This window comes from Thermasporomyces composti (assembly GCF_003386795.1).
In the GTDB taxonomy this organism is placed as follows: domain Bacteria; phylum Actinomycetota; class Actinomycetes; order Propionibacteriales; family Actinopolymorphaceae; genus Thermasporomyces; species Thermasporomyces composti.
Window position 1 is genome coordinate 2584414 of the sequence record NZ_QTUC01000001.1, and the last position, 922746, is coordinate 3507159.

At 69.8% G+C, this 922746-nt stretch carries 799 protein-coding genes, 5 tRNA genes, 1 other RNA gene, 5 pseudogenes and 1 riboswitch (2 of these 811 cut by a window edge); of the genes and pseudogenes, 518 read left to right on the top strand and 292 right to left on the bottom strand.

Features of this window, described 5'->3' with window-relative positions; genetic code table 11:
• Positions 1–652, bottom strand: partial view of an ArsA family ATPase gene (gene bagB, locus DFJ64_RS11160; protein WP_245941071.1) — the 5' portion only. 518 nt of this gene lie to the left of the window's left edge; only the first 652 of its 1170 coding nucleotides appear in the window; its start codon is at positions 650–652; the stop codon falls past the left edge of the window.
• Complete coding sequence (gene bagA / locus DFJ64_RS11165; RefSeq protein WP_245941072.1) at positions 649–1659, bottom strand: ATPase BagA; 1011 nt, start codon at positions 1657–1659, stop codon at positions 649–651. Before bagA ends, bagB begins: the two co-directional genes overlap by 4 nt.
• A 135-nt stretch (positions 1660–1794) precedes the next feature.
• Here bagA and sp36 point away from each other — a divergent pair, with 135 nt between their 5' ends.
• Genes sp36 through DFJ64_RS11185 form a run of 4 tightly spaced genes read left to right on the top strand, consistent with a single transcriptional unit; the run spans position 1795 to position 4229 of the window.
• Complete coding sequence (sp36, locus tag DFJ64_RS11170; protein ID WP_115850393.1) at positions 1795–1950, top strand: Sp36 family protein; 156 nt, start codon at positions 1795–1797, stop codon at positions 1948–1950.
• A gap of 23 nt (positions 1951–1973) precedes the next feature.
• A complete protein-coding gene (locus tag DFJ64_RS11175) occupies positions 1974–2453 on the top strand; it encodes a RidA family protein (protein WP_115850394.1) in 480 nt (159 codons plus the stop codon).
• A 9-nt stretch (positions 2454–2462) separates the two neighbouring features.
• Positions 2463–3392 carry an NUDIX hydrolase gene (locus tag DFJ64_RS11180; protein WP_211310572.1) on the top strand — a complete coding sequence of 310 codons (930 nt, stop codon included), beginning with the start codon at positions 2463–2465 and terminating at the stop codon, positions 3390–3392.
• Between the two features lie 24 nt (positions 3393–3416).
• Positions 3417–4229: an MBL fold metallo-hydrolase gene (locus DFJ64_RS11185; RefSeq protein ID WP_245941073.1), complete on the top strand. Its 813-nt coding sequence runs from the start codon at positions 3417–3419 to the stop codon at positions 4227–4229.
• A gap of 29 nt (positions 4230–4258) precedes the next feature.
• Here the strand turns inward: DFJ64_RS11185 and DFJ64_RS11190 are convergent, their stop codons facing one another.
• The 5 genes from DFJ64_RS11190 to DFJ64_RS11210 all read right to left on the bottom strand — a co-directional run bounded on the left by DFJ64_RS11190 (position 4259) and on the right by DFJ64_RS11210 (position 8974).
• Complete coding sequence (locus DFJ64_RS11190) at positions 4259–4852, bottom strand: response regulator transcription factor (protein WP_115850395.1); 594 nt, start codon at positions 4850–4852, stop codon at positions 4259–4261.
• Positions 4849–6360: a sensor histidine kinase gene (locus DFJ64_RS11195; protein ID WP_147304676.1), complete on the bottom strand. Its 1512-nt coding sequence runs from the start codon at positions 6358–6360 to the stop codon at positions 4849–4851. Before DFJ64_RS11195 ends, DFJ64_RS11190 begins: the two co-directional genes overlap by 4 nt.
• 12 nt (positions 6361–6372) lie before the next feature.
• A complete protein-coding gene (locus DFJ64_RS11200; protein WP_115850397.1) occupies positions 6373–7149 on the bottom strand; it encodes an ABC transporter permease in 777 nt (258 codons plus the stop codon).
• Positions 7146–8141, bottom strand: a complete 996-nt coding sequence (locus DFJ64_RS11205) for an ABC transporter ATP-binding protein (RefSeq protein ID WP_115852009.1) — start codon at positions 8139–8141, stop codon at positions 7146–7148. The genes DFJ64_RS11200 and DFJ64_RS11205 overlap by 4 nt, the downstream gene beginning before the upstream one ends.
• Positions 8142–8299: 158 nt before the next feature.
• Positions 8300–8974, bottom strand: coding sequence for a Crp/Fnr family transcriptional regulator (locus DFJ64_RS11210; protein WP_115850398.1), 675 nt, complete (start codon positions 8972–8974; stop codon positions 8300–8302).
• Positions 8975–9210: 236 nt separating this feature from the next.
• Between DFJ64_RS11210 and nth the strand changes: the two genes are divergently transcribed.
• From nth to DFJ64_RS11230, 4 genes are all read left to right on the top strand, one after another.
• Entirely contained in the window at positions 9211–9867 is a 657-nt protein-coding gene (gene nth / locus DFJ64_RS11215; RefSeq protein ID WP_245941303.1) for an endonuclease III, read from the top strand.
• 71 nt (positions 9868–9938) lie between these two features.
• A complete protein-coding gene (locus tag DFJ64_RS11220; RefSeq protein ID WP_147304677.1) occupies positions 9939–10616 on the top strand; it encodes a TlpA family protein disulfide reductase in 678 nt (225 codons plus the stop codon).
• A gap of 16 nt (positions 10617–10632) precedes the next feature.
• Positions 10633–11514 carry an NUDIX hydrolase gene (locus tag DFJ64_RS11225; protein WP_245941074.1) on the top strand — a complete coding sequence of 294 codons (882 nt, stop codon included), beginning with the start codon at positions 10633–10635 and terminating at the stop codon, positions 11512–11514.
• Positions 11511–12689 (top strand): MarP family serine protease, encoded by a 1179-nt coding sequence (locus DFJ64_RS11230; RefSeq protein WP_115850402.1) that lies wholly within the window; start codon positions 11511–11513, stop codon positions 12687–12689. The genes DFJ64_RS11225 and DFJ64_RS11230 overlap by 4 nt, the downstream gene beginning before the upstream one ends.
• A gap of 24 nt (positions 12690–12713) precedes the next feature.
• On the opposite strand, the gene DFJ64_RS11235 is transcribed toward DFJ64_RS11230, so the two are convergent.
• The 6 genes from DFJ64_RS11235 to DFJ64_RS11260 all read right to left on the bottom strand — a co-directional run bounded on the left by DFJ64_RS11235 (position 12714) and on the right by DFJ64_RS11260 (position 19256).
• A complete protein-coding gene (locus DFJ64_RS11235) occupies positions 12714–13631 on the bottom strand; it encodes an alpha/beta fold hydrolase (RefSeq protein ID WP_115850403.1) in 918 nt (305 codons plus the stop codon).
• Between the two features lie 104 nt (positions 13632–13735).
• Entirely contained in the window at positions 13736–14749 is a 1014-nt protein-coding gene (locus DFJ64_RS11240; RefSeq protein ID WP_115850404.1) for a CapA family protein, read from the bottom strand.
• Positions 14750–14866: 117 nt separating this feature from the next.
• Complete coding sequence (locus DFJ64_RS11245; protein WP_115850405.1) at positions 14867–16000, bottom strand: glutathione-independent formaldehyde dehydrogenase; 1134 nt, start codon at positions 15998–16000, stop codon at positions 14867–14869.
• 319 nt (positions 16001–16319) lie between these two features.
• Positions 16320–16919: a phage holin family protein gene (locus DFJ64_RS11250; protein WP_115850406.1), complete on the bottom strand. Its 600-nt coding sequence runs from the start codon at positions 16917–16919 to the stop codon at positions 16320–16322.
• 78 nt (positions 16920–16997) lie between these two features.
• The gene (gene nhaA / locus DFJ64_RS11255; RefSeq protein WP_115850407.1) at positions 16998–18239 is read right to left on the bottom strand and encodes a Na+/H+ antiporter NhaA; all 1242 of its coding nucleotides are present in this window, start codon (positions 18237–18239) and stop codon (positions 16998–17000) included.
• Positions 18240–18419: 180 nt separating this feature from the next.
• Positions 18420–19256: a TrmH family RNA methyltransferase gene (locus DFJ64_RS11260; RefSeq protein WP_115850408.1), complete on the bottom strand. Its 837-nt coding sequence runs from the start codon at positions 19254–19256 to the stop codon at positions 18420–18422.
• 387 nt (positions 19257–19643) lie between these two features.
• Here DFJ64_RS11260 and DFJ64_RS11265 point away from each other — a divergent pair, with 387 nt between their 5' ends.
• The 6 genes from DFJ64_RS11265 to DFJ64_RS11295 all read left to right on the top strand — a co-directional run bounded on the left by DFJ64_RS11265 (position 19644) and on the right by DFJ64_RS11295 (position 24705).
• Positions 19644–20567 carry a coiled-coil domain-containing protein gene (locus DFJ64_RS11265; RefSeq protein WP_115850409.1) on the top strand — a complete coding sequence of 308 codons (924 nt, stop codon included), beginning with the start codon at positions 19644–19646 and terminating at the stop codon, positions 20565–20567.
• Between the two features lie 267 nt (positions 20568–20834).
• The gene (locus tag DFJ64_RS11270) at positions 20835–21494 is read left to right on the top strand and encodes an MOSC domain-containing protein (RefSeq protein ID WP_115850410.1); all 660 of its coding nucleotides are present in this window, start codon (positions 20835–20837) and stop codon (positions 21492–21494) included.
• Between the two features lie 177 nt (positions 21495–21671).
• The gene (locus DFJ64_RS11275; protein WP_115850411.1) at positions 21672–22277 is read left to right on the top strand and encodes a DUF6318 family protein; all 606 of its coding nucleotides are present in this window, start codon (positions 21672–21674) and stop codon (positions 22275–22277) included.
• A 389-nt stretch (positions 22278–22666) separates the two neighbouring features.
• Complete coding sequence (locus DFJ64_RS11280; RefSeq protein ID WP_115850412.1) at positions 22667–23116, top strand: hypothetical protein; 450 nt, start codon at positions 22667–22669, stop codon at positions 23114–23116.
• Between the two features lie 261 nt (positions 23117–23377).
• Positions 23378–23725 (top strand): GntR family transcriptional regulator, encoded by a 348-nt coding sequence (locus DFJ64_RS11290; protein WP_211310574.1) that lies wholly within the window; start codon positions 23378–23380, stop codon positions 23723–23725.
• Positions 23722–24705 carry a DUF1648 domain-containing protein gene (locus DFJ64_RS11295; RefSeq protein ID WP_115850414.1) on the top strand — a complete coding sequence of 328 codons (984 nt, stop codon included), beginning with the start codon at positions 23722–23724 and terminating at the stop codon, positions 24703–24705. The genes DFJ64_RS11290 and DFJ64_RS11295 overlap by 4 nt, the downstream gene beginning before the upstream one ends.
• Positions 24706–24737: 32 nt before the next feature.
• Here DFJ64_RS11295 and DFJ64_RS11300 read toward each other — a convergent pair whose 3' ends face one another.
• The 10 genes from DFJ64_RS11300 to DFJ64_RS11345 form a co-directional block, all read right to left on the bottom strand.
• Complete coding sequence (locus DFJ64_RS11300; RefSeq protein ID WP_115850415.1) at positions 24738–25643, bottom strand: zinc-binding dehydrogenase; 906 nt, start codon at positions 25641–25643, stop codon at positions 24738–24740.
• A gap of 193 nt (positions 25644–25836) precedes the next feature.
• Entirely contained in the window at positions 25837–27801 is a 1965-nt protein-coding gene (gene acs / locus DFJ64_RS11305; protein ID WP_245941075.1) for an acetate--CoA ligase, read from the bottom strand.
• 395 nt (positions 27802–28196) lie between these two features.
• On the bottom strand, positions 28197–29924 hold the full coding sequence (locus DFJ64_RS11310; RefSeq protein WP_115850416.1) for a solute symporter family protein: 1728 nt from the start codon (positions 29922–29924) through the stop codon (positions 28197–28199).
• Positions 29921–30355, bottom strand: coding sequence for a DUF485 domain-containing protein (locus tag DFJ64_RS11315; RefSeq protein ID WP_115850417.1), 435 nt, complete (start codon positions 30353–30355; stop codon positions 29921–29923). The genes DFJ64_RS11310 and DFJ64_RS11315 overlap by 4 nt, the downstream gene beginning before the upstream one ends.
• Positions 30356–30505: 150 nt before the next feature.
• The gene (locus tag DFJ64_RS11320; RefSeq protein ID WP_170152581.1) at positions 30506–30757 is read right to left on the bottom strand and encodes a hypothetical protein; all 252 of its coding nucleotides are present in this window, start codon (positions 30755–30757) and stop codon (positions 30506–30508) included.
• Between the two features lie 578 nt (positions 30758–31335).
• Positions 31336–31953, bottom strand: a complete 618-nt coding sequence (locus DFJ64_RS11325; protein ID WP_245941076.1) for a SigE family RNA polymerase sigma factor — start codon at positions 31951–31953, stop codon at positions 31336–31338.
• 82 nt (positions 31954–32035) lie between these two features.
• Positions 32036–32482, bottom strand: coding sequence for a hypothetical protein (locus DFJ64_RS11330; protein WP_115850420.1), 447 nt, complete (start codon positions 32480–32482; stop codon positions 32036–32038).
• A gap of 238 nt (positions 32483–32720) precedes the next feature.
• On the bottom strand, positions 32721–33401 hold the full coding sequence (locus DFJ64_RS11335; protein WP_170152582.1) for an NUDIX hydrolase: 681 nt from the start codon (positions 33399–33401) through the stop codon (positions 32721–32723).
• Positions 33402–33423: 22 nt separating this feature from the next.
• A complete protein-coding gene (locus DFJ64_RS19700) occupies positions 33424–34305 on the bottom strand; it encodes a class I SAM-dependent methyltransferase (protein ID WP_211310575.1) in 882 nt (293 codons plus the stop codon).
• 465 nt (positions 34306–34770) lie between these two features.
• Positions 34771–35826 carry an HAD family hydrolase gene (locus DFJ64_RS11345; RefSeq protein WP_115850422.1) on the bottom strand — a complete coding sequence of 352 codons (1056 nt, stop codon included), beginning with the start codon at positions 35824–35826 and terminating at the stop codon, positions 34771–34773.
• 616 nt (positions 35827–36442) lie between these two features.
• Here DFJ64_RS11345 and ssd point away from each other — a divergent pair.
• From ssd to DFJ64_RS20230, 7 genes and pseudogenes are all read left to right on the top strand, one after another.
• A complete protein-coding gene (gene ssd / locus DFJ64_RS11350) occupies positions 36443–37534 on the top strand; it encodes a septum site-determining protein Ssd (RefSeq protein ID WP_115852012.1) in 1092 nt (363 codons plus the stop codon).
• Between the two features lie 188 nt (positions 37535–37722).
• Positions 37723–38892 (top strand): TadA family conjugal transfer-associated ATPase, encoded by a 1170-nt coding sequence (locus DFJ64_RS11355; protein WP_245941077.1) that lies wholly within the window; start codon positions 37723–37725, stop codon positions 38890–38892.
• A gap of 215 nt (positions 38893–39107) precedes the next feature.
• The gene (locus tag DFJ64_RS11360) at positions 39108–39632 is read left to right on the top strand and encodes a type II secretion system F family protein (protein WP_170152583.1); all 525 of its coding nucleotides are present in this window, start codon (positions 39108–39110) and stop codon (positions 39630–39632) included.
• A gap of 172 nt (positions 39633–39804) precedes the next feature.
• Positions 39805–40584: a type II secretion system F family protein gene (locus tag DFJ64_RS11365; RefSeq protein ID WP_115852013.1), complete on the top strand. Its 780-nt coding sequence runs from the start codon at positions 39805–39807 to the stop codon at positions 40582–40584.
• A gap of 221 nt (positions 40585–40805) precedes the next feature.
• The gene (locus tag DFJ64_RS11370) at positions 40806–40982 is read left to right on the top strand and encodes a DUF4244 domain-containing protein (protein ID WP_115850425.1); all 177 of its coding nucleotides are present in this window, start codon (positions 40806–40808) and stop codon (positions 40980–40982) included.
• Positions 40983–41050: 68 nt separating this feature from the next.
• Positions 41051–41479: a TadE family type IV pilus minor pilin gene (locus tag DFJ64_RS11375; RefSeq protein WP_211310576.1), complete on the top strand. Its 429-nt coding sequence runs from the start codon at positions 41051–41053 to the stop codon at positions 41477–41479.
• 31 nt (positions 41480–41510) lie between these two features.
• A pseudogene (locus DFJ64_RS20230) lies at positions 41511–41954 on the top strand (Rv3654c family TadE-like protein); the annotation flags it as partial.
• Positions 41955–42039: 85 nt separating this feature from the next.
• Here the strand turns inward: DFJ64_RS20230 and DFJ64_RS11385 are convergent.
• Complete coding sequence (locus DFJ64_RS11385; RefSeq protein WP_245941078.1) at positions 42040–44346, bottom strand: DEAD/DEAH box helicase; 2307 nt, start codon at positions 44344–44346, stop codon at positions 42040–42042.
• 307 nt (positions 44347–44653) lie between these two features.
• Here DFJ64_RS11385 and DFJ64_RS11390 point away from each other — a divergent pair, with 307 nt between their 5' ends.
• The 8 genes from DFJ64_RS11390 (at position 44654) to DFJ64_RS11425 (ending at position 58355) form a co-directional block, all read left to right on the top strand.
• Complete coding sequence (locus DFJ64_RS11390; RefSeq protein WP_211310577.1) at positions 44654–44995, top strand: STAS domain-containing protein; 342 nt, start codon at positions 44654–44656, stop codon at positions 44993–44995.
• A gap of 354 nt (positions 44996–45349) precedes the next feature.
• Positions 45350–47668 carry a sodium-translocating pyrophosphatase gene (locus tag DFJ64_RS11395; RefSeq protein ID WP_115850428.1) on the top strand — a complete coding sequence of 773 codons (2319 nt, stop codon included), beginning with the start codon at positions 45350–45352 and terminating at the stop codon, positions 47666–47668.
• A 285-nt stretch (positions 47669–47953) separates the two neighbouring features.
• The gene (locus tag DFJ64_RS11400; RefSeq protein ID WP_115850429.1) at positions 47954–49558 is read left to right on the top strand and encodes a DUF7059 domain-containing protein; all 1605 of its coding nucleotides are present in this window, start codon (positions 47954–47956) and stop codon (positions 49556–49558) included.
• Between the two features lie 288 nt (positions 49559–49846).
• A complete protein-coding gene (gene topA / locus DFJ64_RS11405) occupies positions 49847–52609 on the top strand; it encodes a type I DNA topoisomerase (protein ID WP_115850430.1) in 2763 nt (920 codons plus the stop codon).
• Positions 52610–52753: 144 nt separating this feature from the next.
• Positions 52754–55018 carry a dTMP kinase gene (tmk, locus tag DFJ64_RS11410; RefSeq protein WP_115850431.1) on the top strand — a complete coding sequence of 755 codons (2265 nt, stop codon included), beginning with the start codon at positions 52754–52756 and terminating at the stop codon, positions 55016–55018.
• Positions 55015–56262: a DNA polymerase III subunit delta' gene (locus tag DFJ64_RS11415; RefSeq protein ID WP_115850432.1), complete on the top strand. Its 1248-nt coding sequence runs from the start codon at positions 55015–55017 to the stop codon at positions 56260–56262. The genes tmk and DFJ64_RS11415 overlap by 4 nt, the downstream gene beginning before the upstream one ends.
• Positions 56263–56413: 151 nt before the next feature.
• Positions 56414–58000, top strand: a complete 1587-nt coding sequence (locus tag DFJ64_RS11420) for an alpha/beta hydrolase (RefSeq protein WP_245941079.1) — start codon at positions 56414–56416, stop codon at positions 57998–58000.
• Between the two features lie 278 nt (positions 58001–58278).
• Positions 58279–58355: transfer RNA gene (locus DFJ64_RS11425), tRNA-Thr, on the top strand.
• Positions 58356–58359: 4 nt separating this feature from the next.
• Here the strand turns inward: DFJ64_RS11425 and DFJ64_RS19460 are convergent.
• Complete coding sequence (locus DFJ64_RS19460; protein WP_170152584.1) at positions 58360–58797, bottom strand: tyrosine-type recombinase/integrase; 438 nt, start codon at positions 58795–58797, stop codon at positions 58360–58362.
• Between the two features lie 265 nt (positions 58798–59062).
• On the opposite strand from DFJ64_RS19460, the gene DFJ64_RS20105 reads away from it, so the two are divergent.
• The gene (locus DFJ64_RS20105; RefSeq protein WP_281268501.1) at positions 59063–59194 is read left to right on the top strand and encodes a hypothetical protein; all 132 of its coding nucleotides are present in this window, start codon (positions 59063–59065) and stop codon (positions 59192–59194) included.
• 439 nt (positions 59195–59633) lie between these two features.
• On the opposite strand, the gene DFJ64_RS11435 is transcribed toward DFJ64_RS20105, so the two are convergent.
• Positions 59634–60089: a plasmid replication, integration and excision activator gene (locus DFJ64_RS11435; RefSeq protein WP_115852017.1), complete on the bottom strand. Its 456-nt coding sequence runs from the start codon at positions 60087–60089 to the stop codon at positions 59634–59636.
• Positions 60090–60222: 133 nt separating this feature from the next.
• On the opposite strand from DFJ64_RS11435, the gene DFJ64_RS11440 reads away from it, so the two are divergent.
• Entirely contained in the window at positions 60223–60831 is a 609-nt protein-coding gene (locus DFJ64_RS11440; RefSeq protein ID WP_115852018.1) for a helix-turn-helix transcriptional regulator, read from the top strand.
• A complete protein-coding gene (gene cutA, locus DFJ64_RS11445) occupies positions 60824–61147 on the top strand; it encodes a divalent-cation tolerance protein CutA (protein WP_115850434.1) in 324 nt (107 codons plus the stop codon). Before DFJ64_RS11440 ends, cutA begins: the two co-directional genes overlap by 8 nt.
• A 494-nt stretch (positions 61148–61641) precedes the next feature.
• Here the strand turns inward: cutA and DFJ64_RS11450 are convergent, their stop codons facing one another.
• Together DFJ64_RS11450 and DFJ64_RS11455 are read right to left on the bottom strand one after the other, a co-directional pair.
• A complete protein-coding gene (locus DFJ64_RS11450; RefSeq protein WP_115850435.1) occupies positions 61642–62211 on the bottom strand; it encodes a dihydrofolate reductase family protein in 570 nt (189 codons plus the stop codon).
• 181 nt (positions 62212–62392) lie between these two features.
• Complete coding sequence (locus tag DFJ64_RS11455; RefSeq protein WP_211310578.1) at positions 62393–63058, bottom strand: nucleotidyltransferase domain-containing protein; 666 nt, start codon at positions 63056–63058, stop codon at positions 62393–62395.
• 98 nt (positions 63059–63156) lie between these two features.
• Here DFJ64_RS11455 and DFJ64_RS11460 point away from each other — a divergent pair, with 98 nt between their 5' ends.
• From DFJ64_RS11460 to DFJ64_RS11475, 4 genes are all read left to right on the top strand, one after another.
• Positions 63157–63639 carry a GNAT family N-acetyltransferase gene (locus tag DFJ64_RS11460; RefSeq protein ID WP_170152585.1) on the top strand — a complete coding sequence of 161 codons (483 nt, stop codon included), beginning with the start codon at positions 63157–63159 and terminating at the stop codon, positions 63637–63639.
• 64 nt (positions 63640–63703) lie between these two features.
• Entirely contained in the window at positions 63704–64393 is a 690-nt protein-coding gene (locus DFJ64_RS11465) for an HAD family hydrolase (RefSeq protein WP_245941080.1), read from the top strand.
• A 29-nt stretch (positions 64394–64422) separates the two neighbouring features.
• Entirely contained in the window at positions 64423–65043 is a 621-nt protein-coding gene (locus tag DFJ64_RS11470; RefSeq protein ID WP_115850439.1) for a CG0192-related protein, read from the top strand.
• Positions 65044–65186: 143 nt separating this feature from the next.
• Positions 65187–66131: a hypothetical protein gene (locus tag DFJ64_RS11475; protein ID WP_211310579.1), complete on the top strand. Its 945-nt coding sequence runs from the start codon at positions 65187–65189 to the stop codon at positions 66129–66131.
• 169 nt (positions 66132–66300) lie between these two features.
• On the opposite strand, the gene DFJ64_RS11480 is transcribed toward DFJ64_RS11475, so the two are convergent.
• Positions 66301–66783: an NUDIX hydrolase gene (locus tag DFJ64_RS11480; RefSeq protein WP_115850440.1), complete on the bottom strand. Its 483-nt coding sequence runs from the start codon at positions 66781–66783 to the stop codon at positions 66301–66303.
• 297 nt (positions 66784–67080) lie between these two features.
• Here DFJ64_RS11480 and DFJ64_RS11485 point away from each other — a divergent pair, with 297 nt between their 5' ends.
• Together DFJ64_RS11485 and DFJ64_RS11490 are read left to right on the top strand one after the other, a co-directional pair.
• Positions 67081–68376: an exo-beta-N-acetylmuramidase NamZ family protein gene (locus tag DFJ64_RS11485; protein ID WP_115850441.1), complete on the top strand. Its 1296-nt coding sequence runs from the start codon at positions 67081–67083 to the stop codon at positions 68374–68376.
• A 520-nt stretch (positions 68377–68896) separates the two neighbouring features.
• Complete coding sequence (locus DFJ64_RS11490) at positions 68897–69394, top strand: SRPBCC family protein (protein ID WP_115850442.1); 498 nt, start codon at positions 68897–68899, stop codon at positions 69392–69394.
• A 32-nt stretch (positions 69395–69426) separates the two neighbouring features.
• Here DFJ64_RS11490 and DFJ64_RS19465 read toward each other — a convergent pair whose 3' ends face one another.
• Positions 69427–69585 carry a hypothetical protein gene (locus DFJ64_RS19465; protein ID WP_170152587.1) on the bottom strand — a complete coding sequence of 53 codons (159 nt, stop codon included), beginning with the start codon at positions 69583–69585 and terminating at the stop codon, positions 69427–69429.
• 158 nt (positions 69586–69743) lie between these two features.
• Here DFJ64_RS19465 and DFJ64_RS11495 point away from each other — a divergent pair, with 158 nt between their 5' ends.
• The gene (locus tag DFJ64_RS11495) at positions 69744–70223 is read left to right on the top strand and encodes a GNAT family N-acetyltransferase (RefSeq protein ID WP_170152588.1); all 480 of its coding nucleotides are present in this window, start codon (positions 69744–69746) and stop codon (positions 70221–70223) included.
• 40 nt (positions 70224–70263) lie between these two features.
• Entirely contained in the window at positions 70264–70704 is a 441-nt protein-coding gene (locus DFJ64_RS11500; protein WP_115850444.1) for an MSMEG_6728 family protein, read from the top strand.
• Here the strand turns inward: DFJ64_RS11500 and DFJ64_RS11505 are convergent.
• On the bottom strand, positions 70686–71141 hold the full coding sequence (locus tag DFJ64_RS11505; protein WP_115850445.1) for a MarR family winged helix-turn-helix transcriptional regulator: 456 nt from the start codon (positions 71139–71141) through the stop codon (positions 70686–70688). The two genes, DFJ64_RS11500 and DFJ64_RS11505, sit on opposite strands and share 19 nt — an antisense overlap.
• A gap of 85 nt (positions 71142–71226) precedes the next feature.
• Here DFJ64_RS11505 and DFJ64_RS11510 point away from each other — a divergent pair, with 85 nt between their 5' ends.
• Positions 71227–72324 (top strand): FAD-dependent oxidoreductase, encoded by a 1098-nt coding sequence (locus tag DFJ64_RS11510; RefSeq protein ID WP_115850446.1) that lies wholly within the window; start codon positions 71227–71229, stop codon positions 72322–72324.
• Positions 72325–72433: 109 nt separating this feature from the next.
• Here the strand turns inward: DFJ64_RS11510 and DFJ64_RS11515 are convergent, their stop codons facing one another.
• Entirely contained in the window at positions 72434–73222 is a 789-nt protein-coding gene (locus tag DFJ64_RS11515) for an Fpg/Nei family DNA glycosylase (RefSeq protein ID WP_115850447.1), read from the bottom strand.
• A gap of 92 nt (positions 73223–73314) precedes the next feature.
• Complete coding sequence (locus DFJ64_RS11520; RefSeq protein ID WP_115850448.1) at positions 73315–74229, bottom strand: alpha/beta hydrolase family protein; 915 nt, start codon at positions 74227–74229, stop codon at positions 73315–73317.
• 251 nt (positions 74230–74480) lie between these two features.
• Here DFJ64_RS11520 and DFJ64_RS11525 point away from each other — a divergent pair, with 251 nt between their 5' ends.
• The 5 genes from DFJ64_RS11525 (at position 74481) to DFJ64_RS11545 (ending at position 80704) form a co-directional block, all read left to right on the top strand.
• Complete coding sequence (locus tag DFJ64_RS11525) at positions 74481–75908, top strand: hypothetical protein (RefSeq protein WP_211310580.1); 1428 nt, start codon at positions 74481–74483, stop codon at positions 75906–75908.
• Positions 75909–76112: 204 nt separating this feature from the next.
• Positions 76113–77687: an alkaline phosphatase D family protein gene (locus tag DFJ64_RS11530; protein WP_115850449.1), complete on the top strand. Its 1575-nt coding sequence runs from the start codon at positions 76113–76115 to the stop codon at positions 77685–77687.
• A 179-nt stretch (positions 77688–77866) separates the two neighbouring features.
• Complete coding sequence (locus DFJ64_RS11535) at positions 77867–78790, top strand: DUF6528 family protein (RefSeq protein ID WP_245941081.1); 924 nt, start codon at positions 77867–77869, stop codon at positions 78788–78790.
• Between the two features lie 174 nt (positions 78791–78964).
• On the top strand, positions 78965–80248 hold the full coding sequence (gene murD / locus DFJ64_RS11540; protein WP_115850451.1) for a UDP-N-acetylmuramoyl-L-alanine--D-glutamate ligase: 1284 nt from the start codon (positions 78965–78967) through the stop codon (positions 80246–80248).
• A gap of 9 nt (positions 80249–80257) precedes the next feature.
• Positions 80258–80704, top strand: coding sequence for an HIT family protein (locus tag DFJ64_RS11545; RefSeq protein ID WP_115850452.1), 447 nt, complete (start codon positions 80258–80260; stop codon positions 80702–80704).
• On the opposite strand, the gene DFJ64_RS11550 is transcribed toward DFJ64_RS11545, so the two are convergent.
• Both DFJ64_RS11550 and DFJ64_RS11555 read right to left on the bottom strand, forming a co-directional pair.
• On the bottom strand, positions 80705–81358 hold the full coding sequence (locus DFJ64_RS11550; RefSeq protein WP_115850453.1) for a response regulator: 654 nt from the start codon (positions 81356–81358) through the stop codon (positions 80705–80707).
• On the bottom strand, positions 81355–82674 hold the full coding sequence (locus DFJ64_RS11555; protein WP_115850454.1) for a sensor histidine kinase: 1320 nt from the start codon (positions 82672–82674) through the stop codon (positions 81355–81357). Before DFJ64_RS11555 ends, DFJ64_RS11550 begins: the two co-directional genes overlap by 4 nt.
• Before the next feature lie 237 nt (positions 82675–82911).
• Here DFJ64_RS11555 and DFJ64_RS11560 point away from each other — a divergent pair, with 237 nt between their 5' ends.
• Positions 82912–84237 carry a DUF418 domain-containing protein gene (locus DFJ64_RS11560; protein WP_245941082.1) on the top strand — a complete coding sequence of 442 codons (1326 nt, stop codon included), beginning with the start codon at positions 82912–82914 and terminating at the stop codon, positions 84235–84237.
• Here the strand turns inward: DFJ64_RS11560 and DFJ64_RS19245 are convergent.
• Entirely contained in the window at positions 84129–84473 is a 345-nt protein-coding gene (locus DFJ64_RS19245; protein ID WP_147304679.1) for a TraR/DksA family transcriptional regulator, read from the bottom strand. The genes DFJ64_RS11560 and DFJ64_RS19245 overlap by 109 nt on opposite strands.
• A 348-nt stretch (positions 84474–84821) precedes the next feature.
• On the opposite strand from DFJ64_RS19245, the gene DFJ64_RS11565 reads away from it, so the two are divergent.
• Complete coding sequence (locus DFJ64_RS11565) at positions 84822–85109, top strand: MerR family transcriptional regulator (protein WP_211310581.1); 288 nt, start codon at positions 84822–84824, stop codon at positions 85107–85109.
• 83 nt (positions 85110–85192) lie between these two features.
• Complete coding sequence (locus DFJ64_RS11570) at positions 85193–86479, top strand: glycosyltransferase family 4 protein (RefSeq protein ID WP_211310582.1); 1287 nt, start codon at positions 85193–85195, stop codon at positions 86477–86479.
• Between the two features lie 62 nt (positions 86480–86541).
• Here the strand turns inward: DFJ64_RS11570 and DFJ64_RS11575 are convergent, their stop codons facing one another.
• Positions 86542–86859 (bottom strand): hypothetical protein, encoded by a 318-nt coding sequence (locus DFJ64_RS11575; protein ID WP_115850457.1) that lies wholly within the window; start codon positions 86857–86859, stop codon positions 86542–86544.
• A gap of 483 nt (positions 86860–87342) precedes the next feature.
• On the opposite strand from DFJ64_RS11575, the gene DFJ64_RS11580 reads away from it, so the two are divergent.
• From DFJ64_RS11580 to DFJ64_RS11650, 16 genes are all read left to right on the top strand, one after another.
• Positions 87343–87708 carry a CBS domain-containing protein gene (locus tag DFJ64_RS11580; RefSeq protein ID WP_115850458.1) on the top strand — a complete coding sequence of 122 codons (366 nt, stop codon included), beginning with the start codon at positions 87343–87345 and terminating at the stop codon, positions 87706–87708.
• Between the two features lie 553 nt (positions 87709–88261).
• Positions 88262–89275 carry a GDP-mannose 4,6-dehydratase gene (locus DFJ64_RS11585; protein ID WP_245941083.1) on the top strand — a complete coding sequence of 338 codons (1014 nt, stop codon included), beginning with the start codon at positions 88262–88264 and terminating at the stop codon, positions 89273–89275.
• A gap of 62 nt (positions 89276–89337) precedes the next feature.
• Complete coding sequence (locus tag DFJ64_RS11590) at positions 89338–90990, top strand: carbamoyltransferase family protein (protein WP_115852020.1); 1653 nt, start codon at positions 89338–89340, stop codon at positions 90988–90990.
• Positions 90991–91115: 125 nt separating this feature from the next.
• Positions 91116–92102: a glycosyltransferase family 2 protein gene (locus DFJ64_RS19470; protein WP_211310583.1), complete on the top strand. Its 987-nt coding sequence runs from the start codon at positions 91116–91118 to the stop codon at positions 92100–92102.
• A complete protein-coding gene (locus tag DFJ64_RS19475) occupies positions 92090–93115 on the top strand; it encodes a glycosyltransferase family 9 protein (RefSeq protein ID WP_245941084.1) in 1026 nt (341 codons plus the stop codon). The genes DFJ64_RS19470 and DFJ64_RS19475 overlap by 13 nt, the downstream gene beginning before the upstream one ends.
• Positions 93112–94077, top strand: coding sequence for a glycosyltransferase (locus tag DFJ64_RS11600; protein ID WP_115850460.1), 966 nt, complete (start codon positions 93112–93114; stop codon positions 94075–94077). The genes DFJ64_RS19475 and DFJ64_RS11600 overlap by 4 nt, the downstream gene beginning before the upstream one ends.
• A 43-nt stretch (positions 94078–94120) precedes the next feature.
• A complete protein-coding gene (locus tag DFJ64_RS11605; RefSeq protein WP_115850461.1) occupies positions 94121–95344 on the top strand; it encodes a glycosyltransferase in 1224 nt (407 codons plus the stop codon).
• Positions 95341–95937, top strand: a complete 597-nt coding sequence (locus DFJ64_RS11610; protein WP_245941085.1) for a D-sedoheptulose-7-phosphate isomerase — start codon at positions 95341–95343, stop codon at positions 95935–95937. The genes DFJ64_RS11605 and DFJ64_RS11610 overlap by 4 nt, the downstream gene beginning before the upstream one ends.
• Positions 95934–97403, top strand: coding sequence for a PfkB family carbohydrate kinase (locus DFJ64_RS11615; RefSeq protein ID WP_115850462.1), 1470 nt, complete (start codon positions 95934–95936; stop codon positions 97401–97403). Before DFJ64_RS11610 ends, DFJ64_RS11615 begins: the two co-directional genes overlap by 4 nt.
• 99 nt (positions 97404–97502) lie before the next feature.
• Complete coding sequence (locus DFJ64_RS11620; protein WP_115850463.1) at positions 97503–98192, top strand: SDR family oxidoreductase; 690 nt, start codon at positions 97503–97505, stop codon at positions 98190–98192.
• Positions 98183–99208 carry a glycosyltransferase family 9 protein gene (locus DFJ64_RS11625; RefSeq protein ID WP_115850464.1) on the top strand — a complete coding sequence of 342 codons (1026 nt, stop codon included), beginning with the start codon at positions 98183–98185 and terminating at the stop codon, positions 99206–99208. Before DFJ64_RS11620 ends, DFJ64_RS11625 begins: the two co-directional genes overlap by 10 nt.
• The gene (locus DFJ64_RS11630) at positions 99201–100499 is read left to right on the top strand and encodes a UDP-glucose dehydrogenase family protein (protein ID WP_115850465.1); all 1299 of its coding nucleotides are present in this window, start codon (positions 99201–99203) and stop codon (positions 100497–100499) included. Before DFJ64_RS11625 ends, DFJ64_RS11630 begins: the two co-directional genes overlap by 8 nt.
• A 158-nt stretch (positions 100500–100657) precedes the next feature.
• Positions 100658–102091 carry a glycoside hydrolase family 5 protein gene (locus tag DFJ64_RS11635; protein WP_115850466.1) on the top strand — a complete coding sequence of 478 codons (1434 nt, stop codon included), beginning with the start codon at positions 100658–100660 and terminating at the stop codon, positions 102089–102091.
• Between the two features lie 107 nt (positions 102092–102198).
• On the top strand, positions 102199–102597 hold the full coding sequence (locus tag DFJ64_RS11640) for a hypothetical protein (RefSeq protein ID WP_115850467.1): 399 nt from the start codon (positions 102199–102201) through the stop codon (positions 102595–102597).
• Positions 102598–102683: 86 nt separating this feature from the next.
• On the top strand, positions 102684–103307 hold the full coding sequence (locus tag DFJ64_RS11645; RefSeq protein ID WP_211310584.1) for a DUF305 domain-containing protein: 624 nt from the start codon (positions 102684–102686) through the stop codon (positions 103305–103307).
• A gap of 195 nt (positions 103308–103502) precedes the next feature.
• Positions 103503–103670, top strand: coding sequence for a DUF397 domain-containing protein (locus DFJ64_RS11650; protein ID WP_115850468.1), 168 nt, complete (start codon positions 103503–103505; stop codon positions 103668–103670).
• Between the two features lie 342 nt (positions 103671–104012).
• On the opposite strand, the gene DFJ64_RS11655 is transcribed toward DFJ64_RS11650, so the two are convergent.
• Entirely contained in the window at positions 104013–104246 is a 234-nt protein-coding gene (locus tag DFJ64_RS11655; protein ID WP_147304680.1) for a zinc finger domain-containing protein, read from the bottom strand.
• 514 nt (positions 104247–104760) lie between these two features.
• Here DFJ64_RS11655 and DFJ64_RS11660 point away from each other — a divergent pair.
• The 3 genes from DFJ64_RS11660 (at position 104761) to DFJ64_RS11670 (ending at position 107942) form a co-directional block, all read left to right on the top strand.
• Entirely contained in the window at positions 104761–105612 is an 852-nt protein-coding gene (locus DFJ64_RS11660; protein ID WP_211310585.1) for a helix-turn-helix domain-containing protein, read from the top strand.
• On the top strand, positions 105609–105809 hold the full coding sequence (locus DFJ64_RS11665; RefSeq protein WP_115850471.1) for a DUF397 domain-containing protein: 201 nt from the start codon (positions 105609–105611) through the stop codon (positions 105807–105809). Before DFJ64_RS11660 ends, DFJ64_RS11665 begins: the two co-directional genes overlap by 4 nt.
• A gap of 186 nt (positions 105810–105995) precedes the next feature.
• A complete protein-coding gene (locus DFJ64_RS11670; protein WP_115850472.1) occupies positions 105996–107942 on the top strand; it encodes a discoidin domain-containing protein in 1947 nt (648 codons plus the stop codon).
• Between the two features lie 18 nt (positions 107943–107960).
• Here the strand turns inward: DFJ64_RS11670 and DFJ64_RS11675 are convergent, their stop codons facing one another.
• Positions 107961–108224 (bottom strand): acyl-CoA-binding protein, encoded by a 264-nt coding sequence (locus DFJ64_RS11675; protein ID WP_115850473.1) that lies wholly within the window; start codon positions 108222–108224, stop codon positions 107961–107963.
• 39 nt (positions 108225–108263) lie between these two features.
• Complete coding sequence (locus DFJ64_RS11680; protein WP_115850474.1) at positions 108264–109313, bottom strand: DUF998 domain-containing protein; 1050 nt, start codon at positions 109311–109313, stop codon at positions 108264–108266.
• Positions 109314–109507: 194 nt separating this feature from the next.
• Between DFJ64_RS11680 and DFJ64_RS11685 the strand changes: the two genes are divergently transcribed.
• The 3 genes from DFJ64_RS11685 (at position 109508) to DFJ64_RS11695 (ending at position 112408) form a co-directional block, all read left to right on the top strand.
• Positions 109508–110329 carry an ABC transporter substrate-binding protein gene (locus DFJ64_RS11685; RefSeq protein WP_115850475.1) on the top strand — a complete coding sequence of 274 codons (822 nt, stop codon included), beginning with the start codon at positions 109508–109510 and terminating at the stop codon, positions 110327–110329.
• The gene (locus DFJ64_RS11690; RefSeq protein WP_115850476.1) at positions 110254–111495 is read left to right on the top strand and encodes an ABC transporter substrate-binding protein; all 1242 of its coding nucleotides are present in this window, start codon (positions 110254–110256) and stop codon (positions 111493–111495) included. Before DFJ64_RS11685 ends, DFJ64_RS11690 begins: the two co-directional genes overlap by 76 nt.
• A 124-nt stretch (positions 111496–111619) precedes the next feature.
• Positions 111620–112408: a phytanoyl-CoA dioxygenase family protein gene (locus tag DFJ64_RS11695; protein ID WP_115850477.1), complete on the top strand. Its 789-nt coding sequence runs from the start codon at positions 111620–111622 to the stop codon at positions 112406–112408.
• A 116-nt stretch (positions 112409–112524) separates the two neighbouring features.
• On the opposite strand, the gene DFJ64_RS11700 is transcribed toward DFJ64_RS11695, so the two are convergent.
• From DFJ64_RS11700 to DFJ64_RS11710, 3 genes are read right to left on the bottom strand one after another with little or no spacing between them, the layout of a single operon-like run.
• Complete coding sequence (locus DFJ64_RS11700) at positions 112525–113841, bottom strand: ABC transporter substrate-binding protein (RefSeq protein ID WP_170152590.1); 1317 nt, start codon at positions 113839–113841, stop codon at positions 112525–112527.
• Positions 113842–113863: 22 nt separating this feature from the next.
• Positions 113864–114760 carry a carbohydrate ABC transporter permease gene (locus tag DFJ64_RS11705; RefSeq protein WP_115850479.1) on the bottom strand — a complete coding sequence of 299 codons (897 nt, stop codon included), beginning with the start codon at positions 114758–114760 and terminating at the stop codon, positions 113864–113866.
• Positions 114757–115698 carry a carbohydrate ABC transporter permease gene (locus DFJ64_RS11710; RefSeq protein ID WP_115850480.1) on the bottom strand — a complete coding sequence of 314 codons (942 nt, stop codon included), beginning with the start codon at positions 115696–115698 and terminating at the stop codon, positions 114757–114759. The genes DFJ64_RS11705 and DFJ64_RS11710 overlap by 4 nt, the downstream gene beginning before the upstream one ends.
• Before the next feature lie 318 nt (positions 115699–116016).
• Here DFJ64_RS11710 and DFJ64_RS11715 point away from each other — a divergent pair, with 318 nt between their 5' ends.
• Complete coding sequence (locus DFJ64_RS11715; protein WP_170152591.1) at positions 116017–116985, top strand: inorganic phosphate transporter; 969 nt, start codon at positions 116017–116019, stop codon at positions 116983–116985.
• Positions 116982–117620, top strand: a complete 639-nt coding sequence (locus tag DFJ64_RS11720) for a DUF47 domain-containing protein (RefSeq protein ID WP_115850482.1) — start codon at positions 116982–116984, stop codon at positions 117618–117620. Before DFJ64_RS11715 ends, DFJ64_RS11720 begins: the two co-directional genes overlap by 4 nt.
• 36 nt (positions 117621–117656) lie before the next feature.
• Here the strand turns inward: DFJ64_RS11720 and DFJ64_RS11725 are convergent, their stop codons facing one another.
• Positions 117657–118748: a LacI family DNA-binding transcriptional regulator gene (locus tag DFJ64_RS11725; RefSeq protein ID WP_115850483.1), complete on the bottom strand. Its 1092-nt coding sequence runs from the start codon at positions 118746–118748 to the stop codon at positions 117657–117659.
• A 250-nt stretch (positions 118749–118998) separates the two neighbouring features.
• Positions 118999–119406: a VOC family protein gene (locus DFJ64_RS11730; RefSeq protein WP_115850484.1), complete on the bottom strand. Its 408-nt coding sequence runs from the start codon at positions 119404–119406 to the stop codon at positions 118999–119001.
• 224 nt (positions 119407–119630) lie between these two features.
• Here DFJ64_RS11730 and DFJ64_RS11735 point away from each other — a divergent pair, with 224 nt between their 5' ends.
• A complete protein-coding gene (locus DFJ64_RS11735) occupies positions 119631–120647 on the top strand; it encodes a sigma-70 family RNA polymerase sigma factor (RefSeq protein WP_115850485.1) in 1017 nt (338 codons plus the stop codon).
• Between the two features lie 19 nt (positions 120648–120666).
• Here DFJ64_RS11735 and DFJ64_RS11740 read toward each other — a convergent pair whose 3' ends face one another.
• Both DFJ64_RS11740 and DFJ64_RS11745 read right to left on the bottom strand, forming a co-directional pair.
• Entirely contained in the window at positions 120667–120987 is a 321-nt protein-coding gene (locus DFJ64_RS11740) for an STAS domain-containing protein (protein WP_211310586.1), read from the bottom strand.
• 117 nt (positions 120988–121104) lie between these two features.
• Entirely contained in the window at positions 121105–121956 is an 852-nt protein-coding gene (locus DFJ64_RS11745; RefSeq protein ID WP_115850486.1) for a DUF2249 domain-containing protein, read from the bottom strand.
• Between the two features lie 66 nt (positions 121957–122022).
• On the opposite strand from DFJ64_RS11745, the gene DFJ64_RS11750 reads away from it, so the two are divergent.
• The 3 genes from DFJ64_RS11750 to DFJ64_RS11760 are packed head-to-tail and all read left to right on the top strand — an operon-like array spanning position 122023 to position 126580.
• Complete coding sequence (locus DFJ64_RS11750; protein ID WP_245941086.1) at positions 122023–122769, top strand: helix-turn-helix transcriptional regulator; 747 nt, start codon at positions 122023–122025, stop codon at positions 122767–122769.
• Entirely contained in the window at positions 122766–123926 is a 1161-nt protein-coding gene (locus tag DFJ64_RS11755) for a hypothetical protein (protein ID WP_211310587.1), read from the top strand. Before DFJ64_RS11750 ends, DFJ64_RS11755 begins: the two co-directional genes overlap by 4 nt.
• Positions 123923–126580 carry a multicopper oxidase domain-containing protein gene (locus tag DFJ64_RS11760; protein ID WP_115850487.1) on the top strand — a complete coding sequence of 886 codons (2658 nt, stop codon included), beginning with the start codon at positions 123923–123925 and terminating at the stop codon, positions 126578–126580. The genes DFJ64_RS11755 and DFJ64_RS11760 overlap by 4 nt, the downstream gene beginning before the upstream one ends.
• A gap of 355 nt (positions 126581–126935) precedes the next feature.
• On the opposite strand, the gene DFJ64_RS11765 is transcribed toward DFJ64_RS11760, so the two are convergent.
• A complete protein-coding gene (locus tag DFJ64_RS11765; RefSeq protein ID WP_115850488.1) occupies positions 126936–128897 on the bottom strand; it encodes an ABC transporter substrate-binding protein in 1962 nt (653 codons plus the stop codon).
• A gap of 103 nt (positions 128898–129000) precedes the next feature.
• On the bottom strand, positions 129001–129462 hold the full coding sequence (locus DFJ64_RS11770) for a hypothetical protein (RefSeq protein WP_115850489.1): 462 nt from the start codon (positions 129460–129462) through the stop codon (positions 129001–129003).
• Between the two features lie 239 nt (positions 129463–129701).
• On the opposite strand from DFJ64_RS11770, the gene DFJ64_RS11775 reads away from it, so the two are divergent.
• Positions 129702–130145 carry a (deoxy)nucleoside triphosphate pyrophosphohydrolase gene (locus DFJ64_RS11775; RefSeq protein ID WP_245941087.1) on the top strand — a complete coding sequence of 148 codons (444 nt, stop codon included), beginning with the start codon at positions 129702–129704 and terminating at the stop codon, positions 130143–130145.
• A 167-nt stretch (positions 130146–130312) separates the two neighbouring features.
• On the opposite strand, the gene DFJ64_RS11780 is transcribed toward DFJ64_RS11775, so the two are convergent.
• Positions 130313–130492 carry a DUF397 domain-containing protein gene (locus DFJ64_RS11780; RefSeq protein WP_115850491.1) on the bottom strand — a complete coding sequence of 60 codons (180 nt, stop codon included), beginning with the start codon at positions 130490–130492 and terminating at the stop codon, positions 130313–130315.
• Positions 130493–130569: 77 nt separating this feature from the next.
• Positions 130570–130878, bottom strand: coding sequence for a hypothetical protein (locus DFJ64_RS11785; RefSeq protein ID WP_147304681.1), 309 nt, complete (start codon positions 130876–130878; stop codon positions 130570–130572).
• Between the two features lie 346 nt (positions 130879–131224).
• Here DFJ64_RS11785 and DFJ64_RS11790 point away from each other — a divergent pair, with 346 nt between their 5' ends.
• The gene (locus tag DFJ64_RS11790; RefSeq protein ID WP_115850493.1) at positions 131225–131701 is read left to right on the top strand and encodes a YbaK/EbsC family protein; all 477 of its coding nucleotides are present in this window, start codon (positions 131225–131227) and stop codon (positions 131699–131701) included.
• A 113-nt stretch (positions 131702–131814) separates the two neighbouring features.
• On the opposite strand, the gene DFJ64_RS11795 is transcribed toward DFJ64_RS11790, so the two are convergent.
• Both DFJ64_RS11795 and DFJ64_RS11800 read right to left on the bottom strand, forming a co-directional pair.
• Positions 131815–132474, bottom strand: a complete 660-nt coding sequence (locus DFJ64_RS11795; protein ID WP_115850494.1) for a response regulator — start codon at positions 132472–132474, stop codon at positions 131815–131817.
• A complete protein-coding gene (locus tag DFJ64_RS11800; protein ID WP_115850495.1) occupies positions 132471–133742 on the bottom strand; it encodes a sensor histidine kinase in 1272 nt (423 codons plus the stop codon). The genes DFJ64_RS11795 and DFJ64_RS11800 overlap by 4 nt, the downstream gene beginning before the upstream one ends.
• A gap of 135 nt (positions 133743–133877) precedes the next feature.
• Between DFJ64_RS11800 and DFJ64_RS11805 the strand changes: the two genes are divergently transcribed.
• The 9 genes from DFJ64_RS11805 to DFJ64_RS11845 all read left to right on the top strand — a co-directional run bounded on the left by DFJ64_RS11805 (position 133878) and on the right by DFJ64_RS11845 (position 146831).
• Entirely contained in the window at positions 133878–134783 is a 906-nt protein-coding gene (locus DFJ64_RS11805) for an ABC transporter ATP-binding protein (protein WP_115850496.1), read from the top strand.
• Entirely contained in the window at positions 134780–135628 is an 849-nt protein-coding gene (locus DFJ64_RS11810; protein WP_115850497.1) for an ABC transporter permease, read from the top strand. The genes DFJ64_RS11805 and DFJ64_RS11810 overlap by 4 nt, the downstream gene beginning before the upstream one ends.
• A 292-nt stretch (positions 135629–135920) precedes the next feature.
• On the top strand, positions 135921–136649 hold the full coding sequence (locus tag DFJ64_RS11815) for a FadR/GntR family transcriptional regulator (protein ID WP_170152593.1): 729 nt from the start codon (positions 135921–135923) through the stop codon (positions 136647–136649).
• Positions 136650–136673: 24 nt separating this feature from the next.
• Entirely contained in the window at positions 136674–137957 is a 1284-nt protein-coding gene (locus tag DFJ64_RS11820) for an ABC transporter substrate-binding protein (protein WP_115850499.1), read from the top strand.
• Between the two features lie 4 nt (positions 137958–137961).
• On the top strand, positions 137962–138915 hold the full coding sequence (locus DFJ64_RS11825; protein ID WP_115850500.1) for a carbohydrate ABC transporter permease: 954 nt from the start codon (positions 137962–137964) through the stop codon (positions 138913–138915).
• Positions 138916–138924: 9 nt separating this feature from the next.
• Positions 138925–139734 carry a carbohydrate ABC transporter permease gene (locus tag DFJ64_RS11830; protein ID WP_115850501.1) on the top strand — a complete coding sequence of 270 codons (810 nt, stop codon included), beginning with the start codon at positions 138925–138927 and terminating at the stop codon, positions 139732–139734.
• A 72-nt stretch (positions 139735–139806) separates the two neighbouring features.
• Positions 139807–141048, top strand: coding sequence for an enolase C-terminal domain-like protein (locus tag DFJ64_RS11835; protein WP_115850502.1), 1242 nt, complete (start codon positions 139807–139809; stop codon positions 141046–141048).
• Positions 141049–141137: 89 nt separating this feature from the next.
• Positions 141138–141875, top strand: coding sequence for an alpha/beta hydrolase family protein (locus tag DFJ64_RS11840; protein WP_115850503.1), 738 nt, complete (start codon positions 141138–141140; stop codon positions 141873–141875).
• Positions 141876–142076: 201 nt separating this feature from the next.
• Complete coding sequence (locus DFJ64_RS11845) at positions 142077–146831, top strand: glycoside hydrolase domain-containing protein (protein ID WP_115850504.1); 4755 nt, start codon at positions 142077–142079, stop codon at positions 146829–146831.
• A 57-nt stretch (positions 146832–146888) separates the two neighbouring features.
• Here the strand turns inward: DFJ64_RS11845 and DFJ64_RS11850 are convergent, their stop codons facing one another.
• Together DFJ64_RS11850 and DFJ64_RS11855 are read right to left on the bottom strand one after the other, a co-directional pair.
• Entirely contained in the window at positions 146889–148082 is a 1194-nt protein-coding gene (locus DFJ64_RS11850; RefSeq protein ID WP_115850505.1) for a mandelate racemase/muconate lactonizing enzyme family protein, read from the bottom strand.
• A 4-nt stretch (positions 148083–148086) separates the two neighbouring features.
• Positions 148087–148884: an SDR family NAD(P)-dependent oxidoreductase gene (locus DFJ64_RS11855; RefSeq protein WP_115852026.1), complete on the bottom strand. Its 798-nt coding sequence runs from the start codon at positions 148882–148884 to the stop codon at positions 148087–148089.
• Between the two features lie 328 nt (positions 148885–149212).
• Between DFJ64_RS11855 and DFJ64_RS11860 the strand changes: the two genes are divergently transcribed.
• The 21 genes from DFJ64_RS11860 (at position 149213) to DFJ64_RS11960 (ending at position 172593) form a co-directional block, all read left to right on the top strand.
• Positions 149213–150562, top strand: a complete 1350-nt coding sequence (locus DFJ64_RS11860) for an ABC transporter substrate-binding protein (protein WP_170152594.1) — start codon at positions 149213–149215, stop codon at positions 150560–150562.
• Positions 150563–150567: 5 nt separating this feature from the next.
• Entirely contained in the window at positions 150568–151560 is a 993-nt protein-coding gene (locus DFJ64_RS11865) for a carbohydrate ABC transporter permease (RefSeq protein WP_245941088.1), read from the top strand.
• A gap of 28 nt (positions 151561–151588) precedes the next feature.
• Complete coding sequence (locus DFJ64_RS11870; protein WP_115850508.1) at positions 151589–152428, top strand: carbohydrate ABC transporter permease; 840 nt, start codon at positions 151589–151591, stop codon at positions 152426–152428.
• A gap of 83 nt (positions 152429–152511) precedes the next feature.
• Positions 152512–153681, top strand: a complete 1170-nt coding sequence (locus DFJ64_RS11875; protein WP_170152595.1) for a glycoside hydrolase family 183 protein — start codon at positions 152512–152514, stop codon at positions 153679–153681.
• Between the two features lie 233 nt (positions 153682–153914).
• Positions 153915–155417 carry an FGGY-family carbohydrate kinase gene (locus tag DFJ64_RS11880; RefSeq protein ID WP_115850510.1) on the top strand — a complete coding sequence of 501 codons (1503 nt, stop codon included), beginning with the start codon at positions 153915–153917 and terminating at the stop codon, positions 155415–155417.
• A 13-nt stretch (positions 155418–155430) separates the two neighbouring features.
• Positions 155431–156075 (top strand): histidine phosphatase family protein, encoded by a 645-nt coding sequence (locus tag DFJ64_RS11885; RefSeq protein WP_115850511.1) that lies wholly within the window; start codon positions 155431–155433, stop codon positions 156073–156075.
• Between the two features lie 215 nt (positions 156076–156290).
• A complete protein-coding gene (locus tag DFJ64_RS11890) occupies positions 156291–157757 on the top strand; it encodes an ABC transporter substrate-binding protein (protein WP_115850512.1) in 1467 nt (488 codons plus the stop codon).
• Complete coding sequence (locus tag DFJ64_RS11895) at positions 157757–158722, top strand: carbohydrate ABC transporter permease (protein WP_115850513.1); 966 nt, start codon at positions 157757–157759, stop codon at positions 158720–158722. The genes DFJ64_RS11890 and DFJ64_RS11895 overlap by 1 nt, the downstream gene beginning before the upstream one ends.
• A 3-nt stretch (positions 158723–158725) precedes the next feature.
• Positions 158726–159553, top strand: coding sequence for a carbohydrate ABC transporter permease (locus DFJ64_RS11900; protein WP_115850514.1), 828 nt, complete (start codon positions 158726–158728; stop codon positions 159551–159553).
• Positions 159553–160683: an ABC transporter ATP-binding protein gene (locus DFJ64_RS11905; RefSeq protein WP_115850515.1), complete on the top strand. Its 1131-nt coding sequence runs from the start codon at positions 159553–159555 to the stop codon at positions 160681–160683. Before DFJ64_RS11900 ends, DFJ64_RS11905 begins: the two co-directional genes overlap by 1 nt.
• The gene (locus DFJ64_RS11910; RefSeq protein WP_115850516.1) at positions 160680–161477 is read left to right on the top strand and encodes a DeoR/GlpR family DNA-binding transcription regulator; all 798 of its coding nucleotides are present in this window, start codon (positions 160680–160682) and stop codon (positions 161475–161477) included. Before DFJ64_RS11905 ends, DFJ64_RS11910 begins: the two co-directional genes overlap by 4 nt.
• The gene (locus tag DFJ64_RS11915; RefSeq protein ID WP_115850517.1) at positions 161474–162136 is read left to right on the top strand and encodes an HAD family hydrolase; all 663 of its coding nucleotides are present in this window, start codon (positions 161474–161476) and stop codon (positions 162134–162136) included. Before DFJ64_RS11910 ends, DFJ64_RS11915 begins: the two co-directional genes overlap by 4 nt.
• A gap of 11 nt (positions 162137–162147) precedes the next feature.
• A complete protein-coding gene (locus DFJ64_RS11920; protein WP_115852027.1) occupies positions 162148–163908 on the top strand; it encodes a dihydroxyacetone kinase family protein in 1761 nt (586 codons plus the stop codon).
• A 2-nt stretch (positions 163909–163910) separates the two neighbouring features.
• The gene (locus DFJ64_RS11925; RefSeq protein WP_115852028.1) at positions 163911–164375 is read left to right on the top strand and encodes a ribose-5-phosphate isomerase; all 465 of its coding nucleotides are present in this window, start codon (positions 163911–163913) and stop codon (positions 164373–164375) included.
• A 61-nt stretch (positions 164376–164436) separates the two neighbouring features.
• Positions 164437–165507, top strand: coding sequence for an ABC transporter ATP-binding protein (locus DFJ64_RS11930; protein ID WP_115850518.1), 1071 nt, complete (start codon positions 164437–164439; stop codon positions 165505–165507).
• Positions 165504–166544: a 2-hydroxyacid dehydrogenase gene (locus tag DFJ64_RS11935; RefSeq protein ID WP_115850519.1), complete on the top strand. Its 1041-nt coding sequence runs from the start codon at positions 165504–165506 to the stop codon at positions 166542–166544. Before DFJ64_RS11930 ends, DFJ64_RS11935 begins: the two co-directional genes overlap by 4 nt.
• Before the next feature lie 2 nt (positions 166545–166546).
• Complete coding sequence (locus DFJ64_RS11940) at positions 166547–167992, top strand: FGGY-family carbohydrate kinase (RefSeq protein WP_115850520.1); 1446 nt, start codon at positions 166547–166549, stop codon at positions 167990–167992.
• On the top strand, positions 167989–168753 hold the full coding sequence (locus DFJ64_RS11945) for a class II aldolase/adducin family protein (RefSeq protein ID WP_211310588.1): 765 nt from the start codon (positions 167989–167991) through the stop codon (positions 168751–168753). Before DFJ64_RS11940 ends, DFJ64_RS11945 begins: the two co-directional genes overlap by 4 nt.
• Complete coding sequence (locus DFJ64_RS11950; RefSeq protein WP_115850522.1) at positions 168747–169397, top strand: class II aldolase/adducin family protein; 651 nt, start codon at positions 168747–168749, stop codon at positions 169395–169397. The genes DFJ64_RS11945 and DFJ64_RS11950 overlap by 7 nt, the downstream gene beginning before the upstream one ends.
• Entirely contained in the window at positions 169394–171088 is a 1695-nt protein-coding gene (locus tag DFJ64_RS11955; protein WP_115850523.1) for a glycerol-3-phosphate dehydrogenase/oxidase, read from the top strand. The genes DFJ64_RS11950 and DFJ64_RS11955 overlap by 4 nt, the downstream gene beginning before the upstream one ends.
• Positions 171085–172593 carry a xylulokinase gene (locus tag DFJ64_RS11960; RefSeq protein WP_115850524.1) on the top strand — a complete coding sequence of 503 codons (1509 nt, stop codon included), beginning with the start codon at positions 171085–171087 and terminating at the stop codon, positions 172591–172593. The genes DFJ64_RS11955 and DFJ64_RS11960 overlap by 4 nt, the downstream gene beginning before the upstream one ends.
• A gap of 63 nt (positions 172594–172656) precedes the next feature.
• Here the strand turns inward: DFJ64_RS11960 and DFJ64_RS11965 are convergent, their stop codons facing one another.
• Positions 172657–175182 (bottom strand): DEAD/DEAH box helicase, encoded by a 2526-nt coding sequence (locus DFJ64_RS11965; RefSeq protein ID WP_115852029.1) that lies wholly within the window; start codon positions 175180–175182, stop codon positions 172657–172659.
• A gap of 111 nt (positions 175183–175293) precedes the next feature.
• Between DFJ64_RS11965 and DFJ64_RS11970 the strand changes: the two genes are divergently transcribed.
• Positions 175294–176019 (top strand): HAD family hydrolase, encoded by a 726-nt coding sequence (locus DFJ64_RS11970; RefSeq protein WP_115850525.1) that lies wholly within the window; start codon positions 175294–175296, stop codon positions 176017–176019.
• Positions 176020–176079: 60 nt separating this feature from the next.
• On the opposite strand, the gene DFJ64_RS11975 is transcribed toward DFJ64_RS11970, so the two are convergent.
• Complete coding sequence (locus tag DFJ64_RS11975) at positions 176080–176721, bottom strand: class I SAM-dependent methyltransferase (protein ID WP_115850526.1); 642 nt, start codon at positions 176719–176721, stop codon at positions 176080–176082.
• Positions 176722–177429: 708 nt separating this feature from the next.
• Here DFJ64_RS11975 and DFJ64_RS11980 point away from each other — a divergent pair.
• Positions 177430–180753 carry a tetratricopeptide repeat protein gene (locus tag DFJ64_RS11980; RefSeq protein ID WP_147304682.1) on the top strand — a complete coding sequence of 1108 codons (3324 nt, stop codon included), beginning with the start codon at positions 177430–177432 and terminating at the stop codon, positions 180751–180753.
• A gap of 86 nt (positions 180754–180839) precedes the next feature.
• Here DFJ64_RS11980 and DFJ64_RS11985 read toward each other — a convergent pair whose 3' ends face one another.
• A complete protein-coding gene (locus tag DFJ64_RS11985) occupies positions 180840–182042 on the bottom strand; it encodes a cytochrome P450 (RefSeq protein WP_115850528.1) in 1203 nt (400 codons plus the stop codon).
• Positions 182043–182336: 294 nt separating this feature from the next.
• Here DFJ64_RS11985 and DFJ64_RS11990 point away from each other — a divergent pair, with 294 nt between their 5' ends.
• Positions 182337–183038 carry a hypothetical protein gene (locus tag DFJ64_RS11990; RefSeq protein WP_147304683.1) on the top strand — a complete coding sequence of 234 codons (702 nt, stop codon included), beginning with the start codon at positions 182337–182339 and terminating at the stop codon, positions 183036–183038.
• Here the strand turns inward: DFJ64_RS11990 and DFJ64_RS11995 are convergent.
• The 3 genes from DFJ64_RS11995 to DFJ64_RS12005 are packed head-to-tail and all read right to left on the bottom strand — an operon-like array spanning position 183035 to position 185296.
• The gene (locus tag DFJ64_RS11995; protein ID WP_115850530.1) at positions 183035–183721 is read right to left on the bottom strand and encodes a DivIVA domain-containing protein; all 687 of its coding nucleotides are present in this window, start codon (positions 183719–183721) and stop codon (positions 183035–183037) included. The two genes, DFJ64_RS11990 and DFJ64_RS11995, sit on opposite strands and share 4 nt — an antisense overlap.
• The gene (locus DFJ64_RS12000) at positions 183718–184881 is read right to left on the bottom strand and encodes a globin domain-containing protein (RefSeq protein ID WP_115850531.1); all 1164 of its coding nucleotides are present in this window, start codon (positions 184879–184881) and stop codon (positions 183718–183720) included. The genes DFJ64_RS11995 and DFJ64_RS12000 overlap by 4 nt, the downstream gene beginning before the upstream one ends.
• 4 nt (positions 184882–184885) lie before the next feature.
• Positions 184886–185296 carry a group I truncated hemoglobin gene (locus tag DFJ64_RS12005; RefSeq protein WP_115850532.1) on the bottom strand — a complete coding sequence of 137 codons (411 nt, stop codon included), beginning with the start codon at positions 185294–185296 and terminating at the stop codon, positions 184886–184888.
• A 470-nt stretch (positions 185297–185766) separates the two neighbouring features.
• Between DFJ64_RS12005 and DFJ64_RS12010 the strand changes: the two genes are divergently transcribed.
• The 4 genes from DFJ64_RS12010 to DFJ64_RS12025 all read left to right on the top strand — a co-directional run bounded on the left by DFJ64_RS12010 (position 185767) and on the right by DFJ64_RS12025 (position 191279).
• Positions 185767–186597, top strand: a complete 831-nt coding sequence (locus DFJ64_RS12010) for a hypothetical protein (protein WP_147304684.1) — start codon at positions 185767–185769, stop codon at positions 186595–186597.
• A 96-nt stretch (positions 186598–186693) separates the two neighbouring features.
• The gene (locus DFJ64_RS12015) at positions 186694–187353 is read left to right on the top strand and encodes a dienelactone hydrolase family protein (protein ID WP_115850534.1); all 660 of its coding nucleotides are present in this window, start codon (positions 186694–186696) and stop codon (positions 187351–187353) included.
• Positions 187354–187612: 259 nt separating this feature from the next.
• Positions 187613–190303 (top strand): serine/threonine-protein kinase, encoded by a 2691-nt coding sequence (locus DFJ64_RS19705; protein WP_211310589.1) that lies wholly within the window; start codon positions 187613–187615, stop codon positions 190301–190303.
• A 241-nt stretch (positions 190304–190544) separates the two neighbouring features.
• Positions 190545–191279 (top strand): hypothetical protein, encoded by a 735-nt coding sequence (locus tag DFJ64_RS12025; RefSeq protein WP_147304685.1) that lies wholly within the window; start codon positions 190545–190547, stop codon positions 191277–191279.
• Between the two features lie 68 nt (positions 191280–191347).
• Here DFJ64_RS12025 and DFJ64_RS12030 read toward each other — a convergent pair whose 3' ends face one another.
• Positions 191348–192421 (bottom strand): Gfo/Idh/MocA family protein, encoded by a 1074-nt coding sequence (locus DFJ64_RS12030; RefSeq protein ID WP_115850536.1) that lies wholly within the window; start codon positions 192419–192421, stop codon positions 191348–191350.
• A 90-nt stretch (positions 192422–192511) separates the two neighbouring features.
• Entirely contained in the window at positions 192512–194536 is a 2025-nt protein-coding gene (locus tag DFJ64_RS12035) for an alpha-amylase family protein (RefSeq protein ID WP_115850537.1), read from the bottom strand.
• A 173-nt stretch (positions 194537–194709) separates the two neighbouring features.
• Between DFJ64_RS12035 and DFJ64_RS12040 the strand changes: the two genes are divergently transcribed.
• Positions 194710–195870, top strand: a complete 1161-nt coding sequence (locus tag DFJ64_RS12040) for a mandelate racemase/muconate lactonizing enzyme family protein (RefSeq protein ID WP_115850538.1) — start codon at positions 194710–194712, stop codon at positions 195868–195870.
• Between the two features lie 122 nt (positions 195871–195992).
• Positions 195993–197108, top strand: a complete 1116-nt coding sequence (locus tag DFJ64_RS12045; protein WP_115850539.1) for a Gfo/Idh/MocA family protein — start codon at positions 195993–195995, stop codon at positions 197106–197108.
• A gap of 69 nt (positions 197109–197177) precedes the next feature.
• Here DFJ64_RS12045 and DFJ64_RS12050 read toward each other — a convergent pair whose 3' ends face one another.
• Genes DFJ64_RS12050 through DFJ64_RS12060 form a run of 3 tightly spaced genes read right to left on the bottom strand, consistent with a single transcriptional unit; the run spans position 197178 to position 200396 of the window.
• Entirely contained in the window at positions 197178–198077 is a 900-nt protein-coding gene (locus DFJ64_RS12050) for a carbohydrate ABC transporter permease (protein ID WP_115850540.1), read from the bottom strand.
• Positions 198078–198116: 39 nt separating this feature from the next.
• Entirely contained in the window at positions 198117–199058 is a 942-nt protein-coding gene (locus DFJ64_RS12055; protein ID WP_115850541.1) for a carbohydrate ABC transporter permease, read from the bottom strand.
• An 18-nt stretch (positions 199059–199076) separates the two neighbouring features.
• Positions 199077–200396: an ABC transporter substrate-binding protein gene (locus DFJ64_RS12060; RefSeq protein ID WP_115850542.1), complete on the bottom strand. Its 1320-nt coding sequence runs from the start codon at positions 200394–200396 to the stop codon at positions 199077–199079.
• Positions 200397–201064: 668 nt separating this feature from the next.
• On the opposite strand from DFJ64_RS12060, the gene DFJ64_RS12065 reads away from it, so the two are divergent.
• Together DFJ64_RS12065 and kaiC are read left to right on the top strand one after the other, a co-directional pair.
• Positions 201065–201367, top strand: coding sequence for a circadian clock KaiB family protein (locus DFJ64_RS12065; RefSeq protein ID WP_115850543.1), 303 nt, complete (start codon positions 201065–201067; stop codon positions 201365–201367).
• Positions 201364–202866 carry a circadian clock protein KaiC gene (kaiC, locus tag DFJ64_RS12070; RefSeq protein WP_115850544.1) on the top strand — a complete coding sequence of 501 codons (1503 nt, stop codon included), beginning with the start codon at positions 201364–201366 and terminating at the stop codon, positions 202864–202866. The genes DFJ64_RS12065 and kaiC overlap by 4 nt, the downstream gene beginning before the upstream one ends.
• Before the next feature lie 88 nt (positions 202867–202954).
• Here kaiC and DFJ64_RS19480 read toward each other — a convergent pair whose 3' ends face one another.
• The 3 genes from DFJ64_RS19480 to DFJ64_RS12080 form a co-directional block, all read right to left on the bottom strand.
• Entirely contained in the window at positions 202955–203116 is a 162-nt protein-coding gene (locus DFJ64_RS19480; protein ID WP_170152596.1) for a hypothetical protein, read from the bottom strand.
• A gap of 220 nt (positions 203117–203336) precedes the next feature.
• Positions 203337–204257 (bottom strand): glycosyltransferase family 2 protein, encoded by a 921-nt coding sequence (locus DFJ64_RS12075; RefSeq protein WP_245941089.1) that lies wholly within the window; start codon positions 204255–204257, stop codon positions 203337–203339.
• A gap of 212 nt (positions 204258–204469) precedes the next feature.
• The gene (locus DFJ64_RS12080) at positions 204470–204937 is read right to left on the bottom strand and encodes an SRPBCC family protein (protein ID WP_211310590.1); all 468 of its coding nucleotides are present in this window, start codon (positions 204935–204937) and stop codon (positions 204470–204472) included.
• A 69-nt stretch (positions 204938–205006) separates the two neighbouring features.
• On the opposite strand from DFJ64_RS12080, the gene DFJ64_RS12085 reads away from it, so the two are divergent.
• On the top strand, positions 205007–205651 hold the full coding sequence (locus tag DFJ64_RS12085; protein WP_115850546.1) for a TetR/AcrR family transcriptional regulator: 645 nt from the start codon (positions 205007–205009) through the stop codon (positions 205649–205651).
• A gap of 50 nt (positions 205652–205701) precedes the next feature.
• Positions 205702–206106 (top strand): DUF1622 domain-containing protein, encoded by a 405-nt coding sequence (locus DFJ64_RS12090; protein WP_115850547.1) that lies wholly within the window; start codon positions 205702–205704, stop codon positions 206104–206106.
• A gap of 9 nt (positions 206107–206115) precedes the next feature.
• On the opposite strand, the gene DFJ64_RS12095 is transcribed toward DFJ64_RS12090, so the two are convergent.
• Positions 206116–206361, bottom strand: coding sequence for a DUF5302 family protein (locus tag DFJ64_RS12095; RefSeq protein WP_115850548.1), 246 nt, complete (start codon positions 206359–206361; stop codon positions 206116–206118).
• A gap of 258 nt (positions 206362–206619) precedes the next feature.
• Between DFJ64_RS12095 and ctaD the strand changes: the two genes are divergently transcribed.
• Positions 206620–208251, top strand: a complete 1632-nt coding sequence (gene ctaD / locus DFJ64_RS12100) for an aa3-type cytochrome oxidase subunit I (protein WP_245941307.1) — start codon at positions 206620–206622, stop codon at positions 208249–208251.
• A gap of 429 nt (positions 208252–208680) precedes the next feature.
• Positions 208681–208986, top strand: a complete 306-nt coding sequence (locus DFJ64_RS19485; RefSeq protein ID WP_170152449.1) for a hypothetical protein — start codon at positions 208681–208683, stop codon at positions 208984–208986.
• 58 nt (positions 208987–209044) lie between these two features.
• Here DFJ64_RS19485 and cydC (DFJ64_RS12110) read toward each other — a convergent pair whose 3' ends face one another.
• The 5 genes from cydC (DFJ64_RS12110) to DFJ64_RS12130 form a co-directional block, all read right to left on the bottom strand.
• Positions 209045–211081 carry a thiol reductant ABC exporter subunit CydC gene (gene cydC, locus DFJ64_RS12110; RefSeq protein ID WP_115850551.1) on the bottom strand — a complete coding sequence of 679 codons (2037 nt, stop codon included), beginning with the start codon at positions 211079–211081 and terminating at the stop codon, positions 209045–209047.
• Positions 211078–212844 carry a thiol reductant ABC exporter subunit CydD gene (gene cydD / locus DFJ64_RS12115; RefSeq protein WP_211310591.1) on the bottom strand — a complete coding sequence of 589 codons (1767 nt, stop codon included), beginning with the start codon at positions 212842–212844 and terminating at the stop codon, positions 211078–211080. Before cydD (DFJ64_RS12115) ends, cydC (DFJ64_RS12110) begins: the two co-directional genes overlap by 4 nt.
• Before the next feature lie 141 nt (positions 212845–212985).
• A complete protein-coding gene (locus tag DFJ64_RS19710; RefSeq protein ID WP_211310592.1) occupies positions 212986–213339 on the bottom strand; it encodes a hypothetical protein in 354 nt (117 codons plus the stop codon).
• A gap of 114 nt (positions 213340–213453) precedes the next feature.
• Positions 213454–214719 carry a GNAT family N-acetyltransferase gene (locus tag DFJ64_RS12125; protein ID WP_211310593.1) on the bottom strand — a complete coding sequence of 422 codons (1266 nt, stop codon included), beginning with the start codon at positions 214717–214719 and terminating at the stop codon, positions 213454–213456.
• A complete protein-coding gene (locus DFJ64_RS12130; RefSeq protein WP_115850553.1) occupies positions 214680–215681 on the bottom strand; it encodes a helix-turn-helix domain-containing protein in 1002 nt (333 codons plus the stop codon). The genes DFJ64_RS12125 and DFJ64_RS12130 overlap by 40 nt, the downstream gene beginning before the upstream one ends.
• A 176-nt stretch (positions 215682–215857) precedes the next feature.
• On the opposite strand from DFJ64_RS12130, the gene DFJ64_RS12135 reads away from it, so the two are divergent.
• Together DFJ64_RS12135 and DFJ64_RS12140 are read left to right on the top strand one after the other, a co-directional pair.
• Entirely contained in the window at positions 215858–216649 is a 792-nt protein-coding gene (locus DFJ64_RS12135; protein ID WP_115850554.1) for a phytanoyl-CoA dioxygenase family protein, read from the top strand.
• 126 nt (positions 216650–216775) lie between these two features.
• Positions 216776–217591, top strand: a complete 816-nt coding sequence (locus DFJ64_RS12140) for an SAM hydrolase/SAM-dependent halogenase family protein (RefSeq protein WP_115850555.1) — start codon at positions 216776–216778, stop codon at positions 217589–217591.
• Positions 217592–217618: 27 nt separating this feature from the next.
• On the opposite strand, the gene DFJ64_RS12145 is transcribed toward DFJ64_RS12140, so the two are convergent.
• Positions 217619–218113, bottom strand: coding sequence for an inorganic diphosphatase (locus DFJ64_RS12145; RefSeq protein ID WP_115850556.1), 495 nt, complete (start codon positions 218111–218113; stop codon positions 217619–217621).
• Between the two features lie 389 nt (positions 218114–218502).
• Between DFJ64_RS12145 and dacB the strand changes: the two genes are divergently transcribed.
• From dacB to folE, 6 genes are all read left to right on the top strand, one after another.
• Entirely contained in the window at positions 218503–219942 is a 1440-nt protein-coding gene (gene dacB, locus DFJ64_RS12150; protein ID WP_170152597.1) for a D-alanyl-D-alanine carboxypeptidase/D-alanyl-D-alanine endopeptidase, read from the top strand.
• Positions 219943–220102: 160 nt separating this feature from the next.
• On the top strand, positions 220103–221269 hold the full coding sequence (locus DFJ64_RS12155) for a zinc-dependent metalloprotease (protein WP_245941090.1): 1167 nt from the start codon (positions 220103–220105) through the stop codon (positions 221267–221269).
• A 35-nt stretch (positions 221270–221304) separates the two neighbouring features.
• A complete protein-coding gene (gene tilS, locus DFJ64_RS12160; RefSeq protein WP_342768129.1) occupies positions 221305–222432 on the top strand; it encodes a tRNA lysidine(34) synthetase TilS in 1128 nt (375 codons plus the stop codon).
• Between the two features lie 293 nt (positions 222433–222725).
• Positions 222726–223286, top strand: a complete 561-nt coding sequence (gene hpt / locus DFJ64_RS12165) for a hypoxanthine phosphoribosyltransferase (protein WP_115850559.1) — start codon at positions 222726–222728, stop codon at positions 223284–223286.
• 282 nt (positions 223287–223568) lie between these two features.
• A complete protein-coding gene (gene ftsH / locus DFJ64_RS12170; protein WP_115850560.1) occupies positions 223569–225599 on the top strand; it encodes an ATP-dependent zinc metalloprotease FtsH in 2031 nt (676 codons plus the stop codon).
• Between the two features lie 17 nt (positions 225600–225616).
• Entirely contained in the window at positions 225617–226303 is a 687-nt protein-coding gene (folE, locus tag DFJ64_RS12175; RefSeq protein WP_115850561.1) for a GTP cyclohydrolase I FolE, read from the top strand.
• A 196-nt stretch (positions 226304–226499) separates the two neighbouring features.
• Here folE and DFJ64_RS12180 read toward each other — a convergent pair whose 3' ends face one another.
• Together DFJ64_RS12180 and DFJ64_RS12185 are read right to left on the bottom strand one after the other, a co-directional pair.
• Positions 226500–226763 (bottom strand): DUF2795 domain-containing protein, encoded by a 264-nt coding sequence (locus DFJ64_RS12180; protein ID WP_115850562.1) that lies wholly within the window; start codon positions 226761–226763, stop codon positions 226500–226502.
• A 248-nt stretch (positions 226764–227011) separates the two neighbouring features.
• Positions 227012–227947 (bottom strand): alpha/beta hydrolase, encoded by a 936-nt coding sequence (locus DFJ64_RS12185; RefSeq protein WP_245941091.1) that lies wholly within the window; start codon positions 227945–227947, stop codon positions 227012–227014.
• A 730-nt stretch (positions 227948–228677) separates the two neighbouring features.
• On the opposite strand from DFJ64_RS12185, the gene folP reads away from it, so the two are divergent.
• The 5 genes from folP to DFJ64_RS12210 all read left to right on the top strand — a co-directional run bounded on the left by folP (position 228678) and on the right by DFJ64_RS12210 (position 232187).
• Entirely contained in the window at positions 228678–229508 is an 831-nt protein-coding gene (folP, locus tag DFJ64_RS12190; RefSeq protein WP_115850564.1) for a dihydropteroate synthase, read from the top strand.
• Between the two features lie 232 nt (positions 229509–229740).
• Entirely contained in the window at positions 229741–230103 is a 363-nt protein-coding gene (folB, locus tag DFJ64_RS12195) for a dihydroneopterin aldolase (RefSeq protein ID WP_115850565.1), read from the top strand.
• Positions 230100–230666 carry a 2-amino-4-hydroxy-6-hydroxymethyldihydropteridine diphosphokinase gene (folK, locus tag DFJ64_RS12200; RefSeq protein WP_115850566.1) on the top strand — a complete coding sequence of 189 codons (567 nt, stop codon included), beginning with the start codon at positions 230100–230102 and terminating at the stop codon, positions 230664–230666. The genes folB and folK overlap by 4 nt, the downstream gene beginning before the upstream one ends.
• Before the next feature lie 5 nt (positions 230667–230671).
• A complete protein-coding gene (locus DFJ64_RS12205; protein ID WP_170152598.1) occupies positions 230672–231151 on the top strand; it encodes a DUF3180 domain-containing protein in 480 nt (159 codons plus the stop codon).
• Positions 231152–231347: 196 nt separating this feature from the next.
• Positions 231348–232187: a hypothetical protein gene (locus DFJ64_RS12210; RefSeq protein ID WP_147304686.1), complete on the top strand. Its 840-nt coding sequence runs from the start codon at positions 231348–231350 to the stop codon at positions 232185–232187.
• A gap of 84 nt (positions 232188–232271) precedes the next feature.
• Here the strand turns inward: DFJ64_RS12210 and DFJ64_RS12215 are convergent, their stop codons facing one another.
• The gene (locus DFJ64_RS12215) at positions 232272–233480 is read right to left on the bottom strand and encodes an NADH-quinone oxidoreductase subunit D (RefSeq protein WP_211310594.1); all 1209 of its coding nucleotides are present in this window, start codon (positions 233478–233480) and stop codon (positions 232272–232274) included.
• Between the two features lie 45 nt (positions 233481–233525).
• On the opposite strand from DFJ64_RS12215, the gene DFJ64_RS12220 reads away from it, so the two are divergent.
• Both DFJ64_RS12220 and DFJ64_RS12225 read left to right on the top strand, forming a co-directional pair.
• A complete protein-coding gene (locus tag DFJ64_RS12220) occupies positions 233526–234014 on the top strand; it encodes a PH domain-containing protein (RefSeq protein WP_115850570.1) in 489 nt (162 codons plus the stop codon).
• 8 nt (positions 234015–234022) lie between these two features.
• On the top strand, positions 234023–235414 hold the full coding sequence (locus tag DFJ64_RS12225) for a PH domain-containing protein (protein ID WP_211310595.1): 1392 nt from the start codon (positions 234023–234025) through the stop codon (positions 235412–235414).
• Here the strand turns inward: DFJ64_RS12225 and DFJ64_RS12230 are convergent, their stop codons facing one another.
• Positions 235415–236437 (bottom strand): SAM-dependent methyltransferase, encoded by a 1023-nt coding sequence (locus DFJ64_RS12230; protein WP_115850571.1) that lies wholly within the window; start codon positions 236435–236437, stop codon positions 235415–235417.
• A 153-nt stretch (positions 236438–236590) separates the two neighbouring features.
• On the opposite strand from DFJ64_RS12230, the gene DFJ64_RS12235 reads away from it, so the two are divergent.
• The 4 genes from DFJ64_RS12235 to DFJ64_RS12250 all read left to right on the top strand — a co-directional run bounded on the left by DFJ64_RS12235 (position 236591) and on the right by DFJ64_RS12250 (position 242072).
• A complete protein-coding gene (locus DFJ64_RS12235) occupies positions 236591–237823 on the top strand; it encodes a sensor histidine kinase (RefSeq protein WP_211310596.1) in 1233 nt (410 codons plus the stop codon).
• Positions 237824–238489, top strand: a complete 666-nt coding sequence (locus tag DFJ64_RS12240; RefSeq protein ID WP_115850573.1) for a response regulator transcription factor — start codon at positions 237824–237826, stop codon at positions 238487–238489.
• A 329-nt stretch (positions 238490–238818) separates the two neighbouring features.
• Entirely contained in the window at positions 238819–239568 is a 750-nt protein-coding gene (locus tag DFJ64_RS12245) for an ABC transporter ATP-binding protein (RefSeq protein ID WP_115850574.1), read from the top strand.
• Entirely contained in the window at positions 239568–242072 is a 2505-nt protein-coding gene (locus tag DFJ64_RS12250; RefSeq protein WP_115850575.1) for an ABC transporter permease, read from the top strand. Before DFJ64_RS12245 ends, DFJ64_RS12250 begins: the two co-directional genes overlap by 1 nt.
• A 70-nt stretch (positions 242073–242142) precedes the next feature.
• On the opposite strand, the gene DFJ64_RS12255 is transcribed toward DFJ64_RS12250, so the two are convergent.
• Together DFJ64_RS12255 and DFJ64_RS12260 are read right to left on the bottom strand one after the other, a co-directional pair.
• Positions 242143–242814: a DUF1707 and DUF4190 domain-containing protein gene (locus DFJ64_RS12255; protein WP_115852034.1), complete on the bottom strand. Its 672-nt coding sequence runs from the start codon at positions 242812–242814 to the stop codon at positions 242143–242145.
• Positions 242815–243076: 262 nt separating this feature from the next.
• On the bottom strand, positions 243077–243586 hold the full coding sequence (locus DFJ64_RS12260; RefSeq protein WP_115852035.1) for a DUF1707 and DUF4190 domain-containing protein: 510 nt from the start codon (positions 243584–243586) through the stop codon (positions 243077–243079).
• A gap of 223 nt (positions 243587–243809) precedes the next feature.
• On the opposite strand from DFJ64_RS12260, the gene DFJ64_RS12265 reads away from it, so the two are divergent.
• Positions 243810–244598, top strand: a complete 789-nt coding sequence (locus DFJ64_RS12265; protein ID WP_115850576.1) for a type III pantothenate kinase — start codon at positions 243810–243812, stop codon at positions 244596–244598.
• A gap of 17 nt (positions 244599–244615) precedes the next feature.
• Here the strand turns inward: DFJ64_RS12265 and DFJ64_RS12270 are convergent, their stop codons facing one another.
• Together DFJ64_RS12270 and DFJ64_RS12275 are read right to left on the bottom strand one after the other, a co-directional pair.
• On the bottom strand, positions 244616–244933 hold the full coding sequence (locus tag DFJ64_RS12270; RefSeq protein WP_115850577.1) for an STAS domain-containing protein: 318 nt from the start codon (positions 244931–244933) through the stop codon (positions 244616–244618).
• Positions 244934–245116: 183 nt separating this feature from the next.
• Positions 245117–245845: a glycerophosphodiester phosphodiesterase gene (locus DFJ64_RS12275; RefSeq protein ID WP_115850578.1), complete on the bottom strand. Its 729-nt coding sequence runs from the start codon at positions 245843–245845 to the stop codon at positions 245117–245119.
• A gap of 213 nt (positions 245846–246058) precedes the next feature.
• Here DFJ64_RS12275 and lysS point away from each other — a divergent pair, with 213 nt between their 5' ends.
• The 3 genes from lysS (at position 246059) to DFJ64_RS12290 (ending at position 251486) form a co-directional block, all read left to right on the top strand.
• A complete protein-coding gene (gene lysS / locus DFJ64_RS12280; RefSeq protein ID WP_115850579.1) occupies positions 246059–247570 on the top strand; it encodes a lysine--tRNA ligase in 1512 nt (503 codons plus the stop codon).
• Positions 247571–247756: 186 nt separating this feature from the next.
• Positions 247757–248098: a histone-like nucleoid-structuring protein Lsr2 gene (locus DFJ64_RS12285; protein WP_115850580.1), complete on the top strand. Its 342-nt coding sequence runs from the start codon at positions 247757–247759 to the stop codon at positions 248096–248098.
• Between the two features lie 883 nt (positions 248099–248981).
• The gene (locus DFJ64_RS12290) at positions 248982–251486 is read left to right on the top strand and encodes an ATP-dependent Clp protease ATP-binding subunit (RefSeq protein WP_115850581.1); all 2505 of its coding nucleotides are present in this window, start codon (positions 248982–248984) and stop codon (positions 251484–251486) included.
• A gap of 250 nt (positions 251487–251736) precedes the next feature.
• Here DFJ64_RS12290 and DFJ64_RS12295 read toward each other — a convergent pair whose 3' ends face one another.
• Entirely contained in the window at positions 251737–252264 is a 528-nt protein-coding gene (locus DFJ64_RS12295) for a hypothetical protein (RefSeq protein WP_147304687.1), read from the bottom strand.
• 175 nt (positions 252265–252439) lie between these two features.
• On the opposite strand from DFJ64_RS12295, the gene DFJ64_RS12300 reads away from it, so the two are divergent.
• Positions 252440–252673 (top strand): hypothetical protein, encoded by a 234-nt coding sequence (locus DFJ64_RS12300; protein WP_115850583.1) that lies wholly within the window; start codon positions 252440–252442, stop codon positions 252671–252673.
• Here the strand turns inward: DFJ64_RS12300 and DFJ64_RS12305 are convergent.
• A complete protein-coding gene (locus DFJ64_RS12305; RefSeq protein WP_115850584.1) occupies positions 252643–253665 on the bottom strand; it encodes an HhH-GPD family protein in 1023 nt (340 codons plus the stop codon). The genes DFJ64_RS12300 and DFJ64_RS12305 overlap by 31 nt on opposite strands.
• 158 nt (positions 253666–253823) lie before the next feature.
• Here DFJ64_RS12305 and DFJ64_RS19250 point away from each other — a divergent pair, with 158 nt between their 5' ends.
• Both DFJ64_RS19250 and DFJ64_RS12320 read left to right on the top strand, forming a co-directional pair.
• On the top strand, positions 253824–254600 hold the full coding sequence (locus DFJ64_RS19250) for a hypothetical protein (RefSeq protein ID WP_147304688.1): 777 nt from the start codon (positions 253824–253826) through the stop codon (positions 254598–254600).
• A 235-nt stretch (positions 254601–254835) separates the two neighbouring features.
• Positions 254836–255990 carry a Gfo/Idh/MocA family protein gene (locus tag DFJ64_RS12320; protein ID WP_115850587.1) on the top strand — a complete coding sequence of 385 codons (1155 nt, stop codon included), beginning with the start codon at positions 254836–254838 and terminating at the stop codon, positions 255988–255990.
• A gap of 119 nt (positions 255991–256109) precedes the next feature.
• Here the strand turns inward: DFJ64_RS12320 and disA are convergent, their stop codons facing one another.
• Positions 256110–257198, bottom strand: coding sequence for a DNA integrity scanning diadenylate cyclase DisA (disA, locus tag DFJ64_RS12325; RefSeq protein WP_115850588.1), 1089 nt, complete (start codon positions 257196–257198; stop codon positions 256110–256112).
• A 250-nt stretch (positions 257199–257448) separates the two neighbouring features.
• On the opposite strand from disA, the gene DFJ64_RS12330 reads away from it, so the two are divergent.
• Positions 257449–260109, top strand: a complete 2661-nt coding sequence (locus DFJ64_RS12330; RefSeq protein WP_115850589.1) for a family 78 glycoside hydrolase catalytic domain — start codon at positions 257449–257451, stop codon at positions 260107–260109.
• A gap of 88 nt (positions 260110–260197) precedes the next feature.
• Here the strand turns inward: DFJ64_RS12330 and radA are convergent, their stop codons facing one another.
• The 3 genes from radA to DFJ64_RS12345 form a co-directional block, all read right to left on the bottom strand.
• A complete protein-coding gene (gene radA, locus DFJ64_RS12335; RefSeq protein ID WP_115850590.1) occupies positions 260198–261613 on the bottom strand; it encodes a DNA repair protein RadA in 1416 nt (471 codons plus the stop codon).
• Between the two features lie 76 nt (positions 261614–261689).
• Complete coding sequence (locus DFJ64_RS12340; protein WP_115850591.1) at positions 261690–262388, bottom strand: class I SAM-dependent methyltransferase; 699 nt, start codon at positions 262386–262388, stop codon at positions 261690–261692.
• A 41-nt stretch (positions 262389–262429) separates the two neighbouring features.
• Positions 262430–263242, bottom strand: coding sequence for a DUF3109 family protein (locus DFJ64_RS12345; protein ID WP_245941092.1), 813 nt, complete (start codon positions 263240–263242; stop codon positions 262430–262432).
• Between the two features lie 277 nt (positions 263243–263519).
• Between DFJ64_RS12345 and DFJ64_RS12350 the strand changes: the two genes are divergently transcribed.
• From DFJ64_RS12350 to DFJ64_RS12375, 6 genes are all read left to right on the top strand, one after another.
• On the top strand, positions 263520–264461 hold the full coding sequence (locus DFJ64_RS12350) for a Ppx/GppA family phosphatase (RefSeq protein WP_115850592.1): 942 nt from the start codon (positions 263520–263522) through the stop codon (positions 264459–264461).
• Positions 264458–265441, top strand: a complete 984-nt coding sequence (locus tag DFJ64_RS12355; RefSeq protein ID WP_115850593.1) for an N-acetylglucosamine kinase — start codon at positions 264458–264460, stop codon at positions 265439–265441. Before DFJ64_RS12350 ends, DFJ64_RS12355 begins: the two co-directional genes overlap by 4 nt.
• Positions 265442–265608: 167 nt before the next feature.
• On the top strand, positions 265609–266391 hold the full coding sequence (locus DFJ64_RS12360; RefSeq protein ID WP_245941093.1) for a sugar isomerase domain-containing protein: 783 nt from the start codon (positions 265609–265611) through the stop codon (positions 266389–266391).
• A 108-nt stretch (positions 266392–266499) separates the two neighbouring features.
• A complete protein-coding gene (locus DFJ64_RS12365; RefSeq protein WP_211310821.1) occupies positions 266500–267339 on the top strand; it encodes a sugar phosphate isomerase/epimerase family protein in 840 nt (279 codons plus the stop codon).
• A gap of 299 nt (positions 267340–267638) precedes the next feature.
• The gene (locus DFJ64_RS12370; RefSeq protein WP_115852038.1) at positions 267639–268478 is read left to right on the top strand and encodes an SGNH/GDSL hydrolase family protein; all 840 of its coding nucleotides are present in this window, start codon (positions 267639–267641) and stop codon (positions 268476–268478) included.
• A 91-nt stretch (positions 268479–268569) separates the two neighbouring features.
• Positions 268570–270174 (top strand): alkaline phosphatase D family protein, encoded by a 1605-nt coding sequence (locus DFJ64_RS12375; protein WP_115850594.1) that lies wholly within the window; start codon positions 268570–268572, stop codon positions 270172–270174.
• A 114-nt stretch (positions 270175–270288) separates the two neighbouring features.
• On the opposite strand, the gene aceA is transcribed toward DFJ64_RS12375, so the two are convergent.
• Positions 270289–271695, bottom strand: a complete 1407-nt coding sequence (gene aceA / locus DFJ64_RS12380; protein ID WP_211310597.1) for an isocitrate lyase — start codon at positions 271693–271695, stop codon at positions 270289–270291.
• A gap of 118 nt (positions 271696–271813) precedes the next feature.
• Between aceA and DFJ64_RS12385 the strand changes: the two genes are divergently transcribed.
• The 5 genes from DFJ64_RS12385 to proC all read left to right on the top strand — a co-directional run bounded on the left by DFJ64_RS12385 (position 271814) and on the right by proC (position 278129).
• Positions 271814–273295, top strand: coding sequence for a helix-turn-helix transcriptional regulator (locus DFJ64_RS12385; RefSeq protein WP_342768130.1), 1482 nt, complete (start codon positions 271814–271816; stop codon positions 273293–273295).
• A 382-nt stretch (positions 273296–273677) separates the two neighbouring features.
• On the top strand, positions 273678–275003 hold the full coding sequence (locus DFJ64_RS12390) for a hemolysin family protein (protein WP_115850595.1): 1326 nt from the start codon (positions 273678–273680) through the stop codon (positions 275001–275003).
• On the top strand, positions 274996–276144 hold the full coding sequence (locus tag DFJ64_RS12395; protein WP_115850596.1) for a hemolysin family protein: 1149 nt from the start codon (positions 274996–274998) through the stop codon (positions 276142–276144). The genes DFJ64_RS12390 and DFJ64_RS12395 overlap by 8 nt, the downstream gene beginning before the upstream one ends.
• A 134-nt stretch (positions 276145–276278) precedes the next feature.
• Positions 276279–277211, top strand: coding sequence for a proline dehydrogenase family protein (locus DFJ64_RS12400; protein ID WP_245941094.1), 933 nt, complete (start codon positions 276279–276281; stop codon positions 277209–277211).
• A 99-nt stretch (positions 277212–277310) separates the two neighbouring features.
• Complete coding sequence (gene proC / locus DFJ64_RS12405) at positions 277311–278129, top strand: pyrroline-5-carboxylate reductase (RefSeq protein WP_115850597.1); 819 nt, start codon at positions 277311–277313, stop codon at positions 278127–278129.
• Positions 278130–278203: 74 nt separating this feature from the next.
• Here the strand turns inward: proC and trpS (DFJ64_RS12410) are convergent, their stop codons facing one another.
• Both trpS (DFJ64_RS12410) and DFJ64_RS12415 read right to left on the bottom strand, forming a co-directional pair.
• Positions 278204–279184 carry a tryptophan--tRNA ligase gene (trpS, locus tag DFJ64_RS12410; protein ID WP_115850598.1) on the bottom strand — a complete coding sequence of 327 codons (981 nt, stop codon included), beginning with the start codon at positions 279182–279184 and terminating at the stop codon, positions 278204–278206.
• Positions 279185–279455: 271 nt separating this feature from the next.
• On the bottom strand, positions 279456–279974 hold the full coding sequence (locus DFJ64_RS12415) for a DUF421 domain-containing protein (RefSeq protein WP_115850599.1): 519 nt from the start codon (positions 279972–279974) through the stop codon (positions 279456–279458).
• A 174-nt stretch (positions 279975–280148) separates the two neighbouring features.
• Here DFJ64_RS12415 and DFJ64_RS12420 point away from each other — a divergent pair, with 174 nt between their 5' ends.
• The gene (locus tag DFJ64_RS12420; RefSeq protein WP_115850600.1) at positions 280149–280682 is read left to right on the top strand and encodes a GNAT family N-acetyltransferase; all 534 of its coding nucleotides are present in this window, start codon (positions 280149–280151) and stop codon (positions 280680–280682) included.
• Here the strand turns inward: DFJ64_RS12420 and DFJ64_RS12425 are convergent.
• The gene (locus DFJ64_RS12425) at positions 280675–281226 is read right to left on the bottom strand and encodes an NUDIX hydrolase (protein ID WP_245941095.1); all 552 of its coding nucleotides are present in this window, start codon (positions 281224–281226) and stop codon (positions 280675–280677) included. The two genes, DFJ64_RS12420 and DFJ64_RS12425, sit on opposite strands and share 8 nt — an antisense overlap.
• Positions 281227–281311: 85 nt before the next feature.
• On the opposite strand from DFJ64_RS12425, the gene DFJ64_RS12430 reads away from it, so the two are divergent.
• The 4 genes from DFJ64_RS12430 (at position 281312) to DFJ64_RS12445 (ending at position 285012) form a co-directional block, all read left to right on the top strand.
• On the top strand, positions 281312–282547 hold the full coding sequence (locus DFJ64_RS12430; RefSeq protein WP_115852043.1) for an acetoin utilization protein AcuC: 1236 nt from the start codon (positions 281312–281314) through the stop codon (positions 282545–282547).
• 289 nt (positions 282548–282836) lie between these two features.
• Positions 282837–282938 (top strand): 30S ribosomal protein bS22, encoded by a 102-nt coding sequence (locus tag DFJ64_RS12435; protein ID WP_115850601.1) that lies wholly within the window; start codon positions 282837–282839, stop codon positions 282936–282938.
• A gap of 30 nt (positions 282939–282968) precedes the next feature.
• Positions 282969–284015 (top strand): NAD-dependent epimerase/dehydratase family protein, encoded by a 1047-nt coding sequence (locus tag DFJ64_RS12440; RefSeq protein ID WP_115850602.1) that lies wholly within the window; start codon positions 282969–282971, stop codon positions 284013–284015.
• Entirely contained in the window at positions 284008–285012 is a 1005-nt protein-coding gene (locus DFJ64_RS12445; RefSeq protein ID WP_115850603.1) for a lysophospholipid acyltransferase family protein, read from the top strand. Before DFJ64_RS12440 ends, DFJ64_RS12445 begins: the two co-directional genes overlap by 8 nt.
• 115 nt (positions 285013–285127) lie before the next feature.
• Here DFJ64_RS12445 and DFJ64_RS12450 read toward each other — a convergent pair whose 3' ends face one another.
• From DFJ64_RS12450 to DFJ64_RS12460, 3 genes are all read right to left on the bottom strand, one after another.
• Positions 285128–286597, bottom strand: coding sequence for a DUF5667 domain-containing protein (locus tag DFJ64_RS12450; RefSeq protein ID WP_115850604.1), 1470 nt, complete (start codon positions 286595–286597; stop codon positions 285128–285130).
• A 148-nt stretch (positions 286598–286745) separates the two neighbouring features.
• Positions 286746–287621: an ECF subfamily RNA polymerase sigma factor, BldN family gene (locus DFJ64_RS12455; RefSeq protein ID WP_245941096.1), complete on the bottom strand. Its 876-nt coding sequence runs from the start codon at positions 287619–287621 to the stop codon at positions 286746–286748.
• Between the two features lie 172 nt (positions 287622–287793).
• Positions 287794–288654: an HAD family hydrolase gene (locus DFJ64_RS12460; protein WP_115852045.1), complete on the bottom strand. Its 861-nt coding sequence runs from the start codon at positions 288652–288654 to the stop codon at positions 287794–287796.
• 186 nt (positions 288655–288840) lie between these two features.
• Here DFJ64_RS12460 and DFJ64_RS12465 point away from each other — a divergent pair, with 186 nt between their 5' ends.
• From DFJ64_RS12465 to ccsB, 13 genes are all read left to right on the top strand, one after another.
• Entirely contained in the window at positions 288841–290418 is a 1578-nt protein-coding gene (locus DFJ64_RS12465; RefSeq protein WP_245941097.1) for a class I adenylate-forming enzyme family protein, read from the top strand.
• 177 nt (positions 290419–290595) lie between these two features.
• On the top strand, positions 290596–290829 hold the full coding sequence (locus DFJ64_RS12470) for a glutaredoxin family protein (protein ID WP_115850605.1): 234 nt from the start codon (positions 290596–290598) through the stop codon (positions 290827–290829).
• Positions 290830–291060: 231 nt separating this feature from the next.
• Positions 291061–291792 (top strand): redox-sensing transcriptional repressor Rex, encoded by a 732-nt coding sequence (locus DFJ64_RS12475; protein ID WP_115850606.1) that lies wholly within the window; start codon positions 291061–291063, stop codon positions 291790–291792.
• Positions 291793–291862: 70 nt separating this feature from the next.
• Positions 291863–293215, top strand: a complete 1353-nt coding sequence (locus DFJ64_RS12480; RefSeq protein WP_115850607.1) for a glutamyl-tRNA reductase — start codon at positions 291863–291865, stop codon at positions 293213–293215.
• Entirely contained in the window at positions 293212–294135 is a 924-nt protein-coding gene (hemC, locus tag DFJ64_RS12485) for a hydroxymethylbilane synthase (protein WP_342768131.1), read from the top strand. Before DFJ64_RS12480 ends, hemC begins: the two co-directional genes overlap by 4 nt.
• Positions 294132–295733 carry a bifunctional uroporphyrinogen-III C-methyltransferase/uroporphyrinogen-III synthase gene (locus DFJ64_RS12490; RefSeq protein ID WP_115850608.1) on the top strand — a complete coding sequence of 534 codons (1602 nt, stop codon included), beginning with the start codon at positions 294132–294134 and terminating at the stop codon, positions 295731–295733. Before hemC ends, DFJ64_RS12490 begins: the two co-directional genes overlap by 4 nt.
• Before the next feature lie 77 nt (positions 295734–295810).
• Positions 295811–296785 carry a porphobilinogen synthase gene (gene hemB, locus DFJ64_RS12495; RefSeq protein ID WP_115850609.1) on the top strand — a complete coding sequence of 325 codons (975 nt, stop codon included), beginning with the start codon at positions 295811–295813 and terminating at the stop codon, positions 296783–296785.
• 780 nt (positions 296786–297565) lie between these two features.
• Positions 297566–298906 carry a glutamate-1-semialdehyde 2,1-aminomutase gene (gene hemL / locus DFJ64_RS12505; protein WP_115852048.1) on the top strand — a complete coding sequence of 447 codons (1341 nt, stop codon included), beginning with the start codon at positions 297566–297568 and terminating at the stop codon, positions 298904–298906.
• A gap of 20 nt (positions 298907–298926) precedes the next feature.
• Entirely contained in the window at positions 298927–299583 is a 657-nt protein-coding gene (locus DFJ64_RS12510; RefSeq protein WP_115850611.1) for a histidine phosphatase family protein, read from the top strand.
• 6 nt (positions 299584–299589) lie between these two features.
• Positions 299590–300174, top strand: a complete 585-nt coding sequence (locus DFJ64_RS12515) for a TlpA family protein disulfide reductase (protein WP_245941098.1) — start codon at positions 299590–299592, stop codon at positions 300172–300174.
• Between the two features lie 152 nt (positions 300175–300326).
• On the top strand, positions 300327–301034 hold the full coding sequence (locus DFJ64_RS12520; protein WP_245941308.1) for a cytochrome c biogenesis CcdA family protein: 708 nt from the start codon (positions 300327–300329) through the stop codon (positions 301032–301034).
• 3 nt (positions 301035–301037) lie between these two features.
• Positions 301038–302750 carry a cytochrome c biogenesis protein ResB gene (resB, locus tag DFJ64_RS12525; RefSeq protein ID WP_115850614.1) on the top strand — a complete coding sequence of 571 codons (1713 nt, stop codon included), beginning with the start codon at positions 301038–301040 and terminating at the stop codon, positions 302748–302750.
• Positions 302747–303802, top strand: a complete 1056-nt coding sequence (ccsB, locus tag DFJ64_RS12530; RefSeq protein WP_115850615.1) for a c-type cytochrome biogenesis protein CcsB — start codon at positions 302747–302749, stop codon at positions 303800–303802. The genes resB and ccsB overlap by 4 nt, the downstream gene beginning before the upstream one ends.
• A gap of 140 nt (positions 303803–303942) precedes the next feature.
• Here the strand turns inward: ccsB and DFJ64_RS12535 are convergent, their stop codons facing one another.
• On the bottom strand, positions 303943–304341 hold the full coding sequence (locus DFJ64_RS12535) for a PLDc N-terminal domain-containing protein (RefSeq protein WP_211310599.1): 399 nt from the start codon (positions 304339–304341) through the stop codon (positions 303943–303945).
• A 658-nt stretch (positions 304342–304999) separates the two neighbouring features.
• Between DFJ64_RS12535 and DFJ64_RS12545 the strand changes: the two genes are divergently transcribed.
• The 5 genes from DFJ64_RS12545 (at position 305000) to DFJ64_RS12565 (ending at position 307567) form a co-directional block, all read left to right on the top strand.
• Complete coding sequence (locus DFJ64_RS12545; protein WP_245941099.1) at positions 305000–305506, top strand: Lrp/AsnC family transcriptional regulator; 507 nt, start codon at positions 305000–305002, stop codon at positions 305504–305506.
• Between the two features lie 83 nt (positions 305507–305589).
• Positions 305590–306555 carry a threonine ammonia-lyase gene (locus tag DFJ64_RS12550; protein WP_115850618.1) on the top strand — a complete coding sequence of 322 codons (966 nt, stop codon included), beginning with the start codon at positions 305590–305592 and terminating at the stop codon, positions 306553–306555.
• An 18-nt stretch (positions 306556–306573) separates the two neighbouring features.
• Positions 306574–306825, top strand: coding sequence for a DUF4229 domain-containing protein (locus DFJ64_RS12555; protein ID WP_211310600.1), 252 nt, complete (start codon positions 306574–306576; stop codon positions 306823–306825).
• 141 nt (positions 306826–306966) lie between these two features.
• The gene (locus DFJ64_RS12560) at positions 306967–307287 is read left to right on the top strand and encodes a DMT family transporter (RefSeq protein WP_115850620.1); all 321 of its coding nucleotides are present in this window, start codon (positions 306967–306969) and stop codon (positions 307285–307287) included.
• Between the two features lie 61 nt (positions 307288–307348).
• On the top strand, positions 307349–307567 hold the full coding sequence (locus DFJ64_RS12565; protein ID WP_115850621.1) for a hypothetical protein: 219 nt from the start codon (positions 307349–307351) through the stop codon (positions 307565–307567).
• A 159-nt stretch (positions 307568–307726) separates the two neighbouring features.
• Here DFJ64_RS12565 and DFJ64_RS12570 read toward each other — a convergent pair whose 3' ends face one another.
• Positions 307727–308599: a 1,4-dihydroxy-2-naphthoate polyprenyltransferase gene (locus tag DFJ64_RS12570; protein WP_115850622.1), complete on the bottom strand. Its 873-nt coding sequence runs from the start codon at positions 308597–308599 to the stop codon at positions 307727–307729.
• A gap of 172 nt (positions 308600–308771) precedes the next feature.
• On the opposite strand from DFJ64_RS12570, the gene DFJ64_RS12575 reads away from it, so the two are divergent.
• Both DFJ64_RS12575 and DFJ64_RS12580 read left to right on the top strand, forming a co-directional pair.
• Positions 308772–309563: a GNAT family N-acetyltransferase gene (locus tag DFJ64_RS12575; protein ID WP_245941100.1), complete on the top strand. Its 792-nt coding sequence runs from the start codon at positions 308772–308774 to the stop codon at positions 309561–309563.
• Positions 309564–309668: 105 nt separating this feature from the next.
• Positions 309669–310520 carry an arylamine N-acetyltransferase family protein gene (locus tag DFJ64_RS12580; protein ID WP_170152599.1) on the top strand — a complete coding sequence of 284 codons (852 nt, stop codon included), beginning with the start codon at positions 309669–309671 and terminating at the stop codon, positions 310518–310520.
• A 148-nt stretch (positions 310521–310668) separates the two neighbouring features.
• On the opposite strand, the gene DFJ64_RS12585 is transcribed toward DFJ64_RS12580, so the two are convergent.
• Positions 310669–311919: an AMP-binding protein gene (locus DFJ64_RS12585; RefSeq protein ID WP_245941101.1), complete on the bottom strand. Its 1251-nt coding sequence runs from the start codon at positions 311917–311919 to the stop codon at positions 310669–310671.
• A gap of 133 nt (positions 311920–312052) precedes the next feature.
• On the opposite strand from DFJ64_RS12585, the gene DFJ64_RS12590 reads away from it, so the two are divergent.
• From DFJ64_RS12590 to trhA, 4 genes are all read left to right on the top strand, one after another.
• Positions 312053–313015, top strand: a complete 963-nt coding sequence (locus DFJ64_RS12590; RefSeq protein WP_115852051.1) for an o-succinylbenzoate synthase — start codon at positions 312053–312055, stop codon at positions 313013–313015.
• On the top strand, positions 313012–314754 hold the full coding sequence (menD, locus tag DFJ64_RS12595) for a 2-succinyl-5-enolpyruvyl-6-hydroxy-3-cyclohexene-1-carboxylic-acid synthase (protein ID WP_115850625.1): 1743 nt from the start codon (positions 313012–313014) through the stop codon (positions 314752–314754). The genes DFJ64_RS12590 and menD overlap by 4 nt, the downstream gene beginning before the upstream one ends.
• Positions 314755–314874: 120 nt before the next feature.
• Positions 314875–315780: a GNAT family N-acetyltransferase gene (locus DFJ64_RS12600; RefSeq protein ID WP_170152600.1), complete on the top strand. Its 906-nt coding sequence runs from the start codon at positions 314875–314877 to the stop codon at positions 315778–315780.
• Between the two features lie 334 nt (positions 315781–316114).
• Positions 316115–316798 (top strand): PAQR family membrane homeostasis protein TrhA, encoded by a 684-nt coding sequence (gene trhA, locus DFJ64_RS12605; RefSeq protein ID WP_115850627.1) that lies wholly within the window; start codon positions 316115–316117, stop codon positions 316796–316798.
• A gap of 97 nt (positions 316799–316895) precedes the next feature.
• On the opposite strand, the gene DFJ64_RS12610 is transcribed toward trhA, so the two are convergent.
• Complete coding sequence (locus DFJ64_RS12610; protein WP_115850628.1) at positions 316896–318179, bottom strand: isochorismate synthase; 1284 nt, start codon at positions 318177–318179, stop codon at positions 316896–316898.
• Between the two features lie 73 nt (positions 318180–318252).
• On the opposite strand from DFJ64_RS12610, the gene DFJ64_RS12615 reads away from it, so the two are divergent.
• The 17 genes from DFJ64_RS12615 to DFJ64_RS12695 all read left to right on the top strand — a co-directional run bounded on the left by DFJ64_RS12615 (position 318253) and on the right by DFJ64_RS12695 (position 337792).
• Positions 318253–318945 carry a demethylmenaquinone methyltransferase gene (locus tag DFJ64_RS12615; protein ID WP_115850629.1) on the top strand — a complete coding sequence of 231 codons (693 nt, stop codon included), beginning with the start codon at positions 318253–318255 and terminating at the stop codon, positions 318943–318945.
• A 240-nt stretch (positions 318946–319185) separates the two neighbouring features.
• A complete protein-coding gene (locus DFJ64_RS12620; protein WP_115850630.1) occupies positions 319186–320589 on the top strand; it encodes a geranylgeranyl reductase family protein in 1404 nt (467 codons plus the stop codon).
• A 79-nt stretch (positions 320590–320668) separates the two neighbouring features.
• Complete coding sequence (locus tag DFJ64_RS12625; RefSeq protein WP_115850631.1) at positions 320669–321028, top strand: NADH-quinone oxidoreductase subunit A; 360 nt, start codon at positions 320669–320671, stop codon at positions 321026–321028.
• Between the two features lie 45 nt (positions 321029–321073).
• Complete coding sequence (locus DFJ64_RS12630; RefSeq protein WP_115850632.1) at positions 321074–321628, top strand: NuoB/complex I 20 kDa subunit family protein; 555 nt, start codon at positions 321074–321076, stop codon at positions 321626–321628.
• Positions 321625–322353 carry an NADH-quinone oxidoreductase subunit C gene (locus DFJ64_RS12635; protein WP_115850633.1) on the top strand — a complete coding sequence of 243 codons (729 nt, stop codon included), beginning with the start codon at positions 321625–321627 and terminating at the stop codon, positions 322351–322353. Before DFJ64_RS12630 ends, DFJ64_RS12635 begins: the two co-directional genes overlap by 4 nt.
• Positions 322353–323717, top strand: a complete 1365-nt coding sequence (locus DFJ64_RS12640; protein WP_115850634.1) for an NADH-quinone oxidoreductase subunit D — start codon at positions 322353–322355, stop codon at positions 323715–323717. The genes DFJ64_RS12635 and DFJ64_RS12640 overlap by 1 nt, the downstream gene beginning before the upstream one ends.
• A 23-nt stretch (positions 323718–323740) precedes the next feature.
• Complete coding sequence (gene nuoE / locus DFJ64_RS12645; protein WP_115852052.1) at positions 323741–324535, top strand: NADH-quinone oxidoreductase subunit NuoE; 795 nt, start codon at positions 323741–323743, stop codon at positions 324533–324535.
• Positions 324532–325857 (top strand): NADH-quinone oxidoreductase subunit NuoF, encoded by a 1326-nt coding sequence (nuoF, locus tag DFJ64_RS12650; protein WP_115850635.1) that lies wholly within the window; start codon positions 324532–324534, stop codon positions 325855–325857. Before nuoE ends, nuoF begins: the two co-directional genes overlap by 4 nt.
• 91 nt (positions 325858–325948) lie before the next feature.
• Entirely contained in the window at positions 325949–328465 is a 2517-nt protein-coding gene (locus DFJ64_RS12655) for an NADH-quinone oxidoreductase subunit G (protein ID WP_115850636.1), read from the top strand.
• Complete coding sequence (gene nuoH, locus DFJ64_RS12660; RefSeq protein WP_115850637.1) at positions 328462–329868, top strand: NADH-quinone oxidoreductase subunit NuoH; 1407 nt, start codon at positions 328462–328464, stop codon at positions 329866–329868. Before DFJ64_RS12655 ends, nuoH (DFJ64_RS12660) begins: the two co-directional genes overlap by 4 nt.
• Complete coding sequence (nuoI, locus tag DFJ64_RS12665) at positions 329855–330451, top strand: NADH-quinone oxidoreductase subunit NuoI (protein ID WP_115850638.1); 597 nt, start codon at positions 329855–329857, stop codon at positions 330449–330451. Before nuoH (DFJ64_RS12660) ends, nuoI begins: the two co-directional genes overlap by 14 nt.
• Positions 330448–331335 carry an NADH-quinone oxidoreductase subunit J gene (locus DFJ64_RS12670; protein WP_115850639.1) on the top strand — a complete coding sequence of 296 codons (888 nt, stop codon included), beginning with the start codon at positions 330448–330450 and terminating at the stop codon, positions 331333–331335. The genes nuoI and DFJ64_RS12670 overlap by 4 nt, the downstream gene beginning before the upstream one ends.
• The gene (gene nuoK, locus DFJ64_RS12675) at positions 331332–331631 is read left to right on the top strand and encodes an NADH-quinone oxidoreductase subunit NuoK (protein ID WP_115850640.1); all 300 of its coding nucleotides are present in this window, start codon (positions 331332–331334) and stop codon (positions 331629–331631) included. Before DFJ64_RS12670 ends, nuoK (DFJ64_RS12675) begins: the two co-directional genes overlap by 4 nt.
• Before the next feature lie 37 nt (positions 331632–331668).
• Positions 331669–333603, top strand: a complete 1935-nt coding sequence (nuoL, locus tag DFJ64_RS12680) for an NADH-quinone oxidoreductase subunit L (RefSeq protein WP_170152601.1) — start codon at positions 331669–331671, stop codon at positions 333601–333603.
• The gene (locus DFJ64_RS12685; RefSeq protein WP_115850641.1) at positions 333600–335180 is read left to right on the top strand and encodes an NADH-quinone oxidoreductase subunit M; all 1581 of its coding nucleotides are present in this window, start codon (positions 333600–333602) and stop codon (positions 335178–335180) included. Before nuoL ends, DFJ64_RS12685 begins: the two co-directional genes overlap by 4 nt.
• A complete protein-coding gene (nuoN, locus tag DFJ64_RS12690; protein ID WP_115850642.1) occupies positions 335177–336739 on the top strand; it encodes an NADH-quinone oxidoreductase subunit NuoN in 1563 nt (520 codons plus the stop codon). Before DFJ64_RS12685 ends, nuoN begins: the two co-directional genes overlap by 4 nt.
• A gap of 57 nt (positions 336740–336796) precedes the next feature.
• On the top strand, positions 336797–337792 hold the full coding sequence (locus DFJ64_RS12695) for a polyprenyl synthetase family protein (protein WP_115852054.1): 996 nt from the start codon (positions 336797–336799) through the stop codon (positions 337790–337792).
• A 13-nt stretch (positions 337793–337805) separates the two neighbouring features.
• On the opposite strand, the gene DFJ64_RS12700 is transcribed toward DFJ64_RS12695, so the two are convergent.
• Together DFJ64_RS12700 and DFJ64_RS12705 are read right to left on the bottom strand one after the other, a co-directional pair.
• Positions 337806–338405, bottom strand: coding sequence for a nucleotidyltransferase family protein (locus DFJ64_RS12700; RefSeq protein ID WP_115850643.1), 600 nt, complete (start codon positions 338403–338405; stop codon positions 337806–337808).
• Positions 338406–338503: 98 nt separating this feature from the next.
• Positions 338504–340516 (bottom strand): PhoX family protein, encoded by a 2013-nt coding sequence (locus DFJ64_RS12705; RefSeq protein ID WP_115850644.1) that lies wholly within the window; start codon positions 340514–340516, stop codon positions 338504–338506.
• Between the two features lie 408 nt (positions 340517–340924).
• Between DFJ64_RS12705 and DFJ64_RS12710 the strand changes: the two genes are divergently transcribed.
• On the top strand, positions 340925–341695 hold the full coding sequence (locus tag DFJ64_RS12710; RefSeq protein WP_170152602.1) for a DUF4037 domain-containing protein: 771 nt from the start codon (positions 340925–340927) through the stop codon (positions 341693–341695).
• Between the two features lie 93 nt (positions 341696–341788).
• On the opposite strand, the gene DFJ64_RS12715 is transcribed toward DFJ64_RS12710, so the two are convergent.
• The 4 genes from DFJ64_RS12715 to DFJ64_RS12730 all read right to left on the bottom strand — a co-directional run bounded on the left by DFJ64_RS12715 (position 341789) and on the right by DFJ64_RS12730 (position 346548).
• Entirely contained in the window at positions 341789–342331 is a 543-nt protein-coding gene (locus tag DFJ64_RS12715; RefSeq protein ID WP_115850646.1) for an MOSC domain-containing protein, read from the bottom strand.
• A 181-nt stretch (positions 342332–342512) separates the two neighbouring features.
• Positions 342513–343436 carry an EamA family transporter RarD gene (gene rarD, locus DFJ64_RS12720; protein ID WP_245941102.1) on the bottom strand — a complete coding sequence of 308 codons (924 nt, stop codon included), beginning with the start codon at positions 343434–343436 and terminating at the stop codon, positions 342513–342515.
• Positions 343437–343486: 50 nt separating this feature from the next.
• Complete coding sequence (locus tag DFJ64_RS12725; protein ID WP_115850647.1) at positions 343487–344560, bottom strand: 2-oxoacid:ferredoxin oxidoreductase subunit beta; 1074 nt, start codon at positions 344558–344560, stop codon at positions 343487–343489.
• The gene (locus DFJ64_RS12730; protein ID WP_211310601.1) at positions 344557–346548 is read right to left on the bottom strand and encodes a 2-oxoacid:acceptor oxidoreductase subunit alpha; all 1992 of its coding nucleotides are present in this window, start codon (positions 346546–346548) and stop codon (positions 344557–344559) included. The genes DFJ64_RS12725 and DFJ64_RS12730 overlap by 4 nt, the downstream gene beginning before the upstream one ends.
• A 220-nt stretch (positions 346549–346768) precedes the next feature.
• Between DFJ64_RS12730 and DFJ64_RS12735 the strand changes: the two genes are divergently transcribed.
• The 13 genes and pseudogenes from DFJ64_RS12735 (at position 346769) to DFJ64_RS12795 (ending at position 361157) form a co-directional block, all read left to right on the top strand.
• Positions 346769–348526, top strand: coding sequence for an ABC transporter substrate-binding protein (locus DFJ64_RS12735; protein ID WP_115850649.1), 1758 nt, complete (start codon positions 346769–346771; stop codon positions 348524–348526).
• A 134-nt stretch (positions 348527–348660) separates the two neighbouring features.
• The gene (locus DFJ64_RS12740; protein ID WP_211310602.1) at positions 348661–349047 is read left to right on the top strand and encodes an NADH-quinone oxidoreductase subunit A; all 387 of its coding nucleotides are present in this window, start codon (positions 348661–348663) and stop codon (positions 349045–349047) included.
• Positions 349038–349748 carry an NADH-quinone oxidoreductase subunit B gene (locus DFJ64_RS12745; RefSeq protein WP_425452188.1) on the top strand — a complete coding sequence of 237 codons (711 nt, stop codon included), beginning with the start codon at positions 349038–349040 and terminating at the stop codon, positions 349746–349748. The genes DFJ64_RS12740 and DFJ64_RS12745 overlap by 10 nt, the downstream gene beginning before the upstream one ends.
• Positions 349745–350728, top strand: coding sequence for an NADH-quinone oxidoreductase subunit C (locus DFJ64_RS12750; protein ID WP_115850650.1), 984 nt, complete (start codon positions 349745–349747; stop codon positions 350726–350728). The genes DFJ64_RS12745 and DFJ64_RS12750 overlap by 4 nt, the downstream gene beginning before the upstream one ends.
• Positions 350721–351677 carry an NADH-quinone oxidoreductase subunit NuoH gene (nuoH, locus tag DFJ64_RS12755; RefSeq protein ID WP_115850651.1) on the top strand — a complete coding sequence of 319 codons (957 nt, stop codon included), beginning with the start codon at positions 350721–350723 and terminating at the stop codon, positions 351675–351677. Before DFJ64_RS12750 ends, nuoH (DFJ64_RS12755) begins: the two co-directional genes overlap by 8 nt.
• A 171-nt stretch (positions 351678–351848) precedes the next feature.
• Positions 351849–352073, top strand: a pseudogene (locus DFJ64_RS19930) (4Fe-4S binding protein); the annotation flags it as partial.
• A 303-nt stretch (positions 352074–352376) separates the two neighbouring features.
• Positions 352377–352934, top strand: a complete 558-nt coding sequence (locus DFJ64_RS12765; RefSeq protein WP_115850652.1) for an NADH-quinone oxidoreductase subunit J family protein — start codon at positions 352377–352379, stop codon at positions 352932–352934.
• The gene (gene nuoK / locus DFJ64_RS20235; protein WP_115850653.1) at positions 352934–353407 is read left to right on the top strand and encodes an NADH-quinone oxidoreductase subunit NuoK; all 474 of its coding nucleotides are present in this window, start codon (positions 352934–352936) and stop codon (positions 353405–353407) included. The genes DFJ64_RS12765 and nuoK (DFJ64_RS20235) overlap by 1 nt, the downstream gene beginning before the upstream one ends.
• 2 nt (positions 353408–353409) lie before the next feature.
• Positions 353410–355353 carry an NADH-quinone oxidoreductase subunit 5 family protein gene (locus DFJ64_RS12775; RefSeq protein ID WP_115850654.1) on the top strand — a complete coding sequence of 648 codons (1944 nt, stop codon included), beginning with the start codon at positions 353410–353412 and terminating at the stop codon, positions 355351–355353.
• A 106-nt stretch (positions 355354–355459) separates the two neighbouring features.
• Positions 355460–357016, top strand: a complete 1557-nt coding sequence (locus DFJ64_RS12780; RefSeq protein WP_115850655.1) for a complex I subunit 4 family protein — start codon at positions 355460–355462, stop codon at positions 357014–357016.
• Positions 357017–357023: 7 nt separating this feature from the next.
• On the top strand, positions 357024–358685 hold the full coding sequence (locus DFJ64_RS12785) for an NADH-quinone oxidoreductase subunit N (RefSeq protein ID WP_115850656.1): 1662 nt from the start codon (positions 357024–357026) through the stop codon (positions 358683–358685).
• Positions 358686–358787: 102 nt separating this feature from the next.
• Positions 358788–360176, top strand: a complete 1389-nt coding sequence (locus tag DFJ64_RS12790; RefSeq protein WP_245941103.1) for an FAD-dependent monooxygenase — start codon at positions 358788–358790, stop codon at positions 360174–360176.
• A 75-nt stretch (positions 360177–360251) separates the two neighbouring features.
• Positions 360252–361157, top strand: coding sequence for a M48 family metalloprotease (locus tag DFJ64_RS12795; RefSeq protein WP_115850658.1), 906 nt, complete (start codon positions 360252–360254; stop codon positions 361155–361157).
• A 60-nt stretch (positions 361158–361217) separates the two neighbouring features.
• Here the strand turns inward: DFJ64_RS12795 and DFJ64_RS12800 are convergent, their stop codons facing one another.
• Positions 361218–361712 (bottom strand): YajQ family cyclic di-GMP-binding protein, encoded by a 495-nt coding sequence (locus DFJ64_RS12800; RefSeq protein WP_115850659.1) that lies wholly within the window; start codon positions 361710–361712, stop codon positions 361218–361220.
• A gap of 101 nt (positions 361713–361813) precedes the next feature.
• Between DFJ64_RS12800 and DFJ64_RS12805 the strand changes: the two genes are divergently transcribed.
• The 7 genes from DFJ64_RS12805 (at position 361814) to DFJ64_RS12835 (ending at position 368256) form a co-directional block, all read left to right on the top strand.
• Positions 361814–361895 (top strand) — tRNA-Tyr (locus DFJ64_RS12805).
• 430 nt (positions 361896–362325) lie between these two features.
• On the top strand, positions 362326–362664 hold the full coding sequence (locus tag DFJ64_RS12810; RefSeq protein WP_115852059.1) for a helix-turn-helix domain-containing protein: 339 nt from the start codon (positions 362326–362328) through the stop codon (positions 362662–362664).
• A gap of 20 nt (positions 362665–362684) precedes the next feature.
• Positions 362685–363506, top strand: coding sequence for an ImmA/IrrE family metallo-endopeptidase (locus tag DFJ64_RS12815; protein WP_115850660.1), 822 nt, complete (start codon positions 362685–362687; stop codon positions 363504–363506).
• Between the two features lie 29 nt (positions 363507–363535).
• Positions 363536–364150 carry a PIN domain-containing protein gene (locus tag DFJ64_RS12820; RefSeq protein ID WP_115850661.1) on the top strand — a complete coding sequence of 205 codons (615 nt, stop codon included), beginning with the start codon at positions 363536–363538 and terminating at the stop codon, positions 364148–364150.
• Positions 364151–365137: 987 nt separating this feature from the next.
• Positions 365138–365830, top strand: a complete 693-nt coding sequence (locus tag DFJ64_RS12825; protein ID WP_147304690.1) for a thermonuclease family protein — start codon at positions 365138–365140, stop codon at positions 365828–365830.
• Positions 365831–365959: 129 nt separating this feature from the next.
• Complete coding sequence (locus DFJ64_RS12830) at positions 365960–367357, top strand: hypothetical protein (RefSeq protein WP_115850663.1); 1398 nt, start codon at positions 365960–365962, stop codon at positions 367355–367357.
• Between the two features lie 155 nt (positions 367358–367512).
• Positions 367513–368256, top strand: a complete 744-nt coding sequence (locus DFJ64_RS12835; protein WP_115850664.1) for a hypothetical protein — start codon at positions 367513–367515, stop codon at positions 368254–368256.
• 705 nt (positions 368257–368961) lie between these two features.
• Here DFJ64_RS12835 and DFJ64_RS12840 read toward each other — a convergent pair.
• On the bottom strand, positions 368962–371004 hold the full coding sequence (locus DFJ64_RS12840; RefSeq protein WP_115850665.1) for a glycoside hydrolase family 88 protein: 2043 nt from the start codon (positions 371002–371004) through the stop codon (positions 368962–368964).
• A gap of 1029 nt (positions 371005–372033) precedes the next feature.
• Here DFJ64_RS12840 and DFJ64_RS12845 point away from each other — a divergent pair.
• From DFJ64_RS12845 to DFJ64_RS12860, 4 genes and pseudogenes are all read left to right on the top strand, one after another.
• The gene (locus tag DFJ64_RS12845) at positions 372034–372375 is read left to right on the top strand and encodes a DUF6199 family natural product biosynthesis protein (RefSeq protein WP_147304692.1); all 342 of its coding nucleotides are present in this window, start codon (positions 372034–372036) and stop codon (positions 372373–372375) included.
• A 218-nt stretch (positions 372376–372593) separates the two neighbouring features.
• Positions 372594–372887, top strand: a pseudogene (locus tag DFJ64_RS12850) (DUF6199 family natural product biosynthesis protein); the annotation flags it as partial.
• 178 nt (positions 372888–373065) lie between these two features.
• Positions 373066–373296, top strand: a complete 231-nt coding sequence (locus DFJ64_RS12855) for a phosphotransferase (RefSeq protein WP_245941311.1) — start codon at positions 373066–373068, stop codon at positions 373294–373296.
• Between the two features lie 173 nt (positions 373297–373469).
• Positions 373470–374264, top strand: a complete 795-nt coding sequence (locus tag DFJ64_RS12860; protein WP_115850668.1) for an IclR family transcriptional regulator — start codon at positions 373470–373472, stop codon at positions 374262–374264.
• Positions 374265–374322: 58 nt separating this feature from the next.
• On the opposite strand, the gene DFJ64_RS19715 is transcribed toward DFJ64_RS12860, so the two are convergent.
• From DFJ64_RS19715 to DFJ64_RS12925, 13 genes and pseudogenes are all read right to left on the bottom strand, one after another.
• Positions 374323–375633, bottom strand: a complete 1311-nt coding sequence (locus DFJ64_RS19715) for an ABC transporter substrate-binding protein (protein ID WP_115850669.1) — start codon at positions 375631–375633, stop codon at positions 374323–374325.
• 16 nt (positions 375634–375649) lie between these two features.
• Positions 375650–378853: a heparinase II/III domain-containing protein gene (locus tag DFJ64_RS12870; protein WP_115850670.1), complete on the bottom strand. Its 3204-nt coding sequence runs from the start codon at positions 378851–378853 to the stop codon at positions 375650–375652.
• A gap of 34 nt (positions 378854–378887) precedes the next feature.
• Positions 378888–379814 (bottom strand): carbohydrate ABC transporter permease, encoded by a 927-nt coding sequence (locus DFJ64_RS12875; RefSeq protein WP_115850671.1) that lies wholly within the window; start codon positions 379812–379814, stop codon positions 378888–378890.
• A 9-nt stretch (positions 379815–379823) separates the two neighbouring features.
• On the bottom strand, positions 379824–380678 hold the full coding sequence (locus DFJ64_RS12880) for a carbohydrate ABC transporter permease (RefSeq protein WP_245941104.1): 855 nt from the start codon (positions 380676–380678) through the stop codon (positions 379824–379826).
• A gap of 322 nt (positions 380679–381000) precedes the next feature.
• Complete coding sequence (locus tag DFJ64_RS12885) at positions 381001–383004, bottom strand: glycoside hydrolase (RefSeq protein WP_147304693.1); 2004 nt, start codon at positions 383002–383004, stop codon at positions 381001–381003.
• Positions 383005–383293: 289 nt separating this feature from the next.
• Positions 383294–383431, bottom strand: a complete 138-nt coding sequence (locus DFJ64_RS19940; RefSeq protein ID WP_245941105.1) for a hypothetical protein — start codon at positions 383429–383431, stop codon at positions 383294–383296.
• 62 nt (positions 383432–383493) lie between these two features.
• Positions 383494–383682 (bottom strand): annotated as a pseudogene (locus tag DFJ64_RS20240) (PNPOx family protein); the annotation flags it as partial.
• A 267-nt stretch (positions 383683–383949) separates the two neighbouring features.
• Complete coding sequence (locus DFJ64_RS12895) at positions 383950–387360, bottom strand: beta-N-acetylglucosaminidase domain-containing protein (RefSeq protein WP_115850674.1); 3411 nt, start codon at positions 387358–387360, stop codon at positions 383950–383952.
• A gap of 506 nt (positions 387361–387866) precedes the next feature.
• On the bottom strand, positions 387867–389087 hold the full coding sequence (fxlM, locus tag DFJ64_RS12905; RefSeq protein WP_115850676.1) for a methyltransferase, FxLD system: 1221 nt from the start codon (positions 389085–389087) through the stop codon (positions 387867–387869).
• A 66-nt stretch (positions 389088–389153) separates the two neighbouring features.
• Positions 389154–389450 carry a hypothetical protein gene (locus DFJ64_RS12910; RefSeq protein WP_147304694.1) on the bottom strand — a complete coding sequence of 99 codons (297 nt, stop codon included), beginning with the start codon at positions 389448–389450 and terminating at the stop codon, positions 389154–389156.
• Positions 389451–389602: 152 nt separating this feature from the next.
• Positions 389603–390103: a hypothetical protein gene (locus DFJ64_RS12915; RefSeq protein WP_115850678.1), complete on the bottom strand. Its 501-nt coding sequence runs from the start codon at positions 390101–390103 to the stop codon at positions 389603–389605.
• A gap of 12 nt (positions 390104–390115) precedes the next feature.
• Positions 390116–391639, bottom strand: coding sequence for an RHS repeat-associated core domain-containing protein (locus DFJ64_RS12920; protein ID WP_211310605.1), 1524 nt, complete (start codon positions 391637–391639; stop codon positions 390116–390118).
• A 196-nt stretch (positions 391640–391835) separates the two neighbouring features.
• Positions 391836–392774: a fibronectin type III domain-containing protein gene (locus DFJ64_RS12925; protein ID WP_115850679.1), complete on the bottom strand. Its 939-nt coding sequence runs from the start codon at positions 392772–392774 to the stop codon at positions 391836–391838.
• Positions 392775–393044: 270 nt separating this feature from the next.
• Here DFJ64_RS12925 and DFJ64_RS12930 point away from each other — a divergent pair, with 270 nt between their 5' ends.
• The gene (locus tag DFJ64_RS12930) at positions 393045–393818 is read left to right on the top strand and encodes an endonuclease/exonuclease/phosphatase family protein (RefSeq protein ID WP_115850680.1); all 774 of its coding nucleotides are present in this window, start codon (positions 393045–393047) and stop codon (positions 393816–393818) included.
• A gap of 98 nt (positions 393819–393916) precedes the next feature.
• Here the strand turns inward: DFJ64_RS12930 and DFJ64_RS12935 are convergent, their stop codons facing one another.
• The 6 genes from DFJ64_RS12935 to DFJ64_RS19495 form a co-directional block, all read right to left on the bottom strand.
• Entirely contained in the window at positions 393917–394408 is a 492-nt protein-coding gene (locus tag DFJ64_RS12935) for a nuclear transport factor 2 family protein (RefSeq protein ID WP_115850681.1), read from the bottom strand.
• A 19-nt stretch (positions 394409–394427) separates the two neighbouring features.
• The gene (locus DFJ64_RS12940) at positions 394428–395333 is read right to left on the bottom strand and encodes an alpha/beta hydrolase (RefSeq protein ID WP_115850682.1); all 906 of its coding nucleotides are present in this window, start codon (positions 395331–395333) and stop codon (positions 394428–394430) included.
• 48 nt (positions 395334–395381) lie between these two features.
• Positions 395382–396053 carry a helix-turn-helix transcriptional regulator gene (locus tag DFJ64_RS12945; protein ID WP_170152604.1) on the bottom strand — a complete coding sequence of 224 codons (672 nt, stop codon included), beginning with the start codon at positions 396051–396053 and terminating at the stop codon, positions 395382–395384.
• Between the two features lie 370 nt (positions 396054–396423).
• Positions 396424–398316 carry an ABC transporter ATP-binding protein gene (locus DFJ64_RS12950; protein ID WP_245941106.1) on the bottom strand — a complete coding sequence of 631 codons (1893 nt, stop codon included), beginning with the start codon at positions 398314–398316 and terminating at the stop codon, positions 396424–396426.
• Positions 398313–400175 (bottom strand): ABC transporter ATP-binding protein, encoded by a 1863-nt coding sequence (locus DFJ64_RS12955; RefSeq protein ID WP_115852062.1) that lies wholly within the window; start codon positions 400173–400175, stop codon positions 398313–398315. The genes DFJ64_RS12950 and DFJ64_RS12955 overlap by 4 nt, the downstream gene beginning before the upstream one ends.
• Before the next feature lie 90 nt (positions 400176–400265).
• Positions 400266–400646 (bottom strand): VOC family protein, encoded by a 381-nt coding sequence (locus DFJ64_RS19495; protein WP_170152605.1) that lies wholly within the window; start codon positions 400644–400646, stop codon positions 400266–400268.
• Positions 400647–400709: 63 nt separating this feature from the next.
• Here DFJ64_RS19495 and DFJ64_RS12965 point away from each other — a divergent pair, with 63 nt between their 5' ends.
• Entirely contained in the window at positions 400710–401879 is a 1170-nt protein-coding gene (locus DFJ64_RS12965) for an ArsR/SmtB family transcription factor (protein ID WP_147304695.1), read from the top strand.
• An 8-nt stretch (positions 401880–401887) separates the two neighbouring features.
• Here DFJ64_RS12965 and DFJ64_RS19260 read toward each other — a convergent pair whose 3' ends face one another.
• On the bottom strand, positions 401888–402088 hold the full coding sequence (locus DFJ64_RS19260; RefSeq protein ID WP_147304696.1) for a hypothetical protein: 201 nt from the start codon (positions 402086–402088) through the stop codon (positions 401888–401890).
• Positions 402089–403202: 1114 nt separating this feature from the next.
• Here DFJ64_RS19260 and DFJ64_RS12970 point away from each other — a divergent pair.
• Positions 403203–403724 (top strand): hypothetical protein, encoded by a 522-nt coding sequence (locus DFJ64_RS12970; protein ID WP_147304697.1) that lies wholly within the window; start codon positions 403203–403205, stop codon positions 403722–403724.
• Between the two features lie 23 nt (positions 403725–403747).
• On the opposite strand, the gene DFJ64_RS12975 is transcribed toward DFJ64_RS12970, so the two are convergent.
• The gene (locus DFJ64_RS12975; protein WP_115850687.1) at positions 403748–405487 is read right to left on the bottom strand and encodes a 3-keto-alpha-glucoside-1,2-lyase-like domain-containing protein; all 1740 of its coding nucleotides are present in this window, start codon (positions 405485–405487) and stop codon (positions 403748–403750) included.
• Between the two features lie 232 nt (positions 405488–405719).
• Between DFJ64_RS12975 and DFJ64_RS12980 the strand changes: the two genes are divergently transcribed.
• Positions 405720–406193, top strand: coding sequence for a nitroreductase family deazaflavin-dependent oxidoreductase (locus DFJ64_RS12980; protein ID WP_115850688.1), 474 nt, complete (start codon positions 405720–405722; stop codon positions 406191–406193).
• Between the two features lie 194 nt (positions 406194–406387).
• On the opposite strand, the gene DFJ64_RS12985 is transcribed toward DFJ64_RS12980, so the two are convergent.
• The 5 genes from DFJ64_RS12985 to DFJ64_RS13005 all read right to left on the bottom strand — a co-directional run bounded on the left by DFJ64_RS12985 (position 406388) and on the right by DFJ64_RS13005 (position 412369).
• Positions 406388–407836: an ABC transporter substrate-binding protein gene (locus tag DFJ64_RS12985; protein ID WP_147304698.1), complete on the bottom strand. Its 1449-nt coding sequence runs from the start codon at positions 407834–407836 to the stop codon at positions 406388–406390.
• A gap of 40 nt (positions 407837–407876) precedes the next feature.
• A complete protein-coding gene (locus DFJ64_RS12990) occupies positions 407877–408758 on the bottom strand; it encodes a carbohydrate ABC transporter permease (protein WP_115850690.1) in 882 nt (293 codons plus the stop codon).
• Positions 408755–409660, bottom strand: coding sequence for a carbohydrate ABC transporter permease (locus tag DFJ64_RS12995; RefSeq protein WP_211310606.1), 906 nt, complete (start codon positions 409658–409660; stop codon positions 408755–408757). Before DFJ64_RS12995 ends, DFJ64_RS12990 begins: the two co-directional genes overlap by 4 nt.
• Positions 409661–409755: 95 nt before the next feature.
• The gene (locus DFJ64_RS13000) at positions 409756–410592 is read right to left on the bottom strand and encodes an aldo/keto reductase (RefSeq protein WP_115850691.1); all 837 of its coding nucleotides are present in this window, start codon (positions 410590–410592) and stop codon (positions 409756–409758) included.
• Positions 410593–410638: 46 nt separating this feature from the next.
• Complete coding sequence (locus tag DFJ64_RS13005; RefSeq protein ID WP_115850692.1) at positions 410639–412369, bottom strand: GH39 family glycosyl hydrolase; 1731 nt, start codon at positions 412367–412369, stop codon at positions 410639–410641.
• 224 nt (positions 412370–412593) lie between these two features.
• Between DFJ64_RS13005 and DFJ64_RS13010 the strand changes: the two genes are divergently transcribed.
• The 4 genes from DFJ64_RS13010 to DFJ64_RS13025 all read left to right on the top strand — a co-directional run bounded on the left by DFJ64_RS13010 (position 412594) and on the right by DFJ64_RS13025 (position 418715).
• Positions 412594–413268, top strand: a complete 675-nt coding sequence (locus DFJ64_RS13010; RefSeq protein ID WP_211310607.1) for a GntR family transcriptional regulator — start codon at positions 412594–412596, stop codon at positions 413266–413268.
• Positions 413269–413440: 172 nt separating this feature from the next.
• Positions 413441–413725 (top strand): ATP-binding cassette domain-containing protein, encoded by a 285-nt coding sequence (locus tag DFJ64_RS13015; RefSeq protein WP_425452189.1) that lies wholly within the window; start codon positions 413441–413443, stop codon positions 413723–413725.
• A gap of 426 nt (positions 413726–414151) precedes the next feature.
• Positions 414152–416593, top strand: coding sequence for a hypothetical protein (locus DFJ64_RS13020; RefSeq protein ID WP_115850694.1), 2442 nt, complete (start codon positions 414152–414154; stop codon positions 416591–416593).
• Positions 416594–416810: 217 nt separating this feature from the next.
• Entirely contained in the window at positions 416811–418715 is a 1905-nt protein-coding gene (locus DFJ64_RS13025; RefSeq protein WP_245941107.1) for a glycoside hydrolase family 76 protein, read from the top strand.
• Between the two features lie 139 nt (positions 418716–418854).
• Here the strand turns inward: DFJ64_RS13025 and DFJ64_RS19720 are convergent, their stop codons facing one another.
• The 5 genes from DFJ64_RS19720 to DFJ64_RS13055 all read right to left on the bottom strand — a co-directional run bounded on the left by DFJ64_RS19720 (position 418855) and on the right by DFJ64_RS13055 (position 425149).
• Entirely contained in the window at positions 418855–419280 is a 426-nt protein-coding gene (locus tag DFJ64_RS19720) for a VOC family protein (protein ID WP_147304699.1), read from the bottom strand.
• A gap of 520 nt (positions 419281–419800) precedes the next feature.
• Complete coding sequence (locus tag DFJ64_RS13040) at positions 419801–421261, bottom strand: alpha-L-fucosidase (protein WP_211310609.1); 1461 nt, start codon at positions 421259–421261, stop codon at positions 419801–419803.
• A 57-nt stretch (positions 421262–421318) separates the two neighbouring features.
• Entirely contained in the window at positions 421319–422296 is a 978-nt protein-coding gene (locus DFJ64_RS13045; RefSeq protein WP_115850696.1) for an ABC transporter permease, read from the bottom strand.
• Positions 422297–422333: 37 nt separating this feature from the next.
• Positions 422334–423266 carry a carbohydrate ABC transporter permease gene (locus tag DFJ64_RS13050; protein ID WP_115850697.1) on the bottom strand — a complete coding sequence of 311 codons (933 nt, stop codon included), beginning with the start codon at positions 423264–423266 and terminating at the stop codon, positions 422334–422336.
• A gap of 53 nt (positions 423267–423319) precedes the next feature.
• On the bottom strand, positions 423320–425149 hold the full coding sequence (locus DFJ64_RS13055) for an extracellular solute-binding protein (protein ID WP_115850698.1): 1830 nt from the start codon (positions 425147–425149) through the stop codon (positions 423320–423322).
• 577 nt (positions 425150–425726) lie between these two features.
• On the opposite strand from DFJ64_RS13055, the gene DFJ64_RS13060 reads away from it, so the two are divergent.
• Positions 425727–426410: a GntR family transcriptional regulator gene (locus tag DFJ64_RS13060; protein WP_170152606.1), complete on the top strand. Its 684-nt coding sequence runs from the start codon at positions 425727–425729 to the stop codon at positions 426408–426410.
• Positions 426411–426592: 182 nt separating this feature from the next.
• Positions 426593–427393 carry a class I SAM-dependent DNA methyltransferase gene (locus tag DFJ64_RS13065; protein WP_245941108.1) on the top strand — a complete coding sequence of 267 codons (801 nt, stop codon included), beginning with the start codon at positions 426593–426595 and terminating at the stop codon, positions 427391–427393.
• 110 nt (positions 427394–427503) lie between these two features.
• Here DFJ64_RS13065 and DFJ64_RS13070 read toward each other — a convergent pair whose 3' ends face one another.
• Positions 427504–428913 (bottom strand): aminotransferase-like domain-containing protein, encoded by a 1410-nt coding sequence (locus DFJ64_RS13070; RefSeq protein ID WP_115850700.1) that lies wholly within the window; start codon positions 428911–428913, stop codon positions 427504–427506.
• Positions 428914–428976: 63 nt separating this feature from the next.
• On the opposite strand from DFJ64_RS13070, the gene DFJ64_RS13075 reads away from it, so the two are divergent.
• The 6 genes from DFJ64_RS13075 (at position 428977) to DFJ64_RS13100 (ending at position 434481) form a co-directional block, all read left to right on the top strand.
• On the top strand, positions 428977–430092 hold the full coding sequence (locus DFJ64_RS13075) for an aminotransferase class I/II-fold pyridoxal phosphate-dependent enzyme (RefSeq protein ID WP_115850701.1): 1116 nt from the start codon (positions 428977–428979) through the stop codon (positions 430090–430092).
• A 259-nt stretch (positions 430093–430351) separates the two neighbouring features.
• A complete protein-coding gene (locus DFJ64_RS13080) occupies positions 430352–430801 on the top strand; it encodes a helix-turn-helix transcriptional regulator (RefSeq protein WP_115850702.1) in 450 nt (149 codons plus the stop codon).
• Between the two features lie 4 nt (positions 430802–430805).
• On the top strand, positions 430806–431216 hold the full coding sequence (locus DFJ64_RS13085; RefSeq protein WP_115850703.1) for a VOC family protein: 411 nt from the start codon (positions 430806–430808) through the stop codon (positions 431214–431216).
• Positions 431213–431683: a pyridoxamine 5'-phosphate oxidase family protein gene (locus DFJ64_RS13090; RefSeq protein ID WP_245941109.1), complete on the top strand. Its 471-nt coding sequence runs from the start codon at positions 431213–431215 to the stop codon at positions 431681–431683. Before DFJ64_RS13085 ends, DFJ64_RS13090 begins: the two co-directional genes overlap by 4 nt.
• Before the next feature lie 171 nt (positions 431684–431854).
• The gene (locus tag DFJ64_RS13095; RefSeq protein ID WP_115850704.1) at positions 431855–434230 is read left to right on the top strand and encodes an ATP-binding cassette domain-containing protein; all 2376 of its coding nucleotides are present in this window, start codon (positions 431855–431857) and stop codon (positions 434228–434230) included.
• 44 nt (positions 434231–434274) lie between these two features.
• Positions 434275–434481 (top strand): hypothetical protein, encoded by a 207-nt coding sequence (locus DFJ64_RS13100; RefSeq protein ID WP_245941110.1) that lies wholly within the window; start codon positions 434275–434277, stop codon positions 434479–434481.
• A gap of 105 nt (positions 434482–434586) precedes the next feature.
• Here DFJ64_RS13100 and DFJ64_RS13105 read toward each other — a convergent pair whose 3' ends face one another.
• Positions 434587–436170 (bottom strand): glycoside hydrolase family 183 protein, encoded by a 1584-nt coding sequence (locus DFJ64_RS13105; RefSeq protein ID WP_115850705.1) that lies wholly within the window; start codon positions 436168–436170, stop codon positions 434587–434589.
• Between the two features lie 232 nt (positions 436171–436402).
• Between DFJ64_RS13105 and pyrH the strand changes: the two genes are divergently transcribed.
• Positions 436403–437140 (top strand): UMP kinase, encoded by a 738-nt coding sequence (pyrH, locus tag DFJ64_RS13110; RefSeq protein WP_115850706.1) that lies wholly within the window; start codon positions 436403–436405, stop codon positions 437138–437140.
• A gap of 104 nt (positions 437141–437244) precedes the next feature.
• Here pyrH and DFJ64_RS13115 read toward each other — a convergent pair whose 3' ends face one another.
• The 5 genes from DFJ64_RS13115 to DFJ64_RS13135 are packed head-to-tail and all read right to left on the bottom strand — an operon-like array spanning position 437245 to position 443611.
• Positions 437245–439041, bottom strand: coding sequence for an IucA/IucC family protein (locus DFJ64_RS13115; RefSeq protein ID WP_115850707.1), 1797 nt, complete (start codon positions 439039–439041; stop codon positions 437245–437247).
• Positions 439038–439634: a GNAT family N-acetyltransferase gene (locus DFJ64_RS13120; protein ID WP_115850708.1), complete on the bottom strand. Its 597-nt coding sequence runs from the start codon at positions 439632–439634 to the stop codon at positions 439038–439040. Before DFJ64_RS13120 ends, DFJ64_RS13115 begins: the two co-directional genes overlap by 4 nt.
• Positions 439631–440935 carry a lysine N(6)-hydroxylase/L-ornithine N(5)-oxygenase family protein gene (locus DFJ64_RS13125; RefSeq protein ID WP_115850709.1) on the bottom strand — a complete coding sequence of 435 codons (1305 nt, stop codon included), beginning with the start codon at positions 440933–440935 and terminating at the stop codon, positions 439631–439633. The genes DFJ64_RS13120 and DFJ64_RS13125 overlap by 4 nt, the downstream gene beginning before the upstream one ends.
• 15 nt (positions 440936–440950) lie before the next feature.
• On the bottom strand, positions 440951–442513 hold the full coding sequence (locus tag DFJ64_RS13130; RefSeq protein ID WP_211310610.1) for a pyridoxal phosphate-dependent decarboxylase family protein: 1563 nt from the start codon (positions 442511–442513) through the stop codon (positions 440951–440953).
• Positions 442514–442561: 48 nt separating this feature from the next.
• Positions 442562–443611, bottom strand: a complete 1050-nt coding sequence (locus tag DFJ64_RS13135; protein ID WP_115850711.1) for an ABC transporter substrate-binding protein — start codon at positions 443609–443611, stop codon at positions 442562–442564.
• A 612-nt stretch (positions 443612–444223) separates the two neighbouring features.
• Here DFJ64_RS13135 and DFJ64_RS13140 point away from each other — a divergent pair.
• The 6 genes from DFJ64_RS13140 to DFJ64_RS13165 all read left to right on the top strand — a co-directional run bounded on the left by DFJ64_RS13140 (position 444224) and on the right by DFJ64_RS13165 (position 453274).
• Complete coding sequence (locus DFJ64_RS13140; RefSeq protein WP_115850712.1) at positions 444224–445351, top strand: peptidoglycan recognition protein family protein; 1128 nt, start codon at positions 444224–444226, stop codon at positions 445349–445351.
• Between the two features lie 80 nt (positions 445352–445431).
• Positions 445432–447543 (top strand): NHL repeat-containing protein, encoded by a 2112-nt coding sequence (locus DFJ64_RS13145; protein ID WP_115850713.1) that lies wholly within the window; start codon positions 445432–445434, stop codon positions 447541–447543.
• 152 nt (positions 447544–447695) lie between these two features.
• Positions 447696–449663: an ABC transporter substrate-binding protein gene (locus tag DFJ64_RS13150; RefSeq protein WP_115850714.1), complete on the top strand. Its 1968-nt coding sequence runs from the start codon at positions 447696–447698 to the stop codon at positions 449661–449663.
• 392 nt (positions 449664–450055) lie between these two features.
• A complete protein-coding gene (locus tag DFJ64_RS13155) occupies positions 450056–451381 on the top strand; it encodes an extracellular solute-binding protein (protein ID WP_115850715.1) in 1326 nt (441 codons plus the stop codon).
• Positions 451382–451451: 70 nt separating this feature from the next.
• Positions 451452–452384 carry a carbohydrate ABC transporter permease gene (locus DFJ64_RS13160; protein WP_115850716.1) on the top strand — a complete coding sequence of 311 codons (933 nt, stop codon included), beginning with the start codon at positions 451452–451454 and terminating at the stop codon, positions 452382–452384.
• The gene (locus DFJ64_RS13165; protein WP_115850717.1) at positions 452381–453274 is read left to right on the top strand and encodes a carbohydrate ABC transporter permease; all 894 of its coding nucleotides are present in this window, start codon (positions 452381–452383) and stop codon (positions 453272–453274) included. The genes DFJ64_RS13160 and DFJ64_RS13165 overlap by 4 nt, the downstream gene beginning before the upstream one ends.
• A gap of 141 nt (positions 453275–453415) precedes the next feature.
• Here DFJ64_RS13165 and DFJ64_RS13170 read toward each other — a convergent pair whose 3' ends face one another.
• The 4 genes from DFJ64_RS13170 to DFJ64_RS13185 all read right to left on the bottom strand — a co-directional run bounded on the left by DFJ64_RS13170 (position 453416) and on the right by DFJ64_RS13185 (position 461451).
• On the bottom strand, positions 453416–457060 hold the full coding sequence (locus DFJ64_RS13170; RefSeq protein ID WP_115850718.1) for a heparinase II/III domain-containing protein: 3645 nt from the start codon (positions 457058–457060) through the stop codon (positions 453416–453418).
• 292 nt (positions 457061–457352) lie between these two features.
• A complete protein-coding gene (locus DFJ64_RS13175) occupies positions 457353–458645 on the bottom strand; it encodes a PQQ-dependent sugar dehydrogenase (RefSeq protein WP_170152607.1) in 1293 nt (430 codons plus the stop codon).
• A 143-nt stretch (positions 458646–458788) separates the two neighbouring features.
• Positions 458789–459619, bottom strand: a complete 831-nt coding sequence (locus DFJ64_RS13180) for an SAM-dependent methyltransferase (protein ID WP_115850719.1) — start codon at positions 459617–459619, stop codon at positions 458789–458791.
• An 83-nt stretch (positions 459620–459702) separates the two neighbouring features.
• Positions 459703–461451: a glycoside hydrolase domain-containing protein gene (locus tag DFJ64_RS13185; protein ID WP_115850720.1), complete on the bottom strand. Its 1749-nt coding sequence runs from the start codon at positions 461449–461451 to the stop codon at positions 459703–459705.
• A gap of 155 nt (positions 461452–461606) precedes the next feature.
• Here DFJ64_RS13185 and DFJ64_RS13190 point away from each other — a divergent pair, with 155 nt between their 5' ends.
• The gene (locus DFJ64_RS13190) at positions 461607–462326 is read left to right on the top strand and encodes a YoaK family protein (protein ID WP_281268505.1); all 720 of its coding nucleotides are present in this window, start codon (positions 461607–461609) and stop codon (positions 462324–462326) included.
• 30 nt (positions 462327–462356) lie between these two features.
• Here DFJ64_RS13190 and DFJ64_RS13195 read toward each other — a convergent pair whose 3' ends face one another.
• Positions 462357–462884, bottom strand: a complete 528-nt coding sequence (locus DFJ64_RS13195) for an O-acetyl-ADP-ribose deacetylase (RefSeq protein ID WP_115850722.1) — start codon at positions 462882–462884, stop codon at positions 462357–462359.
• A 242-nt stretch (positions 462885–463126) separates the two neighbouring features.
• Here DFJ64_RS13195 and DFJ64_RS13200 point away from each other — a divergent pair, with 242 nt between their 5' ends.
• Positions 463127–464092, top strand: coding sequence for a mandelate racemase/muconate lactonizing enzyme family protein (locus DFJ64_RS13200; protein WP_245941112.1), 966 nt, complete (start codon positions 463127–463129; stop codon positions 464090–464092).
• A gap of 8 nt (positions 464093–464100) precedes the next feature.
• On the opposite strand, the gene DFJ64_RS13205 is transcribed toward DFJ64_RS13200, so the two are convergent.
• Positions 464101–465261 (bottom strand): glycoside hydrolase family 5 protein, encoded by a 1161-nt coding sequence (locus tag DFJ64_RS13205; RefSeq protein WP_115850724.1) that lies wholly within the window; start codon positions 465259–465261, stop codon positions 464101–464103.
• Positions 465262–465369: 108 nt separating this feature from the next.
• Between DFJ64_RS13205 and DFJ64_RS13210 the strand changes: the two genes are divergently transcribed.
• Positions 465370–466098 carry a spermine/spermidine synthase domain-containing protein gene (locus DFJ64_RS13210; RefSeq protein WP_170152609.1) on the top strand — a complete coding sequence of 243 codons (729 nt, stop codon included), beginning with the start codon at positions 465370–465372 and terminating at the stop codon, positions 466096–466098.
• Positions 466099–466164: 66 nt separating this feature from the next.
• On the opposite strand, the gene DFJ64_RS13215 is transcribed toward DFJ64_RS13210, so the two are convergent.
• The 3 genes from DFJ64_RS13215 to DFJ64_RS13225 all read right to left on the bottom strand — a co-directional run bounded on the left by DFJ64_RS13215 (position 466165) and on the right by DFJ64_RS13225 (position 470678).
• A complete protein-coding gene (locus tag DFJ64_RS13215) occupies positions 466165–467130 on the bottom strand; it encodes an aldo/keto reductase (protein ID WP_245941113.1) in 966 nt (321 codons plus the stop codon).
• A 78-nt stretch (positions 467131–467208) separates the two neighbouring features.
• Positions 467209–468648, bottom strand: coding sequence for a sulfatase family protein (locus DFJ64_RS13220; RefSeq protein WP_115850726.1), 1440 nt, complete (start codon positions 468646–468648; stop codon positions 467209–467211).
• Between the two features lie 71 nt (positions 468649–468719).
• Complete coding sequence (locus tag DFJ64_RS13225) at positions 468720–470678, bottom strand: ADP-ribosylglycohydrolase family protein (RefSeq protein WP_170152610.1); 1959 nt, start codon at positions 470676–470678, stop codon at positions 468720–468722.
• Between the two features lie 252 nt (positions 470679–470930).
• On the opposite strand from DFJ64_RS13225, the gene DFJ64_RS13230 reads away from it, so the two are divergent.
• Positions 470931–471752 (top strand): CPBP family intramembrane glutamic endopeptidase, encoded by an 822-nt coding sequence (locus DFJ64_RS13230; RefSeq protein ID WP_115850728.1) that lies wholly within the window; start codon positions 470931–470933, stop codon positions 471750–471752.
• Between the two features lie 63 nt (positions 471753–471815).
• Here DFJ64_RS13230 and DFJ64_RS13235 read toward each other — a convergent pair whose 3' ends face one another.
• From DFJ64_RS13235 to DFJ64_RS13265, 8 genes are all read right to left on the bottom strand, one after another.
• Positions 471816–472643, bottom strand: coding sequence for a phosphosulfolactate synthase (locus DFJ64_RS13235; RefSeq protein WP_115850729.1), 828 nt, complete (start codon positions 472641–472643; stop codon positions 471816–471818).
• Positions 472640–474040 (bottom strand): MmgE/PrpD family protein, encoded by a 1401-nt coding sequence (locus DFJ64_RS13240; protein WP_115850730.1) that lies wholly within the window; start codon positions 474038–474040, stop codon positions 472640–472642. The genes DFJ64_RS13235 and DFJ64_RS13240 overlap by 4 nt, the downstream gene beginning before the upstream one ends.
• Complete coding sequence (locus tag DFJ64_RS13245) at positions 474037–474387, bottom strand: carboxymuconolactone decarboxylase family protein (protein WP_115850731.1); 351 nt, start codon at positions 474385–474387, stop codon at positions 474037–474039. Before DFJ64_RS13245 ends, DFJ64_RS13240 begins: the two co-directional genes overlap by 4 nt.
• 141 nt (positions 474388–474528) lie before the next feature.
• The gene (locus tag DFJ64_RS13250) at positions 474529–474960 is read right to left on the bottom strand and encodes a hypothetical protein (protein WP_115850732.1); all 432 of its coding nucleotides are present in this window, start codon (positions 474958–474960) and stop codon (positions 474529–474531) included.
• A 42-nt stretch (positions 474961–475002) separates the two neighbouring features.
• Positions 475003–476778 carry a thiol reductant ABC exporter subunit CydC gene (cydC, locus tag DFJ64_RS19725; RefSeq protein WP_211310611.1) on the bottom strand — a complete coding sequence of 592 codons (1776 nt, stop codon included), beginning with the start codon at positions 476776–476778 and terminating at the stop codon, positions 475003–475005.
• Positions 476775–478430: a thiol reductant ABC exporter subunit CydD gene (cydD, locus tag DFJ64_RS19730; RefSeq protein ID WP_211310612.1), complete on the bottom strand. Its 1656-nt coding sequence runs from the start codon at positions 478428–478430 to the stop codon at positions 476775–476777. Before cydD (DFJ64_RS19730) ends, cydC (DFJ64_RS19725) begins: the two co-directional genes overlap by 4 nt.
• Positions 478427–479458 carry a cytochrome d ubiquinol oxidase subunit II gene (cydB, locus tag DFJ64_RS13260; protein WP_115850733.1) on the bottom strand — a complete coding sequence of 344 codons (1032 nt, stop codon included), beginning with the start codon at positions 479456–479458 and terminating at the stop codon, positions 478427–478429. Before cydB ends, cydD (DFJ64_RS19730) begins: the two co-directional genes overlap by 4 nt.
• 15 nt (positions 479459–479473) lie before the next feature.
• Positions 479474–480883, bottom strand: coding sequence for a cytochrome ubiquinol oxidase subunit I (locus DFJ64_RS13265; protein WP_115850734.1), 1410 nt, complete (start codon positions 480881–480883; stop codon positions 479474–479476).
• A gap of 314 nt (positions 480884–481197) precedes the next feature.
• Here DFJ64_RS13265 and DFJ64_RS13270 point away from each other — a divergent pair, with 314 nt between their 5' ends.
• The 3 genes from DFJ64_RS13270 to DFJ64_RS13280 are packed head-to-tail and all read left to right on the top strand — an operon-like array spanning position 481198 to position 483757.
• Positions 481198–481965, top strand: a complete 768-nt coding sequence (locus DFJ64_RS13270; protein ID WP_115850735.1) for an SDR family NAD(P)-dependent oxidoreductase — start codon at positions 481198–481200, stop codon at positions 481963–481965.
• On the top strand, positions 481962–482984 hold the full coding sequence (locus DFJ64_RS13275; protein WP_245941114.1) for a sugar phosphate isomerase/epimerase family protein: 1023 nt from the start codon (positions 481962–481964) through the stop codon (positions 482982–482984). Before DFJ64_RS13270 ends, DFJ64_RS13275 begins: the two co-directional genes overlap by 4 nt.
• Positions 482984–483757 carry an SDR family NAD(P)-dependent oxidoreductase gene (locus DFJ64_RS13280; RefSeq protein ID WP_115850736.1) on the top strand — a complete coding sequence of 258 codons (774 nt, stop codon included), beginning with the start codon at positions 482984–482986 and terminating at the stop codon, positions 483755–483757. Before DFJ64_RS13275 ends, DFJ64_RS13280 begins: the two co-directional genes overlap by 1 nt.
• Before the next feature lie 32 nt (positions 483758–483789).
• On the opposite strand, the gene DFJ64_RS19945 is transcribed toward DFJ64_RS13280, so the two are convergent.
• The gene (locus DFJ64_RS19945) at positions 483790–484773 is read right to left on the bottom strand and encodes a L,D-transpeptidase family protein (protein ID WP_245941115.1); all 984 of its coding nucleotides are present in this window, start codon (positions 484771–484773) and stop codon (positions 483790–483792) included.
• Positions 484774–484996: 223 nt separating this feature from the next.
• On the opposite strand from DFJ64_RS19945, the gene DFJ64_RS13290 reads away from it, so the two are divergent.
• The 3 genes from DFJ64_RS13290 to DFJ64_RS13300 all read left to right on the top strand — a co-directional run bounded on the left by DFJ64_RS13290 (position 484997) and on the right by DFJ64_RS13300 (position 489164).
• A complete protein-coding gene (locus DFJ64_RS13290; protein ID WP_115850737.1) occupies positions 484997–486211 on the top strand; it encodes a glycoside hydrolase family 53 protein in 1215 nt (404 codons plus the stop codon).
• A 98-nt stretch (positions 486212–486309) separates the two neighbouring features.
• Positions 486310–487728 carry a glycoside hydrolase family 32 protein gene (locus DFJ64_RS13295; RefSeq protein WP_211310613.1) on the top strand — a complete coding sequence of 473 codons (1419 nt, stop codon included), beginning with the start codon at positions 486310–486312 and terminating at the stop codon, positions 487726–487728.
• Between the two features lie 278 nt (positions 487729–488006).
• On the top strand, positions 488007–489164 hold the full coding sequence (locus DFJ64_RS13300; RefSeq protein WP_115850738.1) for a right-handed parallel beta-helix repeat-containing protein: 1158 nt from the start codon (positions 488007–488009) through the stop codon (positions 489162–489164).
• Here the strand turns inward: DFJ64_RS13300 and DFJ64_RS13305 are convergent.
• From DFJ64_RS13305 to DFJ64_RS13320, 4 genes are all read right to left on the bottom strand, one after another.
• The gene (locus DFJ64_RS13305; RefSeq protein WP_115850739.1) at positions 489161–489937 is read right to left on the bottom strand and encodes a GntR family transcriptional regulator; all 777 of its coding nucleotides are present in this window, start codon (positions 489935–489937) and stop codon (positions 489161–489163) included. The genes DFJ64_RS13300 and DFJ64_RS13305 overlap by 4 nt on opposite strands.
• Before the next feature lie 178 nt (positions 489938–490115).
• The gene (locus tag DFJ64_RS13310; protein WP_147304701.1) at positions 490116–490646 is read right to left on the bottom strand and encodes a hypothetical protein; all 531 of its coding nucleotides are present in this window, start codon (positions 490644–490646) and stop codon (positions 490116–490118) included.
• Between the two features lie 228 nt (positions 490647–490874).
• A complete protein-coding gene (locus DFJ64_RS13315; protein WP_115850741.1) occupies positions 490875–493604 on the bottom strand; it encodes a cation-translocating P-type ATPase in 2730 nt (909 codons plus the stop codon).
• Between the two features lie 228 nt (positions 493605–493832).
• Positions 493833–496244, bottom strand: a complete 2412-nt coding sequence (locus tag DFJ64_RS13320) for a glycosyl hydrolase family 28-related protein (protein ID WP_245941116.1) — start codon at positions 496242–496244, stop codon at positions 493833–493835.
• Positions 496245–496550: 306 nt separating this feature from the next.
• Here DFJ64_RS13320 and DFJ64_RS13325 point away from each other — a divergent pair, with 306 nt between their 5' ends.
• From DFJ64_RS13325 to DFJ64_RS13350, 6 genes are all read left to right on the top strand, one after another.
• Complete coding sequence (locus tag DFJ64_RS13325) at positions 496551–498368, top strand: ABC transporter substrate-binding protein (protein WP_115852074.1); 1818 nt, start codon at positions 496551–496553, stop codon at positions 498366–498368.
• Positions 498369–498405: 37 nt separating this feature from the next.
• Entirely contained in the window at positions 498406–499413 is a 1008-nt protein-coding gene (locus DFJ64_RS13330) for an ABC transporter permease (protein WP_245941117.1), read from the top strand.
• A 6-nt stretch (positions 499414–499419) separates the two neighbouring features.
• A complete protein-coding gene (locus DFJ64_RS13335) occupies positions 499420–500331 on the top strand; it encodes an ABC transporter permease (RefSeq protein ID WP_115850742.1) in 912 nt (303 codons plus the stop codon).
• Positions 500328–501353 (top strand): ABC transporter ATP-binding protein, encoded by a 1026-nt coding sequence (locus DFJ64_RS13340; protein ID WP_115852076.1) that lies wholly within the window; start codon positions 500328–500330, stop codon positions 501351–501353. Before DFJ64_RS13335 ends, DFJ64_RS13340 begins: the two co-directional genes overlap by 4 nt.
• A complete protein-coding gene (locus DFJ64_RS13345) occupies positions 501340–502419 on the top strand; it encodes an ABC transporter ATP-binding protein (protein ID WP_115850743.1) in 1080 nt (359 codons plus the stop codon). Before DFJ64_RS13340 ends, DFJ64_RS13345 begins: the two co-directional genes overlap by 14 nt.
• A 307-nt stretch (positions 502420–502726) precedes the next feature.
• Complete coding sequence (locus DFJ64_RS13350) at positions 502727–503494, top strand: metal-dependent hydrolase (protein ID WP_115850744.1); 768 nt, start codon at positions 502727–502729, stop codon at positions 503492–503494.
• Positions 503495–503565: 71 nt separating this feature from the next.
• Here DFJ64_RS13350 and DFJ64_RS13355 read toward each other — a convergent pair whose 3' ends face one another.
• The 7 genes from DFJ64_RS13355 to DFJ64_RS13385 form a co-directional block, all read right to left on the bottom strand.
• Entirely contained in the window at positions 503566–504630 is a 1065-nt protein-coding gene (locus DFJ64_RS13355) for a Gfo/Idh/MocA family protein (protein ID WP_115850745.1), read from the bottom strand.
• Entirely contained in the window at positions 504627–506384 is a 1758-nt protein-coding gene (rhmD, locus tag DFJ64_RS13360; protein WP_115850746.1) for an L-rhamnonate dehydratase, read from the bottom strand. Before rhmD ends, DFJ64_RS13355 begins: the two co-directional genes overlap by 4 nt.
• A 123-nt stretch (positions 506385–506507) precedes the next feature.
• On the bottom strand, positions 506508–507371 hold the full coding sequence (locus DFJ64_RS13365; protein ID WP_115850747.1) for an amidohydrolase family protein: 864 nt from the start codon (positions 507369–507371) through the stop codon (positions 506508–506510).
• 93 nt (positions 507372–507464) lie between these two features.
• Complete coding sequence (locus DFJ64_RS13370) at positions 507465–508088, bottom strand: hypothetical protein (protein WP_115850748.1); 624 nt, start codon at positions 508086–508088, stop codon at positions 507465–507467.
• Positions 508089–508255: 167 nt separating this feature from the next.
• On the bottom strand, positions 508256–510274 hold the full coding sequence (locus tag DFJ64_RS13375) for an ABC transporter ATP-binding protein (protein ID WP_115850749.1): 2019 nt from the start codon (positions 510272–510274) through the stop codon (positions 508256–508258).
• On the bottom strand, positions 510271–512001 hold the full coding sequence (locus DFJ64_RS13380; protein WP_115850750.1) for an ABC transporter ATP-binding protein: 1731 nt from the start codon (positions 511999–512001) through the stop codon (positions 510271–510273). Before DFJ64_RS13380 ends, DFJ64_RS13375 begins: the two co-directional genes overlap by 4 nt.
• A 91-nt stretch (positions 512002–512092) precedes the next feature.
• Complete coding sequence (locus tag DFJ64_RS13385; RefSeq protein WP_115850751.1) at positions 512093–512743, bottom strand: TetR/AcrR family transcriptional regulator; 651 nt, start codon at positions 512741–512743, stop codon at positions 512093–512095.
• A gap of 242 nt (positions 512744–512985) precedes the next feature.
• Between DFJ64_RS13385 and DFJ64_RS13390 the strand changes: the two genes are divergently transcribed.
• Entirely contained in the window at positions 512986–515046 is a 2061-nt protein-coding gene (locus DFJ64_RS13390) for a BNR repeat-containing protein (RefSeq protein WP_170152612.1), read from the top strand.
• Between the two features lie 101 nt (positions 515047–515147).
• On the opposite strand, the gene DFJ64_RS13395 is transcribed toward DFJ64_RS13390, so the two are convergent.
• Entirely contained in the window at positions 515148–518522 is a 3375-nt protein-coding gene (locus DFJ64_RS13395) for a CBM96 family carbohydrate-binding protein (protein WP_115850753.1), read from the bottom strand.
• 545 nt (positions 518523–519067) lie between these two features.
• Complete coding sequence (locus DFJ64_RS13400) at positions 519068–520261, bottom strand: glycoside hydrolase family 76 protein (protein ID WP_245941118.1); 1194 nt, start codon at positions 520259–520261, stop codon at positions 519068–519070.
• A 229-nt stretch (positions 520262–520490) separates the two neighbouring features.
• On the opposite strand from DFJ64_RS13400, the gene DFJ64_RS13405 reads away from it, so the two are divergent.
• The gene (locus DFJ64_RS13405; protein ID WP_115850754.1) at positions 520491–521627 is read left to right on the top strand and encodes a GntR family transcriptional regulator; all 1137 of its coding nucleotides are present in this window, start codon (positions 520491–520493) and stop codon (positions 521625–521627) included.
• Positions 521628–521676: 49 nt separating this feature from the next.
• On the opposite strand, the gene DFJ64_RS13410 is transcribed toward DFJ64_RS13405, so the two are convergent.
• Positions 521677–524034: a glycoside hydrolase family 65 protein gene (locus DFJ64_RS13410; RefSeq protein ID WP_115850755.1), complete on the bottom strand. Its 2358-nt coding sequence runs from the start codon at positions 524032–524034 to the stop codon at positions 521677–521679.
• Between the two features lie 535 nt (positions 524035–524569).
• Here DFJ64_RS13410 and DFJ64_RS13415 point away from each other — a divergent pair.
• A complete protein-coding gene (locus tag DFJ64_RS13415; RefSeq protein WP_115850756.1) occupies positions 524570–526594 on the top strand; it encodes an NHL repeat-containing protein in 2025 nt (674 codons plus the stop codon).
• Between the two features lie 25 nt (positions 526595–526619).
• Here the strand turns inward: DFJ64_RS13415 and DFJ64_RS13420 are convergent, their stop codons facing one another.
• Complete coding sequence (locus DFJ64_RS13420; RefSeq protein WP_115850757.1) at positions 526620–526841, bottom strand: hypothetical protein; 222 nt, start codon at positions 526839–526841, stop codon at positions 526620–526622.
• Between the two features lie 458 nt (positions 526842–527299).
• Here DFJ64_RS13420 and DFJ64_RS13425 point away from each other — a divergent pair, with 458 nt between their 5' ends.
• Entirely contained in the window at positions 527300–530275 is a 2976-nt protein-coding gene (locus DFJ64_RS13425) for a DUF5722 domain-containing protein (RefSeq protein WP_147304702.1), read from the top strand.
• A gap of 66 nt (positions 530276–530341) precedes the next feature.
• On the opposite strand, the gene DFJ64_RS13430 is transcribed toward DFJ64_RS13425, so the two are convergent.
• The 7 genes from DFJ64_RS13430 to DFJ64_RS13465 all read right to left on the bottom strand — a co-directional run bounded on the left by DFJ64_RS13430 (position 530342) and on the right by DFJ64_RS13465 (position 537502).
• Complete coding sequence (locus DFJ64_RS13430; protein WP_115850759.1) at positions 530342–531334, bottom strand: GNAT family N-acetyltransferase; 993 nt, start codon at positions 531332–531334, stop codon at positions 530342–530344.
• A gap of 4 nt (positions 531335–531338) precedes the next feature.
• Entirely contained in the window at positions 531339–532898 is a 1560-nt protein-coding gene (locus tag DFJ64_RS13435; protein WP_115850760.1) for a DUF4832 domain-containing protein, read from the bottom strand.
• 578 nt (positions 532899–533476) lie between these two features.
• Positions 533477–533986 carry a cupredoxin domain-containing protein gene (locus DFJ64_RS13445; RefSeq protein WP_115850762.1) on the bottom strand — a complete coding sequence of 170 codons (510 nt, stop codon included), beginning with the start codon at positions 533984–533986 and terminating at the stop codon, positions 533477–533479.
• A gap of 307 nt (positions 533987–534293) precedes the next feature.
• Positions 534294–534503, bottom strand: coding sequence for a cold-shock protein (locus DFJ64_RS13450; protein ID WP_115850763.1), 210 nt, complete (start codon positions 534501–534503; stop codon positions 534294–534296).
• Between the two features lie 252 nt (positions 534504–534755).
• Positions 534756–535163: a hypothetical protein gene (locus DFJ64_RS13455; protein ID WP_115850764.1), complete on the bottom strand. Its 408-nt coding sequence runs from the start codon at positions 535161–535163 to the stop codon at positions 534756–534758.
• 1284 nt (positions 535164–536447) lie between these two features.
• Positions 536448–536651, bottom strand: coding sequence for a DUF397 domain-containing protein (locus DFJ64_RS13460; protein ID WP_211310614.1), 204 nt, complete (start codon positions 536649–536651; stop codon positions 536448–536450).
• A gap of 2 nt (positions 536652–536653) precedes the next feature.
• The gene (locus DFJ64_RS13465) at positions 536654–537502 is read right to left on the bottom strand and encodes a helix-turn-helix domain-containing protein (RefSeq protein WP_115850765.1); all 849 of its coding nucleotides are present in this window, start codon (positions 537500–537502) and stop codon (positions 536654–536656) included.
• A gap of 297 nt (positions 537503–537799) precedes the next feature.
• Here DFJ64_RS13465 and DFJ64_RS13470 point away from each other — a divergent pair, with 297 nt between their 5' ends.
• Together DFJ64_RS13470 and DFJ64_RS19500 are read left to right on the top strand one after the other, a co-directional pair.
• Positions 537800–538039 (top strand): DUF397 domain-containing protein, encoded by a 240-nt coding sequence (locus tag DFJ64_RS13470; RefSeq protein WP_115850766.1) that lies wholly within the window; start codon positions 537800–537802, stop codon positions 538037–538039.
• Positions 538040–538275: 236 nt separating this feature from the next.
• On the top strand, positions 538276–538422 hold the full coding sequence (locus DFJ64_RS19500; RefSeq protein ID WP_170152613.1) for a hypothetical protein: 147 nt from the start codon (positions 538276–538278) through the stop codon (positions 538420–538422).
• Positions 538423–538478: 56 nt separating this feature from the next.
• On the opposite strand, the gene DFJ64_RS13475 is transcribed toward DFJ64_RS19500, so the two are convergent.
• Complete coding sequence (locus tag DFJ64_RS13475) at positions 538479–539342, bottom strand: LLM class F420-dependent oxidoreductase (RefSeq protein WP_115850767.1); 864 nt, start codon at positions 539340–539342, stop codon at positions 538479–538481.
• A 300-nt stretch (positions 539343–539642) separates the two neighbouring features.
• Here DFJ64_RS13475 and DFJ64_RS13480 point away from each other — a divergent pair, with 300 nt between their 5' ends.
• The 7 genes from DFJ64_RS13480 to DFJ64_RS13510 all read left to right on the top strand — a co-directional run bounded on the left by DFJ64_RS13480 (position 539643) and on the right by DFJ64_RS13510 (position 543772).
• Positions 539643–540905: a glycerophosphodiester phosphodiesterase family protein gene (locus DFJ64_RS13480; RefSeq protein WP_115850768.1), complete on the top strand. Its 1263-nt coding sequence runs from the start codon at positions 539643–539645 to the stop codon at positions 540903–540905.
• Between the two features lie 163 nt (positions 540906–541068).
• Positions 541069–541141 (top strand) — tRNA-Thr (locus tag DFJ64_RS13485).
• Positions 541142–541182: 41 nt separating this feature from the next.
• Positions 541183–541258, top strand: a tRNA-Met gene (locus tag DFJ64_RS13490).
• Positions 541259–541329: 71 nt separating this feature from the next.
• The gene (gene rpmG, locus DFJ64_RS13495) at positions 541330–541500 is read left to right on the top strand and encodes a 50S ribosomal protein L33 (RefSeq protein ID WP_170152614.1); all 171 of its coding nucleotides are present in this window, start codon (positions 541330–541332) and stop codon (positions 541498–541500) included.
• 260 nt (positions 541501–541760) lie between these two features.
• Positions 541761–542210, top strand: coding sequence for an FAS1-like dehydratase domain-containing protein (locus DFJ64_RS13500; protein ID WP_115850770.1), 450 nt, complete (start codon positions 541761–541763; stop codon positions 542208–542210).
• Entirely contained in the window at positions 542207–542632 is a 426-nt protein-coding gene (locus DFJ64_RS13505; RefSeq protein ID WP_115850771.1) for a MaoC/PaaZ C-terminal domain-containing protein, read from the top strand. Before DFJ64_RS13500 ends, DFJ64_RS13505 begins: the two co-directional genes overlap by 4 nt.
• Before the next feature lie 96 nt (positions 542633–542728).
• A complete protein-coding gene (locus tag DFJ64_RS13510; RefSeq protein ID WP_115852079.1) occupies positions 542729–543772 on the top strand; it encodes a UDP-N-acetylmuramate dehydrogenase in 1044 nt (347 codons plus the stop codon).
• 62 nt (positions 543773–543834) lie between these two features.
• Here DFJ64_RS13510 and DFJ64_RS13515 read toward each other — a convergent pair whose 3' ends face one another.
• Together DFJ64_RS13515 and DFJ64_RS13520 are read right to left on the bottom strand one after the other, a co-directional pair.
• Entirely contained in the window at positions 543835–544917 is a 1083-nt protein-coding gene (locus DFJ64_RS13515; protein ID WP_115850772.1) for an adenosine deaminase, read from the bottom strand.
• Between the two features lie 50 nt (positions 544918–544967).
• Complete coding sequence (locus tag DFJ64_RS13520; protein WP_115850773.1) at positions 544968–546236, bottom strand: pyridoxal phosphate-dependent aminotransferase; 1269 nt, start codon at positions 546234–546236, stop codon at positions 544968–544970.
• Positions 546237–546471: 235 nt separating this feature from the next.
• Between DFJ64_RS13520 and DFJ64_RS13525 the strand changes: the two genes are divergently transcribed.
• From DFJ64_RS13525 to DFJ64_RS13840, 64 genes are all read left to right on the top strand, one after another.
• Positions 546472–546544: transfer RNA gene (locus tag DFJ64_RS13525), tRNA-Trp, on the top strand.
• Positions 546545–546697: 153 nt separating this feature from the next.
• Positions 546698–546955: a preprotein translocase subunit SecE gene (secE, locus tag DFJ64_RS13530; protein ID WP_115850774.1), complete on the top strand. Its 258-nt coding sequence runs from the start codon at positions 546698–546700 to the stop codon at positions 546953–546955.
• Positions 546956–547038: 83 nt separating this feature from the next.
• On the top strand, positions 547039–547845 hold the full coding sequence (gene nusG, locus DFJ64_RS13535; protein ID WP_115850775.1) for a transcription termination/antitermination protein NusG: 807 nt from the start codon (positions 547039–547041) through the stop codon (positions 547843–547845).
• Positions 547846–547891: 46 nt separating this feature from the next.
• On the top strand, positions 547892–548323 hold the full coding sequence (gene rplK / locus DFJ64_RS13540) for a 50S ribosomal protein L11 (protein WP_115850776.1): 432 nt from the start codon (positions 547892–547894) through the stop codon (positions 548321–548323).
• An 80-nt stretch (positions 548324–548403) separates the two neighbouring features.
• Entirely contained in the window at positions 548404–549114 is a 711-nt protein-coding gene (gene rplA, locus DFJ64_RS13545; protein ID WP_115850777.1) for a 50S ribosomal protein L1, read from the top strand.
• Positions 549115–549395: 281 nt separating this feature from the next.
• Entirely contained in the window at positions 549396–550706 is a 1311-nt protein-coding gene (locus tag DFJ64_RS13550; protein ID WP_115850778.1) for an FAD-dependent oxidoreductase, read from the top strand.
• 19 nt (positions 550707–550725) lie between these two features.
• Complete coding sequence (locus tag DFJ64_RS13555) at positions 550726–552042, top strand: ABC transporter substrate-binding protein (RefSeq protein ID WP_170152615.1); 1317 nt, start codon at positions 550726–550728, stop codon at positions 552040–552042.
• Entirely contained in the window at positions 552039–552974 is a 936-nt protein-coding gene (locus tag DFJ64_RS13560) for a carbohydrate ABC transporter permease (protein WP_211310615.1), read from the top strand. Before DFJ64_RS13555 ends, DFJ64_RS13560 begins: the two co-directional genes overlap by 4 nt.
• Complete coding sequence (locus tag DFJ64_RS13565) at positions 552971–553801, top strand: carbohydrate ABC transporter permease (protein WP_245941119.1); 831 nt, start codon at positions 552971–552973, stop codon at positions 553799–553801. Before DFJ64_RS13560 ends, DFJ64_RS13565 begins: the two co-directional genes overlap by 4 nt.
• Before the next feature lie 155 nt (positions 553802–553956).
• Entirely contained in the window at positions 553957–554568 is a 612-nt protein-coding gene (locus DFJ64_RS13570; RefSeq protein WP_115850780.1) for a DUF6318 family protein, read from the top strand.
• Positions 554565–555491, top strand: a complete 927-nt coding sequence (locus DFJ64_RS13575) for a hypothetical protein (protein ID WP_115850781.1) — start codon at positions 554565–554567, stop codon at positions 555489–555491. The genes DFJ64_RS13570 and DFJ64_RS13575 overlap by 4 nt, the downstream gene beginning before the upstream one ends.
• Before the next feature lie 284 nt (positions 555492–555775).
• Positions 555776–556360, top strand: a complete 585-nt coding sequence (rplJ, locus tag DFJ64_RS13580) for a 50S ribosomal protein L10 (RefSeq protein WP_115850782.1) — start codon at positions 555776–555778, stop codon at positions 556358–556360.
• A gap of 46 nt (positions 556361–556406) precedes the next feature.
• Positions 556407–556799 (top strand): 50S ribosomal protein L7/L12, encoded by a 393-nt coding sequence (gene rplL / locus DFJ64_RS13585; protein ID WP_115850783.1) that lies wholly within the window; start codon positions 556407–556409, stop codon positions 556797–556799.
• Between the two features lie 354 nt (positions 556800–557153).
• Positions 557154–558143 (top strand): ABC transporter ATP-binding protein, encoded by a 990-nt coding sequence (locus tag DFJ64_RS13590; protein WP_115850784.1) that lies wholly within the window; start codon positions 557154–557156, stop codon positions 558141–558143.
• Entirely contained in the window at positions 558140–558913 is a 774-nt protein-coding gene (locus DFJ64_RS13595) for an MlaE family ABC transporter permease (RefSeq protein WP_115850785.1), read from the top strand. The genes DFJ64_RS13590 and DFJ64_RS13595 overlap by 4 nt, the downstream gene beginning before the upstream one ends.
• 3 nt (positions 558914–558916) lie before the next feature.
• Positions 558917–559771: an MlaE family ABC transporter permease gene (locus DFJ64_RS13600; RefSeq protein ID WP_245941120.1), complete on the top strand. Its 855-nt coding sequence runs from the start codon at positions 558917–558919 to the stop codon at positions 559769–559771.
• A 6-nt stretch (positions 559772–559777) separates the two neighbouring features.
• Positions 559778–561109 carry an MCE family protein gene (locus tag DFJ64_RS13605; RefSeq protein ID WP_245941121.1) on the top strand — a complete coding sequence of 444 codons (1332 nt, stop codon included), beginning with the start codon at positions 559778–559780 and terminating at the stop codon, positions 561107–561109.
• On the top strand, positions 561106–562167 hold the full coding sequence (locus tag DFJ64_RS13610; RefSeq protein ID WP_245941122.1) for an MCE family protein: 1062 nt from the start codon (positions 561106–561108) through the stop codon (positions 562165–562167). The genes DFJ64_RS13605 and DFJ64_RS13610 overlap by 4 nt, the downstream gene beginning before the upstream one ends.
• A gap of 10 nt (positions 562168–562177) precedes the next feature.
• Positions 562178–563209 carry an MCE family protein gene (locus DFJ64_RS13615; RefSeq protein ID WP_245941123.1) on the top strand — a complete coding sequence of 344 codons (1032 nt, stop codon included), beginning with the start codon at positions 562178–562180 and terminating at the stop codon, positions 563207–563209.
• On the top strand, positions 563206–564381 hold the full coding sequence (locus DFJ64_RS13620) for an MCE family protein (RefSeq protein ID WP_211310616.1): 1176 nt from the start codon (positions 563206–563208) through the stop codon (positions 564379–564381). Before DFJ64_RS13615 ends, DFJ64_RS13620 begins: the two co-directional genes overlap by 4 nt.
• Positions 564378–565799, top strand: a complete 1422-nt coding sequence (locus DFJ64_RS13625) for an MCE family protein (RefSeq protein WP_115850786.1) — start codon at positions 564378–564380, stop codon at positions 565797–565799. The genes DFJ64_RS13620 and DFJ64_RS13625 overlap by 4 nt, the downstream gene beginning before the upstream one ends.
• Positions 565796–567220, top strand: a complete 1425-nt coding sequence (locus DFJ64_RS13630) for an MCE family protein (RefSeq protein WP_115850787.1) — start codon at positions 565796–565798, stop codon at positions 567218–567220. The genes DFJ64_RS13625 and DFJ64_RS13630 overlap by 4 nt, the downstream gene beginning before the upstream one ends.
• 431 nt (positions 567221–567651) lie before the next feature.
• On the top strand, positions 567652–568104 hold the full coding sequence (locus DFJ64_RS19505; RefSeq protein WP_170152616.1) for a hypothetical protein: 453 nt from the start codon (positions 567652–567654) through the stop codon (positions 568102–568104).
• Positions 568105–568131: 27 nt separating this feature from the next.
• On the top strand, positions 568132–568770 hold the full coding sequence (locus DFJ64_RS13640) for a hypothetical protein (protein ID WP_115850789.1): 639 nt from the start codon (positions 568132–568134) through the stop codon (positions 568768–568770).
• A gap of 377 nt (positions 568771–569147) precedes the next feature.
• Complete coding sequence (gene rpoB, locus DFJ64_RS13645; protein WP_211310828.1) at positions 569148–572624, top strand: DNA-directed RNA polymerase subunit beta; 3477 nt, start codon at positions 569148–569150, stop codon at positions 572622–572624.
• A 97-nt stretch (positions 572625–572721) separates the two neighbouring features.
• The gene (locus tag DFJ64_RS13650) at positions 572722–576600 is read left to right on the top strand and encodes a DNA-directed RNA polymerase subunit beta' (RefSeq protein ID WP_115850791.1); all 3879 of its coding nucleotides are present in this window, start codon (positions 572722–572724) and stop codon (positions 576598–576600) included.
• 543 nt (positions 576601–577143) lie between these two features.
• Positions 577144–577518, top strand: coding sequence for a 30S ribosomal protein S12 (rpsL, locus tag DFJ64_RS13655; RefSeq protein WP_115850792.1), 375 nt, complete (start codon positions 577144–577146; stop codon positions 577516–577518).
• Positions 577518–577988: a 30S ribosomal protein S7 gene (gene rpsG, locus DFJ64_RS13660; protein WP_115850793.1), complete on the top strand. Its 471-nt coding sequence runs from the start codon at positions 577518–577520 to the stop codon at positions 577986–577988. The genes rpsL and rpsG overlap by 1 nt, the downstream gene beginning before the upstream one ends.
• A 92-nt stretch (positions 577989–578080) precedes the next feature.
• The gene (gene fusA, locus DFJ64_RS13665) at positions 578081–580186 is read left to right on the top strand and encodes an elongation factor G (RefSeq protein ID WP_115850794.1); all 2106 of its coding nucleotides are present in this window, start codon (positions 578081–578083) and stop codon (positions 580184–580186) included.
• Between the two features lie 83 nt (positions 580187–580269).
• A complete protein-coding gene (tuf, locus tag DFJ64_RS13670; protein ID WP_115850795.1) occupies positions 580270–581463 on the top strand; it encodes an elongation factor Tu in 1194 nt (397 codons plus the stop codon).
• A 462-nt stretch (positions 581464–581925) separates the two neighbouring features.
• Entirely contained in the window at positions 581926–582234 is a 309-nt protein-coding gene (gene rpsJ, locus DFJ64_RS13675) for a 30S ribosomal protein S10 (protein ID WP_115850796.1), read from the top strand.
• Between the two features lie 11 nt (positions 582235–582245).
• A complete protein-coding gene (gene rplC / locus DFJ64_RS13680) occupies positions 582246–582926 on the top strand; it encodes a 50S ribosomal protein L3 (RefSeq protein WP_211310617.1) in 681 nt (226 codons plus the stop codon).
• The gene (rplD, locus tag DFJ64_RS13685; protein WP_115850797.1) at positions 582923–583621 is read left to right on the top strand and encodes a 50S ribosomal protein L4; all 699 of its coding nucleotides are present in this window, start codon (positions 582923–582925) and stop codon (positions 583619–583621) included. Before rplC ends, rplD begins: the two co-directional genes overlap by 4 nt.
• A complete protein-coding gene (gene rplW, locus DFJ64_RS13690) occupies positions 583618–583923 on the top strand; it encodes a 50S ribosomal protein L23 (protein ID WP_115850798.1) in 306 nt (101 codons plus the stop codon). The genes rplD and rplW overlap by 4 nt, the downstream gene beginning before the upstream one ends.
• 29 nt (positions 583924–583952) lie before the next feature.
• The gene (gene rplB, locus DFJ64_RS13695) at positions 583953–584786 is read left to right on the top strand and encodes a 50S ribosomal protein L2 (protein WP_115850799.1); all 834 of its coding nucleotides are present in this window, start codon (positions 583953–583955) and stop codon (positions 584784–584786) included.
• A 12-nt stretch (positions 584787–584798) separates the two neighbouring features.
• On the top strand, positions 584799–585080 hold the full coding sequence (gene rpsS, locus DFJ64_RS13700; RefSeq protein WP_115850800.1) for a 30S ribosomal protein S19: 282 nt from the start codon (positions 584799–584801) through the stop codon (positions 585078–585080).
• 23 nt (positions 585081–585103) lie between these two features.
• Positions 585104–585493 (top strand): 50S ribosomal protein L22, encoded by a 390-nt coding sequence (rplV, locus tag DFJ64_RS13705; protein ID WP_245941124.1) that lies wholly within the window; start codon positions 585104–585106, stop codon positions 585491–585493.
• A complete protein-coding gene (gene rpsC / locus DFJ64_RS13710) occupies positions 585493–586314 on the top strand; it encodes a 30S ribosomal protein S3 (protein WP_115850801.1) in 822 nt (273 codons plus the stop codon). The genes rplV and rpsC overlap by 1 nt, the downstream gene beginning before the upstream one ends.
• 2 nt (positions 586315–586316) lie before the next feature.
• The gene (gene rplP / locus DFJ64_RS13715; RefSeq protein WP_115850802.1) at positions 586317–586736 is read left to right on the top strand and encodes a 50S ribosomal protein L16; all 420 of its coding nucleotides are present in this window, start codon (positions 586317–586319) and stop codon (positions 586734–586736) included.
• A complete protein-coding gene (rpmC, locus tag DFJ64_RS13720; protein WP_115850803.1) occupies positions 586736–586987 on the top strand; it encodes a 50S ribosomal protein L29 in 252 nt (83 codons plus the stop codon). The genes rplP and rpmC overlap by 1 nt, the downstream gene beginning before the upstream one ends.
• The gene (rpsQ, locus tag DFJ64_RS13725; protein ID WP_115850804.1) at positions 586984–587286 is read left to right on the top strand and encodes a 30S ribosomal protein S17; all 303 of its coding nucleotides are present in this window, start codon (positions 586984–586986) and stop codon (positions 587284–587286) included. Before rpmC ends, rpsQ begins: the two co-directional genes overlap by 4 nt.
• 64 nt (positions 587287–587350) lie before the next feature.
• A complete protein-coding gene (rplN, locus tag DFJ64_RS13730; protein WP_115850805.1) occupies positions 587351–587719 on the top strand; it encodes a 50S ribosomal protein L14 in 369 nt (122 codons plus the stop codon).
• Between the two features lie 2 nt (positions 587720–587721).
• Positions 587722–588102: a 50S ribosomal protein L24 gene (rplX, locus tag DFJ64_RS13735; RefSeq protein ID WP_115850806.1), complete on the top strand. Its 381-nt coding sequence runs from the start codon at positions 587722–587724 to the stop codon at positions 588100–588102.
• The gene (gene rplE / locus DFJ64_RS13740; protein WP_115850807.1) at positions 588102–588671 is read left to right on the top strand and encodes a 50S ribosomal protein L5; all 570 of its coding nucleotides are present in this window, start codon (positions 588102–588104) and stop codon (positions 588669–588671) included. Before rplX ends, rplE begins: the two co-directional genes overlap by 1 nt.
• A gap of 1 nt (position 588672) precedes the next feature.
• Positions 588673–588858, top strand: coding sequence for a type Z 30S ribosomal protein S14 (locus tag DFJ64_RS13745; protein ID WP_115850808.1), 186 nt, complete (start codon positions 588673–588675; stop codon positions 588856–588858).
• 111 nt (positions 588859–588969) lie between these two features.
• Positions 588970–589377: a 30S ribosomal protein S8 gene (gene rpsH, locus DFJ64_RS13750; protein ID WP_115850809.1), complete on the top strand. Its 408-nt coding sequence runs from the start codon at positions 588970–588972 to the stop codon at positions 589375–589377.
• 24 nt (positions 589378–589401) lie between these two features.
• Entirely contained in the window at positions 589402–589941 is a 540-nt protein-coding gene (rplF, locus tag DFJ64_RS13755; protein WP_115850810.1) for a 50S ribosomal protein L6, read from the top strand.
• A gap of 3 nt (positions 589942–589944) precedes the next feature.
• Complete coding sequence (rplR, locus tag DFJ64_RS13760; protein ID WP_115850811.1) at positions 589945–590328, top strand: 50S ribosomal protein L18; 384 nt, start codon at positions 589945–589947, stop codon at positions 590326–590328.
• Positions 590329–590360: 32 nt separating this feature from the next.
• Complete coding sequence (rpsE, locus tag DFJ64_RS13765; RefSeq protein ID WP_115850812.1) at positions 590361–590963, top strand: 30S ribosomal protein S5; 603 nt, start codon at positions 590361–590363, stop codon at positions 590961–590963.
• A complete protein-coding gene (gene rpmD / locus DFJ64_RS13770) occupies positions 590963–591148 on the top strand; it encodes a 50S ribosomal protein L30 (protein ID WP_115850813.1) in 186 nt (61 codons plus the stop codon). Before rpsE ends, rpmD begins: the two co-directional genes overlap by 1 nt.
• A gap of 2 nt (positions 591149–591150) precedes the next feature.
• Entirely contained in the window at positions 591151–591636 is a 486-nt protein-coding gene (rplO, locus tag DFJ64_RS13775; protein WP_115850814.1) for a 50S ribosomal protein L15, read from the top strand.
• Between the two features lie 242 nt (positions 591637–591878).
• Positions 591879–593174, top strand: coding sequence for a preprotein translocase subunit SecY (gene secY / locus DFJ64_RS13780; protein ID WP_115850815.1), 1296 nt, complete (start codon positions 591879–591881; stop codon positions 593172–593174).
• Positions 593174–593737, top strand: a complete 564-nt coding sequence (locus DFJ64_RS13785) for an adenylate kinase (RefSeq protein WP_115850816.1) — start codon at positions 593174–593176, stop codon at positions 593735–593737. Before secY ends, DFJ64_RS13785 begins: the two co-directional genes overlap by 1 nt.
• Positions 593738–593759: 22 nt before the next feature.
• Positions 593760–594599 carry a type I methionyl aminopeptidase gene (map, locus tag DFJ64_RS13790; RefSeq protein WP_115850817.1) on the top strand — a complete coding sequence of 280 codons (840 nt, stop codon included), beginning with the start codon at positions 593760–593762 and terminating at the stop codon, positions 594597–594599.
• Positions 594600–594750: 151 nt separating this feature from the next.
• Positions 594751–595194 (top strand): DUF1707 SHOCT-like domain-containing protein, encoded by a 444-nt coding sequence (locus DFJ64_RS13795; RefSeq protein ID WP_115850818.1) that lies wholly within the window; start codon positions 594751–594753, stop codon positions 595192–595194.
• A 247-nt stretch (positions 595195–595441) separates the two neighbouring features.
• Entirely contained in the window at positions 595442–595663 is a 222-nt protein-coding gene (gene infA / locus DFJ64_RS13800) for a translation initiation factor IF-1 (RefSeq protein WP_115850819.1), read from the top strand.
• A 108-nt stretch (positions 595664–595771) separates the two neighbouring features.
• Positions 595772–595885: a 50S ribosomal protein L36 gene (rpmJ, locus tag DFJ64_RS13805; protein ID WP_013862061.1), complete on the top strand. Its 114-nt coding sequence runs from the start codon at positions 595772–595774 to the stop codon at positions 595883–595885.
• A gap of 227 nt (positions 595886–596112) precedes the next feature.
• Entirely contained in the window at positions 596113–596493 is a 381-nt protein-coding gene (gene rpsM, locus DFJ64_RS13810) for a 30S ribosomal protein S13 (RefSeq protein WP_115850820.1), read from the top strand.
• 87 nt (positions 596494–596580) lie between these two features.
• Complete coding sequence (rpsK, locus tag DFJ64_RS13815) at positions 596581–596988, top strand: 30S ribosomal protein S11 (RefSeq protein ID WP_115850821.1); 408 nt, start codon at positions 596581–596583, stop codon at positions 596986–596988.
• Positions 596989–597021: 33 nt separating this feature from the next.
• On the top strand, positions 597022–597630 hold the full coding sequence (rpsD, locus tag DFJ64_RS13820) for a 30S ribosomal protein S4 (RefSeq protein ID WP_115850822.1): 609 nt from the start codon (positions 597022–597024) through the stop codon (positions 597628–597630).
• Positions 597631–597717: 87 nt separating this feature from the next.
• Positions 597718–598731 (top strand): DNA-directed RNA polymerase subunit alpha, encoded by a 1014-nt coding sequence (locus tag DFJ64_RS13825; protein WP_115850823.1) that lies wholly within the window; start codon positions 597718–597720, stop codon positions 598729–598731.
• Between the two features lie 96 nt (positions 598732–598827).
• Positions 598828–599421: a 50S ribosomal protein L17 gene (rplQ, locus tag DFJ64_RS13830; protein ID WP_115850824.1), complete on the top strand. Its 594-nt coding sequence runs from the start codon at positions 598828–598830 to the stop codon at positions 599419–599421.
• A gap of 241 nt (positions 599422–599662) precedes the next feature.
• Positions 599663–600511 (top strand): tRNA pseudouridine(38-40) synthase TruA, encoded by an 849-nt coding sequence (gene truA, locus DFJ64_RS13835; RefSeq protein ID WP_211310829.1) that lies wholly within the window; start codon positions 599663–599665, stop codon positions 600509–600511.
• Positions 600504–601106, top strand: a complete 603-nt coding sequence (locus DFJ64_RS13840) for a class I SAM-dependent methyltransferase (protein ID WP_115850826.1) — start codon at positions 600504–600506, stop codon at positions 601104–601106. Before truA ends, DFJ64_RS13840 begins: the two co-directional genes overlap by 8 nt.
• A gap of 167 nt (positions 601107–601273) precedes the next feature.
• Here the strand turns inward: DFJ64_RS13840 and DFJ64_RS13845 are convergent, their stop codons facing one another.
• Entirely contained in the window at positions 601274–602473 is a 1200-nt protein-coding gene (locus DFJ64_RS13845; protein ID WP_115850827.1) for a Gfo/Idh/MocA family protein, read from the bottom strand.
• A 261-nt stretch (positions 602474–602734) separates the two neighbouring features.
• On the opposite strand from DFJ64_RS13845, the gene DFJ64_RS13850 reads away from it, so the two are divergent.
• From DFJ64_RS13850 to glmM, 5 genes are all read left to right on the top strand, one after another.
• Positions 602735–603793, top strand: coding sequence for a hypothetical protein (locus DFJ64_RS13850; RefSeq protein ID WP_115850828.1), 1059 nt, complete (start codon positions 602735–602737; stop codon positions 603791–603793).
• 284 nt (positions 603794–604077) lie between these two features.
• A complete protein-coding gene (locus tag DFJ64_RS13855) occupies positions 604078–605760 on the top strand; it encodes an ABC-F family ATP-binding cassette domain-containing protein (protein ID WP_115850829.1) in 1683 nt (560 codons plus the stop codon).
• 214 nt (positions 605761–605974) lie between these two features.
• Complete coding sequence (gene rplM / locus DFJ64_RS13860) at positions 605975–606418, top strand: 50S ribosomal protein L13 (RefSeq protein WP_115850830.1); 444 nt, start codon at positions 605975–605977, stop codon at positions 606416–606418.
• A gap of 73 nt (positions 606419–606491) precedes the next feature.
• Positions 606492–606980 (top strand): 30S ribosomal protein S9, encoded by a 489-nt coding sequence (rpsI, locus tag DFJ64_RS13865; RefSeq protein ID WP_115852089.1) that lies wholly within the window; start codon positions 606492–606494, stop codon positions 606978–606980.
• An 8-nt stretch (positions 606981–606988) separates the two neighbouring features.
• Entirely contained in the window at positions 606989–608335 is a 1347-nt protein-coding gene (glmM, locus tag DFJ64_RS13870; protein ID WP_115850831.1) for a phosphoglucosamine mutase, read from the top strand.
• Positions 608336–608440: 105 nt separating this feature from the next.
• Here glmM and coaA read toward each other — a convergent pair whose 3' ends face one another.
• On the bottom strand, positions 608441–609427 hold the full coding sequence (coaA, locus tag DFJ64_RS13875; RefSeq protein ID WP_115850832.1) for a type I pantothenate kinase: 987 nt from the start codon (positions 609425–609427) through the stop codon (positions 608441–608443).
• A 135-nt stretch (positions 609428–609562) separates the two neighbouring features.
• Between coaA and glmS the strand changes: the two genes are divergently transcribed.
• Positions 609563–611410 carry a glutamine--fructose-6-phosphate transaminase (isomerizing) gene (gene glmS / locus DFJ64_RS13880; protein WP_115850833.1) on the top strand — a complete coding sequence of 616 codons (1848 nt, stop codon included), beginning with the start codon at positions 609563–609565 and terminating at the stop codon, positions 611408–611410.
• Between the two features lie 26 nt (positions 611411–611436).
• On the opposite strand, the gene DFJ64_RS13885 is transcribed toward glmS, so the two are convergent.
• Positions 611437–612177: a VIT1/CCC1 transporter family protein gene (locus DFJ64_RS13885; protein WP_115850834.1), complete on the bottom strand. Its 741-nt coding sequence runs from the start codon at positions 612175–612177 to the stop codon at positions 611437–611439.
• A 210-nt stretch (positions 612178–612387) separates the two neighbouring features.
• On the opposite strand from DFJ64_RS13885, the gene DFJ64_RS13890 reads away from it, so the two are divergent.
• Positions 612388–612741 (top strand): holo-ACP synthase, encoded by a 354-nt coding sequence (locus tag DFJ64_RS13890; protein ID WP_115852090.1) that lies wholly within the window; start codon positions 612388–612390, stop codon positions 612739–612741.
• Positions 612742–612750: 9 nt separating this feature from the next.
• Positions 612751–614175, top strand: coding sequence for an NAD(P)H-hydrate dehydratase (locus tag DFJ64_RS13895; RefSeq protein ID WP_115850835.1), 1425 nt, complete (start codon positions 612751–612753; stop codon positions 614173–614175).
• Positions 614176–614270: 95 nt separating this feature from the next.
• On the opposite strand, the gene DFJ64_RS13900 is transcribed toward DFJ64_RS13895, so the two are convergent.
• Positions 614271–615362: a P1 family peptidase gene (locus DFJ64_RS13900; protein WP_115850836.1), complete on the bottom strand. Its 1092-nt coding sequence runs from the start codon at positions 615360–615362 to the stop codon at positions 614271–614273.
• Between the two features lie 119 nt (positions 615363–615481).
• Between DFJ64_RS13900 and alr the strand changes: the two genes are divergently transcribed.
• The 9 genes from alr (at position 615482) to DFJ64_RS13945 (ending at position 626563) form a co-directional block, all read left to right on the top strand.
• The gene (gene alr / locus DFJ64_RS13905; protein ID WP_115850837.1) at positions 615482–616627 is read left to right on the top strand and encodes an alanine racemase; all 1146 of its coding nucleotides are present in this window, start codon (positions 615482–615484) and stop codon (positions 616625–616627) included.
• A gap of 151 nt (positions 616628–616778) precedes the next feature.
• Positions 616779–617867: an alpha/beta fold hydrolase gene (locus DFJ64_RS13910; protein ID WP_115852091.1), complete on the top strand. Its 1089-nt coding sequence runs from the start codon at positions 616779–616781 to the stop codon at positions 617865–617867.
• On the top strand, positions 617864–618865 hold the full coding sequence (gene tsaE, locus DFJ64_RS13915) for a tRNA (adenosine(37)-N6)-threonylcarbamoyltransferase complex ATPase subunit type 1 TsaE (RefSeq protein ID WP_115850838.1): 1002 nt from the start codon (positions 617864–617866) through the stop codon (positions 618863–618865). The genes DFJ64_RS13910 and tsaE overlap by 4 nt, the downstream gene beginning before the upstream one ends.
• Before the next feature lie 54 nt (positions 618866–618919).
• Positions 618920–619561, top strand: coding sequence for a tRNA (adenosine(37)-N6)-threonylcarbamoyltransferase complex dimerization subunit type 1 TsaB (tsaB, locus tag DFJ64_RS13920; protein ID WP_115850839.1), 642 nt, complete (start codon positions 618920–618922; stop codon positions 619559–619561).
• A 23-nt stretch (positions 619562–619584) separates the two neighbouring features.
• Complete coding sequence (gene rimI / locus DFJ64_RS13925; protein ID WP_115850840.1) at positions 619585–620055, top strand: ribosomal protein S18-alanine N-acetyltransferase; 471 nt, start codon at positions 619585–619587, stop codon at positions 620053–620055.
• A gap of 308 nt (positions 620056–620363) precedes the next feature.
• A complete protein-coding gene (locus tag DFJ64_RS13930) occupies positions 620364–622460 on the top strand; it encodes an ABC transporter substrate-binding protein (protein WP_245941125.1) in 2097 nt (698 codons plus the stop codon).
• 249 nt (positions 622461–622709) lie between these two features.
• Positions 622710–623756 (top strand): tRNA (adenosine(37)-N6)-threonylcarbamoyltransferase complex transferase subunit TsaD, encoded by a 1047-nt coding sequence (gene tsaD, locus DFJ64_RS13935; protein ID WP_115850842.1) that lies wholly within the window; start codon positions 622710–622712, stop codon positions 623754–623756.
• A gap of 159 nt (positions 623757–623915) precedes the next feature.
• Positions 623916–624914: a formylglycine-generating enzyme family protein gene (locus tag DFJ64_RS13940; RefSeq protein ID WP_245941126.1), complete on the top strand. Its 999-nt coding sequence runs from the start codon at positions 623916–623918 to the stop codon at positions 624912–624914.
• 275 nt (positions 624915–625189) lie between these two features.
• Positions 625190–626563, top strand: coding sequence for a dicarboxylate/amino acid:cation symporter (locus tag DFJ64_RS13945; RefSeq protein WP_115850843.1), 1374 nt, complete (start codon positions 625190–625192; stop codon positions 626561–626563).
• A 94-nt stretch (positions 626564–626657) separates the two neighbouring features.
• Here DFJ64_RS13945 and DFJ64_RS13950 read toward each other — a convergent pair whose 3' ends face one another.
• Positions 626658–627101, bottom strand: coding sequence for a rhodanese-like domain-containing protein (locus tag DFJ64_RS13950; protein ID WP_170152617.1), 444 nt, complete (start codon positions 627099–627101; stop codon positions 626658–626660).
• Between the two features lie 151 nt (positions 627102–627252).
• Here DFJ64_RS13950 and DFJ64_RS13955 point away from each other — a divergent pair, with 151 nt between their 5' ends.
• Positions 627253–628134 carry an NAD(P)-dependent oxidoreductase gene (locus DFJ64_RS13955; protein WP_115850845.1) on the top strand — a complete coding sequence of 294 codons (882 nt, stop codon included), beginning with the start codon at positions 627253–627255 and terminating at the stop codon, positions 628132–628134.
• Positions 628135–628418: 284 nt separating this feature from the next.
• Positions 628419–629915 (top strand): glycoside hydrolase family 3 protein, encoded by a 1497-nt coding sequence (locus DFJ64_RS13960; protein ID WP_211310618.1) that lies wholly within the window; start codon positions 628419–628421, stop codon positions 629913–629915.
• Between the two features lie 79 nt (positions 629916–629994).
• On the opposite strand, the gene DFJ64_RS13970 is transcribed toward DFJ64_RS13960, so the two are convergent.
• Positions 629995–630375 carry a Rid family detoxifying hydrolase gene (locus DFJ64_RS13970; protein WP_115850846.1) on the bottom strand — a complete coding sequence of 127 codons (381 nt, stop codon included), beginning with the start codon at positions 630373–630375 and terminating at the stop codon, positions 629995–629997.
• An 83-nt stretch (positions 630376–630458) separates the two neighbouring features.
• Positions 630459–631790 (bottom strand): THUMP-like domain-containing protein, encoded by a 1332-nt coding sequence (locus tag DFJ64_RS13975; RefSeq protein ID WP_115850847.1) that lies wholly within the window; start codon positions 631788–631790, stop codon positions 630459–630461.
• Positions 631791–632089: 299 nt separating this feature from the next.
• Between DFJ64_RS13975 and groES the strand changes: the two genes are divergently transcribed.
• From groES to DFJ64_RS14010, 7 genes are all read left to right on the top strand, one after another.
• Complete coding sequence (gene groES / locus DFJ64_RS13980; RefSeq protein ID WP_115850848.1) at positions 632090–632386, top strand: co-chaperone GroES; 297 nt, start codon at positions 632090–632092, stop codon at positions 632384–632386.
• Between the two features lie 152 nt (positions 632387–632538).
• Complete coding sequence (gene groL, locus DFJ64_RS13985; protein WP_115850849.1) at positions 632539–634161, top strand: chaperonin GroEL; 1623 nt, start codon at positions 632539–632541, stop codon at positions 634159–634161.
• Positions 634162–634415: 254 nt separating this feature from the next.
• A complete protein-coding gene (locus DFJ64_RS13990) occupies positions 634416–634934 on the top strand; it encodes a carboxymuconolactone decarboxylase family protein (protein WP_115850850.1) in 519 nt (172 codons plus the stop codon).
• Positions 634935–634986: 52 nt separating this feature from the next.
• The gene (locus tag DFJ64_RS13995; RefSeq protein WP_115850851.1) at positions 634987–635907 is read left to right on the top strand and encodes an RNA polymerase sigma-70 factor; all 921 of its coding nucleotides are present in this window, start codon (positions 634987–634989) and stop codon (positions 635905–635907) included.
• Between the two features lie 70 nt (positions 635908–635977).
• Complete coding sequence (locus DFJ64_RS14000) at positions 635978–637225, top strand: MFS transporter (protein WP_115850852.1); 1248 nt, start codon at positions 635978–635980, stop codon at positions 637223–637225.
• Positions 637226–637361: 136 nt separating this feature from the next.
• A complete protein-coding gene (guaB, locus tag DFJ64_RS14005; protein ID WP_115850853.1) occupies positions 637362–638876 on the top strand; it encodes an IMP dehydrogenase in 1515 nt (504 codons plus the stop codon).
• Positions 638877–638960: 84 nt separating this feature from the next.
• Positions 638961–640076: a GuaB3 family IMP dehydrogenase-related protein gene (locus DFJ64_RS14010; protein ID WP_245941127.1), complete on the top strand. Its 1116-nt coding sequence runs from the start codon at positions 638961–638963 to the stop codon at positions 640074–640076.
• Between the two features lie 160 nt (positions 640077–640236).
• On the opposite strand, the gene DFJ64_RS14015 is transcribed toward DFJ64_RS14010, so the two are convergent.
• Entirely contained in the window at positions 640237–643593 is a 3357-nt protein-coding gene (locus DFJ64_RS14015) for an efflux RND transporter permease subunit (protein WP_115850855.1), read from the bottom strand.
• Between the two features lie 182 nt (positions 643594–643775).
• Between DFJ64_RS14015 and DFJ64_RS14020 the strand changes: the two genes are divergently transcribed.
• The 3 genes from DFJ64_RS14020 to DFJ64_RS14030 all read left to right on the top strand — a co-directional run bounded on the left by DFJ64_RS14020 (position 643776) and on the right by DFJ64_RS14030 (position 647681).
• Positions 643776–644270: a MarR family transcriptional regulator gene (locus DFJ64_RS14020; RefSeq protein WP_115850856.1), complete on the top strand. Its 495-nt coding sequence runs from the start codon at positions 643776–643778 to the stop codon at positions 644268–644270.
• 106 nt (positions 644271–644376) lie between these two features.
• Positions 644377–645939, top strand: a complete 1563-nt coding sequence (locus DFJ64_RS14025; protein WP_115852094.1) for a succinic semialdehyde dehydrogenase — start codon at positions 644377–644379, stop codon at positions 645937–645939.
• Positions 645939–647681 (top strand): GMC oxidoreductase, encoded by a 1743-nt coding sequence (locus tag DFJ64_RS14030; RefSeq protein WP_115850857.1) that lies wholly within the window; start codon positions 645939–645941, stop codon positions 647679–647681. The genes DFJ64_RS14025 and DFJ64_RS14030 overlap by 1 nt, the downstream gene beginning before the upstream one ends.
• A 78-nt stretch (positions 647682–647759) precedes the next feature.
• Here DFJ64_RS14030 and DFJ64_RS14035 read toward each other — a convergent pair whose 3' ends face one another.
• The gene (locus DFJ64_RS14035) at positions 647760–648170 is read right to left on the bottom strand and encodes a hypothetical protein (RefSeq protein WP_147304704.1); all 411 of its coding nucleotides are present in this window, start codon (positions 648168–648170) and stop codon (positions 647760–647762) included.
• A gap of 335 nt (positions 648171–648505) precedes the next feature.
• Entirely contained in the window at positions 648506–648904 is a 399-nt protein-coding gene (locus DFJ64_RS14040; protein ID WP_147304705.1) for a hypothetical protein, read from the bottom strand.
• Between the two features lie 247 nt (positions 648905–649151).
• On the opposite strand from DFJ64_RS14040, the gene guaA reads away from it, so the two are divergent.
• The 3 genes from guaA to DFJ64_RS14055 are packed head-to-tail and all read left to right on the top strand — an operon-like array spanning position 649152 to position 652835.
• Positions 649152–650723 (top strand): glutamine-hydrolyzing GMP synthase, encoded by a 1572-nt coding sequence (guaA, locus tag DFJ64_RS14045; protein ID WP_115850860.1) that lies wholly within the window; start codon positions 649152–649154, stop codon positions 650721–650723.
• 3 nt (positions 650724–650726) lie between these two features.
• A complete protein-coding gene (locus DFJ64_RS14050; protein ID WP_115850861.1) occupies positions 650727–651785 on the top strand; it encodes a zinc-binding dehydrogenase in 1059 nt (352 codons plus the stop codon).
• 60 nt (positions 651786–651845) lie between these two features.
• Positions 651846–652835 carry a glutathione S-transferase family protein gene (locus DFJ64_RS14055; RefSeq protein WP_115850862.1) on the top strand — a complete coding sequence of 330 codons (990 nt, stop codon included), beginning with the start codon at positions 651846–651848 and terminating at the stop codon, positions 652833–652835.
• A gap of 11 nt (positions 652836–652846) precedes the next feature.
• On the opposite strand, the gene DFJ64_RS14060 is transcribed toward DFJ64_RS14055, so the two are convergent.
• From DFJ64_RS14060 to DFJ64_RS14075, 4 genes are all read right to left on the bottom strand, one after another.
• Positions 652847–653974 (bottom strand): glycoside hydrolase family 27 protein, encoded by a 1128-nt coding sequence (locus DFJ64_RS14060; RefSeq protein ID WP_115850863.1) that lies wholly within the window; start codon positions 653972–653974, stop codon positions 652847–652849.
• Between the two features lie 129 nt (positions 653975–654103).
• On the bottom strand, positions 654104–654310 hold the full coding sequence (locus tag DFJ64_RS14065; RefSeq protein ID WP_115850864.1) for a PspC domain-containing protein: 207 nt from the start codon (positions 654308–654310) through the stop codon (positions 654104–654106).
• A 330-nt stretch (positions 654311–654640) separates the two neighbouring features.
• Complete coding sequence (locus tag DFJ64_RS14070) at positions 654641–654856, bottom strand: hypothetical protein (RefSeq protein WP_147304706.1); 216 nt, start codon at positions 654854–654856, stop codon at positions 654641–654643.
• The gene (locus DFJ64_RS14075; RefSeq protein ID WP_170152618.1) at positions 654849–656570 is read right to left on the bottom strand and encodes a PspC domain-containing protein; all 1722 of its coding nucleotides are present in this window, start codon (positions 656568–656570) and stop codon (positions 654849–654851) included. Before DFJ64_RS14075 ends, DFJ64_RS14070 begins: the two co-directional genes overlap by 8 nt.
• A gap of 181 nt (positions 656571–656751) precedes the next feature.
• Between DFJ64_RS14075 and DFJ64_RS14080 the strand changes: the two genes are divergently transcribed.
• From DFJ64_RS14080 to DFJ64_RS14095, 4 genes are all read left to right on the top strand, one after another.
• Positions 656752–658107 (top strand): ATP-binding protein, encoded by a 1356-nt coding sequence (locus DFJ64_RS14080; RefSeq protein ID WP_115850867.1) that lies wholly within the window; start codon positions 656752–656754, stop codon positions 658105–658107.
• Between the two features lie 47 nt (positions 658108–658154).
• Positions 658155–658811, top strand: a complete 657-nt coding sequence (locus DFJ64_RS14085; RefSeq protein WP_115850868.1) for a response regulator — start codon at positions 658155–658157, stop codon at positions 658809–658811.
• A gap of 200 nt (positions 658812–659011) precedes the next feature.
• Entirely contained in the window at positions 659012–659920 is a 909-nt protein-coding gene (locus DFJ64_RS14090; RefSeq protein WP_115850869.1) for a bifunctional helix-turn-helix transcriptional regulator/GNAT family N-acetyltransferase, read from the top strand.
• Between the two features lie 151 nt (positions 659921–660071).
• Complete coding sequence (locus DFJ64_RS14095) at positions 660072–660419, top strand: hypothetical protein (protein ID WP_115850870.1); 348 nt, start codon at positions 660072–660074, stop codon at positions 660417–660419.
• Positions 660420–660430: 11 nt separating this feature from the next.
• On the opposite strand, the gene DFJ64_RS14100 is transcribed toward DFJ64_RS14095, so the two are convergent.
• Positions 660431–661156 (bottom strand): PIG-L deacetylase family protein, encoded by a 726-nt coding sequence (locus DFJ64_RS14100; RefSeq protein ID WP_115850871.1) that lies wholly within the window; start codon positions 661154–661156, stop codon positions 660431–660433.
• A gap of 671 nt (positions 661157–661827) precedes the next feature.
• Between DFJ64_RS14100 and DFJ64_RS14105 the strand changes: the two genes are divergently transcribed.
• From DFJ64_RS14105 to pcrA, 3 genes are all read left to right on the top strand, one after another.
• Complete coding sequence (locus DFJ64_RS14105) at positions 661828–662418, top strand: polysaccharide deacetylase family protein (protein ID WP_170152619.1); 591 nt, start codon at positions 661828–661830, stop codon at positions 662416–662418.
• Between the two features lie 357 nt (positions 662419–662775).
• The gene (locus DFJ64_RS14110; RefSeq protein WP_115850872.1) at positions 662776–664899 is read left to right on the top strand and encodes an ABC transporter substrate-binding protein; all 2124 of its coding nucleotides are present in this window, start codon (positions 662776–662778) and stop codon (positions 664897–664899) included.
• A gap of 96 nt (positions 664900–664995) precedes the next feature.
• On the top strand, positions 664996–667359 hold the full coding sequence (gene pcrA / locus DFJ64_RS14115) for a DNA helicase PcrA (RefSeq protein ID WP_115850873.1): 2364 nt from the start codon (positions 664996–664998) through the stop codon (positions 667357–667359).
• 36 nt (positions 667360–667395) lie between these two features.
• Here the strand turns inward: pcrA and DFJ64_RS14120 are convergent, their stop codons facing one another.
• Positions 667396–668373, bottom strand: coding sequence for a M23 family metallopeptidase (locus DFJ64_RS14120; RefSeq protein ID WP_147304707.1), 978 nt, complete (start codon positions 668371–668373; stop codon positions 667396–667398).
• A 765-nt stretch (positions 668374–669138) separates the two neighbouring features.
• Here DFJ64_RS14120 and DFJ64_RS14130 point away from each other — a divergent pair.
• The 3 genes from DFJ64_RS14130 to sucD all read left to right on the top strand — a co-directional run bounded on the left by DFJ64_RS14130 (position 669139) and on the right by sucD (position 671904).
• Positions 669139–669642, top strand: coding sequence for a cobalamin B12-binding domain-containing protein (locus DFJ64_RS14130; protein WP_115850876.1), 504 nt, complete (start codon positions 669139–669141; stop codon positions 669640–669642).
• Positions 669643–669801: 159 nt separating this feature from the next.
• The gene (gene sucC, locus DFJ64_RS14135; RefSeq protein WP_115850877.1) at positions 669802–671004 is read left to right on the top strand and encodes an ADP-forming succinate--CoA ligase subunit beta; all 1203 of its coding nucleotides are present in this window, start codon (positions 669802–669804) and stop codon (positions 671002–671004) included.
• A gap of 15 nt (positions 671005–671019) precedes the next feature.
• Positions 671020–671904: a succinate--CoA ligase subunit alpha gene (gene sucD, locus DFJ64_RS14140; protein ID WP_115850878.1), complete on the top strand. Its 885-nt coding sequence runs from the start codon at positions 671020–671022 to the stop codon at positions 671902–671904.
• Positions 671905–672117: 213 nt separating this feature from the next.
• Here the strand turns inward: sucD and DFJ64_RS19265 are convergent, their stop codons facing one another.
• Positions 672118–672615, bottom strand: coding sequence for a hypothetical protein (locus DFJ64_RS19265; RefSeq protein WP_147304708.1), 498 nt, complete (start codon positions 672613–672615; stop codon positions 672118–672120).
• Between DFJ64_RS19265 and DFJ64_RS19270 the strand changes: the two genes are divergently transcribed.
• On the top strand, positions 672590–672976 hold the full coding sequence (locus DFJ64_RS19270) for a hypothetical protein (protein ID WP_147304709.1): 387 nt from the start codon (positions 672590–672592) through the stop codon (positions 672974–672976). The two genes, DFJ64_RS19265 and DFJ64_RS19270, sit on opposite strands and share 26 nt — an antisense overlap.
• Before the next feature lie 213 nt (positions 672977–673189).
• On the opposite strand, the gene DFJ64_RS14150 is transcribed toward DFJ64_RS19270, so the two are convergent.
• Positions 673190–673711: a SigE family RNA polymerase sigma factor gene (locus DFJ64_RS14150; protein ID WP_115850880.1), complete on the bottom strand. Its 522-nt coding sequence runs from the start codon at positions 673709–673711 to the stop codon at positions 673190–673192.
• Between the two features lie 371 nt (positions 673712–674082).
• On the opposite strand from DFJ64_RS14150, the gene DFJ64_RS14155 reads away from it, so the two are divergent.
• Positions 674083–675312, top strand: a complete 1230-nt coding sequence (locus DFJ64_RS14155; protein ID WP_147304710.1) for a cell division protein PerM — start codon at positions 674083–674085, stop codon at positions 675310–675312.
• Here DFJ64_RS14155 and DFJ64_RS14160 read toward each other — a convergent pair.
• The gene (locus tag DFJ64_RS14160; RefSeq protein WP_115850882.1) at positions 675272–676030 is read right to left on the bottom strand and encodes a DUF4190 domain-containing protein; all 759 of its coding nucleotides are present in this window, start codon (positions 676028–676030) and stop codon (positions 675272–675274) included. The genes DFJ64_RS14155 and DFJ64_RS14160 overlap by 41 nt on opposite strands.
• A 120-nt stretch (positions 676031–676150) precedes the next feature.
• Between DFJ64_RS14160 and purN the strand changes: the two genes are divergently transcribed.
• The 5 genes from purN (at position 676151) to DFJ64_RS14185 (ending at position 681666) form a co-directional block, all read left to right on the top strand.
• Positions 676151–676756: a phosphoribosylglycinamide formyltransferase gene (gene purN, locus DFJ64_RS14165; protein WP_211310832.1), complete on the top strand. Its 606-nt coding sequence runs from the start codon at positions 676151–676153 to the stop codon at positions 676754–676756.
• Positions 676753–678324: a bifunctional phosphoribosylaminoimidazolecarboxamide formyltransferase/IMP cyclohydrolase gene (purH, locus tag DFJ64_RS14170; RefSeq protein WP_115850883.1), complete on the top strand. Its 1572-nt coding sequence runs from the start codon at positions 676753–676755 to the stop codon at positions 678322–678324. Before purN ends, purH begins: the two co-directional genes overlap by 4 nt.
• A 275-nt stretch (positions 678325–678599) precedes the next feature.
• Positions 678600–679013: a DUF3017 domain-containing protein gene (locus DFJ64_RS14175; RefSeq protein ID WP_115850884.1), complete on the top strand. Its 414-nt coding sequence runs from the start codon at positions 678600–678602 to the stop codon at positions 679011–679013.
• 357 nt (positions 679014–679370) lie between these two features.
• On the top strand, positions 679371–680339 hold the full coding sequence (locus DFJ64_RS14180) for a malate dehydrogenase (RefSeq protein WP_115850885.1): 969 nt from the start codon (positions 679371–679373) through the stop codon (positions 680337–680339).
• A 103-nt stretch (positions 680340–680442) separates the two neighbouring features.
• A complete protein-coding gene (locus DFJ64_RS14185) occupies positions 680443–681666 on the top strand; it encodes an NADP-dependent isocitrate dehydrogenase (RefSeq protein ID WP_115850886.1) in 1224 nt (407 codons plus the stop codon).
• A gap of 67 nt (positions 681667–681733) precedes the next feature.
• On the opposite strand, the gene DFJ64_RS14190 is transcribed toward DFJ64_RS14185, so the two are convergent.
• From DFJ64_RS14190 to galT, 4 genes are read right to left on the bottom strand one after another with little or no spacing between them, the layout of a single operon-like run.
• Positions 681734–682714, bottom strand: coding sequence for a formylglycine-generating enzyme family protein (locus tag DFJ64_RS14190; RefSeq protein ID WP_245941130.1), 981 nt, complete (start codon positions 682712–682714; stop codon positions 681734–681736).
• Between the two features lie 17 nt (positions 682715–682731).
• Entirely contained in the window at positions 682732–683871 is a 1140-nt protein-coding gene (galK, locus tag DFJ64_RS14195) for a galactokinase (RefSeq protein ID WP_115850887.1), read from the bottom strand.
• Positions 683868–684881, bottom strand: a complete 1014-nt coding sequence (galE, locus tag DFJ64_RS14200) for a UDP-glucose 4-epimerase GalE (protein ID WP_115850888.1) — start codon at positions 684879–684881, stop codon at positions 683868–683870. Before galE (DFJ64_RS14200) ends, galK begins: the two co-directional genes overlap by 4 nt.
• Positions 684878–686083 carry a galactose-1-phosphate uridylyltransferase gene (gene galT / locus DFJ64_RS14205; protein ID WP_115850889.1) on the bottom strand — a complete coding sequence of 402 codons (1206 nt, stop codon included), beginning with the start codon at positions 686081–686083 and terminating at the stop codon, positions 684878–684880. The genes galE (DFJ64_RS14200) and galT overlap by 4 nt, the downstream gene beginning before the upstream one ends.
• Positions 686084–686471: 388 nt before the next feature.
• On the opposite strand from galT, the gene DFJ64_RS14210 reads away from it, so the two are divergent.
• From DFJ64_RS14210 to DFJ64_RS14225, 4 genes are all read left to right on the top strand, one after another.
• Positions 686472–687830 (top strand): hemolysin family protein, encoded by a 1359-nt coding sequence (locus tag DFJ64_RS14210; protein WP_115850890.1) that lies wholly within the window; start codon positions 686472–686474, stop codon positions 687828–687830.
• 196 nt (positions 687831–688026) lie between these two features.
• On the top strand, positions 688027–689034 hold the full coding sequence (gene trpS / locus DFJ64_RS14215) for a tryptophan--tRNA ligase (RefSeq protein ID WP_115850891.1): 1008 nt from the start codon (positions 688027–688029) through the stop codon (positions 689032–689034).
• 11 nt (positions 689035–689045) lie between these two features.
• Complete coding sequence (locus DFJ64_RS14220; RefSeq protein ID WP_115850892.1) at positions 689046–689612, top strand: 2'-5' RNA ligase family protein; 567 nt, start codon at positions 689046–689048, stop codon at positions 689610–689612.
• Between the two features lie 48 nt (positions 689613–689660).
• Positions 689661–690824 carry a YihY/virulence factor BrkB family protein gene (locus tag DFJ64_RS14225; protein WP_170152620.1) on the top strand — a complete coding sequence of 388 codons (1164 nt, stop codon included), beginning with the start codon at positions 689661–689663 and terminating at the stop codon, positions 690822–690824.
• On the opposite strand, the gene DFJ64_RS14230 is transcribed toward DFJ64_RS14225, so the two are convergent.
• Positions 690821–691903 (bottom strand): D-alanyl-D-alanine carboxypeptidase family protein, encoded by a 1083-nt coding sequence (locus DFJ64_RS14230; RefSeq protein WP_170152621.1) that lies wholly within the window; start codon positions 691901–691903, stop codon positions 690821–690823. The two genes, DFJ64_RS14225 and DFJ64_RS14230, sit on opposite strands and share 4 nt — an antisense overlap.
• Positions 691904–692357: 454 nt before the next feature.
• On the opposite strand from DFJ64_RS14230, the gene DFJ64_RS14235 reads away from it, so the two are divergent.
• Positions 692358–693356 (top strand): threonine/serine dehydratase, encoded by a 999-nt coding sequence (locus DFJ64_RS14235; protein ID WP_245941131.1) that lies wholly within the window; start codon positions 692358–692360, stop codon positions 693354–693356.
• Positions 693357–693442: 86 nt separating this feature from the next.
• On the opposite strand, the gene DFJ64_RS14240 is transcribed toward DFJ64_RS14235, so the two are convergent.
• Positions 693443–693670, bottom strand: a complete 228-nt coding sequence (locus DFJ64_RS14240) for an SCO4848 family membrane protein (protein WP_245941319.1) — start codon at positions 693668–693670, stop codon at positions 693443–693445.
• Between the two features lie 304 nt (positions 693671–693974).
• Here DFJ64_RS14240 and DFJ64_RS19275 point away from each other — a divergent pair, with 304 nt between their 5' ends.
• From DFJ64_RS19275 to DFJ64_RS14285, 10 genes are all read left to right on the top strand, one after another.
• Entirely contained in the window at positions 693975–694292 is a 318-nt protein-coding gene (locus tag DFJ64_RS19275; protein ID WP_147304711.1) for a hypothetical protein, read from the top strand.
• Between the two features lie 193 nt (positions 694293–694485).
• Positions 694486–696156 (top strand): acyl-CoA mutase large subunit family protein, encoded by a 1671-nt coding sequence (locus DFJ64_RS14245; RefSeq protein WP_115850895.1) that lies wholly within the window; start codon positions 694486–694488, stop codon positions 696154–696156.
• 416 nt (positions 696157–696572) lie between these two features.
• Positions 696573–697796 carry an amidohydrolase gene (locus DFJ64_RS14250; protein ID WP_245941132.1) on the top strand — a complete coding sequence of 408 codons (1224 nt, stop codon included), beginning with the start codon at positions 696573–696575 and terminating at the stop codon, positions 697794–697796.
• 497 nt (positions 697797–698293) lie between these two features.
• Positions 698294–699424, top strand: a complete 1131-nt coding sequence (locus DFJ64_RS14255; RefSeq protein WP_115850897.1) for a BMP family lipoprotein — start codon at positions 698294–698296, stop codon at positions 699422–699424.
• A gap of 54 nt (positions 699425–699478) precedes the next feature.
• Positions 699479–701026 (top strand): ABC transporter ATP-binding protein, encoded by a 1548-nt coding sequence (locus DFJ64_RS14260; RefSeq protein ID WP_115850898.1) that lies wholly within the window; start codon positions 699479–699481, stop codon positions 701024–701026.
• A complete protein-coding gene (locus DFJ64_RS14265) occupies positions 701023–702201 on the top strand; it encodes an ABC transporter permease (protein WP_115850899.1) in 1179 nt (392 codons plus the stop codon). Before DFJ64_RS14260 ends, DFJ64_RS14265 begins: the two co-directional genes overlap by 4 nt.
• On the top strand, positions 702198–703559 hold the full coding sequence (locus tag DFJ64_RS14270; RefSeq protein ID WP_245941133.1) for an ABC transporter permease: 1362 nt from the start codon (positions 702198–702200) through the stop codon (positions 703557–703559). Before DFJ64_RS14265 ends, DFJ64_RS14270 begins: the two co-directional genes overlap by 4 nt.
• Positions 703560–703582: 23 nt before the next feature.
• Entirely contained in the window at positions 703583–703984 is a 402-nt protein-coding gene (locus DFJ64_RS14275) for a cytidine deaminase (protein ID WP_211310619.1), read from the top strand.
• The gene (locus DFJ64_RS14280) at positions 703977–705266 is read left to right on the top strand and encodes a thymidine phosphorylase (protein ID WP_115850901.1); all 1290 of its coding nucleotides are present in this window, start codon (positions 703977–703979) and stop codon (positions 705264–705266) included. The genes DFJ64_RS14275 and DFJ64_RS14280 overlap by 8 nt, the downstream gene beginning before the upstream one ends.
• An 80-nt stretch (positions 705267–705346) precedes the next feature.
• Positions 705347–706591: an adenosine deaminase gene (locus tag DFJ64_RS14285; protein WP_115850902.1), complete on the top strand. Its 1245-nt coding sequence runs from the start codon at positions 705347–705349 to the stop codon at positions 706589–706591.
• Here the strand turns inward: DFJ64_RS14285 and DFJ64_RS14290 are convergent.
• On the bottom strand, positions 706504–707346 hold the full coding sequence (locus DFJ64_RS14290; RefSeq protein WP_115850903.1) for a helix-turn-helix transcriptional regulator: 843 nt from the start codon (positions 707344–707346) through the stop codon (positions 706504–706506). The two genes, DFJ64_RS14285 and DFJ64_RS14290, sit on opposite strands and share 88 nt — an antisense overlap.
• A 100-nt stretch (positions 707347–707446) precedes the next feature.
• Between DFJ64_RS14290 and DFJ64_RS14295 the strand changes: the two genes are divergently transcribed.
• Both DFJ64_RS14295 and DFJ64_RS14300 read left to right on the top strand, forming a co-directional pair.
• Positions 707447–708175, top strand: a complete 729-nt coding sequence (locus tag DFJ64_RS14295; protein ID WP_115850904.1) for an SDR family oxidoreductase — start codon at positions 707447–707449, stop codon at positions 708173–708175.
• A 333-nt stretch (positions 708176–708508) separates the two neighbouring features.
• Entirely contained in the window at positions 708509–708874 is a 366-nt protein-coding gene (locus tag DFJ64_RS14300; protein WP_115850905.1) for a hypothetical protein, read from the top strand.
• A gap of 72 nt (positions 708875–708946) precedes the next feature.
• On the opposite strand, the gene DFJ64_RS14305 is transcribed toward DFJ64_RS14300, so the two are convergent.
• The 9 genes from DFJ64_RS14305 to DFJ64_RS14345 all read right to left on the bottom strand — a co-directional run bounded on the left by DFJ64_RS14305 (position 708947) and on the right by DFJ64_RS14345 (position 717168).
• Positions 708947–709129 (bottom strand): PspC domain-containing protein, encoded by a 183-nt coding sequence (locus tag DFJ64_RS14305; protein ID WP_115852101.1) that lies wholly within the window; start codon positions 709127–709129, stop codon positions 708947–708949.
• 148 nt (positions 709130–709277) lie between these two features.
• Complete coding sequence (locus tag DFJ64_RS14310; protein ID WP_115850906.1) at positions 709278–710528, bottom strand: hypothetical protein; 1251 nt, start codon at positions 710526–710528, stop codon at positions 709278–709280.
• A gap of 4 nt (positions 710529–710532) precedes the next feature.
• Positions 710533–711408 (bottom strand): aldehyde dehydrogenase family protein, encoded by an 876-nt coding sequence (locus DFJ64_RS14315; RefSeq protein WP_115850907.1) that lies wholly within the window; start codon positions 711406–711408, stop codon positions 710533–710535.
• On the bottom strand, positions 711395–712864 hold the full coding sequence (locus DFJ64_RS14320; protein ID WP_115850908.1) for an aldehyde dehydrogenase family protein: 1470 nt from the start codon (positions 712862–712864) through the stop codon (positions 711395–711397). The genes DFJ64_RS14315 and DFJ64_RS14320 overlap by 14 nt, the downstream gene beginning before the upstream one ends.
• 12 nt (positions 712865–712876) lie before the next feature.
• Positions 712877–713836 carry a deoxyribose-phosphate aldolase gene (deoC, locus tag DFJ64_RS14325; protein ID WP_115850909.1) on the bottom strand — a complete coding sequence of 320 codons (960 nt, stop codon included), beginning with the start codon at positions 713834–713836 and terminating at the stop codon, positions 712877–712879.
• Positions 713837–713983: 147 nt separating this feature from the next.
• The gene (locus DFJ64_RS14330) at positions 713984–714622 is read right to left on the bottom strand and encodes a hypothetical protein (RefSeq protein WP_147304712.1); all 639 of its coding nucleotides are present in this window, start codon (positions 714620–714622) and stop codon (positions 713984–713986) included.
• A 66-nt stretch (positions 714623–714688) separates the two neighbouring features.
• Positions 714689–715099, bottom strand: coding sequence for a hypothetical protein (locus DFJ64_RS14335; RefSeq protein ID WP_147304713.1), 411 nt, complete (start codon positions 715097–715099; stop codon positions 714689–714691).
• A gap of 272 nt (positions 715100–715371) precedes the next feature.
• Positions 715372–716049, bottom strand: coding sequence for a hypothetical protein (locus tag DFJ64_RS14340; RefSeq protein ID WP_147304714.1), 678 nt, complete (start codon positions 716047–716049; stop codon positions 715372–715374).
• A gap of 87 nt (positions 716050–716136) precedes the next feature.
• Entirely contained in the window at positions 716137–717168 is a 1032-nt protein-coding gene (locus tag DFJ64_RS14345; protein WP_211310620.1) for an ArsR/SmtB family transcription factor, read from the bottom strand.
• 215 nt (positions 717169–717383) lie between these two features.
• On the opposite strand from DFJ64_RS14345, the gene DFJ64_RS14350 reads away from it, so the two are divergent.
• Positions 717384–718022 carry a hypothetical protein gene (locus DFJ64_RS14350; protein ID WP_115850913.1) on the top strand — a complete coding sequence of 213 codons (639 nt, stop codon included), beginning with the start codon at positions 717384–717386 and terminating at the stop codon, positions 718020–718022.
• A gap of 4 nt (positions 718023–718026) precedes the next feature.
• On the opposite strand, the gene DFJ64_RS14355 is transcribed toward DFJ64_RS14350, so the two are convergent.
• From DFJ64_RS14355 to DFJ64_RS14365, 3 genes are all read right to left on the bottom strand, one after another.
• A complete protein-coding gene (locus DFJ64_RS14355) occupies positions 718027–719682 on the bottom strand; it encodes a phospho-sugar mutase (RefSeq protein WP_115850914.1) in 1656 nt (551 codons plus the stop codon).
• A gap of 254 nt (positions 719683–719936) precedes the next feature.
• On the bottom strand, positions 719937–720713 hold the full coding sequence (locus DFJ64_RS14360; RefSeq protein WP_115852103.1) for a purine-nucleoside phosphorylase: 777 nt from the start codon (positions 720711–720713) through the stop codon (positions 719937–719939).
• Between the two features lie 185 nt (positions 720714–720898).
• Positions 720899–721354, bottom strand: a complete 456-nt coding sequence (locus DFJ64_RS14365; RefSeq protein WP_115850915.1) for a gamma-glutamylcyclotransferase — start codon at positions 721352–721354, stop codon at positions 720899–720901.
• 72 nt (positions 721355–721426) lie between these two features.
• Between DFJ64_RS14365 and DFJ64_RS14370 the strand changes: the two genes are divergently transcribed.
• Positions 721427–722818 (top strand): NAD(P)H-quinone dehydrogenase, encoded by a 1392-nt coding sequence (locus tag DFJ64_RS14370; protein ID WP_115850916.1) that lies wholly within the window; start codon positions 721427–721429, stop codon positions 722816–722818.
• Positions 722819–722954: 136 nt separating this feature from the next.
• Here DFJ64_RS14370 and DFJ64_RS14375 read toward each other — a convergent pair whose 3' ends face one another.
• A complete protein-coding gene (locus DFJ64_RS14375; protein ID WP_115850917.1) occupies positions 722955–723380 on the bottom strand; it encodes an SPW repeat protein in 426 nt (141 codons plus the stop codon).
• A 170-nt stretch (positions 723381–723550) separates the two neighbouring features.
• Positions 723551–724360, bottom strand: a complete 810-nt coding sequence (locus tag DFJ64_RS14380; RefSeq protein ID WP_115850918.1) for a hypothetical protein — start codon at positions 724358–724360, stop codon at positions 723551–723553.
• 327 nt (positions 724361–724687) lie between these two features.
• Between DFJ64_RS14380 and DFJ64_RS14385 the strand changes: the two genes are divergently transcribed.
• Positions 724688–725593: a maleylpyruvate isomerase family mycothiol-dependent enzyme gene (locus DFJ64_RS14385; protein WP_170152622.1), complete on the top strand. Its 906-nt coding sequence runs from the start codon at positions 724688–724690 to the stop codon at positions 725591–725593.
• 25 nt (positions 725594–725618) lie between these two features.
• Here DFJ64_RS14385 and DFJ64_RS14390 read toward each other — a convergent pair whose 3' ends face one another.
• The 3 genes from DFJ64_RS14390 to DFJ64_RS14400 all read right to left on the bottom strand — a co-directional run bounded on the left by DFJ64_RS14390 (position 725619) and on the right by DFJ64_RS14400 (position 730364).
• The gene (locus DFJ64_RS14390; RefSeq protein WP_211310622.1) at positions 725619–727385 is read right to left on the bottom strand and encodes an acetyl/propionyl/methylcrotonyl-CoA carboxylase subunit alpha; all 1767 of its coding nucleotides are present in this window, start codon (positions 727383–727385) and stop codon (positions 725619–725621) included.
• Positions 727386–727493: 108 nt separating this feature from the next.
• Positions 727494–729734 (bottom strand): vWA domain-containing protein, encoded by a 2241-nt coding sequence (locus DFJ64_RS14395; RefSeq protein ID WP_170152623.1) that lies wholly within the window; start codon positions 729732–729734, stop codon positions 727494–727496.
• A gap of 153 nt (positions 729735–729887) precedes the next feature.
• Positions 729888–730364 carry a MerR family transcriptional regulator gene (locus DFJ64_RS14400; RefSeq protein ID WP_115850921.1) on the bottom strand — a complete coding sequence of 159 codons (477 nt, stop codon included), beginning with the start codon at positions 730362–730364 and terminating at the stop codon, positions 729888–729890.
• An 87-nt stretch (positions 730365–730451) separates the two neighbouring features.
• Here DFJ64_RS14400 and DFJ64_RS14405 point away from each other — a divergent pair, with 87 nt between their 5' ends.
• The 5 genes from DFJ64_RS14405 (at position 730452) to DFJ64_RS14425 (ending at position 736264) form a co-directional block, all read left to right on the top strand.
• The gene (locus tag DFJ64_RS14405) at positions 730452–731618 is read left to right on the top strand and encodes an acyl-CoA dehydrogenase family protein (RefSeq protein ID WP_115850922.1); all 1167 of its coding nucleotides are present in this window, start codon (positions 730452–730454) and stop codon (positions 731616–731618) included.
• Between the two features lie 80 nt (positions 731619–731698).
• Positions 731699–733288, top strand: coding sequence for an acyl-CoA carboxylase subunit beta (locus DFJ64_RS14410; RefSeq protein WP_245941134.1), 1590 nt, complete (start codon positions 731699–731701; stop codon positions 733286–733288).
• Between the two features lie 424 nt (positions 733289–733712).
• Positions 733713–734528: a sugar phosphate isomerase/epimerase family protein gene (locus DFJ64_RS14415; protein WP_115850924.1), complete on the top strand. Its 816-nt coding sequence runs from the start codon at positions 733713–733715 to the stop codon at positions 734526–734528.
• A gap of 101 nt (positions 734529–734629) precedes the next feature.
• On the top strand, positions 734630–735490 hold the full coding sequence (locus DFJ64_RS14420) for a fumarylacetoacetate hydrolase family protein (RefSeq protein ID WP_115850925.1): 861 nt from the start codon (positions 734630–734632) through the stop codon (positions 735488–735490).
• A gap of 18 nt (positions 735491–735508) precedes the next feature.
• Positions 735509–736264: an SDR family NAD(P)-dependent oxidoreductase gene (locus DFJ64_RS14425; protein WP_115850926.1), complete on the top strand. Its 756-nt coding sequence runs from the start codon at positions 735509–735511 to the stop codon at positions 736262–736264.
• On the opposite strand, the gene DFJ64_RS14430 is transcribed toward DFJ64_RS14425, so the two are convergent.
• On the bottom strand, positions 736261–736881 hold the full coding sequence (locus tag DFJ64_RS14430; RefSeq protein ID WP_115850927.1) for a Maf family protein: 621 nt from the start codon (positions 736879–736881) through the stop codon (positions 736261–736263). The genes DFJ64_RS14425 and DFJ64_RS14430 overlap by 4 nt on opposite strands.
• Before the next feature lie 167 nt (positions 736882–737048).
• Here DFJ64_RS14430 and DFJ64_RS14435 point away from each other — a divergent pair, with 167 nt between their 5' ends.
• Entirely contained in the window at positions 737049–738419 is a 1371-nt protein-coding gene (locus DFJ64_RS14435) for an ADP-ribosylglycohydrolase family protein (RefSeq protein ID WP_115852105.1), read from the top strand.
• Positions 738420–738478: 59 nt separating this feature from the next.
• Here DFJ64_RS14435 and DFJ64_RS14440 read toward each other — a convergent pair whose 3' ends face one another.
• On the bottom strand, positions 738479–739351 hold the full coding sequence (locus DFJ64_RS14440; protein WP_115850928.1) for a helix-turn-helix transcriptional regulator: 873 nt from the start codon (positions 739349–739351) through the stop codon (positions 738479–738481).
• A gap of 93 nt (positions 739352–739444) precedes the next feature.
• On the opposite strand from DFJ64_RS14440, the gene DFJ64_RS14445 reads away from it, so the two are divergent.
• Positions 739445–740344 (top strand): phytanoyl-CoA dioxygenase family protein, encoded by a 900-nt coding sequence (locus DFJ64_RS14445; protein ID WP_115850929.1) that lies wholly within the window; start codon positions 739445–739447, stop codon positions 740342–740344.
• A gap of 95 nt (positions 740345–740439) precedes the next feature.
• Here the strand turns inward: DFJ64_RS14445 and metE are convergent, their stop codons facing one another.
• From metE to DFJ64_RS14460, 3 genes are all read right to left on the bottom strand, one after another.
• On the bottom strand, positions 740440–742734 hold the full coding sequence (metE, locus tag DFJ64_RS14450; RefSeq protein ID WP_115850930.1) for a 5-methyltetrahydropteroyltriglutamate--homocysteine S-methyltransferase: 2295 nt from the start codon (positions 742732–742734) through the stop codon (positions 740440–740442).
• A 43-nt stretch (positions 742735–742777) separates the two neighbouring features.
• Positions 742778–743024: riboswitch (cobalamin riboswitch) on the bottom strand.
• A gap of 67 nt (positions 743025–743091) precedes the next feature.
• On the bottom strand, positions 743092–743412 hold the full coding sequence (locus DFJ64_RS14455; protein WP_115850931.1) for an acyl-CoA carboxylase subunit epsilon: 321 nt from the start codon (positions 743410–743412) through the stop codon (positions 743092–743094).
• 22 nt (positions 743413–743434) lie between these two features.
• Positions 743435–745126 carry an acyl-CoA carboxylase subunit beta gene (locus DFJ64_RS14460; RefSeq protein ID WP_115850932.1) on the bottom strand — a complete coding sequence of 564 codons (1692 nt, stop codon included), beginning with the start codon at positions 745124–745126 and terminating at the stop codon, positions 743435–743437.
• 160 nt (positions 745127–745286) lie between these two features.
• Here DFJ64_RS14460 and DFJ64_RS14465 point away from each other — a divergent pair, with 160 nt between their 5' ends.
• Entirely contained in the window at positions 745287–747932 is a 2646-nt protein-coding gene (locus tag DFJ64_RS14465) for a phosphoenolpyruvate carboxylase (protein WP_115850933.1), read from the top strand.
• A 100-nt stretch (positions 747933–748032) separates the two neighbouring features.
• Here the strand turns inward: DFJ64_RS14465 and DFJ64_RS14470 are convergent, their stop codons facing one another.
• A complete protein-coding gene (locus DFJ64_RS14470) occupies positions 748033–749823 on the bottom strand; it encodes an ABC transporter substrate-binding protein (protein ID WP_115850934.1) in 1791 nt (596 codons plus the stop codon).
• A gap of 440 nt (positions 749824–750263) precedes the next feature.
• Here DFJ64_RS14470 and DFJ64_RS14475 point away from each other — a divergent pair, with 440 nt between their 5' ends.
• From DFJ64_RS14475 to DFJ64_RS14490, 4 genes are all read left to right on the top strand, one after another.
• Positions 750264–751160 (top strand): biotin--[acetyl-CoA-carboxylase] ligase, encoded by an 897-nt coding sequence (locus tag DFJ64_RS14475; RefSeq protein WP_245941135.1) that lies wholly within the window; start codon positions 750264–750266, stop codon positions 751158–751160.
• A 149-nt stretch (positions 751161–751309) separates the two neighbouring features.
• A complete protein-coding gene (locus DFJ64_RS14480) occupies positions 751310–751834 on the top strand; it encodes a PH domain-containing protein (protein ID WP_115850936.1) in 525 nt (174 codons plus the stop codon).
• A 58-nt stretch (positions 751835–751892) separates the two neighbouring features.
• Positions 751893–752699, top strand: coding sequence for an enoyl-CoA hydratase/isomerase family protein (locus DFJ64_RS14485; RefSeq protein ID WP_115850937.1), 807 nt, complete (start codon positions 751893–751895; stop codon positions 752697–752699).
• A gap of 51 nt (positions 752700–752750) precedes the next feature.
• Positions 752751–753662 (top strand): hydroxymethylglutaryl-CoA lyase, encoded by a 912-nt coding sequence (locus DFJ64_RS14490; RefSeq protein WP_115850938.1) that lies wholly within the window; start codon positions 752751–752753, stop codon positions 753660–753662.
• Between the two features lie 10 nt (positions 753663–753672).
• On the opposite strand, the gene DFJ64_RS14495 is transcribed toward DFJ64_RS14490, so the two are convergent.
• Complete coding sequence (locus tag DFJ64_RS14495) at positions 753673–754212, bottom strand: COG4315 family predicted lipoprotein (RefSeq protein WP_170152624.1); 540 nt, start codon at positions 754210–754212, stop codon at positions 753673–753675.
• A 320-nt stretch (positions 754213–754532) separates the two neighbouring features.
• On the opposite strand from DFJ64_RS14495, the gene DFJ64_RS14500 reads away from it, so the two are divergent.
• Together DFJ64_RS14500 and DFJ64_RS14505 are read left to right on the top strand one after the other, a co-directional pair.
• Positions 754533–755303 carry a response regulator transcription factor gene (locus DFJ64_RS14500; RefSeq protein ID WP_115850940.1) on the top strand — a complete coding sequence of 257 codons (771 nt, stop codon included), beginning with the start codon at positions 754533–754535 and terminating at the stop codon, positions 755301–755303.
• A gap of 6 nt (positions 755304–755309) precedes the next feature.
• Positions 755310–756455, top strand: coding sequence for a sensor histidine kinase (locus tag DFJ64_RS14505; RefSeq protein ID WP_115850941.1), 1146 nt, complete (start codon positions 755310–755312; stop codon positions 756453–756455).
• A gap of 82 nt (positions 756456–756537) precedes the next feature.
• Here the strand turns inward: DFJ64_RS14505 and DFJ64_RS14510 are convergent, their stop codons facing one another.
• Positions 756538–757095 (bottom strand): hypothetical protein, encoded by a 558-nt coding sequence (locus DFJ64_RS14510; protein ID WP_115850942.1) that lies wholly within the window; start codon positions 757093–757095, stop codon positions 756538–756540.
• Positions 757096–757358: 263 nt separating this feature from the next.
• Here DFJ64_RS14510 and DFJ64_RS14515 point away from each other — a divergent pair, with 263 nt between their 5' ends.
• The 4 genes from DFJ64_RS14515 to purE all read left to right on the top strand — a co-directional run bounded on the left by DFJ64_RS14515 (position 757359) and on the right by purE (position 761994).
• On the top strand, positions 757359–758399 hold the full coding sequence (locus DFJ64_RS14515; RefSeq protein WP_115850943.1) for a WXG100 family type VII secretion target: 1041 nt from the start codon (positions 757359–757361) through the stop codon (positions 758397–758399).
• 28 nt (positions 758400–758427) lie between these two features.
• The gene (locus tag DFJ64_RS14520) at positions 758428–758838 is read left to right on the top strand and encodes a YbaB/EbfC family nucleoid-associated protein (RefSeq protein ID WP_115850944.1); all 411 of its coding nucleotides are present in this window, start codon (positions 758428–758430) and stop codon (positions 758836–758838) included.
• A 1514-nt stretch (positions 758839–760352) separates the two neighbouring features.
• A complete protein-coding gene (locus DFJ64_RS14525; RefSeq protein WP_115852106.1) occupies positions 760353–761474 on the top strand; it encodes a 5-(carboxyamino)imidazole ribonucleotide synthase in 1122 nt (373 codons plus the stop codon).
• Positions 761467–761994, top strand: a complete 528-nt coding sequence (gene purE, locus DFJ64_RS14530; protein ID WP_115850945.1) for a 5-(carboxyamino)imidazole ribonucleotide mutase — start codon at positions 761467–761469, stop codon at positions 761992–761994. The genes DFJ64_RS14525 and purE overlap by 8 nt, the downstream gene beginning before the upstream one ends.
• Before the next feature lie 16 nt (positions 761995–762010).
• Here purE and DFJ64_RS14535 read toward each other — a convergent pair whose 3' ends face one another.
• On the bottom strand, positions 762011–762436 hold the full coding sequence (locus DFJ64_RS14535; RefSeq protein ID WP_115850946.1) for a CoA-binding protein: 426 nt from the start codon (positions 762434–762436) through the stop codon (positions 762011–762013).
• 36 nt (positions 762437–762472) lie between these two features.
• The gene (locus tag DFJ64_RS14540; protein ID WP_115850947.1) at positions 762473–763792 is read right to left on the bottom strand and encodes a UDP-glucose dehydrogenase family protein; all 1320 of its coding nucleotides are present in this window, start codon (positions 763790–763792) and stop codon (positions 762473–762475) included.
• Positions 763793–764154: 362 nt separating this feature from the next.
• Between DFJ64_RS14540 and DFJ64_RS14545 the strand changes: the two genes are divergently transcribed.
• Entirely contained in the window at positions 764155–765318 is a 1164-nt protein-coding gene (locus tag DFJ64_RS14545) for an acyl-CoA dehydrogenase family protein (RefSeq protein WP_115850948.1), read from the top strand.
• Positions 765319–765913: 595 nt separating this feature from the next.
• Here DFJ64_RS14545 and DFJ64_RS14550 read toward each other — a convergent pair.
• Positions 765914–767389: an LCP family protein gene (locus DFJ64_RS14550; RefSeq protein WP_115850949.1), complete on the bottom strand. Its 1476-nt coding sequence runs from the start codon at positions 767387–767389 to the stop codon at positions 765914–765916.
• 268 nt (positions 767390–767657) lie between these two features.
• Between DFJ64_RS14550 and DFJ64_RS14555 the strand changes: the two genes are divergently transcribed.
• Complete coding sequence (locus DFJ64_RS14555) at positions 767658–769088, top strand: LCP family protein (RefSeq protein ID WP_245941136.1); 1431 nt, start codon at positions 767658–767660, stop codon at positions 769086–769088.
• Between the two features lie 118 nt (positions 769089–769206).
• A complete protein-coding gene (locus DFJ64_RS14560; protein WP_281268508.1) occupies positions 769207–770256 on the top strand; it encodes a glycosyltransferase family 2 protein in 1050 nt (349 codons plus the stop codon).
• Positions 770257–770262: 6 nt separating this feature from the next.
• On the opposite strand, the gene DFJ64_RS14565 is transcribed toward DFJ64_RS14560, so the two are convergent.
• From DFJ64_RS14565 to DFJ64_RS14605, 9 genes are all read right to left on the bottom strand, one after another.
• On the bottom strand, positions 770263–771138 hold the full coding sequence (locus DFJ64_RS14565) for an ABC transporter ATP-binding protein (RefSeq protein ID WP_245941137.1): 876 nt from the start codon (positions 771136–771138) through the stop codon (positions 770263–770265).
• Positions 771131–771997 (bottom strand): ABC transporter permease, encoded by an 867-nt coding sequence (locus tag DFJ64_RS14570; protein WP_115850951.1) that lies wholly within the window; start codon positions 771995–771997, stop codon positions 771131–771133. The genes DFJ64_RS14565 and DFJ64_RS14570 overlap by 8 nt, the downstream gene beginning before the upstream one ends.
• 139 nt (positions 771998–772136) lie before the next feature.
• The gene (locus tag DFJ64_RS14575; RefSeq protein ID WP_245941138.1) at positions 772137–773003 is read right to left on the bottom strand and encodes an ABC transporter ATP-binding protein; all 867 of its coding nucleotides are present in this window, start codon (positions 773001–773003) and stop codon (positions 772137–772139) included.
• A complete protein-coding gene (locus DFJ64_RS14580) occupies positions 772996–773874 on the bottom strand; it encodes an ABC transporter permease (RefSeq protein WP_115850953.1) in 879 nt (292 codons plus the stop codon). Before DFJ64_RS14580 ends, DFJ64_RS14575 begins: the two co-directional genes overlap by 8 nt.
• An 88-nt stretch (positions 773875–773962) precedes the next feature.
• Positions 773963–774916, bottom strand: coding sequence for a glycosyltransferase family 2 protein (locus DFJ64_RS14585; RefSeq protein ID WP_245941139.1), 954 nt, complete (start codon positions 774914–774916; stop codon positions 773963–773965).
• Positions 774913–775680, bottom strand: a complete 768-nt coding sequence (locus DFJ64_RS14590; protein ID WP_115850954.1) for a CDP-alcohol phosphatidyltransferase family protein — start codon at positions 775678–775680, stop codon at positions 774913–774915. Before DFJ64_RS14590 ends, DFJ64_RS14585 begins: the two co-directional genes overlap by 4 nt.
• Before the next feature lie 84 nt (positions 775681–775764).
• On the bottom strand, positions 775765–776838 hold the full coding sequence (locus tag DFJ64_RS14595) for an iron-containing alcohol dehydrogenase family protein (protein WP_115850955.1): 1074 nt from the start codon (positions 776836–776838) through the stop codon (positions 775765–775767).
• A complete protein-coding gene (locus DFJ64_RS14600; RefSeq protein ID WP_115850956.1) occupies positions 776826–777698 on the bottom strand; it encodes a phosphocholine cytidylyltransferase family protein in 873 nt (290 codons plus the stop codon). Before DFJ64_RS14600 ends, DFJ64_RS14595 begins: the two co-directional genes overlap by 13 nt.
• On the bottom strand, positions 777695–779515 hold the full coding sequence (locus tag DFJ64_RS14605; protein WP_115850957.1) for a DUF5941 domain-containing protein: 1821 nt from the start codon (positions 779513–779515) through the stop codon (positions 777695–777697). The genes DFJ64_RS14600 and DFJ64_RS14605 overlap by 4 nt, the downstream gene beginning before the upstream one ends.
• A 377-nt stretch (positions 779516–779892) precedes the next feature.
• Between DFJ64_RS14605 and DFJ64_RS14610 the strand changes: the two genes are divergently transcribed.
• From DFJ64_RS14610 to DFJ64_RS14620, 3 genes are all read left to right on the top strand, one after another.
• Positions 779893–780285, top strand: a complete 393-nt coding sequence (locus DFJ64_RS14610) for a hypothetical protein (RefSeq protein ID WP_115850958.1) — start codon at positions 779893–779895, stop codon at positions 780283–780285.
• Between the two features lie 179 nt (positions 780286–780464).
• Complete coding sequence (gene galE, locus DFJ64_RS14615; protein ID WP_115850959.1) at positions 780465–781472, top strand: UDP-glucose 4-epimerase GalE; 1008 nt, start codon at positions 780465–780467, stop codon at positions 781470–781472.
• 85 nt (positions 781473–781557) lie between these two features.
• Positions 781558–783561, top strand: coding sequence for an acetoacetate--CoA ligase (locus tag DFJ64_RS14620; protein ID WP_115850960.1), 2004 nt, complete (start codon positions 781558–781560; stop codon positions 783559–783561).
• On the opposite strand, the gene DFJ64_RS14625 is transcribed toward DFJ64_RS14620, so the two are convergent.
• Positions 783533–784288 carry a TIGR03089 family protein gene (locus tag DFJ64_RS14625; protein ID WP_115852110.1) on the bottom strand — a complete coding sequence of 252 codons (756 nt, stop codon included), beginning with the start codon at positions 784286–784288 and terminating at the stop codon, positions 783533–783535. The two genes, DFJ64_RS14620 and DFJ64_RS14625, sit on opposite strands and share 29 nt — an antisense overlap.
• A 131-nt stretch (positions 784289–784419) precedes the next feature.
• Between DFJ64_RS14625 and DFJ64_RS14630 the strand changes: the two genes are divergently transcribed.
• Entirely contained in the window at positions 784420–785529 is a 1110-nt protein-coding gene (locus DFJ64_RS14630; RefSeq protein ID WP_115850961.1) for a mannose-1-phosphate guanylyltransferase, read from the top strand.
• Positions 785530–785647: 118 nt separating this feature from the next.
• Positions 785648–786643, top strand: a complete 996-nt coding sequence (locus DFJ64_RS14635) for a DNA-3-methyladenine glycosylase family protein (protein WP_245941140.1) — start codon at positions 785648–785650, stop codon at positions 786641–786643.
• Positions 786644–786658: 15 nt separating this feature from the next.
• Here DFJ64_RS14635 and DFJ64_RS14640 read toward each other — a convergent pair whose 3' ends face one another.
• Entirely contained in the window at positions 786659–787795 is a 1137-nt protein-coding gene (locus DFJ64_RS14640; protein WP_115850962.1) for a coenzyme F420-0:L-glutamate ligase, read from the bottom strand.
• Complete coding sequence (gene cofD, locus DFJ64_RS14645) at positions 787792–788769, bottom strand: 2-phospho-L-lactate transferase (protein WP_115850963.1); 978 nt, start codon at positions 788767–788769, stop codon at positions 787792–787794. The genes DFJ64_RS14640 and cofD overlap by 4 nt, the downstream gene beginning before the upstream one ends.
• Positions 788770–788961: 192 nt before the next feature.
• On the opposite strand from cofD, the gene DFJ64_RS14650 reads away from it, so the two are divergent.
• From DFJ64_RS14650 to DFJ64_RS14665, 4 genes are all read left to right on the top strand, one after another.
• The gene (locus DFJ64_RS14650; RefSeq protein ID WP_147304716.1) at positions 788962–790233 is read left to right on the top strand and encodes a hypothetical protein; all 1272 of its coding nucleotides are present in this window, start codon (positions 788962–788964) and stop codon (positions 790231–790233) included.
• A 392-nt stretch (positions 790234–790625) separates the two neighbouring features.
• Positions 790626–790883 (top strand): WhiB family transcriptional regulator, encoded by a 258-nt coding sequence (locus tag DFJ64_RS14655; protein WP_115850965.1) that lies wholly within the window; start codon positions 790626–790628, stop codon positions 790881–790883.
• A gap of 341 nt (positions 790884–791224) precedes the next feature.
• Positions 791225–794488, top strand: coding sequence for a glycosyltransferase family 2 protein (locus tag DFJ64_RS14660; protein WP_115850966.1), 3264 nt, complete (start codon positions 791225–791227; stop codon positions 794486–794488).
• On the top strand, positions 794485–796008 hold the full coding sequence (locus tag DFJ64_RS14665; RefSeq protein WP_147304717.1) for a DUF5719 family protein: 1524 nt from the start codon (positions 794485–794487) through the stop codon (positions 796006–796008). Before DFJ64_RS14660 ends, DFJ64_RS14665 begins: the two co-directional genes overlap by 4 nt.
• Before the next feature lie 64 nt (positions 796009–796072).
• Here the strand turns inward: DFJ64_RS14665 and DFJ64_RS14670 are convergent, their stop codons facing one another.
• Positions 796073–796462: a metallopeptidase family protein gene (locus DFJ64_RS14670; RefSeq protein ID WP_115852112.1), complete on the bottom strand. Its 390-nt coding sequence runs from the start codon at positions 796460–796462 to the stop codon at positions 796073–796075.
• Between the two features lie 288 nt (positions 796463–796750).
• On the opposite strand from DFJ64_RS14670, the gene DFJ64_RS14675 reads away from it, so the two are divergent.
• From DFJ64_RS14675 to DFJ64_RS14700, 6 genes are all read left to right on the top strand, one after another.
• A complete protein-coding gene (locus DFJ64_RS14675; RefSeq protein WP_115852113.1) occupies positions 796751–797101 on the top strand; it encodes a DUF3499 domain-containing protein in 351 nt (116 codons plus the stop codon).
• Between the two features lie 94 nt (positions 797102–797195).
• The gene (locus DFJ64_RS14680; protein WP_115850968.1) at positions 797196–798572 is read left to right on the top strand and encodes a phosphomannomutase/phosphoglucomutase; all 1377 of its coding nucleotides are present in this window, start codon (positions 797196–797198) and stop codon (positions 798570–798572) included.
• Positions 798573–798644: 72 nt separating this feature from the next.
• Positions 798645–798953, top strand: a complete 309-nt coding sequence (locus DFJ64_RS20245; RefSeq protein WP_115850969.1) for a Trm112 family protein — start codon at positions 798645–798647, stop codon at positions 798951–798953.
• On the top strand, positions 798946–800004 hold the full coding sequence (locus DFJ64_RS14690) for an SIS domain-containing protein (protein WP_245941142.1): 1059 nt from the start codon (positions 798946–798948) through the stop codon (positions 800002–800004). The genes DFJ64_RS20245 and DFJ64_RS14690 overlap by 8 nt, the downstream gene beginning before the upstream one ends.
• A gap of 27 nt (positions 800005–800031) precedes the next feature.
• A complete protein-coding gene (gene manA, locus DFJ64_RS14695; RefSeq protein WP_115850970.1) occupies positions 800032–801195 on the top strand; it encodes a mannose-6-phosphate isomerase, class I in 1164 nt (387 codons plus the stop codon).
• Positions 801196–801312: 117 nt separating this feature from the next.
• Positions 801313–802254, top strand: coding sequence for a cation diffusion facilitator family transporter (locus DFJ64_RS14700; protein ID WP_115850971.1), 942 nt, complete (start codon positions 801313–801315; stop codon positions 802252–802254).
• Here DFJ64_RS14700 and DFJ64_RS14705 read toward each other — a convergent pair.
• A complete protein-coding gene (locus tag DFJ64_RS14705) occupies positions 802193–802636 on the bottom strand; it encodes a MerR family transcriptional regulator (RefSeq protein ID WP_115850972.1) in 444 nt (147 codons plus the stop codon). The genes DFJ64_RS14700 and DFJ64_RS14705 overlap by 62 nt on opposite strands.
• 113 nt (positions 802637–802749) lie before the next feature.
• Between DFJ64_RS14705 and ahcY the strand changes: the two genes are divergently transcribed.
• Entirely contained in the window at positions 802750–804204 is a 1455-nt protein-coding gene (ahcY, locus tag DFJ64_RS14710; RefSeq protein WP_115850973.1) for an adenosylhomocysteinase, read from the top strand.
• A 206-nt stretch (positions 804205–804410) separates the two neighbouring features.
• Here ahcY and DFJ64_RS14715 read toward each other — a convergent pair whose 3' ends face one another.
• Complete coding sequence (locus tag DFJ64_RS14715) at positions 804411–805301, bottom strand: RDD family protein (protein WP_115850974.1); 891 nt, start codon at positions 805299–805301, stop codon at positions 804411–804413.
• Between the two features lie 52 nt (positions 805302–805353).
• Between DFJ64_RS14715 and DFJ64_RS14720 the strand changes: the two genes are divergently transcribed.
• Positions 805354–806355, top strand: coding sequence for a stage II sporulation protein M (locus DFJ64_RS14720; protein WP_115850975.1), 1002 nt, complete (start codon positions 805354–805356; stop codon positions 806353–806355).
• A gap of 239 nt (positions 806356–806594) precedes the next feature.
• Positions 806595–810386: a S8 family serine peptidase gene (locus tag DFJ64_RS14725; RefSeq protein WP_115850976.1), complete on the top strand. Its 3792-nt coding sequence runs from the start codon at positions 806595–806597 to the stop codon at positions 810384–810386.
• 130 nt (positions 810387–810516) lie between these two features.
• Here DFJ64_RS14725 and DFJ64_RS14730 read toward each other — a convergent pair whose 3' ends face one another.
• From DFJ64_RS14730 to DFJ64_RS14755, 6 genes are all read right to left on the bottom strand, one after another.
• Positions 810517–811518 carry a helix-turn-helix transcriptional regulator gene (locus DFJ64_RS14730; protein WP_115850977.1) on the bottom strand — a complete coding sequence of 334 codons (1002 nt, stop codon included), beginning with the start codon at positions 811516–811518 and terminating at the stop codon, positions 810517–810519.
• A gap of 148 nt (positions 811519–811666) precedes the next feature.
• The gene (locus DFJ64_RS14735; RefSeq protein WP_115850978.1) at positions 811667–812995 is read right to left on the bottom strand and encodes a DUF58 domain-containing protein; all 1329 of its coding nucleotides are present in this window, start codon (positions 812993–812995) and stop codon (positions 811667–811669) included.
• An 8-nt stretch (positions 812996–813003) separates the two neighbouring features.
• On the bottom strand, positions 813004–813978 hold the full coding sequence (locus tag DFJ64_RS14740; protein WP_115852115.1) for an AAA family ATPase: 975 nt from the start codon (positions 813976–813978) through the stop codon (positions 813004–813006).
• Between the two features lie 14 nt (positions 813979–813992).
• A complete protein-coding gene (locus DFJ64_RS14745; RefSeq protein ID WP_115850979.1) occupies positions 813993–815240 on the bottom strand; it encodes a DUF4350 domain-containing protein in 1248 nt (415 codons plus the stop codon).
• A complete protein-coding gene (locus tag DFJ64_RS14750; protein ID WP_115850980.1) occupies positions 815237–815935 on the bottom strand; it encodes a DUF4129 domain-containing protein in 699 nt (232 codons plus the stop codon). The genes DFJ64_RS14745 and DFJ64_RS14750 overlap by 4 nt, the downstream gene beginning before the upstream one ends.
• Positions 815936–815986: 51 nt before the next feature.
• Positions 815987–817345: a hypothetical protein gene (locus DFJ64_RS14755; RefSeq protein ID WP_147304718.1), complete on the bottom strand. Its 1359-nt coding sequence runs from the start codon at positions 817343–817345 to the stop codon at positions 815987–815989.
• Positions 817346–817459: 114 nt separating this feature from the next.
• Between DFJ64_RS14755 and mtrA the strand changes: the two genes are divergently transcribed.
• From mtrA to hpf, 5 genes are all read left to right on the top strand, one after another.
• Entirely contained in the window at positions 817460–818137 is a 678-nt protein-coding gene (gene mtrA, locus DFJ64_RS14760; protein WP_115850982.1) for an MtrAB system response regulator MtrA, read from the top strand.
• Positions 818138–818422: 285 nt separating this feature from the next.
• On the top strand, positions 818423–820078 hold the full coding sequence (mtrB, locus tag DFJ64_RS14765; protein ID WP_115850983.1) for an MtrAB system histidine kinase MtrB: 1656 nt from the start codon (positions 818423–818425) through the stop codon (positions 820076–820078).
• A 10-nt stretch (positions 820079–820088) separates the two neighbouring features.
• Entirely contained in the window at positions 820089–821834 is a 1746-nt protein-coding gene (locus DFJ64_RS14770) for an LpqB family beta-propeller domain-containing protein (protein WP_115850984.1), read from the top strand.
• A gap of 95 nt (positions 821835–821929) precedes the next feature.
• Positions 821930–822643 carry a ComF family protein gene (locus DFJ64_RS14775; RefSeq protein ID WP_211310624.1) on the top strand — a complete coding sequence of 238 codons (714 nt, stop codon included), beginning with the start codon at positions 821930–821932 and terminating at the stop codon, positions 822641–822643.
• Positions 822644–823144: 501 nt separating this feature from the next.
• Positions 823145–823828 carry a ribosome hibernation-promoting factor, HPF/YfiA family gene (gene hpf / locus DFJ64_RS14780; protein ID WP_115852116.1) on the top strand — a complete coding sequence of 228 codons (684 nt, stop codon included), beginning with the start codon at positions 823145–823147 and terminating at the stop codon, positions 823826–823828.
• Positions 823829–824189: 361 nt separating this feature from the next.
• Here hpf and DFJ64_RS14785 read toward each other — a convergent pair whose 3' ends face one another.
• Complete coding sequence (locus DFJ64_RS14785; protein WP_115850986.1) at positions 824190–825332, bottom strand: GNAT family N-acetyltransferase; 1143 nt, start codon at positions 825330–825332, stop codon at positions 824190–824192.
• 161 nt (positions 825333–825493) lie between these two features.
• On the opposite strand from DFJ64_RS14785, the gene secA reads away from it, so the two are divergent.
• Positions 825494–828361 (top strand): preprotein translocase subunit SecA, encoded by a 2868-nt coding sequence (secA, locus tag DFJ64_RS14790; protein WP_115850987.1) that lies wholly within the window; start codon positions 825494–825496, stop codon positions 828359–828361.
• 165 nt (positions 828362–828526) lie between these two features.
• On the opposite strand, the gene DFJ64_RS14795 is transcribed toward secA, so the two are convergent.
• The gene (locus DFJ64_RS14795; RefSeq protein ID WP_115850988.1) at positions 828527–829150 is read right to left on the bottom strand and encodes an Rv3235 family protein; all 624 of its coding nucleotides are present in this window, start codon (positions 829148–829150) and stop codon (positions 828527–828529) included.
• A 52-nt stretch (positions 829151–829202) separates the two neighbouring features.
• Positions 829203–830060: a LysM peptidoglycan-binding domain-containing protein gene (locus tag DFJ64_RS14800; RefSeq protein ID WP_115850989.1), complete on the bottom strand. Its 858-nt coding sequence runs from the start codon at positions 830058–830060 to the stop codon at positions 829203–829205.
• Between the two features lie 243 nt (positions 830061–830303).
• Here DFJ64_RS14800 and DFJ64_RS14805 point away from each other — a divergent pair, with 243 nt between their 5' ends.
• Positions 830304–830858: a hypothetical protein gene (locus tag DFJ64_RS14805; protein WP_115850990.1), complete on the top strand. Its 555-nt coding sequence runs from the start codon at positions 830304–830306 to the stop codon at positions 830856–830858.
• Between the two features lie 204 nt (positions 830859–831062).
• Here the strand turns inward: DFJ64_RS14805 and DFJ64_RS14810 are convergent, their stop codons facing one another.
• Positions 831063–831302: a helix-turn-helix domain-containing protein gene (locus DFJ64_RS14810; protein WP_115850991.1), complete on the bottom strand. Its 240-nt coding sequence runs from the start codon at positions 831300–831302 to the stop codon at positions 831063–831065.
• 214 nt (positions 831303–831516) lie between these two features.
• Between DFJ64_RS14810 and DFJ64_RS14815 the strand changes: the two genes are divergently transcribed.
• Positions 831517–832188 carry a hypothetical protein gene (locus DFJ64_RS14815; RefSeq protein ID WP_147304719.1) on the top strand — a complete coding sequence of 224 codons (672 nt, stop codon included), beginning with the start codon at positions 831517–831519 and terminating at the stop codon, positions 832186–832188.
• A 4-nt stretch (positions 832189–832192) separates the two neighbouring features.
• The gene (locus DFJ64_RS19955) at positions 832193–833488 is read left to right on the top strand and encodes a CpaE/TadZ family protein (RefSeq protein ID WP_245941143.1); all 1296 of its coding nucleotides are present in this window, start codon (positions 832193–832195) and stop codon (positions 833486–833488) included.
• A gap of 151 nt (positions 833489–833639) precedes the next feature.
• Here DFJ64_RS19955 and DFJ64_RS14825 read toward each other — a convergent pair whose 3' ends face one another.
• Positions 833640–836048 carry a polysaccharide lyase 8 family protein gene (locus DFJ64_RS14825; protein WP_115850993.1) on the bottom strand — a complete coding sequence of 803 codons (2409 nt, stop codon included), beginning with the start codon at positions 836046–836048 and terminating at the stop codon, positions 833640–833642.
• A 314-nt stretch (positions 836049–836362) separates the two neighbouring features.
• On the opposite strand from DFJ64_RS14825, the gene DFJ64_RS14830 reads away from it, so the two are divergent.
• The 3 genes from DFJ64_RS14830 (at position 836363) to DFJ64_RS14840 (ending at position 839466) form a co-directional block, all read left to right on the top strand.
• Positions 836363–837799, top strand: a complete 1437-nt coding sequence (locus tag DFJ64_RS14830) for a WS/DGAT/MGAT family O-acyltransferase (RefSeq protein WP_115850994.1) — start codon at positions 836363–836365, stop codon at positions 837797–837799.
• Between the two features lie 64 nt (positions 837800–837863).
• Positions 837864–838919, top strand: coding sequence for a patatin-like phospholipase family protein (locus DFJ64_RS14835; RefSeq protein ID WP_115850995.1), 1056 nt, complete (start codon positions 837864–837866; stop codon positions 838917–838919).
• A 55-nt stretch (positions 838920–838974) separates the two neighbouring features.
• Complete coding sequence (locus DFJ64_RS14840) at positions 838975–839466, top strand: DUF6912 family protein (protein WP_115852117.1); 492 nt, start codon at positions 838975–838977, stop codon at positions 839464–839466.
• Positions 839467–839477: 11 nt separating this feature from the next.
• Here the strand turns inward: DFJ64_RS14840 and DFJ64_RS14845 are convergent, their stop codons facing one another.
• The 7 genes and pseudogenes from DFJ64_RS14845 to DFJ64_RS20250 all read right to left on the bottom strand — a co-directional run.
• Positions 839478–840170, bottom strand: coding sequence for a response regulator (locus DFJ64_RS14845; RefSeq protein ID WP_115850996.1), 693 nt, complete (start codon positions 840168–840170; stop codon positions 839478–839480).
• Positions 840167–842077, bottom strand: coding sequence for a PAS domain S-box protein (locus DFJ64_RS14850; protein ID WP_115850997.1), 1911 nt, complete (start codon positions 842075–842077; stop codon positions 840167–840169). The genes DFJ64_RS14845 and DFJ64_RS14850 overlap by 4 nt, the downstream gene beginning before the upstream one ends.
• A complete protein-coding gene (locus DFJ64_RS14855) occupies positions 842070–842513 on the bottom strand; it encodes a hypothetical protein (RefSeq protein ID WP_115850998.1) in 444 nt (147 codons plus the stop codon). The genes DFJ64_RS14850 and DFJ64_RS14855 overlap by 8 nt, the downstream gene beginning before the upstream one ends.
• Before the next feature lie 42 nt (positions 842514–842555).
• Positions 842556–843935: a hypothetical protein gene (locus DFJ64_RS14860; protein WP_147304720.1), complete on the bottom strand. Its 1380-nt coding sequence runs from the start codon at positions 843933–843935 to the stop codon at positions 842556–842558.
• A gap of 43 nt (positions 843936–843978) precedes the next feature.
• Entirely contained in the window at positions 843979–845571 is a 1593-nt protein-coding gene (locus DFJ64_RS14865; protein ID WP_245941144.1) for a glycosyltransferase family 39 protein, read from the bottom strand.
• A complete protein-coding gene (locus DFJ64_RS14870; protein WP_115851000.1) occupies positions 845561–846856 on the bottom strand; it encodes a glycosyltransferase in 1296 nt (431 codons plus the stop codon). The genes DFJ64_RS14865 and DFJ64_RS14870 overlap by 11 nt, the downstream gene beginning before the upstream one ends.
• A 73-nt stretch (positions 846857–846929) precedes the next feature.
• Positions 846930–847292, bottom strand: a pseudogene (locus DFJ64_RS20250) (GtrA family protein); the annotation flags it as partial.
• A gap of 500 nt (positions 847293–847792) precedes the next feature.
• Between DFJ64_RS20250 and DFJ64_RS14880 the strand changes: the two are divergent.
• Complete coding sequence (locus DFJ64_RS14880) at positions 847793–848440, top strand: response regulator (RefSeq protein WP_115851002.1); 648 nt, start codon at positions 847793–847795, stop codon at positions 848438–848440.
• Positions 848437–850065 (top strand): sensor histidine kinase, encoded by a 1629-nt coding sequence (locus DFJ64_RS14885; protein ID WP_115851003.1) that lies wholly within the window; start codon positions 848437–848439, stop codon positions 850063–850065. The genes DFJ64_RS14880 and DFJ64_RS14885 overlap by 4 nt, the downstream gene beginning before the upstream one ends.
• 122 nt (positions 850066–850187) lie before the next feature.
• Here DFJ64_RS14885 and DFJ64_RS14890 read toward each other — a convergent pair whose 3' ends face one another.
• Together DFJ64_RS14890 and DFJ64_RS20255 are read right to left on the bottom strand one after the other, a co-directional pair.
• Positions 850188–851342, bottom strand: coding sequence for a glycoside hydrolase family 5 protein (locus DFJ64_RS14890; protein WP_245941145.1), 1155 nt, complete (start codon positions 851340–851342; stop codon positions 850188–850190).
• A 55-nt stretch (positions 851343–851397) separates the two neighbouring features.
• Positions 851398–851706, bottom strand: coding sequence for a response regulator (locus DFJ64_RS20255; RefSeq protein WP_425452192.1), 309 nt, complete (start codon positions 851704–851706; stop codon positions 851398–851400).
• 451 nt (positions 851707–852157) lie between these two features.
• Between DFJ64_RS20255 and DFJ64_RS14900 the strand changes: the two genes are divergently transcribed.
• From DFJ64_RS14900 to pruA, 7 genes are all read left to right on the top strand, one after another.
• Complete coding sequence (locus DFJ64_RS14900) at positions 852158–853972, top strand: glycoside hydrolase family 3 protein (RefSeq protein WP_115851006.1); 1815 nt, start codon at positions 852158–852160, stop codon at positions 853970–853972.
• A gap of 102 nt (positions 853973–854074) precedes the next feature.
• Complete coding sequence (locus tag DFJ64_RS14905) at positions 854075–855424, top strand: exo-beta-N-acetylmuramidase NamZ family protein (protein WP_115851007.1); 1350 nt, start codon at positions 854075–854077, stop codon at positions 855422–855424.
• Between the two features lies 1 nt (position 855425).
• Positions 855426–857240 (top strand): serine hydrolase domain-containing protein, encoded by a 1815-nt coding sequence (locus DFJ64_RS14910; RefSeq protein ID WP_115851008.1) that lies wholly within the window; start codon positions 855426–855428, stop codon positions 857238–857240.
• Between the two features lie 98 nt (positions 857241–857338).
• The gene (locus tag DFJ64_RS14915) at positions 857339–858262 is read left to right on the top strand and encodes a MurR/RpiR family transcriptional regulator (RefSeq protein ID WP_115851009.1); all 924 of its coding nucleotides are present in this window, start codon (positions 857339–857341) and stop codon (positions 858260–858262) included.
• Positions 858262–859212 (top strand): N-acetylmuramic acid 6-phosphate etherase, encoded by a 951-nt coding sequence (gene murQ / locus DFJ64_RS14920; RefSeq protein WP_115851010.1) that lies wholly within the window; start codon positions 858262–858264, stop codon positions 859210–859212. The genes DFJ64_RS14915 and murQ overlap by 1 nt, the downstream gene beginning before the upstream one ends.
• Before the next feature lie 93 nt (positions 859213–859305).
• On the top strand, positions 859306–860289 hold the full coding sequence (gene ku / locus DFJ64_RS14925; protein WP_342768136.1) for a non-homologous end joining protein Ku: 984 nt from the start codon (positions 859306–859308) through the stop codon (positions 860287–860289).
• A gap of 90 nt (positions 860290–860379) precedes the next feature.
• Complete coding sequence (gene pruA / locus DFJ64_RS14930; RefSeq protein ID WP_115851011.1) at positions 860380–862005, top strand: L-glutamate gamma-semialdehyde dehydrogenase; 1626 nt, start codon at positions 860380–860382, stop codon at positions 862003–862005.
• A gap of 35 nt (positions 862006–862040) precedes the next feature.
• Here pruA and DFJ64_RS14935 read toward each other — a convergent pair whose 3' ends face one another.
• The gene (locus DFJ64_RS14935) at positions 862041–862226 is read right to left on the bottom strand and encodes a hypothetical protein (protein WP_147304721.1); all 186 of its coding nucleotides are present in this window, start codon (positions 862224–862226) and stop codon (positions 862041–862043) included.
• Positions 862227–862441: 215 nt separating this feature from the next.
• Positions 862442–862936, bottom strand: a complete 495-nt coding sequence (locus DFJ64_RS14940) for a DUF2505 domain-containing protein (protein ID WP_147304722.1) — start codon at positions 862934–862936, stop codon at positions 862442–862444.
• A 190-nt stretch (positions 862937–863126) separates the two neighbouring features.
• On the opposite strand from DFJ64_RS14940, the gene DFJ64_RS14945 reads away from it, so the two are divergent.
• The 17 genes from DFJ64_RS14945 (at position 863127) to DFJ64_RS15025 (ending at position 883881) form a co-directional block, all read left to right on the top strand.
• The gene (locus tag DFJ64_RS14945) at positions 863127–868022 is read left to right on the top strand and encodes an NAD-glutamate dehydrogenase (RefSeq protein WP_115851014.1); all 4896 of its coding nucleotides are present in this window, start codon (positions 863127–863129) and stop codon (positions 868020–868022) included.
• A gap of 192 nt (positions 868023–868214) precedes the next feature.
• Positions 868215–869453 carry a TadA family conjugal transfer-associated ATPase gene (locus DFJ64_RS14950; RefSeq protein ID WP_115851015.1) on the top strand — a complete coding sequence of 413 codons (1239 nt, stop codon included), beginning with the start codon at positions 868215–868217 and terminating at the stop codon, positions 869451–869453.
• Complete coding sequence (locus DFJ64_RS14955; protein WP_115851016.1) at positions 869453–870313, top strand: type II secretion system F family protein; 861 nt, start codon at positions 869453–869455, stop codon at positions 870311–870313. The genes DFJ64_RS14950 and DFJ64_RS14955 overlap by 1 nt, the downstream gene beginning before the upstream one ends.
• Complete coding sequence (locus tag DFJ64_RS14960; protein WP_115851017.1) at positions 870310–871248, top strand: type II secretion system F family protein; 939 nt, start codon at positions 870310–870312, stop codon at positions 871246–871248. The genes DFJ64_RS14955 and DFJ64_RS14960 overlap by 4 nt, the downstream gene beginning before the upstream one ends.
• Positions 871249–871326: 78 nt before the next feature.
• Positions 871327–871533 carry a hypothetical protein gene (locus tag DFJ64_RS14965; protein WP_115851018.1) on the top strand — a complete coding sequence of 69 codons (207 nt, stop codon included), beginning with the start codon at positions 871327–871329 and terminating at the stop codon, positions 871531–871533.
• On the top strand, positions 871533–871934 hold the full coding sequence (locus DFJ64_RS14970) for a TadE/TadG family type IV pilus assembly protein (RefSeq protein ID WP_115851019.1): 402 nt from the start codon (positions 871533–871535) through the stop codon (positions 871932–871934). The genes DFJ64_RS14965 and DFJ64_RS14970 overlap by 1 nt, the downstream gene beginning before the upstream one ends.
• A 65-nt stretch (positions 871935–871999) precedes the next feature.
• Complete coding sequence (locus DFJ64_RS14975; RefSeq protein WP_115852120.1) at positions 872000–872437, top strand: TadE/TadG family type IV pilus assembly protein; 438 nt, start codon at positions 872000–872002, stop codon at positions 872435–872437.
• 38 nt (positions 872438–872475) lie between these two features.
• On the top strand, positions 872476–872880 hold the full coding sequence (locus DFJ64_RS14980; protein WP_245941147.1) for a pilus assembly protein TadG-related protein: 405 nt from the start codon (positions 872476–872478) through the stop codon (positions 872878–872880).
• A gap of 97 nt (positions 872881–872977) precedes the next feature.
• Complete coding sequence (gene prfB / locus DFJ64_RS14985) at positions 872978–874093, top strand: peptide chain release factor 2 (protein ID WP_115852121.1); 1116 nt, start codon at positions 872978–872980, stop codon at positions 874091–874093.
• Positions 874094–874278: 185 nt separating this feature from the next.
• A complete protein-coding gene (gene ftsE / locus DFJ64_RS14990; protein ID WP_115851021.1) occupies positions 874279–874968 on the top strand; it encodes a cell division ATP-binding protein FtsE in 690 nt (229 codons plus the stop codon).
• A 21-nt stretch (positions 874969–874989) separates the two neighbouring features.
• Entirely contained in the window at positions 874990–875889 is a 900-nt protein-coding gene (gene ftsX / locus DFJ64_RS14995; protein WP_115851022.1) for a permease-like cell division protein FtsX, read from the top strand.
• A gap of 328 nt (positions 875890–876217) precedes the next feature.
• Positions 876218–877453: a M23 family metallopeptidase gene (locus tag DFJ64_RS15000; RefSeq protein ID WP_147304723.1), complete on the top strand. Its 1236-nt coding sequence runs from the start codon at positions 876218–876220 to the stop codon at positions 877451–877453.
• Positions 877454–877526: 73 nt separating this feature from the next.
• Positions 877527–878009 (top strand): SsrA-binding protein SmpB, encoded by a 483-nt coding sequence (gene smpB, locus DFJ64_RS15005; protein WP_115851024.1) that lies wholly within the window; start codon positions 877527–877529, stop codon positions 878007–878009.
• Positions 878010–878205: 196 nt separating this feature from the next.
• Entirely contained in the window at positions 878206–880851 is a 2646-nt protein-coding gene (locus DFJ64_RS15010; RefSeq protein WP_115851025.1) for a glycoside hydrolase family 31 protein, read from the top strand.
• Between the two features lie 71 nt (positions 880852–880922).
• Positions 880923–881504 (top strand): TetR/AcrR family transcriptional regulator, encoded by a 582-nt coding sequence (locus DFJ64_RS15015; protein ID WP_115852122.1) that lies wholly within the window; start codon positions 880923–880925, stop codon positions 881502–881504.
• 126 nt (positions 881505–881630) lie between these two features.
• A complete protein-coding gene (locus tag DFJ64_RS15020) occupies positions 881631–883064 on the top strand; it encodes an MFS transporter (RefSeq protein ID WP_115851026.1) in 1434 nt (477 codons plus the stop codon).
• 43 nt (positions 883065–883107) lie between these two features.
• Complete coding sequence (locus tag DFJ64_RS15025) at positions 883108–883881, top strand: SDR family NAD(P)-dependent oxidoreductase (protein ID WP_115851027.1); 774 nt, start codon at positions 883108–883110, stop codon at positions 883879–883881.
• Positions 883882–884011: 130 nt separating this feature from the next.
• On the opposite strand, the gene serA is transcribed toward DFJ64_RS15025, so the two are convergent.
• From serA to DFJ64_RS15040, 3 genes are all read right to left on the bottom strand, one after another.
• Complete coding sequence (serA, locus tag DFJ64_RS15030; RefSeq protein WP_115852123.1) at positions 884012–885232, bottom strand: phosphoglycerate dehydrogenase; 1221 nt, start codon at positions 885230–885232, stop codon at positions 884012–884014.
• A gap of 200 nt (positions 885233–885432) precedes the next feature.
• Positions 885433–886452, bottom strand: a complete 1020-nt coding sequence (locus DFJ64_RS15035) for a LacI family DNA-binding transcriptional regulator (protein WP_115851028.1) — start codon at positions 886450–886452, stop codon at positions 885433–885435.
• Positions 886453–886664: 212 nt separating this feature from the next.
• Entirely contained in the window at positions 886665–888581 is a 1917-nt protein-coding gene (locus tag DFJ64_RS15040) for an acyl-CoA dehydrogenase family protein (protein WP_115851029.1), read from the bottom strand.
• 321 nt (positions 888582–888902) lie between these two features.
• Here DFJ64_RS15040 and DFJ64_RS15045 point away from each other — a divergent pair, with 321 nt between their 5' ends.
• Entirely contained in the window at positions 888903–889661 is a 759-nt protein-coding gene (locus tag DFJ64_RS15045; protein WP_115851030.1) for a class I SAM-dependent methyltransferase, read from the top strand.
• Positions 889662–889689: 28 nt separating this feature from the next.
• Here DFJ64_RS15045 and DFJ64_RS15050 read toward each other — a convergent pair whose 3' ends face one another.
• Both DFJ64_RS15050 and DFJ64_RS15055 read right to left on the bottom strand, forming a co-directional pair.
• Positions 889690–890604 carry a phosphatase PAP2 family protein gene (locus tag DFJ64_RS15050; RefSeq protein WP_245941148.1) on the bottom strand — a complete coding sequence of 305 codons (915 nt, stop codon included), beginning with the start codon at positions 890602–890604 and terminating at the stop codon, positions 889690–889692.
• 21 nt (positions 890605–890625) lie between these two features.
• A complete protein-coding gene (locus DFJ64_RS15055) occupies positions 890626–893028 on the bottom strand; it encodes a beta-galactosidase (protein WP_115852125.1) in 2403 nt (800 codons plus the stop codon).
• Positions 893029–893143: 115 nt separating this feature from the next.
• On the opposite strand from DFJ64_RS15055, the gene DFJ64_RS15060 reads away from it, so the two are divergent.
• The 5 genes from DFJ64_RS15060 to DFJ64_RS15080 all read left to right on the top strand — a co-directional run bounded on the left by DFJ64_RS15060 (position 893144) and on the right by DFJ64_RS15080 (position 899876).
• Positions 893144–894142, top strand: a complete 999-nt coding sequence (locus DFJ64_RS15060) for a LacI family DNA-binding transcriptional regulator (RefSeq protein ID WP_245941149.1) — start codon at positions 893144–893146, stop codon at positions 894140–894142.
• Positions 894143–894267: 125 nt separating this feature from the next.
• On the top strand, positions 894268–895938 hold the full coding sequence (locus DFJ64_RS15065; RefSeq protein ID WP_245941150.1) for an ABC transporter substrate-binding protein: 1671 nt from the start codon (positions 894268–894270) through the stop codon (positions 895936–895938).
• Positions 895939–896031: 93 nt separating this feature from the next.
• The gene (locus DFJ64_RS15070) at positions 896032–897027 is read left to right on the top strand and encodes an ABC transporter permease (protein ID WP_115851033.1); all 996 of its coding nucleotides are present in this window, start codon (positions 896032–896034) and stop codon (positions 897025–897027) included.
• Positions 897024–897956, top strand: a complete 933-nt coding sequence (locus tag DFJ64_RS15075) for an ABC transporter permease (RefSeq protein WP_245941151.1) — start codon at positions 897024–897026, stop codon at positions 897954–897956. Before DFJ64_RS15070 ends, DFJ64_RS15075 begins: the two co-directional genes overlap by 4 nt.
• 3 nt (positions 897957–897959) lie before the next feature.
• The gene (locus tag DFJ64_RS15080) at positions 897960–899876 is read left to right on the top strand and encodes an ABC transporter ATP-binding protein (protein ID WP_115851034.1); all 1917 of its coding nucleotides are present in this window, start codon (positions 897960–897962) and stop codon (positions 899874–899876) included.
• 36 nt (positions 899877–899912) lie between these two features.
• Here DFJ64_RS15080 and lipB read toward each other — a convergent pair whose 3' ends face one another.
• On the bottom strand, positions 899913–900542 hold the full coding sequence (lipB, locus tag DFJ64_RS15085; RefSeq protein WP_115851035.1) for a lipoyl(octanoyl) transferase LipB: 630 nt from the start codon (positions 900540–900542) through the stop codon (positions 899913–899915).
• A 319-nt stretch (positions 900543–900861) separates the two neighbouring features.
• Here lipB and ssrA point away from each other — a divergent pair.
• Positions 900862–901232, top strand: a transfer-messenger RNA (tmRNA) gene (gene ssrA, locus DFJ64_RS15090).
• A gap of 98 nt (positions 901233–901330) precedes the next feature.
• Here the strand turns inward: ssrA and DFJ64_RS15095 are convergent.
• Positions 901331–902215, bottom strand: a complete 885-nt coding sequence (locus tag DFJ64_RS15095; RefSeq protein ID WP_115851036.1) for an SDR family oxidoreductase — start codon at positions 902213–902215, stop codon at positions 901331–901333.
• A 382-nt stretch (positions 902216–902597) separates the two neighbouring features.
• Between DFJ64_RS15095 and DFJ64_RS20110 the strand changes: the two genes are divergently transcribed.
• On the top strand, positions 902598–903554 hold the full coding sequence (locus tag DFJ64_RS20110; protein WP_281268510.1) for an HdeD family acid-resistance protein: 957 nt from the start codon (positions 902598–902600) through the stop codon (positions 903552–903554).
• A gap of 161 nt (positions 903555–903715) precedes the next feature.
• Here the strand turns inward: DFJ64_RS20110 and DFJ64_RS15110 are convergent, their stop codons facing one another.
• Positions 903716–904453, bottom strand: coding sequence for an NAD-dependent epimerase/dehydratase family protein (locus DFJ64_RS15110; protein WP_115851038.1), 738 nt, complete (start codon positions 904451–904453; stop codon positions 903716–903718).
• Between the two features lie 194 nt (positions 904454–904647).
• Between DFJ64_RS15110 and DFJ64_RS15115 the strand changes: the two genes are divergently transcribed.
• Positions 904648–905217, top strand: coding sequence for a DUF1707 and DUF4870 domain-containing protein (locus tag DFJ64_RS15115; RefSeq protein ID WP_147304725.1), 570 nt, complete (start codon positions 904648–904650; stop codon positions 905215–905217).
• Between the two features lie 116 nt (positions 905218–905333).
• Entirely contained in the window at positions 905334–906581 is a 1248-nt protein-coding gene (locus DFJ64_RS15120) for an MFS transporter (RefSeq protein WP_115851040.1), read from the top strand.
• On the opposite strand, the gene srmL is transcribed toward DFJ64_RS15120, so the two are convergent.
• Complete coding sequence (gene srmL / locus DFJ64_RS15125; RefSeq protein WP_115851041.1) at positions 906578–907765, bottom strand: PheS-related mystery ligase SrmL; 1188 nt, start codon at positions 907763–907765, stop codon at positions 906578–906580. The two genes, DFJ64_RS15120 and srmL, sit on opposite strands and share 4 nt — an antisense overlap.
• A gap of 670 nt (positions 907766–908435) precedes the next feature.
• Here srmL and DFJ64_RS15130 point away from each other — a divergent pair.
• The 5 genes from DFJ64_RS15130 (at position 908436) to DFJ64_RS15150 (ending at position 912024) form a co-directional block, all read left to right on the top strand.
• Complete coding sequence (locus DFJ64_RS15130; protein WP_115851042.1) at positions 908436–909185, top strand: hypothetical protein; 750 nt, start codon at positions 908436–908438, stop codon at positions 909183–909185.
• A gap of 146 nt (positions 909186–909331) precedes the next feature.
• Positions 909332–910726 carry an NAD-dependent malic enzyme gene (locus DFJ64_RS15135; RefSeq protein WP_115851043.1) on the top strand — a complete coding sequence of 465 codons (1395 nt, stop codon included), beginning with the start codon at positions 909332–909334 and terminating at the stop codon, positions 910724–910726.
• Positions 910723–911112, top strand: a complete 390-nt coding sequence (locus DFJ64_RS15140) for a VanZ family protein (RefSeq protein ID WP_245941153.1) — start codon at positions 910723–910725, stop codon at positions 911110–911112. Before DFJ64_RS15135 ends, DFJ64_RS15140 begins: the two co-directional genes overlap by 4 nt.
• A 25-nt stretch (positions 911113–911137) precedes the next feature.
• A complete protein-coding gene (locus DFJ64_RS15145) occupies positions 911138–911698 on the top strand; it encodes a YqgE/AlgH family protein (RefSeq protein WP_115851044.1) in 561 nt (186 codons plus the stop codon).
• A 56-nt stretch (positions 911699–911754) separates the two neighbouring features.
• Positions 911755–912024: a DUF3039 domain-containing protein gene (locus tag DFJ64_RS15150; RefSeq protein WP_115851045.1), complete on the top strand. Its 270-nt coding sequence runs from the start codon at positions 911755–911757 to the stop codon at positions 912022–912024.
• Between the two features lie 142 nt (positions 912025–912166).
• On the opposite strand, the gene DFJ64_RS15155 is transcribed toward DFJ64_RS15150, so the two are convergent.
• The gene (locus tag DFJ64_RS15155) at positions 912167–912490 is read right to left on the bottom strand and encodes a hypothetical protein (RefSeq protein ID WP_115851046.1); all 324 of its coding nucleotides are present in this window, start codon (positions 912488–912490) and stop codon (positions 912167–912169) included.
• 523 nt (positions 912491–913013) lie between these two features.
• On the opposite strand from DFJ64_RS15155, the gene DFJ64_RS15160 reads away from it, so the two are divergent.
• Complete coding sequence (locus tag DFJ64_RS15160) at positions 913014–914765, top strand: DEAD/DEAH box helicase (protein WP_245941154.1); 1752 nt, start codon at positions 913014–913016, stop codon at positions 914763–914765.
• On the opposite strand, the gene DFJ64_RS15165 is transcribed toward DFJ64_RS15160, so the two are convergent.
• Positions 914762–915280, bottom strand: a complete 519-nt coding sequence (locus tag DFJ64_RS15165) for an Lrp/AsnC family transcriptional regulator (RefSeq protein ID WP_115851048.1) — start codon at positions 915278–915280, stop codon at positions 914762–914764. The genes DFJ64_RS15160 and DFJ64_RS15165 overlap by 4 nt on opposite strands.
• A 191-nt stretch (positions 915281–915471) precedes the next feature.
• On the opposite strand from DFJ64_RS15165, the gene hppD reads away from it, so the two are divergent.
• The 7 genes from hppD to DFJ64_RS15200 all read left to right on the top strand — a co-directional run.
• Positions 915472–916581, top strand: coding sequence for a 4-hydroxyphenylpyruvate dioxygenase (gene hppD, locus DFJ64_RS15170; protein ID WP_245941155.1), 1110 nt, complete (start codon positions 915472–915474; stop codon positions 916579–916581).
• 188 nt (positions 916582–916769) lie between these two features.
• A complete protein-coding gene (locus tag DFJ64_RS15175) occupies positions 916770–917012 on the top strand; it encodes an SHOCT domain-containing protein (protein WP_115852128.1) in 243 nt (80 codons plus the stop codon).
• 97 nt (positions 917013–917109) lie between these two features.
• Positions 917110–918495 (top strand): FAD-binding oxidoreductase, encoded by a 1386-nt coding sequence (locus tag DFJ64_RS15180; RefSeq protein ID WP_115851050.1) that lies wholly within the window; start codon positions 917110–917112, stop codon positions 918493–918495.
• Between the two features lie 290 nt (positions 918496–918785).
• A complete protein-coding gene (locus DFJ64_RS15185) occupies positions 918786–920561 on the top strand; it encodes an ABC transporter substrate-binding protein (RefSeq protein ID WP_245941156.1) in 1776 nt (591 codons plus the stop codon).
• Between the two features lie 33 nt (positions 920562–920594).
• On the top strand, positions 920595–921602 hold the full coding sequence (locus DFJ64_RS15190) for an ABC transporter permease (RefSeq protein WP_115851051.1): 1008 nt from the start codon (positions 920595–920597) through the stop codon (positions 921600–921602).
• Positions 921602–922510 carry an ABC transporter permease gene (locus DFJ64_RS15195; protein WP_115851052.1) on the top strand — a complete coding sequence of 303 codons (909 nt, stop codon included), beginning with the start codon at positions 921602–921604 and terminating at the stop codon, positions 922508–922510. Before DFJ64_RS15190 ends, DFJ64_RS15195 begins: the two co-directional genes overlap by 1 nt.
• A protein-coding gene (locus tag DFJ64_RS15200; protein WP_115851053.1) for an ABC transporter ATP-binding protein crosses the window boundary here: on the top strand, positions 922507–922746 show its 5' end (the start). The gene runs 777 nt beyond the window's last position; only the first 240 of its 1017 coding nucleotides appear in the window; the start codon lies at positions 922507–922509; its stop codon lies off the right edge, out of view. The genes DFJ64_RS15195 and DFJ64_RS15200 overlap by 4 nt, the downstream gene beginning before the upstream one ends.

Genomic DNA, 922746 nt, shown 5'->3' on the forward strand with positions numbered 1-922746 from the left:
TCGCCATCCCCATGCCGACCGAGAAGAGCCTGATCGGTCCTCGGGCCGGGGTGCTGAGGAGCCGCAGCAGGCGGCTGTCCAGGAACGACGACAGCCGCTTGGGCGCGTCGAGGAAGTCCAGCGCCGAGCGTGACGGCGGGGTGTCGACGACGATGAGGTCGTGGCTGCCGGTGCGGACCGCCTCCGTGTGGAGCTGGCCGAGCTTCTCCATGGCCATGTACTCCTGCGTCCCGGCGAACGACGACGACAACGCGATGTAGAAGGGGTTCTCGAGGATCTGGCGCGCCTGCTCGGGGGTGGTGTGGGCGAGCACCACCTCGTCGAACGTGCGCTTCATGTCGAGCATCATCGCGTCGAGGTAGCCGCCCTTCGTGGCGTCGATCCCTTCGACGCGACGTGGCGTGCTGTCGAGCTCGGCGAGGCCCATGGCCTGCGCCAGCCTGCGGGCCGGGTCGATGGTCAGGACGGCCACGCGCCGGCCGCGCTCGGCGGCGCGGACCCCGATGGCCGCCGCCGTGGTGGTCTTGCCGACACCACCCGAGCCGCAGCAGACGATGATCTGCACCGCCGGGTCATCCAGCAGAGCGTCGACGCTGAGCGTGCGGAGGCCGGGGATCCCGTCCCCGAGGTGTCCAAAGGTCGACTCGCTCACGCCATCCCCTGGTCGTTCAACTCGCGCGCCAGCTCGAACAGCCCGCCGACGTCAACGCCGTGAGGAAGCCGGGGCAGCTCGTAAGTCCGGCGGCCCATGTCGGCGATCCGCTTACGGAGTCGGTCCTCCAGGGCGACCCGGGTGGCGTGCTCCCGGGCGTCCGTGAGGAGACCGTTGATCGTCCGGTCGTCGGAGGGGAGCCCGGTGTGGGTCAGCGCCGCCTCGAACTCCGCCCGGTCCAGGCCTCCGCGTGCGGCGGCTCGCAACGTCGCCTTGTCCAGGGGGCTCCGGGACGCCATGTTGATCACGACGCCGCCCACGGGGATACGGGCCTCGCGAAGCTCGGCGATGCCGTCGGCGGTCTCCTGGACGGGCATCTCCTCCAGCAGGGTGACCAGGTGGACCGCCGTCTGCGGCGATCGCATGAGCATCATGATCGACTCGGCCTGCCGGCGGATGGGTCCGACCCGGGCGAGGTCGACCACGCCGGCGTTGACGTTGAGGAAGCGCGCGATGCGCCCGGTGGGTGGCGCGTCCATGACCACGGCGTCGTAGACGCGGCGGTCCCGGCGCGGCTTCTCCCTGCGTCGGACGGCCTCGTAGACCTTCCCGGTCAACAGGACGTCTCGGACACCGGGCGCGATGGTCGTCGCGAACTCGATGGCGCCCACCTTGTGAAGGGCGCGCACCGCCCGGCCGAGTCGGTAGTACATCTCGAGGTACTCGGCGAGTGCCGCCTCGGGGTCGATGGCCAGGCCGTAGACCTCACCCGCGACGTGGCCGTCGTCGGGCACGCGGGCGAGCCGCGTCTCCTCGTACGGCAGGGCGGGGACGTCGAACAGTCGGGCCAGGCCTTGGCGTCCCTCCACCTCGCACACCAGCACGGTCTGACCACTGGCGGCGAGCGCGAGGGCGAGCGCGGCGGCGACCGTCGTCTTGCCGGTGCCGCCCTTGCCTGTCACGACGTGGAGGCGGACACCCTCCCAGTCGCTCTCGCGCCGCGTCACGCTCGCCGAGCGTAGCTCCTGGTCCCGCCCTCGACCCACCGGACCGTCCAACAGGTGGCTGCTCCTCTCAGGGTTCGGGACCAGCCGGACGCGGTCCGTGAGCGGCGGGGAGGGGTATGTCCTAGGCTCGCCGACATGACGAAATGGGAGTACGCGACGGTTCCGTTGCTGGTCCATGCCACGAAGCAGATCCTCGACACCTGGGGCGAGGACGGCTGGGAGCTGGTGCAGGTCGTGCCCGGGCCGAACCCGGAGAACCTCGTGGCCTACATGAAGCGGGAGAAGGCGTGAGCGCCGCTTCGGAGAGCCGGCCGATGTCAGCGGACGCGGGTGCGCGTGATCCCGAGGCCAGGCTGGCCGAGCTCGGCTTCCCGTTGCCGGACGTCGCCGCGCCGGTGGCGGAGTACGTCCCGGCTGTTCGCACCGGCGACCACGTCTACACCTCGGGGCAGCTGCCGTTCTCCGACGGTCACCTGCTCGCCACCGGCCTGGTGGGCGGGGAGGTCGACGTCGAGCAAGCCACCGCCTGCGCCCGGCAGTGCGCGCTCAACGCCCTCGCGGCCGTGAAGGCGGAGGTGGGCTCCCTCGCCAGGGTGCGCTGGGTGGTCAAGGTGGTGGTCTACGTCGCGAGCGCGCCCGACTTCACCGCGCAGCCGCAGGTGGCGAACGGCGCGTCGGCGCTCCTCGGGGCGGTGTTCGGCGACGCCGGGAAGCACGCCCGAAGCGCGGTCGGTGTGGCCCAGCTGCCGCTGGGTGCCCCGGTCGAGCTCGAGCTGATCGTCGAAGTCGACTGAGCCGACGGTATGGACGCGCTGCCCTCCGACGCCGACGTCCGGTCGGTGCCGCCCGCCCTGGTCGCGCGTGCCCGGCGACTCGCGGCGGGACAGGTGGAACCGCCGACGCCACGGCTCGCCGCGACCGTCGTCCTCCTCCGTGACGGGCCGGACGGTCTGGAGACCTTCCTGCTGCGACGGCGCACGTCGATGGCGTTCGCGCCCGGCAGGTACGTCTTCCCCGGCGGCAGTGTCGACCGGCGGGATGCGGAGGTGCTCACCCGCTGGGCGGGACCGTCGCCGGCGGAGTGGGCGGTCCGGCTGGGGCTTGCGGACGACAAGCTCGCGCGGGCGACGGTCTGCGCGGCGGTCCGGGAGACCTTCGAGGAGTCCGGCGTCATGCTCGCCGGCCCGGCCGAGGGCTCGGTGGTCGCCGACACGACGGGAACCGAGTGGGAGGAGGACCGCCGGGCGCTGCTCGGTCGCGCCCTGTCGTTCGGGGAGCTCCTCGAACGACGCGGGCTCGTGCTGCGCTCCGACCTCTTGGTGGCGTGGGACCACTGGATCACGCCCGAGGTCGAGGAACGGCGGTACGACACCCGGTTCTTCCTCGCGGCGTTGCCGGCTGGGCAACGCACCAGGGACGTCTCCAGCGAGGCCGACCGCGTGACCTGGATGCGGCCCGTCGATGCCTTGGCTTCGGTGCGGCGGGGCGAGATGAGCATGCTGCCGCCGACGTACCAGACACTGGCGAGTCTGGTCGCGGTCAGCGACGTCCAGTCGGCGTTGGAGGCCGCCGCGGCGCGGCGGATCGTGCCGACCATGCCAGCGGTGGCGTTGGAGGGTGACGACGCCCGGTGGGTGCTGCCGGGAGAGGACGGGTACGAGTCGGCGATCGGCGCGGCCTCCGTCGTGCCGGACGCCACGGACGCGCGGGCCGAGGGGCCTGCTGTGGAGTGAAGGTGTCAGCCCGGGGAGTTGGTCGTGAACGGTGAGCCGGGGAGCTGGGCGGGTGGCGGGGTCGGTGACCACGCGCTCTGCGTCCTCGCGCCGAACCCAGGCCCGATGACGCTGGAGGGGACGAACACGTGGGTGCTCGGGGCGCCGGGGGCCACCCGGGTCGTCGTGGTCGATCCGGGTCCGCACGATGAGCGGCACCTCCACGCCGTCCTCGACGCTGTCCGTGCGCGTGGCGCGGAGGTGGCGCTGGCCTTGGTCACGCACGGGCACGAGGACCACGTGGCCGGTGCGCGACGGTTCGCGGAGCTGGCCGGCTGTCCGGTGCGAGCGGCCGACGCGGCTCTCTGCGTCGACGACGATCCTCTGGTCGACGGGGAGACGATCGACGTCGACGGTCTGGAGGTGGAGGTCCTGGCGACACCGGGTCACACCGCTGACTCGATGTCGTTCTGGCTCCTGGCCGAGGGTGCGATCCTCACCGGGGACACCGTCCTCGGACGCGGGACCGCGGTGGTCGCCTACCCCGACGGCGCTCTCGCGCCCTACCTCGACTCGCTGCGACGCTTGCGCGCGCTCGTCGAGGCCGCTCGGGGGATGACTCTGCTGCCCGGTCACGGCCCACCGCGTTCGGACGCCGTGGACGTGCTCGACTTCTATCTGGAGCATCGCGCGAGACGCCTCGACCAGGTCCGTGAGGCACTGGCCGCCGGCGCCCGAACACCGGCCGAGATCGTCGAACGCGTCTACGCCGACGTCGACCGCCGGTTGTGGCCGGCGGCGGAGCGCACCGTCCGAGCTCAGCTCGACTACCTGTCCGCGGTGGCCTCGGAGAGCTGACGCCCCCGCGTGGGCCACCGGCGCCTCCGTCAGACCCAACCCATGTCGCGCGCGATCTGGATGGCGGCGAGCCGGCTGCTCGCCCCGAGCTTGGTCATCGCGCTCGACAGGTAGTTGCGGACGGTGCCTTCCGCCAGGTGCAGCTCGCGGGCGATGCGGCCCGTGGTCGCGCCGTCGGCGGCGAGGCGGAGGACGTCCCGCTCCCGCTCGGTCAGCGGGTTCTCGCCGGCGACCATGGCGGAGGCGGCAAGCTCCGGATCGAGGTAGCGCCCGCCGGCGTGGACCTTCCGGATCGCGGCCGCCAGCTCGCTGGCCGGTGCGTCCTTGGAGATGAAGCCGCGCACCCCGGCCGCCAGCGCTCGACGCAGATAGCCGGGGCGGCCGAAGCTGGTCAGGATGACGATCGCCTGGCCGGGAAGGGACTCGGCCACCCGGAGGCCGTCCATCCCTGGCATCTCGATGTCGAGGACGATCACGTCCGGTCGGTGGACGTGCACGGCCGCGACCACCTCGTCGCCGCGTCCCACCTGGGCGACCACCTCCAGGTCCGGTTCCAAGCCGAGGAGCGAGGCGATCGCCTCGCGGATGAGGTGCTGGTCGTCGGCGAGCAGAACCCGGATCATGCCGGTTCTCCTGGTGCGTCGACTCGGGCGGCGTCGCGGCTCGTCGTCTCGGCCGCCTTGGGTGCCGCAACGGGGATGCTCAGCGTGGGCTCGTGGTGTGCGCGACCAGCCGGGTCGTCGGTCGTCGCCTCGGAGTCGCGGAGGGTGTCGGGTTCGTGGGGCACCGTGAGATCGCGGGGCGCCGTGGGATCGTGCGGAGCCAAGGAGTCGCGGGGAGCCAAGGAATCGTGGGGGAGGGGAATCGTCGCGCGGAGGACGTACTCGTCCGCGCGGGAGCCGGGTCCGGCGCTCAGCGTTCCACCGAGGGCGGTGACGCGCTCGGTCATGCCGGCGATCCCACTGCCTCGGCCACGGGCGCGCTCCTCGTCGAGGTTCCCGCCTTCGGGCATGTGGTCGGACCGCGTCGTGCTGGTGGTCCGGCCGGACGCCACGCCGTCGTTGCGCATCTCCAGCTCGACGCCGGACTCACCGATCGTCACCGCGATCCGGCACCAGGAGGCGGTGCTGTGCCGGAGGACGTTCGTCGTGCCCTCGCGGACCAGCCAGGCGATGACCGTGCTCACCTCGTCGGGCAGGCGGGTCCCGGGCAGCTCCAGCTCGGTCCGAATCTCCGCCGCGTTCAACACGGCCCGGACGCTGCGCAGCTCCGAGTCCAAGTCGACGGTGCGGTAGCCGCGGACCACAGCGCGGATCTCGCGCAGTGCCTCTCGGGCGAGCTGGCGGACTTCTCTCATCTCCGCCTCCGCGCGCTCCGGTTGGAGCGTCGCCAGCCGGGCCGCCAACTCGCTCTTGACGGCGATCGCGGACAGGCTGTGACCCACGACGTCGTGCAGGTCGCGTGAGAACCGGAGTCGCTCCTCGGTGACCGCCAGTCTGGTCTGCGCCTCTCGCCCGCGTTCGACCGCCTTGAGGAGCTCCCAGATCCACAGCTGGAACCGGTTGGCCCAGGTGGCGAAGACGCACATGAGCGTCAGCGGGACGACGGCACCCGGCCAGTACTCGAGCGGAGTGAGCAGCACCCCGACCCCGACCGTGCCGACGCAGAGCAGGGCGGCACTGAGCCGGGAGGCTCCCAGCGCCGCGAGCCCGGCCCACGACGCCACGACCATGCCGACCTGCCCCGCCCGCATGACGATGAGGTCGGACGGCCAGGACGTTCCCGCCGTCACGACGGAGATGAGGAGGGCGAGGAGCCCGCAGATCGCGATCTCCCGACGGCGGTCGGCGCCGAGCACGACGAGACGGACCGCGCGCAGGTAGACGACGGTGTAGATCGGGAGGGCGACACCCAGGAGCGCCAGCTGCACCAAGGCGAGCGGCTCGCTCTCCGGTCTCGCGAGAAGCTCGCTGTCCGTCCTCGCGAGCAGCCACGTGGCCGGCCCGAGCCAGGCGAGGACGACCCCCGCCGCCAGCGACCAGTAGGTGACACGACGCAGCCGCTCCATTCCGGAGCGGCGCGGTCGTCGAAGGCGCGGGAGCGCCAACGGGAGTCGGGAGGTCACAGCCACGGCACGCCCAGGCTAACCATGGCGCGGATCCCACCGGAACAGCCAGCGAGCGAGCAACCCGCCGACCACCAGCCAGGCGAGCAGCACGCCGAAGGAGGGCAGAGCGGCCACCCACTGGTCGACCATGCTGAGCTCCCCGCCGGAGACGCCGATGTAATCCCGGCCGGTGTAGGCGGTTCGCACGATTTCGACCACCGGTGTGGCGGGCAGCAGCGCGGCCAGCAGTCGGAGCGGCTCCGGCAGCGCCTCGAGCGGGTAGACGATCGGCGTCGCGAACGTGAGCACGAGGATCACCGGCGTCACCGTGATCTGGGCGAGCTCGGCGTTGCGGTGCGGCCCGGAGAACGCGGCAGCCAGCGCGGTGAAGACGGCCACGCCGAGCAGGCTGGCCACCACGATGAGCGGGACATTGGCGGGCAGCCCGCCACCAGCTCGGTGAATCCCGACGCCGAACAGCGCCAACTGCACGGCGTAGATGACGAACGCGGCCAGCCCGGCGCCGCCGAAGATCGCAGCCGCCGAAGGCTGCCAGCCGCGCAGCCGCTTCAGCACACGTTCCTCGCGGCGCACCACGAACGCGTTGACCAGGTTCGCGAAGACGACGAAGGCCAAGAGAATGCCCGGCACACCGGTCAGGACGAAGACCTGGTCGGCGTGGCCGAGTTGAGTGATCATCACGCCGAACACCAGCGGCAGCAGCACGACGTTGAACAACGCCGCGTGGTTGCGTCCGAGCAGCTTCAGGTCGACGCGAGCGAGTCGGAGGGTGTGTCGCAGGTCGGTCCTCATCGGCCCTCCTCCACGACGCGCAGGAAGACGTCTTCGAGCGTGCCGCTACGGGCGCCGAGCCGTTCCAGCGTCACGCCCTGCTCGTCGGCCCACGTGATCAGGGTTCGCAGTGCCGCGTGCGTGCGGTCGGCTCCACCGTCGAGGGCGTACGTCACCCAGATGTCGTCCGCCGACGCGGTGACGAGTGGTGCCGCCCCCTCCAGGTCCGGCAAGAACGCCGGCAGCTCCGGACGGTTGGCCGGCAAGCGGAACGTGATCCGGTCGCCCGCGGAGGACACGACCTCCTCGACGGTGCCCGCGACGTGGATGCGGCCACGGTGCATGATCGCCAAGCGATCGGCGAGCCGCTCGGCTTCCTCCAGGTAGTGCGTCGTCAACAGGATCGTCGTGCCCGCGTCCCGCAGCCGCTGGATGATGTGCCAGGTCGACCTCCGGGCCTCCGGGTCCATGCCCGTCGTCGGTTCGTCCAGGAACAGCACCTCTGGGCACGATTGCACGGCGAGCGCGAGATCGAGTCGGCGACGCTGCCCACCAGAGAGCTGGCGCACGTAGGTCTTCGCCTTGTCGGCGAGGCCCACGAGCTCCAGGACGTCGTCCATGGGACGCCGTCCGGTGTCCTGGACCAAACCACGGCCGAGGTCGACGGTCTCCGCGACGGTCAGGTCCCCGAGGAAACCGCCGTCCTGCAACAGGATGCCGAGGCGCGGCCGCAGCGCTCGCCGGTCCCGGTACGGGTCGTGGCCCAGAACCCGCACCTGGCCGTCGCTCGCCGCGACGAATCCCTCGAGTACCTCCAGCGTTGTCGTCTTGCCCGCGCCATTCGTCCCCAGGAGGGCGAAAAGCTCGCCGCGGCGCACCTCGAACGAGATCCCGCGAACCGCCTCGAAGGTCCCGTAGCGCTGCCGCAGGTCGCGCACCTCGATGGCGAGACCCGTCGCCGCGACCGGTGACTGCCTCTCGGCGACGGTCCGCGTCCCCAGCGTTGTCCTCATGTCCGACATGCTCCGCTGTCGGTGAGCACACCGGTAGTCGTGACCATCACCGCTTCACGGTGCGAAACGCCGGCCGGAGGCGTGACAGGTGTCATGGGCCGCGGAGGCGCGCGCCACCGACAGGTCAGGGACTTCGCTGGGTGAGGAGAGTGTCTCGCTCAGCGAGCGCGATGGCGGAGACGGTCGGCGTCGAGGATGACGACCGCACGCTGCTCCAGGCGGATCCATCCGCGGTGCGCGAAGTCCGCCAACGCCTTGTTGACAGTCTCCCGGGAGGCGCCGACCAACTGGGCGAGCTCCTCCTGGGTGAGATCGTGATGCACGTGGATGCAGCCGTCGGTCTGCTTCCCGAACCGCCGGGCGAGGTCGAGCAGCGCCTTGGCGACCCGGCCTGGAACGTCAGAGAACACCAGGTCCGCGACCTGGTCGTTGAGCGTGCGAAGCCGCGACGCCAACTGGTGCAGGAGTCCGCGCGCCACCTCAGGACGGCCGGTGAGCCAGTTCATCAACTCGTCCTGGCCGAGCGCGAGCAACGTGGTGTCGGTGACGGCGGTGACGGTGGAGGCACGAGGACCCGGGTCGAACAGGGACAGTTCGCCGAACATCTGCCCCGGGCCGAGCACAGCGAGTAGGTTCTCGCGTCCGTCCGAGGAGGTGCGCCCCATCTTGACCTTGCCGTCGATGACGACGTAGAGGCGGTCGCCGGCGTCTCCCTCGCGGAACAGCACCTCACCACGCCGCAGTTTGACCTCGACCATGGCCGCCCGTAGCGCCGAGGCGGCGGTCTCGTCGAGGTTGGCGAACAGCGGTGCCTGCAGCAGGACGTCGCTCACTCGTTGATTCCTCCTCCGAAGGGCCGGTGTCGTGCCGGCCGTCTCTTAGTGTGCCGCGCCACGCTGCTGGGGTGGTAGGCAGGCCACGTAGGCTGGCCTGCGTGACCACGCGAACCCGGACAGCGACCCCGACTTCAGACCGATCGGAGACCACGAGCACGCGCCCCCGCCGGTCGCGCCGGGCGCCCGGGTCGAAGCCGGAAAGCCGTCTCGCACTTGTCCGTCGAGCCCGTCGGATCAACCGCATCCTCGCGGAGACGTATCCCGACGCACACTGCGAGCTCGACTTCGAGAATCCATATCAGCTGCTCATCGCGACGATCCTGTCGGCCCAGACCACCGACAAACGCGTCAACATGGTGACGCCTCGACTCTTCGGTACGTATCCGGAGCCGGCGGATCTCGCGGCGGCCGATCCGAGCGACGTCGAGTCGATCATCGCCTCGACCGGCTTCTTCCGTGCGAAGACCAAGGCGATCATCGGGGTGGCCAAGGCGCTGTGTGAGCGGTTCGACGGCAAGGTGCCGAATCGCATGGAGGACCTCGTCACGCTCCCCGGGGTCGGCCGCAAGACGGCGAACGTCGTTCTCGGCAACGCCTTCGACACTCCTGGTATCACCGTCGACACGCACGTCCAACGGCTGTCCCGGCGGCTGGGGCTGTCCACCAACACCGACCCCGACAAGATCGAGGCCGATCTGGCCGCGCTCTTCCCCAAGAGCGAGTGGACCATGCTGTCCCATCGGCTGATCTGGCACGGTCGGCGTCGCTGTCACGCCCGTAAACCCGCCTGCGGTGTGTGCCCGGTGGCTGCGCTCTGTCCCTCCTACGGCGAGGGTCCGACAGACCCGGCCGTGGCGAGCAAGCTCTTGCGGAGCGCGTCGACCGCGTGAGAGCCGGGCCGCGGACTGGATGGGCGGCTTGTGTGAGCGGGGAGGAATGGCACGTGACACGGACGCGCACCATGCCTGCCACGCTTGCCGTGCTCGCTGCGGCGGCTGCGCTCCTGGCCGGCTGCAGCACGCCGGAGCCGGGTGGTGTGGGGCCGGTGATCGACGAGCCCGAGGTCGAGCGGACTGCGGCGCCCGATGGTGCCTCGCGGACCGACCTCGACGACCCCGACGTCGCCTCCGCCCGGGCCCGGGCGGAGGTCGCCTCGTGCGCGACGATCCGTGGGTCCAGCCCGACGAGCTCCCCGGCGTCGTCGAGCAAGGGCTCGCCGCTCCCAGACGTCACGCTCGCCTGCCTCGGCCCCGGGCCCGAGGTTTCCCTCCGCGAGGTGTCCGGGCGTCCCGCCGTGCTCAACGTGTGGGCGCAATGGTGCGCTCCGTGTCGGAAGGAGAGCCCGCTGTTCCAGGCCTTGTACGAGCGGGCGGGCGACGACCTGGTCGTCGTGGGGGTCAACTACGACGACCCTCGTCCCGACCTCGCGCTCGCCTTCGCCGACAAGCTCGGGTTGAGCTATCCCCAGCTGGCCGATCCGGAGCGTCGACTGCGGGCGCCGTTCGGGTTAGCCGCTGGGATCCCGGCGACGGTGTTCGTCTCCGCGGAGGGCCGAGTCGTCCACATCGCGCACAAGCCGTACGACTCCGAGCGGGAGCTGCTGCGTGATGTGCGCACCCACCTAGGGGTGGAGCTGTGAGCCGAGAGGTGGACCAGTGAGCGCACGACCCGGAGACGATGCTCGATTCCACCCCGAGGGGGAATCGAGCGTGGCGGGTGAGTTCGACCACCTCCCGGCGTGGCTGCGGCCGGTCGCCGAGCTGGGGCGTCGGGTCGGTCCCGCCGACTTCGCGACCGCGCTCCCACCAGACGGCGGCGGACGTCCGTCCGCGGTCCTCCTGCTGTTCGGGGAGGGACCCGAGGGACCCGACCTGTTGCTGATCGAGCGCGCGCACACCCTGCGCTCGCACGCCGGCCAGCCGGCGTTCCCAGGTGGGGCGATCGACGCTGACGACTCTGGTCCGGTGGCGGCGGCGCTTCGGGAGACGGTGGAGGAGACCGGGCTGGACCCCTCCGGCGTCGAGGTGTTCGGAACGTTGCCGGCGCTCTACCTGCCGCCGAGCGGGTACGTCGTGACGCCCGTGATGGCCTGGTGGCGCTCGCCCTCGCCGGTCCGGGTCGTCGATCCACGTGAGGTGGCGTCCGTTCACCGAGTGCCGCTGGCCGCGCTGCTCGACCCGAAGAACCGGTTCCGGGTTCGTCACCCGTCCGGCTTCGTGGGTCCGGCGTTCGGTGTCGCCGGGCTCATCGTGTGGGGTTTCACCGCCGGCGTGTTGGACCGGCTGTTCGCCCTCACCGGTTGGGAGCGCCCGTGGGACCGAACCCGGGTGGTGGACCTGCCGGCGCGGCTCGTGCATCTCGACCGACCCGTGAGCGATCCCGCCGGCCCTGCCGCGGATGCTGCGGAGAGGGTGCGGGGGGAGGCGACCTCCGAGGACACGAGAGGTCGGGACGAGAGGCGGCACGGCAGGATGGAGGGGGACGATGCCGCGAAGCCGGCGGACCAGGACCCACCGTGGCGAGGGGGGATGCCGTGAACCTGCTCGACCTCGTTCTCGTCCTCCTCGCCATCGCCTACGGCGTCTCCGGCTTCCGCCAGGGCTTCCTCGTCGGAGCACTCGGCATGGCCGGCCTCGTCGGTGGCGGTGTGGGCGGCGCCGCTCTCGCACCCATCCTGCTCAGCGGGTTCGAGCCGAGCTTCGGAGTGTCCCTCGGCGCGCTGGGCATCGTCTTGGCGGGCGCGCTGCTGGGTCAGACCGTCGGCGCGACGATCGGTGCCGCCATCCGCGACCGAATGAGCTGGCAGCCTGCGTACTTCCTCGACGCCAGCGCGGGCGCCGCCCTCAGCGTCGCCGCGATGCTCGTCGTGGCGTGGATCCTCGGCGCGGCCGTCGCGGGGACTCACCTCGGCGAGCTGTCTCGGACCGTCCGGGACTCCCAGGTGCTCGCGACCGTCAACCGGTTCATGCCACGCACCGCCGAGCAGACGCTCTTCGCGTTCAGCCGCGTGGTCGATCCTGGCCTGTTCCCGCGCTACCTCGAACCCTTCGCGCCCGAGCCGATCGTGCCAGCTCCACCACCGACCGCCGCGATCGCCTCTGACCCCGACGTCCTGCGCGCGGGCCGAAGCGTCGTGCGTGTCAACGGCGTCGCCGCGAGCTGCTCGCGGTCACTGGAAGGGACCGGTTTCGTCTACGCGCCGGGACGCGTCATGACCAACGCCCACGTCGTCGCCGGGGTCAGCAGGCCGCGCGTGCACACTCGCGACGGTGAGTCGTACGACGCCGAGGTGGTGGTCTACGACCCACGGCGTGACCTGGCCGTCCTGGCCGTCCCGGACCTCCCGCTTCCGGCGCTGGTGTTCGACGACGACACGGATCCCGGCGACGAGGGCGCGGTGCTGGGCTACCCGGGCAGCGGGCCGTTCGCGATCGCGCCTGCGCGGGTGCGCGCCGAGCAGCGGCTGCAAGGCCCGGACATCTACGGCGAGCGACAGGTCGTCCGTAACGTGCTTTCCCTCTACGCGCGGGTGCAGCCCGGAAACTCCGGAGGACCGCTCGTGTCTGATGAGGGCACGGTGTCGGGCGTCGTGTTCGCCGCCTCCGTGGAGGACCCGAGGACCGGGTACGCGCTCACGGTCGACGAGGTGCGGGAGGTTGCTCAGCGCGGGCTCGCCGCCTCGAGGCCGGTGCCGACCGGGGCGTGCGCCTGACGGCCCTCGGGGTGCGTGGGTGACCTAGGCGTCGGTGAGCCACGCGACAAGCACCTTGGTGAACTCGTCCGGCGCCTCCTCGTGCGGGAAGTGGCCGACGCCGTCGAGGAGCCGCCAACGGTACGGCCCCGCGACGTACTCGGCCGAGCCCTCGGCCGTGGCGGGGAGCACCGACGGGTCGAGGGCGCCGTGGACCTGTAGCACGCGCTGCCGCACCGGATGCTTCATGCGCGCCACGAACCGCCGTCCGTCGGCTCGGAAGAACGCCCGGACCAACCAGCGGTAGTACTCCAGCGCGCAGTGCGGCGCCGGCCACAGCTGCATCGCCCTCCGATAGCGAAGGGAGGCTTCCGGGTCGGGGAACGTCGAGCCGGGGGCCGCCCAGCGGCGGAGGAGACGCTCGACCAGCGCTCCGTCGTCCGCGACCAGCCGTCGCTCGGGAAGGATCGGCGCCTGGAACGACAGGATGTGGGTCGCCGATCGCAGCTGGCGAGCGCTCCGCAGCGCCGCGTCACGCAGCCGCAGCGGGTGCGGGGCGCCGACCACGGCGAGCTGGCTCACCTGGCGCGGGTGGAGCGTCGCCGTCGCCCAGGCGGCGTAGCCACCCCAGCCGTGGCCGACCAGGACGGCGTCGGAGTGCCCCAGGGAGCGGACCAGCCCGGCGATGTCCCGGGCCAGGGTGATCGGGTCGTAGCCGCGCGGGGTCTTGTCGCTGCCGCCGTACCCGCGCAGGTCCATCGCCGCGGCCCGGTAGCCGAGGTCGGCGAGCACGGGAAGCTGGTGCCGCCACGCCCACCAGAACTCGGGGAAGCCGTGCAGGAACAGCACGAGGGGACCGGTGCCGATCTCGGCGACGTGGAACCGGGCGCCGTTGGCGGAGACCCAGCGATGGGACCACGGCCCTTCGACGTCGATGAGTCCCCCGCTAACCGTCCCGGTCATGCCTCCACTGTGACATAACGGATGGCGAGACGCCGGCACGCGGGTGGTCCGGCGGTGTGTGGTGGGCTCGCGGCCGGCGGGGCCCGCGTCGCCGGCCGGGCGCCTCAACGCCGCTCCCCGGGAGCCTCCCGTGGGGTCGGCGGGTCCTCCGCGCCGAACGCCGCGACGACGAGCCGGCCGTCTCGTTCGGAGACCTCGGTGCCGAGGGCGGCGCAGGCGGCCTGGAAGCGGCGACGTATCCAGGCGGCCTCGTCGCCCCGGGCCAATCGGGTATGGCAGAAGTCCAGGACCAGGGGGACCGCCTCCAGCTGGCGTGGACCGTCGCGGTCGAGCAGAACGAAGAAGAGCAGTCCCAGGTCGTTGCGGAGCACGGGGTCGACGGCGTAGTCGTCGACGAAGTCGCCGAGGTCGTAGAGGATCCCGGGTCGGCGCACTCCGTGGAAGACGTGCGCCGAGTGTCCCGCGATCAGTGTCGCGCCGGCGTCCCGCAGGGCAGCCGCCGCGTCACGGACGTAGGGCAGCGGCGCCGGCACCATGTTCGGTCCCCAGTGGGGCGTGACGAGGACGGCGTCCACGTCGTGCCGCAGCCGCTGAACCGCGTCCGGCAGCCAGCCGGGTCCCCGCCGCAGGTCCGCGTAGGCGATCCCGGGGCGGGCAGGACCGGCCGCGAAGTCCGCGGGGTGGTCCGCGCAGCCCACCACCCCCAGCCGCAGGCCGGAGGCTTCCACCACCCGAGCCGCCCGCGCCTCGGACTGGTCGCGACCGGCGCCGACCCACGTGATGCCGGCATCCTCCAGGTGCCGGAAGGTGTCGAGCAACGCGGTGACGCCGAAGTCGAGGGCGTGGTTGTTCGCGAGCGTCACGCAGTCGACTCCGAGCCGGCGAAGCAGCTCGGTGGCGGCCGGCGGGGCGCGGAAGAAGAACGGCTTGTCAGGATCAGGCCACGGCTCCCCGTGCTCGGACACGCAGCACTCCAGGTTGAGCAGGAACAGATCCGCCTCGCGGGTCAGCTCCACGACCTCGTCGGCGACGATCCGCTCCGGACCGTCGGCGCGGATCGCGTCCGCGACCATCCGGCCGAGCATGGTGTCGCCGGCGAGAGCAAGCCGAACGGCCATGGCCCACCTCTCGCCGACCCGATCCTGCCGCTCGGGGACCGTCCGTGCGGACACGCCGGGCGGCGGCAGACAGGAGGCCCGGGGCGTGCGCATCACACACCCCGGGCCACCGAGCCGTTACGGATGGAGCAGGACCTTGGTGTAGCCCTCGACGCGCTTGTCGAACTTGTCGTACGCCTCGGGCGCCTGGTCCAGCGGCACCTCGTGGGACACGACGAAGCTCGGCCGGGCGCGGCCGGCGATGATGAGGTCGCGCAGGTGCCGGTTGTAGCGCTTGACGTTGCACTGACCGGTGCCGAGCCGCAGCCCTCGCTCGAACATCGAGCCGATCGCGACGAGGAGCATGCCGCTCTTCGCGGCCTCGTCGGGAGCACCGGGGTCGGCCGGCACGTACAGGCCCGGCACGCCCAGCATGCCGGTCGGTCGCACGGTCTGGATCAGCGAGTTGAGGACGACCGCTGGCTCCTCCCGTTCGCCGGTCTGGGACTGGGCTTGGTAGCCGACCGCGTCGATGCCCTTGTCGGTACCTTCACCGCCGGTCTGCTCCTTGATCTGCTCGACCGGGCTGGCCTCCTGGAAGTTGATCGGAATCGCGCCGATGCTCTCCGCCTTCTGCAGCCGCTCAGGGATCCGGTCGACGACGAAGACCTTCGACGCGCCGCGGAGCATCGCCGAATACGCGGCCATGAGGCCCACCGGCCCGCCTCCGTAGACCGCGACGGTGTCGCCAGGACGAACGTCCGCCAGCTCGCAGCCGTGGTAGCCGGTGGGGAAGATGTCGGCGAGCAGGATGAAGTCCTTCTCCAGCTCGTTCCCCTCCGGCAGCTTGAGGCAGTTGAAGTCGGCGTACGGGACCCGGAGGTACTCGGCCTGGCCGCCGCGGAACGGCCCCATGGCCACGTAGCCGTAGGCGCCGCCAGCGAAGTTGGGGTTCACCGTGAGGCAGAAGCCGGTGTAGCCGCTGACGCAGTTCTTACAGAATCCGCAGGCGACGTTGAAGGGCATGACCACCCGGTCGCCCACTTTGAGGGAGGTGACCGCGGACCCTACCTCCTCGATGATGCCCATGTTCTCGTGACCGAAGACCAAACCTGGCTCGGCTTTCGTTCGGCCCTCGTACATGTGCAGATCGGAGCCGCAGATTGCCGCGGTCGTGACGCGAACGATCACATCGTTCGGGTGCTCGATCCGGGGGTCTTCCACCTGCTCGACTGCGACCTCGAACGGTCCCTTGTAGACGACCGCCTTCACGGCTCCCACCTCCTCGCCGCGTCCCGGTGGGGACGCGTGTCGGATACGCCACGAATCGCCCGCGCCACGCGGGCGCTGGACACCGTCGGTTACCGGCTCGGAGGTTCAGCTACCCGTGGTGACACGTTGTAACCGTGGACCGCGATGTGGCCGTGAGGGGCCGAGAACCGGATCCCCGAGGAGGAGGGTGCATGTCACGCCTCGTCACGTGTCGACGGCTAGGTCGTCAGCGGGTCACAGGGGTCAGGTGTGACCTCGCCATCACCTGGCGTGGTCGGCTTGTGAGGAGTGCTCCGCCTGTCAGGATCGGTCAGGCCGGTCAGGAGCGGCTCGACCCGTCGGGCGTCGAGGGCTGCGAGGGCGTCACCGTGTTCCCGCGCGAGACGATCCCGCGCGCCTCCTCCAGCGAGTGGATCGTGCGCTCGGGCGGACGAGCCTTCCGAACGCTCCGTAGGCCGGCGTAGACGAGCAGTCCGGCCAGCAGGAGCCAGGCACCGCCGACGATGACAAATCCGACAGCCGGGTGGAGGCCGGCGGCGACAAAGCCGTACGCGGCGGCGGTGGAGAGCATGAGGACGGCGATGAAGGCGAGGATCGCGGCGGCGCCGAACATGCCCGCGCCCTTGCCCACGGCGGTCGCGCTCTGCTTGAGCTCGGCCTTGGCGAGCGCGATCTCGCCACGGATCAAGGCCGACAGGTCACGCGTGGCGCTGGCCACCAGCTGCCCGAGGCTCCTCCCGTCGGCACGCTCGTCGACCGCGGCCGGTGTGACGGTCGTTCGGTCGTCCCCCGGGCGTGGTGGGGAAGCCTGCGGGGGGCTGGGACGCGTCGCCGCCGCCTCACCAGGTTCGGTGGTCTCCCGTGGGGTCTGGTCCTTGTCCGTGGCGCTCCCCGGGGTCGCGTCGTCCCTGCCCGCCATGTCGCCACACTCCTCGGCTCGACGAAGCGCTCCTGCCACACCGTACCCACTGATGTGGGGCCCGCGCGGCGGTCGAGTTCACGAATCGCTCGTCTCGTCGTTTCCCGCCGCCTGGTGGCGCACACGTCGGAATCGCAGGAGCACCACAGCGAGGAGCGCAGCGGTCACCGAGCCGATCATGACCGCCGCCTTCACGCGGGCCATGCGGGCCGGATCGGCCTCGAACGCCAGCTCGGCGAAGAGCAGGCACATGGTGAAGCCGATGCCGGCGAGGAGGGCGATGGCGACGACGTCCGCCCACGACAGGTCGGGGTTGAGGCTGGCGTGGGTCAGCCGCGCGGTGAGCCAGGCGCCGCCGAAGACACCGATCGCCTTGCCCACGACCAGGCCGACGAAGCTAGCGACGGCCGCTGGGTCCGACACCATGGCCGCCAGCGCGTCCGGCGTGACCGGGACTCCGGCGGCCGCGAGCGCGAAGAGGGGGACGGCGACTCCCGCGGACCAAGGTCGGAGGCGGTGCTCGAGCCGTTCGGCCGGAGAGTGCTCCTCGCCTGGGTCCGGTCGGACCCGGGTCAGCAACCCGAGGGCGACGCCGGCGATGGTGGCGTGCACGCCGCTCTCGTGCGTGAACCACCAGATGGCGATCGCGAGGGGAACGTAGACGAGGGGCGTCCGGATCCGGCGATGCTGCAGGACTGCGTACCCAGCCAGAAGCGCGAGCGCGAGGCCCAGCGGGACGAGGTGCAGGGACTCGGTGAAGAAGAGGGCGATGACGATGATCGCCCCGAGGTCGTCGACGATCGCCAGGGTGAGCAGGAGCGCCCGCAACGCCCCCGGCAGCCCGGAGCCCGCGACCGCCAACACCCCCAACGCGAACGCGATGTCGGTCGCCATCGGGACGGCCCAGCCGCGCAGGCCGTCGCGGTCGCCCGAGGCGAGGACCACCGCGGTGAAGACCAGCGCGGGAACGGCCATGCCGCCCACCGCCGCCACGACCGGCACCAGCGCGCGGGAGAGTTGGCGGAGGGAGCCGGTGACGAGCTCTCGCTTGAGTTCCAGCCCAGCGACGTAAAAGAAGATGGCGAGCAGCCCGTCCGTCGCCCACGCCTCCGCCGACAGCGGGCCGATGGTGAACTCCCGGGCGTGGGTGTAGCTCTCGTGCCACGGGGAGTTGGCCCACACGAGCGCGGCCACGGTCGCGACCAGCAGGAGCGCGCCGCCGACCGACTCCTGCCGGAGCACCGTCGCCAAGACGGCCAGCTCGTGACGGGAGGGGACGGGAAAGCTCAGGCGACGGGGCGCTTCGCGCTCGGTGCCCATGGAAGTCCTCTCGCGGGTCGGCTGGGTTGTGCGGATACCTGTGACTCACCGCCGACCAGACTTCCCGGCACACCGTCTGCGATCCTAGCGAGCGGCACGAGGCCAGCCGTCGGGCACTCAGGGGCGCTCGCCGCCGCTACGCCGGGGACGCGGTGCCGGCGACGCGGAGAATGCCGTCGATCACGTCGGGGGAGCGGACCGGGCGAGACTCGCGCGCCGCTGCCGGTCCGCCTCGTAGCAGACCAGGGAAGCGGCCACCGACGCGTTGAGCGAGCTCGCCGTCCCGCGCATCGGGATACGCACGATCACGTCGCAGGCGTCTCGCCAAGCCGCGCTCATGCCGCGAAGCTCGTTCCCGACGACGACCACGATGGGGCCGACGAGGTCCGCGGCGTCCACGTCGACGTCGCCGTCCTCATCCGTGCCGACGACCTGGACGGGAATCCCGTCCGTGCGCAACGTGCTCACCCAGGCGAGCACCTCGTGGTGGGAGGGGAGGCGAATCGTGGGGACGGCGAAGAGTGAGCCCGTGCTCGCCCGGACCGTCTTGGGGTCGTAGACGTCCGCGGCGTGGCCGGTGACGACCACCCCGCCGGCGCCGAACGCGTCGGCTGAGCGCACGAGCGTGCCGATGTTGCCCGGATACGCCGGTCGGTCGAAGACCACCACCAGCCCGTCGGGCGGGAAGTGGATGCGCTCGAGCCGGTCAGGCTGGATCTCGCCGACCCCGATCAACTCGGGCGGTTCCTCTGACTTCTCGCCCAGCTCCAAGAGCAGGTCGGGCGCCACCTCGACAACCTCGGTGCCGGAGCGTCGCACCGTCGCGAGCATGTCGGTGGCCCACGTCGACAGCGAGCTACCGTGAGGCCGCAGCACGGCACGGAGGGGCCACCCGTGTCTCACCGCGAGGGTCAGTGGTCGGACGCCATGGATGAGGAACTCACCCGTACGGTTGCGCTTCGTTCGGTTCCAGAGAAGTGCCTGCCACTGCTGGAACCGCGCGTCACGGGTGAGCACCGGACGTGTCGTCGGTGGCCGACGCCGAGAACCACGGGGATGCGTCTTGCTCGACACAACCGTCGATGCTGGCACATCCAGGGGGTTCGGGTCCTCTCCGGATTGCCGCGACCCTCTGGTGGCGTGAGGTCACCGGTGGCTAAGATCGCACCCACGCCGTCGCGATCTGTACCATCGCGGACTCGGCGTGTCAGAAGCCCGCGGACAGCCGGGGTCAGGTGGCATGGCGCTCGCGTGACGTGGACAGAGTGCTAGTGAGACCAGCTGGCCCCGAGAGAGCGACGTTGATACCGGAGCTCGAATCGTGGCTGGGGGTCAACGTCGCCCGGCCTGTCCACGAGCCTCTGTATCCCGTTGTCGCCGCCGCACCGCAGAGGACGAGAGCACATGAGTGAGACGACCACCGGCGCCTTCCGTTTGGTGCGTCGGGGCTACGAGCCTGCTCAGGTCGACCACCGTATCCGACACCTCAACGAAGCTGTCGACGCCGCGCGGCGTCAGTCGGTCGAGCTCGCCCGGCGCGTCGAGGAGTTGGAAGCGAAGCTGTCCAAGCAGAAGGAGGCCGCCAAGTCCTCGGAGCCGACGTTCGCCGAGTTCGGTGAGCGGATCGGACGGATCCTCGCACTCGCCGAGGAGGAGGCAGCCGACCTTCGTTCGGTCGCGGCTGCTCAGGCCGACGAGATGCGGCAGGAGGCGCAGCAGGCGGCCGCGGAGATTCGGAAGGAAGCCGAGCGGTACGCCGAGGAGAAGCGCAAGGAAGCCGACACGCGGGCTGAGGAGATCATCCGGCGTGCGGAGGAGCGCGCGGCTGAGCTGATCGACGCCGCCGAGCACGACGCCGCCGCCCGTCGCGAGGAGGCCGAGGCTCTCTTCGAGCAGCAGCGTGCGAAGGCCGCTCAGGCCGCGGCTGACCTGGAGAAGACGCTCGCGCAGCGCCGCGAGCGCGCCGAGCGCGACCTCATCGAGCGCACCGCCGCCGCCGAGCAGCACCTCGCCGCCGTCCTGGAGCGGTCGGAGCAGACCCAAGCGGAGGCGGAGCGGATCCACGCCGAGGCGCAGGCCAAGGCGGAGCGCATGATCGAGGAGGCGCAGCGTAAGGCGCACGAGATCGTCTCCGAGGCGAAGACCCGCGCCGACCGGATCCGGAGCGAGTCTGATCGAGAGCTCAAGGCGTTGGTGCAGCGGCGCGACAGCATCAACGCGCAGTTGTCCAACGTTCGGCAGATGCTCGCCACGCTCTCCGGGACGGACCCGTCGGCTCTCCTCGGAGCCTCCACCACGTCCGACGACTCGGAGAAGTCCGACTCCTAGCCGACGCGGTGGGAGTCGTGGCCGGGTGCGACAGCGTCGTCGCCCCGGCCTTCGTACGGGCACCGTGGTCAGTTGCCACTGACTGCTCGGTCCACCTCCTGGGTGAAGGTGCGCCCCCGGGTTTCGCCGGGCGGCGCATCTTCTTTTGTGGTCTCGTGTGGCATGTGCTCTGACGTCCGGGGCGGTGCGCTGAGCGGCTGTGGGAGCACATGGGGCTGTCGTGCCGCCGTCCGGTGGCGACGGGGCGGGTGAGAGGGGACGCTGACGATGGCGGTTGTCGCGTCGGTCAACCTGGGCAAGGCCCGACACCTCGAGGGTGCGGGCGTCACCGGTATCGACAAGCGGCCGGTCGCCGTGCCGGTGTTCGTGCGGGCGCCAGGACAGCGTCCTGACGGTGCGGGGAGTGGCCTCGTCGGCGACGTGGTGTGCGATCGACGCGAGCACGGCGGGGACGACCAGGCTGTCTACGCCTACGCTCGCGAGGACCTGGACTGGTGGGCGGCCGAGCTGGGGCGGGAGCTCGCCAACGGCTCGTTCGGTGAGAACCTCACGACGAGCGGCCTCGACGTGACCGGCGCACTCATCGGCGAGCGCTGGCGGGTCGGCGCCGAGGTCGTCCTCGAGGTCACGAAGCCCCGCATCCCGTGCTCGACCTTCGCCGCGTGGCTTGGCGAGCGTGGCTGGGTGAAGACGTTCACCCAGCGTGCTGTTCCGGGTGCCTACCTTCGGGTGGTGCGACCAGGCTGGATTCGGGCTGGGGACGAGGTCGAGGTCGTCGAACGCCCGGACCACGACGTCACGATCGGGCTGGTGTTCCGCGCTTTGACGCTGGAGCCGGAGCTTCTCCAGCACCTGGTGCGCGTGGACTCGCTGCCGGACGAGATACGAGACCGCGCGCGCCGGCGTCTATCGGGGGCATCGACGTAAGACGTCGTTATCGCTCTTCGGCACCACTTCGGATTCCACATCGACCGCTGTGCCGTCGAGCATCGTGGCGCCGGTTAGCTCTCGATCCGTTGGGTACTGAGCGTGATTGTCCACAGGCGGCTTCGTTGTGGATAGTCTCGATCGGCTCAGTGGACGATCGGTTACCATCCCGGCACGATGAAGCACACGACGAAACCTCAGCCCCAACGGATCGCCCTCGCTGCCATATCGGCGGCATTGCTTGTCACGGCGGCGTGCTCGAGTAATCCGGAGCCACGCGCTATCGAGTCGTCGGAGGCCAGTCCAAGCGCGACTCGTGTCGCCACCAGCACTCCTACCCCTACGCCCACACCAACACCGACGCCGACTCCCACTCCAACACCCACGCAGGATTTGAAGGCGGAGCTCTACGCCGCTACCGTCAAGTTCTACGAGACGCTCAACGAGTCCTATAAGACTCTCGATACCAGTCCGGTTCGAGAGTTGGTAACGGAGGACTGTGGCGCATGTAAAGCTTACATCGACTCGGTCGATTCCACTAGAGAAGCTGGCCAGCGTCACGCCGACGTCGGAGAGTACATCATAGAAGACTTCGCGGTTGCGAAACATCCTATAGGTGGTGACTACCAGACAGTAACTTTTGAGCTCTCTCACACGGGGCTTCGCGTTCTCGATGCCGATGGAAATGAAATACGCAAAGCTGAGAGGAAAACATTTGAGGCGATGATTGATTTTGTTAGAAGGGATGGGAGATGGCTGGTGGCGGAGCAGTATCTAGAGTAGTCGCAGCTGCGATCATTGCGGTTTCATCCTTTCTCGCTAGCTCCGGCACGGCTAGCGCGGACGAGCTGACTGAGAATTCTTGTCAACCATACTGTGTTCCGCCCCAGCAGCCTAAGCCGGAGGGTAAGAGAGGGCGCTTTGTGGGCGCTGCTCTCTTCACAAAGGATGGCGAGGTGGTGTCTGGGTCAACGGGGAGATGTGACGGATGTGAGTGGCTAGTCATGCCGACCTGTACGTATGACCCAGAGGATGATCGGGGTAGGTGTCGGCATCGACCTGATTTTTGCCTGCTGCGAGGTGATACGGGCCTTCCCCACTCGGTCCAGTTTCGTCGACGAGGTGGCGAGTGGAGGATTCTTGCGTATATCTGTATCGGTAGCCCGGATGACGTGCTGACCGTCGAGGACGTGGGTGAGGAGATCAAGCGTCAGTGGGTTGCCTACGTCCCGAAGCAGCAGCCGCGGACGCAGCCGCCGGACGGGCGTGCGCTGGTGAACCTGCCGGTCATCGTCCACTCCGGGCAGCCGGAGACCATGGGGCCGGTGGACGTCAACGTCTTCAACTTCACCGTCACGGTCACGGCTCGCGGTGAGTGGACCTGGAGCTTCGCGCCCGGGGTTCGGCGGACCTTCGACATCCCCGGTAGCACCTATCCCGACACCCGCGTCTCGCACACCTACAGCACCACGGGGGAGCGGACGATCACGCTGACCACAGCGTGGTGGGGTCGCTTCAGTGTCGGCGACGAAGGACCGTGGGACATCACCACTCCGGCCACCCAGGGGCCGACCGCCATCCCCATCGAGGTCGTCGAAGCCTCGCCTGTCATCGCCAAGTGACCTGAGCGTACGGGCATGGCACGTCTCGTGAGGTGCCATGCCTTCGCATGCCTGAGGTCAGCGTGAAGTGATCGCTACGAGGGTTCGGTCCTCCCAGCCGAGTCGGCCACGACCCGACCCTCCGTTGGTGGCGGGCGGACAGCCACGCCCTGGGCAGCGCCGACGTGCGCGTAACCAGGTAGCAGTGCCCGGGCACGCCTCGCACGCTGAAGATCACGAGCGCCCACATGATTGCAGAATGGTGCTAGTATCAGTAGCACCATGTTGCTGACGCTGGATCTCTCCGACCCGCGCCCGCTGCACGAGCAGGTGGCGACGGCGGTCCGGCGTGCCATCGTGGAGTCGGAGATTCGACCAGGCGACCGCCTCCCACCCGCGCGTGACATCGCCGCCGCGTTGGGCGTCAACGTCAACACCGTGCTCCGCGCTCTCCGGGAGCTGCGCGACGAAGGGTTGGTGGAGTTCCGTCGCGGTCGCGGGATCTCCGTCGTCGGTGCTCCAGACCCGCGGGGCGTTCTCCTGCCGCAGGTACGGGAGCTACTCGACAACGCACGACGCTACGGCCTTCAGCCGAAGGATGTCATCGCACTGATCGAGGAGGCGTCATGAGCTTCCGTGCCCGCTTCATCCTGGCCGCATCCGCATGGACGGCTCTCACCGGAGCTGCGGCGGTCGGACTCCTTCTTTTCTTCGCTCACCGCCTCCCCGACCCCCTGGCCAGCCACTGGGGTCCCTCTGGGCGCCCCGACGACTCGATGTCGCTCACCACCCTGGTGACCGTCACCGTCCTCCTCATGCTCGGTCTGGCCGTGCCATGCCTCATCGCGGCCATCCACGGCAAGGCGCTGCGCCGCCGGCAGTCGCGAGGCTTCCTCGCCGCGGCATTCGTGTGGGCTGGCACCTTCGTCGTCGGCATGACGGCCATCACCGTCTGGGCCAACCTGGACGCCACCACCTGGCGGGCCGCCCGACCGATCCACTGGCAGGCGTTCGCCCTCATCGCGGTCACCTTCGCCCTCGGCGCGCTGGGCTACCTGCTCGGACGCTTCGGGCCGGACGAGCCACCGCCCACCGCCGCCCAACGCCCCGTCTACACCCCGAAGCCAGGGCAGCGCGCCACCTGGGTCTCCACCGCCAGCAACCGATGGCTCGTCGGCTCCGCCTACGTCTTCCTCGCGGCGGCGATCGTCCTCGTCGCGGCCAAGGTCGCTCTGGGGTTCTCCTCCGGGCTGTGGGCCCTGGCCATCCCCTTCACACTCGTGGGGATTCTCGGCCTCGCGCTGTCCACGATCCGAGTCCAGGTCACCGAAGGAGCGCTGGCCATCGCGTTCGGCCCGCTGCGCTGGCCCGTCTACACGGTGCCACTCGCCCAGCTCGACGCGGCCTGGTCGGAGGAGCGGTGGCCCACCGAGGTCGGTGGGTGGGGCTACCGCGGCCTGCCCGGCGGCGCCACGATCATGCTCCGCGGAGGCGAGTGCCTCGTCGTCCGCTACCGCGACGGAGGCACGCTCGCCATCAGCGTCGACGACGCCGAGCGAGGCGCCGCCTTGGTCAACGGCCTCCTCGGGTCACGGACGCCAACGCCCTGAGCGTGCCTCCGCTCGACCAGACGAGAAGCCGCTCAGGTCACCTCGAGGACGGCTTTCCCTGGGATCCGACGCCCGAGCAGAGCCTGGATCGCCTCCTCGAACCGCTCCCAGCTTCCGCGCCACCCGATCTGCGGGTCCAAGCGGCCCGAAGCGACCAGCTCGGCCAGGTAGGCGAGGTCGCCGGCCAGGTGGTCGCCCATCGTGAACGCCTCGATGCTCCGGCGCACGCCGACTGTCGAGTACGGAGGGAAGACCGCGGGCTCACCCGACGTGCCGCCGATCGACTGAACCGAGCCACCCTCCTGGAGCAGCTCGAACGCCCGGACCAACGTCGGTCCACCGACGTTCTCGACGACACCGCGCACGGGCTCGCGGACGTCGTCCAGACCCACGACGACCTCAGCGGCCCCCAGCTCGGCCAGCCCCGCCCCGCGTTCGGGACGCCCCACGCTGGCGATGACGTGCGCGCCCGCGAGCGCGGCGAGCTGGACAGCGAACCGTCCCACCCCTCCGGACGCCCCGGTGACGAGGATCCGCTCGCCGGCGATGAAGCCGAACCGCCGGAGGGCCCGGAGGGCGGTCACGCCCGCGACTGGTAGAGCGGCAGCCTCGGCGAACTCGACCTTCTCCGGCAGGACCGCCACCTCGGTCGTGTCGACCGCGCGGAGCTCCGCCCACGCGCCCCGACCGCCGAAAGCGACGACTCGGCTGCCCACCTTGGGGCCGGAGCCGTCCGCGGCGGCCTCGACCACGGTGCCGGCGGCGTCCCAGCCCAGTGGCGTGCCCGGCTCCGCGTGGCGCGCACTGGCGACCTCGCCGTAGTTCAGGGACGTGGCCGCCACCCGGATGAGGACCTGGTTCGGCGCCGGCGTCGGGTCGGGTGCCTCACCGAGGCGGATACCGGTCGGTGCCGACGGGTCGGCGACAAGTGCTCGCATGACACCTTCCGTTCGTGCCGGGGGACTCAGCTGTGCTCCCCGTGCAACCTCATCCAGCGCCGCGCTATTTCCCACGCCCTCCACGTAGGGGCTCGTGCCTCCTGGTGTGCCGAGCGGAGGCCCGGTCGCCCGACGAAAAAGGTCCCGTGCCACGAGCGTGGCACGGGACCCACGGGAGACGAGCGTGGACGTGTCAGTCCTCGGACGACGGTGGCTGCTTGGCGAGGTTCTCGCGGATGAGGTCCATCACCGACGAGTCGGTGAGGGTGGTGACGTCACCCAGCTCGCGGTTCTCCGCCACGTCACGCAGCAGCCGCCGCATGATCTTGCCCGACCGTGTCTTCGGCAACTCCTCGACGACGAGAATCTGCCGCGGCTTGGCGATCGGCCCGATCTCCTTCGCCACGTGGTTACGCAGCTCCTGAGCGATGTCGACGCCCTCGGTGTCGACGTCGCCGCGCAGGATGACGAACGCCACCACGGCCTGGCCTGTGGTCGGGTCTGTGGCGCCGACGACAGCGGCCTCGGCCACCATCGGGTGCGAGACGAGCGCCGACTCGATCTCGGTCGTCGACAGGCGGTGACCCGAGACGTTCATGACGTCGTCGACCCGGCCCAGGAGCCAGATGTCGCCGTCCTCGTCCCTCTTCGCGCCGTCGCCGGCGAAGTACTTGCCCGGGAACCGCGACCAGTACGTGTCGATGTAGCGCTGGTCGTCACCCCACAGCGTGCGCAGCATGGAGGGCCAGGGCTCGGTGAGCACCAGGTAGCCGCCCGAGCCGTTCGGCACCGAGTTGCCGGAGTCGTCGACGACGTCGGCGCTGATGCCCGGCAGCGGAGCCATCGCCGCGCCCGGCTTGCCGCTCGTCACACCCGGCAGTGGCGAGACGAGGATCGCTCCCGTCTCCGTCTGCCACCACGTGTCGACGACAGGCGTGCGGCCACCACCGATGTGGGTGCGGTACCAGACGTAGGCCTCGGGGTTGATCGGCTCGCCGACGCTGCCGAGCACGCGGAGGCTGGACAGGTCGAACTTGGCGGGGATGTCCTCGCCCCACTTCATGAAGGTGCGGATCGCCGTCGGCGCGCAGTACAGGATCGTCACCTTGTACTTGTCGACGATCTCCCACCAGCGACCCCGGTGCGGGGTGTCGGGCGTGCCCTCGTACATGACGCTGGTGGTGCAGTTGGCGAGCGGACCGTAGACGATGTACGAGTGCCCGGTGACCCAGCCGATGTCGGCCGCGGTCCAGAAGATGTCGGTGTCGGGCTTGAGGTCGAACACCGCCCAGTGGGTCCACGCCACCTGGGTGAGGTAGCCGCCGGTGGTGTGCAGGATGCCCTTCGGCTTGCCGGTCGTCCCGCTCGTGTACATGACGTAGAGCGGGTGCTCGGAGTCGAAGAACTCCGGCGTGTGCTGGTCGCTCTGCCGCTCGACGACGTCGTGCCACCACAGGTCGCGGCCGTCGGTCCAGTCGATGTCCTGGCCGGTACGCCGGACCACGATCACGTTGCGGACGTTGGGGCACTCGGTCAGCGCCTGGTCCACCTGCGGCTTCAGCGGGCTCGGCGCACCACGTCGGTAGCCACCGTCGGCGGCGATGACGATCCGGGCGTCGCAGTCTTGGATCCGGTCGCGCAAGGCGCTCGCCGAGAAGCCACCGAACACCACGGTGTGCGGGGCGCCGATGCGGGCGCACGCCAGCATCGCCACCACGGTCTCGGGGATCATCGGCATGTAGATGGCCACCCGGTCGCCGGTCTTGACGCCCAGCTCGGTCAGCGCGTTGGCCGCCTTGCAGACGTCGCGCAGCAGGTCGGCGTAGGTGATCGTCCGGGTGTCGCCCGGCTCGCCCTCCCAGTAGAAGGCGACCTTGTCACCCTTGCCGGCCAGCACGTGCCGGTCGACGCAGTTGTACGCCGCGTTGATCCGCCCACCGACGAACCACTTGGCGAACGGGGCGTTGCTCCAGTCGAGAGCGGTGTCCCACTCGCGGTCCCAGTGCAGGCGACGGGCCTGCTCCTCCCAGAAGGCGATGCGGTCGGCACTGGCCTGCTCGTACGCGGCAGCGGTCACGTTGGCCTTCTCGGCCAGCTCGGGCGGCGGCGGGAACCGGCGGTCTTCCCGCAGCAGGTTCGACAGTGCTTCGCTGCTCACAGCTCGTGCCCCTCTCTTCGACATCAACCGAGTCCGCAGCCGGACCAGCACCCACGGCGATCGGTTCGTCCACGTTGCTCCCCGCCGACCCTAGTCGCCGGGAGTTCGCCGAGGCAGCGCGGCTGTCCCGGATAGTTCTCAGCCTCCACCCGAGACCGGGTGAAGGCCAAGGCCTACCGGGTGACGACCGCGGGTGTTCCGCCCGGTGTGGCCCGTCTCGGACGAGTGCGGGCCGCTTGGCGCCATATTCGAGCATGTGACGCGGTTGTAACACCAGTTTTCGGCTCAGTCCTCGGCCACCCCCGGTCGCTGGCGTCGAGGAGGGCGCTGGGAGGAGGACGCTGGGAGGAGCCGGCTGGCGCGGGCGGTGGTTGGTCGCCGCCGGCGTGTCGGGGTCACCTCCGCACCGCGGTCTCCGCACCGGCGCCGGTGAGCGCCCGCACCTCCAGCTCCTCGTAGCGCTCCTCCGACTCCTCGTCCTTCGACAGCACCGTGCCGAGCCAGCCGAGGAAGAAGCCCATCGGGATCGAGACGATGCCGGGGTTGTCCAGCGGGAACCACGAGAAGTCGACACCGACCGGGAAGAGCGACCCGCTCGAGCCGTCCGGCAGCACCCTCCCGGACACCACGGGGGAGAAGAACACGAGGACGACGGCGGTGATGAGGCCGCCGTAGACGCTCCACACCGCGCCCCGGGTGGTGAAGCGAGGCCAGAACAGGTTGTAGATGATGGCCGGCAGGTTCGCCGAGGCCGCCACCGCGAACGCCAACGCCACCAGGAACGCGACGTTGAGCCGCTGCGCCGGGATCGCCAGGAGGATCGCCACCGAGCCGATCACGATCGCCGCGATGCGGGCGGTGCGGACCTCCTCTCGTTCGGTGGCCTTCCCCTTCCGGATGACGTGGGCGTAGATGTCGTGCGCGAAGGACGACGCCGAGGTCAGCGTGAGCCCGGCGACCACCGCGAGGATGGTGGCGAAGGCCACCGCCGCGATGAGCGCGAGGAGGACGGCGCCGCCGGTCGAACCCTCCCCGCCACCAGCGGCCTGAGCTAGCAGCGGAGCCGCGACGTTACCTCCCGTCGCGGCGATCTGCGAGTCCGGACCGGTGTCGAGGAGCGCCGCGGCACCGAAGCCGAGGACGAGCGTCATCAGGTAGAACGACCCGATGATGCCGATCGCCCACTGCACCGACGTGCGAGCCGCCCGCGACGTCGGCACGGTGTAGAAGCGGATGAGAATGTGCGGCAGACCGGCGGTGCCGAGCACCAACGCCAACGCCAGGGAGATGAAGTCGATCTTCGTCGTCAGGCTGACGCCGTACTTCAGACCAGGTTCGAGGAAGGCTTGACCCTTCCCGCTGTTGGTAGCCGCCGTGCCCAGCATCTCGGAGATGTTGAAGCGGAACTTCCACAGCACGATGAGCGTGATGAGGATGGTTCCGCCCATGAGCAAGACGGCCTTGACGATCTGGACCCAGGTCGTCCCTTTCATGCCGCCGACGGCGACGTAGAAGATCATGAGCGCACCGACGACGACGATCGTGAGGTTGCGCGCGGCGTCGCTCGTCACTCCGAGGAGAAGGGCGACGAGGGCACCGGCGCCTACCATCTGGGCCAGCAGGTAGAAGATCGACACGCCCAGCGTCGAGACCGCGGCCGCGGTGCGAACCGGGCGTTGCCGCATGCGGTAGGCGAGCTGGTCGGCGAGCGTGAACCGCCCGGAGTTGCGGAGCAGCTCGGCGACGAGCAGGAGCGCGACCAGCCAGGCGACGAGAAAGCCGATGGAGTAGAGGAACCCGTCGTATCCGGACAGCGCGATCGCGCCGCAGATACCGAGGAACGACGCGGCCGACATGTAGTCACCGGAGATGGCCAGGCCGTTCTGGAAGCCGGAGAACGACCGTCCGGCCGCGTAATAGTCGGCGGCCGTCTTGGTCTGCCTACTGGCCCAGAGCGTCACGTACAGCGTGACGGCCACGACCGCCAAGAACAGCACGATCGTGAGCGTCCGGTGGTTGGAGGAGGTCGCCGCCGCGGCTACGACAGACCCAGCGCCGGTGAGGGGTCCGGTGTCGGCGAGGAGCCCAGTGCTGGCGAGAGACGTGGACAGGGCGACGCTCATCGTTCCACCGCCTTCGCGTACCTGGTGAGGATCTGGTCGGCCTTCGGGTCGAGCCGGCGGCGGGCGTGCCGGCTGTAGAGGTAGGCGATGAGGAACGTCGAGACGAACTGCAGCAGACCGAAGACGAGGGCGACATTCACGTTGCCGATGACCGACGTGCGCATCAGCCCGGGTGCCCACATGGCGCAGAAGACGTAGAGCACGTACCACGCCAGGAAGGCGATGGTCCACGGGAACACGAAGCCGCGGTATCGCCGCCGAAGCTCGCGGAAGTCGTCGCTGCGCGCGAGCTCAGCGTAGGCCCGGCGCTGCGCGGCGGCCGTCGTCGCGTGAGTTTCGTCGGTGACCGACGCGTCCGTGGTCGCCGACTGGTCGATCGGGTCGTTCGCAGCTGACTCGTTGGCAGCTGGTCCGGCCGGTGGTTCGGTCATGATGCCTACCTCCGGAACGCCGATGCCATGCTTGAGAGTGTCGCCGACGTTACGGACTGCTACGGCGCTGACGCAAGCATGATGACCTGATGTCGCTGCGTGAGCGCGGAACTTGGCCAGCTTCGGAAAGCGGCCCGAGAGACGTCGCGGTCAGCGAGCGATGAGACGGTCGCCCCGCAGGTCGAAGACGTATGGCTGCGAACACGGCGTGGACGTGTCGGTCGCGAGCCGGACGCGAACGGTCGACCCATCGGCCGCATCGGATCCGTTGCCGGCGCTCGCGGTGGCCACTGTCAGCTCGCAGACCTTGGGCGGACGCGCGCTCGGCGGGGTCGTGGTGTCGCCGATCTGTGCCTCGTCGACGGCGCGCCACGACCCACCATCGAGACGCAGCAGCCGCAACCACACTGTCGTGTCACTCGTGGTCTCGTGCGTGGCGTCGAGGACGAGACGGAGATCTGTCCCCGCCGTGACGGTCGCCAACGTCGTTGGGCCGGCGGGCTGGTCAGGGGTGACACGTGGGGTGGGACGTGGCGACGTCCGAGTGCCGGAGTCGGTCAGTGGTTCGGGGGATGTCGTCGAGGCTGGCCTAGCTACGTGGGAAGGGCTGGTGAGCTGAGGCACCAGCAGGACAGCGGCCGTCGCGGCAGCCGACGCGAGGAGGGCGGCTCCCACCACGACCGGGCGAGGCAGGCGCAATCGCCATCCGGGCGAGCTGGTGTCCGGTGAGGGCCCGGCGGGCGGCCGACGTCGAGTGTCGCGGAAAGTCTCACGTCGTCGAGCCGCACGGGGTCCGCCAGAGTGGGCTCGGTGGAAGCGGCGGCGGAGGAAGTGACGCGGTTCGGGCGTGGCTACGCGTTCGACCAGGCGGCTACGCACTTTCGCCCACGCGTCCGGGCTCACCCGCATCCGCGCGGCTTCAGCGCGCAGTGCGGTGCGCAGCCGCTCCTCGAGATCCGACACGGGTGGACGGTCGTCCTTCATGGCTTCCTCGCAGTTCCTGGCGGCACGGGACGAGCGGCCTGGGCGTCCTCCAACGCGCGCGCCAGCTGGCGCAGCGCACGGTGGGTCTGGCTCTTGACGGTGCCGACGGATATCCCGAGGACCCTCGCGGTCTCCTCCTCCGAGAGGTCGGCGTAGAACCGGAGGACGACGCAGGCGCGTTTGCGCAGCGGGAGCGTGCGCACGAGCCGAGCCAAGTCCACCGCGGTGTCGCGGTCGTCGCTCGGCGGCGGAACCGGCTCCGGGTGAGGCGGCGGGTTCCGCCACTCCAGGAGGCGTCGCCGGTGACGCTGCCGGACGAGGTTGACGAGGGTGGTGCGCAGGTACGCCGGCGCGGACTTCTCGTCGCGGAGTGTCGCGAGATGGGGCCAGGCGCGGATGAACGCCTCCTGCGCCAGGTCCTCCGCCAGGTGGGTGTCGCCGGTCAGCAGGAACGCCAGGCGGGCCAGTTCCGCGTACCGCTCGCGGAACAGCTCGGCCAGCACCGTCTCGTCCGGCCGCGCTTCAGCCGGCCGCGTCTCGTCCGGCCGCGCCTCGTCACCGTCATGTACCGAGATCCGCTCCACCGGCTCGGATCGTTGTGGAGCCAGGCTCACCAGTCCACCGTCCCCCGATCGTTCCCAGCGACGCCGCTGCGTCTTCGTGGTCGATGACGCTCGGTGTCGCCCATCTGTGTGCTCACTCGCGGACCAGCTCGCCATCGACGACGGCGAAAGGCGTCGGCTCCGCACACCCCAGGCTCGGGCTGTATCGGAGGGACAAGGTCAGGCGTGGCTCCGGGTGCTCGCTGAGGCTGAGCCGGCACACCGCCTGCGGGCCCGTCACCACCTCCCAGAACCACGTCTCGTCCAAGGACTGCCGTCCGACCGACGCCCACTCCCCGCCACGACGCTCGAAGGCGGCGACGTCCACGCTCGCCTCGGGTGGCTCGTTCTGGGCTCCCGACCGTGGCTGGGCGGTGACGACGAACCGGACCTGCTGCGTGTTCGCCGAGGCGACGACCGTGCCGTCGGTCTCGGTGTCGGCTCGGACGCCTGCGCCAGCCGCGGCGGCGGTCGAGGGCGTCAGGACGGGTGAGACGGTCAGCCCGGCCACCGCCAGCAGCGCCGGTGCCAGGGCAGGCACGACGGCACGTCGCCCACGTACTCGTCTTTCCACAGGTCACCTCCCTCCCGGGCCCGGACCAGAACCCGCGGACTTCTGCTCCGGGCACCAGGACCGTCGACCTCATGGATGCGCGACGACGTGCTCAGGGTTGCCGCGCAGGCGACGTCTGGTGGCCCGACACGGGAGTGCACGACCACGCCATGCTCACGGACCGGCCGGTCGGGCCGAGGTTCCCGACGCGCAACGCCGAACCCGCTCAGTCGAAGTCGGTCGGCCGCGCGGGATCCCGATGGTGGGCGATCAGCGTGGCCAACTGCTCCCGGGTGGTGCGGGCGGAGGACAGCTGGGGCAGCTCGTCGAGCGCGAAGAAGCCGACCGCACTCGTCTCGCCGTCCAACCCGGCGGTCGGCTCGCCACCGTCGACGCGTTCGACGAGGAAGAACAGCTTGTAGATGTGCCACGGGCTGTTGGCGTGCCCGTTCCGCCGCGAGCCGTCGTGGACCAGCGCGAGCTTCCTCGCCCGCACGGCGAGTCCGGCCTCCTCGCCGAACTCCCGGACGACAGCCTCCGAGGGGGAGTCCATGGCGTCCGCCCAGCCGCCGGGGAGGGTCCACCGACCGTCGCGGGCCTCCCGGACCAACAGCACTCGGTCGTCTTCGATGAGCGCGCCCCGCACGTCGACCTTCGGCGTGGCGTGACCAGCCTCGGCCTGGAGTGCCGCACGGAACGTCGCTGGGTCGCTGTGGGAGAGCAGACCCATGATCTCGGCGGCGATCTCGTGGATGCGGTTGTAGCGGGCGACGGCGTAGTGGTCCGCCTCGTAGGTGAGGCCGTTGCGTGCCAACGCCCCGAGCTCGACCGCGAGTGCGTGGAGTCGTCGACCCGGCTCGGATGCCGTCTCGTCGGGTGGGGTGTCGGTCTCGGTGTCCGGCCTCATGGCGCCCAGGGTACGGGTCCTCTCACTTGCGGACCCGCATCCGGTAGCAGGCCGTGATGTAGGGCATGACCAACCCCTCCGGCTGCCGCGCCGTCTCGTCGTAGAGGTCCCCGACCTGCTTGAGGACATCCTCGCGCTCGGCCGGGGGGAGCGAGGCGACCGACGAGCGGGACGCCACCATCTGGAGCAGGCCTTCGCGGTTCACGGGCTGCCAGAGCCGGAAGCCGGCGTACTCCGGGGGCGTGAACAGCCGACTCCACTCGAGCTTCTCGATCAGGTCTTCGGCTTGCCGCGCCTCGAGGCGCTCCGCAGCGGCCAGCAGGCTGGACAGCTGGCGAACCCAGGGCACCGACTCGTCGCGGTAGTTCCACAGCAGCCCCAGGATGCCGCCGGGGCGGAGGACGCGGGCGATCTCGGCGAGCGCGGCGTCGGTGTCGAACCAGTGGAAGGCGTGCGCGACCACGACGGCGTCCGCGGAGCCGTCCGCCAGGGGGATCTGCTCGGCGACCGCCTGCACGGGTGTGGCCTCCGGGACGTTGCGAATCAGTCGGAGGAGCAGCGGCGCGGACGGCTCCACCGCGATGACCCGGTGGCCTTCGGCGGCCAGGACGGCGGTCATCTTGCCGGTGCCGGCCGCGAGCTCGACGACGGTCGGCGGGGGTGGTGGGGGAGGAGGTGGCGTGGTGGGGTAGCCGATGGCCGGATCCGGCGCCGCGTACGAGGGATCCGGCGTGACGGCGTAGGAGTCGAACGCGGACACGTCGTAGGGAGGGATCGGCTCCGGGAGCAGGTCGGCCAGCAGCCAGCGCACCGCGTCACGCGGGTAGCCGGGGCGGCTCTGCTCGTAGACGTCGGCGACGGAGCCGAACGACCGGCTCCGAAACCGCCGCACCGACTCTTCCATGGTGGTCGCGATGCTACGCCAAGAGGCGAGGTGAGGGGCCTTTCGACCGGTGCAAACCGGCGCCGTGTGCTGTGCCCGTAGGCGCGCCTACCTCCTCGACGCCGGGTGGCTCGCGACACCCATGGTCGCCGCCACCCGGCTGCTCGGCGGAGAAGCCCGGCACAGGACTCCGCTGCTAGCGCTGCGTCGATCGGCCGACTACACCCGGTGCTTGCCCTTCGTCCGCAGACTGGAGGCGCTCGCAGACGAGAGGCGCCCCCCGGGCGAGGAGCGCCTCCCGGTCAGGTCACGCGGGTTACCAGGCGTGCAACCCATGACTCACGTCGCCCCAGGCGAGCCTGGAGACGACCGCCCTTTGCGATGGGCCCGTCGCCGCGTGGGTACCCGCGTGACGTTTCCGTCTCGTGGTCGTGGAAGGTCGTCCGAGCCTCCACCACCGCGGACGTATGTCGTTCTACGACCTTTCTACGACGCCCTGCACCCGAAGGAAAGGGACTGACCAAGATCTTTACCCTTTTCCAGGACCGCGGAGCGGGCCGCCTGCGCGAGTGCCGCCGCGTCGTCCGCGCTCGAGCTCGTCGAACGACCGCGGCGGACCGCCCACACCAACGCGACGACGACGCCGAGCGCCGCGGCGGTGAGGACCGGACGATTGACCGAGAGGCGTCGGCGCCGGGGCACCACCATGGGCTGGCTGAACTTCAGCACCGGCCATCCGCGTTCCTTCGCCACCCGCCGCAGCGCGCGATCAGGATTGACGGCGAAAGGATGCCCCACGGCCTCGAGCATGGGCAGGTCGGTGGCTGAGTCAGAGTACGCATAGCACTCACTCAGGTCATAATCGCGCTGGCGCGCGAGCTCGCGAATTCCAACCACCTTGTTGGGGCCGTAGCAATAGAAATCGATATCCCCGGTATAGCGCCCGTCCGCGACTTCCATCCGGGTGGCTATCACATGATCCGCGCCGAGCATGGCCCCGATCGGTTCGACCACTTCTTGGCCGGAGGAGGAGACGATCACCACGTCGCGACCCGCCGCTTGGTGCTCCTTGATGAGCGCGACGGCTTCGGCGTAGACGAGCGGTTCGACGACGTGGCGAAGGGTCGCGGCGACGATGTCCTTCACCAGCTGGACGTCCCAGCCCGTGACCAGCTTGGACAGGTACGCGCGGATCCGCTCCATCTGGTCGTGGTCCGCTCCGGCCAGCAAGTAGACCGACTGCGCATAGACCGAGCGCAGCACCGCACGCTTGTTGATCAAGCCCTCTCGGTAGAACGGCCGACTGAACGCGAGCGTGCTCGAGCGGGCGAGGATCGTCTTGTCGAGGTCGAAGAAGGCGGCCGAGGTACGGACGTTCGAGGAGGGCTGCTCGACGGCGTGCTCGCCGATGGTGTGCTCGCGGTGGGTGGGCTCGCGGTGGGTGGGCGGCTGGTGTCGGGCCAGCGACCCGTCAGGCTCCGGGTGGGCGGAGGGGGTGCGCTGCTCGTCGGGGCGGGCGAGGCGGGCGTCGTCGCGGCTCATGGTGGAAGCCTAAGCGTATCCACCCCCGGCTCGCCGGCTTTGTCGGGCATATTCTCCATCGCATCACATGGCGTGCGACAATGATTCATTCCTTCCACGTCATTGTTTGGATACCGCTTGCCACGGCCTGCGGATTTGCGTCGACGGCGATTCTGAGCGACACTGCGAGTGCGTTCCCTTGCGAGAAGCTCCCTTCGTGGAACGTGATTTCCAGCGGCGTCCCCCCGGCCGCTGGCAAGGCCGTGGCAGCGTGCCGTCGGCCTAGGACAGCCCCCGCTCTCCCCCCCGGCGGGGGTTGTCGCATGTTCGAGCCCGTCTGACTCACCCGCGCGACCTGGTCGTTGCCCGGCCCCAGCCCGCGCCCTGGTTGTGCTCGTTGGATGCCCATGGGATGCCTTGGCCGCCTCTGCGGAGCTGCCCCTGCACGTCCACAACCGGCTCCTACGGCTCCCTTATCCACAGCTGAGGCGCTCACGGCGTCGACTCGGACGGCCGCCGCGACATCGTGGTGAGCGTTCGACTCACAGCGCTCGTCGGGTGGGAGACGACGGGGCGACGGAACCGACCGCCGTCGTTCCCCACCCGGCGCGTCGACCGCTTCCGTGGAGACGTTCCGATGGGGACACCCTCGACGCCGCGGCGCCCTCTCGCGATCACCGCTGACGAGCACCTTCTCGACGACCTGGTCCGCCTGGCCGCCGCTGCCGGGATCACGTTGGACGTCGCTCACGACGCTGGAGCGGCGCGTCGTTGGTGGCCGCACGCGCCCCTCATCCTCGTGGGCGCCGACGCGGTGCCGGAACTCGCCTGGAGCCGACCGTCGCGGCGTCCGGACGTCGTGGTCGTGGCTCGCGACCTCGCAGACGACCGGGAGCTGTGGGAGGGCGCCATCGCCATCGGCGCCGAGCAGGTCGTCCGCGTCGCCGACGCTGAGCAACGGCTCGTCACCTGGATGGCCGACGCGGCGGAGGGCATCCGTTCCGAGGCCGTCACCGTCGGCGTCGTGGGCGGGCGAGGTGGCGCGGGCGCGTCGACGCTGGCCGCCGCGCTCGCGGTGACCGCCGCTCGGCACGACCGCGGCGTCCTCCTCGTCGATGGCGACCCGCTCGGCGGTGGTATCGATCTCATCCTCGGTGGTGAGGAGCACGCGGGCATGCGGTGGCCAGACCTGGTCGCCACCGAAGGGCGCGTTGGTGCGAGCGCCTTGCGTGCGGCACTACCCAGCGTCGAGCGGCTGGCTGTCCTGTCATGGGATCGGAGTGACGCCCTCGCGGTACCGCCCGCGGCGATGCGTGCCGTCCTGGGCGCGGCTCGACGTGGAGGTGACCTCGTGGTGGTCGACTTGCCCCGCCAGCTGGACGGCGCGGCGACCGAGGCGCTGTCCTTGTGCGAGACCGTCCTCGTCGTGGTCCCGGCCGAGGTGCGCGCCGTGGCGGCCGCTTCGCGGGTCGTCAAGACGTTCGCCCAGCACGCGGCTGACCTGCGGTTGGTGGTGCGCGGCCCGTCGCCGGCCGGCCTCGACGGCACGATCGTCGCCGACGCGCTGGGGCTACCCCTGGCGGGAGAACTGGCGCCGGAGCCCCGGCTCGCCATCATGCTCGAACGCGGTGAGGCGCCGGCCCGGCGAGGCAAGGGCCCCCTCGCCGTGCTGTGCCGACGTCTGCTGGGTGAGCTCGGCGTTCTGCAGCACGAGGGGCACGCGGCATGAGCGACCACATCGTTGGTGGCTTGGTACCGCCGCAGTCGAGTCGTCCCCGCGGGCGGCCACCTCAGGCGATGCCTTCCCAGGTCCACGTGGCTCCTCGGGTCCGATCCGCGCGACCGGGGTCAGCCCGTTCACCACGCACCAGCCTCGACGGATCCGGCCGCGCGAGCTCCGAAGATGTCAAGCAGAACTTGCTTCACCGCGTCAGAGCCATCCTCGCCGCGCAGAAGGCGCAACCCACCCCGGCTCGGGTCGCCGCAGCGCTACGCGCGGAAGGAGCCTTGCTCGGTGACGCCGCCGTGTTGGAGATCGTGGAGGCGCTGCGGCGCGAGATCGTCGGCTTCGGGGTGCTCGAACCACTCCTGGCTCTCCCAGGCGTGACCGACGTGCTCGTTCACGGTCCCGAACAGGTCTGGATCGACCGCGGTCACGGTCTGGAACGGACGGCGGTGACGTTCGACGATGACGCGGCTGTGCGTCGGCTCGCCCAGCGGTTGGCGGCGACCGCAGATCGGCGACTCGACGACGCCACCCCCTTCGTCGACGCGCGCCTTCCCGACGGCACGCGGTTCCACGCCATCCTGGCGCCCGTCTCCACGAAGGGCACGTGCATCTCCCTCCGTTTGCCTCGACGGAAGGTGTACACGCTCGACGAGCTCGTGCGAAACGGCGCTGTTCCTCGCGCGGGTGCCGACCTGCTCGGCCAGGTTGTGGCGGCCAGGCTCGCTTTCCTGGTCTCGGGTGGGACGGGCGTTGGCAAGACCACCTTGCTCTCTACGCTCCTGTCGATGGTCCCCGACCATGAACGCCTGGTTCTCGTGGAGGATTCCGGCGAACTGTCTCCTCAGCATCCGAACGTCGTCCATCTCGAGGCGCGTCCACCCAACGTCGAGGGCGTCGGTGAGATCACGGTCCGCACGCTCGTCCGTCAGGCGCTGCGGATGCGTCCGGACCGCCTTGTCGTCGGCGAGGTGCGCGGCGGCGAGGTAGTCGATCTCCTGAGCGCCATGAACACCGGTCACGAGGGAGGATGCGGCACTCTGCACGCCAACTCCGCCAGTGAGGTACCCGCCAGGGTCGAGGCCCTGGGCGTGACGGCTGGTCTGGATCGGGCGGCGGTGCATAGCCAGCTCGCGGCGGCGGTCGACGTCGTCATCCACCTCGTCCGTGCACGTGACGGCCGTCGTCGGGTCGCCGAGCTGTGCGTGTTCGAGCGGACATCCACGGGGTTCGTGCGGGCGCTTCCCGCCGTGACGTTCGGCGCCCAGGGGCAGGTGTCGCACGGGCCGGGCTGGTCCCGACTTGACGACCTGCTCCGCCACCGTGGGCTCGGCGGGCTGGGTGGTGAGCCCACGCCATGAGCACCGCCGTCGTGGCTGTTCTCGCCTTCGCCGTCGCCGCCGCTGTGGCGATCCCGGAACCACCGAGGTCCTTGCTCCGTCGACGCTTGGGGAGTGTGGGCCGGCCCATGGACGGCGTCGGGCGGGGCGGGCTCGTAGCCGCCGGGCGCGAACGTGTCCGGCGAGCGTGGAGGAGGTGGCGTCGACGTCACCGGCCGGATGAGCACGACGCCTCCATGCTCGAGGTCTGTGACATCCTCGCCGCCGAGCTTCGAGCTGGGCGGGATCCGACGACGGCGTTGGCAGCAGCCGCCGTGGTTCGCTCAGAGCTCGAAACCGTCGCCCGGGTGAGCCGTCTGGGCGGCGACGTCGCTGCGGCACTCCGTGAGGCGGCGCTCCGGGAGGAAGCCGCGACGTGCGCCGCGTCCATGGATCGTCTCGCGACGGCATGGACAGTCGCCACCACCAGCGGAGCAGGGCTCGCCGTGGTCCTCGATCGGGTCGCCGCCGAGATCCGGGTCGTGCGGGCGCTGCGTCACGAAGTCGCCGCCCAGCTCGCTGGCCCCCGAGCCAGTGCCCGCTTGCTCGCCGCGCTTCCGCTGCTCGGGGTGGCTGTGGGGTGGGGAGCCGGTACTGATCCGCTCTCCTTCCTCCTCGGCACGCCTGTCGGCTTCGGGTGCCTCGTCGTCGGTGGCGCCCTCGCGGTGCTCGGACTGGTCTGGGTCGAGCGTCTCGCCAAGGCGGCAGAGCCTGGACCATGAGCACCTCACCACGACGACGCGCTCTGATCTCGGACGTCCGTGCCGGCGGCCGACGTCGCGCCGAGAGCGGGCGTCGCGGCAGGAGCTGGTGGCGTGGCAGGAGCTGGCGGCGTCGCAGGCGAACCAGGAAATCGACGTCGCCAGGGGCGGGCGTCGCGAGGGGACGGATGTCATGAGCGTCGTTGCGGCTCTGCTCGTCGGTCTCGCAGTCTTCGTCTGGTCCGGGCCTCGCACGGGGCCGAGACGGCTGCGCCGACTGGCCTCGCGGTCGTCCCTTCAAGCCTCGTTCGCACCGGCCAGCGTTGTGGCACCCGAACACCCGCGCCAGCACCTGGGACCACGACGCCAGGGGCTGTCGCCGTGGTCGCGTTGGAGCGGCGCGGCACTCGCCGGGGTCGCCGCCGGCACACTGGTCGGCGGGCTGTCCGGGCTCGTCGTCGGGATCGTCGTCGCCGTCGGTGTCGGCTGGGCGGTCGCACGACTCGCGCCACGGGACGAGCGGGTCCGCCGCGAGCGCCTTCTGGCCGACCTGCCGTTCGCCGCTGATCTCCTCGTCGCGTGTCTCCGCGCCGGCGTGTCGCCGGTGCAGGCCCTCGAGACAGTGGCCGCTGGACTGGGCGGCCCACTCGGCGACGAGCTCGCGTCCGTGGCTCGCACGATGCGCCTTGGAGCGGACGCCTCGGTCGCCTGGGCCCGATTCCTCGACCAACCCGATCTGGCGCCGTTCGGTCGAGCCATGAGCCGAGCGTGGGAGACGGGAGCACCGCTCGCCGACACGCTCAGCCGGCTCGCCGACGACGCTCGCCTCGCTCGACGTGTGAGCGCCGAGCAGCGAGCCCGAGCGGTCGGTGTGAAGGCCGCTGCCCCTCTGGGACTCTGTTTCCTTCCGGCGTTCGTGCTCGTGGGCATCGTGCCCCTGGTCGCGAGCGCGGTCGCCGGCCTCGTGGGTTGAGCACTCCTGGATCACCGACGGCTTGCGTGCCAGGCGCGACGTCATCCACAGAGTCGGCAGGCGGCGGCGCTGTCCCCAGACCACCACGTGCGGCCAGCGGTCTTAGACGTGGTTACGGGATCGTCGAACCGCGCCAGTTCCACGCGCCCGACCCGGCCGGTAGCCGGTCGTCGACAACGGTCCATCGTCGCTTCGACGACGTATCAGAAAGGACGGTGCTCATGCGTCGAGCACGACCCCGCCGCCACGACGAGCGGGGCATGACCACGGCCGAGTACGCCATCGGCACAGTCGCCGCCGCCAGCTTCGCCGCCTTGCTCATCAAGCTGTTGACGAGTGACAAGGTTCGACAACTTCTCCTTGACGTCATCACGTCCGCGCTCAGCTTGGGCGGTTGATCGTGGGGGCGGTCGGGCCGAGCTGGCGGACCGGCCGCCCACCGATCCTCGCTCGTAAGGAGGTCTCAGTGCGATCGACGACATGGTCGTCGCGGCCGACGCGAGCGGAGCCGTCCGGGCGGCGAGAGCACGGCATGGTGACCGTCGAGACGGCTCTGGCGCTGGCGGCTCTCGTGGTCGTCACGGCCGGCATGGCCTGGGTCGTGTCACTGGTCGCGACGCAAGCGCGGTGCGTCGACGCGGCGCGCGACACGGCGCGCGCGATCGCGCGTGGGGAGTCGTCCGCGGCGAGCCAGGCCGAAGGCAGGCGTAGCGCGCCTGCCGGAGCCGACATCGCGGTCCAGGTCGCGGACGACGTCGTGACCGTGGAGGTCTCGGTCGAGGCCCGGCCGCCCTGGCCGGTGCTCTCCCACCTGCCTGGCGTACCGGTCAGCGGTCGCGCGGTCGTCGCGCTGGAACCAGGACACCCTGACCCGCTCACCGCACCGGACCGGTGACGCCACCATGACCGGTGAGACGGGTGACGTCATGTCCGGTAGGGCCAGGCTTGGTGACGCGGTGCCTGATGACGCCGTGCCTGATCTTGCTGTGTCTGATGTCGCTGTGCCTGGTGACGCCCTGCCTGGTGACACCTCGCCCGGTGCCGTGGTCCGAGCCAACGAGCGCGGCAGCGGCGCGCTGCTGGCGATCGCGATGGCGTGCGTCCTCGTCGTCAGCGGGCTTGCCGCCTCGACTCTCGTCGCCCTCGTGGTGGCCCGCCGGCACGCGAGCACGGCGGCCGAGATGGCGGCGCTCTCAGCGGCGGCGCACCCGGTGGACCAGATGGGGTCGGCCTGTGCCACAGCACGGCGGATCGCCCGAGCACACCAGGCGGTCCTGGACTCCTGCGCGGTCGACGGCCTGACGGTCGACGTCGTCGTGGCGACCCGCCCGCGCACGGCCCTCGGTCGCGTGGTCGTCGTGCGTTCCCGGGCGCGTGCCGGCCGCGTCACGGTTCTCGACATCGAGCCCGCTCGTCCGGACCCACAGCTGGCTCGTCGGGGGTGGTCATCGCCCGTCACTCGGGCGACGCCGAACCCGGCGCTCCCGCCAGGAGCACGTCCAGCAGTCGAACCGCACCCGCCTTGTCGAGGGGGTTGTTCCCATTCCCGCACTTGGGGGACTGGACACAGGAGGGGCAGCCGTCGGCACAGCCGCAGCCGGCGATCGCGTCTCGGGTCGCGCGAAGCCAGTCGGCGGCGGCGTCGTAACCTCGTTCGGCGAAGCCGGCGCCACCGGGGTGGCCGTCGTAGACGAAGACCGTGACCCGCCCGGTATCGGGGTGCAGCCCAGTCGAGACACCCCCGATGTCCCACCGGTCACAGGTCGCGAACAGCGGAAGCAGGCCGATGGACGCGTGCTCGGCGGCGTGCGCGGCCCCAGGAACCTCCCGCGACGACAGTCCGGCCTCCGCGAGCTGCTCGTCCGACACCGTCCACCAGACGGCGCGGGTCCGCAGCCTGCGTGGCGGGAGGTCGAGCGGCACCTCGCCGAGCACCTCGCCCGTCACCAGGGCGCGACGCAGGTACGACACCACCCGGCTCTCGACGGCGACCGATCCGAAGTCCAACGTGGCGGGGCCCCAGTCGGTGTGGCGCTCGGACTCCAGGATCTCGATATCGGTCACCTCGCGCGCCGTCGTCGTGTAGTCGGGGTCAGCGGCCTCGACGATCGCCACGGCGGACTCCAGGTCCAGCTCGCGCACGACGTACGTCTCACCCTGGTGGAGGTACACCGCGCCGGTGTGCGCCGTGGTGTGTGCGGCGTCGGCGTCGACGGTGCCGAGCAGCCGGCCGGTCGAGCCCTCGACCAGCCGGACCTGCTCCCCACCCACGGACCGGATGTCGGCGAGGTCGCAGGCTCGGTCGCGGCGGGTCCAGAACCAGCCCTGAGGTCGCCGCCGCACTTTGCCCTCGGCCTGAAGTTCCTCGATCGCCGCTCGCGCCGACGGTCCGAACTGGTCCAGGTCGGCGTCGGTGAGTGGGAGCTCGGCGGCCGCAGCCGCCAGGTGCGGTTTGACGACGTAGGGGTTGTCGGGATCGAGGACGGTCGACTCGACCGGAGGTCCGAAGATCGCCTCCGGATGATGGACGAGATACGTGTCGAGTGGGTCATCCCGAGCGATGAAGACCGCGAGGGCTCCTCGGCCGTCCCGGCCGGCGCGACCCGCCTGCTGCCAGAGGGAAGCTCGGGTGCCCGGATACCCGGCGACGAGCACGGCGTCCAAGCCCGCGATGTCGACCCCGAGCTCGAGCGCGTTGGTCGCCGCGACGCCGAGGAGCCGTGCGTCCTGCAGGGCTTGTTCGAGCTCGCGACGGTCTTCACGCAGGTAGCCGGAGCGGTAGGCGGCGATGCGCGACGCCAGCTCGGGGGAGACCTCCGCCACGTGGTTCCGGGCCTGCAAGGCGACCACTTCCGCGCCCCGGCGCGAGCGGATGAAGGCGACGGTGCGCACGCCGTCCACGACGAGATCGGCGAGGAGGTCGGCCGTCTCGGCGGTCGCGCTGCGCCGGACGGGAGCACCCCGCTCCCCGGTGAACTGGGTGAGCGGTGGCTCCCAGAGCGCGAAAGCGAGCCCGCCGTGCGGGGAGGCGTCCTCGGTCACCGCCGTGACCGGTAGACCGGTCAGCCGGCTCGCCGACACCGCCGGCTCCGACACCGTGGCCGAAGCCAGCACGAAGACCGGGTCCGCTCCGTAGTGGGCGCACAGCCGACGCAGTCGACGCAGCACCTGGGCGACGTGGGATCCGAACACCCCCCGGTAGTGGTGGCACTCGTCGACCACGACGTAGCGCAGCGACCCGAGGAACTTCGCCCAGCGGCTGTGCCCGGGGAGCACGGACCGGTGCAGCATGTCGGGGTTGGTGAGGACGTAGGCCGCGTGGTCGCGAGCCCAGTCGCGTTCCTCCCGCGTGCTGTCGCCGTCGCAGGTGATGGCGGGCACCTCCGGTCCGCCGAGCGTCGAGACCACGCGGAGCTGGTCCGCCGCGAGCGCCTTCGTGGGCGCGAGGTAGAGAGCGGTGGGCCCGCGCCGGCGGGTTCGGCGTGGTTGTGTCGACGCCACGGCCGTCAGGACCGGCAGCAGGTAGCCGAGGGACTTCCCCGAGGCGGTTCCGGTGGCGAGGACGGTGTGCACGCCCGACCGGACCAGCTCGGCCGCGGCTACCTGGTGCCGCCACGGTCGCTCGACGCCGTGGTCCCGAAGTCGCTTCACCAGCCAGTCAGGGACCCAGGCCGGCCACTCCTCGGCCTGGCCGGGGCGAGCCGGCACCCACTCCACGTGGGTGACGCGGGACGCGCGGCGACCCCGGGTCAGGCGCCGCACCAGGTCCTCAGGTCCGTGCCGGTCCGTACCAGAGGTCGCTGCCTGGGCTGATCCGTCCCGGGAGACGTCGTCTGCCCCAGTCGCTGGCAAAGCGTCGTCCAGGGCGTAACCCGAACCACGACTCGATCGATGGGATTGGCGTGACGGCACGATCGCCAGTGTCACACGGTGGGGCCCCGCGGTCCGACCAGGGCGTCGTAGCGCGGAGCACACCACGAGTCCCGCCCTTGGCGGGATTTGCGGCCTTCTAGATGATTGAATGCCTCTGCGGCCGGGGGACGTCGGTGTGACGGGCTGGAGGAGCTTCGTGGACCTTTCTCTCTCAAACCACCCTGCGGGCGACCACATGGTGATCGAGGTCGGCGGCGAGATCGACGTCTACACCGCGCCACGGCTCCGAGAGAAGATCGTGGAGCTGGTGAACGCTGGCCACCACCACCTGATCGTCGACATGGAGGGGGTCGACTTCCTCGACTCGACCGGCCTCGGCGTGCTGGTGGGCGGCCTCAAGCGGGTCCGCGGGCAAGAGGGGACGCTGCGTATCGTCTGTACGCAGGAGCGTCTGCTGAAGATCTTCCGGATTACTGGTCTGACCAAGGTCTTCCCGATCCACGACTCGGTGGAGGAGGCCATCGGGGCGAAGACGTGAGCGTCGGCCGGGCGCGTCGGTCGCGCCACGTGAGCGTTCGTGGGGGCCGCGTCCCCGATGGCTGAGCGTGTCGCGCTAAACTCCCGCCCGCCCCGGGTTACGGATCCGGTGGTGCATGCTGCCTGTGCGCCTCCGGCGTTTCCGGCCGGTATCGACCCTTGTGGGACGTGGGCGACGCCTCACACAACACGTGGGCCTCACCTCGCGTCCGGCTGGGTTGGCAGGCGCAAGCAGAGCAGGACGACAGGCGCTCGCCAGGCCGGATAGCGCTGGGGTGGGCGGCCCTGTCCGCGCGGCCCGTACGTTGTGATGTCACGAAGGGGGCTCCAGGAGGCCCCCGCCCAAGGAGGACGAATGTCCGCGTTCCTACTCGCAGCCGAGGGGGACGTCGTCTCGTTGAGTGGCGGCAATCTCGGCTACGTCTTCGCCGTCGCGTGCATCGGCGTGGTGGCGCTCGTCATGGCCGCGGTCTTCCGGCGTGAGGTGCTCTCCGCTGACGAGGGGACCGCGAACATGCAGGCGATCGCCCGCGGTGTCCAAGAAGGCGCCGCCGCCTACTTGAACCGGCAGTTCAAGACGCTCGGCGGATTCGCCGTCCTCGCCTTCCTCCTTCTGCTCGTGCTGCCAGGTGACTGGAACGTCCGCGTGGGCCGGTCGATCTTCTTCCTGGTCGGGGCGGTCTTCTCGGCGCTGATCGGTTACCTCGGCATGTGGCTCTCGGTCCGCGCGAACCTCCGTGTCGCCGCCGCCGCCCGGGACCAGGGCCGGGACCCCGCGATGCGGGTGGCGTTCCGTACCGGCGGCACGGTCGGTATGGCCACTGTCGGCTTGGGCCTGCTCGGCGCCGCGCTCGTCGTTCTGCTGTATCGCGACGACGCGCCGAGCGTCCTGGAGGGATTCGGGTTCGGCGCGGCGCTCCTGGCCATGTTCATGCGGGTCGGTGGCGGCATCTTCACCAAGGCCGCGGACGTCGGCGCTGACCTCGTGGGCAAGGTCGAACAGAACATCCCCGAGGACGACCCGCGGAACGCCGCGACGATCGCCGACAACGTCGGCGACAACGTGGGTGACTGCGCGGGAATGGCGGCCGACCTGTTCGAGTCGTACGCCGTCACCCTCGTCGCCGCGCTCATCCTGGGGAAGGTCGCGTTCGGCGAGCAGGGCCTGGTCTTCCCGCTGATCGTCCCGGCGATCGGCGCGCTCACCGCTGTCCTCGGCGTCTACATCACCCGGACCCGTCCGGGCGAGAACGGTCTGCGCGCCATCAACCGCAGCTTCTACATCTCCGCGGTCGTGTCGGCGGTCCTGTGCGTGGTCGCCGCGTTCGTGTACCTCCCGTCGTCCTTCGCTGAGCTGTCGGACGTCTCCCGGGAGATCGCCGCGCACGACGGCGACCCGCGGATCGTGGCGGCTGGCGCGGTGCTCCTGGGCATCGTGCTGGCCGGGGTCATCCTCTCGCTGACCGGCTACTTCACCGGCACCGAGCACCGTCCGGTCCAGGACATCGGCAAGACCTCGTTGACGGGCCCCGCGACCGTGATCCTCTCCGGCTTCGCGGTCGGTCTGGAGTCCGCTGTCTACACCGCGTTGGTGATCGGCGCGGCTGTCTACGCGGCGTTCCTGCTCGGCGGCGGTGTGGCCATGGTCGCGCTGTTCGCGATCGCGCTCGCCGGCTGCGGTCTGCTCACGACCGTCGGTGTCATCGTCGCGATGGACACCTTCGGTCCGGTGAGCGACAACGCCCAGGGCATCGCGGAGATGTCGGGCGACGTCGACGGCCCGGCCGCGCAGATCCTCACGGAGCTCGACGCGGTGGGCAACACCACGAAGGCGATCACCAAGGGCATCGCGATCGCGACGGCGGTGCTGGCGGCGACCGCGCTGTTCGGCTCCTACAACGGCGCGGTGAACGAGGCGCTGGCGGCGGCCGGCGCCCAGGCCGGCGAGCTCACCACCGCGTTCGTGCGGAACGTCGACGTGCCGAACGTCCTCGTCGGCCTGGTGATCGGCGCGGCGGTCGTGTTCCTGTTCTCCGGCCTGGCGGTCAACGCCGTGGGCCGTGCCGCCGGCGCGGTGGTCTTCGAGGTCCGCCGGCAGTTCCGGGAGATTCCCGGGATCATGGACGGCACGGGCCGTCCCGAGTACGGCAAGGTCGTCGACATCTGCACCCGTGACTCGCTCCAGGAGCTGGCGACGCCGGGTCTGCTCGCGGCGATGGCCCCGATCGCGGTGGGCTTCGGTCTCGGTGTCGGGCCGCTCGCCGGCTACCTGGCCGGCGCGATCGCGGCCGGCACGCTCATGGCGATCCTGCTCGCCAACTCCGGTGGGTCGTGGGACAACGCCAAGAAGCTGGTCGAGGACGGCCACCACGGTGGCAAGGGCTCGGAGGCCCACGCCGCGACCGTCATCGGTGACACGGTCGGTGACCCCTTCAAGGACACCGCCGGCCCGGCCATCAACCCGCTCATCAAGGTCATGAACCTGGTCGCGGTGCTCATCGCGCCGGCCGTGGTGCAGCTGTCGGTCGGAGACAGCGCCAACACGCCGCTGCGGCTGGGTATCGCGGTGTTCGCCGTGCTGGTCATCGTCACCGTCGTGACGATCTCGCGCCGGCGGCCGACCGCGATGGGCGCCGAGCAGGATCGGGACGCCGTGTCGGCCCAGGTGGGCTGACGGCCTGGCTGAGCCTCCTCGGAGCCTCCTCGATCGGCGTTCCCCGATCGTGACGACTCTGGACGAGGGTCGGGCCCTCGCTGGTGGCTCACCACCAGCCGGTTCCTCGAAGCGGACCGCATGGTTCGCGGGAGCCGACGGGCCCGACCCTCGACGGGTCTTCGGAGCGACGAGCCTCGAGCCCGATCGGCGAGGCCGTCCCGGGAGCGTTGCCGACGGTCGACGGCGGCTGACCGACCATCGGTGCCGGACCACTGACCGACCGTGAGGTCGACGATGGTGAGGATGTTCGAGCTAGACGACGAGGTCGTGGCCCGGCTGCGGGACCGCCTGTCCGAGGTCGGGTACACCGTCGACGGTGTCCAGCGCCAGCTCGGACCCGTGGCGCACGCCGCGCTCCACCGCAACGAGACCACCCCTGGTCTGCGGGAGACCGACGACGGCGGACCGTTGGCCACGCTCGTCCGGCTCTGGTTGCTGCAAGCCTCGGTCCCGCGCTCGCGGGTCGCGGACGCCCTGCCTGAGCTCCTCGAGCCCCTCGTCGCCGCCGGCATCCTCTACGGTCGCGGTGACGAGGTGTGCGCGTTGGTCGACCTGCGCCCCTACGGCCAGACCGACGCGCGATCCGAGCAGGACTGGTGGGTGGCCGCCGACCTCACCCCCGGCCTCGACGGGGTCCGGCCGACCGTCGAGCCGGATCACGTGCTGGGCGTGAACAGCGCGGCGACCACGCTCGCGCAGCTGACGGTGCGGAACCGGGTGGATCGCGCCCTCGACCTCGGCACCGGCTGCGGGATCCAAGCGCTGCACCTCAGCCGACACGCCCGGCAGGTGGTCGCCACGGACGTGAACCCTCGGGCGCTCGCCCTGGCCCGGCTGACGGCCCGCCTCAACGGCTTGGAGGTCCGTGGACCAGGGGAGTCCTCGGGGCCGTCGCGTCCATCCGACGGCGGTGTCAGGTCGCCAGGCCCGGGCGCCCCGCCCACGCTTCACCTGCGCGAGGGCAGCCTGTTCGAGCCGGTCCAGGGGGAGCGGTTCGACCTCGTGGTCTCCAACCCGCCCTTCGTCGTCTCGCCCCGAGGCGACCTCGCCTACCGCGACAGCGGTCTGGCCGGCGACGAGTTCTGCCGCCGACTCGTCGTCGAAGCCCCGCGCCACCTCACCGAGGGAGGTGTCTGCCAGATCCTGGCCAACTGGCTGCACATCCGGGGCGAGGACTGGCGCGACCGGTTGAACACCTGGCTCGTGCGGGCCGGCTGCGACGCGTGGGTGATCCAGCGGGAGGTGGCCGACCCCGCGCAGTACATCGAGGTGTGGCTGAAGGACGCCGGCCTGCACGGCACGCCGGGCTACCGCGAGCGGTACGACGAGTGGCTCGGGTGGTTCGAGGCGCAGAACGCCGAGGCCATCGGCATGGGCTGGATCATCCTGCGCCGCCCCGACCGGTCGGTCCGGCCGGAGCGCCGACACGTCCGGCTGGAGGAGTGGACCACGACGGTCGCCCAGCCGCTGGGTCCGGAGGTGAGCCGCTGGCTCGCCGCGGTCGACCAACTCCGCGCCCTCGATGACCGGGCGTTGCTCGCTCTCCGGCCGCGGGTGGCCGAGCACGTCGACTTCGAGCAGATCGGCCGACCGGGCGCGGCCGACCCCGAGCACCTGGTGCTGCGGCAGCGGGCCGGCCTGTGCCGGGCGGAGCGGGTCGACACCGCTGAGGCTGGGTTCGTCGGCGCGTGCGACGGGACACTGACCACGGGCCAGATCATCGACGCCCTCGCCACCTTGTTGGGGGAGGACGAGGTGACGCTGCGGACACGACTCCTCCCTCGGGTGCGTCAGTTCGTGGAGGAGGGGTATCTGTCGTTGCCTGACGTCGCGTCCGCTCTGTCTTAACAGGTGGACTCGTCCTGAGAAACGGAATCGTCCGCTTGGTACGACCGTTTCTCGTGAGGGCTCGGAGCCGGATCGGCGTGACGGTCGTCCGTTTCGCGGGGTTGTCGATCGATTCCGTGGGAAAGACGGCCTGCGATGAGGCGGGCACCCCCGGAACACGCCGGGGCGCCGTACGGTTACCGTCTAGCGGTCCCCAGGACCGAGCGGTCCGGGTCACGGTGCATGATCGAAGCCGGCCCAGCTTGGACGTAGCGCCACGACGTCGACAGATCCGGAGGAAGGGATAACGTGCCCGCGAAGAAGACCTCGACGCCCGCCGGGGATGGTCTCCGGCTCGTCATCGTCGAGTCGCCCGCCAAGGCGAAGACGATCGCGAGTTACCTCGGTGAGGGCTACGTCGTGGAGTCCAGCGTGGGGCACGTCCGCGACCTGCCGAGTACCGCCTCCGAGATCCCGGCGAAGTACAAGAAGGAGCCGTGGGCCCGGCTCGGTGTCAACGTCGACGACGGCTTCGCGCCGCTGTACATCGTCCCGCGCGACAAGAAGCCGACCCTGAAGCGGCTCAAGGAGCTGCTCGCCGACGCGGGCGAGCTCTACCTCGCCACAGACGAGGACCGCGAGGGCGAGGCGATCGCCTGGCACCTGCTCGACGAGCTGAAGCCGAAGGTGCCGGTGCACCGCATGGTGTTCCACGAGATCACCCCGGAGGCGATCGCGCACGCGGTCGCGAACCCGCGGCAGATCAACGAGAACCTGGTCGACGCCCAGGAGACGCGCCGCATCCTCGACCGGCTCTACGGCTACGAGGTGTCGCCGGTCCTGTGGAAGAAGGTCATGCCGAAGCTCTCGGCTGGCCGGGTGCAGAGCGTCGCGACGCGCCTGGTCGTGGACCGGGAGTGGGAGCGCATCGCGTTCCGCGCGGCCGAGTACTGGGACATCGTCGCCGACCTCGACGCCGGCGAGGGCAAGGAGCCGCGGTCGATGACCGTCCGGCTGGTCAGCGTCGACGGGCAGCGCGTGGCGCAGGGTCGGGACTTCACCTCCGACGGCACCTTGAAGTCGTCGTCCCGTGACTCCGTCATCCACCTCGACGCCGAGCGGTCGACCGCGCTGGCGCGCGGGCTGCGCGGCGCCACGTTCGAGGTCCGGGGTGTCGAGTCCAAGCCGTACCGGCGGTCGCCCTACGCGCCGTTCCGGACCACCACGCTGCAGCAGGAGGCGGCCCGCAAGCTCGGTTTCGGCGCGGCCCGGACCATGCAGGTGGCGCAGCGCCTGTACGAGAACGGCTTCATCACCTACATGCGGACCGACTCCATCACGCTGTCCGACACCGCGATCAACGCGGCGCGGGCGCAGGTGCGCCAGCTGTTCGGGGAGGAGTACCTGCCCGACAAGCCGCGCGTCTACCAGAGCAAGGTCAAGAACGCGCAGGAGGCGCACGAGGCGATCCGCCCGGCTGGTGACCGGTTCCGCACGCCCGCCGAGACGGGCCTGAAGGGCGATGACTTCCGGCTCTACGAGCTGATCTGGATGCGCACGGTGGCGTCCCAGATGCGCGACGCCGAGGGTCGGAGTGTGACCATCCGCGTGGGCGCGCGGGCCGAGACCGGTGAGGACGCCGAGTTCACCGCGTCCGGCAAGGTCATCACCTTCCACGGCTTCCTCAAGGCCTACGTCGAGGGCGTCGACGAGCCCACCGCCGAGACCGACTCCTCCGAGCGGCGGCTGCCCGACGTCGCCGAGGGTGACACGCTCCAGCCGACGCGCGTGGAGGCCGAGGGGCACGAGACGAGGCCACCCGCCCGCTACACCGAGGCCACGTTGGTGCGTGAGCTCGAGGAGCGGGAGATCGGTCGTCCGTCGACGTACGCCTCGATCATCGGGACGATCCTCGACCGCGGCTACGTCTACAAGAAGGGTCAGGCGTTGGTGCCGACCTGGCTGGCGTTCGCGGTCGTGCGCCTGCTGACCGAGCACTTCGGTCACCTGGTCGACTACAACTTCACCGCCAGCATGGAGGAGGCGCTCGACGAGATCGCTCGGGGCGGCTCCGACATGCAGACCTGGCTCGCCCGCTTCTACTTCGGCAACGGTGAGGTCGGCCTCAAGCACCTCGTCAACGCGTTGGGCGACATCGACGCGCGGGAGATCTCGACGTTCCGCATCGGCGAGGAGAAGGATGGGATCGTCGTGCGGGTTGGTCGCTACGGGCCGTACGTCGAGGACTCCGAGGGCCGCCGCGCCAACGTTCCGGAGGATCTGCCGCCGGATGAGCTGACGGTCGAGAAGGCGCGTGAGCTGCTGAGCCAGCCGGCCGGCACCGAGCGGGAGCTGGGCGTCGACCCGGAGACCGGCCGGATGATCGTCGCCAAGGCGGGGCGGTTCGGTCCGTACGTCACCGAGGTCCTGCCCGAGGACGTGCCGAAGGGCACCAAGCCCCGCACGGCGTCGCTGTTCCGGTCGATGTCGCTGGAGACGGTGACCCTCGACCAGGCGCTGGCGCTGCTGTCGCTGCCGCGGTCGCTCGGCAAGGACCCGGAGACCGGCGAGGAGGTCACCGCTCAGAACGGCCGGTACGGCCCCTACGTCAAGAAGGGCTCGGAGTCGCGCTCGCTCGGCTCGGAGGAGGAGCTGTTCACGGTGACGCTCGAGCAGGCGCTCGAGCTGTTCAAGCAGCCCAAGACCCGCGCCCGGCGGGCGGCGACCCCGCTGCGTGAGCTGGGTGAGGACCCCGAGACCGGCAAGCCGGTGGTGATCAAGGACGGGCGGTTCGGCCCGTACGTCACCGACGGGGAGACCAACGCCACCTTGCGTAGGGGCGATGACGTCGAGTCGCTGACGCTCGAACGAGCGGCGGAGCTGCTCGCGGAGAAGCGGGCCAAGGGGCCGAGCCCTCGTCGGCGTACCGCGAAGAGGACCGCCAAGAAGGCCGCGGCGAAGAAGACGTCGAGCGCGGCGAGCGGCTCGGTGAACGCCACGAGCGCGACCGCGAAGAAGACGGCGAAGAAGGCGGCGGCGAAGAGGACGGCCACGTCCGCGACCGTGGAGTGACCACTCCCTGGGTCGGCCGGTGTGCGCCAGACCTCTCACGTCCGCGGGTTCAGTGCTCGGCGGTCCGACCTACGCAGCGTGGCGGTTCACGCGCCCGCGTCGGTGTCAGCTGGAAGATCGGGGAGGCCTGGTTAGGCTGGCCGAGTGTCCGAGCGAGAGCGGTCCACCGTCGGAGGCGAGGCGGTCGTCTCCGCCCCCGCCCACGACGTGCGCGCGGTCCTGCGAATCGCGCCGTTTCGCACCCTCTGGATCGCTCTCGGGCTGTCGAGTCTCGGGGACTGGCTGGGTCTCCTCGCGCTCACGGCGCTAGCCGGGCAGCTCGCGTCCGGCGACTACCGTGCGGAGAACTTCGCGGTCGCCGGCATCCTGCTGATCCGGCTCCTCCCCGCCGTCGTGGTGGGCCCGCTCGGCGGCTACATCGCCGACCGGCTCGACCGCCGCTGGACGCTCGTCGTCGGGGACGTCATCCGCTTCGTCCTCTTCGCCTCGATTCCGGTCGTCGGCACGCTGTGGTGGGTGTTCGTCGCGACGGTGCTCATCGAGGCGGTGGGCCTGGTCTGGCTCCCCGCCAAGGACGCCGCCGTCCCCAACCTCGTGCCGCGCGAGCGGCTCGCCGTGGCCAACCAGGTCTCGCTGGTCACCACGTACGGCTCCGCGCTTCCGGCGGCGTTGTTGTTCACGTTCCTCGCGCTGATCAACAACTCGCTGTCGGCGACTCTGCAGATCTTCGCCAGCCCGGTCGACCTCGCGCTGTACTTCAACGCCGCGACGTTCCTCGTCGGCGCCGTCGTCGTCGGCCGCTTGCGTGAGGTGTCCGGGCGCCCCACGTCGCGTCAGGCAGAGGAGCAGCCGACCGTCATCCGCACGGTCGTCGAGGGCTGGCGGTTCGTGGCCCAGAGTCGGGTCGTCCGGGGGCTGGTGATCGGTGTCGCGGGCGCGTTCGCCGTCGGCGGCGTGGTCATCGGGCTGGGTCGCACCTACGTCACCGACCTGGGTGGTGGCGCCGCCGGGTACGGCGTCGTGTTCGGCGCGGTGTTCTTCGGGCTGGCCGTCGGCATGGCGGTCGGCCCTCGCGTGTTGGCGGGCCTGTCGCGGCGGCGGATGTTCGGCATGGCGCTGACAGCTGCCGGTCTCGCTTTGGTCGCGGTGGCGCTGCTGCCGAACCTCGTGCTCGTGGCGTTCTGGACGGTGCTGCTCGGCCTCTTCGCCGGCGTCGCCTGGATCACCGGCTACACGCTGCTCGGTCTCGAGGTCGAGGACTCCATCCGTGGCCGGACCTTCGCGTTCGTCCAGACCCTGACGAGGATCGCGCTGGCCGTGGTGCTCGCGGCCGCTCCCGCCATCGCCGGCGCGCTCGGCACGCACCACCTGGAGCTCCCGGGTGGGGCGAGCCTCACGTACAACGGTGCCGCGATCACCCTCCTGCTCGGCGGAGTCGCGGCGACGGCGCTGGGCGTCGTGGCGTACCGAGAGATGGACGACCGTCCTGGCGTTCCCCTCTCCCGCGACGTCCGCGCGGCGTTCCGGGGCTACGACCGGGGGCGGTTCTCCGACACCGGCCTGTTCGTCGCCTTCGAGGGTGGCGAAGGCGCGGGCAAGTCGACGCAGGCGCACCGGCTCGCGCAGTGGATCCGCGAGCGCGGGGCGGAGGTGACCGTCACACGCGAGCCCGGCGCCACCGAGATCGGGAAGGACCTGCGGTACCTCCTCTTGCACAGTGGTCGGACACCGGTCTCGCCTCGGACCGAGGCCCTGCTGTATGCCGCGGACAAGGCGGAGCACGTCGACGCCGTCATCCGGCCCGCCCTCGACCGAGACGGCGTGGTGATCACCGATCGGTACGTCGACTCGACCCTCGCCTACCAGGGGGCGGGCCGCAAGCTCAGCCAACACGAGATCCTGCGGTTGTCCCGGTGGGCCACGAGAGGCCTGCGACCTCACCTCACCGTGCTCCTCGACCTGCCGCCCGAGGTGGGCTTGCTTCGCAAGGACGGGCCACGGGACCGGCTGGAGAGCGAGCCACTGGAGTTCCACCAACGGGTCCGCGAGCAGTTCCTCGAGCTCGCGGCCCTCGACCCCGACCACTACCTGGTCGTCGACGCCACCCAGCCTCCGGAGCAGATCGCCGACCGCGTCCGGGAACGGGTGAAGCCGCTGCTGGAGAATCTCCAGGCGCGTGCCAGCCGACGTCGTGGCGGACGAGAAGAGGCCGGGAGCGACGGGGCGACCTCCCAGGCCGCGAGCGACGACGACGGACGCCAGGCTGGGTCATCCCGCACGGAGGAGTCGCCTGGTCCGGAGAACGCGGGGGAGGCGCCTGGTAAGGAGGATGGGGCGGGCCCACACGACCGCTCCGCACGACGAACGGCGAGGGCCCAGACGTCGACGACGCGGGAGGTGCGGCCATGAGGGACGCGCTCGTGCAGCAGGAGCCGTCCACGGAGCACGGTGCCGCCGACGGCGTGTGGGCCGACCTCGTCGGCCAGGAGCCCACCGTCGCGATCCTGCGCGCGGCGGTCCAGGCCGCTGCTGACGTCCTCTCCGGCGCGCCCACCGATGGGGGCGGCTCCTCGACCTCCGGCATGACCCACGCGTGGCTGATCACCGGACCACCTGGTTCGGGCCGGTCCAACGCCGCGCGGGCCTTCGCGGCCGCGCTCCAGTGCGAGCGTCAGGGGTGCGGCGAGTGCGGCACCTGCCGGAGCGTGCTCGCCGGAACCCATCCGGATGTCACGCTGGTCCGCACCGAACAGCTGTCGCTTCGCGTCGACGAGGTGCGTGAGCTCGTCCGGAAGGCGGCGATGGCGCCAGTCGGCCGACGCTGGCAGGTCTTGGTGGTCGAGGACGCGGACCGGCTCACCGAGCAGGCGGCCGACGCGTTGCTCAAGAGCCTGGAGGAGCCGGCGGACCGAACGGTCTGGCTGCTGTGCGCCCCCACCGTGGAGGACGTCGTCCCCACCATCCGGTCCCGGTGCCGGCTGCTCGTCCTCCGCACCCCACCCGCGGAAGCGGTCGCCGCCGTCCTGCGCCGCCGGTATGACGTCGATCCTGAGCTCGCGATGTTCGCGGCTCGCGCCTCCCAAGGGCACATCGGTCGCGCTCGCGCGCTCGCCACCCAGCCGGAGGTGCGGGAGCGTCGTCAGCGGGTGCTCGCGATCCCCCAGCGACTCACGAGCCTCACTAACTGTCTGGCAGCTGCCGCCGAGCTCGTCGAGATGGCGGAGGAGGAAGCCCAGGCCACCACGGCCGAGCTGGACGCCGCTGAGAAGGCGGAGCTGGAGCACGCGCTCGGCATGACCCGCGGCTCCGGAAAGAGCGCGACCTCGCGGCACTTGCAGAGCGCGAAGAAGGAGCTGGAGGAGCAGCAGCGGGTTCGCGCCAAGCGGATGCAGCGTGACTCACTCGACCGTGCGCTGCTCGACCTGGTGGCGTACTACCGTGACGTCCTCGTCGTCGCGATGGGCGCTGGTGGCCAGCTTGTCAACGAGGAGTTGCGCGCCGAGATCGAACGCCACGCCGCCCGGACCGCCCCTGACCACGTTCTCCGGCAGATCGACGCGATCCTCGCCTGCCGTGAGGCGATCGCCGCCAACGTCGCGCCGCTGCTGGCGATGGAGGAGATGACCATCGCGCTCTGGGGTGGCGCCCGCTGAGCTGGCCTCACCCCAGCCGTCCACCGGGTCTGGACCGCGTTCGACCCCTCACGATCCTGGCAGGCGAGCGGAACGCCGCCACTAGGCTGCTGTCTCGGACGAAGCTGCAGGGACCGACTCGCGGAGTCGGTGTGGGCGGAAGGTTGATCGGGTGCGACGTAGGAGCACGGCGCGAGTCGGTGCCATCCTCGCCGGAGTGGTCGTCACCGCGATGCTCGCCGGTTGTGGTGTGGTGCCGCGAGCCGAGCAGGTCCTCGGCCACGCCGACGACACGCGGTCGGACCGAACACCTGGGGCCACGCCCGCGCCCGCGCCGTCGGGCGTGTCGAAGGACCTCCAGCGCTACTACCGGCAGCGCCTGACGTGGGAGCCGTGCGACGAGGGGAGCACGCTCCAGTGCACGACGCTGCGCGTCCCCCTCGACTACGACAACCCCGGCGGCAAGTCCATCGAGCTCGCCGTCCTGCGGTACCCGGCGCAGGACCAGGAGCGCAAGCTGGGCTCCCTGGTCATCAACCCGGGTGGACCCGGCGGCTCGGGTGTGGAGTACGCCGCGGTCGCGCCGTTCGTCATCAGCCGCCCCGTCCTCGAACGCTACGACATCGTGGGCTTCGACCCGCGTGGCGTCGGTCGCAGCGCGCCGGTCGACTGTGTGAGTGACCGACAACTGGACGCCTACCACGCCGCCGACGGCTCACCCGACAACGCGGCAGAACGCCGAGAGCTGCAACGGATCGCCCGACAGTTCGCGGCCGGCTGCAAGCGACGCAGCGGAGACCTGCTGCCCCACGTGTCCACTGAAGACGCCGCCCGCGACATGGACATCCTGCGGGGGGCCCTCGGCGACGAGGAGCTGACCTACCTCGGCAAGTCGTACGGCACCTTCCTCGGCGCGACATACGCCGAGCTCTTCCCTTCGCGAGCGGGCCGGCTGGTCCTGGACGGAGCGGTCGACCCGACGCTAAGCGCACGTGACCTCAGCCTGGAGCAGGCGAAGGGGTTCGAGGTCGCGCTCAAGGCGTTCCTCGAGGACTGCGTGCAACGCGAGGACTGCCCGCTCGGCAGGAGCCTCGACGAGGCGTACCGGAACCTCGACGCCTTCCTCGCCCGGGTCGACCGGAATCCGCTGCCCACGAGCAGCCGGCGGCGTCTCACCCAGGCGCTCGCCACGACCGGGATCATCATGCCGCTGTACGTGAAGGAGTACTGGCCGCGGCTGCGAAACGCGCTGGCGTCCGCGCTCGACGGCAACGGCAGCCGGCTCCTGGCCCTGGCGGACGAGTACACCGAACGGAACCCCGACGGCAGCTACCGTTCGAACGCCTCCGAGGTGATCCTCGCGGTCAACTGCATCGATCGCCCGGACGTCACGTCGGTCGAGGAGATCCTCAGGGAGGAGCCGGTCTTCCGCCAGGCGTCGCCCCGGTTCGGCTCCTTCATCCTGTGGGGGTCGCTGACCTGCGCCGAGTGGCCGGTGAAGCCCGTCGGCAAACCGGGACCGATCCACGCCAAGGGCACCAAGCCGATCCTCGTGATCGGTACCACACGGGACCCGGCCACGCCGTACGAGTGGTCCCGGAGCCTGGCGGAGCAGCTGGAGGCCGGTGTCCTGCTCACCCGGGAGGGCGACGGGCACACCGCGTACATGCAGGGCAACAGGTGTGTCGACGAGGTGGTCGAGGCGTTCCTGCTCGAGGGCGAGCCGCCCGAGGACGGGATGACCTGCCCGGAGAGCTAGCCGCGTCCGGTCCGGGAGGCGGCGGGCGCTGCCGTGGGGCTGCCCTCAAGGGGGCCGCGCGGACTCGTCGGCTCGGGCGTCCCCGGCAGGGTGCCGGGATGGGTGCCCGGGATGTCCGATTCACCCCCCTCAACGCTGTGGGGGGCGGTGGATGCGCAGGACTTTGTGGGGAGACGCTAAGCTGCTCTGCTGAGCAGAGGTCCCCCGCATCTGGCGGGGTGACGACCTGGCGCCGTCGGCCGCCGGGTATGCTCATCGCCCGTGCCGGTCAGGCACACGCCGCCTTAGCTCAGTCGGCCAGAGCGACGCACTCGTAATGCGTAGGTCGTGGGTTCGATTCCCACAGGCGGCTCCACTCATCAGTCCAGGTCAGGTCTTTGATCATCAACGACGGCTCGCTGGGGCACTGCCCCGTGGGCCGACGATGCCCCCGTGATGCCCCCGATCTTGCGCGCGGCGTTCCACAGGTTGGCGTCCAGGAGATGCCCGTACAGGTCCATCGTGATCGACGCGGTGGCGTGCCCGAGCACCCGCTGAACCACTGTCGGATCGGCACTCTGGGCGAGCCAGATGGACGCGGCAGTATGCCTGAGATCGTGAACCCGTAGACCGGAGAGCCCAATCGCGGCCACGGCCTTCGTCCACTGCACCGAGCGCTTCCAGTTCGACTCCCGCAGCGGACCACCCTCGGGCGCGGCGAAGAGCCAGTCATCCGGCGCCTTGCCGGCAGCCCAACGATCGACGATCGGTACCAGCTCGTCAACGAGTGGGACCGTCCTCGCTCTGGCGTTCTTCACCGAGTCCACGTCGAGCTTTCCACCACCACGGCTCGCCAGGATTGCCCGCAGTCGGCCAGGACCTGGCCGGGCAGCATGCACACCTACACCCGGTCCACCGTCGCGGTCGACCGCACCCGCCGCAGCTCCGGGAACTGCTGCTCGCCGTCCCGGGACACGACCAAGCCGAGGTCGGCCATCACGGCCTGCCACCCCGCGCCGGTACACGAACACCCGACGCCGCCAGGCACGCGCCCGCCGCGCCACCAACCGGGAACGAGCCCGGATGCGCACACCGCCAAGCCACAACCACCGCCACGGCACCAGCAGCCAGGCCCACAACCGCCGGCACCCGGCCGAGGCGTCGAGCCACCACAACCCCCAACAGGCCCCGGCCGCCAGCCACACGCTGGGGTGACGGGCCAGCCACCACACCCCAGCAGCCGCCTTGGACCCCAGCCACAGTGTGATCACCGCGCCCAAACCGATCCGGATCACCTCAGGCCGCACCTGCGGAGCCTCAGCCACGGCCACCACCCCCCAGCACCGCAGCCAGCCGAGGCTTGGAAGCGCGACCTTTCGACCGCCGCCGGCACCGCTCACACAAACCGTCAGCCGTGGCCGCCTCGAGCCGGCCGCAGCCAGCGCACCGGTCCACCCAGCCAGCAGACCCCGCCACCGGGGCGAACAACTCCTCCTCACACGCCACACACCGTCGGCGCGTGTGTCTAGACTCAGACACGACTTCGCTCCCTCCACACCAGGGATCGAGGTTGTTGGAGGCGCGAGGGCGGTGGGGTCCCGGGCAAGGTCCAGCACCGCCCCCGCGCGCTTGTCAGATCAAGACGGCCCGCCGCCTACGCGGCCGCGTCCTTGCTCTCCCGCGAACGCCCAGCACTCCGCGGCTTCGGCGCCACAATCCCCGTCGCCCTAAACGACCAGGCCAACCGCGCCCGGCACCGATGCGCACCCGGCCCACCCGAGCACCGCGACGTATCCACATACGGCGCCACCGTCAGCCCTTCGAACTCCACCGGCCGAAACGGCATCCCAGCAGGCGCCTCCGGCAACACCGGCTTGTGCTCCGACACGATCCGCACCGTGATCGCCTTGTCCCTCGCCTGCGGGTCCGCATCCAGCACCTCGAACGTCCACACCGCAAGCCCGGTGTCCTTGTCGACCTGCTGCACGAACCGATCCGACGTCGACCTCTCAAAATCCCGAGCCGGCTCCACCTCCGTCGCCACGAACGCGTACAACCCATGCGGGAACACATCCACCGAATCCACCGGAAGACGCCCAGCAATCGCCATGATCTTCACCTCTGTGGCTGCTGAGCGTGAGGACGTTTTCGCCCTCGCGATAGGACTGATTCGTCCTCTAATGTGGGACTGAGAGGTCCGGTTGTCAAGGACTAAGACGTCCCCCGAAGATGGAGGTGTGGAGATGTCCGAGGTGATGCGCCGACGCAGGGCGGAGCTGGGTATGTCCCAATCCGAGCTGGCCGCCGCGGTTGGAGTCGACCCGCGTCAGATCAGGCGGTACGAGTCAGGCGAGCAACAGCCCGTCCTCTCGGTCGCCGTGGCCATCGCCAATGCACTCGACATCTCGCTTGGTGAACTGGCCGGGATTCCAAGTCACCGCGTAAGCCTCTCGGGTGAGTGGTACGCGTGCTGGCAGTCATTCAGGAATGGCGTCGAGGACCTTCGAGTCCAGAAGGTGCGTTTTCGCCAGCACGGAGAGTTCATACAGGTCGAGGCTCTCACACGAGGAACGGCTGCCGAGAAAGGTGGCTATCTGTGGCGCGGTGAGCTTCGCCTGTGGGACAACGAAATTCTCATGGGCTGGTACGCGGCTAACGACGGCTCGGTCCGCTCGAAAGGGACGATGTACTTCGTCATGCATCCCCACGGGATCAACATGACCGGCCGATGGGTCGGACTCAGCTACGACGGGAAGATCGTGACGGGCTGGGGAAGCATGGCGAAGAGCGACGAGGAGGCCAGGAGGCTCGTCGAGCAGCTAAGGGAGCAGGAGAGCGGCCGCGATGGATGAGGTCTGCGAGGTCATCATCACGGCGCCGGATCCCGACTGGCTCACCGACTTTACACACAGACTTATCCTCGACCGACTGTGCGCATCAGGCCACAACATCGCCGAGATAGAAACAACCTATCGGTGGCGCGGTCGAGTGCACAGAAAAACCGAAGCCCGCGTCGCCCTGCGCACCCGACGTGGCTTAGTGCCCCAAATCGTCGAACGCACCAAGCGCGAGCATCCTTACGAGGTCCCGTCCGTCGTCGCCGTCCCCATGACCGACGGTAACCCCGAGTACATTCGCTGGATCATCGACGAGACGAGAACGCCCTAACTCGGAACTCCTCGACTCGCCACGCGGCACACGTGGACCGCGCACACTCGCTGGCAGCGATCCGTTGCTGCATTGACCTCTACCAGATCCAGATCAAGGGTGCGCCACTGACGCGGCGCGCGCTGCGCCCGGTCTCGGCACTGCGGGCGGCCCGGGGCCGTCCTCGGCCGGGCCGGCGCGGCCACGACAGCCGGCACACCAAACCACTGACCGAGATCAACAACAGAACAGGCGGCTCTCACGAAGGCCCAGGTCAGGAGCGGTACCACCCGCCTCCGCCCTGGGCCTTGTGCTCATCGAGACAGGCAAAGCAGCCGAACGAGCAGCCAGGCGCCAGGACGACGGCGCAGAGCCCCAGCAGACGGATGGTCGTCCGGAGCCCGCACTTCTGACCACAGGGCTGACCCCAGCCGACCTGCCGCCTCGTGAGACACCTGCAGGACGCCGTTCGCCCGTTCCCGCGCCTGCCGGGAGCGATGAATCTGCCCAGGCCGTCAGCAGCCGAGCGATCTCTCGTACCTGGTCAGGACCACGCCGCCGGGGAACGTCCGCGTCTCCACCAGGTTCAGGTTCACCCTGCTTTCCAGCGCGGTGAAGAACGGTGTACCGCCCCCCACGAGGACCGGGTGGGTGACGATCTCGTACTCGTCGATCAGCCCGGCCCGCATGACCGCTCCGGCGAGCGTTGCGCCGCCGACCCTCATCGGCCCGCCGTCCTCGGCCTTGAGCCGGGTGATCTCGGCGATCGCGTCGCCGGTGAACAGGCGAGCGTTCCAGTCGACCTTGTCGATCGTTGAGGAGAACACCACCTTCGGCGTGTTTCGCCAGTTCCGCGCGAACTCGATCTCTGCCGGGGTGGCGTCCGGCTGCTGGTCGCGCGTCGGCCAGTAGACGCTCATGGTCTCCCACAGCCGGCGCCCGTACAGAAACAGGCTGATCGACCGCTCCTTTTCGAGCCACCACTGGAACAGCTCATCGCTCGGCCCGCTCCAGCCGAGGTCGCCGCCCGGCGCGGAAATGTAGCCGTCCAGGGTCAGGTTCATGCCGTAGATCAGTTTTCGCATGGCGCCACGCCTTCGGTCAGTTGCCTCGGAAGACTAGACCCAGGCGAGCGAAGGAAACGGATCGGTGCTCCAGCTGTTCATACGGACCCAGCTGCGCACCAAGACCAAGCCGACGGCCCTCGAGGGCAGCTCCGGCCGTAGCGCCGGGTCCGCTCTCTCACATGTTGGTGAGATGACGCGCTCACCTACCTTCACGATCCGAGCCACGGTCACAACTGTGCGCCCACTGGTGGCCCGGGTGGATGCGGGCGAGAAGCTTGGCGAGGGTCTCGCGCTGGGCTGGGGTCATGTGGGGCACGGTCGCGTCGAAGTCGGCCTGGTCCTTCGACCGGACGTACTTGGCCTTGAACAGCAGGACCAGCTCGGGAGCGAGGTAGGGAATGCCGTCCGCGGTGTGGTGGATGATGTCGCGGTAGGGGAGCCGGATCGTCTCATCACGCCGGCAGATCCAGGTGTCGCCGTCGTGGGGCTCGCGGAACACATCCACGAGGTAGTTGTCGGTCGTGGGGTCGCGCAACCAGGTCTGGTGGGTCGCCGCCAACACCTCAGGCGGGGCGTTCTTCCAGATCCTGCCGCCGCTGACCACATCGAAGACGTAGCCGGAGAAGCGAGCACGGATCTCGGGAAAGCGCGCGGCGGGGACGGCGATCTCGAGGTCCTCGTGTTCGCGGGTTTGCCTACCACGAAACAGCTCGAGCGCCCAGCCGGCGGCGACGTACCAGGGCGTGCTGACACCCGCCAAGTGGCGTGCGACCTCGTGCGGCGTCCAACAGGACGACCACTTGGCATCGAGCGCGTCGCGCTCGGCAGGTGACAGTGGGACACCGCCGGGCGGGTGATCGCTCACCGCACGAGCGTATCGACGGAACGATGACGTTTTCGCGCCGTCGATCATGGAAACGCCGAAACCGCATGCCGCACCGCCTCCGGCACTACAGTTCCGGCATGCTCATTCGGCCAGTACGCGCTGAGGACGCGGCCAGTCTGCGACGGAACTGCTTCAGCGCGATGAGCCTCGAGGACATCGCTTCGTTGATCGAGGACTCAGCTGACGCGATGGAGCGCGGGGAAGGCGTCATGCTCGTCGCGGTCGACGGCGAGAAGGAAGCCGTGGGCACGTGCAGCGTGAGTCGCCTGGGGCATCGCCTGTGTCGGCATCGGGCCGAGATCAGCGGGTTCGTCGTCGCTCCTCTGTCGCGAGGGACCGGGCTCGCGCGCCAGATCGTCGAGGCGGCTCGTCGGCAGGCCGCGAGCTGGGGCTGCACGATCCTCGAGATCAGCTGTCGGGGCGGCACGCACGCTGAGCGTGCCTACCGTGGGCTCGGCTTCACCGAGTGGGGCAGGCTCCCGGGCGGCTTCCACGACGACGGCGACCTGGTCTTCGACGACGTACGGCTGTGGATGCCGATCCCTCAAGACGCTCGCTGAGCCTTCGGTCACGTCCGCGGGCCGCACCGAGCTAGTCTGCGGGTCGCGGTTGAGGGAGGAGACGGTGCGGCGACTCATCGACGTGGTGGCCCGGACGGGGCCGGTCCTGTTGGACTTCGACGGTCCCGTGTGCGGCCTGTTCGCGGGCGGTCGGGTCGCCACCGTCGCGGCACGGCTCCGCGACGTGCTCGCCGCCCACGGCGTCGACCTCGGGACGATCTGGAACAACGATCAGGACCTGCTCAACCTCCTTCAGCGCTTTCAACGCTTCGCTCCGGATCTCCTGCCCGTGGTCGAGAACGCTCTCGTCCACGAGGAGGTCACCGCGGCGAAGGTCGCGCCACCGACCACGCACGCCCACGAGGCCATCCGTGCCTGCCACGCGAACGGGCGGCCGATCGTCATCGTCAGCAACAACGCGCCCCAGGCGGTTCGCGCCTACCTTGACCAGCACGAGCTCAGCCACCTGATCCGCGGTGTCGTCGGCCGTGCTCATGCCCGGCCGGACCTCATGAAGCCGCACCCGGACCCGGTGCGCCGTGCGCTCGCGATGCTTGGCGCTCGACCCGACGAGTGTGTCTTGGTCGGTGACTCCGACACCGATATGCAGGTCGCTCGGGCGACCGGCGTTCACCCGGTCGGCTTCGCGAACCGACCAGGGAAGCGGACACAGCTCGAACGCGCTGGAGCAGAAGTGGTCATCGACAGCATGGCAGCTTTCGCGGCCGCGGTCTCCACGTCCGCGGGCTCCTGAGCATCGCGTGGCACGTAGGGTCCGAACCCATGGCGCACATCCACAAGGCGACGCTGCGTCCCACGAAGATCGACCTCCTGCGTGCTTGGCTGCCGACCCGCCCGTGGTTCGACGCGGACGGTGAGCTTCAGCGGGTCGGCGCGTACCGGTTCGACGATCCGGCCGGCCAGGTGGGCATCGAGGCGTCGCTCGTTCGGTCCGGTGACGGAACGGTGTTCCACGTGCCGCTGACCTACCGGGACGCGCCGCTGCCTGGGGCCGAGGCGTTCCTGGTCGGGACGGCTGAGCATTCGGTGCTCGGCCAGCGGTGGGTGTACGACGGGTGTGGTGACCCGGTCGCGATGACAGCGTTCGCGACAGCCATTCTGACCGGGGGCACTCAGGCCCAGGAGTACGTCGACGTCGGGGGGCGGCTGGAGCCGCTGCCACCGACGGTGACGGTGGCGGGCAGCGGCAACCGCCCCGAACCCTCGACGGAGATTCACGCCGTCCGATGCCACGACGAGGGGCCGACCACGGTCGTGCGGGCGGCCGGGATCGAGGTGGTCGTCGCCCGAGTGGTCGGCACTGAGATCTCTGTCGACGAGACCTTGGCGGGACGCTGGGACGACGGCGAGTCCGTCGTCCTCGCCGGGCTGCGACTGGTCTGAGCGGTCGACACGGCGAGCCTCCATACCTCGCGCTCCGGGCGGATGATCGCGCCTGAGCGCACCGCGACCTTTCGACGTCGTGGCGGCCGTGAGGCTCGCCACGGTGCACAACCACCGCGGGGACCCTATGGCACGCTGTCCGCATGATTTCGGTGTCGGACCTCGACCCGCTCACCCGGGCGTTCTGGCGGTGGACGGGTCGGCGGGTCGACCTCTCGGGGGCGGAGCAGTGGCTGGCCGCGCCCATGCACGACACGGCGACGGTCGGCGACAGCTGGCTGGCCGCGGCGGCAACCGCTCACGGTGGCACGGTTGCTGAGGGAGTGTCCGGCGGACTACTGGCCAGCATGTCGCAGCTCGACGGTCCGGAGTTCCGGGCGGCCGCCGTACGACCGGAGATTCGCAGCTTCTACGAGGAGACCTCCCTGTGGCGGATGGAGGTCTGGACCCAGTGGAACCCAGTCTTCCAGCCGGGAGGTGAGTTGATCACCCGGCTGTTCGGTCGTCGCGTTCAGCAGCTCGCCCTGCCGACCCAGCCGCTCGCGGTGGCGCACGGCGTGGACAGCCGGGTCGTTCCCATTCTCGGCCCGGATGGTGAGCAGCGCGCCGCGGCCTGGATGCGGACGTTGCGGTCGACAGGCGAGTACGTCTTCAGCGGCTGCTACTCCAGCCGGCGTCTTCCTGGGAAGCAGCAGCCGCGCGTGCACGTGGCGTTCCCGCTGCAGTCCGGCAACGTGCAGGTCTTCCTCCGCCCGATCGCGGAGCCCGACGGCTCGTTCACGTTGTCGTCGCCGCGAGGGGCGTTCGGTGACGACGGCGCTTACGTCGTGGTTGACAGCCCCAAGGGCACCTACGCCAAGCGGTTGCCGATCCACGAGACCTTCCACGTCTACGTCGACAGTGAGGGAGTCCTGAGGACCGACCACGAGCTACGCCTGTGGTCAGTGACCGTCGTTCGCTTCCACTACAAGCTCACGAAGCAGGGCGAGCGCGGCCGGGATTCGGCAGGAGCGGCGAAGCCTCAACGTGCCGACTGCACGGATCGAAACGGACTCGCGTCGTCCGGCGTTGAAGGGGCACAGGGCTAGCCACTGGTCATGTGTCCTGTTCGCGCAAGCGGCTGGACGATGGCTGACGACCTCAGGATCCGCCCGAGCTGGCCGACCGATAGACGTCGAGCGCGGCGTGGTGATCCGACCGCGCTGCCGATGACGAGCCGTTCCGGTGTGCCGCGGGAGAAGGTGGTCGCTCGTGCCGTCACTCGAGGTAGGGCTCGGTGGCTCCGCTCAGGTAGTGCTCGATGCGGCGGCGCATGGCGCGATCCATGGGATAGTCGAGCACCTCCTCTCGATCCACCCACCGGACGTCGCGGCTCTCCGGGCTGGACGTGGGCTGGCCGCCGCGTGGCCGTGCGGTGAGCACGATTGAGAACTCCTGTCGGGCCTCGCCATTGCTCGTGTAGAGGATGATGTGGCGAGGGTCGGTGTAGATGCCCACCAGACCGGTGATCTCGCAGTCGATCCCGGTCTCCTCCTTGGTCTCGCGAACGGCCGCCTGGACGAGGGACTCGCCGAGGTCGATGGCGCCACCTGGCAATGCCCAGTTGTCGTTGTCCGTCCTCCGGAGGAGCAGGATGCGCCCGTCGTCGTTCTCGACGACCACGTTGACCGACGGGACGAGCGAGTTCGCGCGCGGGGCGTTCGGGTCGTCGTGGTAGTCGATCCTGCGCGGCGGAGGCATGGGCCCACCGTAGAAGACACGTGAGCAGGTGACGGAGGTAGGGTTCGCGACAGTGGCTGGCACGGGCTATTCCCGATGAGCCTATTCCCGATGAGCGCGGCCGTGCCAAAGCACACCTGCGTCGCTGATTGCCGTTGACGGACGAGAGCCGACCACCGGGGCGTGCGGGAGGAGATACTCACGTCACGCATCGCGATCCACTGGCGCGATCGTGGTTGACACCGGACGCCGATGCGACGCGTGCGTGATGGTGCGACGTGTGTGAGGAGTCAGCCCCGGTGCTTGGGAAGGACGACGATGCGACGTCGAGGAGTCCTCGCCGGTCTTGCCGGCCTCGTAGGCCTTGGAACCGCTCAGCCCGTGTTGGCCGCGACCTCGCGACAGTCGGCCGGTGCGCGCCGACGCCCTCGCCGAGTGCGGGTCGGCATCGAGAAGCTCGCACGGGACCGCTATCGGCTTCTCCGTGGTCAGAAGGTGGGCGTCATCACCAATCCCACAGGTGTCCTGCCGGACCTGCGTCACGAGGTCGACGTGATGGCCGCCAGCGATGACGTGGACATCGTCGCCGTGTTCGGTCCCGAGCACGGCTTCCGCGGTACGGCGCAGGCGGGGAACTCGGAGGGCTTCTTCATCGACCCGAAGACCGGCCTACCGGTCTACGACACATTCGAGAAGAGTGGCGATGAGCTCGCCGACATCTTCACGAGAGCAGGTGTGGACGCTCTGGTGTTCGACATCCAGGACGTGGGGGCGCGGTTCTACACGTACATCTGGACCATGTTCGACTCGATGGTGGCTGCGGTGCTCGCGGGCAAGCGGTTCGTCGTCCTCGACCGTCCCAACCCGATCACCGGCCGCGCTCCGTCCGGTCCAGTGCTGCATCCGGAGTACGCCACGTTCGTCGGCCGGGAGGCGATCTGCCAGGTTCACGGGATGACGGTCGGCGAGCTGGCGCTGCTGTTCAATGCGGAGTTCCTGCCACGGCACGCCGGCGACCACGTCGACATGGCGGTCGTGGAGATGGATGGCTGGCGCCGGAGCATGAGCTATGAGCAGACCGGCTTGCCCTGGGTGCTGCCCTCACCGAACATGCCGACCCTCGACACCGCCTGGGTCTATCCAGGCAGTTGCCTGTTGTCCGGCACCAATCTGTCGCAGGGCCGTGGTACGACCCGGCCGTTCCAGATGGTGGGTGCACCCTACATCGACCATCGGTGGGCCGAGGCGTTGACAGCGCTGCGGTTGCCCGGCTTGCAGTTCCGTGAGGCGTACTTCGTGCCGACCTTCTCCACGTACAAGGACATGACCTGCGGCGGCGTCGACATTGTCGTGGTCGACGGTCCTTCTGTCGATGCCGTACGCCTCGGCATCGCGCTGTTGTGGACGCTGAAACACCTCTATCCGGACGACTTCGCCTGGCGGGACGAAGGTACCGGCGACGTCCATCAGTACTGGATCGACAACCTCACCGGGTCGGCGTGGGTGCGGACCGCGATCGACGCCGGCGCCACCATCGACGAGGTGATCGACGGCTGGCGCGAGGAGCTGGCACGCTTTTCGAAGCTTCGCGACCAGTACCTGCTGTATGGCTGACGCGGCGCCACTCGGGGCTCCACCGACTGCCACAAGCTGACTTCTCGCTTGCCACACTCCAGCTCGCCGTCCGTCATCGCCGCGCACATCGACGCCATGATGTACGGGCGCATCGTCGTCGGTATCTCCTCGTGGTGGGTCAGGACTCCTGGGAAGGCAGCGGTAGGTGTTACACCGCCACCCGTTGCGATGGGAGGACGACATCCGGGCGACGGTCGCGTCCGGGGCACGGTGGCAACTCGTGACGTCGTTCAACGAGTGGGGAGAGGGAACGGCGATCGAAAGCGCGGACGGGTCCCAGGAGAAGGCGCACAGGCCACGTGGCGGTCATTCGTCGCATCTTCCATGCCCTGGCGCTTCCCACGCGTTCGCGACCGTCTCGTGTGTCCTCGCACGGGACATATTCGGTGTCGGAGAGCGCATGCGTGTCGACCGCATCGGGCAGATCCTGGCCGAAGGGGAGCCAGGACTTCCACTCCGAACCGGACGGGCGTCCGGGCAGACATAAGGAAGCACGCTGATGACAATGATCGACGTCCAGAAGGATCCAGCGGCCAGGACACTGACGTTCACCGCGCGGTTCGACGCCCCGGTGGAGCGGGTGTGGCAGGTGTGGGCGGACCCTCGGCAGCTCGAGCGGTGGTGGGGCCCGCCAGGCTACTCCGCGACGTTCGCCGACTTCGAGCTGGCGCCGGGTCGTGAGGTCGGCTACTTCATGACCGGCCCCGACGGCAAGCGCTACCACGGTTGGTGGCGCATCCTGTCCGTCAATCCGCCCCGCGGCCTGGAGTTCGAGGACGGTTTCGCGGACGACGACGGTCGCCCCAACCCGGACATGCCCACCACGACAGCTCGCGTCACGCTCGAACCGGACGGCGAGGGTACGCGGATGCTGATCGAGAGCACGTTCCCCACGAACGACGCCATGGAGCAGCTCGTCGCCATGGGCATGGTGGAAGGCATGCGCGAGGCGATGGGCCAGATCCCCTCGATCGTGGGGGCCGACCCGGCAGCGTGAGGCGCGGAAGGATGACGCGGTGGCGGGCGGGCTCAGCTTCCCTGCTGCTGCGCCATCCGCGCCATGTTCCGGACCACCTCGTCCGGTGTCTGTCCGCCGGCCTCCGCGGCCGCCTTGATCTGGCTCCACGTGATGTTGCGCTCGTCCCCGTGCTGCTCCTCTGGACTGCCACAGCCACAGCTCGCGCACATGGGTGGACTCCTCCTCCATCACCTGATCGCCGTCGGATGGGGGTCAAACTCGCGGGCGAGACGTTCCCTTGTGCACACTTCCCCGTACGTCGGGGTTCACACGGGCAGCTCATGGAGCTGCACTAGCCCTCCGTCGCGGTGACCCCTACCCTGCTGCCGTGCTGACCCTCCGTCCCACCACCGCGGACGACATCCCGCACGTCGTCGCGATGGAGACCGCACCGGACACTCACGAGTGGTTGTGTGCGACCGGCCGCGCCTGGCACGAGAAGGCGCTGGCTGACCCGGCTCAGGAGCATCTCCTGGCTGTCGAGGGGTCGACGATCGTGGGTTTCGTCGTTCTCGCCGATCTGCACAACGCCGAGCGTGTGATCGAGATCCGGCGGATCGTGGTGGATCCGGCGTCCCGCGGCAAGGGTCATGGGCGGTCCCTGCTCCGAGCGGCGGTCGAGCGTGCCTACGGACACCACCACGCGAGGCGAGTCTGGCTCGACGTCAAGCCGCACAACCACAGGGCCCGGGCACTCTACGAGTCGGAGGGCTTCCGTGCCGACGAGACGGTCCGACACATGGTGCGGGCGCAGGACGGCACGATGTCGGAACGCGTCGTCATGACGCATACTCCGGGGCGGCACTGACGGCCATGACGCTCGCCGGCACCGCGGGTATGACTCCACGGTGCAGACCTTCCTCCCGTACGCCGACTTCCGAGAGACGGCCAAGGTCCTCGACCCCAAGCGGCTGGGGAACCAGCGCTCGGAGGCCCTGGTGATCCTGCGGGTCTGCCACATCCCGACCTACGGCTGGCAGAACCATCCGGCTGTGCGCATGTGGCGCGGCTACGCGGAGGCGCTGATCTGCTACGGCGCGGCGATCTGCGCCGAGTGGAGGGCACGTGGACACGTCGACACCGTGGAGGACAAGCTCCTCGAGTACGCGAAGAAGGGACGCGCGCGAGAGCAGGAGGAGCTGGCCAGCGTGGGCCTGCTGCCGCCCTGGTTAGGGGACGAGCGGCTGCACCGGTCGCACCAGTCGGCGCTGCTGCGGAAGAACCCCGAGTGGTACAGGCGGTTCTTTCCCGACGTACCGGACGACCTCGACTACTTCTGGCCGGTGTGAATCCGGCCGGTGTGGACGGGTGCGGCGACGGCGTCCGGCTCGTCCGACAGCTGCGCGGCTAGCTTCGCGAGGGTTTCCTTGTCGGCGTCGGCCATGTGGTCGGCCAACGCCTCGAGGCGTCGGATGATCTCTCGGTGACAGATCGCAGACACCCGTGCGCCCTCGTCGGTCACGGTGACGCGGCATGCCCGACGGTCGTGGTCGTCGGGGATGCGGGTGATCAGTCCGCGTCGGGCGACTCGGTCCACCAGGCCGGTGAGGCTCGACTTCTCCAGATCCAGCGCCTCGGCGAGCTCCTTCATCCCGATCGCGCCAGTGTCCACCAGGCACAGCAGGTGCACCTGTTGCGGCGTGAGGCCCTGCTCCCGGGCGACGTCGGCGAACACGCGATCAACCAGGCGGGAGATGTGCACCAACGCGTCCGCCACCGAGCCCATGCCCGAAGTCTACTTGCCAATCGTTGGCACTCCGACTAGTTTAGTTCGTACTACCAACTATACGTAATACGAACTAGGAGAGCCGATGAGCGCAACCGTCACCGTGGTGGGCGGCGGATACGGCGGCACCGCGGTCGCGAAGGAGCTGGACGACGTCGCCGATGTGGTCCTGGTCGAGCCTCGTGACAGCTTCTTCCACAACATCGCCGCCCTACGCGCCCTCGTCGACCCCGCGTGGGCGGACCGGATCTTCCTGCCGTACGACCGGCTGCTCAGACGCGGCCGGGTGGTGCGCGACCACGCCGTCCGGGTCGCACCGGACGGCGTCGAGTTGGCCTCCGGCGTCCGGTTGGCCAGCGACTTCATCGTCCTCGCAACCGGTTCGACCTACCCGTTCCCGGCGAAGCTGGACGTCGACGACAGCGCGGCGGCCAAGGAGCGGCTGCGGACCGCGCACGAGCAGCTCGCTGCAGCCGACCGCGTCCTCCTGCTCGGCGCCGGACCGGTGGGCTTGGAGCTCGCCGGCGAGATCAAGGCCGCGTTCCCCGACAAGGCGGTGACGATCGTGGACCCCGGCCATGACGTCATCACCGGCGAAGACCTTCCCGACGAGTTTCGTGCCGAGCTGCGTCGCCAGCTCGCCGAGCTCGGCGTGGAGCTCGTGCTCGGCACGACCTTGACCGCGGAGCCGGTCCCCGATCCCGGGACACTCAAGCCGTTCACCGTGACCACTCAGTCCGGTCGCACGCTCGCCGCCGACATCTGGTTCCGCTGCTTCGGCGGCTCGGTTCTCACCGACTACCTCGCCGACGAGCTGGCCGTCGCCCGTCAGCCGAACGGGCGCCTCGACGTCACGCCGGATCTGCGGCTGGCCGGCGCGGACCGCGTCTTCGCGTTGGGTGACATCACCGCGATCCCGGAGGCGAAGAAGGCCGCCGCGGCCAGGGCGCACGCCGAGGTGGTGGCCGCCAACATCCGCACGCTCCTCGAGGCCGGATCCTCCGCTGACCTGGCGACCTATCAGCCCGACGAGCCGGGCATCGCGGTCCCACTCGGCCCCAGGGCCGGCGCGTCGTACGCCCGCAAGTACGGCGGCCTCTTGGACGCCGCGACCACGTCGCAACTGAAGGGCGCCGACCTGTTGGTGGGCGAGTTCGCCGAGCTGTTCGGGCTGGTCGACTGAGCCGAGCCGCCCGCAACACGACCCCAGTGCCTCGGGACGTCGTCCGGCCGCGGGCCAGCTGAGTGGTGGTGCGCGGCCGGGCACTCGCCGAGATGCCGGCAGAAGTCGCTCAGCTGGGCGGCGGCTGGTCCCGTGGGCAGGCGTACGCCGTTCGTCCCGCCAGCTCACCCGTTTGCACCGGGGTCCCGCAGCGCCGACACCGCTCCTGCTTGTAGACGTACCGACCCTCCGACTCAGGAATCGTGCGGACGTCCACCCCGGGTGGGCGCACGGTGATGATGCGGCCCTCGGCCACGGCTCGCCGCATCATCAGCGTCAGATGCGACCACAGCGAGTCGAACACGTCGCGCGACACGGAGGTCCCCCGGACGGTGGGGTGAAGGCCGGTCAGGAACAGCCCTTCGGCGCGGAGCACGTTGCCCACGCCGGCGAGGACGGCTTGGTCGAGCACGAGTGCGCCGATCATGCGAGAACTGCCCGCGATCGCCGCGAAGGCCGCGTCCGGGTTCGCGTCGTCCCGCAGCGGGTCGGGTCCGAGCCGGGCGACGATCCTGTCCCGGCCCTCCGGTCCGAGGAGTTCACAGACCGTGGGCGCGACGAGGTCGATCCCGGCGTCCGGGCCGCTGATCCGAAGACGTGCCTGCGCGAGAGGCGGTGCACCCGGACGGACGGGAAGGAACGTGCCCTGCGGCCCGAGATGGACGTGCAGGACCTCCTTGCCTTCCCACCAGTAGAACAGGTGCTTCCCGTACGCTTCGACCCTCTCCAGCCGGGATCCGTCGAGGTGCCGCGCACCCTCGAGAAACCGCTTTTGTGGAGAACTCACCCGGAGCAGCGCACCGGCGAAGGTCTGCTCCTGGTCGCGGGCGTACCGATGGATCAGGTGACCCTCGGGCATTCGAGCCTCCTACCCGAGCCGGGCCACCACAACCGTGGCGACCGCTTGCACGGCGCGCGATGGCTGTCGGGGCCGCCGATCTCGCAGTCGGCCTAGGAAGGATCGCTCTCGGCGAGCCGACGTTCCAGCCACCCGTAGCAGTCGTTCAACACCGACCACGGCGGCGTGTGGCCCGCGTCGTGGACGACGAACTCGAGCGCGTCAGCCGCGTGATGCGCCGCGTAGTGGCGTCGGGCGGACTCCACGAGGTCGCGGTTGTGCTCGCCGTCGCTGTCACCACCGCCGACGAGGAGGAACGGCCGCGGCGCGACGAGACCCAGCACGTCGTCCATGTCGCGATCGCTGGGAACGCGGCCGTCGAGATACCACGGGTCGGCCCAGTTGGAGTGCGCGAAGCCCAGCCCTGGCTCGTGCGCCACCCCCGCGCACACGCGAACGTCGAGGGCGGCGAGGAGCAAGGCGAGCTTGCCACCGAGGGAGTGCCCGAACACAGCGACCTTGCGCACCCATGGGAGGGACAGCAACGTGTCGACCGCGCGCTCGAGGTCGGCGACCGCGCGTCCGAGACCAGTCCCGGTCGAGGTCGCACGGTGCAGCGCGACGCTGGGCGCGTAGCGTTCGCGCAGGTCGCCGGATCGGCGGTCGGGCAGCACGTACTCGAACCACCACGGCACTGCGAGCGCGGCCACGCCACGGCGCGCGAGGTGCCAGGCGAAGGCGCGTCGCTCCAGCTCGGGATCACGCGGGCGCCACGAGGCGGTTTCGGGCCGTCCGATGGTGACGTGGACGTCGTAGAACGGAACGAGGACGACCGCATCCCCGTCGTGGTCACGCGGTCGCAGGAGCGCGCACTGCAGGGTGGTCCCGACCGACTCGATGTGGAGCCACGAGAGCGTGGTGCCCGGTGGCGGTACGGGGTCCTCCTCCCAGCGAGGACGTACCGGTTCGGCCCGTGGAACACCGAGCCAGTCCCGCCACCACCGTCGACGGCGCGACGCCTCCGCCATGTCGAGGCACCGTATCCCGTGGTGGCGCCGATGGCAGTGGCCGAATCCTGTCGAGGTGCTGCGTGGACGTGGACGAGCCGGTCGTGGTGGCGAAAGGCTGGGCACACCACCGCCGACGGGGCCGGCCGAAGGCGGTGGTGTTTTCGTGTCCTGCCATGTCGTTGGAGCCAGGGGGTCACCGCTCGATGTCACGATGCCGCACGTGGGTCGCTGGGCGACGCGAGGTGCTGGGTGCCACGGTCGGACTCGCCATGGCCTGGACCTTGGGTCCCGCGCCGTCGGCCCGTGCGTCGGCGGGCGTTCGTGGCCGCGGCCGGCTCGGTGGTTCGCAAAGAGCCGACCGGCTCGGTGGTCCGACGATCCAGATCGACCCGGGCTTCGCCTACTACCACGACCGCTCGCCGGACAGCATCGCCGACGAACTGGTCCAGAACGGCTACGTCGGCGTCCGCTACTTCGTCACGAACGAGAACAACGTCGACGGCGACCTCGTCGCGGCGTTGCGGGCACGTGGGCTGACCGTCTGGGCGCTCGTCCTCGGCAACGGGTCGTACTCCGTCGACCGCTTCCCTGAGGGGTGGCAGGACTGGCAGATGGAGCTGGTCACTCCCGTCAACGACGGCTACTACCGCTTCTCCCCGCACTGCGCCGAGTACGTCGCGTGGAAGAAGCGGGCGCTCGCCACACTGGTCGCGACGTATCCCTTCGACGGTATCGAGATCGCCGAACCCTACCTGCCGGACTGGAACGGCATCGACCGCGGCTACTACGGTGACGTCGGCCCACACGCCCAGGCGGCCTTCGTCGAGCGCTACGGTCGCGAGATCCCGAACTTCACCGATCCCTCGCACCCGCACTACTACCGCACGGACACCGAGCTCTACCAGCTCTGGGTCGACTTCCGAGTCGACGCGGTGAACGCCTTCCTCGACGAGGTGATCAATGGGGAGGGAGGCGTCCGAGCCGTCAACCCGGATGTCCTGGTCGCGACGTGGTCGCTCGCGATCGACGCCGGTCCGGATTCGGTCGCGTTGGAGCGGGAGTACCAAGGGCTCGACGCGCCAGCGATGATCGCGACTGTCCAGCCCGACGTGCACATCCTGCAGACCAACTGGCCTGACTGGGTTCGCCCCGACCTACCGGCCAACTACGCGCGTGCCTACCAACCCTTCGTCGACGACATCCGCGCCGTACATCCCGACATTCCCTTGGGGATCCAGACCGACATCGGTTCGCAGCTGGCGATGGCACGGAACCGCGCTTGGCTGGAGGAGTTCGTCGCGACCGTGGAATCCATGGGCTTCGCGACGTGGACGGCGTACGAGTACCACATCGGCGGCTACATGTATGACGAGGCGCCGGTCCCGACGCAGGCGATTCGGTTGCCGGACGGCGCGATCCTGGTGTCGTTCGACCGCCGCATCGATCCGGAGTCGGCCACACGGCGCTCGAGCTTCCAGGTTGTCCTGGATGGCACGCGCCGTCGGTGGGTGGACCCGCGCTATGTCAGCGTCGACGGAAACCTCGTCCACATCAGACAGCCTGGTCTTCCTCTGGACGGCTTCGAGCTCGCGGTCCGCAACGTGACGGATGATCCGCGTCGTTGGCTCTACAACAAGACCGCCGAGCCGCATCAGGTTCCGCCAGGCACCTCCGTGCGGGTGCCGGCCACGGCATGAGGGACGAGCGGCGGCAACGCCGGTGGCGTGCGCAGAAGCCTGGTTGTGTTTTCGGCTGAGACCGTTTCGGGACGAGTTCGCGGCGAGTTCTCGACGAGGCCATGTTCGTCCAGCACAGTTCCCGCCGAGGGCATGGTGATCGTCGGCTGACCGCCATGTCCGCGCTGTGTCGTGCCTGGATGTGGCCTTCGGAGAGGACCGCACATGTCGGCTCGAGCCGTCGCGGCCAGTCGTCGTCGCTTTCTCACGGTCGCCGGGAGCGGAGCGCTCGCGCTCGCGATCGACTCCGCGCTGACATCGCCCCGCAGAGCGTGGGCGAATCCCAGCTTCGCTGACGATCCCTTCACCTTGGGCGTGGCGTCGGGGGATCCGTTGCCGGACGGTGTCGTGCTGTGGACACGTCTGGCTCCAGAGCCGACCGCGCAGGACGGCACGGGCGGCATGCCGGACCTCAGGGTTCCGGTCCACTGGCAGGTGGCCGAGGACCCCTCCTTTCGACGTGTCGTCCGCACCGGGACGGCGACGGCGACGCCGCAGCTCGCTCATTCGGTCCACGTCGAAGTGTCGGGACTCCGACCGGATCGCGAGTACTGGTATCGCTTCCGCGCCGGGCGATACCTGAGCCCTGTGGGGCGAACGCGGACCGCACCGGCCGTCGGCGCCGCCATCTCGTCGCTGTCGTTCGCGTTCGCCAGCTGTCAGAACCTCCCGGAGGGATACTTCACGGCCTTGGCTCACATGGCGCGCGAGGATCTCGACTTCGCCATCCATCTGGGCGACTACATCTACGAGGGCGGTGCCCAGGGCAGCATCGGGCGCGGCCACCTGCCGGCGGCGGAGACCTTCACGCTCGCCGACTACCGTGTTCGCCACGCCCAGTACAAGCTCGATCCGGACCTCCAGGCGGCGCACGCGGCGTTTCCGTGGATCGTGACCGTCGACGACCACGACGTCGAGAACAACTGGGCGGGCGAGCATTCCCAGCCCGACGACGAACCCGACCAGGACCCAGAGGTCTTCCTCCAGCGCCGAGCGGCGGCGTTCCAGGCGTTCTACGAACACCAGCCACTGCGCATGGCCTCCATGCCGGACGGCCCGGACATGCGGCTGTATCGACGGTTCTTCTTCGGTCAGCTGGCGCAGCTCGACATGCTCGACACCCGGCAGTTCCGGGACGTCCAGCTCACCGACCCATCCGACCGCTGGAACCCCCGGCGCACGATGCTCGGTCCCGCGCAGGAGGAGTGGGTGCTCGACGGTCTGGCCCGCTCGTCGGCGACGTGGAACATCCTCGGCAACCAGATCTTCATGATGAAAGCCGACCACGAGGACGGGCCCGCGGAGCGTTACGGCATGGACACCTGGGACGGGTACGCAGCGGCCCGGCAACGCCTGTTCGACGGCGTCCACGAGCGAGGCGTCGACAACCTCGTCGTCGTCACCGGCGATGCCCACCGCAGTGTGGCGGCCGACCTGAGGCTGAACTTCGAGGACCTGTCGTCCCCGATCGTGGGCGTCGAGCTACTCGGTACGTCGATCAGCTCGGGACGAGACGGCCAACCGATGGACGCGCTGGGGGAGACCTGGCTGCGGGAGAACCCGCACATGCGCTTCCACAACGCCCAGCGCGGCTACGTGCGGTGCGACGTCACCTCGACGACGTGGCGCGCGCACTACCGGGTCGTGCCGTACGTGACGCAGCCCGGCGCGCCCTTGGAGACGGCGGCGACCATCCACCTCGAGGCCGGGGTCCCCGGCATCCAGCACATCGAGCGATAGGCGCGACTAACGCTGAGGCGCTCGCGCTCGAGTCCCTCGGTCCTGACGCGGTCGCGACGAGTTTTCGCCCACCAGTAGAGGAGTCGCTCATGGGTGTTCGATTCCGAGGTCACCGACACCGATCGCTGCGTACCGGTCTTACCGTGGTCGGGCTCGCCGTTGCGATGACAGCAACGGGCGTGGCCACGGCCTCGGCGCTTCCACCCGCCGCCGGTGACAGCGCCGCCTCGATCGTCCTCACCGAGCAGGCGACGGACCGCATTCTGGTCTTGGCGTCTGATCGGAAGAGCTTCGAGAACGCGGAGATCCAGTGGGAGTGGCGTCCCAGCGCGGCGAACGGTCTGGCCGACCTGGCGGTCGACTGGGGCGTGCCGGACGAGGCGAAGCTGCGCTACCGCGACGGCAAGCCGTACTTGCTCACCACCGACTCGTGGGGGTTCGTCGGTGTCATCGCGTACCCGGAGGGGACGCCGTACTGGGCGACGAGCGTGGGCCGTGGCCAGAACCCCCACAGCATCGAGCTGCTGCCGGACGGGAACGTCGCGATCGCCGCGAGCACCGGCGGGTGGCTGCGGATCTACACCGCCTCGCAGGGCCCCCGGTCCTCGACGTACATCGAGGTCGACCTGCACGACGCCCACGGCGTGCACTGGGATGAGGAACGACAGCTGCTGTGGGCGCTGGGCGGGAACGACCTCCTTGCCTACCGTCTCGGCGGCATGCCGGACGCGCCCACGCTCACCGAGGTCCGGCGCACGGCACTCCCGACGCCCTATGGCCACGACCTGACGCCGGTCGCCGCCAACCCAGACCGCCTCTGGATCACGACCGGGTCGCAGGTCTACCAGTACTCGATCAACGAGGACACGTTCACGCAGGACTACCGCGGCGCGAACCAGATCAGCCGAAGCGGCGTCAAAGCGGTAGGCGACGACGCGGAGTCGGGTCAGGTCCTCACGACGTACATTCAGCCGGGCAACCTGTGCACCTGGTGCACGGACACGGTGACGTTGTACAACCGCACGGAGCGGCTCACCCTCCACGGCTCCCAGATCTACAAGGCTCGCTGGTGGCACGCGCCACCACCAGAGGCGACGGACTGACCCACGACCTCGGGACACCTGGGCCGAGCCCACTGGGCTCGGCCCAGCTCCATGCTGAGCGCTAGCTCGTGTCGGCTCGCTCGCGTCGGGAATGGCCGGACTAGGGTGTCGTCCGGTTGATCGTGGTCCGACCACGGAGACAGTCGGGGCCGTCTCGATGCGAAGGAGTCGCGTGTGAGAGTCGCCGTCATCGGCTACGGCGTGGAAGGCCAGGCGGCCGCCGCCTACTGGTCGCGGCGCGGCCACGACGTCACCGTGTGCGCGCCAACCCTCAGCGAGGAACTCCCGGACGGAATCGCGTCGCGGGTCGGGCCGACGTACCTCGACGGGATCGACGCCTTCGACCTCATCGTGCGCAGCCCTGGTGTGCGGCCAGACCTCCTTCCGCCCGACGGAAACGTCACGAGCGTGACGCGGGAGTTCCTGGAGCGCTGCCCCGGCCTGGTCATCGGGGTCACCGGCACCCAGGGAAAGGGCACGACCTGCACGGCCATCGCGTCCATCCTGCGGGCCGCCGGACGGACGGTGCTCGTCGGCGGAAACATCGGGATCCCACCGCTGGACTACCTCGACAAGGTCGACCCCGACGACATCGTCGTCTTGGAGCTGTCGAACTTCCAGCTCATTGACGCGCGGGTCTCGCCGCGGGTCGCCGTCGTCCTCGCGGTCACACCGGACCACCTGAACTGGCACACCGACCTCGACGAGTACTACGCGGCGAAGGCGCCGATCGCAGCGCACCAGCGTCCCGACGACGTGGTCGTGTACGACGCCGTGAACCCGGTCGCGGCACGGATCGCCTCCGCGAGCCCGGCGCGCGCGGTCCCCTTCGGGGTCGAGGACGGGTTCCACGCCCGCGACGGGCAGATTCGCCGAGGGTCGACGGTGCTTGTCGACAGGGCGGACATCCCACTCCGCGGGGATCACAACCTGCGAAATCTCACCGCAGCCGTCGCGGCCGTCTACGACCTGGTCGACGGCGACACCGACGCGTTGGTGTCCGGGGTTCGTTCGATGCGGCCGTTGCCGCATCGGCTGCAACCGGTCGGCGAGATCAGGGGCGTGTGGTATGTCAACGACTCGCTGTCCACGACGCCGGAGACGACCCGCGCGGCGATCGCCGCCTATCCCGAGCCGAAGGTGCTGATTCTCGGCGGGTCGAGCAAGGGACTGTCGTTCGAGTCGCTCGCCGAGGCGATCGCGAGCGCGGACATTCGAGCCCTGCTGCTCACCGGAGACGACGCGCCGCGGATCGCGGCGGCGCTGCGCGCGGCCGAAGTGCGTGACTACGAGATCGTCGACGGGTCGATGTCGGACATCGTGAGACGCGCGGCCGAGATCGCGCGTCCAGGGGACGTAGTGCTGCTGTCGCCCGCGTGCGCGAGCTTCGACCGATACCGCGACTACGCCGATCGAGGTGAGCAGTTCGTCGCCGCGGTCGAGGCGCTGCGACGATAGGGTCGAGTCATGGCGACCGGCTGCTACGTCTGTGACCGTGAGGCGGAGTTCGACCGTCTGCCGCCGCGGGAGCGGATCGCGTACGACGACCACTGGCGTGTCGCGCACGCGTTCGGTAGCGCCTTGCTCGGCTGGCTGGTCTTGGTGCCGCGCCGGCACGTGATGGAGCTCGCGGAGCTGTCCGACGAGGAGGCGAAGAGCCTCGGCGTGTGGCAGGTCCGGCTCGCGCGTGCGTTAGCCGCTGAGCTCGGGATCCCGAAGACCTACGTCGCCGAGTTCGGCGAGGCGCCGGGCTTTCACCTGCACTTCCACGTCGTGCCTCGCCGTCCGGACTTCGAGCCGTCCATGGTCGGGCCCAAGGTGTTCGGCTTGTTGGGACGTGGCGAGGACGAGCAGGTCAGTGCCGAAGATCAAGACGACCTGGCCGAGGCCTTGTCCGCGCGGCTCATCTCGTGACTAGGCCTGCTTGGTCAGGCCGGCCTCCTGGGCGAGGATCGCCGCCTGGACGCGGGAGCGCAAGTCCAGCTTGGCGAGCACCCGTGACACGTGCGTCTTGACAGTCGCCTCGCTGATGAAGAGACGGCGGGCGATCTCTTGGTTGGACAGGCCCTCGCCCAGGCAAGCCAGGACGTCGAGCTCACGGTCGGTCAGCGCGTCCAGGTCGGGTGGACGCCGCTCGGGAGTCCCGGCCTGGGCGGCGAAGGCGGAGAGGAGTCGGCGGGTGACGCCAGGTGCGAGCACTCCGTCGCCGGCGGCCACCAGCCGAACAGCCTCGATGAGGCGAGGCGCCTCGACCGACTTGAGCAGGAATCCTGCGGCCCCGGCGCGCAGCGCCGCGTAGACGTACTCGTCGAGGTCGAACGTTGTCAGGACCAGGACCTCGCACACCTTGTCCTGCACGAGCTCGCGGGTGGCCTCGATCCCGTCCATGCCGGGCATCCGGATGTCCATGAGCGTGACGGTCGGCTTGAGTGCCCGCGCCATGCGCACGGCGGTCTCGCCGTCGGCGGCTTCGCCCACGACCTCGATGTCGTCCGCGCCGTTGAGGATGAGGACCAGGCCCGCGCGAATCGCGGCGTGGTCGTCGGCGACGAGGACCTTGATGCTCACGGATTCCACCCCTTCGTCGGTAGGACCGCTCGGACCCGCCACGCGCCGCCGTCGGGACCGACGTCGAGCGTGCCGCCGACCGCCTCGGCGCGTTCCCGCATGCTGATCAACCCGGTTCCCGTTCGATCCGCCTCGCTGGTTGGCGTCGCGCCGGTCGCTGTACTGAGGTCGTTCGTGACCTCCACCACCAGGTGACCGTCGCTCTGCTCCACACTCAGTGTCGCCTTGGCCCCTGGCGCGTGCTTGACGGCGTTCGTCAGCGCCTCCTGCACGATCCGGTACGCGGCCTGGTCGACGGCGGCGGGCAGCGACCCATCGGTGGACGCGGTGGCGAGCACGCCCTGAGTGTGTGCGCCGTCCGGCTCAGGGTCGGGGCCCGCCACCGAGGTGGGCTCACCGCCCACGACCGGCAGGTTCGACCTGACCTCCACGCGCAGGCCGCCGGCGCGAGCCGATTCGACGAGGCGACCCACATCGCGCAGCCGCGCCGGTGCGACGAGCGAGTCCTCGTCGTCGGACCGCAGCATCCGGATCATGGCGCGCATCTCGGTCAGGGAGGAGACGGCGTTCTCCCGCACGGCCTCGAGGACCTTTCGGACCGTGGCGGGGTCCTTGTCGGCCATCGACAGCACCGCCTCGGACTGGATCGCGATCGCGGACAGGTGACCCGCGACCACGTCGTGCAGGTCCCGCGCCATCCGGGCCCGTTCGGCCGAGATGGCCGCGCGTCGGTCGAGCTCCGCGATCCGGGCGAGCTGTTCGGACCGCTCGCGTTCGGCCGCCACCATCTCGCGGTGCTGTCGGATGTTCATCGCCCACCACACCGGGACGATGGGCAGCGCGCCGACCCCCCAGGCGAGGACCAACGCTTGGCGCCAGTCGCCTGTCAACGCGAACGTGACGACGCCCGAGCCGACGAGGATCACCGCCGCGAGCACGACCATGGCCCGACTGGTTCGACGTGACCCGTAGAGGGTCGCGGCGAAGAGCTGGTCCATGACGACGAGGAGGAGGGGGACAGAACTCCCGAAAGTGCCGTTGACGGACAGTGCCGCGGCGAGGGCGATGGCCGTCATGCCGATCGTGAGGGCGAGGATGGGTCGCCGTGCTCGAAGGATCGAGCCACAGCACGCGAACGCCAGGACCGACAACTGGACGCTGAGGGGAACCTCGACCTCACCGGAGACCAGCATGTCGAACCCGGCGAGGTAGAGCAGCGCCCCGCAGGTGAAGAGCGCGGCGGCGACGAGCGGATCGCGCCAAGGCTCGCGCAGCCACCACCTCAGATGCGGGCGCGGGTCGGGCACAGCGTTCATCTCAGCACGGGCGATAGGTCGGAAGCGTCCGTCGAACGCCTGATCAGGCCGCGCGAGCGTCCGACGAAAGGAGGACGCCCGGATGGTACGTCGTCCTGACGACCCGTGGACCCCTGACCCAGCACGCTGGTGGCGGCCCGGAGGCGACCCGTCCGGGCTGGGCGAGGCCAGCCGCCACCGCACCGCTCTCTCGTCTCGGCAACGCACCCGTAGGGATCCATGGAGGGGGGAAGCTCCGTGCCTGCCGCATCCCGGCGCCTCGACGTGCTGGACATCCTGCGTGGGCTCGCGATCGTCGGAACTTTCGGCACGAACGTCTGGATCTTCACGAACCCGGCCGGCCCTCCGGACGCCCTCGCCAGCCTGCCGTCCCTGGATTCCCTCGCCGGGGCTGTGGAGACGGCGATCCGGTTCGTCTTCAACGGCAAGGCGCTGGCTCTGCTGACCTTGCTCTTCGGCGTGGGTCTGGAGCTGCAGTACCGGTCCGCGCGCCGCCGGGGCAACCGGTGGCCGGGCTGGTACCTGTGGCGAGCGGGTCTGCTGTTCTGCGAGGGTTTGCTGCACTACGTCCTGGTCTTCGAGTTCGACGTGCTCATGGGGTACGCGGTGGCCTCGATGGTCGTGGCGTACCTCGTGGGACGTAGCGACCGGGCGGTGCGGTGGTGGATGGTCGGCGCCGGCACGCTGCACGTCGCCTTCATCAGCCTGCTGACCCTGGGGTTGCTGGCCACGCCGCCGGAGGTGAAGGAGCAGCCGCTCGTGGCGCCGAGTCGGCCGGACCTGTTCAGCCACGGCGGCTACGCGGAGCAGGTGGCGGACCGGCTCGCTTTGGCGCCGGCGTACCGGAGCGAGTCGGTCCTGATCATGCCGCTCTGCATCGTGCTGTTCCTCGCTGGCTCACGACTTCTGCGTGCGGGCGCGTTCGAGGACAGCACGAGGGGCGCGACGGTCCGCCGCAGGCTCATGACACTGGGCTTCGGTGTCGGGCTTCCGTTGAACGTCCTCACGACGTTCGCGGGACCGGACTGGAGTCTGGTCGACCGCTACCTGCTGCCGCCCTTGGTCGCGCTGGGTCTCCTCGGCCTGGTCACCACGGTCACCTACCGGACGCGCGACGCACGCCGGGCCGGAGGGCCGCTGCGGCGCGGCTTCATCGCGGTCGGTCGGACCTCGCTGTCCTGCTACGTCTTGCAGAACCTCGTGGCCAGCGTCCTCTGCTACGGCTGGGGCCTGGGGCTGGCGAGCCGGCTGGACGGTCTTCGGCCGTGGTGGGTGCCGGGTGCGTGGCTCGGGATCTGCGCGCTGTTCACCGTGCTCGCCACATGGTGGCTCCGACGGTTCGAGCGGGGTCCGCTGGAGCTGGTGTGGCACTGGGCGTACCAGGCGCCGCAGCGCGGCCGGGCACGCGTTGCGTCGGCGTCCGCGGTGGGCGGGACGGTCGATGAGGCGCGGGTTCAGGTTCGGGAGTCTTCCTTGGCCTCCTCGACGGTGAGCTCCGCGGCCGGATCAGCCTCGAGGCGTTCGTCTGGGATGGGCCGTCCGGAACGCACCGACCGTCCGTAAGTGCCGTCGTCGAGGCGACGCAGCGCCCGGTCGATCGCGGCGAGCCGCTCGCGCAGGTGGGCGGCGATGGCGCCAGCGGTCGCCTCGGAGGTCAGCGGCTGGGCGACGTCGCCAATGTCGCCAGGGCCTTCCTGCTGGGTCTGGCTCTCCTGGCCGGCTTCCTCCGCCCGTTCGAGCATCCGCAGCAGGTCGGCTCGCTCGGCGAGCAGCCGCTCCCGTGCCCGCTTCTCGTCCATCTTGGCCTCCCAGGGTCTGTCCCGGGTCGCTCGGATCGCCCCTGCGGTGGCGGCGGTCGCCCGCGCGCGAGGACTCGGGTCACGCCGGACTGGGCGCTGCACGACCGGTGCCCGACGAAACCCTCGTCAAACCCGGGCCGAGCCCGGCCAACCGCTGGAGGAACCCGGCCAGACACGAGCTGGCGGTGACGGAAGCGCGACGGAACGTAGGGGCAAGACACGCGATGAGGACGTACAGGACACCATCGTTGCAACGAGCTGGCAGGAAACCTCATAATCCGCTTGCAACTTCCCTGCGATTGCGGCGAGACAACCGTGAGGCTCCCGATCGATGACCCTCAGGCACCTGTGTTCACCATCGGCCAGGTGTCGGAGATGCTGCAGGTCAAGCAGGCGTTCCTGCGACGGCTGGATCAAGAGGGCGTTGTGTCTCCCGCCCGTTCGGAAGGCGGGCAGCGCCGGTACAGCCGCGACCAGATCGATCAGGTCGCGCAGGTGTGCAGCCTCGTCGCGGAAGGACTCACCCTCGCCGGGGTACGCCGGGTCATCGAACTCCAGACGCGAGTCGCTGCGCTTGAGGCCGAGCTCGCGCGGGAGCGTGCACGTCACACCCAGGGCCGCTCAAGCGGGGAGTGACGACCCGAGGACGTGGCGCACCCCGCGTCGCAGCTCTCGGGTCGGATGGACCGTTCACGTGTGACCCGGGAGGACGACACGCTATGGCCCTCGAGCACCCCATAGTGTCCACCGCCGGGTGGACGACCAGACGACCCCTGCGCATCGCGATGGTGGCACCGCCGTGGTTCGAGCTCCCACCCGTCGGCTATGGCGGTATCGAATCGGTGGTCGCCGACCTGGTCGACGCGCTGGTGGCGCGTGGACACGAGATCACGCTCGTAGGGTCGGGCCGGAACGGGACCAAGGCTCAGCGTTTCGTCCAGGTCTTCCCCGAGCCGCCGTTCCAGCGGTTGGGCGAGGCGATGCCGGAGGTGGTACACGCGGCCGCCGCGGCCGAGGCCCTCGAAGGCCTCGACGTCGACCTGGTTCACGACCACTGCTGCGCTGGGCCGTTGCTCGCTCGGGGTCGCCGGATCCCGACCGTGGTCACGGCGCATGGTCCGGTGACGGGTGAGCCGGGCGACTACTTCCGCTACCTCGGTGACTCGATCGAGCTCGTCGCCATCTCCGACGCGCAGCGGCGGCTCAACCCTGCCCTCAACTGGGTCGGTCGCGTCCACAACGCGATCGACGTCGACACCTTTCCCTTCGCGGAGACCAAGGACGACTACGTGCTCTTCCTTGGTCGCTTCAACCCGGACAAGGGCGCGCACCTGGCGATCGACGCGGCCCGGCGTGCTGGGCGCCGCATCATCCTGGCCGGCAAGTGCAACGAGGCCCTGGAGAAGGCCTACTTCGAAGCCGAGATCAAGCCTCGGCTCGGCCCTGGCGTGGAGTACGTCGGTGAAGCGGACGCCACGATGAAGCGTGAGCTGTTCGCCGGCGCACGGTGCCTGGTCTTCCCCATTCAGTGGGACGAGCCGTTCGGCATGGTGATGATCGAGGCGATGGCCTGTGGGACGCCAGTCGTCGCGACCCGTCGCGGCAGCGTTCCTGAGGTGGTCGCCGACGGTGTCACCGGCCACATCATCGACGACCTCGACGACCTCCCGGCCGCGATCGTCGCCGCTGAGGAGCTGTCGCCGACCGCGTGTCGCCGACACGTCCGTGCCAAGTTCGACTTGCCGGTGATGGCCGAGGGTTACGAGCGCGTCTACCGCACGCTGGTCGAGGGCCGCGAGCTGCTGGAGGAGCTTCCGGAGGCGTCGGCTCGCCGACGCATGCCGGCCATGCGGCCGCCGACCGAGGTGGCCGCGGCCGCCGCGTCCACGGCGTCGACCACACCGTCAACCACCACCAGGCCGCTGCCAACGGCGATCACCGAGGCTGGTGAGGTGGTCCGGCAGGCCGACATTGACGATCTGCCAGACCAGCGGAGGCGGCGCTAGTCGCACGGCGCCACCTTCGGGACGAGCGTCGAGAGCAGGAAGGAAGACGAGGGGCGGACCGGTCACGCCTCCGGCGTGTCGTCCGCCCCTCGCGCAGCCTGTGACCCCGGCGGTGACGCGTGCTCGTCCGCTCGCTGACGGGCCGCGGTGGCCCGCCGCTCAGCGCCGGTCTCCCCGGCGTCGGACTCATCGCCCGCCACCCGACCGACGAACATCTCGCTGGGGCCAGTCCCCGTCGTCGTTGCGTTCTCCGAACCGGCCACACCACCTGTCGCCCGGGTCCGGGCCGTCCCCATGTCAGCGGGCGCGTCCTGTTCGCCGAGCTTGCGCGCGACAGCCCGGTCTCGTAGCCGCTGCAACAGCCGCGACCAGATCGACATGGTGGTCCTCGAGGATTCCTGGCCTTGGGGAGCCTTGGGGAAAGGCGTCTGTGACCCCACTCCCTACCCTCCACTTTGCCGCGCATGCGTCGCGACTCCCGTGCGCGAGGTGGGCGCGAGACGCCGGCTGATGAGTCCTGACCGGGCGGCCCGCGACAGGACACCGGCCGCGTCGAGCGAGGCTTCCTCACACCGCGCGCCCATCCGCGCCGCTCAGCTCGTCGCCGCTCGTCGCCCAGGCCTGCTCGGCGAGGAGGCTCGCGGCTCTTCTCGCGGTGACGGGACGCGTCCGAACCCTGATCCCTTGCGTCCGCGGGCCGCACGCGCGCTGAGGAGCGCTGGACGAGGGCACGCCCGTGCAGCTCACCTCGCCATCGGAACAGCCGGCGTCGCGATGGGTCGGATCGCCGGAGCCGACGAGCGCGCCGGCATGATCTCCCGGGCCGCGGGTACGGGTTTCTGACCGGCAGAAGGAGGTGCGTGATGACCCTGGTGCGAGAGGTGATGACGGCGGGTCCGATCGGCTTGCCCGAGGATGCGACGTTGACGGACGCGGCTCGAGAGATGCGCTCCAAGAACGTGGGTGCCCTCTTCACGTTCTCCGATACCGGTGTGCGTGGAATGGTCACCGACCGCGACATCGTGGTGCGCGGCCTCGCGGAGGGTGCGGATCCGGACACGACGCCGGTCCAGGACGTCGCGAGCGAGTCGCTGGTGACCGTGCAAGCGTCATCGTCGACGGACGAAGCCGCACGACTCATGCAGGAGCAGGGCGTTCGGCGGTTGCCGGTGGTCGATGGCGACGAGGTCGTGGGTCTGGTCTCCTTGGAGGATCTCGCCGCCAGGTAGTTCATCGCCAGACGTTCTTCCTTCCAGGCACGCGGTCGGGCGTCGCCCACGTGTGGACTGTCGCCATTGGCCCCGTCGAGGACCTCGTGCCACGCCGCGCTCGCACGACCGTCAGCCGGCCATGGAGCCCAGCGCCGCCGGGGACCCTCGGCGGTCGTGAGTCCGTGGCTGCCGCAGCTCGTCGACTCAGAAGCCGACCCGGAAGTCGATCCAAGAGGTCGACCCAGGACGTCGACCCAGCAGGCGACGAGTCGTCACCTTCTCCACCGCGAGGGTCCGCGTTCCACCGGGCTGCTCGAGGCCACCGCGCCCATGTTTCGCTGACAGCCGACCGGCGTGAGTGCACTGTGGCGCGACGGCGTGGCGAATCTCTTATCATTCGCCGCGCCATTGATTCGGTCCGTGGTCGGTGCCCTCGTTTTCGGCGACTATTCCGCATTGCCGAGTACGTACTCGGTGATGTTTGCCTCGCGAATACCCAGGGTAGGCGGGCAGAAGTTATGAGCGTCTGCCATGGGGCGGGGAAGCAGTGCGGAGAAACTTTCGACGAGCGGTGATAACCGGCGGCGCCGGTTTCCTCGGTTCCCACCTATGCGAATACCTTCTCGAGCATGGGACCGAGGTGGTCTGTGTTGACAACTTCGCGACCGGTGACGCCCGGAATGTCGCCTCGCTGCTCGACCACGACGGTTTCCAGCTCGTGGTCGGTGATGCCTGCGATCCGCGCCATGTCAGAGCTCTCCCCGGTCCGGTCGACCTCGTGCTCCACCTCGCGTCGTTGGCCTCGCCGGCGTTCTACCTGCGGCGACCACTGGAGACGCTGTGGGTGGGCGCGGTGGGGACCGCGCACGCGTTGGAGCTGGCGCGGGCAAAAGGCGCACGGTTCGTCCTCGCCTCGACAAGTGAAATCTACGGCGATCCGTTGGTGCACCCGCAGACCGAAAGCTACTGGGGAAACGTGAATTCCGTGGGCCCGCGCAGCGTCTACGACGAAAGCAAGCGGTACGCCGAGGCGTTGACGATGGCTTATCGTCGGGTTTACCGGCTGTCGACGGCGATCGTGCGCATCTTCAACACCTATGGACCGAGAATGCGGCCTGACGACGGCCGAATGATTCCGACGTTCATCCGTCAGTCGTTGTCGAAGGAACCGTTGACCGTCGCGGGTGACGGTCTCCAGACGCGCTCGGTGTGCTACGTCAGCGACACCACACGCGGAATCATGGCGCTCGCCCACAGCGACGTCGCTGGCCCAGTGAACATCGGTAACCCTGAGGAGCGGACGGTACGCGAGATCGCGGAGAAGGTGGGGCAGCTCACGGGGCAACCGGTCCACCTACGCCACGTGGAGCGTCCCGTCGACGACCCGCGACGGCGATGCCCGGACATCTCACTGGCGACGTCGCTGCTCGGCTGGCGACCGCACGTCGGCCTGGAGGAAGGGCTCCGGCACACGATCGACTGGTTCGCCCGCGAGATGGGGCACGAGCAGGGGCAGAGGAGCCGCGACGAGGACCGCGCCGACCGAGGTCCACCGCCGGTACGGAGCCCGCTGTGGCACGGCTGAGCGGACGCTCTGGCAAGGCTCGCGGAGCGCCGGACCGACCAGCGAGAGACCTGGGGGGCTTCATGCGGATCCTTGGCATCAACGCGATCTTCCACGATCCGGCGGCGGCTCTCGTCGTCGATGGACGGCTCGTCGCGGCGGCGGAGGAGGAGCGATTCAACCGGCGCAAGCACGGCAAGCGGCCCGTGCCGTTCTCCGCCTGGGAGCTTCCGGAGCAAGCGGCTCGCTGGTGCCTGGAGGCGGGGAAGCTGGAGCCGTCCGACCTCGACGCGGTGGCCTACTCCTATGACCCGTCGCTGGTGGAGCCAGGGCAACCCGGACTTGACGAGCCCTGGGAAGAGCTTCGCACCACCTACGCCCGCCGGGCGCCCCACTTCCTCGCCACCGCGCTCCCCGGTCTGGACCCGGCCATCGTGCGGTTCGTGCCACACCACGTGGCGCACGCCGCCTCCGCCGGGCTGGCGGCACCCTTCGACGACTCGGCGGTGCTCGTGGCCGACGGACGCGGTGAGTGCGCCTCCTATCTCGCGGGCCTCTACCAGGGCACCGAGCTGACGACGCTCGCCACGCAGCGACTCCCGCACTCGCTGGGCCTGATGTACGAGGAGGTGACGCAGCACCTGGGGTTCACGCGGTCCAGCGACGAGTACAAGGTCATGGCGCTCGCCTCCTACGGCAAGCCGCGCTTCCTCGACCTGATGCGCGAGGCGGTCCAGACGACCGGCGAGGGAGGCTTCATCGTCGAGCCCATCGACTGGGGTCAGCTGGCCGAGCCTCGACCCCCGGGCGGCGAGCTGCGCGCCGAGCACGCCGAGCTGGCGGCGAGCGTGCAGGCCCGCCTGGAGGAGGTGCTGCTGGAGCTGGTCGGCTGGCTCCACGAGCGAACCGGCGCCACGGCGCTGACCATGGCGGGTGGCGTCGCCCTCAACTGTGTGGCCAACACGCGCATCCTGGCCGAGGGCCCGTTCGAACGAATGTGGGTGCAGCCTGCGGCCGGCGACGCGGGCACCGCGCTCGGCGCGGCGCTGCACGTGGCCGCGATCGAGGGGGAGCGGCCCGAGCCCATGCGGACCGCCGCGTTGGGTCGGAGCTGGAGCGACGAGGAGCTCGCCGCCTGGCTGGACGCCGCCGCCGTTGCCTACGAGCGGCCTCCGGACGTCGCGGTGGCGGTCGCGGACGCGTTGGCCGCCAACCTGACCGTGGCGTGGTTCCAAGGTCGGAGCGAGTACGGGCCTCGGGCGCTCGGCCACCGGTCGCTGCTCGCGCACCCGGGTCGAGCCGAGAACCTCGACCGGCTCAACGCTGTCAAAGGTCGCGAACGGTTCCGGCCGATCGCGCCCATGGTGCTGGAGGAGCGCGCGGGGGAGCTGTTCGAGCGCGGGCCGATCCCGAGCCCGTACATGCTGTTCGTCCACGACGTCCGCCGGGAGTGGCGGGAGCGCATCCCCGCGGTCACGCACGTCGACGGGACGGCCCGCATCCAGACCGTCGACCGGGTGAGCGAGCCACTCCTGGCCCGGATGCTGGACCGCTTCGCCGAGCGGACCGGCCTTCCCGTCGTGGTCAACACCAGCCTCAACACGGCGGGACGGCCCATGGTGGACGATCCCCGGGACGCGCTGGAGTGCTTCGGCTCCGCGCCGGTCGACCTCCTGGCGATCGGGCCGTACCTGGTCCGCAGGTCCGGCGTCGCGGCGTCGGGGAGGGCGGCATGAGACCCCCGGCGTCGTGGTCGCGCCCGGATCCGCGGGCCGCCTGGGGCTCCAGTCCGGTGACCAGCGAACCGAGACCCGCGGATGGCGCGAACCGTTCGTCCAGGCGGGCCTCCTATTCGGTGGTCGTGCCCACGGTCGGCCGCACCAGCCTGGTCCGCTGCCTGGTCGCCCTCGATACGTCGCGCGGTCCCGCGCCGGAGGCGGTGTTCGTGGTCGACGACCGGCGATACCCCGATCCGCCACTCGTGTTGCCGCCGACGTCGGTCCCGGTCAAGGTCTTGCTCTCCGGTGGGCGGGGTCCGGCGGCGGCGCGCAACGTCGGGTGGCGGGCAGCCGCCTCGACGTGGGTGGCGTTCCTCGACGACGACGTCGTGCCGGGGCCGACGTGGCTGGAGCAGCTCAACGACGACGTGCGCGACCTGCCGGACCACGTCGCGGGGAGCCAGGGACGGGTGCGGGTTCCGCTGCCGCCGGAGCGGCGTCCCACCGACGCCGAGCGTGGAACCGCCGCTCTGGCGCACGCTCGCTGGATCACCGCCGACATGGCGTACCGGACGGATGTCCTCGCCGAGGTGGGCGGGTTCGACGAGCGGTTCCGGCGCGCCTATCGCGAGGACTCCGACCTGGCGCTGCGCGTCTGCGGCGCGGGCTACGAGCTGGTCGCGGGTGACCGCGAGGTCCTCCATCCCGTCCGGCCGTCGGGGTTCTTCGCCAGCGTGCGCGCCCAGGCCGGCAACGCCGACGACGCGCTGATGCGGCGGCGGCACGGACGGACGTGGCGCCGCCGGGCCGGCGCGTCCCCCGGACGCCTGCGCCTGCACGCGGTGACGACGGCCGCCGGCGCCACCGCGCTCGGTCTGGCGGCGCGGCGCCGGCGGATCGCCGCGCTCGTCGCCGGAGCGGTGTGGGCGGGCCTGACGGGCGAGTTCGCGGCGCGACGCATCGTGGCAGGTCCACGCACCCCGACCGAGGTCGCCCGGATGGCGGTCACGAGTGTGCTCATCCCGCCCGTCGCGTGCGCGTACCGGGTGCTGGGGGCGATCCGACACGCTCGGGTGCGGCCGTACTCGCCGACGCGCGACCACCGAGGTCCTCGGGGGTGGACGAGGTGACCGGTCGGATCCTCGTCGCGCGCCTGGACAACATCGGGGACGTCCTGCTGGCAGGCCCCGCGGTCCGGGCGGTGGCCGCGCACGCCGACTCGGTGGTCTTCTTGGCCGGCCCGCGCGGTCGGGACGCCGCGGACTTGCTGCCCGGCGTCAGCCAGGTGCTGGAGTGGTGCGCGCCGTGGATCGACCCGGAGCCGCAGCCGGTCACCGAGACCGAGGTCGCTCTCCTGCACAAGCAGGTGCGTGCCGCCGCTCCGGACGCGGCGCTCATCCTCACCTCGTTCCACCAGTCGCCGCTGCCGTTGGCGCTGCTGCTCCGACTGGCGGGCGTGGACTGGATCGGCGCCATCAGCGAGGACTACCCGGGATCGCTGCTCGACCTGCGGCACCGGGTCGACGGCGATCCGCCGGAGGCGGAGCGCGCGCTCTCCCTGGCGCGAGCGGCCGGTTTCGACCTGCCGGACGGCGACGACGGCAGGCTCGCTGTTCGACGACCTCTCCCGGACGTGTCCGACCTCGTCGGCCGAGAACCGTACGTCGTCGTCCATCCCGGCGTCTCCGCGCCGGCCCGAGCATGGCTGCCCGACCGCTACGCGGCGACGGTGCGTCGCCTGCACGAGGTGGGCTACCGCGTCGTGGTGACCGGGTCGGCGAGCGAGCGGGAGCTGGCGGCCACCGTCGCCGGTGACGTGGGTCTCGACCTCGCGGGGATGACCAACCTGCCCACGTTGGCGGCCGTCCTCGAGGGCGCGCGGGTGGTCGTGGCGCCCAACACCGGCCCAGCCCACTTGGCGGCGGCGGTGGGAACGCCGGTGGTGTCGCTGTTCGCGCCGGTCGTGCCGGCGGCCCGCTGGGCGCCCTATGGGGTGCCGAGCGTCGTTCTCGGCGACCAGGCCGCGCCCTGTCGCGACACCCGTGCCCGGACGTGCCCGGTCGCGGGACATCCCTGCCTCGCCGGCGTGACGGTCGAGGAGGTCGTGCACGCGGTGCGGCACCTGGCGGAGGTGTCGCGATGAGGATCCTGCACTGGCACGTCCACGGCGCGTGGAGCACGGCGTTCGTCCACGGGCCCCACACCTACCTGGTGCCGGTGACTCGGGACCGAGGGCCGGACGGGCGAGGCCGAGCGCGGACCTACCGCTGGCCCGCCAACGCGGTCGAGGTGACTCCGCGGGAGCTGCGTCAAGCGGATGTTGACGTCGTGGTGCTGCAGCGGACGAGCGAGCTGCGGCTCGCGGAGCGGTGGCTCGGCCGTCGTCCCGGCCGAGATGTTCCCGCCGTCTACGTCGAGCACAACACCCCACGCGAGCGGGTGCCCGACGGCCGCCACCCGTTGGCGGAGCAGTCGGCGATCCCGATCGTCCACGTCACGCACTTCAACCAGCTGTTCTGGGACTGCGGTCGCGCTCCGACGACCGTCGTCGAGCACGGCATCGTGGACCCCGGCTACCGGTACGAGGGTGACCGGCCTCGCGCCGGTGTGGTCATCAACGAGCCGATACGACGCTGGCGGGTCACCGGCACCGACCTGCTCGCGACCTTCAGCCGCACCAGCCCGCTCGACGTGTTCGGCATGGGGGTGCGCGACCTGCCCACCCACGTGGGGGTCGACGACGGTCGCGTCGCCACCTTCGAGGACCTGCCGCAGCGCCGCATGCACGAGGAGCTGGCCCGCCGTCGGGTCTACCTGCACCCATTCCGGTGGACGTCGCTCGGCCTGGCCTTGGTGGAAGCCATGCACCTCGGCATGCCGGTCGTCAGCTTGGCCACCACGGAGGCGGTGGACGCCGTTCCGTCCGACGCGGGCGTGGTGTCGAACCGACCAGAGGTGCTGACTGACGCGCTGCGCGGCTTCCTCGCCGATCCGGAACGTGCCCGGGAGGCCGGCGCCGCCGCCCGGGCCGCGGCGACGAAGCGGTACTCCCTGGACCGGTTCCTCGCGGCGTGGGACCGGGTCTTCGAGGAGGTGACTCGATGAGCGCACGTCTGAGGTGACCCGCCGACGAGGAAGGAGGTGACCGATGAGGATCGGCATGGTCTCCGAGCACGCCAGTCCGCTGGCACCGCTGGGTGGTGCCGACGCCGGAGGTCAGAACGTCCACGTGGCGGAGCTGTCCCGGGCGCTGGTGCGGCTCGGTCACGAGGTCGTCGTCTACACCCGCCGGGACGCGCGTGCGCTGCCGCCGCGGGTGCCCACGGCCGACGGGGTCGTCGTCGAGCATGTGCCGGCTGGACCGCCGACCGCGATCAGCAAGGACGACTTGCTGCCGTACATGGGCGAGTTCGGCTCCTACCTGGCCCGGCGGTGGTCGGTCTGGCGGCCGGACGTCGTCCACGCCCACTTCTGGCTCAGCGGCCTGGCCACCCGCTACGCCGCGGCAGCCGTGGGTGTTCCATGGGCGCAGACCTTCCACGCGTTGGGCAGCGTCAAGCGGCGCCACCAGGGCGCGAAGGACCCGAGCCCGCCGAGCCGACTGCGGCTCGAGGCGGAGCTCGTGCGTGCCGCCGACCTCGTGGTCGCCACCTGTGCGGAGGAGGTGGCGGAGCTGCGGGCGATGGGCATGCCCGAGGGCCGCGCCGTGGTCGTGCCCTGCGGCGTGGACCTCACCACCTTCACCCCCGACGGGCCGGTCGCGCCGCGTTCCGCGCGTCCCCGAATCCTGAGCATCGGGCGGCTCGTCGAGCGCAAGGGTGTCGACACGGTGATCCGCGCCCTCGCCGCCGTCCCGGCCGCCGAGCTGGTCGTCGCCGGCGGACCGGCTCCGTCGAGGCTCGAGGCCGACCCGGAGGTGCGACGGCTGCGCACGGTCGCCGCCGAGTGTGGGGTCGCCGACCGGGTGCGCTTCATCGGTCGGGTCGCCCGGGACGCCGTTCCCGCCCTCTATCGGTCGGCGGACGTCGTCGTCAGCGTGCCGTGGTACGAGCCGTTCGGCATGGTGCCGCTGGAGGCGATGGCCTGCGGAGTTCCTCCCGTCGTCACCGCGGTCGGCGGCCACCTCGACACCGTGGTCGAGCAGGTGACCGGGCGGTTCGTCCCACCTCGAGACAGCGAGCGGCTCGGCCGGGTGCTGGCGGAGCTCCTCGACGACGGCGCGTTGCGCGCCAAGCTCGGCGCGGCGGGAGCGGACCGCGCTCGTGCGGCGTACGGCTGGGACAGCGTGGCGGCGCAGACGCAGGCGCACTACGCGCGGCTGTGTGCGGTCGACCCGACGTCCAGCGCGACAGCGGCGGGAGGTGAGCCGTGATCGAGGAGCACTTCGCCGCCCTGCGCCGCACGGTCGGCAGGATGGAGACCGACCGGGCGGTCATGGCGACGCTGCGGCGCTGGGGATCGCACCTGGCCGGCGTCCTGCAGACCGGTGGCCGACTTCTCGCTTGCGGCAATGGCGGCAGCGCGGCCGAAGCGCAGCACCTGACCAGCGAAGTGACCGGCCGGTTCCGGAGGGACCGACCGCCCTACGCGGCGCTCGCGTTGCATGCCGACACCTCGGCTATCACGGCGATCCTCAACGACTACGGACCCGACGAGGTCTTCGCCCGTCAGGTGCGGGCGCATGGTCGCCCGGGCGACGTGCTGGTGGCCCTGTCGACGAGCGGGCGCAGCGCGAACGTCCTCGCCGCCGCGGCGAACGCGCACGCGATGGGTCTGACGACCTGGGCGCTCACCGGCCCTCAGCCGAACCAGCTCGCGTCGATCTGCGACGACGGGATCTGCGTCCCGGCGGACGAGGTCGCGACCGTGCAGGAGGTCCACCTGCTGCTCATCCACGCCTTGTGCGAGGTCCTCGACGAGGCGTTGCGGGCGAGGCGGCCGTTGGGCGAGGAGGAACCGGCATGAGCGGAGAGCTCGTCATCGTCGGCGACACACTCCTCGACGTCGACATCGAGGGCACCACCGAGCGGCTGTGTCCGGACACACCCGCGCCCGTGGTCGATGTCGAGTGCGAGCGGTCGCGCCCAGGCGGGGCGGGGCTGGCCGCGCTGCTCGCCGCCCGGTCCGGCCACCGCGTGGTGCTGGTCAGTGCGTTCGGCGACGACCCGGCCGCCCAGCAGCTGCACGCCATGCTGGGCGGCGAGGTGGAGGTCGTCGGCCTGCCGCTGCGCGGCCGGACCGTGCGCAAGACCCGGGTGCGGGCCGCCGGGCAGGTGCTCGTGCGCCTCGACGACGGAGACGGGCAGGCAGCCCACGAGATCCCGAGCGAGCGGGCGCTGACCGTCCTGCGCCACGCCGGCGCGGTGCTCGTGGCCGACTACGGGCGAGGCGTCGCGGGGGTCTCGGCGCTTCGCCGGGAGCTGGCCCGAGTCGCGTCCCGCGTCCCTGTCGTGTGGGACCCGCACCCGCGCGGCTCGACTCCCGTCGCCGGCCTGTGCCTGGCCACACCGAACCAGGACGAGGCCGAGACCTTCGCGGCCGCCCTCGTGGCGGAGTCGAACGGCTTCGGCGTGACGGTCACGCCGAACGGTGACGCGCTCAACGGTCGGCGGGCCACGGACGGCCAGGCCACCATCGGCAGCGTCGACGCGTTCCGTGCCGCGGCGGCGCTGCGTCAGACGTGGGGCACGCAGGCTGTCGTCGTCACACTCGGGGCGCGCGGGGCCGCGTTCGTCGGAGCGGCGGACACCGCGGTCGACGGCGTGAGCCGGATCCCGTCGCCCGACGACATTGTCGTGCCACCAGGCGCCGACACCTGCGGCGCGGGGGACAGCTTCGCGGTCGCCGCGGCTGGGGCGCTGCTCGCCGGCGCGTCGCCCCGGGACGCCGCGCGGGCCGCGGTACGGGAGGCGACGGCGTTCGTCGCGGCCGGCGGGGCGAGCGCGGTGACCGTGGCGCCGGAACCACGCCGTCCGGCCGTCGTGACGGACGCGTTCGACCTGGCTGACGTGGTGCGCCGGCGAGGCGGGCGGGTGGTCGCCGCCGGCGGCTGCTTCGACCTGCTCCACCCGGGGCACGTGAGCTTGCTGCGCCGGGCGCGGGAGCTCGGTGACGTCCTCATCGTCTGCGTCAACTCCGACGAGTCCGTCCGGCGGCTCAAGGGGCCAGGTCGACCCATCATGACCGCGCGCGACCGGGTGGGGATGCTGCGTGCGCTCGACTGCGTCGACGCCGCCGTCGTCTTCGACGAGACCGCGCCCCTCGACCTGCTGGAGCGACTCCGCCCCGACGTGTGGGTGAAGGGCGGCGACTACGCCGACACCGAGCTGCCCGAAGCGGAGGTCGTCCGCCGGCACGGCGGCGAGGTCGTCCTCATCCCCACGGTTGCGGGCTACTCGACCACTCGCTTGGTGAGCGGCGTTCGCGGCTGAGTTCCCGCGCCGTGTCGGACACGAACACGGGGTCTGGCACGAGCACGGGGCCTGACAAGAACACGGGGCCTGACAAGAACACGGGGAAGGAGCGAGCCGATGAGATCACCCGGGAACGTCCTCGTCACCGGCGGCGCCTCAGGGCTGGGCGCGGCCACCGTCGAGGCGGTGGTGGCGCACGGAGGAACCGCGTTGGTCATCGACCGGGCGACCCCTCAGGGGCCCGCGAAGTTCGTCCGGGCCGACCTGGCCGACCGGGAGGCGACCGAACGCGCGGTGCGTGAGCTGGTCGACGACGTCGGGGGACGCCTCGACGGCGTGTTCACCGCGGCCGGCGTCGACTCCTGCGGCCGGCTTGACGAGGTCCCCGCCGACGACTGGGAACGGGTGATCCAGGTCAACCTGATCGGCACCGCCACGGTCGCCCGGGCCGCCCTGCCCTACCTCGAGCGCTCTCGCGGGAGGCTCGTGACCTGCGCGTCCACGCTCGGGCTCAAGGCGGTGAGCGACGCCACGGCGTACTGCGCTTCGAAGTTCGGGGTCGTCGGCTTCACTCGCGCGCTGGCCGCCGAGACGGCCGGCCGGATCGGCGTCACCCTGCTCGTGCCCGGTGGCATGCGCACACCGTTCTTCGACGGTCGGGACGAGCAGTACAAGCCGCCGCCGGGTGCCAGCCTCAACGACCCCCGGGACGTGGCGGCCATGGTGCTCGTCGCGCTGACCCAGCCGCCGGGCTGTGAGGTGCGGGAGATGGTGATCTGCCCGTCGGAGGAGACCTCATGGCCCTGAGCCGGCGCACGATCGTGGTGCTGCGGGCGCTCGGGCTGGGTGACCTGCTCACCGCCGTCCCGGCGGTACGTGCGCTGCGACGGGCGTATCCCGACGACCGGCTCGTGCTCGCCACCCCGGCCGCGCTGGCTGCTGTCGTGTCGCTCGTCGGCGGGGTGGACGACATCGCACCGACCACGCACCCCGCGTCCGTGCCGTGGCGGGAGGCGCCGCCGGACCTGGCGGTGAACCTGCACGGCATGGGACCGCAGAGCATCCGCGGTCTGCTGGCTCTCACGCCGCGTCGACTCCTCAGCCACGCCCATCCGGATTTCCCCGACGTGGACGGTCCGGCGTGGGTGGAGGATCTCCACGAGATCGACCGGTGGTGTCGTCTCGTCGAGTACGCCGGTGTCCCCGCCGACCTTGCGGACCTCGCCCTGGCACGGCCGGCGGTGCCCAGCCCAGCGCCGGGTGCGGTGGTCATCCATCCGGGCGCGAGTCACGCCGCGCGTCGCTGGCCGAGTGAGCGGTACGCGCGGGTGGCGCGAGAGCTCGCCAAGGCCGGGCACCTCGTCGTCGTCACCGGCAGCCAGGCCGAGTACACCCTCGCGGAGCGAGTGGTGGCGGCGGCCGGGCTTCCGGGCGACGCGCTGCTGGCGGGCCGGACCCGGCTCGTCGACCTCGCCGCGCTCGTCGCCGACGCGGCGCTCGTGGTGTGCGGCGACACCGGCGTCGGCCACCTGGCCACGGCCTATGGGACGCCGTCGGTGCTGCTGTTCGGGCCGGTCTCGCCTCACACGTGGGGGCCGCCGCGTGACCGGCCGCAGCACGTCGCGTTGTGGGCGGGCCGGCTCGGTGACACGTTCGCCGACACGCCGGACCCGGGCCTGCTGCGGGTGTCGGACGCCGACGTGCTGCACGAGGCGCGTCGCCTCCTCGCCGGCGGGACCACTCCGAAGCCCTCGACGACCGAACCCCTGGCGGAACGGCTTCTCTCGAGAGAGTCCTTGGCGAAGGAACACGGTCATGGGTAGCTGCCGGGTGACCGTGGTCGGTGCCGGTTACGTGGGCCTCACCAGCGCCACGTGCCTGGCCCGGCTCGGCCACCGCGTCGTGTGCGTCGACAACGACACGGCCAAGGTCGCGAGCCTGTGCGAGGGGCGGGTTCCGTTCTACGAGCCGGACCTGGACAAGCTGCTGCGGGAGGGATTGGCGTCCGAACGGCTGCGGGTGACGACCGCGCTCCCGGAAGCCGTCCGCGACGCCGACCTGGTCCTGCTGTGCGTGCCCACGCCGATGGGCGACGACGGTGGCGCTGACCTCGGCGCGGTACGGACCGTCCTCGCCAAGATGCGGACCTCCCTGCCGTCCGGTTGTGTCGTCGTCACCAAGTCCACCGTGCCCGTCGGCACGTCCCATCGGATCCGCGAGCTTCTCCGACGACCGGACGTCTCGGTCGCCAGCAACCCGGAGTTTCTTCGCGAGGGCACGGCCGTTCGCGACTTCTTCTCACCCGACCGCATCGTCATCGGCGTCGACGACCCGCACGCGCGTGACAGACTCAGCGAGCTGTACGAGGCGATCCCAGCGCCACGGGTCTGGACCGACCCGGTCAGTGCGGAACTGACGAAGTACGCCGCCAACGCCATGCTGGCGCTGCGGGTCTCCTACGCCAACGTTCTCGCCGAGCTGTGCGAGAAGGTCGGCGCGGACATCCGCGATGTCATCGAGGCGATGGGGTACGACGAGCGAATCGGACCCGCCTTCCTCCGGCCGGGCCCCGGGTGGGGTGGCTCGTGCCTCCCCAAGGACGCCCACGAGTTGGTGCGCGCGGCGGCGTCCGTCGGGGTTGACGCGGGCATGGTGCGGGAGGCGCTGGCCATCAACGACCGTCAGGCGCGCCGAGTGGTCGCGCGGACGCGCCGCCTGGCGACCGGCTCGGCCGACGGATCCCTGCGCGGGGTCCGGGTCGGTCTGCTCGGCCTGGCGTTCAAGGCCGGCACGGATGACCTGCGCGACTCGCCCGCGTTGACGGTCGCTCGGCTGCTTGGGGAGGACGGCGCGGACCTCACGGCGTACGACCCGGGTGTGAGGGCGGAGCGTGCGGATGTGGTGCCGGCCGTGGTCGTCGACGATCCGTACCGGGTCGCGAAGGGCGCCTCCGTGCTCGTGGTGCTCACGGAGTGGCCGGAGTTCCAGCACCTCGACTGGGGACGGCTGGCAGACCTCATGGTGCGGCCAGTCGTGCTCGACACCCGCAACCACCTGCCCGCGGACGACGTTCGCGCCGCCGGCCTGGAGTGGCACGGACTCGGCATCGGCTGACGCCTTCACCTGTTGCGCGTCCGGACGCCGTGACGTGGCTCGCCTCGTGAGATGACATCGGCGTCCGACTCCGGTACGCGCACTCGCGTGGTCGTGGATCGGACCTACCCTGCGTGCACCGCCGCGACTCTGGCCACCGACTGCCTGAGGAGACCGTCATGCCCAACGAGCGTGCCCAGGACAGCTCTTCGTCCGGTGCGATGGGCGGCTGGCAGACGAACCGGCGCCATCTGCTGCGGCTGGGCGCACTCGGGACCGGCCTCCTCATGGCGTCGTCGCTGGGATCGGGCGGTCGTACCGCCCACGCCACGACCAAGGCGTCCGTCAACCGCCCACGAATCCTCGACGGCGACCGGTATCCCATCGGGTTGTGGGTCGCGCCACCGCCATCGGAGACAACGGTCGAGCGGTACGCCGAGATCGCCGCCGCCGGCTTCACGTTCGTCATCGGCATCGACGGGTGCGGAGGTTTCTGCGCGCCCGGCGAGACGACGACGGCCGAGAACGCCGCGATGCTGAACGCCGCCTGGGCCAACGACTTGTTGGCCATCGTGTTCGACACCCGGATCAGCAACGTCCACGTCCATCCGCGTGACCAGTGGCGGCAGGTCATCGCGGACGTCCTGCGAGAGTACGAGGCCTATCCGGCGTTCGCGGGCTTCGACCTCCGGGACGAGCCGCACGCCAGCCTGTTCCCTCAGCTGGGCGGCATCAACGACATCGTGCGCGAGCTCGACCCGAGTGTGCTGGGCTACGTCAACCTGTTCCCCACCTACGCCAGTCCGGAACAGCTCGGCACCAGCACCTACCAGGAACACCTGGACCGGTACGTCACCGAAGCGCACCCTGACTTCATCTCGTTCGACCACTACCCGCTCCTCGGGCCCAGCCCGACGATCCGGGGGGACTACTTCCACAACTGGGTTCTCGTCCGCGACCGAGCTTTGCGGAGCGGTCTGCCCACGTGGGTGTTCATCCTCGCCTGCGAGCACTACGGCTACCGCCTGCCCACGGAGGCGGAGCTGCTCTGGCAGGTGAACGTCAGCCTGGCGTACGGCTGTAAGGGGATTCAGTACTTCACCTACTGGACTCCGCCGTTGCCGGGCTTCTACCAGGCACTGGTGACGGTCGATGGGCAGCTCACGCCGCTGTACTACGCCGCTCAGCGGGTCAACAACGACCATCTCCAACCGGTGGGTCGCCAGCTCTTGCCACTGACCTCGGAGTCCGTCACCCATGCCGGCGAGACGTCCCCGCCGATGGGTGTGGAGGTCTTCACCGGTGACGACTGGGTGGCCTCCACCTCGGGAAGTCCCGTGATTCTCGGGCGCTTCCACGATGGGAAGCACCAGAACCTGCGGTGGCTGCTGGTCACGAACCGGGCGTTCGACGCGGCGGCGACGACCACGCTGTCGCTGCGGCCCAGGGTCAGCGCTGTGTTCGAGTTCGACCCGGCGCGCGAGCGCTTCGTCCCCGTGCGAACGGTAGGCGGGCCCGAGGACAGGAGCTTCACCGTCGACCTCGCTCCTGGGGCGGCCCGTCTCTACCGTCTGCACACCAACCAACGTGACGCCCACCACGTTGGCGCGTGACAACGCGACCCTGCCGCCGTGATGTGAGTCGCTCTCCGGACACACGGGCCGAGCCGGCGCGTACGCTCTGGCCGTAGGTGCATCGGAGACGGAGGGTGATGAAGGACATGAGCGTGCCGCGCTGGCTGCTGCTCATCGCCCTCGTCTTCGGCATCGCGGGTATGCACACTCTGGGGCACCCTGAACCGGCGCATGGTCACGACGGTGGGGTCGTCGCAGGCTCCGATCATTCCCGGAGCGGTCTGACGATCGTGCCGCCGCGCGACGGAGATCACTCCGCCGTGCAGACCTCGGACGAGAGCCTCCCGAACTTGGACCCGCTGGCGGTCTGCCTGGCGATTCTGGCCCCGCTCACACTCCTGGCCTTGTCCTTGTGCGGGTTGCGGGTCCGGCACAGGGCCGTGGCAGGGCCGTCCGCACGCGGTGGCCGGGGCCTGAGCTTCGCCCGGCCGCCGCCGAGAAGTACCGCCGTACGTCTGGCACTCCTCTCGGTTCTGCGCACGTAGGCCGACCACCTCCCGGGCGGCCCGTCGTGGGCTGCCCACATCACCAGGTCGGCAGTGAATCCAGAACCAGAGGGAGTCAATCGACCATGCGTATCAACCGAGCCGTTCTCCGCAAGCTCGCACTGTCCACGGCTGCCGGGACCGGGGCCTTCGTCCTGCTCACCGCATGCGGCGGGACCACCGCTGGCTCCGGCAACGAAGGCGCGTCCCCCACTCCGCCCACCACCGCGAGCGCCAGCGCGCGAGCCACGTTCAACCCGGCGGACGTCATGTTCGCGCAGATGATGATCCCCCACCACCAGCAGGCTGTGGAGATGGCCGAACTCGCCGAGACTCGCGCGGCCGACCCTGAGATCAAGGAGCTCGCGCAGAAGATCAAGGCGGCTCAGGACCCGGAGATCGCCACGATGCGCGGCTGGCTCAGGGCTTGGGGTGCCCCCGAGAGGCTCATGGGAGAGGAGCACAGCGGCCATGGCATGCCCGGGATGATGACCGAGGAGGACATGGCCGAGCTCGAGGCGTCCGAGGGCGGCACGTTCGACCGCATGTTCGCCGAGATGATGATCGAGCACCACGACGGGGCCATCGAGATGGCGAAGACCGAGCTGTCGCGGGGCACCAATCCCGAAGCCAAGGATCTCGCCGAGACGATCATCGCCACGCAGCAGGCGGAGATCGATCAGATGAAGAAGATCCTCGAGCGTCTTTGACGAGGTGGGGATCGTGCTCGGCATGAAGCGTGCCGGCACGATCCCCGAGGGGAGAGCCCTCAGCGGCTCGATCACCGCGCCGGTCTAGCGGCGGCTCACCGAACTCACACCAACCAACGCGACGCTCACGACGAGGGCCCTGTCAGGACACGCCTGTTCGTGGATGCTGCGGACAAGAGGAGAAGGGATCGCACCATGACCCCACCCGAGTTCACTGGCTGGAGGAAGGCCAGCTACAGCGCGAACGGCAACAACTGCGTCGAGGTCGCGGCCGCTCCTGGCGTCGTCGGTGTCCGGGACCCCAAGCTGGGCGAGGACTCGCCCATCGTGGCGATCTCCCGGGCGGAAGGGGCACCTTCGTGAGCGCCGTCAAGGGCGGTCTCTTCGACCTCTGACGCGACCACCACAGTCACCTCGGCGGCGCCTCGGCCTGGGGCGCCGTTCCTTGTGCGGCCGACGTGTCGTTCTCACCCGCGGCACGGCGTGGTCCTTGGTGACCTGACGCCTGACGAGCCACGAGGGCAAGGCTCGAAGCGGCTGCCTATGGCGAGCGGTCTGGCGTTTCGACGAGCCAGGGGTGGGGCGGGGCCGGTCGGAGGAGGTAGGAGATCGACCGGCCCCGCGCCCGGGTGCGCGCCAGGGCGCCCCTGTGGCGGAGGGCAAGGGGTGGGATGGGGCAGGCCCCCTGGGCGCTGGTCAGGCTGGTCACACGTGGTCGGGCCTGGCGTCCGCTGGTGGGGTGGCCTGTGTTGTGATGGCGTGGCGGCGGGGTTGGTGCTGGTCGTCCATGCGCAGGATCTCCTCCCCGGAGCCGCGCCGGACGCAGCGGTGGCCGGGTGGGGCGTGGCAGGTGGGGCAGGGGTGCAGCAGGATGCGGGCGAACCTGTGCCGGTCGGCGGTGCCGAGCCCGTCCAGGTCGGGCCGGGAGGTGTCGAACACCCAGTCGACGATCCCGCTGTCAATCAGATCGAGGTCTAGCGGGTTGTGACCGCCGCCAGCACCAGTCCGATCACCGCCGACACCACGAATGTGGCCGCCTTCCATATCACCGCGTGTGTCGTGAGGCGTCCTGTCGCCAGGCCACGTCGCCATGCCACCCTCGCCTCCCGTGTGTGGCAGGTGCGGCGGCCACCCACACCCGTGGGGGCCGGAGCAGCACGTGGCCGCCGCACTCGGCTGAAGAGGCGCGGTAGCCGGGACCACCCATCCCACGACCCCGACCACCGGCTCGAGGCCCCGAAACAGCGAGGTCAACCAACCACCGCGCCAGCTTGTGTCACGCACTGAAGTGAGAAACCCACTCCAACGTGTGGTACGTACTGTCGCATCTCCCTACAGTCATTGCAAGACTTTCCACGAAAAGTCGGACACATCCTTTGCCGTCCTGTCTGAGTAGGATGTGCGCCATGTCGAGGGCCCACGAAGGGCGGGGTGACCTGTGATCTCTCCGTACGTGAGACGTCTCCGCCTCGCCCGCGAGCTCACGGCGCTCCGCAAGGCCGCGAACCTCACGATCGAGGAGCTGGCCAAGCTGATCGGCGAGTCCCGGTCCAAGGTCCAGCGGCTGGAGGGAGGGACTGTTCGGCCCAAGGAGGCCGACGTCCTCAAGATCCTGGACGCGCTCCAGGTGTCCGACGAGAAGTGGGCACAGATCTACGAGATCGCGCGGGAGGCCGCTGAACGAGGCTGGTGGGCGCCGACCGCGGCGCAGATGGGGGAACGGCAGGCGCTGTTCGCGAACCTCGAGGCGGGCGCTGCCACCATCCGGGAGTACATGCCCGTCGTACCAGGGCTGCTTCAGACCGAGGAGTACATCCGCGCGATCAGCCAGTACGACGATCTCACGTGGATGCCTAGCGCATCGCTAGAACCCGAGGCGATGGTCCGTGGCCGGATCAATCGCCAGCGCATGCTCCGCAGGCCCAACGGTCCGACCTACGAGGTGGTCCTTGACGAGCTGGCCATCACGAGGCCCATAGTGCCAGCTTCTGTGCTGGCGTCCCAGCTCCGCAGACTAGCCAAGCCGGAGGACAGGGTCAGGGTTTTCGTCCTACCGATCCGAGCACAGATCGAGGCGTTCAGCGTGCCGAAGAGCCCGTTCTCGATCTACACCTATCCCGATCCAGACGATGGGACCGTGGTCGCCGTGGACAACGTGACCGCGGACTTGGTTCTCACCGATGAGGAACAAGTACAGCGGTACGAGCTCCTTTACGAACGACTGCGGAAGGCCGCGCTGCCGCCTGATGACAGCGCGCGCCTGCTCACGGAAACCGCTGACGAAATCGAAAGGGCTACATCATGATCGCACCGCAGTTCAGTTGCTGGAGGAAATCCAGCTACAGCACGAACGGCGCCGGTTGTGTCGAGGTCGCGGTCGCGCCCGGCGCTGTCGGTATCCGGGACTCCAAGCTGGGTGAGGACTCGCCGATCCTGGCGGTGACCCCGGCCAACTGGAGCACCTTCGTCAGCGCCGTCAAGGCTGGCCAGTTCGACCTCTGACGCGCCACCACACCGAACGACGCGGTGCCCCGGGCGGGCTCCCGGGGCACCGCCTTCTCAGGCGGTGTTTTCGTTGATCAAACGTTGAAGAAAAGCTTCTGTCAAGCCGTCGTACGGAACAACTCTTTACAAGCACGAGCTCGGTGAGTAGGTAAGGGGTCACGCCGTGCGGGAAGGAGTGGCCGGATGCCTCGCCGCCGTGCTCGCGAACGTGAACTCGGCCGAGCGACCCTCGCCGTCGTCGCCGCGCTCCTCGTGAGCGGACCGGCCTCGCCCGTCCAAGCCGGGCAGCCTGCGGAAGGCCTCGAGGCGAGCGGTGAGGTGAGCGTCGTGGCCGAGCGCGTGGCGTCGGCGACGGTGAGCGTGGACGCCACCCGCGACGTGGGCCGCGTCGACCCGCGGCTGCGCGGTGTCCATGTGCCGGCGTGGAACGAGACCGCGTTCGTCAACGGCTCACTCGACCCGCGACTGCTGCGCGCCATGAAGCGCTTCAACGTCGACTTCCTCGTGTTCCCCGGCGGCGCCTTCGGCCTGGACTGGGTGTGGAACAAGCCGAACTCGCCCAACGAGATCACCACGGACCAGTTCCTCGACCTCGCTCGCGAGCTCGGCGCCACCACGAAGATCTCGGTCAACCCCTACCAACCGCCGAAGCTCGCGGCCGACTGGATCCGGTACACCAACCGCGTCCGCCACGCTGACGTGCGGTACTGGGAGGTCGTCGACGAGCCGTACCTCCACATGAGCGCGGACGAGTTCATCGCGACCATGCGAGAGTTCGTCCCGGTCATGAAGCGGGCCGACCCCTCGATCCGCATCGTCACCAACATCACCGCGGAGAATCCGGAGTTCTCGCGGAAGGTCATCGCGGAGGTCGGCCACTTGACCGACGTCTGGTCCATCCACTTCTTCCCGTTGCCGCCGTCGAGCACGATCGACCCCAGCTCGCCGTACAGCCCCGACGACAAGGGCGCCTTCTACCGCGACCTGCTGGCGAGCCCACGCACGCTCGCCGAGCAGGTCGAGCGGGTGCGGTCGTGGGTGCGGGAGGAGCACCCCGACCGGTCCTTCGAGTACCACCTCGGGTCCTGGGCCCCGGTGTGGTGGGGCCCAGAGGACTGGACGGTGAACGCGCTCCCCGACGGCCTCTGGGCGGTCGACGTCCTCGGGACGCTCGCCACCTCCCGCGTCGACGCCGCGGCGAACTGGGCCCTGATGAACCCCTACCCGCCCGGGCGTGGTGACTTCGGTCTGGTCGACCCCGAGAAGCGGCCGTACGTCATCGGCGACGCGCTCGACCTGTGGGCGAACCACTTCGGCACGCGCCTGGTGCGGGCGACCTCCAACGACCCGCTGCTGTCGGCGTACGCCAGCCTGTCCACCGACCGGCGCACGCTCCACGTTCTCCTCGTGAACAAGCGGCCCGACGGGGACGTCGAGGTGTCGTTCGACGTCGTCGGCGTTCGGCCGCGCGGTCCGGCCGCCGCGTGGATCCTCGACGGGCCGACCAACCCCGACCACCCCGGCGACTACGGCCTGCGCCGCGTCGCGGTCCCGACCGTGGACGCGCGGTTCAGCTGGACGGTGCCGTCGTACGCCGCCGTCGCGTTGGAGATCCCCCTGACCCGTGACGCGACGCTCGCACCACCGCCGAACCTCGCGCGAGACAAGCACGCGTACGCCTCCTCGGAGGCGTTCAACACCGATGGCGGCGGCATGTGGCAGACCCGGGACTTCGTCGCCGACCGCGCGGTCGACGGGGATCCCACCACCCGCTGGGCGGCAGAGTTCTTCGTCAAGGAGCCGCAGTGGTTCGCGGTCGACCTGGGCCAGCCACAGGCGTTCGACCGCCTCGACCTCGACTGGGAGTACTGGTCGACGGAGTACACCGTCGAGGTCTCCGACGACGGTCGGAGCTGGCGACGGGTCGCGGACTCGACGGACGCCGTCCGGATCGAGCCCGAGCCGCAGCCGTTCGAGCGCATCACGCTGTCCGAACCCGTGGTGGCCCGCCACGTCCGGGTGACCATGACGGGCCGGCCGCCGACCTCCGGGGCCAAGGCGGGCTCGTCGACCTGGACGCCGGACGCCTTCTCCCTGTGGGAGATCGGCGTCTACCTCACCGGTCGCTGATTCGTCAGGCTGGGCTCGTCAGGCTGGGCTCGGGAGCTGGCTCGCCAGCTCGACGTAGGCCCGCTTCGCCTCGTCGCTCGACATGCCCCGCACCGACGCCCAGGCGTCGTACTTGGCTCGGCCCACGACGTTCGTGATCCCGGGTCGGCGACCGCTGACGTCGCCGAGCGTGGCCTGCTTGTAGAGCGCGTACAGCCGCAGCTTGACGTCGTTGCCGGGGTCGGCGGTCTGGGCGTTCACGGCCGCCACCGCGGCCTGGAACTGGGCGTCGAGGTCGCTCACGTCGTTCTCCGAAGGATGTGGGTCTGGGTACGTGCGCGATCAGCTCTGTTCCCGCCCAGACGGGACCTGACACCCAACGCCTGCGGCGCCGCGGTGCGAGGACCCGGCCGCCCCCGCATCCGTCCCGTTGCCCCCCGCTGTCCGTTTGGCCATCCACACGATCAGCCCAACCGCCATGAGGGCGAACAGCCCGTTGCCGAACCAGGCGATCCGGTCGTCCGGCCACAGTAGGTAGGTCACGACGAACCCGGTCCAGGCGTACGTCAGCATCGCGCCGGACACAAGCGCCGCCCGATGTCGGGCTGACCACCAGGACGCTCGAGACAGGCGACGCACGAACCACCATGCCGCGAGGAGCAGGGCCGGTCCGACGACCAATCCCACGGCGTTCTCCGGTCGGGCCACGAATCCGCTGGAGACGACGAACGCGCCCGCTCCTACGATCCATGGCTTGACTTCCCGGCCGGCGGGCTTGACCCCGGTCTCGAGATCTCCGCGGATCACGAACGCGGCGACCGTCAGCGCGACCGCGGCGACGGCTGCCCCGAGAAGTTGGACGGGCGACGCCACGAAATGATATTCCGCGTAAATGAACGAGAAGACGATGACGCCGCCGACGGCGTACAACAAGGCCGTTGTCGCGAGCCCGAGCCTGCCAAGCCAGGGTGTGGTGTCTCTGTCCCGCGTCAGCAGCTCGACCACGGCGATCGGAACCGTGATGCTCCAGATGGCGTGACCCGCGACGTATCCGAGGGCGTTGTTGGCGGAGAGGACCAGGGAGGGCGCGCCAAGCGTCCCGTTGTCCGGCTCCAGAAAAGCGGGATTGAACATGGACTGGTCCAAGAGCCCTGCCTCGATGACTCCGTAGGCGGCTCCGAGCAAGACGATGGTCGGATAGCCTCGCCCGAGTCGTCTCGTGACCTCGCGGATCAGCAAAGCGCCCCCGCCATACAGCGGAAGAAGGAGCACGAGCGCGGCGGGCGCGTGCTGGATCGGGCTGCTGCCCAGCAGGAACTCACCCACCCACGGAGCCAAGAAAAGAAGCCCGATCGCCGGCGCCAGCCGACGAGTCCGCTTCCGTCGGGCCATGTCTCCCCGCACCACATTGATAAACCGAGCACTCGGTCGAATTTTACAGTGTGGCCAAGACTTGCCACGGGAAGCGCTTGCCAGAAGCTAGGCCTCTCCCTGATTCTGTGATCCACATCACGGCGTGGCCGTGCGCGTCCTGGGTCGCGACGTACCGGTGAGGTGCGCGACCCCCGGCACTCAGGGAGCGTGCGATGGGCGGTAGGCGCGACGACCAGTGGTCCCTCACGCGGCGCGGGTTCATGTGGGGCGGAGCCGTCTTGGCGACGTACTCCCTCTCCGGTTGCCGGTTCCTCTCCACCGATCCCGACAACCGATCCCGGCGTGACGACGCCCAGAGAACCCCGGACCGCAAGGGCAAGGAGGCGCCGAGCCTGGCTCGGCTGGTGGAGGCGGGCGAGCTACCGCCGGTCGAGGAGCGACTGCCGAAGGAACCCCTGGTCGTCGAGCCAGTCGAGCGGATCGGCACCTACGGCGGCACCTGGCGCACGGCGATCCTCGGGCCGGCGGACGCGGCCTGGATCGAGCGGACGATCGGCTACGACAACCTCGTCCGGTGGGACCCGGACTTCACCGAGGTGATCCCCAACCTCGCGCGCGCCATCGAGACCAGCCCTGACGGCCGGGTCTACACCATCCAGCTGCGGGAGGGCGTCCGCTGGTCGGACGGCGAGCCGTTCACCGCCGACGATCTCGTCTTCGCCAACGAGGACGTCGTCAAGAACGAGAAGCTCAGCCCGGTGCCCCCGGAGAACCCCGCGACGTTCGAGAAGCTCGACGACTACACCGTCCGGATCACCTTCGAGCGTCCCAACGGGCTCTTCCTCAGCACCAGGCGCAGCCCGGTGGCGCGGGACTCGTCACCAAGCCGTTCCACTACCTCAAGCAGTTCCACGAGAAGTACAACCCTGACATCCAGTCGCTCGTCGAAAGCGAGGGCGTGGCGGACTGGGTCGAGCTGTTCAACCGGAAGGGCGGCAGCATCGAAGGGACGCCCTACAGCGCCCGCTGGATGAACCCAGACCTGCCGACACTGTGCCCCTGGAAGGTCGACGCGCCGCTCGGCGAGGGCACCCGCCTGGTCGCCAGCCGGAACCCCTACTACTGGAAAGTCGACCCGGAAGGAAGCCAGCTTCCCTACCTCGACCGGGTGGAGTTCACGATCATCGCGGACCCCGAGGTCATGCTACTGCGGGCCAGCAACGGTGAGATCGACATGCACGCCCGTCACTTCACCGAGCCGCGCAACAAGCCGGTCCTGGCGCGCAACCGGGAGAAAGGCGGCTACCGCTTCTTCGACACCGTGCCCGCCAGCATGAATAACCTCATGATCGCGCTCAACCTCACCCACCCGGACCCGGTCAAGCGGCAGATCTTCCAGAACAAGGACTTCCGGATCGGCCTGTCGTACGCGATCAACCGCGAGGAGCTGATCCAAGCGGTGTTCCAAGGGCAGGGCGAGCCCTGGCAAGCGGCACCTCGCCGGGAGTCCGACTACTACCTGGAGGAACTGGCGAAGCAGTACACCGAGTTCGACCTCGACCTGGCGAACAGGCACCTGGACCAGGCGGGCTTCGCCGAGCGGGACGGCGAGGGGCGGCGGCTCGGCCCCGACGGCAAGCCGATCGAGTTCACCATCGAGGTCGCCAGCGGTATCTCGACGCAGTGGATCGACGGTCTCGAGCTCATCCGCGGCTACTGGCGCGAGGTCGGCGTCGTCATGCGGGTCAAGACCGAGGACCGCGCGCTCTTCTACACCCGCAAGGAGGCCAACCAGCCCGACGGCACGGTGTGGGGCGGGGACGGCGGTCTCAACGACGCCCTGTTGGACCCGCGGTGGTACTTCCCGTTCAGCAACGAGTCCAACTACGCGATCCCCTGGGCGCGTTGGTACAACCGACAGAAACCCAACATGGAGCCGCCGCCGGCGACACGTCGGCAGATGGAGCTCTACGACGAGGTCAAGGCCAACCCCGACGAGGAGGAGCGCCACGAGCTCTTCATGGAGATCCTCCGGATCGCCCAGCAGGAGTTCTACGCGATCGGGACGGTCCTGCCGGCGGCTGGGTACGGCATCGTGAAGAACAACTTCCACAACGTGCCGAAGTCCATGCCCAACGCCTACGTCTACCCGAACCCCGGGCCGACGAATCCCGAGCAGTACTTCGTCAGCGAGTCCTGACCTCGGCTGGGCAGCTCGCGACGTGAGACGGCCGACGTGGTGAACACGCCTTGACAACTCACGCGACCGATACGCAGCGTGTGGCCAAGGACCAACTCCTCGAGCCCGGGATGAGGCGAGAAGGATGCTGACGCAGGAACAGGTCGCGAGCTTCCACGCCGATGGATTCGTCAAGGGGAGTCGTGTGCTCTCCGACGAGGAGGTCGACGAGCTACGGGCCGAACTGGAGCGCGTGATCGCGCAACGAGACCGTGACGACCAGCCACAGCCGGTGCACGTGGCGAACCTCGGTGACGAGACGCGGCCGATCTGGCAGATCGTGAACATCTGGCAGGCGAGCAAGGCCTTCGAGCGGCTCGTCACCCACCCGGTGATCGCTGAGGAGCTCGCTCAGCTCACCGGAGCGAAGGAGCTGCGTATCTGGCACGACCAGATCCAGTACAAGCCCGCTGAGCAGGGCGGATTGCTGCACTGGCACCAGGACGCCCCCCTGTGGCCGATCCTCACGCCGATGACCCAGGTGACGGCGTGGGTCGCGCTGGACGACGTCGACGAGTCGAACGGCTGCATGCGCATGGTGCGCGGCTCCCACAGGTGGGGCGACCAGATGGAGTTCCTGCGCACCACCGAGACCAACCCGACACTGCCGGAGACGTACCAGGGTCATCCCGTGGAGGTGGTGCTCCGGCCGGTCGCGAAGGGAGAGGTCCACTACCACCACGCCCTGACCTGGCACGGCTCCGGCCACAACACGAGCAAGCGGCCACGTCGTGCGATCGCCATCCACGTCATGGGTGACGACACCCGCTACGTGGCGAGTGGCGAGCACGTGATGAAGCGGTTCGTCACCGTCGCCGACGGGGAGCCGATGACCGACGAGGTGTTCCGCGTCATCTACCGGCGCGCCGCCTGACCCGCGCGTCAGAAACGAGCCGCGGCTGACCCGGTCCACCGGTGCCGGTGTCCGGGCCAGCCGCGGTCTGCTTCTCAGAGCCTGGTACCCGCCACGACCCCAGGCGGGGATCCTGACTAGAGGTACCGAGCCTCGTAGGTCTCGCGGATCAGATCCGCCTTGCGCTGGAGCTGCTTGTCGAGCCGGCCGAACACGTCACGGACCGACTCGTTGGAGGAGTACAGCTTCTGCAGGGCGGTGTCCATCATCTCGCCCGCGCTCGGCACGATCGGGCGGATGAGGTCCTGCGGCTTGGTCTTCGGGAGCTGGTTCAACGCGGTTCGGTAGTTGGGGTTCTTCTCCGCGGTCTCGATGAGCGCCTGCTCCTGCTGCGCCGCCTTGACCACCGGCATGTAGCCCGTCTCGATCGTCCACTGCGCCGACTTCGCCGGTTGGGACAGCCAGCGGATGAACTCCATCGCCGCCTGCTTGCGTTCGGGCGCGGCGTCCCGCATGACGCCGATACCCGAGCCGCCCGTCGGACACCCGAAACCGTCGTACTCGGGCAGGAAGGTCGTCCCGACGTTAAACTTCGCGCCCTCCGACACCGCCGCCAAGTTGCCGGTCGAGAGCATCGTGCACGCCGCCACCCCGTTCATGAAGTCGACCGAGGCGTCGGGGGAGAGGTAGGCGGCCTTGTCCTTCCGCACGAAGTCGACCATCCACTGGCCGGCCTCGAGCGCCTTCTCCTCTTCCAAGGTGACGTCGAGCCCGTCGGAGTAGCGGCCACCCCACTGCCAGACGTTGCCCTGGAAGTACCAGCTGGCGTATCCGCCGGCGAGGGCGAGGGTGTAACGGGCGTGTTCCTGCAGGGCGGGCGCCCACTCCTTCAGCTCCCGCCAGTTCTTCGGCCCCTCGGTGGGCAGGCCGGCCTTCTCGAAGACGTCCCTGTTGAAGTAGAACAGCGGCGTGCTCCGAGCGAAGGGGATCCACCAGACGGTGTCCTTGACGGTGCCCTCGTTGATGAAGTTCTCGAGGTAGATGTCCGGGGTGAAGTCGCCCTCGAAGTAGTCGTTGAGCGGCTCCAGCCGGTCGGCCAGGTGCATCTTCCGCCAGGTGACCTCCGACAGGATGACCAGGTCGGGGATCTGGTGGGCGATGATCGCGGCCGACAGCTTCTGGACGGAGGCCTCGTAGGAGCCCTGGAACTGGCCCTCGACGTAGATGTCGGACTGGCTCTCGTTGAACTCGTTGATCAACGCGGTGAGGGCCTCACCGGGCTTGGACCCGAACGAATGCCAGAAGACCAGATGCAGTCGCTTGCGGTACTGCCTCGGCACGCTTCCCGCCGCCTGCACGTACTGCTCACTGCCACAACCGGCCGCGAGGGCCGCCATCGTGCCACCAGCGGCGGCCAGGAAGCCGCGGCGGGTGAGGGCGGATCGTGGCTTCATCGCGTGGTTTCCTCTCATGAGGTCAGCCCTTCGTCGCGCCCGCGGTGAGACCGGCGATGATCTGCCGCTGGGCGAGGAAGAAGACGACGAGCACGGGGACGACGACGAAGACCGAGGCGGCCATGACGACGCCGTAGTTGACGTAGCCCTCGTCGCTCTTGAGCATCAGCAGACCCACGGGGAGCGTCCGCATCGTGTCCGTCGTCGTCACGATCAACGGCCAGATGAACTCGTTCCACCTCTGGACCAGAGAGATGATGACGACGGTCGCGACCATCGGCCGCGACATCGGCAGGATGACGCTCCACAGGATGCGCAGGTGCCCCGCTCCGTCGACCTTCGCGGCCTCGGTCACCTCGACGGGAAGCGTGAGCATGTGCTGGCGGAGCAGGAACATCGCGAACACGCTCCCCAGCCCGGGGACGATCAGTCCCGCGTAGCTGTTGACCCAGCCCAGGCTCGCGACCGTGAGGTAGTTCGGCATGAGGACGACGGTGCCCGGCACCATCATCGCGCCGAGAAACACCATAAACACGACATTCTTCGCGGGGAACCGCAGGAACGCGAAGGCGTAGGCGGACAGGATGGCGACGGCGATCTCGCCCGCCGTGCCGACCACCGCGAAGACGATCGAGTTGATGTAGAGGCGACCGAACGGCGCCGCGTTCCACGCCTCGACGTAGTTGCGGAGCTCCCACGTCCACGGCATGGGGAACCAGTTCGGCGGGAACTGGTGGACGTCGCCCGACTGCTTCACCGAGCTGCTGATCAGCCAGTACACGGGCAGGATCGCCACGACGGCGACGAGGACCAGCAGCAGGTACAGCACGACCCTGCCGAGAACGTGGCCGGCGGTCGGCTTGCGCTCGGCGGGAGCGGCCGTCGTGGGGCTGGTGCTGACAGTGGTGGCGGTGCTCATCGGTAGTGCACCCTCCGCTCCATGAATCGGGTCTGCGCCGCGGTGATGAGCAGCAGGATGACGAACATGATGATCGCCGCCGCGCCCGCGCGACCGGCGTCGAACGCCTGGAAGGCCTCCTGGTAGATGAACCACGACAAGGTGGTGGTCGCGTCACCCGGACCGCCACCGGTCATGATCGCGATGATGTCGAAGGCCTGGAACGACCCGATCACGGTGACGACCGCGACGAAGAACGTCACCGGCGACAGCAGGGGGAGTGTGATCCGGCGGAACAAGGTCCACGCGCTCGCCCCGTCGATCTTCGCGGCCTCGTACAGGTCCGCCGGCATGCTCTGCAGGCCGGCGAGGTAGATGACCGCGACGAACCCGAGGTTCTTCCACACGTAGACGATGATCAGGCCGGGCAACGCCCACGCGGAGTCGGACATCCAGGCCGGCGATGTCAACCCGACGATGCCGAGCAGCTGCTTCATCAGCCCGAACTCGGGGTGGAAGATGTAGAGCCAGACGGTACCGACCGCCGCGCCCGTGACGATGTAGGGAGCGAACGCCGTCGTCCGAACCAGGTTGCGGCCCACCAGCTTCTGGTTGAGCAGCACCGCGACGGCCATGCCTCCCACCATGCTGATGACCGTGATGCCGCCGGAGAAGACGACCGTGCGCAGGAGCACGCCGAGGAAGTCCGGGTCGGACAGCATGTCGACATAGTTGGCCAGTCCTACGAACGGCTTGAATTCCGACAGCAGGTCCCAGCTTGTCAGGCTCAGGTAACCGTTGTAGACCACAGGCCAGTACGAGAAGACGGCCAGCAGGAGAACATTCGGTGCGACGAAGGCGAGGAACAGTAAGTACTCGCGGCGTCGCGCCGCGGCGCGCGCGGCCGCGCCACCGTCGTCGCGACCGGTTGCCGCGTCGGGATGCGTGGTAGTGGTCAAGGGGGACTTCCTTCCTCCCTCTGAGGCGGCATTGATGCGTGCCGCTGTCACACACGGGCTGCTATGACGGCCGAAAGGTAGAGCCCCGGGCGAGGGAACGCAACAGCGTGAGACCCTTTCGTGTCCTGAGAAGGCCTGGTTGGACTAAAACGTTTGAGGTACCCTCAAGGGTGAGCCTGCTCCTGAGCCTCGGAACCGACGATGATCCGGGGTCCTGGAGCAGGCTCTGAGGTTGCGGCCCAAGACTCCGCGACACGAGGAGGTCCCTGTTCCTGTGATCGACGGCAGACTTCTCGTTCCCGCCGTCCGTGTGACGCCATGACGGGCGAGACGGCGGGGCTGCTCGCCGTCGCCGGAGCGTTCGCCGCACTCAACGGAGCCAACGACGGTGGTGCGCTGACCTCGGTCGGGCTCGGCGTGCGTGGCATCCGACCGCTCGCCGCGATCGCCGCGCTCGGTCTGGCGATGGTCGCCGCGCCACTGGTGTTCGGGACAGCCGTGGCTACCACGCTGACGAACCGACTCGTCAACTTCCAGGACCAGGCTGGTCGGCTGCCGTTGGTCGCGGCGCTCCTGGCGGCGGTGCTGGTGACGCTGGTCCTGTCCGCGCAGGGCCTGCCCACGAGCATCACGCTCGCCTTGGTCGGTGGGATCACCGGCGCCGGCCTGGGCTCCTCCCTCCCCGTCTCGTGGGGCGCGGTCGGCGCGGTTCTCGTCGCGGCGGCGCTCGCTCCGGTCGCTGGGATGGTGACCGGACGCCTTCTGGGCGTCCTCATGCGCCGCGTCCGAGCCAGGGGAGGCCTCTACGGCCGGGTGCGAAGCCTGCACGCGCTCGGCTTCACCGGCGTGTGCCTGGCCTACGGCGCCAACGACGGGCAGAAGGTGCTCGCCGTCTTCGCCTTGCTGCTCGGCATGGACGACGAGGTCGTTCAGCCGAAGCTGGTGCCCCTGCTGGCCGGCGCGGCACTGTTCGTCCTCGGCGCGATCCTCGGGGTGCGGAGGTTTCGCGCTACGGTCGGGGGCGGCGTCGCGGCCGTGCGTCCGGACCAGACGGTGACCACCGAGCTGTCCGCGACGGCGGTGGTGCTGTCGACGGCGGCGGTGGGCGCCCCGGTCAGCATGTCCCAGTCGGTCTCGGGCGCGTTGATCGGGGCGGCGTGGGACAGCGGCACCCGGCGGGTCCGGTGGCGGGTCGCGGTGCGCATGGTGCTGGCGTGGCTGGTCACGTTCCCGACCGCGCTCGCGGCCGCGGCCGTGGCCGCCTTGGCGGCTGGAGCGATTGCATGAGGCTACGACGCGTACGTCGGTTGTTTCGTGACCTGTCCGGCAGGACCGACCACGACGTGGTCCGTCTCGTCCGCCGGCAGCTCGAGGCGGTTCTCGCCGGTCTGGAGCTCACGCTCGCCGTGGTGCGGGGAGAGCTGCCACCGGCGGAGGCGCGGGCCCGCATGCGGGAGATCGAGCACGACGGCGACCAACGACGTGCCGAGCTGGTGGTCCTGTTGCGCAGCACGATCGCCGCGCCCATGGACCGGGAGGACCTCTACCGGGTCTCCCGGTCCGCTGACGACATCCTCGACCACCTGCGCGACCTCGTCCGCGAGTTCGATCTGCTCGGAGTGCGGGCCGAACCGCTCCTCGGCCCGCCGCTGGCCGCCGTGGAGTCCGGAGTGCACGCTCTGCACGAGGCCATCGGGCACCTCGTGGACCGTCCGTCCGACGTCGGGCGCGCCGCGCTCCTCGCCCGCAAGGCGAGTGTGCGGGAGGAGTGCCAGCATGCCCTCGCCGACCTGCTGTCCGGCGACCTCGACGTCGACATGCTGAAACGCCGCGAGCTCCTGCTCCGGGTGGACGCCGTGGGAATGCGGCTGGGAGAGGCGGCCGACGCGCTCTCCGACGGTGCCATCAAGCGGTACTACTGAGCCCGGCTTCGCCCTGACCTGCCTCGACCGCTGGTCCTAGGCGCGGTTGCGGGTCGAGCGGTTCGACGCCGTACGGAACGGAAGGGGACCCCTGCCACGTGCCGCGCGTCGGGATCGGCGACGTCCCCTGGGCGGACAGGTCGACTCCCGGACGATGAGCTCGACCGGCTCTCGGTGGTCGGTCGCGGTCTCGTGGTTCAGCAACGCGCGCACGAGCGCGCGTCCGATCGCCCGGGCGTCGACGCGCACGCTGGTCAACGGCCGGTCGAGCAGCTCCGACGTCGGCAGGTCGTCATGCCCCACGACCGACAGGTCCCTGCCCACGCGGAGACCGCGGTCGCGAGCGGCCTTGTAGACCGCGTGGGCGGTGTAGTCGGAGTTCGTGATGATCGCGGTCGGCGGCCGCTCATCGAGCAAGGCGAGGACACGGCGGTGGACCGCCACCAGGTTGAGCGGTGTCTCGACCGGCCGAGGCTTGATGCCCAGCGCCGCGCACTCGGCGTAGAAGGCGATGAGCCGGTCGTGGTCGGCCATGACCCGGCGCGGCGCGGTGAGGAAGGCGATCTCCTCGTGGCCGAGCTCCGCCAGGTGGCGGACCGCCAGCTCGACAGCCCGCTGATTGTCCGGACCCACCCGGGCCACCGCATCGGCGGCGCGGGCCGTGGCGTTGAGCACGACAACGGGTGAGCCGGGCCGGAGCTCACGCCAGAGCCGGACCGAACGGCCGGTGCCCACCGGGGCGATCGCGAGACCCTCGACCCGTTGCGCCGCCAGGCGGCGCAGGTGGTCCTGCTCGCGCTTAGGGGAGTAGTCGGCGTCGGCGACCAGGACGGTCCGGCCGTGCCGGGCCGCGGCTTCCTGGGCACCGGTGATGACGTCGAGGAAGTAGGGGTTGGAGAGGTTTCGGACGACCAGCCCCAACGCCTCACTGGATCCTCGGCGCAGCGCGCGGGCCTGCGGGTCGGCGTGGTAGCCCACCTGGTCCGCGACGGCCAAGATGCGCGCCTTGGTGGTGGGTGAGACGCCCTCGCGGTTGTTCAGCGCGAGGCTGACCAACGAGACCGAGACGCCCGCAAGCCGGGCGACGTCGGCGATGGTGGGGCGCCCGCCGGCACGGGTTCGCTCCATGTCCACCCTCCACCTGCGCGGTGACGACGGTTCGGGAGGCGGGTCGGCGCCTGCGAAGGGCACCGTACTGACTCCTCGGTAGGCAGACCATCGCGGAGGAAGGCCAATCGCGGTGCGAGCGTCGTGGTCGCCGCCCTGCGCTCAGCCGGACGAGGCAGCCTCGCGTGCGCCGGCAGGAGCCGGACGGCGGTGGGTCCGTCGCCCCGGCCCCTTCCGGGTGCGCACCGTTCGTGCACCGTGGAGGCGCGGCTCACGAGGACGGGATCGCCGACTGGTCCATGTAGAAGACTTCCCACAGGTGGCCATCGGGGTCGGCGAACCTGCGCAGGTACATCGGCCCCTCGTCCATCGCGTCGCCCGACGGCGACGCGCCCGCGGCGAAGGCGGCGTCGACGAGCTCGTCGACCCGGTCCCGGCTCTCGACGCCGAGCGCCAGGATCGCCTCCGTGGTGGTCGCGGTGTCCGCGATGCTCTTGCTCGTGAAGTTCTTGAAGAAGGGCTCCACGAGCAGCATGGCGTAGATGTGCTCGCTGATCACCAGGCAGGCGGCGTTGTCGTCGGTGAACACGGGGTCGAACGAGTAGCCGAGCTTGGTCCAGAACCGCTTCGACCGCTCCAGGTCCTTGACCGGCAGGTTTACGAAGATCGTGGTCGACACGGGGGTCGTCGCCTTTCGTCATCGTGTCCACAGTGGCTCGGATGGCCGCCACGCTCGACGCCATCCGCGTGTACAGACGACGCGCGCGACCGAAACTCATCGGCCGTCCGACTGGTCATTGACGTGGCGTCCAAAACCACCCAAAGCGTCCGTCACGCTCACGCCTCGGACGTTGGGGGTGTCCTGCTGTAGCGTCAAAGCCAGTCGACGCAGGGAGAGCCGTGATGAGCGATCTTGTCACCGACGACCCGAGCCGAACCGCGCCCGCTGGTGACGCGGCCGAGGCTACGCGGGAGCTCGAGGGCTACCGGCGTGAGCTGACCGGTTACTGCTACCGCATGCTCGGGTCGGCGTTCGAGGCGGAGGACGCTGTCCAGGAGACGATGGTCCGCGCCTGGCGGAACCTCGACCGCTTCGAGGGTCGCGCGTCGCTACGGTCGTGGCTGTACCGCATCGCCACGAACGTGTGTTTGGACATGACCTCCGGGAGCCAGCGTCGCGCCCGTCCCATGGACCTCACCTCGTCGGCCACGGCCGACACGCCGCTGGGTGACGCGCTGCCGGAGGCGACGTGGATCACGCCGATCCCGGACGGGAGGGTGGTGCCGGAGGACGGTGACCCGGCCGAGGTGGCGGTGGGCAGGGAGAGCGTTCGCCTCGCGTTCGTCGCCGCTCTGCAACAGCTCCCGCCCAAGCAGCGGGCGGTGCTCATCCTGCGTGAGGTCCTGGCCTGGCAGGCGAGCGAGGTCGCCGAGCTCTTGGGCACGACGGTGGCCTCCGTCAGCAGCGCCTTGCAGCGGGCTCGGGCCACCCTGGCCTCCTACGACCCAGCCGCCACCGAGGTGGCCAAGCCGCTCGACGAGGAGCAGCGCGCGCTGCTGGCGCGCTACCTCGACGCGTTCGAGCGCTACGACATGGACGCGCTCGCCGCGTTGCTGCATGAGGACGCGACGCTGTCCATGCCGCCGTTCGCACTGTGGCTGCGCGGCATCGACCAGGTGCGCGCTTGGATGCTCGGTCCGGGGCACGGGTGCCGAGGCTCTCGCCTCGTTCCCGTCACGGCCAACGGCACGCCGGCGTTCGGGCAGTACCGCCGCGATCCTGCCGGTGGGCACCGGGCGTGGGCGCTCCAGGTCATCGAGATCGTGGACGGCCGCATCAGCGGCATCACCTCGTTCCTCGACACGGCGTCCCTGTTCCCGTTGTTCGGTCTGCCGCTTCGCCTGGAGGAGGGCGCCTGACCCGAGTCCGCTCCCTCGGTCACGGGGGCTTCGACGGGATGACCTCCGACAGTCCGGCCAGCTCGAGGAGCGCCCGCAGCCGTGGGTGGGGGTGGTGGAGCCACAGTCGGCAACCGAGACGACGGGCGGTGAGCTGGAGCCGTGCCAGGGCGTCGAGGGTCGTGGTCGACGGATGGGTGAGCCTCCGGACGTCACAGATCACCTGGACGGCGTCGGTCTCCACGAGCCGGCGACGAAGGTGCGCGCACAGCGCGGGCAGGTCGAGCGGCTCGTCGAGGACCATGACGAGCGCCGGTTTCCCGGCGTGAGCCTCGGACCGCTCGGTTGGGTCGGCGGGCACGGTCGACCTCCTGTCAGGCGGCGTCGACTACACGACGGGTCCCGCGGCCGAAACTCATCGGGCCGCCACGCCGTCGACAGTGCCCCCGGCGTGTGAGTGTCCTCGCTGATCGAGGTCTCACCCGGTCCGGCGGACGAACCTCAGGCGCCACACGTCCGGCCCGCGGGTCACGTACTCCACGTCGAAGGTGTCTGGCTGTCGCTGCTCCAGCTGGGCGAGCAGGGGCTTCGGGTCGTGGGACGCGACGAGGACCATGCCGCGGCCGGGTCGGACGGCGTCGAGCGCGCCGAAGACGGCCGCGTGGCGGAGCGCGTGAGGGATGACCCGCGTGTCGAGCTCAGGATCGTCGAGTTCGTCATGCTCGCCGCAGGCGCAGCGGTGGGCGGTCGAACGTGCCGCGGCCGGCTGGTCGTCGTGGGCGTCCGGACGCTCGCCGTTGTCGCGACTCGGGTCGCTGGAGTCCTCCGGTTCGGGGTGCTCGTGTCCGCCGATGAGCTCGTGCATGCCCTGAAGCAGCTCCGCGAGGGAGACGTCGGGGTCGCCGACGAGCAACGGCACGAGCAGCTCGTTCTCCTTGGTCAGGTGGTTCTCGACGGTGACGCGCAAAGCCGCGGCCGCCGTGGCCGCGTGCACCGGACTGGTGGCGGTGGCGACCGCGTCGACCAGGCTCGCGATGACCTTGTGCTCGCCGAGCATCCCTTCGACGAGGAGCCGGCCTTCGGTCTTGGCGTGGGCGACGGGATAGAGGGCCTTCTCCTCGGCGACGGCGTGCGGGAGGAGCTCCTGGCGCGACCAGGCGACCAGCTCGTCCATGGCTGCGTGCGCTTCGGTCTCCTGGCCGCGCGCGGCCGCGCGGACGAGCGTGTCCGTCAAAGCCGACAAGGCGGCCGCGAGGTGTCGATGGTGCTCCTCGACCTGGGCGGCGGCACGCGCGTCGGCCTGGTCCGAGGCGAGAACGACGTGGTTCATGTGAGGTCCTTCACGAGACGCTGCTCCGCGGAGCCTGACGCCGACGATTTTATTACACTCATAGCCGTGAAAAATCGCTCGCCGACAGGAGCACCACGAGCGGGCTATGGGCCACTGCCGACTCGGCCAAGGCCAGCGCTGTCGCCGGCTCGTGCCACGGTCCTCGCGGCGCTCCGCCGTCAGCCTGGACCGATCACGCTCGCCGACCTCTCTGACGCGACGGGCCTGCATGTCAACACGCTCCGTGAGCACATCGACGCGCTGATCGAGGTGGGCCTGGTCGAGCGTCGGCGGGCCGAGCCGAGCGGGCGTGGCCGGCCCGCCTGGCTCTACGAAGCAGTGGACGGCCCGGACGAACCGGAGTCCACCTATGGCGGGCTCGCGGCCGCCCTCGCCACCGTGATCCAGCGCACCAGCACCTCGCCGCGCGACGACGCGATCCGCGCTGGCACGACGTGGGGCCGCGAGTTGGCCAAGAAGCGACCGGCCGTCGATCGAAGGAGGCGGGGAGCGGAGCGTCAGGCCGCCGCAGTACGCCGAGTCGTGGAGCTGTTCCGGCAGCTCGGCTTCGCGCCGGAGACCGACGACCGTCGCGGTGTCGTCCGGCTCACCCGCTGCCCGCTGCTCGACACCGCCAAGCGTTACCCGGACGTCGTGTGCGGCGTCCACCTCGGCATCGTCCGAGGGGCGATCGAGGAGTACGGCGGCGACCCCACGGGCTCCGACCTCCAACCGTTCTCCGAGCCCGGTGCCTGCCGGCTCGACCTTCCGCTCCCATCACGTCGGGTCCGAGCCGATCGGGACGAACCATGACCAGCGCGCCGCGAATCGACACCGCCGACACCGTGAGGCGGGCGAACGCGGCTCGACCTCAGCGGAGGTCCTCGCGAGCGTCCGCGCTCCTCGCCCTGCCGGGAGCGGTCGCGCTACTCGCCGGCCTGGACGCCGCTCTCCTGCTCCTCGACCTCCCGGCGCCAGTGACCGCCGCGCGTCTGCGTGACGTCCATGGCGTGCTGCTCGTCCTCGGCTTCGTGGGCTGCGTCGTCGCCCTCGAGCGCGCCGTGGCGCTCAGAGCCGCACCAGGATTCGTCGCGCCCGGCCTCCTCGGACTGGGTGCGGTGGCGCTCGTCACGCCGCTCCCTGGCACGCTCGGCGGCACGGCGCTGCTGCTCGGCACGCTGGCGCTCGTCGCCGTCTATGTCCCGCTTTGGCGGCGGCAACGCGGGGACGTCGTCCTCGTCCAGATCCTGGGTGCCGTGCTCGCCGCCGGCGCGGCCACGCTGTGGCTGGGTGGTGTGCCCGTTCCCCACCTCATCCCGTGGCTCGCCGGCTTCGTCGTCCTCACCGTCGCCGCCGAACGGGTGGAGCTCGCCCGCATCGCCGTCCCGGCGAGCACCGAACGCGGCGTCCTGCTCGCCTCCGGCGCGGTGACCGTCGCGACCGTCGCGGCACTGCTCTGGCCCCGCGTCGGCTATCCCGCCCTCGGGCTCGCGGTTCTCGGCCTCACTGGTTGGCTCGCCAGCCACGACGTCGCCCGCCGGACGCTACGTGGCCACGGGCTCGCGAGGTTCACGGCGGGGTGTGTGCTGGAGGCCTACGCCTGGCTGGCGGTCGCCGCGGTCAGCTGGCTGGTCGGCGGGCCGGTCTTCGACGGCGAGCGGTACGACGCGGTGGTGCACGCGGTGTTCCTGGGCTTCACGATCTCGATGATCATGGCGCACGCACCGATGGTTCTTCCGGCTGTGCTCCGGATACCGCTGACGTTTCACCCAGTGCTCGCGGCGCCCGCCGCGCTGCTGCACCTCTCCCTCGTCCTGCGGCTGTGGGTGGGCGACGCGCTCCACGTGACCGCGGCGTGGCGGGTCGGGGGTGCGCTCAACATCGTCGCGGTGCTCGCGTTCGCCGTCCTCATGGCCTGGTCGGCCGTGACCACCAGCCAGTCGAGTCAGTCGAAGAGGAGCGCGCGATGAGCCACCCAAGCCGCCAGCCGGGGCCGGCCCGAGGCTTCCGGCCGCTGCGCGACCTCCCCGTCGTCGGTTGGCTCGGGGCGCTCGTCGTGGTCGTCGTCGCGCACCCGTTCCTGCCGGCGCCGAGATGGCTCATGGTCCATCTCCTTCTCCTCGGCGCGGTGAGCCACGCGATCCTGGTGTGGAGCCGGCACTTCGCCGAGACTCTCCTGCGGACGGTGTCGGCCGACCGCACGGCTGAGTCGATCCGGCTCGGGTCGCTCAACGCCGGCGCGGTCCTCGTCGTCCTCGGGGTCGTGACCGAGCGCTGGCCGCTCACCGTCGCCGGCGCCACCGCCGTCGTCACCGCCGTGCTCTGGCACGGCGCCGCGCTCGTCGTCGCGCTCCGCAAAGCTCTGCCGTCGCGGTTCGACGTCACCGTGCGGTCCTACGTGACGGCCGCTTGCTTCCTCCCGGTCGGCGCGCTGCTGGGAACCCTCCTGGCCCGGGGGTTGCCTGACCTGTGGCACGAGCGGGTGAAGCTCGCGCACGCCATGGTGAACCTCCTGGGCTGGGTCGGCCTCACCGTGGTCGGCACGCTGCTCACGTTGTGGCCGACGATGTTGCGGACCCGTCTGCCGGACGGCGCAGAACAGGCGACGAGGCGAGCGCTCCCGCTGCTCGCGGGAAGCGTCCTCGTCGCGGCGGGTGGCGCGGTCGTCGGGACCCGGGTGCTCGTCGCGCTCGGCCTCGCCGGCTACCTCGCCGGGCTGGGCGTGGTCGCCCTTCCGATGGTGAAGGCCGCTCGGGGAAAGCCGCCGTCCTCGTACGCCACGTGGTCGGTTCTCGCGGGCATGGTGTGGCTCGTCTGCTCCCTCGCCTCGCTCGCGGTCACGGTGGTGGCATCGCCCTCGTGGCGAGTGGTCGACGATCGGTTCAGCGCGCTCACCCCGCTCCTGTCGGCTGGCTTCGGGGCCCAGGTGCTGCTCGGCGCGCTGTCGTACCTTGTGCCGGTCGCCCTGGGTGGCGGGCCGGGCGCGGTGCGCGCGGCGACGAGCGCGCTCGACCGCGCCGCCGCGTTCCGCGTCGTGCTCGTCAACGCCGGTTTGCTGGTGGCGGTCCTCCCAGTGCCCAGCGTGGTGCGTGTGCTGTGCTCCATGCTCGCCTTCGGCGGGATGGCGGCGTTCCTCCCGCTGCTGGTCGTCGCGATCCGACGGTCGCGTCAGGTGCGGCGGCACGTGTCCGACACGCCGGTGGAGGCGACCGCGCCGGGCGAGGCCGCGTCGGCGCGGGCGCGCCTTGAGGAACCGCGACGGTCGGCGTCGGGACTGGCCGTGGCCGGGCTCGCCGCGGTCGTCCTCGCGGTCGCGGCTGGTGTCGCGGTCGACCCCGGGGCTGTCGCCACGGCGCGCTCGGCGACGGAGGACCGGAGCCAGGTCCCCGCCACCGGGCGGACCGTCACCGCCACCGTGGTGGCGAGAGACATGCGCTTCTCGCCGTCCACCCTCAAGGTCGCGGCCGGCGACCGGCTGGTGATTCGGCTCGTCAACGCCGACGACGACACCGTCCACGACCTGGTCCTCGACACGGGGCAGGACAGTGGTCGGCTGTCGCCCGGAGAGTCGACCCGGCTCGACGTCGGCGTGGTCGAGCGGAGCATCGACGGCTGGTGCTCCGTCCTGGGGCACCGGCAGATGGGCATGGTGCTGCGCATTCGAGTGACCGACGACCCGGGGGCTCCAGTTCACGGCGATCATCACGGCACGTCGACGACCGGTTCGTCCACGCACGTCGAGGACGCCGCGGAGCGACTGGACTTCACCGCTCGCCCCGGACGTGACTTCGTGCCGTACGACCCGGTGCTGCCGGCGGTGAGCGAGCGACGGGTCCACCGGCACACGTTCCGGGTCCGCGAGATCGAGCGCGAGGTGGCGCCGGGAGTCACCCAGCGGCTGTGGACCTTCAACGGCCGGATGCCGGGGCCCGTCCTGCACGGAAAGGTGGGAGACGTCTTCGAGATCACGCTCGTCAACGATGGCACGATCGGGCACTCGATCGACTTCCACGCCGGCTCGCTCGCGCCCGACAAGCCCATGCGGACGATCCCGCCTGGGGAGTCCCTCGTCTACCGGTTCCGGGCGACGAAGGCCGGGGTGTGGATGTATCACTGCGCGACCATGCCGATGTCCGCCCACATCGCGAACGGACTCTTCGGGGCGGTCGTCATCGAGCCGGACGACCTCCCTCCGGTCGACCGGAGCTTCCTGCTCGTCCAGTCCGAGCTCTACCTCGGCCCGCCCGGCGGTGAGGTGGACGTGGCGAAGCTGCGCGCGGAGCGCCCGGACGCGGTCGTCTTCAACGGCTACGTCAACCAGTACGACGCGCGGCCGCTGCGCGTCCGAGCGGGCGAGAGAGTCCGCGTGTGGGTCCTCGACGCCGGTCCGAACCGGGCGACGTCGTTCCACGTCGTCGGCGGGCAGTTCGACACGGTCTACGCCGAGGGTGCCTACCTGCTGCGCTCGCCGAGCGACGGAGGAAGCCAGAGCCTGGCGCTCGCGCCAGCGCAGGGCGGCTTCGTCGAGCTGATCTTCCCCGAGCCCGGCCACTATCCGTTCGTCTCCCACGTGATGGTTGACGCGGAACGCGGCGCGCATGGGGTGTTCGAGGTGGCGCGCTGACAGACCGAAAGCCACGTCCCGGGCCGGCTGACTGACACCGGACGCGTACGGACCAAGGGGCACGCGAGCGGGCGCCGCGGGCCAGTCCGGAGGGCTCGTGCATGACACAAGAGCGCAACGCGTCCTTGGCGGTTTCTCCGCTCGACGGTCGGGGAAACGGCGGGTGGGTCGCTCGGGTGCGCGGAGGGTGCGGAGGCCAGGCGCCCGAGCGACCCCACCGTGGCGATCCGAAGTGAGTGGGGCTTCCTCCGACGATTCGGAGGTTAGACACACACTCGAGGTGCGGACGCCGCTTTGCGTAATCGAAACAACCGTACGTCGCACAGGGCACCCGCTGTCAACGGTGTGTCGCGACCTAGTCCTTGATGAAGTACTGGCAGGGGTTCGTCGGAGCGACCGGGCAGTAGACCCAGGCGCCCTGCGTCGTGAACTTCGGCCAGTTTCCGATTCGGTTCGTCACCGTGCCGTATTCGTCCTGCAGAATGCTGATGCCGATCGCGTGGAACTGCTCCTTGGCGATCCGCAGGACCTCCTTCATCAACCGGACCTGGGTGTCGGGATCGGCCGTGGCGCGCACCTGGTCGTACAGCTCCATCTGCCTGCGTACCGGAGGGGGTGGGGTCTCTCCCTCCTTTCCGTCGCTCTGGTACCACTCGACCCACCGCACGGCGAAGTAGGAGTAGGGGTTGAGAAGCGGTAGGTAGTTGTAGGGATTGAGCAGGATGACGGCGTCCAGGCCGCCCTCGCCCGCCCAGACCGACACGTCGTGCTTGTTGGCCTGGCCGCGTTCGACGATCAGCTCCGGATTGGCCGTGTTGAGCCTGGCGTCGATGCCGACGGCACGCCAGTACCGAGCGACCAGGTTCATGATGTCCGGCCACGTGGGGATGATGTTGGCGACGTCGATGATCAGGGAGATGGGCTTGCCGTCCGGACCCAGCCGGATGCCGTCCCTGTCCTTGTCGGGGAAGGCGCGATCGAGGAACTCGTTCGCCCGGTCGACGTCGTACTCGACGTACTGCGTGGCCATCTCCTCGTCGAAGAACGTCGACTCGCGGCGGGGTGCGACCTGCCAGGCTTGACCTTGGCGCTGGAACACCGCGTCAATGATCTCTTGGCGGTTGATGGCGTGCGACAAGCCGATGCGGACGTTTTTGTTCGACAGAATCTGCCGCTTGACCGGGTCCTCGTGGGTGAGGTTGGGGTAGATGCACACGACGTTCATGGCCTCCGGAACGACGTCGAACAGCCGATAGTCGCCGCGTTCACGGTTCCGGGCTACGACGGGCTTGTCCTTCAGCTGGTGAGTGGCCCAGTCAATCTCGCCGTTGAGGATCTTGAGCAGCGCCGCTTCGTCCTCCTTGATGACCTCGTAGTCGAGGCGGTCGACGTAGGGCAGTTGGCTCCCTTCGGGGTCAACCTTCCAGTAGTACGGGTTGCGTTCGAGGACCACGCGGGTGGCGTTGTCCGAGGCGGTGGTAAGCAGCCACGGGTTGAGTGTCGGCTTGCCGACCGTCCGCCCGAAGCTCCAGGAGCTGCTGATGTCGTGAAAGACGGCCGTCCACTCGTCGAAGCCGGCCTCCCGAGCCGCCGTCGCGTGGTCAGGGTTGTAGCGGGGGTGGAAGCGCGACAGGTAGTGCTTCGGGTAGTCGGTGAACCAGGAGCCTTGGCGGGTGGCGAGGTAGTGGAGGAAGAGTCCGTATGGTTCGGCGAAGGTGAGGACCACCGTGTGCTCGTCGGGTGCCTCGGCACGCATCCTCCCGAACGGTGGTGACGGGTGGAGCTCCTCGTTCATCATGACGTCCTCGACGGCGAAGACGATGTCCTCGGCCGTGAACGGCTCTCCGTCGGACCACCGGATGCCCTCGCGTAGCACGAACGTGTACTCGGTGCTGTCGGCGCTGGCCCGGTACTCTCGGGCTAGGTTCGGGATGATCTCCTTGAACTCCACGTCCCAGCGGACCAAGTGCTCGTAGCCGGCGGTGGAGTAGATGGCTGCGGCGTTGCTGTAGGCATCGCCGGGGAGACGAAGACGCAGTGCGCCGCCGTAGACGCCGACCGTCTCGTTGGGCTGGACGACGTAGGGGTCCTTGGGCACTCGCTCCTCGACTGGGGGCAGCTCGCCGGCCTTGACCTTGGCGGCCAGCATGGGGGCTTCTTTGCCTTTGGGACCGCGTGGCGCGCGTGACGATGGCCTCCCCGCGGGCTCGGTCGAGAGGAGCTCGCAGCCGGTCATGGCACCGCTGGCCATGAGGGCGAGGCCGCTGGCGAGCAGGAGGTCCCTCCTGGTGACGTGGTGAGGACGCGATCGGGGCATGGCTCACCTCCATTCGGGGGGTCGCGCCGCGGTGGGGACCTCTGGGTAACAAGGAGACCGTGTTTGGTCAATCGTTTGACCGTCGCTGGCCAGCCACCCCGACTCAGGCGTCGTCCACGTCCCGGTCGTCCGGTTCGAGCACCTCGTTCCCGAGCTCCTCGTCCTCGTTCTCCTCGTCGGTGTACGCCTCGCCCAGGTCTCCTTCGTCAAGGCTTTCGGTTGCCGAGTCCCGAAACGCCGGGTCGTCAAGGTCTTCTTGAGAGCCGCTCTCCTCTCGGCTGAGTGGGCTCGGCTCGTCTGGCGGCTCCCACTCCACCGACTCCGACTCCGGTAGCAGCTCGTCGGTGTAGAGCTCTTCGCCCTCGTGAACGTCCATCTGGTCGATGGCCTGGTCGATGTCCGGCTCCAGAATGATGTCCGGTCCTAGGTCGTCAGTACCTGGTGTCTGTGTCTCCGGCGTCTCGGGGATCTCGGAGTCGGGCAGGTCGGGTCCGCCGTCCTCGGGTGGGCGGAAGTCCGGCTCTGGGATGTCCGGGCCTGGGTCAGGCGCGTCAGGACCGCTCATGTGGCCCTCCCTCGTCGGTCGGCGCCGTGGCTCCTGTCACCTTCATCCTGACGCGGCTTCTGGCGCACGCGGTGGGCGCGAGGACAGGGTTCGGTGGAGCGCGACCTTCCTGTGACGGGTGCTGTCGCGGTATGTCCGGGTGCGTGTGGCGCAAGGGTCGAGCGCGGCGCCCGCGTCGACCTGTCCCGAGGGTCGTCATCGGGCTGCACGTGGAGATTCATCCGCAGGTGGGTGCTGCCGTGCGGGCGAGGCCGGGTGGTGTAGACCTGGGGCTCGTGGTGGAGGCGTTGTCGCGTCCAGTCGTGGTGGGGGCGGCCATCGTCCGAGGCGGGCGTCTGCTCGCCCAGCAGCGGGCATACCCCGACCACCTCGCCGGCCAATGGGAGCTTCCCGGTGGGCGGGTGGAGCCCGGCGAGACCGAGGTCGACGCGCTCGTGCGCGAGTGCGTGGAGGAGCTGGGGGTCCAGGTTCGGGTCGGTGGCCGGGTCGGCCCGGACGTCCCCTTGCCGGAGGCGGGTGCCATCCTGCGGGTCTACGCTGCGACCCTCGTCCAGGACGGCATCGACCCGATCCCCAGGGAGCACCGGACCGTGCGGTGGGTCGCCAAGGAGGAGGTCGCCGCGCTCGACTGGTTGCGGCCCGACCGCCTGTTGGTTCCACATCTGCGCGACCTGTTGAGCTGACCCGGCCGTCAACCTCGCGATGTCAGGTCCGAGACGAAGGCACGACGAAAGACACGACAAAAAAGGGAAGAGCTGTGATGCCGCGCGCTCATCAGGCGCGAACGCCCGCCCTCCGACCGCGCTGTCGAGGAGGGCGGGCGTTGGTCTGACGATTGACAGCTTCTCGGTTACAGCTTGTCGGCTGTCACGGCGGCCAGGAACTCACGCCACGCGGCCATGCTGAACACGAGCACCGGCGACGCCTCACCGAGCTTCGTGTCACGGACGCCAACGTGGGTGCCATCAGTGCCGACCTCGACACACGACCCGTTGGCGCAGCTGTAACTCGACTTCCGCCAGTTGCGCATCGTGACCCCTTCTGTCAGACGAAACGAACTCGTGGTGTGCGGTCAGGGTGGTCACCACCCCGCAGGAAAGCGTGTGCTTACGCCGCTCCGATCCAGCGCTGGATGAACGACAGAACGCCGTCGAGGTCGTCGGCGGGGAGACGAGGGAGGGTGGAGACCCACTCCCATGCCGCACGTCCGTCCGCGATGACGCACCAGAGGGTCATCCAGAGTCGCGCGTCGCGAGGGTCGTAGACCTTGACTGCCCAGCCCCGGCCAGCCTCCTCGAACGACTCGACCCGGTATCCCTCGCGAAGGAGACGTTGCTCGAGCGCGGTCGCGTGGTGGTGACCGGTTGCCCGTCGCTCGGTCAGCCACCGCTCCGCCGCCGCTGCCACCGCATCCATCCCAGCTCCTTCGTGGTTCGGACCGAGATCGACGTCACGAACTGCACGTGCAGCACTACGAGTTGTGCTCACCCTGCCATCGTTCAAACCTCGCATCAAGGGTGAAATGGGACCACTTCGGACAGTGTCCTTCGACACTCAGCTGCGCTCGACCCACAGGCCCGCGACGACCTGCTCGCGTCCAAGGCCCGACTGGACGTGAGCGATCTCATCGGTGTCGGAGGTCGACGCGTCTTCGATGCCGTACAAGCGCGATGGGGCAGCGAGCGAAGGCCTCGCCTCCTGACCGGGTGCCGGGTAGGCAGGCCGACAGGCCTGGTGTCACTCCGTGAGTAGAGTGAGCCCCATGTCGGACAAGCTCCACCCGAACGCGCAGCGGGTCGCCGACGAGCTGCGGCGGCTCGGCGCGAAGGGCGAGGTCATCGTCCTCCCCGAGCCTGCTCCGACGGCGGCGGCCGCGGCGGCGCAGCTCGGCTGCGAGGTGGCCGCGATCGCCAACAGCCTCGTGTTCGACGCCGACGGCGCCCCGCTGCTCGTCCTCACCAGTGGTGCGCACCGGGTCGACGTCGACCTCGTCGCGCGCACGATCGGGGCGCGGAAGGTTCGACGGGCGAGTCCGGAGTTTGTCCGTGAGGCGACCGGACAGCCGATCGGCGGCGTGGCACCAGTGGGGCACCCGGCGCCGATCCGCACCTTGGTCGACGTCTGGCTCAAGAAGCATGAGGTGGTCTGGGCCGCGGCGGGCCACCCGCACACCGTCTTCCCCACCTCCTTCGACGAGCTGGTTCGCATCACCGGGGGCGCGCCCGCAGACGTGGAGTAGCGTGCGCCGTCCAGGAGTCACCGCCGCGCTGTGACGCCCGCGGACGTGGAGTGACACGCCTGGGTCGCACACGGTCGGCGCGGCCACACGCGGTCGCTGCGGATCCGGTCGTCTCAGTCGGGACATGTCAAGCCGGACTGGACGGCGAAGACGACGAGCTGGGCACGGTCGCGGGCGCCGAGCTTCACCATGGCGCGGCTGACGTGGGTGCGCACCGTCGCCGGGCTCACCACCAGCTCCGCCGCGATCTCGTCGTTGGAACGGCCGGTGGCGACCCAGCTGAGGATCTCCCGCTCGCGTTCGGTCAGGCGGCCGATGTCCGGGTGCGGCGCCGCGGCGGCCGGACGACGCGCGGCGAACTCCTCGATGACCCGGCGGGTCACCGACGGGGAGAGCAGCGATCCTCCCTCGGCCACGACGCGGATCGCTCGCAGCAGCTCGGTCGGCTCAGCATCCTTGAGCAGGAAGCCGCTCGCGCCCAACCGGAGCGCCTCGAAGACGTACTCGTCGAGCTCGAACGTCGTGAGCATGATGACTCGGACACCCGCCAGCGCCGGCTCGGCCACGATCCGTCGGAGCGCCTCCAACCCGTCGAGCCCGGGCATCCGGATGTCCATGAGGACGACGTCGGGCACGGTGCGGCGAATCAGCTCGACCGCCTCCTGGCCGTCGGCCGCCTCACCGACCAGCTCCATGTCGTCCTCGGCGTCGAGCAACGTGTGCAGCCCCATCCGCACGAGGGCCTGGTCGTCGACCACCACGACGCGGATCATGCCGTCGGTCCTTTCAGTGGGAGGTGGGCGCGGACCACATAGCCGCCGCCCGGCCGCGGTCCGGCCTCCAGCGTGCCTCCCAGAGCCTCGGCCCGCCGCCGCATCCCTTCGATGCCGTGTCCGCGACCCGGGCGGGCCGTCTCGCCACGGCCGGAATGGACCGTCTCGCCACGGCCGGTGTCGCTGATCTCGACGAGCAGCTCGTCCGCCGTCCGTCGCACCCGCACGTGCGCCGTGGCCTGCGGTCCCGCGTGGCGGAGCACGTTCGTCAAGGACTCCTGGACGATCCGGTACGCCGCCAGGTCGACGGACGTCGGGAGACGAACGTGGTGGGCCCCCGCGCCGTGGGAGTCCGTGCGCCCGGGGGAGCCCGTGCGCTCGGAGGAGCCCGTGCGCTCGGAGGAGCGGGTACCCGTGGACGCCGGGTCGGGTACGACCGACGGGTCCAGGTCGAGTGTGACCGGCAACCCGGTGGACCGCATCCGCTCCACGAGTGCGGGGACGTCGGCCAGCCCAACCGTGGGCCGGCGCGCGGCGTCGGCGTGGCCGCGCAGGGCGTCCAGCTCCGACCGCAGCCCGTCCAGCGCCTCCTTGCTCGTCGACCGGATCGCCTCCAGCGACTCCCTGGCCTTGGCGGGATCCCGGTCGAGGACGTGCAGGGCGACACCGGCTTGCATCGCGATCACCGCCAGCCCATGGCCGACGACGTCGTGAACCTCCTGGGCGATCGCCAGCCGTTCCTCGGACAGCACCCGGCGCACCTGCTCCTCTCGGACGCCGGCCTCGAACTCGTGCCGGGCCCGCACCGTCACGCCGACCGCCGCGGGAACGACGACCCAGGCAGCGGTGCTGCTGAGGAGGTGGTCCCACGCGGTGTCGGCGGCCATGACGCTCCGTACCCCCGCCACGACCGCGGCTCCCGCGAGCAACGCGGTGACTGCCGACAGCGCCGTGCGTGGCGGGCACCGTGAGGCCACGGCGTACACCGCGAGGACGCCCGCGAAGAGGATCGGACCAAAGGCGTAACCAAGCCCCAGGTAGGTCAGGATGGCAAGGCCGGTGACCGCGAGGACCGGCAGGGGGTGGCGGCGCCGGAGCGCCAGGGGGACGCAGGCGGCGAGGACGAGGCCGTACGCCGGAGGGTCGGGCCACGGCAGGCCCTGGTTCAACGCGGCCGGGCCGGACCCGACGATGCCGATGGCCGACACGAGCGCCGCGACCACGAGGTCGACCCACAAGAGGAGACGGCGCGGTTCGGCGGGCGGCATGCGTCGATGCTAGGTCGGCAGGGCCCGGCCGGTCGTCAGCGCGACGACGTACGTCGCCTACGCGGCTCGGCGTAGCTCACATGTCGCTCGCCGGAGGACGACTCGCGACGCCTCGGGCTGCGAGGCTCGCCAGCCATGAGCGAACACATCCTGGAGACCGACCGCCTGACGAGGCGGTATGGGGACCGGCTCGCCGTGGACGCGGTGAGCATGGCGGTCCGACCTAGGGAGGTGTACGGCTTCCTCGGACCCAACGGCGCGGGCAAGACGACGATGCTGCGCATGCTGCTCGGCCTGGTCCGTCCGACCAGCGGCCGGGCGTCGGTGCTGGGCCATCCTCCGGGCTCGCCCGCCGCGTTGGCGGGGGTGGGCGCCCTGGTCGAGAGTCCCGGCTTCTTCCCCTACCTGTCCGGCCGGGACAACTTGCGGGTGCTCGCCCGCCACGCCCGGCTCGACGACGTGGCCGTGGAGGCGGCGCTCGAGCAGGTCGACCTCACCGACCGGGCGTCAGAACCCTTCCGGTCGTACTCCCTGGGCATGAAGCAGCGGCTGGGGGTGGCCGCGGCGCTGCTCGGCAACCCGCGGTTGCTGATCCTCGACGAGCCCACCAACGGCCTGGACCCGGCGGGGATGGCGGACATGCGCGAGCTCATCCGTGCCCTCGCCGACGCCGGGCAGACCGTCCTGCTCTCCAGCCACCTGCTGGGTGAGGTGCAGCAGGTCTGCGACCGCGTGGGGGTCATCTCCCGCGGCCGGCTGCTGGCGGAGCGGACGCTCGCCGAGCTGCGCGAGACCGCCGGCCTCCTCGTGCGCGCCGAGCCGCTGTCGCGGGCGGCGGAGGTAGCGAGCCGGATGGTCGGCGGCGCGAACGTCGCCCGGGTCGACGGTGCGCTACGGCTCGGCGTGGACCCGGCCGCCGCCCCGAACCTCGTCCGCGCCCTCGTGCGCGCCGACGTCGACGTGACGGAGGTCCGGCCGGTGGAGCGGACGCTGGAGCACATCTTCTTCGAGCTGACGACACCCGAGGAGGTCACGCCATGATCGCGAGCGTCCGGGCCGAGCTGCTCCGGTTGTCGAAGTGGCCGGCCACCTGGATCATCCTGGGGACCTGGTTCGCCCTCAGCCTGGCGTTCGGCTACCTGTTCGACTACCTCGTCTACCGACGGGAGGTCGAAGGTCCGCGCGCCGAGGCATCCGGACGGGCGGCTGAGCTGCTCGCGTCCCTGCTGCCCGAGCAGGCGCCGACCGTGCTCGTCCAAGGGCTGCCGATGTTCGGGGGTGCGCTCGTCCTGATCTTTGGCGCTCTCGCGGTGGGGAACGGCTACACGTGGGGTACGTGGAAGACCGTGTTCACCACGGGCCCGCGGCGGCTCACGGTCTGGGGCGGGACGCTGGGCGCGCTCGGTGTCGTCCTGATGGGTCTCGTCCTCGGGACGCTCGCGCTCGACCTTGTGGCCGCGCTCGCGGTCGCCTGGGCGGAGTCGCAACCGGTGACCTGGCCCGGCGTCATCGACGTTCTCGAGGCGTTCGGCTCGGCGTTGCTCATCACGGGCATGTGGCTGGCCGCGGGCGTGCTGCTCGGGACTCTCACCCGCGGGCCGCTGGCCACCGGACTCGGCCTGGTGTGGGTTCTGGTCGTCGAGAACCTGCTGCGTGGGGTCGGTGGTGCCCTCGACGCGGTCGCGAGGGTGAGCGACCTCCTGCCGGGGACGGCGGCCGGTTCGCTCGCCGGAGCGCTGGGCGCGGCGGCCGCCGGTGAGCCGGACGGGACGCCCGGTGTCCTCACGGTGTGGGACGGCGGGATGGCGACGCTCCTGCTCGGCGGTTACCTGCTCCTGTTCCTGGTTCTGGCTGCCACGCTCACCGTCCGCCGCGACGTCCCATAAGTGCGGCGCGGCGTCGTCGTCGGCCGAGCCATCCCAGTTCACCGGTGCGGCGCCTCGCCCACCACGACGTCGCCGGGAAGCTGCCGCAGTGAAGTCGGTGCAGTGAAGCCGTCGCAGTGAACTGGTGCCGGCTGCCTCGACTGCCTGGTCCGCCGCGGCGTGCCGTCGTGCCGGCAATCTCTTGACGGCGGTCAGCCGGTCCACCATCATGGCGCGTCAACAAGTCATTAGATGACTAGATGACGCGATGGTCATCACGTCGACTCGCGTGACCATCGAAGGACCGTGTGACGTGAAGGAAGGCAAGGGGCGGGCACGCCTGACGCGGCGCACCCTGCTGGACGAGCTCACCGCCGGTCTGGTGGCGCTCATCGAGGAGGGGGGCTACCAGATCGGCGACCGGCTGCCGTCGATGTCGGCCCTGGCGGCGCACTTCGGTGTCGCCACGCCGACGTTGCGGGAGGCGGCGAGACGGTTGGAGGCAGCCGGCACCATCACCTTCCGGCACGGGTCCGGCATCTTCGTGACCGGTGACAGTCGCCGCTTGGTCATCGCCAACCCGGCGCGGACCGAGCTGGGCGACCAGACGACGCTCGATGTGCTCGACACCCGACTGCTCATCGAGCCCGAGCTCGCCCGACGTGCCGCCGAACGCGCGACCCACGAGCAGCTGGCCGCCATTGGAGGCCTTCTCGACGAGGCCCGTCAGGCGATCGAGGCCGCCGACGAGCAGAGCCTCACCCCACTGAACATGCGTTTCCACGTCGCGATCGCCCGAGCCGCGGGCAACCAAGTCCTGACGGAGGCGCTCCAGTCGGTGGTCGAGCTGTACGAGCCGCAGCAGAGCGTCATCGGGCAGATCTACGCCGATCCCTGGCGAGACCACAACGAACACCGCGACATCTACGACGCCCTCGTTCGCAAGGACGCCACGGCGGCACACGACCTGATGCGCCGGCACCTGGAGGGCGTGCTCGCGGTCGTCAGCGCCACGCTCCGTCGTGAGAAGGAGAGGGACTGACCTCCGAGCCCGGGGAGTACGACCATGATGTACCGACGGACTTTCCTGGCGTCGGCTTTGGCCGGCGCCGTCGCGCTGGCCGGATGCGCTCGGGGCACCGAGACCGGCGGCAACGACGCGACTGACAACACCACCCTGACGTTGAATGGGGACCGAGCTGACTTCGTCGAAGGCTACGAGGCGGCGGGCAAGGAGCTGGCCAAGCTCACGGGCTACGACATCAAGGCGCGCAACGTTCCCACCACGGAGAACTACCAACAGGTCATCCGTTCGTCCCTGCGGTCGAGCAGCACCACCGACATCATCAAGTGGTGGAGCGGGTACCGGTTGCAAGACCTCGCCCAGTCTGGGGGTCTGGAAGACCTCACCGCCCAGTGGGACAAGGCCGTGGAGAACGGCTGGGTCAACCCCGACACCCGGCCGAGCTTCTCCTACGACGGCAAGGTCTACGGCATGCCCATGTACAAGTCGTACTGGGTGCTCTACTACAACAAGAAGGTCTTCGCGGACCTAAACCTCGAGGTGCCCACGACGTGGGAGGAGTTGCTCGGCAACGCTGAGAAGATCAAGGCGGCCGGCGTCACGCCGTTCTTCGCCACCCAGGAGGCCGGCTGGACGTCGTTCATCTGGTTCGGTGAGATCCTCAGCAAGCTGGACCCGGACTTCTACGTCCAGCTCATGAACGGTGAGGCCAGCTACACCGACCCGACCGTCCGTGAGGCGATGCGGATCTGGGCGGACATGTACGCCAAGGGCTACTTCACCCCGCCGGACACCGCGTGGGACAACGAGCCGGCGCTGTTCCAGCAAGGCAAGGTCGCCATGGTTCCCATGGGCACCTGGCGGAACGCGATCTTCGTCGAGAACGGGATGACCCGGGACGACTACGGCGCGTTCATCATGCCGGTGGTGAAGGAAGGCGCCAAGCCGTCGGTCATCGTCGAGAGCGGCGTCTTCGCGGTGCCGTCGAAGGCACCGAACAAGGAGGCGGCCAAGAAGGCGTTGGGGGAGTGGCTCAACCCGACGGTCCAGAAGGTCTGGGTGAGCTACCTCAACGACCTGTCCGCCAACCCCGAGGTCACCACCGCCAACCCTGTCTTGACGTCGGTGCTCGAGCAGGTCGAGCAGCTAGAGCCGATCGAGCTGGAGCGCTACTGGGAGGCCAGTCCGCCCGACCTCATCGAAGGCAACGTTCAGGACTTGGCCGCCTTCATGGCTGACCCCAAGCCCGCGAACATCGACTCGACACTGGCGAAGATGCAGCAGCGTGCCGAGGCCGAGTGGGCGAAGTGGAAGAGCCGGGAGTAGGCAGATGCCGGCACCGACAACGGTTCACCCGGAGCCGGTGACCGGGTCGGCGCGGGGCGGGCGGGCACCCGCTCCGCGCCGGCGTTCGGTGAGCCGGGACGGAGCGGCCCGGGCAGCTGGCGTGTTGTTCCTCTCTCCAGCAGTGACGCTGGTGGGAGTGCTGCTCCTCGTCCCCTTCCTCGCGACGGTGTACCAGAGCCTCACCGACGACGACGGTGTGGGGACGGCGCGGTTCGTCGGACTCGACAACTACGTCGCGCTCGTCAACGACCCGGCGTTCCTGCGGTCGTTGCTCAACACGCTCATGTGGACGGTCGGCACGCTCGTGCTCCCCGTGGTGCTCGGGCTGCTCATCGCCGTCCTCACCAACACCACAGGTTGGCCGTCCTGGGTGCGTTACGCGTTCGTCCTGCCGTACGCCATCTCGGGGACCGCCACGGCGGTGATCTGGGGCTTCGTCCTCCGCAGTGACGGCGCGCTCAACCAGGCGTTGGGCTTCCTCGGTCTCGAGAGTCTGCAGACGTCCTGGCTGCTGTCGTGGCCGACGAACACGGTCGTGATGATCGTGGCCAACACCTGGCAGGCGGTGGGCGTGGCGGTCATCCTCTTCCTCGTCGGTCTGCAGACAGTGCCGCCGGAGACGGTCGAGGCCGGCACCCTCGACGGCGCCACCGGCTTCCAGCTCTTCCGCGCCATCGTCTTCCCTCAACTTCGGCCGGTGACCGTCGTGGTCGTCGGCATCTCGATCACCAACAGCCTGCGTGTCTTCGACCTGATCTGGCTGCTGACGGGAGGCGGTCCGGGACAGGTGTCGGAGACCCTCGCGGTCACGATGTACCGCCAGACCTTCGTCACGAGCGACTACGGGTTCGGCGCCGCCGTGGCGGTGGTGCTCGCCGTGATCGTGGTCGCCGCGTCGTGGGCGTACCTTCGCCGGCAGATGCCCAAGCACCCCTAGAGGTTGGCCATGACTCGGCTCCTGCGCAACGTCGTCCTCGTCGCCCTCGCCCTCGTGTGGCTCATCCCGACGTACTTGCTGGTCGTCAACGCGCTGACACCTGCCGAGGAGTACACGGGCAGCCCGGTGTGGATCCCTGTCGGATTCGGTTTCGTCGACAACCTGGCCGAGGCGTGGGCGTCCGCTGACCTCGGCCTCGGCATCGCCAACAGCCTGCTCTACGCCACGATGTCGGCGGCGATCGCGGTGCTCGCCGCGGCGCTGGCGTCGTTCGCCGTCGTCGTCATGCCGATTCGCCGGCGGGGCCTGTGGTTCTGGCTCATCTACACCGGCACGCTGCTCCCGCTCCAGATCTTCCTCGCGCCCTTGTTCAAGGCCTACGTCGGCGTCCAGATCTACGACACGCAGATCGGGCTGGTGCTCATCTACTCGGCGGTGTGTGTGCCGTTCGCCTTCTTCGTCGTCCGCAACTACCTGACGACCGTTCCGGTCGAGATCACCGAGGCGGCGCAGCTGGACGGGGCGGGTTGGTTCCGCTTGTTCTGGCTGATCCACCTGCCGCTCGCTCGATCGTCGTTGCTGGCGGCGTTCATCTTCCAGTTCACCTGGGTGTGGAACGACCTGCTGTTCGGCATCACCTTGTCGACGAGCCCCAACATTCGACCGGTCATGGCGGCACTCGCCGAGCTGAACGACGGCTACGCGAGCCTCGGCCCGCCCGTCGTCCTCGCCGCCGCACTGGCCGTCTCCGTGCCCACCGTCGTCCTGTTCCTCGCCTTCCAGCGCTTCTTCGTGTCCAGTCTCAAGCCCGTCGGCTGAGGAAGCGGTGGAAGTCCAACCTTGCTTGGTCCCAGGTCCTCCTGCCACGTTCGTCGCACCGAGTAGGAACCGATGAAGATCACCGACATCCGAGCCACGACCGTCGCCGTTCCCCTCCAGGCTCCACTGCTGCACTCCAACGGGGCGCACTGGGGTCGGTTCGTTCGCACGATCGTCGAGATCGAGACCGACAACGGACTCGTCGGTCTGGGCGAGTTGGGTGGCGGTGGCGAGAGCGCGGAGGCCGCCATCGTCGCGCTCAAGCGGTACCTCGTCGGACACGACCCACGTCAGCTCAACGCTCTACCGTTCATGATCGCCAATCCCACGGCGAGCCTGTACAACAACCGCACTCAGCTCCTCGCGGCCATCGAGTTCGCCTGCCTGGACCTGGTGGGCCAAGACCTCGGTGTCTCCGTGTCGGAGCTGCTCGGTGGGCGGCTACGTGACCGCGTGCCGTTCGCGTCGTACCTGTTCTTCCGGTACGCCGACCCGCGCACCGGCGAGGGGGAGATCCGAGACCCTGACCAGCTCGTCGCGGAGGCGTTGCGACTGAAGCGGCAGTACGGCTTCCGCGTCCACAAGCTCAAAGGTGGCGTCTTCCCTCCCGACTACGAGCTGGAGTGCTACCGCGCTCTCGCCGCCGCGACCGACGGAGACCTGCTGCGGTACGACCCCAACGCCGCTCTCTCGGTGAGCGAAGCGCTGCGGTTCGGCAAGGCCATCCAGGACTTGCCGAACGACTACTACGAGGACCCGACGTGGGGATTGAACGGGCTGCGGCAGCTCCGCGGCCTCGGGTTGCCGCTCGCCACCAACACGGTGGTCATCAACCCCGAGCAGCTCGCCGCGAACGTCCTGAACCCGGCCGTCGACGTGATCCTGCTCGACACGACCTTCTGGGGTGGGATCCGGGCCTGTGTCAAAGCGGCCGCGGTGTGCGAGACCTTCCAGCTGGGGGTCGCGGTCCACTCCTCAGGGGAACTCGGCATCCAGCTCGCCACGATGCTGCACCTGGGCGCCGTCCTGCCCAACCTCGACCATGCCGCCGACGCCCACTACCACCACCTCGTCGACGACATCATCGTCGGCGGCCCGTTCGAGTACGTCGACGGCGCGATCGCCGTTCCGGAGGGGCCAGGGCTGGGCGTACGGCTGGACTACGAGAAGGTCGCGCGTTACGCCGAGTACTACCGCGAGGTCGGCGGCTACCCCTATGACCGGGACCCAGGCCGCCCGGGCTGGTATCCCCTCATCCCCAACGATCGGTGGGCGGACCCCACGGCGCCGCAACCGGACACCTTGACGTGGTGACGACGTCGACGTCAGGCGCGACCTGCTTGGCAGGTACGCCGACGACGAACCGACGCCGCGCGTTCGGGCGGTCACGGTAGCGTCAGCGCGTGCCGACGGACCCCGAGCCGACCGACCTGCCCGACCTCACCCTGCACTACGCCGCGCACGCCGACGGGGTGGTGGACCTCCACGTGCCGACGGCGAGCGACGCCACCCGAGTGGTGGTGTTGCTGTACAGCGGCTTCTGGACGACCCCGGCTCACCGCGAGCACGTCCGCCCGCTGGCACGCGCGCTGGCGCGGGACGGGTTCGTCGTGGCGAGCCCGGGGTACCGGCGGGTCGGCCCGGGCGAGGGCGGAAGCTGGCGGAGAACCGGTCAGGACGTCGTGAACGCGATCACCGCGCTGCCTGGCCTGCTCGGCGAGATCGGGCTGAGACCGGTATGGATCGACGTGGTCGGGCACTCCGCCGCCGGTCACCTGGCGCTGTGGCTGGCGACCGCCGCTCCGCTCGACCGGGTGGTCGCGCTGGCTCCCGTGTGCGATCTACGCGAGGTGGTCCGGCGTGGGCTGGGCAGCGACACCGCTCGAGCCTTCTTCGGTGAGATCGACGTGGACGCGGTTGACCCGATGCGGCTGCTCGACAGGCGGCCCGCGACCGCGATCACGGTGCTGCACGGCACCCGGGACGGCATCGTGCCGATCGACCTCGCCCGGGGGTTGGTGGCGCGGCACCCGTGGATCGAGCTGGTCGAGGTGGACGCCGACCACGACGAGGTGGGCGAGCCGCACGGACCCGCATACTCCGCGCTCGTCGCCGCGCTCCTCGGGACGCCATCGAACTGACGTCTGCGGCGAGTCGAGGGCCTGGGCGCCCCTCCCGTCGGGCCAAGACTGGGCGTGCGGCTGGACGACGAGAGGCTGGCCAGCTAAGCCGAGTATGACCGCTCGTTCGGGGCTACCTGCATGACCGCGAGACGGCCGTCTGACCGGGTGGCGAACCGAGGTGACGCGATGCGGTCGACAACGCTGGCGAAGGGGCGAGGCATGAGTCCGGAACGCGTGCGACACCTGGCCCGCCTCGTCGTGACGTTCGTCGCGGGGGTGGCCCTCCTGCTCGTTGGCAACGTCGGCGCTTCGGCGACGCAGGTCGAGGCCAAGGAACAGACGCGCGACTACGTGAGCCTGGTCAACCCGTGGGTGGAGGCCGACATCGCGCGGTGGTTCTTCTTCCAGTCGGCGAGCAACCCGTTCGGATTCGTCAAGCTCCGGCCTGACACGGGCACCCACTCCAGCGGCGGGACCGGTTACCGGACCACCGAGCACTACGTGAAGGGCTTCAGCCACATCCACGAGTGGAACTTCTCCGGCGTGCAGGTGATGCCGACGAGTGGGAAGAGCGTCCCGAAGACCCAAGGCGACTCGGGGTGGCACTCCTACACCAAGCATGACGAGTCGGAGGTGGTGGAGCCCGGCTACCACAAGCTTCATTTGGACCGCTACGACATCACCGCCGAGCTGACCGTGACTGACCGGGTCGGCATGCACCGCTACACCTACGGCACCGCGGGTCCCAGCGAGATCATCATCAATCTCGGTGGACAGCTCGGCGAGGCGATCATGAAGGACGCCTACGTCACCAAGGTGAGTGACACGGAGCTGGAAGGGTACGTCAACCAACGGGGTGCCGCCTACCCCGACTTCGATACCCGACTGTTCTTCAACATTCGTTTCGACAAGCCCTTCGACTCCCTCCACGGGTGGTCCGACGGCCGACTGGCACGGGGTGGCGCTCCGATCGAGGAGCTCGCCGGCGACAACATGGGTGTGTACGTCCGTTACGAGCACCTCGACGCGGGCGAGGTCGTCCAGATGAAGGTGGGTCTCTCGCTGACTGGAACCGACGGCGCCCGCAAGAACCTTCTGGCGGAGCTCCCGGGCTGGTCGTTCGACGACGTGCGGGCGGCGTCGCGGGCCCGCTGGAACGAGATGCTCGGCCGCATCGACGTGCGTGGCGGGACCGAGCAGCAGCAGATCAAGTTCTACACCGACCTGTTCCATGTGCTGTGCGGCCGGAGCGTGGTCTCTGACGTCGACGGCAAGTACCTGGACGACACCTGGAACGCCGGTCGAGTTCGCCAGATCCCACTGGACAAGCACGGCAAGCCGACGTTCGCGATGTACAACTACGACGCGCTCTGGCTCACCCAGTGGAACCTCAACTCGATCCTGGGTCTGGCGTACCCGGAGATCTACAGCAGCTTCGTCAAGTCCCAGCTGCAGATGTACAAGGACGGCGGTCTGCTGCCGCGCGGCCCGGTCGCCGGAAACTACTCACTCATCATGACCGGCTCGCCGGTCACCTCGTTCATCGCCGGCGCGTGGAACAAGGGCATCCGGGACTTCGACATCGATCTCGCCTTCGAGGCGATGCTGGACGCCCACTCGGTGGGTGGGCTGTTCGACAAGGGTGCCCTGGAGTACCGAACGTGGACCGGGGCTGGCGGCATCCGGGACTATCTCGACAACGGATGGGTCGGTTACCGGCCCGGCGCTGGGCTCAACGGCGGTGCCGGTCAGACGCTGGAGTACGCCTTCCAAGACTGGACGCTCGCGCAGCTCGCCAAGCAGCTCGGCAAGAAGGGCCTCAATATCACCCAGTTCGCCGAGGTCACTGTGTCGTCGCAAGTGGCTGGACCATCGGTGGGGGAGCGCGCGATCGACGGGCGCCCCATGCGCTCGGCGGTAGATCCGAACGAGAGCACCGAATGGAGGTCCGACGGTGAGCGTCATCCCTGGATCGAGCTGCGCTGGGACGAGCCGCGGACCGTGCGGAAGGTCGTCCTGTCCGACCGCCCGGACCCCGACAGCAACGTCAACGCGGGCCGTCTGACGTTCAGCGACGGCAGCTCGGTCCTGGTGACCGACATCCCCGTCGATGGGACGAACAAGGTCGTCGACGTGGGCACGAAGAAGGCGATCACGTGGGTCCGGTTCGAGGTGACCGGTGGCAGCGGCACGGACGTGGGCCTCGACGAAATCGAAGTTTGGGACGACACCGACCTCGGCGAGTACCTGCTCGAGCGGTCGCGGAACTGGCGCAACCTCTACGACCTGTCGACGGGGTTCATCCGACCACGAGCCGCCGACGGCACCTGGTTGGAGGACTTCGACCCACTCAGCCCAAGCGACTTCGTCGAGGCCAACTCGTGGCAGGCGACGTGGTTCACCTCCCACGACGTCATGGGGCTGGCCAACCTCATGGGAGGTGAGGCGGCGTACGCGGACAAGCTCAACTACGCCTTCCGACGTGCCGAGGACTCGAACTTCATCGGCGCCTACGGCCAGGGCTACGTCAGCTACGGCAACCAGCCGGGACTCCAGGTTGCGCACCTGTTCAACTACGTCGGCTACCCGTGGTTGACGCAGTACTGGGTGCGGCAGGTCAAGGACAAGACGTACGGGTCGATCTCCACGACCGACGGCTACGGACACCACGACGAAGACCAAGGCCAGATGGGCGCGATCAGCGCGCTGATGGCGATCGGGCTGTTCGAGGTGACAGGTGGTGGTCACAGCCGTCCGGTGTACGACATCACCTCACCGGTCTTCGATGAGATCACGATCAAGCTGCACCCGAACTACTACAAGGGCGGGACGTTCCGGATCGTCACGCACGACAACTCCGCGGAGAACATGTACATCCAGCGCGCCAAACTCGACGGGCGTCTCTGGCGGCAAGCGTGGTTCCACCACGACCAGCTCGTCGACGGCGGCACGTTGGAGCTGTGGCTCGGACCGGAGCCCAACACCAGGTGGGGCGTGTCGCCGCTGCCGCCGTCGGAGTCACCGTCGGAGAGGAAGGAGCCCGTCTACGCGACGGATCTGGAGATCGTCGGGCCCGACCGTGTGGCCGAGCCGTACAGCACTGTCCGCTTCGAGGCGCGGTTCGATCCCGCGTCGACGACGTGGCAGCGGGCGTTCTGGTCGGTGACCGAACCGGATGGATCGCCAACCGACAAGGCGATCATCGACGACGACGGCAACCTCACCGTCAACCGTCGCGACGGCCAGGTACTGGTCACCGCCATCAACTCAGACAGCGGACCGCGCGTGACGGCGAGGAAGCTCGTCACGCTGGACCTGGACGTCGGCCTGCTGCGCGGCAACGCCGCCCGCTGGCCCGGCGTGACGGCGACCGCGTCGTCGGAGTACAGCGACGGCTACCGGGCGGACAAGGTGCACGACGGCGTCATCGGCTCCAAGGACGCCGGAGACTGGGCGTCGCGGGGAGAGCGCGAGCCGTGGGTCCAGCTCGACTGGGAGAACCCGATCCAGGCCGACCGGGTCGTCCTCTATGACCGGCCGGGCGACGACGACGCCAATGGCGGGACGCTGCACTTCAGCGACGGCAGCACGGTCGAGGTGACCGACCTGCCCCGGAACGGTGGACCGAAGACGGTGACGTTCCCCTTGAAAACGTTCACGTGGATGCGCTTCCAGATCGAGGGCGGCACGGGTCTCAATCCCGGCATGTCCGAGATCGAGGTGTACGCCATCCCCTCCGTCCCTGGCCCGCCGACCGACGTGTCTGTGAAACGGCACGACGGTGAGGCCACGGTCTCCTGGCGGCCTCCCGTGTTCGACGGTGGTGCCCCCGTCCTTGGGTACGTGGTGACGCCGTACCGGGATGGAGTGGCGCAGGAGCCGACGACCGTCGACGAGAGCACCACTCAGACCGTCGTGACAGGGCTCGACGTCGACGCGGATTACGCATTCACGGTGGCGGCCACGAACCTCCTCGGGACCGGGCCGGAGGCGCACGAGCCGGTCCTGGCGGCCCGGATCGAGGTCGTCGGGCCGGACGTCGTGCGGGTGCCCTATGGCTCCGCGCGCTATGAGGCCAAGGTGGAGCCCGACGATGCCACCACGACCCGTGTCACGTGGACGGTGACCGAGCCGGACGGGTCGCCGACCCAGAAGGCGGAGATCGACGCGGACGGCGTCCTCACCGTCAACCATCGCGAGGGTGCGGTGGTGGTCACCGCCACCGCGACCGACGGCAGTGGGGTCAGCGGTACCCGGACTGTCGTGCTCGACCTCGACCCCTCGCTCTACCGCGACAACGCAGCCCGGTGGCCTGGCGTGACCGCGACCGCGTCGTCGCAGTACAACGACGACCACGGACCGGCGAAGGTTCACGACGGCTTCGGCGCCGGCTCCGGCGAGTGGGCCTCGCGGGGTGAGCAGAATCCGTGGATCCAGCTCACCTGGGACCGGCCCATCCAGGCGGACCGAATCGTCCTCTACGACCGGCCCGGTATCGACGACGTCCACGGCGGAACGCTGAGCTTCAGCGACGGAAGCACCATCGAGGTGCGCGACGTGCCGACCACCGGTGAGCCGGCGACGGTGAGCTTCGAGCCGAAGACCTTCACATGGGTGCGTTTCCAGGTCGAGGGCGGCTCGGGACCGAATGTCGGCTTGCGCGAGTTGGAGGTGTTCGCACTCGCGTCCCCGCCGGACGCTCCCACGGACGTGACCGCCACCCCCGGCAATGGATCGGTGACCGTCACCTGGGTGCCGCCGGAGTTCGACGGAGGTGCGCCACTGACCGGCTACCTCGTGACGCCGTATCGGGATGGGACCCCGCTGGAACCGGTGACCGCGGACGCCGACGCGTACCGGGTCGTGGTGCGTGACCTGAGTCCGGGGAGCTCCTACGAGTTCACCGTGGCGGCCACCTCCATCGCCGGAGTCGGCGTGCCGTCTGAGCGTACCCCGCCGGTCACGCCGCGTTGAGACGGCGCTGCCAGGCCCGACATTGACGCGGAGACACGACAACGACGACGGATGAGTTCAGAGAGTGGACTGTCGTCGGGTCGCGTCTGGACGGTCCGCGAGCCCAGGACGGAGCTCCACCCCGAGCCCCGGCGCGCGGGGCACACGCACGTGTCCGTCGGAGACCTCGGGTAGGCCGTCCACCAGCTCGGCGTACCACGTGCGCAGGAACGCCCGAACGGTCTCCTGGATGAGGCCGTTGGGTTGGCTCGCGACCAGATGAACGCACGCCGCGAACGCGATGGGGCCGGAGCAGTCGTGGGGCGCGATCGGAAGGCCGAACGTGTCGGCGAGGCTTGCGATCTTCCGCGCCTCGGTGAGACCTCCGGTCCACCCCGGGTCGATGATGGCGACGTCGATCGCTCCGTCGCGCAGCAGCGGCAGGAAGCCGCGTCGACCGACGCAGGTCTCGCCGAGCGCGATCGGGACGTCGACCGCGCTGGCGAGGTGGTGGATCGAATCCTGAGCGTCGGCCCGAAGCGGGTCCTCGACCCAGAAGGGCTTGAAGGGTGCGAGCGCCTCGCAGATCTTCTCGGCTCCGCGTCGATACCAGAGACCGTGCAGCTCGACCAGGATCTCCATCTCCATGCCGACGGCTTCGCGAATGCTCTCCACCACCGCGATGCCCCGGGCGAGCTGCTGGGGCGTGATGTCGGTGCCCCCGGTCTCCTCGGCGGCGAGGTCGAACGGCCAGACCTTCATGCCCCGGATGCCTTCGGCGTACAGCTCGCGGGCGAGCTCACCGGGCCGGTGCAGGAACGCGTGCAGGTCTTCGTACCGGTTGGCCGCCTGAAGCCCCCAGTTCGCGGACTCCTGGCGGGAGCTGCTGCCCACGTACCCAGGGCCGGCGCAGGTGTTGTAGATCGGTACCCGGTCTCGCAGCGAGCCGCCGAGCAGGTCGGCGACGGGAAGACCGGCGCGCTTGCCGAGCAGGTCCCACAGCGCCAGGTCGACCGCGCCGAGCGCCCGGACCTCCGCGCCACCGCCCTGGTAGCCGACGTACGGCGCGAGGTGCCGCGCCATGGCCTCCGGCGTCGGGTCCTCGACGCCGAGGAGCGCGGGCGCGATGGTCTCGTGCAGGTACGCCTCGACCGCCCCGGCGCCGAAGAACGCCTCCCCGACGCCCACGAGCCCCTCGTCCGTGTGCAGCCTGAGGATCAGCGTGTTCGGCTGGATGCCGAGCCGCAGGGTCTCGAGGGCGATGATCTTCATCCGCCTACTCCACCGTGTCCTCGTCCATGGGGTACAGGCTCGCGCCGCCGTCGGCGACGAGGACGCTGCCTGTGAGGTAGCTGGCGAGCGGGCTCACCATGAACAGGAAGACGTCGGCCACCGCGTCCGGCGGCTGGAGGTATCCGAGCGGGATCGCCCGCTGCGCCCTCGCCCGGTACTCGGGTTCGGTATCCCACTGTCGTTTCGCCATGCCGGCGCCCACGATCCCGGGCGCCACCGCGTTGGCGCGGATGCGGTACGGCGCGAGCTCCCGCGCGAAGCTGCGAGTGAGCGACTTGAGCGCCGCCTTGCTCGCGTTGTACGGCGCGATCTCCGGCCACGGCACGTCCTGCACCCAGGACGTGGTGAAGACGAGCTGCCCCTCCTCGCCCCGGTCGATCCAGCGCTGGCTGGCCGCTCTCGCGAGGAGGAACGCCGCGCGCACGTTGACGTTCATGATCCGGTCGAACGCCTGGACGGGGAACCGCTGCACCGGGTGCGCCTCGACGACGCCCGCGTGGCAGCAGACCGTGTCCGGAAGCCCGTCGAGCAGGTCGGAGGCCGCGTCCAGCAGCCGCTCGACCTCGGCCTCGTCCGTGGTGTCGGCGCGGACGTAGCTCAGGCGGTCGTGGGCGGGCAGTGCCTTGGCCGCCGCGTCGTCGGGAAGGATGTCGTTGACGACCACCGCGGCCCCGAAGTCGAGAAACCGGGAGACCATCGCGCGGCCGAGCGCACCGGCGCCCCCGGAGATGAGAATCCTTCGGCCGGACAGGTCCAACGGGTTCTGGGCAGCCTTCGCCATCGGTCGTTCCCTCACCTCCTGGAACGCGTCACGGTGGTCAGGTCCCCTTCCCCGGAACGTCATCGCGTCGCTGTCCGGACGCGTTCACAGGTCTCGCGGGCGGTCGGCCGACAGATGCGACGCGCGCACCATTGTCGAGCGGGCGGGCGGGTACGTGAAGGACCCAGCGGCCGAGAGGACCAAGCCGGCCGCCCGGGCCCAGGAGGGACTGCCCAGGGCAGGACACCGTCCCGTGGCCAGTCGCGGCCACGCTGCTTCACGGAGCGTGAAGAGACGGTGGCGCGCGGGTAGCGAGACAGCACAGCGATCTCGTGAAAGGCAACGGACCATGCCTGGACGCACGAACTCCATCCGGTCGGGAGACGTCTCACTCCCGCGCAGGTCGTTCTTGACGGGGTCCTCAGCTGTCCTTGGTCTCGCGGCACTTGGCGCGCTCACGTCCTGTGGCTCTGACGGTGGTGGCGGTGGCGGTGGCAAGGCGCTCGTCAGCTGGTCGGTCTGGGGAAACCCCGGCGAGGTCAAGCGGCTCCAGGAGTTCACCGACGACTTCAACGAGCGCAACCCGGGCATCGAGGCGAAGCTCATCCCGGTGCCGACCGACCAGTACGAGACCAAGCTTCTGACCCAGCTCAGCGGCAACACCGCGCCGGACGTCTTCTACGCGGGCGACACGCTCCTCGCGCGGCTCGTCAAGAACAACAGCATCCTGCCGCTCAAGGAGCGGCTCGAGAGCGAGCAGAGCGAGTCACCGCCCGAGGACTTCTTCGAAGGGCTCTGGGGTAACGCGAAGGACCCCAGCGGCGAGATCTACGGCGTGACGGTCGACTGCAACCCCGTCGTCTTGTGGTTCAACACGAAGGTGCTCGCCGACGCGGGAGTGACCACGTTGCCGACCGAGCGCTTCGAGGCCGGGGAGTGGACCCGCGAGGCCTTCGAGGAGATCGCCGGCAAGGTGAAGGCGAGCGGCAGGCGGGTCGGCGCGCTCGGCAGCGACTGGATGTCGGTCTACAGCTGGATGACCGCGAACGGGGGGAAGGTCTACGAGAACGGGAGGTTCGTGGCCCACGAGGACCCCAAGTCCGTCGACGCGTTCGTGTGGTTGCGCCGGATGCTCGACCAGGGGGCCTTCGTCTACGCCGGCAGCCTCCCGGAAGGGCAGGGCCAGGAGGCGCTGTTCATGTCGAACAACATCGCCTTCGCCATGGGCGTGGGTCGGTGGGTCCTTCCGTTGTTCAAGCAGAACTCCGCGCTCGAGTACGACATCGTGCCGTACCCCTCGCACGACGGCGCGCTTCCCGTGACGCCCGTCGCGACCGCTTCCATGGTCATCAACACGAAGGCGAGGGACCCTGACGCGGCCTTCACCTTCTTGACGCAGTTCGTCTCCCGAGAAGGGCAGGAGTTCCGCCTGGCCGACGCCGGCAACGCCGTTCCGAGCATCAAGGGCCCTGACCAGGTCGTGCTCGAGGGCGGTATCCCCGAGCACGCGCGGATCTGGTTGGACCTTCGGGAGAAGGGCTACGCGCCACCGATCGAGGAGTCGCGGACACCGGGACTCCGCCAGGAGATCAGCAAGCGCATCGACGTGGTCTGGACCCGTGGCGGTGACGCTCGCGCCGCGCTCGCCGAGATCGGCGCCGTCGCGAACCGGATGATCGAGAAGGCCGCGAACGGGTGATGCGGGTGAAGACGCCCTGGACGTCGTCGGAGGGGCGAGCGAGCACCGTCGCGCCACCGACGGCGAGCCCGGAGCGAGCCGCGGAGGGCGGGCGGCCTGGTCCTCGTGCGAGCTCGGCTGCCCGCCGCCGCCTCGGGGAGGCGGCCTGGGGCTTCGCCTTCGTCGGGCCGCAGCTCGTCGGCCTCGTGGTGTTCGTCCTCGGCCCGCTCGTGTTCGCGATCGCCTTGAGCTTGATGACGTGGGACGGCTTCGGCACGCGGGAGTTCGTGGGCCTGGAGAACTTCGCCCAGCAGGCGCGGGACGAGACCTTCTGGGTCTCGCTCCGCAACACGGCGTACTTCACGGCGCTGCTCCTGCCGAGCGACCTGATCTGCTCGCTCCTCGTGGCGCTCGCGGTCAACAACGTCCGAGGGAAGGTCCTCTACCGGCTCTTCTTCTTCATGCCGGTGGTGACGAGCTCGGTCGCGGTCTCGGTCGTCTGGCTGTGGCTGCTGAACGGCGAGTTCGGGCCCGTCAACAGCTACCTCAGGGACTGGTTCGGCATCGAGCCGCCCAACTGGATCGTCGATCCGGCCTGGGTCATCCCTGCGATCGCGCTCGTGAGCCTCTGGCGGGGCATCGGCTTCACCATGGTGATCTTCCTCGCCGGCTTGCAGGGGATACCCAGGACGCTCGTCGAGGCGGCGGAGATCGACGGAGCCGGCGCGCTGCGCACGTTCTGGCACGTCACGCTGCCGATGCTGTCGCCGACCATCCTCTTCCTCACCATCACCTCGATGATCGGGTCGTTCCAGGTCTTCGACCTGGCCTACGTCATGACCAACGGCGGCCCCGGCGACGCGAGCCGCACGCTGGTCTTCCACATCTACGACCTGGCGTTCGTCGACTTCGAGTTCGGCGCGAGCGCCGCCTCTGCGGTGGTGCTGTTCGTGATCCTGCTCGTCCTCACGCTCGCCCAGCTGTGGGCACAGCGACGCTGGGTCTATTACGAGGAATAGCCGTCGCTCAGGAAGGAGCCACACCACCATGGCGAGACCCAGACCCGCGGCCTTGGTGTGGCGGGTGGCGCTGCACCTGTTCCTCGCCACGGGGGCGCTCCTCATGGCTCTGCCGTTCATCTGGATGGTCCTGAGCTCGTTCAAGGACATCTCGCAGGTCTTCGTCGTGCCACCCACGTGGTGGCCCAGCCCTGCGCATCCGGAGAACCTCGCCAACGCCTGGAACGCCTTGCCGTTCGCTCGGGCGTACCTCAACAGCGCCTACATCACCGTGACGATCGTCGTCGTACAGTTGCTCACCTGCGCGATGGCCGCCTACGCGTTCGCCCGGATCCGGTTCCCGTTCCGCGGCGGGCTGTTCGTGCTCTTCCTCGCCACGCTCATGGTGCCGAGCCAGCTCACCGTGATCCCGCTCTACCTCATCATGAAGTGGATCGGCTGGCTCGACACCCACTGGGCGATCATCGTGCCGGCCGCGCTGTTCAACGCGTTCGGCGTCTTCATGCTCCGGCAGTTCATCAAGGGGATCCCGGTGACGCTTGAGGAGGCCGCGATCGTGGACGGCGCGAGCCGGTGGACCGTGTTCTGGCACATCGTGCTGCCGCTGCTGCGTGCTCCGCTCGCAGCCCTGGGGATCTTCAGCTTCCTCGCCCAGTGGAACAACTTCTTCGGACCGCTGATCTTCTTGAGCACGCCGGAGAAGTTCACCGTGCCGCTGCTCGTCGCGCAGTTCAAGGGTCAGTACACCACCGACTTCCCGTTGATGATGGCGGCCGCGTCGATCGCGGTGGTGCCCGTCCTGGTCGTCTTCGTCCTCGGCCAGCGGTACATCGTCGAAGGCATCGCCCTGACCGGTGTCACGCGGTGACGTCACCCCAGAGGACCTGATGGGAGGACCCCACAGGACCTGACGGAAGGACTCACAGGACTTGACGGAAAGGAATGGTCACGATGAGCACAGCCGGTGCACTGCCTGGTCGCCGCCTGACCCGGCGAGGGCTGGTGTCGGCGGGGCTCGCGGCGGGAGGGCTCGCCGTCACCGGTGCCCGTGTCGCCTCGGCAGAGGGGAGGCCGCCACGCTCGACCGACGGTCCGCGGATGCCGGTCCTGCGTTCGGTCCGCCGCGCGAGCTGGCTGGAGGACATGTTCACCCGCTACGGCGACGCGGCCGACGCCAACACATGGAGCGGCGGTGACGGCACCTACTCGGCGAAGCTGCCGGACGGACGGCGGATCTGGATGTTCTCGGACACGTTCCTCGGGCCGGTCGAGCCTGACGGGTCACGACCTGACGCGGCGTTCATCAACAACTCGATCGTCGTCCAGGAAGACGGCGAGCTTCGCACCATCCACGGTGGCACCCGCGAGAACCCGGCCGCGGTCCTGGCGCCGGAGGACCCGAACGCGTGGTACTGGGTCAACGCCAACAACATCGCCGGCGGAACGCTCAACGTCATCTACCTCGAGTTCGCCAGGACCGGCAGCGGCATGTTCGACTTCGTCTGGCGGCGCACCGTCCTCGCCCGGTTCCACCTCGAGACGCTCGAGGTCCTCAGCGTGCACGAGCTCCCGTCCTCGGTGGAGAACCTCGAGTGGAACCCCTGGCTGCTCCGCGTGGGTCCGTACACGTACATCTACGGGGTCGAGGATCTCGGCCAGAAGAAGTACATGCGGATCGCCCGCGTCCGGGGCGACGACCTCCTCGGCCGGTGGGAGTTCTTCACCGGTGACGGCTGGTCGTCGGTCGAGGCCGAGTCGACTCGCGTGCTCGCGGACGTGAGCAACAGCTACAGTGTCACGCCGATCAACGGCGGCTACCTGCTCATCACTCAAGACACGTCCTTCCCGTTCAGCAACGAGATCGTCGGCTACTTCGCGCCGACGCCGACTGGCCCCTTCGGTGAGCGCACGGTGCTCTACCGGACACCGGAGACCGGCCCGGACGGGACGTACGGGAACCCCAACGTGATCATGTACGGCCCGCACGAGCACCCGCAGTTCCGTCGAGGCAACACGCTCGTCGTCTCCTACGACGTCAACAGCCTGAACCCGGACGACGTCTGGAACGACGCCAGCATCTACCGCCCGCGGTTCGTCGAGCTCACCTTCGCTCCGCGGTGAGAGGTCCCGACCGGCGTTGTCCATCTCCTGGGCACCGCATCCCCCTCTCGTGGGCGCCGCATCCCCCTCTCGTGGCCACGGCATCGACGGCCGTCCGCGTGGGAGTGTGAGAGTCGGTGTGAAGACGCGGACGCGGGTGGGCTGCGGGCGTCAGGCCGTGCCTTGAAGCCCCGCATCACGTGCTGTTATCTTCACAACCGAATTTCACAACGGCGTGATCGTGGAGGGGTCGGATGCGGGAGGCCCGGCCGACGAGTCGGCGGGCATGGATGGGTGTCGACATCGGCACCCAGAGTGTGCGCGTCCTCCTCGTCGACGAGAGCGGCGCCGTCCTCGGCCGCGGCAGCGTGCCTCTTCCGAGCCGACGCTTCGACGACGGCCGTCACGAGCAGGATCCCGAGACCTGGTGGAACGGGTTCGCGGAGGCCTGCCAGGAGGCGCTGGCCGCGGCCGGACCGGTCGAGGTCGCCGGTCTGGCGTGCTGTGCCACGTCCGGGACCGTGCTCCTCGTGGAGGAGACGCCCACCGACCCCGCCCGACCTCTCACGCCCGGGCTGATGTACGACGACGGCCGGGCGGTCGAGGAGGGTCGCCGCATCGAGGAGGAGCCGGCGCCCGTGTGGGCGGAGCGAGCGCTGCGCCCTCAGCGGTCGTGGGCCTTGGCGAAGGCGCTGTGGATGCTTCGCCGCACGCCGCCCCGCCCCCGGATGCGGCTGGCTCACCAGGTCGACCTGATCACCTCGCGCCTGGTCGGACGGCCCACCGCGGTCGACACCAGCCACGCCCTGAAGACCGGCGCGGACCCGGTGGACGTCCGCTGGCCGGCCGAGGACCTGCGGCGGCTCGGGCTCGACCCGGCCCTGCTCCCTGACCTCGTGCGGCCCGGCACCATCCTCGGCACGGTGTGCCCGGCCGCGGCGGAACGGACCGGCCTGGCGGTCGGTGTCCCGGTGGTCGCCGGGATGACCGACGGTTGCGCCGCCCAGCTCGCGGCGGGGGTGCTGCGCCTGGGCGAGTGGAGCTTCGTGCTGGGCACGACGACGGTGCTCAAGGGGGTGTCCGACCGGCTGCTCCACGACCCGACCGGCGCGCTGTACTCGCACCGCTCACCGGACGACCTGTGGTGGCCCGGCGGCGCCTCGAACGCGGGCGCGGGTGCCCTGAGCGCGGCGTTCGACCTCGACGACTTCCCCCGGCTGGAGCGGCTCGCGGCGGAGCGTGAGCCCGCTCGGTGCCTGGCGTATCCGCTGGTGGGCACAGGCGAGCGGTTCCCCTTCCGGCAGCCGGAGGCGGAGTCGTTCCTCGTCGGCGCGCCGGCCGACGACGAGGTCGACCGCTTCGCCGCGATTTTGCAGGGCGTGGCGTTCGTCGCGCGGCTGTGCCTGGACCACGTACGCGCGTTGGGCGCCCAGGTGGGGGAGCGTGTCGTCGTGACCGGGGGCGCGACCCGCAGCGCCTACTGGACCCAGCTCCAGGCCGACGTCCTGCGGCGCGAGGTCGCGGTGCCCGAGCACGCGGAAGGCGCGCTGGGCATGGCGCTCCTCGCGGCGGCCACCGAGACCGGGCTGGCGACGGCCGCCCAGCGCATGGTTCGACCCGCGCGCGTGTTCCAGCCACGCACGCACGCCGACGTCTTCGACGAGCCGTACGTCGCCTGGGTCGACGAGCTGGCTCGGCGGGGATGGATCGGCGACAGCCTGGCCGACGCCGCTCGTGCCGGCGCCGTGACCCCATGACGGGAGGAGCGACGTGACGCTCGTGTATCTGGTCCGCCACGGAGAGACGCCGTGGCACGCGGAGAACCGGTACTGCGGCCGGACTGACCTGCCGCTGACGGAGCGCGGCCGCCGGCAGGCCGAGGAGCTGGCCTCGTGGGCCGCCACGGCCGGCCTCGCCGCGGTCTACAGCTCGACGTTGCGGCGGGCGAGGGACACCGCGGCTCCCGCGGCGGCCGCCGCCGGTGTCCCGCACCAGGTGGACGAGCGTCTGGTGGAGCTCGACTTCGGCCTGGCCGAGGGCCTCACCTCCGCCGAGATGCGCGAGCGCTGGCCGGAGCAGCGGGCGGCGTTCGAGCGGGATCCCGTGGCGAACCCGCTCCCTGGCGGTGAGGACCCGAAGGCGGCGATCGCGCGCGGCTGTGAGGCGCTCGACGAGATCGTCGCCGCCCACCCGCGGGGCACGGTCCTCGTCGTCTGCCACAGCACGCTCCTCCGACTGGTGACCTGCGAGCTGGTCGGACTCGACCCGTCCCGTTACCGGGAGCTGTTCCCTCGCGTGGCCAACACCAGCGGCGCGGTGCTGCGCCACGACGAGGGCTGGGAGCTGGTGGAGTTCAACCCCTCGTTGCACACCCAATCGACTACGTCTCGTGACGCATTCACCGACGCCACGTGACGAGACGGTGGGACGGGCGTGAAGAATGCCTGATGATCACTTGCTCATACGTGATGGACGTGCCGAGGTAACGGCTCTTCTTGTTAAAGACTCTTGACTTCCGTGTGAACTAGGCCTCAACCTTGTGTGTCAACATCCGGTGCGGCCCGCCTCGGGGCCCACCGTCACGAGGACAGGCGCGTTTCGCGCCGTCTTTCCGGAGGTCCAGGATCGAGATGCACGACACGCGTTTCCACGGAAGCGGCGCCCCCGGCGCGCCAGGTGCGGGGAGCTCCTTCAGCCGCCGTCACGTCTTGCGGGCCATGGGCCTCGGTGCCGCCCTGGCCGCCGGAGCCCCGGTCCTCCAGGCCTGCGGTTTCGGCGGGACGGGCCAGAGCCAGGACTCCGAGGCGAACGAGGTGACCGGGAGCTTCGACTGGAAGAAGCACGACGGCAAGACCGTCCGGCTGCTCATGAACAAGCACCCGTACACCGACGCGCTCAAGGCCAACCTCGGCGCGTTCACGGAGAAGACCGGGATCAAGGTCGAGATCGACGAGTTCCCGGAGTCCAACTACTTCGACAAGGTCACCCTCGAGCTGCGCTCCAAGCAGGGCAACTACGACGTCTTCATGCTCGGCGCCTACATGGTCTGGCAGTACGGCCCGCCGGGCTACCTCGAGGATCTCAACCCCTGGATCCAGAACTCCTCCGCCACCCACGCGGAGTTCGACCCCGACGACTTCTTCCCCAACCTGCTGACCGCGGGTCAGTGGAGCTTCAAGAACGGTGACCCCCTCGGCGGAGACAAGCAGTGGATGCTGCCGTGGGGCTTCGAGACCAACACCATCTGCTACCGCAAGGACGTCTTCGACACGCTCAAGGTCCAGCCGGCGGAGACGTTCGACGAACTCATCGAGCTCGCCACCATGCTGAAGAAGGAGGCGCCGGCCGCGGGCTTCGACGGGATGTACGGCATCTCCGTGCGCGGCTCGAAGGAGTGGGCCACCATCCACCCGGGCTTCATGACGATGTACTCGCGGCTCGGCCTGAAGGACTTCGAGGTCGAGGGTGACCGGCTGGTCCCGAGGATGAACACGCCCGAGGCGGTCGAGTTCACCGAGAAGTGGGCGAAGATGGTCCGCGACGCCGGGCCGGCCGGGTGGACCTCCTACACCTGGTACCAGGCCTCCAGCGACCTGGGCGCCGGCAAGGCGGCGATGCTGTTCGACGCCGACATCGCGGCCTACTTCCAGAACGTCGACACGCCGGCCGCCGGCAAGCTCGCCTGGCACCCCGGCCCGAAGGGCCCGGACGGCTCGCTCGCCACGAACATGTGGATCTGGTCGCTCGGGATGAACTCCGCCTCGAAGAACAAGGAGGCGGCCTGGTGGTTCCTGCAGTGGGCGACCTCCAAGGAACACCTGCAGTACGCCGCGACCCAGCAGCAGCACATCGACGCGGTCCGGCAGTCGGTGGCGTCGTCGGCGGAGTACAAGGACCGGCTGTCGCAGGCCACCAACTTCATCGAGACCTTCGAGGAGGTCATCGACCACACCAAGATCCAGTTCACACCGCAGCGCAACTTCTTCGACGCGACCACCTCCTGGGCGGCGGCGCTGCAGCAGATCTACGGTGGCGCTGACGCCAAGACCACGCTCGACAAGCTCGCCTCGGACCTTGAGGAGAGGGTGAACGCCTAATGACGGCGACCGAAGCGCCCGGCCGACGCCGCGCCGGCGGCGTGGTCACCGACGCGCCGCCGCGAGTGGACACCGCGCCCGCTGTGTCCCGGCGTCGCCGGGCGCTGCGGCCCTACCTGCTCGCGGTGCCCGCGGTGCTGCTGTGCGTGGGCATCCTGTACCCGTTCTTCCTCGCGGTGGCGTACACGTTCTTCAACTTCTCCGACGCCAACCCGCAGCCCAGCTTCGTCGGCCTGAGGAACTACGTCGAGATCTTCACCAGCGGCTCGTTCTGGAACTCCGTCCGGGTCACGGTGCTCTTCGCCGCGGTGGCCACGACGGTCGAGACCGTGCTGGGGGTCGGGGTCGCGCTCCTGCTCAACCGGAGCTCGCTGATCGGCCGCATCTTCGAGCGAGTGCTCATCGTGCCGCTCATGGTGGCGCCGATCATCGCCGCGATCATGTGGAAGCTCCTCCTGCTGCCCGAGGTGGGCTGGGTCCGTCCCGTCTTGGAGGCCGTCGGCGTGACCGGCTACCGCGGCACCGACTCGCCGGTGTGGGCGTTCTTCTGGTCTGTCGTGGTCGACGCGTGGATCTACACGCCGTTCGTCGCCATCCTCGCGTTGGCGGGCTTGCGGTCGCTGCCGGCGTCGCCGTTCGAGGCGGCGGCGGTCGACGGCGCCGGCTGGTGGTTGACGTTCCGCCGGCTCACCCTGCCGATGCTGTGGCCGTACGTGCTGGTCGCGGTGATCTTCCGGCTGATGGACTGCCTGAAGGTCTTCGACATCATCTACGGCCTGACCACCGGCGGCCCCGGCGACGCCACCACGACGCTGCAGATCAACGCGTACCTGGAGGCGATCAGCTACGCCCGGTACAGCAGGGGCGTCACCTTCATGTTCATCCTGTGGATCGCCGTGTACCTGATCTCGATGGTCTTGGTGCGCTACCTCAACAGGATTCAGTCTCGGGCCGCGGGGGTGTGACCGATGCGCAGGATGGTGACCTCCACGCTCGCCAATCTGGCGCTGCTGCTGTACTTCGCGTTCTCGCTCGTCCCGGTCGCGTTCATCGTCGCGCTCAGCCTGAAGACCAACGCCGAGCAGACCTCGACGTACCTGTTCTTCACGCCGACGCTGGAGAACTACGCACGGGTGCTCGGTCTCGAAGGCGGCGGGTCGTCCTACGTGCGGTTCTTCCTGGCCAGCCTGGTCACCTCGGTCGGCGCCGTGCTGGTCTCGCTGGTGATCGGAATCCCGGCGGCGTACGCGGCCGCCCGCTACCAGTTCAAAGGCAGCGAGAACCTCATGTTCACGCTGCTCAGCTTCCGCTTCGCGCCTGAGCTGATCGTCATCATCCCGCTCAGCGTGATCTACCAGCAGCTTGGCCTCTACGACACGTTCGTCGGGATGATCTGGGTGCTCCAGCTGGTCACCATGCCGCTCGTGGTGTGGATCCTGCGGTCGTTCTTCCGGGAGATCCCGGCCGAGCTGGAGCAGGCGGCGTTGCTGGACGGCTACTCCCGTCGCCAGGCGTTCCTGAAGCAGGTGCTGCCGCTGGTGCGGCCCGGCATCGCGGCGGTGTGCCTGCTCGCCTTCATCTTCGCCTGGAACAACTTCATCTTCCCGTTCACACTCACCTCCAGTAACGCGCAGACGGTGACCGTGAGCTCGTTGGCGTTCCTGGGCGGGAACCAGGTGCGCTTCAACCTCGTCGCCGCCGGCGCGGTGATGGCGGCGCTGCCTCCGCTCATCCTCGCGCTCGCCATCCAGCGATACCTGGTTCGTGGCCTGTCGTTCGGGGCGGTGAAGGGCTGATGGCGACGATCGAGCTCGAAGGTCTCACGAAGCGGTTCGGCAAGGTCACCGCGCTCACCGACGTGTCGTTCACGGTGAACGACGGTGAGTTCTTCTGCCTGCTCGGGCCGTCTGGCGCCGGGAAGACCACGACCCTCAAGTGCGTCGCCGGCCTGGTCGAGCCGGACGGCGGGACGGTGCGCATCGACGGGGTGGACGTCGCCGACGTGGAGCCGACGCATCGCCACCTCGCGATGTGCTTCGAGAGCTACGCGCTCTACCCGCAGTACAACGTCTTCGACAACATGGCCTCGCCGTTGCGGTCCCCGCGCATGCGGCTGCCGGAGGCGGAGGTCAGGCAGCGGGTCAGCCGGGTCGCCGAGCTGCTCGGCATCGACCAGCTCCTGGATCGCTCGATCACCCAGCTCTCCAACGGCCAGCGGCAGCGGGTCGCGCTGGGGCGGGTGTTGGTCCGCCCGGCCCACGCCTACCTGCTGGACGAGCCGCTCGCCCACCTGGACGCCAAGCTGCGCTCCACCATGCGCGCGGAGCTCAAGGCGATCAGCCGAGGCGACGGAACGGCCGACGCCGGCCGGACCACGACCATCTACGTCACCCACGACTACGTTGAGGCGCTGTCCCTCGCCGACCGCATCGGCGTGATCCGCCATGGCCGTATCCTTCAGGTCGGCACGCCCACCGAGGTGTGGGCCAAGCCGGTGAACGCGTTCGTTGCGCTGGCGTTCGGCAAGCCGCGGATGAACATTCTCCAGGGCACGCTGGTGGCCCGCGACGACGGCGTACGCTTCGTCAGCCGGGACGGTGCCGTCGAGGTGCCGACGCCGGCGGTGGACGCTCAGCCGGGGGAGGCGGTCCAGTTGGGGATCCGGCCCCGGGACGTGACGCTGCACCTCGGTGCGGGGGACCCGCCACCAGGCCGCGTGCGGCTGGACGGCGTGGTCTACGTCCTGGAGCACCTCGGTCGGCAGACGGAGGTGACCGTCCAGATCGGGGAGAACCTCGTGTCGCTGGTCGCGTCACGGAGCGTGGCGCGGTCTCTGCGGCAGGACGACAAGGTGGGCATCCTCGTCGATCCCACGACGACGCACGTCTTCCTCGCGGGGGATGAAGGGAAGCGAGTTTCACGGTGACCGAGCAGCACAACGGCCGGGGCGGCCGCGTACGTTCGCCAGAGGAACGTCAGCGGCAGATCACCGACGTGGTGGCAGAACGCGGCAGCATCTCCGCGCAGGAGCTGGCCGCCATGTTCGGGGTCAGCGTCATGACCGTCCATCGCGACTTGGACGAGCTGGAGCGTCAGGGGGTCGTCCGCAAGTTCCGCGGTGGCGTCACCGCGCAGCCGTCGGGGGTCTTCGAGTCCAATGTGGCCTACCGGCAGAAGGCGATGCGGGAGCAGAAGCGCGCCATCGCCCGCCAGGCGGTTCGCCACGTCGAACCCGGCACGTCGATCATGCTCGACGACGCCACCACAACGGCGCAGATGATTCCGTTCCTCGCCGAGCTGACGCCGCTGCGGGTGGCCACGAACTACCTGGAGGCGATGCGTCAGCTCAGCCAGATCAAGGGCATCGGCCTCATGGCGCTCGGCGGTGACTACGACCCGCTGCACGACTCGTTCCTCGGCACGACGTGCCTGGAGTGCATCGACGCGTTACGGGTGGACGCGGTGTTCGTCTCCACCTCCGCGCTCTCCGGGAAGTACGCCTACCACCAGGAGGACCGCATCGTCGCCGTCAAGCGCAAGATGCTCGAGGTCGCGGCCAAGCGTTACCTGCTCATGGACCACAGCAAGCTCGGCAAGGTGGCATTGCACAAGCTCGTCCCGCTCTCGGCGTTCGACCTGGTGATCGTGGACGCGGGCGCGCCCGCGGAGGTCCTCGCGGACCTGGAGCGGAACAACGTCGCGTACGAGGTGGCCTCATGACCTGCGTCAAAGGCGTGATCCTCGACCTCGACGGCGTGATCGTCGACAGCGAGCACCTGTGGGAGCGCAGCTGGATCGACTGCTGCGAGAGTCGAGGCGGCACCTGGACCCACGAGGACACCACCACCTGCCAGGGGATGAGCGCGCCGGAGTGGGCTCGCTACCTCGCCGAGAAGGTCGGCACGCCCGACGAGGCGGAGGCCATCCAGGCCGAGTGCGTCGACTACGTCGTCGAGGCCATCCACGCCGGGCAAGCCCCGCTGCTCGACCGCGCCGACGACCTCGTCCTCAAGGTGAGCGCCCAGGTTCCGCTGGGTCTGGCGTCGTCAGCCGCCCGCCGCGTCATCGACGCGGTGCTCGAGCAGCACGGCATCGCCGACCGGTTCACCGCGACGGTGTCGAGTGAGGAGGTCCCGCGCGGGAAGCCGAACCCCGACGTCTACGCCGAGGCCGCGCGCCGGATCGGGATCACCCCCGACACCGGGATCGCGGTCGAGGACTCCAGCAACGGAATCCGCGCCGCGCACGCCGCTGGGCTGACCGTGGTCGCGATTCCCAACCAGCAGTACCCACCCAAGCCGGAGGCACTCGCCCTCGCGACGTACGTCGCCAGCGACCATGGCGACGCGCTCGACTACCTGCTGTCCCGACTGCGTTGACGGAGGCCGCCGTGACTCGCCTGTACAACGATCCCGCGAGGTTCAAGGACGACATGGTGGAGGGCTTCCTCGCCGCGTACTCCAGGTATGTGGAGCGGGTTCCCGACACCTCCGGGGTGATGCGCGCGGGAGGACCCAGGCCGGGCAAGGTGAGCGTGATCGTCGGTGGTGGCTCGGGCCACTACCCGGCCTTCTGCGGTCTGGTCGGGCCGGGCCTCGCCGACGGCGCGGTCATCGGCGACATCTTCACCTCCCCGTCCACCCAACAGGCCTACCGGGTGGGAAAGGCGCTCGACGGAGGCGCCGGCGTGCTGTTCAGCTACGGCAACTACGCCGGCGACGTGATGAACTTCGGGCTGGCCGAGCAGCGGCTGCGCGATGAGGGCATCGACTGCCGCACCGTGCTCGTCACCGACGACATCGCCTCGGCTCCTTCGGACAAGCCGGAGAAGCGCCGGGGCATCGCGGGCGACTTCGTGGTCTTCAAGGTCGCGGGCGCGGCGGCCGAGCGAGGGGACTCCATCGACGAGGTGGAGCGGCTGGCGCGCAAGGCGAACGACCTGACCCGCACCATCGGCGTCGCGTTCGCTGGCTGCACGTTCCCGGGCAAGGACGAGCCGCTGTTCCGGGTCGACCCGACGAAGATGGAGCTCGGCCTGGGCATCCACGGCGAGCCGGGGGTGCGGACCACCGACCGGCTGAGCGCGGCGGAGCTGGCCGGGGAGCTGGTGTCCGCGCTGTTGGCGGAGCGACCGGACGGTGCCGACGGCCGCGCCGCGGTGATCCTCAACGGGCTCGGCGCCACCAAGTACGAGGAGCTGTTCGTCCTCTGGAAGGACGTCGTGCCGCGGCTGCGTGAGGCAGGCGTCGAGCTGATCCTGCCCGAGGTGGGCGAGCTGGTCACCAGCCTCGACATGGCCGGCTGCTCGCTCACGATCTGCTGGCTCGACGACGAGCTCACCCCGCTGTGGGAGGCTCCCGCCGACACGCCGGCGTTCCGTCGTGGCTCGGTGTCGTCCGCGTTCTCGACGGGCGCTGGGGCGTCGACAGGATCGGCGACGTCGACGGCCGCGGTGCGGGCCGCGCGTGAGCGCCAGGCTGAGCGTCGCGTGGAGGAGGCGAGCCCGCAGTCGCGCGAGGTCGCCGCGACGGTCCGGCGCGCGCTCGACCGCATGCTCGAGGTGATCCGCGAGAACGAGGCCAGGCTCGGTGAGATCGACGCCATCGCCGGTGACGGCGACCACGGACGAGGCATGGTGCGCGGGCTGACCGCGGCGTGCGGGGCGGCGAACAACTCCACGTTGGGTGCCGGGCAGACGCTGCGGGCCGCCGGCGAGGCCTGGGCCGACAGCGGCGGCGGCTCGTCCGGCGTGCTGTGGGGCGCGCTGCTCCAGGCGATCGGCCGCGTGATCGGCGACCAGGAGGTCCCGGACGCCCGCACCGTGGTGGCGGCGCTGCGCGAGGCCACGGACGCCGTCACCCGGCTGGGTGGCGCCAACGTCGGCGACAAGACCCTCCTCGACGCGCTCGTCCCGTTCGTCACGACTCTCGACGAGCGCGTCGCCGCTGGTGAGGCTTTGGGTGCCGCCTGGCGACGCGCCGCCGAGGAGGCCACCGCGGCCGCGGAGCGCACCCGTGAGCTCGTGCCGAAGGTGGGGCGGGCCCGCCCGCTCGCGGACAAGAGCGTGGGCAACCCGGACCCGGGAGCGGTGTCGCTGGCGCTCTGCCTGACCGCCGTGGGTGAGGTGCTGAGCGGAGGTGAGCAGGCATGACGATCACGTGGCGGGTGGCTGTCGGGTCCGACGAGGCCGGTTACGAGTACAAGGAGGCGATCCGGCAGGACCTCGAGAAGGATCCGCGCGTGGAGCTGGTCCGCGACTTCGGCGTCAAGGCCGGCGAGGTCGTGGCGTACCCCGAGGTGGGTCTGGCGGTGGCGGAGGCGGTCGCCCGTGGCGAGGTGGACCGCGGGGTGCTCGTGTGCGGCACCGGGATCGGCATGGCGATCAGCGCCAACAAGGTCCCCGGCGTCCGAGCCACCACGATCCAGGACAGCTACTCGTGCGAGCGGTCGGTGCTGTCGAACAACTGCCAGATCATCACGTTCGGGCAGCGGGTGATCGGGCTGGAGCTGGCCCGACGACTGGTCCACGAGTGGCTCGGGTACGTCTTCGACCCCTCCTCGCCGTCGCAGGCGAAGGTCGGCGTGATCACCGCCTACGAGCAGAGGAGAGGCACATGACCCCGCCGACGTTTCTCGAGGCTCGCGCAGCCGTCGAGGTGTCCCTGCCGGAGGTGGCCGGATGAGCGACCTCACGCTCCAGAACGTGCGGAAGGTCTACCGCACGAAGGGACGGCCGGAGGTGGAGGCGGTCCGCGGCATGACCCTGACCGTGCGCAGCGGCGAGCTGGTGGGTCTGCTCGGGCCCTCCGGCTGCGGCAAGTCCACCACGCTGCGGATGATCGCCGGCCTGGAGGACGTCACGAGCGGTGACATCCTCGTCGGCGGCAGGTCGGTGGTGGGGTTGCCGCCCCAGCGGCGCAACATCGGTGTCGCGTTCGAGAACTACGCGCTCTACCCGCCGCTCACGGTCCGGGAGAACATCGCCTTCGGGCTCGAGGCTCGGGGGGTCCGGGACCGGGACGCCAAGGTCGCCGCGGTCGCCGAGCGGATCGGGCTCACCGACATCCTCGACGCCATGCCGGCGGGACTGTCCTCGGGGCAGAAGCAGCGCGTGGCGCTGGCGCGGGCCGTCGTTCGGGAGCCCGACGTCCTGTTGCTCGACGAGCCGCTGTCCCACCTGGACGCGGCCGAGCGGGACACGACCCGTCGAGAGCTACGCCACCTGCAGCAGGAGCTGAACTACACCACGATCCTCGTCACCCACGACCAAGAGGAGGCGCTCAGCCTCGCCGACCGGGTCGTGGTGATGAACGACGGCGTGGTGCAGCAGGTGGGCACCCCGGACGAGGTGTACGACGACCCGGCGAACCTGTTCGTCGCCCAGTTCGTCGGTGAGCCGGCCATGAACCTCGTCGACGGTGTCGCCGACGGCGGCAAGGTTCGCTTGTCAGCCGAGGTGGTCGTGCCGGTCCCGGTCGAGCGGGCGAAGGGAGAGGTCGTGCTCGGCGTCCGCCCCGAGGACGTCCTCATCACCGAGCCGGAGAAGGCGGACGTCACCGGTGTTCTCGTCGTCTACGAGGACCTGCTGGAGTACGGCCTGGCCACGATCGCGCTGCCGGGCGTCGAGCAGCGCGTCGTCGCTCAGACTCCGCCGGGGATGTCGCTCCACCCGGGCGACGAGACGCCGCTGGCGTTGCAGCGAGAGCGCACGTACGTGTTCGACAAGCGCACAGGGGAGCGTGTTCGATGACCGAGCCACGGACGATCCTCGTCGCCGGCGACGAGTTCGTGCTGCCGGAGTCCTTGCGAGGCGCCCTCGTCGAGGAGGTGGGCTCCGGCCACGAGGTGCGCGAGCTGGCGTTGCCGTGGCCGTCGACCCCGTTCGGCCCCGTGGCGGAGGTGGACGAGGCGTCCGGGACCGAGGAAGAGGTCATCGCCGCGCTCGACGGGGTGGAGATCGCGGTGACGCACCTGGCGCCGTTCACCGCGAAGGTGTTCGCCAACGCCCCCACGCTGCGTCTGGTCGTGGTGTCCCGAGGCGGGCCGGTCAACGTGAACCTGGACGCGGCGACCGAGCGCGGTGTCGCCGTCTGCTACGCGCCCGGGCGGAACGCCAACGCGGTCGCGGAGTTCACCATCGGCCTCACCATCGCGACCTGCCGCAACCTGGTGGCCGGGCACAGCGGTCTCGCCACGGGCTCCTGGCCGGGCCACTTCTACCAGTACGCCCACGCGGGCTTCGAGATCGCGGGCTCCACCGTCGGACTCGTCGGGTACGGCGCCGTCGGCCGTCTCGTGGGTCGGCTGTTCACGGCGTTCGGTGCGCGCGTGCTGGCCTACGACCCCTACGTCGCCGACATGGAGCCGGGCGTCACGAAGGTCGAGGACCTGAGCGAGCTGTTGGCGGCCTCCGACATCGTCAGCCTGCACCAGCGCGTCACGCCGGAGACGCGCGGTCAGATCGGCGCGGCCGAGATCGCGCGCATGCGGCGGGGCGCGGTGCTCATCAACACCGCCCGCGGCGCGGTGCTCGACTACGACGCGCTCTGCGACGCGCTGGACAGCGGCCACCTCGCCGCGGCCGGTCTGGACGTCTACGCCACCGAGCCGCTTCCGCCCGACTCGCGTCTGCTGCGCACCCGGAATGTCGTCCTGGCGCCCCACATCGCGGGATGCAGCCGCGAGGTGGCGGAGCGGGCGGCGCGCATCTGCGCCGCCGAGGTCGGCCGGTGGCTGCGCGGGGAACCGTTGCGCAACTGCGCCAATCCTGTGGTGCTGGAGGGGTAGCCATGTACCTCGGGATCGACATCGGCACCTCGGTGACCAAGGCCGCCGTCTTCGACGCCGACGGGCGGCTGCGGGCGGTCGAGGCGCGTCGGACTCGGCTCGACAGCCCTACGGACGGCTGGTTCGAGCAGGATCCGGACGAGGTGCTGGAGTCGGTCGCCGCCGTCGTCCGCGCTGTGGTGACCACGGTCGGCACTCCGCCGACCGTGGTGGGGCTCACCGGCCAGGGAGACGGGGTGTGGCTGGTCGACGCCGACGGCCGCCCGGTGCGTCCGGCGATCTCCTGGATGGACGGCCGCGCCGTCGCCATCCTGCGGCGCTGGGTGGCCGACGAGGTGGTGGAGAAGGTGTTCCGCACCACCGGCAACACCATGTTCCCCGGCTCGGCTGCCCCGATCCTCGCGTGGCTGGCCCAGCACGAGCCTGACACCTTGGCCCGTGCCGCCACCGCCGGCTACTGCAAGGACGTCGTCATGCAGCGGCTCACCGGGGTTCGGGCCACGGACTCCTCCGACGCGTCGCTGCCGTTCCTGAACCCGCACAGCCGTCGCTACGACGACGACGTGCTCGCCTGGACGGGCCTGTCGGCGTGGGCGCACCTGCTCGCGCCGATCGTGACCCCGCGCCCGACCGGGACGCTCACCGCCGAGGCGGCCGACCTGCTCGGCCTGCCGGCCGGCACACCGGTCGCCGCCGGGCCCTTCGACCTGCCGGCCTGCGCCCTGGGGTCGGGCGTCGGGCGACCTGGCGAGGGGCACGTCATCATCGGGACCACGCTGGCCTGCCAGGTCCTCGTCGACCGCGTGGACACCTCCGGCGAGGTGGCGGGGATGACCCTGGCCACGGCGACCCAGGGCAGGTGGCTCCGGGCGATGCCGGCCATGGTCGGCACGGCCGCGATCGACTGGGTGCTCGACCTGGTCGGGGAGTCGCACGAGGCGCTGGAGGGGCTGCTCGCCCAGGCGCCGCGCGGCGCTCGTGGGGTCACGTGCCTGCCGTACTTCTCCCCGGCCGGGGAGCGGGCGCCGTTCCTGGAGCCGGCCGCCCGAGCCAGCTTCGACGGGCTCACCGTGCAGACGACCAAGGCCGACGTGGTGCGCGCCGCCTGCGAGGCGGTGGCGTTCGCCGCCCGACACTGCTTCGAGGCGGCGGGCCTGTCCGGTGAGGTGGCGGCGTGCGGGGGAGGCACCCGCAGCGCGACGTGGCTGCAGATCTTCGCCGATGTGCTCGGCCGACCGGTGCGGATCGCGCCGCAGCCGGAGACGGGAGCCCGGGGCGCGGTGCTCGCCGCGCTCGACGCGCTCGGTCACCAGGTCGACCTGGCCACCTGGACGGCCCCCGACGGGGTGGTGGAGCCGGGACCAGACGCGACGTACTACGCCGAGGCCTACGCCGGCTTTCGCGCCCGCGTGGACGCCGCGCGCGAGCGATGGAAGGGAGACGAGTGAGCGATCCGATCGACGAGCTGGTCGCGTTGTCACGCACGCTCGGCGAGCCGCACCGAGACCTCGTCGTGCTCGCGGAGGGCAACACCTCCGTGCGGGTCGACGAGGGTCGGATGGTGGTGAAGACGAGCGGATCGCGGCTCGGTAGCGCGAGTCGCGACGACTTCGTCGAGGTGGAGACCAAGCCACTGCTCGAGCTGATCGACTCCGCCGAGACCGACGACAGCCTGGTCGACGCGGCGATGCGCGCCGCGCGGGGCGGGCAGGAGCGACCGCGGCCCTCGATGGAGGCGCTCGTCCACGCGGTGTGCCTGCGTCAACCAGGCGTTGACGTCGTGGCCCACACCCATCCGGTCGCGGTGAACGCGATCCTCTGCTCCGACCAAGCCGAGCGGCTGGTCGACGGCGCGTTGTTCCCCGACCAGGTCGTGGTGATGGGCCGGCACGCGGTGCTCGTTCCGTACGCCGATCCCGGTCTCGCGCTCGCGCGCGCGGTGAACGCCGAGCTCGAGCGGTTCGTCGCCGAGCACGGCCGGCCGCCGAAGGTGGTCTACCTCGCCAATCACGGGATCTTCGTCCTCGCCGGCAGCACCGCGGAGGCGTTGGCGGTCACTGAGATGACGGTGAAGACGGCGCGGGTGCTCTCCGGGGTGCTCGCCGTCGGGCGTCCCCGGTACTTGACCGAGGCCCAGGCCGACCGGATCGACACCAGGCCGGACGAGGCGCTGCGGCGGCGCCGACTGGCGGAGGGGTCGCCATGCTGATCGAGGAGGCGCGCGTCGAGGTCGTCGAGTACGCGCGGCGGCTGGTCCCCGATCGCCTCGTGGTGGGCACGGCCGGCAACATCAGCGTGCGGGCGGGGGACCTCCTCGCGGTGACCCCCAGCGGCTTGGACTACGACAAGCTCACGCCTGAGCTGGTGTGCGTGTGCGACCTGGCCGGCAAGCAGGTGGACGGCCCGCTCAAGCCGACCAGCGAGATGCCGATGCACCTCGCGGTGTACCACCACACCGAGCACACCGCGGTCGTCCACACGCACTCGACGGCCGCCACCGTGGTGTCCACGCTGGTCGACGAGCTCCCGCCCGTCCACTACGTCATGGCGTTCTTCGGCGGGCCGGTCCGGGTGTCGCCGTACGCCACGTTCGGCACCCAGCAGCTCGCCGAGAACATGCTGAAAGCCCTGGAGGGGCGCACCGGCTGCATCCTCGGCAACCACGGCACGGTCACCGTGGCCGACAGTCTGGCCAAGGCGTACACGCTGAGCCAGACCCTGGAGTGGCTGTGCGAGGTGTGGCTGCGCGCGAAGAGCGTCGGCGAGCCACGGCTGCTGCCGCCCGAGGAGATCGCGAACGTCGCCGCGAGGGTCGTCGGATACGGTCAACAACCGCCGGAGGAGACCTCATGAAGTCGACGCTGAACCGCGACCAGCGTGCCGATGCGTTGCGACGCATGGCGCACGACACCTTCGACGTCGTCGTCATCGGAGGTGGGGTCACCGGCGTCGGCACCGCGCTGGACGCGGTCTCCCGTGGCCTGTCGGTGGCGCTGCTGGAGGCGGACGACCTGGCCAGCGGAACGTCGTCGCGCTCCGGGAAGGTGTTCCACGGCGGGCTGCGGTACCTGGAGCAGCTCAACTTCAAGCTGGTCAAGGAAGCGCTCACCGAGCGCGACCTGATGGTGGACCGGCTCTGCCCGCACCTCGTGTCGCCGGAGAAGTTCCTGTTCCCGTTCACCCGGCGGTGGGAGCGTCCTTACGTCGGGGCCGGCGTCCTGCTTTACGACCTGCTCCGGCTCACCGGCACGCGCAGTGTGAAGGGGCACCGGCACCTCACCCGGGCCGGTGTGCTGCGGGAGGCGCCGGCGCTCAAGCCCAACGTCACCGGCGGTGTGCAGTACTACGACGTCCGCGTCGACGACGCCCGCCACACCATGACGGTCGCCAGGACCGCGGCGGCGCTGGGCGCCCAGATCGCCACCCGGGCTCGGGTGGTCGACGTGCTGCGGGAGGGCGACCGGGTCACCGGTGTACGGGCCCGAGACGAGGAGAGCGGTGAGGAGGTCACCGTCCGGGGACGCACGGTCGTCAACGCCACCGGCGTCTGGGCCGCGGAGGTGCAGGACCTGGCGGGACAGCGCTCCATCGACGTCACCGCCGCCAAGGGCATCCACTTGGTCGTGCCGGGCGACCGCATCGACTCCAAGACCGGGCTCATCGTCAAGACGCACGACAGCGTGTTCATCATCCGGCGGTGGTTCGACTACTGGCTCATGGGCACCACGGACACGGAGTGGGACCACGAGCGGGACGACCCCGCCGCCACCAAGGCCGACGTTGACTACCTGCTCACCCAGGCGAACCGCCTGTTGCGCACACCGCTCGCGCATTCCGACGTGGTCGGGGTGTACGCGGGGCTGCGGCCACTGGTGAGTGGGAAGGGGAGCGCCGGGACGACCGCGGCGCTGTCCCGGGACCACGCGGTGGTGGAGGGACCTCGCGGGATGTTCACCGTCGTCGGCGGCAAGTACACCACCTACCGGATCATGGCGCGGGACGCGGTGAACGCCGCCGCCACCCGGCTGGGGCGCGAGGTGCCGCCGTCACGGACCGAGCGGCTGCCGATCCATGGCGCGGTCGGCTACGAGGCGATGTACCACCAGCGTCGGGCGTTGGCCGCCGAGTCCGGTCTCGACGAGCGGTGGATCGTCCACCTGCTCGGCCGCTACGGCACCGCGACGACCGACCTGCTGGACCTCATCGCCGACCAACCATCGCTGGGGCAGCCGGTGCCAGGGGCGCCCGGCTACCTGGCCGCCGAGCTCCACTACGCGGCGAGCCACGAGGGAGCGCTCCACCTGGAGGACGTGCTGGTCCGCCGTACCCGGATCTTCATGGAGACGCCCGACCACGGTCTGGAGGCGGCGCCGTTCGCGGCGACGGTGGTCGGTGAGGTGCTCGGGTGGGATGAGCTTCGGCGCAAGGAGGAGGTCGAGCGCTACCGCGTGGAGCGGGAGGCCGACCGACGGGCGACCGAGGCGCTCACCGACGCCGAGGCGGTGCGGGTCCGCCACGCAGTCCGCGCCGGGGAGGGCGAGTGAGCCGACCGGTCGTCGTCGGGGTCGACGTCGGCACCACCTCGGTGAAGGCGGTGGTGGTCGACGACACCTGGCACGTGCGTGGCCAGGCCGGCGAGGAGTACCCGACCCGGTACGTCGGCGCTACCGGCGCGGAGCAGGACCCGGACGACTGGTGGCGCGCCACCGCCTCGTGCGTGTCCGCGGCGTTGTCAGACGCGGGCGTCGCGTCGAGTGACGTGGCGGCGGTCGGTGTCTCCAGCCAGGCGCCGACCGTGGTGCTCCTGGACTCCGACGGCAGGCCCCTCGGGCCGGCGCTGGTCTGGCTGGACCGGCGCGGCCAGTCCGAGTGTGCGCGTCGCGCCGGTGACACCGACCGGATCGTCGAGCTGACCGGCAACCGTCCCGACTCCTACTACGCCGCGCCGAAGCTGGCCTGGTTGCTGCGGGAGAATCCCGGGCTCGCCACCCGGGCCGCCGCCATGGTGATGGCGAACGGCTACGTCGTGCACCGGCTCACCGGCGTGGTGTCGGCGGACACCACCCACACCGGGCTCTCCCTGCTCAACGACTTGGACGCCGGTGACTGGTCGACGGAGCTGGCCGAGCTCTGGGGCGTTCCCCGGCGCTGGCTGCCGCCGGTGTGGGAGCCGACCGCTGTGGTGGGGACGGTGCGTCCGGAGGCGGCGAGCGTGACCGGGCTCGCGGCCGGGACCCCGGTGATCGCCGGGCTGGTCGACGGCGCGGCCGCCAGCGTCGAGGCCGGGGTGGTCGCGCACGGCGACGTGTGCGAGATGACCGGCCAGTCGACGGTGGTCAACGCCGCGGTGGAGGTGGCCGCGGCGCGGGCCTCGACCGGGGCGCTCAGCGTCATGCCGTACCCGATCCCAGGGCACCACCTGGTCTTCGGCGCGATGGTCGCCACGGGCGGCATCCTGCGGTGGTTCCGCGACGAGCTCACCGAGGACTCGACAGGTGACACGTACGCGGCCCTCGACGCGCTCGCCGGCACCGCGCCGCTCGGCAGTGGAGGGCTGGTCATGCTGCCGTACTTCCTCGGTGAGCGCTCCCCGATCTGGGACAGTGACGCTCGCGGCGCCTTCGTCGGGCTCTCGCTGTCCACGAGCCGAGCGGACTTGGTGCGCGCGATCCTCGAGGGCACCGCCTACGGGCTGGCCCACAACCTCGACGAGATGGCGGCGCTCAACCTGCGTCCCAGCACGCTCCGCGTCGTGGGCGGCGGGTCTCGGGGACGCACCTGGAACCAGATCAAGGCCGACGTGACCGGCGTGCCCGTGGAGGTGCCGGCCGAGTCGCTGGGGGCTCCGGTGGGGACCGCGCTCGTCGCCGCGGCCGGCGTCGGGCTCCTCACCGACCTGGTGGAGGTGGCCCGTGCCCGGTACGCCGTCGGCGAGCGCTACGAGCCGGATCCCGCGCGGCACACGGCCTATCGCCGTCGCTACCAGATCTACCGCGAGCTCTACCCGAGCCTGGCCAAGGTGCACCAAATGCTCGCCGAGCTGCGGTGACCCCGGGCGACGGTGACGTGACCCCGAACCACGGTGACGTCCGCCCCGAGCTGAGGTGAGAGCTCACGGGGCGAACGCGTGCGGCGGCCCGACCGAGACGACTCGGATGACGGCGTGGCCGGCCTCGTCCGAGGCCGGCAGGTCGACCTCGGCGCTGATGCCCCAGTCGTGGTCGCCGTTCGGGTCGTCGAAGATCTGGCGGACCTTCCACCGGTCCGGTTCGGTCTCGACGAGGAACAGGTGGGGTCCGCGCGCGTTCGGACCCGTGCCGAGCTCGTCGTACTCGCGGAAGTACGCCTCGATCGCCTCCGCCCAGGCGTCGGCGTCCCAGCCCGACTCGGCGTCCAGCGCCCCGAGCTCGTCGTAGCGACGTAGCGCGGCCAGCTCGACCCGGCGGAACATCGCGTTGCGGACCAGGACCCGGAACGCGCGGGTGTTGGCGGTGACGGGTGCCGGGCGATCGGGCTCGGTCGGGCGCGACGTCGACTCCTCGACCGGGTTCGTGAGCCGCTCCCACTCGTCGATCAGGCTGGAGTCGACCTGCCGGACCAGCTCACCCAACCATTCGGTGAGGTCGACGAGCTCCTCCGTCCGCGCCTCCTCCGGCACGGTCTGCCGCAGCGCCTTGTAGGCGTCGGCAAGGTAGCGCAGGACGAGGCCTTCGGAGCGGGCCAGCCCGTAGTAGCTGATGAACTCGGTGAACGTCATCCCCCGCTCGTACATGTCGCGGGCAACCGACTTCGGCGACAGCTCGTGGTCGGCGACCCACGGATGCCCCCGCCGGTAGATCTCGTACGCCGTCTCGAGCAGGTCGGCCAGCGGTCGGGGGTGGGTGACCTCCTCCAGCAGCTCCATGCGGGTGTCGTAGTCGAGCCCTTCCGCCTTCATGGCCGCCACCGCCTCAGCGCGCGCGTTGGTCCGCTGCGCGTCCAACACCGGGCGGGGGTCCTCGAGGGTGGCCTCTAGGACGGAGAGCACGTCGAGGGCGTACGTCGGAGACTCGCGGTCGAGCAACTCCAGCGCCGCGAGGGCGAACGGCGACAAGGGCTGGTTGAGCGCGAAGTCGAACTGCAGGTCGACGGTGAGCCGCACGCGGCGCCCCGTCTCGTCCGGCTCGTCGAGCCGCTCGACCACGCCCGCCGCGAGCAAGGCACGGTAGATGGCGATGGCGCGACGGATGTGGCGGCGCCGCGCCGCCGGGTCCTCGTGGTTGTCGGTGAGCAGGCGTCGCATCGCCTCGAAGGCGTCGCCGGGTCGGGCGATGACGTTGAGCAGCATCGCGTGGGTGACCTTGAAGCTCGACGTCAGCGGCTCCGGATCGGCCGCCACGAGACGGTCGAAGGTGGGACGGCCCCAGCCGACCCACCCCTCCGGTGGCTTCTTGCGGACCACCTTGCGCCGCTTCTTCGGGTCGTCGCCCGCCTTGGCCAGCGCCTTCTCGTTCTCGACGACGTGCTCGGGTGCTTGCACGACGACCCGGCCCATCGTGTCGAAGCCGGCCCGGCCGGCGCGCCCGGCGATCTGGTGGAACTCGCGGGCGTTGAGGAGGCGCACCTTCTGGCCGTCGAACTTCGTCAACCCGGTGAAGACGACGGTGCGGATGGGCACGTTGATCCCCACGCCGAGGGTGTCGGTTCCGCAGATCACCTTCAGAAGCCCGGCCTGGGCGAGGGTCTCGACCAGCCGGCGGTACCTCGGCAGCATTCCCGCGTGGTGGACCCCGATGCCGTGGCGCACCAGCCGGGACAGGGTGCGGCCGAAGCCCGCGGTGAAGCGGAAGTCGCCGATCGCGCGGGCGATCGCGTCCTTCTCCGCCCGGGTGCAGACCTTCAGGCTGGTGAGCGCTTGGGCACGCTCCACCGCCGCCGCCTGGGTGAAGTGGACGACGTAGATCGGCGTCTCGCGGGTGCTGATGAGCTCCTCGAGCGTCTCGTGCAGGGGTGTGGTGACGTAGGAGTACACCAGCGGTACCGGTCGGTGCGCGGAGCGGATGACCGCCGTGGGCCGGCCGGTCCGGCGGGTGAGGTCCGTCTCGAAACGGGTGACGTCACCCAAGGTCGCCGACATCAGGAGGAACTGCGCTTTCCGCAGCTCGAGCAGCGGGACCTGCCAGGCCCAGCCACGGTCGGGGTCGGCGTAGAAGTGGAACTCGTCCATGACCACCTGGCCGATGTCGGCGTCCTCGCCTTCGCGAAGCGCGATGTTGGCCAGGATCTCCGCGGTGCAGCAGATGAGGGGCGCTTGCGGGTTGACGCTCGCGTCGCCGGTCATCATGCCGACGTTCGCCGGCCCGAACGTCTCGCAGAGCGAGAAGAACTTCTCCGAGACCAGGGCTTTGATGGGCGCGGTGTAGAAGGTGCGCTGTCCCTGTGCCATCGCGCTGAAGTGCGCGCCGGTCGCCACCAGGCTCTTCCCGGAGCCGGTGGGGGTGTTGAGGATGACGTTGGCGCCGGACATGAGCTCGATGAGCGCCTCCTCCTGGTGGGGGTAGAGCGTGAGCCCTTGGTCGGCTGTCCACCGGGTGAAGGCGTCGAAGAGCGAGTCCGCGTCGGGTTCGGCGATGTCCAGCGGCTGCAGCGGCGATGTCATGACAAGCCTCATCGTGCCGTAGCGGCGGCGGAGGCCGCCGCCCTGGTACGGCTCGTGCGTACGGAGGTGGGCTCGTGAGCTCACGACGTGGACAGGTGGGAGGATCCCGGGGTGCGCGCGGTGTTCTTCGATCTGGACGAGACGTTGCTCGACCACACGTCCGCGGTCCGTGTCGGCGCGGCCGCGTTGGCGAAGGAACTCGGGCATCCGAACCCCGCCGAGGCGATCGAGTCGTGGTTCGCCCTGGAGCGACACTTCTTCGACCGCTACCTGGCGGGCGAGCTGTCCTTCCTCGAGCAGCGACGGGCGCGAGTTCGCGGGCTGGCCGCCGAGGTCGGTCGGGAGCTCGACGACGCCGAGGCCGATGCCGTGTTCGCCACGTACTTCTCCCACTACCAAGCGTCGTGGGTGGCGTTTCCTGACGTGGAGGCCTGTTTCGCCGAGCTTCGGACGCGCGCGGACGTTCGGCTCGGGGTCGTGACGAACGGCGACGCCAGAGGCCAACGGGCCAAGCTCGCCCGACTCGGGCTGCTCGACGCCATGGACGTGGTGGTCACCGCCGAGGAGGTGGGCTGCGCCAAGCCGGATCCGAGGATCTACCGCGCGGCGTGCGAGCGCGCCGGCGTGCCGGTTGAGGACGCGGTCATGGTCGGGGACCGGCTGGACGTCGACGCCGACGGCGCACGCGCCGCTGGGCTGCTCGGCGTGTGGCTTGACCGCGGTGGCCAGCTCAGTGGCGCGCGACACCCCGCTGCTCACGACGGCTCCCGACTCGTCAGGATCTCCAGCCTGACGGAGCTTCCCGCGCTCGTGGCGGACGGGACCGGTCAGTCCTGACCCGCACGGACGTCGAGGTTCGCGTCAGGGCACGGTCGTCCAGGCGTGTCCCCGTGGTGGCTAGAGGCCGGTCAGCCGGTGGATCCACACGTGGGGCAGTCGGGTGGGAAGCGTCTCGACCACGCGCCAACGTCGCCGTGCCGCAGTGAGGAAGTCCCCGGCCAGGGGGCGATCCGGGTCGGCGATCCACACCTGTCCATCGGGCGCGACCAGTCGAGGGAGCAGGTCGAGCAGCTCGTCAACGTTGCGTTGACCGTAGAGCACATCGGAGGCCAAGACCAAGCTCCACGGTGCTCTGGGGAGCAACGGAGTCGGATCGTCCCACGAGCACACACAGGTCTCGACGTCGACGCCGTTCTGCTCGGCGTTCACCGCCGCGAACACCGTCGCGTCCTCGGAGCGGTCGGTCGCCAGCACACGCGCGCCAGACAGTGCCGCGGCGATCGACGGCAGACCCAAGCCGCAGCCGAGCTCGAGTGTGGAGACGCCCTGCCAATCATGCGCTGACAGCGCGTAGGCGAGCTCGATGCCGCTCGGCCACAGCTCGGCCCAGTACGGCGGGTAGGACTCGTCGACGTCCTCCTCATACAGCAACGCGGCTGGATCGCGCGGATGTACGAACCGAATGCTCCCCCGGTGTAGCTCGATCGACCCCGCCACGAGATCCAGTCGTGGGTCGGTGCGCTCATCACGTGGGGGCATGTCGGATGGTGTGGGGGAGTCGGATGTCACGGTCCAAGTCTGCCGGGACCTCGGCGCGCCTCGACAACGCGTCCCCTCGTCTCGATTGGTGAGACGTCGCGTGGCTACGACGCCAACCCCGACGACGCCGAGGAGGCGGGGTCGCGAGGTCACGTCCCGGACACCACCCCACGTTGTCAATACCTCCTTGTCACTTCGTCTCCTGTCACTCTGTCTCCTTGCCACTACGAGGCCGTGTCACCAGGACGTTCAGCGTCGTGACGTCTCCGCCCGGACCTCGCCCTAGCGCGGAAAGGACGAAGCAGGAGCATCTGTCCGGAACCGCGGCGTTCCCGCTGGTACGACCGTTCCCGCCCGACGGATAGACGCGCTTGTTCCCGCGTTTTGCCTTCACGGGTCCACTTCTTGCGCAGACTGAGGTAAGGAGACGCCGCCTGGGTGTCTCGCATGCTCGTCACCGGCACGGTCGGTCGCCGGCACGGTCGGCGCCCGCGTGTCAGGTGCGAGGAACGGCCCGAACAGGCCTTCCGCACAGAACAGCTGAACGTGGCGGAGGCGACACGCACTGGTACGAGATCGCTCCACGGATGACGACACGTTCGCGGACAGGCGCGACGTTCCGCGGGCGGGTGCCCACGACAGCGGTGACCGGTGACACCCGCCACCGCGAACGTGAGCACGGCGGAGCGAACTCGGGGGAGTGGGCTCGTGGTGGAACGACAGGATGACGCCCGGCAGAACGCGCAGGGGGCACGTCCCTGGGTTCGCACGTTGGCGATGGTGGGACTCTTCCTGCTGGCGCTGGCGGCCTTGGCGGAGACGGTGACGGCGGGCGCGTTGCGGCCGTTGACCGGGGCGCTGATCCTGCTCGCGGTGGCGGCGTTCGCGGTGGCCGGTGTGGGGAAGCTCACCGAGCCATCGACACCGGTCGAGGAGCACGTCGAGGACGCCGTCGACGAGGAGGACGTGGAGGACACGGACGCCGCGGTCGAGGACGACGTCGAGCGGGCACCAGGTGGTCCAGAAGGCGTGACCAGCGGCGGGACGCGGGCCCAGGCGGAGCGCACTGGGGCGAGTCCTGCTCGCACGACGCCACGACACCGCGCTCGGGAGGCACGCGAGCCGGTGCGGGAGGCCCCGGAACGGCAGCTTCCTCGGCTGTCCGACCTCACCGATGTCGCGCTCGGTGCGACGGCCACCCAGTTCACCGCACGGGGGCAGGCCCCCTACGTGCGCCGACCGGCGGTCGACGGACGGCTCGCGACGCTGGTGGGCACCAGCGGCGCGCCGTACCCGTTCGTCGTCGTGGTGGGCGCCGCGAAGGCGGGGAAGACCCGCACCGCGATCGAGGCGGTCCGCGCGGCGCTCGGGGCGAAGAACCCGCCCGTCTTCGCGCCTCGGACCGGTGGGGAGCTGGCGGAGGTCGTCCGTGAGCACCGCGAGGTCGCGCGGGCCCGCCAGCGCGCTGAGCCTCGGCGTGGTCGTGACACCGGCCGGGGAACCGGCCGCCCGCCGGACCGGAGCGCTGGCCAGGAGCCGACGCGGCGGCAGGTGTCGAAGACCGCGCAAAAGCTCGCGGCCGCTCGCCGCGAGACGGTCAGTCAGCGCATCCCCGGACAGCGGTCCAGCGAGTGGGGCACGGGTTCCCAGCCGTGGCTGATCTGGCTGGACGACCTGCGCGCGGCGGATCTGATGCACCTGTCGAACGACGTCCTCGACGCGGCCCTGGAGCGTGGCGTCATCGTCGCCACCATGACCGACCTGGAGTGGGACCGGGTGATGGCGAGTCGAGGCGAGGTGGTGGCACCCGCGCGAGAGGCGCTCCGGCGGGCGACGAAGGTGTGGCTCGACTCTCGTCTGACCGCGTCGGAGAAGAACGAAGCCGAGCGGATGTACCCACACATCCAGGTGACATCCAGCATCGGTGAGGCGCTCATCGCCGGCGAGCAACTGATCGCGAGGTTCCACAGCGGTCGGGAGTCGTCGCCGGCGGGCTACTCCATCGTTCAAGCGGCCGTGGACGCGCGTCGGGCGGGTCTTGGTCGACCGTTGACCGAGGCCGAGCTGCGTGGGCTCTACCCGCTCTACCTGCGCCGAGTCCGGATGGACCTCGACCCGACCACGCGGCTGTTCGAGGAGGGCCTGGCCTGGGCGAAGGAGCCGGTCTCCTCCGGCGTCGGTCTGCTCGTCAGCCGGAACGGCACGCCCGGCCTGGAGGCGATCGACTACGTGGTCGCGATGGAGGAGGGCGCCGACGGCCGCGAGGCGCGTCCGGTGTTCGACGCCATGTGGCAGGAGCTGATCGCGGCGGTTCCCGCGCGGGACGCCTTCGCGATCGGTGTGGGAGCCTGCTTGCGTGACAACAGTGCCGCGGCGGAGGCGGCGTTCCGCAAGGTGATCGAGGAGGACCACGCGGGACCGGCGCCGCAGGCGGCGGTCAACCTCGGCTTGCTTCTGTGGGAGCAGGGCGACATCGCCGGTGCTCGGTCGGCGTTCCGGCAGGCGATGGAGTCGCGTGACGCTGACCAGGCCCCTCGCGCCGCCGACCACCTCGGCACGCTGCTGCTGCAGGTCGACGACGTCAGCGGTGCGCGTGCCGCTTACCAGGAGGCGATGGACTCGGGCCATCCGGACGTCGTGCCGATCGCCGCGGACCACCTCGGCACGCTCCTGCACCAGCTCGGGGACGTCGCCGGCGCTCGGTCGGCGTACCAGCGGGCGGTGGAGTCCGGCCACCCCGCTGTCGTGCCGCGAGCCGCGCTGAACCTGGGCTCGCTGTTGCTCGAGCGTGGTGACGCCGCGGGCGCGGAGGCGGCGTTCCGGCGGGCGGTGGACTCCCGCCATCCGGACGTCGTGCCCGAGGCGGCGTTGCGGCTGGGGTCGCTGCTGGAGGACCGCGGTGACCGTGCCGGCGCGGAGACGGCGTACCGACGGGCGTTCGAGTCCGGCCGGGAGGACGTCGCGGGGGTCGCGGCGATGCGGCTGGGGTCTCTCCTGCGGGAGCAGGGAGATCTCACCGGCGCGCGGGTCGCGCTCCAAGCGGCTGTCGACGCCGACGACCCGCAGGTGACGCCGAAGGCCGCGCTGCAGCTTGGCACGTTGCTCATGGAGCAGGGCGACCTCTCCGGGGCGGAGAAGGCGTACGAGAAAGCGATGGACTCCGAGGACGAGGACGTCGTGCCCATGGCCGCGATGCAGCGGGGATCGCTGCTCAAGCAGCGAGGGGACCTGGCCGGGGCCCAGGTGGCGTACCGGCGGGCGATGGAGTCCGGCCATCGTGACGTGGCGCCGCGCGCGGCCAACAACCTTGGTGTGCTGTTGGCGCAGCAGAACGACGACCGCGCCGCCCGAGCGGCGTACGAGCGGGCGGTCGACTCCGGGCACCCGGACGTTGCGCCGCTCGCCGCGAACAACCTCGGCGTCCTGTTGGCCCAGCACAACGACGTGGAGGGCGCGCGACGGGCGTACGAGCTGGCCGTCGAGTCTGGCCACGAGGACGCCGTCCCCCGCGCCGCGCTCAACCTCGGCATGCTGCTCGACGCCCACGGCGACGTCGCTGGCGCGCGGCGGGCTTACCAGCGGGCGGTCGACTCCGGGCACACCGACGTGGTACCGGTGGCCGCGGTGAATCTCGGCGTCCTGCTCCGGGAGCAGAAGGACTTCGCCCGGGCTCGCGCGGCGTTCCGCCAGGCGATCGACGCCGGCTACCTCGACATCCCGCCGGTGCCTCCTGACCGGCTGCGACTCCTCATGGCCGAGGACGGCGGTGTGGTGCGCACCCAGCCGGCCTGGCTCGCGGGTCGCGGCGGTCTCACCGGCGAAGGCGCCGACGGCGACGGCTCGTCGGATCAGGCGACCCCCGACGCTGCCATCCGAGTCACCGGCACGCCGACGGACGCGGCGTCCCTCGACGGGGAAAACGTCGACGGGGAGAGCTTCGACGGGGACGGCCACGACGGCCGGGTCGCGACCGGCAACGGGTCACCGGGCACGTCGGACGGTGGGGCGGACGAGCAGACAGGCAGCCGCTGAGGCCGGACGGCATAGGTCCGTCCAGAGAACGGCCCGTCCAGAGCGGCTCGTTCGGAGAGGCCTGTCAGGGCCGGGCCGAGAACCGGCTACCAGGTGACCGGGAGGTTGTGGACCCCGTAGATCACCATGTCGGTGCGCATCCGGATCTGCTCCGGCGGGACGGCCAGGCGCAGGCGGGGGAACCTGTCCAGCAGCGCCGCGTACCCGGTCCGCAGCTCCAGCCGCGCCAGCTGCTGGCCCAGGCACTGGTGGATGCCGTGGCCGAAGGTGAGGTGGGACGTCGACGGTCGGGTGACGTCGAGGCGGTCGCCGTCGTCGAGCAACGCCGGGTCCCGGTTGGCGACGGGGAGCGAGAGCGTCACCACGTCACCGGCGCGGACCAGCGTGCCGTCGAGCTCCACGTCCTCCAGCGCGGCGCGGGTCGGCCCCACGTGGATGATCGTGAGGTAGCGGAGCAGTTCCTCGACCGCGTCGTCGATCAGCTCAGGGGCGGCGCGGAGCGCGGCGAGCTGGTCGGGGTGGCGAAGCAACGCGTAGACCCCGATCCCCAGCATGTTGGCGGTGGTCTCGTGGCCGGCGACGAGGAGCAGCTGGGCGATGCCGGTCAGCTCCTCGTCGGTGAGGGAGCCGTCCCTGGCCAGGGCGCTCAGCAGGTCATCGGCCGGGTGAGCCCGCTTCGCCGCGACGAGGTCGCCGAGGTAGCGGCGCACGGCGACGAACGCGGACATGACCTGCTCGGTGTTCGAGCGGAGGCTCATCAAGACCTTGGTGTGTCCCTGGAACTCCGCCCGGTCGGCATACGGGACACCCAACAGCTCGCAGATGACGAGGGAGGGAATAGGAAACGCGAACGTCGGAACGAGGTCCACCGGCGGGCCGTGCCGCTCGACGTCGTCCACGACCTGGGTCGTGATCTGCGCGACCCGAGGCGCGAGCTCGCTCACCCGCCGCTGGCTGAAGTGCCGCGTGAGCAGCCGACGGTACCGGGTGTGCTCGGGCGGGTCCATGCCGAGGAACATGCCCGGCTCGGCGGGCTCCGGACGCATGCTCACGGTGAACGGCAGCGGAACCCGCTGGAGCTCCCGGCGCCGGCTGAAGCGTCGATCGGCCAGGATCCGTCGGGCCAGGTCGTAACTCGTCACGAGCCAGCCCTGGTGTCCCTCCGGGTACGCAAGCGGACTGATCGGCTCCTGCTCCCGGAGCCGAGCGAGCTCCTCTGGCGGGTCGAACGGGTTCGTACGTGCGGTCGGCAGCTCTGGGGCCTTCGAGGATGACGTGTGAGCGGCCATCGCCTTCTCCTCCCCCTCGTCGGTGGCCCTCTCCTGGTGGACGTGCGTCGCGCCAGGCGACCTCGCAGGACTGGGGCCCTGCTAGCCAGCGAAGCATTCGGTGACTCGCCATGCCAACTCGCGCTTGCCCAGGGCGGGACGGCCAGGTGTCCCATTCGATTCGCACGCGGGCATAGCGGACCACCCACTCGGGTAGGGCAGCCGGGTAGGGACGGAACGGCCAGGGACGTGCCGCCTTCATCGCCCGAGCCACTGCGCGCCCGGTGTCGCGCATCGGCGTCCCTGCCGTCGCGGATGTCCCAGCTCCTCACGTCCGGACGGTGCGTGACGGGCGGCGCCGCGTCGTGGCGTATCGAGAGAGGGCTGGTGGGCGAGATGGACTGGTGGAACGGGCTCGACGCGGACGTCCAGCGCTACCTCCTCCTCGCGGCCGCCGCGTTGGCGGGAGCGCTCGTGGCGATGGTCGCGACACCGGTGGGCGCCCGTCGCGGCACGCGAGGCGTCCTCAGGTTGCTCGAGCGCCACAGCTCCGCCGAGCGCGCCCGCTGGGAGGCCGAGCTACGCGACCGCCGGGAGCTGGTGATGCTGCGAGAGCGTCAGCACGCCTACGCCACCTTGCTCGCCGCTGCGTGGCGGTACGAGCACACGACTCTCGACCTGCGCCGCGCCCGTCGGGACGCGGAGGAGCCGACTCAGCGCCACGCCTCTGGAGGCTTGGGCCTCGGCCCCGCCGACCAGCCCGCGACGACCGGCGACCCGACGCTCGCCGCACTGACGTCGACTCAGGAACACCTTCGCGACGACCTGGCGCAGGCGCGGGAGATGGTGCGGCTGCTCGCCCCGAGCCCGGTCCGGCAGGCGATGGACCGGTGGTTCGTCGAGTTGCTACGCGGCGACCTCGCGGCCGCGACGCGAGCTCGCAACGAGTTTCTCGCGCACGCCCGCCGAGACCTCGGCGTCGACCCGCCTCGGGAGCTCGTTGACGAGCCGGCCTAGCGCGGGTCGAACGGCGACGTCGTCGTCGCCGTGGTCGCGGACGCGCCAACGGAGACCGACCAGGAGACGTCTGAGATCTGGGCGAGCTGCTGCTGTGGCGGTGGCGAGGGCTGCTGCTGTTGCGGGGCGGGCATTCGGGGCAGGTCGCCGAGCTTCTCGACTTCCTCGGCCAGGGCGTCCAGGACGGACTTGAGCTGGACCTGCGCCACGCGGGCGAACGTGCGGACGTACTCGATCTCCGGGATCGGGCGCTGGTAGCCACCGGCCTCGACCTTCTCCGCTGCCGCATCGCTGCGCTGTGCGGCCTTCTGCGCCGCCTCGTGTGCGCGTTGCAGGATTTCTCGCTGCTGCCGGCGGGCGTTCGCCATGAGGTCACGCGCGTGCTGGACGGCTTCCGCGACGAGCCGATCGGCGACCTGCTGAGCTTGGCTGAACAGCGCGACCGCGTGCGCGTTGATCTCGCCCGTGCTCTCGGTTCTCGCGTCGCGTTCGGCGCGCAGGCGTTCGACCTCGGCGCGCAGCTTGGCGCGCTCGGCGTCGGCTTCCTCGATCTGGGTCGCGAGCGTCTCGAGGAAGGCGCGAACCTCCTGTTCGTCCAGGCCTCGCATCCGGTGGCTGAAGGTGGCGTTGCGGATGGCCCGAGGGGACATGTGGCGTGTGGTCCGCGGGGAGAGCTCTGTCATCGGTCGTCACCTGACCTGCTGCCTGACGCTGTGGGTCGTTGCTCGAAGGCGAAGTCCTCGGCTCGGATGTCCTGACGGGGCATGCCCGCCTTGGTCAGCTCCGACACGGTGTGAGCGACCATCTGCGGGGACCCGCAGACCATCGCGACCCTGCCCCGCCACTGCCCGCTCTGCGCGGCGACGGTCCCGACCAGGCCCCGCGGCCCGGGGAACGTCGGGTCGTCGGAGACCACCTCGGTGTAGGTGAACCAGGGACGGCTGGCCAACTGCGTGAGTCGTTCGCGTTCGTAGAGGTTCCACGGCACGCGCGCTCCGTGGAAGAGGTGGACGTTGGGTGCGCTGCCTTGGGCGAGCCACTCTCGGTCGATCTGTTCGAGGACCGCGCGCAGGGGTGCCAGGCCGGTGCCACCCGCGACGAGGAAGAGGTCACGGGTGTCGCCGGGCTCGCGGGTCAGCTGCTCGCCGATCGGGGCCGCGATGCGTACCGTGTCACCGACCCGGCTGGACTGGACGATCGCGGTGCTCACCTGTCCACCGTCGACGAGCTGGACGTGGAACTCGAGCGTGCCGTCCTCTCGGGGAGCGTTGGCGGGACTGTAGTAGCGCCAACGCCGTGGCCGCTGGGGTACCTCCACCGCCAAGGACTGGCCTGGCCGGAAGGTGTACGGCTCACGTGGCTTGACCTGCAGGATGGCGATGTCGAGAGTGCGCCGCTCGACCGCGACGATGTCGGCTTCCCACCAGGCGGGCTCCGACGCGGCGGCGGCTTCCGCGGCCTGCACCATGATCCTCGCGATGATGCCGTAGGCGGAGGCCCAGTCGGCGGCGAGCTCGTCGGTCCAGGCGGGCCCGAGGAAGTGCCGTAGGGTGGCGAGCAATGACGCGCCCACGCTGTGGTAGTGCTCGGCGATGACGCCGAATCGTCGATGGTCACGGCCGAGCTGCTCGACGAAGGCGGTGACCTCGTCGAGGTGGTCGACGTAGCTGACAATGTGGCCAAGCGCGCTCACGAGCTTGTCCCGCTGCGCGGCCATCGAGACCGGGAACATCTCGCGCAGCTCGGGATTGCTCAGGAACAGGTGGGAGTAGAAGAACAGCGGCACCTCGTCGCCGTTCTTTATCACGAGCTCCCAGCTATTCTTGAGAGCTTCGGTGTCCATGAATTCAGAGCGTCCCAGCGGTGACGATGTCTTTTTCGTGGGCGACCAGCGTGCTTCCGACCCGGTCGATGATGTCGGGGGCGACGTCGGCCTCGCGCAACGCGGTGACGAGATGCATCACGACGCGAGCGAAGTCGTCGCTGCCGATGCGCAAATGCGCGTGAGCGTCGTGCAGGTCTCGGCCGTCGTATTCGGCGGGTCCGCCGAGGACCTGGGAAATGAGCAGGACTTGGTGTCGCTTGAGACGCGGCATGTCGACGCCGTCGAAGAAGGGTGCGAGCTGGGGGTCAGCGAGGATGAGTTCGTAGAAGCGTTGGACGACGTGACGGACAGCTGGAGCGCCGCCGATGCGCTCGTAATCACTTGGAGTGTTGGTGATGGGGGCGTCAGTCCCGCTGCTGGCGCTATCCCGCATTGAGTCTCCCTCCCCTTTAGACAGGGCATTGCTACCAGCGCTTGACCGGACCGCGCAACACAGTGGTCCGGTATATCCGTTTTTTCGCGTGTGATCTTGCCGCTGTCCCAAAGGGCATTTGACGCGCCAAGCGAGCTCCTGGTTCCACGGTCTTTCGACGCGAGCTGGCCAACGCCTGCGGCCGACCACGCCGTTGGTGTCAACGAGACATTGACGATCGCGCTCGGTGATCACGTCGGCGTCGGAGCCCTTGCCCTCCGGGTGTCGCGACGCGTGTGACCCGCTTCGCCTCATCGAGCACCAAGGTCGGGTGTGAGTCGACGGTTGCGGTCGATGGCTCGCCGGCCGGGTGGCTCGTCGAGGGGAGTCGATCAGCCGAGTGCGGTGCGTGATCGTCTGCGCGACTCTCGTCGCGATTGATGACCATGTGTGGTAACGCGAGTACCGTCCGTAGGGACCTAGGAGGTGCCATGAGCGGATGGACCACGTGGGGTCGACGATTGTGCCGAGTCATCCTGCTCTCTGGGATGCTCGTCGCGGCGGTCACGACCGTGGCCGCGCGGTCGCGTGTGGTACGTGCGGTCCACGAGTCCGTTCGAGGGCTCGGTCGGCGGTCGCGACCGCGCTGGTGGGTGCGTAGCGACGAGGACTCGGAGGGCCGGCGACGGGATCGGCTGCGCGGCGAGCACCTCGAGGCGGTGCAGACGGCGCAGCGCTTGGAAGACGCTCGAAGGACGGAGCGTCGAGACGCCTACGCGCGCTTCATGTGCCTGGTGCGGGAGTACGAGCGGGCCACCGCCGAGGTCGTGGCGGCACGGCGAGGCTCACGTCGCGCGATCGATCGGTCCGGGGCGGAGTGGACCGGCCTGGAGTGGATCGGGAACACCTCCGACATCATCCTCGAGGCGTCCGAGCGGCAGGCCCGCGTGTGGACCGACCTGTGCCAGGCGCGCGAGGTGGTCCGGCTCTTGGGGCCGACCGGGATCCAGCCCTTGGCCGACCGCTGGCTCGAGGCGCTCGACGCGGGCCCAACGGCCGCTCAGCAGGCCCGAGAGGCTTTCGTCGCCTACGCGCGGGCCGACGTCGGGGTCGAGCCGAGCCCTGACCCTCACGTCGGGGACCACGCCGACGTCGCGAGGGCGCTGTCGGGACGCGACGCCGTGGGTGGCCGAAACGTCCACGCTCGGGACGTTCCTCGGCTTGAGCCTGGGACTAAGCCCGGCCGTCGCCAGGGCGGCGCCGCGGATCCGGACGGTGACTCTCGACCCGGCGGTCACGTGGACTCGAGGCCTGTGACCTGAAACCGGCCACCTCGATCCTTCGGACATGAGGTCGCCAGTGACGAGTAGGCTCGAAACGTACCCGTCGCCGGGCTCCCCGCGAGGGAGGGGGACGCCATGGTCGTCCAGGTTCACGAGTCCCAACGGGTTCCCGTCGCGGGCGTCGAGCTGCACGCCGATCTCGGCGTTCCCGACCACGCGCGCGGTGTCGTGGTCTTCGCGCACGGGAGCGGCAGCAGCCGCTTCAGCCCACGGAACCGCTACGTCGCCGACGAGCTCCGGACCGCGGGTCTCTGCACGGTACTCGCTGACCTCCTGACCCCACGGGAAGAGGAGATCGACCGCCGCACCGGTGAGCTGCGGTTCGCCATCGACATGCTGGCCGTCCGCGTCGCGGCGCTCACCGACTGGGTGACGACCTACGAGCCGACCGCGGATCTGCCGGTGGGCCTGTTCGGCGCGAGCACGGGCGCCGCCGCCGCGCTCATCGCGGCAGCCGCGCGACCCGAGGTGGTCACGGCGGTGGTCTCCCGAGGCGGTCGACCCGACCTCGCCGGCGAGTTCCTTCGCATCGTGCGCCAGCCCACACTGCTCATCGTCGGCGGCGCCGACACCACAGTCCTCGAGCTCAACGAGGCGGCGCTCGAACTCCTGCCAGGCGAGAAGCGGCTGGAGGTCGTCCCGGGCGCTTCGCATCTGTTCGAGGAGCCCGGCGCTCTGGAGCAGGTCGCCGGGCTGGCGGCGTCTTGGTTCGTCGGTCACCTCGGCGGGTCGTAACCGCGCCCGCCACCCGAGCTGCCTGAGGTGTCTCACCACCAAACCTGACGAGCTGCGCCCACGAGTTGACACGCCTGTCGGATGATGGGTGTAGGAGGGGGTGGCGTCGCGCAGGTGAGTCAGCCTCCTGGCATCACGGGCGGTCGTCTCGCGTCGTCCGCGGGGTCCGCCACGGCCATGGCACCATGTCAAGTTCTGGTCCAAGGCGTGTCCCACGAGCACCTGCGCCGTGGGGGACCGCGGGTTTGGGGGAGCTGCGATGACCGATGACGGGCGGCTGATCGCCGGGCGCTACCGGCTGACCGCTCGGCTCGGAAGCGGGGGCATGGGGGTGGTGTGGCAGGCGCGCGACGAGCGCCTCAACCGCCCCGTCGCGGTGAAGCGACTCTTCGTGCCCTCGTACCTGACGGGACCGGAGGCTGAACAGGCCAAGCTGCGCGCGATGCGGGAGAGTCGCATCGCGGCGCGCATCCAGCACCCGAACGTCGTCGCCATCTACGACGTGGTCGAGGACGACGGGCACCCCTGCCTCGTCATGGAGTACGTCCAGTCACGCAGCTTGGCGGAGGTGCTCGCCGAACGGGGCAGTCTCACCCCGGCCGAGGTCGCCCGGATCGGTGTCCAGATGGCGCAGGCACTGGCGTCCGCCCACGCGGCCGGCGTCGTGCACCGAGACATCAAGCCGGCGAACGTGCTCCTGGGCGTCGACGGCATGGCCAAGCTCGTGGACTTCGGGATCGCCCGGGCCGTCGGTGATGTGACCTTGACCGCGACCGGGCTGATCTCCGGCACGCCCGCTTACCTGGCGCCCGAGGTCGCGAGAGGAGGGGACGCCACCTTCGCGTCCGACGTGTTCTCCTTGGGCTCGACCTTGTACGCCGCGGTCGAGGGCGAGCCGCCCTTCGGCCGGGACGAGAACGCCATTGCGCTGCTCCACAAGGTGGCGTCCGGCGTCATCCGACCGCCGCGCCGGGCCGGACCGTTGACCGGCGTCTTGCTGCGTCTCCTCCACGTTCGCCCCGAGCAGCGGCCGACCATGGCCCAGGCGGCGGTCGCGCTCGCGAACGTGGTAGCGGGATTCGCGCCGACCCAGCGGTTGGCCGCGCTCGCGGCGACGGAGACGAGCGCCGCCGAGACAGACCAGGAGGCCGTCGAGACGCGTGCGTTGCGGCCCGCGGCGGAGTCGCGAGCGTCTCACGCGCAGACGGCGGTCCTGCGGCCGGAGAGCACGTCGGGCGAGGCCAAGGTCGCCGAGGCCCCGACCGCGAAGGCCCAGGCCGTCGGAAGCGTGGGGAACACGGCCGTCGGCTCGTCGACCGTGGCCGTGCCCGCAGCCGAGCCGCTCGCCGCGTCAGGCGGCGCCGCGTCACCTCGGGTGACCACACGCCGGGGGAGTGGACTCCTGGACGCTTTGCGCGTCCGCCGCGCCGGGCGCCGGGCGCCGGTCGACTCCGAGCCGGTTCCGACAGCGCGGGCGGCCGAGCCGTCCGCGCCGGGTTCGACGGACGCGCCGGCCGTGACTGTCACCCCACCGCAGCTCGACGAAGACCTCGGCGGGGACACGGCGAGGCGGCCTGACGACGCCCAGACGTCCGCGATCGACGAGGCCCGCGTACCTCAGACGAGCCGGCTGTCGCGGCCCGCGGTCGGGGACAGCTCGACGACGGACGGGATCGAGACCGCTGACGAGGCAGCGACCGGTCCAGGGACAACCGACCACGAAGCGGTCGACGGCACGGCACAGCCGACGACGGACCAGGAGGCGGCCGACCCGGCTGGGGATGGCGCCGCGGTCGGGCGGGCCACGGACGAGGACGCGAACGCCGACCAGGCCGTCGACTCGGAGGCGGCCACGGACGAGGACGCGGCCGCCGAGCTCTCAAGGACCGAGCCCTCGAGCACCGAGGTTCCGACAACCGAGCCGGCGGACGCTCAGGCGCCCACGGTCAGCTCGGCTTCCGAGTCGCCGGCCTCCGCCGCGGCGGCTCTCGGCAACGGCGAGGTGTCCGAGCGGGCCGAGCCTGACGCCACAGCGGCGGTGACACATCGGCTTGACGCCGTGGCCGCTCCCACACTCGCCCTGAGCCAGCCGGTCACCGAGTCGGCGGGGGTGCAGGACTCCGCGCCGCTGGGCGACACCACACCGGGTGACACGACCCCGGGTGACACCACACCGGGTGGCGCCGCGCGAGGTGAGAGCGACGCAGGGGACGTCAGGTCAGCGGACGGCAGGTCGGGTGACCTCGTGTCGCCCGGACCCACGGAGGCGCTCACGCCTGTTCCCCAGGGCGCGCCGCTCGCCACCACGTGGCTCCCGGGCCAGGATGAGCTCTGGACCGACCGCACCGGTCGCCGCTGGGTGCCCGTGGTCGTGGTCGTCGTGCTGCTCCTCGCCCTCATCGGTGCCGTCGTCGCGGCGGCATGGGCGGCGTTCGGCGACCGGGACACGAGTCGGCAGCTCGACGACGCGAGCAAACCCTCGCCACAGGTGAGCTCGGTCGCGTCGGCGCCACCGTCGTCCACACCGACGCCCACCCCGTCGCCGTCGGCGAGTCCGACGGCAGCACCGACGGTGACGGTGACGGTGACCGTGCCACCGCCCTCGTCACCGCCTGCGCAACCGCCTGCGCCAGCGAGCAAGGTCGCCGCCATCACCGAGTACTACGCCCTGATGCCTCACCAGCTCGAGGTCGGTTGGGCGCGCTTGACCCCGAGGTATCAGCAGAGGACCGCGCGAGGCTTCGGTGGCTACCAGAGCTTCTGGAACCAGATGGCGAGCGTGTCGGTCACCAACGTCCGCGACGCCGGAGGGAACCGGGTCACGGCCCAGGTCACGTACGTGCGGAAGGACGGCCGGGTCTTCGTCGAGCGTCACCTCTACACGCTGGTGAACCAGGGTGGTCAGTGGCTCATCGACGCCTCGTCGGTCCTGTCGAGCGTCCAGCGCTGACACCCATGTGCCCGAGCCGGCACCGTGCCGTTCGCGCCGGCCGAACCGCCGTGGCTCCGCATGTCCCCAGTTCGCCCGCCGGCGTGACGGCATGAGCCCGAGGTTCCGCGGATGCCTCGCCGCGAGGGACATCACGAGGCAACCCGAAGCGTCCGGCGGGCGTCCAGGGTTATGCCCACACGGTGACGGGGTGGCTGGTGGAGACGCGTCCATGACACCGGGGATGGGAGGAGCCGACGACATGGCGTGGAGTGGGGTCAGTCGGTGGCGTGTCGGTGTCCTCGTGTCGGCTCTGGTCGTCGGATCGCTCACGGGCTGTGGCGCCGGCTCGTCGCCCGAGCCGTGGACCGCGCCGAGCCGGGAGCCCGATCCCCCGCCCACGACCGAACCCACGCCCACGCGCGAACCGACGCGCGACCCGACACCGGCGAGGACCCCACCGCCCGGTGTTCGCATCTCCGCGCAGGTCACCCAGCTCGGCGACAGCCGCCTCGCGATCGACTACCAGGTCGCCAACGGTGGTGACGAGCCGATCGTGGTGTTCGACGGGGTGCCCGCGCGGGACAGCCCGAACCCGGCCGAACCCGTAGCGGAGGCGTTCTACGCGATCGGGACCGGCTCCTTCGGCGCACGTCTCACCAAGCAGGTGTTCCCGACACCGCCCGGGGTGGCGGTCCACGCGCGGCACGTGCTGCACGGCACGGTGGTCCCACCCGGCCGCTCCGTGGAAGCGCACGCCGAGACCGATGTGCCGACGACAACCCGGTATCCGTACCAGGGGGTCGGCGGCCAACCGCCCGTGCCGGCGACGATCCACGAGGTCGAGCTGTGTCTGGGGGTCGCCCGCGCGGCGGACGTCCACCCACTCCCCACCGGTTCCGACCCCGCGCATCCGGTCTACGCGCACGACGAGTTCACGTTCCGCCACCAGTACGTCTGGTGCTCTGGGCCCTACGGCGTGAGCGTCGGCGAGTGAGATAGCACCGCGCCCGGGGCACAGGCGCCCCGGGCGCCTCCATCCCGCGCGCTCGCTCGCCGGCGTCGTCAGCGACCGGCGAGCACCCGGATGATCTCGGCGAACAGATCGAGGTCGGCCACGAAGTCCTCCGGGCTGGTCTTGGGCGGGAAGCCCTCGGTGACGGCCCGGTGGAAGTACTCCAGCTCGTGGGTGTACGGGTCCTTCAGATGCGGCCGGGTCACGGTCCGGGTGAACGCGTCGCCGGAGGTCTCCTCGATCACCAGAAGCGTCGGGAAGTGCCGGACATAGGGGGTGTCGTACTGGACCCGCACGGAGGACGTCTCGCCGTAGACCTCGATGTGCGCGTCGAAGCGACGCTGCTCGTCGACGCCGGTCTCGTAGGTGACGACGAAGTCGTCGTAGTCGAGCAAGGCCGCGAGGAAGCCGCCGCCTTGCCAGTGCCGGGCGGCCGCGACCCCGCGGGGTCGTCCGAGTAGCTCCCGCAGGGCAGACAGGTCGTGGCAGCCCAGGCCGCACAGGAGCCGGTAGGCGGCGACGAGGTCGTCCGGCACGTCCCCGATCGCGTCCCGGACCAGACGTCGGCCCCGCGCGCGACGCTCGGCGATGGCGTCGGAGGGAACATCAGGTGGCCGGACGACGGGGGTGGTCTGCTCGATGATGAGCCGGTTCCGGCCGATGATGTCGCGCACCCTCGCGTAGTTGACCCGACCGAGGCTGGCGACCTTCGCCTTGGCCTCCTCGAACGCCGGAGCGAAGCGTCGCATGTAACCGACCATGACGGTGAGTCCGGTCCGGTCGCGGGTGTCGATCACCTCGTCGGCCTCACGACGGCTCAGGCACATCGGCTTCTCCACCAGCACGTGCGCGCCTTGCCGCAGGGCCTCGACGACGTACTGGGTGTGGTACTCGTCGCTGGTGAGGACGAGGACACAGTCGAGCTCTTGCTCGCGCAGCATGGTCGTCGCGTCGGTGTACCTGGCGTGGACGCCATATCGGTCGCCGACCGTCTTCAGCAGTGTCGGGGAGATGTCGCAGACTGCGCGAAGGTCGTAGAGCTCGGGGAGCGAGCGCAGGATCGGCAGGTGGATGATCTGCGCGACTTCGCCGAGGCCGATGACCCCGGTCCGGAGTGGACTCACCGCTCGGCCCTCCTCGACGGCCCGATCTGGCTCAGCATCGGGCGCTCCTCGTGAAACCCTGTGGCAATCGTGGCTCTACGCCGGCCGTCGTCACCGCGGGGAGACGACGACCAGGCCGTGGCCGTCGACCAGCGTGACGGTGGTGCGCACGTAGCCGTCCTCCCACGACGCCGGCAGCTCCTGCCCGTGCGGCTGCAGAGTCACCCGCGGGGTGGGGCCGTCCCACCGGATGGCGAGCTCACAGTCGACGAGCGGGAAGGGATCGGTCACCAGGTCGAGCCGGTCACCTTGGCGAGACGGCAGGAAGCTCAGCAGGTGGACGACCCGGGTGTCGCCCCGGTCGACCACGGAGGTCTCCAGGTGGGCTGGTCCACCGGCGCGAAGCAGCGGGTCCGGCAGGAGGCGCCGGAGGCACGCGCCGAGCACCTCGCGGTAGGCGACGTAGCCGTGGCGGGCGAACGCGTACAGCAGCGGCTCCGCGACGGTGATGACCCGGCCCCGGCCCACCGCGTTCTCCACGATCGCCGCGTGGTCGGTCTCGCGGTCGGGCGGGGTGTAGCTGTGCCCACAGAAGTTGTCGTAGGAACGCTCGAAGTACGGCTCGACCACCGTCGCCAACGTCGTGGCGGTGGCGGACGGCCGCAGGCGCAGGCCGCGCTCGTACACCACCGTGTCCCGGTCGGAGACGGACCCCGCGAGGTCGCGGAGCGGGTCGGTCAGGCGAAGGAACGTGTGGGTGTACGGCGACTCCTCGAGCGCCTCCACACCCAGCTCCGGCAGGATCGGCGCGGTCCCATCGGCACAGGCCGCCCCGACGACGAGCGCGCTCCCACCGGCGTGGAGGTAGTCGGCGAGGGCTCGGCGGCCGGCAGCGTCGAGGCGGGTGGACTCCGGGACGACGAGGACCCGGTAGCGATCGAGCCGCGCGTCCGGCGTCGTGACGTCGAACTGGTGACGGAGCTGCTGGAGCGCTCGCACCGCGCCGATCTGCGCGTCGTCGGGCGCGTGGTCCAGCTCCGGTCCCTGGCTCACCAGGATCGCGACCTCCGTGCGGATCTCGCCGTCGACCACGAACGGCTCGCAGGCGCGCAGGTGTCGGTAGACGTCACCGATCAGTCGGTACGCCGCCCGGTCGGGAGCACCCCGGGGATGGAGCACGTCCCCCACGCTCACCCCGAACCCGAGGGAGAGCAGTTGGCACGCCTCGTACTTCAAGGCGGCGGCCGGCTTGTAGCCGGCGTTGTCGCCCCAGCTGCGGTGGAAGCGCCCGGTCATGCCGAATGCCGGTAGCCCGCACGCGCGCACGAACCGCCCGATGAACGGCGTATAGCTGTAGCCCCAGCCCCCGGTGGGGAGGGCCTCGATCTCCACGTGGGTGGCGAACTCACGCTCGTGCGGGGCGAGGGTCCGGGGCCTGGAGTTGAAGAAGATCGTGGCGGGCTGGCTCCGGGCGTTCGCCGCGCGCACCATGTCCCGGTACCGCGCCATGTAGCGGTGCGCCACCATGCGCGCGTAGCGGCTCCGGTGCTCTGGGTCGGTCGGGTCCAGACCGGCCTTGCGCATGCCGTCCACGGCCCAGCGGCTCACGCTCGGCTGGTCCCAGCACATGTCGAGGAAGATGCCGTCGACCGGCGCGAACCGGCGCAGCACCTCGTCGAGCTGGTCGGCGAAGTAGTCCTGGTACGGGCTGGACATGTCCAGGATCTGCCAGCCCGCCTCGAAGGCGGAGGAAGCCCGCTTGACCTGTCGCAGGTCCGGGCCGAGGGCGACCCACTCCGGGTGCGTGTTGGCGGCGTACTCGTCGCACTGCACGCTCAGGTAGATCGGGGTCTTGATGCCGACCGCCCGCAGCGCCTCCCGCTGCTCAGCGAGCAGGTCCAGGCCGGCCGGCAGCCCAGGGTGTCGCGCCGGATGGTCGGTGTCGAAGTAGAGGTGGCCGTGATGGCACTTGGCGAAGAGCGTGACGGCGTCGACCCCGGCCTCGACGAAGGGCTCGGCGAACGTGGAGGGGTCGAAGTCGGTGCCGACGTCAGGGATGCCTGGTCCGGTGTGGAAGTCGAGGTGGATGTGACGCCGGGGAAGTGAGGGGGCGACGGTCGTGGAGGCGTCTGACATCTGACTCCTTCCGGTCTGGACTTCGACCTACTCTGCCGCATCGCGCCAGCGCGCGGGGATGTCGTCTCGGCAGCGTGCGTGTCCTATGACGGACTCGGACCGGGTCACGCTCTGTCCCCCGTTGCTAGCGTCCACGCACAGGAACCGTGGGACCGCGTCGTGGAAGGCCTCGCATGAAGATCACCGATGTGACGGCGTATCCGGTCCAGGGTGAGCGACGTCCGTACCTGCTGGTCGCCGTCGACACCGACGAGGGCATCACCGGGGTCGGCGAGGCCGGCCTGTCCGGCCATGAGCAGGCCGAGGTCGGAGCGTGCCAGCAACTGCGGGAGCTCGTCCTGGGGCAGGACCCGTTCCGCACCGAGCACCTGTGGCAGGTCATGACCCGCGGGACCTTCTTCCCCGCACGAGGTGTGCTGGCCTCCGTCGTCTCCGCGATCGACATCGCGCTCTGGGACATCAAGGGGAAGGCGCTCGGCCAGCCGCTGTACAACCTGCTCGGCGGGCGAGTGCGCGACCAGGTGCCGTGCTACACCCACCTGCGAGGAGGCCGCCGCACGCACGACGATCCAGAGGGTCACCACGACGCGGTGGAGGCGGCGCGGGCGGCGGTCGCGGAGGGCTGGCGGTACCTGCGGTTCAGCCCGGACGACGAGGACGGCGTTCTGGAGCCCGGCCGGTCGGCTCGCCGCGCGGCCCGGCGCATGGAGGCGCTGCGCGACGCGCTCGGGGATGACGTCGAGCTCCTCGTCGACGTCCACACGCGTTTCGGCCTGCCGGAGGCGGTGTGGTTCTGTGACGCGATCGCTGACCAGCGGCCCTACTTTGTCGAGGACGCGCTCCGCTCGGAGTACCTGGAGGGCTACCGCCGCCTGCGCCAGGCGTCACGGGTGCCGCTCGCGGCCGGCGAGCAACTCGACTCCAAGACCGCGTTCCGGCCGCTCCTCGAAGAGGAGCTCATCGACTACGCCCGGATCGACCTGTGCAACGTCGGCGGTATCACCGAGGCGCTCAAGGTGGCGGCCATGTGCGAGGCGCACGACATCCGGGTCGCGGTGCACAATCCGCTCGGTGTCGTGAGCACCGCCGCGTGCCTCCACTTCAATCTCGCGCTCACCCCGTTCGGCGTCCAAGAGCAGCCCTATCGACCAGGCGTTGACGCCGAGGTCTTCCCGGTGCAGGCGTTCGAGTTCCGCGACGGCGCGCTGGTGCCCGGTGACGCGCCGGGACTCGGTGTCGAGCTGGACCGTGACGCCGCGCTGGCGCGGCGGTTCGACGGCAGTGCGCGTCTCCCGCTGTTCCGCCGCGCGGACGGGTCGTTCACGAACTGGTGAGCGCGCGCTCGGCGCCCTGAGCCCAGGGGCGTCGAGTCTGTGTCGAGAAGTTCAGTGTCGAAAAGAGCAGTGTCGAGAAGCCGAGTGTCGAGAAGACCAGTGTCGAGAAGAAGGGTGGCGCTGTGACGGAGCCGTTGCGGATCGGTGTCGTCGGCGCGGGCACGCTCGTGCAACGCGGCATCCTCCCGCACTTGAGCCAGGAGGACGTGCACGATCGGGTTCGCCCGCAGGCGGTGTGCGACCCGGTGCCCGGACGCGCGGCGGAGGTCGCCGCGAGGTTCGGTGTCCCCCGCGCGTACGAGAGCTACGAGGAGCTGCTGGAGCACGGGGACGTGGACATCGTCACCATCGCCTCCCCGATCGGTCTGCACTACGAGCAGTGCCGGATGGCGCTCGACGCGGGCAAGCACGTCCACGTCAACAAGACCATGACGACGACGGTGGCTGAGGCGACCGACCTCATCGAGCGGGCACGCGATCGCGGTTTGAAGATCGTCGCCTCACCGGGCGAGGCCCTACGGCCGCACAACACCTACATCAAGGAGCTTCTCGCCGACGGCGCGATCGGCACCCTGTGCTGGGCGACGTGTGGAGCGGCGTTCGGCACCTACCACGAGGACGAACCCGAGCGCCTCGCGCAGGGTACCCCCATCGACCCGTCGTGGTACTTCCGCAAACCCGGAGGCGGCCCGCTGTACGACATGACGGTCTACAGTCTGCACGGTCTGACCTCCATCCTGGGGCCGGTGCGACGGGTCAGCGCGATGTCCGCGACACGCATCCGAGAGCGCACGTTCCACGGCACGACGGTCCCGTGCGACGCCGACGACAACACGGTCATGCTGCTCGACTTCGGCGACGGGTTGTTCGCGTTCGCCTACGGCACGGCGGCCGGCACGATCAACCGTGGCTTCACCGGCAACTACTTCGGGACGAAGGGTGCGATCCTCGGGCTGGAGATGAACGGCCGTCCGTTGGAGTTCCCCGGCCACGAGATCGCCCGCCAGGCTCCTGGAGTCCTCGGCCTGCAGTGGCTGCTGCCACACGTCGTGGGGCCTCATCGGCACATCGACGAGCAGCACGTGTTCGAAGACATCATGCAGCTCGTCGACTGGGTTCGCGACGACATCCCGACCGTGGTCACCGCCGAGCACGCCCGCCACGTCATCGACATCATCGAGTCCGCCTACCGGTCTGCCGCGACGGGCCAGACCGTCGAGCTCACCACGACGTTCTAGCGCCTCGGCATCCGGGTCGCGCTCGCCCGGCGAGCTCGCGGTCTGGCCGGCGTCGTGACCACGCTCGGCCTACTTGAGGGCACCACGGGTCAAGCCGGCGACGAACTGCCGCTGGAAGAAGATGAACACGAGGATCACCGGCAGCGAGGCCACCAAGGCTCCCGAAAGCAGCATGCCGTACCGGTAGTCGTAGGGGCCGACGAGCGACGAGATCCCCAGGTTGAGGACGAACATGTCCGGGTCCGTGGTGATCACCAAGGGCCAGAAGAAGTCGTTCCACAAGGTGAGGAACGTCAAGATGCCGAGGACCGCCAGGCCGGGACGCACCAGCGGCAGGACGATCCGCCACCAGATGCGGAACTCCGTCGCTCCGTCGACGCGGGCGGCGTCCAGCAGCTCGTTGGGAACCGCCAGGGTGTACTGCCGCATGAGGATGATGCCGAACGCGGTGACCGCTCGCGGAACGATGAGCCCTTCGTAGGTGTTGAACCAGCCGAACGTCCGCATGATCTCGAACTGCGGGACGAGCAGCACCTGCGTGGGCAGCAGGATCGTCGTCAGCATGATGACGAGCAGCACGTTCTTGAACCGGAAGTCATGCTTGGCGAAGGCGAACCCGGCGAGCGAGGCGAGCAGGACGGCCAGGACCGTCCCGCTCACCGCGACGACGGCCGTGTTGAAGATCCATCGCAGCACGGGGAAGCCGGTGACCAGCGCCTCCATGTTCGACAGCGTCCACACCCGGGGGAGCAGGGTGAGGTCGGACGAGAAGATCTCCTCCTGGGGCTTGAACGCTCCGAACGCCATGTAGAGGTAGGGCACAACCTCGACCGTGACGCCGGCGAGCAGCACGAGGTGCAGGACGACGATGCCGGCGAGCGTCAGCCACCAACGTGGCGGCCGGTCGCGTCGCACTCGAACCGCGTAGTGTCGCCTCGACGCCTGTACTTCCTTGTCCACTACCGCCATGTCCGTGGCGTCCTCTCCGTGTCCGAGCCAGTGCGTCCGCTAGTCGCCGGGTGACGCCCAGCCGCCGAAAAGCTTGATGTTGATGGCCGAGACGATCAGCAAGAAGAACGTCATCACGTAGGCGATCGCGCTGGCGTAGCCGACGTTGAAGAACTGGAAGCCCTGGTTGTAGATGTAGAGCGTCACGGTGAGCGAGGCGTCGGCCGGACCGCCGCCGTCGGTCAGCAGCAACGGCAGCGCGAAGAGGTTGTACGAGCCGATGATCGCCTGGAGCACCACGAAGAGCGCGATGGGACGGAGCAACGGCATCGTGATGTACCGGAACGACTGCCAGCGTCCTGCTCCGTCGATCGCCGCGGCCTCGTAGAGATCGTTGTCAATGCCGTTGAGCCCGGCCATCCAGTACAGCGCGTTGATGCCCGTCCACGTCCACAGCCCCATCAGGACGATGGTGAACATCACGATGCCGCGGTCGGTCAGCCAGGCGACCGAGTCGAGCCCGATCCTGTTGAGGCCGAAGTTGAGCAGGCCGTACTGCTCGTCGAAAACGCGGGCGGCGATGACGGCGATGACCACCTCGGAGGTGAGGACGGGGAAGAAGAACGCGGTGCGAAAGAAGGTCTTCCACCGCACCCACCGGGAGTTGATCGCCAACGCCAGCAGAAGCGACAAGCCGCCGATGAGGACGATGCTGCCGATGGCGTAGAACGTGGTGTTCCGCATCGCGAGGGCGAAGCGCTCGTCGCTGAACAGGTGCAGGTAGTTGGTGAGTCCGGCGAACGACCGTTCCTCGAACCCGAAGCCCTTGGTGAAGCTGAGCCAGAAGGAATAGAGGATCGGGTACAAGCCGAAGATGAGAAAGAGAATGAAGAAGGGGGAGATGAAGAGGTACGGAGCGATCTGACGCTGGCGACGCCACCACCACTCCCGGGCCGGCTGGAAGGGCCGGCCGAGAGTGGACGCGAGTGTCGAGGCTGACATGGGCGTGGTCCTTTCCCGCTAGGCCGTGGCGAACTCGATGGCGTCGAGCGCCTTCTGTTGGGCCCGTGCCAGTGCGTCCTTCGGCGACATGTCGAGGTCCTGGAGAGGAGGCGTCAGTCCGTGACGCACGAAGACACTGGTGGTCTCGGGCCAGAACGGCGAGACATAGGTCGTGTTGATCTCCGGTGACACCTCGTTGATGAGGCTGCCGACTCGCTGACCGTCGAAGAACTCCATCGGCTGGGTCAGCACGGGGGCGTCGAAGGCCGGTCGGTAGGTCGGCCAGACCTGGCGCAGCTCGAAGTCCCCCAGCAACGCCTCGACGTTGGTGTGCTCGAAGAGCACGAAGTCCAGCGCCTCCTCGATGAACTCACTGGTGTTCAAGACGGCGACGCCGGTGCCGCCCTGGGTCGCCGTTCGCGAGCCGCCCTCGCTCCAGCGCGGGAACGGCATGAGGTGCCACTTGCCTTTGGTCTTGGGGATGTTCTGTTGGATGAAGCCACTGAACTGCCACGAGGGACCTAGCAGGGAGGCGATGCGTCCCTCCTCCAGCGCGATGTTGTAGCTGTGTCCTTGGGGGCGGTGGGTCGACCAACCATCCTTGAGGGCTTGCTGCATCCAGGTGAGAGTGCGCAGACTCTTCTCGCTGTCGAGGACCGGTTGGCCCTTCTCGTCGAAGAAGCCGCCGCCCTGCTGGAGCGTCATGAGCCACCACTGGCCCCAGTCCAGGTACTGCTGGTCGATCAGGTAGTTGCCGGTGTCCCGGTGGAAACGCTTGGCCTCCTCGACGAACTCGTCCCAGGTCTGAATCTCGGTGTTGACGCCGGCCTTTTCCCATATGTCCCAGCGGTAGCTCAGCAGACAGGCGTTGAGCTCGTTCCCGATGCCATAAACCTTTCCCTGCCAGGTCCAGGGGTCGGTCGCCGACGGGTGGTAGAGGTTGTCCCACTCGCCCATCTCGACCAGCTTGGGCTTGAGGTCGACGAACAGGACGTCACCTTTGATGTAGCGGGCGAACTGGCTGATCTCCACGTCAGCGATGTCGGGTCCGCCCGAGCGGGCCTGTGCGGTGACCAGGAGCTGGTCGTGCATCTGCCGATAGGGCAGAATCAGCCACTCGATCTCGAAGTCGGGGTTCTTGAGCCGCTTATAGAGCTCGAACGCTCGCTGTTGCCAGGCGATGCGCGTGTCCGTGAAGGCCCAGAAGCTGAGCTTCTTCTTCGCTCCGCGGTTGAAGTTCGGGGCTCTGCCACAGCCGGAGAGCAGAGACGATCCCGCCAGGCTCGCTCCCACCGCGGCAGCCTTCTTGAGAACGGACCTCCTGCTAATCTGCGCCATGCTCGTGAAGCCTCCAAGCGCTCGAAGACACGAAGAGGCCGCACATCAGGCAGCTGGCCGAGGGCCGGTGAATCCTGAGGACTTCCCGTGCGAGCCCTGTGTCGTTGTCCCGGATTCAGCTTGTCGTCAGGCGTGGCGGACGTATTCAGATGTGTCTCGACGCCGCTGAGCGGCGCCGACCGGAGTCTGATGGTGATGTCGGCGCTCGTGAGCGTATCGCCCGGCCTGATAGCGGGCCAGCCCGTGACCTCAATCGGACCCCGTTCCACACACGGCGTTCGAGATTTCGGCTGGTGGACCCACGGGAGGGCGTCGAATTTCCGGGTCGACGCGTGAGGCAGTCGGTCGTCCTGTCCATTTTTCCGTCAGAGATGTCTCCTCGTTATCGCCAATTTCACGCCGGTGCCCGGTGTGGGCTCTTGCGGCTGGTCACGATCTCGCGACGACACGGGGCGCCCCGGGCGTGGGTGGCTGGCTGTCGAGCTGGCTCTGTCGAGGACCGGTCGTGACGAGAGGAAGTGCCAGGGTGGGACCACGGTCTGGTGGGTATGGGGACCGGGAAGGTCTCGCGGGCGTGGAGACGTTGTGCGGGGAGTACGCCGCGAGGCGACGGGGACCGTTGTGGTCAGCTTCGGCCGGCCATCGGAGGGAAGTGGCGGTCCGTCGTGATGAGGTACAAGTTTCGGGTTTATGTCGCCGGCCACACCGAGCGCTCGGAGGCAGCGGTCGCGAATCTCACGGCGGTGTGCGAGACCTACGTGCCCGGGAGGTACGAGATCGAGGTCATCGATGTCTCCGAGCGTCCCGATCTGGCAGAGACCGAGAGCATCGTCGCCACACCGACCGTCGTCCGCCAGGGGGTCATCCCGCAGCGTCGGGTGATAGGTGACCTTTCGGACTCCGCCCGCACAGCCGCCGCGCTCGGCCTACCGGCGGTAGGCGAGCCCTATGGGGAGCTGTGGTGGACATGATCAGTGCACAAGCTCAGCTCGACCGGACGCCGACCGGGATCAGCGGCCTGGACGAGGTGATGATGGGGGGTCTTCCCTCGGGGCGGACCACGCTCGTCACGGGGACGTCGGGGAGCGGGAAGACCGTGGTCGCGATGGAGTTTCTCGCGCACGGGATCGCGGAGTTCGGCGAGCCGGGCGTCTTCGTCACTTTCGAGGAGAGCGCCCCGGTGATCCGGGCGTGCCTGCTTGAGTTCGGCTTTCCGATCGAGGAGTGGGAACGCGAGGGACGATGGGAGTTTCTCGAGGTGCCGACGGACCTCACCGACAGCGTGGAGGTCGTCGGCAGGTATGACTTCGGAGCTCTCGTCGCGCGCATCCAGCGCGTGGTCGAGCGCACGCACGCCAAACGCCTCGTCATCGATTCCTTGGGTGCGCTCTTCGCCACCCTTCCCGACAAGCGGTACGTGCGGGTCGAGCTCGTCCGCATTGCCCAAGCGCTGGCTCGCATGGGCGTCACGGCGATGATGACCTCGGAACGGAGGGAGGAGTACGACGGGATTTCCCTCCACGGTGTCGAGGAGTTCGTGCTCGACAACGTCCTCGTGCTGCGCAACGTCTTGGACGAGGAACGCCGGCGTCGCACGGTCGAGGTCGTGAAGTTCCGGGGCGCTCCCCACCACACCGGTGAGTGGTTGTTCACGATCGACCCGCGGCGAGGCGTCACGGTGCTTCCCCTCGCCTTCATGTCGTCGCGAGGTCAGGCGTCGACCGAGCGGGTCTCGACCGGTGTCGCCGAGCTCGATGACATGTGCGGGGGCGGCCTCTTCCGGGACGCCATCGCGTTGGTGCGCGGTCCCGCGGGAAGCGGCAAGACGCTGCTGGCGTTCCACTTCCTCGCCACGGCGTTCCGGACGGGAGAGCGCTGCCTGTTGGTCACCTTCGACGAGTCGCGGGCGCGGGTCGTTCGGGACGCGGCCGGATGGGGCGTGGACATACCCGCGATGGAGCGCACCGGACAGCTGCGGTTGCGCGCGACCTATCCGGAGGCCGAGTCCCTCGAGGAGCACTTCCTGACGCTGAAGCGCGACATCGAGGAGTTTCGTCCCGACCGGTTCGTCCTGGACCCGCTGTCGGCGCTCGCCCGGATCGCTCCTCGGCAGAGCGCCCTCGACCTCGTGGTGGCGCTGACCACCGTTCTTCGCGAGCACGCGGTGACGTCGTTGCTCACCTCGTCGCTGCTCCGACCGGGCGCGCTGTTCGGAGCGGCAGGACCGAGCGGGTTGTCGAGTCTCATCGACGTGCTCATCCTGCTCCACTACCGGGAGTGGGACGGGCGGCTCGAGCGGTCGATCGCGATCCCGCAAGTCCGCGGCTCAGACCACGACCTGGCGGTTCGGCCGTTCGTCATCGACTCGTCCGGTATCCACATCGAGACAGCCGAGCGTGTCATCCCGGATGCGCGTGCCCCGGCGGCCTGGCCGTTCGAGGCCGGTGAACCGCAAGGAGGAAACGTCTGAGGCGGGGCAGCCACGGATCCTGAGTCGCAGACGCCCCTTGCCTCGCCCGGGGCACGAGCGAGGCAGGGGATGAGCGAAGGGCGAGACGTTACTCGCTGATCGCCTCCCGAGCCCGGTCGGCCGCGTCGCGGGCGCCGGACTCGTTCATGCCGGACCTGGCCTGGTCGTCCCGCATCTGCTGCTCTTGTGCGGCACGATCCTTGGCCTTGGCCTTCTCCGCCTTGTGCTTCGCCTTCTCGCGGGCACCCATGACGTTCCTCCTTGCGTGATGTGCGCCCCGGAGGGCACCTGCCGAGCGTCTACCCGCGAGCTCCTGTGGACGAACCGGCGTCGACGCCACGTCCACCAAGGTGCGAACTTCGGCGCGGACGGTGACGCGGGGTGACCCCGTTGGACAGACACCGTTGGACGGGCCCCGTCAGACGGGACCGTCAGGCAGACGCCGTCAGACAGTCGTCAGGCAGACGCCGTCAGACGATGGGTGGTCGCCCGAGCATGGTCATCCGCCACACCGTCCGCCAGCGCAGGGGGCGCCGCGGTCCGCAGGGTGAGGTCCAGCCCTCGATGAAGCCGCCGAACCAGGCGCGCAGTCCGGCCAGTGGCGGGCGACGGACGAGCGTGATGAGGATCCACATGCCGAGGTAGATCGGCACCAGGACGGCGGGAAGGTTGCGTCGTGCGAGCCAGACCCGGTTCCGCGCGTTGAGCCGGTAGTAGAGCGCGTGGCGGGTTGGCGAGGTCCGCGGGTGGCGAAGCACGATGTCCGGGCGGTAGTCGATGCGCCAGCCCGCGTCGAGCGCGCGCCACGCGACGTCGGTCTCCTCGTGCGCGAAGAAGTAGTCCGTTGGCCAGTCACCGGCCTGGTCGAACACAGCCATACGAACCGCGCTCCCGCCACCGAGGAAGGTCGTGACCTGTGACGGCCGGAGCGGGTCGCTCGCGCGAAGCCGCGGGACGTGACGGCGCTGTGTGGCGCCGGTCTCGTCGACGATGCGAAAGCTGATGATGCCGAGCTTGGGGTCGGCGGCGAACGCGGCGCGCACCTTTTCCGCGGCATAGGGGTCAGGCAGGTACCCGTCGTCGTCGAGGAACATGACGACGTCCACGTCGTTCGAGACTCGAAGCGCCGTCAACGCGGCGTTGCGGCCTCCCGCCACGCCGATGTTCCGCGGGATCACGATGCCCTGGACGCCTGCCGGCAGCTGCGGCAGCGTCGTGCCATTACCGACGACGACGATCCGCATCGGAGGGCCCGCCTGGGCCAGGACGGACTTGAGGAGCGCGGTGAGCTCGGCAGGTCGGTCGCCCATCGTGAGGATGACGACCCCGAGCCGCACCCGCGCGGCGACTGCCGTGCGGGTGGCGGTCCGCGGCTGGCCGATTGCCCTCACATAACCCCCCGCTCACGCCCTGGCGGAAGAAGTGACAGATGGAAAGTACCCCGCGACGGATCGTAACGAACTATGGGTCGATTCGGGGGGAATGCGCGAGTGCGGCTGGCCCGGTCACGGGGCGCTCGGGGCTGGGCCGGCTCGTCACGACGTGCCTGGCGATCATGGCCGGGTCGGTCCGCTGTGAGGGTTGGCGGTGCTGCCGTGCGGAGTCAGCCGCGGCGCGGCGCGTCCTGCCTCGCCGCGTGCTCGGCCAGCCCTGAGGCACAGGCCTCGATGAACTCCGTCAAGATCCGCCGGTAGAGCCAGCCGGTCCCAGGCAGCTTCGGCAGGAAGGACGAGCGCCAGTGGATGGTCGTGCCGCCCTCGGTGGGTTCGAGGTCGACGTCGGCCCGGTAGTCGCGGAGCGGCAGCCCGGAGAGGAAGGCGTAGCTGAACCTGCGCCCGGGCACGAGCTCCACGACCTGTTCGCGGCTGGTGACCTTGCTCCCGCGCCAGCGGCTGCGGAAGACCCGGATAGCGCCGACCCCCTCCGGATCCTCGCCGTCCGCGGGCTGTTCCAGCTCGAAGGATCCGATGGGGGACCACTGAGGCCAGCTGGCGCCGTCGCGAAGCAAGGCGTACACGGTGTCGGGGTGCGCGGTGGTGTGCGCGCGGACGTCGATGTGCTGCCGTTTCACTGCCCCCTCCGCGGGTGAACCATGTGGTACATGTACCAGATGGTACAGAGGCGATCGTGAGGAGACACGGTGGGTGACGCGCGACAGCGACTGCTGGCAGGAGCGATCGAGTACGTCGCGGAGAACGGCGTCAACAACCTCACCCTGAGGCGGCTCGCCGCCGAGCTCGGCACCAGCCACCGCATGCTGCTCTACCACTTCGGCTCCAAAGAGGGCCTGCTCGTCGAGGTGGTCCGGGAGGTGGAACGGCGGCAACGCCAGGCGCTGGCGGAGCTCGAGCGAGAGCTCGACGCCAACGTCGACGGTGTCGCCGCGGCGGCCGAGTTGACCCGGCGCTTCTGGGCTCGGCTGGCCGATCCGGCCATGGCTCGGTACGAGCGACTGTTCTTCGAGCTCTACGGCCACGCGCTCCAGCGCGACCCGGGGGCGGCACCGCTCCTCGACGGTGTCGTCGAGAGCTGGCTGGCGCCGCTCACCGAGCTCGTCCGGACCTTGGGCGTCCCGGCGGAGTCGGCGCCGGCCCGGGCCCGACTCGGCCTGGCGGTCGTGCGCGGCCTCCTTCTCGACCTGCTCGCCACCGGTGACCGTGCTGGCGTGGACGCGGCGCTGGAGGAGTTCATCGCTGGTTTCACCCATCACGACGCGGCACAGTCGGGTGACGGTGCCGCGGGTCGGCCGAGTGGCCCGGTCAGTGCGGACAGCGCATCCAGCTGACCACCGGGCGCGGGCGGATGGTGGGACGAGACGCGGGAAATGGGCACCGTGTGACGTTCACCGAGGTGATGAGCTGGGCCGCCCGAGGTTTCGACGGGCTCGGAGTCGTCGTCCTCCTCGTCGGTCTGGTGTGGTCTCTCGTGCTTGCGGCGCGCATCTGGCGGCGCAGTGGGGAAGGCCGACAGGGGTATCACGCGCTCCGGGAATCCTTCGGTGGCGTGCTTCTCCTCGCCGTGGAGATCCTGGTGGCGGCCGACCTGATCAGGACCGTCGCCGTCGCGCCGACGCTCGAGAACGTGGCGGGCCTGGGGCTGGTCGTGGTGATCCGGACCCTGCTCAGCTTCTCGCTCCAGATCGAGATGGAAGGCGTGGTTCCGTGGCGGCGTGGCCTGACCGGCGGGCTCGGCCGGGCGACGGCGCGGGCGAACCCGCCCCTGGAGCCGCCACCTGGGTGAGGCGGGCGCTCAGCTCCCCCTCTTGCGTCGGAACTCACGGCGAGCGCGCGCCGGGCCGGCGCCTTCTCGCAGCTTCGGCTCGGCGTAGCTGGCACCGCCAGCGAGATGCCGTGCCTGGTGGTGCCGCTGCTTACGTTGGAGAGTCTCCAGGAACTTGCGGCGTACCTCGTCATCCTCCACGCCGCGCGCGGCGTCCGGTGTCTCAGGCCCGCCCGTCCTGCTGGGCTCGTGGGTGTCGTGATCCTGGCCGACCATGGGTGCAGCCTGTCATGCGCAGCGGGGCGGAGGCGAGCTTTCCCGGGGTTTGTGTCGTGCCGAGCGTGCGTCAAGCCTGTCGGACACCGCGTTTGGTGCGGCGAGGCGCGGGGAGTCTTCTCTCATCGACAGCGGCGTGCTCGACGGCCGCGCATGCCGTCGGCGACCAGTTGGGGGACCTCGGTGGCCACACTGCGCACGGAGACAGCGGCACAGCCGGGTGAGCGCCCACGCCCGCGACACGCCCGAGGCCGGGCCATCGTCCGGTGGATAACGACGACCGACCACAAGCTCATCGGCCAGCTCTACCTCGCCACCTCGTTCGTCTTCTTCCTGCTCGCCGGCTTGATGGCCATGTTCATGCGCGCCGAGCTGGCGGTTCCCGGCCTCCAGCTGTTCGGCTCCGACCGAGGGCCGGAGATCTACAACGAGCTGTTCACCATGCACGGCACGATCATGCTGCTCCTGTTCGCGACACCGCTGTTCGTCGGCTTCGCGAACGTCATCATGCCGTTGCAGATCGGCGCGCCGGACGTGGCGTTCCCGCGCCTGAACATGCTGAGCTACTGGATGTTCCTGTTCGGCGGGCTCATCGTGATGGGTGGCTTCCTCACGCCGCACGGCCCGGCGTCCTTCGGCTGGACCGCGTACCCGACGCTCAGCGAAGCGCGACACTCGTCCTACATCGGCGCGGACCTGTGGGTCATGGGGCTCTACCTGGCGGGTCTCGGCACGATCCTCGGCGGTGTCAACTTCGTCACGACGATCTTCTGCATGCGGGCGCCGGGCATGACGATGTTCCGGATGCCGATCTTCACCTGGAACACGCTGCTCACCAGTGTGATGGTCCTGCTCGCGTTCCCGATCCTCGCGGGCGCCTTGGTCATGCTCGAGGCGGACCGACGGCTCGGCACGCACATCTACGACGCCGCGCACGGCGGGCCCATCCTGTATCAGCACCTGTTCTGGTTCTTCGGCCACCCCGAGGTCTACATCATCGCGCTGCCCTTCTTCGGCATCATCACCGAGATCATCCCGGTCTTCAGTCGCAAGCCCCTCTTCGGCTACGTCGGCATGGTGGTGGCCACCATCGCCATCGCGCTGCTCTCGATGGCCGTGTGGGCGCACCACATGTTCGTGACCGGGGCCGTCAACCTGCCGTTCTTCTCGCTCATGACGTTCCTGATCGCGGTGCCCACGGGCATCAAGTTCTTCAACTGGATCGGGACCATGTGGGGAGGATCGCTCACCTTCGAGACACCCATGCTGTGGGCGCTCGGCTTCCTCGTGACCTTCCTCTTCGGCGGGCTGACCGGTATCGTCCTGGCGTCGCCCCCCATGGACTTCCACGTCAGCGACACCTACTTCGTCGTCGGCCACTTCCACTACACCGTCTTCGGCACGGTGGTGTTCGCGATGTTCGCGGGCTTCTACTTCTGGTGGCCGAAGATGACCGGTCGAATGCTGAGCGAGCGCCTCGGCAAGATCCACTTCTGGACGCTGTTCGTCGGCTTCCACACCACGTTCTTCGTCCAGCACATCCTCGGCGCGGAGGGAATGCCCCGCCGCTACGCCGACTACCTGCACACCGATGGCTGGACGGTGCTCAACATGGTCTCGACCGTGGGCGCGTTCCTGCTGGGGCTGTCGACGCTGCCGTTCCTGCTCAACGTCATCCAAGCGCGGCGCGGTCCTCTCGTGCGGGTCGACGACCCGTGGGGTTGGGGCCGGTCCCTGGAGTGGGCCACCTCCTGCCCGCCACCCCGGCACAACTTCACGTCGATCCCGCTGATCCGCTCCGACAGCCCCACCTTCGACATGCATCACCCCGAGATCACCAGGCTGGAGATGGACCGGTACGGAACGCGTCGAGTTCCGGAGCAGCGCTAACTCTCGCCCGGAGCGTTGGCGCTGTCTGTGCCCGCCTGAGACTCGCCTAGCGGTAGTGGCGCGCACGCGCCGGACGGAACCGAGAGCCCACCGTCAGTCCGTGGCGTCGTGGCCGGCTCGGGGTGAGCGGTGGTGAGCCGAGTCCGCAGCGGCTGACGGGACGGGGCGCGCCGGAGCGCCAGCGCGGGCCTCAGCGATCAGGCTTCCGTCAAGGTGTTCTTGCTCTGTGGCCGGTGACACGCATGCGACCGCTCATGACGCCTTGTACGCAAGGGGATCCGCCGCTGGCCAGTGCACCCGGCTTCCCGAACGACGCGACATGTCGGACCCCCGAAAGTTGTCGGGAAACAGGATCTTACGTGCTTTGTCGTTTGCAACCGGCGGTAATGCGGCAATACAGAGGCAAGGGCGAATCACGGGGAGGAACGGATGGATCAACAGTACCCGCCGACGGCTTCACCGAGGGTGGAGGTTGGCCCCGAGTCCGCCGGCGCGCCGGGTGTCATCCCTGTCCAGCGTGTGGACCCGGTCCAGCGAGTGGAGACGCAGTCCCGCGGCGGCGTCACCAAGCAGGGACGTGGGCGTCCGTCACTCGGAGGTCAGGGTCGCTCGCCACAGGTGACCTTCCGCGCGCCGCCTGCGCTGCGGGCCGCGGCGGAGGAGCGCGCCGCCCGGGACGGCAAGACGGTCTCCCAGCTCGCGCGGGAGGCCTTCGAGATGTACCTCCACAGCTGATGCGGACGAGCGCCGCGAGGCGGCGCGCCAGACACACCCCCACGAGGTGCGGTCAGTCTCACCGCCCTTCGTGGGGGTGTGATTCTTGCCCGGTGGTCGGGAAGGGTGGCGTCAGCGACGAGTGCGTCTGGCGCTGGAGGAACGACATCTGCATCGTGGGAGCGCTCTCACTCGGGGTGTCCTTGGCGGCGGACCGGAGCCACATTCGACGGTAGGGGCCCTCGGACTGGATCAGCTTGGTAGGCGCGCCACGTTGGACCACCCGCCCGCCGGCCAGGACGATGATCTCGTCGACGACGCTCAGACCGGCGAGTCGGTGCGTGACGAGCAGGGTGGTACGTCCCTGCGTGGCGACGAGTAGGTCCCGCATCAGCACTGTGGCGGTGACGTCGTCGACGTGAGCCGTCGGTTCGTCCAGCAACAGGATCGGCGGGTCGGCGAGCAGCGCGCGGGCCAGAGCGAGCCGCTGGCGCTCCCCGCCGGAGAGCCGGACGCCACGCTCGCCCACGGGAGTGTCCAGGCCGTGCGGCAGGCGGCACACCCACGCCCACATCCGAACCTTCCGCAACGCCTCCTCCAGCTCCTCGTCGGTGGCGTCGGGTCGCCCGAGGAGCAGGTTGGCCCGGATCGTGGTGTCGAACATGTGAGCGTCCTGGGTGCAGGCTGTGATGGCCCGGCGTCGCTCGTCGTCCTCCAGGTCGGCCAGGTCGACGCGCATGTGACCGCGTCCCACCAGCGCGACGCTGCCCGACGCCGGGGGCAGGAAGCCGAGCAGAGCGGCCACCAGCGTGCTCTTCCCGGCTCCGCTCTCGCCGACGACGGCGATCCGCTGACCGGGGCGCAGCGTCAGGTCGACGTCGTACAAGGTCGGAGCGGTGTTCCCCGGCCATTGGACGGTGAGCCCTCGGGCCTCCAAGGACAGCGGGCCGATCGGGGCGGGAAGGTGTCCTTCGGTCAGGGCCGGACGCGGCAGCTCCGACAGCGCGCGGAGGCGCGCCACCGCGCGCATGCCGTGCGCGAGATAGTGCGCCGCCACAGGGAGGGGCGTCGTCACGTCGAACACCGCGAGCGCGGCCAGGGCCAGGACGGGCACCATCGTCGAGGACAGGCGACCGTCGTCCGCCGCGGCGGCACCGATCAGCAGCTGGCCGACGACGGTGAGACCGGCCGCCAGCGTCGCCAGCGCGGCCGCGGCGCCAGAGCTGGCCGCCGTACGTCTGGCGATCTCGGTGAGCTCGCGGTCCTCCCGCTCGAGACGGTCCAGCCACCGACCCGTCGCGCGGTGGGCGGCCAGGTCCGCCAGCCCGCGGAGCACCTCGACGACCGAACGGTTGAGGGCGCCGCGAGCACCGGCCATCCTGCGGTCCGCCCAGCGAGCCGTGAGCCTGCCCACGTACGGCGCGACGACCCCGCCCACGAAGAGGCCGAGTGCCAAGATCACCGCGGCGGATGGGAGCACGGTGGCGAGCCACGCGGTGGCGGCGACGCTCGTGAGGGCGGCGACCCCGATCGGAAGGAACGCCCGCACCAGCAGGTCTTGGATGGCTTCGACGTCGCTCACCACGCGGGTGAGGACGTCACCACCGTGGACCCGGCCGAGCCCGGCGGGTGCGGCCCGCTCGAGGTCGATGTACACCTGGACGCGCGTGCGCGCCATCACCCGGAATGCGGCGTCGTGGCCGACGAGCCGTTCGCAGTACCGGAGGACGCCTCGGCCCACCCCGAGGACCCGCACCGCGACGATCGCGGCCGTGAGGGCGACGAGTGCCGCTCCTTCCGCCGCGCGGGCGACCAGCCAGGTGGCGGTGGCGATCAGGGCGACCGCGGTGCAGGACGCCGCGAAGCCGAGCAGGACGCCGGCGAGCACCCGGAGAAGCTCCGGTCGGGCCGTGCGCAGCAGCCACGCGAGGGAGCTCGGCCCCTTGGTGGTCGCGCGGTGTCCACCCCCCGAGCCGGACGGACCGACGGGGCCGGCCTGGCCGCCGGAGCCCGCGTGGCCGCGAGAGGTCGACTGGAGGGCACCAGGCTGGCCGGTGCTCGGGTTGCTGCTGGTACTACCGCCGGGTCGCGGCGTGGTCGTCGAGTCGTGCGTCATGTCGACACCGCCAACTGGTCGAGACGAACCACGTGGTGGCACAGCTGGAGCAGGCCCGGGCGGTGGGTCACCAACACGACGGTCCGGCCAGCCAGCAGGGGAGGAAGCGCGCGAAGCAGCGCCGCCTCGGTCTCCGGGTCGACTCCCTCGGTGGGTTCGTCGAGGAGCAGCAGCGAGGCATCTCGGAGCAAGGCGCGGGCGAGGGCGATGCGGCGTCGCTGGCCGGCGGAGAGGCCGATGCCGCGGTCGCCGACCTGCAGCTCCAGGGGCACGTCGACCGCGGCCGCCCGGGCGGCGGCGACGACGGCGGCGGGGTCGACCGTTGGGTCGTCCAGCGTGATGTTCTGGGCGACCGTTCCGGCGAACAGCACAGGATCCTGGGGCAGCCAGCCGACTCGCTCGCGCCAGCGTTCGGGGTCCACGGTCGCGAGGTCCACGTCACCCACGAGCACGCGGCCGGCGTCCGGTCGAGCGAAGCCGATGAGGAGCGCCAGCACGGTCGACTTCCCGGCGCCGCTGGGCGCGACGATGCCGGTCACCCGTCCGGCGGGCAGCTCCAGCGACAGCCGGTCGAGCAAGGGGACCGAGCGGTCAGGGTCGGCGACGGTGACCTCGTCGAGGCGGATCGAGGCGGACCTCGGGTCGGGCACGGGGCGGCCACCATGCTCCACCGCCAGCGGAGTCGGTTCGTCGAGGATCGCGAACACCTGGTCGGCGACGCTCATGCCCTCGACGTTGGCGTGGTAGTGGGCAGCGGCCTGACGGATCGGGTGGTACGCCTCGGGGACGAGGAGCAGCGCGGCGAGCGCCGCCCGCAGGTCGAGAGTGTCTGCGAGCACGCCGTGCGCCAGCTCGATCGCCACCACGGCGATCGAGCTGGCCGCCAACAGCTCCAGCGCCAGCGACGACAGGAACGCCACCCGCATGGTGGACCGGCCCGCGGCGCGTTGCTGGTCGGCGAGCCGGGCGATGGTCTCCACCTGCTCACGGGAGCGACCGAACGCCTTCAACGTTCCGAGCCCCGACACGACATCGAGGAAGTGGTGGGAGAGGGCCTGGAGGGTACGCCACTGCCGGTCGATCCGACGCCGAGTCGCCCGTCCGATGAGCAGCATGGCGAGCGGGACGAGCACGACAGTGACGACCACCACGAGCGCACTGCGGGGATCGGTGCGGAGCAGCGTCACTGCCACGGCCAGCGGGACCAGCGCGGCGAGCAGCAGCTGCGGCAGGTAGCGGGAGAGGTAGCCGTCCAGTGCGTCGACGCCCTTGGTGACGAGCGTGGCGAGTTCGCCCGTGTGCTCGCTGGCCAGCCATCGCGGGCCGAGCGCGACGACCTTCCGCAGCACCGTCTGTCTCCACTGCCGCTTGAGCGCGGCCGACGCTCGGTGCGCGACCACCGCCGAGGCCCACGACACGCCGGCGCGCCCCGCGAGAACCCCGACGAGCGCCACGACCGGGGCGAGCTCGAGCCGCGCTCTCACCGCGTCCACGAGGAGGGTCGCGAGCAGCCACGCTTGGGCGACGACGAGTCCGGCGTGCACCAGGCCGATGCCCGCCGCCGCCGCGAGATAGGCCCGAACAGGTCGAGCGCGGTGCAGCAGGCGGACGTCGAGCGGCGGCATCAGTTGCCCCCGGGGCGTGGTGGGGTGCAGCGAGGGGCGACGCGGCAGCGGGGCGCCGCGCTCGACCCCGTGGGCGACGGCGTGGGCACGGCCAGGCTCAACCTCCGGTCCAGGGTTGGGCGGGAAGCTCGCAGACATCTGGCAATAGAGGGTATGGAACACCCGACGGCGTGACGGTCCGGGTGCGCCGAAGCGCCTCCGTTGGAGGGAGGCGGAGCGCCTGAGCGTCGAGGCACGGAAGCGTCGAGGCACGGAGAGGCCCCTCGTCGGTGCCCGCGGTCACGCCGTTCTCGAGCCACCCTCCTCGTGCCCGGTGCGGCGGTCCGCCGATGCTCGCGGCGTGCCCGAGGCCTGCGGTGTCTGTGAGGCTTCCCGCGCCCGGCGGCTTCCATCGGTGGGCTCGTCGTCGGGAAGCCGGCCACGAGAGGCCGGGTGCTCCACCAAGGCCAGCACCCGGTTGGCCATGAAGCGGGCCGTGCGGACCGGCGTCCCGCCGCGGGTCACCTCGGTGACCTCGACGATGCCCCGTCCGGTGGTGATCTCGACCCGCCGGCCCTGTCGAGTCGCGACGACGTCGTAGGTGCGGGTCTCGCCGCCCGCGTCGATGACGATCTCGACCCGGTCGCCCTTCATTCCTCGATGGTCGTGGACGCGACGACCGACGTCCAGGGCGAGGGAGAGCCGGCGGGACGACCGAACGGCCCGGCTCGGACGTTTCGGAGCGCTCGGGAGGAACGGGCGGCTCGGCTAGAAGCTCGCGTACAGGTAGGGCGTGGCCGCCGGGAAGAGCGTCCGCAGCGTCTGAGCCGTCGCGGCGTCCATGGTTCCGTAACCGCGGAGGTGAATCTCGGTCGGGTCGAGGACGCCGTACACGAGGGCGGCCAACCCGTGAGAGGTGAGCGTCGCGGTCGGCGTTCCGCCTGAGCGGACCTCCAACGAACCGGTGGAGCCGTCGAACGTCCACGTCCCCGCGACGAACGGGTCGTCGACGACCTCGACCGTGGCGCGGGCCGCGCCGACGCGGAGGCCGGCCAGGCCTGGAACCGAGAGCACGCGTCCCATGGGCGCGGAGTGCAACGGACCCGCCACCTTGGTCTCGTCGGTGTAGCGGATGTCGACGTACCACAGGTCCGGACGCTCGTCCGGCGGCAGCTCGAGGGTGAACGCCGCGTGTTGGTCGTGGTGCCGGGCGAGCCACCGCAGCAGCAGCATGCGGCCCAGCGGACCACGTGTGAGCAGTTGGTGCCCTTCGAAGTCCTTGCCCAGGCCGTGGCTGCGGTAGAGCAGGACGCCGACGACCTCGCCGTCGTGGCGGGCCAAGGCGACCCAGCGGTCGTCCTTGCTCCGGTACCGCGCCATGGCCTCGGGGGAGTACAGCGAGAAGCCGTGCCGCTCGAGCAGCAGGTGCTCGAGCGCCTGGCGGAACTCGTCGAGCGCTTCGCCGATTCGGTGGAGGGTCACCTCGCCGGGGATCGCGTCGGCGCGAAGGAGCCGGTCCAGCCCGTCGGGGAACAGCCGGATGCGGCGAGGCATGGGGAAGCCGACGTAGCCGAACCGCTCGTAGAACGACGGTCGGAACGGGTACAGCGTGCTGACCACGTGCCCGGCGTCCCGCATCGTCTCGTGGAGCTGGGTGAGCAGGGTGCGAATGTGTCCACGCCGTCGCGCCGCGGGGTGGGTCGCCACACCGCTCACCCCCATCATGGGGAGGATCACGCCGCGGACGTTCTGCCGCATGGGGATGCCCACGACCACGGCGGACGGCTCGGCGCCGTCGAAGGCGACGAGCCGTACCTTGTCGTCCTCCTCCTCGGCGGGTGCCGCTGGCTCGTCGCTGGTGGGGACGGTGGGCGTCGTGCCGAAGGCGTACGCCTGCAACGGCTCGACGGTGGTCGCCGCTTCCGCGCGACTGACGCGTCGGATGGTCGGCGGGGTGGGGGCATCTCCCGACGGGGACTCGTCAGCGCCTCCGGCTACACCGGTCGCGTCGAGGTGAGGCTCGATCGTGTCCACGCGTCGACTCTAGGGCCTACCGTCCCCACCTTGCCTGTCGCGGGCGGCGCGGCCGATCCGGCGGCACGCTGCCGATAGCCGGCGACACGCTGCCGATAGTCCGTCGGGGTCAGTCCCACGAGCGCGCGGAAGCGTCGCGCGAAGTACGTGGGGTCGGGCCAGCCCACGAGGGCGCCGACGCGGGCGACCGGAAGGCTCGTCCCCGCCAAGAGCTCGGCCGCCTTCTCGGCGCGCACCCGGGCGAGGTAGGCGATCGGAGGCAGCCCGAGGTGGCGACGGAAGAGACGGGTGAGGTACGCCGGGTCCAGATGGACGAGGGTCGCGGCCTCCTCCAGGGTCCACGGATGCGCTGGAGCGGCCTGGAAGCGTGCCACCACCGTCGACACCGCCGGATGCGGGGGAGTACGCCGCGGCGCCCCGTTGGCCGGCGCACTGTCCGGTGTCCGAGCGAGCCGGCCGAGGACGGTGAGGAGGTGGCCGAGGAGGAGAACGCGCTGGTGGGGCTCGTCGGCCAGGCGTCGTCCCAGGACGTCGATCGCGGTCACTGCTTCGTCGGCGTCCCGGCCACTGATCGACGTCCAGAAGACGCCCTGACGTCCGTTGCCCGCGCTTCCCAAGAGCTCTCGTAGACCGGGGTCGTCGCGCAGCATGGCGAGGTCGGTGCCCAACGCGACAGGCGACAGGCAGGTGTTGGCGACGACGAGTCGGCGACACGACGCGAAGCCATGCCAGGCGCCTGGACGAAGGACGATCACGGTGCCACGACGAAGCGGTATGCGACCTTGTGCGGACACGTGGACGCCCGACCCGCCGCCCACGACGGCGATCTCGACGAAGTCGTGCGCGTGGATCTCGCTGTCGCCGTCGAGCTCGTGGACACCGGCGTGGATGGGGAGGGCCGCCAGCGTGAACAGGTCGTGCTCGCGGTAGACCGGGGCGGGCACGTCGGGCGCGACGCCCATGTCAGGATCGTACGACCGTCGGTCGACATCGCCCTAGCTCCCGGCCGGCCTTGGCCGCGACTCTCGAAGCGTCGAGGCTCGCCCCGCCCAGAGCGGCTCAGCGTCAGGTGGGTCGAGATCGCTGACGCGGAGCCCATCGACGCGGAAGGACAGTCGTTGACGCGGAAGGAGTCGCCATGACGGTGGCAGAGGCAGTCACGTGGCGCCGCGACGTTGACTCATCGGGGACGATCCCGGACGAGCTCGTCGAGGCGTATCGGAGGGACGGGTTCGTCCGCGTCCGCGGAATCCTCGAGCCCGACGAGGTGGAGCGTTTCCGTCAGGCGGCGCAGGCCTACCTGGAGGCGCACCGCGCGGAGGACTACTCACGTCACTCGGTGTTCACCCAGCTGGTGAACGTCTGGCAGCACGACGAGGTGCTCCGGGAGCTGACCCTGCACCCGCGTCTGGCGCGGGTGGCCGAGCAGCTGGCCGGTGTGCGCCTGCGGATCTGGCACGACCACATGCTGGTGAAGGAGCCGCACAACAACGTCGCCACGCACTTCCACCAGGACCGGCCGTACTGGCCGCACACGGGTGAAACGCTGTCGCTGTCGGCGTGGGTGGCGCTCGTCGACGTCCCACCCGAGCGCGGCTGCATGTCGTTCCTGCCGGGCACCCACGGTCTCACCGGGTACCGGCCTCAGGACCTCCACGACGAGGAGGACCTGTTCCGTGTCAACCCGGAGTTGCGTTGGCACCCACGGGTGACGATTCCGCTCCGTGCGGGTGACTGCACCTTCCACTCCAGCTACACCGGCCACATGGCCCTCCCCAATACGACGAGCATGGCCCGGCTGGCGTTCGTGATCGCCTACATGGACGCCGACACCACCTACTCCGGGGCGCCGCACGTCGTGACTGACCCGCTCGGTCTGCGGCCCGGTGATCGGCTCGATGGTGAGGCCTTCCCTCGTCCGCTGGACTGAGCTCCTCACGCGGACGACGTGAGACACGGCAGCGGTCACGCGTGGCGCGCTCCTCCGCTCGGCCACGCGTGACCGCCCGTCGCGAGACCCTGACCGGCGCGCCGCCTCCTTGAGACAATCGGCTCGATGCCGGATCTCATTGCGCTCCTCACCGACTACGGCACCCGCGACGGCTTCGCGGCCGTGTGCCACGGCGTCATCGCCCAGGCCGCGCCGGAAGCCCGGGTGATCGACATCAGCCACGACGTCCCACCCCAAGACGTCCGGCACGGTGCCAGGGTGCTCGCCCGGGTGGTGCCGTACTTCCCGCCCGCGATCTACCTCGCCGTGGTCGACCCAGGGGTTGGGACCGCGCGACGCGGGCTCGCCCTGCGGGCCGGCCACAGTCTCTTGGTCGGACCGGACAACGGCCTGCTCATCCCCGCTGCGCGCGCGCTCGGCGGGGTGACCGAGGCGTACGCGCTCACCAACGTCGCGTTGTGGCTGCCCGACGTCGACCGGACCTTCCACGGTCGGGACGTCTTCGCGCCGGTCGCGGCGTACCTGGCGCGTGGCGGCCCGTTGAAGGAGGTGGGCGAGCCGGTCGACGTCGACAGCCTCGCCCAGCTGCCGACGCCGCTGTGCCAGGTGACGGGTGACGCGGTGACCTGCGAGGTCACCTATGTCGATCGGTACGGCAACGTGCAACTGGCGGGCGGGGAGAGCGAGGTCGAGCTGGTCCGCGACTGGGCCGGGCAGGGCCGGATCGGCGTCGAGGCTGGTGAGGTCCAGGACGACGCGACGGTGGCGTCCACCTTCGGCGACGTCGCCGACGGCGAACTGCTCGTCTACCAGGACTCCGACGGCCGCCTCGCGCTCGCGGTCAACAACGGTGATGCGGCGCGACGGCTGCGCGCGGTGCCGGGCGACCTGGTGACACTGCGGCCGGTGGAGGCGCGCTGACCTCGCGGCGGTTTCCGGGTACTCCGGTCAGCCGGGCTGGTGCGCCGCGCGGAACCGTTCCTGGGAGGCGCGGATCTCCGCCTCGGCTTCCGCCCGACCGACCCAGCGCGCACCCTCGACGGACTTGCCGGGCTCGAGCACCTTGTAGACCTCGAAGAAGTGGCGGATCTCCAAGAGCTGGAACTCCGGCAGGTCCTCGACATCCTGGACGTGGCTCATCCGCACGTCGGTGCTCTGGACGCAGAGCACCTTGTCGTCGGGGCCCTTTTCGTCGCGCATCCGGAACATCCCGATCGCCCGGGCGCGGACCAGGCAGCCGGGGAACGTGGGCTCCTCGAGGAGGACGAGAGCGTCCAGCGGGTCCTCGTCCTGGCCGAGCGTGCCCTCGATGAAGCCGTAGTCGGCCGGGTAGAGCGTGGCGGTGAACAGCGTGCGGTCGAGCCGGATCCGGCCCGTCGCGTGGTCCATCTCGTACTTGTTGCGCTGCCCCTTGGGGATCTCGATCGTGACGTCGACGTCCACGGCCGCCCCTCTCCTCGGCCTACCGCTCCAGTCTGCACCCGAGCGCGTGCCCTGCGTAGCGCGGCCGTTCAGTGACGGAGGAGGGGTGCGGGACGTCCCGCTGGCCCCTTAGGGTCCCGTCTCACCGGGTACGGCTTACTCCGGGGGGATTGACGATGACGCGAGGTCTACGGGGGGACGACGCCTGGACGTCCGATGACCGGAAGGTCGGCTGGACACGAGCGGATGACCGGTCCGCTGGTCACGTTCACGCGAGTCGCCGGAACCCCCGGGACGAGCACCCTCGGGACCACCACGGGGGACGCCGGCCGCCCGGTCACCGGCGCCTCACGAGGCCGCGGCGAGTGCTCAGCAGGCGACGACAAACCGGGCGACGACAAGCCGGAAGGGTGAGCCTCACGGTCGCGCTGGCGCTGCTCGTGGCCTTCGCCGTCGTCGGCCTCGGCGCTGCCGTCGTCCTCACCAACGGGGTCCTGGCGGGAGCCGAGAGAACCGCCAAGGAGCCCGCGGCCACCGCGCCGACGAAGGCGACCTCCCGCCCGACGCCGTCCCCGACCCCCACGGTCGAGCGGTTGGCCGGTCCGGTCCTGCCGGTACGCGACGCGGCCACGCTTCCCACGAAGGAAGGCCTGGCCGCCGCCCTCGGGCCGATCCTCGCCTCACCCGACCTCGGCTCTCATGTCTCGGTGGCCGTTCGCGACGTCGCGACCGGCCGGCTCCTGTACGGCAAGGACCCGCACGGCGCCTACATCCCGGCGTCCACGACGAAGATCCTCACCTGCGTGGCGGCCTTGGCCGCCCTGGGACCCGACCACCGCTTCGAGACCAAGGTCGTCACCGGCAGCGCACCGGACCAGATCGTGCTCGTCGGCGGCGGCGACCCCTTCCTGGCCACCGAGGCGGCGAGGAAGCGGGCCACCGGTTCCAAGGCCTACCCTGTCCCGGCCACGATCGAGCAGCTCGCCGCCGAGACCGCGAAGCAGTTGCGCGTCGCCGGCACCAAGCGGGTGCGGGTCCTCGTCGACGACACCCTCTTCCGCGACCGGTCGAGCCCCACCTGGGAGAGCCAGTACATCCCGACCGGTGTGGTGTCGCCGCTGTCCGCGCTGTGGGTGAACGAGGCGAAGCTGTCGTGGCCGTCCTGGCAGCCGCGGGCCAAGGACCCCGCGCTCAACGCGGCGGACGCCTTCATCGAGGCCTTGCGGGAGGCCGGTATCGCCACCGTGGGCGAGCCGGCCAGGGGACGCGCGCCGGCCCAGGCCCGCGTGATCGCCTCCATTCAGTCGCCGCGACTCGACGCGATCGTGGAGCGGGTGATCCGCATCAGCGACAACGATGGGGCGGAGGTGCTCGCGCACCACGTCGCGCTCGCCGAGGGGAAGCCGGCGACGTTCGAGGGAGCCGCTGCCGCGGTGAAGGCGGTGCTGGGTCGGCTCGGCGTCCGAAGCCTCGAGGAGATCCAGCTCTACGACGGCAGCGGGCTGTCCCGCGACGGTCGGCTCAGCGCCAACGTCCTCACCGAGACCATCGTGGTGGCCGCGAGTCCGGAGCATCCCGAGCTGCGGGCCGTGCTGACCGGTCTTCCGGTGGCTGGGTACGACGGAAGCCTGGAGAAGCGCTTCTACCACGACCCGTCCGACCCCGGGGTCGGCATCGTGCGCGCCAAGACCGGGACCTTGAGCGGTGTGTCGTCGCTCGCCGGAGTCGTCACGACCAGGGACGGCGCCGTCCTGGCTTTCGCCCTCATGACCGACAAGGCCACGACCGGCGACCCGCGCCCACCACTCGACGAGCTCGCAGCGGCGCTCGCGGAGTGCGGCTGCCGCTGACGGGCTGTCGCTCACGGCGCCCTTGGGCCGTCGACCAGCGTGACGGGCCAGGCCTGCGGGGTGGACCTGGCCCGATTCGCCCGGTGCGGCCGATAAGGCCGGGCGCCCGCCTGTTCCCATCGGTCGGAGCACCACCGGTATGACCGCGTACGGTGGGGGCATGAGCGAAACCGCCGCAGCCCAGGGCGGCGACGACGTCATGGTCGACTGGGACGTCGCCCGCGCCACCGCGTTCCGGCTCCTACGACCGGGTCCCGACGTCACCGTGGAGGAGGCCCGCGAAGCAGTCGCCGAGCTCCGGGAGTTCGCCACGAAGGCGGAGGAGCACGTCCGGGCCTACACCGGTCTGCACGCCGCCGGCGGACGGGCCCCTGTCCTCGTCGTCGACCGGAAGGGCTGGGTCCAGGCCAACCTGGACGCCTTCCGCGGGGTGTTGCGTCCGCTGACGACCAAGCTCGCGGCCAAGCGTGGGGCCCCCGTCTCGTCCCCGCTGGCGAGTGTCGGTCCTCGGCTCACCGGGGTGGAGGCCGGTGCGCTCCTGGCGTTCCTGTCCACCAAGGTGCTGGGACAGTTCGATCCGTTCTGGGCGGACGCCGCCTCGGTACCGAGTCCGCGGACGAGCGCGGAGCTGGACGGCGGGTCGGCCGGTGAGCCGGGCCCGTCCGTGAACGGCCCTGGCGCGGTGGGTCGGTTGCTCCTCGTGGCCCCCAACGTCGTCCACGTGGAGCGTGAGCTGGAGGTCAATCCCCGGGACTTCCGGCTGTGGGTGTGCCTTCACGAGGAGACCCACCGAGTGCAGTTCACCGCTGTCCCCTGGTTGCGGGACCACCTGCGCGGTGAGATCGAGAGCTTCCTGAACCACACCGACCTCGACCCGACGGTCATGCTGTCCCAGCTCCGCCAGGTGGTGGAGCAGGTCGGCCGCATCGGTCGCGGCGACGAGGAGGTGTCGATTCTCGACCTGCTGCAGACGCCTGCCCAGCGGGAGATCCTCGACCGGCTCACCGCCGTGATGTCCTTGCTCGAGGGACACGCCGACGTCGTCATGGACGGCGTGGGTCCTGAAGTGGTCCCGAGCGTCGCGACCATCCGGGAGCGCTTCCAGCGGCGCCGCGGCGGCGGATCCTGGCTCGACCAGTTCCTCAAGCGGATCCTGGGGTTGGACGCCAAGCTGCGCCAGTACCGCGACGGTGCGGCCTTCGTGCGAGCGGTGGTCGCCGACGTCGGCCAGGAGGGGTTCAATCAGGTCTGGGCCTCGCCCGACCATCTGCCGACACGGGGCGAGATCACCAACCCGCGCGCCTGGGTGCGCCGGGTGCACGGCTAGGCCGGGTGCGCGGCTAGGAGGTCCGGCGAGGGGGTGTGACGGAGCTGGGACCACATCCCGCGGTGGCGGCGGTCCGGGCCGCGGTCCGGGCCGCGCTGGCTGACTTGGAACCTGGTGACCGGGTCCTCGTCGCCTGCTCCGGGGGCGCCGACTCGACGGCGCTCGCGGCCGCGACCGCCTTCGAGGCCAGGCGGCGCGGATGGCAGGCCGGCGGCATCACCGTCGACCACGGTCTCCAGCCCGGCTCGGCCGAGCACGCGGAGCGAGTCGCCGCGCTGCTGCGCGAGCTGGGCCTGTCGCCGGTCGAGATCGCGACGGTCTCGGTGAGCGGGGCCGGCGGGCCTGAGGCCGCCGCGCGCCGGGCGCGGTACGCCGCGCTCGACGCCGCGGCGAGTCGCCACGCCGCGCGGACGATCCTGCTCGGACACACCCGCGACGACCAGGCCGAGACGGTCCTGCTGGGCCTGGCCCGCGGCTCGGGCGCCCGTTCCCTCGCGGGCATGCCCGCCCAGTCCGCCGACGGGCGGTATCGCCGTCCTCTGCTCACCTTGGACCGGTCGGTCACCCGGGAGGCCTGTGCCGCGGCGGGCCTGCCGGTCTGGGAGGACCCGCACAACGACGACCCCACCTATACGCGGGTCCGGGTTCGCCAGCGCGTTCTCCCGGTGCTCGAACGGGAGCTCGGCCCGGGCGTCGCGGCGGCGCTGGCGCGGACGGCCGACCTGTTGCGGGCCGACGCGGATGCGCTCGACCTCTGGGCCGACCAGGCGTACGCCGAGTGCGTCGTCGGCCCGGAGTCCGACAGCACCCGGGTCGTCCTCGAGGTGGCCCGGCTCGCATCCCTCCCCGCCGCTGTGCGTCGCCGCGTGCTGCGTCGGGCGGCACGACGGGCCGGCAGCCCCGCGACCGACCTGTTCGCCTACCACGTCACGGCGGTCGAGGCGCTCGTCACCGACTGGCGTGGCCAGGCGTGGATCGACCTGCCAGGCCGAGTCCGAGTGGGCCGGCGCGAGGGCAGGCTGTGGTTCGTCCGGACGGCGACGGCCGCCGACGACGCGAGCAAGGACCAGGTCATGAGCGCCCGCGTGACCGATGGCCGGGTGACCGGGAACGGCGAGGCCTCCGGGGATGGCGTCGGTGCTTCGCCGCCCCACTCGCGGTGACCCCCGAGCGGTGACCCCCGATTGGTGATAGAGCCTTCCAGCGACGTCGCCTTCGAGGCGGTCGGGTAGCCGGGCGGGGGCTCGCTCGGCAGGGTGGGCGAACGCGTCCACGTCGCTTGTGGCACGCTTGGAGCCGTTCCTCCCCGAGACGTCGGGTCAGGAACGACTCTGCCGTCGGGCCCGTGGTCGGCCTTTGCCGCAGATGGTGAGCCGTGGTCTCCTCGCCGACTGGCCGCCGTCGTCGCCAGGGTCCGGTCGCCTGTCCTGCCCACCCGAGACACGCTGGAGCGTCGGTGAATCCCGACCAGATCAGCCACGACCTGAAGAGCATCCTCCTCACCGAGGAGCAGATCCAGGCGAAGATCCGCGAGCTCGCGGCCGAGGTCGAGAAGGACTACGAAGGGCGCGACCTGCTCCTGGTCGGCGTCCTCAAGGGCGCGATCATGGTCATGGCGGACTTCGCCCGCGCCCTGAACCGCCACGTCGAGATGGACTGGGTCGCGTACTCCTCCTACGGCTCAGGGACGCGGTCGTCCGGTGTCGTCCGCATCCTCAAAGACCTCGACACCGACATCACCGACCGTCACGTCCTCATCGTGGAGGACATCGTCGACACCGGCCTGACCCTGTCGTGGCTGGTGGCCAACCTCCGCTCGCGCGGTCCGGCGTCGGTCGAGATCTGCACGTTGCTCCGTAAGCCCGAAGCCACGCGCATGTCCGTGCCGGTGAAGTACGTCGGGTTCGACATCCCGGACGAGTTCGTGGTCGGATATGGCCTTGATTACGCCGAGAAGTACCGCAACCTACGGTGTGTGGGCACGCTCGCGCCGCACGTCTACCAGACGTCGGGCTGAGCCACGGTCCTCTCGCCCGCTCTGGGGGCATCCGGGCGACTCCGTCCGCGGGAACACCGCGGTCGGGCCGCGTCGTTCCGTCATTGAGAGACGTGGGCTCGAGGCACGCCGCTGCCGCACCGGCCGGACGTCCGGTGTACCGTCGTAATCTCCCCACGTCGTGGGGAGAGAGCGGCACGGTGATCGCTCGAGCAACCGAAGTTGTCCTGGTGAGCCGTAACGCCTGTGGCTGGCGATGGCGGGGTGGATGAGCAGGAGGGACGGGGCCGAAGTCCCGGGAGCATGGACCTGAAGCGCTTCTTCCGTGGGCCGATCTTCTGGATCGCCGTACTCATCATCATGATCCTGCTCGTCAGCGAGGCGGTGACGAGGTCCGGCGGATTCCAGCCCACCGACACCTACAAGGTGGTCAACCACATCCGCAACGACCAGGTCGCCTCGGCCGTCATCGTCGGTGGCACCGAGCAGGAGATCCGGATCACCACCAAGGACGGGCAGAAGCTGTCGGCTGCCTGGGTCGACGGGCAGGACCTGGAGCTGCAGCGCATGCTCCAGGCCAAGGTGAACCAAGGCAAGCTGCCCGAGGGCTACAACGTGGAGATCGCCCAGCCCAGCCTGCTGGGGTCCATCATCTCCACACTTTTGCCGTTCGTCCTGATCGGTCTGCTGTTCCTCTTCCTCATCAACCAGTTCCAGGGCGGCGGCGGCCGAGTGATGAACTTCGGCAAGTCCAAGGCGAAGCTCATCACCAAGGACACCCCCAAGACGACGTTCGCTGACGTCGCCGGCTGCGACGAGGCCGTCGAGGAACTGCAGGAGATCAAGGAGTTCCTCCAGGAGCCCGCGAAGTTCCAGGCGGTCGGCGCCAAGATCCCCAAGGGCGTGCTCCTGTACGGCCCGCCGGGCACCGGTAAGACCCTGCTGGCACGCGCCGTGGCGGGTGAGGCCGGCGTCCCCTTCTACTCGATCTCCGGCTCCGACTTCGTCGAGATGTTCGTCGGCGTCGGCGCCTCGCGGGTGCGCGACCTGTTCGAGCAGGCCAAGGCGAACGCCCCCGCCATCGTCTTCATCGACGAGATCGACGCCGTGGGTCGGCACCGTGGCGCGGGCCTCGGTGGCGGTCACGACGAGCGGGAGCAGACCCTCAACCAGCTGCTGGTCGAGATGGACGGCTTCGACGTGCGCGGTGGGGTCATCCTCATCGCCGCCACCAACCGGCCGGACATCCTCGACCCCGCGCTGCTGCGCCCGGGCCGGTTCGACCGGCAGATCAGCGTCGAGGCGCCTGACCTCCTCGGCCGGTACAAGATCCTCCAGGTCCACGCGCGCGGCAAGCCGGTCGCGGAGGGCGTCGACCTCATGGCGGTCGCCCGCCGAACGCCCGGCTTCAGCGGCGCCGACTTGGCGAACGTGCTCAACGAGGCGGCGCTGCTCACCGCCCGACAGAACAAGAAGCTCATCGACAACGACGCGCTCGACGAGGCGATCGACCGGGTCATCGCCGGGCCGCAGAAGCGCACGCGGCTGATGAGCGACAAGGAGAAGAAGATCACCGCCTACCACGAGGCCGGTCACGCCCTCGTCGCCGCGGCGCTGCCCAATACCGACCCGGTGCACAAGGTCACGATCCTGCCGCGTGGTCGTGCTCTCGGCTACACGATGGTCCTCCCGGACGAGGACAAGTACTCCACCACCCGGTCGGAGATGCTCGACAAGCTCGCCTACATGATGGGCGGTCGGGCGGCCGAGGAGCTGGTCTTCCACGACCCGACCACCGGGGCGGCCAACGACATCGAGAAGGCCACCGCCCTGGCTCGAGCCATGGTCACCCAGTACGGCATGACGGAACGGTTGGGCGCGATCCGCTTCGGTGAGAACAGCGGCGAGCCCTTCCTGGGCCGTGACCTCGGCCACCAGCGCAACTACTCCGAAGAAGTCGCCGCGATCGTCGACGAAGAGGTCCGCCGCCTGGTCGACAACGCCCACCAGGAGGCGTTCGACATCCTGGTCGAGAACCGCGACGTCCTGGACAACCTCGTCCTCGAGCTGCTCGAGCACGAGACGCTGGACAAGCAGGAGGTCGAGCGGATCTTCGCGCCGATCCGGCGTCGGCCGCCGCGGCCGGCGTGGACCGGCTCGCCGACTCGGCGGCCGTCGGAGATCCCGCCGGTGGAGATGCCGAAGACGGCGATCTCGCCGAACGGCCGGGGCACCGAGGGGTTGGTGATCGCGCCGGCTCCCGAGGGCGAGTCGGACGTCCAGGAGGGCCGCTCCCAGCAAGGGCCCGCGCCAGGCACCACCCCAGGAGCCTAGGACGGTACGAAGAACAGATGTCCTGCGACGGTGACACCCACCGGGAGGGCCAGGTCTCGAACGGCTCCGTCCACGTGGACGACGTCGACGAGGCGTTGACGTCGGGATCGGCCGACCTGTTCGAGGCCACCCAGGCACGCCCGTACGACTCTGAACGCGTCGAGCGGGCGATCCGTGAGCTGCTCTATGCCATCGGAGAGGACCCGGATCGGCCCGGCTTGAAGGACACGCCCGCCCGGGTCGCCAGGGCGTACGCCGAGATGTTCGCCGGGCTCCGGATGAGCCCGGAAGCGGTGCTGTCCACCACTTTCGATCTCGGCCACGACGAGATGGTGCTCGTCAAGGACATCGAGGTCTGGTCGGTTTGCGAGCACCACCTGGTGCCCTTCACCGGCGCTGCTCACATCGGATACATCCCGAACACCGAGGGCCAGATCACCGGGCTGTCCAAGCTCGCGCGGCTGGTGGACGTCTTCGCCAAGCGGCCCCAGGTGCAGGAGCGGCTGACGACGCAGATCGCCGACGCGCTGGTGCGCATCCTCAAGCCGCGCGGTGTCATCGTCGTCGTTGAGTGCGAGCACTTGTGCATGACCATGCGCGGGGTCCGGAAGCCGGGAGCCAAGACCGTGACCTCCGCTGTTCGTGGTCAGCTGCGCGACCCGGCCACGCGTGCCGAGGCGATGAGCCTCATCATCGGCGCCTGAGTCGTCCGGAGCGCCTGGGCTCGGAGGGGCAGCCGCTGGGATCCGGGGGAAGGCCTCGAGCTTCTGGTCCGGAGAAGGCGTTCGGGTCCGAAGACCACAGCGCCGTGGCGACCAGGAGGCCACCACGGCGTCGTGACGAGGACTGAGTGGACGAAAGGACGGATGCGAAGGAAGACGACGTCAGGTTGTCACGGGGTCAGAGTCCGACCGGCACGTCTGCCATGTGAACCCAGAGTTGACGCTGGTGCACGTAGGTGCGCTCCGGCAGCTGCTCCAGAAGCGCGATGACTTCGGGACGGGCGCCTTGCGCGCGGGCTGTCGCGACCAACGTCTGGCGGGTCGCCGGTCCGTTGGCGAAGGCGTCGTCGAGAACGTCAAGGATTTCCACTCGGGTGACGGGCTTGGGGGACGCGACATCGTGGGCGGGGGTTGGAGCGATGTCGGCGGCAGCGGGGCCCATGACACTCCTTTCTGTGCGAGGCCGACGGTCTCTCCGGCGGCCGGTCGAGGGCTGATGACCCATCCCCACAGGTTCAACGGTTCACCAGTCAGCAGGCTACGGCCAGTAACGGCACATTCGCCGGCACTCTGGGAAAACTGTGGGCGAGAATTCGCCGAACGTATGAGGTCGCCCCTGTGCGCCGCCCAGCCGTGGTGCCGGGGCACGCGCTCGACCGTCGGGAGCTGCGTCGTTTCGGGGTGAATCCACTACCGGAGCGCCGAGAGCAGGAGCGGAAGCGACCGTTTGAACTCCCGCTCCCAGTAGGGCCAGGAGTGGGTTCCGGCCCCGTAGAAGTTCGTCACCAGACGCTTCGCGCCCAGGTCCCGTAGCCGCTGGGCCAGCAGCAGGTTCTCCTGCTCCAGGAGCGTCTCCAGGGCGCTGGTCCGGTCAGGTGGGTCGAGTGGGCCCGCGTCGCCGTTGCCGCAGGAGAGGTAGACCGGGATGGTCCGGAGCCGCGTGGCGAGGTCGACCGGGTTGTGGGCGGCCCAGACATGGGCCTGAGCGATCGGATCGCCCCAGAGAGCCAGCGGGTCGTCGACGTATCGGCTGGCGATGTCGAGAACGAGGTCAGAGGCGCCGGGGGTGTGGACTGTGTCCACGACGCCGCTGTAGGACGCCGCGGCGCGGAACATGCCCGGGTGGCGAGCGGCGTACGACAGGGCTCCGAACCCGCCCATCGACAAGCCGGCGACGACACGACGGTGGCTGGCGCCGTAGTGACGCTCCACGATCGAGCGCACCTCGCGGAGGTGGAAGGTCTCCCACGCCGGCGGGCCGCCGTGCCCGTCGTTCCACCAGTCGCTGTAGAAGCCGGCGTTACCCGCCTCTGGCATGACGACGAGGACGTCTCGCAACGCGGGGATCGAGGTGATGTCCGCCAGGGTGGTCCAGCTGGTGTAGTCGCCGCAGCAGCCGTGCAGCAGGTAGAGGACGGGCCAGCGCTGGCCAGGTCGGCGTTCCCGCCAGCCGTCTGGGATCAGCAGCCGGACCTTGGCCGTGGTGCCGAGGGCGGGGGACTGGATGGTGAGGTCGAGCTGGCGAGACGCGACCCATTCCTCCGCCACCACGCGGGCACGGCCCACGCGGGACGCGTCGGCCGGCTCGCCGCTCGGCGGCGTGGCCGCACGGGCGGGCTGCGTCACGCCCAGCAGGCCGGCGATGAGCAGGAGGACCAGCAGCCCAACGGCGAGGATGCTCCGCCGTGAGGCGGGTTCGCGTGTCGCGGTCCGCGACCCGGCGACGACGGCGGCTGCCGCCGGGTGATGGGGGGTTGGGCGTGGTGGGCTGGGAGGGTCGGGGGCGACGAGGCGCCCGCGGGCAGGAAGACCACCGAACGAAAGACCACCGGATGAAAGAATGGCGCCGGTGCGGGTTGAGCCTGAGACCGTCGGGTGATGTCGCGGAAGGCGGCGGATGACGCGGACACGGCGCATGCGAACCTCCGGTGCCGACGGTCCCGGTACGATCCGCCTCCCCGCGGGTCAGCGTCGCCCACGCGGGTGTCGAGTGGCGCACGACGACGGGCCGCTCGACGGGCTAGCGGCTGGAGGCTGGCACGCGAGGAAGGCGTTCCTGGTCAGCCTTGGGTCACTGATCAGCCCTCGTGGCCAGTGACGATCGTCGAGCGTCGGTGGCGCGTCAAGGCGGTTGGCCGCCCGATGACGCGACGGATCCGGAATCGGCCGGACCTCCGGGGAGCGGGCCAGAGGGGACTGGGGTCGACGGAGCACGTGGTCTGGCGCTGGCACGGCGACGGCGGACAGGCGGACCGCCGGTCAGAGCAACCGCCCTGGGGAGAAGGGACATCGGACTGTGCAGGGTGTACCGACGCGGTATCTCGCCGGGTTTCCCACGCCCGAACGCGCGCTGGTCATGGGTGTGCTCAACGTCACGCCGGATTCCTTCTCCGACGGCGGCCAGTGGTTCGAGCCGGACCGTGCGATCGCTCACGGCGCCGAGCTGCTCGCGGAGGGGGCCGACCTCGTCGACGTCGGTGGTGAGTCGACGCGCCCGGGTGCGCAGCGGCCGTCGGAGGAGGAAGAGCTGCGTCGCGTCCTCCCCGTGGTCCGGGCCCTCGCGGCCGACGGCGCGCTCGTGTCGATCGACACCATGCGGGCGAATGTCGCACGTGCCGCGGTCGACGCGGGGGCGGTCATGGTCAACGACGTCTCGGGTGGTCTCGCCGACCCGGAGATGCTGCCTTTCGTGGCCTCGGCTGGAGTCGGCTACATCTGCATGCACTGGCGAGGGCATTCCGACCAGATGCAGTCGCGGGCGGTGTACACCGACGTGGTGGCCGAGGTGCTCGCCGAGCTTCAGGCGCGCGTGGAGGCCGCCCTCGCGGCCGGGATCGCGCCGGATCGGATCGCGATCGATCCCGGTCTGGGTTTCGCCAAGACGGGAGAGCACAACTGGGCGCTGCTCGGTGCGCTCGACCGGTTCACCGCGCTCGGCTATCCCGTCCTCGTCGCGGCGTCCCGTAAGACCTTTCTCGGCACTCTGCTGGCCGACCCGGCGACCGGCCAGCCTCGCCGCACCCTCGAGCGCGACGACGCCTCGGCCGCGCTGGCCGCGCTGGCCGCTCGGGCCGGCGCCTGGTGCATCCGCGCGCATGCGGTCCGGCCCACGCTCGACGCGGTCAAGGTGGCGGCGCGGTTCGCTGCGGCCGAGCGCGCCGCGGCCCAGGCTGAGGTCGACGGGTGACAAATCGGCCAAGCCGGCGTGGTCTGTGGGTGAAACCTGTCGACCCGGTCCCGTGGTCGCGGGTGCCTCGAATAAGGTGTGGCGCCCAACCTGTTGAAGACCGCGTGAGACGGGCGATGGGGACAGGGGGGAAGTCCTGCGCCCAGGCGGTAAAGGGGTCCTTGGTTGCGGGCCCGCCCAAGGCCGCAGGTACTGTCGTGCAGGGGTTGAACGTCAGGGAAGGAGGGCGCCGTTGACGGACCGGATCACGATTCGGGGGCTCCGGGTGTTCGGCCACCACGGCGTCCACCCGGAGGAACGTTCCCTTGGCCAGACGTTCGTCGTCGACCTCGTGGTGGGCACTGACACGCGCGAGGCCGCGCGGACGGACGATCTCGCCGCGACCGTCGATTACTCCTCGTTGGTCGACCAGGTGGTCGCGGCCGTGGCCAAGGACCCAGTGAACTTGATCGAGACGGTGGCACAGCGTGTCGCCGATCTGTGCCTCGACCAGCCCGGTGTGTCGGAGGTCGAGGTGACTGTCCACAAACCGCAGGCGCCAGTCGGCGTACCGCTCGACGACGTCGCCGTCACTATCCACCGGAGCCGTACGTGACAGAGACGCCCAACCCGCACATCATCGACGCCGACACCTTGACTGGCGGTCTGCGCCCGATCAGGCGCGTGGTCATCGCGCTGGGCAGCAACCTGGGCGATCGGGCGGCCACCCTCCAAGGAGCTTTGAACGCGCTCGCGGACACTCCCGGAGTGGACATCGTGGGTGTGTCGCCGGTCTACGAGACCGCTCCAGTCGACGCTCCGGAGGGGTCCCCCAAGTTCCTCAACGCCGTGGTCGTCGCCGACTCCACACTCCACGCGCGGACGCTGCTGGAGCGTGCGCTCGCGATCGAGGACGCCTTTGGTCGGGTGCGTACCACGCCGGGCGCGCCACGGACGCTCGACGTCGACCTTCTGGTGGTCGGTGACAAGGTGATCCACGAGGACGATTTCGTGCTGCCGCATCCCCGGGCGCACGAGCGCGCGTTCGTGCTCGTGCCGTGGGCCCAGGTCGACCCTGATGGCGTGATCCCGGGGCGTGGCCGGGTCGGGGACTTGGTCCGCTCGGTCGACACCACCTCGGTCACCCGTGTCGCCGACCTCGAACTCAGGCTCGAGTGAGGCCGGTGCGCACGACCCGAGCGAGGACTCTCGTCGTCCTGTTCCTCCTGGGGGCGGCGGTCGGCTGGAGCGGCGCCGCCATCCTCCAGGCGGCCGGTCTGGGGGTCAGCCGGACGCCCTGGTCGGCCGCGGGCGGTCTGGTGTTCTTCGCTGCGCTGCTCGGGTCTGGCGCGTGGTACATGTACGACCGGGTGCACCGCAAGCGCCGCCGAGTCGACAGTCTCACCGCCGTTCGCCTGCTCGCTCTCGCCAAGGCGAGCGCCTTGGTGGGCTCCCTGGTTGCTGGGGTCTACGCCGGTGTGGCGCTGCGCTTCCTACCTGACGCGGGCGTCCCGCACATCCGGGACCGAATCATCCGAGCCGCGATCACCGCGGGGTCCGCACTGCTCGTCATGGCCGCGGGGCTGCTGCTGGAGCGGGCCTGCAAGGTACCCCGGGGGCCGGAGGACGACGACAGCGGTGTGGCGGGTGACGCCGGACCCTGAGCCTCCCGCGGCCGGAGCGATGGCAGCGCCTCCACGCCGGGGCGTGGTCGCTCACCGTGCTGATCGGCGTGTCGCCGGTGTTTGTGTCCGACCTTGGGTCAAACTTCCTGTATCGCTGCCGGTACTCTGCGTAAGCGACTCTCCGAAGAACCGGAAGGTCTGGCGGAATCTGGACAACAGCCCATAGCCTCTGCGCATGGCTCGTAGCGGCGATCACCGGATCCGTCACCTTGCCCGTTGGGTGGCCACGCCTCTCCTCATGCTGGCGGGCGCCCTGGTCGCTTTCGCCGTGTACGAACGCGAGGTCTCCCTCCTGATCACCGCGGCGGTGGGTGCCCTCGCGGCTGGTGTCATCGCGGTCGTCGTCTTCGACATCGAGCTCATTCGGGCTCGGCGCGCCCACGGTGCCGACCGGGTGGCGCAGGCGCGGGCCTACGCCGCGATGTACGCCGCGCACGTGCGCGTGATGGCGGAGGGCTTCGCCCTCGCTGAGCAGCGGCGACGGGCCGCGGAGGAGCAGGCGAGCGAGCAGGCGTCGCCCGACGAGTCGACGACCGAGGCGTCCACGGAGAGCACCTCCCCGAGCGTCGCGAGCCAACTGGAGCCGGTGGTCCTGGCGATGGCGACCGCAGGCATGGCCGAGGACGCGGCGACCGGTAGGCCGTCGGAGGCCGACCCGGCCGACCAGGCGGCCACCTCTCGACCGACCCTCGTCGAGCCGAGCCACCCGCGTCTCGTCGAAGCCGAGGCGACGTCCGCGGCCGAGGTGGGTGTGCCGGACACCGATCCCGAGCCGGTCGCCAGGCGCGAGGACGAGACCGAGCACGTGGCGATTCCGATCCGGATGCCCGTCGCCGCGGACGACGACGATGCGGCCGACCTCTGGGACACCTTCGACGCTCCCACTGTCGTCGACCTCATGGCCTGGGAGGTGCGTGCGCGTCTCGCCGCCGAGGAGGAGCGGGAGCGTCAGGCGCGGTCCACGGGCGGCGCGGAGCCGACGAACGAGTCGCCCGCGAGCGCGGCCGGCGCGTGAGGCGCTCGATCGCCGCTTCTCGAGCGACCTGTCGCGGGTCGATCGCTCGCGAGGTCTCGAACGCCTTGACTTGTCGATGTCGCCCTACTTGTCGATGTCGCCGACGACGAAGAACATCGACCCGAGGATGGCCACGAGGTCGGCGACGACGCAGCCGGCCACCAGCCTCGGCAGGACGGCGATGTTGTTGAACGACGGCGAGCGCAGCTTGAGCCGCCAGGGTGTCTTCTCACCACGCGACACCAAGAAGTACCCGTTGATCCCGAGCGGGCTCTCCGTCCAGCAGTAGGTGTGACCTTCCGGCACCTTGAGGATCTTGGGAAGCCGGACGTTGACCGGGCCTGGGGGCAAGGAGCGGAGCCGGTCGACACACGCCTCGGCCAGGTCCAAGGAGACGTGCACCTGCTCGCGGAGGACGCTGAATCGGGCGAAGCAGTCGCCGTCCGTGTGCGTCACCACGCGACCTGGCTGGCCGGGAGCGAACAGCTCACCGTAGGCGAGGTAGGGCTCGTCTCGACGCAGGTCCATGTCGACGCCCGACGCGCGAGCGATGGGGCCGGAGACCCCGTAGGCGTGGATGACCTCGGGAGACAGCACGCCGACGCCGCGTGTCCTGGCCTGGAACGTCTCGTTGTCGAAGATCAGGTCCTCCAGCTCGGGTAGGCGCCGTCGGCAGGCCGCGATCGCCGCCGAGACGCGATCGAGCCAGCCGGCCGGCAGGTCCTCCTTCAGGCCGCCCACCCGGTTGAACATGTAGTGCATCCGCCCGCCGGAGACCTCTTCCATGACCTGTTGGAGCGTCTCCCGCTCGCGGAAGGCGTAGAACATCGGCGTGATCGCGCCGAGCTCGAGCGGATAGCTGCCGAGGAACATCAGGTGATTGAGCACACGGTTGAGCTCGGCCAGCAGCGTCCGCGCCCAGACGGCGCGCGCCGGCACCTCCAGACCGAGCATCCGCTCCACGGCCAGGACCACGCCCAGCTCGTTGGCGAACGCGGAGAGCCAGTCGTGGCGGTTGGCCAGCATGATGATCTGGCGGTAGTCGCGGACCTCGAAGAGCTTCTCCGCGCCTCGGTGCATGTAGCCCACGATCGGCTCGCAGGCGACGATGCGTTCGCCGTCGAGCGTGAGGCGTAGTCGCAGGACGCCGTGCGTGGCGGGGTGCTGCGGTCCGATATTGAGCACCATGTCCTGGGTGGCCAACTCCTCGCCGCCGCCCCGCTCGTAGGAGTCGGACACCGGGGGGAGGCCCGCCGCGCCCGCCCCGAGACTCACGATCCGCTCCGACGTCACGTGGACCATGCTCGCACAGGGTCACTCGATATAGCCTCCCTGCTCATGGACAGCTTGTTCGCGCCACCAGGCCAGCGGTGGCAGACCGTCTCGCCCCAGCTTCGCGCGCTTCGGCGGCTGATCCTCTCGGTGGTGCTCGGGGTCGTCGGCCCGCTGTCCGCGGTTCTCGCTGGCGTCCTCGTCGCGTGGTGGTTGGCGGTCGTGGTCCTGGCGGTGGCTGTCGTCGTCTTCGCGTGGGGCTGGTGGCTGATCGACCGCAACTGGCGTTCCTGGGGGTACGCCGAACGCGGAGACGACCTCCTGGTGACGCACGGCGTGCTGTTCCGGCGGCTCGTCGTCGTCCCGTACGGGCGGATGCAGTTCGTCGACGTGACCGCCGGACCCCTGGAGCGCAGGTTCGGTATCGCCAAGGTCCAGTTGCACACCGCCACGCCGGCCACCGAGGCCGACATCCCAGGGCTGACGGCGGCGGAGGCCGCGGGTCTGCGGGACCGCTTGGCGGCGTTGGGCGAGGCGCGGGCGGCGGGTCTATGACGGCGATGGTGGGACCAACCCAGGGGCCAGAACCCCACCAGGAGCCTGGTCGGGACGACGATCCCCAAGGCCGAGAGCCGGGTCACGGATTCGGCTCCGACGCCACCGAACTGCGGCGGCTCCATCCGGTCACCCCGTTCCTCAAGGGGTGGAAGTTCGTCGCGGTCCTCGTGGCGATCGTCGGCCAGCAGTCCTTTCGAGGCACCACGCTCCGCGTTCTGGTCGCGGAGCTGGCCGGCGTTCTCGTCTTCGGGCTGGTCCTGGGCGCCTGCTCCTGGTGGTTCACCAAGTACCGGATCGAGGGCGAGGACCTACGCGTCGACAGCGGCATCCTCTTCCGACGTTCCCGGCGCGTCCGGATCGATCGGTTGCAAGCGGTCGACATCGTTCGACCCGTCGTCGCGCGCTTGCTGGGTGTCGCCGAGCTGCGCCTGGAGGTGGCGGGTGGCGCGCAGACCGAGGCGCCGCTGGCCTACCTCTCCGAGCACCACGCCCAGCGTCTGCGGGCCGAGCTGCTCGCTCGAGCCGCCGGGCTCGCGGCCGACACCCCCGAGGCGCCGGAGCGCCAGCTCGTCGCGGTCCCACCGAGCACCCTGCTCGCCTCGACGATCATCAGCGCGCCGTTCCTCGTGGCCGCGCTGGGCTTCGTGGTCGTGGCCGTGACGACGAGCTTCGTTCAGCAGATCGCCGGGGTGGCGCTCCTCGTGCCGTGGGCCCTGGGCGGGGTGGGGGTGGTGTGGCGTCAGTTCGTCAGCGAGTACGGCTTCTCGGTGAGCGAGTCACCCGACGGTCTCCGGATCCGCAAAGGCCTCCTCGACACCTGGGCACAGACCGTCCCACCGGGGCGGGTCCAGGCGGTCGAGATCGAGCAACAGCTGTTGTGGCGGCCGAAGGGATGGGTGAAGCTCACGGTCAACGTCGCCGGATACGCCGGACGGAACACCGAAGGCCCCACGTCGTCCACCTTGCTTCCCGTGGCGCCCTGGCCGGTGGCGCGGGCGTTGCTCCAGCGGGTGTTACCGGACGTCGACGTCGACCGCGTGCCACGGGTGTCCGCGCCCCGGCGAGCCCGGTGGCTGCGGCCGATCGGCTGGCGCTTCCTCCGGTACGGCAGCGACGAGAAGGTGTTCGTCTCCGAGGTGGGCTGGCTCACCCGGCGGATTGCGGTCGTTCCGCACGCCAAGATGCAAAGCGTCCGGATCACCCAGGGACCCCTCCAGCGCGCGCTGCGCTTGGCGACCGTCCACGTCGACACGCCCGTCGGCCCCGTCGACGCGGTCGCGTTGCACAGGTCGAGTGACGAGGCGCGACACATCGCCGAGGCGCAGGCCGAGCTGGCCCGGCACGCTCGGAAGCTCGCTGGGCCCGAACGCTGGATGCGCCCGCCCGATTCGCCGTGATCACCTATCGCCGGGACGGGCTGGGCTCGAAGGGTGGACACGACGACGCGCGGCGCGGCACAGCTCGGCCGGCGGGTCGACGTCGCGGGCCTGGAGCACCCACCAGAACCCGCCGAGCCCACCGGCGTCCACCAGCTCCGAGGCCTCGCAGCTGCGGGCCAGCGCCGCGAGGTACCCACGCGGGTCGGTGTGCGCGAGGGCGTGGGGCGGACGTGCGGCGCTCACCCCGAGCGCGCGGAGCGCGTCTCGCTGCCGGGTGACCAGGGTGGACTGGGCGCCCGCGCACTCGCCCGCGTGAGCCACCGCGTCCACCGCGACGTGGCTGGTGATGTCGCACGACGTGTCCGGGACGGGAGAGACGACGCGACCGGACCGGTACGCGGTCAGGGTCCCCCGCCAGGGCCGCTCCTCGCGCAGGTGGCCGTAGTCGATGGCGACGGCGACACCGTGCCGGAGCCGGCGCACGACGTCAGCCCACGCGTCGTCACGAGGCCACCCGATCTCGCCTCGGCTCCCGGGAGGCGCGTCGGCGAGCGGCCACCACTCGTCCAGCCAGGCCGCGTCACGTCCGGTCACCGGCGGCCCGAGTCGTTCGTTCCCCGTCGCGACGTCGACCTCCACGATCCGGGCGGTACCGTGCGGATCGACCTCGGCGACGTCGACGGGGACGTTGTCGAGCCACTCGTTGGCGACGATCAGCGCGTCGACGTCGTGGGGCACGGTGTCGGTCCAGGTCGCCGCCGCGGGGACGGTCGAGGGCCGGTCGGCCAGCTCCACGCCGACGAGGGTGAGATCAGGCGCCAGGTCGTGCAGCGCGGCCAGGAGCTCGCCCCGGCCGGCGCCGACGTCGACCACCGTCGTGAGCCCCGTGGACCGGGCCAGGCGGAGCAGAGCGGCCGCGAACTGCGTGGACACGTGAACCGAGGTGCGGAAGTGCTCCGCCGGTGCCTGGGTGCGGAAGAAGCCGTCCGGCCCGTAGAGCGCCTCGGTGGTCGCCTCGCGCCAGGTTCGCCAGCGTGCCATGTGCGCGACTGTAGGCCGGGCCGGCTGGTGTCGCGGGAGCCAGATGTCCCTCTCCGCGGAGGAAGTTCCGGCCGTACCTCAATGTCTGCCGTGGCTGGCCGGGCGTGCGGGGCGTCTCCTCCCGGACGTGGACCGGACGTAGCCTCTGATGTCGTGCCGCAGCGCAGGGTCTACGAGTGGTTGCGCCGTCGTCCGCTGATCGTCGACGGCGCGATCGTCGCCCTGCTCCTGGTGATCCTGCTGCCTGAGACCGCGGCGGCGAGCGCGGACCCCGGCCCTGCTGGCACCGTCCTGGGTGTCGCGCAGCTCGTGCCGCTGGTGTGGCGGCGCCGTCATCCGGTGCGGGTCTTCACCGTGGTCTCCCTCGTGTGCCTGGCCCAGGTGATCCTGCTCGACGTGCCGCTGCCCGCCAACGCCGGCTTCCTGCTCGCCCTGTACGCCGTCAGCGCCTACGCGCATGGTCGCGTGCGTCTCGCGGCCTTGGCGGTCGGCTTCCTCGGCGCGGCGCTGGGTCCGCTGGACTGGCTGGCGTGGAGCGAGCTCTTCGACCATCCGGAGTACTTCGCCAGGTTCTTCGTCGTCCTGGCCGCGTTCGTCGCTCTCACCTGGACGTTGGGTGACCTCATGCGTACGCGGCGTGCCTACGTCGCGGAGCTGGAAGAACGCGCGCGGCGTCTCGAGGTGGAGCGCGACCAGCAGGCGCGGCTCGCGCGAGCCGCCGAGCGGGCCCGCATCGCGCGCGAGCTGCACGATGTCGTGGCGCACTCCCTCTCGATCGTGGTGGCCCAAGCCGACGGCGGCCTCTACGCGGGGGAGAAGGATCCGAACGCGGCTCGCTCTGCCCTGGCGACCATCGGCGTGACCGGTCGCCAGGCGCTCGCCGAGATGCGGCGACTGCTCGGGGTGCTGCACTCCGGGGGCGACGCGGCCGACCTGGCGCCGCAACCCGGCCTTGCGCAGCTTCCCGAGCTCGTCGCCCAGGTCCGTGCCTCGGGACTGCCTGTCGAGCTGGTCCTCGAGGAGCCGAAGTTCGAGATCAGCAGCGGTGCCGAGCTGGTCGTCTTCCGCATCGTCCAGGAGGCCTTGACGAACACGATCCGGCACGCCGGCCCAGGCGCTCGCGCACGGGTCGAGGTGACCTACGGTGCGGACACCGTGCGGGTTTGCGTGTCCGACGACGGGCGGGGCGCCGCCGCGACGAGCGACGGTCAGGGCCGGGGCATCCACGGCATGCGGGAAAGGGTCGCCGTCTACGGCGGTACCCTCAGTGTCGGTCCGCGAGCTGGCGGAGGTTTCCAGGTCGTCGCCGAGCTGCCGCTGGGTGAGAACGCCGCCACCGCGGGGCAGTCGAGCGGCGCCGGGGAGGCAAGCGACGGGGGAGGGTAGGTGTCGGATCGCATCCGTGTGTTCCTGGCCGACGACCAGCAGCTCGTCCGTGCCGGATTCGCCATGGTCGTGGGTGCCCAAGCCGACATGGAGGTCGTCGGCGAGGCCGGTGACGGCGTCGAGGCGGTGGAGAAGCTGGCAGCGGTCCGGGCGGACGTGGTCCTCATGGACGTGCGCATGCCGCGCATGGACGGCGTCGAGGCCACTCGGCGCATCCTGGCCAGCGGGGCGGACGCGCCTCGCGTCGTGGTGTTGACGACGTTCGACTTGGACGAGTACGCCTACGCCGCCCTGCGCGCGGGTGCGGCGGCGTTCCTGCTCAAGGACGCACCGCCGACCGACCTGCTCTCAGCGATCCGTTCCGTGTACCGTGGTGACGCCGTGGTGGCGCCCAGCACCACCCGTCGGCTGCTGGAACGCTTTCTCCCCCACCTCTCCGAGGAGCCGTCGGACGGCCGGGTCGAGATGCTCACCGAGCGGGAGCGACAGGTCCTCCTCGAGGTGGCGCGAGGGTTCTCCAACCAGGAGATCGCCGAACGGCTCTACCTCTCCGAGGCGACGGTCAAGACCCACGTGGGCCGCATCCTCGCCAAGCTGGGCTTGCGTGACCGCGTCCAGATGGTGGTCTTCGCCTACGAGAGCGGCCTGGTACGCGCTTCGCGCTGATCCTCTGGGAGGCGGGTCGCTCGCGCCTCCAACCGTCGTCCGTGGTGGCGGAGCCGTCGGCGCGTCGGTGACATCCCTGAGTCTCCCCTGAGTCTGTCCTCGTCCCTGAGTCGGTCCACGGAGTGGCGCCGTCCCCCCTGGGGCGGACGGAGGACGCCGACCCTGGCGGTAGCAGAGGGTGAGGAAGAGTCACCGCTGGACGGACGCGTCCTCCCGTCCTCGCTTCCTAGGGTGTGCTTGCCCAACGGTGTGGACTCCGCGAGCCGCGGGAGCGACCGCGCCGACGAGTCCGACGACTGTCCTTCGCGTCGTGATGTAAGGAGCGCAGCATGCCTGCCATACCGGCCACCTCTGTACGCATGGCGGCGAGCGCCGTCGACCTCGTCAAGGTCTACGGCTCTGGGCCGACCGCCGTTCGCGCCCTCGACGGGGTGACCGTGGGATTCGAGGCCGCGCGGTTCACGGCGATCATGGGGCCCTCCGGTTCAGGCAAGTCGACCCTCATGCACTGCCTGGCTGGCCTGGACTCCGTGACCTCGGGAACGGTGCGGATCGGCGACACAGACCTCAGCAGCTTGTCGGATCGCGAGCTCACCCGGCTGCGTCGGGACCGAGTGGGCTTCGTGTTCCAGGCGTTCAACCTGATGCCGACGTTGACCGCCAAGCAGAACATCCTGCTGCCGCTCGAGCTCGCGGGGCGCAAGCCCGACCAGGCGTGGTTCACCACCCTCGTCGACGTCCTCGGCCTGGCCGACCGGCTGAACCACCGACCCGCGGAGATGTCGGGCGGGCAGCAGCAGCGGGTGGCGCTCGCCCGAGCGCTCGTGACCCGACCGGAAGTCGTCTTCGCCGACGAACCGACGGGCAACCTCGACTCGCGGACGGGGGCGGAGGTGCTGTCGTTCCTGCGGACGTCGGTCCGTGAGTTCGGCCAGACCATCGTCATGGTGACGCACGATCCGGTAGCCGCCTCGTACGCGGAGCGGGTCGTCCTCGTCGCGGATGGGAAGGTCGTGGGCGAGATCGCCCAGCCGACACCGGACTCGGTCCTCGACGCGATGCGGAAGCTGGGGGCCTGATGACGGGGCAGCTGACACTCGCCAACCTCCGGTCGCACACCGCCCGCTACGTCGCGGGCGGAATCGCGATCGTGCTGGGCGTCGCGTTCATCACCGCGGCCATGCTCGTGTCGGGGTCCACGCGCGCCGCCTTGGCGCGGGCCGTCGGGGCGCAGTACGACCAGGCGGACGTGGTCTTGCTCAGCGACAGCTTCATTTCGTCCGACGTGGTTCGCCAGGTCAGGGGCCTGGACTCGGTCGAGGCCGCCTCCGGCGTCGCGGCGACGGGTCTCGGTGTCGTCTATCCCGACTCCAGGCAGCCGACGTGGGTAGGCGCCCGGAGCCTTCCCGTCGATCCCGACCTGCGCTGGCACAAGCTGACCGAAGGTCGCCTGCCGCGCACCGCCGATGAGGTCGCCGTCTCGGAGCTGGTCGCGGCGGACCGGAACCTTCGGCCAGGCTCCGTCCTGCGCGCTGAGTCGAGCGCCAGCCCATCGGGGGATGCCGACCAGGCTCTGACCACGCTCCGAGTGGTCGGCATTGTGGCCCGGGACTCGCTCCCGCCGAGCGCCGCGCTCGTGGTGACCGAGGACTGGATCATCGGCTGGCGGGGCAGCGCGCAGTACAACGAGGTTCTGGTCAAAGCCGCCCCCGGTGCTGACGTGCCCCAGCTCCTCGCGGATGTTCGCGCGGTGGCCGGGTCCGGCGCGACCGTGCGGACCGTCGAGGCACACGTCGACGCGACGGTCGAGGGGCTGACCGGCGGCGTCAACGTCCTTGGCGCGTTCCTCCTCGGCTTCGCGGCGATCGCGGTCTTCGTCGCGACCCTGGTCGTGGCCAACACGTTCACGATCCTGCTCGCCCAGCGCACCCGCGAGCTCGCGCTGCTCCGTTGCGTGGGAGCGCAGCGCGGTCAGGTGCGCAGGTCCGTGCTCGGCGAGTCGGCCGTTCTCGGCCTCGTCGCGTCCGCGGTCGGTGTGGCGGTGGGTGCCGGCCTGGCGGCCGTCGCGGTGGTCCTGCTCGAGCGGACCAACACCGCTGTCGTGATGGGAATCCAGCTCGACCCGGTCTCCGTGCTGGTTCCCATCGGTGTCGGCCTGCTCACCACGGTGGTCGCCGCCTTCGTCCCGGCCCGACGGGCCACCCGCGTGCCACCCCTGGCCGCGTTGCGACCCGAGCTCGCGATTCGAGTGCGCTCCCGGGGTGGGCTTCTCCGGCTGTGCTTGGCGCTGCTCCTGGTCCTCGCCGGCGTCGGGTTGATCGCCGCGGGTTTGGGGGCCGAGGACATCACGGTCGGGATGCTGCTCGGGGTCGCCGGAGGTGCGCTCTCCTTCCTCGGCGTCCTCCTCAGCGGGCGGTTCCTGGTTCCCGTGCTGGTCCGGTTGCTCGGCCTGGTCGTCGGCCGAGGCGTGCCGGGACGTCTCTCGGTCGCCAACGCGGTCCGCAACCCGGGACGAACGGCGGCGACCGCGGGCGCCCTCCTCGTGGGAGTCACCCTGATCTCCCTCATGAACGTGGGTGCCGCGTCGGTCGAGCGCACGATCAACACCTGGCTGGACGATCAGTACCCGCTCGACCTGGCCGCCGAGATCGGTGGCTCGGCCGGGATCTCCGCCCAGACGGTCGACGCGGTCCGCGACGTCGAGGGTGTGCAGGAGGTGGCGGTCCTGCGTGCGGCACAGGTCCAGACCGACGGTCCGGCCGGACCGGTGGACCGCGAGGCGTTCGGGGTCGATCCGGAGGTCGCGTCGTCGGTGCTCCGCGAGCCGAGCGTGGTCCGCGACCTGCGTGACGGCGTCGCCGTCATGGGCCCGAGCTTCGCGGATGGGCTGGGTGTCGAGGAGGGGGACACCGTCCAGCTCCGAGGCGAGAACGACGCGACCGTCACAGTCCAGGCGCGGATCGTCAAGTCGGATGCGACGCCGGATCTCCTGCTCACGGCTCGCGACCTGGAGCGACTCGCGCCCGACGCACCGACCGCGATGGTGTGGGCCCGGCTCGCGGACGGTGTGACTGAGCAGACCGTGATCTCCCGGGTCGAGGACGCGCTCGCGGATGCCGAGACCGTCCAGCTCTTCGGAGGTGCTCCAGAGCGAGCGTTCTACAACCAGGTACTCACCGTCATGCTCCTGATCGCCACGGGTCTGCTGGGCATCGCGGTCCTCATCGCCTTGGTCGGCGTGGGCAACACCTTGAGCCTCTCGGTGATCGAGCGGACGCGCGAGCAGGCGTTGCTCCGTGCTCTCGGACTCACCCGTGGGCAGCTGCGCGGGATGCTGGCGCTGGAGGCCGTGCTCATCGCCGGCGCCGCGGTGGTCCTCGGTCTCGCGCTGGGGATCGGGTACGGAATCGCGGGGACGACGGTGCTACTGGACCTCGCGACCGAGAACGTCGAGTACGCGATCCCGGTGGAGCGCCTGCTCCTCGTGGCGGTGGTCGCCCTTCTCGCCGGTCTCGTCGCGTCGCTGCTGCCGGCTCGACGCGCGGTACGAGTGCCACCCGCCTCCGCGCTCGCGGACGAGTGACGGGTCGCACCTCGCACCACGGCCGCCACGCCGAGGGGACGTGGCGGCCGTGGTGTGTTCCACGGCTGGATCAGCCGAAGATCGCCGCGAGGACGAACCACACAGCGACGAACGCCAGCTCCAGGTAGCCGAGGACCATACCCGTGACGGCGAGTCCCGTGCCGTCGCCACTCGTCCGTCGGATCCGACCGAGGGCCAGGTGTCCCGTCACGATCGCGGGCACGGCGGTCATCCCGCTGGTGCACAGTCCGAGCAGAGCGCAGCCGATCGAGACCTTCGCCAGTGGCTCAGTGGCGCGCACGGGGGCGGGCACGTAGGTCGACCAGGGGTTCGTGAGGGGAGCGGGCGGTGCTCCCATGCCCCCGTCGCCGAGCCGTATCGGCTGTGTCGGATGGGTTCGGAGCGGCTCGAGACGAGAGGTGCTCGATGTTTGGTCCAGCCTCGAGGTCTGGCCCAGTCTCGGCGTTCGGTCCAGCCACGACGTCTGGCCGGGCAGGGCGATGGGCGGGCGGATCGGGAGCGACGGCCCCGCCGGGGGCGTGTGGAAGGGGAGTGGTCCGACCGGTAGGTCGGCGATCAGCTCGTGGAGCTCGCCGTACGTACGCGAGCGCATCACTGCGTCCAACCGCTCGCGGTGTTCGTTCCAGTCCAGTCGCCCCTCCGCGACGGCGGCCTTGAGTACGTCAGCGGCGCGCTCCCGATCAGCGTCGGACGCCCGCATGGACTCCCAGTCGGTGCTCATCTCACCCCCTGCGGGTGAACCGGTCCGCCGCGCGGCGAGGAGCGCCACACGCCCTCTCCTGCCATTGTGCAGGGCATCTCGACGTCCGGCCGGGCTCTGCGTGGGCTCACTCGTCGGGAGACTCTCGTGGTCGGACATACCCGACGTCGAGGTCGGCGACTCGGGCGTGGAACGCCCCGCGAATGTGGGGGATAGGTCCCGAAAGTCCCGTAGGAGGGAGACGGGTCAGAAGGGGCCTGTCCGCCGGGCGGCTGGTCGGCGGCTAGAGCGCGGCGGCGAGAAAGACGAACATGAGCCAGAGCAGGGAGAAGCCCGTGACCACGTACCCGAAGATCAGGCCTGCGATCGCCATGCCCCGGCCCGCGTCTCCGGACTTCGCGATCCGGGCCAGGGCCAGGTGGCCGGTGATGATCGCCGGCACGCTCGTCACGGAGCACAGGAATGGTGACAGCGCGCCGAGGATGAGGGACGCCTTCGCGAGCGGTTCGGTTTCCCGCACCGGGACGGGTCGATAGGTCGCCCAGGGGTTGACGGCCGGCACCACCGGCCCGGACGTGGGGGAAGAGGCAGCGGGCAGCGGGGTCGGCCCGGAGGGCAGGTCGGACACGAGCGCTTGCAGCTCGCCGTAGGTTTTCGCGCGCAGCGCCTGGTCGAGCCGACGCTGGTACTCCCCCCAGTCCAGACGACCCTCGGCGTGAGCGGCCTTGAGCACGTCCGCGGTCCGCTCCCGATCGGCGTTGGACGCTCGCATCGAGTGCCAGTTGCTGGTCACCGGCTTCTCCCCTCTTGTCCGCCCCGCGGTGAGAACACTCGAGGCGTCCACGTCGCGCATGGCCCGACTGCGAGTTCCATTGTGTCCCGGCTGGTCATCCGCGGTCCCGGCCGCCTGAGACCCGACGGGTGTGGACCCGTTCGACGCGCGACCCGCGAGTACGCTGACATGCCGGATTGGCGGGCGTCAGGGCCCGGGCACCGGTAGGGAAAGGCGGCACTGCGTGCTTCTCGCGGTCGACGTCGGCAACACGCACTCGACGCTGGGACTGTTCGACGGCGCCACTCTGGTCCAGCACTGGCGGGTCGCCACCGACGACCGCAGGACCGCCGACGAGCTCGCAGTCTTGCTCGACGGTCTCCTCGCCGGTCACGGTGGCCGCGCCGGCGTGAGCGGCGTCGCCGTCTGCTCGACGGTGCCGGCCGTTCTGCACGAGATGCGGGAGATGCTGCGTCGCTACTACGGCCGGGTTCCCGGGCTCATCGTGGAGCCGGGCGTCCGGACTGGCGTTCCGGTGCTCATGGACAACCCGCGCGAGGTGGGAGCGGACCGCATCGTCAACGCGCTCGCTGTCACCCACCTGGTCGATGGCACGCGCATCGTCGTCGACTTCGGCACCGCGACGACGGTCGACGTCGTGAGCGCACGTGGGGAGTACCTCGGCGGGGCGATCGCGCCCGGTATCGAGATCTCCCTGGAGGCACTCGGCCAGCGGGGAGCCCAGCTCCGCCGGGTCGAGCTGCTGCGACCGCGGACGGTGATCGCCAAGAACACGGTCGAGGCCTTGCAGTCGGGGGCGATCTTCGGGTTCGCCGGCCAAGTCGACGGTCTGGTTGAGCGAATGGTCGCCGAGCTGGGGGTGGACCGGTCCACGGTCACCGTGGTCGCGACCGGCGGGCTCGCACCCCTGGTGATCGACGAGTGTCGCTCGATCGACCGGCACGAGCCGTGGCTGACCTTGCATGGGTTGCGGCTGGTCTACGAACGCAACAACGCGACCACGCGCTCGTGAGCGCGCGCTCCCGGCGTTCACGCCTCGACCGGCAGATGGTGCCAGTGTGACCGTTCGAGAGCTCGAAGGGCAGGTCGGCTCAGCGCCGACAGATCCACCTCGAACCGGCCCTCCCCGTAGCGCTCGAGGTTCAGGAGGAAGCACAGCCCGGCTCGCCCCATCGTGGTGACGTCGCGGGCGTCGACGACCACGCGGTCGAGGTCGTTGATCTCTTCGAGGAGCGCAATCTCGCGGAGTGCCGCGCGCAGGTCGTGCTCCATGGCGTCGTCGATATCGCCACGCAGGAAGACCACGATCTCGTGACTGCCCCGATCGACCACCTCGACGTCACGCACCCTGATCGCCTCCTCGATGGCGGGCTGCCGCCGACGTGGCTGGAGTCGGACGAGTTCCTACCCCGGACCGATGGAGCGTCGAGCGACTGCTCGCTCACCCTGAGGCTGACCACCGAAATCCGCCCAGGCCAAGAGGGCGAAATGCTCCTGGATCCCGGTCCGAAGACCGGAGATCTGGAAGAGTCAGACCTGCCTCGCCAGCCGCCCGGAAAGCAGTGCTTTGACCTCGGGGTTGCGGTCGCAGGCATTCCGCAGCAAGCCCGGGACATCGGAGGTGACGCCGTCCGCACCGGACCGAAGGGCGTGGAGCAGCCGCTCGGTGTCGTTGACCGGCCAGCCCATGATCTGGAGGTGGGATCGATGTCCGAGATCGACGACCTCGGCGTCAAGTGCGCCGATGCCAAAGCACAGCACCTGGACGCCCATCGACCGGGCGAGGTCGACGTACTCCCGCGGTGCTTTGGAGGAGATGAGGCCGGTGCGAAGGCCGGGAAGCAGCGTGAGCGCCTGCCGAATCACCTCGACGGAGAAGGAGGTGACCGTCACCCGGTCGAGGAGGCGTCGATCACGAATCACGTCGACGGCGACAGGCAAGGCCTCCGGTGCCTTGATCTCGGCCTGGATAGGGACGTCGACCGCGTCGAGGACCTCGTGAAACGTCGGGACGTGCTCACCGTCGCCGGCGTCGAGCTCACGAATCTCCGCGAGCGTCATCCGCGCCACCTCGCCGCGTCCATTGGTGGTCCTCGCGACGTCACCGTCGTGAAGAATCACCAGGTGGCCGTCCGCGCTGAGGCGCAGGTCGAGTTCGATGGCGTCGGCGCCGTCCTCGACGGCTCGACGAAAGGATCGGAGGGTGTTCTCGGGCTCCAAGCCCATGGCTCCGCGGTGCCCGACGAGCGTAAACGTCACGTGGCCCTACCTCTTCGAGACGACGGTACGTTTCGACCAGTGACGACCCTCTCATAACGGGAGCGTTCTCATCCGCAGGGCACGCGCGGTGCGGTCCGGTTGGCCGACCACGGACTGAGCTGCTCCGGCGGTCCGACTCCAGCACGGGCTCTCGCTCTCGAGCTCGACCCCCAATATGGGTTCCGTTCGAGCTATCCCATAATGTGGTGAGCCATGACCGAGACATCCCCGCCTGATCGCGCCGTGACCGATGATCTCCCCGAGCAGGTGCGGATTAGGCACGAGAAGCGCGCTCGCCTCCTCGAGCGGGGGATCGATCCCTATCCGGTCTCGGTCCCACGGACCCATTCCATCGCCGAGGTTCGCGCCGCCTACGGTGAGCTTCCGCCCGACTACTCCACCGGGCGGATGGTGACGATCGTTGGGCGTGTCATCTTCAACAGAATTACCGGCAAGCTGTGCTTTGCGCGCCTCCGCGACGGTGACGGATCGGAGATCCAGGCGATGATCTCCCTCGACCGGGTGGGTGAGGAGGCGCTCGCCGACTGGAAGTCGTTCGTTGACATCGGAGACCTCATCGGGGTCGAGGGCGAGGTCGTCACCAGCCGGCGGGGCGAGTTGTCCGTCGCCGCCACCCGCTGGTTCATGGTCTCCAAGGCGCTGCGTCCACTCCCGGTGGAGCACAAGGAGCTCTCGGAGGAGTCACGGGTTCGCCAGCGCTACCTCGACCTCATTCACCGACCGGAGGCCAGACGGCTCCTGCTCGCGCGGTCGACGGTGACCAACTCCCTACGCCAAACGCTGACCGCACGTGGCTTCGTCGAGGTGGAGACCCCGATCCTCCAGGCCGTCCACGGTGGGGCAGCGGCCCGGCCGTTCACCACTCACCTCCACGCGTTCGGTCGTGACTACTACCTGCGCATCGCGGTCGAGCTCTATCTCAAGCGGCTTCTCGTCGGCGGTGTGCACCGGGTCTTCGAGATCGGTCGGAATTTCCGGAACGAGGGCGTGGATTCCACCCACTCGCCGGAGTTCACCATGCTGGAGGCCTATCAAGCCTTCGGCGACTACCACTCGATGGCCGAGCTGGTTCGGGCGCTCGTGCTCGACGCGGCGCAGGCGTTGGGATCGACGGTCGTTCCCGACGGTCGCGGTGGTGAGGTCGACCTGGCGGGCGAGTGGCGATGGCTGCCCGTCCATGAAGCGGTTTCGGCGCGGCTCGGCGAGGAGATCACGCCCGATACCCCCGCCGAGCGGTTGCGTGAGTACGCCGAGCGGTTCGAGGTGGCGTTGAAGCCGGACTGGTCGGCTGGCGAGATCGTCCTCGAGCTGTTCGAGAAGCTCGTCGAGCACACCATCGTGGAGCCAACATTTGTCTGCGACTATCCGGTGGATGTGCGCCCCTTGGCCCGGCGGCACCGCAAGGACCCTCGGCTCGCCGAGGCCTTCGATCTCATCGTGGCCGGTGTGGAGCTGGCGCCGGCCTATTCCGAGCTCACCGACCCGGTCGACCAGCGGGCCAGGCTCGTGCAGCAGTCGGTTCGGGCAGCCGGGGGCGATCCCGAGGCGATGCAGCTCGACGAGGACTTTCTCCGGGCGTTGGAATACGGCATGCCGCCGACCGGTGGTTTGGGTTTGGGAATCGACCGACTGGTGATGCTCCTGACCGGAGTGCGCTCCATTCGTGAGACGATCCTCTTCCCGCTCGTGAAGCCGGAGGGATGAGCCGTGCGCCGAGCGCGTCAGTCTAGGTGTTGGACGTGACGTGGTGGGCATCACGTCGAAAGTGACGGACCAGCCGAGGTTGGTGCCGCATCGCTTGGGTACAAGCAGATATTCTATGTTTGCCGAGAAGCTTGAATTGCCACTATTGTTGTGGGCATCGCCTCATATGTGAGAAGGGGACTTGCAGTGGCGACGAAGACCTCCGTGGTTCTCATCGACGACATCGATGGCTCTGAGGCTGACGAGACCATCAGGTTCGCCCTGGATGGTGTGTCTTACGAAATCGACCTGTCGAGCAAGAATTCCACCAAGCTGCGGAACGCGTTGGCGCCTTACGTCGAGGCGGCTCGGCGGGTCGGTGGTCGTGCGGTTCGTGGGCGTGCCGCCAAGACCGCGCGTGGTGCGGCGTCCCGCAAGCCTGAGACGGCTGAGATTCGCGCCTGGGCGCGGGAGCAGGGTTACGACGTGAGCGACCGTGGTCGCATTCCGTCCGAGATCATCGAGGCGTACAAGAAGGCACGTCGGTGATCGGACGCTCGCGAACCGTGGCGGTCTCTCTCGCTTCCTGATGTGTGGCTCCCGGTGCCCTTCGGCGCCGGGAGCCCAAATCTGTAATTCGTCGCAATGTGCCCGGCTCCGACCGACCTTCACGAAATGTCTCGTGCGAGGTGTCGCCGAGCGGAAGCCACCGTTGACGACGATCCACTGGGAGCGGGCGAGGTGAGCACGGCCTCCCGTCCCGGTTCTGGGCCCGACCTCGTGGGGAGGCGAGGGGCCGTGACCGGGATAGCAGCCATGGCGCGCGCCACGTCAGCGCGGCGGGGACGTTCCGGGCGGTCGGCGCGATTCCGACGTTCGCGACCCCTGCGTGAGCGAGACCCCGGATGCGGTGACGTCCGGTCTCAGCAGACAGCGGGTGGTGCTCGCCCACACTCGCCAGCTCGCCGGGGGCGGTGGGGTGGGCGGTGCGGAGCGAACGATAGGCCGGAGAAGCGTGCCGTGGACGGTCGTCCGCGCCGCTCTCGGCCGGTCCGTGAGCGGTCAGGGCTCGCGGCCACGCTGCGTGTCCGATGCACTCACGGTGACCGGTCCTCGGGGTCAGGCTCGAGGGTCTCGCGTTGGACCCACAGCCAGATGGTGTCCGTTTTGATACTTTCGTCCCGAATTATCAGGGGTACTCCAGGCGCTCCGGGCGTTCGCTGGCGGCGTAACGCCTCGATCTCGGCCCGCTTCGGGAACAGAGTAGAAGTCCCAGCAGTTGCATCGTCACGTACTGTTTACTGACCGCATCTCATTGATCTCAGCCTGAGACCTAGTGGGATCGGGGTGGGTCGTGAGCGGCGACTAGCATGAAACGCAGGGGCCGGGGCTCGCCCGACCCTGAGCCGTCTCCAGCCCGGGGAGCGAAGCAATGTTCGAGAGGTTCACCGACCGCGCGAGGCGGGTTGTCGTCCTGGCCCAGGAAGAGGCCCGGATGCTCAGCCACAACTACATCGGCACCGAGCACATCCTCCTGGGTCTCATCCACGAGGGCGAGGGCGTGGCTGCCAAGGCGCTCGAAAGCCTCGGTATCTCCCTGGAGGCCGTCCGTGCGCAGGTCGAGGAGATCATCGGTCAGGGGCAGCAGTCGCCGAGCGGGCACATCCCGTTCACGCCACGGGCCAAGAAGGTGCTCGAGCTGTCCCTGCGCGAGGCGCTCCAGCTCGGCCACAACTACATCGGTACTGAGCACATCCTGCTGGGCCTGATCCGCGAGGGTGAGGGCGTCGCGGCCCAGGTGCTGGTCAAGCTCGGTGCTGATCTCGGCCGGGTCCGCCAGCAGGTCATCCAGCTGCTCTCGGGTTACCAGGGCAAGGAGACCGCTGGCACTGCCTCGGGGAGCACAGGCGAGGGCACTCCGCAGGGTTCGCTGGTCCTCGACCAGTTCGGGCGCAACCTCACTCAGGGCGCTCGTGAGGGCAAGCTGGACCCGGTGATCGGACGGGAGAAGGAGATCGAGCGGGTCATGCAGGTGCTGTCCCGCCGGACCAAGAACAACCCCGTCCTGATCGGCGAGCCGGGTGTCGGTAAGACCGCCATCGTGGAGGGCCTGGCCCAGGCGATCGTCCGCGGTGAGGTGCCCGAAACGCTCAAGGATAAGCAGCTTTACACCCTTGACCTTGGTGCCCTGGTCGCGGGCTCGCGCTACCGCGGTGACTTCGAGGAGCGCCTGCGGAAGGTGCTGAAGGAGATCCGCACCCGTGGCGACATCATCCTGTTCATCGACGAGCTGCACACTCTCGTCGGTGCCGGGGCCGCGGAGGGTGCGATCGACGCGGCGAGCATCCTCAAGCCGATGCTGGCTCGGGGTGAGCTGCAGACGATCGGCGCGACGACCCTCGACGAGTACCGCAAGTACCTCGAGAAGGACGCCGCGCTCGAGCGCCGGTTCCAGCCGATCCACGTCCAGGAACCGTCGATCGCGCTCACCATCGAGATGCTCAAGGGCCAGCGCGACCGCTACGAGGCGCACCACCGGGTCACGATCACCGACCAGGCGATCGTGGCGGCGGCGCAGCTGTCCGACCGGTACATCTCCGACCGGTACCTGCCTGACAAGGCCATCGACCTGATCGACGAGGCCGGCTCGCGGCTGCGGATCCGCCGGATGACCGCGCCGCCGGACCTGCGCGAGTTCGAGGAGAAGATCGCGAAGGTCCGCCGTGAGAAGGAAGCCGCGATCGACGCGCAGGACTTCGAGCGTGCGGCCGCGCTGCGCGACGAGGAGAAGAAGCTCATCGCGCAGAAGACCGAGCGGGAGAAGCAGTGGAAGGCCGGCGACATGGACGTCGTCGCCGAGGTCGACGAGGAGCTCATCGCGGAGGTCCTCTCGACCGCCACGGGTATCCCGGTGTTCCGCCTCACCGAGGAGGAGTCGCAGCGTCTGCTCCGGATGGAGGAGGAGCTCCACAAGCGCTACATCGGCCAGGAGGACGCCGTCCACGCGCTGGCGAAGTCGATCCGGCGTACCCGCGCCGGCCTGAAGGACCCCAAGCGTCCCAGCGGGTCGTTCATCTTCGCCGGCCCGTCCGGTGTCGGTAAGACGTACCTGTCCAAGATCCTGGCGGAGTTCCTCTTCGGCGACGAGTCGGCGCTGATCCAGCTCGACATGAGCGAGTACTCCGAGAAGCACACCGTGTCGCGGCTGTTCGGCTCGCCTCCGGGGTACGTCGGCTACGACGAGGGCGGTCAGCTGACCGAGAAGGTGCGCCGCCGCCCGTTCTCCGTCGTGCTGTTCGACGAGATCGAGAAGGCCCACCCCGAGATCTTCAACTCGCTGTTGCAGATCCTCGAGGAGGGTCGCCTCACCGACGCCCAAGGTCGGGTCGTCGACTTCAAGAACACGGTCATCATCATGACCACGAACCTCGGAACCCGGGACATCGCCAAGGGCGTGAACCTCGGCTTCAGCCAGACCAAGGACACCACCAGCTCGTATGAGCGGATGAAGTCGAAGGTTCAGGAGGAGCTCAAGCAGCACTTCCGGCCGGAGTTCCTCAACCGGGTCGACGAGATCATCGTCTTCCCGCCGTTCACCGAGGAGCAGATCCTGCAGATCGTCGACCTGCAGATCTCAGAGGTCGAGGAGCGGCTGCGTAACAGGGACATGGGCATCGAGCTCACGCAGGCCGCCAAGCAGCTGCTGGCCAAGCGGGGCTGGGACCCGGTCATGGGTGCGCGGCCGCTGCGTCGGACGATCCAGCGGGAGATCGAGGACACCCTGGCCGAGAAGCTGCTCTACGGCGAGCTCACCTCGGGTCAGATCGTGGTCGTCGACGTCGAGGGCGAGGGGAAGGACGCCCGGTTCACCTTCACCGGCACCCCCAAGACCTCGGTGCCCGAGCTCCCGGTCATCGAGACCACGCCGCAGGAGTAAGGCCGCAGGACGTCGGCCAGGCGGACCTGATCGAGGGCCACCATGGGGCTCCCATGGTGGCCCTCGGCTTTGCCGATGTCTTGCCGATGTTCTGCTGATGCCTGCCGATGCCACTGCCCGTGCCAGCGTCGCGGGCGCTTCGCGGAACGCCCGCGACGCTCGGCGTACGCCTGACCCGCGCTCACTCGGCGTACGCCTGACCCGCGCTCACTCGGCGTACGCCTGGCCCGCGCTCACTCGGCGAGAGCGGTCAAGCTCCGACCGCCCGCCGCTTGCCAGCGGCGAAGTGGTTCATGGCGGCCTCGACATCCTCGATGGTCCCGTCGAGGTAGTGCAGCCGACACAGCCGCCAACATCTGCCGGAGGGGATCCACAGCGACTGATCGGCGCCTTGACCGGCGTCGGGGACGTGGTCGTGAGGCCACACGATCAGGCTGGGGCTGGCGGAGTCCGTGAAACGGCCCATGCCCCACTCTCCGATCCCCCAGCTCTTGACGTCGGTCCAGGGGATGGCGAACCGGTGTCCGGACACGGACACGTCCAGCCCGTTCTCGCCGATGCGTAGCGTGACCGGACGGAGCCAGGTCATCAGGCCGTACGCCATGACGCCGCCGAGGAGCAGGCTCAGGATGATCAGGATGGCGCCCGCGCCGACATTGCCCACGTTCCACAGCACGACGCCGACGACGAAGAGGCCGAGGGTGAGGAGAAGTCCTCGCCAGATCGCCGAACGCCGTCGAGGGCCCGGACCGAACGTCGTACGGATGGGCTGGTCCAACTTGATCCGCCTTCCATCTCGTGAGCGCGAGTTGTCCACAGCCTAGGTAGATCGTCCTATCTTCGACCAGTCGTCCTTGTTAGTGTGATCTGAGTTCTGGGCTGGTGTCCCCCCGAGAAGGGCACCTCGGCGGCGGTGTCATGTCGGCGGACGTGACACCGGGATCGGAGGCGCTATGCCAGAGATCAATGGGCCGGAGATCGTTCGTGGCGCCAAGGAGCTCATCGCCCCGGAAGGGCCCTATGACTGCATCGTGACCGCCAAGCAAGCGATCGCGGACGCCAAGCTGGACTGGCTGGACTTCGGCGTCATCGACATCGCCGGCGTCCGAGGGACCGACCTGCGCCTGCCGAACACCGGCAATCCGCTGCGCGACGCTCAGGAGCTGCTGCGGCGATTCGGAGGGTAGCCCTCGTCGGGACTGGTCGCGGCGAGGCGCCTCGCCCCCGCTCGCTCCGGACGTCGCTCGGCCACCATCCGGCCCTGCGGCAGGCGGTAGCGGTCGTGGTCGAGCGGCTCGACGAGCCCGTCGGCGACGAGGCTGTCGAGGGCGCGTTCCCGCTGTACGGCGTCGGGCCAGACCGCCTCCAACTGGGCCCGCGGGACCGGGTCCCGCGCCTCTCGAAGCACGCGCAACAGCCGTCCGCGGCACTGTCGGTCGGTCCCCTCGTAGAGCTGTCGACGGCGTGGCGGACCGTCGTAGGCGGGTCGGCCGGCGAGCCGCCAGGCGCAGTGCCTGGCGATTGGGCAGACGTCACAGCGCGGATTGGACGCTGTGCACACCAACGCACCGATCTCCATGACCGCGACCGACCAGCGGGGGGCGAGGGCAGGGTCGTCGGGCAGCAACGCCTCCGCGGCGCGCCGCTCGGCGGCCGTGAGCGTGGGCGGCGGATACTCGCGGCCGTCAAGCAGCCGCGCGAGGACTCTGCGGACGTTCGTGTCCAGCACCGCGTGCCGCTGTCCGAAGGCGAACGACGCCACCGCGGCGGCCGTGTAGGAGCCCACGCCCGGCAGGGCCAGGAGGTCCTCGTAGGCGGAGGGAACCTGGCCGTCGTGGCGCTCGACCATGGCGACCGCGGCGGCGTGCAGACGGAGCGCACGTCGGGGGTAGCCCAGCCGACCCCACTGCCGGACGGCCTCCCCTGGCGGGTCGGCGGCCAGCGCCGCGGGAGCCGGCCAGCGGGCCAGCCAGGCCTCGTAGGCGGGGAGCACGCGACGAACCGGGGTCTGCTGGAGCATGACCTCGCTGACCAGCACACCCCACGGCGTCGTTCCGGGACGGCGCCAGGGCAGATCGCGCGCGTGGCCGGCGTACCAGGTGAGGACGGGGCCGTGCAGCGATGAACCCGGTAGCGACGGGGCCGGTAGCGATGGGGTCGGCGGCGATGAGGTCGGCATGGCGGTCTGATCCTCGCATCGTCCCTTCGCGCACGCCGACGGGGGACCGGCCCAGGGCGTCAGGACGCGGGGGGTCGGCCGGTCTTCGTCGGTGATGATGTCCGGTCCTCCGGCGTGGGACCGCAGCGTCCCGCGGTGGGCTTACTACCCTCCCGATCATGAGGGGCCTGCTGCGGCCGGTCGGGCCATTGCCGGCATCCGTCTACTGGGTGCGCCGGTTGGTGCTGCTCGCCGCCGTCGGACTCGTGATCTACCTGGCGGTGAGCTTGCTGCGGCCGGATGAGCCGGAGACGTCCTCACAGGCCTCCCCTCGCCCGTCGTCCTCGCGGACGCCGGCCGCGCTCATCACACCGACGAACGAACCGACCGGCGGTGTGGTGTCCCGCCGGCACCGGTCGAGCGGCGGCGGTGGTGGATCAGGATCCAGCGACCAGGCCACGGAGCGAACCTCGGGCGCGGCCCGTGGATCCAACGCGAAGGAACCCGCGCCGGTCGGGACGAGCCCAGAGGGAGCGGAACGATCGACGAGACGGTCACCTGGCCAGCCGGAGGACTGCTGGAGCGACCAGATCCGGGTGGCCATGGACCTCGAGAAGGACTCGCTCGCGGCGGGCCAGCCGCTGGCGATCACGCTTCGCCTCGACCAGACCGCGCCCAGGCCCTGTCGGCTGACGATCGGACCCGAGACCTTGCGACTTCGGATCACGTCGGGGTCCGACCTCATCTGGGATAGCGAGCAGTGTCCCGCGGCTCTGCCCCGCGGGCCGGTCGTCCTCGAGCCTGGGACGACGAGCAGTCTGGTCGTGACCTGGCCCGGTCGGCGGTCCGCGCACGGCTGCCCGTCGGACACGGCGACGGCGCTGCCCGGCTACTACCACGCGTGGGCGACCGTGGCCGGCGTCGACCACGGTCATGTCCGCTTCCGGCTGACCTGACGGCGGTTCCCGGTCGCCTCCGCCCGCGCGGCGACGTCTTTGACGTGCTCGATCGCGAGCTCGCGGAGCAGAGTCACCCGCGCCGGGACGACACGCGGTGCTGACACGACCGAGGGACGGGCGCTAGCGTTTCCCCGCGGACTGCGTGAATCGGACCGCGAGAACTCGTTTTCGAACACCTACGCGCAGCTGGCTCGGTGGCGGCACGAGCCGGTAGCGGAACGGAGCGCACGCCATGAGCGACCTGGCGATCGGTGTGATCGGATACGGCCTGCGAGGCAGCCTCGCCAAGCACGCGCACCACCCCGGGGAGGGGTCGCGGGTGGTGGCGCTGTACGACCCGGACCCCGCTGCGCACGAGAGGTTCCGCGCCGACTTCGGTGCAGACGTCCACGTCGGCGACGACCTGGAGGCCTTCCTCCGTCTTGGTCTGGATGCGGTCTTCGTGCTGAGCCCGGACCACATGCACGAGGAGCACGCGGTCACCCTCCTGGAGGCGGGCATCGCCGTCTACCTGGAGAAGCCGATGGCGATCACCACCGAGGGCTGCGACCGGGTGCTCCGGGTCGCCCAGAAGACGGGCGGACGCCTGTATCTGGGGCACAACATGCGTCACATGCCGTTCGTCCGGGAGATGAAGCGGCTGATCGACTCCGGCGCCATCGGCGAGCCCAAGGTGGCGTGGTGTCGACACTTCGTCGGGCACGGCGGTGACTTCTACTTCGCCGACTGGCACGCCGAGCGTCGCTACGCCACCAGCCTGCTGCTGCAGAAGGGTGCCCATGACATCGACGTCCTGCACTGGCTGTGCGGCTCCTACTCGCGCGACGTCACCGGCATGGGTGACCGTCTGGTCTACGACGTCGACCAGGCGGGGGAGGAGGCGCCGTGGTGGCAGCGTCGCTCACTCGACCGTTGGCCACCGAAGTCGCTCACCGGGCTCAACCCGCGCATGGACGTCGAGGACGTCTCGATGATCCTGATGCGACTGGAGAACGGGATTCTGGCGTCGTACCAGCAGTGCCACTTCACCCCGGACTACTGGCGCAACTACACGATCATCGGCACCGAGGGGCGAATCGAGAACTTCGGGAACGGTGAGCCGGGCACCGTCATCCGGATATGGAACCGCCGACACAACTACGACGCGGAAGGCGACGTGGTGGTGCCGATCGAGCCGGAGACGGGCGGTCACGGGGGTGCCGACCCGCGGATCGTCGCCGAGTTCCTGCGCTACGTGCGCTCCGGTGGCGCGACTGAGACCTCGCCGATCGCCGCGCGGTACGCCGTCGCGACCGGCTGCGCGGGCGCGGAGTCACTCCGGGCGGGTGGCACCCCCGTCCGCGTCCCGGAGGCCGACCCGGCGGTCGTGGCGTACTTCGAGGGGTAAGGCCCGAGGGGTCAGCCGTCGAGGGGCCAACAGTCAAGGGGTCGTCAAGGAGTACGGTGGCGGCCCCCTTGGGTCGCGACGGCCGGCCAAGACCAGGCGGCCCAGGCGAGCACCGCAGCTCAGACGTACCGTTCGAGGATGCTCGACTCGGCGAGCCGCGACAGACCCTCGCGGACCGATCGGGCGCGCTGTTCGCCGACACCCCCGACCGCTTGCAGGTCGTCGACGCTCGCGGCGAGGAGCTTCTGCAGGCTTCCGAAGTGCTCGACGAGTCGGTCGATCACGGCGTTGGGCAGGCGAGGCACCTTCGCCAGGAGCCGGTAGCCACGAGGGCTGACAGCCGCGTCCAACGCGTCGCCGCTGTGGCCGAGCGCCCTGGCGACAGCGCCGAGGTCGAGCAGGTCCGTAGCGGAGAGGGAGTCGAGCTCCTCGAGCGCCTCCCGGACGTCCTTGGCCCGGCGGCCCGGCGTTGGTGCCGGGAGGTAGTCGCGGACGATCAGCTCTCGCTCCGGTTCGACGCCCGCGACCAGCTCGTCGAGCTGGAGCGCGAGGAGACGACCGTCGACCCCCAGCTCGACCACGTAGCCCTGGATCTCGTTGGCGATCCGGCGCACCATCTCGAGGCGCTGAGCGACCTGCGCGACGTCACGCACCGTCACCAGATCCTCGATCTCCAACGCCGACAAGGTGCCCGAGACCTCGTCCAGCCGCAGCTTGTAGCGCTCGAGGGTGGCGAGCGCCTGGTTCGCCCGCGACAGGATCTGGCTGGTGTCCTCCAGGACATACCGGATGTTGTCGACGTAGAGGCCGATGATCCGCATCGATTGCGACACGGAGATCACCGGGAAGCCGGTCTGCTTGGCGATCCGCTCGGCGGTGCGGTGGCGGGTGCCCGTCTCCTCCGTGGGGATGGACGGGTCCGGCATCAAGTGGACGGCGGCACGGAGGATCCGGGTGCAGTCGCGGTCGACGATGATGGCGCCGTCCATCTTCGCCAGTTCCCGCAGACCGGTGGCTGTGAACTCCACGTCGAGCTGGAAGCCGCCGGTGCACAGTGACTCCACCGTACGGTCGTAACCAAGCACGATGAGCGCGCCCGTGCGTCCGCGAAGCACCCGCTCCAGCCCGTCACGGAGCGGCGTCCCGGGCGCTACCAGGGCGAGCGTCGCCCGAAGCTTGGCGTCCGAGCTCTTGTCACTAGCAGCCACGACACTCCTGGTTTCCTCAGGCCTGCTCGCGTCAGTTTACGGGCCTGGCGTGTCGCGATTCCTCCCACCATGCGGGCGCAGGCACACGTCGGCCCTCGTCTTGTTTCGACGCCGAGCAATCAGAAATGGATCATGACGTCCGCGAGGTGACCGGTAGTGGACACAGCGATGCCGAGCGTGGGCGCTGTGATGGGCGCGCGGCGATCCTGGAGCGCGACATCGCGATCCACGGACCAGGAGGACGTCAGCGATGACCGCTGCCCTCGTTCCCTACCGGCTGCGCACCGAGTACGCCGACGAACCTCTCGGCGTCGACGAGCCCGCACCGCGGTTCTCGTGGCTGCTGAGCGTCCGCCTCCCAGCCTCCGACGGGCAAGGGTCGGGCGAGCTCGACGCCGCCGCGGCACGCCAGTCGGCGTACCAGGTCATCGTGGCCAGGGACGTGGAGAGACTGCGGGCCGGTCAGGGCGATGTGTGGGACTCCGGACGCGTCGACTCCGACCAGACCAACCAGGTGGAGTACGCGGGTGCGCCGCTGCGGTCGGCCACTCGGTACGTCTGGGCGGTGCGCGTCTGGGACGGCGCCGGACGGCTCTCCGACTGGTCCGAACCCGCCTCGTTCGAGACGGGCCTGCTCGGCGAGGACGATTGGGGCGGCGCGCGATGGATCGGGCACCCCGCCGGCCGGGACGGCGACGCCCACGCGCCGGTGCCCCCGTCGCCGCTGCTGCGGACAACGTTCACGCTGCCAGCCGGGCAGGTGACGCGGGCCCGGCTGTACGTGAGCGGACTCGGGTACGGCGAGTACTTCCTCGACGGGCAGCGGGTCGGCCGCGCGGTGCTGGACCCGGCGCCCACCGCGTACCACGCGACGGTCCTGTACTCGACATACGACGTGACAGACCTCCTGCGGGGCGAGGGCACGACACACGCGCTCGCGGCGGCGTTGGGCCGCGGCCGGTACGGCGAGCCGACGCCCAACGTCTGGTACTGGGAGAAGGCTCCGTGGTGGGACCATCCCGCGCTGCTCGCTCAGCTGGTGATCTGGTACGCCGACGGGCGGATCGAGCGCGTCGTGAGCGACGAGACCTGGCGGTGCGTCGACGGACCGACGCGTGCCGATTCGCTCTACGCGGGTGAGGAGTACGACGCTCGCCACGAGCAGCCGGGGTGGACCCGAGCTGACTTCGACGACAGCGCCTGGGTGCGCGCGGTGGCAGTCCGGCCGCCCGGTGGCGTGCTGCGCTCGCAGCAGGTGGAGCAGATCGAGCCGGTGGCGGAGATCGCACCGGTGAGTCTGACCGAGCCGGCTCCCGGAGTGTTCGTCTTCGATCTCGGGCAGCAGCTCGCCGGATGGGCGCGGCTACGGCTGTCCGGCCCGGCCGGCACGCGGGTCCGCATTCGCTACGGGGAGCGGCTGCGCCCCGACGGGACGGTCGACATCGAGCAGCGGCTGATCTACCGCGACATCCAGACCGACCACTACGTCCTGCGCGGGGGCGACGTCGAGGTCTACCAGCCGCGCTTCTCCTACAAGGGTTTCCAGTACGTCCAGGTCGACGGTCACCCGAGTCGACCGACGCTGGAAGACCTGCGTGGGGTCGTCGTCCACACCGCGGTCGCCTCGACCGGCGAGTTCGACTGCGACGACGAGGTGGTCAATCGGCTGCACGCCGGGACCAGGTGGGCGGTGCTGAACAACCTCCATGGCATCCCGACGGACACGCCGGTGTTCGAGAAGAACGGGTGGACCGGTGACGCACACCTGACCGCTGCGGTCGCGGCGTACAACTTCCACATGCCGCGCCTGTACACCAAGTGGTTGCGGGACTGGGTGGATGCGCAGCTCCCGAACGGCGCGTTCCCGCCGATCGTCCCGACCAGCGGCTGGGGCTATCCCGGCGACCCCAACGCGGCGATCGTGGGACCGATCCCCGCCTGGGACGTGGCGTACGTCGAGATCCCGTGGGTGATGTACCGCTTCTACGGCGACGAGCGGGTGCTCGCCCGTCACTACGACGGGGCGCGGCGCTACCTGGACTACCTCGTCGACGGGTTCTTGGAGGACGACGTCGTCCTGGTCGGGCTCGGCGACTACCTCCCACCCGGTGTCGGCGGCGTCCCGCCGGAGGGCCCGGGCGTGTACGAGACGGCGTACACCTACCGGTTCGTCCAGCTGCTCCGCGAGTTCGCGACCGTCCTCGACAAGCGAGCCGACCTCGCCGGCTACGACGAGCTGATGTCTCGACTGCGGGACGGCTTCAACCGCGCGTTCTTCGACCCAGCGACCGCGACGTATCACGGTGAACGCCCGACGGGGTACCGGCAGTCCGCCAACGTGGTGGCGCTGGCGTTCGGGCTCGCCCCGGAGGAGGTTCGGCAGGCTGTCCTTGACAACCTTGTGGCCGACATCCACGCGCGACAGGATCACCTTGACACCGGGGTGATCGGGACGAAGTTCTTGTTCCCACTGCTCACCCGGCACGGCCTGGTGGATCTCGCCTACACGGTGGCGACCCAGCGCACCTACCCGGGCTACGGGTTCTGGCTGGAGCAGGGCGCGACCGCGCTGTACGAGCACTGGCAGGCCGACTCCCGGTCACGGGACCATCACTTCTTCGGGCACATCGACCAGTGGTTCATCGAGGACCTCGCCGGTGTCGCACCGGCCGCACCGGGCTTCGCGCGGGTGCGGGTACGACCGGTGCCGCCGCGTGCCCTCGGGCGGGCGAGGGTCGCGCTCGACACCGTCCGCGGACGGGTCGCCTCCTCCTGGCGTCGGGTCGACGACGGCTTCGAGGTCCGGGTGGAGCTGCCCCCGGGCGTGACCGCGGAGGTGCACGTGCCGCAACCCACCGGGGACTACGTCGTCCAGCACTGCGGGCCGGGGACGCACACCTTCCGCTCGTGACCGGTGGGCGGCCTCGGGACGTCGGCGACGACGCGCTGGCAGCGCTCGTGGCGACGGCAGCGTCGCCGACGGCGCGGCCCGGGCGAGGTCAGCGTGCCTCCGCCTCGCGGTGTGGAAGGCTCACGACGTTCCCGAGCCGGACCGCGGCGTGGAGCGCCTCCCCGATGCTGGCGACCTCCCGGACGTGCACGCCGGAGGGTGGCGTGCCGCTGTGCGGCGGCACCAGCGCCTCGGTGAAGCCGAGCCGGGCGGCCTCGGTGAGCCGCCGTTGGATACCGGTCACTGGTCGCAGGTCGCCCGCGAGCCCGACCTCGCCGAGGGCCACGAGACGGGACGGCAACGGCTGGTCGGTGGCGGAGCTGGCGATGGCCAGGGCGACGGCGAGGTCTGAGGCCGGTTCGCGCAGCCGGACGCCGCCCACCGTCGCCGCGTAGACGTCGTCCTTCCCCAGCCGCAGCAGCCGGGCGCGGCGTTGGAGCACGGCGAGGATCATGGCCAGCCGGCTGGAGTCGAGCCCGGATGTCGCGCGGCGTGGAGTGGCCAGGGCGGACGGGGCGACGAGGGCTTGCACCTCGGCCAGCAGCGGGCGCTGACCCTCGAGGGTGACGGTGACGCAGCTGCCCGACACCGGCTCGGGGCGTCGGGTGAGGAACAGCCCGCTCGGGTCGGGGAGGCTGACCAGGCCGCCGTCGGCGAAGTCGAAGCAGCCGACCTCGTCGGTGGGACCGAAGCGGTTCTTGACCGCGCGGACCATCCGGAGGCGGGAGCTGCGATCTCCTTCGAAGTGGAGGACGACGTCGACGAGGTGCTCCAGCACCCGTGGGCCGGCGATCGAGCCGTCCTTGGTGACGTGGCCCACCATGATCGTGGCGATACCACGTTCCTTGGCCACCCGGATGAGTGCCGCGGCGACCTCTCGAACCTGTGTCACACCGCCCGCCACCCCCTCGACCTCACTGGACGCCACGGTCTGCACGGAGTCGAGCACGAGGAGGTCAGGCCGCACCGCGTCGATGTGGCCGAGGACAGCGGACAAGTCGGTCTCGGCCGCGAGGTAGAGCCGCGACGTCATCGCGTTGACGCGCTCGGCGCGGAGCCGGACTTGCGCCGCCGACTCCTCGCCGGAGACGTAGAGGCTGCGACCGCCGGCGCGGGCCCGTTCCGCGGCGACCTCGAGGAGCAGGGTGGACTTGCCCACGCCCGGTTCACCGGCGACCAGGACGACGGCCCCCTGGACGAGGCCACCGCCCAACACTCGGTCGAGCTCACCGATCCCCGTGGGTTCGGCCCGCGCCGCCTCCACGTCGATCTCGTCGATCGGTACGGCGGGTTGGCTCACGGGCCCCGGGGAGGTGACAGCCGCCGGGCGGGCGAGACCGACCTCCTCGACGGTGCCCCAGGCTTGGCACTCGCCGCACCGACCGACCCACCGCACGGTCTGCCATCCACACTCGACACAGCGGTAGGCGGGCTTGCGCGACCGAGAGGTGGTTGCCTTGGCCATGGCCGACAACCTTAGGGCCTCCCGCCGACATCGCGATCAGCCTCGCCGAAGCCGAGCCGACGGTCGGCGTCACGGGTCAAAAAAGCCGCCACCACAGGTTGACGGCGTAGTCCACCTCGAGCCCGTCGTGCTCGACGAGGATGCGCTCCGCCACGGCGGGAGGGAACTCGATCCGGACCACCGCTTCGAAGTCCTCCCGCCGCTCGAAGCGCCACCGGATGTCGAGAGAGTCCCGCGCGTACCCCTGCCGAGCCCAGAAGCGCTCGACGCGGTCGGGGTCATACGAGGGGAAGGCCTGGCGGAACCAGCGACCGAAGCTGCTGCGCGTGGCGTCGTTGTCGATGATGAACGCCGCCCCGCCGCGGCGCACCACCCGCCGGATCTCGGCCAGTCCGGGCTCGCAGCCGGGGCCGAAGAAGTACGCCCAGCGGGCGTGGACGACGTCGACCGACGCGTCCGGCAGCGGCAGCGCTTGGGCCACGCCTTGGCGAACCTCCACCGTGGGGAGTCGCGCGCACCGTCGGCGGGCGTACTCCACGAGCCGGCCGTGCGGTTCGACGCCGACGACGTGAGCGGCCAGGGCCGCGAACCGGGGGAGGTGGAACCCCGTGCCGCAGCCGATGTCGAGGACGCGCGCACCAGCCCACGGGCGTCGCCGATGCATCGCCGCCTCGATGACCCGGTCGGGGTCGGCGGCCCGATTCTCCAGCTCGTAGCGATCTGGGTGGTTCCAGATGTTGGGGCTCGGCCGGGCCCCTTGCGCGATGAGCGGCACGACGCTGAGGGTAGCGGCGCCGCGCGTCCCAGCCGGGCCGGCTATCTGATCAGGCGAGCCCGGCCGGTCGAGGTGCGGCGCCGACCCGTGGTGGTCTTGGTCGAGGCCCGCCGGGCCGGGTCGGCGGGGTGGCGGGTCAACCGCTGACGCGCAGCCAGGTGCGCCTCGCAGTGCTTGACCAGCTCGGCGTAGGCGGCCTCGCCCATCAGCTCCACCAGCTCGCGCCGGGCGGACAGATACAGGGGCTCGCGGGCGGTGTGCGCCTCGGTGTTGCCTGTGCAGTACCACTCGAAGTCGTGGCCACCAGGCCCCCACGCCCGACGGTCGTACTCGGTGATCGTCACCTCCAGGTACGACGTTCCGTCGGTGCGCTCGACCTCGCGGTAGAGCCGACGGATCGGCACCTGCCAACAGACGTCGGGCTTGGTCTCGACGGGGTGGACGCCCACGCGGAGGGCGTGGATGTGGAGGGCGCAGCCAGTGCCGCCCGGCCACCCGGGCTCGTTGTGGAAGATGCACGCGCCGTTGACGACGCGGGTCTTCCGCTCACCCTCCTCGTCCACGTCGATCCAGCCGTTCTTGCGCCCTTCGGCCCGGTTCTGCCAGTCCTCAGCGGTGAGCTGCTTGACCCAGCGCCGGACGCGGCGTTCGTCCTCTTTGCCCGCGAAATGCGCGCCGAGCTGGCAGCACCCGGCGTCAGCGCGTTCCGTTATGATCCCCGGACAGCCGTTGTTGAACAGACAGTTCCAGCGCGACGTCAACCAGGTCAGATCGACACGGAACACCTGGTTGGCGTCGGCGGGATCGATGAACTCCACCCAGGCGCGCGGGAAGTCGAGCGGTACCTCAGGCACTCTCGCAACCCTATGTGGCGGGCGCGGCCGATGGTGCTTGACCCGCCGGACCGTCGGGCGGATCAAGCGAGCCGAGCAGTTGAGCCGACGCCGTGGAGCGTCCCGCGGGTCGCACTGTGTCCGGCGTCGGGCGGCCTGTGGAGACATCGCTCCGCGCCTCACACCCGAGGAGAGATGCTGCACGAGGCGCAAGGCCGCGAGACGTCATGTCGGCATCAGCTGCGTCCGGCCACGCTTCGTCGGGGACCGGCGGGCGTCCAGCGGGTAGCGTCGAACCATGCGGCTCGGCGTGCTCGACGTGGGCTCCAACACGGTGCACCTGCTCATCGTCGACGCGCAACCCGGCGCTCCCCCTCTCCCGGCCTTCTCCCACAAGACCGAGCTCCGGCTCGCCGAGCACCTGGACGAGGTGGGCGCTCTCACCTACGCCGGCACGCGGATGCTGGCGACCAGCGTCCGTCAGGCCCTGGAGATCGCCGAGCGCGAAGGGTGCGAGACGGTGGTGTCGTTCGCGACCTCGGCGATCCGAGACGCCACGAATGCCGAGGACGTCCTGCGCTCCATCGCGGCCACGGCCGGCGTCCACCTCACCGTCTTGTCCGGCGAGCAGGAGGCGCGGTTGACCTTCCTCGCGGTCAGACGGTGGTTCGGCTGGTCGTCACGGCGGCTCCTCGTCCTCGACATCGGCGGCGGGTCACTCGAGCTGGCTATCGGCGACAACGAGGATCCAGACGCGGCCCTGTCGCTGCCGCTCGGCGCCGGCCGGCTGACCCGAGAGTGGCTCACCTCCGACCCGCCCCCGGCGGAGGACGTCGCGGCGCTGTCCCGGCACGTCAGGTCCGTGATCGAACGCGAAGCCGACGTGATCCGACGCCACCGCGAGCCAGACCGTGTGGTGGGCACGTCCAAGACCTTTCGGCAGCTGGCGCGGATCTGCGGCGCCGCGCCGTCGGCGGCGGGACCGTACGCGCGGCGCACCATGACCCTCGACAGCCTTCGGGCATGGCTGCCCTCACTCGCGGCGATGACGGCCGCGGAGCGGGCCGTGCTGCCGGGCGTCTCGCCGACGCGGGCCCCTCAGCTGCTCGCCGGCGCGGTCGTCGCCCAGGCCGCGATGGAGGTCCTCGACGTCCACGAGCTCGAGCTGTGTCCGTGGGCTCTCCGTGAAGGTGTCATACTCCGGCACTTGGACACGATGCGCTCGGAGGCATTCGAGTGAACGACGACGACCATTCACCCGGCGTTCGCCTGGCCGTCGATGGCGGCCAAACCAAGCTCGTCATGGCGACCGTGGAGGGCCACGGAGATCAGGCTCGCGTGGGCGCCCAGGTGCTGGTCCCTGGCTTCCAGTGGACCGCCGGCATGGACCCGGTCGAGCAGCAGTGCGACCGGGTGGTCGCCGCGTGGGAGGAGCTGGGTCGGCCCGGACCGGTGGAGGTCATCGCCCTCGGTCTGGCCGGCGGGGCCTCCGACCGAGACAGCCGACAGCGTCTCGCGCCACTCGTCGCCGAGCGGCTCGGCGCCCGTCGGGTGCTGTTGACCGGGGATGACGTGACCACCCACCTCGGCGTCCTGGGCGGAGATGTGGGCGTCGTGGTGGCGGCGGGGACAGGGGTGGCGTGCCTCGCGGTGACGCCGCAGGGTGAACTGCTCAACGTCGATGGGCTTGGTTACCTCTTCGGCGACGCCGGCGGTGGATTCTCCCTGGGCCTCGCGGGGCTGCGCGCCGCCCTCGCCGGTTACGAGGGACGCGGTGCGCCCACCGCACTCACCGCTCGTGCGGAGGAACGTGTTGGACGGCCGCTCCGGGACGCGGTGAAGCGGTGGTATCGCCGACCGACGCTGGTGGCCGACGTCGCCTCGTTCGCCGCCGAGGTGACCGAGGCGGCGAAGGACGACGCCGTGGCGAGGGTGCTGTGCCAGGCGGCGGGGGAGGAGCTCGCCGTGAGCGTCACCGCCGCGGTGCGGCGGGGCTTCCCGGGAGCCGGAGACCGGACTGTCCCGGTGTCGTGGGCCGGCGGGCTGCTCCGAGCCCCGATCATCTTCGAGGCGTTCGCCTCCGGTCTCAGCCAGCTCTGCCCATCCGCCGACCTTCGCGAGCCGCAGGGCGACTCGCTCAGCGGCGCCGTCCGGCTGGCGAGCGGGGTGGACGTCCCCCATCTGGCCAACGTCGTCGTGCACCCGGCGTTGTCCGGCTGACTGTGGTCGCTGGCAGGAGTCACTGTCAGGAGTCACTGTCAGGGGGGTCACTGGCAGGCTGGCGCCGTCGCTGTCAGGCGGACGTCGCCGCTGCGATGGCTCCCTGACCGGAACGAGACCCAGACCGCTGTCGCTCACGCGGCGAGGAGACGAGGAAGGAGGGCGGTGTGACCCAGAACGAGGCCGCGCCCATCGACCAGCCCACCCTCGACGACGCGGTACGCGTCCTGCGCGGGGCGTTCGAGCGGGTGGTGGAGACGCAGCGGGACGCCATCGCGGCCGCCGCGGATCTCATCGCCGCTGCCATCCCCGAAGGGGGGATCATCCAGGTCTTCGGGACCGGCCACAGCAGAGCGCTCGCGATGGAGATCGCCGGCCGAGCCGGGGGCCTGGTCTGCGCCAACATGCTGGCCATCAAGGACCTGGTGTTCCTGGGCGGCGAGGATCCTGCTTCCCTTCTCGACCCGCTCGCCGAGCGGGACCCGAGCCTGGCGGCGCGGGTGCTCGCCCTGCACGAGATCCACCCACGGGATGTGTTCGTGATCGTCTCCAACTCTGGAGGCAACGGCTCCGTGGTCGAGATGGCGCGGCTGGTCAAGGAACGCGGCCACCCCGTCGTCGCCGTCACGTCGCTGCAGCACAGCCGGGCGATCACCTCCCGCCACCCCTCGGGGCTCCGGCTGTTCGAGCTCGCCGACATCGTGATCGACAACGGCGCTGTCCGGGGTGACGCCGAGCTCGAGCTGTCCGGTGGCGTCTCGATCTGCCCGACCTCCTCACTGACCGGCGCGCTCATCGCCCAGATGCTGACCGTCGAGGTGTGTGGGCGGCTGCTCGCGGCTGGGCACCAGCCACCGGTCTACGTGTCGGCGAACGTGCCCGAGGGCGACGCCCACAACGACCGGATGCGGGAGCGCTACGGCGCCCGAGTCACGCTGAGTGAGCCGTAAGGTACGAATGTGGGAGGTGTCGAGGCCGACGGCACCGGCTCGCGCCGTACCCTGGACGCCGTGCACGGTGCCGCCAACACGCACGTCCGAGGCAAGGGTGTCGTTCGGGTGCCCAATGCCCCAATCGCCCTGTCGACGGCGTCGGTGTACCCCGAGTCGACGGCGACAGCGTTCGAGCTGGCCGCCCGCCTCGGCTACGACGGGGTCGAGGTCATGGTGGGCACCGATCCCCTGAGCCAGGACGTGGAGGCCCTGCGCCGGCTCAGCGAGTACCACCAGATGCCGATCGTGTCGATCCACGCCCCGACGTTGCTCATCACCCAGCGGGTCTGGGGCACCGACCCGTGGGGCAAGCTGGATCGCGGCGCCGAGGCCGCGAAGGCGCTGGGCGCGAAGGTCGTCGTCGTGCACCCGCCGTTCCGTTGGCAGCGCGACTACGCCCGTCAGTTCGTGGCGGGAGTCGCCAAGCGCGCGGAGGAGACCGGGATCACCTTCGCGGTCGAGAACATGTACCCATGGAAGGCGGCCGGTCAGGGCCTGCAGGCGTACCTGCCGGGGTGGGACCCCCGTGATTTCGACTACGCGGCGGTGACGCTCGACCTCTCCCACACGGCGACGGCCGGTGTCGACGCCTACGAGATGGCGTACGACCTTGGCGACCGGCTCGCCCACGTGCACCTGGCGGACGGCAACGGATCGATCAAGGACGAGCACCTGGTGCCTGGTCGTGGTAACCAGCGATGCGCCGATGTGCTGGAGTTGCTGGCCCGCCGTGGCTTCACCGGCGCCATCGTGCTCGAGGTCAACACCCGACGCGCGGCCAGCCGCTCGGAGCGAGAAGCCGACCTCGCCGAAGCCCTCGCCTTCGCGCGGCTCCACTTCGCCGCACCCGTGGTGCCGGCGTACACCGTCGCCTCCGACGGCACCATCGAGGCGGTCGGTCAGTAGGCCGCGCGCAAGACCTCCCACCCACCTCTCGTAGCGCTGCCTCTCGCAGCCCCTCGTGGTCCCGCGGCGCTCTGCGCCTCGGCGCGACGGGAAGACGGACCCGGTCCTGGTTGAGTCGAGCCCTGCCACCGGACGGTCGCGGCCGCTGTCCGGTTCTCACCGTCATCCCGCCCTTGATCGGGCGCTCGTTGTCCTTCACCCTGAACGGGACGATTTGACCCGTTACCGGATTTGTCGTCCGCTCCCTGGCGGAAGGTCCTGGTGCGGGGGTCTGCCCGGCCGGCGTGAAGGGGGCCGAGATGGGCGGGGTCCGACGTCGCCTCGTTCGATTAGCGTTCGTCCTCGGCCTGGTCAGCCTCTGGTTCCCCGTGGCCGCCGCGCCGGCGCACGCCGACGCGCTTCGCTACGTGGCTCTGGGCGACTCGTACTCGTCCGGCGTGGGCACCCGCTCCTACTACTCGGACGGCACCGACTGCAAGCGGTCGCCCTACGCCTATCCAGTGCTGGTGGCCACGCGGCTAGGCGCGGCGCTGTCCTTCGCCGCCTGCTCGGGCGCCACGGTCGCCGACGTGCGTGACAAACAGCTCGCCGGCCTCGACGCGGCGACGAATCTGGTGACCGTCTCGGTCGGCGGCAATGACGCGGGCTGGGCCTCGGTTCTCTTCCGGTGCGCTCAGCCGTGGCCGACGACCTGTTGGGACGAGATCGAGTCGGCGAACGGCTTCATCCGCGATGTCCTCCCCGGCCGACTGGACTCGCTGTTCACGGCGATCCGTGCGGCCGCGCCGACGGCCCACGTCATCGTGGTCGGCTACCCGCGACTCTTCAACGGCGAGGAGTGCAACCTCGCCGCTCGGATCAGCCCAGGCGAGCAGGCCGAGCTCAACGCGAGCGCCGACCTGCTGGCCGCGACGATCGGCGGTCGGGCGCGCGCGCATGGGTTCGACTTCGTCGACGCCCGTCCCGCGTTCACCGGGCACTCGGTCTGCGACGACGTCGAGTGGATCAACGGACTGTCCAACCCGATCGGCGAGTCCTACCACCCGAACCGTCTCGGCCAAGCGGGCTACGCCGACCTCGTCGCAGCGGCGGCTGGCGTCCGTGCTTCCCAGACGTCGTCACCGAACCGCAAGGAATGACGGATCCACGGAATGACAGGGCACGTCAGGCATCCCCCACGAGCGGCCGGTGCCGCACGAACGTGCCCTCGCTAAGGACAGGAGGACGGACATGGTGTCGACGACCGCGCTCCGGCGAATCCTCGGTCGGCGAGACGTCCTCTCCGGTCTGGCCGGCCTGGGCCTGTTCGCGGCCGGTTTCTCCCACGCTCCGGTGTGGGCGGAGCCGCGCCTACGCGAGGACCCGTTCACGCTGGGCGTCGCGTCGGGTGATCCGCATCCCGACGGAGTCGTCTTGTGGACCCGTCTCGCGCCAGAGCCGCTCGCCCTCGACGGCCACGGCGGCATGCCGAACCTGGCGGTTCCCGTCCGGTGGGAGGTCGCGCTCGACGAGCGGTTCCGGCGAGTCGTCCAGCGTGGCGAGGTCCTCGCCGTGCCGGAGCTCGCCCACGCGGTCCACGTCGAGGTGCGTGGCCTGCGTCCGAACTGGACGTACTTCTATCGCTTCCGCGCTGGACGGTTCGTGAGCCCGGTGGGCCGAACGAAGACCGCGCCCGCTCCGGGTACGCCGCTCACGACGCTGCGCGTCGGCGTCGCGTCGTGCCAGGTGTGGTGGGGCGGCTTCTACACCGCCTACCGCCACATGAGCGACGACGACCTCGCCGTCGTCCTGCACCTGGGCGACTACATCTACGAGAACACGATCCCGGCCGACGGCCTGCACCGCAAGGTCACCTTGCCCACGGAGATCCGTACGGAACCGTGGACGTTGACCGAGTACCGGTTGCGGTACGCGCTCTTCCGGACCGACCCGGACCTGCAGGCGGCGCACGCCGCGCTCCCGTTCGTGGTCACCTGGGACGACCACGAGGTCGACGACAACTGGGCTGGAGACTTCTCGCGCGACCTCGACGTGGATCCCGCGACGTTCCGGCAGCGCCGGGCGGCGGCTGCCCAGGCCTACTACGAGCACCTGCCGCTCCGTCTGCCCCAGAAGCCGAACGGAGCCGACATCCGGCTGTACCGCCGCCTCACCTACGGCGACCTGGTGACCGTCCACGTTCTCGACGAGCGCTCCTATCGCGACGACCAGGCCTGTGGGGACGGCCAGCAGGAGGACTGCGCGGAACGACTCGACCCGACGCGGACGATGTTCGGAGCGGAGCAGGAGCGCTGGCTGGCCGAGGGCCTCACCGGCGCTCGAACCCGGTGGAACCTGCTCGCGAACCAGGTACCGATGAGCCAGTTCGACTTGGACGTCGGTGATCCTCTTCCCCTGTTCATGGACGCCTGGGACGGCTACCCCGCGGCCCGTCAGCGCCTCCTCGACCTGTTCGCCGACCGACCGGACCTCAACCCCGTCGTGGTGACCGGCGACCGGCATCGCCACATCGCCGCCGAGCTGAAGCTGAACTTCGACGACCCCGACTCCGCCACGGTCGGTGTCGAGTTCGGCGGCACGTCGATCAGCTCCGACCAAGACGGCGAGGACCTCGACCCACACAGTGAGGTCGTCCTGGCGGCCAACCCGCACGTGCGGTTCATGAACCACCAGCGCGGCTACCTTCGCCTCACCCTGACCCGCGAGCAGTGTCGGGCTGACCACCTCGTGATGCCTTACGTGTCACGTCCTGGAGCGCCCATCGCCGTTCGGGCCAGCTTCGTGACCGAGGCGGGCAAGCCCGGCTTGCAGCTCGACACGCAGTCGCGGGTCTAGACCACCCCAGCACCGGCGCCTCGCCGACCCTCGGTCATGGGACCGGCTGGCCATCCTGCGGATGGCCAGCCGGTGGCGTGTCGGGGCCAGGCCCGAGTCGGACCGCGTGCGCCGTCACCGTGTCTGGAACTGCTCCTCCTCGGTGGATCCGCGCAGCGCCGTCGTCGAGGAGTCCGGTGAGATCGCGGTGCTGACCAGGTCGAAGTAGCCCGTGCCGACCTCACGCTGGTGCCTCGTCGCGGTGTAGCCGAACCGCTCGGCGGCGAACTCCCGCTCCTGCAGCGCGACGTAGGCGGGCATTCCCTCACTGGCGTAGCCCCTCGCCAACTCGAACATCGACGCGTTGAGGGCGTGGAACCCAGCGAGCGTGATGAATTGGAACGTGTATCCCATGTACCCGAGCTCGCGCTGGAACTTGGCGATCGTGTCGTCGTCGAGGTGGCGCTTCCAGTTGAACGACGGGGAGCAGTTGTACGCCAGCATCTGGTCTGGGTACTCCGCCTTGATCGCTTCGGCGAACTGCCGAGCCACGTCGAGGTCGGGAGTGGAGGTCTCCATCCACAGCAGCTCGGCGTACGGCGCGTAGGCCAGGCCACGTGCGATGGCTGCGGGGAGACCGTTGCGTACCCGGTAGAAGCCTTCAGGCGTGCGCTCTCCGGTGATGAACGGACGGTCTCGTTCGTCGACGTCGCTGGTGATGAGCGTGGCGGCCTGCGCGTCGGTGCGGGCGATGATGATCGTGGGAACTCCGCACACGTCGGCGGCCAGCCGAGCCGCGTTGAGCGTGCGGATGTGCTGCCCGGTGGGAATGAGCACCTTCCCACCCAGGTGGCCGCACTTCTTCTCCGACGCCAGCTGGTCCTCCCAGTGCACGCCGGCGGCGCCCGCGGCGATCATCGCCCTCATCAGCTCGAAGGCGTTGAGGACGCCGCCGAATCCGGCCTCCGCGTCGGCCACGATGGGCGCCAACCAGTACGGCGCGTCGTGCTCGCCTTCGGCCCAGCTGATCTGGTCCGCCCGCAGCAAGGCGTTGTTGATGCGGCGCACCACGTTGGGGACGGAGTTCGCCGGGTACAGGCTCTGGTCGGGGTAGGTCTGGCCGGCCAGGTTCGCGTCAGCCGCGACTTGCCACCCGGACAGGTAGATGGCCTTCAACCCCGCCCGAACCTGCTGGACCGCCTGATTGCCGGTGAGCGCGCCCAGCGCGGCGACGTAGTCCTCGGTCTGCAGCAGGTGCCAGAGCCGCTCTGCGCCAAGCCGAGCCAGCGTGTACTCCTCCTGGATCGAACCGCGTAACCGGATGACGTCCTCGGCGGTGTACGTCCGCTCGATCCCTCGCCACCGTGGGTTGGTCTCCCACTCGCGTCGCAACTCCTCGGCGGCGCGGCGTGCGGCCGCCTCGATGTCCGCGCGGCTGGACGTCCGTGCGGCCTCTCGCGGGCGCGAAGCCCGGACCTTGCGCGTGGCGGTTCCCCCGTTGCCCGACCCCGGCGTGGTCGATGTCGGCTCGCTCGGCGTCATCGCTGCTGCCCCCTTTGTCGATGACCTCTCCCTGTTACACCTGAGTCTTGGAGGGAACGGGGCAAGACGCGGCGTTCGGCCCTAGAAACTTCCGCGAATGTTCTCCTAGCATCAAGTTGTGTCAGACGTTCGGGGGGAAGAACGCCGGACGATTCCGCAGGATCTGCATCTTGTCACTCTGGGCCAGCGAGTGCGGCATCTGCGGCGAAGCCGGCGTATGACGCTTGCCGAGCTTGGTCGACGGGTCGGTCGAGCGCCGTCCCAACTGTCCCTGCTGGAGAACGGCCGACGTGAGCCGAAGCTCTCCCTCGTCAGCAAGATCGCGGCTGCGTTGGACGTTTCTGTCAATGAGCTGTTGTCACCCACGCCCCCGACGCGGCGTGCCGCTTTGGAGATCGCGCTCGAGGAGGCTCAGCGAGATCCTCGCTACCAGGCGTTGGGTCTGCCGCACCTGCGGGTCGGACCCCGGGTTCCCAGCGAGGTGTTGGAGCACCTGGTCGCGTTGTACGACGAGCTCAAGCGCCGGGACAGCAGACCGACGGCGACACCAGAGGACGCACGCGCCGCCAACGCGGAATTGCGCCGAAAGATGAGGGAGCGTGGCAACTACTTCGGCGAGATCGAACGGCTCGCGATTCAAAGTCTCACCGCGGTCGACTACCGAGGTGGTCCGCTCTCGGACGCCCACGTGGGAGCGATCGTGGCCCACCATGGCTTCTCCATCCACTACGCCGAGGACTTGCCGGGATCGGTGCGGTCCGTCACCGACCTGCGCCACCGCCGTATCTACCTGCGCAGCGAGCAGCTGGGGATGCACACGCCGAAAGCTGTCGTCCTCCAAGCTCTCGGCCACGTCATCCTCGATCACCGATCGCCCCGGGACTACGCCGACTTCCTGCGGCAGCGCGTGGAGGCGAACTACTTCGCCGCCGCCGTACTCGTGCCCGAACGGGCCGCGGTGCCGTTCCTCAAGCGAGCCAAGGCCGACCGCGACCTCGCCATCGAGGATCTGCGGGACGCCTTCTCGGTGTCGTACGAGATGGCGGCGCACCGGTTCACCAACCTCGCGACCCGCCACTTGGACCTGCGTTGCCACTTCGTCCGCAACGACGAGGCCGGGATCATCTACAAGGCGTACGAGAACGACGGGTTGATCTTCCCGGCCGACGCCAGTGGCGCGATCGAAGGTCAACGCATGTGTCGTCGGTGGGCGGGACGGCAGGTCTTCACCGCACCCGAGCGGTTTCCGTCGTACTACCAGTACACCGACACCCCAGACGGCACGCACTGGTGTGTCGCGCACGTCGACCCGACCCGGGAGCGACACTTCGCGGTGACCATCGGTGTTCGCTACGAGGACTCTCGGTGGTTCCGAGGCCGCGAGACCCGCAATCGCGCGGTGTCGGAGTGCCCGTCCGGTTCGTGTTGTCAGCGGCCACCGGCCGAGCTCGCGTCGCGGTGGCAGGGCTGGAGCTGGCCGTCGGCACGAGCTCATTCGCACGTGCTCGCAGTCCTGCCGCCGGGAGCGTTCCCGGGGGTGGACGAGACGGACGTCTACGGCTTCCTCGAGCGACACGCGCCACCGTCGGCGGAGAGCTGACAGGTCTCGCGAAACACCGCGAACCGGCCACACGACACCCTGGCGGTGCCGTGTCGGCCGTTCCCGTCGTCAGGGACTAGCGCATCGGCCGGAACTTCGACCCCGTACCTTTTCGTCTGTATGTCGCGGGCATACGATGACGTGCAAGCGGCACTGGCCCGGTGCCAGGAGGCCGGTGCGGGTCGTCTCGCGCTGACGCCTCTGGCGACGCTCACCGCGTGACGCCCGCCGCGGTGAGCCGGGCCTTTGACAAGGTGAGAATGGAAGGTTCAGAACGCACTCCCCGAAGACCGACCCCCCGACGATCGGGGTCACGGACACCGGGATCACAACGCCCGTCACGAGCGGCTGATCCTCGGCCCGGACAGACGGGGGGCCGACGGTGACCAGCGTGTTGCTCGTCGGGCTGTCAGCCCTGCTCGTGGTCGCCTGCGGAGTTTTTGTCGCGGCCGAGTTCGCCCTGGTCACCGTGAGCCGCCCGGGCGTGGAACGAGCGGCCGCCCAGGGCCTGCCGGGCGCCCGGGGTGTTCACACGACGCTGAAGTCACTCTCCACCCACCTGTCCAGCGCCCAGATCGGGATCACCCTCACGAACCTCGCCATCGGCTGGCTCGCCGAGCCGGCGGTGGCTCGCCTGGTCGACGGACCGCTGGTGCGCCTCGGTGTCCCGGACAGCATGGTGACCGGGGTGTCGCTGACCCTGGCGGTCGTCGGCGTGACCGTGGTCACGATGCTGTTCGGCGAGCTGGTTCCGAAGAACCTCGCGCTCGCCCACCCCTTCGCGGTGGCGCGGGTCGTCCAGCTTCCGCAGCGCGCGTTCACCGCCGCGACCCGACCTCTCACGGTCGGGCTCAACACGGTCGCGAACCACATCGTCCGGTCGCTGGGCGTCGAACCTCAGGAGGAGCTGGCGTCCGCGCGCACGCCCGAGGAGCTCGTCTCGGTGCTGCGCAACTCCGCCGAGTCGGGCGTGCTCCCACCCACCACCGCGACCCTCGTGGAGCGCGTGCTCCGCTTCGACGACAAGCGCGCCCGTGACGTCCTCACCCCGCGCACCCGCGTGGTGTGGGTGCACGCCGCCGACCCTGTGCAACGGGTCGTCGACCTCGCGCGCGAGCACGGCGTCTCGCGGTTCCCCGTGGCCGGCGCCGACCTCGACGACGTGGTGGGTGTGGTCGAGCTGACCGACGCGGTCGCGGTACCGGTCGCCGAGCGGAGCTCGACACCGGTCGGACGACTGGCCCGGCCCGCGCTCTTCCTGCCGCACACGACCCCGCTCGACGAGGTCCTGTGGGCGTTACGCGACCACGGCACCGAGCTGTGCGTGGTCGTGGACGAGTACGGCGGCACGGCAGGGATCGCGACGTTCGAGGACGTCGTGGAGGAGATCGTCGGTGAGGTCGCCGACGAGCACGACGCGCCCCAGGTGACGTTCCGGCGCGACGGTGACGGGTGGATCGTCTCCGGGCTCCTGCGTCCGGACGAGGTTCACGCGAAGACAGGGCTGCGGCTGCCTGAGGCGCACGCTCGCTACGAGACGGTCGCGGGTTTCGTCATGCACGTCCTCGGCCAGGTGCCGAGGGTCGGCGACTCGGCGGAAGTCGATGGCCTGCGCGTCACCGTCGAACGCTTGGACGGCCGCCGCGTCGACCTGGTTCGGATCGAGCGGGTCGCGGTCGACGACGGGGAAGGAGCCGGCGATGAGTGAGGGCGTGGCGTTGGTCGTCGCCATCCTCCTGCTGGCCGGCAACGCCTTCTTCGTGGGCGCGGAGTTCGCTCTCGTCTCGGTCCGCCGGAGCCAGATCGAGCCGCTGGTGGCCAGGGGATCGCGGCGAGCGCGGGCCACCTTGTGGGCGATCCGCCGGGTGAACCTCATGATGACCGGGGCGCAAGCCGGCATCACGCTGTGCACGGTCGGCCTGGGTGCGGTCGCCGAGCCGGCGGTCGCCGGCGTGGTGGCCCGCGGGTTGGAGGCGGTGGGCCTGCCCGAGGGCCTGGCGCACCCGGTGGCGGTGGCGATCTCCCTGTTGCTCGTGGTGGCCCTCCACGTCGTCATCGGGGAGATGGTCCCCAAGAACATCGCGCTGGCCGCACCGCTCCAGTCGGCTCTCGTGCTCGGGCCGGTGCTGGGCGCGCTGGTCCGCGCCACTCGCCCAGCTGTCACCGGTGTCACCGGGGTGGCCAACACGTTCCTGCGGCTGGTTCGGGTCGAACCGAAGGACGAGGTCGCGGACGCGGTGACCCACGAGGAGGTCGCCCACCTGCTCGAGGAGTCCCGCCGCGAAGGGTTGCTCGACCCCGACGAGCACCGGCTCGCCGAACAGGCGTTGGGCTTCGCCACCTTCACCGCCTCGGACGTGGCGATCCCGCTCGAGTCGGTGGTCTTGGTGGGACCGAACGCCACGGCTGCCGAGATCGAGGAGCTCGCGGCGCGGACGGGCCACTCGCGGTACCCCCGCCTGGACGAGCGCGGCCAGCTCACTGGCTACGTCCACCTCAAGGACGTCCTCACCGACACCGTGGAGCGGCCGTCCGAGCCGATCGCGCCGACAAAGGTGCGGCCACTGCCGGTGATCACCGCCACGACACCGCTCGTCGACGTTCTCGCCGCGCTGCGCAGTGGGGCGAGCCACCTGGCCCGTATCGACGACGCGGACGGCGGGACGATCGGCGTGCTGACGCTCGACGACGTCCTGTTGCGACTCGTGCCGGCCCGACACGTCACCGATGCCAGCGCGGAGGAGCCGGCCCCGTCCGCGGCGGCACCGTCCGGCGGAACAGTCCCGCCCGCGCCGACGGAGGAGCGGCCGGAGCCAGGTGAGCCTGCGGGTCTTCCCACGCGGCGGTGACCGGCCGGGGTGTCGGGGCGGTGATCGGCGGGCCCGTCCGGCCGGGACGCGCCCACGGCGTACCCTGGGCTCGCCGACCGGGCGGGGCGGGAGCGGCGATGGGTCATCACACTCGGGCACGAGAGGAGACTCCTGTGGTGCTACGCAGAGCGCTGCTAGCCGCCGCCCGTGGCCGAGGGGTGCAGAAGCTCGCCTCCACGATGCCGGTGTCATCGACGATCGTCTCTCGGTTCGTCGCGGGCGAGACGGCCGACGAAGCGATCGAGGTGGCCCGACAGCTCCTCGACGAGGGGATCCAGGTCACGATCGACCACCTCGGTGAGCACACCGAGGACCGGGAGGGTGCCGAGTCGGCGACGAGGGCTTACCTCGATCTCCTCGACCGGCTGTCTCGGGCGGGAGTGGCCCGGTCGTGCGAGGTGTCGCTCAAGCTGTCCGCTCTAGGGCGGGACCTTCGGCCCGACGGCGAGAAGCTCGCGCTCGAGAACACACGCACGATCGCGCTCGCGGCGCGCAACGCCGGCACCGCGATCTCCATCGACATGGAGGACTACACCACGGTCGACTCGACGCTGTCGGTGGTCCAGGAGCTGCGCCGCGACTTCCCGGAGACCGGTGCGGTCCTGCAGGCGTACCTGCGGCGAACCGAGGGCGACTGCCGGGACCTGGCCTACCAGGGGTCTCGGGTCCGGCTGTGCAAGGGCGCCTACGCCGCGCCGGAGTCGGTCGCGTTCCGGCGTCGGTCCGAGATCGACCTGTCGTACGTGCGTTGCCTGAAGATCCTCATGGCTGGCCAGGGCTATCCGATGGTCGCCACCCACGACCCGCGGCTCATCGAGATCGCCTCCGCGCTGGCGATGCGCTACGACCGGTCACCAGGCAGCTACGAGTTCCAGATGCTCTACGGTGTGCGGCCGGAGGAGCAGCGCCGACTGGTCTCCCTCGGGGACACGGTCCGGGTGTATCTGCCGTACGGCGACCAGTGGTACGCGTACCTGATGCGCCGGCTCGCGGAGCGTCCGGCGTACGTGGGCTTCTTCCTGCGCTCGCTGGTCACCCGGAGCTGACCGGCGGAGGAGGTCTGGCACGAGGAGGGCCAGCACGAGAAAGCCCAGCGTGAGGAGGCCCAGCGTGAGGAGGCCCAGCGTGAGGAGGAGCGAGAGCGGATGAGTCCTGAGCAGCACACGATCGCCGTCATCGGCGCCGGCAAGATGGGGGAGACCCTCCTGTCGGGGTTGCTGCGCGCTGGCTGGCCCGCGTCGGGTCTCATCGCCACGGTCCGTCGGGCGGAGCGCGGTGAGTACCTCCAGACGCGCTACGGCATCCGGGTCCTCCCGAACGAGGAGGCGGTGCGCGAAGCGCACGTCATCGTCATCGCCGTCAAGCCGCAGGACGCGTCGACCTTGCTCGCCGACCTGGGCCCGCGGGTTCCTCAGGGCAAGCTCGTCGTCTCCATCTGCGCTGGCCTGCCGACGTCGTTCTTCGAGAAGCGGCTTCCCGAGGGGACGCCGGTCGTCCGGGTCATGTCGAACACCCCGGCGCTGGTCGACCAGGCGATGAGCGCGATCTCCGCGGGTTCGCACGCGCGCGCCGAGCACCTCGCGCTGACCGAGGAGATGCTGCGCCCGCTGGGCAAGACGGTGCGGGTGCCCGAGTCGCAGCAGGACGCGGTCACGGCGTTGTCCGGCTCGGGTCCGGCGTACTTCTACTACCTGGTCGAGGCGATGACCGACGCCGGCATCCTGCTGGGGCTGCCCCGCCAGGTCGCGCACGAGCTGATCGTCCAGGCCGCGTTGGGCGCGGCGGTCATGCTGCGGGAGTCCGGCGAGCACCCGGTGACGCTGCGGGAGGCGGTGACGTCCCCGGGTGGCACCACGATCAGCGCGATCCGCGAGCTGGAGCGCCACCGGGTGCGTGCCGCGGTGCTCGACGCGATCGAGGCGGCACGCGACCGGGCGCGCGAGATCGCCGCCCAAGTCGACTGACCGGAGCCCCTCGGGACTCGCGCTGACCCGCGCGTCGAGCCCCACCGGCGGGCACCGACGCGACTGCGGCGCGGTCACAACCCGATGGCGCGCTTGGCGGCGGCCACGGTCGGCTCGGCGAGGGCTCGCGCCCGCTCCGCCCCATCCCGCAGGACCGCGTCGACATACTCCGGGGCGGCGGCGAGATCGGCGTACCGGGCGCGCAGTGGGGCGAGCAGGCTGATCACGGCGTCGGCCACGTCCCGTTTGAGCGCTCCGTAGGAGCTGTACCGGGTGGCGAGCGCGGCGGGATCGGACTCGCCGACACACGCGGCCAGGATGTCCAGGAGGTTGGCGACGCCCGGCTGGTTCTCCGGGTCGTACCGGACCTCGTGACGGGAGTCGGTGACCGCGCGCATCACCTTGTGGCGGATCACGTCCGGGGAGTCGAGGAGGCGGACGCAGCCGGCGGCGTCGTCCGGAGCGTCCTTGCTCATCTTGGCCAAGGGGTTCCGCAGGTCCTTGATCCGAGCGCCGATGACGGCGGGAATCATCTCGGGGACCACGAAGACCTCGCCGTAGGCCCGGTTGAACCGCAGTGCCAGGTCGCGGGTGAGCTCGAGGTGCTGGCGCTGGTCGTCGCCGACCGGCACGTGGGTGGCGCGATAGGCGAGGATGTCGGCCGCCATGAGGACCGGGTAGGTGTAGAGGGAAACCCGGGTCTTGGGCCGGCCGCGCCCCTTCTCCTTGAACTGGATCATGCGATCCAGCTCGCCGACGTAGGCCGTGCACTCCAGCAGGTACGCCAGCTCCGTGTGCAGCGACAGGTCGCTCTGCCGGAAGATCACGCAGGAGGCTGCGTCCAGGCCCGCGGCGAGGTAGAGCGTCGCTGTCTCCACGGTGAGCCGGCGGAGCCGCTCCGGGTCATGGGGAACAGTCAGCCCGTGCAGGTCAACCACGGGGAAGACACAGCGAGCGTCGTGCTGGAGGTCGACGAACCGTCGGAGGGCACCGAGGTAGTTGCCGAGGGTCAGGGAGCCGGTGGGCTTGACGCCGGAGACGATCGTGCGCGGCATGGGACTCCTCGTCGGGTCGGAAGTCGCCGCCGCGGGGACGCCCAGGTCCGTCGGCCGCCCTCGCGGGCGGCCTCGGTCGGGTCAGGTTGATCGCGCGCACGCCACAAGGCCGCCCTCGGGCGGCCACCAGCCACGGGAGCGAATCGTGCGCACGTCGGCACGATAACCGATCAGCCGCGACCGCACGCGCGACCCAGCCTGGCGGAGACGCGCACCGCTGACTCGGCAGCGCGCTCACAGCACGAAGACATCGGGCCCGGGACCGTCGTCGTCACAAGGGCTCGGGCGACTCGACCGCTGAGGTGTCCCTCTGGTCGCGCCGGATCACGCTGATCATCCCGTTGGGTTCGATGCACGCGCGTTCGACCATGGCGATGTCGTCGATGCCGTGCAGCCGCAGCTGGGAGGAGACCTCCTCGGTGGTCATGAGCTCCCGCCGCATGACGGCGCGGTTGAGCTTGCCGTTCTCGATCAGCGTCTTCGGCGTGGCCTTGAGCAGGGTCGCCAGCTTCGGGAAGCGGTAGGCGACGGCATCGACGACGACGCTCCAGAACAGGATCGTGACGACCACCACCATGCCGTCCGCCAGCGACGTGGTTTCGCCGTACAGGCCGGCTGAGGCCGCGTCGGCGACCAGCACGACCACGAGGACGTCGGTGAGTCCCAGACCGCCTGTCTCACGTCGCCCCACGACACGAAGGAGCGCGAGCAGCGCGAGGTAGGTCACCGTGCCGCGCACGACCCCCTCCAGGAGCGGAAGGTGAGGGGCGAAGATGAGGTTCCAGTCCACGTCGCCTCCACTACCCGACGCCGAGCCGGTCGCCGCTCCTTACGATGGGCCGACGATCGGCACCGGTGGCTCGGCTCGGCCCACGGGAGCGCGCCCGCCGGCTTCGTCGCGCTTCGTCGAATGCGCGACAGGACACGACGCCGAGGACGGGACGCCGAGGACGAAAGGAGCGGCATGGGCGGTCGCGGAGTGGAGACCGGGGATCGCACGGCGGCCGTGCGTACTCGACTCCTGGGGCCAGACGACTGGCGGGAGCTGCGCGCGGTTCGACTGGAGGCACTACGGGAGTCGCCGTGGGCCTTCGGCTCGACCTACGCCCGGGAGAGCGCGTTCACGGAAGCTGACTGGCGTCGCCGGCTCAGCGCCGGTGGGGCGACCTTCCTGGCCTACCGTGACGACGATCCCGCGACGGCGGTGGGGATCAGTGGCGGGTTCTTCGAGGAGTCGACTCCGGACACCGCGGAGCTGGTGTCGATGTGGGTACGGCCCGAGGCCCGCGGCAGCGGTGTGGCGGACGCGTTGGTGCGCGCCGTCCTCGACTGGGCCGTGGCCAGGGGAGCGGCGCGGGTGCACCTGTGGGTGACGGCGACGAACGAACGGGCGCGGCGGTTCTACGAACGGCTCGGCTTCGTGCCCACCGACGAGCGGCAACCGCTGCCCTCCGATCCCACCCTCGACGAGATCGGCATGGTGCGACCGCTCAGCTGAGCGCCTGCGCGCGCCGCGTCTCCGCGGCGAGGAAGAGCAGGTCCGGATACCACTCCTCGTTCTCTCGGAGCAGTGCCTGGGCCTCGGACAGGCTGGTGACCCGCACTTCTTTGACCTGCTCGCCGTCGGGTGGGTTCGTGGGCGTCGCCACGAGCTCGACGTCGGCCACACACCACAGCCACGCCTTCTCCGGGTGGGGCAGGTGAGGTCGATACGGCGCGGGGTGGTCGCTGACGCCGCGGTGCGCGCCAAGCCACCGCAGCGGCCCGAGCCGCCGAGCGCCCGCCTCCTCCAAGAGCTCCCGGTCAGCGGTCTGCTCGATGCTCTCGCCCGGCTCTCGGGTTCCGCCGGGCAGGAACCACTCGTTCCCCCTGTGCCGGCACACCACGATGGACGATCCGACGAAGCCGACGACGTGGACGCTCTGCACGAGGGACTCCGGTGGCCGGTCGACGGAGAACGTCGCGTCGAACCCGGCCCACTCCCACCGGGTCGGAGTGAACAGGGTAGGGAAGCGTTCGGCCAGACTCGGGCTGGTCGTCACGCTCGCGGACTCTACCGGCCCGGCTCCGGTGTGGTCAGGCGCGTCCATGTCGCCCACCAGACCGACGTAGGGCAAGGTGGAGCCTGTGACGGAACTCGGACGCCTCGTGTATGACGAGGGACTGACGGCGTACGACTTCGGCCCTGGGCACCCGCTCGCGCCGATCCGGGTGCGGCTCACGGTCGCCCTGACCAGGGAGCTGGGGCTCATCCGGGACGGCGAGCGCGAGCGGTCCGACGAGCACGTCGTGGCGCTGGACGGCTGCGGTCTCGAAGGGCTGACGATGGTCCCGGCTCCCCGGGCCTCCGATGACGTCCTGGCCACGATCCACGACCACGCCTACATCGAGGCGGTCCAGCGCGCGAGCGCCGACCCACGCCTCATCGACGTGACGTTCGGGCTGGGAACGCCGGACAACCCGACCTTCGCCGGGATGCACGAGGCCGCGGCGCGCGTCGTCGGTGCGAGCATCGAAGCCGCTCGCTCGGTCTGGGAAGGGACGAGTCTCCACGCGGCCAACATCGCTGGCGGGCTGCACCACGCGATGCCGGCCATGGCCAGCGGCTTCTGCGTCTACAACGACCCGGCGGCGGCGATCCGGTGGCTCCTCGACGCCGGGTGCCCGCGCGTCGCCTACATCGACCTCGACGTCCACCACGGCGACGGCGTCCAGGAGATCTTCTACGACGACCCCAGGGTGCTCACGATCAGCCTGCACGAGTCGCCGCGCACCCTCTTCCCCTACCGCACGGGCTTCCCGAGCGAGACCGGGGGCCCGGGCGCGGAGGGGACCGCCGTCAACATCGCCTTGCCTCGAGGAACCGGCGACGAGGGGTGGCTGCGGGCGTTCCACGCGATGGTGCCGGCTCTGGTCGAAGCCTTCCAGCCCGCCGTCATCGTGAGCCAGCACGGCTGCGACAGCCACCGGCTGGACCCGCTGGCCCACCTCAACCTCTCCATTGACGCCCAGCGGGCTGCCGCGGCCGCGGTGCACGAGCTCAGCCATCGCGTCGCCGAGGGCCGGTGGGTCGTCACCGGAGGTGGCGGGTACGCCCTCGTGGACGTGGTGCCACGCATCTGGAGCCACCTGCTCGCGATCGTCGGCGGGCAGGCGATCAGGCCCGAGACGACGACACCGCTCGCGTGGCGTCAGTTCGTGGCGGACGAGTGCGGACGCTCCGCGCCCGAGGCCATGACCGACGGCGCCCACGCCTCGTACGCCGAGTGGTCCGCCGGCTACGACCCGGCTGATCCCGTCGACCGCGCGATTCGCGCCACGCGCCGCGCGGTCTTCCCGGCCCACGGCCTGGATCCGGACTGACCCCTGTCCGGACGGGCGGCACCGGACGGATGCTCTCGGTGCCGCCTCGGCGTGCGACACCCGGTCGAGGGACCGGTCCTAGGGGGGAGCCGAGGGTCCCGGTCCGGCGCGCCGGCCCAGCGTGACGCCCGGCCGGCGGCGGGCCGGGGCGCCGACCTCGAGGCGCTTGGCCTGTACGCTTGACCGCGCCAGTACGTCGTGCTCCTCACCAACGCGAAGCGTTCATCCGACATGAGCGAGTTCCGATCCGCGTCCGGTGGGGTACCAAGTTGTTCCGAAAGGGCGTTACGTGGGTTCTGTCATCAAGAAGCGTCGTAAGCGCATGTCGAAGAAGAAGCACCGCAAGCTCCTCAAGAAGACGCGCATCCAGCGCAGGCGCCTGGGGAAGTAGCGGTGCTCGACTCCACGGGGTGAGCGGCAGATGGCGCGCGTTGTCCTGGTCACCGGTGTCTCCCGGGACATCGGGAGCAGGTTCACGCGCCTGCTCGCCGCCGACCCCGCGGTGGACCGTGTCCTCGGAGCGGACGTCGTCCCCCCTCGCGACGACCTAGGCGGAGCGGAGTTCGTCCGCGTCGACCTGCGCAGCCCCGTGGTCTCCCGGGTGCTCGCTCGCGAAGAGGTCGACACCGTGGCCCACCTCAACGTGATCGCGGCGCCTCAGCACGCCGGCGGCCGGGCCACGATGAAGGAGATCAACGTGATCGGGACGATGCAGTTGCTGGCCGCCTGCCAGCGGCTGCCGTCCGTGCGCAAGGTCGTCGTCAAGTCCTCGACCGCGGTCTACGGCGCCTCGCCAGACGACCCCGCGATGTTCACCGAGGACATGGAGCCGCGCGGGGCGCGCTCCGGCTTCGCCAAGGACGCCGTCGAGGTCGAGGGGTACGTGCGAGGCTTCGCTCGGCGGCGTCCTGACGTGATCGTCACGACGCTGCGCTTCGCCAACGTGATCGGCCCGCGCGTGCGCACCCCCATCACGCGGTACTTCACGCTGCCCGTCATCCCTACCGTGCTCGGATTCGACGCGCGACTGCAGTTCACCCACGAGGACGACCTTCTGGAGGCGTTGCGGCTCGCCGTCGTCTCCGACCGGCCGGGCACGTTCAACGTCGCCGGCTCGGGTGTCCTCATGCTGTCGCAGGCGATCCGACGCATGGGCCGGCCCTCCCTTCCGGTACCGGCCTTCGCGGCGGCGACGCTCGGTCAGGCGTTCCGAGCGTTCCGACTCGCCGACTTCACCCCGGAGCAACTGGACTTCCTCACCTACGGCCGCGGGGTCGACACGACCCGGATGCGGGAAGAGCTGGGGTTCAAACCGAGTTACACCACGCCTGAGGCGTTCGAGACGTTCGCGGCGGCGCACGAGCCCGGCGTACTGAACGCTGAGCGGGTCAGGTCCGCCGAGCAGCGCGTGGCCGAGTTCCTCGGTGTGCGGGAGGATCTGAACGGGGTACGACAACGCCATGGCTGACTCGTCCGAGGCGAAGGTAATCCCGATCCGGGCCAGTCGTGGGCGTGAGGAGAACGGGCAGTTCCGGGGGGCGCACGAGCGGGTGTCCTTCTCCGCCACGGACCTGCTTCTCGGGGCGCTTGGCATGGCCGCGCGGGGCGTCGCGGCTCGGACGCTCGGTGAGGGCTGGCAGTCGAAGGTGGCCTCCGGCCTGGCGTTCCTGCGGCGTCGTCTCACCGGCGACTACGAGGTCGACGACTTCGGCTTCGACCCGGACCTGACCGAGAACGTCCTGTTGAGCGTCCTTCGACCGCTCTACCAGACCTGGTTCCGGGCGGAGGCTCGTGGCATCGAGAACATCCCGGCGGTGGGCGGCGCGCTCATCGTCGCCAACCACTCCGGGACGCTGCCGCTCGACGGTCTGATGATCCACGTGGCGGTCCACGACAACCACCCGGCCCATCGCCACATCCGGCTGCTCGGTGCCGACCTCGTCTTCCGCCTGCCGTTCGTGTCGGAGCTCGCGCGCAAGGGCGGCACGACGCTGGCGTGCGCCCAAGACGCCGAACGCCTCCTGCGGAGCGGTGAGCTCGTCGCCGTCTTCCCGGAGGGTTACAAAGGGCTCGGCAAGCCGTTCTCGGAGCGCTACAAGCTCCAGCGCTTCGGGCGAGGTGGCTTCGTGGCGGCGGCGCTGCGGAGCGGGGTGCCGATCATCCCCTGCTCGATCGTCGGTGCCGAGGAGGCCTACCCGATGCTGGGCAACATCGAGCCCTTGGCCAGGCTCTTCGGGCTGCCCTACATGCCGGTCACCCCGACGTTCCCCTGGCTGGGTCTGCTCGGGCTGGTGCCGTTGCCGTCGAAGTGGATCATCGAGTTCAGCGAACCCGTGCCGACCGACGGGTACGAACCCGAGGCGGCTGAGGACCCGATGCTCGTCTTCGACCTCACCGACCAGGTGCGGGAGACGATCCAGCACACGTTGTACGCGCTGCTGCTCGACCGTCCCGATGCCTTCTAGCGAGCCCCCGCGGCGGTCGGCCCGGCGTCCCCTCGGATCCGAGCGGCGACGTCCCAACCCCTGTGCCCTTCGGGCCACCGATCGTCAGGACGCCGGTTCGGACGCCGCTCGGGTGTCACCGCTTCAGCTCGAGGATGTCGCCGAAGGGGTCGTCATCCGAGGGCGTCGTCGTGGTCGGCGTCGGGCTGGGGGTGTGAGGCACCGACGCTTCAGGTGACGGATCAAAGGATGGGGTCGCCGTCGAGCTCGGCCGACGGCTCATCTCCTCCGCCACGGGACTCGGCGAGCTCGGCGGGGTGACGGGCACCGGGCTCGGTGCCGGTGGCTCCTGCTGATCGAACCACGGCAGGGGTAGCGGCAGCTTGAGCACCGTGGGAAGCGGCAGGGGCAACGGCAGCGCCGTCGGCAGGGGCAGAGGGAGTGGCAGCGGGAGAGGGAGGGGCTCGTCTTCCGGAGGCGTCGGTGGTTGCTTCGTCGTGGTCGTCGGCCGCGGGTACGTGGGCCACGGCACCGGCAGCGACGGCTTCGACGTGGGCTGGGGCTCCGGTGGAATCGTCGGCCAGGGCTTGGGCGGGAAGGGATCCGGCTTGGGGTCGCTCGTGGGCGTTGTGTCGGGCTCGGTCTCGGTGCCGTCGTCGTCGGAGTGGGACTCCGAGGTGGGCTCGGACTCGTCACGCCTCTGTGACGTGTCGCTCGACGACTCGTCACGCTTGCGCGTCGACGTGTCCGACCGTCCAATGGGGTCCCGTCCCTTGCTCACGACCTCGGCGTCCTCGACTCCGCCCCTGCCCGGGTCGCACAGGGGGCACAGCGCGAGAGCCTGGTTGTCGAGTCGCTCCAGCGTGGTCCACGCCTTCTGGTAGGCGCCATTGGCCTCGGCCGGCAGGAGCGGAGCCGTCGCTTCCAGCCGGGGCTTGGCGTCGGCGACGAACTCCCGCAAGCGCAGGAGCGGCGCGGTGCGCTGGTCGCTACGGAACGCCTCGATGAGGAGCGCGCCACCGTTTCGGGAGTCGCGGGTGAACTCCTCGAGCGTGGAGACGCTGAGGTCGATCCGTGTGGTGTCGTCGGAGTGGATACGGCCCTCCGCGGTGAGCTCGCCCAGCTCCGTGAGCCTGGTGGACGCGTGAGCGAGGTACTCCAGACCACGGGACTCGGCGTTCGTGGTCACCGCGGCCTCGGTGCGTTCCAGGCCGCGCTTGATCGGATAGAGGAAGTCGCCAGGGAGGGCGGAGCGGGCGGCCGCCGCGGTGCCGACCATGCCGCCCGCCAGCACGATGGAGGCGGCCATCGCGCCCACCCGGAGCCGGGTCGGCTTGCGGTCAGCGGGCCTGCTCGCCGGCGCCTCCACCACGTCGTCCGCCACGCTCGCGGCGCGCGCCGTGCTCGCCGCTCGCTCGGCCGCCACGGCGACCAGCTGGGCCCGCAGTGACTGACGGAAGTCTTCCGAAGGCGTGATCTCGGCCGGGCGCAACCGGTTGACCAGTCCGAGAAGGGAAGCCAGCTCCGGGTCAGACGTGCGCCTCGACCCCTCCACGAGGCGCGCGAAGTCCTCAGCCCGCCGGCGGGAAGCCAGGAGTGAGGTCATCGGCGGTCCTCTCGGACAGGAGGTCGAATAGTGTGTAAGAGGACGACCTCCGGCGAATCAGACACCCGCACCAACGATCCGCCGTGTCTGGAGTTACGACCCGCTGAGCACGCCATACGCCACACCGTCCAGAGCGCACCCACCTGCGTCATCTGATGCCTTTGGGAAGCAGCTTCGCGAGGTTGCGGACGGCGCGGAGCTGAAGCTGCTTCACCGCCCCCTCGCTCTTGGACAGCACCTGGGCGGTCTCCGCGACGGAGAGCCCGTTGAGGAAGCGCAGGACGAGACACTCCTGTTGGTCTGGCTTGAGCTTGCGGACGGCCTTGACGAGCTCCTCGTTGGTCAGGGTGGCGAGCACGTCGTCCTCGGGTCCGTCGGCGGCGAGGTCGTAGTCGAGGATCTCGCCGGTGGCGACCTCGAGGCGGAAGCGTCCGGACTTGAAGTGGTCGGTCACGAGGTTGCGGGCGATGGTGACCAGCCAGGCGCCGAAGTCGCGTCCCTGCCACCGGAACGACGACAGCGCCCGCAGCGCCCGGAAGAACGTCTCGCTCGTGAGGTCCTCGGCCAGGGCGTGTGTGCCGACGCGGTAGTAGATGTAGCGGTAGATCGTGGACACGTAGTGGTCGTACAGCTGGCCGAACGCCTCGGCGTCCCCGTCCTTGGCGAGCTCGACCAGCGCGACGATGCGGGGATCCTGCGTCGTCTCCTGCTCGGTCCGGACGCCCGCGCGGTGGAACGAGAGGGAGGCCGGGCGCGCTTCGGCGGTCTCTTGGTGCGAGGCCTGCAGCAGCCGGGTGTCGTCAGGACACCCACCGGTGGTATGAGGCCAGCTGGGGCAGGTACGGTCGTCGGCCACCACGGCACCGGCTGGGACGGGGTGTGCCGAGGCGGTCGCACCCTCCAGGAGCGCGCGGAGGAGGGCGAAGAGCTCCGCGACTCCCTCCCGGTCGGCGGTGATGGGTCGTTCGGTCTGCGGCGTCAATGTCTGCTCCCGACCCCCCGACCACACGGACTTCTGTCCCACCGAGGGCATCGTAGGAGACATCCGCCCAGACTGGAATACGCCGGGCTAATGCATACCGTGTCTCCTCGGTGTCTCCTCGGTGTCTCCTCGGTGTTTCCTGGACGTCGCCGCGGACGCGGTCACGTTCTGAGACAGGCGACCGGGTGCGGTCCTGGGCTCACGGGCGACGCGGTCACGCTCCGGAACGGCGGTCGCGGACACGGCCCGCGTTGCGTCGAAGCGCCGCCGCGGCCGCGGTCGCGCCGCCGATGGCTCCGGCGAGCCCGGCGGTGGCAAGTCCCACCTGGACGGCGCGCCGACCCCGACGGAAGTCGCGGATGCGCCAACCGTGTCGACGGGCGTGAGCACGGAGCTTCCGATCAGGATTGATCGCGCAGGGGTGCCCCACCAGGGAGAGCATGGGGATGTCGTTGGACGAGTCTGAGTAGGCCGAGCACAGGCGCAAGTCCAGCCCTTCCTCGGCGGCGAGCTGACGAACGGCGTTGGCCTTCGCGGCTCCGTGCATGAGGTCGCCGACGAGCCGGCCGGTGTAGAAGCCGTTGACGGTCTCGGCGACAGTGCCGATCGCGCCGGTGAGACCGAGGCGGTCGGCGATGAGCCTCGCGATCTCGATGGGCGCCGCGGTCACCAACCAGACTCGCTGCCCCTGGTCGAGGTGACGCTGGGCGAGGGCGGCGGTGCCAGGCCAGATCTTGGTCGCCAGCACCTCGTCGAAGATCTCCTCGGAGAGCTCGAGGAGCTCGTGTACCGGCCAGCCCGCGATGAAGTCCAGCGCCTGCTCACGGATCAGCCGCATGTGATCGGGGTCCTCCGACCCGACCACGCGGAACTTCAGCTGTCGCCAGCCGGCGGTGAGGATGTCGCGGGTGGAGAAGAACTTGCGGCTGTGCAGCCCACGAGCGAGATAGAACAGCGACGCGCCGCGCATGAGGGTGTTGTCGACGTCGAAGAACGCCGCCGCGCGGGAGTCGGGTGTGACCTCGGTCTCGCGGGCGGAAGTCGTCGCCTCAGCCGCATCCTCCGCGCGCGTCATGGTCATCCAGCCTAGAGCCTGGACGCCACTCGCTTGGGAGGGATGTCCGGTACGCGCCGTCTGGACCGTGCCATCGTCAGGGTGAAACCCTTGCCACGGAGCGTGCCCGTGCCGCGCGTCGGCGCCGGCATGTGCCAGACTCCCTGTGCCGGCGTCGCGCCGGCCTGGCAGTCCGAGGGAGGGGCCGTGAACGTCGCCGACCTGGTCCGCCGGGCCGCTCAGGCGAGCCCTGACCGGACCGCCCTCGTCGCAGAGGAACGCCGCCTGACCTGGGCGGAGTTCGACCGCGCGGTCGACCGTTGCGCTGCCGCGCTCTCGGGTGGTGGCCTGGTCGCGGGCTACCGAGTGGCGCTCGCCTTGAGCAACTCGATCGAGTTCGCTCTCTGCTATTTCGGCGCGCTGCGGGCGGGGCTCGTCGTGGTCCTGGTCGATCCAGCCGGCACGGCGGCGGAGATGGCCGACGTGCTTGCGGAGACGGGGACCCGCGTCGTCCTCGCCGACGCCGCGAGTGTCGACGCGGTGCGGTCCGCCGTGCGCCAGATCGCCGGTCGTCCGCGCGGGGTCGGAGGGCCAGGCAGTGCCGATCACGACGCGGAGTTCGTGCCTCGCGTGGTGCCGGTCGGTGTCCCGGCCGCGGCCGGCGAACGGTCCTACGACGACCTGATGGCCACGCCGGCGCGCACTCCCGCCGTTCCGCCGGCTGACCCCGAGGCCCTCGCTCTCCTAGCCCGCACGCCTGGAAGCGGTGTCCGACGCCGCGTGGCGATGCTCACCCATCGGGCACTCGTGGCGGCGATCGACCAGTGGTCGGCTGCCGAGCCGACGCCTGTACGAGGCGAGGACGTGGTTCTGGCCACGGTGCCGCTGTGCCACGTCGTCGGTTGCACAGCGGTGCTGGGCGCGGTGGCCCGTGCCGGCGCCACCCTCGTCGTGGTGCGCCACGACCAGCCCGAGCGCGCGCTGGAAGTGGCGGCCACCGAGAAGGTGACGGTCGTTCCAGTCGTCCCGCCGATCCTCGCCGCCTGGAGCCGGAGCGCCGAGTTGGCCGACGGGCTCGTCAGCGTGCGTGTGCTTCAGTCGCTGGGTTCGCCGCTTCCAGCCGGCGTTCGGCAGGAGGTGGAGACGGCGACCGGACTCGTCGTCCACGATGGGTACGTGCTCACCGAGGCGGCCGGGCTGGTGACGACCACCCTGCCGGGTGCCGCGCCGGGCGACGCTGCACAACGACCCAAAGGTCTCGGCGTCCCGCTGCCCGGGGTGGAGATCCGGGTCGTCGACGACGCGGGGGTCGATGTCGAGCCGGGTGAGCCCGGCCAGATCCTCCTCCGGAGCCGGAGCATGTTCTCCGGCTACTGGCCTGATGGCTCAGAGGACCCGGGTGCGGACGGCTGGCACCTCACCGGCGACGTCGGCTACCTGGACGAGGAGGGCCGCCTCACCCTGGCCGGCCGGCGCTCGGAGGTGGTCGTCGTCTCCGGGTTCAACGTCTATCCCCGCGAGGTGGAGGAGGTCATCGCCGAGCTGGACTCGGTGGCCGACGTCGCCGTGGTCGGCGTGCCGGATCCGGCCACAGGGGAGGCCGTCGTCGCCTACGTCGTCCCTCGTCGAGGACGGACGGTGACGCCGGGCGAGGTCTCCGCTCACTGCGCCGCTCGACTCGCCAGGTTCCGTCGCCCCAGCGTCGTTCGGGTCGTCGACGAGCTGCCCAGGTCGGCCACCGGCAATGTGCTCCGAGCCCGACTCGCCGCGGAGCTGTCCGGCTGACCTGTCGCGCCGGAGCGTCCCGGCGGCGTGACCGGCAGGTGAGGCGGGCCCGCTAGAAAGGCTTGACGGTCACGGCGAGCCCCGCTCGCTGGGACCGACGACACTGAACATCCGCCTGGACATAACATCCGCCTGGACATAGAGGACAAACACGTTCACTGGGACGAACGGACACGAATGGCGAGGGTCACCCTTTACAGCAAGCCCGGCTGTCACCTGTGTGACGACGCGCGCGAGGTGATCGCGGCCGTGTGCGAGGACCTGGGCGTCGATTGGGTCGAGGTGGACATCACGACGGATGAAGAGCTGTACCGTCGGTGGTGGGAGCAGATCCCGGTGACCTTCGTCGACGGACGCCAGCACGACTTCTGGCGCGTCGACGAGGCGCGGCTGCGGGCGGCCCTGGCCTAGCAGGGGTGGGCGCAGACCACGCGGAGCGTCCGCGAGGTGACAGCCGGTCGGTCGCGCCCCGTGCTTCGGCGGCGAGGGTCACACCTGGCACGCCGCTCCCGGCGGCCTGACGATCAAGCGTCCACGCTCGATTTTGTTCGCGCGTTCACAAAGTCCTAGGCTTGGATCGCCGACCGGGTTCGTCCGGTCGGCCGGAGGCGTCGTGGGAACGTCTCATACCTCAGGAGTGAAGTGAGTTCGTCGCGTCCCCGCCGTACCCATGACACGGACGCGCGGCCGAGTCGCGGGATTCCCGAGGCGACGGTCGCGCGGCTCCCGGTGTATCTCCGCGCGCTGACCGCGCTGTCCGAACGTGGGATCGCGACCGCGTCGAGTGAGGAGCTGGCCCGCGCCGCCGGCGTCAACTCCGCCAAGCTCCGAAAAGATCTCTCCTACCTCGGCTCCTACGGGACCCGCGGCGTCGGTTACGACGTCGAGTACCTCCGCTACCAGATCGCACGGGAGATCGGTCTCACCCAGGACTGGCCCGTGATCATCGTGGGCATCGGAAACCTCGGCCACGCGCTCGCCAACTACTCTGGCTTCGTCTCGCGAGGTTTCGGCATCGTCGGCCTGTTGGACGCCGATCCGGCCAAGGTGGGTGAGCGAGTCGGCGATCACGTCGTCCGCGCATACAGCGAGCTCGAGGACGTCGTTCGCGAGTACAACGTGTCGATCGGGATCATCGCCACGCCGGCGTCGGCCGCACAAGAGGTGTGTGACCGGATGGTCGCCGCGGGCATCACGAGTGTGCTGAACTTCGCCCCCGTGGTGTTGAACGTCCCTCCTGGTGTCGATGTCCGCAAGGTCGACCTGTCCACTGAGCTGCAGATCCTCGCCTACCACGAGCAGCGCAAGGCGCTGTCCGCGCGGTTGACGAAGGTCGACGGTGTGCCTGCCGAGAGGAGTTCCGTCGCCCCATGAGCCAGCGGCGCCAGTCAGCGGTTCGACTCTCGCGTGCCTTGCGCGCACTCGGAGCGAAGCGAGGTCGCGCATGAGCCTGCTCGTTGTCGGCTTGTCCCACCGAGGAGCGCCCATCGACGTGCTGGAGCGGGTTGTCCCGGCTCCCGAGGGCGTCGAGAAGTTCCTCGAGGAGGTTGTCCAGTGCCCGCGAGTCGCGGCGGCGGTTGTCTTGGCGACCTGCAACCGCGTCGAGGTCTACGCCGAGGTGGAGCGCTTCCACGGTGGCGTCGAGCAGCTGACGGAGCTGCTGGCGCGGCGCGCTGGCGTCACGACCGCCGAGCTCACGCCCTACCTGTACGTGCGGTACGAGGAAGGCGCGGTGAGCCACCTGTTCTCGGTGGCGTGTGGCTTGGACTCCATGGTGGTCGGCGAGACGCAGATCCTCGGCCAGGTCAAGGCCGCGTTGCGCACGGCCCAGGACGCCGAGACGGTGGGCTCGACGCTCAACGCCGTGTTCCAGCACGCGCTGCGGGTGGGCAAGCGAGCCCACGCCGAGACCGACCTAGGCCGGGCTGGGCGCTCCGTGGTGACGGCCGCGCTCGAGCGTGCCGCCCGGGTGTTGGGTGACCTCACCGGGCGTTCGGCGCTCATCGTGGGCGCCGGGTCCATGGCCGCCCTCGCCGCGACCACCCTGCGCCGGGACCACGACGCGCGCGTGGTGATCGTCAACCGCACCCTCGAACGTGCCCGCCGGTTGGCCGAGAACGTGTCCGGTCGGGCCGTCGCGATGAGCGACCTCGCCGTCGAGCTGCCGGCCGCCGACCTCGTCATCTCCTGCACCGGCGCGGTCGGCACGGTCCTCAGCGGCGAGCGACTGGCGTCCGCGGTCGCGGCCCGGGCCGGCGCGCCCCTCGTGGTCTGCGACCTCGCCTTGCCTCGCGACGTCGAGCCCGGTGCCGGGGATCTCGCCGGCGTGACGCTCATCGACCTGGAAAGCCTGGCGGCCGGCGGTGGCGAGACCTCAGGTGCCGCCGCCAGCGACATCGAGGCGGTCCGCTCGATCGTCGCCGAGGAGGTCGCGGCGTTCGCGGCGTCCAGGCGGGCGGCCGCGGCGGTCCCCACGGTGGTGGCGCTGCGGACGATGGCGGCGGAGGTCGTCGACGCGGAGCTGCGCCGCTTGGCGAGCCGTCTGCCCGACCTGGACGAGACGGTTCGGTCCGAGGTGGAGTGGACGGTCCGCCGCGTGGTCGACAAGCTGCTGCACGCGCCGACGATCCGGGTGAAGGAGCTGGCCGAGCAGCCCGTGGAGACCTCCTACGCCGACGCGCTGCGCACGCTGTTCGCGCTCGACCAGGCCACCGTCGAGGCGGTCACCAACGCGGACCCGATGCGCCCTGTGGAACGTCCGGAGCCGGGCGAGGAGACGACGGGGGTCGCATCGTGAAGCTTCGGATCGGCACCCGTGCCAGCGCTCTGGCGGTCACCCAGACCCGGACGGTCGCCACGGTGCTGGAGCGGCTCGGCATCGACGTCACCCTCGTGGAGATCACCACGCAGGGCGATCGGGATCGCAGCCCGCTGCGTCGCATCGGCGGCCAGGGTGTCTTCGTCGCCGCGCTGCGCGACGCGCTCGTCAACGGTGAGATCGACGTCGCCGTCCACTCGCTGAAGGACCTGCCCACCCAGCCGCACGAGGCGCTGGTGCTCGCGGCCGTACCGCCCCGGGAGGATCCGCGCGACGCGGTCGTGGCACGGGACGGCCTCAACTTGCAGACGTTGCCACGAGGCGCGCGCGTGGGAACCGGTGCGCCCAGGCGACTCGCCCAGCTGCGGCTCGCCCGAGGGGACGACCTGACCTTGGTCGAGATTCGAGGCAACGTCGACACGCGGCTCGGCAAAGTTCACCGCGGCGAGCTCGACGCCGTCGTCCTCGCCAGGGCTGGGCTGGCTCGGCTCGGGCGCGAGGCCGAGATCACCCACACCTTGGACCCGACGGAGTTCGTGCCGGCGCCCGGCCAGGGCGCGCTCGCCGTCGAGTGCCGCAGGGCCGACGAGAGTGTGGTGCGCGCTCTCGCCCAGCTCGATGACCCACGCACCAGGGCGGCGGTGACCGCCGAGCGCGCCGTGCTGGCCGAGCTGCAAGCCGGCTGCAGCGCACCTATGGGAGCATTCGCCGAGACCACGGATGGCGAGGAGGGGGGCCAGCTCACCCTCCACGCCGTCGTGGCGGCGGTTGATGGCTCAGCAAGCGTCCGTCTGTCCACATCGGGATCTCTCGGCGAGGCGGAGAGACTCGGCCGTGAGCTCGCGTCCGCTCTCCTCGCTGAGGGAGCCAGCCGTTTGATCGAGGAACGCGTCACGTGACCGCGAAGAACAAGACCACGAAGAAGTCCCAGGGCTCGGTGTCCTTCGTTGGTGTCGGGCCGGGCGACCCGGCGCTTGTCACGGCGAGGGCCAAGGAGTTGCTGGAGCGGGCGGATGTCGTCGCGGGCGAGCTCGCGACCTTTGAGGCTGTGCTGTCCGCCTACGTATCCGACGAGGCCGAACGGATCGAGCTGACCGAGGACTCCGTCACTCCGGCGGAGGCCGGTCGCGTGTTGGCCAAGCACGCGAAGGAGGGCCGTCACGTCGTCCGTCTCTACCGTGGCGATCCCTTCCTCGACGGGCACGCGGCCGAGCACGTGGCGGCGTTCGTCCGGCACAACGTGCCGTTCGAGGTGACGCCAGGTCTGCCGATCGCCAGCGCGGTGCCCACGTACGCCGGGATCCCGCTCATGACGGCCAAGGTGCGGGAGGTTCGGATCGTCGACGTGAGCGCGGGTGAACCGGAGTGGGAGACGTTCTCCGACGGCTCCGCGACACACGTCATCACCGGGGTCACCGACAACCTCAAGGACATCACCGGCATGCTCGTGAAGGCCGGGCGAGAGCCGTCCACGCCCGCCTCGGTGACCACGGCCGGCACGACCACCAACCAGCGGACCGTGGAGGGCACGCTCGAGACGCTGGCCCAGGAGGTCAAGGCCGCGAAGGTGGAGGGCCCGTTCGTCTTGGTCGTGGGCCCGACGGTGCCCCAGCGAGACAAGCTGTCGTGGTTCGAGACCAAGCCGCTGTTCGGGTGGCGCGTGCTGGTTCCACGCACCAAGGAACAGGCGGCCGCGCTGTCCAAGCTGCTCCGGCAGTACGGCGCGGTGCCCGAGGAGGTGCCGACCATCTCGGTGGAGCCGCCTCGGAACCCGCAGCAGCTCGACCGGGCGATCACGGGTCTGGTCACCGGCCGCTACCAGTGGGTGGCGTTCACCTCCGTCAACGCCGTCCGCGCGGTGCGGGAGAAGTTCGAGGAGTACGGCCTGGACGCGCGGGCCTTCGCAGGGCTGAAGGTCGCCGCCGTGGGCGACAAGACGGCCGAGGCGATCCAGGCGTGGGGGATCAAGCCCGATCTCGTCCCGTCCGGCGAGCACTCCGCCCGTGGCCTGCTCGAGGACTGGCCGCCGTACGACCCGGTGCTCGACCCCATCAATCGGGTGTTCCTGCCGCGGGCTGACATCGCGACCGAGACGCTGGTCGCCGGGCTCATCGAGCTCGGCTGGGAGGTTGACGACGTCACCGCGTACCGGACGGTGCGGGCGGCGCCTCCGCCGGCGCCCATCCGCGAGGCGATCAAGACCGGCAAGTTCGACGCGGTCGCCTTCACGTCCAGCTCGACGGTCCGGAACCTGGTCGGGATCGCGGGCAAGCCGCACGCGACGACGGTGATCGCGGCGATCGGTGCTCAGACGGCGCGGACCGCGGAGGAGCACGGCTTGCGGGTCGACGTCCAACCCGAGGAGGCGTCGATCGAGGCGCTCGCCGAGGCCCTCGCCGAGTTCGGCGCCGCCCGTCGAGCGGCACAGATCGAGGCGGGCGAGCCGGTGACCAAGCCGTCGGAGCGCAAGGCGGGGTCACGCCGGCGCGCCCGGTAGCCATCCGGTCCGGCGGCGCGGCACGCTGGCGCTGACAGCTCGGTCGCGACGTCCGGTCAGCGGCAGGGGGAGGAGACATGGGGTTCCCGGAGATTCGTCCCCGACGACTGCGGGCGACGCCGGCGCTCCGGCGGCTGGTGTCCGAGACCGAGGTGCCGCCGCGATCGCTGGTGCTTCCCCTGTTCGTCCGTGAGGGGGCGACCGAGCCGATCCCGGTGCCGTCCATGCCGGGTGTGGTCCAGCACACCCTCGACTCGTTGCGGAAGGCGGCCGTGGAGGCGGTCGAGGCTGGCGTTGGCGGGCTCATGCTGTTCGCGATCCCGCGCGAGAAGGACGCGGTCGGCTCGGCTGCCACGGATCCCGACGGCATCCTCAACGTCGCCATCCGCGAGGTGGTCGCGGAGGTCGGCGACGCCAGCGTCGTCATGGCCGACCTGTGCCTCGACGAGTTCACCGACCACGGGCACTGCGGCGTGCTGACCGCGGAGGGGGACGTCGACAACGACGCCACGCTGGAGCGCTACGCGCAGATGGCGGTCGCCCAGGCCGAGGCGGGCGTCCACATGGTCGGTCCGAGCGGGATGATGGACGGCCAGGTCGGGGTGATCCGGCGTGCCCTCGACGCCGCCGGTCACACCGGCGTGGGCGTGCTGGCGTACTCGGCGAAGTACGCGTCGGCGTTCTACGGGCCGTTCCGGGACGCGGTCGAGTCGAGCCTGCGCGGCGACCGCCGGACGTACCAGCAGGACCCGGCGAACGCGGTCGAGGCGCTGCGAGAGGTCGCCCTCGACGTGGCCGAAGGCGCTGACGTGGTGATGGTCAAGCCGGCGCTGGGGTACCTCGACGTCGTTCGCCGGGTGAAGGACGCGGTCGACGTCCCCGTCGCGGCCTACAACGTCTCGGGTGAGTACGCCATGGTGGAGGCCGCCGCGCAGCGCGGCTGGATCGACCGTGAGCGGGCGATCCGCGAGACTCTCACCTCGATCCGACGCGCAGGCGCCGACATCGTGCTCACCTACTGGGCGACCGAGGTCGCGCGCGACTTCCGCTGAGCACCCTCTGGGTCGGGTGGCGGCGCTGCGTGGCGCCGCAGGTCCGTGACGGTCTGCCCCTCGTCTCTGACGAGACGTAGCAGCGTTGTTGCGTTTGGTGACGGTGGTTGGTGACGTGTGCCTTCTCACACGAGGACGACGCCGTCATGGAGGGGCCGCCGCGGCGCCCAGTCGGGGGGGAGGTAACCGGGCACCGCGGCGGCCGAGGAGGCCCGGCGCGCCCGGGGGGGTGAGGGCGCCGAGCCAGTCGCGGAGGCCGCGTTCGTACGGACCCTCGGAGGGGTCGAGGGAGGAACCACTATGGAGAAGGAGCGGACATGGAGTAACGACGGACGCGCCTGGTCGACATGGTGGCGTGAGGACAGGGAAGGCACAGACCCACAGCACGCGCCGCAGACCACCGAGCGCGCTCTCGCGTCATGTGTGACCTCCCCCCGAAGCTCACGACTCACCTTACGTGGCCACTACCTGTCGTCGCAGGCCGACATGTCGGTGACAGTCGAGCCCGTCGTCGACATCAACGACGGCAGCGCGATGGGGTTACGGCCGTGATCACATCCGATTTCGAACCGGCCTCGTTCGGACCAACCTGGTTGGCCGCCGCCTGGCTCGACCTGCCCGGTTGGCCGCTGCTCGGTTCGAACGGGCCTGATCCGGACCCGCGCGGTCGACGCCGCGCCGTTCGACGCGGATCGCCTCGGCCCTGACCACCCCGAGCCCTCCCGCCGCGGGAGGTTGCACAATGGCGCGGTGGCCACCGATGCTCGCCTCGATCCAGCCGTGCCCACCGCATCCGAGCGGCTCTTCGCCCGGGCTCAGCAGGTGACACCTGGCGGGGTCAACTCGCCGGTCCGGGCCTTTCGGGCGGTTGGCGGCACCCCACGGTTCATCACCCGGGCCCACGGCCCCTACCTCGTCGACGTCGACGGCCGCGAGTACGTCGACCTCATCGGCTCGTGGGGGCCGATGATCCTCGGTCACGCCCACCCCGAGGTCGTGGCCGCGGTGCAGGCGGCGGTCGCGGCGGGGACCTCGTACGGCACGCCCACGGTGCCCGAGGTGGAGCTGGCCGAGGAGATCGTCGCGCGAACCCCGGTCGACCGTGTGAGATTCGTCTCGTCCGGCACCGAGGCGACCATGTCGGCGATCCGGTTGGCACGGGCCGTGACCGGGCGGGCGAAGATCGTCAAGTTCGCCGGCTGCTACCACGGTCACGTCGACGCGCTCCTGGCCTCGGCCGGATCCGGCGTCGCGACGTTCGGTCTCCCTGACTCGCCCGGCGTCACTCCTGCGCAGGCCGGCGACACCCTCGTGCTCCCGTACAACGACCGGGAGGCGGTGCGCGCGGCGTTCGAGCGGTACGGCACGGAGATCGCCGCCCTCATCACCGAGGCGGCTCCCGGCAACATGGGCGTCGTCCCGCCGGAGGACGGGTTCAACGCGTTCCTGGCCCAGGTGTGCCACGACCACGGTGCGCTGTTCATCTCGGACGAGGTCATGACCGGCTTCCGGGCCAGCCGCTCCGGCTGGTACGGCATCGACGGCGTGGTCCCGGACCTCATGACGTTCGGCAAGGTGATGGGCGGAGGCTTCCCAGCCGCGGCGTTCGGCGGGAAGGCGGAGTACATGGAGCAGCTTGCGCCCACCGGCCCCGTCTACCAAGCCGGCACCCTCTCAGGAAACCCGGTCGCCACGACGGCCGGCCTCACCACGCTGCGGCTGGCGACGGAGCAGACCTACACCCAGCTGAACCAGATCGCAGCGAACGTGGCCGACATCGTCTCGTCCGCGTTGACCAAGGAGGGCGTGCCGCACCTGGTCCAGTTCGCCGGCACCCTCTTCAGCGTCTTCTTCGTCGACCCGGAGCGGATACCCAGGGTGCGCGACTTCGACGACGCCCGCTCCCAGGAGCAGCACCGCTTCCGGGCGTTCTTCCATGCCATGCTCGACGGTGGCGTCCACCTTCCGCCGAGCCCGTTCGAGGCGTGGTTCGTCAGCACCGCACACGGCGACGAGGCGCTCGAGCGCATCGCGGCCGCGGTTCCCGCCGCCGCTCGCGCCGCCGCGGCGGCGCGTCCGGACGCCGACGACGGTCCACCCGCAAGCGAGCCCGACACCTGACGGTGTCCCCAGGAGAGCCCGTGAGTCCTACCCGCACGATCGTGCACCTGCTGCGGCACGGTGAGGTCGACAACCCGCGCAAGGTCCTCTACGGACGTCTGCCCGGCTACCACCTGTCGGAGCGGGGCCGGGCCATGGCCCAACGGGTGGCCGAGACGGTCGCGGGGCGCGACATCGTCCACCTGGTCACCTCGCCGTTGGAGCGGGCGCAGGAGACAGCCGAGCCGATCGCGGCGGCCTTGGGGCTCACGCCGGTCGTGGACGACCGGGTGATCGAGGCAGCCAACGTCTTCGAGGGGCAGCGGTTCGGCGTGGGCGACGGGGCGCTTCGTCGACCACGGGCCTGGGTGCACCTTCGGAACCCGTTCCGGCCGTCGTGGGGCGAGCCGTACCGCGCGATCGTCGTCCGCATGCTCGCCGCGATCGCGGACGCCCGGAAGGCGGCCTACGGGCACGAGGCGCTCCTGGTCTCCCACCAGCTGCCGATCTGGATCGTGCGCTCCTACGTCGAGGGTCGCCGGCTGTGGCACGACCCGCGCAAGCGTCAGTGCACGCTCGCCAGCCTCACGTCGTTCACCTACGACGACGACCGGCTCGTCGCGGTGGACTACTCCGAACCGGCCGCCGACCTGCTGCCAGCTCCACCGTCCAAGCGAACCTTCGTGGCGGGAGCGTGAGCGTTGGTGTCTCGTCGGTTGTGGTCGCTGGTGGTCGTGCTGGTCGCGGTGGTGAGTCCGCTCGTCGCATGCTCCGGTGCGGGCTCGTCCGCCGAGGTGACGGCCGAGACCCGGTACGTCAGCGGAGGCGGCACCGTCACGACGGTCCCGCCGAAGCAGCGCCGCCCCGCACCGCCACTGCGCGGCACGACGCTGACGGGTGACGTGCTGGACCTGGCGTCCTACCGGGGGCGGGTCGTGGTGCTCAACGTCTGGGGCTCCTGGTGCCCGCCGTGCCGCAAGGAGGCGCCCGACCTGGTGAAGGCGGCGAAGGCGCTCGAAGCCAAGGACGTCGCCTTCGTGGGGCTCAACACCCGTGACCTGGATCCCGAGCCGGCACGAGCGTTCGTCCGCACCTTCGAGGTGCCGTACCCCAGCGTCTACGACCCGAACGGGGAGCAGCTGCTCGGCTTCCGCGAGACGCTACCAGCCAACGCGATCCCGTCGACGCTCGTCATCGACACGGAGGGGCGCGTGGCCGCCCGGGTGCTCGGACCCGTGGACGACCGCACGCTCGGACATCTCGTGGACGACGTGGTAGCGCGGGGATGAGCGGGATGGTGGTCTCCGAGGTGGCGGTGTTCAACCGGGTGGCTCCGACCGATCACGTGGCGGTGCCCGACCCGGTCACAGCACTCGACCAGGTGGCCGGTGTGAGCGCGTCGGTGGGTGACAGCTTCGCCGACACCGTGCTCCACGGCTCGATGGTGCTCGCGGCACCCGTCGCACTCGTGGCCGGGCTGGTGTCGTTCCTCTCGCCCTGCGTCCTGCCCCTCGTGCCCGGCTACCTGTCCTACGTCACCGGCTTGTCGGGCGCCGACCTCGCGGAGGGCCGGCGTGGGCGGATGGTGGCGGGCGCCCTGCTGTTCGTGGCCGGGTTCTCGGCGGTCTTCGTCTCTGCGGGAGCGTTGTTCGGCGCGGTGGGAACCTTCCTGGCCGCTCACACCCGGGCCCTCACCGTGGCGCTCGGGTCGGTGACCATCGGGCTCGGCCTGGTGTTCCTGGGCGCGGTGCCGTGGCTCCAGCGCGACCTGCGGGTGCACCGGGTGCCAGCCGTGGGGCTCGGGGCCGCTCCGCTGCTCGGTGTGCTGTTCGGGCTGGGCTGGACCCCGTGCATCGGTCCGACGCTCGGCGCGGTCGCCACCCTCGCGGTCAACGAGGCGACCGCGGGACGCGGCGCCGTGCTCATGGTGTGCTACGCGCTCGGCCTGGGACTGCCGTTCGTGGCGGTCGCCGTCGGGTTCCGGCGGCTGGTCGGTGCCCTCGGCTGGGTTCGTCGCCACCACGTCTGGGTGACGCGCGCCGGTGGCGCCCTCCTCGTCCTCGTCGGCGTGCTCCTGGTCACCGGTGGGTGGGATCTGCTCGTGGGGCCGATGCGACAGTGGGTCAGCGACTTCTCGACGGTGGTGTGACGAATGACGCAGACGCAGGCGCCGGAACGGCAGACCGCGCCGGCTGAGCCAGCTCCGCTCGGCGCCTGGGAGCTCGCCCGCTGGGCGTGGCGTCAGCTCACCTCGATGCGGACCGCCCTCCTTCTGCTCTTCCTGCTGGCGCTCGCCTCGGTGCCCGGGTCTCTCATCCCGCAGCGCCGGGTCAACCCGGTGACGGTGGCGGAGTTCGCGCAACAGCATCCAGAGCTGGCCCGCTGGTACGACCGGTTGGGGTTGTTCGACGTCTTCGGGTCGGCCTGGTTCGCCGCCATCTACCTCGCTCTGCTCGTCTCGCTGCTCGGCTGCATCCTGCCGCGAGCGGCGCAGCACGCGCGGCGCATGTGGTCCCCGCCGCCGCCCGCACCACGGCGTCTCCACCGGTTGCCCGTCTCGTCGACGTGGGCCACGGACGCCGCCGCCGAGCAGCTCGTCGAGTCTGCGGTGGCGCGGCTGCGGTCTCGTCGCTACCGGGTGGTCGTGCGCCGGCCCGCTCCTGGGTCACCCGCTCCTGAGCCATCCGGGACGGCTCCGACTTCGACCACCGAGGCCAGCTCGCGGACCTGGACGGTCTCGGCGGAGCGTGGCTACTCCCGCGAGATCGGCAACCTGCTCTTCCACCTCGCGATCGTCGTGGTTCTCGTGGGCGTCGCGGTCGGGAGCCTCTTCGGGTTCCGCGGCACCGCCCTGGTGATCGTCGGAAACGGCTTCGCCAACACGGTCACCCAGTACGACGGCTACCAAGCCGGCGCGTTCTTCGAGGAGAGCCAGCTTCCTCCCTTCGCGTTGACGGTGCGGGACTTCCAGGCGCGCTGGGAGGTCGCGGGTGAGCAGGCCGGCGCGCCGCGCGCGTTCGACGCGACGTTGACTTACACCGAGGCTCCCGGCGAGCCCGAGCGCGAGTACCGCCTGCGGGTCAACCATCCGTTGCGGATCGGGACCGCGCAGATCCACCTCATCGGTCACGGCTACGCGCCACGCTTCACGGTGCGGGACGGCAACGGCGACGTGGCGTTCTCCGGACCGGTGCCGTTCCTGCCCCAAGACACCCGCTTCACGTCGACCGGTGTGGTGAAGGTCCCTGACGCGCGACCCACGCAGCTCGGGTTCCAGGGCTTCTTCCTCCCGACCGCGGTGGTCGACCAAGAGCTGGGGCCGGTCTCGGCGTTTCCCGATGCGCTGAGCCCAGCGGTGTACCTCACGGCCTACCAGGGTGACCTCGGCCTGGATGACGGCGTTCCTCAGTCGGTCTATCGGCTGCGCACCGATGGCTTGACACAGTTCCGCACGGCCGACGGGGACGCGCTCCGGTTGGCGCTGTCGCCGGGGGAGAGCGCCACGCTCCCCGGTGGCGCGGGCAGCATCCGCTTCGACGGTTACGAGCGGTGGGTGAACCTGCAGATCAGCAGCAACCCGGGTGAGCCCATCGCGCTCGGCGGCGCCTTGCTCGGCCTCGCCGGACTGTTACTATCCCTCGTAGTACGTCCCCGGCGGGTCTGGGTACGGATCACCGAGGACGCCGGGCGTACAGAGGTGACGATCGCCGGGCTCGACAAGGGTGAGCGCCTCGCCCGGACACGCTCGAACGACGACATGCCGACGAGCGATTCCGCCGAGGGTGACGACCTGGCGGCGGAGATCGAGACGATCGCCGCGGGCCTTCCGGGGCGCGCGGCCGCTGACGATGAGGAGCACCAGTGAACCTCGCGCTCGCGAGCCTGTCGGACAACCTGGTTTACGCCGCCACCGGGGTCATGGCGTTGGCGATGCTGGCGCACGCCGGGGCGTGGGCGTTCACCCGCGAACGCCGGTCCGCCGCGTTGGCGGAGCGCCGCCTCGCGGCTCGAGTCCGTCAGCCGGCCGTCGCCGTGGCCGCGTCGGGTGACGGAACGCGGCAGGCGGACGTGGCGGTCGCCACTCTCGACCCGTTGGAGACCCAGGACGGCCTCGACAGCGTGACCGCAGGGTCGTCTCCCGACGACGAGGCGACCCGTGCCTACCGTTCCGACGTCTTGGCCCGCATCGGCGTCGCCCTCACCATCCTGGCCACTCTCCTGCTGGGCGCCGGAGTCCTCACCCGAGGCCTGGCCGCGGAGCGGGTGCCGTGGAGCAACCTCTACGAGTTCACGATCAGCGGTGCCTTCGTCATCGCCGTCGGCTACCTGGCCCTGCTGCGGCCGCTGCGGCTGGGTTTCCTCGGTCTGCCGGTCACCGGCTTCCTCCTCGTGGCGCTGGGCATCGCGGTGGTGATCTTCTACACGCCGGTGTCCGGCCTCATCCCCGCGCTGCAGTCGTACTGGCTCGCGCTCCACGTGTCCGCGGCGGTCCTGGCCACCGGTGTCTTCACGATCGGCGCACTGACGAGCCTGCTCCAGCTCCTCAAGGGGCGGCAGGAGCGCCGCGCTGCGCAGGGGGTTCCGGGAGGCTACCTCGCCCAGCTGCCGTCCGCGGCAGCGCTCGAGCGGATCGCCTACCGCCTCAACGCGTTCGCGTTCCCGATCTGGACCTTCGCCCTCATCGCCGGCGCGATCTGGGCGGCGGCCGCCTGGGGACGCTACTGGGGCTGGGACCCCAAGGAGACCTGGATGTTCATCACCTGGGTCTGCTACGCCGCCTACCTGCACGCGCGGGCGACCGCCGGGTGGCGGGACAAGGTCGCGTGGATCGGCTTGGCGGCCTACGGCGCGCTGCTGTTCAACTTGATCGGAGTCAACTTCCTGCTGCCCGGCCTGCACTCCTACGCCGGCGTGTAGCCCTCAGACCGATCCCGCGACGGCCTCGGAGGCGTCCTCTCGACCCGGCGCTCCCCGGTGGACCGCGCGTGAAGGGCCGAACCCTCGTGACGGGCCCCTCCCCGTGGACCCTCGCGTGCTGAACCCGCAGCGCTCCACGCTCACGTGGAGGAGCCAGGGTCGGGGCGGCTCTGGTCGCCGCGGTCGTCGCCACGACCGAGCTCGCGCTCCCGGCGTTCGAGGTCGGCCTCCCATTGCCGGAGGCGTTCACTCTCGGCCTTCAGCCTGAGCTCCTTCAACCGGGCGAGGAAGACGGGGTCGTCGTCGGGTGCCACTGGACGGGTGGCGCTCGCACCGGACACGGTGGGTACGCCGGCCTGGCGACCCGGTCTGCCCATCAGCAACCAACCGATCGGGCCGAGGACCGGGATGAAGAGGATGGCGAGCGCCCACACCCACCGCGGCAAGGCCCGGACCTCGTCGGCTGGACTCTGGGCGAGGTCGATGAGGCAGTAGACCACGAGGACGAGGACGACCAGGACGGGCAACACGCGGAGCACGGGAACCCCTCCCAGCGGCGTACGACGGATGTGGTCTCCGAGCGTAGTCGCCGCCGGAGGGGTCCCGCCGCTCAGCGTTCACAGCCGGTCCCACGAGTCGTCGCGGGGGCGCACACGATCTCTGGGCGCCGGCGGTCGTCAGGGACCAGGATCGTCAGAGGTCAGGATCGTCGGGTTCGGGGTTGTCAGGGGCACCGCGTCGTGGAGGTATCCGCCGCGCGCCGCTGCTTCGGGATCCGCGCAGGACCACTGCGAGCTGGCTGGTGGGAGACGGTGGTGGCGTCACCGGTCAGGTGCTCGGCCGTGGTGCCGGTGTCGCCAGACCGCATGGAACGGGACAGGCCGACCGAGCCAGCGTGGCGCGCGGCCCACCAGCGTCGGAGCTGGCGCTGGAGGCGATGCGTCCGTCGGTGCACCGCCGGGACGCTGGCGCCAGCCAGCTCGTGGGCAGCCGAGCCCTGCGACGGAGCAGGGATGCGTGGACCGGCAAGGAGTGAGCTTCCGCCCAGGTGCGGAAGCCGGCGGAGAGTGGCATACGTTGGCGAGCCAATGTGCATGTAGTGGGCGATCCCCCTCGAATCTATGATGAAACTCGCTCGACTGCCTCAAATTCTAAGGCGAAGGACGACAGTCGGCTAGCGATTTATGGGGAGGGCGGATGATCGGTGGGTCCTTGGACGACGTGGATCGGCAGTTGATCGCGCACCTTCGCAAGGACGGTCGTGCCTCGTACGCGGAGCTCGGACGGATCGTGGGGCTGTCGGGGCCGAGCGTCCTCGATCGGATCCGTCGACTGGAGGAGCGCGGGGTGCTCACCGGGTACCGCGCGCTGGTGAGGCCCTCCGCCCTCGGGCTGGGCGTCACCGCGCTGATCGGCCTCGTGCTCTCCGACAACGCCGACCAGAGTCAAGTGCTCGAGCGCTTGGAGAAGGTCTCCGACATCGAGGACTGCTGGTACGTCGCGGGCGGGGAGTCCTACATCGTCAAGGTGCGGGTCCGTGACGTCGACGCTCTCGAGGAGCTGCTGGGGCGGCTCCAGCGCATTCGCGGCATCAGCCGGACCCGGACGACGCTCGTCCTGTCGACGAAGTGGGAGGGACGGATGCCGCCGGGTGACCTCGGAGCCTTCGGCGTCGACGAGCCGACGCGGGAGCCGAAGGGCTGACCCGTCCGTCGCGACGCCAGCGTGACCTCCGTGGCGCCGACCGGGTGGGACCGGTGAGACCCCTGGCGGGCTACCGTTCCGGCATGGGTCGCCCAGTCACCCTCGTGCAGCTCGCCGACGTCGAGGCCGCCGCCGCGCGCATCGCCGGCCACGTCGTCCGGACCCAGCTCGTGCCCTGGTCCGACGGGGACCGTGACCGGCCGCTGTGGCTCAAACCGGAGAACCTCCAGGTCATCGGCGCCTTCAAGATTCGTGGCGCGGTCAACGCGGTCGCCGCGCTCGACCCGGAGGCCCGAGCCCGCGGCGTGGTCACGCACTCCTCCGGCAACCACGCCCAGGCGCTCGCGCTGGCGGCGCGCCGCCACGGCGTCAAGGCGCACGTCGTCATGCCCACGACGAGTCCGGCGGTGAAGGTTGAGGCCACACGTGCCCTCGGCGCCGACGTGACTCTCGTGCCACCCGCCGAGCGCGCCACCCGGGTCGCCGAGCTGGTCGCCGAGCACGGCTACACGTTCATCCCGCCGTTCGACCACCCTGACGTGATCGCCGGCCAGGGCACGATCGGGCTCGAGATCGTGACCGACCTCCCCGAGGTCGCGACCGTCCTCGTGCCCGTCGGGGGCGGCGGCCTCGTCGCCGGGGTCGCGACCGCGATCAAGGCCCGCGCCCCGCAGGTTCGGGTCATCGCCTGCGAGCCCGAGCTCGCCGGGGACGTCGCGGACAGCATGCGGCACGGCGAGCGCCGGGTCTGGCCGGTCGACCAGACCTATCGGACGATCGCGGACTCCCTCCGGGTCAGTGTGGGCGAGCTGACCTGGGAGCACATCCGAGCTCGGGTCGACGGCGTCCTCACCGTGTCCGAGGACGCGATTCGCGCTGCGGTCGTGGCGTTGGCGACCCGGGCTCGCCTCGTGGCGGAGCCGGGTGGAGCCGTCGCGACGGCGGCCTACCTGGAGCACCGCGCCGACCTGCCTCCGGGCCCCGTCGTGGCCGTGGTCTCCGGGGGCAACATCGACCCCGCCCTCCTGGCCTCGTTGCTCGCCGGCTGACGTACGCTGCGAAGCACTGTGCGTCAGCTGCTCGTCTACACCCTGCTGAGGCTCGTCGTGTTCGCGGCGTGCTTCGGTGTGCTGTACCTGCTGTTCGGCAGCTACGTCACGGGCTGGGCGATCGCGCTGCTGGCCCTGCTCTTCTCGTCCGGTCTGTCCCTCTTGCTCCTCAGGCGGCAGGGCGCCGAGGCGGGCCGCGTGTTGGTGGGGGCAGCGGCCGCCGTCCGCGGTCGCATCGACGCCGCCGCTCGCAAGGAGGACGTCGACTGAGCCACGCGGGTCCGCGCGTCCGTTCGGCTCCGCCGTCCGGCCTGTGGTGATCCTGCTGCGGTCCGGCTGTGCTGAGCCCGGCATGACCTGGTGAGCTTGGGTCCGTCTGGACGGTTCGGTGTGACGCGCTCTGGGGGTGCCATGGCGTGGCTGGTCTTGATCGTGTCCGGCTTCTTCGAGGCCGGCTGGGCGGTGTCGCTCAAGCTCTCCGACGGGCTGAGCAGGCTGTGGCCCACGGTGAGCTTCCTCGTGCTGACGATCGCGAGCCTGCTCGGTCTGGGCTGGGCGATGCGGTTCCTGGCGGCCGGGCCGGCCTACGCCGTCTGGACCGGGATCGGCGCGTCGGTGACGGCGATCATCGGGATCCTCTTCCTAGGGGAGAGCGTGAGCCCGCTCAAGATCGCCTCCATCCTCCTCATCATCGCCGGAGTGGTCGGCCTCAACCTCGCCGGCGGCCACTGACGCGCGCTCTCACCGTCGACCGGGCCTGGTTACGGCACGCGTCACCGGGTACCTGGTCGAGGTGACGGACGAACCTCACCGCGACCCGCAGACCACGAACCGGTGGACCAAGGAGGGTGCCACCGAAGGTGAGGACCCGCGCGAGATCGACGAGGAGCAGCTGTCCCCCGAGTACGTCCGCCGTCTCCAGGAGCACCGGCAGGTGACCCACGCCGAGCAGGAGACGGACGGCGCGATGGGGACCAGCTCGACCACGTACGACCCCACGGAGCGGGACTGACGGGCCCCAGGAGTCGGCCGGGTCGGGTTTCGGCCCGATCGGTCCGGCTGGGTGTGGCTCGGAGGTGGCCCTTCGGTGCTCCTCTGCAAGGGTCGTGACCGACAGCCTTGGCCGACCGACCGGTCCGTCGAGCACGACCGGTCCGTCGAGCACGAGCGGTCAGCTGAGCACGAGCCCGACGGTGAGCAGGACCGCGAAGGCGATCTCGGCGAGGCCGGTGTCGCGGAGGACGCCGATCAGCGCCCGTCCCTCCGCGCCTCGTAGGACCTGCCGAACGGGCCGGACGGCCAGGGGGAGCGCGAGCCAGGCCAGGAGCACCCAGACCTCCGTGGTGGCCGCGAGTACCGCGACGACGAGGTAGGCGACGCCGTGGAGCGCGGCGTAGAGGTGTCGGGTGCGGTGGTCGCCCATCACGACGGCGAGGGTGCGCTTGCCGCTCGCGGCGTCCGTCGGAATGTCGCGGAGGTTGTTGGCGACGAGGATCGCGCAGGTGAGCGCTCCGATCGCGATCGCCCCGGCGACCGCCGGCCAGGTGACCCGCGACGTCTGCACGTACGTCGTGCCGACGGTCGCGACGAGCCCGAAGAAGACGAAGACGCTGACCTCGCCCATCGCGTGGTACCCGTAGGGGCGCGAGCCGCCGGTGTAGAACCACGCCGCCGCCACCGCCGCGGCCCCGACGAGGATGAGCCACCACGCGGTGGCGAGCGCGAGGACGAGGCCGCAGAGCGCCGCGACGGCGAAGCAGGCGAACGCCGCGGTCCGGACGGCCGAGGGACTGGCGGCACCGGACGCGACGAGGCGTCGCGGCCCGACGCGGTGGTCGTCCGTCCCGCGGATGCCGTCGGAGTAGTCGTTGGCGTAGTTGCAGCCGATCTGCAGGGCGAGCGCGACGACGAGAGCGAGTGCCGCCCTCCACGCGACGAAGGAGCCGACCGAGGCGGCCGCTCCGGAGCCGACGAGGACAGGGGAGATCGAGGCGGGAAGCGTGCGCGGTCGGGCTCCTTCCAGCCACTGTGCGGGGGTCGCCACGGCTGTGGAGTGTGGCAAGCTCGCTGGCGCGACCACCGGCCGGGGTCGCCTCTTCGCACCGGACTGGTGCCAGTCCGGGGCGGAACCGTCCAGCCTGGGTCCCAGTCTGGGGCTGAAGCGAACGGTCGCGCAGCGCCACGAGCTGCTTATGCAAGGAATTTCTGTATAAGGTATGAGTATGCCGTCCACCCGGGAGGTCACCTCGGCCGACGAGCTCCGTCGCTGCTCTGACGGTGACAGCGTGGTCCTGTGGGCCGCCCAGGGCATGGCCCCGGGAGTTCGCGCGTGGCGGCGAGGTGACGCGGTCGCGGTGGCGGCACCGTTCGTGGCGTGCCGCAACCGTCTGGCCGTGCGGGGACCCGCCGACCAGGTGGCCGCTCTCGTGACCGAGGTGCTCGGGATCGTGGGACCCACCTACCGGCTCTTCGGCGACGACTCTCTCGTCACGGCCGTGGCCGAGCGAGTCCCTGATCTGAGCCACTACGGCAGCTGGGGCTGGATGGAGTTGAACGGTCCGCCGCGCCAGGCGTCCGCGGACCACGCTGGTCAGTCCCCCGATGGTCGAGGCGACGTGCGTTGGCTGGGCCAGAGCTGGGAGGGGCCCGTCGCCGAGCTGCTCGACGTCGCGTATCCCGGGTCGTGGGTGCGTCCCGGCATGTCCGCGGTCCGTCGCTGGGCAGGGGCGTTCACCGCGGACGGGGACCTCGCGGCGGTGTGCGCCGACGCGTGGGCGGCACCGGAGGTCGGCTACGTCGGCGGCGTCGCGGCCCACCCCCGCTGGCGGGGCCGGGGCTACGCCCGCGCGGTCCTTCGCTTCGCCGTCGACGCCTTGCTCGCCGAGCACGGTCGGGTGGCGCTCATGGTCGACAGCGAGAACAGCGCCGCGGTCACGTTGTACGAGCGCTGCGGCTTCCGCTGGCGGACCGTCGCCGCCGCCGGCCTCACCGCACGACGCGCGGCGTGACAGACCCGTCGAGGTGGCGCCGACCGGCCGAGCCTCGGCGGGGGACTGTCGGTGGGCGTCAGTCGGCGGCACACCTGTCGGTGGAGCGTGGCAGGCTCGCGCGGCGTGAGCCTGCAGCCCTACGACGCCGACCTGCGCGATCGCTACCTCCGCCACCTGGGCCTGAGCGACGGGCTCGGGCCGCCGTCGCCGGAGGCACTCCGAGCGCTGCAACACGCCCACCTCGACCGGGTGCCGTACGAGAACCTCGAGATCCAGCTGGGACGGCCGACGTCCATCGACCCCCGGGAGTCAGCGCAGCGGATCGTCACCGGGCGGGGCGGCTACTGCTTCCACCTCAACGGCGCGTTCGCCGCTCTCCTCGTCAGCCTCGGCTACGACGTCGTCCTCACCCGGGGTGCCGTCCCGTCCGCGGGCGACGGCACGGCGTGGGGCAACCACCTCGTGCCGCTCGTGCGGCTGGCGGAGCGGACGTGGTTGGTCGACGTGGGTCTGGGCGACGGGTTCCGTGACCCGTTCCCGCTCGAGCCAGCCGACCTGCCGCAGCCGCCGTTTCACTACCGCCTGGAACACGTCGCCGGCACGCTCTGGCGTTTCCACCACGACGCCCTGGCCTCGATCACCGGCTTCGACCTCGACGTCAGCCCGGTCGCGCTCACGGCGTTCGCCGCCAAGCACGAGGAGCTCTCGACCTCGCCGGAGTCCCCCTTCGTGCAGAAGCTGGTGGTCCAGCTCCGGCGCGCCGACCACGCGCTCACCCTGAGGGGCTGCGTACTGACCCGTGTCGACGCGACAGGGAAGGCGAGCCGCGACGTGCTCAAGCAGGACGAGTGGCTGGACCTGCTCCGGGACGAGTTCGGGCTGCGGCTGGACGACGTGGACTCGGACCAGCTCACCGCGCTGTGGTATCGGGTCCGGGCCGCGCACGAGGCGTGGGAGCGCGCGGGACGCCCCTGACCGAGGCGTCCACCAGGCGAGCGCAGACCGACAGGCGAGCGCAGACCGACAGGCGAACGGACACCGACGAGGGACAGGCGCCGGGTGAGGGAGGGCTCCTGTGGCGTCGGGCCGCGCGACGACGCAGTCCCGGGATCAAGGCCCGGGATCAAGGGCTAACCGCGTGGCGGCTGGTGCGGCCAGCCGATCCCGCCGCCCGCGCGAGCGCCGAGCGGTCGAGCTTGCCCGACGGCAGCATGGGGAGGGAGTCCACCACGACGACCTCGCGTGGCGCCCAGGCTCGGGGGTGGGTCGCGGCGACGTGGTCTCGCAGGTCGGCGAGAGCGGGCGGTCGCGCGCCGGGCCGCAGCACGACGTACGCGACCACCTTGCTGCCCCACTCCGGGTCCTCGACACCGACCGCACCCGCCTCGGCCACGCCGGGATACGACGCGACCGCTCGCTCCACCGCCTGGAGCGGGACGTTGACGCCGCCGGAGATCACGACGTCATCGAGCCGACCGAGGATCTCCAGCCCACCGTCGGGACGCAGCCGCCCCAGGTCGTTGGTGAGGTGGTGGCCGTCGACCAGCGCCGCGGCGGTCAGGTCCGGGCGGAGCCGGTAGCCCGCGAACACCACGGGACCGCCGATGCGGACCCGGCCCACGCCCTGCTCGTCGGCGCTGTCGACGTGCACGGTCACCCCGCCCAAGGGCCAGCCGTCGTAGACGCATCCGCCGCACGTCTCCGTCATGCCGTACGTCGTGACCACGCGGACGCCGGCCTGGCGAGCCCGTGTCACCAGCGCGGGCGGGCATCCCGCGCCGCCCACCAGCACGGCGTCGTAGGCCGCCAGCGCGGCCACGACGGCGGGTCCCGCGTCGAGCAGGCGCACCAGCTGGGTGGGGACGAGCGCGGTGTAGCGGCGGCGGACGCCCGGGGTCGCGACGAGTCGCTCGGTCGCGACCCGGAACGCCTCGGCGTCGAACCGACCCACCACCGGCACCGGCGTGGTCCCCGCGACCAGGGACCGAACGACGATCTGGAGGCCGGCGACGCGTGTCGGCGGGAGCGCGAGCGTCCAGTGTCCGGGACCTCCGAGTCGGTCGAGCGTCGCCCGCGCGGAGTGCAGCAGCGCCGTGGCGGGAAGCAGGGCCGCCTTGGGTTCGCCGGTCGAGCCGGAGGTGGCGACGACGGCCGCCACGTCGTCCCGTTCCAGCGGCAGGTCGACCCGCAGCGTGCTCACCAGCCGCTCCCGCTCGGGGCTGGCGTCGAGAAGCGCGAGGGCCGGGCCGGATCCGTCGAGGGCGGCGCCCAGCGAGGCGAGGAGCCGCTCGACCGCGCGGTCAGCTCCAGCTGGGTCGTCGGGGATGCGGTCGGTTTCGGCCAGGGCCAGCCGGCGGCTCGCGAGCGAACGCACGGGACTAGGCTACGGGGCCAATCCCCCGTGACGGTGTGTCGCGGACGTCCCATGAGCGGGCCAGGACGGACACCTGGCCGCTGGAGCACGTCTGGTCACGACAAGCTGGCCAGCAGAGACGGAGGGTGTGACCATGATCATCGGCGGGGGCGAGTCTCCGCACGTCTTCGCGATGGCCATGCGCACCCGGTTTCGCGGGATCCGGGTTCGTGAGGGGATCCTGGTCCGGGGTCCGGCCGGTTGGGCGGAGTTCAGCCCGTTCTGGGACTACAAGCCGGTCGACTGTGTCCCGTGGTTGCGGGCGGCGCGCGAGGCGGCCTACGACGTCTGGCCCACGCCGGTGCGCGACACCGTGCCGGTCAACTGCGTCGTTCCCGCGGTCGGTCCGGAGGAGGCGAAACGCGTCGTCGCCGAGAGCGACGGCTGCCGTACCGCCAAAGTCAAGGTCGCTGAGCGTGGCCAGACCGAGGCGGACGACCTCGCGAGGGTCGCCGCGGTCCGCGACGCCCTGGGACCGGACGGTCACGTCCGCGTCGACGCCAACGGCGCCTGGGACGTCGAGACCGCGGTCCGGATGATCGGCCTGTTGGACAAGGAGGCGGGCGGGCTCGAGTACGTCGAGCAGCCGTGCGCCACCGTCGAGGAGCTGGCGCAGGTACGCCGCAAGGTGGACGTGCCCATCGCCGCCGACGAGTCGATCCGCCGCGCCGAGGACCCCTACCGCGTGGCCCGGCTCGAGGCCGCGGACATCGCCGTGCTCAAGGTGCAGCCGCTGGGTGGGGTCTGGCCAGCGCTGCGCATCGCCGAGCAGATCGGCCTACCCGTCGTGGTGTCGAGCGCGCTGGAGACCTCGGTGGGCCTGGCCGCGGGCGTCGCGCTGGCAGCCGCCCTGCCGGAGCTGCCGTACGCCTGCGGCCTCGGGACCATCACCATGCTCGACGCCGACGTGGTGACCCACTCCCTCGTCCCGCGGAACGGCGTCCTGCCGGTCGTTCGACCCGAACCCGATCCGGAGCTGCTGGCGTCCGTCGCCGCTGACGAAGCCACGACCGCACGCTGGGTGGAGCGACTGGCGCAGGTGGAGCAAGCGGTATGAATCCCTCCACGGCACTCGCGCAGGTCTTCGTCGACGAGATGTGGCGAAACGGCGTGCGCGAGGCCGTGCTCGCCCCCGGCTCTCGCAGCGCGCCGTTGGCCTTCGCGCTCCACGCCTCCGACGCGCAGGGGCGGATCCGGCTGCACGTCCGGATAGACGAGCGCGCCGCCGGCTTCCTCGCCCTCGGGCTCGCCAAGGCGAGTCGACGTCCGGTTCCTGTCGTGTGCACGTCGGGTACGGCCGCGGCCAACCTGCACCCGGCGGTCCTGGAGGCCCACCACGCCGGGGTCCCCTTGGTCGTCCTCACCGCGGACCGGCCGCCGGAGCTGCGGGGCGTCGGCGCGAACCAGACCACCGACCAGCTCAAGCTGTACGGCACCGCGGTCCGCATGTTCCACGAGGTGGGGGCGCCGGAGCGGCGGGCCGGGCAGAACGCCTACTGGCGGGAGCTCATCGGGCGCGCGCTCGCGATCGCTCGTGGGTTCCGGGACCGCGACCCCGGACCGGTGCACCTCAACGTGGCGTTCCGGGAGCCGTTGGTCCCCGACGTCGGCGACACCGGCGAGGACTGGCCGGAGTCGTTGGAGGGGCGGCCCAACGGTGCGCGGTGGACCCGCATCGAACGCGCCACGACCGACCGCATCTCCTGGTTGGACCCGGGGCCGCGGACGATCGTCGTCGCGGGCGACGGCGCTGACGTCCAGGCCCGGTGGCTGGCCGAGACCGCCGGGTGGCCGTTGCTGGCGGAGCCGTCGAGTGGTGCGCGGTCCGGTCCGAACGCGCTCGGACCCTACCGGCTGATTCTGGCCAGTGACAGCGACCTGGTCCGCCAGGTCGAACGAGTCGTGGTCTATGGATGGCCGACCCTGTCCCGCCCCGTCACCCAGCTGCTCAGTCGCGACGACGTCGAGGTGGTCGTGGTGTCGCGACGCCCCGCCTGGTCCGACCCCGGGCATCGGGCGTACCGGGTCAGTGGCGCGGTGGCCCTCGAGGGGACCGTCGACGGCGCCGGACGAAGGGAACCGGACGAGTGGCTGTCGGCCTGGCTCGAGGCGGACCAGCGCGCTCGGGCGGCGGTACGGAAGGTGCTCGCTGAGGAGCCGGAACTGACCGGCCCGCTCGTCGCGCGGGAGGTCGCCGCGGCGGTGCCGGGAGGCGGCCTCCTCGTGGCTGGCTCCTCCAACGCGATCCGCGATCTCGACCTGGCCGCCGACCCGTGGACCAACCGGCTCGTCGACGAGAGCGGGCGGATCGACCCCCGCGACCACCGGCGGGTGCTCGCCAACCGAGGGTTGGCCGGCATCGACGGCACGCTGTCGACGGCGATCGGCGCCGCGCTCGTCCACCGCACGGGACCGGCGTTCGCGCTGGTCGGCGACCTGGCGTTCCTCCACGACTCCAACGCGCTCGTGCGCGGGGCCTACGAAGCTCGGCCGGACCTCACCATCGTCGTCGTGAACGACGACGGCGGCGGCATCTTCACCACGCTGGAGCAGGGCGCGCCCGCCTACGAGGACGTGTTCGACCGGCTCTTCGGGACACCGCACGGCGTGGACATCGGAACGCTGGCGGCGGCCACGCGGACGCCGTACACGTTGGTCCGCACCCGGCAGGAGCTGCGCGCGGCACTGTCCCGCTCCCGCGGGCTGCGGGTGGTGGAGGTGCGCACCGACCGGTCACGGCTGCGGGAGCTGCACGAGCGTCTGCGCGCGGCCGTCGCGGACGCGGTCGTGGGCTGAGCGCGTCCGGCGGGTGGTGACGTCGCCGACTCGTCCTCGCAGTGGCGCCGTCCGAACGCGGCGAACCACTGGTGGCGAATTCGCTTGGCGGCGTCGTCGCCCGCTGGCATGCTCGCCGGCATGCGCTGCGAGATCACCTCGGACCCGGGCGAGTTCTGGGCGACGACCGCGGACTTCCTGCTCACCGATCCGGTGCTCAACAACGTCATCCTCGTCAACGTGGACGCGCGGCGGTCGGGGACCATCACCGATCCCGCCCCGGCGAGCTACCTGACGGTCCGGGACGGCTCCGGCGCGGTGGTCGGCGCGGCGATGCGGACGCCGCCGTATCCGGTCTACGTCTCCCGGCTGCCCGCGGCGGCGATCGAGCCCGTGCTCGACGCCTTGCTGGAGGCCTGCCCCGACGCCGCGGGACTCACCGGGACGGTGGCGGAGGCGGACGCGCTCGCGCCCGCGTGGGGTCGGCGCACCGGTCGACCGGTCGAGGTGGAGATGGACGGCCGGATCTACCGACTCGACGAGGTGACCCCGCCCGCGCGAGTGTCCGGCACGATGCGCCGGGCGGGACCCGCCGACCTGGACCTGCTCCTGGCCTGGACGGTGGCGTTCCATCGCGAGGCCACCCCTCCGGCCGCTCGCGAGGCTGGGCCCGAGCCGATCGAGATGTGGCGTCGAGAGCTGGAGCGGAAGGTGGCCGAGGGGCGCGTCTTCCTCTGGGACGACGCCGGCCCGGTCTCCTACGCCGGTACGAGCCGGCCGGTTGCCGACGTCGTGCGGGTCGCCCCGGTGTACACCCCGCCCGAGCACCGCCGGCGAGGGTACGCCAGCGCGCTGGTCGCGGCCGTCAGTCAAGCAGCCCTTGACGAGGGCGCGGTCGCCACCATGCTCTACACGGACCTGGCCAACCCGACGTCGAACAAGATCTACGCCGCCGTGGGCTACCGGCCGGTCGCCGACGTGCGGACGTATCGTTTCGGGCGTCCCGCGACCGACGCGATCCCGCCAAGCCAGAACCGCGCCAGCTGAGAATCCCTCGACAGGTATCGGCGACGCAATCCGGGATTCACGACAGGTCCCGATCCGCGGCACGCCGCCGGGCAGCGGACGTTCGTGCCGGTCGTGGGCGTCGGCTGCGTTCCGCCCGAGTTGACGCCGTTCCTCTGGTCGACGTGTTCCTCCGTCAACGGTCCTCAGTCGACGCTGCTGGTGGTGCCTCGGTGCCGTCGTCTCCACGCGCTCCGTGTCCGGCTCGCCCGATTTCGGGAGTGACGACGGGTCGTCGAGCCACGATTTCTCCCGGTAACCGGCCGGATCGCACCGTAGTGTCTGTCTGAGAGGCAGCACAGCGGGAGGCTCAGCGATGCACATGCCGGACGTCGGCGGCGCCGTTCACGACGTCGCCCAGACCGTCAAGCCGAAGATGCGGGGATGGCTGCACGCCGGCACTTTCCCGCTCGCCGTGGTGGCGGGGATCGTCATCGTGACCTTGGCACCCACACCGCGGGCGCGGATCAGCACCGCGATCTTCGCGGTGACGGCGGCCCTGCTGTTCGGCGTGAGCGCGCTCTACCACCAGGGTCGCTGGTCGCCACGAACCGTCGCGTTCCTCCGTCGGCTCGACCACGCCAACATCTTCTTGATCATCGCGGGCACCTACACGCCGTTCACCATGCTGCTGTTGGACGGGGCCCGGGCCCGGGTGCTGCTCACGCTGGTCTGGGTCGGAGCGTTGCTCGGCGTGGCGTTCCGGGTGCTGTGGCTGGGAGCGCCACGCTGGCTGTACGTGCCCGTGTACGTCGCGCTGGGATGGGCGGCGGCGTTCTGGCTGCCGGACTTCCTCGCCCGGGGCAACGTCACGATCGTGACGCTGATCGTCGTGGGCGGGTTGTTCTACTCGATCGGCGCCCTCATCTACGCGATCAGGAAACCCAATCCGTCGCCGCGGTGGTTCGGCTTCCACGAGGTGTTCCACGCCTGCACGATCCTGGCCTTCATGTCCCACCTCGCGGGGGTCGTCCTGACGGTGACCGCCGTCGCGGCCTGACAAGACGTCCTGGCCGCCGGCTCACCTAACGCCCGCGACTGGCGCCCAGCGTCGGCGAGAGGCCCGGGTCCCCGAGGAGCTCGGGGTCCGCGAGAGCTCAGGGGCTGAGCGCGTCCCTGATCGGGACCAGCTTGGCCTGGGCCTCGGCCAGCTCCGCCTCGGGGATCGAGTCGGCCACGATCCCGCAGCCGGCGAACAACCGCAGCCGCGTCGGGTCGTGGTCGTCGACCTGGGCGCAGCGCAGCGCGATGCCCCACTCGCCGTTGCCGGCGGCGTCGATCCAGCCGACGGGTCCGGCGTACCGACCGCGGTCCATCCGCTCCAGCTCACCGATCACCTGCAGCGCGACGGAGGTCGGCGTGCCACACACGGCGGCGGACGGGTGCAGCGCCGCGGCCAGCTCCAGGGACGTCGAGGAGTCCTTCAGCACCCCAGCGAGATCGGTCGCCAGGTGCATGACGTTGGGCAGGTGGAGGACGAACGGAGACTCCGGGACGTTGATGCTGGAGCAGTGCGGGGCGAGTGCCTCCGCGACCGACCGGACGGCGTACTCGTGCTCCTCGAGGTCCTTGCTGGAGCGGGCGAGCGAGGCGGCCAAGGCCAGGTCGTGCGCGTCGTCATCGCTGCGGCGGATCGTGCCGGCGAGGACCCGTGAGGTGACCAGGCCGTTCTCCAGGCGGACGAGCATCTCGGGCGTCGCGCCGAACAGGCCACGCACGGCGTAGGTCCAGCACACCGGATACCGCTCGGCCAGCCGCCGCAACGGCCAGCGCAGGTCGATCGGCGCCTTCGCGACCGCGAGCAGGTCTCGGGCCAAGACGACCTTGTCGAGCTGACCGGCTTGGATCCGTCGAACCGCTTCGGCGACGGCGGCCGACCACCCGGCACCGGTGAGAGCGCCGTCGGCGAAGGTGACGCCTCGCGGCGGGCACGGCGGGGTCGTCGCCCGGAGCCGGCCCAGCGCGGACGTGCTCGGAAGTGACGGCTCCGCGGAGACCGTGGTGACCCAGGTCCGCCCGGCACGGCGTCCCACCACCACTTCAGGCACGACGAGTGTCGAGTGACCAGGCACGTCGGCGAAGGCGAAGGAGCCGAACGCCACGAGCCCGGTTCCAGGCTCCTGGATGTCATCCCGCACCGCCGCCGCGGCGGTGAGCTGCGACCACCAGCGGCTGGCGATGGCGAACCGGTCGGGTCCGGCGACCTCGAGGCGAGCGGCCTCACCGTGGCCGACGAATCCCTCGCCTCGACGAATCCACGCGGTCGGGTTGTGGACGGCGAGGAGGGCGAGGAGGTCGGGTTCGTCTGGGACCTGGGTTGTCCGGGCCACCAGACGGGGAACCCGGTCCGCGAGGTCGTCGCGGATGGCTGATTCCGTCACGACACCCCAGGGTAGGGGGCGAGGGCTGTGGGGTCGGTCGCTGTGTCCGGCCCGGGCGTGAGAGGTTGGACACGTGCCTCGTGCGTCTTTGGCGAAGTCCCCTCACGACGTGGCGGCGATGTTCGACGGCATCGCCGACCGCTACGACCTCACCAACGACCTGCTGTCCCTTGGCCAGGATCGGCTGTGGCGCCGTGCGGTCGTCCGCGCGGTGGATCCGAGACCGGGGGAGCGGGTGCTCGATCTGGCCGCTGGCACTGGGACGTCGACGCAGCCGCTGACCAGGACCGGCGCCTTCGTCGTGCCGTGCGACTTCTCCTTGGGCATGGCGCGCGTGGGCAAGCGCACCCGGCCGTGGCTTCCCTTCGTGGCCGGCGACGCGCTGCGACTGCCGTTTTCGGACGCCAGCTTCGACGCCGTCACCATGTCGTTCGGTCTGCGGAACGTCGTCGACGTCCACGGCGCGCTCGTCGAGCTACGGCGGGTGACCCGACCGGGTGGGCGGATCGTCATTTGCGAGTTCAGCCACCCGGTGTGGCGGCCGTTTCGGGCGGTCTACGAGCGCTACCTCGCCCGCGTGGTGCCCGCGATCGCCCGACGCGTGGCGTCGGACCCGGAGTCGTACGTCTACCTTGCGGAGTCCATCCAGGCCTGGCCGACGCAGGCGGAGCTGGCGGCGATGATGGCGGCGGCCGGTTGGGAGGCGCTGGAGTGGCGCAACCTCAGCGCCGGGATCGTGGCTCTGCACCGCGGGCGACGTCCGTAGGAAACACCATGTCCCGTGGTGTCCTCGTCCGACCGTTTCGCGGCCGATCGGCGTCCCAGCGGAGGTTTTTCGCAAAGGGAAAGTGCCGAAATTCGTGGGATCTCGGCGGTGCGGGGGGTTGCGTTCAGCGCGACGAGTACCCCGTAGACTGGCTTCGACGCGGATTCGTGAAGAGATTCACAAGTTCGCTCACGGGGGCGACAAGGGGTCCGGACATCTCTCACCCAGGCGCGAGGATCGATGAGCCGCAGCACCACTGACTTCGACGCGGACGTCATCGTCGTCGGTGCGGGTCCCGCTGGCTCCACGGCGGCCTACCACCTCGCGCGTACCGGCCTTGACGTGCTGCTCTTCGAGAAGACCGCGTTCCCGAGGGAGAAGGTCTGTGGTGACGGGTTGACCCCGCGCGCGGTCAAGCAGCTCGCTCGGATGGGAATCGACACCTCGCCGGAGCAGGGTTGGCTCCGCAACCGCGGTCTGCGCATCTTCGGCGGGGGCATGCGGCTCGAGCTGCCGTGGCCGGAACTGGTCGAGTTCCCGCCGTACGGCTTGGTCCGAAAGCGCATCGATTTCGACGAGCTCCTCGCTCGGCACGCCCAGAAGGCCGGTGCACGTCTCCACGAGCGGACCACGGTGACCGGACCGGTCCTCGACGAGCGCACCGGACGCGTCGTCGGTGTTCGCGTCCGACCGACCGTCCGCGCGACCACGGCTGAGACGGTGGCGGAGACCACGACCACGGCCGGGACCGGGACGACGAGCGAGGAGCCGGGCGTCGAGCCCGAGCGCGCCGGTGACGGAACGCCGGCCGGCGACCGTGCGTCGAGCGAGGTCGTCTACCGTGCCCCGATCGTCGTCGCCGCCGACGGCAACTCCTCGCGACTGTCGGTGGCGGTCGGCCGGCAGCGTCTGGAGAACCGCCCGATGGGTGTCGCGGTCCGGACGTACTTCACCAGCCCCAGGCACGACGACGACTGGCTGGAGTCGTGGCTGGAGCTGTGGGACGGTCCGCCGGGCCGCAGCAACCTGCTGCCGGGTTACGGCTGGGTCTTCGGCATGGGCGACGGCACCAGCAACGTCGGGCTCGGGTTGCTCAACACCAGCCGCGGCTTCCGCAACACCGACTACCGCGAGCTGCTGCGGGCGTGGCTGTCCGGGATGCCCAAGGAATGGGGCTTCACCGAGGAGAACCAGGTCGGGCCGGTGCGTGGCGCGGCCCTGCCGATGGGGTTCAACCGCAAACCCCACTACGCTTCGGGGCTGCTGCTCGTCGGCGACGCCGGCGGCATGGTGAACCCCTTCAACGGCGAAGGGATCGCCTACGCCATGGAGTCGGCGGAGCTGGCCGCTGACGTGATCACCCAGGCGCTGACCCGCCCCGCTGGCCCGGCTCGCGAACGCGTCCTCGCGGCCTACCCGAGGGCGCTGCGGGAGCGGTACGGCGGCTACTACACGCTCGGCCGGATCTTCGTGAAGCTGATCGGAAACCCGCAGGTGATGAAGGTGGCGACCAGGCACGGACTGCCACGTCCGCTGCTGATGCGCTTCACGCTCAAGCTGCTGGCGAACCTCACCGACCCGCGCGGAGGTGATGCCATGGACCGCCTCATCAACGCGATGTGCAAGGTCACCCCGGCGGCGTGAGGAGGGGGAGTCCTAGGATGTCGAGCTTGCCTGCGCTGGTCGCGCGCTGGAGCGTGTCGAGGAAAGGGAGCGGGTCGGCGTGAACCTCTATGTGCCGATTCTGGCGCTGCTTCTGCTAGGCGGGGGCTTCGCCGTGATCTCGGTCCTGGCCGGGGCCCTCATGGGACCGAAGCGCTACAACCGGGCGAAGGTCGAGTCCTACGAGTGTGGAATCGAGCCCACACCGCAGCCGCCCGGTGGTGGACGCTTCCCCGTGAAGTACTACATCACGGCGATGCTCTTCATCATCTTCGACATCGAGATCATCTTCTTGTACCCCTGGGCCGTCGCCTTCGACCAGATGGCGATGTTCGGCCTGGTCGAGATGGTGCTGTTCATCCTGACGGTGTTCGTGGCCTACGCCTACGTCTGGCGGCGAGGAGGCCTCGAATGGGAGTGACCGTGCCGCGCGAGGGCCGAACCACTCGGACAGAGGAGAGCTGACATGGGCATCGAGGAGAAGCTGCCATCGGGCGTGCTCCTCAGCACCGTCGAAGGGCTTGTGGGGTACTTCCGCAAGGCGTCCGTCTGGCCCGCGACGTTCGGTCTGGCGTGCTGCGCCATCGAGATGATGGCCACGGGCGCGCCCGCCTACGACACCGCACGCTTCGGCATGGAGGTCTTCCGAGCGTCGCCGCGACAGGCCGACCTGATGATCGTCGCCGGCCGGGTCAGCCAGAAGATGGCGCCCGTGCTTCGGCAGATCTACGACCAGATGCCCGAGCCCAAGTGGGTGATCGCCATGGGCGTGTGCGCGTCCAGCGGCGGCATGTTCAACAACTACGCGATCGTCCAGGGCGTCGACCACGTCGTTCCCGTCGACATCTACCTGCCGGGCTGTCCACCGCGGCCGGAGATGCTCCTCGACGCGATCATCAAGCTGCACGAGAAGATCCGCACCGCCAAGCTCGGTGTCAACAAGGAGCGCCTGCTGGCTGAGGAGGAGCGTCAGGCTCTCGAGGCCGTGCCGACCTCGCAGATGAAGGGGCTGTTGCGATGAGCGACGAGACACCCGACCAGGTGCCGGACGAGCGGCTACCGAAGCGGCGGGAGCCGGCCCCGCCGGAGGTCATCGACGTCCGGCGAGGGGCGTTCGGTGTGCGCGGCTCCGGAGACACCTCGGGCTATGGCGGTCTGGTCCGCAGGGTCGCCTTGCCGGGTGGGACGGAGCCGCCCTACGGCGGCTGGTTCGACGAGGTGGCCGAGCGGCTGGAGGCCGTCCTCGGCGAGGGCGACGGCCCCTCCTTCGACGAGGCCATCGAGAAGGTCGTCGTCGACCGTGGCGAGATCACCTTCTTCGTCCGGCGCGAGCACCTTGTGCGGGTGGCGCGTCATCTCCGCGACGACCCGGCGCTGCGGTTCGAGTTCCTGAGCGGTGTCTCCGGCGTCCACTACCCAGGTGACAAGGACCGCGAGCTGCACGCGGTCTACCACCTGCTGTCGATGACCCACAACCGTCGCATCCGGCTGGAAGTGGTCTGCCCCGACGCCGACCCGCACATCCCGTCGGTCGTCCCGGTCTACCCCACGGCGGACTGGCACGAGCGGGAGACGTACGACTTCTTCGGCATCATCTTCGACGGCCACCCGGGGTTGACGCGGATCGAGATGCCGGACGACTGGCCGGGTCACCCGCAGCGCAAGGACTACCCACTCGGCGGTATCCCGGTCGAGTACAAAGGCGCGACCATCCCGCCCCCGGACGAGCGGAGGGCCTACAACTGATGTCCACGCGTACAGACAGCACCCGACACGACGCGGCCTACGACCCCTACGCCAGCGTCCGCGAGACCACCGAGGGCAAGGTCTTCACCGTCACCGGTCAGGACTGGGACGCCGTCGCCCAAGAGATCGCCGAGGTGGCCGAGGAGCGGGTCGTGGTCAACATGGGCCCGCAGCACCCGTCCACCCACGGTGTCCTCCGGCTCATCCTGGAGCTCGATGGCGAGACGGTGAAGGACCTGCGGTGTGGGATCGGATACCTCCACACCGGCATCGAGAAGAACATGGAGTACCGGACGTGGACCCAGGGGGTCACGTTCGTCACCCGGATGGACTACCTGTCGCCGTTCTTCAACGAGGCGGCTTATGTCGGCGCCGTGGAGCGGCTGCTCGGCATCGAGGACCAGATTCCCGAGCGGGCCAAGATCCTCCGGGTGCTCATGATGGAGCTCAACCGGATCTCCTCGCACCTGGTGGCCATCGCGACCGGTGGCATGGAGATCGGCGCGCTCACCGTCATGACGATCGGGTTCCGGGAGCGGGAGAAGATCCTCGACATCTTCGAGCTGATCACGGGCCTGCGGATGAACCACGCCTACATCCGCATCGGCGGTGTGGCGCAGGACCTCCCGCCGAACGGCATCGAGAGGCTGCGCGAGCTGGTCGCGTGGTTCAAGAAGCACCTCAAGGAGTACGCCGAGCTCTGCAACGAGAACCCCATCTTCAAGCAGCGGTTGAGCGACATCGCTCACCTCGACCTGACCGGCTGCATCGCGCTCGGCGCCACCGGTCCGGTGCTGCGCGCCACCGGGTACCCGTGGGACCTCCGCAAGACCCAGCCGTACTGGGGCTACGAGACGTACGACTTCGACGTCGTCACCTGGGACACCGCTGACGCCTACGGGCGGTTCCGGATCAGGCTCGCCGAGATGCACGAGAGCTTGAAGATCGTCGAGCAGTGCATCGACCGGCTCGAGGCCACCCCAGGTCCGGTGATGATCCAGGACAAGAAGATCGGCTGGCCGAGCCAGCTCGCGCTCGGACCGGACGGCCTCGGGAACTCCCTGGACCACATTCGCCACATCATGGGCGAGTCGATGGAGGCCCTCATCCACCACTTCAAGCTCGTCACCGAGGGCTTCCGGGTGCCGGCGGGGCAGGCCTACTTCGCGGTGGAGTCGCCGCGTGGCGAGCTCGGCGCCCACGTGGTGTCCGACGGCGGCACGCGCCCGTACCGCGTGCACTTCCGGGACCCCTCGTTCGCCAATCTCCAGTCCGCCGCCGCGATGTGCGTGGGGTGCATGGTCGCTGACGTGGTGGTGGCGGTGGCCAGCATCGACCCCGTGATGGGGGGTGTGGACCGTTGATCACCGAGAAGACGCGTGAGGAGATGCGGGAGATCATCGCCCGCTATCCGCAGAAGCGCTCCGCGTTGCTGCCGATGCTCCACCTCGTGCAGAGCGTGGAGGGGTACGTCAGCCCCGAGGGCATCGAGGTGTGCGCGGAGCTCCTCGACATCACGCCGGCCGAGGTCGCCGCCGTCGCGACGTTCTACACGATGTTCAAGCGGCGGCCGGTCGGTGACTACCACGTCGGGGTCTGCACGAACACCCTGTGCGCGGTGATGGGCGGCGACGCGATCTTCGCCGCGCTCAAGGAGCACCTCGGTGTCGGCAACGACGAGACCACCCCCGACGGCAAGATCACCCTCGAGCACGTCGAGTGCAACGCCGCCTGCGACTACGCGCCGGTCGTCATGGTCAACTGGGAGTTCTTCGACAACATGACGCCGGAGAAGGCTCGCCAGCTGGTCGACGACCTGCGCGCCGGCGTGGAGGTCCAGTCCACGCGGGGCGCGCGACTGTGCACGTGGCGGGAGGCGGAGCGGGTGCTGGCCGGCTTCCCCGACGGCCGTGCCGACGAGGGGCCGTCGGCGGGCGAGGCCTCCTTGGCCGGCCTGCGCGTGGCCGCCGAGCGCGGCTGGTTCGCCCCCACCGAGGGGAACGGCACCGCTCCGGAGATGACCACGCGCCCGACCACCCCCGCCGAGGCGACGCGGACGGCGGAGCAGGCCGACACCACGCGGGCGGCGGACGAGTCGCGCGTGGCCGAGGCCGGCATCGGCGCCGCTGACCAGGACGACACCGACCGCGACGACTCGCGGGGTGGGAAGGAGCAGGGATGACCAATCCGCCGCTCACTCCGGTCCTCACGGCCAACTGGGGCCAGAAGGCGTCGTGGACGCTGCCCGCCTACCTCGACCAGGGCGGCTACCGCGCCCTCTACACCGCGGTCACCATGGACCCCGACGAGATCGTCAACCTCGTCAAGGAGTCCGGTCTGCGCGGCCGCGGCGGCGCCGGCTTCCCGACCGGGATGAAGTGGGGGTTCCTGCCTCCGCCGGGTGACAAGCCGCGCTACCTGGTCGTCAACGCGGACGAGTCCGAGCCCGGCACGTGCAAGGACATCCCGCTGATGATGGCGAGCCCGCACACGCTGGTGGAGGGCGTCATCATCTCCGCGTACGCGATCCGCGCCCGCCAGGCGTTCATCTACGTGCGCGGTGAGGTCCTCCACGTCATCCGCCGTCTGCAGCAGGCGGTACGTGAGGCCTATGAGGCGGGCTACCTCGGGCGCAACATCCTGGGCACCGGCTTCGACCTCGACGTCGTGGTCCACGCCGGCGCCGGCGCCTACATCTGCGGCGAGGAGACGGCGCTGCTGGACTCCCTGGAAGGGCGCCGCGGCCAGCCCCGGCTGCGTCCGCCGTTCCCCGCCGTGGCGGGCCTGTACGCCTCGCCGACCGTCATCAACAACGTCGAGTCGATCGCGAGCGTCCCCGGCATCGTCAAGCGCGGTGCCGAGTGGTTCTCGAGCATGGGGACCGAGAAGAGCAAGGGACACGTGATCTACTCGCTGTCCGGTCACGTCCGCCGGCCCGGCCAGTACGAGGGGCCGCTCGGGATCACCCTGCGGGAGCTCCTCGACCTGGCGGGCGGCATCCGACCCGGCCACGAGCTGAAGTTCTGGACGCCCGGCGGCTCGTCGACCCCGATGCTCACCAAGGAGCACCTCGACGTCCCGCTCGACTACGAGGGCATGATGAGCGTCGGCAGCATGCTGGGCACGCGGGCGCTCCAGATCTTCGATGACACCACCTGTGTCGTCCGCGCGGTGCTCCGCTGGACCGAGTTCTACAAGCACGAGTCCTGCGGGAAGTGCACGCCGTGCCGAGAGGGCACGTGGTGGCTGGTCCAGATCTTGCAGCGCCTGGAGCGCGGCGAGGGTAGCGAGGACGATCTCGAGCTGCTGCTGGACCTGTGCGACAACATCGGCGGCCGGTCGTTCTGCGCGCTGGCCGACGGTGCGATCGCGCCGATCAAGTCGTCCATCCAGCACTTCCGCGACGAGTACATCCAGCACTTCGAGAACGGTGGCTGCCCGTTCGACCCGATGGCGGCCACGTTGTTCGCGTCGAGCGAGGCGAGTGCGGGGGCGGCGGTATGACGAAGCGACTGGTCCAGCGGACGGCCACGCCGGGGCGTCGCGGCGCCCTGGCGACGGCCACCCGCGAGCCGAACGAGGAGCGAACCCGACCATGACTGTGCAGAGCCCTGGTCAGCCGTCGACCGAGGTCGAGAACCTCGTCACCCTCACCATCGACGGCGTTCGGGTGAGCGTGCCCAAGGGCACCCTCGTGATCCGGGCGGCGGAGATGATCGGGATCCACATCCCGAGGTTCTGCGACCACCCGCTCCTGGACCCGGTGGGCGCCTGCCGGCAGTGTCTGGTCGAGATTCCCGACGCCGGCAACGGGCGTGGCTTCCCCAAGCCACAGGCGTCCTGCACGATCCAGGTCGCCGAGGGCATGGTCGTCAACACGCAGTTGACGTCGCCGGTGGCGGACAAGGCTCAGCAGGGCATCATGGAGTTCCTGCTGATCAACCACCCGCTCGACTGCCCGATCTGCGACAAGGGCGGCGAGTGCCCGCTGCAGAACCAGGCGATGACCAACGGGCGGGCGGAGTCCCGCTTCACCGAGGTCAAGCGCACCTACCCGAAGCCGATCAACATCTCCAGCCAGATCCTGCTGGACCGGGAGCGTTGCGTCCTGTGCGCCCGCTGCACCCGGTTCTCCAAGCAGATCGCCGGTGACCCGTTCATCGAGCTGCTCGAGCGTGGGGCGCTGCAGCAGGTCGGGATCTACGAGAAGGAGCCGTTCTCCAGCTACTTCTCCGGCAACACGATCCAGATCTGCCCGGTGGGTGCCCTCACGAGCGCCCAGTACCGGTTCCGCGCCCGTCCGTTCGACCTCGTGTCGACCCCGGGCGTCTGCGAGGGGTGCGCGAGCGGGTGCGCCATCCGCACCGACCACCGGCGAGGCAAGGTGCTGCGGCGGCTCGCCGGCGAGGACCCGGAGGTCAACGAGGAGTGGCTGTGCGACAAGGGTCGCTTCGCGTTCCGCTACGCCTCGGAGAAGGACCGGCTGACCCACCCGCTGGTCCGTGACCAGGAGACCGGCGAGCTGGTTCCGGCGTCGTGGACGGAGGCGTTCCGGGTGGCGGCCGAAGGGCTCGCCGCGGCCGGGAACCGTGTCGGCGTGCTCCCCGGCGGACAGCTGACCGTGGAGGACGCCTACGCCTACGCGAAGTTCGCGCGCGCGGTGCTCGGCACGAACGACATCGACTTCCGCGCGCGGCCGCACTCCGGCGAGGAGGCCGACTTCCTCGCCTCGACGGTCGCCGGTACCGGTCTCGGCGTCACCTACCGCGACCTGGAGCAGGCCGCCTCGGTCCTCCTCGTGGGCTTCGAGCCGGAGGAGGAGTCGCCGATCGTCTTCCTCCGCCTGCGCAAGGCGGCGATGAAGAGCAACACGCGGATCTGGTCCGTGGCGCCGTACACCACCCGCGGGCTGGAGAAGATGAACGGCACGCTGTTGCGGGCGGCGCCGGGGACGGAGGCAGAGGTCCTCGACGCCCTCTCGCTCGGCGGGATCGAGAGTGGTCTGGACGCGGCCGGTCTGGCGTGCGCGAGGGCGCTGCGCGGCGAGCGGTCGGTGATCCTGGTCGGCTCGCGACTGGCGACCATCCCGGGCGCCTTCTCGGCCGCCGTGCGGTTGGCCCGATCCACGGGCGCCCGACTGGCCTGGATCCCGCGCCGGGCCGGCGAGCGCGGAGCCGTCGACGCCGGCTGCCTGCCGCACCTGCTGCCGGGCGGCCGTCCCGCCGGTGACGCCGCGGCTCGCGTCGACCTCAGCGCCGCCTGGGGCTGCGGCGACCTGCCGATCGAGCCCGGCCGCGACACCTCGGCCATCCTCACCGCGGCCGGTCTGGGTGAGCTGGGTGCCCTCGTCGTCGGCGGCGTCCAGGTCTCCGACCTGCCCGACCCCGCGGCGGCGCGGGTGGCGCTGCGGAAGGCGCGGTTCGTGATCAGCCTGGAGCTGCGGCACAGCGAGGTCACCTCCTACGCGGATGTGGTCTTCCCCGTCGCCGCCGTGGCGGAGAAGTCCGGCACGTTCGTCGACTGGGAGGGCCGGCTCCGGCCGTTCGAGACCGCTCTGCGCGACTCCGACACCCAGCCGGACCTGTGGGTCCTCGCCGGGCTCGCCGAGGAGCTCGGCCGACCGCTGGGCTTCTCGACCGTCGAGGAGGCGCGGGCCGAGATGCGCGAGCTCGGCGCGTGGGACGGCCAGCGCGCCGCTCCGCCCCAGCTCCCGGCGCCGGGTCCCGCCCGGGCGCGGGCCGGCGAGGCGGTGCTGGCCACCTGGCACCAGCTGCTGGACCTGGGTCGGCAGCAGGATGGCGAGCCCTACCTCGCCGGGACCGCCCGACCGCCGCGTGCCCGGCTGTCCGCCACCACCGCCAAGGTGCTCGGCCTGGCTCCCGGTGACCAGGTGCAGGTGTCCACCGCCCGCGGCAGTGTCGAGCTGCCGCTGGAGCTGGCCGACCTTCCCGACGGGGTGGTCTGGCTGCCCACCAACTCGCCGGGGTCGGCGGTCCGCGACAGTCTCGGCGTCGACGCCGGCGCCGTCGTCACGGTCGCCCGCGCCAACTCCGCATCGACCTCGACCAACGGTCAGGTCGGCTCCGTCAGCAGTCAGGGAGGTACGGCATGACCGCCGCTCCGCTCGCCGCGCCGGACCTGTCGTCGTTCGGCCATGACCCGTGGTGGGTCATCCTCATCAAGGCGGCCGGTATCACGGTCCTGCTGCTGGTCTTCACGATCTTCAACGTCTGGTACGAGCGACGTGTCGTCGCGCGGATGCAGCACCGGGTCGGGCCGAACGTGCACGGCAAGTTCGGCTTGCTGCAGAGCCTGGCGGACGGGATCAAGCTCTCGCTCAAGGAGACGATCCGCCCGAAGGGCATCGACACCGTCGTCTACGTCCTCGCGCCGGTCATCTCGGCGGTGATGGCGTTCACCGCGTTCGCGGTCATCCCGATGGGCCCGGAGGTGAGCATCTTCGGGCACCGCACGCCGTTGCAGCTGACCGACCTGCCGGTCGGTGTGCTGTTCGTGCTCGCCGCCGCCTCACTCGGGATCTACGGCATCGTGCTGGGCGGTTGGGCGTCGGGGTCGACCTACCCGCTGCTGGGCGGTCTGCGGTCGTCGGCGCAGATGATCTCCTACGAGGTGGCGATGGGCCTGGCGCTCGTCGCGGTCTTCCTCTACGCGGGCTCGTTGTCGACGTCTGAGATCGTGGCCGCGCAGGCGAACGGAGGCCAGGTCGAGGTCCTGGGCCTCACCCTCCACCTGCCCAGCTGGTACGCCATCGTCTTGCTGCCGTCGTTCCTGATCTACCTGATCGCGATGGTGGGCGAGACCAACCGGGCGCCGTTCGACCTGCCGGAGGCGGAGGGCGAGCTCGTCGCCGGGTACATGACCGAGTACTCCTCGATGAAGTTCCTGCTGTTCTTCCTCGCGGAGTACGTCAACATGGTCACCGTCTCCGCGCTCGCCACCACCATGTTCCTCGGTGGCTGGCGGGCACCGTGGCCGATCTCGCTGTGGGAAGGCGCCAACCAGGGCTGGTGGCCGTTCCTGTGGTTCCTCGCCAAGGTCCTGGCCTTCCTGTTCGTCTTCATCTGGCTGCGCGGGACGCTGCCGCGGATGCGGTACGACCAGTTCATGCAGCTGGGTTGGAAGTTCCTGATCCCGCTCGCGCTGGTCTGGACGATCTTCGTCGCCGTCGCCCGAGCCAGCATGAACGCCGGCTACCAGCGGCCGTTCCTCTTCGTGGTCATCGGCTTCGCGCTCGTGGTCTTCGTCGGATCGGTCATCTGGGAAGAGGTGGCCAAGCGGCGCGAGGGCGAGGAGGACGTCACCGCGCGGCGGACCACCGACCAGGCGGAGTTCGACCCGTTCGCCGGTGGCTACCCTGTCCCGCCGATGCCTGGGCAGAAGGTGCCCGGTCTGGTGCCAGCGGCGGTCACGGTGTCGCCGTCCGGGGCCAAGGCCGAGGACGGGACGCCAGGAGCCCAGTCCGAGGGTTCACCTGAGGAGGATGGCCGTGGCTAGTCTCAAGGAGCAGATCTGGGACCCGATCGCGGGTTTCGGCGTGACCTTCCGGACCATGTTCCGGAAGCCGGTCACCTACCAATACCCCTTCGAGAAGCGGCCCACGGCGCCGCGCTACCACGGCCGGCACCAGCTCAACCGCCACCCCGACGGGCTGGAGAAGTGCGTCGGATGTGAGCTGTGCGCCTGGGCGTGTCCCGCCGACGCGATCTACGTCGAGGGTGCGGACAACACCGACGAGGAGCGCTACTCCCCAGGGGAGCGGTACGGCCGGGTCTACCAGATCAACTACCTGCGGTGCATCTTCTGCGGGCTGTGCATCGAGGCGTGCCCGACCCGGGCGCTCACCATGACGAACGAGTACGAGCTGGCCGACGACAGTCGCGCCAAGCTCATCTACGAGAAGAAGGACCTCCTGGCCCCGCTGCTGCCGGGCATGGAGGAGCCGCCGCACCCCATGCGGCTCGGTGACGACGAGCGCGACTACTACCTCGGCGCCGGGCTCCCAGGATGGTCCGAGCGCGACGCCGGCGGCGCGGCGGATGCCGACGAGGATGTGGAGAGCGAGGCAGTTCGCTCATGACCGTGACGTTCTGGGTGCTCGCGCCGATCGCGGTGCTGGCGGCCCTGGGCATGGTGGTCGCCCGCAAGGCGGTCCACAGCGCGTTGTTCCTGGCCAGCGTGATGATCTGCCTGGCGCTGCTCTACGCGAGCCTGGACGCGCCGTTCCTGTTCGCCGTCCAGGTGATCGTCTACACCGGCGCGATCATCATGCTGTTCCTGTTCGTCCTCATGCTGGTCGGTGTCGACGCCTCCGACTCCCCGGTCGAGACGCTGCGCGGCCAGCGGGCGCTCGCGATCCTCGGGGCGATCGCGTTCGGCGCGCTCCTGCTGACCGGCATCGGGCGGGTGACGTTCGCCGAGCCGGTGGGTCTCGCGGCGGCCACCTCCGACGGCAACATTCCCGCGCTGGCGGCCCTGCTGTTCTCCCGGTACGTCTTCGCCTTCGAGGTGACCAGCGCCCTGCTCATCACCGCTGCGCTGGGCGCGATGATCCTGGCCCACCGCGAGCGGTTGACTCCGAAGCTGAGCCAGAAGGACCTCGCGCGTCTGCGGTTCAAGGAGTACGCCGAGAAGGGTCGGCACCCGGGCCAGCAGCCGCCTCCGGGCACCTTCGCCCGCCACAACTCGATCGCCACGCCCGCGTTGCTGCCCGACGGCAGCGTCGCCGAGGGCTCGGTGTCGCGGGTCCTCCTTGCCCGGGGTGTCGTTCCCGAGCCGTCCCGGCTCACCCACACGGTCCTGGGGTTGGAGCAGCACACCGGCCGGCCGCGTCCCCGGGTGCTCCGGGGGCCGGACGAGCCGGAGACCACCGACCGGAGCGACGCGGGCCGCGACGAGAATGGCTCAGCGAGCACAAGCCGTGACGAGAGCACGAGCAGCCCTGCCAAGGGAAGTGAAGGATGACCACGACCTCCTACATCGTGCTGTCGGCGCTGCTGTTCACCATCGGCGCCGTCGGTGTGTTGGTACGGCGGAACGCCATCGTGGTGTTCATGTGCGTCGAGCTCATGCTCAACGCGGCCAACCTGGCGTTCGTCGCGTTCGCGCGGCAGACCGGCAACCTCGACGGGCAGGTCGTGGCGTTCTTCGTCATGGTCGTCGCGGCGGCGGAGGTGGTGGTCGGCCTGGCCATCATCATGACGATCTTCCGGACTCGTCGGTCGGCGTCCGTCGACGACGCGAGCCTGCTGAAGTTCTGACGGGGCTTTCGGTTTCGATGCGAGAGGCGAGATCTACGTGACCACCTCGGTGAGTGCTCTGGTGCAAGCCCAGGAGCACGCGGCACAGGCGAGCGGCGTCTTCTCCCTCCTGTGGCTGATCGTCGCCATCCCCGCGGTCTCGGCGGCGGTGATCCTGCTGTCCGGACGCGCCGGCAGGTCCTGGGGGCATCTGCTCGGCTGTGCGGCGCCGATCGCCTCGTTCGTCCTCGGCGTGGTGATGTTCGGCGCCATGCTCGGGCGAGACCCCGACCAGCGCGCCGTCGCGCAGGAGTTGTACACCTTCATCCCGCTGGCCGGCTACGACGTCTCGGTCGGCCTGTTGCTGGACCAGCTCTCGGTGTGCTTCGTCCTGCTCATCACCGGCGTCGGCAGCATCATCCACGTCTACTCGATCGGCTACATGGCCGACGACGAGCGGCGGAAGCGCTTCTTCGGGTACCTCAACCTGTTCGTCGCCGCGATGCTGCTCCTGGTGCTCGCCGATGACTACCTGCTGCTGTTCATCGGCTGGGAGGGCGTCGGTCTGGCGTCGTACCTGCTGATCGGCTTCTGGCTGCACAAGCCGTCGGCCGCCACGGCGGCGAAGAAGGCCTTCGTCGTCAACCGCGTCGGTGACGTCGGACTGTCGGTCGCGATCATGCTCATGATCGCGACGTTCGGCACCTCCTCGTTCGAGGGCGTCTTCGCCGGCATCGGTGAGGCCGGCACGGGCGTGGCGACCGCTCTCGGCCTGCTCCTGCTCCTCGGCGCGTGCGGGAAGTCCGCGCAGTTCCCGCTGCAGTCCTGGCTGCTGGACGCGATGGAGGGTCCGACCCCGGTGTCGGCGCTCATCCACGCGGCCACGATGGTGACCGCAGGTGTCTACCTCGTCGTGCGGTCCAACGCGATCTACGACTTGGCGCCCACCGCGCAGACGGCCGTGGTGGTGGTCGGCGCCATCACCCTGCTCATGGGCGCGATCATCGGCTGCGCCAAGGACGACATCAAGAAGGCGCTCGCCGGCTCCACGATGTCCCAGATCGGCTACATGATGCTGGCCGCCGGGCTGGGACCGGTGGGCTACGCGTTCGCCATCTTCCACCTGCTCACCCACGGCTTCTTCAAGGCCGACATGTTCCTCGGTGCGGGCTCGGTCATGCACGGCTTGCACGACGAGGTCAACATGCGGCGCTACGGGGCCCTCGCGAAGGTCATGCCGGTCACCTACGGCACCTTCGCGGTGGGCTACCTCGCCATCATCGGCATCCCGCCGTTCGCCGGCTTCTTCAGCAAGGACAAGATCATCGAGGCCGCGTTCGGCACGAACGTGTGGGTGGGCCTGTGCACGTTGGTCGGTGCCGGCATCACCGCCTTCTACATGTCCCGGGTGATGTACCTGACGTTCCTCGGACGTCAGCGGTGGGCGAAGGACGCGCACCCGCACGAGTCGCCGACCGTCATGACCGTGCCGCTGATCCTGCTGGCCGCGCTCAGCGTCGTCGGCGGGGTCGGTCTGGCCTACCTCGGCGGTGGCATCGTGAGCTGGCTGGAGCCGGTGGTGGGTGAGGAGCACCCGCACCTGCCCATGCCGGTGCTGGCTCTCACCGCGCTCACCCTGCTCGTGGTCTTGCTCGGTGTGGCGGCCGCGGTCGTGTTCGTCGCCCGGCGTGAGGTGCCGGTCGAGGCGCCCACGAAGGTGTCGCCGATCACCGCGGCTGCTCGCGCCGATCTCTACGGCGACGCCTTCAACGAGGCCGTCTTCATGCGGCCCGGGCAGCAGCTCACCCGCGGCCTCGTCGCCTTCGACGACCGGGGTGTCGACGGTGTCGTCAACGGTCTGGCCGCCTTCGTCGGCGGCCTGTCGGCCTGGGTCCGCAGGGTCCAGACCGGGTTCGTCCGCTCCTACGCGCTCGTCATGTTCGGGGGCGCTGCCCTCGTCATCGCGGCCATGGTCCTGGTGAGGCTGTCGTGACCAACTTCCCCTGGCTGACCGTCATCGCCGCGCTCCCCGCGGTCGGGGCGCTCGTCGTGGCTCTCCTCCCGAAGGGCCGTGACCTGCTGGCCAAGCAGACCGCGCTCGCCTTCTCGGTCCTCACGCTGGTGCTCGCCGTCGTGATGGCGACCGGCTTCGACCCGGCCGACCCGGCGTTCCAGTTCGTCGAGGAGTACGCCTGGATCCCGGCGTTCGGCATCCACTACGCGGTGGGTGTCGACGGGATCGGGCTCGTCCTCGTGCTCCTCACGGCGTTCCTGACGCCGGTGGTGGTGCTCGCCTCCTGGAACGACGCCGACCCTGGGGTGGGTTCGCCGAGCGGCGAGCAGCGCGTGGTGCCCAAGCGCAGCGTCAAGACGTTCTTCGCGCTGATGCTGGCGCTGGAGGCGCTGTCGCTGGGGGTCTTCGCGGCCACCGACGTCTTCCTCTTCTACATCCTGTTCGAGGCGACGCTCATCCCGATCTACTTCCTCATCGGAAGCTTCGGTGGCCCGCGCCGCGCCTACGCCGCGGTCAAGTTCCTGATCTACAGCCTCGTGGGCGGTCTGCTCATGCTCGCCGCCGTCGTGGGGCTGTACGTGGTCTCCGCCCAGGAGCTCGAGGACGGGCCGTCGTTCCTGCTGAGCGCGCTCGCCCAGCTCGACATCGACCCCGCGACGCAGAAGTGGCTGTTCCTCGGCTTCTTCGTCGCGTTCGCGATCAAGGCGCCGATGTGGCCGGTGCACACCTGGCTGCCCGATGCGGCGCGCGAGGCCACGCCAGGCACGGCCGTCCTGCTCGTGGCCGTCCTCGACAAGATCGGCACGTTCGGCATGATCCGCTTCTGCCTCCAGCTGTTCCCGGAGGCGTCGAGGTGGGCGACGCCCGCGGTGATCGTGCTGGCGGTGATCAGCGTGATCTACGGCGCGATCCTGGCGATCGGCCAGCGCGACATCAAGCGGCTCATCGCCTACACCTCGGTCTCGCACTTCGGCGTCATCATCCTCGGCATCTTCGCGATGACGAGCCTGGGACAGACCGGTGCCACCCTCTACATGGTCAACCACGGTCTGTCGACGGCCGCGCTGTTCCTCGTCGCCGGCTACCTGATCGCGCGGCGCGGCTCGGCCGAGATCGGCGACTTCGGTGGCGTCGACAAGGTGGCGCCGAGGCTGTCGGGGGTGTTCTTGTTCGCGATCTTGTCGGGTCTGTCGCTGCCCGGGCTGGCGCCGTTCGTCAGCGAGTTCCTCGCGCTCGCCGGCACGTTCCGGCGGTACGAGGTGGCCGCGGTGATCGCCACGCTGTCGATCATCCTCGCCGCGCTGTACATGCTGATCCTCTACCAGCGCACCATGACTGGGCCGACCAAGCCGGCCGTGGAGTCGATGCCGGACCTGCGGCCGCGTGAGGCGCTCGCCGTGGCGCCGCTGGTGGTGCTCCTGCTGGCGCTCGGCCTGTTCCCCAAGCCGGCCATCGATGTGATCTCGCCCGCCGTTGAGCAGACGATGACGCGGGTCGGTGTCACCGACCCGGCGCCGGCTGTTCCCGTCACGGCTCCTTCGGAAGGTGGGAAGTGACTCCGATCAACCTGGCTCAGGAGTTCAGCACCCCGACGATCGAGTACGGCAAGGTGGCGCCGCTGCTCATCGTCTTCGGCGCCGGGGTCCTCAGCGTCATCCTGGAGGCGTTCCTGCCGCGCCGGTACCGCTACGGCACCCAGGTGACCCTCACGCTGGTGGCGCTGGTGGCGGCGCTCGTCGCCACGATCACCATCGCCGGGAGCGAGCTGGTCGTGGCCGAAGGGTCGATCGCGGTGGACGGCTTCACGCTCTTCGTGTGGGGCCTCCTGCTGGCCTTGGCGATCATCTCGGCGTTGGTGATCGCCGAGCGGAAGGTCGACGGCGGCGTGACGGCGTTCGCCGGCCAGGCGGCGGCGCTGCCCGGTACGGAAGCCGAGAGGGAGGCGGCCGCGCGTCGGCTGGAGCACACCGAGGTCTTCCCGCTGTTCCTCTTCGCCGTGGGTGGGATGCTGCTCTTCCCGGCCTCGAACGACCTGCTCACCATGTTCGTGGCGCTGGAGGTGCTCTCGCTCCCGCTCTACCTGCTGTGCGGTCTGGCGCGCCGGCGTCGGCTGCTGTCGCAGGAAGCGGCGATGAAGTACTTCCTGCTGGGTGCCTTCGCCTCCGCCTTCTTCCTCTACGGCATGGCGCTGCTGTTCGGCTTCGCCGGCACAGTGAGCTTCGCCGGCATCGCGGAAGCGGTCAGCGCGAAGGTCGGTCTCGACGGGCTGCTCGTGGCCGGCACCGCGTTGGTGGCGGTGGGTCTCCTGTTCAAGGTCAGCGCCGCCCCGTTCCACATGTGGACGCCGGACGTCTACCAGGGCGCGCCCACGTCGATCACCGGGTTCATGGCGGCGTGCACCAAGATCGCCGCGTTCGGTGGTCTGCTGCGGCTGTTCTACGTCGCGTTGGGCGCGGCTCGGTGGGACTGGCAGCCGATGATCTGGGTGGTGGCGATCATCACCTTGGCGGTCGGCTCGGTGCTCGCCCTCACCCAGAACGACATCAAGCGGCTGCTGGCGTACTCGTCGATCGCGCACGCCGGCTTCCTGCTGATCGGCTTCGTCGGCGTCCGGGACGCGGTCGAGGCCAACACGTCGGCGGTGCTGTTCTACCTGCTGACCTACGGCTTCGCGACGGTGGGCGCGTTCGCGCTCGTCACACTGGTGCGTGACGCCGGTGGCGAGGCCACCCACCTGTCGCGGTGGGCTGGGCTTGGTCGGAAGTCGCCGCTGGTCGCCGGCATCATGGCGGTGTTCCTGCTGGCGTTCGCTGGTATCCCGCTGACCAGCGGTTTCATGGGCAAGTGGGCGGTGTTCAGCGCGGCCTGGCAAGGTGGTGCCTGGCCGCTGGTCGTGGTGGGCGTGGTCGCCAGCGTCGTCGCCGCGTTCTTCTACGTCCGCGTCATCGTCCTCATGTTCTTCTCGGAGCCAGCCGCCGAGGGTCCGACGGTCGCCGTGCCGAGCGTCTTCACCTCGGTCGCGGTCGCGGCGGGGGTCGCGGTTACCGTTGGGCTTGGCCTGATGCCGCAGCCGCTGCTGGACCTCGCGGCACGGGCCGGGCAGCTGGTGGGTTGACGACCGTCGCGAGGGCACGTCCCTCGTGAACGACGCACCTTGAGGGTAGGTGTGGTGATGAGCATGGCCGGGCTCACTGTGCCGTACGTCGACGCCGACCTCGAAGCACGCGTCCGCGCTGGGTTGGAGGACGTCGAGCGCCAGCTCGTCACCGCCGTCGCGAGTCGGTTCGACTTCGTGACCGAGACCGCTCGGCACCTGATCGACGCCGGGGGCAAGCGGTTTCGGCCCTTGCTGGTGCTCCTGGCGGCCGAGTTCGGCGACCCCACGGCGCCCGGCATCGTGCAGGTCGCAGTCATCGTCGAGCTCACGCACCTCGCCACGCTCCATCACGACGACGTGATGGACGAGGCGGTGCTGCGACGTGGTGCGCCGAGCGCCAACGCCCGCTGGAACAACACGATCGCGATCCTGACCGGCGACTACCTGTTCGCGAAGGCCTCCGACCGGATGGTGGAGCTGGGTCTCGAGGCGGTTCGGATCCAGGCGCAGACGTTCAGCCGGTTGGTGGAGGGCCAGATCCGGGAAACGCTCGGGCCCAGCGAGGGCGAGGACCCGCTCGAGCACTACCTCGCCGTGCTCGCCGACAAGACCGGCTCCCTCATCGCCACCTCCGCCCGCCTGGGGGCGAAGCTGGCGGGCGCCTCCCCAGAGGTGGAGAAGGTGGTGACGGAGTTCGGGGAGAAGATCGGTGTCGCGTTCCAGCTCTCCGACGACGTCCTCGACATCGCCAGCGACGCCTCGCAGTCCGGCAAGATGCCTGGCACCGACCTGCGCGAAGGTGTCGCCACCCTGCCGGTCCTGCTGGCGCGCCAGTCGAAGGATCCGGCTGACGAGCGGCTGCGCACGCTGCTGTCCGGGCCGATCACGAACGACGACGACCACGCCGAGGCGCTCGCTCTCTTGCGCGCCCACCCGGCGATGGAGCAGGCCCAGGCGATCGTCCGGCAGTGGGCGGACGACGCCCGGCAGACGTTGAGCATGCTGCCGGACATCCCGGCGCGCGACGCGCTCGACGCGCTCTGCGACATCGTGGTCTCCCGCACCGGTTAGCGACCGGAAGCTCTCAGCGGTGGCCTGAGCGCAGGGCGGCCAGGTCGTCGGGGGTGTCGATGTCCTCTGGGCTGCCCACGTCGTCACAGGGCACCCGGGTCACCAGGTCGGGGTGGGCGCGGAGGAAAGGCCTGGCGCCCACGTCGCCGTGGGCCACCTCGGCCACAGCTGCCCACGTGGGCCGTGCGAGCAGGACGGGGTTGCGGGGCTGGTCGTCGTACGTCGCGACGGCGACGGTGGCGCCGCTCCGGTACGCCCGGATCAGGCGACGAACGGCCTCGCCGGTGACCCGCGGCTGGTCGACCAGCGCGACCACCACCGCGCCGACGTGGGGTGGGAGTGAGGCGAGGCCGGCGCGCAGCGACGATCCCATGCCGCTTCGCCAGTCCCGGTTGTGGACGACAGTCGCGCCGTCGAGCGCGGCGGCGGCGACGACCTGGTCGTAGGCCGCGCCGAGGACGACGTGGACCGGCGTGCAGCCGGCGTCGCGGAGCAGCGTGATGCCGCGGTCGACGAGGGGACGGCCGTCGAGCTCGACGAGCGCCTTGGGCTGGCCGAGACGGCGACCAGCACCGGCGGCGAGCAGCAGCCCCGCGACGGATGGCTCGGGCATGTCGTCACCGTACTGGCGTCACCCGCGACGCGACGAGGGCGGAGGCCGAGCCCCCGCCCTCGTGCCACCGCCGCGTGGCCAGTCGGTGCGTCAGGTCGTCAGTCCCTCCAGACGCAGGCGATGGACGGGCGCGGCTGGTCGCCGTAGGGCCAGCGTGACGCTGGGTTCTCCACGGACGCGCCGTCGACCTCGCCTGGGTGCTGGACGGCGACGAAGACCGTTCGCTGGTCCGGGCTGATGACCGGGCCGCAGGTCTCGGCGCCGATCGGCACCGTGAGGAACTGGCGGACGTGGCCCCGTTCGCGTCCGCGGACCGGTGTGGCGAAGAGCCCGTCGTTGGAGCCCAGCGCGTTGCCGTCGGTGGCGATCCACAGGTTCCCGGAGGCGTCGAACGTGACGTTGTCGGGGCAGGAGATCGGGCTCACCTTGGACTTGTCGTAGCCGCCGAAGTACGTCGACGGGTCCTCCGGGTCACCGCAGACCAGGAACAGCCGCCAGTGGAACCGGGTGGACGCCGCGTCGTCGTGGAGCTCGTCGATCTCGACGACGTGGCCGTGCCGGTTGTTGGGGCGCGGGTTGGCCTCGTCGACCTGCTCGGGGGTGCGCTGGTTGTTGTTGGTGCACGCCACGTAGACCGAGCCGGTCACGGGGTTGCGCTCGACGTCCTCCGGGCGGTCCATCCGCGTCGCACCCACCTTGTCGGCCGCCAGACGCGTGTAGACCAGCACCTCGGCCACCGACATGCCGGGGACGTACGAGGTCGTGTCGCTGGTGAGCGGAATCCACTCGCCGACGCCGTCGTACTCGCCATCGTCCGTGCCGTCGCCGGTGAAACGCGCGACGTAGAGGGTGCCGTGGTCGAGGAGGGTGAGGTTGTGCCGGCGTGCGGCTTCGGAGTTGCCGGGACGGAAGCGGTCGCGGGACACGAACTTGTAGAGGTACTCGAACCGCTCATCGTCGCCCGAGTAGGCGGCGATCCGCCCGTCGCGGGTGAAGGTGATGGTCGCGCACTCGTGCTTGAACCGGCCGAGCATCGTGCGCTTGCGTGGCGGCTCGTCGGGCCGGTAGGGGTCCAGCTCGACGACCCATCCGAAGCGGTGGGCCTCGTGGGGGTGCTTGCTGAGGTCGAACCGCTCGTCGACCCGGGCCCAGGACCTGCCGGCCGCCGGACCGGTGGGCAGGCCGTACCGCCGGAATCCGTCGACGTAGGCCGGGTCGATCGCGTCCGAGGCCCCGAAGTACCCGTGGAAGTTCTCCTCGCCGTGCAGGGTGGTGCCCCACGGCGTGGTGCCGCCCGCGCAGTTGTTGAAGGTGCCGAGCGCCCGGCGTCCGGTGGGGTCGGCCTCGGTCCGCAGGAGTGGGTGGCCTGCCGCGGGCCCGGTGATCACGAACGGGGTGGAGGCGGTGACCCTGCGGTTGTACGGTCGTGGCCCCTTGGTCACCAGGCGCCAGCGACCCGTCCTGCCCACCCGCTCGATCTCGACGACGCTGAGGCCGTGGGCGGCCATGGCGATCCGCAGCTGTTCCAGCGTGGCGTTCTCGCCGCCGCTCCAGCCGCGGAACATCAGCTCCTCGTTGGTGTACTCGTGGTTGACCACCAGGAGTGCGCGTTCCTCGCCCCGCGGCCCACGCTTGAGCGGAAGCATCGCCGTGTAGTCGCAGTTGTAGCCGAACTGGCGTTCCTGGGCGTACGCCGTCTGGTTGTCGAAGTCGAACGGCGGTGCGTCGGGCAGGACCGGGTCACCCCAGGAGACGACCACCGCTTGGTGAAAGCCCTCCGGCACGACGAGGGCGTCAGCGGTGTTCGGTTCGACCGGCGTCCAGTCGAGGCGGTCGACCCGACGACCACCACCCTTCCTGCCCCGCTGGCGCGCGCCGGCGTCCGGCGTGGCCGCGCTCGCCGGTGCCGCGCCCACGCTGAGCACGACTGCGCCGGCCGCACCGCCCTTGAGCAGCGTCCGCCGGGACAGCGCCTGACGCACGATGTCGCCGAAGTACGGGCTGTCGGTGGGGTTCGGCGCGGGATGGTCGCAGGCGTTGGCGCACCGGTAGGCGCAGGTCATCCAGCTCCGCGAGCCGTATCGGGGGAGGAGGGGGAGTAGACGCTTCATGCCGGCTGTCACTCCTATCCGCACTCGGGTGGGGCACGCGCCTGGCCTTGGTCGGCTTCATGGTGACACTAGGTCCGACATGAGAGCAGTGCGTGACGGTGACCTGAACGGCCAATGGCGGCCAGCGGTCGCGACGGAGGACGGGGCGAGATAGCCCGGTCTCGTCATCACTGGCCTTGACGCGCCAGGATGACGCCCAGCGCTGCTCGCTGATAGCTGTGCTGATCGCTGAACGCACACGCAGGGCTGATCAGCCGACGATCGATCATTGAGGGCGGACTACCGGGGGCTGATCTCCGCTGAGCGAGCTGATCAGTGGCGATGAGGGCTGATCAGCCGTTGAGGGGGAAGGACAAGGTAGGACGCACCTGTGGTGGTGCGCCGTGTCGGCAAGGAGGATGGAGGGCCGTGGATTCCGCGCTCGAGATCGCCATGCGTGTCACGAAGGCCTACCGACAGCTTCCCGGCATGGCGTTCGCGTACGGCCAAGGGCCGGTGGTGGCGGGGTTCACGAACGACTCCGATCTCGACATCGTCATCGTGTGGGATGGCCGGACTCCCAAGAACCGCACGGAGGCCCTCAAGGAGCTCCACAACGGTCCGGGCAAGCCGATCCAGTACGACTATCCGACGTACTCACTCGATCGGTTCTGGCTCAACGGTGAGCAGGTCGAGGTCTGCCACAAGACCCACGAGGTGTTCGGCCGTTGGATCCGCGACGTCCGGGCGGGCTGGGGCTGGGAGGACAGCGACGCCTCGATGCCGCTGTACGCCGTCGCGGGCTTCGCCTACGGGCGGGTCTTCGCGGACGACGGCCGTGCGGCCGCCGCGCGCAACGAGCTCACCCAGTTCCCACCGCTGCTGAAGGAGCGGTCGCACGCGATCCTGGCCGGAGAGCTTCCGTCCTACGATCGCGACCTCGCCGCCTGTGCGCGCCGGGGTGACGGGCTGCTGTTCCACGAGATGCTCAGCCGGGTCCTGCGGCACGCGCTCGTGGCATGGTTCGCCGCCGAGAACCGCTACTGCCCCCACCCGAAGTGGCTCCAGCACTGGATCGCGCGGTTCGGCATGGACCCGCGTATCGCCGGCCTGGAGCGGTCGCTGTGGGGACCCATCAGCCTCGAGCGTCGCCGCGAGATCTTCGTCGCGATGGCGGAACGCATCCTCGCACTGAAGTGATCCGGTAGGGATGATCCGGCAGGGATGCCGAAGTGGTCCGGCAGGACGCTGAGATGATGGGGCGGCGATGGTGTCGCCGAGCCGCGTCGGGCGTCAGACCCGGTCGAGCGGCCGGTGCGGCTCGGGCGGCAGCTCCACCTTGATCGGGTCGCCGGGGCGGACCTCGCCACCGGTGCGGACGACGCCCATGATGCCGGCTTTGCGGATGATCCGGCCGTCCTCGCCGCGCAGGAGCACCTGGTTGAGCAGCCCGGGCGCGAAGTCGTTGATCTGGGTGCAGGGGTTCCGCAGGCCGGTCACCTCGACGACCGCGCTGTCACCGAGGTGGAGCAGCGTCCCGGTGGGGAGACCGAGCAGGTCGATGCCCCTGGTGGTGACGTTCTCGCCCAGGTCGCCCGGCTCGACGTCGTAGCCGGCGTCGCGCAGCTCGTCGTGCAGCTCGGCGTGGATGAGGTGAACCTGCCTCAGGTTGGGTTGGCTGGGGTCACGGGCGACCCGCGAGCGGTGCTTGACCGTCGTGCCGGCGTGCGCGTCTCCCTCCACGCCGACGCCGGCGACGAGCCGGATGCGGTCGCGGGTCGGCTTGCTGAAGGTGTGGGTGGCGCTGCGGCACACCGCCACGACAGTCCCGCTCATCGGGTCGTCCTCTCGTCGCGTCGGGACCGGTCGTGCCCGGTGTCCCGACCTCGGCGATCCGTGCCGGCGGACCGCGTCCGGGGTGAGCCCGCCAGGTGGCATCGGACCTTCGACGGGAAGCGTAGCTCGCCGCGGATGCGGGCCCTGGAGTGCGGGCGCGGCCGCCGGACCCTGGTGCGGCTCAGCGTGCCGCGTGCTCGACCTGCGTGGTCGTCGCCGTGACGTCCCGTCGCGTACGGCGTCGCAACCCGTCCCAGGTGAAGATCACGAGCGCCACCCACACGATCGCGAAGCCGGCAAGTCGCTCAGGTGGCATCGGCTCGCGGAAGACGAGGACACCGATGAGGAACTGCAAGGTGGGCCCGATGTACTGGAGGAGGCCGATGGCGGTCAGCGTGACTCGGGTCGCGGCGGCGCCGAACAACAGCAAGGGGATGGCGGTGACGACACCGGTGCCCGCGAGCAACGCCGCGTTGACCCAACCGGCGTGCCCGAAGGTCGCCACGTCGGTCGCCTCGAGGTACGTGAGGTAGCCCAGGGCGAGAGGCGCCACCGTCGCGGTCTCCACCGCGAGGCTCTCGACCGCACCCGCGTTGGCTTGCTTCTTGCACAGCGCGTACGCGGAGAAGCTGAACGCCAACGCGAACGCCACCCATGGTGGGCGTCCGTAGTCGACGGTCAGGACGACGACCGCCAGCCCCGCGATGGCGAGCGCGCACCATTGGGCACGGTTGAGCCGTTCACCGAGGACGACGACCCCAACCAGGACGGTGACCAGCGGGTTGATGAAGTAGCCCAGCGCGGTCTCGACGACGTGGCCGTGGTTGACCGCCCAGATGAAGGTTCCCCAGTTGGCGGTGACGACGAGCGCGGCGACCGCGAGGAATGCGAGGGATCGGGGCTGGCGCCGCAGCGTGGACCACCAGTTCGGCCGTGGCCGCACGCACAGCAGGAGGGCTACGAAGACCAGCGTCCAGAGCATGCGGTGCGCCAGGATCTCCAGCGACCCGGCCGGCTCGAGCAGCGGCCAGTAAACCGGGAAGATCCCCCAGATCAGGTAGGCCGAGGCGCCGTAGACCAGCCCTCGCGCGTGTCGCTCGTGCACGACAGGCAGGCTACGAGGCGACGGTCGTCGGTCCGTGGGCGAGGTCGAGGTCAGGCCTCATCACCCACGACCCACGTGTCGGTGCCTCGAAGGAGCTCGGCGAGGTCTCCCGGACCGTCGGCGGCGCGCGCCGCGTCGAGCTGGTCGCGCGCCAGGTCGTCGTAAGCGGGCCGCTCCACCTGGCGGAAGATCCCGATCGGGGAGTGCCGGAGGGTCTGCGGGTCGGCGAGCCGCGACAGCGCGAACGCGGTCGTGGGGTCGGCCGCGTGGGCGTCGTGCACCAGCACGGCGTCGGCACCGACCTCGTCGACGCGCGCGATGCGCAGGGAGCCGGTGGCCGGATCGCGGACCACGCCGAGCTCGCCGTCACGTCCGAACCGGATCGGCTGGCCGTGCTCCAGCCGGATCACCGCCTCGTCCCGGGTGTCCTTGTCCTTGAGCAGGTCGAACGCCCCGTCGTTGTAGATGTTGCAGTTCTGGTAGATCTCCACCAGGGCGGCGCCGCGGTGGGTGACGGCCGCGCGTAGGACGGACGTCAGGTGCGCCCGGTCGCTGTCGATGGTCCGGGCGACGAAGGACGCCTCCGCGCCGAGGGCGAGCGACACGGGGTTGAACGGCGTGTCCAGCGACCCGAGCGGGGTCGACTTGGTGACCTTGCCGACCTCGGAGGTGGGGGAGTACTGCCCTTTCGTCAGACCGTAGATCCGGTTGTTGAACAGCAGGATCTTGAGGTTGACGTTGCGGCGCAGGGCGTGGAGGAGGTGGTTGCCGCCGATCGACAGCCCGTCGCCGTCACCGGTCACCACCCACACCGACAGGTCGGGACGCGCGGTCGCCAGGCCGGTCGCGATCGCCGGTGCGCGACCGTGGATGCCGTGCACGCCGTAGGTGTTGAGGTAGTACGGGAAGCGGCTCGAGCATCCGATGCCCGACACGAACACGATGTTCTCCCGCCGGATGCCGAGCTCGGGCAGGAAGCCCTGGACGGCGGCGAGGATCGCGTAGTCCCCACATCCCGGGCACCACCGCACCTCCTGGTCGGAGGTGAAGTCCTTGCGGGTCGCGGGAGCGGTGGCGGTGGGCACACCGCGTAGGCCAGGGAAGGGCAGGTCGGTGGTGGTCATGGGGTGGTCGGGTCCTCTCCACGGGTCCGGGCCATCCGCTGGCCGCTCCCGGACCGGTCAGCGTGACCGTTGCGGGAGGGGTCCACGCGGCCTGCCGTCGCGTCATCGTCGAGCGAGCCGACGACCTCGGTGATGGCGTCGACCAGCTCGGCCGCCGTGAACGGCAGCCCTCGGACACGGTTGTAGCTCACGACGTCGACGAGGTAGCGGGCGCGGAGCAGCATGGCGAGCTGCCCGAGGTTCATCTCCGGGACGAGCACCCGCTCGTAACGTCGCAAGACCTCGCCGAGGTCAGGCGGGAAGGGGTTGAGGTGGCGCAGGTGCGCCTGAGCGACCGGGATCCCCAGCTGACGCAGGGTCCGGCAGGCGGCCCCGATCGGCCCGTACGTCGACCCCCATCCCAGGACGAGCACGCGCGCGTCGTTGGTCGGGTCGTCCACCTCCAACGGCGGGATGCTGCGCGCGATCGCGTCGACCTTGGCCTGCCGGGTGCGGACCATGAGGTCGTGGTTGGCGGGGTCGTAGGAGATGTTGCCGTGGCCGTCGCCCTTCTCCAGGCCGCCGATGCGGTGCTCCAGGCCGGGCGTGCCGGGGATCGCCCACGGGCGGGCGAGCGTCTCCGGGTCCCGCTTGTACGGCCAGAAGACCCGCTCCCCGGACTCGGTCTCGTGGTTGGGCTCGGTGGCGAAGTTCGGGTCGATCGTCGGCAGCTCCGCGATGTCGGGGATCCGCCAGGGCTCCGAGCCGTTCGCGAGGTAGCCGTCGGAGAGCAGGATCACGGGGGTGCGATAGGTCACAGCGATCCGGATCGCCTCGATCGCGGTGTCGAAGCAGTCCGACGGGGACGCGGGCGCGACGACGGGGACCGGTGCCTCCCCGTTGCGGCCGAACATCGCCTGGAGGAGGTCGGCCTGCTCGGCCTTGGTCGGCATGCCGGTGGAGGGACCGGCGCGCTGGATGTCGCAGACGACCAGCGGCAGCTCGAGCGCGACGGCTAGACCGATCGTCTCCGTCTTGAGGGACAGGCCGGGGCCGGACGTCGTCGTCACCCCGAGGGCGCCGCCGAAGGAGGCGCCGAGCGCCGCGCCCACGCCGGCGATCTCATCCTCGGCCTGGAACGTGATGACCCCGAACCGCTTGTGCTTGCTGAGCTCGTGGAGCACGTCGCTGGCCGGTGTGATCGGGTAGGAGCCCAGGAAGAGCTTGAGCCCAGCCCGCTGGGCGCCGGCGATCAAGCCGTACGCCAGCGCCAGGTTGCCGGAAATGTTGCGGTACCGGCCGGCCTTCATCTGCGCGGGCCGGACCTGGTAGGAGACCGCGAACGCCTCCGCCGTCTCGCCGTAGTTCCACCCGGCCTGGAACGCCGCGATATTGGCGTCGCGGACCGCTGGGTTTCGGGCGAATTTCGAGCGAATGAACGACAGCGTTGTTTCTGTCGGACGGTTGTACAGCCAGGAGACCAGACCGAGGGCGTACATGTTCTTGGCCCGGGTGGCCTCCTTGCGGGACAGCCCGCCGAGTTTGTCACCGAGCGCCGCCTTGATCGCCTCGGTCGTCCGGGTGGTGAGCGGCAGGGAATGCAGCTGGTACCCGTCGAGGGAGCCGTCCTCGAGGGGATTGCTGGTGTACCCGACGCGGGCCAGATTGCGGGGGGTGAACTCGTCGGAGTCGACGATGATCGTCCCGCCGCGCGGCAGCTCCGGAAGGTTGGCCTTGAGCGCCGCCGGGTTCATCGCGATGAGGACGTCAGGCGCGTCGCCCGGGGTGAGGATGTCGTGGTCGGCGAAGTGAATCTGGAACGACGAGACCCCGGGCAGGGTGCCCGCCGGCGCGCGGATCTCCGCCGGAAAGTTGGGCAATGTTGAGAGGTCGTTTCCGAACGCCGCGGTTTCCTGAGTGAATCTGTCACCGGCCAGTTGCATTCCGTCACCGGAATCCCCGGCGAAGCGAATGATGACCCGGTCGACCTGCAGGACCTGTTTGGTCACCGGTTGAACGACCTCCCTTTGCCGCTCCAGGGCAAACTGCGCCTTCCTGGGCGGCGCATTCCCTTGTCGTGCTTCTATGCTACGTCCGGCTTGGTATGAGTCGCGGGTGCCGCCGGACAGTGGATCACCACCGCAACGTGCGAGTCGACTGTAACTCTCGGTGGATCCCACGACAGCGGTACCGCCAAGTCCGGCCATCGAGAGGGAGGGGAGCCGGTCGATGCGACGGCCAAAGTGGACGGTGGCGGCGGTCATCGGGGCCATGGCGGTCAGTGCCTGCCATGCGATTCCCCTGCCAGACCTCTCCAGGAGCGCGGCACAGTCACCGTCACCGCGTCCCACGTCGGTGACCTACGTCGAAGCCCAGGACCCCGAGGCGCAGCCTCCCGCGCCGCCGGTGCCGAACGCGCGATCCGGGGGCACCCTCCGCGTCCTCTCCTCCAGGAACCCCCACACCTTCGACCCCACGCGGGTCTACCACCTCGACACGCTGGCGATCATGAAGCTCGTCACGCGCAGCCTCACCCAGACCCGGTACGAGAACGGCAAGCCCGTGCTCGTCCCGGACCTGGCGACCGATCTTGGCCGTCCCAACAAGGACTTCACGCGGTGGGAGTTCACACTGCGAGACGGCCTGAAGTACGAGGACGGCACACCGGTCACGGCGGCTGACGTGGCGTACGCCATCAAGCGGCAGTTCGCCCAGGAGGAGCTGCCCGGTGGTCCGACCTACGGGATCGACTACTACCTCGGCGGCGAGACCTACCGGGGGCCGTTCAAGGACGGCGACGACTTCGAGGCGGTCGAGACGCCCGACGACAAGACGATCGTGCTGAAGATGCGCAAGCCGTTCCCGTCGCTGCGCTACTACGCCTCGCTGCCGGCGTTCGCGCCGATCCCGAAGGACAAGGACACCCGGGGTGAGTACAGCAAGCACCCCCTCGCCACGGGTCCGTACAAGTTCGACGGCGACTGGGACGGCAAGCGGCTGACGCTGGTCCGCAACGAGCACTGGGACCCCGAGACCGACCCGGGTCGGCACCAGCTCCTCGACAAGATCGTCTTCGAGTTCGGGCTGGACGGGGACGAGGTCCAGAAGCGGATCATCGCCGACGAGGGCCCCGACCAGTACGCGATCACCTACAACGACATCCTGGTCGAGAACTACCGCGCGATCCGCGGCACCGAAGCCGAGAAACGGCTGGTCACCGGCCCGAGCCCGTGCACGACCTACATGTGGATCGACACCCGCAAGGTGCCGCTGCCGGTCCGCCGGGCGATCGCGAAGGCCTGGCCGCTGGAGTCCGAGAGCCGCGCGGCGGGCGCCGTGCCAGGGCTGACCTGGCGACCCGCCACGACGATCATGCCCTCGGCGACGCCCGGCTGGATCCCGCACGACGCGATCGGCAACGGCGGCAAGGGTGACGGGGACCCGGAGGCGGCCCGCAAGATGCTGGAGGAGGCCGGGCAGCTGGGGTTCGAGCTGTCGTTCTACTACTCCGCCGACGACCCCATCGACACCAAGATCGCGGAGGTGCGCGCGGAGGCGTTGGAGCGGGCGGGCTTCGTGGTGAAGACGCTGCCGGCGCCGTCCAGCCTGGCCCGCGACCTGAGCGACGACGCCATCCGCCCCGCCAACCTCCGCGCCGGGAGCTGGTGCATGGACTGGGGTAGCGGCGACTCGGTGCTGCCGGCCATCCTTGACGGGCGGAAGGCCGACCTGCCCGGCGCCCCGATCCAGTCGTTCCTCAACGTGCGCGAGGTCAACGAGGAGATCGAGCGGATCAGCCGGCTGCCCGCCGACAAGGCGCTCGCGGAGTGGGGCAAGCTGGACCAGATGATCATGGAGAAGTACCTGCCCGTGGTGCCGCTGGGCGAGGGCGGGACGACCCTGCTGCACGGCTCGAAGGTGGCCAACGTCGTCGTCGACACCGTCCTCGGCATGCCGGACTACACCCAGATCTACCTGCTCGAGTAGGACGCCGCCGCCGGACGGCGCCGCCATCGCCGCCCGGGCACGGGTCACCGGTCTCACCTGGCGTCGTGAGTCGACCATGATCCGTGCCGTACCCCTAGACTCGCGTGCACGGGTGCGAGGGGAGGCGGTAAGGCGTGTCGCTGTCTCAGAACGCGAGCTACTACGCGACCTACACGACCGTGCTCGCGGTCATCCTCGTCGGCGTGGGGTTCGCGGGCGCCGCCTTCGCCGCCAGCGCACTGCTGCGGCCCAGCCGACCCACGTCGGAGAAGCTCGTCACCTACGAGTCGGGCATCGATCCGGTCGGCGTGGGGTGGGCGCAGAGCCACGTCCGCTACTACGTGTACGCCTACCTGTACGTCGTGTTCGCCGTGGACGCGATCTACCTCTTCCCGTGGGCGACCGTCTTCACGGCGCCGACGTTCGGTTGGGCCACCCTCGTCGAGATGCTCGTGTTCCTCGGCTTCATCGCGGTGGGCTTGCTCTACGCCTGGCGGAAGGGGGTGCTGCGGTGGACGTGACCGCCTCGGGCACGGGTCGTCGCCCGGTCGACCTGCCCATGCCGCAGGTGGGTGGCCGCGCGGCCGGCACGGCGCCGGTGCGCCTCGGTCCGCTCAGCAGGCTGGCGCCCCAGCCCCTGCGGTTCGTGCTGAACTGGGGCCGTCGCTGGTCGCTCTGGGTCTTCAACTTCGGCCTGGCCTGCTGCGCGATCGAGTTCATCGCGTCGTCCATGTCGCGGCACGACTTCATCCGCCTCGGTGTGATCCCGTTCGCTCCGGGGCCGCGCCAGGCCGACCTCATGGTGGTCTCGGGCACGGTCACCGACAAGATGGCGCCGGCCATCCGACGGCTCTACGAGCAGATGCCCGACCCGAAGTACGTGATCTCGTTCGGCTCCTGCTCCAACTCGGGCGGGCCGTACTGGGACTCCTACAGCGTCACGAAGGGCGTCGACCAGATCGTCCCGGTCGACGTCTACGTGCCGGGATGTCCACCGCGTCCGGAGGCACTCCTGCAGGGCATCGTGACGTTGCAGAACAAGATCGCCGGGGAGTCGCTGGCCACCCGGTACACCCGCGACCAGGGCGCGCAGGGCTCCGGGCACGACACCGCCGACCGCCCCGAGGACGCCAGCGGGTCGGCGGACGCCGGCAGGTCGCCGCGGTGGCGCAGCCCGGCCTCCCTGCTCCGACGGCCGCTGCGGCGAGGTGATCAGCCGTGAGCGTCACGGAGCAGGTGAGGGAGCGACTGGCCACGGCGCTGGGGGTCGACGTCGGCGTCGACGATGCCTTCGACCCGCCGACCTTCGACGTGCCGCCGGACCGGTGGATCGAAGCGCTCACCGTCCTGCGCGACGACGTGGGCTGCACGTACTTCGACTGGCTGTCGGCGGTCGACGAGCTCGAGCAGGGCTTCGCCGTGGTGTGCCACGTCGCGCGGCCACCGAGACCACCGGGTCACGTGCGTTCGCAGGAGGACAGGGCGTCGACGGGGGGCGGAGGCTCGGCGGCGGGCGAGGCCGCCCAGGGTGACGCGGCAGACGACGACTCGCTCGTCCACGTGCTGCTGCGCACGCGCGTGCCACGGGACGCCGCTCGACTGCCGACAGCGACCACGGTCTACGCCGGCGCCGACTGGCACGAGCGGGAGACCCACGAGATGTTCGGCATCGACTTCGACGGCCACCCGAATCTCGTGCCGTTGCTGCTGCCTGACGGGTTCGAGGGCCATCCGCTCCGCAAGGAGTTCGTCCTGGCCGCACGTGTCGCCAAGCCCTGGCCGGGTGCGAAGGAGCCGGGAGAGTCCGACCATGACGCCGCGCGAGCCCCGAGCCGGCGGCGGGTCGCGCCACCCGGTGTCCCGGCACCGGAGGCGTGGGGCCCGCGTCCGCCGGGCTCTCCCGAGCCCGATCCGCTCGCGGTGACCGCGCCGGCCCGTCCGGGCCGTCGTGAGCGACCCGCCCGTGCCTCACGGCCGGCTCGTTCGACGCCGCCCGGCGCGACGGCGCCTCGTTCGACAGCGGACCAGCCGCCCTCCTCCTCGGCCTCCCCGGCACCCGGCTCACCAGCGCCGGGCTCACCAGCGCCGGGGTCCTCGGGGCCTGCTCCATCGGGGTCGGTCCCGTCGGGGCGGGACCAGCCGACGTCAGCTGCCGGCGACGACCGCACCAACGGCCTCGAAGGTGGCGAGTCGCATGGTTGACGTGGTGGACCTCGCCCTCAGGACCGGCTGCGTGTTCGTGGCCTTCCTCGTGCTCCCCCTCGTCGTCGGACAGACCGAGCACAAGGTGATGGCACACATGCAGAGCCGCCTGGGCCCCATGTACGCCGGCGGCTTCCACGGGTGGGCGCAGCTCGTGGCGGACGGGGTGAAGTTCGCGCAGAAGGAGGACGTCGTCCCGGCGAACGCCGACCGCCGGGTCTTCCAGCTCGCCCCCGTCCTCGCGCTCGTGCCGTACCTCGTCGCGCTCGTGGCCATCCCGCTGGCCCCCGGGCTGGTCGGGGTGGACCTGGAGACCGGCCTGTTCTTCGTCATCGCCGTCATGGGGGTCGGCGTGCTCGGCTCGCTCATGGGCGGCTGGGCGAGCGCCAACAAGTACAGCCTGCTGGGGGCGTTCCGGGCGGCCGGCCAGCTGCTGGCGTACGAGCTGCCGTTCGTCCTCGCCGCCGCGAGCGTCGCCATGGCCGCCGGCACGCTGTCGCTCTCGGGCATCGTCGAGGCGTGGCGGCCGTGGTGGCTGCTCTGGCAGTTGCCGGGGTTGTTCGTCTTCTTCGTCGCCGGCCTCGCCGAGCTGCACCGCCCTCCCTTCGACATGCCGGTCGCCGACGCCGAGATCATCTTCGGCCCCTACACCGAGTACACGGGCATTCGATTCGCGCTGTTCCTGCTCGCCGAGTACGCCGGGATCGTCGTCTTGTCCGCGCTCACCACCGTGCTCTTCCTGGGTGGCTGGCGCGGTCCCTTCGATGAGTGGCTGGGGTGGCTGTGGACGCTGCTCAAGGTCTTCGCGGTGGCGTTCGTCGTGATCTGGGTGCGAGTGACCTTCCCGCGGTTCCGGGCGGACCAGCTGCAGCGGCTCGCGTGGCAGCTGCTGGTCCCAGTCGCGCTCGTCCAGCTCGCCCTCACCGGCGTGGTGGCGGTGGCGCTGTGAGGACGGGAGGGCAGACGAGCCCATGGTGGAGGTGAGGTGAGCGTGAAGGAGCTTCCGGGCAAGGGGCTCGCCCGAGGGCTGAAGGTGACGTTCGAGAACCTCACCCGACGGGCGGTCACCGCCCAGTACCCCGACGTCAAGCCCGAGTTGCCGCCACGCTCGCGTGGGGTCATCGCGCTGCTCGAGGAGAACTGCACCGTCTGCATGCTGTGCGCCCGGGAGTGCCCGTGCTGGTGCATCTACATCGACTCCCACAAGGAGACGGTCCCGCCGAGCACCCCGGGCGGGCGGGAGCGCAGCCACAACGTGCTCGACCGCTTCGCCATCGACTTCTCGCTCTGCATGTACTGCGGGATCTGCGTCGAGGTGTGTCCGTTCGACGCGCTGTTCTGGTCACCGGAGTTCGAGTACGCCGCGACCGACATCCGTGACCTCACGCACGAGAAGGACCGGCTGCGCGAGTGGATGTGGACGGTGCCACCCCCGCCGGCCGATGACGAGAGGGCGGAGCCGCCGAAGGAGCTCGCCGCCGCGGAGCGGGCCGCGGCGAGGACGTCGGCGAGAAGCACTCGACCCGACGGCGTCGACCGGTCCGAGGACGTCGAGTCGCCCAGGCGAGGTCGTGATGGGACGACGTGAGCCGCGGCGTCATCCCACCCTGGGACCCACGCCCCGACCCGACGGGGAGGTGGTGGTCGGGTGACCGCGGTCCGCGTGCTGTTCCTGCTGCTCGGTGTGGTGGCGGTGGGCTCGGCCCTGCTGGTCGTCACCACCCGACGAGTCGTCCACGCCGCGCTCTGGCTCGTCGTCACGCTGGGCGCGCTCGCCGGGTGCTACCTGCTGTTGACGGCCGAGCTCGTGGCGTGGGTCCAAGTCCTCATCTACGTGGGCGCGGTCGTCGTCCTGCTGGTGTTCGCGCTCATGCTGACCCGGTCACCGACCGCTCCGGTCGCGGACCTCACCACCGCCAACGCGTGGTTCGCCGGGATCGTCGCGGTCGCGGTGGCGGGAGTCGTCGGGACGACGTTGGTGGCTGGCTTCCGCGGGGAGGTCATCGATCTGGCGGGCGCGTCCATCGGGGGAGCCGAGGCGATCGGGACCGCTGTCTTCGCCACCTGGGTGTTGCCGTTCGAGGTCTTGTCGGTGCTCTTGCTGGCCGCCCTGGTCGGCGCGATCGTGTTGTCCACCGCGCGGGCCCGGCGGCGCGACCGCGAGGGCATCCACGATGGGGTCCGCGATGGGGAAGGGAGCGGTTGATGCCACTGCTGTATCCGCTCCTGGTCTCGACACTGCTGTTCGCCATCGGCGTCTACGGCGTGCTGGCCCGGCGCAACGCGATCCTCGTCCTCATGGGCGTCGAGCTCATGCTCAACGCGGTCAACCTCAACCTGGTCGCGTTCGACACCTGGCACGGTGACGGCCTTCGCTCCGGCCAGGTGCTGACGCTGTTCGTCATCACGATCGCGGCCGCCGAGATCGGGCTCGGCTTGGCGATCGTGCTGCGCTTGTTCCGCGTTCGGGCCCACGTCGACGTCGACCGCGTGCGCGACCTCGCCGATCGAGACGGTGCCGGGCCAGAGACGGGTGCTGGACCAGAGGTGGAGATCGGCGACGAGTGGGCCGGTGACCGCACCGGGGAGCCGGTCGACGGCTCCGCCGGCCGGACGGGTGACGGCGAGAGCGTCGAGGAAGCCGACCGACCGACACAGCCCGCAAGGAGCGGAGGTTGAGGATGAGCGGGCTGCTCCTCGGCGTCGTCGCGTCGTTCATCGCCGCCGCGCTCGCGTTGGCGCTCGGGCAGCGCGGTCGGCGTCTCGTCGCCACCGTCGGCGTCGCCGGCGCGGGACTCGCCACCCTCGGTTCGTGCGTGGTGGTCGCCCAGAACCTGCTCGGAACGCTGGGCACGCAGACGTTGACGCTCGCTCAGGTTCCGACGGGCGGGCTGGCGTTCCACCTCGCGTTCCGGGCGGACGGCTTGTCGGCCATGGTGAGCTTGCTGGTGGCGAGTGTGGCGCTGGCCGTGCAGGTCTACTCGGTCACCTACATGCGCGCCGCCCCCCGCTACCCGTCCTACGTCGCGCTCGTCTCGCTCTTCACCTCCGCCATGCTGCTCGTAGTGGCGGCCGACGACCTGTTCGTGCTGCTCGTCGGGTGGGAGGTGATGGGCCTGTGCTCCTACCTCCTCATCAGCCACCACTGGGAGCTGGCGGCGGCGCGGGACGCGGCGGTGAAGGCGTTCCTCGTCACCCGGTTGGGTGACATCGGGTTCCTCTTCGGCATCTTCGTCCTCGGCACGGCCGCCGACAGCTTCCGCATCAGCGAGATCCAGCACGTCGCCGGGGACCTGACGACCGGAGCGGCGACGCTGGCGACGCTGCTCCTGCTGTGCGGGGTGGTGGGCAAGTCGGCACAGTTCCCACTCCACGTCTGGCTGCCGGACGCGATGGCCGGCCCGACGCCGGTGAGCGCGCTGATCCACGCCGCGACCATGGTCGCGGCCGGTGTGTTCGTCGTCGCCCGGCTCCTCGACGTCTTCCAGGCTGCCCCCGTGACGCTCGTCGTCCTCGCGCTCGTCGCGGCCGTCACCATGGTCGGCTCGGCGTTGGCCGCGTTCGCCGAGGACGACGTCAAGCGCATCTTGGCGTGGTCCACGGTGAGTCAGCTCGCCGTCATGTTCGCCGGCCTGGCCGCCGGCGGGTACACCGCCGCGGTCCTGCTGCTCGTGGTTCACGGGGCGTTCAAGGCGCTGCTGTTCCTGTCCTCCGGGACGCTCACCAACGTCGCGGGGGGCAACGACCTGGCGGCGATGGGCGGCTTGCGGTCGCGGCTGCCCGTGACGTTCGTGACCATGACGGTGGGACTCGCGGCGTTGGCGGCGCTGCCTCCACTGGCGGGGTTCTTCGCCAAGGACGCCGTCCTGGGCGCGGTCCAGGAGGTGGCGCTGCACGGGGGCGCGCTGCCGAGGGGCGCGGCGTGGCTGCTGCTCCTCGCCGGGCTGGTGACCGTCGTCCTCACCGCGGCGTACTGCACCCGCCTGTGGCTGCGGGTGTTCTTCGGCCCCGCGCCGACGAACGAGCGCGTTCCGACGAGCGAGCACGGTCCGACCGGCCAGGACGCCCTGTCCACGGCGGGAGGCGCGCACGACGTGGAGGCGTCCGCCGAGGTCTCCGCGCTCATGCGCTGGCCGGTCGTCGGCTTGGCGGTGCCGAGCGTCCTGCTCGGGCTCGTCGCGCTCGCTCCCATGACCTGGAGTGGTTGGCTGGGCGGTGGGCCCGCGGACGCCGACGACCGGTCGCTGCTCCACGTGAGCACCACGCTCGTGTCGACGCTGCTCGTGGTCGGCTCGATCGCCGCGGTGGTGTGGTTCTGGCGGGAGCACGGCCAGCGCGACCCGGCCGAGCTGCTCGGGCGGGCACGTCCCCTCATCCGGAGCGGCTTCCGGCTCGACGACCTCATCGGCGTGCTCGTCGTCCGGCCTGTCTGGACGCTGTCCCGTGCGGCGATCGCCGGCGACCGCGACGTCGTGGACGTCTACGTGAGCGGCGCCGGTCGGCTCGCTCGGCTGCTCGGCGGCGCCCTGCGCCTGGCGCAGACGGGCAACGTCCAGACCTACCTGAGCCTGCTCCTCGCGGGGGTCGTCGTCCTCGCCGTCGCGGCATGGGGGGCGATCACATGAGAGACCCACTGAGAGGCCCCCTGAGAAGCACAGTCGTCTCCCGGTCGCCGCTCGCTCGCGCGCCGGCGTTCGGGAGGTCCGGACTGTGGACAGGGTGGGTGGCGCGATGAACGTCCTCGTATGGCTCCTGCTGGCCTTGCCGTTGGTCGGCGCCGCCGTGGTGGCCGGCATGCCCCGACTGGTTCCCGAGCGCGCCGTGGTGCCCGTCGGCGTCGGCGTCAGCGGTGCCACGCTGGCCACCGCCGTGGTCCTCGGGCTCGCGTTCGACCGGTCCGCCGCACACCGGGTGCAGTTCGAGACGGACGTGTCGTGGATCGGCGCGATCGACGTGCGATGGCACCTCGGCATCGACGGCGTCTCGCTGCCGATGGTGTCGCTGACTGCGCTGCTCACGTTCCTCTGCCTGCTCTCCCTCACCCGCACCCCGCCCCGCCGCGCGCGTGCGCTGGTCGGCCTGGTGCTGCTGCTCGAGGTGGGGATGCTGGGCACCTTCGTGGCGCTCGACCTCGTCGTCTTCTTCCTCTTCTTCGAGGTCGTACTGGTGCCCATGTGGTTCGTCATCGCCGTCTGGGGTGACCCGGACGACCCGGGCGGACGGCGGCGTGCCGCGACGACGTTCATCCTCTACACGGTGCTCGGCAGCGCCGTCATGCTCGTGGGGTTCCTCGTCGTCTACGCCGGGTCCGGCACGTTCGACCTGGTCGAGCTCGCGCGACGCGGGGGAGACGGCATCGCCCTCGGCACCCAGGTCGCCGCCGCTGTGGCGATCGGGCTCGGGCTGGGGGTGAAGAGCCCGCTGTGGCCGCTGCACACCTGGCTGCCGGACGCCCACGCGAAGGCGCCGACCATCGGGTCGGTGCTGCTGGCCGGGGTCCTGCTCAAGATGGGCACCTACGGGTTCATCCGGGTCTGGTTGCCTGTGGTGCCCGACGGCGCCCGGGTCGTCGCCCCGTACCTCGCGGCGTTCGCGACCGTTGGGATCCTCTACGGGGCGCTGGCCTGCCTCGCCCAGTGCGGCACGCGGCCGCTGCGGCCACTCGCCGGGATCGGTCCAGCGGCGCCCTCGGGGGATCTCAAGCGGATCGTCGCGTACTCGTCCGTCGGGCACATGGGGTTCGTGCTGCTCGGCATCGCCACGCTCAGCCCGGTCGGCGTCAACGGCGCGATCTTCGCCGGAGTGGCGCACGGACTCATCACCGGGCTGCTGTTCTTCCTGGCCGGCGCCATCAAGGACCGTCATGGCAGTGGCCTGCTCGCCGCGATCGGTGGCGGCCTGTACGCGCGGATGCCGCGGCTGGGCGGGCTGTTCCTCTTCGGCGCGGTCGCCAGCCTCGGTCTGCCGGGGTTGGCGGGCTTCTGGGGCGAGATGCTCGCGCTACTGGGGGCCTTCCAGCCGAACGCCGTGCTCACCCGGTCCACCTACGTCGTGCTCATGGTGTTGGCCGGGTTCGGTGCGGTGCTGACGGCGGCGTACTTCCTCGTCCTCGTTCGACGTCTGTGCCAGGGGAGCGACCGGGCGGCGTCCTCGACGGTTCGCGACGTGACCGCCATCGAGGTCTGGTCGTGGGCGCCGCTGGTGGCGCTGACCCTGGTGCTCGGGCTGTATCCGCGGGCGGTCCTGGCTCTCACCGAGCCCGCCGTCCACCTGCTGGTGGGGAGGTGAGCGGGACGTGACGAGTCTGGTGCAGCCGGTCGACTGGCTCGCCGTGGGACCGCCCCTGGTGGTGGCGCTCACGGCTGTCGCCGCGTTGGTGGCCAGCGTGGTCGCCCCGGCTACCGCCATCCGGCGTGGTTTGGTGACGTGGCTGTCGCTCGGCGGTCTGGTGGTGGCGCTGCTGCTTCTCCTGCCGCTGCTGGGCACGACCCGGTCGGTGTTCTGCGCACCGGACAGCAGGGGAGCGGGGGAGGCGTGCTCGTACGTCGTGGACACGACCACGCTCGTCTTCCAGCTCGTGGCGGCGGGTGGCGCGGCGCTGGTGGTGCTGCTGTCGGCCACGGCGACCTGGACGGCGGCGGAACCAGCGAGGCCGGAGACGTCGTCGACGGACGCTGAGGTGTCCGTGGATGGTGGGACGTCGGCGGGGCACCTGCCGACCGGCGAGTACCACTTCCTGCTGCTCGCCTCGGCCGCTGGCGCGATGACGATCGCCGGCGCACGCGACCTGGTGACCCTGGTGGTGGCGCTCGAGCTGGTGTCGTTGCCGGCGTTCGCGTTGGTCGGCCTGCGCCGAGACCGGCGATCCGCCGAGGCGGCGCTGAAGTTCTTCCTCGTCTCGGTGGTGTCGGTCGCGGTGATGCTGCTCGGCGTCTCGCTGGTCTACGGCGTGACGGGCGCCGTCCACTTCGACCGGATCGCCGCCGCGCTCGCCTCCGAGAGCACGGCCGCGGGCGAGTCCCGCCTCACCGGTGTCGCCGCCGTCGGGGTGGTGCTCACGCTGGTGGGCCTGGCGTTCAAGGTGTCCGCGGTGCCGTTCCACTTCTGGGTGCCCGACACCTACGTCGGCGCGCCGGTCGCCGTCGCCGCGTACCTGTCGGTGGTCTCCAAGGGGGCTGGGCTGGTCGGGTTGCTGCTGGTGGTGAGCCTCGCCTTCCCGTCGTACGCCGGCGTGTGGTCCCCGATCGTGGGTGTGCTAGCCGCGGTGACGGTGACCGTCGGCAACCTCGTCGCGCTCCGGCAGCAGACCGCGGTCCGGCTGCTCGCCTGGTCCAGCATCGCGCAGGCGGGCTACCTGCTGGTCCCGCTGGGGGCCGTGTCCGCGGTGACGGGCTCGGGCGGTGTGACGTCGGCCGGCGGGCGGTCCGCGGACGTGGCGGAGGTGCTCGCCGCGACGGTGGCGTACCTGCTCATCTACGCGGTGCTCAACCTCGGTGCGTTCGGTGTGGTGACGTCGGTGATCGGCTCCGGCACCGGCGCCGAAGGGCGTGGGGTGCGGCTGGAGGACTATCGCGGGATGATCCGGCGCGATCCGGCGCGTGCCGTGGCGTTGGCGTTCTTCCTGCTCGCCCTGGCCGGTCTACCACCGGGTGTCGCGGGGTTGTTCGCGAAGGTGGTGATCTTCCGGGCCGCCGTCGAGTCGGGCGCGGGCTGGCTCGCGGTCGTGGTGGCGGTGAACGTGGTGATCGGCTTGGCGTACTACCTGCCGTGGACGGCGCGGCTGTTCATGCCGGCGGTCGGCACCGCGCCGTCGACCGATGCCGACCACGGGCGCCGGGTGCCCTGGCCCGCGATGCTCGCCATCGGCGTCACCGCCGTCCTAGGCATCGTCTTGTCGGTCGCTCCTGGCGTGGCGCTCGACGTCCTGCCGCAGCTACCGCTCGCCCTGTCGAGGTGACCGGCGCGTCGACCTCGCGTGTGAGACGACGGCCCCCGCCGGTCACCCGGGCGAGGGGAGGGTCGTTTGCGGGGCGAGGGCGAAACTGGAAGCCTTTCCCGCGTGGGAGAACGCGCCAGGCACGCCGCCGACCGTGGGCCCACGGCGTGTGAGGTGCTCGTCGTCGGGTCCGGCCCGACGGGTCTCACCGTGGCGCTCGACCTGGCTCGGCGAAGGATCGGGGTCCTTCTCCTCGACCCGGACGACGACCACCGGAGCGGCGCAGGCCGTGACTGGGGTGACCACCGTGGCGCCGGGGTCGTCCGGGCCGCGGCGAGCCGGCGTGCGTCAGCGGAGTCGGTGCGGCTGAACCCGCGGACTCAAACGATCCTCGACGACCTCGGCGTTCTCGACCCGTTGGTGAGCGGGCGTCCGGGGTGTCTGCGCACGTCCACCGGTCAGGACGGCGCCCCGCTTGCTCTCGGGCTCGGCGACGTCGAGGCCGTGCTTCGCCAGCGCCTCGCGGCGTGTGGTGTCGATGCGTGGCCGGTGGACGCGCTCGCCGACCTCGAGCAGGACGACGACGGCGTGACAGTCACCGTCGTCGCGTCCGCGGGCTCGAAGGGCGCTGTCCACACGATTCGGGCGGCGTACGTCGTCAGGACCGGCGATCCTGGTGTCGGGGTGCGGGCGCTGCCGGGCGTCGAGCCCGACCGGTACCGCGACGGGCGGGTCCTCCTCGCCGGCGGAGCGGCGCACGTCGCGTCCGGTGGTCTGGACACCGCGTTCGAGGACGCCTACAACCTCGGCTGGAAGCTCGCCGCGGTGGTCCAGGGTGCCGACGACTTCCTCCTCGACACCTACGAGAGCGAGCGGCTCCCGGTCGCGCGCGCCACCGGCGCGACCGCCACTCCCGCCTCGCCGATGCGGCGGATCCTCACGTTCGGGACATCGCTCGTCGGGAGGCTCACGCGTCGTCGCGACGACGCGTCCGGTGACCACTACCGCACGTCGCGCCTGAGTCAGGAGCTCGGCAGCAAGCGCGACCTGCTCAAGGCTGGCGACCGACTCCCGGACGTGCGGTTGTGGAGCATGACGGACGCCGCCGATGTACGCACATCCGACCTGATGCGGGGCACCCACTGGACGGTGCTCGGCCTCGGCTCGGCGACCGCCGACACCGTGGCTCGGCTGAAGCGGCGCTTCGGGGACGCGGTCCGCACGGCGGTCATCGGGGGAGGCGCCTCGGGGGCCTTGGGGGTGACCCTGCTCGACCGGTACGGGGAGGCGCGTCGACTGCTCGGCCGGCGAGGTGGCACGCTCCTCGTGGTGCGACCCGACGGCTACGTGGGTCTCCGGTCGAACGCCAACGCCGAGATCGCGGCCGCCTACCTGGCCGACATGGTGGGCACGACCGAGCCGCTGGACGTGGGCGAGCCCTACCGCCCTCGACACGCGGGCCGGCCGGGCCCGACTGGGTCAGACCCTCCCGGATCAGGGCATCAGGTGTAACGGTGTAACTCCGCCGCGTAGGGAACGTCGCCCTGGCCGGCGACCGTTTCCTCGGATGGAGGTCTCGGCCGAGGTATGGACGATCGCGCGCACTGCCACCGCAACCAGATCAAGACCACGCTGATCCTGGTCGTGGTGTCGGTCCTGCTCGTGGTCGTCGGTCGGGTCGTTGCCGGGCGCGTGGGCCTCGCGCTGGCGGTCGTGCTGGCCGTGACGGTGAACCTCGGCGCGTACTTCTGGAGCGACCGGATCGCGCTCCGGTCGATGCGCGCGTACCCGGTGAGTGAGGCGAACCGGCCGGAGCTGTGCCGGTTGGTGCGCGAGCTGGCGACGACCATGCGGCTGCCCATTCCCGCCGTGTACGTCTCGCCCCTCCCGACACCGAACGCGTTCGCGACCGGTCGCAACCCGCGTCGCTCGGCGATCTGTGTGACCGAAGGGCTGCTGTCCCTCCTCGACCGGCGCGAGCTCCGCGCTGTTCTCGGTCACGAGCTCGGACATGTCGCGAGTCGCGACATCTTGGTCTCGTCGGTGGCGGCCGCGCTGGCGAGCATGATCCTCTACATCGCGCGATTCGCCTGGTTCGTGGAGGCCCGCGCTGCCCGCCGTGGTCGCCGTGGAGGGCGGCGTGCCGGACGGCTCGGCCGGGCCCTGCTCGTCGTCCTCGGGCCGCTCGCCGCGACCCTCCTCCACCTGGCGATCGCGCGGTCGCGGGAGTACGCGGCGGACGTGACCTCGGCGCGGGTCACCGGTGATCCGGCGAGCTTGGCAAGCGCGCTGCGCAAGATCGACGCGACGGTGCGGCGCGCACCGCTCCCGGCGATCCCCGAGCTGCGCAGCACGGCCGCCCTCATGATCGCCAACCCGTTCCGGGAGCGCGGCCTGATGCGGCTGTTCTCCACCCACCCTCCAACGAGGGAGCGGGTCGCTCGCCTCGAGGCGCTCGCCGGCCTGCCGCGACGGCCGTTCCCATGGCGCTGACGTCAGCGAGCGACCCCTCACCGGCGGCTCGTCCGGCCGTACCGGTCGCTTCGTCCGGTCTCATCGGTAGTTTGTGAACTGCAGGGAGAAGTCGAGGTCCTTCCCCTTGAGCAGGGCGATCACCGCCTGGAGGTCGTCCTTCTTCTTGCTCGACACCCGCAGCTCGTCGCCCTGAACCTGGACCTTGACGCCCTTCGGGCCCTCGTCGCGGATGATCTTGGCGACCTTCTTGGCGTTCTCCTGGGAGATGCCCTGCTGGAAGCTGCCGTGGATGCGGTACTCCTTGCCGGACTGCCTCGGCTCGTCCGCTTTGAGGCTTTTCAGCGAGACGCCCCGCTTGACCAGCTTCTCCTTGAAGACGTCGAGGACGGCCTTCGCCCGCTCCTCGGAGTTCGCGGCGATCTCCACCCCCAGCTCGCCTGACCAGCGGATGCGGGCTCCGGTGTTCTTGAAGTCGTACCGCTGGGAGATCTCGCGAGCCGCCTGGTTCAGAGCGTTGTCGGCCTCCTGACGGTCGACGCGGCTCACGATGTCGAACGACGACTCAGCGGGCATGGGGCTCCCTTCTACGACGGCTGCTGGAAGGCGCCGGCCGCGGTGACGGCGCCAGGACCTCTGCGCTATCCTCTCAACTCGCATGCCGCAAGGCGGCACATGGCAGGTTGCCCGAGCGGCCAAAGGGAGCGGTCTGTAAAACCGTCGGCTCAGCCTACGCAGGTTCGAATCCTGCACCTGCCACACCACGCAAAACGCCCCCTGACCTGCGGAAACAGGCCAGGGGGCGTTCGCGCGTCCGCCCCGGCTCGACTGGCTCCCCACGGTCATCCGTTCCCATAGCCTGCCCACCTAGGCGCCGCACCGGGCGTCGAGCGTGCACCAAGCCCAAGGCGCGGTGCGATGTGGTGGCACCTCGGCGAGCCGCTCCACACGAGTTCGCCGTGTAGCCACGTCGTGGGGCCGGCCGGCGTCGCGCGTGCATTGTGGCTGTGATCCCGTCGCTGCGTCGCTGGACCTGCCGAGCGCAACCGTCCCCACAACTCAAGAGCTTGCTCTGCGTCTGATGCCGTGTGACGCCTCTACGGGGCAAGGGTCCGGCGGTTGGCGCACCTCGAGCCGGCACCTATACTGAATCACGTTGAGAAATCTTGATTCAGGGGGTGGGATGGCCATGACGATCGCGAACGTGGGGGAGCGGATCGAGCGTGCTCGCATGGCCGCGGGCCTCAGCCAGCGTGCCCTGGCGGACGTGACCGGAATCTCGCAGTCCACGCTGTCACGGATCATCTCAGGGGATCGGCCAGCGAAGATGCCGGAGATCGTCCTGATCGCGGAGGCGACTGGGCACACGGTCGCGGAGCTGACAGGGACGGGGACGGTGGCCGACCGGGCGGTGTGCGCGGCTCGCGCGACGAACGACTCCGACATGGAGAGCATGCGGGAGGCACTGCTGCACTTTTTGGAACTGTCCGACTACCTAGATGACCAGGCCATCCCTGCGGTGGTATGAGCGCAGGACGGACGCGGATCATGAGTCCCGAGGCCGAAGGGCGCGCTGCGGCCGAACGCTTCCGCCGAGAGCACCATCTCGGGGTACAGCCGCTGGGTGACCTGGTGGCGATTATCGAACAGACCACCGGTGTCGACGTCGCCGTCCTTGACGCGGGCCCCGATGAGCACGGCCTGGCCATGCGGGACCCGGAGCGGGGTACTGTGTTCATCGGAGTCGCTCGCACGCAGAAGCCAATGCGGCAGCGCAGTACTCTCGCCCATGAACTCGGTCACGTTCTGTTCGGAGACTGGGTTCCACAGGATGCCGCCGTGAAGTGGAGCGACCAGACCCCTCAGGAGGAACGCTGTCGGGCCTTCGCGCGGCACCTGTTGATCCCCCTCGAAGGTCTGCGGGAGTTCCTCGGAGACCAGGAAGACCAAATAACCCTGGCGACGCTGTCGGCCGTCGTGCAGCGGTTCCTCGTATCACCCGCGATCGCCGCCATCGCGCTGGAGCAGGCCGGGTACATCGACAACGCCACCAAAGAGAAATGGTCAAGGGTCTTCACTCCGCAGTTGGCGGCCCGGTTCGGATGGAGCGATCAATACCACGCGTTGCAGGCCGATTCCAACCGGCGGAGGGCGCCGCAGCGGCTTCTCGCGCGCGCGATCATGGGTTTAGCCGAGGGTGTCCTGTCGGCGCAAGCCATCGCGACCCTGCGTGGTATTCCCCTCCGTGAGGTCGAGGCAGAGCTGGAAGAAGCTGGCGTCGTGGCGCCCGATCAGCCCGTCGAGTGGAGTGCCGCTCGTGACCTCCCCGACGTTGACGTGGATCTGAGCGACCTTGACAGCGACGACTAGCAGGAATCAACGTAAGAGGGTCGCGGGGGATGAGCCGGAGGCCGATCATCGATGCCGGGCCCGGCCTGAACTTTTTCGCCATTAACAAGGAGCGACTTCTTTTCGACACTCTCGGGCCGCTGAGCGTGCCCGAAACCGTTCGTGACGAAATACTCCGCAAGTCGCGACAGGATGAACGCTTCCGCGCTGCTGAGGTCGTCTGGCGCAAGTTGCCGGAACGCTTGATGCAGGTCCTTCCTGATGACGTGACACCCGAGCTCGAGGCAGTCGTGCGCCGGATCAGCCGGCTTCCCATGCGCGAGCGGCTCAAACACCGGAAAGATCTCGGCGAAACGATGGTCATCGCGCACGCCGTTGTCGCCGCCGAAGCGAGCAATGACGTAACCGTGCTCATCGATGACGGCCCCGGAGCAAAGATCGCCACCTTAGAGATCCGCCGACTTCGGCGCTTGCAGGCTGACGGCCGACCGGTAGGTATGATCCGGCTCATCAGCACCCCCACTGTCCTGGAGCGCGCGGCCGGTACGGACTACATCCCAAACAAAGCTGTCATGCGCGACATGTACGCACGGTTGCGCGGCCTCGACGACGGTCTTCCGCCGATCGAGAAGACCAATCTGCTGTCGCCATCCATCTGGCTTTAACGTCCATGTCCGTCGCTGCCCTTGGACAAGCGAACAGGCCAGTACTTGGGGAGCCACGACGGGCAGTAGGAGACCCACGGGCGCTGGCCACGGTCTCCACGCCGAGCTCATCAGGCCCGCGCGAAAGGTGAAGCATTCGACACGTCAGATGGGATACCCGTATCCCTGCTTCAAGCCACCGAGAACGTTCGATGTTCGATCTCGCGTGCGAGTATGCCGATCTGAAGCGGCTTGGCGCAGCAACGTCGGGCCCCGGCACTCACAGAGCTGCTTCACCGTCACCCCGAGCGCTTCGGCACCGACGGCGAGGGGCGGCTGTTCCGCAGGATAAGCGGCGGTCCGCTGGACTCCAGCACCTACGAGCGAGTCTGGGCCAAAGTGCGTATGAAGGCCGTGACAGCGGAGCAAGTGAACTCACCACGCGCTATACGTCCCTACGACCTACGGCATGCGGCCGTCTCGACATGACTCAACGCCGGTGTCGGCCCGGCCCAGGTTGCCGAGTGGGCGGGCCACAGCGTCAAGGTACTGCTCGAGACGTACGCACACTGTCTCGATGGCCACGAGGCGCTCGCTCGGTCCACGGTTGATGCGACGCTCCGGCAGTCCATGTCCGGAGGGAACTTTCCCAATTGGGTCACGCGAGCGCGAGCGTGCTGGCATGATCCGGTCAGCGTTGATCGCTGCTCAGTAGCCAAGTCTTTTTTGGGGGGGGGGGACATGTCGTCTGAGCCTGGTCTACCGTCACCTGTGCAGCCGTCAGGTCTACCCTTCCCTCCAGCCGTCCCGGGGAAGGGACGGGCGCGGCGGTCGTTCCAGGCACCGCGGCCGTTGTGGCTGTGGGCCGTCGGCTACGTGCTGGTCTTCTTCCTTGGGGTCGGTGCGGGCGCGAACGACACCTCGACGACGACCACCACAACCGCAGAGCCGGACCACACTCCCACCGCGGCCGCCTCTACGACACCGACAGGCACGTCGACGCCGACTGTGGCCGCGACACGGTCTGCAGCGCCAGCCGCTGCCGCCACCGGTACCCAGACCCCGGAGGGGGAGTGGCTACCAGTCGTCGATGTCGTCGACGGAGACACGATCAAGGTGCGCCGCGGCGGGGAGGCCGTGACGCTCCGGCTGATCGGCATGGACACTCCAGAGACGGTGCACCCCAACATGCCGGTGGAGTGCTACGGCCCCGAGGCCTCCAGGAAGGCGCACGAGCTGCTCGACGCAGCGTCGGTCCGGCTCGAGTTCGATCCGTCCCAGGGGCGGCTCGACAAGTACGGCAGGACCCTCGCGTATGTGTGGATGCGTGACGGGCGCCTGTTCAACGAGGTCATGATCCGCCAGGGATTCGCAGAGGAGTACACCTACGACGCGGCGTACAAGTACCAGGCGAGGTTCCGCGCCGCTGAACAGGCTGCTCGAGCCGCCGGCGCGGGGCTCTGGGGTGCCTGCTCTACCAAGCCCACCACCAAGCCTGCTGAGCCCAAGCCCCAGCCGAAGCGTCCCAAGCCGCAGGAGCCGAAGAAGCAGCCGAAGAACCCTGGCGGCGACCTCGACCCCAGGTTCAGCACCTGCAAGGAGGCCATCGCCCACGGCTACGGCCCGTACTACCGCGGCAAGGACCCGGAGTACGACTGGTACCGCGACGCCGACGGCGACGGGGTGGTGTGCGAGTCATGACTGCGGCGCTCGCCGCTGCACATACTGCGGCGAGCGCCGGACCGCATTTCTTGTGTTCCGGGCAAGGCTGGCCTAGGGAAGGATTCGATGCTTTGGAGGTGGATCAAGGCGGCACGGGAACGTCGCGCCATGAGGGAGTTCGTCGAGATGCTCGCACCCGCGGTTCTGGTCTTTGGCGAGCCCATTGCACTGTCATATGCCGAGGCCGACGGGGATCCGGACACCCCAGCAGGCTGTTACCTCGTACTGACTATCAATGACCTGTTCCTGATCCTTAGTGACGATATATGGCGGATCCCGATCGACGAGTTGATCTGTATTGGATCGCGGACCATCCTCTCGACTCAGCCGCTGAATCTTGAGATCTGGTGGCGGCCAAGGGGCGAACCTTTTCGTGGACTGTCCTTTACCCTGCCAAGGGACCAACGCGCTCGCGACCTGGAGGAGAAGCTATACGACCTCGTCGAGAAGAAGCGTCCAGACCTGAAACCAACGAGCGAGCCGCCGCCATATACCTTTACCGGCTTGGGAAGCCACCCGGTTCTCCGCAAGGAGGAATCCAATCGGCGGCGCCCCGCCCCGGCCCGTGACGCCCACAGCGAGACTGTCAACGCAAGCAACGATATGCCCGAGGCACCGTCTCGGGATGCTGACGAGGCGCTCGCCACCGCACCGGAGTTGCGAGACTCGGGAACCACCGCGAGCACGACGAGGATTGACTCGCCGGTGCGGCCAGAGAGGGCTGGCCCAGGAGAGCCTGAGAGGCCCGCCAGCTCGCGAAAGACGGTCATCGACGAAGTGATCGCGGACGCGCCGGCGTTGAAGGGTCCGCCGAGCGAGCTCAGGTTGGCTGACAAAAAGCGGCTTATCGTGTCCTGGAACTTCGCGCTCACCGCTGGCGATGCGGGCCTGTGCGACGACGGGTTGCGGCTAGCGCTGACGCGGCTTACCCACACGCACACCTCGGCTCAGTGGTGGAATGACTCGTTCCGCGAGGGCACGGGGAAGTCTTTCCGTGATCTGGTGGACGCTCTCGAACCAGCCCTCACCTTTCATCTGCGCAGGATGACCGAGGTCGACCTGTCGAAGCACCTGGCGAACTGGCAGCCCAAGACCCGCAAAGAACGTGAAGTCATCGCTCACGACGCTACCGAGCGTTTCCGGCAAGCGATCGTCGCAGCCAGCTATGCCGGCGTAGACCGAGCACGGATCGTGTGGCTGGCCACCCAGCCTGTGACGCCGCTCGGCACAACCAACCCCTACATCTTCGACAGGGCGGAGTGGGTTGAGCGTGTCCTCGACGAGAACGCCGCGCATGCCGAGCAGTGGTGGCGCAAGCTTGGCGAGCCAGACGAGTACGACGCTCAGACATGGGTCGTGGACACCCATCGCATGGCCGTGCAGGCCAAGTTTGATGTCCTCTGGCCCCACAGCGTCTACGAGCGGAAGGAGGACGAGCAGAAGGAGGAGGTGCGTGACGCGAACAGCGAGACCGGGAACGACGACTCCGCACTGACGCTGTGGTGAACGTCACCGCCACCTGCGGAAGCTGGCCACGGAACCCTGCAGACGCGCCACGGTCGCGGGTGCAAACGCGCGGCCCGTGTTTGGACCACCATGTACCCCGCACGCCCTGATGCAGGGCGACGGCAACGCAGACAACACAGGGGGGAACCCACACCGTGAAACCGGCCCTGACCGCTGCCGCGATCGCGACGATCGCGGCCCTCACCCTCGCCGGCTGTGGCAACAATGCCGCCCCCACGGGCGGCGCCGGCGACCCGGCCGAGACCACTCCCGCCACCGGGAAACCGCAACCCAAACCGGAAGCGGAGTCCGCCGCCGAGAAGGGCAAGATCCACGTCACCGCCGTGGGCTACGGCTACTCCGACGACTCGTGGGGCACCGCCGAGGCGGTGGCCATCGTCGCCAACCCCACCAAGCTCAAGGCCGTCGTCAACGTTGACTTCGCGTTCTACGACAAAGCTGGTGAGGTGCTCGGGCAGGAGACTGACACCGTCGTGCTCGCTGCCGGCCAAACCGCCGGCATCAGCACCCCGGTTGACGTCGGCGAGAACGCCCAGATCGGCAAGGTCACCGCGGAGGTCGACGTCAGCGAGAGCTTCCCTGACGACCACCCCAACTCGCGTTTGATCGCCTCAGACGTGCGCTACCTCGAGGACGAGGGCACCGCCAAGGTGGTTGGCAAGATGCGGAGCAACTTCCAGCAGGACATCCGTGACTACCGGCTCACCGCCGTCTGCTACGCCGGCGGCAAAATCGTCGGCGGCGGGTTCACCTACCAGGACGCCCTCCACCGCTCCGGCGCCGTGAAGGCGGTCGAGGTAGACAGCATCCTCACCACCACGAGGCCGGACCGGTGCGACCTGTACGGCACGGTGGACTACGCCACCACCGGCGAGTAGCCAGCCGCCAGTGCAGCCACACGGACCGCGCGCCTACCAGCCCGGGTGCGCGGTCCGCGATTTCTCTCGTATCCCACGCAGTTTCGAAAGTTTCCTGCAGCGACCTGACAGATCGCCTGCGAACGACAACGCCGCCGAGCTCAGTCTCGTGTCAAATGTGTCCCAAGATCGGTCGGCCTGAGTGCAAGAGCCAGGTCAGAGCAGGTGACGCGGGTGCCCTGTAAAACCGTCGGCTCAGCCTACGCAGGTTCGAATTCTGCGCCTTGCCACACCAGGCGAACGCCCTCTGGCCTGCGAAAGCAAGGCGGAGGGCGTTCGCACGTCCGTCCGGCTCCACCCGGCTAGGACCGGGGACCCCACGGGCGCCTATGCCCAGAGCCTGCCCACGTAGGCGCCGGTCCTGAGCCGCGAGCGTGCGACCTAGCCCAAGACGTGGCAGGAGATGTGGTTCGGCGTACAGGGGCTAACCCTCCACGCACTCGACCACACCCGTCCCGATCAGCTGCGTCAGAGCGGGCTGCTCAGAGAGCCGGATCCACCGCAGCGGTGCACCGGGCCAGGTTTTAGAGGGCGGCACGGATCAGATCGAGGATGCGCTGCTCGGCTGGTTCGCCCTGGCGGGTGGGGTCGCGAGGCCCGGCGCGAGGAAGGCTGCGCTGCCGACCACGAGCGAGCCGCGCGGCACGGTACGCCGACCGAGTGCTCTCACGCGTGGAATTCCATCTGCTTCAGCAGGGCGGCGAGGGTCGTCAGCCCGCTGGCGTCGGAGCGAGTGTTGGCCCCTCCGGTCCACGAACCGTCCTCGAGCTGGGTGGAGATCTTGGTCTCGAGGTACCCGAGGACCGCGTTGGTGTTGTCGAGTCCTCCGAGCGCTTTCGCCTGGTCCTCCCACAGCAGGAGCGACGGCCGGTCGACGTTCGTCATCCAGGTGTAGCCGTCACACGCCCGCTTCACCCAGGGATCACGGCCCCGCAGCTGTCCCCACGTGAGCAGACCGGTGTAGCAGATCTGCGCGTAGCCGGTCGGCTTGTATGTCGGGGTGTACCAGGCGTACGCGATCGAGGCGTCCGGCTCGATGTGGGCGTACAGGTTGCGTGCCAGGGCGTCGCCGTACCTCAGGAGCTCCCGATCGCGGGTGGTCCGGAAGAGGGCGGCGATCAGCTCGAGCGACGAGCCGTCGATGTTCCAGATGTTCGTGGAGCGGCCGCCGTCCGCGTCGACCGGGTCGATCGTGCAGTACGGGATCGAGCCGCGGGTGTGGTCGTCGTCGAGCCACTGGAACCCGTGGCGGTCGTGCAGCAGGTAGTCGGTCGCGCGTTCGGCCGCCGCGAGGTACTCGGGCCGCCCGAGCGCCTCGTAGCCCTCGAGGAGGGCCTTCGCGGCGTTCGAGGTGATGATCGCGTACGGGGTCCCGGCCGGGTGGTTCTGCCCGTTCTCCGGATAGTGGCCGGCGTACGTGAAGTGTCCGCGGTCGCCGCCCCAGGCCCAGGGGAAGCCGAACCCTCCGTTGGACAGTTGGACGTCGACGAGCCAGTCGAGAGTGCGCACGGCGCGATCGCGGTACTGCGCCTCGCCCGTGACCTGCCACAACCGCAGGTTGCCGGTGGCGACGGCCGCGTTGCCCTGCGGATCCGGCTGCGGGTCACCGGGCCACGTGGAGTGACCGATCAGCACACCGCCGTCGGGCGTACGACGGGTCTCGAGGTAGTCGCTCGCCTTCCGCGCCGCCGCGAGCGCCTGGGGTGCGAGCTGCCGTTCGGCCGCGTGGTCGGGCGTCGCGAAGCCGCCGGCTGCGACCCAGACGTCGTGATCCTGGTCGCCGTGGGCCTCGTGCACCGAGACGCTGACGAAGGCCTCGCGCGCAGGCGGGTGGAAGCGGAGGCCCGTGATCGTGAGACCGCCGTCCTCGTTCGCCGGGAGCGTGACGGCCTTCGCCTTCGCGTCCCAGCGGAACGCACCGCTCGACGACCAGCGCGCCGTGACCCCGCCTGGGCCCGCCATGCGACGCTCGTCGACGAACGTCAACACCGTGCCGAACGCCTCCACCCGATCGAACGCGACCGGGTCGTTCTGCGCCGCGACCCGTACGGTCAGGGTGTCGGTGGCCTTGCCCCGGGTGAGGTAGTCACCGCCCCAGATCGAGACCTTCCACCGGACGACGGACAGGGCGGCATCGTCGAAGAACGCCGTCCCGACGTTCGCGGCCGGGCAGTAGAAGAGCACGGTGGCGTGCGTCGCCTCGGCCGGTGCCTCGGCCTCGAGGGTCAGCTCCTGCCGGGTGCCGGTCGTGGAATTCGTCGCCGTACTCGCGGAGATCCGCCGGCGATCGGCGTTCCAGAACTCGAGGAGCAGCTGGGAAGAGCCGCTGACGTTATAGGAGAACGCGCTCGCCTGGTAGGAGAGGCCGGGGGTGACCGGGACGAACGCGCTGCGCAGGCCGGGGCCGACGGTGTTCGAAGGGTCCTCCAGCCGCACGCTGAACGCACCACCGTGGACCTGCTCGGTCGACGACTGCACCAGGCCCTGAGAGTCGGCGTTCCACAAGCTCCAGGCGGCGGGAAGGCCGTCGACGACGTCTTCGAGCCCCGGATTGGCCAGCAGGTTGTCGCTTGTGAGCTCGACGGGACCGGACGCGGGATGCGGGTGTCCGCCCGCCAGAGCCGGTGCGGTCTGGACACCGAGCGCGCCCGCGACGGTCACCAGACCGCCGAGGCGCAGGACGTGACGACGCCGCATCTTCCCGTTCATCAAAGCCCTCCCTGGATCTGGCTGAGCCAAACCGCTGTCCCGGCCTGCCTGCCCGAAGCTAGAGAAGGTGTCCGGGAGGATCAATGCACGGGCAGGTGGGAACCAGGTCCGAAAACGGTCAGGAGCGAAAAGCAAGTGCAAGAAGCGCAGGTGTCCGCCAGCGGGTGCGGCACCCTCTGCATCGACGTGTCGCCGAGACTGCTACGGCTCACTTGGTGAGCTTTGCGGCCGGTGTGCTCGTTTCGGTGTGATGCAAGCGCGAGTCCTGTGTCGTCAGCGGATTACCATGCTGGAAAGGGGCACGCCGACTTCGTAACTCCTCTACACGTGTGACGAAAGGGCGTTCCTAGCGACCTGGCCGCTTACCCACCCAGCGTGACATGACTAGTGTCCAGGTCCCGCGAACATAGCCATATGTTCTAAACCATTGTTGAAAATCTCTGTGGAGAGCTAGGTAAGTCTGTCGGCCGACACCTCGGTCATTGGCTCGTCTGAACCAATACGATGCTTTGCCAACTCTCCTTGTCGTTCCAGTAGCCTTCCGAATCCCACCATGCACGCTGCGTCACCGGCTTGGGCTCCGCGCTGCCACCACGTCTCCGCGGTTTCCTTGTCCCCCCGCTCGTACGACAACCATCCAAGGTTGAACATGGCAACGGTTTCGCCGGCGTCGACGGCCCGCTGCCACCACATTTCTGCGTCCGCCTCATCCCCCGTTCCTTCAGCAGAAGCCAAGATTGAACATTGCGAGGGTATTGCCGGCGTCGGCCGCGCGCTGGTGCCATGACTCGGCACCTGCTCCATCCTTCCGTTCCTTCAATGTGTATCCCAGGTAGAACATGGCAGAGGTGTTGCCGGTGTCGGCGCGCCATGCTCCATCCCGTCGATGCCCATGTGACGGCCTGTGATCGCTGCCCACGGTAATCGAACGGCAGCCCTCACTGCCGATCCGCGAGCCTGTGGATAACGACCGACGGCGCGTCCACGAAGACGGCATGATCGGTCTGCGCGCTGGTCATGGGGGGTGTCATGGTCACGTACGTCCTGGTCTCGGTGGTTGCCCTTCCCTTCCTCGCGTGGGCGCTGGTCTCACCGAGGGCCATGTGGTGGACGCTGCGCGCCTGGCAGTACAAGAACCCCGAGGCTCATGAGCCGAGTGAGACCGCCTACCGCTTCGAACGGTTCGGCGCCGCGTTCGCTCTGGTGTTTCTCGTCGGGTGTGGAATGATCGTCGCGGCGACGGAGGGCGACCGGGAGCGGACGCGCCAGTGGCGGGAGTACGAGGCGTGCCTCGAGGAGCGTGACGGCCGCGAGAGCTTGTTCACGCCAGAGGAGTGGTGTGAGATCTGGCACCCGCCGCCGGAGGAGTGACCTTCAGTGAACGAGACCGGTGGACGGGTCGAGACAGCTCACGATCCGTGGACGGCTGACTGTGATGGGCGTCCACGAAGCGCTCGTAGGTGTCGGTGAGAGAGTGCGCACGGAAAGGTACGGTCATCGGGGTGCACAGACACGGCGATTCGCTGGCGGCGTTGGTCGTCGTCATGGTGATTGGAATCCCCTTGATGGTGTGAGGGCTCGTCTCGCCGAAGTCGGCCTGGTGGAGTCTCGAGGCGTGGAAGTACAAGAATCCGGAGGTCCACGAGCCAAGCGAGGCCCGCTACCAAGTGGACCGGTTCGTCTCCGGGCTCGCATTGGTGTTCCTGGTGGTGGTGGGGCTTTTTGTTCTTGCAATCAAGGCCGAACAGGCGGTGGAGAAGCGCCCGACGGAGTCGTACGAGAAGTGCGTGGACGACGACTGGAGCGAGGACGTGTGGGGCGAGGACGACTGGGCCAGCGACGATCTGTTGACTGAGGATTCCTGCGACGAACCTTGGAACTAGCCCTGATGCCGCAGCTGCGATCCGGCGAGTCCACTCCCCACAAGGATCACCTTTCGTAGGGTGACCACGACATGGACGTGGCCCAGGTGACGCGTGCGATCGGGACGGCAACATCGGTCGCCTCGTCACCGACGCGGACCGCGAGCTGCTGTGGGGCAGGCTACGCGCTGTGCGGCGGGTGATCGACGAGTGTGGAGCGCTGGAGCAGCTGCTCCATGGAGAGCCGCATCCGGGCAATGTGCTCGGCACGAAGGATGGCCCGCTGTTCATCGACCTCGAGACGTGCTGCCGCGGTCCGATCGAGTCCGGCCTCGCGCATGTCCCCGCGGAGGTCTGCGTGTACCACCCCACGTCGACCAGGGACTGCTCGACCTGTGCCGGCAGGTCGTTCTCGCGACGTCGCCCATAGCCACCCGATCGGTCACGGCGTGGGCGATGGCTTCCTCGGCGTGGCGAGTGGCTGATCGGTCTGTCACGCTCCGACCACGAGTGATCATGGCGTGCCTTGTGAGGGTGCCCCGAGCACTCCGCTAGAGTCGCTTGAAGAGCTGGCTGTTTCGTGACGAGAAACGACAGGATTCGATGGCCGATTCCGACTACATCGTCAAGCCCGTGTACAAGGCGCTGCAGGTGCTCCGCTGCATCGGCGAGTCCGGACGCGACCTGTCCCTCGCGGATGTGTGCCAGCTCGTGGGCTTGCCGAAGAGCACGGCGTTCAAGTACCTCCGCACGCTACGAGAAACTGGCTTCGTGGCCCACGACCCGGAGACCGACACCTACCGGGTCGGTCTGCTCTTCTGGAATCTCGGCAAGCTCTCCAGCACTCAGTCCCGAGTCCGCGACCTCGCGCTGCCGGAGATGCGCAAGCTCGCCCGGGCCTTCGATGAGACTGTCAACCTCGGGCTGCCGGACGGCCAGGCCGTCGTCTACGTCGAGATGATCGAGAGCAGCCGGGCCCTCCGCATGCAGGCCCGCCTTGGCGCGCGGGATCCGATGTACTCCACCGCACTCGGCAAGGCGATGCTCGCGAGCCTTCCCGAGACGGAGTGGCGCGGTTGGCTGCCCAAGCGGCTCCGCCCCCGCACCGACCGAACGATCACCTCCCTCACCGCCCTACGTCGGGAGCTCGCCGAGGTGCGCGAGCGTGGTTACGCGATCGAGCGCGGAGAGAACGAACCCGGCGTCTCCTGCATCGCCGCACCGATCCGTGGCCGGCACGGCGAGGTGCTCGCGGCGATCAGCGTCTCCGCGCCCGACACTCGTCTCGACGACGCGCTCATCGCGCGCATCGCGGCGGCGGTCGTCGACGCGGCGGGTGCCTGTTCTCGCAGCCTCGGCTATTCACCGGGGACGCCGGACAGCGAACCGGCCGTGTAACCGCCGGCGACGCACGCGCGGACCGTGGCCACGCTGCGACCGCGTGGGCTGGGTTTGGTCAGCCCCGCGCGCTCCAGAAGCGTTCGCTCTCGCGAACCATCTGCTCGATGAACGTCGCCGCGTCGATCTCGCCGAAGAGCAACTTGTCGTTGGCGGGACACAGGACCTTGGTGGAGAACTCGGAGTACGCCGGCGGACTCGGGACCCGGTTGACGGCACCCGAGTCGAGGCTCCGCTTCGCCTCGGCCACCACTGGAGCCGCGGGCACGTCGGTCCGCACGGGCATCTCCTTCGCCACGGTCGAGATCTGGTCTTGGAACTTCTTCTGCAGGAAGTACCGGATGAACTCCTTGGCGGGCTCAGGGTTCCGAGCCTTTTTCGGGATCCCGAAGCCGTACGTCGCGACGTTGAGTGTCGGCTGGCGTCCCTCGATCGAGGGGAACGGGAACGAGCGGTACTCGAACCCCTCCTTGGCATAGGGCTGGGTCTCTCTCGGCAGCCAGGTTCCCCCGAAGAGGAAGTCACACTCGCCCGCCGCCCACTTCTGCTGCATGGCGGGGAACCTGCTCGCGTTGAACCCGTCGGGGAAGTAGCCGGCCTTCGCGAAGCGCTCCACGTACTCAGCGGCCTTGACGAACTCCGGCTCTCGCCACGTCTTGCCTGTCGTGTCGGTCACGGCCTCGGCCCAGCCTTCGTCGCCGGCGAGAGCGCGGGCGAAGTGCTGGATGTAGTAGGCGTTGTAGCCGGGCACGCTGCCATCCTGCGCCACGGGCCTGCGACCCCGCGCCTTGCGCTCATCGAGCAGGGCGATGAACTCCTCCCAGGTCTTAGGTGGTGAGTCGGTGAGCTCGGGGAACGCTGCTCCGTCGTAGAACCACGCGTACGTCGACACTTGGTACGGCACCATCACCACGAGTCCGTCGGGTGTCGTGCTGATCTGCTTGTAGGCCTCGCCGACGACCTCGGCTACCGTCCGCGCCTCGCCCGGCACCTCCGCCTCGTAGACGTCGCTCAGGTCGAGCGCCTCGCCGGTCGGCGCGAACATCGTGGTCAGCTGGCTGCCGTTGGCCTCGATGAGATCGGCGGGGACGTTCCGGGTGTTCAGCGACGGGAGGAGCGACTGCATGGCGGTCCGCCCCTTCCACTGGACCGTCACCTTAACCCCCGAGGCGCGGCTGAAGTTGTCGATCGCGGCGGCCAGTACCTTCTGGTTCGGCTCGCCCTCCGACCAGAAGCTCCACAGGGTGAACTCCTTCGACTCCGACCCCGAGGTCGGGCTTTCGTCGCCGCCACATCCGGACGTGACCACCAGGCTCGCCGCTCCGGCCGCCGCGCCGCCGAGGAAGCGTCGTCGTGACAAACCCCTCATGCGTCTCACCTCTTCGTCATCGCGGATTTCTGTCTCTGCCTCTGCCGCGCCACTCCCTGGTCAGTGGGATTCGCGCCGCCGCTCCGACCGCGAGGTCGTACTGGAAGCCGAGGTCGGGGTTCTCGGGGGCGACGTGACCGCGGATCGGGCTGACGTTGCCGATGCCCACCGTCAAGGCTCCCTGGTCACCTAGGAACGCGTCCGTGATGCGGTAGACGGCGTTGGTGGTCCCGTCGTTCTCGACGTAGATGGAGGAACCGACGAGGGTGACATCCGCTGGTACTGGCTCGTCGAGCGCCAGCGTGATGGAGTTGTCGTTGCTGAGCTCCGTCGTGAACGCCGTGACGGTGCCGGTGACGGCCGCCGGGCCGGACCTGATCCCCGGGACAGCGGAAAGCCTGGTGCCGTTGTAGAGCAGGCCGTACTCCGGTCGGCGGTTCCGGAGCGACCACACGCACAGCTCACCGCTCGTCACGTAGGTCCCGTCGACGAGGAGGGTCAGGTCGGGCCGGACCGTGCACACCACGTAGTCGACTCGGCCGTCGGTGAGCTCCACTCGGACGGCGACCGCTTCGTGCGACGCCAGCGCACCGCCGTCGAGGACCTCGACGTCCACGGTTCGTGCGTCGGCGATCGTCGAGGTGCCGATGTAGGGCTCGATGACCGAGACGAACTGGCTGGTGAGATCGACTCCGTGGCGATGGGCGATGAGGTAGCGCAGGCTCTCGGGGTTGCCCTCCTTGTTGCGCGGCGGTATGCCGTCCGCGAGTGCCACGTCGTCGACGGGGCTCAGCATCGTCAACCGCAGGTGGAGGTCGGGGTCGACCTCGTGGACGTTCCAGGTGTCCTGGATCGACCAGTCGACGCTGAACGGGACCGTCGGCTCCGTGTCTCGCTCGACGTCGAACAGCCAGTCGAACCCGCTCGCGCGTGGGCGGGCCGGCGCGAAGTCGTCCGGAGGGTAGACGTCCGGCCCGGCGTAGGTTCCGGTCGGCTGCGGCGTCAACGCCAGCCCGTGGACCGTCACCGGTCCCTCGGCCGCGTGGAAGCTGTAGTGGTGGTCACGGCCACCAGCGACGCGGAAGACGTCGACTGCGTAGCACCGGTCGGGATCGACGTCGACGAGGACACATGACCGCTGGTACAGGCTGGTCTGCGAGTAGACCTTCGGGGCCGCGACGCTGAGGTACTGCGCCCGCTCGCCGACCGCGAACCCCAGCGCCCGGCCGATGTCCTGCTGCTCCTGTGTTTGGGCGTCGACCACCACGGTGTTGTGCGCGATCGTGTTGCTGTTCCACTCGAGGCGGCGAGCGTTGTTGCCGAGGAACTCCGGGTAGCCCAGGTCGGGCAGGAGGTCCACGCCGCCGGCGTACATGCCGAGGTTGAGCGTGTCTGCATGTCCGTGGTTGTAGTTCCGTCCGTAGTAGACCCAGAGCTCTCGACGCCCCGTGCCGGTGCCCGCCCGAAGCGCGGCGAACCCGAACCCGGTGAGGTTCACGCTGGGCAGGTTGAGCGGACCGTCGCGATCGACGATCTCCTGGATCCGCCGCACCGTGCCGGCGACGTCGAGGCTGCTGACGTCGCCGTACAAGCCGTCGGCCGTTCCGCCGTTGAGGAGACACGCCATCTGCGCGAACTCGCGGGTGGGATACTGCTCGAACGCGCGGACGTAGTCCCGCGCGTTGAGGAAGAGGTCTGGAGCGCCGGTCCTCCCGGTGTCACCGATGCTCGGCACGTACGCGTTGAGCATCGTGAACGGATACATGCACTCGAAGAGCTTCTCCACCTTCGGGTGCTGGTAGAGGTTGTCGTCCTCGTCCACGACGAGGACGTCGGCGACGTCCCGGATCTGCAGCATCCAGATCCGGTTGTACGCGAGCGACCCCTCGGTGCCGCATCCATCGTGGTCGACGTCGTCGATCAGGGCGCTCGCGACGTTGCCACCCGTCACTCGCCACTCCGGGTCGCGCACTAGGTCACCGGTCTTGAACAGGAACTCCTTCCACTCCGCGGTCTCAGCGCTCTTCCCGAGGACGACCGCCGCCATCGCGAGCGCCGACTGGTGCATGCCGAAGTTGCCGCGGATCTCGGCGGCCTGGACAGCCGGGTAGATCGTGCGGAGGATGCCGTTCTCGATGTTGACCCGAATCGCCTCGACGCTGTCCTTGGCGGCTAGGTCGTACTGCTCGGCCTTGGTCCGCAGGAAGTCGACGACCTCGGCCTCGTCCCGTCTGGCGATCGCGGGGAAGAAGGCGTCGTACGCCAGGCAGTAGTCCTTCGCCATCCAGCTCTCCCAGATGGAGCCCACGGCCTTCCCTTTGCCGGTCCCACCGTGGCCGTTGCGGTTCCACTCCGCGGGGAACGGGTCGAGGTGCAGGGTCGGGTAGACGTCGGCTATCCGGTCGAGCAGGATGAGGCCAGCGTGCGCGTAGCGCAGGTCACCGGTGTAGAGGAAGGCGTCGCGGAACGCCTTGACGCCGCGCCCGACGAGTCCGTGCCCACCGAGTTCGTTCAGCCATTGGCACCAGTGGTTGTAGTACGCGACGAACGTCCACCGGTTCCCCTCCTCGTCGACCCAGCCGTAGCCGTCGTCGACGCCCCACGTCGGCCCGAGCTCGGGGTAGAGCTCGTTGACGAGCAGAGACCGGTCCGCGAGGTCAGGGTCGAAGTTGCCATGCTGGTCGAGGCCGCTGCGGTAGTAGGCGGCGAAGTCGTTCGTGGGGAAGGTCGTCGGGAGCCCACTCGCGGGATCGACCGCGGGATCGACGATCTTCCACGGCATGCGCAGCGGGTCAGCTCGCCAGGGGTACGTGCCGAACTCGTAGATGTCCCGCCCGCTGATCGGCGAGCCGAGCTGCTCGTTCACGTAGTTCGCGCGGGGGAGCGCCTGGGTCGTGACGAGGTTCCAGATCCAGTCGTCGCCGTGGGACAGAAGCTCCTCGGCCGCGGCGACCGCCTCGTCGCGCAGGGCCCGCGCCCACGGGTACGTCGCGACGTTCGCGCGGATCGCGGCGACCCTCTGCGAGGTGTAGAACGTCGGTTTGCTCTTGGTCGGCTCCAGAACCTGTGGCGTCGCGTTCGCCGAGACGGCGCCGAGCCACCCTCGTCCCTGTCGGGGCGGTAGGAGACCGAGGCCGACCAGCCCGGCCATGGTCATCGAACCAGTCAACAGCGTCCGGCGGCGGAAGGCCGGACTGTCGGACTCCGTGTGGTGCGCCATAGCTCCCCTCCCTTCGGCGCGGGCGTGGGTGCGCCTACCGGCCGTATCCGGCGGCGATTCCCTCGACCAGGCGGCGACCCGTCCACAGGTAGAGCGCGATGAGCGGGATCACGATGATGCAGATGCCGGCGAACAGCACCGACCACTCCGCGCCCGTGTACTGCATGGTCTGGGTGAAGTTCAGCAGCGCCAGCGAGATCGTCTTCTTGTCCTGCAGGAAGACGAGCGCGAAGAACGTCTCACCCCAGTCCCCGATGGCTTGGAGCACGAAGAGCGTCAGGAGTCCCGAGCGGGTGAGCGGCAGCATGATTCGCCAGAACGTGTAGCCGGGACCGGCTCCGTCCAGTGCGGCCGCCTCTTCGAGCTCGTGGGGCAGCGACGCGAAGAACCCGGTGAGGAAGAAGACCGCGAACGGCAGGTTCGTCGCGGTGTAGACGAGGAGCAGTCCCCAGAGCGTGTTCACCAGTCCGAGGCGGTCCATCCCCACGTAGAGGGGGATGAAGATCGACTGTGCCGGAACGCCGAGACCCATCGCGAAGAAGACCGTGACGGGGCCTGACCAGCGCCAGCGGAACCTGGTCAAGGCGTACGCCGCGGGCGCCGCGAGTGACAGTGTCGCGATCCCGCTCGCCACAACGAGGACCAGGGAGTTGAGAACGCCCTCACCGAAGTGCGCGACGTTCCACGCGTCGACGTAGTTGTGCCATCGAGGGCGGGACGGCAGTCCCCAAGGGTCCTCGAAGATCTCGGGCGTCGTCTTCAGCGAGTTGAGGAACAGCCAGCCGACGACGAAGAGGTCGAAGATCGCGAGCGACCACGCGGCGGGGAGGAGGATGAGGTGGAGGGGGCTCCGTCCTCGTCGCGGCCGACGGGAGGGCCGACGGGTCAGCCGCGGTCGCGCCAGCGGCCGGTTCGCTCGGGCGTCTCGCCGAGCGGGCTGCGACGTGGTGGTCGTCGGCATGCTGTCGTCCTAGTACTCCACGTGCGTTCGTTCGGCCAGCACGCGTCGGACGAGGATGGTGAGCACGAGACTGAGGGCGAGCGTCATCACGGCGGCGGCGGATGCCACGCCGAATCCCGCCGCAGCGTCCGCCGCGAAGGCGGTCGCGTAGCTGTAGAGCGGGAACGTCCAGAGGCTCACCGGTGGGAGCTGGCCGGTCGCCCCCGCGAAGGCCAGCATGAACTCGAAGGACTTCAACGCCGAGATCGACCACAGGACGGCGCAGACCCCTGCGACGCCGCTCATGAGTGGCACAGTCACGTGGCGGAACCGCTGGACGGCGGAGGCGCCGTCGAGGTCGGCGGCTTCGTAGAAGTACCGCGGAATCCGGTCGGCTGCTGCCATGAAGATGACGGTGTAGGTGCCGGCGCTGAGCCACACCTTGCCCGCCATGACGGTCGAGAAGAGGTGGTCCGCTCCGAGCCAGAGGGGCGGTTCGTCGACGCCGAGGAGTGTCAAGATATGATTGACGAGACCCTGCGGGTCGAAGAGGAAGCCCCAGAGGATCGCGATCACGAGTCCGGGCAGCAGGCTGGGGAAGAAGACGACGGCTCGCACGAACCGTCGGCCGGCCATGTCCTGCAACAACATGGTGAGGACGAACGCGACGGTGAACGTGATCGCGCCGACGACGAAGAGGATCACCATGGTGGTGACGAACGACCGGTGGAACGCCGGATCGCGCAGCATGAAGCGGTAGTTGCCGATACCCACGTACTCCATCGGCCCGGCGCCCGCCCATCGGTGGAAGCTGATCCAGACCGTCAGCAGCGTGGGCGCGATCACCACCAGCACGTAGACCGCGAGCGCTGGGACGACGAACACGCCGAGCGCTCGTCGCCTTGCGCTGTCGAAAGGGCTCGCGGAACGACTCGTCCGTCGCACAGGGGGCGTGGCGGCGGCCGCCTCGACCGCATCGGCTCCTCGCATCCCGCACCCCCTGCACCGCGTGGCCGCGTTGGCCGGTCGGCACTGACCTGGGGACCGCTGGCGCGTTCGATGCTAGGTCGCCCTCTGGTTCCCTACAAGAACAATTTGTTTCTTCTGATGGAACGCATGACCGGCACAGGACATCGTGGACGAGCGACCAGGGCGACTCGCGACGGTGCCGGCGCGCGTGAGCCAGGTCGGATAGCGGCGGATCGGGTCAGCCAGTCGACGCGAGGCGGTACAGCACCAGCGACTCCGGCGGTAGGACGTCGCGGAGGACCTGCCCGTCGAAGACGCGTCGTGGCTGCGGGCGCAGGACCGGGCGTCGCTGGTCGATCGCCTCGGTCACGGAGCGTTCGTCGACGTGATAGCGCAGGGCTGTCGAGCCGGTGCCGATGAGGTCGAGCTCGACCTGAACCTCGCGGTCCCAGGGGTTGAGGACGTACACGAGCCTGCTGCCGTCACGATTCCGGACACCGTAGGCCAGCACGGTGCGGTCGGGCACGCTCGCGATCCGCGTGATCGTCGCGTCGGGGCGGACGAACCGCGAGAGCAGCTGGACGCTGTAGTAGGTGGGCCGGAGCCGGAGCCCGTCCTCGGCCGAACTCCACATGCCGAACGACATGAGCGGAGCGTCGGGACCGCCGTAGCGCATGTCGAACGCCTCCCAGTACGACACGCCCGTCACCCCGCCGGCGAGTGCCTGCAGGTGGTAGGCGGCGAGCTTCAACGCGACCGGATAACGCTCCGGGAGCAGCACCCCGTCATGGGTGCCTGGACTGTAGGTTCCGGCGCCGACCCCACCGGTGAGGTTGGACTCCCACAGGAACAGCCGCGGCAGGCCGGCGTCCCTCGCTACCTCGACCCGGTTCCGCGCGTGCAAGGTGGGGATGGTGAGCGACGTCCGGTAGTCGACGTACTCGTGGTAGGACGACCATCCCGCGAGTCCTCGCAGCGGCGGGACGACCGTGTCGAAGAACGCGTCACCACCTTGACTGGTGTCGCCGGCCACCAGCTCGATGTCGTCGAGGCCCGCCTGCCTGAGCGCGGCCGCCACCGTCTGGTACATCTCGACGTACTCCGACGGGGATCCCGGGAACTCGCCGTTCGGCTCGTTGTAGAGCGTCAAGGCCGCGAGGTTGCCCACCCCTTGAGCGCGAAGCCACCGAAGCAAGGCGACCATGGCGTCCGCCATCTCTCCATAGCGCGACGGATCCCAGTCCAGCGGACGCCACATGACGAGGTTCGCCCGCGCGCCCAGGCGGTCGTAGAGGCGGAGATCCGCCAGGAGCGCTTGCACCATCGGGCCACTGAAGTCGTACCCCTCCGCCGTGGCCCACCAGTTCGTGTCGGTGAACACCCGGACCCACGTCGGGCGCAGCACCGCGAGCCGTTCCTCCACCGTCCGGCGTTGCTCGCGTGTGAGGACGCCCGGCACGAAGGCGTAGACGTTGTTCTCGACTCCGACACCCTCCACGTCCAGGTTGAGCACGTCCTCGGTCTCGTGCAGCCGCACGTGGGGCGAATGAGCAGGCTCGTCGAGCGAGGCGTACGCCTCCAAGGTGACGTCGTCGAAGACGGCCTGCCCGTGTCCGTTCAGCAGCAGCCGGATCGCGATGGTCGTGGTGTTCGCGGGGACCTCGCCCAGCAGCTCGAGGCGACTCCAGTCCTGGGTACCTCGGACCGATCCCGACTGCGACCAGGTGATCCGTGAACCCGTCGCGTCGTAGTAGTCGATCCCGAGGTACGCGCCGTACCCGTCGGCCACCTCGTTCGTCCGTACCCACGCGGTCAGGCGGAGCAGCGTGCGCGCCGGAGGTGCAGCTGTCCGCTGACCGACGTTCGGCCACGCGACCGGAGCCGACGATGGCACGGTGACGACGGCTCCGCCACTGTCGCCCCGTCCGACGCCGTGTCGAATCTCCACGGTCGCGGGCTCGTCGGCGACCCGCTCCCACTCCGGCGCGCCCTCCTCGAAGGCGGGGTCCTCGACTGGCATGGGCTGGGGGACGCCGAGCGCGTCCGCGCCGAAGACGTCCGGGCCCAGCTCGTCCCGGTACGCCGTGGCCGTCTGCGGAGCGGCTGACTGGGCCGGCGGAGCGGCGAATGCCACCATCAGGACTCCGACCAGACAGCTCGTGGTGAGTGCTGCCCGTCGGACCATCGGACGGCGGCGCGGCCGCTGCCCTCGACGGTCCGGTGGTTCGAACGTCGTGCCCATGAGGACCACCTCGGTCCGTGTGCGGGGGGAGCGGGTGGTCCCATCGTGATCGACGAGCACACGGGGCGTACCGCTCGAGCGAGTCCGATGTCGGGCACGTCCGAGCCTGGCCGTCAGTTCCTACGCCGTCGGCCTGTGGAGCCAGCCCGGCTCCAGAGGCCCGAGTCGTCCACGAGCCACCACCGGCCCACGCCACCGGCCGCCACGACCGGGCCCGTGATCGAGCAAGGGCAGCGGCTGGGCGCCGCTCGGCCTGATCGTGCCCGGTCGCTCGGGCGGTCTCTCCGTCTCAACGTGGTGTCAGCTCGTAATGGAAGGTCTGGCAGCGGTAGTAGTACTTGTGCAGCAGCGGTACCACGATGCCCTGGATGAACGGGTACTTGCGGGCCAGGGCACGACGTACGGGGAGCGCCTCCTCCTCGGACAACAGCCGGGCCGCGCCCGCATGCTGGGGCCGACGACCTTGCCGCCGAACGTCGACGGCGCGATCTCGACGTCGGCGTTACGGCGCAGCCGCTTCACTTTCCCCGCGGTACTGGGTGTCCGGAAGTAGGCGCGATCGCCGTCGACCACGATGTGGACGACGGTCGGAACTGGTGTGCCGTTGCGGCGGTACGTCGTGAGCACGACGTTCTTCTGCGCTGCGAAGCGGTCGAATGCACGTGTCTTCTGCTCCATGTGTGACGCCTTTCGATCACGCAGGGTCAGGGGATGTCAGGCACCGACCCAAGGCGACGCTTCTCGCCTCCCCGGTGCACAGTCAGCACCCGGAGGTGACGTGACTCGTCGCCTTGGGGACTCGCCGTCCCACCGATAGGACGAAGGGCACACGTCCGGTGTGACAGTCCAGCGTTCGTGACCCGGCAGTCCACACTGGAGGGGCCGTTCGCCACCTCTCACGTATGGCATCTCGTCTCGCGTGAGACCCTGTCACCGACGGATGACTCAGCCCACACCTGCGAGATAGTGCTGCTCAATCTCATCGGCGGACAGCGCCCGATCGTAGATCGCCACCTCGTCCAGGTCCCCTCGTAGGCGTTGCGCAGCGTCGTCACCGCGTGCGCCGAGCTTGATCGAGGCTGTACCGTCGGCCGGCGAGATCGTCGTGGCGATGCTGGCGTCTGGCCTGCCGTCGAGGTAGACCGTCAGCTGCGAGCCGTCAAAGACAGCGGCGACATGGAACCAGTCACCGGTCGTGAGCCGGGTGCGTCCTGTCACGACGCTGTAACCTTCATTCGGACCACCCAGCGTCCAGGCCTGGAGGAACCCGTTGTCGACCCGGAGAGCGAAACCGTTGGCGGCGGGTGCCGTGTAGCTCTCGATGATCGCCTGGCCCGGCGGGGGAGCGATCGTGTCGAGGTTCACCCACGCTTCCAGGGTGAAGGGTCCGTTGAGGTTGGTGGCCGGTGTACGCAGCACCTCGACGTAACCGGTCGCCAGATCGGCCGCCGTGTCGTCCGCGATGGCACCAGGCGCGCCGGGTCGAGCCCCGTCGCGGTACACACCGTCCTGACCGGTGGGTGAGCTGTCGACGGCGACGTGACTGTCGGCAGCTTCGCCAAGACGCCAGTAGCCAACGGGGCTCGCGAGACCAACGAGTTCGGGATATGTTCCCTCACCGACCAAGACAACCCCAGTGACCTCGATGGACGTCGCGGCGTCAACGCGGACCGTCACGTGGATCTCGTAGCGGCCGTTCGGCGTGTTATCCGGGACAGTCACGTCCAATGGCACCTGCGCAATGACGGTGCGGCCATCGGACCGTACCCGCACCCGCTGCTTCGCCGGGGCGATGATCCAGCCATCTGGTCCGGTCGCGATGACGTCGCCAGCAAACGTGTCGTCGTCGAACACCTCGAGCTCGACGTGGAACCGTCTTGTCGCGCCGGACTCGATCAGCGCACCTGGCGGATCGAGACGGACCCGACCGCCCAGGACGTCGGCGTACTTGGGGATGATCTCGTAGACCCGGGGCGGGTTGCTGCTCTTGGCCCACCGAAGCCGGATCGCGCTCGCAGTGAGCCCGTTGGCCGGCACCGTGGTGAAGCCGCCGCTGAGCGGGCCGAGGTCGACCCACGTGTCGCCGACCTTCGCCTGGACCGTCGCGTGCGCGGGGGCGTCGGTGTCTTGGACGACCGTGACAGACGCGAGTCGGTGCTGCTTCGTGATCGGTACGGTCACCGCGTCGCCCGGCTCGGGCCGAGACTTGGCAACGTAGGCGGTGTCCACGCGACGGTCGGTCAGGTTGGCCAAGCTCGATCCGTCGGCCGCGACTGGTGTGCCTGACGGCTCACCGAGGTCGCCGTACCAACGGACGCCAAGGTAGCCATCGCTTTGGTGCGCGGCGAAGTCGAGAAGTCGGTCGATCGGCCCAGGTGAGATCTGGTGCCAGGTTTGGTCGAGGATGCTGCGAAGGCGTGCTTGCTCGCACCGGGCTCGCCACACGTCCTCGCTACGGCCGTCGTCCTGGGCGCGCAGGATGTCCAGAGCGGCTTGACCCGCCTGGCCGGTCACGCCTATCCGGTCCAACCACGGCCCGATCTGCGACAGCATCAGCTGGTCATCCAGCTTCTCGCGCAGCGTCGTCGGGAGGTTCTCGAGCCGGCGCAGCTCGTCGTCGAGCCAGTTCAGCTGCCGGGTGACCGGGCGGCCTTCGGTGTACGCGGTGAGCAGCTCGTCGATCACGGCGGCGAGATCAGGTCGCTCGGTGGTATCGAGCAGACTCACCCGGTTGTGCTCGGCGAACAAGCGAAGTTCCTCGTACGCGTCGCCGCCGAGGATACGTAGCGTCTGCGTCCATGACCGCTCGGGATCGTAGGCGTGCGGATTCCACGCGTAGTCGGCTTGAGTTCCGAGGGGGATCTGTGATGCCTGTTGGTCCCGAACAAGCTCGTTGAACGAGATGCCGATGACGTGGGTGGCTAGATCTGGCTCGCGGTTGACCAGTGGCCCAAGGAGCAAGCGATTCGGCGTGTAGTCGTTCACCGGGTAGTTGTCCCAGATTATGATCTGGTGCCGGGGAAACGCCTTCTTGACGGCGGCAAGATCGTCGAGGGTGATCGCCGGCGAGACCACCGCTGGTCCTGTCCAGTAGATGTCGACCTCGGTGCTCAGCAGCTCGTCGAATCGCTCGCGATACGTCGTGCGTTCCGTGCCCCAGTACTCGGTCGGCACGGTGACCAGCCGGGAGGCCCCGGGGTGGGTCTCGATGAACTCGCGCTGGACGAAGTTCGTGACGTCGGCCTGGGCGGCCGCCAGCGGTGACACGTCGTCGCCGTACGCCTCCTGGTCCGCCTCGCAGACGAAGTTCCCGGTCACGTCATCCCACGCGATCACAAAGCTGCGTACGCCGATATCCCAGAGCTGCTCGAAGCGGGCCAGCAGCTTCTGGCGGTCGGACTCGCGCGCGTGACAGATTCCTTGGCTTGGCGCCATCGGGGCTTCGGGGGACACCCGATACACGAAGTCCACATGGCGGTGTCGTGCGAGATTGACGATCTCCTCCAGACGAGCGAGCTCGGCGGGTCCGTATGGCAGGTCCCATTCGCTGCCGGTGCGCAGGTCGTCGGCAGGCCCGTAGAAGAACTGGTTCATCTTGTGCCGGGCCAGAAACTCGATCTGTGAGCGACGGTCCTCCTGCGACCAGACCGGGCCGTAGAAGGACTCCATACCGCCGCGGACGCCGTACGCCGGCCAGTCCCGGATCTCGACACCGTCGACTCGAGCGCCGTTAGCCTGCGCCGTCAGCAGCTGGCGAAGCGACTGAACGGCGTAGAAGGTGCCGGCGCCGTCGACACCGGACAGCACGATGCGCGCTCGTCCGTGGTCGTCTCGGCCGGCGACCAGGACGTAGCCCTCAGCGGGGAGTCCTTCGGGGCCGGCGACACCGAGCGCTTTCAGTGCCTCGACGCTCGCTGGTGTCTCGGTCGGTCCACCGAGGACGACCAGCGGCCGACGGAAGTCGGCCACCGGCTCGCGAAGGACACGGGACCGCAAGCCGTACTCGTCGAGAAGGTCCTGAAGGGCATGAAGGGCTGGCTGGTCGACGGCTTCGCCGGCGATGACGGTCACCTCACCGTCGAGTCGAACACCGCTCGGTCGTGGTCGCATCTCTTGCGGATAGGGGAGGATCGGGCGTAGCGATCCAGCAGGCGGGGCCGGTGCATCACCTGCGAACGAAGGGGGAGCCAGCGGGGCCGCGGCGAAGGCGGCACCGACGATACCGGCCAGTAAGCGTCGCCAGATCCGATGTGTGCGCTGGGGGCGTGCCATGGGACGTCTCCTGGGTTTCGTGCCGGCCGGCTGGATCGAGTTGTCGGGCTGCCGCACAGCTCGCGGCGGATTCCGTGTCGTCATCGCACTCAGTGCGGGAGTGCTCGGCGAGTCCTGACCCCAGCCGCGGACGTGCTCCGTACGAGCGGCTTCGAACGGTATGGTTCAGCGTTCACGGATGGTCAAGATCTGTGTCCGCATGTGGCTCGAGAGGAGGAGGTGCCAGGAGTTGGTGCTCGCTGGCAGCTCGCGAGGGATCAAGACACACTCTTGCAGAACCAGATCAGGCTGGCTTGCGAGCGAGCATCTCCTCCGCGGCGCGGCGGCCCTCCGCCCCGCATGTCAGTGTCGGGCTTGAGCCGACCGTGCTCTTGGAACCACTCCGAGACTTGTCACGGAACGCCTCGACATCCGTCCCCGGAGGAGCGTTGTTCGTTCGCGTCATCGTCGCCCGCAACCTCTCATTGCACAGTCCGCCCGTGACGATCTCGGACGCGCCCGGGATGGATGACGACAGATGCGTGCCCTCGACCACCAACCGTGTGCGGTTGACGGACAGCGGCATCGTCAGGTTCACAAGGATTGTGGGGTCACGGTGTCCAGGTCACGACGAGCGACCCGGAGCGTCGGCTGACGACATACTGCCCGGGCCGACGGGGAGTCACCTCGGCGCTTGGATGGAACTCGAACGTCAGCCGGTGGTCTCGATACCGGGTCCAGCCGCCGATCGCCTCCGCGACCGCCTCGGCCAGGTCCTTCCCTCGAGAACCGTGTCCGATGACGCCGAGCTCGTACGCGTCGCCCGACGCTCGCATGGTCAGGTAGGCGAGGCTGTCGCCCTCGACGGTCGCCATCGACCCCCCGCTCGTCGCCGGCCGAAGCACGCCCGCCTCGACGGCGCGACGCTCGACCTCCATCCAGGAGATCGAGTTGGGCAACGCGCAGGCCAGCCACAGCCACACGAACTCGAGCGTCTCGCCCTTGACGAACGTGGCACCCGTCCACACCTCGGTCGCCGGCCTCGCAAGGACCTGTGACGCGAGCCGCGCGTCGACGTCCTGGTCCGCATAGACGTGGAGGTGGGCCGCACCGTCGAGGAGGTCGATCGTACGTCTCGGGTCAGCCGCGACACTGGCGCGCAGGGGCATGAAGCCGCAGAGCTGGCTGTCGACGGAGGTCCAGGTGTCGCCGGTACGCGCGAACGCGATGGACCGGGTCACGCCGCCGCGGATGCGGACGGGAACGACCAGCCGGCCGTGCGGGCTCGTCTGCTCCAGCCACGCCTTGGGCAGCTCGGCTGTACCGACCGTGGCGATGAGCCGGTCGTACGGCGCGTGCGCCGGATGGCCCAAGGCGCCGTCGCCGACGACGACCTCGACGTTCTCGGCTCGCGCGGCGGCGAGGTGCTCGCGCGCGCTGGTCACGATGTCGTCGTCGACGTCGATCGTCGTGACCCGTCCGGTCGGTCCGACGAGGTGTCCGAGGAGGGCCGCGTTGTAGCCGGTGCCGGCTCCGATCTCGAGGACGTTGTGGCCGGGTTCGACGGCGAGCTGCTCGAGCATCATCGCCACGATGTTCGGTGCGGACGCCCCGCTGATCGCGCCGGAGGCGTCGTGTTTGGTGTGGACCGTCTGATCGCTGTAGGCCTCGTCCACTGAAGCGGATGGAACGAACACGTGCCGCGGGACGGCGAACAACGCTTGCTCGACTCGCGGGTCAGACAAGAGTCCGCGCTCGCGTAGGTCCTCCACGAGACGCGCACGGAGCTGTTCGGCGTGGCGATCGATGGTCGACGTGGGGGGACTGCTCATCCACACGGCTCCTGACTCGAACGGGCACTGGGGCCGTTGGAAAACGTACCTCGAACCACCCCCGAGTCAGGTGCCGGCGGAGTCGACGTCGGTCGGCACTGCGTAGCTGCTGATGGTGACCGGACGCGTCGCGAGGCCGGGAGGGGAGGAAGTGTCGGACGCCGGTGGGGGCAGGTGGCGCTCCAAGACCTCCGCCAGCTCGGCGCCCAACGCGCGAAGCTGTTCGGGCGTGAGCTGGCCGGTCGACGGATCCGGGCGGGAGACATTCCGACCCTTCTTGGGCAGCTGATGGCGACGAGCGATGATGTTCTCGATGTGCTTGACGTCCCGACCGTGTCGCGTGGGGAAGCTCGCCGGTGGCAATGAGTCAGTTCCGCAGCCATTCGGCCTGGCCACGGCCATCCTGGGAGAGCTCCAAGTCGTCATGGCCAACCAGTCGACTTACGCCCGAAGGCCGCCGGGCGCATTACGGATCAGTTTAGTCGCGTGCTGGCAAGGTCACGACATCGCGCCGGCTACGCTCCGTGGCTCACATCCAGTGCCGCGATTGTGGCCAGCTCACCATGACGTGAGACCCCTACCCAAGCGTTCTGGCATCCGCAATAGTCTGAGACCTCCGCCTCGGATAGCCGCAGGACCTTGATGCGTTCGCTTTTCGAATAGCTCAAGTCGGCGACCATCTCGACGATCGACCGCGCTGGTGTGCTGACGTCGGCGTTCTCTTTGGATCCCCAGATTGATAGGTCGACGACCGGCACGCTCATGTCCGGTTGCGCGATCGGGCGTTCCTCCTTGTCCAGGTCAAGCAGCGGAGGAGTGTCAATGATGACAGCCTGCAGGAGGCGTCCGGTCTCCCCTTCAAACTTCAATTCGACCTGGCCTCCACCAGAGCCCGACAGGCGGAGGTAGAGAGGCTGGTCCGCTGGCCGTGGAAGCCATGAGATCTTCAGCTCCAGCCAGGGATCACTCTCGACGACCGCTCCAGCGCATCGAGCCTGGCCGACAACCCGAATCATCGCCGCTTCTACCTAACCCTTGTAGAGCGCATGGATCAGAACAGGAAGCATACCGGCCTCTCGTGGTGGCCCGAACTTGAGCTCCCAGTCGCCGACCGTGATCAGCTTGTCGAGGGGGAGGCCACCACGCGCAGCCTCAGCCACCGCAGCTTCACGGCTTGAGAGCTGAGCTTGTGTCGCCATATCGATCGATGCCTTGGACGCTCCACGCCTCGCCTTTCCAGCGAGATACTCAGCCATGTGCTCGGTGGCGTTCCCATGCACCCATACCGAGACGTTGTCCGTGTGCAGTTCGAACGACCGGGGCAATTGCGAGCCAGGATAGTTTGATTGCGTCGGCTTGATCCTATCCCAGACGGTTCCGGTAGCCTTAGAGGCTCCAGTGGATTTCGGCCTGTTGCGAGGAGTGCTACTTCCTGTATCTCTGCCGGTCTTCTTGGTTTTCAACCGTACGGCTCTTGCCTTGGCTGCCGCCTGTTCCGCCGCCTCCTTGATGGCTCGTCTGGCGGCCGCTCGAGCGGCCGCTTCTCTCTTCGCGGCCTCTCTCGCAGCGCGAGCGGCCGCTTCCTTCGCGGCTCGGGCTGCGTCCTCGGCGCGTTTGAGGATCGCGCGAGCCCACTTGAGCTCTTCGGTGAACTTGACGACTGCTTTCCCCGCGCGGAAGATCGCCTCGGCGATCTGCGGGGCTTTGAAGAGCTTCGTCCAAGGCACGATGCCGATGACCAACGACACACAGCCGCCGAGGTCACCATTGAGGCAGTTGAGCAGGTCGTTGACGCCGAGGAACTCCATGAGGATCTCGCCGCCAGCCTCGAGGATGACGTCGACCCAGCTCTTGCTCTGGATCTGCTGCGCTCGGGCGAGCTCCTCCGGGCTTGGCCCGCCGAACTCCTCCAGGTTCGGCCCGGGATCAGGCTCGGGGGTTGGGCTGACGCCACCGCCGGCCCCGCTGCCGCCGTCGTATGCCATGAACCTGGCGCCTGTCGGGTCCGTGTGGGCGAGAGGGTTGTTGTTGACGTAGGCGTAGGGCGAGATGGCGGCCAGGTCGCTCGGTGCCGGGTCTACGGCCGTGAACCGACCGGATCCGGGGTTGTAGTTGCGGGCCCGCAGGTAGTAGTTGCCCTCACCGAGGTTCGGGTCCTGGTACGCCCCGACGTACCGCAGAGGATTCTCGGGTGCCGCTGCCGCGGCTGTGGCCTTCGGTGTCGCTGTCGGCTTCGGTGCGTCGCTGTTGGTCTTTCGGGCGGCCTGTGTTGGGCGAGGCGTCGGAGGATTGCGGGTGGACGAGCCTTCGAGAGGCTTGCGGAACGTGTCGGCGGACGCGCCACCCACGTCGCCTGTGTGACCGCCGGCACTGTGGCCGTCGGTCGCGCTTGCTTCAGCCCCACCGCTCAACGGCCCGTCGCGTGGGTTGCCGAACGGGTCGTAGTCGTAGCCGACCTCGACCTGGCCGGTCGGGGAGAGCATGGTGGCGACCCCATCGAGCCAGTCGTGGGTGTAGGCATGCGCGCCGGTCGCCGGATCCAGCAGCGCCAACGGCTCGTCTTCGGGGCCGTAGGCGAATCCCCCTTTCGCGCGGCGACGCCGGTGGTGCCACCTCGGTCGGGGAGTCGAAGGTCGAGGACCGGGGACGCGCCTCAGACAGAGACATCGCAGACGAGGGACATCGCAGACGAGGCAGTGGCCTGGCTCGGGACGCGCCCGCGAGCCAGGCCACCGGATTTCTTGATGATCAGCGGCAGCTTTCAGCCATCTCGTCGCTCATGACGACCGCGGATCGGTTGCCGGCCTCGTCCACTGCCCTGATCCCAGTCGGCGGACCGTCACTCGAGCGCAGTGGCAGGTCGTAGTTGCGGACGTACGACTCCGTCGTGCCGAAGGAGACGGTGGGCTCCACCTGCTCGTAGCGGATGTTCGCCTGCGGTGTGGTGTCGTCGGTCGACTCCACCACGATCTGGAAGCCGGGCTGGCAGCCGGGATCCAGCCCGATGACCCATTCCGGCTCGGTGGGAGGAGTCGTGTCCGCGGACGGTGGAACGGCCAGCGTCGCCGGGTCGCTCACCGGCCCTGGGCTGAGTCCCTTGCTCACCTGCACCGTGTACTCGTGGGTCGTGCCCGGGAGGACACGGGGGATCGTGAGGCTCACGACGTCACCGCCGACCTTGTGGATGGTCTCCAGCTGGCCGTTGATCCGCACGCCGTAGGTGGTCAGGGTGCGCGGGTTCACGGCCGCGGGTCGGTGCCACGTGAGGGTGATCGTGTCACCGTCGAGACTGGCGTGGAGATCAGTCGCTGGGTCGAGGTGGGGAATGGTCGCGACGACCCTGTCGCTCGGCGGAGATTCCTTGCCGTTGGTGACGGCGATGATTTCGAACGTGTAGGTCTCACCTTCCTCGATGCCGCCACCCGAGACGTAGGTCGTCTCCGTCGTCGCACTCGTCAGACCGGTCGTGAGGTTGCGGACGCGATAGAAGACGGGGTCGGAACCACCCTGGCCCGGCTCCCACGAGAGCTCGACCTGGTTCCAGTAGGCCTCCGCCTGGACGTTGACGGGCGCGGCGGGGGCTGGGTCGCCGGCGGCGGACGCCGGGACGCCGACGGCGGCCCCTGCCACGATGACGACGAGGGCGGTCAGGGTCCCGGCGAGCCTCCGTGGTCGGACGTGGAACACGAGACTTCACCTCCGTCTCGACACTGGTCGGGTTCCCCCGTCACCACCGACACGGAGGGCGGCGATCATCGGTTCGCGTCGAGGTCAAAACGTGTCCAAACCGAGAACTGGCGTCGTCGAGATGGTGAGCGTCGGACGATCGCACCGGCTCACCTATGGCCGATGTCCGCCAATCTCGAGGTCCCCGACAGTGCAACCCACGCTTGGCTGCAAGGCTCCGCATAGCCTGAGCCGTCGAACGATACGTCGACCAGAGGGAGCGATCACGCGATGACGAGGCTGACGACGGTCATGATGACCTACAACATCTGGGGCGACACCTTCTGGCCCCAACGCGAGCCCGCCCTCCGAGCGCTCCTCACCCTTCGCGACCCCGACATCCTCGGTGTCCAGGAGCTGCGGCCGCACTCGCGTCAGGTCATCGACGAGGCTCTGCCAGGGCACGACCGTGTACACGACGACTTTCCCGGCTGGTCGGTCGAGGGCAATATCTGGTGGCGCCGCGAGCTGTATGAGCTGGTGGAGTACGGCGCCGAGGACGTCGGGATGCGGGAGACGTATCGTCGGCTCTTCTGGGTCCGCCTGCGTCCGAGGTGCTTCCAGTCTGGCCCCTCGCTCGTCTTCTCCACCGCGCACTTCACCTGGCCCGGGAACCCTCAGGAAGTCGAGGACGACCGGAATCCGCGGGTGGAGCAGGCGCGACGCACCGCCGAGGCGCTGACGCGAATCGCGGGTGACGACGCGTGCGTGTTCGTCGGTGACCTCAACGACCACGCGCGTCCCATCGCCGTGCTGCGGGACGCCGGTTTCCGCGACGCCTTCGCCGCGATGGGCACGAGCTCACCGACGACTCATCCGGTGATCCCGCTCCCGGTCAAGGAGGACGGTGCCGCGCCGGCTTATCTGCGCAAGACCCTGGACTACCAGTTCCACCGGGGTCCGATCACGCCGCGACTGAGCGAGGTGATCGACTTCTTCCACCAAGGCCTCGCGCCGTCCGACCACAAGCCGGTCATCACGACCTACACCATCGACGGCTCGTAGATCGCGAGGTCGCATCACGAAGCCGCGGAACGCCTCGACACGGCGTGACGTTCCGCGGCTTCGCCCATCGCTTGGTCGCAGCACGGGGCACGCCCAGGTCAGGTCGCGGGCTGCGCCCTACCTCCGGAACCCTTGGCCACGCGTGCCTGTGCCTGCTCCACGAGCGCCCGGTCGCCTTCCTCGTAGGCGAGGCGGAGCGTGATCCCGCTGATCCGCCAAGGCGGGGTAGCGCTGGGGGCGGGAACCAGCGAGATCTGGTACCGGCCGGCCACCATCCAGACGTCAGTCCGCCCGTCCTCGACCAGCGTGTGGTAGGCGCGCACCGTGGTCGCGCAGGTGGCACCGGTGTCGTTGGCGGCGGTGACGACGATCGGGCCGGTCAGGTGCTGGGTGGCGTCGAATCCCGGCAGCAGCTGCTGCCACGCCGCCACCACCTCATTGCCGGTGATCTCCTGCGGTGTCCCTCCCCACAAGGAGGTGTAGTCCAGGGCCACCTGGTCGGCGAGCAGCTCGCGTACGGTCTCCCAGTCCAGGTCGTCGACGGCGTGCAGCAGGCGGGTGACCACCGTGGCGACGTTCTGATCGGACATCCAGGACCTCCGTCTCGGTTCAGTGGGCGCCCGGGTCACCCAGGACGCTCCGGAAGTGGGCGTCGACCGCCGACACCGCGAACTCCACCTGGGCGGGCTGGTCGTAGAAGTCGATCTGCGCGCCCTCGCCCCAGGCCACCTCGACCGGCCCAGCCAGACGCTTGGCGAGGGCACGGATGTGGTCGGGGAAGACACATCCGTCGGAGTGGACGAACAGCGAGGGGACGGCCACCGACTCCGCCGCGGCCAGCCCGTCGAAGGTGAGCCAAGGCAGCCAGCTCAGCTCCGCCATCTCGTTGCGCCACTGCGGTATCGCCCCGCGGGACGGGTTGCCGTAGTAGTCCATCTCCAGGAACATCCCGGCGGTCTCGTTGCCCGGATCGTACGCGGGCACCATGCGCACTTCGCCGGTGCGCAGGAACAGCTCCGTGGCCTCCTGGGCGCGACGCAGCCGCATGGCCACGCCCTCGGCCCCACCGTAGAAGGGGGCTACCGAGGGCAGGTCGTGGAACCATCCAGCGACGCTGGCGAAGGCCTTGATCGGCGCCCCCTGCGCGATCGCGGCGAGCGCGTACTGGGCGCTCGCGCACACGCCGAGGTACCCGACGCCGCCTCGGGTGGCCCAGGAGAGCCGGGAGGCGTACTGCGCCGCCGCCACGATGTCGGCGATCTTGCGCTCTGGGAGTTCGGCCTGTCGCGGTTCCCCGCCGCTCTCACCCCAGCCGGTGAAGTCGAAGGTGATGGCGGTGAAGCCGCGCCGAGCCAGTTCCGCGGCGTACCGGTCGGCCATTTGCTCCTTGACGGTCAACCAGGAGCCGGTGACCAGCACCACCGGGGTTCGGGCGGTGAGGTCGTCCGTTGGCCGGTGGACCCGGCCGGCGAGTGTGATGCCGTTGCTCGTGAAGACGATGGGGTACGTGATCACCGGTCAAGAGTCACACGTGGACGGGCTGGTGGGAGGGTCGAATCTTGCTCAGTTGCGGGCCGCCCGCTCCGGCCGGAGCGCCGAGGGTGAATACCCGGTGTGACGGCGGAACAGACGTCGGAAGTGGCTCACGTTCTCGTAGCCGAGAGTCGTGGCGATCGCGGCGATGCTGTGCTCGCCGCGGACCAACAGCGCCTTCGCCCGTTCGATCCGACGGATGGTGACGTACTCGTGCGGCGCCAGCCCGGTGGTGCGCTTGAACGCGCGAGCGAAGTGGTAGGGGCTCAGGTGCGCGACAGCGGCCAGGTCATCCAGGCGGAGCGGATCGCCGAGCCGCTGCTCGACCAGATCGGCGATCCGGTCCACGAGCCTCCTCTCCAGGCGTCCGGGGTGCCGCAGCCGGCGTCCGGGCCGCGGGCTGCAGTAGTGCTCAGCGAGGTGGCCCAGCAGGCGGTGGGCGAGTGCACTGGCGTGCATCGGGTCCAGGTCGTCTTGGCCTACATGGACGCGCCGGAGCACGGTCGCCAGCCCCAGCACGGTGGCGTCGCGCGCGGCCGCGGCTGGAATGATCTCGACCCGGCCTGAGCCGGCCGGTTCCACGATCCGCGCCAGCTGGTCGAGGTCGGGGTAGATTTCCAGCGCCTCGATCGGCTCCACCACCTCGGCCCAGACGATCTCGTCGGCGCCGTTGGCGAACACCGCCCCCGGGGGAACCGTCAACGTCGACCAGCGTGCCCCTAGTCGGTATCGGAGTCGGGAGTGGTGACTGAAGGACACACCCACCTGGTACGGGCGTGTGCGCGTGATGGCGGCGGGGTCAGCCGGCAGGCGAGCGTAGATCGATCGCAGGTGGGGCAGGTCCCGTGTCGACACCAGGGAGACGCGGATCGGCGCTGGTCCCCACGCCTGCGAGACGTCACCCACCACCGACAGCGCCTACCGTCCTCGAGGTTTCCGTTGGGAGACTTCGTAGGACCGATGATCATTCTAGGCTTGGCGGCCACCCGATGACCGGATCTTCGTTGGCGCCGTGCACCCGCATGTCGCCGCGTCGGTCCGCGTTCCCTCGCCGCCGAGGGGATCGACGAGGTCAGCGGTAGGCCCTGGCCTGGATCTCGTAGAGCTCGGCGTAGACACCTCGGGCGGCCATCAGCTCCTCGTGCGTGCCCGCCTCGACGAGCCGGGAGCCCTGGAGCACGAGGATGAGATCGGCCATGCGCACGGTCGAGAACCGGTGGGAGACGAGAATCGTGATTCGCCCGTTGTCCGAAGCCTCGCGAGCCTGTCGAGCGTAGCTCTCGAAGAGAGCGTGCTCGGTCTCGGCGTCGAGCGCTGCCGTGGGCTCGTCCAGCACCTGCAGCAGCGTCCCGTCGCGCATGAAGCCGCGGGCGAGCGCGATCTTCTGCCATTGGCCGAACGACAGGTCGACACCGCCGTCCCACGTCGCGCCGAGCTGGGTGTCGAGCCCGTCGCGGAGGCGAGCGATGACGTCGTTGGCGCCCGCCCGGTCGACGGCCCTTTCCACCGCCGGACGGTCATCAGCCCGCGGAAGGTCACCCACGCCGATCGACCGGCGGGCGGGGAACTCGAAGGTGAAGAAGTCTTGGTAGGCGCCGGCCATGCGGGATCGCCACTCCGCGGCGGGAAGGCGTCGCAGATCGACACCGTCGACCGTGATCCGTCCCGACGTGGGGTCGTAGAACCGGGACAACAGCTTCATCAAGGTTGACTTGCCGGCGCCGTTGTCGCCCACCACGGCCACCACCGAGCCCGCCGGCAAGGTGACGCTGACGTTCTGCAAGGCCCAGCGGTCGCTGCCGGGGTAACGGAACGACACCGACTCGAGGGTGATGCCGTGCTGGAGCCGGTCGGGCACGACGCCGTCGGCGGTATCGCGGTGCCGCTCGGCGTACCTCTCCAGCCAGACCAACCGCTGGGAGGCATCGAGCCACATCCGCAAGAAGTCGGCGCTCCCGGCCGTCATGGCGACGTACTGGGAGAGCCGGCTGCCGGCGGTGAGGATGAGGAGGACTTGTCCGGCGGTGCCGGAGAGGACGGTCGCAGTCAACACCACCGCGGCGACGTAGGCGGCGGCGAACAGGGCCCAGGCCGCGGCCTGCCAGAAGGCGGTGTGCCAGCGCGTCCGTGCGAGCGGCGCGTACCACGCCTCCCACGCGGCCCGGCGACGGCGGACCAGGTCGGGGCCGATCCGCCAGATGCGCACTTCCTTGGCCGGTGACTGGGTGGTGCCGAGCGTGAACAGGTGCCTGTGCCGTCGCTGGTGCGGCGCCACCTCCTCGGTGACCCGCTGTGTCACGGCGGACCGGCGGGCCGAGACCCACACCGTCGGCAGCGCGAACACCAGGAGCAATCCCATGGCCGGGTGCACCGACACCAGAAGCCCGAGCGTGACCGCCAGCCGCACTCCGGCGCCGAGCAGGTCGAACAGCGCGAGGAACATGTGGTCGAGCTGCCAGGTCTGCTCCTTCAGCACCGAGAGCCGGTCGAGGTAGTCGGGTCGCTCCTGGTGCTCGATCGTGGGGACGCGCGCCTGGAGTCGCGCCACGTGGGCCTCGAGCGAGGCGCCGACCCTCATCCGGAACGTCCGCTGGACGCGGGACGCGAGCGTCATCAGCAGCCAGGACCCGACCGCTGATCCCGCGAGTCCGGCGCACCCGGCGACGAGCCGTGTCGTGCTTCCCTGCGCTACGCCGTCGGCGAGCAGCATCAGCCACACCGCGAAGAGGCTGTCCGGCAGCGCTTGGAGGAGCGCCATGCCGAGCGACAAGAGGATGAGCCTCGGCTCGGCCTCGTACGCCAGGCGCATCGAACGCCACAGGGTCGGCAGCGTGCGAGGCAGCTCGTCCGGCGCTCGGTGGCGCGGCGTCCCAGACGGGTGACCGCTGGGAGCGTCGGTCGCGGTGGCGGGCGCGGCGGCGGCACCGGCTTCGGTGTCGCCGTTCAACGGAGTCGTGTCGGTCATCGGTCGCCTCCGATCTCCCCGACCAGACCGGCGTCCTCGTCCAGGTCACGACCTTCCGCGAACCGTGCCGCCTGCAGCTCGAACATCGTCTTGTAGCGGCCGCCGGCCGCCATGAGCTCGTCGTGGCTGCCGATCTCGACGACGCGGCCGCCTTCCAGCACGCAGATCCGATCCGCGTGGCGGACGGTGGAGAAGCGGTGGGAGACGAGGATCGTCGTGAGTCCGCGGGTGGCCTGCAGGATGCGGTCGAAGACCTCGGCCTCGCCGCGCACATCGAGCTGTGCGGTCGGCTCGTCCAAGATCACGACCTTGGCGCCCCGAGCGACGGCGGCCAGCGCGCGGGCGAGCGCCACCCGCTGCCACTGCCCACCAGAGAGGTCGATACCGCCGGCGAACTGCTTCGACAGCACGGTGTCGAGGGCGGCGAGGTCGGCCGCGCCGGCCTGCTCGAGGGCCTTACGGATGACGTCGTCCGGCGCCCCGTCGGGGGCGACGTTCTCCCGCAGCGGAAGCTGGTAGCGGACGAAGTCCTGGAACGCCGCGGCGATCTGGCCGCGCCACGAGTCGGGGTCGAGGTCACGCAGGTCGATCCCGTCGACCCGCACCACACCGGCTGTGGGGTCGTAGAGGCGCGCGAGCAGCTTGATGAGCGTCGTCTTCCCGGCGCCGTTCTGCCCCACGATGGCGAGCGACGTGCCCGCGGGGATGGTGAGGTCGAGCCCGTCGAGGATGGGCCGCGAGTCCGCCCGGTAGGAGAAGGACACGTTCTCGAACCGGATCTCGTGCCTCGGCAGGTCTCGCGCCGACGTGGTGCCGACGGGAAGGTCGCCGATGGCCTTCATGGCCGGCTCCAGCTCCGCGACGACGGGGACTGGGCGCGACGCGTCCGCGAGCCACCACCCGAACTCCAGCGAGGCCACGGCGCTGACGCCGATCGCCGCGCCGGCGTACGTCACCAGGCCGGACAGGCTCAGATCGCCTGTCAGGGCCGCGTGCGCCAGCGCCCACGCGACGAGACCGTTGCCGACGACGAGCACGAGCACGGTGAGCCGGATCGGGCGCTCACGCAGCCGCATCGCCTGGAGGGAGAGCTCGAGGAGCGCGCGGCGCCGTTCGGTGAAGCGTTGCGCCGTCCAGTCCGCCAGGCCGAACAGCCGGATCTCCTTGGCGGCCGGAGCGTCCACTGCCATCCGGTAGGCGTACTCCGCGTGCCGCTGGTGGGCCTTCACCTCGTCGGATCGCCAGTCCTTCCACGCGACGCTCTCCCTCAACAGCAGGTGGGGCGAGGCCCAGACCAGGAGCAGCAGGAGCCCGGCCCACCACCGGAAGCCGCAGACGACGAGCGCCGAGAGGATGCCGGCGACGAAGTTCACCAGCCCGGACGCGATGTAGCCCATGCAGGTCCGCAGCTCTGGCGCGGTGATCCCCAAGTCGAAGTCACGGGCCAGGCTGAAGTCGCCGGCGAGCTCGGGGTCCTCGAGGTGGGCGATGCCGACCGGTGCGACGGCGGAGGTGAGCAGCCGATCCTGGAGGGCCGCGGAGGTTCGGTCACCGAGGTTCGTCGCCAGCTCGGTGTGGAGGGGGCCGAGAGTCTGGATCAGCGTGAAGAGCACACCGACCGTCGCGAGCGGGACCGTGAGGGAGCCGCCGTCTTGGACCGTCCCGACCAGCCAGCCCGTCGCGACGGCGAGCGCCGGGGGCAGCAGCGCTCGGAGGACGATCAGCGCCCACCACACCGCCGCGAGCCGGCGGTCGGCCTGCCAAATGATGTGGAAGAGCAGCTGCCACTCTCCTGAGCGCCGGAGCCTGGCCCACCAGGCTCGTGGCACGCCGCCGGCGAGCCGCGTCGCTATCGCCATGTCCGCCCGGGCCTCCTCCTCGTGGGACACGGGTCGTCACGAGCCAGCCTCCGCCGTCAGGAGCGTCACGACGGGCGTCACCGGTTGCGGCTAGGAGCTGGCTGTGGGGAGTGGCTGGGAGAGGGTCAAGGTGTACCCGTCGGGGTCGGCGACATTCGCCTCTCGGACACCCCAGGGCTGGTCAGTCGGCTCGCTCGTGATCCGGTGACCGTCCGCGCGCAGCCGCTCGACGAGCCCGTCGACGTCGTCGACGGTGAAGGTGCCGAGCTCGTGCGGGGTGACGTCGATGCCCTCGTGCCGCTTGTGCAGCAGGAGCCACGCGCCCTCGGGGTTGCCCTTGGTCGGCAGGGCGAGGGTGATGTCGCCGTCGGACGACTGTCGTCGCAGCCCGAGCAAGCCCTCGTAGAAGGCGGCGGACTTCTCGACGTCCGCGCAGAAGATCACCAAGCCCTCGAACGATACCGTTCCCACGTGCCGAAGTCCTCCTTCGACCACTCTCAGCGTTGCGCTTTGCGCAGTGCGCATGCTAGTAGCATGACGACGCCCCTGCCAGACCTCGCGATCGCGCGACCCGCCCCTGTCCTGCGGGTCGCCGAGCCGAGCCTCGCGGCGACCGTGCCGACGACGATGCTGCTGGTCGACTACGCGCTCGGCTTGATGGCCATGCCCACACCGGAGCTGCAGGCGCTGGCGGAGCACCTGCCGGCCGAGATCGTGGAGGAGAGCTGGCCGGTCCGCGCCGCCATGGCTCACGGCACGGTGTTGCGCGACGTGCTCATGCACCACCTGCCGGCAGGTCATCCCGGCCACCAGGAGTGGACGGACCTGCGGCGGTGGCTCGCCGAGTGGTCGGACGAGTTCACGCATGGCGTGATCGCCTGGGGCGTGGACGCGGTCATGCGCTACGGCAAGCCGCAACCCGACCCCAAGCCCACCGCTGCCGACATCGCGCCCCTGTCGCAGCCGTCACCGGCCGTGCGCCGCGATGGCGTCGAGGTGCTCCGCGCCTGGGGTGTGCGCAACGCCGAGGAACGGCTGGGTGAGCTGCTCGACCCTCGGGTCTTCCGTGCCGCGCTGCTTCGCTTGCTGGACGCCATCTGGGACGGGTGGCTCGACCGCGCCTGGCGCGAGTCCCTCGACGAGATGCGCGCCGTGGTCGCGGCGACGCCTCCGCCACCGCCGGGCTGTGGCGGTGCCCAGTGGATCAGCCTGGTGACCGGGCTTCGGCCCGACGAGCAGTACGCGGCCGAGGCCGAGCGCGCGACCGAGCTCGTGGTGATGCCCACGCCTGGGCTCGGGCGGAGCCTGTCCCTCTTCACGGACCAGACGACGTGGGTGCTCTTCACCCCGCAGCACGAGCCGCGAACACCGGAGAGGACGACCGCGAGGCTGGGGCCAGGTCGGTGGGTCGGCACCAGTGAGCGGACGGGCATCTCCGTGGGGCGGCTCGGCGCGCTGGCACCCGCCATGCACGCGCTCGGCGACCGAACCCGCCTCGCGATCGTGCTGCACCTACTGGAGCATGGCCCGCTCACGATGCAGGAGCTCGCCGAGGCGCTCCAGGTGCACCAGAGCACGATCTCCCGCCAGGTCACCGCGCTGCGGAAGGCGGAGATGGTCACGGTCCGGCGCGACCGCCGGGTCGCCGTCCAGCGAGAGACGATCCGCGAAGCGTGCCAGACGCTGCTCGCCGCGCTGGAGTGAAGGGATGTCTACTTGAGGACGAGTTTCACAAGATCGGGCAGCGCGAGTTGGCCGGAGGCGAACAGAAAGATCGCGAGTGCGGCAAGAGCGACCACGACCAAGGTCTTGAGGCGGCCGAGCTGCTCGGAGAACCTGGCGACCGCCTCGGCCGCGGACGCCAGCCAACTCCTCCTTCCCCTCGACAACCGTCGGCTGACCCTCGGCGTCAAACGCGTCCACCCGGCGGGCGAGACTGGCGTAGGGGGTGGCGGTTGACGAGATGAGCAGTCGCGCCGTCAAGGCGAGGATCTCTCGGACATCGTAGGGGAGCTCGGGGGAGAGCGAGCGCTGGCTGGTCACGAATCTCTCCAACTGCAGCGCTGACGCGCGAAGGAGGGATGAGACCGGGTGCGGCGCCGCGTTCCGCGGCATCCTCCTCTCGACATGTCTGGCCGTCCGTCGCATGAGGATGGCGGCTTCGGCGATCGTCAGGCGTTGCCCTTGGAGAGGATCACGAGGATCACGCGGTGTCACGCTTGGGCGTCGATCATCCTTCTCGCCGGTGAAGATCTCCAGGATCTTCACCAACGTCTCCACGCCGGCGTGACGCTTCTCGAGTAGACGGGTTTGCGCGCGGACGACGAGACCACCTAGGAAGAGAGTGAGCGTGAGCTTCCAGTCCAGATCCACTTGATCTGGTCCGGGCGAAGACCTGGCGGTGACGATCTCTGGTATTGCTATCGCGAGGACCCAGGCGTAGATCGCGCCATAGAACAGCTTGTTGTACCAAAAGATGTTCAGTGTGGCCTGGTAGCGGTCGCGTTCGGCGACACCATCGAGTAGGTCGTATGCCTTGCCCTCGAAGGGTCGTTGTCTCGCGGAATGGACGAGGCCTTGGCCCAACCACAGGCAAGAGACGAGTACCGACACCGCCATCAGTGCGGAGATGGTAAAACGTCGAGCCTTCCCTTTCCGACAGGGTGAGGCCTGGGAGGATCACCGGAGACGCGGTGCCGACGATGAACAGGATCGTGGATATCTGGAGAAATCTTGGGTCTCGTATCAAGCGAAGAAATCGTTTCGAGGGCGTCGCATCCTCCTTCGTCAAGACTGCGAAGTGCTCATCGACGAGAGTCTGATGGATCTCACGCAGCGCTACGACTGAGCATGTCCGGCGGAGGTCGCGAGTACGAGAAGAAGCAGTGCATTGATGCCCTCCGCGATGTACTGCGTCATCGAACTGTTCTCGGGGGTCAGAGCGTCGGGGTCTTCGCAGAAATGAACGAGGACGAGTACGTCTCCCGGGGCATGGCTCCTCGAACCAGCGTCGTACTCTCGGAGGACGTGACTGTCGAGACGGAACCGGTACGGCTGGTACGTCCGCGTCGGCCGGTCGTGGCCGTGGCCGCCGTCGACGTGGTACTCGGGCTTGCCCTCGTCCTGGTCGGCGCCAACCAGGTCAGCGCCGTGGGAGCGGTCCTCGTCGCCGCGGGTGTCGCGCTCGCTCTCGGCGGACCGGTGTGGTTCTGGTTCTGGGCAAGGGTCCGCGAGGTGCGCGTCGACCAGGACGGGATCCACCTGCGTGGCCTCGGCCTGGCGCCGTCGGTGCCGTGGTCGGAGATCAGCGAGGTGCGCGCAGAGCGACTCGGACCGACGACGTTCCTCGTCGCGCGAACCGCGTCCGGGCGCGCCATGCCGCTGCTGTCACCGTTCCGACGACGTTTCGCCCGCCTCCTCGGCGTGGACGACCCGAGGACGCTCCTCGTCGTGCGGACCGTGGACTTCTCCGGCCGGGACGAGGCGTTCGGCGTCGCGCTGCGGGCGCACGTCCCGCCGACGGTGCGACTCGACTGGACGCCTCACTGACACAGCGACACGCTCAGCGATCGTCAGCTCCTCACCACCTCGACGTTCCGGTACGACGCCGTCCCCGCGTGGTGGCGCAGACCGACGAGGCCGGTCGGGAACGACGCGTACGGGTCGACGAAGGAGACGCGACCCAGCTCGGCCCCGTCCATGGTGGCGAGCGAGGCGGTCAGGGTGCTGCCGTGGACGCGGAACGTCAGCCGGTACCACTCACCGGACCGCACCTCCACCGGCACCGCGGCGAGTCGCAGGTACGCGTACTCCTGCCGTGCGATGATCAGCTCCCGGGTGTTGACGTCGAAGAACGCGTGGTAGCCGCGGTGCGAGTCCGCGCCGACGTTCGGGTCGGTGACGCGCGCGAGGACGCCGGCGTTGCCCGACGAGGAGGTGATCTGGACGTCCGCGCTCACGGTGTAGTCTCGCCACCCGGTCGAGCCGGTGAGCGCCTTCGCGCCGACCGTCCCGCCGCACGACTCCACGTAGACGTCACCCTCGACCGACCAGCAGCCGCCGTAGGTGTTCCAGCCGGCGTCGCCGTTCTCGGCGAACGCCGAGCGGAACGGCAACGTGCCCACCGAGGCCGTCCCGGTCGCCTCGCCGCACGGTCCGGAGTCGTCGATGCTGGTCGGCGCGGTGAGTCGCAGCACCCCAGGCGGGCCCTCCGGCATGAGGTGCGGGCTGTAGTTCGCGTTGCACCGCGGCGAGGCGTTCGACACCCGCCACGGCGCCGGCGCCCACGACCACGGACCCTTCACGCCGTTCTCGCTCAGGAACACCGCGCGGTAGTCCTCGCCCACGGTGTCGTGGCCCACGACGGAGAGGACGCGCTGTCCCGCGAGCACCAGGTGCCCCGTGCCGGGTGCGGTCGGCACCCAGGTGACGTACGGGCTGTGGCCGAGGTAGCGGCCGTCTGACGTCTCGGCCCGGACGCCGAGGTCCTCCGGGCGGGACCAGCGGCTGCCGTCGGCCGACTCCTTGAGCCGGATCTCGCAGTGCGGCCGGCCGCACACCTCGAAGGCCAGCACGAACCTTCCCGACGGACCCATGCGGGTCACCGTGGGCATGCCCGGCCGGTCGCCGGGGACGGCGCTGGCCACGTCACGGACGACCGGCCCCCACGTGTCACCGCCGTCGGTCGAGACCGTGTGAACGATCATTTGGCTGTGCTGCGGGGCGTCGCGCTCGTCGGCGAAGAACATGAGCAGTCGGCCGCGTGCGTCGAGGGTGAGGAACGGCTCCCAGATACCGCGGCCGAACGTGCCACCCCGTTGCACGACACCGACGGGCTCCCAGGTGACACCGTGGTCGGTGGACCGCCAGGCGAAGAACTCCGTGAACGCCGCGTCCGCGGGCACCATGTTGCCGACGAGGAGCAGCGTCCCCGCGGGGTAGTGGCCGAGCTGACGCGGGAACTCGAACAGGAACGGCTGCCACATCCGGGACACCGGGTGGCCCGGGCCGTCGAGCGGGTCCGGCACCGTGGTGAGCGTCGTCCAGGTGCGGCCGTCGTCGTCGCTGGCCCGGATGATGAACTCAGCCGGTGAGCCGTCGTCGAACCAGTGCTCGAAGGTCGCGAGCAGCCGGCCGTTGAGCTCGCCGGCGTGCTGGAGGCGGATGACACGGGCGTACGCGTTCGACTCGTTCTGTGTGGTCGGGCGATAGAGGAGGTTCCCGGGGGAGTCCGCCGCCACCGGTGAGCTCGCGAGGCACGTGCCCGCCAGCACCGTCGCTGCGATCAACCCCAGCAGGGACCGTTTGCGCATCCATCCACCTCCCACGCGCACGTGGGGCTGGAGCAGCCCGCGCGTCGGTGAGCAGAGTGCGCGATGGGGGAGGGCGCCGCCTAGCGGTATGTCCCGGGTCGGCCAGGAAGAGCGGAGAGGTCCCACAGGTCCCGTCGTCGTCCCGCGAACCGGTCAGGAATCGAGAAGCACCGCCGACGGCCCGAGCCCTAGCGTGACGGGCGAGAGCAACCTGACCGACAGGAGGCCGCCGATGACCACGAGCCTGCAGACGAAGCGTCGCGCCGCCCGCCAGCCCGGGACGCCCGGGGCGCTGTCGCGATGGTTCCAGCGGACGATGAACGCCCGGACCAACCAGAAGATCCGGCGGGGTCGCGGCACGTTCATGGGCATGGACCTGCTGATCCTGCACACGGTGGGTCGCCGGAGCGGGCAGCGGCGAGAGACACCGCTCGCGTGGTTCGCCGACGGCGACGACGCGTGGCTGATCGTCGCGTCGGGCGGTGGCAGCCGGAACCCGGACTGGCACGCCAACCTCATCGCCCATCCCGACCAGATCGCGATCGAGCTCCCAGGACGCAAGCCCATCCCTGTCACGCCGCGCGAGCTGCTCGGCGCCGAGCGGGAGCAGGCGTGGCAGCGCATCGCCGCCGCGCAGCCCCGGATCGCCAAGTACCAGGCCAAGTCCACCCGGGTCTACCCGGTGATCCGGCTCACCCCATGGTGACCGCGGCACCGGGTGAGGACCTCAACGAGTGCCACGCTGGGCGGGCTGACGGAGCTGACGCACGCAGCGGCCGTCGAGCCCGTGTCACGTCGGGCCAACGCCGGGGCGGAAGGTGGCGACGAGCGTCGATCGACGCCACCTTCCGTCGACTGTCACTCCATTCCGCACGGCGAGGCATGCGCCCAGGCGCTCACCTACGTGATCTCGTAGTCGGCGCCTGGCTTCCAGTCGCTGAAGATGTAGTCGTCCTCCGAGACGTTCGCTCCGGCCGACTGAGCCTTCCTCATCGCCTGCTCCCGGTCGGCCTCGAAGGCGTCGCTCAGCTTCTTCAGCTCACGTCGCAGGTCGGTGATGGATCCGCCGAGGTACCCCTGGACGATGTTGCCAAGGTGCGGAGTGACTGGTTTGCGTTCCGCGTCGACCGCCGCGATCTCCGGGTTGCGGACGATCGCCTGCGGCATCAGGAAGACGTTCTCCCCGCAGAAGGCGACCGCCTTCTTGTACGCGTCGATCGCGTCGGACTCGGCGACCAGGTCCAGGTTGAGCGGTGGCTGGTCCATCGCGGCGATCATGCCCTTCTGGTACTCGTCCGACATGAGCGAGGCGATGAGCAGGGACGCCTTCTCCGGATCCTCGCTGTCGGCCGCGACGAACCATGTCGCGCTTGGCCTGCCGCGATACGTCCAGGGCTGAGCTTCGGGCAAGGGGACCAGGATGGGGCCGAACGCGATCTTGTCGACGAACTCGGGAACGAGGGCCTTGGAGCCGCCGGCGCACCAGATGCCGTCGATGAAGATCCCGACCGCCCCGGTCGCGTACCGCGTTCGCGCGTCCACGACGCTGAAGTTGTTCGTACCGGGGAGCATGAACTTCGAGTCGTACAGCTCCTTGAGGAACTCGATCACCGTGACGTAGCTGTCGTCGTGGTACGCGTACTCACCCGTGGTGAACTTGAGGCCCTGGTAGCCGGGGAAGCCAGCGGCCTGCGCCATGTCGTCGACCTGGTCTCGGATGCGTGAGCCGTCGGCTCCCAGCGCCAACGTCATGGGTGTGACGCCGGCCGACGCCAACGCCCGACAGGCATCCTTGTACGCCTGGTAGTCGGATGGCGGGTCGTCCGGGTCGAGGTCGGCCTTGGCGAAGTGGTCCTTGTTCAGCCAGACCAAGGTCGTGCTCTGCCGGAAGCTGAACAGCGGAAACCCATAGAGCTTGTCGTCGAGGTTGGTGATCCCCTCCGTCAGGGTGTTCGGGGGGATCTTCCGCAGGACTTCGTCCGGCAGCGTCAGCTCGTGCACCCACTTGCCGCTCACGAGCGCGGCGAGAGGAAGCCCCACGATGTTCGAGTAGACGTCCGGCATCTTGTTCGCCTGATGCGCCAACTGGTACGCCTGCACCGCCTTGGACGCGTCGTAGTAGGTGTGGACGACCCGGACGCCCAGCTCATCCGACTGCTTCTCGGCCCAGTCGTCGTTCAGCTGCTGGAACGAGCTGAAGTGGTCCCACCAGTCCAGCGTCCCGGAGGACGCGCCACCCGACCGTCCGCCGGAGCGGCTGGGCTCGCCCGACTTGGCGCAACCGGTCGCGAGACCGATCGTCGCGAGTGCCGAGGCTCCGAGCAACCCGCGACGAGTGAGTCCAGTCATGATCGACACCTCCCTTCGTGCGGGCCGGTGGTCCCGCGAGTCAGGACTTCACCGCACCCGATATGCCTTCGACGAAGTAGCGTTGGAGGAAGACGAAGACGATGACGACCGGCAGGATCGAGATCACGCCGGCCGCCGCCATTCCCGTCCAGTCAGTTGCCGTCTCGCCGACGAATGCCTGCATCCCCACGCTGACCGTCCGGAGCTCGGGCCGACTGAACGAGAACACCAACGGCAGGAAGAAGGAGTTCCACGTCGTGATGAACGTCAGCACGGCGACAGTCGCCGTGACCGGCATGGCGAGCGGAAGCATGACCGAGACGAACGTCCGGACGAACCCCGCACCATCCACGACAGCCGCCTCTTCCAGCTCTCGTGGGATACGCCTGAAGTAGCCGTAGTACAGGAGCACCGCTGACACGTATCCCCCGCCGCTCAACGCGAGGATCATGCCGGTGAGCGAGTCGATCAGGCCCAGTTGCATGGAGACCTTGACGACCGGGATGATCGTGTAGCCGGTGGGCACGAACAGGGTCGCGACCAGGACGGCGAGGAAGACCTTCGAGCCCATGAAGCGGTACCGGGCGAGCACGTACCCACAGGTGGCGCACCTGATCGTGACGATCAGCACCGTGACGAGCGTCACGATGACGGTGTTGCTCAGATAGGTGCCGAAGTGGGCGTCGTACCAGGCGCGTTCGTAGTTGCTCCAGACGAAGTCGGTCGGGAGGAGGTTGAGGCCCCCGGCGAACATCTCCATGTTGTCCTTGAGCGAGGCCGAGAGCATCCAGACGAACGGGAACACCCACAGCGCGGCCGCGCCGAGCAGGAACGCCGCGGCGATCCACCAGGGCAGGCGGCGCGCGACTCGCCGCCATCGCGAGGATGGCGCGTGGTGCGTGGCGACTGGGAGAGTGGTCATCGGTGCGATCTCCTCCTCACACGTCGCGCGTAGATGGCCCAGAGCTGGACGGCGCCGACGATGGAGACGAGCAGGCCGAAGAGCACGGCCGCGGCGGAGGCGTGCCCGAGCTGGGGGATCGAGGCCGCGAAGGCCCACCGGTAGATGTAGATCTCGATGATCTCGGTGTGGAAGTAGGGTCCGCCGCCGGTCAGCGTGTACATGAGATCGAAGGCACGGAAGGTCTCCTCGATCGTGAGCACCGTGATGATGAGGAGGAACGGCTTCAGCAGCGGTAGCGTGACGTGGAAGAAGATCTGGCGTACGTTCGCTCCGTCGATCCGGGCCGCCTCGTAGAGCTCTTGTGGGATCGTCTGGAGGGCCGCGAGCCAGTAGATCATCGTGATCCCGAAGAACTTCCACACGTACAGGGCCGCCGCGGTCGGAAGCGCGGCGCTCTCGCTGCCGAGGAAGTCGACTCCCTCGAAGCCGAACATCCGAAGCCCGTTGTTGATCGGTCCGCTCGCCGGATCGAGGACGAACCGCATCACCACGCCGATGATCGCGGTCGTGGTGACCACGGGGATGAAGAAGGCCGAGCGGAGCAGGCCGACGAGTGGAAGCTTGGGGGAGTTCAAGACGACGGCGAGGAGCAGGCTGAGCAGCACGCGTGCCGGGACGACCAGCAGCATGAACAGCAGGGTGACCTTGAACGAGTTCCAGAAGAACGGGTCCTCGAGGACCGCTCGGTAGTTCTGGATCCCGACGAGTCGCTGGTCGGCCTCGAACCCGTTCCACTCGACGAACGAGTACCAGTAGCTCGCGATGATCGGGTAAACCGTGTAGAGGCCGTAGAGAACGACCGTGGGCAGCAGGAAGATCCAGATCCAGAGCGTCCGCTTCCAGTCGCGTGCGGCGGGCACGCGCACGACGGTTGTCGAGGGAACGCCGCGCGGTTCGCGTCGGGTGAACGGTATGGATCGGATGGACATCGCCACACCCCCCCTCGTGGCCGTGGCTACCGGATCTGGCTCAAGGAGAAGGTCCGCGGGTCGTTTCCCGTCCGGTTGCCGGACTCCAACGCGGTGATCGAGGCCATCTCCTCGGGCGTCAGGTTGAAGCCCGCGAGGTCGATGTTGGAGCGGATCCGGTCCGGCGAGATCGACTTCGGGATCACGATGTGGCCCCGCTGGAGGTGCCACCGGAGCACGACCTGGGCGGGGCTGACCCCGTGCTTGTCGGCGAGCGCCGAGACGACCGGGTTGTCGAGGTCCTGTCCTCTACCCAACGGGGAGTACGCCTCCACCGCGATGGACGACCGCTGGCAGTAGCTCGCCAGCTCGCGTTGCTGGTAGGTGGGGTGTAGCTCGATCTGGTTGACGGCGGGCACGACCGTGCCCTCGGCCAGCACCCGGTCGAGGTGCTCCGGCAGGAAGTTGGACACACCGATGGCCCGCACCCGTCCCTCGTGGTAGATCCGCTCGAGGGCGCGCCAGCTGTCGACGAGCTTGTCCGCGGCCGGATTGGGCCAGTGGATGAGATAGAGGTCGGCGTAGTCGAGGCCGAGACGAGCGAGGCTGTCGTCGTATGCCTTCAACGCCGAGTCGTAGCCCTGCTCGCCGTTGCGCAGCTTGGTGGTGATGAAGACCTGGTCCCGCGGTAGGCCACTCGCCCGCACGGCGGCCCCGACGCCTGCCTCGTTGTTGTAGGCGGCGGCCGTGTCGATGTGTCGGTATCCGGCCTCCAGAGCGCGTTCCACGACAGACTGCGTCGTCTCAGGCGGAACCTGGAAGACACCGAAGCCGATCTGCGGGATGCGTACGCCGTTGTTCAGGGTGACGTAGGGCTGGCTCATGGGTGCTCCTTGGTGCCTCCACACGCCATGGGACGGTCCCGCGTGGTCAACGGGCGGGCTTCAGGATGAGGAGGGACGCGGCTGGAAGCGGGAGTGAGATGTCCAGGACGACACGACCCGAGTCGGTCTCGATGGTGCGAGCGGGCTCCAGCTCCTCGAGCCCTTGTCCCGCCTTGATGTGAGCGAGCTCCTCGGGGGTCGGGTCCTGCGGCGAGCCGAGGGACTTCCAGCGTGTGTGCGAGTTGCTGTGCTCAGCGTCGATCCGGTAGTGCCGCACGTGGACGGTCGAGTGGGCCAGGTTGCGTATCGTCACCCTGACCGGCGTCTCTCGCTCGCTGGTCTGGTACTGGTCGTCGGTGTGACGCCAGACCAGGGCCGCCACCGTTCCGTCCTGGGAGCGGGAGGCCAGCACGTCGACCTCCTCGCGCATGCTGCTGCCGTCGGTGTGGTCCAGCTCGTCGACGCTCCACGCGGCGTCGGAGGTGGCGCTGAGTCGCTCGTCACCCAGCAGTGACAGCATCCGGTACGCGTTCAACAGAGGCTTCTCGACGCCGCCGGCGGTGAGGAAGGCCCGAGTGCCCTCGAAGTACCGCTCGCCCTCGAAGTAGAAGCTCCAGGAGGTCGCTAGTCGGACCTTGACGGTCTCCCTCGCGTTCAGGTCGAGGATCTTCTTCATCAGCTTGACCTGGAACACGGGGTAGTACTCGGTGTTCTGGAACTCGTAGTTGCGGTTGTCGTATCGACCGAAGTGGGCGGGGACGGCCGCGTCGCACTCGTCCACGATGGCCGGGAGGTCTCGATACCGCTCGTGCTCGGCGATCGCCCGGTTGAACTCCCGGATGTCGTACAGCATCTTCGTGGACATCGGGCTCAGCCGCTCGGTGGGCGGGCTGTCGGCTGGGCGGTACTCGCGGGTCGTGAAGCGGCAGCCCTTGGTGTGGTAGGAGATGAAGTCCAAGGGCTCGTCGCGGCGCGAGGTGTAGTCGAGGAAGCCCTTGAGAAACTCCAGGCCGCCGCTGGTGACCGCCGGCCCACCGACCAGGGCGCGTGGGATCACCTCACGGATGGCGCGCGCCGTGACCGTGTACAGCTCGTAGTACTGCTGTGGTGTGCCCCGCCAGTAGTAGATGTCGGGCTCGTTCCACAGCTCCCACAGCCAGGTGGAGACCTCCGCCTCGCCGTATCGCTCCAGGCAGTGGCGGGCGTGCGCGGCGACCAGGCCGGCCCACTTGTCGTAGTCGCGGGGCGGGTAGCCCCAGGCGCCCGCCTCGTAGGCGGTGTAGACGGTTGGACTGGGCACCACCGTGAGCTCGGCTGCCTCCGGCGGAAGCAGGTCGCGCGGGGTGAAGCCGAGCTCGACGAGCACGTGGTGGCCGGCCCCCACGATGGCGTCGTAGACCTGGTCGACGATGGAGAAGTCGTAGTACGGACGTCCCTCGGCGTCCTCGTGGTAGACGTTGCCGGAACCCCAGTGCGGGATGCCGAAGCCGCTGCCGGAGCAGAACACGTAGTGCGGACGGACGTAGTAGCCACCGCCTGAGAGCTCGGCGAACGTCCGGAGCAGGCGTTTGCCGGTCGGTGTGTAGGTCCAGTTGTTCTCGTCGTACCCGATGCTTTCCCAGATCCGGGTGAGGGGTCCCTGGGTGGCGGACGCGTCAACGTCCACGTGCGCCCGTTCCACGTGTGGCGCATGGGGATCGCTGGGGGCAGCCGGCGGGAAGGGCCCCAAGGTGACTCGGCTGACGTGGGCCGCGGCCGTGTCGGTGCTCTGTGTCATGGGCAGCCTCAACTTCCCTCGGTCGTGAGGCACTTCCGGGTTGGAGCGAGGTCCCGCGAGCGAGGGAGAGCACCCCCGTCGACCCTGGCGGCGGGTATTGGGCCATGAGTGTCTCCTGTTACCAGGAAACTGTCAATGACAAATTGTTTTTGTTGTACAATCTCGGTCAGCTCCGCTGGAGTGTTCGCTTGGTTTCGGTACGTGTTCCCTGGAGGAGGTGGTCCGTGGCTGAGGGCATCTCGCCCCTGCCGTCGCAGCGCCCTCTCGGCGAGCTCGTGACCGACGTGCTCCGCGAGATGATCATGAAGGGCAGGTTCAAGCCTGGCCAGCACCTCAAGGAGTCCGAGCTGGCGAACGCGCTCCAGGTGAGCCGCGGTCCCGTCCGGCAGGCCCTGGCGCGCCTCGAGGTGGAGGGGTACGTCGAGCTACGCCGGCACCGGGGGGCGTTCGTCAGCACGCTGACCAAGGCGGATATCGAGGAGGTGCACACCCTCCGGGGTGCCATCGAGCGGCTGGCCGCCAGCCGTGCCTGCACCCGAATGCAGGGGCAGGGGTTCGCCGAGATGGATGCCGTGCTGGAGTCGATGAAGCGCGTGGACAAGAAGATCGATCCGGACGACGCGGCCCTCCTCGACCTCCGGTTCCACGACATCATCTACGCCTACTGTGACCACAGCCGAGTGCAGCGGGTCTGGTCGTCTCTTCGCGGTCAGGTGATGGCCTACCTCCGCGCCCGCAACGCCTGCTTCCCGGACTTCCTCGAGGTGGGCTACATCGAGCACCTCGAGCTGCGCGACGCGCTGGCCTTGGGCGACCCGCAGGTCGCGCAGGACGCCATCGACAAGCACATCAGTGGCGCATACGAGCGGCTGAAGCGACTCAACCTCCCCGACCGGTGAGCACGGGCAGCGGTTCGCACCAGCGAACCCACCCTCAGGACGTTCCCGTGCCCCGGTGAGTGAGACGTCGCCCTTGCCTTGGCGACATCCCGGTCACCCACCGGCTCTCGGTCGAACGCGTGCTCGATCGTGCGCGGACTTGCGGGACCAGTAGTCAGTGATGCCGAGCAGCATGACCGACACGGCCACGCGGAAGGTCGCAACGTACTCGGGTGGTATGCGTCGCTGGCGCGACATCGCGATGAGCATGATCGGGAGTCCGCCGATCGTCCTTCTCGACGAGCCGACGACAGGGGCTCGACCCGCAGGCGCGCCTCGACGTATGGCAGACCGTCAAGAGACTCGCCGAGAGTGGCACGACCGTCCTCCTCACCTCGATCGAACGACGCCGGGCAACTCGCCGACCGGATCGCGATCTCCCATCAGGGCCGGGTCATGTGGACGGCACCCTCGCTGACTCGAGCAGCTACTCACGCCCGTCATGGTCGAGTACGTCGAGGTGCAGATAGGCGAAACAAGGTGCTTCTAATGACCAAATGCTTCCACGTCCTCGGCTAAGCGGGGGCGTCTAAGCGGTCCTCAGCTGCCTGCACGCCTCCTGTCGCTCTCGCCTCGAGCATGTGAGCTGACGACCTTTGCTGGCCAGGCGTCTTCACCCGCTTCGTGAGTCGCACTAGCGTCGCCGAGCGGGAGGCGCACGATGGCACGGGCACGGACGCGCGTTTCGGACGCCGGAGACCAGGGACGGACACTCACACGGCGCGGACTGTTCGGCGTCGCGGGAGCACTCGGCCTCACCGGCCTAACCCCGCTCGACCGAGCTGGGGCGACCCTCGAGAACTCCGCATCGGACCGTGCCGCCCTGAGAGTCGACGATCTCGCGATGACGGGGCCACGCCAGCCGCGCTGGCTTTCGGTGCCGATGAGCCGGATCGTCGTGAACCCCTACGACTTCAACCAGTCGACGAGTGAGGTCGCCCAGAACAGTGGTCCGCAGCTACCGCTGTCCGCCGGCTACTTCGCGTACGACGACGCCATACGACTGCCATCCCTGCTGACCGTCTACCGCCGACCTGGCGGTGAGCCCGACCCGCAGCCTCCGCCCGAGGCGTTCTCTGACGAGTTCGTCGAGCTCGATCCCGCCTGGTCCGCCGAGCCAGGTGTCTCCGCCAGCGTGGCGGAATCACGACTCACCATGGTGTTGCCTGACTCGGCGCCCAACCCGTGGGGCGCGCTGTCACGTCAACTCACTCTTGACGTCGGCACGTTCCCACTCGTGTCCATCGAGGTTCTCGACGTCGTCGGTGCATGGGCGTTGAAGGTGAACGACGGGTCGAGTGACGTCGACACGGTGCTGCAGGCCGACACCACAGCGACCGGAACGTTCACCTACGACCTGCGACAGCTGACCGGGTGGTCGGGAACGAAGACGTTCACGCTCCGGCTGTTCGTCGTGCAGAGGCAGGCACCGCTCGTCGTCGAGCGGATCGCCGTGCATGGGCGGCCGACAACCTGGCTGCAAGTCGCCGCCACCTACACGACGACCTGGCGGCCGGAGGCGCTCGACTTCAGTGCCGAGTACGCCGGGGGTGGGAGACTCCATGGATACGACGTGTTCCACGACACGACGAGCGTCACGCGCCTTCTCGTCGGAACCGGACTCGACATCGACGGCGGAGGTCTCGCCCTCGCGGGACGGTTCACCGGCGCGGTCCAGTACGACGCCGCACGCGGAGTCCTGTCGGTCAGCCAGGGCAATGTCCGCTACGCCGTGGCTGTCGGTCCCGGCCGACAGGTCACCTACTACCGCAGCGAGCTCGACCTGCTCGCCGGCGGCCCGGCGCTGCCTGAACCACCCTCCACCGGCTTCTGGTCGGCCGAACTCCCCGCGAGTGGGATGACGGTCGGCATCGGATTCGCCCACCGAGGCGAAGGAGGCGGGGTCGCCGCGGATCGGGCCCGTGCTGCCGCGCGCCCGAACGCCGCTCCGCGGGCCCGTGCTCGGTGGCGCGACTACTGGAACAGCTACCTCGCCCGCGTGCCCCGTCCGGCCGACTTCACGCTCACCGCGGTACCCACCGAGGGGGTGAGCGCGGACGACATCGCGGTGACCTACTACCGAGCGTGGCACTTCCTGTCCGCGAACACGCTGCCGGAGATGCCGGAGATCGACTACCCGTTCCCGCAGGTCGCGACGGGCAAGCCGTCGATGTGGGCGTTCGGTGCTGAAGGCTCCCGACCGTCCGCCAGCTGGGACAGCCTGCTGGGGATGCAGTACCTCGCCTACGTCGAACCGGACATCGCATGGCGAGCGTTCCTGGGTCTGATGTCGCTCGTCGACGACACCGGCCGGCTCGGCGGCGAGAGCCTTCCGAGCCGCAAGGCACAGACCGCCTGGATCCTGTACAACGTGACAGGCGACACGGGGCGACTGGCGGCCTGTTACGAGAATCTGCGTCGGTACTTGCTGTGGGCGCGGGAGAATCCGCGGTGGATCTTCGGCGACCACGACATCCCTGACGAGCGGGACGCCGAGTTCGTCGTGTCGTTGCTCCTGGACTTCGACTACGCCGCGCGTATCGCGGCGAGGTTGGGTCGGCACGACGAGGTGACGTTCTGGCACGACCAGTTCGACGCACTGAGCGCTGACTATGGTGCGTGGTTCTTCCCGGTCGACGGTCCCTATCCGACGCTGCAGTACCACTTCGTCGAGGGCAGTCACCCCGACAGCCCCGGCAACACGCTCTGGGTGTGCACCGGACTGCACTTGCCACGACTGACGGAGCGGCAACGGCGACTGCTCATCGAACGTTTTCTCGGCGAGTACCGCCCGGACGCGACACTGGCCGGATGGGGGTTCCCGAACGTCAAGGCGCCGGACGTGACCTACACCGCGTACGGGCTGCTCGACTCCGGCATGGTGCGGGAGGCCGACGTCTTCCTCCAGGCCAACCTGCGGGACGTCGTGCGGGCCGGTGTGTTCGCCGAGGTCTACGACGACCCGCCCGATGGCCCTGTCGGTGTAGGCGTCCGGCCCTCACTGTTCGGCGCGGTGACCGTCATCGATGTCGTCTGGCTGCGCAACGGCTACCGCGCCGATGACGGTGAGCCGCTGTTCGTCCGGATGCCGGGCGCCGATGGAGGCCTCAGCGGGTTGACGTTCCGCGGACGGAAGCTAGCTGTCGACATCGACGCCTCCGCGGGCGAGATTCGACTGTCCGGCAACGCCGTGCGCGGCGGTCGCGCGTGCCGCCGGCTTCCGGCGCCAGTCGGCGAGTCCCTATCCATCCCTGCTGGCTGCGCGATGCCTACGGCCGACCAGTGAGAGGCTTGACCGGAGCGAGCGGCTGCCTAACTGCGTTCTCAGAACGGGTGCGACCCCTGCGTCGACATGAGATTGTCGCCGGTCCACCGTCCGGTTCTGGTCGGGCGGTGTCCGAAACCTGCCCACGTCTTACCGGTCCTCCACGCGTCCCCCTACGTTTGTCATGCCATTCCCTCGCCAGGTTCCTGACGCACGCTTGTGAGAGGCAGGTGGAATCGTGCCCACATCGCCACCACGTCGCGGGGTTCGCGCTGTCCTGGCTGGGATCGCCGCGTTGCTCCTCGGCATGGCTCCGGCCGCGGCCGCCAACGCCAAGGCGCCTAACCTGACCGACGGATCGACCGCGGTGGCGCGGGCCCGCGTCGCGGCGGACGTCTTGATGTCGTCGTACGACTGGGAGAAGGCGTGGTTCCCGTCGAGCTGGTGGAACTCGGCTGTCGCCTTGCAGACGATCGGCGACTACATGCAGCGGACGGGGGACCGGCGCTACCTGCCGCAGCTGGACCGGACGTTCGAGCGGAACAAGGGTCCGTTCCCTGCCGGTGAGCTGTCCACCGACGAGATCTGGGGCAACTTCACCAGCCGCGCCATCGACGACGGTATGTGGTGGGCCTTGAACTGGGTCCAGGCCTACGACCTCACCGGCAAGCGCAAATACCTGCGGATGGCGGAGAAGATCGCCGAGTTCACCGAGGACTACTGGGACACCACCTGCGGTGGCGGGGTCTGGTGGAACGCGGAGCGGACCTACAAGAACGCCGTGACCAACGGTCAGTGGATCCGGCTGACCGCCGCCCTCCACAACCGAATCAAGGGTGACAAGTACTGGCTGACCAGGGCTCAAGCCGCGTGGGACTGGTACGTCGACAGCGGCATGATCAACCAGGACTACCTGGTCAACGACGGCTTGAACGACGACTGCCAGAACAACGGTCAGAACGTCTGGACCTACAACCAGGGCTTGGCGATTGGCGGGGCGCTGGAGCTGTGGCGGGCGACCGGTGACCCGGAGCTGCTGAGCATGGCGCGTCGGCTCGCCGACGCCGCCATCGAGGGCGGACTGACCGTCGACGGCGTGCTCACCGAGTGGTGTGACGCGCTCGACCGTACCTGCGACGACAACGCCAAGCAGTTCAAGGGCATCTTCCTGCGCTACCTGATGGACCTCGCCGACACCACCGGCGACGAGCGGTACCGGGCGTTCATCGCCGAGCAGGCGGAGACCATCTGGGAACGCGACCGCGACGCCGCGAACCGCCTCGGTACGCGCTGGGCGGGTGGCACCAGCCCGGAGCACCCCAACGTGTTCGACTGGCGTACCCAGGCGAGCGCGCTGAGCGCCCTGATCGCCGACATTCCGGTGCCGGCGCCGACGTACTCCCTCGCCGCTACCACGTCGCCGGCGCAGCCGGTCGTCATGCCCGCGCGCACCGGCACCACGAAGCTTCGGATCGACGTCGGGGTGTCGGTCACGGGCCCGGCATCGAAGCCGATGAAGGTCACGGTGAAGGTCGAGGCACCGGACGGCTGGGCGGTCTCGCCGACGACCGGGACGATCACGCTGCGCCCGAAGGGGAGCGCGCGGCCGGTGAGTGGCGCCTTCCCGGTGGAGGTGTCCATCCCCGCGAGCGCCGCGGACGGCCACCACGACGTCACGGCGACCGTCACCGCCGAACCCGGGCTGTCGTTCAGCACCCGGTCAGATGTGCTGGTCGCGCACGAGGCGGACTTCGACACGGGAACGGCCGATGAGCTGCCGTGGCTGTGGGACGCCGACGGCTCGCAGAGCAACGGTGTGCAGAACCGCTTCGCCGACGGTCACCGCTACTTCGTCTACAAGTTCCCGTTCCCGGCCGACACCACGTCGGCGCGGGTCGTCTTGACGATCGACAACCAGTACGTGGTGGAGGTCAGCCCGGACGCCGAGCAGTGGACCACCGTGCTGCGGGAGGACCGGTGGATCACCGACGGCAGCAACAAGGCCGACCAGGTGATCGACCTGACGCCGTTCCTCGGGCCGGACAAGGCGGCCTACGTGCGGGTCTCGGACTCGTTCCCCGAGGACGGCTGGGGTGGCCGCGTCTACCACGTCACCGCCACCGCCTCCGCCGACGAGCGCTGAGGGGAGCACTGCGGCGGAACCGCGGACAACGGTGAGTCCGCGAAAAGCCTTCTCAGGAACCATGGAGCCCAGGTTCGTCGAACCTGGGCTCCATGTGTCACGAGTGGACGGACGTCATCCGACGAGCAGCTCGCTGGCCTCAGGCGGCGCGGTCCCAGTACCCAGGCGGCGGCTCGAGCACACAGAACTCGTTGCAGTCGGGATCGGCCAGGACGACGTGCCCTTCGTCGCCACGCTGACCTACGTCGAGGTGGCTCCCACCGAGCCGCAACACCGTCTCCACCTTCTGCCGCTGGTCGTCGATGCTGGTGATGGTCAGGTGAAGCTGCATCCGGCTGGGCTCGACCTTCGCTGTGTGGCTGGAGACGAAGCGGAGACCGAGCTGTGTCTCGTCGCCGGGCAGCAGCTTTCCATCGGTTTCCTCGACGACCTCCCGGCTCAGAACCGCGGCCCAGAATGCTGCCAGGCGAGCTGGGTCGTGGGCGTCGAAGGCAATCGTCAACGATCGGGCGGCACGCTCCGGACCGTAGGGGCAAGCGGGCACGGTGGCACCGGAGCTTTCCACGGGCCCTCGCTCGCGGGAGGGGCCGAACGGGGCGCACGCCCACGTGCTGGAGATGGACCCGGGCACGTCCTGGCCGCGCCGTCGTCCACGAACCCGGTCTACGTCGTCTCTGGCACGTTCAACGACAGCGCACGGGACCATCCGGCCGGCACTTTCCTCCACGCACCGGCCGGGTCATGGCACGTGCCCGCGACGACGGGCTGCACGCTCTTCCTCTTCTATCCGGAGGGCTGACGGTCCTTCACAGCTCCAGGCCGACGAGAGACGCGATGGGGTCGCCCGGCCGCCGCAGCGGTGCGACAGCGTCAGGACGGGCTCTTAGCGTCAGGTCCCGGGTCGCCACGTCGTGCTTGGGGCGCGACTACCACCTCGACGCGCTCGGTCGACCTTGCCGTCGCGGCCGCAGCGCGTGAGCGGCGAGGCGTCGTCGGCCAGGTCGTGGGTGGTAGGGACCCCACGCCGTCACCTGCCGGACGGCCTCTGCCCGCGGCGTGGGTAGCGACGGGTGACCGCCGGACAGCTAGCGTGCGGCACGTTGGATCGCCAAGCAGTTCAGCTCCTCAGCCGGGCCGGTCTCGGGCAGGCGGACACGGAGACCCTCCTCGACCTGCGCCCACTCGACGTCGCCGTGACCGAGAAGCCGGACTGATCGCACGCGATCCGCTGAGGTGAAGGTACGGATCAGCGCAGTGCGGTCGCTCGGCCAACGCATGAGGAACGCGTACACGGTGCTGCCGCGTTGGGTGAACCGGAAGTCCTGGGGCGTCCAGTCGACTCGGTCCTCCCGGAACCCGTCGATCACGACACGGCTAGGGCCCTCACCGAACACCCGGAACGGCCGGGTGCCGAAGATGCCTTCTCCGCAGATGCTCATCCAGCGAGCCATCTGGTCGAGGAGGAAGCTGCACTCGTCATCGAGCGTGCCGTCGGGTCGCAACGGAATGTTCAGCAGGAGGTTGCCGTTCTTGGCGACGACGTCGACAAGGATCTCGAGAACGTGTCCCGGCGTCTTGTAGCGGCAGCGGGAGTCGTAGAACCAGTTGCCGACGCAGGTGTCGGTCTGCCACGGGTCAGGCCGAATGTCCGGTTCCTGGCTTCGCTCGACATCCAGGACCCCGACACGTACCAGGTTGGGATCCCGAGTCTTCTGCGTGTAGACGGCCTGGTTGACTCCACCGTGCGCGGCTGCGCTGGTGTTGTACAAGTGGGCGACGGCACGCGCGCCCGCCGCGTGCCCGTCGGACTCGAAGGGGAGCGAACCGTCGGTGTACAGCAGGTCGGGCTGGAACCTGTCGATCATCTCGGTGACGAGATCCAGCCAGCGTTGGTGCCACCAGGCGTTCGACGTGTACCACGGGTGTTGCACGGCTTCATCGCCCGCCCGGTAGTGCTCCTGGTTCGGCAGGTAGAGGTCCTCGTAGGCCGGATCGGTTCCGTCGTACGGCACTCCCTTGTACGGGCCGGCCTGGTCGGCACCCTTGTTCGTCGCGAACCAGCTGAACGATGCGCCGAGGTGTTCGCTGATCCCGAACCGTAGTCCACGCTTGAGAGCAGCCTCTCGCCATTCCGCGACGAGGTCACGCCCAGGCCCCACCTTCGCGGAGTTCCATCGGTGGAGGGCGGAGTCGTAGTTGAGGAAGTTGTCGTGGTGCACCGCCAGAGCGACGAAGTAGCGTGCGCCGGCCGCAACGTACCTGTCCATGAGGGCCTCGGGATCGAAGTTCTCCGCCTTCCACAGGGCGACGATGTCCTTGTAGCCGAACCTCGACGGATGGCCGTACGTGCGTACGTGGTGGCGGTACTGTTCCGAGCCTTCTCGATACATGTGTCGGGCGTACCAGTCACCCAGGCGAGGTACTGACTGCGGACCCCAGTGCGCCCAGATGCCGAGCTTCGCGTCGCGAAACCACTCCGGCACCTCGAACGTCGACAGTGACTCGACGGTCGGCTGGAACGGGCCATTCAGCGGATGCGTGGTCACAGTCGAACTCCTCCAGTGCGGTGAGCTGCGTGTCTCGGCAGGTGGGGTCGGTGTCAGCTACCAGAGGCTGGACCTGGCGAACCTCCGGGCGATCTGGTTGGCGATGACCAGCAGGATCAGACCGACGACGGATCGGAACAGCCCGATAGCCGCGGCGTACGAGTACTGTGGCACCTCGGCGGCGAGGCCGATCTTGTAGACATAGGTGTCGATGACCTCCGAGGTCGACAGGTTGAGGCTGTTCTGCATGAGCAGGACCTTCTCGAACCCGATCGACAGGATCGAGCCGATGTTGAGAATGAGCATGATGACGGCCACCGGCATGATCCCCGGCAGGTCGATATGCCAGATCCGCTTGACACGTGACGCGCCGTCGACGATCGCGGCTTCGTGAAGCTGTGGGTCGATGCTCGACAACGTGGCCAGGTAGATGACGGACCCGAAGCCCAGGTTCTGCCAGACGCTCGACCAGACGTAGAGATGACGGAAATAGCTCGGGTCGCTCAGAAAATCGAGTGGCCCAAGCCCGAAAAGGCCCAGCAGGTTGTTCAGCAGCCCGGTACGAGGGTCGAGGAGGACGACCAACATGCCCACGACGACGACAGTCGAGATGAAGTACGGGGCATAGGTGATCATCTGCACAGAGCGCTTGAACCATCGAAGTCGTACCTGGTTCAGAGCCAGCGCCAGGATGATCGGGAGAGGGAACCCGACGAGGAGCTCGTACGAGTGGAGGATGATCGTGTTCCGGATCACCGGCCAGAACATGAACGACTCGATGAAGCGTTCGAAGTGCGAGAAGCCGACCCATGGGCTGCCGGTTATCCCTTGCACCACGTTGTAGTTCTTGAACGCGATCTGCAGCCCGTACATGGGCCAGTAGTGAAAGATGAGAAGGTAGACGACTGGCAGCAGCAGCATGAGATACAGCTGCCAGCAGTTGCGAGCCCTGCGCCAGGTCGTGGTGCGAGGCCGTTGAGGCTGCTCGGCGACGCTCTCTCGGTGCGCATCCGGGCGGCGCAGCAGCGTGACCATCGTTCCTCCTCTAGCTCGCCGGGACCCTGCGCGAGAGTCAGCCCTTGAGAGAGCCGATCATGATGCCTTTGACGAACTGCTTCTGTACGAAGGGGTAGGCAAGGAGCGGTGGGATACTGGCCACGACGATCAGGCAGTACTTGAGCAGGTCGCGCAGCTCCCGCCGACGGGCGAGCTCGGCCGCGTCGGCCATCGTCGGGTCGATGCTGCTCTGGATGAGGATCTCCCGGAGCACGAGCTGGAGTGGGAAGAGCTCCTCGTTGGTCAGGTAGATGAGAGCGTTGAAGAACTGGTTCCAGTGGCCGACCGCGTAGAAGAGAACATTGACCGCGATGATGGGCTTCGACAGCGGCAGCACGATGCTCCAGAAGAAGCGGAAGTCGTCGCAGCCGTCGATGCGCGCCGCCTCGAGCAGTTCGTGAGGAATCGTTACCTGGTAGTACGTCCGAGTGATGATCACGTTCCACACGGCCAGAGCGGTGGGCAGGATGAGCGCCCACCGCGTGTTGAGCAGACCCAGGTCATGCACCACGAGGTAGGTGGGGATGAGCCCACCGGAGAACATCATGGTGAAGACGAAGAGCAGCATGAACCAGTGGCGACCGACGAGGTCGCGCCGTGACAGCGGGTATGCCGCCAGGAGGGTCAGCGTGAGGTTGAGGGTGGTTCCGACCGCGACGTAGAAGAGCGAGTTGGCGAACCCGCGAACGATCGGCTTGTGGTTGAAGATCGTCTCGTAGCCGTTGAAGTTGATGTCGACAGGCCAGAGCCAGACGCGACCCGACGACACGGCGTCCGGGTCGCTGATGGACGCTGAGGCGATGAATATCAGCGGATACAGGATGACGAGGAGCAGGAGAGTGAGGACGATGTAGTTGACGACGGTGAATATCCGGTCGGATCTGGATTCTTGAATCCGCCTGGGAGTCTTCGATCGCGTGCTCCTAGCCTGAAGGGTTGTGGCGGCCATATCGATCCTCCTCGCCGTACCCGTTGGCCGCGACTCACCTGTAGGACTGGTGCTCAGGAGTACTTGGCGTCGTAGGCCTCCTGGTACGCCCGGAGGTAGTTCTCGAGGCCGATCCGGTTGAGCGTGTCGACGTAGGTCTCCCAGGCGGCGTTGTCGTTGATGTCGAGCTCGCCCATGGTGAACTTGGCTTCGTGCTGCAGCACGTGGTTCTCGATCGCCAGCTCGATCTCGCTCGTGATACTGGCCTGCTCCTCGGTGAGGTAGACAAGCGGAAGCTGGAGACGCTGGTCCTGACGCGCCTCGTAGTACTTCTTCGACTCCTCGTACAGCGGCTGCTCGAACGTTGGAGCCTTGGGGTCGACCGCCTCAGACAGCCGGAACTCGTTCGAGCGGAAGCTCAGACCCAGCTGCCCCCACCAGATGCCGTCCTCCGGAGGCCAGGTGATGAGAGCCTTGTAGAGAGCCTGCTTTCCGTTGATACCCTTCTCGCCTTCTTTCGCCCAACGCCAGCCCTCGTTGATGTCGCCGTAGTAGAGCCGGAGCTGAGCTTCAAGCTCGTACAGCCCATCGGCCCATTGCACGGCGAGTCCTGGGTACTTGCACGCGCTGGTCACAACGAAGCCAGCGTTGTTGCCGGCCTTCCCGTAGTAGTTCCAGGACGAGATCGCGGTCCCGTCCGGACCCTTCAGGGTGGGCACGCACACGTAGCCGTGCCAGCGGGCGTCGGGATCCGAGGCGTCGACAGTCATGAAGCTGCCCCAGTCCCACGCGCGTACGACGCCGAGGATGTTGTCGCCCTCGCGGTTTCCGATGCGCTGGAGCGCCTCCAGGTCCTGGGTGAAGGACTCCTTGGCGATCAGGCCCTTTCGGTACAGCCGGTTCTGGTAGCGCCACCCTTCCCGCCACTCGGGCTTGTTCACGACGATGTCGACCTTGCCGTCGTTGAGGTACAGCCACGGGTAAGGACGGTTGCTCGCGGGCCCTCCCGGGTTGTACATGAACGACCCCATGAAGAAGTTGCTCAACGGTGCCGGCCACCCAGGATGTGCGTGGCCCATGAGCGGGAGCTCGTCCTTCTTCCCGTTGCGGTTCGGGTCCTCGTTGACGAAGGCGGTGAGGACGTCCTCGAACTCGTCGAGAGTGGTCGGCATGCTCAAGCCGAGCTCGTCGAGCCAAGGCTTGTAGATCCACATCCGCTGGATGCCGCAGTTGCAGTGGAAGCAGTCATTGACGTAGGGCATCGTGTAGATGTTGCCGTCGTTGGCGGTGACGAGCTCCTTGACGTCCGGGTACGCCTCGAAGATCCGCTTGATCTCGACGCAGTACTCGTCGATCAGGTCATTGAGCGGTACGAACAGACCCTGGGAGCCGTAGAGCATCTGCTGCGCAGGGCTGAAGTCGATGTTCATGAACGCGTCCGGCAGGTCTCCGGACGCGATCATCGCGTTGACCTTCGTCATCGCGTCAGAGGAGCCTGCTTCGCCCGCGACCACGTGCCACTCGATGTGCACGCCCGTGATCTCCTCGTACCACTTCGTGAAGAGGTTCTCCTTCCAGTCGCCGACGGCTGTGTTCTGCGGCACGACGATCCGGAGCGTGACCCTCTCCTTGACGAGCGGTTGCTTGTGCGACGCGACCGGGCCGACGTATCCCTCGGGATAGATCGGGTCGTTGTTCGGTGATGACTTGGGCCCACCCTTCTGCGCCAGCGGATCCTCGGGCACGGAGCCGCCCTGCGGATTGCCGCCGCCGCTGCAACTGGCCAGGAACGCAGCGGTGGAGGCTGCGGAGAGGCCGATGCCCAACGCGTGGGTGACGAATTGCCGCCGCGACATGCCGCTCACGGCAGGGTCCTTCGATGTGCCGTGGTGCTCTTCCGCCATGTCGTTCTCCTCTTCACATGCCGGGAGATGCCTCGCACCGGCTCGGAATGCTTGGTGATCGGTCGGATGTAGAGGGGCGGCAACGCGTCCGGATATCGCACGTCGCCCGCGCACGCTGACCGGAGGCACCGGCGACTCGTATCTGACGTCGGTCATGACGCCAGTCCGGAGCCGGATCGCCGTCATCGGTGAAGGAAAATGTATATGAGATAGATCTACTGTCTAGACTCGTGGCCAAGTCCGGTCGCGCTGTCTGCCCTCCCACGTCGTCCTGGTCGCCGTGCGGAGATGCTGTGGAGCGTCGAACCGGTCGATGGAGGGTGGGCGGTTTGCCAGCCCAGCGCGACGTGCTTCAGGCAGAACGCCTGTCTCGCGGTCGATTTCGCTCGTCGAGGAGATGCGGGGCCGTGGCTCGAGACCGTGGGGGTCCGCTCCGAACGGGTCGGCGTGATGGGTTGATCTCAGGCGTTGAGGCGTCCTTTGATCTCTGTCAAGAGAGACCGTGACGATATAGCGTATATATGTAGGATGCCGCTCATCCCTCATGGGGTTGACGCTCGATGCAAGGTGGTGGCAGGTGTCAGCTGATCCGCTTCCGCTCGAGCGCCTCGCGCCTCGACGGGTGCTCGTCGACGAGGTCGCTCAGGCCGTCCGAAACCTCTTGATGGACCAGACGATCAAGCCTGGACAGAGCCTGATCATCGGACGGCTTGCCGAGGCGCTTGGGGTCTCGCACACCCCTGTGCGTGAGGCGCTTGCCCGTCTCGAGTCCGAAGGCCTCGTCGTCAAGCGGCCACAACGCGGCTACTTCGCGACCGAGCTGCTGACGACGGACGAGATGATCGAACTCTTCGAGCTCCGCCTCCTTCTGGAGCCGTGGGCCGCGGCACAGGTAGCGGCGGCAGCTCGTCACATCGATGTCAGCGGGTTGCGGGCCGAGCTGACCAGGTTCACCAGTGCCCTGCGATCCGGGCCGGAGTCTCCCTACCGCTTGCTCTGTGATCACGACATCAGGTTCCACGGCCTGCTGATGGAGCTGTGTGGAAACCGTCAGGTTGCCCGGGCATTCGAGCGCACACACTGTCATTTGCACCTGCTACGGGTCCAGAGCCGAGCATCGAAGGCCGATGTCACTGTCGCTGAGCACGAAGCGATCGTGACCGCAATCGAACGCCGTGACGTCGACGGGGCAGCTGAGGCCATGCGTCGGCATCTCAACGAGGCCTGCAAGCGCGCTATCACCCTTCGAGACGAGGGTTAGCGAACGGCGACCACGTCGCCGAGTCCGCCGTGGGTACGTGGAGGCCCACGGGCATGGCCTCCTTCCAATCTGGCGCCGCTCGGAGAGCAGGGTCTGGCTCGCCGTCGTCACGGGAGAACGCTCGATGTCGTCGCCGGAAAATCGGATGAGGTCCGGCTGAGCGCTGTCGTAGCGTCGGTCCCGTGACGGATGAGGTGAACACGCACGGGCCGGCCACTCGCCAGCCGTATGACGATCCATCGGACGGTTGGTTCCCCGAGAGCGTCGCGGCGGAGTACGACGCACCTGGCGGTGCGAACGCTCCCGAGGTCGTGACGCCCATCGTGGACGTCCTTGAGGACCTGGCTGAGGGCGGTCCGGTGCTGGAGTTCGCGGTGGGGACCGGCCGGATCGCCGCGCCGCTGGCCGCGCGTGGCGTGCCGGTGAGCGGCATCGAGCTGAGCAAGGCGATGGCGGCGCGGATTCCCGACAAGCCGGGTGGTGAGGCGGTCAAGGTCACGATCGGCGACATGCGGACGACCCGGGTGCCGGGCGAGTTCTCGCTGGTCTTCCTGGTCTTCAACACGATCTCGAACGTCACCACGCAGGACGGACAGGTCGAGGTGTTCCGCAACGCGGCCGCGCACCTTCGGCCCGGTGGGCTGTTCCTGATCGAGGTCGGTCTGCCGAGCCTGCGTCGCCTGCCCCCGGGGCAGGACACCGTGCCGTTCGCGGTGGAGCCTGACGGCCACGGTGGCGGCTACCTCGGGTTCGACCAGTTCGACGTCGTGACCCAGCAGTTCACGTCGAACCATGTGACCGTCTCCCCGGACGGGAGGGGCAGGTTCCGCCGCATTCCCTTCCGGTACGTCTGGCCGAGCGAGCTGGACCTCATGGCGCGAATCGCCGGCATGAGGCTGAAGTACCGCTGGTCGGACTGGGACCGATCCGAGCTCACGGCGGAGAGCACCAAGCACGTGTCGGTCTGGGAGAAGCCCTGGTGAGGTTCAGGAGGAGCTGGCTCGCGGCCGGGACGGGCGTTCGCGGCCACCGGGACGCCTGAACATTCTCGGCGACGACGCCCGGGGAACCTCGCGCCGACCGGTCGGCCCGCTCAGACGACGAGGACGGGCCGCTTGGCGGCGTGGGTGGTCGGTGGACTGTACGCGGACCACGCGGCCGCGAGCCGGTGGACGGCTTCGGTGAGCTTCGCCTGGGAGGCTCGGTAGTGCAGGCGGATGTACTGGTCGCTGCGGCCGGTGACGTCGAGGCCGGAGCCGGGGAGGATGGCGACTTTGTGGCGGAGGGCGGTCTGGGCGAAGGACGAGCCGTCGCCGTACGGCAGTCGCACCCACAGGCACTGCCCGCCGGTGACGGTCGGGACCTCCCAGTCCGGGAGCTTCGTCGCGAGCAGGGAACGCAGGTGGTCGTGCCGAGCCTTGAGCGTCTGGTGCAGAGCTGGGTCATCGAGGAACGGCAGCAGCTGGACCGCGGCCAGCTGCGTGGGCACGTCGCCGCCGAGGTCGTGGACCGCCCGGAGGCGGGCGAGCCGGTTGATCAGCGGCGTGGACGCTCGAACCCAACCGATGCGCAGGCCGCCCCAGATGCTCTTGCTGAGTGAGCCGACCGAGATCACCGAGTCGCCGTACGCCGCGATCGGCGCCGGCACCTGCTCACCGGGGAAGCGAAGGTCCGCCGGCACCTCGTCCTCGATCAGCGGAACGTCGGAGCTCGCGAGCCGTTGCCGAGCGAGCGTCGGGAGCACGGATCCGGTGGGGTTGTGGTACGTCGGGATGACGTAGGCGAGCGCGGGACGCCGTTCACGGACCGTGGCCTCCAGCCCGTCCAGCCCGACCGGTAGGCCGCGGGGGACGGCGCCATGCCTCCGGAACACCTCCAGCGCGCCGGGATACGTCGGTGCCTCGACGAGCACCTGGTCGCCCGGTGAGAGGAGCGCGTGGGCGAGCAGGGAGAGGGCCTGCTGACCGCCGTTGGTGACCAGGATCTGGTCGGGCGTCGTCGGCGCGCCGCGACTGGTGTACCGCTCCGCCAGCGCCGCTCGTAACGACGGATGACCGTACGGGTAGTAGCCGAGGTCGTCCTGGATCCGACCGAGCTCGGGGGCGATCCGCTGGAACGCCTCCGCCACGAAGCTCGGAGGCTCGTCGGGCGCCGCGCACACGGCGTGGAGGACGTCGTCGGGCCTCTCCAAGGAGTCGACGAAGAAGGGATCGATGGGTGCGTCCTTCGCTCGCGCGCCGTTGGGCTCACCGGCGACGCGGGTGCCGCTGCCTTGTCGCCGCGTGATCCGTCCTTCCGCGCGGAGGAGGTCGTAGGCCGCCACGACGGTCGTCCGTCCGACTGCGAGGGCGGCGGCGAGCGCGCGGTCGGGCGGGAGGAGCTCGCCGGGCGGCAGTTCGCCGTCGTCGATCAGCTGTCGCAACCGTGACGCGAGCAGCACGTACAGGGGCCCGCGCCCGGACGACCAGCGGCCCAACCGATCGGCCAACTCAATTGGTCTCATTTGCAGACCAATAGTGCCCGATTGGCACTCCTCTCGGTCGAGACCGCCCAGGACCATGGCGGTATGCCGACGTTCTCGCCGCACGAGATCCTGACGTTGATCGACCAACAGCCCCGGTACGAGCTGGGCGACAGTATCGGCCCGAGCCTCCGGCTCGCCGACCTGCTGAGCCCCGAGCTGGCTGACCTCGAGCTGGGCTACGGGACCTGCGCGGGTGACGCCGAGCTGCGGAGAGCGATCGCCGAGCGGTACGGCGTCGGCCCGGACGACGTCGTCGTCACCGTCGGCGGGGTGCACGGGGTCTTCCTGCTCTCGTACCTGCTCGTGGAGCCCGGTGCTCAGGTCGTCATGACCGCGCCGCTGTTCCCGATCACGCGCACCATCGTCGAGTCACTCGGTGCGGACGTGCGTGTCGTCCCCCTGACGTTCGACGAGGGGTACCGACTCACCGCCGACGCGGTTCGTGCGCACCTGACGCCCGACACGAGGCTGGTCAGCCTCACCACACCACAGAACCCGTCTGGTGTCGCGATACCGCTGTCGACGCTGCGAGAGGTCGCCCACGCGATGGCCGAGATCTGTCCGACCGCCTCCCTGCTGGTCGATGACACCTATCGGACGGCTGTGTACGGCGACGCCCCGCTCGCGCACCCCGCCGTGAGCCTGGGGCCGAGAGTCGTGTCGGTGGCGTCGGTGTCGAAGTGCCACGGCGCGGCGGGACTGCGGATCGGATGGGTCGTGACGACGGACGCTGAGCTGGTGGCCGCGTTGATCATGGCGAAGGCCAAGACGGTCATCTCCCACTCGCCGGTGTCCGAGGCGCTGGCGCTCCGGCTGTTCGCGCGTGAGGACGAGATCCTCGCCGAGCGGCGTTCGTGGCTCGCGGAAAACCTCGCGATGACCGAGGACTGGGTCCGGGCCAACAGCGACCTGGTCGAGTGGGTCCGCCCGGATGCCGGCGCCACGTGCGCGATTCGACTGGGCCCCGCCGTCGACCTCGACCGGTTTCGCCAGGAGACCGCTGAGCTGGGCGCTCACCTCGCGCACGGCGAGTGGTTCGACGACGTGCCGAACGTCTCCTACCTGGGTTTCGGCTTCCTTCCCCCGGCTGACCTGAAGGGTGCGCTCGACGCGCTTCGGCGCGCTCTCCTCGCGTCCTGTGTGCGCCGCGCCGGATAGCGTCGTCGCTGGCCCTCGCAGCGTACCGGTGGGCGGGAGGGGCCAGCCCTTGCCAGCCGCGACCGGCTTCGCGGTGGGCGTCGGTCGGCGGTCACGCCCACGAGCGCGCCCGGAGGGGCGGCTCACCGGCGATCGGGCTCCGACGTCGGCGCCTGATCGGAGCTCGCCGTCGGACCTGGGACACTTCGGTCGATCTGGCAAAAGCCCAGATCAGCGCAGTGCTAGGCGGACGTCGACGGGCTGTGGCACCATCCGGAGCGTGGCTCGTAACTCCGCTGAGGCGCAGCGTCTTCGCGATCTCAAGCTGCTGCGTCGGGTTCGCGACAGGATCGACCGGGAATACGCCCAGCCGCTCAATGTCGAGGAGCTGGCTCGCGGTGTGGGTATGTCCGCCGGTCACCTCAGCCGACTGTTCCGGGCTGCTTACGGAGAGTCACCTTACAGCTACCTCATGACCCGGCGCATCGAGCGTGCGATGGCGCTCCTGCAGCGGGGTGACATGAGCGTCACGGAGGTCTGCTTCGCGGTGGGCTGCTCGTCGCTGGGCACTTTCAGCACCCGCTTCACCGAGCTGGTCGGGGTGCCGCCCAGCGTCTACCAGCGGCAGGTCGCGGGCACGGCGGCCGGGCTACCGCCGTGCGTGGCCAAGAAGGTGACCCGACCGATCAGGAATCGAGAAGCGCGGGCCACACGGCCGTCGTTAGCGTGACGCCATGGACGTCATCATTCACACAACCTTCCTGCCACACGACGACCCCGAGGCGTCCCTCGCCTTCTACCGTGACGCCCTCGGCTTCGAAGTTCGCAAGCAGGTCGAATTCAACGGGCTGCAGTGGAACACGGTCGGACCGCCCGGTCAGCCCGAGGTGAACATCGTCTTGCACCCGCCGGGCGCTGACCCCGGCGTCACCGACGAGGAACGCCGCGTCATCACCGAGATGATGGCCAAGGGCACCTACGCCAGCATCATGCTGGCGACGAAGGACCTGGACGCCGTCTTCGAGCGGGTGCAGGCCAGCGGCGCGGAGGTCATGCAGGAGCCGACCGAGCAGCCGTGGGGCGCCCGCGACTGCGCGTTCCGCGACCCTGCCGGGAACATGGTCCGGATCCAGGAGCTTCGGTGACGCAGGCCGAGACCGAGGTCATGCCTCCTCGCTCCCGCGAGCAGCGGCGACGCGACACCGAGCGCCGGCTCGCCGGTGATGTCGACGTCTGGGTCGCCAGTGCCTCCCCGGACGGCACGCCGTACCTGGTGCCGCTGTCGTTCGACTGGGACGGTGAGGCGCTGCTGTTGGCCACGCCGGGGGACAGCCCGACCGGGCGGAACCTCGCCGCCACTCGGGTCGCCCGGTTGGCGCTGGGCGAGACCCGCGACGTGACCATCATCGAGGGCGACGTCGAGGTTCTCGAGATCGACGCACTGCCGCGGGAACAGGGGGACCGGTTCGCCGAGCGCACCGGCTTCGACCCACGCACCCTTGCCACGCCGTACCGGTGGTTTCGCGTCTTCCCACGCCGCATCCAGGCCTGGCGTGAGGAGAACGAGCTCTCCGGCCGCACGCTGATGCGGGACGGGCGCTGGCTGGTCTGAGACGTGTCGCCCGGTCGTCGCACCGGCCGGGCGACACATGCCAGAAAGGACGTCAACCCCACAAGGAATCGGCACAGACGAGCAGGAGCCCTGCTCGAACGACCCGGACGAGCTGGCGACCGCGACGACACCACGGCCGCGGCCCATCCGATCGCGAGGTGACCCAACAGCATGGCAACGGACTCGCAGGCGACCCATCCCGCCGACAGCCACGACTGGATCCGTGTGCGGGGCGCGCGGGAGAACAACCTCAAGGACGTTCACGTAGAGATCCCGAAGCGCCGGCTCACCGTCTTCACCGGTGTCTCTGGCTCCGGCAAGAGCTCGCTGGTGTTCGGCACCATCGCCGCCGAGTCCCAGCGGCTGATCAACGAGACCTACAGCGCGTTCATCCAGGGTTTCATGCCGACGATGGCTCGGCCGGACGTCGACGTGCTGGAAGGGCTCACCACCGCGATCATCGTGGATCAGGAGCGGATCGGCGCCAACCCTCGCTCCACGGTCGGCACCGTGACCGATGCCAACGCGATGTTGCGGATCCTGTACAGCCGGCTCGGCAAGCCACACATCGGCTCGCCCCAGGCGTTCTCCTTCAACGTCGCGACGATCAGCGGCGCTGGCGCGGTCACCTTCGAGCGCGGTGGGCGGCAGGTGAAGGAGCGCCGCGAGTTCAGCATCCTCGGTGGCATGTGCCCGCGCTGCGAGGGCCTCGGCCGGGTGAGCGAGTTCGACCTGTCCGCGTTGTACGACGAGAACCTGTCGCTGAACGAGGGTGCGCTCAAGATCCCCGGATACAGCATGGACGGCTGGTACGGGCGTATCTTCCGCGGCTGCGGCTTCTTCGACCCCGACAAGCCGATTCGCAAGTTCACCAAGCGCGAGCTGAGCGACCTCCTCTACAAGGAGCCGACCAAGATCAAGGTCGACGGGGTCAACGTCACCTACGAGGGATTGATCCCGCGGCTCCAGAAGTCGTTCCTCTCCAAGGACCGGGAGGCGATGCAGCCGCACGTTCGCGCGTTCGTGGATCGCGCGGTGACGTTCGGCGTCTGTCCGGACTGTGACGGCACTCGCCTCAACGAGACCGCCCGGTCCTCGAAGATCAAGGGCCTGAGCATCGCGGACGTCTCCGCGATGCAGATCCTCGACCTGGCCGAGTGGCTGCGCGACATCGACGAGCCGTCGGTGGCGCCTTTGCTGGCCAACCTCCAACGCACCCTCGACGCGTTCGTGAAGATCGGGCTGGGCTACCTCTCACTCGACCGTCCGTCGGGCACGCTCTCTGGTGGTGAGGCACAGCGCGTCAAGATGATCCGTCACCTCGGGTCGCCGCTGACCGACGTCACCTACGTGTTCGACGAGCCGACCGCCGGGCTGCATCCGCACGACATCCAGCGGATGAACGACCTGTTGCGGAGCTTGCGCGACAAGGGCAACACCGTGCTGGTCGTGGAGCACAAGCCGCAGATCATCGAGATCGCCGACCACGTCGTCGACCTCGGGCCGGGCGCCGGAACCGCTGGGGGCGAGGTGGTGTTCGAAGGAACGGTGGAGGGGCTGCGGGCCAGCGGCACGCTCACCGGACGGCACCTGGACTACCGGGCTAGCTTGAAGCCCTCGGTGCGGAAACCCACGGGTGTGCTGGAGGTGCGTGGCGCCAACACCCACAACCTGAAGGACGTCGACGTCGACATCCCGCTCGGCGTGCTGGTCGTGGTGACGGGTGTGGCCGGCTCGGGCAAGAGCTCGTTGATCCACGGCTCGGTCGCCGGCCGCGAGGGCGTGGTGGCGGTCGACCAGACGCCGATCAAGGGCTCTCGACGCAGCAACCCGGCGACCTACACCGGTCTGCTCGACCCGATTCGCAAGGCGTTCGCCAAGGCCAACGGCGTGAAGCCGGCACTGTTCAGCGCCAACTCCGAAGGCGCCTGCCCGACGTGCAACGGCGCGGGCGTCATCTACGCCGACCTGGCGCTGATGGCCGGCGTCGCGGTCCCGTGCGAGGAGTGCGAGGGACGCAGGTTCCAGGCGTCGGTGCTGGAGCTCACCTTCGGTGGCCGCAACATCGCCGAGGTTCTTGCCATGTCGGTGGACGAGGCCTTGGAGTTCTTCAGCTCCGGTGAGTCGAAGGTGCCGGCTGCCCGCACCATCCTGGAGCGCCTCGCCGACGTGGGACTCGGCTACCTCACCTTGGGTCAGCCGCTCACAACCCTGTCCGGCGGCGAGCGGCAGCGGCTCAAGCTGGCCACCCACATGGGGAGTGACGGCGGCGTCTACATCCTCGATGAGCCGACCAGCGGTCTGCACCTGGCCGACGTCGAGCACCTGCTGCGCCTGCTCGACCGGCTGGTCGACTCCGGCAAGTCGGTCATCGTCATCGAGCACCACCAGGCGGTCATGGCGCACGCGGACTGGATCATCGACCTCGGCCCCGGTCCTGGCCACGACGGCGGTCAGATCGTCTTCGAGGGCACTCCGGCCGACCTCGTCGCGGCTCGCTCCACCCTCACCGGCGAGCACCTCGCGGCCTACGTCGGCGCCGCCTGATGCGACGTCCCGGGGCCGGTCGCCGAGCGAGCGATTCCAAACGAGTGACCGGCCCCGACCTGCCCGTCCACGACGTGGTGGCGGCCGGGCAGCATGAAGCACCTCGTCACGTTCCAGCCGTCGATCGGCTGGATCAACCACAGGAGATCTACGTGGCGCGGGGCGCCGACCGGGTGCGGACCGACCCGACGTCAACGATGGTGCGCTGGGTCCCGCTGTCCGAGGCGGTCCACATGATCGACGAAGGATGAGATCATCGGCGCGGCGACCGTGGTGGCGATCTACCGCGCGCTCACGCTGTGACCGGGACGTGGCGGCGTGATGTGGTGCCCGCCGCCACGTCCGGCGAATGACCGCTACCGCAGCCGCAGCGAGACGTCGTCCACCTGAACCCAGGCGTCGGCGCCGTTGCCCCAGAAGCCGGCGAAGATCTCGATGTTCGTCGAGTTTCCGGGGTTGAAGTCCACCGTGACCTCGGTGTAGTCGGGCAGGTACCCGAACGTGGTCTGCGCGATCGTGCCGTGCTGGCTCCGCACGCCGAGAGCCCCCGCGGGCGGGAGACGCTCGGATGACCGCAGCCAGGCCGTCAGGCGGTAGTTGCGCCGCGGCGCCACCACGACCGGTTGAGTGAGCGCGTTCCAGCCTTGCGCCGCGCGGACGTAGCCGTTGTTCTTACCGGAGCGGGAGAGCTGCCCGTCGCGGTCGATCCCGCCCTGACCACTCACGTACCACGGCACCCGGACCTGGTGGTCGGGTTGCTCCTCGAAGCCCGGGTCGCTGAGCAGGTTGTCGGTGTCGACGTCCCGGTCGAGCCGCGTGCGCATGAGGTAGACGTTGTAGGGCGGCCACCACGACATGGCGAAGTAGAGGTCCGGTTCGCCGGAAGCGGCCGACCACGGGTGCATGAAGGGCGCGTAGAGACCGGGGTACTCGCCATCGGGGCCACCGCGGACGACCACGCGCTGGCCGCTCCACGGGCCGGTGAGCGAGCGAGCCTCCCGCATGACGATGGCGGCGCGGTACTCGTCCAGGTACATCATGACCCACCGGTCGAGGTAGGCGTTGTAGAGCACCGAGAGCTCGCCCGACGGCGCGGCGACGACGGGAATGGCGTCGGCCTCGTGGCGCGTCCAGGTGGCGCCGTTCCAGTACCGCCAGGCCGCCATGTCGAGGACCTTGCCCTCTGGCACTCGAGCCAGTCGGATGTCGTAGAAGCGTCCGCTTCCCGTCCCGAACAAGTAGACGTAGCCGTCGTGCCGGAGCAGGGAGCCGATCTGGAAGTAGCGGTCCCACCGTGGGGCGGAGTTCTCCCAGCGGACGTCGCTCTTCGTCCAGGTCTCGCCGTTGTCGTCGGAGTAGGCGATGCCGCCGTAGTTCGTGTTCCACGGGCCCCAGTGGTTCTGGGAGAAGTAGTGCAGGTACTGGCGGCCGCCGACGCTCACCCCGGAGTTCGGGATCACGGTGATCTCGTCGTGGTCGACCTTCTTCGAGGCGAGGAGCTCCTTGGCGTGACCGGGCTGGTCGACCACCATGTCGTCGAAGTGCATGCCGTCGGCCAGGTTCCGGTCAGAGGACCGCGCGAGCGTGTTGGAGCGCCAGTCCTCGCCGAACTGGCCGCCTCCGACGTGGCCTTTGCCGAAGGTGTCGCCGAACGCCATGAGGATCTGGCCCGACCCGTTGTCCCACATCACGCCGAGGTCGGTGCCCATGACCTGGTAGCGGGTGTCGGTCTCGTTGATGGAGTCGTATCCGGTGAGCTTCGCCACCATCTCGGCGAGGCTGGGGCCCGGGACGGTCGGCCCTGGCGCCTGCATGGTCGAGACCCCCTCAGCGGGCTTGGGTCGGGGACGTGTGCGCGTGGCCGCCGTGGCGTCGCGCGTGGGGAGGGCGGCCAACGGAGCGGCCAACGCGGCGGCGGTGAGGAGAGCCCTGCGATGCATGGCCACAGCTCCTTCGACGGTTGGAAATCGATTTCTGGCCAGCTGCGAACGCGAGGCTAGGAAGTGGCCAGCGGCGGGTCAACCGAATCCACGTCGCTGACCGCAGGTGGACGGCTGCGCGAGCATCGTGAGCGGACGGGCAAGTCGTCGTGCGCTGACGAGCTCGACGAGCCGGACGAGTGAGCTCGAGGCCGTAAGGTCGGGAAGCGCCAGTCGCGTCGAGAGGAGTGAGATGCCCCAGCTGCGACGAGTCCTGATCAAGCTCAGCGGTCAGGCGGTGGCCGGTCCTCAGGGATCCGGGTTCAGCCCTGAGGCGCTCGACCATCTGGCCCGCGAGGTGCTCGCGGCACGGGAGGTCGGGACGCAGGTCGCCATCGTCGTCGGCGGTGGCAACATCTTCCGGGGATCGTCCGCTGAGGCGTGGGGCATCGACCGGGTCGAGGCCGACAACATCGGCATGCTCGCGACGGTCATCAACGCGATCCTCCTGCGTGGGCGGCTGAGCGTCGTGAGTGACTACGACGTTCGCGTCATGACCGCCGTGCCGATCAGCGCAGTCGCGGAGCCCTTCATCCGCCTGCGCGCGATCAGGCACCTCGAGAAGGGCAGGATCGTCATCCTGGCGGGTGGGATCGGCCAGCCGTTCGTCACCACGGACTACCCGGCGGTGCAGCGGGCGGCGGAGATCGAGGCCGAGGCGATCCTCATCGCCAAGCACGGAACGGACGGGGTCTACGACCGGGATCCCAACACGCAACCCGAGGCACGTCGCTACCGCTTCCTCACCTACGACGACGCGCTCACGCAGGGCCTGCGTGTCATGGACCAGGCGGCCTTCGTCCTCGCCCGGGACCAGAGGATCCCGCTGCACGTCTTCGACATCGAGAGGGAAGGCGTCATCGCCGGCATCTGCCGGGGCGAGGAGCACGGGACGCGCATCGCCGCGGATGTCGAGACGGCATGGGCATGAGGCATGCCAGCCAGTGGGCCTCGTGACGCCGCGTCCACCGCAGCCCAGCCACCGGGTCATCAGGGCGGCACGTGACGTCCAGGTCGTCGGCGGCCACGGCCGCCTCACGACGTCGGCCGGAACGGCGCGATCGGGTTCTCCAGCTCACCGGCGAACTGCAGCGCGCTCGAAGGATCGGCGAGGTCGAGCATCTGCCGGTTGTTCCGCAGCTGGAGTCGGTTCAGGCACGAGAGCGGGAACGTCGTGGCGAAGATGTCGAGTCGACGCAACCGCTCGGCCAGCTGAGGGACCGACGCCTGGTAGTCGGCGACGCACTCCGCCACCGTCCGCCAGAAGGTCTCCTCGTCGAGGACGCCGGCGGTGACGAGGACGGCGTTGAGGAAGCGGAAGAAGCAGTCGAAGACGTCCGTGAAGATCGCGAGCAGCTGCTCGGCCTCGTCCACGTGGGCACGGATCCGCGCGATCTCCGGCGGCACCGGCGTCGACGGGTCCATGACCACGACCTCTTCGCCGATGTCTTTGAGGATGACCCGCTCCACCGCGGCGTCCCGTAAGACGAGGATGACGTTCTCCCCGTGCGGCATGAACGCGACGCCGTAGGCGTAGACGAAGTGCAGCAGCGGCACGAGGTAGGCGTCGAGGTAGCGACGCAGCCACGCGGCGGGGGAGAGCCCTGACCGCTCGATCAACGCGGCGGCGAAGGACTGGCCGTCCTGGTCGACGTGGAGCAAGGAGGCCATGGTGGCGAGGCGGTGGCCCGGCTCCAACCTGGGGATCGGGCTCTCCCGCCACAGTGCGGCGAGCATCTTCCGGTACGGCGAGGTCCTGTCGGTGACGGCCTCGAACTGCCGGTGGCGGTAGCCGACGGCCGCTCTCTCCCGGAGGATGGACACCCTCGTCCGGCGGAGGACGTCGTCGCCGGCGATGAGGTTCGCCACCCAGTCGTTGATCGCGGGCGTGGCCTCCATGTAGGCGGCTGATAGCCCACGCATGAAGCCCATGTTCAGCACCGACAACGCCGTCTTGACATAGTGCTTGTGCGGCGCGCTCACGTTGAAGAACGTGCGGATCGATTGCTGAGGGCGGTAGTCGTCGTCGCCGGGGCCGAGACAGACCAGGTGACGCAGGGCGACCTCGCGGGCGAACGTGACCGCGAGCTTGGTCCACCACTGCCAGGGGTGCACGGGGATGAGCAGGTAGTCGGCCAGGTCGAGGCCGAGGCCCGCCATGGTCGCGGCGAAGCGCCGTAGCGTGGCCTCGCCGAGCTCGGCCCGCATGAGGTCCTCGTAGTCCACGTCCGGCGAGCAGGTGAACGTCGTGTAATCCCGGTGCGCGGCCACCCAGAGGAGGCGAATCGGGTTCGCGGTTTCGGGAGCGTAGGCGTGGTGGTCGTCGACGCCGTAGCCGATCCGTCCACTGTTGGCGATGAAGCACGGGTGGCCGTCCACCATGGCGGCCTCGATGGTCTGGAAGTCGGCCTCCACGAGGTCGGCGGCGCGCAGGACCGGGCGGCTGAGCTTGTAGGCCATGCTCGCCAGGGTCGAGGTGATCTCCTCGAGGTAGACGGGGATGATCTCGTCGGTGAGTCGGAGCGAGTCCCGGAGCTCCACGATGAGGTCGCCGGCGTCGAGTGACAGCTGCTCACCGTCGAGCACCCTGCGGCGGCGGACGCTTCCCGGGGTGATCCGCCAGTGGTCGAGAGCCATCACCTCGGCGGTGAACCGGTACTCCACCGCGTCGTCGTCGCTGCGAACGACGTAGGCACCGTCGCTGACCTGCTTAGGGGTGACGAGACGCTCGTGGGAGAACTCGGCCAGCGCCTTGCGCACCAGTCGCTCGTTGGCCGCTGCCCACGCCTCGGGTGTCAGGTGCGCGACGGCCGCTTGGGGGTCCGAGATCATGTGTCGGCTCCCTCGAGCGTGGCCAGGTACTGCTCGCGCGTGCAGACGCTCAGCAGCGCCTTCTTCTCCGGTTTGGTGACGACACCGACCACCTGGAAGCCGACGTACGCGTTGAGCTTGTGGACTGCCGTGTTGCGGACGTCAGGCTCCACGACGACGCGACGGGTCGCCGGGTCGGCGAAGAGGAACTCCATGACCGTGCGGAAGACGGCGCGGGTGAAGCCGTGGACGGGGACGTCGGTGGGCGCGCACAGGACGTGCATGCCCACGTCGCCCTCCTGGGCGTCGTACAGGCCGACCAGCTCGACGTGCGCTGGATCGTACCGCTCCACCAGGAAGGCGGGCGTGTCGTTGGCGAGTCCGAGGAACGCGTCCCGGTGTGGGTCGTCGAGGACGGCCCGGTACGCAGCGGTGACCGTTGCCAGGTCGGCGTCCTGCATCATCCAGAACACCGCCTTGGGATGGGTCACCCACTGGTGGACGAGTGCGGCGTCTGTGTCCAGGTCGAGCCTGCGGAGGGCGAAGTCACCCAGCGCGGGGTCGTGGCGGGTGAAGACGATCCCACCCACGGCGTCACTCGGAGAGTCGGTCATGGCGCGACACCCTCCGGGACCCCGAACTCCTGGAACGTGACCGTCTTCTCGATCGGGTAGTACTCCCGCCCGAGGATCTCGCGGATGATCCACGCGTTGCGGTAGGCCCCCATGCCGAGGTCGGGGGAGGAGACGCTGTGCGCGTGCACGCCGCCGTTCTGGAGGAAGATGCCGCGGCCGGTGACGTCGATGCTGTAGTTACGCGCGATGTCGATGTGGCCGTAACGGTCCCATCGGATTCGGCCGAGCACGGGATTGAGGAAGCTCGGGACGCGGAACACGTAGCCGGTGGCGAGGATGAGGCCCTGCGTGCTCAGGGAGAAGTCCCGGTCTTGCTCGACGTGGTGGAAGCCGAGCGTGTAGGTGGATGTCGCGTCATCGTAGGCGGCGCTGGTCAGCTCGGCGTTCGTGAGCAGCTGGACCGGCACCGGTCCGTGAACGCTCTTCTGGTAGAGCAGGTCGAAGATGTCGTTGATGAGGTCGGCGTTGATCCCCTTGTAGAGAGCGCCCTGTTCTCCCGCCAGCTTGTGTCGGGTCTCCTCCGGGAGAGCGTGGAAGTAGTCCACGTAGTCGGGTGAGGTCATCTCCAGCGTGAGCTTGGTGTACTCCAGGGGGAAGAACCTCGGCGACCGCGTGACCCAGGTGAGCCGGTAGCCGTAGGTGTCGATGTCGCTCAGGAGGTCGTAGACGATCTCCGCGGCGCTTTGCCCGCTGCCGACGACCATGATGCTGTCCTTGCGGCGCACCTCATCCCGGCGCTGGAGGTAGTCAGCGCTGTGCAGGAAGTCGCCGCCGATCCCCTGACAGGCACTCGGAAGGTACGGCGCGGTCCCGGTGCCGACGACGATGTGCCGACCACGGAACTCGACCGTGTCGCGGGTGTCGGTGCGGACGGCACGCACCACGTAGCACTCGTCGGTCTCGTCGTACTCGACCGACGTCACGTCGTGGCCGAAGCGAAGGGTGTCGAGCTTCTCCGCCGCCCAACGGCAGTAGGCGTTGTACTCGCTGCGCAGCGGATAGAAGTTCTCCCGGATGTAGAAGGGATAGAGTCGGCCGGTCTCCTTCAAGAAGTTGAGGAAGGAGAACGGCGACGTCGGGTCGGCCAGCGTCACCAGGTCGGACAGGAACGGCGTCTGCAGGCGGGCGGACTCCAAGAGCATGCCCGGATGCCAGTCGAAATGCGGTCGCCGCTCCAGGAACACCCCATCGAGTGCGTCGATCGGATCGGTGAGGCAGGCCAGGCCGAGGTTGAACGGGCCGAGGCCGATCGCGACGAGGTCGTGGGTGACGTCGGACATGGCGGGTCTCCGGGGTCAGGGCTCGTCGGGACGTCGGGTGGTGGGTGGGCTGTCATCGACGTGCGGTCCGGCGCCGCATCCGTCGGGCAGCCGCTCACACACGTAACGGTGGGCGTGCTCGGCGAGCAGGTCCAGCACGTACGCGATGTCGTCCAGAGTGGTCGTGGGGTTGAGGAGAGTGAACTTCAAGTAGTGCTCGCCGTTCACGGTCGTGGCGGCGACCATCCCTTCGCCGGAGGCGGCCAGCGCGTCGCGCGCGTACAAGTTCGCGTCGTCGATGAGCTTGCGGCCCGGCCCGTCCGGCGGTACGTAGCGGAACACCAGCGTGCTGAGCTGTGACGGGGCGACGACCTCGAACCGTGGGTCGTGGGCCAGCAGCTCCCACGCCTTCGATGCCAGATCCACGACCTGGTCGAAGAGTCTGCCGAGCGTCTCGGGGCCCATGACGCGGAGGGTGAGCCAGAGCTTGAGCGCGTCGAAGCGGCGGGTGGTCTGCAGGCTCTTGTCGACCTGGTTGGGGATGTCCTGCTCGGCGGCGCGGACTGGGTTGAGGTAGTCCGCGTGATAGGTGACGTGACGGAGGACGGAGCCGTCGCGCACGACGACGGCACTGGAGCTGACCGGTTGGAAGAAGGACTTGTGGTAGTCGACGGTCACCGAGTTCGCGCGTTCGATGCCGTCAAGCAGGTGTCGGCGAGTGGGGGAGACGAGAAGCCCGCATCCGTAGGCGGCGTCGACGTGCAGCCAGGTCTGCTCCGACGCGCACACGTCGGCGATCGCCGGAAGCGGGTCGATGGTGCCGTAGTCGGTCGTCCCCGCGGTCGCGACGACGGCCATGACCCGGTCACCGTGCCGTCGGCACCGACGGAGCTCACGGGCGAGGGCGTCCGGGCGCATGCGCCGCTTCGCGTCAGTCGCCACCGTGCGCACGGCGTCGGCCGCGAGGCCCAGCAGGGTCGCCGACTTGCGGACGCTGAAGTGGCTCGCCTCAGACGCCAGGATGCGGAGGCGCGGCAGAAGGTGCTGTCTGCCGGCGTCGTCTCCAGCGCCTCCGAGGGCTTCCTCCCGAGCGAGCAGGAGCGCCTGGAGGTTCGACTGGGTGCCACCGCTGGTGAAGACGCCATCGGCGGTGTCACCGAAGCCGAGGCGACGTGCCGTCCACGCGATGAGGTGCCGCTCGATGAGCGTGCCCCCGGCGCTCTGGTCCCAGGTGTCGAGCGAGGAGTTCACCGCCGAGAGGATCGCTTCGGCCACGAGGGCCGGGATCACCACCGGACAGTTGAGATGGGCGAGGTAGCGCGGATGGTGGAAGTAGACCGCGTCGCGAAGGTAGACCTCCTCCAACTCGTCGAGCGCGGCGGTGAGGTCGTGGAGCGGCCGGTCGAGGTCGATCTCGCCGATCTGGCGGGCGAGTGAGCCGGGTGTGATCCCGCTGAAGGGTTGCTCCGTACGCCTGATGCGATCCGCGACTCGCTCGATCCCCTCGCGAACGGTGCGTCGGTACCGGTCCACGCTGTCGTTGGTGAGCAAGTACGACGCGGCGTCAACGGCGTCTGGTCGCGTGAGGTCCGCTGGCATGGTGTGGTGAGGGTCCCCGTGCTGCATGGCGGTGTCCGGTCTCGACGGTCAGCGAACCCTGCGCGCCTTCCTGATCGCCTCGGCGAGGCGTTCCAGGTTCGGCGCGAACCCCTTGTAGGAGAAGCGAGGGACGGAGTCCCATGGTGTGATCTGGTCGGCCTTGACGGCAGGTAGCCGGGTCCAGGACGGCATCGCGGCGAGGTCGTCCGGCTGCAGGGCCGTGCTGCGGCTGTCCAGCAGGATCAGGTCGGCGGCGTACGTGTCGGCGTTCTCCCAGCTGAGGCTCTCGTAGTAGCCGCCGGCGTCGAGCTTCTCCGGTTGGACGAGGTCCACGCCAAGCTCGGCGAAGAAGAGAAGGTCGGTATTGACCTTCGGGTTCGACACGTAGAGGAGGTCTTGGCTGCCGGACGCGGCCATGACCTTGATGCCGGGGTTCGCGCGCACCGCCTCGCGCAGGGAGTCAGCGGCGGCCTCGAAGCGCGCCTTGGCTTCGGTGACAGCGGACGAGGTGAGGTCGGCGCCCAGCGCCTCCGCGAGCTCGGCGTAGCGCTGGATCGGCTCGAGGATCGGCACCCGTGCGACGTTGATCGCGACACTGGGGGCGACCCGCAGGATCGCGTCCTTGCTCTCCTCCAGCACGTACCACAGAGAGCCCGGGTCGTACATGTGGGTGACCAGGAGGTCTGGTCGCAGGGCGGCGTACTTCTCGACGTTGAACTCGCCCCAGACGTTGCCGAGGATCGCCACCTTGTCGACGTCCAGGTCGCCGGCTTGCGGGTGGGGCGTGCCGTCCTGGTTGGTGGTCTCGCCGAAGACTCCGACGATCTTGTCCTCCAGCCCCAGGTCGACGAGCGCGGCCGCTGTGCCGGTGAAAGCCACGATGCGGGAGGGGGTGGTGTCGGCGGTGATCGTCTCGCCGCGGTCGTCGGTGAACGACCAGCGCGTGCGCTCGTTCGGTTGCGAGGTCGAGGGGGTGGCTGACGAGCCGGCGGCGTCGCCACCCGTGCCACAGCCACTGAGCAGCGAACCGGCCGCGGCAGCGGCGCCGAGGGCGAGGAGTCGCCGCCGGGATGGTCGGGCGTCGATGGGGTACGACATGCGAGGACGGGCTCCTTCGTGACGAACCGAGGTTGGTTAGGCATACCTAACTGAATGTCCGTTAGGTTAACCTAACCTAAGCCTGTTCGCGACGCAGCTGCCTGTGCGGATCCTCACGGAGTGCGATCCACGTCACGTGGTGCGGGTCACCTGTGTGGGTCAACGGTGGTCGCACGGGGCACGAGCCCCGTGAAGTGAACCCGGCAGCCTTCCGGACGGTGGGCGAGCCGGGTTTGCGCTCTCTGGGCGCCTGTCAGACTCGCTGACCTCGGCGACGAGAGGCTCCACCGCAGTGCGCCAGGTGCCGCCGCGGGTCCAGCACCACGCCACCGCGTCCGGGACGGCAAGGAGACACTCCTCGTGCGCTCGGTGGTGTAGGTACGTCAGCGTGTCAGCGCAACCAGCGAACCGGACCGATTGGCAGAGCACCCGGCGGTCGCTCTCGACGAGTTCGCTTCAGACCTTCCGCCCACCTCCAGCGTGGGCGTGGCCGGCAGCGACGCGCCGTGATTCCCGGTGAATTTACTCGGCCGATTTCGGCAGGGGCGGGCGCTTGTCATCACCACGGTGTACCAAAGGGAAAAGCTCGCCGCGTCCAGAGGGGAGAGCCCCATGGATGTCCCGCGTTCCCCTGTCGCCCGTCGCACTGTCGTCAAGGCCGGCCTTGGTGCGGCGACCGCCGCGATGATAGGAGCTGATGTGGTGTCGGCGGCCGCCGCACACGCCGCGCCCGGCGATGAATTCCCGTGGATTATCAGCTGTGAGGAATGGGGCGCCCGGCCGCCGAACGGCACGATCGAGCTGAGTGACATCGCCACCAACAAAATCATCGTCCACCACATGGCCTTCCCCAACGTCACCGACTACTCGCGGGAGCACGCGATTCAGCTCGCGCGCGACTGCCAAGACCTGCACATGGACGGCAACGGCTGGGTGGACACCGGGCAGCACTTCACGGTGAGCCGTGGCGGTTACGTGCTCGAAGGACGGCATCGCAGTCTCGAGACGCTGTCGTTGGGGGAACGACAGGTGATTTCCGCTCACTGCCCTGGTGAGAACGGCCGGGCGATCGGAATCGAGAACGAGGGCACCTACATCACCGAACGACCGCCGGAGGCGCTTCTCCGTTCCCTCACGCGGTTGTGCGTCGTCATCTGTCAGCAGTATTCACTTCACGCCTGGGACATCTTCGGGCACTGGGACTTCCGGGACACCCAATGTCCGGGCATCGCCTTCTACGCGATGTTCCCGCAGCTGCGGCGTCGGGTCGCCGAAGGCCTTGGGGAGGGACCCGGTGACGCGCCCGCCCGTCGGTGGCCGGATATCTGGCGCTTCGTCGGTGGGCCGGTGGTGAGGCTCGTGCAGTACCTGCTCAACCACCACGGCTACCAGCTCGACGTCGATGGTGTCTTCGGTCCGTTGACGACGGCCGCGGTCCAGGACTGGCAGGCCCGGAACGGCATTCCGGTGGATGTGGACGCCACAGTGACGCCACCCACGTGGGAGTCGCTCGTCCCGTCGCTCGACCACACCGCCCAAGGCGTCGCGGTGACGGCCGTCCAGTACATCCTGCGGTGGAAGGGCTACACCGACGTCGCCTTGACCGGTCGGATCGACCAGCCGACGTGGCAGGCGATTCAGCACATCCAACGCCTGCATGGACTTCGACCGAACGGTGTCGTCGACGCGAGCACGTGGTGTGTGCTCGCGGGCGGCATCGTACGTGAGTCGCTTCGGTGAGGAGACCGCGCGAGGCTCCCTCGCCGCCTGAAGGCGGTGGTACGCCGTCGGAATGTGATCGAGGAGTTAGGGGGCGTGGCATGCGCCAGGTGGCGTTTCCCGGTGTGGCGTCTCGCGGTGTGGCTGGCGTCGTCGCGACGGTCCTCGCACTCGTCGCGACGGTTCTCCTCACACCGTCCTCGGTCGCCCACGCGGCGACCGACACCTCGCCGGCGTGGAGCGGCTCGGCGTCGGTGGTGTCGGAGGCGTCGGCGTCCTCGGTCGAGGGCCGGTGCACCGACGCGGGCGTGCGGACGTTTGGCCCGGCCTCGACGACGGCGGCGATCGTCGGCGCGACCGTCCACGACGACAACGTGTACGTGGTCAGTCGGGGTCTCGTGCCGCCGGTGCTCGCCGAGATCGACGGCGCGACGAAGAAGGTGGTCCGCACCGTCGAGCTCCCCAGTGGGGAGGGTGGCTGGGCCACCACCGTGTCGGGCGGCCAGATCTACGTGGGTATGTACCCCGTACCAGACGTCCACCGATTCGATCCAGCCACGGGCGAGGTGCTGACGGTGGCGCGGCTCGGCGGCTCGTCTGGCTACGTCTGGGCGTTGACCACCGCGCCTGACGGCACCGTCTACGCGGCCACCTATCCCGACGGTGGAATCTGGGAGATCCGGACCGACACGCATGAGGCTGTCCTCATCGCGCGACCCGTTCCCGGGGCGCAATACGCGCGATACATCGCAGCCGACGACACGCACGTCTACGCCTCCGTCTACACCCCTGGGCGACTCGTGGCGATCGACCGACGTGACCACTCGGTCCGCTACCTCAACCCACCCGAGCTCGGTGACCAGAGCTATGGGCCGATCACGGTCGACGGCGATCGGCTCATCACCACCTCGTCCCACAAGCTCATCACCATGCGCACCGACGGCTCCGAGGTGCTGATGGTCGAGCTGCCGGACTCCGAGGTGCTCATCGACGCTCTCGCGGTCGGCCCGGACGCCACGATCTACGCCACGACTCGTCGGTCCGGCAGCCTCTACCGCTACCGCCCGGGAGCCACCGAGATGGAGCGAATCGCGACACCAGCGCCCTACGACGAGCACCGAGCCATCGTTCTCCTCGACGAGAGCACCATGGTCGGTGCGGCCGGCAGTGGCGCCGTGTGGTGGCTGGACGTGAACGGTGGAACGTTCACCTACGTCGACCTGATCGAGGCCGGCTTTCCGCCCGGACCGGAGCGCCCTCAAGCCATCGCGGTGACGGACGACGGCACTGTGTACGTCGGCGGCCACTGGGCGGTCGAGGTCCACCAGCCGAGCACGGGGACGTCGACACGTGTCCGCGTACCGGGCGAGGTGAAGGCCATGCTGGTCCACGACGGGCTGGTTTACATGGCGCTGTATCCGAGCACGGAGCTCGTCGCCTTGGATACCGCGACGCTGGAGGTCCACCGGTTCGGGACGATCCTGCACGACCAGCAGCGTCCGTGGGACATGGACTACGACGAGCGCACCGGTCTCATCGTCGTCGCCTCCGCGCCGGGCACTGGCCTGCTCGAGGGTGCGTTGACGGTGTTCGATCCTCGAACCGGCGACATGGACGTCTACCCCGGCATCATCGAGGGGCAGTCCATCATGTCCGTGGATGCCGTCGACGGAGTGGCGTACCTGGGTGGAGACGTGCTTGGCGGAGGCGGCGTGTCGCCCACCCGCGACAGCGCGTCCGTCGTGGCGTTCGATCTGCGAACTCGTTCGGTGCTGTGGGAGATCCAACCTTTGCCTGGCCACCGCACCACGCAGGACGTCATCGTCGATCGCGGCATCCTGTACGGCGTCATGAAGCGAGAGGCTGGGACGTGGTTCGCGCTCGACCTACCGAGCCGGACCGTGCGACAGCAGGGCTTCATCGGCAGCTATGGCGAGACGTTCGTCCACCGCGGACGAGTCTTCGCCACCGTCTTCACCGGTCAGATCTTTCAGCTCGGACCCAGCCTGTCCGAGCCACTCGTCGTCGCGGATGGGCTCGGCGACATGTGGTACACGAACCCACAGCTGGCCCCCGAGGCCGGCTGGTATGGCTGGGGGATCAAGGATCGGGACCTCGCGTGGATTCGCATCGATCCACGGTGCGGAGTGCCCGTCTCCGAGGCCGGCGCGCTACGGGACGATGCCGCCGTTCGGATCGGCGACGTCATGTGACCGCCGCACGAGAACGGCCACGAGGCGGTGAGGGCGTCAGTGTCCTCACCGCCGCAGATGACCACAGTTGACCCACCCGGCGAGGGCCCTCTTGCGCACCCGCCGTGCGGGTGCGACGGTGCTTGTCATCGGAGAACGTGCCGGGAGACGCGATGGATGCCAAGCACGGCGAGACCCGTGGGATGTCCCGGAAAGATCTGCTGCGAGCCAGCGGGATCGTGAGTCTGGTGACCTTCGGTCTACCAGGGTGTCAATTCCTGTCGACCGACCCGGACACTCGAGGGCGGTCTGGAGACGGGGAGGCGGCCCGTGGCGTGGAAGCGCCCGAGCTCGCGCGTAAGGTGAAGGCGGGCGAGCTTCCTCCTGTCAAGGAGCGTCTGCCCGAGAACCCGGCCGTCGTCCAGCCCGTGGAGCGCCCTGGCCAGTACGGTGGGGAGTGGCACACGCTGTTGCAGGGCAGTGCGGACACCTCGTGGGCGGCGCGGATCCTCTTCTACGACTACTTGCTCCGCTGGGATCCAGAGTGGACCCGGGTGCTCCCGAATCTGGCCGAGGAGTTCGAGGCAAGCGACGACGCCACTGCCTACACGTTCCGCCTGCGGCGTGGTGTCAAGTGGTCGGACGGTGCGCCGTTCACCGCTGACGACATCGTCTTCGCGCAGAACGACGTGCTCAGCAATCCCGAGCTGTACCCCGTTCCGCCGTGGCCGGGGCGGGCGGAGAAGGTCGACGACATCACCGTCCGGATCACGCTGGATGAGCCGGACGGCTTGTTCCTGCAGCGTCAGTGCACCGCGTTGGGGCGCCACCTCATCGGACACCCCCGACACTACGCCCAGCGCTTCCACGCGGCCTACAACCCTGACGCCGACGAGATGGCGAAAGCCGAGGGGTTCGAGGACTGGGTCGCGTGGTACGGAGCGAAGCTCGACCCCTACCGCAATGTCGAGCTCCCTGTGCTGTCGGCGTGGAAGTTCACGAGCGCGCCGGGGAGTGGCACCCGCGCCGTCGCCGAGCGAAACCCGTACTACTGGAAGGTGGACACCGAGGGACGTCAGCTTCCCTACATCGACCGCGTCGTCTTCGAGTTGATCAACGACGTGCAGGTCATGGTCACCAAGGCGATCGCGGGTGACTTCGACATCCACTGCCGGCACTTCAACACGCTCACCAACAAGCCGGTGCTGGCGCGGGGCCGAAGCCGGGGCAACTACGACTTCTTCGCCCTGCGGTCAGGATCGATGAACCACACGCTGATCCAGCTCAACCTGACGCACAAGGATCCGGTCCTCCGAGAGGCCTTCCAGAACAAGGACTTTCGCATCGGACTGTCGCACGCGATCAACCGCCAGGAGATCATCGACGCCGCCTTCCAGAAGCAAGGACGACCCTGGCAAGCCGCTCCACGGCCGGAGTCGGAGTTCTTCGACGAGGAGATGGCCACCCAGTACCTGGAGTACGACGTGGAGTTGGCCAACCGCTACCTCGACAAGGCCGGTTACGCCGCCCGAGACGGGGAGGGTCGTCGACTCCGACCGGACGGCAAGCCGCTGGCCTTCACCCTCGAGTTCAGCGCGGAGCTGCGCCCGGAGTGGGCCGACACCGCCCACATGATCGCGGCCTACTGGAAGGCCGTCGGCTTGGACGTCATGGCGCAGCCACGCAGCCGCTCCCTGTGGATCGAGCGCGTGGCGGCCAACGAGCACGACGTCGTGATCTGGCAGGGCGACCAGGGTGGGTACAACGCGATGGCCACCCTGCTGGAGCCGTTCTACTTCTTCCCGCAGCTCCCCGGCGGGTCACGGTTCGCGGTTCGCTGGGCCGAGTGGTACCAGACCGGTGGCGCGTCGGGGGAGGAGCCGCCGGAGTTCAACAAGCGTCAGATGGCCTTGTACGACGAGATCCTCGCCACCACCGACCAGGAGCGCCAGTTCGTGCTGATGAAGGAGATCCTGGCCATCGCCAAGGAGAACTTCCAGGTGATCGGAGTCGGACTCGAGGCCAATGGTTACGGGATCGTCAAGAACAACGTCCGTAACGTTCCCGCGGAGATGATCGACACCTACACGGTGCAGACGCCGGGGCACACCCATCCTGAGCAGTACTTCATCGAATCGTAGCCCGGGTCGGAGCACTGTCGCGGCACACGAGGGATCCGGGGGAACGGGGAAACAGCCGTACGGCCCTTGTTGCGACCCTCGCGAACGTCGGAGGTGGCGGAGGTGTCATGGGGATGGCCGATGTCGGACTCCGGCGTGACAGATTTCGGCCACATTGCGTTCCGTCCGCTCCTTGCCACCAGGCCTTACAACGCTGCAACATGCCGGGTCATAGGTGTGCGGGGGCGATCGGCCTCGACGGTCGGCCGTGGGGTACTGGGAGGGGCTTGCGGTTCGGTGTGTGCTCGGACGTCGACCCTGGCGAACGCTCGCCGTGACCACGCGAGCGACACGTCATCGCACCCTGTCATGGTCTGTGTGAGCGTCCCGATGACCAACGGCTTGGAGAAGCCATGAGCACAGCACGGCGAGATGTCCACCGCGTCAGTCGCCGAGGACTCCTCCTGGGAGGTGCGGCGTTCGCGGGTGCCACCATGCTCGGCGGCTGCGGAGGCTCGGTGTTCCGTGGTGGCGGCAAGGTGCGCTACTGGAACCTCTTCGGTGGCGGCGACGGCGTCCGCATGGTCGAGATGCAGAACGCGTTCCGTGAGCAGCACCCGGAGATCAACCTCGAGGCGGTGACGCTGTCGTGGGGCGCGCCCTACTACACCAAGCTCGCGATGGCGGCGGCCGGTGGCCGAGCACCTGAGGTCGCGGTAGCCCACCTGACCAGGCTCCCGCAGTACGCCGAGGACCTGCTGGATCCGTTCGACCTCGACCTGCTGGCCGAGTTCGATGTGCGGCCCGAGCACTTCCCCTCGGTGCTGCTGGAGCACGCCACGTACGGCGACAAGCTCATGGCGGTGCCCCTCGACGTCCACACCATCGTCCTCTACGTCAACCGACCGCTGGTCGAGCAAGCTGGCCTGCTCGCCAGCCCGGACGCCCTGGTGGAGCTCAGCAGCCCGGAAGACTTCCTGTCCGCTCTGGACGAGCTGTCCGAGGTGGCGGGAGGCGTGGCGCTGGCCACCGCGAACGACACGGCGACGCTGTGGCGGTGCTTCTGGACCTTCTACCGTCAAGCAGGCGGCGACATCGTGCTCCCCGAGGGCGGCACGGTGGAGTACGACCGGGAACGGATGCGCGAAGTCCTCGAATTCTGGTTGCAGGTCTTCGACGGCAAGCGCGCCTCGGCGACGATGGACTACGGCGCCGGCGTCGCGGCGTTCGCCAGCGGCGAGACACCGCTGCTGGTGAACGGGAACTGGGAGCTGCCGACCTTCGTCACCGCCCAAGAGGAGACCGGCAAGCCGGACTTCACGATGGTCCCGATACCGGCGCTGTTCGGGCCGGAGCCGTTGGTCTTCGCCGACTCCCACGCGCTGGTGCTGCCACGCCAGTGGTCCCGTGACCCCGAGACGGATCGCTCTGCCTACTTGTTCATCTCCAGCCTGCTCAAGGACATCACGTGGGCGGGAGGCGGGCACGTCCCGGCGTACCAGCCACTCGCCACGAGCGAGGAGTACCTCGAGCTGCGTCCTCAGTCGAACTACCGCGGAGCGGCCGAGGTGGCGCAGCTCGACCCTCCGGCATGGTTCAGCGGAGCCGGCTCGGAGTTCGAGAACCAGCTGGGTCAGGCGCTCTTCGCGGTCTACCGGAGGACGCTCACGCCTGACGAAGGGATGGACCAGTTCGAAGCGGCGATGAACAAGCTGCTGAAGACTCCCTCGCCCGTCTAATGTCGTCTCGAGTTAGCTCACGGACGCGTGCGATGACCGGTGCTCGCCTCACGCGACGAGGAGGTGCGGCATGGCCGCCCAGGAAGTGGTAGCTCAACAGCAGTCGGCCACAGTACCAGTGACGGGGTCGGTACGGCGACGGGTACCGACCGGCCTGTGGTTCATCCTGCCGTTCTTCGTCCTCTACGTCGCGTTCCTCATCGTCCCGGTGTTCTTGGGGCTGGGTATCAGCTTCTTCAACACCAGTCTCTCCGGTGGCCTCGGTGAGTTCGTGGGCTTCGCGAACTACGCGGAGCTGTTCGCCGACGAGGCCGTCTGGGACAGCTTGTGGAACACGGTCAAGTTCACCCTGCTGAGCACGCCACCCTTGGTGGTGCTGGCGTTGGTGATGGCGCTGCTCACCAACAACGCGATGCCGGCGCGGTGGCTGCTGCGGCTCTCCTACTTCATGCCGTTCCTCGTCCCCGTCACGGTCGTGACGACGGTGTGGTCGTGGATGTTCCGCACCGACTTCGGCTTCGTCAACGGCATGCTCGAGGCTATCGGGCTGGAGAAGGTCGACTGGCTCGGTCAGCCCGGGACGGCCATGATCTCGATCGTCATCACGACCACGTGGTGGACGATCGGCTTCAACTACCTGCTCTACCTTGCCGGTTTGCAGCAGATCCCGCCGGAGCTGTACGAGGCGTCGGCGATCGACGGTGCCAACGCGTGGAAGCAGTTCACCAACATCACCCTGCCTCTGCTCGGTCGGGTGACCGGTCTGATCCTGGTGCTGCAGCTCATCGCGAGCCTGAAGGTCTTCGACCAGATCTACCTGCTCACCGGCGGCGGCCCGAACTTCTCGACCCGCCCGATCCTCGAGTACGTCTACGACATGGGCTTCACCGGGTTCCGGCTGGGCTACGCGTCGGCGATCTCCTACGTGTTCTTCCTCATCATCTTGGTGTTCGCCTTCATCCAGGTGCGGCTGTTCTCGTCGAAGGAAGGATCCGGCCGATGAGCGCGACGACGACCATCCCGACGTCCCAGCGACAGGCCGCCAGGGAGCTCACCGGGCCTCGGATCTTCACGCCGAAGGTCGGTCGGGTCCTGATGTGGATCGCCGCGGCCGTGTTGGCTGTGCTCTGGTTGCTGCCTGTGCTGTGGGCGTTCGACACCTCGCTCAAGCCGGAGTCGGAGACGACGGTCTATCCGCCGACCTGGATCCCGAGCCGGTTCACTGCCGAGGCCTACTCGGCCGTTCTGGCCCAAGGGGACGTGCTCGTGTGGTTCGGCAACTCCGTCATCGTCTCCACCGCCGTGACCGTCATGACGGTGCTGACCTCGGCGTGGGCCGGTTACGCCTTCTCCCGGCTGCCCTTTCGGGGGATGAACATCCTCTACGCGATCACCATCGCCGGCATCATCGTGCCCGGCAACGTGCTCGTGGTGCCGCTGTTCCAGGAGATGCTCGCCCTTCGGATGGTCGACACCTACTGGGGCATCATCCTGCCCCAGGTGGCCGCGCCGGTCATGGTCTTCATCTTGAAGAAGTTCTTCGACGCGCTGCCGAAGGAGCTCGAGGAGGCGGCGCTCGTCGATGGTGCGAGCCGGTGGCGCATCTTCTGGCAGATCGTCATGCCGCTGTCGCGGCCGATCCTCGCGGCCGTGTCGATCTTCACCTTCATCGGGGCGTGGAACAACTTCTTCTGGCCGTTCCTCGTCACCTCCGACCCTGACCTGATGACGCTGCCTGTCGGTCTGGCGAACGTGCAGTCGTCGTACGGTCTGCGGTACGCCCAGATCATGGCGGCCGCCATGATCGCCGCAGTGCCGCTCGTGGTGGTCTTCATCTTCTTCCAGCGGCAGATCATCCGCGGCGTTGCGACGGCCGGCCTCGGCGGCACGTGACGGGCCCCGGTCGAGAGGGAGGTCGACAGTTCGACAGGTGTGGGGGTCTCAGCGATGGCTGAGGCCCCCAGCCTCATGAAGGACTCCTGCGACGGTGCGCGCGACGAGGACGACGGAAGTGTCGCGCCACGCGGAGCCCCGTCAGGCGCGTGCGGTCCACTCCCGAGTCAGCGGGATGCGGACGGCTGCGCCGGAAGCGACGTCGTAGCGGTATCCCTGGTCGAAGTCGTACGGATCCACGTAGCCACGCACGGTCGTGACGTCGCCAATGTCGAGGACCAGCGCTCGCGGGCTGCCGGCAGTGGCGGTCGCGCCGTGGATCCGGTACACCGCGTTGCGCTCGCCGTCGTTCTCGACGTACACGTAGCTGCCGACGAGAGCGGCGGGTTCCGGCACGTCCTCGGTCAGCTCGACGGTCAGTTGGTTGGTGTCGCTCAGCTCCCGCGTGAAGTCGCGAAGGGTTCCGACAAGCGCCGCTGGCCCCTCGCGGGCGGGCTCGGTGCCGATCAGCTGAGTGTCGTGTCCCAGCACGTACTCGGCCCTGCCGTGGCGCAGCGAGTACACGCCGAACGCTCCGCGGAAGCTGAACCGGCCGTCCACTCGGAGCGCGACGTCGGTCCGAAGCGCGCTCACCACGTAGTCGACGCGACCGTCGGTGAGCTCGACGCGCACCGCGGTTGCCTCGTGTGGTGCGAGCGATCCGCTGATCGGCTTGACCGGCACCTCCCGCACTGACCGGATGTACGGCGTCCGACGATACGGCTCGATCACCGAGACGAACTGGCTGGCGAGATCGTCCCCAGTCCGGTGCGAGATCACGTAGCGCAGCTTCTTCGGGTTGCCTGGTTTGTTGCGCGGCGGGATGCCGTCGCACAACGCCACGTCGTCGGCGTGGTGGACGGCGCGGAGGCGGACGTGCGCCTCCGGATCCGTCTCGTGCACCCGGTAGGTGTCGACGATCGACCAGTCGACGCGGAACGCGCCTGGCGGCGCGGTGTCGCGTTCGACGTTGACGAGCCAATCGAAACCACTCGCACCCGCGCGGGGAGCAGCGTCGGCGGGTGGCGCCTCGACGGTCGGGCCGGCGTAGCTGCCGGTCGAGTGGGGACTCACGGTGAATCTCGGCGCGTTGGTCTCGGTGCGCCAGGCGGTGGAGCTGGCGTCCTCGAAGTCGGGGTTCTCGATCCTCGCTCCGGTGATTCGGACCTCGTCGAAGAGCACCGCGACACCGAAGTTCGACACTCCGCGCTTCTCGAACAGACGCAGCGTCAATGTCGCTTTGCTCTTTCCGGCCAGCGCGTCGGTGACGTCCGCGGTGAGCTCGCGCCACCCCGACGTCGTGGCCACGTCCTCCTCCGCCACGACCTGGCCGTCGAGCAGGACCTGGATCGTGTGGTAACCCGCGGTGGGCCCGTCGAAGTCATCCCACACCCGCACCGACAGCTGGTAGGAGTCGGCCGGTTCCACGGTGATGTCCTGGTGGAGCGCGCCGAACTGTCCGGTCGTCGAGGGCGTGCCCCACGGGAAGCTGATCCGGCCGTAGGCGGGCTGGCCTACGAGCGTCAGCCCTTCCGGGGTCGCGGCGCCTTCCGCCGCGTGGAACGAGAAGTAGTGGTCGTGACCGCCGACGACCCGGAAGACGTCGACGAGGTAGGAGTTCTGTTCGTCGACACGAATCTGGGCGACCGCCCGGCGGTAGACGCTGGTCTGGGAGTAGACCTGCGGCGCCTCGATGTCGACGTACTGCACCCGCTCGGTGGCGGCGAACCCCTTGGGAGTGCCCACCCACTGGGTCGCCTGCGGAGCCGCGTCGACGACGACGGTGTTGTGCGCGATCGTGTTGGACGTCCACTCGTGGCGACGCGCGTTGTTGTCGGCGAACTCCGGGTAGCCCAGGTCGGGCAGCAAGGACATCCCGAAGCCGAACAAGCCGAGGTTCAGGGCGTCGCGATGTCCATGGCCGTGGGTCCGACCGTAGTACACCCACGCGGTCCGCTCGTGCTCGCCGGCCCCGTCGCGCAGTGCCGCCAACCCGTAGCCGGTGAGGTTCTCGCTCGGCAGGCTCAGCTCGCCCCGTGTCTCGATGATGTCCCTGATGCGTTCCTGCGTACCCGCGACGTCGAGGGCGAAGACGTCGCTGTAGAGGCTGTCGATGTCGCCGTCGCCGGCGAGGTAGGCGAGCTGTGCGTACTCCGGTGAGCCGAACCGCTCGAACGCCGCGACGTGCTGGCTCGCCGTCCCCGCCAACGGGAAGAGGCCGGTCTGGCCGCTGTCCCCGATCTCCGGCTGGTAGCGGCGAAGCATGGCCAGCCGGTACCGCATCTGGAACATCTTCGCGTACTTCGGGTGCGCGTACAGGTCGGCGTCGGGGTAGCGGGTGTACCCGGCGAGGACGTCGGCGACGCCCTGGACGTGGCCGATCCACAGGTCGTTGTAGTGCGGTGCGGCCTCGTTGCCCGCGCCGTCACGGTCGACCAGGTCGACCAGCGTCTGGTAGAAGGCGCCTCCGGTCACCCGGTAGTCAGGGTCTTGCACCCGGCCGCCGCTGCGGAACACGAAGTCGATCCACGCCGGTGACTGCTCGGGATCGTCGAGCACGACCGCCGCCGAGGCAAGTGTGTTCTGGTGCATGCCGAAGTTGCCGAAGATCTTGGCGTCGAGCACCCCGGCGCAGACCTGCCGCAGGATGCCGTTCTCGATGTTGAGCCGGATCTGCTCGGGTGTGTCCTTGGGCGACAGCCCGTAGGTGCGAGCTTGCTCGGAGAGGAAGGGAACGACGTTCGCGACGTCCGACTCGGCGATGGCGGGGAAGAACGCGTCGTAGGCCATGACCCAGTTGCGAATCAGGCCTGTCTCCCAGATGCAGCCCACGACACGACCGTTGCCACTGAGGCCGTCGGAGTGGAGGAAGCCGTCCTCTCGCTTGTAGGGAGCGGTGTCCATCGACGGGTACACGTCCGCGACCCGGTCGAGCAGGATCAGGCCGGCGTGGGCGTACATCGGGTCGCCGGTGTAGATGTAGGCGTCGCGGAGCGACGTGATCGCCTTCGCCAGCACGCCGGTGTGCCACACACCCCAGTGGTTGTAGTAGGCGATGAACGTCCACTTCCGACCGCTCTCGTCGATCCACCCGAAGCCGTCGTCGACTCCCCACGTCGGGCCACGCTCGGGGTAGAGCTCGTTGACCAGGAGACTTTCGTCCGCTCGGGACCGGTCGAACCGGCCGTGCTCGTCGAGCCCGCTGCGGTAGAACGCCGCGAAGTCGTTCGTGGGGTAGATCCGGGGCAGGTCGGAGTCTTCCGGTACCGACGGGTCGACCAGTTTCCAGGGCAGGGTGAGGTGGTCGATGATCCAGGGATAGTTGCCGTACTCGTAGATGGCTTGCCCGGTGATCGGCGACCCCGCGTCCTGGTTGACGGCGTAGCTGCGGGGGAGGCCCTGCGTGGTGACGAGGTCCCACAGCCACTGGTCGTCCGCCTCGACGAAGGGACGCGCGGCCTCGACCGCGGCGTCGCGGAGCTTGGCGGCCCAGTCATACGTCGCGACGTTGCGGCGCGCGGCCTCGACCTTCTCCGGTGTGTAGAACGTGGGCGCGGTCTTGACCGGACTCGCCGCGGGGTCGTGGGGGATGTCCTGCGAGGCGACACGGGTCGCGGCGAGAGCTGGCCCACCGAAGCCGGACAGGAGCTTTCCGGCGGCACCAGCGACACCCGTGAGCGCTGTGGCTCGAAGAAGAGCTCGCCGACTCATTGAATGGGCGCCCAGGCAGCGTTCGAGACGGTCCATGGCACGGGCCTCCTGCTCCCGCCGACTTTCGGTCGTAGCCGGAAAGGTTGCCTCTTTATAGACGCGGTCTCGCAGCCGATCAACCCCGGTTCACACACGCGTCAGCGAACTTCTCGAGCAGGCGATGAGCGCGCGACGAGGCGCGGGCACCGCTTTCGTCCGAGACCGTGGCGGACGAGTCATCCCGCGGTGCCGTGGATTCGCCCGTTCGTCAGCGCCGATGGCATGCCTGGTCGCGCGTGGCGGTGTCGTGGCCAGTCGCGTCAGCGAGTCCTCGAACAGGGTCCAGGTGCTAGCGAGTCGTTGAGGAGGGCGACGGAGAGCGGAAGGTGAGGCGCAGGATGCGGTCGTCTTCGGGTACCGGCTGGTTACGGCCGTCCCGGTTCGACGTCGTCAGCCAGACGCTGCCATCGGGCGCGCGGACCGCGTCCCGGATCCGCCCGTACCGCCCGGTCAGCGCCTCCAACGGTCGACCGGTGATACCAGCGCCCGGCCGCCACCGAATGCTCGCCTCGCCGACACCGGAGCCGACGATCCGCTCGCTTCCGATGTTGACCGGCCCACCCAAGCCGACGAGATAGATGCGCTGGCCTCGCAGGCACGTGACGATCGCGGTCTGACCGACGATGGCGATGCCGTTCGTCACACCGATCTCGGGGCGCCAGACCACCAGCGGGTTGGTGAGGCCTCGTCCCGTGCCCATGCCCTGAACCTTGGGCCAGCCGTAGTTGCGTCCCGGCAGGATGAGGTTGAGCTCATCCCAGACCGCCTCGCCGATCTCGGCGGAGTACATGGTCCCGTTGGCGTCCCAGGCGATCCCCTCCGGGTTGCGGTGTCCGTACGACCAGACCAGTGAGCCCTTGAACGGGTTGCCGGGGGCCGGCTTCCCGTCCATCGTCATGCGGAGGATCTTGCCGCCCAGATCGTTGAGGTCCTGGGCACCTCCGGCCCGCGAGGCGTCGCCGGTGGTGGCGTACAGGTAGCCGTCCGGACCGAACGCCAACCGGCCACCGTTGTGGACGCCCGCCTGGGGAATACCGGTGACGATCGGAACGGGCCTCGGGCGGCGGTCACTGAGCCGCAGTTTCGCGATGCGGTTGTCCTTCTTCGTGGTGTAGTAGATGAAGACCGTCTGGTCACGCCGGAAGTGAGGCGAGGCGGCGATACCGAGCAGACCGCCCTCGTTATTGGCGTAGACGCCCTCGATCGTCGTGACAGGACGGACGGTGAGCTCGCCGTCGGCGCCACGGCCGGGCCCGACCCGCAGGATCCGGCGCTTGTGGCGTTCGGTGACCAGCGCACTCCCATCGGGAAGGAACGTCACGCCCCACGGGATGTCGAGTCTCGTCACCAAGGTCTCGACGGTGACGAGATCGTCGCCTCGCGCGGTGCTCGCCGGCCCACGGTGGAAGTCGGTCGGCGTGGGAATCGCCGCCGCGGCATTAGGACTCTTGGTCGCCGCGGGCTCGGGATCGCCGACGCACGCGCCGAGGCCCCCGACGGCGAGTGCCGCCACGGCGACGACCGCCCGCAGGCGGCGCGACACGGCGACGGAGTCGTGCGCAGGTCGCGACGACTTCTCCACCCGCTGGACGGTAGCGGGTGTCCGCCCGCCCGCGGCGTCAGTCGGCGTTTCCCGGATTCGCGGACAGGCCCAAGCTCACCAAAGCCGGGCGTACCTGGGACCAGGTCCGCACCAAACCGAGCGGGAGGGGCGTGCCGCCCGGGTCAGGGCTTGCGCCCCACCCCGCACAGCCAGTAGCGGGAACCTTCGCTGTCCGCGTCCTCCGGCACTTCCGCGCCCCACAAGCCCGCGTAGGTGAGGGTCGCCGGTGCGCCAGGGTAGGGCGGAACGAGCTCCAAGCCCTCGAACAACCGCTCGATGTCCTCCTCCGAGCGCATGTAGAGCTGTGCGGAGGCGCTGGAGTAGAGCTTGGTGGCCTTCTCGACGAGCTCTGGGCTGGTCCGGCTGGTCGTCCCGTGGGACAGCGCCACGTAGCTGCCAGGCGCGAGCGCGTCCTTGTAGCGGCGGAGCAGACCCCAGGGGTCTCTCTCGTCAGGGACGAAGTGCACGACGGCGGCGAGGATGAGCCCGACTGGCTGGCTGAAGTCGATGAGCGCACGGACGTCGGAGTTGTTGAGGATCGAGTCCGGGTCCTCGAGGTCGGCGCAGAGGTAGAAGGTGTTCGGGGTGTCCTTGAGCAGCGAGCGGGAGTACTCGCAGATCACCGGGTCGTTGTCGACGTACACGACGCGAGCGTCCGGAGCGACGGCACGCACCGCCTCGTGCGTGTTGTTCCGGGTGGGCAGCCCGGCGCCGATGTCGATGAACTGACGGATCCCGGCCTTCTCCGCCAACCACCGAGCGGAGCGCTGCAGGAAGCCTCGGTTGGCCCACACGCCATCCTCTGCCAGTTCGGGCGCGAGCTGCTTGAGCCGTTCAGCGGCCATCTTGTCGATCTCGAACCACTCGGTGCCCCCGAGAAGGTAGTCCCAGATGCGGCCGACGTTCGGCTTGGTGGGGTCGATGCCGGGAGGGATGGTCTTCGAACCGTCCATGCACAGCCTCCAGCAGGGGAAGATCGTTGCCGGTAGTCTGCCAAAACTTTGCGCTCCCGGCACTCGTCGTGATCCACGGTCTCCTATCGGCCAGCCTGCAGGGCTCCCCAGGTCTGAGCCCCGACGATGCCGTCGACGTCGAGTGACCGGCTTGCCTGGTAGTCGCGGACGGCTTGTTCGGTCTGCGAGCCGAACACCCCGTCGATGGTGACGGTGCGCCCCAATGCCGCGGTCAGCGCGCGCTGCAGGCGCGAGACCGCGCTGCCAGTCGAGCCGAGCCGCAGGGTCGGCGTGCTGCCCGCCGAGAGCAGCGCCGTCCAGGTGCGGGGACCGACGATGCCGTCGGGGTCAAGCCCTCGGCTGCGTTGGAACGACGTGACCGCCGCCTGGGTCGCTGGACCGAACAGTCCGTCGATGGGCCCGGGATCGAAGCCGAGGCCGTCCAGCAGGCACTGGGCGGCCCGGACCGCTGCCCCGGAGGAGCCGGAGCTCAGCGTCGGATAGCTGGTGAAGTCGAGGTTGACGTTGGAGCACCCGGTGGGTGGCGGTGTCGAGCCCTTCCCGACGTCCAGGTAGTCGTTGTCGATGTTGATGGTCACGCCACCGTGGGTTTCGTTGTGGTCACCCCGGTACTGGTGGATGCGCTGGTGGTTCGCCCAGTACGAGTCCGGGATGTAGGAGCCGCCGTCGACGTCGGCGCGGCCGTTCCACCATGCGAAGAAGATGTGGTCGGGACGGGAGTAGGTGGAGCTGTTGTAGGCGGCGACGAGGTCGGCGACACCGGACGCGGCGCTGGAGTACACCCCGGACAGGTATCCGCGGGCATGGAGCTCGTCGGTCCAGCCGCTGAGGAACGACAGCACCGCGGTGGTGCAGGAGCCGCCTCGGGTGTAGGCCTCCATGTCCTCGTAGATGACGCTGCCGGGCGCCAGGCCCAACGCCGCGGCGAGGTTGGCCGCGTCAGCGCCGGCCTGGTGGCCTTGGCTGCGTGCCGTGGCCGGATCGGAGGACATCCTGTTCCGGAAGTTGGTACAGGGGGCCTGCAGACCGACGTAGATGGGGATGAGGTGCCACCCCTTCGACGTCTGTGTCGAGACCCAGCTCGCGGTCAGGTTCGGCTGCGCGCAGGCCCGGGAGACGCCGCCGATGTAGACGCCCACCGCGCGGTACGGCGAGTTCAGCCAGGCGTCCATCGCCGACTGCGACGGCGCGGCGCAGGCGTCGAAGCCCGCGCCGGTGTAGTCGCCGGGATGGATGACGGAGGCGGTCGCTTTCGGTTCGGTGCGCACCGCCGACAGCGAAGCTGGGCGCGCGGCCGACGTCAGCGTCGCGGTCGCGAGGATGCGCCGGACCGTCGCCTCGGTCTCGGGGGTGTGCGCGGCGGTCACCAGGACGCCGGCGGCCTCGACCGCGACCTGCACCGTGTGGCCGAGAGACGGCACGACCGCCGGCGCCTTCGCCGATCCGGCGACCGCGGGGACGACGTTCGGAGCCAGGTGCTCTCGGGCGGTGCGGTCGAGCGGTTGCAGGATGAGGCCGGCGGTGCGTCCCACGAGGTCGGTGGGGCAGTCCTGGACGTCGCCCGGACGACCGAGGTAGACCGCGGGGCGATCGAACCGCACGCAGGCCCTGGGGTTGCGGCGGAGGTCCACCACCCGCCAGGTGCGTGGCACCTGCACCTGGTACCCGCGATAGGTCACGGTGGTGTCGGACGTGGGAGTGGTCGTGGGCTGCGCGGCCTCGGCGGATGGGAGAGCGGTGGTGGTCACCGACGCACACATCGTGGCCACGGCGGCGAGCCCGGCGATCAGCGGTCGAGCGGCCCTGCGCATGGGTCCTCCCCGGAATACGGCCGAGCGGGGACAAAGCTCCTCTTCCGGTACTTTCCCGCCATGATCGGTCGTAGGCCAGACGTCTGGCGAATACCGGTCACGACACGGCCCTGCCGTGGCTCGGTTGGCCCAGTCCTCGGCGGGAAGAGAGACCGGTGTGGCGTGGGCGGCGGAGGCGCTGGAAGCAGAGGGATCAGGCTCTTCTGGCGCTTCTGTTGCTGTCGGCTGGCACCGGTGCCACGGACGTCTTCGCTTTCGCCGTGCTGGGTGGGGTGTTCACCAGCGTCATGACCGGCAACCTGGTCCTCCTCGGGCTCGGTGCCGGACGAGGGGAACCGCTCACCACGGTCAGGCCAGCGCTCGCGATCGTCGCGTTCGTCGTCGGCCTCTACCTGGTCGCCCGATGGCTTCGCGACCTCGAGGTGGCGGGGGCGTGGCCATGGCCGCGGCGCGCCCTCGTCGCTCTCGATGTGGTTCTGGTCGTCTTCGCCGCTGTGTTCGTGGCGTGGTTCGCCACCGGTTCCACCCCACGACCGCTGCTTCGTGAGGCGATGGTGACCTTGCTCGCGGGCGCGATGGGCTTGCAGTCAGCGACGGTCAACAAGCTGGCGATCCCCGGTGGCGCCACGACGTACCTCACCGGCACCCTCACCCGGCTCGTCGATGACCTGGTGACCAGGCGGAAGCCGTCAGTCGTTCGGCGCCGGCAGGTCGGCGAGCTGGTCGCTCTGCTGTGCGGGGCGGTGGTGGCCAGCGTCCTCCTCGTGGTGGCGCCCGTTCTCGTACCGGCCGTGCCGCTCGTGGTGACGCTCACCGCGAGCGTCCTCGCCAGGCGCATGGCTCCCCGAGGAGACGAACCGGAGCCCGGCCGGTGAGCGGTACGGGACACGTCGCCGACGCAGTGATCAGTGGTCGCGTCGCAGTTGCTCGTAGACGGCGAGGGCGGTCTCGTAGGTGGCTTGCCCGAAGAGCACGAGCCGCGCCTCCGCCACCACCGCGGGTGTGGCGGGCAGCAGGACGCTCAGCGCCTGGCGTACCGCGTCGTCGACCGGCCAGCCGTAGATGCCGGCGGAGATCAACGGGAACGCGATGGTGGTCGCCTTCAGCTCGTCGGCGACGTTGAGCGCGTTGGCGTAGCAGGCGCGCAACAGCTCGCTGCGGTCCTGCGAGGCGCTCCACACGGGGCCGACCGTGTGCACCACCCAGCGCGCCGGGAGCTGACCGGCCGTGGTCGCCACCGCCTGCCCAGTCGGGAGCCCGTCGGGGTAACGGGAGGCGCGCAAGGCCTCGCACTCCTTGCGGATGGCCGGGCCGCCAGCCCGGTGGATGGCACCGTCGACCCCGCCACCGCCGAGCAGGGAGGAGTTCGCGGCGTTGACCACGACGTCGACGACCTGTTTGGTGATGTCGCCCTCGACCAGCTCGACCCGCATGTCACCCCCTCGCCAGCCGTGGCCAACTCGAGTCAGTGTGGTAGCCGCGAGGACTCGTCGCCGGCCACAGTCGTGTCCGGTACCGCATGGTGCCAGGACTGGCGGAGGGAGAGCCAATCGTGTCGTGGTCGGACCACCGTGTCGCCACCGTGGAGGTCGCCCGGGTCACCACCCGGTACCCCCGAACCGTCGGACGGAACGCACGCCTCGGGAGTCACGGTGCCGGGCCCGAGCAGACGGTCGTGCGCGTGCGAACCGACCAAGGCGGGCAGGGCTGGGGGTTGGCGGCGGGGGATCTCACGGACGTGGCCGCGCTCGTCGGCCGGCGGGTCGACGAGCTGTTCGACCCGAAGGTCGGCGTCGTCGAGGCGCTCGCGACGCCGCTGGACTTCGCCCTCCACGACCTCGCCGGCCGGCTGCTCGACCAGCCTGTGCACCAGCTGCTCGGCGGGCATGGGACGCGGGCCGTGCCTTGGTACGACGGGGCGATCTACTTCGACGACCTGGACCCCGACGAGGCGCCGCGCGGCCTGGACGCCGTCCTGGCGAACTGTCGGGACGACTACGCGTTGGGCTTCCGCGCGTTCAAGGTCAAGATCGGGCGTGGCCATCGGTGGATGGCGCCCGAAGCCGGACGGCGACGCGACGTCGACGTGACCCGGGCGGTACGTGAGGCCTTCCCCGACTGTCGCATCCTCGTCGACGCCAACGACGGCTATACCTGCGCCGACGTTCTCGACTACCTCGACGCGGTGGCCGACTGCGACGTGTTCTGGCTGGAGGAGCCGTTCCCGGAGAACCGGGAAGACCTGCGCCGGTTGCGGGAGCACCTCGCCGATCGAGGCACCCTCGTCGCGGACGGCGAGTCCGAGCCGGACGTGCCCTTCCTGCTCGACCTCGGCAAGGAAGGCTTGCTCGACGTCCTTCTCATGGACGTCGTGTCGTTCGGGCTCACCCGGTGGCGGGCGCTCATGCCACGGTTGGCGGAGCTCGGCGTGCGAGCCTCACCGCACGCCTGGGGCCTGCCCCTCAAGTCGCTGTACGCCGCGCAGATCGCCGCCGGTCTCGGCAACGTCCCCCTCGTGGAGGGCGTTCCGGGCACCACGGATGGCGTCGACACCTCCGCCTACCGCTCGGTCGACGGCGTACTGCACGTCCCGGACGCTCCCGGTTTCGGTCTGGACCTGCTCGTGGACACCACCCGGTGAGGTGAGCGTCACCGGGGTCGCCGTCGGTTGCGGCGGAAGTACCCCTTGAGCAGCTCCAAGCGAGGTGTGGTCGGGTAACGGGTGAGGTCGTCCTTGTCGGTGTTGCTGAGCTCGGCGTCCCAGCCGTGCCACTCCCGCCAGGCGTGGTAGGCCCAGCTCCACCCGAAGCGCTCGAACCAGTCGATGGTGTCGCGGAGGTAGCGGTTGCCGCTGTCCCCGATCCAGCGCGGCGCGCTGAACTCGCCGACGAAGATGGGCACCTGGTAGGTCTGCTGGTATTCCAGCGCGGGGGCGAGGTACCGGCGGATGGTTTCCGAGTCCCAGTACACCGACGCGGGTAGACCCTCCCAGGCCTCCCCTGGCACCTCTCCTGGGTACGCCACGCCTTCCGGGTAGCTGACCCCTTGGTGGGTGAAGGCGTGCGGGGCGTACATGTGCGGCGTGATGACGATGTTCGGGTCGGGCGGTGGTGGCAACGCGTTCACCGACTCGAACCGGGTGTACCACAGCGGGCTGTCACGCCGTGGGGAGATGGCCGAGGCCACGAGGATGGGCCGGTCCGGGTCGTGTGCTCGAATCGTGGCCACCAGGTCGAGGACCAGGGCGTTCCAGCTCGCCGGGCCTTCCTCGGCGTGGATGTCGGGGACGGCTGGCTCGTTCAGCAGGTCGTACCCGGCGAGGACCTCACCGCGGTCGTGGTACCGCGATGCGACGGCGTCCCAGAGCCGCATCGCCAGCTCGTGGTACCGAAGGTCCTTCCAGAACTCGTCGTCGGGGAACGTGGTGTAGTCGTCGCGCAGACCCGGGAACGTGTGTGGGTCGATGACCACCCGCACACCGTGGCGCTCACAGCTGTCGAGGATTCGGTCGAGCTGTTCGAAGGCCCCGGGGTCAAGGTCGAACGGCTCTTCCTTGCGCATCAACGGGCGGTTGCTGAAACCGACCCGCAGCAGGTTCCCGCCCGTGGCCGCGAAGGCGGCGATGTCCGCCTCGGTCAGGGACGACGGCGCTGTCATGCCGCGCATCCGGCTCCAGGCGTTGCGTCGGAACGTCGCCTTCGCGGACGCGGCTTCGGTGACCGCGTGGGCGGTGCTGGCGGGGATCGAGAGCGTCGCGGTTCCGACCGCGGCGCTGGTGACCTGGAGGAGACGCCTTCTCGTGAGCGTCATCGGTTCTCCCGGAAGCTTCCCACAGTGGACGCTGCCACGGTAATGAGCGGGAGCCGCCGCCTCCCACAGTCGAGCGGAGGATGGCCCAAACCGGCTACAGTCCCCGCTGTGCTGGAGACGATCGCGTACGACGAAGGGCCGCAGGGTCAGGTCGCGTTGCGTCGACGGACCAACGACGTCGGGGCCGACGTCTACGAGCTGATCGTCAACGGGACGTTCGTCATGGATACCGTCGAGACGTCCACCGAGCGGCTCCTGGCGTCGGAGGCACTGCGGCGGCTCCACGACGACGACCTCGTCGTGGTGGTCGGAGGGCTGGGTCTGGGGTTCACCACCCGCGCTGTCCTGTCCGACGAGCGAGTGCGGCGGGTCGAGGTGGTCGAGCTGGCCCGCGTCGTCGTGGACTGGGTTCGGGCCGGGCTCGTGCCGGAGACACGAGGCGCGCTGGACGACCCGAGGGTTCGCGTCCACGTCGCTGACATCCGCGCCTTCGTCTCCACCCTCGAGGACACGAGTGTGGACGCGGTCCTGCTCGACGTCGACAACGGGCCGGAGTTCCTGGTCCACACCGCGAACCAGCAGGTGTACGAGCGCCCGTTCCTCGCCGCGTGCGCGCGAACGCTGCGGTGCGGTGGCGTCCTCGGCGTGTGGTCGGCCGACCGCTCCGGGCCGTTGCGAGAGACGCTGACGAACGTGTTCGGCGCGTGTGAGGAGCTGTCTCGAACGGTTCGCCGCGAGGGCCGAGTGTGGGACTACTACCTCTACCTGGCCACGAGGATGCCCGAGCCCGTCGACGGAGCGCCCAGGGCCCGGTGCGCGGGTGAGGTGACGACGTGAGCGGGGCGGCGGGTCTCACCGCCCGCCACCCCGCGTCTGGTTCCTTCCGCTCCGCGACGACCCGGCTTACTCGCCGGCTTCGTTGAGCCGACGCATCTGGTCCTCGGTCAGCTTCAGGTCAGCGGCGTCGAGCGCCTCGTCGAGCTGGGTGACCGAGCTGGCACCGATCAACGGGATGACGACGGGGTCGCTGTGGAGCATCCACGCCAGCACGACCTGGTTCGCCGTCGCGCCCGTCTCCTTCGCCACCTCGTGGAGGGCGTCCAGGCGACGCTGGGTGTCGACGGTCTGGTAGGCCTCGGTGAGCGGCTTGTCCGCGCGGCCGCTGTAGGCGCCGCCCAGCAGCGGCGAGTACGCGATGAGGCGCAGCTCGGGAGTCGAGCGCACGTAGTCCTGCAGCTCGGGTGTGACCGGTAGCTGCGCGCCGAGATCGGCGTCCGGCTTGGGACGCAGGTAGGAGTGGCGCTGCTGGATGACCGTGTAGGCGGGCCAGCCGTTGGCCTGGCAGATCTGCCGGGCTCGCTCGATTCGCCACGCCGGGTGATTACTGACGCCGAGCAACCGCACCTTGCCGTCGGCGACCACCTTGGCGAAGGCGCCGACCTGCTCCTCCAAAGGTGTGCGACGGTCCTCGATGTGCGCGTAGTAGAGGTCGACGTGGTCGGTGCCGAGTCGGCGCAGGCTCTCGTCGATCTGGGCGCGAATGACCTTCTCCGAGAGGCCTTCGGCGTTGTTGGGGAAGTCTTTGGGATCCCCGTCGGGACGGGCCCCGACCTTGGTCGCGAGGATGACGGAGTCGCGGGTGCCACGCTCACGGAACCAGCGACCGAGCAAGGTCTCGCTCTCGTCGCCCCGACCGTCCTTCTCCCAGAACTGGTAGCAGTTCGCGGTGTCGAGGAAGTTCCCGCCGCGTTCGAGGTAGCGGTCAAGGATGGTGAACGACGTGCTCTCGTCAACCGTTGAGCCGAAGAACATCGTGCCGAGCGCGATCGCGCTCACCTCGACGTCCTGGGCGAGGTTGAGGTGTCTCATGGGCTTCGATCGTACGGCCGCAGCGCGCTCACGCCCGGGCCAATCCGAGGGCGGCTCACCGGACCAATCGAGCCGGGCTCACCGTTCGGTGTCCACCTCGTCGCTCGGAGTGTACGGCGGGTCGCCGATCTCTTTCTGCAGCCGAGCCAGCTCGGCAGTGAGCTCGGCACGGACCGACGCGTAGGCAGGGTCGTCGTAGACGCTTCGCATCTCCTTCGGGTCGGTCTGGAGGTCGAACAGCTCCCACTCCGGCTCGTAGCGCTCCGATGACGTGCCGGGGAGGCCGAGGCCGTCGTTGTAGTAGTAGATGAGCTTGTAACGAGGCGTTCGAATGCCGTAGTGGGCGCGCACGTTGTGGCTGCCGTCGCCGTGCTCCCAGTAGCGGTAGTAGATCCGCTGTGGCCAGTCGTCCGGCGTGACGCCGCGCAGGACCGGTCGGAAGCTCCTGCCCTGCATGCGCGGGTGCGCCGGAACACCAGCGAAGTCCAAGAACGTCTGGGCGAAGTCGACGTTCGAGATCATCGCCGTCGACACCGAGCCGGCGGGGACCTCCCGCGGATACCGGACGAGGAACGGCATGCGCAGCGACTCCTCGTACATGAACCGCTTGTCGTACCACCCGTGGTCGCCGAGGAAGAAGCCCTGGTCGGAGGTGTAGACGACGATCGTGTCGTCGCGGAGCCCTTCGGCGTCGAGGTAGTCCAGCACCCGCCCGACGTTGTCATCCACGCTCGCCACGCAGCGCAGGTAGTCCTTCATATACCGCTGGTACTTCCAGTAGGCCTCCTCCTCGGGCGTGAGGCCAGGCGGGACCGGCTCCTTCAGGTCGGTGGGTGTGAGGTCCCGCGCGACCCTCATCAACGCGGCTTTGGCGGCCTCCGAGCGGTTGGCGTAGTCGTCGTGGAAGGTCTCCGGCAGCGGGATGTCGGTGTCCGCATAGAGGTGCATGTGTTTCTCATCCGGCTCCCACGGGCGATGCGGAGCCTTGTGGTGGACGAGCAAGCAGAACGGTCGGGTCCGGTCCCGGCTGTCCAGCCAGGACAGCGAGAGGTCGGTGATGATGTCCGTGGCGTAGCCGTCGAAGCGACGCTCGACCCCGTTATCGAAGAACGTCGGGTTGTGGTAGTCACCTTGGTCTGGCAGGACGACCCAGTGGTCGAAGCCGCGCGGGTCGTGGTCCGGGCCGTGACCGAGGTGCCACTTGCCCACGATGGCGGTCTGGTAACCAGCGTCCCGCAGCAGCCCGACAAAGGTCGGTTGACGGTTGTCGAAGTACGTGGAGAGTGTCCGCACGCCGTTGACGTGGCTGTGCGTCCCCGTGAGGATCGTCGCCCGGCTCGGCGCGCACAGCGCGTTCTGGCAGAAGACGTTGTCCAGGCGCATGCCCTCGCGGGCGAGGCGGTCGATGTGGGGCGTCTCGTTCACCCGGCTCCCGTACGCGCTGATCGCGTGCGCCGCGTGGTCGTCGGACATGATGAAGACGATGTTGGGGCGACGTGACGAGGACTGATCAGGCATCAACTTCCTTCCTCGCGTCTTGGTGTCGAGCGCCGTCGTGAACGTGTCACTGAGTCCCAGGGGAGTGCCACTCAGTCCCAGGGGAAGCGAGTCCGGCCGAGGTGCGGTTGGCCGTCACGGAACCGGTCGTCACTGGAGATCAGGACGTGGCACTGCGCCGCCGGCGCGTCGGCGTTCCGAACGAGCTTGACGAGCAGCTCGTTCCAGCCGGCGCGCAACGTCACCGAGCTCGCCGAGTCGGCGCGCCCGCCGTAGTTGGGTCGGATGGGTTGGTACCGCTCGGCGGTGGCCACGTGGTCGTCGTTCACCCAGAACCGCACGGGGCAGTTCGCGTCGACCGCGAGCCACACGCGCTGCGCCTCCGGCGCGTGGATGAAGCTCTGCACGTAGAGCACGCCGGGTCCGTCGAAGACCTCGTCGAGGGGGAGGGCGTTGTCGTGCGCCGACAGCTCTCGCCACTCGCCGCCACGGCTGTCCGGCTCCTCGAGCGCGCCGGTCCGCTGCTCGGGCGGGAAAGCAGTGTCGAGCAGCTCGGTGTCGCTCCGACCGTTCCGGTCGTACGGGCCGCTCACGCGGATGGCCGCGGCGCCGACGAGGACGAGCGGAACGGCCGGCTGCGCGGGGCGTCCGCGTGGCGACACCGCGACGAAGCAGCGGTTGCTGTTGTGGAGGAGAGCGCGTCCGGGTATGTCGATCCGCCAGGTGAGCTCGGTGCGGCCACGCGCGGGAACCTCCACCTCTTGCGCGGCTGGAGCCTCCCACCCTGTCGGCACGGTCACCGCACAGGTCGCGACGATCGGGTCGGGGTGCGGGTTCGTCAGCGTGGTGACGATGGTCTTGGTGGTGTCGGGTGCGACCGCTGGCGTGTCGACGTAGTCGACCCCCACGTGCAGGTCGGGTGAGGGGAAGCTCACCAGCGTCGGGCTGGAGTCGCGCAGCGCGCGCACCTCGTCGTCGGCGTAGAGGTCCGTCTCGGAGACACGCACGACGCCGTCTGCGTCGAGGGCGCCATGGGTGGAGAGCACGGTGCGGGCGACGCGTCGGATCCGGGTGACGAGCTCGTCCAGGTTGGCCGGGATCGGGTTGTCGCCGTCGGAGAGGTGCCGCACGCCACCCCAGGATTCGTTGGTCGCGATGGTGTCGCCGAGCGGCTCGATCCACTTCGCGGGCAGGCCGGAGCGTCCGGCGAGGATGCCGAGGTAGCTGCCGATCGCGGCGCCCGAGGAGTCGGTGTCGTAGCCGCAGTTGACCGTCTTGCAGATGCCGTCGCCGAAGTCCTCGCCGTAGAGCAGGCCGATGACCTGGAAGCCGAGGTTGATGGGGGAGTACTGCGCGTTGTAGTGAGGCGTGGTCTCCAGCACCCGCCGTCGAGCCGCCTTCCAGTCCAGACCCTCGTCGTGGGCAGCGAGCACGGCGCGGATGGCGGCCGCGGTCTTGCTGTCGTCGGGGACGTACGACAGGCCGATGTCGACGAGCGCGCGCCGGTCGCTGACGACGAAGGCCGCCGACTCCACCGCGACGTTGAACAGCTCGCCGTAGACCGACTCACCACCGGCGTGGTCGCAGATCGCGTCCTGGTAGGCGTACCGAGCCGCCACCCGCGGGGCTGCGGGAGCCACGCACGCCCAGATCTCCGAGCGGATCGGGCAGCCCATGCAGTCTTTGAACCAGTTGTTGTAGTGGCCGCTGATCGGCGGTTCGAGACCCAGCCGCAGGTTCGTCTTGGACAGGCCGTACTCGTCGAAGTTGTAGCCCACGTGGTCGAGCCAGTACCTGGCCAAGTCGCGCGCGGACAGGTGAGGGCCGACCTCCTCGAGGGCTTTCAGCCAGGCGAGCTGGATCTCGAGATCGTCGTTGGGGAGACCGCCACCGCCCTCGGCGAGCTTCGGGTACCACCACACGTCGAACGGCTCGGGCTCGCCGAACGTCTTCTCCAGCGGGGTTCCGAGCGTGCCGCCGGCGTTCTTCCCCAGCCAGCACCCGTACACCTTGTCGTAGAAGAGCGGACCCTCGATGTCGAGCTCGAGCACGGTGTCTCCCTCCACGCCGCCGGACGGCGGCCGGGTCTGCATCGGCTGCACGACTCGGCGCCCGTCGACCGCCGCAGCCGGAGTGTAGTTCCGGTTCCGCGCTCCCACTCCCGAGAGGAACCGGCTTGGCCGTGAACGGCACCCTCGCGGGTCGAGGCTCACGAGCCACCGATCCGGGCCCAGGCCGAGCGAGCTAGGGTCCTCGCAGTGGCGGCAACAGCGCGCCGCCGCCGGTTGGAGGAGCTACGCACCATGAGGAGCCGTGTGGAAGAGGCGGAACGTGCGGACGTCGCGGTCACGTCGAGACCGGTCCTGCCGTTCTTCGTCCTCGTCGTCCTCCTCTCGGTTCCTCTCTGGGTCCTCGGGTTGTTCGTGGAGAGTCCAGAGGGCACCCCGATGGACCTTCCGGTGAGTGCTCTCATGTTCGCCTGCCCGTTTCTCGCCGCGTGGATCATGCTGTGGCGGCAGGGCTCGGCCGGTGAGATCCGTCACCTGCTCAGGCGAGCGGTGGATCCCCGAACAGTTCGGCCCAGAACGTGGTATTTCCCCACGTTCCTGACGATCCCGGTGATCGTCGCCGCCGTCGACTGGTGTTTGCGGCTTACTGGCAGCGCGGATGGAGAGCGCGGCTCGATCGCCGCGCTGCCTCTGCTTCTCGTGCTGTTCCTCGTCAGCGCCGTCGGCGAGGAAACGGGCTGGATGGGCTACGCCGTGGAGCCGATGCGGGCCCGGTGGGGTGCACTCGTCGCGGGCCTGTTCATCGGCGCGTTCTGGGCGATCTGGCACGTGCTGCCGTTGGTCCAGGCGGACCGGTCGTTCGTCTGGATCGCTTGGTGGTTCCTCGGCACGGTCGCCCTTCGCGTGCTCATCGTGTGGCTCTACGTCAACGCCGGGCGATCCGTCGTCGTGGCGGTGATCGTCCACGCGTTCGTCAACGTGGGGATGGTCCTCCTTCCGGACTACACCACCCACGTCGCTCCCGTCGCGTTGTTCGGCTGCCTCTCCGCGCTCTCCGCGCTCGTCGTGACGGTCTTGTGGGGCCCGACCTTGGCCCGCTTCCGTCTCCGCAGCTGACCGTCTGTGGTCCGGCGTCACCTTTCACACGTCCCCGAGCCCGGAGGTCGACAGCCTGAGCGCTCAGCCCTTGTAGGTGAGCACACGACCCCACGTGCTGGCGGTGCCCCAGATGCCCGCGCGCATGCTCTCCAGCTGCACGATCTGGCTGTGGTCGATGAACAAGTTGACCTCGGGACCGTAGCTCTTGACGTACCAGGCGAACACCTCCGGGTCAGCGGCTTCGAACATCACGTGCTCGATCCCGATCTCGCTGGCGATTCGCGCGACCACGTCGGTGCGCCAGGTCCGCACGCTCTCGGTGATGCCCTCGGACTCGATCATGACCAGGTGCGCGCCGGCCTCCAGGTGGCGGCGGATGAGCGCGATCGCCGCGGTCACGTCGCGCGTGCCCTCCGCCTCGAGCGCTTCTGCGGTCGTGGTTCCGCCGGCGCCGAACTGGATCCCGACCTCGGGCTTCGCCTCCAGGCCCATCTCGCGGACCCGGTCGGCGAGCCGGACCAGGTCGTCCGGCGACATCATGACGAAGCCGTTCGACACCTCCACGATGTCGAACCCGAGGTCGCGGCATTCGCGCAGGTAGTCGTCCACGGCGGCAGGCCCTTGGGTGACGACGTACTCGAGGAAGCCGCCGGTGGAGACCCGCACGTCGTAGCGGTGGGCGAGGTCGATGAGGGATCGCAGAGCAGAGCGGGGCATGAGGCTGAACGAGCCGCCGGCGAACTTGAGGATGTCGACGTACTCGCCCATCGTCTCCAGGACGTCCGCCAGGTAGCGGGGCCCCATGACGCTGTAGTACGGCCCACGGATTTCGGTCAGACCCCGCGAACGCGGTTTGGACTCGCGCTGGTTGCGACGGATGCCGGTGAACACCCGCTCGTCCTTGGTCATGGCCGGTCCTCCCTTCCGAGATGACGGGCGATCGCCCCGTTCAGGTCGGCCAGCAGGCTGGTCACGTCGGCTCGGGACGCGTCGTCGAGCTGACGGACCCGTTCGGCGACATCCGCGGTGGCCGGCTGTCCGAGCACCGGCTCGGCGAGCCGGGTGAACTTCTCCGTCACGGTGTCCCAGCTCATCGGGCGGGTGTGGAATCCCTCGTAGTCCCGCTTGTCCGCGGTGAGAGAGCGGCCGTCGCGCAGGCGGACCGTCAACCGACAGGCATGGTGGTCGGGAAACAGGTGGGACAGATCGTCGGCCGGGTGGATGTGGACGCGCCGCAGCAGCTGTTGGACGTCGTCGGCGGCGATGCGCTCGGGAGCGTACTGAGCGGGGAGGACCTGACCGTCCAGGGCGGCCACCGCGAGCAGGTAGGGCAGCGAGTGGTCGGCCTCCTCCTTGGTCCGGACTCGTGTCTTGTCGCCCTCGGCGCCGCCGCCGATGATGTCGTAGGCCACGTCGAAGGTCTCGAGCTCGATCCGCTCGACGTCGGAACCGGTGAAGCCGTCCCGCTCACGAAGCTCGAGCAGGGCCTCGATCGCCGATTGCGAGTGGACCTCGGCGTTGTAGCGCTTGAGGACGGTGCGTTCGACCCTGTCCGGCTTCTCGTCGGCCCACTGGATGGTGAACCGCCCGCTGATGGTGTCCATGAAGCCTTTCGCTCCCTCGAACACCTCCGCCGGGCCGGTGATGCCTCGCCGGGCGAGGAAGGCCGCCCACGTCGCGGCCGCGGTCGCCTGTGGCGCGGCGAGCCCTTTCCAGTGGGAGAGCCGGCCGGTACGGGTCACCCGCAAGGCGTGGAAGGCGGTTCCCGCGATGGCGATCGCGTTGGCCGTTTGTTCCAGGTCGAGCCCGAGTGCCTTGGCCACGCCCGCGGCGGCCGAGAACGTGAGGTGGGTGACGTGGTCGAAACCTCGGGCCCGCACCGGCGCTTCGTCGGCCAACCGGCACTGCACCTGGTAGGCGACGGCGAGAGCGGTGAGCAGGGCGGGTCCGTCGCCGTCCCCGCACTCCCATCCGGCGAGGACGGCGGCGAGGTTGTCGCTTGGGTGGCAGGTCTCACCCGGCGCGAGGTAGCTGTCGTTGAAGTCGAGGTAGCGAACGAGGAACCCGTTGGCGAGCGCGGCCCGGTCCGGCGCCGAGCGACCGAGGCCCAACACGGTGCACAGCGGGTTCCCGCCGAACTCGGCGATGGCGTCGTAGACGAGCCGGACCGGCGTGGCGTCGACAGCGCCGATGGCGCAGCCGAGCGAGTCCAGGACGCGGATCTTCAGCTGGTCGACGGCGCGCGACGAGAGGTCGTCGAACGAGGTGGCCAGGACGAACCGGGTGAGGTCGTCGACGACGCTCATCCATCGTCCCCCGAGGGAGACGTCTCGGCGAGCGCGTGCATGGCGATCGCGGAGTGGGCGTAGGCGGCGCCCGCACGCATCTCGATCGCCACCCAGATCGCTTCCATGATCTCTTCGGGGCTGGCTCCGGCGCGACGAGCGAGTTTCGTGTGACCGTCGATGCAGGTCGGACACTGGGTGACGTGCGCGGCCGCGACGGCGATGAGCTGCTTGGTCTTGGTCGGCAGCGCGCCGTCGGCGAAGACGGCCCGCCCCAGCTCCTCGAAGGCTCGATGGGGCTCTGGTGCGAGCTCCGCGCGCCGGCTCGCGAGCTCCGGAGTCATCGGACGGTACGGGTTTTCCGGCATCCCACCACCCCTCCTCTGCCGTATCTGCTGCTCGCGTCAGAGGCGCCGCAAACCCGCCGGAACGACGACCGCGCCTGGCACGACAGCGGTCGTGCCAGGCGCGGTTGGGGAGGGGCACCAGCGACGGGTTGGGTACGGGAGTCAGGTGGCGAAGAGCGAGATGCCGAGCGCCACCAGGACGAGGACCTTCACCGACTCCAGCGCGACGTACACGTGGTGCATCCGGGAGCGGGGAAGGTGGTCCTCGCCCGCGAGCACGCGGTCCGACCGACGGTTGAGGGGCGGACGAACGCCGAGGAGCTGGACGGCGAGGAGCCCTACCACAGCCGCTGTCAGCGCGGTCGTGACGCCGGAGACGTCTCCCAACGCGACGCCGATCAGCAGGAGGAGGGCGAGGGCGATCTCGGCGGTGTTGAGCGCCCGGAAGACGATGCGTCCGATGCCCAGGCCGAGGCGAAGCGTGATGCCTGGGGCGCGGAACTTCAGCGGCGCCTCCATGAAGGAGATCGCCAGGACCATGCCCAGCCACACGAAGGTGGTCGCAGTCGCGAGTGCGGCCGCCGCGTCGTTCATCTCTCCTCCAAGGTGGTCAGCGCGTGGGGGTTGTCGGCGCGGTCACGTCGAGCGTGGGACACCGTGGTCGGCGGGGATCGCGAGGACGCGGTCCTGGAGTCGTTCGGCTTCCCACCACGACCGGTACAGGGTCGGCCGCGCCATGAGCTCGGCGTGACTGCCCCGCTCGACCACGCGTCCGGCGTCGAGGACCAGGATCTCGTCCACGTTCTCCAACCCGGCCAGTCGGTGGGTGACCAGCAGCGTCGTCCGGCCGACGGTGGCGTCCAGCAGGTCGGCGGTGAGCTGGTCGGCGTTCGCCACGTCCAGGTGCGCGGCGGGCTCGTCGAGGAGCAGGATCGGGAAATCCGCGAGCAGGGCGCGCGCGAGCGCGATCCGTTGCCGCTGCCCACCGGAGACCTGGCTTCCGTGCTCGCCGACGGGTGTGTCCAGCCCGTGGGGTAGGGATTCCACCCATTCCAGCAGGCGAGCCCGACGGAGCGCGTCGCGGAGCTCGTCGTCGGTCGCGGAGCGGCGAGCGAGACGAATGTTCTCCCCGATCGTCGTGTCGAACAGGTGCGCGTCCTGCGCGCACAGCCCCACGACCTTTCGCACGTCCTCCCCGCGCAGGGTCCGCAGGTCGACACCGTTCAACGTCACCGTTCCGCTCGAAGGCTCGAGGAACCGGAGCAGGACCGCTGTCAACGTTGACTTGCCGGAGCCGCTTGGCCCGACCACCGCGTAGCGACGTCCCGGCTCCAGGGTGAGCGACACCCCGTCGAGGACGTCCGGACCGTCCGGCGTCCAGCGGGCACGCAGGTCCTCGATGGTGAGCACGTAGGGCGCGTCGGGAAGCGCGGCGGGCTGGGTCGGCTCCTGGACCGGCTCAGGAAGCTCGAGGACGGCGTCGATGCGGCTCGCCGACCGCCGGGTCCGCTCGATGGCCTGGGCGGCGAGGGGGAGGCCGGCCATCACCTCCGAGACCGCCAGCGGGAGGAGGACCACGACCGCGAGCAGGACACCGTCGAGTCGCCCGGACCGGACTGCTGGGACCCCGACGGCGAGCCCGCCCCACACGGCCAGACCGCCGGCCAGGGTGGTCAACGCGGCGCCGAGGCCGGCGGTGAGCGCTGACCGTGCCGATGCCCGGGTCAGGGAGCGGTCCAGCCGAGCCGCCTCGGTCAGCCGGGTCGCCGCGACGCCGTAGGCGATCAGCTCAGGCGCGCCGTGCAAGGTGTCGACGACGTGCGCGGTCAGCTCGCCGCGCAGGTCGGCCATGCGCCGCTCGGCGCTCTTGGCCACGGCGGCGGACACCCATGGCGCGAGGACGCCGGCGACGAGGAGGGCGACGAGCAGGATCACACCCGCCTCGGGCAGCAGCGCCCAGGCCAGACCGACCGACGCGCCACCGACGATCGCGGCGACCGCGTAGGGCAGCAGGGTCCGCAGGTAGAGGTCTTGGATGGCGTCGACGTCGGCGACGAACCGTCCCAGCAGGTCGCCGGAGCGGAACACCGGCAGCCCGGTCGGTGCGAGCCGTTCCAGACGCTGGTAGACCGTGGCCCGGAGGTCGGCGAGGATCCGGAACGTCGCGTCGTGGCTCACGAGGCGTTCGAGGTACCGGAAGACGCCTCGGGCGATGCCGAACGCCCGGACAGCCACGATGGCGACCATGAGCAGGAGCACTGGCGGGTGCTGGGCGGCGCGCGAGATCAGCCAGGCCGACGTCGCCATGAGTCCGACGCCTGACCCCAGCGCGAGGGCGCCGAGCCCCACCGCGAGCGCGAGCCGGGCCCGAGGTACCCGGACCAGCCGGAGGATCCGCACGATCGGGGTCATGACGCCACCCCCACAGGCTCCAGGCGCACCACCCGGTTGGCCAGCGCGACGAGCGCGGGTCGATGCGCGACGAGGAGGACGGTCCGGCCCGCCGCCAAGCGAGCGACGGCCTCGGTGACGGCTGCCTCACTGTCCTGGTCGAGGTTCGACGTCGGCTCGTCCAACAGCAGCAGCGGGGCGTCGCGGAGGAAGGCGCGTGCGAGCGCGATCCGCTGTCGCTGTCCCGCGGAGAGCCCGGCTCCTCGGTCACCGAGCCGGGTCGCGAAGCCTTGGGGCAGCGCCTCGACGAACGCCAGCGCGTTGGCCGCCTCGGCGGCACGGCGCACCTCGTCGTCGGTGGCGTCTGGCCGCCCCAGGCGAATGTTGTCGGCCACCGTGCCGGCGAACAGGTAGGGGCGCTGGGGGACCCAGGCGATACGCGACCGCCACACGTCGGGGTCGAACTCGGCGATGTCCACCCAGTCGGCGAGCACGTGCCCGCTGGTCGGCCGGACGAACCCGAGGAGAAGAGCCAGCACGGTGGACTTGCCGGAGCCGCTGGGGCCGACGAGCGCGACGGTCTCGCCGGGATGCACGGTGAGGGAGAAGTTCTCCAGGGCCGGTGTCTCCCGGCCTTCGTAGGTGACGGTCACCGACTCCAGGCGAAGGGTGGCCCGCGCGAGGTCCGGGACGTCGGTGCGTGTGCCAGGCGCCGGGGTCGGTGTCTCGATGACCTCGAAGACCCGCTCGGCGGCGGTGAGGCCCTCGACGCTCGCGTGGTACTGCGCGCCGACCTGACGCAGCGGGAGGTACGCCTCGGGCGCGAGGACGAGGATGAGCAGAGCGGTCCTGAGGTCCACGGCGCCGTGGAGCAGGCGCAAGCCGATGGAGACCGCGACGAGGGCGACCGAGATCGTCGACAGCAGCTCGAGGACGAGCGCGGAGAGGAAGGCGACCCGCAGGGTGGACATGGTCGCCTTGCGGTAGCTGTCGGTGACCTCGCGAATGGTCCGCGCCTGGGCCTTCGCACGGCCGAAGACCTTCAGGGTCGGCAAACCGGCCACGACGTCGAGGAAGTGCCCGGCGAGCTTGGACAACGTCCGCCACTGGCGATCCATCTTCCAGCGGGTGGTGATGCCGACGAGGATCGCGAAGATCGGGATGAGCGGCAGGGTCAGCGCGATGGTGAGGGCCGACAGCCAGTCGTCGAGCAGGATGCGGAAGCCCACGGCGGCCGGCACGATCACCGCGAGCACCAGCTGCGGCAGGTAGCGGGAGAAGTAGCCGTCCAGCGCGTCCACACCGCGGGTCGCGAGGGTCGCCAGCTCACCGCTGCGCTCGCCGACGAGCCAGCGCGGGCCGAGCCGCATCGCGTGCTCGAGGAGGCGTTCCCGAAGCTGGGACTTCACCGCCGCCGACGAGCGGTGCGCCGCCACCTCCTGCAGCCACGCGACGAACGCCCGAGCGGCCACCACACCGAGGAGCAGCAGGAAAGGTGTCCGCAGGGTGTCGAGGGAGGCCCCGCCGAGGTACGCCCGGCTCACCGTGTCCGCGAGCAGGGTCGCTTGCGCGATGACCAGCCCGGCGGTGGCGCTGCCGAGGAGGACGGAGAGGAGAAGGTAGCCCCGGGTGGTCCGGGCGTACCTCAGCAAGCGGGGGTCGAGTGGTTTCATGACACCAGCTCACGGCTCGGGGTCGACTGCGTGGGCTCCTGAGGGATGTGGGCGACGCCGATCCGCTTCCGGAAGACCCAGTACGTCCAGCCCTGGTAGAGCAGGACCAGGGGCGTGAAGATGACCGCGACGACCGTCATGATCGTCAGCGTGTAGGGCGTCGCCGCGGCGTTCGTCGTGGTGAGGCTGTTCCCGGGGATGGTCGACGGCATCACGTTCGGGTACAGCGCGAGGAAAAGCGTGACGACGGCGGCGACGATGGCGGTACCGGTGCCGATGAACGCCCAGCCCTCGCGGCCTCGGGTGTTGGCGAGGGCCGCGCCGACGAGCCCGGCCGCCGCGACGGCGACGGTGAGCCAGGTCACCGGCTTGCCGTACTGGAGCTGGGTGAGGAGGAGGAAGAGACCGCCCGCGGCGATCGCGGCGGCGACCACCACCGACGCGACCCGGCTGGCCCGCTCCCGCACCTCACCGGTCGTCTTCAGGGCCAGGAACACCGCGCCGTGCAGCACGAACAGGGCCAGTGTGACGAGCCCGCCGAGCAGGGCGTAGGGGTTCACCAGGTCGAGCAGGGAACCGGCGTACTCGTGGTTGTCGTCGAGCGGGACGCCGCGGACGATGTTGGCGAACGCCACGCCCCACAGGACGGCGGGAACGAGGCTGCCCCAGAAGATGGCCTGGTCCCACCGGCGCCGCCAGCGAACGTCGTCCTTCTTCCCGCGGTACTCGAACGCGACGCCCCGCACGATGAGCGCGAGCAGGATCGCCAGCAGGGGCAGGTAGAAGCCGCTGAAGAGGGTGGCGTACCACTCGGGGAACGCGGCGAACGTGGCGCCTCCGGCGACGAGGAGCCAGACCTCGTTGCCGTCCCAGACTGGCCCGATCGTGTTGATCAGCACTCGCCGCTCGGTGTCGTCGCGGCCGAGGACCGGGAGGAGGATGCCGACGCCGAAGTCGAACCCCTCGAGGAAGAAGTAGCCGATCCAGAGGAAGGCGATGATGACGAACCAGACAGTGGTGAGCTCCATGGGTCGGCACCTTCCTTAGTAGGCGAACGTGAGGGCGCGGTCGGAGTCGTCCTTGGCGGTGTCGGAGTCCGGCAGGACCTCCGCCTCCGTCGGGGGGCCTTGCTTGGCGAACCGGACCATGAGGCCCGCCTCGATGACCGCGAGCACGCCGTACAGGACGGTCAGCGCGATGAGGGAGATGAGCATGGAGGCGGCGGTGACGCCGGGGGAGAGGCTGGCCGAGGTCTTCAGCACGCCGTAGACGGCCCAGGGCTGGCGGCCCATCTCGGTGAAGATCCAGCCGACGGAGTTGGCGATGAACGGCAGGGCCAGCGAGAGGACACCGATCCTCCAGACCCAGCGGTTCTTGGGCAGCCGTCCCCGTCGGATCAGCCACAGGCCGACGAGCGCGAGGCCGGCGGTGAGGAAGCCGATGCCGACCATGAGCCGGAACGTCCAGTACGTGACCGGGATGATCGGGCGGTAGTCGCCGGGACCGTACGTTTCCTGCGCGGCGGCTTGGAGGTCGTTGATGCCTTCGACCTTGCCGTCGAAGTCGCCGGTGGCGAGGAAGGAGAGCACCTTCGGCACCCGGACGCTGAAGACCTCCTCGCTGCCGTCGAGCGTGCCGACGGTGAACAGGGAGAACGCCGCGGGCTGCTCGGTCTCGTACAGGGCCTCAGCCGCCGCCATCTTCATCGGCTGCTGCTCGGTCATGAGCTTGCCCTGGAGGTCACCGCTCACCGCCACGCCGAGGGAGGCGATGAGCGTGACGACCAGGGCCATCTTCAGCGACGGCCGGAAGACCTCGACGTGCTTGCCGCGGGCGAGGTGCCAGGCGCTGATCCCGACGATGAACAGCCCCGCGGTGAGGTAGGACGCCGCGATGGTGTGCGGGAACGTGGTGAGCATCGTCGAGTTGGTCAGCACCGCCACGAAGTCGGTGAGCTCGGCGCGGCCGGTGGCCTCGTTGATGCGGTAGCCGACCGGGTGCTGCATCCAGGAGTTGGCCGCGAGGATGAAGTACGCCGAGAGCGTCGTGCCCAGCGCGACCATCCACATGCACGCGGCGTGGAGCTTCTTCGGCAGCTTGTCCCACCCGAAGATCCACAGGCCGAGGAACGTCGACTCCATGAAGAAGGCGAGCAGTCCCTCGATCGCAAGGGGTGCGCCGAAGATGTCGCCGACGAACCGGGAGTACTCCGACCAGTTCATGCCGAACTGGAACTCCTGGACGATCCCGGTGACGACGCCCATCGCGAAGTTGATGAGGAAGAGCTTCCCCCAGAACTTCGTGGCCCGCAGGTAGGCGACCTTGCCGGTACGGATCCACGCGGTCTCGAGACCGGCGACGAGAGCGGACAGGCCGATCGTCAGGGGGACGAAGAGGAAGTGGTAGACGGTGGTGATCCCGAACTGCCACCGCGCGATGTCGAGTGGGTCCATCCCGAGGCCTCCCCGGAGCGCACGACGACTCCCGTAGTACTACAAGCAGTCGTAATTCTACAGGTCGTAGTACTACGTGTGGTCGTTGTTTGCGTCACAGGTCGACTCCCGACGCGCGGTTGGACCCGGGAGCGGCCCCTGACCGGCGTCGGCCGGGTACGACGGCTTCCGCTCCCGGACTTGCGGGTCCCCTCGTGGAAGGTCCTGGCGTACGTTGAACCGCCGAGACGCGAGCCGCTGTCGCGGCGTGCGGTGCTGTCCGAGCGAGCGGACCGGCCGAGCGAGCGGACCGGCCGAGAGGGAGGGTTGCCGCGATGGGGTTGGAGGTGTTCAGGCTCGACGGGCGGGTCGCCGTCGTGACCGGCGGCAACCGGGGCCTCGGGCGGGTGATGGCCCGCGCGTTGGCCGGCGCGGGCGCCGACGTGGCGGTCGTGAGCAGGCAGCAGGCTCAAGCAGAGCAGGCCGCCACCGAGATCGGGAAAGAGACCGGACGCCAAACGCTCGGCGTCGGCGCCGACGTCACCCGCGTCGACGACGTCGAGCGCATGGTGGCGACGGTGCTGGATCGGTTCGGCCAGGTCGACATCCTGATCAACAACGCCGGCGTCAACATCCGCAAGCCGATCGAGGACTTCGACGAGGACAGCTGGGACCTCGTGCAGGCCACCAACCTCAAGGCGCCGTACCTGTGCGCGCGGGCGGTCGCCCCCCACATGAAGGCGCGCCGCTACGGACGGGTCATCAACGTCGGTTCCATGCTCGGGATGACCGCGCTGCCCGACCGGAGCGCGTACTGCTCCAGCAAGGCGGGCGTCATCCAGCTCACCAAGGTCCTGGCCCTGGAGTGGGCGAGCCACGGCATCACCGTCAACGCCTTGTGCCCCGGACCGTTCGCCACCGACCTGAACATCCCCGTCCTGGAGAACCCAGAGACGAACAAGTACTTCGTCGACCGCATCCCGCTCGGCCGGTGGGGCGATCCCAACGAGATCGGCGGCGCGGCGATCTTCCTCGCCTCCGACGCCTCCAGCTTCATGACGGGGGCCGCGTTGGTCGTCGACGGCGGGTGGACGGCGCAGTGACGGGCTCGACGATGCGGGTCGGTCTGTCGGTCTACGGCACCACGTACAGCATGGGCCTGCGGCCGGAGGCCGGCCGCCCGCAGGTCACCGCGCGTGACGTGATGGACCAGGCGATCGGGTACGGCCTCGCCGGTGTGGAGCTACCAGCGACCATGGTCGAGGCCGGGGACGTCGACGAGCTCCGTCGGTACGCCGCTGAGCGAGGCTTGTTCATCACCGTCGACACCGGCGGCTACGACCCCGACGCGCTCGCCCGAGTCATCGACCTCGCCCGCCGGGTCGGGGCGGCGACCGTGCGGACTGTCGTGGGGGGCGCCAAGATCGGCGGCGACCGGCGGCCGTTGGCCGGCCGATGGCAAGCCTTCCTTGACGAGGTTCTGGCGAAGCTACGGAAGGCGGTCGAGTACGCCGAGCGGGCCGGCGTCACGCTCGCGGTCGAGAACCACCAGGACCTCGCGTCCGAGGAGCTGCTGTGGCTGTGTGAGTCGATCGGGTCGCCGTTCTTCGGCATCAACCTCGACAGCGGAAATCCCCTGGCCACCGCCGAGGAGCCGGTCGAGTACTTCCGCCGCGTCGCGCCGTACGTCAAGAACGTCCACCTCAAGGACTACTGGGTGTGGCTGAGTGAAGAGGGGTACCGGCTCGTGCGGTGTCCTCTCGGCCAAGGGTTGACCGATTTCCCGGCCCTGCTCGACATCCTCGACCAGGCCGTGCCCGGGGTGACCATGGCGATCGAGCTCGGCGCGCTGGAGGCGCGCCACATCCGGGTGTTCGCCGCTGACTTCTGGCCGGACTACCCGCCCCGCACGGCGGCGCAGCTCGTCGAGGCGCTGCGGGTGGTCCACCAGAACGCGCGTGGCGGCGGTGACTGGCGGACCCCCTACGAGCGGGGCGAGCCGCCGGAGGTCATCGCGGCCTACGAGGAGCGGCAGCTCCTCCAGAGTGTCGCGTACGTGCACGCGCTCGCCGCCGAGCGAGGGAAGCAGGGCGAGCGGCCTGACCGAACGGAGCCTCGGTGATGGCGGACCTTTCCGGCAAGGTCGCCCTCGTCACGGGGTCGAGCCGGGGCCTCGGCCGCCACTACGCGCACCACCTCGCCCAGGCGGGCGCGGACGTCGTCATCCACGACCTTCGGTCGGACTCGGCGGCTGAGTTCGGTGAGGCCAAGTCCGGAGAGGCGGTCGCCGACGAGATCCGATCCTTCGGACGGCGGTCCGCGTTCTATCCGGCCGACCTCACCGACCCGCGCCAGACCGCCGGTCTGGTACAGCAGGTCGTCGCTGACTTCGGTCGGATCGACATCCTCGTCAACAACGCGGGCGGGGACATCGGCGCCCGCACCCCTCGACCGACCCCGAACACCGCCCTCGACATCGAGCCGGACGACATCCGCTCCGTCCTCGAGCGCAACCTGCTCACCACGATGTATGCGTGCAAGTACGTCGGACAGCACATGCGCGAACGGCGGGCCGGCAAGATCGTCAACATCGGCTCGGTCGCCGGCCACCTGCCCGCCCGTGAGGGCGTCGTCTACGCGGCGGCCAAGGCCGCGATCGCGCACTACACCCGGTGCCTGGCGGAGGAGCTGCGGCCGTACGAGGTCAACGTCAACTGCCTCGCGCCGGCGCCGACGTACACGGGTCGCTTCCTCGCCACCCGCAGCGTCCCGGCGCACGACGACGCGTCCCGGCTGCGGCGCGTCGCCCAGCCAGAGGACATGGCGTCCATCGTGCTGTTCCTCGCCGGCCCGGAGTCCGACCGCCTCACCGGCGAGACGATCGTGTGCTGGTGAGGCGGTCGGCCACCGGCGAGGGGGAAGGGGATTCAGGACCAGTACACGACGACCTTGTCGCCGACTTTCGCTTCGTTGAACAGCTTCTCCAGCTTGTTCCAGTCACGGATGTTGACGCAGCCGTGGGAGCAGCCGTTGTAGCCGCGGGCGGCGAAGTCGTCGGAGTAGTGGACGGCCTGGTGCCCGCTGAAGAACAGGGAGAAGGGCATCCGCGTGTTGTAGAACTTCGAGTAGCCGTGACGCACCTTAGCGTTGACCCGGAACAGGCCCTCTCGCGTGGGCGAGGACTTGCAGCCGAACCGCGCGTCCATCGTCAACCGAACCTTGCCGTCCACCACCCAGCGCAGCGTGCGGGTCGACTTGTCGACGCAGATGGCTCGGCCGGTCGTGCACCGGGGGTCGAGCGTGCCGGGCTGGTTCGGCGCGGACGTGGGCTTCGGCGGATACATCTCATCGCGCGTCGGCTCGCGGGTCTTGTCCTTGAGAACCCGCCAGGTGGCGGCGTCCACGAAGCCGAGCTGTCGGAGGTCGTGACGGGCCTGCAAGCTCGTGACGGCCTTCCGGGTGGCGGTGCCGAAGTAGCCGTCGACCCACTCGGTGGAGAGCAGCCCGAGCTGAGCCAGCCGCGCCTCCAGCTCCCGCACCTGGGTGCCCCGGTCCTCGAGCTTCATGACGGCCGGCGGCAGGGGCTGTGTGGTGGCGGTGGGAGTCGGGGCAGGTGTCTCCGGGGCGGGTGCGGTCGTCGTCGGGGTGGGTGTCCGCTGAGGGGGTGTCGGCGTCATCGGCCGAACCGTCGGCGTCGGGATGTCGGTCGGCAGAGGGGCCAGGGTCAGTGTGGGCCGATGCGTCGGCCTCGGCGGCTCGATCGTCGGCGTCGCCTGCCGTTCCCCGTCGGTGCTGACCGCCCAGGTGGCACTCTGGGACGTGGTGAACGGTGGCAGGCCCCGCGCGAAGGCGACGCCGCCGGCGACCGTCACGCCGACCGCGATCATCGCGGCCAACAGACGAGCGCGCATGAACTTCCCCCTCTGTCAGTCGTGGTGCGTCACTCGATAGATGCCGCTGGGCGGTCGCCGGTTGCTTGAGTCTCCGAATCCTCGAGTCACGTTCTGGTCACGATGATCCTCGTGCCTCGTCGGGCTCGACGGCGTCCGAGGGTGGCACTCGCCGCGCCTTCAACGGCGCGGCTCACGTGGCTAGCGTGATCACGACCGTGCGTGCCCAGTCGGGGACGGTGTCATGGAGTCGTGGTCGTCGAGTGAGCGGCAGGAGCTGTCCCGGCCCAGCCGGCGCCTGGTGCTGGCGGCCGCCACGGCGTTACCGCTGGCGGGCGCCGGGACCGGCACCGCGCACGCCGGCGCTCAGCCTAGAGGGCTGAGCGTGCGGGGAGCCGACATCTCCTTCACCCTGCAGGAGGAGGCGGTCGGCAACCAGGTGCGTGACCTGCACGGGCGGGTTCGGCCCATCGAGAGGATCCTCCGCGCCTACGGCGGCACCCATGTGCGGCTGCGGGTGTGGACGGACCCGCCTCCGGGCTACAGCGACCTGGACTCGGCGCTCGAGCTCGGCCGCCGGGCCCACCGGGCCGGCCTACGCATCCTGCTCAACCTGCACTACAGCGACTTCTGGGCCGACCCAGGGAAGCAGCCGACTCCCGTCGCGTGGCGCGGACAGGACCTGCCGACGCTCGCCGAGACCGTCCGCCGGTACACCCGCGAGGTGGTCGCCGCGTTCGTCAGACAGCGGACGCCGGTCGACATGATCCAGATCGGCAACGAGATCACCTCGGGCATGCTCCACCCGGTCGGCGAGCTGTATCCGACCGACGGGCGGCCTCCGCAGTGGTCGGCGTTCACGACCCTGCTCAAGGCCGGTATCACCGGCGCCCGGGAAGGGGCGCCCAGAGCCCACCGGCCGCGGGTCATGCTGCACATCGACCGGGGCGGTGACAACGGCGGCGCGCGGTGGTTCTTCGACCACATGGTCGAGTTCGGCGTGCCGTTCGACATCATCGGGCTCTCCTACTACCCGATCTGGCATGGGCCGCTGGTCGCTCTCCAGTCGAACCTGCACGACCTCGCCGCCCGCTACGACAAGGACATCGTGGTCGTCGAGACCGCCTACCCTTGGACGACGGAGAACGGTGACGAGCTGACGAACTTCTACACCGGTGAGGTGCCGCTGCCGGACGAGGCGACCTATCCGCCCACTCCGCAGGGGCAGGCCGGCTACTTCGAGGCGTTGCGCGAGATCCTGCTCGGCGTACCGCGGGGGCGCGGCCTCGGCTTCTTCGACTTCGAGCCGGGGTGGCTGCCCGGGGTGGGCTGGGAGCCGGGCGCCGGCACCCCCAACGACAACCTCACCATGTTCGACTTCGAGGGCTACGGTCTTCCCTCGCTTCACGCGTTCCGGCCGCCGCACGCGCGGGGCAACCGTGCCGGCGTTCCGTCGTGACGTGGAAGGCTGGGCGCCGGCCGCGCGAGGACGCTGACCGACCTTCGCCCTTCGCGCTGCCGATCGCGTCGGCCCGACCGAGGAGTGTGGGAGGTGTGGTGGCCCCAGCGAACGCGGCCTGTCGGCGGGAGGACTATCCGGAGTTCCCCTACCCGGACACTGACTACCAGGAGGACAACCGGGGGCAGTTCCACTTCAGCGCGCGCGGGGGATGGATCAACGACGTCAACGCCCCGCTGTATTACCGCGGCGTCTACCACCTGTACTTCCAGCACAACCCGCACGGGCTGGCCTGGGGCACCATGCACTGGGGACACGCCACGAGCGAGGACCTCGTGCACTGGACGCAGCAACCCGTCGCGCTTCAACCCGGCGTTCACCCCGGTGACCTGTTCTCAGGTGGGGGCGTGGTCGACACCGCCAACGTGAGCCGGCTCAGACACGGCGAGCACGACCCGATCCTGGTCTACTCCGGTACGAACGGCGTGACAGTCTTCTACTCCCTCGACGGCGGGTACACGTTCGAGGCCTACGACGAAGGCCGGCCGGTCGTCGTCCCGGCGGGGACGAGCCGGGATCCCATGGTGTTCCGGAACGAGCCCGCCGGAGCTTGGGGCATGGTCGTCTGGTCCGATGAGGGCGGCAACGGCGTGAACTTCTACACCTCGCGCAACCTCCTGGACTGGACGTTCGCCTCCCGCTACCAGGCGGACTGGCTGTTCGAGTGTCCCAACCTCGTCGCGATGCCGCTGGACGGTGACCCGTCAGCCATCCGGTGGATGCTGCACGCCGCCAGCGGGGAGTACGTGGTCGGCGACTTCGACGGGGCGACGTTCACGTCCGACTGGGCCAGCCCGAAGCGGATCAACCAGGGCCCGGCTGCCTTCGACGGCTCGTACTATGCCGGGCTGACCTTCGCCAACATGCCCGACAACCGGGTCGTCTCCATGGCCTGGCAGCCGGGCAATCGTGGCTCCGTCTGGACCGGCAACCTGACCTTTCCGGTCGAGCTTCGGCTCACGTCGTTCGATGACGGTCCACGGGTCGTCGCCACACCGGTGCGCGAGATCGAGAAGCTCCGTGTCTCCCGCCGCACCTGGCCGGAAGGTGTGCTGGACGAGCGAGAGGCCGCCCGGCTCCTCGCCGACGTCCGCGCGGACACCTACGAGATCGACGCCGAGTTCGACGTCTCCGGCTTTCCCGAGTCCCGCTTCGGCTTTCGGCTGCGCACCGGCGGGCCTGGGTCGGGGTACGAGGTCCGGTACGACACAACCAGCCAGACGCTCGACGGCGTCCCGCTCTCGCCCGTGGACGGTCGAGTCAGGATTCGCCTGCTCGTCGACCGTGGCCAGCTCGAGGTCTTCGGGAACGACGGCGAGCTCTACCGCAGCCTCAACGTCGACTTCGGCGGCATGGCGGGAGACGGCATCGAGCTGGTCGTCGACGGCCGGGTACGCCTCCACTCACTCGCGGTGCACGAGCTGGGCTCGATCTGGCGCGGGGAGCAATGTCCATGAACCCCGACCGGCGCCGCGAGGCTCACGACGGCGTGCTTCATCGGCTCGCTTCAACCCGATCATGGGGCCCACGTCGCACAGCCGTCGAGGGTGCGGGTTGCGGCCTCAGAACTGCGAGCGGAACCGCTCGCCACGGGCGGAGCCGATCGTGAGCGGCCTTATTCGGACAGTGACATTGGTGACATAGCGGACGAAACCGCCCTATCCTCCCGCTACCGCGTTCCCGACGTTTGCGGACGACTCGTTTTTTGGGGACGTTCTGATGGAAGGATGAGGCAATGACTGCGCGCCGCCCCACAGGATCTGAGAACCGTCGTGGCTTCATCCGCGCCGCCAGCGCCGTGGTGGGTGGCGGCGTCGCTTCCGCTCTCCTGACCGGCTCGAACGCCCATGCCGAACCGTCGGGTTCGAACGTGCCCCCCGGTTACCCGTACTGGGTGGGGCTGCCAGGGTCCGGGGCGCCGTACGTCGTCGACCCCGCGGTGGGTGCCCAGGACGCGATCAACCGGGCACTGAGCGACGTGGGCCGGGGCGTGGTGTTCGTCGCTGGCGGTCGCTACCCGATCAAGGGTCCCATCCACCTCCGCACTGGCCAGACCTTGTGCGGAGCGGGACCGCACGGGACCGTCCTCGATGGGTCGGCGGCGGGCCGGGTTCGCGAGCCCATGATCAGCAACCGGGACCCCAACTCCACCAGGATTGTCATCCGCGACATCGGCTTGGAGTGCGCGGGCCGTTTCGACTACGGGATCCGGCTCCTCCAGGGCTCCCGGCCGGAGGAATGGGGGCCCGACCCCAACCACCTCCTGCACCGGGTGTACGTCTACAGCCCGGCCGTCGACGGCATCTACCTGGGCACGGCCGGATACCCAGGCGGCGTTCGGGAGACCAAGATCAACGACTGCAGGGTCACCGACGCGGCGCAGGTCTCGTACCGCATCGAGGGTGCCTCCGACACGACGGTGGTTCAGTCGGTGTCGCAGGCGGGCCGCATCGGATTCCTCGTCGCCGGCGGCAACTCCAAGCTCTCGATGTGCAAGGCCTTCTTCACCAAGGGGCCAGGCTTCCGCATCACCTCGAGCCGACCGACGATCACCGGCTGTGAGTCCCAGGACGCTCAGCGCGGGTGCGGCTTCGAGCTGATCGGTGTGACCAACGGCACCCTGTCGGGGTGTACGGCGGACTCCAACGGCGACGATCGGTCCGACCGGACGTCGGCTGGCTTCTACCTGGAGAACGTCCAGGCGGTTCGGCTCAGCGGTGCGACGTACCAGCGGCCCGACGGAGCGGGCAAGCAGCGCTGGGGGGTGTACTTCGGGGCGGATGTCGACCGAGTGCTGGTCTCGATGGTGACCGACAGCTCGGTCGGCCGGCCCTACCGGGGAGCGGTTCTGGGCTCGGCCGGCCCCCGCTCGAAGGTCGAGATCATCGGCTAGTGACCGGACCGGCCGCGGATGAGCCGGGTGCGCGCGAGGTCGGGCTCCTCGTCCTCGTCGGCGATGAAGTAGTCAGGGAACTGCCGCTCCAAGGGCTCGAGGACGTCGAGCGCGAGGCGCAGGTGTCGACGAAGGACGTCCTGAGCCTGTCGGCGCTTCTTCGCCACCACGGCGTCCACGATCTGCCGGTGCTGCTCGTGCAGCTCGGCGAGGATCCCCGGATCGGGGAGGGTGAGCATCCGCACCCGGTCGAGGTGGGCTTTCGCTGAGGACACCACCGACCACGCTCGGGGGTGGCCGCCGATCTCCAGCAGAGACCGGTGCAGGTCCTCGTCCGTGGCGAACCATCGTCGCAGGTCACCGGTGCGACCCGCCTCGGCCTGCTCCTCCACGAGCGCGCGGAGGTAGGCCTCGTCCGCCGCGGTGACGTTGGCGATCGCGTGCGGCAGACTGGCCAGCTCCAGTGTCTCCCGGATGAACTGGACCTCCACGACCTCGCGGGCGCTGATCCGTGACACGAACGTGCCGAGCTGCGGCGCGACCTCGACCAGCCCTTCGTCGGCGAGGCGGATGATGGCCTCACGGACCGGGGTCCGGCTCACGCCGTACCGGGCGGCGAGCTCGTTCTCCGACAAGCCTTGTCCGGGCGGTAGGTCCAAGGAGACGATCGCGCGGCGGATCAGGGCGTACACCTGGGCACGAGTGCTGGCGCCACGAAGGACGTTCAGCCGCGCGCGCCGCGGTGAGAGTGCGCGCCCGCCTCGAGCTGCCATGGTGACGCCGCCTTCCCTCCGCTGCTGCCGGCCCCTGCTGCCGCTTGCCCCTGCTGCCGCCGGCCCTGCTCCTGCCGCTGGCCACTGGTGCCGCTGGCCCCTGGTGCCGCTGGCATGGTAGAGCACCGGAGGGCTACGCGAGGGGAGCGGCGGGACGGCGGGTCGACGAGACGGACGATCACAGCGTCCGGTGCTTCTTCCCCGCCAGGATCATCTGGGTGGCCAGGTAGCGGCTCACGCCGAGCTTTCGCGCGATCTCGTCAGGCCGAAGCCCTTGCTGGTGGTAGATCATGGCGAGCTTCTGCTGGGACCGCGTCCAGGGGACGCGCCGCACGGGCTGAGCCGGGCGTCGGTAGCGTCGCGGCGGTCGGTCACCCGTCGGGCCGTCGCCTGTCGTGGAGCGGACCGTGGTCGTGGCGTCGCCGCGCGCCGAGCCGGACGGCTGTGCCTGATCGCTTGGTCGGTCCAGTGACCCGTATGTGGCACGCCGCTGATCGTGGTGACGGCCGCTCGCCAGATCACGTCGGGTCTGGTCGTCAAGAATGTGGTACTGGTCCGCCGCCTTGTTCAGACCCACGGAGACGATCGTCAGACCTCGGGCGTTTTTCTCCTGACATTCCCGACTCGTGCAGTAGTTGTACTTCTCCGCGCGCTCGGGGTGCAGCTCACTGCCGCAGGTCACGCACTTCGGCGTCAACGTCCTGGTCACACCTCGACTCGACCGATTTGTTCGATCCAACCGACTGTCGGACTCAACCGACGGTTCGACCCGACTGACGACGGGGTCGACAACGACAAACGGGAGACGTCTCGTCGGTGTTCCCGTGTCGAGCCCTCCGAGTCGAAGGCCAGGGAACCGCTCCATGGGGGGTATGCCGACGATCATGGGCATGCCGACGGTGCGGAAGAACACTAGGTCCGTCGAGCCTAGGTGCCGTCAGGTTCCCGGGAGCGACCTCCGTCTTCCCGGGAGCGACCTCCGTCGTCGCCAGCGGTCCAGCTCGTCCACCCCCCACACGATGACGGGCAGCGGCGCCAACAGGAGGAGCACCCACGCGGGCAGCGGTCTCGTGCCGAAGATGCTCTGCAGGGCCGGGACGTAGATGAGACAGGCGGCGAAGCCGATCTCGAAGGCGATGCCCGCCAGAAGCAGCGGATTGCTGAAGATCCCGAGGCTGCGAAGCGAGGAGTGCTCGGTGCGGGCGGCGAAAGCGGTGCCGATCTGGCACGCCACGATTCCGGCGAAGGTCGCTGTCGTGGCTTGCAGATAGGCCTCATGCAAGGCGCTCCCCGGGCCGGTGGGTAAGCCCGGCCGCCAGCCGGCGGCGACCAGGACCGCGAAGTACGCCGCGAGGGTGAGGATCGTCGAGACGACCCCGAGCAGTCCCCAGGCCCGCCACAGCAGGCGGGAGTTGATGATGCCTTCACGCCGGTCCCGAGGCGGACGGCGCATGATGCCGGGTTCGGCTCGCTCCCGACCCAGCGCGAGCGCTGGCAGCGTCTCGGTTCCAAGGTCGATGGCGAGGATCTGTAAGACGGTCAGCGGGAGCGGAATGGCGCCTCCGGAGAGGGCGAACAGCAGGAACGGCACGACCTCGGGGACCGTGTGGGCGAAGATGTACAGAACGAACTTCCGTACATTGTCGAAAACCCGGCGGCCCTCCTCGACCGCGGCGACGATCGTCGCGAAGTTGTCGTCGGTGAGCACCATCGCCGCGGCCTCCCGGGCGACGTCGGTGCCGGTGCGTCCCATGGCGACGCCGATGTCGGCCCGGCGCAGCGCGGGCGCGTCGTTGACCCCGTCCCCCGTGACCGCGACGATCCGACCTTGGCGGCGTAGGGCGTCGACGACCCGGAGCTTGGTCTCGGGTGAGCTTCGGGCGAAGACCAGCTCGCCCCCGCTGGCGAGGAGCTCCTCGAGCCGCTGCTCACTCATCGCGGCTACCTCCTCGCCGGTCAGAGCTCGGCGGACGTGAAGACCCACCTTGGTGGCGATCTCGGCGGCGGTCCGCCGATGGTCGCCGGTGATCACGTGGACGGTGATTCCCGCCGTGTGGCAGGCGGCCACCGCGGCGGGCACCTCCGGTCTGGGCGGGTCGTGCAGACCCACCAGCCCCACTAGGCAGAGGTCGCGTTCGACCTCCTCCCGCGCGGGCGCCGCGTTTCCCGCGACCGCGGACGCGTCGATCTCACGGCGCGCGAACGCCAGGACCCGCAGACCCTGTGCCGTCATGGAGCTTTCGGCGGCGCGGACCCTTTCGAGGTCGGCGCTTGTCGCGGGGCGCGGCACGCCGTCCATGAGGGTCGTGCACAGCGGAAGCACCGATTCAGGCGCGCCTTTGACATGCAGGATGAGCTGTCGGCTCGACTCGGATGGCTGGTCGAGAGTCGACATCCGGGCCAGGCGAGGGTCGAACCGGTAGAGCATTCGGCGCCGACGCTCCCGGCGGTCGGGGTCGATGTCCGCGCCGGCGTCCCGCGCGTACCGAAGGAGAGCGATCTCGGTCGGATCACCGACGTCCGCGGCACCGGCCGCGGTCTCCGCGAGCTCGGCGGTGTTGCACGCCACCATCACCTCGACCAGCGAGGACAACTCGTTGTCCCGCCCGCCGGGAGTCCACGCCTGGCTCACGCGCATGAGGTTCTCGGTGAGCGTGCCCGTCTTGTCGGTGCAGATCGTGGTGGTCGAGCCGAGGGTCTCCACCGACGAGAGTCGCTTGACGACCGCGCCGCGTCGTGCCAGCGCGCGGACGCCCACGGCGAGCGCCAGAGTGATCGTCGGCAGGAGCCCTTCCGGAACGTTGGCCACCAGCAGGCCGATCGCGAAGATGAACGCGTCCGCGACCGGCAGACCGGCCAGCGTTCCCAGCGGCAGGAACGCGGCACCCGCACCGACCGCCACAGCGGCGATCAGCCACGCGGCTCGACGGACCTGCTTCTCGAGCGGGCTCGGCTCGGCGGCGAGGTGCTCGGACAGCGCGGCGATCCGTCCCAGCTCGGTATGTGGCCCCGTGGCGAACACGAGCGCCCGGGCGGCGCCGGCCGTGCACGTCGTCCCACTGAACACGACGTCGCGTGCCTCGAGCAGCGGCGCGTGCGGCTCCACCGGTCCCGCCTGGCGTGACACCGGGGTCGACTCGCCGGTGAGCGCCGACATGTCCACCTCGATCTGGCCGTCGAGGAGTCGCGCGTCGGCGGAGATCCTGTCGCCCTCCTCGATCACGATCACATCGCCTGGGACGAGCGCCGCGGCTGGCACCTGTCGGACGCGGCCATCGCGTAGCGCGGTCGCATGCGGGGGCACATACGAGCGCAACGCCTGCACGGCCCGCTCAGCCTGCTGCTCCTGCACGAACGCCAGGACAGCGTTGAGCGCGATCACCGCGATGATCGCGCCCGCCAGCACAGGGGTCCCGGTGAGGTACGCCAGTCCCGCGGCCAGCCACAACAAGAGCGCGAGCGGATGGACGAACTGCCGCCCCAACTCACGTGCCAACCGGCGTCTGCCACGTCGCCGCAGCTCGTTCGGCCCGAAGATCACGAGCCGGTGCTCGGCCTCTTGCTGCGACAACCCCGCCGGACCGCTGCGCAGGTGGGCCATGAGCAAGGCCAGCGGCTCGTGGCTAGCCTCCGCTGGGTCGCTCACCGAGATCTGGTCGTCGCTCATGTGAGGCGATAGCCGGGCGCACGTCCGGCTTTGCGCTCAGCCGGTCTGGGCGGGTCGAAGGCCTCGACGACGCCGTGGTCGGGTCACGACCGCCTCCGCCGCGCCACTGCCGATCGTCGCACCCGTGGTGATCGCCGCGAGGCTCCTCATACCCGAGACCTTGCCCGGGAAGGCGACGGGGTAGTCACACCGTCGCGGCGCGGTCGATCACCTACACCGATCGCGCGGTCACGAGCGTGGAGCGAAGTGGGCGGTGATCGTGTGGTCAGCCTCCACGGTGAGGGCGAGGGTCGACGGGGCGTTGACGATCTCGCCGTCCACGCTCCAGTGCGTGAACGTGTAGCCCTTGGCCGCTGCGGCCGACACCGTGATCTCCGCCCCGCGCTCGTACCGTCCGGGCTCGGCCTCGTTGCCGGAGAGCAGCACGGCTCCGCCGTCGGGTGGGGTCGCCGTCACCTCGACCGCGTGCGTGACCATGCCGATCGCCATGATGTTGAGCAACCGCGCCGGTCCGGTCAGCGTGGCGCCGTTGTAGCGCAGCACGTTGGTGATGGTGACCTCGCCGGCGGTGACGTCGATCGTGTGGCCGTCCTCGCCGAGATTGTCGGTGCCGAGGTTCCAGCCGGTCACGTCGCCGGACCGCACGACCAGCCCGTCGTGGAAGCCGTAGGCGAACACGTGCGTGAGCCGGAGTCGCCGCGCCCCGTCGACGGTCACCAGCACCGCTTGCCTGCGCATGTACTTGTCGATCACCTCGGGGAAGATGTTCCCCTCCTCCGCCCAGCCCGGTATGCCGAAGCCGACCCGGGTGACCGCGTTCCCGTTGGAGAGCAGCCCCTCAATCCTGCCTCCGTCACTACGGCCCACGGTGACGGCGCGCTTGAAGAAGGCGCCGTTCACTTTCCGAACGACGAACCGGTCATTGCGGTAGGTGGCCAGGTCGATGCCGTTCCACGCGTTCGGCAGCCCGACGTTGACGATGTAGGTGCGCTCGCCGTTTCCTCGGATCGCGTACGGATAGGGCACGAGCCCGTCAGGGCTGGCCGGGTTGTTCTCGGGATAGAAGATCCGCAGTCCGCGCACGCCGGCGCGGTCGCCGTCCAGCGTCACGAAGGCGGGGGCGGTCTCGGGCACCGAGGTATCGCGCCCTTCGTACGCGAGCAGGACGGTGCCGCCGCTCAAGCCCAGCTGGTCACGGTTCGGCACCGCCGAGGCCCCACGCAGCTCCACCCTCGCGGGCACGCGGAGGTGGCTCGCGATGCGGTACCAGCCGGCGGGGAGGTAGACGATCCCGCCCCCGTCGGCGTGCGCTTGGTCGAGTGCTCGCTGGATCGCCGCGGTGGCGTCCTCGTTGGGAAGGACACCGACTCCGCGCGGGGCGTTGAACGGCGGCTTGGTGATGTCGTAGAGCGCGGCACGCGGACGAGCTGGCGGAGGTCCGGGCTCCAACGTCGGTGGGCGTCCCTCGAGCGCATGGACCGTGCCCCGGACGTCGCCGACCACGGACGTTCCGGTGATCTTGACGTAGCCCTCGGCGTCGTTGCGAATCGCGTGCTGGCTTCCCTCGAGCACACCACCCGCGATGGACAGGCCCCACCGGGGGTCGACGTCGTCCACCTGGAGCGCCACGTCGGTGCGGCGGACGGTGGGCTCGACGAAGCTCCCGGCGAAGCGGATTCGCTGGCCGGGGACGATCCGAATCCCGACCCGGTAGTCGGCGACGTCGATGTGGGAGAACTGCTCCCACTCCAGGTCGCCGAGGACGAGCCCGGTCCCGTGGGCGCGCGTCCACGCGTCGAGTGCCGCGCGTGCGGGTGGTCGGTAGGCCCGGGGGGCGTCCGCCCAGTAGGCGTTGCTGAACCGGACGTTCTCCCACGTGCCCACGTCAGCGCCGTTGTAGGCGCGGACACCCTCGTAGAGCACGGTCCCCTTGACGTTGCGAATGGTGGCCGACTCGTGAACCTGCCCGGAGCTGGGTGGCTCCCCTCGGTCGCTGGCCATGGTGCTGACGCCGATGCCCCGATAGGAGTTGAGCATCGTGACGTCGGACACCGTCGACATCATGTAGTTCTGGGTGCCGATCCACGCCACGCCCGGGATCTCGAACGTGTAGTTGTACGGCACCGGGGAGGCCGCGTCCTGGCGTGGGTAGTAGGTCGTGACGCCCATGACGCCCGCGCTGCCGCCGATCCGGAACAGCGCCGGACCGTCGTCACCCGGCGGGAGGTCGGCCACCACGACCGTGCCGTAGTCGCCTCGCCCTTCATCGGGGTCGCGGCGGTCGCCGCGCATGGTGCAGAACGCCCGCACCTCGAGGGTGTCCGTGACACGGTAGGTGCCGGCTGGGAGCCAGACAGTGCCTCCGCTCGCGGCGTAGCAGTCGTCGAGCGCGTCCTGAATGGCGCGCGTCGAGTCGCCAACGCCGGTCGGGTCTGCCCCGTAATCGGAGACGTCGAAGTCCGCGACGACCACGTCCTCGGTGGGGTAGCGAGTCTGGACAAGCCGTGGGCTGGGCTCCGGTCGCTCGCGCGCCTCGGCGGGCGCCATGTCCGCCGCCGCGACACCCGCGCTGGTGAGCGCAACGATGGTCAGCAAAGCGGACGTCAGCGCACAGCCACGTCGGGACGCCAGGGCGGACACCGCCACCTCCCTCACGTCGGCGCAGAAAAGAACCGACAGGTGATCGCTTCGTGCCGTCAGCACACCGGTCTTGGCATGGTCGTCCCGGTGTGGTGGTGCGGGCAATCACGATGACGGAAATCGGCCCTGACCATCGTCGGATCCTCCGCCAGGCGGAAAAGCCCGGCAGGCGCCGCGACAACGTCCGCGGCAGAGTTGGCCATCTCCGGCGATGGAGATTTCAAGGCGGTCACAAGTGCTTGACTGGCGGGGCGACGTACCCAAGCATTCACTCACCTTGCGTCGACCCTGAAGCGGGAGACAGCCATGCCGCCCACGTTTCCCGGTAGTTCCCGACGTGATTTCCTGAAGTTGGCCGGAATCAGCTCCGCTGCCATCGCGCTGTCCGCCTGCGGCACACCGGAGCTGCCACCGACGCCGGAGGGGTCCGGCTCCCCGACACCGGAGCGCGAGGTGCCTCGGGGGAATCCACGCAAGATCCCACGCGAAAAGACGTTGATGCTGGCTTTCGGGGACGGCTCGGACGTCGGCATCTGCAACCCCTACGCGTCTGGCTTCAACCACCAGCGGGGCATGGCGGCGATGCTGGAGCCGCTGTACTTCTATTCCACGTTCACGGGAGAGACGATTCCGTGGCTCGCCGACGGCGACCCTGTCTATGCCGACGACTACATGAGCGTCACGATCAAGACGCGATCGGACGCCTACTGGAGCGACGGCACCCCGTTCGGGGCGAAGGACGTCGCCTTCACGCTCACCATGCTGAAGGACGAGAAGAACGCCGCGATGACCTACTCGGCGGACATCCGGGAGTGGGTCAAGAGCGCGGAGGCGACGGACGAGCACACGGTGACGATCACGTTCACCAAGCCGGCGCCGCGCTTCGTCTTCGACTACCTGTACTTCAAGAACGACCTGGGCATCTTCCTCGTCCCCGAGCACATCTTCTCCAAGGAGAAGAACCAGTACGGCTTCCTGTTCTACGACCCCGCGAAGAAGTGGCCGGTGGTCACGGGGCCCTACCAGGTGGTCGACTGGACGGTGCAACGGCGGCTCCTCGACCGACGGGACGACTGGTGGGCGGTCAAGGCGGGACTCGCTGAGCTTCCCGGACCGGAACGCATCATCGTCGTGCCGTTCACCGACCCCACGAACATCGCCCAGCAGCTCATCAACGACGAGCTGGACTCCTCGCTCGACCTCAGACCGCCGGTCATCAAGCAGGTGGTCGAGCAGAACCCGAAGATCATCGCCTGGAGCGGGCGCGAGGAGCCGTACGGGTACGTCGACTGGTGGCCGCAGTCGCTGTTCTTCAACTGCGCTGTCAAGCCCTACGACGACCCTGACATCCGGCGAGCGGTCAACCACGCGATCGACCGTCAGCAGCTGGTCGAGATCGGCTACGAGGGCGCCGGGATCACGTCCGAGCTGCCGTTCCCGGACTTCCCGCCTCTGCGGAAGTACCTCGACGCGGTCAAGCCACTCCTCGAGAGGTACCCGACGAACGCCTACGACCTGGGCGAGGTCGAGCGGATCATGACCAGCAAGGGATACACCCGCGACGCCGAGAACCTGTGGGTCGACGAGAAGGGTGCCAGGGTGGACGCCACCATCTACGGCATCGTCGACCTCGTCAACGACTACGGCGCGATCCTCGCCGAGCAGCTGCGTGCCGCCGGGTTCGACGCGTCCCTGCAGACGCCGTCCGACTCCTACACACGCATGGCTGACGGGTCGGCGAAGCTGTTCCTGTTCGGCTTCGCCGGAGCCATCGCGGACCCGTACCCTTCGCTGGAGCTCATGCACTCCCGGCACTACTCCAAGGTCGGTGAGGCGGGCGACATCAGCAGCCGCTGGCGCAACGAGGAGTTCGACAGGACCGTCGAGCAGATGGCCTCCCTGCCGGTCGACGACCCACAGGAGCTCCCACTGTTCCTCCAGGCGATGGAGATCTACCTACGGGAGCTGCCGCACACGCCTCTGGTGCAGTGGCTCCACCGGATTCCCTACAACACCAGGTACTGGACCGGCTGGCCGACCGCTGACGACCCGTACCTGCCCGGCGCGTTCTGGTTCAAGACGTTCGCGTTGGAGCTCACCCGCCTCAAGCCCGCGTCCGGCTGATCGGCGGCGACGGACCGGACCAGGGAGGGGTGGTCGAGTGATCTCCAGGCGGTACCTCGTCAGGCGGATCCTGCTGCTGGTCACGGTGATGTGGACGGCGGCCAGCATCAACTTCTTCATTCCCAAGCTCAGTCCACGCGACCCGATCAGGGAACGGCTGATGCTGGCCGCCACCCAGGGCGGCCGTAACCAGACCGGGCTGGAGGCCATGGTCGAGGCCTACAACCAGCAGTTCGGCCTCGACCAGCCGCTGTGGAAGCAGTACCTCACCGCCATGCTGAAGGTGGTGCGGTTCGACTACGGATACTCGATCTCGCAGTATCCGCGGACAGTCAACTCGATCATCAAGGACGCGCTGCCCTGGACGCTCGGCCTGGGGCTGATGTCGATCCTCATCGCGTTCGTCATCGGCACGCTGCTCGGTGCCCTGCTCGGCTGGCCGCGCTGTCCACGCTGGCTGCGCATCTTCGTGCCCGCCAGCATGCTGACCAGCGCCGTCCCAGCGTTCGTGCTCGGGTTCCTGCTGATCTACCTCTTCGCGTTCCAGCTCAAGATCTTCCCGCTGTCGGGGGCGTACTCGCGCACCGCGACGCCGGAATGGTCCCTCGAGTTCGCGCTCGACATCGCCAAGCACGCGTTCCTCCCCGCATGCGCCTTGGTGCTGTTCCAGCTCGGCGGCCAAGCCCTGCAGATGCGCAGCCTCATGGTCATGACCGTGGGGGAGGACTACATCACCTTCGCCGAGGCCAAAGGGCTGCGCCCGCGTCGCATCTTCGCGCGGTACGCGGTCCGCAACGCGATGCTGCCTCAGGTGACCGGCCTGGTGATGTCGCTCGGCACGTTCGTCTTCTCCACCGTGCTCGTCGAGACGCTCTTCGCGTATCCAGGTCTCGGCGGCTTGATCAACGGGTCGATCCAGGTGCTCGACTACAACCTGCTCTACGGCATCACGATGATCCTCGTCTTCGCCGTGTGCATCGCCACGCTCATCGTGGACCTGATCTATCCGTTGCTCGACCCGCGCATCCGGTACGAGAAGGGGTGAGGAGCGATGGTCGCCACGGCGTCCCAGACGGCCACGATGCTCACGCCACGTTCCCGGGTGGGGCGAGCCACGTCGGTTCTCCGGTACCTGCGGCGGAATCCCTTGCTGGTGATCGGGCTCGCGATGTTCGTCGGCCTGATCCTCTTCGCCACCGTGGGGACGTTCTTCATCGACCCCGCCAAGGACCCCTACCCCCTCGCGGGCCCGGCGAGCAAGCCGCCGTCGGCTGAGCACTGGTTCGGTACCGACGCGCAGGGACGTGACCTCTTCGCGGTCATGGTGGTGGGAACCCGCCTGAGCCTGAAGATCGGACTGCTCGCCGGGTCGATCGGGCTGGCGATCGGCATCGTGCTGGGTCTGGTGTCGGCGTTCTACGGCGGTTGGCTGGACAGCGTGATCCGCTGGATCGTCGACGTGATGTTCACCATCCCCAGCTTCCTCGTCATGGTGGTCATCGCGTCGCTGCTGCGCCAGTACATCTCCATCGAGAACATGGCGCTCATCCTCGCCGCGTTCGCCTGGCCGGGGCCGACGCGTGCGATCCGAGCCCAGGTGCTGTCGCTGCGCGAGCGGGAGTTCATCCGACTGGCCCGTCTGTCGGGGATGCGCGGGCCGGAGATCATCGTCCGGGAGCTGTTGCCGAACCTGACGCCGTTCCTCCTGGCTGGCTTCGTGGCGGCGCTCATCGGGGCCGTCTACGCCGCGCTCGGCCTGGAGATGCTCGGTCTCGGCTCTCAGCGAGAGCCCACCCTGGGCATGACGTTCTTCTGGATGCAGAGGTTCTCCGCGCTGCTGCGCAACCTCTGGTGGTGGTGGGGCATCCCGATCGCGATCATCTGCGTGCTGATCCTCTCCTTGTACTTCATCTCCTTCTCGTTGGACGAGTGGGCGAACCCGCGGTCTCGGAGGTCGCGATGACGAGTACCTCGACCGCGCCGCGGACGGACCGAGCGGCCGGCACCGGCGAGCCGGTTCTCTCGGTGCGCGACCTTCGGGTCGAGTACCACACCGACGCCGGCGCCGTCCGGGCCGTCAACGGCGTGAGCTTCGACCTCATGCCGGGCGAGAAGCTCGGGCTGGTCGGCGAGTCCGGCTCGGGGAAGTCGACGATCGCGCTCGCGCTCATGCGCATGATCAAGGAGCCGGGCCGCATCGCCGGCGGGCAGATCCTCCTCCACGGACGTGACATCCTCCGGCTGCCCGAGAAGGAGATGCGTCAGGTCCGCGCCGCTGAGATCAGCATGATTCCCCAGGGCGCCATGAACTCCCTCAACCCGGTGGCGCGGATCGAGGACCAGATCGTCGACACGTTGGAGGACCACTCGCCCAAGCGAGTCGCCAAGAAGGAGCTCCTCGAGAAGGCCCACGCCGCTCTCGAGTCGGTCGGGCTCCGACGGGAGGTGGGGCGGATGTATCCGCACCAGCTCTCCGGCGGCATGAAGCAGCGCGTGTGCATCGCGATCGCGGTGGCGATGGAGCCGAAGGTGCTGATCGCGGACGAGCCCACGTCCGCGCTCGACGTCGTCGTCCAACGTCAGGTGATGGGGACGCTGCTGCGCCTGCAGGAGGAGCTCGGCGTCGCGGTCGTCCTCATCGGTCACGACATGGGCCTGATGGCCCAGTCGGTCGACCGCCTCGCGGTGATGTACGCGGGGAAGCTCGCCGAGGTGTCCCCGATCCGGGAGATCTTCGACGACCCGCTCCACCCCTACACCGATCTGCTCATCGACAGCCTGCCGAAGCTGGAGCGCCGGGGCACGTTCCGCGGAATCCCGGGCCTGCCGCCGTCGCTGCACTCGCTGCCGCCTGGGTGCCTGTTCCATCCACGGTGCCCCAAGGCCATGGACATCTGCGCCGAGCAGGTGCCGCCGTATCGGGAGCATCGCCCCAACCGGTTCGTCGCCTGTCACTTGCACGAGGAGGGCCATGCCACCGCGTGACGAGACCGCCCGCGAGGGCGGCGGTGACGCCACCCCGCTGATGGAGCTGCGCAACGTCAGCAAGGTCTACGGCGGCGGTGTTCTCTCGCGTACGGCGACAGTCGCGCTGGACGATGTGTCGCTGACCATTCCCGGGGACAGCCCGCAGATCTTGTCCGTCGTCGGGGAGAGTGGAAGCGGCAAGACCACCTTGGCGTCCCTGCTGTTGGGGTTCATCAGCCCGACGAGCGGCACGGTGTTGTATCGAGGATCGGACCTCAGCCGGTTGCGCGGCGCTCGGCTGCGCGAGTTCCGACGAGACGTCCAGGCGGTCTTCCAGGACCCGTTCGCGGTCTTCAACCCGTTCTACAAGGTCGACCACGTGCTCACGGTGCCTCTGCAGAAGTTCCGTCTCGGCCGGTCGAAAGCGGAACGGCAGGAGCTCATGGTGAACGCGTTGGAGGCTGTGGGCTTGCGTCCGGACGAGACGCTCGGTCGCTATCCCCACCAGCTGTCCGGCGGGCAGCGTCAGCGGATCATCGTGGCGCGAGCGTTGATGCTGCGGCCCAAGCTGATCGTCGCCGACGAGCCGGTGTCCATGGTCGACGCCTCACTGCGCGCGACGATCCTGGAGAGCCTGCGCACGGTCAACCAGACCCTGAAGGTGCCCATCCTCTACATCACGCACGACCTCGGCACCGCGTACCACGTGAGTGACCACATCGTCGTGATGTACCGGGGTGGCATCGTGGAGGCCGGTGACGTCGAGGACGTCATCACCGCGCCGAAGCACCCCTACACCCGCATGCTCATCGACTCCATCCCCTGGCCGGACCCTCGCCGGCGCTGGGGCTCGGAGGAGACCGGCGCCAGGAACGGCGTCGAGGTGCCGGAGGACCACCAGGGGTGCCGGTTCGCCGAGCGATGCCCTGCGGCCATGCCGCGGTGTACACAGGCGCAGCCGCCGACGTACCTCGCGGCGTCCGGCCACGCCGTCAGTTGCTACCTGTACGACGAGAAGCCGACCCTGCCGAAGGAGCGGCTCAGCGCCCTACTGACCCAGCACAGCTCACTCACGTCGGCGTGATCCCGCGACTATCGGGCGCGTGGTGACCCGGCGGCGTCCCGGCTCAGCGCGTGGCGCGACGAGGCTACGCGGGGGACGAAAGATTCGGCAGACAGGCGAACACCCGCTCCCCGCGGAAAGCGGCCGCGACCTGGTCGCCGGTGCCGGACGTCGGGTAGCCGACCTCGACCGCGCCGGTCATGGGGCGGGCCACCAACCGTCGTCACGAGCGTACGCACACTCCGTTACCGATGCGGCGGCCAGCGGTGCTCTGCAGGTCACGAGCGGTCCTCCGGCTCCACGACACCTCCCGGGGGAGCGGCATGCCATGATCACGGCGACGTTCCGAGCGACTGGGAAGGAGCGACGCCGAGCCATGATGTGGCGGACGCACGCCGCGACCGGCCTCGCAGCCGGGTCCGGACTCCTCGCCGTCCTGCCGATCGACGGGGTGGCCGACCAGCTGTCCTTCGTGGCGGCGTGTGCCGGCGCGGCGTTGGTGCCCGACTGGGACCACCGCTCCTCGTCGGTCACCGTCATGTGGGGGCCGCTGTCCCGTGCGGTGCACCGGGTGGTGCGGGTGCTCTTCCGTGGCCACCGCGGTGGGACGCACGACTGGCTGGTCGCGCCACCGCTGTTCGCCGGTCTCGCCTGGTTGGCCTCGCTGCATCCGGTCTCGACGGGTGTGGCGGTGGCCATCGCGGTGGGGGCGACCCTGCGCGCGCTGGCGTTCGTCATTCCCGGCGACAACGAGCGGTACTGGCTGGCGAACCTCGTCGTCTCGGCCGTCGTCGGGTACGCCTCCGCCCGCTACGCCGCGTACCCGTGGTGGCTGCCGCTGGCGTTCGGGCTGGGAGTGCTCGTGCACATCGTCGGTGACGCGGTGACCAAGACCGCCGTGCCGCGCCCCTTCTCCTGGATCGACGGCCGAGACCGGGGCGACAACTACGACGGCGGCCCGTTGACCACCGGCGCCTGGTACGAGTCACGGGTGATCTTCCCCGCGCTGCTCGTCGTCACGGCGATCGGCCTCTACGCGGGGGTTCCCCCCATCGCGAACGCCGTGTCCGCCGTCATCTCCCTCGCGGGCGGCTGACCCTCGCCCGACGCGGGGGCCTGGTCGAGCCGGCACCCGGCCTCGAGCCGGCATCCGTCGGTCGCCGCGGCTCAAGGCTCGCAACGGTGGTGTCGTCGCAGCACAGGTTCGGCGCGGCCCGAGGCGGCGGACCGGTAGGCGGCGTCGAGGAACGCGACCGTGGCGGCGGCGTCCCGACCAGGTGCGTGGTTGGGGCCGCGGCCGGCGATGAGGTCGGCGAAGGCGCGCGCCGGCGCCTCGGCCGGGTACGCCGGTTCGCCCTCGTCGAGAGCACGCTCGACGACGGCGCCGTCGTTGCGGTGCAGAACAGCCCTGGCGCCGAGGAGGTCCTGCTCGACGACGCCGTCGGTGCCGAAGTACTGGATCCGCTGCCGTGGCGGCTGATGGCCGAGCGCGGTTCCTGTAGACGTGACGGTGCCCAGGCCGCCCCCGGCGAAACGGAACGCCATGACGTCGACGACGTCGACGTCACAGCCCCGGTTGTCCATGTAGCAGAAGACCTCCTCGACCTCGCGGCCGGTCGCCCACAGGACCGTCCCCATGAGGTGGGTGACCTGGGTGTGGCCCTGGCCGCCACCCGACAGCCGCGGGTCCGCGTACGTCGTGGGATGTGGAGTCGCGGGGTCGGCGGAGTCGTCCCCACCGGCGAAGAGCGTCAGCGTCGACGAGGTGAACTGCGCGGCCACGCACACGAGCGAACCGATCCGCTCCCGGACGGCGTGCCGGACGAACTGGGCGGCTCGGGTGTAGTGATAGGTGTAGCCGACGCTGAGGTGGAGGCCGTTCGCCTCCGCCCTCTCGACGAGTTCCCAAGCCTCGGCGGCCGTCGTGGTGAGGGGTTTCTCCACGAACACGTGGACGCCGGCGTCCAGTGCCGTCCGAGCGAGCGCGTAGTGGGTGGTGTGCGGAGTGGCCACGACCACGCCGTCGATGTGCGTCGCGGCGAGCGCGCTGGGGAGATCCGTCGCTGTCACCGGGACGCCGAACCGCTCCGCCGCGGCGCGAGCGCGCTCGGGCCGGGTATCGCAGACGGCGACGAGCTCCGCGCCGTCGTAGCTCGCCAACGAGGGCAGGTGCCGGGTCGTCGCCCACCAGCCCGCGCCGACGACGGCGATGCGCGGCCTCCGGCTGGTCATGGCGCCGTCCGAGGCGCTGGTACGGCCGGGACGAGCCGGATCTCCGGGTTGAGCGTGAGCCCGAACCCGGGCTTGTCGCTCACCGTGAGCCAGCCGTTCTCCGGCAGGTCCTCACCGAGCATGAGCGGCGCGTGCTGGGGCGCGAGGGCTTCGCCGTCGGGCGACAGGACCGGGAACTCGGCGAGTTCGCCATGGGGCTGGGTGACGACAAAGTGGTAGTTCGGCATGCCGCAGGTGTGGGGAATGACCTTGACGCCGTAGACGCGGGCCACGTCCGCGATGCGGAGCACCTCCGTCATCCCGCCGCACCAGCCGAGGTCGGGCTGGATGACGTCGACGCCGGCCTCGCAGAGCAACTTGAACCCGGCCGCCGTGTACTCGTGCTCCCCGGTGTTGAGCGTCATCGTAGGCGGCATCCGGTCACGGATTCTGCGCAGCCCGGCGTAGTCGTCTGGGGGCAGCGGCTCCTCGATCCAGGTGAAGCCGAGGGGCGCCACCGCGTGGGCGAGGCGGACGGCGTAGTCGACGTCGAGCGCCATCCAGCAGTCGTACATGAGCGGGAAGTCGTCCGGCACGCTGGCCCGGGCCTGCTCGGCGATCTCGACATTGCGCCGGAACCCTTCCTCGCCCTCGCAGGGGGCGTAGACGAGCGGCAGCTTCGCGCCGGCGAACCCCAGCCGCGCGGCGAGCGCCGGCGACGGACCGGTGGCGTAGACCTGGACGGCGTCGCGGATCTTCCCGCCGATGAGCTCGTGCACCGGCTCGCCCAGGACCTTGCCGTGCAGGTCCCAGATGGCCAGGTCGACCGCCGAGATGGCGTGGAGGACGAGCCCTTTGCGGCCGTAGCGCAGGGTGCTGGAGAACATCCGGTCCCAGATGCGTGTGTGGGCGCTCGCGCGCTCGCCGCGAACCAGCCGGGCCAGGTGCTGGTGGATGATGGCCGCAGCGGCGAGGCCGCTCGTGGTCGACAGACCGACCTCACCGGAGGCGGACTCCACCTCGACCACGACCGTGCCCCCGTCGTCGGCCCGGATGCCGGCGTCCCGGTTGTCGCGGAACTCGGGGTACTTGGTCATGGGGTTGGCGACCTTGCCCCCGAGCCAATGCCTGGCCCGGTCGATCTGGGCGGGCGGTGAGCTGTGGGAACCCGACTCCGTCTCCTCAGTGGATCGCTCGGTTGGGTCGGCCGGATCCGATTCGTCGCTGGCGACGAACGAGACGCGGACGTCGACGATTTCGTCCTTGCGCATGGCTCTTCCCGTGCGGTGGTGCGGCGTCGTTCGCGCTTGACTCGACGACGTGGGCGACTGCGCAAGGAGTCCTTGCCTCGACTCAGGCCGGCCCCTAGCGCTCGCGCTGGATGCTAACCGCCGTCGCCAGAGGGTGGTAGGTCTTCGGTTCCCAGCCTCCCGTGCTGGCAGGAACTGGTCGACGCAGAGAACACCGTCGAAACGGTGCTGGAGCTCTGGTCCGTCGCCGAGGTCCTGCAGGGCGCAGACGACGGTCTCCACGCCCGGGTGCTTGGCCCGTGCCCTCGCGAGCATCCGCCGCGAGTGGTCGACGCCGAACGAGACGCAGCCGGCGGCCACCAACGTCGACCAGTACGTCCCGGTCCCGCATCCGGCGTCGAGCACCTCCGGCCGTTTCGAGGCCGACGTGAGGAGGGAGACGAAGCGGTCGACGAACCTCGCGTGGGTCGGGTTGACGTATCCGCCCCGGCGGTCGTCGTAGATCGCGGCGAACACCGTGTCCATGCGCTCGGCGTTGATCCGCCTGCGTCGGCGAGGAACCGGCGGCGCTCGTCCGTGTCGCCCGTCCTCGTCGAGGTGTTCCCGTGCCGCACGTGGGCGGTCCGTGCTTCTTCGGGCTTGGCTCACTCAGCCGTCGGCTGGCGGCGCCGGGCGGCGGGTGTCGAGGATCCGCGTGAGCGTGCCGCCCAGGATCAGGTCGAGGTCCTCGGCGGGGAGGAAGTCGCAGTACGCGCGAACCACCTCCAGCGACTGGGTGTACGTGACGTGCGGTCGGGCGGCGGGGAAGTCCGAACCCCAGCAGAGGCGGTGCGCCCCGTACGCCTCGTACAGACGGCGGAACACCTCGCGGCCCTCGGCGAACGGGAAGTCCCAGGGCCGGGTGGCGAGGTAGTGGAATCCGGACACCTTGAGACCGATGGTGGGGACCGCGGCGCTGGCGAGCACCTCCGCGAGGTCGTCCTCGAATGGGGGCGAGCCGGGTCGGGCCAGCCCGAGGTGGTGCACGAGGATCGGCAGCGTCGGAAACCGCCGGGCGACGTCCCGTAGGTCGGCGTGCCAGCGTGGGGACACCGCCAGGCTGGCCACGAGGTTCAGCTCCGCCGCTGTCGCGAAGAGCTCCAGTGCCTCGTCGGTGCGGAACCAGCCGTCGTTGTCGTCGTGGACGTAGTGGGTGAAGCCGGCGATCTCCAGGCGCTCCGCCGTCGCCCGCAGTCGAGCGGCGGCACCCGGCGTGTGGTACTCGGGACGCCAGAAGCAGTCGACGTCGGCCAGGACGGCGAGCCGGTCGGGATGGCGAGCCGCCGCCTTGGCGACGTACTCGTTGTTGTCGTCGTTGTCGCCGATGCGCGCGCACACCACGGCGGCCCGCTCGACACCGTGGCGGTCCATCTCGTACAGGAGGAGGTCGACGCTGCCATGCCCGGTCGGGTCCGGCACAGGTGGTTGGTAGGGCCAGACCCGCCAGGCATGGCAGTGGCTGTCGGCGATCATGGAGCAGGTATGAGGTCCGTCCGAGTGGTCGTACCGACGTCGTAGCGGTCGACGACGGACCTGTCAATGGCCGGTGCCGTGCGTTCGGCCCGCTCATCCGTCGACGTACCGGCCGAACGCGCGCCGGTACGCCGCGGCATCGGGTTTGGAGAGCAGTCTCGGGTCCTCTCCTTGGCGCCAGACGTGCATCGCCGGGCACATGCCGTCGTCGAAGTCCTTCCTGCCGGCGATGCCTTCCACCTTGGCGACCTTCTTGCCGGTCTTCGCCTCGTAGAGGGTGGCGGTGTAGATGCCCTGGTGCATGGGGATGGTCTCACCCCTGAACTCACACTCGCCGATCCTGGGTCCCTCGTCGTCGATCTCCACGCAGGCGACGAGCTGGACCTTCGTCGGCGCCCTGTGGTGCGACCACCAGTGCTGGGGGAGAGGTTGGCGAACCTGGGAGGAGAACCAGCCGGGGTCACTCGTCTGGGAGTCGGACTGCTCGAAGATCTTGATCGGGTGCGGGGCGGGACCGGTGTAGGTGGCGGCCTCCGGGTAGTACCTCCTCTGGTACCAGCAGAGGCTCTCCAGGTCGCTGTCGTGCTCGAGCGGTTCGTCGTTGGCCCTCGCGGTCGGCCCGAAGAAGAGGTAGCCCCCGTAGCCGATCGCGCCGAGGACGGCGAGCACGAGCAACCGGACGAGGGCGGTCTTCAGGAAGCTCCCAACCTTGGACATCGCCTGTCCTCCACCTCCCGGTCGGGGAATGCTACGCCCGACCGGGCGCCGAGGCGGCCGTGGAGCTTCTCGCCTGTGGACAAGTCGGCCCGCGTGCCCAACGCTCTCAAGACGGACCCCACGCCGCGCGCTGGCGGCGTGGGGTCCTCGCGGCTCGTGTGGAGACCTCAGGTGCGAGTCGAGGGCACCTCGACCTGGCCTGGGGTCGCGCTGGGCCAGTCGTCGACGGTGTCCAGCTCGGCCACCGGCTGGGTGAACTGCGCGTTGTAGAGGCGGTAGTACGCGCCCTCCGCCTTGAGCAGCTCCTCATGGGTGCCCTGCTCGACGATGCGACCGTTCTCCATCACCAGGATGCGGTGGGCGTCGCGGATCGTGGACAGCCGGTGCGCGATGACGAAGCTGGTGCGGTCCGAGCGCAGCGCCGCCATCGCGTGCTGGACCAACGCCTCGGTGCGGGTGTCGACCGAGCTGGTGGCCTCGTCGAGGATCAGCAGGGACGGGTCGGCGAGGAACGCTCGCGCGATGGTGATGAGCTGCTTCTCGCCGGCGCTGATGTTGCTGGCCTCCTCGTTGATCACCGTGTCGTACCCATCAGGGAGGGTCCGCACGAAGTGGTCGACGAGCGCCGCCTTCGCCGCGGCGAGGATCTCCTCCTCGGTCGCCCCCGGCTTGCCGTAGGCGATGTTGTCGCGGATCGTTCCGTTGAACAGCCAGGCGTCCTGGAGGACCATGCCGATCTTGCTGCGCAGCTCGTCTCTGCGCATCGTGGCGATGTCCACGCCGTCGAGGGTGATCCGTCCGGAGTCCAGCTCGTAGAACCGCATGATGAGGTTGACGAGCGTGGTCTTGCCGGCCCCGGTCGGCCCCACGATCGCGATGGTGTGTCCCGGCTCGGCGACGAGTGACAGGTCCTCGATCAACGGCTTGTCCGGCTCGTACCGGAAGGACACGCGCTCGAACTCGACTCGGCCCCGTGGCTTGTCGACCCGAGCCGGGGTGGCCGGCTCCGGGCTCTGCTCCTCCGCGTCCAGCAGGTCGAAGACCCGCTCGGCCGACGCCACACCGGACTGCAGGAGGTTCGCCATCGAGGCCACCTGCGTCAGCGGTTGGGTGAACTGCCGGGAGTACTGGATGAACGCCTGGACGTCGCCCAAGGTCATCGTCCCGGACGCCACCCGGAGGCCGCCCACCACAGCCACGGCGACGTAGCTGAGGTTCCCGATGAACATCATCGACGGCATGATGATGCCGGAGATGAACTGGGCCTTGAAGCTCGCTTTGAACAGCTCCTCGTTCGTGGCGGCGAAGGCGGCCTGCACCTCGCGGTGACGCCCGAAGACCTTGACGAGGTCGTGGCCGGTGAAGGCCTCCTCCACCTGCGCGTTGAGCGTTCCGGTGTGCGCCCACTGCGCGACGAACTGGCGCTGGGAGCGTTTGGCGATCTGCTGGGTGACGACGACCGACAGCGGCACCGCCACGAGCGCGATCAGGGCGAGGAGCGGCGACACCACGAACATCATGGTCAGCACGCCGATGACGGTGAGCAGGGAGAAGAGCAGCTGGCCCAGCGTCTGCTGCAGGCTCTGGGCGATGTTGTCGATGTCGTTGGTGACCCGGCTCAGCAGCTCACCGCGTGGCTGCCGGTCGAAGTAGGACAACGGCAGCCGGTGCAGCTTGTCCTCGACGTCGGACCGCAACCGCCGCATCGCGTTCTGGACGACGCTCGCCAGAAGGTATCCCTGCAGCCAGGCCAGGACGCTCGCGGCGAGGTAGATCAGCAGCACGGTGAGCAGGATCTGGCCGAGCTTGCTGAAGTCGATTCCCGCGCCGGGGACGACCTCCATGCCGCTCAGCATGTCGGCGAACTGGTCCTGGCCGTTCGCTCGGGCGTACTCGATCGCCTCCTGTTGGGTGATCCCCTCCGGCAGCTGCTTGCCGATGACACCGGCGAAGATGACGTCGGTCGCGCGGCCGAGGACGCGCGGGCCTATGACGTTGAGCGCCACGCTGGCGATCGCCAGGATGACGACCAACAGCAGCCGGGCGCGGTCGGGACGCAGCCGTCCGAGCAGGCGCTTGGCGGAGGGGCCGAAGTTCATGGCCTTCGCGGGAGGCATGGCCCACGGTGGACCGCCACCGGGGCCAGCGTTCCGCCGTGGCGTCGAGGTGGTGGACCGCTCGCTCATGCCGCCTCCGCGCTTCGCTGGGACTCGACGATCTCGAGGTAGGTCTGGCAACTGGTGAGGAGCTCGTCGTGGCGGCCGATGCCGACGACGGCCCCGTCGTCGAGGACGACGATCTGGTCCGCATCCACGATCGTCGACACCCGCTGGGCGACGACGATGACCGTGGCGTCACGGGTGACGGGACGCAGGGCCGCGCGGAGCCTGGCGTCGGTACCCAGGTCGAGGGCGGAGAAGGAGTCGTCGAACAGGTAGATCTCCGGCTTGCGGACCAACGCGCGAGCGATGGCCAGCCGCTGTCGTTGCCCGCCGGAGACGTTGGTCCCGCCCTGGGCGATGGGGGAGTCGAGCCCTTCGGGCATCGCCTCGACGAAGTCCTTCGCCTGCGCGATCCGCAGAGCCTCCCACAGCTCCTCGTCGGTCGCGTCCGGGTTCCCGTAGCGCAGGTTGCTCGCGACGGTCCCCGAGAACAGGTACGGCTTCTGCGGGACGAGCCCGATCTTGCTCCACAGCAGCTCGGGGTCGAGCTCGCGGACGTCGACACCTCCGACGAGAACGGCGCCGCCCGTGACGTCGAAGAGCCGGGGGATGAGTGAGATCAGCGCGGTCTTCCCGGAGCCGGTGCTGCCGATGATCGCGGTCGTGGTCCCCGGTTCGGCCCGGAAGCTGATGTCGCGGAGCACGGGGTCGGCAGCGCCGGGGAGCTTGAACTGGACGTTCCGTAGCTCGACGTCCGCGCGCCTGGTCAGCGTGGTGACGGGGGTGGCGGAGGTCCGGACCGTGGGTTCGGTGTCGAGGACCTCGGCGATCCGCTCCGCGCACACGGCTGCGCGGGGGACCATCATCGCCATGAACGAGGCCATCATCACCGACATGAGGATCTGCATCAGGTAGTTGAGGAACGCGATCAGCGACCCGACCTGAATCCCGCCGGACTCCACGCGCAGGCCGCCGAACCACAGCACCGCGATGCTGGAGGCGTTGAAGACGAACATCACGACGGGGAACATCAGCGCGAACAGCCGGCCGACGTTCAGCGCGGTGGCGGTCAGGTCGGAGTTCGCGACGGCGAAGCGTCGCCTCTCCTCGGACTCCCGGACGAACGCGCGGACGACGCGGATGCCGGTGATCTGCTCCCGCAGGATGCGGTTGACGGTGTCGATCCGCTCCTGCATGGCCCGGAACTGCGGCGACATCCGGCTCAGGATCAGCCCGGTCGCCAACGCCAGGGCCGGCACGCTCACGAGCATGAGCCAGGACAGCCCGACGTCCTCGCGCAGCGCCATGATGACGCCGCCCACGCACATGATCGGCGCCACGACCAGCATGGTGCAGGTCATCACGAGGAGCATCTGGACCTGCTGGACGTCGTTGGTGTTGCGCGTGATGAGGGAGGGGGCGCCGAACTGGCTCACCTCACGCGCGGAGAACTCACCGACGCGTTGGAAGACCGCCGCGCGCAGGTCGCGTCCGACGCTCATGGCGGTGCGGGCACCGAAGTAGACCGCGGCGATGGAGCAGGTGATCTGGGCGGCGCTGACCAGCAGCATCCAGCCGCCGGTTCGCAGGATGTAGGCGGTGTCCCCCTTGGCGATCCCGTTGTCGATGATGTCGGCGTTCAGGCTGGGCAGGTAGAGGGAGGCGATGGTGGCGACGAGCTGGAGCAGGACGACAGCCGTCAGCGGTCGCGTATAGGGCCGCAGGTAGGTGCGTAATAAGCGAATCAGCATGAAGTCTCTCCGGATCGTGGGACGGCCATCGGGGAGGCTGTCGGGCGGTCTTGGGTCTTGTCGGTGACGTCAACGTCGCGTCGGACGCCCATCACAGGGCTTCCTGACGGTGGTGGAGCACGCCGTTGAGGACGATGTCGACGATCTCCTCAGGCGTCAGCGGGCGGCCTTCGGTGATCATCGGGTGCGTGCCGCTAAAGATGAGCAGACGCAGGATACGCGCCACCTCGACGACCGGACGGCGGAACCGCTCGCGGTCGGGTTCGAGCACGCGAGCGATGGCGGTGTGGATCATCTCGTTCGTCGGGTGGACCTGCTCGCAGTGATCGTCGAGATCGTCTGGCGGACGCTGGAGTCCCACCGCGGTCAGCACGTTGATGATGCTGACCAGCCGTCGTTGCAGGACGTCGGTCAGCCGGAGCAGCCGCTCCCGCAGCTCGAGCGTGAGGTCGATCCGCGCCAGCTCGTCGAACAGGGGCGTGGGATCCAACGCGACGGCCAGCGCTTGCCCGATCAGGGCCTCCTTGTCGGGGAAGACGCGGAAGATCGTCCCCTCCGCGATGCCGGCCGCCTCGGCGATCTGCCGGGTGGTGACCTTGGTGCCGTACTCGGCGACGAGCGGCAGGGTCGCGGCGATGAGGGAGGCCCGACGTTCGTCCGGTGGTAAGGGACGCGCCCGGGAGTGCGGACGCCGGTCGAGTGGACCGTGGGAGGGCGTCGACTGTCGGAAGGACGGCGGCACGGCGGGGAGTCTAAATGAGTGAGCAGCTCACTCACAAGCGAGTTTCGGCTGGTCACGCCGCGAGTGGTCGCCCCGTGACCGCACGTGGTCGACGCTCTGTCGTTGACGGTCGAGGTCACGGCGTGAAGTCTCGAGACGATCTCGCTCGCTCGACGTCGACAGGAGACCGGCGACGTCGACACGCACCCCAGCGCCACCGTCGTGGTGGGCACCGTGTGCGCTCGAAGGAAGGGAATCGGACGATGCCGGACGATCGTTCGCGCGCTCGCGCGCTTCGGCGCCGGGACGTTCTCAAGGGCGGTGTCGTGGTCGCCGGCGCCACCGTCGGCCTCGGCCACACCACGCCGGCCTTTGCCGACAACGCGGAGGACGACGTGCTGACCTGGAGCGACGATTTCGTGCGACCCGACGGCGACAAGATCGGTCACGGGTGGCGGGAGCTGCGCGGCGACTGGGCGATCGTCGACTCGACCCTGCGCACCACCGGAGGGCCAGGCGAGCGGATCGCCGCCCAGACCGGTTTCGAGCTGGGCAGGACGTTCTCGGTCGAAGCCAGCCTCGGCAGCTACGACACGACCGCCCGGCGCTGGAACGGCCTGGCGGTCAACATCGTCGACAACGGCGACGGCACCCAGGACTACTACGCCCTGCGGTTCGTGACATCCGAGCCAGGCCGTCCCTCGGCGTGGCAGTTCCTCCAGGTCACCGGCTCCGTCGTGGACAACGCGAGCCTCCTCGACCAAGGGGAGGTGCCGATCGAGAACGGCCGCGACTACGTCGTGCGGGTCTCGACGACCTCCTACGGCCTGTTCGAGATCGCGGTCCTCGACGGCGAGACCGAGCTGGTGCGGCGGTCACTCGTCACGCCCCTGAACGCGCTCCTCGCGGGCGGGTACGCGGGCGTCTACTCCAGCGCTGGCAACCTGCGCGTGAGCTGGATTCGCGTCCACACCTCCACGACGCCCGCCGCGCCACCCGACCCCGGGCCGCTGGAGTGTCCACCCGTCGTCGACCGGCCGTACGAGCTGCCGGACGAGCGGGAGACCGTGGTGGCGACCAGCGTCGTGGACACCACTTGGGCAGGCCATCCGGTCGGGCAGTCCCTCCTCACCGACGGCACCACGCAGTACGTCGCCTACTACAACGCCGAACGCCAGATGGTGGTCGCGCAGCGCGACATCACCAGCGACACCTGGATCAAGCAACCGCTCGACACGTTCGTCGGATGGGACAGCCACAACTACGTCACCATGGCGCTCGACCGGGACGGACACCTGCACGTGTCGGGCAACATGCACGTCGTTCCGCTCATCTACTTCCGCACCACGCGGCCCGGCGACGTCACCTCCCTGGTCCGGGTACCCACCATGGTCGACCCCGCGACCGAGCAGCGGGTCACCTACCCGCGCTTCCTGCGCGACGCCGAGGGAGCGCTCGTCTTCCGCTACCGGGACGGCGCCAGCGGTGACGGTCGCGACCTCTACAACGTCTACGACGAGGTCACCCAGCGGTGGCAGCGGCTGCTCGACCAGCCACTCCACGACGGGGAAGGCCTGCGCAACGCCTACGTGGAGGGGCCGGTCCTCGGTCCGGACGGCTACCACCACATCGCCTGGGTGTGGCGTGACACCCCGGACGCGGCGACCAACCAACACCTGTCGTACGCGCGCAGCCGAGACCTCGTGCACTGGGAGACCAGTGACGGCACTCCGCTCGACCTGCCGATCACCTACGCCACGGGCGAGGTCGTCGACCCGGTGCCGATGAACGGCGGCATCATCAACGGCAATACCAAGGTGGGCTTCGATGCCGAGGGTCGGGTCGTCCTCAGCTACCACAAGTACGACGAGGAGGGGAACACCCAGGTCTACGTCGCCCGCCGGGACCGCACCAGGTGGACCATCCGGCAGGTGAGCAGGTGGCGCGGACGCTGGACGATCGGTGGTCGGGGGAGTCTGGTCTTCGAGGTGCGCCTCTCACCGGTCTCCGTGCTCCCCGACGGCCTCCTTCGACTGGACTTCGTCTGCCACGACACGAGGCGCACCTGGGTGCTGAACCGTGCCCTGCGACCGGTCGCGGAGGTGGACACGCCCGCTCTGCCGAGGGAGATCACCGACGTCCGCTCGGACTTCCCGGGTATGCAGGTGAACGTGGCGGCGGATCTCGCCACGACGCAGGACGCCGCCGCCCGGTATCTCCTCCGGTGGGAGAGCCTGCCGACCAACCAGGACCAACCGCGTGACCCGCCGTACCCCGAGCCCGGCCCGCTCGAGGTCTGCCTGCTGCGCGAGGAAAGCTCCTGACCGCGCCGGTCGCCAGCGTGACGCGCGGGGCGGGCCGGCGCGCCGCGGACGAAGGGACGCCCGGTCCGCCCCTCCGGGGAGCGGACCGGGCGCCGTTCGCGTCACTGGTCGTCGGCGAGCTGGACCAGCAGGTAGGGAGCTTGCGAGGACTCCCGGCTCCGCACCTGCGTCGCCAGGCCATCGACGCCTTCCTCTTGGGTGAGCGCGAGGTTGATCGGCTGCCCAGCGGCGACCGCGTCGCGCAACCCCTCGGTGAGGTCGACGCCGTACCACGCGGCGGTGCTGGTGACGTGCACCGAACCCAAACGCTCGCCCAGCGGAGGCTTGGTGTTCCAGGTGGTCGTGTACTCGTCGAACGTCCCGTCGAGCGCGTGCACGAGCAGGTCGATCTCGGTGCCTTCGGAGTCGGAGACGTTGGCGTGGAAGTACAGCGTGACCGACTCGATGGGCTCCTCGATCGCGGTCGGCTCGAACCGCAGGAACGCCTGCCGGTTGTAGCCCGAGTCCGCCCGACGCACCGTCTTCACGGTCAGCGAAGAGGACCCGCCGTAGTTGGTGTCCGCGTGCTGGCCGTCGTTGACGTAGGTGTCCGCGGTCGCCGTGAAGCGGCGCTTGCTCGGGTCCACGACGGTCACCTCGCGGCGTCCCCACTCCAGGCGCCAGTCCTGGGTGACGACGACGCCGGCGACCGTGACGGTACCTTCCGCGTGAGCCACCAGCGTGCCGTCCTCCTCGACGGTGGCGACCTCCGGATCAGCGCTGGCGAAGGTGACCGACGCTGCCGAGAGGTCGGCCTCGCTTCCGTCGCTCATGGTGCCGCGGATCTCGAGCGTGGCCGTCTCGCCGAGCATCAGGGAGTCGGGCGCGATCAGCTCGACCTCGGCGAGGTAGGGCTCCACCTGGGGGAGCTCCACGGTCCGGCCCGGGATGACGACCTCGGTGATGCTGTTCCAGGCGTTGGCGGAGTTGCCGTGTCCGACGATCCGCAGGTATCGGGCGGTGGTCTCCTCGAAGGTGTAGGTCTCCAGCGTGGTCTGCGTACCGGAGCTGGTGCCGCTGAAGACCCGCCGCCACTCGGTCTCCCCCTCGGCGGCGACCTCGATGTCGAACCGGGCTGACCGGACGTCGCCCTGGTACCACGCGATCTGCACCGACGACACCGGCCCGTCGGAGCCCATGTCGTAGGCGATCCACTGGCCGTCGCCCTCGGCCGACCAGCGGGTGGACAGGTCGCCGTCCATCGTGTTCTCCGGCACGTTGCCGTCGTCGGTGCTGGCGATGATGGTGCTCGGGAACGAGCCCGGGCCGGTCGCCCGATCGACCCACACCTCGTAGCGCCCACGGGGCTTGCCGGGCTCGAGCACCTCGATCGCGGCGCGGCCGGGGGCGCGACGGACTGGGTGCACGATCACACGGGCCTGGGGGTTGGCGGCTTTCGCGGTGATGGTCGGCAACGGCGCCGAGGCAGGCAGGCGCATGTCGTAGGCGAAGGTCGCCGGCGCGAAGCCGTCGAGGGGTTTCCCGTCAACGCTGATGCTCGCCAGCTGAGCGACCTGGTCCGGCCCGGTGTCCCACTGCGACAGGGGAGTGACCGGCTCCGGGTCAGGCGTCTCCTGGCCCGCGCGCAGCGGCGTGAGCTGCACCGTCAGCCGCGTGTCCGTCACGTCCCTCAGCCGGATGGCGAGCTTGCGGATGCCACGGTTGGTGTTCTGGACCGATGGCTCGGGTGAGGTCCACAGGGGGCGAGCCGGCGCGTTGTAGAAGACGGCCTCACCAGGGGAGGTGATGCGGGCGAGCAGGCGTTGGCCGGCACGCTCCAGCAGCGCGCTCCGACCGTCGTCGGCCACCGTGATGGTCGCGGTCGTGTGCATGAACCACCACACCTCGACCGGGGAGTCGGCGCTGATCTCGTCCTGGATGACCAGCTGTTGGCGCCGGTCGAACAGGCGAGCTCCGCGGCGCCAGGAACTGAGCTCCGGGTGCGCCTCGGTCAGGTCCGCGATCGCGAAAGCCGCCGTGGGTCCGGAGGCCCGTTCCGTGATCCGGCCGGCCGCGGTGACCTGCTGGTCGTCGCCGCTCTTGGGCGCGGCGACGAGGGTGTTCTGGCCCTCCGCGCGCTTGCGGTAGTAGGTCCAGCGTTCCCCGCCCGGGTTGCCGTTGAAGTAGCCGGGCATGTTGTAGTCGTCGCTGCCCAGCTCGACGGCCCATCGAATGCCCAGCGCGTCGAAGACGAACGTGCCGAGGTCGAGGTCGCCGTGGTTCGTCCAGTTCTCCCCACCCTTGAAGCCGACGAAAGACGCGGTGGGCGTCTCCCAGCCGCCGCGCATCGTGGCGACCTCGCAGCGACCGAAGTAGCAGTCCAACGGCAGACCGGCCTCCAGCGGCGATGCGAGGGCGCCAGGCTGGTACCACAGGAGCGCGAGCGGGCTCTGGAACCAGCTGATCGGGTTCTTGGTCATGCCCTGCGCGCCCCACCAGGCGAAGACCGGGTTGTCGTACGTCGACGCGAGCCAGAACATCTCCGGTGGCTGCGGTGAGCCGGCGCCCGCGTCGTAGTAGTTGAAGTTCTCACCGCTGGGACCGGTGAGGTGGATGGGGAACAGGCCGGTGGTGGCCAGACCCGGCGAGTCCGCCAGGCCGTCGTCGCTGCCGGTCGCGCTCTGCAGCGCCGCCACATACGCGACGAGGTACTTGGTCGCGTACCCCCAGTACGACCCCAGACCTTCCGGGTAACCGCCGTCGGGTGCGTACTCGGCGATCGCCAAGGGAATGAGGCTCCGGGCACGTTCGAGAACGAACTGGCACAGCTCCGGCTCCTCGTCCGCGAGTGCGAGAGCGCCGATCGACAGGCCGCCGTTGCAGACGATGTTCCAGTTGTTGGTCGTGTTCGACCACCAGGCCCCAGAACGGTAACCGTCGGCGCCCGGGTTCAGGCCCATCTCGACGAGCGCCGTCCGCAGCACCGCGCGTTGCTCCGGTGTCCAGGTGTGGAACAGCCAGTCGTAGCCGATGGCGACGGCGTGCGTCATTTCCGCGGTGTCGAGGAAGTGGCGATGGCTGTTCCAGTCAGGGAACTCCGCGACCGCCTTCAGCTCCGCCCACAGCCGCTCGGCGTAGACGGCGTCGTCTTCGATGGCGTGGGCGAGCGCGAGCGAGTAGGTGCGACGGAGGACTTCCCGGCTGGTGCTCAACAGCCGCAGACCGTCGGGGATGACGTACTCCGACACCGGCAGGTCCAGGATGGTGTCGGCGTCGCTCTTCACCTTGGCGTACCACGAGGCCGCGAGCTCGTCGCCGGCGATGAGGGTGCGCAGGTGGTCGAAGCTCCGCAGCAGCAGCCGTGGGTGCTCGGTGATGACCGACGACAGGTGCCCGGTGCTGGACAGGGCGAACGCTGGTGCTCTCGAGAGCACCACGCCGGCCGCGGTCGCGAGCGCGGTGGCGATGGATCCCTTGACGAACGTACGTCGGTGCATGGGTTCTCCCGGAGGGTGCGTGGATGGATCGACGCCGCGGTCGCCCGGGCTGGCGCCGCGGATCGCGCGGACTCAGGTGTGACGGTCGGTCACGCCTTCGGTGTGGTCCGGATCGATCGCGTCGGTGGGAACCGTCAGCGCTCGAGGTCGGTGTGGGAACCCGAGTTCCGATGCATGCCCGCTGGCTCTGCTCGGGTCGGGGCGACCCCTCACACGTGTGGCCACGGGACGGCCCTCCTGACTGACGAGGACGAAGCGGGAAGGCGCTTTCCGTCCGGAAGACCTCCACGCTTGGTGACGTGGGAGCGTCAGGGTGAGGACCACCCTGACATCGAAGTGAGTCAGCGCTTCGGCGGCTCGTGGACGAAAGGTAGTGAGAAAGGCCCCCGGTGCCAACGTCTTCCCGCGGTTGTGACCTAAGTCGGCACGACGACGCGGAGCCGACGATGCGTGAACAGGACGCGTGAACCAGCGACTCGGGAACCGGGACGAGGTGAACACGAAAGCGGGGCGGCCGTGCCGCCCCGCTCCGCTCCAAAGGTAGGTCAGGTGAGGGACTGGTAGTCACGAGGGAGCCACGCGAGCATGCCCTCGATACGCACCATTCCCGACTGCTCCAGCAAGGTCACCGGACGCTCACCCTCGAAGCGGTACAGCCCGGTGGCGTGGTCGCGATACCGGCGGTAGGCCTCGTCGGCGTACCACGTCATGGCCTTCCGGTACGCGGGGTCGGGTCGGTAGACCGATAGCTGGAGGAGGTTGGCGAAGAAGATGGCGTGGAATCGCGCAGGTTGGTCGAAGTAGCGCTCGTTCTCGGCGTAGAAGGCGAGCGCCTTCGTCGCCGTGTCCTGCGCGTGGTCCAGGTACGTGGGGTCACCCGTGGCCCGGTAGGCCAGCACGCCGGCGCCGATCATCGTGCCCTGGTTGTAGGACCACTGTGTCTTCTCGATGGTGCCGGCGAGGTCGACGTGGTCCCAGTACAAGCCGTTGGGAGCGAGCATGTAGCTGCGCACCCACTCGTACATCTTGAAGGCCCAGTCGAGGTAGTACTCGTCCCGCGTGGCGAGGTAGAGGTGGAAGCCCACCTCGGCGCCGGGCGCGTTGGAGCAGGTGTTGCGGTCGTTGCTCCACGTCGCCTGGGTCCAGAACACGCCGCCGGGGCACGGGTGCGTGGGATCGGTGTCCCAGCCGTAGACGACCAGGTCGAAGATCTCCGCGGCGCGTCGAAGTGCCGCCTGGTCGCCACCTGGCGTCATGTAGTGACGCTGGATGAACCCGAGCGCGTTCCACTCATTGTCGTCGTAGAAGATGTCACCACCGTGGCCGAGGGGCGGCCGCACGTACGAGTCGTAGCCCGGCGGCTCAGCCCCGGGATTCCAGTAGGCCTCGAGCGCGGTGTAGCGGTCGGCGACGTCGTCGACGTACTGCCGACCGAGGCCGGGGATCCCGGCCATCACCTGCGTCGCGATCATCGCCTGGGAGAACGGCCACACGTACGACCAGGGGTTCCCGCCTTGGCGCGGGTACTCCTCCAGGTAGAGCGAGGTCGTCGGGTCGTAGAAGTAGCGCTGCAACGCCGCGTACGTCTGCCGTGCGCGCTGTGCGTAACGACCCCGGGCGGTGGCACTGGCGGAGCTGTCCGCGTGCGCCGTCGAGGCGGCGGCCACGCCCATGGCGGCGGCCAGTCCGCCGACGAGGGCGGTACGCCTCGAGAGAGTCCTGAGGTGGTGGTTCTCCACTCGTCCTCCTGGTGCTGGGTGGACCACGTCCCCGTCACCGTGCCCATCGGACGGGCCAATCGGATGACTCGACCGGACGGGTCCGTTGGATGGGATGCTGCGAACGCGCCGCAGACGGCGGCGCGTGGTCACATCGGCAGTAAAAAGTCCTACGGACATATCAAGATGTCAAGGGATACGATCTTCGCGGCGGATATGACATCCTCGGGGCTCGCGGGGGCGGTGCACGGTGGCTGACCCATTCCTGTACGAGCGGGTCTACGACTACCTGGTGGAGGAGATCCGGCGGGAGAACCTCAAGGAAGGTGACCGCGTCCCCTCGGAGAAGGAGCTGGCCGAGCGCTTCGGCGTCAGCCGGATCACCTCCAAGCGCGCGCTCCACATGCTGGCCGAAGCCGGTCTCCTGCATCGGCGACAGGGCAAGGGCACGTTCGTCGCGAAGGACGCCCGGCGTCGGCTGGACGCTCTCTCGACGCGCACCGGAAGCGCGCGCAAGGGATGCCTGGGTCTGGTGCTGCCGGATGCCTCGGAGGCGTACGGACTCGAGTTGCTGTGCGCGATCGAGGAACGGTGTGCGGAGCTGGGCTACCACCTCGTGCTCCGTCGGACCCACGACCGACAGGAGGTGGAGGAACAGGCGATCCAGGCCCTCGTCGGCGACGGAGTCGTGGACGGGCTCATCGTCTTCCCGGTGCACGGCGAGTTCTACAACGCGAGCCTCGTCCGTCTCGTCCTCGACCGGGCGCCGTTGGTGCTCGTCGACCGTCACCTGCCGGGCATCCCGGCGTGCGCGGTCCACACCGACAACGTGGCGGCCGCCCACGCCCTCACCACCTACGTCGTCGGCCAAGGACACGAACAGCTCGCGTTCGTCTCGCCTCCGACGGAGAACACCTCCAGCATCGAGGAACGGCTCGAGGGCTACGCGTCCGCCCTGCGCGAACGCGGACTGTCCGCCAGCGCGCTGCGACGCTTCACCGACATCCACAGCACGCTCCCCAAAGGCGGCGTGCCGGAGACGACCGACCGCGCTGCCCTGCGGGCCTTCGTCGAACGGGAGCCGGAGGTGACCGGCTTCGTCGCCTGTGAGTACAGCATCGCGGTCTTGCTCTGGGAGGTGCTGACGGAGCTCGAGCTCGACGGGAGCCGGTACACGATCGCGTGCTTCGACTCCCCTCCGCCCTCCTCCCGAGCGCCGGTGTTCCCGCACATCCGCCAGGACCAGCGGGCGATGGGACGCGTCGCGGTCGACCTTCTCGTGGCCCAGCTGGCCGGTGACGAGGTCCCCCTTCGGACCGTGGTGCCCTTCACGCTCGTGGAGCCGTCACCGGCCTACGACAGCGCGCCACCCCTGGCCCGGCGGTGAGGGCGTGGGACGCCGCGTTGCCGACGTGGGCGGGTGAGTGTCGCGGCTGCTACGGGGTGGGGTGGCGGCGGGGTGTGGGTGCGCGTCCAGGTGGTGAGTGCGGCCTGGGACGGGGCCGCAGCGGTGGGATGGGGTAGGCGACGACGTCGCCGGCGCTCAGCGAGAAGGGCTTCCCGTGGTGGGCGGTACGCAACGTCCCACCCTCGAGAAGCTGGTAGATGGCCTCGTCCTTGCGAATCTGCACCTGGAGGCGGCTGTCGAGGATGGTCATCCGGAACCGGATGCCGGTCAGCTCGTCCGGCAGTCTCGGCGCGAACGTGATGGTGCCGCCGTGGTCGCGCATCCCGCCGAAGCCCGCGACGATCGCGATCCAGGCACCGGCCAGCGACGCCAGGTGCAGGCCGTTGCGAACGTTGTGGTGAGTGTCGTGGAGGTCGATCAGCGCCGACTCGGCGAGGTAGTCGTACGCCAGGTCGAGGTGACCGACTTCGGCGGCCAGGACCGCTTGGGTGCACGCGGAGAGGGAGGAGTCCCGGACGGTCAACGGCTCGTAGTAGGCGACGTTCCGAGCCTTCTGCTCGGTGGTGAACGCGTCTCCTCGCAGGTGCATGGCCAGGACCAGGTCGGCCTGCTTGACCACCTGCTTGCGGTAGAGGTCGAAGTACGGGTAGTGGAGCAGCAGCGGGTACTTCTCCGGTGGCGTGTTGGCGAAGTCCCACGCCGCGTGATCGGTGAATCCCTCGGACTGCGGGTGAACCTGCAGCGAGGTGTCGTAGGGGACCATCATGCGCTCGGCGGCGTCCTTCCACTCCTCGATCTCCTCGTCCTCCACCCCGAGCTCTCGGGCACGCTCCGGGTGCTTCTCGCAGAGGAGGGCCGCTTCGCGCAGGTTCCGCTGCGCCATCAGGTTGGTGTAGATGTTGTTGTCCTGCAGGGCCGTGTACTCATCGGGACCCGTCACGCCGTCGATGCGGAAACCACCGTGGCTGTCGCGGTGGCCTAGGGAGGCCCAGAGCCGGGCGGTCTCCACGAGCAGCTCGAGCCCGTGCTCGACCTCGAATTCCTTGTCGCCGGTGGCCCAGATGTAGCGGAGCGTCGCGTCCGCCACATCGGCGTTGATGTGGACCGCGGCCGTACCCGCCGGCCAGTAGCCGGAGCATTCCTCCCCGTTGATCGATCGCCACGGGAACGCCGCGCCAGCGAGGCTGAGCTGCTCCGCGCGGCGACGGGCCTTGTCCAGGGTGCTGTGCCGCCACAGCAGAGCGTTGCGTGCCGCGTCGGGCACGGTGTAGGTGAGGACCGGCAAGATGAACGTCTCCGTATCCCAGAAGGCGTGCCCGTCGTAACCCGGCCCGGTCAAGCCACGGGCCGGAATCGCCCGGGTCTCACCACGGGCGCCCGCCTGCAGCACGTGGAAGAGCGCGAAGCGCACCGCTTGCTGGAGCTCGGCGTCGCCTTCCAGCTCGATGTCAGCACAGGCCCAGAAGTCGTCGAGGTACGCCCGCTGCTCGTCGAGCAGGCCCTGCCAGCCGGTCTGCCGCGCGCCAGCCAGGGCGGCGTCGACCTGGGAACGCAACGCTGGGGTGGAGCGCTGGCTCGACCACCCGTACGCGAGGTACTTCGTGATCCGCAGCCGCTCACCCTTGCCCACGTCGGCGGCCACGGTGAGCCGCGCGAGGTCGCCGTCGGCCTCGATCCCCGTCTCGATGGTGGAGGGAGCATCCACCTCGTGGTCCATGCCGGCTGCCATGCGCAAGCCGGAGTTGCGCGTATGGTGAGCCAGGACGGCCCAGAAGCCCTTCGACGCGGCGAAATCTGCGACGAGTGGAGCTTGCAGGACGGCGGCCGTCCGTGGATCCCCGTTCGACGGCTCGATGGGCTCGTTCGCCAACAGGTCCGACTGCAGCACGAGCTGCATCGGTCCGTCCAACGGCTCGACCTCGTAGTGGATCGCGGCGACCGCACGTTGGGTGAAGGAGACCAGGCGCTCGGAGGTGATGAGGATGTGCCTCCCCGTCGGAGACACCCACTCCGTCCGGCGTCGAAGTGTTCCGGAACGGAAATCCAGCACACGGTAGTGGTCGAGCGCCGTGCCGTAGCGCATGTCGAGCGGCTCGTCCACGACCAAGAGCCGAATGATCTTGCCGTCGGTCACGTTGACGACGGTCTGGCCGTCCTCGGGATACCCGTACGCGGGCTCGGCGTGCGGGAGCGGACGCCGTTCGAAGAAGCCGTTGAGGTAGGTGCCAGGGATGCTCCGGGGCTCGCCTTCCTCCAGCGATCCTCGGAGCCCGATGTGGCCGTTCGAGAGCGCGAACGTGGACTCCGTCTGCTCGAGGGCTTCGACGTCCAGGCCACGCCAACACAGCTCCCACGGGGCCACCTGGTAGCCCGGCTGCGGGTTCATGCGTCCTCCTGCGTCAGCAAGGCGACGTGACGTTCCGGAGCCCTCGGGTGGAAGACGTGCTTCGTCCGAATTGCTGGTGCTCGCTGGCAAGCCGCGGGAAGCGCACGGGCTCCTGTCCCGTCGGGAGCGAAGGGACGGGTCGCCATGCCAGCGCACAACCCGCGCACACTGCCGACGGTACCCGGTTATCGCTGCGGGTTCCGGATATCGGTGAGCTCCCCTCACCGTGGGCGAGTCTTCTCCGGGGAGCCGACCAGTCGACTCCCTCGCCGTTTCTCGGCGGACTTCGCAGGGTGCGGCGGGGTCGTCGTTTCGTTCAGCACCGCGCCGACGAGGCGAAAGCGCAACCGCTTCGCGGGTCCGACAGTTGGGGAGCGTGACCATGAGACGGGGCGGGCATTAACGCGTACGGAAGCTTCCGACCATCGTCGCGACCGTGGCCAAACGCCGGACGCGACCAGGCCGACGGGGCGGCCGCGCCTCGAGGACGAGGACAGGCGGCTCCGTCACGAGGTCGGGGTGGAGGCGACGTCCGATGCGACGCTCACAGCTCAGCTTCCTGTCCCTCTTCATCGTGGCGACGAGCCTTGTCGCGGTCACGCCGGCGCAGATGCGGGCGACGATGGAGACGCTCTGGCGAGGTGACCGCAAGGCGTCCTTGCCGGAACGATGCGACCCCGAGCCCGCGGTTCAGGTCCTCGGTCCCGCGTCGACGGCGGCGCCACTCGTGGGCGCGACGGTGCTCGGGGACAAGGCCTACGTCGTCACGCGTGGTCTGCGGCCCGCCGTCCTCGCGGAGGTCGACCTGCTCACCCGGACGGTGCGTCGCACGGTCTTGCTGCCGACCGGGGAGGGCGCCTGGGCCACCACAGTCGCCGACGGCTCTGTCTACGTGGGGGTCTACGGCACCCCCGACGTCTATCGCTTCGATCCGAAGACCGGTGACCTCGCGTGGGTGGCCCGCCTCGGCTCGGCGTCCGGCTACGTGTGGGCGCTCACCACGGCGCCCGACGGCATCGTCTACGCGGCGACGTACCCTGACGGTGGGATCTGGGAGCTCGATCCCCGCGACGGCGACGCCCGGCGCATCGCCCGGCCCGTTCCGGGCGCGCAGTACGCGAGGTACGTCGCGGCGGACGACACCCACGTCTACGCCTCGGTCTACAGTCCCGGCCGGCTCGTCGCGGTGGACCGCGCCACCCACACGGTGCAGGACCTCAGTCCGCTCGGCGACGTGGGGTACGGACCGATCGCGGTGCACGATGACCGGCTGACGACGACCGCGGCGCGCACGCTCCTCAGCATGCGCACCGACGGCACCGCGGTGGAGGTGGTGGACTTCCCCACGTCCGAGGCACTCGCCGACGCGCTCGCGGTGGCCTCGGACGGCACCACCTACGTCACCACGCGGCGGTCCGGCAGCGTCTGGCAACACCGGCCCGAGAAGGCGGAGCTCGAGCTCGTCGCGACTCCCTCGGCGAGGGACGAGCATCGAGCCATCGTCCTCCTGGATGATGCGACGTTGTTCGGCGTGACCGGCAGCGGAGCGGTCTGGTGGCTGGACGTCGAGACCGGAAGCTCCGAGGTGGTCGACCTGGTGGACGCCGGACTCACTCCAGGGCCTGAGCGCCCACAGTCCATCGCGTACACGGCCGGGACGGTCGTGGTGGGCGGTCACTGGGGGATCGAGATGCACCGCCTCGCCAGCGGACGACGTGAGCGCGTTCGCGTGCCAGGGGAGCCGAAGGCCATGCTGGTGCGCGAGGGCCTCGTCTACCTCGCGATGTACCCGAGCGCGGAGATCCTCGTCCTCGATCCGGCGACGCGGCGGGTGCGTCGCTTGGGGGAGATCGGCCACGGTCAGCAGCGTCCGTGGGACATGGCCTACGACGAGCGAACGGGACTGCTCGTCGTGGTGACCGCACCCGACACCGGGGACTTGGAGGGCGCGCTGACGGTTGTCGACCCGCGGACCGGGGACGTGGACGTCTATCCCGGCGTGCTGAAGGATCAGGCCCTCATGGCGGTGGACGCCGTCGACGGGATCGCCTACGTGGGCGGCGACGTGCTCGGCGGTGGTGGAGTGCCGCCGACGCGGGGGAGCGCCTCGATCGGCGCGTTCGACCTGCGCTCCCGCCGGCTGCTCTGGGAGGTTGAGCCCCTACCTGGCCAGCGGACCGTCCAGGACCTCGTCGTGCACGACGGGCTGCTGTACGGCGTGATGAAGCGGGATCCGGGGACGTGGTTCGCCATGCACCTGCGCACGCGCACAGTGCGCCAGCGTGGCTCTCTCTCCGGCTACGGCGAGACGTTCGTCCACCGCGGACAGGTGTTCGCGGCGGTCTATCCGGACCGGATCTACCGCCTCGGCCCCGACCTCAGCGAACCGATGGTGGTCGCCGACGACCTCGACCACGAATGGTCCAGCAATCCGCAGGTCGCGCCCGAGTCGGGTGAGGACTCGTGGCACGGCTGGGGACTTCAGGGTCGCGATCTCGCCAGGATCCGCCTGGACGCCTGGTGCCCCGACAGGGCTACGCCCCGAGCCTCAGCCGCGTGAGGATTGGTGCCCTCGAGCGTGGGCGTCACTTCTCCTCTTCGTAGGTGCGAAGCCCGTTGCCGAGCGCGATGAACGTGGGCGCCCACTCGCCGACGAAGATTCCCCAGCGGTCGGCCCGGTCGAGGCCGGCCTTCTCACAGCGTGTGGAGACCAGCCACGACAGGAATGACAAACCAATGCTGGCGATCCCCGCGATGTAGAGGTGGTCGGACTTGACGCCCATCTCGTGCAGCTTCTTCATGAGCATGGCGTTTCCCCCTGGGCCGATACGGTCGTCCGCCCATGCGTTCCCCGCACGTCCACCGGGCGGCGTTGACCGCCGTGCGAGCGCGGCCTCTCAGCCAGCGTAGGCAACGTTCGGTCGGTCAGTCCGCGATCCACGGAAGTTCTGGCCGCTGGACCGACCGGAGTCCGCGCGACCGGTCCGCCTGACCTGCCCACGGGGCCTGCGGACGCGATCGGCGATCGGCCCTCCTGCCGACCCAGCTGATCGACTCAACTGAGCGACCCGACTGAGCAACAACGACACGGCCGATCGACACAGCATGACCGTGGTGACGCGAACACCCGGACCATCCCTGTCGAGTGACCAGTAGCGGTCCGCTCGGTTGATCCGGAAGCTCCCGGTAGGGAAGGTGAGGCGGCATTGCGACGACGCCCGGTTGGAGGCCCGGCATGCGAGTGGGGTGCGTCCGATCCGTCCTCGTGTCCGCGCGACGCGTCGTGCTCCTCGTGGTGGCGCTGGTGGCTTCCACGCTGTGGAGCGCACCGCCGGCGAATGCGGCCGGCGAGGCCGCTTCGACGGCACAGGACCCGCCGCCGACGGTCACCGTGCACGAGAGCGACGTGACGGTGAGCGGCGAGCTGACGTCGGTCACCGAGGACGCGACGGTCGAGCTGTACGAGCTGGGCGCCGAGGTCGACACCGCGCCGTGGACCGAGCGAGACCCGGTGACGAGCGGGACACCACGCGCCGACGGGTCGTACTCGCTCACGGTGCCGCGGTTCGTCGACGGCTACGACCGCCTGTACTCGGCGTACGTCGTCGTGGTGCGGGATTCCTCCGGCGCTCGCCCGATCGGCGGTCCGCGGTTCGCCCACGTGCTGGACTTCCCCGCGACGAACGACTTCCCTTACCCGGAGGCGCCGAGCAAGAAGGGTCTGCAGGTCCAGATGACCGATGACGCCGAGGAGCTCGGCGTCCAGCACGCGGCGATCAACGTGCCGCTGAACGAGATGATGCTCCTGGCCGAGGAGGACCCGGCGGACACGATCCGCTTCGACTACGCCGGTCGCACGTGGTACTTCGACCGTTCCCACGTCGAGGCGCTGGACAACCAGATCAAGCCGCTCTCCGACAACGGTCAGGTCGTCAACCTGATCCTGCTGGTCTACCGGTCGAGCAACCCGAACTCGGCCGCGCACGTGCTCATCCATCCAGACGCGGACCTGGAGAACGGTGGTCCGGTCTTCGGCTTCAACACCGTCACGGCCGAAGGGGTCGCCTACTTCACCGCCGCGATGGAGTTCCTGGCGCAGCGCTACACCCGCGAGGACCAGGCGTACGGCCGCGCGGTCGGCTTCATCGTCAGCAACGAGGTCGACGCGCAGTGGACGTGGTCCAACTCCGGTGACAAGACCCTGGAGGAGTTCCTCGAGGCCCACAGTCGCGCGGTCCGGATCGTCTGGCAGGCGACGCGGAAGGCGTATACCGGTGCCCGCACCTACATCTCGCTCACGCACTGCTGGACGACCGTGTGCGGCGCCAACCCCGACCCCGAGCGACCCACGCGCTACTACAAGGGCCGGGACGTCATCGACGTGCTGAACGCGATGACCAAGCGGACGGGTGACTTCCCGTGGTACGTCGCCTACCACCCCTACCCGGAGAACCTCTTCGATCCAGCGTTCTGGGAGGACGAGTCCGCGTTGCCGAGCTTCGACACGCCCCGCATCACGTTCAAGAACATCGAGGTGCTTCCCGAGTACCTCGCGCAGCCCGAGCTCACCTACCAAGGGGAGCGCCGCCGGGTGATCCTCTCCGAGCAGGGCTGCCACACGCCGGACGACAGCGAGGCGGGAGAGAAGCTCCAGGCGGCGTGCTACGCCTACGCGTACTACAAGATCCGCTTCCTCGACACCATCGACGCGTTCATCCTCCACCGACACGTCGACCACAAGCAGGAGGGTGGGTTGCGGCTCGGCCTGTGGACGTGGGACGAGGAGCGGCCGGAGGGCTCTCCGCCGGGCCGGCGCAAGTACGTCTACGACGTCTTCCGGCTCATCGACACGGCTCGGTCGACGCAGGTGACGGAGTTCGCGAAGGAGATCGTAGGGATCGACGACTGGGCGGACGTGATCCCGGGCTTCGACGAGGCGGCGCTCGCCGAGCGTCCCGAGCCCACCCCGGCGGGTCTCGGTGTCGGCCCCAGGCCCGTGCGACCCACCGTGCTGACCGACTTCTCCGACGGCACCCAGGGGTGGCGGGTCTCCGACAACGCCACGGGTGTCAGCGCGTCCGGCGGGGTTCTTCGGGTGTCCTTCTCAGCCGAGACCAAGCTCTGGCGGGGCGCTGACCTGCCGTTGCCGGACCCGCTCGACCTGAGCGCCACGCCCTACCTCACCCTCCGGTTGCGCGTGCCGGCCGACGACGGACTCGGTGACGTCGCGGTGGTCAAGGTCAAGGCGTACGCCACTGGAGGCCGGGTCGCCGAGGGCGTCGGCCGCCTGGTCCCGGGCGCCGGCTGGGTTCCGCTGGCCCTCGACCTGACGGGCTGGGACGGCCGCGACGCGGTCCACCGGATCAAGGTATGGGTGCGCGGTGACGGCAACGGCGACTGGGCCGGCACGTTCGCCCTCGACGACGTCGCGGTGGCGCCGCGGGTCGCCGGCGGCGGCTCCGCCGCGAACATCGAGCTCTCGGCTCGCATGCTCGACCGTGCGGGCGTCGGCTCCCCGCTGGAGGTGACCGTGGCCAACCACGACCTGGCGCCGCTGGAGGGCGCGCTGGAGGTGCGCCGCTGCGATGGCGTCCTCACCGACCCGGCGTCCCTCGACGTGACCGGCGTCGCGCCCACCGCCTCGCGGGTCATCCGGGCCACGATCGCCGAGTTCGCTCCCGAGGACCGGGAGCGTCCCGTGCTCTGCGTTCGCTTCCACGGCGTGGACCTGCGCGTGTCGGTGGAGGTGCCGCCGCCCATCGCGACGACGCTGTTCGGGTTCGATGGCGACGTCCAGGGCTGGCGGGCGGGGGAGAACGTCTCGGCGGTGACCGCCGTGACGAGCTTCGCCAACGGACCGGGCCGGCCTCATGGGGGGACGCACGCGCTCGACGCGCAGTTCGCCGGGGTGGCGTCCGATCCCAAGACGGTGACCGTCACCCTGGCTCAGCCGCTGGACCTCAGCGCCGCGACGCACGTCATCGCCTGGGTCGACTCCTACGGTGGCGCGCCGGGCGCGACCGGCTACGAGGTGACTGTGCGACTGTTCAGCGGTGAGGACACCCTCGCGCGCACGGTGGACGACTTCGCGCCCGACCGGTGGAACCAGATCAGCGTCGACGTGCGCGACTGGGATGGGCGAGCACGCGTGACGCGCATCGACGTCACCTTCCGAGCCACTGGGACGACCGCGTTGTGGGACGGCCACTTCCAGGTGGACGACGTGGGCTACCTGTCCTGACGGCGCTGCCGGGCGCGCGCCGTCGCGCCGAGACCGGGACGTGCGCGGACCTCGCTCCGGCGGCGTCTAGCGCTGCTTGACGTACAGGGCGAACGGCGCTCCGTCGTGAACGCCCTCGAGGCTCCCGACGCGCCCACGTCCGAGAATCTCGCCGACGTACCGCATGCCGAGCCGCTCCATGACCGCGCGCGACCGGCGGTTGTCGCGCTCCGTGAAGGCCACGACCTGCTCCGCGCCGAGGTCGTCGAAGGCGTACGCGAGCCCGGCCCGGCCGATCTCGGTGGCGTAGCCACGGCCCACGAGGTGGTCACGGATCGCCCAGCCAACCTCCAGCCGCTGACGTCGCCAGGCGTCGCCACCGAGCGCGGAGGCGATGCGGTGGGTGATGTCGGCGTCCGGAGGCAGCCGGGTCAGGCCGCCACGACCCACGAGGTGGCCGCGCACCCGGTCGTAGGCGATCCACTTGCTCACGCCGGCGTCCTCCCACCCCTGGGCGAACTCGGCGGCCACGCTCCGTGCCTTCGCGGAGTCCCACGGCCGCCCGTACCACTGGGCCACCACGGGGTCGCTATGGAGGGTCCGCAGGTCCTCGACGTGGTGGAGGCCGATCGGCTCCAGCCGCAAGCGCTCGGTCAGCCGGACCCGGGTGGCGCGGGCGACGATGTCGCGGAGCCGTCGGTCGTCGTCGGCCCGTCCCTCCATCAGGAGGTGGAGGTCGCCCGGGCCGACCCAGGCCCAGGCGTCGTGCTTGTCGTCCTCCAGCCGTGGGCTGCCGAGGTCACCGTCGACCTCGACCAGGTAGTCCCATTCGCGACGGACGACGCCGTCGTGCTCCCACTCCCACTCGGCGATCCGGGCCTCGATGCGCCGGAGGCTCCAGCCGGTCTCCTCCTTGATCTCCCGGACCAGCGCTTGTTCCGGAGACTCCCCGGGGTCGACGTGGCCACCGACGATGTCCCAGACGCTTGGGAGCACACGCCGGGTGGCGGAGCGGCGTTGGACGAAGACGCGGTGACGGTCGTCGCGGATCAGCGCGCCCACACAGTCCGGTGTCGGCATGGGGTCAGTGCGGCAGCGGCTGCGGTCGCGGCGTCACCGTCCCCGCGCCACACCGAGGTGTCGCCGCCGCATGCGGGTCGACCACGAGTGTGTGCCCGAGGTCGTTGTAGCCGGTGCGCCCCTCCCACACGCCTTCGTTGGCCAGCTGGATCGCGTACGCGGCGTTGTAGCTCTCGTTGGTTCCCGGTCGTGTGTCCTGCGAGCGGAGTCGCTTCTCGGGCGCGGGGAGGTTCAGCAGGACGTCGTAGCGACCCGGCGGCAGGGTGGCGCAGGCCCGGATGGACAGCGCACTGGTCGTGCCCGGCGCCCAGCGCCGTGGATCCGCGTCGACGGGAACGACGTACGACCTGGACTCACCGCGCAACACGATCTCGACATCCCGTGGGTTGTAGGGCGCCGCCCACCCCTCGTTGTGGAGACGGAGGTCGATGGCGAACGCCCGTCCGGGACGGACCGTGTCGGTGAAGGTGCCGTCGATCAGCCGCAGCCGGTAGCCCAACCGCCGTTGCGCCTCGGCGATGTTGTCGCCCCAGCTCGCCAGCACGCCTCGGTGGTAGTCGATGTTGAGATAGCTGTAGTGGTAGCGGGCCATCTCCGCGGACGCGGTCGGCCATTCTGAGCGGGGCGGGTTGACGTTGCAGGTCTCGCCGCCCATCGGGACGAAACGCGTCTCCGCCGCGAGGTACTCCTGGTCCAAGGTGATGGGATCGGACAGGAACGTGCCGAAGTCGTCGGGGCTGGCGAGGAAGCAGTCGTTGTGGTGGCCGATGCGGGCCACCGGCGTGTCGGTGTACGCCTCCGCAGCGGTCAGCGCGCCGTCGACACCGGTCGAGCGGCCGAGCGTCTTCTGCTTCATCTGCATCGTGCGGACCTGGATGGTCCGAGTCGCGGGCAGCGCATCCAGCAGAGCGAGGAAGACCTCCCGCCGGTTGGCCCAGTCCTGGTCGGTCACCGTCCCGGGGTCGTGGGGGTCGGCGACGAAGTGGTCGGTGTAGTAGCCCTCGCCCCACAAGCCGATGAAGCCGGCCTGGACGGTGGCGATGACGTCGGCGTTCTCGCGCAGGACGGGCGCGAGCTGCTCGATGTGCCGCAGCACGCGCTCCTTAGGCGCGTCGCCGTAGGGTGGCTGGTAGGGCCAGTCGTCCTTGGGCTGGGCGTACGCGAAGCGCACGATCACCTTCACCCCGGCCGCCCGCGCCGTGGCGAAGTCGGCCCGCAGCAGGTCGAGGTAGCCAGGGTCGATGCGGTCGGTGTCGACGAACTTCTCCAGGTAGAAGACCCGCAGGATCTGAGTGATCTTCTCCTCCTCGCGCCAGGCGCGTAGGCGCGCGGCGTCGAGGGGAACGTAGCCGGATCCGTCGGCACGGTAGTGGGTTTCGGTGTGGTGGTAGAAGCCCCGCTCTGGGTTCGCCAGGTTCGCCGAAGAGCTGGCGTAGGTTCGTGTCGTCACGTCGGCGGTGGCGCTCATCCCGCCCTCGGTCGGTGTCATGGCCGACGCGGGAGTCGCCACCAACGCGAGGCCGCCGACCAGGAATGCGACTCGACTCGCCACCCGAGCCCGCATGCGCGCCGTCCTTTCCGTGACGTCGCGCTCATCGTAGGGACGGAAGATCGCCGCGACAACCCCGCTGGTTCCGCCACGTCAGGCTGACCTTGACGATGGCCTCCCGCCTGCTTCGATCGACGGCCGCTCGCGTCGGGCCGGAGGCTGGTGTGGGCGATGAGGTCAGTCCGAACGCCCGGTGCGGTGTGGATGCCCTCGCCCAGGGGTGCGGCACCCGCCGACGATGACGGTGTTGGGTCCACCCGGGACGCGCGTCGGGATCGTCTCGATCGTGATGTTGGTGTCGTACGCAAGACCCGGCGACGAAGCGTTGGTCGAGGAGGCCTCCCGGTGGAAAGCCTCGCTCAACGTGTCGTCGATGCAGACGTTGGTCTCGTTGACGATGACGTCGACGCGGCGCCGTTGTCGCGGACGTCGACGTACGACCTTGTGGGGACGCGAGGGCCGGTGTGGTGTGGCGGTGACGACGCCCGGCCCCGTCGCTTTGCTGGACGCGGACGTCTCCCCGTCCTTCACGTCGGACGGCCTGGACCGGCCAGCGTCTGTCCGCGACCGGCGTGACTGGTTGATCGCGAGGGTCAGCGGTCGTACGGCGTGATGGTCTTGCCTGGCGCGTCGAGCGGTCCAGAGACCGTGAATCCTCCAGCCATACCGTTCGCCTTCTGCAGCTTGCAGAAGAAGGACAGATTGCCAGATCGCGGTAGGGTCACTCTCGCCTCGGCGACCATGCCCGGTTGCACCTCCATGTCGACCTGGCCGTCGGCGGTGGTGAACGTGTGAGGTGACTGGCTCTCGTTCTCCACTTTGACCAGGAGCCGCTGGCCAGGACGGCCACGGAGAACCGTCGGCGCGAAGTAGTTGTCTTCCATCTCGATGTAGACCGAATGGTCCCCACGGACGTCCTTGGTCCCGTGGTAGGTGGCGGCCAGACCCGCGACGTCGAGCTTGTCGCCGATGGCGGTGCCCGTCGGGGACTTCGCGGGTGTCGTCGCGGTGGGCGAGGGGGTGGGTCCACTGGAGCCACCGGAGCAGCCGACGATCGCCAGACAGCTGACGCCAAGCGTCGCGACGAGCCACCGTATGCGCATGACAGAACCCCCGTTCCCGTGGTCCGACCCGCCAGGTTGCGGGCGGGACGAACCGCGAACACCTCGAATGTAGGTGAGTCCGCTCGTACGGAAGGGGTCTTCAGCAGAACCGCTGGACAACCGTCACAGGACCAGCTCCCCTGCACGGGCTCGAGGTACATGGGGGAGGTGTCGGGCGATGTGGAGGATACGGACCTGCCGCCCGTCTCCACGAAACGCTGGGGGACGAAGGGCCGCCCACGCGTGGGAGCGCGCGGGCGAACCCTTCACGTGACACCTGGTGCTCAAGACCAGGCTGTCGCGTCGTTCACAGACCGCGGACGTGGCTCGCCTGGGGCCCCTTGGCTCCCTGCGTCACCTCGAACTCCACTCGCTGGTTCTCCTCCAGCGTGCGGAAGCCACCGACCTCTCCGACGATCTCGGAGTAGTGGACGAAGACGTCCTTGGCGCCGTCGTCAGGCCTGATGAAGCCGTAGCCTTTGTCTGGGTTGAACCACTTCACGGTGCCCTGAGTCATTGCATCTCCTGTGGGTGATGGGTGGAGGCAGGCCCGAAGTCCGAAACCCGCCTGGTCACTTCGAGCGGCGAACGCCCACCATCACCTGGTCAGGGCAACCGCCCGCATCGAGCTTTCGCGGGCGTGAGAGCAAAGCTGAACACGTACACGAAAACGCAACCGCGACCATCGTAGCCTAACGCCGGCGCGGGCGCTCGGAGGTCCTGGACGTTGATGGTCCTGGACGAGACGCGGTTCCGAGAGGGCGGTCCATCACCCGGCACGTCGCTCGAGGCTCACGTCGGCCGTCTCCACGGTTCCCTGAAGAGTGGTCCTCTGGAGAGTCTGTCGCAGCGTGTCGAGCTGGCTGCCATCCATGCCGTAGCCGTACTCCGAGGCGAGGTCTTCACCGGTGAGCTCACGCCATACGCCGTCGAGGGTCGACAGGGTCGACGCGGCCCATCGTGCTCGCCAGCACGGCCACGGCTCCTCACACACCACACAGGTCCGCTTCTTGCCGTACAGGACGGGAATGAACCCCCATCGCCAACGCACCCCGATGCCGAATCCCTGTGAGTCATGAAGGCGGACCAAGATGCGGGCCGCGGTGACGAGGTCCTCGAACTCCACGGCGTGTTGCGCACTCACGTTGTCCTGGTCGAACTCGTGAATGGCGGCCATTGTGTGGTTGGTCTCCCTCCATGTCGTCTCGTCGCTCCAGGAGCGGGCGCTCCACCCCCGGGATCACCGTTGTTGTTCGAGGAATGGGTCCGAGCAGCTCACGCGAAGCGTTGTGGGCTCAATCTCAAGAAGCGGCTCCTGGCGCCGAGCCAGTCACGGGCCCAGCGCACCTCGGGACAGGGCCAATCCAACGCGCAGGCGGTACAACACGGCCTCCGGCGTTCAGCCCATGGGATGGGCAGGGGTGACCACCGGAGGCGGAGAGCTAGCGGGGACTCGTCCGGGCGATGTGTGCGACCGGTGAGCTCGGCATGGGCATCGATCTGCGCCCGGGACCACTCGACCAGGCCGATACCGGGGACATGGACAGGGATGACGGTGGACCGGGTGGACCTCGCCCTTCGGGACCGTTGACGCCGCCCGCGTGGGCGGCGCCGCTGTGGGAGGTCCGCCTCCAGGTCAACCGAGCTCTTCATCGAGTCTCCGTTCCGAAGTCTGGGGATACGGACGCGGGCGGCGTGGGTCAGATGAGGAGACAGAGGCGAGTGGGCGGTCCGGCGAACCGCAACGCGGACTCAGGTGCCAGACGGCGGGACGGGGAGAGCGCGGGAGTACCGGAGCCAAGCGACCGCGCGTACCAGCCCGTGGCGGCGCACCGATACCACCCCGGCCTGCGAGACCGCGCATACCAGCCGTTCGGGAAGCGTTCTCCGCATTGTGGATCAAGGAATGCGGCGCCCTCACCGTCGGGAACTCCGTGGCTTCCCATGCCTCCCTCCGGAAGGTCCCCAGGGAGGTGACTGGCAGGCGGTCGCAACATGAAGCTCAGCCTTTCCTGTCTCCGAATCTGTGAATCACACATACCGAAGCGTATGGCACGAATCATGCTCTTGACAATCACAACCTGAGAAAGATCCAGCACTGACCGAGTTGGTCAGCGGTCGTGTGTCCGGTCGCAGCCTCGGTCGAACGTGTGTGCGAGCAGATAGCGCCTCACTGCTTCACCGCGATGGCGCAGACGCGGTTCTTCGACCCGCGGACAGCCACGGACCCGGCGGTCCTGGAAGACACCCGCCGAGGGTGCGATGACCGAGGTCGGAGCGGGTCTCGAAGATCGCGCGCCGCGGTAGGCCAGTGGCGTCATGTCGCGGTATGGTGACCCCCTGCTCCTACGTGGAGTGGGAGAGAACAGGTCCCCCCGGATCTCCGCTCCGGGGGGACCTGGCCTGCGAGGTTCCCCCGGATCTCCGCTCCGTTCCGGGGGCACCTGTCACGGGAGACGGCTCAGATGTCGTAGCGCCCGGCCTTCACGTCCGCGAGGAAGGCGGCGAAGGCTGCGCGGTTGACGACGTGGGCGCCCCGCTCGGGGTGAACGCTGTCACGCACCGCGGTGACACCCGGGAGGTTCGCCGCGACCTCGACGCAGCCAGCGTTGTTCTGGCCGCTCTTGGACGCCTTCTTCCACTGAGCCTTGGACAGGTCGATCATGGCTACTCCAGTTTTTCTGCTTCCTGTTTGAGGTACGCCGTGGTCGCTGGCGGTTCCAGGGCCACGGCGCGGGCCCGTTCGAAGATCTCGACCAAGGCCTTGACCTCGTCCTCCTTCGCCACCTCCTGGAGGGCGAAGTCCGTCTCGATGTAGGCCATGGGCGGCTCTCCGTCGGGGAAGTCGAAGATGTTGATGGGACCGCACATCCCAGGATGCGGGCCATCGACGAACCGGAGCAGGCGAATCTCGACGTTCGGCAGCCGGCTCATCTCCACCAGGTGCTCCAGCTGGTCGCGCCGCTCGGCTGCGGTTCCCCAGCGGTACTGCAGGGCTGCCTCGGTGAGGATGGCGACGTACTCCGGTGCGGTGCTCGGCTTCCGGGTGAGGATCTCCTGGCGACGCAGACGGGCGCCGACCACGCGGTTGCGCCAGGTCGAGGGCCTGGTGGTGAGGCGCATGTGGGCCTCCATGTACGCCGGCGTCTGCAACAGCCCGGGGATCATGAGGGGCGCGTAGGCACGGATGCGGACGGCGTCGTTCTCGTAGCCGGGGTACTCGTTGTCGAAGACGTCGCTGTAGTCGCGCCACCAAGCCCGGACGCGGGCCCGCTGCGCGAGCTCCTCGATCTCGCTGCTCGTCTCCTCATCGGCACCGTAGAGTCGGAGCAGGTCCCGGATGTCACTCATCTCCGGCCGGACCCACGCGTTGGCCTCGTACCGCCCGACCTTGCCGCGGCCCCAGTTCAACCGGTCACAGACCTGGTTCGCCGTAAAGCCGCTGGCGAGCCGAAGCTCGGTGAGCCGGCGGGACAGTCGCCGCTTGGCGATGGTGGCACCGTAGGCGTCGCTCACCCAGTGCCTCCTTCATCCACGCGTGTCTGTCCCTCGCGACAGCTCGTCCGCATATAGTGCCTCCTGAATTTGTGATTCACAAGTGCGTTGTCTCGAGCCCTCGAATCGCGAACGTCAGAGGTTGGGACGGTGTTAGCCTGCCGAGCCGCTGGCGACCAGGGAGAGAGACCCTCGCCGGGGATGCACGACCCCGGCCGGATTCGGACACACGATGGCCGGCCGTGGCACGACAGGCTCACCGGCGACGCGTCGAGAACGACGACAGGGTCGAGAACGACGACAGGAAGGAAGAGCGGAGTGAGCAGAACCAAGCCGACCGTCGACGACCTCGGCGTCGACCTCGACACGCTGCAGTGGAAATCGTCGAGTGACGAACCAGGCGCCATCGAGGTCGCCTTCACCGGTGAGTGGGTGCTGATGCGGGTGAAGGGTGACGCGGAGCGCCGCGTCCTGGTGTACGACCACCACGAGTGGGACTGCTTCCTCGACGGCGCCAAGAAGGGCGAGTTCGACGACGCCGCGAACCTGGCGAGCTGACCGGTCCGCCGGCGTGGGAAATCGCGGGCTGCCGACGCCACGCCGCCTGACCGTACACGGCGGGGGAGTGCGCTCGCAGCACGAGGCGATCACCACACGGCGCGTGTCGAGAGGACCGCGACACGTCGAGGACGCGCGTCCGATGACTTTCACCCTCGACGGGCGACGTGGCCGGCACGGGGCGACGGAAGCATTCGTGCGAACCCGTCCGATCGGGTCGTCGAAAGGGGTGTCCTATGGCAGTTCTCAAGCGGTCGTCGGCGCGGCGGCAGTCTCCGTCGACCAAGGGGTCCCGACGCGGACTCAAGACCACCAGCATCATCATGGCGGCGATCGGGGCCACGGCGGCGATCATCGCCATGCTGCGGCGAAGCCGACACTGAGACGACGCGCCGCGGACACGGCGCGCCGTCTCAGCGAGCGGAGGCGGCACACTGCGTCAGCGGAGCGCCGTCATGGTGTTCGCGAGAAGCTCGAGGTGCTCGTCGACGTTCCGGAGCCCGGCGTCCATCGTCGAGATGGCGAGATGGGTGGCTCCCACGTCCCGCCACCTGTCAACTAGTTCCTTCACCTCGTCGAGAGTGTCACGTCGCACCGTGATCCGGCCCTCCATGCCCAGGGACGCCGGATCACGCCCGACCGAGCGAGCTCCCTCGTGAACGTGCGCGATCGCCGCGTCGAGCTCCGGCCCGGGCTGGAACTGCGGCAGCCAGCCGTCGGCCAGTCGGCCGGCACGACGAAGGGCACGTGGCGCGCTGTTGGCGCCGAACCAGATCGGAATCGGGCGCTGCACGGGTAGCGGCGCGATCCCAGCGCCGGTGACCTGGTGGTACTCCCCGCGGTAGGTGAGGGACGGCGTGGTCCACAGCTGGCGCATCAGGTCGACCTGCTCCTCGACGCGGCGCCCGCGGTTCGTGAAGTCAGTGCCGAGGGCTTCGTACTCCACGTGGTTCCAGCCGACTCCCACACCGAGCCGGAACCGGCCGTCGGTGAGGATGTCGATCTCGGCGGCCTGCTTGGCCACGAGCGCGGTCTGACGTTGGGGCAGCACGATGACGCCCGTCATCAGCTCGAGCGTGCAGATGCCTGCCAGGAAGCCGAACAGCGTGAACGGCTCGTGGAAGGTGTCAGTGTGCTTGTACGGCTTGGACCAACCCGGGTGGGCCGCCGGATCGGCTCCGAGCACGTGGTCGTACGCCATGATGTGGTGGTAGCCGAGCTCTTCGACCCCCACCGCATACGCGCGGATGGCTCCGCGGTCCGCGCCGATCTCGGTCTGTGGGAACACGACTCCGATGTGCATGGGGCCTTCCTAGCAAGCGTGGCTCGTCACCCCAGTGACGTGTGACTGAGGCGTGTCGTGAAACGCGGTAGCGACGGAGTGAATTCCCACCAGGTCGTCTGGAAATGGCGTCCGAGTGGTGTACGCGGATGGTCCGTGACGTCGCCTCATGACGTCGCCGCTCCCACTCGTACGGCAGCTCCGACGCGAGCGCGGGGGATGCGAACGCGTGGCGCTGACGAGCGTCTGAAAGGCTGAGCCGTGGGCGCGGCGCCGTGGCGCGAGAGCCCGCCACGCCGACGCTGCGCCCTAGGTTCGCGCATGGGGAAGGTTCCGCTCGTGGGAGAGGTGCGCTCGATGGACAGCGCTGCGATGGTCGAGGCGTCAGAGATGAGTGCGGCGTCAACGGACGGAGCGTCGGCGAGACGGGACAGGGCGCTCGTCATCGCTCACCGCGGGGCGTCAGGGCTGGCGCCGGAGAACACTCTCGTCGCCATTGAGGAGGCCGCTCGCCAAGGTGCCGACTTCGTCGAAGTCGACGTCGTGCTCACCAGCGACGGTGTGCCCGTGCTCTTCCACGACCGGACGCTGAGGCGCACGACGAATGTCGCGGAGCTGTATCCGGAGCGGGCGGACGCTCCGGTCTCGGCGTTCACGCTCGCCGAGCTGCGCAAGCTCGACGCCGGGTCGTGGTTCGACGACGCGTACGCCGGCGTCCAGATCGCCACGCTGGACGAGGCCTTGGAGGTGCTCCGGGAGCACGGGCTCGGGCTGTGGGCGGAGCTGAAGAGCCCGGTGCCCAACCCCGACCTGGTGCGGGCCACGGTAGACGTGCTGCGGCGGACGCCGGGCGACTGGCTCGACGACCGGACGCGGCTGACCGTGACGTCGTTCAACCTCGACGTCCTGGCCCGCTTCGTCGAGGAGGTCGGGCCGGACGTCACCGTCGGCGCGATCGCCGAGCGGGTGCCCGACGACGCAACGCTTCGCGAGCTCGCCCGATGGGTCGACTTCTTCGTCCCGAACCAGCGGAAGCTGCGCGCTGGCGACATCGTGCGGATGCGGGCGGCGGGTCTGCGCACGGCGTTCTGGACCCCGAACGACCCCGTGTCGGCGGTGGCTCTCCTCGTCCAGGGGGCCGATGGCTTGATCCAGAACTACCCGGCTGTGATGACGGCGCTCGTTGCCGGGCGGCCGCCCTTCCCCGAGCCGACCGTGGTCATCGAGCGAGTGGCCGTCTCGGGGACGGACACGCCCGGTGGTCCGGATGGACGTGACGGCGATCAAGCGACTGCCCACGCCCCGGAGCCAGCGACCGCCGCCCACGTCGTCCTGCGTAACGTCGCCGACCGGCCGGTCGACGTGACCGGGTGGTTCCTCCGCGACGATCCCGGCTATCGCGTCCACATCGGCGCCGATCAGCCGATCCCGGCCGGCGGGACACTTTCGGTGTACGTGGGTCCGGACGCGTCGGTAGCGGGCAGCGGGGGCGCCGGAGTGTTCAATCGCGCTCGCTCCAGCGTGGCGCTCCACCGGGCGGACGGCAGCCTCGCCGATGTGGTGAGCGGCGAGCCGAGGCCCTAGACTACGTCGGCGTTGCCGGGGAAACTCCCGAACGCGGGATGTGCGATCGCCCCGCCGCCCTCGCGATCGAGCCCGGGCCTTGGGTCTCGGGGCTTGGGCCAAGGGGAGGGTGGGAGTCGGTTGCCGATCCCGTCGGAGGTTCTTGTATCCTCGGTTTTCGCCCGCCCCAATAGCTCAGTCGGTAGAGCGTCTCCATGGTAAGGAGAAGGTCTACGGTTCGAATCCGTATTGGGGCTCTGTGGCCGGACCCGCCCGATGGGGTGGTTCCCGGTCCGGCGGCGGTGTAGCTCAGTCGGTAGAGCAAGCGGCTCATAATCGCTGTGTCGCCGGTTCGAGTCCGGCCACCGCTACCAAGGCGGCCGGGCCCGATGGTGAGCCCATCGGGTCGGGTCCGAGATTCGACCAACCGGACAAGAGGCATCCCGTGGCTAGCAAGAGCTCCGACGTCCGCCCGAAGATCACGCTGGCGTGCACCGAGTGCCGGGAGCGTAACTACATCACGCGCAAGAACCGCCGGAACGACCCCGACCGGCTCGAGATCCGGAAGTTCTGCCCGCGCTGCGGCACGCACCGCGTCCACCGGGAAACCCGCTAGTCGCGGGTCGTCACCGCCGCGTGGCGGATTGTCCACCAACCTGACGCGCGCTTCGTGGGCCGGCTCCCACTCGAGGGAGTCGGCCTCGTCGTGTTGGGCATCGCCGAGGAACCGCTCGGGAGTCGGATCGGCGGTCTGCTCTGGCGCGCCGGAACGCCGGGTTCGTCCGATCACCCGCGCGGCTCGGTCCCGCCACGAGCCTCTCGACAGACGGCGCGGGTCGACGCAAGTCCGGCGTCCCGCTTCGGTACCGTCGCATCATGCCTGTTGACGCCGCTCTCGTGGGTCGCACCTACTCCACGTCCGTGCCGTACGAGGTGGGTCGAGAGAAGATCCGGGAGTTCGCGGATGCCGTGGGCGACCCCAACCCCGCGTACCGCGACCCGGACGCCGCCCGGGCGCTCGGCCATCCGGACGTGGTGGCTCCGCCGACGTTCCCGATCGTCGTGGCGTTCAGCCTGCTCAACCAGCTCTTCACCGACCCGTCCACCGGGCTGGCGCTCCACCGCGTGGCGCACGCCGACCAGCGGTTCGCCTACACCCGGCCGATCCACAGCGGCGATCGGCTCGTGGGCACCTTGACGATCGAGCGGGTGCGGCAGGTCGCCGGCGCCGACCTGATCTCGACCCGGACTGAGATCACCGGGGTCGACGGAGATCCGGTCTGCACGGCGTTCGCCAGCATCGTCCACCGGGAGGAGACCAGATGAGCGTCCCGACGGCCGGAACCGTGGAGCTGGGTACCGAGCTGCCGCCGCTCACAGCGCGGATTCGGCGGTCGGACCTGGTTCGGTACGCCGGTGCCTCCGGCGACTTCAACCCCATCCACTGGAATCCTCGGGTCGCCCGAGAGGTGGGCCTTCCCGATGTGATCGCTCACGGGATGTACACCATGGCGTTGGGGGCCAGGATGCTCACCGACTGGTTGGTCGACCCGACCCGGTTGGTGGAGTACTCCGTCCGTTTCGTGCGGCCCGTCGTGGTCCCCGACACCGACGAGGGCGTCGAGGTGAGGTTCGGCGGGAAGGTGGTCGACAAGCGGGACGACGGCCTCTACCGCGTGGACGTCACGGCGGAGTGCGGCGGCGAGAAGGTGTTCGGTGCCGCACGTGCCTTCGTCCGGCTCGACTGACCAGGCTCGACTGACCAGGATGGCCCGCACCGTTGGTTGGGTCGCCACCCGACCGGGGATGAGGCTGGACACGACCGGGAGAGTGACCACGGCATCGTGAACGAGCTCTTCGACGTTCCGCTCGCCGAGCTGACCACGCTCCGTCTCGGCGGTCCGGCCAAGCGGATCGTGGAGGTCCACGACACCGCCGAGCTGGTGGAGGTGCTGCGCGCCTGCGACGCCGATGGGGAGCCGGTGCTCCTGCTGGGGGGTGGGAGCAACGTCGTCGTGGCCGACGAGGGCTTCCCGGGCACGGTCGTCCTGGTGCGCACCAAGGGCGTGCGCGTGGAGTCGGCGAGCGCGTGCGGCGGAGCGGTGGTCCGGATCGCCGCAGGCGAGGAGTGGGACCCGTTCGTGGCCCGTGCGGTCGAGGAAGGCTGGGTGGGGATCGAGGCGCTCTCGGGCATCCCGGGCCTGGTGGGTGCCGCGCCCATCCAGAACGTTGGCGCGTACGGCCAGGAGGTCGCCGACACGCTGGCCCAGGTCCGGGTGTGGGACCGCGTGGACGGCGTGACCCGCACCTTTCCGCTGGCCGAGTGTGGCTTCGGATACCGCACGAGCAGGTTCAAGCGGGAGCCCAGCCGGTACGCCGTGCTCGAGGTCGTTCTCCAGCTCGGGCTCGGCGACACCAGCGCGCCGGTCCGCTACGCCGAGCTCGCCCGAACGCTCGGGGTCGACCTCGGCCGGCGGGCGCCCCTCGCCGAGGTCCGCTCCGCGGTTCTGGAGCTGCGGCGCCGTAAGGGGATGGTCCTCGATCCGGACGACCACGACACGTGGAGCGTGGGCTCGTTCTTCACCAACCCCGTCGTCCCCGCGAGTGTCGCCGCCGCGCTGCCCGAGGACGCGCCCCGCTGGCCAGCCGACGACGGGCTGGTGAAAGTCAGTGCCGCCTGGCTGATCGAGCGCGCCGGCTTCGGCCGAGGCTACGGCGACGGCTCGGTGCGCCTGTCGTCCAAGCACACGCTCGCTCTGACCAACCGGGGCGGTGCCACGACGGCCGACCTGTTGGCGCTGGCACGGGAGGTCCGAGCTGGGGTGCGAGCGGCGTTCGGGATCGACCTCGTCAACGAGCCCGTCCTGGTCGGCTGTGTGTTGGAGTGAGACGCCACCACCGTCGAGGAGGCCCTGTCGAGGAGACCCCCGTCGACGAGACACGTGCGTGGTCAGCTCGCGAGGGAGCCGGCGGTCGGCCGCTCGGTGTCGGCGCCCGCGAGCCACGCGTCGATGTCCGCCAGGATTTTGGCCTGCACGTCGCTCGGCGCGCAGGAGGCGCGGACGGACATCCGAGCGAGCTCGGCGAGCTCGAAGTCGCTGAAGCCCAGCTCACGGGCGATTTGGTACTGGCCGGTCAGGCGCACGCCGAACAGCAGCGGGTCGTCCGCACCGAGCGCGATCTGCACACCCGCGGCGAACAGCGCTCGCAGTGGAACGGCGGAGGCGTCCGGGTAGACGCCGAGAGCGACGTTGGACGCCGGGCACACCTCCAAGGGAACGCCGCGAGCCGCGATCCGGTCGAGGAGCGCAGGATCTTCCACGGCTCGAACGCCGTGGCCGATTCGGGTCGCGCCCAGGGCGTCGAGACATCCACGGACGCTGTCGGGTCCACACAGCTCGCCACCGTGCGGCACGCTCGCCAAGCCCGCCCGTGTGGCGATGGCGAACGCCCGGGCGAACTCCTCGGCGCGCCCGCGACGCTCGTCGTTGGAGAGTCCGAACCCGACGACCCCTCGTCCGGCGTACTGCGCGGCGAGTCGGGCGAGCGTCCGGGCGTCGAGCGGGTGCCGGGTCCGGTTGGCGGCGATCACCACCGCGATACCGACGCCGGTGCGCCGGGCGGCCTCCTGGACGGCGTCGAGGACGAGCTCGGTGAACGGGGTGATCCCACCGAACCTCCCGGCGTAGCCGGAGGGGTCGACCTGGATCTCCAGCCAGCGTGACCCTTCGGCCGCCTCGTCCTCCGCCGTCTCCCGGATGAGCCGGCGGACGTCCTGCTCGTCCCGCAGTACCGAGCGAGCGATGTCGTACAGCCGCTGGAAGCGGAACCACCCCTTCTCGTCGGTGGCCGTCAAGTGCGGCGGCCAGGAGTCCCGCAGCGCGTCCGGGAGTCGGACGCCGTGCCGGTCCGCGAGCTCCACCAGGGTCTCGTGGCGCATCGACCCGGTGAAGTGCAGGTGGAGGTGGGCTTTCGGCAGCGTCCGGAGCGAGCGTCGTCCCTCCTGGGGTGCAGCGGCGTCCGCCGGGGCCACGTGCGACCGCGGGGGAGTCGTCAGCGCCAACCTCCGTCAGCCAGCCTCCGTCAGGAGGACGCCTCGGCCAGCAGCTTCTGGACGCGGGTCACACCCTCCACGAGGTCCTCGTCGCTCAGCGCGTAGGAGAAGCGCAGGTACCCGGGGGTCCCGAACGCCTCGCCCGGAACCGCCGCCACCTCGACCTCGTCGAGGATGAGCTCGGCGAGCTCCGCCGACGTCGTCGGGCGCCGGCCACGGATCACCCGGCCGAGCGCGCCCTTGACGGAGGGGAAGGCGTAGAACGCGCCCTTCGGCGTCGGGCACGTGAAGCCCGGCACCTCCGACAGCAGCTCGACGATGGTGCGCCTGCGGCGATCGAACGCCTGCCGCATCTGCTCGACCGCGGACAGGTCACCCGAGACCGCCGCGAGGGCGGCGCGCTGGGCGATGTTGCAGACGTTGCCCGTGAGGTGGGAGTGGAAGTTCGTGGCCGCCTTGACCACGTCCGGCGGGCCGATGAGCCAGCCGACTCGCCAGCCGGTCATGGCGTAGGTCTTGGCCACGCCGTTGAGAACCAGGCACCGGTCGGCGAGCTCGGGCACCTCGACCGGGATCGACGCGCTCCGCACGCCGTCGTACGTGAGGTGCTCGTAGATCTCGTCGGTGACCACCCACAGGCCGTTCTCGTACGCCCACCGGCCGATCTCGCGGATCTGCTCGGGCGAGTAGACCGCGCCGGTCGGGTTGGACGGCGAGCACATGAGCAGCACCTTCGTGCGCGGGGTCCGGGCCGCGTCGAGCTGCTCGATCGTCGCGAGGTAGCCCTGCGACTCGTCGGTCACGACCGGCACCGGCACGCCGCCGGCGAGGGTGATCGCCTCCGGGTAGGTCGTCCAGTACGGCGCGGGCAACAGCACCTCGTCGCCGGGGTCCAGGAGCACGGCGAACGCCTCGAAGACCGCCTGCTTCCCGCCGTTCGTGACGAGCACCTGGCTGGCCTCGACCTGGTAGCCGGAGTCGCGCGCCGTCTTCGCGGCGATCGCGGACCGCAGCTCCGGGAGGCCCGCCGCCGGCGTGTAGCGGTGGTTGCGGGTGTCGCGAGCGGCATCCAACGCGGCCTGGACGATGTAGTCGGGCGTGGGGAAGTCCGGCTCGCCCGCGCCGAAGCCGATGACCGGCCGCCCCGCGGCCTTGAGCGCCTTCGCCTTGCTGTCGACCGCGAGCGTCGCGGACTCCGCGATACCGGCGATGCGGGCGGAGATCCGACGCCCAGAGGTGGAGGCGACCGCGGGTGTGCTGGTGCCCGGTGTGTGCGGGCCGTTCTCGGAGCTGGTCATAGGGTTATGGTGGCACTTGTCGCGACCGGGCGTCCGGCCACCCCCGCCGTGATCGCGTGCGTGTTGCCAGGTCGATTTTGGGCCGTCCTGGCCGATGCGACACGGTGCGGGATGGGGCGGTTCGACCAGTCGGCGGTGGACCCCGTACACTCAGGCATCTGGCGGTCTATGAGGGACCCGTTCGACGTGTGCCCGCGACGTCGCGACGGCACCGGAGCTGGCGCATAGGCCCCGGAGGGCAGTGGCTCAATTGGTAGAGCACCGGTCTCCAAAACCGGCGGTTGGGGGTTCGAGTCCCTCCTGCCCTGCTGACTCGGCCAGAACGGTCGCAGTCGTGCGTGCCGGCCTGCGCTAGGCACGCGGAGGCACCGCGGGGAGGGCTCGTACGCCCCTCCCTCCGTGCGGACCAGACAAGCCCGGCGGAGTGACCGGCCGGGACCCACGACCGGTGAGGACGGACAGTGACGGAGACGCGCGGGTCGACCGCGACCCCGGAGCGTGCTCGCCCGACGAAGAAGAAGAGAGGTGGCGGACCGTTCGCCAGCCTCTCCACCTTCTATCGTCAGGTCGTCGCTGAGCTGCGCAAGGTCATCTGGCCGACGCGCGAGCAGCTGGTCACCTACTGGGTGGTCGTCCTCGTCTTCGTCCTGGCCGTGATCGCGTATGTGTCGCTCCTCGACCTGGGTATCGGCTGGCTTATGTTCGAGATCTTCGGCTGACCAGGTGGCGCGACGCCTCCAGGCGATCGTCGCCGGACGGTGACCCACGCAAAGCCGCAAGAGAAGAAGACGGAGTGCCACAAGTGTCCGACCTCGACGACGAGACCCGCGACCCGAAGGGTCCGGAGTCGGAGCAGGCGGCCGCCGAGTCCGCTGGCGGGCCTGCCGACGAGGCCTCCGCTGACGCTGTCCAGGTCGAGGAGGCCGCGCAGGAAGCCGCCGCCTCAGACCAGGCCGCCTCCGACAGCACGTCCGACGACCCGGAGTCCAGCCCGGACGACTCCGAGGGCGAGGAGGAGAAGGAGGACGACGCGCTGGCGGAGTTCCGCGCGGCGCTGCGGTCCAAACCGGGCGAGTGGTACGTCATCCACACGTACTCCGGGATGGAGAACCGGGTCAAGAGCAACCTCGAGAACCGCATCCAGTCCCTCAACATGGAGGACTACATCTACGAGGTGGTGGTTCCGCAGGAGGAGGTTGCCGAGATCAAGAACGGTCAGCGCCGCATGGTCCGGCGCACGACCCTGCCCGGTTACGTCCTCGTCCGGATGGAGCTGACCGACGAGTCGTGGGCAGCCGTGCGCCACACCCCGTCGGTGACCGGCTTCGTCGGCCATGCCCACCAGCCGGTGCCGCTCAGCCTCGAAGAGGTCGAGCAGATGCTGGCGCCCACGATCGTCCAGGCCAAGGAGCCTGAGAAGAAGAAGGCGCCGGAGGTCGTGGACTTCCAGGTGGGTGACTCCGTGATGGTGGTCGACGGGCCTTTCGCGACGCTGCACGCCACGATCACCGAGATCAACCCCGACGCGCGCCGGGTCAGGGCCCTGGTGGAGATCTTCGGCCGGGAGACCCCGGTGGAGCTGTCGTTCAACCAGATCCAGAAGGTCTGACCCGCCCACCCACCGCATCGACCAGTCAAGAGGACCCGAACGAACCATGCCTCCAAAGAAGAAGATCGCCTCCGTGGTCAAGCTCCAGCTGCAGGCCGGTCAGGCCACGCCGGCTCCCCCGGTCGGTACCGTCCTCGGCCCGACCGGGATCAACATCATGGAGTTCACGAAGGCGTACAACGCCGCGACCGAGCAGATGCGCGGCAATGTCGTGCCGGTCGAGATCACCATCTACGAGGACCGGTCGTTCACCTTCGTCACGAAGACCCCGCCGGCGGTCGAGCTGATCAAGAAGGCCGTCGGTCTCGACAAGGGCTCGTCGAGGCCCCACAGCGAGAAGGTCGGCACGATCACCCGGGACCAGATCCGTGAGATCGCGCAAACCAAGCTGCCGGACCTCAACGCCAACGACATCGACGCGGCGATGAAGATCGTCGAGGGCACCGCGCGCTCGATGGGCGTGACGGTCAGCGACTGATCGAGCCGGCGAACCCCGACCGTGGGAGGGCCCGCGCTGGCCCGCACCACAACTCCCGACCACTGAGCAGGAGAGTTTCGATGAAGCGCAGCAAGACCTACCGAGCCGTCGCCGAGAAGATCGACCGCACCAGGCTCTACGACCCGCTCGACGCGATCAAGCTCGCCAAGGAGGGTGCCGCGAAGCGGAAGTTCGACGAGACGGTCGGCGTCTCGATGCGGCTCGGCGTCGACCCCCGCAAGGCCGACCAGATGGTGCGCGGCACCGTCAACCTTCCGCACGGCACCGGTAAGACCGCTCGGGTCCTGGTCTTCGCCGCTGGCCAGAAGGCGGAGGAGGCGCGCGCGGCGGGGGCCGACTACGTCGGCTCCGACGACCTCATCGAGCGCATCCAGGGCGGCTGGCTCGACTTCGACGCCGTCGTCGCCACCCCCGACCAGATGGGCAAGGTCGGGCGGCTCGGCCGTGTGCTCGGTCCACGCGGTCTCATGCCGAACCCCCGGACCGGCACCGTCACCATGGACGTCGCCAAGGCGGTCTCCGACATCAAGGGCGGAAAGATCGAGTTCCGCGTCGACCGCCACGCCAACCTCCACTTCATCATCGGCAAGGCGTCCTTCTCTGAGCAGCAGCTGCTCGAGAACTACAGCGCGGCGCTCGACGAGGTGATCCGGCTCAAGCCGTCGGCCGCCAAGGGCCGGTACATCCGCAAGGTCGTGCTGTCGACGACCATGGGTCCAGGGATTCCCGTGGATCCGTCGAAGACGGGCGCCGAGGCCGTCCCGGCCTGACCGGCGACGCCTCCCGGCTGCACATCCGTTCTCGACTCGAGGCCCTCCCCGCGCCCCGCGGGGAGGGCCTTCGCTTTCACCCGGGGAGCGCCCTCCGCGTGGTGTCCGATCCCGGACCACATCTGCGTGGAGTCGGGTGAGCCGCGCACCACTGACCGTCACAATCAGGGATCCTTGCCACGCACCGTCTCCTGAGGCCGCCCCTCCGTCGCCGGGCGTTCGTCCGCGAGACGGAGGCGGCGGAGGAGCGCTGGGAGGCGGCACGTGCCAGGGAGGTCCGGGTGACGGAGGAGTACGACGTCCTGGTGGTCGGTGGCGGTCCCGCCGGGTGCCCGGCCGCGGTCCAGGCCGCACTCCTAGGCAGCCGCACCCTGCTCGTCGAGAAGAACGGCGCGCTGGGTGGGACGACCACGGTCGCCGGCGTGGCCCTCCCGGGACTGTTCCACGCGTGGGGCCGGCAGATCATCGCCGGCATCGGTTGGGAGATGGTGCGGCGGGCCGTGGAGGTCGCCGGGGATCACCTGCCGGACTTCAGCCGATGGGACCTGCCGCACTGGAAGCTCCAGATCCCCGTCGTCCCCGCGATCTACGCGGCCGTCATCGACGAGACGGTGACGAACGCCGGCGTCGACCTGCTGCTGCACACGATGGTGGGTGCGGTCGCGTGGCGAGACGACGGCTGGGATGTCACCTTGTGCACCAAGCAGGGCTTGGTCCCGGTCCGCGCACGTCGGATCCTCGACTGCACGGGTGACGCGGATGTGGTGGCGCTCGCCGGACTCACACGACGCAGCAACCCGCACCGCCAGCCCGGCACGCTCATGATCCGTCTCGGCGGCTACGACCTCGACGCGCTCGACCTGGACGCGCTGGAGCGCGCGTACGCCGAGGCTCTGGCCGACGGGCGGCTCCAGCCCGGTGACGTCTCCTCCGACTCGATCGCCACGTTCCTGCGCAACCGCGGGGAGAACGCCATCCACGTCCCCGGGGCGGGCGCCGAGACCAGCGCGGCGAAGACGGCGGCGGAGCTCGCCGGCCGACGGGCCATGATGCGCCTCTACACCTTCCTCAAGGGGCAGCCGGGTCTTGCGGGCCTGCGCATCGAGTCGTGGGCGATCGAGACCGGGATCCGCGAGACGTACACGATCGACGGCTTGGTGTCCATCACCGAGGAGGACTACGTCTCCGGCCGGATGTGGCCGGACGCCGTCTCGTACAGCTTCTACCCGGTCGACGTCCATCGTCCGGACGGCCACGGCATCGACATCCGGCCGCTCCGGTACGGCACGTTCCCGACGATCCCGCGGGCGGCGATGATCCCGCGTGAGAACGGGTACCTCGCCGTCGCCGGCCGCTGCGTCAGCGGGGACCAGGCCGCCAACTCCGCGTACCGCGTGCAGGCCTCCTGCATGGGCATGGGTCAGGCGGCCGGCGCGATGGCCGCTCTCGCCGCGCGCGCCGGGTGCCGCATGCAGGACGTGCCGGTCGACGACATCCGAGCCGCCATCCGCCGCTACGGCGCGATCGTGCCTGGCGACCCGGATGCGCCACGGACTCAACCCGACCTCGACCACGCGGTGTCGGACGCGTGAGCACGCAAGGGGGACTCTCATGACCACGACCACCGCATCTCTGGCCACCGGCCGTCGGGTACGACGGAGGACCGTCCTCGCGGGGAGCCTGGCCCTGACGCTCGCCGGCTGCGGTTTCGTCAACACCGACGGAGGTGACGCGAGCGGGGGCGACGGCGACACGACCACGCTCACGGCGTACGTGAACACCGAGCTGAACACCGGGCTGACCCCGCTCATCGAAAAGTACGAGCGGGCCACCGGTGTGACCATCGACGTGTCGTCCGCTGAGACGAACGACCTCAATCAGCAGCTGCGGGTGCAGCTCACCAGCGGCACCGCCGCCGACCTCATCCGCGTCTCACCCGGCTACAGCAGCCCGGTCGCGGTGGGGGTGCTGGCCTCCGACGGGGATCTGGCCGACCTGTCCGACGAGCCGTGGACGGAGCGTCTGTCGGACGACACGCGTCCGTTGGCTGGCGTCGACGGGAAGACGATGGCGTTCCCGGTGAGCCGCAACGCGATCGTCATGGCCTACAACAAGGAGGTGTTCGCCGACGCGCAGGTCGAGCCACCGACGACGTGGAGCGAGCTGCTCCAGGTCTGCGAGAGGCTGCGCGGCGCGGGCGTCACACCGATCGCGGCGCCGTTCCAGGACGGCATCTACTTGCAGTTCTGGATGTACGCGCTGGGCGCCACCCTGGTCTACGCCGAGGAGCCCGACCTGGATGACCGGATGCGCGCCGGTGAGGTCGACTTCGTCGACCATCCCGGCTGGAACGAGGTCTTCGCCAAGTGGCTCGAGCTGCGGGACGCGGGGTTCTTCAGCGAGGGCGCGCTGGGCATCCCGTTCGACCAGGGGATGCAGTCGGTCGCCAAGGGCGAGGCGGCGATGCTGCTCCTCGTCTCCGCCGGGCTCCCGCAGCTGTTCAGCTACGCGGAGCAAGGCGCCGAGGCCTTCGGCGTCTTCGCGCTGCCGGCGACCGACGACCCTGGGGACACGCACGTGCCGCTCGCGCCGGACTTCCTCGCCGTCAACGCGGCCTCGGACAACGTCGAGGCCGCCAAGGACTTCATCGCGTTCCTTGCCAGGCCCGAGAATGTCGCGGCGTACGCGAACGCCATGGGCGTGCTTCCCGGACTCGACGTCGACGTGGAGCTGGAGAGCGCGGTCTTGGACCCGATCCTGCCGCTGATCGAGCAAGGTCGTACCACGCCCTACGCCAACTACCTGTGGCCGAACGGCGATACCCAGCAGCGGCTGCTGCAGTCGGGTCAACTCCTGTTTGACAACAAGATCACGACCGAGCAGTTGCTCACCGAGATGGACCAGGAGTACGACAAGGGGACTCCGTGACCGTACGGCTCGACCGTCCCGCCGAGCGCGTCGAGGCGCAGGAGCTCGGTCGCACCTTGGCAGATCGTCGCGGTGGCACGTGGTACCTGTTCGTCGTGCCGGCCCTGGCGTTCTACGCGCTCGTGGTGCTGTATCCGACCGTGGCGGGCGCGTGGTACGCGTTCACCGACTGGACGGGCCGCAACGTTGCGCCGAACTTCGTCGGGCTGGCGAACTTCGCCGAGCTCTTCTCGAGCCCGCCGGCGCGGACCGCGCTGTGGAACACCCTCGTCATCGCTGCGGCCACCACGGTCATCCAGACCGTGGTGGGTCTCGCGCTGGCGTTGGCTCTGCACTCGGCCTTGGTGACGAGGAACCTCTTGCGCACGGTGTTCTTCGCGCCGGCGCTGCTTCCGCCGGTGGTCATCGGTTTCCTGTGGCGGTACACGCTCACCCCGGCTGGGCCGCTCAACGACGCGTTGCGGGAGCTGGGTCTGGGCGGTCTCGCCCAGAACTGGCTCGGTGACGGCGACATCGCGCTGGCCAGCGTGATCGGGGTGATCATCTGGCAGCACGCCGGCCTCACGATGGTCATCTACCTGGCGGGCCTGGAGGGTGTCCCGGCCGAGGTGCTCGAGGCCGCCGCCATCGATGGCGCGTCATGGTGGCAGCGGCTGCGGTACGTGACGATTCCGCTGTTGATCCCGGCGACCACGGTCGCGATGTCCCTCACCCTCATCAGCGGGCTCAAGCTGTTCGACCAGGTCTTCGTCATGACCGGCGGCGGCCCGGGCTACGCGACGGAGACCCTTTCGGTGATCATGTACAAGGAGGCGTTCGTGTCGGGACGGTACGGTTACGCCGCGGCGATCGCCCTCGTCCTCACCATGATCGTGTTCGCGTTCGCGTTCCTCCAGCTGCGCGCACTGCGACGGTTCGAGGTGGAGGCGTGAGCGTCCGGGTTCGTCGCGGTCGCCGCCTCGGCGCCGAGCTCGGCATGCTCGCGGTCGCGGCGGTCTTCCTCTTCCCCTTCTACGTCTTCCTGACCATCTCGCTGAAGACGCCGCCGGAGTTCGCGGCCGATCCGCTCGGCCTGCCGCCCCGGCTCCATCTGGAGAACTACGCGACCGCCTGGGAACGCGGCGACCTCGGGCACGCCCTGGTCAACAGCATCACCGTGACCGGACTCTCCGTGGCGTTGCTGGTGGCCTGTGGGTCGTTGGCCGGCTACGCGCTGGCGCGACGAGCGACCCGCCTGAGCTACGGGCTGTACCTGCTCTTCCTCCTCGGCTTGATGATCCCGCTGCAGCTCGGCATGGTGCCGCTCTACCAGTTCATGCGGGACGTCAACCTGTTGCGGACCTACACCTCGCTCATCCTCTTCGAGGTCGGCCACCAGCTTCCGCTCGTCATCTTCCTCTACGCCGGGTTCACCCGCGCCCTGCCGCGGCAGTACGAGGAGGCCGCGGCCATCGACGGCGCGACGACGTTCACGGCGTTCCGCCGGATCGTCTTCCCGCTGCTGCGTCCGGTCACCGGGACGGTCGTCATCCTCGCCGGCATCAACATCTGGAATGACTTCCTGACCCCGTTGCTCTACGTGGGTGGCAGTCCGCAGCAGACGCTGCCGGTGGCGATCTTCGCCTTCGAGGGGGAGTTCACCACGCAGTGGGGCGTCATCTTCGCCGGGATGGTGCTGGCGATCGTGCCGGTCCTCCTCGTCTACTTCCTGCTCCAGAGGCACGTCATCAAGGGCTTCGCCAGCGGCCTCAAGGGCTGACGGGGAAACCTCGGCGAAAGCGAAACCTCGGCGAAAAGCCGCGCGTCGTACACTTCGGGAACCAGCTGACCTTCGATCCAGTCGACCTTCGATTGTCGGGAGTGGTCTTTCGGCGGCGACGTCCGCCGGCCGGGTGTCGTTGGCGGGAGTGGGGAGTGAGCAGGATTCGGCCGGTTGTACGCGCGGTCCTCGTCGGAGCCGTCGCGGTGGCGGCGCTGACGGCGTGCGACGGAGGCGCGGTGGAGCCGACGGCCCTGGAGGAGCCTCAGACCAGCCCGGTCGCCACGTCGACACCGACGCCCACGGAGGCGGCCACGCCGTCGGCCAGTCCCACGGGCGCGACGGTCATCACGTCGTCGCCTGGCGAGGAGGTCGACCCGGCGACGGCGGTGGAGGTCAAGGCGTTCATCTCCGACTATCTCAGGGCGCAGAACGAGGCGACCCGCACGGGCGACTTCTCCACCGTCGACACCATGGTCACCGACACCTGCCAGGTCTGCGCAGCGTCGAAGCAGTACATCACGCGGGCCTACCAGTCCGGTGGCAAGGTCGAGGGCGGCGTCTTCTCCAACCCAACGGTCACCGTGGGGACGCGGCGCGGCGACCGGATTCTCGTGACGGTGAAGGCGGTCGTCACCGCGTACACGACGACCGACGGCTCGGGCAAGGTGGTCGACCAGGGTCCCGCGGCTGAGGAGACGTACCAGTACGAGGTCAGTCAGGTCGACGGGCGCTGGCGCATCGTGGGAGGGAGCTTCGTCGGATGAGAGCACGCGCGACCTGGACCGTGGGAGGTGCGGCGCTGGCGAGCGTGCTGGCGGTCGTCCTGGGGGCGGCACCGGCCAGCGCGGGTCCCCAGAACGGCATCAGCTGGCAGTACAGCGAATCGGCGAACGGCTACTGGCGCCCTCCGCGTGGGGACACCCCGCCCCCCAGTGGGCCGGCGCGCGTGTGGGTCCAGTGGAGCAGCGGCCTCTCGCTGTTCTGTCCTGACGACGACCCGGCCTTCAACTGCGTTGACGGGGTCTCCGCCATCGTCTGCGCAGCCGTCGAGGGACCGCGTGGCCTGCCGCGCTTCGCGTGGATCCGGTGGGAGCGGGACATCGTCAACGGAGAGCCGGAACCGTGGGTCGGCGCCGATGCCGGCTGCGACGAGCCGGGCGAGGACGACTTCATCCCCATGGAGGAGATCTCCTGGGAGGTGAACTACCGGGTCTTCCAGCACCTGCCCCAGCCCACGGTCAAGATCGCTCCCAACGCGCGGACCCTCGTCAACTTGCCGACGATCGTCTGGACGGACTACCCCCGCGGCATCGACCCCGACATCGTTGTGTCGAACGACCCGCCCACGATCGAGATCGACATCCACATCGACCGGCCGAACGGCGGCCTGGACGGACGGATCCGCGCGAGCGCCGAGCTCACCTGGCAGTTCGAGGGCGGCAAGACTGCGCAGGGCAGGGGACGGCCGTACGTCAGGGGAGTCCTCCCCGAGGATCGCCCCGGCTACTACGTGACGAACGTCTTCCATACACCCGGTGAGAAGACGGTTACGCTCAATACGCGGTGGACCGGAACGGTGACGGTCGACCTCCTCGGCACGGAGGAGATCGTGCCGGTCACCCTGCCGCCTGTCTCCACCAGCGTCCAGGTGGCCGAGGCCGAGCCCGTGATCGGGCGGACGCGCTGAACCGCCCGGCGCCACCGGCGGGAGCTCGCGCATCCGCGCGGACTCCCGGGTTGGTCCGCGGCCACGCGGTCCCGTATCCTGGCCGTTGCCGAAGACCGCTGGTCGCCGCCTCCGGGCGGCCGAAGGTCCCGCGTCAGCGGGCGGCCCGCGCAGGCGTGACGTGGTTGCTGGGAGCGAGCGTGATCCGCTCGCTTTGACGCTGGCCTCGTGCGTCTGCACGGGGCCATTTCGCGTGATGTGGGCCCTTCCAGTGGTTGGCGGCCATCCGAAACGGAAGGAGACCCATGGCGAGGCCGGACAAGGCAGCTGCGGTCGCCGAGCTCACGGAGCAGTTCCGTGGGTCCACGGGCGCGGTGCTGACCGAGTACCGCGGACTCAGCGTCAAGCAGCTGCAGGAGCTGCGGCGCACGCTCGGTGACAACGCCACCTATGCCGTGGTGAAGAACACGCTGACCAGGATCGCCGCGAAGGAGGCGGGCCTCGAGCAGCTCAACGAACTGCTCGTGGGTCCCTCGGCCATCGCGTTCATCAAGGGCGACCCGGTGGTGGTCGCCAAGGGTCTGCGTGACTTCGCGAAGGCCAACCCGAATCTCGTCGTCAAGGGCGGTGTCCTGGAAGGGAAGCCGCTCGCCCCGGACGAGATCAACAAGCTCGCCGACCTCGAGTCCCGCGAGGTCCTGCTCGCCAAGCTCGCGGGCGCCATGCAGGCATCGCTCGCGAACGCCGCGTCCCTGTTCCAGGCCCCGCTGTCGCAGGCCGCCCGTCTCGTCGAGGCGCTGCGGGCGAAGGTCGAGGCGGAGGGCCCGGCGGGCGAGTCGGCCGAGGACGCCACGGCGTCGCAGGACGGCGACCAACCCAGCGAGTCCTGACCCACCCAGGACACCTGTCAGCACCACACACGGAAGGTAAGCCCCAATGGCGAAGCTCAGCACCGAAGAGCTGCTCGAGACGTTCAAGGAGATGACGCTTCTCGAGCTCAGCGAGTTCGTGAAGCAGTTCGAGGAGACCTTCGGCGTCACCGCGGCCGCTCCGGTCGCCGTGGCGGCGGCTCCGGCCGCCGGCGGTGCCGGCGCCGAGGCCCCGGCCGAGGAGGAGAAGGACGAGTTCGACGTCATCCTCGAGGCCGCCGGCGACAAGAAGATCCAGGTCATCAAGGAGGTCCGCAGCCTCACCAGCCTCGGCCTGAAGGAGGCGAAGGACCTCGTCGAGGGCGCTCCGAAGCCGGTCCTGGAGAAGGTCAACAAGGAGACCGCCGAGAAGGCCAAGCAGGCCCTCGAGGCGGCCGGCGCCAAGGTCACCCTCAAGTAGGCGCGAACCTCGGCGTGTGGGCGGTCAGCTGCCGCCCGCCAAGCCGTCACGAGGGCGGCCACCCCAACCGCGGGGTGGCCGCCCTCTCGCGTTGTGACGGTCGATCCACAAGCGCGTAGACGAGGCGCGACCTGACGAGTGCCGGGCCGCACAACGTGGTGTCCTCCGTGACGGCAAATTGACGGACGGCGGATTGACGGACGGCGAGGGTGTCCCCTCCGCGCTCGTGCGGCGGAGCCACGCGTAACCGCTTGCTGCCCGACTCGTTGACGCAACGTCGAGCGAGGTGACCGCCGGGCGTCGGCGTCGCGACGGGCGTCGACGACGGGCGGCCGCGGCTGGGGGCGAAGACGCGTGGGAGTGGAGATCCGGGTGGAGGGACTCACCAAGTCCTTCCACGGGCAGGTGGTCTGGCGCGACGTCACACTCACCATTCCCGCCGGCGAGATCAGTGTCATGCTCGGCCCGTCGGGCACCGGCAAGTCCGTCTTCCTCAAGTGCCTGGTCGGACTCCTCAAACCCGACCGCGGTCACATCTACGTCGACGGTCACGACATCGCCACCTGCGGCGAACGAGAGCTCTACGCCGTTCGCAAGCGCTTCGGCGTGCTGTTCCAAGACGGTGCGTTGTTCGGCTCGATGAGCGTCTACGACAACGTCGCGTTCCCGCTCCGCGAGCACACCCGGCTCTCCGAACGTGAGATCCGCTCCATCGTCATGGAGAAGATCGAGCTGGTCGGGTTGCTGGGATCCGAGCGCAAGCTGCCGAGCGAGATCTCCGGCGGTATGCGCAAACGTGCCGGGCTGGCCCGGGCGCTCGTCCTCGATCCGGAGATCATGCTCTTCGACGAGCCTGACTCCGGTCTCGACCCCGTCCGGACCGCCTACCTCAACCAGCTGATCGTCGACCTCAACCAACAGACCGGCGCGACCTTCCTCATCGTCACGCACGACGTCAACACCGCCCGCACGGTCCCCGACAACATCGGCCTGCTCTACCACCAGCACCTGGCGATGTTCGGTCCGCGGGAGATGTGTCTGTGCTCCGAGGAGCCGGTCGTGCGGCAGTTCCTCAACGCGCAGCGGATCGGGCCGATCGGGATGGCCGAGGAGAAGGACGCCGACGAGCTGGCGGCCGAGGCCGCCTCGAGCGCGGAGCTGCCGCCGCTCCCACCGATCCCCTTGCAGCTCCAGCCCTCGAACGGGCTGCCACGTCCGAGCCAACGGCCGCCCGGCCAGTGGTGCGCGGAGCACGGCGTGACGCCGCCACCGGGTTCGTTCCAGTCCACGACGCCGACCTTCCCGCCCGTGACGGCGCACCAGACGGGTGGTGGGCCATCGTGAGCTGGACCCCCACCGCGCCGTTGCGCGCCGCCGGCAACCTCTTCAGCTTCGCCGTCGACGTCGCCCTCGCGTTGCCGCGCCGGCCGTTCCAATGGCGCGAGCTCATCCGCCAGGCGTGGTTCCTCGCCAGCGTCACGATCGTGCCGACCGCGCTCGTGGCCATCCCGTTCGGCGCCGTCATCGCCTTGCAGGTCGGCGGGCTGATCAAGCAGTTCGGTGCCCAGTCCTTCGCGGGCGCGGCCATGGTCTTGGCGGTCCTGCGGGAAGCGGCGCCGATCGCCACCGCACTCCTCATCGCAGGAGCCGGCGGGTCGGCGATCTGCGCCGACCTCGGGTCGCGGAAGATTCGCGACGAGGTCGACGCCATGCTGGTGCTCGGGATCGACCCGGTGCACCGGCTCGTGGTGCCGCGAGTCCTGGCGGCGATGGCGGTCGCCGTGCTCCTCAACGGGCTCGTCAGCGTGGTCGGCGTCCTGGGCGGCTACGTCTTCAACGTCGTCCTGCAGGACGGGACGCCAGGGGCCTACCTCGCGTCGTTCACCGCGCTCGCGCAGCTGCCTGACCTGTGGGCGGGGGAGATCAAGGCGCTCGTGTTCGGGCTCATCGCCGGGATCGTCGCGGCGTACAAGGGCCTCAACGCCGGCGGCGGACCGAAGGGCGTCGGCGACGCCGTCAACCAGTCGGTCGTCCTCACGTTCATGCTGCTGTTCCTCGCTAACTTCATCATGCAGGCGATCTACTTCCAGGTCGTCCCGCCGAAGGGGGCGTGAGCGATGGCCTCGACGTCCCTCAGCGGTGTGGAGGCGGCCCTGCGTCGCACCGTCGGCACGCCGATCCGCGTCCTCGACACACTCGGCGCGCAGCTCGCGTTCTACCTGCGTGCGCTCGCCTGGACACCGCGCACCCTGCGGCGGTACCGCCGCGAAGTGCTGCGCCTGCTGGCCGAGGTGAGCTTCGGGACGGGCGCGCTCGCGGTCGTCGGCGGCACAGTCGGCGTGATCGCGTTCCTCGCCTTCTTCACCGGAACCGAGGTAGGGCTCCAGGGCTACGCCGCGCTCCACCAGCTCGGCACCTCCGCCTACACCGGCTTCGTCTCGGCCTACTTCAACACCCGGGAGATCGCGCCGCTCGTCGCCGGCATCGCGCTCGCCGCCACCGTGGGGTGCGGGTTCACCGCGCAGCTCGGGGCCATGCGGATCAACGAGGAGGTCGACGCGCTCGAGGTGATGGCGGTTCCCTCGCTGCCGTTCCTCGTCACCACCCGCATCATCGCCGGTCTGGTCGCGATCATCCCGCTCTACGTCGTCGGACTGCTGTCGTCCTATGCCGCGACGCGACTGATCGTCGTCGGCTACCACGGCCAGAGCGCCGGGACGTACGACCACTACTTCCGGCTCTTCCTCCCGCCGTACGACGTGCTGTGGTCGTTCGGCAAGGTGCTCATCTTCGCGGTCGTCATCATCCTCATCCACTGCTACTACGGCTACTACGCCTCCGGTGGACCGGCGGGCGTCGGCGTCGCCGTCGGGCGAGCCGTCCGAACCTCGATCGTCGCGGTCAACGTGGTGGACCTGCTCGCCTCGATGGCGATCTGGGGCGCCACGACGACAGTTCGGTTGGCGGGGTGAAGCGACGTGCGAACGATCCGACGCCCCGCGGTACGACGAGCCGCCGAGACGGTGACGCGGCGCCTCCTGGGCGCGGCGTTCCTGGCCGTCCTGGCCGGGTTCGGCGTGCTCACCTACGCGTTCTTCACGAAGGCGTTCACGCCCAGCGTCCAGGTGACCGTCGAGACCTCGCACATCGGCCTGCAGCTGGGCCGCCACGCCGACGTCAAGCTCCGTGGCCTCATCGTGGGTGAGGTGCGCGATGTCCGCTCCGACGGTCACACCGCGTGGGTGGACGTGGCGCTTCGCCCGGACGCGACGACGGTGATCCCGGCCAACGTGAGCGCCCGCATCGTGCCGAAGACCCTCTTCGGTGAGAAGTACGTCGAGCTCGTCGTCCCGGACCGTCCGGCCCGCCGCACGATCGCGGAGGGCGACGTCATCCGGCGCGAGCGCACGAGCGTCGGCCTGGAGGTGGAGGCCGTGCTCGAGGACGTCTACCCGCTGCTGCGAACGCTGCGGCCCGAGCAGCTCAACGCGACGTTGACGGCGCTCGCCACCGCGCTCGAGGGCCGTGGGGAGGACATCGGCGCCTCCCTCAACCGGCTCGACGGCTACCTGACGAAGCTGGAGCCACATCTGCCGATCCTCACCGACGACGTCTCGGCGCTCGCCGACGTCGCGACCGTGTACGAGGAGGCCACTCCCGACGTGGCCCGGCTGCTCGCGAACGCGACCCGGACCGGCGACACGGTCGTGCTCAAGCAGCGGGTCCTCGAGGACTTCCTGGTCGACCTCGCCAGTGCGGGCGCCGTGGCGCGGGAGTTCCTCGCCGCGAACGAGGACGCGCTCATCCGCGTCGGCGAGGTGAGCCGTCCCACGCTCGACCTGCTGGCGACGTACTCGCCGGAGTACGCCTGCCTGCTCGAGGGGATGGCGAAGTACGTCCCTCGGTTCGAGGACGCCTTCGGAGGCGGGGAGCACTTCGAGGGAAGCGCGCCCGCGCTCCACATCACGCTGGAGCTCGTCAACCAGAAGCGGGGTTACACCAGGGACGACCTGCCGGCGTTCCTCGACGACCGTGGACCGGGATGCCGCACGCTGCCCAACCCGCCGTACTCCCAGGACAACCCGGCGCCGGCCAGCGGAGTGCGCGACGGTGTCGGTGAGGGCCCTGGGCCCGAGGCCCGACCGCCCATCGTCGACGTGACGAGCGGGTACGCCGGGACGGTCGAGGAGCGTCGGGTCGTCAACTCCTTGTTGGCGCCAGTGCTCCAGGTCGCACCCGAGGACGTGCCCGACGCGGCGACGTTGCTGTTCGGTCCGATGGCCCGTGGGAACGAGGTGAGCCTTCGGTGAGGCTGTTCACGCGTCGTCCCCTGGACCGCGAGACCGCGTCCGCGGCGGTCAAGCTGGCGCTCTTCGTCGTCGTCGCCGTCACGGCGACCGCGTTGCTGGCGATCAGCATCTCCGGCGTGGGACTGGGGGACACCCACGAGTACAAGGCGATCTTCTCCGACGCGACCGGAGTGGAGCGGGGAGACGACGTTCGGATCGCCGGCGTGCGCGTCGGCGAGGTACGCGATGTCGCGGTGCGCGTCGGCGACGACGGGCGCGCGTTGGCCGTGCTGACCTTCACCGTCGACGCCGACGTGACGCTCGGGCGGGGGACGATCGCCGCGCTGCGGTTCCGCAACCTCGTCGGCCAGCGGTACCTCGCGTTGACCGAGGGGCCGGGCGGCACCGGCGTTCTACCACCCGGCGGCACGATCCCGCTGGAACAGACTCGTCCAGCACTGGACCTCACCCTGTTGCTCAACGGGTTCAAGCCCTTGTTCGCCGCACTGTCTCCGCGCGACGTGAACAAGCTCGCGTACCAGATCATCCAAGTGCTGCAGGGCGAGGCGGGGACGGTCGAGAGCTTGCTCGCCCACACCGCGTCGCTCACCAGCACGCTCGCCGACCGCGACAAGGTCATCGGTGACCTCATCGACAACCTCAACCGCGTGCTGGCGACGCTCGCCGAACGAGACGAGCAGCTGTCGGACATGGTGCGGGAGCTGCAGCGGTTCGTCTCAGGTCTCGCGGCCGACCGCGAGGCGATCGGCGACTCCCTGGAGGCGATCGTCGCGCTCAACCAACAGACCCAGGACCTGCTTCGAGAAGGTCGCGACGACCTGCGGACGGACATCGAGGAGCTCGGCAAGGTCGCTGGAACACTCGAGGAGCACTCCGACATCGTCGAGCGCACGCTGCGCACCATGCCGCCGAAGCTGAGCGCGCTGACCCGCACCGCGACGTACGGCTCGTGGTTCAACTTCTACCTGTGCGACTTCGAAGGTCGCATCGTTCTCCCGGACGGGACGGAGCTGCCGCGGCTGTCCTTCCATGTCGCGGCGCAGAGGTGCCGACGGTGAGGTGGTGGCGGTGAGGAGGACGCGGAACCCCCTCGTGGTCGGTGCGGTCGGGCTGACCGTGCTCGTCTGTCTCGTCTACGCGGCGTTCCATGCCCACGAGCTGCCGATCATCGGCGGCGGGACGACGTACGTCGCGCAGTTCAGCGAGGCCGGTGGGCTCCGCGTGGACGACGAGGTGCGGATCGCCGGGGTCAAGGTCGGCTCGGTCGAGGCGGTCGAGCTGGCCGGAGACCACGTGCGGGTGACGTTCCGGCTCGAGAAGGACGCTCCCCGCCTCGGGACGCGCACGCGCGCCTCGATCCGGGTCAAGACTCTCCTCGGGCGGGTGTACCTCGCGTTGGAGCCCGCCGGCCCGGGCCAGCTCGCCCCTGACGAGGAGATCCCGCTCTCTCGCACCGTCGCGCCGTACGACGTGGTGGACGCGTTCAGCGACCTCGCGGTCACGAGCGAACGCATCGACACCGCCCAGTTGGCGCGGGCGCTCGACACCCTGAGCGCCACGTTCGCCGATACCGCACCGGAGGTCCGGGGAACGCTGGAAGGGCTGTCCCGGCTGTCCCGCACGATCGCCTCCCGCGACGCGCAGCTGCGCACCCTCCTGGCGCGCGCCAACACCGTCTCGAAGGTTCTCGCCGCACGCGACGAGCAAATCGCCCGTCTCATCCGTGACGGCGACCTGCTCCTGCGCGAGCTCCACGCGCGGCGCGAGCTGATCCACCAGTTGTTGGTCACCACCCAGGAGCTGGCGGTGCAGATCACCGGCCTGGTCCGAGACAACCGTGCCGAGCTGGAGCCGGCGCTGCGTCACCTCGCGGCAGTGGTGGAGCTGTTGCGAAGGAACCAGCGTGACCTGGACCGCAGCATCGAGCTGCTCGCGCCGTTCGTGCGGGTCTTCGCCAACACGCTCGGCACCGGCCCCTGGTTCGACACCTACATTCCCAACCTCGCTCCGCTTCCCGCCGTCCCCAGGCTGCCGGGGGACGACGATCCCGACGTCCCGCGCCTGCCGCGGCCGAACCGGCACACCGGAGGTGGTCGATGAGCGCGATGCTGCGCCGATGGTCGCGAGGCATGCACGCTCTCGCGCTCCTGGTCGCGGTCACGGTGGTGGCGACGACGACGTACGCCCTCTGGCCGGAGCGGTCCACGCGGCGGGTCGTCGCCGACTTCCCACGCGCGATCGGGCTGTACGCGGGATCCGACGTCCGGGTGCTCGGCGTTCCGATCGGCCGCGTCGACCGCGTGGTCCCGCGTGGCGACGTCGTCCGGGTCGAGATGTCCTACGACGCCCGGCACAAGATCCCCGCGGACGCCCAGGCCGTCATCGTCGCGCCGTCCATCGTGAGCGACCGTTACGTCCAGCTCACGCCCGTCTATCGAGGTGGGCCGGTGCTGCCGGACGGTGCGCGGATTCCGGTCGATCGGACGGCCGTGCCGGTCGAGCTGGACCGGATCTACGAGAGCCTGGACGACCTCGCGGTCGCCTTGGGGCCGCAGGGAGCCAACAAGGACGGCGCGTTGTCGCGCGCGCTCCGGGTCGGCGCGGCCAACCTCGACGGGCAGGGCGCGCGGCTGCGCGGCACGATCGGCGACCTCGCGGAGGCGAGCGAGACGCTCGCCGCTGGGCGGGAGGACCTCTTCGCCACTGTCCGTCAGCTGCGACAGTTCACCTCCACCTTGGCGGCCAGCGACGAGCAGGTGCGGCGGTTCAACGCCGACCTGGCCGCTGTCGCCGAGCAGCTGGCGGGCGAGCGCGAGGACTTGGAGGCAGCGCTGGACAACCTCGCCGTCGCCTTGACCGAGCTGTCGTCGTTCGTCCGTGAGAACCGCGACGAGCTCCGGGCGAACGTCGACGACCTCACCGAGCTGTCGCGAACGCTGGTCAAACAGCAGGAGGCCCTGCGGGAGGTGTTGGACACCGCCCCGGTCGCACTGGCGAACCTCGACCGTACCTACAACCCGCGGACCGGCACGCTCGACACCCGCGACAACTTCGCCCAGCTCGACGATCCCGGCCTCTACCTGTGCTCCCTTCTCGAGCAGGCCGGCGAGTCCCGGGCGCTGTGCGAGCTGCTCCGTACCGTCCTGGACGACCTGCCGCTCCCGGAGGTGCCCGGAGGTCCGGCCGGCACCACGTCGGAGACCTCGCTCGGTCCGGACCGCGACGCGCGCCAGGGTGGCTCCCACCGAAGTGGGAGGGAGGGACGGCGATGAGCCGGTCGACGCGGGTCGCGCGAGCGGCTGCCGTCTGGCTGGTTGTCGGCGGGCTGCTGACCGGCTGCGGGCTCGAGGGGTTCACCGTTCACGACCTCCCGCTGCCGGGTGGCGTCAGCACCGGCGAGGACTCCTTCCGGGTCACGGCACAGTTCCGCGACGTGCTCGACCTGGTCCCGCGTTCCGCGGTCAAGGTCAATGACGTCACGGTCGGCGAGGTGGAAGACATCTGGCTCGACGGCTTCACCGCCCACGTACGGATGCGCCTGGACGGCTCGGTGCGCCTCCCCGACAACGCGACCGCTCGGATTCGCCAGACCAGCCTGCTGGGGGAGAAGTTCGTCTCGCTCGCGCCGCCCAGTCGCCGTGCCTACGGCCGGCTGAATGACGGTGACGTGATCCCCCTCGCCCGAACCGGTCGCAACGTCGAGGTGGAGGAGGTGCTGTCGGCGCTCTCGCTGCTGCTGAACGGCGGCGGTGTCGCCCAGCTGAAGACCATCAGCGTCGAGCTGTCGAAGGTTCTCGACGGTCGTGAGGAGGACGTCCGCCACCTCCTCCACAACCTCGAGGCCTTCCTCGGCGAGCTCGACCGGCACAAGCGGGAGATCACCCGGGCGATCGAGGCACTGGACCGGCTCTCCGCCTCGCTCGCGCGACAGCGTGGCACGATCGCCGCCGCCGTCGAGGAGCTGCCGCCCGCGCTCGAGGTCCTCGCCGACCAGCGCCGCAACCTCACCCGGATGCTCGTGGAGCTGTCCCGGTTGGGGACCGTGGGAACGCGCGTGATCGAGGCCTCGAAGGCCGACCTGCTGGCGAACCTGGAGGCGCTCGCACCCATCCTCACCGAGCTGGCGAAGGCCGGCGAGAACCTCCCCAAGGCGTTGGAGGTCCTGTTCACCTACCCGTTCGCCGACTCCGCTCTCGACGCGGTGCGCGGCGACTACACGAACCTCCAGCTCACCCTCGACCTCGACCTGCAGGGGTTGCTGTCCGGCCAGACCCCGCCTCCCGTGCCGTTGCCGCTCCCCACGTCGCTGCCGACGTCCCTCCCCACATCCCTGCCGACGTCCCTCCCGCTGCCCACCTCGCTCCCTCTGCCCACGGCCTTGCCGACGTCCCTCCCGACCTCCCTGCCGCTTCCGACCGAGCTCCCGGTCCCGCTGCCGACGCTGCCGGCTCCTCAGCGCAGCCCGGGCGATCGCACGTTGCCCTGCCTGCCGCCACTGACTTGTGTCGGTGGCGCGGCCGCTGCGTCTCCCTCAGGGCCTCCCGCAGGGGCTGTCCCAGGCGACGTTTCGGCAACTCCTGACCCAGGTGCCCCGGCGGTGGCGCAGGGGACGCTGACACCGGTGACCTCGCCGGTGTCGTCGGATCAGGCCGCGCATCTGGCACGGCTGCTGCTGGTGGGGGTGCGATGATCACGAAGGCGGCCCGGATCCAGCTCGCCGTGTTCCTCGCGCTCACCATGGTGGGTGTCAGCCTCGTGGGCGCTCGGTACGTCGGGCTCGGGGCGCGCCTCGTCGGCGGGACGTACAGCGTCCACGCCGACTTCGCCGAAGCGGGTGGAATCTTCGAGGGCGCCGAGGTGACTTACCGTGGCGTCGCCGTGGGGCGGGTCGGAGCGCTGGTCCCCACGTCGTCGGGGGTGCGCGTCGAGCTGGTCCTCGACGACGACAGCAGGGTGCCGGCTGACACAGTGGCCGTCATCGCCAACCGCTCCGCGATCGGCGAGCAGTACGTCGACCTCCAGCCCCGCCGTCGCGGTCCGCCCTACCTCGAGGACGGGTCGAGGATTCCGCGTGCCAAGACGCGGACGCCGCTGTCCACGACGCAGCTGCTCGTGGACCTGGACCGACTGGTGGCGTCCGTGCCGCGACGCGACCTCGTCACGGTGATCGACGAGCTCGGTGCGGCCTTCGCGGGGAGCGGTGGTGACCTGTCCCGCCTCATCGACGCCGGGAACGCCCTCGTCGAAGCGGCGGACGCCAACCTCCACGACACCGTGGCGCTCCTCAAGGACGGTCGCACCGTGCTCCAGACCCAGCGGGAGTCGGCTCGCGCCATCAGGAGCTTCGCCGCCGACCTGGCCGACCTGTCGGACACCTTGGTGGAGGCCGACGGCGATCTGCGGGCGGTGCTCGACGAGGGTGTGGTGGCGGCACGCGAGCTTCGGGCGCTCATCGAGGAGAACGCCGAGGACGTCCCGGTCCTCCTGGCCAACCTCGCCACGACCGGACAGATCGTCCGGGTCCGCCTCAAAGGCCTCCAGCAGGTGCTGATCCTCTACCCCTACGTCGTCCGCGGGGGCTACACCGTGATCGCGCCCGAGCCGGGGACGGGTCGCTACACGGCGCACTTCGGCCTCCAGCTGTCGCTTGCGCCGCGGGCGTGCCGGAAGGGCTACGGCCAGACCACGAAACGCACGCCGGAGGACGTGGAGCCCACGCCACCGAACACCGACGCCCGGTGCGCCGACGCGACAACGACGATGCGCGGCGCGCACAACGCGCCCGGCGCCCGCGGGGGTCCGTCGCCGCGCCGACCTGACGAGCAGTCCGCGCGAGCGGGGAGGGACGCGAGACGACCTGGCCTGGCCGGGGGACGGACGAAACCGGGAGGGACGCCGACGAGCTCGGCAGGAGGGTCGGTGGGGGAACCGGCACCGGGGGCGACCGTACCGACCGTGGCGGAGTACGACCCGTCGAGTGGAGTCTTCCGGCTGCCGGACGGCAGGTCGGCGCGGCTGGGATCCCTCGGCGGTCAGCGACAGATGTTCGGAGAGGACTCCTGGAAGTGGCTACTGATCGGCCCGCTGAGCAAGGAACGGACGAGCCGGTGACGGCCGAGGACGCGTCCCCGGAGGCACCCCCCGGGACTGCGACCGCCGGGCGGGGGACAACTGGGTCGACGGGCACCGATTCCACGGGCACTGGCTCCACGGGCGCTGGCTCCACGGGCACTGGCTCCACGGGCGCTGGCTCCACAAGCGCCGGGACGGCCACCGCCGACCCGGCCGCCGCGGAGGGCACGACCCCTGAGGCCGGGCGCGCCGACGCGCGGGACGCCGGCTCGACCGAGTCCGCCGCGGCTGGCCACGACGTGACCGAAGCAGACGCGCCCGGATCGGACGTGACGCGAGACGCGACGGAAGCGGCGGCAGCCGAGGCGGCGGGGACCGAGACGCCGGCAGGGGCCGAGACGCCGGCAGGGACCGAGACGCCGGCGGGGGGAGCGCCTCGCCAGCGTGGAGCCACGCTGCTGAGCGGGGCCTTGGCAGTGCTGCTGGTCGCGGCGGTGGTCGCCGCGGTCTTCCTCGGGATGGAGGCCCGGCGCCTCTCGGAGCTCGAGCGCCAACGCGCCGAAGCCGTCCGCACCGCCCGCCAGCTCGTGGTCGATTTCCTCACCCATGACTACCGGTCGTTCGAGCGGACGCAGCGGAACGTCCTCGCGCTCTCCTCCGGCGACTTCGCCGAGCAGTACCGCGCCTCGGCGAGGAAGCTGCGCGACTTCATCCGCGAGGTGCGCTCGGTCTCCGAAGGCGAGGTCCTGGAGGCCGGGGTGGTGAGCTTCGATCCGGACTCCGCCCGCGTCCTGGTGGTGGCCGACGCCGACGTCACCAACGTCGCGACCGAGACGCCACAGCCGCGGCACTACCGCATCCAGGTCGACCTCAGCCGGGAGGAGGCCGGCTGGCGCGTCGTCGACCTCACCTTCGTCGGATAGCGCGCACAGGTCGGACAGGAGGGCACCATGAGGACGAGCCCAGCCACCACCGGCGATGAGGCGGCCAAGGTCGAGGCGGCCAAGGTGGTCGAGGGACTCGCCGGCGACGCCGGGCAGACGGACGGGCCGGGCGAGACCGTGGCTCAGCAGGTAGGGGCGCGGCCGTCACGCGGCTCCGCAGGGCGCCGACCGCTGTCGTGGCGGGTGTGGCTCCTCGCCGCCCTCACGCTGGTCGCGGTGCTCGTCAGCGCCGTCCTGGGCTATCGCGTCCACACGGCGCGCGCGGTCGAGACGGCGCGCGTCCAGGCCCTCCGCGCTGGGACCGATGCCGCTGAGGTCGTCCTGAGCTACGACCACCGCCGGCTGGACCGGGACGTCGCGCGGGCCCGACGCCTGATCACCGGGCGCTTCGAGCGGGAGTACACGAGGTTCGTCCGGACGGCGGTGCGGCCGGTCGCCGAGCGAACCGGCGCTGTCGTGCGGGCCGAGGCGCGGGCGGCCTCCGTGGTCTCCGCCAGCTCCCAGCGGGTGGTGCTCGTCCTCTTCGTCAACCAGACGACGACCCTCGCCGAACGCCCGGAGCCCAGAGTCGACCTGACCCGGGTCCGGATGACCATGGAGCGGGTGGGGGAGCGCTGGCTGGTGAGCCGGGTGGAGGCCCTGTAGCCGCGCCCGTGAGCGGCGACCCGTGCCGCTCACGGGCGGTGCGTCCGAAGCGTGGCGTATCGGACGGCGGTGACGCGCTTGACTCCGCTCCTCTGGAGCGTCATGCTCCAGTTAAGGGTCATCTGTAGGCAGGTGGCCGCCATCGGTGACCGGTGGCCGGGGACCGGACCGTGACATACGGTGAGAGATGGCGCCGACGGCGACGCGCCGCGGTGACTTGGCTTCGCGACTACCCACCGGACTGGACAGCAGTGTACGCTGTGGCTACACTGTCGCTTTGCCCTGCCTTCCGACCGCTCCCAGGGTGACCTGGGTCGGTCTGGCATGTGAGAGACGAGTCCGCAGCCTCGGAAGGACCCCTCTTGGCCGCCTCGCGCATCACCGCGTCCACTACATCCAGCACGACTGTTCACAAGGCCGCACCGCCCCACCGCGTCTCGTTCGCGAAGATCAAGGAACCGATCGAGGTTCCCGACCTGCTCGCCCTGCAGAGGGAGAGCTTCGACGCCTTGATCGGCAACGAGCGCTGGAAGGCCCGGGTGGCCAAGGCCCTCGAAGAGGGCCGCACCGACGTGCCCACGAAGTCCGGGTTGGAGGAGGTCTTCGAGGAGATCTCCCCGATCGAGGACTTCTCGGGCACGATGTCGTTGTCGTTCCGTGACCATCGCTTCGAGCCGCCGAAGAACTCCGTCGAGGAGTGCAAGGAGCGCGACTTCACCTACGCCGCGCCCTTGTTCGTGACCGCGGAGTTCATGAACAACGAGACTGGCGAGATCAAGTCCCAGACGGTCTTCATGGGCGACTTCCCGCTCATGACCGAGTACGGGACGTTCATCATCAACGGCACCGAGCGTGTCGTGGTGAGCCAGCTCGTGCGGTCGCCGGGCGTCTACTTCGAGCGGGTGCCCGACAAGACCAGCGACAAGGACGTCTACACCGCCAAGATCATCCCCTCGCGCGGCGCTTGGCTGGAGTTCGAGATCGACAAGCGCGATCTCGTCGGCGTCCGACTCGACCGCAAGCGGAAGCAGAACGTCACCGTCCTCCTCAAGGCGCTCGGGTGGACCGACGCGCAGATCCTCGAGGAGTTCGGTGAGTTCGAGTCGATGCGTCTGACGCTGGAGAAGGACCACACCTCCGGCCAGGACGACGCGCTGCTCGACATCTACCGCAAGCTGCGTCCTGGTGAGCCGCCCACGCGAGAGGCCGCCCAGGCGCTGTTGGAGAACTACTACTTCAACCCGAAGCGGTACGACCTGGCGAAGGTCGGGCGGTACAAGGTCAACCGGAAGCTCGGGCTGGCCCTGCCGCAGGAGCAGACGGTCCTCACCATCGACGACATCGTCGCCACGATCCGCTACCTCGTCGCGTTGCACGAGGGGCGGACGGAGCTCGAGGCTCCCCAGGGCACGATCCCGGTCGAAGAGGACGACATCGACCACTTCGGCAACCGCCGCCTGCGCACGGTCGGTGAGCTGATCCAGAACCAGCTGCGTACGGGCCTGGCCCGGATGGAGCGGGTGGTCCGTGAGCGGATGACCACCCAGGACGTCGAGGCGATCACCCCGCAGACGCTCATCAACATCCGTCCGGTCGTGGCCGCGCTGAAGGAGTTCTTCGGAACCTCCCAGCTCAGCCAGTTCATGGACCAGACCAACCCGATCGCGGGTCTGACGCACAAGCGGCGTCTCAACGCGCTCGGTCCGGGTGGTCTGTCGCGTGACCGGGCGGGCATGGAGGTCCGCGACGTCCACCACTCCCACTACGGCCGGATGTGCCCGGTGGAGACGCCCGAGGGTCCGAACATCGGTCTCATCGGGTCGCTGGCGACCTACGGTCGGGTCAACCCGTTCGGGTTCGTCGAGACGCCGTACCGCAAGGTGGTCGACGGCCGGGTGACGGACGAGGTCGTGTACCTCACCGCCGACGAGGAGGACCGCTACGTCATCGCGCAGGCGAACGCCGTGCTCAACGAGGACGGCAGCTTCGCCGAGGAACGCGTCCTGGTCCGGAAGCGCCACGGCGAGGTCGACCTCGTGCCGGCCGACCAGGTCGACTACATGGACGTCTCGCCGCGGCAGATGGTCTCGGTCGCCACGGCGATGATCCCGTTCCTCGAGCACGACGACGCCAGCCGGGCGCTCATGGGCTCCAACATGCAGCGGCAGGCGGTGCCGCTGCTCCGGGCGGAGGCGCCGCTGGTCGGCACCGGTATGGAGTACCGCGCCGCGGTCGACGCCGGCGACGTCGTCGTCGCGGAGAAGTCTGGTGTGGTCCGGGAGGTCTGCGCCGACTACATCGAGGTCGCGAACGACGACGGCACCTACCAGACCTACCGGCTGGCGAAGTTCCGTCGCTCCAACGCAGGCACCAACATCAACCAGCGGCCGCTGGTCGACGAAGGTGACCGGATCGAGGCCGGCGCGGTCATCGCCGACGGGGCCTCCACCCAGAACGGCGAGATGGCGCTCGGGCGGAACCTCCTGGTCGCGTTCATGTCGTGGCACGGCCACAACTACGAGGACGCGATCATCCTCTCCCAGCGGGTCGTCCAGGAGGACATCCTCAGCTCGATCCACATCGAGCAGTACGAGGTCGACGCTCGGGACACCAAGCTGGGGCCGGAGGAGATCACCCGGGACATCCCCAACGTCTCCGAGGAGATGCTCGCCGACCTCGACGAGCGCGGGATCGTCCGCATCGGTGCGGAGGTCGTGCAGGGCGACATCATCGTCGGCAAGGTGACCCCCAAGGGCGAGACCGAGCTGACCCCGGAGGAGCGGCTGCTCCGGGCGATCTTCGGCGAGAAGGCCCGGGAGGTTCGTGACACCTCGCTGAAGGTTCCCCACGGCGAGAGCGGCACGGTCATCAGCACCCGTGTCTTCGACCGTGAGGAAGGCGACGAGCTGCCGCCGGGCGTCAACCAGCTCGTGCGGGTCCTCGTCGCCCAGAAGCGGAAGGTGCAGGACGGCGACAAGCTCGCCGGACGTCACGGCAACAAGGGTGTCATCGCCAAGATCCTGCCGATCGAGGACATGCCGTTCCTCGAGGACGGGACGCCGGTCGACATCATCCTCAACCCACTCGGCGTGCCGGGCCGGATGAACGTCGGCCAGGTGCTCGAGACGCACCTCGGATGGGTCGCCAAGTCCGGCTGGAAGGTCGAGGGCGACGACGAGGAGTGGAAGCGTCACCTGCACGCCATCGGCGCGTCCGAGGCCCCGCCCGGTACCAACGTCGCCACGCCCGTCTTCGACGGTGCCGAGGAGGAGGAGATCACCGGGCTGCTCAAGTGCACCCTCCCCAACCGCGACGGCCAGCGGCTGGTCGGACCGGACGGCAAGGCACGGCTGTTCGACGGGCGCACCGGTGAGCCGTTCCCCGAGCCGGTCTCGGTGGGCTACATCTACATGCTGAAGCTCAACCACTTGGTCGACGACAAGATCCACGCGCGGTCGACCGGGCCGTACTCGATGATCACCCAGCAGCCGCTGGGTGGTAAGGCCCAGTTCGGTGGTCAGCGCTTCGGCGAGATGGAGGTGTGGGCCCTCGAGGCCTACGGCGCGGCGTACGCGCTGCAGGAGCTGCTCACCATCAAGTCCGACGACGTCACGGGCCGGGTGAAGGTCTACGAGGCGATCGTCAAGGGCGAGAACATCCCCGAGCCGGGCATCCCTGAGTCGTTCAAGGTGCTCGTCAAGGAGATGCAGGCGCTCTGCCTCAATGTCGAGGTGCTCTCCAGTGACGGCATGGCCGTCGAGATGCGTGATAGCGAAGAAGACGTCTTCCGCGCCGCCGAGGAACTGGGCATCGACCTGACCCGGCGAGAACCAAGCAGCGTCGAGGAGGTCTGAGTGAGAGCTCGGGTGGACCGCCCCCGCGGCGGGCCCACCCGAGCCTCCGCTAGCACCCGGCACCAGCCAGCGACAAGTCTTTTGGGGAAGAGAACACGTGCTCGACGTCAACTTCTTCGACGAGCTTCGCATCGGCCTCGCGACGGCCGAGGACATTCGCCAGTGGTCGCACGGTGAGGTCAAGAAGCCCGAGACCATCAACTACCGCACTCTCAAGCCCGAGAAGGACGGCCTGTTCTGCGAGAAGATCTTCGGGCCGACCCGCGACTGGGAGTGCTACTGCGGCAAGTACAAGCGCGTCCGCTTCAAGGGCATCATCTGCGAGCGGTGCGGCGTCGAGGTGACGCGCGCCAAGGTGCGCCGGGAGCGGATGGGCCACATCGAGCTCGCCGCACCGGTCACCCACATCTGGTACTTCAAAGGGGTTCCGAGCCGGCTGGGGTACCTCCTCGACCTGGCGCCCAAGGACCTCGAGAAGGTCATCTACTTCGCGGCCTACATGATCACGTGGGTCGACGAGGAGGCGCGCGCACGCGACCTGCCCTCCCTCGAGGCGAAGGTCGACGTCGAGCGCAAGCAGCTCGAGCAGCGTCGTGACAACGACATCGAGCAGCGGATGAAGAAGCTCGAGGAGGACCTCGCGCAGCTCGAGGCCGAGGGTGCCAAGGCCGACGCCCGTCGCAAGGTGAAGGAGGCCGCTGAGCGCGAGATCCGCCAGATCCGCGAGCGCGCCCAGCGGGAGATCGACCGCCTCGAGGAGGTCTGGAACCGCTTCAAGAACCTCAAGGTCCAAGACCTCGAGGGTGACGAGGTCCTCTACCGCGAGATGCGGGCCCGCTTCGGCAAGTACTTCGACGGCGACATGGGCGCCGCGGCGATCAAGAAGCGCCTGGAGGCGTTCGACCTCGAGGCCGAGGCGGCCAAGCTCCGCGAGATCATCCGCAACGGCAAGGGGCAGAAGAAGACCCGGGCTCTGAAGCGGCTCAAGGTCGTCTCGGCGTTCCTGACGACCAACAACAGCCCGCTCGGGATGGTCCTCGACTGCGTGCCGGTCATCCCGCCGGACCTGCGCCCGATGGTGCAGCTCGACGGTGGCCGGTTCGCCACCAGCGACCTCAACGACCTCTACCGCCGGGTGATCAACCGGAACAACCGGCTCAAGAGGCTTCTCGACCTCGGCGCGCCCGAGATCATCGTCAACAACGAGAAGCGCATGCTGCAGGAGGCCGTTGACGCGCTGTTCGACAACGGCCGCCGCGGCCGCCCGGTCACCGGTCCCGGCAACCGGCCGCTGAAGTCGCTGTCCGACATGCTCAAGGGCAAGCAGGGCCGGTTCCGCCAGAACCTGCTCGGTAAGCGTGTCGACTACTCGGGCCGTTCGGTCATCGTGGTCGGCCCGCAGCTGAAGCTGCACCAGTGCGGCCTGCCCAAGAGCATGGCGATCGAGCTGTTCAAGCCGTTCGTCATGAAGCGGCTGGTCGACCTCAACCACGCCCAGAACATCAAGAGCGCCAAGCGCATGGTCGAGCGCCAGCGCCCGGTGGTCTGGGACGTCTTGGAGGAGGTCATCGCCGAGCACCCGGTCCTGCTCAACCGGGCGCCGACGCTGCACCGGCTGGGCATCCAGGCCTTCGAGCCGCAGCTGATCGAGGGTAAGGCGATCCAGATCCACCCGCTCGTGTGTACGGCGTTCAACGCCGACTTCGACGGGGACCAGATGGCGGTGCACCTGCCGCTGTCGGCTGAGGCGCAGGCCGAGGCGCGGATCCTCATGCTCTCGACCAACAACATCCTCAAGCCGGCGGACGGTCGCCCGGTGACCATGCCGACGCAGGACATGATCATCGGCATCTTCTACCTCACCATGGACCGCGACGGTCTCAAGGGTGAGGGCCGGGCGTTCTCCTCGGTCGGCGAGGCCATCATGGCCTTCGACCGCGGCGAGATCGAGGTCCAGAGCAAGGTCAAGATTCGCTTCCGCGACCTCACCCCGCCGAAGAACTGGACGCCGCCGGAGGGCTGGGAGCCGGGTCAGCCGATCACGCTGACGACCACGCTGGGTCGTGCGTTGTTCAACGAGGTCCTGCCGCACGACTACCCCTACGTCAACGAGGAAGTGGGCAAGAAGCAGCTCGGCTCGATCGTCAACGACCTCGCCGAGCGCTACCCGAAGGTCGAGGTCGCGGCGTGCCTCGACGGGCTGAAGGACATCGGCTTCCACTGGGCGACCCGGTCGGGCGTGACGATCGCGATTGGCGACGTCACGACGCCGCCGCGCAAGGCGGAGATCCTCGCTCGCTACGAGGAGAAGGACGCCCGCGTCCAGAAGCAGTACGAGCGCGGCCTGATCACCGAGGAGGAGCGCCGTCAGGAGCTCATCGAGATCTGGACCCAGGCCAGCAACGAGGTCATGCGGGAGATGGAGGCTGGTCTGACCAAGACCAACCCCATCTTCATGATGGTCCACTCGGGTGCCCGCGGGAACATGATGCAGGTCCGCCAGATCGCCGCCATGCGTGGTCTGGTGGCCAACCCGAAGGGCGAGATCATCCCGCGCCCGATCAAGTCCAACTACCGCGAAGGGCTGTCGGTCGTCGAGTTCTTCATCGCGACGCACGGCACCCGGAAGGGTCTGGCGGACACCGCGCTCCGGACGGCGGACTCCGGTTACCTCACCCGGCGTCTGGTGGACGTCAGCCAGGACGTCATCGTCCGGGAGGCGGACTGCGGCACCGACCGCGGCCTGGTCAAGAAGATCGCCGTCCGCCAGCCCGACGGCTCGCTGCGCAAGGCCGACGACGTGGAGACCTCGGTCTACGCGCGTCTGCTCGCCGAGCCGGTGAAGAACGCCAAGGGTGAGATCCTGGCTGAGGCCGGCACCGACCTCGGCGACGTGATCATCGACCGACTCATCTCCGAGGGGGTCGAGGAAGTCCGCGTCCGCAGCGTGCTCACCTGCGACTCCAAGGCGGGCGCGTGCGCGGCCTGCTACGGACGCTCGCTCGCCACGGGCAAGCTGGTCGACATCGGTGAGGCGGTCGGCATCATCGCCGCCCAGTCCATCGGTGAGCCGGGTACCCAGCTGACGATGCGGACGTTCCACACCGGTGGTGTCGCTGGTGAGGACATCACGCACGGTCTGCCGCGGGTCCAGGAGATCTTCGAGGCCCGTCAGCCCAAGGGCAAGGCGCCGATCGCCGAGGTCGCGGGCCGGGTGCGGATCGAGGACTCCGAGAAGAGCCGCAAGATCGTCATCGTGCCCGACGACGGCAGCGAGGAGAAGGGCTACCCCGTCTCCAAGCGGGCTCGCCTCCTGGTCGAGGAGGGCAGCCACGTCGAGGTCGGCCAGCAGCTCACCCACGGGACCCCGGACCCGCAGGACATCCTCCGTGTCCTGGGTATGCGGGCGGTGCAGCAGCACCTGGTGGACGAGGTCCAGAAGGTGTACCGCTCGCAGGGTGTGTCGATTCACGACAAGCACATCGAGACCATCGTCCGACAGATGCTGCGTCGGGTGACGGTCATCGAGTCGGGCGACTCCGAGCTGCTGCCCGGCGAGCTCGTCGACCGAGTGAAGTTCGAGGAGGAGAACCGTCGGGTGGTCGCCGAGGGCGGTACCCCCGCCTCCGGTCGACCGGTCCTGATGGGTATCACCAAGGCGTCGCTCGCCACCGACTCCTGGCTGTCGGCCGCGTCCTTCCAGGAGACCACCAAGGTCCTCACGGAGGCCGCGATCCACGCCAAGAGCGACCAGCTGCGTGGCCTGAAGGAGAACGTCATCATCGGGAAGCTCATCCCGGCTGGCACCGGTATGGAGCGCTACCGGAACATCCGGGTGGAGCCGACCGAGGAGGCCAAGGCCGCGATGTACTCCATGGTGGGGTACGAGGGCTACGACTCCGACTACTCCTTCGGGCCGGGGAGTGGCGAGGCGGTCCGCCTGGAGGACTTCGACTTCGGCGGTTACTCCAGCTGACCTCCCGCTCGAGGGGCGCGGGTGACGGCGAGGGCGCCACGCCCTGCCGCCGCCCGCGCCCTTGTCGCGCCCCGTCGCCGCTGGCGGTGCTCGCCCGCCGTCGGCCGTGCGCACCGTCGGCTCACCCGCTGCGCTCACCAGCTGCCGCTCACGAGCAGCATGGTGTCGTGGCTCCTTCGCGTGTGACGGTGACGAGTGCCGGTACAGTAGTGCTACCTAGGCGGTTCGGCGTCCTCCTCTCCGCGTGGCGGTGAGGTCACCGCACTGCGGTTAGGTCGTTTTGACCTCGGCCGGGCGGGCAGGTAACGTACGACGCTGTGCCTGGTGGTTGTCGGGCACTCGCGCGCGCCCTTTTCGGCTGCGTGTGAGGGTCTTCACCCAATCCCGATGATCGAGTTTCAACTCGGCGAGGGATGCCTGCGGCGACACGCCCGACCGCGGGGGCCGACGGTGGGGGATCGTGACGCCGCCAACCCCAGACAGTGAACACCGGAGAAAGTCCAACGGACGAAACGTCCTGACAAGAGATCGAGGAACGACACGGTGCCCACAATCCAGCAGCTGGTCCGCAAGGGCCGCAAGGAGAAGGTGTCCAAGACCAAGACGCCAGCGCTGAAGGGTTCGCCTCAGCGGCGTGGTGTGTGCACGCGTGTCTACACGACGACTCCCCGTAAGCCGAACTCGGCGCTCCGCAAGGTCGCGCGTGTGCGCCTGACGAGCAACATCGAGGTCACGGCGTACATCCCCGGTGTGGGTCACAACCTGCAGGAGCACTCGATGGTGCTCGTGCGGGGCGGTCGGGTCGCGGACCTTCCCGGGGTCCGGTACAAGATCGTCCGCGGCTCCTTGGACACCCAGGGCGTCAAGGGACGTAAGCAGGCCCGCAGCCGTTACGGTGCGAAGAAGGAGAAGAGCTAATGCCGCGCAAGGGGCCAGCTCCGAAGCGTCAGCCGCCGGTCGACCCGGTGTACGGGTCTCCGCTCGTGAGCCAGCTGATCACCAAGGTGCTCAGGGACGGCAAGAAGCAGCTGGCGCAGCGAATCGTCTACACCGCACTCGAGGGCTGCCGGGAGAAGACCGGTACCGACCCTGTGATCACCCTCAAGCGAGCTCTCGACAACGTGAAGCCGACGCTGGAGGTGCGCAGCCGCCGCGTTGGTGGCGCGACGTACCAGGTGCCGGTCGAGGTCCGTCCGGGCCGTTCGACGACTCTCGCGCTGCGCTGGATCGTGACCTACGCGCGGGCGCGTCGCGAGAAGACGATGGCCGAGCGTCTCATGAACGAGATTCTCGACGCCTCCAACGGGCTTGGCGCGAGCGTCAAGCGGCGGGAGGACACCCACAAGATGGCGGAGTCCAACCGGGCTTTCGCGCACTACCGCTGGTAGTCCGTGTCGCCTGATCATGGCGGTAGCGTCCACCGGCGCCGTCTGCCGATGCCAGTCCACTGCCGATAACCCACGAAAGACCGACAAGCCTGATGGCGACTGACCTTCGTACCGTCGATCTGGCCAAGGTTCGCAACATCGGAATCATGGCCCACATCGACGCGGGCAAGACGACGACAACCGAGCGCATCCTGTTCTACACGGGCATCAACTACAAGATCGGCGAAGTCCACGAGGGCGCCGCCACGATGGACTGGATGGACCAGGAGCAGGAGCGCGGTATCACCATCACGTCCGCGGCGACGACCTGCCACTGGAAAGACCACACCATCAACATCATCGACACCCCAGGGCACGTGGACTTCACCGTCGAGGTGGAGCGGTCCCTGCGGGTGCTGGACGGCGCGGTCGCGGTCTTCGATGGCGTCGCTGGGGTGGAGCCGCAGTCGGAGACCGTCTGGCGGCAGGCTGACCGCTACAACGTCCCGCGGATCTGCTTCGTCAACAAGATGGACCGCGTCGGCGCGGAGTTCCACCGGTGCGTCGACATGATCAGGGACCGGTTGAACGCGGTACCGGCGGTGGTCCAGCTGCCGCTCGGGGCCGAGGCCGACTTCCTCGGCGTCATCGACCTGGTGCGGATGCGCGCCCTCACCTGGCGCGGGGAGACCAAGAAGGGCGAGGACCAGACCGTCGAGGAGATCCCCGAGACGCACCGTGAGGCGGCCCAGCAGTGGCACGACCGCCTCATCGAGACCGTGGCCGAGGCCGACGACGAGCTCATGGAGCTCTACCTGGAGGGCCAGGAGCCGACGCCGGAGCAGCTTGACGCGGCGATTCGCCGGGCGACGATCGCCAACCAGATCACGCCCGTGCTGTGCGGCTCCGCCTTCAAGAACAAGGGTGTGCAGCCGCTCCTGGACGCGGTGATCACCTACCTCCCGTCGCCCATCGACATCGGCGCCATCAAGGGCCACACGCCGGGCAACGAGGAGGAGATCGTCGAGCGGGAACCCGACGAGGACGCCCCGCTCGCGGCGCTCGCCTTCAAGATCATGAGTGATCCGCACCTGGGCAAGCTGACCTACGTGCGGATCTACTCCGGGACGTTGACGGCCGGCACGCAGGTGCTCAACACGACCAAGGAACGCAAGGAGCGTGTCGGCAAGATCTACCGGATGCACGCGAACAAGCGTGAGGAGATCGAGAAGGCGTCCGCCGGCCAGATCGTCGCGGTCATGGGCTTGAAGCAGACGACGACCGGGGAGACGCTGTGCACGCCTGAGGCGCCGGTCGTCTTGGAGTCCATGAGCTTCCCGGCACCGGTCATCTCCGTGGCGATCGAGCCCAAGACCAAGGGAGACCAGGAGAAGCTCGCCAACGCGATCCAGCGCCTCGCCGAGGAGGACCCGACCTTCCAGGTGCGGACCGACCCGGAGACGGGACAGACGATCATCGCGGGTATGGGCGAGCTCCAGCTCGACGTCATGGTCGAGCGGATGCGCCGGGAGTTCAAGGTCGAGGCCAACGTCGGCAAGCCGCAGGTCGCCTACCGCGAGACCATCCGCAAGAAGGTCGAGGGCGTCGAGTACACCCACAAGAAGCAGACGGGTGGTTCGGGTCAGTTCGGTCGTGTCGTCATCGACATCGAACCGACCGGCGGCGACGGCGACGGCGGGTACGAGTTCGTCAACGCCATCACCGGTGGCCGCATCCCGCGCGAGTACATCCCGGCGGTCGACGAGGGCATCCAGGAGGCCATGGAGTTCGGGGTGCTCGCCGGGTACCCGATGCAGGACGTCAAGGTCACCCTGCGGGACGGCGCCTACCACGAGGTCGACTCCTCCGAGCTGGCCTTCAAGATCGCCGGATCGATGGCGTTCAAGGAGGCCGCGCGGCGCGCGGACCCGACGTTGCTCGAGCCGATCTTCAAGGTCGAGGTCACCACGCCCGAGGAGTACCTGGGCGACGTGATCGGCGACATCAACGCGCGTCGGGGACATGTCCAGAAGATGGACGAGTTCGCCGGCAACCGGGTCATCACGGCGCTGGTGCCGTTGTCGGAGACCTTCGGGTACGTTGGCGACTTGCGCAGCAAGACCCAAGGGCGCGCCGTACCGCACATGGAGTTCCACTCCTACGCCGAGGTTCCCAAGAACGTGGCGGAAGAGATCATCAAGAAGGCGCGGGGCGAATGACGACCCGGCCTGTCCGACCCCGTACAGTTCCGCTGCCCGCGCCTCGCACGGCGTAGCAAGCAAGAAACCAGGAGGAGCCCGAAGTGGCGAAGGCGAAGTTCGAGCGCACTAAGCCGCACGTCAACATCGGCACCATTGGGCACATCGACCACGGGAAGACGACGCTCACCGCGGCGATCACCAAGGTGCTGCACGACAAGATGCCGGACGTCAACCCGGTCTATGCCTTCGACCAGATCGACAAGGCGCCGGAAGAGAAGCAGCGCGGCATCACGATCACGATCTCGCACGTCGAGTACCAGACCGAGAAGCGGCACTACGCCCACGTCGACTGCCCGGGCCACGCCGACTACATCAAGAACATGATCACCGGTGCCGCCCAGATGGACGGCGCGATTCTGGTGGTCGCGGCGACCGACGGCCCGATGCCGCAGACGCGTGAGCACGTGCTGCTCGCCCGTCAGGTCGGTGTGCCGTACATCGTGGTGGCCCTGAACAAGGCGGACATGGTCGACGACGAGGAGATCCTCGAGCTCGTCGAGCTGGAGGTCCGCGAGCTGCTCAACGAGCAGGAGTTCCCGGGCGACGAGGCGCCTGTGGTCCGGGTGTCCGCGCTCAAGGCGCTCGAGGGCGACCCCGAGTGGGCCGAGAAGATCATGGAGCTCATGAACGCCGTCGACGAGGCGGTGCCGGAGCCCCAGCGCGAGATCGACAAGCCGTTCCTCATGCCGATCGAGGACGTCTTCACGATCACCGGTCGCGGCACGGTCGTCACCGGCCGGGTCGAGCGCGGTGTCCTCAAGGTCAACGAGGAGGTCGAGATCGTCGGTCTCCGGCCGGAGTCGCAGCGGACGGTCGTGACCGCCGTTGAGATGTTCCGGAAGACCCTCGACGAGGCTCGCGCGGGTGAGAACGTCGGTCTGCTGCTCCGCGGTATCAAGCGCGAAGAGGTCGAGCGCGGCATGGTCGTCACCAAGCCCGGCACGACCACTCCGCACACCGAGTTCGAGGCGCAGGTCTACGTCCTGTCCAAGGAGGAGGGCGGCCGTCACAAGCCCTTCTTCAACAACTACCGCCCGCAGTTCTACTTCCGGACGACGGACGTCACGGGTGTCATCCACCTGCCGGAAGGCACCGAGATGGTGATGCCGGGCGACAACACCGAGATGAGGGTGGAGCTGATCCAGCCGATCGCGATGGAGGAAGGCCTCAAGTTCGCGATCCGCGAGGGTGGCCGCACGGTCGGCGCGGGTCGGGTCACCAAGATCATCAAGTAGTCGAGCCAGACGGGTGGGCCGCAGGGGTGCGGCCCACCCGTTTGTCAGGGTGCGATTGGTCAATGTTCGAGCGCTCTGGCATACTGGCGCAGTTGCCTAATGCGGGCCGCCGGGGCGTGCGACCGCGGAGCTTCCCCTTTCCGCGGGCACTGCCGAGACGGAGACCCGCGCTTCCCCCGGTCCGGCGACGGGTCGCGACCCCGACCGCGGATCCGAGGGATGAGATCCGTAATCTTCGCCCGGTTCGAGCAGCTGCCGACTTCTCGTGAGTTCTGCGAGGGCTCGCGCGGGGTTCGGAGCGCGACACACCCGACCGCGGGGGTCGGAGCCGAACCGGGCTGGCTCGCGGGGCCCCAGCGCCTCGCGGGGCGAGACGAACCGTTGGGCCGCGGCCGGCCGGAGATCCGGACGGCACTCGGGGGCGTCAGCCTCCGGCGTACGAGAGAAGGACGCGAGACAGCCATGGCGGGACAGAAGATCCGCATCAGGCTCAAGGCCTACGACCACCAGGTCATCGACAGCTCGGCGCGGAAGATCGTCGACACGGTGACCAGGACAGGCGCGACCGTCGCAGGGCCGGTGCCGCTGCCCACCGAGAAGAACGTCTTCTGCGTGATTCGTTCACCGCACAAGTACAAGGACAGCCGCGAGCACTTCGAGATGCGGACGCACAAGCGGCTCATCGACATCATCGACCCCACGCCCAAGACGGTCGACTCGCTCATGCGGCTCGACCTTCCTGCGGGCGTCGACATCGAGATCAAGCTCTGAGGGACGCACCTATGAGCACGAACACCCTGAGCCGACGTGCGGGACGCCAGGTACGCGGCCTGCTCGGCGAGAAGGTCGGGATGACCCAGGTCTGGGACGACCAGAACCGCCTGGTGCCCGTCACCGTCCTCAAGGTCGGGCCCTGCGTGGTCACCCAGGTCCGGACGCCCGAGACGGACGGCTACTCCGCCATCCAGATCGCGTATGGCGCGATCAACCCGCGCAAGGTCAACAAGCCCATGCTGGGCCACTTCCAGAAGGCCGGTGTGACGCCGCGGCGGCACCTCGCCGAGATTCGCACCGAGGACGCCGCGTCCTACAGCCCCGGCCAGGAGCTGGGCGCGGACATCTTCTCGGCGGGCGACGTGGTCGACGTGACCGGGACGAGCAAGGGCCGCGGCTTTGCCGGCGTGATGAAGCGGCACGGTTTCCACGGTCTTCGGGCCAGCCACGGTGTCGAGCGCAAGCACCGCGCTCCCGGCTCGATCGGTGGCTGCGCGACGCCCGGTCGAGTCTTCAAGGGCCTGCGGATGGCCGGCCGCATGGGCGGTGTTCGAGTCACCACGCAGAACCTCAAGGTGCACGCCGTCGACGCCGAGAAGGGCCTGCTGCTGGTGAAGGGTGCCGTCCCGGGTCCTCGCGGTGGCGTGGTGCTCATCCGCAGCGCGGCCAAGAAGGGGGCGACGAAGTGACCGCCACGATCGATGTGGTCGACAACGCGGGCGCCAAGGCCGGAACGGTCGAGCTTCCCGCCCACATCTTCGACGTGCAGGTGAACGTGCCGTTGATCCACCAGGTGGTGGTCGCCCAGCAGGCGGCGGCGCGTCAGGGTACGCACGCGACCAAGGGCAGGAGCCAGGTCCGGGGTGGTGGCGCCAAGCCGTACCGCCAGAAGGGCACCGGCCGGGCTCGCCAGGGCTCCCGGCGCGCGCCCCAGTTCACCGGTGGCGCGACGGTGCACGGCCCGACGCCGCGGTCGTACAAGCAGCGCACGCCCAAGAAGATGAAGGCCGCCGCGCTGCGCGGAGCGCTCACCGACCGGGCTCGGCACGGCCGGGTGCACGTCGTCACCTCGCTCATCGACGGCGACCGCCCGTCCACGAAGAAGGCGCTGGCCGCGCTGCGCGCGGTGACCCCGCGCGAGCACGTGCTGGTGGTGCTCGACCGCGAGGACCAGACCACCTGGCTGAGCCTGCGCAACGTGCCCGAGGTGCACCTGCTCGCCGTCGATCAGCTCAACACCTACGACGTGCTGACCTCCGACGACGTCGTGTTCACCGCGCCCGCGTACGAGGCGTTCACCGGTGTGTCGGTCGGCGGCTCCGCGGCGAAGGAGACCTCCGGCTCGACGAGCGACACAGCGGAGGCAGGGGAGGCTGACGCATGAGCAACCTGCACAAGGACTACCGGGACGTGCTGATCGCGCCGGTGATCAGCGAGAAGAGCTACGGCCTCCTCGACCAGAACAAGTACACCTTCTTGGTGCGTCCTGACGCCAACAAGACCGAGATCAAGATCGCGGTCGAGAAGGTGTTCAACGTCAAGGTGACCGGCGTCAACACGCTCAACCGTCAGGGGAAGCGTCGCCGGACCCGCTACGGCTGGGGTCAGCGCGTCAACACGAAGCGGGCGATTGTGACCGTGGCCGACGGACAGCGAATCGACATCTTCGGTGGACCCGTCTCCTAGCGGGCACTGGCACAGGCGAGGACGAACGCATGGCTATCCGTAAGTACAAGCCGACGACGCCGGGCCGTCGGGGCGGGAGTGTCTCGGACTTCGCCGAGATCACGCGCTCGAGGCCGGAGAAGTCCCTGGTGCGTCCCCTGCCCAAGAAGGGCGGCCGCAACAACAACGGCCGGATCACCACCAGGCACCGCGGCGGCGGGCACAAGCGCGCCTACCGCGTCATCGACTTCCGCCGGTTCGACAAGGACGGCGTGCCGGCCAAGGTCGCGCACATCGAGTACGACCCGAACCGCACGGCGCGGATCGCGCTCCTGCACTACGCCGACGGCGAGAAGCGCTACATCATCGCGCCGGCGCGGCTGGAGGTCGGACAGTGGATCGAGAGCGGTCCGAACGCCGACATCAAGCCGGGTCACAACCTGCCGCTGCGCAACATCCCGGTCGGTACCACGGTGCACGCAATCGAGCTGCGGCCTGGTGGGGGCGCCAAGATCGCCCGCTCCGCTGGCGCGAGTGTCCAGCTGGTCGCGAAGGAGGGCACCAAGGCGTCGCTGCGGATGCCGTCCGGTGAGATCCGGATGGTCGACGTCCGTTGCCGTGCCACGGTCGGCGAGGTCGGGCACACCGAGCAGAGCAACGTCACCTTGGGCAAGGCCGGGCGCGCCCGCTGGAAGGGGCGGCGTCCGTCGGTGCGCGGTGTCGCGATGAACCCGGTCGACCACCCGCTCGGTGGTGGTGAGGGCAAGAGCTCGGGTGGCCGCCACCCGGTGTCGCCATGGGGTAAGCCGGAAGGCCGGACCCGCCGGCGGAAGCCCAGTGACCGGCTCATCATCCGTCGTCGCAAGAGCGGCAAGAAGCGCTAAGGGAGCCGAAGGATGCCACGTAGCCTCAAGAAGGGTCCCTTCGTGGACGAGCACCTCATGAAGAAGGTGCTCGCCCAGAACGAGAAGGGGACCAAGCAGGTCATCAAGACTTGGTCGCGCCGCTCGATGATCGTGCCCGCCATGATCGGCCACACGATCGCCGTCCACGACGGGCGTAAGCATGTGCCGGTGTTTGTGACCGAGGCGATGGTTGGCCACAAGCTGGGTGAGTTCGCGCCGACCAGGACGTTCCGCGGTCACGAGAAGGAAGACCGAAGGAGTCGGCGCCGGTGACCGCGACAGCGAGGAGTGACGTCATGGAAACGGCCGTGCAAGCGAGGGCCGTCGCGCGGTACGTCCGCATCACGCCCAGGAAGGCTCGCCGGGTCGTCGACCTCATCCGGGGTCTGCCGGCGGAGGAGGCGGTGAACCTCCTGCGGTTCACGCCGCAAGCCGCCAGCGAGCCGGTGCGCAAGGTGATCGAGAGCGCCATGGCCAACGCCGAGCACAACCTGCAGCTCTCTCGGAGTGGGCTGCGGATCGCCCGGGCGTACGTGGACGAGGGCCCGACGATGCGGCGGTGGCGCGCCCGTGCCCAGGGCCGGCCCGGTCCGCTGAAGAAGCGCACGTGCCACATCACCGTGGTGGTCGAGTCCACCGAGGACGCGTCGGCTACCCGCCAGAAGAGGAACAGGAGGACCCGCTAGTGGGACAGAAGGTCAACCCGCACGGGTACCGCCTCGGTATCACGACCGACCACAAGAGTCGGTGGTACGCGGACAAGCTGTACAAGGCGTACGTCGCCGAAGACGTGGCGATTCGGCGCATGCTCACCAAGGGCATGGACCGCGCCGGGATCTCCAAGGTCGAGATCGAGCGCACCCGCGACCGCGTCCGCGTCGACATCTACACCGCGCGACCGGGCATCGTCATCGGGCGTCGTGGTGTCGAGGCCGACCGCATCCGCGGTGAGCTGGAGAAGCTCACCGGCAAGCAGGTGCAGATGAACGTTCTCGAGGTGAAGAACCCCGAGATCGACGCCCAGCTCGTGGCGCAGGGTGTGGCCGAGCAGCTGGCGAGCCGTGTGGCGTTCCGTCGCGCGATGCGCAAGGCGCTGCAGAGCGCCCTGAGGGCCGGCGCCCAGGGCATCAAGGTCCAGTGCTCGGGTCGGCTCGGCGGGGCGGAGATGTCCCGCTCGGAGTTCTACCGGGAGGGCCGGGTCCCGCTGCACACGCTGCGGGCTGACATCGACTACGGCTTCTACGAGGCGCGGACCCCGTTCGGCCGGATCGGTGTGAAGGTCTGGATCTACAAGGGTGACGTGACGGGCTCGCGCGCAGAGCGCGAGGCCCAGCAGGCCGCGGCGCGCGCCGCCGCTCAGCGGCGGCCCGGAGGCGAGCGCCCGCCGCGCGGTCGTCGTGAGCGCCGGCGTGAGTCCGCTCGGCAGCAGGCGACCGCCGGGGCCACCGCGTCCGAGTCCGCCGGTGGCGCGGCGGCCGGCTCGGCGAGTTCGGGACAGGAGGGCTGAGGATGCTCATCCCGCGCAAGGTCAAGTACCGCAAGCAGCATTCGCCGAAGCGGGGCGGGATGGCCAAGGGCGGAACGTCGTTGGCGTTCGGTGAGTTCGGCATCCAAGCCCTGGAGGGCCACTACGTCACCAACCGGCAGATCGAGGCGGCTCGTATCGCCATGACACGGCACATCAAGCGTGGCGGAAAGGTGTGGATCAACATCTTCCCCGACCGCCCGCTCACGAAGAAGCCCGCCGAGACCCGGATGGGGTCTGGTAAGGGCTCGCCGGAGTGGTGGGTCGCCAACGTCAAAGCGGGCCGGGTGATGTTCGAGCTGTCCGGCGTTGCGGAGCCGGTCGCTCGCGAGGCGCTGCGGCGCGCGATCCACAAGCTGCCGATGAAGTGCCGCATCGTCAAGCGTGAGGCAGGTGAGGGCTGATGGCGACGACGTCTAAGGCCACCGAGCTGCGCAACCTGGGCGAGGAGGAGCTCGCCGAGAAGCTCCGTGAGGCCAAGGAAGAGCTGTTCAACCTCCGCTTCCAGGCGGCGACTGGTCAGCTCGAGAACCACGGGCGGTTGCGTGCCGTTCGCCGGGACATCGCCCGCATCTACACGGTCATGCGTGAGCGTGAGCTCGGCATCGTCGCCCCGGCCGACTCCGAGACCACATCCGAGGGAGCGGCTGAATGAGTACCAGCGAGAAGGTGGAGACGGTGGCTGGCGCGACCAAGGCACGCAATCGTGGAACGCGCAAGACGCGTGAAGGCCTCGTCGTGAGCGACAAGATGGACAAGACCGTCGTGGTCCTGGTGGAGGACCGGGTCAAGCACCCGCTCTACGGCAAGGTCATGCGCCGGACCAGCCGGCTCAAGGCCCACGACGAGGCTAACGAGTGCCGGGTCGGCGACCGGGTTCTCGTCATGGAGACCCGGCCGCTGTCGGCAACCAAGCGGTGGCGAATCGTCGAAATCCTCGAGAAGGCCAAGTAACGCGGAAGAGGCTAGGCCGTCCGGCCGCGGGTCGGATATCGGTCAAGGACATGGGAGAACTGCCGTGATCCAGCAGGAGTCGCGACTGAAGGTCGCCGACAACACGGGTGCGAAGGAGATCCAGTGCATCCGCGTGCTCGGCGGCTCCGGTCGGCGCTACGCCGGGATCGGTGACGTCATCGTCGCCACCGTCAAGGACGCCATTCCCGGTGGCAACGTGAAGAAGGGCGAGGTCGTCAAGGCCGTCGTCGTGCGCACCACGAAGGAGCGCCGTCGTCCCGACGGCTCCTACATCCGCTTCGACGAGAACGCCGCGGTCCTGCTGAGGAATGACGGCGAGCCCCGCGGGACCCGCATCTTCGGGCCGGTCGGCCGCGAGCTTCGCGAGAAGCGGTACATGCGTATCATCTCGCTCGCCCCGGAGGTGCTCTGACGATGCCTGCCCGTAAGCCGCTACACATCAAGAAGGGCGATCTCGTCCGGGTCATCGCGGGTCGCGACCGTGGGGTCGAGGGCAAGGTGATCGCGGTCGACACGGCGCGACGCCGGGTCTTCGTCGAAGGAGCCAACCGGGTCAAGCGGCACACGAAGGTCGTCCAGGCCCAGGGCCGGCAGGGCAAGACCGGTGGCATCGTGACGCAAGAGGCCTCGATCCCGGTGTCGAACGTCGCCCTGCTCGTCGAGGTCGACGGCAAGAAGGTGCCGACGCGAGTCGGCTACGAGCGGCGCGAGGTCGAGAAGCGCCGTGCCGACGGAACGACGTACACGGGCTACCGCAGCGTGCGGATCGCGCGGAAGACCGGCGAGGAGATCTGATGACCGCTACGACTACCGAGCGCGTGCCGCCGCGGTTGAAGGTGCGTTACCGCGAGGAGATCATCGACGCGCTGAAGAAGGAGTTCGGCTACCGCAACCCCATGCAGGTGCCGACCGTGTCGAAGGTCGTGCTCAACATGGGGGTGGGTGAGGCCGCTCGCGACTCGAAGCTGATCGAGGGTGCGGTCCGCGACCTCGCCATGATCACCGGTCAGCGCCCCGCGATCTCGCGTGCGCGGAAGTCCATCGCGCAGTTCAAGCTCCGCGCGGGCATGCCGATCGGCGCCCACGCGACGTTGCGCGGCGACCGGATGTGGGAGTTCCTCGACCGTCTCCTGTCGCTGGCGCTCCCACGCATCCGTGACTTCCGCGGCCTGTCGCCCAACCAGTTCGACGGGCGCGGAAACTACACGTTCGGCCTGACCGAGCAGGTGATGTTCCACGAGATCGACCCCGACACGATCGACCGGACGCGGGGGATGGACATCACCATCGTGACGACCGCGAAGACCGACGAGGAGGGACGAGCCCTCCTCCGGCACCTCGGCTTCCCGTTCAAGGAGTCCTGACGTGGCAAAGACCGCCCTGATTGTCAAGGCGAAGGCCAAGCCCAAGTTCGCGGTGCGCGCCTACACTCGCTGCCAGCGCTGCGGGCGGCCCAAGGCCGTGTTCCGCAAGTTCGGGCTGTGCCGGATCTGCCTGCGCGAGATGGCACACCGGGGTGAGCTCCCCGGCGTGACCAAGAGCAGCTGGTGATCTCGGACCACAGCCGGCCGGCCGCCACCACATGAGCACACTTCCGGAAGAACCTTCGAGTCGCCGCAGGTCCGCTCGTGCGGAAACCACGGCGGGAAAGTGGCCAGACCTATGACGATGACCGACCCGATCGCAGACATGCTGACGCGTCTGCGGAACGCCAACCAGGCCTACCTGGACACCGTGGAGATGCCCTACTCGAAGATGAAGGCGGGCATCGCGGAGATCCTCCAGCAGGAGGGCTACATCGCCGGTTGGCGTGTCGAGGAGCCCGAGACAGGCACCGTCGGGAAGAAGCTGGTGATCCAGCTGCGCTACGGGCCCAACCGTGAGCGCTCGATCGCCGGCATCCGACGCATCTCCAAGCCGGGCCTGCGGGTCTACGCCAAGGCCAACAACTTGCCCAGAGTGCTCGGCGGGTTGGGGATCGCGATCATCTCCACCTCGCAGGGCCTGTTGACCGACCGACAGGCCAGCAAGCGACGCGTGGGCGGCGAAGTCATCGCCTACGTGTGGTGATGGGGGAGCAAGGAGGAGTAGGACATGTCCCGCATCGGAAAGCTCCCGGTCCCTGTGCCGTCGGGCGTCGAGGTCAAGATCGAGGGCCGCACGGTCACGGTGACCGGGCCGAAGGGGACCCTCACGCACAAGGTGGCCGAGCCCATCGAGGTGGTTCACAACGATGGGCAGATCGAGGTGAGGCGTCCCAACGACGAGCGGCGTAGCAAGGAACTGCACGGCCTCACCCGCACGCTCGTCGCCAACATGGTGACCGGCGTGACCCAGGGGTATGAGCGCAAGCTCGAGATCGTCGGCGTCGGCTACCGTGTCCAGGCGAAGGGGCCGCGCCAGATCGAGCTGCAGCTCGGCTTCAGCCACCCGGTGACGGTCGACGCGCCTGAGGGTGTGTCGTTCGCGGTGGAGTCGCCGACGAAGTTCTCGGTCACCGGCATCGACAAGCAGGTGGTCGGTGAGGTCGCCGCCAACATCCGCAAACTGCGCAAGCCTGAGCCGTACAAGGGCAAGGGCATCCGGTACGCCGGGGAGAAGGTCCGCCAGAAGGTCGGAAAGGCTGGTAAGTAACCGATGGCCGCCCGTCTGAGTGAGTACAAGTCCGTGAATCCCAAGACGCGGGCTCGGTTGCGGCGACACCTTCGGGTGCGGAAGAAGGTCTTCGGCACGCCGGAGCGCCCGCGTCTGGTCGTCACCCGGTCCGCGCGGCACATCCTCGCGCAGGTGGTCGACGACACGGTCGGCCGTACGCTCGCGTCCGCCTCGACCATGGAGAAGGACCTGCGGGAGTTCGACGGCGACAAGACGGCGCGTGCCCGGAAGGTCGGTGAGCGCATCGCCGAGCGCGCGAAGGCGGCCGGCGTCTCGGCGGTGGTGTTCGACCGCGCTGGTCACAAGTACCACGGGCGGGTCGCCGCCCTCGCCGACAGCGCACGTGCGGCGGGGCTCGAGTTCTGACGTTCGACCAGGAGAGAGAAGAAGAGGAAACCATGGCTGGACCCCAGCAGCGCCGCGGCAGCGGCTCTGGCGACCGCCGGGACCGCCGGGACGAACGTCGGGGCGGCTCTGTCGCGGAGAAGACGACCTACATCGAGCGGGTCGTGTCCATCAACCGGGTGGCGAAGGTCGTCAAGGGCGGCCGGCGCTTCAGCTTCACCGCGCTCGTCGTGGTGGGTGACGGTGATGGCACCGTCGGTGTGGGCTACGGCAAGGCCAAGGAGGTGCCGGCGGCCATCGCCAAGGGCGTCGAGGAGGCCAAGAAGCACTTCTTCAAGGTCCCCAGGATCGGTGGCACCATCCCTCACCCGGTCCAGGGCGAGAAGGCCGCGGGTGTCGTCCTGCTGCGGCCGGCGTCGCCCGGTACCGGCGTGATCGCTGGTGGGCCGGTTCGGGCGGTGCTCGAGGCCGCGGGTATTCACGACGTCCTGTCCAAGTCGTTGGGTTCGTCCAACCCGATCAACGTCGTCCACGCCACCGTCGCGGCGCTGAAGATGCTGGAGTCGCCGGAGCAGGTGGCGGCGCGCCGCGGCCTCCCGGTGGAGCAGGTCGCCCCAGCGAGGATGCTGCGTGCCCGTGCGGAGGTGAGTGCCTGATGGCCCGCCGGCTCAAGGTCCGCCAGGTCCGGTCGACGATCGGCCGTAAGAAGGACCAGCGGGACACCCTGCGGACCCTTGGTCTGAAGCGCCTGAACGACGAGGTGGTTCAGGAGGACCGCCCGGAGGTCAGGGGCATGCTGGCGAAGGTGTCCCATCTCGTCGTGGTCGAGGAGGTCGACTGACAGTGGCGACGCAGACGTCGGAGGAGAAGGCCACGCGGGCCGGACGCCCGTTGCGCCTCCACCACCTCCGCCCGGCTCCTGGCGCTCACAAGGCTCGGACGCGGGTCGGTCGTGGTGAGGGCGGTCACCGAGGCAAGACGGCCGGTCGTGGCACGAAGGGCAGCAAGGCGCGCGACCAGATCCCGACCAACCTCGAGGGTGGCGCGCTGCCCATGCACATGCGGATCCCGAAGATCCGTGGCTTCAAGAACCGCTTCAAGGTCGAGTACCAGGTGGTCAACCTCGACCGACTGGCCCGGCTCTACCCCGAGGGTGGCCAGGTGACGGTGGAGGACCTCGCCGCCAAGGGCGCGGTCCGAGCGGGCCGACCCGTCAAGGTGCTCGGCGACGGCGAGGCGACCGCGGCGTGGCAGGTGGCCGCGCACGCGTTCTCCCGAAGCGCGGTCGAGAAGATCACCGCGGCGGGCGGTTCGGTCACGAAGCTCTGATCCGCTCAGAGGCTGACGACTGGGGCGCTCCGTGCTTTCGGGCCCACGAGCCCGGCCGGGGCGCCCATGCGTCGGGAGAGGCAGCGTCGAGCTGTTATTGTCCCAGGCAACCGTCGGTACTCTCCGACCGTCAGTACTCTCCGAGGGGACTGACAGGGGGCGCGGCGACGGCGTCGCGTGGCAGCCTGTGGGTTCACCGATCACGACGACTCCGCCCGTAGGGCGGGACGCAGGAGGACTGGGTGCTCACCGCGTTCGTCAACGCGTTCAGGACGCCGGACCTGCGCAAGAAGCTGCTCTTCACGCTCTTCATCGTCGCGTTGTTCCGGGTCGGCTCGGTGCTGCCGACGCCGGGCGTCGATGCCGGCGCGGTGCGTCGATGCCTGGACCCGGTGCTTCAGGGCGGTAGCGGGAGCAGCATCTACGGGATGCTCAACCTCTTTTCCGGAGGTGCGCTGCTCCAGCTGTCGGTCTTCGCCCTGACGATCATGCCGTACATCACGGCGAGCATCATCATTCAGCTGCTCGCCGTGGTGATTCCGCGTCTCGAGACCCTCAGGAAGGAAGGCGAGACGCAGAAGATCACGCAGTACACCCGCTACCTCACCATGGGGTTGGCGGTACTGCAGTCGACGACCATCATCGCCTTGGCCCGCTCGGGCCAGATGTTCCCGGGATGCAACGAGGTCCTCGTCCCGAACGACAGCATCCTGATCCTGATCACGATGGTCATCACGATGACGGCCGGCACCGCCGTCATCATGTGGTTCGGTGAGCTGATCACCGACCGCGGCGTCGGGAACGGCATGTCGATCTTGATCTTCGTCTCCATCGCGGCGGCGTTCCCGACCTCGCTGGAGGCGATCCGGCGGCAGCAGGGCTGGCCGACGTTCATCGTCGTCATGGTGGTCGGCCTGATCATCATGGCCGCGGTCATCTACGTCGAGCAGGCGCAGCGGCGGATCCCGGTTCAGTACGCCAAGCGGATGATCGGCCGGCGGGCCTATGGCGGCAGCTCGACCTACATTCCGCTCAAGGTCAACCAGGCCGGCGTCATCCCGGTGATCTTCGCGTCGAGCTTGCTGTACCTCCCCGTGCTGGCGGCGCAGTTCAATCCCACGGCGCGCTGGGCGCAGTGGATCAACGCGAACATCGCGCAGGGGACGCACCCGGTCTACATGGTCGGCTTCTTCCTGCTGATCGTGGCGTTCACGTACTTCTACGTGGGTATCACGTTCAACCCCAAGGACATCGCGGACAACATGAAGAAGCACGGGGGCTTCATCCCGGGCATCCGGGCCGGTCGTCCGACCCAGGAGTACCTGCAGTACGTCCTGTCGCGTATCACCTTCCCAGGGTCGATCTACCTCGGGGTGATCTCCCTCATCCCGCTCATCGCGTTCGTCCTCATCGGCGCGAACCAGAACTTCCCGTTCGGAGGTACGTCCATCCTCATCGTCGTGGGGGTCGGCCTCGACACGGTGAAACAGATCGAAAGCCAGCTGCAGCAGCGGCACTATGAAGGGTTCCTACGCTGATGCGACTGCTGATCATGGGACCCCCAGGAGCTGGCAAGGGAACCCAGGCGAGCCAGATCGCCCGGCGTCTGGAGATCCCGGCCATCTCGACCGGGGAGATCTTGCGTGCCAACGTGCAAGAGCGCACCGCTTTGGGCGAGCAGGCGGCCCGCTACCTCGATGCGGGTGAGCTCGTGCCTGACGACCTCATCAACGCCATGGTGCGCAGTCGTCTGGCCGAACCGGACACGCGGAAGGGCTTCCTGCTCGACGGGTTCCCCCGCACCGTGGCGCAGGTCGACACGCTCGACAAGATCCTGGCCGACCAGGGTGTGGCGCTGGACAAGGTGCTCGTCCTCCACGTCGACCAGGATGAGCTGATTCAGCGCCTGCTCGGTCGGGCGAAGCAGGAGGGGCGCAGCGACGACACCGAGGAGGTCATCCGTCGCCGCCTCGAGGTCTACCGCGAGCAGACCGAGCCGCTGCTGGAGATCTACGGCCAGCGCGGTCTGCGGGTCGACATCGACGGCATGGGAGACGTCAGCGAGGTCACCGACCGAGTCGTCGCCGCGCTCGAGTCGTGACCACGCCGAGAGGCGAGGCGCTGTGTTCCAGGACCGCAGGATCCACCTCAAGTCACCGGCCGAGATCGCGCTCATGCGCGAGGCCGGCCTGGTCGTCGCCCGGACGCTCGAGGTCCTGCGCGACGCGGTCGCGCCGGGCGTCACCACGGCCGAGCTCGATGCGCTCGCGGAGGAGCACATTCGCGCGAGCGGCGCTGTCCCGTCGTTCAAGGGCTACCTCGGCTACCCCGCCTCGATCTGCACCTCGGTCAATGACGAGGTGGTGCACGCCATCCCCGGGCCGCGACGCCTCAAGGAAGGCGACCTGATCTCGATCGACTGCGGGGCGATCGTCGAGGGGTGGCACGGTGACGCCGCCATCACCGTCGGCGTCGGCGAGATCGACCCCGAGCTCCGCCGGCTGGCCGAGGTGTGCGAGGACGCGCTCTGGCACGGAATCGCGGCGATGCGTCCGGGTGGACGGCTCGGCGACGTCTCGGCCGCTGTCGAGGGGCGGGTGCGCGCGGAGGGTCGCTACGGGATCGTCGAGGACTACGTCGGTCACGGCATCGGAACACAGATGCACCAGCCGCCGAACGTGCCCAACATCGGGCGAGCGGGTCGCGGTCCGCGCCTGCAGCCGGGGCTCACGATCGCGGTGGAGCCGATGATCACGCTTGGCTCTCCCGAGACCCGTGTCCTCGACGACGACTGGACGGTCGTGACGTTGGACGGCGGGTACGCCGCACACGTCGAGCACACGATCGCGCTGACCGAGCGCGGCCCGTGGGTGCTGACCGCGTTGGACGGTGGGAGGGAGAGGCTCGCCGCCCTCGGTGTCGAGGTGGGCGGTCTCGACGAGAGCTCCGGCGCTTCGGAATGATGGCTTCGGGGTGTCGGCTTCAGGGTGTTGGCTTCGGGATGATGACGGTCATCCACGCGTCGTCGGACGCCGCTCGATTACCGGCTCAGGGTTTCCCCTGGCCATCCGGAGGTGATTCCCGGATGCGTCGGTCGCGGAGAGCGTGCAGACTATGACCGTGCCGTACCAGCCGGATATGCGCGCGTCCGACAGTGACCGCGAGAAGATCGCGGCACGGCTGCGGGACGCTCATGCCGAAGGGCGACTCACCCTCACCGAGTTCCAGGACCGCCTGGAGGCGCTCTACAAGGCACAGACGTACGGTGAGCTCGAGCCCTTGGTGCGCGACATCCCGGTGGTGAGAACCCCGCACCCCTCGACCGAGGTCTCGAAGGGGTCCACGACGCCCGCGAAGCCTCCGCGCTCCCGTGGCGACAAGGTGATGGTCGTCCTGTGGACCCTCTGGGCGTGCGCGGTGAGCGTCAACCTGGTGGTCTGGGTCCTGACCGGCATCACGAACGGGGAGCTGCCGTACTTCTGGCCGGCGTGGGTGGCCGGCCCCTGGGGTGCGGTGCTGCTGTCGATCACCATCATGCGCCGCCAGCTGCGTGACTGATCCGGCGGCTTGGCCCGCTTCGATACTCTGGTTGTACGGTGCGTGACGGCTCGACGCGGTTCGTCACGGGACGGTGTCGGTCGTACGCCCGAATTCGCATCCTGACGTGGGGTGACGTAGACTTCCACGTCGGTCCAGCTCTGCCGGCGGCCGATTGATCGTCTACGGGCGAGAGATCCCGGGGCGGAGCGCCCACTGCGGGGCACACCCGCCAGGTGCACGTCAAGCCAGTCGAAGTGCGGAGGACATGCCGAAAAAGGAAGGTGTCATCGAGATCGAGGGCACGGTGGTCGAAGCGCTCCCCAACGCGATGTTTCGGGTGGAGCTCGCCAACGGGCACAAGGTCCTCGCACACATCAGCGGCAAGATGCGCCAGCACTACATCCGGATCCTCCCCGAGGACCGGGTGGTCGTGGAGCTCTCGCCGTACGACCTGAGCCGTGGACGGATCGTCTACCGCTACCGCTGAACGCGGCACGGGGCGATGCGCCCTGTGGAAGCCCGACACGAACCCGCGGGGCGCGAGCCCGCCGAGCCAGTCGGCCGGGAGCTGGCGCTCCGGTCCCGGAGAAGAGCGATGAAGGTCCAGCCCAGCGTCAAGAGGATTTGTGACAAGTGCAAGGTGATCCGACGGCACGGTCGGGTCATGGTGATCTGCGAGAACCCCCGCCACAAGCAGCGTCAAGGCTGATCCCGAGGCGGGGACGGACCGTCTCGGGCCCGAGCCCGAGGCGGTGCCACCGGTGACGAGAGTGCGACCGCTCACCAGACCCCACGGGTCCTGGTGTCACCCCCGGGCGGAGGCCGGGGCCCGGTCGGATCGGCGATCCGCCGGAGCAGCGGGTCGGGAGTCCGATCCAGGGCAGACCGGGACGCGGCGCACACCACACCTCCGCGACGTGAAAGGAACAACTGCCCATGGCACGACTCGTCGGCGTTGACCTCCCGCGCGACAAGCGCATCGAGGTGGCGCTCACCTACATCTACGGCATCGGCCGCACCCGCGCCCTGGAAACGCTCAAGGCGACCGGGGTGAACCCCGATCTTCGTGTGCACCAGCTCGGTGACGAGGAGCTCATCAAGCTCCGCGACTGGATCGAAGCCAACTACCGGGTGGAAGGTGACCTCCGCCGGGAGGTCGCGGCCGACATCCGGCGCAAGATCGAGATCGGCTGCTACGAGGGTCTGCGGCACCGTCGCGGTCTCCCCGTCCGCGGTCAGCGCACGCGGACCAACGCGCGTACCCGCAAGGGTCCCCGGAAGACCGTCGCCGGCAAGAAGAAGCCGGGTCGCAAGTAAGCCGCGGTCGGCGGTCGTGCCGCTGGCCGCGCCGCCCGCCGCCTCCTCGCAACCCCGTTCCCTCGATCCCAGGAGTTCGCGAAGCAGATGCCTCCCAAGAGCCGAGCTACGACCGGCGCCAAGAAGGTGCGCCGCAAGGAGAAGAAGAACGTCACCTTCGGACACGCGCACATCCGGAGCACGTTCAACAACACGATCGTCACGATCACCGACCCCAACGGCAACGTGATCGCGTGGGCCAGCGCCGGCACCGTCGGCTTCAAGGGGTCTCGGAAGTCGACGCCGTTCGCCGCCCAGATGTGCGCCGAGGCGGCCGCCCGTCGTGCCATGGAGCACGGGATGAAGAAGGTCGATGTCTTCGTGCGCGGTCCCGGCTCGGGCCGGGAGACCGCGATCCGGTCCCTCACGGCTACCGGCCTCGAGGTCGGCACGATCCAGGACGTCACCCCTGTGCCCCACAACGGTTGCCGCCCGCCGAAGCGGCGCCGCGTCTGATCCCGAGCAGCGCGTCACGAAGGAGTACCACCCATGGCCCGTTACACCGGTCCCATGACCAAGAAGTCGCGCCGGCTCGGAGTCGACCTGGTCGGTGGCGACAAGGCGTTCGAGCGGCGTCCGTACCCGCCGGGGCAGCACGGCCGCGGGCGCCCGAAGGAGAGCGAGTACCTGCTCCAGCTGCGGGAGAAGCAGAAGGCTCGTCTCACCTACGGCGTTCTCGAGAAGCAGTTCCACCGCTACTACAAGGAGGCGCACCGCCGAGGCGGCAAGACGGGTGACAACCTGCTGCAGCTGCTCGAGCGGCGCCTCGACAACGTGATCTACCGTGCCGGCATCGCGCGCACGCGGCGTCAGGCACGGCAGCTCGTCGTGCACGGTCACTTCCTGGTCAACGGCAAGAAGGTCAACATCCCGAGCTACCAGGTCGACCAGCACGACGTGATCGACGTCCGGCCGAAGTCGCGTGAACTGACGCCGTTCGTCATCGCGCGGGAGACTCACGGCGAGCGTCCCATCCCCGGCTGGCTGGAGGTTCTGCCCGGCTCGCTGCGGATCCTCGTCCACCAGCTCCCGACGCGGCAGCAGATCGACGTTCCGATCCAGGAGCAGTTGATCGTCGAGTACTACTCGAAGGTCTGATCATCCCTTGTCGGGGACGCGTTCCCCGACAAGGGCCTCTTCCTTCGTTGGCGTCATATGGCGGGCGCCACGGAAAGGACACCCACCATGCTCATCGCACAACGTCCCACCCTCACCGAGGAAGTCGTCGACGAGTACCGCTCGCGCTTCGTGCTCGAGCCCCTCGAGCCGGGCTTCGGGTACACGCTGGGCAACTCGCTCCGGCGCACGTTGCTGTCCTCGATCCCTGGCGCGGCTGTCACCAGCGTCAAGATCGACGGCGTCCTCCACGAGTTCTCCACGATCCCGGGGGTCAAGGAGGACGTCACCGAGATCATCCTCAACCTCAAGGAGCTCGTGGTCTCCAGCGAGCACGACGAGCCGGTGACGATGTACCTGCGGAAGCAGGGCCCCGGGCTGGTGACCGCGGGGGACATCGCGCCGCCGGCCGGCGTCGAGGTGCACAACCCCGAGCTGCCGATCGCCACGCTCAACAGCAAGGGCAAGCTGGAGATGGAGCTGGTGGTGGAGCGTGGCCGCGGCTACGTCTCCGCCGTCCAGAACAAGCGTCCGGACCAGGAGATTGGGCGGATCCCGGTCGACTCGATCTACAGCCCGGTGCTCAAGGTCACCTACAAGGTCGAGGCGACCCGTGTCGAGCAGCGCACCGACTTCGACAAGCTCATCCTCGACGTCGAGACCAAGCCGTCGATGCGGCCTCGCGACGCCGTGGCGAGCGCCGGCAAGACCCTCGTCGAGCTGTTCGGCCTGTGCCGGGAGCTCAACGTCGACGCGGAGGGCGTCGAGATCGGTCCGTCGCCGATGGACGCCCAGCTGGCGGCCGACCTGGCGCTGCCGGTGGAGGACCTCAACCTCACGGTCCGGTCGTACAACTGCCTCAAGCGTGAGGGCATCCACACGGTGGGAGAGCTGATCTCCCGCAGCGAGCAGGACCTGCTGGACATTCGGAACTTCGGCGCCAAGTCGATCGACGAGGTCAAGCAGAAGCTCGCGGCCATGGGCCTGTCGCTGAAGGACAGCTCGCCCGGGTTCGACCCGAGCGCGGCGGTGGACTCCTTCGACGAGGAAGAAGAGAGCTACGCCGAGACCGAGCAGTACTAAGCCAGCAGTACCAACCGCGGGCGAAGGGGCCCGAATGCTCCTTCGCCCGCACTGACACCGGTACCTGATACGGCCGGTGCAGGAAGGAGAATCCTCATGCCCAAGCCCACCAAGGGTCCCCGCCTGGGCGGCAGCCCGGCGCACGAGCGGCTCATGCTCGCCAACCTGGCCACGTCGCTGTTCCGGCACCGCCGGATCACGACGACGGAGGCGAAGGCGCGCCGGCTGCGTCCGTTCGCGGAACGGCTCATCACCAAGGCTCGTCGCGGCGATCTCCACGCGCGTCGGCAGGTTCTCGCCGTCATCCGCGACAAGGAGGTGGTCCACCACCTGTTCGCCACCATCGGTCCGTCCTACAAGGACCGTCCTGGTGGCTACACCCGGATCACCAAGGTCGGGCCACGCAAGGGCGACAACGCGCCCATGGCGGTGATCGAGCTCGTGTCGGGCTCGCCGTCGCGGCCTCAGACGGAGGCGCGGACGGAGCGGCCGAAGGCTGAGCCGGAGACCGCGGAGGCCAAGGAGACGAAGGCGGACGAGCCCAAGGCCGAGGAGGCGCAGGCTGAGGAGGCCAAGGCGGACGAGGCGAAGGCTGAGAACGCCAAGGCTGAGGAGGCCAAGGCCGACGAGGCCGAGGAGTCCGCGCCCGCCGGCGAGCAGGCGGCCGACGAGTCCAAGGACGCGTCCTGACCCGAGGACTTCGTGTCCGAGAGCCCGCTGAGCCTTCCCTCGAGGAAGGACAGCGGGCTCTCGCGCCTCACGGAGGCGGTGAGGCTCGAGCACGGCCGACGTTGACCATGCAGCTGACGCTCCTGGCCAGCCGAACGCTCCTGCGGGGACGCCCATGACGGACACTGCCGCGGAATCCGCCACCCCACCCGACCAGACCGAGGCCGCTGACGTCGGGGAGATCGGGGTCGCGGAGCCGACCGTGCGCCTGCGACTCGACCTTGCCTACGACGGCACCGACTTCTTCGGCTGGGCCGCACAGCCCGGGCTCCGCACGGTGCAGGGTGTCGTGGAGCAGACACTGCAGCGGGTCCTGCGCCTTGAGAAGCCGCCGACGACGACCTGCGCGGGCCGCACCGACGCGGGGGTGCACGCGCGGGGGCAGGTGTGTCACGTCGACGTCCCCGCCGCCGCGTACGCGGCTGTGTCGGGTCGCTCCTCCCTCCCACCCGCTCACGCGCTGACCCGGCGGCTGGCCGGGGCGCTCCCCGCCGATGTGCGGGTCCGCCGCGTCGAGGAGGCGCCCGACGGCTTCGACGCTCGGTTCTCCGCGCTCTGGCGACGCTACGCGTATCGCATCTGCGACGACCCGGCGGTCGCCGACCCCCTCCGCCGTCGCGAGGTGCTCGACCACCCCCGACGTCTCGACCATGAGGCGATGAACGACGCGGCCCGCCGCTTGCTCGGTGAGCACGACTTCGCGGCGTTCTGTCGAGCACGCGAGGGCGCCACCACGGTCCGGACGCTCCTGGAGCTGTCGTGGGACCGTGACGCCACGGGTCTGCTGGTGGCCCGGGTGATCGCCGACGCCTTCTGCCACTCGATGGTCCGAGCGCTCGTCGGCGCCTTGCTGCGCGTGGGGGAGGGACGACGCCCGGTGGAGTGGCCGGCGCAGGTGCTCGCCGCGCGTGTCCGCGATCCGGCGGTCCCCGTCGTCCCCGCCCGAGGGCTTACGTTGGAGGAGGTCGCGTACCCACCGGCGAACCAGCTGGCCGCGCGGGCCGCGCTGACCCGCCGGGTGCGAACCCACCCGGGAGACGACCGTGGCTGACCACTACTTCTCCGAGCATCCCAGCTCGAAGGCCACCGCCCGACCGGTGACCTTCACCGCCTATGGGCGGCGGTACGAGCTGGTGTCCTCGGCTGGTGTCTTCTCCGGCGACCGGTTGGACCTCGGCACGACCGTTCTGCTGCGCGAGGCACCGCTGCCCGCGGGCGGCACCGTGCTCGATCTCGGCTGTGGCTACGGCCCCATCGCCTGCGTGCTCGCCACCATGGTGCCGGACGTGCACGTCTGGGCGGTCGACGTCAACACGCGTGCGCTGGAGCTCACCCGAGCGAATGCGGAACGGCTCGGCGTCGGCTCGCGGATCACCGTTGCCACGCCCGACGACGTGCCGGATGACATCCGCTTCGACCAGGTCTGGTCGAACCCGCCCATCCGAATCGGCAAGCCCGCCTTGCACGCTCTGCTCCAGCGGTGGCTGTCGAGGCTCACCGACGACGGCGTGGCGTGGCTCGTGGTGTCGAAGAACCTTGGCGCCGACTCCCTACAACGGTGGTTGAACGCCCAGGGGTGGCGGTGTGACCGGCAGGGGAGCGCCAAGGGATTCCGCGTGCTCACGGTGCGACGCCCTGCCTCGTGACGGCGACCTGAGGGGCTCGCGCGAGGCCGGTGAGAGAGTCTGGGCCGGGTCGCGGCGCGTCGCGCCCACAACGTGCCGCGGCCGGCCGGCTGAGCTCGGTCAGCCGACCAGCCGCGGTGACGACGAGAGCTCGCCGCTTCCAGAGGCCCTCTCCGCAGGTCGGCCGCTCAGGAGGTCGGCGGGTCGCCGAAGTCCGGGATCTCCAGCTGTCGGCCGCCCTGCTTGGCGGACTCGTGCGCGATGATCCCCGGCAGCGTGAAGCGCGCGGCCACCCAAGCGTTGATCGGTGGCAGCGTGTTCGTGACGACGGCGCGCACGAAGTCGTCGGCGAGGAAGTGGTGGGAGCCCTCGTGGCCGTTGTGCATGCCGGTGTAGGCCTCGGGGAGCCGGGACCGATCGTGCACCGGGGCACAGCCGGACACGAACGCGTCACGCAGCGCGGGGTCGATGCCCTCCAGCTCGGGGTCGTCGAGTCGGGCGGAGCGCCGTGGCGTGAGGAGGTCGGTGACGTCCTCGACACCCTTCTTGGTCTGCCAGAGGCTGACCGTGGCCATCTGCTCGAAGCTGCCCTCTGTCCCGAAGATGCGGAGCCGTGACTCGCGGATGTGCGACGGGTAGCCGACGCGGCGGAACTCGTTGGTCCGCATGACGCTGCCGTCGTCGAGCTTGAACAGGGCGGTGGCGTTGCTGATGTCGTTGCCCCACATGCTGACGGAGGTGTCGAACACACCGTCGTTGCGGTCGTCCTTCACGCCGATGCAGGACACGTGCGTGGCGTGGCGCCCGGTGACGGACAAGACGTTGCCCACCGCGTGGGTCGGGTACAGCATCGGCGGGAAGCTGGCGGTCTCCTTCCACCGCTCGCCGCCCGAGTACTTGTACGCCTCGTAGAAGCCGAGGTCCATGTCGTGGACGTAGTCCCCCTCGGCGTAGAAGATCCGCCCGAACTCTCCGGCCGCGAGCTTCTGCCGACAGAAGACGGACGACGGGTAGTAGTAGCTGGTCTCACCCATCATGTAGATGAGGCCCGTCGACCGAACCTTCTCGACGATGGCGGCGATCTCCTCGACGGTGATCCCCATCGGCACGCTGGAGTAGACGTGCTTGCCGGCGTCCAGCGCCTTCAGCACGAGCTCGCCGTGGGTCCAGCGCTGGGTGAAGATCGCGACCGCGTCGACGTCGGAGGCCAGCAGGTCCTCGAAGGAGGAGTAGGTCTGATCGATCTTGTGCCGGGCTGCCTCCGCCGCGAGTCGGTCCGGGATCACCTCGCAGAGGCGTACTTCCTTGACGTCGGGATGGGCCTTGAACAGCGGGATGAAGCTGCGGGAGAACTGGCCCGCACCGACGAAACCGATGCTGATCGCCATGCCTCTCCTTCGTGGCGAGTTCCTAGCCGTGGTGGGACGAACCTCGATCGTTGCCTGTGCTCACGAGTGCTCACGAGCCTCGGGCCTCGTGGAGCCCTGAGGAGTATCTCCTGTCGCGCGCCGGGATGGCCGTCGGGAAGTCGGCCGGACCCGGCCGAGTAGGGCGCCGGGGAGGACGCCAGGGAAGGTCCAAGGAGGGCATGGACACCCGAGGCAACCTCGTCGGCACTCGACGGCGTCCCTGGGCCGGAGGTGTCGGCGATGGGTGCATCTGGACGCCGCCTCCTCGCGGTCTGCGCGGCGGCGGTGGGTGTGGCGGTGGTGCCCTTGGGCGCGTGGTTGCTGGCGGAGCGTTCCCCGACCGACCTGGGATCGCCCGCGGCTCGGACGACGACGGAGGCCGAGGAGCGGTCTGAACGAACGAGGTCGGCGGACGAGGAGTGGCGGTGGGAGTCCTTCGGCGGGGTCGAGGTCCAGGTGCCGGCCGACTGGGCCTACGGCACGACCGGGACTCCGCCGTGCCTGCAGGCGTCGGACCCGGCGCGGACACCAGACGGTGAGGACCGGCGGGCGAGGCCGTACGTCGGTCGGCCAGGGGTGGTCGCAGCGATCGCGTGTCCCGAGCCGGTCGCCGACCCCGCGAGCCGTGCCCCCTACCTGTGGTTCGGCGACAGCCGACCGGCTGGGCAGCGTCGCTACGACGGGGGATGGGTCGAGGAGACCCGGGTCGTCGCGGGGGTGGCGATCACGGTGCTCAGCGATGACGCGGCTATGCGGGAGCGGATCCTCGGTTCCGCGCGACCGATCGGCGAGGCAGACTCCTACGGCTGCGCGCCCGAGCACCCCGTCGTGGCCGACCCTGACGCGCGCCCGTCCTCGGACGCCGGTGGGCTGCCGGGCCTGGGGGACGTCGCCTCGCTGACGGTGTGCCGCTACGCGCGGGAGAGCGCGCGACCGGCGCCGGCGTCCTTGCTCTCCGCGAGCCGGATGGAGGGGAGAGCCGCGCGGGAGGTCGTGGACGCCATGATCGCGGCACCGACCGGAACGGGGCCGAACGCACCGGGCGACTGCGCCGCTGAGTTCGCGCTCGGCGACGAGGTGATGGTGGTCCACGTCGAGGGAGCCACGGGGGAGACGCAGGAGGTGGTCGTCCGCTACAGCGGGTGCCACCGCCACGGCACCGACGACGGCGTCACAGTGCGCCAGCTCACCGCGTCGGTGACCCGTGCCCTGCTGACCGGCCCGCACAGCCCGAGCTCGTTGCACGAAGGTGTCGGGCGTCTGGTGCGGACCGACCGGTCGCCGGCGGAGCCGCGCTGAAAGGCGCCGAGGGCCCGGCGACGCCTGGCGGTGCCGCGGAGCCGCTCTCCGTACGACCCGACCTGCTGGACCCGCCCGCCGGACGCCTGGCCGGGCCGCTGAGCGGGTTGTCCAGGCGCGGGCTGTCGGGCGGCTCGGAGCCCGTCGCTCGGAGACGACGGACGCCTCAGGCGCGCTGACCGCCGTTCTCGTGGTGTGATGTCGTCCCACGCGCTACCGGGCGGGCGAGTGGCGGCGACAAATCGTTCGCGTCCGCGCCGGGCTCGCGTGAAGACTCGGTTGCCATGGGCTATGTCGACGTCAGCGAGGTGAGCTACTCCCTGCCCGATGGGCGTGTCCTGCTCGACGAGGTGTCGTTCCGGGTCGGCGAGGGCGCCAAGGTCGCGCTCGTCGGCGCCAACGGCTCCGGCAAGACCACCCTGCTGCGGATCGTCGCGGGCGATCTTCGACCCCACGCGGGGACGGTGAGCCGGAGCGGCGGACTCGGCGTGATGCGGCAGTTCATCGGCTCCATCCGCGACGAGACGACGGTCGCCGGATTGCTGCTGTCCGTCGCGCCGCCGCGCATCCGCGCCGCCGCGGAGGCGCTGGAGCGGGCCGAGCTGGCGATGATGGACAACGACGACGAGCCGACCCAGTTGCGGTACGCCCAGGCGCTCGCCGACTGGGCCGACGCGGGCGGCTACGAGGCGGAGGTGCTGTGGGACATCTGCTGCACCGAGGCGCTCGGCGTTCCGTACGAGCGGGCTCGCTGGCGTGAGGTCCGCACCCTGTCCGGCGGCGAGCAGAAGCGACTGGTGCTCGAGGCACTGCTGCGCGGGCCCGACGAGGTGCTCCTGCTGGACGAGCCGGACAACTTCCTCGACGTACCGGGGAAGCTCTGGCTGGAGGAACGGCTTCGCGAGTCCGACAAGACCGTCCTGTACGTGAGCCACGACCGGCAGCTGTTGGCCAACACGGCGACCCAGGTGGTGACCGTCGAGCTGGGCGCGGCGGGGAACACCGTGTGGGTTCACCCGCAGGGCTACGCGACCTACCACGAGGCGCGGAGGGAGCGCTTCGCGCGGCTGGAGGAGCTCCGCCGGCGCTGGGATGAGCAGCACGCCAAGCTGAAGGCGTTGGTCGCGCTCATGAAGCGGCGGGCCACGGTGAACGACAAGGCGTCCGCCGCGTACAAGGCCGCGCAGACCAGGCTGCGGAAGTTCGAGGAGGCCGGCCCGCCCCAGGCGGTGCCGCGGGAGCAACGGGTCCGGATGCGGCTCCGGGGTGGTCGGACCGGCAAACGCGCGGTCGTGTGCGCCAACCTCGAGCTCACCGGTCTGATGCGGCCGTTCGACCTCGAGGTGTGGTACGGCGAGCGGGTGGCGGTGCTGGGGTCCAACGGCTCGGGGAAGTCGCACTTCCTCCGGCTGCTGGCGGCCGGCGGTACCTGCCCGGAACCCGACCAGCAGCCGGTCTCCGACGTGGTGATCCCGCCGGTCGCGCACACGGGCGTCGCGAAGCTGGGGGCCCGGGTGCGGCCGGGGTGGTTCGCGCAGACCCACGAGCATCCCGAACTGGTCGGGCGGACGCTTCTGGAGATCCTGCACCGCGGCGACGAGCACCGAGCCGGGTTGCCTCGCGATGAGGCGTCTCGGGTCCTGGACCGCTACGAGCTGGCCCCGGCCGCGGAGCAGGTGTTCGAGTCGCTGTCCGGTGGCCAGCAGGCCCGGTTCCAGATCCTGCTGCTGGAGCTCTCGGGCGCCACCTTGCTGCTGCTCGACGAGCCAACCGACAACCTCGACGCCGCCTCCGCCGACGCCTTGGAGGAAGGCCTCGCCTCCTTCGAGGGGACGGTGATCGCGGTGACGCACGACCGGTGGTTCGCGCGGGGCTTCGACCGGTTCCTCATCTTCGGCGCCAACGGCGAGGTGTACGAGTCGGACGAGCCGGTCTGGGACGAGGGCCGAGTCCAGCGGGCCCGCTGACTCTGGGGGGTCTCCGCAGGTCGAAGGCGCCCTTGGCCAGGTGCCACCCCTTTTTGACCCCTCTCCGGGAACGCGGGTATCCTGGGCCGTCGTTGCGTCCGCCGGCGGCCAGTCCGGCGCTCGGCGCATATCCGCCTCGGCGGAGTATTCGGACAGTACAAGCCATGTCAGATCGGCATGGTTCCACCACGACGAGCAGCGAAGGTCGACGACTGTGCGCACCTACAGCCCCAAGCCCGGCGACGTCCCGCGTGAGTGGTACGTCATCGACGCGACCGACGTGATCCTTGGTCGGCTCGCGAGTCAAGCGGCGACGCTGTTGCGTGGCAAGCACAAGCCGACGTTCGCTCCGCACGTCGACACCGGTGACTTCGTGATCATCGTCAACGCCTCGAAGGTCGCGTTGTCGGGCACCAAGCGGGACGACAAGCTCGCCTACCGGCACTCGGGTTACCCGGGCGGACTGCGCGCCGTCCCGTATGGCGAGTTGCTGGACAAGGACCCGCGAAAGGTGGTCGAGCGCGCGGTGCGGGGCATGCTCCCCAAGAACCGGCTGGGCCGTAAGCTGTTGAAGAAGCTCAAGGTCTACGCCGGTCCGGACCACCCGCACCAGGCTCAGCAGCCTAAGCCGTACGCCATCACCCAGATCTCGCAGTGACGACTGCGCCGAAGTGAGGAATCCCGTGGCGAACCCCACTGCTCTAGAGACCGCAGACGCGGCCGTCGAGGACGTGCCGTACGCCGGTGAGCCCGGTGACGGCGACGCCACCGTCGCCTACCGGTCGGAGAGTGAGCCGGCCCCCTCGTCGTCCCTGCCGCGGCCCGCGGCGGTCGCCCCAGCGGCCGCCACCGGTCGTCGCAAGGTGGCCGTGGCCCGGGTTCGGCTCCTCCCGGGTACGGGTCAGTGGCGCATCAACGGACGCAGCCTGGAGGACTACTTCCCCAACAGGGTTCACCAGCAGCACGTCCGGGAGCCGCTCGCGCTGCTCGAGCTGGAAGGCCAGTACGACGTGATCGCCCGCATCCACGGCGGCGGTATCAGCGGTCAGGCGGGAGCGCTGCGGCTCGGCATCGCCCGCGCGCTGAGTGAGGTCGACCCTGAGGCCAACCGTCCGCCGCTGAAGCGGGCTGGCATGCTGACGCGCGACCCGCGCGCCAAGGAGCGTCGTAAGGCCGGGCTCAAGAAGGCCCGCAAGGCGCCGCAGTACTCCAAGCGGTAGCTTCGGTCGTGGGCCGGCTCTTCGGCACCGACGGAGTCCGTGGTCTCGCCAATCGCGAGTTGACCGCGGAGCTCGCGCTCGACCTGTCTGTCGCCGCGGCGCGTGTCCTCGCCGAGGTAGGGGCCTTCGAGGGGCGCCGTCCCACCGCGGTGGTCGCGCGGGACACCCGGGCTTCCGGGGAGTTCCTCGAAGCCGCTGTGGTCGCCGGTTTGGCGAGCGCGGGCGTGGACGTCATCCGGCTCGGTATCCTGCCGACGCCCGCCGTCGCGTACCTCACCGCGCGCATGGGCGCGGACGTCGGTGTCATGCTCTCGGCGTCGCACAACCCGATGCCCGACAACGGCATCAAGTTCTTCGCGCGCGGCGGCTACAAGCTCGACGACGCGATCGAGGACCTCATCGAGGCGCGGCTGGGGGAGTCGTGGGACCGGCCCACCGGCGCCGACGTGGGACGGGTCCGTGACGACGCCAGCGGCTTCGAGCTGTACGTCGAGCAGCTCGCCGGAACCGCGCGTCATCGCCTCGACGGACTCCGGGTGGTCGTCGACTGCGCCAATGGCGCGGCCTACCGTGTGGCGCCGGAGTGTCTGCGGCGGCTCGGCGCCACCGTCATCCCGATCAACGCCGACCCGGACGGCCTCAACATCAACGACAACTGTGGCTCGACTCATCTGGAGGCGCTGACGGCGGCGGTGGTCGAGCATGGGGCTGACGTCGGCATCGCCCACGACGGGGACGCTGACCGGTGCATGGCGGTCGACGCGGAGGGCAACGTCGTCGACGGCGACCAGATCCTCGCGATCCTGGCGCTCGCCATGCGTGAGGCCGGTCGCCTGCGGCACGACACCGTGGTCGTCACCACCATGAGCAACCTGGGCTTCGTCCTGGCGATGCAGCGGGAGGGCATCGCGGTTCAGCAGACGAAGGTGGGCGACCGGTACGTGCTGGAGGCGATGAAGGCCGGTGGCTTCAGCCTGGGTGGCGAGCAGTCCGGGCACCTCATCCTGCTCGACCACGCGACGACCGGCGACGGCGTGCTGGCTGCCGTCCAGTTGCTCTCCCGGGTCGCCGAGACCGGCCAGCCGCTCAGTGAGCTGGCGAAGGTCATGACGCGGTTGCCGCAGGTGCTCGTCAACGTCCGGGGTGTCGACAAGTCCCGTGCCGAGACGGACCCGACGGTCCTCGCCGCCGTCCAATCGGCCTCGGCTGAGCTTGGCGAGACCGGGCGGGTCCTGCTGCGGCCGTCCGGCACCGAGCCGGTCGTCCGCGTCATGGTGGAGGCCCCGACCTTCGAGCAGGCGCAGCGGATCGCCGACGACCTCGCGCGCACCGTGCAGAAGGCGCTCGCCCTGTAGTCGGCACCGGCGCTCCCGCCGCGAGCGTGTCGTTCCCACGCGTTCGTCACCACACGGTGGCGCGGTTCGTCACGGCGTTGTGGCGCCCGGGCCGTCGGGGTGCAATCAGATCTTGCGCAGCCGGACGCGGGTCACCGCGTGCTCGGGGCCCTTGTGGAGCACCAAGGTCGCGCGCCCGCGCGTGGGCGCGATGTTCTGCTCCAGGTTCGGCCCGTTGATCGTGTCCCACAGGAAGGCCGCCCGGGCTACCGCCTCGTCGTGGCTCAGGTCGGCGTAGCGGTGGAAGTACGACTCGGTGTCCCGGAACGCCGTCTCCCGCAGGGCGAGGAACCGCGTGATGTACCACTGCCGGATGTCAGCCGGCGAGGCGTCGAGGTAGATCGAGAAGTCGAAGAAGTCGCTCACGGCGAGCCCTCGCCGCCCGTCGGCGCGGATGCGAGCCGGCTGGAGGACGTTGAGCCCTTCGAGGAGCAGGATGTCCGGGTTACGCACCTCCTGCACGCATCCCGGCACGATGTCGTACTTGAGGTGCGAGTAGACCGGGGCACGCACCACGGGCGCACCCGACTTCACCGCGACGATGAAGCGGAGCAGGGCCCGCTGGTCGTACGACTCGGGAAAGCCCTTGCGGTGCATGATCCCGCGACGCTCGAGCTCGGCGTTGGGCAAGAGGAACCCGTCGGTGGTGACGAGCTCGACCTTCGGATGGTGCGGCCAGCGTGACAGCAGCTCACGCAGCAGGCGAGCCACCGTGCTCTTGCCGACCGCGACGGAGCCCGCGATCCCGATGACGAAGGGGGTGCGCACGGCCGGCTCCTCGTCGTCGTTCTCGCCGGAGAGGAACGTGTGGGTCGCTCGACGGAGCGCGCCCGTCGCGCGCACGTAGAGGTTGAGCAGTCGGCTCAGCGGCAAGTAGACCTCGCGGACCTCCGTCAAGTCGATCGCATCCGTCAGGCTTCGAATGCGCTCGAGGTCCTCAGCGCTCAGGGTGAGGGGAGTCTTGCCCGCGAGGCGGGCCCACGCGGCCCGGTCGAGTTCGACGTACGGTGTGGTCGCGCCGTTCGCTTCGCGGCTCTCCCGGGTGCGTCGCATAGCGACGATTCTTTCGCGGGCGCTTCGTCGCACTTCCCCCGCATGCCCGGAGTCCCACCCGCGGCTCATCCTCGGGGGAGGGACTTACCGAGATGGTGGCGATTCGATCACGCGGGGTGGCTAGGCTGAGCGACCATGTGCGGGATTGTTGGTTACGTGGGATCCTCGGGGTCCGTCGACGTCGTGGTCGAGGGTCTCCGTCGGTTGGAGTACCGCGGCTACGACTCCGCCGGTATCGCCGTGTGCGATGGTCCACGTGTGCACGTCCGCAAGCGCGCGGGCAAGATCGTGAACCTGCTCAAGGCGTTGGCGGACGACCCGCTGCCGGCGACGGGCGCGGCGATGGGCCATACCCGCTGGGCGACGCACGGCGCCCCGACAGACCCCAACGCCCACCCGCACATCGACTGTCAAGGACGGCTGGCCGTCGTCCACAACGGCATCATCGAGAACTTCGCGACGCTCCGCGCGGAGCTGTCCGCCGCGGGCCACCAGCTGACGTCCGATACCGACACCGAGGCGGTTGCCCACCTGCTGGAGGACGCCTACGCGGCGTCCGGGGGAGACCTGGTCGAGGCCATGCGCGCCGTCTGCCGACGGTTGGAGGGCGCGTTCACCTTGGTCGCGATCCATGCCGACCAACCGGACCTGGTCGTGGGCGCGCGTCGCAACTCCCCGCTCGTGGTGGGACGGGGACAGGGCGAGAACTTCCTCGCCTCCGACGTCGCGGCGTTCATCGCCCACACTCGCGAGGCGGTGGAGCTCGGTCAGGACCAGGTGGTCGCGATCACCGCCACCGACGTCACCATCACCGACTTCGACGGTCGGCCGGCGGAGGGCCGCCCCTTCCACATCGACTGGGACATCTCCGCTGCCGAGAAGGGCGGCCACGACTACTTCATGCTCAAGGAGATCGCCGAGCAGCCCAAGGCGGTCGCGGACACCCTCCTCGGGCGGTTCACCGAAGACGGCAGACTGCGCCTCGACGAGATCCGGCTCTCCGCCGAGGAGCTCCGCGAGATCGACAAGATCATCATCGTGGCGTGCGGCTCCGCCTTCTACGCCGGCCTCACCGCGAAGTACGCCATCGAGCACTGGACGCGCATCCCGTGCGAGGTCGAGCTCTCGAGCGAGTTCCGGTACCGGGACCCGATCCTCGACCGGTCGACGCTGGTCATCGCGATCTCGCAGTCCGGCGAGACCATGGACACTCTCATGGCGGTCCGGCACGCCCGTGAGCAGCGGGCGCGGGTGCTCGCCGTCTGCAACACCAACGGCTCCTCCATCCCACGCGAGTCCGACGCCGTGCTCTACACCCACGCGGGGCCGGAGGTGGGGGTCGCCGCGACGAAGACCTTCCTCACCCAGGTCGTCGCGTGCTACCTCATCGGCCTCTACCTCGCCCAGGTGCGCGAGTCCAAGTTCGGGGACGAGGTCGCCGTCGAGGTCGACCAGCTCGACCGGATGCCGCAGGCGGTGGCGAAGGCGCTCGGCACCATGGACCAGGTGCGGGCCCTCGCGCGGGAGCTGGCCCACGTCAACTCGGTGCTGTTCATCGGGCGGCACGTGGGTTACCCCGTGGCGTTGGAAGGTGCGCTGAAGCTCAAGGAGCTCGCCTACATGCACGCCGAGGCGTTCGCGGCCGGCGAGCTCAAGCACGGTCCGATCGCGCTCATCGAGGACGGGGTGCCGGTCGTGGTCGTCGTCCCGCCGCGCGGACGGACCGTCCTGCACGACAAGATCGTCAGCAACATCCAGGAGATCCGGGCTCGCGGCGCGCGCACCATCGTGCTCGCCGAGGAGTCCGACGACACGGTGGAGCCGTGGAGCGACGTGCTCATCCGGCTGCCGGAGGTGCCGACGCTGCTCCAGCCGCTGGTGGCCACCGTGCCGCTGCAGATCTTCGCGTGTGAGCTGGCGATCGCTCGGGGCAACGACGTGGACCAGCCCCGCAACCTCGCCAAGAGCGTGACGGTGGAGTAACGCGCGGCTTCAGCGGGGAGCGTGGCTCACACCGCGACGCCCACCGCCATGCCGACGGCGTACGTCACGAGCATCGCCAACGCCCCACCCGTGACCGTGCGCAGCGCCGCCCGGTGCGGGTTGGCGCCGCCGAGCCGCGCGCTCACGGTGCCGGTCAGCCACAGCGCGAGCACGACAGAGCCGACACAGACGGGGATCCGTGCGGTGACCGGTGGAAGCGTGATCGCCAGGAGGGGAAGCGCGCCACCGAGGGTGAACGCGATGAACGACGCGACCGCCGCTTGGGTGGGACTGGTGAGCTTGTCCGGGTCGATACCGAGCTCCGCCTCGGCGTGGGCGCGCAGGGCGTCCCGCTCGGTGAGCTCGATGGCGACTTGACGGGCCAGGCCCGGCGAGATGCCTTTGGATTCGTAGAGGCTGGTGAGCTCGTCGAGCTCGGCCTCAGGCAACGTGCGCAGCTCCCAGGCCTCCCTATCGAGCAACGCTCGCTCGGTGTCACGCTGGGTGCTCACCGAGACGTACTCGCCCGCCGCCATCGACAGGGCGCCGGCGAACAGACCGGCGAGCCCTGCGGTGAGGATCGTCGCGAGGTCGGTCGTCGCGGCGGCGACGCCGACGACGATCCCCGCGATCGAGACGATGCCGTCGTTGGCGCCGAGGACGCCTGCGCGCAGCCAGTTCAGGCGGTTCGCGACGCTCACCTGGTGGAGCGCCGGCTCGTCGGGGTGCCGGGGTTCCGGTCCCCGAGCAGCTTCGACGTCGCTCATGAGGTGTGACCGTATCCCGGACTCGTGACAGACGGTAGCGAGGAAAGGCTTACCTAGCTCCGCGGCGTCGGCTGGCTCCCGTGTGGCACGCGGGACGACACGCGATCGCGAGGCCCCGCGGAGCGACCCACGCGGCAAGGCAACACGCGCGAATGGTCCTGATTGCTTTCGGTGGCCCGAGAGGTGCCGCCGTGCGAGAAGATGGAGCCCGTGATCGTCGGGGTAGGGATCGACGTGGTCGACATCGATCGGTTCGAGGCCACGTTGGAACGGACGCCGGCGCTGCGCACGCGGCTGTTCACCGAGGCCGAACGTGACCGGCCCGTCGCCTCGCTCGCCGCACGCTTCGCGGCCAAGGAGGCGTTGGCCAAGGCGCTCGGAGCCCCCGCCGGCCTGCACTGGCAGGACGCCGAGGTGGTGACGGACGCCTTCGGTCGTCCGTGGCTGGAGGTGCGGGGGACGGTCGCCGAGCAGACCGAGCTGCTCGGCGTGACGAGGATGCACGTGTCGTTGTCGCACGACGCCGGGATCGCCTCGGCCGTCGTCGTGCTCGAGCGCGGGTAGGAGACAGCGATGCGCACCGCGTACACCGTCGACCGGATCCGCGCGGCCGAGCAGGCGCTCATGGCTCAGCTCCCGCCGGGCACGCTCATGCAGCGAGCCGCCGCCGGGCTGGCCACCGCGTGTGCGGACTTCCTCGGTGGGTGCTACGGCGCCGAGGTCGTCGTCGTCGCCGGCACCGGCGACAACGGCGGTGACGCGCTGTACGCCGGGGCGCGGCTGGCGCGGCGTGGGGCGCGGGTCAGCGCCATCGTGCTGGACCAGGCCAAGGTCCACCGCGGTGGTGTGGCCGCGCTGACCACAGCGGGCGGCTGGGTTCTCGCACCCGACGAGTACGCCACCGCCATCGCTGGAGCGGACCTCGTCCTGGACGGCATCGTCGGGATCGGCGGCAAGCCCGGCCTGCGACCTCCCGCGGACCGCGTCCTCGACCTCGTGGAGGAGCACGCCGTCCCCGTCGTGGCCGTCGACGTCCCGAGTGGGATCGACGTCGACACCGGCGAGACGCCCGCACGGCACGTGCGAGCGGAGCTCACCGTGACGTTCGGCGCCCACAAGATCGGGCTGCTCGTGGATCCCGGCGCCACGGCGGCGGGTCTGGTGCACCTGGTCGACATCGGCCTCGGCCCCTACCTGGGCGAGCCGGACGTCGAGGCACTGCAGGCCGACGACGTGGCGGAACGACTGCCGGAGCCGTCCCGGGCGTCGCACAAGTACAGCCGGGGTGTCGTGGGCGTCGTCGCGGGCTCGGAGCAGTACACCGGTGCCGCCGTCCTCGCGGTCGGCGGCGCGGTGGCCGGTCCGGTCGGCATGGTGCGGTACGTCGGCCCGCCGGAGCCCACCCGGTACGTCCGGGCGCGCTGGCCCGACGTGGTGTGCGGCGAGGGCCGGGTCCAGGCGTGGGTCGTGGGCTCTGGCCTGGGCGACGACCCCGCCCGCGCCGACGAGGTGCGTCGCATCCTGGCCAGCGGGCTGCCCGTCCTGGTGGACGCCGACGGCTTGCGCCACCTGCCAGAGCGCTGCGAGGGGCCTGTGCTGCTCACCCCGCACGAGGGCGAGCTCGCCCGGCTCCTCGGTGTGGAGCGGGAGGCGGTGACCGCGCGACGCCTCCACTACGCCCGTGCGGCCGCAGCTCGTTGGAACGCCACCGTCCTGCTCAAGGGCGCGACCACCGTGGTCGCGGCACCGGATGGTCGGGTCCGGGTCAACACGGTGAGCGTTCCCTGGGTGGCGACCGCTGGGTCGGGGGACGTCCTCTCCGGCGTGTGTGGGTCGCTCCTCGCGGCCGGGCTCGATCCGCTCGAGGCCGGCAGCGTCGGCGCCTACCTGCACCAGACGGCCGGCGTGCTGGCGTCGCGAGGCGGGCCGATCACGGCAGACGACCTCGCGCGGGCGGTGCCCGCGGCGTATCGGATGCTGCTCGGCGGCGACGAGTGACGCGCGCTCAACCACCTGACCGACACCCGTCGGTCCGCTACCCGTCGGTCCGCTCCCTCGGTACGTCGGGTCGTCCGCGTCGTGGCGGCCAGCCGTCAGGGCTTGGAGGGGAAGCCGTCGGGCTCGGGGTAGCCGGGTGGGCGAGCCGACGGGAACCGTTCCAGGTAGGCGGGCAGGTCGACGGCGGGTGTCCGCACGCTCGTCGCGGCGAGCACGGCGTCGATCACCGCCAGACACACCGCGTCGGCCGCGGCGGCCTGCACCGCCACGGTGCCGCCGAGCTCCGCCGGTCCAGTCCAGCCGTCCGGAGCGGCGGCGGCCACCTCCAGCTCACCGGTGGCGAGGGCGAACACCGTGTCCCCGTCGAGCAGGGTGTGGACGGGTCGGACGGCGCGGGCCAGGCCGTCGTGGCCTGTCGACGCCATGCGGGTGAGCTGCGCGTGGTTGAGGCGGGCGTTCGTCGCGACCACCGCGAGCGTGGTGTGGAAGCCCGCACCGGCCTCGGGGCGACCGGGTTCGCCAGGGGACGGAGGCGCCTCGACGGGAGGACGGGGCCGCAGGGCCTCCTCGGTCACCAGATGTGCGCCCAGGAGGGCCCCTCCGCCCGGCGCGCACGGTGAACCGTACGCGTTCGCCACGACCAGCGCCGCCACCACGACGCCGCCACCGAGCCGGATGCTCGCGGTGCCGACGCCGCCTTTGAGCCCGGGCAGCGAGAACGCCGCGCCCGTGCCGGCTCCCACGCAGCCGGTGCGGACGGCCCCTGCGGTCGCGGCACGCGCGGCCTCGTAGCCCAGCTCGGCGTCCGGTCGCAGCCGCGCGTCCCCGCCCCGCCCGAGGTCGTAGACGACCGCCGCCGGGACGATCGGGACGATCACGCCCGGCGCGGGCTGGAAGCCGCGTCCCTCCTCCTCGCACCATCGCTGCACGCCGCCGGCGGCCGCCAACCCGTACGCGCTCCCACCGGCCAGCGTCACCGCGTGCACGTCGTCGAGGAGCGTTCCGGGGGCCAGCGCGTCCGTCTCCCGGGTGCCTGGACCGCCGCCACGCACGTCGACGGCACCGATCGTCCCCCGTGGGGGTACCACGACGGTGACGCCCGTCAGCCAGCCGGCGCCCACCCGCTCGGCCTGGCCGACGAGGATGCCGGAAATGTCGGTGATCGCGCCGTACGGGTTGGTCGCCACGGCACAGGAGTCTAGGCGCGTCCTGGTGGGTCCTGGGCGGCCCGGCAGGGCCACCACGGCCCTGGGGGTCAGGCGTCCTCCCGCATGGCGGGGCACCGGCCTGGGACACTGGAGCAGTCATGGATGCATCTGTCCGCGCCGAGGCGTACGTCGACCTGACCGCCATCCGGTCGAACGTCGAGCTGCTTCGCGAGCGAGCCGGCGACGCCGAGGTCATGGCGATCGTGAAGGCCGACGGCTACGGCCACGGCTTGGTCCAGTCCGCCCGGGCGGCACTCGAGGGCGGGGCGAGCTGGCTCGGTGTGTCGACCGTCGACGAGGCGCTCGCTCTCCGCGACACCGGCATCACCGAGCCGCGGATCCTGTCCTGGCTGGCGGTTCCGGGGGAGCGCTGGGGCGACGCGCTGGCGGCCGGTGTCGACGTCGCCGCCTACTCGACGTGGCAACTGGCCGAGATCGCGGAGGCGGCCGCGAGCCGGGCGACGAGGGCTCGGGTCCACCTCAAGGTCGACACCGGTCTCGGTCGGGGAGGTGCCCCCCTGCGGGAGTGGCCGGCCCTGGTGGACGCGGCCCTGGCCGCCGAGGCGGAGGGCACGGTCACGGTGGTCGGGGTGTGGTCGCACCTGGCCTGCGCGGACGAGCCGGGGCATCCCTCGGTGGCCCGTCAGCTCGCAGCGTTTCGGGAGGCGGTGGCCTTCGCCGAGCGTGTCGGCCTGCGTCCCGAGGTGCGCCACCTGGCGAACTCAGCCGGCCTGCTCGCCGTCCCGGACAGTCACTTCGACCTCGTCCGCGCTGGTCTCGCCATCTACGGGCTCTCGCCGATCCCGTCGGTGGCGTCGTCCGCGGAGCTCGGACTCACCCCGGCGATGACCCTGCGGGCGCGGGTCGCGCTGGTGAAGCGAGTGCCGGCGGGTGAGGGTGTCTCCTATGGCCATCGCTACGTCACCGACCGGGAGACCACCCTGGCGTTGGTGCCGCTCGGCTACGCCGATGGCGTCCCCCGTTCCGCGAGCAACGTGGGCCCCGTCCTGATCGGTGGGCGGCGTCGTACCATCGCGGGCACCGTCTGCATGGACCAGTTCGTGGTCGACGTCGGTGACGACCCGATCGCCGAGGGGGAGGAGGTCGTGTTGTTCGGTCCTGGCACGTCGGGCGAACCGACTGCCCAGGACTGGGCCGAGGCGACCGGGACGATCTCGTACGAGATCGTCACCCGTCTCGGTGCTCGAGTTCCACGTCACTACGGCGGTGAGCGTTCGAGTTGAGCGTGTTGAGACCGGCTCGCGCGGGCCGAGCTGAGGGCCGAGGGGTGTCCAGACCGGTGGCGCCCCGTTCCGGCGTACCCGAGTCCGGAGCGTGCCGAGCGCGAGTCCCGGTGGCTGTCGTGAGCGGGGGTTTCATGAGCGGGTGGCCGCGATGAGCGTGTGGAAGGTGCTCGAGCGGCGGTCGGGTCTGCTCGGCGCGGCGGCGGGTGTGGTCGCCGCCGGTCTCGCCGCGGGCACGGCCGCAGGACTCGCCGTCGAGCGCTACCTCGTCGGGCGGCGTCGCATGGGCACGACCGAGCCGGACGAGGCGTTCGGCACGCTGCGCGGTGAGCCCGTCGTCGTGAAGACCCGGGACGGCCTCGAGTTGTACGCGGAGGTGGACGAGCCTCGTCGATCGTCCTCCCGCCTCACCGTCGTCTTCAGCCACGGGTACGCCCTCAACCTCGACTGTTGGCACTTCCAACGCGCCGCGCTCGTCGACGAGGCTCGGCTCGTCTTCTACGACCAGCGCTCGCACGGCCGGTCGGGCCGCTCGCCACGTGAGTTGTGCAACGTCGACCAGCTCGGCCTCGACCTCGGACAGGTCCTCGACCAGGTCGTGCCGGACGGGCCGGTGGTTCTCGTCGGTCATTCGATGGGCGGCATGGCGATCCTGGCCCTGGCGGACCAGCGTCCGGAGCTGTTCTCCGACCGGGTGGTCGGTGTGGCGCTGCTCGCGTCGAGCGCCGGGGACCTCGACCGGGTCACCCTCGGTGTGCCGGGACCCATGGGGCGGCTGGTCCACAAGGTCACGCCGGCGGTGGTGGCCGCTCTCGCGCGCGCACCCGACCTGGTCGAGCACAGCCGCAGGGCCGGCAGCGACATCGCCTACCTACTCACCAAGCGCTACTCGTTCGGCTCGAAGGTGCCAGCGGCCCGGGTGGAGTTCGTCGCCGAGATGCTGGCGGCGACCCCGATCGAGGTCGTGGCCGACTTCTTCCCCGGCTTCGCCGAGCACGACAAGTACGCGGCGCTGGAGGTCTTGCACGGCGTGGAGACGTTGATCATCGGTGGTCGGGACGACCTCATCACGCCGGTGGAGCACAGCCGCCGGATGGCCGAGCTGCACCCCGCCGCCCAGTACATCGAGCTCTCCGAGGCGGGTCACATGTTCCTCATCGAGCACCCTGAGGTTGTCAACGCCGCCCTGCTGGATCTGCTGGACCGCGCGGGCCATGCCGCGGAGGCGATGACGTCGTGATCGATCTGCACGTCGCCGAGGCCAAGCCAACAGACGCCGCCGACCTGGTGAGCGTCATCCACGCCGCGTTCGGCGCGCGTCCGCCGCTCGACCCGCCGGGGACGGCCCTGCAGGAGACGGCGGAGACGGTCGAGGCCGCGATCGCGACCGACGGGGGCCTGCTCGCTCAGGTCGACCAGGAGCCGGCCGGAGCGATCCTGTTCGCCGAGCGCACCGTCGACGGCGCCCGCTGGTTGGAACTGCGTCGCGTGTCGGTCCACCCGAGGTTCCAGCACCGGGGCGTCGCCACCGCCATGGTGGGATGCGCGGAGGAGGTCGCACAGGCACGAGGGATGGAGGGGGTTCGCCTCGTCGCGCGTGTCGAGCTGCCGTCGACGCTCGCGTTCTGGCGCCACCGCGGCTACGTGGAGGTGGGTCGGCGCGACCCCTACGTCGACCTGGCTAAGCGGCTGCCGGTCGAGATCGCGACCTCCTCGGCCGCGGAGACGAAGGCGGTGGGCGAGCGACTGGCGACGCTGCTGCGCGCCGGCGACCTGATCCTGCTGTCCGGAGAGCTGGGCTCTGGCAAGACCACCTTGACGCAAGGTATCGGAGCTGGCTTGCGCGTGCGTGGTGAGGTGACCTCCCCGACGTTCGTCATCGCGCGTGTCCACCCCTCGATGGTGGGTGGCCCGCCGCTGCTGCACGTCGACGCCTATCGCCTGGGTGGGGTCGCCGAGCTGGACGACCTCGACCTCGACACCACGGTCGACGACGCGGTCACCGTGGTGGAGTGGGGAGAGGGAATCGCCGAAGGCCTCGCCGAGGACCGACTCGAGGTCGTGCTGACCCGCCCGATCGGTGCCCAGGCGACAGGCGGCGGCCAGACGACGACGGGGGACGGCACGACGTCGGACGAGGACGCCGATCGCCGGACGATCCGGGTCGTCCCGGTGGGCCGCCGGTGGATGAACGTGCCACTGCGCGGCGCCTTGACCACGGCCGACCTGCTCGGCTGACCTGGCCGCGAGGGCGTTGGCCGGCGTGGACGGCCCGCGGGTTAGCCTGCCGTCGTGCTCGTCCTCGCGTTCGACACCGCCACGCCTGCGGTCACGGTCGCTCTCCACGACGGTTCGTCCGTGCTCGCGTCCTCGACGGTCGTCGACGCGATGCGGCACGCCGAGCTCCTCGCGCCAGGGATCGCGCGCGTGCTGACCGAGGCGGGGGCCGACCGTCGCGACCTCACCGAGATCGCGGTCGGCGTGGGACCAGGGCCCTTCACCGGTCTGCGGGTGGGACTGGCCACCGCTCGCGCGATGGGGTACGTCCTGGGCATTCCGGTCCACGGGGTCTGCACGCTGGACGTCCTGGCCGCCGCGGCCCAGGTGGAGTCCGGGCCGTTCGTCGTCGCGACCGACGCCCGCCGCAAGGAGGTCTACTGGGCGCGCTACACCGACCGCCACACCAGGATCGACGGTCCGAAGGTCGCGAAGCCGGCCGCGCTCGCCACGAGCGAACCAGTGGTCGGCCAGGGCGCGCGGCTGTATCCGGACGCTTTTCCGAACGCCGCTTCGCCGGAGCTGCCGTCCGCGGCGGACCTGGCCAGGCTGGTGGCCACGCGGGCGGTTCCGCTGCTCGAACCGGTCCCGCTCTACCTGCGACGTCCCGACGCCGCTCAGCCGGGTCCGCCCAAGTCCGTGCTGAGCACCCGCTGAGAGCGAACTGCCGAGGATCGGCCATGGTCGTGCTCCGTCCGGCTCGGCTTGACGACCTGGCAGCTCTGCGGGCGCTGGAGACGGCGTGCTTCGGACGTGACGCGTGGAGTGAGTCGGCTCTGCGGGACGAGCTGGCCGCTGTGCCCGGGACGCGCTTCGTCGTGGTCGCGGTCGATCGGGGCCAGGACGAGGAGGTCGTGGGCTACGCGTCGCTGTTCGCCGTGGCGGAGACCGCCGACGTGCAGCGGATCGCGGTTCGACCGGACTGGCGCCGCCGAGGCGTCGGCCGGCGTCTGTTGCGCGCGCTCCTCGACGAGGCGGATCTGCGTGGGTGTCGCGAGGCCCTGCTCGAGGTACGGGCGGACAACGCCGCCGCGATCGCGATGTACGAGCGAGCAGGCTTCGAAGCCATCGCGCGCCGGCCCGGCTACTACCGAGGGGAGGCTGACGCGCTCGTCCTCCGGCTGGCGCCGCTGCACGGTTCGTCGGGCTAGCGGAGAGTAGCTGGTCCACCGCCGCGGTGGGTGGCGCTCGGGTGGGGCGTCTGGGTCCGTGCCGATGCCGGACGATCGTCGGCCACATCTTGACACGCTCGCTCCGGAATCCCTAGTTTCGTCCGGAAATCGATTGCTGGCGAGGTTTGTTGCGTTCAACCTCGTCCAAGACCGACCCGCCTCAGCCACGAGGCGACGGGGCACGAACCCCGCCCTACCCGTGCGCGGAGCGGCACTCGTCCGAACGGAAGAGGACCATGGACACTCAGAACGGGCTCACTCGGCGGGCGCTCCTCCACCTTTCCGCCATGGCAGCGGCCAGCGTGACTCTGGCAGCGTGCTCGGCCGGATCCAGCGGCACCAGCAACTCCAGCCGAGGGGGCGGAGACGACACCAGCTCGGCCTCGTCGAAGCTCAAGGGTTCCAAGACCGAGCCGCTCCCTGTGCCCAAGGAGTTCAAGGAAGCGCCGGAGCTCGCCAAGCTGGTGAAGGAAGGCAAGCTCCCGCCGGTCCACGAGCGTCTGCCGGAGAACCCCTACGTCGTACCTCACAACTGGCTGACGCCCGGCAAGTACGGCGGCTCCATCATGACCATCACCGGTGCCAGCAACTCCACGACGCACGCGGAGTTCATGTACGGGCACTCCCTGCTGCGCTGGCTGAACGACGGTCAGACCATCGGCCCTGGCCTGGTGGAGAGCTGGGAGTCCAACGAGGACGCCACGGAGTGGGTCCTCCACTTCCGCAAAGGGCTGAAGTGGTCCGACGGGCACCCGTGGTCCACCGAGGACATCTTGTTCTGGTGGGAGGACATGGTCCTCAACGAGGAACACAGCGAGATGCCCCCGGACGAGGCCCGCTCGGGCAAGGGCACGCTCATGACGATGAAGGCCATCGACGAGGTGACCTTGTCGTTGAGCTTCGATGCGCCGGCGCCGCTCACCGCCGACCGGCTCGCCATGTGGGTCAAGCGGGGCAACGGCCCGTCGTGGATGGAGCCCAAGCACTACCTCAAGCAGTTCCACCCCAAGTACAACCCGAACGTGCCCAAGGACTGGGCCACCGACAAGGGGGAGTTCGACCACAAGCGGGCCTGGATCCGCAACCCCGAGTGCCCTGTGATGACGGGGTGGAAGTGCAAGTCCTACAACGAGGGTCGGCGCGTCGTCTTCGAGCGCAACCCCTACTACTGGTGTGTGTCGCCTGACGGCGCCCAGCTGCCGTACATCGACACGATCTCGTTCAACGTCGTCGAAAACCCCGAGGTGCAGAGGCTGCACGCCCTCGAAGGCAAGATCAACTTCCTCTACGCGGGCTTCACCACGATCTTCCTCCAGGACGTCTCCGCTCTGAAGCGAGCGGAGCAGAAGACCAAGCTGCGGGTGTTCCTGTGGGACGCCGGCGACGGCAGCGGCTCGTTGGTGTTCTTCAACCAGGACTACCACGAGCCGAAGATGCGGGAGCTCATCCGTAACCCGAAGTTCCGCCAGGCGCTCTCCCACGCGTACAACCGGGCCGAGGTCCAGAAGGCCGTCTACTACAACACCGGCGAGCTCACCACCGGCACGATGAGCCCCAAGGCCATCGAGTTCCACGTCAACGACGAGGGCAAGCGCATGTACCAGGCCTGGCGCGACAGCTACCTCAAGTACGACCCGGAGCTCGCCAAGAAGATGCTCGACGAGATCGGGGTCGTCGACACCGACGGCGACGGATGGCGGGAGATGCCGGACGGCAGCAAGCTCAAGGTCCGCCTGGACTACCACGCCGACTCCGCGCAGGAGCACGTCTCCAAGAACGAGCTGCTCGCGCGAGACTGGCGGGCGATCGGGATCGACACCCAGCTGAACCCGGTGCCACCGGACGGCTACGGCGACCAGTGGCGGTTCGGGAAGCTCATGACGAACACCAACTGGGAGACCGGCGACGGGCCGAACTGCCTGGTCTACCCCCAGTGGCTCGTCCCGATCGAGTCCTCCCGCTGGGCTCCTCTCCAGGGCGAGTTCTACAACGTCCGTGGGACGCCCGAGGAGAAGAAGGAGCTCGACGTCGACCCTTACAAGCGGACTCCGCCGCGGATGGAGCCCGAGCCCGGTGGGCCGATCGAGAAGCTGTGGGAGCTGTACGACCAGAGCAAGGTCGAGCCCGACGAGATGAAGCGGCACCGGCTCGTGTGGGAGATGATCAAGGTCCACATCGAGTACGGTCCGTACCTTCTCGGCGTCTGCGCCAACACTCCCTACATCGTCTTGGTCCACGAGGACATGCGAAACGTCCCGACCCGGGAGAACCTCGCGCTCGGCGGGTTCGCCGCTCCGTGGATCCACCCCACGCCGGCGGTGTACGACCCGGAGACGTGGTACTGGGCCAACCCCGAAGAGCACGGCGATCCTGGGCTCACCTAGGGCAGCCTCGCCTCGACCCGCAGGGAGGCCAGGCCAGGAGCCCAGTGAGGAGACCACTCAGTCCACGAAGGCGAGCGCGGCCTGGAGAGTGGGCCCAAGGTTGGGCCCACGGGTGGGTACGGTGTCGGCGCCCCTCCTGTGCGCGGTCGTGGCGGTGCCGAGGGTCGGTTCGGCGCCCCCTACCCTGAGAGGTGTGCGGGCGCCGAACCGCCCGCGCGCCGACGTCCACCCACGGAGTAGGCCCCATCCATGACCGACGAGCCCCTGGTCCTTGGTATCGAGACCTCCTGCGACGAGACCGGCGTCGGCATCGTGCGCGGACAGACGCTGCTGGCCAACGCCGTGGCGTCGAGCCTGGAGGAGCACGCGCGGTTCGGGGGTGTCGTCCCGGAGGTCGCGAGTCGTGCTCATCTGGAGGCGTTCATCCCCTCTCTGGAGCGGGCCGCTCGAGACGCGGGCGTCCGGCTCTCCGACATCGACGCGGTGGCGGTGACGAGTGGGCCCGGGCTCGCTGGCGCGCTCCTGGTGGGGGTCGCGGCGGCGAAGGCCCTTGCCCTGGCGCTGGACCGTCCCCTGTACGGCGTGAACCACCTGGCCGCGCACGTCGCGGTTGACACCCTCGAGCACGGTCCGCTGCCGCAGCCGTGCGTGTCCTTGCTGGTGTCGGGTGGGCACTCCTCGATCCTGTTGGTCGAGGACGTCACGCAGAACGTCCAGCCGCTGGGCTCGACGATCGACGACGCGGCGGGTGAGGCGTTCGACAAGGTGGCCCGGCTGCTCGGGCTGCCGTTCCCGGGCGGTCCCTTCATCGATCGCGAGGCGAAGGCCGGCGACCCGGCCTACGTGACGTTCCCGCGCGGCCTCACCAGTCCCCGCGACCTCGAGCGGCACCGCTTCGACTTCTCCTTCTCCGGGCTGAAGACCGCCGTGGCGCGGTGGGTGGAGACGCGGCAGCGCGCCGGGGAGTCGGTGCCCGTCGCCGACGTGGCGGCGTCGTTCCAGGAAGCCGTGTGCGACGTGCTCACCCGCAAGGCGGTTGACGCCTGTCGGACCCACGGGGTGGACGACCTGCTCATCGGTGGCGGCGTGGCCGCCAACTCGCGCTTGCGGGCGATGGCGGAGGAGCGGTGTGCGGCGGCGGGCATCCGGCTGCGGGTGCCGCGGCCGGGGCTGTGCACCGACAACGGCGCGATGGTGGCCGCTCTCGGTGCGCAGCTGGTGGCGCGCGGGCTCGCTCCCAGCCGGCTCGACGTGCCAGCTGATTCCGCGCTTCCGGTGACGACGGTCGCGGTCTGAGCGCGACGACCCGGCGGTCGGACCGCGCCTGGCGGCGCTTCACCCGGAGCGGGTGGTGTGGTCGTCTCGTCGGTCGCCCATGATGCGTGTGCCGGTTGTGCCGAGCCCGTGAGGCCGACGTGACGATGTGACGCCGCCGCGGCGTCGACGGGAGCCGCCATGGCGACGAACGCCTCCGGAGGACGGAACTCCTTCGCCGGCTGGGCGACCGCTCGACCGTCCACCTCGAGGCCGCGGCGAGGCATGGTGTGGGTGCCGGGCGGAACGTTCGCCATGGGGTCGGACGACTTCTACCCCGAGGAACGCCCGGTGCGCGAGGTCACCGTCGACGGGTTCTGGATGGACGTCCACCCGGTGACGGTGGCGGCGTTCCGCCGTTTCGTCCGAGCGACGGGCTACGTGACGGTGGCCGAGCGGGCGTTCGGCCCCGGCACCGCGCTCGACCCGGATCCCGCCATGCGACAGTCGGGCTCCCTGGTCTTCCGGCAGCCCGCCCACCCGGTGGATCTGTGTGATCCGCGCGGTTGGTGGGCCCGGGTGCCTGGAGCGTCCTGGCGTCATCCCGAGGGGCCGGACAGCTCGGTGCACGGTCGGGAGCGGCATCCCGTGACCCACGTGGCGTACGAGGACGCGGTGGCGTACGCGACCTGGGTGGGTGGTCGACTGCCGACGGAGGCCGAGTGGGAGTTCGCGGCGCGTGGTGGTCTGGACGGCGCGGTGTACCCGTGGGGCGATGACCCGACGCCGGGCGGCCGGCTCATGGCCAACATCTGGCAGGGGGAGTTCCCGTGGCGTCGTGCAGCGTACGGTTTCCCCGGCACGTCGCCGGTCGGCTCGTTCCCAGCCAACGGATACGGCCTGCTCGACATGGTGGGCAACGTCTGGGAGTGGACGAGCGACCTTTTCCTGCCCCGACCCGGCGACCGCTTCGCCAAGGCGCGGTGCATTCCTGACCCGCGGTCGCTGGGCGGCCTCGCCGGACGCTGGCGCCCCCGTGAACCGGACCAGGCTCTCCGGGTCATCAAGGGTGGTTCCTTCCTGTGCGCACCCAACTACTGTCTGCGCTATCGGCCGGCGGCGCGACAGGGAGTAGCCGCCGACGTGACGGCGTGCAACCTCGGCTTTCGGGTGGTCGTCGACGGGTCGGCCGCGTCGTGACGCATCTCTCACGCGGTGGCCGGATCCGGACCGCGTGAGTTGGAATACCGGCCCGGCCTGGCCTGTTGGGCGCTTGCGGTATGAGCGTCATTCGCTGGCACTTCTGGGTCCGCCGGTACGTCGACTTCCGCCGGCAGGCCAGCGCCGTGTGTCCGGGCGTGGTGCAGGCCTGACGCGTCGTGTCGTGGCGTTCGCAGCGCTCGCACGCTCCGTGTCCTGATCGCTGTCCTGATTGATCGTCATCCCCTTTGTCGTCGACCATTCGGAGGGATTCCGTGTCCGCCACGTCCACCCCTTCTCGTGCCCGAAGCCGGCCGACGTTCCCGTTCTGGGCTCAGATCCTCGCCGGTCTCGCCCTCGGTCTGCTCCTCGGCCTGCTCGCGCGCACCTTCGAGATCGGCTGGCTCGCCGCGACGCTCACCAAGATCGGCGAGATCTTCGTCCAGCTGCTGCGCGTCGCCGTGCCGCCGCTCGTCTTCACCGCGGTGGTCGTGAGCATCGCCAACCTGCGCCAGGTCACCAACGCCGCGCGCCTGGCGGCCCAGACGCTCGTCTGGTTCCTCATCACGTCCCTGCTCGCGGTCACGGTGGGCATCGGCCTGGGTGTCCTCACCAACCCCGGCGAGGGCGCCAGCGTGTCCCGTGACGACGCGACGTACAGCGGCGGCAGCGGCTCGTGGCTGGACTTCCTCCAAGGCGTGATCCCGCTCAACATCCTCGGGTTGTCCGCGCAGAGCTCGACGGAGACGACCGACGGCACCGTCTCGGTGACGACCAGCCTGTCCTTCAACGTCTTGCAGATCGTCGTCCTGGCGGCGCTGATCGGCGCGGCCGCGCTGGCGGTCGGTGAGAAGGCGGAGCCGTTCCTCGCGTTCAACCGCTCGGCTCTCGCCGTCGTGCAGAAGCTGCTGTGGTGGGTCATCCGCCTGGCGCCGATCGGCACGCTCGGCCTCATCGGCAAGGCCGTGGCGACGTACGGGTGGGAGGCGGTCGCTCCGCTGGCCACCTTCACCGTCGACGTCTACGTCGGCTGCGCCATCGTCCTCTTCGGCGTGTACAGCGTGCTGCTCAGGCTGCACGGCTTGAGCCCGCTCAAGTTCTTCTCCGGCGCCTGGCCGGCGATCGAGCTGGCCTTCGTCTCCCGGTCCTCGGTGGGCACCATGCCGCTGACCCAGCAGGTGGTGACCCGCAACCTCGGCGTCCCGCAGGAGTACGCGTCGTTCGCCGTGCCGTTCGGGGCGACGACGAAGATGGACGGCTGCGCCGCGGTCTATCCCGCGCTCGCCGCGATCACCGTCGCGCAGATCTTCGACGTCAACCTGAGCTTGACGGACTACCTCCTGATCGCGTTCGTCTCGGTCGTCGGCTCGGCCGCGACGGCCGGTCTCACCGGCGCCTTCGTCATGCTGACCCTCACCTTGTCGACCCTGGGGCTGCCGCTGGAGGGCGTGGGTCTGCTGATCGGCATCGACGCGATCCTCGACATGGTGCGGACCGCGACGAACGTCGCGGGTCAGGCGCTGGTGCCCACGCTGGTCGCCAAGCGGGAGGGCATCTTGAACCTGGACGTCTACAACGGGCCACGCGGCGACATCGTCGCGGCGCCCGAGTCGGTGTCCTTGACCGAGCCGGTGGCTGCCGGTCAGTGACGTCACACGCCACGGGCGGCGGTGGCAGGTGCTGCCGCCCGTGGCGTCATGACGTGTGGCGGAGTCACGACCCTCCCGGAAGGGTCGCCCGGGCTCAGCCAGCCGCGCGGCGACGTGGACCTCCGCGACGTGCCCACCGAGTGGCGAGCTCCGTGGCGTGGCGGAGGACCTCGGTGACGCGGCGGAGAACGCGCCGGGCCAAAGGGCGCCACTCACCCGGGTCGGGCCCGGTGACGAGCGGGTAGCCGGCCGCCGCCCACGCCTTGGTCCCACCGCGGAGGTGCATCGCCGGCCGGCCGAGGCGGGCGAAGCGCTCCGCGCCACGGCGGGCGCGGTTGCCCATCGAGCACACCGTGACGACCTGCCCCGGTGGGAGCCGCTCCAGGTGGAAGGCGATCCGGTCGACGGGCACGTTGATCGCGCCGGGAATGTGCCCCGCGGCGTACTCCTCCGGCGTCCGCACGTCGACGATCAACCCGCCGGCCTCCCAGATCGCCCGGGCCATGGCGAGGTCGATCTCCTCGGCGTCCGCTGGCACGCCCTGCCTCCATCGTCCGGGGGATACGGCTGTCAGACGTCCTGGCGCGACATCGCGACTGGACATCATGGACGGCGCGCGGCGTCCCGCCAAGCGGGGCGTCGCACCCTGACGACTACCGTGAGACCGGTTCGAAGGGAAGTGGACGGACATGGCCGAGACCTCCACCACGGTGGCATTCCTCGGGCTTGGCGCGATGGGCTCGCGGATGGCCCGCCGACTGCTCGACGCCGGGTACCGGCTCGTCGTGTGGAACCGCACGCCCGACAAGGCACGAGACCTGGTGAACCTCGGCGCGGAGCAGGCGTCGAGCCCAGCGGACGCCGCTCGGCGCGCCGACGTGGTGGTGACGATGGTGGCGGACCCGGACGCCTTGGCCGCCGTGACGGAAGGGGCGGACGGTCTCGCGGCGGGGATCGCCGAGGGTGCCACCGTCATCGAGATGTCCACGATGGGCCCCGCTGCCATCGAGCGCCTGGCGGCCACGGTGCCCTCGAGTGTCGGCGTGCTGGACGCGCCCGTCCTGGGCAGCCTCAGCGAGGCGGAGGCCGGTGAGCTGCGTGTGTTCGTCGGCGGCCCGGACGACCTGGTCGCGCGCTGGACACCGTTGCTCTCCGTGTTCGGGTCGGTCCATCACGTGGGTCCGCGCGGCGCCGGTGCCTCCGCGAAGCTGGTCGCCAATGAGACCTTGCTGGGCGTCCTCGGTGTCCTCGGGGAGGCGGTCGCGTTGGCCCGAGGCCTCGGGCTGTCGACCCAGACGACGCTCGAGGTGCTGGCCACGACACCGCTCGCGGCGCAGGCCGAACGGCGTCGACCGGTCATCGAGGGGCACGAGGTCCCGCGGCGCTTCGCGCTGTCACTCGCGGTCAAGGACGCCGACCTCATGCTCGCCGCCGCCCGCGCGAAGGGAGTCGACCTCCGGCTCGTCGCCGGCGCGCGGTCCTGGCTGGCGGACGCCGTGGCTGCCGGCTTGGGGGACAAGGACTACTCGACGGTGATCGCCCACATCGCCGGCCAGGCTGACCAGCGATAGGTGCCACCGAGCCGCACGGCCTTCGACCTCGCCCCTCCCTCGTCCTGGAGCCGTTTGGCACCATGGGGCGGATGCCGGGCAGTGGATGGTGGAGATTTCGAGCGCGGGTGGTCCCACTCGCGCTCGGCGTCGTCCTCGCTGCTGGCTGTGGGTTGACCACCACGACCCCGTCCGGCGACCCTGCGTCACCGCGCCAGGACACCGCGTCGAGGTCGCGCCCCACCCCGCGCACGCCGGCGGATGTGCCCGGGCCGACACCCTCCACGACCGCGGAGGCTCCAGGCGTGGCGGGGAGCTCGCCCCAGGACCGGCTGCCCTGGGGCCCGACCCGCGCGCAGTGGGAGCGGGCGCGGCGCATCGTCGCGGGCATGACGCTCGAGCAGAAGGCCGGCCAGGTGATCGTGGCCGGCTACCACGGCACCGACGCGCCACGCGACCTGGTGCGCCGTTACCACCTCGGCGGCGTCATCGTCATGGGGGACAACATCCGCTCTGTCGACCAGCTGCGCGCCGTCAATCGGAGCCTGCAGCAGGAAGCCCGGCGGCAGGGACGCGAGTGGCCGCTGATCATCAGCGTCGACCAGGAAGGCGGCACGGTCGCGCGGGTCCAGGACGGTGTCACGGAGTTCCCGACCTACATGACTCTCGGCGCGGCCGGCGACCCCGAGCTGGCGCGGCGCGTGGCGCGCGCCAGCGGGACGGAGCTCCGGGCCTTGGGATTCACCATGGTCTTCGCGCCGGACGCCGACGTCACGGTCGGCCCCTCCGATCCCACCATCGGCAGCCGCTCCGCCGGCAGCGACCCGGAGCTGGTCGCGCGTATCGTCCAGGGATCCCTGCGAGGGTACGCCGAGGCCGGGATCATCGCCGTCCCGAAGCACTTCCCCGGCCACGGGAGCGTCCCGGCCGACAGTCACACGAGCCTCCCGGTGCAGCGAGCCTCGCTCGAGCTGCTGTCCTCCCGGGACCTGGTGCCCTTCCAAGCCGCTGTCGCGGCCGGCGCCGGGGCGGTGATGGTGGCGCACATCGACGTGCGCGCGGTCGATCCGGGTACCCCGTCCTCGCTCTCGAGCGCGGTCATCACCCAGCTGTTGCGTGAACGACTGGGCTTCTCCGGCGTCGTCGTCACCGACGCGCTCCAGATGGCTGGCGCGGCGGAGGAACACGGCAGCGCGGAGGCCGGCGTCCGTGCCCTGCTCGCGGGCGCCGACATCCTGCTGCTGCCCGACGACGCCGCCGCTCTCCATGCCGCGCTCGTGCGCGCGGTGCGGACGGGCCGCGTGCCACACGATCGGCTTGACGAGGCCGCGGCGCGCACTGTGGCGTTGATGCTGCACCAGGACGCCAGCGCGGCCGTTGAGCCGTCGACCTCGGCCAGTGCTCTGTCCTACGAGGCGTCACGGCGTGGGCTCACCGTCGTCGCAGGCTCGTGCGAGGGTCGCCTCGTCGGGTCAGCGGTCCGCGTCCTCGGCGGCACCGCATCCGACCGGGCCCGGTTCACGGCGGCGGCGCGCGCGGCCGGCCTACGGGTGGGGGAGACCGGTACGGTCGTCCGGCTCCTGGGTCCCGGCAGCGCGGGCGGTGCCGGTGACGTCGTGGTGGCGCTCGACACGCCCTACGTACTGGCGTCGAGCAGCGCCACCACCGCCCGCATCGCGCTCTACGGGAGGACACCTGAGGCATTCCGCGCCCTCGTCGACGTGCTCACCGGTCGGGCCCGCGGTGAGGGCCGGCTGCCGGTGCCTGTCGACGGGGTACGCCCCCACGCCGGATGCGCGTGACCGGCCGGTGCCCGACGCGCCCGCGTGCGTGTGTCCCGGCGGGCTCGGAGCAGGCCCGCGGGCGCGCCGGGCGCTGCCGTCAGGACCGCAGGGCCGCCACGACGTCGATCTCGACGAGAATGCCGTTGAGGGTGGAGCCGACCGTGGTCCGCACGGGGTAGGGCTTCTCCAAGAAGGACTCGTACACCCGGTTGAACTCCGCGAAGTCGTTCATGTCCGCCAGGTGCACGGTGGCCTTCACGACGTCGGCGAACGTCAGCCCCCGCTCGGCCAGGACCGCCGCGATGTTGCGCATCACCTGCGCGGTCTGCTCGGCGATACCGCCCTCGACGACCTTGCCGGTGCTGGGGTCGATGGGGCCGAAGCCGGCTGTGTAGAGGAAGCCGTTGGCGACGATGCCCTGCGAGTACGCGCCGGCGGGCGCGGGGGCCTTGTCGGTTCGAACTTCTTGCCGGGCCATGGGCCGCTCCTTCCAGGGCTGTCGTGTACGTCGCTACGCCGAGGAGACCCTAGCGGCCCGGTTCACTGGCCCGGTCCGACGGCTCAGTGCGCTGTCTCGCTCGTGGACACGGGTTCGACGACGAGGACGACGCCACGTCGCTGCGTGCGGGTGGCGACAAGTGTCACGTGGTGGGGTCCGCGCGCACCGAGCCGCTTCCGGAACGCCTCGGGATCGAGGTCGAGGCCACGCGTCTTGACCGTCACCGTCCCGGCTTCGCGCTGACGCAGGGCCCTCCGCACGGCCTTGATGTCGTACGGCAGGACCTCCTGGATCCGGTACGCCCGGGCGAGCGTCGTGTGCCTCAGCTCGGTGGAGGTGAGATAGGCGATTCTCGGGTGGAGCAGTGCGCCATCGATCCGGGCCGCGAGCCCGGTGACGAGTCGGGAGCGAATGACGGCGTTGTCAGGCTCGTAGAGGTACGCCAGCGGATCCGAGACCGGCGCTGACCCCGGATCGTCGGCGTCGGTCAGCGTCGTCACGGACGTCTCGTCCGACAGAACCGTCGCCCGACGGCGCACTCCGACGGGTCGCCGGAAGGCCCCCGACCACAGGGCCACCTCCTTGACCTCGCCGCGGTAGCTGATCCACTCCGCTTCCACGTGGTCGGCGATGAGCTCGTGCGGAAGGGTCGGTGCCGTCTTGACACAGGCGGTGCCGCGCAGCAGCTCCTCGACGAACCACCAGGGCGGGGAGTAGTCGGCGGGGTTGACGGCGCGACCGCGGGCGGACCGGCGAGCCGGGTCCGCCACCGCGCCCGCGTAGCCGGAGCGGTCGAAGGTCGTCGCGTCGCCCAGCTCCACACGCGCTCGGTCGGTCAGGTCGCACGCGGCGAGGTTGGCGCGCGCGATCTCGACGGTGAGCGGGTCCTGGTCGACCCCGGTGACCGAGAGACCGGAGCGTGCCAGGGCGAGAAGGTCGCCGCCCACGCCGCAGCACAGGTCGACCACCCGGGCGGCGTGCGGCACGTCCGCGTCCGTGCCGGACTGGAGGGCTTCTGCGGCCGCGTCCACGCCGGCCTCAACCGTGTCGCTCTCAACCGTGTCGCTCTCAACCGTGTCGCCGTCATCCGTGTCGCTCGCCCGCAACGCGGCCATGATCCGACTCGCCCGATACGTCGCGACCGGTGCCGGGGTGGCTTGCTCGAGGCCCTCCCGAGTGAAGAAGAGCCGATCGGCCTCCTCTCCGAACTTCGCCCGAGCCTGTCGACGCAGGGCCACCTGGGTCAGCGCGGCCGCGACCAGGTCGCCGGGGTACGACCGGCGCAAGCGGGAGGCGAGGTCGACAGCCGAGCGCTCGTCGTAGGCGGCTGCGGCCTGGGCGAGGAGGTCCTGGCCGGTGGGCGTGAGCAACTGGCGGAACAGCTCACGGTCCACCGCTCCCCACCCTCCTCTGCGAGACCCTCCACCGCGAGGCGTCGCGGGTCCGTTCGGCCCTGCCGCGCCAGAGCGAGCGCGCCCGCCGTGGCCCCGACACCCCGCCCCCGGCTCTTTGGCACTCAGGTTGACCGAGTGCTAAGAAACCTCCTAGATTCGTCGTTGGCACTCTCGACCTTACGGTGCCAACGCACACAGCCCGCGACGAGGCGGCCGGCACCCGCGACGACGGCTCGCCCGAGTCGCGCCACAGGTACAGCACAACACCCGTGACATCCCGTGAAGGGGGAGGTCAACAAGTGTCGGTCACCATCAAGCCGCTCGAGGACCGCATCGTCGTCAAGCCTCTCGAGGCCGAGGAAACGACCGCGTCCGGGCTCGTGATCCCCGACACCGCGAAGGAGAAGCCCCAGGAGGGTGAGGTTCTCGCGGTGGGTCCGGGTCGTATCGACGACAACGGCAACCGTGTCCCGCTCGACGTCAAGGTCGGCGACAAGGTCATCTACAGCAAGTACGGCGGCACCGAGGTGAAGTACGCCGGTGAGGAGTACCTCATCCTGTCCGCCCGCGACGTCCTCGCCGTCGTCGAGAAGTAGCGAGAGTCCGTTCGACCTTCAAGGAGCGTCGGTCGTTCCATCGCTCTCGGTCGGCACGACCAGCAAGCAGACGTTGACCTGACGACTGGCATCGCCCCGGCGGCCACGACCCGTCGCGGGCGCCGGGGCGCTGTCGTGGAAGGACACACCAAATGCCGAAGATTCTGGAGTTCGACGAGAACGCGCGGCGCGCCTTGGAGCGCGGTGTCGACGCTCTCGCGGACACGGTCAAGGTGACGTTGGGGCCCAAGGGCCGCAACGTCGTGATCGACAAGAAGTGGGGCGCGCCGACGATCACCAACGACGGCGTGACGGTGGCCCGTGAGGTGGAGCTGGAGCACCCGTTCGAGAACCTCGGTGCCCAGCTGGTGAAGGAAGTCGCCACCAAGACCAACGACATCGCCGGTGACGGCACGACGACGGCCACGGTCCTGGCGCAGGCGATGGTTCACGCTGGCCTGAAGGCGGTCGCCGCGGGCGCGAACCCGATGGCCCTGAAGCGGGGCATCGACAAGGCGGTCGAGGCCATCAACGCCCGCCTGCTGGAGCAGGCGAAGGAGGTCGCCACCAAGGACGACATCGCCCACGTGGCGACGATCTCGGCCCAAGACCGCAAGATCGGTGAGCTGATCGCCGAGGCCTTCGACAAGGTCGGCAAGGACGGTGTGATCACCGTCGAGGAGTCGAACACCCTCGGGACCGAGCTGGAGTTCACCGAGGGCATGCAGTTCGACAAGGGCTTCATCTCGCCGAACTTCGTGACCGACCCCGAGCGCCAGGAAGCCGTCCTGGACGACCCCTACATCCTGCTCCACCAGGGCAAGATCTCGGCGATGGCCGACCTGCTCCCGCTGCTGGAGAAGGTCGTGCAGTCGGGCAAGCCGCTGGTGATCATCGCCGAGGACGTCGAGGGTGAGGCGCTGGCGACCCTCGTCGTCAACAAGATTCGCGGTGTCTTCTCCTCGGTCGCCGTCAAGGCGCCCGGCTTCGGTGACCGTCGCAAGGCCATGCTCGAGGACATGGCCATCCTCACCGGTGGCCAGGTGGTCTCGCCCGAGCTTGGCCTCAAGCTGGACCAGGTGGGCCTGGAGGTGCTCGGCACGGCGCGGCGGGTCGTCGTCACCAAGGACGACACGACGATCGTCGATGGTGGCGGGTCCGCTGAGAAGGTCGAGGCTCGGGTGAAGCAGATCCGGGCCGAGATCGAGCGGACCGACTCCGACTGGGACCGCGAGAAGCTGCAGGAGCGCCTGGCGAAGCTGGCCGGCGGCGTGTGCGTGATCCGGGTCGGTGCGGCCACCGAGGTCGAGCTGAAGGAGAAGAAGCACCGCATCGAGGACGCCGTCTCCGCCACGCGCGCCGCGGTGGAGGAGGGCATCGTCCCCGGCGGTGGAAGCGCTCTGGTGCACGCCGCGAGCGCGGTCGACTCCCTGGACGTCTCCGGTGACGAGAAGGTCGGCGTCGACGTCGTCCGCAACGCGGCGGCGGAGCCGCTGCGCTGGATCGCGGAGAACGCCGGTGTCGAGGGCTACGTCGTCGCGGCGAAGGTCCGCGAGGGCGGCCCGGGCGTCGGCTACAACGCCGCGACCGGTGAGTACGGCGACCTGGTCAAGCAGGGCGTCATCGACCCGGTGAAGGTGACCCGCTCGGCGCTCGCCAACGCCGCGTCGATCGCGAGCATGCTGCTCACCACCGAGACGCTCGTCGCCGAGAAGCCGGAGGAGCCGGAGCCGGCGGGCGCTGGCCACGGTCACGGTCACGGCCACGGTCACTGAGACCGAGCTCTCGGCACAACCCGCCGAATTCGGACTCTACGAGTCTGCAGGAGGGGGTCGGACGACAGGTCCGGCCCCCTCCTTCCGTCTCGGGTCGCCCTCCGTCTCCGGGGCCCTCCGTCTCTGGGGCCGGCCGGTGATGCGAGGTGAGAGGCGGGTCACACCCTCCACGCCTCGAACCATGTCACAGGAACGTCGGGCGACCTCGTCGTCGAGGGTGTGAGGCGAAGCCCTACGACGACGAGAGGGTCCAGATGAGCGCACGACTCAACCCCTTCGCGAGCCCGACCGCCGGGGCGTTCCTCAAGCACCTTGTGCCGGCCGCCATGACTCTCAAAGAGTCCTCGCTGCCGAGGTCCACGCAGGAGCTGGTGGCGCTCCGCATCAGCCAGATCAACGGCTGCGGGTTCTGTGTCGACATGCACACCAAGGACGCCGCCGCAGCGGGCGAGTCGGCGGTACGGCTGAACCTGGTGGCGGCCTGGCGGGAAGCGACGGTCTTCACCGAGGCCGAACGCGCCGCGCTCGCGCTGGCCGAGGAAGGAACCCGCCTCGCGGACCGGGCCGGCGGGGTCAGCGACGACGTGTGGAACGAGGCCGCCAAGCACTACGACGAGGAACAGCTCATGGCCCTCGTCCTCCTGGTCGCCACCATGAACTTCTTCAACCGGGTCAACGTCATCAGCCGGCGACCGGCCGGTGACTACGTGCCCGGGCAGTACGAGGTGGGCCCGGCACACCTGGGTAAGCCCGGCACGGCTGAGATGAGCTGAGATGAGCATGGCATCGGCTCGGGTACCGAGCGGCCGGCGGCAAGGAGCGACCGTGAGCAAGGCTGAGGAGTTCGAACGGCTGCGTCCGCTGCTGTTCTCGATCGCCTACCGGATCCTGGGCAGCGTCGGCGACGCCGAGGACGCGGTGCAGGAGGCCTGGCTGCGCTTCGACAGCCTGCCGACGCAGCCCGAGTCGGTCAAGGCGTACCTGGCGACCACGGTGACCCGGATCGCGATCGACTCCTTGCGCTCCGCCCGGGTGCGGCGGGAGCAGTACGTCGGTCCCTGGTTCCCCGAGCCGTTGCTCGACGACCCGTACGAAGACCCGGCGCGGGCGGCGGAGTTGGCCGACTCGGTGTCCATGGCGGCGCTGCTGCTGCTGGAGAGGCTGAGCCCGCTGGAGCGGGCGGTGTTCGTCCTGCGGGAGGTGTTCGGCTTCGGGTTCGACGAGGTCGCCGCCGCGGTGGGCCGTTCGGAGGCCGCGTGCCGCCAGCTCGTGGTCCGGGCCCGACGGCACATGCGGGCGGGACTGCCGAGGTTCGAGGCCGTCCGGGAGGAGCGTGACCGGCTGGCGGCCCGGTTCTTCGATGCCTTGCGTGACGGTGACGTGGGTGGTCTGCGCGAGCTGCTCGCCGCCGACGTGACGATGACTGGCGACGGCGGGGGCAAGGCGCCGCGGTTCGCGGACGTCATCGCAGGAGCGGACAGGGTGGTCCGGCTGCTGCTCTTCCTCTCTCGCGGGCTGGCTCGGCTCGGCGCGACCTTCGACCGTTGTGACGTCAACGGCGGGCCTGGCGCGATCACCCGGGACCGTGACGGCAAGGTCCTGAACGTGATCGCGCTCGAGGTCTGGGGCGGGCAGATCCAGACGATCCGCTCCGTCCTCAACCCCGACAAGCTCGACCACCTCGGGCCGGTCGGCAACCTGTGGTCCGTCCACCGGGAGCTCGTGCGTCGCCGCTCAGCGCGGTGACGGCGCGCGCACGGGTCGGCATCAGGGGGTGGCTGGCGGACGACACCTCGGGGCCGCCACCATTGGTCTGATGTCAGAACAGGTCACGCTTCGTTCCATCGGTGTCGGTGTGTACCTCCCGACCATGCTGTACGGGGTCGGGCAGGGAGCGATGGTCCCGATCATCGCGCACTCCGCCCGTGACCTCGGGGCGTCCGTCGGAGTGGCAGGTCTCGTCGTCGCCGCCATCGGGGTGGGGCAGCTCATCGGTGATCTCCCCGCGGGAGCGCTTGCCGGGCGCATCGGGGAGCGTCGCGCGATGCTCGCGGCGGCCGCGCTCGACGTCGTCGCGATGGCCGCGTGCGTCATCGCCGGTTCGGTGTGGCTGCTCGGCGCGGCGATCTTCTGCGCCGGCCTCGCCGGCGCGGTGTGGGGACTGGCTCGTCAGGCGTACCTCGCCGAGGTCGTGCCGTTCCACCTCCGCGCCCGCGCGATGTCGACGCTCGGTGGGGTGCACCGCATCGGCAGGTTCATCGGGCCGTTCCTTGGTGCGGGCGTCGTCAGGGCGTGGGGTACCGATGGCGCGTACGCGATGAACGGCATCGCGGTGCTCGCTGCCGCCGCGCTGCTGGTCAGCCTGCCCGAGCCGCAAGGGCGCCATCCCCACGCGACCACAGCGAGCGGAGACGTGCGCATCGTCGACGTCGCCCGGTCGCACCTGCCGATCTTCTACACCCTGGGCGTGGGGGTTCTCCTGATCGGAGCCGTCCGGGCCTCGCGCGACGTCGTCCTGCCGCTCTGGGCGGACTCCCTCGGCTTCGACGCCGCGACCACGAGCCTGATCTTCGGCATCGCCGGCGCCGTGGACATGCTGCTGTTCTATCCCGCCGGAAAGGTGATGGACCGGGTGGGCCGGGCGTTCGTCGCCGTCCCCTCGATGGTGGTGCTCGCCGCCGCGCACTTCCTGCTGCCCCTCACCCACGACCTGACCTCGCTCAGCCTCGTCGCGTTGCTCATGGGGTTCGGCAACGGCATCGGCAGCGGGATCGTCATGACGCTCGGCGCCGATCTCTCGCCGTCCGTGGGACGTCCGGCGTTCCTGGGCGCGTGGCGGCTCTGCGCGGACGCGGGCAACAGTGGCGGACCCCTTCTCATCGGCACCGTGAGCGCCGCGGTCGCGCTCGGCCCCGCGATCGTCCTCATGGGTGGGCTCGGTCTGCTGGGGGCGCTCGTCATGGGGCGCTACATCCCCCGGTACGTGCCGTCGCCTCGGTCGCTGCCGTCGGTCGTCGAGGAGGACCAGGCGGTGCTGCGGCCGGGTCGAACCCGCCCGACGTGACCGGCGCCGGGAACGGGTCGAGGGGTCCACATCTTCCCGACATAGCGCCAGGACCACACCAGACGTTGTGGATGCCACTGCGCGGTGTGGTGTAGCGCACCGCTAGCATGAGAAGACGTTCGCGACCGGAGGAAGCATGGACCCGCGTCCCCGACCTGAGGAAGTCCGCGTCCCAGAGCCGTTCACCAAGGTGGGGTTGACATACGACGACGTACTGCTGCTGCCCGGCGAGTCGGACGTCATCCCCTCGGAAATCGATACGACCACACGGGTCTCACGTCGCATCAAGGTCGCTATCCCACTCGTGTCGAGTCCGATGGACACGGTCACCGAGGCGCGGATGGCCATCGCGATGGCTCGCCAGGGCGGGATCGGCGTCCTGCACCGCAATCTCCCGATCGAGGAGCAGGCGCAGCAGGTCGACCTGGTGAAGCGGTCCGAGTCCGGCATGGTTGCACAGCCGATCACCATCGGACCCGAGGCCACCATCGGTGAGGCCGAGAAGCTGTGCGCCCACTACCGCATCTCCGGCGTCCCGGTCGTCGCCCCCGACCAGACCCTGCTCGGCATCGTCACCAACCGCGACATGCGGTTCGAGACCGACTCGAGTCGACCGGTCAAAGAGGTCATGACGCCCATGCCGCTGGTGACCGGGCGAGTCGGCATCTCCTCGGAGGAGGCGATGGAGCTCCTCCGAAAGCACAAGGTCGAGAAGCTGCCCATCGTCGATAGCTCGAACCGACTGCGCGGACTCATCACGCTCAAGGACTTCGTCAAGAGCGTCCAGTTCCCCAACGCCACGAAGGATGACTCCGGGCGGCTCCGTGTGGCGGCGGCCGTCGGCTTCTTCGGCGACGGGTGGAAGCGGGCGATGACGCTGGTGGAGGCCGGCGTCGACCTGCTCATCGTCGACACCGCCCACGGGCACACGCGCGGCGTCCTCGACATGATCCGGGCGCTGAAGAAGGAACCCGCCGCGCGGCACGTCGACGTCATCGGCGGCAACGTCGCCACCCGCGAGGGCGCGCAGGCGATCATTGACGCCGGCGCCGATGGAGTGCGGGTCGGCGTCGGCCCCGGTTCCATCTGCACGACCCGTGTCGTGGCGGGTGTTGGGGCGCCGCAGATCACCGCGATCTACGAGGCTGCCCAGGTGGCGAAGGCCGCAGGCGTTCCCGTCATCGGCGACGGAGGACTGCAATACTCCGGCGACATCGCCAAGGCCATCGTCGCGGGAGCCGACACCGTAATGCTCGGCTCGCTCCTCGCTGGCTGCGAAGAGAGTCCGGGCGACCTGATCTTCATCAACGGCAAGCAGTACAAGTCGTACCGTGGCATGGGCTCGCTCGGCGCGATGAGCGCGCGCAAGTCCTACTCGAAGGACCGCTACTTCCAAGGCGATGTGCCCTCCGACGACCAGCTCATCCCCGAGGGCATCGAGGGTCAGGTGCCCTACCGGGGCCCGTTGTCGGCGGTCGCCCACCAGCTCGTCGGTGGGCTTCGGCAGGCGATGTTCTACGTCGGTGCGCGCACCATCCCTGAGCTGAAGGAGCGTGGCCGGTTCGTCCGGATCACCTCGGCCGGGCTGCGCGAGAGCCACCCGCACGACGTCCAGATGACGGTCGAGGCGCCGAACTACTGGGTGCGCTGAGGTCGCAGCGCTCCAGAGCGCACGGACGCGCGGGGCACGCCGGGGCCGGGGCGGGTCCGGTCACGGCACGGCCGTGCTGCGAGAATGCTTACCGTGACCGAGATCGAGATCGGCCGTGGCAAGCGCGGCCGCCGCGCGTACTCCTTCGACGACATCGCGATCGTGCCGAGCCGGCGCACGCGTGACCCCGAGGAAGTGTCGACGGCGTGGCAGATCGACGCCTACCACTTCGAGATGCCGGTCGTCGCGGCGCCGATGGACTCGGTGATGTCGCCGCAGACCGCGATCATGCTCGGCCAGTACGGCGGCCTCGGCGTCCTCAACCTCGAGGGGTTGTGGACTCGGTACGAAGATCCCGAGCCGATGCTCGCGCAGATCGCCTCGCTGGATCCGGCCTCGGCGACGGCGCGGATGCAGGAGATCTACGCCGAGCCGATCAAGCCTGACCTCATCACCGCGCGGTTGGCGCAGATCCGCGAGGCGGGCGTCACGGTGGCCGCCGCTCTCTCGCCCGCGCGGACCAAGGAGCTGTGGAAGACCGTCATCGACGCGGGCGTCGACCTGTTCGTCATCCGTGGGACGACCGTCTCGGCTGAGCACGTCTCTCACCAGACCGAGCCGTTGAACCTCAAGCAGTTCATCTACGAGCTCGACGTGCCAGTGATCGTCGGCGGCTGTGCCACCTACCAGGCCGCGCTCCACCTCATGCGCACGGGCGCGGCCGGTGTCCTCGTCGGGTTCGGTGGGGGAGCCGCCCACACCACGCGTGACGTCCTCGGCGTGGCCGTCCCGATGGCGACGGCGGTGGCGGACGTCGCCGCGGCTCGCCGGGATTACCTCGACGAGTCTGGCGGCCGGTACGTCCACGTGATCGCGGACGGCTCGGTCGGACGATCCGGCGACATCGCGAAGGCGATCGCCTGCGGGGCGGACGCGGTCATGCTGGGCTCGCCGCTGGCACGGGCCGTCGAGGCGCCCGGCCGGGGCTACCACTGGGGGTTGGAGGCCCACCACGGCGAGCTGCCGCGTGGCGCACGTGTCGAGGTGGGAACCATCGGCACGATGAAGGAGATCCTCTTCGGGCCATCCCGGACCTCGGACGGAACGATGAATCTCATCGGCGCCCTGCGTCGGGCGATGGCGACCACCGGCTACACCGAGCTCAAGGAGTTCCAGCGCATCGAGGTGGTCGTCCAGTAGGCGGTGTCCGTGGCACACGCTGGACGCACGCCACCGATCTCGGCTTCGTGGGGTCGGAGGACTCCACCGGGCCCTCAGCGGCGACGATTCGACGCTTCACGCGGAACGGCGGGCGAGGTCGAACCTCGCCCGCCGTTGCTGTGCCGTTCCGACGGTCTGATCAGCTGGACGCGGAGGGAACGGGCTCGGCGCGTTCCCGTCGCCGGTTAGCCCGCTCCGCTCGCCGCTGGCCACGCGAGCGGCGACGCTCCTTGGCGCTCTCCAGCATCGTGTAGAGGGTCGGCACCAGGATCAGCGTGAGCAAGGTCGAGCTGACCAGGCCGCCGATGACCACCAGGGCCAACGGCTTGGAGACGAACACGCCTCCACCGGTGATGCCCAGTGACATCGGGATCAGGGCGCAGATCGTCGCGAGCGCGGTCATGAGGATGGGGCGCAGCCGTCGCCGGCCACCCTCGACGACCGCCTCCTGCAGGCCCATCCCCTGCTCGCGGTACTGGTTGATCAGGTCGATGAGCACGATCGCGTTGGTGACCACGATCCCGACGAGCATGAGCAGGCCGATGAGCGCCGGGACGCCGAGGGGCGTGTTGGTGCCGAGCAGCAGGGCCAGCGCGCCCGTCGCCGCGAACGGGATCGACACGAGCAGGATGAGCGGCTGGGCGATGCTCCGGAACGTCGCCACCATGATGAGGTAGACGATCACGATCGCGGCCAGCAGCGCCACACCGAGCTGCCCGAACGCCTCGCGTTGCTCCGAGCTCACGCCCGCGATCCGGTACGTGGCGCCGCGCGGGAGGTCAAGCTCGTCGAGCGCGGCTTGCAGGTCGCTGGTGACCCGGCCCAGGTCCTCGGCCGTGGCCGCGGCGCTGATGGTGGCGCTGCGCTCCCCGTCGATGCGGGTGAGCTCGGCCGGCCGGGTCACCTCCGACACCGTGGCCACCTCGGCCAACCGGACGGTGGTGCCCAGCGGCGTCTCGATCGGCAGCGCCCGCAGCCGCTCCAGGCTGGTCGGACGCTCGGTGGTGTAGAGCAGCACGTCACGTTGCTCGGAGTCGATCACGACCGACGCCACCTGTTGCCCGGCGAACGCCTGCCGCACCGCCTGGCCGACTTGAGCGTCCGACAGACCCAGCGCGGCGGCCTTCGCCCGGTCCACGTCGACGTGGACGGTCGGCAGGTCAGATCCGAGGCTGTTCGTGACGTCGGTGGCGCCGGGCACGTTCGCGACGGCGCGTTCGACTCGCTCGGCGGCGACCCGCAGCGACTCGCTCGTGGGTGCGGTGACGATCACCTCGAGGTTGCTGCCGCCGAAGCCCGTCGGCACCTCCTGGACGGTGAGCGTGCCAGCGTCCTCGAGGCGGCCGAGCCGGTCGCGCAGCTCCGTGGCCACCGCGTCCTTGTCGACGTCCTCGTCGAGGGTGAGCCAGAACATGGCTTGGTTGGCGCCGTTGCCGGTGGAGAAGCCGGCGAACTCCATGGCACCGACCGTCGTCTGGTACGTCTCGATGCCGTCAACGTCGGCCAGCACCCGCTCCACCTTCCGGGCGGCCTCGTCGGTGCGCGCGAGCGAGGTCGAGACCGGCATGACCTGGGTGACGGTCATCGTGTTGTTGCCCGGGTCGTCGAGGAAGTTCGTCTTGAGCAGCGGGGTGGCGGCGAGCGTGCCGGCGAAGACCAGGATCCCCGCGAGGATGGTCACCACGCGGTGCCGGGTCGTCCACCGGATCACCGGCACGTAGGCGCGTTGGAGGACGTTGCGCCGCTCCCTGGCCTCCGCCTCGGCGCGGAAGCGCTCCTGCTCGGCCGGCGCCACGTCCGGCGGTCGCAGGAACCAGTACGCCAGGACAGGGATGATCGTCAGCGAGACGAAGAGGGACGCCAGCAAGGCGATGGTGACGGTCACCCCGAACGGTCGGAAGAGCTCGCCGACCTGCCCGCCGACGAAGGCGATCGGCAAGAAGACGCCGACGGTGGTGAAGGTGGAGGCGGACACTGCTCCAGCGACCTCACGGACGCCGTTGAGGATCGCCTTCTGCTTGGCCTCGCCGTAGCCCAGGTGCCGCTTGATGTTCTCCAGCACCACGATGGAGTCGTCGACCACACGGCCGATCGCCACGGTGAGCGCGCCCAAGGTCAGGATGTTGAGCGAGTAGCCACCGGCGTACAGGCCGATCATCGCGACCAGGAGGGAGAACGGGATCGACACGGCGGTGACCAGCGTCGACCGCAGGGACAGGAGGAAGACCAGGATCACGAGGACGGCGAAGATCAGGCCGATCGTGCCTTCGGTGGTGAGGCCTTCGATGGACTTCTCGATGAACGGCGCCTGGTCGAAGACGACCATGACCTCGACGTCGTCGCCGAGCGAGCTGGAGAGCCGGTCGAGGGCGTCGCGGACGTCGTGCGAGACCGCGACGGTGTTGCCGTCCGTCGTCTTCATCACCGACAGGCCGAGCGACGGCTTGCCGTTGGTGCGGGTGATCGACGTCGCCTCCGCGGGTGCGGTCGTGACCTCGGCGATGTCGGACAGCCGCACCGGGGCCGGCGGAGCCGCAGCGCGGCCGGTCCCGGACCGCTGTCCCGAGGTGCCGGGCGCGGACGCGGACCCGCTGCCGGAGACGCGCTGACCGGCTCCCTCGCCCTGGCCGCCGGAGGGGCCGGCCTCGCCCTGGCCGGCGGAGCCGGACTCGCCCTGGGTGGCCGACGATCCCTGCTGGCCGGCGCCGCTGCCGGTGCCGGAGCCTTGCCCGCCGAGCGCCCCGGCGGCCGCGGCCCGCGGAATGATCGTGACCTGTTCCAGGTCCCGGACGGACGCGAAGGGCGCGCCGACCTCGACCGTCACCGAGCGATCGCCGGTGGTCAGCTCGCCGCCCGGGACGCTCACGCCGTTGGCCTGCAGCGCGGTGACCACGTCCTGGGGCGTCACGCCGGTCCGGGCCAGGGCCGCCTCGTCGAGCCTGATCTCGACCCGCTCCTCGCGCAGGCCGGTGACCTCGACGTTGCGGACGTCGGAGATCTTCTCCAGCTCCGGCACCACGCGGTCCTGCAGGCGTCGCGCCAGCTCACGCTGGTCGAGGTCGGAGCTGATCTCGAGGAGCAGGACGGGGAAGTCGTTGATGTTGCCCGCCTGCACCGTGGGGTCGACGTCGGAGGGAAGCTGGCTGCGCAGGCGGTTGACCGACTCCTGGATCTCCTGGACGGCCTCGCTGATGTCGGTGCCGTACTCGAACTCGGCCTGCACCATCGAGAAGCCGTTGCTCGAGGTGGAGGTGACCCGCTCCAATCCATCGGTGCCGGCGATCGCCGTCTCGATCGGCTCGGTCACCTCGCGTTCGACGATCTCGGGGGAGGCCCCAGGGTAGACCGTGGTGATGAACGCGCCCGGCATCTCCAGGCTGGGGAGGAGCTCCTGCTTCAGCGACCGGGTGGAGATCAACCCGAAGAGGACGATCGCGACGGAGAGCAGCGCGACCAGGCTCCGGTTGGCGAGACTCAGCCTTGCCAGTCTGGACATGGGCCTTCCCTGACGGTTCCCTGCGATGACGGCTCCGACGAAACCCCCGCGGCCAAGCCGGCACCGTCCGACCTCGGACAGGGTGAGAATACTTTGTGTCGTGCGGACTATCGTCGTGGTGTGAGCTATCTCAGGCTATGTGCTGGCATGATCCTCCGCAGGGAGGATGAGGAGCCGCCGGAGTGGGCCACAAGGATGAGCTGATCGCCCGGATCCAACGGGCCGAACGTGAGTTTCGTCGCAGCGTGGTGAGTCAGGCGGCGACGGACTTCTTCTCGGTCGACCTCACGATGCCCCAGCTGCGTGTGGTCTTCTTCCTCGCCGCCTCCGGCGCGATATCCGCGCACGAGCTGGCGGAGGCCCTCCACGTCGGGCCGACCACCTTGACCGGCATCGTGGACCGCCTGGAAGCGCGCGGTTTGGTCCGTCGCCAGGCGGACGACCGCGACCGGCGGGTGCGCCGCATCGGACTGACCGAGGAAGGCCAGCGGCTCGTCCAAGATCTCCACCGGGTCCAGCACCAGTACGAGGTTCGTCTGCTGCGCCGACTCGACGTCGACGTCCTCGCCGGCCTCGCCACCGCGGTCGAGGCATTGGCGCGGGCGAGCGAGGAGCTGGCCCGGGAGGACGCGCAGGCCAGGTCGGTCGGGGCCGGCACCGGTGCCGGCGCCTGCTAGGACTGGTGCCGGTGCCTGCTAGGTGGGGCGAAAGCGCCGGAATCGACACGAGTCACCCTCGGCGCGACTACCCCGGTCGCCGGTGAGCCCGGCATACCCTGAGGCCATGACGGCGACGACGGCTGACCTCCATCCCCCCTCGGCGGACCGCCTGGCGGCGCTCACCTCACGCGTGCTGGCGACGTCGGGGGAGACCGTCGCCGCGATGAGCCCGGTCACCGGGCAGCCGCTGGGGAAGGTGCCGGTGTCCAGCCCCGACGACGTCGCCGAGGCGTTCGCGCGGGCGCGCGCGGCGCAGGCGGAATGGGCCCGGGTGCCGGTGGCCGAGCGCGCGGAGGCGCTCCTGCGTCTGCACGACCTCGTCCTGAACCGACAGCGCGACATCCTCGACCTCGTCCAGTGGGAGTCCGGGAAGACGCGCAGGGACGCGTTCGAGGAGATGTGCGACGTCGCGCTCAACGCGCGGTACTACGCGCGGACAGCGCACCAGCACCTGCTGCCGACCCGCCGAGCCGGGCTCTTCCCGTTCCTCACGCGGACCACGGAGCTACGCCACCCCAAGGGCGTCGTCGGGGTGATCGCACCGTGGAACTACCCGCTCACGCTGGCGATCTCGGACGCACTCCCGGCCCTGGTCGCCGGTAACGCGGTCGTCACCAAGCCGGCGACGCAGACGACGTTGTCCGCGCTGCTGGCGGCGGAGCTGCTCACCGAGGCGGGCGTCCCCGAGGGACTGTGGCAGGTCGTGGTGGGTCCGGGCTCTCGCGTCGGGACCGCCGTTCTCGACCACGCCGACTACATCTGCTTCACCGGGTCGACCGAGACCGGGCGGCAGGTCGCGCGGCGCTGCGGGGAACGCCTCATCGGGTGCAGCCTGGAGCTCGGCGGCAAGAACCCCTTGCTCGTGCTCGACGACGCGGACCTCGACCGGGCCGCCGAGGGCGCGGTGCGGGGGTGCTTCGCCAACGCCGGTCAGCTGTGCATCTCGATCGAGCGCCTCTACGTCGCCGCGTCCGTCTACGACGACTTCGTCGAGCGCTTCCTCGACCGGGTCCGTTCGATGCGGCTCGCCCTGTCGTTCGACTTCGGCTCCGACATGGGCTCCCTCATCTCCGCCGAGCAACTGGCCGTCGTCACCCAGCACGTCGAGGACGCGGTCGCCAAGGGCGCGACCGTGCTCGCCGGCGGCCGGCACCGTCCCGACATCGGCCCGTACTACTTCGAGCCCACGGTCCTGGCCAATGTGACACCGGAGATGACCTGCTACCGCGCCGAGACCTTCGGACCGGTGGTGTCCGTGTACCCGGTCGCGGACGACGACGAGGCGGTCGCCGCCGCCAACGACTCGGTCTACGGACTCAATGCCAGCGTCTTCAGCCGCGACCTCGCCCGCGCCCGGGCGGTGGCGGCGCGGCTGCGCGCCGGGACGGTCAACGTCAACGAAGCGTACGTCCCCGCCTGGGGCAGCATCGACTCGCCGATGGGCGGGATGGGGGAGTCCGGTCTGGGGCGCCGCCACGGGGCGGAGGGACTGTTGAAGTTCACCGAGGCGCAGACCATCGCCGTGCAACACGTTCCCGTCGCCCCACCCGGCGGGCTGTCCTACGACACGTTCGCCCGCGGCATGACCGTGGCGCTGCGAGCGCTGCGAAAGATGGGGCGTCGGTGATGGAGCACAGGTATGACGTGGTGATCGTCGGCTCCGGCTTCGGTGGCAGCGTCGCCGCGCTCCGACTGACCGAGAAGGGCTACCGCGTCTGCGTCCTCGAGGCCGGCGCGCGGTTCCAGGAAGCCGACGAGAAGCCGGTGGGTGAGGCGCTCCCGCTACCGGAGACCTCGTGGCGGCTCCGACGTTTCCTCTTCGCGCCCCGGCTGGGTTGCTTCGGCATCCAGCGCATCACCTTGCTGCGCGACGTCTTGGTGCTGTCCGGAGCAGGCGTGGGCGGCGGCTCGCTCGTCTACGCGAACACGTTGTACGAGCCGATGGCCGACTTCTACGACGATCCGCAGTGGCGGGACATCACCGACTGGCGCGAGGAGCTGGCGCCGTACTACGACCAGGCCAAACGGATGCTGGGCGTCGTCACCAACCCCTCCGTCACGCCCTCGGACGTGGTGATGCGCACCGTCGCGGAGGAGATGGGCGTGGCCGACACGTTCCGTCCGACGCCGGTCGGGGTGTTCTTCGGCGCGCCTGGCACGCCGCCGGGCACACCCGTCGACGACCCCTACTTCGGCGGCGTCGGGCCGCGCCGGCGGACCTGCCTGGAGTGCGGGGAGTGCATGACGGGCTGCCGGCACAACGCCAAGAACACCTTGACCAGGAACTACCTCTACCTGGCCGAACGCGCCGGGGCCGTCGTTCAGCCACTGACCACCGTCACCGCCATTCGGCCCCTCGCCAAGGGCGGGTACGCCGTGGACACCGAGCGCACGGGCGCCGTCCTCCGCCGCGGCCGGCGAACCTTCGAGGCGGAGCAGGTGGTTCTCGCGGCCGGGGCGCTTGGCACCCAGCGTCTTCTCCACACCATGAAGGCCGACGGCTGGCTGCCGAACCTGTCGCCCATGCTCGGCGTGTTGACGCGGACGAACTCCGAGTCGATCGTAGGCGCGATCGCCCGGCGCCGCGACGTCGACTACTCGCGTGGAGTCGCGATCACCTCCTCGTTCCATCCCGATCCGCACACGCACGTCGAGCCGGTGCGCTACGGCCGGGGTAGTAACGCGATGGGGTTGCTCGGGACCGTGCTCACCGACGGCGGCGGACGATGGCCGCGCTGGGTGACGTGGCTCGCCACCGTGGCCAAGAACCCGCTCGCGCTGGTGCGCAAGTACAACTTGCGCCACTGGTCGGAGCGCACGATCATCGCGCTCGTCATGCAGTCATTGGACAACTCGATCACGGTGAGCCTGCGTCGCGGCCTGCTCGGACGGCGACTGACCTCGCGGCAGGGCTACGGGGAGCCGAATCCCACCTGGATCCCGGTCGCCAACGAGGTCGTCCGTCGCGTCGCCGCGAAGATCGATGGAGAGCCTGGCGGGACGATCGGCGAGATCGCGAACATTCCGATGACGGCTCACATCATCGGCGGCTGTGTGATCGGCGACTCGCCGGAGCGGGGTGTGATCGACCCCTACCATCGCGTCTACGGGCATCCCGGGCTGCACATCGTCGACGGGTCGGCGATCTCCGCGAACCTTGGTGTCAATCCGTCATTGACGATCGTGGCGCAAGCCGAGCGCGCGATGGCGATGTGGCCGAACAAGGGGGAGCCTGACCCGCGACCACCGCTGGGGGACGCCTACCGTCGCGTCACGCCCGTACCGCCGGCGCATCCGGTCGTGCCGGCGGAGGCGCCGGCCGCCTTGCGGCTGGTCGCCCCACCACCGTCGGGGCCCGAGTCCAGCTGACGGCTTGTCGGCCAAGACGCGGGACGGGCGGACCCGCGGTCGGGCCCGCCCGTCCACTCGACGCTCCTCGCGGCGCGGCTAACGGGTGCACGCGCCCGCGTCGCTCGCCTCGCCGGCGCGCAGCATGCTCGCCGAGGTGAGGATGTCGTTCATGACCGTGAAGAGGTCGCGAACGGTCCGGTCGTCTTTGTCGACCTGGCTCATCCGAATCTCGCGGTCGCCCACGGTGAGGAAGAAGTTCAGCTGGTCGACCACAGGCGGGGAGGATGGCCAGGCCTTGGTCGTCGAAGGAGTCTTCGGCTTGCTTTCCGGTGCCTGCTCGACGGCTTCGGCGGCACTGGTGACCCGGGCGAGCACCTCCGGCTTCACTCGGCAGGTGAAGGCGTCGCGACCCCGGCTGGTCAGGGTGGCGGTGCCGTCGGATTCGACCTTCAGGACGTCGTTGAACCCGGCGACGCCACCAACACGCCGCAGAGTGACAGTAGACATGTTCTGGTCCGAGGTGGGACGGGTGGTCGCGGTCGCGGTGGGCTGCGCCTCGACGGTCGTCGCCCGCTCAGTCCCGCATGATGCCATGCCGAGGACGAGTACCCCCGTAATCGCGGCGACACCGGCGCCGCGTCGAAGAACGGAAAGCATCATGGCTGTGCGACGCTCTCCCAGCTCTGGAGGTTCCCTACGCCCGGCGCGGACGGGCGGTGACCACGGACGAGGCGCACGCCGTGACGATCAGGTCATGATCTCAGCTGGAGGCGGACGGAGACGGCTTCCGACTGGCTCCGCCCGGCAAGCCGCCGGATCCTCGGGACGTCGCGGACACGGGGTCACCCCGAGGCGAGCTCGCAGGCCGGCAGGTCGGGCGTCTGGATGATCTGTCTGCCTCCCACGGTGACAATGAGCGAGCCAGTGCAGGAGGTCGTGCTCACCGACCCGTCGAACGTGGCCTCGATGTCCTGACCGGTGCTCGTCCGGCCCGTGCAGCGGACCGTCCCGTCCAGCGCCGCGTCCCCCTCGACCACGGACATGTCCGCGCTGCAGCGGGGTTTGCCGTCGAGCCGGATGCCGTGGTCGGCGAGGAGCCGTCCGACGGTCCCACCGATCGCGCGGGCCGCCGCCTCGGCGCTGACCTGGCCGACCGCCTCCTCGACCGTTCCACACCCACTGCTGAGCAGGGCGAACGCCGCCCCGACGAGCGTGAGGCGTCGCATGGTGGAAAAGGACATGTCGGGCATCGTAGAGCAGGGTGATCAACTTCTCGCACGGCGGCTTCCGAGGCGGGAGCGCCGTCCGGCACGGCTCGTCGTAGGCCCAGTGAGAGCCTCGAGGACGCGACGTGACCAGTGCGTTCACGTCGGATGACCCGGCCGAGGTCCGGGCCGGCGGGCACCAGGGAGCCGATAGACTGCGATACCTGTCCACCCTCCGTCGAACGCGCGCGCACGCGGTTCGACGGCATGCGCCCGAAGGGTCATCGTGACCGACCACGATCTGGTTCTCGTCGTCGACTACGGCGCTCAGTACGCCCAGCTCATCGCCCGCCGGGTCCGGGAGGCGCGGGTTTACTCCGAGATCGTCCCGCACACCATGCCCGTGGAGCAGATGCTGGCGAAGCGGCCGAAGGCGATCATCCTGTCCGGTGGTCCGCAGTCGGTCTACGCCCCCGACGCGCCGCGGGTCGACGCGGCGCTGTTCGACGCCGGTGTCCCGACGTTCGGCATCTGCTACGGCTTCCAGCTCATGGCCCAGGCTCTCGGCGGGCAGGTGACGCGGACCGGCCGGTCAGAGTTCGGTCGCACCGTCGTCGAGATCGAGGCGGAAGCCACGAAGCTGTTCGCCGGGTTGCCCGAGCGGCTGACCATCTGGATGTCCCACGGCGATGAGGTCACCAAGGCCCCGGAGGGCTTCCGGGTGACAGGGCGTTCGCCGGGAGCGCGGGTCGCGGCGTTCGAGCACCCGTCGCGGCCCCTGGCGGGGGTCCAGTGGCATCCCGAGGTCGTCCACTCCCAGCACGGCCAGGACGTTCTCCGGCGCTTCCTGTACGAGGTCGCCGGCTGTCGGCCCACGTGGACGATGGTCAACATCGTCGACGAGACGGTCGAGGCCATTCGCGCCCAGATCGGTGGGAAGCGGGCGATCTGCGGGCTGTCCGGCGGGGTGGACTCCGCGGTTGCCGCCGCACTGGTCCAGCGGGCCATCGGCGACCGCCTCACCTGCGTCTTCGTCGACCACGGCCTGCTCCGCGAGGGTGAGGCCGAGCAGGTCGAGCGCGACTACGTGGAGGCCACGGGAGTCAGCCTCAAGGTCGTGGACGCGGCCGATCGCTTCCTCGACGCCCTGGCCGGTGTCGAGGACCCCGAAGCCAAGCGCAAGATCATCGGGCGGGAGTTCATCCGCGTCTTCGAGGAGGCCGCTCGGGACATCGTGGCCGACGCGGGCGCGCACGGTGAGAGCGTCGACTTCCTCGTCCAGGGCACGCTCTATCCCGACGTCGTGGAGTCCGGCGGTGGTGAGGGCGCCGCGACCATCAAGTCCCACCACAATGTCGGCGGCCTTCCCGACGACCTCCAGTTCCGTCTCGTGGAGCCGCTGCGCGCTCTGTTCAAGGACGAGGTGCGCAAGGTGGGGGAGGAGCTGGGGCTTCCGCCGCGCATTGTCTGGCGGCACCCGTTCCCGGGTCCGGGACTGGCGATTCGGGTCGTGGGGGAGGTGACCCGCGAGCGGCTGGCGGTGCTGCGCAAGGCGGACGCGATCGCCCGCGAGGAGCTCACCGCGGCCGGTCTGGACCGCGAGGTCTGGCAGTTCCCCGTCGTCCTGCTCGCCAACGTGCGGAGCGTGGGCGTCCAAGGCGACCGGCGCACCTATGGACATCCCATCGTGCTGCGTCCGGTGACCGGCGAGGACGCGATGACCGCGGACTGGGCGCGCCTTCCGGCCGAGCTCCTGGAACGGATCTCGACGCGCATCACCAACGAGGTACCCGAGGTCAACCGCGTCGTCCTCGACATCACCAGCAAGCCGCCCGGCACCATCGAGTGGGAGTGAGGTGTGCGGGCCCTCGTCTACGACGTCTTCGGCGAGCGACCGGTCCCGCGTGAGGTCCCCGACCCGACACCGCCACCCCACGGTGTCGTGCTCCGCGTGACGGCGACGGGCGTGTGTCGCAGTGACTGGCACGCCTGGCGCGGTCACGACCCGGAGGTGCGGGTTCCACACGTCGGCGGACACGAGCTCGCCGGTGTGGTGGCCGAGGTCGGTGCGCACGTGCGTCGCGTGCGGGTCGGTGAGCGCGTCACGGTGCCGTTCGTGTGCGCCTGCGGCGGCTGCCCGGCGTGCGTCGTGGGAGACCAGCAGGTCTGCGCACGCCAAACCCAGCCGGGGTTCACCCACTGGGGTTCCTTCGCCGAGTACGTCGTCATCCACCATGCCGACGTCAACGTCGTCCCCATCCCCGATGACCTCGACGACGCGGCGGCAGCGATCCTGGGCTGCCGGTTCGGCACGGCGTATCGGGCGGTCCTGCGACAGGGCCAAGTCGCGGTCGGTGACTGGGTGGCGGTCCACGGCTGCGGCGGGGTGGGTCTCGCCGCGGTCATGATCGCTGCGGCGGCGGGCGCGCGCGTCGTCGCGGTCGACGTCTCCGCGCCCGCGTTGCGGCTGGCGCGCGAGCTCGGCGCGGAGGAGGTGGTGGACGCCTCGCTCGCCGGAACGATCCCGGCGGAGGACCCCGATGCGGTCGCCCAGATCGTCCGCGACCTCACCGGCGGCGGGGCACGCGTCTCGCTGGACTGCCTCGGCTCGCCGCGTACCTGCGCGGCGTCCGTGCTGAGCGTGCGGCGCCGTGGCCGGCACGTCCAGGTGGGTCTGCTGTCGCGGGCCGAGGTGCCGATGGACCGCGTGGTCGCCTACGAGGTCGAGCTCGTGGGCAGTCACGGGCTCCAAGCCCACGAGTACCCCGGCATGCTCGCGATGGTGGAGTCCGGTCGGCTTCGTCCGGACCGACTGGTCCAGCGACGGATCCAGCTGGACGACATTCCTGACGTCCTGGCGGCGATGGACACCGGCGCCTCGCCGTCGCCCGGCATGACGGTCGCCGTCCTGTCGTGACCTGCAGCTGATCGCACGCGGTCATGGCCCAGCACGCTCCCGGTGGGCGAGACTGGGCGCATGGCAGATCCCACTCCGTCCACGGCCACGTCGTCGTCGCACGCGCAGTTCGCCCGCGAGGCGGGTCCACGCGGTGAGTTCGTCCGGCAGCCCAACCGCTTCACCGACCGGATCACCGCCGATGGTTCGTCCGGCTGGCCAGCCGAGCCCGGCCGCTACCGGCTGGTCTGGTCCCGCGCCTGCCCGTGGGCGCACCGCGCGGTCATCGTGCGTCGCCTGTTGGGCCTGGAGGACGCGATCAGCCTCGCCACCGTCGACCCGATCCGCGACGAGCGCGGCTGGCGCTTCACGCTCGACCCGGGCGGCCGTGACCCGGTGCTCGGCATCGAGTACCTCGCCGAGGCCTACCGCGCGACCGACCCCGACTTCGAGGGGCGGGTCACCGTCCCGTGCCTCATCGACATCCCCACCGGTCGTGTGGTGACCAACGACTTCCCGCAGATCACCTTGGACCTGTCGACGCAGTGGCGAGCCTTCCACAAGCCAGGTGCCCCCGACCTGTACCCGGAGGACCTGCGGGCCGAGATGGACCAGCTCATGGCCGTCATCCACGACGACGTCAACAACGGCGTCTACAAGTGCGGCTTCGCCACCACCCAGGAGGCCTACGAGGCGGCCTACGACGCGTTGTTCAGGCGGCTGGACGAGCTGGAGGAGCGGCTACGCCACCAGCGGTACCTCTTCGGCGATCGGCTCACCGAGGCCGACATCCGACTGTTCACCACACTGGTGCGCTTCGACGCCGTCTACCACAACCACTTCAAGTGCAACCGGAACAAGCTCACCGAGATGCCGGTGCTCTGGGCGTACGCTCGTGACCTCTTCCAGACGCCGGGCTTCGGTGACACGGTCGACTTCGACCACATCAAGCGGCACTACTACGCCACGCACGATCGGATCAACCCGAGCCGCATCGTGCCCAAGGGGCCCGACCTGTCCGGCTGGAACACGCCGCACGGACGGGAGCGTCTGACCACCCGTCCCCTGTGACGGCCGGCGCGCTAGCTGGCCGGGCCGACCCGGTAGACGACCGTGCCGTGAGGCGGCACCGTGGCCGAGATCTTGTCGGCGGTCTCGGTCTCGCTGTGGGTCCAGACGTCACGCACTGGGACCGACTGGCCGGGCTCCAGCCCGATGTCGAGCAGCGTCGTGGAGATCTCCGCGGCGCTGTCGTTCTCGTTGAACAACGCGACCGCACGACCGCCGTCGGCGAGCGGCTTGGACAGCACGTGCAGGCCCTTGTAGGACGTGACGATCCGGGCCTGCACCCCGAGCGGGTCCTGGTTGATGGCGATCAGCTCGGTGTTGAGCAGGATCTCCATCGTCGCCGACGTCGCTCGCCGGAGGTCGGTGCCGATGAGCAGCGGCGCCGCCATGACGGCCCACAGGCTGAAGTGGGTGCGGTACTCCACATCGGTCATGCCGCCGTTGCCGACCTCGAGCATGTCGGGGTCGTTCCAGTGGCCTGGGCCGGCGTACTCGGCGAGCGTCATGTTCTTCTTCGCGATCGCCAGCATGCTCTCCCAGGTGTCGGCGATGTCGCCGGTCGTGCGCCAGAGGTGGCCGACACCCTTGGCCCACGTCCACGGCTTGTTCTGACCCCACTCGCAGATGCTGTAGACGATGGGACGTCCGGTGGCGAGGAGGGCGTCTCGCATGGTCGTGTAGCGCTCGACGGCGTCGCGACCCTGGTTGTGGCAGTTGTCGTACTTGAGGTAGTCGACCTCGTACGACGCGAACAGCGCGGCGTCCTGGTACTCGTGGTCGAGCGCCCCCGGGAACCCGATGGGACTGCAGGTGTGGGTGCCTGCGCTGGTGTAGATGCCGAGCTTGAGACCCTTGGCGTGCACGTAGTCGGCCAGGGCCTTGATGCCGTTCGGGAAGCGCGCCGGGTCGGGGACGAGGTTGCCGTCGGCGTCCCGCTCGGGGAGGGCCCAGCAGTCGTCGAGGTTGACGTAACGGTAGCCGGCCTCGGCGAGTCCGGAGGAGACGAAGAAGTCGGCGGTGGCGAGGACCAGCTCCTCGTTGAACTCCGGTCGGTCCTGGGTGGCGTTCCAGTTGTTCCACCCCATCGGCGGTGTGGCGGCGAGACTCAGGTCGAGTTCCGGCGTGGTGGAGGTGTCGGACATGACGAAGCTCCCAGGACCAGACACGGTTGCCTTGGCGGACGACCGTGGTCACGGTAGGAACCGTCGGAAAGGCCGGTCAACCCCGTCGTCCCGTGCTGGTCGGCCCGTCCCACAGCAGGCCCTGGAGGATCAGAGCGGTGTCTCCTCCTCGGGGATGATGATCCAGCCGGCGAGGTAGAGCAGGACGCCGGAGCCGCCGAAGAGCACCAGCCCCACCATCAGGAGGCGGACGAGCACGGGGTCCAGGCCGGCGTACCGGGCGAGGCCGCCGCACACACCGGCGATCATGCGGTCGTTCTTGGTCCGGACGAGCTTCTTCACCGTGGTGTCGTTCATGTCTCCCAGCGTCGCGTCTGAGAGCCGAGACGACGATCCGGTGCGGACCTGACGCGTCCCGGATCCAACCCTCGGTCGGGGTCAGGGTCGACCGTGGGGGAAGCCGTGGGAGGCCTTCACGACGGCACAAGGACCGAGCGCCTTCGCGTGGACAGTCCCGGAGGTCGACGGCGAGAGTGTCGTTCGATGACCATCCCTGTGGTCGGCTGGCGCCGCTCGTCATCGGACGGCGCTCTCCGTGGTCGATTGGCGGGGCGCCTGTCGTTGGTCGAGGTGGCCGTGCGGCGCTCCTGGCATCGTCTGAGCTGGGGCGTGACGGATGGCCCGGAGCTAGGAGCGCTGGGATCGCCCGGAGCCGCGTCGGACCGAGACGACGACGCCGACAATGCCGGCGCCGATCAGGAGCAAGGGCAGCAGCCAGCCGAGGCCGGTGACGCCGATGGCGCCAGCCTCGAACAGCGCCCAGGCGAGTGCGACGCCGACGAAGAGAATGCCCGCGACAAGCGAGGACACGTTGACCGGATGCCGGTCGCCCAACCTAATCACGTCTCAGCTCCACGTTTCCCATGCCGACGTCGATGGTGAGCTCCAACGTTCCACCGCCGACCCCGTCGTACCCCGTATCGAGCCGCATGACCGAGGCGCCGAAGCCGGAGACCTCGTGGTCGGGACGACCGCGGCGCAAGCCTTCCGGCGCGAACGGCAGGATCCGACCCACGCCGACGTCGCCCGAGAAGCGGACGTCGAGGTCGGCTGGTACCAACACCACGACCTCACCGGCGCCGAGGCTGATCGTGGTGCGCGCCACGGTGTCCTCGTCGAAGGCGACGTCGCGCAGGTCGAGGACGAGGTGGCCGGCGCCGTAGTCGTAGCGCGGTTGGATCTGCTCCACGGTGGTCGGGCGGAGGACGACGTTCACCGTGCTGGCCGACCAGTGGCTGGCGACGGTCAGCGGAACCAGCGCGAGTGACAGGAGCACACCGACCGCCACCAAGGCGAGTGACCGACCGATCCAGGCGCCCACGATGAGTCCGGCGCCGACGACCGCCAGGGCCGCCGCGACGTAGCCGGCGGCCGGGATGGTGGCGCCTCCCACGAGCTCCAGGAAGCCGAGGAAGCCGATCAACGCCAGCGTGGCCGACATCGTCCCGACGAACAGCCACGGTCGGCGTGGTCGCCGGACCGGCTGCGTCGAGGGCTCTGGTGCGGGCTCGTCCTCCAGGCCGAGCGGGTCCGGCTGGTCCCAGAAGGATGGCGGTGCCGGCGGGAGGTCGCGCCACGAGCCGGTCGGGGAGAGCGGGAGCGTGGGGTTGAGATCGATCGCCGCCCGCTCATCGGACCTCGTCCCCGCCGTGTCCTTGGACTCGGCGGCGGTCTCCAGTCTCGCCGTGACATCGCCCGCCGCGCTGGTCTCCGACCCGGGCCCCGCGGACGTCGCGTGGGTTCGCTCCGCCTCCTCGCGCACCGTGCTCGTCTGATCTGGGCTCGCCTGATCTGGGCTCGCCTGATCTGGGCTCGCCTGATCTGGCCCAGCGCTCGATCCCGGCGCGAAGGGCCAGGTGGGCGACCGCAGCGGCTGGGTGGGCGCGTCGGCGAAGAGTCCCGCGGAAGGCGTTCCACCGGGCTGAGCGTCCGGGCCGGGCTGAGCGTCCGGGCCGGGCTGGGCGTTGCGACGGAGGAGGTAGAGCAGGCCGAGGATGGTGAGGAACAGGAGGATCGGGACGTTCCACGGCGGTCCCCACCACGGGAGCGTCAGCAGCACCACGCCGAGGACGATCAGCCCGGCGATGAAGACGACCCTGTCGGGGCTGCCGTCGCGGCGCCGGCCGAGCTGCCGTTCGAGGATGGACAGCTCTTCTCCTTCCTCGGGGAGCAACAGCCACCCTGCCCCGTAGAGCAGCAAACCCGGCCCACCGAAGATCGCGAGGGCGACGACGAGGACCCGGAGCACGACCGGGTCGATGTTCAGCCGCTGCCCGATTCCGGCGCACACGCCGGCGACGACGCGGCCGTCTCGGGCCCGGCGCAGACTCCGCACTTCCGCCAGCAGCGGCGACCCCGGGATGTGGTGTGCGCCGGCTGAGCTGTGCGCTCGCGGGTCACCGTCACCCGCGCCACCCGCACTCGCGTCGGCACCCGCACCACCCGGACCCGTGCCACCGGGGTGGGGGGCACCGTGGTGGGATCCGCTCTGCTCGGGGCCGGCACCGCCGGGACGCCCCTGGTCGGCGTCGTCGGCGGGTGGCATGGTCTCGGGCATACCTTGCATTGTTCGGGCTGCCCGAACGCCGCGTCATCGGGGAAGTCCCTGGAGTTGACCTCCGGATTCCATCCGGGTCCGCCCGGGTAGTCGCCGCCCGTCCCGTCGTGTGACCATCGAAGGTGCTGACGAGGGTTGCCCGGAGAAGGCGGACCCCGGACGTTTCGACCGTACGGAGCATGTGGGCGAAAAGGCCCAGCGTCACGAGGAGGCCCCCATCTTCACCGATCCGAGCGTCGGGAACCGCGCCAGGACGCCGAGCGCGGCGTCGGGCGCGCGCCCCCGCTGTGTTCGGCGGAGCGAGGGCAAGGTCCTCGGTGGAGTGGCCGGAGGCCTGGCGGATCACCTCGGCCTGCAGCCCTTGCACGTGCGGCTCGGGTTCGTCGCGCTCACCACGCTCACCGGTTTCGGCCTCTTCCTGTACGCCGCGCTCTGGATCGTCCTGCCGCAGGACACCGTGCTCGCCACGGCTGGGCAGCCGGCTGGGGTGGCCGCCGCGACTCGCAGCCGGATGCGGACTGACCAGCCGCGGCGCGCGCGAGGCCAAGACCGGGGACAGCTGCTCTCGATCGTCATCCTCGGCGCCGGCGCCCTCATGATGTTCCCGCGTGTGGTCGGCATCTCCGCGCAGGTGTTCTGGCCGCTCATCGTGGGCGGTCTCGGGCTGGCGCTCGTGTGGCGGCAGGCCGACGAGTCGCAGCGCGCCCGCTGGACGTCCTCGGCGCCGCCGCGGTGGAAGTGGCTCTGGCCGCTGTTCAGCACCGGCGGCCGGATCATGGTCCTGCGGACCGTCGTGGGCCTGGCGCTGGTGGTCGTCGCGCTGTCGTGGGGCCTGTCCTTCGTCGGGGGCGTCGACGAGGTCAACGCGGCGCTGCTCTCGGTGATCGGAGCGATCATCGGCGTCGGTTTGATCATCGCTCCGTGGGTGTGGCGGCTCCTGGACGACCTGTCCGAGGAACGTCGCGAGCGGATCCGCTCCCAGGAGCGCGCTGACATGGCGGCGCACCTCCACGACTCGGTCCTGCAGACGTTGGCGCTCATCCAGAAGCAGGCGCACGACCCGCGGGCGGTCGTGCGGCTGGCCCGTGCCCAGGAGCGGGACCTCCGGCAGTGGCTGTACGGCGACCAGGACGACGCCGACACGACCCTGCGCAGCGCCTTGCGGAAGGCGGCCGCCGAGGTCGAGGACCGGCACGGGGTGCCGGTGGAGCTCGTCGTGGTCGGGGACGCGCCGTTGGATCCCGCCCTGACCGCGGTCCTCCGGGCGGCCGGGGAGGCGATGGTCAACGCGGCCAAGCACTCCGGCGCGCCGAAGATCGACGTCTACGCCGAGGTGGAGCCGGACCTGGTGGAGGTCTTCGTGCGCGACCGCGGTGTGGGCTTCGACCCGGACAAGGTGGGCGAGGACCGGCTCGGCGTCCGTCGCAGCATCATCGAGCGGATGGAGCGCCACGGCGGCAAGGCGGAGATTCGGAGCAGCCCGGGGAACGGCACCGAGGTCAGGATCGCGGTCGAGCGGAGACCCGGGCAGCCGTGAGCGTTCGGCCGGGCGGGCGAACGGACAGGACTTGAGAGGATGACCCTGTGACGACGAACGACAGCAACCGGCCCCGTGTCGTCCTCGTGGACGACCACGCGGTGTTCCGGACCGGAGTTCGCACCGAGATCGGCTCGGCGGTCGACATCGTGGGCGAGGCGGGCGATGTCGACGGCGCCGTTCGCACGATCCTGGAGACCAAGCCGGACGTCGTCCTGCTCGACGTGCACCTCCCGGGAGGCGGCGGGACGGAAGTGTGCCGGCGCGTGCTGGCGACCGAGCCCCAGATCCGCTTCCTGGCGCTGAGTGTGTCCGACGCCCCGGAGGACGTGATCGGCGTGATCCGCGCGGGCGCACGGGGTTACGTCACGAAGACCATCACCGGAGACGAGATCATCGACGCGGTGCGTCGAGTCGCGGAGGGCGACGCCGTGTTCTCGCCGCGACTGGCCGGCTTCGTCCTGGACGCGTTCGCGGGCGCGGTGGACCCGGGCAGTATCGACGAGGAGCTCGACCGGCTCACCCAGCGTGAGCGGGAGGTGTTGCGCCTGATCGCGCGTGGCTATGCCTACAAGGAAGTCGCCAAGGAGCTGTTCATCTCGGTGAAGACCGTCGAGACGCACGTGTCGTCGGTGCTGCGCAAGCTCCAGCTGTCCAACCGCTACGAGCTCACCCGCTGGGCGACCGACCGCCGCCTGGTGTGACCGCGCCGGCGCAGTCTGCGCCCGGCTCCCCGAGGCTCGGCGGTCGAGCAGGCGACCACCCTGCTCGGCGGCGCTCCTAGGACCCGCTCTCACCGGCCATCCGGCGGCCGGCCCTCTGTCGTCGCTTCCCACGTCACGGCCCTCGTCGAGGTCGACCATATGGTTGACTCTGTCAACGATTGACGTGAGGCGGGCAAGCGATGAGCGTCGTGGACAGGGTCCGTGAGTTCAACCGCTTCTACACGAATGTGATCGGCCTGCTCGGGGCCGGACTACTCAAGACGCCCTACTCGCTCACCGAGGCGAGAGTGCTGTTCGAGCTCGGGACACGCGGCACGGTGAGCACGAGCACGCTCCGGGAGGTGCTCGGTCTCGATCCCGGCTACCTGAGCCGTATCCTCGCCAAGTTCGCCGAGGAAGGGCTCATCACCAGGGAGAGGTCCTCGGAGGACGCTCGCCGGCAGATCGTCACGCTCACCGACAAGGGTCGCGACGCGTTCCAAACGCTCGACGCGCGCTCGGCGGCGGACATCGAGACGATGCTCACCCCGCTCACGCCGGCCCAGCGCGAACGGCTCGTGGCGAGCATGGGCACCATCCGGGAGCTGCTCGAACCGAAGGGCGCCCCGCGGTCGTACGTGATCAGGCCACCGCGTCCGGGCGACTACGGCTGGGTGGTCTGGCGGCACGGCACGCTCTACAGCGAGGAGTACGGCTGGGGGACCGCGTTCGAGGGGATGGTCGCCCGGATCGTCGCCGACTACCTGGAACACCACGATCCGCGTCGGGAGGCGGCCTGGATCGCGGAGTTCGCCGGCGAGCCGGTCGGCTGCGTCTTCTGCGTCCGCAAGGACGACGAGACGGCGCAGCTTCGGCTGCTGCTCGTCGAGCCCGCCGCTCGCGGCATGGGCATCGGGCGACGGCTCGTGGACGAGTGCCTGGACTTCGCGAGGCGGGCCGGGTACCGGCGGATGACGCTCGACACCCGGAACGTCCTGGTGAGCGCTCGCCGGATATACGACGCCGCTGGGTTCCGGCTCGTCGAGGAGCACCCGGCCGAGGACAACGGCAGGCCCGTCGTCGAGCAGGTCCTCACGCGAGAGCTGTGAGCGCGGGCCGGGAAGCCGCGGAGGGTCGGTGGGGGGTCGCCGGACGCGCCGGCCACCCTCCGCGAACCGCCGGGCGTGCCTCTACTACTCTTCGTCGTACCTGATGTCTCGTGTCGTCAGGTGGTGATCGGTCGGGAGAGGGAGGGCTGTCGTGGAGATCCTGCGTCTGGTTCTGGTCTTCATCCACTTTCTCGGGCTCGCCAGCCTCCTTGGCGGACTGCTCGTCCAGATGCGGGGCCCGGAGCGGCGCATCGTGCCGGCGGTGGTCCACGGCGCCCTGACCCAGCTGGTCTCCGGCGTCCTGCTCGTCGGCGTGCTCGAAGGTCCGCTCGACGAGAGCCTCAACCACGCCAAGATCGGCACGAAGCTCGCGGTCACCCTCGTCATCACCGTGCTCGCGTGGATCAACCGCAAGAAGCCGACCATCTCCACCGGCCTGTACGGCGCGCTCTTCCTGCTGGCGATCCTCAACGTCGCCGTGGCGGTCTTCTGGCGCTGACGGACGTCGCCTCATCCTGTCGCGACGACGAAGAACTCCTCGGCCAGCCGCCCGCGCGGAAGGCCCATGCGCTCGGCCGTGGCGGCGAGCCACCCGCGCACCCGGGGCTCGAGCTGGTCGGGTTCCGGGTGCTGGCTGGCGTGTGACAGCAGCGCCGCCATCTTGCGGTCGAACGTGTCCGTGACGTCGACGGCGTGGTTGGCGGTGGGGTGCGCCGACAGCCACGTCTCCCGAACCGTCCACGGTGCGAGACCGCTCGCCGCCAGGTCGGGGAACGCGAACGGGTTACGCGCGGCCGGGTAGATCGCGCGGATGGCGGCCTCTCCCGCGGCGAGGTGGTCGGGGTGACTGCGCGGCAGCAGGTTCCAGTCGCGCTCCGGGCTGGGGATGAGCATGCGCTCGGGCCGTACCTCACGGATGACCTTGGTGAGCGCGCGGATCAGGTCCTGGGTGACTTCCAGCTCGCCGTCGACGAAGCCCAGGAAGCGGACGTCCCGCACGCCCACCTGGGCCGCGGCCGCTCGTTGCTCGGCTCGGCGGATCGCGCCGATCTGGGAGCGCGGCAACGTCGGGTCGAAGCCACCGGCCTGTCCGTCGGTGCAGATGCAGTAGACGACGTCTAGCCCGGCGTCCGTCCAGCGCGCGACGGTCCCCGCCGCGCCGAAGTCGATGTCGTCAGGGTGCGCCGCGACGACGAGAACGCGAGAGATCTCTGAGTCGGGTAGCACGGATGCCATCACCGCGGGAACCTACCGGGCCACGTGACGCGGACGGACGCCAGGTCGTGGTGTCCCCGCCGACGCGCGAAAGCAGCGACGGTTCCTCGTCACACCGATGCGACGGAAATCGTCGGGTTCTCGTCACACATCGATGGCAGGGTGGCTCGAGTTCGGAATCGATATTTCGCCAGTCCTCGTCTGACCCAATTCCGGTTTTCCCGCAAAACCTCTGTCCCGGTTTTCGCGGGTCCCGAAATGTTGGGACCAGCGATTCTTCGCGGCCAATCCCTCCGATACGAAGCTTATTCAGGAACACGGGGGAGTTGGTGACACGCATGTCGTCGAGGATTCGGGTCTTCGCTGTCGTCATTTGTGTCGCGTTCGCCATGTCAGCGGTCACGCAATGCGGACCGGACACGACGGCGACAGGCGCGCCGGAACGGGCGTCGCGGTCCAGCCCACAAGCCACGTCCACCAAGCGGCTGCCCACCACCTCGGGTCGCGTGACCTTGCCGGCGGCGACAGCCACACCGACGGCCCCGGCTCCGGCGTCCCCGACTGGCCCATCGACCCCGGGTAGCCCAGCATCCCCGGGAAGCACAGCGTCGCCCACCACCGTCGCGCCGACGCCCGCCGCCACACCGACGGGCACCGCCACGCCGACGGGTACCGCCACGCCTGCACCCACGTTGCCCCGGGGCGAGGAGCGGGCTGACCGATCGGCCACCCGGGTCGCGGAGGAAGGGGAGAAGGTCCTGTTCTTCACCTTCGACGACGGGCCGAGCGAGTACACGCCCAAGGTGTTGGACGTCCTCGCCAAGCACGACGCGCACGCGACCTTCTTCCTCGTCGGCGAGCAGGTGCGTGAGTACCCGGAGCTGGTCGAACGCATCCGGGCCGAGGGCCACACCATCGGCAATCACACGCTCGCGCACAAGTCGCTCCCGCATCTGTCGTCGGAGGAGGTCCGCGCGGCCGTCAAAGGCGGTCCGCAGTCCCGCTGCCTTCGGCCGCCCTACGGCGCCACGTCCTCTCGGGTCCGCAAGATCATCGAGGAGGAGATGGGCCTCGAGATCGTCATGTGGGGCGTCGACCCTCGCGACTGGGAGCGTCCGGGCGTCGAGAAGATCCAAAAGCGTGTCCTCAAGAACATCTGGCCCGGTGCCATCGTGCTGTTCCACGACGGCGGTGGCAAACGTGACCAGACGGTGGAGGCCGTGGACTATCTGCTGACCGAGCTCGGCGAGCGGGGATACAAGTTCGTGGCGTTGGACTGCTGAGCTTAGGGCCCTGCTGTGGTGGTGCACTGAATCAGCGGTGTCCTGAATTGGCGGCGCCCTGAATTGGATGTGCCCTGAATTGGATGTGCCCTGAATCGGAGGTGCCCTGAATCGGAGGTGCACTGAATTGGAGGTGCACTGAATCCGCCGGGCCGCCGTGTTCGGATTGCGGTGTGGCCAGTTCCGGACACCGGTGCCGGGTCACTCGCCGAACCCGTCCTGTCGTGCGAGGACGGCCGCGCCGGTCGCGGTCATGGTCCGAACTTGGCCGTTCGACCGGTCGTCGCTACCTTCCGTCGAGTGCTCCCTGCATGGGACCGTGCTCCGACTAGGACCGATCCCCGCAAGGAGACATCGATGGCGCAAACCAAAGGAGTGAATCGGCGAGATTTCCTCTACAGCTCGGCGGTCGTCGCGGGGGCGATCATGCTGGCTGGCTGCTCCAGCAGCCAGACCGGTGGCAGCTCCGAGCGGCAGCAGAGCTCCCGCAATGGCTCCGGTGAGGTGCCCAAGGGATCGGAGACGACACCGCTTCCGCCGCCACAAAGCTTCAAGGAAGCGCCGTCACTCGCGGAGAAGGTGAAGGCGGGGGAGCTCCCGCCGGTCGAGGAGCGGCTCCCCGAGCGCCCCTACGTCGTGCCGCACCGTTGGGTCGAGATCGGCAAGTACGGCGGCCGGCTGAGAATGATCATGGACTCGGCCAACTCCGCCGCCATCAAGGAGTACTCGTACGGGCACTCGTTGTTGCGCTTCCTCAACGACGGCCTCGACATCGGCCCCGGTCTGGTCGAGAGCTGGGAGTCCAACGAGGACGCGTCGGAGTGGGTCTTCCACTTCCGCAAAGGGCTGAAGTGGTCGGACGGGACGCCGTGGACGACCGCCGACATCATGTACTGGTGGGAGGACCTCGTCCTCAACCCCGACCACCCCGAGGTGCCGCCGGACGACGTGCGCTCTGGGCGCGACACCATCGCCAAGCTCACCGCCAACGACGACTACACCTTGACGATGACGTTCGACGCGCCGGCGCCGATCACCCCCGAGCGTCTGGCGGCGTGGGTGAACCGCGGTGTCGGGCCGATGTGGATGGCGCCCAAGCACGTGCTGTCCAAGTACCACCCGAAGTACAACAAGGAGATCACGCGCAAGGACTGGGCCACCGAGCACGACAAGCACCTCGACTGGGCGTTGCAGCCGGGCGCGCCGACGATGACCGGCTGGATGGTGAAGTCCTACCAGGAGGGCCGCAGCGTCGTCCTCGAGCGGAACCCCTACTACTACGCCGTCGACCGGGAAGGGAACCAGCTCCCCTACATCGACGAGATCCACATCTCGGTCGTCACCGAAGGCGAGGTCCAGAAGCTCCAGATGGCCGAGGGCAGGGTCGACTACGTCCACGGAGGCCATCACCCCCTCGGCCTGAACGACATCTCCAGCCTCAAGCAGGCCGAGCAGCGCACCGGCGTCAAAGTCCTGTTGTGGGACAGCGGCTCTGGAACGGGGTCGATCCTGTTCTTCAACTACGACTATCCCGACGAGAAGCTCCGGACTCTGATCCGCAACCCGAAGTTCCGGCAGGCCCTGTCGTACGCGATCAACCGCCCGGAGGCGCGGAAGGCGATCTACTACGACACCGGCGAGGTGACGACCGGAACGCTGAGCCCCAAGGGCTTGATGTTCACGATCAACGACGAGGCTCAGCAGAAGTACGTCGAGTGGCGTGACGCCTACTCCGCCTACGATCCGGAGAAGGCCAAGGCGATGCTCGACGAGCTCGGCGTCGTCGACAAGGACGGCGACGGCAAGCGGGAGCTGCCCGACGGGTCCAAGCTGGAGCTCATCCTGGACTACCCCGCGGACACCGCCGAGGAGCACCGGCAGAAGAACGAGTACGTCAAGCGGGACTGGGAGGCCATCGGCATCGCGACGAAGATGAACCCTGTCCCGCCGGAGGCCTTCAGCGACCGCTGGGGGCGTGGGGAGCTCATGACGACGACCGCCTGGGAGGTGGGCGACAACCACCCGCTCGTCTACCCCGGGTGGGTGATCCCCGTCGAGACCGGGCACTGGGCTCCGCTGCACGGCCAGGCGTTCATCCTGCAGACCAGTGATCCGAAGAAGCTGGAGGATCAGGCCGGCATCGACCCGTGGAAGCGGACCCCGCCGTGGATCCTGCCGGAGGAGGGGGATCCGATCGACCAGCTGTGGAAGCTCTACGCCCAGGCGCGGGTCGAGCCGGACCAGATGAAGCGGATCCAGCTCATGTGGGAGATCCAGAAGATCCACATCGAGCACGGCCCGTTCTTCTACGGGATCGTGGCGAACTACCCACGGATCGTGCTGGTCCGCGAGGGGCTGAAGAACGTGCCGACCCGGGAGAACCTCGCGCTGGGTGGCTGGGTCAACCCGTGGATCCTGCCCTCACCCGCGGTCTACGACCCGGAGACCTACTTCTGGGAGAACCCGGAGGAGCACTCCTAACCAGCACACGCCCGGCCTTTCGGACGTCAGGTCGCACACGGCCCCGCCGCCACGGTGGCGGGGCCGTGTCGGCGAGCGATCGTAGGCTAGGCGACGATGAGCGCTTCCTCTTTCGGTCACCGACCTTCGGCGTCGCAGTCGCTCGACCCGCGGCCTTCCGGCTCTGAGCCTCGTGGCTCCCAGCCCGCTGACTCCGACGACGCGGGACTGGCACCCGCGCCGGCCGCGCGCGAAGCCTCCCGACGTGAGGCCATCCTCGAAGGGCTCAACCCGTCGCAACGGGCCGCGGTGCTCCACGAGGGTTGCCCGCTGCTGGTGGTGGCCGGCGCCGGCTCGGGCAAGACGCGGGTGCTCACCCGCAGGATCGCGTGGCTCCTGGCCGCGCGCGACGCTCGACCCAGCGGGGTTCTCGCGATCACCTTCACCAACAAGGCCGCCGGGGAGATGCGTGAGCGGGTGGCGGCGCTCGTCGGCGAGCGCGCCGCCCAGGCGATGTGGGTGTCGACGTTCCACTCCGCGTGCGTGCGGATCCTGCGTCGAGAGATCAAGCGCTTCGGCATCTCCTCGTCGTTCTCGATCTACGACGAGGCCGACTCCCGCCGGCTGATGACGCTGGTCTGCCGGGATCTCGATCTGGACTCCAAGCGCTACAACCCGCGCTCCATCCTCGCGTGGGTGTCCAACCAGAAGAACGAGCTCATCGACCACGAGGAGGCGGCGCGACGCGCCGAGAACCACCTGGAGCAGACGTTCGCCGAGTGCTACGCGCTGTACCAGCAGCGGCTTCGCGAGTCGAACGCGCTCGACTTCGACGACCTGATCATGACGACGGTCCACCTCTTCCAGGCGTTCCCCGAGGTGCGCGAGCACTACCGGCGGCGGTTCGCGCACGTGCTGGTCGACGAGTACCAGGACACCAACCACGCCCAGTACGCCCTCATCCGTGAGCTGACCACCCCGGACGAGGACGGCGGCCCGCACGGCGAGCTCATGGTGGTCGGTGACGCCGACCAGTCCATCTACGGGTTCCGCGGCGCGACCATCCGGAACATCCTCCAGTTCGAGGAGGACTTCCCCGACGCGCGCGTGATTCTGCTCGAGCAGAACTACCGCTCCACCCAGACGATCCTGTCCGCGGCCAACGCCGTCATCAGCCGCAACACCAGCCGGAAGCCGAAGAACCTCTGGTCGGACGCCGGCGCGGGCGAGCCCATCGTCGGGTACGTCGCGGAGGACGAGCACGACGAGGCGCAGTTCGTCGCCGAGGAGATCGACCGGCTCACCGACAAGGGGGTGGCTCGGCCGGGCGACGTCGCCGTCTTCTACCGGACGAACGCGCAGAGCCGGGTCTTCGAGGAGATCTTCATTCGCGTCGGCCTGCCCTACAAGGTGGTCGGCGGTGTGCGGTTCTACGAGCGGCGCGAGATTCGGGACGCGCTCGCCTACCTGCGGCTGCTCGTCAACCCCGAGGACACGGTCTCGCTGCGTCGAATCCTCAACGTCCCCAAGCGTGGTATCGGGGAGCGAGCCGAGGCCTGTGTCGAGGCGTTGGCCCAGCGGGAGCGGATCACGTTCTGGCAGGCGCTTCGGCGCGCCGACGACGCCGTGGGGTTGGCCGCCCGGTCAGCCAACGCCATCCGTGGCTTTGTCGCGCTGATCGACGAGCTCCGCCAGCTCGTCGATGAGGGGGAGCCGCCGGCCGAGATCCTCGAGCAGGTCCTGGCGCGGACCGGATATCTGCAGGAGCTGGAGGCGTCCGGTGACCCGCAGGACGAGACGCGGGTGGAGAACCTCGCGGAGCTCGTCGCGGTCGCTCGGGAGTTCGCCGAGGCCGCGCAGACCCAGGGCACCTCCGCCACCTTGGCGGACTTCCTTGAGCGAGTCTCTCTCGTCGCCGACTCCGACGAGATCCCGGACGACGACGAGGGTGTGGTCACCCTCATGACCCTGCACACCGCCAAGGGCTTGGAGTTCCCCGTGGTGTTCCTCACCGGCCTCGAGGACGGCGTGTTCCCGCACAGCCGGTCCCAGGGCGACGTGCGTGAGCTCGAGGAGGAACGCCGACTGGCCTACGTCGGGATCACCCGCGCTCGGGAACGGCTGTACGTCTCGCGGGCCGTCGTCCGCAGCGCGTGGGGAGCGCCCCAGCACAACCCCGCCTCCCGCTTCCTCGACGAGATTCCCGCCGAGCTGATCGAGTGGCGACGGACCGAGGCCGACCATGCGCGGTGGACGTCACAGTCGGCGTCGGTACGACGGGCCGAGCGGATCTCAGGCCGCTCCAGCAAGCCGGCGGTGGTGGCGCTCGCGCCTGGCGACCGGGTGGTGCACGACACGTTCGGCCTGGGCTCGGTGGTGGCCACGGCCGGCGACGGTGACAACGCCGAAGCGACGATCGACTTCGGCTCGGGCGGGGTCAAGCGGTTCCTCCTCCGCTACGCCCCGCTGCAGAAGCTCTGAGCCTGTCGTCGTCGCGTCGCGCGGCCGGCTCGCGCCTCAGATCGGCAGACCGAGCTGACGCAGCCAGGGCAGCGGGTCGATGGGGTCGCCTCCGCCAGGACGCACCTCGAGGTGGAGGTGCGGTCCACTGGAGTTGCCGGTGCTGCCGACGTACCCGATCGTCGTGCCCGCGGCGACGTAGCCGCTCCGACGCTCGTATCCGGAGAGGTGGCAGTACCAGGTCACCGTGCCGTCCGGGTGCCGGATGGCGATCTTGTTGCCGTAGGGGCCGTCGTAGCCCGCCTCGATGATCTCGCCGTCGCCGATGGCTCGGACAGGGCTCCCCAAGGGGGCGGCGAAGTCGAGACCCGTGTGGTTGTGGCTCCACATCGAGCCGGCGTCACCGAAGTAGGCGCTGAGCCGGAACGACCGCAGCGGGAGGTACCACTGGATGACCCGCTCGAAGGTTTGTTCCTGGGTGGCGGCGCGGGCGCTCTTCTCGATGAGCTGGAGCTCCTTCGTGCGCTCGGCCTCCCAGACGGCCCGTTCGGCGGCGGCGAGCCGGCGCTGCCGCTCGGCCTCCCTGGCGGCCGCTTCGGCCTTCGCTCGGGCGTCGTCGCCCCGCGACCGGTCAGCGCGGCTCGCGGCGGCGGACCGGGCCTCGTGCAGCTGGTTGACGGTGAGGGCGATGCCCGCGGGCGCACTCTGTCGGACCTCGGTGGTCGGCGCGCTGCTGGGCGCTGCCGCGTGGACCGTCATCGCGCCGGTCGCAGCGGCCACCAGGGTCGCGACCCCGGCCACGGCCGGCACGGTGGGGAAGGTGGAGGCCGGCGTGCGGTTGCCCGCGGCCTTCTTCCGTTTCCCTCCCGCAGGACGGGCCGCGCGACCGAGCCGGGTTGCGGAGATCGTGGAACGGCTCGCGCGTCGACGCCCCCCTCGGCTCGTGCCGGTGGCACGGCGGTACTCCTGCGGGGAGGGCTGGGGGGATGGCTGCGTGGTGCGGTTGGCCTGAAGGCTGCCGAGGGCCGGACTCACGCCCGTCGCCATCCTTCGACCCGCTCCGGGGACGTCGCGGTGGAGGCCGGGGTGACCAGTGTCAGACGCCGCCTGCCCAGACCCGGGCGTGGAGGCCAGGTCGGTGCGCGGGAGCTGAGGATGCCAAGGGGACGCAGCGGCTCGCGGGCCAGCGGCCCGCCAGTCCGGACGCTGATCCCGCGCCGGACGTTGACCCCGTGCCGGCGTGGTCACGACGTCAGCGTGACCTGGCGCAGGTGTGGTGCGGCTGACTCCGGCGTCGCGAGCTCCGCCGAGCCGCAGAGGCTGGGCGTCGTCTCTCTCCGTCCGGATACGCCTGCCGACGTAAACCCGCGGGCGGGACGGCCGAAAGCGAGCGGCCGGCGCAGCACGGCGGTGCTTCCCGGGCTCGGCCACGGACGTTTACCCTTCCTCAACTGCTGCCTGGGGGCAGCCAAGGTACGGACGGCGGAGACGATAACGGATGTGTCAACCGGTGCCAAATGCTCGCACACGGATTGTGGTTCATCCGTTGATGACGAATCGTGACAAACGCCGCTCAGCCGACAGGGTTGGCTACGATCCGTATCGAGATTCGCCGAATTCGTGACGATCGTCACGGCGTTCCGGAGGGCGTTCCGTCGTCCTAGCGTCGAGGTCGTCGCGTCCGTGCCATTGGTCGCCCCATCCCGTGGCCATCCGTGCCATGGTGGAGGCAGCTCGAGCGGGGGGGGGACCGGTCCACCCCCCGCGCGGTGAGGCCTGAGGGTCACGAAGGAGCCGAGGATGGCAGTGCCGGAGAGTCGAGGATCGACACCCGACACCGGTGCCGACGCTGGACGTAGGGCGGCGGCGACCCCGTCACCCGCTGGGCGCATCCGGGTCGTCATCGCCAAACCGGGTCTCGACGGACACGACCGGGGAGCCAAGGTGGTCGCCCGAGCGCTCCGAGACGCCGGCATGGAGGTCATCTACACCGGGCTGCACCAGACGCCTGAGCAGATCGTCGAGACCGCGATTCAGGAGGACGCGGACGGCATCGGCCTGTCCATCCTGTCCGGCGCCCACATGACCCTGTTCCGGCGGGTCCTGGACCTGCTCCGACAGCGCGACGCGGACGACATCGTCGTGTTCGGCGGCGGCATCATCCCCGACGCCGACATCCAGGCGTTGACCGACCTGGGGGTCGCGAAGGTCTTCACGCCCGGCACCCCGACACAGGAGATCGTCACCTGGGTGCGCGATCACCTGGGCGAACCGGCCGAGCCAGCGAGCGCCGAGTCAGCCTGACCGGTCGTGGACGTCCACGGACGCGCTGTACTCGGGCGCCGACCCGCCGGTGACCACGCCTGAGGGCGGGACTAGGCTCGCCGCGGGTTCTGATGTGGAGCCCCGAGTAACGAACCCTGACAACCAGGCGTACGCGAACCGATCAGGAAGAGCGCGCTCGTGGACCTAATGGAATACCAGGCGAAGACTCTCTTCGCCGACCACGGTGTACCGGTCACACTCGGCCGGGTTGTCCGAACTCCGGAGGAGGCGCGCGCCGCCGCTGCGGAGTTGGGCGTACCGGTTGTCGTCAAAGCGCAGGTCAAGACGGGAGGGCGCGGCAAGGCGGGCGGTGTGAAGCTCGCGGCGAATCCCGACGAGGCCGCCGACCGGGCCCGCGACATCCTCGGCCTCGACATCAAGGGCCACACGGTGCGCCAGCTGCTGGTCGCCCCTGCGGCCGAGATCGCCGAGGAGTACTACTTCTCCTTCCTCGTCGACCGGGCCAACCGCGCGTACCTGTGCATCGCCTCGACCGAGGGCGGCGTGGAGATCGAGGAGGTCGCTCGGACCAAGCCCGAGGCCGTACACAAGATCCCCATCGACCCCATCGACGGGGTCGACGAGGCCAAGGCCCGCGAGATCGTGGCGACGGCGGGCTTCCCCGCTGAGGTGGCCGACGACGCCGTCGCGGCCATCCTGCGGCTGTGGGAGGTCTTCACCGCCGAGGACGCCACGCTCGTGGAGGTCAACCCTCTCGTCAAACGGGGAGACGGGCGCATCGAGGCGCTGGACGGCAAGGTCACGCTTGACGACAACGCCGCCTTCCGGCATCCCGAACACGCCGCGTTCGAGGACAAGGAGGCGGCCGATCCGCTGGAGCAGCGGGCCAAGGAGAAGGACCTCAACTACGTCAAGCTGCAGGGCGAGGTCGGCGTCATCGGCAACGGCGCGGGTCTGGTGATGAGCACGCTCGACGTCGTGGCCTACGCCGGTGAAGAGTTCCCGGGTCCGGACGGCCGCGGTGTCCGTCCTGCCAACTTCCTCGACATCGGCGGTGGCGCCTCAGCCGAGGTCATGGCGGACGGCCTGGAGATCGTGCTCTCCGACCCCGACGTCAAGGCCGTGTTCGTCAACGTCTTCGGCGGCATCACCGCCTGCGACGCGGTGGCCAACGGAATCGTCGCGGCGTTCAGGCTGCTCGAGGAGCGCGGCGAGGCTGTGTCGAAGCCCTTGGTCGTCCGTCTCGACGGCAACAACGCCGAGCTCGGCCGGCGGATCCTCACCGAGGCGAAGCTGGCCGGCGTCGAGCTGGTCGACACCATGGACGGTGCCGCGCGCCGCGCGGCGGAGCTCGCCGCCTCGGCGACGGCCGGAAACTAAGGAGCGACTGCCGAGATGGCGATCTTTCTCAACGAGGACAGCAGGGTCATCGTCCAGGGCATGACCGGCTCCGAGGGCAGCATCCACACCCGCAAGATGCTGCGCGCCGGCACGACCATCGTCGGCGGCGTCAACCCCCGGAAGGCTGGTCAGAAGGTCGACTTCGACGGCACGACGCTGCCGGTCTTCGCGAGCGTGGCGGAGGCCATGGAGGAGACCGGAGCCAACGTCAGCGTGGTGTTCGTGCCGCCGGCGGCTACGAAGTCGGCGGTGGAGGAGGCGATCGACGCGGGCATGCCGCTCGTCGTGGTCATCACCGAGGGCGTCCCGGTGCACGACACGGCGGAGTTCTTCGCCCGCGCCCAGCGCAGTGGCCGCACGCGGATCATCGGCCCCAACTGCCCGGGCATCGCCTCGCCCGGCAAGGCGTACGCCGGCATCATCCCCGCCGACATCACCGGTCCGGGTCGGATCGGGTTGGTGTCGAAGTCCGGGACGCTGACGTACCAGATGATGTACGAGCTGCGGGACATCGGCTTCTCGACCTGTATCGGCATCGGCGGCGACCCGATCATCGGGACGACGCACATCGACGCGTTGGAGGCCTTCGAGGCCGACCCCGAGACGGAGCTGATCGTGATGATCGGCGAGATCGGTGGGGACGCCGAGGAGCGCGCGGCCGAGTACATCAAGGCCCACGTCAGCAAGCCGGTGATCGGCTACGTCGCCGGTTTCACCGCGCCCGAGGGCAAGACGATGGGGCACGCGGGCGCCATCGTGTCGGGCTCGTCCGGCACGGCGCAGGCGAAGAAGGAGGCACTGGAGGCCTGCGGTGTGCGGGTCGGCCGGACGCCCAGCGAGACGGCTCGGATCGCCCGCGAGGTGGCCGAGAGCCTCTGAGCTCACCACACCGGACGGCTCCTCCGCGTCGACTTCTTCGCGTCGACCTTCTTCGCGTCGACATGGAGCGCCCGCGGGAGGACGCCACCTGCACGCGAAGGGCCTTGGGTCGCACCCCCAAGGCCCTTCGCGTTGTCGGGTCCGAAAGCTGTCGGGTCCGGAAGTTGTCAGGTTCGAAAGCTGTCAGGTTCGAGAGCCTGCCAGGTCCGACGGTCAGCCCGTGGTGTAGTCGGACAAGCGGTTCCAGGCGGCCCGGAGCGCGGGCTCCATCGGATCGCTCTCGTAGTTGAGGTCCTGACCAGCTTGGTGCCAGACGATCACCGACACCGCCCTGCCCCGGCGGACCAAGCCGACGATCTCCATCTCGCCCGAACCGTCGGAGAGCTCGCGGCCGATCCACCACCACCTCGCGACGCCGGACGACACGCTGATGTCGTTCGGCCCGTGGGGAGACCCCCACGCGCAGTCGCTGAGCCACGTGGCGTACGTCCTGGAGGCGGCGCGAGCCTCCTTGGTTGAGCCGAAGACGGCCACCACGCTGGCCCCAGCGACCTGGGCGTCGGAGCCCCAGACGAAGTTGCGACGCGCCACCGCGACCGCGCCGAGGCTCCGCAGATCGGACGCCTGGCAGACCGACGCCGGGCTCGCTCCCTCACCGTCCTCGGTACCGGTCGAGGTCCAGCTGGTGCCCGAGTCGTTGACCTTCGGCATCTCCTCTGAGGTGAGCAGGCTCGCCGCCGGATCGGGTCGCGAAGGCGGGGTCGTGGCCGGCGACTCCGAGGGGGTGCTCGGGCTCGGTGACTCCGATGGCGACGTCGACGGTGTGCTCGGCGTCGGTCCTGGTGTCGTCGCCTCCGGGCTGGTGCCCATGGGGGTGGTCGGCGACGGGCTGGTGTCCTCCGGGGATCCAGGCCTCGTGGGGTGCGGCGCCGGTACGGCGACACCGGAGGCGCGCGTGGAGCTGGAACGATCGGACGTCCGTTCCGAGTCCGTCGGGGATCGCTCCGACGACTCCGTCGTGCCGCCAGGGCTGGTCACTGCGGTTCGATCGGCTGAGGAGGACTGGAGGTAACGGGTCGCGAGCGTCACCGGATCGTAGGGAAGCCCCACGATGGCGCTGTAGCCGAGGGCGCCGACCACGGTCACCACGGCGGCACCTGTCGTCGCGGCCCGCCGCACCTGTCGCTGGTGGCCTCGACGACGAATCGTCGCGCCGTCGGCCCACGTGACCTTGTCCAGGTCGGTGCGGAGGAGCGACAGGCGATCGGTGACCTCGCGCTCGAAGTCAGCGGGCATTCTGGGTCTCCTCCGCGGCTTCGACCGAGGGTGCGTCGTCCTCGCGCAGCAGCTGCGCGAGAGCGGTCCGGCCTCGCGAGAGTCGAGCCTTGACAGTGCCAATGGCCACGCCGGTCTCCTGGGCGATCTCGTCGACCGAGAGCCCTACGAGGTGATGCAGGACGATCGCCTGGCGCTGCGCCTCAGGAATCTCCTTCAGCGCCTCGACGAGGGCGACGTTGTCCGGACTGGGTTCTGGGGCGTGCGCTGGGGGCCCGTGACGGGTCAACGCGGCGATCCCGTTCTTCAGCTTGCGCCAGCGACTCGCCGCGATCCGCCACGCGACGGTGCGCAGCCACGCCTCGGGGTTGGCGTGTTCCGCCACGACGGACCAGTGTTGCCAGGCGCGCGCGTAAGCCTCCTGAACGCAGTCTTGAGCATCCGCAAGGTTCCCGGTCATCGCGTACATCTGGTGGAGCAGCCGCTGGCGGGTGGCGAGGTAGAAGGCATCGAAGTCGTCCGCATTCCCCATGAGCCCTCCGCCACGTCGGGCGACTCCCACATGTGATGACACCGCAGTCAGACCCCAGGTTGCAGCGGACGCTCTCCTCACCACACGTCGCGGTGCGGACGCTGACCGCTGTCGGCAGGTGCGCAGGGGACAAACCTACCCATAGCGGCTCGCTCCCGGACAGCGCCGCCCACGGTGCACTGGTTCAACGGTGCACTGGGCCAGTGGTCGCACTGGTCGGTGGTCGCACTGGTTCAACGGTCGGCCGGCGCGCACCCTCGCGCCGAGGCTAGAACTTAGCCGAGAGCGCCGAGCACCGGAGGCCGGTGAACGATCTCTCCGTCGGCGTGTCCCGCGGAGTCGATCCAGCAGGGCTTGCGAGCATGGCGGCGATGACCGACGTGCGTCCGCGCCCAGCCGCGTCCTCCGCTGACCAACCGTCCACCCCACCGACCTCCCGACCGGCAGCTGTCGGAGCAGTGCTGGCCGCCGGCTGGGCCGGCCTCGTGGGCGCCCTGCCCTGCGCGGCGCTGGCCGTGATCGGCTGGCTCGCGGCCTCAGGCGGTAGCTTCGCCGGTGCGCTTCGCGTCGGCCTGGACGCCTGGTTGCTGGCGCATCGCGTCCCGATCGACCTGGGGAACGGCAGGTTCGACCTGGTGCCGCTGGGGTTGTCGCTCGTGCCGGTGCTTCTGCTGTATCGAGCCGGGGCGTGGGCAGGGCGATCGTCGTCGGCGGCCGGTGAACTGCTGGCCGGGGTGCTCGCGCTGGCGGCGACGTACGGCGGTTTCGCCACTGTGGTGGCGGTCGTGGCCGGGACCGACGGTGCCACACCCGCGCCAACGATCGCTTTCGGCCACGCCGCGGCGCTCGCGACGGTCGTGGGCTCCGCGGGCTTCCTGCGGTCGAGTGGCCGCGCGACCGCCTGGTGGAGGGCGTGCCCGGAGTGGCTCCGCGCCGCGCTGCACGGCGGTCTCACCGGGTTCCTGGCGTCCTTGACCGGGGGCGTCCTGCTCGTCGCCGGCGTCCTGCTCGCACACATCGGGCAGGTGGCGGACGTCACCAAGGCGCTGGCGCCCGGTCCCGTCGGTGTCGTGCTGTTGCTCGTCCTCAGCCTCGCGTATCTCCCGAACGCAGCGCTCTACGCGCTGGCCTTCGCCCTTGGCCCGGGGTTCGCGATGGGAACGGCCACCGTGGTGTCGCCCAGCGGGGTGGTCTTGGGCCCGATGCCGGCGTTTCCGCTGCTGGCCGCTCTTCCGAGCGAGGGTGAGCCACCCGTCTGGAGTGTCGCGCTGCTCGGCGTCCCGATCCTCGCCGGAATGGCGGCCGGCGTGGCGACGACCCGACGCTTTCCCAACTTCGCGCTTGACGCGGCGGTCTTGAGAGGTGTGCTCGCCGGCATGGTGACCGGGCTGGCCTGCACGGGCTGTGTGGCCCTTGCCCGAGGCTCGGGTGGTCCCGGACGTCTGGTCGAGGTCGGTCCGTCCGTGCTCGGCGTCGGTGTCGTCGCGGTCAGCACGTTCGCGATCGCGAGCGCCTCCGGCGTGCTGCTCCTCGGCGCGTGGATCTGGGGACGAGCCCGGCTCAGCGCGGCATGGTCCCGGCGGGTGCGAGGCGCTCGGTGAGGCGCTCCATGAGTCGCTCGTAACACGCCTCCCGGGCGGTCTGGGTGTTGGCCCCGGAGATGCACTCCTGATACTCCATCGCCTCGTCCCAGAACACCACCATGGTGACGATCACGATGGTGGAGAGGGCCGTCGCGACGATGCCCAGCACGATGCCCGCCTTCGCACCGGGCACGGTCGTCCAGGCGTCGCGTGCGGCGCGGCGGGCGAGCACGCCGAGCACGATCGCCGCGACGCCGAGGATCGGTCCGAGCGGGAACGCGATGAAGGCCGCCAGGAGGCCGGCGAGACCCAGCGCCAGGGCGTACCGCCCGCGGTTGCGGAGCCGTCGGGCTTCCTCCTCCGACAGGGTCGTCCGCGGCTCGGAACCGGGGCTGGACCCAGCGTCGGCGCCCGGGCCGAGGTCCGCTCCCGGCGTGCCGGCCCGGTCGCCTCGGGCTTTGCCGGCGAGCATGCGCGCGTAGGGCGAGGACGGTGGCGGCTGGCCGAACACCCGGGAAGCGTCGGCTGGTGCGGCCGTTCCCTCGGGCGGGATGGGGGCGAGCCTGATCGAGCCCGGGTCGTCAGTGTCTCGTCCGTGCGCCTCCGTCGAGGCGTTCTCGCTCGAACGGGTCTCGTCGTCCTTCCCGGGGCCGGTCTGGTCGGCGGCCGGCTGGGAGGTCACCGGCTCCTCGTCGTGGCGGTCGTCGTCGCCCGGACGCTTCTCGGGGCTGCTCACAGGGGCTCTCCCTCGTCGGTTGCTCACCTACCGCTATCGTGGCGGAACGTCCTACCGCATCGGAACGTGCCCGGATCGTTCGACGCGATCATCCGGGGCCACGCACAGCGAGGAGTCATCCTGTCCGCACGCCTGGTCGTCCTGATCTCCGGCTCGGGCACATTGCTCCAGGCCCTGCTCGACGCGTGCCAAGACCCCGCTTACGGCGCCACGGTCGTCGCCGTGGGCTCCGACCGCACCAACGCCTACGGGCTCCAGCGCGCAGCCCGTGCCGGCGTCCCCACCTTCACCGTACGACTGCGTGACTTCGCGACCCGGGAGGAATGGGATGCCGCGCTGACCGAGCGGGTGGCGTCCTACGAGCCCGACCTCGTCATCTCCGCAGGATTCCTCAAGCTCGTCGGAAAGAGGTTCCTCCAGGCGTTCGGCGGTCGCTACATCAACAGCCACAACTCTCTACTCCCGGCCTTCCCCGGCATTCACGCGCCACGCGACGCGCTCGCCTACGGCGTGAAGGTCACGGGGGCCACGCTCTTCGTCGTGGACGAGGGCATCGACGCCGGACCGATCATCGCTCAGGTCGCGGTCCCGGTCGAGGAGAACGACACCGAGGAGACGCTCACCGAGCGCATCAAGGTCGCCGAACGTCGGCAGCTCGTCGACGTCGTCGGCGCGATGGTCCGCCACGGCTACACGGTTCGAGGAAGGAAGGTCACGATCCCGTGAACGGTCCAGCGACCGACGAGCGGCGACCCATCCGTCGGGCGCTCGTCAGCGTCTACGACAAGACCGGCTTGGGCGACCTGGCCCGCGCTCTGGCCGAGGCCGGCGTCGAGATCGTCTCCACCGGATCGACGGCGGCGACCATCGAGGCCGCCGGGGTCTCCGTGACGCGCGTGGAGCAGCTGACCGGCTTTCCCGAGTGCCTCGACGGGCGGGTCAAGACGCTGCATCCCAAGGTCCACGCCGGCCTCCTGGCTGACGTGCGTAACCCCGACCACCGCCGCCAGCTCGAGGAGCTCGGCATCGAGCCCTTCGAACTGCTGGTATCGAACCTCTACCCGTTCGCCGAGACCGTCGCCTCGGGGGCGGATGCCGACCAGGTCGTCGAGATGATCGACATCGGCGGCCCGGCGATGATCCGCGCAGCGGCCAAGAACCACGCCAACGTCGCGGTCGTGACCTCACCGGCTCGCTACGGCGACGTGGTGGAGGCACTGGCCAGTGGTGGGTTCACCGCCGAGCAGCGGAAGCGCCTCGCGGCGGAGGCGTTCGAGCACACCGCCACCTACGACGTGCACGTCGCGTCCTGGATGGGCTCGTACGCGGCCACCGCGGACGACGAGCTCCCGAGCTGGGTGGGCGCCACCTGGCGTCGTCAGGCGGTGCTGCGGTACGGCGAGAATCCGCACCAGCGTGCTGCTCTCTACACCGCCGCGCATGGTGCGGTGCCGGGCCTGGCTCAGGCAGAGCAGCTGCACGGCAAGGAGATGTCGTACAACAACTACGTCGACGCCGACGCGGCTCGTCGCGCCGCCTACGACTTCGACGCGCCTGCGGTGGCGATCATCAAGCACGCCAACCCTTGTGGGATCGCCGTCGGGGCCGACCTGGCCGAGGCGCATCGCAAGGCGCACGCCTGTGACCCGGTGTCGGCCTTCGGCGGAGTCATCGGCGCGAACCGACCGGTGACCGCCCAGGTGGCCGAGCAGGTCGCCGAGGTGTTCACCGAGGTGGTCGTCGCGCCCGACTTCGAACCCGAGGCGCTGGAGATCCTCACCCGCAAGAAGAACGTCCGGCTCCTGCGATGCCCGCCCGCGACCCGCGGTGGGGTCGAGCTCCGGCCGATCTCGGGTGGTCTGCTCGTGCAGAGCGTGGACGCGGTCGACGCTCCCGGGGATGATCCGGCCACCTGGCGCCTGGTCAGTGGCGAGCCGGTCCCGGAGGAGGTGCTCGCCGACCTGGCGTTCGCGTGGCGAGCGGTGCGAGCCGTCAAGTCCAATGCCATCGTGCTCGCCTCCGGCGGCGCCACCGTCGGCGTGGGCATGGGTCAGGTCAACCGGGTCGACTCGGCGCGGCTGGCTGTCAGCCGGGCTGGTGAGCGGGCCGCCGGAGCGGTCGCGGCGTCCGACGCGTTCTTCCCGTTCCCCGACGGGCTGCAGGTGCTGATCGAGGCCGGCGTGCGAGCGGTGGTGCAGCCGGGTGGTTCTCGACGCGACGACGAGGTGATCGCGGTGGCGGCCGCGGCCGGTGTCCCGATGTACTTCACCGGCACCCGGCACTTCTTCCACTGACGTTGCCGCTGGGTCCCCGGGTCCCGCCGAATCCACGTGGAGCGCACGGAGATCCCACGGAAGGCGACGTCACGGACGGACGGGCCCCGGGGGAGTGGCCCCGTCAGCGCTGCTGCCGGTGCGCTGGCGGCGAGCCGGCTGGCCGCGGACAGCGCGAGCGGGCAGGGTGAGCGGGCAGGGTGAGATCGTCGGTGGGCGGTACTCTCCGTAGGTACGAGAACGCCGGGGCGGGCCAGCACCCGACAGCTGGCCAGCCGGAGCGGGAGGATCAGGCGATGGTCGACCAGCCGGGCGTCGCGTCCGCCGGGCGTACCAGCCGTGCTTCCGGCTCTGCCAGGGACGGGTCCGCCGGGGGCCGGGAGCCCTGGTGGGCGTTCTGGAAGCGAGGCACGCACAACCCCGGCCAACCGCTGCCGCCGATTCGTCCGTGGCCTCGACGCCAGTGGCCGCTCTTGGTCGTCCTCACTGGTGTCGCGATCTCGCTCGTGAGCGCGGTCGTCGCCGACTTCCGGCCGGGCATGGTGATGCTGGCGGGCTCGGTGCTGTTGGCGGCGCTGTTCCGGCTGGTCTTGACGACCCGCCGGGCGGGACTGCTGGTGCTGCGCAGCCGGACGACGGACGTGCTGACCTTGACCGCCATGGGGCTGGGCATCTTGGTCCTGGCTCTCGCGATCCCGGACATCCGGTGAGCACGATCCTGGCCTTCGCCCATCGAGGCTCGCAGTGCGCGTCGGGACACAGGGCGTACCTGGACACAGGGCGCACCTGGACGCAGGGTGCATCTGGACAGGTCCGACAAGCCACCGCGGGGCGCAGCGCCCGTGATGAACCGGACGATCTGGGAGCGGGTGGACCGTGGCGCCCGAGGTTCCTTCGGTGGTTCCCGCGAGGTTCCGCCCACCCCTGGCGTCCGGGGCTCAAGCTATTCGGATAGGCTCGGCACAAGTATCTTGGCGTCAAGACATCTTCCGTTCTCGTGACGCCACGACAGTCCGTGACGGCTGAGTCCCGCCGGCGGGCGGGCAACCCAGGAGGCGAGACACCCCATGGCGCGCAGCGGCAAGGTCACCGTCGTCGGGGCGGGTTTCTATGGGTCGACGACCGCCCAGCGGCTCGCCGAGTACGACATCTTCGAAGAGGTCGTCCTCACCGACATCATCGAGGGCAAGGCGGAAGGCCTCGCGCTCGACATGAACCAGGCCCGACCGATCGAGGGCTTCGAGACGAGGGTCGTCGGGCAGACGACCGGCCCTTCGGGCGAGGGCTACGAGGTGATCGGCGGCTCGGACATCGTCGTGATCACCGCCGGGATGCCTCGCAAGCCGGGTATGAGCCGGATGGACCTTCTGGAGACCAACGCTCGCATCGTCCGACAGGTCTCGGAAAACGTCGCCAAGTACGCCCCCAACGCCGTCGTCATCGTCGTCTCCAACCCCCTCGACGAGATGACGGCCCTGGCGCAGATCGCGACCGGCTTCCCGCATCACCGCGTCATGGGGCAGGCGGGCGTGCTCGATACCGCCCGGTTCTCGTACTTCGTCGCGGAGAAGCTCGGCGTCCCGGTCGGTAGCGTGGAGACACTGACCCTGGGATCCCACGGCGAGACGATGGTGCCGGTCCCGAGCAAGTGCACGGTCGAGATCGACGGCCAGCGTCGGGCGCTCACCGAGGTGCTGCCGAAGGAGGACGTCGACGCGCTGGTCGAGCGGACCCGCAACGGGGGCGCCGAGATCGTCGGCCTGCTCAAGACGGGTTCCGCCTACTACGCTCCGTCGGCCGCCGCGGCCCGCATGGCCCGCGCGGTGGCGGAGGACTCCGGGGCCGTCATGCCCGTCTGCGCGTGGGTCGAGGGGCAGTACGGCATCGCGGGCGTCTACCTCGGCGTGCTCGCCGAGATCGGCCGTGAGGGCGTCCGCCGGGTCGTCGAGACCGAGCTGGCCGAGAGCGAGCTGGCCGATCTACGCCGGGCCGCCGAGGCGGTCCGGGCCAAGCAGGCCGACGTGCGGAACCTCTGACAACTGAAGACACCCCCTTCGCACCGTCCACCCAGGCCCGCCGGTTCGCGTCGGAGAGCCGACGCGCGAGCCAGCGAGCACGTCCTGGCCCAAGGAGCACCCCTTGTCGAAGATCACGGTGAAGAACCCCGTCGTCGACATCGACGGCGACGAGATGACGCGTGTCATCTGGAAGGCCATCAAAGAGCGGCTGATCCTGCCGTACCTCGACATTCAGCTCGACTACTACGACCTCGGCATCGAGAACCGGGACGCCACCGACGACCAGGTGACGATCGACGCCGCGAACGCCATCAAGCGGCACGGCGTCGGCGTCAAGTGCGCGACGATCACTCCCGACGAAGCCCGGGTCGAGGAGTTCGGCCTGAAGAAGATGTGGAAGTCGCCCAACGGCACGATCCGGAACATCCTCGGTGGTGTCGTCTTCCGGGAGCCCATCATCATCGGCAACATCCCGCGGCTCGTCCCGGGCTGGACCAAGCCGATCGTCATCGGCCGCCACGCGCACGGCGACCAGTACAAGGCCACCGACTTCGTCGTGCCCGGCCCGGGCAAGGTGACGATCACCTACACCCCGGCTGACGGAAGCGAGCCGATGGAGTTCGAGGTCGCCGAGTTCAAGGGCGGCGGCGTCGCGCTCGGCATGTACAACTTCGACGACTCGATCCGGGACTTCGCCCGGGCCTGCTTCAACTACGGCCTCCAGCGCGGTTACCCGGTCTACCTGTCGACGAAGAACACGATCCTCAAGGCGTACGACGGTCGGTTCAAGGACCTGTTCGCCGAGGTGTTCGAGAGCGAGTTCAAGGGCGCGTTCGAGGAGGCCGGTCTCACCTACGAGCACCGTCTCATCGACGACATGGTCGCCCAGGCCCTGAAGTGGGAGGGCGGCTTCGTGTGGGCCGCGAAGAACTACGACGGTGACGTCCAGTCCGACACGATCGCGCAGGGCTTCGGGTCTCTCGGCCTGATGACGAGCGTGCTGATGACGCCGGACGGCCGGACGGTCGAGGCGGAGGCCGCCCACGGCACGGTCACCCGGCACTTCCGCCGGTGGCAGAAGGGCGAGAAGACCTCGACGAACCCGATCGCGTCCATCTTCGCGTGGACACGAGGACTCGCGCACCGCGGCAAGCTGGACGGCACCCCGGAGGTGGAGGCGTTCGCCCAGACGCTCGAGAAGGTCTGCGTCGAGACGGTCGAGTCCGGCAAGATGACCAAGGACCTCGCGCTGCTCATCGGCGAGGACACCCCGTGGCTGACCACGGACGAGTTCCTCGACGTCCTCGCCGACAACCTCGCTGCCCGCATGAAGGCCGGGAGCTGAGCCCGTCCCGCGTCCGACGTGAAGCGCGCGGCCCCGGCGTGGGCCGCGCGCTTCGTTTCACAGCGCCCTAGGAGCCTTCGCGCGGAAGGTCAGCCGCACACCGAAACCCGAGGTTGCCGGTCGAGCTGTCGGGGGTGTTCTTCGTTCGCGCGGCGACCCGATACCGGTTGCAGTACGACTCGTGACACAGGTAGCTGCCACCGCGCATGACCTTCTCCTGGCCGGTGGGCGGCCCGGTCGGGTTCGTGCGTGTCTCGGGCCGGTCCTCCACGTGCCAGGTCGTGCTCCACCAGTCGGCGCACCACTCCCAGACGTTGCCGGCCACGTCGTAGAGGCCGAAACCGTTGGGGGCGTACGACTTCACCGGCGAGGTCCCCACGAAGCCGTCCTCGGCGGTGTTGTGGCCGGGGAACCGGCCCTGCCAGATGTTGCACCGCCAGCGTCCGCGTGGCGTGAGCTCATCGCCCCACGCGTACCGGGCGCGCTCCAGCCCGCCCCGGGCGGCTCGCTCCCACTCGGCCTCGGTGGGGAGCCGCTTGCCCGCCCATCGCGCGTAGGCGTAGGCGTCCCGCCACGACACGTGGACCACCGGGTGGTTCGGACGCGTCGCGATGTCACTGCCCGGGCCTTCTGGCGCCCGCCAGTTGGCCCCCTCGACGGCCAGCCACCACGGCGCGTCGGGCACGGTGGCGTCCATGACGTACCGCCGCTGCTCCGGGCCCACGAAGAGATGGAACACGAACGACCAGCCGAACCGCTCAGCGTCGGTGACGTAGCCCGTCGCCTTGACGAACGCCTGAAACTGCCGGTTGGTGACGAGCGTGGCGTCGATGAGGAAGGGATCCAGGGTGACGGCGCGAACCGGCCCCTCCCCGTCAGCCGGGAAAGCGTCCGGGTCGTCGCCCCCCATGAGGAAGCGCCCGCCGGGGATGGCGACCATCCCACGCGCCACCTCGCGCGGCGACCGCGAGGGGATCTCGAACGGCAGGTCGTCGTCGGCGATCGCTCCGGTGTGGTCGGACCGTCCCGCGGCACAGCACGCAGACACTCGTCACCACCTCGTCGTCACGCCAGGCGCCGGGCGCCAGCCGACGGCGTAGCGACGAACCACTGCGGCGCCCGGAACCCGGCGGTGGCGAACGCCTCGGCCACCCGTCGCGCGACGGCCTCGGCCGCGTCGGCGTCGACCAGCGCGATGACGCAGCCCCCGAAACCGCCACCGGTCATGCGGGCGCCCAGCGCGCCGGCGTCGAGCGCGGCGTCGACCGCGGTGTCCAGCTCGGGCACGGTCACCTCGTAGTCGTCCCGCAACGACGCGTGGGAGGCGGTGAGCAGGGGCCCGATGTCACGTGGCGATCCGGCGCGCAGCAGGGAGACCGTCTGGCGCACCCGCTCGTTCTCGGTCAGCACGTGCCGCACCCGCCGTCGCGCGGTGTCGTCCGCGATCCGCGCCAGCGTGGCCTCGATCGGGGTGTTCTCGAGGTCGCGCAGTGCCGGGACCCCGAGGTCGCTGGCGACCTTCTCACACACCCGCCGACGGGCCGCGTACTCGCCGTCGACGAGGCGGTGCGGAGCCTTGGTGTCGATCACCAGCAGCGCGAGCCCATGACCCGCGAGGTCGAGCGGGACCTGCTCGGTGGCCAGCGAGCGGGTGTCGATGAACAGCGCGTGGTCCCGCTCGCAGAGCAGGGCCGCCGACTGGTCCATGATCCCGCAGGGCACCCCGACGAAGTCGTTCTCGGCCTTCTGGGCGAGCCTGGCGAGAGTCGGCCGGTCGACCGCGACGTCGTACAGCTCGGTGGCCGCGAGGGCGGTCGCGCACTCCAACGCGGCCGAGGACGACAGCCCAGCGCCGAGCGGCACGTCGCCGTCGACCAGGACGTCGAGCCCGCCGACGTCGTGTCCGGCCTCACGCAGTGCCCACACCACGCCGGCGACGTAGGCCGCCCAGCCGTCGACGTCTCCGGGCTTCAGGCCGTCCACCGGGATCTCGAACCGCCCGTCAGCCTGGCGGGAGACCATCCGGAGCAGACCGTCGTCGCGGCGAGCGGCGGTGGCCACCACTCCCTGCGGGAGGGCGATCGGCAGCACGAAGCCGTCGTTGTAGTCGGTGTGCTCGCCGATCACGTTGACCCGGCCGGGCGCCACCCAGCTCCCCTCGGGCGGCCGACCGAACGCCGTCTCGAAGTCCGCACGCAGGTTCACCGCCTGCTCCCTCCCGCTCCTGAGCTCGCCCGATGTGGCGCCGATCCGGCGCGGTCGGGCACCACGAGACCCTGACGAAACGCCCACGCGTCCGCCACCATCGTGTCGAGGTCACGGACGGGTTTCCAGCCGAGCTCCTGTGCCGCCCGCTCCCACGACGCGACCAGGACCGGCGGGTCGCCCGGGCGTCGCGGGCACTCCTCGACTGGCACCTCCCGGCCGGTCACCCGTTGCACGGCCGCGATGACCTCCAGGACCGTCGAGCCGTGGCCGGTGCCGAGGTTGCAGACCAGGTGGTGGCCTGGTGTGGCCACGTCGAGAGCACGCACATGGGCGTCGGCGAGGTCGACCACGTGGAGGTAGTCCCGCACGGCCGTGCCATCGCGGGTGGGGTAGTCGGTGCCGAAGACCTGTGCGGCAGGGCGCTCGCCCGCGGCGACGGCGAGCAGGTTGGGGATGAGGTGGGTCTCGGGGTCGTGCCGTTCGCCGTGGCGGAGGTAGGCGCCCGCGACGTTGAAGTAGCGCAGGCTCACCGGAGCCAGGTCGTAGGCGCGCGCCTCCGCCTCGAGCATGCGGTCCACTGCGAGCTTGGAGGCGCCGTAGGGGTTGGTGGGAAGCGGGGGCGTGTCCTCGGTGATGGGCATGCGCGCGGGCTCGCCGTACGTCGCGGCCGTGGAGGAGAAGACAAGCCGGCGTACGCCGTGTCGCCGCATGGCGTCGAGCAGGTCGAGGGTGCCGCCGACGTTGGCGCGCCAGTACAGGTCAGGACGGCGTACCGACTCCGCCACGAGCGACTTCGCCGCGAAGTGGAGCACACCGTCGTACGACGGGTCGAGGACGGCGGCCGCGATGTCGAGGCCACCCGGCACGAACCGCGCCCCGTCCGGCACGTTGTCGCGGTGTCCCGTCGAGCAGTCGTCGAGCACGGTGACCTCGTGGCCGGCCTCCAGGAGCCGGGCGGTCACCACGCTGCCGATGTACCCGGCTCCGCCGGTGACGAGCAGCTTCATCGGACCGTCCCATCCCGGCCGACGGCGGCGTCCTCACGCACCAGCTCGCGCAGCCGGGCGGCGATCGCCTCCGGCGCCACGTCGTTGATCCACACGCCCATCGCCGACTCCGATCCCGCGAGGTACTTCAGCTTGGTGGGAGCTCGTCGGATCGAGAACACCCGCAGGTGCAGGGCGGCGTGCTCGCGCCCGACGCGCACTGGTGCTTGGTACCACGCGGCGATGTACGGCAGGGCGTCGACACCCTCGAAGTACCGGTCGAGCGCGCGCAGGAGGCGAAGGTAGATCGGGCCGAAGTCGTCGCGCTCGGCCGCGGTGAGCTCCGGCAAGTCCGGCACGCGTCGCCGGGGATACAGGTGCACCTCCACCGGCCAGCGGGCCGCCGCGGGCACGAAGGCCGTCCAGTGCTCGGACTCGTCGACGATCCGCACCCCGGCGGAGCGTTCGCCGGCCACGAGGTCCTCGAACAGGTTGCGTGAGGTGCGCTCGGCGTACCGCTGGGCCGAGGCGAGCATCTGCCGGGTGCGCGGGGTCACGAACGGGTAGGCGTAGATCTGGCCGTGCGGGTGGCGCAGGGTGACGCCGATCTCCTCGCCACGGTTCTCGAAGCAGAAGACCTGTTCCACGCCGGGCAGGGAGCCGAGGCAGACCGTGCGGTCGACCCACGCCTCCATCACCGTGCGGACCCGTTGCGGCGTGAGCTGCGCGAACGCTGTGTCGTGGTCGGAGGTGAAGCAGACCACCTCGCACCGGCCCACCCCGGGACGACGGGCGAACAGGTCACGGGCGTCGATGAGACCGGTCGCCGCCTCCTGGCTGGCGCCGTCGAGCGAGCCGTCCACGAGGCCAGCACCCACGCCGGCGGCGAGGTCGGGTGCCGCGCCGGAGAAGGACGCGCCGGAGAAGGAGGGGAAGCGGTTCTCGAACACCACGACGTCGTAGTCGGACGCCGGGATCTCAGTCAGCCGGCCGTCCCGCGAGGGACACAGCGGGCACTCGTCAGCGGGCGGGAGGAAGGTGCGGTCCTGCCGATGCGACGCGACCGCGACCCACTCGTCGAACACCGGGTCGTAGCGGAGCTCCGAGCCCCCGGACCGCTCCGGCAGCGTGCGTTGGTCGAGGACGTCGCGGTCGGCGCTGTCACCCTCGTCGAAGTAGAGGAGCTCGCGTCCGTCGGCGAGCCGGGTCGACGTCTTCCTCATCGTGTGCTCGTCGTCTCCTGCGTGACCTGAGAGTCTCGGGCGCCGTCGGTGCCCGGAATCCTCTCGTCTGCCCTCGTGGCATGTCTCGTGCCGTCGGGTGGCCTTCGTCCGCTCTGGCCCGTCGCGCCCTTCCCGGAACCGGTCGTGCCCTTCGAGGACGCAGACACCCTAGCGTCGGACGGATGTCCCCGGCGCGGGCGTCAGCTCGCGACGGCCGGTCATGGGCCGTCCAGGACCGGCGCACCTTGCGAGGAGCTCGCGAGGAAGGTGCCGGCGGCCTGGACATCGCTAGGGTGGTGACATGGCTGCGAGCCCATCTCCGGCGAGCCGGCGGGCCGGCTCACCCTGGCGTGGGCTGCGGCTGCGGTGAGCTGGTGGTGCATCCTCGATGAACCATGTCCTGGCCAACATCGGACTGGCCTTGATCTTCATCCTCATCGGGGGCGTCTTCGCCGCCGCGGAGATGGCGCTGGTCTCCCTCCGGGAGGGTCAGGTCAAGTCCCTCGCCCAACGTGGCCGGCGGGGTGAGCGGGTCGCGCAGCTGACTCGCGATCCGAACCTCTTCCTCTCCTCCGTGCAGATCGGGGTCACCCTCTCCGGCTTCCTGGCCTCCGCCTTCGCCGGCGCCAACCTGTCGTCCGAGCTCGCCCCCGTCCTGCGTGACCTGGGAGTGCCTGCCGGCGCGGCCGATCCGCTGGCCCTCGTGCTCATCACCGTGGTCGTGTCGTACGTGTCGATCGTCCTGGGCGAGCTGGCCGCCAAACGGCTGGCCCTGCAAGGCGCGGAGTCCTTCGCGCTCGCTCTGGCGCCGCTCATCCACCGGATCGCGCAGGTCTCCCGACCGATCATCTGGTTCCTGTCCAAGTCGACCAACGTCGTCGTCCGGCTGCTCGGCGGGGACCCCAACGTCAGCCGGGAACGGATGACCGAGGAAGAGTTGCGCGAGCTCGTGACCGGTCACGAGACGCTCGGCCAGGAGGAGCGGGCCATCGTCGAGGAGGTGTTCGCCGCGGGCAGCCGGCAGCTTCGGGAGGTCATGCTGCCGCGGACGGAGGTCGACTTCCTCGACGCCGACATGCCGGTCTACAAGAGCGTGCGGTTCGTCAGCGACCGGCCCCACTCGCGGTATCCGGTCGTGCGCGGGTCGGCGGACGACGTCGTGGGCTTCGTCCACGTTCGTGACCTGCTCGACCCGGACGTGGCGAACCGGTCGGTCCGGGTCGGCGACCTGGCTCGCGAGGTGCTCTACCTGCCCGGTACCAAGCGGGTGCTCCCCGCGCTCTCGGAGATGCGCGCGCGGAGCCAGCACCTGGCGATCGTGCTCGACGAGTACGGCGGTACGGCCGGCATCGTGACCCTCGAGGATCTCGTCGAGGAGCTGGTCGGGGACATCAGGGACGAGTACGACACCGCCGCGCAGGCGGCCTCGAGACGACTGGTCTCCGGTGACGTCGAGGTCGAGGGCCGCCTCAGCCTCGACGACTTCGGCGAGGAGACCGGGGTGACGCTGCCGGACGGCCCCTACGAGACGGTGGCCGGTTTCGTCATCGCCCAGCTCGGTCACCTGCCCACGGTCGGCGAGCACGTGGCGTTCGACGGTCACGTGTTCACGGTGACCGAGCTGGATGGCCGCAGGATCGCCAAGGTGCGGTTCACTCCCAAGCCTCCCGAGGAGCCCGCGGCCGGCGAGCCGGCACCGCCGGAGGCGGCGTCGGGCCCACGGAGCGGGCAACCCGTCGGTGGCTGACGCCACCCACGTCGGTGACGGGTCAGCGAGAGTCGGCGAGAATCGGGCGATTCGGCACCTTCGGTCCGCGGCTCGTACGCCGTGAGGGCCGTGCGCCTCGCTGACCGGTGGGACCGATCAGTATGCCCCACCGGTGGCGTGCGCTCGGACGGAAGGGCGCTCAGCGCTGGGCGGGATTGCTGGCACAATTCTTGGCATGCCGCGACCGCGCGTGTTCTCGGGTATCCAGCCCACTGCTGACTCGTTCCACCTGGGCAACTACCTCGGTGCCATCCGGCAGTGGGTGGAGATGCAGGACACCTACGACGCGTTCTACTGCGTGGTCGACCTGCACGCCATCACCGTCGGCCACGACCCCAACCGGCTGCGGGAGCGGACCCTGCTGGCGGCGGCGCAGCTGCTGGCCGCCGGGCTCGACCCCGAGCGCTGCACGCTCTTCGTCCAGAGCCACGTCGCCGAGCACTCCCAGCTGTCGTGGATCTTGGGCTGCCTGACCGGCTTCGGCGAGGCGAGCCGGATGACGCAGTTCAAGGACAAGACGCAGCGGCAGGGCGTGGAAGCCGCGACGGTCGGGCTGTTCACCTACCCGGTCCTCATGGCGGCCGACATCCTGCTCTACGACACCGACCAGGTGCCGGTCGGCGAGGACCAACGGCAGCACCTGGAGCTCACCCGAGACCTCGCGCAGCGGTTCAACAACCGGTTCGGCGAGACGTTCCGGGTGCCCGAGGCGTACATCATCAAGGAGACCGCCAAGATCTACGACCTGCAGGAGCCGCGGGTCAAGATGAGCAAGTCCGCCTCGAGCCCCAACGGCATCATCGAGCTGCTGGACGACCCCAAGGTGTCCGCCAAGCGCATTCGCAGTGCGGTCACCGACTCCGGTCGGGAGGTGCGGTTCGACGAGGAGGAGAAGCCCGGCGTCTCTAACCTGCTCACGATTCTCTCCGCGCTCACCCGGCGTAGCATTCCGGAGCTGGAGGACGCCTACGCCGGCAAGGGGTACGGCGACCTGAAGCGAGACGTCGCCGACGCCGTCGTGGAGTTCGTGACCCCCTTCCGCGAGCGGACCTTCGCGTTGCTGGAGGACCGCGAGACCCTCGACGGCATCCTGGCCCGTGGCGCGGACCGAGCCCGGGCCGTGGCGTCGGAGAAGCTGCGTCAGGTCCACGACCGTCTCGGATTCGTCCCCGCGAAGCGTTGAGGTAGGCGAGCGTGCGCACGATCGGTGTCGCTATCGCCATCCCGGAGCCGTACGGCGGGGAGCTGCAGCGCTGGCGTGCCGCGCTCGGCGACCCGCTGGCCGAGGCCATTCCCACCCATGTGACGCTCATGCCGCCCACTCAGGTCGAGGACGACGTGCTCGAGAGCATCGAGCGGCACCTGCTCGCCGTCGCCGAGTCGGGCCGGCCCTTCACCATGCGGCTGCGTGGCACGGGCACGTTCCGCCCGGTGTCGCCGGTCGTCTTCGTGGCGGTCTCGGACGGCATCTCCTCGTGTGAGCAGCTCGCGAACGGCATCCGCAGCGGGCCGCTCGAGCGGGAGCTGGCGTTCCCGTACCACCCGCACGTGACGATCGCGCACGACCTGCCCGACCACCTCCTGGACAAGGCCTACGAAGCGCTCGAGGACTACGAGTGCACGTTCACGGTGGAAGGGTTCAGCCTGTACGAGCACGGTGCTGACTCGGTGTGGCGACCCCAGCGGGACTTCGCGCTCGGTGGACCTCTTCCCGGTCCCGTCCCGAACCGCCCCTCGTCCGTGGCCTCCCTGCGGCGCTGAGCGCGCCGAGATTCGTGGTACCCCGCTGTGGCGGGGTACCGACAGGGAGTGAGGCTTCGTGACATCAAGGATCGTGCCGAGGCGCTGTTTCGCCGCATCCGCCGTCGGTCCTTGTTCGTCGACCACCTCGTGCGCGCGCTGGTCCGCTACGACGCCGTCAAGGGCAGCCAGCTCGCGGCCTCGGTGACCTACTTCGCCTTCCTGTCCTTCTTTCCGCTCGTCGCGGTGACCTTCGCCGGCGTCGGCTACGTCGTGACGTACGTGCCCGGCGCGGACGAGGCGGTGACCTCGGCGCTGCGCTCGATCCTGCCCGGGCTCATCGGTGGCGGACCCGACCAGATCGACGTGCACCGCATCGCGCAGCGACGAACGGGCGTCGGCCTCGTGGGTTTGGTCGTGCTCCTCTACTCCGGGCTGGGCTGGGTGTCGGCCCTGCGCGACGCGTTGCAGGCGGTCTTCGAGCTTCCGGCCAAGGAGCGGAACGTCGTCGTCGCCAAGCTCGTCGACGTGGCGGCCCTCGTGGTCCTCGGAATCGTCCTGCTCGTCACCGTCACGGTTGGCACGCTGGTGACGGCGTTCACCGACACCCTCGTCCACCTGCTGGGTCTGACCGGACTGGGAGGCGCGCGGTGGGCGCTGTACGTCGCGGCGGTGGTGGTCGGCGTGGCCGTCAACACCTTGCTGTTCTTCGCGATCTACCAGCTGCTGCCATACCACGGGGTGTCCCCACGGGTGGTGTGGGAGGGTGCCTTGCTCGCCGGAGTCGGATTCGAGGTCCTCAAGCAGCTGGCCGGTCTCATCGTCGGACGCGTCCTCGACAACCCGTTGTACGGCGCCTTCGCGATCCTCATCGCCTTGCTCGTCTGGATCAACTACACGGCGCGCTTGGTGGTGCTGGGGGCGGCCTTGGTGGCCACGGACACGCGCTGGCGAGCCCAGGTGCAGGAGGCGGCGCCGGACGAGGCCGCCTTAGGGAGGGGCGCGTCCGTCCGTGCCGCGCCTCCTAGGCCTGCCGTGGGCCAGGCCGACCGGGCCTGCCGTCGCCGTGGTGCGCTGGCACCGACGCTCGGCGGGCTGAGCGGAGGGCTCGTGCTCGGCTGGCTCCTGGCCCGCAGGTGGTGTCGGCGCGAGCGTCACCGGAGGCGAGGGCTCCAGCGGAGTTCAGGGCACCGCCTGCGCGAGCGCTTCACCGAGGACGAGGTACCGGGCTAGGCCGGTGGCGAGGCCACCGCTCGTCGACGGGCGCGCACGTAGGTGTAGACCCGCAGGCTGGCCAGGACCACGAAGACCACCCCAGGCACCCACAGCCAGAGCGGCACGCGCTGCACCAGGGTGGGCAGCATCGCCACCTGCCGGGAGGCGATGGGCGCGGTCACGACGGCGGTCGGCGTGCCGATCGACGTGACACCCGCCGCCGACGGCGAGGCGACCTGGTGGGTGGTCGGTCCGGCTGTCGCGAGCCGTGCCGCGACGAGCGCCTGCCGAGCGCGCTCGACATCCTCCGGAGTGACGAGCGTGCCGACCGGCTCGACCTCCGCGCCGACCTCGAAGCCCCAGTCGAGCAGCTTCGCGACCTTCTTCCACGACGGCGCGTCGGTCTTCATGACGACGACGAGAAGCCGACGGCCGTTCCGTTCCGCGGCACCGATGAGGGTGTTCCTGGCCTTCGTGGTGTAGCCGTTCTTCACCCCGATCGCGCCCGGGTACTCGCTCAGCAGGTCATTGCCGTTCTGGATCTGGTAGGTCTTGCCGTTCCGCCCTGGGAAGTCGTAGCGGGGTGTGGTGGCGTAGCGACGGAAGTCGGGGTTGGCCATCCCCGCCCGCGCGAACAGGGCCAGGTCGTAGGCGGAGGACAGCTGGCCGGGCTCGTCGAGACCGCTGGTGTTGACCGCGTGGGTGTCGAACGCGCCCAGCCGGGCGGCCTCCTCGTTCATGAGGCGGACCGCGACCTCGGTACCCCCGCTCGCGTTCGCCAGAGCCTGCGCCGCGTCGTTTCCGGACGACAGGAACAGCCCGTAGAACAGCTGCTCGATCGTGTAGACGTGGCCGGCCTCGATGCCGACCCGGCTGCCGATCTGGTCGGCGTCCTCCCGCACCGCGGTGTAGAGCGCGCGCTTGTCGAGTCGGGGGATGAGCGTGATCGCGGTCAGCGTCTTGAGGGTGCTGGCCGGATACAGACGCTGGTGCGCGTTCTTGGCCGCGAGCACCTCCCCGGTGTCCAGGTCGGCCACGAGGTAGGACCTGACGTCGACGTCGGGCGGGGGCTTGGGCGCGTTGGGGTCGACGACCACGCCTGACCGACCGAGAGCGGCACCGCCGACCGGCTCGCTGAACGGATTGGCCGGGTGGTAGCGGCCGAAGGGCGCCGGAGTCTTGGTCGGGTGTGCGCTTGGGCTCCCGGTGGCTGTCGGCGCCGGCGTCGATGTCGTGGCCGACGTCCGCGGGAGCGTCGGTGTGGGCGTCGGGGCCGCGTGCCCAGCGACGGTTCCAGCCCTCGCCGACGTGGATAGGGTGGTCAGACCAATGGCCAGACAGAACGTGGCGACAACGAGTGTGACGACGATGGCACGTGGGACGTCGTCGCGCGACGTCGAGGATTCCCCAGGCATGGTGGGCGACAGACTAGTACGCCTCTCCGAACGGTTGGTTGGCCTCGTGTGATTGGGGAGTCGACCCAGCGTGACGGTGGACGCAGCGTGACGTCCGGACGCTCGAACCTGGAGAAGGTCGAACCTGGAGAAGATCGTGGCAACCGAGTCCATCGTGGTGCCGAGCGCGCCGGACCTGCATCGGGCGGCTGCCCGGCTCCGGGGCCACATTCGCCGAACCCCCACGTTCAGCCTCGCCGATGACGAGGTGGATGTGCCGTGGGCGGGTCGCGGGGTGCGCGTCGTGCTCAAGCTGGAGCTGACCCAGCACACGGGGTCGTTCAAGGCGCGCGGGGCCCTCAACACGCTGCTGGCTCGCCCGGTCCCCGAGGCTGGCGTCGTGGCCGCGTCCGGCGGTAACCACGGCGCGGCGGTGGCGTGGGCCGCCTCTCGTGTGGGCGTTCCCGCGCACGTCTTCGTGCCCGCCACCTCGCCGTCGGTCAAGGTCGAGCGGATCGAGTCCTATGGCGCGAAGGTGGTGGTGGTCGACGGCTACTACCCGCAGGCTTTGGCGGCGAGCCGTGAGTGGGCGGCGCAGCGGGAGGTGCTGGAGATCCACGCGTACGACACTCCAGAGGTCGTGGCGGGCCAAGGCACGCTGGGCTTGGAGCTGGTCGAGCAGGTGCCGGAAGCCTCGGCCGTGCTGGTGTCGTGTGGCGGTGGTGGCCTGTACGCCGGTGTCGCGCTGGCGCTCGGGGACTCGTGCGCGGTCGTACCGGTCGAGCCCGAGCGTTGTCCGACCCTGCACCTGGCCGTGTCGGCCGGTCGTCCCGTGCGCGCGCAGGTGGGTGGCGTGGCGGCGGACAGTATGGGCGCCGCCGAGGCCGGTCGGATCGCCCACGCGGTGGCGACAAGTCGAGGCACCCAATCCGTCCTGGTGTCCGACGACGCGATCGTGGCCGCGCGGACGTTCTTGTGGGAACGGTGCCGAATCCTCGCCGAGCCCGGTGGCGCGACGGCGTTCGCTGCGCTGCTGAGTGGCGCGTTCGTCCCGGAGCCCAACACCACCGTGGTGGTCGTGGTGTCGGGTGGCAACACCACGGACCTGCCCGTCAGTCGCTCCGGTGAGCTGCTCAGTCCACCACACGCCGCGTGACGGTCAGGTCGCTCGACGTGTCCTGCGGTGGTCGCGTCGAAGCGTCTGAGACGCGGATGCTCGGGCGCGACGATCGTCCAGGGACCTCACCGTGCGGTGGAGGTGTCGTCGGCGGTGGCGGCGCGCCACGCCCGGACCCCGAGAGCCGCGAGCACGACCGCGATCGCCAGGTTGACCACGATGAGGATCGCGTGGGCGACGTAGTAGCCGGTCGGCCGGCCGCTCGTGTTGGCCAGGTTGTAGGTGAAGTTGGCGTAGGTCGCGACGTTCCACACCGCGACCGCGAGCAGGAAGCCGGCGACCTTCCTCGTCATGCGCACGGGACCCAGTATGCGAGCGCTCGCGAGCCCGGTTCCTGGGCCCCTGCGCGCAGCCGTGCGGTCCCAGCCGCTGGGCCCAGCCCTCGGTGCCGGGTCCGGCGAGAGCCGGCGCCCCGGCGCTGGACATCCGTCTCGTCCTCGCAGCGGAGGCAGCTGGTGTCCACACCCTTTCGTCGCGGCGACCTCGACCGCCTGGCCGATGCGCTCCACGACGCGGTCGAGCAGGCCGTCACACCGGGCGGCGTCCTCGTGTGTCGCACCGTCGGCGTGACCCGCGACGCCGCCGAGCAGCACGGCGTTGTTCTCGACGCCGCACGACCTGGCTCGCCATGCCCAGCACCTGCTGGCCGTCCACGACCAGTCCGTGCTCGGTCGCTGGCTGCGCACCAGCCTGGCGCCCCATGCGACGATCGGGCCGGCCTGGAACGCGGTCTGGCGTGGGTCCTCGCCGACGCGGGACGGGTCGCCTACCACCATGGCTGGACGGGACGAGCCTCTACCTCGCCCCCATACCGGGCGCTACGTCGTGATCTGCACCAACGCCGTGTACTACGGGCCGTGCCGCGGACGGCTCACGTCACTGCGCGCGGTGGCGCTGCGGAGCGTCTCCGCCTGACCGGCGTGACCAGCGGTCCGTGATCACGTCCTGGACGTCCGATGTCACGGTTGGTGGTGGTAGCACTTCGAACAGTGGTTGACTCGCTCCTCGTCGAGGGGCGGGTCGTACGCTGACCGCGTCCGTACCCGCCACGAACTGGTGACGCCCCATGCACTCCCACCAAGGCGCACAGTCACAAGAAGGCGATGCCATGAACGACCGCGTCGAGCCGAGAGGGTCCGAGCGCGCCGCTCCGCGGGGGTCGGCTCAGGACGGGCCGACCCGAGCCGGACCCGACACGACCCCACGGCTCACCGAGTCCGGTCTGCCGATCGAGCCGGTCTACGGGCCTGAGCACCTCGCGGGGTGGGATCCGGCGAGTCAGCTCGGGTCGCCCGGCAGCTTCCCTTACACCCGTGGCGTCTATCCGACGATGTACGTCGGCAGACCGTGGACGATGCGCCAGTACGCCGGCTACGGGACGGCGGCGGAGTCCAACCAGCGGTTCCACCGGCTCATCGAGGCGGGCACGACCGGACTGTCGGTGGCGTTCGACCTGCCAACCCAAATGGGCTTCGACTCCGACGCTCCGCTCGCGCACGGCGAGGTCGGCAAGGTGGGGGTGGCGATCGACTCGATCGAGGACATGCGGCTCCTCTTCGACGGCATCCCGCTCGATCGGGTGTCGACGTCGATGACGATCAACGCGCCCGCCGCCGTCCTGCTCTTGCTCTACCAGCTCGTGGGCGAGGAGCAAGGCGTGCCCTCGGCGGCGCTCACCGGCACGATCCAGAACGACGTCCTCAAGGAGTACATCGCCCGCGGCACCTTCATCTACCCGCCGCAAGCGTCGCTGCGCCTGGTTTCCGACATCTTCGCGTACTGCCGGCGAGAGCTGCCGCGGTTCAACACGATCTCCATCTCCGGCTACCACATGGCGGAGGCGGGTGCCTCGCCGGTGCAGGAGGTCGCCTTCACCTTGGCGAACGGGATCGAGTACGTGCGCGCCGCACTCGACGCAGGGCTCGACGTGGACGAGTTCGCGCCGAGGCTGTCGTTCTTCTTCGTCGCCCGGACGACCCTCCTGGAGGAGGTGGCGAAGTTCCGGGCGGCGCGCCGGCTGTGGGCGCGGGTGATGCGTGACGAGTTCGGCGCCAAGAACCCGAAGTCGATGATGCTGCGGTTCCACACCCAGACCGCCGGCGTCCAGCTCACCGCCCAGCAGCCCGAGGTCAACCTCGTGCGAGTCGCCATCCAGGCGCTCGCCGCCGTCCTCGGCGGTACCCAGTCGCTGCACACGAACGCCTACGACGAAGCCCTCGCGTTGCCGTCGGAGAAGGCGGCCCGGCTCGCGCTGCGGACGCAACAGGTTCTGGCGTACGAGACTGACGTCACCAAGACCGTCGACCCGTTCGCCGGGTCGTACGCGGTCGAGACGTTGACCGACCAGATCGAGGCCGAGGCGTACAAGCTCATGGAGGTGATCCAGAGCCTGGGTGGCGCCGTGGCCGCGATCGAGCGAGGGTTCCAGAAGTCCGCGATCGAACAGTCGGCGTACCGCATCGCGCAGGAGATCGACGACGGCGAACGCGTCGTCGTCGGTGTCAACAAGTTCCAGACACCGGACGAGGAGCCGTACCAACCGCTGCGGGTGGACCCCCGCATCGAGGAGGAGCAGCGCGCCCGGTTGGCCAAGCTCCGGGCCGACCGATCGTCCTCGGAAGTCGAGCGGCACCTCGCCGCGCTCCGCCGGGCCGCCGCCGGGTCGGACAACGTGCTGTATCCGATGAAGGAGGCTCTGGCCGCCCGGGCGACGGTGGGGGAGGTGTGCGACGCCTTGCGTGACGTGTGGGGCGTCTACACGCCGCCGGACGCGTTCTGACACTCCGCGGGCGCGGGCCGGTGGGGCGAGCGTGCGGCACCCGTCGCCGGTTCGGTCCGATGCGCGTGACCCCCGGGTCGGCCGGGTAGGTCGGACAGTGTCGGGCCCGGAGCGGCGTCGGCTCCAGGGCGGGGCGACGCCGGGCGCGGCCCGGACCGGAACGCGGGATTGGCCCGAGAGAGCCCGAGCGAGTCCGAACGACTCACGCCTGGGTCAGTCCGCTCCTTTTCGTGCTCTCGGGGCAGGGACGGGGCGCGAGCCGGCGCCCGATCGTGGCGCGACTGCGGCTGAGGACGCCCGAAAGGGGATGAGATGTGAGTGGTGGAAGGGTGCGGGGCGGACACGAACCGGCGACCACGGAGCGTACAAGGAGGGGTGTCGTCGGTCACGAAAGTGGCAGGGTGGACAATCGAACGGTGCCACTCGACCCTGAGATCGTCGCCGAGGTCGATCGGCTCACCAAGACGTGGATCGATGAGCTGGTCGCCTTCCGGCGGGACCTGCACATGCACCCCGAGCCTGGTCGGGAGGAAGTCCGCACGACCAGCCTGGTAGCGGAACGGCTGGAAGCCGCCGGCCTGCGGCCCACCCTCCTGCCCGTCGGCACCGGTCTCCTCGCCGATATCGGCGAGCCGGCGCCCTTCACCGGCCGAATCGCGCTGCGGGCCGACCTGGACGCCCTTCGGGTGGCCGACGAGAAGACCGTGCCGTACCGCTCGCGGCGGCCGGGGGTGTGCCACGCCTGCGGACACGACGTCCACACCACCGTCGTGCTGGGCGCTGGCCTCGTCCTCGCCGAGCTGGCCTCCCGAGGGATGCTCACCCACGCCGTTCGTCTGATCTTCCAGCCGGCGGAGGAGCTGATCCCGGGAGGCGCGCTCGACGTGATGGCGGCCGGCGGACTCGACGGCGTCGACCAGATCTTCGCCCTGCACTGCGACCCACGCCTGGCCGTGGGCAACATCGGGCTGCGCCCGGGACCGCTCACCGCCGCCTGTGACCGTCTCCAGGTCCGGCTCACCGGTCCGGGTGGCCACACCGCGCGCCCGCACCTGACCGCCGACCTGGTGCACGCGCTGGCCACGCTGGTCAGCCATCTGCCCACGGCGCTGTCGCGCCGGGTCGATCCGCGTGCGGGCCTGTCCGTGGTGTGGGGGCGCGTCCAGGCCGGGGCGGCCGCGAACGCCATTCCGATGGACGGCGAGGCCGAGGGCACCTTGCGCTGCCTCGACCCACGCGTGTGGGAGCGGTCCGCAGAGCTCGTGCCCGCGCTCGCCCGAGAGATCGTCGCCCCCTATGGCGTCACCGCGCAGGTCGAGGTGCACCGTGGTGTCCCACCGGTTGTCAACGACGCCTTGGCGATCACCACGCTGCGCGAGGCGGTGGAGGCAACCCTCGGCCGGAGCGCTGTCGCGCCGACCGACCAGAGCCTCGGTGGTGAGGACTTCGCGTGGTACCTCACCAAGGTGCGCGGCGCCATGGCGCGGCTCGGGGTGCACACGCCGGGCAGCGAGACGATGTACGACCTGCACCAGGGCACGTTCGACGTCGACGAGAACGCCATCGCGGTGGGCGTTCGTGTGCTCACCGCCACCGCGCTGCTGGCCGGCGGTCACGACGGCCGGCGGTTCACCGAGTAGGCGGCCACGACGAGCGGTCACCGAGCCGACCGTCCGTTGGCGGTACTGAACCGATCGGTACTAGACCGATTGGGACTGAACCGATTGGCACTGAGCCGATTGGCACTGAGCCGATTGGCACTGAGCCGATTGGCACTGAACCGATAGCCACCGGATCGATCAGCACCGGATCGGCGCTCCACGGTGCGCTGTCCGTTCGTCCGTCGAAGCCCGTCGAGCGCGTATCGTGATCACGTGACGACGCACAGCAGCGGGGCTGGTCAAGGCAGCGTGGCCGATGGCGGCCGAAGCTCGTGTCCCGGCCGCTCTCGCTTCCGATGTGGCCGCGTTACGAATCCGTGTCAGTGCGAAGAAGTGTCGCCTGAGGTCTTCCCTTCGCCAAGGAGCGCCCTATAGTCACCCCTGCGCATAGTCACCCCTGCGCATGCGTCCGCGGGGGCGAGGTCATGGCGTGCGCGACGACCGACACGTGACGTGTCACGCCGAGAGGAGCTGCCTTGTCGAAGCTGTTGCGGACCCTGGCGATCGGGAGTGCGCTGGCGCTGGCTCTCACCGCGTGCGGAAGTAGGCCTGTGGACGAGTCGCCCGGGTCCGGTGGCGGCGGGAGTGCCGAAACCGCGGAGGCGAAGGACTTCCGAGCCTGCATGGTCTCCGACTCCGGCGGCTTCGACGACAAGAGCTTCAACCAGACCTCCTACAAGGGCCTCCAAGACGCCAAGGCCAAGTTGGGCATCGAGGAGTCCACGGTCGAGTCGAAGTCCGACAACGACTACCCGAAGAACGTCGACGGCATGGTCAGCGCCGGGTGCGACGTCATCATCACCGTCGGCTTCAAGCTCGGGAACCAGACGGCGATCAGCGCCGCGAAGAACCCCGACGTCAAGTTCGGCATCGTCGACTTCGACATCGGCACCGTCGACCTGGAGGAAGTCGGTCTCGACGAGGTGCCCGGCAACGTCAAGTCGCTGCTGTTCGACACCGCCCAGCCGAGCTTCCTCGCCGGCTACCTGGCCGCGGGCATGAGCAAGACCGGCAAGGTCGGCACGTTCGGCGGCCTGCCGATCCCGACCGTCACCATCTTCATGGACGGCTTCTGGGAAGGCGTCCAGTACTACAACGAGCGCAAGGGAACCTCGGTCCAGGTGCTCGGCTGGGACGAGACGACGCAGAAGGGCCTGTTCACCAACAGCTTCGAGAACAAGGCGCAGGGTAGGAACACCGCGAACAACCTGATCAGCCAGGGCGCGGACGTCATCTTCCCGGTGGCCGGTCCCGCGGGTCTCGGCGGTCTGGAGGCGGCCCGCGCCTCGCGTGGCAAGGTCGCGGCGATCTGGGTCGACACCGATGGGTGCGTGAGCGCGCAGGAGTACTGCGACGTCCTCCTCACGAGCGTCACCAAGGGCATGGATGTCGCGGTCGAGGAGGTCATCACCTCCGTCTACGAGGAGCGCTTCGACAACACTCCCTACGTGGGAACGCTCGCGAACGACGGAACCGGACTGGCGCCCTACCACGAGTTCGAGGACAAGATCCCCGACGAGCTCAAGCAGGAGGTCGAGCAGCTGCGCCAGGACATCATCGACGGCAAGGTCACCGTCAAGTCGACCGCGGTACCGAAGGCTCGGTGATGTCCGGACGGCACGCTGGCGCACGGCGACACCTGTCGCGGTGAGGCGGTTCCCATGAGGTTGGAACTGCGCGGGCTCACCAAGCGGTTCGGACCGCTCGTTGCCAACGACCACATCGATCTCACCATCGAACCCGGCGAGATCCACTGCCTGCTGGGGGAGAACGGGGCCGGCAAGAGCACGTTGATGAACATGCTCTACGGCCTGGTCCGTCCGGACGAGGGTGAGATCGTCATCGACGGCAACCCGCGAACCTGCTCCTCACCACGCGAGGCGATCGAGGCCGGCATCGGCATGGTGCACCAGCACTTCATGTTGGTGCCCGGCTTCACCGTCGCCGAGAACGTCATGCTCGGCCGTGAGACCACGCGGGGCCTTGGCCGCCTGGACTATGCCGCCGCGCGCGCCCGGGTCCGCGACTTGTCCGAGCGTTACGGCCTGGACGTCGACCCCGACGCGAAGGTGGACGACCTGTCGGTCGGCGTGCAACAGCGGGTCGAGATCCTCAAGGCGCTGGCGAACGAGACTCGGGTGCTCATCCTCGACGAGCCGACCGCCGTGCTCACTCCCCATGAGATCGACGAGCTCATGGAGGTGATGCGGGCGCTGCGCGACGCCGGCACCTCCGTCGTCTTCATCACCCACAAGCTGCAGGAGGTACGGGCGGTCGCGGACCGGATCACGGTCATCCGACGTGGCCGCGTCGTGGCGACGGTTGAGCCGACGGTCTCCGAGGCTGAGCTCGCCGAGCTGATGGTCGGACGGCCGGTGCAGCTTCGCCTGGAGAAGACTCCGGCGACGCCGGGCGAGCCGGTGCTCAGCGTCGAGAACCTTCGGGTCGTCGACGCGCAGGGGGTCGTCGCCGTCGATGACGTGTCCTTCGAGGTACGCGCCGGCGAGGTGCTCGGTGTCGCCGGTGTCCAGGGCAACGGGCAGACCGAGCTGGTGCGCGCTTTGGTCGGCCTCGCCGACGTGGCTGGCGGATCGATCCGCCTCCGCGGCCGCGACCTCGTCGGAACGAGTCCACGGGAGCGCCTCGACGCCGGCATCGGTCACATCCCTGAGGATCGGTCCCACGACGGTTTCGTCGGGTCGTTCTCGGTCGCCGAGAACCTCGTCCTCGACCTGGTGCACCGGCCACCGTTCGCCCGGCGTGGCACGGTCTCTCGCGCGGCCGTGCGCGCGAACGCCGAGCGGCGGGTCGAGGAGTTCGACGTCCGGACCCAGTCGGTGGACACTCCGGTGGCCGCGCTCTCGGGAGGCAACCAACAGAAGGTCGTGCTGGCCCGAGAGCTGAGCCGCCCTCTCGAGCTGCTCATCGCGGCGCAGCCGACGCGTGGCCTCGACGTCGGGTCGATCGAGTTCGTCCACCGCCGAATCCTGGCCGAGCGTGACCGTGGCACGGCGGTCCTCATCGTCTCGACCGCGTTGGAGGAGATCACCGCGTTGGCCGACCGGATCGCGGTCATGTACCGGGGTCGGATCGTCGGCATCGTCGATCCGGACACCCCGTGGGACCAGCTGGGCCTGATGATGGCCGGCGTCCCGCCGGCGGACGCGGCCGGATCATCGGCCGCGGATTCCACGGAGGTCGCGTCATGAGCGCACCGGCCGAGTCCGAGGCGAGCAAGCCGGCCCTGCGTGGCCATGTGGCGCAGTGGCTTCGGGAGGCGGCGGTGAGCCTGGCCGCTGTCGCGCTGGCGCTGCTGGTCGGCGCCGTCCTCATCGTGGTCAGCGACGCGGACGTGCTGGCCACCTGGGGCTACTTCTTCGCCTACCCACCGGACGCGCTCCAGGCGTCGTGGTCGGCGGTCGCCGACGCGTATGGCGCGCTCCTGCGTGGCTCGCTCGGCGGCTGGCGGCCGCTCACCGAGACGCTCGTCCAGGCGACGCCGCTCATCTGCGCCGGGCTGGGCGTCTCCCTGGCGTTCCGCGCGGGCCTGTTCAACATCGGCGCGCAGGGTCAGCTCATCGTGGGAGCGCTCTGCGCCGGATGGGTGGGGTTCACCCTCCACCTGCCGCCGGTCGTGCACCTGGTGGTGGCGATCGCCGCCGCCGTGGTGGGTGGCGCGGTCTGGGGTGGGATCGCCGGCGTCTTGAAGGCCCGGACCGGAGCCCACGAGGTGATCGTCACGATCATGCTCAACTACGTCGGGCTCTACCTCTTGCAGTGGCTGCTGACGACGGAGCCGTTCCAGCGACCTGGGCGCGACGACCCCATCAGCCCGGTGGTCGACCCCACGGCGCGGTTCGCTCGCGTGCCGGGGACGGACCTGCACCTCGGTGTCGTGCTGGCGGTCCTCGCCGCGATCGTCGTGTGGTGGGTCCTCACCCGGTCGACGACGGGCTTCCAGCTCCGCGCCGTCGGCGCCAACTCGGAGGCGGCCCGCACCGCTGGTATGAGCGTGGAGCGGGCCTACACGGTCGCGATGCTCGGCGCGGGAGCGCTGGCCGGTCTGGCCGGCGCGCAGCAGGTCCTCGGCACCGCCCACCCGTTGACCGACGGGATCGCCGGGGACGTGGGCTTCGACGCCATCACCGTGGCGCTGCTGGGCCGGGCGTCGCCCGCCGGCACGGTCGTCGCCGGCCTGGTGTTCGGCGCGCTCAAGGCGGGAGGGTTGCAGATGCAGATCCAGACCCAGACCCCGCTCACCCTCACGACCGTCCTCCAGGCGACGATCGTGCTCTTCATCGCCGCTCCGGCGCTGGTTCGGGCCCTCGTGCGGGTTCGCGGCCAGGGCGCCGGCTCCGTCCTCGCCAAGGGGTGGAACGCGTGAGCGCCTCGGACGAGACCGTGGAGAAGGCCGGAACGACGTCGGTGGCCGACCAGGCGCCTGGACGTGGGCCAGAGCAAGCACCCCCGCGCCGCACCAGGGGCTCCGTGGCATCGGGCCAGGAGACTCCGCCCGAGCGCCGGCGCCGGGTCCGTGCCGGCCTCGTCGCGCTCGTGCTCGCCGCTGTCGGTGGCGTGCTCGCTGTCCTGACCCGCCCCGAAGCCGTCACGTTCGCCCTGTCGGACCAGGTGGCCGACGAACGGCTTCCGGACATCGTGCTGCCGGCCCGTCCGGTGGCGGTGGCCCTCGCCGCCTACGCGGTCGTCGTCGCCGTGGCCCACGTCCTGCGCGGCGTGCGGGGCCGTTGGGCAGGGGTGGTCTGGGCACTGTTCGGCGTGGCTCTGGTCGTGGCGTTCCTGTGCTGGGCGGCGGCGGGGACGACGTTTCCGCTCACGAACCAGCTGCAGGGGACGCTCAACCTCTCCACACCGCTCATCCTCGGCGCCCTCGCCGGTGTGCTGTGCGAGCGTGCCGGCGTCATCAACATCGCGATCGAGGGACAGTTCCTCGCCGGGGCGTTCACCGCCGCGGTCGTGACGACGGTGACGGGAAGCTTCCTGGCCGGGACCCTCGGCGCCGTCCTCGCGGGCGTGCTCATCGCGGCGCTGCTCGCCGTCTTCGCGATCCGCTACTACGTCAACCAGGTGATCCTCGGTGTCGTCCTCGTGGTCTTCGCCTCCGGGATCACCGGCTTTCTGTTCGACCAGTTCGTCCAGGACGACGCCGCGGCGTACAACGACCCCGGGGTGCTGCCGACCGTCCCGATTCCGGTCCTCGCGGACATCCCGATCGTCGGCGCGACCCTGTTCGACCAGACCCCGCTCGTCTACGCGATGTACGCCGCCGTTGCGGTCGTGACCTACGTGCTGTTCAAGACGCGGTGGGGGCTGCGGGTGCGCGCGGTCGGTGAGCATCCCAGGGCCGCCGAGACCGTGGGCGTCAACGTGCTGCGCGTGCGCTACCAGGCGGTGCTCGCCGGGGGAGTGGTGGCCGGGCTCGGTGGGGCGTTCTTCACCATCGGATTCACCGGCAGCTTCGACAAGGACCTCACCGCCGGTCAGGGGTTCATCGCCTTGGCGGCCCTCATCATGGGCCGCTGGCACCCTCTCGGCGCGACCCTCGCGGCGCTGTTCTTCGGCTTCACCCAGCAGCTGCAGAGCCAGCTGCAGATCATCGCCACGCCGATCCCGGGCGAGCTGCTCATCATGGCGCCGTACCTGGCGACCGTGGTGGCGGTCGCGGGATTGGTCGGGCGCGTGCGACCGCCCAAAGCCGACGGCGAGCCGTACGTCACGAGCTAGCCTGGGCCGCCGGGGTGGAGACCATGCAGGTGGACTGGGAGGCGCTGCGGACGGCGGCGCGGCAGGTGATGACGCGGGCGTACGCGCCGTACTCGGGCTTTCCGGTCGGTGCCGCGGCGCTCACCGACGACGGTCGCGTCGTCGTCGGCTGCAACGTCGAGAACGCGTCCTATGGCGCGACCCTGTGCGCCGAATGCGGGTTGGTGTCCGCCCTGTATGCCTCCGGCGGCGGCCGTCTGGTCGCGTTCACCTGCTGCGACCGCGACGGTGCGCGGCTCATGCCGTGCGGCCGCTGTCGCCAGCTGCTGTGGGAGCACGGCGGGCCGGAGCTTCGCGTCGATACGCCGCGCGGGGTGCGACCCTTGCGCGAGCTGCTGCCGGACGCGTTCGGACCTGACGACCTGCGAGGACGACATCGTGGCTGAGCCTTTCGACGCCGTCGAGGTGATCCGTACCAAGCGTGACGGCAGGAGGTTGAGCGCTGAGCAGATCGACTGGGTGATCGACGGCTACGTGCGCGGCGTGGTCGCCGATGAGCAGATGTCGGCGCTGCTCATGGCCATCGTGTTGCGTGGCATGGACCGGGACGAGGTGGCCCGGTGGACCCACGCCATGGTGGCTTCCGGCGACCGGCTCGACTTTCGCAGCCTGGGCCGGCCGACGGCCGACAAGCACTCCACAGGGGGAGTGGGTGACAAGATCACCTTGCCTCTGGCTCCGCTGGCCGCGGCGTGCGGCGTGGCGGTGCCCCAGCTGTCGGGGCGCGGACTCGGCTACACCGGGGGCACGCTCGACAAGCTGGAGTCGATCCCGGGATGGCGGGCGCGCTTGTCCTACGACGAGATGCTCGCCCAGCTTCGTGACGTGGGCGCGGTGATCTGCGCGCCCACGGACACGCTCGCTCCGGCGGACCGCAAGATCTACGCGCTCCGGGACGTCACCGGCACGGTCGAGTCGATCCCGCTCGTCGCCAGCTCGATCATGAGCAAGAAGATCGCGGAGGGCACGCCGGCGCTGGTGCTCGACGTCAAGGTCGGGTCGGGGGCGTTCATGCGGCAGCTCGACGACGCCCGCGCTCTCGCCACCACGATGGTGGAGCTGGGCACCGACGCCGGTGTTCGCACGGTCGCGCTCATCACCGACATGTCCACCCCGCTGGGCTTGACCGCGGGCAACGCGCTCGAGGTCGCCGAGGCGGTCGAGGTGTTGCAGGGAGGCGGCCCGCCGGACGTGGTGGAGCTGACCGTGGCGTTGGCGCGGGAGATGCTCGAGCTCGCCGGCGCGGCGGGCGCTCCCGACCCCGCGGACGTTCTCGCGCGCGGGCACGCGATGGACGTGTGGCGTCGGATGATCCGCGCGCAGGGCGGTGACCCTGAAGCACCGCTGCCACGGGCTCGGGAGACGCACGACGTGCTCGCGCCGGCGGACGGCGTCCTCGTTCGGCTCGACGCGTTCGCTGTCGGCGTCGCGGCGTGGCGGCTCGGTGCCGGGCGGGCCCGCAAGGAGGATCCGGTGGCGCCCGCCGCGGGTGTCCAGATGCACGCCAAGCCCGGGGCTCTGGTCCGCGCCGGGCAGCCGCTGCTGACGCTGCACGCCGACGACCCGGCGAGGTTCCCTCGCGCGATGGAAGCACTGGAGGGGGCGTTCGAGGTGGCGCCGGTGGGATCCCGCCCAGCACGGCCGCTCATCATCGAGCGCATCGGGTGAACGACTCTCCTGGCGCGCCGGACACGCCGCCAAGGCCGGGCGGTGGACCACGGGACGTCGAGACGGCGTACTGTCGGGCCATGCGGATCACCCACGACGAGATCGCCCGCGCACCGAAGGTGGTGCTGCACGACCACCTCGACGGTGGCCTTCGCCCGGACACCCTGGTGGAGCTCGCCGACCGGGTGGGACACCAGCTCCCGGAAACCGACCCTGCCCGTCTCGGCGAATGGTTTCGCGAGTCGGCGGACTCCGGCTCACTGGAGCGGTACCTGGAGACGTTCGAGCACACGGTCGCGGTCATGCAGACCGCGGACGCGCTCCGTCGCGTCGCCGCCGAGTGCGCCGAGGATCTCGCGGCGGACGGCGTCGTCTACGCCGAGGTGCGCTACGCGCCCGAGCAGCACCTCCGGGCCGGGCTGACCCTCGACGAGGTGGTCCAGGCGGTCCGGGACGGGCTCGCCGAGGGGGAGAAGCGGGCGGCGGCCGCCGGCCGGGCCATCGTCGTGCGGCAGATCCTCACCGCGATGCGCCACGCGGACCGGTCGAGGGAGATCGCCGAACTGGCGGTGCGCTACCGCGACGAGGGCGTCGCCGGCTTCGACATCGCCGGCGCCGAGGCGGGGAACCCGCCCACCCGCCACCTCGCCGCGTTCGAGTACCTGCGACAGGAGAACGCCCACATCACCATCCACGCCGGCGAGGCGGTCGGGCTCTCCTCCATCGCCGAGGCGGTCCAGCGATGCGGCGCCGAGCGTCTCGGGCACGGCGTTCGCATCGTCGACGACATCACCGTGACACCGGACGGCGAGGCACGGCTGGGACGGCTCGCGGCGTACGTTCGCGACGCTCGGATCCCGCTCGAGCTCTGCCCGACGTCGAACGTCCAGACCGGTGCGGCGCCCTCGATCGCTGAGCATCCCTTCGGGCTGCTCGCTCGGCTGCGTTTCCGGGTGACCGTCAACACCGACAACCGCCTGGTGAGCGGGACGTCGATGTCGGAGGAGTTCGCTCGGTTGGCCCAGGCGTTCGACTACGACCTCGACGACTTCGCGTGGTTCACCGTCAACGCCATGAAGAGCGCGTTCCTTCCGTACGACGAGCGGCTCGCGCTGATCAACGAGGTCATCAAGCCTGGATACGCGGCCATCGCGGCCGACCGCGTCGTCGCGCGCATGCGGCGTCCACTCAGCGAGAGCGGGCGGTACAGGCAGGGCGGGCCCGGGACCACGCGTCCTCAGGCTCGCTCCCCGAAGGTCTCGGTCCCCACGACCTCGAGCAGGCGCAGCGCCTCCAGCGAGGGACTGCCCGGCAGGGCGGTGTAGATCACGAGCCGCTGCCCACGGTCGGGAATCTCCAGGATCTCGTAGGCGAGCTCCAGCTCACCGACCACCGGGTGCCGGAGTCGCTTGGTTGCGCCCCGCCGGACACTGACCTGGTGCTGCTCCCACCGCCGCACGAACTCCGGACTGTTGGCCAGCAGTCGGGCGATCAAGGCGCGAATCCCCGGGTCCGTGGGGTAACGCGCCGCCGCGGCTCGCAGGTCGGCCACGCACTGGTCGGCGAACGCAGCGGCGTCCTCAGGCGCGTAGAGCTCCGGGTAGCCGACCCCGCAGAACAGCTGCCAGACCAGGTTTCGCTCGCTCGGCGGCAGCCGGGAGAGGTCGCCGAGCAGGGCCGCCGCCATCGGGTTCCACGCCAGCAAGTCGTACTTGACATCGATCACGAACGCGGGAACGTCGTGCAACCGGTCGAGCAGGTGCATGATCCCCGCTGAGACGTTCGGGCTGGGTCCAGGCGGATCCGGCACCTCCCCGGCGAGGTGGAACAGGTGACGGCGCTCGTCGTCGGAGAGCCGCAAGGCGCGAGCGAGCGCGGCCAGCACCTGGCGGGACGGACGCGGGCTGCGCGCCTGCTCCAGCCGCGCGTAGTAGTCGACCGAGATGCCGGCGAGCTGCGCCACCTCCTCCCGACGCAACCCGGGCGCGCGCCGGCGAGACCCGGCGGGCAGCCCGACCTCGCTCGGACGGACGCGGGCGCGCCGGCTACGCAGGAACTCGGCGAGCTGAGCACGATCCACGCCGCCAGTGTGCCGCGGCGTCCCCGCCGATCCAGGGTCTGTCAGTCCGTGGATGAGCCGTCTCTGCCGCGGGTCCGCTGCCGGGCCCACGCTTGAGCCCATGAGTGACGCCACGATCGCCCTCGTGACCGGGGCCAACAAGGGAATCGGATACGAGATCGCCCGCCAGCTCGGTCAGACTGGCGCCGAGGTGCTGCTGGGCGCGCGCGACCTGGGGCGCGGCGAAGCGGCCGCGTCGACGCTGCGGGCCGAGGGGCTGACCGTCCGTCCCGTCCGGCTCGATGTCACCGACGCGGCCACCATCGAGGCCGCGGCGAAGTGGATCGAGCAGGAGTACGGGCGTCTGGACGTCCTGGTCAACAACGCCGGCACCGTTCATGAATGGGGCCTCGATCCGACCACGCTGCCGATCTCGGTGCTGCGCAGCACGTTCGAGACCAACGTGTTCGGCGTGGTGGCGGTGACGAACGCGATGCTGCCACTGCTGCGCCGGGCACCCGCGGCGCGCATCGTGAACATGTCCAGCTCCCTGGGCTCGCTGGCCCGGTCGAGCGACCCGACCTCGGACCAGCACCACGTACCTCTGCTCGCGTACAACTCGTCCAAGGCGGCCCTCAACCGCATAACCGTCCAATACGCGGCCGTCCTCGAGGGAACGCCGATCAAGGTCAACTCCGCCTGTCCCGGCTTCTGCGCGACCGACATGAACGGCCACCGCGGACACCGCACGCCGGCCCAGGGGGCCGCGATCGTCGTCCGCCTCGCCACCCTTCCGCCTGACGGGCCGACGGGTGGGTTCTTCGAGGACGACGGCCAGGTTCCCTGGTGAGCTCCGACTGCCGCGATGGGGCCGACCGGCACCGCGATCGGAGGCGGCCAATCGAAGGCGGCTCAGCCGAGGTGCCGAGCGGCCCCGTCCACACGACGCCGCATGACCTCGCCTAAGGCCCGACCTCGTGTCACACTCTCCCCTAAGGGCGAGATCCGAGGATTTCGCGGACGTGGACATCCCCATCCGGAGCGGACTGTCTTCGCTCAGGACGCAGCTTGTCGTCTGGCCCACGGCTCCTGGCCTCCGGCCCGCGGCAACGTCGCCCGGCCCTACGGCACCCGAGGACGTCCACAGCTCCGGGGGTCGACGGCACTGGGGAGGTCTGAAGCGATGGCGGGCGGCCGGGTCCTCGGCTGGCTCACGCAGGCGTTCCGAAAGGGCCAGCCTTGGCGGCGAGGTCCGGTCCTCGGTGTGGACGAACCCGCGATCGAGCCAGAGGCCGTCACGCCTCGCCCGATCGAGTTGCTCGCTGCCGACCTGCGCCGACTGGGCCAGGAGAGCGTCCGGCTGCACTCCGACCCGCGCGTGCCGGCACGGGCGTTCCGACTGCGCGCTGTCGAGCTCGCCTATGACGACACCCTGCTCATGGCCTGCCGAGCGCTGGAGGTCGAGACCGAAGGCGCGACCAGCCCGTTGCCGGCGGTTCGGCGGCTGGAGGTCGAGTGCGAGCTCGCCCGGCGTGGCCTCGAGTGGTAGGACGCTGGCCTCGCGTCGACCAGTGCGGGGTGAGCCCCGGGGAGACCGCGGGCGCGGGTGTGGGTCGGGTGCTCAGTCCTCGGCGGGGATGAGGATCCACAAGACGATGTAGCCCACGAACTGCGGGCCGGGCAGCGCGCACGAGAGCACGAACGCCAGCCGCACCAATGCGGGCGGCAGACCGAACCGTTCGGCGAGCCCGGCACAGACCCCGGCGATCCAGCGTCCCTTGCGCGGGCGGACGAGGCGAGCCATGTCTTCTCCCTCCGACGCCGGCTCCTCACCACGGCCAACGAACGGCGGCGCGAGGACGCTCCCTGAGCGGGACATCGGTGGATCGTGGAGGTCTGTCCCTGCCGGCGGGAATGTCTGGGTCGACCGGAGAGCGGCGGAGCCGCGGCCGTCAGCGACGGCGGATCTCGAGATGGGCTGTGAGCGCCGGGATGACCGCCCGCCACCCGGCCACGGCGGCGTCGACGTCCGCGGTGGTGAGCGCGCGTCGAGCGCCGGGCCGGTCCTGGGCGACGTCGATCGCGCAGGAGATCATGAACGTCCCGGCCGGTGCGACCGGCTCGAGCAGCCTGGTGACGTCGCTCCAGCCGCCCCACGCCGCGAGCCGGAGCAGCTCCGTCCACGCGCACACCAGCCGGTCGGCGGCGTCCTGGTCCATCGCGGGGTCGATCGAGTCCGCGAGCTCGACGAGGTCGAAGATGCAGTCATCGTGCGGGGTGAGGTCGACGTCAGCGCGCGCGGCGACCCCCGCCAGGTCGAGGACGCCGTCGGTGGACTCGTCGACCAGGCCGCCGGCGAGATCGGCCTTCATCTGGTCCAGGTCGGTCCACGCGAACAGCCGGGCCGGCGATCCCACGGTCCTGGTCCCGCCGAAGGCGGGGTGCTCGCCGTGGAGGGTCGTGCTGCGCACGACGTAGACACCCTCGTCGGCCAGCCCGAACCACAAGGTCACGGCGTCCGCGACGGTCTCGAGCGGCGTCGACTCGGCGTCATCGGCGTTCGTGTCGCCGTCGTCGCCTCGGATCATCCCCGCCGGGTTCCCCCACGGTCCTCCGACTGGTGGGTCCGCGGGGATCTCGGGGGTCGTGACGCGACGGGACACCTCCTCCACGCACGCCGACCAGTGGGCGCGGAGGAGGTCGACGACGTGCTGGCGGTGGTGGGCGGCCCGGAAGATCGACAGCACCTCGTCGCCGGACGCGAGCTTGCCGATGTCGTCGTCCTCGCGCAGCGCGTCGGCGTGCTCGCCGGTCACGTCGGTGTAGTCGAGCAGGTCGAGCATGACGGCGAGGGTCGACCCGAGGGAGGCCTGTTCGTCGGTGTCGAGCCGGTCGTCCCGCAGCTCCGGCAACTGGGCGAAGTCGTAGCTGCAGAGGCGGCGGGTGTACTCCTCGACCGTCCACGTCCGCAACGTCCGCAGGTGCGGGCTGCGGGTGAGGTCGTGCGGAGCGCCGGAGTCGACGAAGGCGACGAGGTCCTCCACGGTGGCGAAGCCGTAGAGGGTGCTGTCTCGGCCGAGGAACGCCCTCGAGCCGTCCGACGCGGTGAACCAACCGGGCTGGTAGAGCGTGACGTACCTCCGACCGCCGGGCAGTCGCAGCTCGAGCGGGACGATCGGGTCGTCGACGAACTCGATGGTCACGGTCTCATACCCCGATCGGATGCCAGACGGTCTTGGTCTCCACGAACGCCGCCAGCCGCGTCAGCCCAGGGTCCGCCGTCCAGTCCGGACGTCGGGCCGGCGGCTGGAGCACGCGCTTGAGGTTCTCCGCCGCCTCCCGCTCGAGGTCGGCGGCCAGGTGGGCGTCCGCGACTCCGGTGAGGTCGAGGGCGTCGACCCCCATGTGGCCGGCCAGCCACGGCGCCACCTCACCCACCCGGCCGGTCAACAGGTTGATGACGCCCGCAGGCACGTCGCTCGTCGCCCACACCTCGGCGAGCGTGACGGCTGGGAGCGGCGCGCGCTCGGAGGCGAGCACGACGCACGTGTTGCCGCTGACGACGACCGGGGCCACCACACTGACCAGGCCGAGCAGGCTGGAGTCCTGGGGCGCCACGACGGCGACCACCCCGACCGGCTCGGGCACGGAGAAATCGAAGAACGGTCCTGCGACGGGGTTGGACGACCCGAGCACCTGGGCGAGCTTGTCCGCCCACCCGGCGTACCAGACCCAGCAGTCGATGCTCTCGTCGACGAGCGACTCGGCCGCCGCTCGCTCCAGCCCTTCGACGGCGGCCACCTCGTCGACGAACTGCGCCCGTCGCCCTTCGAGCATCTCGGCGACGCGGTAGAGGATCTGGCCGCGGTTGTAGGCGGTCGCTCCGGACCAGCCCGGCAACGCCTTGCGGGCGGCGACCACCGCGTCCCGCGCGTCCTTGCGCGATGCGAGCGCCGCGTTGGCGAGGAACCGCCCCGACGCGTCGGTGACCGGATAGCTGCGGCCGGACTCACTGCGAGGGAACGCGCCGCCGATGAACAGCTTGTACGTCTTGCGCACCGCCAGCCGGTCAGCCGAGCTCACCGTTGACCTCCTTCGCGGCGTCGGTGTCGAGGTAGGCGGCGAGTCCGTGCCGTCCGCCCTCGCGGCCGTACCCGGACTCCTTGAACCCGCCGAACGGGGAGGTGGGATCGAACCGGTTGAACGTGTTGGCCCACACCACGCCTGCGCGCAGTCGCTCCGCGGCCCACAGTATCCGTGAGCCCTTCTCGCTCCACACACCGGCCGACAAGCCGTACGGGGTGTTGTTGGCCTTGTCAATGGCCTCTTGCGGGGTGCGGAAGGTGAGGACGGAGAGCACCGGTCCGAAGATCTCCTCCCGGGCGATGCGGTGCGCCTGCGTGACCCCGGTGAAGATCGTCGGCGGGAACCAGTACCCGCGCGCGGGAAGGTCGCACGGAGCCGACCAGCGCTCGCCGCCCTCGGCCTCACCCACCTCGGCGAACTCGCGGATCCGCTCCAGCTGGCGTTCGGAGTTGATCGCCCCGACGTCGGTGTTCTTGTCGAGGGGGTCACCGACCCGCAGCGTGCTCATCCGCCACTTGAGCCGCTCCAGGAGCTGGTCGTAGATGCTCTCCTGGACCAGCAGGCGCGAGCCGGCGCAGCAGACGTGGCCCTGGTTGAAGAAGATGCCGTCGACGATTCCCTCGACGGCCTGGTCGAGGGGCGCGTCCTCGAACACGATGTTCGCGCCCTTGCCTCCCAGCTCGAGGGTGAGGCGCTTGCGGGTGCCGGCGACCAGTCGGGCGATCTCCTTGCCGACCTGGGTCGATCCGGTGAAGGCCACCTTGTCGACGCCGTCGTGGCAGACCAGCTCCCGCCCGGTCGTCCCGTCGCCGGTGACGATGTTGACCACGCCTGGAGGCAGCTCGGCCTGCTGGCAGATCTCGGCGAAGATCAGCGCGGTCAGCGGCGTCGTCTCCGCGGGTTTGAGGACGACGGTGTTCCCGCAGGCCAGCGCCGGCGCCACCTTCCAGGCGAGCATGAGCAGCGGGAAGTTCCAGGGGATGACCTGGCCGGCGACGCCGATCGGTCGCGGGTCGCGTAGCCCTGGCACGGCGTAGGCGAGCTTGTCCGCCCAGCCGGCGTGGTAGAAGAAGTGCGCCGCGACGAGCGGGAGGTCGATGTCGCGGGACTCCCGGATCGGTTTGCCGTTGTCGAGGGACTCGAGGACCGCGAGCTCACGAGCGCGCTCCTGGATGAGCCGGGCCAGGCGGAACAGGTACTTGCCGCGCTCCCGGCCGGGCATCGCCGACCAGGCTGGATAGGCCTTCCTGGCCGCGCGCACCGCGCGGTCGACGTCCTGGGCCCTGGCTTGCACGACCTCGGCGAGGGTCTCACCGGTGGCGGGGCTCACGGTCTTAAACGGTTGCCCGTCGAGCGGCTCCACGAACTCGCCGTCGATGAACAGCCCGTACGACGGCTTGAGGTCGACGATGGCGCTCGACTCCGGCGCGGGCGCGTACTCGAACGTCGGCATGTGGGCTTCCTGCTAGTCGAGCGAGACGTGGTCGGAGCCGGCGTAGCGGCCGGTGCGCATCCTGCTGCGTTGCATGAGGACGTCGTTCAGCAGGCTCGACGCGCCCAGCCGGAACCAGTGCGGGTCGAGCCAGTCGTCTCCGGCGATCTCGTGGACCAGCACGATGTGCCGGATGGCGTCCTTCGCGGTCCGGATACCGCCAGCGGGCTTCAGCCCCACCTGGCGTCCGGTGGCGGCCCGGAAGTCCCGCACCGCCTGGGCCATGACGAGCATCACCGGTAGCGTGGCCGCTGGTGTGACCTTGCCGGTGCTGGTCTTGATGAAGTCGGCGCCGGCCAGCATGGCCAGCCAGCTCGCCCGCCGGACGTTGTCGTAGGTGGCGAGCTCACCGGTCTCGAGGATGACCTTGAGCCGAGCCGACCCGCACACCTGCTTCACCGCCACGATCTCGTCGTAGACCTGCCCGTACCGGCCGGCGAGGAAGGCGCCCCGGTCGATCACCATGTCGATCTCGTCGGCGCCCGCCTCGACCGCCGCGACGGTCTCCCGCAGCTTCACCTCGCGCATGGAACGGCCGGAGGGGAACGCCGTCGCGACGCTCGCGACCTTCACACCGCTCCCCGCCAGCGCCTCGCGGGCGACGGGTACGAGGTCGGGGTAGACGCAGACGGCAGCGACGGACGGACAGCGCGGATCGGTGGGGTCGGGACGCCGGGCCTTCGCACACAGCGCGCGCACTTTGCCCGGGGTGTCCTGGCCTTCCAGCGTGGTGAGGTCGATCAGCCGGACCGCCAGGTCGAGGGCGAACACCTTGGCGGCGCTCTTGATCGACCGTGTCGCGAGCCGGGCGGCCCGCGCCTCGGCGCCGACCTGGTCGACGCCGGGGAGACCGGCCAGGAAGCGGCGCAGACCCGCGTCGGAGCTGGTGATGTCCGCGACGCGCTCCGGCCCGAGGTCAGCCGTCGTGGTCACCGGGCCAGTCTAGGACGTTCCGGCCGCACGGGAACCGCCTCGGAGCCTGGCGCCATCGCGCACCGTCCAGCGCCCCCTGTCGGACTCGTCTGGTCCGTCAGCTCACCTGGGTGCGTGGGCTTGCTCTGACGACTAGGGGTGGGACGACTAGGGGTGGGAGAAGTCCAGACCGTGCTCGTCGGCGCGGACCTTCACGCTGCGGTGGTGGATGCTGTTGTCCCACTTGTAGTAGCAGCGGTAGGGGGTGTCGCCCACCTCCACGACCGTCGTCGCGGGGATGTCGTCGCAGCGCGGCTCGGTATAGCCCCTCTCCTTCCCGTAACGCCAGAACGCCGCGAAGACGCCCTCCTTCGTCAGCACGGTCTTCTTTTGGACGATCTCGAAGACGGACCGCCTTCTGCCGTAGAGATCCTCGCTGACGTCGAAATGGACCTTGAACGGCACCTCGACCCCGTCGTAGGTGACCGTGCAACCGTAGGTTCCCGAGCGGTCGGGGATGCCGTCGGTCTCGCAGTCGACCTCGGTCGGCTGGTCGACGCCGGCCGCGGCAAGCACTCGCCAGCGGAGCTCCTCGGTGAGCTCCTCGAAGTCTCCGGCGTAGGGATCGATCGTCGGCGTGGGCGTCGGTGCGGTCGGGGCGGTGACGGGGACGCCGGGTTCCTCCCACCGGTGTCGGTCGGCCCAGAGGGCGAGCGCGAGGAGCGCCGCCACCACGAGACCACCGACGACCAGAAGCCTTCGGCTCTCCTGACCCACAGCTGCCGTGCCGGACCTCGCCTCAGACACGACGTGACCCCCCTGCATCGCTACCCGACAGCACACTGGCCGGGCGTTCCGCGGCGGACGCCTGACCTAGTGGATCTCTAGACCGTTCTCGGTGACGTGGACCCGGGCGAGGTGGTAGTAGCGCGCGTCCTTGCTCCCCTTGGTCTTGTAGTAGCAGGAGTAGGGGGTCGGACCCAGCTCGACCACTTCCCTGGCAGGGATGTCGTCGTCGCACCGCATCTCGGTGTATCCCATCGTGGTGCCGCCACGCCAGAACTCCCCGAGAACGGCCTTCTTCGTCAGGACAGTCTTTTCGGGAATGACCTTGTACGTGAGGGATCGACGACCGTCCCTCGTGATGACGCCGATCCGCACCTGGAACGGCAGCTCGATTCCGTCGTAGGTCACCGTGCAGCGGTAGGTTCCCGGGCGGCTCGGAAACCTGTCGAACTCGCAGTCCGTCTCGATCGGCCGCTGCACCCAGGTCGTGCTGAGCACGTTCCGGTGGAGGCTATGGATGATGAGCTCGACGTCCGTGGTGGGCAAGGAGGGTGTCGGGCTCAGGGGCTCGGACGGCTCGGGGCCGCGACGGGCACACCTGGAACGCCCCAGCGGTCATGGTCGAGCCAGACGACGAGCCCGACGAGTGCCGCGACCACGAGCACCCCGATGACCAGCAGACACCGGAAGTCCTGGCGACCACGCCTCGGACACGGCACCACCTCCCTCGACCCGCAGCGTCGCTTCAGCGCATCAGGTCCCGAGAGGGGCTACTCCTTGCGCGGCTCCATCTCGCCCTTGTCGTCCTGGAGGAACTGCAGACCGTGGTCGGCCACGATCACCCGGGCACGGTGGTGGTCGCCGCGCTTGGACTTGTAGTAACAGAAGTACGGGGTCGGCCCCACCTCGACCACCTTCGTGGCGGGGATGTTGTCGTCACAACGCATCTCGGTGTACTCCGGAGCCTGGCCTTGACGCCAGAACTCCGCGAAGACGCCCTCCTTCGTCAGCACGGCCTTCTGCTCAGCGACCTCCCACTTGAACAACGCCATGCCGAGCGCCTTGGTGACGTCGGTGATCCGGATCGTGAACGGCACCTCGATCCCGTCGTAGGTCACCGTGCACGTGAACGTCCGTGGACTGTCCGGGACCTCGTCGATCTCGCAGTCGGCCTCGGTCGGCCGCTGGACGCCGCTCCACGCGAGCACCTTCTCTTGCAGGTCGTACTTGATTTCCTCGATTCCCCCGTTCTCCGGTTCCGGAATGGTGGGCGTGGGCTTCGCCGTACCCGACTTCGGCGCGGTGACGGGGACCCCCTGGTCCGCCCAGGGGTCGCGGCCCAGCCAGAGACCGAGCACGTAGAGCGCCGCCACCACGAGGACCCCGGAGACCAGGACCTTCAGGCACCCTTGACGGACCGAGGCCGCAGTCAGCTTCACGTCGGACAAGGCGCCGTACCCTCCCTGAACACGCACGTCATGGGCAGCAGCGCACCATCGTGATCGGTCGCCGTGTCGGCGAACCAGGTCTTTCAATCAGGGTCGAACGGCGCTCTCGAGCACGTTCCGGTCGGGGCCGGTGACGCGACCCAACAGGCGGGCGCCTGTCATGGTGAGGCGATGGACGACGGTGTTGCCCCTCCTCGCGGACGTGATCAAGCCCGCCTCTCGGAGCACCGCCGTGTGGTGGCTGATGGTGGCCGGTGAGACCCCGACCTGTGCCGCCAGTCGGCGGCCGGAGTAGCCGTCGGCGATCGCGGTGAGGATCACGGCTCGGGTCGCGCCCAGCAGGTCCGCTAGCGCCTCCTGCCGCACGTCGGACTGCGCGGCCATGGTCTCCACGGCCGCCGTCATGGCCGGATACACGAGCACCGGCTGCATGTCGGGATCGACGAGGGCGACCGGCATCCGCGTGCAGAAGTACGACGGGATGAGGAGGAGGCCCCGCCCATCGAGGTGAAGGTCGAGGTCGCATGGATAGTCGGCCACCAGCGTGGGCTCCTCCCACCGGATTCCCGGGCCGAGACTGCTCAGCAACCTCTCGACACCGCCGTCGGCCAGAGCTCGCATCCGAATCTCGCGGTCGACGGCCACGCACTGGGCGATGACGTCCATCCAAGGCGCCAACGCCGTCCGGTGGTAGGCGCGCAACGCGTCGGCCAGGGTCTCGCGGAGTCGGCGGTCACCATGCGCCAGCGCGCGGGTCCACCCCGGCACCGGAACGCGGGACGCCAACCGCTTGATCTGCTGGCGCAGCTTGCTCGTCGGAGTGGAGGCGACGGCGCGCACCCCCGCGTCGATCCCGTCCGCGCTCTCGCTCGGCGTCAGGAAGTCCGGAAAGTACGTCGCAACCGGAGCGAGTGGAAACAGCACGTGCTTGATCTGTGACGCCGTGCCAGCGGTCGCGGCCTCGGCTCGCACCCGCGCTCGCCAGTCGAGCGTGTGTGCTGGCGGGCGCCTGCTCTGCAGGACGTGCAGGCTCAGGACGGCTTCCCAGAGAGGGTCCGGACCTTTCGCCACCCGGGTACGCGCGAGGTCCGTCGCGGTGAAGTGGATTCGGAGCACCATCGTGGTCGTCGGGCAAGTCTAGGCACGTTCGACTGCGCCAGGTCTGGCCTCGCTGCAGACCGTCGCACGATCACCTCGCGCGGCGCCAGCGGCGCGATGACAGAGTGCGGGCTCGCCTGACACCGTGCCCCCGACACCGGGCGGTCGCGCGATCGAGCCCGGCAGGGCAGAATCGGGCACCAGTCGGTGTTCGTCCCCGCGGTAGGAGGTTGCCCGTGGCACGGTTGGCATGGTGGCGGACATCGAGGGTCATCGAGAGCTTCGCGCCGACCACGGGACGGGTCCTCGGCGTCATCACGCTGGTGATCGGGGCGGTCATCCTCGTCGACATCATCGTGGAGTGGCGGACGTGGCCGGGTCTCACGACGGCCGCGGTCGTGCTCGCGGTGTCCGCGTTCGTGTGGCTTGCCCTGGTACGTCCCTCCGTCGTCGCCTATCCCGACGTCATGGTGATCCGCAACATCCTGAGCGACGTCCACGTGCCCTGGCACCTCGTGGAATCCGTCGCCATCGCGCCGGTGCTGACGGTCGTGGCCGGCGGCCGTTCCTACCGCTCCTCGGCGATCGCGGTGAGCGGGAGCGACCGACGTGCGCTGCGGCGGGCGCAGCGCGCCTCGGTGGAGGCCGCCACCCAGCGGATCCCGACGAGCGCGGCGGAGCTGGTGAACCGGCCGACCACGCCAGCGGATCTGGGTCCCTCGCAGTACGTCGTCACGCGGCTCACCATGCTGGCGGAGAAGCACGCCGAGGACTCCAAGCACGTGACGGAGGTCCAGCGGCACTGGCGGTGGCCGGAGTTCGTCTTCATCGCGGTGATGGTCGCGCTCGCGATCGTGGCGGCGCAGCTGCGGTGAGACGTCACGCGCCGACGAGCTCTCGCACGTCCGCGCCGATCGCGGCGAGCGCGTCACGGGCGATCCGCTTCGCCGCGGCGAGGTCCTCGCGGGCGGGCACGATCACCTCGACGTAGCACTTGAGCTTCGGCTCGGTGCCGCTCGGCCGGATGACGACGCGCGCACGACCGGCCAGCACGAACCGAAGTCCCACCGTGGGTGGCAGACCATCGGTGGGTTCGGCCAGGTCGTCGGTGCGCAGGACCTCGCGACCACCGAGCGCGAGGGGAGGCCGCTGACGGAGCCGCTCGAGGACCGCGTCGATCTCGCTCAGGTCGCGGACCCACACCGCGTGCTGGGCGGTGGCGTGCAGGTCGTGCTCACGAGCGATGTCGTCGAGCAGGTCGAGCAGCGTGCGCCCCTCGCGCTTGAGCGCGGCGACGAGCTCGGCCATCCGGATCAGCGCGGAGATTCCGTCCTTGTCGCGGACCGCCTCTGGGTCGACGCAGTAGCCGAGCGCTTCCTCGTACGCGAACGCGAGGTCGGGCACCCTGCCCAGCCACTTGAAGCCGGTGAGCGTCTGCGTGTAGGGGACGCCGTGGGCGGTGGCGATGCTCGACAGGAGCGTCGAGGAGACGACGGTGGTGGCCAGCGTCCCGCGAGCGCCCGCGTTGAGCAGGTGGACGGCCAGGAGTGCGCCCACCTCGTCACCGGTGAGCCGCCGGAACCCCTCCTCGGTGGGAACGGCGACCGCGAGCCGGTCCGCGTCCGGGTCGTTGGCCAGCACCACATCCGCGTCGGTACGGCGGCCGAGCTCGAGTGCGAGGTCGAGGGTGCCGGGCTCCTCAGGATTGGGGAACGGGGTCGTCGGGAAACCCGGGTCTGGTGCGGCCTGCTCAGGCACGACGGCCGGCGGTGCGAACCCGGCGCGTCGGAGCGCCTCCTCCACGAGCGGGCCGCCCACCCCGTGCAACGGGGTGTAGACGATCCGCAGGTCGCGGAACGCCTGGGGGTCCGTGGCGGGGAGGGACGCCACGCGGTCGAGGTAGTCGTGGACGACGTCCTCGCCCACGACCGTCCAGCTGTCTCCGCGCGGAATCCGCGCGACCGAGCTGACCTCGGACATGGCCGCGGCGATCTCGGCGTCGACGGGCGGCACGATCTGCGAGCCGTCGCCGAGGTAGACCTTGTACCCGTTGTCCTGCCGCGGGTTGTGGGACGCCGTCACCATGACCCCGGCGGCGCAGTTCAGGCGACGAATCGCGAACGCCAGCACGGGCGTGGGCAGGGGCCGGGGCAGCAAGAGCGGGCGCAGTCCCGCACCGGCGAGGACGGCGACCGTGTCGGTGGCGAAGACGTCGGAGTTGTAGCGCGCGTCGTAGCCCACCACGACGGGAGCGCCACGGTGACCGTGCGCGAGCAGGTAGCTCGCCAACCCAGCGGCGGCTCGCGCCACCACGACGCGGTTCATCCGGTTGGGGCCAGGCCCCAGCGGTCCACGCAGACCAGCGGTCCCGAACTGCAGCGTCCCAGCGAACTGGTCGGCGAGGAGGGCACGTGCGCGCTCGTCACCGGACTCGACGGCGGTGAGGAGGTCGCTGAGCTCCGCCCGCGTCCGCGGGTCGGGATCGTCCGCGAGCCAGGCACGTGCCTGGTCGACCAATGCCGTGGGGTCGCTCACGTCCCCTCCTCACCACGCACGAGACACGCTCTCCACGCGTCCATCCCAGCCACGAGGCACCGATCGAGAGGAGCCAGCAAAGGCACCTGTCGAGGGGCAACCGTAGCGACGAGCGACCGTCGCGAGCGAGGGGTGACCACCGTGGCGGCGTCCAGGACGGTATGTCCCGCGCGCCTGGTGTTGGGCGCGCGTCCCGCGCTGGGCCGCCGACGGATCCGTCCGCGCGCCGAATCAGCCGCGGGCGCGCCGAAGCCTCACAGACGGGCGATGACCTGGGCGAGCAGCCGTCCCATGCGCTCGCCGGCGGCTCGGCCGGCCTCGAGCACCTCCTCGTGGCTGATGGAGGAGTCGCTGAGCCCTGCGGCGAGGTTGGTGACGAGCGACACGCCGAGCACCTCCGCGCCACGCTCGCGCGCGGCGATCGCCTCGAGAGCGGTCGACATCCCCACCAGGTCGGCGCCGATCGCGCGGAGGAAGCGGATCTCCGCCGGGGTCTCGTAGTGCGGTCCGGGTAGCTGGGCGTAGACGCCCTCCTCCAGGCTCGGGTCGATCGAGCGGCACAGGTCCCGCAGCCGGCGGCTGTAGAGGTCGGTGAGGTCCACGAAGCGCGGACCCACGAGCGGGGAACGACCGGTGAGGTTGATGTGGTCGCTGATCAGGACCGGCGTCCCGGGCGCCCAGTCGGTGCGCAAGCCTCCGCAGCCGTTCGTGAGGATCACCACCCGACATCCTGCGGCGGTAGCGGTCCGGACGCCATGGGCGACGGCGGTCACCCCATGCCCCTCATACAGGTGGGTACGCCCCAGGAAGACCAACACTCGCCGGCCGTCGATCGACACGCTCCGGATCCGCCCGACGTGTCCCTCGACGGAGGGCTTGGCGAATCCGGGCAGGTCGGTCATGGGGAGCTCGCTGAGACTGGTGCCGAGAAGATCGGCGGCGCGCCCCCAGCCTGAGCCGAGGACGACCGCGACGTCGTGCCGGGGAACGCCGGTGAAGTCGGCGAGCTGCTCGGCCGCCTGAGCGGCCAGCGCCTCGGCTCTGCGAACCTCGTCTCGTGCTGCGGGCTCTTCGGTTGCGACAGGCTCATCGGTCACATCAGGACCCTAGCCACCGGGTGGCGGATCCGCTCGGTTACCCCGCCGTGGTGCCGGCATCTCGGGCTCACAACCGCCTCGGTCGTCGCGTCCTGTCCGCCGCGGGCCACTCGCTGACCTCAGGGAAAGCCAGTGCTGCGGCAGGGGCGCTGGCGCAACCCTTCGGTGTAGTCGTCGGGGGCCCCGGCCGCCTCGGCCGCGTCGGCCAGCATGCCGAGGTAGCGCGCCGACGGCAGGCCGCCTTCGTAGGCGTCGAGGACATAGGTGATCGCGGTGACGCCGCCATCCAGAGTCTGGACTCGCACGTGGATCTTGCGGTACAGCCCGATGTCGGCCCCTTCCCACTGGTCGAGGAGGGGCTCGTCGGCTGGGGCGACGTCGTAGAGGGAGACGAAGACCTGCTCCTTCTCGTCCTCGACGACGGTGGCCAAAGCGCCGTTCCAGCCGAACTCCTCGCCGCCGAAGGTGAGACGCCAGCCCACCAGCCAGCCCGTACCGCGGAGCGGCGAGTGCGGGCATCGGCTCGCCATCTCCCGAGGATCCAGGTTGGCCGCGTATGCGGCGTACAGGGTCACGGCTCCCGAGAGTAACGTCCTGCCGGTCCCCGTGGGGAGCGAACCACAGGTGATGAGGGAGAATTGAGCAGCGTGACCCGAGTCGTGATCGTGGGTGGCGGGCCCGGAGGCTACGAGGCAGCGCTCGTCGCCGCCCAGCTCGGCGCCGAGGTCTGTGTCATCGACCGTGATGGCCTCGGCGGGTCAGCGGTCCTCACCGACTGTGTGCCGAGCAAAACCTTGGTCGCCACGTCCGAGGTGATGACCCAAGTCCGGGACTCCGGCGAGCTCGGCCTCCGGATCGGCCGCGCCGCGCCGAGCTTGGGCGGCGTGACGGTCGATATCGCGAAGGTCAACGCCCGGGTCAAAGCTCTCGCTCGGGCGCAGTCCGAGGACATCGAGCGTCAGCTCCAGCGGGAAGGCATCCGGATCCTGCGGGGGACCGGCCGGCTGGAGGGACCGGACCAGGTCGTCGCGACGCTGACCGACGGCGGAACCGAGGTCCTTCCCGCGGACGTGATCCTGATCGCGACCGGGGCACATCCCCGTGTGTTGCCCCACGCGCAGCCGGACGGGGAGCGCATCCTCACCTGGGAGCAGGTCTGGGACCTCGACGAGCTTCCCCAGCGTCTCGTCGTCGTCGGGTCTGGGGTGACCGGCGCGGAGTTCGCCGGCGCCTACAACGCGCTCGGTGTCGACGTCGTGCTGGTGTCGAGCCGTGACCGCGTGCTCCCCACCGAGGACGCCGACGCCGCCAGCGTCATCGAGGACGTCTTCACCCGTCGTGGGATGACCGTGCTGTCCCGTTCTCGCGCCGAGCGGGTCGAGCGGCGGGGGGACGGTGTGGTCGTGACGCTCACCGACGGTCGAGTGGTCGAAGGCTCTCACTGTCTGCTCGCGGTCGGCTCGGTGCCGAACACCGCCGACATCGGGCTGGAGAAGGCGGGTGTGGCAGTGGACGAGCGCGGCTTCGTGGAGGTCGACCGGGTCTCCCGGACCAGCGCCCGTGGCGTCTACGCCGCAGGGGACTGCACCGGCGTCCTCATGCTCGCGTCCGTCGCGGCCATGCAAGGACGCATCGCCATGTGGCACGCGCTGGGCGACGCCGTGCAGCCGCTGAATCTCGAGGAAGTAGCGGCGACTGTCTTCACCTCGCCGGAGATCGCCACCGTCGGCTGGTCTCAGGCTGACGTCGACAGCGGTCGCGTCCAGGCCGTGGGCGTCAAGCTGCCCTTGCCGCGCAACGCGCGCGCGAAGATGCAAGGGATCCACGAAGGCTTCGTCAAGCTCTTCTGTCGTCCGGGAACCGGCATCGTCGTCGGCGGCGTCGTGGTGGCGCCCAGGGCTAGCGAGCTCATCTACCCCGTCTCGCTCGCGGTCTCGGGGCAGCTGACGGTCGACCAGGTGGCGCACGCGTTCACCGTGTACCCGTCGCTGTCCGGTTCGATCGCGGAGGCGGCCAGGCAGCTCCACCGGCGCCAATGAGCGTGCCAGCCCTGTGAAGGCGGCCGTGCGCACCTTGACGACAGTTGTCCCGGGCACCGGGCCAAACATGTGCGGGGCCGCACCTACTCGCCGCGTAGGTCCGGCCCCACTTCGGCGCTGACCCCGTCTTTTCTCCTTAGCCTCGGCGCGCCACGTTGCCGAGCACCGCCAGTCCGAGCAGTGTCATCACCGCGCCAGCGACCACGTTGGTCACGATGCTGCGCGTTGTCTCCATCGTCCCGGCGACGAGCCACGGCGAGATGATCGTCCAGACGCCCAGGATGGGAACCACCCAGCTCAACCCGTGGGTCGAGCGGAAGGTCGAGGCGTATCCAAGGGCGAGGCAGGCGGCGGCCAAGCCGACCACCAGGTTGTTGATCGCGAGGGATGGCTGATCGGCGGCGAAGCCGACGATCCACGGCGACAACGCCACGAACAGGCCGGTGATGAGCGTGAGGCCGGCGGCCATCTGAACAGCCGGACGCTCTCCGATTCGTTCATATCGGCCTTTGAGTTCGGCGATGTCTGGGTGCTCCTCGAGACGGAGCTTTTCCGTCGACATTCGGGCTACCTCCCATCAGTGGAAGGGATTCAATCCCTCAGCCCGATTCAATCGCGGTACGGCTGCCGTCCCTGCCCGCGAAAGACCACTGAGGAAGGGGTCCTTCGCCCTATGGGAAGCGACGAAACGCACCAACTCCCGACGGTTGCCTGAGGTGGGCGAGCGGCGTCTTAGAAGCCGAAGTCACCGCCGCCGAAGTCACCGCCGAAGTCTCCGCCGCCGAAGTCGTCACCACCGAGGTCACCGCCGGCGTCGACGTCTCCACCGGCGTCACCCGCGTCGGCGTCGGCGTATCCACCGTCGCCGTAGCCGCCCCACGCGCCGCCCATCATCGAGGTCATGAGGAACGCCGGGAGCAACGCGGACGTGGCGTAGCCGGCGAAGTAGCCCTGCATCCACGGCGCGTAGGCGGGCCCGCCCTGCCAGTAGGGCACGCGTTCGCCGTCGACCGTGGTGACCTTGCGGATGTCGGGCTCGGCGCCGGCACGAACCCGCTCGGCGTCGGCCGGGCAGACCGGCACACGGCGGTAGGCGCCGCCCGGCGGAGCCCACTCGACATCCTCGGTGGAGGGGCCATGCTGAGGGTTGAAGAAGCACGGTGGGCGCCGTTGCGGCAAGGGCTGGCCGTTGATTCGCGCCCGGACACACGCCACGGCGTAGCGACCGTCCTCGAGGATGGAGGCGATCTGCTTGATGTCCTCGGGGCGCTGGGCGGTGTCGATGGCCTTCTTGGCGCTGTCGTACTCGTCGAGCGCGCGCTCGTAATCCTGCCGCGTGGCCTCGTCGAGTTCACGGCCGGCGACGTCGACGTCGAGGCGCTGCAGCTCCTCCCCGAACTTGGTGACGTCCTCGGCTGCGAAGGCCTTCACCTTCTCCAGCTCAGCTGCTTCCAGCTGCCGACGTCGGGTCTGAGCACGCTGCTGGGCGACGACCGCGACCACCACGACCGTGGCGATGAGGACGAGTAGCACGATGGACACGCCGGCCTCCCTCAGCTGACCTCCTCAGTCTAAGGGGACGTCCGACAACCTCGGCATGTTCCCACCGCGCTCACCGCGGACGCTGGTGGACCCGGGGGACCCAGGGCCGGCCACCGATCGCACTGTCGAACCGGTTGTCGCCTGCGGCCGGTCGATGTCGGGCCGGGTGGGGTCGCCGTCGACTGCCGCTCGCGGCGGGTCGTCGCTCTACGTGACAGGATTGGCGCGATCTGCACCCAATCGGCGGTGCTGTGCCCGAGGCGCTACTACCGTGAGGGCATGCGGGAGTCGGCTCGACCGTCGCCTGGATCCGCTGGGAATTCCCCGGTGGACCCATGGCATCGGCTGGACGATCCGTCCGAGGCGAACGGCCAGAGCCGGTCGGACGACCCGTGCCGGCCGACCGCCGGGCAGCCGGAGGAGGCGCAGCCGGGGGGTGACTGGCCGTGGGGCGACGATCACCGGTTGGGCCAGGAGCGGTACGCCGCCGAGCTCCGTGCGGAGACCGCGAGCCTCGGCGCCTTGATCCGTGACGCGGATCCCGCACAACGGGTGGTCACCTGTCCGGACTGGTCCTTGGCGGAGCTGGTCGCGCACGTCGGTCGAAGTCACCGCTGGGCGGCGACGATCGTGGCCCAGTGCTCCATGGCGTTCGTGCCGTTCGAGACGGTCGACAATCTTCTGCCGCCGGAGGCCGGCGCCGAGCGCGCCGCCTGGCTCGTCGAAGGCGCCCGCGCGCTCGTCGACGCTGTGGCGGCGGTGGGCCCGAACACACCGGTCTGGAGCTGGACGCATGAGAAGCGGGCGGGGTTCTGGACGCGCCGGATCCTGCACGAGACGGTGATTCACCGCGCCGACGCGGCTCTCACCGTGGGATGCCCGTTCCTCGTCGCCGCCGACGTCGCCCTCGACGGCATCCTCGACTGGTTGGGGCTGCTCACCACCCCGCGCAGCGGTCCGGTCGCCGACGCACTCGCCATGCTCAGCGAGGGAGCGACGCTGGCATTCGAGACCGCCGACGTCGGTCTGGAAGGTCGCGGCGCGCGGATCCGCATCGCTCCGGATGGCGCGCACCTCGAGCCGGTCGGCGACGTCGCCGACGTGACAGTACGAGCGCCGGCGGCGGACCTGTTGCTCGTCATCATGCGGCGCCTGCCACCGACCAGCCCTGGTGTCGAGGTCTCGGGCGACGTGACGCTGCTGGAGCGCTGGCTGGCCCGCACGGCGTTTTGAGCGCCAGCTCTCCGCGACCGAGCCGTCAGTCCTTGATCTCGCAGATCACGGCGCCGGCGGAGACGGTGGAGCCCACGGCGGCCGACAGCGACGTGATCTTCCCCGCCTTGTGCGCGTTGACGGGCTGCTCCATCTTCATCGCCTCGAGGACCACCACGAGGTCGCCGGCTTCGACGGTCTGCCCCTCCTCGACCGCGACCTTGACGAGCGTGCCCTGCATGGGCGCGGTGAGCGCGTCACCCGACGCGGTGGGCACGGCCTTGGTGGGGTTGGAGCGTCGGGGCGGTTTCCGCCCACCGCCAGGGTTCCGCGAGCCGCCGGCGAGACCGAGACCGGCCGGGAGAACGACCTCCAGCCGCTTGCCGTCGACTTCGACGGTGACCTTCTCCCGCTCCTGCGGCTCGGCCGCCTCGACGGCTCCCTCGTAGGGCGGGATCGTCTGGTCGAACTCGGTCTCGATCCAGCGCGTGTGCACGTCGAGTCGACCCTCCGGGGCGGTGAACGCGGGGTCTTGCAGCACCGCCCGGTGGAAGGGGAGGACGGTCGGCATGCCCTCGATCTCGAACTCCTCGAGCGCCCGACGGGCCCGCTGCAGCGCCTGCGCGCGGTCGGCCCCCGTGACGATGAGCTTGGCGATGAGCGAGTCGAAGACGCCGGGGACCGTCTCGCCCTCCTCGTATCCGCTGTCGAGCCGCACGCCTGGACCGGTCGGCGGCCGCCAGCGGACGAGCTTGCCGGGCGCCGGGAGGAAGCCCCGGCCGGGGTCCTCGGCGTTGATCCGGAACTCGATCGAGTGCCCGCGGACCGGCGGCGCGTCGTAGCCGAGCGGTTCACCAGCCGCGATCCGGAACTGCTCCCGCACCAGGTCCAAGCCGGTGACTTCCTCGGTCACCGGATGCTCGACCTGCAGGCGTGTGTTGACCTCCAGGAAGCTGATCGTGCCGTCCTGCCCGACCAAGAACTCACAGGTGCCGGCTCCGACGTAGCCCGCCTCGGCGAGGATCGCCTGGCTCGCCTGGGTGAGGGTGCGCACTTGCTCGTCGGTGAGGAACGGCGCCGGGGCCTCCTCGACCAGCTTCTGGTGCCGACGTTGCAGGGAGCAATCTCGGGTGGAGACCACCACGACGTTCCCGTGCCGGTCGGCCAGGCACTGGGTCTCGACGTGCCGAGGTCGGTCCAGGTAACGCTCGACGAAGCACTCGCCGCGCCCGAACGCCGTGACCGCCTCCCGGACCGCGGACTCGAACAGCTCCGGGATCTCCTCCAGCGTTCGGGCGACCTTGAGACCTCGGCCACCGCCGCCGTACGCGGCCTTGATGGCAACGGGGAGACCGTGCTCGCGGGCGAAGGCCACCACCGCGTCGGCGTCGGCAACAGGCTCGGTCGTCCCGGGGACGAGGGGGGCGCCCACCTTCGCCGCGATGGAGCGGGCGCGCACCTTGTCGCCGAGCGCGTCGATCGCCTCCGGAGGTGGACCGATCCAGGTCAGGCCGGCCTGCGTCACCGCGCGGGCGAACTCGGCGTTCTCGGCGAGGAAGCCATAGCCGGGGTGGACGGCGTCTGCGCCCGAGCGCCGTGCGACGTCGAGCAGCTTGTCGATCGCGAGGTATGTCTCGGCTGGGGTGGTGCCGCCGAGGGCGTAAGCCTCGTCGGCGACCCGCACATGCAGGGCGTCGCGGTCGACGTCCGCGTAGACCGCCACGCTGGCCAGACCGGCGTCCCGGCACGCGCGCGCGATCCGGACGGCGATCTCTCCGCGGTTGGCGATGAGCACCTTCGCGATGGTCGACACCCTGCTTGCACCTCCACGGTCTGGTGGCGTGGCTTCCCGGAGTCTAGAACCCCGGGCTCGCCGGTGCGCCGAATGCGGGGCGAGCACCCCTCCGGCGATGGCACACCGTCAAGAGCTCGTCAGCTCGGCGTCGCGACGGTTGACGCGCCGGCGGCGCCAGGACGAGACACCGGTCGCGGCGAACAGGACCGCGACGACAGCGCTGAGGACGCCGACCAGCACGGCGCGCGGCCCGGAGAGCTGTCCCCGTGGCGCCTCGGTCCGTTGGTTCACGAGCGGATCGCCGTCGAGTACGTTCCCACGTGGGCCAGCTCCACTATCGCTGCCGCTGGTCTCGTCGTCACTCCCCGTGGGATCGCCGGTGGAATGGGGGCGGAAGGTCGTGGCCGCCCCGTCCGGGCCCGGTACGAGGATCCCGAGGTCGTCGACGTACGGAGGGGCGCCGTCTCCTCCGCGTCCCTCGATCCCGATGAGGATCTCGATCGGCAGCAGGTAGGTCTCCCCGTCGCGGTCGTCACCCAAGCCGACCGCCACCACGTAGTCGCCCGGTATCACCGTGCTCGTCTGTGGCGCGCCGCCGGCGTCGCGATTGGCGTAGCGGACCTCGACGGTCGTGGCGCGGGCGTGCGAGCTCGTGGTGGGGCTGAGCAGCACGTGGTCCTGTCCGGCCACCTCGCTGAGCGTCGCGACCGCCTCCCCGCGGGTCGGCCCGATCAGCGTGAGGTCCAGGAGGTGCGGGGCGTCGAGGAGTCCCGCCACCTTCGCCGGCGGTCGTGGGACGCGGACCTCGGCCTCCAGCCGCTGTCCCCAGTCCAGGCGCACGCGGACGAACTGCACCTCGCCGGGGAACAGCGAGGTGCGGTACCGGCCGGGGCCCACCAGGGGCGCGTCGGAGAACGACGCGCCTGGCGTCACCTCGGTGGCCGCCTCGCCGGTCGGACCGCGCCAGGGGGGACGGATCGGCGCCGGCGGGGGAAGGTCGTCGCGCGAGGCGACGGGTGGCTCCTCGAGGATGACGATCTCGATCGGTACGCCGTCGAGTGTGGACTGGGAGCCGCTCCGCCGGCTGGCGTGGTCCGCTGCGCCCGTGCTTCCCGATTGCCGTAGTGCGAGGACCAGCTCCCGTCCCCGCTGGCAGTCCCGATGGTGCGCGGTGAAGGGGTCCCAGCTGGAGACGGACGCGGTGACCACCGGGTTGGTGCGCGCGTAGCTGACGCCGGTGCCGAGCCCGTACCCGCAGCCGTCGCCGTCGGGTGTCCGGAGATCGAGGTGGATGGCGGCGATCGCCTGACTCGGAGCCGGTCGCGCGCTGGCTCCGATGTACAGGGTCGAGCTGTCCATGGAGCGGCGGAGCCGGTAGTAGCGCGTCTCGCCCTGACGCGGTGCGGTGTCGACGTACTGTCCCGCCCGCAGGACCGGCGCCGAGTCGACGGTGGATGTCCCGGAGACCGGTCGCCCGGCCACCCGGAACGGCCGGAATGCTCGGACCGACAGTCGGTGCAGGCTGACCGCGAGGTCGTTCGCGTCATCGGCCTCGTAGAACGTGCCGCTTCCGGCGTCGGCGATGCAGCGCAGCTGCTTCCTGGCTTCGGGGTCGACGCGGTAGCCCACGACGTCGATCTTCACCTCGATGCCGAGGCCGGTGATCTCCCGCGCCGTCGCGCACGGGTCAGGGTCGCAGGTCTCCTCGCCGTCGGACACGAGCAGGATGGTGCGCCGGCCGCTGGTCCCGAGGTCCTTCGCCGCTTGTCGGAGGGAGTAGGCGATCGGGGTCTCGCCGTAGGGGCGGAAGCTCGCCAGCGCTTGCGTGAGCGCGGGTCGGTCGACGCGCCCGACCGGCACGACGAGCTGGGTGTCGGTGCAGGCGCGCGGATCGGACGGGTCGTAGACCGTCGCCCCGTACACGCGCAGTCCCACGAGCGCGTCGTCGGGCAGGCGGGGAATGAGGTCACGAAACGCCTGACGAGCTGCCTCGATCTTCGTGCCGCCGTCGTCGTCCGGCTCCTCCATCGACCCGGAGGAGTCGAAGAGCAGCAGCAACTTGCCGTGAGCAGAGTCGTCCGTGCCGGCGTTCATGTCGGCCGGGCCCGTGCCGTCATCGGTGGTCACCGAGGTCGCGATGGATTCCGTGGTCGGTGCGGCGGTGGTCGGCGACAGGTTCGACCGTGTGCGGTTCGGTGGGTTCGACGGCGTGACGTCCGACCATGGTGCATTCACGTGAGCCCCATCCGCGTGGTTGCCCTTCGCGTGGGCGGCGGCACTGGGACCGGCGGTGATGGTGGCCATGAGGAGGGCGGGGAGGGCCACGGTGCGAAGGAAGGTGTGGAGAGCGCGCGACCGGGTCGGCATCGTCCTCCATGTCTCGCGCCAGCGGTCGCCGGAGGGCGCCACGGCGCATCCGATGATCACGAAGGGGCGCCGTGGAGCTTGCCACATTTTCTCCCGCTTTGCCCAGGTCGCGACAGGATCCGGACGCCCAACAGCTCGGGTCCGGCTTGGCGGTCAGCCCCGTCGGCGCGCCGAGCGGCCCTGTCGTCCTGCGCTGTCCGTCGAGCGCTTCCGTCGTCCCGAGCGGTCCTGTCGCTCCAGGCGCCGCAGGTCGGCGCGGCACCGGCGTTCGACCTCGTCGAGCTCGGCGAGGGTGGCCTCGATATCCCGACGACGTTGCTCCAGCTCGGCACGGCGGACCGCGATCTGGTCCAGCAGGTAGCGCAGTTGCCCGACCTCGCCGGGTTCGGCGTCGTACATGTCGAGGATGTGCGCGATCTCCCGGAGGGAGAAGCCCAGCCGTTTGCCTCGCAGGATCAGCCCCAACCGGACCCGGTCACGGGCGTGGAAGACGCGTTGGTTGCCTCGCCGCTCGGGGGAGAGCAGCCCTTGGTCCTCGTAGAAGCGAATGGTGCGCAGGCTCACCGCGTACTCCTGGGCGAGCTCGCTGATCGTCCAGGTCCGTTGGGCTTGGCGGGAGGCTGTCGTCATTCGGGATTCCTTGCGCCGCTCGACGAGTGGTGCTTACGTTTACGTAAGCGTAAACAGGCCGGCGTGGCCAGAGCGGCGGAGGCTCCGATGGCGTTCGAGCTTTCCCCAGAGCATGAGGCGTTCCGCCAGGTGGTGCGTGACTTCGCCCAAGCCGAGATCGCGCCGTTCGCGGCCGACTGGGACGCGCGTCGCCACTTCCCGGTCGAGACGGTGCGCGCCATGGGCAAGCTCGGGCTGTTCGGGATCACCGTCCCGGAAGAGTACGGCGGCTCGGGCGGTGACTTCGTGAGCCTCTGCGTCGCGATCGAGGAGATCGGCCGCGTGGACCAGTCCTTGGGCATCACCCTCGAAGCGGCGGTGGGTCTCGGTATCGGCCCGATCATGGCGTGGGGGACGCCGGACCAGAAGAGCCGCTGGCTGCCCGCGTTGGCGGCGGGGGAGGCGCTCGCCGGCTTCGGGCTCACCGAGGCGGAGGCGGGATCCGACGCTGCGGCCACCCGCACCCGAGCCGTCCTCGACGGCGATACCTGGGTGATCAACGGCTCCAAACAGTTCATCACCAACTCCGGAACGCCGATCACGTCGCTCGTCACCATCACCGCGCGCACCGGCGAGACTCCGGACGGGCGCCCGGAGATCTCAGCGATCATCGTCCCTTCCGGAACGCCTGGCTTCATCGTCGAACCCGCCTACGACAAGCTCGGCTGGCACGCCTCCGACACACATCCGTTGACGTTCGACAACTGCCGAGTGCCGGCGGATCACCTGCTCGGGGAGCGAGGAGCTGGGTTCAAGCAGTTCCTGTGCGCCCTCGACGAGGGCAGGATCGCCCTCGCCGCGCTGTCGGTCGGTCTAGCGCAAGCATGTCTTGACGCAGCGACGGAGCACGCCCGAACCCGGACGGCTTTCGGCAAGCCGATCGGCGCCAAGCAGGGCATCGCCTTCCAGCTCGCCGACCTCGCGGTGGCGGTGAAGGCGGCCCGTTTGCTCACCTACCAGGCCGCCGCCGCCAAGGACGCGGGTCGACCGCGGTCGGAGATCAGACAGGCGGCGGCGATGGCCAAGCTGTTCGCGAGCGAGGCCGCGGTGACGGCGACCCGCATCGCCACCCAGGTGTACGGCGGGTACGGCTTCATCGAGGAGAACCCGGTCGCCCGCTTCTATCGGGACGCCAAGATCCTCGAGATCGGCGAGGGGACGAGCGAGATCCAGCGCGTGCTCATCGCCCGCGGCCTGGGTCTGCCGGTCGAGTAGATCCCGCCCGGCGCGCCCCGAGGCGGGACGCGGACGACGTCGGAGAGCCCGCGCGGAGAGCGGAGGAAGGTGGCGCGATGGTGGCCGAGTCGGTAGGCGATCCGGTGAGCCGGAGCGCTCGCGTCGAGCACGACGTGGGCCAGGCGCGCGACGTCGTCCGGGCGGTCTCCGCCGCGCGCGAGGCGACGCTGCGCCCGACGGAGCGGGGTGCCGCGAGGCTGGCGAGCCAGAACAAGCTCTACGTGCGCGACCGTATCGACTTGCTCGTCGACCCGGGAACCTTCGTCGAGGACGGTCAGCTCGCCAACGCCCTCGCCGAGGGGCTGCCCGCGGACGGGGTGGTGACCGGACGCGCGCTGGTCGACGGCCGACCGGTCCTGGTCGTGGCCAACGACCCGACGGTCAAGGCGGGCTCGTGGGGCGCGCGCACCGTGGAGAAGATCATCCGGATCACCGAGATCGCGCTCCGTGACGAGCTGCCGATCTTCTGGTTCATCGACTCGGCGGGCGCGCGGATCACCGACCAGGTGGAGCTGTTCCCCGGTCGTCGTGGTGCCGGCCGCATCTTCGCCAACCAGGTGGCGCTCTCGGGCAAGGTGGCGCAGGTGTGCTGTCTGTTCGGGCCGTCGGCGGCGGGTGGCGCGTACATTCCGTCGTTCTGCGACATCGTGATCATGGTCGACGGCAACGCGTCGATGTACCTCGGGTCGCCGCGGATGGCGGAGATGGTGGTGGGCGAGAAGGTGTCGCTGGAGGAGATGGGCGGCGCGCGCATGCACGTGACCGTCTCCGGGTGCGGTGACTTGTTGGCCGCCGACGACGCCGAGGCGATCGAGCTGGCGAAGGCGTACTTCTCCTATGTGCCGTCGACCTGGCGCGAGCGTCCCCCGTCGTTCGACCCCAGACCGCCGGCGCGCGAGTTCACCGCTGACCTGGTGCCCGAGCAGGAGAACGCCGGGTACGACATGCACCAGGTGCTCGACGCGCTGCTCGACGCCGAGACCTTCTTCGAGATCAAGCCGTTGTACGCGCCGGAGCTCATCGTGGGTTTCGGCTGCCTCGAAGGCCAGGTGGTCGGCGTCGTCGCGAACAACCCGGCGGTCAAGGGTGGCGTGCTCTTCGTCGACAGTGCCGACAAGGCGGCCAGGTTCATCTGGCTGTGCGACGCGTTCAACGTGCCGCTGCTCTACCTCGCCGACGTGCCGGGTTTCATGATCGGGAGCGAGGTGGAGCGGCAGGGGATCATCCGCGCCGGCGCGAAGATGATCACGGCGGTCGCGGAGGCCACGGTGCCGACGGTCTCGGTGATCGTGCGCAAGGCCTACGGTGCTGGGCTCTACGCCATGTGTGGTCCCGGCTTCTCACCTGACTCCTGTATCGCTCTGCCGACCGCGAAGATCGCCGTCATGGGACCCGAGGCGGCGGTCAACGCCGTCTACTACAACCGGATCGCCCAGATCGCCGATCCCGAGGAGCGAGCCGCCTACGTCGCGAAGCTGCGTCGGGAGTACGAGCGGGACATCGACATCCTCCGGCTGGCCTCGGACCTCGTCATCGACGCGGTCGTCGAACCCGAGCGGCTGCGCGCGGAGGTAGTCGCCCGGCTGGCCGCCGCCCAGACGAAGGAACGCCGCACGCCGGACAAGCGTCACGGTGTTCCTCCGGTCTGAGCGTGTGGTGTCGGCCGGCCTCGCTGGGCACCCGACCGGTGACCACGCATGTGAACCGGTCACGTCATCCGGAGCGGTCACGCACGCGCGGCGGTACTCACCGGGGAGCGGTGGCGTCCTGGGCGGGTGGGGACGGCTCCATCGCGGCCGCCTGCCGAGAGGCGTCGCTCGCAGGACGACCGCCGCCGAGCGTGCCCGCTCCTCCGCGCGACCGTGACGGCCGGTGGACACAGGTGGTGCGCTCCTCGACACGCTGCATGTCCTTCGGCGGACGCGACGTCTTAGCTCGTGGGACGGTGCGAGGCGGCGCGAGCGGCTACGGCAGGATGGCCGCGATTGGCACGTGCCCGGTCGAGGGGAGCGCCACCCCTCGACGGTACTGTGCAGACCGATCGCTGGCTCATGACGATGGAGCGGAGAGACGATGGCGACACCCCTCGCCCTGCAGCTCTACACGGTACGTAACGCGCTGGCCGAGGACCGTGCGGCGGCGCTCGCCCGGGCTGCCGAGAAAGGTTTCCGGGCGGTCGAGGCGTTCGGCATCGGGGACCCCCAGCGCGACGTGTCAGAGCGACTCGCCGACGCGCGCGAGTTCCGCGCCCAGCTCGATGCCGCCGGCCTTCGGGTTATCGCCGCGCACGGATCGGTGCCCGAGGGGGACGACGCGGAGGCGGTCTTCGACGAGCTGGAGATCCTCGGCACCGACCGGCTGATCGCGCCGGCTCCGGGTGCGGTGGCCGGCGTCGGTGGCGGCTGGGGTCCGGACGTCCTCGCCAGCTCCGACAAGGCCAAGCTGCTCGCCGACAAGCTCAACGCGGCCGCGGAGCGCGCGCAGGCGCGCGGCGTCCACATCGGGTACCACAACCACGACTTCGAGTGGCGGCAGGTCGAGGACGGCACGCCGGCCTACGACGTCCTCGTCCGCAACCTCGATCCCCGCGTCTTCCTCGAGGTGGACGTCTACTGGGCGCACACGGCGGGCCAGGACCCGGCCAAGGTCATCGCGTCGTACGCGGACCGGGTCTACACGCTGCACGTCAAGGACGGCCCAGGCGTCCGTGGACAGCTGCAGACGGCGGTGGGCGAGGGCTCGGTCGACAACGCCGCCGCCATCCGGGCCGGGACGAACGTCGCCTACCACGTCATCGAGCTGGACGAGGCGGCCGGTGACCCGTTCGACGTGGCCAAGGCCGGCGCCGAGTGGCTGGTCCGCAACGGCTACTCGACTTGGACCGTCTGATCTGATCGGGTAGACCGGCAGTCCGGCTCACCGGCTCAGGCACGGTCACTCGGTGGCCGACCCGTTCCACGGATGCCCATCGGGATGCAGGAGGCGGACACGTGCAGCTACTGCGTTTGGGAGACCGAGGCGCGGAGCGTCCCGTCGCCCGTGCGGACGACGGGACGCTGTACGACATCTCGTCGATCACACCTGACATCGACGGTCGCTTCCTCGCCAGCGATGGCATCGCGCGGGTCCGCGACGCCCTCGCGGCGGGCGGCCTGCCCCGGGTGGACGATCCTGCCGACGGGTCCGGCCTCCGCGTGGGTGCCCCGATCGCCCAGCCGGGCGCCGTGCTGTGCATCGGCCAGAACTACGCCGCCCACGCGGCGGAATCGGGGTCCCCACCGCCGGAGACGCCGATCCTCTTCTTCAAGCACCCCAACACGGTCGTGGGCCCCTACGACGACGTCCTCATCCCGCGCGGCTCGACCCGTACGGACTGGGAGGTCGAGCTGGGCGTGGTGATCGGCAAGCGAGCCCGCTACCTGGACTCGCCGGAGGCGGCCCTCGACCACGTCGCGGGATACGTCGTGTCCAACGACGTGTCCGAGCGAACCTTCCAGCTCGACCAGTCCGGCGGCCAGTGGTCGAAGGGCAAGTGCGCCGAGACGTTCAACCCACTCGGCCCATGGCTGGTGCCGGCCGACGAGGTGCGGCCCGACGATCTGGGTCTGCGGTCGTGGGTGAACGGCGAGATCCGCCAGGACTCCACCACCGCCGACATGATCTTCGACGTGGGCTACCTGATCTGGCACCTGTCGCAGTACATGGTGCTCGACCCGGGTGACCTGCTGAACACGGGTACGCCGCAAGGGGTGGCGTTGTCCGGACGCTTCCCGTACCTGAAGGCCGGCGACGTGATGGAGCTGGAGATCGACGGTCTGGGCCGGCAGCGTCAGCGTCTGGTCCAGGCCTGAGCGGGAGGACGACGCCTCATGGGGGACTTCGACGGATTGGTGGCGCTGGTCACCGGTGGCGCGTCTGGCATCGGGCTGGCGACCGCGACGCTGCTCGCGGAGCGCGGCGCTCAGGTCGCCTGCCTGGACCTGCGAGCGGACACGGTGCGGGAGCCGCTCGTCGGTGTCCCGTGTGACGTCACCGACGACGCGTCGGTGCGCCGTGCGGTCCAGGCTGTCGTCGACCGGTTCGGCCGCCTCGACATCGTGGTCAACAACGCGGGCATCGGCGCGCAAGGCACCGTTGCGGACAACGACGACGCCGAGTGGCATCGGGTCCTCGACGTCAACGTCGTCGGTATCGCGCGGGTGAGCCGGGCGGCGCTGCCTCACCTCCGGCAGTCACCGTCCGCCGTCATCGTCAACACCTGCTCGGTCGCGGCGACGGCAGGTCTTCCGCAGCGCGCCCTCTACAGCGCGTCCAAGGGCGCGGTGCGCGCACTCACGTTCGCGATGGCGGCTGACCACGTGCACGAGGGGATCCGGGTCAACTGCGTCAATCCCGGGACGGTGGACACGCCGTGGGTCAGCCGGCTCCTCGAGCGGGCCGACGACCCGGAGGCCGAGCGCAAGGCGCTGGAGGCGCGCCAGCCGATGGGGCGGCTCGTGTCCCCCCGCGAGGTGGCGGAGGCGATCGTCTACCTCGCCTCGCCGACGGCTGGGGCGTCGACCGGTGTCGAGCTCGCCGTCGACGGCGGGATGCAGAACCTCCGGCTACGCCCGCGCGTCACCTAGCGGTTCCACAGCTCGGGCCACGCGACGCCGAGGTCGGCGAGGAGACGACGGAGCAGCGGGAGCGACAGGCCGACCACGTTGTGGTGGTCTCCCTCGACCTTGTCGACGAACGGGCCGCCGAGGCCGTCGATGGTGAACCCACCCGCGACGGAGAGGGGCTCGCCGGTGGCGACGTAGGCGTTGATCTCGTCGTCGGAGAGGTCGGCGAAGTGGACCACCGTCGACTCGACGCCCTCCACCTGGTGTCCGGAGCCGGTCTCGATGACGCAGTGCCCGGTGTGGAGGACGCCCGCTCGCCCACGCATCATCCGCCAACGGCGGACCGCCTCGTGGGGAGTTCCGGGCTTGCCGTACGTGACGCCGTCCAGCTCGAGGACGGAGTCGGCGCCGATCACGAGCGCGGCGGGCCCGCTCAGCGTGGCGGCGACCGCCTGGGCCTTTCGCCGGGCGAGCACCAGCGCGTGCTCGGCGGCCGAGGCGGCGGGCACGTCGTTCTCGTCGACCCCGGAGACGACGACCTCCGGCTCGATGCCGGCGGACCGGAGTGTGGCCAGTCGGGCGGGAGATGCCGAGGCGAGCACCAGTCGGCGCCCGCCGGATCGCACTGCGTCGCGCACCCGCGCATTCTATGAACGCAGCTGGCGGAAGCCTTTCGTGTCAAGGACGTCGCGGTAGGTCACTATCGTGGGGGTCTGTATGGTCACCTCGGTGTCATGCGCGTCATCGACGCCGTGCGGGGGAGTAGCGACGCCGGCAACGCACACCTCGGAGGAGACCTGTGACCATGGAGCCGTCCGACCTTCCGGCGGTGCTCGACGACGAGCTCCGGCAACGACGCGAGGCGGGTTACGACGTCTCACCGGTGCTCGACCAGCTCGACCGGCCACCACGTGAGGTCTCGCCCACACGCGCACGAGCCCTCCTGGACCAGCTGGAACGGCTTCCCCGTCGGCCCGACTGGCCCTACGTCGAGCCCTCCGATCGGGAGGGGATCGAGGCGGAGCTGCCGCCGGCGTCGCCGCCTGCCCGGCCAATCGGCAACGCGGAGCTACGTGACCGCATCGAGGCCGCCTGGCTCGGCCGGTGCGCGGGCAACTGCCTTGGAAAGCCGGTGGAGAACGGCGCGTTCTGGACTCCCGAACGCCTGCGGCACTACCTGGAGCTGTCCGGGAACTACCCGATCAGGGACTACATCCGCCGGCTCGACCCGATGCCCGAGGGCTTCGAGCTCAACCCCTGCTGGACCGAGACGACCAAGGGCCGGGTGGTCGCCGCGCCGCGTGACGACGACCTGGACTACACCCTGCTCGGCCTTCACCTGCTGGAGACCCGAGGTTTCGACTACACCTGCGCGGACGTCGCCGAGGAATGGCTGCTGCGTCTGCCGTACCACCTCACCTACACCGCCGAGCGGGTCACCTACCGCAACCTCGTCAACGGCGTCGAGCCGGAGCGCGCGGCGGTCGTCGACAACCCCTACCGGGAATGGATCGGCGCGCAGATTCGCGGTGACGTGTTCGGGTACGTCTGCGCGGGACGGCCGCGGGATGCCGCGCTCCTGGCCTACCAGGACGCGGTGCTGTCCCACCGGGGCAACGGCATCTACGGCGAGATGTGGGCGGCGGCTCTCGTCGCGGCCGCGTTCACGGCGACCACGCTGCGCGACGCGGTGGAGGAGTCGCTGCGGCACGTGCCGGCACGTTCCCGACTCGCCGAGGCGCTGCGCTGGGCGGTCGAGGTCTACGACAGCAAGGTGACGTGGGAGGAGGCCCGCGCCCGCCTGGACGAGCGCTACGGTCACTACCACTGGGTGCACACCATCAACAACGCCGTCGCCTGTGTCTTCGGGCTGCTGTACGCCGAGGACGACTACACCAACGCGATCGGTCTCACAGTGCAAGCTGGCCTTGACACGGACTCCAATGGCGGAACGGTCGGCTCGGTCGCGGGTGCGTTCGCGGGCCGGGGCGGCATCCCACGACACTGGACCTCGCCGTTCTCCGACACCCTGCGCAGTGGTCTGTTCGGCTTCGACCACAGCAGCATTCGTGACCTCGCCGAGCGCACGTTCGCGCTGGCGCGGACCTACGCCTGCCAGCGCGCGCAGCCGGTGTCCCGGCTCGACCGAGGCGACTCGACGTCCTCGCGGTCGTGAGCGGCACCGGCTTCCGCTCCTGAGCGGGATGAGTGGCGCGCGTCAGCTGACGCCCTCTGTCACGCGTCCTCGAGCAGGAGCCGGTGCGCGAGGGGGAGCAGGCCGACGCGGGCCAGCGGTGCCAGGGGGTCGTCGACGGCGTGGGTGGCGCGGTAGACCCGCGGTGGTACGCCGTACGCGTGACGGAATCGTCGCGTGAAGTGGAACGGGTTGGCGAACCCGCACGTCGTCGCCACCGCGGCCACGGTCAGGTTGCTTCGTTGGAGGAGCGTGGCGGCTCGGGCGAGTCGGACGAGCTCGATCGCGGCGACTGGCCCGATGCCGTACTCGCGTCGGAACAGCCGACACAGGTGACCGGGTGAGACCCGCGCCGCCGCGGCAAGCTCGCGGAGCGAAGGCGCGCACGTGCCGTCCGACCGCCAGGATGTCCGGAGCCGGTCGGCCAGTCTCGCCAGGTGAGGCGGGAGGTCGCCGTCGTCGTCGCTGGGGAGCGGGCCCCGGAGGAAGAGGTCGAGCAGCCAGCTCAGGACGTCGGCTCGTCGCGCGACGGCGTTCGCCGAGGTATGGCGACCCAACCACAGGGCGTACCTGCACAGCGCGCCCAGCGGATCGGCGGAGCTGAGCTCGCGGGTGAGCGGCCACATGTCCGGCTGGCGCATCGAGGCGGGGAGCTCCCCGACGAGGCTGAAGTGGACGTAGGCGTGGACCGACGCGCGATGTCTGTCCCAGGAGAACTGGTCCCGCATGCCCGGGCGGGCGAGGAGCAGAGTCCCGGGTCGCAGGTCCAGCGACGTCGCGCCTTCACACCACCGGGCGCTCCCGCGCAGCAGCCACACGAACTCGAAGTCGCGTAGGGTGCGTGGCCCGAAAGTCGCGCCCGGTGGGTAGTGCGCGACGTCAGGACCGGTGCGAACGATCACCCGGTAGGTCACGAACAGACAGGTTATGGACTCGTCGGGGCATGGTCTGCCCCGAAGCGGCGGGTGATGCTGGCCCAGAGGGGTCGACGAGCCGAGGAGTCAGACATGACCACGGTCAGCACGCCAGAACGCACGAGCTCGGTCCGTCTGCACGAGAACGTGACAGACGAGTTCGTCGAGCAGGTCCGCGTCGACGGCTACGCGGTGCTCGCCAACGCGATCTCGTCAGCCGAGGTGGCCGAGATCAACGCCGAGGCCGCCAGGCTCTGCAGGGGCGAGCTCGGCCACGTGGAGGGAGACTTCCAGGTGGATCTCGACGCCTCGGACGAGGAGGCGATGCGCCGGTACCTGTGCATCCACATGCCGCACAAGGTGTCGCCGGTGATGGAGCGGGCCTTGCGCGCGCCACGGATCGTCGAGGCGTTGACCCGGGTGATCGGGCCGAACGTCAAGGCGATGCAGTCGATGATCTTCATGAAGTCGGAGGGCAAGCCCGGCCAGGCCTGGCACCAGGACGAGTTCTTCATCCCCACCAGGGACCGGTCGCTCACCGCCGCCTGGATCGCGCTCGACGACGCCACGGTCGAGAACGGCTGCCTGTGGGTGCTGCCCGGCTCGCACGCGAGGGGCGTGATCTACCCCGACCGGGAGCACAACGACGAGCGCTTCGACTGCACGGTCGAGGCCTACAACTTCCCCTACAAGGACGAAGACGCTGTCCCCGTGGAGATCCCCGCGGGCGCCGCGATCATCTTCAACGGCTACCTGCTGCACCGGTCGCTCCCCAACACCGGCAAGCACGGCTTCCGACGGGCGCTGGTCAACCACTACCTGAGCGCGGAGTCGCTGCTGCCGTGGCGCCCGGTGCCAGGTCAACACGTCGCCAAGTGGGACTACCGCGACATCGTGATGGTCGCCGGGGAGGATCCTTACGCCTACAAGGGATACGAGGACATCGCGCGGCCGCACATCCGGCCCGATGGCGAGGGCGGCTGCGACCGCTGAGCTGTCGTGGGGCCCTTCGCGCTGCCGAAGGGCCCCACGACGGGTGAGCGTGGTCGCTCATCGGCCACCGCTGCGACCTACGCCCGCCGGCCGAGTCAGCGGGCCGGGGCCGGGGCGGGGTGGAGCGTGGCTCGGACCCGGCGGGCCGCCTCCACCATGGCGCGCAGCGCCGGCACCACCTCCTCGTACCGGCGGGTCTTCAAGCCACAGTCCGGATTGACCCACAGCTGCGCGGGATCGAGCGCTGCCAAGGCCAGCCGCAACGCGTCTTCGATCTCCTCCACGGTCGGGACGCGTGGCGAGTGGATGTCGTAGACGCCTGGCCCGATACCGCGCCGGTAGCCGGTGCGCGCCAGGTCGTGCACCAGCTCCATGCGAGACCGTGCCGCCTCGACGCTCACCACGTCGGCGTCGAGCGCGTCGATCGCGTCCACGATCTCGCCGAACTCGGAGTAGCACATGTGCGAGTGGATCGTGGTGGTGTCGGCGACACCCGAGGTCGCCAGCCGGAACGCGCCGACCGCCCACCGCAGGTACTCCGGCTGGTCGGCCGAGCGCAGCGGCAACCGCTCCCGCAGCGCCGGTTCGTCGACCTGGATGTGCCGGATCCCGGCCGCCTCCAGGTCACGGATCTCGTCCCGCAGCGCGAGCGCGACCTGGCGTGCCGTCTCCGCGAGGCTCTGGTCGTCCCGGACGAACGACCACGCCAGCATGGTGACCGGCCCTGTCAACATTCCCTTGACCGGCTTGGTGGTGCGGGACTGGGCATAGGTCGTCCACTCGACGGTGATGGGCTCCGGCCGAGCCACGTCGCCGTAGAGGATCGGAGGACGGACGTAGCGGGTGCCGTACGACTGCACCCAGCCCGACTCGGTGCACGCGAAGCCGGTGAGGCGTTCGGCGAAGTACTGCACCATGTCGTTGCGCTCGGGCTCGCCGTGGACGAGGACGTCGAGGCCGATGTCCTCCTGCAGCGCGATCACCTTGTCGATCTCGGCGCGCATACGGGCCTTGTAGGTGGCCTCGTCGATCCGTCCGTGGCGCAGGTCGGCCCGGGCAGCGCGGATCTCCGACGTCTGGGGGAACGACCCGATCGTCGTCGTGGGTAGCAGCGGCAGCGGGTTGGTCGCGGACCGCGCCCGCACCCGGGACGCGTAGTCGCCGCGCGGGGTCCCGTCACCGAGTGCCGCGAGCCGCGCCCGCACCCGGGCGTCGACGGTGCCCGGCGGCCGTCGCGTCCTGGCCGCTTCGGCCTGCGCGAGCTCGTCCGAGATCTGCTCCCGACCCTCCCGGAGCGCCCGACCGAGCAGGACCACCTCGTCGACCTTCTGGCGGGCGAAGGCCAGCCGTCCTCGCAGCTCCTCCGGCAGCGACGTCTCCAGCGAGACGTCGAGCGGGACGTGCTGGAGAGAGCAGGAGGTGCCCACCATGAGCTCGTCCACCGAGCCGAGGAGCGAGGCGGCCACCGCCAATGCCTGCGGGAGGTTCGTCCGCCACACGTTGCGGCCGTCCACCAAGCCGGCGACGAGCCTGCGGCGCGACAGGCCGGCCGACGCCACCCGCGTGGCGTCCTCAGCGCCCGCGACGAGGTCGAGCGCCAGACCGTCCACCGGGGTGGCCGCGAGGACGCCCAGCGCCTCGCGGATCGGTCCGAAGTAGGTCGCGACCAGGAGCTTGGGGCGTCGGGGCGACGAGCCCAACCGGTCATACGCGGCCCGGAGCAGGGCCAGCTCCTCCGGGGAGCGGTCGGCGGCCAAGGCGGGCTCGTCGAGCTGCACCCAGCTCGCTCCGACGTCGGCGAGCCGACCCAGCAGGTCGGCGTAGACGTCCAGCAGCGGCGAGAGCAGGTCGAGCGGGCGGAAGCCCTCGGGTGCACCCGGCGCCGGCTTGGCCAGCAGCAGGAACGTGAGGGGACCGAGGAGCACCGGCCGGGTGTCGAGCCCCAGCGCCGCGGCCTCGTGGTACTCCTCGACGGGTTTGACGTGCTCCTCGTCGAGGCGGAAGACCGTGTCCGGGCCCACCTCCGGAACGAGGTAGTGGTAGTTGGTGTCGAACCACTTGGTCATCTCCAGCGGCGGAGCACCGGTGACGCCGCGCGCCATCGCGAAGTAGCGGTCGAGGCCGGTCAGCTGGCGGAAGCGGGGTGGGACCGCACCGACCAGCACCGCGTGGTCGAGGACCTGGTCGTAGAGCGAGAACGTGTTGGAGGGGATCTCGTCGAGGCCGGCGTCTCGGAGGGTCTCCCAGGTCTGTCGGCGAAGGCTCGCCGCGGTGTCGAGGAGCGCGGTGGCGTCGATCTTTCCGGACCAGTAGGCCTCGGTGGCGCGCTTGAGCTCTCGTCGCTGCCCGATCCGGGGGTAGCCGAGCACGGTCGTGCGTCCAGCAGCCATGAGTCCTTCCCTCGCGAACTCATCGTCGGGACCGCGTGCCTTCCTGGCATGCGGGCAGCTGGCAGGTCTTCGGACTCGTGGGCTGGCGTGGCCCCGGCTCACGGCACCGGAGGCCGACGGGTTCCTACTGGCCGTCGCTTCCCAGGAGGCTCATGCCGCCCAGTGCGTATGACGGCGGTCGTTCCCACTCACCGCTGCGGGGCAGTCCCGGACTCTCACCGGGTTCCCTCTTACCTCTCCCCACCGCGCGGGTCCGCTCGGCGAGGAGAACCAACTGCGGCTTCGACCCTAGCCCGTCGTCGGAGCGCGCCACCACACCGGGCGGAGAGTGTCGGCGCGGTTGGACACCGCGGCCGGCTACCGCGGGAGCGCACTGGCTCGCCAGGCGTTCGGACCCGGCCGCAGGGGTTGCCGCGCGCGGCGCCAGTAGACCGCCCACGGCGACGGCCCGCGTGTGCCGCTGGGCTGGACGCTTCGCGCCGCGCGGAGCTTCGCGGAGATCACCGCGACGAGTGCGGCGAACTCCTCCGGCGTCGGCGTCCCCTTGACCACCCGGAGCAACGCGTCCCTCTCGGCCTCCGCCGGCGACGTCGGGACCTCCGCCGTGACGCCGGCGTCACGCTGACGCGGCTCCCCACGGCGCGGCTGGCCGGTGGGTCGTGGTTCGTCGACCGCCATCAGTTCGCCTCCTGGCACGAGGTCACAGCGGGATGTTGCCGTGCTTGCGCGGTGGCAAGGTCTCCCGCTTGTTACGGAGCAGGCGCAGCGCACGGATCACCTCGACGCGGGTCTCGTGCGGGTAGATCACCGCGTCGACGTAGCCGCGCTCGGCCGCGATGTAGGGGTTGAGCAGCGTGTCCTCGTACTCCTGGATCCGTCGCGCGCGCACCGCCTCGGGGTCCTCCGCGGCCGCGATCTCCCGGCGGTGCAGCACCTCCACGGCGCCTTGCGCGCCCATGACCGCGATCTGCGCCGTAGGCCAGGCCAGGTTGATGTCCGCGCCGAGGTGCTTCGACCCCATGACGTCGTACGCGCCGCCGTAGGCCTTCCGGGTGATCACGGTGACGAGCGGCACGGTGGCCTCGGCGTAGGCGTAGATGAGCTTGGCGCCACGCCGGATGATCCCGTTCCACTCCTGGTCGGTCCCCGGCAGGAACCCGGGCACGTCGACGAAGGTCAGGATCGGGATGTTGAAGGCGTCGCAGGTGCGGACGAACCGCGCGGCCTTCTCCGAGGCGTGGATGTCGAGGCAGCCGGCGAACTGGAGGGGTTGGTTGCCGACGACGCCGACGGTGCGCCCCTCGACGCGTCCGAAACCGCAGACGATGTTCTGCGCGAACAGCGGTTGGATCTCCAAGAACTCACCGTCGTCGAGAACGTGCTCGATGACCGTGTGGATGTCGTAGGGCTGGTTGGGTGAGTCGGGGATCAGGCTGTCGAGCTCGCGGTCGCTGTCGTTGATGGTCAGGTCCGCCTCGACGTCGTACGCGGGCGGTTCTTCGAGGTTGTTCTGCGGCAGGTACGACAGGAGCGCCTTGACCCAGTCGATCGCGTCGTGCTCGTCAGCGGCCATGTAGTGGGCGTTGCCGCTCTTGGTGTTGTGGGTCAGGGCGCCGCCCAGCTCCTCGAAGGAGACGTCCTCGCCGGTGACGGTCTTGATCACGCCGGGGCCGGTGATGAACATGTGCGAGGTTTGGTCGACCATCACCGTGATGTCGGTGAGGGCCGGCGAGTACACGTGGCCGCCGGCGCAGGTGCCCATGATGAGGGAGATCTGCGGGATCACACCGGAGGCGAGGATGTTCCGACGGAAGATCTCGCCGTAGAGCCCGAGCGAGACCACGCCCTCTTGGATGCGGGCGCCGCTGCCCTCGTTGATGCCGATGATCGGGCACCCGGTCTTCAGCGCGAGGTCCATGACCTTGAGGATCTTCTCGCCGTACACCTCGCCCAGGCTGCCGCCGAAGACGGTGACGTCCTGGCTGAAGACACAGACCTGACGGCCGTTGACGGTGCCGAAGCCGGTCACGACTCCATCGCCGAGTGGCCGGTTACGGTCCAGCCCGAAGTTGGCCGACCGGTGCCGGGCCAGCTCGTCGAGCTCGACGAACGACCCCTCGTCCAGCAGCAGGTCGATGCGCTCCCGAGCGGTGAGCTTGCCTCGGGCGTGCTGCCGCTCCACCATGCGCGCCGACCCGGCGTGGATCGCCTCGTGGAGGCGCCGTCCGAGGTCAGCGAGCTTGCCGGCGGTGGTGTGGATGTCCGGGGACGGGGCTGGGTCTGGTGTGGGAGGCGTCGGCGGCTGCGCGCCATCCGTGCTCCGCGGGCCGCCTGACGATGCGCTGTGCTCGGCGCCCGACCCGGTTGCGGTGTCCGGCTGCCTGGCTTCCATCTGCTTCCTCCCAGTTCGTGCTGCGGGCGCGAGCCTACCCGCCCCGTCCGGTACGACCGGGCTCGTGGGGCACGTGCCGGGCGTCGGAAGCCCGGCACCGGCCGCCGGGCGCGGTCTCGCGCCCGGCGGGTTCCGATCCCACCCGACTACCCTTGCCAGCATGCCCACCACTCCACCGTCGCGGGTGCACGCGCGCTTCGAGGTCCCGGCCCCTCTGCGGGCCGACGTCCGCCTGCTCGGGGAGCTGCTGGGTCAGGTGCTACGGGAGTACGGTGGCCCGACGCTGCTCGCCGACGTCGAACGGCTCCGTGAGCTGACCATCGCCGCTCACCACGACGACCCGGCCCGCGCCGAGGAAGCCGCCCAGGCCAGTGAGGCGCTGGTCGCCTCGTGGGACCTGGACCGGGCCGAGGAGGTCGCCCGGGCGTTCACCTGCTACTTCCACCTCACCAACCTCGCCGAGGAGCACCATCGGGCCCGGGTGCTGCGGGAGTACGACACCGGCGACGCTCCGGTGCGCGACTCGCTGGCCGCCGCCGTGGCGCAGATCACCACTCAGTACGGCGAGGAGCACGCGTTGACCCTGCTCTCTCGCCTGGAGTTCCGTCCGGTGTTGACCGCCCACCCCACCGAGGCGCGTCGACGGGCGGTCGCCTCCGCCATCCAGCGCATCTCCGCCCTGCTCGCCGAGCGGGACAGCCCCAAGCTGGGCGCCGCCGACCTGGCCGAGAACCGCCGCCGGCTGCTGGAGGAGATCGACCGGCTGTGGCGGACCTCCCAGATCCGGGTCACCAAGCCGAGCCCGCTCGACGAGGTCCGCACGGCCATGGCGGTCTTCGACGACACGCTCTTCCAGGTCCTGCCCCGCACCTACCGCCAGCTCGACAACGTGCTGGCGGGAGAGCGCGCGGGGACCGAGCCGCCACGGGTTCCGGCGTTCGTCCGTCTCGGGTCGTGGATCGGTGGCGACCGGGACGGCAACCCGTATGTGACGTCGCAGGTCACCCGGACGGCGATGGCCATCCAGGCCGACCACGTCCTGCGCGCCCTGGAGCGGGTCTGCGAGCGCGTGGGACGGGCGTTGACCGTCGACGAGGAGACGACCCCAGCCAGCCCGGAGGTGCGCCGGCTGCTGGCCGACGCCCGGGCCATCGCGCCCGAGGTGGTCGAGGAGGTCGCGACCCGCTCGCCGGGCGAGCCGCACCGGCAGGTGCTGCTCCTCGCGGCCCGCAAGCTGTCGGCGACCCGGCAGCGGAACGCCGACTTCGCCTACGGCAAGGCCGAGGAGTTCCTCGCCGAGCTGCGCGCCGTCCAGGCGTCCCTGGCTGCTGCCGGGGCCCGTCGCCAGGCGTACGGCGAGCTGCAGGAGCTGATCTGGCAGGTCGAGACGTTCGGCTTCCACCTGGCCGAGCTGGAGATCCGCCAGCACTCCAAGGTCCACGCGCGGGCGCTGGCGGAGCTCGCCTCAGGGGAGACCTCGCCGGAGACCGAGGAGGTGCTCTCGGTCTTCCGGGTGATGGCCCAGGTTCAGCAGCGCTTCGGCCCGGACGCCTGCCGACGGTACGTCGTGTCGTTCACCCAGTCCGCCAACGACCTGGCGGCCGTCTTCGAGCTGGCGGAGCGGGCCCTCGACGGCCGTCCGCTGGCGCTGGACGTCATCCCCCTGTTCGAGACCGAGGACGACCTCAAGGCCGCCGTCGGCATCCTCGACGAGGCGCTGAGACTGCCGCAGATCCAGCGACGGCTGGAGGAGACCGGCCGCCGGTTCGAGGTGATGCTCGGCTACTCCGACTCCGCCAAGGACGCCGGGCCGCTGTCCGCGACGCTGGCGCTGTACGACGCGCAGGCGGCGCTCGCGGCCTGGGCCAAGCGCCACGACATCCGGCTCACCCTCTTCCACGGCCGCGGCGGCGCGCTCGGCCGGGGTGGCGGTCCGGCGAACCGCGCGGTCCTCGCCCAGGCGCCGGGGTCGGTCAACGGCCGGTTCAAGCTCACCGAGCAGGGCGAGGTGATCTTCGCTCGGTACGGCAACCCGCTGATCGCGCGGCGGCACATCGAGCAGGTGGCGGCCGCGACATTGCTCGCCTCGACGCCCACCGTGGAATCCCGGGCGGCGAATGCCGCAGAGAAGTACGCCGACCTCGCCGCCACGATGGACGACGCGGCGCGGCGCGCCTACCACGGGCTGGTTCGCAGCGAGGGCTTCGCCGAATGGTTCGCGAAGGTGACGCCGCTGGAGGAGGTCGGTCAGCTGCCGATCGGCTCCCGTCCCGCCCGGCGTGGGCTGTCGGTGTCGTCGCTGGAGGATCTGCGCGCCATCCCGTGGGTGTTCGCGTGGACGCAGGCGAGGGTCAACCTGGCGGGCTGGTACGGCGTTGGCTCCGGTCTGGAGGCGGTCGGTGATCTGGACCTGCTGCGCCAGGCGTACGCCGAGTGGCCGTTGTTCACCGTGACGATCGACAACGTGGAGATGTCACTGGCGAAGTCGGACGCTCGGATCGCGCGACGCTACCTGGAGCTCGGTGACCGGCCGGACCTCACCGAGAAGGTGCTCGACGAGCACGCGCGCACCACCCGGTGGGTTCTGGCGGTGACCGGGCACGAGCGCCTGCTGGAGAACCGCCGCGTCCTCGGCCGCGCCGTGCAGCTGCGGAACCCGTACGTCGACGCACTGTCCTACCTGCAGCTTCGCGCGTTCCGCGCGTTGCGGACCCAGGACCTGCCGGAGAGCGAGGCGAACCGGCTTCGGCGCCTGGTGCTGCTCACGGTCAACGGCATCGCGGCTGGCCTCCAGAACACCGGATAGACCTACGGCTCCGTGCCGCACCGAGATCGTCGGCGTAGGGCCCGAAACGCTTGGAGGGCGGGACACCGCGGTGTCCCGCCCTCCCGTACGTGAGGTCGCTCTACTGCTTGGCGTACAGCTTCGTGTAGTCCGGCCCGCCGCCGTAGACGTCGAGGACGACGCCACCGACCTTCGAGCCGTGCAGGAAGTTGGTCTTGCCGTAGTGGGTGGGGATGACCGGGAGGTACTTCTCCATGAGCATCTTGTCGAGCTTGGCCCACTCAGCGGGCTGTTCCTCGATGGGCAGAGAGCCGATGCGGTCGATCTCGGAGTTGACCTCAGGCTCGTTGAGGAACGACTTGTTCGGCGCGCTGTTGGGGTTCAGCTCGATCAGACGCCCGTCGAAGATCGCCGGGAACACCGTGGTCGCCGACGGCCAGTCCAGGCACCAACCCAGAATGCGGATGTTGGTCTCGGAGTTCGGGTTGTCCATGTCCGCCCGGCGCTGGTCACGCGGCATCGGGATGGCGCGGGTCTTGAAGCCAGCCGCCTGCAGCTTCTCCTCCCGCACCGCCGACACCTGAGCCGCGATCTCGTCGTCGTTGGCGTAGGACCAGACGATCTCGAAGCCCAGGTGACCGGACTCCTCCAGCATCTTGCGGGCCTTCTCCGGGTCACCATCGCCCTTGGCGCCGTTGCCGATCACGTCGAAGTTCTGCCAGCCGGGGGTCACCTTCGGCAGGATCGTGGTCGCCGGCTCGTAGGTGAACGGGCTGTCACCCGCGGCCTTGTGCAGCGCGTCGTGCGGCCAGGCCACCGCCAGCGCCCGACGCACCTCCAGCGGGATCCGACGGGTGTCGAGGTAGACGAAGAAGGTGCAGGTGCCGGGTCCCGTGAGCATCCGCTCCTCGGGCTCCTTGTTCTGGATCTTCGGCAGCAGCGAGGCGTCCACCCCGTCGTAGGTGATCGCGTACTGGTCCGGGCCCTTGTCAGCGATCAGCTGCTCCTGCAACTTGATCGGGTCCTGCCCGAACTTGAACACGAACTTGTCGACGTACTGGTGACGAGCCGGGTCGGTGTTCGGGTCCCAGTGCTCGTTCCTGGTGAGCACCAGCTGCTTGCCCTTCTGGTAGGACTCGAACTTGTACGGACCGGTCGCCAGCGGGTGGTTGCCGTAGTTCTCCTTGGTGTCCTTGTCCTCAGGGATCGGGGTGAACACCGGGAACGTCGTGTAGAACGGCAGGTCCGGGAACGGCTTGGCCATCTTCAACACGATGGTCTTGTCGTCCGGGGTCTCCACCCCGGCGTAGTCCGGACCGCCACCCTGCTCAGGCGACTTGAACGGACCCTTGTACTTGTCACCGTCGAGGAAGTACGTCTGCTGGTACGTCGGACCCGACGGCAGCTCCTCGGTCGCAAAGGAGCGCTTGACCGCGTAGGCGATGTCCTTCGACGTCACCGGGGTGCCGTCTTCGAACTTGATGCCGTCTTTGAGAGTGAACCGCCACTCGGTGAAGTCCTCGTTGTGCTGGCCCAGGTCCGTCGCCAGGTCCGGCACCAGGTAGTACTTGCCGTCCTCGCGCAGCTCCATCGCCGTCAGCGTCCGCGCCGTCAGACGCAGAACCGCCAAGACGTCGATGTAGTAGGCCCTGGTGGGGTCAAACGTCTCCGGAGCCGCCGACGTCAACGTGGTGATCGTCCCACCGCGCTGCGCGCCAGGAACGTCCTTGGCCGGACCCTTCGCGTCCGGGTCCAGCAGCACCTCGTACCCACCACCAGGCGAGGGGCTCGCGGAAGCAGCCTTCTGCTCCTGCTGCTCCTTCGCCCGCTCCGATGGGGTTGCCCCACCACCACAAGCGGCCACACCCAGCGCCACAACGCCGGCCACGGCCGCTAGTCGTCTCCAACGCATCGAATCTCCCCTCGACCTGCGCCACACGCGCGACACCGCATGCACGGCCCACGCTGTTCCAGTAGCGGGACTCGCTGTGGCGCCGTCGGTCGTTTCCCCGTGATTCCGTTGGTGGTTCTGATCGCTACTGGTGACTGCTCCGTCGATGTGGTTGTCGCCATGTCACGACGTCTGGTGCTCGACCTTAAAGGACGAGATCGTCTCGTTACAGGCCGCTGGATCACAATTCGCCAACGCTTGCGTCACTATCCACATCACATCGGTGCGGTCCTCCTCGCCGTGTCGTAAGACCACCCGGACGACAACCGTGCGGACGACAACCGTGCGGACGACAATCGTGCGGACGACGTGGCGAGTGATCGGCGTGTGGAGTCGGCGCGTGAACGAAGGGAACGCGGGAGCGCGGAAGGGAGGGATGGCGGGCCGCCTAAGCTTTCGACGTGCCGCCGAGTGACGACCCAGCGGGCTCGCACGTGCCGTCGAGGAGCACGCCTCCCGAACGCGCGCCGCTCACGGTGGACGACGTTCGCCGTGCCTTGCTCGGTGCCGACGGTCTGGTGACCGAGCTACGGGTGGTGGAGGAGACCGGATCGACCAATGAGGACGTGCGTGCGGCGGCCGTGGCCGGCGCGCCCGAGGGGACCGTCGTGGTCGCCGAGCACCAGACCGCTGGACGTGGCCGACTCGATCGACGGTGGGTCGCTCCGCCGCGGTCGGGACTGACCTTCTCGCTCCTCCTGCGACCCACGACCGTGCCAGCTCGGCGCTGGCCGTGGCTTCCCCTGCTCGCCGGCCGCGCCGTCGTCGACGGGCTCACCGCGACAACCGGCCTCACCGTTCGTCTGAAGTGGCCCAACGACGTCCTCGTCGACGAGCGCAAGCTCGGCGGCATCCTTGTCGAGCGGGTGGAGACGCCGACCGGGCCGGCCGCCGTGGTCGGCATCGGCCTCAACGTCACGATGACCGCGGACGAGCTTCCCACGGCCCGGGCGGCCACGGGCACGGAGACCGCTCTCATGCCGACGTCACTGCTCCTCGCGGGAGCGCGAACGACGGACCGAGCGAGCCTGCTCGCCGTCCTCTTACGCGCCCTCGAGGCCCGCTACCAGGCCTGGCGCGCCGTTGGGGGCGATCCCGACGCGGGCCCGGGTGGCGGGCTCCGCGCCGACTACCGGGCCGTCTGTGCCACCCTCGGCCGTGACGTCCGGGTCCAGCTGGCTCCCGACCAGTGGATCTCCGGGCGCGCTCGCGACGTCGACGCCGACGGCCGGCTGGTCGTCCGCACGTCGGCGGGTGACCGCGCGTTGGGCGCGGGCGACGTGACGCACCTGCGCTGACCCACGCACCGGGGACCCCAGCGCACGACGAGCGGGCGTGGCGCACGACGGCGAGTTCCTCGCCCGTCGCCGACCGCGTCGCGTGCGATGTCCAGAGCCGGTCGGGCATGATCTGCGTGACGGCGAGCAGGCACGAACAAGGAGCACGGATGGGCATCCCGGCCAAGCTGCTCGGTGCGGACGAGCGGGTCGTCCTGAGCATGCGCACCCACTGGAAGGTCACGGTGGTACCCGTCGTCCTTCTCCTGCTCACGGTGGCCGCGGCGGTCACGATCGTCGTGCTGATTCCGCCCGGGCAGTACCAGCAGCCGGTGCGGATCGCGGTCGCCGTTCTCGCCCTGCTGGGTGTCTGCGTCTACTCGCTCTGGCCGTTGCTCAACTGGCTCGCCTCCACGTACGTGCTCACCGACCGCCGGCTCATCACCCGCCAAGGCGTCTTCACGCGGACTGGTCGGGACATCCCGCTCACGCGCATCAACGACGTCTCCAGCGAGCGAGACGTCCTCGACCGCATCCTTCGCTGCGGCACGCTCGTGGTCTGGTCAGCGGGCGAGCAGGGCAAGATCGTCTTGCACGACGTCCCCCGCGTCGAGACCGTTCAACGCACGATCGCCGAGCTCATCTTCGCCGCCGAGGACGACGACGGGGAGACGCGTCGCGCGCCCGCACGGTGACGTCGCGCACTCGAAGCGAAACCCGACCGCTCGACGAGTCGCCGCCTACGCTAAGGCCATGGGGCGGTACGACGGGCTGGACGTGCGACGGGTGGACCCAGAGGGCCAGGTCGTCGAGCTGGTGCTCAACCGTCCCGAGGCACTGAACGCATTGTCGACCGCTCTCGCGGACGCGCTGGGCCGAGCCACCGCCGACGTCGCCGCCGATCCAGCGGTCCGCGCGGTCGTGCTCTCCAGCGCCTGCGACCGCGCGTTCTGTGTCGGCGCTGACCTGAAGGAGCGCAACACCTTCAGCGACGACGACCTGTGGAGACAGCGCCCGATCATGCGGCGGGCGTTCGGCGGGCTCCTCGACCTGCCCATGCCCGCGATCGCCGCCGTCCACCGCTACGCGCTGGGTGGTGGGTTCGAGCTGGCGCTGTCCTGCGACCTCATCGTCGCCGACGAGACGGCGGTCTTCGGGGTGCCCGAGGTCTCGGTCGGGCTCGTCCCCGGCGGTGGCGCGACCCAGCTGCTGGCCCGCCGCGTCGGCTGGTCCCGCGCCAGCGACCTGCTCTTCACCGGTCGACGCGTGGAGGCCAGCGAGGCGGATCGGCTGGGCTTCATCGACCGCCTGGTGCCACCAGGTCGGGCCCGCGACACCGCGCTCGACCTGGCCCGCCAGATCGCCCGGAACTCACCCATCGCCGTCCGCCACGCCAAGCGGGCTCTGCGCCAGGGCTTCGCGCTCGAGCTCGGGCCGGCGCTCGACGTCGAGGACGCGGCCTGGCGGGCGGCGGCGTCCTCTCCGGACCGCCATGAGGGAATCGCGGCCTTCGTGGAGAAACGTCCGCCGGTCTGGCCGGGTGAACGGCCTCGGTCGTGAGTCGCCCGCCGACGACCAGCCGGAGGGATACTGCCGGGGGAGGTGAGGCCCATGCGGTTGCCCAGCCGAGTCCTCCTGCGCGAGGTCGGGCCCCGGGACGGCCTGCAGAACGAACCGCCCGTCCCGACCGCCGGCAAGGTGGCGCTCATCGACGCGTTGTCCAAGACCGGGCTGCAACGCATCGAGGCGGTCAGCTTCGTCCACCCGAGAGCGATTCCGCAGATGGGCGACGCCGAGCGGGTCTGGTCGGAGATCACCCGCCACGAGGGCGTCGAGTACTCCGCGCTGGTGCCCAACCTCACCGGCGCGCGGCGGGCGCTCGACGTGGGTGTCCGGTCGCTCGAGGTGGTCGTGTCCGCATCGGAACGACACAACCAGGTCAACGTCAACCGGTCCACGGCTGAGTCGCTCGCCGAGATCGAGGCGGTGGTCGACCTCGCCCACTCGGTCGGCGCCACCTGTCAGGTGATCATCGCGACCGCGTGGGGCTGCCCGTACGAAGGGGACATCCCGGTCTCGCGGGTGGTGTCCATCGCCCGGGCCGCGCTCGACGCGGGCGCGGACACGCTCGCCTACGGGGACACCACCGGTATGGCGACCCCCACCAGGGTGGAGGAGCTGGTCGAGACCACGCGGGCGAGCCTGCCGACGGTCCCGTTGGCTCTGCACTTCCACAACACGCGGGGCACCGGGCTGGCCAACGTGCTCGCCGCCCTCCAGCTCGGCGTCACCGAGTTCGACGCCAGCGTGGGTGGGCTGGGTGGGTGCCCCTACGCCCCTGGGGCGAGCGGCAACATCGCGACCGAGGAGGTCGTCCACATGCTCGAGGACATGGGGGTCGAGACGGGCGTGGACCTCGACCTGCTCCTCGACGTCGCGGCCCAGGCCGAGCGGTTGGTCGGACACCAGCTGCCGTCCCAGGTCCTGCGCGCCGGCCCGCGGACCCGCACCGTCGCCAGCTGACGCGGGACGGTCAGGAGCTGGCCTGCTCGCTGTTGGTGGTGGGGCTCGGGCTCTCGGTCGGGTGAGGCGGAAGCGCACCAGTCGCGGTCACCACACGCCAGGTGAAGCTCGAGCCGGAGAACGACACCGTCACCCAGTTCCCCGCGGCCCTGCCGGGCTCCTTGTCCTCGACGTAGGCATAGAGGGGACGACCGGTCAGCGCGAGCTGCCGGGTGCCGTCGGGTCGCTCGACCACCGAGAACGTGCCGTTGATGCCCGGCAACTTCGACGGCACCGACTCCGCGCTGATCTCGAAGGGCCGCCAGGTGACCGAGCAGGCGCCCGCGCACCGAATCCGCCCGGCGGTGTCCACGTTGTTGACGTACAGCGGCCGACCGTGGGCGTTCACCAGGATCTTGCCGAGGCCCCGGACGTCGCGGACACGGATGTCCGGCGTCTCCACCGAGGCTCGGGTGCCTTCGCCGTCCTCACCGTTCGACCCGCCGGACGACCCGGAGCCGGTGCAGGCCGCCGCGGCGAGCGCCAGCGCTCCGAGGAGAGCGGCACCCACGCGGACACACCGGCCGGGAGACTGTGCAGAAGCGGATGTCCACACGGCGTCACGACCTCCCCCGTCGCCGACGTCGGAAAGCCGGGTGACCCACGGCGTCCTGTGCTGGGAGCTACCCGGGAGCCGCGTCGTTCAACCTCAAGCGCTGATCGGTTGCTCCGAGCGCCGACTCGGTTCGACGGGGCCACCCTGAGCGCTGACTCGAGCCACGTCGAGCGCCGCGGCGTCACTGCGAGCTCCGGCGTGGCCACCCTGAGCGCCGACCGGGTCGGGCCGACCGGGTCGGACAGATCGTCCCCGGACCGCCGTACGATCGGGCCATGACATGGAGCGGCCCGGTGCGCAGCGAATCCGACGGTCGCCGAGGGCCGAGTCGAGCCCAGACCGACGTCGCTGAGCCGGTCCATAGCATCCTCCTGGCCGAGGACGACGCGGCGATCGCCGACCCTCTCGCTCGGGCGTTTCGCCGCGAGGGCTACGAGGTCGCCATCACCTCGGAGGGCGAGGCGACCCTGAATCGCCTCGCCGAAGGCGGTGTCGACCTGCTCGTCCTCGATCTGGGGCTGCCCGACATCGACGGCCTGGAAGTCTGTCGTCGACTCCGTGCGGAGGGCAACCGGGTCCCGGTGCTCATCCTCACCGCGCGCGCCGACGAGGTGGACACCGTTGTGGGACTCGACGCCGGCGCCGACGACTACGTGACCAAGCCGTTCCGGCTGGCGGAGCTGCTCGCGCGGGTGCGTGCGCTGCTCCGTCGGGGCGCCCTGGAGGTGCGGGCCGAGTCGACGGGGGAGACCGAGGTCGCGGGCGTCCGCATCGACACCGAGTCCCGCCGCGCCTGGCTCAACGGCAAGGAGCTGCAGCTCACGGCGAAGGAGTTCGACCTGCTGCGGGTCTTGGTCAGGGAGGTCGGTCGGGTCGTGACGCGGCAGCAGCTCATGCGGGAGGTCTGGGAGACCACCTGGTGGTCGTCCACGAAGACCCTCGACATGCACATCTCCTGGCTGCGTCGCAAGCTCGGTGACGACGCGTCGCACCCTCGGTACATCACGACGGTTCGGGGTGTCGGCTTCCGGTTCGAGCGCGGTTGATCCGTCATGCGCCGTCGACTCGTCGTCACGACTGTGGTCATCGCCCTGGTGACGGCCACGCTGTTCGTCCTGCCGGTCGTCATCTTCCGGTGGCGCTACGTCGGGAGCGCGTGGACCGAGACGCTCGCCCTTCTGGGGTTCGGCGTCGTGGCGACGTTGGTCGCAGTGGCGATCGGCGTGTGGCAGGCGCGCCGACTGTCTCGCCCGCTGGTCGAGCTCGCCGCCGCGGCCGAGCGCCTCGGGTCAGGCGACCCTCGACCACACCGCCAGCGGTACGGCATCCCCGAGCTGGACCGGGTCGCCGAGGCGCTCGACACGAGCGCCGGCCGGATCAAGGAGGCGCTCGCCGCCGAGCGCCAGCTCTCCCAGGACGCGTCCCACCAGCTGCGGTCGCCGCTGACGGCGCTGTCGATGCGGCTGGAGGAGATCCTCTCCACCCGGGACCCGTGTGTGGTTCGGGAGGAGGCGGCGATCGCGCTCAGCCAGGTCGAACGCCTGTCCCACGTGGTGGATCGGCTCCTGACACGCACCCGGGACAAGCACGTGGCACGGCTGACGCTCGTGGACGTCGACCAGGTCATCCGCCAGCAGATCGCTGAGTGGCGTCCGGCGTTCGACGGCGCCAACCGGCGGGTCACCGTCACCGGCGAGGCTGGGCTCACGGTCGCGGCGACCCCTGGGATGCTCGGGCACGTGCTGGCGACCCTGCTCGAGAACGCCCTGCACCACGGCGGCGGTACCGTGCTCATCCGTCGTCGCACCACGGGCACGCCGCCCGGCGGGTCTGTGGTGATCGAGGTCTCCGACGAGGGTCCGGGCATTCCCGAGGAGCTGGGGGCACGGGTCTTCGAGCGGGCTGTCAGCGGTCGCAGTGGTACGGGACTCGGCTTGGCCCTCGCTCGCGACCTCGCCGAGGCGGGCGGCGGCCGGCTGGAGCTGATCTCGCGCCGGCCGGCGACATTCGCGGTCTTCCTGCCACGGGTGGAGGACGCCCGCCAGCTCGAGGGCGAGCGTGGAGCGGCCTCGGGCGCTTCGGCCGGATCGGACGGCACCGGCTCAGGGACGGCGGACGCCCGCGCCGCCTCCGGTCGCTCAGGCCGGGGTTCGTCCGGCCGCACCGCCTTGGGGCTCGGCCGGCGCGGGAGGAAGTGAGACCGCCGGCTCCTCGGCGCCCTCACGAGTCGTAGCGCCAGCAAACGAGGCACCGTGGCCCCGTCAGCGCCCCGGATAGGCGTCAGCGCCCTCGGACGCCGCGCTTCCGGGGGACGTCTCGCCTAGGGCATGGGGCAAAGGCCTCGAGGTCAGCGATCAGGTCGGCCGCTGGGTCGAGTGCCTGCAGCACCCAGCCTCGGTGCTTCTTGCTCCAGATCTTGTGCGCGGCTCGGTGGATGTCGGGGGCGGCGTCCTCCGACGGCCACAGGACGAGAGAGTGGGAGGGAAACGGAGGCTTGGGCACGAGCCCCCAGCTCCCGACGGCCGTCCACGGGATCGAGAAGGCTCGGCCGAAGCGGAGGGTGACGTGGAGTCCTTCGGTGTCGATGCGGACTCGTCCTCCGACGGTCGGGAAGGAGAGCGCGTAGATCCCAAGCGGGATGAGCACCAGACCAACCAAGCCCTGGAGGAAAAGCTTCGTGGCAGGACGCACTGCCAATGGGGCGAGGTCCTCGAAGAAGAGGGCTCGGCCAGCGCCGATCGTCGCTGCTGGACCATAGGCCAGGCCGAGGACCAGAAAGAAGATCCCCGCCGAGAGCTGACCCGCGTCGAGCCGGTGAGTCCGTGCAGAGTCGGCCATGGTCGAGCCCTTTCCTGGTCGGTGCCTGGTAGCCATGGTAAGGGCCCAAGATCGGCTGTCGCGTCACTCGGAGGCTCTCCTGCGTGGCAGTCGCGGCGCGTGATCGCGTGGCCGTGGCAGCTGCATCGTCCACCCTTCTGCCGCCGGTCCGAGGAGCTTCCGAGGTTATCCACAGGTTCCAGGCCGTCTGCTGACGCTGGGCCCGAGACTCTGTTGAATGCCCCTATCCTTGTCCTCTCGTAGAGATCAACAAGGGGGACGTGATGGTCGAGTTCGATCCCGAGGCGTTCGGTCGAGGCCTCAAAGGGCTAGCGGAAGGTGAGGACTCTCCCTACATCTGTATAGCCAGGGCCAAGGGGCTCATCGAGGCGGCCGAGCTGCATCCGCTCGCGTTCGGGTTGATCTGCTTGCCGATCGTCAAGGGAACGTACGACGACTCACGAGAGTTCCTGGCAAAGAACCTTCGTACCGGCACGGAGAACATGCATGCGGTTCTCGCCGGACTCAACCGGGTAGCGGCCAACTACCGAAACGCCGAGCAGGCGAACCTCCTTCTTCCAGAGAAGGTCGACTTGCCGGAGATCAAGGTAACCGCGACGAACGCCAAAATCATCTTTGAGGCAGCTGTCGTCTACTGGTGCAAGATGGGCCTTCTCGCGATGCTGGCTCAGAAGGTCAGCGTCGAATGCGCTCGCCTGGCTGTCAGCGCCGGGGTCGCCGCCGCCTTGTGGTTGGGGTTCATGCCCGATGATGTGGCGCTTAGCCGAGCGCACGGCCAGTGGCAGGAGGCCGCGAACCAGCTTGAGAAGTTCAATGATGACATCCTCGTCAAGATGAACGCCCTGAACGCAGCGTGGAGCGGAAGTGAAGCGCAGGAGGCGTTCACGCGGTGGATGGACAACTTCCGCGAGGAAGTCGAAGAGTGTCGAGACGCCGTTGCTAAGGGTGCCGACTCCCTGAAGGATCTTTACGACACACTCAACTCGGAATGCTATATGGCCTTCGTTGCGACAGTTGCGAACCTCATCGTCCTCGCCGCCATGGCGTGTCTGAGTTTGTCGTGTCCGCCACTTTGGAAAGCGGCGATGGAAGCGGTCGGGGCGGTCCTGTCGATCAACACGGGCACTCGGATCGCCTATGCCGCTGCTGCGATCAAGACTGTGCTGTTAGCGATTCGTGGGATCGTGGGGACGACGTTTGTCACGAAGAAGGAGAAGGGCGATGCCGGGAACGGCGTTGACTTCGAGGAGGTGGCGCTGAGCAACGAACAGATCGAGGCCCTCGTACGCGGTGTGAACTCGTAGCAAAGGAGCTTGTAACAAGGGAGGTAGGATGAGCGCGGATCTTGAGGATCACGAGCGGCTCCTCAAGGAGGCGGCCGACCGCCTGGAGCGCATTCAAGCGATGGGCACTCAGCTCACCGAGGTTCGAGGCGAGGCCGAAACCGCGGACGGCAAAGTGCGAGCTGTGGTCCGACCAGGTGGCGCGTTGGAGTCACTCACCCTTGATCCACGCGCGATGAGGATGGCGTCGGAAGACCTGGCTGCGGCGATCGTTGAGGCCGTTGCCGCTGCGACAGAGGACGTCACGGCGAAGGTGGCCGAAGCTATGGAGTCCGTGCTGCCTGGTGTCGGTGCCTCGATCGCCGAGCTGGCTGATCCCGCTGCGCTTGCGGAGGCGCAAAGCCGCTCGGAGCAGCAGATCAACTCGATTGTCGAGTCGCTTCGTCGAGGCTTCTCCTGATCGGTCGGTCAGTGCCGCCTCTTCTGGCGGCGGAGGTCTCGCCGTGGCGGTGGTGCCAGTGCCTCGAGGTCGGCGACTAGCTGCGGTCCTGGGTCGATCGCTTCCACGACCCAGCCTTGGTACTTCTTGTTCCAAAGCTTTCTGGCGGCGTGGCAAACCTCTGGGGAAGCATCGGGTGATGGCCATAGGACGAGAGAGTTCGTCAATCGCCAGAGGCGCGGGGCGAGCCCCCAGCTGCCGACGGCACTCCATGGGATGGAGATGGCCTTTGCACGTCGGAGGGTGAATGCCAGGCCCTCGGAGTCAATGCGCACGCTCGCTCCCGCGGTGGGTAGGCGTAGTGCCCAAACGCCAATCGGGATGCACAGAAGGCCGGTGACGCCCATGAGGAGGAATCTCGCCGCAGGGCGAGCGGCCGCAGGATCTACTCCTTCCGAGAAGGCCTGAATACCTGTGATCGTTCCAATGGGGCCAAAGAGCAGTCCAAGCAGTAGGAAAACGCGACCACCGTTGAGCGAGTCGACATCGAGCTTGTGGGTCCGTGGAGCGTCGGCCATGGTAGGTCCATCTACGTCGTCAGCTGGTCTTGCCATAGTCGCCATGCTAAGGCTTTGATCGAACAACACCTCTCCCGAAGTCCTAGTGTGAGCTGGCGGCCCGAACGTCATGGTGGGTTGTCAGCTGACGGCATTCCCACGGATCCGACCCCGGTGGTGAAGCCGCTCCGCCACCGATTGAGTGCCGTGCCCTGCCCCGCTGGGGTATCGACGCTCTCGGTCTGGATGGGCTGTCTCGTCTGGGGCAGGGTGCGAGTCTCTCGAGATCGGCGATAAGGGCGGCATTAGGCCACAGCGTCTCGAGGACCCAGCCTTGGAGCTTCCTGCTCCAGAGTTTCTGGGCTCTTTGTTGGAGTTCCCGGGTGGCGTCCTTCGATGGTCACAAGACAAGAGAGTTCGCTCGTCCCCAGAGTCTCGGCGCGAGCCCCCAGCTGCCAACCGCGTTCCATGGAATGGTGATGACGGAGCCGCGTCGGAGAGTGACAATCAGCCCATCGGAGTCGATTCGCAGTTGTGCTCCAGCGGTGGGGACGAAGAGGAGGAAACGTAGCCCCAGGAAGAGGCTGGCTAAGCCGAATACCCCCATCCAAAGGAGGTTCCCCACCAAGTGTGCGCCCAATGGAGTGCGGATGCCCCGGAGGAGCTCCCACACCCCCGTGATCGTTGCGTACGGACCGACCATGAGCCCGATGATCAGAAAGGCACGGCCTCCTCGGACCGAGTCGACGTCGAGTCGATGGCTCCGTGGAGAGTCGGCCACGGCGGGTCCCTCCGGGTCTTCGGCTGGAGTCGCCATGGCTGCCATAGTAGGAGCCAAGATCGGCCCGTGTCCTTCCACGAGGTTTCGTCGGGGCGGCGGGAGTCGTGACGGGAACGTCCGACGTGCCTCGAAGCTCTGTGAGGCGATCGGTTAGCCTCCGACGCGTGTCGAAGCTCGTCGGCGTTCCCACGGTTGGCATGGTCGGTGGCGGCCAGCTGGCTCGGATGACCCATCAGGCCGGAATCGCCCTCGGCGTCCAGTTTCGTGTGCTCGCCGAGGGGCCTGAGGTGTCGGCGGCGCGGGTGGCGCGCGACGTCACCGTCGGCGACTATCGCGATCTCGACACGCTGCGGGCTTTCGCGGCCGGCTGCGACGTGGTCACCTTCGACCACGAGCACGTGCCGACCGACCACCTGGTGCGGTTGGAGAAGGATGGCGTCGTCTGCCGCCCAGGTGCGGACGCGCTCGTCCACGCCCAGGACAAGGCGGTGATGCGGGAGCGGCTCACCGCGCTCGGCATCCCGTGTCCGAGGTATCGGCTCGTCGCCGGCGTGGACGACCTCGCGGCGGCAGCGCGCGAGCTGGGGCTGCCACTCGTCCTCAAGGCGACCCGTGGCGGCTACGACGGCAAGGGCGTCTGGGTCGTGGACGACCTCGACGGCGAGGACGTGGGCCGGCTGCTGTCCGCCGACGTGCCCCTCCTCGCGGAGGAACGCGTCGACTTCGTCCGCGAGCTGTCCGCCGTCGTCGCGCGTTCGCCGTCCGGTCAGGCGATCGCGTACCCGGTCGTCGAGTCCGTCCAGCGGGACGGCATCTGCCACGAGGTCGTCGCCCCGGCGCCTGGTCTCCCGGAGGACCGGGCACTCGACGCGCAGGGCATCGCGCTCAGGATCGCCGGCGAGCTGAACGTGTTCGGCATCCTCGCGGTCGAGCTCTTCGAGACCCAGGACGGGCGCGTCTTGGTCAACGAGCTGGCGATGCGGCCGCACAACACCGGCCACTGGACCATCGACGGCGCGGTCACCAGCCAGTTCGAGAACCACCTGCGCGCGATCCTCGACCTTCCGCTCGGCTCGCCCCGGCCGCGCGCACCGTGGACGGTCATGGTGAACGTGCTCGGCGGCGACTACCCGAACATGCACTATGGGCTCCTGCACTGTCAGGCCAGGGACCCGGCGATGCGCGTCCACCTGTACGGCAAGGAAGTCCGGCCCGGGCGCAAGGTGGGCCACGTGACGGCGTACGGCGACGACCTCGACGACGTACGTGAGCGCGCCCGCCACGCCGCCGCCTACCTCACGGGAGAGATCGATGAGTGACGCCTCGTCCGCCACCCCCGTCGTCGGGGTCGTGATGGGATCCGACTCCGACTGGCCGACCATGGAGGCCGCCGCGCAGGCGCTGGAGGAGTTCGACGTCCCCTACGAGGTGGGCGTGGTGTCCGCGCACCGCATGGCGCGGGAGATGCTCGAGTACGGCGAAACCGCCGCTGCCCGAGGGCTTCGGGTGATCATCGCCGGCGCCGGTGGCGCCGCCCACCTGCCCGGCATGCTCGCCAGCGTCACCCCCTTGCCAGTGATCGGGGTACCGGTCCCGCTGCGCCACCTCGACGGCCTCGACTCGTTGCTGTCGATCGTCCAGATGCCCGCGGGGGTACCGGTCGCCACGGTCGCGGTGGGCAATGCCCGCAATGCCGGCTTGCTGGCCGTCCGGATCCTCGCCGCCTCCGACCCGGCTCTCCGGGAGCGCATGGAGAGCTTCCAGCGCGACCTCACCGAGCAGGCGCGCGCAAAGGGGGAGGCGCTGCGGCGGCGACGCCGGACCGCCGGTTTCGGCTGAGGGACGGCCCACCCGCTCAGTCGGTGGACGGGCCGTGGCGTGGCCACTCGATGGCGGGGCAGCGGTCCATGACCATCGCGAGGCCCGCGCGCGTGGTCCGGTGGAAGGCGTCCTCATCCACCACGCCGAGCTGGAACCAGACCGCCTTCGCCCCGATCGCCACCGCTTCGTCCGCGATCGCGCCCGCCAGCTCGGACCGGACGAAGACGTCGACGCAGTCGACGGGGAACGGGATCTCCGAAAGGCTGGCGTATCCCCGCTCGCCGTGGACGGTCTCCGCGCGTGGGTGAACCGGCACGATCCGCTTACCGCGCTCCTGCAGGAAGCGCGCGACCCGATAGGCGGCGCGGTCAGTGTTGGTGGACAGGCCGACGACCGCCCAGGTCTGGCAGTCGGCCAGGATGGATCGGATGACGCGGGGGTCCGCCCACGGCTGGCTCATACCCCGATCATGCCTCGCGCCGTCGCCCTTGCCCACTCAGCGGCGGCCGAGGCCACGGTAGGTCCAGCCCGCCGCCCGCCAGGTGTCGCGGTCGAGGCAGTTCTGGGCGTCGAGCACCTGCCGCTCGGCGACCACCTCGCCGAGCACCGCCGGGTCGAGCTCCCGGAACTCCTGCCACGCCGTCAGGTGCAGCACGAGGTGAGCGCCCCGACAGGCGTCCATGACCGAGTCGGCGTAGCGGAGCGTGGGGAAGACGCGACGAGCGTTCTCGTTGGCCTTCGGGTCGTAGACGCTCACCAGCGCTCCGTGCAGGTGGATGCGACCGGCGACGTTGAGCGCGGGCGAGTCACGGATGTCGTCGGTGTTGGGTTTGAACGCCGCGCCCAGCACGGCGACCCGCTTACCGATCCACTGGTTGCCGAGCAGCTCGCCAGCCACGTCGACGACCCGCTGACGTCGGCGCATGTTGATCGCGTCGACCTCGCGCAGGAAGGTCAGCGCCTCTTCCACGCCCAGCTCGCCCGCCCGCGCCATGAAGCCACGCAGGTCCTTGGGCAGGCAGCCGCCACCGTAGCCGAGGCCGGCGTCGAGGAACTTGCGCCCGATCCGGTCGTCGTAGCCCAGGGCGTCGGCCAGGAGCGTGACGTCGGCGCCTGTGGCGTCGCACAGCTCGGCCATCGTGTTGATGTAGGAGATCTTGGTCGCGAGGAAGGAGTTGGCCGCCGTCTTCACCAGCTCCGCGGTGGCGTAGTCGCACACGACGACGGGTGTGCCCCTCTCGATGATGGGCGCGAAGATCTCCCGGAGGATCTTCTCAGCCCGCTCGCTGCGCACCCCGAACACCAGCCGCGCCGGGCGCATGAACTCCTCGACCGCGAACCCCTCTCGGGTGAACTCCGGGCTCCAGGCGAGCTCGACCTGCGAAGGGTCGGCAGCGAGCTCCGCGATGCGGTCGGCGAGCCGGCTGGCCGTGCCGACGGGCACGGTCGACTCGCCCACGATGAGCGCCGGCTTGCGGATGCGCGGAACGAGCTCCTCGATCGCGGCCTCGACGTACGAGGTGTCCGCCGCGTACTCACCGTCACGCTGGGGCGTGCCCACGCAGATGAGGTGGACGTCGCCGAACTCGGCGACCTCGTCGTAGGAGGTGGTGAAGCGCAGGCGACCGGACTCGACGTTCTTGCGCAGCAGCGGCTCGAGCTCCGGCTCGAAGAACGGCACGCGTCCTTCGGAGAGCGCGGCGACCTTGGCCGGGTCGACGTCCATCCCCAGGACCTCGTAGCCCAGCTCCGCCAGACAGGCGGCGTGGGTGGCTCCGAGGTAACCGGTTCCGATGACGGTGATGCGGTACGTCACGGGCTCAGGCCTCCAGCGTTGTCGCGGGCGCGCGCCAGGGATGGCATCGCCCGCCCAGGAGTCTTCACTTGTGGGTGCACAGCGGGTCAAACCGGCGCGCTACCCCGCGAGCCGCAGAGTACCGCACAGGTCCGGCGAGGCCGCCTCGCTGGCGCGGTGAGGAAGAGGGGTGGCGCGTCGGCCCACGTGTTGTGACCGAATGGCCATCGAGGTACACCTTCGACGAGAGCCAGGCACAGCTCGCATCCGTAAGTTACCTGACAGTAGTATCGCTGACGTCAGCCGGTGGTGTCCCACGAATCTCGGGGGACGAGCCGCCCGCCGAGCTAGCCCGGCGCCAGCGCGACCCGAAGGAGGCGGTCGTGAGCGACATCCCACTGTTCGCGCCCAGTGAGGAGCACGAAGCGATCCGGGAGGCGTGTCGGGCGGTCTGCCGCGACAAGGTGGCGCCTCACGCCGCCGAGGTCGACGAGCGGGAGATCTTCCCCCAGGAGTCGTACGACGCGTTGCGCGCCGCGGACTTCCACGCTCCGCACATCCCCGAGGCCTACGAGGGTGTGGGGGCGGACGCGCTCGCCACCGCCATCGTCATCGAAGAGATCGCCCGGGTGTGCGTGTCGAGCTCGCTGATCCCGGCGGTCAACAAGCTCGGCACGATGCCGCTGCTGCTGGCCGGGTCGGAGGAGCAGAAGCGCCGCTACCTTCCACCGGTCGCGCGTGGCGAGGCGATGTTCTCGTACTGCCTGTCCGAGCCGGAGGCGGGCAGTGACGCGGCGGCGCTCCGCACCCGGGCCGTTCGGGACGGCGACGGGTGGGTGCTCAACGGCGTCAAACGGTGGATCACCAACGCCGGCGTCTCCGACTACTACCTGGTGTTCGCCGCCACCGGCGAGCCGGCCGCCGAGTCGTCGTCCCGCCGACCGATCTCGGCGTTCGTGGTGGAGAAGTCCGACCCGGGAGTCAGCTTCGGCAAGCCGGAGAAGAAGCTGGGCATCCGCGGCTCTCCCACGCGTGAGGTGTACTTCGACAACGTCCGTCTCCCGGCGGACCGTCTGGTCGGAGCCGAGGGCGAAGGCTTCAAGCTGGCGATGCGCACGCTCGACCACACGCGGGTGACGATCGCCGCCCAGGCCGTGGGCGTCGCGCAAGGAGCTCTTGACTACGCCACGGCCTACGTCAAGGAGCGCCGACAGTTCGGGCAGCCGATCGCCGACTTCCAAGCTGTGCGCTTCATGCTCGCCGACATGGCGATGCGCCTGGAGGCCGCGCGTCAGCTCACCTACGCGGCCGCGGCCCGTAGCGAACGCTCCGATCCGGACCTGACGTTCTTCGGTGCCGCCGCGAAGTGCTACGCCTCCGACGTCGCCATGGAGATCACCACCAACGCCGTGCAGCTGCTCGGCGGGTACGGGTATACGCGCGACTACCCGGTCGAGCGGATGATGCGCGACGCCAAGATCACCCAAATCTACGAGGGCACCAACCAAATCCAGCGATTGGTGATGGCGCGCCACCTCCTCGGATGACGTCACGCTCGGGGTCACGCGAGGTTGTTCCCCTGATCTCCATCGACGACCGCGCCTGTGGAGAGCGCGCGGTTGGGGAGTCCTCGTGCCAGGATGCGGGCGTGGAGCCGAGGCTGATCAAGCTGGTTGGTGCGCGATAAAGGGTCTCCGGGCTCGTCGTGGCTGCCCTTCTCGCGATGTTGTCCGCACTGTTCGTCGCACTGCTTCCGAACCCGATCGGGTTCGGCGGCCTGGCGTTGCTCGCAGTGCTGGTCTTCCTCTGCCTCGCGCTCCTCTTCGCGCGGCCCGCTGCCTACCGGTTCGACGAGAGAGGCGTCACGGCGATGGTCGGCCGGCGACGCGTCACCTGGGCGTGGCAGGACATCGCGGCGATCGGTGTCGCGGTCGACAGCAAGGGGCGCGAGTTCCTGGGGTTCCGGTTCGTGGACGGTGTCGCGCCTCCGAAGCTCTCGTTCTGGCTGTACCCGGCGTGGTCCGCTGAGCTCGGCGCGCTCATCCTCGCTCAGCTCAGCGACGTCCCCTTGCTGCGCCCGCTTCGCCGGGGACCGGTGGCGGGAGAAGATCGCCGTCGGATGAGTGACGCCGCGCTGGCGGCCTACTGGTCGTCCTCGGGCAGGAGGCTCGGGGGAACTGGGTTGCCGTCCCGCAGCGCGCGGAACAGCGCCAGGGCCTTGCTCGAGTCCCACTTGACCGCGCTCCCGACCGGTGTTCGGTAGGCCGGGTTCTCGATGGGCACGGTGAGCGTGACCCCCTTGCCGGAGGAGATCGTGCGCATCGCGAGAGCGAATCGCGCGGCGTCGACGATCCCGGTGTCCTCGCCGACGGTGAGCGCGTCGCCCGTCGCCAGGCCGACGCTCGTGTAGCGAATCGGGTTGAGGATCGTGGACGGGCTGAGCGTCTTCGCCATGACCGCCGACAGGAACTGCCGCTGCCGTTCCACCCGGCCGAGGTCACCCTTCGGGTCGAAGTAGCGGGCGCGGACGTACCCCAGCGCGTTCGGGCCGTCGAGGTCCTGGCAGCCGGCGGGGAGGTCGATGTGGGCCTTCTCGTCCTTGACCGGCTTGGGCAGGCACATCTCGACGCCGCCCAGGCTGTCGACGACCTCGACGAAGCCGCCGAAGCCGATCTCGATGTAGCCGTCGACCCGGAGGCCGGTGACGTTCTCCACCGTCTCGGTCAGGAGCTGGGGGCCGCCGTAGGCGAAGGCCGCGTTGATCTTGTTTCGCCCACGACCTGGGATGGGGACGTAGGAGTCCCGGGGGATCGAGATCAGGACCGGCGGCCCGCCGAAGCTCGGCACGTGCAGCAGCATGATCGTGTCGGTCCGTCGGCCGCCGGCGCTACCGGTGCCGAGGCGGACGCGTTCCTCAGGTGTGAGGCCCTCCCGACTGTCGGACCCGACCAGGAGGTAGTTGGTTCCGGAGCTGTCGGCTGGGCGGTCGCCCGTCGGTGCGAACGGAACCTTGTCCACCCGGTTCCACGCGAGGATGGGGACGGCCACGAGCACCACGAGGTAGGTCAGCACCAGGAGGGTCAAGACCCGGAACCACGGGATGCCGCGCCGACGGCGGGGGAGTCGAGGCGCCGGTCGGCTGGGGCGCACCGGTGAGCGGGGGCCGCTCGGCCGTGTCGGGGCGCCCGCACCGTCACGGAGGCGGACGGTGTCGTGCGGGTAGGTCCGTCCGTACGGGTCGTCGTCGCCCGCGTAGGGGTCGTGACGGCTGGCGTAGGGGTCGCGGTACGAGCCCCGAGCGTACGGGTCACGGGTGGACGTGTACGGGGTGTTGCCATACGACCGCGAAGCGTATCCGTCATCCCAGTCCGTGGCGGCGTACCGGTCGCCAGCCGCGTAGTGGCCCCGCGTCGCACCAGCGGGACCGTGCCCGTACGGCGAGCCGCCCACGGTCGGGAGAGCGCGCGTGGCCTCCTCGTCCGGGCTGTACGCCTGGCGGGCGCGGCGACCGGATGGCCGGCGAGGCTGGTCAACCTCGCCGTACAGCCACTCGTACGACTGGTCGTCTCCCCGGTGCGGGGAGCCGTCAGGGTCGTGGGGATAGCCGCGGTTCGGCATGTCGGCACGGTACAGGCTCGCGTCGAGATCCTGTGGCGGCCGCCCGCCGAGCGTGCGCCGTCCGCACCCTGGACGACCGCTCACGGGCGGGCGTAGGAGGAGGCTAGCGGGCAGGGTGACATCGAGCGGCCCCGGCGTGGCATGGCCGGAGGATCGCGCCCGATGTGTTGGTATTCCGGCTATGACGCGCGCGCCACGGGGACAGGGAACGCAGCGTGGACGAGGGGCACAGCCGCGCCGGCCGAGCCTCCAGCGATCGGAGCGCCGGATGTTTCGGCGCGCGGTCACGTTGCTGCTGCTGACCCTGGTCGCACCCGGCTCCGCCCAGCTTCTCGTCGGTCACCGCGGAGTCGGTCGCGTCGCGCTCAAGGTCGCGGGCGGTGTCGTCGGGCTGGCCGTGACGTTGGCCCTGCTCGGTCTGGTGTCGCCGGGCACGCTCGTCGGTCTGCTCGCCAACCCGGCCGTGCTCAGAGTCGTTCACGCGACCTTGATCGTCCTCGCCGTGGCGTGGGTGGCGTTGTTCATCGACGCCTGGCGGCTCGGGGTGCCGTTGGCGTTGCGACAACGACAGCGACTGGTGTCGACGATCGTCACGGTCGTGCTCGCCACGGTCGCGATGAGTGCCGTCCTGACCTCCTCGCACTACGTCACGGTGGCGCGCCAGTCGTTGTCGACGATCTTCGCCGGCACGGAGCCGAAGGACCCCTACGCCGGCCGCTACAACATCCTGCTGCTCGGGGCGGACGCGGGTCCGGGTCGCGTGGGCCTACGACCGGACAGCATCACGCTGGTCTCGGTCGAGGAGACCTCCGGGCGGACGGCGATGTTCAGCTTCCCACGCAACCTTCAGCGGGTGAGGTTCCCGGCGGGCACGGTGATGCACCGACAGTTTCCCGACGGCTTCAGCTGCGGTGACGACTGCCTGCTGAACTCCATCTACACCTGGGCCACCGACCACAAGGAGCTCTTCCCCGGGGTCGACGACCCCGGGATCGAGGCGACCAAGGACGCCATCCGGGGTCTGACCGGGCTCACCGTCCACTACTACGCGCTCATCGACATGGCGGGCTTCGAGGAGCTCGTGGACGCCGTGGGCGGCATCACCATCGACGTCGGACGGGACGTTCCGATCACCGGCCCAGGTGGGGTGCACCGGGGGACGATCAAGGCCGGTCGCCAGCACATGGACGGCTACACGGCCCTGTGGTTTGCCCGCTCGCGAGCCGGCACCAGCGACTACGACCGCATGGCCCGGCAGCGCTGCGTCCTCGGGGCCATGCTCGACCAGTTGGACCCGGCCACCGTCGCGTTGAAGTTCCGCCAGATCGCGGGCGCGGGACAACGCATCGTCTCGACCGACATCCCCGCGAGCAAGCTCGGCGCGTTCGTGGACTTGGCGTTGAAGGCGAGGAATCATCCCATCGTCTCCGTCCAGTTCGTGCCCCCGCTGATCAAGCCGGCGCGGCCGGACTTCGACCTGATCAAGGAGAAGGTGCGGGAGGCCATTGAGGTCGCGACGACACCGGATGAGTCCGAGACGCCCTCGACCGGGACGACGGCGAGTGGAGGTTCGTCGACCTCCGGCAGCTCCGCGGATCCAGCGAAGAGCACCGGCGCCGGCACCCCCGCATCCGGCGAGAGCGGCGAGCGGGACGGGATCGACACGCTCGGGAGCGCCTGCGCGGTGAGCCGCGACTGAGTGGTGTCCAGGATCGGTTGCGACGGCCGGATCGGTCCCCGCTCCTGGGCGCGATGGAGGTCGGTAGGTTGGGCTGCCATGGAAGCCGAGGCAGCGACCTCAGCGGAGGGATGACGTGGTGAACAAGCCATCCGAGGCTGGCGAGGAGGCCTGGCCGCCGGTCTCGGTGGTGATGCCGGTCCGCAACGAGGAGCGTCACCTGCGCGCCGCGGTGAGCCAGGTGCTCGCCCAGGACTATCCGGGCCCTCTGGAGCTCGTTCTCGCGGTCGGGCCGTCGGAGGACCGTACGGAGGAGATCGCGCGCGAGATCGTGGCGAGCGACCCGCGCGTCCGCCTGATCCCGAACCCCGCCGGTATCACGCCGAGCGGGTTGAACGCCGCGATCAGGGAAGCCAAGCACGACATCATCGTCCGCGTGGACGGTCACGGCATCCTCTCGCCCGGCTACATCCGGCGGGCGGTGGAGGTGCTCGACGCCACGGGCGCCGACAACGTCGGCGGGATCATGGCGGCCGAGGGCGAGACGCCCTTCGAGGAGGCGGTCGCGCGCGCCTACCGCAGTCCACTCGGCCTGGGAGGCGGCCGCTTCCACGTGGGTGGCGAGGCCGGTCCCGTCGACTCGGTGTACCTCGGTGTCTTCCGCCGCAAGACCCTCGAGGCGTTGGGCGGCTTCGATGAGACGTTCGTGCGGGCTCAAGACTGGGAGCTCAACTACCGCATCCGCGCCGCGGGCGGAACGGTGTGGTTCACCCCCGAGCTGCAGGTGACGTACCGTCCTCGGTCCACGCTGCCGGAGCTGGCCCGGCAGTTCTACCTCACCGGTCGCTGGCGCCGGGTGATCGGCCGACTGCACAAGGGCACGTTCAGTCCGCGCTACCTGGCCGCGCCCGCCGCGACGGTGGCCTGTGCCGCTGGTCTGGTCCTCGGTTTGGCGGGTCTCGTGGCAGGGCAGCCGCTGCTCCTCGCTGGTTTCGCGGTCCCGGGTACGTACGCGCTCGGCGTTCTCGCCGGCTCGCTCGTCGTCGGCCGCGGGCTGTCCTGGCGGGCGTGGCTGTGGCTGCCGGTGGTCGTGGCGACCATGCACATGAGCTGGGGCGCCGGCTTCTTGCTCAGCCCGGCGTCGTTGGCGCGGTCGGCGGGCTCACGCGCCATGGCGCGCCAGGCGTGACCGACCTCAGCGCGCGGTGGCCTTGGTGTAGGCCTTGACGACGGTGTCGGCGTCACCGTCCATTTTGATGATGCCTTTGTCGAGCCAGATGGCGCGGGTGCAGGTTTGGGTGACGACGTCGAGGCTGTGGCTGACGAGGAAGACGGTGCCGGCTTCTTCGCGGAGTTGGCGGATGCGTTCTTCGCTGCGGCGGCGGAATTCGGCGTCTCCGGTGGCGAGTGCTTCGTCGATCATGAGGACGTCGTGGCTTTTGACGGCGGCGATGGCGAAGCGGAGGCGTTGGGCCATGCCGGAGGAGTAGGTGCGCATGGGCAGGTCGATGAAGTCGCCGAGGCCGGAGAATTCGACGATGTCGTCGTAGTGTTCGCGGGCTTGGGCGGGGGTCATGCCCATGGCGAGGCAGCCGAGGATGATGTTGCGTTCGCCGGTGAGGTCGCTCATGAGGGCGGCGTTGACGCCGAGGAGGGTGGGTTGGCCGTCGGTGTAGACGGCGCCGCGGGTGGGGGGTAGGAGGCCGGCGATGGCGCGGAGCAGGGTGGACTTGCCGGAGCCGTTGCGGCCGATGAGGCCGATGGATTCGCCGCGGTGGGCGGTGAAGGAGATGCCGCGGATGGCGTGGACTTCGCGGACGTTCGGCGACTTTTGCCGTTTCAGGATGCGTCGGAACGCTGCGGGGGCGTTGCCCCTGGTCCCGCCGGCGCCGTACACCCGGTAGACGATGTGCAAATCGTCCACGATCACCGTCGGCGGCGCCTCCGAGGCGCGTTCACTGGGTCGGTCGTGAGCCGCGGTGGGGGAGGACGCGCCACCCCCTTGCCCGTTCACCCGCGAGTCCGCCTCGGCGCGGGTGTTCGCGGCTTGCGCGCGGTCTTGGTCAGCCACGGCCGTACCTTTCCTCAGCCGCCCAGAAGAACACGAAGCCCCCGAGCAACGCCGCCACCGCCCACGCCACCGCCAGGTACCACGTGTTCGTGGGCGTGTCGTGGGTGGCCATGAGCCCGTCACGGACCAGCTCGATGTAGACGGCGGCGGGGTTGGCCAGCATCAGGTCTCGCAGCGGACCGGGGGCGAGTCGGTCCGGGATGGAGTAGAGGACGCCGGACAGGTAGAGCCAGGTGCGGGTCACGAACGGCAGCAGCTGGGTGACGTCCGGGATCCGGGCGCCGACGCGGGCGATCGCGAGCGCCAGACCGGTGTTGAACATCGTCTGCAGGGCCAGCGCGGGCACGACCAGCAGCCATCGCGGGGTGAGCGGCTCCCCGGTGAGCAGCACGATGACGCACAACACGGCCATCGACACGAGCAGCTGCTGCAGCTCGACGATCGTCGACGCCAGGGGCAGCGACGCCCGCGGGAAGTGCAGGGCGCGGATGAGTGACAAGTTCCCCGAGATCGCCCGTGCTCCCGCGGTCACCGAGCGCTGGGTGAACGTGAAGACGAACACGCCGGTGACGAGGAACGCCTCGAAGTTCTCGATGCCTCGCTGGGTGTCGAACAGGATGCCGAACACCACGTAGTAGACGGCCGCGTTGAGCAGCGGGGTCAGCACCTGCCACAGCTGTCCCAGCCGCGCGCCGGAGTACATCGACACCGTGCGGGACGTGGCGAACGCCACGATGAAGTGCCGCCGCTGCCACAGCTTGCGCACATACGTCGCCAGCGGGGGCCGCGCCGAGCTCGGCCGCAGACCGTAGCGGGCCGCCAGCTCCGAGAGGGTGGCCGCACCGGTGGCCGTGCTCACCGACGACCTCCGCGGGGCACCCAGCTCATGCGAGGAGCGTACGACAAACCGTCCAGCGGGTTCGGCTTTGCGTCAACCGTGCCGTGATCGATACGCAGCGCAACCTGCCCGGGCGAGAAGGCCGCGGTGAGGTCGGCGCCTACTCACTCGCCGTGGGCTGGCGTCGACGGCGGTTCGCTCGTCGGGCACCCGCGGCCTGGATGGCTTTGGTGTAGGCCTTGACGACGGTGTCGGCGTCACCGTCCATTTTGATGATGCCTTTGTCGAGCCAGATGGCGCGGGTGCAGGTTTGGGTGACGACGTCGAGGCTGTGGCTGACGAGGAAGACGGTGCCGGCTTCTTCGCGGAGTTGGCGGATGCGTTCTTCGCTGCGGCGGCGGAATTCGGCGTCTCCGGTGGCGAGTGCTTCGTCGATCATGAGGACGTCGTGGCTTTTGACGGCGGCGATGGCGAAGCGGAGGCGTTGGGCCATGCCGGAGGAGTAGGTGCGCATGGGCAGGTCGATGAAGTCGCCGAGGCCGGAGAATTCGACGATGTCGTCGTAGTGTTCGCGGGCTTGGGCGGGGGTCATGCCCATGGCGAGGCAGCCGAGGATGATGTTGCGTTCGCCGGTGAGGTCGCTCATGAGGGCGGCGTTGACGCCGAGGAGGGTGGGTTGGCCGTCGGTGTAGACGGCGCCGCGGGTGGGGGGTAGGAGGCCGGCGATGGCGCGGAGCAGGGTGGACTTGCCGGAGCCGTTGCGGCCGATGAGGCCGATGGATTCGCCGCGGTGGGCGGTGAAGGAGATGCCGCGGATGGCGTGGACTTCGCGGACGTTCGGCGACTTTTGCCGTTTCAGGATGCGTCGGAACGCTGCGGGGGCGTTGCCCCTGGTCCCGCCGGCGCCGTACACCCGGTAGACGATGTGCAAATCGTCCACGATCACCGTCGGCGGCGCCTCCGAGGCCGCCGTGCTCTTCACGTCCTGGTTCTCGGTGATCTCGGCGATCTCGGTGGTCTCAGCCACGGCCGTACCTTTCCTCAGCCGCCCAGAAGAACAAGAACCCCCCGACGAGGGTCACCAAGGCCCAGGCGACACCCAGCACCCACGTGTGGGAGGGCACGTAGTGCCCCTCGAGCAACAGCCCTCGGGTGAGCTCGATGTAGACGGCGGCGGGGTTGGCCAGCATCGCCTCCCGGATGGGTCCCGCCGGCACCCGGTCGTAGATCGAGAAGAACACACCCGACATGTAGAGCCAGGTGCGGGTCACGAACGGCAGCAGCTGGGTGATGTCGGGGATCTTCGCGCCGACCCGGGCGATGGCCAGGCTGATCCCGAGGTTGAAGAGGGTCTGGAGAGTGAGCACCGGGATCACGAGCAGCCACCGCCAGGTGAGCGGCTCGCCGGTGAGCAGCACGATGAGGCCCAGCACGCAGACCGAGATCAGCATCTGCTGCAGCTCGACCAGGGTGGACGAGATCGGCAACGCCGCTCGTGGGAAGTGCAGCGCCCGGATGAGCCGGAGGTTCCCGGAGATCGCCCGCGCGCCGGCGGTGACGGACCGCTGGCTGAAGGTGAACAGGAAGACGCCGGTGACGAGGAAGGCGGTGAAGTTGTCGATGTTGCGGCGGGTGCCGAGGAGGACGCCGAAGAGCAGGTAGTAGACGGCCGCGTTGAGCAGCGGGGTCAGCACCTGCCACAGCTGTCCCAGCCGCGCGCCGGAGTACTGCGAGACGGTCCGTGAGGTGGCGAACGCCACGATGAAGTGCCGCCGCTGCCACAGCTGACGCACATACGTCGCCAGCGGGGGCCGCGCCGAGCTCGGCCGCAGACCGTAGCGGGCCGCCAGCTCCGCCGCGGAGAGCGGCTCAGAGCGGTGGGCGGTCTCTGCGCTCACCTGGCAGCTCCTTGGCGGGAACGTTCCGGCATGCCGAGGGTCGGGACGTCCGTCGGCGTCCCGGCTCGGTGCCACGCGAGCATCGTTGTCATACGACCGGAGGCCTTCCTAGACGAGTCATGCGCCAGACCGTCCGCCAGGCGATGGGCTGGCGCCGGCCGCACGGGGTGCGGAGTCCCTCGAGGAACCCTCGCCACCATGCGGCCAACCCGTTGAGCGTACGGACTCGGGCGACGGTCAGCACGATCCAGGTCAGCAGATAGGGCACGGCGATGGCGACCGGAAGGTTGCGCTTCGCCAGCCACACACGGTTACGGGCGTTCAACCGGAAGTACGTGGGGTGTCGGGTGGGCGAGGTCGCGGGGTGGGCGAGGACGCAGGCGGCGTCGTATCTGATGCGCCAGCCCGCGTCGAGGGCGCGCCAGGCGAGGTCCGTTTCCTCGTGGGCGTAGAAGAACTCGTCCGGGAACTCGCCCACGTCGTCGAAGACCGCGCGACGGATCGCCGCGGCGCCGCCGAGGAAGGTCGTCGCCTCCGACGAGGTCTTGGGGTCTCCGACGCGGATGCGAGGCACGTGGCGGCGCTGGGTACTGCCGGTCTCCGGGTCGGCGATGCGGAAGGAGACCACGCCGAGCCGAGGGTCGGCCGAGAAGAGCTCCCGAATTCGCTCGGCCGTCGTCGGGAGGGGGAGCCAGCCGTCGTCGTCGACGAACAGGATGACGTCGCAGTCCAGGGCACGCATGCCGGCGTTGCGTCCGGCGGGGATCCCGACGTTGGACGGGAGCTCGATGACCTTGACGTCCGGGGGCACCGTCGGCGCCGGGACGCCGTTGGCGACCACGACGACCTCGATGGGGTCGCCCGCCTGGTCCTGCACGCTTCGGATCGCGCGGGCCAGCTCCTGGTCCCGGTCGCCCATGGTGAGCAGGACACAGCCCAGTCGGAGGGTGGCCGCCGACGTGCTGGCGGCCTGGTCCCGCAAGCCGGTCACCTCGTCACTCACACTGGCCTCCGTCTCACCCACGCCCGTCGCCTCACTCAAGCCAGCCGCCTCGAGGCAAGGACACTGACCAGGTGGAGGACGACCTGGACGCCGGCGACCACGGCGGTGGCGACCACCAGGACACGGGTGGCCGCCAGGTCCCCGCGGAAGGCGTCGACGACCGCCGCCGCGACCACCACGAGGGACAGCTCGATCGCCAGGATCAGCCGGTAGAAGCGCAGAACCAGGCCGATCCGGCGTAGACGGGCGAGCGTCGGGGCCCGTGGCTCGGCGTCCTCCTCGGTGACGGCAGCGCGACCGGACCGCGCCCTGGCGACGTCGACGAGATCGGTCTCGGCCTTGATGAGGATCGCGCCCAGGGCGGCGGCCAGTCCGAGGACGGCGTACCCGGTCGGCTCTCCGCTGGCGGCACGGAATCCGAGGCCGACCAGCAGCGCGGCCTCGCTGAAGTAGTGGCCCACCCGGTCCAGGTAGACGCCCGTCACGCTGGTCTGTCCGGTCCAGCGGGCGAGCTCACCGTCACTGCAGTCGAGGAGCAGGTAGAGCTGGACGAGCAGCGCCGCCAGGATCGCCCCTGGCAAGCCGGGCCACAGCAGAGCGACGCCGGCGGCCAGCCCGGCCAGGATCATCAAGCCCGTGAGCTGGTTGGGGGAGAGCCCGAGCGCGAGGAAGACGCGCGTGGCGTACGGCGAGAGGCGCCGCATGTAGAGCCGGCCGGCCCAGTGCTCCCCACTACGTCGCTCGAGCAGGCCGGGCGGATGAACCTTCGCGCGCAGCTCGGCGATGGACGGCAGCGTACTCATGAATGGGTTCCGGGTCTCCTTACTCCCCGTGCCTGGTCTGCTGCGTGACGCACACGTCCTCCTGGAGGAGTCCACTCGACGCCGTCAACCGGCGCCGATGTTGCGGGCGTAGCTTCGCACGGCTTCCATCACCGCGTCCTTGTCCAGGTCACGATGCTCCAGGATGGTGAAGCGGCCGGGTCGGGTCTCGGGCGCCCGGACGACCGCGGCCGCGAACTCCTCGAGGGTGAAGCCCAGGTGCTCCGGCGCCACGGGAAGCCCGTGCCGCGCGAGGCACTCCGCGATACGGCGTCCTCGCTCCCGGCTCTCCGGATCGTCCCACAGTGTCGAGGCGAACGCCGCACCGACGCCCACCTGTTCGCCGTGGTAGCCGGCCCGCCCGGCGTAGAGCAGGTCCAGGGCGTGGGAGATCTCGTGACAGGCGCCGCTGCAGGGCCGGGAGGTGCCGGCGACCACCATGGCGATGCCGGAGAGCACCAACCCCTCGGCCAGGACGCGAAGGAAGCCGTCGTCGTCGACGGATCCGGGGTGGTGGAGGACCGCCTCGGCGGCGGTGCGAGCCAGGGTGACCGCGAGCCCGTCGTACGCCTCCCCGCGCAGGTCGCGGGCGAGCTCCCAGTCGGCGATGGCGGACAGGTTGGAGACCACCTCGCCGATGCCCGCGCGGATCGAGCGCGCCGGGGCGCGACGGATCACGGTGAGGTCGACGACCACGGCGATCGGGGCCGGGACGCCGTAGGAGCCGCGCCCGGCGTCGTTGTCGAGGATGCTGACCGGCGAGCCGATCCCGTCATGGGCGAGGTTGGTCGCCACCGCCACCATGGGCAGCCCCAGCCGGGCCGCCGCGAACTTGGTGACGTCGAGGACCCTGCCGCCGCCGATCCCGACGATCGCGTCGTAGGAGGTACCACGCGCCTGCGCGGCCAACGTCAGGGCGGCGTCCACCGTGCCGCTCTCGACGATGTAGACGTCGGCGTCGCGCAGGGACGGGGCGAGGTCGGCGGCGATGCGCGCGCCGGACCTGGGCCCGACGGCGAGCGCCACGCGACCGCCGGTGGAGATCCGCTGGTCGGCCAGGAGGTCACGAAGACCGGCCAGCGCGTTCTCGCGGATGTCGACCACCACCGGCGTGGTGATCATCCGAGCTAGGAGCGGCATCCTGGCTCCTCACTCGCGCGTGAGGCGATCCCCGCTCGGACGGATGCTCGGTGCCCGATGAGGGCGGCCATCACCTCCGCGGCCCGGGCCAGGTCGGCGTGGTCGTCGATCTCGATCCACGGCACGTCGCCGATCGGGCGAACGTCGATCCATGCCGCCTCTCGGTCGATGAGCTCCTGGAAAGCGTCCTCGTAGTAGAGGTGGGGGTCCCGCCGCCAGGTCACCTCGAGTGCTTCGACGAGCGCCGGGCCGACGCTGGCGGGCACCAGCGCGACGCCGATGTACTCGCCGTAGGCCTTCTCCGGGTCCAGGCTCTTGCTGATGCGGGTGACGCCCTCGTCCTCGGTCCAGGCCAGCTTCATCTCCTCGGCCCCGAGGCTCTTGACCGTGTCGACGGCGAGGAGCAGGGGCGAGGACCGGCCCGGGGTGTGCTCCAGGGTGGGCGAATCGTCGGCCAGGACGGGCGGGTCGTCACCGAGGAGGAGGCGTTCGACGGAGACCGGGTGGACCGTATCGCCGTTGGCCAGCAACACGTCCTCTCGGTACAGGTGGTCCCGGGCGCACCACAGCGAGTAGCAGTTGTTCCACGTCAGGGCGCGGTCGTTCGGGATGAGGTCGAGAGTGACGCCGTGCCTGCGCTCCAGTCTGCGTCGCCGCGACCGCACCGCGTCCGCGGCGTAGCCGACGACGACGGCGACGTCAGTGACGCCGCTGGCGGCGAAGTTGGCGAGGATGACGTCGAGCGGTGTGAGGGGCTCACCGTCGCCGTGGGCTGGCAGCGGAACCAGCGCCTTGGGGAGGGTGTCGGTGTACGGGCGCAGCCGACGACCGGTACCCGCTGCGAGTACCAGCCCGATCATCCCGCGGCTCCCTGAGCTGTCCGGCCCTCCGCCACACGCGCCGCCTGGAGCGTCGCGTGGACGCTCTCCCCGACGAAGAGCACGGCGAGCACGGCGGTGAGGACGATCAAGCCGAGGTAGAACGCGCTGTCCCCAAGCAGCGCCAGGAGGGCGACGACCAGCATGCGACCGTCGTGGCCACCGGTGGCGATGACGAGCCAGCGCGGCGGGACCTCACCGTCGGCCCGGAGCCGGTAGACGGCGTCGTAGTGGTGGAACGCGCACACGGCGACGTAGAGGAACGCCACCGGGAGGGCGCGGGGTTCCAGGAGCGCGGCCAGGGCGAGGACGAGCGTGTACTCGGCTGAGCGGAACGAGGGCGGCAGGACCCAGTCGGCCCATCCATTGAGCGGCTGCCGACTGGCGAAGCTGACCAGCAGGGCGTACCACAGCACCCCGACGATGACCCACGACCCGCCCACGGTGGGGACGACCGCCAGCGAGAACGCCAGCACGATCAACGCGATGAAGGTCGTCAAGGGCGCGGGCAGGGAGCGACCGGGCAGCGCGTTGTGGACGATCCAGCCGACCGGTCCGACGTCGACCATCGCACCCAACGAGCGGCCGGCGGTCTTGCTCCACGGGTTGCGGACCCTGCGCAGGCTCCGGAGCAGCCGGCCCAGGAAGGCGTAGGCCGCGGCGAGCACTCCCACCGCGAGCAGGACGACGAAGACCGTGCGTGGTGTGGTGAACGCGACGAGCAGGCAGATCAACGCGGAGCGTTCACCCTGGGGAAGGACGATGGCGCGGCGCAGCCACACCTTCCACCGGCCGCCGTGCAAGCGGGCCTGCACCTGGGCGGCAAGGGGCGGCGCCTCGTCGAGGCCCGCGGTGACCGCGTCCCAGGCGAAGTGCATGTGGTGGCGGAGCGTCTGGAGCGCCATCGCCGCTCCAGCCAGCCACCAGATGGCTCCGTCGGTCGAAGCGACGCCCAGCGCCAGACCGGCGAACAGGGCGTACTCCTTGATCCGGTCGGCGGTGAGGTCGAGGCGCGCGCCGAGCTGGCTGAAGCGGACCGTGTAGCGGGCCAGGTCGCCGTCGACGCAGTCGAGAACGAAGGAGAGGTGGAACAGCAGGGCGCCGAGGACCCAGCCGAGGCGAGTACCGGTGGCGCAGCTTGCCGCCGCGCCCAGCGCCACGAGGAGGGACGCCACCGTCACCTGGTTCGGCGTGACGCCGAGCCGTGCCAGCCACCGAGCGATATGTCCGGAGTAGGGACGGACGGCGAAGGTCGTGAAGGCGGTGTCGCCGGATTTCACCGAGGTCGTGAGCCGGACGCGCTCCTCGTCGACGGCGGCCATCCGGGCCTGCAACGCCGCGCGTTCCTCCGCGGTGTCGGCGAGGCCCGCGACCAGCGGGGCGGGGTCCAGGCGGGTGACGTCGATCCGCCGAGCGAGGACGTCGGCGAGCTGGCCAACGTCGATCGCGTCGCCTGATGGGCGGGCGCCACCGCCGCTGGACGCGGCGGGGACGCTCGTGAGCGCGGTCACCAGCTGAGGGCGGGCGCGATGAGCCACCCTGAGGGTGCCTGGGCCGGCGAGCGCATCGGGTCGAGAGTCGCAGACCGCGCGGCGGAGGGCATGCAGGTGGCCGACGTAGCGGCGGTCGACGAGGGCGACCGGCCCGGCGGGTGCGGCGGAGATCGCGGTGACCAGGTCGGGCGCGGTGCTGGTGTCGACCACGTCGTACCCGAGCGCGCGTAACTGCCCCGCGACGGGCTCCTCACCCGGCTCAGCGGATGCGACCGGTCCGACGAGGAACGCGGTAGGCAGCGCCATCACCCCTGTCTGGTCAAAGCGGCTCAGTCTGGGCGACCGGCGGGTCGTCGGTGATCCACCAGCCGTGGCTGTATCGAACCACCGCCGAACTCCCGCCGGACGTCGGGATACCCCACGGTGATCATCACGCTGCGAGGCGTCCCCCGACGTTCGCCGTCCCGACCGTAGCGGTCCCGCGCCCGCGTCGCATCCTCCCTCCGAGAACTTTGATGACGACACAGCAACGCCGCGTGTGTCCGAATAGCAAGAAGGAAAGGTGATCTAATGACGTTCTGCGCCGTTACGTGTACGCACTGCTGATCGTTAGAGGTGTGTGGCCCGAGCCGGGCGGGTCACGACCACCAAGATCTGACAAGGCACCTGGGAGGTCGTACTCGATGGCGACGTCGGTGACGACGCCGTCGACCACACGGGAGAAGCCCGTGTTCGTTCCCGGCTACGGCTGGGTGCGGTGGTCGAAGGCCCTGTTGGACGCGCAGGCTCGCTACCTCTTGCTCCTCCACCAGCCAGACCAGCGTTGGACGCGCCTCCGGTTCGTGGGCGGCAGGAGAGCCTCCGACAAGACGCGCTGCCTGTACTGCGGGCAGGAGTGGACGTGCCCGGAGGCGGCCTGGGCGGCCGCGTGGGTGTCGCCGCTGGCGCGCGTGCGTGGACGGCCGGCGAGGAGGCGAGGGGGCCGGCACCGCGCACCCGGGTCCCCGCGGGTCGTCTGGACCGGCCGTCGGGGCGCGACACGTCGGGTGGCCGCGGCGGCCGCCAAGGTCGGCTGAGCTCGGCCGAGGTTCGACCGGCGGTCAAGCAAGGTTCGCCGGAAGAGGGACGTCCGGCAGGACGTCGACCGCCCAGCCACCCTCGACGTGCCGACGGGGCGTGACGGGAATCACGACATCCCACCGTCGTCGTCGCATGGCCGCGTCGTGAGGCCAGTCAGGCCCTAAGGTGGGCGTCCATGACCTGGCTCGTCACCGGAGGTGCTGGCTACATCGGCGCGCACGTCGTGCACGCCCTCCACGCCGCGGGGGAGCGGGTGGTGGCTCTCGACGATCTGTCGACCGGGGTGCCGGAGCGCCTCGCCGACCTCGAGGACGTTCCGCTCGTCACCGGCGCGGTGCAGGCGACCAGCCTGGTGGCGAAGGTGCTGCGCGAGTACGAGATCGAGGGCGTCGTCCACATCGCCGCCAAGAAGCAGCCCGCGGAGTCGATCGAGAAGCCCTTGTTCTACTACCGCGAGAACGTCGGCGGGCTGGAGTCGCTGCTCCGCGCCATGGACGAGACCGGTGTCGACCGCCTGGTCTTCTCTTCGAGCGCGGCCACCTACGGCAACCAAGACACCGACGTCCTGACCGAGGACGCCGTGTGTCGGCCAGAAAGCCCGTACGGCGAGACCAAACTGGTCGGGGAGTGGATGATCGCCGATGTCGCTCGCGCGACCGGCCTGCGCTACATCAGCCTGCGCTACTTCAACGCCGCGGGCGCGGCACGTCCGGAGCTGGCGGACACGGGCGTGTTCAACCTCATCCCGATGGTGTTCGAACGGCTCACCGCCGAGAAGCCGCCGTTGATCTTCGGCGACGACTACCCCACCCCCGACGGCACCACGATCCGGGACTACGTGCACGTCGCCGACATCGCCTCGGCCCATGTGGCGGCGGTCCGACACCTCGCCAGCGGGGTGGAGGCCCGTCATGTGCTCAACGTCGGCACCGGGCGTGGCACGTCCACCCGCCAGGTGGTCGAGACCATCCTCGAGGTGACCGGACGGCAGGACCTGACGCCCGAGGTGCTCGGACGACGTCCCGGAGATCCCGCGATCTCGATCGCGTCCGCGGAGCGCATCCGGCAGGTGCTCGGCTGGTCGGCAGCCCACGACCTGCGCGCCATCGTGACGTCGGCGTGGGAGGGTTGGCTCTACCACCACCCGGAGGCGCGGCGTGTCGCGACCACGCCCGGCGGCTAGCCGGTCGGGGTGAGGCGAAGCGACGACGGACGAAGGAGACTGGGGCGAGCACACCCACGCCGGAGGAGGAAGGGGGCGGGCCAGGATGACGAGCGCAGGCACCCTCGTATGGACACCCCCGGCGGATGTCCGCGAGCGCACGAGAATCGGCGACTATCTCCGCTTCCTCGAACGGGAGCGCGGTCTCCACTTCGACGACTACGCCAGCCTGTGGCGCTGGTCGGTCGATGACCTGGCCGGTTTCTGGTCGAGCATCTGGGACTTCTTCGACGTCGGTGCGGGAACAGCCGCCACGCCGCCCCGGACCGTCCTGGGGCGTGCCACGATGCCGGGCGCGGAATGGTTCCCCGGCGCCACCCTCAACTACGCCGAGCACATGCTCGCCCACGCTCCCACGCGCGGACCGGCTGTCGTGGCTCGGTCGCAGACCCGCGGGCCGCTGGAGCTGACCGCGGCCGAGCTACGGGACGCGGTGGCTCGCGCTCGTGCGGGACTGCTGCGGCTGGGCGTCCGCAAGGGTGACCGGGTCGCGGCGTACCTGCCGAACATCCCCGAAGCCCTCGTGCTCCTGCTCGCCAGCGCGAGCCTGGGCGCGGTGTTCTCGTCCTGCGCGCCGGAGTTCGGGACGCGGAGCGTGGTCGACCGGTGGAGCCAGATCGAGCCCACTGTGCTCGTCGCCGTCGACGGCTACCGGTACGGCGCGAAGGAGGTCGACCGCACCTCCGAGGTGGCGGCGATTCGAGCCGCCCTGCCGACGCTGCGCCACGTCGTCGTGGTGCCCTACCTGGCAGACGAGGTCGCTGCCGATGCCGGCGCCCTCACCTGGAGCGAGCTGCTCGCCGACGCCGGCGCGTTGGCGTTCGAGCCCGTGCCGTTCGACCATCCGCTCTACGTGCTGTACTCGTCGGGGACGACCGGCCTGCCCAAGCCGATCGTGCACGGCCACGGCGGCATCCTCCTCGAGCACGCCAAGACGCTCGCCCTCCACTTCGACCTCGGGCCAGGCGACCGCTTCTTCTGGTTCACCACGACCGGCTGGATGATGTGGAACGCGCTGGTCTCGGGGCTGCTCGTCGGGTCCGCGGTCGTTCTCGTCGACGGCGACCCCTCCTATCCCGACCTGGGTGCCCTGTGGCGGTTGGCCGAGGAATGCGGCATCACCTTCTTCGGGACGAGCGCGCCGTACCTGATGAGCTGCCGCAAGGCGGGTCTGGTTCCAGCCCGGATGGCGGACCTGTCCCACATTCGAGGGGTCGGCTCGACGGGATCTCCGTTGCCGCCGGAGGGCTTCACGTGGGTGTACGAGAACGTCAACCCGACCTTGCTCCTGCAGTCGTTCTCCGGCGGAACCGACGTGTGCACCGGCTTCCTCGGCGGCTCGCCGCTGGTGCCGGTGTACGCGGGGGAGATCTCGTGCGCGTGTCTGGGGGCGGCGGTGGCGGCGTACGACGCCTCGGGACGACCCGTGACCGACGAGCTGGGCGAGCTGGTCCTGGAGCGTCCGATGCCGTCCATGCCGGTCGGGTTCTGGGGCGACGAGGACGGCTCGCGGTACCGCGCGACCTACTTCGCGGACTTCCCCGGCGTCTGGCGGCACGGTGACTGGGTCAAGGTCACGCGGCGTGGAACCTACGTCATCACCGGCCGATCCGATGCCACGCTGAAGCGGGGCGGCGTCCGGATGGGCACCGCGGAGTTCTACTCGATCGTCGAAGGCTTTCCGGAGATCACCGACAGCCTCGTCGTCCACCTCGACACGGGCGACGGCGTCGACCAGCTGCTGCTGTTCGTCGTTCTGGCCGAGGGCGTCACGCTCGACGACGAGCTTCGGTCCCGGATCTCCGCCGAGCTCCGCATGCAGCTGTCGCCGCGGCACGTGCCCGACGAGATCGTCGCCGTCCCTGCTGTTCCACGCACGCTGTCGGGCAAGAAACTCGAAGTGCCCGTCAAGCGCATCCTGGAAGGCCGTCCGGTCGAGGAAGCGGCGAGCACGGGCGCGCTGCAGAACCCGGAGGCGCTGCGGTCCTTCGCCGCGTTCGCGACGTCGCGTCGCACCGCCGTCAGCTCTGGCCCGACCGCAGCCGGGTGAGCGTGACCTTCTCCTGCCGCACGCGGCGTTCGAGCGTCGCGGGGTCGAGGTTGCGGACCAAGACGACGGACGCCTGGCGGGCGAGCGGTGCCAGCAACGCGTCCAGGTAGCCGTCCGTCGCCGCGGGGTTGGCGTCGGTCAGCAGACGCTCGCCTGGTTGGAGGCCGAGCTCGTCGGCACGCCTGGTCGCGAGCTCGACGAGGGCGCCACCGGCGAGGACGTCGCCCTGGGGGGTGATGAGCGCCGGGGTCGCCTCGTCGGGTGGCTCGTAGGGGGTGAACACGTCGGCGTGGGACAGCACCTCCACGCCGTAGTCGAGGACACCCGGGGGAAGCGGCTCGGTGAACCCTCGGCCCAGCGGCGCGAGCGAGACGGCGACCGTGTCCCGCCCGCCGGCCCCCAGCGCCTCGGTGAGCCGCTCCGGTGCCGCGACGATCACCTCCGCGCCCGTCGGGTCGGCGAGGTCCACGACCAGCCCCGCCGTCCACGCCGCGAGAGTCCAGACCGCACCCAGCCAGTGGGTCGGGAGCAGGAGAGCGACCCGCTCGCGGGACTGCGTTCCCAACGTGTCCTGGAGGAGGTTCGCGGTCTTCGCCACCCAGTTGTCGAGCGTTGTGTACGACAGCTCCACGCGCTCGCCGGTGGCGTCGTCGTAGAAGGTGAGGAAGGGACGCGACGGGTCGCTGGCGGTCGCCAGCAGCTCGGCCGGTGTCCGTGGGCTCGCCACGTCGCACGAGCATAAGGCCGGCTTCGCCCCGCTGTGCGCGAGCGTGTCGCACCCGTCCGGCTTGCGCCTCGAGACGACGAGCCTCAGGACCACCGCGTCTGACGACAGCGCAACCCGTAGGCTCCGGTGACATGCGCTACGCCGTCATCGTCGCCGGGGGCGCCGGCACTCGACTGTGGCCACTGTCTCGCGCGGCCCACCCCAAGCAGCTGCTCAGTGTGGTCGGCGGACGGAGCCTGCTTCGGCTCGCCTTCGAGCGGCTGGTCGGCGTGGTACCACCCGAGCGGATCTTCGTGTGCGCTGGTTCGGTGCATCGGGACGCGATCCTCGAGCACCTGCCGGAGCTGCCGCACGACAACTTCCTCGGGGAGCCGCTCGCTCGGGACACCGCCAACGCGATCGGGTTGGGCTGCGCCCTGCTGGCGCGCCGCGACCCCGACGCCACGGTGGCGTTCGTCACCTCCGACCACGTGATCGAGCCGATCGACGAGTTCCACGACGCGCTTCGGACGGCGTTCGACGTGGTCGAGCGGGACCCGCAGGTCCTGGCGACGTTCGGGATTCCGCCATCGTCACCTCACACCGGCCTCGGCTACATCGAGCGGGCCGAGCCCTACCGTCCCGGCGAGCCGCTCGCCGGCGGCGAGGTGTTCGCGGTGTCGGCGTTCATCGAGAAGCCCGGACTCGAGGCGGCACGGGAGTACTACGCCTCGGGCCGGTACCTGTGGAACTCCGGCATGTTCGTGTGGCGGGCCGACACCCTGCTCCGGGAGCTGGAGACCTTCCTGCCCGCTTCCCACGCCGGGCTGACGCGGATCGCGAAGGCGTGGGACACCCCAGAGCGGGACGCCACGTTGCGGGAGGTCTACACCAGTCTCCCCAAGATCAGCATCGACTACGCGGTGATGGAGCCGGCGGCGCGCGGCGAAGGCGCGGCGCGGGTGGTCGTGGTCCCCATGGCGGTCGACTGGCTGGACGTCGGGTCGTGGCCAGCGCTGGCTCGCACCTTGGAGAACGACAGCTCCCAGAACGCCGCCAACACCGTCACGGTGCTGGTCGACTCCGAGGGCAACATCGTGGTGAGCGACGACCCCGAACACCTGGTCGCGACGGTGGGTCTGCGGGACACGATCATCGTCCACACCCGCGACGTCACGATGGTGTGCCCGAAGAACTCCGCGGAACGGGTCAAGGACCTCGTCGCGCGCGTCCACGACGCGCATGGCGGTCGCTACTCCTGAGTCTTCCTGGGTCTCGACCGGCCGCAGGCGGTCCGGTCGGCGCGGGCTCGGGTCCGTGCGGTGAGCCGGACGTGGGGCCGCCTCATTCCGTGTCGGCGCGGGCGGTGAGACTGGTCGGGTGCCTCCGTTCACCGTCGCCTCCCCCGCCACCGCCGGCTCCGGCCGTCCCGTCACCACCGCCCCGGGACGCCCTGCCGCCATCACCACCGTGAGGCGCACGATCACCACCGAGCACCCCCTCGATCCAGTGGTGACGCTGGCCTCACTCCAGCGTGGTGCCGGCGACCCGACCCACCGGGTCACGCCGGACGGCACGGTCTGGCGGGGAACGCGGACACCGGACGGGCCAGCCACGGTCCGGATCAGCGCCGACGCGGCGGCCGGTGCCGTCCACGCCGAGGCCTGGGGGCCGGGCGCGACGTGGGTCCTCGATCGCCTGCCAGCGCTCGTGGGCGCCGAGGACGACCCGAGCGGGTTCGAGCCAGGACTGCCGCTGCTCGTTCGGCTGGCGGCGCGGTTCGCGGGGTGGCGGGTCTGCCGGACCGGCCTGGTGATGGAGGCGCTCGTGCCTGCCGTCTTGGAACAGAAGGTCACCTCGCGAGAAGCCTGGCGGTCGTGGCGAGAGCTGGTGTGGCGGTTCGGGGAGCGGGCCCCCGGCCCCGTCCCGTTCTCCCTGTGGGTTCCGCCGGATCCCGCGGTTCTCGCGCGGCTGCCGTCGTGGGAATGGCACCGGGCCGGTGTGGGGCCCCAGCGGGCGCGGACGATCGTGCGGTGCTGTCAACGGGCGGCTGCGATCGAGCGGACGGTCGGCCTGCCGCCGCAGGAGGTCGAGCGTCGGCTGCGAAGCATCCCCGGAATCGGCCCGTGGACGGTGGCGGAGGTGCTCCAGCGGGCTCACGGATGCCCGGACGCGGTCTCGGTCGGCGACTACAACCTGCCCAAGGCGGTGGGCTGGGCGTTGGCTGGTCGGCCGTTCGACGACGCCGCGATGCTGGTGGCGCTGGAACGCTGGCGAGGTCACCGATATCGGGTGACCCGGCTCATCGAGCTGGCCGGCATCATGCCGCCGCGTCGGGCGCCCCGCGCTCCGGTGCGTGACTACCGCGCGATGTGACGACGACCGGCGGGCTCACGCCCGTGTCTCAGCCGCCGCCCCGATCGCGAGGAGACCGACTGGCTCGACGTCCCGGCTCGGCAGCAGGGTCATCAGCGCGGCGACGTCCAGGCGCTCAGCGGGGAACCAGCGGGTCGCCAGCCCTTCGACCGCGCAGGCGAGGACCAGACGCTCCCGCACACCACCCAGGTCGAGGAGCGCGGCGGGCGTGGGCGCGTTCGGGCGCAGGTACGGCACGACCAGGGCGGGTAGGGACGCCGGCAGGCTGAGCGCGTCCAGGAGTGGCTTGCGCGCGGGCACGTCGTGAACGCGCACGAGCCCCCACCACGGGGTCTCCGTCTCGGCGACCGCCTCGAACGCTCTCTGGAGGGCGACCGGGTCCACAGTGCCGTCCACGAGCTCGCGTGGCGCGGGCCGGAGAGCCTGGCGGGCCGCCTCGCGGGAGCCGAGCCGGAACAGGTCGTCCTCGGCGGACCGGACCAGCGCCTGGACACCAGGTCCGTCGTCGGAGGTGACGAGCGCCGCGAGACCGCGCACCACCGCGACCGGGACCTGCCCGAGCTTGCCCTTGACCAGGTCCGCCGCGGACGCCAGCTCGTCGGCGAGGGCGGGCGCCGTGACGACCAGCTCGTTGCCGTGCACGTCGCGTCGACCTCGGTAGTCGTCGAGCACGCGGACGCCGGCGGCCCCCACAGCAAGGTCGGTCTGCCCGAGCCGCCACGGCCGACCGAACGTGTCGGTGACGATCACCCCCACCGTGACGCCACGGCGTCGGGCGAGCCCCCGGCGCAGCGCTCGCGCGGAGGCGTCGGGGTCCACCGGCAGCAGCACGACGCTGCCCGTCGCGACGTTCGAGGTATCGACACCGGCGGCCGCCATGACGAAGCCGTGCCGGGTCTGGACGATCCGGGTCGTGCCGCGCTCGGCGACCACGCGAACCGTCTCGGCCTCGACCGCGGCCGCCCGGTCACCGGTCACGACGCGACCCTCGGCCTTGCTCACCACCTTGCTGGACACGACGACGATGTCGCCGTCGCGCAGGTCGGTGGCGTGCTCGGCGACGAGCGCGGCGAGGTCGTCCCCAGCCCGGACCTCCGGCATCCCGACCACGGGGGAGACGAGGACGGCGCTGGTGGGAGGCTCGGTGGTCATCGACGTACCGCCGCGGCGAGGTCGAGCGCGGCAGCGGCCATCGCCGCCGTCGCCTCGACGCTGGACATCAGGAGGGGGACCGCCCGGGCCGCGATGCCGGCGGCGGTCACCTGGGGGACGGCCGGCGCGTCGCGCTCGTCCACCAACCACCCGTCGAGCAGGCCACCGTCGCGTCGAGCCCCGAAGTGCAGCGCGACGCCGGCGGCGGAGGTGTCGACACCGATCGCGGGCAGCAGCTTGTCGGCCATCCCTCGGACTGGCGCGCCGCCGATGATCGGGGAGAGGCCCACGATCGGCGCGGACGCGGCGCGGAGTGCTGAGCGGATCCCCTGGACGGACAGGATCGGCCCCAGGCTCACCACCGGGTTCGACGGCGGGAACAGCAGGACGTCCGCGGAGGCGATGGCGTCGAGCACGCCAGGCGCCGGCGTGGCGTCCTCGATGCCGACGAAGGTGATGTCGACCACCGGCAGCTCGGCGTGGTGGCGCACCCAGTACTCCTGGAAGTGGAGGCGACGGTGACCGCCGGGCGCGGCGGGATCCTCCACGACCACGTGCGTCTCGACGGACTGGTCGGTCATCGGCAGCAGCCGAACGGGGAGGCGCCAGCGGGCGGTGAGGAGCGCCGTGACCTCCGTCAGCGACCGGCCCTGGGCGAGCAGCTCGGTGCGGACCAGGTGGGTGCCGATGTCCCGGTCCCCGAGGCCGAACCAGGAGGGGACGGCGTCGTAGGCCCGGATCTCCTCGAGGGCGTGCCAGGTCTCGTTGGCGCGTCCCCAGCCTCGGCCCTCGTCGTTGCCGCCGCCGAGGGTGTACATGACCGTGTCGAGATCGGGGCAGACCCGCAGACCGTAGAGCGTGAGATCGTCAGCGGTGTTGCCGATGACCGTGATGTCGGCATCGGGCGCGTGGGCGACGAGGCCGCGCAGGAATCGGGCTGCGCCGATGCCGCCGGCGAGAACGGTGATCCGCACGCCGACTAGTCTGCCTCCCCCATGCAACTCGCCGTCGGCCGACCAGCCTGTCAAGGGCTCACGGACGCACCGGACCCGACGAGGAGGGATCCGACGGGGGCCGGACTGCGTCGATGGGGGGCGAGAGCGACGATCGTCTGCCCGATATGGGAGGCTTCCGTCCCGACATCACCACCATGAGGGGGTAGCACCGTGGTTTCGGAGAAGACCAAGCCCCATCGCGAGCTGCTCGCGTGGGTGCTGGTGGGGGCCAGTGTTGTCTTAGGTGGGGTGGCCGTCTCGCGACTGTTCCTCGATGGCGACTTCACCGACAAGGCGTACGTCTTCCAGGACTGGTTCGCCTCACCCGTCCTCGTGGGCATGCTCGTGGTGGCCGTCGTCGTCGTCACCCACCTCGGCGAGCCGACGCCGAACGGACGCGTCCTCACGCTCGTCGCTCTCGTCGTCCTGGCCCTCCTCGGCGTCTTGGCGCTCGTGACGGCGGGTGTCGCGCTTGGCGCCGACGTCGCCGACATCTCCAACAGCAATGGTCTCGCGGTGTTCCACCGTGGCGCGGGCAAGTGGGCGGCGTTCGTCCAGCAGCTCGGCTACCTCGCCGTCCTCGGCGGTGCTGGATTCTTCATCGTGACGACGTACCGAGCGCTTCCCGCGCCGACGCCGCAGACGCCGGCGATGCCGCAGGGCGGCCCGGCCGGTCAGTTCGGCTCCTTCGGCCAGTTCGGCGGGTTCGGCGCCGCTGCCCCCGACCAGGGCCGGCAGCCCAGCCCGACCGACTACGCCGCGAGACAGCAGCAGGGGTACCCACAGCCCGACTACGCCCAGCAGGGGTACGCGCAGGGTTACGCCGCGGGCACGCCGGGCCAGGAGTCGTACGGCGCCGGCCAGGGGTACGGCCAGCCGGCCCAGGGTCAGCACGCCGGGTACCAGCAGCCCTACCCCGGTCAGGACTACGGCCAGCAGGCCGGCTACCAGCAGCAGCCGTACCCGGGTCAGGAGTACGGTCAGCCTGACTACGGCCAGCACCAGCAGTACAACCCGTACGCCGGCTACGACCAGACCCAGCAGGTCTACAGCCCGGACCAGAACCAGCAGCCGTACGGCCAGGAGCCGACCCAGAGCTTCGGCCAGTACGCCTACGGCGGCGCGAGCTTCTCCTCGCCGAACCAGCCGTACGGGCAGCCGGCGGGGCAGCAGTACGCCGGTGGGCAGGACTTCGGGACCTACGGACAGGCGTACGGCCAGCCGCAGCAAACGGACTCCGACCAGACGCAGTTCCTGCGCTCGGACGCCGTGCCCGGTCAAGGTGAGGGCGACCGTGCGGGCGACGACAACGCCCTCGGGCGGGAGCTCTCGGCCTCGGAGCCGCACGGCGACTCGACCCGTTCCGCTGACAGCGAGTCGTCAACGGGGGACCGTGGTAGCGGGGACACCAACCAGAGTTGGTGGTCTCAGCCTCCGCGCTGATCTGTCAAGGTCGCGTTGCCGCCGCTCGGTGGCCGTCGACCTGGATGTGGATCAGCGAGGGTAGCGGCGCTGGCTTCGCGGGCGTTCGCGTCGAGGAGACGCGGACGCCCGCGCGTCGTATTGGAACCTCCTGGCAGCCTTCGACGTTTCGCAGTGTGGTCGGATCCGGACGGATCGCCTATAGCAGACCCCGAGTTGACGAAGGAGGATTCCACACATGTAATTTCGTTGGTGTCATTCACCCCGATCCGGGTAACACCCCGTCGATGAGACATCAGGAACTCTCGGGGGCGCGACGGGGGACGGCGACGCCGACCCACGGGGTGGCCGACCGAGCGGTGAAGTTAACGGGGATTCACTCCACGCGTACGTGGATCGAGGAGGCGAGGACCGTGGCAGAACCCATCCTGCTGCACGGCGGCGCCAAGGAAGAGCTCAGGTGGCAGGAACGCGCTCTGTGCGCGCAGACCGATCCAGAGGCGTTCTTTCCGGAGAAGGGTGGCTCCACTCGGGAAGCCAAGAAGGTCTGCATGGTCTGCGAGGTCCGGGCCGAGTGCCTGTCCTATGCGCTGGAGCATGACGAGCGCTTCGGCATCTGGGGTGGGCTCTCAGAGCGGGAGCGCCGCCGGCTGAAGAAGCGCGCGGTCTAGGGGATCACGCGGGGGTCTCCTAGACCAGCGACCGGGCCGGTACCGAGGCCACGTCGGCGGGTCTGTCGTCGTCGCCCACCGCGGTTCGTCAGGCGCTGTCCTGTGGGCTTGGCGCGCCGCGGCGGGTGACGCCGCTGGTCGCCCACGCTGGTTGCCAAGAGTCCTGGTCTCCTCGCGCCGCGTGCGCGGACGATCGTGCACGTCCCTTCCGGCGGGCCGACGCCGTGGGGTCGCACGTGAGGCTCCACCCGGTCGGGCCCCATCCGCTCAGGTCGGTCGAAAGCGTCGCGTAGTGTGTGGCTTCACACCACATCACCCACTGCGTGAGGTCCTCGTCAGGCATGAGCGCGCACCCCGGACCCCAGGCGCTGGCGCCTTCGGTCGTCACCGCGGTCGTCGTCGCCCATGACGGCGCTCCGTGGATCGGTGAGCTCATCTCCGGTCTACGAGCCCAGCGGCGAGCGCCGAACCGGCTGATCGTCGTCGACACGGGAAGCCGCGACGAGTCCCGTGCCCTGCTGGCCGGCGGGCTACCTGGAGCCCACATCCTCGACGCTCCGGCGGTCACCGGCTTCGGGGCGGCGGTCGCGAGGGCGGTTCAGACGCTGCCGCCGGGTCAGCCTGGTGAGTGGCTGTGGTTGTTGCACGACGACTGCGCGCCCGATCCGGAGGCGCTCGCGAGCCTGCTCCGGCTCGCCGAGGCAGGGCCAGACGTCGCCGTGGTGGGCCCCAAGCTGCGCGACTGGCCTCGCGGTCGCCGGCTGCTCGAGTTCGGGGTCACCATCGCCGGCAGCGGCAACCGGGAGACCGGGCTGGAGTTCGGCGAGTTCGACCAGGGCCAGCACGACGCCGTCCGTGATGTTCTCGCGGTGAGCACGGCCGGGATGCTCGTGCGCCGTGACGTCTTCGAGCGTCTCGGTGGCTTCGACCAACGCTTCGGCCTGTTCCGCGACGACGTCGACTTCGGCTGGCGGGTGGTTCGAGCCGGCTACCGTGTTCTCACCTGTCCGGAAGCCGTCGTCTTCCACGCCGAGGCCGGCCTGCGCGGTTACCGCGAGCTCCACGCGGTCAACGGTCGTCCCCGCCGGATCGATCGCCGCAACGCGCTCTTCACCCTCCTCGTCAACTCCCCGGCGTGGAAGGTGCCGTTCCTGCTCGTCCGCGCGGTGTTGGGCTCGCTTCTGCGCGTCCTGGCGCTCCTCGTCGCCAAGTGGCCCGACGCGGCCTACGACGAGTTCCGGGCGTTGCTCGGCGTGCTGGCCCGCCCGGACCGCATCGTCGTGGGACGGCTCCGGCGCGCCAGGTATCGCAGGGTGCCGCACCGTGTCGTCCGCCGCCTCCTGCCCCCACCGTGGATCGGCATCCAGCACACCGTGGACGCGCTCGCCGCGGTGCTGTCGACCCGAAGCGGCGAGCACGCGGGGCCGTCCCGGCGAGCGCGTCGACCAGTGGAGACCGGCCCTGTGTCGGAGGAGGTCGAGGAGCTCACCACCGAGGGCTTGGGCATCTGGCGCTGGCTGGCGACGCGGCCTCCCATCGTCGCCCTCCTCGCTCTCACCCTCCTGACGCTGGTCGCGAGCCGACACCTGCTCGGCGGCGGCTCCTTGGCGGGCGGCGCGTTGCTGCCGGCGCCCGACAGCGTCCTCGACCTCTGGCGTCGCTACGTCGAAGGGTGGCACCCGGTCGACCTGGGCAGCGACCGCCCGGCACCGCCGTACCTCGCGGTCGTCGCGGCACTGGGCACCCTGCTCGTCGGCAAGGCCTGGTTGGCGGTCGACCTCCTGGTGCTCGGCGCCGTGCCGCTCTCCGGGCTCACCAGTTACCTCCTCATGCGGACCCTCGCGAGGTCCCGAGCCCTTCGGATCTGGGCCACGGTGACGTACGCGCTCCTGCCCGCCGTCCTCGGCGCGGTCGCCTCGGGACGGCTCGGCACGTGCGTGGCGCTCATCGTGCTTCCCTTGCTCGTCCTCGCCGCGGCTCGGATGGTCGGGGCGGGTCGACCTGGCCCTGGATCGTGGAGCGCGGCGTGGACGTCTGGTCTGCTGCTCGCTGTGCTCACGGCGTTCGTGCCGATCGGGTACGTCGGCGCGCTGGTCGTCGCCGCGGCGTCCCGCGTCGTCCCCCCACTGCGACGACCAGGGACGGGAGCCAGGGTGGCGGTCGCGTTGATCGTCCCGCCGGTGCTGCTCCTGCCGTGGCTCCCGGTCGTCGTCGCCAACCCGAGCCTGCTCCTCGGTGAGGTCGGGCTGGCGACGCCCGCCGTGGTCGAGCCCAGCCACCTCCTGGCACGCCTGCTGGTGGCGAGCCCGGGAGACCCCACAGCCGCCCCCGCGTGGATCTTCGGTCCGCTCGTCGTGGTGGCCGTGGCCGCACTTCTTCGTCGGGAGCCGGGACGAGGCGTGCTCGTCGGCTGGACCGTGAGCCTGACCGGGTTGGCGCTCGGGCTCGCCCAGACTCGGCTGACCGTCGCCACCGACTGGATGTCGACGCCGACGTCCGCGTGGCCGGGCTTCGCCTGCGCCGTCGTGTGCGCTGGCTGGATCATCGCTATCGTCTGCGGCGCCGACGGCGCGGTCCGCGACTTCAGCGAGCGCAGCCTCTCCTGGCGGCAACCCGCCGCGGTCCTGCTCGCGTGTATCGCGGTGCTCTCGCCCCTCGTGGCCACTGGGTGGTGGGTGATCCGCGGCGCGGGTGAGCCGCTTGCTCGCGACGCCGGCAGCGCCGTTCCCGCCTACATCCGCGACGCACAGCGGTCAGGCGCTCGGCCACGTGCTCTGGTGATCGAGGGCGAGAGCGGCCGGGTGCGCTACACCGTCCTCCGCGGCGCCGGGACCCGACTGGGCGACGCCGAGACAGGTGCCGCGGCCGCGACGCTGGCCAGCCTCGACGCGACGGTGGGAGACCTGCTCAGCGACGTGCCGGACGAGAGCACCGCCGCCCGACTGGCGACGTACGGGATCGGCTACGTCTACCTTCCGTCCCCCGCCGACCCGAGGTCGGTGGAGCGGATCGACACCACCCCTGGGCTCACCCGCACCAGCGCGCCGGAAGGCTCGGCAGCCTGGCGGGTGGACCTGCCGGTGGGCCAGCTTCGCGTCCTGCCGCCCGGGAGCTCCGACGAGACGGCGGTCGAGAGCGCCGAGGTGCTCGAGGTCGACGCCGGCGGGGCGGCGGTCACCGTGCCGAGCGGCCCGCCGGGTCGTCTCCTGCTGCTCGCGGAGACCCACAGTGACCGGTGGCGGGCCACCATCGACGGACAGCCGTTGCCGAGCCGTACGTTCGCCGGCTGGGCGCAGGCCTTCGAGCTGCCCACCACGGGTGGCCGGCTGGTCCTGTCGTACGCGCCCGGCATGCACGGGAAGCTTCTCGGCGTGCAGGCCGTCCTCTTCGTCGTCATCCTCGTCCTTGCCTTGCCGACGCGTCCGCGCCGGGACGGCGACGGTCCCGGCGCGGCCCAACGCCCGGCGGGAGGACGGCACGGTGCCGCAGCCCCGCGGCCACCGGGGCGTCGGGCCGCCGGGGCGGGCGCCCCAGCGAGCGGCGCCTCTCGTCAGCCCGTTCGCGGCCCACGTGACGGGGCCCCACGGGAGGGGGCACGGTCATGAAAACGGTCATGAAAGGTGTCGCCCTCCGTTTCGGTGCCGTCGCCGCCGTCGCCGGCGTTCTCGTTGGCGTCGCGAGTGTCGTGCCGCCCCGGGTTCCCGAGGCCGGCCGCCCTCCCTCCAGAGTGGCGCTGGAGCGGGCGACGCTGGTGTGCCCGGAACCCTCCTTCGTTCGCGGCGTCAGCAGTACCGACGTGGCGGCCATCTCCGCGCTCACCGAGGCCGACATCCCGGGCCGGCGGTCAGGTCGTCGATTGGAGCCCGCCCTCGACATCGCGCCCCTCGGCCAGACGAAGGCCGTCGCCTCGGGTACGCGGCGCCACGAGGTCGTGTCCTATTCGGTCCGTACGTCCGAGGTGCCTCCCCTCCTGGTTGCGGCACGTGGTGATCTCGCGCCCGGGGTCACCGCCGGTCAGCTCACCCGCACCGACGAGGGTCCGCTTCGAGGCCTCGCCGAGGCGCTGTGTGTGGCTCCCGCCTCGGAGTTCTGGTTCGTCGGCGCCGGGAGCGAGGTGGGGCGCCACGGCCGGGTCTATCTGACGAACGCCGACGAGGGTACGGCCCACGTCGACCTGTTGCTCTTCGACGAGAAGGGGCCGGTCGCGGCCGAGACGGGCCGTGGCTTGGCGATCAAGGGCGGCTCGCAGATGGTCGTCGAGCTCGACCGGTTGGCGCCCACCAGCAAGCGCCTCGCGGTCGCGGTCCGCACGCGACAGGGTCGGGTGACGGCCGCGCTACGGGATGACGCGGTGCAGGGCGAGACGCCCCAAGGGGTCGACTGGATCCCCGCCGCGGTGCCGCCGGCGAGGGACGTGGTCGTGCCCGGCATCGCACCGGGCTCCGGTGAGCGGGTCCTCAGCATCGTGGCTCCGGGCGACTCCACCGCTACGGTCGAGGTGTCGATCCTGTCTCCCCAGGGCAGCTTCCGTCCGGCTGGCCTGGAGCGGGTCGAGGTCAAGCCAGGGGCGGTCACGCAGATCCGCCTCGACGAGGTCACCCAGAAGAGCGCTGCCGCTGTGCGACTGACCTCCGATGTGCCGGTAACCGCCAGCGTCCGAAGCGTCGTCGGCGCCACCGACGGTCCCCGAGACGTCGTCCACACCGCCGCGACGCGCGCGGTCGCCGGGACCGCGGTCGTGCCGCTCACCTTGGGCGGTGCCCGGCGGAGCGCCACCCTGCTGTTGTCGACGACGTCCCAGCGATCGGCCAGCGCCACGATCACCCTGCACGCGCTGGACGGACGGCCTCTGGACAAGACCGAGACAACCGTGCGGCCCGGCAGCACGGCGGCGGTGAAGCTGACGGCGCCGGCGCGCGAGAAGCACTACGTCATCACGGTGCGGTCCGACAGCGGAGGGCCGCTGTATGGCGCCCGCCTGCTGGTCGAGAACGCCCCCGACGGCCCGCTTGCCTCAGCGTGGCCGTTGTTCTCGGGAGCGACGACGGCGGTTCGGCCCGTCGCTCGGCCGGATCCCACCGCCGGGATCGGGTCCGAGGAGCCACGGGACGCGATCTTCGGCTGACCCGCCTCGCCACCTCGGCCAGGCGGGTCAGCCTGGTGCCCAGGCGGTGGGGTAGGGGCCGCTGTCACTCACCGTAGGTCGGGTCGATCTCCTCCGGCGTTCGTCCGAGCAGCTCCGCGACCTGCTCGACCACGACGTCGTGGACGAGAGCGGACAACTCGCCCGCATTGGTCGCGCGTAGCTCGATGGGTCGACGGTAGATCACGATGCGGGGTGGCTCGCCGTGGCGCGCGTCGATCACGGTGCCGAGCGGCACCTCGTCGTCGGGGTAGGCCAGACGCGGGTCCGGCACCTCCTCGACCGCGAACTCCACGCGGTCGAGCTCCGTGGCGAACCGGCGCTCGAGCTGGTCGACGGCGTCCAGCACGAGCTCGTCGAAGCGCTCGGCGCGGCTGCGCGCCACGGGGACCCCGCGCGGCGCCAACGGTCCACGGACGGCGAGCGGACCCCGCATGCCCCGGCCGTGACGGTCACGGCGGCGAGTGGGCCGACCGCCACGCTCCGCCGGTGGGGACCCGGATGTCTCGGTGAGGGGCGGAAAGCCGCCGTCGCTCGCGTTCGGTCCGAGCACGTTCTCGAGCTTAGCCAGGCGACGGGTGCGCACCGAGGAGCGAGCGGCGAGGTCGCGGACGGCATCCGATGGAGCCGCCGCCAGCCGCGTCGATGCGCCGTCTTCGGCCACTTGGTCATGATCGCGCGTGTTCACTACGACCGAGCCGACAAGGGCGCTACGATCCGGTTCGTGGGTTCGCTGCGGAAGTGTTCTCGGACGGCCTGTACCAGGCCGGCCGTGACCACGCTTACGTACGTCTACGCCGACTCCACTGCCGTGCTCGGACCGCTGGCGACCTACGCGGAGCCGCACTGCTACGACCTGTGCTCGGAGCACTCCGAAAGGCTCACGGTGCCACGAGGCTGGGAAGTCATTCGGCTGGCACCCGACCCGGAGGCGCTGCGACCGTCCGCCGACGATCTCGAGGCGCTCGCCAACGCCGTTCGGGAGGCGGCCAGGCCGCAAGAGGGCACGTCTGAGGGCATGACAGAGGTCGGCCGGCGCGGTCACCTGCGTGTTCTGCGCAATCCGGACATGTAGTCGGTGAGCTCTACGGCCTCGCCGTGGAGTTGGCGCCGTGGTCGCGTGCCCGCGTCGCACCGAGCGAAGGCCGCTTCGCGGATAGGGTGAGGTGGTGCGCGATCTCGGAGCCATTGTCAAGGCGTACGACGTTCGTGGTCTGGTACCCGACGAGCTTGACGCCGGCATCGCCCGAGAGATCGGTGCGGCCTTCGCGGAGGTTCTCGGGTATCCGCGTGCGGTCGTGGTGGGCCGTGACATGCGCACGTCGTCGCCCGAGCTGGCGGCGGCGTTCACCGATGGGGTGATCCATCGTGGCGTCGACGTGATCGACCTCGGCCTGACGTCGACTGACGAGCTGTACTTCGCCAGCGGCTGGCTGGACCTGCCAGGGGCAATGATCACGGCGAGCCACAACCCTCCCCAGTACGGCGGGATCAAGGTCTGCCGGGCTGGAGCGGCCCCCATCAGCCGTGAGACGGGCCTGGAGGAGATCCGCGCGCGTGCCGAACGCGCGCTCGCTCGGCGGGGTCAGCCCGATGGCGCGGGAGGTGGTCGCCGTCTGGGCACCGTGCGGCGTCGGGACGTCCTGCCAGACTACGCCGCGTACCTTCGTCGACTTGTCGACGTCTCGCCCACGCGCCGGCTCAAGGTGGTGGTCGACGCCGGCAACGGGATGGCGGGGCTCACCGTCCCCGCTGTCTTCGCTGACCTCCAGGTGGAGCTGGTGCCGTTGTTCTTCGAGCTCGACGGCACCTTTCCGCATCACGATGCCAACCCGATCAAGCCGGAGAACCTCCGCCACCTGCAGGCCACGGTGCGCGAGACGGGCGCCGACGTGGGGCTGGCCTTCGACGGTGACGCAGACCGGTGCTGGTTCGTCGACGAGCACGGCCGGTCGGTCTCGCCGTCGACGATCACGGCCCTCATCGCCGTCCGAGAGCTGGCGCGCGAGCCCGGCGCGACGATCGTCCACAACCTCATCACCTCGCGCTCGGTACCGGAGATCGTCCGCGAGCACGGCGGTGTCCCGGTTCGCGAACGTGTGGGGCACTCCTTCATCAAGGCCACCATGGCCCGGACCGGAGCCATCTTCGGCGGCGAGCACTCGGCGCACTTCTACTTCCGAGACTTCTGGCGAGCCGATTCCGGCTTGCTGGCCGCGCTCCACGTCCTGGCGGCGCTGGGGTCACAGGACCGCCCGCTGTCAGAGCTGCTCTCCGCGTACGAGCGCTACGTGCACTCCGGAGAGATCAACAGCGTGGTGGAGGACCAGGCCAGCACCTTGGCCCGGATCAAGGACGCCTTCGTCCGCCGCGGCGGTATCAAGATCGACGAGCTGGACGGGCTGACCGTCGAGCACGACTCGTGGTGGTTCAATGTGCGGGCCTCGAACACCGAGCCGGTCCTTCGGCTCAACGCCGAGGGGACGGATCGGCCCACCATGGAGCGAATCCGCGACGAGGTACTAGACATGGTCCGGGCCGGATGAGGCACGCTCGTAGAGTCAGGGCAGCTGGTCGTGCTCAGCCATGCCGGCCGCGTAGCTGAAGGGACGTCTCCCGTGAACCTCGACCCCGCGCTCCTGGAGATCTTGGCGTGTCCCGCCTGCAAGTCGCCGCTCCGACAGGACGACCTGGCGGCCGAGCTGGTCTGCACCAACGCCGAGTGCGCGCTGGCGTACCCCGTGCGTGACGACATCCCCGTCCTGCTCGTGGAGGAGGCGCGCCAGCCCGGGCCTCCCTCTGGCGAGGAGGTGACGGGGACCGCCGTGGGAGAGTCAGGCGAGCGTCCCGAGGCACGTGAGGAGTCCGGCGCGGACGGCGCCGACGCGAGCGCGCGCACCTCAGATCGACCCGACAGTGGTGAGTGACGGGCTGGCCGCTGTGAACGCCGAACCTTTCGACGAGACCCTCCTCGACGACGAGGAGGCGCTTGCTCACGCGGACGAGACACTCAGGGCACTTGCCGAGTCCGGCGCGCGGGTGCGTCGAGAGGCGTATGCCGCGAAGCAGGTCGAGCGCGGCTTGGTCGAGCTGGACCGACCGCGAGCGGTCGTCGCCGCGGGCGCCGACGCCCGGCTGCTTCGCGCGGTGCTGGAGCCGTGGTGTCCGGTGCCGTTCGTCGCCTGGCCGGGCCCGGGTTTGCCGGGTTGGGTGGGCGCCCTCGACCTGGTCGTGGTGCTCGCGCCCACCGGCGGTGACCCGGAGACTGCGAGCGCCGTCTACGACGCGGTTCGACGGGGAAGCGCCGTGCTGCTCGCCGCGCCGGAGAACTCCCCGTTGGTCGAGGCTGGTCGTGGTCGCGACACCGTGGTGGTGCCCGCGCAGACGGGGGACCCGCTGGCGCTCGCGGTGGTCGTCCTCCAGGTGTTGCACACGCTGGGGATCGGACCGGAGCTGTCGGCGGAGACGGTCGCGAGCGCGCTCGACGAGGTGGCCTCGCGGTGCTCGCCGTTCCTGGACTTGTCCGCCAACCCGGCCAAGGACATCGCGCTGGTGCTCGCTGACGCGCTGCCGCTGCTGTGGGGTGGCTCGGTCTTGGCGGCGCGGGCGGGGCGTCGGGTGGCGGAGACCCTCCGACGCATGACGAACCGCCCCGCGCTCGCGTCGGAGGCCGACCACCTGCTGCCGGTGCTGGAGGGAGCGCCACCGCGAGACCTCTTCGCCGACCCGTTCGCCGATATCGAAAGCCCGCCGCTGCGGCCCGCGCTCCTCATCTTCGACGACGGCGCCGAGCAGCCCGTCATTCAGGAGTCCCGACAGCGGCTCCTCGACATGGCCGAGTCACGCGATGTCCGCGCCAAGATCGTGAGTTGGACCGAGGGTCCGGAGGTGGCGCGGTACGCGGCCTTGCAGGCGCTCGGCACCTATGCGGCGGTCTACCTCGCCGTGGGTCTTGGCCGCTTCCAACCGCGAACCTGACGTCAACACTTCGCCGCGAAGGAGACCATGCACCTTCTCGACAACCCGATTCGCTTCTACCCCTGGGGGTCGCGGACCGCGATTCCGGAGCTGCTCGGCGTGGAGCCGACCGGTGACCCGCAGGCGGAGCTGTGGATGGGCGCCCATCCCAGCTCGCCGTCCAGGCTGGTCGGTGACGACGCCTCGCTGCTCGAGGTCGTCCAGGCCGACCCAGCCACGCAGCTTGGGCCGGCCTGCTTGGCGGAGTTCGGGCCGCGACTGCCGTTCTTGCTCAAGGTGCTGGCGGCGGAGGAGCCGTTGTCGCTGCAAGTCCATCCCGACCCCGAGCAGGCCAGGCTGGGGTTCGAGCGGGAGAACGCCGCGGGCATCCCGCTGGATGCCCCGCACCGCAACTACAAGGACCCCCATGCCAAGCCGGAGGCGATGTGCGCGCTGACGGCGTTCGAGACGTTGGCCGGCTTTCGCCCACCGGAGCAGACCCTGGAGCTCGTCGGACTGCTGGGTGCTCCGGCGTTGGACGAGCTGGTCGCTCCCTTGCGCGTGGCTCCCGACGCCGCGGGTCTGCGCGAGGTCGTCACGAACCTGCTGACCGCCCCGGCCGACCGCCGACGCGTCCTCGTCACGCAGGTGCTGGACGCGTGCAAGCACGTCGACCACCCCGTCGCCGCCGTGCTGTCGCGGCTCGGACAGCGGTACCCCGACGACGCAGGCGTGGTCGCGGCGTTGCTGCTCAACCACGTCCGCCTGGCGCCGGGTGAGGCGCTCTATCTCCCGGCGGGCAACCTTCACGCCCATCTCGGCGGTGTCGGGGTGGAGATCCTGGCCAACTCCGACAACGTCCTGCGCGGGGGCCTCACCGGCAAGCACGTCGATGTACCCGAGCTCTTGAAGGTGCTCGACTTCACCCCCACGACGCCGGAGATCCTGCGCCCCGACCGTAACGGCGTCTACCCGACCCCGGCGAAGGAGTTCCGCCTGGCCCGCCATGACCTCACCAGCTGGGACGAGCTCCGGCTGGAGTCGACGGGTCCGCAGATCCTCCTGTGCGTGGAGGGTCAGGCGCTGGTGCGCAGCCAGACCGGCAAGGTGACCTTGACAAAAGGCCGCTCGGCCTACGCCGGCGCTCACGACGGCGTGGTGCACCTGTCCGGGCAGGGCGTGGTGTTCCAAGCCACGGCCGGCCTGGGCTGAGCAGCTCGGGGCGCGGCCTGGCCTCGAAACTCGGCGCGGCAGGATGAACGTCGACGTGTCCGGGTGGGGCCAACGGCCCCACCCAGTGAACGCCCAGTTCCGATAGAGAAGGGGCCAATGAGCGCAGAAGGGGGCATGAAGGCCGTCCTGGCCGCCTTGTTCGCCAACCTCGGCATCGCGGCGACGAAGTTCCTGGCGTTCCTGCTCACCAGGTCGTCGTCGATGCTCGCCGAGTCGATCCACTCGCTCGCTGACTCGGGCAACCAGGTGCTGCTGCTCGTGGGCAAGAAGCGGGCGGAGCGGCCGGCGACGAGCCTGCACCCGTTCGGCTACGGGCGCGAGCGCTACGTGTACTCGTTCATCGTCTCGATCGTCCTGTTCTCCGTCGGTGGGCTGTTCGCGCTGTACGAGGGCTGGCACAAGATCTCGCATCCCGAGGGCCTGGACAGCTGGCAGTGGGTCCCGGTCACCGTCCTCGTCGTCGCCATCGTCCTGGAGTCCCTCTCCTTCCGGACGGCGATCCGCGAGGCGAACCAGGTGCGCGGGAAGACATCGTGGATCAGCTTCATTCGGAGGGCGCGGAGCCCGGAGCTCCCGGTCATCCTGCTGGAGGACTTCGCCGCGCTCATGGGCCTGGTGCTCGCGCTCCTCGGTGTCTGCCTGACCCTCGCCACCGGGAACGGTATGTGGGACGGTATCGGGTCGATGGCGATCGGGGCCTTGCTCGTGGTCGTCGCGGCGGTGCTCGCGGCGGAGATGAAGAGCCTGCTGATCGGGGAGTCGGCCACACCCGAGCTGGTCGAGCGGCTCGAGCGGGCGATGCTCGCCGAGCCGCTGGTCGACCGGATCATTCACATGCGGACGCTCCACCTCGGCCCAGAGGAGCTCCTCGTGGCCGCGAAGATCGCCGTGACCTCCCACGACACCGCGGCCGAGATCGCGAAGGCGATCGACGCGGCGGAGCGACGGATGCGCGAGGCGGTGCCGTTGCGTTTGATCATCTACCTGGAGCCTGACCTGGACCGCTCGGCCGGCTCGGTGGCAGGCCAGACAGCCTGACCGGGTAGCGGCGTACCGGTCGAGGAGGGGGAAGGACACCACTGCGTCCGAGCCACCGCAGCGCGCGTTCCCGCTCGGTCTCGTCCACCCGCGTGGCGGGAAGCCGACCGAGCGCCTCACCGAGTCGCCGGACCGCGGTGGCGACGTCGGGTTCGGTCATCGCGCGAAGAGCGAAGGCCAGGGCCGCCGGGCTGACGTCGAAGCGGTCCTCGAGTTCGCGGGCGAGCTCGATGGCCCGCAGGTCCTCGGGTGTGTACTGACGGTGTGTGTTCGCGGCGCGTCCTTCTCGTCCGCGCACGCGGGGAACGAGCCCGAGCCGCTCCCGGTATCGCAGCATTCGGGGGGACATGCCGAGAGCACGCGCGGCCTCCGCGATCCGCATGGCGGTATTTTGACATTCTCGCGTCAGAAACGGCCGCCTTGGCTGTCGGTAGCGGAGAGGTGGCTCTAAGCTTCCGATTCCGGCGCTATCCGATGAAGAGGAGCACGTAGCCCATGACGTTCGATTTCAAGGTCAAAGACCTCAGCCTCGCGGAGTTCGGGCGGAAAGAGATCCAGCTCGCCGAGCACGAGATGCCCGGGCTCATGGCCCTGCGGGAGGAGTACGCCCCATCCCAGCCGCTCGCCGGGGCGAAGATCATGGGCTCGCTCCACATGACGGTGCAGACAGCCGTCCTCATCGAGACGTTGGTCGCCCTCGGCGCGCAGGTGCGCTGGGCGAGCTGCAACATCTTCTCGACCCAGGACCACGCCGCGGCCGCGGTCGTCGTAGGCCCCAACGGCACCCCCGACAACCCCGCTGGCGTCCCCGTCTTCGCGTGGAAGGGCGAGACGCTCGAGGAGTACTGGTGGTGCACCGAGCAGGCGCTGACCTGGCCGGACGGTGACGGTCCCAACATGCTCCTCGACGACGGCGGAGACGCGACCCTGCTCGTCCACAAGGGCCTGGAGTACGAGCGTCAAGGTGCCGTTCCCGACCCCTCGACGGCCGACAGCGAAGAGTGGGCGGTCGTCCTGCGCCTGCTGAAGAAGTCGATCGCCGCCGAGCCCGGTAAGTGGACGCGCATCGCGTCCGGCATCAAGGGAGTCACCGAGGAGACCACCACCGGCGTCCACCGGCTCTACGAGATGGCGAAGGCGGGCACGCTCGCGTTCCCCGCCATCAACGTCAACGACTCGGTCACCAAGTCGAAGTTCGACAACAAGTACGGCATCCGCCACTCGCTCATCGATGGCATCAACCGGGCGACCGACGTCCTCATCGGGGGCAAGGTCGCGGTCGTCTGCGGCTACGGCGACGTGGGCAAGGGTGCCGCGGAGTCGCTGCGTGGCCAGGGCGCGCGGGTCATCGTCACCGAGATCGACCCGATCTGCGCGCTCCAGGCGGCGATGGACGGCTACGAGGTGACCACGGTCGAGGACGTCGTCGAGACCGCCGACATCTTCATCACCGCCACCGGCAACTGCAACGTCATCACCGTCGACCACATGCGACGGATGAAGCACCTCGCGATCGTCGGCAACGTCGGCCACTTCGACACCGAGATCGACATGGCCGGCCTCGCCCGCGTTCCGGGCATCGAGAAGATCGAGATCAAGCCGCAGGTGCACGAGTGGCGGTTCCCGCCCGACCAGAGCGCGTCCGGTGGCCACTCGATCATCGTGCTGTCCGAGGGGCGGTTGCTCAACCTCGGCAACGCCACGGGCCACCCCAGCTTCGTCATGTCGAACAGCTTCACCAACCAGGTGATGGCCCAGATCGAGCTGTTCACCAAGACCGACCAGTACCCCGTCGGTGTCTACGTGCTGCCGAAGCACCTCGACGAGAAGGTCGCCCGTCTCCACCTCGACGCGCTCGGCGTCAAGCTGACCAAGCTGACGAAGGAGCAGGCGGCGTACATCGGCGTGGACGTCGAAGGGCCGTACAAGCCCGACCACTACCGGTACTGATCCCGTCAGGGGAGCTCCCGGCGGAGGAACCTCTCAGCTGGTTCTCTCGGGGACTCCAGGAAACACAGACGTCGCGGCGGCTGGGCTCGAGCGACGGGGCCCAGCCGCCGTCGCACGCTCACCGTCGTGTGGGGAGGCCGCCTGGAGGCAGCCCCGGAGGTAGCTGGGAGACTGGGAGAAAGGTGGGCCTGCCACGCGCAACCCACTCAGCGGGGGAGGGCAAAGCCGCCGCCAGGCGGCGTCCGTCCATCTCCCGGCTGGTCTCCGGATGGGTTCGCCTCGGGCGACTGGAAAGACGTGGTTGACGGCGGGGGAGCTGGACTGTCACGCCGTGGGCCCGGGGCGCTGTCGGGGCGCGGACCGCCGAAGGCTCGTCGACGACGCTCACCCAAGATCGCGGCGAGGTAAGCCCAGGCGGGAACCCCCTGCGGGGGAGGCGGGGATACGTACTCGGCCATCGCCGCGGCCAGCTTGGCGCCCAGGGCGTCGCGGGCCGCTGGAGCGAGGTCGTGGTAGCGGCCGAGGTAGGAGCGAGCCGAGAGCGCGAGCTGATCCGGAATCCTGGACAGGTCCGCCCGGGCGGCCCAGGACTGGAGCGGTGCGGGAACCTCGGGGATTCGCTCGATCTCACGCGGTGCGCGCTCACGGATGACGACGGTTCCGGCCAGCATGTCGCCGACCCGCTTGCCCCGCGGGTTCAGCATCGCGGCCAAGAAACCGACGCACCCGGAGCTGACGAAGAAGTCGACGAACACGCCGCTGAGGGCACGAACCAACGCGTGTCGGAAGTGCACCGGGCCACCATCGTCGCGGACGACCCGAAGGCCCAACGCGTACTTGCCGACCGTCTTCCCGCGCGTGAGGGTCTCCATCACGGTGGAGTAGCCGACGAACGTCGCGACCGCACAGGCGATGGCCAGCCCGTTGATGAGCGACTCGCTGGCGTCGTCCGCGGCGACGAACACGACCGGGACCAACAACAGGAGGAAGAGGACGATCTCCAAGGCGAGGTCGATGAAGAAGCCCAGCGCGCGGGTGCCGGGCCGCGCGTACCGCATCTCGAGGACAACGGCCTCACCTGTGACGAGCTCGCTCAACCCATGTCCTCCTGGTCCGGCGCGCGGCTGCGGGCTCCATTAGTGTGCCAGCGTGGATCTCGACGCGTACGTGGCCGCTCATCAGGAGCAGTGGAGACGCCTGGAGGCGCTCGTCGCGCGCCGTGGTCGGCTGACCGGGGCCGAGGCGGACGAGCTGGTGACGCTCTACCAGCGGGTCGCCACGCACCTGTCGGTGGTCCGGTCGAGCGCCCCGGACGCGGTCGTCGTCGAACGGCTGTCCGCGCTCGTCGCCCGCGCGCGCAGCGTGGTGGCCGGAGCGCACACCCCGATGTGGCGCGACGTCGCTCGGTTCTTCCTCGTCTCCTTCCCAGCCGCCACGTACCGGAGCGCGGTCTGGTGGGTTCCCACCGCGGTCGCGTTCTTCGCCGTCTGCTGGGCGATCGGCTGGTGGGTGGCTGGCGATCCCGACCTGCAGGCCAAGCTCGTGCCCCCGCAGGCGGTCAAGCAGCTCGTCGAGCACGACTTCGTCGACTACTACAGCTCCGAGCCCGCGGCCGAGTTCGCGTTCGGGGTCTGGACCAACAACGCGTGGATCGCGGCTGGCTGCCTCGTCCTGGGGGTGCTGCTCGGGGTTCCGGTCGTCAACATCCTCTGGCTGAACGCCCTCAATGTCGGGGTGGCTGGCGGCCTGATGTGGGCGCACGATCGAGCTGACGTCTTCTTCGGTCTCATCACCCCACACGGGTTGCTCGAGCTCACGGCGGTCCTCATCGCAGCCGGCGCTGGCCTCCGCTTGGGCTGGACCGTGGTCGACCCGGGTCCGCGACCCCGGCTGCGGGCGTTGGCGGAGACCGGTCGCGCCACGGTGGGAATGGCGCTCGGCCTGGCCGTGGTGCTGCTGGTCTCTGGCGTCATCGAGGCGTTCGTCACCCCGTCCGGGCTTCCCACGTGGGCGCGGGTCGGCATCGGCGTGGTCGCGGAGCTGGCGTTCCTCGGCTACGTCGTGGGCTTCGGGCGGCGCGCCGTTCGAGCCGGCGAGACCGGGGACGTGAGCGAGGCCGAGCGCGGCGACGTGCTTCCAACGGCCGCGTGACCCGTCGACGAGCCCACCTTTTCACCCTCTTCATCCAACACTGGTCCACTCGCCCGCCGCGCTCTGGCGGTGTGCCGGCGACGTGTGTCGTGTGACGCGGGCACCGCGCGCTGTGACCGGTGAGGCCGGAGGACCTGGCGTGTTCGCGACATGTCGCGAAGACGGCAGCGCTGAGGTGGTGACCTGTCCGTCTTCGCCGACGACCATCCCTTTCCGCAGCGACTTCGGAAAGGACTGGTATGCGGGGAAGGTTCCGGACGGCGCTCGTCGCGGCCGTCATCACGCTCGCCGCCCCGGCGGGGGCGGCGGCGACCCCCGGGACGCAGCGGTCACCGGGGGAGGTGCCGTCGACGACGGCCGACACGGCGACCGGCTCGACGACGTCCGTCACGCTCATCACCGGTGACCGGGTGGTCCTCCAGCGGGTCTCGAACGGGAAGCAGGCGGCGACCATCGAACCCGGACCCGGGCGGGAACGCGTCTCGTTCCACCAGCTCGAGCGGGACGGTGAGCTCCACATCATTCCCGCCGACGTGGTTCCCTACCTGGCCGCCGACCTGCTCGACCCGAACCTGTTCAACATCACCGCGTTGATCGAGCAGGGGTACGACGACGAGGGCGCGTCGGCGCTCCCGCTCATCCTGGGCTACCGGAACGGCGTGGACGCCGCGCGCTCGAAGAGTCGAAGCCACCTCGCGGCCGTGTCCACCGGGCCGGTCCTGGAGAGCATCAACGCCCTCGCCGTGGCGGCCGACAAAGCCACCGTGGGGACGTTCTGGGAGTCGATCGACGACGACCGCGTCTCGACGAGCTCCGCCACCACCCCCAGGTTGGCCGGCGGGATCGAACGCATCTGGCTCGACCGGCGAGTGCGCGCGACCCTGGACCGCAGCGTGCCGCAGATCGGCGCTCCGCACGCGTGGGACGCCGGGCTGGACGGCACCGGCGTCACGGTCGCCGTCCTCGACAGCGGGGTGGACGCCGACCACCCGGATCTCGCCGGAGTCGTCGTCGCCGAGAAGGACTTCACCGGCGGCTCCTCCCCCGCCGACACGTTCGGCCACGGCACGCATGTGGCGTCGATCGTGGCCGGCAGCGGCGCCGCGTCCGGCGGTGATCGTCGAGGCGTCGCGCCGGGGGCGCGAATCATCTCCGGCAAGGTCCTGGACGACACCGGCTTCGGGCTGGAGTCCTGGGTCCTGGACGGGATGGAGTGGGCGGCCGACTCCGGGGCGGACGTGGTGAACATGAGCCTCGGCGGACCGTCGACGGACGGGACCGACCCGCTGAGCCAGGCGCTGGACGCCCTCACCGAGCGGACCGGCGTGCTCTTCGTGGTCTCGGCCGGCAACAGCGGCGAGGCGGGCGAGTTCACGGTCGGCTCGCCTGGCGTGGCCACCCGAGCGCTGACGGTCGGCGCGGTCGACCGCGACGAGTCGTTGGCACCGTTCTCCAGTCGTGGGCCGCGCTGGGGCGACCTGGCCGTCAAGCCGGACATCACCGCGCCCGGCGTCGGGATCCTCGCCGCCCGGGCGGGCGGCACCGAGCTCGGTCAGCCCGACGGCGAGTACTACACGGCCCTGTCCGGCACGTCCATGGCGGCGCCGCACGTCGCAGGCGCGGCGGCGATCCTCGCCCAGCGGCACCCGGAGTGGACGGCGGACCAGCTCAAGGACGCGTTGGTGAGCACCGCCGCGCGCAACCCGTCCTTGACGGTGTTCGAGCAGGGCGGGGGGCGCGTCGACGTCGCCCGCGCCGTCCAGCAGGGCGTGTACGGCACCGGCACCCTCGACCTCGGTCTCTACCCGGACGAGCCGGACGCGCCCGAGGTTCGCAAGAAGGTGACGTACACCAACGTCACCGATCGGCCGGTGACCCTCCGGCTGGACCTCGCGCTGCGCGGCTGGACCGGTGACCTCCCCGAGGGCGCTGTCCGGCTCGATCGCTCCGAGGTCCAGCTCGCGCCGCACTCCACCCAGACCGTCACGCTGATGTTTGATCCCGACGCGGTGCCGCGAGGACGCTACGCCGGCTACCTCACCGCCACCGGGGAGGACGGCGTGGTCGTCCACACCTCGCTCGGCCTGGTGAAGGAACCGCCGCGCCACACGGTGACGATCAGCGCTGTCGGCAGGGACGGCGAGCCGACGTTCGTCAACACCGCCTTCCTGGTCGGGGAAGACCCGCGCTTCGACGTGCCGATGTTCCTCGAGAAGGGCCAGTCCCGCACCTTCGAGATCGCGGAGGGGACCTACATGGTCAGCGCCACGATCGTCGGGCAGACCCGGCCGGGCCAGGAGCAGGCGTACCAGATCGTCGATCCGGCGTTGGAAGTCGACCGTGACCGCACCATCGTCCTCGACGCGCGGAAGGCCACCGAGGTCGTCGTGCGGACGCCCGAGCCCGCCCGCCAGGAGGGCATCCTGAGCCACTACGTGTACCGGAAGTTCCCAGGCCGACAGGTCTCGATCCACACCATGCACTTCGACGTGACCGAGCGCGTCTACGTGACGCCGACGACGCGGCTGGAGGCGGACGCGTTCGAGTTCGGCACTCGATGGTCGCTGATCGCGCCCCCGCTGACCGCGCGGGTGCTTGGGCCGCACGGCGGACCGATCGACATGTACTACATGGCGACGTCGCAGGTGGTGGACGGTCAGCGCACCCTCCAGGTCGTGGACGTCGGGGAAGGTCGGCCAGCCGACTACGTCCGGCGGGACGTGCGCGGCAAGGCGGCGCTCATCCACTCCGACTGGGAGTTCGAACAGCGGGCCCGTGACGCCGCGGCGGCCGGCGCGGCGATGGCGCTGCTCATCGTCCCCGAAGGCCACCCGGCCTGGTCGAAGCTGGATCCCGTCGCGCCGTATCGTGTGCCGATCCCGGCCGTCTTCCTCCACCACGACCAAGGCGAGGAGCTGGCCCAGCTCGCCGCACGTCGCGCGGTGCGGCTCCGTGTCACCGGAGTCCCGGTGAGCCCGTACCTGTACGACGTGCTGCAGGTGTCGCGCGGCCAGGTGCCCGCGCGGGTGGTCCACACCGTGAGCCCCGCCAACTCGGCGACGGTCGAGACCACCTACCACGAGTCCGGCGGCGGCCACTGGTCGAAGGAGCAGCGGTTCGGCTGGCGGCCCTGGCAGGAGGCCGCGGTCCTGCAGTACCAGCGGGCGGTGCGCACGCCATTGACCCGGACCGAGGTCGTCAGCGCCGGCGACACCTGGTGGCAGCACCGGGTCAAGCACCGCTACAGCTGGGAGAGCATGAGCCCGCTCGGCGGAGGCATGACCGAGGAGCCTCGGACGTATCGGCCCGGCGAGCGGCTGGAGGAGCGGTGGTTCGCGCCCGTGGTCCGGCCGGCGATCCCGCGCGGCCTCGGCGGCCCCAGCTCGTACCGGGACGGCGACTCCCTCCGCATCCGGGTCCCGGCGTTCGGCGACAGCGACCCGCGGCACTACGGGTTCCCCGAGGGCGACGTGGACGTCGAGCCGGACCAGGGCAGCGCCCGCCTGTACCGCAACGGTGAGCTGCTCGCCGAGTCCGACTTCGCCTGGGACGACTACCCGGCCGGCGGCGAGGAGGGCGACTACCGACTGGACCTCACCGTGCGCCGCGAGGGTGAGGACTGGGCGTTCTCCACTCGGACGGACACGTCCTGGACCTTCCGGTCCAGCCGCCCGGCTCCAGGACAGCGCGCCCCGCTGCCGCTGCTCCAGCTGGACTACGGCATCGAGACGGACGCCCTGAACCAGGTTCGCGGTGGGCGCGCTTACGCCCTCGACATCACCGTCCGCCACCAGGAGGGACTGCCCGCGCCGGCCAAGCCGCGCGTCACGGTGTGGATCTCCTACGACGACGGCGGCACCTGGCACCAGGTCAGCACGGTGCGAGACGTGGGCCAGGGTCGCTTCCAGGCGCGGCTGCGGCTGCCGGCGAGCAAGGACACCAACGGCTTCGCCGCCCTGCGGGTGTACGCCGAGGACGGCGCCGGCGCCACCGTGACCCAGACGGTGCGACGGGCCTTCGCCGTGCGGTAGCGCGGGCGAGGACGAGCGCCCGTGGACCGAGCGGGGCACCAGGGCGGCGCCGCCGCGCCTGGTGCCCCGCGGCGCTCGATGAGGTCCGGCGTCGATGAGGTCCGGCGCTCGACATGGTCGACGGGCGGCCTCAGTCGTCCAGCCAACCCAGCCGTGCGGCCTGCCACGCGAGCTGGGTCCGGGTCTCTGCGTTCGCACGCCGCATCAGCTCGTAGATGCGGCGCTGCACGGTTCGCTGGCTCAGGCCGAGCTGGGAGGCGATCGCCTTGTCGGTGACGCCGGCGACGAGGAGGGAGAGCAAGTACCGCTCATCGTCGGCGAGCGGTCGTTCGACCGCGACCTCCCGCACCGAGCTCTGACACCTGGCGTCGCTCAGCCGCAAGGGGGAGGCTCGAGACCAGTAGCTCTCGAACAACGCGAGGAGACCGGCGAGCAGCGTGCTGTCCCGGATCAACGCCGCGGTCGGTTCACCGCGCCCGTCGGCGACGGTGACGAGCGGGCACACCGCCAGCGACCGGTCCGCGATGGCCAACCGGATCGGCAGGGAGGCGATCGTGCGGGCCAGCTCACCATGTCGGAGGCCGAGCGCGACGTTGGCGAGCATGCCGGGCTCCTCGAGCAGCGCGCGCTCGTAGATGACGCGGTAGCGAACGCCGCGGGCGAGCGCGGCGAGCTCCTCGGTGTTCTCGGTGGACGGCAACGCGACGTGCCCGGCCTTGCACAGCCAGACGATCTCCTCGCGCGCGCCGCGCTGGAGGTTCTCGAGGTGCTGGCGGATGGTCGCCTGACCGGTGATGATCTCCACCAGGTGGGCGACGTCCCGGCGGCGAACACCATGGCGGTAGTCCTCGGTGAGCCGCGCCACCTCCCCGCGGGCCCGTTCCAACTCTTCCTGGCTACGCAGCAGAAGGGGAGCGAACGCCACGTCCGGCGGCGTCGGCGCGTACCGCGGCGGGCTCCCGGACAGGCGGCTCACCAGACCCTTGGCCCTCAGGGCTTCCAGGATGCTGACGGCATTGTCGGTCGCCAGGCTCAGCCGTTCCGCGATCCGGTCCGGGCAGCCGTCGAACGTCTCGACCAGCAGCCGGTACACCCGCTCCTCGTCCGGCTCGATGCCGACGGCCTCGAGCATGCTTGCCCTCCCGTGACACGTGGTCGACGCGCGACCATGGACAGCCGCGCATCGGTCCCGCGCGGATTCTCCTGGCCGGCGTCGGCGAGCTCGAGCCTGTCTCGCTCTCCGGGCACGCGGGGCACGGACCGAGCGCCCGATCGCGGGGCTAGAGCCGACCCGCCTTCTTCAGAGCCAGGTAGGTGTCAGCGAGCGCGGGCGCGACCCGGTCCGGTGGCTCGTCGACCACGGTGACGCCGAGCCGTTCCAACAGCCCGGTGATGCGACGGCGTTCCGCCAGCGCCCGCTCAGCCGCCGCCGCCGCGTACACCGCCTGTGCGTCGCCGCGCCCGTGGCGCATCTCCTCGACCCGTGGGTCGGCGACCGCGGCGAGGCAGACCACGTGACGACGGGTCAGCGGTCTCAGGACGGGGAGCAGGCCTTCCTCGATGACGGCGGCGTCCAACCCGGTCAGCAGGACCACGAGCGAACGCTGGGTGGCGCGGAGCGCGATCGCGGTCGCCAGTCCTCGGTGGTCGGTTTCGACGAGTGCGCTGTCGACCGTCGCGAGCGCCGAGGTGAGTCGGGGGAGGACGTCGTTCGGTCCGGTGCGGCTCACATCCGCCCGGATGGTGCGGTCGTAGGCGAGCAGATCGACCCGGTCGCCGGCCCGGCTGGCGAGCGCGGCCAGCAGCAAGGCGGCGTCCATCGCGTGGTCGAGTCGCGGCGCGTCACCGACTCGACCCGCTGACGTCCGCCCGGTGTCGAGGACGATGAGGACGTGACGGTCGCGCTCCGGGCGCCAGGTGCGTACGACGACGCCCTGGTGGCGCGCGGTGGCCCGCCAGTCGATGGAGCGGACGTCGTCGCCGACCACGTAGTCGCGGAGCGAGTCGAACTCGGTGCCTTGGCCCCGGACCAGGACGCTGGTCCGGCCGTCGAGCTCGCGGAGACGGGCGAGGCGGGACGGCAGGTGCTTGCGTGCCTCGAACGGCGGAAGCGCCCGCACGGTCCACGGAACGTGGTGAGAGCTCTGTCGGGCGGCCAGACCCAACGGACCCACCGCGCGCACCGTCACCCGGTCCGCGTGCCGGTCACCGCGGCGCGTGGGGCGAAGCACGGTCGTGACTCGACGTCGCCCGCCCGCGGGGACGTCAACAGGGTGCCGCTGGCTCGCCGCCCCGGCCGACGGGGGCCAGGCGTCCCGGAGCTGCCCCCGCACCCGACGCCGACCGTGGTTGGTGACGAGGAGGGAGACCCGCGCCTCGCCGCCCAGGCGAACCATCGTCATCCCGGCCACCGAGCGCTCGCCCGACCCGGCGGTGTCCTCGCGGGTGAACGAGAGGGACCGCGGTGATCCGGCGAGCGCGAGGTCGAGGAGAGCGAGGCCGAGCACGACACCGGTGACGGTGACGACGCCGAGGGGGGACGGAGCGAGGAACGCGACGACGAGTGCGCCCGCGAAGGCGAGCAGCGCGGTCCGGACGGTGAGCGCCATGGTCGCGTCTACCGAGGGACGGGGACGCTGGCCAGGATGCCCTCGATCACACCGTCGGCGGAGACGCCCTCCAGCTCGGCCTCGGGCCGGAGCTCCACTCGGTGGCGCAGGGTCGGCAGGGCCAGGGCCTTGACGTCGTCGGGTGTGACGTAGTCGCGGCCGGAGAGCCACGCCCACGCTCGTGCGGCGCGCATGAGCGCGGTCGCGCCACGCGGTGAGACGCCGAGTCGTAGCGAGGGCGACTCCCGCGTCGCGCGGCACACGTCGACGGCGTACCCGATCACCTCCGGGCGGACGGCCGTTCGCTCGACGGCCGCCTGGGCGGCGGCGAGCGTCTCGGGCCCGGCGACCGGTTGCACGCCGGCTGCGCTCAGGTCGCGGGGGTCGAACCCGGCGGCGTGCCGAGTGAGGACAGCCACCTCCTCCTCGCGGCTGGGGAGGGTGAGCTGGAGCTTGAGGAGGAACCGGTCGAGCTGGGCCTCGGGGAGTGGGTAGGTGCCTTCGTACTCGATGGGGTTCTGGGTCGCCGCGACGACGAAGGGCTCGGGTAGCGCCCGCGCGACGCCGTCGACGGACACCTGACGCTCCTCCATCGCCTCCAAGAGGGCGGCCTGTGTCTTGGGCGGGGTGCGGTTGATCTCGTCGGCCAAGAGGAGCTGGGTGAAGACCGGACCCTCGCGAAACTCGAACGCCGCGGTGCGGGTGTCGTAGACCAGCGAGCCGATGACGTCACCGGGCATGAGGTCCGGCGTGAACTGGACGCGCTTGGTGTCGAGTCGCAGGCTCGCCGCCAAAGCCCGGACGAGGAGGGTCTTGGCGACGCCCGGGACACCTTCGAGGAGGACGTGACCGCGGCACAACAGCGCGATCAACAGTCCGGTGACGGCGGCGTCCTGGCCCACGACCGCCTTGGCGACCTCCTGTCGAACGGCGACGAGCGCCTGCCGCGCCTCGTCGGCGGACGGGAGGGCGGGGTCGAACATGGTCGCCCGGTCGATCACGATCGGCGTACCTCCTGCTCCAAGGTGTCGAGGTCATCGGCGAGGCGGACGAGGGCCGCGTCGTCGGTGACGGCGTGGTGGACGGTGCTCGGCGGCGTCGTGGGACGGCTCGACTCGCCGGTGGTCTCGTCGACGGTGCCGCCCAGCAGGCGCGCGACCTCCGTCGGTGGACGACCGGTGCGAGCGGCGGCGGCCCTCGCCACCGCGTCGAGGTCCGCCTGCCGGGGCAGACCCAACAGGGTCGTCAGCCTGGCCCTGGTGGCGCCCCGCAGCGCGGCGGCCGCCCGGTCGCGGGCTCGGGCCCGATGGTAGAGGCGGGCCAGACCCTCGACCGTCTCGGAGGCCCGGACGACGACGGGAAGGGGCTCGGTCACGACGGGGCCGAGCCGGCGTGCTCGGGCGAGCATGAGGAGAGCGATGGCGACCACGCCTTGCGCGAGAGCGAAGCGGAGCGGCTCGGGCAGGAGGTCCAGGACGTCGGGAGGCTGCTCCGGGCTTGCGGACCCCGGCGTCGGCAGGTCGGCGGGCGAGGGGACGTACCACACCAGCTGTTCTCGTGACCCGAGCAGGTTCAGCGCGAGCGCGGCATTGCCCTCCTCGGCGAGGTGGGCGTTGGTGAACGACGAGGCGCTTCCGACCGCGTCGACGATGCGGGTTCGCGTCGACCCGGGGATGGGAGCGTCGGACAGGCGGACGAGAGCGCCACGCGTGCCGTCGCCGTAGCAGACGACCGCGCGGGAGGCCGCGGGGGCCCGATAGGTCGATCCCTCGGTCCGAACGCTGCCGGCCCGTGTGGCCGCACGCAGAGCGCACCCGGGTTCGCGTGTACGGGGGAAGGCGTCGCCAGCGGGCACGACGTCAGGGGCGAAGACCGTCAAGGCGTCCTCGTCAGGCTCGAGGAGGACGACGTGCGGTGACGGTGCACGAGCGAGCGTCCGCAGCTGAGCGTCGGTCAGCATCGAGGGATGCGTGACCACGAGGGTGGTGTCGTCGTCCAGCCGGTCCAGGGTGCTGGCCAGCGTGCGCGTGCGGGTGACGTCAACGCCGCGGTCCTCGAGCAGGACGGCGAGTGCCCGCGTGCCCGGCCGTTGGGCGGACTGCGGATCCAAGGGACCCCCGCTGGAGCGGCCCTGGAGGACCGCGAGCGTGATGCCGCCGAGCACGATGACGAGCGCGATGGCGACGGGGACCCGCCACCGTCGCCATCGCTCGACGACTCCAGGATCGGCCGACCAGCTGGTCATGAGGTGCTCACCACCGCCGTCCGGCGAATCCGGCGGACGGCCTCGTCGGCCGCCCGCACGCGCGCGTCGGCTTCCCGCGTAGCCCGTCGGCCGCCGTAGCAGACGTCGTTGAACGTCCGCGCCGCCGCGCGCAGAGGCTCGGCCGTGTCGGGGGCGACGGCCGCCACCTCTCGGGCGAGCTCGTCGGCGGTGCGGGCGGGGCGCTCGTCGAGGATGGCGCGTTCCTCCAGATCGCGGGCCAGGGCGCGGAAGCGTTCCCGGACGGCGGTGGCGTAGTCGCCGCGTGCTGCCGCGGCGTCCGCGGCGGCCCGGTACTCCCCCGCCGTCCGGATCCGAGCCTCAGCGAAGACCGCCGGCGGGGACGTGGCGCCGCTTCGAGCCAGGGCGCCGGCTCGCCAGCGGATGACCACTGCCACGAGAACGAGGAAGAGGAGCAGGGCGAGCAACCCCCACCAGCCGCCCGGTGACAGCGACGCGATGGTCCCGAGCAGCTCGAGGAGTTCCCAGTACAGCCAGCGCAAGAGCCGGGAGATGACGCCGGGCTCGTCCCGGTGGTAGATGGCCTTGGCGAGCTCGTCCCGGGCGGCGCGGGCCGCCTCCTCGCGGCCCACGTCGACAGGTGGTTGGGCGAGCGCCGCGACGGCGGACAACGCCTCGCGAGCCGGAGCGAGCCTCGTCGCGCACAGCGCTGTCACGGCTGCTGTCCAGCTCTCGTCAGTTCAGGGCTCATCGCGTGCTCGTCGACCTCACCGCGTCGTCCACACGGTTCCGGAGTGGTGCCCGGCAGCGGCCTGGGCGAGCTCGATGTCGAGGCCCTCCTTCCGCATGCGTGCGTCGACGTACAGGAGCGCGTTGACGCCGGAGAGGAACGCGACCTGGAGGACGGCTGAGGCGACGTAGCCGATGCTCATGATGGCGAGCGGCAGAAGGCCGTACTCGAGCGAGAACGGGTCCGCGGTGGTCGCCTCGTCGATGCCGGCCCCGACGCCAGCGGAGAGAAAGCTGAACGCCGTCTGGACCACCGTCCCGACGATGCCGGCGATGATGCTCGCGACCAGCAGGGTGCCGAACGTGCGTCCGGTACGCCCCTTGATGAGAGTCCAGGAACGCTGGAGTGCCGCCACGATGCCCAGGCGTTGAGGTGCTTCACCGGGGTGCTGCGGTGGCCTGATCTCCAGCACGAGCGCGGGCACGGCCGCGGCGGTGCGGGCCCAGACCACGATCCCGCCCCAGATCCCCACGCCGAGCGCCGCGAGAAGCAGGACAACCCCCAGTCCCACCTGGATAGCGAAGCCGAACGCCACCACGACGATGAGGAGGATGATGGCGAGGGCGACGGTGAGCCCGAGCACGAGGCTGAGCCCGAGCAGCCGAGGGAGATGAGGCCGGCACCCGTCCCACGCCTCGCGGACGGTCATCGACTGGCCGAGGACGCCCCGGGCGACCGTGACCGTGATCATGCCGGTGAGGATGATGCCACCGATCCAGCTGGCCAGGAGAACTCCGATCGTCGCCGCGAAGACGCCGAGCCACGCGGCGTCGCTCATCCGCGCGATCTCCTCGGGGGTGGCGTTGGCGAAGGACGTGAGGCCGGCGACGGAGAACGCGAGAAAGCTCAAGAGGGTGACGGCGGTCATGACGATCGCCGACATCCCGAGCATGATCTTGGGATAGCGCTGGATGGTCGTGAAAGCGCCGTCGATGAGCTCGCCGAGGTTGAGCGGGCGGAGCGGCACGACGCCTGGCTTGGGCGCCTGCGGCGCGCCCCAGCCTCCGCCGCTCCACTGGGGCGAGGTGTGCCAACCGCCGGCCTGGCCACCCCACCCGCTCGCCGGCTGACCCGACCACTGGGGTCCCGATGGCCCCGCCGGACCCGCCGGTGCGGCGGAGCCCCAGGCAGGTCCGGCCGCGTGACCGCCGGGGTGGACGCCAGGCGGCATGGCTCCCGGCCCGGATGCTGAGCCAGGGCCGGCACCCGCCGCTGGCGTCGGGTTCGCACCCCAACCGGTCCCCTGCTCGGTGGAGTCGCCGGATCCCGACCAACCGGTCGGCGGAGTCCAGCCGCTGCCCGGTTGCGATCCGGACGGGCTCCCAGCGTCAGTCATCTCACACCTCGCGTCAGATCCGGACGGTCCCCGATCCGCCCATCGATGGCCGGATCGCGAAGGCCTCAGGGGCGTGTCGGGCCATCGTGCCATGGCCGGTGGGACGATGGGCACATGAAAGGTCGCATTCTGATCGTCGACGACGACCCGGCACTGTCGGAGATGCTAGGGATCGTCCTGCGCAACGAGAACATGGAGGCGCTGTTCTGCGACTCCGGGGAGGCGGCGCTCGCCAAGGTGCGCGAGACGAAGCCTGACGTGGTCCTGCTCGACCTCATGCTCCCCGGCAAGGACGGCATCGAGGTGTGCCGGGAGATCCGTGCCGAGTCGGATGTCCCCATCGTCATGCTGACCGCGAAGACGGACACCGTCGACGTCGTGCTCGGCCTGGAGTCGGGTGCCGATGACTACGTCGTCAAGCCGTTCAAGCCGAAGGAGCTCGTGGCCCGCATCCGGGCCCGGTTGCGGCGGGTCGACCAGGCGATCCCCGAGACCTTGCGCATCGGGGACCTGGTGATCGACGTGCCGGGTCACTCGGTGAAGCGGGACGGCGTACCGATTCCGCTCACCCCGCTGGAGTTCGACCTGCTCGTGTGCCTGGCCCGCAAGCCCTGGCAGGTCTTCAACCGGGAGGAACTACTCGAGCAGGTCTGGGGCTACCGCCACGCGGCTGACACCCGACTGGTCAACGTCCACGTGCAGCGGTTGCGAAGCAAGATCGAGAAGGACCCGGAACACCCGCAGATCGTCGTCACAGTTCGGGGCGTGGGGTACAAGGCCGGACCGCCGTGATGAGGCGTGTTCATCCGGGTTCGACTGACCCGGGCGCGGCGGCGCCCGGGGAGCCGCACGCTGGTGCGCCCGGGTGGCGTCGGCGAGGCGAGGAGCCGGCCTCGTCACCGGCGTCTCCCATCGCTTAGAGTCTGGTCCTCACCTACCCAGCCCCCGGGACGACTCGGCACTCCTCGGTCCGAGCCGCGCTCTCGGACCCGACGGCGCGGACGCCGAGGACGGAGCTGTCGAGGTCGTCGACCTTCGTCGAGTGGTGACGCTCTCCCTGACCCCACGTCCGGACACATGCGGATCATCAGCGCGGTGCTCGCACCGCCCCAGCGCCTCGCCAGGCGGGTCGTCGCCGTCTGGCGGCGTTCCCTGCAGGTGCGGGTGGTCACCGGCACGCTCGTGCTGTCCGCGGTGGTCACCGCGTTCGCGGGGTGGATCCTGCTCCGCCAGGTGACCGAAGGACTCCTCGACGCGAAGATCGCCGCGTCGTTGGCGGAGGCCTCCGCTGGGTTCCGGACCGCCCAAGCGGCGATCGACGCCGCCGAGCCGACAGGCGACCCGAGCGAGCTCACCACGCAGCTGGCGGAGGACATCGCCTCGCGGGGCGCTTCCGGCGGTCTCTACGACGTCGTCCTGGACGTGATCCCGACCGAGGGCGGCTTCCGGACGGTCGCGCGGTCCAGCCGGCGCACGGTCTTGAGCTCGAGCGTTCCGGACGGGCTCCGGCAGCGGGTGCGCGAAGACGAGATCGCCTACCAGTACACCCTGATCCACCGGGGCGGCGGGGAGACCTCGCCCGGGCTGGCGGTGGGCTCCAGGCTGCGGGAGCCGCGTAGCGGGGCGGCGCTCGACCTGTACTACCTGTTCGACCTCCAGCAGCAACAGCAGGTCCTCACCCTGCTCACCCGGTCGTTGGTCGCGGTGGGAGCGCTGATCGTCGCGCTCCTGGGGGGTGTGGCGTGGTTCGTCACCCGGCAGGTCGTCACGCCGGTGCGACAGGCGCGCCAGGTGGCCGAGCGTCTCGCCGCCGGTCTGCTCGACCAGCGTATGCAGGTCCGGGGCGAGGACGACCTGGCGCGCCTCGCGACGTCGTTCAACCAGATGGCGGCGAGCCTGCAGCGTCAGATCCGGCAGCTGGAGGAGCTCTCCCGCGTGCAGCGCCGCTTCGTCTCCGACGTCTCCCACGAGCTGCGGACTCCGCTCACCACCGTCCGCATGGCGGCCGACGTCCTCCACGAGTCCCGGAGCGAGTTCCCGCCCGCCACGGCCCGCGCCGCGGAGCTGCTGCAGACCGAGCTCGACCGCTTCGAGGCGCTGCTCAGCGACCTGCTGGAGATCAGCCGGTTCGACGCCCACGCCGCCAGCCTCGAGCTGGAGGACGTCGACCTGCGCGACGTGGCGCGTCGGGTCGTCGAGGCTGCCCGGCCACTCGCCGCCCGCAAGGGCAGTGAGATCGACCTGCGCCTGCCGGCCGAGCCCAGCGTGGCCCAGGTCGACTACCGCCGGATCGAACGGGTGCTGCGCAACCTCGTCGTCAACGCCATCGAGTACGGCGAGGGACGGGACATCATCGTCCGCGTGGCGGCCGACGAGTCGGCGGCCGCCGTCTCGGTGCGCGACTTCGGCATCGGGCTCAAGCCCGGTGAGGCCGCCATGGTCTTCGAGCGCTTCTGGCGAGCCGACCCCGCTCGAGCCCGCACCACCGGCGGAACTGGCCTGGGCTTGGCGATCGCGATGGAGGACGTCCTCTTGCACGGCGGCTGGTTGCAGGCGTGGGGTGAGCCGCAGCGAGGCGCACACTTCCGGATGACGCTGCCGCGCAAGGCGAAGGCGCCGCTCGATCACTCACCCATTCCGCTCGTCCCCGACGAGAGCGGCACGGTCGACGCGGACCACGCCGGCGTGCAACCGCACGAATCCGCTGCCCTCCCGGGCTCGGGACAGCCGTAGGGGAGAAGCGATGAGAAGACGGGCCATCGTCGCCGCTGTGCTCGCGCTGGTCGGCGTGCTCGCCAGCTGTGCCCGTGTCCCGACCAGCGGTCCGGTGCGTTTCGAACCCATGGGCACCAGCTCACCAGGACGAACCTCCATCCCGGTGCTTGTCAGCGGACCCGATCCCGGCGACAGCGCCCAGCAGGTGGCCCGTGGGTTCCTCGACTCGATGGCCAGCTACCAGGCGGGTCAACCGATCTCCCGCAAGTACCTCGCGCCGTCGGTCGCCGAGCGTTGGCAGCCCAGTGGTGTCTTCGTCTACGACAGCGCCGTGTGGCCGCTGTCGGAGCCTGAGCCGGGTCGGGTGCTCATCGACGTGCCGTTGGTGGCGCACGTGGGACCTGGTGGCGCGTGGACCTCCGCGCACCCGGGCGAGAGGGTCAAGCTCGACCTGGGGATGACGAAGGTCGACGGCGAGTGGCGGATCAGCAATCCTCCCGACGCCCTCATCATGTCCACCTTCAACTTCAACCGCGAGTTCGCGCAACACAACCTGTACTTCTTCGACCCCAACTTCGAGATCCTGGTCCCGGATCCGGTCTACCTGCCGATTCGGGGCCACCTCGAGACGCTCTTGGTCAACGCGCTGTTGCGGGGTCCTTCGCCGTGGCTGCGGCCCGCCGTCCAGTCGGCTCTTCCCGCTGGCACACGGTTGGCGACGCCAGCGGTCACGGTCGAGGACTCCGTGGCGAGAATCGACCTCACCGGCGACATCGCCAACCTGTCCGACTCCCAGCGGCGGTTCATCCTCGCCCAGCTGGCATGGACGCTGGGTCAGGTGCCGGGCGTGCGCAAGGTGGAGGTGACCTCCGACCGGGTCTCCCTCGGTGTCGAGGACGCGGGCGTCCGACCGGAGAGCGAGAAGTGGCCCATCTACGACCCCATGGTCGCGGGCGCCGCCCGCGGAGCGTACGCCCTGTCGAAGGGGCGACTCGTCATCCTCGGTCCGGACCGGACGGTACCTGTGCGCGGCCCCCTGGGGCAGGTCGATCTGGACGCCCGGTCCATCGCGGTGAGCCTGTTCGCCGAGCGTGACGTGGCTCAGCCGCGGGAAGGCGACAAGCCGGCGTCGGCGCACTGGCTCGCCACCGTCTCGAGCGACGGCACGACGGTGCGGGTGCACAGCTCGGCCGGAGAGACCCGGACGGTGCTGCAAGGCACGGACATCGTCGAGCCGTCGTGGGACCGCACGGGCCAGCTGTGGATGACCGACCGTCGGGGCGGCCGGGCTCGAATCCTCGTCCGCGACTTGTCCGAGCGCCTGTTCCAGGTCGCCGCCCCCGGCTTGACCGGCAAGGACGTCCGCGCCCTCAAGGTTTCTCGCGAGGGTGCGCGGGTGGCAGCCTTGGTCGAGGAGTCCGGCCGCACCAACCTGTACGTGGGTCGAATCGAACGTGGGGACGCGATGAACGCGATCCGTGGGCTGCGCCAGATCCGCGTCCCCTTGACGTCGATGACCGACCTCGCGTGGGCTGACCTGGATCGGATCGTCGTGCTCGGCCGGGAGGGCGAGTCGCCGGCGCGTCCCACCCTGGTCTCCGTCGACGGCTCGCAGGTGGAGTTCCTCGGCAGCGGCCCGAACGCACACGCGCTGGCGGCGGCCCCCGGCCAGCCGGTCCTCCTCGCCGCCGAGGACGGTCGGCTGTACGTCGAGCACAGCGACTACCGCTGGGCCGTCAGAGGAGAGGGCACGTGCCCGGCGTACCCCGGATGAACCCCGGCCCCACGTCCGGGGGGTACTCCGCACCCGGAGCACCCGGAGGGTCCCCCACCTCCGGGGGATGGCGGAGATCCGCGTGGTCGGGTGTCGTGGCTGGCCTTGGGGCGCGCGTCGACGACCTTCTCGACCTCGTGCTGGGCGGTAGGTGTGCCGGGTGTGACCGACCGGGCCGTGCCCTGTGTCGGGACTGCGCGCGAGAGTTCGAGGGCCGGGTGTTCGCGGCGCGGCCCGACCCGGCGCCTTTGGAGCTGCCGCCGGTCTTCGCGCTCGCTCGGTACGAGGGTGTCGTCCGGTCTGTCCTGCTCGCCCACAAGGAGCGTGGTCGAACGAGGCTCGCCAAGCCACTGGGCGCGGCGCTCGGTCGCGTCCTCGCGACCACCGCGGGCCCCGGAGACGTCGTGGTGATGGTGCCCTCCAGGAGGGCGGCGATCCGGACACGGGGGTATGACCCGCTCGCGCGCATCGCTCGCCACGCGGTCGCGAACAGCCGACTCCTGGGTCGACCTCTCCGGATCTGTCCGGCTCTGGCGCTGGCCCGTCCCGTCGCCGACCAGGTGGGGCTCAGCGCCGCCGCACGGGTGGCGAACCTCTCGGGGGCTATGACCGTTCGGCGAGGTTTCGCGAGCTATCTGGCCGGCCGCACGATCGTGCTCCTCGACGACGTGGTGACGACGGGCGCCACGCTCGCCGAGGCGGCGCGGGCGCTGCGTGATGTCGGCGGGAGGGTCCGCGCGGCCGTCGTGGTGGCGGCGACCAGCAAGGGCCCGGACTCTTCGCTCGCCCGGGTTTTCGGACCGGCCTGAGCGGGCTAGCGTTGCCGCATGGCACCCGCCCGGGTCCGTGGTTGCGCTGGACGTCGCCCTCGGGTCGGCGTTCAGCAAGCCGATGCCAGCCGCAGGCGAAACGGCCCACGTAAGGCGACTTCTCGTCGACCGATCACGGTGCGGCTTAGAGGTAAGCCCTGCCTCGCCCGAAGGTCGGATGCCTTCTGGTGCGGGAGAAGGGGGGTAGTGGCGCAGAGCGCACCCGCTGCCGCGAGACCCTCGGCAGGCGAATGTGGGGACGAAGACCAGGTCGGCCGGGCGGGTGCCACCCATTCCGTGGTCGTCCTCAGCCCATGCCTCTCCCGGGCTCATGCCCGCCCTTGTGCTCAGGTCCGTCTTTGCGCGCATGCGACGCACATCACCGGGGCCGGATGTCTCGTCGGCGAAGAAGTGGGGTACGACCCAAATACGCCTTCTCGGCTCCCGCGGAGGTGGTCGTAGGCGTCATCGGCCTCGAGATCCGATGTGGAGGAGGTTCAGGTGGACGTCGTGGTGCTGGGTCGCCACTGTGAGGTGACCGAACGCTTTCGCCGGCACGTCGAGGACAAGATGGCCCGGCTGGAGAAGTTCGCTTCCCGACTTCACCGAGTCGAGGTCGTGGTCTCCAAGGAGAACACCAGGGACGCCTCTCAGTCCGAGCGCGTCGAGCTGACCGTGATCATGCGCGGCCCGGTCGTTCGGGCCGAGGCGGCCGCGGTCAACCGCTACGTCGCTCTCGACCTCGCGCTCGACAAGCTGATCAGCCGCCTTCGCAGAGCCATCGACCGGCGACGCGTGCATCGCGGTGCCCGCGCTCCCATGTCGGTCGCCGAGGCGACCTCGGGTCCGCTCAAGGACGCCACCGCTCCGGCGGAGGTTGTCCGCGGCGAGACGGAGCCGGCCGAGACGGAGGAGTCCACGACGGGCGCCGCCAGCACGGTGGCGGGCATGGAGGTGGTCGGCGAAGGGCCGCTCGTCGTCCGCGAGAAGACCCACGTGGCCGCTCCCATGACGCTCGACCAGGCGCTGTACGAGATGGAGCTCGTCGGCCACGACTTCTACCTGTTCGTCGACGCGGACACGCACCAGCCGAGCGTCGTGTACCGCCGGAAGGGCTACGACTACGGCGTGATCCGTCTCGAGACCCAGGCCCGACCGGCGGCGGCGTCCGGGGGAGGAGGGTGAGCGGGGCCCACCGGGAGTGGGTCGGCGAGCCACCGTCCTGACGGAACGCCTGGCAGATTCAGGTGTTTTATCCAGGTTTGTGTGGGTCAGGATGTGTGTCGTCCGAGCCTTCGGACGCCGAACTTTCGGACAGGCCATCTTCCGTGGGCTTGGACATACTCCGGCGAGGCCACGCCGCTCGTTCCGGCCCGCGCTCCACGCGGCGGCGAAGGCCACCGGGGTTCGGAGCGGCTGCCCGGCGTGGGAGGCAGCCGCCCCTTTCCGGTGGGCGTGGGGCTTCTCGGATCCGGTCAGGGCTTTCCGGAGACCTGCTCCGTTCGAGCGCCTGCGTCGACCCAGCGGACTGGGCGGCTTCGCTCAGTCAGTCGATGTCGTCCCTCAGCCAGTCAGCCGACGTGACGTCCTCGGCGAGCAGGTCGAACACCACCATGTCGGTGAAGCTGCCGTCGCCCAGTTGCTGGGCCGCTCGCCAGACGCCGGCCGGACGCAGCCCGGCACGTTCGGCGACCCGCTGGGAGGCCACGTTCTGTGCCGCGGCGCGGAGCGTCAGTCGGCGCAGGCCCAGGCCACCGTCGTCGACGGGGATCAGGGCGTGCCGCACGATCAGGCGGGCCGCCTCGGTGGCCACGCCTCGGCCCCGAGCTCCCGGGTGCACCCAGTAGCCGAGCTCGGCCGTTCCGGTGCTCTGGTCGATGTCGTTGAGCCCGAACGCGCCGATGCACGCGTCCGTGTCGGGGTCGGCCACCGCCCAGTGGACCCCGCGGCCGGACGCGTGCGCCTCCTCGCGGCCGTGGATGAAGGAGAGCGCCTCCGCTGTCGTGTAGGGGTCGGGGAGGTGAGTGAGCCAGTGCCGGGTGAGCGGGTCGGTGCAGCCCTCCACGACCGCGTCGGCGTCGGACTCGCGGAACGGACGCAAGACGCACCGCCTGCCGCGCAGGACGGCCGCGGTGTACCACGGGTTCGTCGGCTGACGAGGATCGTCGGCGAGGAGGGAGGCCAACCAGCAGTCGGCACGGCCTTGGTCCGCGAGGACGCCAGCGCGGAGGACGCCTTCGATCCGGAACCCGACGCGCCACGCGACCCGTCGGGCTGCCCAGCTGCCCACCGGTGCCTGCCAGTGCATCGCCGACAGACCCGGGCCGGCGTCGGAGAAGGCCCAGTCGACGAGTGCTCGGAGGGCCTCCGTCATGGCGCCACGACCTCGCGCGGAGGGGCGGAGGCCGTAGCTCACGTCGGCCGCGCCGCCCGGCTTGACGCGCAGGGTGACGACGCCGAGGTAGGCGTCCGAGCTGGCGTCGGCGACCGCGAGAGTGAGGTGGTCGCCGTCGCGCCAGCCACGCGGTACCTGGTCGAGGAGGAAGCGCTCGGCGTCGGCACGGGTGGCGAGGTCGGGGAAGATCATCGAGGTCGCCGGATCTCGACCGTGGTCGAGGACGTCCTCGACGTCACCGGCCCGCGGCGGTCGCAGGGCCACGGGGCCGGCCGGAAGGCGGGGAGGTTCCATGTCGGAACATCCTGCCGTGACCGTTGTGTCGCGGGCACGGGCATTGTCTTGGGGGTGTCGCCTACCATGGCCAGAGGCGTGTCGTGAACCTCGTGTACGTCCGCGACACGACCCTCTCACGTTAGGTAGTCGCGACCTGTACGACGAGGAGCCGAGAGTCCGTGCCCGCCCTGCTCGACAAGATCCTGCGTGCCGGTGAGGGGAAGACCCTCAAGAAGCTTCAGGCCATCGCCAGGCAGGTCAATGCCATCGAGGAGCACTTCACGTCCATGACGGACGAGGAGCTCCGCGACATGACCCAGGAGTTCCGGGCCCGGTACGCCGACGGCGAGTCCCTCGACGACCTGCTGCCTGAGGCCTTCGCGACGGTCCGGGAAGCGGCGAAGCGGACGATCCTGCAGCGACACTTCGACGTTCAGATCATGGGTGGCGCCGCCCTCCACATGGGTCACATCGCGGAGATGAAGACCGGTGAGGGCAAGACGCTCGTCGCCACGTTGGCGGCCTACCTCAACGCGATCGCGGGCAAGGGCGTCCACGTCGTCACCGTCAACGACTACCTCGCCCAGTACCAGGGCGAGTGGATGGGGCGGATCTACCACTTCCTCGGCATGTCGGTGGGTGTGATCCGCTCGGACTCGAGCATCCCGGAGCGGCGCAAGGCCTACGCCTGCGACATCACCTACGGCACGAACAACGAGTTCGGGTTCGACTACCTGCGCGACAACATGGCCATGAGCCTGGACGGCTGCGTCCAGCGCGGTCACCACTACGCCATCGTCGACGAGGTCGACTCCATCCTCATCGACGAGGCGCGGACACCGCTCATCATCTCCGGCACGGTCGCGCAGAGCTCGAAGTGGTACGAGGAGTTCGCGCGGATCGCGGCCCGGCTGCGGCCCGACGTCGACTACGAGGTCGACCTGAAGAAGCGCACCGTCGGCATCCTCGAGCCGGGGATCGACAAGGTCGAGGACTACCTCGGCATCGACAACCTCTACGAGCCGGCGAACACCCCGCTCGTCCAGTACCTCAACAACGCCATCCGCGCGAAGGAGCTGTTCAAGCGGGACCGGGACTACGTCGTGCTGGACGGCGAGGTCCTCATCGTCGATGAGCACACCGGTCGCATCCTGCACGGTCGCCGCTACAACGAGGGCCTGCACCAGGCGATCGAGGCGAAGGAAGGCGTTCCGATCAGGGACGAGAACCAGACCTTCGCGTCGATCACGTTGCAGAACTACTTCCGTCTCTACGAGAAGCTCGCCGGCATGACGGGCACGGCGATGACCGAGGCGGCGGAGTTCAACAAGATCTACAACCTCCAGGTGACGCCGATCCCGACCAACCGGCCGATGATCCGCATCGACCAGCCGGACCTGGTGTTCCGCACCAAGGAGGCGAAGTTCGCCGCCGTCGTCAACGACATCGCCGAGCGCCACGCGAAGGGCCAGCCGGTGCTGGTCGGGACGACCAGCGTCGAGCAGTCGGAGCTGTTGTCGTCGCTGCTGAAGAAGCGCGGTATCCCGCACGAGGTGCTCAACGCCAAGAACCACGCGCGGGAGGCGGCGATCGTCGCGCAGGCCGGCCGGAAGGGCGCCGTGACGGTGGCGACGAACATGGCCGGTCGAGGCACGGACATCATGCTCGGTGGCAACCCGGAGTTCCTCGCCGACCAGGAGCTGCGGGAGATGGGGCTCGACCCGGTCGAGCACGCCGAGGAGTACGAGCGCGCCTGGCCGGCCGTGCTCGAGCGGTGCAAGAAGGCCGTGGCCGCGGAGCACGACGAGGTCGCCGCTCTCGGCGGCCTGTACGTCCTTGGCACCGAGCGCCACGAGTCACGCCGGATCGACAACCAGCTCCGTGGTCGGGCGGGACGTCAGGGCGACCCGGGCGAGAGCCGGTTCTACCTCTCGCTCGAGGACGACCTCATGCGGCGCTTCAAGTCCGACTGGGTCGACTGGGTGCTCACGAGCCTGAAGATCCCCGACGATGTCCCGATCGAGAACAAGCGGGTCACCGGGGCCATCGCCTCCGCGCAGGCGCAGGTCGAGGCGATGAACTTCGAGCTGCGGAAGGACATCCTCAAGTACGACGACGTCCTCAACAAGCAGCGCGAGGTCATCTACGCCGAGCGCCGCCGGGTCCTGGAGGGCCAGGACATCCACGAGCAGGTCAAGTCGATGATCGACGACGTCCTGGAGTCCTACGTCTACGTCGCCACGGAAGGACCTCCGGAGGACTGGGACCTGGAGAGGCTGTGGGCTGACCTGAAGACGGTGTACCCGGTCGGTTTCTCCGTCGCCCATGCGGAGGCCGAGGTCGGTGGACGGTCCCACCTGACTCGCGAGGACCTGCTGCGGCGTTTCCGCGAGGACGCGCACCGTGCCTACGAGCGTCGCGAGGCCGAGCTGGGCTCGGACGTGCTCCGTGACCTGGAGCGCCAGGTCATCCTGCGGGTGCTGGACGACAAGTGGCGTGACCACCTCTACGAGATGGACTACCTGCGGGAGGGCATCGGCCTGCGCGCGATGGCGCAGCGCGACCCGCTGGTGGAGTACCAGCGGGAGGGCTACGACCTGTTCATGGCGATGATGGACGCCATCAAGGAGGAGTCGGTCCGCCAGCTGTTCTACGCGCAGGTGCAGTTCGTGCCGGCGACCATCCCAGGTGCCGCGCCCGCGGGGGTGCCGGCGTCCGCCGCGGCCGGGGCCCAGGGGGCAGCGGCGCAGCCGGAGGGAGCACCGGCGCCGCCCCCCGTCCAGGAGCGTCCTCGGGTGGTGGTCCCCGGGCTGGGCGGCCCGCAGCTGAGCCGGCTCTCGTACTCCGGTCCCTCGGTCGACGGCGCCGGTGGCGTGGTGCAGCGCACGGAGCGTCCCGGGACCGGGATCGGCGGTCAGACCGCCGCGCAGGGCGCCGACGGCGACTACTCCGGGACTCCCCGCAACGCGCCGTGCCCGTGCGGGTCGGGTCGGAAGTTCAAGCGCTGCCACGGTGACCCCAAGGCGCGGGCCCGCATGTCCGGCTGACCGGTCGGTTCGCCGGTGCCGATCGGAGACGAGGGTCATGAGCCGTCCGGACGGAAGCCGGTCGGGAACCGACATCTGCAGTCAGCCGCGAGCGCTGTCAGAGACGACGCCGCCGCCCCACCTCGGGACGGCGGCGTCCGTGTCGACGACGGGTTCGCTTCAAGCTCAGCCGAGGACGAGGGCCGTGCAGCGCCAGCGTCCGTCGAGCCCTTCCAGGCGCAGCGCGATCGCTCGCGAGCGACCGCCCTCTTTGACGTGGACGGCCGCCTCGACGACGCCGTCCCGAGGCTCGCACAGGTGCACCGACCGAACCAGCGCGCGTCCTCGACCACGCCGCGCGCCTGGGGCGAGGCGTCCGAGCGCCCGTGCCCGGCGGGTGACGTCGGCGTAGACGCCCTCGTTGGTCCAGCGCAACAGCTGCGTGACCGGCCGCTCCCCGGCGAGCACCTCGACCACCGCCTGAACGAACCGACCGGTCCACGAGTAGGGATCGGGCAAGGCCACCCGCGGCGTGGGTTGGGGAGCGAAGAACGAGTCCTCCGTGCGCGGCTTCGGCGGCCGGCTGCCGACGACCGTGAGGTGTCGCTGGCCCGCGCTGTCGCGTGCCGCTCGCTCCGGAACGGTGACGTCGTCGGTCAGGTCGAGAGCCAGTGCCCCGTCGGTGAGGGGCGTGCCGTGTCCTCGCTCGTCGTCGTACGGAGGCTCGGCCGCCGGCGCGGGTACACGGCGGGGCAGTGCGCTGACGCTGAGTCGCGGAGAGGACTGCGGCGTGGTCCAGGTTGCAGTCATCGGTGCATCCCCCGATTCGGTGAGTGTTGTGGCCGGTGCGGTTGTGGAGACGTCAGCGTTGCGGTGGCGGAGGGGTGAGGATCTGGCCGGGCAAGATCAGGTTCGGATCGTCGCCGATGACCTGCCGGTTCGCCTCGTACCAGCGCTGCCACTCGCGATGGATCTCGGCGTTGCTCGCCCCGGGGCCGAGGTGACGAGCCGCGATGTCCCACAGCGTGTCGCCGCGTTTCACGACCACCTGCTGCTGGACATCCCCCAGGTCGCGGACCGGCGCGCGGGTCACCGGGTCGCTCGTCTGCGGGCGCTCGGGGTTGGGCAGGTCGGCCTGACCGGTCACCGGAGCCTGGTCGGCGACCGGCCGGTCGGGCATCGGCAGCCTTGCCACGATGTCGCTCGCGACGACGTCGCTCGTGACCACGTCAGACCCGCTGGGCCGGTCGAGGCTCGGCAAGGTGACGCCGCTGGGGAGCCGGCTGTCGATGGTGCCCGGCCGGTCGAGGCTCGGCAGCATCTGAGCGGCCGCGGCGGCCGCCTGGGTGGGCTGGTCCACCGTGGCGGCGTTCGCGGGCAGCGCCCCGAACATGGGACCCGCGGCGACGGAGATTCCCAGGGCGATACGCGCGATCCGTCGGTACGCCGCGGGTGTCACGCGCTCGGCTAGCTCGCCGCAGGCACGACCCAGCGCACCTGGGAGGACGGAGAGCGCCATGAGGATCGTGCCGAACGCCAGCCAGGCGTAGCAGGCCCAGGCCAGGACCGCGACCACGAAGACGAGAAGGGCCTCGAACGACGGATTGCCGTCGCGCACCCCACTCCAGCTGCCGGCGGTGAGCCACCGGAGGAACCAAGCGCCCCACGCGAAGGCGAGGAGGACGCCGATCGGTGAGAGCACTCGGCGGGCGGTCCGCATTGGTTGGCCTCCGAACCTTTCGATTGCTTGCGTTTGCTTTCATACTCTGCGGTTCGATGCGCTGTCAACCGAATGTGGTCTCTGATGCTTTGATTCGTGTTCGTCCGGCTTCGCACGTTCGCTCGCGAGGTCGCCTGACCGCGTTCGCTCGCGAGGTCGCGTGACGATGTAACGACCGACCGTGGCCGCGAGTGAGCAGCGACCAGACGGTGTCGTCGATCACTCACGCAGTACGGTGGCCCGGTGCGTTGGGAGAGCCTTTTCGCCGATCTCGATGCTCAGATGGAGGAGCTGGAGGCCGCCGAGCTCGCCTCGGAGGTCGCTGATCGCACCCGTCGTGAGGTCGCGCGGTTCCGGCTCGTCGACCGGCTGCGGCCGATGCGCGGCTATCCCGTGGTCGTCTACGTCCTCGGCGCCGGCAAGGTGGCGGGACGGATCTCCAGCGTGGGAGCTGACTGGCTGCTTCTCACCGAGGAGACGAGGTTCGAGGTGCTCGTTCCGCTGGACGCCATCACCGGGATCACCGGTCTCGGCGGACTCACCGCCGCGCCCGGCAGCGAGGGACGGGTCGCGGCGCGGCTCACGCTGGCGTACGCGCTCCGCGGCATCGCCCGCGACCGATCCTCGGTCGCGGTGGCCATGCGGGACGCCAGTGTCGTGACCGGGACGATCGACCGGGTTGGCGCCGACTTCTTCGAGATGGCCGAACACGCGCCTGGCGAGGTACGTCGAGCCCGCGACGTCAAGGGGATACGCACGGTGCCCTTCGCAGGCGTCGCATTCGTGCGGCGCTCCTAGGTCGGCACCGTGGTCGTCCGTGAGGCCGGCCACGGGGAGTGGCGCTGAAAGGCTCTGCCCCTCGGCGACCAGCCTCACGCTCGGCGACAGCTCGTCACAAGGCGTATGCCGACGCGGTTCGCTCCCGGCCCCTCGCTTCGTCGGGGCCGGGACGCGAACCCACGACCGAGCTGGGTGCCTCGGCGGCGCCGTCGTCGGGGCGGCTCAGAGGTCGTCCGCCTTGTTCGAGGTGTAGGGGTGCGCGGCGATGAACTCCCGGGTCTCGGAGTACATGCGCTGGATGTACTCCTCCAGCGCGCTCGCCTCCACCCGCCACTGGCCGCGCCCACCGATCTTGATCGCCGGAAGTTCACCGCTGCGGACGAGAGCGTATGCCTGTGCCGCCGAGATATTGAGCACCTCCGCGACATCAGCCAGCTGCAGGAACCTTGGCGTGCCAGGCAAGGTGGTCTCCTCTCTCGACGTACCCCAGCCTCAGTTTGCCACGCGTTTGCTTGCGGTTGCCTTCGCTTGTCCACAGGTTCCTTGACTCGGTTCCGTCCACAGGACGACGCCAGGACACCAGGGCCGGCTCAACTGTCGTACTGTTTTGGGCGCCCGCGACCATGAAGCCCAGCGACCACGACGCCTGGTGATCGCGAACCGGAGGAGTGAGACCTTGTCCGAAGTCCCCTCGCCGAAGGCCACTCGGCAGGCTCGGCCGCGCTGGCTCGACCCCAAGCTCTTCCTCGGCATCCTGCTCGTGCTGGCGTCGATGGCCCTCGGTGCCCGGGTGATCGCCCAGGCGGATGCCACGGTCGAGGTGTGGGCGGTCAAGGACGACGTCGACCTGGCTCCCTCGGCTCCGCTCGACGAGAGCGTGCTCGTGGTTCGCAAGGTGCGCTTCACGAGGCAGGAGGACGCTGACCGCTACGTGTCGGCGCGCGAGAAGATCCCCGAAGGGGCACGCATGGTCCGAGCGGTGGGTGCCGGTGAGTTCCTGCCCCGCAACGCCTGGACCACCAAACCGGACAGGCAGCTGCGGGACGCTCCGATCCCGGTGGAGGCCGGGCTCCTGCCGAAGTCGCTCCGCCAGTGGGATCGTGTCGACGTCTACTTCATTCCCGCGAACGACGACTCCTTCCCGCCGAAGAAGGGTGTGCTCGGCGCCAGCAACGTCATCGTCACCCAGCTGCCCTCCGGAGGAGGGCTCAGTGGCGGGGACGGCGGCGCCACGATCCGGATCGCGCTCGACGAGATGAGCGAGGGCTTCTCCCTCGAGCAGCTCGTCGCCAACGCGGGCAACGCCAGGGCCGTCATCGTCAAGCACGTCGCGCCGGAGTCGAGGTGAGACCGTGACGCTTCCCGTCCTCACCGCTGTCACAGGGGCGCGATGGGAGTCCGATCTCGTCGCCGCTCTCGAACGCAGCTCGCTCGGACTCGATGTCGTTCGCAGGTGCGTCGACCTTCCCGACCTGCTCGCGACCGCACAGTCAGGTCAGGCGCGTGCCGTCCTGCTGTCGGCCGACCTGCGACGACTGGACCGGGACGCCGTCGCCCGGTTGTTCGCGGAGGGAGTCGCGGTCGTCGGCGTGGTGACCCCTGGTGACCGCCAGGGAGAGGAACGACTACGGCGGCTCGGCGTCGCCACCGTGGTCCCGGCCGACGCGCCCGCTGACGTCCTCGCCAACGCGGTCGCGGAAGCCGTCGAGCTGTCCCAGAAGACGCAGCGGGTGCCGGACTTCGCGGTGGCCAACCCTCGCGCCGCGATGCCGGTGCCGCCGCCGATGCCGGAGCCGCCACCCTACGAGACGGCGACCGGGACGGGTCAGCTCATCGCGGTCTGGGGCCCCGCCGGCGCGCCCGGCCGCACGTCGGTCGCGGTGACATTGGCCACGGAGCTGTCGCTGTTCGGCGTCCCCACCTTGCTCGCCGACGCGGACGTCTACGGCGGCGTGGTCGCGCAGGTCCTCGGCATCCTCGACGAGGCGCCTGGCCTGGCCGCGGCCTGTCGGTCGGCGAACAACGGCACCCTCGACCTGCCGGCCCTCGCCCGGCACGCTCGCGAGGTGATGCCGCGCCTGCGCGTGCTCACCGGCATCCCGCGGGCCGACCGTTGGCCGGAGCTCCGGGCGAGCGCACTGGAACAGGTGTGGGGTCTCGCCCGCCAGCTGGCGGCGGCGATCGTCGTCGACTGCGGGTTCTGCCTCGAGCAGGACGAGGAGATCTCCTTCGACACCGCGGCTCCGCGCCGGAACGGCGCGACGCTCACGACCCTGGAGGCGGCGGACACGGTCATCGCAGTGGGTGCGGCCGACCCGGTCGGGCTCCAACGACTGATCCGAGGCATCGAGGAGCTGCGCGAGACCATCCCCGGTGTCAACCTCCGCGTGGTCGCGAACCTCGTCCGCAAGGGGCCGGTCGGTGGCGACGCCGAGAGCCAGATCCGGGAGGCGTTGCGTCGCTACGCCGGGGTCGAGGGCGTGGTGTGCGTTCCCTACGACCGCGCGTCGTTCGACACCGCGCTCGCCCAGGGACGCACGCTCGCCGAGGTGGCGCCCAAGTCCATCGCGCGTCCCCCGCTCCGGGCCTTGGCAGCCGAGCTCATGGGCATCACCTTGCCCCGCCAGCGGCGTCGACGCCGCCGCTGAGACGTCACCAGATCCGTCGCACGCGCTGGCGCTCCCTGGTCACGGAGCCCCGTCCCGCGGACGGGGCCGCCGTCTTCCAGGTCGAGCGCGGAGCGGTGCCGCGTCCTCCGCGTGTGAGGCGGTGCCCCACAGAATCCTCCGGCCCCGTCGATCAGCGGCGGAGGGTCGCGCGGTGGGTGGCACCGGCCGATCCCGTCACAGCGACCCGCAGCCGCACAGTGGGGGACGTGGACAGCACGGTGACGGTGTCGTCGGCCTCCACGGTGTCGTACCCGCGACGGTCGAGCGTGACCGTGACGGAGGTGCCCTCCTGCGTCGGGTCGGCGACCGCCACCTCCAGCGTGCCGGCGCGCTCGCGCACGAGCACGGCGCACGGCTGGTCCACCGTGATCCGGCCGATGCTGCCCGGCTGCCAGAAGTTCGCCGCGACGACGCCCAACCGAGGCGCCCGGATCGCCTGGACGGCCGCGGTATTGGCGAGGATCTGGAAGCCCGGAGCGTCCGCGAGCTCGGCGGTACGGGCTCGCGAGGCGCCTGGCACGACCGCGTAGGCGTACGTCGCGTCCGTCGGGTCGACGCCGTGGTCGAACCAGAGCGTGACGTAGCGCCGGGTGAGCGGCGTCGTCGGGCCCCCGGTGTTGATGTCTCGCCAGGCGCCCGTGCGCTCCTCGCGAAGAACCCGAAGCGAGCCGCCGGCGGGGAACAGGTAGCCGGCAACCCCCTCGAGGTGAGCCCACCGGACACGCTCGACGGTCTCCTCCGCGCCCAGTGTGGTCGCGCGGACGCGGCCGTTCACCGTGAGCTCGTTGGTCCCGTCGGCATGCAGGTTGCGGTTCTCGACGATCGACTCGACCGCGTGACCCGAGGAGCCGGTGATCCCAGCGCCGAGCGCGACGACGTACTCGTCCAGGCAGAACCACGACTTCAGCGCGCGCATGGGGGACTCTGGTCCCTCCAGGTGCTGCCCGACGGTGGCGTAGCCGTCGAGCGTGGCGCCGCCGACCCAGGTCGCGGTCGGGGGGCGCGCCTCTCCCCACTGTCCACCGGCCCGATCCGGCAGCGGCTTCTTGTCGACGGTGATGCCGGGCAGACGGTAGAGGTCGACGGTCGGCCAGAAGGCGTCGGTGTACTGCCCGTTGTCCGCGTCGTAGAGGTAGGTCATGCCGGAGCCGGTGTGGTACCCGCGGTCGTTCTCGCCGTTCCCGCACTCGTAGTACGCGATCCGCGTCGACGCCATCGAGATCGCGAAGGCCCACCCCGGCCGGCGGTGCACCGCGCGCGCCATGCCGGGGAACAAGTTGTGGCCGACGGGCTCGGGGGCGGGCTCCACACCCGAGCGGCGCAGCTCGGTGACCAGGGCGGCCGCCGGCACGGACGCGTTGGCGAGCATGTCGCCGAAGGCGTCACGCTCGAGCCAGCCGGCCACGCGGGCCCGCCATCGGTCGGCGACCGCGGACTCGACGCCCAACGCCAGGCGCAGGATCGCCTCCACGGCTTGGTAGGCGTTGGTGTGGTCGGTCTCGTTCGCGCGGGAGATCGCGCGGCCCCGCACGAAGTCCATCATCCGCGCGTCGTGGATGACGGGCGCGTAGGTCCGCTCGACGGCGTCGACGAGGTTGTGCCGGCTCGGGTCACTGACCTCGTACGGCGAGTCGGCGAGCAGCGCGAAGAGCTTGCTCAGGCCGCCGAGCAGCACCACGCCGTAGGTCCCCGTGTAGGCCACCCAGGTGTGCTGGATGAACGAGCCGTCCCGGTAGAAGCCGTCGCCTGTGGTGACGTACTGCCAGACATCGCTGAGGCCGTCGCGGGCGCGAATCACCTTGTCGGCGTCCTTCAACGCGATCCCGCGAACCGCTACCGCTTGACACAGGTCGACCCGGTTGGCGCCGGTCGACAGACCACGACGGTCCCCGTGCATCATGTACCACGGGTCCGGCACGAACCAGTCGATCGCCGCGGCGTACCGCTGCAGGGCGTCGGGGCTGAGGTGGTCGTACAGCAGGCACATGGCGTCCGCGAGAGGCCGGCTTGCCCCGATCTCCCACGACCACCAGTTGCCGAACTCCTCCCTCCCGGCGTAGTAGCCCAGCTCGTTGACGGTCTCCAGCCCGGCGAGAATGTCGGCGAGGAGGTCCTCGTCACCGTAGAACCGGTTGCCTCTGGTCGCCCACGCCGTCGCCATCCGCGCGAGGTTGACGAGCGTGCTCGAGACGTGGGCGTCGTTGTCCATGCTCAAGTCGGCGAAGACCCGGTCCCGGTCGGGCGAACGCACGAGGTTGTCGAGATGGCCCTGGACGGTGTTCTCGAGACGACGCAGCGCGGCAGCCACCGCCGGCTCGTTCGGGTCGAGGTCGTCGCCGCCGGTCAGCAGCCTCACCCACGTGCGACGCAGCGAGTCGAACACGTCCCCGTCGTCAGCGACCGCCGGCCCGGCGCGGAAGCCTTGGTCGGCGAGGACCGCGGCGGCCGCGGCGCCGAGGAGCACCTGACGCCGCGTGGGTGCCCAACGGTGGAGCCCGTCGTGTGCGGGAGCGTCGTGGGGAGCGGGGCGCGTTGCCACGTCGGCACCTCCAGCGCTGATCGTGATCAAGGCAGCCGGACGCTACCAAGATCAGGTGCTGGCCGCCGACACCGCCGCCGATCTTGGTCGTCCGGTCGTGCCCCTCGACACCGGTGGGCGTGGCGAGGACCGGCGACCTCCGGCGGTCCGGCGAGGTTGGACCGTCGGGTCTGCGCGCAACGGTTGGGGAAATCGACGCTGGGGGAGTGCCTCGTCTCGATCGGCCGACCGTGGCCCGTGGGTGGGGAGGGGCGCCGGCGCGTCGGACGTGACACGATGAGGCTCCGGGCGGTGAGCGGAGCGGAGGTCAGGAGATGCCGGACCGGCTGAGCGCGCTGGACGTGTCGTTCCTGTACCTCGAGGAACCCACCACGCCCATGCACGTGGGCAGCGTCGGGGTGTTCGAGACACCCGAAAGCGGGTTCGGCTTCGACGACCTCGTGGACGTGGTTCGGGAGCGCCTGGCCTATGTCCCGCGCTATCGGCAGCGGGTTCGGTGGGTGCCGGGCAACCTCGCCCATCCGGTGTGGGTGGACGACGAGGACTTCGACCTCACCTACCACGTCCGTCGATCGGCTGTTCCGCGTCCCGGCACGCCCGACCAGCTACGGGAGCTCGTCGCGCGCATCATGAGCCGGCCGCTCGACAGGTCCCGCCCGCTGTGGGAGATGTACCTCGTCGAAGGTCTGGAAGGCGGCCGCTTCGCGCTGCTGTCGAAGACGCACCAGGCGATGGTCGACGGGATCTCCACCGTCGACATCGGCCAAGTCGTCCTTGACACCACACCTCACCGACCCGAGGCGCCGGCCGACACGTGGACGCCCTCGGCCGAGCCGTCCTCCATCGAGCTGCTCGCCGGGGCGCTCGTCGACGTCGTCCGGCGTCCGGGCGACCTCCTGGAGTCCGCCCAGCGGACACTCACCGACCTTCCGCGCGCGGCGGCCCGGGCGGTGCGCCTTCTCGGTGGGGCGGCCGGCGGCGTCGCGACCGCCATGCGGACCGCCGCCCGACCGGCCCCGACGAGTCCGCTCAACGTGTCGATCGGCGCCCAGCGGCGCTTCGCGTCGGTCGACACCAGTCTCGACGACTATCGCGCGGTCCGTCGGCGGCGAGGTGTGGCCATCAACGACGTCGTGCTCGCCACGATCGCCGGTGCTCTCCGGTCCTGGCTGTTCACCCGCGGTGTGCGCGTGGTGTCGACGACGACGGTGCGCGCGCTGGTGCCCATGAGCGTGCTGACCGACGACAGCTCTCGAAGCCACGTCGCGGAGTACATCCTCGACCTGCCGGTGGGTGAGGCGAATCCCGCCATGCGTCTCCAGCAGGTGGCGTACGCGACGAAGGCACACCGGGAGGCCAGTCACGCGGTGCGAGCCCGCGCGCTCGCCGGCATGGCCGGCTTCGCTCCACCGACGCTCCACGCACTGGGCGCCCGGGTGGCGAGCTCCCTGTCCCGGCGGGTCTTCAACCTCGTCGTCACGAACGTGCCGGGTCCTCAGACCACGCTCTACGTCGCCGGTGCTCCCATGGTGGCGAGCTATCCGGTGGTGCCCCTGGCGAAGGGGCAAGCACTCGCGATCGGGCTCACGTCGTACAAGGGCAAGGTGTGCTTCGGCCTCAACGCTGACCGGGACGCCATGCCCGATCTGAACGTTCTCGCCCAATGCATCCCGGATGCCCTGACCGAGCTCGTGGAGGCGGTCGAACAGATGCCAACACGGCCCGACCGACGCGCTCGCAAGGCACACTGAGAGTCAGGAGGACCAGGAGTCGAGGACGCCAGGAGGACCCTGAGCCCCCGGTAAGGAGGGCGGAATGAGCAGCCCGCGGCGTGGTTTGGTACTCGGTGCGGGTGGTGTCCTTGGTGCGGCTTGGATGATCGGGGCACTCTGCGCCCTCGAAGAAGAGACCGACATCAACACCACCAAGGTTGACCTCCTCGTCGGCACATCCGCCGGGTCCGTCGTGGCGGCCCTCCTGGCCGCGGGCGTGTCCCCCGAGGAGCAGCGGGCACACCAGCTAGGGGAGAACCTCGACGGAAGCGTTCTCAACGGGGTGGAGTTGGACTATGACGCCCTCGGCGGGCGTCCACCGACGCCGTGGCCGGGTGTCGGCTCGGCTCGGCTGCTCGCCGCGATCGTCCGTGACCGGCGGCTGCTCAGCGCGCCGCTGGTCCTGGCCGGTCTGCTGCCTCGTGGCCGAGGATCGGTGGACACCCTCGTCAACCTCATCGACCAGATCGTGCCGCGCTGGCCGAAACACCCGGAGTTTCTCGCCGTCGCCATGGACTACCACGCGGGGGAGCGGGTCGCGTTGGGGCGCAAGAGCGGCTCGTCGGTCCGGCCCTCCCAAGCGGTCGCCGCGTCGTGCGCGATCCCGGGGTGGTTCGCTCCCGTCGAGATCGACGGCAGGGTATACGTCGACGGTGGCACCGCGTCGATCGCCTCGGCGGACTTGGCGGCTGGGCGGAACCTCGACGAGGTCTACGTGTTCGCTCCGCTGGCGTGGTTGGCGTCCCCGGAGTCGATGAGCCCGTCGTTGTGGATGCTGCAGCACTGGCGACGTGCGCTGACCCGCCAGCTCAGCCGTGAGGTCGACGTGCTGCGCGCCGAGGGCACGAAGGTCACCGTCATCGCGCCGACGGCCGAGGACCTGATCGCCTTGGGCACCAACCCGATGGACCAGCAGCGCCGCCTGCAGGTGCTGGAGACGTCGCTGCGCACGAGCCGGGCCGCCTTCCGAGGGATGCGCCGCCGTCGAGTTCGCCAAGGTGTCCGGGTGCGGCAGGGTGGACGCGCTGTCTCAGACCATCGCGACGTGCGCCATCATGCCGACGTGTCGCACGCGCGCCGGCGAGGCCGCTCGTCCTGAGCGCGAGCTCGCGCGCGCGTACACGGGGCAGTGTGAGGTTCGGGAAGGACGCAGCATGCGGGTCTACCTCGGTGTCACCATGACCGAGCTCGCGGCCGCCGTCGCCCACGGTGGGTTCGGCCCCCCGCCGCTGACGGCGCACGCCGTGACCCCGGCCTTGCGGGAGTGGCTCGTCGACGGCGACCAGGAGGAGTTGGAGTACGCCGCGACGGAGGGTGCGGCGCACACCTCGTTGCAGAAGGTGAGCGCCGATCCGCGCGCGCCTCGCCGACGGGTGGTCGTGGCCGCGGACGTGCCAGACGCGATGGTGCGGCCGGTTGCCGGTCAGACGCGGTCGACGGTGGAGGTCCAGACCGCGGTTCGGCTGTCGGATGTCGCCTCCGTCCACGTCGACGAGCCGGCCGCCACCGAAGCCGTCGAGGCGGCGGTGGCCGCGCTCGCGCGAGCGAGCGAGGACGACACCGTCACCGACGAGCTCGCCGAGCGTGAGCTGCTGTGGTACGCGCGGCAAGAGATTCCGGACCTGCTCGCCGAGGTGACGACCTAACGGGGGCCGGGCTACCCGGCGTCGAGAGAGTCGTCGAGTTCCTCGGCGGCGCCGGCCGCCTTGACCACCGCCTCGAGCTTCGACCGTGCGTCCAGCTTCTCCAGAATCCTTCGGACGTGGCTTCGAACCGTCGGGTAGGCGATGTTCAAGCGGGCCGCGATCTCGCGGTTGTCCAAGCCTTTCGACATCAGCTGGAGAATCTCTCGCTCGCGGGTGGTGAGACTCTCCAACGCCTGCGCCCGATCCGACTTTCTCCGGGTTTCCTCCCGGCACTTGCTCAGCAGCTCGGCGAGCCGCTGGGCGGGGATGAGCATCTCCCCGTCGGCCGCCCGGCGTACTGCGTCAACGATCTCTTGACTGCTCGAGGTCTTGCACAAGTAGCCTGACGCGCCTGCCTCGACGGCGGCGATCATCGCTTGGTCGCTGTCGTCCGCGCTGACGAAGACCACCGTGGTGTCGGGCCGCTTCTCACGGATGCGACGAGCCGCGTCGACACCGCTCCCGTCAGGGAGCCAGTAGTCCACGACGAGCACATCGACTCGTTCTTCGTCGGCGATCCGCACAGCGTCGTCCACGGTGGACGCCCAACCGAGGACGGAGAGGTCCGGGTGCTCGTCGAGGAGGGCGGTCATGCCCTCCGCAACCACAGCGTGATCTTCCACGACGAGTACCCGAATCGGGCCGGTATCGGGTGGTGTGGTCACTCCTCGCCTCCGCGCCGCAGTCCCCCCTCGTGCGGAATCCAGAACTCCACGGTAGTACCAGCCCCGGGGGCGCTTTCGATCCGGCACCAGCCGCCGACGATGTCGGCGCGGTCCCGCATGAGGGTTAGCCCCAGATGTCCCGGTCGTCCCTCCACCGAGCGTACGTCGAAGCCGACGCCGTCGTCGGTGATCTCCACCAGAGTGCCTCCCTCGACCCCAACCAGCCGCACGTCGACTCGCCGTGCCCGAGCGTGCTTGCGCACGTTCATCAGCGCGTCTTGGGCGATGCGGTAGATGAGAACCCGAGTCTGTCGCGGTGGCTCCTCCTCGAGGCGATTGTCTAGATGGCACTCGATGCCCGTCTCCGTCTGGAGTTGTTCGAGGTAGGCCTTGATGGCGGCGACGAGCCCCTCGTGCTCCAACGCCGGTGGGCGGAAGTCGAAGATCAGTCGACGCAAGCGGTCCGCGGCGAGTCGGATCGTCTCCTCGAGCTTGGCGAGAACCCGCAGGTCCTCAGGGTCGCTCAGGCGTCGACGGAGCTGCTGGAGGCGGAGCGCGGCGGCCGTGATGACCTGGAGGCTGTCGTCGTGGATGCCCGCCGCGATCCGCCATCGCTCGCGCTCCTGCGCGCCCACGAGGTCAACCAAGACGTTGCGATGGGACTGTCCCGCCGCCCGTAGCGTCTCGACGCTGCGCTCCAAAGCAGCGCGCGATCCGGCCATCTCGGTCATGTCCCGCATGGCCAGGATGACCTGGACACCTTCATCAGTCCGGATACGACCGATGCTCACGCTGACGGGAAAGTCGCTCCCGTCGCGCCGCCTGGCGGTCAGCTCCATGCTGACCGGCGTGAGGTCCTGCGCGCCGCGGGTGTCGTCGGCCTCCCGCCGATAGATGGTCACCGGGTGCTCGGGCAGCAGGACGTCGACCTCCTGGCCCACCAAATCCTCACGGGCGTAACCGAACAACTGCTCGGCGGCGGCGTTGACCAACTGGATCGTGCCGTCGGTGTCCACCAGGACGGTCGCGTCCGGGAAGGCCTCGAACAGGCGCCGGAAGCGGGCCTCGGTGAGGCTGAGCTCGCTCACGTCCCGGAGGAACACCGCGACTCCGCGTTGCCCGTGCGGCATGGGTGTGGCGGAGACCTCGACCGGAAACGTGGTCCCATCCTTGCGTCGTCCGGTCGCGGTGAAGTGGACCGCGGGTTCCTCGTCGGGCGGCTCCCGACGAACCAGCCGGTGAAGGAGCTCGTCCGCCGGTTCGCCGTACTTCGACGTCGGCACGAGAGTCGTCACCGGCAGGTCGATGAGCTCTGTGCGTCGGTACCCGAACAGTCGCGCCGCCCTGGCGTTCACGAGCTCGATGCTGCCGTCCGCCGCCACGAGCACGACAGCGGCCTCCACCCGGTCGAGCAGCTGTCGGAGGAGGTTGGCGTTCTGCAAGGCGACGGCGCCGGAACGACGCTCGTTCTCCAGCTCCCGTCGAAGCAGGAAGACGCACTCGCGCGCCAGCGCGGCCGACATGCTGAGCTGGCCACGTGCCGCACGGGCGATGGCCTCCAGCAGCTCCTCGTCACGGCTGCCCTTGACGAGGTAGGCGGACGCTCCCGCGGCCAGGACCTCGATCGCGTTGCTGGCGTTCTCGTAGGCGGACAGGACGATCACAGCGGTCGTGGGCGAGCGGTCCTGGATCGCCTTGATCGTCGCTGGAGCGGTGCCACCCGGCATCCGGATGTCCAGGACGACGACCCGTGGCCGATCTCGGGCCGCGAGCCGGATGACGTCGTCGTGGTTGACCGCCTCCCCGACCAGCTCGAGCTCAGACTGGCTCGAGATGAGGTCGGCCAGGGCGTCGCGCATCGCCCGGTCGTCATCCGCGATCACCACGCGGATTCGTGGCTCAACCATGCGGTGCTCCGACCCGTGCGAGCGCGGCGTGTGGGCTTGCTACCTGCACCTGGAGTGGAATGTCGTGGGTGATCCACGGCAGGGCGTGCGCGACCGGACCCACCAGGGTCTCGTAGTGGTCGGCGTCAACCCGGCCGCACAAGGCGACCGCGATCGCCGCGTCCCAGGTCGCGGCCCAGAATGCCCAGTCGGCGGTGTGGGAGCGGTTGGCCACGTCTATCGCCTTCTGGCGAGCGAGCGCGGCCGCGCCCAACGTGGCCAACCGCTCCCTCGGCGTCATTGCCTGCCCGATGGCGGCCCAGGCACTCGCCCGGGCTCGTGGCGACTGACGCCGCCGGTGGGCCGCCACCGCCTCGACCTGCCCGACGTCGAGCTGGTCGAGCGAGGAGAGCAGGTGCAGGACCCCTCGCGTGTTAGGCCCGAGGAAGTCGGTCATCGCGAGGCTCCTTCCTGGTCTCGCGCCCGGCTCGAGTCCTCGTCAGCGGCGCAGGTCCTCCGGCAGCTTGAACTTCGGCTGCGGCGGGATGTTCACCGGACCCTCGGGCTTGTCGACCTTGACAGTGACCGTCCCCGTGCCGCCGCTTCTCGCGCCGACCAGCCTGAACGTCACGGACTTCTGCGCGTCCGCGGGGATCTGGTACTGGCCGGCGGCGGCCGCGTTACCTCGGGCGTCGACGCGGAAGGCGGCCACGAGTTCGTCCTCGACGTAGACGTGTACTGCCTCGTTAGGCGCGAAGCCCTTGGCGTAGAAGTTCAGAACGGTCCCCGGAAGTCCGCCCCACGTGCTGGTGCGCACGACGGGCGTGTAGGGCTGGGCGAGGAAGCCCGCCTTGGCGGACGCGCGGCTCTGCTCGCCGACGAACACCAACGTCTGCCGGCCCTTGAGGCCGTACGGCACCTTGAACGCGACCCCGCCGATTGTGCCGTTCTCCGCCGCCCGCATGGTGATCACCGGCGGACCGGAGACGTCGCCGAAGTAGCCGAGCACTCGCTCGTTGGGTGCGAAGCCCTTCCCGGTGAGCGAGATGAGCTCCCCCGCTCGGGCGGCGAACGGCTTGGTCAGAACCGAGGGGTACTGCCGAAGGAGCTGGAACGGTGCCATCGCGGTGGCCTTGCTCTTCGTTCCCATCAGGATGACGGTGTTGTGGCCCACCGGCCCGACGCCGACGCGCAACGGCTCGGCCTGAAGCTTGCCGGTCTCATCCGCTCGCAGCACGGCTGACGGCGTTCCGGTGATCCGTCCCCAGAAGACGTGAATCTTCTCGTGGGGCATGAAGCCCTCGGCGTCGACGGTCAGCGCGGTGCCGGGCTGGCCGACGTCCTTGCTGAGCTCGGCCGTCGCGACACCGGCCTGAGAGATCAGCTCGGCCCGGGCGGACTTCTTGCCGTCCTCCTGGACGACGGTCACGAACTGCCGGCCGCCGGAGTTGGCCGCGCCCCACGGGTAGGTGAAGGACGTGTCGACCACGCCGTATCGGTCAACCCTGTCCGTGGCCATCACCTTGGGCTTGTTCTTCCCGATGGTCAACAGGACCTGCACTTGCGCGCCCTTGTCGAAGCCTGTGGCGTTGACGTTGACGGCGCTGCCCGGCCTCGCGAGTCCCGGGTTGAGAGTGGCGATGGGGCCGGTACCTACCGGAACCTTCTTGCCGTTGAACTCCACCACGCGCCGTGGCGTCTCCTTCCTCGGAGGGGCCTCTGCGGCAGGGCCTCCCCGGCCGGTGACGTCGAGGGCGTTCCGTGCGGACCCGCCGAGGAAGGACCGACCCAGGGAGACGACGACCAGCAGGGCCACCATCGCGATCAGGATCCGTTTCCACGACCAGTAGCTCTGGTTCGTCCATGTCGGCATCTTCATCATGTGCTCCTTGCCCCACACCCGTGCCGTCGAGGCGTGCTCCTCAGTCTCCGATCTTGTAGACCTGCAGATGGATGTCGCCGCGGTGCAGCTCCCAGACCACCCGTCCGTGCAGGTCGATCGCGTCAAGAATCCATTGCTCCTGACCTCCGGCGTTGTTGCGCTCCATCGCCGCGCGCATCTTGTTGGAGACCACGACGTAGTCGATGTTTCGCCAGCTGCGCCGAAACAGCTTGTCGCGCACGTCGGGGTCGGACGCGGCCTTGAAGTGGGAGTGAGCGCGCGGGAAGTACGGCTCACGGTCGTGCAGCGCGGTCCATATGTCGTCGTCGATGATCAGGCGAGAGTTGGTCGGGATGTTCTCCCGCACCCACCGAATCTGCTCCTCCTGGAGGGGCGTCACCGCCAGGTGGTAGAGGTCGTGGGCTTCGAGCTGCCGCTCGGTGTTGCGGGTGATGAAGTACCCACCGGGGATGAGAAGCGCCGCGCTCACCACCCCGACCGTCACCGCCGTTCGGGCCGACCGCGGTACCCGTTTCATCAGCGACCCGTACAGCAGGCCGATGTTCATCGCCAGGACCGGAATCAGCGGGACGACGTAGAAGTCGAGCAGGATGCTCCCGCGCACCATGTAGAAGCCGTAGCCCAACGCCATCAAGGCGGCGACCAGGTAACCGGTCCGGCGCTGGCGGTCCTGTGACCACAGCATCAGGACCCCCACGACGGCGATGGCGCCGAGAACCAGGATGTACGGGTCGCGGGCGAGCCAGCTGTTCTCCATGAGCCGGAGGAACAAGTTCCGACCCTCCGGACCGCTCCGGTTGATCTGCCACCAGATCGTGTAGAGCAGCGACACGTGGTTCGCCGGCGGACTGTCGAGGTCGAAGTTGAAGCCGCTGGGGATCAGCTCCTTCTTCAGCTGCGCGAACGCCAGGTACATCGCGATGGGGGCGGAGAGGGCGAACCACCAGAAGCTCGTGACGAATCGACGGTTGCCACGTCCGCGCGCGTAGCGGTGCACCATGTACGCCAACGCGGGCACGAAGAAGATCGCGTTCTCCTTCGTCACGATCGCCAGCCCGAACGCCAGTCCTGCCGCCATGGCCGTCACCACCCGCTCCCTGGAGCGGGCGACGAGCCAGACGGCCAGGAGCAGCCACATGACCATGAGGTTGTCGAGAAGGACCTGGCGCTGGTAGTAGACGGCCAGGGGCGAGACGTTGAACAGGAAGCAGGCGGCGAAACCCCCGAGCGCCCCACCGCCGAAGCGACGGACGATCCCGAACAGCAGGCCGGAGCTGATGACGTGGGCGATGAGCATCAGCACCCGCATCGTGTTGATCTCATTGCCGAAGGCCTGGAACTGGCCGGGGAGGACGTTGGCCCAGGCCGCCATGAGCAGCCATCCGGCCGGGGCGTGGTCGTAGAAGTAGGTGTACGGCGAGAGCGTGCCCTCGCGCACCACCGACCAGGCCTGCTGGACATAGATGCCCTCGTCGGTGATGTACAGCGGGTAGCGGAACATGTTGACCCCATGGGTCACCGCTCCACTGACCAGGGACAGCAGCAACAGGCCGTTCCCCGGCCGCCGCAGCCACAGGGCGACCCGCTCGGACATCGACACGTCAGGCGCCACCGCTCACCGCCTTCCCCTCGGGTATCGCTCGGTGCGCGCCGAGGTGCGTGGTCTTCTCCCAGTTGCCCTGGCCCGCGAGTTGCCGGCGTACGGCGCGCACGGCCGCGTAGGCGAGAACCATCTGGTAGGGCAGCCAGGTCAGGATCATCTTGATCACGGTTCCCGAGGAGTACGTGAGTCCGTGTGCCTCGGTGAACTCGCGCAGGCCCACGATCGCGGTCACCAGGTGCGCGATGAGGAGGAGGACGGGAAGCAGCGAGAATAGGGCCACGCCGACCGGTGCGTGGAGCGCCACCATCATGATGAGCGCCGCGGGAGTGTAGAGACCGACGATCGCCTGAACGTAGGGAAACGCGAGCGTGTAGCAGGCGAGGAAGCGTTGGTGCCGTGTCGGCATCTGCCGCCAGACGCCCTTCCGCAGGGTCTGCATGAAGCCCTGGTTCCATCGCGTGCGCTGGCGGATGAAGCTTCCCAGGGTCGGTGGGGTCTCCTCCTTGGTGACGTACCGGTCGTCGTAGACGACGCGGATCCGCTCGCCGAGCGCGCTGATGCGCAGTCCGATCTCGGCGTCCTCGGTGAGGTTGTTCTCGTCCCACCCGTTGACCGACAGCAGAAGCTCTCGGCTGAAGAAGCAGGTGTTGCCGCCGAGTGGGGTCGAGCCATACCGGGCGTGGTGGTGGAGCCGGCTCTTGAACCAGAAGAAGTACTCCAAGACGTTGAACGTGGAGTACCAGTTGGAGTTGTAGTTCATCAGCTGGACGCCGGCCTGGACCACGTTGACGTCCTCGGTGCACATCACCGTGTTGACGACGTTGAGGATGTCCGGATGCATCTCATCCTCTGCGTCGAAGATCGTGACGACGTCGCCTTCGGCGTACCGCAGGGCGTGGTTGAGCCCATGTGGCTTGTTGATCGGTTGATCGTCGAAGATCACCAGTTCGGCGTTGTAGTAGCCCTCGGCGCGCAGCTCGTCGATCTTGTCGGCGGCTTCCTGGATGGTGCCGGTGTCGTCCGCGGAGCAGACGACGAGGACCTGCAGCAGAGAGGACGGGTAGTTACTCCGCACGATCCGCTCGATGGTCGCCGCGATGACCGCTTCCTCGTGCCGAGCGGGAACGATCGCGGTGAATGACAGGTATGGTTCGACGAACTCGTCCGGAGCTCTCGCCGGCTGCTCCGTCTCCGGCTGGTCCCAGGTGTAGAGCATGAGGTAGAGAACGTGCCCCGCCTGGACGCTGAGCACCAGCGAGATCACGACGAGACCCGCGTAGATCAACGACTCCATGGGGCTTCCCGTTCCATATCCACGTGGTGCTGACGGTGAGGTTGATGACGAGCGCGGTGCAGATACCCACGAGGTTCGCCACCAGGTAGAACAGGCCGAGCCCGACGAGCACCTTCACCACGACGACATTGACCACCAGGGCGACGAGGGCGGTCCCGTTGAACTTGAGGAACCGCGACAGCGCAGGCCGAGAGCCGAACGTCCAGATCTCGTTGACCGCGTAGTTGTGCACGATCGCCGCTTCGACCGCGAGCCCGGTCGCCGGAACCAGCCGCATTCCGCCGACACCGTGCAGCAGGTAGAGCACGAGGTTGTTGACACCGACGCCGAGTAGTCCGACCAGGCCGAAGCGCCAGCTGCGGTGGTCTCGAACCAAGTCCAGTGGCCAGCGGTACCACGCCTGGCGCCGAGGCACCTTCGTCGCGCGCGTGCCCATTCACCCGTGGCCCTCCTACTCGGATTCCTTCCATGCAACGCAATCCTCTGCGTCGAGGGAGCGCTTCACCTCCCGCCCGGATCCGCGATTGGCGCCCCGCTTCGGGGGAGTGGGCGTCTCCTACCTCGGGGTGAGCGGCCACCGGTCGACAGTCCCGGGCGAGCGTCGAGTGCTGGATGGGACATGGCGCAGGGTGGGCGAGAGCGTGTGGTCACGCTCGAAGCCGGTGATCAGACGACGTCCCCGCCTGACGCACGCGATCGGTTCGAACGAGGTTGTTGCGCCGAGACCGGACGCAACGGGCAGGTGCGGCAGACACCCAAAGGCGTGGCCGTGGAGATGGTCTATGGGCCCACAGAGGAGGGCCTTCGTCGGGAGTCATCTCTTCCCGCGAACCGGGGAAGGTCTCAGGTGACGGCCACTAGCCTCCTGAGAGGCGCGTCGACGCCGCGTGGCGGTCGACATGTGGCAGGAGCACGGGGGGGAAGGGGGGGTCGAGCATGCCTGTCCGCTTGCTGATCGCGGAGGACCACGCGGTCGTCCGGCAAGGCCTGGAGATGTTCCTGAAGCTGGACGACAGCGTCGAAGTCGTCGGTGAAGCACGCAACGGCCGAGAAGCGGTCGAGCTCGCCCATAAGCTTTCGCCCGATGTCGTGCTGATGGACTTGGTGATGCCGGTGATGGATGGCATCAGCGCGACTGCGGCGATTCGGCGTGACCTTCCGGATGTCGAGGTGGTCGCACTCACCAGCTTCTTGGAGGATCACCTCGTCACCGACGCGTTGCGGGCCGGCGCTATCGGCTACCTGCTCAAGGACACGGACGCGGAAGGGCTGCGCCGCGCGGTCGCGGCGGCCGCCTCCGGCCAGGTTCACCTGTCACCAGCGGCCGCGGCGCGCCTGGTGAGGGAGATGCGGGTGCCGAGCAATCCGGACCCGCTCACCAGGCGGGAGGTCGAGGTGCTCATCCTGCTGGCACGTGGCCGGTCGAACAAGGAGGTCGCGCGCGAGTTGTCCATTGGCCAGCAGACCGTCAAGACGTACGTGAGCAGCATCTTGAAGAAGCTGAACGTCCAAAGCCGCACCCAGGCGGCGTTGTACGCGGTGCAGACGGGGCTGGTGTCCACGTACGAGCTGGCGGAGACATGACGGGTGCGCGAGATGTCGCGCGCGCCGTGGACGACCGCGTGATTCGCGCGGCGGCAGAGGTGAACGCGGCGGTGCGCGACGGCCTCGACGAAGACACCGTCCTCGGGCTGGTGGCCCGGCGGGTTGGCGCGATGCTCGGGGCGCCGGCGTGCCTGGTCATGACCGTGGAGGATGACGAGACCTTGGTGGTGCGAGCGGCCGCCGGTCCCCTGGCGGAGGCGACACGCGGGATGCGGATCCCAACGGTCGACACCTTCGAGGGGGAGGTGGTACGACACCAGCGCAGCATCCGCCTGCCGGATGTCGGGGGTGACGGCGACGCCGCCAGCGTTCTGCCACCGATGGTCCGTGCCGTCCTGGCGGTTCCGGTGCCCGGCTACGGTCGGCCCAGCGGCGTCATCGAAGTGGGGGATGTCCATGGCCGCCGCTTCACCGCCGACGACGCCGACCTCGTCGGCCTGTTCGCCGCTCACGTCGCCGTGGTGGTCGAGCACGAGCGTGCCGGCGCGGACCTGGAGCCCCTCGCCGACTCGTCTCCACCGGGCGCGGAGCCGTTGCCGGTGACGCTCGACTCGTTGACGAGTAGCGTCGTGGCGACGACGGGAGCCTCGGCGTGCGCGGTCGACCTGCTCCACGGGGACGCGCTTCGGCGGGCGTCCGGACACGATGTCCACCGGGTCCTCGACCGTGAGCTGCTCGCGGATGTGCACGACGCGGCGCGGCAAGCCGTCTCGGCGAAGTCCCCGGTGATCCGCAGGCGGGGACGAGACGGGAGTCTCGTGCAGGCTGAGCCGGACGGTCGCGCCGGCGAGGTCCCGACCGAGGCGCCCGGCGGCGCGCTGGTCTGCGTCCCGTTGACCTCGCGTGGGGGTGCGGTCGGAGTTCTCTACGCCGCGTGGCCCCCGGGACCCGGACCCACCGAGCTGGAGCTGGCGTACCTGTCGGCGGTCGCCGGGGAAGCGGCGACCGCTGTGGACAGCTCACACCTCGTCGCGGCGGCTCAGGAGAAGGCGACCCAGGAGGAGCGTCAGCGCCTGGCGAGGGAGCTGCACGACTCGGTGTCCCAAGCGTTGTACGGCATCGCGCTGGGCGCGCGGACGGCGCGGCAGACGTTGCGACGCGCGCCCGAGCAGGCCGACCAATCGCTCACCTACATCTTGTCGCTGGCCGAGACAGGGCTCGCCGATATGCGCGCGCTGATCTTCGAGCTGCGCCCGCAGGCGCTCGCCGAGGAGGGTCTCGTCGTCGCCCTCCACAAGCAGCTGGCCGCGTTGCGGGCTCGCCATGGCTTGGTGACCGAGGCGGAGCTGGGGTCTGAGCCGGCCGGCACCCTCGCGGTGAAGCAGACTCTCTACCGGGTGGCTCAGGAGGCGCTGCAGAACGTCGCGCGGCACGCGCGGGCGAGGAGGGTCACGGTGCGACTGTCCGCGAGCTCGACCGCGCTGGAGCTGGAGATCAGCGACGACGGGTCCGGTTTCGACCCGCGCGCGGAGTTTCCCGGCCACCTCGGCCTGCGCTCGATGCGGGAGCGGGTGAGCGAGATCGGCGGGGTCTTGAACCTCACCAGCGAGCCCGGCAAAGGGACCACGGTGCGCGTGCGCGTGCCGAGCGGACTGTGGCCCTGAGGGAGGGTGAGTGACCAAGGGCGCGAGCATGGAAACAAGCATGGAAACAAGCATGGAAACAAGCATGGAGAAGGGGCCTCCCCGCGCGGCGCGGCGAAGAGGCCCCTTCGGTCTCGGTGTCCTTACCGCTGGTCAGCGGCTGGTGTGTGCAGGCGTGGCGCCTGGTAGGTCTTCAGCAGCTCCAGCTTGTCCTTGTGGACGGTCTTCCAGTCGTCCCGGAGGACACCACCGGTGTCACCGGAGTTGGGGTTCCAGGACCAGTAGGTGTAGCTGATCCCGTTCTTCTTCAGGTAGTTCAGCAGCTCCCGGTGCCAGATACCCTCCGTGGTCTTCGGGCTCACCGAGCGCCCACCGAACTCACCCAGCAGAACCGGAGCGGTGCCTTCCTCGGCGATGTAGCCCCAGTGCCGCTTCCAGATGCCCGGCATGTTCTTCGGGAAGTCCTTGTCGCTGAACCAGGACTGCTGCCACACGCCGGGACCGTAGTCGTGGGCGGAGTAGACCAGCTTGGCCGGGTCGGACAGCCGGACCGGGTGCTCCTTCACACCCATGAGGTTGCCGCCCCACCAGTAGTAGTCGTTGTCGTAGGCCTCGATGCCCTCGACGACGATGAGCCAGTTGGGGTTCACCTTCAGGATCGCGTTACCGGCGCGCTCGGCGGCCAGTCGCCAGTCGGTGTCGCGGTCGCCGCTACCCCACGTGGCCTCACCACTGGGCTCGTTGTGCAGGTCCGCGCCGATGACCAGCGGGTTGTTCTTGTACCGCTTGGCCAGCATGGTCCAGTCCTGGATCCAGCGCTCCTCGCTGACCTGCTCGTTGTACCAAAGCTTGGTCTGCGACTGCGCCGTCGGACGGTGCCGGTCGAGCAGCACCATCAGGCCGCGGTCGGTCGCGCCCTTGACGATCCGGTCCAACAGGTCGACGCCACGTAGCCCCTTGAGGTCGGGGTTGAGGCTGTAGTTGATGCCGGTCGGCTTGCTGTCGGCGTCGAACATCTCGTTGGTGTACGGCAGCCGGATCGTGTTGAAGCCGGACGAGACCATCTGGTCGAGCATGCTCTCCCAGTTGCGCGCCCACAGGCCGTGGGGCGCGAAGGTCTCCGTCTCGAAGCCGAACCAGTTGACGCCAGTGAGCACAACCTCGCGACCGTGCGCGTCGACGAGCTTCGATCCCTTGGCGCTCAGCGGTCCGGAGAGCGCCTTGTCGCTCTTGCCGCTGCCGAGGCTAGGGGTGTAGGGGCCGACCAGGGACGCGACGAGAGCCGCCACCACGAGCACGGGAAGCACGATAGCCGCGATCTGGCCGATAATCGGAAGCTTTCGGAACCTGGAACTAAGCTGGGTCAGCATGCTCCTCCAGTAGGACGGTGATGAGGCTTTCCGCGCCAGAACACTTGCTGACGTGGCGGTGAAAGCCGGCGTTGGCGGACCGACGCAGCGCGTCGGCGTCGTCATAGCTGGACCACGCCACGGTTCGAATTGACGGGTCGTGGCGAGTCAGGTCATTGAGGATCGTCGGATAGGTGCCCGTCGACTCCAGGTCGAACAGAACGACGTGCGGATCGCGGGAACGCGCCAGCTCCAGGACCTCGTCGGCGTCGTGCGCGACGCCGACGAGGTCCAGCCGCGGCTCTTCCGACACCAGGTCGACGAGCGCTTCGAGCAGCTGCGGCTGGTTACCGACGACGGCGATTCGGCACTTTCGAATTTGATTCCTCCTGAGTCGGCGTCGATTTCCGTCGAACAACGTACTGAGCCGCTACTGGAGGAGTCGTCGTACGCGAGTGCGAAATTTCTCTGGGTCAACCGAGCTGATTTTTCCGTGCAACCGATGTCGGCCAAGTGACGTCATACAAATGGACGCGACGCGGTCTCGTCCAAATGGACGAGTCCCGGCCGGCTCCGTGGGCGTCACCGGTGGCCGAAGCGGTGCGGGTACGCGGAGGGCTCCGGGCGTCACTCACGCAGCGCGGGCTCCTGAGCACGTGTGGTACGCGGCGCCGTTGACCTGGGTGGTTCGCGTGACTACCTTCCGTTGGCGAGGGTCGCTCCCGTAGGAAGTTTTCGTACCGTTCGCGCAGCCCGGAGGACCGATGACGACCTCGCCGCCCTTCACGCCACGCCGCCGCAGCGTCGTCCTCGGCGCCGCGGGCGCGCTCGCCGGAATCGCGACCGCGGCGGCCCCCGCGCACGCCGGAGGTTTGGCGAGGGCGGCCGGCGTGCGCCGCTGGGTGGAGGAGACCCTCCAGCGCATGTCCGTGGAGGAGAAGGTCGGACAGCTCCTCGTGACCCACGTCTATGGGGCCGACGCGCACACTCCGGACAGTCGGAACACGTCGGAATACGGCGTGGCCACCGCCGCGGAGGTGGTCGCGAAGTACCGCCTCGGCGGGGTGTGCTACTTCACCTGGTCGGACAACATCGCCGACCCGCGCCAGGTCGCCCGGCTCTCGAACGGCCTGCAGGAAGCGGCGCTCACGAGTGGTGCCGGCGTCCCGCTCCTCATCTCCACCGACCAGGAGCAAGGAACGATCGTGCGGGTCGGGCCGCCAGCCACCCAGTTCCCGGGGAACCAGGGCTTGGCGGCCGGTCGCGACGTCGCGGCGGCACGTCGAGCGGCGGCCATCACCGGTCGCGAGCTTGCCGCGCTCGGGATCAACCAGGACTACGCGCCGGTCGCCGACGTCAACGTCAATCCGGCCAATCCGGTCATCGGGGTCCGGTCATTCGGCTCCGATCCCGCGCTCGCGGCCGCGTTCACCGCGGCGCAGGTCGCGGGCTACGAACGGGATGGTGGCGTCATCGCGACGGCGAAGCACTTCCCCGGGCACGGTGACACCCAGGTCGACAGCCACGTCGGAATTCCCGAGATCCGGCACACCCGCGAGGAATGGGAGCGGATCGACGCACCGCCGTTCCGCGCCGCCATCGAGGCGGGCATCGGCGCGGTCATGACCGGCCACCTCGTGTTTCCGGAGCTGGACCCCTCGGGTGATCCGGCCACGCTCTCGTATCCGATCATCACCGGCCTGCTCCGCGAGGAGCTCGGCTTCGACGGCGTGGTGATCACCGACTCACTCGGCATGCGCGGCGTCCGTGACAAGTACGGCGACGACCGGGTCGTGGTGCTGGCGATCAACGCGGGTGTCGACATGCTGCTGCGCCCGCCGCAGTTCGACCTCGCGTACCAGGCGCTGCTCGAGGCCGTCCACAGCGGCGAGATCAGCCCGGAACGCCTGGACGAGGCGGTCGGGCGCATCCTCCGACTCAAGGCCGAGCGCGGCATCGTCCACGACCCGTTCGTCGACGTCGACCAGGCCGCCGCCCGTGTCGGCACGCGCGCGCACCTGGCCCAGGCCGACCGCATCACGGTGGCGACCACCACCGTGGTGAAGAACGACGCCGGATTGCTGCCGCTCGCGCCGGGTCCGCGTGCGGTGCTCGTCACCGGTGCCAGCGCTGTTCCCGTCGCCGAGTTCGCAGCGGCGTTCGCCGCGCGCGGGGCCACGCCGACGACTCATCCGACCGGCACCCAACCGTCCGACTCCGCGATCGCCACGGCGGTCGCGCGCGCTCGAGAGAGCGAGCTTGCCCTCGTCGTGACGTACAAGGCCTGGGACACCGAGGTCACCGATCCCCAAGGGCGGCAGCGGCGGCTGGTCGGTGAGCTCCTCGCCACCGGGGTTCCGTTGATCGTGGTCGCGGTGCACGACCCGTACGACATCGCCCACGTCGACGAGGCTCCGACGTACCTGGCGACGTACGCGCCCAACGCGGTGGCGACCCAGGCCGCCGCCCGAGTGATCTTCGGCGAGGTCGCCCCACGCGGGCGCCTCCCCGTCCCGATCCCACGCGCGGACGACCCCGCGCAGATCCTGTACCCCTACGGTCACGGCTTGACCTGGTGAGCTCCTCGCCGTCATGGTCGCCTTGACGACGGTGACCCCAAGGCGGAGATGCGGTCGCGTCGACCAGGCGCGGCCAGGCACGCTGAAACGGAGGAACGACGGATGACCTCCCACGAGACGAACATGACGAGCCGCCGGGCTCTCCTCGGCTCCGCGGTCGCCTCCGCGGCCGCCGGTCTCACGCTGGGGTCCACCGCGGCCCACGCCGCTGACGACGAGCCGGCGGGTGCCACCCGGACCGCGGGTGAGCGGAAAGGCCCGCCCTCGCGGGTGATGACCGGCGCTGAGGTCGCCGCGGCGCGCGGCTGGTCGATGTTGAGGGGCAGCAAGGTCGCCGTCTTCAGCAACCCGACTGGCATCCTGCCGGACACGACGCACATCGTCGACGACCTCGCGCGTCACGACGACCTGGAGATCGTCGCCGTGTTCGGCCCGGAGCATGGCTTCCGCGGCAGCGCACAGGCCGGTGGCTCCGAGGGTGACACCACCGACCCGCGCACCGGGCTGCCGGTCTACGACGCCTACGGCGCCAGCCAGGAAAAGCTGGCGGAGATGTTCACCAAGTCCGGGGCGGAGACGATGGTCTTCGACATCCAGGACGTCGGCGCCCGCTTCTACACCTACATCTGGACGCTCTACAACTCGATGGTCGCGGCGGCCCGGCTGGGCATGCGCTACGTGGTCCTCGACCGACCTAACCCGATCGGTGGGCGAGTGGACGGTGCGCTCATGACACCCGGCTACACCTCCGGTGTGGGGTTGAAGGAGATCGTCCAGCAGCACGGCATGACCGTGGGCGAGCTGGCCCGCTTCTTCAACGGCGAGTTCCTGCCCGAGGAGGCCGGCCGCCAGGTCGACCTGACCGTCGTCCCCATGAAGGGTTGGCGCCCCGACCTCCGGGCCCAGCAGTTCGACCTGCCGTGGGTTCCGCCGTCCCCCAACATGCCCACGGCCGACACGGCGCTCGTCTACGTCGGCACCTGCTTCTTCGAGGGCACCAACGTCTCGGAGGGACGCGGGACGACTCGGCCGTTCGAGATGATCGGCGCTCCCTACCTCGACTACCACTGGGGCGACCGGCTCAACGAGCTCGGCCTGCCGGGCGTGGTGTTCCGGGAGGCCTACTTCGTCCCCACGTTCAACAAGTACGTCGGCGAGACGTGCGCCGGCGTCCAGGTCCACGTCACCGACCTGCACGCCTTCGAGCCCATCCGGACCGCGGTCGCGATGCTCGTGGAAGCCAAGCGCTACCCCGAGTTCGCCTGGCGCGAGGACTCCTGGGATCCCGAGCGGCCGTACTGGATCGACAAGCTGTCCGGGTCACCGCGGCTGCGGACCATGATCGACCAGGGTGCGAGCGTCGACGAGGTGGTCGGCGCCTGGGCTGAGGAGGTGCGGGAGTTCGACCGTCGGCGCAAGCCGTACCTGCTCTACCCGGGACGGCGGCACTGAGATGTCGGTACGGTTCTGGCGTCCGCTGCCGCGGCGCCTCCGCGTCGGCGCGGTGGTCGCAGTGCTGCTCGCGGGGTCGCTGGCGGGGCTGGTCCACGACACGCCGGCCACGGCCGTCGCCGTGCCCAGCGATCAGGTGACCTCTCACGGACCGGGAGCTGGACGCGGGCACGGACGGGGTTTCGACGAGCCGGCGGTAGGCTTCGCGCCGCCGTCGACGCGGCTCGTCCCCGCGACACCAGAGGAGGTTGGTCTGAACACCGCCGAGATCGAGGGAATGCTCGCCGACCTGCGCGCCTACCTGGAGGCGCCCTCGGACGGACGGCCGCTCTACCCCGGCGCCGTCGTGCTCGCCGCGCACGACGGAAAGATCGTGGTGCACGAGGCGATGGGGCACGCCGTCAAGTATGCGGACGCCAACGGCACCGAGCTGCCGGCTGACCAGCAGGTGCCGATGCGGCCGGACACGATCTTCGACATGGCGAGCATCTCCAAGCTGTTCACCTCGATCGTGGTGATGCAGCAGGTGGAGGCCGGCCGCATCGACCTCGACGCGCCCGTGGCGTCGTACCTGCCCACCTTCGCCACGAACGGCAAGGAGTCCATCACCGTTCGTCAGCTGCTCACGCACACGTCGGGTCTGCCGTCGTGGAGGCGGCTGTGGGACTACCCCGACCGGGAGTCCCGGATCCGCGCGGCGCTCGAGGTGGCCCCGAAGGCGCCGCCGCAGACCCTCTACGAGTACTCCGACCTGAACCTCATCACGCTCGGCGTGCTCGTCGAGAAGGTCAGCGGCAAGCCGCTCGACGTGCTGGTGCGGGAGGGCATCACCGAGCCGCTCGGCATGGTGGACACCGGCTACAACCCGCCCGCCGCCAAGCTGGACCGGATCGCCGCGACGGAGTACCAGACCGATCCGCCGCGTGGCATGGTGCGGGGCAGCGTCCACGACGAGAACGCCTGGTCCCTCGGTGGCGTCGCGGGGCACGCGGGGATCTTCTCGACTGCGAACGACCTCGCGATCCTGGCGCAGACCATCCTGAACGGTGGCACCTACCAGCGGCAGCGGATCCTGCGGCGGGAGTCCGTCGCCCAGATGCTGGCCGACTACAACGAAGCGTTCCCGGGGCACGCACACGGGCTCGGGTTCGAGCTCGACCAACGCTTCTACATGGGGGCGTTGTCCGCTCCGTCGACCGCCGGGCACACCGGGTTCACCGGCACCTCGATCGTGATCGACCCGCTGTCGCGGTCGTTCGTGATCCTGTTGACGAACCGCGTTCACCCACGGCGGGAGTGGAGCAACGTCAACCCGGCTCGGCGAGTCGTCGCCGACCGTCTCGCGCAGGCGCTCGCGGTCACCCCGCGGCGTGGGCGTACGGCGTGGTACACCGGGCGGGACGACGCCACCACCGCGACCCTCACGTTGCCGGTGCGACTGAGGACTGACCGCACCCGGCTGGCCTTCGATCTGTTCGTTGACACCGAGGACAGCGACCGACTGACCTTGGAGATCTCCCGCGGCGAGACGTGGGAGCCGTTGCCGTTCGTCGTCGCGAGCCGTGGCCGGGTCAGCGAGCACGACGGCGTGATCTCCGGCTTCACCGGACGGGTGTGGCAGGTGGCCCGTGCGGAGATCGACGGTCCTCCGGGTGAGGTGCGGATCCGCTGGCGGTTCACGAGCGACCCTTCGCAGCGCGGTCGGGGGGTCTATGTCGACGGCGTCCGCCTGGGTGATGCCGAGGGCACGCTGTTCGACGGTGAGCGGGAGCCGGACGCGTTCCTCGCGGACGGTTGGGTTCAGGCGGACCGTTGACCGCCGTCCCATGGCGGTCGATCGATGGCTGCCACCACCGTGCCCAGGACGTCGAGGCGGGTGAGCGACCCGGCCACGCGGGTAAGTTACTTTCCACTATGGCCAAGAAGTCGAAGGATCCTGAAGCCGACCCGATCGCCGAAGGCGTCGTCGTGCGAATCCGCGCCGTGGCGCCCTCGTTGTCGCCCGCCGAGCAACGCGTGGCGAACCTCGTCCTGCAAGACCCGTCCCGGGCGTCGGCGCGCACGATCACCGAGCTGGCTCGCGCCGCCGGCACCTCTGAGACCACGGTGATCAGGTTCTGCAAGGTCCTCGGACTTCCTGGCTACCCAGAGCTGCGGCTCCGGCTGGCAGCGGAGTCGGCGCGCGAGTCAGCCCGCGACGGCGTCCGCGGCCGTGCCGTCGGGAGCGACATCGGGCCCAGCGACTCGATGGAGCAGATCGTCGAGAAGGTGGCGTTCGCCGACGCCCGCGCGGTCGAGGACACCGCGGGGCAGCTCGACATCGACGTCCTCGAGAAGGTCGTGGATGCGCTCGCCGAGGCGTCGCGCATCGAGCTGTTCGGCGTGGGTGCGAGCGCGTTCGTCGCTCTCGACTTCCAACAGAAGCTGCACCGCATCGGCAGATTGGCGTTCGCCTGGGCGGACACGCACGTCGCACTGGCCAGCGCCGCCTTGCTCACCAAGGGTGACGTGGCGGTCGGTATCTCCCACACGGGCGTCACGTCGGACACGATCGACGTCCTCCGCGAGGCGCGCAAGCACGGCGCGACGACGGTCGCGCTCACGAACTTCCCTCGATCCCCGATCGCCTCGGTCGCCGACTACGTGCTCACCACCGCCGCCCGCGAGACGACGTTCCGGTCGGGTGCCACCGCCAGCCGCATCGCTCAGCTGACCGTCGTGGACTGCCTGTTCGTCGGTGTCGCCAGGAGGCACTACGACAGCACCCTTCGAGCGTTGGAGGCGACGTACGACGCGATCACTGGACGCCGTGTGTCGGCCTCCCGCGGGCGGCGATGATGACGTCGGAAACGGTCGGCGCGGGTACCTCCGCGGAGTCTGACGACAAGGCGGTCGTCGTGGTCGCCTCGCCCACCGAGGAACGCAACCCGCGCAGCGTCGACATCGATCGCCTGCCGACGTTGGAGATCCTTCGACTGATCAACGACGAAGACCATCGCGTGCCCGGGGCGGTCCGCGAGGTGCTGGAGCCGATCGCGCAGGCCGTCGACCTGGCCGTCGAGGCGCTGCGCAAGGGCCGCCGCGTCCACTACGTGGGTGCCGGCACCTCGGGTCGGCTCGGGATGCTGGACGCCGCCGAGCTGCCGCCCACGTTCGCCGTGCCGAGTGACTGGTTCGTCACGCACGCGGCCGGTGGCCCGGCGGCGTTCCTCCGGGCGGTCGAGGACGCTGAGGACGACGCCGCCGCCGGCGCGCGGGAGCTCGCCGAGGCGGTTCAGCCGGGGGACGTCGTGGTCGGCCTCGCGGCGAGCGGCCGGACACCCTACGTCGTCGGAGCGCTCCGAGCCGCCCGTGAGCACGGCGCGGCCACGGTCCTGGTCACCGCCAACCCCAAGGCGCCACTCGGCCGCGAGGTGGACGTCTTCATCCCCGTCGACACCGGCCCCGAGGTGGTCGCGGGCTCGACCCGCATGAAGGCGGGAACCGCGCAGAAGCTCGTGCTGAACGCCTTCTCCACGGCGGTGATGGTGCGGCTGGGCCGCACCTACTCGAACCTCATGGTCGACTTGCTGGCGACCAACGCGAAGCTCCGCGGGCGGATGCTCGGCATCCTCAAGGAGGCGACCGGGCTGTCCGAGGAGGAGTGCCGCCAGGCGCTCGCCGAGGCGGGTGGGGAGCTGAAGACCGCGCTCGTCGCGGTCCTTGCCGGGGTCACGCCGGAGCGAGCCCGAGAGGCGCTCGCCGAGGCGGAGGGCCACGTCCACGCGGCGCTCGCCGCGCTGCGCTGAAGGCGGCCTGGCGGCCAGCTGTCCTGCGCATTCGCCGTCTGACCTGTCCGGTTGTGGGCTTGCGCGCCGGGTAGGGAACCGCTCAGTGTGGAGATGCCAGGGCGCATCGCTCGTCGCGCCGCCTTTGTCGCGGAGGTCCCCATGCAGGCGATATGGAAGGGCTCGGTCTCGTTCGGGCTCGTCTCGATACCGGTCAAGGTCTACGCCGCGACACAGGAAAAGGACATCTCCTTTCGTCAGGTGCACGCGGCCGATGGAGGACGAATCCGCTATCGCCGGGTCTGCGAGGTAGACGGGGAGGAAGTTCCCTACTCCGACATCGCCAAGGGGTATGAGCTGCCCGACGGCGGGATGGTCATCCTGACGTCCGACGATTTCGCCCAGCTGCCGCTGCCGAGCCGGCACGTCGTCGAGGTCTTGGAGTTCGTGCCGGAGGAGCAGGTCGACCCCATCTACGTGTCGCGCAGTTACTACCTGCAGCCGGACGGCCCCGCGACCAAGCCGTACGTCCTGCTCCGGGACGCGTTGCGGAACTCCGGTCAGACCGCGGTTGTCAAGGTTGCGTTGCGTAACCGCGAGTCGCTGGCGTTGCTTCGTCCCAAGGACGACGTCCTGGTCCTGCAGACGATGCTGTGGCCCGACGAGGTCCGCGACGCCTCCTTCGCGGCTCCGCAGGAGGACGTGGAGGTTCGGCCACAGGAGATCGCGATGGCCGAGTCCTACATCCAGACCTTGCAGACCGACTTCGATCCCACCCGGTACCACGACGACTATCGCGCCGCGCTGGAGGAGCTCATCGCGGCCAAGACCGCTGGCCGGGAGGTGGAGGCGCCGGCCGCCGCGCCACCGGGAGGCGAGGTGGTCGATCTCATGGCCGCTCTGCAAGCGAGCGTGGAGGAGGCCCGGCGCGCCCGAGGGGAGACCGGGGGCAAGGCCGGTGGCCGACCGAGCGCGACGAAGAAGACGCCCAAGAAGGCGGCCGCCAAGCCCAGCAAGAAGCAAGCGGGGAAGAAGACCGCGAAGAAGACGGCCGCGAAGAAGAGCGCTGGGAAGAAGGCCGCTCGCAAGTCAGCGTGATGCTCCGGCCGCCTCCGGTGGCAGGATGCCGATGAGGCACGCGTCCCCGACCGGGACCGATGCACCCCACGACCACGCGGGAGGCTGACGATGGATGCCATCACCCAGGTACCGACCCCGGCGAACGAGCCGGTGCGGACCTATGCCCCCGGCAGCCCCGAACGGGCCAGCCTGGAACGTCGGCTCGCCGAGATCGCCGCGGAGCACGTGGATCTGACCGCGACGATCGGAGGCGTCCAACGACCCGGTGGCGGCACTCCGCTACCGGTCGTCATGCCGCACGACCACCGCAAGGTCCTCGGCACGCTCCGGCACGCCACCGAGCAGGACGCCGAGGACGCCATCAAGGCCGCTCTCGAGGCGGCCCCGGCCTGGCGGTCGATGTCGTTCGACGACCGAGCCGCGATCTTCTTGCGTGCGGCAGACCTGGCCGCCGGGCCGTGGCGCGACACCCTCAACGCCGCCACCATGCTGGGCCAGAGCAAGAGCGTCCACCAGGCCGAGATCGACGCCGCCTGTGAGCTGGTGGACTTCCTGCGGTTCAACGTCCACTTCGCTCGACAGATCCTGGCCGAGCAGCCGCTGTCCGTGCCAGGCGTCTGGAACCGGGTCGACTATCGGCCACTGGAGGGTTTCGTCTACGCGATCACGCCGTTCAACTTCACCGCGATCGCGGCGAACCTGCCCACCGCCCCCGCGCTGTTGGGCAACGTCGTGCTGTGGAAGCCCTCGCCGACACAGACGCTGGCCGCGTACTACACGATGCGCATGCTCGAGGCCGCGGGACTCCCGCCCGGTGTCATCAACTTCCTGCCCGGTGATGGGATCGCGGTCTCCAACGTCGCGCTCGCCCACCCCGAGCTCGCCGGCATCCACTTCACCGGGTCCACCACGACCTTCCGCCACCTGTGGCAGCGCGTCGGTGAGAACCTCGCGACCTATCGCAGCTATCCGCGGATCGTCGGCGAGACCGGCGGCAAGGACTTCGTGGTCGCCCACGGCTCGGCTGACCCCGCCGTGCTCAAGACCGCCTTGATCCGAGGTGCCTTCGAGTACCAGGGCCAGAAGTGCTCGGCGGCCTCGCGTGCGTACATCGCCCGCAGCGTGTGGGATCGGGTGGTCGACGACCTCGTCGCCGAGACCGAGTCCCTACCGATGGGTGACGTGGCCGACCTGTCGACCTTCATGGGCGCCGTCATCGACGAGCGAGCGTTCGCCAAGAACGCTGCCGCGCTCGACCGCGCGAAGGCCACCGACTCGGTGAGCATCCTCACCGGTGGCACCTACGACGACACGGTCGGGTACTTCGTCACGCCGACGATTCTGCTCGGCGAGGACCCCACCGACGAGATGTTCCGCACGGAGTACTTCGGTCCGATCCTGTCGGTCTACGTCTTCGACGACGGTGACTACGACCAGGTGCTCCGGCAGATGGAATCCGTCGCTCCTTACGCACTCACCGGCTCGGTGATCGCCGAGGACCGGCGAGCCATCGTCGAGGCCATGGAGGTCCTGCGCTACTCGGCGGGCAACTTCTACATCAACGACAAGCCGACCGGATCGATCGTCGGTCAGCAGCCGTTCGGCGGGTCGCGGGCGAGCGGAACCAACGACAAAGCCGGCTCGATCTGGAACCTCATGCGGTGGGTCAGCCCACGCTCCATCAAGGAGACGTTCGTCCCACCGACCGACTACCGCTACCCGCACATGGGGTAGCTCTGGACGAGACGACCTGTCACCCGAGGTGGCCGTCACGCGACGCGTGCGGCCACCTCACGATCTTCCGCCCGCTCGAGCACCACGTCGACGAGCAAGGCGGTGCCGCAGTCGACGCACGCCCACTCCGGGCAGTCAGCGCCGTGCCCATCCGCGCACGGTGGCTGCTCGAACACACGTGTGCCCTGGCAGGTCGGGCAGTGGTAGGTCATCTCCCTCACGGTCGGACCTTTCGACAAGCTCACGGCGTCGAGGTCAACCGTGGCAGGCACCACCGACAATTCGGGCGGCGACACGCCGGACGACGACACCGGCGACCGGTCGTGGCGGTTCCGTCGCGCCCGCCGCCAGCTCCGTCGTGGCGGTCGACGTCGCCCCGGGCATCGTGGAGCTCGTCACCGGTCGCGCCGCGCAGTGCCGCCACCGAGCGTCACGCTCACCGGTGCTCGGCGAGCCACTGGCGGCCCAGCTCCTCCATACCGGTCAGGCCAGCGGCGACGGCAGGGGCGGCGGCCTCCTCGATCTTCTTGCCGATGAGCGGCACCGAGGCCTTCAGCTCGGCGTCGAGGATCTGCCGCGTCCCCGCGGAGTCCGGCACCAGCCGGATCGTGCCGCGCAAGGTGACCGGTGCGCTCGCGACGTCGACACGCACCTCGGCACGGCGGGAGCCGTCGGGTTCAGCGGCCTCCCAGGCGATCACCTCGGTCAGCTCGATCTCGTCACCGACGAGCTTGCGGACGAAGTCGGGCACTTCGGCCGGCAGGAACTGGTGCAGACGCGTCCGGTGGCCTCCGCCGGTCGGCTCGACCTTGACGTCGTGCCGCAGGGCGTGCGCCGCTTGGGCCCGTCGGCGGAGGAAGTCCTCGTCGGTCAGCATCGCGTAGACGGCGGTCGGATCGGCGGGGTAGCGGGTTTCCCGATGAAGGTCCATGGGGAGATCCAACACGATGATCACCCTCGTCGTCGCCCTCTGGCGCCGACCTGAGCTCTCGGGACGTCGAGGTGGCAGTCGTGGTGATGCGGCGTTCGTGGGCACACGCTAGCCTCGGAGAGGTCGTACAAGGGGGTACGGCCTCGGCGCCCGCGGGCGCCGATGGACAGAGTGGGCGAGGCGAGCGCTCATGACCGCCACCGGCGTGCACAAGCGGGAGGATGAGAAGGCCGCGCTTCTCGCAGAGGCGGTGAAGGTCGCCGAGCAGAGCCGGTCCCGAGGCGCGTTGTCCGTCGCCCAGGCCGAGGCGCTGCTGTCCGCTTACTACCGGCATGTCGCGCCGGAGGATCTCCTCGGTCGCGACCCGGTCGACGTCTACGGCGCCGCGTGCAGCCATTACCGTCTGGCCGCCACGAGGATCCGTGGCACGGCCGCCGTCCGCGTCTTCACACCGACCGTCGAGGAGCACGGCTGGTCCTCCAGCCACACCGTCGTCGAGGTCATCACCGACGACATGCCGTTCCTCGTCGACTCGGTGACGATGGAGCTGTCGCGGCAGGGTCGGGGCATCCACCTGGTCATCCACCCTCAGCTCACCGTCCGCCGTGACGTCACGGGGCGGTTGCTCGAGGTGGTCGGCTCGGTCGGCGGCGAGCGCAGCGAGCTCCTCGCCGACGAGGCGGGGGAGCTGGTCCAGGAATCCTGGATCCACGTCGAGATCGACCGCGAGACCGAGGTCGCGGAGCTGGAGAAGATCGCCTCCAACCTCCGTCGGGTCCTCAGCGACGTGCGCGAAGCGGTGGAGGACTGGCCGAAGCTGCACGCGCGGGCGATGGAGATCGTCCACGAGCTCGAGGAGTCGCCGCCACCGCTCCCGGAGCGGGAGATCGAGGAGGCCAAGGAGCTGCTCACCTGGCTCGCGGACAACCACTTCACCTTCCTCGGCTACCGCGAGTACGTCCTCCGCACCGAAGACGACGACACCGTGCTGCGGGCCGTGCCCGGCAGCGGACTGGGCATCCTGCGGACCGACCCGCGCAGCGCGACGTCGTTCCGGCAGATGCCACCGGACGTGCGGGCCAAGGCACGCGAGAAGAAGCTGCTCATCATCACCAAGGCCAACTCGCGCGCCACCGTCCACCGCCCCGCCTACCTCGACTACATCGGCATCAAGACGTTCGGTCCCGACGGCGAGGTCGTGGGGGAGCGCCGGTTCCTCGGACTGTTCACCTCGGCCGCCTACACCCAGAGCGTCCTGCGCATCCCGGTGCTTCGCGGCAAGACGACCGAGGTCTTGGCTCGGGCGGGCTTCTCGCCCGACTCGCACGCGGGCAGAGAGCTGCTGGACATCCTCGAGACCTATCCGCGGGACGAGCTGTTCCAGGTCACGGTCGACGAACTGCTGCCGACCGTGCTGGGCATCCTGTCCCTGCAGGAGCGCCGGATGCTGCGGGTCTTCACCCGCCGCGACCCGTACGGGCGGTACGTCTCCTGCCTGGTCTACCTGCCCCGGGACAGGTTCTCCACGCAGGTTCGGCTGAGGCTCCAGGACCTGCTCCTCGAGGCCTACAACGGCGAGAGCATCGATTTCTCCCTCCGCTTCTCCGAGTCGGTCCTCGCGCGACTGCACTTCGTGGTTCGCGTCCCGCGTGGCGCCACCATCCCCGAGGTCGACGTGGCCGAGCTGGAGCGGCGGCTCGCCAGCGCCACCCGGACCTGGGTCGACGACTTCGCCGAGGCCCTCGACGACCAGGTGGGGGAGGAGGCGGCGGCTCGCCTCTTCCGCAAGTACGCCGAGGCCTTCCCCGTCGGCTACCGCGACGACTTCCCGGCCCGCACCGCCGTCGCGGACCTGCGCCGGCTCGAGGAGCTGCCGCCGACCGGCGGGTTCTCGGTGTCGCTGTACGAGCCGGTCGACGCCGCCGCCGACGAGCGGCGGTTCAAGATCTACCGGACCGGCTCGCCGCTGTCGCTGTCCGACGTCCTGCCACGGCTGTCGCGGATGGGCGTCGAGGTGGTCGACGAGCGTCCGTACCCCATCGAGGCCGCCGACGGTACTCGGGCGTGGATCTACGACTTCGGGCTCGTCTACCGCGGGCCGGTCGACGTCCCACCGTCGGCGCTGCGCGAGCTCTTCCAGGACGCCTTCACCGCCGTCTGGTCCGGACGCGCCGAGAGCGACGGCTTCAACGCGCTGGTGCTGCGCGCCGGGCTCACCTGGCGCCAGGTGAGCGTCCTGCGCGCCTACGCGAAGTACATGCGTCAGGCCGGCTCGACGTTCAGCCAGGACTACATCGAGGACGCCCTCACCGCGAACGTCGAGCTCGCCAAGCTGCTCATCGAGCTCTTCGAGACCCGCTTCGACCCTGCGCTCGAGCTCGACGCGCGGGCTCGCGAGGAGCGATCCGCGCAGGTGACCAAGCGCATCGCCGAGGCGCTGGACTCGGTCGCGAGCCTGGACCAGGACCGCATCATCCGGTCGTTCCTCACGCTGATCACCACGACGACCCGCACGAACTACTACCAGCGCGACGCCGACGGAGAGCCCAAGAGCTACCTGTCGTTCAAGTTCGATCCCCGGAACAACCCGGACCTGCCCCACCCGAGGCCCCGCTTCGAGACGTGGGTCTACTCGCCCAGGGTCGAGGGGGTGCACCTGCGCTTCGGTCCGGTGGCGCGGGGTGGGCTGCGATGGTCCGACCGACGGGAGGACTTCCGCTCCGAGGTCCTCGAGCTGGCCAAGGCACAGATGGTCAAGAACACCGTCATCGTCCCGGTCGGCGCCAAGGGCGGCTTCTTCTGCAAGGAGCTGCCCGACCCCTCCGACCGGGACGCGTGGATGGCGGAGGGGATCGCCTGCTACACGACCTTCATCCGCGGGCTGCTCGACGTCACCGACAACCTGCGGCACGGCCAGGTCATCCCGCCCCCCGATGTCGTCCGCCACGACGGCGATGACGCCTACCTGGTCGTGGCGCCGGACAAGGGCACGGCGCGCTTCTCCGACGTCGCCAACGAGGTCGCGAAGTCCTACGACTTCTGGCTCGGCGATGCCTTCGCCTCGGGTGGCTCCACCGGCTACGACCACAAGGCGATGGGCATCACCGCCAAGGGCGCGTGGGTGTCGGTCCAGCGGCACTTCCGCGAGATGGGCCGCGACTGCCAGAACGAGGACTTCACCTGCGTGGGCATCGGCGACATGTCAGGCGATGTCTTCGGCAACGGCATGTTGTGCTCCCGGCACATTCGCCTCGTGGCCGCCTTCGACCACCGGCACATCTTCCTCGATCCGAACCCGGACCCGGAGGCGTCGTACGAAGAACGCCGCCGACTCTTCGAGCTGCCACGGTCGAGCTGGGACGACTATCGCCGGGACCTGATCTCGGAAGGCGGCGGGGTCTACCCGCGGACGGCGAAGTCGATTCCGGTGACCCCGCAGGTCCGCGCCGCCCTGGGCATCGCGGGGGACGTCACGTCGATGACCCCCCACGAGATGATCCGCGCGATCCTCACCGCGCCCGTCGACCTGCTGTGGAACGGCGGGATCGGCACCTACGTCAAGGCCAGCTCCGAGTCGCACGCCGACGTCGGTGACAAGGCCAACGACGCGGTTCGGGTCAACGGCATCGACCTGCGGGCCGCGTGCGTCGGCGAGGGCGGCAACCTCGGCTTCACCCAGCTGGGCCGGATCGAGTACGCCAGCAACGGTGGGCGGATCAACACCGACTTCATCGACAACTCGGCGGGCGTCGACACCTCCGACCACGAGGTCAACATCAAGATCCTGCTCGACGAGCTGATCCGCGACGGCGAGCTCACCGTCAAGCAGCGCAATGACCTGTTGGCACAGATGACCGACGAGGTGGCGGCGCTCGTCCTCAACGACAACTACCAACGCAACGTCGCCCTGCAGAACGCCGCCGCGGTCGCGCCGAACATGCTGCAGGTGCACGCCGACTGGATACGTCGTCTCGAGAAGAGGGGTGTGCTCGACCGGGAGCTGGCCGGTCTCCCGAGCGCCAAGCAGCTCAGGGAGCGGCAGGCGCAGGGCCGTGGGCTCACCACTCCCGAGCTGGCCACCCTCATGTCCTACACCACGATCGCGCTGGCCGACGAGCTCCTCGAGTCCACGCTGCCGGACGACCCGTACCTGCGCGCCGAGCTCGAGGCATACTTCCCCACCCCCATCCGGGAGCGGTTCGGGCACCGTCTCGACGGCCATCCGCTGCGGCGCGAGATCATCGTGACCCAGGTGGTGAACCGGCTGGTCAACGTGGCCGGTATAACGTTCTACCCGAGGCTCTCGCTCGAGACCGGCGCGCCGGCGGAGACCCTCACCCGCGCCCACGTGGCGGCGAGGGAGATCTTCGGCGTCGACGAGATCCTGCGCGACATCGAGCGGCTCGACAACAAGGTTGACGCCGGGGTGCAGGTCCGGATGCGTCTGGAGGCCCGGACGATCGCGGAGCGCGCGAGTCGCTGGCTGGTCCAGAACCGCCGCCCACCGCTGGACATCGCCGGGTGCGTCGAGTACTTCACCGACCCCGTGCGGCGACTGACCGCGGTCCTGCCGGAGGTGCTCACCGGACGCGAGCGGACGCTGTTCGAGGGTCGCCGCGACGCCCTGCTCGCCTCGGGCGTCCCGAAGGATCTCGCGGTGCGTGTCGCGGTGTTGCCGCCCGCGTACGCCGGGCTCGGCATCGTCGAGGTGGCGAACCGGACCGGAGCGGACGTGGTGGAGGTGGCCCGGGTCCACTTCACCCTCGGTGAGCGCCTCCAGCTCGGCCGCCTGCTGGAGCGCATCCTGGCCCTGCCGCGCCACGACCGGTGGCAGGCCACCGCCCGGGCCGCGCTACGTGACGACTTCCACAGCGTGCACGCTCAGCTCACGCTGAATGCGCTGGCGGTGAGCTCGACCAACGCCACGGCCGAGGAACGAGTGGCCGCGTGGGAGGAGCGGAACGCCGCGCTGGTCGCGCGTACCCGATCCACGTTGGCGGAGATCGTGGAGAGCGACGTCGCGGACCTCGCCCGGCTGTCCGTGGCGCTCCGCGTCGTCCGACGCCTGCTGCCGACCGCGACGTGAGCCGGTACGGCTCCGCACCGTCACCCCTCCGACGCTCGGCGTCGTCTACCCGTGTCGACCCCGTGCTGGACAGCCTGTCGCCACCGGCCATCCCGCATGACACAATCCAGCAGCACGGGTCGACGGCTCGTGCCGTCGACGTCACAAGGGGGGAGGACACGAAGACGTGGCAGCACGGGGTGAGCCGCGCTCATGACAGCGGTCGACATCATCGACGCCGAGGTTCGGGACGCGATCCGGCGGGAGGGCATCGATCCACTCAAGGAGCAGAACGCCGTCCGGCGCATCATCGAGCAGGCGATCCAGCGCTACGACGAGCGTTCGCTGGTCGCCACGCTGCCACCGCTCGGCGATCCCCGCGAGGTGGCGCAGGAGATCTTCAACTCGGTCGCCGGGTTCGGCCCGCTGCAGAAGTACCTCGACGACCCGACGGTCGAGGAGATCTGGATCAACGAGCCGTCGAAGGTCTTCGTCGCCCGCAACGGTCGCAGTGAGCTCACCACCACCGTTCTCACCGACGACGAGGTCCGTGACCTGGTGGAGCGCATGCTCAAGACCACGGGGCGGCGGATCGACTTCTCGACGCCGTTCGTGGACGCGATGCTGCCCGACGGGAGTCGGCTTCACGTCGTCATCCCCGACATCACGCGGACGCACTGGGCGGTCAACATCCGGAAGTTCGTGGTCCGCGCGAGCCACCTGGAGGACCTCGTGGCCTTGGGCACCCTCACTGCCCAGGCCGCGCACTTCCTCGAAGCCTGCGTCGTCGCGGGACTCAACATCCTCGTCGCCGGCGGCACCCAGGCGGGCAAGACGACGCTCCTCAACTGTCTCGCCGCGGCGATCCCGCCCAGGGAGCGGATCATCAGCTGTGAGGAGGTCTTCGAGCTGAAGATCCCGCTGCCCGACTGGGTTCCCATGCAGACTCGTCAGTCCAACCTGGAGGGCACCGGCGAGATCCGGCTCCGCCACCTGGTGAAGGAAGCGCTCCGAATGCGGCCGAGCCGCATCATCGTCGGCGAGGTCCGTGCCGAGGAGTGCTTGGACCTGCTCATCGCCCTCAACTCCGGGCTGCCCGGCATGTGCACCATCCACGCCAACTCCGCCCGCGAGGCCATCACGAAGATGTGCACGCTGCCGCTGCTCGCAGGTGAGAACATCGGCTCGCGGTTCGTCGTTCCGACCGTGGCCGGCGCGGTCGACATCGTCGTCCACACCGCCCTGATGGAGAACGGGCGGCGGCGTGTCCGCGAGATCGCCGCGGTCCCCGGGCGGGTCGAGGGCGACATCATCGAGCTGGAGACGATCTTCCACCTTCGCGGTGACCGGTTGGTGCGGGGCGACGGGTACCCGCCGCACCCGGACCGCTTCGAGCGCATCGGCTACGACCTGTCGCGTCTGCTCGCGCCACGCTTCGAGGGAGTCGCCTGATGGGCATCCTGCTCGGTCTCATGTTCGGCCTCGGGCTGGTTCTGATCATTCACTCCTTCCTGAAGCCGAGCACGACGAAGGCGCCGTCCGGACCGTCTCTGTACGAACGCCTGGACGACCTGCTCGCCCAGGCCGGTATCGAGGCGGTGACGCCGGGCCAGCTGCTCAGCGTCTGCGTGGGCGTCGGCACGTTCGTCTTCCTCGTCATGTTCGTGGTGTCCGGTGCCGCGCCTGTGGCCTTGGCTTTCGGTGTCATCGCCGGATACGGCCCGCTCTCGTTGGTGCGCTACCGCGCCCGGTCTCGCCGGCAGGAGCTGCGGGAGCTGTGGCCCGACGTCGTTGACAACCTCGCCTCGAGCGTGCGTGCCGGTCTGTCGCTACCTGAGGCGCTGTCGCAGATCGCGGTGCGGGGTCCGCAACCACTGCGGCGGCCCTTCCAGCGGTTCGCCGAGGACTACCGAGCGACGGGGCGGTTCAACGAGTGCCTCGACCAGCTCAAGCGCAACCTCGCCGACCCGGTTGGAGACCGCATCGTGGAGTCGCTGCGGATCGCGCGCGAGGTCGGTGGGAGCGACCTCGGGCGGCTGCTGCGCACGCTGTCGTCGTTCCTGCGGGAGGACGTGCGGACGAGGGCCGAGCTGCAGGCTCGTCAGTCCTGGACCGTCAACGCCGCCCGGCTGGCGGTCGCGGCGCCCTGGTTGGTGCTGGGGTTCATGTCATTCCAGCGCGAGATCATCGCGCGGTACAACAGCGCCCTGGGCTTCGCCGTCCTGGTCACCGGTGCCGTGGTGTGTGTGATCGCCTACCGCCTCATGCTGCGGATCGGGCGGCTGCCGGAGGAGGAGCGGGTGCTGCGATGACGTTCAGCTGGTACGGCGCCCTGCTCGGCCTCGGGGTCGGGCTTGGACTGCTCCTCACCATCTTCAGGCTGCCCCCGATGCGGCGGCCGTCGTTGGACAGCCGATTGGGTCCCTACGTGCGGGACGCGGTCGGGCCGTCGGCCTACGACATCTCCGACCGAACGTTCACTCCGTTCCCCACGCTGGAACGGCTGCTGCGACCGTACTTCCGGACCGGGGCTCGCGCGCTGGAGCGCATGCTCGGCAGCGGGTCGGTCGTCCGTCGACGGCTGCAGCAGGCGGGGAGCGACATGACCGTCGAGGAGTTCCGGGTCGAGCAGCTGATCTGGGGCGCCATGGGCTTCGCCGGTGCGCTCGCCTTCTCACTCTTGCTGCTCGTCGCCCGGGGCACCAACCCGGTCCCGCTGCTCATCTTGTGTGTCTGCGCGTTCGTCATCGGCGTCCTGCTGCGTGACCGGCGGCTCGTGGAGCAGGTGAAGAAGCGCGAGGCACGCATGCTCGCGGAGTTCCCGACGGTCGCCGACATGCTCGCGTTGTCGGTGGCGGCAGGCGAGGGGCCGGTCGCGGCGCTCGAACGGGTCGCCAAGGTGAGCAAGGGGGAGCTGGCCCGAGAGTTCCAGTACGCGCTCGCCCAGGCTCGCACGGGCGTCTCGCTCATCCAGGCCCTCGAGAGCGTGGGTGACCGGACGAACATCTCCATCCTCGCTCGGTTCGTCGACGGCATCGCGATCGCCGTGGAACGGGGAACTCCACTCGCCGACGTGCTCCGGGCGCAGGCGGCCGACGTGCGCGAGGCCGGCAAGCGGCAGCTCATCGAGGCCGGCGGCCGCAAGGAGATCGGCATGATGGTGCCGATCGTCTTCCTCGTCCTGCCGGTCACGGTGCTGTTCGCGTTCTTCCCCGGTGCTATCGGATTGCAGATGGTTTCCCCCTGAGTTGATCATTGGGGGAGCCGACGTCGAGACTGGTTGGTCAGGAGACGAGAGGGGACGACATCGACGATGAGAGACGCCGTGACGAAGCAGGCGCAGGCGGTGGCGGCGTGGCTCCAGGCGCGGCTGATGACCGGTGGGCGTGAGCGTGGGGACATGGTCGGCTGGGTCCTCATCACGGTCATGACCGCCGCGCTCGTGGCGGTGCTGTGGGCTGTCCTCGGTCCGCAGCTGCGGCAGCTCCTGGAGGATGCCCTCAACCGGGCACGGGGTTCCATCCCCAGCTGATGCCGCGCCGGCGTGGCGACGCGCGCTCCAGCGAACGCGGCGCGTCCGTGGTGGAGTTCGTCTTGGTGATGGTGGTGCTCCTGCCGCTGTTCCTCGGCGTGCTCCAGCTCGGGTTGTTCCTCCATGTCCGCAACACGCTCGTGGCGTGCGCGCACGAGGGCGCCCGACAGGCCGCCAACTACGACGGGACAGCGGCGGAGGGCGTGGCCGTCACCCAGAACTGCATCGCGGGCGCGTTGTCTCCGAACCTGGCCCGTGGCGTGTCGGCCTCCATGACGAGCGTCAGCGGCCAGCCGGTGGTCGCCATGCGGGTCAGAGCCCGGATGCCGGCGCTCGGCCTGTGGGGACCGTCGTTCGCCTTCACGGTGTCCGGGCACGCGGTGAAGGAGCCGACGCCATGACGGGCGGGGGAGCTCGTGGCCGTCGGCCGCCTGCCCCGTGGCGCCGAGCTGTGGGGCACCGTGGCGTGCGAGACCGTCTGCGCGAGGAGCGCGGCAACGCCATCGTGGAGTTCTGCTTCCTCGGGATCCTGTTCCTCGTCCCGCTGGTGTACGTCATGCTGGCGGTGTTCGACGTCCAGCGGGCCGCCTACGGGGTCTCGGCCGCCGCTCGTGACGCTGGCCGAGCGTTCGTCCTGGCCGGCAACGTGAGCGAGGCGCACGCACGGGCCCGGCAGGCAGCGGAGCTGGCGATGGCCGACCAAGGGCTCGAGCTCGGCGACGGCATCAGCATCCGCTGCCTGGACGGTGGCTGTCTACAGGCTGGCTCGTCGGTCGAGGTCACCGTGCGCTACACCGTGCCGCTGCCGTTCGTGCCCGACGCGTTGGGCGGCCCGCTCGCCTCGATCCCGGTGAGCAGCACCCACCGCACGCCGTACGGCGAGTACCGCCAGTCCAGGGGGTGAGTGTGCGCCGGCGATATGCGCGTGATGAGCGCGGCCAGATGCTGCCGATGATCATCGGCTTCGGGATCATCGTCATCCTGCTGTGCGCGGTGGTGTTCGACGCCTCGCAGGCCTTCGTCTACCGACGCGGGCTCCACGCCATCGCCGACGGCGCGGCGTTGGCCGCCACGAACGGCATCGACAAGAGCGCCATCTACGAGGGCGGCCTCGGTGACAAGGTGATCTTGAGCCGGGAGCTCGCCCAGCAGGAGGTCGACCGGTACCTCGCGGCGGGCAACTACCAGTCCCTGGACTGCGCCGTCACCGGGCTGACCGCGGCTCGGGTGACCGTGACCTGCGAGGGCAGGGTCACTCTCCCGATCGCCAACGCGGTCTCCCGCAACCGCGCGACCATCGACATCACGGTCGAGGCGTCCGCCGAGACGTTCGCGACGGTGCCTTGACGGACCGGCCACCTGGGGACGGCTCCGGGTGGCGCGGCACGCTCAAGGGGTAGCAGGGCGGAGGAGCGTCGCCGGGCTCCGCGTACTCTTGGAGACCGTGGCAGGACCTGACTTCCAGGCAGAGCTCAAAGCCCTCGACTCGACGCTGCGCAGCATCGAGGCCGTCCTCGATCCCGACAAGCTGCGCAAAGAGATCGCCGAGCTCAGCGAGCGGGCGATGGCGCCCGACCTGTGGGACGACCAAGCCAACGCCCAGCGGGTCACCAGCCAGCTGTCGGCCAAGCAGGCTGATCTCGAGCGCGTCACGTCGCTGCGGCAGCGTCTGGAGGACCTGGCGGTCCTGCACGAGCTCGCCGAGGCCGAGGGCGACGCCGCCGCGCGTGCGGAGGCTGACCGTGAGCTGGGTGAGCTGCGCCGCGCGATCCAGGCGTTGGAGGTCCGTACCCTCCTGTCCGGCGAGTACGACGAGCGCGAGGCCCTCGTCACCATCCGGGCGGGTGCCGGTGGTGTCGACGCGGCGGACTTCGCCGAGATGCTCATGCGCATGTACCTGCGCTGGGCGGAGCGGCACAAGTACCCGACCGAGGTCTACGACACCTCGTATGCGGAGGAGGCCGGCATCAAGTCCGCCACCTTCGCGGTCAAGGCTCCCTACGCCTACGGCACCCTGTCCGTCGAGCAGGGGACCCACCGGCTGGTCCGAATCTCGCCGTTCGACAACCAGGGGCGCCGGCAGACCTCGTTCGCGGGGGTCGAGGTGGTGCCGGTCGTCGAGCAGTCCGACGACATCGAGATCCCTGAGGACGAGATCCGAATCGACGTCTACCGCTCGTCTGGCCCAGGTGGCCAGGGCGTGAACACCACCGACTCCGCCGTGCGGATCACCCACCTGCCCACCGGCATCGTCGTGGCCTGCCAGAACGAGCGCAGCCAGCTCCAGAACCGCGCGACGGCGATGAGCATCCTCAAGGCGAAGCTGCTGGCCCTGCGTCGCCAGGAGGAGCAGGCCAAGATCGACGCGCTGCGCGGTGACGTCGCGGGATCCTGGGGTGACCAGATGCGCTCGTACGTCCTGCACCCGTACCAGATGGTCAAGGACCTGCGCACTGAGTACGAGACCGGGAACCCTCAGGCGGTCTTCGACGGCGAGATCGACGCGTTCATCGAAGCGGGTATCCGCTGGCGCCGTACCCGGGAGCACGCCGCGTCGTAGCCGAGTCCCCGGGGTTGCCCCCACCCAGACGCGCACGCCCGGCCACGGCTGGTGGCGGCGTCGTCGGGCCGGAGGTTGCCGGAGGTGTGTGGCCGGCGTCGTACACTCAGCGGGTTAGTCGTTCCGTGCCGGTACGTCCGCTCGTGCCGGCCGTGTCCACACCCGACCCGGCCAGGAAGCCTGCCGTGATCCGCTTCGAGAATGTCACCAAGGTCTACGAGGGGCAGAAGCGACCAGCGTTGGCCGACGTGTCCCTGGAGATCCACAAGGGCGAGTTCGTGTTCCTCGTGGGCTCCTCTGGCTCCGGCAAGTCGACGTTCCTCAAGCTGGCCCTGCGTGAGCTGCGACCGTCCCGTGGCCGCGTCTTCGTCGCCGGCAAGGAGCTCAACCGGCTCTCCAGCTGGAAGGTGCCCAAGCTGCGCCGTCAGATCGGCACGGTCTTCCAGGACTTCCGGCTGCTGCCGAACAAGACGGTCTTCGAGAACGTCGCCTTCGCGCTCCAGGTGATCGGCCGGCCGCGCAGTCACATCGAGCGCGTCGTGCCGGACGTCCTCGCGCTCGTGGGTCTGGACGGCAAGGAGGACCGGATGCCCGACGAGCTGTCGGGTGGCGAGCAGCAGCGGGTGGCGGTCGCCCGGGCCTTCGTGAACCGACCCAAGATCCTCATCGCTGACGAGCCCACCGGCAACCTCGACCCGTCGACCTCGGTCGGGATCATGAAGCTGCTCGACCGGATCAACCGCACCGGCACCACGGTCATCATGGCGACCCACGACGCCAAGATCGTCGACCAGATGCGCAAGCGGGTCATCGAGCTCGAGGGCGGCAGGCTGGTCCGCGATCAGAACCGTGGCGTCTACGGCTACCAGGGCTAGGCACTCGATCGCTAGGACACCATGCAGATCAGGTACGCGTTCTCCGAGCTCGGGACGGGCCTTCGCCGCAATGTGACCATGACGGTGGCGGTCATCGTCACCGTCTGGATCTCCCTCGTGCTGTTCGGCTTCGGACTGCTCGTGCGTTCGGAGGTCGAGCTCGCCAAGGGGTTCTGGTACGACAAGGTGGAGATCGCCGTCTTCCTCTGCAACGACGTCACCTCGGCGCCGCAGTGCGCCGACGGTGCCGTCAGCGAGGAGCAGAAGGCCGAGATCAAGCGGGTGCTCGTGGCCAACCCCGAGGTGCGGCAGGTCTACCACGAGTCGCAGGAGGAGGCGTACGAGCGCTACAAGCAGATCTACAAGGACTCCGCCACGGTCGACCTGGTGAAGCCCAGCGACTTGCAGGAGTCGTTCCGCGTCAGCCTGAAGGACCCCCAGCAGTACCACGGCGTGCGCTCGGCGGTGCAGGGGCTCCCCGGCGTCTTCAGCGTCCAGGACTCGCGTGAGGTCCTCGAGCCGCTCTTCAAAGGGCTGAACGGTCTGCAGTGGGTGTCGATCGGCTTGGCCGGAGGACTCCTCATCGCCGCTGTCCTCCAGATCAGCAACACGATCCGGCTCACGGTCTTCAGCCGGCGGCGCGAAATCAGCATCATGCGCCTGGTCGGCGCGTCGAACTTCTACATCCAGCTGCCGTTCGTCATCGAGAGCATGGTGGCGGCCCTGGCCGGCGGCCTCCTGGCCTGTGCCACCCTCGCCTTCACCCCGTACGTCACCGAGCGGCTCCGCACCGACGTCCGTGTCGTGCCGTGGATCGGCTGGGACGAGACGCTCGCGGTCATGCCGGTCGTCCTCGGTGTGGGTGCCCTGCTGGCCGTGGTCGCGTCTTTGGTGACGTTGCGCCGGTACCTGCAGGTCTGAGCGAGGTGCGCTCTTCGCGTGCTGCGCCGGGTCGTGCCGTCCCTGGGCGTTGCGCCGACTCGCTACCGCTCTGAGCCATAGGTGACTTTGGTGGCTTACTGGCCGATCTGGTGGGTACGGTCACGATATGGTCACGACCGCGGGTGAAGAGCGGGGGCGTACGGAGGGAGCACCAGTGGTCGGGAATGGTCGTGCCGGGGTCGAGAAGGCGCTCGCGAGGACGCGTCACGCTGACGGAGGGAGCCCGTGCACACGGGCGGAGGGCGCGGTCCCGGAGCGGGCAGCCCTCGGCCGCCTCGGCTGGCGCTCGCGACGCTCACTCGCCGGGGTGCTGGTGCTCGTGCTGACGCTCGCGCTCACGCTGACGACGGGGGCACCGAGCGCGCAGGCCGGCCCCGAGGAGGACAAGCGCCGGGTCGAGCGTCAGTTGGAGGAGGCGCGTCACGACTTGGACGAGTCGTCCGCGCAGCTCTTGGCCGCGACGAAGGCGCTGCGGGAGACCGAGGCGAGGCTGGCCGCCGCCCGTACCCGCCTCGAGGCGGTTCGCGGGCAGCTCGCCGCCGCGGCCGCACGGGACGCGGCGCTCGCGGCGTCCTTGCGTCAGGCTCGGGAGAGGCTTGCTGAGGCCAAGGCCGGGGTGCGCCGGTCGCACCGGCGGGTGGCCGAGCAGCGGGCGCGGATCGCGGCGTTCGCCAACGCCAGCTACCAGGTCAGCGGTGTCGCGGAGCTCGCGGCCATTCTGGGCAGCGCGGAGCCAGGTGACCTCCTCGGCCAGGTCCAGATCGTGTCGAGTGTGTCGGAGTCCCAGCGGACCGCGCTGGCTCGGCTGGACGCGGCCACCGCCACGCTCGCTGGCCAGCGGGCCGCGCTCGAGGAGGCCGAGCGTGAGGTCGCGCGACAGCGCGCGGAGGCGGCGGCGAACCTCGCCCGGATCCGAGCCCTGGAGCGGGAGGCCAGCGCCGCCGAGAAGCGCGTCCGCGCGCTCGTCGAGGAGCGGAAGGCGGCCGTGGCGGAGGCGGAGCGGGCCAAGGCGGAGGACCTGCGCCGCTACCAGCAGCTCGTCGCCGAGCGCGAGCGCATCCGCAGGATGTTGGAGGAGCTGGCTCGCCAGGAACGCGAGCGCGAGGAGCAGAGGCGCAAGAGGAAGGACGATCGAAGCGACGACTCCGGCGCCCGGCTCCTGCGCCCCGTCGACGGGCCGATCACGTCCCACTACGGCATGCGGTTCCACCCGATCCTGCGACGGTGGAAGCTGCACGACGGAACCGACTTCGGCGCGAGCTGCGGCACACCAGTGCGCGCCGCGGCGTCCGGGCGGGTGCTGGCGCGCTACTACAACGCCGGCTACGGCCGGCGCATCCTCCTCGCCCACGGGCGCATGGACGGCGCGTCGACGGTGACCACCTACAACCACCTGTCGTCCTACGCCGTCGGCGTCAACCAGTGGGTGAGGCGCGGTCAGGTGATCGGGTACGTCGGGACGACCGGCTACTCGACCGGGTGCCACCTGCACTTCATGGTCCTGCGGGATGGCCGCACTGTGAATCCCATGAACTACTTGTGACGGACGTCCCGGCAGGGCCCGCTCCGCACCCCTCCCGCGCCGCCCGTTGGCACGGGTCGGCGAAGATGGAGGAATGGTCAAGGAGCGCGGACGTCGGCTGGTCGCGCAGAACCGTCGAGCGCGGCACGACTACCACATCGAGGACACCTTCGAGGCTGGCCTGGTGCTGACCGGCACCGAGGTGAAGTCGTTGCGGGCCGGCCGGGCGTCCCTCGTCGACGGGTACGCGGTCGTGATCGACGGCGAGGCCTGGCTCCAAGGCGTGCACATCCCTGAGTACACCCAGGGCACGTGGACGAACCACGCGCCGCGACGCTCTCGGAAGCTGCTGCTTCACCGCAAGGAGATCGACCGCATCGACGCGGCGACTCGGGAGCGCGGGGTGACCGTGGTGCCGCTCTCGCTCTACTTCAAAGACGGCCGGGCGAAGGTCGAGATCGCCCTGGCTCGAGGCAAGCGTGCGTACGACAAGCGGGAGGCGATCGCCAAGCGGGAAGCCGAGCGCGAAGCGGCTCGGGCGCTGGCGGCACGACGTCGGGGTCGATACGAGGAGTAGCGCTCCCGCTGGCGGAAGCGTGGCGTGCCGCCCGGGCGACCGGACACACTGGCGTCGGGCACACTGACGCCTGACCCACCGCCGCTGGACCCAGCCTGACGGAGCCGGCCGGGGGTCGTGTGTGGCACGCGGTGGGTCCCGATCATGCTGGGGGAGACGTCGGCAGGCGGGGCGTCGTGCGACGGAGGGAGAGCGCATGCGGGTGTCGTCACGTCCGGCCGCGGGGGAGCCCGTCGACATCGCGCCATCTCTCCTCGGTGGGTGGCTACGCCACCTGCGGCCACGACGCCGTGAGCGGGTGCGAGACAGGCTCGACGCCCTGGCCCGGGGCTTCCGGCTGATCGGCTGGGGCAACAGCCTTCGCGCCTGCCGATACGCCTGGTTCCGGGGACGCCTGGAGCGGCAGGTTCGTCCGGTCACGACCCCGACGCGCGTGCCGGGCCGGCTCACGAGCGCTGAGCGGGTCCCCGGTGGAGCGCGGTTCTGGTTCACCGTCGCCGGGGAGCCCTCCGCGGCCACCGCTTGGCTGTCCCTGGAGGTTCGGTTCCTCGCCCAAGGTGGGGTCTTCATCGGGTGGGACGGTGCCACCGCCACGCCGTCGTACGCGCTCGGCGTCGACCGCGCTGGGCCAGCCGGCGCTGGGGCAGCCGGCGCTGGGCCAGCCGGCAGTAGGTCAGCCGGAGCGACGCCGGCGGACGCCGTGCCAGGCGGCGCGGCGTCGGACGGTGGGGTGTCGGACGTCGAAGGGCCGGACGTCGAAGGGCCGGACGTCGAAGGGTCGGACGTCGGCGGGTTTGGCAGCGGCCAGCCGGCGGGCTCAGGGGCGGACGACCCGGAGCCGGCGACCGGCTGCGTGCTCGCCCGGGAGGGCGACGGCTGGGTCGTGCGGCTGGCGGACGTCGTCGTCGCGGTCGACCAGGAGGGGACCGTCGCCTTCCGCACCGAGCCGCCGGGTGGGGACGCGCGCACGATTCGGCTGGACCGGCCGCCTCGCTGGGACGGCACGACGTGGGTCCACCGCAGCGCGCTCGACAGCGACGCGGCCGTCCTTGGGCTCGGCGGCCGCTCCGCGCCACTCGACCGTCGAGGAGGCACGTACCGACTGTGGAACTCCGATCCCGGCGGCACCTACGCCGCCGGCGACGATCCCCTGTCGATGTCGATCCCGGTCTACCTCGTGGTCGCCGACGCAGGGGTCCACCTCGCCTTCTACGACAACACCCATGACGGCACGGTGGACGTAGCGGACGAGGTCACCGTGCAGATGGTCGACGGCCCGCTGCGGTACTACGTCTTCCCTGGCACTCCCGCACAGGCGCTGGAGTGCTACACCCGGCTGACCGGCCGACCCGCGCTGCCGCCACGCTGGGCGTTGGGCTACCACCAGTGCCGCTGGGGATACGGCAGCCAGGCGGTGGTGCGGGAGGTCGCGGACCGGTTCGCCGAGCACGACCTGCCACTGTCGGGAATCTGGCTCGACATCGACCACCTCGTCGACAACCGGCCCTTCGCGGTCGACCGCGAGCGGTATCCCGACCTGGCCGGGCTCACCGCCGAGCTCGCCCGGCGCGACGTCCACGTGGTCGCCATCGTCGATCCCGGCGTCGCCAAGGACCGAGGTGATCCGGTGTACCGCAGCGGGCGTTCGATCGACGCCTTCTGCCGCGGGCCGGATGGTCGGGTCGTGCGCGGAGTGGTCTGGCCGGGCACCACGGTGTTTCCCGACTTCACGTCGCCCCGTGTCCGCCGCTGGTGGGGTGAGCTGTACGAGGGGTACGTGAAGCTCGGCGTCGACGGCTTCTGGCACGACATGAACGAGCCGTCGGTCTTCGCGGCGTGGGGGGACGGGACGCTGCCCCGGCTGACACGCCATGAGCTGGACGGCCGCGGGGGCGACCATCGGGAGGCACACAACGTCTACGCGCTGCTGCTCAACCACGCCGCCTTCGAGGCCCTGTGCCGGCTCCGGCCCGATCGTCGTCCGTTTCTGCTCTCCCGTGCCGGCTTCGCCGGCCTGCAGCGGTACGCCGGGACGTGGTCGGGCGACATCGGGACCTCGTGGGGTGGGTTGCGGACGAGCCTGGCCTTCACCCTCGGACTCGGCTGCTCCGGCGTCCCGTTCTCGGGTCCGGACATCGGTGGCTTCGATGCGCACCCGTCGGACGAGCTGTACGTCCGATGGTTCCAGCTGGCCGCCTACCTGCCGTTCTTCCGCGTGCACTGCGCCGCGAAGCTACCCCCGCGGGAGCCGTGGGCGTTCGGGCCGACGGTGCTCGAGCTGGTCCGTCCCTCCTTGCGGGAGCGCTACGAGCTGCTGCCGTACTGGTACACCCTCGCCTTCGAGGCCCATCGCACCGGGGCGCCGTACGTGCGGCCGATGCTGTGGATCGATCCCGCCGACGCCGGGCTGCGGTGGGAGGACGACCAGTTCCTGCTCGGTGACGCGCTGCTGGTGGCGCCCGTGCTCGAGGAGGGCGCCCGGGAACGCACGGTGAGACTTCCGCGCGGGCGGTGGTATGACCGGCGGACAGGCGTCGCCTACGAGGGTCCGGAGTACGTCACGGTGCCGGCGCCCCTCGACGTGACGCCGGTGCTCGTCCGGGCGGGCGCGGTGATCCCGGTCGAGCGCGACGGCCGGATCGAGCTGGACGCCTATCCGCCCGACGAGGAGCCCGCGCTCGGTGGCCGGCTCACCACGGACGCGGGCGACGGGTACGACGCGCCGGTGGAGGAGCGCTTCGGGATCGGACGCGACGCTCGCGGCCGGTGGGTCGTCGAGTACGACGGGCCGGCGGAGACGTTGCCATACCCGGTCCGCTGGTGCGGCACCCCGGACAGCTGAGCGCCAGCGTGCAGCGCTGACTCGGAACTCATTCTTGACCGATCGTTCCAGAAACACCTAGCATGGCCGCCATGGGGAGGGTGAAGGAGTTCGACCCGGACGCCGTCCTCCAGCGCGCCTTGGAGCTGTTCTGGCAACGCGGCTACGAGGCCACCTCCATGTCCGACCTCGTCGAGCACCTGGGGATTGGGCGCGCCAGCATCTATGCGACGTTCGGGTCCAAGCGGGACCTCTACCTCAAGGCGCTCGAGCGCTACCTCGAGTCGCAGAAGCCGAACCCCATCGAGGAGCTCTCCCAGCCCGGCCCGGTCCTGCCAGCCGTGCGGGAGCTGGTTCGCCGCTACGCCGCCGAGTCCGCCAGTGACCTGGACGGTCGTGGCTGCATGGTGGTGAACGCCGCGGTGGAGCTCGTCCCGGAGGACCGCCTGGTCACCCGGCGGGTCCAGGCGAGCTGGGACGCCATCGAGGTGGCGCTCACCTCCGCGCTCACGCGCGCGCAGGCGCAAGGCGAGCTGGACGCGAGCAAGAATCCCCGGGCGCTCGCCCGCATGCTGCTCGTGCTGCTGCAGGGCATGCGGGTCGTCGGCAAGGGTGAGCCGCCACCCGGGCGGCTCGAGGACGCCGCCGAGCAGGCGCTCGCGCTTCTCGACTGACCGGCGAGTCACCGCCCGCTCCGTCGCGCCCTCTCGATCCGCGTGCCCAGAGGGGGCCGGTCCGCAAGCCGCCTCCGGGAGTCGTCCGCCGTTTTTCTGAAACGATCGGTCTAAAAAGGGGTTCGCATGAGCTCAGAGCATCGAGGACCCGCGGTCGCCACCTCCGCGGCGACGTCGGCGCCTCCGCCGCGTCGGGAGTTCCAGGCGGCCTTCGCCGTCATCGCCGTCACCCAGGCCACGCTCGTCGCCGCGATCACGGTGATCACCCTCGGCCTGCCGGCGATCCAGCGTGACTTCGGCGTCGATCAACCGGACGTGGCGCTCGTCACCTCGGCGTACGGCCTCTCGTTCGGCGGCCTCCTGCTCTTGGGCGGCCGGGTCGTCGACCTGCTCGGCCGGCGGCGGGCGTTCACGCTCGGCGTCGGGGTCTTCGGCGGCGGGTCAGCCGTCGGGGCGCTGGCGCCGAGCGTGTGGGTCCTGGTCGTCGGACGGTTCCTCCAAGGCTGTGGTGCCGCGCTCGCCGCCCCCGCGGCACTCGCGCTGCTGAGGGCGATCGTCGCGGACCCGGCACGCCGGAACCGAGCGTTCGCGTTCTGGGGTGGCCTCGGCGCAGTGGGCGCGACGGTCGGTCTCGTGCTCTCCGGCGCCGTCCTCACCGTGGGGTCGTGGCGGTGGACGCTCGCGATCCCCGCCGGCGTGGCCATCCTCGTGGTCGGTCTCGCACCCGTTCTCCTCCCACCGTCACCCCGTCGTCCGACGCGCCTCGACCTCACCGGCGCCGTCCTCGCGACCGCGGGCGTCTCGGCGCTGAGCTACGGCATGTTGAGGGTAGGCGAGCCCCGTGGGCAGTGGCTGGGCCCCGCGGGCGTCGCCCTCCTCGTGGCGTTCGTCGTGGCCGAGCGCCGAGCCCGCGACCCTCTGCTCCCCCTCACGTTCCTGCGGCCGCGCCGCCGCGCGAGCGCACTGCTGGTGATCCATCTGACCGCGGCAGCGATGTCAACGCTGCTCTTCCTGCTGACGCTCTACTTCCGACAAGCGCACCACCTCGCGCCCTTCGCCACGGCCCTGGCCTTCCTGCCGTACAGCCTCGTCCAGCTCGCCGCGGGCGCGTTCGCGGGAACGCTCGTCGGGCGGTTCGGCCCGCGCCAGGTGACCGTCGCCGGGCTCGGCGTCGCCGCGATCGGCCTGCTCCTCCTCAGCCGCCTCGACGCCGACGCGGTGTACGACGGCGCTCTCCTCGCCGGCTTGGTGGTCTTCGCCCTGGGTGCCGGGATGGCCTTCGCGGGGGCGACCGTGGCCGCCGTCGACGACGTGCCTGACCGGGCGGTCGGGCTCGCCGGCGGCGTCGTCAACACCGCGCTCGAGACCGGACCCACCGTGGGCTTCGCCGTGCTGGTGTCGCTGGCCTCCACCCACACCGCGCGGCTGATCGGCGAGGGAGTGGACCCCGTCCTCGCGGCTGCCCGCGGAGATGCTCTCGCCTTCCTCGCCGCCGCCGGTGGCCTCCTCGCTCTGGCGGCGTTCGTCGTGTCGGCTCCCGAGAGCCGACACGCCCGCTGATCCGATGGCTCCTCCACGCCCATCAGGTGAAGGGACAACGCCCATGACGTCCACGCGATCCGCAGCACGATTCGCAGGCACGGTGGCTCTCGTCACCGGAGGCGGCTCGGGCATCGGTCGAGCCGTCGCTCAGGCGCTCGCGCGGGAAGGCGCGACCGTCGTCGTCGCGGGACGGCGTGCCGACACCCTCGCCGAGACCGTCGCGCTGGTCGAGGCGGACGGCGGACACGCGAGTCTCGTCCCCTGCGACGTCACCCGGGCCGCCGACGTGGAGCGGCTCGTCGACGAGACGGTAGCCCGGCACGGCGGGCTCCACGTCGCCGTCAACGTCGCCGGAACATTCGCCGCTGGGCCACTCGTCGAGCTCGACGAGGCGACGTGGTCGAACCAGCTCGCGGTCAACGTCACCGGCGTGTGGCTGTCGATGAGGTACGAGATCCGACACATGCGACGGCACGGCGGTGGCGCCATCGTCAACGTCGCGTCGGTGCTCGGCCCGCACAAGGCGGTCCCGGGAACCGGCGCCTACGGGGCGACCAAGGCAGCGGTGAGCGCGCTCACCCAGGCGGCGGCGCTCGAGCACATCGGCGACGGCATCCGGATCAACGCGGTGAGCCCAGGACCGGCGGACACGCCCATGTCGCTGCGCCCGGGCGAGACTCCCGCGGAGCGGGCCGCTCGGGTGCGGAGGGAGGTCCCGATCGGTCGTATCGCGGACCTGTCCGAGGTCACGTCCGCGGTCCTCTGGCTCGCCAGCCCTGAGGCCAGCTTCGTGGTCGGGCACGACCTCGTGCTCGACGGCGGCGTGTCGCTGTGACCGTCGCGCGACCACGTCCGGCTCATCGTCCGCTCACCCGGGAGCCGGGGCGGGACCTGCACCGTGCCGTCGCGTCTCGCTCACGACGCCTGGGCCGCTCACGACGCGTGGGGCGCCGTGGGCCACACGCTCACGACAAGTGCCGGAGGCGAATGGTCTCCGGCATGTCGCGCAGTGCCTGGACCACCTCCGGCGAGGCGGGGCTCCCGATGTCGGTGATCACGTAGCCGACCTGCCCGCGCGTGCCGAGGTACTGCCCCTCGATGTTGACCCCGTGGTCGGCGAAGACACCGTTGATCGCGGCGAGCACGCCGGGGGTGTTGACGTGGACGTGCGCCAGCCGGTGTGTTCCGGCGCGCTCGGGCAGGGCCAGCTGCGGGAAGTTGACGCTCAGCGAGGTGTTCCCGTCGAGCGCGTACTGGCGGAGCTTGGACGCGACGAACCTGCCGATGTCCTGCTGCGCTTCCTCAGTGGAGCCGCCAATGTGGGGCGTGAGGATGACGTTCGGCAGCCCACGCAGCTCCGACTCGAACGGCTCGCCGCGACGCTTGGGCTCATGCGGGAACACGTCGATCGCCGCGCCGGCGAGGTGGCCGGACTCGATGTGCCGGCGAAGGGCCTGGTGGTCGACCACGAACCCGCGGGACAGGTTGAGGAAGATCGACCCCGGCCGCATCCGGGCGAACTCCTTCTCGCCGAACAGGCCGCTGTTCCCCGGCCTGCCGTCGACGTGCAAGCTCACCACGTCGACGGTCTCCAGAAGCTCCTCCAGCGACGAGCACCGGACGGCGTTCCCGAGCGCCAGCTTGTCCGCGATGTCGTAGAAGTACACGGACATGCCCAGCGTCTCGGCCAGGACCGACAGCTGGCTGCCGATGTTGCCGTAGCCGACGATGCCGAGACGTCGACCGCGGATCTCGTGGGCGCCGGCGGCGGACTTGTTCCAGATGCCCTCGTGCATCTCGCGGTTCTTGTCCGTCAGCCGCCGCGTCAGCGCGATGATCTCGGCGATGGCCAGCTCGACCACGCTCCGGGTGTTGGAGAACGGAGCGTTGAAGACCGCGACACCCCGCTCGGTGGCGGCCTGCAGGTCGATCTGGTTGGTGCCGATGCAGAAGGCTCCCACCGCGACCAGGTCGGTGGCCTTCTCGAGGACGGCTCGGGTGACCTGGGTGGTGGAGCGGATGCCGAGGAGATGGACCCCCTCGATGCGCTCCGCGAGCTCCTCCTCGCTCAGCGCGCCATCGTGCGTGTCGACCTTGAAACCCGCCTCGGTCAACAGCGTGGCGGCGTCGGGATGGATGTTCTCGAGGAGCAGGACGTGCGTCTCGTCGTCGGTGAAGGGGGCCATGCGAACGATGGTGCCACGAGCCGGTTCGCCGGGACGCACCCGCCGTCGCCCGCCAGTGTCGGCCAGCGCAGACGGTGACAGACCGGATCGAAGCCGGCGCAGGTCAGGGGCACGTGGATCGGGGTGCGTCGATCAGGTCGCGCCACCGTGCGTGGCCCTGATCGGGCGGCGGCGCCGGACGACGTGGCGGTGAGGTCGGCTCAGGCCGGCCGGGTCGCCTTGGTGACCCGCCTCCGCGAGCTGGCCCGGACGTGGATCTCGGTCGGTAGCACCTTCACCGACGGCGGACGGGTCGGCTCGGCGATCCGGGCCAGGAGCAGCTCCGCCGCGGTGCGGCCGATCTCGTAGGTGGGCTGGGTGACGGTGGACAGCGGCGGCTGGATCAACGTCGCGCAGGGCACGTCGTCGAAGCCGAAGACCGCGACGTCGTCGGGGACCCGGACACCTCGCTCGGCGAGGCACTCGAGGGCGCCGATCGTCATGAGGTTGTTGGTGGTGAACACCGCGTCGGGGCGGGGCGACTGATCGAGAAGTGCCGCCATGGCGGCGTACCCGCCGCTCTCGCGGAAGTCGGCGTACTGGATCAACCGAGAGTCGATCGGACGCCCGGCCGCGCGGAGCGCGCGGCGGTAGCCGTCCAGCCGCTGACGCGCGGTGCTGAGGTCGCGCGGTCCGGCGATGCAGGCGATGTGTCGGAAGCCTTCGTCGATGAGGTGCGTGGTGGCGACTGTGGCGGCGTGCTCGTTGTCGACCGTCACCAGGTCGACGGTCGCGCCCGGCACCTGTCGGTCGATGGCGACGATCGGCACCGAGGCGTCGATCAGCCGCTGGACCGGCCCGCCTCCACCCGTCGGGGAGATGATGACCCCCGCCATCTGCTCGGCGAGGATCGCCGCGACGTAGCTGGCCTCCTTGTCGGGGTCCTCGTCGCTGTTGCAGAGCACCACCGAGTACTGCGAGCTGCGCGCGACGTCCTCGACACCTCGGACGAGCGCGGTGAAGAACGGGTTGTTGATGTCCGAGACGAGGACCGCCCAGAGGTTGGTTCGGCTGCGACGTAGGCTGCGGGCGAGCGCATTGGGGCGGTAGTCCAGCTCGCGAGCCGCCTCGCGCACGCGTGCGGCCAGTGTCTCGTCGACGGTCTGCTTGCCGTTGAGCACGCGAGAGACGGTCGAGGGCGAGACCCTGGCACGACGCGCGACGTCGTAGATCGTTGGCATCTCACAGGCCAGGGTAGGCCATTGCGTCGACGTGTCCGGACGCGAGGCGCCGAACCGGCCACGCTCACCCAGTGCCGGCTGACGGCGAGCACGCCACGGCCGGAGACCGCGTGTCTCCGGCCGTGGCGTCGGCTGGTGTCCGGACGTGTTCTCCGAGAGCTGGCCTTCCGGGAAGCCGGTACGGCGTCGGCTTCCGGTCGAGCAGGCACCGCCTAGAGCATGCGCCTCGCCAGGTTCTCGCGTGTTGACGGTCCGAACTCCTGGCTGGCGATCCACGGCGCCTTCGGGTAGAGGTGGAGCACCCCCTCCTCCAGCCACTCGTGCTTGCCCTCGAGGACCCGGCGAGCCAGCCCGTCATCGGCGTTGTCGGAGTTGTGCCACAGCCGGTCGAACAGCTCCCTGACCCGCACCCGAGCCTGCTCGCAGAACACGTCGGCCAGGTCGTAGGCCTGCGCCCCACGCTCTGGGTCCTCCTGTCGCAGCGTCTCCGCCCGCACGCAGGCGGCCGTCATGGCGTACAGCTCGGCGCCGATGTCGACGACCCTGGCCAGGAAGCCCTGCCGGAACTCCAGCTTCGCCTGCCAGCGCGCCATCCCGAGGAAGGTGTGGCGGGCGAGCTTGCGCGAGGATCGCTCGACGAAGCGGAGGTGCTTGGCCAAGGGACCGAACTCCTTGTAGGAGGTGGGGACCTGTCCCTTGCCGGTCAGCAGGCGCGGCAGCCACCGGGCGTAGAAGCCGCTGGCGCCGACGGCGGACCGCAGCTTGGCCTTCGTGCTCGCGCGGGTGTTGGCCAGGTCGCCGGCCGCCTGCAGGTGCGCGTCCACCGCCTCCCGGGCGATGAACAGGTGCATGATCTCGGTCGAGCCCTCGAAGATGCGGTTGATGCGCATGTCGCGCAGCATCTGCTCGGCCGGGATCGCCCGCTCGCCGCGCGCCGCGAGCGAGTCCGCCGACTCGTAGCCTCGACCGCCGCGGATCTGGACCAGGTCGTCGACCATCGTCCAGGCCTTCTCGCTGGCGTAGAGCTTGGCGATCGCGGCCTCGAGACGGATGTCGAGCGCGCCCTCGTCGGCGATGTTCGCCGACAGCTCGAGGATGCTCTCCAGGGCGTAGGACGTGGCGGCCATGAAGGCGATCTTGTGCGCGATCGCGGCGTGCTGGCCGATCGGGCGACCCCACTGCTCGCGCTCCCGCGACCATTCGCGAGCTACCTTCAGGCACCACTTGCCGGCGCCGGCGCACAGCGCCGGAATGGACAGTCGTCCGGTGTTGAGGGTCGTGAGGGCGATCTTGAGACCCTGCCCCTCCTCGCCGAGCCGGTTGGCCGCGGGCACGACCACCTGGTGGAACCGGGTGACGCCGTTCTCGATACCGCGAAGCCCCATGAAGGAGTTGCGGTTCTCCACCGTGATGCCCGGGCTGTCGGCCTCGACGACGAAGGCCGTCACACCGCCCTTGTGTCCCTCGCTCTTCGGCACCCGGGCCATGACCACGAGGAGCTCGGCGACGACGCCGTTGGTGGTCCACAGCTTGACGCCGTCGAGGATGTACGCCGAGCCGTCCTCGGTCGGTACCGCCCGCATCGACAGCCGGGCCGGGTCGGAGCCGACGTCGGGCTCGGTGAGCAGGAAGGCGCTGATGGCGCCCCGGGCGCAGCGGGGGAGGAACGCCTCCTTCTGCGCTGGGGTGCCGAACAGCTTGACCGGCTCGGGGACGCCGATGGACTGGTGCGCCGACAGCAGGGCCCCGAGGCTGGGGTGGACGGATCCCACGATCATGAGGGCCCGGCCGTAGTCGATCATCGACAGACCGAGACCGCCGTACTCCTCGGGGATCTTCATGCCGAAGGCACCGAGCGTGGCGAGCCCTTTGACGTACTCGTCGGGGATTCGCGCCTCGCGCTCGATGACCTGGCCGTCCAGGGTCTCGCAGTACGCACGGAGCCGCGCCAAGAACTCCTGACCTTTCGCGGCCTTGTCAGCCGGGGGCCTCGGGGCCGGATAGATCAGGTCGAGACGGAGATCACCGAGGTAGAGATCCTTGGCGAAGCTGGGCTTGGTCCAGGTGGCCTCTCGGGCCGCCTCCGCGACCGCGCGGGCTTCGACCTCGCTGACGCGCTGCTGGCTCATGGCTCACCCTTTCGCCGTAGTTACTCACCAGTGTTACTCGCGAGTAGTTCTCGGCACAGGGCTTTCGTCCAGCAATCCGAGCTCCCTCGTCCGCGCGTCCGCGACTTCGGCCGGACGAACCACCGCAGACGCCGCGTCCGGGGGCATGGACAGGCCGCGATCGCCTGGAGGAGTGTGTGAGACGCGAGACGGGTAAATCGGACATGTCAGGCATCGGGTCGGGGGTAGGTGAGCGGGATGGCAGCCGAGAACCACGGACATCGCCCACCTGAGCACGCCATGGCACGAACGAACGCGCCGCCGTGTGGTGTCCCAGAACCCGTGGCGACGATGCTCTCGCATCTCGACCTCGAGCCGGGCATGCGGGTGCTGGAGGTGGTCGGGCCGGGCGGACGCCCGATCGGGGCGATCCTCTGCGAGGCGTGCGGTGCCAGGTCGGTCGACACCGTACGCGTGGACGAGAACCTCGACCGTCGTTCGGCCAGGTACGACCGGGTGCTGGTGACCTCGCCGGTCGTCGCCGTGTCCTACGACTGGCTTCGCGTCCTCCGGCGCGGTGGGGTCGTCCTGGTGCCCTGGTGGAACCATTTCGCGGGCGCGGCGCTCGTCCGGCTCACTGTGGACGACGAGCGCGGAGCCGGTGCGTTCCTGGGTCTGCTGGACGGGCTCGGCCAGCCCTGGCCGCCCACGCCCTCGGTGGAGGATGTGCACGGCGGTGTCCTGGACGCGGGGGAGCCCACCGCGTGCGACCTCGACGTCGCTCTCTGGGAGGACACGAACGCGTTGTTCGCTCTCGGGCTTCGGTTGCCCGATGTGCGCGTCACCTGGGCCGACGAAGGACACCGACGCCGCGGCTGGCTCTTCGATGACTCCGCGTGGGCGGCGGTCACGTGGGACGAGGGCGACGCGGTGTGGGAGCAGTACGGTCTGCGCAAGCTCTGGCCCGTCGTCGAGAAGGCGTACCGCTGGTGGGAGGCTAACGACCGACCCGAACCGCATCGGTTCGGGATGACGGTCGCGTCGTTCGGACAGTTCGCGTGGCTCGGCGACCGGTACTCCGGGCGAATCTGGCGCCTGTGACCGTCGCCGGTGTAGCTGTGTGCCGTGTTCAGGACGGCTTGACGAGGGCGTCCGGCGGGCGCCGGGCCCGAGCTCCTCTGCTGGGTACGACCTCGTGGACGGTCGACAGCACCAGCGCCATCATGAGGGCGGCGGTCCCCGCGATGCCGACCGCACCGCCCGCATAGGCGGCGAAGAGGCGGCGTCGACTCAGCTCGAGGACCCCGGTGCCGAAACTCTGGTCGCTCACCCACAGGGCCATCGCGGCCACGGCGAGCAAGGCCAGCCCGGTCCCGGCGAGCAGGACCACGGTGTAGGGATGCGCGTCCCGCGGCGACGGATCGTCGCGTCGGGTGAGCACGAGGAGCAGCCCGGCGCCGGCGGCCCACCCACCGACGACGATCAGTGCCGCCACCGCGTCGCTGGGCCGGTGCCACCCCGCTGACAAGGTGGCGACACCGGTGAGGGCCGCGTAGCCGGCGCCGAGCACCGCGGCGAGCCCACGCAGTCGGGGCGGCACCACGAGGACGAGCGCGACCGCTACCGACGCCGCCACGGTCGTGTGTCCGCTGGGCATGCTGTTGACGCTGATGTTGGCGTTCTCGACGCCCAGATCAGGTCGGTGGATGGCGACGTACTTCAGGAACTGAGTGGTGACGTTCGACCCGACGACGAGCAGGACCGCCACACCGGCCAGCACGACCCTGCGGCGGGCGAGCGCGATGAACCCGATGAGGGCGGTGGCGACGAGGAGCGACAGCACCGAGATGACGTCGAGGACCTGGGTGACGAGGTGCTCGACGCGCGCGCGGCCGATCGTGTTGCCCGCCAGGGCGACGGTGTCCGCGAACTGTCCGCGCGCGGTTCGTACGAAGACCCACCACACCGCCACCAGCGCGCCGATGTGGCCGGCCAGCGAGGCCACCAGCCAGGCCGCGGTCCACCCCCGTGTGCGGCTCGCCATGAGGCCACGGTAGTCCGGCGGTCAGGTCCAGCGCAGCGTGACCGTCCGCTGGCCACCCGCGGCATGGACGATCTGCAGGCCGTCCTCGCGACACACGCGCGCCGGCGCGTCCACGACCACCGTGCGTTCGGTCTCGAGCGCGACGACGAGGCCGGAGTCGGGTACGGGGAACGTGAGCGCGTCACCGTCCAGCGCCAGGATCTCGGCGGTGGCGTAGCGCAGCTTGGCGCCGTCGAGGTGGAGATTGACCGGCAGCATCACGCCCTGGCGACCGCGCAGGCTCACCGGGTGTCCACCGAAGAGCGCCTGGCCGTGCTCGTAGAGCCGGAATGTCGCGTCGTACCCGTCGAGGTTGAGGACGTGGACGAAACGCTCGCCCTTGTCGTTGCCGGTCGAGGTGAGGAGGAGATGGGCGTGCTCGGCGTCGTGCCTGAGCCCCGGTGAAACACCGAGCCGTTCGACTGCGGCGCGGTAGAAGGCGAGGTCTCGGCTCGGATAGTCGGTGGTGACCACCACCGCTCGGCCGTCACCCACCTCGATCTCGAAGCCGCAGCCCGCTCCACTGTCGTACTCGGTGAGGATGGTCGTCCCGCTGGTCGGGGCGAACAGCTGGGCGTACGACACTCGCTCCTCCGGGCGCGGCGCCGCCCACCCCGCGGCGCGCACCGACAGGTAGAACCGGTTGTCGCCGACCCGTGTGCCGCGGGGTGTCAGGCCGAGAGCGTCGCGCAGCAGCGCGCACGGTCGTCCTTCGAGATCGTGGCTCGGAACCTCGCCGCACAGCAGGAGGCGCCCGCCCTCGGACAGGTAGTCGACGAGGGACCGCTGGACGACCTCGTCGAGGTAGCCCGGACTCCCGAGCGCCAGGACCGGTGTCGTCGTGGCGTCGAGGGATCCCGGCAGGGTGACCGCCCCGAACCGGTAGCCGGCCAGCACGAGGGCGCGAGCCATCCGCTGACCAGGACCGCCGAAGCGGTGCCGCTCGAGGTTCTCCACGATCGTCCGGGTGCGCGCGCTGGCCGGGTAGGCGGTGTCGGTGAGGTAGAGGTCGGGGACGAAGGCCATGGCGAGGTCGTCGTGCTCCTCGTCCATCGTGGCGAGCCAGGCCTCCATCCGCCGAATCGTGTGGGCGACCGCCTTGGTGGGCTCGTAGCTGCGGCCGAGTCGTCCGTCCGCTCCCACGGGCGCCCCGACGCCGTGGTGCTCGCCGGTGAAGCTGATGCGGTCGTTACCGTCGCCGACCGAGCTCGCCAGCCGCGGGTTGACGCCGCCGGCGAAGAGGTAGAAGTTGAGCAGCCGGTTGCCCTGCGCGACGCACAGCCTGGTCTTGAGGTCGATCGCCGACGGGTCGTACACGACCGCCAGGTCCCGCGCGTAGTCGCCGTCCCCGGCCTCGAACTCCACCGAGGTGAGCGGCTGGTCGGCGTCGTGGACGGCGTCCATGAACGCGTTGATGAGGTAGAGGTCGGCCGCGTTGCCGGTGGTGAGGTCGCCGAGGTAGTGGTCGGAGCCGGACACCATGCCGGGGACGCCGGCGTAGCTCTCCATGAGCTGGCTGATGCCGACGGGGAACTCGGTCCCTCGTCCCCCTCCAGTTCCATGGATGTTGACGATGAACGGAACACCGCGCACACCTTCGGCTTCCGCGTACTCGCGCAGCGTCGCGACGTACCGGGCGAACCGGTGGCGCATGTAGTGGCCGAGGTCCACCATCAAGGCGGGGGCGTAGGCGTCGTCGGGTGACCGGACGCCGCGTGCTCGGGCCGCCGGATCGTCGATCGGGAACGGGTAACGCCGCTCGAGCGTCTCCGCGTCGTACCGTGCGGCGAGCCACTGGCCGAAATCGGCCAGCACGTGGTCGGTGAGGTCCGGGGCCTTGGTGACCCAGGACAGCATGCCGATCTCGTTGTCCAGCTGGACGGCGATGACGTTGCCACCGCGAGTGACCAGACGGGAGGCGAGGACCGGCATGACCGCCGCGTACCACCGACGCACCTCGGAGAGGAACGCCGGCGCGAGGTAGTCGACGGTGCGGCTCGGCGCCGGCCGGCCGTCCCAGGTGACCGGGCGGATCTCCGGGTGCTCGTCGTAGAGGCGGAAGGGCAGACCCTCGTTCTTCAGCTCGGCCATCACGAACGGACCCGGCCGTGCCAGGAAGAACAGCCCACGATCGGCGCACAGGTCGATGAAGGCGCCGAGGTCGAGCTCGGGCCGGCTGCGGCCGTCCAGGTCGATGGCTCCGTCCGGCGTCTCATGGCACAGCCACGGGATGTACGACGCGACGGCGTCGCATCCGGCGGCGGCGAGCGCGTCGATCCGGTCAGCCCAGTCTGCGCGGTCGAGCCGGAAGTAGTGCACCTCCCCGCTCAGCAGGATGCGGGCCCTGCCGTCGACCAGGATGCGCTTGCGACGAACCTCGACCATGAAGACGCCTCCGATGCGCGCGAGTCTTGCGGGCACATGTCCGCGCGGTTACGATCGTCGCACTTTCGCAGCTGAAAACGTTTACTGCAAGGGCTTTACATCCGAGAGGATGCCGATGGCCAGGCCGACCCTGCAGCAGATCGCCCGCGACGCGGGCGTCTCGATCGCGACCGTCTCCCGGGTCGCGCGCGGAGTCGGCCAGGTGTCGGAGGAGACCCGCCGCAAGGTGCAAGCGGTCATCGACAAGCACAACTTCCGGCCCAGCCACGCGGGGCGGGCGCTGGTCAAGCGACGCCACTCCGCCCTCGGCATCGTGTTCCCAGGACTTTCTGGCCCCTACTACTCCGAGGTCATCGAGGGGTTCGAGGAGGCCGCGGTCGACGCCAAGGTGGGCGTGCTCATCATGGGCACCCATCTGCTGCGTCACTCCGTCGACCTCGTCCTCGGCATGGCCGACCGCGTCGACGGCATCGCCGTCATGGGCGGTGTCATGTCCGACCGACAGATCCGTCGTCTGGAGAAGCTCGGCGGGCCTCTGGTGTTGCTCGCCAGCAAGCCGATGGTCGGCATCCCCACGGTGCGCACCGAGAACACCGCAGCGGCTGCCCGGCTGACCTCGCACCTGCTCAACGATCACGGCTACCGTCACGTGGCGTTCGTCGGAAACCCCGACGGCTCACCGGACGCGACGTACCGCTGGCTCGGATTCCGCCAGGCGCACGAGCGAGCCGGGCTCGAACCGCCGGCGGAGCCCGTGCGTGTGGGATTCCAGCAGTCGGACGGCTTCATCGCGGCCACGCGGCTTCTGGAGAGCGGTGACCTGCCGCGTGCGCTCGTCTGCGTCAACGACGAGACCGCCCTCGGCGTGGTCGTCGCCCTCTTGGACCGTGGCCTACGCGTGCCGCACGACGTCGCCGTCACCGGGTTCGACGACATCCCGATGGCTGGGCTGATGGCCTCCGGTCTCACCACCGTCCGTCAGCCCATGCGCGCGCTCGGACGGGAGACGGCGCGGCTGCTGCTCGCACACGTCGAGGGGCAGGTCGACCCGGCCACCGACCGGGTGCTGGAGACGGAGCTCGTCATCCGCGGCAGTTGTGGCTGCGGGGAGTAGGCAGGGGCAGGAGCAGCGACACCAGGACGCAGCGAGATCAGACACGGGGGCCAGGACGAACGTTCCAGGAGGTTGACGTGTGGTGGAGACGTGCCCAGGGGCGTAGGCCTCGGACCACCCGTGCGGTGACCGCGGCGGCCACGGCGTTCCTCGTGGCGGTGGCGGGCGCGGCCTGTGGTGCCGGTGACAACGCCAGCGACAGTGACCGAGGCGACAGCGGCGCCACGGCTGGTTTGGTGCGCCGACTGAACATGGGCGACTTCGGTGGCGGGAACGCGCCGCAGCGGAACTTCAACCCGTTCTCGCCGACGGCGCTCACGACCACCTTCGTCTACGAGATGCTCTTCAACATCAACGACTACAGCTGCGAGGTCGAACCCTGGCTCGCTGAGTCGTTCACCTGGGAGAGCCCGACGAAGCTGGTCGTGAGGACCAGGAAGGGCGTCCAGTGGTCCGACGGGAAGCCGTTCAGCGCCAAGGACGTGGCGTTCACGTTCAACCTGTTCAAGAAGGCGCCTGGTCTGGACCGCAACGGCATCTGGTCGGCGCTCAGCAGCGTCACGGCCACCAGCGAGGACGAGGTGACGTTCACCTTCAAGGAGCCCTCGGTCCCCAGGTTCAACCAGATCGCCGACACCCGGATCGTGCCGGAGCACATCTGGTCCAAGGAGTCCGACCCGGAGAAGTTCACCAACCCGAACCCGGTCGGCACCGGGCCGTTCACGGTCAAGAGCATGAACAGCCAGCAGCTGGTGCTGGAGCGCAACCCCCGGTACTGGCAGGCGGACAAGGTCAAGGTCCAGGAGCTGTTCTTCCGCAAGGCGACCGGTGGAGCCGAGGTCGACAAGCTGCGGCTGCAGCGCGGCGAGTACGACTGGAACGCGATGTTCGTGCCCGACATCGAGAAGACGTACGTCGCCAAGGACCCGAAGCACAACAAGTACTGGTTCCCGCCGGGCGCGAACATCAGCCTGTACATGAACCTCACCAAGGCGCCGTTCAACGACGTCGAGTTCCGGCGCGCGTTGACCTACGCGATCGACCGGGAGGAGATCAAGGACAAGGCGCAGTACGGGTACGTCGAGACCGCCAGCCAGACCGGCCTCGTCCTGCCGGGGCAGAAGGCCTGGCTCGCACCTGACATCGAGAACGAGGGCAGGGTCCCGTACGACCCGGAGCGCGCCAAGCAGATCCTCGCCGACGCGGGTTACCAGACCGGGCCGGACGGCAAGCTCCGCGGCAAGGACGGCAAGCCACTGCCGGCGTTCTCCTTCAAGGTCCAGAACGGCTGGGTCGACTGGATCCAGGCCGCGCAGATCATCCGGGACAACCTCGCCGACCTCGGCATCACGCTGAACGTGCAGACGCCGACGCCGGAGATCGTCGACGCGGACCGGGCGTCCGGCAACTTCGACATGGTCTTCGGCGTCCACGGCGGCGGATGCAACATGTACGACGCGTACCGCCTGCCGCTGCACAGCGCGCAGACCGCGCCGGTCGGCAAGCCGGCGGCGAGCAACTTCGTTCGGTGGCGGGACGCTCGGACCGACGACCTGCTCGACGAGCTCGCCCAGGCGCAGGAAGAGGAGGAGCAGAAGCGCATCGTCGGCGAGCTGCAGAAGATCATGGTCGAGCAGGTGCCGGTCATCCCGCTGTGGTACGGCGCCCAGTGGTTCCAGTACCGCACCGAGAAGGTCGTCGGCTGGCCGAGCGCCGAGGACCCCTACGCCGGGCCGGGCGACCAGCTGGTGATCATCACCCGACTGCGGCCCAATCCTGAGTACCGCGGCGACTGACGCGCACGTGTCCGGGGCCGCGCGAGCCCGCGCGGCCCCGGACGCTCACCGCGCCTAAGGACGCGCCGCGACGAGCAAGGGAGCCTCGCAACGATGCGCTACTTCGCAAGCCGGCTGGGGTTCTTCCTCCTCACCCTGTGGGCGGCGGTGACGCTGAACTTCATCATTCCGCGCCTGCAGCCCGGCGACCCCGCCCAGAGCATGGTCCAGCGGCTGGCCGGGCAGACCGAGGCCGTCGACCCGGCCGCCATCGAGTCCGTCCGTGTCCTGCTCGGGCTGCCGACCGGCAGCATCCTCGAGCAGTACGTCGACTACCTCAAGGCCGTCGTCCGCGGTGACTTCGGCATCTCCTACACGTACTTCCCCTACTCGGTCACCCACATCATCGGTGAGGCGCTGCCGTGGACGATCGTCCTGGTCGGCGTCACCCACGTGCTCGGCTTCGTCATCGGCACCTTGCTGGGCGCCTGGGCGGCGTGGAAGCGCAACACCAAGTTCGACGCGGTGGTGAGCCTCGGGTCGACGTTCCTGGGCACGCTGCCGTTCTTCTGGATCGCGCTGATCCTCATCTACGTGTTCGCGTTCACGTTGCGCTGGTTCCCCGAGGCGGGCGGCTACAGCGGAGAGATCGAGCCGTCGTGGTCGTGGGCGTTCATCGCCGACGCCGTCTACCACGGCTTCCTGCCGGCGCTCTCGCTCCTCATCACCGGCCCGATCGGCTGGATCATGAGCATGCGCAACAACATGGTGCACACCCTCGGCGAGGACTACACCCGGCTCGCGCAGGCCAAGGGACTGCGCACGAGCCGCGTCGCCCTCGTCTACAGCGCGCGGGTGGCGATCCTGCCGAACGTGACCGGCTTCGCCATGGGGCTCGGCACCATCGTGGGCGGCACGCTCATGGTGGAGATGATCTTCGGTTACCCCGGCATGGGGAAGCTGATGTATGAGGCGATCTCCAGCCGGGACTACCCGTTGATGCAGACCATCTTCCTGTTCACCACGGTCGGCGTCCTGCTCGCCAACCTGTGCGCGGACATCCTGTACGGCATCCTCGACCCGCGGGTGCGGAGGGAGGCGCAGGCGTGACAGCTCCCATCGGCCAGATCCACGCAGCGGAGGAGAGGCCTGAGGAGGTCGAGCGGGACATCGCCGCCGCGCGGCGCTCCCGGATGCCCTTGTGGCTGGCGATCCTGTGGGCCAACCGCAAGAGCCGCGTCGGCCTCCTCATCCTCGCGGGCTTCACGCTCGTCGCCGTCTTCGCGCCGCTGATCGCGCCGCACGATCCCAGGGAGACCAGCTTCGAGGCCTCCCTGCCGCCGAGCCGCACCCACCTGCTCGGGACCACGGCGGCCGGGCAGGACATCTTCTCTCAGCTGGTGTACGGCGCGCGGACGTCCATCATCGTCGGCCTGGTGGCGGGCGCCTTGGTTACGGTCATCGGCCTGCTCGTCGGTCTCACCGCCGGCTACCTGCAAGGGTGGGTTGACGAGGTGCTGTCGTTCGTCATCAACCTCGCCCTGGTGGTTCCCGTCCTGCCGCTCATGGTCACGCTCGCCGCGTACGCGCCGGACGGCGTCCGTGGCCTGTGGCTCATCATCTTCGTCATCAGCGTCACCGGGTGGGCCTGGGGCGCCCGCGTCAAACGGGCTCAGATCCTCACCCTGCGGGCGCGGGACTACATCACCGCCGCGCGCTTCGCAGGGGAGGGCACGATGCGGATCATCTTCAAGGAGATCATGCCGAACATGCTGTCGCTCGTCGTCGCCGGTTTCCTGGGCGCGGCGGGCGGTGCCATCGCGGCCGAGGCCGGGTTGGAGTTCCTCGGTTTGGGCGACCCGACGACGGTCAGCTGGGGAACGATGCTCTACTGGGCCAACAACAGCGGCGCCATGCTCACCGGCCAGTGGCTCTGGCTCGGAGCTCCTGGTCTCGCGATCGCGCTGCTGCTGTCGTCGCTCACCCTCATCAACTTCGGCGTCGACGCGCTGAGCAACCCGCACTTGCGAGAGGGCTGACCCATGCCTGAGGACGTCGACCAGCTGACGGGTAACGAGGTGCGCGCGCCGAGGACGGCCGTCGAGGAGCGTCCGGACGCCACGTCCGAGCCGGTGTTGCTCGACGTGCGCGACCTCTCCGTCGCCTACGGCGCCACGCACGCGGTGCGCGAGGTGTCGTTCCAGCTCAACGACGGCGAGTTCGTCGGACTCCTCGGCGAGTCGGGCAGCGGGAAGACGACGCTCGGCAACGCGATCCTCCGCCTGCTGCCAGCGGGACGGATCACCGGAGGCAGCATCCGCTTCGCCGGACAGGACATCACGCACGCGAGCCAGGCGGATCTCCGCAGGCTGCGTTGGCGGGACATGTCCACCGTCTTCCAGAGCAGCATGAACTCCCTCAACCCGGTCCTCACCATCGAGGCCCAGTTCCGCGACGTCATCGAGGAGCACACCTCGATGCGCGGCGCGGAGGTCCGACACCGCATCGCCGAGCTGCTCGAGATGGTGATGATCGACCCGTCGTTCATGCGCTTCTACCCGCACGAGCTCTCGGGCGGTATGAAGCAGCGGGTCTGTCTCGCGTTGGCGCTCGCGCTACGGCCGCGGCTCGTCGTGCTCGACGAGCCGACCACCGGCCTGGACGTCATCGTGCAGCGTTCGATCCTCGACAACGTCCGCGCGTTGCAACGCGACCAGGGGTTCGCGGTCCTCCTCATCAGCCATGACCTCGGCACGGTGATGGAGGTCTCGGACCGGGTGATGGTCATGTACGCCGGGAGGATCGTCGAGGACCAGCGCTCGGCGACGATGCTGGCCGAGCCCATCCACCCCTACACCCGTGGCCTGCTCGGCGCCTACGCCGACCCGAGAGCGGACGCGGTGGAGATCGGCTACATCCCGGGCCGGCCGCCGGACCTGTCGCGTCCCGTGCGAGGGTGTCCGTTCGCTCCCCGCTGCCGGGAGGCTGCGGACGCCTGCCGAACCGAGGAGCCGCGGCTGGTCCCCATGGGGCCGGGCCTCGCGGCGTGCCATGTCGCCGAACAGGCGTACGCCGCCGGCGATGGGCGTCGCGAGGGGGCGCCGCGGTCAGGTCAGGTCTTCACCACGTCGGCAAGTCGAGAGGTGCGGATCGAGGAGCGTCGGCCGATCCTCGAGGTCGACCGGGTGTCCAAGCGATACCGCAGTCGTCGCGGGTTCAAGGTCCGCGAGGTCGACGCGGTGATCGACGTGTCGTTCACCTTGCGGGAGGGAACGGTCACGGCGTTGGTCGGGCAGAGCGGCAGCGGCAAGAGCACGCTCGCCCGGCTGGTGACCGGCGTCGAACGCCCGACGAGCGGTGAGGTGCGGTTCGGTGACGTGCGGGTCGACCGGCTGCGTGGTCGCGCTCTGCGCGACTACCGGCGGCACATCCAACTGGTCTTCCAGGACCCGTTCGCCGCGCTGAACCCCACCCACACCATCGGCTACATCCTGAGCCGACCGCTGGTGAACTACGGCGGCGTGTCTCGGCGGGAGCTGCGTCCCCGCGTCGAGGAGCTGCTGGAGAGCGTGGGACTTTCTCCTGCGTCAGCCTACATCGACAAGTTCCCGCACCAGCTGTCCGGCGGTCAGCAGCAGCGTGTGGTGGTGGCCCGGGCGCTGGCGCCCGACCCGGAGATCATCGTGGCGGACGAGCCGATCTCCATGCTCGACGTCTCGATTCGGGCGGAGATCCTGCAGCTCCTCGACGACCTCGTGCGGAAGCGGGGCATCGCGATGCTCTACATCACCCACGACCTGTTGAGCGCGCGGGTCCTCGCCGACGAGGTCCTCGTGCTCCATCGGGGCAGGTTGGTCGAGTCCGGGCCGACGCTGCGCGTGATCCGTGAGGCGCGGGACGACTACACCCAGCGGCTGCTCAACGCGATCCCCAACCCGTACGCGACGCGACGCGCGTAGTCCCTGGGCTCGCGTTCTCCGCTCGGTCCTGCGTGCTCAGGTGGCGCCGAGCGCGGCCGCCACCGCGTCACGAACCTCCGCCTCGGTCGGCATCGGCGCGACGCCGCGGTCCGCCAGCTGCCGCAGCGACGTCATCGTGACGTCCTGCATCCCACAGGCGGTGAACTGGTCGAACACCGTCATGTCGGGGTCGATGTTGAGCGCGAAGCCGTGGCTGGTGACTCCACCCCGGATGCGCATGCCGATGGACGCGATCTTGTGGTGGTCAGGGGTCCAGACGCCGACCAGGCTCGGCGATCCGGGAGGGGTGTCGCGGCGCACCGCGGGGAAGCCGAGCTTCCCCAGCGCCGCGACGAGGCCGTTCTCGAGCCATCGGACGATGTCGACGGGGCCACGCTCGCGAACGTTCACCACGAGATAGCCGACGAGCTGCCCGGGTCCGTGGTAGGTGGCGTAGCCGCCGCGGTCGACCTCGACGGTGGGCAAGCCCGCGGTGGCGGGCGGGAGGTCGCGTGGGTCCGTGCGGGCGCCGTACGTCACCACCGGAGGGTGGCTCAGGAGGAACAGACGATCCGGCGCGAGCCCACGCCGCCGCTCGTCGACCCACCGAGCCATGCGCTCGATCGCCTCGGCATAGGGAACCTCGCCCAAGTCGACCCGTCGCATACCCACCTCATGTCCCTCCCGCGACGCCGCGCGGACCTCGTCCAGACCGCCGCCAGCCTAGCTCTCCCGGCTCCTCACCGGGCGACGCTGACCGGTGGGGCGCCCCCACGAGCTCGGGGCGTCCGCCTCCCGGCACAGGTGAGAAAAGGGACGAAGCTTCGGCCCGTCGTGCCCGGCGGGGGCACCGGCGTGGTGGCTGGTGGGAGCGGCGGCTGAGCGCCGGGAATCTGGCGTGACCTCTCCGGCGTTGAGCGCTACAGTGGTGCGGGCCGGGACGATCGCGGCGGACGCCGGCCCGGCTTGGTTGACAACTCAACAGGGGGGTGAACGGTTTCGACTTCGGACGATCGCTTCAGGGGAAGCGGGCCGAGGACCCAGGGTCACCTCGTAAACGATCCCTGGAAACAAATAAGTGCCAACGCTAAGCGCACTGACTTCGCTCTCGCCGCCTGACGCGAGCTAGCGAAGGGTCAGGCCGGGAGTGCCTCCGACCCGGATCCTGGCCTCATCGAGGAGGCTCGCCCGCATGGAACGGCCGCGGGGCCGTGCGGGGACACCGACCGCGGCTGGGCCCGTCGGCGACTTGCCTGCGTGAGCGCCGGGGCCGAGTAGAACGCTGAGCAGGCTGCGCCCGGAGAAGCCCTGAAACGACGACGAAGGACGCGGGTTCGATTCCCGCCACCTCCACCAGCACGCGGACGAGGCGGCTGACCACGGAAGGTCGGCCGCCTCGCGCTTTGTCGACTCCAGGTCTCCGCCTCGCGGTGTCCGCGACGACGCACCCGTCGTCAGGAGGCTGTCACGCCGAACCCTCCGTCTGACGTCAGGACCTGACCAACGATCCAGCGGCCTTCGTCCGTGGCGAGCCAGCCGATCAAGCGCGCGGGATCTGTGGGATGCCCGAAGCGTCCGAAGGGCATCGCCGCGCGGGCGGACTCGATCGCGTCCGCGTCTCGGTCGGTCGTCTCGACATCGAGGTAGCCGGTGTTCACCGGTCCTGGGTTGATCGTGTTGAGGATGATCCCGTGGGGGAGCAGCTCACTGGCGACCGTGGCGGTCAGACCGGCGAGCGCGGCCTTGCTCGCGGCGTAGGCCACCTCTCCGGGCATGGGTCCCTGCTGCTGCCCCGACGTCATCCAGAACACACGCCCTGTCGCGTGCTCGTCCACCGGTCGCGTCGCCCTGGCGCGGTCGCCCGGGCGAGCCGCCGGTCCGGCGTCCAGGCCGGTGAACGCTTTGGCGAAGTGGCTCGTCAGCAGGATCGTGGCGCGGGCGTTGACGGCCCAGTGGCCATCGAGCCGGTCCGGTGTCATGTCGAAGATCGATCCGTCCCGCCCCGAACGGGCCTGGTTGCAGACGAGGATGTCGAGACGTCCCGTCAGGTCCTTGGCGGCGGCGATGAGTCGGCCAGGGGCGTCCTCGTGGGAGAGGTCGAGACTCAGGTCTCCGAACGCCGCGCCGGGGCGTAAGGAGGCGCGGATTCCGTCCCGCACCTGGTCCAGGTCGTCGGCACCCCATGGCTGCTCGGCGTCATGGGGCACGAAATGGTGGATGACGATGTCGGCGCCGAGCTCAGCCAGGCGGGTGGCGACCGCGTAGCCGATGCCGCGACGTCGTGAGACGCCGGTCACCAAAGCGGTCTTGCCGCGGAGCGGGAACGAGGAGCTCTCCACGCGAGCATGGTAGGGGCCGGTGCACCTCAGTCGATCTGTCACTCACTTGCGAAGGCGTGACCTGGGAAGGCCTCGCCTGGGGAGGCGTCACCTAGGAGACCAGGGCCTCACCTCGCAAGGCCAAGTCCTCACCTCGCAAGGCCAAGTCCTCACCTCGCAAGGCCAAGTCCTCACCTCGCAAGGGTGGTGTGACGGCGTGCTCGGCTGGCCACGATAAGGGCGGCAAGGACGCCGACGGCCCACCGTGCGAGGGCGGGTCTCGTGGCGTCGTCGTGTCACACGAGGGGGCGGAAGCATGCCGTCCGACCCGATCCAGCGCGGTCCCAACGGCTCGGAGCGCCCACCGAACCAGTCGAGTGCGCCAGGCGAGCACCCCGCTCCGATGACCGGGCCTCGCCTCCCGGCTCAGCCCGGCCCGGTGTCGTCGGAGCCGCCGGGAGCTGCCGGAGCATCCCTGGGGAACGGGTCGCCCACAGGGGTGGACGGGGCCGCTGACGACGGAGCCGCTGACCATGGCGAGCCCGAACACCGGGCAGCGGAGCACAGGTCGACCGAGCAGAGTGCGACCGAGCAGGGTACGACCGAGCAGGGTGCGACAGAGCAGGGTGCGACAGAGCAGAGGGCGAGAGGGCAGAGGGCGAGAGGGCAGAGGGCGAGAGGGCAGAGGGCGAGCGACGAGGGGACGAGCGAGCACAGGACCACCGACCGCGCGACAGCCGGTCGGCGTGATGGCGGGGGAGCACCCAGTCGTCGGCGGAGCAGAGGCGTCGCACGCCTCCTCTTCGCGGTCGGAGCCACCTGGCAGGCGACGTTCGTCGTCGGCTGCGCGAGCGTCGTTCTCGGCGCGCTCGTCGTGGCCTGGCCGGCCGTGACCGTCCGGGCAGCCGCGATCCTGCTGGCGGCGCAGATCCTGGTCTGCGCGCTCCACTCCCTCGCCCAGGCTGTCGTGGAGGACAGGCGCGAAGTCGGCAGGCGAACCCTCCTGGTGCTCCTCGGCGTCGTGGGCCTCGCCGTCGGCATCCCGCTGCTGCGGGACCACACCCCCCCGAGCGAGTCCTTGGTCCTGCTCGTGGGCCTGTTCTGGACCATGAGCGGGGTGATCACGCTCGTCGCAGCGTTCTTCGAGGGCGATCGGCCGGCGCGCGGCGTCCGTGTGGTCACGAGCGCGCTCAGCCTCGTGGCCGGCGTTCTCGTCCTCGCCTATCCGCGACCGTCCTGGTCCGTCCTCACTGTCGTCTTCAGCGCCTGGCTCGTCGCCTTCGGCGTCCTGACCGGCATCGCCGCCATCCAGACGCGGGCGGCGGGCCGGTCGCAGCGTCACGGCGCCCGACTGGGGTGAGACAGCGACTACGTGAGACAGCACCGACGGAGGTGAAGTCGAACCGCTGACCCGGCGATCGCGCTCCTTCGGCGCTGGTCGAGCACGAGCCACCCTCGCCGGTCATCCACCCACGCTCCCGACGACCTGGCCGAGAGTGTGTGCGTCGTCCTCGTGGCGGGCTAGGTCGTGGTCGCCTGAGCGGTGCTGTCGAGCGGAGTCCAGCCCAGCACCTCACGCGCCTTGCGCAAGGACACCACCTTCTCGGCGCCGTCACCGCTGATGGCGAACGCCTCGAAGCCGTGACCTTGGAAGTCGAGCGCGGCGAGGATGGCGCGGGCGGTGTCGCGCGCCGACGTGCAGATCGTCGCCGCCAGGCCGTCGCGGCGGGGGAACTCGTGGTCCGCGACGGGATGGCACAGGCGTAGCGCGACGACGCTCATCCCCCACGCCTGCACCGCGTTGCGGCAGACTTCCTCGCCCAGACGCTTCGCCAGGCCGTAGAAGTTCGTGGCGTCGGGCGGCACCGTCTCGTCGGGGTAACGCTCTCGGCCCGGCAGCTCGCCGGGCTCGGCGTACACCGACATGCTGCTGGTGTAGACGGCGTGCCGCACACCTGCGTCGTGGGCGGCGTTCAGGGCCGTGTAGAGCCCGGCGACCGACACCTCGAGGTGGGTTCGGGCGTTGTCGGGCTGACCCCAGCCGGCGAGAGGCCCCATCGCCATGAAGACCAAGGCGTCGATGCCCTCGACGGCGCGGCGGACCGCGTCGACGTCGCGGAGGTCTCCGGACACGTAGTCGACCGCGACGTTCGCCGCCGGCGGCTTGAGGTCGAAGACCGTGATGTCGTGATGCTGGACGAGGGTGGGGAGCACGAGAGTCCCCACTGCACCGGATCCCCCGATGACGAGGACGCGCACAGGCACTCCTTCACGCGATCGTGTCGGTGGAACCGTAGAGCATCGCCGCCAATGATCGACAGGGAGTCTCGGTACGACACTTGCACGCGACGACATCTGCACGCGAGGTCCAGGCGTCACCGGGGCGCCGCTCGGGGTGTGCTCAGGGTCATTCCGGATGCCTCGCGTCCCGCTCGCCGGTCGAGAATGAGGCCGTGAGAGTCGAAGGAACCGGCGGTCTTCCGCATCCGCTACCTGGGGCGATGCGCGTCTCCGACGCTGACCGCGATCAGGGGGTCGCGCTGCTGCAGACCGCCTTCGCCGAGGGTCGGCTCACCCACGCCGAGCTCGACCAGCGCATCGGGGAGGCGCTCACCGCCAGGAGTGGCGACGACCTCGCGCGGGCGCTGCGCGGTCTGCCCGTCGCGAAGGCGCACGCCACGGCGGAGCGAACCATGCCGAACGGCGCCGACCGGATGTGGGCGTTGGTGGCTCACTGGTCCGGGTACTTCTCCTTGTTCGTCATCCCTGCCCTCATCGCCTTCACCAAGGGCACCTCGTCCCGGTTCGTCCGGGACCAGGCGATGGAGTCGGTCAACTTCCAGCTCACCTTCCTCGGCGCGACCGTCGCGTTGGGCATGGCCGCCGGGCTGACGTTCGGGCTGCTGGGTGTGCTCTTCCCCGTGGTCGTCGTGGGGTGGATGGTCCTGGTCTGCCTCGGGGGACTGTCCGCGGTGGCGGGCAACCGCTGGCGCTACCCCTGGAACGTTCGCCTCTTCCGCTAGGTGCCTTCCCCAGCTGCTCCTCGTTCCGGTGGAGCGCAGAGCCCTGGGGCCGCGCCGGCGGCCGACCGTGGACGTCGAGGTCTATCCGACCGGCTCTCGCCGATAGGGTCCATCGCGTGACGCGCTCCGCCCCCCGAGAGCTTCGCCTCGCCCGCCTCGCGGTGGCGGTGACGTTCCTGGTCCACGCGGCGATGTTCGCCACCTGGGCCGCCCGGATTCCCTCGATCAAAGCCGACCTCCACCTCGACCACGAGGACCTCGGGATCGCGTTCGGTGGTCTGTCCGTCGGCTTGCTCGTCGGCACCCGTCTCACCGGCCGCATGGAGCGCCGTGGTCGCACCGGCCGGCCGATCAGGATCTTGGTGCTCGTCCAGGCGGTCGCGCTCGTTGGGCCGGCGTACGCCGTGGACCTCGTGACGCTCACCGGGGCACTCGCGGTCCTCGGGGTGATCGGCGGCATGCTCGACGTCGCCATGAACGCTCACGCGGTCGCCGTCGAGCGGTTGTACCGGCGTCCGATCATGTCGGGCTTCCATGGCTTGTGGAGTCTCGGCTCCATGGGCGGCGCCGGGGTCGCGGCGGCGGTCGCCGCCGGCGGCGTCGACGTTCGCGTCCACTTCATCGTGGCGGGCGTGGTGTGCGCGGTCGTGACCGCACCGATCCTCATCCACCTCCTGCCGCCCGACCGGGAGAGCGCCGTCACCTCCCACGCGGTGGAGAGTCCGGACGGCGCTCGGCCCCAGGTCGGCATCGCGGTCGTCGTGGTCCTGGCGCTCATGGGTTTCGGCTCGTTCCTCGGGGAGGGAGCGATCGGCGACTGGAGCGCCGTCTTCCTCCACGAGAACCTCGGCGCCCCCGTGGACATGGCGGCGCTGGGTCTGTCGGTGTTCTCGGCGGCGATGGCGGTGTCCCGGCTCCTGGCCGACCGGGTCGGCGAGGTCCTGGGCCCGGTCGTGGTGGCGCGTACCGGAGCGGCGATCAGCGCCGTCGGGTACGTCGTCTTCCTGCTCGCGCCGGGTCCAGGGCTCGCCCTGGTCGGCTTCGGGCTCGCTGGATTCGGGATCGGTCCCGCCGTACCCGTGGTCTTCAGTGCGGCCGGCAATGTCCGGACCGCCCGCCGGGCGTCCATGCTCGGTCCGGTCGTGTCGGCCGGCTACGTCGGCTCGGTCGTGGGTCCCGTCCTCATCGGAGCGGTCGCCCAGCAGGTCGGACTCGCCTGGGCGCTGACGATCCCCCTGGGCTTCGTCGTCGTCATCGTCGTCGCCGCCGGACTGCTGCGCAGCGCCGAGGGCGGCGAGCCGCCGGCCGAGACCGAGCCGACAGTCGCCGCCCGCGCTCACGGCCCGGCCAACGTCGACGGCTAAGCGCTCGGCTCGCGGCTCGCCCACTGCGCCACCGCGCCCTCGTGTAACGCCGCGTAGACCCGGTCCCGAAGCCGGTTCGCCTCGTCGTCGGTGAGCGTGCGGTCCAGCGGCCGCAGCACCAGACGCACCAGCACGTTGCGCTGACCGGCGCGCATGCCGAGGCGCGCCCTGGCGGTGTCGGGCAGCTCCTCGTACGCCGTCGTCGCCACGACCTCGACCGTCTCGGCCACGTCAGCGTCGGCGCCGAGCGCTTCGCGCACCCGGTCGCCCAGCGCCTCAGCGCTCGTGTCGGTGTCGGGGCCGACCGCGATCGACAGGTCGCGACGCACCGGCGGCAGGTGCGACACCGGCTTGTACGGCGCAAGGTCGTGCATCTGCTCCGCGACGCGCGGGTCAGTCGAGCGGAGGAGTCGGATGTCAGGGACGCCTTTGCGCAGCATCACCAGCCGATCCAAGCCCAACCCCATGGCCAGGCCGGACCAGCCGGTCAGCCCCGCTCCGGTGAGGACGGCCGGAGCGGCGAGGCCGCACTCGCCGATCTCGATCCACCGCCCGTCCCATCGCACATCGATCTGTCGACCGGCGAGGGTGTACGGGTGAGTCGCGGGCGTGGTGCGCCATCGGGCGCCTGGGAGAGCGGCGGAGACGACGACGTCGATCATGCGCGTCAGGTCGGTCTCGGTGCAGACGCGTTCCCGCGTCACCGGCCACAAGTCGACCTGGTGCGGTGTGCCGCTGTGCTGCCAGTCGATGGCGTCACGTCGGTAGCAGATGCCGACGCAGGCGAGCAGCACCGACGACGGCGGGTCGGCCCTCCGCGCCAGGTCGCGGAGGGCGGCCGGAACCATCGCGCTGCTGTGGCTGCGCAGCACGTGGTGATCGTCGACGTAGCGGGTGTAGCGCGCGTCGCGGGTCACCACGTCGGCGGGATAGCCGAGTCGGTCGTAGTTGTCGGCCACGCTCACGATGCGATCGCCGCGGACCACGCGGGTAGGCCAGCCCAGCACATCAGCGAGGCGGGTGACGACCTCGTCGAGGAGGTCCTGCATGGCGTGGTGTCCCTGCGCGGGATCGCTCAGGTCGCGGACGGCGAGGCAGGCACGCAGCTCCGCGTCGGAGAGTCGACGGTGTGAGACGCGAGGGTCGTGGGAGTCGGTGCGGGACGTGCTCAGGGGGTCAACCATGACGGTCTCCTGCGATGTGGATCGGCGGGATGGACGAGGTCGTCACCCCGGCCGGACGCGGGACCGTCGTGGATCGCGGTCAGGTCCGCGTGGTGGTCACCGGATCGCTGCTGGGACGAGATCACCGCAGGAGACGTGACCGCGGACGACGTGCCACCCCGACGGCACCGCGGTGCCGGCCGGGGCGACGAAATCGCCGTCCACACGAAGTCACGTCGTGACCGTACCCCTGAAGGAGAGGCTCCGACAACACCCCTGAAGAGGACCCCCTGAAGAAGGGCTCCGGCAACCGGCTCGTCCGACTTATCCACAAGCACAAAACGGCGCTGTCCGAAAGTCCCCTACAGTGTTGGGCCGCCACACCCGATGACGAGGAGGACGACCGGTGGCACGGATCGAAGCGAGACGGCTTCGACGTCGTCGACCGCGGTCGTGGTCCGGATGGGTCGGGGTCGGACGTGCTCGCGCCGTGCTCGACCTCGCGGGTGACGTTGCTTCGGTCACGCCCGTGCTGGCCCGCCCTGAGTTCACCGAAGAACTCAACTACCAAGGGGAAGTCTGATGATCGACGCGTTGCGCTTGGAGTGGACCCGGCTGCGCACGTCGCCGTCGACCTACTTGCTGAGCGGCCTGGCTGTGCTCCTCAGCGCTCGCGGCGCTCGTCGCCGCCGTGATCGTGCGACATGAGCGGGACGACTACGTGGACCCGGGCCGCTGGCCAGGCTCTCTCGTCCTCTCGGACGGGGCCGCGCTCCCCCTCCTCACCGGAGCGGCGCAGTACACGACCTACCCGATCGTCGCGGCCTGCATGGGCGTCGTGGGGATCCTCGCGTTCAGGGGCGAGCACCGCCACGGCACGCTCGTCTCGACGCTCGTCCCTCCGCCGCGTCGCGACGTGCTCGTCGCCGCCGCGTGCGTCGTGGTGGGCGCGTGGTCGTCGGCGGTCGCGCTGGTCTCGATCGCGCTCAACTGGATCGTCGGTCTGCTCCTGCTCGACGGGCCCCTCGAGATCACCGGTGAGGTGGCCGTGGGGCTGCTCTACTACGTGTGGAACGCGGTCTTGTGGGCGCTGCTCGGGGTCGGGCTGGGGATTCTCGGGCGCAGCGTGCTGCGCGCCCTCGGTGTGTGGTGGATCATCGAGTTCGTCCAGTCGGTGATCGAGAGCGCCGCGATGCGGCTGCTGATGGGCGATGCGGGCGTGATCTTCTACTACTTGCCGCGCTGGTCGAGCAGCTTCATGCTGCACGTCGGCGAGTACAGGTTGGTGGACGTGTACGGACCGATCCCGAGCAAGCTGGTCGCCAGCCTGGTCTGCACCGCCTGGGTGACGCTGCTCCTGGTCGTGGCCATGAACACCTTCTCCCGGCGGGACGCCAGCGCGCGTAGCGTCACCACGACGACCGTGGCGCCGACCGGGTGACGCGACCAGGTGGCGCCGGGACCACGACTCGCTCTCGACCGGCGACGCGGAGTCACGTTGCGACCCGCGGAGGGGCGTACGCGACACTCTGTCCGGAAGGTGAGACGATCGGAAGACACATCCTTGATGAAGCCGGGAGGACGCCCGTGGTCTCGGTGCCCAGCATCTCCTACTCGATCACCGTGCGGCTGGAGGTGCCCGCCGGGGGTCGAGCGGTCAGTGAGCTCACGGCGGCGGTGGAGCACGCGGGCGGCTCGGTGACCGCCCTCGACGTGACCGCCTCTGGACACGAGCGGCTACGGATCGACGTCACCTGCGCGGCCACCGACACTGCGCACGCGGGCCATCTGGTCGAGGTGCTCCGAGCGGTTCCGGGTGTGACGATCCACAAGGTCTCCGACCGGACCTTCCTCATGCATCTCGGCGGCAAGATCGAGATGCAGTCCAAGCACCCCATCCGCAACCGCGACGACCTGTCGATGATCTACACCCCCGGCGTCGGTCGGGTGTCCCAAGCGATCGCGCAGAACCCGGAGGACGCCCGGCGGCTCACCATCAAGCGCAACACCGTCGCGGTGGTGAGCGACGGGTCGGCGGTACTCGGGCTGGGCAACGTGGGCCCGTACGCGGCGCTGCCGGTCATGGAGGGCAAGGCCGCCCTGTTCAAGCGGTTCGCCGGGATCGACGCCTGGCCGATCTGCCTCGACACCCAGGACGTCGACACGATCGTCGAGGTGGTGCGTGCAATCGCCCCCGGGTTCGCGGGGATCAACCTCGAGGACATCTCCGCGCCGCGCTGCTTCGAGGTCGAGCGCAAGCTGCGTGACCTGCTCGACATCCCGGTCTTCCACGACGACCAGCACGGCACGGCCATCGTCGTGCTTGCGGCGCTCACCAATGCGTTGCGCTTCGTGGGCAAGGACCTGCCGCACGTGCGGATCGTCATGTCGGGCGCGGGGGCGGCCGGCAGCGCGATCCTGCGGCTGCTGCTGGCGGCCGGCGCGAAGGACGTGCTGGTGGCCGACATCGAGGGCGTGATCCACGCGTCCCGCCCGGGTCTGTCCCCGGACCTGCGGTGGATCGCCGAGCGCACCAATGGCGCCGACTACCGCGGAGACCTTCGCGGTGCGCTCGCCGGTGCTGATGTCTTCATCGGCGTCTCGGCACCGAACATCCTCACCGGCGCCGACATCGCCACCATGAACGAGGGCTCCATCGTGTTCGCGCTCGCCAACCCCGAGCCCGAGGTGGACCCGATGGAGGCTCGGGAGCACGCCACGGTGGTGGCCACCGGCCGGAGCGACTTCCCCAACCAGATCAACAACGTGCTGGCGTTCCCAGGTGTCTTCCGAGGGCTGCTCGACGCCCAGAGCCACCACGTCGAGGAGAAGACGCTGCTGGCCGCCGCTCGAGCGATCGCGGGCGTGGTCTCCGACGAGGAGCTCAACGCCAACTACATCATTCCCAGCGTGTTCCACCCCGACGTTCATCAGGCCGTGGCCGCCGCGGTGCGATCCGCCGTGCAGGAACCGCGCGAGTGACGCGCGGCAGGGCAGTGCGACTCGTGTGGTGGGCGGCGTTCGTCGCCGCGTGCCTGGTCAACCTGGTCGCGGTCTACGCGCCGAGCCAGCCGACGACGTCGGACCTGTCGATCCCCCACGCCGATAAAGTTGGTCACCTGGTGATCTTCGCGGCCGTCGCGTGGACGGGGCGCGGTGTCGGCCTGCCGGTTCGGCCGTTGCTGGGCGTCCTCGTGCTCCACGCGGTGAGCAGCGAGGTCATCCAGGCGACTGTGTTGGACGACCGATCGGGAGACGTCTACGACGCGGTAGCGGACCTCGTCGGCGTGGCGGTCGGTGCCCTCCTGGCTCGGGTCACCGGGGTGGGGGAGCGACGACGCCACGATCGACGGGCGCTTCGTGCCTGAGCGCTCACGCGGAATCATTGGACGTATGGCCGTGGCCTCCTTGACCGGGCAGCTTCTCGTGGCAACGCCCTTGCTGCGTGATCCCAACTTCACCCGGACCGTCGTCCTGCTGCTCGACCACGACCAGGACGGCGCGCTGGGGGTCGTGATCAACCGGCCCACGGGCGTCCCGGTGATGTCTGTCCTCGGCGGCTGGAACTCCATGGTCAGCCAGCCCGAGGTGCTCTTCCAGGGCGGTCCGGTCGCGACCGACGCTGCCTTGGCACTCGCCGAGGTGGCCGACCCGGAGATTGAGCCTCTGGGTTGGCGGCGGCTCTACGGGCGTCTGGGCCTTGTCGATCTCGACGCGCCGCCGCAGCTTCTCGAGGGTGGTTTGGGCCGGTTGCGCGTGTTCGCCGGCTACGCCGGATGGGGTCCTGGCCAGCTGGAGATGGAGATCAAAGAGGGCGGCTGGTACGTCCTCGAGGCCGAGCCGGATGATCCGTTCACGCTCGATCCCGCGGGCCTGTGGCGACGGGTCCTCCGTCGGCAGCGCAGTGAGCTCGCGCTCGTCGCGACCTTCCCGGACGACCCCACGATGAACTGAGAATCCCGGGATGAACCGGGACGGTGGAAAACCGGACACGTCTTAGACTGGCCGACGTGAGTACCCAGCTGAGCCCCGGTGCACGCACGATCGAAGAGACCCGCACCGTTCCGTCGCACGGCAACGACGGCGACCACGAGCGGTTCTCGCACTACGTGCCCAAGGACAAGCTCGTCGACGCGATGGTCAACGGCACGCCCGTCGTCGCGCTGTGCGGCAAGGTGTGGGTGCCCAGTCGTGACCCCGAGAAGTACCCGGTGTGCCCGGAATGCAAGGAGATCTGGGAGGGCATGCCACCGGGTGGCGACGGCGACGAGAACCCGTGAGGCGACTCCGCGACCGTCTGACGGCGACCGGCGTGACGAGGCCCCGAGGGCGGCCGCGACGCTGTGGGACGACGCCGTAGGGCGCTGCGGGACGACCCCGTAGGACACGGTGCCGCGGCGCCCCGGTCAGCGGGTCCACGGCTCAGGACTGGACGCGACTGCGCCGTTGTCTGGTCGTGGCGGTCTCCGTGGTCGAGGTCCGCGAGGTGGTGGTCCGGGAAGACGCGGCGGCGGTACGACGACGCGCGGGTCGTCGGGTCGCGCTCACCGTGAAGTCGACGATGTCGTTCCACTGCGCGCGTCGCTGCAGGTCCGCGCAGACGGCTTCCCACGCGTTGCGCTGCGCCGCGCCACCGTCGAAGACGGGCACCCGCGCGACGACGTGTCCGACAAACCGCCGAGCGGTGTCGAACAACCCGCTCGCAGTCACCGTCGCGTTGGGTGTGGACGCGGCCTCGTCCGCCATGGCTGCTCCCTCGCTGTTCCCCGCCCTTCGTGGGCGCGCCCGTGTCGGTGTCTGTGCTCGATATTCCCCACTCTCCGTTGCTGAACAGTTACGGATTAGTCAAGTGCCACGAACGCGGAGACGAGTTGTCCGTGGGTCGGCGAACCCCGGCCTGGACACGCCCGCGGGACCTGACACTGTGCTGAGAGGACCGGCGGAGTCGGCCCCTGCGACGCGGTTCCCACACGACTCGGCGCCCGCGCGACTCGACGCCCACGGGACTCCTCTCCGGCGCGTGAGTCGTCTCGGTCGGGATCCCTCACGGCCAGGCGGGAGGTCGCGCGTCCGTGACGAGGGTCACGAGCGGAATCCGACGCGAGGCCGTGGGTCGACCACGTGTCGCGACGCCCTCAGGCTAGGGTCAGTCTCCCGGCCGCCGAGCTGCGGTCGGTGCGGCCCACGCTGTGCGGCCTGTCAGTTTCGTCGACTGCCGACACCCTCATCGAGCGGAAGGACGTGTGTGAGTACGCCCGCGTCGACGCGTGTGTCTGATGAGCAGGAGAGCCCGTGGGGTCCGTTGCGCGCCTGGCAGCGGGAGGCGCTCGAACGCTATCTGGCCGCGAAGCCGCGCGACTTCCTCGCGGTGGCGACGCCGGGAGCCGGGAAGACCACGTTCGCGCTCACGGTGGCGGCGCACCTGCTCGCCCGTCGAGTGGTGGAACGAGTGATCGTGGTCACCCCGACGGAGCACCTCAAGCGGCAGTGGGCGGAGGCGGCGCACCGCGGAGGGATCGCGCTCGATCCGACGTTCTCCGGCCGCAAAGGTCGGACCAGCCGGGACTTCGACGGCGTCGCGGTGACGTACGCGGGAGTGGCGGCGTCCACCCTGGCCCTGCGCGTGCGCTGCGAGCGGTTCAAGACCTTCGTCATCCTCGACGAGATCCACCACGCGGGCGACTCGCTCACCTGGGGTGAGGCCGTCCGCGAGGCGTTCGAGCCGGCGACGCGACGCTTGTGTCTGACGGGGACACCGTTCCGCAGCGATGCCAACCCCATCCCGTTCGTCACGTACGTCGAGGACGAGGAAGGGGTGCCGCGAAGCGCCGCCGACTACAGCTACGGCTACGGCGAGGCGCTCGCCGACGGCGTGGTGCGTCCCGTGCTCTTCCTCGCCTACTCCGGCGACATGCGCTGGCGAACGAGCGCTGGCGAGGAGGTGGCGGCCCGGCTCGGCGAGCCGTTGAGCAAGGACATGATCGCCCAGGCGTGGCGGACCGCGCTCGACCCGTCCGGCGACTGGATTCCGGCGGTCTTGCGGGCGGCCGACACGCGGCTGACCGAGGTGCGTCGTGACGTGCCCGACGCGGGTGGTCTCGTGATCGCGACCGACCAGGAGTCGGCCCGCGCCTACGCCAAGATCCTCCGACAGATCAGCGGGGAGCGCCCGACGCTCGTGTTGTCCGACGAGCCCAGCGCGAGCAAGCGCATTGCGACCTTCGCGGCGGACAAGAGCCGGTGGATGGTCGCGGTCAAGATGGTCAGTGAGGGCGTCGACGTCCCCCGGTTGGCTGTCGGCGTCTACGCGACCGCGACGCAGACCCCCTTGTTCTTCGCGCAGGCGGTGGGCCGGTTCGTCCGCGCCAGGCGGCGTGGCGAGACCGCGTCGCTGTTCCTGCCGACCATCCCGGTGCTGCTGCGGTACGCCGCCGAGATGGAAGTGGTCCGCGACCACGCCCTGCGCAAGCCGGTCAGCGCCGAGGATCCCTTCGCACCCGAGGACGCCCTCCTCGCCCGCGCCGAACGCACGGAGTCCACGCCGGACATGCCCGAGCAGCGGTTCCAGGCTCTCGAGTCGGAGGCGACGTTCGACCGGGTCGTCTTCGATGGCAACGAGTTCGGTGGTGAGCTCGGCGAGGACGAGCGGGAGTTCCTCGGGATCCCCGGCTTGCTCGAACCCCACCAGGTGGCCGAGCTGCTTCGGCGGCGTCGTCAGGCCACCGCTCAGGAAGCTGCGCGGAAGCGTACGACCGCCACCCCGGAGACGCCGGTGGTGACGCCCGGGCGGACCGAGGAGCGGTCGGCCGACGACACCGCGACGTACCAACGGCTCGGCGTGCTGCGCCGGGAGCTCAACAGTCTCGTCGCCGCGTGGCACCACCGGACCGGACAGCCGCACGCCGCGATCCACGCGGAGTTGCGACGAGTCTGCGGTGGACCGCCGGCCATCCAGGCGTCGGCCGAGCAGCTCCAGGCGCGCATCGACACCATCCGCGCCTGGGCGACGGCCAGACGCTAGGGTCCGATTTCCGTGACGTCACGGGGTGCCGTGCGGGCACCACGCCCCTCCTGGGCCGCCTTCGCCAGCAACGGCAACATCCTGCGTGGCACCTGGGTGGCGAGGGCGATGACGGTCGACGTCCGCACGATGCCGTCGTGCGCGAGCACGGTGTCGATCACGCGCTGCAAGTCCGCGTTGGACCGGGCCACCAGCCGCACCAGCATGTCAGCCGACCCCGTGATCGTGTGCGCCTCGATCACCTCAGGGATGTCGGCGAGGTGGCGGGCCACCACGTCGTGACCGACGCCTTGTCGCAGCTCCAGGGTGGCGAACGCGGTCACGTCGTAGCCGAGTGCGGCGGGGTCCAGCTCCGGGCCCCAGCCGGCGATGACCCCGGTGCGGGTCATCCGGTCCAGGCGAGCCTGCACGGTGCCTCGGGCGACGCCGAGCCGCCTCGACGCCTCCAGGACGCCGATCCTGGGCTCGTCGTGGAACAGCTGGACGATGCGGGTGTCGAGTGCGTCGACGGGCACGACGACCTCCCTCGCCGGGTAGAGAGAAGGGGAACAGATTGAGCATTGTGTCGGGCCACACACGCGCCAACCTGATCAATTTGTACGGCACCGACGCCAGCTGTTGAACAACGTGCTCGGTCTGGTCCACCCTCGCCAGCAAGGTCTCGCCGCCCGCCGTGATGGCGCCAGGCACGTTTGGAGGTGGCCGGATGAACGACCCGTTCCCCGTTCTCGGCATGGACGCCGTGGTGTTCTGCGTCGGCAACGCCACCCAGGCGGCGGCGTTTCACCAGCTCGCCTACGGGATGGACCTGGTGGCCTACGCCGGCCCCGACACAGGTGTTCGTGACCGCACGTCGTACGTGCTGACCTCGGGCTCGGCACGCTTCGTCTTCCAGGGAGCGGCGGCACCTGACAGTCCGCTGGCCGACCACCATCGCGCGCACGGCGACGGTGTCCTCGACCTGGCCCTGGAGGTGGCCGACGTCGACCGCTGCGTGGCGCACGCCCGTCGTGAGGGCGCCACGATCCTGGAGGAGCCGCACGACGAGACCGACGAGTACGGCACCGTCCGCCTCGCGGCGATCGCGACGTACGGCGACACCCGCCACACCTTGGTCGACCGATCCCGCTACCGCGGGCCGTACCTTCCCGGTCACACCCCCAAGGAGACGAGCGTCATCCGGCCGCCGGGCCAGCCCAGACGGCTGTTCCAGGCGATCGACCACTGCGTCGGCAACGTCGAGCTCGGCCGCATGGACTATTGGGTCGACTTCTACAAGCGGGTCATGGGTTTCCAGAACATGGCCGAGTTCATCGGCGACGACATCGCCACGGAGTACTCCGCGCTCATGAGCAAGGTCGTCGCGAACGGCAACTACAAGGTGAAGTTCCCGCTGAACGAGCCCGCGCCGGGGAAGCACAAGAGCCAGGTCGAGGAGTACCTGGAGTTCTACGGAGGGCCGGGCTGTCAGCACATCGCCTTGGCCACGAACGACATCGTCCAGGCGGTGGATGTGCTGCGCGGCAGCGGCGTGGAGTTCTTGGACACACCGACGTCGTACTACGACGACCCCGATCTTCGGGAACGGATCGGTGAGGTCCGGGTGCCGATCGCCGAGCTGCGCAAGCGCGGGATCCTGGTCGACCGGGACGAGGACGGCTACCTGCTGCAAATCTTCACCAAGCCGCTCGGTGACCGTCCGACGGTGTTCTACGAGCTGATCGAACGCCATGGCTCGCTGGGGTTCGGCAAGGGCAACTTCAAGGCCTTGTTCGAGGCGATCGAGAGGGAGCAGGCACGTCGAGGAAACCTCTGACGCCGTGACGTGTCGAGTGAACCTGCACTCGGGTGCGCAACCGTGCGGGCTGCCGAGAGGGTCGCGTGCGCGGCGCGTCGCGCTGAGGCGCTCGGTCGTCGCGTCCGGGGCGAACGACCCTGCCGCCCATGGGCCCTCGGTGGTTACGGTCGAACAAGAGCGCGCGACACAAGTCCGAGGAGCAGGTCATGCACGGATATGGCTGGGGCCTGGCGTTTGGCTGGTTCCTGGTGCCGCTGTTCTGGATCGCTCTCATCGCGTTGATCGCCTGGCTCGTGGTCAAGTTCGTCGGACCCGGGGGCTTGAAGGACGCCAAGCGCGGTGACCGTGGGGAGAGCGCGGAGGAGATCCTGAACCGGCGGTACGCCAGTGGCGAGATCGACACCGCGACGTACGAGGAGATGAAGGAGCGCCTGGTCGGCCGACGCTAGCGGGATGACCTTGGCACGGAGCCGAACGTCCCAGCGTCGTGTCCTGGCAAGGCTATGCCCTCGTGATCGCGCGCGGCTTCCCTCGTACGGTGGACGCATGGTCGACGCCTTGGCCGACGCGCTGCGCGCGCAGATCCCAGCACCGCTCGTCGTGACTGACCCCGATCGCCTCGCCTCCTACCGCCACGACATGGCGACGTTCTGCCCGTCGGGGATGCCGGCCGTCGCCGTCCTGGCGCGCGAGACCGCCCACGTTCAGCACGTCCTCAAGGTCGCCTCCGACCTCGGCGTCCCCGTGGTCCCCCAAGGAGGACGAACCGGTTTGTCCGGCGGCGCGAACGCTGTCGACGGGTGCATCGTGTTGTCGCTCGCCGGCATGGACCGCATCCTCGAGATCGACCCGGCGAACCGGGTCGCGGTGGTCGAGCCGGGTGTGCTGAACGCGGTGCTGTCGAAAGCCGCGGCAGAGCAGGGGCTCTTCTACCCACCGGATCCCTCGAGCTGGGAGATCTCCACGGTCGGCGGCAACATCGCCACGAACGCGGGTGGACTGTGCTGCGTGAAGTACGGCGTCACAGCGGACTTCGTGCGCGCGCTCGAGGTCGTCCTGGCCAACGGGGAGATCCTGCACACCGGGCGGCGCACCGCCAAAGGTGTGGCCGGTTACGACCTCACGCGGCTCTTCGTCGGTTCCGAGGGCACCCTCGGGGTCATCACGCGAGCCACTCTCGCCCTGCGTCCAGCAGCGGAGGAGCCTCGAACGGTCGCGGCGCTCTTTCCTTCGGTCGCCGCCGCGGGAGAGGCGGTGGCCCGCGTCGTGGCGAGCGGCCTGGTGCCGAGCCTCTTGGAGTTCATGGACCAGGCGTCGCTGCGGGCGGCGAACGAGTACCGCCGCATGGGGTTGCCGGACCACGCGGCGGCGATGCTCATCGCGCAATCCGACGCCGGTCCGGAACGGGCGGCAGCGGAGATCGCGACGATCGCTCGGCACTTCGCCGACGCTGGCGGGTTCGACGTGATCGAGGCCGAGGACGCCCAGGAGGGCGAGCTGTTGCTCAACGCGCGTCGCGAGGCGCACTACGCGATCGATCGGCTGGGTAGCCGCCTCATCGACGACGTGTGCGTTCCCGTCAGCAGGCTCGCGGACTTCGTCCAGCGCGTGGAGAAGGTCGCGGCGGACCTGGGTTTGACCATCCCCGTGGTCGGCCACGCGGGCGACGGGAACCTGCATCCCAACGTGGTCTTCGACGCCACCGACGAAGACCAGGTGCGTCGGGCGCGCCAGGCGTTCGACGAGATCATGCGCATCGGGCTCGCGCTCGGTGGCACGATCACGGGCGAGCACGGCGTGGGACTGCTCAAGCGCGACTGGCTGGAGCGCGAGCTCGGCCACGTGGGCCTGCGCATCCATCGCGAGCTCAAGCGGGTCTTCGACCCGGCGGGGATCTTGAATCCCGGCAAGGTCATGTCGCTGGAGGCGTGAGCGAACAACACCGTGCCCGCGCGGGGCGCCGCGGCCTCCCGCGCGGGCTTCCGCACGGCGTCATCGCATGTTCCAGGGACTGGTACGGCGAGTCTGGCCGTCGGGATCGACGTCATCAAGCCCGAAGCTCGGCGAGTTCCGGACGTTCCAGCGTCTGGTTCCGGACGTTCTAGCGTCTGGTACGAGTTTCACCTCCGGCGCTAACCTGCGGAGCATTCATCCACCCGAGACGGCGTACGTGAGCGGCACTGGTCGTCGTGTGCGCGAGAAGGGGGCGCAGGATGGCAGGGATGGGCAGTGCGCGTCGGACGCGACGGCAGGTGTTGATCCTCGCCGGCACCGCGGGTCTGTGGGGCGGCATCCTCGCCGGCTGTGGTCAAGGTGGTGGCGGTGGAGGCGCCGGAGGCGGCCGGCAAGGTCGATCCGGCCGGGAAGGGGAGACCCTGTTCATCGCCGGCTTCCAGTGGGGTCCACCACGGCACTTCAACCCCCTGGGACAAAGCACCGCCTGGCCGTGTAACCAGAACGCCATGCAGCTGGTCTACGAGACCCTGCTTCGCTTCAACCTTCTCGACGGCAGCCTGCAGCCGGGTCTCGGTAAGGAGCTGCAGACGCCCGACGAGAACACCTTCGTCATCCCGCTGCAGGACGGCACCGCCTGGCAGGACGGCGAGCCGCTCACCGCCCACGACGTCGTGTTCACCTTCGAGCTCGCCAAGCGTCACACCGAGCTGTCGTACGCGTCCTTCTGGGACTATGTCGAGAAGGTCGAGGCGACGGACGACCGAACGGTGACCGTCACCTTGGGACGTGAGCCCTACAACCCCGCCCTCGTCAAGAACAGCTTGGCGACGACGTTCATCCTGCCCCGACACATCTGGGAGCCGCGGGAAGCCGAAGGCAAGCCCATGGGCGAGCACGAGAACCTCGATCCCGTGGGGTCGGGACCCTACCAGGTGGAGTCCTACAACCAGCAGCAGATCAGCCTCAAGCGCTTCGACGACTACTGGGGCCAGCAGGTCATGGGTGGCCTGCCCAAGCCCACCTACATCGTCCATCCCATCTTCAAAGGCAACCAGGACGGCGACCTGCGCTTCGAGCGCGGTGGTGTCGACGTCATGCAGCAGTTCACGCCGCAGATCTGGAAGATGTGGGAGGACAAGAAGCTTCCCGTCTCGACGTGGTACAAGGAGCCGCCGTACCACGTCCCAGGCGGCATGCCGATGCTGGTCATCAACACGTTGCGAAAGGGCCTCGACAACCCGCTGGTGCGGCGCGCGCTGGCCTTCTCCATCAACTACGCCGACATCGCCGACAAGGCCATGTCGCGCTACTCCGAGCCGGCCAACTCGAGCCTGATCCTCCCGGTCGGCGCGGAGGAGAAGTACTTCAACAAGGAGAACGTCGAGGCCAACGGCTGGCGCTACGACCCGGACGAGGCGGTCCGCATCCTTGAGGAGGAGGTCGGCGCGACGAAAGAGAGCGATGGCGTCTACGTCTTGCCGGACGGCACGCGGCTCGGCCCCTACACCGCGCAGACCCCGACCGGCTGGACGGACTGGCAAGCGGCGCTGCGCATCGTGGCGGCGAACGCGAAGGCGGTGGGCTTCGACATCAGGACGGAGTTCCCGCAGGCGCCCAACGTCACCAGCTCCGTCCAGGCCGGTGACTTCGACCTCGCGTGCTGGAGCGTCGCCGCGACGAGCGCCGCGACGCCGTGGCAGCGGTTCCGCGACGTGCTGGACCATCGAGGCGTGGCCGAGCCGGGGAAGCCGGCGTTCTGGAACTACGGCCGATTCGAGGACCCGAACGTCGCGGCGTTGCTGGACAAGGCCGCCGGGGCGGACGAGTCAGAGCTTCCCGCGCTCTACACCGAGCTCGACACGATCTTCATGAAGAACGCCCCGATGATCCCGCTCATGTACCGGCCGCTGGAGTTCTTCGAGTTCCACGAGAGCAACTGGACGAACTTCCCCAGCGACGACAACCCCTACGCGCCACCGATGTTCCAAGGCGCCGGGGTCACCTGGCTCTACCAGATCAGGCGGATCTCGGAGTCGGACTAGCCGAGTGGTCGGTGACGTCCGAGTGGGGGTGCGATGCGGCTACGCGGTTACCTCATCGGCAAGACGCTGTGGTACCTCGGCGCCATGGTCGTGGCGGTGGGGTTGAACTTCCTGCTGCCTCGGTTGGTGCCAGGCAACCCCGTGGACGCCATCGTCGCGCAGCTCGGCCGCTCCGGCACGCAGGCGGAGACGCTGGAGCGGATCCACCGGCACTACGTCGAGCAGTTCGGCCTCGACCAGCCGCTGTGGTCGCAGTTCCTCACCTACCTGGGGAACCTCGCGCACTTCGATCTCGGCACGTCGTTCGCGTCGTACCCGGCCAAGGTCGAGAGCCTCATCCTCGAGGCGTTGCCGTGGACCATCGGTCTCCAACTGCCGGCGATCCTCATCGGGTGGCTGGTCGGCAACGCCCTCGGCGCGCTGGCGGCGTTCAAGGGTGGGCTGTTCGACCGCGGAGCCTTCCTCAGCTCGCTGTTCTTGTCGAGCATGCCGTACTACTGCCTGGCGATCATCCTGCTCTACCTCTTCGCCGTGGCACTGCCGATCCTGCCACCGGGTGGTGGATACGAGTACGGCACGACGCCGGAGCTGTCCATCCCCTTCATCGTCGACGTGCTCCGCCACTACTGGCTGCCGTTCTTCTCACTGGTGCTGATCTTCGTCGGCGGCCAGGCGGTGGGCATGCGGTCGATGGCGATCTACGAGCTCAACTCCGACTACGTCAACTACGGTCGCTCGCTCGGTCTGCCGGACAACCGCATCGTGCGCTACATCTTCCGCAACGCGATGCTGCCGCAGCTCACCGGTCTGGCGCTGTCGATCGGTACCTTGGTCGGCGGCGCGCTCGTGACCGAGATCGTCTTCTCGTACCCGGGCATCGGCTACCTGCTGTTCAGCGCCATCAGCCAGAACGACTACCCGGTGATCCAGGCCATCACGTTGATCATCGTCATCACCGTGCTCGTCTCGAACTTCCTCGTCGAGGTGGCGTACGGGTTCGTCGATCCGCGGATTCGTGCCGCGCAGGCGGGTGAGCGCTGATGCGGATGGTTCGGTTCACCCCCCGGTTCTGGATCTCGTTGGCGGTCTTCAGCGTGGTCGTGGCGTTCGGCGTGTTCGGCCCGATGGTCGCCGGCGACAAGCTCGGCGAAGGCGTGGGTGGTCTTTACGACCCTCCGTCGGCGCAAGCGTGGCTCGGGACCGACGACCTCGGCCATGACATCTTCACCAACCTGATGTTCGGCACCCGGACGTCGTTGGTCATCGGCTTCGTCGCGGGCGCGTTCGCGACCGTGATCGGCGTCGTCGTCGGCCTGCTCGCCGGATACCACGGCGGGCGGGTCGAGGAGGCGCTCATGGGGGTGACGAACGTGGCCCTGGCGATTCCCGCGATCGTCGTCCTCATCCTGCTGTCGGTCGCGCTCGACTTCCGCTCCATCGTCACGATGGCGCTGGTGATCGCGATCACGAGCTGGCCCTGGACGGCGCGAGCGGTGCGGGCGCAGACGAGCAGCGTGCGGACCCGGGAGCACCTCGACGTGGCCCGGCTGTCCGGTGCCGGGACGTGGAACATCCTGCTGTGGGATGTGCTTCCCTACCTGATGTCGTACATCTGCATGGCGTTCGTCCTGCAGATCTCCAGCGCCATCCTGGCGGAGGCCGGTCTGTCACTGCTGGGTCTCGGGCCCAGCGACAGCGTCTCACTGGGGATCATGCTCAACTGGGCGCTCGTGGGTGAGTCGTTGCGGACCGGCGCGTGGTGGGCTTTCGCGCCGCCGACCGTGCTGCTCACGCTCATCGCGTTCACCCTGCTGATGCTGCAGTCGAGCCTGGACCAGGTGTTCAACCCGCGGTTGCGTGGCGGCCGTCGCCGGCCGGGCCTGGCGAGCCTCAGGCCGCAGACCGGCGTCGGCCTCGACGTGCGGGGCGAGGAAGGTGGCGAGCGGTGAGCGACGCGACGAGCGAGGTGCTTCTGCGAGCCCGCGGCTTGCGCGCGGCCTACAGCGTCGATGCCGGCGAGGTCGTCGCCGTCGACGACGTGTCGTTGGAGGTCCGCAAGGGCGAGGTGCTCGGTGTCGCGGGGGAGTCGGGCTGTGGCAAGTCGACCTTGGCGGCGGTCCTGTCGCTCACCGCGCGTCCGCCGCTGTTCGTCCAAGCGGGCGAGCTGGAGGTCGAGGGGCGACGG

Excerpts from the sequence above, each read along its gene's own strand:
- sp36 (WP_115850393.1), top strand. The coding sequence starts at position 1,795 with ATGACGAAATGGGAGTACGCGACGGTTCCGTTGCTGGTCCATGCCACG.
- DFJ64_RS11175 (WP_115850394.1), top strand. The coding sequence starts at position 1,974 with ATGTCAGCGGACGCGGGTGCGCGTGATCCCGAGGCCAGGCTGGCCGAG.
- DFJ64_RS11180 (WP_211310572.1), top strand. The coding sequence starts at position 2,463 with ATGGACGCGCTGCCCTCCGACGCCGACGTCCGGTCGGTGCCGCCCGCC.
- DFJ64_RS11190 (WP_115850395.1), bottom strand. The coding sequence starts at position 4,852 with ATGATCCGGGTTCTGCTCGCCGACGACCAGCACCTCATCCGCGAGGCG.
- DFJ64_RS11200 (WP_115850397.1), bottom strand. The coding sequence starts at position 7,149 with ATGAGGACCGACCTGCGACACACCCTCCGACTCGCTCGCGTCGACCTG.
- DFJ64_RS11205 (WP_115852009.1), bottom strand. The coding sequence starts at position 8,141 with ATGAGGACAACGCTGGGGACGCGGACCGTCGCCGAGAGGCAGTCACCG.
- DFJ64_RS11220 (WP_147304677.1), top strand. The coding sequence starts at position 9,939 with ATGCCTGCCACGCTTGCCGTGCTCGCTGCGGCGGCTGCGCTCCTGGCC.
- DFJ64_RS11235 (WP_115850403.1), bottom strand. The coding sequence starts at position 13,631 with ATGACCGGGACGGTTAGCGGGGGACTCATCGACGTCGAAGGGCCGTGG.
- DFJ64_RS11240 (WP_115850404.1), bottom strand. The coding sequence starts at position 14,749 with ATGGCCGTTCGGCTTGCTCTCGCCGGCGACACCATGCTCGGCCGGATG.
- DFJ64_RS11250 (WP_115850406.1), bottom strand. The coding sequence starts at position 16,919 with ATGGCGGGCAGGGACGACGCGACCCCGGGGAGCGCCACGGACAAGGAC.
- nhaA (WP_115850407.1), bottom strand. The coding sequence starts at position 18,239 with ATGGGCACCGAGCGCGAAGCGCCCCGTCGCCTGAGCTTTCCCGTCCCC.
- DFJ64_RS11265 (WP_115850409.1), top strand. The coding sequence starts at position 19,644 with ATGAGTGAGACGACCACCGGCGCCTTCCGTTTGGTGCGTCGGGGCTAC.
- DFJ64_RS11270 (WP_115850410.1), top strand. The coding sequence starts at position 20,835 with ATGGCGGTTGTCGCGTCGGTCAACCTGGGCAAGGCCCGACACCTCGAG.
- DFJ64_RS11275 (WP_115850411.1), top strand. The coding sequence starts at position 21,672 with ATGAAGCACACGACGAAACCTCAGCCCCAACGGATCGCCCTCGCTGCC.
- DFJ64_RS11290 (WP_211310574.1), top strand. The coding sequence starts at position 23,378 with ATGTTGCTGACGCTGGATCTCTCCGACCCGCGCCCGCTGCACGAGCAG.
- DFJ64_RS11295 (WP_115850414.1), top strand. The coding sequence starts at position 23,722 with ATGAGCTTCCGTGCCCGCTTCATCCTGGCCGCATCCGCATGGACGGCT.
- DFJ64_RS11300 (WP_115850415.1), bottom strand. The coding sequence starts at position 25,643 with ATGCGAGCACTTGTCGCCGACCCGTCGGCACCGACCGGTATCCGCCTC.
- DFJ64_RS11310 (WP_115850416.1), bottom strand. The coding sequence starts at position 29,924 with ATGAGCGTCGCCCTGTCCACGTCTCTCGCCAGCACTGGGCTCCTCGCC.
- DFJ64_RS11315 (WP_115850417.1), bottom strand. The coding sequence starts at position 30,355 with ATGACCGAACCACCGGCCGGACCAGCTGCCAACGAGTCAGCTGCGAAC.
- DFJ64_RS11335 (WP_170152582.1), bottom strand. The coding sequence starts at position 33,401 with ATGAGGCCGGACACCGAGACCGACACCCCACCCGACGAGACGGCATCC.
- DFJ64_RS19700 (WP_211310575.1), bottom strand. The coding sequence starts at position 34,305 with ATGGAAGAGTCGGTGCGGCGGTTTCGGAGCCGGTCGTTCGGCTCCGTC.
- DFJ64_RS11345 (WP_115850422.1), bottom strand. The coding sequence starts at position 35,826 with ATGAGCCGCGACGACGCCCGCCTCGCCCGCCCCGACGAGCAGCGCACC.
- ssd (WP_115852012.1), top strand. The coding sequence starts at position 36,443 with ATGGGGACACCCTCGACGCCGCGGCGCCCTCTCGCGATCACCGCTGAC.
- DFJ64_RS11360 (WP_170152583.1), top strand. The coding sequence starts at position 39,108 with ATGCTCGAGGTCTGTGACATCCTCGCCGCCGAGCTTCGAGCTGGGCGG.
- DFJ64_RS11365 (WP_115852013.1), top strand. The coding sequence starts at position 39,805 with ATGAGCGTCGTTGCGGCTCTGCTCGTCGGTCTCGCAGTCTTCGTCTGG.
- DFJ64_RS11370 (WP_115850425.1), top strand. The coding sequence starts at position 40,806 with ATGCGTCGAGCACGACCCCGCCGCCACGACGAGCGGGGCATGACCACG.
- DFJ64_RS11395 (WP_115850428.1), top strand. The coding sequence starts at position 45,350 with ATGTCCGCGTTCCTACTCGCAGCCGAGGGGGACGTCGTCTCGTTGAGT.
- DFJ64_RS11400 (WP_115850429.1), top strand. The coding sequence starts at position 47,954 with ATGTTCGAGCTAGACGACGAGGTCGTGGCCCGGCTGCGGGACCGCCTG.
- DFJ64_RS11415 (WP_115850432.1), top strand. The coding sequence starts at position 55,015 with ATGAGGGACGCGCTCGTGCAGCAGGAGCCGTCCACGGAGCACGGTGCC.
- DFJ64_RS20105 (WP_281268501.1), top strand. The coding sequence starts at position 59,063 with ATGCGCACACCGCCAAGCCACAACCACCGCCACGGCACCAGCAGCCAG.
- DFJ64_RS11435 (WP_115852017.1), bottom strand. The coding sequence starts at position 60,089 with ATGGCGATTGCTGGGCGTCTTCCGGTGGATTCGGTGGATGTGTTCCCG.
- DFJ64_RS11440 (WP_115852018.1), top strand. The coding sequence starts at position 60,223 with ATGTCCGAGGTGATGCGCCGACGCAGGGCGGAGCTGGGTATGTCCCAA.
- cutA (WP_115850434.1), top strand. The coding sequence starts at position 60,824 with ATGGATGAGGTCTGCGAGGTCATCATCACGGCGCCGGATCCCGACTGG.
- DFJ64_RS11450 (WP_115850435.1), bottom strand. The coding sequence starts at position 62,211 with ATGCGAAAACTGATCTACGGCATGAACCTGACCCTGGACGGCTACATT.
- DFJ64_RS11460 (WP_170152585.1), top strand. The coding sequence starts at position 63,157 with ATGCTCATTCGGCCAGTACGCGCTGAGGACGCGGCCAGTCTGCGACGG.
- DFJ64_RS11470 (WP_115850439.1), top strand. The coding sequence starts at position 64,423 with ATGGCGCACATCCACAAGGCGACGCTGCGTCCCACGAAGATCGACCTC.
- DFJ64_RS11475 (WP_211310579.1), top strand. The coding sequence starts at position 65,187 with ATGATTTCGGTGTCGGACCTCGACCCGCTCACCCGGGCGTTCTGGCGG.
- DFJ64_RS11480 (WP_115850440.1), bottom strand. The coding sequence starts at position 66,783 with ATGCCTCCGCCGCGCAGGATCGACTACCACGACGACCCGAACGCCCCG.
- DFJ64_RS11485 (WP_115850441.1), top strand. The coding sequence starts at position 67,081 with ATGCGACGTCGAGGAGTCCTCGCCGGTCTTGCCGGCCTCGTAGGCCTT.
- DFJ64_RS11490 (WP_115850442.1), top strand. The coding sequence starts at position 68,897 with ATGACAATGATCGACGTCCAGAAGGATCCAGCGGCCAGGACACTGACG.
- DFJ64_RS19465 (WP_170152587.1), bottom strand. The coding sequence starts at position 69,585 with ATGTGCGCGAGCTGTGGCTGTGGCAGTCCAGAGGAGCAGCACGGGGAC.
- DFJ64_RS11505 (WP_115850445.1), bottom strand. The coding sequence starts at position 71,141 with ATGGGCTCGGTGGCGGACGCGTTGGTGCACATCTCCCGCCTGGTTGAT.
- DFJ64_RS11510 (WP_115850446.1), top strand. The coding sequence starts at position 71,227 with ATGAGCGCAACCGTCACCGTGGTGGGCGGCGGATACGGCGGCACCGCG.
- DFJ64_RS11515 (WP_115850447.1), bottom strand. The coding sequence starts at position 73,222 with ATGCCCGAGGGTCACCTGATCCATCGGTACGCCCGCGACCAGGAGCAG.
- DFJ64_RS11520 (WP_115850448.1), bottom strand. The coding sequence starts at position 74,229 with ATGGCGGAGGCGTCGCGCCGTCGACGGTGGTGGCGGGACTGGCTCGGT.
- DFJ64_RS11525 (WP_211310580.1), top strand. The coding sequence starts at position 74,481 with ATGGCCTGGACCTTGGGTCCCGCGCCGTCGGCCCGTGCGTCGGCGGGC.
- DFJ64_RS11530 (WP_115850449.1), top strand. The coding sequence starts at position 76,113 with ATGTCGGCTCGAGCCGTCGCGGCCAGTCGTCGTCGCTTTCTCACGGTC.
- DFJ64_RS11545 (WP_115850452.1), top strand. The coding sequence starts at position 80,258 with ATGGCGACCGGCTGCTACGTCTGTGACCGTGAGGCGGAGTTCGACCGT.
- DFJ64_RS11555 (WP_115850454.1), bottom strand. The coding sequence starts at position 82,674 with ATGAACGCTGTGCCCGACCCGCGCCCGCATCTGAGGTGGTGGCTGCGC.
- DFJ64_RS19245 (WP_147304679.1), bottom strand. The coding sequence starts at position 84,473 with ATGGACGAGAAGCGGGCACGGGAGCGGCTGCTCGCCGAGCGAGCCGAC.
- DFJ64_RS11570 (WP_211310582.1), top strand. The coding sequence starts at position 85,193 with ATGGCCCTCGAGCACCCCATAGTGTCCACCGCCGGGTGGACGACCAGA.
- DFJ64_RS11575 (WP_115850457.1), bottom strand. The coding sequence starts at position 86,859 with ATGTCGATCTGGTCGCGGCTGTTGCAGCGGCTACGAGACCGGGCTGTC.
- DFJ64_RS11580 (WP_115850458.1), top strand. The coding sequence starts at position 87,343 with ATGACCCTGGTGCGAGAGGTGATGACGGCGGGTCCGATCGGCTTGCCC.
- DFJ64_RS11590 (WP_115852020.1), top strand. The coding sequence starts at position 89,338 with ATGCGGATCCTTGGCATCAACGCGATCTTCCACGATCCGGCGGCGGCT.
- DFJ64_RS11600 (WP_115850460.1), top strand. The coding sequence starts at position 93,112 with ATGAGGATCCTGCACTGGCACGTCCACGGCGCGTGGAGCACGGCGTTC.
- DFJ64_RS11605 (WP_115850461.1), top strand. The coding sequence starts at position 94,121 with ATGAGGATCGGCATGGTCTCCGAGCACGCCAGTCCGCTGGCACCGCTG.
- DFJ64_RS11615 (WP_115850462.1), top strand. The coding sequence starts at position 95,934 with ATGAGCGGAGAGCTCGTCATCGTCGGCGACACACTCCTCGACGTCGAC.
- DFJ64_RS11620 (WP_115850463.1), top strand. The coding sequence starts at position 97,503 with ATGAGATCACCCGGGAACGTCCTCGTCACCGGCGGCGCCTCAGGGCTG.
- DFJ64_RS11625 (WP_115850464.1), top strand. The coding sequence starts at position 98,183 with ATGGCCCTGAGCCGGCGCACGATCGTGGTGCTGCGGGCGCTCGGGCTG.
- DFJ64_RS11630 (WP_115850465.1), top strand. The coding sequence starts at position 99,201 with ATGGGTAGCTGCCGGGTGACCGTGGTCGGTGCCGGTTACGTGGGCCTC.
- DFJ64_RS11635 (WP_115850466.1), top strand. The coding sequence starts at position 100,658 with ATGCCCAACGAGCGTGCCCAGGACAGCTCTTCGTCCGGTGCGATGGGC.
- DFJ64_RS11640 (WP_115850467.1), top strand. The coding sequence starts at position 102,199 with ATGAGCGTGCCGCGCTGGCTGCTGCTCATCGCCCTCGTCTTCGGCATC.
- DFJ64_RS11645 (WP_211310584.1), top strand. The coding sequence starts at position 102,684 with ATGCGTATCAACCGAGCCGTTCTCCGCAAGCTCGCACTGTCCACGGCT.
- DFJ64_RS11650 (WP_115850468.1), top strand. The coding sequence starts at position 103,503 with ATGACCCCACCCGAGTTCACTGGCTGGAGGAAGGCCAGCTACAGCGCG.
- DFJ64_RS11665 (WP_115850471.1), top strand. The coding sequence starts at position 105,609 with ATGATCGCACCGCAGTTCAGTTGCTGGAGGAAATCCAGCTACAGCACG.
- DFJ64_RS11670 (WP_115850472.1), top strand. The coding sequence starts at position 105,996 with ATGCCTCGCCGCCGTGCTCGCGAACGTGAACTCGGCCGAGCGACCCTC.
- DFJ64_RS11680 (WP_115850474.1), bottom strand. The coding sequence starts at position 109,313 with ATGGCCCGACGGAAGCGGACTCGTCGGCTGGCGCCGGCGATCGGGCTT.
- DFJ64_RS11685 (WP_115850475.1), top strand. The coding sequence starts at position 109,508 with ATGGGCGGTAGGCGCGACGACCAGTGGTCCCTCACGCGGCGCGGGTTC.
- DFJ64_RS11695 (WP_115850477.1), top strand. The coding sequence starts at position 111,620 with ATGCTGACGCAGGAACAGGTCGCGAGCTTCCACGCCGATGGATTCGTC.
- DFJ64_RS11700 (WP_170152590.1), bottom strand. The coding sequence starts at position 113,841 with ATGAAGCCACGATCCGCCCTCACCCGCCGCGGCTTCCTGGCCGCCGCT.
- DFJ64_RS11705 (WP_115850479.1), bottom strand. The coding sequence starts at position 114,760 with ATGAGCACCGCCACCACTGTCAGCACCAGCCCCACGACGGCCGCTCCC.
- DFJ64_RS11715 (WP_170152591.1), top strand. The coding sequence starts at position 116,017 with ATGACGGGCGAGACGGCGGGGCTGCTCGCCGTCGCCGGAGCGTTCGCC.
- DFJ64_RS11720 (WP_115850482.1), top strand. The coding sequence starts at position 116,982 with ATGAGGCTACGACGCGTACGTCGGTTGTTTCGTGACCTGTCCGGCAGG.
- DFJ64_RS11725 (WP_115850483.1), bottom strand. The coding sequence starts at position 118,748 with ATGGAGCGAACCCGTGCCGGCGGGCGCCCCACCATCGCCGACGTCGCC.
- DFJ64_RS11735 (WP_115850485.1), top strand. The coding sequence starts at position 119,631 with ATGAGCGATCTTGTCACCGACGACCCGAGCCGAACCGCGCCCGCTGGT.
- DFJ64_RS11745 (WP_115850486.1), bottom strand. The coding sequence starts at position 121,956 with ATGAACCACGTCGTTCTCGCCTCGGACCAGGCCGACGCGCGTGCCGCC.
- DFJ64_RS11755 (WP_211310587.1), top strand. The coding sequence starts at position 122,766 with ATGACCAGCGCGCCGCGAATCGACACCGCCGACACCGTGAGGCGGGCG.
- DFJ64_RS11760 (WP_115850487.1), top strand. The coding sequence starts at position 123,923 with ATGAGCCACCCAAGCCGCCAGCCGGGGCCGGCCCGAGGCTTCCGGCCG.
- DFJ64_RS11765 (WP_115850488.1), bottom strand. The coding sequence starts at position 128,897 with ATGCCCCGATCGCGTCCTCACCACGTCACCAGGAGGGACCTCCTGCTC.
- DFJ64_RS11770 (WP_115850489.1), bottom strand. The coding sequence starts at position 129,462 with ATGAGCGGTCCTGACGCGCCTGACCCAGGCCCGGACATCCCAGAGCCG.
- DFJ64_RS11780 (WP_115850491.1), bottom strand. The coding sequence starts at position 130,492 with ATGCGCAACTGGCGGAAGTCGAGTTACAGCTGCGCCAACGGGTCGTGT.
- DFJ64_RS11785 (WP_147304681.1), bottom strand. The coding sequence starts at position 130,878 with ATGGATGCGGTGGCAGCGGCGGCGGAGCGGTGGCTGACCGAGCGACGG.
- DFJ64_RS11790 (WP_115850493.1), top strand. The coding sequence starts at position 131,225 with ATGTCGGACAAGCTCCACCCGAACGCGCAGCGGGTCGCCGACGAGCTG.
- DFJ64_RS11795 (WP_115850494.1), bottom strand. The coding sequence starts at position 132,474 with ATGATCCGCGTCGTGGTGGTCGACGACCAGGCCCTCGTGCGGATGGGG.
- DFJ64_RS11800 (WP_115850495.1), bottom strand. The coding sequence starts at position 133,742 with ATGCCGCCCGCCGAACCGCGCCGTCTCCTCTTGTGGGTCGACCTCGTG.
- DFJ64_RS11805 (WP_115850496.1), top strand. The coding sequence starts at position 133,878 with ATGAGCGAACACATCCTGGAGACCGACCGCCTGACGAGGCGGTATGGG.
- DFJ64_RS11810 (WP_115850497.1), top strand. The coding sequence starts at position 134,780 with ATGATCGCGAGCGTCCGGGCCGAGCTGCTCCGGTTGTCGAAGTGGCCG.
- DFJ64_RS11820 (WP_115850499.1), top strand. The coding sequence starts at position 136,674 with ATGATGTACCGACGGACTTTCCTGGCGTCGGCTTTGGCCGGCGCCGTC.
- DFJ64_RS11825 (WP_115850500.1), top strand. The coding sequence starts at position 137,962 with ATGCCGGCACCGACAACGGTTCACCCGGAGCCGGTGACCGGGTCGGCG.
- DFJ64_RS11830 (WP_115850501.1), top strand. The coding sequence starts at position 138,925 with ATGACTCGGCTCCTGCGCAACGTCGTCCTCGTCGCCCTCGCCCTCGTG.
- DFJ64_RS11835 (WP_115850502.1), top strand. The coding sequence starts at position 139,807 with ATGAAGATCACCGACATCCGAGCCACGACCGTCGCCGTTCCCCTCCAG.
- DFJ64_RS11845 (WP_115850504.1), top strand. The coding sequence starts at position 142,077 with ATGAGTCCGGAACGCGTGCGACACCTGGCCCGCCTCGTCGTGACGTTC.
- DFJ64_RS11850 (WP_115850505.1), bottom strand. The coding sequence starts at position 148,082 with ATGAAGATCATCGCCCTCGAGACCCTGCGGCTCGGCATCCAGCCGAAC.
- DFJ64_RS11855 (WP_115852026.1), bottom strand. The coding sequence starts at position 148,884 with ATGGCGAAGGCTGCCCAGAACCCGTTGGACCTGTCCGGCCGAAGGATT.
- DFJ64_RS11860 (WP_170152594.1), top strand. The coding sequence starts at position 149,213 with ATGCCTGGACGCACGAACTCCATCCGGTCGGGAGACGTCTCACTCCCG.
- DFJ64_RS11870 (WP_115850508.1), top strand. The coding sequence starts at position 151,589 with ATGGCGAGACCCAGACCCGCGGCCTTGGTGTGGCGGGTGGCGCTGCAC.
- DFJ64_RS11875 (WP_170152595.1), top strand. The coding sequence starts at position 152,512 with ATGAGCACAGCCGGTGCACTGCCTGGTCGCCGCCTGACCCGGCGAGGG.
- DFJ64_RS11880 (WP_115850510.1), top strand. The coding sequence starts at position 153,915 with ATGCGGGAGGCCCGGCCGACGAGTCGGCGGGCATGGATGGGTGTCGAC.
- DFJ64_RS11890 (WP_115850512.1), top strand. The coding sequence starts at position 156,291 with ATGCACGACACGCGTTTCCACGGAAGCGGCGCCCCCGGCGCGCCAGGT.
- DFJ64_RS11895 (WP_115850513.1), top strand. The coding sequence starts at position 157,757 with ATGACGGCGACCGAAGCGCCCGGCCGACGCCGCGCCGGCGGCGTGGTC.
- DFJ64_RS11900 (WP_115850514.1), top strand. The coding sequence starts at position 158,726 with ATGCGCAGGATGGTGACCTCCACGCTCGCCAATCTGGCGCTGCTGCTG.
- DFJ64_RS11905 (WP_115850515.1), top strand. The coding sequence starts at position 159,553 with ATGGCGACGATCGAGCTCGAAGGTCTCACGAAGCGGTTCGGCAAGGTC.
- DFJ64_RS11915 (WP_115850517.1), top strand. The coding sequence starts at position 161,474 with ATGACCTGCGTCAAAGGCGTGATCCTCGACCTCGACGGCGTGATCGTC.
- DFJ64_RS11930 (WP_115850518.1), top strand. The coding sequence starts at position 164,437 with ATGAGCGACCTCACGCTCCAGAACGTGCGGAAGGTCTACCGCACGAAG.
- DFJ64_RS11935 (WP_115850519.1), top strand. The coding sequence starts at position 165,504 with ATGACCGAGCCACGGACGATCCTCGTCGCCGGCGACGAGTTCGTGCTG.
- DFJ64_RS11940 (WP_115850520.1), top strand. The coding sequence starts at position 166,547 with ATGTACCTCGGGATCGACATCGGCACCTCGGTGACCAAGGCCGCCGTC.
- DFJ64_RS11950 (WP_115850522.1), top strand. The coding sequence starts at position 168,747 with ATGCTGATCGAGGAGGCGCGCGTCGAGGTCGTCGAGTACGCGCGGCGG.
- DFJ64_RS11955 (WP_115850523.1), top strand. The coding sequence starts at position 169,394 with ATGAAGTCGACGCTGAACCGCGACCAGCGTGCCGATGCGTTGCGACGC.
- DFJ64_RS11965 (WP_115852029.1), bottom strand. The coding sequence starts at position 175,182 with ATGACATCGCCGCTGCAGCCGCTGGACATCGCCGAACCCGACGCGGAC.
- DFJ64_RS11975 (WP_115850526.1), bottom strand. The coding sequence starts at position 176,721 with ATGCCCCCACGTGATGAGCGCACCGACCCACGACTGGATCTCGTGGCG.
- DFJ64_RS11985 (WP_115850528.1), bottom strand. The coding sequence starts at position 182,042 with ATGGCCGCTCACACGTCATCCTCGAAGGCCCCAGAGCTGCCGACCGCA.
- DFJ64_RS11990 (WP_147304683.1), top strand. The coding sequence starts at position 182,337 with ATGTCCCAGCTCCTCACGTCCGGACGGTGCGTGACGGGCGGCGCCGCG.
- DFJ64_RS11995 (WP_115850530.1), bottom strand. The coding sequence starts at position 183,721 with ATGACAGAGCTCTCCCCGCGGACCACACGCCACATGTCCCCTCGGGCC.
- DFJ64_RS12000 (WP_115850531.1), bottom strand. The coding sequence starts at position 184,881 with ATGGACACCGAAGCTCTCAAGAATAGCTGGGAGCTCGTGATAAAGAAC.
- DFJ64_RS12005 (WP_115850532.1), bottom strand. The coding sequence starts at position 185,296 with ATGCGGGATAGCGCCAGCAGCGGGACTGACGCCCCCATCACCAACACT.
- DFJ64_RS12010 (WP_147304684.1), top strand. The coding sequence starts at position 185,767 with ATGAGCGGATGGACCACGTGGGGTCGACGATTGTGCCGAGTCATCCTG.
- DFJ64_RS12015 (WP_115850534.1), top strand. The coding sequence starts at position 186,694 with ATGGTCGTCCAGGTTCACGAGTCCCAACGGGTTCCCGTCGCGGGCGTC.
- DFJ64_RS19705 (WP_211310589.1), top strand. The coding sequence starts at position 187,613 with ATGACCGATGACGGGCGGCTGATCGCCGGGCGCTACCGGCTGACCGCT.
- DFJ64_RS12025 (WP_147304685.1), top strand. The coding sequence starts at position 190,545 with ATGGCGTGGAGTGGGGTCAGTCGGTGGCGTGTCGGTGTCCTCGTGTCG.
- DFJ64_RS12035 (WP_115850537.1), bottom strand. The coding sequence starts at position 194,536 with ATGTCAGACGCCTCCACGACCGTCGCCCCCTCACTTCCCCGGCGTCAC.
- DFJ64_RS12040 (WP_115850538.1), top strand. The coding sequence starts at position 194,710 with ATGAAGATCACCGATGTGACGGCGTATCCGGTCCAGGGTGAGCGACGT.
- DFJ64_RS12050 (WP_115850540.1), bottom strand. The coding sequence starts at position 198,077 with ATGGCGGTAGTGGACAAGGAAGTACAGGCGTCGAGGCGACACTACGCG.
- DFJ64_RS12055 (WP_115850541.1), bottom strand. The coding sequence starts at position 199,058 with ATGTCAGCCTCGACACTCGCGTCCACTCTCGGCCGGCCCTTCCAGCCG.
- DFJ64_RS12060 (WP_115850542.1), bottom strand. The coding sequence starts at position 200,396 with ATGGCGCAGATTAGCAGGAGGTCCGTTCTCAAGAAGGCTGCCGCGGTG.
- DFJ64_RS12065 (WP_115850543.1), top strand. The coding sequence starts at position 201,065 with ATGAGGTACAAGTTTCGGGTTTATGTCGCCGGCCACACCGAGCGCTCG.
- kaiC (WP_115850544.1), top strand. The coding sequence starts at position 201,364 with ATGATCAGTGCACAAGCTCAGCTCGACCGGACGCCGACCGGGATCAGC.
- DFJ64_RS19480 (WP_170152596.1), bottom strand. The coding sequence starts at position 203,116 with ATGGGTGCCCGCGAGAAGGCGAAGCACAAGGCGGAGAAGGCCAAGGCC.
- DFJ64_RS12095 (WP_115850548.1), bottom strand. The coding sequence starts at position 206,361 with ATGGTCGGCCAGGATCACGACACCCACGAGCCCAGCAGGACGGGCGGG.
- DFJ64_RS19485 (WP_170152449.1), top strand. The coding sequence starts at position 208,681 with ATGGATCAACAGTACCCGCCGACGGCTTCACCGAGGGTGGAGGTTGGC.
- cydC (WP_115850551.1), bottom strand. The coding sequence starts at position 211,081 with ATGACGCACGACTCGACGACCACGCCGCGACCCGGCGGTAGTACCAGC.
- cydD (WP_211310591.1), bottom strand. The coding sequence starts at position 212,844 with ATGTCTGCGAGCTTCCCGCCCAACCCTGGACCGGAGGTTGAGCCTGGC.
- DFJ64_RS19710 (WP_211310592.1), bottom strand. The coding sequence starts at position 213,339 with ATGAAGGGCGACCGGGTCGAGATCGTCATCGACGCGGGCGGCGAGACC.
- DFJ64_RS12130 (WP_115850553.1), bottom strand. The coding sequence starts at position 215,681 with ATGGGCGTCGCGCCCGACGTGCCCGCCCCGGTCTACCGCGAGCACGAC.
- DFJ64_RS12135 (WP_115850554.1), top strand. The coding sequence starts at position 215,858 with ATGACGGTGGCAGAGGCAGTCACGTGGCGCCGCGACGTTGACTCATCG.
- DFJ64_RS12140 (WP_115850555.1), top strand. The coding sequence starts at position 216,776 with ATGCCGGATCTCATTGCGCTCCTCACCGACTACGGCACCCGCGACGGC.
- DFJ64_RS12155 (WP_245941090.1), top strand. The coding sequence starts at position 220,103 with ATGAGCGAAACCGCCGCAGCCCAGGGCGGCGACGACGTCATGGTCGAC.
- ftsH (WP_115850560.1), top strand. The coding sequence starts at position 223,569 with ATGGACCTGAAGCGCTTCTTCCGTGGGCCGATCTTCTGGATCGCCGTA.
- folE (WP_115850561.1), top strand. The coding sequence starts at position 225,617 with ATGTCCTGCGACGGTGACACCCACCGGGAGGGCCAGGTCTCGAACGGC.
- DFJ64_RS12180 (WP_115850562.1), bottom strand. The coding sequence starts at position 226,763 with ATGGGCCCCGCTGCCGCCGACATCGCTCCAACCCCCGCCCACGATGTC.
- folP (WP_115850564.1), top strand. The coding sequence starts at position 228,678 with ATGGGTGTGCTCAACGTCACGCCGGATTCCTTCTCCGACGGCGGCCAG.
- DFJ64_RS12210 (WP_147304686.1), top strand. The coding sequence starts at position 231,348 with ATGGCTCGTAGCGGCGATCACCGGATCCGTCACCTTGCCCGTTGGGTG.
- DFJ64_RS12220 (WP_115850570.1), top strand. The coding sequence starts at position 233,526 with ATGGACAGCTTGTTCGCGCCACCAGGCCAGCGGTGGCAGACCGTCTCG.
- DFJ64_RS12230 (WP_115850571.1), bottom strand. The coding sequence starts at position 236,437 with ATGGCACGCTGGCGAACCTGGCGCGAGGCGACCACCGAGGCGCTCTAC.
- DFJ64_RS12245 (WP_115850574.1), top strand. The coding sequence starts at position 238,819 with ATGCCTGCCATACCGGCCACCTCTGTACGCATGGCGGCGAGCGCCGTC.
- DFJ64_RS12250 (WP_115850575.1), top strand. The coding sequence starts at position 239,568 with ATGACGGGGCAGCTGACACTCGCCAACCTCCGGTCGCACACCGCCCGC.
- DFJ64_RS12255 (WP_115852034.1), bottom strand. The coding sequence starts at position 242,814 with ATGAGCACCGACTGGGAGTCCATGCGGGCGTCCGACGCTGATCGGGAG.
- lysS (WP_115850579.1), top strand. The coding sequence starts at position 246,059 with ATGACCGAGACATCCCCGCCTGATCGCGCCGTGACCGATGATCTCCCC.
- DFJ64_RS12290 (WP_115850581.1), top strand. The coding sequence starts at position 248,982 with ATGTTCGAGAGGTTCACCGACCGCGCGAGGCGGGTTGTCGTCCTGGCC.
- DFJ64_RS12300 (WP_115850583.1), top strand. The coding sequence starts at position 252,440 with ATGCCAGAGATCAATGGGCCGGAGATCGTTCGTGGCGCCAAGGAGCTC.
- DFJ64_RS12305 (WP_115850584.1), bottom strand. The coding sequence starts at position 253,665 with ATGCCGACCTCATCGCCGCCGACCCCATCGCTACCGGCCCCGTCGCTA.
- DFJ64_RS19250 (WP_147304688.1), top strand. The coding sequence starts at position 253,824 with ATGAGGGGCCTGCTGCGGCCGGTCGGGCCATTGCCGGCATCCGTCTAC.
- DFJ64_RS12320 (WP_115850587.1), top strand. The coding sequence starts at position 254,836 with ATGAGCGACCTGGCGATCGGTGTGATCGGATACGGCCTGCGAGGCAGC.
- DFJ64_RS12330 (WP_115850589.1), top strand. The coding sequence starts at position 257,449 with ATGACCGCTGCCCTCGTTCCCTACCGGCTGCGCACCGAGTACGCCGAC.
- radA (WP_115850590.1), bottom strand. The coding sequence starts at position 261,613 with ATGGCCAAGGCAACCACCTCTCGGTCGCGCAAGCCCGCCTACCGCTGT.
- DFJ64_RS12350 (WP_115850592.1), top strand. The coding sequence starts at position 263,520 with ATGCGGCTCGGCGTGCTCGACGTGGGCTCCAACACGGTGCACCTGCTC.
- DFJ64_RS12370 (WP_115852038.1), top strand. The coding sequence starts at position 267,639 with ATGGGCGGGGTCCGACGTCGCCTCGTTCGATTAGCGTTCGTCCTCGGC.
- DFJ64_RS12375 (WP_115850594.1), top strand. The coding sequence starts at position 268,570 with ATGGTGTCGACGACCGCGCTCCGGCGAATCCTCGGTCGGCGAGACGTC.
- aceA (WP_211310597.1), bottom strand. The coding sequence starts at position 271,695 with ATGACGCCGAGCGAGCCGACATCGACCACGCCGGGGTCGGGCAACGGG.
- DFJ64_RS12395 (WP_115850596.1), top strand. The coding sequence starts at position 274,996 with ATGAGTGAGGGCGTGGCGTTGGTCGTCGCCATCCTCCTGCTGGCCGGC.
- proC (WP_115850597.1), top strand. The coding sequence starts at position 277,311 with ATGAGTCCTGAGCAGCACACGATCGCCGTCATCGGCGCCGGCAAGATG.
- trpS (WP_115850598.1), bottom strand. The coding sequence starts at position 279,184 with ATGCCGCGCACGATCGTCTCCGGCGTCAAGCCCACCGGCTCCCTGACC.
- DFJ64_RS12420 (WP_115850600.1), top strand. The coding sequence starts at position 280,149 with ATGGGCGGTCGCGGAGTGGAGACCGGGGATCGCACGGCGGCCGTGCGT.
- DFJ64_RS12440 (WP_115850602.1), top strand. The coding sequence starts at position 282,969 with ATGGCGCGCGTTGTCCTGGTCACCGGTGTCTCCCGGGACATCGGGAGC.
- DFJ64_RS12445 (WP_115850603.1), top strand. The coding sequence starts at position 284,008 with ATGGCTGACTCGTCCGAGGCGAAGGTAATCCCGATCCGGGCCAGTCGT.
- DFJ64_RS12450 (WP_115850604.1), bottom strand. The coding sequence starts at position 286,597 with ATGACCTCACTCCTGGCTTCCCGCCGGCGGGCTGAGGACTTCGCGCGC.
- DFJ64_RS12460 (WP_115852045.1), bottom strand. The coding sequence starts at position 288,654 with ATGACGCGCGCGGAGGATGCGGCTGAGGCGACGACTTCCGCCCGCGAG.
- DFJ64_RS12470 (WP_115850605.1), top strand. The coding sequence starts at position 290,596 with ATGGCGAGGGTCACCCTTTACAGCAAGCCCGGCTGTCACCTGTGTGAC.
- DFJ64_RS12480 (WP_115850607.1), top strand. The coding sequence starts at position 291,863 with ATGAGCCTGCTCGTTGTCGGCTTGTCCCACCGAGGAGCGCCCATCGAC.
- hemB (WP_115850609.1), top strand. The coding sequence starts at position 295,811 with ATGGGGTTCCCGGAGATTCGTCCCCGACGACTGCGGGCGACGCCGGCG.
- DFJ64_RS12520 (WP_245941308.1), top strand. The coding sequence starts at position 300,327 with ATGGTGCTCGCGGCACCCGTCGCACTCGTGGCCGGGCTGGTGTCGTTC.
- resB (WP_115850614.1), top strand. The coding sequence starts at position 301,038 with ATGACGCAGACGCAGGCGCCGGAACGGCAGACCGCGCCGGCTGAGCCA.
- DFJ64_RS12545 (WP_245941099.1), top strand. The coding sequence starts at position 305,000 with ATGATCGGTGGGTCCTTGGACGACGTGGATCGGCAGTTGATCGCGCAC.
- DFJ64_RS12550 (WP_115850618.1), top strand. The coding sequence starts at position 305,590 with ATGGGTCGCCCAGTCACCCTCGTGCAGCTCGCCGACGTCGAGGCCGCC.
- DFJ64_RS12560 (WP_115850620.1), top strand. The coding sequence starts at position 306,967 with ATGGCGTGGCTGGTCTTGATCGTGTCCGGCTTCTTCGAGGCCGGCTGG.
- DFJ64_RS12575 (WP_245941100.1), top strand. The coding sequence starts at position 308,772 with ATGAGTATGCCGTCCACCCGGGAGGTCACCTCGGCCGACGAGCTCCGT.
- DFJ64_RS12590 (WP_115852051.1), top strand. The coding sequence starts at position 312,053 with ATGATCATCGGCGGGGGCGAGTCTCCGCACGTCTTCGCGATGGCCATG.
- menD (WP_115850625.1), top strand. The coding sequence starts at position 313,012 with ATGAATCCCTCCACGGCACTCGCGCAGGTCTTCGTCGACGAGATGTGG.
- DFJ64_RS12600 (WP_170152600.1), top strand. The coding sequence starts at position 314,875 with ATGCGCTGCGAGATCACCTCGGACCCGGGCGAGTTCTGGGCGACGACC.
- trhA (WP_115850627.1), top strand. The coding sequence starts at position 316,115 with ATGCACATGCCGGACGTCGGCGGCGCCGTTCACGACGTCGCCCAGACC.
- DFJ64_RS12620 (WP_115850630.1), top strand. The coding sequence starts at position 319,186 with ATGAGCCGCAGCACCACTGACTTCGACGCGGACGTCATCGTCGTCGGT.
- DFJ64_RS12630 (WP_115850632.1), top strand. The coding sequence starts at position 321,074 with ATGGGCATCGAGGAGAAGCTGCCATCGGGCGTGCTCCTCAGCACCGTC.
- DFJ64_RS12635 (WP_115850633.1), top strand. The coding sequence starts at position 321,625 with ATGAGCGACGAGACACCCGACCAGGTGCCGGACGAGCGGCTACCGAAG.
- DFJ64_RS12640 (WP_115850634.1), top strand. The coding sequence starts at position 322,353 with ATGTCCACGCGTACAGACAGCACCCGACACGACGCGGCCTACGACCCC.
- nuoE (WP_115852052.1), top strand. The coding sequence starts at position 323,741 with ATGCGGGAGATCATCGCCCGCTATCCGCAGAAGCGCTCCGCGTTGCTG.
- nuoF (WP_115850635.1), top strand. The coding sequence starts at position 324,532 with ATGACCAATCCGCCGCTCACTCCGGTCCTCACGGCCAACTGGGGCCAG.
- DFJ64_RS12655 (WP_115850636.1), top strand. The coding sequence starts at position 325,949 with ATGACTGTGCAGAGCCCTGGTCAGCCGTCGACCGAGGTCGAGAACCTC.
- nuoH (WP_115850637.1), top strand. The coding sequence starts at position 328,462 with ATGACCGCCGCTCCGCTCGCCGCGCCGGACCTGTCGTCGTTCGGCCAT.
- nuoI (WP_115850638.1), top strand. The coding sequence starts at position 329,855 with ATGGCCGTGGCTAGTCTCAAGGAGCAGATCTGGGACCCGATCGCGGGT.
- DFJ64_RS12670 (WP_115850639.1), top strand. The coding sequence starts at position 330,448 with ATGACCGTGACGTTCTGGGTGCTCGCGCCGATCGCGGTGCTGGCGGCC.
- nuoK (WP_115850640.1), top strand. The coding sequence starts at position 331,332 with ATGACCACGACCTCCTACATCGTGCTGTCGGCGCTGCTGTTCACCATC.
- DFJ64_RS12695 (WP_115852054.1), top strand. The coding sequence starts at position 336,797 with ATGAGCATGGCCGGGCTCACTGTGCCGTACGTCGACGCCGACCTCGAA.
- DFJ64_RS12700 (WP_115850643.1), bottom strand. The coding sequence starts at position 338,405 with ATGCCCGAGCCATCCGTCGCGGGGCTGCTGCTCGCCGCCGGTGCTGGT.
- DFJ64_RS12705 (WP_115850644.1), bottom strand. The coding sequence starts at position 340,516 with ATGAAGCGTCTACTCCCCCTCCTCCCCCGATACGGCTCGCGGAGCTGG.
- DFJ64_RS12715 (WP_115850646.1), bottom strand. The coding sequence starts at position 342,331 with ATGAGCGGGACTGTCGTGGCGGTGTGCCGCAGCGCCACCCACACCTTC.
- DFJ64_RS12725 (WP_115850647.1), bottom strand. The coding sequence starts at position 344,560 with ATGACCACCACCGACCTGCCCTTCCCTGGCCTACGCGGTGTGCCCACC.
- DFJ64_RS12735 (WP_115850649.1), top strand. The coding sequence starts at position 346,769 with ATGCGACGGCCAAAGTGGACGGTGGCGGCGGTCATCGGGGCCATGGCG.
- nuoH (WP_115850651.1), top strand. The coding sequence starts at position 350,721 with ATGGTTGACGTGGTGGACCTCGCCCTCAGGACCGGCTGCGTGTTCGTG.
- nuoK (WP_115850653.1), top strand. The coding sequence starts at position 352,934 with ATGCCACTGCTGTATCCGCTCCTGGTCTCGACACTGCTGTTCGCCATC.
- DFJ64_RS12775 (WP_115850654.1), top strand. The coding sequence starts at position 353,410 with ATGAGCGGGCTGCTCCTCGGCGTCGTCGCGTCGTTCATCGCCGCCGCG.
- DFJ64_RS12780 (WP_115850655.1), top strand. The coding sequence starts at position 355,460 with ATGAACGTCCTCGTATGGCTCCTGCTGGCCTTGCCGTTGGTCGGCGCC.
- DFJ64_RS12795 (WP_115850658.1), top strand. The coding sequence starts at position 360,252 with ATGGACGATCGCGCGCACTGCCACCGCAACCAGATCAAGACCACGCTG.
- DFJ64_RS12800 (WP_115850659.1), bottom strand. The coding sequence starts at position 361,712 with ATGCCCGCTGAGTCGTCGTTCGACATCGTGAGCCGCGTCGACCGTCAG.
- DFJ64_RS12810 (WP_115852059.1), top strand. The coding sequence starts at position 362,326 with ATGACGATCGCGAACGTGGGGGAGCGGATCGAGCGTGCTCGCATGGCC.
- DFJ64_RS12815 (WP_115850660.1), top strand. The coding sequence starts at position 362,685 with ATGAGTCCCGAGGCCGAAGGGCGCGCTGCGGCCGAACGCTTCCGCCGA.
- DFJ64_RS12820 (WP_115850661.1), top strand. The coding sequence starts at position 363,536 with ATGAGCCGGAGGCCGATCATCGATGCCGGGCCCGGCCTGAACTTTTTC.
- DFJ64_RS12830 (WP_115850663.1), top strand. The coding sequence starts at position 365,960 with ATGAGGGAGTTCGTCGAGATGCTCGCACCCGCGGTTCTGGTCTTTGGC.
- DFJ64_RS12840 (WP_115850665.1), bottom strand. The coding sequence starts at position 371,004 with ATGAACGGGAAGATGCGGCGTCGTCACGTCCTGCGCCTCGGCGGTCTG.
- DFJ64_RS12845 (WP_147304692.1), top strand. The coding sequence starts at position 372,034 with ATGGTCACGTACGTCCTGGTCTCGGTGGTTGCCCTTCCCTTCCTCGCG.
- DFJ64_RS12860 (WP_115850668.1), top strand. The coding sequence starts at position 373,470 with ATGGCCGATTCCGACTACATCGTCAAGCCCGTGTACAAGGCGCTGCAG.
- DFJ64_RS19715 (WP_115850669.1), bottom strand. The coding sequence starts at position 375,633 with ATGAGGGGTTTGTCACGACGACGCTTCCTCGGCGGCGCGGCGGCCGGA.
- DFJ64_RS12870 (WP_115850670.1), bottom strand. The coding sequence starts at position 378,853 with ATGGCGCACCACACGGAGTCCGACAGTCCGGCCTTCCGCCGCCGGACG.
- DFJ64_RS12875 (WP_115850671.1), bottom strand. The coding sequence starts at position 379,814 with ATGCCGACGACCACCACGTCGCAGCCCGCTCGGCGAGACGCCCGAGCG.
- DFJ64_RS12885 (WP_147304693.1), bottom strand. The coding sequence starts at position 383,004 with ATGGGCACGACGTTCGAACCACCGGACCGTCGAGGGCAGCGGCCGCGC.
- DFJ64_RS12895 (WP_115850674.1), bottom strand. The coding sequence starts at position 387,360 with ATGACGACACGGAATCCGCCGCGAGCTGTGCGGCAGCCCGACAACTCG.
- fxlM (WP_115850676.1), bottom strand. The coding sequence starts at position 389,087 with ATGAGCAGTCCCCCCACGTCGACCATCGATCGCCACGCCGAACAGCTC.
- DFJ64_RS12915 (WP_115850678.1), bottom strand. The coding sequence starts at position 390,103 with ATGATTCGGGTTGTCGGCCAGGCTCGATGCGCTGGAGCGGTCGTCGAG.
- DFJ64_RS12930 (WP_115850680.1), top strand. The coding sequence starts at position 393,045 with ATGACGAGGCTGACGACGGTCATGATGACCTACAACATCTGGGGCGAC.
- DFJ64_RS12935 (WP_115850681.1), bottom strand. The coding sequence starts at position 394,408 with ATGTCCGATCAGAACGTCGCCACGGTGGTCACCCGCCTGCTGCACGCC.
- DFJ64_RS12950 (WP_245941106.1), bottom strand. The coding sequence starts at position 398,316 with ATGACCGACACGACTCCGTTGAACGGCGACACCGAAGCCGGTGCCGCC.
- DFJ64_RS12955 (WP_115852062.1), bottom strand. The coding sequence starts at position 400,175 with ATGGCGATAGCGACGCGGCTCGCCGGCGGCGTGCCACGAGCCTGGTGG.
- DFJ64_RS12965 (WP_147304695.1), top strand. The coding sequence starts at position 400,710 with ATGACGACGCCCCTGCCAGACCTCGCGATCGCGCGACCCGCCCCTGTC.
- DFJ64_RS12975 (WP_115850687.1), bottom strand. The coding sequence starts at position 405,487 with ATGCGCAAACGGTCCCTGCTGGGGTTGATCGCAGCGACGGTGCTGGCG.
- DFJ64_RS12980 (WP_115850688.1), top strand. The coding sequence starts at position 405,720 with ATGACCACGAGCCTGCAGACGAAGCGTCGCGCCGCCCGCCAGCCCGGG.
- DFJ64_RS12985 (WP_147304698.1), bottom strand. The coding sequence starts at position 407,836 with ATGACTGGACTCACTCGTCGCGGGTTGCTCGGAGCCTCGGCACTCGCG.
- DFJ64_RS12990 (WP_115850690.1), bottom strand. The coding sequence starts at position 408,758 with ATGACCACTCTCCCAGTCGCCACGCACCACGCGCCATCCTCGCGATGG.
- DFJ64_RS13000 (WP_115850691.1), bottom strand. The coding sequence starts at position 410,592 with ATGAGCCAGCCCTACGTCACCCTGAACAACGGCGTACGCATCCCGCAG.
- DFJ64_RS13005 (WP_115850692.1), bottom strand. The coding sequence starts at position 412,369 with ATGACACAGAGCACCGACACGGCCGCGGCCCACGTCAGCCGAGTCACC.
- DFJ64_RS13015 (WP_425452189.1), top strand. The coding sequence starts at position 413,441 with ATGACCGACACGGCCACGCGGAAGGTCGCAACGTACTCGGGTGGTATG.
- DFJ64_RS13020 (WP_115850694.1), top strand. The coding sequence starts at position 414,152 with ATGACGGGGCCACGCCAGCCGCGCTGGCTTTCGGTGCCGATGAGCCGG.
- DFJ64_RS13045 (WP_115850696.1), bottom strand. The coding sequence starts at position 422,296 with ATGGTCACGCTGCTGCGCCGCCCGGATGCGCACCGAGAGAGCGTCGCC.
- DFJ64_RS13050 (WP_115850697.1), bottom strand. The coding sequence starts at position 423,266 with ATGGCCGCCACAACCCTTCAGGCTAGGAGCACGCGATCGAAGACTCCC.
- DFJ64_RS13055 (WP_115850698.1), bottom strand. The coding sequence starts at position 425,149 with ATGGCGGAAGAGCACCACGGCACATCGAAGGACCCTGCCGTGAGCGGC.
- DFJ64_RS13070 (WP_115850700.1), bottom strand. The coding sequence starts at position 428,913 with ATGAGACCAATTGAGTTGGCCGATCGGTTGGGCCGCTGGTCGTCCGGG.
- DFJ64_RS13075 (WP_115850701.1), top strand. The coding sequence starts at position 428,977 with ATGCCGACGTTCTCGCCGCACGAGATCCTGACGTTGATCGACCAACAG.
- DFJ64_RS13085 (WP_115850703.1), top strand. The coding sequence starts at position 430,806 with ATGGACGTCATCATTCACACAACCTTCCTGCCACACGACGACCCCGAG.
- DFJ64_RS13095 (WP_115850704.1), top strand. The coding sequence starts at position 431,855 with ATGGCAACGGACTCGCAGGCGACCCATCCCGCCGACAGCCACGACTGG.
- DFJ64_RS13105 (WP_115850705.1), bottom strand. The coding sequence starts at position 436,170 with ATGCATCGCAGGGCTCTCCTCACCGCCGCCGCGTTGGCCGCTCCGTTG.
- pyrH (WP_115850706.1), top strand. The coding sequence starts at position 436,403 with ATGCCCCAGCTGCGACGAGTCCTGATCAAGCTCAGCGGTCAGGCGGTG.
- DFJ64_RS13115 (WP_115850707.1), bottom strand. The coding sequence starts at position 439,041 with ATGATCTCGGACCCCCAAGCGGCCGTCGCGCACCTGACACCCGAGGCG.
- DFJ64_RS13120 (WP_115850708.1), bottom strand. The coding sequence starts at position 439,634 with ATGACCGACTCTCCGAGTGACGCCGTGGGTGGGATCGTCTTCACCCGC.
- DFJ64_RS13125 (WP_115850709.1), bottom strand. The coding sequence starts at position 440,935 with ATGTCCGACGTCACCCACGACCTCGTCGCGATCGGCCTCGGCCCGTTC.
- DFJ64_RS13130 (WP_211310610.1), bottom strand. The coding sequence starts at position 442,513 with ATGCCAGCGGACCTCACGCGACCAGACGCCGTTGACGCCGCGTCGTAC.
- DFJ64_RS13135 (WP_115850711.1), bottom strand. The coding sequence starts at position 443,611 with ATGTCGTACCCCATCGACGCCCGACCATCCCGGCGGCGACTCCTCGCC.
- DFJ64_RS13140 (WP_115850712.1), top strand. The coding sequence starts at position 444,224 with ATGGATGTCCCGCGTTCCCCTGTCGCCCGTCGCACTGTCGTCAAGGCC.
- DFJ64_RS13145 (WP_115850713.1), top strand. The coding sequence starts at position 445,432 with ATGCGCCAGGTGGCGTTTCCCGGTGTGGCGTCTCGCGGTGTGGCTGGC.
- DFJ64_RS13150 (WP_115850714.1), top strand. The coding sequence starts at position 447,696 with ATGGATGCCAAGCACGGCGAGACCCGTGGGATGTCCCGGAAAGATCTG.
- DFJ64_RS13155 (WP_115850715.1), top strand. The coding sequence starts at position 450,056 with ATGAGCACAGCACGGCGAGATGTCCACCGCGTCAGTCGCCGAGGACTC.
- DFJ64_RS13160 (WP_115850716.1), top strand. The coding sequence starts at position 451,452 with ATGGCCGCCCAGGAAGTGGTAGCTCAACAGCAGTCGGCCACAGTACCA.
- DFJ64_RS13165 (WP_115850717.1), top strand. The coding sequence starts at position 452,381 with ATGAGCGCGACGACGACCATCCCGACGTCCCAGCGACAGGCCGCCAGG.
- DFJ64_RS13170 (WP_115850718.1), bottom strand. The coding sequence starts at position 457,060 with ATGGACCGTCTCGAACGCTGCCTGGGCGCCCATTCAATGAGTCGGCGA.
- DFJ64_RS13180 (WP_115850719.1), bottom strand. The coding sequence starts at position 459,619 with ATGGACGGTTCGAAGACCATCCCTCCCGGCATCGACCCCACCAAGCCG.
- DFJ64_RS13185 (WP_115850720.1), bottom strand. The coding sequence starts at position 461,451 with ATGCGCAGGGCCGCTCGACCGCTGATCGCCGGGCTCGCCGCCGTGGCC.
- DFJ64_RS13195 (WP_115850722.1), bottom strand. The coding sequence starts at position 462,884 with ATGCGGGTCGAGCTGGTCGAGGGCGACATCACCAAACAGGTCGTCGAC.
- DFJ64_RS13205 (WP_115850724.1), bottom strand. The coding sequence starts at position 465,261 with ATGACGCTCACGAGAAGGCGTCTCCTCCAGGTCACCAGCGCCGCGGTC.
- DFJ64_RS13215 (WP_245941113.1), bottom strand. The coding sequence starts at position 467,130 with ATGAGACACCTCAACCTCGCCCAGGACGTCGAGGTGAGCGCGATCGCG.
- DFJ64_RS13220 (WP_115850726.1), bottom strand. The coding sequence starts at position 468,648 with ATGCCTGATCAGTCCTCGTCACGTCGCCCCAACATCGTCTTCATCATG.
- DFJ64_RS13230 (WP_115850728.1), top strand. The coding sequence starts at position 470,931 with ATGAGGAGCCGTGTGGAAGAGGCGGAACGTGCGGACGTCGCGGTCACG.
- DFJ64_RS13235 (WP_115850729.1), bottom strand. The coding sequence starts at position 472,643 with ATGACCAAGGACGAGCGGGTGTTCACCGGCATCCGTCGCAACCAGCGC.
- DFJ64_RS13240 (WP_115850730.1), bottom strand. The coding sequence starts at position 474,040 with ATGAGCGTCGTCGACGACCTCACCCGGTTCGTCCTGGCCACCTCGTTC.
- DFJ64_RS13245 (WP_115850731.1), bottom strand. The coding sequence starts at position 474,387 with ATGCCGGAAAACCCGTACCGTCCGATGACTCCGGAGCTCGCGAGCCGG.
- DFJ64_RS13250 (WP_115850732.1), bottom strand. The coding sequence starts at position 474,960 with ATGAACGACGCGGCGGCCGCACTCGCGACTGCGACCACCTTCGTGTGG.
- cydC (WP_211310611.1), bottom strand. The coding sequence starts at position 476,778 with ATGACCCCGATCGTGCGGATCCTCCGGCTGGTCCGGGTACCTCGGGCC.
- cydD (WP_211310612.1), bottom strand. The coding sequence starts at position 478,430 with ATGAAACCACTCGACCCCCGCTTGCTGAGGTACGCCCGGACCACCCGG.
- cydB (WP_115850733.1), bottom strand. The coding sequence starts at position 479,458 with ATGGAGCTCACCACTGTCTGGTTCGTCATCATCGCCTTCCTCTGGATC.
- DFJ64_RS13265 (WP_115850734.1), bottom strand. The coding sequence starts at position 480,883 with ATGGACCCACTCGACATCGCGCGGTGGCAGTTCGGGATCACCACCGTC.
- DFJ64_RS13270 (WP_115850735.1), top strand. The coding sequence starts at position 481,198 with ATGGGGTTGGAGGTGTTCAGGCTCGACGGGCGGGTCGCCGTCGTGACC.
- DFJ64_RS13280 (WP_115850736.1), top strand. The coding sequence starts at position 482,984 with ATGGCGGACCTTTCCGGCAAGGTCGCCCTCGTCACGGGGTCGAGCCGG.
- DFJ64_RS19945 (WP_245941115.1), bottom strand. The coding sequence starts at position 484,773 with ATGCGCGCTCGTCTGTTGGCCGCGATGATCGCGGTCGGCGTGACGGTC.
- DFJ64_RS13290 (WP_115850737.1), top strand. The coding sequence starts at position 484,997 with ATGGAGTCGTGGTCGTCGAGTGAGCGGCAGGAGCTGTCCCGGCCCAGC.
- DFJ64_RS13300 (WP_115850738.1), top strand. The coding sequence starts at position 488,007 with ATGACTGCGCGCCGCCCCACAGGATCTGAGAACCGTCGTGGCTTCATC.
- DFJ64_RS13305 (WP_115850739.1), bottom strand. The coding sequence starts at position 489,937 with ATGGCAGCTCGAGGCGGGCGCGCACTCTCACCGCGGCGCGCGCGGCTG.
- DFJ64_RS13315 (WP_115850741.1), bottom strand. The coding sequence starts at position 493,604 with ATGAGCGACGACCAGATCTCGGTGAGCGACCCAGCGGAGGCTAGCCAC.
- DFJ64_RS13325 (WP_115852074.1), top strand. The coding sequence starts at position 496,551 with ATGCCGCCCACGTTTCCCGGTAGTTCCCGACGTGATTTCCTGAAGTTG.
- DFJ64_RS13335 (WP_115850742.1), top strand. The coding sequence starts at position 499,420 with ATGGTCGCCACGGCGTCCCAGACGGCCACGATGCTCACGCCACGTTCC.
- DFJ64_RS13340 (WP_115852076.1), top strand. The coding sequence starts at position 500,328 with ATGACGAGTACCTCGACCGCGCCGCGGACGGACCGAGCGGCCGGCACC.
- DFJ64_RS13345 (WP_115850743.1), top strand. The coding sequence starts at position 501,340 with ATGCCACCGCGTGACGAGACCGCCCGCGAGGGCGGCGGTGACGCCACC.
- DFJ64_RS13350 (WP_115850744.1), top strand. The coding sequence starts at position 502,727 with ATGATCACGGCGACGTTCCGAGCGACTGGGAAGGAGCGACGCCGAGCC.
- DFJ64_RS13355 (WP_115850745.1), bottom strand. The coding sequence starts at position 504,630 with ATGACCAGCCGGAGGCCGCGCATCGCCGTCGTCGGCGCGGGCTGGTGG.
- rhmD (WP_115850746.1), bottom strand. The coding sequence starts at position 506,384 with ATGGACACGGTGTTCGCCGCGATCTACGACGACCGCCGGGGCGGATAC.
- DFJ64_RS13365 (WP_115850747.1), bottom strand. The coding sequence starts at position 507,371 with ATGATCGCCGACAGCCACTGCCATGCCTGGCGGGTCTGGCCCTACCAA.
- DFJ64_RS13370 (WP_115850748.1), bottom strand. The coding sequence starts at position 508,088 with ATGTCCAAGGTTGGGAGCTTCCTGAAGACCGCCCTCGTCCGGTTGCTC.
- DFJ64_RS13375 (WP_115850749.1), bottom strand. The coding sequence starts at position 510,274 with ATGAGCGAGCGGTCCACCACCTCGACGCCACGGCGGAACGCTGGCCCC.
- DFJ64_RS13380 (WP_115850750.1), bottom strand. The coding sequence starts at position 512,001 with ATGCTGATTCGCTTATTACGCACCTACCTGCGGCCCTATACGCGACCG.
- DFJ64_RS13390 (WP_170152612.1), top strand. The coding sequence starts at position 512,986 with ATGCCGGACGATCGTTCGCGCGCTCGCGCGCTTCGGCGCCGGGACGTT.
- DFJ64_RS13395 (WP_115850753.1), bottom strand. The coding sequence starts at position 518,522 with ATGCACCGACGTACGTTCGTCAAGGGATCCATCGCCACCGCGCTCGCG.
- DFJ64_RS13410 (WP_115850755.1), bottom strand. The coding sequence starts at position 524,034 with ATGAACCCGCAGCCGGGCTACCAGGTGGCCCCGTGGGAGCTGTGTTGG.
- DFJ64_RS13415 (WP_115850756.1), top strand. The coding sequence starts at position 524,570 with ATGCGACGCTCACAGCTCAGCTTCCTGTCCCTCTTCATCGTGGCGACG.
- DFJ64_RS13420 (WP_115850757.1), bottom strand. The coding sequence starts at position 526,841 with ATGCTCATGAAGAAGCTGCACGAGATGGGCGTCAAGTCCGACCACCTC.
- DFJ64_RS13430 (WP_115850759.1), bottom strand. The coding sequence starts at position 531,334 with ATGCCGACACCGGACTGTGTGGGCGCGCTGATCCGCGACGACCGTCAC.
- DFJ64_RS13435 (WP_115850760.1), bottom strand. The coding sequence starts at position 532,898 with ATGCGGGCTCGGGTGGCGAGTCGAGTCGCATTCCTGGTCGGCGGCCTC.
- DFJ64_RS13445 (WP_115850762.1), bottom strand. The coding sequence starts at position 533,986 with ATGCGCATACGGTGGCTCGTCGCGACGCTTGGCGTCAGCTGTCTGGCG.
- DFJ64_RS13450 (WP_115850763.1), bottom strand. The coding sequence starts at position 534,503 with ATGACTCAGGGCACCGTGAAGTGGTTCAACCCAGACAAAGGCTACGGC.
- DFJ64_RS13455 (WP_115850764.1), bottom strand. The coding sequence starts at position 535,163 with ATGGCCGCCATTCACGAGTTCGACCAGGACAACGTGAGTGCGCAACAC.
- DFJ64_RS13460 (WP_211310614.1), bottom strand. The coding sequence starts at position 536,651 with ATGATCGACCTGTCCAAGGCTCAGTGGAAGAAGGCGTCCAAGAGCGGC.
- DFJ64_RS19500 (WP_170152613.1), top strand. The coding sequence starts at position 538,276 with ATGGCAGTTCTCAAGCGGTCGTCGGCGCGGCGGCAGTCTCCGTCGACC.
- DFJ64_RS13475 (WP_115850767.1), bottom strand. The coding sequence starts at position 539,342 with ATGCACATCGGAGTCGTGTTCCCACAGACCGAGATCGGCGCGGACCGC.
- DFJ64_RS13480 (WP_115850768.1), top strand. The coding sequence starts at position 539,643 with ATGGGGAAGGTTCCGCTCGTGGGAGAGGTGCGCTCGATGGACAGCGCT.
- DFJ64_RS13500 (WP_115850770.1), top strand. The coding sequence starts at position 541,761 with ATGCCTGTTGACGCCGCTCTCGTGGGTCGCACCTACTCCACGTCCGTG.
- DFJ64_RS13505 (WP_115850771.1), top strand. The coding sequence starts at position 542,207 with ATGAGCGTCCCGACGGCCGGAACCGTGGAGCTGGGTACCGAGCTGCCG.
- DFJ64_RS13520 (WP_115850773.1), bottom strand. The coding sequence starts at position 546,236 with ATGACCAGCTCCGAGAACGGCCCGCACACACCGGGCACCAGCACACCC.
- rplK (WP_115850776.1), top strand. The coding sequence starts at position 547,892 with ATGCCTCCAAAGAAGAAGATCGCCTCCGTGGTCAAGCTCCAGCTGCAG.
- rplA (WP_115850777.1), top strand. The coding sequence starts at position 548,404 with ATGAAGCGCAGCAAGACCTACCGAGCCGTCGCCGAGAAGATCGACCGC.
- DFJ64_RS13555 (WP_170152615.1), top strand. The coding sequence starts at position 550,726 with ATGACCACGACCACCGCATCTCTGGCCACCGGCCGTCGGGTACGACGG.
- DFJ64_RS13575 (WP_115850781.1), top strand. The coding sequence starts at position 554,565 with ATGAGAGCACGCGCGACCTGGACCGTGGGAGGTGCGGCGCTGGCGAGC.
- rplJ (WP_115850782.1), top strand. The coding sequence starts at position 555,776 with ATGGCGAGGCCGGACAAGGCAGCTGCGGTCGCCGAGCTCACGGAGCAG.
- rplL (WP_115850783.1), top strand. The coding sequence starts at position 556,407 with ATGGCGAAGCTCAGCACCGAAGAGCTGCTCGAGACGTTCAAGGAGATG.
- DFJ64_RS13600 (WP_245941120.1), top strand. The coding sequence starts at position 558,917 with ATGGCCTCGACGTCCCTCAGCGGTGTGGAGGCGGCCCTGCGTCGCACC.
- DFJ64_RS13620 (WP_211310616.1), top strand. The coding sequence starts at position 563,206 with ATGAGCGCGATGCTGCGCCGATGGTCGCGAGGCATGCACGCTCTCGCG.
- DFJ64_RS13625 (WP_115850786.1), top strand. The coding sequence starts at position 564,378 with ATGAGCCGGTCGACGCGGGTCGCGCGAGCGGCTGCCGTCTGGCTGGTT.
- DFJ64_RS13630 (WP_115850787.1), top strand. The coding sequence starts at position 565,796 with ATGATCACGAAGGCGGCCCGGATCCAGCTCGCCGTGTTCCTCGCGCTC.
- DFJ64_RS13640 (WP_115850789.1), top strand. The coding sequence starts at position 568,132 with ATGAGGACGAGCCCAGCCACCACCGGCGATGAGGCGGCCAAGGTCGAG.
- rpsG (WP_115850793.1), top strand. The coding sequence starts at position 577,518 with ATGCCGCGCAAGGGGCCAGCTCCGAAGCGTCAGCCGCCGGTCGACCCG.
- fusA (WP_115850794.1), top strand. The coding sequence starts at position 578,081 with ATGGCGACTGACCTTCGTACCGTCGATCTGGCCAAGGTTCGCAACATC.
- rpsJ (WP_115850796.1), top strand. The coding sequence starts at position 581,926 with ATGGCGGGACAGAAGATCCGCATCAGGCTCAAGGCCTACGACCACCAG.
- rplC (WP_211310617.1), top strand. The coding sequence starts at position 582,246 with ATGAGCACGAACACCCTGAGCCGACGTGCGGGACGCCAGGTACGCGGC.
- rplW (WP_115850798.1), top strand. The coding sequence starts at position 583,618 with ATGAGCAACCTGCACAAGGACTACCGGGACGTGCTGATCGCGCCGGTG.
- rplB (WP_115850799.1), top strand. The coding sequence starts at position 583,953 with ATGGCTATCCGTAAGTACAAGCCGACGACGCCGGGCCGTCGGGGCGGG.
- rpsS (WP_115850800.1), top strand. The coding sequence starts at position 584,799 with ATGCCACGTAGCCTCAAGAAGGGTCCCTTCGTGGACGAGCACCTCATG.
- rplV (WP_245941124.1), top strand. The coding sequence starts at position 585,104 with ATGGAAACGGCCGTGCAAGCGAGGGCCGTCGCGCGGTACGTCCGCATC.
- rplP (WP_115850802.1), top strand. The coding sequence starts at position 586,317 with ATGCTCATCCCGCGCAAGGTCAAGTACCGCAAGCAGCATTCGCCGAAG.
- rpmC (WP_115850803.1), top strand. The coding sequence starts at position 586,736 with ATGGCGACGACGTCTAAGGCCACCGAGCTGCGCAACCTGGGCGAGGAG.
- rpsQ (WP_115850804.1), top strand. The coding sequence starts at position 586,984 with ATGAGTACCAGCGAGAAGGTGGAGACGGTGGCTGGCGCGACCAAGGCA.
- rplX (WP_115850806.1), top strand. The coding sequence starts at position 587,722 with ATGCCTGCCCGTAAGCCGCTACACATCAAGAAGGGCGATCTCGTCCGG.
- rplE (WP_115850807.1), top strand. The coding sequence starts at position 588,102 with ATGACCGCTACGACTACCGAGCGCGTGCCGCCGCGGTTGAAGGTGCGT.
- rpsH (WP_115850809.1), top strand. The coding sequence starts at position 588,970 with ATGACGATGACCGACCCGATCGCAGACATGCTGACGCGTCTGCGGAAC.
- rplF (WP_115850810.1), top strand. The coding sequence starts at position 589,402 with ATGTCCCGCATCGGAAAGCTCCCGGTCCCTGTGCCGTCGGGCGTCGAG.
- rplR (WP_115850811.1), top strand. The coding sequence starts at position 589,945 with ATGGCCGCCCGTCTGAGTGAGTACAAGTCCGTGAATCCCAAGACGCGG.
- rpsE (WP_115850812.1), top strand. The coding sequence starts at position 590,361 with ATGGCTGGACCCCAGCAGCGCCGCGGCAGCGGCTCTGGCGACCGCCGG.
- rpmD (WP_115850813.1), top strand. The coding sequence starts at position 590,963 with ATGGCCCGCCGGCTCAAGGTCCGCCAGGTCCGGTCGACGATCGGCCGT.
- DFJ64_RS13785 (WP_115850816.1), top strand. The coding sequence starts at position 593,174 with ATGCGACTGCTGATCATGGGACCCCCAGGAGCTGGCAAGGGAACCCAG.
- DFJ64_RS13795 (WP_115850818.1), top strand. The coding sequence starts at position 594,751 with ATGACCGTGCCGTACCAGCCGGATATGCGCGCGTCCGACAGTGACCGC.
- infA (WP_115850819.1), top strand. The coding sequence starts at position 595,442 with ATGCCGAAAAAGGAAGGTGTCATCGAGATCGAGGGCACGGTGGTCGAA.
- rpmJ (WP_013862061.1), top strand. The coding sequence starts at position 595,772 with ATGAAGGTCCAGCCCAGCGTCAAGAGGATTTGTGACAAGTGCAAGGTG.
- rpsM (WP_115850820.1), top strand. The coding sequence starts at position 596,113 with ATGGCACGACTCGTCGGCGTTGACCTCCCGCGCGACAAGCGCATCGAG.
- rpsK (WP_115850821.1), top strand. The coding sequence starts at position 596,581 with ATGCCTCCCAAGAGCCGAGCTACGACCGGCGCCAAGAAGGTGCGCCGC.
- rpsD (WP_115850822.1), top strand. The coding sequence starts at position 597,022 with ATGGCCCGTTACACCGGTCCCATGACCAAGAAGTCGCGCCGGCTCGGA.
- DFJ64_RS13825 (WP_115850823.1), top strand. The coding sequence starts at position 597,718 with ATGCTCATCGCACAACGTCCCACCCTCACCGAGGAAGTCGTCGACGAG.
- rplQ (WP_115850824.1), top strand. The coding sequence starts at position 598,828 with ATGCCCAAGCCCACCAAGGGTCCCCGCCTGGGCGGCAGCCCGGCGCAC.
- DFJ64_RS13845 (WP_115850827.1), bottom strand. The coding sequence starts at position 602,473 with ATGGCGATCAGCATCGGTTTCGTCGGTGCGGGCCAGTTCTCCCGCAGC.
- DFJ64_RS13850 (WP_115850828.1), top strand. The coding sequence starts at position 602,735 with ATGGGTGCATCTGGACGCCGCCTCCTCGCGGTCTGCGCGGCGGCGGTG.
- DFJ64_RS13855 (WP_115850829.1), top strand. The coding sequence starts at position 604,078 with ATGGGCTATGTCGACGTCAGCGAGGTGAGCTACTCCCTGCCCGATGGG.
- coaA (WP_115850832.1), bottom strand. The coding sequence starts at position 609,427 with ATGCGACGCACCCGGGAGAGCCGCGAAGCGAACGGCGCGACCACACCG.
- glmS (WP_115850833.1), top strand. The coding sequence starts at position 609,563 with ATGTGCGGGATTGTTGGTTACGTGGGATCCTCGGGGTCCGTCGACGTC.
- DFJ64_RS13885 (WP_115850834.1), bottom strand. The coding sequence starts at position 612,177 with ATGAGCGACGTCGAAGCTGCTCGGGGACCGGAACCCCGGCACCCCGAC.
- DFJ64_RS13895 (WP_115850835.1), top strand. The coding sequence starts at position 612,751 with ATGCGCACCGCGTACACCGTCGACCGGATCCGCGCGGCCGAGCAGGCG.
- alr (WP_115850837.1), top strand. The coding sequence starts at position 615,482 with ATGGATGCATCTGTCCGCGCCGAGGCGTACGTCGACCTGACCGCCATC.
- DFJ64_RS13910 (WP_115852091.1), top strand. The coding sequence starts at position 616,779 with ATGAGCGTGTGGAAGGTGCTCGAGCGGCGGTCGGGTCTGCTCGGCGCG.
- rimI (WP_115850840.1), top strand. The coding sequence starts at position 619,585 with ATGGTCGTGCTCCGTCCGGCTCGGCTTGACGACCTGGCAGCTCTGCGG.
- DFJ64_RS13930 (WP_245941125.1), top strand. The coding sequence starts at position 620,364 with ATGGCAGCGGCCAGCGTGACTCTGGCAGCGTGCTCGGCCGGATCCAGC.
- tsaD (WP_115850842.1), top strand. The coding sequence starts at position 622,710 with ATGACCGACGAGCCCCTGGTCCTTGGTATCGAGACCTCCTGCGACGAG.
- DFJ64_RS13940 (WP_245941126.1), top strand. The coding sequence starts at position 623,916 with ATGGCGACGAACGCCTCCGGAGGACGGAACTCCTTCGCCGGCTGGGCG.
- DFJ64_RS13955 (WP_115850845.1), top strand. The coding sequence starts at position 627,253 with ATGGCCGAGACCTCCACCACGGTGGCATTCCTCGGGCTTGGCGCGATG.
- DFJ64_RS13970 (WP_115850846.1), bottom strand. The coding sequence starts at position 630,375 with ATGGCCCGGCAAGAAGTTCGAACCGACAAGGCCCCCGCGCCCGCCGGC.
- groL (WP_115850849.1), top strand. The coding sequence starts at position 632,539 with ATGCCGAAGATTCTGGAGTTCGACGAGAACGCGCGGCGCGCCTTGGAG.
- DFJ64_RS13990 (WP_115850850.1), top strand. The coding sequence starts at position 634,416 with ATGAGCGCACGACTCAACCCCTTCGCGAGCCCGACCGCCGGGGCGTTC.
- DFJ64_RS14000 (WP_115850852.1), top strand. The coding sequence starts at position 635,978 with ATGTCAGAACAGGTCACGCTTCGTTCCATCGGTGTCGGTGTGTACCTC.
- guaB (WP_115850853.1), top strand. The coding sequence starts at position 637,362 with ATGGACCCGCGTCCCCGACCTGAGGAAGTCCGCGTCCCAGAGCCGTTC.
- DFJ64_RS14010 (WP_245941127.1), top strand. The coding sequence starts at position 638,961 with ATGCTTACCGTGACCGAGATCGAGATCGGCCGTGGCAAGCGCGGCCGC.
- DFJ64_RS14015 (WP_115850855.1), bottom strand. The coding sequence starts at position 643,593 with ATGTCCAGACTGGCAAGGCTGAGTCTCGCCAACCGGAGCCTGGTCGCG.
- DFJ64_RS14025 (WP_115852094.1), top strand. The coding sequence starts at position 644,377 with ATGACGGCGACGACGGCTGACCTCCATCCCCCCTCGGCGGACCGCCTG.
- DFJ64_RS14030 (WP_115850857.1), top strand. The coding sequence starts at position 645,939 with ATGGAGCACAGGTATGACGTGGTGATCGTCGGCTCCGGCTTCGGTGGC.
- DFJ64_RS14035 (WP_147304704.1), bottom strand. The coding sequence starts at position 648,170 with ATGTCTACTGTCACTCTGCGGCGTGTTGGTGGCGTCGCCGGGTTCAAC.
- DFJ64_RS14040 (WP_147304705.1), bottom strand. The coding sequence starts at position 648,904 with ATGTCCTTTTCCACCATGCGACGCCTCACGCTCGTCGGGGCGGCGTTC.
- DFJ64_RS14055 (WP_115850862.1), top strand. The coding sequence starts at position 651,846 with ATGGCAGATCCCACTCCGTCCACGGCCACGTCGTCGTCGCACGCGCAG.
- DFJ64_RS14060 (WP_115850863.1), bottom strand. The coding sequence starts at position 653,974 with ATGTCCGACACCTCCACCACGCCGGAACTCGACCTGAGTCTCGCCGCC.
- DFJ64_RS14065 (WP_115850864.1), bottom strand. The coding sequence starts at position 654,310 with ATGAACGACACCACGGTGAAGAAGCTCGTCCGGACCAAGAACGACCGC.
- DFJ64_RS14075 (WP_170152618.1), bottom strand. The coding sequence starts at position 656,570 with ATGCCCGAGACCATGCCACCCGCCGACGACGCCGACCAGGGGCGTCCC.
- DFJ64_RS14090 (WP_115850869.1), top strand. The coding sequence starts at position 659,012 with ATGAGCGTCGTGGACAGGGTCCGTGAGTTCAACCGCTTCTACACGAAT.
- DFJ64_RS14100 (WP_115850871.1), bottom strand. The coding sequence starts at position 661,156 with ATGGCATCCGTGCTACCCGACTCAGAGATCTCTCGCGTTCTCGTCGTC.
- DFJ64_RS14110 (WP_115850872.1), top strand. The coding sequence starts at position 662,776 with ATGGCGCAAACCAAAGGAGTGAATCGGCGAGATTTCCTCTACAGCTCG.
- pcrA (WP_115850873.1), top strand. The coding sequence starts at position 664,996 with ATGAGCGCTTCCTCTTTCGGTCACCGACCTTCGGCGTCGCAGTCGCTC.
- DFJ64_RS14130 (WP_115850876.1), top strand. The coding sequence starts at position 669,139 with ATGGCAGTGCCGGAGAGTCGAGGATCGACACCCGACACCGGTGCCGAC.
- sucD (WP_115850878.1), top strand. The coding sequence starts at position 671,020 with ATGGCGATCTTTCTCAACGAGGACAGCAGGGTCATCGTCCAGGGCATG.
- DFJ64_RS19265 (WP_147304708.1), bottom strand. The coding sequence starts at position 672,615 with ATGCCGAAGGTCAACGACTCGGGCACCAGCTGGACCTCGACCGGTACC.
- DFJ64_RS14150 (WP_115850880.1), bottom strand. The coding sequence starts at position 673,711 with ATGGGGAATGCGGACGACTTCGATGCCTTCTACCTCGCCACCCGCCAG.
- DFJ64_RS14155 (WP_147304710.1), top strand. The coding sequence starts at position 674,083 with ATGACCGACGTGCGTCCGCGCCCAGCCGCGTCCTCCGCTGACCAACCG.
- DFJ64_RS14175 (WP_115850884.1), top strand. The coding sequence starts at position 678,600 with ATGGTCGACCAGCCGGGCGTCGCGTCCGCCGGGCGTACCAGCCGTGCT.
- DFJ64_RS14180 (WP_115850885.1), top strand. The coding sequence starts at position 679,371 with ATGGCGCGCAGCGGCAAGGTCACCGTCGTCGGGGCGGGTTTCTATGGG.
- galE (WP_115850888.1), bottom strand. The coding sequence starts at position 684,881 with ATGAAGCTGCTCGTCACCGGCGGAGCCGGGTACATCGGCAGCGTGGTG.
- galT (WP_115850889.1), bottom strand. The coding sequence starts at position 686,083 with ATGAGGAAGACGTCGACCCGGCTCGCCGACGGACGCGAGCTCCTCTAC.
- DFJ64_RS14210 (WP_115850890.1), top strand. The coding sequence starts at position 686,472 with ATGAACCATGTCCTGGCCAACATCGGACTGGCCTTGATCTTCATCCTC.
- trpS (WP_115850891.1), top strand. The coding sequence starts at position 688,027 with ATGCCGCGACCGCGCGTGTTCTCGGGTATCCAGCCCACTGCTGACTCG.
- DFJ64_RS14240 (WP_245941319.1), bottom strand. The coding sequence starts at position 693,670 with ATGACGAGGAAGGTCGCCGGCTTCCTGCTCGCGGTCGCGGTGTGGAAC.
- DFJ64_RS14245 (WP_115850895.1), top strand. The coding sequence starts at position 694,486 with ATGAACGACCGCGTCGAGCCGAGAGGGTCCGAGCGCGCCGCTCCGCGG.
- DFJ64_RS14260 (WP_115850898.1), top strand. The coding sequence starts at position 699,479 with ATGAGGTTGGAACTGCGCGGGCTCACCAAGCGGTTCGGACCGCTCGTT.
- DFJ64_RS14265 (WP_115850899.1), top strand. The coding sequence starts at position 701,023 with ATGAGCGCACCGGCCGAGTCCGAGGCGAGCAAGCCGGCCCTGCGTGGC.
- DFJ64_RS14275 (WP_211310619.1), top strand. The coding sequence starts at position 703,583 with ATGCAGGTGGACTGGGAGGCGCTGCGGACGGCGGCGCGGCAGGTGATG.
- DFJ64_RS14285 (WP_115850902.1), top strand. The coding sequence starts at position 705,347 with ATGCGGATCACCCACGACGAGATCGCCCGCGCACCGAAGGTGGTGCTG.
- DFJ64_RS14295 (WP_115850904.1), top strand. The coding sequence starts at position 707,447 with ATGAGTGACGCCACGATCGCCCTCGTGACCGGGGCCAACAAGGGAATC.
- DFJ64_RS14300 (WP_115850905.1), top strand. The coding sequence starts at position 708,509 with ATGGCGGGCGGCCGGGTCCTCGGCTGGCTCACGCAGGCGTTCCGAAAG.
- DFJ64_RS14305 (WP_115852101.1), bottom strand. The coding sequence starts at position 709,129 with ATGGCTCGCCTCGTCCGCCCGCGCAAGGGACGCTGGATCGCCGGGGTC.
- DFJ64_RS14320 (WP_115850908.1), bottom strand. The coding sequence starts at position 712,864 with ATGCCGACGTTCGAGTACGCGCCCGCGCCGGAGTCGAGCGCCATCGTC.
- DFJ64_RS14345 (WP_211310620.1), bottom strand. The coding sequence starts at position 717,168 with ATGGTGCTCCGAATCCACTTCACCGCGACGGACCTCGCGCGTACCCGG.
- DFJ64_RS14375 (WP_115850917.1), bottom strand. The coding sequence starts at position 723,380 with ATGTCGACGGAAAAGCTCCGTCTCGAGGAGCACCCAGACATCGCCGAA.
- DFJ64_RS14395 (WP_170152623.1), bottom strand. The coding sequence starts at position 729,734 with ATGCCGACCCGGTCGCGCGCTCTCCACACCTTCCTTCGCACCGTGGCC.
- DFJ64_RS14400 (WP_115850921.1), bottom strand. The coding sequence starts at position 730,364 with ATGACGACAGCCTCCCGCCAAGCCCAACGGACCTGGACGATCAGCGAG.
- DFJ64_RS14405 (WP_115850922.1), top strand. The coding sequence starts at position 730,452 with ATGGCGTTCGAGCTTTCCCCAGAGCATGAGGCGTTCCGCCAGGTGGTG.
- DFJ64_RS14415 (WP_115850924.1), top strand. The coding sequence starts at position 733,713 with ATGGCGACACCCCTCGCCCTGCAGCTCTACACGGTACGTAACGCGCTG.
- DFJ64_RS14425 (WP_115850926.1), top strand. The coding sequence starts at position 735,509 with ATGGGGGACTTCGACGGATTGGTGGCGCTGGTCACCGGTGGCGCGTCT.
- DFJ64_RS14435 (WP_115852105.1), top strand. The coding sequence starts at position 737,049 with ATGGAGCCGTCCGACCTTCCGGCGGTGCTCGACGACGAGCTCCGGCAA.
- DFJ64_RS14445 (WP_115850929.1), top strand. The coding sequence starts at position 739,445 with ATGACCACGGTCAGCACGCCAGAACGCACGAGCTCGGTCCGTCTGCAC.
- metE (WP_115850930.1), bottom strand. The coding sequence starts at position 742,734 with ATGGCTGCTGGACGCACGACCGTGCTCGGCTACCCCCGGATCGGGCAG.
- DFJ64_RS14455 (WP_115850931.1), bottom strand. The coding sequence starts at position 743,412 with ATGGCGGTCGACGAACCACGACCCACCGGCCAGCCGCGCCGTGGGGAG.
- DFJ64_RS14460 (WP_115850932.1), bottom strand. The coding sequence starts at position 745,126 with ATGGAAGCCAGGCAGCCGGACACCGCAACCGGGTCGGGCGCCGAGCAC.
- DFJ64_RS14465 (WP_115850933.1), top strand. The coding sequence starts at position 745,287 with ATGCCCACCACTCCACCGTCGCGGGTGCACGCGCGCTTCGAGGTCCCG.
- DFJ64_RS14470 (WP_115850934.1), bottom strand. The coding sequence starts at position 749,823 with ATGCGTTGGAGACGACTAGCGGCCGTGGCCGGCGTTGTGGCGCTGGGT.
- DFJ64_RS14480 (WP_115850936.1), top strand. The coding sequence starts at position 751,310 with ATGGGCATCCCGGCCAAGCTGCTCGGTGCGGACGAGCGGGTCGTCCTG.
- DFJ64_RS14485 (WP_115850937.1), top strand. The coding sequence starts at position 751,893 with ATGGGGCGGTACGACGGGCTGGACGTGCGACGGGTGGACCCAGAGGGC.
- DFJ64_RS14490 (WP_115850938.1), top strand. The coding sequence starts at position 752,751 with ATGCGGTTGCCCAGCCGAGTCCTCCTGCGCGAGGTCGGGCCCCGGGAC.
- DFJ64_RS14500 (WP_115850940.1), top strand. The coding sequence starts at position 754,533 with ATGACATGGAGCGGCCCGGTGCGCAGCGAATCCGACGGTCGCCGAGGG.
- DFJ64_RS14505 (WP_115850941.1), top strand. The coding sequence starts at position 755,310 with ATGCGCCGTCGACTCGTCGTCACGACTGTGGTCATCGCCCTGGTGACG.
- DFJ64_RS14510 (WP_115850942.1), bottom strand. The coding sequence starts at position 757,095 with ATGGCCGACTCTGCACGGACTCACCGGCTCGACGCGGGTCAGCTCTCG.
- DFJ64_RS14515 (WP_115850943.1), top strand. The coding sequence starts at position 757,359 with ATGGTCGAGTTCGATCCCGAGGCGTTCGGTCGAGGCCTCAAAGGGCTA.
- DFJ64_RS14520 (WP_115850944.1), top strand. The coding sequence starts at position 758,428 with ATGAGCGCGGATCTTGAGGATCACGAGCGGCTCCTCAAGGAGGCGGCC.
- DFJ64_RS14525 (WP_115852106.1), top strand. The coding sequence starts at position 760,353 with ATGGTCGGTGGCGGCCAGCTGGCTCGGATGACCCATCAGGCCGGAATC.
- purE (WP_115850945.1), top strand. The coding sequence starts at position 761,467 with ATGAGTGACGCCTCGTCCGCCACCCCCGTCGTCGGGGTCGTGATGGGA.
- DFJ64_RS14535 (WP_115850946.1), bottom strand. The coding sequence starts at position 762,436 with ATGAGCCAGCCGTGGGCGGACCCCCGCGTCATCCGATCCATCCTGGCC.
- DFJ64_RS14550 (WP_115850949.1), bottom strand. The coding sequence starts at position 767,389 with ATGCCGAACCGCGGCTATCCCCACGACCCTGACGGCTCCCCGCACCGG.
- DFJ64_RS14555 (WP_245941136.1), top strand. The coding sequence starts at position 767,658 with ATGTTTCGGCGCGCGGTCACGTTGCTGCTGCTGACCCTGGTCGCACCC.
- DFJ64_RS14590 (WP_115850954.1), bottom strand. The coding sequence starts at position 775,680 with ATGAGTACGCTGCCGTCCATCGCCGAGCTGCGCGCGAAGGTTCATCCG.
- DFJ64_RS14595 (WP_115850955.1), bottom strand. The coding sequence starts at position 776,838 with ATGCCGCTCCTAGCTCGGATGATCACCACGCCGGTGGTGGTCGACATC.
- DFJ64_RS14600 (WP_115850956.1), bottom strand. The coding sequence starts at position 777,698 with ATGATCGGGCTGGTACTCGCAGCGGGTACCGGTCGTCGGCTGCGCCCG.
- DFJ64_RS14605 (WP_115850957.1), bottom strand. The coding sequence starts at position 779,515 with ATGGCGCTGCCTACCGCGTTCCTCGTCGGACCGGTCGCATCCGCTGAG.
- DFJ64_RS14610 (WP_115850958.1), top strand. The coding sequence starts at position 779,893 with ATGGCGACGTCGGTGACGACGCCGTCGACCACACGGGAGAAGCCCGTG.
- galE (WP_115850959.1), top strand. The coding sequence starts at position 780,465 with ATGACCTGGCTCGTCACCGGAGGTGCTGGCTACATCGGCGCGCACGTC.
- DFJ64_RS14620 (WP_115850960.1), top strand. The coding sequence starts at position 781,558 with ATGACGAGCGCAGGCACCCTCGTATGGACACCCCCGGCGGATGTCCGC.
- DFJ64_RS14630 (WP_115850961.1), top strand. The coding sequence starts at position 784,420 with ATGCGCTACGCCGTCATCGTCGCCGGGGGCGCCGGCACTCGACTGTGG.
- DFJ64_RS14640 (WP_115850962.1), bottom strand. The coding sequence starts at position 787,795 with ATGACCACCGAGCCTCCCACCAGCGCCGTCCTCGTCTCCCCCGTGGTC.
- DFJ64_RS14660 (WP_115850966.1), top strand. The coding sequence starts at position 791,225 with ATGAGCGCGCACCCCGGACCCCAGGCGCTGGCGCCTTCGGTCGTCACC.
- DFJ64_RS14665 (WP_147304717.1), top strand. The coding sequence starts at position 794,485 with ATGAAAACGGTCATGAAAGGTGTCGCCCTCCGTTTCGGTGCCGTCGCC.
- DFJ64_RS14670 (WP_115852112.1), bottom strand. The coding sequence starts at position 796,462 with ATGCGGGGTCCGCTCGCCGTCCGTGGACCGTTGGCGCCGCGCGGGGTC.
- manA (WP_115850970.1), top strand. The coding sequence starts at position 800,032 with ATGCACCTTCTCGACAACCCGATTCGCTTCTACCCCTGGGGGTCGCGG.
- DFJ64_RS14700 (WP_115850971.1), top strand. The coding sequence starts at position 801,313 with ATGAGCGCAGAAGGGGGCATGAAGGCCGTCCTGGCCGCCTTGTTCGCC.
- DFJ64_RS14705 (WP_115850972.1), bottom strand. The coding sequence starts at position 802,636 with ATGCGGATCGCGGAGGCCGCGCGTGCTCTCGGCATGTCCCCCCGAATG.
- ahcY (WP_115850973.1), top strand. The coding sequence starts at position 802,750 with ATGACGTTCGATTTCAAGGTCAAAGACCTCAGCCTCGCGGAGTTCGGG.
- DFJ64_RS14725 (WP_115850976.1), top strand. The coding sequence starts at position 806,595 with ATGCGGGGAAGGTTCCGGACGGCGCTCGTCGCGGCCGTCATCACGCTC.
- DFJ64_RS14730 (WP_115850977.1), bottom strand. The coding sequence starts at position 811,518 with ATGCTCGAGGCCGTCGGCATCGAGCCGGACGAGGAGCGGGTGTACCGG.
- DFJ64_RS14735 (WP_115850978.1), bottom strand. The coding sequence starts at position 812,995 with ATGGCGCTCACCGTCCGGACCGCGCTGCTCGCCTTCGCGGGCGCACTC.
- DFJ64_RS14740 (WP_115852115.1), bottom strand. The coding sequence starts at position 813,978 with ATGTTCGACCCCGCCCTCCCGTCCGCCGACGAGGCGCGGCAGGCGCTC.
- DFJ64_RS14745 (WP_115850979.1), bottom strand. The coding sequence starts at position 815,240 with ATGACCAGCTGGTCGGCCGATCCTGGAGTCGTCGAGCGATGGCGACGG.
- DFJ64_RS14755 (WP_147304718.1), bottom strand. The coding sequence starts at position 817,345 with ATGACTGACGCTGGGAGCCCGTCCGGATCGCAACCGGGCAGCGGCTGG.
- mtrA (WP_115850982.1), top strand. The coding sequence starts at position 817,460 with ATGAAAGGTCGCATTCTGATCGTCGACGACGACCCGGCACTGTCGGAG.
- mtrB (WP_115850983.1), top strand. The coding sequence starts at position 818,423 with ATGCGGATCATCAGCGCGGTGCTCGCACCGCCCCAGCGCCTCGCCAGG.
- DFJ64_RS14770 (WP_115850984.1), top strand. The coding sequence starts at position 820,089 with ATGAGAAGACGGGCCATCGTCGCCGCTGTGCTCGCGCTGGTCGGCGTG.
- DFJ64_RS14785 (WP_115850986.1), bottom strand. The coding sequence starts at position 825,332 with ATGGAACCTCCCCGCCTTCCGGCCGGCCCCGTGGCCCTGCGACCGCCG.
- DFJ64_RS14795 (WP_115850988.1), bottom strand. The coding sequence starts at position 829,150 with ATGACTGCAACCTGGACCACGCCGCAGTCCTCTCCGCGACTCAGCGTC.
- DFJ64_RS14800 (WP_115850989.1), bottom strand. The coding sequence starts at position 830,060 with ATGCGGACCGCCCGCCGAGTGCTCTCACCGATCGGCGTCCTCCTCGCC.
- DFJ64_RS14830 (WP_115850994.1), top strand. The coding sequence starts at position 836,363 with ATGCCGGACCGGCTGAGCGCGCTGGACGTGTCGTTCCTGTACCTCGAG.
- DFJ64_RS14835 (WP_115850995.1), top strand. The coding sequence starts at position 837,864 with ATGAGCAGCCCGCGGCGTGGTTTGGTACTCGGTGCGGGTGGTGTCCTT.
- DFJ64_RS14840 (WP_115852117.1), top strand. The coding sequence starts at position 838,975 with ATGCGGGTCTACCTCGGTGTCACCATGACCGAGCTCGCGGCCGCCGTC.
- DFJ64_RS14850 (WP_115850997.1), bottom strand. The coding sequence starts at position 842,077 with ATGGTTGAGCCACGAATCCGCGTGGTGATCGCGGATGACGACCGGGCG.
- DFJ64_RS14855 (WP_115850998.1), bottom strand. The coding sequence starts at position 842,513 with ATGACCGACTTCCTCGGGCCTAACACGCGAGGGGTCCTGCACCTGCTC.
- DFJ64_RS14860 (WP_147304720.1), bottom strand. The coding sequence starts at position 843,935 with ATGAAGATGCCGACATGGACGAACCAGAGCTACTGGTCGTGGAAACGG.
- DFJ64_RS14870 (WP_115851000.1), bottom strand. The coding sequence starts at position 846,856 with ATGGAGTCGTTGATCTACGCGGGTCTCGTCGTGATCTCGCTGGTGCTC.
- DFJ64_RS14880 (WP_115851002.1), top strand. The coding sequence starts at position 847,793 with ATGCCTGTCCGCTTGCTGATCGCGGAGGACCACGCGGTCGTCCGGCAA.
- DFJ64_RS14885 (WP_115851003.1), top strand. The coding sequence starts at position 848,437 with ATGACGGGTGCGCGAGATGTCGCGCGCGCCGTGGACGACCGCGTGATT.
- DFJ64_RS14900 (WP_115851006.1), top strand. The coding sequence starts at position 852,158 with ATGACGACCTCGCCGCCCTTCACGCCACGCCGCCGCAGCGTCGTCCTC.
- DFJ64_RS14905 (WP_115851007.1), top strand. The coding sequence starts at position 854,075 with ATGACCTCCCACGAGACGAACATGACGAGCCGCCGGGCTCTCCTCGGC.
- DFJ64_RS14910 (WP_115851008.1), top strand. The coding sequence starts at position 855,426 with ATGTCGGTACGGTTCTGGCGTCCGCTGCCGCGGCGCCTCCGCGTCGGC.
- DFJ64_RS14915 (WP_115851009.1), top strand. The coding sequence starts at position 857,339 with ATGGCCAAGAAGTCGAAGGATCCTGAAGCCGACCCGATCGCCGAAGGC.
- murQ (WP_115851010.1), top strand. The coding sequence starts at position 858,262 with ATGACGTCGGAAACGGTCGGCGCGGGTACCTCCGCGGAGTCTGACGAC.
- ku (WP_342768136.1), top strand. The coding sequence starts at position 859,306 with ATGCCAGGGCGCATCGCTCGTCGCGCCGCCTTTGTCGCGGAGGTCCCC.
- pruA (WP_115851011.1), top strand. The coding sequence starts at position 860,380 with ATGGATGCCATCACCCAGGTACCGACCCCGGCGAACGAGCCGGTGCGG.
- DFJ64_RS14940 (WP_147304722.1), bottom strand. The coding sequence starts at position 862,936 with ATGGACCTTCATCGGGAAACCCGCTACCCCGCCGATCCGACCGCCGTC.
- DFJ64_RS14945 (WP_115851014.1), top strand. The coding sequence starts at position 863,127 with ATGACCGCCACCGGCGTGCACAAGCGGGAGGATGAGAAGGCCGCGCTT.
- DFJ64_RS14950 (WP_115851015.1), top strand. The coding sequence starts at position 868,215 with ATGACAGCGGTCGACATCATCGACGCCGAGGTTCGGGACGCGATCCGG.
- DFJ64_RS14955 (WP_115851016.1), top strand. The coding sequence starts at position 869,453 with ATGGGCATCCTGCTCGGTCTCATGTTCGGCCTCGGGCTGGTTCTGATC.
- DFJ64_RS14960 (WP_115851017.1), top strand. The coding sequence starts at position 870,310 with ATGACGTTCAGCTGGTACGGCGCCCTGCTCGGCCTCGGGGTCGGGCTT.
- DFJ64_RS14970 (WP_115851019.1), top strand. The coding sequence starts at position 871,533 with ATGCCGCGCCGGCGTGGCGACGCGCGCTCCAGCGAACGCGGCGCGTCC.
- DFJ64_RS14980 (WP_245941147.1), top strand. The coding sequence starts at position 872,476 with ATGCTGCCGATGATCATCGGCTTCGGGATCATCGTCATCCTGCTGTGC.
- ftsX (WP_115851022.1), top strand. The coding sequence starts at position 874,990 with ATGCAGATCAGGTACGCGTTCTCCGAGCTCGGGACGGGCCTTCGCCGC.
- smpB (WP_115851024.1), top strand. The coding sequence starts at position 877,527 with ATGGTCAAGGAGCGCGGACGTCGGCTGGTCGCGCAGAACCGTCGAGCG.
- DFJ64_RS15010 (WP_115851025.1), top strand. The coding sequence starts at position 878,206 with ATGCGGGTGTCGTCACGTCCGGCCGCGGGGGAGCCCGTCGACATCGCG.
- DFJ64_RS15015 (WP_115852122.1), top strand. The coding sequence starts at position 880,923 with ATGGGGAGGGTGAAGGAGTTCGACCCGGACGCCGTCCTCCAGCGCGCC.
- DFJ64_RS15020 (WP_115851026.1), top strand. The coding sequence starts at position 881,631 with ATGAGCTCAGAGCATCGAGGACCCGCGGTCGCCACCTCCGCGGCGACG.
- DFJ64_RS15025 (WP_115851027.1), top strand. The coding sequence starts at position 883,108 with ATGACGTCCACGCGATCCGCAGCACGATTCGCAGGCACGGTGGCTCTC.
- serA (WP_115852123.1), bottom strand. The coding sequence starts at position 885,232 with ATGGCCCCCTTCACCGACGACGAGACGCACGTCCTGCTCCTCGAGAAC.
- DFJ64_RS15035 (WP_115851028.1), bottom strand. The coding sequence starts at position 886,452 with ATGCCAACGATCTACGACGTCGCGCGTCGTGCCAGGGTCTCGCCCTCG.
- DFJ64_RS15040 (WP_115851029.1), bottom strand. The coding sequence starts at position 888,581 with ATGAGCCAGCAGCGCGTCAGCGAGGTCGAAGCCCGCGCGGTCGCGGAG.
- DFJ64_RS15050 (WP_245941148.1), bottom strand. The coding sequence starts at position 890,604 with ATGGCGAGCCGCACACGGGGGTGGACCGCGGCCTGGCTGGTGGCCTCG.
- DFJ64_RS15055 (WP_115852125.1), bottom strand. The coding sequence starts at position 893,028 with ATGGTCGAGGTTCGTCGCAAGCGCATCCTGGTCGACGGCAGGGCCCGC.
- DFJ64_RS15060 (WP_245941149.1), top strand. The coding sequence starts at position 893,144 with ATGGCCAGGCCGACCCTGCAGCAGATCGCCCGCGACGCGGGCGTCTCG.
- DFJ64_RS15070 (WP_115851033.1), top strand. The coding sequence starts at position 896,032 with ATGCGCTACTTCGCAAGCCGGCTGGGGTTCTTCCTCCTCACCCTGTGG.
- DFJ64_RS15080 (WP_115851034.1), top strand. The coding sequence starts at position 897,960 with ATGCCTGAGGACGTCGACCAGCTGACGGGTAACGAGGTGCGCGCGCCG.
- lipB (WP_115851035.1), bottom strand. The coding sequence starts at position 900,542 with ATGCGACGGGTCGACTTGGGCGAGGTTCCCTATGCCGAGGCGATCGAG.
- DFJ64_RS20110 (WP_281268510.1), top strand. The coding sequence starts at position 902,598 with ATGACCGGGCCTCGCCTCCCGGCTCAGCCCGGCCCGGTGTCGTCGGAG.
- srmL (WP_115851041.1), bottom strand. The coding sequence starts at position 907,765 with ATGGTTGACCCCCTGAGCACGTCCCGCACCGACTCCCACGACCCTCGC.
- DFJ64_RS15145 (WP_115851044.1), top strand. The coding sequence starts at position 911,138 with ATGGCCGTGGCCTCCTTGACCGGGCAGCTTCTCGTGGCAACGCCCTTG.
- DFJ64_RS15155 (WP_115851046.1), bottom strand. The coding sequence starts at position 912,490 with ATGGCGGACGAGGCCGCGTCCACACCCAACGCGACGGTGACTGCGAGC.
- hppD (WP_245941155.1), top strand. The coding sequence starts at position 915,472 with ATGAACGACCCGTTCCCCGTTCTCGGCATGGACGCCGTGGTGTTCTGC.
- DFJ64_RS15175 (WP_115852128.1), top strand. The coding sequence starts at position 916,770 with ATGCACGGATATGGCTGGGGCCTGGCGTTTGGCTGGTTCCTGGTGCCG.
- DFJ64_RS15180 (WP_115851050.1), top strand. The coding sequence starts at position 917,110 with ATGGTCGACGCCTTGGCCGACGCGCTGCGCGCGCAGATCCCAGCACCG.
- DFJ64_RS15185 (WP_245941156.1), top strand. The coding sequence starts at position 918,786 with ATGGGCAGTGCGCGTCGGACGCGACGGCAGGTGTTGATCCTCGCCGGC.
- DFJ64_RS15190 (WP_115851051.1), top strand. The coding sequence starts at position 920,595 with ATGCGGCTACGCGGTTACCTCATCGGCAAGACGCTGTGGTACCTCGGC.
- DFJ64_RS15195 (WP_115851052.1), top strand. The coding sequence starts at position 921,602 with ATGCGGATGGTTCGGTTCACCCCCCGGTTCTGGATCTCGTTGGCGGTC.